The 918,412-nt window shown below is 71.9% G+C and carries 801 protein-coding genes, 8 tRNA genes, 7 pseudogenes and 2 riboswitches (2 of these 818 cut by a window edge); of the genes and pseudogenes, 471 read left to right on the top strand and 345 right to left on the bottom strand.

Annotated features, from left to right (window positions below; translation table 11 throughout):
• Window positions 1-2,784: the 3' portion of an ATP-binding protein gene (locus tag ESZ52_RS03225; RefSeq protein WP_145968819.1), read on the top strand. 816 nt of this gene lie to the left of the window's left edge; the window shows 2,784 of its 3,600 coding nt (coding positions 817-3,600); its start codon lies beyond the left edge, outside the window; it ends in the stop codon at window positions 2,782-2,784.
• 555 nt (window positions 2,785-3,339) lie between these two features.
• Window positions 3,340-3,651 (top strand): hypothetical protein, encoded by a 312-nt coding sequence (locus ESZ52_RS03235; RefSeq protein WP_202865402.1) that lies wholly within the window; start codon window positions 3,340-3,342, stop codon window positions 3,649-3,651.
• 209 nt (window positions 3,652-3,860) lie between these two features.
• On the opposite strand, the gene ESZ52_RS03240 is transcribed toward ESZ52_RS03235, so the two are convergent.
• Window positions 3,861-6,353 carry a M14 family zinc carboxypeptidase gene (locus ESZ52_RS03240; RefSeq protein WP_131103669.1) on the bottom strand — a complete coding sequence of 831 codons (2,493 nt, stop codon included), beginning with the start codon at window positions 6,351-6,353 and terminating at the stop codon, window positions 3,861-3,863.
• Between the two features lie 247 nt (window positions 6,354-6,600).
• Here ESZ52_RS03240 and ESZ52_RS03245 point away from each other — a divergent pair, with 247 nt between their 5' ends.
• Both ESZ52_RS03245 and ESZ52_RS03250 read left to right on the top strand, forming a co-directional pair.
• A complete protein-coding gene (locus ESZ52_RS03245; protein ID WP_131103670.1) occupies window positions 6,601-7,482 on the top strand; it encodes a Bax inhibitor-1/YccA family protein in 882 nt (293 codons plus the stop codon).
• Window positions 7,483-7,502: 20 nt separating this feature from the next.
• A complete protein-coding gene (locus ESZ52_RS03250; RefSeq protein ID WP_131103671.1) occupies window positions 7,503-7,784 on the top strand; it encodes a hypothetical protein in 282 nt (93 codons plus the stop codon).
• Window positions 7,785-7,883: 99 nt separating this feature from the next.
• Here the strand turns inward: ESZ52_RS03250 and ESZ52_RS03255 are convergent, their stop codons facing one another.
• The 5 genes from ESZ52_RS03255 to ESZ52_RS03275 form a co-directional block, all read right to left on the bottom strand.
• The gene (locus ESZ52_RS03255) at window positions 7,884-8,855 is read right to left on the bottom strand and encodes a DUF808 domain-containing protein (RefSeq protein WP_131103672.1); all 972 of its coding nucleotides are present in this window, start codon (window positions 8,853-8,855) and stop codon (window positions 7,884-7,886) included.
• Between the two features lie 91 nt (window positions 8,856-8,946).
• Window positions 8,947-10,170: an acetyl-CoA C-acetyltransferase gene (locus tag ESZ52_RS03260; RefSeq protein ID WP_131103673.1), complete on the bottom strand. Its 1,224-nt coding sequence runs from the start codon at window positions 10,168-10,170 to the stop codon at window positions 8,947-8,949.
• Between the two features lie 163 nt (window positions 10,171-10,333).
• Window positions 10,334-11,389, bottom strand: a complete 1,056-nt coding sequence (locus ESZ52_RS03265; protein WP_181009814.1) for an NAD-dependent epimerase/dehydratase family protein — start codon at window positions 11,387-11,389, stop codon at window positions 10,334-10,336.
• Entirely contained in the window at window positions 11,389-14,124 is a 2,736-nt protein-coding gene (locus ESZ52_RS03270; RefSeq protein ID WP_238154336.1) for an alpha/beta fold hydrolase, read from the bottom strand. Before ESZ52_RS03270 ends, ESZ52_RS03265 begins: the two co-directional genes overlap by 1 nt.
• 1 nt (window position 14,125) lies before the next feature.
• Entirely contained in the window at window positions 14,126-15,148 is a 1,023-nt protein-coding gene (locus ESZ52_RS03275) for a 3-oxoacyl-ACP synthase III (protein WP_181009815.1), read from the bottom strand.
• A 294-nt stretch (window positions 15,149-15,442) separates the two neighbouring features.
• Between ESZ52_RS03275 and ESZ52_RS03280 the strand changes: the two genes are divergently transcribed.
• Window positions 15,443-16,345 carry a hypothetical protein gene (locus tag ESZ52_RS03280; RefSeq protein WP_131103675.1) on the top strand — a complete coding sequence of 301 codons (903 nt, stop codon included), beginning with the start codon at window positions 15,443-15,445 and terminating at the stop codon, window positions 16,343-16,345.
• 27 nt (window positions 16,346-16,372) lie between these two features.
• Here ESZ52_RS03280 and msrA read toward each other — a convergent pair whose 3' ends face one another.
• The gene (msrA, locus tag ESZ52_RS03285) at window positions 16,373-17,065 is read right to left on the bottom strand and encodes a peptide-methionine (S)-S-oxide reductase MsrA (protein WP_131103676.1); all 693 of its coding nucleotides are present in this window, start codon (window positions 17,063-17,065) and stop codon (window positions 16,373-16,375) included.
• A 190-nt stretch (window positions 17,066-17,255) separates the two neighbouring features.
• Here msrA and ESZ52_RS03290 point away from each other — a divergent pair, with 190 nt between their 5' ends.
• Both ESZ52_RS03290 and greA read left to right on the top strand, forming a co-directional pair.
• Complete coding sequence (locus ESZ52_RS03290; protein WP_238154337.1) at window positions 17,256-18,620, top strand: glutamate mutase L; 1,365 nt, start codon at window positions 17,256-17,258, stop codon at window positions 18,618-18,620.
• A gap of 279 nt (window positions 18,621-18,899) precedes the next feature.
• Window positions 18,900-19,394 carry a transcription elongation factor GreA gene (gene greA / locus ESZ52_RS03295; RefSeq protein ID WP_131103677.1) on the top strand — a complete coding sequence of 165 codons (495 nt, stop codon included), beginning with the start codon at window positions 18,900-18,902 and terminating at the stop codon, window positions 19,392-19,394.
• A 93-nt stretch (window positions 19,395-19,487) separates the two neighbouring features.
• On the opposite strand, the gene ESZ52_RS03300 is transcribed toward greA, so the two are convergent.
• Window positions 19,488-19,982: a DUF4307 domain-containing protein gene (locus ESZ52_RS03300; RefSeq protein ID WP_131103678.1), complete on the bottom strand. Its 495-nt coding sequence runs from the start codon at window positions 19,980-19,982 to the stop codon at window positions 19,488-19,490.
• Between the two features lie 119 nt (window positions 19,983-20,101).
• On the opposite strand from ESZ52_RS03300, the gene mca reads away from it, so the two are divergent.
• A complete protein-coding gene (gene mca, locus ESZ52_RS03305; protein WP_131106401.1) occupies window positions 20,102-21,136 on the top strand; it encodes a mycothiol conjugate amidase Mca in 1,035 nt (344 codons plus the stop codon).
• Complete coding sequence (locus ESZ52_RS03310; RefSeq protein WP_131103679.1) at window positions 21,133-21,417, top strand: hypothetical protein; 285 nt, start codon at window positions 21,133-21,135, stop codon at window positions 21,415-21,417. The genes mca and ESZ52_RS03310 overlap by 4 nt, the downstream gene beginning before the upstream one ends.
• A gap of 49 nt (window positions 21,418-21,466) precedes the next feature.
• On the opposite strand, the gene trhA is transcribed toward ESZ52_RS03310, so the two are convergent.
• Entirely contained in the window at window positions 21,467-22,192 is a 726-nt protein-coding gene (gene trhA / locus ESZ52_RS03315; RefSeq protein WP_425600031.1) for a PAQR family membrane homeostasis protein TrhA, read from the bottom strand.
• A gap of 122 nt (window positions 22,193-22,314) precedes the next feature.
• On the opposite strand from trhA, the gene ESZ52_RS03320 reads away from it, so the two are divergent.
• From ESZ52_RS03320 to ESZ52_RS03355, 7 genes are all read left to right on the top strand, one after another.
• The gene (locus ESZ52_RS03320) at window positions 22,315-23,079 is read left to right on the top strand and encodes an isoprenyl transferase (protein ID WP_131103680.1); all 765 of its coding nucleotides are present in this window, start codon (window positions 22,315-22,317) and stop codon (window positions 23,077-23,079) included.
• A 71-nt stretch (window positions 23,080-23,150) separates the two neighbouring features.
• A complete protein-coding gene (locus ESZ52_RS03325; RefSeq protein WP_131103681.1) occupies window positions 23,151-23,993 on the top strand; it encodes a basic amino acid ABC transporter substrate-binding protein in 843 nt (280 codons plus the stop codon).
• A 16-nt stretch (window positions 23,994-24,009) separates the two neighbouring features.
• Complete coding sequence (locus ESZ52_RS03330; protein ID WP_131103682.1) at window positions 24,010-24,804, top strand: amino acid ABC transporter permease; 795 nt, start codon at window positions 24,010-24,012, stop codon at window positions 24,802-24,804.
• Between the two features lie 7 nt (window positions 24,805-24,811).
• Window positions 24,812-25,579: an amino acid ABC transporter ATP-binding protein gene (locus ESZ52_RS03335; RefSeq protein ID WP_131103683.1), complete on the top strand. Its 768-nt coding sequence runs from the start codon at window positions 24,812-24,814 to the stop codon at window positions 25,577-25,579.
• Between the two features lie 278 nt (window positions 25,580-25,857).
• Window positions 25,858-27,231, top strand: coding sequence for an RNA 5'-3' helicase PhoH2 (phoH2, locus tag ESZ52_RS03340; protein ID WP_238154338.1), 1,374 nt, complete (start codon window positions 25,858-25,860; stop codon window positions 27,229-27,231).
• A gap of 243 nt (window positions 27,232-27,474) precedes the next feature.
• Window positions 27,475-28,422, top strand: coding sequence for an aggregation-promoting factor C-terminal-like domain-containing protein (locus ESZ52_RS19110; RefSeq protein ID WP_181009816.1), 948 nt, complete (start codon window positions 27,475-27,477; stop codon window positions 28,420-28,422).
• A 92-nt stretch (window positions 28,423-28,514) separates the two neighbouring features.
• Window positions 28,515-29,318 (top strand): DUF1206 domain-containing protein, encoded by an 804-nt coding sequence (locus ESZ52_RS03355; RefSeq protein WP_238154354.1) that lies wholly within the window; start codon window positions 28,515-28,517, stop codon window positions 29,316-29,318.
• 21 nt (window positions 29,319-29,339) lie between these two features.
• On the opposite strand, the gene coaA is transcribed toward ESZ52_RS03355, so the two are convergent.
• A complete protein-coding gene (coaA, locus tag ESZ52_RS03360; RefSeq protein WP_131103687.1) occupies window positions 29,340-30,299 on the bottom strand; it encodes a type I pantothenate kinase in 960 nt (319 codons plus the stop codon).
• Window positions 30,300-30,372: 73 nt separating this feature from the next.
• Between coaA and glmS the strand changes: the two genes are divergently transcribed.
• From glmS to ESZ52_RS03385, 5 genes are all read left to right on the top strand, one after another.
• Window positions 30,373-32,232 (top strand): glutamine--fructose-6-phosphate transaminase (isomerizing), encoded by a 1,860-nt coding sequence (gene glmS / locus ESZ52_RS03365; protein ID WP_131103688.1) that lies wholly within the window; start codon window positions 30,373-30,375, stop codon window positions 32,230-32,232.
• Window positions 32,233-32,239: 7 nt separating this feature from the next.
• Complete coding sequence (locus tag ESZ52_RS03370) at window positions 32,240-32,596, top strand: holo-ACP synthase (protein WP_131103689.1); 357 nt, start codon at window positions 32,240-32,242, stop codon at window positions 32,594-32,596.
• Window positions 32,596-34,131 carry a bifunctional ADP-dependent NAD(P)H-hydrate dehydratase/NAD(P)H-hydrate epimerase gene (locus tag ESZ52_RS03375; protein ID WP_131103690.1) on the top strand — a complete coding sequence of 512 codons (1,536 nt, stop codon included), beginning with the start codon at window positions 32,596-32,598 and terminating at the stop codon, window positions 34,129-34,131. The genes ESZ52_RS03370 and ESZ52_RS03375 overlap by 1 nt, the downstream gene beginning before the upstream one ends.
• A 47-nt stretch (window positions 34,132-34,178) precedes the next feature.
• Window positions 34,179-34,640 (top strand): VOC family protein, encoded by a 462-nt coding sequence (locus ESZ52_RS03380; protein ID WP_131103691.1) that lies wholly within the window; start codon window positions 34,179-34,181, stop codon window positions 34,638-34,640.
• Window positions 34,641-34,783: 143 nt separating this feature from the next.
• On the top strand, window positions 34,784-35,404 hold the full coding sequence (locus ESZ52_RS03385; protein ID WP_131103692.1) for a superoxide dismutase: 621 nt from the start codon (window positions 34,784-34,786) through the stop codon (window positions 35,402-35,404).
• A 97-nt stretch (window positions 35,405-35,501) separates the two neighbouring features.
• Here the strand turns inward: ESZ52_RS03385 and leuA are convergent, their stop codons facing one another.
• Window positions 35,502-37,190, bottom strand: coding sequence for a 2-isopropylmalate synthase (leuA, locus tag ESZ52_RS03390; RefSeq protein ID WP_131106404.1), 1,689 nt, complete (start codon window positions 37,188-37,190; stop codon window positions 35,502-35,504).
• A gap of 402 nt (window positions 37,191-37,592) precedes the next feature.
• Here leuA and ESZ52_RS03395 point away from each other — a divergent pair, with 402 nt between their 5' ends.
• Together ESZ52_RS03395 and ESZ52_RS03400 are read left to right on the top strand one after the other, a co-directional pair.
• Window positions 37,593-38,123 carry an acyl-CoA thioesterase gene (locus ESZ52_RS03395; RefSeq protein ID WP_238154339.1) on the top strand — a complete coding sequence of 177 codons (531 nt, stop codon included), beginning with the start codon at window positions 37,593-37,595 and terminating at the stop codon, window positions 38,121-38,123.
• A gap of 100 nt (window positions 38,124-38,223) precedes the next feature.
• On the top strand, window positions 38,224-40,032 hold the full coding sequence (locus ESZ52_RS03400; protein ID WP_337590187.1) for a thiamine pyrophosphate-requiring protein: 1,809 nt from the start codon (window positions 38,224-38,226) through the stop codon (window positions 40,030-40,032).
• Window positions 40,033-40,056: 24 nt separating this feature from the next.
• On the opposite strand, the gene ESZ52_RS03405 is transcribed toward ESZ52_RS03400, so the two are convergent.
• The 13 genes from ESZ52_RS03405 to ESZ52_RS03465 all read right to left on the bottom strand — a co-directional run bounded on the left by ESZ52_RS03405 (window position 40,057) and on the right by ESZ52_RS03465 (window position 57,977).
• Complete coding sequence (locus ESZ52_RS03405) at window positions 40,057-42,141, bottom strand: xanthine dehydrogenase family protein molybdopterin-binding subunit (protein WP_131103694.1); 2,085 nt, start codon at window positions 42,139-42,141, stop codon at window positions 40,057-40,059.
• The gene (locus ESZ52_RS03410; protein ID WP_131103695.1) at window positions 42,134-43,174 is read right to left on the bottom strand and encodes an FAD binding domain-containing protein; all 1,041 of its coding nucleotides are present in this window, start codon (window positions 43,172-43,174) and stop codon (window positions 42,134-42,136) included. The genes ESZ52_RS03405 and ESZ52_RS03410 overlap by 8 nt, the downstream gene beginning before the upstream one ends.
• Window positions 43,171-43,683 (bottom strand): 2Fe-2S iron-sulfur cluster-binding protein, encoded by a 513-nt coding sequence (locus ESZ52_RS03415; RefSeq protein WP_131103696.1) that lies wholly within the window; start codon window positions 43,681-43,683, stop codon window positions 43,171-43,173. Before ESZ52_RS03415 ends, ESZ52_RS03410 begins: the two co-directional genes overlap by 4 nt.
• Before the next feature lie 96 nt (window positions 43,684-43,779).
• A complete protein-coding gene (locus ESZ52_RS03420; RefSeq protein ID WP_131103697.1) occupies window positions 43,780-44,715 on the bottom strand; it encodes a carbamate kinase in 936 nt (311 codons plus the stop codon).
• Window positions 44,712-45,551, bottom strand: coding sequence for an SDR family oxidoreductase (locus tag ESZ52_RS03425; RefSeq protein WP_181009817.1), 840 nt, complete (start codon window positions 45,549-45,551; stop codon window positions 44,712-44,714). Before ESZ52_RS03425 ends, ESZ52_RS03420 begins: the two co-directional genes overlap by 4 nt.
• Window positions 45,552-45,559: 8 nt before the next feature.
• Window positions 45,560-47,467: a hydantoinase B/oxoprolinase family protein gene (locus ESZ52_RS03430; protein WP_131103699.1), complete on the bottom strand. Its 1,908-nt coding sequence runs from the start codon at window positions 47,465-47,467 to the stop codon at window positions 45,560-45,562.
• The gene (locus ESZ52_RS03435; protein ID WP_131103700.1) at window positions 47,464-49,650 is read right to left on the bottom strand and encodes a hydantoinase/oxoprolinase family protein; all 2,187 of its coding nucleotides are present in this window, start codon (window positions 49,648-49,650) and stop codon (window positions 47,464-47,466) included. The genes ESZ52_RS03430 and ESZ52_RS03435 overlap by 4 nt, the downstream gene beginning before the upstream one ends.
• A 191-nt stretch (window positions 49,651-49,841) precedes the next feature.
• Window positions 49,842-50,531 carry an SRPBCC family protein gene (locus ESZ52_RS03440; protein ID WP_131103701.1) on the bottom strand — a complete coding sequence of 230 codons (690 nt, stop codon included), beginning with the start codon at window positions 50,529-50,531 and terminating at the stop codon, window positions 49,842-49,844.
• Window positions 50,532-50,544: 13 nt separating this feature from the next.
• Complete coding sequence (gene cutA / locus ESZ52_RS03445; RefSeq protein ID WP_131103702.1) at window positions 50,545-52,944, bottom strand: aerobic carbon-monoxide dehydrogenase large subunit; 2,400 nt, start codon at window positions 52,942-52,944, stop codon at window positions 50,545-50,547.
• Entirely contained in the window at window positions 52,941-53,588 is a 648-nt protein-coding gene (locus ESZ52_RS03450) for a (2Fe-2S)-binding protein (protein ID WP_131103703.1), read from the bottom strand. Before ESZ52_RS03450 ends, cutA begins: the two co-directional genes overlap by 4 nt.
• The gene (locus tag ESZ52_RS03455; RefSeq protein ID WP_131103704.1) at window positions 53,585-54,478 is read right to left on the bottom strand and encodes an FAD binding domain-containing protein; all 894 of its coding nucleotides are present in this window, start codon (window positions 54,476-54,478) and stop codon (window positions 53,585-53,587) included. The genes ESZ52_RS03450 and ESZ52_RS03455 overlap by 4 nt, the downstream gene beginning before the upstream one ends.
• Window positions 54,479-54,593: 115 nt before the next feature.
• Window positions 54,594-56,132, bottom strand: a complete 1,539-nt coding sequence (locus ESZ52_RS03460) for a uracil-xanthine permease family protein (RefSeq protein WP_238154340.1) — start codon at window positions 56,130-56,132, stop codon at window positions 54,594-54,596.
• 186 nt (window positions 56,133-56,318) lie between these two features.
• Complete coding sequence (locus ESZ52_RS03465) at window positions 56,319-57,977, bottom strand: PucR family transcriptional regulator (protein ID WP_131103706.1); 1,659 nt, start codon at window positions 57,975-57,977, stop codon at window positions 56,319-56,321.
• Window positions 57,978-58,038: 61 nt separating this feature from the next.
• On the opposite strand from ESZ52_RS03465, the gene ESZ52_RS03470 reads away from it, so the two are divergent.
• The 5 genes from ESZ52_RS03470 to ESZ52_RS03490 all read left to right on the top strand — a co-directional run bounded on the left by ESZ52_RS03470 (window position 58,039) and on the right by ESZ52_RS03490 (window position 65,093).
• Window positions 58,039-59,133 (top strand): oxamate carbamoyltransferase subunit AllH family protein, encoded by a 1,095-nt coding sequence (locus ESZ52_RS03470; RefSeq protein ID WP_181009818.1) that lies wholly within the window; start codon window positions 58,039-58,041, stop codon window positions 59,131-59,133.
• Window positions 59,130-60,695 (top strand): AllF/FdrA family protein, encoded by a 1,566-nt coding sequence (locus ESZ52_RS03475; RefSeq protein WP_238154341.1) that lies wholly within the window; start codon window positions 59,130-59,132, stop codon window positions 60,693-60,695. The genes ESZ52_RS03470 and ESZ52_RS03475 overlap by 4 nt, the downstream gene beginning before the upstream one ends.
• Window positions 60,692-62,116: a YlbE family protein gene (locus ESZ52_RS03480; protein ID WP_131103708.1), complete on the top strand. Its 1,425-nt coding sequence runs from the start codon at window positions 60,692-60,694 to the stop codon at window positions 62,114-62,116. Before ESZ52_RS03475 ends, ESZ52_RS03480 begins: the two co-directional genes overlap by 4 nt.
• 104 nt (window positions 62,117-62,220) lie before the next feature.
• Entirely contained in the window at window positions 62,221-63,666 is a 1,446-nt protein-coding gene (locus ESZ52_RS03485; RefSeq protein WP_131103709.1) for a uracil-xanthine permease family protein, read from the top strand.
• Complete coding sequence (locus tag ESZ52_RS03490; RefSeq protein ID WP_131103710.1) at window positions 63,663-65,093, top strand: amidase; 1,431 nt, start codon at window positions 63,663-63,665, stop codon at window positions 65,091-65,093. Before ESZ52_RS03485 ends, ESZ52_RS03490 begins: the two co-directional genes overlap by 4 nt.
• A gap of 185 nt (window positions 65,094-65,278) precedes the next feature.
• Here the strand turns inward: ESZ52_RS03490 and bar are convergent, their stop codons facing one another.
• Window positions 65,279-66,415 carry a barbiturase gene (bar, locus tag ESZ52_RS03495; RefSeq protein WP_131103711.1) on the bottom strand — a complete coding sequence of 379 codons (1,137 nt, stop codon included), beginning with the start codon at window positions 66,413-66,415 and terminating at the stop codon, window positions 65,279-65,281.
• Window positions 66,416-66,735: 320 nt separating this feature from the next.
• Between bar and ESZ52_RS03500 the strand changes: the two genes are divergently transcribed.
• Window positions 66,736-67,953, top strand: coding sequence for a CaiB/BaiF CoA transferase family protein (locus tag ESZ52_RS03500; protein ID WP_131103712.1), 1,218 nt, complete (start codon window positions 66,736-66,738; stop codon window positions 67,951-67,953).
• Complete coding sequence (locus ESZ52_RS03505; RefSeq protein ID WP_131103713.1) at window positions 67,946-69,439, top strand: carboxyl transferase domain-containing protein; 1,494 nt, start codon at window positions 67,946-67,948, stop codon at window positions 69,437-69,439. The genes ESZ52_RS03500 and ESZ52_RS03505 overlap by 8 nt, the downstream gene beginning before the upstream one ends.
• A gap of 41 nt (window positions 69,440-69,480) precedes the next feature.
• On the opposite strand, the gene leuD is transcribed toward ESZ52_RS03505, so the two are convergent.
• Window positions 69,481-70,080, bottom strand: a complete 600-nt coding sequence (leuD, locus tag ESZ52_RS03510; protein ID WP_131103714.1) for a 3-isopropylmalate dehydratase small subunit — start codon at window positions 70,078-70,080, stop codon at window positions 69,481-69,483.
• The gene (leuC, locus tag ESZ52_RS03515; protein WP_181009819.1) at window positions 70,080-71,534 is read right to left on the bottom strand and encodes a 3-isopropylmalate dehydratase large subunit; all 1,455 of its coding nucleotides are present in this window, start codon (window positions 71,532-71,534) and stop codon (window positions 70,080-70,082) included. Before leuC ends, leuD begins: the two co-directional genes overlap by 1 nt.
• Before the next feature lie 91 nt (window positions 71,535-71,625).
• Between leuC and ESZ52_RS03520 the strand changes: the two genes are divergently transcribed.
• The 5 genes from ESZ52_RS03520 (at window position 71,626) to pheA (ending at window position 77,375) form a co-directional block, all read left to right on the top strand.
• Window positions 71,626-72,765 (top strand): 3-isopropylmalate dehydrogenase, encoded by a 1,140-nt coding sequence (locus ESZ52_RS03520; protein WP_131103715.1) that lies wholly within the window; start codon window positions 71,626-71,628, stop codon window positions 72,763-72,765.
• 18 nt (window positions 72,766-72,783) lie between these two features.
• Window positions 72,784-74,025 (top strand): alanine racemase, encoded by a 1,242-nt coding sequence (gene alr, locus ESZ52_RS03525; protein WP_238154342.1) that lies wholly within the window; start codon window positions 72,784-72,786, stop codon window positions 74,023-74,025.
• Window positions 74,022-74,510: a tRNA (adenosine(37)-N6)-threonylcarbamoyltransferase complex ATPase subunit type 1 TsaE gene (gene tsaE / locus ESZ52_RS03530; RefSeq protein WP_131103717.1), complete on the top strand. Its 489-nt coding sequence runs from the start codon at window positions 74,022-74,024 to the stop codon at window positions 74,508-74,510. Before alr ends, tsaE begins: the two co-directional genes overlap by 4 nt.
• A gap of 266 nt (window positions 74,511-74,776) precedes the next feature.
• Complete coding sequence (locus ESZ52_RS03535) at window positions 74,777-76,237, top strand: sugar transferase (protein WP_131103718.1); 1,461 nt, start codon at window positions 74,777-74,779, stop codon at window positions 76,235-76,237.
• 193 nt (window positions 76,238-76,430) lie between these two features.
• Complete coding sequence (pheA, locus tag ESZ52_RS03540) at window positions 76,431-77,375, top strand: prephenate dehydratase (RefSeq protein WP_131103719.1); 945 nt, start codon at window positions 76,431-76,433, stop codon at window positions 77,373-77,375.
• Here pheA and ESZ52_RS03545 read toward each other — a convergent pair.
• The 9 genes from ESZ52_RS03545 to ESZ52_RS03580 form a co-directional block, all read right to left on the bottom strand.
• Window positions 77,335-78,000, bottom strand: a complete 666-nt coding sequence (locus tag ESZ52_RS03545) for a GDSL-type esterase/lipase family protein (protein ID WP_131103720.1) — start codon at window positions 77,998-78,000, stop codon at window positions 77,335-77,337. The genes pheA and ESZ52_RS03545 overlap by 41 nt on opposite strands.
• Before the next feature lie 28 nt (window positions 78,001-78,028).
• Window positions 78,029-78,199: a DUF6104 family protein gene (locus ESZ52_RS19115; protein WP_181009820.1), complete on the bottom strand. Its 171-nt coding sequence runs from the start codon at window positions 78,197-78,199 to the stop codon at window positions 78,029-78,031.
• Window positions 78,200-78,208: 9 nt separating this feature from the next.
• On the bottom strand, window positions 78,209-79,279 hold the full coding sequence (locus ESZ52_RS03550; protein ID WP_131103721.1) for a GNAT family N-acetyltransferase: 1,071 nt from the start codon (window positions 79,277-79,279) through the stop codon (window positions 78,209-78,211).
• A 95-nt stretch (window positions 79,280-79,374) separates the two neighbouring features.
• A complete protein-coding gene (locus ESZ52_RS03555; protein WP_181009821.1) occupies window positions 79,375-80,139 on the bottom strand; it encodes an alpha/beta fold hydrolase in 765 nt (254 codons plus the stop codon).
• Between the two features lie 36 nt (window positions 80,140-80,175).
• Window positions 80,176-84,129 carry a multifunctional oxoglutarate decarboxylase/oxoglutarate dehydrogenase thiamine pyrophosphate-binding subunit/dihydrolipoyllysine-residue succinyltransferase subunit gene (locus ESZ52_RS03560; protein ID WP_238154343.1) on the bottom strand — a complete coding sequence of 1,318 codons (3,954 nt, stop codon included), beginning with the start codon at window positions 84,127-84,129 and terminating at the stop codon, window positions 80,176-80,178.
• Between the two features lie 135 nt (window positions 84,130-84,264).
• The gene (locus tag ESZ52_RS03565; protein WP_131103724.1) at window positions 84,265-85,101 is read right to left on the bottom strand and encodes an ABC transporter permease subunit; all 837 of its coding nucleotides are present in this window, start codon (window positions 85,099-85,101) and stop codon (window positions 84,265-84,267) included.
• Window positions 85,098-86,105, bottom strand: a complete 1,008-nt coding sequence (locus ESZ52_RS03570) for an ABC transporter ATP-binding protein (protein WP_131103725.1) — start codon at window positions 86,103-86,105, stop codon at window positions 85,098-85,100. The genes ESZ52_RS03565 and ESZ52_RS03570 overlap by 4 nt, the downstream gene beginning before the upstream one ends.
• A gap of 170 nt (window positions 86,106-86,275) precedes the next feature.
• A tRNA-Sec gene (locus ESZ52_RS03575) sits at window positions 86,276-86,371 on the bottom strand.
• A gap of 18 nt (window positions 86,372-86,389) precedes the next feature.
• Window positions 86,390-86,461 (bottom strand) — tRNA-Arg (locus ESZ52_RS03580).
• Between the two features lie 82 nt (window positions 86,462-86,543).
• Here ESZ52_RS03580 and argS point away from each other — a divergent pair.
• The 6 genes from argS to prmC all read left to right on the top strand — a co-directional run bounded on the left by argS (window position 86,544) and on the right by prmC (window position 94,082).
• On the top strand, window positions 86,544-88,208 hold the full coding sequence (argS, locus tag ESZ52_RS03585) for an arginine--tRNA ligase (RefSeq protein ID WP_131103726.1): 1,665 nt from the start codon (window positions 86,544-86,546) through the stop codon (window positions 88,206-88,208).
• Between the two features lie 17 nt (window positions 88,209-88,225).
• Entirely contained in the window at window positions 88,226-89,176 is a 951-nt protein-coding gene (locus ESZ52_RS03590; RefSeq protein WP_272948412.1) for a homoserine dehydrogenase, read from the top strand.
• 252 nt (window positions 89,177-89,428) lie between these two features.
• A complete protein-coding gene (rho, locus tag ESZ52_RS03595) occupies window positions 89,429-91,591 on the top strand; it encodes a transcription termination factor Rho (protein WP_131103728.1) in 2,163 nt (720 codons plus the stop codon).
• 165 nt (window positions 91,592-91,756) lie between these two features.
• Complete coding sequence (rpmE, locus tag ESZ52_RS03600; RefSeq protein WP_131103729.1) at window positions 91,757-91,972, top strand: 50S ribosomal protein L31; 216 nt, start codon at window positions 91,757-91,759, stop codon at window positions 91,970-91,972.
• Window positions 91,973-92,109: 137 nt separating this feature from the next.
• A complete protein-coding gene (gene prfA / locus ESZ52_RS03605) occupies window positions 92,110-93,210 on the top strand; it encodes a peptide chain release factor 1 (protein ID WP_131103730.1) in 1,101 nt (366 codons plus the stop codon).
• Window positions 93,207-94,082 carry a peptide chain release factor N(5)-glutamine methyltransferase gene (prmC, locus tag ESZ52_RS03610; protein WP_238154345.1) on the top strand — a complete coding sequence of 292 codons (876 nt, stop codon included), beginning with the start codon at window positions 93,207-93,209 and terminating at the stop codon, window positions 94,080-94,082. Before prfA ends, prmC begins: the two co-directional genes overlap by 4 nt.
• Here the strand turns inward: prmC and ESZ52_RS03615 are convergent.
• Window positions 94,079-96,151: an acyltransferase family protein gene (locus ESZ52_RS03615; RefSeq protein WP_131103731.1), complete on the bottom strand. Its 2,073-nt coding sequence runs from the start codon at window positions 96,149-96,151 to the stop codon at window positions 94,079-94,081. The two genes, prmC and ESZ52_RS03615, sit on opposite strands and share 4 nt — an antisense overlap.
• A 623-nt stretch (window positions 96,152-96,774) precedes the next feature.
• Here ESZ52_RS03615 and ESZ52_RS03620 point away from each other — a divergent pair.
• The 12 genes from ESZ52_RS03620 (at window position 96,775) to atpD (ending at window position 107,811) form a co-directional block, all read left to right on the top strand.
• Window positions 96,775-97,614 (top strand): L-threonylcarbamoyladenylate synthase, encoded by an 840-nt coding sequence (locus tag ESZ52_RS03620; RefSeq protein WP_131103732.1) that lies wholly within the window; start codon window positions 96,775-96,777, stop codon window positions 97,612-97,614.
• 32 nt (window positions 97,615-97,646) lie between these two features.
• Window positions 97,647-98,948: a serine hydroxymethyltransferase gene (locus ESZ52_RS03625; RefSeq protein WP_131103733.1), complete on the top strand. Its 1,302-nt coding sequence runs from the start codon at window positions 97,647-97,649 to the stop codon at window positions 98,946-98,948.
• 15 nt (window positions 98,949-98,963) lie between these two features.
• On the top strand, window positions 98,964-100,073 hold the full coding sequence (locus ESZ52_RS03630) for a glycosyltransferase family 4 protein (protein WP_131103734.1): 1,110 nt from the start codon (window positions 98,964-98,966) through the stop codon (window positions 100,071-100,073).
• A 76-nt stretch (window positions 100,074-100,149) separates the two neighbouring features.
• Entirely contained in the window at window positions 100,150-100,644 is a 495-nt protein-coding gene (locus ESZ52_RS03635) for a hypothetical protein (RefSeq protein ID WP_131103735.1), read from the top strand.
• Window positions 100,641-100,913 carry an AtpZ/AtpI family protein gene (locus ESZ52_RS19415; RefSeq protein WP_202865403.1) on the top strand — a complete coding sequence of 91 codons (273 nt, stop codon included), beginning with the start codon at window positions 100,641-100,643 and terminating at the stop codon, window positions 100,911-100,913. Before ESZ52_RS03635 ends, ESZ52_RS19415 begins: the two co-directional genes overlap by 4 nt.
• A gap of 100 nt (window positions 100,914-101,013) precedes the next feature.
• Complete coding sequence (gene atpB, locus ESZ52_RS03645; RefSeq protein ID WP_131103736.1) at window positions 101,014-101,835, top strand: F0F1 ATP synthase subunit A; 822 nt, start codon at window positions 101,014-101,016, stop codon at window positions 101,833-101,835.
• A gap of 110 nt (window positions 101,836-101,945) precedes the next feature.
• Window positions 101,946-102,152: an ATP synthase F0 subunit C gene (locus tag ESZ52_RS03650; RefSeq protein WP_131103737.1), complete on the top strand. Its 207-nt coding sequence runs from the start codon at window positions 101,946-101,948 to the stop codon at window positions 102,150-102,152.
• An 86-nt stretch (window positions 102,153-102,238) separates the two neighbouring features.
• Entirely contained in the window at window positions 102,239-102,805 is a 567-nt protein-coding gene (locus ESZ52_RS03655) for a F0F1 ATP synthase subunit B (protein ID WP_131106410.1), read from the top strand.
• A complete protein-coding gene (locus ESZ52_RS03660) occupies window positions 102,805-103,635 on the top strand; it encodes a F0F1 ATP synthase subunit delta (RefSeq protein ID WP_131103738.1) in 831 nt (276 codons plus the stop codon). The genes ESZ52_RS03655 and ESZ52_RS03660 overlap by 1 nt, the downstream gene beginning before the upstream one ends.
• An 85-nt stretch (window positions 103,636-103,720) precedes the next feature.
• Window positions 103,721-105,352 (top strand): F0F1 ATP synthase subunit alpha, encoded by a 1,632-nt coding sequence (atpA, locus tag ESZ52_RS03665; protein ID WP_131103739.1) that lies wholly within the window; start codon window positions 103,721-103,723, stop codon window positions 105,350-105,352.
• Window positions 105,353-105,442: 90 nt separating this feature from the next.
• On the top strand, window positions 105,443-106,339 hold the full coding sequence (locus ESZ52_RS03670; RefSeq protein WP_131103740.1) for a F0F1 ATP synthase subunit gamma: 897 nt from the start codon (window positions 105,443-105,445) through the stop codon (window positions 106,337-106,339).
• A gap of 14 nt (window positions 106,340-106,353) precedes the next feature.
• Window positions 106,354-107,811 carry a F0F1 ATP synthase subunit beta gene (gene atpD / locus ESZ52_RS03675; RefSeq protein WP_131103741.1) on the top strand — a complete coding sequence of 486 codons (1,458 nt, stop codon included), beginning with the start codon at window positions 106,354-106,356 and terminating at the stop codon, window positions 107,809-107,811.
• 127 nt (window positions 107,812-107,938) lie between these two features.
• Here atpD and ESZ52_RS03680 read toward each other — a convergent pair whose 3' ends face one another.
• The gene (locus tag ESZ52_RS03680) at window positions 107,939-109,168 is read right to left on the bottom strand and encodes an acetyl-CoA hydrolase/transferase family protein (RefSeq protein ID WP_131103742.1); all 1,230 of its coding nucleotides are present in this window, start codon (window positions 109,166-109,168) and stop codon (window positions 107,939-107,941) included.
• 110 nt (window positions 109,169-109,278) lie between these two features.
• On the opposite strand from ESZ52_RS03680, the gene ESZ52_RS03685 reads away from it, so the two are divergent.
• Window positions 109,279-109,557, top strand: coding sequence for a F0F1 ATP synthase subunit epsilon (locus ESZ52_RS03685; RefSeq protein ID WP_131103743.1), 279 nt, complete (start codon window positions 109,279-109,281; stop codon window positions 109,555-109,557).
• A gap of 7 nt (window positions 109,558-109,564) precedes the next feature.
• A complete protein-coding gene (locus tag ESZ52_RS03690) occupies window positions 109,565-109,993 on the top strand; it encodes a DUF2550 family protein (protein WP_131103744.1) in 429 nt (142 codons plus the stop codon).
• 8 nt (window positions 109,994-110,001) lie between these two features.
• On the opposite strand, the gene ESZ52_RS03695 is transcribed toward ESZ52_RS03690, so the two are convergent.
• The 4 genes from ESZ52_RS03695 to nucS form a co-directional block, all read right to left on the bottom strand.
• Complete coding sequence (locus ESZ52_RS03695) at window positions 110,002-110,643, bottom strand: cob(I)yrinic acid a,c-diamide adenosyltransferase (RefSeq protein ID WP_131103745.1); 642 nt, start codon at window positions 110,641-110,643, stop codon at window positions 110,002-110,004.
• Window positions 110,644-110,726: 83 nt separating this feature from the next.
• On the bottom strand, window positions 110,727-112,253 hold the full coding sequence (locus ESZ52_RS03700) for a gamma-glutamyltransferase (protein WP_131103746.1): 1,527 nt from the start codon (window positions 112,251-112,253) through the stop codon (window positions 110,727-110,729).
• On the bottom strand, window positions 112,250-112,636 hold the full coding sequence (locus tag ESZ52_RS03705; protein WP_131103747.1) for a GtrA family protein: 387 nt from the start codon (window positions 112,634-112,636) through the stop codon (window positions 112,250-112,252). Before ESZ52_RS03705 ends, ESZ52_RS03700 begins: the two co-directional genes overlap by 4 nt.
• Window positions 112,637-112,649: 13 nt before the next feature.
• Window positions 112,650-113,345, bottom strand: a complete 696-nt coding sequence (nucS, locus tag ESZ52_RS03710; protein WP_131103748.1) for an endonuclease NucS — start codon at window positions 113,343-113,345, stop codon at window positions 112,650-112,652.
• A gap of 67 nt (window positions 113,346-113,412) precedes the next feature.
• Here nucS and ESZ52_RS03715 point away from each other — a divergent pair, with 67 nt between their 5' ends.
• From ESZ52_RS03715 to ESZ52_RS03725, 3 genes are all read left to right on the top strand, one after another.
• Window positions 113,413-115,122, top strand: coding sequence for a 3-hydroxyacyl-CoA dehydrogenase family protein (locus tag ESZ52_RS03715; RefSeq protein ID WP_131103749.1), 1,710 nt, complete (start codon window positions 113,413-113,415; stop codon window positions 115,120-115,122).
• A gap of 20 nt (window positions 115,123-115,142) precedes the next feature.
• On the top strand, window positions 115,143-115,463 hold the full coding sequence (locus tag ESZ52_RS03720; protein ID WP_131103750.1) for a hypothetical protein: 321 nt from the start codon (window positions 115,143-115,145) through the stop codon (window positions 115,461-115,463).
• A gap of 97 nt (window positions 115,464-115,560) precedes the next feature.
• Window positions 115,561-116,526: a GNAT family N-acetyltransferase gene (locus ESZ52_RS03725; protein WP_181009823.1), complete on the top strand. Its 966-nt coding sequence runs from the start codon at window positions 115,561-115,563 to the stop codon at window positions 116,524-116,526.
• Here the strand turns inward: ESZ52_RS03725 and mce are convergent.
• Window positions 116,455-116,970, bottom strand: a complete 516-nt coding sequence (gene mce / locus ESZ52_RS03730; protein WP_131103752.1) for a methylmalonyl-CoA epimerase — start codon at window positions 116,968-116,970, stop codon at window positions 116,455-116,457. The genes ESZ52_RS03725 and mce overlap by 72 nt on opposite strands.
• 93 nt (window positions 116,971-117,063) lie before the next feature.
• Between mce and ESZ52_RS03735 the strand changes: the two genes are divergently transcribed.
• The 4 genes from ESZ52_RS03735 to ESZ52_RS03750 all read left to right on the top strand — a co-directional run bounded on the left by ESZ52_RS03735 (window position 117,064) and on the right by ESZ52_RS03750 (window position 121,510).
• Window positions 117,064-118,617 (top strand): amidohydrolase, encoded by a 1,554-nt coding sequence (locus tag ESZ52_RS03735; RefSeq protein ID WP_131103753.1) that lies wholly within the window; start codon window positions 117,064-117,066, stop codon window positions 118,615-118,617.
• Window positions 118,618-118,754: 137 nt separating this feature from the next.
• On the top strand, window positions 118,755-119,957 hold the full coding sequence (locus ESZ52_RS03740; RefSeq protein ID WP_131103754.1) for an acetyl-CoA C-acetyltransferase: 1,203 nt from the start codon (window positions 118,755-118,757) through the stop codon (window positions 119,955-119,957).
• 15 nt (window positions 119,958-119,972) lie between these two features.
• Window positions 119,973-120,941 (top strand): methylmalonyl Co-A mutase-associated GTPase MeaB, encoded by a 969-nt coding sequence (gene meaB / locus ESZ52_RS03745; RefSeq protein ID WP_131103755.1) that lies wholly within the window; start codon window positions 119,973-119,975, stop codon window positions 120,939-120,941.
• A gap of 29 nt (window positions 120,942-120,970) precedes the next feature.
• On the top strand, window positions 120,971-121,510 hold the full coding sequence (locus ESZ52_RS03750; RefSeq protein WP_131103756.1) for a GNAT family N-acetyltransferase: 540 nt from the start codon (window positions 120,971-120,973) through the stop codon (window positions 121,508-121,510).
• A 37-nt stretch (window positions 121,511-121,547) separates the two neighbouring features.
• On the opposite strand, the gene ESZ52_RS03755 is transcribed toward ESZ52_RS03750, so the two are convergent.
• A complete protein-coding gene (locus tag ESZ52_RS03755; RefSeq protein ID WP_131103757.1) occupies window positions 121,548-122,804 on the bottom strand; it encodes an NRAMP family divalent metal transporter in 1,257 nt (418 codons plus the stop codon).
• Between the two features lie 55 nt (window positions 122,805-122,859).
• Here ESZ52_RS03755 and pip point away from each other — a divergent pair, with 55 nt between their 5' ends.
• The 3 genes from pip to ESZ52_RS03770 all read left to right on the top strand — a co-directional run bounded on the left by pip (window position 122,860) and on the right by ESZ52_RS03770 (window position 126,304).
• A complete protein-coding gene (gene pip, locus ESZ52_RS03760; RefSeq protein ID WP_131103758.1) occupies window positions 122,860-123,846 on the top strand; it encodes a prolyl aminopeptidase in 987 nt (328 codons plus the stop codon).
• Window positions 123,847-124,007: 161 nt separating this feature from the next.
• Window positions 124,008-125,174, top strand: coding sequence for a hypothetical protein (locus ESZ52_RS03765; RefSeq protein ID WP_131103759.1), 1,167 nt, complete (start codon window positions 124,008-124,010; stop codon window positions 125,172-125,174).
• 128 nt (window positions 125,175-125,302) lie between these two features.
• Complete coding sequence (locus ESZ52_RS03770) at window positions 125,303-126,304, top strand: tetratricopeptide repeat protein (RefSeq protein WP_131103760.1); 1,002 nt, start codon at window positions 125,303-125,305, stop codon at window positions 126,302-126,304.
• A gap of 155 nt (window positions 126,305-126,459) precedes the next feature.
• Here the strand turns inward: ESZ52_RS03770 and glgB are convergent, their stop codons facing one another.
• The 4 genes from glgB to glgX are packed head-to-tail and all read right to left on the bottom strand — an operon-like array spanning window position 126,460 to window position 138,742.
• The gene (gene glgB / locus ESZ52_RS19985) at window positions 126,460-132,585 is read right to left on the bottom strand and encodes a 1,4-alpha-glucan branching protein GlgB (RefSeq protein WP_131103761.1); all 6,126 of its coding nucleotides are present in this window, start codon (window positions 132,583-132,585) and stop codon (window positions 126,460-126,462) included.
• Window positions 132,585-134,357, bottom strand: coding sequence for a maltose alpha-D-glucosyltransferase (gene treS, locus ESZ52_RS03780; RefSeq protein ID WP_131103762.1), 1,773 nt, complete (start codon window positions 134,355-134,357; stop codon window positions 132,585-132,587). Before treS ends, glgB begins: the two co-directional genes overlap by 1 nt.
• Before the next feature lie 24 nt (window positions 134,358-134,381).
• The gene (locus ESZ52_RS03785; RefSeq protein WP_131103763.1) at window positions 134,382-136,469 is read right to left on the bottom strand and encodes a maltotransferase domain-containing protein; all 2,088 of its coding nucleotides are present in this window, start codon (window positions 136,467-136,469) and stop codon (window positions 134,382-134,384) included.
• Between the two features lie 44 nt (window positions 136,470-136,513).
• On the bottom strand, window positions 136,514-138,742 hold the full coding sequence (gene glgX, locus ESZ52_RS03790) for a glycogen debranching protein GlgX (protein ID WP_131103764.1): 2,229 nt from the start codon (window positions 138,740-138,742) through the stop codon (window positions 136,514-136,516).
• A gap of 70 nt (window positions 138,743-138,812) precedes the next feature.
• On the opposite strand from glgX, the gene ESZ52_RS03795 reads away from it, so the two are divergent.
• From ESZ52_RS03795 to ESZ52_RS03845, 11 genes are all read left to right on the top strand, one after another.
• Window positions 138,813-139,430, top strand: coding sequence for a hypothetical protein (locus ESZ52_RS03795; RefSeq protein ID WP_181009824.1), 618 nt, complete (start codon window positions 138,813-138,815; stop codon window positions 139,428-139,430).
• Window positions 139,427-140,227: an enoyl-CoA hydratase/isomerase family protein gene (locus ESZ52_RS03800; RefSeq protein WP_131103765.1), complete on the top strand. Its 801-nt coding sequence runs from the start codon at window positions 139,427-139,429 to the stop codon at window positions 140,225-140,227. Before ESZ52_RS03795 ends, ESZ52_RS03800 begins: the two co-directional genes overlap by 4 nt.
• 279 nt (window positions 140,228-140,506) lie before the next feature.
• Entirely contained in the window at window positions 140,507-140,863 is a 357-nt protein-coding gene (locus ESZ52_RS03805; protein ID WP_131103766.1) for a PadR family transcriptional regulator, read from the top strand.
• Window position 140,864: 1 nt separating this feature from the next.
• Window positions 140,865-141,665, top strand: a complete 801-nt coding sequence (locus ESZ52_RS03810; protein WP_131103767.1) for a hypothetical protein — start codon at window positions 140,865-140,867, stop codon at window positions 141,663-141,665.
• 17 nt (window positions 141,666-141,682) lie between these two features.
• Complete coding sequence (locus tag ESZ52_RS03815; RefSeq protein ID WP_131103768.1) at window positions 141,683-142,486, top strand: HAAS signaling domain-containing protein; 804 nt, start codon at window positions 141,683-141,685, stop codon at window positions 142,484-142,486.
• 141 nt (window positions 142,487-142,627) lie between these two features.
• The gene (locus tag ESZ52_RS03820; protein WP_131103769.1) at window positions 142,628-143,419 is read left to right on the top strand and encodes an electron transfer flavoprotein subunit beta/FixA family protein; all 792 of its coding nucleotides are present in this window, start codon (window positions 142,628-142,630) and stop codon (window positions 143,417-143,419) included.
• Between the two features lie 36 nt (window positions 143,420-143,455).
• Window positions 143,456-144,415, top strand: a complete 960-nt coding sequence (locus tag ESZ52_RS03825; RefSeq protein ID WP_131103770.1) for an electron transfer flavoprotein subunit alpha/FixB family protein — start codon at window positions 143,456-143,458, stop codon at window positions 144,413-144,415.
• 77 nt (window positions 144,416-144,492) lie between these two features.
• Window positions 144,493-145,701 (top strand): cysteine desulfurase family protein, encoded by a 1,209-nt coding sequence (locus ESZ52_RS03830; protein ID WP_131103771.1) that lies wholly within the window; start codon window positions 144,493-144,495, stop codon window positions 145,699-145,701.
• A complete protein-coding gene (gene mnmA, locus ESZ52_RS03835) occupies window positions 145,701-146,825 on the top strand; it encodes a tRNA 2-thiouridine(34) synthase MnmA (RefSeq protein WP_131103772.1) in 1,125 nt (374 codons plus the stop codon). The genes ESZ52_RS03830 and mnmA overlap by 1 nt, the downstream gene beginning before the upstream one ends.
• Window positions 146,826-146,945: 120 nt before the next feature.
• Window positions 146,946-147,485 carry a hypothetical protein gene (locus tag ESZ52_RS03840; protein ID WP_131103773.1) on the top strand — a complete coding sequence of 180 codons (540 nt, stop codon included), beginning with the start codon at window positions 146,946-146,948 and terminating at the stop codon, window positions 147,483-147,485.
• Window positions 147,486-147,538: 53 nt separating this feature from the next.
• Complete coding sequence (locus ESZ52_RS03845) at window positions 147,539-148,594, top strand: uroporphyrinogen decarboxylase/cobalamine-independent methonine synthase family protein (RefSeq protein WP_131103774.1); 1,056 nt, start codon at window positions 147,539-147,541, stop codon at window positions 148,592-148,594.
• On the opposite strand, the gene ESZ52_RS03850 is transcribed toward ESZ52_RS03845, so the two are convergent.
• Window positions 148,595-149,053 carry a DUF4383 domain-containing protein gene (locus ESZ52_RS03850; protein WP_131103775.1) on the bottom strand — a complete coding sequence of 153 codons (459 nt, stop codon included), beginning with the start codon at window positions 149,051-149,053 and terminating at the stop codon, window positions 148,595-148,597.
• Between the two features lie 138 nt (window positions 149,054-149,191).
• On the opposite strand from ESZ52_RS03850, the gene ligA reads away from it, so the two are divergent.
• Together ligA and ESZ52_RS20070 are read left to right on the top strand one after the other, a co-directional pair.
• On the top strand, window positions 149,192-151,405 hold the full coding sequence (gene ligA, locus ESZ52_RS03855; protein WP_131103776.1) for an NAD-dependent DNA ligase LigA: 2,214 nt from the start codon (window positions 149,192-149,194) through the stop codon (window positions 151,403-151,405).
• Window positions 151,406-151,417: 12 nt separating this feature from the next.
• A complete protein-coding gene (locus ESZ52_RS20070) occupies window positions 151,418-151,843 on the top strand; it encodes a glutaredoxin domain-containing protein (protein WP_425600032.1) in 426 nt (141 codons plus the stop codon).
• A 45-nt stretch (window positions 151,844-151,888) separates the two neighbouring features.
• Here ESZ52_RS20070 and ESZ52_RS03865 read toward each other — a convergent pair whose 3' ends face one another.
• Window positions 151,889-152,248, bottom strand: a complete 360-nt coding sequence (locus ESZ52_RS03865) for a hypothetical protein (protein WP_131103777.1) — start codon at window positions 152,246-152,248, stop codon at window positions 151,889-151,891.
• Window positions 152,249-152,330: 82 nt separating this feature from the next.
• Here ESZ52_RS03865 and gatC point away from each other — a divergent pair, with 82 nt between their 5' ends.
• The 9 genes from gatC (at window position 152,331) to ESZ52_RS03910 (ending at window position 163,167) form a co-directional block, all read left to right on the top strand.
• Complete coding sequence (gene gatC / locus ESZ52_RS03870; protein WP_131103778.1) at window positions 152,331-152,627, top strand: Asp-tRNA(Asn)/Glu-tRNA(Gln) amidotransferase subunit GatC; 297 nt, start codon at window positions 152,331-152,333, stop codon at window positions 152,625-152,627.
• Between the two features lie 2 nt (window positions 152,628-152,629).
• On the top strand, window positions 152,630-154,186 hold the full coding sequence (gatA, locus tag ESZ52_RS03875; RefSeq protein WP_238154346.1) for an Asp-tRNA(Asn)/Glu-tRNA(Gln) amidotransferase subunit GatA: 1,557 nt from the start codon (window positions 152,630-152,632) through the stop codon (window positions 154,184-154,186).
• The gene (gene gatB, locus ESZ52_RS03880; RefSeq protein ID WP_131103779.1) at window positions 154,183-155,736 is read left to right on the top strand and encodes an Asp-tRNA(Asn)/Glu-tRNA(Gln) amidotransferase subunit GatB; all 1,554 of its coding nucleotides are present in this window, start codon (window positions 154,183-154,185) and stop codon (window positions 155,734-155,736) included. Before gatA ends, gatB begins: the two co-directional genes overlap by 4 nt.
• Before the next feature lie 35 nt (window positions 155,737-155,771).
• Complete coding sequence (locus tag ESZ52_RS03885; RefSeq protein ID WP_131103780.1) at window positions 155,772-156,707, top strand: 2-hydroxyacid dehydrogenase; 936 nt, start codon at window positions 155,772-155,774, stop codon at window positions 156,705-156,707.
• 29 nt (window positions 156,708-156,736) lie between these two features.
• Window positions 156,737-157,267 (top strand): SixA phosphatase family protein, encoded by a 531-nt coding sequence (locus ESZ52_RS03890; protein WP_131103781.1) that lies wholly within the window; start codon window positions 156,737-156,739, stop codon window positions 157,265-157,267.
• A 138-nt stretch (window positions 157,268-157,405) separates the two neighbouring features.
• Window positions 157,406-160,294, top strand: coding sequence for a cell wall-binding repeat-containing protein (locus ESZ52_RS03895; protein WP_131103782.1), 2,889 nt, complete (start codon window positions 157,406-157,408; stop codon window positions 160,292-160,294).
• Window positions 160,295-160,458: 164 nt separating this feature from the next.
• Window positions 160,459-161,397 carry an ABC transporter ATP-binding protein gene (locus tag ESZ52_RS03900; RefSeq protein WP_131103783.1) on the top strand — a complete coding sequence of 313 codons (939 nt, stop codon included), beginning with the start codon at window positions 160,459-160,461 and terminating at the stop codon, window positions 161,395-161,397.
• Between the two features lie 64 nt (window positions 161,398-161,461).
• Window positions 161,462-162,316 (top strand): ABC transporter permease, encoded by an 855-nt coding sequence (locus tag ESZ52_RS03905; RefSeq protein ID WP_131103784.1) that lies wholly within the window; start codon window positions 161,462-161,464, stop codon window positions 162,314-162,316.
• Window positions 162,313-163,167: an ABC transporter permease gene (locus ESZ52_RS03910; RefSeq protein ID WP_131103785.1), complete on the top strand. Its 855-nt coding sequence runs from the start codon at window positions 162,313-162,315 to the stop codon at window positions 163,165-163,167. The genes ESZ52_RS03905 and ESZ52_RS03910 overlap by 4 nt, the downstream gene beginning before the upstream one ends.
• Before the next feature lie 164 nt (window positions 163,168-163,331).
• Here ESZ52_RS03910 and ESZ52_RS03915 read toward each other — a convergent pair whose 3' ends face one another.
• Complete coding sequence (locus tag ESZ52_RS03915) at window positions 163,332-164,255, bottom strand: hypothetical protein (RefSeq protein ID WP_131103786.1); 924 nt, start codon at window positions 164,253-164,255, stop codon at window positions 163,332-163,334.
• 354 nt (window positions 164,256-164,609) lie between these two features.
• Between ESZ52_RS03915 and ESZ52_RS03920 the strand changes: the two genes are divergently transcribed.
• Together ESZ52_RS03920 and ESZ52_RS03925 are read left to right on the top strand one after the other, a co-directional pair.
• The gene (locus ESZ52_RS03920) at window positions 164,610-165,479 is read left to right on the top strand and encodes a ketol-acid reductoisomerase (protein WP_131103787.1); all 870 of its coding nucleotides are present in this window, start codon (window positions 164,610-164,612) and stop codon (window positions 165,477-165,479) included.
• Window positions 165,480-165,540: 61 nt separating this feature from the next.
• Entirely contained in the window at window positions 165,541-166,641 is a 1,101-nt protein-coding gene (locus ESZ52_RS03925; RefSeq protein ID WP_131103788.1) for a branched-chain amino acid aminotransferase, read from the top strand.
• Here the strand turns inward: ESZ52_RS03925 and ESZ52_RS03930 are convergent.
• Window positions 166,626-167,606, bottom strand: a complete 981-nt coding sequence (locus ESZ52_RS03930; protein WP_238154347.1) for a 3-methyladenine DNA glycosylase — start codon at window positions 167,604-167,606, stop codon at window positions 166,626-166,628. The two genes, ESZ52_RS03925 and ESZ52_RS03930, sit on opposite strands and share 16 nt — an antisense overlap.
• Before the next feature lie 106 nt (window positions 167,607-167,712).
• On the opposite strand from ESZ52_RS03930, the gene ESZ52_RS03935 reads away from it, so the two are divergent.
• The 5 genes from ESZ52_RS03935 to ESZ52_RS03955 all read left to right on the top strand — a co-directional run bounded on the left by ESZ52_RS03935 (window position 167,713) and on the right by ESZ52_RS03955 (window position 174,998).
• Window positions 167,713-168,936 carry an amidohydrolase gene (locus ESZ52_RS03935; protein WP_131103789.1) on the top strand — a complete coding sequence of 408 codons (1,224 nt, stop codon included), beginning with the start codon at window positions 167,713-167,715 and terminating at the stop codon, window positions 168,934-168,936.
• A gap of 90 nt (window positions 168,937-169,026) precedes the next feature.
• Entirely contained in the window at window positions 169,027-169,836 is an 810-nt protein-coding gene (locus tag ESZ52_RS03940) for a fumarylacetoacetate hydrolase family protein (protein WP_131103790.1), read from the top strand.
• Between the two features lie 7 nt (window positions 169,837-169,843).
• The gene (murI, locus tag ESZ52_RS03945; RefSeq protein WP_131103791.1) at window positions 169,844-170,662 is read left to right on the top strand and encodes a glutamate racemase; all 819 of its coding nucleotides are present in this window, start codon (window positions 169,844-169,846) and stop codon (window positions 170,660-170,662) included.
• 93 nt (window positions 170,663-170,755) lie between these two features.
• On the top strand, window positions 170,756-172,036 hold the full coding sequence (locus ESZ52_RS03950; protein ID WP_132974507.1) for a cytochrome P450: 1,281 nt from the start codon (window positions 170,756-170,758) through the stop codon (window positions 172,034-172,036).
• Between the two features lie 280 nt (window positions 172,037-172,316).
• Window positions 172,317-174,998, top strand: a complete 2,682-nt coding sequence (locus ESZ52_RS03955) for an HNH endonuclease signature motif containing protein (protein WP_131103793.1) — start codon at window positions 172,317-172,319, stop codon at window positions 174,996-174,998.
• Here ESZ52_RS03955 and ESZ52_RS03960 read toward each other — a convergent pair.
• Window positions 174,995-175,546 (bottom strand): DUF488 domain-containing protein, encoded by a 552-nt coding sequence (locus ESZ52_RS03960; protein WP_131103794.1) that lies wholly within the window; start codon window positions 175,544-175,546, stop codon window positions 174,995-174,997. The genes ESZ52_RS03955 and ESZ52_RS03960 overlap by 4 nt on opposite strands.
• Before the next feature lie 193 nt (window positions 175,547-175,739).
• Between ESZ52_RS03960 and ESZ52_RS03965 the strand changes: the two genes are divergently transcribed.
• From ESZ52_RS03965 to ESZ52_RS03975, 3 genes are all read left to right on the top strand, one after another.
• The gene (locus tag ESZ52_RS03965; RefSeq protein ID WP_131103795.1) at window positions 175,740-176,549 is read left to right on the top strand and encodes an MBL fold metallo-hydrolase; all 810 of its coding nucleotides are present in this window, start codon (window positions 175,740-175,742) and stop codon (window positions 176,547-176,549) included.
• A gap of 87 nt (window positions 176,550-176,636) precedes the next feature.
• Complete coding sequence (locus ESZ52_RS03970; protein WP_131103796.1) at window positions 176,637-177,761, top strand: DNA glycosylase AlkZ-like family protein; 1,125 nt, start codon at window positions 176,637-176,639, stop codon at window positions 177,759-177,761.
• A 67-nt stretch (window positions 177,762-177,828) separates the two neighbouring features.
• Window positions 177,829-179,418 (top strand): molybdopterin-dependent oxidoreductase, encoded by a 1,590-nt coding sequence (locus tag ESZ52_RS03975; protein ID WP_131103797.1) that lies wholly within the window; start codon window positions 177,829-177,831, stop codon window positions 179,416-179,418.
• A 13-nt stretch (window positions 179,419-179,431) separates the two neighbouring features.
• On the opposite strand, the gene ESZ52_RS03980 is transcribed toward ESZ52_RS03975, so the two are convergent.
• Window positions 179,432-180,697, bottom strand: coding sequence for an MFS transporter (locus ESZ52_RS03980; protein WP_131103798.1), 1,266 nt, complete (start codon window positions 180,695-180,697; stop codon window positions 179,432-179,434).
• A gap of 145 nt (window positions 180,698-180,842) precedes the next feature.
• Here ESZ52_RS03980 and yczE point away from each other — a divergent pair, with 145 nt between their 5' ends.
• A complete protein-coding gene (gene yczE, locus ESZ52_RS03985) occupies window positions 180,843-181,565 on the top strand; it encodes a membrane protein YczE (protein ID WP_131103799.1) in 723 nt (240 codons plus the stop codon).
• Here the strand turns inward: yczE and ESZ52_RS03990 are convergent.
• Window positions 181,465-182,115, bottom strand: a complete 651-nt coding sequence (locus tag ESZ52_RS03990) for an ArsR/SmtB family transcription factor (RefSeq protein ID WP_131103800.1) — start codon at window positions 182,113-182,115, stop codon at window positions 181,465-181,467. The two genes, yczE and ESZ52_RS03990, sit on opposite strands and share 101 nt — an antisense overlap.
• 79 nt (window positions 182,116-182,194) lie before the next feature.
• On the opposite strand from ESZ52_RS03990, the gene ESZ52_RS03995 reads away from it, so the two are divergent.
• Window positions 182,195-183,442, top strand: coding sequence for an MFS transporter (locus ESZ52_RS03995; RefSeq protein WP_131103801.1), 1,248 nt, complete (start codon window positions 182,195-182,197; stop codon window positions 183,440-183,442).
• A 4-nt stretch (window positions 183,443-183,446) separates the two neighbouring features.
• Here the strand turns inward: ESZ52_RS03995 and ESZ52_RS04000 are convergent, their stop codons facing one another.
• On the bottom strand, window positions 183,447-183,728 hold the full coding sequence (locus tag ESZ52_RS04000) for a DUF7218 family protein (protein WP_131103802.1): 282 nt from the start codon (window positions 183,726-183,728) through the stop codon (window positions 183,447-183,449).
• A gap of 74 nt (window positions 183,729-183,802) precedes the next feature.
• On the opposite strand from ESZ52_RS04000, the gene rph reads away from it, so the two are divergent.
• The 5 genes from rph (at window position 183,803) to ESZ52_RS04025 (ending at window position 188,408) form a co-directional block, all read left to right on the top strand.
• On the top strand, window positions 183,803-184,594 hold the full coding sequence (gene rph / locus ESZ52_RS04005; RefSeq protein ID WP_131103803.1) for a ribonuclease PH: 792 nt from the start codon (window positions 183,803-183,805) through the stop codon (window positions 184,592-184,594).
• Window positions 184,588-185,274 carry a non-canonical purine NTP pyrophosphatase gene (locus ESZ52_RS04010; protein WP_131103804.1) on the top strand — a complete coding sequence of 229 codons (687 nt, stop codon included), beginning with the start codon at window positions 184,588-184,590 and terminating at the stop codon, window positions 185,272-185,274. Before rph ends, ESZ52_RS04010 begins: the two co-directional genes overlap by 7 nt.
• Window positions 185,275-185,467: 193 nt before the next feature.
• A complete protein-coding gene (gene thrC, locus ESZ52_RS04015) occupies window positions 185,468-186,562 on the top strand; it encodes a threonine synthase (RefSeq protein ID WP_131103805.1) in 1,095 nt (364 codons plus the stop codon).
• A 7-nt stretch (window positions 186,563-186,569) separates the two neighbouring features.
• On the top strand, window positions 186,570-187,508 hold the full coding sequence (locus tag ESZ52_RS04020; protein WP_131103806.1) for a homoserine kinase: 939 nt from the start codon (window positions 186,570-186,572) through the stop codon (window positions 187,506-187,508).
• A 36-nt stretch (window positions 187,509-187,544) separates the two neighbouring features.
• Entirely contained in the window at window positions 187,545-188,408 is an 864-nt protein-coding gene (locus tag ESZ52_RS04025; protein ID WP_131103807.1) for a PhzF family phenazine biosynthesis protein, read from the top strand.
• 37 nt (window positions 188,409-188,445) lie between these two features.
• On the opposite strand, the gene ESZ52_RS04030 is transcribed toward ESZ52_RS04025, so the two are convergent.
• The gene (locus ESZ52_RS04030; protein ID WP_131103808.1) at window positions 188,446-189,273 is read right to left on the bottom strand and encodes an SGNH/GDSL hydrolase family protein; all 828 of its coding nucleotides are present in this window, start codon (window positions 189,271-189,273) and stop codon (window positions 188,446-188,448) included.
• Window positions 189,274-189,352: 79 nt separating this feature from the next.
• On the opposite strand from ESZ52_RS04030, the gene ESZ52_RS04035 reads away from it, so the two are divergent.
• Window positions 189,353-189,434 (top strand) — tRNA-Leu (locus ESZ52_RS04035).
• 165 nt (window positions 189,435-189,599) lie between these two features.
• Here ESZ52_RS04035 and bcp read toward each other — a convergent pair.
• Entirely contained in the window at window positions 189,600-190,076 is a 477-nt protein-coding gene (gene bcp / locus ESZ52_RS04040; RefSeq protein WP_131103809.1) for a thioredoxin-dependent thiol peroxidase, read from the bottom strand.
• Window positions 190,077-190,162: 86 nt separating this feature from the next.
• On the opposite strand from bcp, the gene ESZ52_RS04045 reads away from it, so the two are divergent.
• Entirely contained in the window at window positions 190,163-190,462 is a 300-nt protein-coding gene (locus ESZ52_RS04045; protein ID WP_131103810.1) for a DUF3618 domain-containing protein, read from the top strand.
• A 30-nt stretch (window positions 190,463-190,492) separates the two neighbouring features.
• Here ESZ52_RS04045 and ESZ52_RS04050 read toward each other — a convergent pair whose 3' ends face one another.
• Window positions 190,493-191,683, bottom strand: a complete 1,191-nt coding sequence (locus tag ESZ52_RS04050; RefSeq protein ID WP_131103811.1) for a glycine C-acetyltransferase — start codon at window positions 191,681-191,683, stop codon at window positions 190,493-190,495.
• Between the two features lie 10 nt (window positions 191,684-191,693).
• A complete protein-coding gene (gene tdh, locus ESZ52_RS04055; protein WP_131103812.1) occupies window positions 191,694-192,743 on the bottom strand; it encodes an L-threonine 3-dehydrogenase in 1,050 nt (349 codons plus the stop codon).
• Between tdh and ESZ52_RS04060 the strand changes: the two genes are divergently transcribed.
• The 3 genes from ESZ52_RS04060 to ESZ52_RS04070 all read left to right on the top strand — a co-directional run bounded on the left by ESZ52_RS04060 (window position 192,742) and on the right by ESZ52_RS04070 (window position 194,782).
• Window positions 192,742-193,422, top strand: coding sequence for a nucleoside/nucleotide kinase family protein (locus ESZ52_RS04060; protein WP_131103813.1), 681 nt, complete (start codon window positions 192,742-192,744; stop codon window positions 193,420-193,422). The two genes, tdh and ESZ52_RS04060, sit on opposite strands and share 2 nt — an antisense overlap.
• Before the next feature lie 65 nt (window positions 193,423-193,487).
• Window positions 193,488-193,563, top strand: a tRNA-Lys gene (locus tag ESZ52_RS04065).
• 73 nt (window positions 193,564-193,636) lie between these two features.
• Window positions 193,637-194,782 (top strand): YihY/virulence factor BrkB family protein, encoded by a 1,146-nt coding sequence (locus ESZ52_RS04070; protein WP_238154463.1) that lies wholly within the window; start codon window positions 193,637-193,639, stop codon window positions 194,780-194,782.
• A 30-nt stretch (window positions 194,783-194,812) separates the two neighbouring features.
• On the opposite strand, the gene ESZ52_RS04075 is transcribed toward ESZ52_RS04070, so the two are convergent.
• Window positions 194,813-195,292: a hypothetical protein gene (locus ESZ52_RS04075; RefSeq protein ID WP_131103814.1), complete on the bottom strand. Its 480-nt coding sequence runs from the start codon at window positions 195,290-195,292 to the stop codon at window positions 194,813-194,815.
• A gap of 100 nt (window positions 195,293-195,392) precedes the next feature.
• On the opposite strand from ESZ52_RS04075, the gene ESZ52_RS04080 reads away from it, so the two are divergent.
• Window positions 195,393-195,465 (top strand) — tRNA-His (locus ESZ52_RS04080).
• 174 nt (window positions 195,466-195,639) lie between these two features.
• Window positions 195,640-196,824, top strand: a complete 1,185-nt coding sequence (locus ESZ52_RS04085) for a tyrosine-type recombinase/integrase (RefSeq protein ID WP_131103815.1) — start codon at window positions 195,640-195,642, stop codon at window positions 196,822-196,824.
• Here the strand turns inward: ESZ52_RS04085 and ESZ52_RS04090 are convergent.
• Window positions 196,821-197,042 (bottom strand): helix-turn-helix domain-containing protein, encoded by a 222-nt coding sequence (locus ESZ52_RS04090; protein WP_131103816.1) that lies wholly within the window; start codon window positions 197,040-197,042, stop codon window positions 196,821-196,823. The two genes, ESZ52_RS04085 and ESZ52_RS04090, sit on opposite strands and share 4 nt — an antisense overlap.
• Window positions 197,043-198,785: 1,743 nt before the next feature.
• Window positions 198,786-198,895: riboswitch (TPP riboswitch) on the top strand.
• A 53-nt stretch (window positions 198,896-198,948) separates the two neighbouring features.
• On the opposite strand from ESZ52_RS04090, the gene ESZ52_RS04100 reads away from it, so the two are divergent.
• From ESZ52_RS04100 to ESZ52_RS04130, 8 genes and pseudogenes are all read left to right on the top strand, one after another.
• Window positions 198,949-199,638, top strand: a complete 690-nt coding sequence (locus ESZ52_RS04100; RefSeq protein WP_131103817.1) for a YkoF family thiamine/hydroxymethylpyrimidine-binding protein — start codon at window positions 198,949-198,951, stop codon at window positions 199,636-199,638.
• A gap of 3 nt (window positions 199,639-199,641) precedes the next feature.
• Entirely contained in the window at window positions 199,642-200,289 is a 648-nt protein-coding gene (locus ESZ52_RS04105; protein WP_131103818.1) for an ECF transporter S component, read from the top strand.
• Window positions 200,286-202,037, top strand: coding sequence for an ABC transporter ATP-binding protein (locus tag ESZ52_RS04110; RefSeq protein WP_131103819.1), 1,752 nt, complete (start codon window positions 200,286-200,288; stop codon window positions 202,035-202,037). The genes ESZ52_RS04105 and ESZ52_RS04110 overlap by 4 nt, the downstream gene beginning before the upstream one ends.
• A complete protein-coding gene (locus ESZ52_RS04115; protein ID WP_131103820.1) occupies window positions 202,034-202,849 on the top strand; it encodes an energy-coupling factor transporter transmembrane component T family protein in 816 nt (271 codons plus the stop codon). The genes ESZ52_RS04110 and ESZ52_RS04115 overlap by 4 nt, the downstream gene beginning before the upstream one ends.
• The gene (locus ESZ52_RS04120) at window positions 202,833-204,167 is read left to right on the top strand and encodes an NtaA/DmoA family FMN-dependent monooxygenase (protein WP_238154464.1); all 1,335 of its coding nucleotides are present in this window, start codon (window positions 202,833-202,835) and stop codon (window positions 204,165-204,167) included. Before ESZ52_RS04115 ends, ESZ52_RS04120 begins: the two co-directional genes overlap by 17 nt.
• A 442-nt stretch (window positions 204,168-204,609) precedes the next feature.
• Window positions 204,610-204,681, top strand: a pseudogene (locus tag ESZ52_RS19990) (Hsp20/alpha crystallin family protein); the annotation flags it as partial.
• Between the two features lie 85 nt (window positions 204,682-204,766).
• Window positions 204,767-204,994 carry an Hsp20/alpha crystallin family protein gene (locus ESZ52_RS19995; protein WP_337590188.1) on the top strand — a complete coding sequence of 76 codons (228 nt, stop codon included), beginning with the start codon at window positions 204,767-204,769 and terminating at the stop codon, window positions 204,992-204,994.
• A 58-nt stretch (window positions 204,995-205,052) separates the two neighbouring features.
• A complete protein-coding gene (locus ESZ52_RS04130) occupies window positions 205,053-207,665 on the top strand; it encodes an ATP-dependent Clp protease ATP-binding subunit (protein WP_131103821.1) in 2,613 nt (870 codons plus the stop codon).
• A gap of 142 nt (window positions 207,666-207,807) precedes the next feature.
• Here ESZ52_RS04130 and ESZ52_RS04135 read toward each other — a convergent pair whose 3' ends face one another.
• A complete protein-coding gene (locus ESZ52_RS04135) occupies window positions 207,808-208,275 on the bottom strand; it encodes a YflT domain-containing protein (protein ID WP_131103822.1) in 468 nt (155 codons plus the stop codon).
• A gap of 198 nt (window positions 208,276-208,473) precedes the next feature.
• On the opposite strand from ESZ52_RS04135, the gene ESZ52_RS04140 reads away from it, so the two are divergent.
• Window positions 208,474-209,598: a hypothetical protein gene (locus ESZ52_RS04140; protein WP_202865404.1), complete on the top strand. Its 1,125-nt coding sequence runs from the start codon at window positions 208,474-208,476 to the stop codon at window positions 209,596-209,598.
• 300 nt (window positions 209,599-209,898) lie between these two features.
• The gene (locus ESZ52_RS04145; protein ID WP_131103823.1) at window positions 209,899-210,834 is read left to right on the top strand and encodes a hypothetical protein; all 936 of its coding nucleotides are present in this window, start codon (window positions 209,899-209,901) and stop codon (window positions 210,832-210,834) included.
• A 151-nt stretch (window positions 210,835-210,985) separates the two neighbouring features.
• Here ESZ52_RS04145 and ESZ52_RS04150 read toward each other — a convergent pair whose 3' ends face one another.
• The 3 genes from ESZ52_RS04150 to mobF all read right to left on the bottom strand — a co-directional run bounded on the left by ESZ52_RS04150 (window position 210,986) and on the right by mobF (window position 220,349).
• Window positions 210,986-213,433: an AAA family ATPase gene (locus ESZ52_RS04150; protein ID WP_131103824.1), complete on the bottom strand. Its 2,448-nt coding sequence runs from the start codon at window positions 213,431-213,433 to the stop codon at window positions 210,986-210,988.
• A 661-nt stretch (window positions 213,434-214,094) separates the two neighbouring features.
• Window positions 214,095-214,589 carry a hypothetical protein gene (locus ESZ52_RS04160; RefSeq protein ID WP_131103826.1) on the bottom strand — a complete coding sequence of 165 codons (495 nt, stop codon included), beginning with the start codon at window positions 214,587-214,589 and terminating at the stop codon, window positions 214,095-214,097.
• A gap of 36 nt (window positions 214,590-214,625) precedes the next feature.
• On the bottom strand, window positions 214,626-220,349 hold the full coding sequence (gene mobF / locus ESZ52_RS04165) for a MobF family relaxase (RefSeq protein ID WP_202865405.1): 5,724 nt from the start codon (window positions 220,347-220,349) through the stop codon (window positions 214,626-214,628).
• Window positions 220,350-220,734: 385 nt separating this feature from the next.
• Here mobF and ESZ52_RS04170 point away from each other — a divergent pair, with 385 nt between their 5' ends.
• Entirely contained in the window at window positions 220,735-221,112 is a 378-nt protein-coding gene (locus ESZ52_RS04170) for a hypothetical protein (RefSeq protein WP_131103827.1), read from the top strand.
• Window positions 221,113-221,169: 57 nt separating this feature from the next.
• Here ESZ52_RS04170 and ESZ52_RS04175 read toward each other — a convergent pair.
• Window positions 221,170-221,319 (bottom strand): annotated as a pseudogene (locus ESZ52_RS04175) (transposase); the annotation flags it as partial.
• A 353-nt stretch (window positions 221,320-221,672) separates the two neighbouring features.
• Window positions 221,673-221,825: riboswitch (cyclic di-AMP (ydaO/yuaA leader) on the top strand.
• Between ESZ52_RS04175 and ESZ52_RS19435 the strand changes: the two are divergent.
• The 5 genes from ESZ52_RS19435 (at window position 221,823) to ESZ52_RS04205 (ending at window position 229,946) form a co-directional block, all read left to right on the top strand.
• Window positions 221,823-222,737: a C40 family peptidase gene (locus ESZ52_RS19435; RefSeq protein ID WP_202865406.1), complete on the top strand. Its 915-nt coding sequence runs from the start codon at window positions 221,823-221,825 to the stop codon at window positions 222,735-222,737. Its footprint overlaps the riboswitch before it by 3 nt.
• 815 nt (window positions 222,738-223,552) lie before the next feature.
• On the top strand, window positions 223,553-224,578 hold the full coding sequence (locus ESZ52_RS04185; RefSeq protein ID WP_337590189.1) for a heavy-metal-associated domain-containing protein: 1,026 nt from the start codon (window positions 223,553-223,555) through the stop codon (window positions 224,576-224,578).
• Window positions 224,565-226,892, top strand: a complete 2,328-nt coding sequence (locus ESZ52_RS04190; protein WP_131103828.1) for a heavy metal translocating P-type ATPase — start codon at window positions 224,565-224,567, stop codon at window positions 226,890-226,892. Before ESZ52_RS04185 ends, ESZ52_RS04190 begins: the two co-directional genes overlap by 14 nt.
• Before the next feature lie 536 nt (window positions 226,893-227,428).
• Window positions 227,429-229,585, top strand: coding sequence for a heavy metal translocating P-type ATPase (locus tag ESZ52_RS04200; protein ID WP_181009927.1), 2,157 nt, complete (start codon window positions 227,429-227,431; stop codon window positions 229,583-229,585).
• Window positions 229,586-229,631: 46 nt separating this feature from the next.
• Complete coding sequence (locus tag ESZ52_RS04205; RefSeq protein WP_131103830.1) at window positions 229,632-229,946, top strand: metal-sensitive transcriptional regulator; 315 nt, start codon at window positions 229,632-229,634, stop codon at window positions 229,944-229,946.
• A gap of 14 nt (window positions 229,947-229,960) precedes the next feature.
• On the opposite strand, the gene ESZ52_RS04210 is transcribed toward ESZ52_RS04205, so the two are convergent.
• The 9 genes from ESZ52_RS04210 to ESZ52_RS04250 form a co-directional block, all read right to left on the bottom strand.
• Window positions 229,961-231,733, bottom strand: a complete 1,773-nt coding sequence (locus tag ESZ52_RS04210; RefSeq protein WP_131103831.1) for a gamma-glutamyltransferase — start codon at window positions 231,731-231,733, stop codon at window positions 229,961-229,963.
• A 291-nt stretch (window positions 231,734-232,024) separates the two neighbouring features.
• Window positions 232,025-233,017: a DUF418 domain-containing protein gene (locus ESZ52_RS04215; RefSeq protein ID WP_181009928.1), complete on the bottom strand. Its 993-nt coding sequence runs from the start codon at window positions 233,015-233,017 to the stop codon at window positions 232,025-232,027.
• Between the two features lie 540 nt (window positions 233,018-233,557).
• Window positions 233,558-233,773, bottom strand: coding sequence for an ArsR family transcriptional regulator (locus ESZ52_RS20075; protein ID WP_425600033.1), 216 nt, complete (start codon window positions 233,771-233,773; stop codon window positions 233,558-233,560).
• 206 nt (window positions 233,774-233,979) lie between these two features.
• Window positions 233,980-234,339, bottom strand: a complete 360-nt coding sequence (locus tag ESZ52_RS04225; protein ID WP_181009929.1) for a fluoride efflux transporter FluC — start codon at window positions 234,337-234,339, stop codon at window positions 233,980-233,982.
• Window positions 234,336-234,800, bottom strand: a complete 465-nt coding sequence (locus tag ESZ52_RS04230) for a fluoride efflux transporter FluC (protein WP_131103833.1) — start codon at window positions 234,798-234,800, stop codon at window positions 234,336-234,338. Before ESZ52_RS04230 ends, ESZ52_RS04225 begins: the two co-directional genes overlap by 4 nt.
• A 338-nt stretch (window positions 234,801-235,138) precedes the next feature.
• A complete protein-coding gene (locus ESZ52_RS04235; RefSeq protein WP_131103834.1) occupies window positions 235,139-236,044 on the bottom strand; it encodes an NADP-dependent oxidoreductase in 906 nt (301 codons plus the stop codon).
• Window positions 236,045-236,090: 46 nt separating this feature from the next.
• Entirely contained in the window at window positions 236,091-236,516 is a 426-nt protein-coding gene (locus ESZ52_RS04240; RefSeq protein WP_131103835.1) for a cupin domain-containing protein, read from the bottom strand.
• Window positions 236,517-236,613: 97 nt separating this feature from the next.
• On the bottom strand, window positions 236,614-238,590 hold the full coding sequence (locus tag ESZ52_RS04245; RefSeq protein WP_131103836.1) for a heavy metal translocating P-type ATPase: 1,977 nt from the start codon (window positions 238,588-238,590) through the stop codon (window positions 236,614-236,616).
• A 130-nt stretch (window positions 238,591-238,720) separates the two neighbouring features.
• A complete protein-coding gene (locus ESZ52_RS04250) occupies window positions 238,721-238,954 on the bottom strand; it encodes a heavy-metal-associated domain-containing protein (protein ID WP_131103837.1) in 234 nt (77 codons plus the stop codon).
• 171 nt (window positions 238,955-239,125) lie between these two features.
• Here ESZ52_RS04250 and ESZ52_RS04255 point away from each other — a divergent pair, with 171 nt between their 5' ends.
• On the top strand, window positions 239,126-241,573 hold the full coding sequence (locus ESZ52_RS04255) for a phosphoketolase family protein (RefSeq protein ID WP_131103838.1): 2,448 nt from the start codon (window positions 239,126-239,128) through the stop codon (window positions 241,571-241,573).
• 62 nt (window positions 241,574-241,635) lie between these two features.
• On the opposite strand, the gene ccsB is transcribed toward ESZ52_RS04255, so the two are convergent.
• The 6 genes from ccsB to ESZ52_RS04285 all read right to left on the bottom strand — a co-directional run bounded on the left by ccsB (window position 241,636) and on the right by ESZ52_RS04285 (window position 247,188).
• Window positions 241,636-242,655, bottom strand: coding sequence for a c-type cytochrome biogenesis protein CcsB (gene ccsB, locus ESZ52_RS04260; RefSeq protein WP_131103839.1), 1,020 nt, complete (start codon window positions 242,653-242,655; stop codon window positions 241,636-241,638).
• Complete coding sequence (gene resB, locus ESZ52_RS04265; protein WP_131103840.1) at window positions 242,652-244,298, bottom strand: cytochrome c biogenesis protein ResB; 1,647 nt, start codon at window positions 244,296-244,298, stop codon at window positions 242,652-242,654. The genes ccsB and resB overlap by 4 nt, the downstream gene beginning before the upstream one ends.
• Before the next feature lies 1 nt (window position 244,299).
• Window positions 244,300-245,046, bottom strand: coding sequence for a cytochrome c biogenesis CcdA family protein (locus tag ESZ52_RS04270; RefSeq protein ID WP_131103841.1), 747 nt, complete (start codon window positions 245,044-245,046; stop codon window positions 244,300-244,302).
• Window positions 245,039-245,641: a TlpA family protein disulfide reductase gene (locus ESZ52_RS04275; RefSeq protein WP_238154465.1), complete on the bottom strand. Its 603-nt coding sequence runs from the start codon at window positions 245,639-245,641 to the stop codon at window positions 245,039-245,041. Before ESZ52_RS04275 ends, ESZ52_RS04270 begins: the two co-directional genes overlap by 8 nt.
• A 184-nt stretch (window positions 245,642-245,825) precedes the next feature.
• Window positions 245,826-246,407, bottom strand: coding sequence for a CueP family metal-binding protein (locus ESZ52_RS04280; protein WP_131103842.1), 582 nt, complete (start codon window positions 246,405-246,407; stop codon window positions 245,826-245,828).
• Between the two features lie 121 nt (window positions 246,408-246,528).
• A complete protein-coding gene (locus ESZ52_RS04285; protein ID WP_202865407.1) occupies window positions 246,529-247,188 on the bottom strand; it encodes a DUF305 domain-containing protein in 660 nt (219 codons plus the stop codon).
• Window positions 247,189-248,022: 834 nt separating this feature from the next.
• Between ESZ52_RS04285 and ESZ52_RS04295 the strand changes: the two genes are divergently transcribed.
• Both ESZ52_RS04295 and ESZ52_RS04300 read left to right on the top strand, forming a co-directional pair.
• Entirely contained in the window at window positions 248,023-249,078 is a 1,056-nt protein-coding gene (locus tag ESZ52_RS04295) for a type II glyceraldehyde-3-phosphate dehydrogenase (protein WP_131103843.1), read from the top strand.
• A gap of 156 nt (window positions 249,079-249,234) precedes the next feature.
• The gene (locus ESZ52_RS04300) at window positions 249,235-250,203 is read left to right on the top strand and encodes a DMT family transporter (RefSeq protein ID WP_131103844.1); all 969 of its coding nucleotides are present in this window, start codon (window positions 249,235-249,237) and stop codon (window positions 250,201-250,203) included.
• Window positions 250,204-250,540: 337 nt separating this feature from the next.
• On the opposite strand, the gene ESZ52_RS04305 is transcribed toward ESZ52_RS04300, so the two are convergent.
• On the bottom strand, window positions 250,541-252,241 hold the full coding sequence (locus ESZ52_RS04305; RefSeq protein WP_131103845.1) for an ABC1 kinase family protein: 1,701 nt from the start codon (window positions 252,239-252,241) through the stop codon (window positions 250,541-250,543).
• A 323-nt stretch (window positions 252,242-252,564) separates the two neighbouring features.
• Between ESZ52_RS04305 and ESZ52_RS04310 the strand changes: the two genes are divergently transcribed.
• The 3 genes from ESZ52_RS04310 to ESZ52_RS04320 all read left to right on the top strand — a co-directional run bounded on the left by ESZ52_RS04310 (window position 252,565) and on the right by ESZ52_RS04320 (window position 253,720).
• The gene (locus tag ESZ52_RS04310; RefSeq protein ID WP_202865408.1) at window positions 252,565-252,849 is read left to right on the top strand and encodes a DUF2933 domain-containing protein; all 285 of its coding nucleotides are present in this window, start codon (window positions 252,565-252,567) and stop codon (window positions 252,847-252,849) included.
• A 188-nt stretch (window positions 252,850-253,037) separates the two neighbouring features.
• On the top strand, window positions 253,038-253,349 hold the full coding sequence (locus ESZ52_RS04315) for a metal-sensitive transcriptional regulator (protein ID WP_131103847.1): 312 nt from the start codon (window positions 253,038-253,040) through the stop codon (window positions 253,347-253,349).
• Between the two features lie 35 nt (window positions 253,350-253,384).
• Window positions 253,385-253,720: a heavy-metal-associated domain-containing protein gene (locus ESZ52_RS04320; RefSeq protein WP_238154466.1), complete on the top strand. Its 336-nt coding sequence runs from the start codon at window positions 253,385-253,387 to the stop codon at window positions 253,718-253,720.
• A gap of 84 nt (window positions 253,721-253,804) precedes the next feature.
• Here the strand turns inward: ESZ52_RS04320 and ESZ52_RS04325 are convergent.
• The 3 genes and pseudogenes from ESZ52_RS04325 to ESZ52_RS04335 form a co-directional block, all read right to left on the bottom strand.
• A pseudogene (locus tag ESZ52_RS04325) lies at window positions 253,805-254,220 on the bottom strand (four-helix bundle copper-binding protein).
• 209 nt (window positions 254,221-254,429) lie between these two features.
• Complete coding sequence (locus ESZ52_RS04330) at window positions 254,430-255,563, bottom strand: sensor histidine kinase (protein WP_131103848.1); 1,134 nt, start codon at window positions 255,561-255,563, stop codon at window positions 254,430-254,432.
• The gene (locus tag ESZ52_RS04335; RefSeq protein WP_131103849.1) at window positions 255,560-256,282 is read right to left on the bottom strand and encodes a response regulator transcription factor; all 723 of its coding nucleotides are present in this window, start codon (window positions 256,280-256,282) and stop codon (window positions 255,560-255,562) included. The genes ESZ52_RS04330 and ESZ52_RS04335 overlap by 4 nt, the downstream gene beginning before the upstream one ends.
• A gap of 150 nt (window positions 256,283-256,432) precedes the next feature.
• Here ESZ52_RS04335 and ESZ52_RS04340 point away from each other — a divergent pair, with 150 nt between their 5' ends.
• The 7 genes from ESZ52_RS04340 (at window position 256,433) to ESZ52_RS04370 (ending at window position 263,586) form a co-directional block, all read left to right on the top strand.
• On the top strand, window positions 256,433-256,660 hold the full coding sequence (locus ESZ52_RS04340) for an SHOCT domain-containing protein (RefSeq protein WP_131103850.1): 228 nt from the start codon (window positions 256,433-256,435) through the stop codon (window positions 256,658-256,660).
• 30 nt (window positions 256,661-256,690) lie between these two features.
• A complete protein-coding gene (locus ESZ52_RS04345) occupies window positions 256,691-258,184 on the top strand; it encodes a multicopper oxidase family protein (protein ID WP_131103851.1) in 1,494 nt (497 codons plus the stop codon).
• Complete coding sequence (locus ESZ52_RS04350) at window positions 258,181-259,038, top strand: F510_1955 family glycosylhydrolase (protein WP_131103852.1); 858 nt, start codon at window positions 258,181-258,183, stop codon at window positions 259,036-259,038. The genes ESZ52_RS04345 and ESZ52_RS04350 overlap by 4 nt, the downstream gene beginning before the upstream one ends.
• 30 nt (window positions 259,039-259,068) lie before the next feature.
• Window positions 259,069-259,335: a hypothetical protein gene (locus ESZ52_RS04355; RefSeq protein WP_145968820.1), complete on the top strand. Its 267-nt coding sequence runs from the start codon at window positions 259,069-259,071 to the stop codon at window positions 259,333-259,335.
• A gap of 189 nt (window positions 259,336-259,524) precedes the next feature.
• Window positions 259,525-262,311, top strand: a complete 2,787-nt coding sequence (locus ESZ52_RS04360; protein WP_238154467.1) for a heavy metal translocating P-type ATPase — start codon at window positions 259,525-259,527, stop codon at window positions 262,309-262,311.
• Window positions 262,308-262,586 (top strand): metal-sensitive transcriptional regulator, encoded by a 279-nt coding sequence (locus ESZ52_RS04365; protein WP_131103855.1) that lies wholly within the window; start codon window positions 262,308-262,310, stop codon window positions 262,584-262,586. The genes ESZ52_RS04360 and ESZ52_RS04365 overlap by 4 nt, the downstream gene beginning before the upstream one ends.
• A gap of 40 nt (window positions 262,587-262,626) precedes the next feature.
• Entirely contained in the window at window positions 262,627-263,586 is a 960-nt protein-coding gene (locus ESZ52_RS04370; protein ID WP_131103856.1) for a cation diffusion facilitator family transporter, read from the top strand.
• 263 nt (window positions 263,587-263,849) lie between these two features.
• On the opposite strand, the gene ESZ52_RS04375 is transcribed toward ESZ52_RS04370, so the two are convergent.
• On the bottom strand, window positions 263,850-264,152 hold the full coding sequence (locus tag ESZ52_RS04375) for a hypothetical protein (protein WP_238154481.1): 303 nt from the start codon (window positions 264,150-264,152) through the stop codon (window positions 263,850-263,852).
• Between the two features lie 265 nt (window positions 264,153-264,417).
• Between ESZ52_RS04375 and ESZ52_RS04380 the strand changes: the two genes are divergently transcribed.
• The 5 genes from ESZ52_RS04380 to ESZ52_RS04400 all read left to right on the top strand — a co-directional run bounded on the left by ESZ52_RS04380 (window position 264,418) and on the right by ESZ52_RS04400 (window position 267,917).
• Window positions 264,418-264,684 (top strand): glutaredoxin, encoded by a 267-nt coding sequence (locus ESZ52_RS04380; RefSeq protein WP_131103857.1) that lies wholly within the window; start codon window positions 264,418-264,420, stop codon window positions 264,682-264,684.
• Between the two features lies 1 nt (window position 264,685).
• Window positions 264,686-265,663, top strand: a complete 978-nt coding sequence (locus tag ESZ52_RS04385; protein WP_131103858.1) for a cytochrome c biogenesis CcdA family protein — start codon at window positions 264,686-264,688, stop codon at window positions 265,661-265,663.
• Between the two features lie 10 nt (window positions 265,664-265,673).
• A complete protein-coding gene (locus tag ESZ52_RS04390) occupies window positions 265,674-266,291 on the top strand; it encodes a peroxiredoxin family protein (protein ID WP_238154468.1) in 618 nt (205 codons plus the stop codon).
• A 507-nt stretch (window positions 266,292-266,798) separates the two neighbouring features.
• Window positions 266,799-267,059: a hypothetical protein gene (locus ESZ52_RS04395; protein ID WP_131103860.1), complete on the top strand. Its 261-nt coding sequence runs from the start codon at window positions 266,799-266,801 to the stop codon at window positions 267,057-267,059.
• A gap of 384 nt (window positions 267,060-267,443) precedes the next feature.
• On the top strand, window positions 267,444-267,917 hold the full coding sequence (locus ESZ52_RS04400) for a transposase (protein ID WP_131106425.1): 474 nt from the start codon (window positions 267,444-267,446) through the stop codon (window positions 267,915-267,917).
• Between the two features lie 245 nt (window positions 267,918-268,162).
• On the opposite strand, the gene ESZ52_RS04405 is transcribed toward ESZ52_RS04400, so the two are convergent.
• Window positions 268,163-268,789: a DUF305 domain-containing protein gene (locus ESZ52_RS04405; protein WP_238154469.1), complete on the bottom strand. Its 627-nt coding sequence runs from the start codon at window positions 268,787-268,789 to the stop codon at window positions 268,163-268,165.
• Window positions 268,790-268,857: 68 nt separating this feature from the next.
• Window positions 268,858-269,247 (bottom strand): four-helix bundle copper-binding protein, encoded by a 390-nt coding sequence (locus ESZ52_RS04410; RefSeq protein ID WP_425600047.1) that lies wholly within the window; start codon window positions 269,245-269,247, stop codon window positions 268,858-268,860.
• Window positions 269,248-269,392: 145 nt separating this feature from the next.
• Here ESZ52_RS04410 and ESZ52_RS04415 point away from each other — a divergent pair, with 145 nt between their 5' ends.
• Window positions 269,393-269,773 carry an ArsR/SmtB family transcription factor gene (locus tag ESZ52_RS04415; RefSeq protein ID WP_181009931.1) on the top strand — a complete coding sequence of 127 codons (381 nt, stop codon included), beginning with the start codon at window positions 269,393-269,395 and terminating at the stop codon, window positions 269,771-269,773.
• Between the two features lie 458 nt (window positions 269,774-270,231).
• Here the strand turns inward: ESZ52_RS04415 and ESZ52_RS04420 are convergent.
• From ESZ52_RS04420 to ESZ52_RS04430, 3 genes and pseudogenes are all read right to left on the bottom strand, one after another.
• A pseudogene (locus tag ESZ52_RS04420) lies at window positions 270,232-271,826 on the bottom strand (GMC family oxidoreductase).
• Window positions 271,823-272,386, bottom strand: a complete 564-nt coding sequence (locus ESZ52_RS04425) for a hypothetical protein (RefSeq protein ID WP_238154470.1) — start codon at window positions 272,384-272,386, stop codon at window positions 271,823-271,825. The pseudogene ESZ52_RS04420 and the gene ESZ52_RS04425 overlap by 4 nt, the downstream one beginning before the upstream one ends.
• 85 nt (window positions 272,387-272,471) lie before the next feature.
• On the bottom strand, window positions 272,472-273,239 hold the full coding sequence (locus ESZ52_RS04430; protein WP_181009932.1) for an IclR family transcriptional regulator: 768 nt from the start codon (window positions 273,237-273,239) through the stop codon (window positions 272,472-272,474).
• Window positions 273,240-273,309: 70 nt separating this feature from the next.
• On the opposite strand from ESZ52_RS04430, the gene ESZ52_RS04435 reads away from it, so the two are divergent.
• Window positions 273,310-273,630: a putative quinol monooxygenase gene (locus ESZ52_RS04435; RefSeq protein ID WP_131103863.1), complete on the top strand. Its 321-nt coding sequence runs from the start codon at window positions 273,310-273,312 to the stop codon at window positions 273,628-273,630.
• 34 nt (window positions 273,631-273,664) lie between these two features.
• Window positions 273,665-276,532, top strand: coding sequence for an FAD-binding and (Fe-S)-binding domain-containing protein (locus tag ESZ52_RS04440; RefSeq protein WP_131103864.1), 2,868 nt, complete (start codon window positions 273,665-273,667; stop codon window positions 276,530-276,532).
• Window positions 276,533-276,551: 19 nt separating this feature from the next.
• Here the strand turns inward: ESZ52_RS04440 and orn are convergent, their stop codons facing one another.
• Window positions 276,552-277,187 (bottom strand): oligoribonuclease, encoded by a 636-nt coding sequence (gene orn / locus ESZ52_RS04445; protein ID WP_131103865.1) that lies wholly within the window; start codon window positions 277,185-277,187, stop codon window positions 276,552-276,554.
• A gap of 45 nt (window positions 277,188-277,232) precedes the next feature.
• On the opposite strand from orn, the gene ESZ52_RS04450 reads away from it, so the two are divergent.
• Window positions 277,233-278,435 (top strand): PrsW family intramembrane metalloprotease, encoded by a 1,203-nt coding sequence (locus ESZ52_RS04450; protein WP_131103866.1) that lies wholly within the window; start codon window positions 277,233-277,235, stop codon window positions 278,433-278,435.
• Window positions 278,436-278,490: 55 nt separating this feature from the next.
• On the opposite strand, the gene ESZ52_RS04455 is transcribed toward ESZ52_RS04450, so the two are convergent.
• Entirely contained in the window at window positions 278,491-279,720 is a 1,230-nt protein-coding gene (locus tag ESZ52_RS04455; RefSeq protein WP_131103867.1) for a citrate synthase, read from the bottom strand.
• A 63-nt stretch (window positions 279,721-279,783) separates the two neighbouring features.
• Here ESZ52_RS04455 and ESZ52_RS04460 point away from each other — a divergent pair, with 63 nt between their 5' ends.
• The gene (locus ESZ52_RS04460; RefSeq protein WP_131103868.1) at window positions 279,784-280,947 is read left to right on the top strand and encodes a citrate/2-methylcitrate synthase; all 1,164 of its coding nucleotides are present in this window, start codon (window positions 279,784-279,786) and stop codon (window positions 280,945-280,947) included.
• Window positions 280,948-280,967: 20 nt separating this feature from the next.
• Window positions 280,968-281,690, top strand: coding sequence for a VOC family protein (locus ESZ52_RS04465; RefSeq protein WP_131103869.1), 723 nt, complete (start codon window positions 280,968-280,970; stop codon window positions 281,688-281,690).
• A 4-nt stretch (window positions 281,691-281,694) separates the two neighbouring features.
• On the opposite strand, the gene ESZ52_RS04470 is transcribed toward ESZ52_RS04465, so the two are convergent.
• The gene (locus ESZ52_RS04470) at window positions 281,695-282,693 is read right to left on the bottom strand and encodes a helix-turn-helix domain-containing protein (RefSeq protein WP_131103870.1); all 999 of its coding nucleotides are present in this window, start codon (window positions 282,691-282,693) and stop codon (window positions 281,695-281,697) included.
• A gap of 118 nt (window positions 282,694-282,811) precedes the next feature.
• Here ESZ52_RS04470 and ESZ52_RS04475 point away from each other — a divergent pair, with 118 nt between their 5' ends.
• Window positions 282,812-287,725: a S8 family serine peptidase gene (locus tag ESZ52_RS04475; protein ID WP_181009933.1), complete on the top strand. Its 4,914-nt coding sequence runs from the start codon at window positions 282,812-282,814 to the stop codon at window positions 287,723-287,725.
• A gap of 72 nt (window positions 287,726-287,797) precedes the next feature.
• Here the strand turns inward: ESZ52_RS04475 and ESZ52_RS04480 are convergent.
• Window positions 287,798-287,870: transfer RNA gene (locus ESZ52_RS04480), tRNA-Arg, on the bottom strand.
• A 42-nt stretch (window positions 287,871-287,912) separates the two neighbouring features.
• Here ESZ52_RS04480 and tyrA point away from each other — a divergent pair.
• The 6 genes from tyrA to ESZ52_RS04510 all read left to right on the top strand — a co-directional run bounded on the left by tyrA (window position 287,913) and on the right by ESZ52_RS04510 (window position 296,102).
• Complete coding sequence (gene tyrA / locus ESZ52_RS04485; RefSeq protein ID WP_131103872.1) at window positions 287,913-289,055, top strand: bifunctional chorismate mutase/prephenate dehydrogenase; 1,143 nt, start codon at window positions 287,913-287,915, stop codon at window positions 289,053-289,055.
• Window positions 289,056-289,158: 103 nt separating this feature from the next.
• The gene (locus tag ESZ52_RS04490; protein WP_131103873.1) at window positions 289,159-290,862 is read left to right on the top strand and encodes a dynamin family protein; all 1,704 of its coding nucleotides are present in this window, start codon (window positions 289,159-289,161) and stop codon (window positions 290,860-290,862) included.
• Window positions 290,859-292,505 carry a YfjP family GTPase gene (locus ESZ52_RS04495; protein WP_238154471.1) on the top strand — a complete coding sequence of 549 codons (1,647 nt, stop codon included), beginning with the start codon at window positions 290,859-290,861 and terminating at the stop codon, window positions 292,503-292,505. The genes ESZ52_RS04490 and ESZ52_RS04495 overlap by 4 nt, the downstream gene beginning before the upstream one ends.
• A 153-nt stretch (window positions 292,506-292,658) precedes the next feature.
• Entirely contained in the window at window positions 292,659-293,222 is a 564-nt protein-coding gene (locus tag ESZ52_RS04500; protein WP_131103874.1) for a single-stranded DNA-binding protein, read from the top strand.
• A 202-nt stretch (window positions 293,223-293,424) separates the two neighbouring features.
• Complete coding sequence (gene ettA, locus ESZ52_RS04505; protein WP_131103875.1) at window positions 293,425-295,107, top strand: energy-dependent translational throttle protein EttA; 1,683 nt, start codon at window positions 293,425-293,427, stop codon at window positions 295,105-295,107.
• 17 nt (window positions 295,108-295,124) lie between these two features.
• A complete protein-coding gene (locus ESZ52_RS04510) occupies window positions 295,125-296,102 on the top strand; it encodes a pseudouridine synthase (RefSeq protein ID WP_238154472.1) in 978 nt (325 codons plus the stop codon).
• Here the strand turns inward: ESZ52_RS04510 and ESZ52_RS04515 are convergent.
• The 3 genes from ESZ52_RS04515 to ESZ52_RS04525 form a co-directional block, all read right to left on the bottom strand.
• Window positions 296,099-296,296: a hypothetical protein gene (locus ESZ52_RS04515; RefSeq protein WP_131103876.1), complete on the bottom strand. Its 198-nt coding sequence runs from the start codon at window positions 296,294-296,296 to the stop codon at window positions 296,099-296,101. The genes ESZ52_RS04510 and ESZ52_RS04515 overlap by 4 nt on opposite strands.
• A gap of 154 nt (window positions 296,297-296,450) precedes the next feature.
• A complete protein-coding gene (locus ESZ52_RS04520; RefSeq protein ID WP_181009934.1) occupies window positions 296,451-300,398 on the bottom strand; it encodes a cell wall-binding repeat-containing protein in 3,948 nt (1,315 codons plus the stop codon).
• A 153-nt stretch (window positions 300,399-300,551) separates the two neighbouring features.
• Window positions 300,552-301,499, bottom strand: a complete 948-nt coding sequence (locus ESZ52_RS04525; protein ID WP_131103878.1) for an acyl-CoA thioesterase — start codon at window positions 301,497-301,499, stop codon at window positions 300,552-300,554.
• Between the two features lie 131 nt (window positions 301,500-301,630).
• Between ESZ52_RS04525 and ESZ52_RS04530 the strand changes: the two genes are divergently transcribed.
• Window positions 301,631-303,208 carry a DUF6056 family protein gene (locus ESZ52_RS04530; RefSeq protein ID WP_131103879.1) on the top strand — a complete coding sequence of 526 codons (1,578 nt, stop codon included), beginning with the start codon at window positions 301,631-301,633 and terminating at the stop codon, window positions 303,206-303,208.
• A gap of 39 nt (window positions 303,209-303,247) precedes the next feature.
• Here the strand turns inward: ESZ52_RS04530 and ESZ52_RS04535 are convergent, their stop codons facing one another.
• The 3 genes from ESZ52_RS04535 to ESZ52_RS04545 form a co-directional block, all read right to left on the bottom strand.
• Window positions 303,248-303,898 (bottom strand): LutC/YkgG family protein, encoded by a 651-nt coding sequence (locus ESZ52_RS04535; protein ID WP_131103880.1) that lies wholly within the window; start codon window positions 303,896-303,898, stop codon window positions 303,248-303,250.
• Entirely contained in the window at window positions 303,895-305,343 is a 1,449-nt protein-coding gene (locus ESZ52_RS04540; RefSeq protein WP_238154483.1) for a LutB/LldF family L-lactate oxidation iron-sulfur protein, read from the bottom strand. Before ESZ52_RS04540 ends, ESZ52_RS04535 begins: the two co-directional genes overlap by 4 nt.
• Window positions 305,344-305,462: 119 nt before the next feature.
• Window positions 305,463-306,269 carry a (Fe-S)-binding protein gene (locus tag ESZ52_RS04545; RefSeq protein ID WP_131103882.1) on the bottom strand — a complete coding sequence of 269 codons (807 nt, stop codon included), beginning with the start codon at window positions 306,267-306,269 and terminating at the stop codon, window positions 305,463-305,465.
• Window positions 306,270-306,412: 143 nt separating this feature from the next.
• Here ESZ52_RS04545 and ESZ52_RS04550 point away from each other — a divergent pair, with 143 nt between their 5' ends.
• From ESZ52_RS04550 to ESZ52_RS19635, 3 genes are read left to right on the top strand one after another with little or no spacing between them, the layout of a single operon-like run.
• Window positions 306,413-306,904 carry an acyl-CoA thioesterase gene (locus ESZ52_RS04550; RefSeq protein ID WP_131103883.1) on the top strand — a complete coding sequence of 164 codons (492 nt, stop codon included), beginning with the start codon at window positions 306,413-306,415 and terminating at the stop codon, window positions 306,902-306,904.
• Entirely contained in the window at window positions 306,901-307,575 is a 675-nt protein-coding gene (locus tag ESZ52_RS04555) for a DUF8185 domain-containing protein (protein WP_131103884.1), read from the top strand. Before ESZ52_RS04550 ends, ESZ52_RS04555 begins: the two co-directional genes overlap by 4 nt.
• A 4-nt stretch (window positions 307,576-307,579) precedes the next feature.
• Window positions 307,580-308,605, top strand: a complete 1,026-nt coding sequence (locus ESZ52_RS19635) for a DUF3253 domain-containing protein (RefSeq protein ID WP_131103885.1) — start codon at window positions 307,580-307,582, stop codon at window positions 308,603-308,605.
• 158 nt (window positions 308,606-308,763) lie between these two features.
• Here the strand turns inward: ESZ52_RS19635 and ESZ52_RS04565 are convergent, their stop codons facing one another.
• Together ESZ52_RS04565 and ESZ52_RS04570 are read right to left on the bottom strand one after the other, a co-directional pair.
• Window positions 308,764-308,967, bottom strand: coding sequence for a cold-shock protein (locus tag ESZ52_RS04565; protein WP_131103886.1), 204 nt, complete (start codon window positions 308,965-308,967; stop codon window positions 308,764-308,766).
• A gap of 142 nt (window positions 308,968-309,109) precedes the next feature.
• The gene (locus tag ESZ52_RS04570) at window positions 309,110-309,670 is read right to left on the bottom strand and encodes a helix-turn-helix domain-containing protein (RefSeq protein ID WP_131103887.1); all 561 of its coding nucleotides are present in this window, start codon (window positions 309,668-309,670) and stop codon (window positions 309,110-309,112) included.
• A gap of 90 nt (window positions 309,671-309,760) precedes the next feature.
• On the opposite strand from ESZ52_RS04570, the gene ESZ52_RS04575 reads away from it, so the two are divergent.
• The 3 genes from ESZ52_RS04575 (at window position 309,761) to ESZ52_RS04585 (ending at window position 312,865) form a co-directional block, all read left to right on the top strand.
• The gene (locus tag ESZ52_RS04575; protein WP_272948398.1) at window positions 309,761-311,059 is read left to right on the top strand and encodes an MFS transporter; all 1,299 of its coding nucleotides are present in this window, start codon (window positions 309,761-309,763) and stop codon (window positions 311,057-311,059) included.
• Between the two features lie 27 nt (window positions 311,060-311,086).
• Window positions 311,087-312,400: a hemolysin family protein gene (locus tag ESZ52_RS04580; RefSeq protein ID WP_131103889.1), complete on the top strand. Its 1,314-nt coding sequence runs from the start codon at window positions 311,087-311,089 to the stop codon at window positions 312,398-312,400.
• A gap of 132 nt (window positions 312,401-312,532) precedes the next feature.
• The gene (locus ESZ52_RS04585; RefSeq protein ID WP_131103890.1) at window positions 312,533-312,865 is read left to right on the top strand and encodes an antibiotic biosynthesis monooxygenase family protein; all 333 of its coding nucleotides are present in this window, start codon (window positions 312,533-312,535) and stop codon (window positions 312,863-312,865) included.
• Between the two features lie 48 nt (window positions 312,866-312,913).
• Here the strand turns inward: ESZ52_RS04585 and ESZ52_RS04590 are convergent, their stop codons facing one another.
• From ESZ52_RS04590 to ESZ52_RS04605, 4 genes are all read right to left on the bottom strand, one after another.
• Window positions 312,914-314,635, bottom strand: a complete 1,722-nt coding sequence (locus tag ESZ52_RS04590) for a glycoside hydrolase family 13 protein (RefSeq protein WP_238154473.1) — start codon at window positions 314,633-314,635, stop codon at window positions 312,914-312,916.
• A gap of 102 nt (window positions 314,636-314,737) precedes the next feature.
• On the bottom strand, window positions 314,738-315,142 hold the full coding sequence (locus ESZ52_RS04595) for a globin (RefSeq protein WP_131103891.1): 405 nt from the start codon (window positions 315,140-315,142) through the stop codon (window positions 314,738-314,740).
• Window positions 315,139-317,190: a hypothetical protein gene (locus tag ESZ52_RS04600; protein WP_131103892.1), complete on the bottom strand. Its 2,052-nt coding sequence runs from the start codon at window positions 317,188-317,190 to the stop codon at window positions 315,139-315,141. Before ESZ52_RS04600 ends, ESZ52_RS04595 begins: the two co-directional genes overlap by 4 nt.
• 33 nt (window positions 317,191-317,223) lie before the next feature.
• Window positions 317,224-318,132, bottom strand: coding sequence for a mechanosensitive ion channel family protein (locus ESZ52_RS04605; RefSeq protein WP_131103893.1), 909 nt, complete (start codon window positions 318,130-318,132; stop codon window positions 317,224-317,226).
• 153 nt (window positions 318,133-318,285) lie between these two features.
• Between ESZ52_RS04605 and malQ the strand changes: the two genes are divergently transcribed.
• Window positions 318,286-320,415, top strand: coding sequence for a 4-alpha-glucanotransferase (malQ, locus tag ESZ52_RS04610; protein ID WP_131103894.1), 2,130 nt, complete (start codon window positions 318,286-318,288; stop codon window positions 320,413-320,415).
• A gap of 73 nt (window positions 320,416-320,488) precedes the next feature.
• Here the strand turns inward: malQ and ESZ52_RS04615 are convergent, their stop codons facing one another.
• Complete coding sequence (locus ESZ52_RS04615; RefSeq protein WP_131103895.1) at window positions 320,489-321,562, bottom strand: type IV toxin-antitoxin system AbiEi family antitoxin domain-containing protein; 1,074 nt, start codon at window positions 321,560-321,562, stop codon at window positions 320,489-320,491.
• Between the two features lie 208 nt (window positions 321,563-321,770).
• Entirely contained in the window at window positions 321,771-324,350 is a 2,580-nt protein-coding gene (gene pepN / locus ESZ52_RS04620) for an aminopeptidase N (protein ID WP_131103896.1), read from the bottom strand.
• Window positions 324,351-324,458: 108 nt separating this feature from the next.
• On the opposite strand from pepN, the gene ESZ52_RS04625 reads away from it, so the two are divergent.
• The 3 genes from ESZ52_RS04625 to mgtE are packed head-to-tail and all read left to right on the top strand — an operon-like array spanning window position 324,459 to window position 326,986.
• Complete coding sequence (locus ESZ52_RS04625; protein ID WP_131103897.1) at window positions 324,459-325,100, top strand: mycothiol-dependent nitroreductase Rv2466c family protein; 642 nt, start codon at window positions 324,459-324,461, stop codon at window positions 325,098-325,100.
• Window positions 325,101-325,112: 12 nt separating this feature from the next.
• Complete coding sequence (locus tag ESZ52_RS04630; protein WP_131103898.1) at window positions 325,113-325,580, top strand: ribose-5-phosphate isomerase; 468 nt, start codon at window positions 325,113-325,115, stop codon at window positions 325,578-325,580.
• 38 nt (window positions 325,581-325,618) lie between these two features.
• Window positions 325,619-326,986: a magnesium transporter gene (gene mgtE / locus ESZ52_RS04635; protein ID WP_131103899.1), complete on the top strand. Its 1,368-nt coding sequence runs from the start codon at window positions 325,619-325,621 to the stop codon at window positions 326,984-326,986.
• An 81-nt stretch (window positions 326,987-327,067) separates the two neighbouring features.
• On the opposite strand, the gene ESZ52_RS04640 is transcribed toward mgtE, so the two are convergent.
• Both ESZ52_RS04640 and ESZ52_RS04645 read right to left on the bottom strand, forming a co-directional pair.
• Window positions 327,068-327,709, bottom strand: a complete 642-nt coding sequence (locus tag ESZ52_RS04640) for an SIMPL domain-containing protein (protein WP_131103900.1) — start codon at window positions 327,707-327,709, stop codon at window positions 327,068-327,070.
• A gap of 87 nt (window positions 327,710-327,796) precedes the next feature.
• A tRNA-Gly gene (locus tag ESZ52_RS04645) sits at window positions 327,797-327,870 on the bottom strand.
• 115 nt (window positions 327,871-327,985) lie between these two features.
• On the opposite strand from ESZ52_RS04645, the gene ESZ52_RS04650 reads away from it, so the two are divergent.
• Window positions 327,986-328,059: transfer RNA gene (locus ESZ52_RS04650), tRNA-Pro, on the top strand.
• An 85-nt stretch (window positions 328,060-328,144) separates the two neighbouring features.
• Window positions 328,145-329,566, top strand: a complete 1,422-nt coding sequence (gene tig, locus ESZ52_RS04655; RefSeq protein WP_181009935.1) for a trigger factor — start codon at window positions 328,145-328,147, stop codon at window positions 329,564-329,566.
• Between the two features lie 134 nt (window positions 329,567-329,700).
• Here tig and ESZ52_RS04660 read toward each other — a convergent pair whose 3' ends face one another.
• Window positions 329,701-330,786: a baeRF11 domain-containing protein gene (locus ESZ52_RS04660; protein WP_202865409.1), complete on the bottom strand. Its 1,086-nt coding sequence runs from the start codon at window positions 330,784-330,786 to the stop codon at window positions 329,701-329,703.
• Window positions 330,787-330,901: 115 nt separating this feature from the next.
• Window positions 330,902-331,834 (bottom strand): DMT family transporter, encoded by a 933-nt coding sequence (locus ESZ52_RS04665; RefSeq protein WP_131103902.1) that lies wholly within the window; start codon window positions 331,832-331,834, stop codon window positions 330,902-330,904.
• A gap of 288 nt (window positions 331,835-332,122) precedes the next feature.
• Here ESZ52_RS04665 and ESZ52_RS04670 point away from each other — a divergent pair, with 288 nt between their 5' ends.
• The 3 genes from ESZ52_RS04670 (at window position 332,123) to clpX (ending at window position 334,960) form a co-directional block, all read left to right on the top strand.
• Complete coding sequence (locus ESZ52_RS04670; RefSeq protein ID WP_131103903.1) at window positions 332,123-332,755, top strand: ClpP family protease; 633 nt, start codon at window positions 332,123-332,125, stop codon at window positions 332,753-332,755.
• A gap of 70 nt (window positions 332,756-332,825) precedes the next feature.
• Window positions 332,826-333,482, top strand: a complete 657-nt coding sequence (locus ESZ52_RS04675) for an ATP-dependent Clp protease proteolytic subunit (RefSeq protein WP_181009946.1) — start codon at window positions 332,826-332,828, stop codon at window positions 333,480-333,482.
• 206 nt (window positions 333,483-333,688) lie between these two features.
• On the top strand, window positions 333,689-334,960 hold the full coding sequence (gene clpX, locus ESZ52_RS04680; RefSeq protein WP_131103905.1) for an ATP-dependent Clp protease ATP-binding subunit ClpX: 1,272 nt from the start codon (window positions 333,689-333,691) through the stop codon (window positions 334,958-334,960).
• A 12-nt stretch (window positions 334,961-334,972) separates the two neighbouring features.
• On the opposite strand, the gene ESZ52_RS04685 is transcribed toward clpX, so the two are convergent.
• From ESZ52_RS04685 to valS, 6 genes are all read right to left on the bottom strand, one after another.
• Window positions 334,973-335,521, bottom strand: a complete 549-nt coding sequence (locus tag ESZ52_RS04685; protein WP_131103906.1) for a hypothetical protein — start codon at window positions 335,519-335,521, stop codon at window positions 334,973-334,975.
• Window positions 335,518-336,918, bottom strand: coding sequence for a DUF58 domain-containing protein (locus ESZ52_RS04690; RefSeq protein WP_131103907.1), 1,401 nt, complete (start codon window positions 336,916-336,918; stop codon window positions 335,518-335,520). Before ESZ52_RS04690 ends, ESZ52_RS04685 begins: the two co-directional genes overlap by 4 nt.
• 7 nt (window positions 336,919-336,925) lie before the next feature.
• Window positions 336,926-337,927 carry an AAA family ATPase gene (locus tag ESZ52_RS04695; RefSeq protein ID WP_131103908.1) on the bottom strand — a complete coding sequence of 334 codons (1,002 nt, stop codon included), beginning with the start codon at window positions 337,925-337,927 and terminating at the stop codon, window positions 336,926-336,928.
• Window positions 337,924-338,442 carry a hypothetical protein gene (locus tag ESZ52_RS04700; RefSeq protein WP_131103909.1) on the bottom strand — a complete coding sequence of 173 codons (519 nt, stop codon included), beginning with the start codon at window positions 338,440-338,442 and terminating at the stop codon, window positions 337,924-337,926. The genes ESZ52_RS04695 and ESZ52_RS04700 overlap by 4 nt, the downstream gene beginning before the upstream one ends.
• On the bottom strand, window positions 338,442-339,149 hold the full coding sequence (locus ESZ52_RS04705; protein ID WP_131103910.1) for a DUF4129 domain-containing protein: 708 nt from the start codon (window positions 339,147-339,149) through the stop codon (window positions 338,442-338,444). Before ESZ52_RS04705 ends, ESZ52_RS04700 begins: the two co-directional genes overlap by 1 nt.
• Before the next feature lie 283 nt (window positions 339,150-339,432).
• Window positions 339,433-342,165, bottom strand: coding sequence for a valine--tRNA ligase (gene valS, locus ESZ52_RS04710; RefSeq protein ID WP_131103911.1), 2,733 nt, complete (start codon window positions 342,163-342,165; stop codon window positions 339,433-339,435).
• A 140-nt stretch (window positions 342,166-342,305) separates the two neighbouring features.
• On the opposite strand from valS, the gene ESZ52_RS04715 reads away from it, so the two are divergent.
• Window positions 342,306-344,168 carry an alanine/glycine:cation symporter family protein gene (locus tag ESZ52_RS04715; RefSeq protein ID WP_238154474.1) on the top strand — a complete coding sequence of 621 codons (1,863 nt, stop codon included), beginning with the start codon at window positions 342,306-342,308 and terminating at the stop codon, window positions 344,166-344,168.
• A 36-nt stretch (window positions 344,169-344,204) separates the two neighbouring features.
• Here ESZ52_RS04715 and ESZ52_RS04720 read toward each other — a convergent pair whose 3' ends face one another.
• Complete coding sequence (locus ESZ52_RS04720) at window positions 344,205-345,572, bottom strand: FAD-binding oxidoreductase (protein WP_131103912.1); 1,368 nt, start codon at window positions 345,570-345,572, stop codon at window positions 344,205-344,207.
• A 359-nt stretch (window positions 345,573-345,931) separates the two neighbouring features.
• Here ESZ52_RS04720 and ileS point away from each other — a divergent pair, with 359 nt between their 5' ends.
• Entirely contained in the window at window positions 345,932-349,333 is a 3,402-nt protein-coding gene (gene ileS / locus ESZ52_RS04725; RefSeq protein ID WP_131106434.1) for an isoleucine--tRNA ligase, read from the top strand.
• Window positions 349,330-350,847, top strand: a complete 1,518-nt coding sequence (locus ESZ52_RS04730; RefSeq protein WP_131103913.1) for a bifunctional folylpolyglutamate synthase/dihydrofolate synthase — start codon at window positions 349,330-349,332, stop codon at window positions 350,845-350,847. The genes ileS and ESZ52_RS04730 overlap by 4 nt, the downstream gene beginning before the upstream one ends.
• 341 nt (window positions 350,848-351,188) lie before the next feature.
• On the opposite strand, the gene ESZ52_RS04735 is transcribed toward ESZ52_RS04730, so the two are convergent.
• Window positions 351,189-351,992 carry a DUF305 domain-containing protein gene (locus ESZ52_RS04735; protein ID WP_131103914.1) on the bottom strand — a complete coding sequence of 268 codons (804 nt, stop codon included), beginning with the start codon at window positions 351,990-351,992 and terminating at the stop codon, window positions 351,189-351,191.
• Entirely contained in the window at window positions 351,989-352,621 is a 633-nt protein-coding gene (locus ESZ52_RS04740) for a thioredoxin-like domain-containing protein (RefSeq protein WP_131103915.1), read from the bottom strand. Before ESZ52_RS04740 ends, ESZ52_RS04735 begins: the two co-directional genes overlap by 4 nt.
• A gap of 108 nt (window positions 352,622-352,729) precedes the next feature.
• On the opposite strand from ESZ52_RS04740, the gene ESZ52_RS04745 reads away from it, so the two are divergent.
• The 17 genes from ESZ52_RS04745 (at window position 352,730) to ESZ52_RS04825 (ending at window position 372,554) form a co-directional block, all read left to right on the top strand.
• Window positions 352,730-353,116 carry a DUF4233 domain-containing protein gene (locus tag ESZ52_RS04745; protein WP_181009936.1) on the top strand — a complete coding sequence of 129 codons (387 nt, stop codon included), beginning with the start codon at window positions 352,730-352,732 and terminating at the stop codon, window positions 353,114-353,116.
• 1 nt (window position 353,117) lies between these two features.
• On the top strand, window positions 353,118-353,945 hold the full coding sequence (locus ESZ52_RS04750) for an undecaprenyl-diphosphate phosphatase (protein ID WP_131103917.1): 828 nt from the start codon (window positions 353,118-353,120) through the stop codon (window positions 353,943-353,945).
• A gap of 72 nt (window positions 353,946-354,017) precedes the next feature.
• Entirely contained in the window at window positions 354,018-354,455 is a 438-nt protein-coding gene (ndk, locus tag ESZ52_RS04755) for a nucleoside-diphosphate kinase (RefSeq protein WP_131103918.1), read from the top strand.
• Between the two features lie 177 nt (window positions 354,456-354,632).
• Window positions 354,633-355,154 (top strand): hypothetical protein, encoded by a 522-nt coding sequence (locus ESZ52_RS04760; protein ID WP_181009937.1) that lies wholly within the window; start codon window positions 354,633-354,635, stop codon window positions 355,152-355,154.
• On the top strand, window positions 355,151-356,446 hold the full coding sequence (locus ESZ52_RS04765) for a cupin domain-containing protein (protein ID WP_131103919.1): 1,296 nt from the start codon (window positions 355,151-355,153) through the stop codon (window positions 356,444-356,446). The genes ESZ52_RS04760 and ESZ52_RS04765 overlap by 4 nt, the downstream gene beginning before the upstream one ends.
• The gene (locus tag ESZ52_RS04770; protein ID WP_131103920.1) at window positions 356,439-357,500 is read left to right on the top strand and encodes a ferredoxin family protein; all 1,062 of its coding nucleotides are present in this window, start codon (window positions 356,439-356,441) and stop codon (window positions 357,498-357,500) included. The genes ESZ52_RS04765 and ESZ52_RS04770 overlap by 8 nt, the downstream gene beginning before the upstream one ends.
• A gap of 108 nt (window positions 357,501-357,608) precedes the next feature.
• Entirely contained in the window at window positions 357,609-358,664 is a 1,056-nt protein-coding gene (gene mreB, locus ESZ52_RS04775; RefSeq protein ID WP_131103921.1) for a rod shape-determining protein, read from the top strand.
• 86 nt (window positions 358,665-358,750) lie between these two features.
• Complete coding sequence (gene mreC, locus ESZ52_RS04780; RefSeq protein WP_131103922.1) at window positions 358,751-359,539, top strand: rod shape-determining protein MreC; 789 nt, start codon at window positions 358,751-358,753, stop codon at window positions 359,537-359,539.
• Window positions 359,536-360,021, top strand: coding sequence for a rod shape-determining protein MreD (gene mreD / locus ESZ52_RS04785; protein WP_131103923.1), 486 nt, complete (start codon window positions 359,536-359,538; stop codon window positions 360,019-360,021). Before mreC ends, mreD begins: the two co-directional genes overlap by 4 nt.
• The gene (gene mrdA / locus ESZ52_RS04790; RefSeq protein ID WP_131103924.1) at window positions 360,018-362,117 is read left to right on the top strand and encodes a penicillin-binding protein 2; all 2,100 of its coding nucleotides are present in this window, start codon (window positions 360,018-360,020) and stop codon (window positions 362,115-362,117) included. The genes mreD and mrdA overlap by 4 nt, the downstream gene beginning before the upstream one ends.
• A 102-nt stretch (window positions 362,118-362,219) precedes the next feature.
• Window positions 362,220-365,000 (top strand): phosphoenolpyruvate carboxylase, encoded by a 2,781-nt coding sequence (gene ppc, locus ESZ52_RS04795; RefSeq protein ID WP_131106436.1) that lies wholly within the window; start codon window positions 362,220-362,222, stop codon window positions 364,998-365,000.
• 111 nt (window positions 365,001-365,111) lie between these two features.
• Complete coding sequence (locus ESZ52_RS04800) at window positions 365,112-365,795, top strand: PepSY domain-containing protein (RefSeq protein WP_131103925.1); 684 nt, start codon at window positions 365,112-365,114, stop codon at window positions 365,793-365,795.
• A gap of 277 nt (window positions 365,796-366,072) precedes the next feature.
• Window positions 366,073-367,632, top strand: coding sequence for an SH3 domain-containing protein (locus ESZ52_RS04805; RefSeq protein WP_131103926.1), 1,560 nt, complete (start codon window positions 366,073-366,075; stop codon window positions 367,630-367,632).
• A 121-nt stretch (window positions 367,633-367,753) separates the two neighbouring features.
• Window positions 367,754-368,590, top strand: coding sequence for an Fpg/Nei family DNA glycosylase (locus ESZ52_RS04810; RefSeq protein WP_131103927.1), 837 nt, complete (start codon window positions 367,754-367,756; stop codon window positions 368,588-368,590).
• 47 nt (window positions 368,591-368,637) lie between these two features.
• Window positions 368,638-369,354: a PIG-L deacetylase family protein gene (locus ESZ52_RS04815; RefSeq protein WP_131103928.1), complete on the top strand. Its 717-nt coding sequence runs from the start codon at window positions 368,638-368,640 to the stop codon at window positions 369,352-369,354.
• A gap of 181 nt (window positions 369,355-369,535) precedes the next feature.
• Window positions 369,536-369,805: a 30S ribosomal protein S15 gene (rpsO, locus tag ESZ52_RS04820; RefSeq protein ID WP_131103929.1), complete on the top strand. Its 270-nt coding sequence runs from the start codon at window positions 369,536-369,538 to the stop codon at window positions 369,803-369,805.
• 163 nt (window positions 369,806-369,968) lie between these two features.
• Complete coding sequence (locus ESZ52_RS04825) at window positions 369,969-372,554, top strand: polyribonucleotide nucleotidyltransferase (protein WP_131103930.1); 2,586 nt, start codon at window positions 369,969-369,971, stop codon at window positions 372,552-372,554.
• A gap of 276 nt (window positions 372,555-372,830) precedes the next feature.
• Here ESZ52_RS04825 and ESZ52_RS19125 read toward each other — a convergent pair whose 3' ends face one another.
• The 5 genes from ESZ52_RS19125 to ESZ52_RS04845 all read right to left on the bottom strand — a co-directional run bounded on the left by ESZ52_RS19125 (window position 372,831) and on the right by ESZ52_RS04845 (window position 376,236).
• Window positions 372,831-372,986 carry a hypothetical protein gene (locus ESZ52_RS19125; RefSeq protein WP_181009938.1) on the bottom strand — a complete coding sequence of 52 codons (156 nt, stop codon included), beginning with the start codon at window positions 372,984-372,986 and terminating at the stop codon, window positions 372,831-372,833.
• Between the two features lie 192 nt (window positions 372,987-373,178).
• Entirely contained in the window at window positions 373,179-374,570 is a 1,392-nt protein-coding gene (locus tag ESZ52_RS04830; protein WP_131103931.1) for a heparan-alpha-glucosaminide N-acetyltransferase domain-containing protein, read from the bottom strand.
• A 3-nt stretch (window positions 374,571-374,573) separates the two neighbouring features.
• Window positions 374,574-374,885 (bottom strand): AzlD domain-containing protein, encoded by a 312-nt coding sequence (locus ESZ52_RS04835; RefSeq protein ID WP_131103932.1) that lies wholly within the window; start codon window positions 374,883-374,885, stop codon window positions 374,574-374,576.
• On the bottom strand, window positions 374,882-375,625 hold the full coding sequence (locus tag ESZ52_RS04840; RefSeq protein WP_131103933.1) for an AzlC family ABC transporter permease: 744 nt from the start codon (window positions 375,623-375,625) through the stop codon (window positions 374,882-374,884). Before ESZ52_RS04840 ends, ESZ52_RS04835 begins: the two co-directional genes overlap by 4 nt.
• Complete coding sequence (locus ESZ52_RS04845) at window positions 375,622-376,236, bottom strand: GNAT family N-acetyltransferase (RefSeq protein WP_131103934.1); 615 nt, start codon at window positions 376,234-376,236, stop codon at window positions 375,622-375,624. The genes ESZ52_RS04840 and ESZ52_RS04845 overlap by 4 nt, the downstream gene beginning before the upstream one ends.
• Before the next feature lie 93 nt (window positions 376,237-376,329).
• Between ESZ52_RS04845 and paaA the strand changes: the two genes are divergently transcribed.
• From paaA to paaE, 5 genes are all read left to right on the top strand, one after another.
• Complete coding sequence (gene paaA, locus ESZ52_RS04850; RefSeq protein ID WP_131103935.1) at window positions 376,330-377,349, top strand: 1,2-phenylacetyl-CoA epoxidase subunit PaaA; 1,020 nt, start codon at window positions 376,330-376,332, stop codon at window positions 377,347-377,349.
• Complete coding sequence (paaB, locus tag ESZ52_RS04855; protein WP_131103936.1) at window positions 377,346-377,630, top strand: 1,2-phenylacetyl-CoA epoxidase subunit PaaB; 285 nt, start codon at window positions 377,346-377,348, stop codon at window positions 377,628-377,630. Before paaA ends, paaB begins: the two co-directional genes overlap by 4 nt.
• A complete protein-coding gene (gene paaC, locus ESZ52_RS04860) occupies window positions 377,627-378,454 on the top strand; it encodes a 1,2-phenylacetyl-CoA epoxidase subunit PaaC (RefSeq protein ID WP_337590190.1) in 828 nt (275 codons plus the stop codon). Before paaB ends, paaC begins: the two co-directional genes overlap by 4 nt.
• A gap of 50 nt (window positions 378,455-378,504) precedes the next feature.
• The gene (gene paaD / locus ESZ52_RS04865) at window positions 378,505-379,026 is read left to right on the top strand and encodes a 1,2-phenylacetyl-CoA epoxidase subunit PaaD (RefSeq protein ID WP_238154486.1); all 522 of its coding nucleotides are present in this window, start codon (window positions 378,505-378,507) and stop codon (window positions 379,024-379,026) included.
• 112 nt (window positions 379,027-379,138) lie between these two features.
• Window positions 379,139-380,266, top strand: coding sequence for a 1,2-phenylacetyl-CoA epoxidase subunit PaaE (paaE, locus tag ESZ52_RS04870; protein ID WP_131103937.1), 1,128 nt, complete (start codon window positions 379,139-379,141; stop codon window positions 380,264-380,266).
• Between the two features lie 70 nt (window positions 380,267-380,336).
• Here the strand turns inward: paaE and ESZ52_RS04875 are convergent, their stop codons facing one another.
• The 3 genes from ESZ52_RS04875 to ESZ52_RS04885 all read right to left on the bottom strand — a co-directional run bounded on the left by ESZ52_RS04875 (window position 380,337) and on the right by ESZ52_RS04885 (window position 384,126).
• Window positions 380,337-381,650: an NAD(P)/FAD-dependent oxidoreductase gene (locus ESZ52_RS04875; RefSeq protein ID WP_272948400.1), complete on the bottom strand. Its 1,314-nt coding sequence runs from the start codon at window positions 381,648-381,650 to the stop codon at window positions 380,337-380,339.
• A gap of 133 nt (window positions 381,651-381,783) precedes the next feature.
• Window positions 381,784-382,416 (bottom strand): Maf family protein, encoded by a 633-nt coding sequence (locus tag ESZ52_RS04880; protein ID WP_131103939.1) that lies wholly within the window; start codon window positions 382,414-382,416, stop codon window positions 381,784-381,786.
• Window positions 382,417-382,440: 24 nt separating this feature from the next.
• Window positions 382,441-384,126: a DUF885 domain-containing protein gene (locus ESZ52_RS04885; protein WP_131103940.1), complete on the bottom strand. Its 1,686-nt coding sequence runs from the start codon at window positions 384,124-384,126 to the stop codon at window positions 382,441-382,443.
• Between the two features lie 166 nt (window positions 384,127-384,292).
• On the opposite strand from ESZ52_RS04885, the gene ESZ52_RS04890 reads away from it, so the two are divergent.
• On the top strand, window positions 384,293-384,949 hold the full coding sequence (locus ESZ52_RS04890; protein ID WP_131103941.1) for an MOSC domain-containing protein: 657 nt from the start codon (window positions 384,293-384,295) through the stop codon (window positions 384,947-384,949).
• Between the two features lie 73 nt (window positions 384,950-385,022).
• Here ESZ52_RS04890 and ESZ52_RS04895 read toward each other — a convergent pair whose 3' ends face one another.
• Entirely contained in the window at window positions 385,023-385,274 is a 252-nt protein-coding gene (locus ESZ52_RS04895) for an acyl-CoA carboxylase subunit epsilon (protein WP_131103942.1), read from the bottom strand.
• The gene (locus ESZ52_RS04900) at window positions 385,271-386,908 is read right to left on the bottom strand and encodes an acyl-CoA carboxylase subunit beta (protein ID WP_131103943.1); all 1,638 of its coding nucleotides are present in this window, start codon (window positions 386,906-386,908) and stop codon (window positions 385,271-385,273) included. Before ESZ52_RS04900 ends, ESZ52_RS04895 begins: the two co-directional genes overlap by 4 nt.
• Window positions 386,909-386,932: 24 nt before the next feature.
• Here ESZ52_RS04900 and ESZ52_RS04905 point away from each other — a divergent pair, with 24 nt between their 5' ends.
• From ESZ52_RS04905 to ESZ52_RS04920, 4 genes are all read left to right on the top strand, one after another.
• Entirely contained in the window at window positions 386,933-387,727 is a 795-nt protein-coding gene (locus ESZ52_RS04905) for a biotin--[acetyl-CoA-carboxylase] ligase (RefSeq protein ID WP_131103944.1), read from the top strand.
• A gap of 22 nt (window positions 387,728-387,749) precedes the next feature.
• Window positions 387,750-388,544 (top strand): enoyl-CoA hydratase/isomerase family protein, encoded by a 795-nt coding sequence (locus ESZ52_RS04910; RefSeq protein WP_131103945.1) that lies wholly within the window; start codon window positions 387,750-387,752, stop codon window positions 388,542-388,544.
• A 126-nt stretch (window positions 388,545-388,670) separates the two neighbouring features.
• The gene (locus tag ESZ52_RS04915; RefSeq protein WP_131103946.1) at window positions 388,671-389,360 is read left to right on the top strand and encodes a response regulator transcription factor; all 690 of its coding nucleotides are present in this window, start codon (window positions 388,671-388,673) and stop codon (window positions 389,358-389,360) included.
• Window positions 389,361-389,363: 3 nt separating this feature from the next.
• The gene (locus tag ESZ52_RS04920) at window positions 389,364-390,428 is read left to right on the top strand and encodes a sensor histidine kinase (protein WP_131103947.1); all 1,065 of its coding nucleotides are present in this window, start codon (window positions 389,364-389,366) and stop codon (window positions 390,426-390,428) included.
• On the opposite strand, the gene ESZ52_RS04925 is transcribed toward ESZ52_RS04920, so the two are convergent.
• Window positions 390,394-390,924 carry a GtrA family protein gene (locus tag ESZ52_RS04925; RefSeq protein ID WP_131103948.1) on the bottom strand — a complete coding sequence of 177 codons (531 nt, stop codon included), beginning with the start codon at window positions 390,922-390,924 and terminating at the stop codon, window positions 390,394-390,396. The genes ESZ52_RS04920 and ESZ52_RS04925 overlap by 35 nt on opposite strands.
• A gap of 96 nt (window positions 390,925-391,020) precedes the next feature.
• On the opposite strand from ESZ52_RS04925, the gene ESZ52_RS04930 reads away from it, so the two are divergent.
• From ESZ52_RS04930 to ESZ52_RS04950, 5 genes are read left to right on the top strand one after another with little or no spacing between them, the layout of a single operon-like run.
• Window positions 391,021-392,322 carry a 5-(carboxyamino)imidazole ribonucleotide synthase gene (locus ESZ52_RS04930; RefSeq protein ID WP_238154475.1) on the top strand — a complete coding sequence of 434 codons (1,302 nt, stop codon included), beginning with the start codon at window positions 391,021-391,023 and terminating at the stop codon, window positions 392,320-392,322.
• Window positions 392,315-392,848, top strand: a complete 534-nt coding sequence (gene purE / locus ESZ52_RS04935; protein WP_131103949.1) for a 5-(carboxyamino)imidazole ribonucleotide mutase — start codon at window positions 392,315-392,317, stop codon at window positions 392,846-392,848. Before ESZ52_RS04930 ends, purE begins: the two co-directional genes overlap by 8 nt.
• A gap of 34 nt (window positions 392,849-392,882) precedes the next feature.
• Complete coding sequence (locus ESZ52_RS04940; RefSeq protein ID WP_131103950.1) at window positions 392,883-393,902, top strand: LLM class F420-dependent oxidoreductase; 1,020 nt, start codon at window positions 392,883-392,885, stop codon at window positions 393,900-393,902.
• 48 nt (window positions 393,903-393,950) lie between these two features.
• Window positions 393,951-394,133, top strand: coding sequence for a hypothetical protein (locus ESZ52_RS04945; RefSeq protein ID WP_131103951.1), 183 nt, complete (start codon window positions 393,951-393,953; stop codon window positions 394,131-394,133).
• Window positions 394,134-394,138: 5 nt separating this feature from the next.
• Window positions 394,139-395,299, top strand: a complete 1,161-nt coding sequence (locus ESZ52_RS04950; RefSeq protein ID WP_131103952.1) for an acyl-CoA dehydrogenase family protein — start codon at window positions 394,139-394,141, stop codon at window positions 395,297-395,299.
• Between the two features lie 65 nt (window positions 395,300-395,364).
• On the opposite strand, the gene ESZ52_RS04955 is transcribed toward ESZ52_RS04950, so the two are convergent.
• Window positions 395,365-397,032 carry a serine/threonine-protein kinase gene (locus ESZ52_RS04955; protein WP_181009939.1) on the bottom strand — a complete coding sequence of 556 codons (1,668 nt, stop codon included), beginning with the start codon at window positions 397,030-397,032 and terminating at the stop codon, window positions 395,365-395,367.
• Window positions 397,029-398,384 (bottom strand): LCP family protein, encoded by a 1,356-nt coding sequence (locus ESZ52_RS04960; protein ID WP_131103954.1) that lies wholly within the window; start codon window positions 398,382-398,384, stop codon window positions 397,029-397,031. Before ESZ52_RS04960 ends, ESZ52_RS04955 begins: the two co-directional genes overlap by 4 nt.
• 94 nt (window positions 398,385-398,478) lie before the next feature.
• Between ESZ52_RS04960 and ESZ52_RS04965 the strand changes: the two genes are divergently transcribed.
• The gene (locus ESZ52_RS04965; RefSeq protein WP_272948401.1) at window positions 398,479-399,522 is read left to right on the top strand and encodes a glycosyltransferase family 2 protein; all 1,044 of its coding nucleotides are present in this window, start codon (window positions 398,479-398,481) and stop codon (window positions 399,520-399,522) included.
• Here the strand turns inward: ESZ52_RS04965 and ESZ52_RS04970 are convergent.
• From ESZ52_RS04970 to ESZ52_RS04980, 3 genes are read right to left on the bottom strand one after another with little or no spacing between them, the layout of a single operon-like run.
• Complete coding sequence (locus ESZ52_RS04970) at window positions 399,470-400,144, bottom strand: 3-oxoacid CoA-transferase subunit B (RefSeq protein ID WP_131103956.1); 675 nt, start codon at window positions 400,142-400,144, stop codon at window positions 399,470-399,472. The two genes, ESZ52_RS04965 and ESZ52_RS04970, sit on opposite strands and share 53 nt — an antisense overlap.
• A gap of 3 nt (window positions 400,145-400,147) precedes the next feature.
• Window positions 400,148-400,948, bottom strand: a complete 801-nt coding sequence (locus ESZ52_RS04975) for a CoA transferase subunit A (protein ID WP_131103957.1) — start codon at window positions 400,946-400,948, stop codon at window positions 400,148-400,150.
• A 29-nt stretch (window positions 400,949-400,977) separates the two neighbouring features.
• Window positions 400,978-401,718: a TIGR03089 family protein gene (locus ESZ52_RS04980; protein WP_131103958.1), complete on the bottom strand. Its 741-nt coding sequence runs from the start codon at window positions 401,716-401,718 to the stop codon at window positions 400,978-400,980.
• Window positions 401,719-401,784: 66 nt separating this feature from the next.
• Between ESZ52_RS04980 and ESZ52_RS04985 the strand changes: the two genes are divergently transcribed.
• Complete coding sequence (locus ESZ52_RS04985) at window positions 401,785-402,762, top strand: DNA-3-methyladenine glycosylase family protein (protein ID WP_238154476.1); 978 nt, start codon at window positions 401,785-401,787, stop codon at window positions 402,760-402,762.
• Between the two features lie 120 nt (window positions 402,763-402,882).
• On the opposite strand, the gene ESZ52_RS04990 is transcribed toward ESZ52_RS04985, so the two are convergent.
• A complete protein-coding gene (locus ESZ52_RS04990) occupies window positions 402,883-403,881 on the bottom strand; it encodes a coenzyme F420-0:L-glutamate ligase (protein WP_238154477.1) in 999 nt (332 codons plus the stop codon).
• 26 nt (window positions 403,882-403,907) lie between these two features.
• A complete protein-coding gene (gene cofD / locus ESZ52_RS04995) occupies window positions 403,908-404,933 on the bottom strand; it encodes a 2-phospho-L-lactate transferase (RefSeq protein ID WP_131103960.1) in 1,026 nt (341 codons plus the stop codon).
• A 136-nt stretch (window positions 404,934-405,069) separates the two neighbouring features.
• On the opposite strand from cofD, the gene ESZ52_RS05000 reads away from it, so the two are divergent.
• Genes ESZ52_RS05000 through ESZ52_RS05010 form a run of 3 tightly spaced genes read left to right on the top strand, consistent with a single transcriptional unit; the run spans window position 405,070 to window position 410,622 of the window.
• On the top strand, window positions 405,070-405,339 hold the full coding sequence (locus ESZ52_RS05000) for a WhiB family transcriptional regulator (RefSeq protein WP_131103961.1): 270 nt from the start codon (window positions 405,070-405,072) through the stop codon (window positions 405,337-405,339).
• A gap of 40 nt (window positions 405,340-405,379) precedes the next feature.
• Window positions 405,380-408,763: a glycosyltransferase gene (locus ESZ52_RS05005; RefSeq protein WP_131103962.1), complete on the top strand. Its 3,384-nt coding sequence runs from the start codon at window positions 405,380-405,382 to the stop codon at window positions 408,761-408,763.
• On the top strand, window positions 408,763-410,622 hold the full coding sequence (locus ESZ52_RS05010) for a DUF5719 family protein (protein WP_131103963.1): 1,860 nt from the start codon (window positions 408,763-408,765) through the stop codon (window positions 410,620-410,622). The genes ESZ52_RS05005 and ESZ52_RS05010 overlap by 1 nt, the downstream gene beginning before the upstream one ends.
• 87 nt (window positions 410,623-410,709) lie before the next feature.
• Here ESZ52_RS05010 and ESZ52_RS05015 read toward each other — a convergent pair whose 3' ends face one another.
• Entirely contained in the window at window positions 410,710-411,096 is a 387-nt protein-coding gene (locus tag ESZ52_RS05015; RefSeq protein ID WP_131103964.1) for a metallopeptidase family protein, read from the bottom strand.
• Window positions 411,097-411,190: 94 nt separating this feature from the next.
• Between ESZ52_RS05015 and ESZ52_RS05020 the strand changes: the two genes are divergently transcribed.
• The 4 genes from ESZ52_RS05020 to ESZ52_RS05035 are packed head-to-tail and all read left to right on the top strand — an operon-like array spanning window position 411,191 to window position 414,566.
• Window positions 411,191-411,571 (top strand): DUF3499 domain-containing protein, encoded by a 381-nt coding sequence (locus ESZ52_RS05020; protein ID WP_131103965.1) that lies wholly within the window; start codon window positions 411,191-411,193, stop codon window positions 411,569-411,571.
• A gap of 55 nt (window positions 411,572-411,626) precedes the next feature.
• Entirely contained in the window at window positions 411,627-413,048 is a 1,422-nt protein-coding gene (locus ESZ52_RS05025; RefSeq protein WP_131103966.1) for a phosphomannomutase/phosphoglucomutase, read from the top strand.
• Between the two features lie 3 nt (window positions 413,049-413,051).
• Window positions 413,052-413,270, top strand: a complete 219-nt coding sequence (locus ESZ52_RS05030) for a Trm112 family protein (RefSeq protein ID WP_131103967.1) — start codon at window positions 413,052-413,054, stop codon at window positions 413,268-413,270.
• Window positions 413,271-413,279: 9 nt separating this feature from the next.
• On the top strand, window positions 413,280-414,566 hold the full coding sequence (locus tag ESZ52_RS05035) for an SIS domain-containing protein (protein ID WP_131103968.1): 1,287 nt from the start codon (window positions 413,280-413,282) through the stop codon (window positions 414,564-414,566).
• A 1-nt stretch (window position 414,567) separates the two neighbouring features.
• On the opposite strand, the gene ESZ52_RS05040 is transcribed toward ESZ52_RS05035, so the two are convergent.
• The gene (locus tag ESZ52_RS05040) at window positions 414,568-416,022 is read right to left on the bottom strand and encodes an HNH endonuclease (RefSeq protein WP_131103969.1); all 1,455 of its coding nucleotides are present in this window, start codon (window positions 416,020-416,022) and stop codon (window positions 414,568-414,570) included.
• A 205-nt stretch (window positions 416,023-416,227) separates the two neighbouring features.
• On the opposite strand from ESZ52_RS05040, the gene kynA reads away from it, so the two are divergent.
• The 11 genes from kynA to secA all read left to right on the top strand — a co-directional run bounded on the left by kynA (window position 416,228) and on the right by secA (window position 431,871).
• Window positions 416,228-417,145, top strand: a complete 918-nt coding sequence (gene kynA / locus ESZ52_RS05045) for a tryptophan 2,3-dioxygenase (RefSeq protein WP_131103970.1) — start codon at window positions 416,228-416,230, stop codon at window positions 417,143-417,145.
• Window positions 417,138-418,421, top strand: coding sequence for a kynureninase (locus tag ESZ52_RS05050; protein ID WP_131103971.1), 1,284 nt, complete (start codon window positions 417,138-417,140; stop codon window positions 418,419-418,421). The genes kynA and ESZ52_RS05050 overlap by 8 nt, the downstream gene beginning before the upstream one ends.
• Window positions 418,422-418,457: 36 nt before the next feature.
• Window positions 418,458-419,951 (top strand): mycothione reductase, encoded by a 1,494-nt coding sequence (locus tag ESZ52_RS05055; RefSeq protein WP_131103972.1) that lies wholly within the window; start codon window positions 418,458-418,460, stop codon window positions 419,949-419,951.
• A gap of 9 nt (window positions 419,952-419,960) precedes the next feature.
• The gene (gene ahcY, locus ESZ52_RS05060; protein WP_131103973.1) at window positions 419,961-421,511 is read left to right on the top strand and encodes an adenosylhomocysteinase; all 1,551 of its coding nucleotides are present in this window, start codon (window positions 419,961-419,963) and stop codon (window positions 421,509-421,511) included.
• Window positions 421,512-421,601: 90 nt separating this feature from the next.
• Entirely contained in the window at window positions 421,602-422,279 is a 678-nt protein-coding gene (gene mtrA / locus ESZ52_RS05065) for an MtrAB system response regulator MtrA (protein ID WP_131103974.1), read from the top strand.
• Window positions 422,248-424,098, top strand: coding sequence for an MtrAB system histidine kinase MtrB (mtrB, locus tag ESZ52_RS05070; protein ID WP_272948402.1), 1,851 nt, complete (start codon window positions 422,248-422,250; stop codon window positions 424,096-424,098). The genes mtrA and mtrB overlap by 32 nt, the downstream gene beginning before the upstream one ends.
• Entirely contained in the window at window positions 424,095-425,933 is a 1,839-nt protein-coding gene (locus ESZ52_RS05075; RefSeq protein WP_131103976.1) for an LpqB family beta-propeller domain-containing protein, read from the top strand. The genes mtrB and ESZ52_RS05075 overlap by 4 nt, the downstream gene beginning before the upstream one ends.
• Before the next feature lie 115 nt (window positions 425,934-426,048).
• On the top strand, window positions 426,049-426,771 hold the full coding sequence (locus ESZ52_RS05080) for a ComF family protein (RefSeq protein ID WP_131103977.1): 723 nt from the start codon (window positions 426,049-426,051) through the stop codon (window positions 426,769-426,771).
• A 122-nt stretch (window positions 426,772-426,893) separates the two neighbouring features.
• Window positions 426,894-427,571: a ribosome hibernation-promoting factor, HPF/YfiA family gene (gene hpf / locus ESZ52_RS05085; RefSeq protein WP_131103978.1), complete on the top strand. Its 678-nt coding sequence runs from the start codon at window positions 426,894-426,896 to the stop codon at window positions 427,569-427,571.
• A gap of 233 nt (window positions 427,572-427,804) precedes the next feature.
• Window positions 427,805-429,073, top strand: coding sequence for a winged helix-turn-helix domain-containing protein (locus ESZ52_RS05090; RefSeq protein WP_131103979.1), 1,269 nt, complete (start codon window positions 427,805-427,807; stop codon window positions 429,071-429,073).
• A 59-nt stretch (window positions 429,074-429,132) separates the two neighbouring features.
• Window positions 429,133-431,871 carry a preprotein translocase subunit SecA gene (gene secA, locus ESZ52_RS05095; protein WP_131103980.1) on the top strand — a complete coding sequence of 913 codons (2,739 nt, stop codon included), beginning with the start codon at window positions 429,133-429,135 and terminating at the stop codon, window positions 431,869-431,871.
• Between the two features lie 120 nt (window positions 431,872-431,991).
• On the opposite strand, the gene ESZ52_RS05100 is transcribed toward secA, so the two are convergent.
• The 3 genes from ESZ52_RS05100 to ESZ52_RS05110 all read right to left on the bottom strand — a co-directional run bounded on the left by ESZ52_RS05100 (window position 431,992) and on the right by ESZ52_RS05110 (window position 433,385).
• Complete coding sequence (locus tag ESZ52_RS05100; RefSeq protein ID WP_131103981.1) at window positions 431,992-432,522, bottom strand: Rv3235 family protein; 531 nt, start codon at window positions 432,520-432,522, stop codon at window positions 431,992-431,994.
• Window positions 432,522-432,680, bottom strand: coding sequence for a hypothetical protein (locus tag ESZ52_RS05105; protein WP_425600034.1), 159 nt, complete (start codon window positions 432,678-432,680; stop codon window positions 432,522-432,524). The genes ESZ52_RS05100 and ESZ52_RS05105 overlap by 1 nt, the downstream gene beginning before the upstream one ends.
• Window positions 432,681-432,764: 84 nt before the next feature.
• Window positions 432,765-433,385, bottom strand: a complete 621-nt coding sequence (locus ESZ52_RS05110; protein ID WP_131103983.1) for a hypothetical protein — start codon at window positions 433,383-433,385, stop codon at window positions 432,765-432,767.
• Window positions 433,386-433,557: 172 nt separating this feature from the next.
• Between ESZ52_RS05110 and ESZ52_RS05115 the strand changes: the two genes are divergently transcribed.
• Window positions 433,558-434,118: a hypothetical protein gene (locus ESZ52_RS05115; RefSeq protein ID WP_131103984.1), complete on the top strand. Its 561-nt coding sequence runs from the start codon at window positions 433,558-433,560 to the stop codon at window positions 434,116-434,118.
• Window positions 434,119-434,219: 101 nt separating this feature from the next.
• Here ESZ52_RS05115 and ESZ52_RS05120 read toward each other — a convergent pair whose 3' ends face one another.
• Window positions 434,220-434,438, bottom strand: coding sequence for a helix-turn-helix domain-containing protein (locus tag ESZ52_RS05120; protein WP_131103985.1), 219 nt, complete (start codon window positions 434,436-434,438; stop codon window positions 434,220-434,222).
• A gap of 185 nt (window positions 434,439-434,623) precedes the next feature.
• Here ESZ52_RS05120 and ESZ52_RS05125 point away from each other — a divergent pair, with 185 nt between their 5' ends.
• From ESZ52_RS05125 to pruA, 4 genes are all read left to right on the top strand, one after another.
• Complete coding sequence (locus ESZ52_RS05125) at window positions 434,624-435,340, top strand: SAF domain-containing protein (protein WP_145968821.1); 717 nt, start codon at window positions 434,624-434,626, stop codon at window positions 435,338-435,340.
• Window positions 435,337-436,980, top strand: coding sequence for a CpaE/TadZ family protein (locus ESZ52_RS05130; protein ID WP_131103987.1), 1,644 nt, complete (start codon window positions 435,337-435,339; stop codon window positions 436,978-436,980). Before ESZ52_RS05125 ends, ESZ52_RS05130 begins: the two co-directional genes overlap by 4 nt.
• 104 nt (window positions 436,981-437,084) lie before the next feature.
• Window positions 437,085-437,537, top strand: coding sequence for a DUF6912 family protein (locus tag ESZ52_RS05135; RefSeq protein ID WP_131103988.1), 453 nt, complete (start codon window positions 437,085-437,087; stop codon window positions 437,535-437,537).
• 171 nt (window positions 437,538-437,708) lie between these two features.
• A complete protein-coding gene (gene pruA / locus ESZ52_RS05140; protein ID WP_131103989.1) occupies window positions 437,709-439,337 on the top strand; it encodes an L-glutamate gamma-semialdehyde dehydrogenase in 1,629 nt (542 codons plus the stop codon).
• A 113-nt stretch (window positions 439,338-439,450) separates the two neighbouring features.
• On the opposite strand, the gene ESZ52_RS05145 is transcribed toward pruA, so the two are convergent.
• The gene (locus ESZ52_RS05145) at window positions 439,451-439,963 is read right to left on the bottom strand and encodes a DUF2505 domain-containing protein (RefSeq protein ID WP_131103990.1); all 513 of its coding nucleotides are present in this window, start codon (window positions 439,961-439,963) and stop codon (window positions 439,451-439,453) included.
• Window positions 439,964-439,987: 24 nt separating this feature from the next.
• Window positions 439,988-440,455 carry a hypothetical protein gene (locus ESZ52_RS05150; protein ID WP_131103991.1) on the bottom strand — a complete coding sequence of 156 codons (468 nt, stop codon included), beginning with the start codon at window positions 440,453-440,455 and terminating at the stop codon, window positions 439,988-439,990.
• 114 nt (window positions 440,456-440,569) lie between these two features.
• Between ESZ52_RS05150 and ESZ52_RS05155 the strand changes: the two genes are divergently transcribed.
• Together ESZ52_RS05155 and ESZ52_RS05160 are read left to right on the top strand one after the other, a co-directional pair.
• A complete protein-coding gene (locus ESZ52_RS05155) occupies window positions 440,570-445,375 on the top strand; it encodes an NAD-glutamate dehydrogenase (protein WP_131103992.1) in 4,806 nt (1,601 codons plus the stop codon).
• Between the two features lie 76 nt (window positions 445,376-445,451).
• Window positions 445,452-446,975 (top strand): sensor histidine kinase, encoded by a 1,524-nt coding sequence (locus ESZ52_RS05160; RefSeq protein ID WP_337590191.1) that lies wholly within the window; start codon window positions 445,452-445,454, stop codon window positions 446,973-446,975.
• A 44-nt stretch (window positions 446,976-447,019) separates the two neighbouring features.
• Here ESZ52_RS05160 and ESZ52_RS05165 read toward each other — a convergent pair whose 3' ends face one another.
• A complete protein-coding gene (locus ESZ52_RS05165; RefSeq protein ID WP_075958809.1) occupies window positions 447,020-447,268 on the bottom strand; it encodes a WhiB family transcriptional regulator in 249 nt (82 codons plus the stop codon).
• A 299-nt stretch (window positions 447,269-447,567) separates the two neighbouring features.
• On the opposite strand from ESZ52_RS05165, the gene ESZ52_RS05170 reads away from it, so the two are divergent.
• From ESZ52_RS05170 to ESZ52_RS19135, 4 genes are all read left to right on the top strand, one after another.
• Entirely contained in the window at window positions 447,568-448,812 is a 1,245-nt protein-coding gene (locus ESZ52_RS05170; RefSeq protein WP_131103993.1) for an amidohydrolase, read from the top strand.
• Window positions 448,813-448,900: 88 nt separating this feature from the next.
• Window positions 448,901-450,784, top strand: a complete 1,884-nt coding sequence (locus ESZ52_RS05175) for a polysaccharide pyruvyl transferase family protein (RefSeq protein ID WP_131103994.1) — start codon at window positions 448,901-448,903, stop codon at window positions 450,782-450,784.
• Between the two features lie 8 nt (window positions 450,785-450,792).
• On the top strand, window positions 450,793-451,575 hold the full coding sequence (locus ESZ52_RS19130; protein ID WP_181009940.1) for a hypothetical protein: 783 nt from the start codon (window positions 450,793-450,795) through the stop codon (window positions 451,573-451,575).
• A complete protein-coding gene (locus tag ESZ52_RS19135) occupies window positions 451,572-452,474 on the top strand; it encodes a glycosyltransferase (protein WP_181009941.1) in 903 nt (300 codons plus the stop codon). The genes ESZ52_RS19130 and ESZ52_RS19135 overlap by 4 nt, the downstream gene beginning before the upstream one ends.
• Before the next feature lie 11 nt (window positions 452,475-452,485).
• Here ESZ52_RS19135 and ESZ52_RS05185 read toward each other — a convergent pair whose 3' ends face one another.
• From ESZ52_RS05185 to ESZ52_RS05200, 4 genes are all read right to left on the bottom strand, one after another.
• Window positions 452,486-453,256 (bottom strand): (2Fe-2S)-binding protein, encoded by a 771-nt coding sequence (locus tag ESZ52_RS05185; RefSeq protein WP_131103995.1) that lies wholly within the window; start codon window positions 453,254-453,256, stop codon window positions 452,486-452,488.
• A gap of 167 nt (window positions 453,257-453,423) precedes the next feature.
• Window positions 453,424-456,090, bottom strand: coding sequence for a pyruvate, phosphate dikinase (ppdK, locus tag ESZ52_RS05190; RefSeq protein ID WP_131103996.1), 2,667 nt, complete (start codon window positions 456,088-456,090; stop codon window positions 453,424-453,426).
• A gap of 85 nt (window positions 456,091-456,175) precedes the next feature.
• The gene (locus ESZ52_RS05195; protein ID WP_131103997.1) at window positions 456,176-457,015 is read right to left on the bottom strand and encodes a pyruvate, water dikinase regulatory protein; all 840 of its coding nucleotides are present in this window, start codon (window positions 457,013-457,015) and stop codon (window positions 456,176-456,178) included.
• A gap of 23 nt (window positions 457,016-457,038) precedes the next feature.
• Complete coding sequence (locus ESZ52_RS05200) at window positions 457,039-457,341, bottom strand: hypothetical protein (RefSeq protein ID WP_131103998.1); 303 nt, start codon at window positions 457,339-457,341, stop codon at window positions 457,039-457,041.
• 83 nt (window positions 457,342-457,424) lie between these two features.
• Between ESZ52_RS05200 and miaA the strand changes: the two genes are divergently transcribed.
• Window positions 457,425-458,417: a tRNA (adenosine(37)-N6)-dimethylallyltransferase MiaA gene (gene miaA, locus ESZ52_RS05205; protein WP_131103999.1), complete on the top strand. Its 993-nt coding sequence runs from the start codon at window positions 457,425-457,427 to the stop codon at window positions 458,415-458,417.
• Between the two features lie 10 nt (window positions 458,418-458,427).
• On the opposite strand, the gene ESZ52_RS05210 is transcribed toward miaA, so the two are convergent.
• Entirely contained in the window at window positions 458,428-458,982 is a 555-nt protein-coding gene (locus ESZ52_RS05210) for a DUF7010 family protein (RefSeq protein ID WP_131104000.1), read from the bottom strand.
• Between the two features lie 67 nt (window positions 458,983-459,049).
• Window positions 459,050-459,667, bottom strand: coding sequence for a class I SAM-dependent methyltransferase (locus ESZ52_RS05215; protein ID WP_131104001.1), 618 nt, complete (start codon window positions 459,665-459,667; stop codon window positions 459,050-459,052).
• 136 nt (window positions 459,668-459,803) lie between these two features.
• Here ESZ52_RS05215 and hflX point away from each other — a divergent pair, with 136 nt between their 5' ends.
• Complete coding sequence (hflX, locus tag ESZ52_RS05220) at window positions 459,804-461,348, top strand: GTPase HflX (protein WP_131106443.1); 1,545 nt, start codon at window positions 459,804-459,806, stop codon at window positions 461,346-461,348.
• A 34-nt stretch (window positions 461,349-461,382) separates the two neighbouring features.
• Here hflX and ESZ52_RS05225 read toward each other — a convergent pair whose 3' ends face one another.
• Both ESZ52_RS05225 and ESZ52_RS05230 read right to left on the bottom strand, forming a co-directional pair.
• Window positions 461,383-462,030, bottom strand: a complete 648-nt coding sequence (locus tag ESZ52_RS05225) for a GNAT family N-acetyltransferase (RefSeq protein ID WP_131104002.1) — start codon at window positions 462,028-462,030, stop codon at window positions 461,383-461,385.
• A gap of 4 nt (window positions 462,031-462,034) precedes the next feature.
• Window positions 462,035-464,263, bottom strand: coding sequence for a hypothetical protein (locus ESZ52_RS05230; RefSeq protein ID WP_131104003.1), 2,229 nt, complete (start codon window positions 464,261-464,263; stop codon window positions 462,035-462,037).
• 68 nt (window positions 464,264-464,331) lie between these two features.
• Here ESZ52_RS05230 and fdhD point away from each other — a divergent pair, with 68 nt between their 5' ends.
• The 7 genes from fdhD (at window position 464,332) to ESZ52_RS20080 (ending at window position 470,671) form a co-directional block, all read left to right on the top strand.
• The gene (gene fdhD / locus ESZ52_RS05235) at window positions 464,332-465,183 is read left to right on the top strand and encodes a formate dehydrogenase accessory sulfurtransferase FdhD (RefSeq protein ID WP_131104004.1); all 852 of its coding nucleotides are present in this window, start codon (window positions 464,332-464,334) and stop codon (window positions 465,181-465,183) included.
• A 100-nt stretch (window positions 465,184-465,283) separates the two neighbouring features.
• Window positions 465,284-465,766 (top strand): DUF1801 domain-containing protein, encoded by a 483-nt coding sequence (locus tag ESZ52_RS05240; protein WP_181009942.1) that lies wholly within the window; start codon window positions 465,284-465,286, stop codon window positions 465,764-465,766.
• Between the two features lie 157 nt (window positions 465,767-465,923).
• On the top strand, window positions 465,924-468,044 hold the full coding sequence (locus tag ESZ52_RS05245; RefSeq protein ID WP_238154489.1) for an ATP-dependent DNA helicase: 2,121 nt from the start codon (window positions 465,924-465,926) through the stop codon (window positions 468,042-468,044).
• On the top strand, window positions 468,041-468,451 hold the full coding sequence (locus ESZ52_RS05250) for a DUF952 domain-containing protein (RefSeq protein ID WP_131104006.1): 411 nt from the start codon (window positions 468,041-468,043) through the stop codon (window positions 468,449-468,451). The genes ESZ52_RS05245 and ESZ52_RS05250 overlap by 4 nt, the downstream gene beginning before the upstream one ends.
• A gap of 552 nt (window positions 468,452-469,003) precedes the next feature.
• Window positions 469,004-469,138 carry a hypothetical protein gene (locus ESZ52_RS19860; protein ID WP_272948403.1) on the top strand — a complete coding sequence of 45 codons (135 nt, stop codon included), beginning with the start codon at window positions 469,004-469,006 and terminating at the stop codon, window positions 469,136-469,138.
• Between the two features lie 109 nt (window positions 469,139-469,247).
• Window positions 469,248-470,363, top strand: coding sequence for an ACR3 family arsenite efflux transporter (gene arsB, locus ESZ52_RS05260; protein WP_425600035.1), 1,116 nt, complete (start codon window positions 469,248-469,250; stop codon window positions 470,361-470,363).
• The gene (locus ESZ52_RS20080; protein ID WP_425600048.1) at window positions 470,360-470,671 is read left to right on the top strand and encodes a low molecular weight phosphatase family protein; all 312 of its coding nucleotides are present in this window, start codon (window positions 470,360-470,362) and stop codon (window positions 470,669-470,671) included. The genes arsB and ESZ52_RS20080 overlap by 4 nt, the downstream gene beginning before the upstream one ends.
• Before the next feature lie 21 nt (window positions 470,672-470,692).
• Here ESZ52_RS20080 and ESZ52_RS05270 read toward each other — a convergent pair whose 3' ends face one another.
• The 3 genes from ESZ52_RS05270 to ESZ52_RS05280 are packed head-to-tail and all read right to left on the bottom strand — an operon-like array spanning window position 470,693 to window position 472,274.
• Window positions 470,693-471,067 (bottom strand): ArsR/SmtB family transcription factor, encoded by a 375-nt coding sequence (locus ESZ52_RS05270; RefSeq protein ID WP_131104007.1) that lies wholly within the window; start codon window positions 471,065-471,067, stop codon window positions 470,693-470,695.
• Window positions 471,068-471,123: 56 nt separating this feature from the next.
• Entirely contained in the window at window positions 471,124-471,888 is a 765-nt protein-coding gene (gene arsM, locus ESZ52_RS05275; RefSeq protein WP_131104008.1) for an arsenite methyltransferase, read from the bottom strand.
• The gene (locus ESZ52_RS05280; protein WP_131104009.1) at window positions 471,885-472,274 is read right to left on the bottom strand and encodes an ArsR/SmtB family transcription factor; all 390 of its coding nucleotides are present in this window, start codon (window positions 472,272-472,274) and stop codon (window positions 471,885-471,887) included. Before ESZ52_RS05280 ends, arsM begins: the two co-directional genes overlap by 4 nt.
• Before the next feature lie 92 nt (window positions 472,275-472,366).
• Here ESZ52_RS05280 and holA point away from each other — a divergent pair, with 92 nt between their 5' ends.
• The 9 genes from holA to ESZ52_RS05325 all read left to right on the top strand — a co-directional run bounded on the left by holA (window position 472,367) and on the right by ESZ52_RS05325 (window position 484,603).
• Window positions 472,367-473,350, top strand: coding sequence for a DNA polymerase III subunit delta (gene holA, locus ESZ52_RS05285; protein WP_131104010.1), 984 nt, complete (start codon window positions 472,367-472,369; stop codon window positions 473,348-473,350).
• Window positions 473,351-473,472: 122 nt separating this feature from the next.
• Window positions 473,473-474,762 carry an MFS transporter gene (locus ESZ52_RS05290; RefSeq protein WP_131104011.1) on the top strand — a complete coding sequence of 430 codons (1,290 nt, stop codon included), beginning with the start codon at window positions 473,473-473,475 and terminating at the stop codon, window positions 474,760-474,762.
• A 104-nt stretch (window positions 474,763-474,866) separates the two neighbouring features.
• On the top strand, window positions 474,867-476,276 hold the full coding sequence (locus ESZ52_RS05295; RefSeq protein ID WP_238154478.1) for an FAD-binding oxidoreductase: 1,410 nt from the start codon (window positions 474,867-474,869) through the stop codon (window positions 476,274-476,276).
• 128 nt (window positions 476,277-476,404) lie between these two features.
• Window positions 476,405-477,673, top strand: a complete 1,269-nt coding sequence (locus ESZ52_RS05300) for a class I SAM-dependent methyltransferase (protein WP_238154479.1) — start codon at window positions 476,405-476,407, stop codon at window positions 477,671-477,673.
• Between the two features lie 236 nt (window positions 477,674-477,909).
• On the top strand, window positions 477,910-478,176 hold the full coding sequence (gene rpsT, locus ESZ52_RS05305; protein ID WP_131104012.1) for a 30S ribosomal protein S20: 267 nt from the start codon (window positions 477,910-477,912) through the stop codon (window positions 478,174-478,176).
• A gap of 240 nt (window positions 478,177-478,416) precedes the next feature.
• A complete protein-coding gene (gene leuS, locus ESZ52_RS05310; RefSeq protein ID WP_131104013.1) occupies window positions 478,417-481,356 on the top strand; it encodes a leucine--tRNA ligase in 2,940 nt (979 codons plus the stop codon).
• Between the two features lie 36 nt (window positions 481,357-481,392).
• Complete coding sequence (locus tag ESZ52_RS05315) at window positions 481,393-482,256, top strand: DegV family protein (RefSeq protein ID WP_131104014.1); 864 nt, start codon at window positions 481,393-481,395, stop codon at window positions 482,254-482,256.
• Window positions 482,257-482,493: 237 nt separating this feature from the next.
• On the top strand, window positions 482,494-483,552 hold the full coding sequence (locus tag ESZ52_RS19640) for a helix-hairpin-helix domain-containing protein (RefSeq protein WP_238154480.1): 1,059 nt from the start codon (window positions 482,494-482,496) through the stop codon (window positions 483,550-483,552).
• A gap of 124 nt (window positions 483,553-483,676) precedes the next feature.
• A complete protein-coding gene (locus tag ESZ52_RS05325) occupies window positions 483,677-484,603 on the top strand; it encodes a ComEC/Rec2 family competence protein (protein WP_131104015.1) in 927 nt (308 codons plus the stop codon).
• Window positions 484,604-484,684: 81 nt separating this feature from the next.
• On the opposite strand, the gene ESZ52_RS19140 is transcribed toward ESZ52_RS05325, so the two are convergent.
• From ESZ52_RS19140 to ESZ52_RS05420, 22 genes are all read right to left on the bottom strand, one after another.
• Complete coding sequence (locus ESZ52_RS19140) at window positions 484,685-484,843, bottom strand: hypothetical protein (protein WP_181010101.1); 159 nt, start codon at window positions 484,841-484,843, stop codon at window positions 484,685-484,687.
• Entirely contained in the window at window positions 484,840-485,001 is a 162-nt protein-coding gene (locus ESZ52_RS19145) for a hypothetical protein (RefSeq protein WP_181010100.1), read from the bottom strand. The genes ESZ52_RS19140 and ESZ52_RS19145 overlap by 4 nt, the downstream gene beginning before the upstream one ends.
• A gap of 3 nt (window positions 485,002-485,004) precedes the next feature.
• A complete protein-coding gene (locus ESZ52_RS05330) occupies window positions 485,005-485,286 on the bottom strand; it encodes a hypothetical protein (RefSeq protein WP_131104016.1) in 282 nt (93 codons plus the stop codon).
• Between the two features lie 6 nt (window positions 485,287-485,292).
• The gene (locus tag ESZ52_RS05335; protein ID WP_131104017.1) at window positions 485,293-486,537 is read right to left on the bottom strand and encodes a hypothetical protein; all 1,245 of its coding nucleotides are present in this window, start codon (window positions 486,535-486,537) and stop codon (window positions 485,293-485,295) included.
• Between the two features lie 46 nt (window positions 486,538-486,583).
• Entirely contained in the window at window positions 486,584-487,003 is a 420-nt protein-coding gene (locus ESZ52_RS05340) for a hypothetical protein (RefSeq protein WP_131104018.1), read from the bottom strand.
• Entirely contained in the window at window positions 487,000-487,437 is a 438-nt protein-coding gene (locus tag ESZ52_RS05345) for a hypothetical protein (RefSeq protein WP_131104019.1), read from the bottom strand. Before ESZ52_RS05345 ends, ESZ52_RS05340 begins: the two co-directional genes overlap by 4 nt.
• Window positions 487,438-487,512: 75 nt before the next feature.
• On the bottom strand, window positions 487,513-488,679 hold the full coding sequence (locus tag ESZ52_RS05350) for a hypothetical protein (RefSeq protein WP_131104020.1): 1,167 nt from the start codon (window positions 488,677-488,679) through the stop codon (window positions 487,513-487,515).
• 29 nt (window positions 488,680-488,708) lie between these two features.
• Window positions 488,709-488,876, bottom strand: a complete 168-nt coding sequence (locus tag ESZ52_RS19150; RefSeq protein ID WP_181010099.1) for a hypothetical protein — start codon at window positions 488,874-488,876, stop codon at window positions 488,709-488,711.
• Window positions 488,873-492,799, bottom strand: a complete 3,927-nt coding sequence (locus ESZ52_RS05355; protein ID WP_131104021.1) for a phage tail protein — start codon at window positions 492,797-492,799, stop codon at window positions 488,873-488,875. Before ESZ52_RS05355 ends, ESZ52_RS19150 begins: the two co-directional genes overlap by 4 nt.
• The gene (locus ESZ52_RS05360) at window positions 492,796-493,503 is read right to left on the bottom strand and encodes a hypothetical protein (RefSeq protein ID WP_131104022.1); all 708 of its coding nucleotides are present in this window, start codon (window positions 493,501-493,503) and stop codon (window positions 492,796-492,798) included. The genes ESZ52_RS05355 and ESZ52_RS05360 overlap by 4 nt, the downstream gene beginning before the upstream one ends.
• A gap of 122 nt (window positions 493,504-493,625) precedes the next feature.
• Window positions 493,626-496,442 carry a phage tail tape measure protein gene (locus tag ESZ52_RS05365; RefSeq protein ID WP_131104023.1) on the bottom strand — a complete coding sequence of 939 codons (2,817 nt, stop codon included), beginning with the start codon at window positions 496,440-496,442 and terminating at the stop codon, window positions 493,626-493,628.
• 210 nt (window positions 496,443-496,652) lie between these two features.
• The gene (locus ESZ52_RS19155; RefSeq protein WP_181010098.1) at window positions 496,653-497,120 is read right to left on the bottom strand and encodes a DUF7426 family protein; all 468 of its coding nucleotides are present in this window, start codon (window positions 497,118-497,120) and stop codon (window positions 496,653-496,655) included.
• A gap of 109 nt (window positions 497,121-497,229) precedes the next feature.
• Window positions 497,230-497,700, bottom strand: a complete 471-nt coding sequence (locus tag ESZ52_RS05375) for a phage tail tube protein (protein WP_131104025.1) — start codon at window positions 497,698-497,700, stop codon at window positions 497,230-497,232.
• A 76-nt stretch (window positions 497,701-497,776) separates the two neighbouring features.
• Complete coding sequence (locus ESZ52_RS05380; RefSeq protein WP_131104026.1) at window positions 497,777-498,220, bottom strand: minor capsid protein; 444 nt, start codon at window positions 498,218-498,220, stop codon at window positions 497,777-497,779.
• Complete coding sequence (locus ESZ52_RS05385; protein WP_131104027.1) at window positions 498,204-498,545, bottom strand: Rho termination factor N-terminal domain-containing protein; 342 nt, start codon at window positions 498,543-498,545, stop codon at window positions 498,204-498,206. The genes ESZ52_RS05380 and ESZ52_RS05385 overlap by 17 nt, the downstream gene beginning before the upstream one ends.
• Window positions 498,546-498,912: 367 nt before the next feature.
• Window positions 498,913-499,254, bottom strand: coding sequence for a hypothetical protein (locus ESZ52_RS05390; protein WP_131104028.1), 342 nt, complete (start codon window positions 499,252-499,254; stop codon window positions 498,913-498,915).
• A 3-nt stretch (window positions 499,255-499,257) separates the two neighbouring features.
• Entirely contained in the window at window positions 499,258-499,686 is a 429-nt protein-coding gene (locus tag ESZ52_RS05395; protein ID WP_131104029.1) for a hypothetical protein, read from the bottom strand.
• A 210-nt stretch (window positions 499,687-499,896) separates the two neighbouring features.
• The gene (locus ESZ52_RS05400; protein ID WP_131104030.1) at window positions 499,897-500,199 is read right to left on the bottom strand and encodes a hypothetical protein; all 303 of its coding nucleotides are present in this window, start codon (window positions 500,197-500,199) and stop codon (window positions 499,897-499,899) included.
• Window positions 500,196-500,621, bottom strand: coding sequence for a hypothetical protein (locus ESZ52_RS05405; RefSeq protein WP_131104031.1), 426 nt, complete (start codon window positions 500,619-500,621; stop codon window positions 500,196-500,198). Before ESZ52_RS05405 ends, ESZ52_RS05400 begins: the two co-directional genes overlap by 4 nt.
• Window positions 500,622-500,637: 16 nt before the next feature.
• Window positions 500,638-500,823 carry a hypothetical protein gene (locus tag ESZ52_RS05410; RefSeq protein ID WP_131104032.1) on the bottom strand — a complete coding sequence of 62 codons (186 nt, stop codon included), beginning with the start codon at window positions 500,821-500,823 and terminating at the stop codon, window positions 500,638-500,640.
• Window positions 500,824-500,880: 57 nt separating this feature from the next.
• Window positions 500,881-501,834, bottom strand: coding sequence for a major capsid protein (locus tag ESZ52_RS05415; RefSeq protein WP_131104033.1), 954 nt, complete (start codon window positions 501,832-501,834; stop codon window positions 500,881-500,883).
• A gap of 39 nt (window positions 501,835-501,873) precedes the next feature.
• Window positions 501,874-502,587, bottom strand: a complete 714-nt coding sequence (locus ESZ52_RS05420) for a hypothetical protein (RefSeq protein ID WP_131104034.1) — start codon at window positions 502,585-502,587, stop codon at window positions 501,874-501,876.
• 53 nt (window positions 502,588-502,640) lie between these two features.
• Between ESZ52_RS05420 and ESZ52_RS19160 the strand changes: the two genes are divergently transcribed.
• Window positions 502,641-502,808: a hypothetical protein gene (locus ESZ52_RS19160; protein ID WP_181010097.1), complete on the top strand. Its 168-nt coding sequence runs from the start codon at window positions 502,641-502,643 to the stop codon at window positions 502,806-502,808.
• Here ESZ52_RS19160 and ESZ52_RS05425 read toward each other — a convergent pair.
• The 19 genes from ESZ52_RS05425 to ESZ52_RS19170 all read right to left on the bottom strand — a co-directional run bounded on the left by ESZ52_RS05425 (window position 502,792) and on the right by ESZ52_RS19170 (window position 515,648).
• Window positions 502,792-503,895, bottom strand: coding sequence for a phage minor capsid protein (locus ESZ52_RS05425; protein ID WP_131104035.1), 1,104 nt, complete (start codon window positions 503,893-503,895; stop codon window positions 502,792-502,794). The genes ESZ52_RS19160 and ESZ52_RS05425 overlap by 17 nt on opposite strands.
• 27 nt (window positions 503,896-503,922) lie before the next feature.
• Window positions 503,923-505,455 carry a phage portal protein gene (locus tag ESZ52_RS05430; protein WP_131104036.1) on the bottom strand — a complete coding sequence of 511 codons (1,533 nt, stop codon included), beginning with the start codon at window positions 505,453-505,455 and terminating at the stop codon, window positions 503,923-503,925.
• Window positions 505,442-506,746 (bottom strand): PBSX family phage terminase large subunit, encoded by a 1,305-nt coding sequence (locus ESZ52_RS05435; protein WP_131104037.1) that lies wholly within the window; start codon window positions 506,744-506,746, stop codon window positions 505,442-505,444. Before ESZ52_RS05435 ends, ESZ52_RS05430 begins: the two co-directional genes overlap by 14 nt.
• Entirely contained in the window at window positions 506,743-507,255 is a 513-nt protein-coding gene (locus ESZ52_RS05440) for a helix-turn-helix domain-containing protein (protein ID WP_131104038.1), read from the bottom strand. Before ESZ52_RS05440 ends, ESZ52_RS05435 begins: the two co-directional genes overlap by 4 nt.
• Window positions 507,256-507,466: 211 nt before the next feature.
• Window positions 507,467-508,228 (bottom strand): helix-turn-helix domain-containing protein, encoded by a 762-nt coding sequence (locus ESZ52_RS05445; RefSeq protein ID WP_131104039.1) that lies wholly within the window; start codon window positions 508,226-508,228, stop codon window positions 507,467-507,469.
• Window positions 508,225-508,467 (bottom strand): hypothetical protein, encoded by a 243-nt coding sequence (locus tag ESZ52_RS05450; protein ID WP_131104040.1) that lies wholly within the window; start codon window positions 508,465-508,467, stop codon window positions 508,225-508,227. The genes ESZ52_RS05445 and ESZ52_RS05450 overlap by 4 nt, the downstream gene beginning before the upstream one ends.
• A complete protein-coding gene (locus tag ESZ52_RS05455) occupies window positions 508,457-508,729 on the bottom strand; it encodes a hypothetical protein (RefSeq protein ID WP_131104041.1) in 273 nt (90 codons plus the stop codon). Before ESZ52_RS05455 ends, ESZ52_RS05450 begins: the two co-directional genes overlap by 11 nt.
• On the bottom strand, window positions 508,726-508,920 hold the full coding sequence (locus tag ESZ52_RS05460) for a hypothetical protein (protein WP_131104042.1): 195 nt from the start codon (window positions 508,918-508,920) through the stop codon (window positions 508,726-508,728). Before ESZ52_RS05460 ends, ESZ52_RS05455 begins: the two co-directional genes overlap by 4 nt.
• Window positions 508,917-509,279: a hypothetical protein gene (locus ESZ52_RS05465; protein WP_131104043.1), complete on the bottom strand. Its 363-nt coding sequence runs from the start codon at window positions 509,277-509,279 to the stop codon at window positions 508,917-508,919. Before ESZ52_RS05465 ends, ESZ52_RS05460 begins: the two co-directional genes overlap by 4 nt.
• Window positions 509,276-509,821 carry a hypothetical protein gene (locus ESZ52_RS05470; RefSeq protein WP_131104044.1) on the bottom strand — a complete coding sequence of 182 codons (546 nt, stop codon included), beginning with the start codon at window positions 509,819-509,821 and terminating at the stop codon, window positions 509,276-509,278. Before ESZ52_RS05470 ends, ESZ52_RS05465 begins: the two co-directional genes overlap by 4 nt.
• A 3-nt stretch (window positions 509,822-509,824) precedes the next feature.
• Window positions 509,825-511,210: a replicative DNA helicase gene (locus tag ESZ52_RS05475; protein ID WP_131104045.1), complete on the bottom strand. Its 1,386-nt coding sequence runs from the start codon at window positions 511,208-511,210 to the stop codon at window positions 509,825-509,827.
• Window positions 511,207-511,899 carry a hypothetical protein gene (locus tag ESZ52_RS05480; RefSeq protein ID WP_131104046.1) on the bottom strand — a complete coding sequence of 231 codons (693 nt, stop codon included), beginning with the start codon at window positions 511,897-511,899 and terminating at the stop codon, window positions 511,207-511,209. The genes ESZ52_RS05475 and ESZ52_RS05480 overlap by 4 nt, the downstream gene beginning before the upstream one ends.
• Window positions 511,900-512,026: 127 nt before the next feature.
• The gene (locus tag ESZ52_RS05485; protein ID WP_131104047.1) at window positions 512,027-512,878 is read right to left on the bottom strand and encodes a DUF2303 family protein; all 852 of its coding nucleotides are present in this window, start codon (window positions 512,876-512,878) and stop codon (window positions 512,027-512,029) included.
• A gap of 3 nt (window positions 512,879-512,881) precedes the next feature.
• The gene (locus ESZ52_RS19165; protein WP_181010096.1) at window positions 512,882-513,043 is read right to left on the bottom strand and encodes a hypothetical protein; all 162 of its coding nucleotides are present in this window, start codon (window positions 513,041-513,043) and stop codon (window positions 512,882-512,884) included.
• On the bottom strand, window positions 513,036-513,413 hold the full coding sequence (locus ESZ52_RS05490) for a hypothetical protein (RefSeq protein ID WP_131104048.1): 378 nt from the start codon (window positions 513,411-513,413) through the stop codon (window positions 513,036-513,038). The genes ESZ52_RS19165 and ESZ52_RS05490 overlap by 8 nt, the downstream gene beginning before the upstream one ends.
• Window positions 513,414-513,439: 26 nt before the next feature.
• A complete protein-coding gene (gene ssb, locus ESZ52_RS05495) occupies window positions 513,440-514,018 on the bottom strand; it encodes a single-stranded DNA-binding protein (protein WP_131104049.1) in 579 nt (192 codons plus the stop codon).
• 18 nt (window positions 514,019-514,036) lie between these two features.
• A complete protein-coding gene (locus ESZ52_RS05500) occupies window positions 514,037-515,098 on the bottom strand; it encodes a helix-turn-helix domain-containing protein (protein ID WP_131104050.1) in 1,062 nt (353 codons plus the stop codon).
• Window positions 515,098-515,331 (bottom strand): hypothetical protein, encoded by a 234-nt coding sequence (locus ESZ52_RS05505; protein ID WP_131104051.1) that lies wholly within the window; start codon window positions 515,329-515,331, stop codon window positions 515,098-515,100. Before ESZ52_RS05505 ends, ESZ52_RS05500 begins: the two co-directional genes overlap by 1 nt.
• Window positions 515,328-515,648, bottom strand: a complete 321-nt coding sequence (locus ESZ52_RS19170) for a DUF4406 domain-containing protein (protein ID WP_181010095.1) — start codon at window positions 515,646-515,648, stop codon at window positions 515,328-515,330. Before ESZ52_RS19170 ends, ESZ52_RS05505 begins: the two co-directional genes overlap by 4 nt.
• Before the next feature lie 24 nt (window positions 515,649-515,672).
• On the opposite strand from ESZ52_RS19170, the gene ESZ52_RS19175 reads away from it, so the two are divergent.
• The gene (locus tag ESZ52_RS19175; RefSeq protein WP_181010094.1) at window positions 515,673-516,164 is read left to right on the top strand and encodes a hypothetical protein; all 492 of its coding nucleotides are present in this window, start codon (window positions 515,673-515,675) and stop codon (window positions 516,162-516,164) included.
• A 244-nt stretch (window positions 516,165-516,408) separates the two neighbouring features.
• On the opposite strand, the gene ESZ52_RS05515 is transcribed toward ESZ52_RS19175, so the two are convergent.
• The 9 genes from ESZ52_RS05515 to ESZ52_RS05550 form a co-directional block, all read right to left on the bottom strand.
• Window positions 516,409-517,164, bottom strand: a complete 756-nt coding sequence (locus tag ESZ52_RS05515) for an exonuclease domain-containing protein (RefSeq protein ID WP_131104053.1) — start codon at window positions 517,162-517,164, stop codon at window positions 516,409-516,411.
• Window positions 517,161-518,336 (bottom strand): recombination directionality factor, encoded by a 1,176-nt coding sequence (locus ESZ52_RS05520; protein WP_131104054.1) that lies wholly within the window; start codon window positions 518,334-518,336, stop codon window positions 517,161-517,163. The genes ESZ52_RS05515 and ESZ52_RS05520 overlap by 4 nt, the downstream gene beginning before the upstream one ends.
• Before the next feature lie 3 nt (window positions 518,337-518,339).
• Complete coding sequence (locus ESZ52_RS05525) at window positions 518,340-519,281, bottom strand: hypothetical protein (RefSeq protein WP_131104055.1); 942 nt, start codon at window positions 519,279-519,281, stop codon at window positions 518,340-518,342.
• Window positions 519,278-519,460, bottom strand: a complete 183-nt coding sequence (locus ESZ52_RS05530) for a hypothetical protein (RefSeq protein WP_131104056.1) — start codon at window positions 519,458-519,460, stop codon at window positions 519,278-519,280. Before ESZ52_RS05530 ends, ESZ52_RS05525 begins: the two co-directional genes overlap by 4 nt.
• The gene (locus tag ESZ52_RS05535; RefSeq protein WP_131104057.1) at window positions 519,460-519,774 is read right to left on the bottom strand and encodes a hypothetical protein; all 315 of its coding nucleotides are present in this window, start codon (window positions 519,772-519,774) and stop codon (window positions 519,460-519,462) included. Before ESZ52_RS05535 ends, ESZ52_RS05530 begins: the two co-directional genes overlap by 1 nt.
• Window positions 519,771-520,094 carry a hypothetical protein gene (locus tag ESZ52_RS05540; protein ID WP_131104058.1) on the bottom strand — a complete coding sequence of 108 codons (324 nt, stop codon included), beginning with the start codon at window positions 520,092-520,094 and terminating at the stop codon, window positions 519,771-519,773. Before ESZ52_RS05540 ends, ESZ52_RS05535 begins: the two co-directional genes overlap by 4 nt.
• An 80-nt stretch (window positions 520,095-520,174) precedes the next feature.
• Window positions 520,175-520,318, bottom strand: coding sequence for a hypothetical protein (locus ESZ52_RS19180; RefSeq protein ID WP_181010093.1), 144 nt, complete (start codon window positions 520,316-520,318; stop codon window positions 520,175-520,177).
• Window positions 520,315-520,767, bottom strand: a complete 453-nt coding sequence (locus ESZ52_RS05545; protein ID WP_131104059.1) for a GIY-YIG nuclease family protein — start codon at window positions 520,765-520,767, stop codon at window positions 520,315-520,317. The genes ESZ52_RS19180 and ESZ52_RS05545 overlap by 4 nt, the downstream gene beginning before the upstream one ends.
• Window positions 520,764-521,000, bottom strand: coding sequence for a helix-turn-helix domain-containing protein (locus ESZ52_RS05550; protein ID WP_131104060.1), 237 nt, complete (start codon window positions 520,998-521,000; stop codon window positions 520,764-520,766). The genes ESZ52_RS05545 and ESZ52_RS05550 overlap by 4 nt, the downstream gene beginning before the upstream one ends.
• A 246-nt stretch (window positions 521,001-521,246) precedes the next feature.
• Here ESZ52_RS05550 and ESZ52_RS05555 point away from each other — a divergent pair, with 246 nt between their 5' ends.
• The 4 genes from ESZ52_RS05555 (at window position 521,247) to ESZ52_RS05570 (ending at window position 523,143) form a co-directional block, all read left to right on the top strand.
• On the top strand, window positions 521,247-521,756 hold the full coding sequence (locus tag ESZ52_RS05555; RefSeq protein WP_131104061.1) for a helix-turn-helix transcriptional regulator: 510 nt from the start codon (window positions 521,247-521,249) through the stop codon (window positions 521,754-521,756).
• Between the two features lie 198 nt (window positions 521,757-521,954).
• Window positions 521,955-522,428: a DUF2335 domain-containing protein gene (locus tag ESZ52_RS05560; protein WP_181010092.1), complete on the top strand. Its 474-nt coding sequence runs from the start codon at window positions 521,955-521,957 to the stop codon at window positions 522,426-522,428.
• Window positions 522,429-522,478: 50 nt separating this feature from the next.
• The gene (locus ESZ52_RS05565; protein ID WP_181010091.1) at window positions 522,479-522,910 is read left to right on the top strand and encodes an ImmA/IrrE family metallo-endopeptidase; all 432 of its coding nucleotides are present in this window, start codon (window positions 522,479-522,481) and stop codon (window positions 522,908-522,910) included.
• Window positions 522,901-523,143: a DUF3263 domain-containing protein gene (locus ESZ52_RS05570; protein WP_181010090.1), complete on the top strand. Its 243-nt coding sequence runs from the start codon at window positions 522,901-522,903 to the stop codon at window positions 523,141-523,143. Before ESZ52_RS05565 ends, ESZ52_RS05570 begins: the two co-directional genes overlap by 10 nt.
• Here ESZ52_RS05570 and ESZ52_RS05575 read toward each other — a convergent pair.
• A complete protein-coding gene (locus ESZ52_RS05575; protein ID WP_131104064.1) occupies window positions 523,127-524,554 on the bottom strand; it encodes a recombinase family protein in 1,428 nt (475 codons plus the stop codon). The genes ESZ52_RS05570 and ESZ52_RS05575 overlap by 17 nt on opposite strands.
• Window positions 524,555-524,598: 44 nt before the next feature.
• On the opposite strand from ESZ52_RS05575, the gene ESZ52_RS05580 reads away from it, so the two are divergent.
• Window positions 524,599-526,191 (top strand): ComEC/Rec2 family competence protein, encoded by a 1,593-nt coding sequence (locus ESZ52_RS05580; RefSeq protein WP_181010102.1) that lies wholly within the window; start codon window positions 524,599-524,601, stop codon window positions 526,189-526,191.
• A gap of 19 nt (window positions 526,192-526,210) precedes the next feature.
• On the opposite strand, the gene ESZ52_RS05585 is transcribed toward ESZ52_RS05580, so the two are convergent.
• Entirely contained in the window at window positions 526,211-527,176 is a 966-nt protein-coding gene (locus ESZ52_RS05585; RefSeq protein ID WP_131104066.1) for a LysR family transcriptional regulator, read from the bottom strand.
• A 97-nt stretch (window positions 527,177-527,273) separates the two neighbouring features.
• Here ESZ52_RS05585 and ESZ52_RS05590 point away from each other — a divergent pair, with 97 nt between their 5' ends.
• The 3 genes from ESZ52_RS05590 to ESZ52_RS05600 all read left to right on the top strand — a co-directional run bounded on the left by ESZ52_RS05590 (window position 527,274) and on the right by ESZ52_RS05600 (window position 529,895).
• Window positions 527,274-528,263, top strand: a complete 990-nt coding sequence (locus tag ESZ52_RS05590; protein ID WP_131104067.1) for a Sir2 family NAD-dependent protein deacetylase — start codon at window positions 527,274-527,276, stop codon at window positions 528,261-528,263.
• A gap of 157 nt (window positions 528,264-528,420) precedes the next feature.
• Complete coding sequence (locus ESZ52_RS05595) at window positions 528,421-529,419, top strand: DUF2382 domain-containing protein (protein ID WP_131104068.1); 999 nt, start codon at window positions 528,421-528,423, stop codon at window positions 529,417-529,419.
• Window positions 529,420-529,562: 143 nt separating this feature from the next.
• Window positions 529,563-529,895 (top strand): PRC-barrel domain-containing protein, encoded by a 333-nt coding sequence (locus ESZ52_RS05600; RefSeq protein WP_131104069.1) that lies wholly within the window; start codon window positions 529,563-529,565, stop codon window positions 529,893-529,895.
• Window positions 529,896-530,052: 157 nt separating this feature from the next.
• On the opposite strand, the gene lexA is transcribed toward ESZ52_RS05600, so the two are convergent.
• Window positions 530,053-530,772: a transcriptional repressor LexA gene (lexA, locus tag ESZ52_RS05605; protein ID WP_131104070.1), complete on the bottom strand. Its 720-nt coding sequence runs from the start codon at window positions 530,770-530,772 to the stop codon at window positions 530,053-530,055.
• A gap of 251 nt (window positions 530,773-531,023) precedes the next feature.
• On the opposite strand from lexA, the gene ESZ52_RS05610 reads away from it, so the two are divergent.
• Entirely contained in the window at window positions 531,024-531,524 is a 501-nt protein-coding gene (locus tag ESZ52_RS05610; protein WP_131104071.1) for a LysM peptidoglycan-binding domain-containing protein, read from the top strand.
• A gap of 66 nt (window positions 531,525-531,590) precedes the next feature.
• On the opposite strand, the gene ESZ52_RS05615 is transcribed toward ESZ52_RS05610, so the two are convergent.
• The 3 genes from ESZ52_RS05615 to ESZ52_RS05625 are packed head-to-tail and all read right to left on the bottom strand — an operon-like array spanning window position 531,591 to window position 535,619.
• Window positions 531,591-532,253 carry a hypothetical protein gene (locus ESZ52_RS05615; RefSeq protein WP_131104072.1) on the bottom strand — a complete coding sequence of 221 codons (663 nt, stop codon included), beginning with the start codon at window positions 532,251-532,253 and terminating at the stop codon, window positions 531,591-531,593.
• Window positions 532,254-532,311: 58 nt separating this feature from the next.
• On the bottom strand, window positions 532,312-534,894 hold the full coding sequence (locus ESZ52_RS05620; RefSeq protein WP_131106448.1) for a glycoside hydrolase family 65 protein: 2,583 nt from the start codon (window positions 534,892-534,894) through the stop codon (window positions 532,312-532,314).
• An 8-nt stretch (window positions 534,895-534,902) separates the two neighbouring features.
• Window positions 534,903-535,619 carry an HAD family hydrolase gene (locus ESZ52_RS05625; protein WP_131104073.1) on the bottom strand — a complete coding sequence of 239 codons (717 nt, stop codon included), beginning with the start codon at window positions 535,617-535,619 and terminating at the stop codon, window positions 534,903-534,905.
• 111 nt (window positions 535,620-535,730) lie between these two features.
• On the opposite strand from ESZ52_RS05625, the gene ESZ52_RS05630 reads away from it, so the two are divergent.
• The gene (locus ESZ52_RS05630) at window positions 535,731-537,947 is read left to right on the top strand and encodes a RecQ family ATP-dependent DNA helicase (RefSeq protein ID WP_131104074.1); all 2,217 of its coding nucleotides are present in this window, start codon (window positions 535,731-535,733) and stop codon (window positions 537,945-537,947) included.
• 153 nt (window positions 537,948-538,100) lie between these two features.
• Entirely contained in the window at window positions 538,101-538,838 is a 738-nt protein-coding gene (locus tag ESZ52_RS05635) for a class I SAM-dependent methyltransferase (RefSeq protein ID WP_131104075.1), read from the top strand.
• Window positions 538,839-539,032: 194 nt separating this feature from the next.
• Here ESZ52_RS05635 and ESZ52_RS05640 read toward each other — a convergent pair whose 3' ends face one another.
• The 5 genes from ESZ52_RS05640 to ESZ52_RS05660 form a co-directional block, all read right to left on the bottom strand.
• A complete protein-coding gene (locus ESZ52_RS05640) occupies window positions 539,033-539,878 on the bottom strand; it encodes a CPBP family intramembrane glutamic endopeptidase (protein WP_238154717.1) in 846 nt (281 codons plus the stop codon).
• Window positions 539,879-539,921: 43 nt separating this feature from the next.
• The gene (locus ESZ52_RS05645; RefSeq protein WP_131104076.1) at window positions 539,922-541,295 is read right to left on the bottom strand and encodes a VOC family protein; all 1,374 of its coding nucleotides are present in this window, start codon (window positions 541,293-541,295) and stop codon (window positions 539,922-539,924) included.
• Between the two features lie 51 nt (window positions 541,296-541,346).
• Entirely contained in the window at window positions 541,347-542,375 is a 1,029-nt protein-coding gene (locus ESZ52_RS05650; RefSeq protein WP_131104077.1) for an LLM class flavin-dependent oxidoreductase, read from the bottom strand.
• A gap of 92 nt (window positions 542,376-542,467) precedes the next feature.
• Complete coding sequence (locus ESZ52_RS05655) at window positions 542,468-543,382, bottom strand: hypothetical protein (protein ID WP_131104078.1); 915 nt, start codon at window positions 543,380-543,382, stop codon at window positions 542,468-542,470.
• On the bottom strand, window positions 543,379-543,963 hold the full coding sequence (locus ESZ52_RS05660) for a DUF6318 family protein (protein WP_131104079.1): 585 nt from the start codon (window positions 543,961-543,963) through the stop codon (window positions 543,379-543,381). Before ESZ52_RS05660 ends, ESZ52_RS05655 begins: the two co-directional genes overlap by 4 nt.
• A gap of 407 nt (window positions 543,964-544,370) precedes the next feature.
• Here ESZ52_RS05660 and ESZ52_RS05665 point away from each other — a divergent pair, with 407 nt between their 5' ends.
• Window positions 544,371-545,576, top strand: coding sequence for a thermonuclease family protein (locus ESZ52_RS05665; RefSeq protein WP_181010103.1), 1,206 nt, complete (start codon window positions 544,371-544,373; stop codon window positions 545,574-545,576).
• Window positions 545,577-545,702: 126 nt separating this feature from the next.
• On the opposite strand, the gene ESZ52_RS05670 is transcribed toward ESZ52_RS05665, so the two are convergent.
• On the bottom strand, window positions 545,703-546,254 hold the full coding sequence (locus tag ESZ52_RS05670; RefSeq protein ID WP_131104081.1) for a GNAT family N-acetyltransferase: 552 nt from the start codon (window positions 546,252-546,254) through the stop codon (window positions 545,703-545,705).
• Between the two features lie 57 nt (window positions 546,255-546,311).
• Here ESZ52_RS05670 and ESZ52_RS05675 point away from each other — a divergent pair, with 57 nt between their 5' ends.
• The 4 genes from ESZ52_RS05675 (at window position 546,312) to ESZ52_RS05690 (ending at window position 552,057) form a co-directional block, all read left to right on the top strand.
• Entirely contained in the window at window positions 546,312-546,923 is a 612-nt protein-coding gene (locus tag ESZ52_RS05675; RefSeq protein WP_131104082.1) for a DUF1648 domain-containing protein, read from the top strand.
• 333 nt (window positions 546,924-547,256) lie between these two features.
• Entirely contained in the window at window positions 547,257-547,751 is a 495-nt protein-coding gene (gene nrdR / locus ESZ52_RS05680; RefSeq protein WP_131104083.1) for a transcriptional regulator NrdR, read from the top strand.
• A gap of 94 nt (window positions 547,752-547,845) precedes the next feature.
• A complete protein-coding gene (locus ESZ52_RS05685) occupies window positions 547,846-550,743 on the top strand; it encodes a vitamin B12-dependent ribonucleotide reductase (protein WP_131104084.1) in 2,898 nt (965 codons plus the stop codon).
• A gap of 141 nt (window positions 550,744-550,884) precedes the next feature.
• A complete protein-coding gene (locus ESZ52_RS05690) occupies window positions 550,885-552,057 on the top strand; it encodes an LAGLIDADG family homing endonuclease (RefSeq protein ID WP_131104085.1) in 1,173 nt (390 codons plus the stop codon).
• Window positions 552,058-552,107: 50 nt separating this feature from the next.
• Here the strand turns inward: ESZ52_RS05690 and ESZ52_RS05695 are convergent, their stop codons facing one another.
• The gene (locus ESZ52_RS05695) at window positions 552,108-553,181 is read right to left on the bottom strand and encodes an IS630 family transposase (RefSeq protein ID WP_131103283.1); all 1,074 of its coding nucleotides are present in this window, start codon (window positions 553,179-553,181) and stop codon (window positions 552,108-552,110) included.
• Window positions 553,182-553,244: 63 nt separating this feature from the next.
• Between ESZ52_RS05695 and ESZ52_RS19645 the strand changes: the two are divergent.
• From ESZ52_RS19645 to ESZ52_RS05720, 4 genes and pseudogenes are all read left to right on the top strand, one after another.
• Window positions 553,245-553,933, top strand: a pseudogene (locus tag ESZ52_RS19645) (IS1634 family transposase); the annotation flags it as partial.
• Window positions 553,934-554,595: 662 nt separating this feature from the next.
• A complete protein-coding gene (gene ltrA / locus ESZ52_RS05710; protein ID WP_202865411.1) occupies window positions 554,596-556,122 on the top strand; it encodes a group II intron reverse transcriptase/maturase in 1,527 nt (508 codons plus the stop codon).
• A gap of 95 nt (window positions 556,123-556,217) precedes the next feature.
• Window positions 556,218-557,033 (top strand): IS1634 family transposase, encoded by an 816-nt coding sequence (locus ESZ52_RS05715; RefSeq protein WP_131104089.1) that lies wholly within the window; start codon window positions 556,218-556,220, stop codon window positions 557,031-557,033.
• 438 nt (window positions 557,034-557,471) lie between these two features.
• Window positions 557,472-558,782 (top strand): IS110 family RNA-guided transposase, encoded by a 1,311-nt coding sequence (locus ESZ52_RS05720; RefSeq protein WP_131104090.1) that lies wholly within the window; start codon window positions 557,472-557,474, stop codon window positions 558,780-558,782.
• Between the two features lie 179 nt (window positions 558,783-558,961).
• Here the strand turns inward: ESZ52_RS05720 and ESZ52_RS05725 are convergent, their stop codons facing one another.
• The gene (locus ESZ52_RS05725) at window positions 558,962-560,434 is read right to left on the bottom strand and encodes a DUF5129 domain-containing protein (protein ID WP_131104091.1); all 1,473 of its coding nucleotides are present in this window, start codon (window positions 560,432-560,434) and stop codon (window positions 558,962-558,964) included.
• Between the two features lie 49 nt (window positions 560,435-560,483).
• On the opposite strand from ESZ52_RS05725, the pseudogene ESZ52_RS19650 reads away from it, so the two are divergent.
• The 4 genes and pseudogenes from ESZ52_RS19650 to ESZ52_RS05745 form a co-directional block, all read left to right on the top strand.
• A pseudogene (locus tag ESZ52_RS19650) lies at window positions 560,484-560,756 on the top strand (PNPOx family protein); the annotation flags it as partial.
• A gap of 314 nt (window positions 560,757-561,070) precedes the next feature.
• Complete coding sequence (locus ESZ52_RS05735; RefSeq protein ID WP_131104093.1) at window positions 561,071-561,781, top strand: hypothetical protein; 711 nt, start codon at window positions 561,071-561,073, stop codon at window positions 561,779-561,781.
• 21 nt (window positions 561,782-561,802) lie between these two features.
• Window positions 561,803-563,848, top strand: coding sequence for a sensor histidine kinase (locus ESZ52_RS05740; protein WP_131104094.1), 2,046 nt, complete (start codon window positions 561,803-561,805; stop codon window positions 563,846-563,848).
• Complete coding sequence (locus ESZ52_RS05745) at window positions 563,845-564,504, top strand: response regulator transcription factor (RefSeq protein WP_181010073.1); 660 nt, start codon at window positions 563,845-563,847, stop codon at window positions 564,502-564,504. Before ESZ52_RS05740 ends, ESZ52_RS05745 begins: the two co-directional genes overlap by 4 nt.
• A gap of 10 nt (window positions 564,505-564,514) precedes the next feature.
• Here ESZ52_RS05745 and ESZ52_RS05750 read toward each other — a convergent pair whose 3' ends face one another.
• The 4 genes from ESZ52_RS05750 to ESZ52_RS05765 all read right to left on the bottom strand — a co-directional run bounded on the left by ESZ52_RS05750 (window position 564,515) and on the right by ESZ52_RS05765 (window position 569,522).
• Entirely contained in the window at window positions 564,515-565,195 is a 681-nt protein-coding gene (locus ESZ52_RS05750) for a hemerythrin domain-containing protein (protein ID WP_238154679.1), read from the bottom strand.
• Window positions 565,196-565,252: 57 nt separating this feature from the next.
• A complete protein-coding gene (locus ESZ52_RS05755; protein ID WP_131104095.1) occupies window positions 565,253-565,615 on the bottom strand; it encodes a PH domain-containing protein in 363 nt (120 codons plus the stop codon).
• 111 nt (window positions 565,616-565,726) lie between these two features.
• Complete coding sequence (locus tag ESZ52_RS05760) at window positions 565,727-565,969, bottom strand: hypothetical protein (RefSeq protein WP_131104096.1); 243 nt, start codon at window positions 565,967-565,969, stop codon at window positions 565,727-565,729.
• Between the two features lie 160 nt (window positions 565,970-566,129).
• The gene (locus ESZ52_RS05765) at window positions 566,130-569,522 is read right to left on the bottom strand and encodes a P-loop NTPase fold protein (protein ID WP_145968822.1); all 3,393 of its coding nucleotides are present in this window, start codon (window positions 569,520-569,522) and stop codon (window positions 566,130-566,132) included.
• A 342-nt stretch (window positions 569,523-569,864) separates the two neighbouring features.
• Between ESZ52_RS05765 and ESZ52_RS05770 the strand changes: the two genes are divergently transcribed.
• On the top strand, window positions 569,865-571,529 hold the full coding sequence (locus ESZ52_RS05770; RefSeq protein ID WP_131104098.1) for an NERD domain-containing protein: 1,665 nt from the start codon (window positions 569,865-569,867) through the stop codon (window positions 571,527-571,529).
• Window positions 571,530-571,616: 87 nt separating this feature from the next.
• Window positions 571,617-571,802, top strand: coding sequence for a hypothetical protein (locus tag ESZ52_RS05775; RefSeq protein WP_131104099.1), 186 nt, complete (start codon window positions 571,617-571,619; stop codon window positions 571,800-571,802).
• Window positions 571,803-571,823: 21 nt separating this feature from the next.
• Here ESZ52_RS05775 and ESZ52_RS05780 read toward each other — a convergent pair whose 3' ends face one another.
• Window positions 571,824-572,822 (bottom strand): LLM class F420-dependent oxidoreductase, encoded by a 999-nt coding sequence (locus tag ESZ52_RS05780; RefSeq protein WP_131104100.1) that lies wholly within the window; start codon window positions 572,820-572,822, stop codon window positions 571,824-571,826.
• A 65-nt stretch (window positions 572,823-572,887) separates the two neighbouring features.
• Entirely contained in the window at window positions 572,888-574,939 is a 2,052-nt protein-coding gene (locus ESZ52_RS05785) for an ElyC/SanA/YdcF family protein (RefSeq protein WP_131104101.1), read from the bottom strand.
• 109 nt (window positions 574,940-575,048) lie between these two features.
• Here ESZ52_RS05785 and ESZ52_RS05790 point away from each other — a divergent pair, with 109 nt between their 5' ends.
• Window positions 575,049-576,242, top strand: coding sequence for an MFS transporter (locus ESZ52_RS05790; protein WP_131104102.1), 1,194 nt, complete (start codon window positions 575,049-575,051; stop codon window positions 576,240-576,242).
• Window positions 576,243-576,313: 71 nt separating this feature from the next.
• On the opposite strand, the gene ESZ52_RS05795 is transcribed toward ESZ52_RS05790, so the two are convergent.
• Entirely contained in the window at window positions 576,314-577,477 is a 1,164-nt protein-coding gene (locus ESZ52_RS05795; RefSeq protein ID WP_238154678.1) for an ROK family transcriptional regulator, read from the bottom strand.
• 95 nt (window positions 577,478-577,572) lie between these two features.
• On the opposite strand from ESZ52_RS05795, the gene ESZ52_RS05800 reads away from it, so the two are divergent.
• The 9 genes from ESZ52_RS05800 (at window position 577,573) to ESZ52_RS05840 (ending at window position 587,907) form a co-directional block, all read left to right on the top strand.
• A complete protein-coding gene (locus ESZ52_RS05800) occupies window positions 577,573-579,123 on the top strand; it encodes a sugar ABC transporter ATP-binding protein (RefSeq protein ID WP_131104103.1) in 1,551 nt (516 codons plus the stop codon).
• Entirely contained in the window at window positions 579,120-580,163 is a 1,044-nt protein-coding gene (locus tag ESZ52_RS05805; RefSeq protein WP_131104104.1) for an ABC transporter permease, read from the top strand. The genes ESZ52_RS05800 and ESZ52_RS05805 overlap by 4 nt, the downstream gene beginning before the upstream one ends.
• 2 nt (window positions 580,164-580,165) lie before the next feature.
• Window positions 580,166-581,281: an ABC transporter permease gene (locus ESZ52_RS05810; protein WP_425600049.1), complete on the top strand. Its 1,116-nt coding sequence runs from the start codon at window positions 580,166-580,168 to the stop codon at window positions 581,279-581,281.
• Window positions 581,281-582,585 (top strand): substrate-binding domain-containing protein, encoded by a 1,305-nt coding sequence (locus ESZ52_RS05815; protein WP_238154677.1) that lies wholly within the window; start codon window positions 581,281-581,283, stop codon window positions 582,583-582,585. The genes ESZ52_RS05810 and ESZ52_RS05815 overlap by 1 nt, the downstream gene beginning before the upstream one ends.
• On the top strand, window positions 582,582-583,433 hold the full coding sequence (locus tag ESZ52_RS05820) for a sugar phosphate isomerase/epimerase family protein (protein ID WP_131104105.1): 852 nt from the start codon (window positions 582,582-582,584) through the stop codon (window positions 583,431-583,433). Before ESZ52_RS05815 ends, ESZ52_RS05820 begins: the two co-directional genes overlap by 4 nt.
• Window positions 583,434-583,523: 90 nt before the next feature.
• Complete coding sequence (locus tag ESZ52_RS05825) at window positions 583,524-584,663, top strand: Gfo/Idh/MocA family protein (RefSeq protein ID WP_272948404.1); 1,140 nt, start codon at window positions 583,524-583,526, stop codon at window positions 584,661-584,663.
• Window positions 584,664-584,709: 46 nt separating this feature from the next.
• Window positions 584,710-585,711 (top strand): sugar phosphate isomerase/epimerase family protein, encoded by a 1,002-nt coding sequence (locus tag ESZ52_RS05830; RefSeq protein WP_131104106.1) that lies wholly within the window; start codon window positions 584,710-584,712, stop codon window positions 585,709-585,711.
• Between the two features lie 45 nt (window positions 585,712-585,756).
• Complete coding sequence (locus ESZ52_RS05835; RefSeq protein ID WP_202865413.1) at window positions 585,757-587,097, top strand: amidohydrolase family protein; 1,341 nt, start codon at window positions 585,757-585,759, stop codon at window positions 587,095-587,097.
• 135 nt (window positions 587,098-587,232) lie between these two features.
• Window positions 587,233-587,907, top strand: coding sequence for a DedA family protein (locus ESZ52_RS05840; protein ID WP_181010072.1), 675 nt, complete (start codon window positions 587,233-587,235; stop codon window positions 587,905-587,907).
• Here the strand turns inward: ESZ52_RS05840 and ESZ52_RS05845 are convergent.
• Window positions 587,840-588,478 (bottom strand): cation diffusion facilitator family transporter, encoded by a 639-nt coding sequence (locus tag ESZ52_RS05845; protein WP_337590192.1) that lies wholly within the window; start codon window positions 588,476-588,478, stop codon window positions 587,840-587,842. The two genes, ESZ52_RS05840 and ESZ52_RS05845, sit on opposite strands and share 68 nt — an antisense overlap.
• A 109-nt stretch (window positions 588,479-588,587) precedes the next feature.
• Here ESZ52_RS05845 and ESZ52_RS05850 point away from each other — a divergent pair, with 109 nt between their 5' ends.
• Complete coding sequence (locus tag ESZ52_RS05850; protein ID WP_131106456.1) at window positions 588,588-589,229, top strand: YceI family protein; 642 nt, start codon at window positions 588,588-588,590, stop codon at window positions 589,227-589,229.
• A 99-nt stretch (window positions 589,230-589,328) separates the two neighbouring features.
• On the top strand, window positions 589,329-589,871 hold the full coding sequence (locus tag ESZ52_RS05855; RefSeq protein ID WP_181010071.1) for a mismatch-specific DNA-glycosylase: 543 nt from the start codon (window positions 589,329-589,331) through the stop codon (window positions 589,869-589,871).
• 118 nt (window positions 589,872-589,989) lie between these two features.
• On the opposite strand, the gene ESZ52_RS05860 is transcribed toward ESZ52_RS05855, so the two are convergent.
• From ESZ52_RS05860 to ESZ52_RS05900, 9 genes are all read right to left on the bottom strand, one after another.
• Window positions 589,990-591,477 (bottom strand): FAD-dependent oxidoreductase, encoded by a 1,488-nt coding sequence (locus tag ESZ52_RS05860; RefSeq protein ID WP_131104110.1) that lies wholly within the window; start codon window positions 591,475-591,477, stop codon window positions 589,990-589,992.
• Window positions 591,478-591,584: 107 nt separating this feature from the next.
• A complete protein-coding gene (locus ESZ52_RS05865) occupies window positions 591,585-592,256 on the bottom strand; it encodes a nucleoside/nucleotide kinase family protein (RefSeq protein ID WP_131104111.1) in 672 nt (223 codons plus the stop codon).
• Entirely contained in the window at window positions 592,253-593,671 is a 1,419-nt protein-coding gene (gene xylB / locus ESZ52_RS05870; protein WP_131104112.1) for a xylulokinase, read from the bottom strand. Before xylB ends, ESZ52_RS05865 begins: the two co-directional genes overlap by 4 nt.
• Before the next feature lie 5 nt (window positions 593,672-593,676).
• Window positions 593,677-594,771, bottom strand: coding sequence for a zinc-dependent alcohol dehydrogenase family protein (locus ESZ52_RS05875; protein WP_202865414.1), 1,095 nt, complete (start codon window positions 594,769-594,771; stop codon window positions 593,677-593,679).
• Window positions 594,772-594,780: 9 nt separating this feature from the next.
• Window positions 594,781-595,830, bottom strand: a complete 1,050-nt coding sequence (locus ESZ52_RS05880) for an NAD(P)-dependent alcohol dehydrogenase (protein ID WP_131104113.1) — start codon at window positions 595,828-595,830, stop codon at window positions 594,781-594,783.
• Window positions 595,817-597,319 carry a mannitol dehydrogenase family protein gene (locus ESZ52_RS05885; RefSeq protein WP_131104114.1) on the bottom strand — a complete coding sequence of 501 codons (1,503 nt, stop codon included), beginning with the start codon at window positions 597,317-597,319 and terminating at the stop codon, window positions 595,817-595,819. The genes ESZ52_RS05880 and ESZ52_RS05885 overlap by 14 nt, the downstream gene beginning before the upstream one ends.
• A complete protein-coding gene (locus tag ESZ52_RS05890) occupies window positions 597,316-598,179 on the bottom strand; it encodes a carbohydrate ABC transporter permease (protein WP_131104115.1) in 864 nt (287 codons plus the stop codon). Before ESZ52_RS05890 ends, ESZ52_RS05885 begins: the two co-directional genes overlap by 4 nt.
• On the bottom strand, window positions 598,176-599,102 hold the full coding sequence (locus tag ESZ52_RS05895) for a carbohydrate ABC transporter permease (RefSeq protein ID WP_131106458.1): 927 nt from the start codon (window positions 599,100-599,102) through the stop codon (window positions 598,176-598,178). Before ESZ52_RS05895 ends, ESZ52_RS05890 begins: the two co-directional genes overlap by 4 nt.
• 26 nt (window positions 599,103-599,128) lie before the next feature.
• Window positions 599,129-600,466 (bottom strand): ABC transporter substrate-binding protein, encoded by a 1,338-nt coding sequence (locus tag ESZ52_RS05900; RefSeq protein WP_131106459.1) that lies wholly within the window; start codon window positions 600,464-600,466, stop codon window positions 599,129-599,131.
• Window positions 600,467-600,639: 173 nt separating this feature from the next.
• Here ESZ52_RS05900 and ESZ52_RS05905 point away from each other — a divergent pair, with 173 nt between their 5' ends.
• The 4 genes from ESZ52_RS05905 to ESZ52_RS05920 all read left to right on the top strand — a co-directional run bounded on the left by ESZ52_RS05905 (window position 600,640) and on the right by ESZ52_RS05920 (window position 605,527).
• On the top strand, window positions 600,640-601,641 hold the full coding sequence (locus ESZ52_RS05905) for a sugar-binding transcriptional regulator (protein ID WP_181010070.1): 1,002 nt from the start codon (window positions 600,640-600,642) through the stop codon (window positions 601,639-601,641).
• A gap of 95 nt (window positions 601,642-601,736) precedes the next feature.
• Window positions 601,737-602,738, top strand: a complete 1,002-nt coding sequence (locus tag ESZ52_RS05910) for a GTP pyrophosphokinase (RefSeq protein WP_131104117.1) — start codon at window positions 601,737-601,739, stop codon at window positions 602,736-602,738.
• Between the two features lie 276 nt (window positions 602,739-603,014).
• Complete coding sequence (locus ESZ52_RS05915; protein WP_131104118.1) at window positions 603,015-604,988, top strand: hypothetical protein; 1,974 nt, start codon at window positions 603,015-603,017, stop codon at window positions 604,986-604,988.
• Between the two features lie 11 nt (window positions 604,989-604,999).
• Window positions 605,000-605,527 (top strand): hypothetical protein, encoded by a 528-nt coding sequence (locus ESZ52_RS05920; protein WP_131104119.1) that lies wholly within the window; start codon window positions 605,000-605,002, stop codon window positions 605,525-605,527.
• Window positions 605,528-605,578: 51 nt separating this feature from the next.
• On the opposite strand, the gene ESZ52_RS05925 is transcribed toward ESZ52_RS05920, so the two are convergent.
• The 4 genes from ESZ52_RS05925 to ESZ52_RS05940 form a co-directional block, all read right to left on the bottom strand.
• Window positions 605,579-606,964: a short-chain fatty acid transporter gene (locus ESZ52_RS05925; protein ID WP_238154676.1), complete on the bottom strand. Its 1,386-nt coding sequence runs from the start codon at window positions 606,962-606,964 to the stop codon at window positions 605,579-605,581.
• A 144-nt stretch (window positions 606,965-607,108) separates the two neighbouring features.
• Window positions 607,109-608,152, bottom strand: coding sequence for an alcohol dehydrogenase catalytic domain-containing protein (locus tag ESZ52_RS05930; RefSeq protein WP_131104120.1), 1,044 nt, complete (start codon window positions 608,150-608,152; stop codon window positions 607,109-607,111).
• A gap of 34 nt (window positions 608,153-608,186) precedes the next feature.
• The gene (locus ESZ52_RS05935) at window positions 608,187-608,753 is read right to left on the bottom strand and encodes an NADPH-dependent FMN reductase (protein WP_131104121.1); all 567 of its coding nucleotides are present in this window, start codon (window positions 608,751-608,753) and stop codon (window positions 608,187-608,189) included.
• 157 nt (window positions 608,754-608,910) lie between these two features.
• Entirely contained in the window at window positions 608,911-609,948 is a 1,038-nt protein-coding gene (locus tag ESZ52_RS05940; RefSeq protein ID WP_181010069.1) for an LLM class flavin-dependent oxidoreductase, read from the bottom strand.
• Between the two features lie 80 nt (window positions 609,949-610,028).
• Between ESZ52_RS05940 and ESZ52_RS05945 the strand changes: the two genes are divergently transcribed.
• From ESZ52_RS05945 to ESZ52_RS05955, 3 genes are all read left to right on the top strand, one after another.
• Window positions 610,029-611,048: an AfsR/SARP family transcriptional regulator gene (locus ESZ52_RS05945; RefSeq protein WP_131104122.1), complete on the top strand. Its 1,020-nt coding sequence runs from the start codon at window positions 610,029-610,031 to the stop codon at window positions 611,046-611,048.
• Window positions 611,049-611,110: 62 nt separating this feature from the next.
• Window positions 611,111-612,040: a hypothetical protein gene (locus ESZ52_RS19185; protein ID WP_181010068.1), complete on the top strand. Its 930-nt coding sequence runs from the start codon at window positions 611,111-611,113 to the stop codon at window positions 612,038-612,040.
• Window positions 612,040-612,468 carry a GntR family transcriptional regulator gene (locus tag ESZ52_RS05955; protein ID WP_181010067.1) on the top strand — a complete coding sequence of 143 codons (429 nt, stop codon included), beginning with the start codon at window positions 612,040-612,042 and terminating at the stop codon, window positions 612,466-612,468. Before ESZ52_RS19185 ends, ESZ52_RS05955 begins: the two co-directional genes overlap by 1 nt.
• 38 nt (window positions 612,469-612,506) lie before the next feature.
• Here ESZ52_RS05955 and ESZ52_RS19190 read toward each other — a convergent pair whose 3' ends face one another.
• Together ESZ52_RS19190 and ESZ52_RS19195 are read right to left on the bottom strand one after the other, a co-directional pair.
• Window positions 612,507-614,339 carry a hypothetical protein gene (locus ESZ52_RS19190; protein ID WP_181010066.1) on the bottom strand — a complete coding sequence of 611 codons (1,833 nt, stop codon included), beginning with the start codon at window positions 614,337-614,339 and terminating at the stop codon, window positions 612,507-612,509.
• Window positions 614,340-614,359: 20 nt separating this feature from the next.
• A complete protein-coding gene (locus tag ESZ52_RS19195; RefSeq protein WP_181010065.1) occupies window positions 614,360-615,193 on the bottom strand; it encodes a hypothetical protein in 834 nt (277 codons plus the stop codon).
• Between the two features lie 93 nt (window positions 615,194-615,286).
• Here ESZ52_RS19195 and ESZ52_RS05970 point away from each other — a divergent pair, with 93 nt between their 5' ends.
• The gene (locus ESZ52_RS05970; RefSeq protein WP_131104123.1) at window positions 615,287-616,243 is read left to right on the top strand and encodes a hypothetical protein; all 957 of its coding nucleotides are present in this window, start codon (window positions 615,287-615,289) and stop codon (window positions 616,241-616,243) included.
• Here the strand turns inward: ESZ52_RS05970 and ESZ52_RS05975 are convergent.
• The 11 genes from ESZ52_RS05975 to ESZ52_RS06025 form a co-directional block, all read right to left on the bottom strand.
• Window positions 616,198-617,091 (bottom strand): hypothetical protein, encoded by an 894-nt coding sequence (locus tag ESZ52_RS05975; RefSeq protein WP_131104124.1) that lies wholly within the window; start codon window positions 617,089-617,091, stop codon window positions 616,198-616,200. The two genes, ESZ52_RS05970 and ESZ52_RS05975, sit on opposite strands and share 46 nt — an antisense overlap.
• Before the next feature lie 91 nt (window positions 617,092-617,182).
• On the bottom strand, window positions 617,183-618,376 hold the full coding sequence (locus ESZ52_RS05980) for an FHA domain-containing protein (protein ID WP_131104125.1): 1,194 nt from the start codon (window positions 618,374-618,376) through the stop codon (window positions 617,183-617,185).
• Entirely contained in the window at window positions 618,373-619,659 is a 1,287-nt protein-coding gene (locus ESZ52_RS05985) for a VWA domain-containing protein (protein WP_131104126.1), read from the bottom strand. Before ESZ52_RS05985 ends, ESZ52_RS05980 begins: the two co-directional genes overlap by 4 nt.
• Window positions 619,652-620,800: a protein phosphatase 2C domain-containing protein gene (locus tag ESZ52_RS05990; protein WP_131104127.1), complete on the bottom strand. Its 1,149-nt coding sequence runs from the start codon at window positions 620,798-620,800 to the stop codon at window positions 619,652-619,654. The genes ESZ52_RS05985 and ESZ52_RS05990 overlap by 8 nt, the downstream gene beginning before the upstream one ends.
• Before the next feature lie 134 nt (window positions 620,801-620,934).
• Window positions 620,935-623,322, bottom strand: coding sequence for a serine/threonine-protein kinase (locus ESZ52_RS05995; RefSeq protein WP_131104128.1), 2,388 nt, complete (start codon window positions 623,320-623,322; stop codon window positions 620,935-620,937).
• A complete protein-coding gene (locus ESZ52_RS06000; RefSeq protein ID WP_131104129.1) occupies window positions 623,319-624,449 on the bottom strand; it encodes a hypothetical protein in 1,131 nt (376 codons plus the stop codon). Before ESZ52_RS06000 ends, ESZ52_RS05995 begins: the two co-directional genes overlap by 4 nt.
• Window positions 624,446-625,660: a hypothetical protein gene (locus tag ESZ52_RS06005; protein ID WP_131104130.1), complete on the bottom strand. Its 1,215-nt coding sequence runs from the start codon at window positions 625,658-625,660 to the stop codon at window positions 624,446-624,448. The genes ESZ52_RS06000 and ESZ52_RS06005 overlap by 4 nt, the downstream gene beginning before the upstream one ends.
• A 495-nt stretch (window positions 625,661-626,155) precedes the next feature.
• On the bottom strand, window positions 626,156-627,412 hold the full coding sequence (locus ESZ52_RS06010; protein ID WP_131104131.1) for a hypothetical protein: 1,257 nt from the start codon (window positions 627,410-627,412) through the stop codon (window positions 626,156-626,158).
• The gene (locus ESZ52_RS06015) at window positions 627,409-629,076 is read right to left on the bottom strand and encodes an AAA family ATPase (RefSeq protein WP_202865415.1); all 1,668 of its coding nucleotides are present in this window, start codon (window positions 629,074-629,076) and stop codon (window positions 627,409-627,411) included. Before ESZ52_RS06015 ends, ESZ52_RS06010 begins: the two co-directional genes overlap by 4 nt.
• A complete protein-coding gene (locus ESZ52_RS06020; RefSeq protein WP_181010064.1) occupies window positions 629,073-629,711 on the bottom strand; it encodes a hypothetical protein in 639 nt (212 codons plus the stop codon). Before ESZ52_RS06020 ends, ESZ52_RS06015 begins: the two co-directional genes overlap by 4 nt.
• 3 nt (window positions 629,712-629,714) lie before the next feature.
• Entirely contained in the window at window positions 629,715-630,950 is a 1,236-nt protein-coding gene (locus ESZ52_RS06025) for a toxic anion resistance protein (protein WP_131104132.1), read from the bottom strand.
• Between the two features lie 280 nt (window positions 630,951-631,230).
• On the opposite strand from ESZ52_RS06025, the gene ESZ52_RS06030 reads away from it, so the two are divergent.
• Both ESZ52_RS06030 and ESZ52_RS19200 read left to right on the top strand, forming a co-directional pair.
• Window positions 631,231-631,956: a Crp/Fnr family transcriptional regulator gene (locus ESZ52_RS06030; RefSeq protein ID WP_131104133.1), complete on the top strand. Its 726-nt coding sequence runs from the start codon at window positions 631,231-631,233 to the stop codon at window positions 631,954-631,956.
• Between the two features lie 72 nt (window positions 631,957-632,028).
• Window positions 632,029-632,550: a hypothetical protein gene (locus tag ESZ52_RS19200; protein WP_181010063.1), complete on the top strand. Its 522-nt coding sequence runs from the start codon at window positions 632,029-632,031 to the stop codon at window positions 632,548-632,550.
• Here ESZ52_RS19200 and ESZ52_RS06040 read toward each other — a convergent pair.
• Entirely contained in the window at window positions 632,541-632,891 is a 351-nt protein-coding gene (locus ESZ52_RS06040) for a DUF1905 domain-containing protein (protein WP_131104134.1), read from the bottom strand. The two genes, ESZ52_RS19200 and ESZ52_RS06040, sit on opposite strands and share 10 nt — an antisense overlap.
• A gap of 184 nt (window positions 632,892-633,075) precedes the next feature.
• Between ESZ52_RS06040 and ESZ52_RS06045 the strand changes: the two genes are divergently transcribed.
• From ESZ52_RS06045 to ESZ52_RS06065, 5 genes are all read left to right on the top strand, one after another.
• Complete coding sequence (locus ESZ52_RS06045; RefSeq protein ID WP_238154680.1) at window positions 633,076-634,101, top strand: PLP-dependent cysteine synthase family protein; 1,026 nt, start codon at window positions 633,076-633,078, stop codon at window positions 634,099-634,101.
• Between the two features lie 118 nt (window positions 634,102-634,219).
• Window positions 634,220-635,482, top strand: coding sequence for a DUF445 domain-containing protein (locus ESZ52_RS06050; protein WP_238154675.1), 1,263 nt, complete (start codon window positions 634,220-634,222; stop codon window positions 635,480-635,482).
• 84 nt (window positions 635,483-635,566) lie between these two features.
• Window positions 635,567-636,013, top strand: coding sequence for a hypothetical protein (locus ESZ52_RS06055; RefSeq protein WP_131104135.1), 447 nt, complete (start codon window positions 635,567-635,569; stop codon window positions 636,011-636,013).
• A gap of 62 nt (window positions 636,014-636,075) precedes the next feature.
• Window positions 636,076-636,297, top strand: a complete 222-nt coding sequence (locus ESZ52_RS06060; RefSeq protein WP_131104136.1) for a hypothetical protein — start codon at window positions 636,076-636,078, stop codon at window positions 636,295-636,297.
• A 14-nt stretch (window positions 636,298-636,311) separates the two neighbouring features.
• Entirely contained in the window at window positions 636,312-636,623 is a 312-nt protein-coding gene (locus ESZ52_RS06065) for an AMIN-like domain-containing (lipo)protein (RefSeq protein ID WP_131104137.1), read from the top strand.
• Window positions 636,624-636,763: 140 nt separating this feature from the next.
• On the opposite strand, the gene ESZ52_RS06070 is transcribed toward ESZ52_RS06065, so the two are convergent.
• The gene (locus ESZ52_RS06070) at window positions 636,764-637,768 is read right to left on the bottom strand and encodes an MsnO8 family LLM class oxidoreductase (protein WP_131104138.1); all 1,005 of its coding nucleotides are present in this window, start codon (window positions 637,766-637,768) and stop codon (window positions 636,764-636,766) included.
• Here ESZ52_RS06070 and ESZ52_RS06075 point away from each other — a divergent pair.
• Window positions 637,767-638,639 (top strand): hypothetical protein, encoded by an 873-nt coding sequence (locus ESZ52_RS06075; RefSeq protein WP_131104139.1) that lies wholly within the window; start codon window positions 637,767-637,769, stop codon window positions 638,637-638,639. The genes ESZ52_RS06070 and ESZ52_RS06075 overlap by 2 nt on opposite strands.
• 35 nt (window positions 638,640-638,674) lie before the next feature.
• Here ESZ52_RS06075 and ESZ52_RS06080 read toward each other — a convergent pair whose 3' ends face one another.
• On the bottom strand, window positions 638,675-640,390 hold the full coding sequence (locus ESZ52_RS06080) for an HNH endonuclease (protein WP_186364094.1): 1,716 nt from the start codon (window positions 640,388-640,390) through the stop codon (window positions 638,675-638,677).
• Between the two features lie 164 nt (window positions 640,391-640,554).
• Here ESZ52_RS06080 and ESZ52_RS06085 point away from each other — a divergent pair, with 164 nt between their 5' ends.
• Window positions 640,555-640,866: a putative quinol monooxygenase gene (locus ESZ52_RS06085; RefSeq protein WP_131104141.1), complete on the top strand. Its 312-nt coding sequence runs from the start codon at window positions 640,555-640,557 to the stop codon at window positions 640,864-640,866.
• Window positions 640,867-641,040: 174 nt separating this feature from the next.
• Here ESZ52_RS06085 and ESZ52_RS06090 read toward each other — a convergent pair whose 3' ends face one another.
• A complete protein-coding gene (locus ESZ52_RS06090; protein ID WP_131104142.1) occupies window positions 641,041-642,282 on the bottom strand; it encodes a DUF2786 domain-containing protein in 1,242 nt (413 codons plus the stop codon).
• A gap of 151 nt (window positions 642,283-642,433) precedes the next feature.
• Between ESZ52_RS06090 and hrpA the strand changes: the two genes are divergently transcribed.
• Window positions 642,434-646,693 carry an ATP-dependent RNA helicase HrpA gene (hrpA, locus tag ESZ52_RS06095; RefSeq protein ID WP_425600036.1) on the top strand — a complete coding sequence of 1,420 codons (4,260 nt, stop codon included), beginning with the start codon at window positions 642,434-642,436 and terminating at the stop codon, window positions 646,691-646,693.
• Between the two features lie 55 nt (window positions 646,694-646,748).
• On the opposite strand, the gene hutI is transcribed toward hrpA, so the two are convergent.
• Genes hutI through hutU form a run of 6 tightly spaced genes read right to left on the bottom strand, consistent with a single transcriptional unit; the run spans window position 646,749 to window position 654,143 of the window.
• Complete coding sequence (gene hutI, locus ESZ52_RS06100; protein ID WP_131104143.1) at window positions 646,749-647,960, bottom strand: imidazolonepropionase; 1,212 nt, start codon at window positions 647,958-647,960, stop codon at window positions 646,749-646,751.
• 2 nt (window positions 647,961-647,962) lie between these two features.
• The gene (locus ESZ52_RS06105) at window positions 647,963-649,390 is read right to left on the bottom strand and encodes a formimidoylglutamate deiminase (RefSeq protein WP_131104144.1); all 1,428 of its coding nucleotides are present in this window, start codon (window positions 649,388-649,390) and stop codon (window positions 647,963-647,965) included.
• Window positions 649,387-649,872, bottom strand: coding sequence for a shikimate kinase (locus ESZ52_RS06110; protein WP_131104145.1), 486 nt, complete (start codon window positions 649,870-649,872; stop codon window positions 649,387-649,389). The genes ESZ52_RS06105 and ESZ52_RS06110 overlap by 4 nt, the downstream gene beginning before the upstream one ends.
• Entirely contained in the window at window positions 649,869-651,128 is a 1,260-nt protein-coding gene (locus ESZ52_RS06115; RefSeq protein ID WP_131104146.1) for an allantoate amidohydrolase, read from the bottom strand. Before ESZ52_RS06115 ends, ESZ52_RS06110 begins: the two co-directional genes overlap by 4 nt.
• Window positions 651,129-651,159: 31 nt before the next feature.
• Window positions 651,160-652,482, bottom strand: coding sequence for a YjiH family protein (locus ESZ52_RS06120; protein ID WP_131104147.1), 1,323 nt, complete (start codon window positions 652,480-652,482; stop codon window positions 651,160-651,162).
• Window positions 652,479-654,143: a urocanate hydratase gene (gene hutU / locus ESZ52_RS06125; RefSeq protein WP_131104148.1), complete on the bottom strand. Its 1,665-nt coding sequence runs from the start codon at window positions 654,141-654,143 to the stop codon at window positions 652,479-652,481. The genes ESZ52_RS06120 and hutU overlap by 4 nt, the downstream gene beginning before the upstream one ends.
• Window positions 654,144-654,327: 184 nt before the next feature.
• On the opposite strand from hutU, the gene ESZ52_RS06130 reads away from it, so the two are divergent.
• Both ESZ52_RS06130 and coaE read left to right on the top strand, forming a co-directional pair.
• Complete coding sequence (locus ESZ52_RS06130; RefSeq protein ID WP_131104149.1) at window positions 654,328-655,002, top strand: VOC family protein; 675 nt, start codon at window positions 654,328-654,330, stop codon at window positions 655,000-655,002.
• Window positions 655,003-655,054: 52 nt separating this feature from the next.
• On the top strand, window positions 655,055-656,254 hold the full coding sequence (coaE, locus tag ESZ52_RS06135) for a dephospho-CoA kinase (RefSeq protein ID WP_131104150.1): 1,200 nt from the start codon (window positions 655,055-655,057) through the stop codon (window positions 656,252-656,254).
• A gap of 48 nt (window positions 656,255-656,302) precedes the next feature.
• On the opposite strand, the gene ESZ52_RS06140 is transcribed toward coaE, so the two are convergent.
• Window positions 656,303-657,079 (bottom strand): helix-turn-helix transcriptional regulator, encoded by a 777-nt coding sequence (locus tag ESZ52_RS06140; protein ID WP_131104151.1) that lies wholly within the window; start codon window positions 657,077-657,079, stop codon window positions 656,303-656,305.
• A 249-nt stretch (window positions 657,080-657,328) separates the two neighbouring features.
• Here ESZ52_RS06140 and ESZ52_RS06145 point away from each other — a divergent pair, with 249 nt between their 5' ends.
• A complete protein-coding gene (locus tag ESZ52_RS06145) occupies window positions 657,329-657,553 on the top strand; it encodes a hypothetical protein (RefSeq protein ID WP_131104152.1) in 225 nt (74 codons plus the stop codon).
• Window positions 657,554-657,573: 20 nt separating this feature from the next.
• Here ESZ52_RS06145 and ESZ52_RS06150 read toward each other — a convergent pair whose 3' ends face one another.
• Window positions 657,574-659,718, bottom strand: a complete 2,145-nt coding sequence (locus ESZ52_RS06150; RefSeq protein ID WP_131104153.1) for a S9 family peptidase — start codon at window positions 659,716-659,718, stop codon at window positions 657,574-657,576.
• 96 nt (window positions 659,719-659,814) lie between these two features.
• Between ESZ52_RS06150 and ESZ52_RS06155 the strand changes: the two genes are divergently transcribed.
• From ESZ52_RS06155 to ESZ52_RS06185, 7 genes are all read left to right on the top strand, one after another.
• Window positions 659,815-660,903, top strand: coding sequence for a PAC2 family protein (locus ESZ52_RS06155; RefSeq protein ID WP_131104154.1), 1,089 nt, complete (start codon window positions 659,815-659,817; stop codon window positions 660,901-660,903).
• A gap of 100 nt (window positions 660,904-661,003) precedes the next feature.
• A complete protein-coding gene (locus tag ESZ52_RS06160; RefSeq protein WP_131104155.1) occupies window positions 661,004-661,762 on the top strand; it encodes an EcsC family protein in 759 nt (252 codons plus the stop codon).
• 66 nt (window positions 661,763-661,828) lie between these two features.
• Window positions 661,829-662,989 (top strand): DUF4192 domain-containing protein, encoded by a 1,161-nt coding sequence (locus tag ESZ52_RS06165; protein WP_131104156.1) that lies wholly within the window; start codon window positions 661,829-661,831, stop codon window positions 662,987-662,989.
• 98 nt (window positions 662,990-663,087) lie between these two features.
• Entirely contained in the window at window positions 663,088-663,495 is a 408-nt protein-coding gene (locus tag ESZ52_RS06170; RefSeq protein WP_131104157.1) for a universal stress protein, read from the top strand.
• A 52-nt stretch (window positions 663,496-663,547) separates the two neighbouring features.
• Complete coding sequence (locus ESZ52_RS06175) at window positions 663,548-664,702, top strand: hypothetical protein (RefSeq protein WP_131104158.1); 1,155 nt, start codon at window positions 663,548-663,550, stop codon at window positions 664,700-664,702.
• 250 nt (window positions 664,703-664,952) lie between these two features.
• Complete coding sequence (locus tag ESZ52_RS06180; RefSeq protein WP_131104159.1) at window positions 664,953-666,695, top strand: RNA polymerase sigma factor; 1,743 nt, start codon at window positions 664,953-664,955, stop codon at window positions 666,693-666,695.
• A gap of 32 nt (window positions 666,696-666,727) precedes the next feature.
• The gene (locus ESZ52_RS06185; RefSeq protein WP_131104160.1) at window positions 666,728-667,243 is read left to right on the top strand and encodes a GNAT family N-acetyltransferase; all 516 of its coding nucleotides are present in this window, start codon (window positions 666,728-666,730) and stop codon (window positions 667,241-667,243) included.
• A gap of 6 nt (window positions 667,244-667,249) precedes the next feature.
• Here ESZ52_RS06185 and arfB read toward each other — a convergent pair whose 3' ends face one another.
• The 4 genes from arfB to ESZ52_RS06205 are packed head-to-tail and all read right to left on the bottom strand — an operon-like array spanning window position 667,250 to window position 672,463.
• Window positions 667,250-667,720 carry an alternative ribosome rescue aminoacyl-tRNA hydrolase ArfB gene (gene arfB / locus ESZ52_RS06190; RefSeq protein ID WP_131104161.1) on the bottom strand — a complete coding sequence of 157 codons (471 nt, stop codon included), beginning with the start codon at window positions 667,718-667,720 and terminating at the stop codon, window positions 667,250-667,252.
• Between the two features lie 18 nt (window positions 667,721-667,738).
• Window positions 667,739-670,186, bottom strand: a complete 2,448-nt coding sequence (locus ESZ52_RS06195) for a transglutaminase TgpA family protein (RefSeq protein WP_131104162.1) — start codon at window positions 670,184-670,186, stop codon at window positions 667,739-667,741.
• Window positions 670,183-671,472: a DUF58 domain-containing protein gene (locus ESZ52_RS06200; protein WP_131104163.1), complete on the bottom strand. Its 1,290-nt coding sequence runs from the start codon at window positions 671,470-671,472 to the stop codon at window positions 670,183-670,185. The genes ESZ52_RS06195 and ESZ52_RS06200 overlap by 4 nt, the downstream gene beginning before the upstream one ends.
• A gap of 13 nt (window positions 671,473-671,485) precedes the next feature.
• Window positions 671,486-672,463, bottom strand: a complete 978-nt coding sequence (locus ESZ52_RS06205) for an AAA family ATPase (protein ID WP_131104164.1) — start codon at window positions 672,461-672,463, stop codon at window positions 671,486-671,488.
• Window positions 672,464-672,820: 357 nt separating this feature from the next.
• On the opposite strand from ESZ52_RS06205, the gene mraZ reads away from it, so the two are divergent.
• The 30 genes from mraZ to dnaE all read left to right on the top strand — a co-directional run bounded on the left by mraZ (window position 672,821) and on the right by dnaE (window position 705,705).
• Window positions 672,821-673,255: a division/cell wall cluster transcriptional repressor MraZ gene (gene mraZ / locus ESZ52_RS06210; RefSeq protein ID WP_131106467.1), complete on the top strand. Its 435-nt coding sequence runs from the start codon at window positions 672,821-672,823 to the stop codon at window positions 673,253-673,255.
• A 246-nt stretch (window positions 673,256-673,501) separates the two neighbouring features.
• On the top strand, window positions 673,502-674,605 hold the full coding sequence (gene rsmH / locus ESZ52_RS06215; RefSeq protein ID WP_131104165.1) for a 16S rRNA (cytosine(1402)-N(4))-methyltransferase RsmH: 1,104 nt from the start codon (window positions 673,502-673,504) through the stop codon (window positions 674,603-674,605).
• Entirely contained in the window at window positions 674,602-675,054 is a 453-nt protein-coding gene (gene ftsL / locus ESZ52_RS06220; protein WP_131104166.1) for a cell division protein FtsL, read from the top strand. The genes rsmH and ftsL overlap by 4 nt, the downstream gene beginning before the upstream one ends.
• A gap of 58 nt (window positions 675,055-675,112) precedes the next feature.
• The gene (locus tag ESZ52_RS06225; protein WP_145968823.1) at window positions 675,113-676,960 is read left to right on the top strand and encodes a peptidoglycan D,D-transpeptidase FtsI family protein; all 1,848 of its coding nucleotides are present in this window, start codon (window positions 675,113-675,115) and stop codon (window positions 676,958-676,960) included.
• Window positions 676,957-678,429: a UDP-N-acetylmuramoyl-tripeptide--D-alanyl-D-alanine ligase gene (locus tag ESZ52_RS06230; RefSeq protein WP_131104168.1), complete on the top strand. Its 1,473-nt coding sequence runs from the start codon at window positions 676,957-676,959 to the stop codon at window positions 678,427-678,429. The genes ESZ52_RS06225 and ESZ52_RS06230 overlap by 4 nt, the downstream gene beginning before the upstream one ends.
• A complete protein-coding gene (gene mraY, locus ESZ52_RS06235) occupies window positions 678,429-679,544 on the top strand; it encodes a phospho-N-acetylmuramoyl-pentapeptide-transferase (RefSeq protein ID WP_131104169.1) in 1,116 nt (371 codons plus the stop codon). Before ESZ52_RS06230 ends, mraY begins: the two co-directional genes overlap by 1 nt.
• A complete protein-coding gene (gene murD, locus ESZ52_RS06240; RefSeq protein ID WP_238154516.1) occupies window positions 679,541-681,055 on the top strand; it encodes a UDP-N-acetylmuramoyl-L-alanine--D-glutamate ligase in 1,515 nt (504 codons plus the stop codon). The genes mraY and murD overlap by 4 nt, the downstream gene beginning before the upstream one ends.
• Window positions 681,052-682,590, top strand: a complete 1,539-nt coding sequence (gene ftsW / locus ESZ52_RS06245; RefSeq protein ID WP_238154515.1) for a putative lipid II flippase FtsW — start codon at window positions 681,052-681,054, stop codon at window positions 682,588-682,590. Before murD ends, ftsW begins: the two co-directional genes overlap by 4 nt.
• Window positions 682,587-683,729: an undecaprenyldiphospho-muramoylpentapeptide beta-N-acetylglucosaminyltransferase gene (murG, locus tag ESZ52_RS06250; protein ID WP_238154514.1), complete on the top strand. Its 1,143-nt coding sequence runs from the start codon at window positions 682,587-682,589 to the stop codon at window positions 683,727-683,729. Before ftsW ends, murG begins: the two co-directional genes overlap by 4 nt.
• Window positions 683,730-683,742: 13 nt before the next feature.
• On the top strand, window positions 683,743-685,218 hold the full coding sequence (gene murC, locus ESZ52_RS06255; protein WP_131104171.1) for a UDP-N-acetylmuramate--L-alanine ligase: 1,476 nt from the start codon (window positions 683,743-683,745) through the stop codon (window positions 685,216-685,218).
• The gene (locus ESZ52_RS06260) at window positions 685,215-686,063 is read left to right on the top strand and encodes a cell division protein FtsQ/DivIB (protein WP_131104172.1); all 849 of its coding nucleotides are present in this window, start codon (window positions 685,215-685,217) and stop codon (window positions 686,061-686,063) included. Before murC ends, ESZ52_RS06260 begins: the two co-directional genes overlap by 4 nt.
• A gap of 122 nt (window positions 686,064-686,185) precedes the next feature.
• The gene (gene ftsZ / locus ESZ52_RS06265) at window positions 686,186-687,478 is read left to right on the top strand and encodes a cell division protein FtsZ (RefSeq protein WP_131104173.1); all 1,293 of its coding nucleotides are present in this window, start codon (window positions 686,186-686,188) and stop codon (window positions 687,476-687,478) included.
• Between the two features lie 436 nt (window positions 687,479-687,914).
• Window positions 687,915-688,133, top strand: coding sequence for a Flp family type IVb pilin (locus ESZ52_RS06270; RefSeq protein WP_131104174.1), 219 nt, complete (start codon window positions 687,915-687,917; stop codon window positions 688,131-688,133).
• A gap of 77 nt (window positions 688,134-688,210) precedes the next feature.
• Window positions 688,211-688,597 carry a TadE/TadG family type IV pilus assembly protein gene (locus tag ESZ52_RS06275; RefSeq protein ID WP_131104175.1) on the top strand — a complete coding sequence of 129 codons (387 nt, stop codon included), beginning with the start codon at window positions 688,211-688,213 and terminating at the stop codon, window positions 688,595-688,597.
• Complete coding sequence (locus ESZ52_RS06280; RefSeq protein WP_131104176.1) at window positions 688,585-689,586, top strand: pilus assembly protein TadG-related protein; 1,002 nt, start codon at window positions 688,585-688,587, stop codon at window positions 689,584-689,586. The genes ESZ52_RS06275 and ESZ52_RS06280 overlap by 13 nt, the downstream gene beginning before the upstream one ends.
• Before the next feature lie 39 nt (window positions 689,587-689,625).
• Entirely contained in the window at window positions 689,626-690,489 is an 864-nt protein-coding gene (gene cpaB, locus ESZ52_RS06285) for a Flp pilus assembly protein CpaB (protein ID WP_131104177.1), read from the top strand.
• Window positions 690,486-691,676, top strand: a complete 1,191-nt coding sequence (locus ESZ52_RS06290; RefSeq protein ID WP_131104178.1) for a CpaE/TadZ family protein — start codon at window positions 690,486-690,488, stop codon at window positions 691,674-691,676. Before cpaB ends, ESZ52_RS06290 begins: the two co-directional genes overlap by 4 nt.
• Window positions 691,673-693,214, top strand: coding sequence for a TadA family conjugal transfer-associated ATPase (locus ESZ52_RS06295; protein ID WP_131104179.1), 1,542 nt, complete (start codon window positions 691,673-691,675; stop codon window positions 693,212-693,214). The genes ESZ52_RS06290 and ESZ52_RS06295 overlap by 4 nt, the downstream gene beginning before the upstream one ends.
• 24 nt (window positions 693,215-693,238) lie before the next feature.
• Window positions 693,239-694,174, top strand: a complete 936-nt coding sequence (locus ESZ52_RS06300; protein ID WP_131104180.1) for a type II secretion system F family protein — start codon at window positions 693,239-693,241, stop codon at window positions 694,172-694,174.
• The gene (locus tag ESZ52_RS06305; protein WP_202865416.1) at window positions 694,174-695,070 is read left to right on the top strand and encodes a type II secretion system F family protein; all 897 of its coding nucleotides are present in this window, start codon (window positions 694,174-694,176) and stop codon (window positions 695,068-695,070) included. The genes ESZ52_RS06300 and ESZ52_RS06305 overlap by 1 nt, the downstream gene beginning before the upstream one ends.
• A 22-nt stretch (window positions 695,071-695,092) precedes the next feature.
• Complete coding sequence (locus ESZ52_RS06310) at window positions 695,093-696,157, top strand: DivIVA domain-containing protein (protein ID WP_131104181.1); 1,065 nt, start codon at window positions 695,093-695,095, stop codon at window positions 696,155-696,157.
• A gap of 4 nt (window positions 696,158-696,161) precedes the next feature.
• Window positions 696,162-696,962 (top strand): purine nucleoside phosphorylase YfiH/LACC1 family protein, encoded by an 801-nt coding sequence (locus ESZ52_RS06315; protein WP_131104182.1) that lies wholly within the window; start codon window positions 696,162-696,164, stop codon window positions 696,960-696,962.
• A gap of 14 nt (window positions 696,963-696,976) precedes the next feature.
• Window positions 696,977-697,708, top strand: a complete 732-nt coding sequence (locus tag ESZ52_RS06320; RefSeq protein ID WP_131104183.1) for a YggS family pyridoxal phosphate-dependent enzyme — start codon at window positions 696,977-696,979, stop codon at window positions 697,706-697,708.
• Window positions 697,709-697,776: 68 nt separating this feature from the next.
• Window positions 697,777-698,289, top strand: a complete 513-nt coding sequence (locus ESZ52_RS06325) for a cell division protein SepF (protein ID WP_131104184.1) — start codon at window positions 697,777-697,779, stop codon at window positions 698,287-698,289.
• 51 nt (window positions 698,290-698,340) lie between these two features.
• Entirely contained in the window at window positions 698,341-698,625 is a 285-nt protein-coding gene (locus tag ESZ52_RS06330) for a YggT family protein (RefSeq protein ID WP_131104185.1), read from the top strand.
• A 150-nt stretch (window positions 698,626-698,775) separates the two neighbouring features.
• Window positions 698,776-699,891 (top strand): DivIVA domain-containing protein, encoded by a 1,116-nt coding sequence (locus tag ESZ52_RS06335; protein ID WP_131104186.1) that lies wholly within the window; start codon window positions 698,776-698,778, stop codon window positions 699,889-699,891.
• Between the two features lie 221 nt (window positions 699,892-700,112).
• Window positions 700,113-700,574: a TraR/DksA family transcriptional regulator gene (locus ESZ52_RS06340; protein ID WP_337590193.1), complete on the top strand. Its 462-nt coding sequence runs from the start codon at window positions 700,113-700,115 to the stop codon at window positions 700,572-700,574.
• Entirely contained in the window at window positions 700,547-701,146 is a 600-nt protein-coding gene (gene lspA, locus ESZ52_RS06345) for a signal peptidase II (RefSeq protein WP_238154513.1), read from the top strand. The genes ESZ52_RS06340 and lspA overlap by 28 nt, the downstream gene beginning before the upstream one ends.
• Complete coding sequence (locus ESZ52_RS06350) at window positions 701,143-702,072, top strand: RluA family pseudouridine synthase (RefSeq protein ID WP_131104188.1); 930 nt, start codon at window positions 701,143-701,145, stop codon at window positions 702,070-702,072. Before lspA ends, ESZ52_RS06350 begins: the two co-directional genes overlap by 4 nt.
• Window positions 702,073-702,123: 51 nt before the next feature.
• A complete protein-coding gene (gene dnaE / locus ESZ52_RS06355) occupies window positions 702,124-705,705 on the top strand; it encodes a DNA polymerase III subunit alpha (RefSeq protein WP_131104189.1) in 3,582 nt (1,193 codons plus the stop codon).
• Between the two features lie 9 nt (window positions 705,706-705,714).
• On the opposite strand, the gene ESZ52_RS06360 is transcribed toward dnaE, so the two are convergent.
• Complete coding sequence (locus ESZ52_RS06360; RefSeq protein WP_131104190.1) at window positions 705,715-708,012, bottom strand: hypothetical protein; 2,298 nt, start codon at window positions 708,010-708,012, stop codon at window positions 705,715-705,717.
• Between the two features lie 73 nt (window positions 708,013-708,085).
• Between ESZ52_RS06360 and ESZ52_RS06365 the strand changes: the two genes are divergently transcribed.
• The 6 genes from ESZ52_RS06365 to ESZ52_RS06390 all read left to right on the top strand — a co-directional run bounded on the left by ESZ52_RS06365 (window position 708,086) and on the right by ESZ52_RS06390 (window position 716,324).
• Window positions 708,086-710,221, top strand: a complete 2,136-nt coding sequence (locus tag ESZ52_RS06365; RefSeq protein ID WP_181009962.1) for a S9 family peptidase — start codon at window positions 708,086-708,088, stop codon at window positions 710,219-710,221.
• A gap of 240 nt (window positions 710,222-710,461) precedes the next feature.
• The gene (locus tag ESZ52_RS06370; RefSeq protein WP_181009961.1) at window positions 710,462-712,090 is read left to right on the top strand and encodes a peptide ABC transporter substrate-binding protein; all 1,629 of its coding nucleotides are present in this window, start codon (window positions 710,462-710,464) and stop codon (window positions 712,088-712,090) included.
• A gap of 116 nt (window positions 712,091-712,206) precedes the next feature.
• The gene (locus ESZ52_RS06375; protein ID WP_131104192.1) at window positions 712,207-713,130 is read left to right on the top strand and encodes an ABC transporter permease; all 924 of its coding nucleotides are present in this window, start codon (window positions 712,207-712,209) and stop codon (window positions 713,128-713,130) included.
• On the top strand, window positions 713,123-714,082 hold the full coding sequence (locus ESZ52_RS06380) for an ABC transporter permease (protein WP_131104193.1): 960 nt from the start codon (window positions 713,123-713,125) through the stop codon (window positions 714,080-714,082). The genes ESZ52_RS06375 and ESZ52_RS06380 overlap by 8 nt, the downstream gene beginning before the upstream one ends.
• Before the next feature lie 3 nt (window positions 714,083-714,085).
• Entirely contained in the window at window positions 714,086-715,183 is a 1,098-nt protein-coding gene (locus ESZ52_RS06385; protein ID WP_131104194.1) for an ABC transporter ATP-binding protein, read from the top strand.
• 136 nt (window positions 715,184-715,319) lie between these two features.
• Complete coding sequence (locus ESZ52_RS06390) at window positions 715,320-716,324, top strand: ABC transporter ATP-binding protein (RefSeq protein ID WP_131106473.1); 1,005 nt, start codon at window positions 715,320-715,322, stop codon at window positions 716,322-716,324.
• A gap of 43 nt (window positions 716,325-716,367) precedes the next feature.
• On the opposite strand, the gene ESZ52_RS06395 is transcribed toward ESZ52_RS06390, so the two are convergent.
• Window positions 716,368-716,775, bottom strand: a complete 408-nt coding sequence (locus ESZ52_RS06395) for an HIT family protein (protein ID WP_131104195.1) — start codon at window positions 716,773-716,775, stop codon at window positions 716,368-716,370.
• Between the two features lie 48 nt (window positions 716,776-716,823).
• Between ESZ52_RS06395 and ESZ52_RS06400 the strand changes: the two genes are divergently transcribed.
• Window positions 716,824-717,981, top strand: coding sequence for an FUSC family protein (locus ESZ52_RS06400; protein WP_131104196.1), 1,158 nt, complete (start codon window positions 716,824-716,826; stop codon window positions 717,979-717,981).
• Between the two features lie 90 nt (window positions 717,982-718,071).
• On the top strand, window positions 718,072-718,479 hold the full coding sequence (locus tag ESZ52_RS06405) for a hypothetical protein (RefSeq protein ID WP_131104197.1): 408 nt from the start codon (window positions 718,072-718,074) through the stop codon (window positions 718,477-718,479).
• A 6-nt stretch (window positions 718,480-718,485) separates the two neighbouring features.
• Here the strand turns inward: ESZ52_RS06405 and glnA are convergent, their stop codons facing one another.
• Window positions 718,486-719,910, bottom strand: coding sequence for a type I glutamate--ammonia ligase (glnA, locus tag ESZ52_RS06410; RefSeq protein WP_131104198.1), 1,425 nt, complete (start codon window positions 719,908-719,910; stop codon window positions 718,486-718,488).
• A gap of 193 nt (window positions 719,911-720,103) precedes the next feature.
• Here glnA and ESZ52_RS06415 point away from each other — a divergent pair, with 193 nt between their 5' ends.
• Entirely contained in the window at window positions 720,104-720,550 is a 447-nt protein-coding gene (locus ESZ52_RS06415; RefSeq protein WP_238154512.1) for an RDD family protein, read from the top strand.
• Between the two features lie 3 nt (window positions 720,551-720,553).
• Here ESZ52_RS06415 and ESZ52_RS06420 read toward each other — a convergent pair whose 3' ends face one another.
• The 4 genes from ESZ52_RS06420 to ESZ52_RS06435 all read right to left on the bottom strand — a co-directional run bounded on the left by ESZ52_RS06420 (window position 720,554) and on the right by ESZ52_RS06435 (window position 724,342).
• A complete protein-coding gene (locus tag ESZ52_RS06420) occupies window positions 720,554-720,895 on the bottom strand; it encodes a DUF2200 domain-containing protein (RefSeq protein ID WP_131104199.1) in 342 nt (113 codons plus the stop codon).
• A gap of 17 nt (window positions 720,896-720,912) precedes the next feature.
• Entirely contained in the window at window positions 720,913-721,692 is a 780-nt protein-coding gene (locus tag ESZ52_RS06425; RefSeq protein WP_131104200.1) for a DUF4191 domain-containing protein, read from the bottom strand.
• A gap of 5 nt (window positions 721,693-721,697) precedes the next feature.
• Entirely contained in the window at window positions 721,698-722,747 is a 1,050-nt protein-coding gene (lipA, locus tag ESZ52_RS06430) for a lipoyl synthase (RefSeq protein WP_131104201.1), read from the bottom strand.
• Between the two features lie 116 nt (window positions 722,748-722,863).
• The gene (locus ESZ52_RS06435) at window positions 722,864-724,342 is read right to left on the bottom strand and encodes a PucR family transcriptional regulator (protein ID WP_131104202.1); all 1,479 of its coding nucleotides are present in this window, start codon (window positions 724,340-724,342) and stop codon (window positions 722,864-722,866) included.
• A 157-nt stretch (window positions 724,343-724,499) separates the two neighbouring features.
• Here ESZ52_RS06435 and ESZ52_RS06440 point away from each other — a divergent pair, with 157 nt between their 5' ends.
• Together ESZ52_RS06440 and codB are read left to right on the top strand one after the other, a co-directional pair.
• Window positions 724,500-724,973 carry a nucleoside deaminase gene (locus tag ESZ52_RS06440; RefSeq protein ID WP_131104203.1) on the top strand — a complete coding sequence of 158 codons (474 nt, stop codon included), beginning with the start codon at window positions 724,500-724,502 and terminating at the stop codon, window positions 724,971-724,973.
• Entirely contained in the window at window positions 724,970-726,256 is a 1,287-nt protein-coding gene (gene codB, locus ESZ52_RS06445; protein ID WP_238154511.1) for a cytosine permease, read from the top strand. Before ESZ52_RS06440 ends, codB begins: the two co-directional genes overlap by 4 nt.
• Before the next feature lie 93 nt (window positions 726,257-726,349).
• Here codB and ESZ52_RS06450 read toward each other — a convergent pair whose 3' ends face one another.
• From ESZ52_RS06450 to lipB, 3 genes are all read right to left on the bottom strand, one after another.
• On the bottom strand, window positions 726,350-727,345 hold the full coding sequence (locus ESZ52_RS06450; RefSeq protein ID WP_131104204.1) for an ABC transporter permease subunit: 996 nt from the start codon (window positions 727,343-727,345) through the stop codon (window positions 726,350-726,352).
• The gene (locus ESZ52_RS06455) at window positions 727,342-728,466 is read right to left on the bottom strand and encodes an ABC transporter ATP-binding protein (protein ID WP_131106476.1); all 1,125 of its coding nucleotides are present in this window, start codon (window positions 728,464-728,466) and stop codon (window positions 727,342-727,344) included. The genes ESZ52_RS06450 and ESZ52_RS06455 overlap by 4 nt, the downstream gene beginning before the upstream one ends.
• Before the next feature lie 121 nt (window positions 728,467-728,587).
• Window positions 728,588-729,235, bottom strand: coding sequence for a lipoyl(octanoyl) transferase LipB (lipB, locus tag ESZ52_RS06460; protein WP_131104205.1), 648 nt, complete (start codon window positions 729,233-729,235; stop codon window positions 728,588-728,590).
• Window positions 729,236-729,302: 67 nt separating this feature from the next.
• Between lipB and ESZ52_RS06465 the strand changes: the two genes are divergently transcribed.
• Window positions 729,303-730,967, top strand: a complete 1,665-nt coding sequence (locus tag ESZ52_RS06465) for a serine/threonine-protein kinase (protein ID WP_181009960.1) — start codon at window positions 729,303-729,305, stop codon at window positions 730,965-730,967.
• Window positions 730,968-731,036: 69 nt separating this feature from the next.
• Here ESZ52_RS06465 and ESZ52_RS06470 read toward each other — a convergent pair whose 3' ends face one another.
• The 3 genes from ESZ52_RS06470 to lpdA form a co-directional block, all read right to left on the bottom strand.
• Window positions 731,037-731,969, bottom strand: coding sequence for a TIGR01777 family oxidoreductase (locus tag ESZ52_RS06470; RefSeq protein ID WP_131104207.1), 933 nt, complete (start codon window positions 731,967-731,969; stop codon window positions 731,037-731,039).
• Window position 731,970: 1 nt separating this feature from the next.
• Complete coding sequence (sucB, locus tag ESZ52_RS06475; protein ID WP_131104208.1) at window positions 731,971-733,902, bottom strand: 2-oxoglutarate dehydrogenase, E2 component, dihydrolipoamide succinyltransferase; 1,932 nt, start codon at window positions 733,900-733,902, stop codon at window positions 731,971-731,973.
• A gap of 62 nt (window positions 733,903-733,964) precedes the next feature.
• Window positions 733,965-735,350: a dihydrolipoyl dehydrogenase gene (gene lpdA, locus ESZ52_RS06480; protein WP_131104209.1), complete on the bottom strand. Its 1,386-nt coding sequence runs from the start codon at window positions 735,348-735,350 to the stop codon at window positions 733,965-733,967.
• Between the two features lie 87 nt (window positions 735,351-735,437).
• Here lpdA and ESZ52_RS19205 point away from each other — a divergent pair, with 87 nt between their 5' ends.
• On the top strand, window positions 735,438-735,614 hold the full coding sequence (locus ESZ52_RS19205; RefSeq protein WP_181009959.1) for a DUF5302 domain-containing protein: 177 nt from the start codon (window positions 735,438-735,440) through the stop codon (window positions 735,612-735,614).
• A gap of 104 nt (window positions 735,615-735,718) precedes the next feature.
• Here the strand turns inward: ESZ52_RS19205 and ESZ52_RS06485 are convergent, their stop codons facing one another.
• Complete coding sequence (locus ESZ52_RS06485) at window positions 735,719-737,233, bottom strand: leucyl aminopeptidase (RefSeq protein ID WP_131104210.1); 1,515 nt, start codon at window positions 737,231-737,233, stop codon at window positions 735,719-735,721.
• A gap of 77 nt (window positions 737,234-737,310) precedes the next feature.
• Here ESZ52_RS06485 and gcvT point away from each other — a divergent pair, with 77 nt between their 5' ends.
• Both gcvT and ESZ52_RS06495 read left to right on the top strand, forming a co-directional pair.
• A complete protein-coding gene (gene gcvT / locus ESZ52_RS06490) occupies window positions 737,311-738,417 on the top strand; it encodes a glycine cleavage system aminomethyltransferase GcvT (protein WP_131104211.1) in 1,107 nt (368 codons plus the stop codon).
• 37 nt (window positions 738,418-738,454) lie between these two features.
• Entirely contained in the window at window positions 738,455-738,670 is a 216-nt protein-coding gene (locus tag ESZ52_RS06495) for a hypothetical protein (protein WP_131104212.1), read from the top strand.
• Between the two features lie 154 nt (window positions 738,671-738,824).
• Here ESZ52_RS06495 and ESZ52_RS06500 read toward each other — a convergent pair whose 3' ends face one another.
• Window positions 738,825-739,442 (bottom strand): DUF3043 domain-containing protein, encoded by a 618-nt coding sequence (locus ESZ52_RS06500; RefSeq protein WP_238154510.1) that lies wholly within the window; start codon window positions 739,440-739,442, stop codon window positions 738,825-738,827.
• A gap of 195 nt (window positions 739,443-739,637) precedes the next feature.
• On the opposite strand from ESZ52_RS06500, the gene ESZ52_RS06505 reads away from it, so the two are divergent.
• From ESZ52_RS06505 to ESZ52_RS06545, 9 genes are all read left to right on the top strand, one after another.
• The gene (locus tag ESZ52_RS06505; protein ID WP_131106478.1) at window positions 739,638-740,948 is read left to right on the top strand and encodes a dipeptidase; all 1,311 of its coding nucleotides are present in this window, start codon (window positions 739,638-739,640) and stop codon (window positions 740,946-740,948) included.
• A 4-nt stretch (window positions 740,949-740,952) separates the two neighbouring features.
• Complete coding sequence (locus ESZ52_RS06510; protein WP_131104213.1) at window positions 740,953-741,936, top strand: glutathione S-transferase family protein; 984 nt, start codon at window positions 740,953-740,955, stop codon at window positions 741,934-741,936.
• Between the two features lie 24 nt (window positions 741,937-741,960).
• The gene (gene trpS / locus ESZ52_RS06515) at window positions 741,961-743,088 is read left to right on the top strand and encodes a tryptophan--tRNA ligase (RefSeq protein ID WP_131104214.1); all 1,128 of its coding nucleotides are present in this window, start codon (window positions 741,961-741,963) and stop codon (window positions 743,086-743,088) included.
• Window positions 743,089-743,101: 13 nt separating this feature from the next.
• Window positions 743,102-744,271 carry a glycerate kinase gene (locus ESZ52_RS06520; RefSeq protein WP_131104215.1) on the top strand — a complete coding sequence of 390 codons (1,170 nt, stop codon included), beginning with the start codon at window positions 743,102-743,104 and terminating at the stop codon, window positions 744,269-744,271.
• Between the two features lie 205 nt (window positions 744,272-744,476).
• Entirely contained in the window at window positions 744,477-744,827 is a 351-nt protein-coding gene (locus tag ESZ52_RS06525; protein WP_131104216.1) for a HesB/IscA family protein, read from the top strand.
• A gap of 148 nt (window positions 744,828-744,975) precedes the next feature.
• Entirely contained in the window at window positions 744,976-745,659 is a 684-nt protein-coding gene (gene aat / locus ESZ52_RS06530; protein WP_131104217.1) for a leucyl/phenylalanyl-tRNA--protein transferase, read from the top strand.
• Between the two features lie 88 nt (window positions 745,660-745,747).
• Window positions 745,748-746,632: an aa3-type cytochrome oxidase subunit II gene (gene ctaC / locus ESZ52_RS06535; RefSeq protein WP_131104218.1), complete on the top strand. Its 885-nt coding sequence runs from the start codon at window positions 745,748-745,750 to the stop codon at window positions 746,630-746,632.
• A complete protein-coding gene (gene ctaD / locus ESZ52_RS06540; RefSeq protein WP_131104219.1) occupies window positions 746,632-748,407 on the top strand; it encodes an aa3-type cytochrome oxidase subunit I in 1,776 nt (591 codons plus the stop codon). The genes ctaC and ctaD overlap by 1 nt, the downstream gene beginning before the upstream one ends.
• 4 nt (window positions 748,408-748,411) lie before the next feature.
• Entirely contained in the window at window positions 748,412-748,813 is a 402-nt protein-coding gene (locus tag ESZ52_RS06545) for a cytochrome c oxidase subunit 4 (RefSeq protein ID WP_131104220.1), read from the top strand.
• A gap of 93 nt (window positions 748,814-748,906) precedes the next feature.
• Here ESZ52_RS06545 and ESZ52_RS06550 read toward each other — a convergent pair whose 3' ends face one another.
• Genes ESZ52_RS06550 through ESZ52_RS06560 form a run of 3 tightly spaced genes read right to left on the bottom strand, consistent with a single transcriptional unit; the run spans window position 748,907 to window position 751,400 of the window.
• Window positions 748,907-749,878, bottom strand: coding sequence for a quinone oxidoreductase family protein (locus tag ESZ52_RS06550; RefSeq protein WP_131104221.1), 972 nt, complete (start codon window positions 749,876-749,878; stop codon window positions 748,907-748,909).
• A 35-nt stretch (window positions 749,879-749,913) separates the two neighbouring features.
• On the bottom strand, window positions 749,914-750,981 hold the full coding sequence (gene trpD, locus ESZ52_RS06555; RefSeq protein WP_131104222.1) for an anthranilate phosphoribosyltransferase: 1,068 nt from the start codon (window positions 750,979-750,981) through the stop codon (window positions 749,914-749,916).
• The gene (locus tag ESZ52_RS06560; protein WP_131104223.1) at window positions 750,978-751,400 is read right to left on the bottom strand and encodes a response regulator; all 423 of its coding nucleotides are present in this window, start codon (window positions 751,398-751,400) and stop codon (window positions 750,978-750,980) included. Before ESZ52_RS06560 ends, trpD begins: the two co-directional genes overlap by 4 nt.
• A gap of 128 nt (window positions 751,401-751,528) precedes the next feature.
• Between ESZ52_RS06560 and ctaE the strand changes: the two genes are divergently transcribed.
• The 6 genes from ctaE (at window position 751,529) to ESZ52_RS06590 (ending at window position 756,723) form a co-directional block, all read left to right on the top strand.
• Window positions 751,529-752,164: an aa3-type cytochrome oxidase subunit III gene (ctaE, locus tag ESZ52_RS06565; RefSeq protein ID WP_238154521.1), complete on the top strand. Its 636-nt coding sequence runs from the start codon at window positions 751,529-751,531 to the stop codon at window positions 752,162-752,164.
• A gap of 71 nt (window positions 752,165-752,235) precedes the next feature.
• Window positions 752,236-753,042, top strand: coding sequence for a cytochrome bc1 complex diheme cytochrome c subunit (gene qcrC / locus ESZ52_RS06570; RefSeq protein WP_131104225.1), 807 nt, complete (start codon window positions 752,236-752,238; stop codon window positions 753,040-753,042).
• Window positions 753,043-753,045: 3 nt separating this feature from the next.
• The gene (gene qcrA, locus ESZ52_RS06575) at window positions 753,046-754,152 is read left to right on the top strand and encodes a cytochrome bc1 complex Rieske iron-sulfur subunit (RefSeq protein WP_131104226.1); all 1,107 of its coding nucleotides are present in this window, start codon (window positions 753,046-753,048) and stop codon (window positions 754,150-754,152) included.
• Window positions 754,149-755,960, top strand: coding sequence for a cytochrome bc1 complex cytochrome b subunit (gene qcrB, locus ESZ52_RS06580; RefSeq protein ID WP_131104227.1), 1,812 nt, complete (start codon window positions 754,149-754,151; stop codon window positions 755,958-755,960). The genes qcrA and qcrB overlap by 4 nt, the downstream gene beginning before the upstream one ends.
• An 88-nt stretch (window positions 755,961-756,048) precedes the next feature.
• A complete protein-coding gene (locus ESZ52_RS06585; protein WP_131106479.1) occupies window positions 756,049-756,390 on the top strand; it encodes a metallopeptidase family protein in 342 nt (113 codons plus the stop codon).
• A gap of 48 nt (window positions 756,391-756,438) precedes the next feature.
• On the top strand, window positions 756,439-756,723 hold the full coding sequence (locus ESZ52_RS06590) for an Lrp/AsnC family transcriptional regulator (protein ID WP_131104228.1): 285 nt from the start codon (window positions 756,439-756,441) through the stop codon (window positions 756,721-756,723).
• 38 nt (window positions 756,724-756,761) lie between these two features.
• Here the strand turns inward: ESZ52_RS06590 and ESZ52_RS06595 are convergent, their stop codons facing one another.
• Window positions 756,762-758,543: a DEDD exonuclease domain-containing protein gene (locus ESZ52_RS06595; protein ID WP_425600037.1), complete on the bottom strand. Its 1,782-nt coding sequence runs from the start codon at window positions 758,541-758,543 to the stop codon at window positions 756,762-756,764.
• Window positions 758,544-758,799: 256 nt separating this feature from the next.
• Here ESZ52_RS06595 and ESZ52_RS06600 point away from each other — a divergent pair, with 256 nt between their 5' ends.
• A complete protein-coding gene (locus ESZ52_RS06600; protein WP_131104230.1) occupies window positions 758,800-759,105 on the top strand; it encodes a hypothetical protein in 306 nt (101 codons plus the stop codon).
• 54 nt (window positions 759,106-759,159) lie between these two features.
• Here the strand turns inward: ESZ52_RS06600 and ESZ52_RS06605 are convergent, their stop codons facing one another.
• Window positions 759,160-760,962 (bottom strand): AMP-dependent synthetase/ligase, encoded by a 1,803-nt coding sequence (locus tag ESZ52_RS06605; protein ID WP_131104231.1) that lies wholly within the window; start codon window positions 760,960-760,962, stop codon window positions 759,160-759,162.
• 189 nt (window positions 760,963-761,151) lie between these two features.
• On the opposite strand from ESZ52_RS06605, the gene ESZ52_RS06610 reads away from it, so the two are divergent.
• The 3 genes from ESZ52_RS06610 to ESZ52_RS06620 are packed head-to-tail and all read left to right on the top strand — an operon-like array spanning window position 761,152 to window position 763,941.
• Complete coding sequence (locus ESZ52_RS06610) at window positions 761,152-762,189, top strand: ROK family glucokinase (RefSeq protein WP_131104232.1); 1,038 nt, start codon at window positions 761,152-761,154, stop codon at window positions 762,187-762,189.
• Window positions 762,190-762,247: 58 nt separating this feature from the next.
• Window positions 762,248-763,219, top strand: coding sequence for an ROK family protein (locus ESZ52_RS06615; protein WP_131104233.1), 972 nt, complete (start codon window positions 762,248-762,250; stop codon window positions 763,217-763,219).
• A 29-nt stretch (window positions 763,220-763,248) separates the two neighbouring features.
• Window positions 763,249-763,941: an endonuclease/exonuclease/phosphatase family protein gene (locus tag ESZ52_RS06620; RefSeq protein WP_131104234.1), complete on the top strand. Its 693-nt coding sequence runs from the start codon at window positions 763,249-763,251 to the stop codon at window positions 763,939-763,941.
• Between the two features lie 35 nt (window positions 763,942-763,976).
• Here ESZ52_RS06620 and ESZ52_RS06625 read toward each other — a convergent pair whose 3' ends face one another.
• Window positions 763,977-764,375 (bottom strand): hypothetical protein, encoded by a 399-nt coding sequence (locus tag ESZ52_RS06625; protein WP_131104235.1) that lies wholly within the window; start codon window positions 764,373-764,375, stop codon window positions 763,977-763,979.
• 222 nt (window positions 764,376-764,597) lie between these two features.
• On the opposite strand from ESZ52_RS06625, the gene ESZ52_RS06630 reads away from it, so the two are divergent.
• From ESZ52_RS06630 to ESZ52_RS06645, 4 genes are read left to right on the top strand one after another with little or no spacing between them, the layout of a single operon-like run.
• Window positions 764,598-765,356: a lysophospholipid acyltransferase family protein gene (locus tag ESZ52_RS06630; RefSeq protein WP_131104236.1), complete on the top strand. Its 759-nt coding sequence runs from the start codon at window positions 764,598-764,600 to the stop codon at window positions 765,354-765,356.
• A gap of 35 nt (window positions 765,357-765,391) precedes the next feature.
• The gene (locus tag ESZ52_RS06635) at window positions 765,392-766,765 is read left to right on the top strand and encodes a class II 3-deoxy-7-phosphoheptulonate synthase (protein ID WP_131104237.1); all 1,374 of its coding nucleotides are present in this window, start codon (window positions 765,392-765,394) and stop codon (window positions 766,763-766,765) included.
• Window position 766,766: 1 nt separating this feature from the next.
• A complete protein-coding gene (locus tag ESZ52_RS06640; protein ID WP_238154508.1) occupies window positions 766,767-767,831 on the top strand; it encodes a threonine aldolase family protein in 1,065 nt (354 codons plus the stop codon).
• Window positions 767,828-768,418: a molybdopterin-dependent oxidoreductase gene (locus ESZ52_RS06645; protein ID WP_131104238.1), complete on the top strand. Its 591-nt coding sequence runs from the start codon at window positions 767,828-767,830 to the stop codon at window positions 768,416-768,418. Before ESZ52_RS06640 ends, ESZ52_RS06645 begins: the two co-directional genes overlap by 4 nt.
• A gap of 30 nt (window positions 768,419-768,448) precedes the next feature.
• Here ESZ52_RS06645 and pknB read toward each other — a convergent pair whose 3' ends face one another.
• Window positions 768,449-770,476 (bottom strand): Stk1 family PASTA domain-containing Ser/Thr kinase, encoded by a 2,028-nt coding sequence (gene pknB / locus ESZ52_RS06650; RefSeq protein WP_181009958.1) that lies wholly within the window; start codon window positions 770,474-770,476, stop codon window positions 768,449-768,451.
• Window positions 770,477-770,571: 95 nt separating this feature from the next.
• Complete coding sequence (locus ESZ52_RS06655; protein WP_131104240.1) at window positions 770,572-771,888, bottom strand: LysM peptidoglycan-binding domain-containing protein; 1,317 nt, start codon at window positions 771,886-771,888, stop codon at window positions 770,572-770,574.
• Between the two features lie 176 nt (window positions 771,889-772,064).
• Between ESZ52_RS06655 and ESZ52_RS06660 the strand changes: the two genes are divergently transcribed.
• Window positions 772,065-772,388 (top strand): Rv2175c family DNA-binding protein, encoded by a 324-nt coding sequence (locus tag ESZ52_RS06660; RefSeq protein WP_238154507.1) that lies wholly within the window; start codon window positions 772,065-772,067, stop codon window positions 772,386-772,388.
• A gap of 9 nt (window positions 772,389-772,397) precedes the next feature.
• On the opposite strand, the gene ESZ52_RS06665 is transcribed toward ESZ52_RS06660, so the two are convergent.
• A complete protein-coding gene (locus ESZ52_RS06665) occupies window positions 772,398-773,504 on the bottom strand; it encodes a polyprenyl synthetase family protein (RefSeq protein WP_131104241.1) in 1,107 nt (368 codons plus the stop codon).
• 276 nt (window positions 773,505-773,780) lie between these two features.
• Here ESZ52_RS06665 and ESZ52_RS19445 point away from each other — a divergent pair, with 276 nt between their 5' ends.
• From ESZ52_RS19445 to ESZ52_RS06690, 5 genes are all read left to right on the top strand, one after another.
• Window positions 773,781-774,194 (top strand): DUF6504 family protein, encoded by a 414-nt coding sequence (locus ESZ52_RS19445; RefSeq protein ID WP_202865417.1) that lies wholly within the window; start codon window positions 773,781-773,783, stop codon window positions 774,192-774,194.
• 78 nt (window positions 774,195-774,272) lie between these two features.
• Window positions 774,273-774,719: an SAV_6107 family HEPN domain-containing protein gene (locus ESZ52_RS19210; protein ID WP_181009957.1), complete on the top strand. Its 447-nt coding sequence runs from the start codon at window positions 774,273-774,275 to the stop codon at window positions 774,717-774,719.
• 2 nt (window positions 774,720-774,721) lie between these two features.
• The gene (locus tag ESZ52_RS06680) at window positions 774,722-778,714 is read left to right on the top strand and encodes a DNA polymerase III subunit alpha (RefSeq protein ID WP_131104243.1); all 3,993 of its coding nucleotides are present in this window, start codon (window positions 774,722-774,724) and stop codon (window positions 778,712-778,714) included.
• Complete coding sequence (gene dinB, locus ESZ52_RS06685) at window positions 778,708-779,916, top strand: DNA polymerase IV (RefSeq protein ID WP_181009966.1); 1,209 nt, start codon at window positions 778,708-778,710, stop codon at window positions 779,914-779,916. Before ESZ52_RS06680 ends, dinB begins: the two co-directional genes overlap by 7 nt.
• A gap of 134 nt (window positions 779,917-780,050) precedes the next feature.
• On the top strand, window positions 780,051-780,479 hold the full coding sequence (locus ESZ52_RS06690) for a DUF3040 domain-containing protein (protein ID WP_131104244.1): 429 nt from the start codon (window positions 780,051-780,053) through the stop codon (window positions 780,477-780,479).
• 73 nt (window positions 780,480-780,552) lie between these two features.
• Here ESZ52_RS06690 and ESZ52_RS06695 read toward each other — a convergent pair whose 3' ends face one another.
• Entirely contained in the window at window positions 780,553-781,035 is a 483-nt protein-coding gene (locus tag ESZ52_RS06695) for a DUF456 domain-containing protein (RefSeq protein ID WP_131104245.1), read from the bottom strand.
• Window positions 781,036-781,201: 166 nt separating this feature from the next.
• Window positions 781,202-781,417 carry a DUF7455 domain-containing protein gene (locus ESZ52_RS06700; protein WP_131104246.1) on the bottom strand — a complete coding sequence of 72 codons (216 nt, stop codon included), beginning with the start codon at window positions 781,415-781,417 and terminating at the stop codon, window positions 781,202-781,204.
• Window positions 781,418-781,984: 567 nt separating this feature from the next.
• Between ESZ52_RS06700 and ESZ52_RS06705 the strand changes: the two genes are divergently transcribed.
• The 4 genes from ESZ52_RS06705 (at window position 781,985) to ESZ52_RS06720 (ending at window position 789,830) form a co-directional block, all read left to right on the top strand.
• Window positions 781,985-784,093, top strand: a complete 2,109-nt coding sequence (locus tag ESZ52_RS06705; protein WP_131104247.1) for a DNA gyrase/topoisomerase IV subunit B — start codon at window positions 781,985-781,987, stop codon at window positions 784,091-784,093.
• A gap of 231 nt (window positions 784,094-784,324) precedes the next feature.
• The gene (locus ESZ52_RS06710) at window positions 784,325-786,751 is read left to right on the top strand and encodes a DEAD/DEAH box helicase (protein ID WP_131106484.1); all 2,427 of its coding nucleotides are present in this window, start codon (window positions 784,325-784,327) and stop codon (window positions 786,749-786,751) included.
• 108 nt (window positions 786,752-786,859) lie between these two features.
• On the top strand, window positions 786,860-788,212 hold the full coding sequence (gene gdhA, locus ESZ52_RS06715; RefSeq protein WP_202865418.1) for an NADP-specific glutamate dehydrogenase: 1,353 nt from the start codon (window positions 786,860-786,862) through the stop codon (window positions 788,210-788,212).
• Between the two features lie 13 nt (window positions 788,213-788,225).
• Window positions 788,226-789,830, top strand: coding sequence for a phytoene desaturase family protein (locus tag ESZ52_RS06720; protein WP_131104249.1), 1,605 nt, complete (start codon window positions 788,226-788,228; stop codon window positions 789,828-789,830).
• Here the strand turns inward: ESZ52_RS06720 and ESZ52_RS06725 are convergent.
• The 3 genes from ESZ52_RS06725 to aroQ form a co-directional block, all read right to left on the bottom strand.
• Window positions 789,781-789,966, bottom strand: a complete 186-nt coding sequence (locus tag ESZ52_RS06725; protein ID WP_131104250.1) for a methionine/alanine import family NSS transporter small subunit — start codon at window positions 789,964-789,966, stop codon at window positions 789,781-789,783. The genes ESZ52_RS06720 and ESZ52_RS06725 overlap by 50 nt on opposite strands.
• The gene (locus tag ESZ52_RS06730) at window positions 789,963-791,582 is read right to left on the bottom strand and encodes a sodium-dependent transporter (RefSeq protein ID WP_131104251.1); all 1,620 of its coding nucleotides are present in this window, start codon (window positions 791,580-791,582) and stop codon (window positions 789,963-789,965) included. Before ESZ52_RS06730 ends, ESZ52_RS06725 begins: the two co-directional genes overlap by 4 nt.
• A gap of 149 nt (window positions 791,583-791,731) precedes the next feature.
• Window positions 791,732-792,190 carry a type II 3-dehydroquinate dehydratase gene (gene aroQ / locus ESZ52_RS06735; protein WP_131104252.1) on the bottom strand — a complete coding sequence of 153 codons (459 nt, stop codon included), beginning with the start codon at window positions 792,188-792,190 and terminating at the stop codon, window positions 791,732-791,734.
• 57 nt (window positions 792,191-792,247) lie between these two features.
• On the opposite strand from aroQ, the gene ESZ52_RS06740 reads away from it, so the two are divergent.
• Together ESZ52_RS06740 and ESZ52_RS06745 are read left to right on the top strand one after the other, a co-directional pair.
• A complete protein-coding gene (locus tag ESZ52_RS06740; protein ID WP_131104253.1) occupies window positions 792,248-793,150 on the top strand; it encodes a DUF429 domain-containing protein in 903 nt (300 codons plus the stop codon).
• Window positions 793,151-793,192: 42 nt separating this feature from the next.
• Entirely contained in the window at window positions 793,193-793,588 is a 396-nt protein-coding gene (locus tag ESZ52_RS06745) for a hypothetical protein (RefSeq protein ID WP_131104254.1), read from the top strand.
• Here ESZ52_RS06745 and ESZ52_RS06750 read toward each other — a convergent pair.
• Both ESZ52_RS06750 and ESZ52_RS06755 read right to left on the bottom strand, forming a co-directional pair.
• On the bottom strand, window positions 793,571-794,374 hold the full coding sequence (locus tag ESZ52_RS06750; protein ID WP_238154505.1) for a helical backbone metal receptor: 804 nt from the start codon (window positions 794,372-794,374) through the stop codon (window positions 793,571-793,573). The genes ESZ52_RS06745 and ESZ52_RS06750 overlap by 18 nt on opposite strands.
• 5 nt (window positions 794,375-794,379) lie before the next feature.
• On the bottom strand, window positions 794,380-795,768 hold the full coding sequence (locus ESZ52_RS06755; RefSeq protein ID WP_238154504.1) for a UTP--glucose-1-phosphate uridylyltransferase: 1,389 nt from the start codon (window positions 795,766-795,768) through the stop codon (window positions 794,380-794,382).
• A gap of 132 nt (window positions 795,769-795,900) precedes the next feature.
• On the opposite strand from ESZ52_RS06755, the gene ESZ52_RS06760 reads away from it, so the two are divergent.
• The 8 genes from ESZ52_RS06760 to ESZ52_RS06795 all read left to right on the top strand — a co-directional run bounded on the left by ESZ52_RS06760 (window position 795,901) and on the right by ESZ52_RS06795 (window position 809,804).
• Complete coding sequence (locus ESZ52_RS06760) at window positions 795,901-796,866, top strand: hypothetical protein (protein WP_131104255.1); 966 nt, start codon at window positions 795,901-795,903, stop codon at window positions 796,864-796,866.
• Window positions 796,863-797,255 carry a GntR family transcriptional regulator gene (locus ESZ52_RS06765; protein WP_131104256.1) on the top strand — a complete coding sequence of 131 codons (393 nt, stop codon included), beginning with the start codon at window positions 796,863-796,865 and terminating at the stop codon, window positions 797,253-797,255. Before ESZ52_RS06760 ends, ESZ52_RS06765 begins: the two co-directional genes overlap by 4 nt.
• A 49-nt stretch (window positions 797,256-797,304) precedes the next feature.
• Window positions 797,305-797,664: a hypothetical protein gene (locus ESZ52_RS06770; protein ID WP_131104257.1), complete on the top strand. Its 360-nt coding sequence runs from the start codon at window positions 797,305-797,307 to the stop codon at window positions 797,662-797,664.
• A gap of 91 nt (window positions 797,665-797,755) precedes the next feature.
• Window positions 797,756-801,166 (top strand): fused isobutyryl-CoA mutase/GTPase IcmF, encoded by a 3,411-nt coding sequence (gene icmF, locus ESZ52_RS06775; RefSeq protein ID WP_202865419.1) that lies wholly within the window; start codon window positions 797,756-797,758, stop codon window positions 801,164-801,166.
• Window positions 801,163-802,233 carry a C45 family autoproteolytic acyltransferase/hydrolase gene (locus ESZ52_RS06780; protein ID WP_131104258.1) on the top strand — a complete coding sequence of 357 codons (1,071 nt, stop codon included), beginning with the start codon at window positions 801,163-801,165 and terminating at the stop codon, window positions 802,231-802,233. Before icmF ends, ESZ52_RS06780 begins: the two co-directional genes overlap by 4 nt.
• A gap of 249 nt (window positions 802,234-802,482) precedes the next feature.
• Window positions 802,483-805,029, top strand: coding sequence for an HNH endonuclease signature motif containing protein (locus ESZ52_RS06785; protein WP_131104259.1), 2,547 nt, complete (start codon window positions 802,483-802,485; stop codon window positions 805,027-805,029).
• A 79-nt stretch (window positions 805,030-805,108) separates the two neighbouring features.
• Window positions 805,109-808,483, top strand: a complete 3,375-nt coding sequence (locus ESZ52_RS06790) for a DEAD/DEAH box helicase (RefSeq protein ID WP_131104260.1) — start codon at window positions 805,109-805,111, stop codon at window positions 808,481-808,483.
• A gap of 52 nt (window positions 808,484-808,535) precedes the next feature.
• Window positions 808,536-809,804, top strand: a complete 1,269-nt coding sequence (locus ESZ52_RS06795) for a saccharopine dehydrogenase family protein (RefSeq protein ID WP_131104261.1) — start codon at window positions 808,536-808,538, stop codon at window positions 809,802-809,804.
• Here ESZ52_RS06795 and ESZ52_RS06800 read toward each other — a convergent pair.
• Window positions 809,779-810,432, bottom strand: coding sequence for a DUF2461 domain-containing protein (locus ESZ52_RS06800; protein WP_131104262.1), 654 nt, complete (start codon window positions 810,430-810,432; stop codon window positions 809,779-809,781). The two genes, ESZ52_RS06795 and ESZ52_RS06800, sit on opposite strands and share 26 nt — an antisense overlap.
• A gap of 118 nt (window positions 810,433-810,550) precedes the next feature.
• Between ESZ52_RS06800 and ESZ52_RS06805 the strand changes: the two genes are divergently transcribed.
• The 13 genes from ESZ52_RS06805 (at window position 810,551) to ESZ52_RS06865 (ending at window position 827,168) form a co-directional block, all read left to right on the top strand.
• On the top strand, window positions 810,551-811,363 hold the full coding sequence (locus ESZ52_RS06805; RefSeq protein WP_238154503.1) for a L,D-transpeptidase family protein: 813 nt from the start codon (window positions 810,551-810,553) through the stop codon (window positions 811,361-811,363).
• Window positions 811,364-811,424: 61 nt separating this feature from the next.
• Entirely contained in the window at window positions 811,425-812,120 is a 696-nt protein-coding gene (locus ESZ52_RS06810; protein ID WP_131104263.1) for a YwaF family protein, read from the top strand.
• Entirely contained in the window at window positions 812,117-814,300 is a 2,184-nt protein-coding gene (locus ESZ52_RS06815) for an acyltransferase family protein (RefSeq protein WP_131104264.1), read from the top strand. The genes ESZ52_RS06810 and ESZ52_RS06815 overlap by 4 nt, the downstream gene beginning before the upstream one ends.
• Window positions 814,297-816,720, top strand: a complete 2,424-nt coding sequence (locus ESZ52_RS06820) for a xanthine dehydrogenase family protein molybdopterin-binding subunit (RefSeq protein WP_131104265.1) — start codon at window positions 814,297-814,299, stop codon at window positions 816,718-816,720. The genes ESZ52_RS06815 and ESZ52_RS06820 overlap by 4 nt, the downstream gene beginning before the upstream one ends.
• A gap of 330 nt (window positions 816,721-817,050) precedes the next feature.
• Window positions 817,051-818,583 (top strand): L-piperidine-6-carboxylate dehydrogenase, encoded by a 1,533-nt coding sequence (gene amaB / locus ESZ52_RS06825; protein WP_131104266.1) that lies wholly within the window; start codon window positions 817,051-817,053, stop codon window positions 818,581-818,583.
• Window positions 818,583-820,001 (top strand): aldehyde dehydrogenase family protein, encoded by a 1,419-nt coding sequence (locus ESZ52_RS06830; protein WP_131104267.1) that lies wholly within the window; start codon window positions 818,583-818,585, stop codon window positions 819,999-820,001. The genes amaB and ESZ52_RS06830 overlap by 1 nt, the downstream gene beginning before the upstream one ends.
• Before the next feature lie 71 nt (window positions 820,002-820,072).
• Window positions 820,073-821,329, top strand: coding sequence for an MFS transporter (locus ESZ52_RS06835; protein ID WP_131104268.1), 1,257 nt, complete (start codon window positions 820,073-820,075; stop codon window positions 821,327-821,329).
• Between the two features lie 22 nt (window positions 821,330-821,351).
• The gene (locus ESZ52_RS19215; protein WP_132974527.1) at window positions 821,352-822,632 is read left to right on the top strand and encodes a DUF429 domain-containing protein; all 1,281 of its coding nucleotides are present in this window, start codon (window positions 821,352-821,354) and stop codon (window positions 822,630-822,632) included.
• A 36-nt stretch (window positions 822,633-822,668) separates the two neighbouring features.
• The gene (locus ESZ52_RS06845; RefSeq protein WP_131104269.1) at window positions 822,669-823,829 is read left to right on the top strand and encodes a zinc-binding dehydrogenase; all 1,161 of its coding nucleotides are present in this window, start codon (window positions 822,669-822,671) and stop codon (window positions 823,827-823,829) included.
• A 192-nt stretch (window positions 823,830-824,021) separates the two neighbouring features.
• Complete coding sequence (locus tag ESZ52_RS06850) at window positions 824,022-824,444, top strand: hypothetical protein (protein ID WP_131104270.1); 423 nt, start codon at window positions 824,022-824,024, stop codon at window positions 824,442-824,444.
• A gap of 96 nt (window positions 824,445-824,540) precedes the next feature.
• Window positions 824,541-825,158, top strand: a complete 618-nt coding sequence (locus ESZ52_RS06855) for a DUF222 domain-containing protein (protein WP_181009956.1) — start codon at window positions 824,541-824,543, stop codon at window positions 825,156-825,158.
• A gap of 34 nt (window positions 825,159-825,192) precedes the next feature.
• Window positions 825,193-825,486: an HNH endonuclease signature motif containing protein gene (locus tag ESZ52_RS06860; protein ID WP_238154502.1), complete on the top strand. Its 294-nt coding sequence runs from the start codon at window positions 825,193-825,195 to the stop codon at window positions 825,484-825,486.
• A 251-nt stretch (window positions 825,487-825,737) separates the two neighbouring features.
• The gene (locus ESZ52_RS06865; protein WP_238154520.1) at window positions 825,738-827,168 is read left to right on the top strand and encodes an aldehyde dehydrogenase family protein; all 1,431 of its coding nucleotides are present in this window, start codon (window positions 825,738-825,740) and stop codon (window positions 827,166-827,168) included.
• A gap of 18 nt (window positions 827,169-827,186) precedes the next feature.
• On the opposite strand, the gene ESZ52_RS06870 is transcribed toward ESZ52_RS06865, so the two are convergent.
• Both ESZ52_RS06870 and ESZ52_RS06875 read right to left on the bottom strand, forming a co-directional pair.
• Complete coding sequence (locus ESZ52_RS06870) at window positions 827,187-828,596, bottom strand: amidohydrolase family protein (RefSeq protein ID WP_131104274.1); 1,410 nt, start codon at window positions 828,594-828,596, stop codon at window positions 827,187-827,189.
• A gap of 32 nt (window positions 828,597-828,628) precedes the next feature.
• Entirely contained in the window at window positions 828,629-829,573 is a 945-nt protein-coding gene (locus ESZ52_RS06875) for an aldo/keto reductase (RefSeq protein ID WP_131104275.1), read from the bottom strand.
• A gap of 99 nt (window positions 829,574-829,672) precedes the next feature.
• On the opposite strand from ESZ52_RS06875, the gene ESZ52_RS06880 reads away from it, so the two are divergent.
• A complete protein-coding gene (locus ESZ52_RS06880; RefSeq protein WP_131104276.1) occupies window positions 829,673-831,544 on the top strand; it encodes a glycoside hydrolase family 15 protein in 1,872 nt (623 codons plus the stop codon).
• Between the two features lie 44 nt (window positions 831,545-831,588).
• On the opposite strand, the gene ESZ52_RS06885 is transcribed toward ESZ52_RS06880, so the two are convergent.
• The 4 genes from ESZ52_RS06885 to ESZ52_RS06900 form a co-directional block, all read right to left on the bottom strand.
• Entirely contained in the window at window positions 831,589-833,106 is a 1,518-nt protein-coding gene (locus ESZ52_RS06885; protein WP_131104277.1) for a DEAD/DEAH box helicase, read from the bottom strand.
• A 214-nt stretch (window positions 833,107-833,320) separates the two neighbouring features.
• Window positions 833,321-834,643, bottom strand: coding sequence for a hypothetical protein (locus tag ESZ52_RS06890; RefSeq protein WP_131104278.1), 1,323 nt, complete (start codon window positions 834,641-834,643; stop codon window positions 833,321-833,323).
• 88 nt (window positions 834,644-834,731) lie between these two features.
• Window positions 834,732-835,676: a beta/alpha barrel domain-containing protein gene (locus ESZ52_RS06895; RefSeq protein WP_131104279.1), complete on the bottom strand. Its 945-nt coding sequence runs from the start codon at window positions 835,674-835,676 to the stop codon at window positions 834,732-834,734.
• Entirely contained in the window at window positions 835,676-836,908 is a 1,233-nt protein-coding gene (locus ESZ52_RS06900) for a CaiB/BaiF CoA transferase family protein (RefSeq protein WP_131104280.1), read from the bottom strand. Before ESZ52_RS06900 ends, ESZ52_RS06895 begins: the two co-directional genes overlap by 1 nt.
• Window positions 836,909-837,137: 229 nt before the next feature.
• Between ESZ52_RS06900 and ESZ52_RS06905 the strand changes: the two genes are divergently transcribed.
• Window positions 837,138-838,268, top strand: a complete 1,131-nt coding sequence (locus ESZ52_RS06905; RefSeq protein ID WP_131104281.1) for an aminotransferase class V-fold PLP-dependent enzyme — start codon at window positions 837,138-837,140, stop codon at window positions 838,266-838,268.
• A 21-nt stretch (window positions 838,269-838,289) separates the two neighbouring features.
• Here ESZ52_RS06905 and ESZ52_RS06910 read toward each other — a convergent pair whose 3' ends face one another.
• Window positions 838,290-839,462 (bottom strand): CaiB/BaiF CoA transferase family protein, encoded by a 1,173-nt coding sequence (locus tag ESZ52_RS06910; protein WP_131104282.1) that lies wholly within the window; start codon window positions 839,460-839,462, stop codon window positions 838,290-838,292.
• Window positions 839,459-840,088 carry a TetR/AcrR family transcriptional regulator gene (locus ESZ52_RS06915; protein WP_131104283.1) on the bottom strand — a complete coding sequence of 210 codons (630 nt, stop codon included), beginning with the start codon at window positions 840,086-840,088 and terminating at the stop codon, window positions 839,459-839,461. The genes ESZ52_RS06910 and ESZ52_RS06915 overlap by 4 nt, the downstream gene beginning before the upstream one ends.
• Before the next feature lie 116 nt (window positions 840,089-840,204).
• Here ESZ52_RS06915 and ESZ52_RS06920 point away from each other — a divergent pair, with 116 nt between their 5' ends.
• Complete coding sequence (locus ESZ52_RS06920; protein WP_131104284.1) at window positions 840,205-841,389, top strand: acyl-CoA dehydrogenase family protein; 1,185 nt, start codon at window positions 840,205-840,207, stop codon at window positions 841,387-841,389.
• Between the two features lie 64 nt (window positions 841,390-841,453).
• Here the strand turns inward: ESZ52_RS06920 and ESZ52_RS06925 are convergent, their stop codons facing one another.
• The gene (locus ESZ52_RS06925; RefSeq protein ID WP_131104285.1) at window positions 841,454-842,230 is read right to left on the bottom strand and encodes an NAD-dependent epimerase/dehydratase family protein; all 777 of its coding nucleotides are present in this window, start codon (window positions 842,228-842,230) and stop codon (window positions 841,454-841,456) included.
• A gap of 116 nt (window positions 842,231-842,346) precedes the next feature.
• On the opposite strand from ESZ52_RS06925, the gene ESZ52_RS06930 reads away from it, so the two are divergent.
• Complete coding sequence (locus tag ESZ52_RS06930) at window positions 842,347-842,892, top strand: GNAT family N-acetyltransferase (RefSeq protein WP_131104286.1); 546 nt, start codon at window positions 842,347-842,349, stop codon at window positions 842,890-842,892.
• Window positions 842,893-842,945: 53 nt separating this feature from the next.
• Here ESZ52_RS06930 and ESZ52_RS06935 read toward each other — a convergent pair whose 3' ends face one another.
• A complete protein-coding gene (locus ESZ52_RS06935) occupies window positions 842,946-843,956 on the bottom strand; it encodes a YeiH family protein (protein ID WP_181009954.1) in 1,011 nt (336 codons plus the stop codon).
• A gap of 204 nt (window positions 843,957-844,160) precedes the next feature.
• Here ESZ52_RS06935 and larC point away from each other — a divergent pair, with 204 nt between their 5' ends.
• Window positions 844,161-845,501, top strand: a complete 1,341-nt coding sequence (gene larC, locus ESZ52_RS06940) for a nickel pincer cofactor biosynthesis protein LarC (RefSeq protein WP_131104288.1) — start codon at window positions 844,161-844,163, stop codon at window positions 845,499-845,501.
• On the opposite strand, the gene larB is transcribed toward larC, so the two are convergent.
• The 3 genes from larB to gndA are packed head-to-tail and all read right to left on the bottom strand — an operon-like array spanning window position 845,492 to window position 848,524.
• On the bottom strand, window positions 845,492-846,241 hold the full coding sequence (gene larB, locus ESZ52_RS06945) for a nickel pincer cofactor biosynthesis protein LarB (protein ID WP_425600038.1): 750 nt from the start codon (window positions 846,239-846,241) through the stop codon (window positions 845,492-845,494). The genes larC and larB overlap by 10 nt on opposite strands.
• A gap of 8 nt (window positions 846,242-846,249) precedes the next feature.
• On the bottom strand, window positions 846,250-847,101 hold the full coding sequence (gene larE, locus ESZ52_RS06950) for an ATP-dependent sacrificial sulfur transferase LarE (protein WP_238154501.1): 852 nt from the start codon (window positions 847,099-847,101) through the stop codon (window positions 846,250-846,252).
• Complete coding sequence (gene gndA, locus ESZ52_RS06955) at window positions 847,091-848,524, bottom strand: NADP-dependent phosphogluconate dehydrogenase (RefSeq protein WP_238154519.1); 1,434 nt, start codon at window positions 848,522-848,524, stop codon at window positions 847,091-847,093. The genes larE and gndA overlap by 11 nt, the downstream gene beginning before the upstream one ends.
• 239 nt (window positions 848,525-848,763) lie before the next feature.
• Here gndA and ESZ52_RS06960 point away from each other — a divergent pair, with 239 nt between their 5' ends.
• On the top strand, window positions 848,764-849,774 hold the full coding sequence (locus ESZ52_RS06960; RefSeq protein ID WP_131104291.1) for a LacI family DNA-binding transcriptional regulator: 1,011 nt from the start codon (window positions 848,764-848,766) through the stop codon (window positions 849,772-849,774).
• Here the strand turns inward: ESZ52_RS06960 and ESZ52_RS06965 are convergent.
• A complete protein-coding gene (locus ESZ52_RS06965; protein ID WP_131104292.1) occupies window positions 849,764-851,059 on the bottom strand; it encodes a lactate racemase domain-containing protein in 1,296 nt (431 codons plus the stop codon). The genes ESZ52_RS06960 and ESZ52_RS06965 overlap by 11 nt on opposite strands.
• A 174-nt stretch (window positions 851,060-851,233) precedes the next feature.
• On the opposite strand from ESZ52_RS06965, the gene ESZ52_RS06970 reads away from it, so the two are divergent.
• Genes ESZ52_RS06970 through ESZ52_RS06995 form a run of 6 tightly spaced genes read left to right on the top strand, consistent with a single transcriptional unit; the run spans window position 851,234 to window position 857,485 of the window.
• Complete coding sequence (locus ESZ52_RS06970; RefSeq protein ID WP_131104293.1) at window positions 851,234-852,247, top strand: TRAP transporter substrate-binding protein; 1,014 nt, start codon at window positions 851,234-851,236, stop codon at window positions 852,245-852,247.
• Between the two features lie 7 nt (window positions 852,248-852,254).
• The gene (locus tag ESZ52_RS06975; protein ID WP_131104294.1) at window positions 852,255-852,812 is read left to right on the top strand and encodes a TRAP transporter small permease; all 558 of its coding nucleotides are present in this window, start codon (window positions 852,255-852,257) and stop codon (window positions 852,810-852,812) included.
• Window positions 852,812-854,116: a TRAP transporter large permease gene (locus ESZ52_RS06980; protein WP_131104295.1), complete on the top strand. Its 1,305-nt coding sequence runs from the start codon at window positions 852,812-852,814 to the stop codon at window positions 854,114-854,116. The genes ESZ52_RS06975 and ESZ52_RS06980 overlap by 1 nt, the downstream gene beginning before the upstream one ends.
• Window positions 854,117-854,121: 5 nt before the next feature.
• Window positions 854,122-855,579, top strand: a complete 1,458-nt coding sequence (gene uxaC, locus ESZ52_RS06985; protein WP_238154500.1) for a glucuronate isomerase — start codon at window positions 854,122-854,124, stop codon at window positions 855,577-855,579.
• Window positions 855,576-857,027 carry a mannitol dehydrogenase family protein gene (locus tag ESZ52_RS06990; protein ID WP_131104296.1) on the top strand — a complete coding sequence of 484 codons (1,452 nt, stop codon included), beginning with the start codon at window positions 855,576-855,578 and terminating at the stop codon, window positions 857,025-857,027. The genes uxaC and ESZ52_RS06990 overlap by 4 nt, the downstream gene beginning before the upstream one ends.
• Window positions 857,024-857,485, top strand: a complete 462-nt coding sequence (locus tag ESZ52_RS06995; RefSeq protein WP_131104297.1) for a SixA phosphatase family protein — start codon at window positions 857,024-857,026, stop codon at window positions 857,483-857,485. The genes ESZ52_RS06990 and ESZ52_RS06995 overlap by 4 nt, the downstream gene beginning before the upstream one ends.
• A gap of 12 nt (window positions 857,486-857,497) precedes the next feature.
• Here ESZ52_RS06995 and ESZ52_RS07000 read toward each other — a convergent pair whose 3' ends face one another.
• Window positions 857,498-858,715, bottom strand: coding sequence for a winged helix DNA-binding domain-containing protein (locus ESZ52_RS07000; protein WP_131104298.1), 1,218 nt, complete (start codon window positions 858,713-858,715; stop codon window positions 857,498-857,500).
• A 77-nt stretch (window positions 858,716-858,792) separates the two neighbouring features.
• Between ESZ52_RS07000 and ESZ52_RS19865 the strand changes: the two genes are divergently transcribed.
• Complete coding sequence (locus tag ESZ52_RS19865) at window positions 858,793-861,525, top strand: DEAD/DEAH box helicase (protein ID WP_131104299.1); 2,733 nt, start codon at window positions 858,793-858,795, stop codon at window positions 861,523-861,525.
• A gap of 86 nt (window positions 861,526-861,611) precedes the next feature.
• Window positions 861,612-862,238, top strand: a complete 627-nt coding sequence (locus ESZ52_RS07010) for a cobalamin B12-binding domain-containing protein (RefSeq protein WP_131104300.1) — start codon at window positions 861,612-861,614, stop codon at window positions 862,236-862,238.
• Between the two features lie 3 nt (window positions 862,239-862,241).
• Here ESZ52_RS07010 and ESZ52_RS07015 read toward each other — a convergent pair whose 3' ends face one another.
• From ESZ52_RS07015 to ESZ52_RS07025, 3 genes are read right to left on the bottom strand one after another with little or no spacing between them, the layout of a single operon-like run.
• Window positions 862,242-863,306 carry an NAD(P)/FAD-dependent oxidoreductase gene (locus ESZ52_RS07015; RefSeq protein WP_202865421.1) on the bottom strand — a complete coding sequence of 355 codons (1,065 nt, stop codon included), beginning with the start codon at window positions 863,304-863,306 and terminating at the stop codon, window positions 862,242-862,244.
• Window position 863,307: 1 nt separating this feature from the next.
• Entirely contained in the window at window positions 863,308-863,826 is a 519-nt protein-coding gene (locus ESZ52_RS07020; RefSeq protein ID WP_131104301.1) for an isoprenylcysteine carboxyl methyltransferase family protein, read from the bottom strand.
• Complete coding sequence (locus tag ESZ52_RS07025) at window positions 863,823-864,950, bottom strand: type III polyketide synthase (RefSeq protein WP_131104302.1); 1,128 nt, start codon at window positions 864,948-864,950, stop codon at window positions 863,823-863,825. The genes ESZ52_RS07020 and ESZ52_RS07025 overlap by 4 nt, the downstream gene beginning before the upstream one ends.
• Before the next feature lie 41 nt (window positions 864,951-864,991).
• Between ESZ52_RS07025 and ESZ52_RS07030 the strand changes: the two genes are divergently transcribed.
• From ESZ52_RS07030 to ESZ52_RS19220, 4 genes are all read left to right on the top strand, one after another.
• Window positions 864,992-865,837, top strand: coding sequence for a UbiA family prenyltransferase (locus ESZ52_RS07030; RefSeq protein WP_131104303.1), 846 nt, complete (start codon window positions 864,992-864,994; stop codon window positions 865,835-865,837).
• A gap of 73 nt (window positions 865,838-865,910) precedes the next feature.
• A complete protein-coding gene (locus ESZ52_RS07035; RefSeq protein WP_131104304.1) occupies window positions 865,911-867,365 on the top strand; it encodes a phytoene desaturase family protein in 1,455 nt (484 codons plus the stop codon).
• Between the two features lie 59 nt (window positions 867,366-867,424).
• Window positions 867,425-867,862 (top strand): SRPBCC family protein, encoded by a 438-nt coding sequence (locus ESZ52_RS07040; RefSeq protein ID WP_131104305.1) that lies wholly within the window; start codon window positions 867,425-867,427, stop codon window positions 867,860-867,862.
• Window positions 867,863-867,962: 100 nt separating this feature from the next.
• The gene (locus tag ESZ52_RS19220) at window positions 867,963-868,133 is read left to right on the top strand and encodes a hypothetical protein (protein ID WP_181009953.1); all 171 of its coding nucleotides are present in this window, start codon (window positions 867,963-867,965) and stop codon (window positions 868,131-868,133) included.
• Here ESZ52_RS19220 and ESZ52_RS07045 read toward each other — a convergent pair.
• Window positions 868,130-868,990: an SDR family NAD(P)-dependent oxidoreductase gene (locus tag ESZ52_RS07045; RefSeq protein ID WP_131104306.1), complete on the bottom strand. Its 861-nt coding sequence runs from the start codon at window positions 868,988-868,990 to the stop codon at window positions 868,130-868,132. The two genes, ESZ52_RS19220 and ESZ52_RS07045, sit on opposite strands and share 4 nt — an antisense overlap.
• Window positions 868,987-869,814: a DUF72 domain-containing protein gene (locus ESZ52_RS07050; protein WP_131104307.1), complete on the bottom strand. Its 828-nt coding sequence runs from the start codon at window positions 869,812-869,814 to the stop codon at window positions 868,987-868,989. Before ESZ52_RS07050 ends, ESZ52_RS07045 begins: the two co-directional genes overlap by 4 nt.
• A gap of 53 nt (window positions 869,815-869,867) precedes the next feature.
• Between ESZ52_RS07050 and ESZ52_RS07055 the strand changes: the two genes are divergently transcribed.
• Window positions 869,868-870,746: an alpha/beta fold hydrolase gene (locus ESZ52_RS07055; protein ID WP_238154517.1), complete on the top strand. Its 879-nt coding sequence runs from the start codon at window positions 869,868-869,870 to the stop codon at window positions 870,744-870,746.
• On the opposite strand, the gene ESZ52_RS07060 is transcribed toward ESZ52_RS07055, so the two are convergent.
• Together ESZ52_RS07060 and ESZ52_RS07065 are read right to left on the bottom strand one after the other, a co-directional pair.
• Window positions 870,736-871,140: a YjbQ family protein gene (locus ESZ52_RS07060; RefSeq protein ID WP_131104309.1), complete on the bottom strand. Its 405-nt coding sequence runs from the start codon at window positions 871,138-871,140 to the stop codon at window positions 870,736-870,738. The genes ESZ52_RS07055 and ESZ52_RS07060 overlap by 11 nt on opposite strands.
• Window positions 871,141-871,206: 66 nt before the next feature.
• A complete protein-coding gene (locus ESZ52_RS07065; RefSeq protein ID WP_131104310.1) occupies window positions 871,207-873,117 on the bottom strand; it encodes a BCCT family transporter in 1,911 nt (636 codons plus the stop codon).
• 122 nt (window positions 873,118-873,239) lie between these two features.
• Here ESZ52_RS07065 and ESZ52_RS07070 point away from each other — a divergent pair, with 122 nt between their 5' ends.
• From ESZ52_RS07070 to ESZ52_RS07075, 3 genes are read left to right on the top strand one after another with little or no spacing between them, the layout of a single operon-like run.
• Window positions 873,240-873,929 (top strand): YwaF family protein, encoded by a 690-nt coding sequence (locus ESZ52_RS07070; protein WP_181009952.1) that lies wholly within the window; start codon window positions 873,240-873,242, stop codon window positions 873,927-873,929.
• Between the two features lie 10 nt (window positions 873,930-873,939).
• Window positions 873,940-874,086: a hypothetical protein gene (locus ESZ52_RS19225; RefSeq protein WP_181009951.1), complete on the top strand. Its 147-nt coding sequence runs from the start codon at window positions 873,940-873,942 to the stop codon at window positions 874,084-874,086.
• Between the two features lie 48 nt (window positions 874,087-874,134).
• A complete protein-coding gene (locus ESZ52_RS07075; RefSeq protein WP_131104312.1) occupies window positions 874,135-874,971 on the top strand; it encodes a hypothetical protein in 837 nt (278 codons plus the stop codon).
• Between the two features lie 6 nt (window positions 874,972-874,977).
• Here the strand turns inward: ESZ52_RS07075 and ESZ52_RS07080 are convergent, their stop codons facing one another.
• The 3 genes from ESZ52_RS07080 to ESZ52_RS07090 form a co-directional block, all read right to left on the bottom strand.
• Entirely contained in the window at window positions 874,978-876,729 is a 1,752-nt protein-coding gene (locus ESZ52_RS07080) for a DUF5671 domain-containing protein (RefSeq protein WP_131104313.1), read from the bottom strand.
• On the bottom strand, window positions 876,726-877,178 hold the full coding sequence (locus ESZ52_RS07085) for a hypothetical protein (RefSeq protein ID WP_131104314.1): 453 nt from the start codon (window positions 877,176-877,178) through the stop codon (window positions 876,726-876,728). Before ESZ52_RS07085 ends, ESZ52_RS07080 begins: the two co-directional genes overlap by 4 nt.
• Window positions 877,179-877,305: 127 nt before the next feature.
• Window positions 877,306-879,777, bottom strand: coding sequence for a DNA gyrase/topoisomerase IV subunit A (locus ESZ52_RS07090; RefSeq protein ID WP_131104315.1), 2,472 nt, complete (start codon window positions 879,775-879,777; stop codon window positions 877,306-877,308).
• A 262-nt stretch (window positions 879,778-880,039) separates the two neighbouring features.
• On the opposite strand from ESZ52_RS07090, the gene ESZ52_RS07095 reads away from it, so the two are divergent.
• Both ESZ52_RS07095 and ESZ52_RS07100 read left to right on the top strand, forming a co-directional pair.
• Window positions 880,040-880,375, top strand: a complete 336-nt coding sequence (locus ESZ52_RS07095; protein WP_131104316.1) for a PadR family transcriptional regulator — start codon at window positions 880,040-880,042, stop codon at window positions 880,373-880,375.
• Window positions 880,375-881,070 carry an HAAS signaling domain-containing protein gene (locus ESZ52_RS07100; RefSeq protein ID WP_131104317.1) on the top strand — a complete coding sequence of 232 codons (696 nt, stop codon included), beginning with the start codon at window positions 880,375-880,377 and terminating at the stop codon, window positions 881,068-881,070. The genes ESZ52_RS07095 and ESZ52_RS07100 overlap by 1 nt, the downstream gene beginning before the upstream one ends.
• Here ESZ52_RS07100 and ESZ52_RS07105 read toward each other — a convergent pair.
• From ESZ52_RS07105 to ESZ52_RS07115, 3 genes are read right to left on the bottom strand one after another with little or no spacing between them, the layout of a single operon-like run.
• The gene (locus tag ESZ52_RS07105) at window positions 881,031-882,812 is read right to left on the bottom strand and encodes a cell wall-binding repeat-containing protein (RefSeq protein ID WP_131104318.1); all 1,782 of its coding nucleotides are present in this window, start codon (window positions 882,810-882,812) and stop codon (window positions 881,031-881,033) included. The genes ESZ52_RS07100 and ESZ52_RS07105 overlap by 40 nt on opposite strands.
• Window positions 882,813-882,869: 57 nt before the next feature.
• Window positions 882,870-883,733 carry an ABC transporter permease gene (locus ESZ52_RS07110; RefSeq protein ID WP_131104319.1) on the bottom strand — a complete coding sequence of 288 codons (864 nt, stop codon included), beginning with the start codon at window positions 883,731-883,733 and terminating at the stop codon, window positions 882,870-882,872.
• Entirely contained in the window at window positions 883,730-884,716 is a 987-nt protein-coding gene (locus ESZ52_RS07115; protein ID WP_131104320.1) for an ATP-binding cassette domain-containing protein, read from the bottom strand. The genes ESZ52_RS07110 and ESZ52_RS07115 overlap by 4 nt, the downstream gene beginning before the upstream one ends.
• 177 nt (window positions 884,717-884,893) lie before the next feature.
• On the opposite strand from ESZ52_RS07115, the gene ESZ52_RS07120 reads away from it, so the two are divergent.
• On the top strand, window positions 884,894-886,153 hold the full coding sequence (locus ESZ52_RS07120; RefSeq protein WP_131104321.1) for an MFS transporter: 1,260 nt from the start codon (window positions 884,894-884,896) through the stop codon (window positions 886,151-886,153).
• 73 nt (window positions 886,154-886,226) lie between these two features.
• Here the strand turns inward: ESZ52_RS07120 and ESZ52_RS07125 are convergent, their stop codons facing one another.
• Entirely contained in the window at window positions 886,227-887,525 is a 1,299-nt protein-coding gene (locus tag ESZ52_RS07125; RefSeq protein ID WP_131104322.1) for an amidohydrolase, read from the bottom strand.
• Window positions 887,526-887,551: 26 nt separating this feature from the next.
• Between ESZ52_RS07125 and ESZ52_RS07130 the strand changes: the two genes are divergently transcribed.
• Window positions 887,552-888,496: a PfkB family carbohydrate kinase gene (locus ESZ52_RS07130; protein WP_425600039.1), complete on the top strand. Its 945-nt coding sequence runs from the start codon at window positions 887,552-887,554 to the stop codon at window positions 888,494-888,496.
• Window positions 888,497-888,681: 185 nt separating this feature from the next.
• Here ESZ52_RS07130 and ESZ52_RS07135 read toward each other — a convergent pair whose 3' ends face one another.
• Window positions 888,682-889,317, bottom strand: coding sequence for a nitroreductase family protein (locus ESZ52_RS07135; RefSeq protein WP_131104324.1), 636 nt, complete (start codon window positions 889,315-889,317; stop codon window positions 888,682-888,684).
• Between the two features lie 88 nt (window positions 889,318-889,405).
• On the opposite strand from ESZ52_RS07135, the gene ESZ52_RS07140 reads away from it, so the two are divergent.
• Genes ESZ52_RS07140 through ESZ52_RS07150 form a run of 3 tightly spaced genes read left to right on the top strand, consistent with a single transcriptional unit; the run spans window position 889,406 to window position 893,850 of the window.
• Window positions 889,406-892,075 carry a bifunctional acetate--CoA ligase family protein/GNAT family N-acetyltransferase gene (locus tag ESZ52_RS07140; protein ID WP_131104325.1) on the top strand — a complete coding sequence of 890 codons (2,670 nt, stop codon included), beginning with the start codon at window positions 889,406-889,408 and terminating at the stop codon, window positions 892,073-892,075.
• Window positions 892,076-892,114: 39 nt separating this feature from the next.
• Window positions 892,115-892,693: a DUF5998 family protein gene (locus tag ESZ52_RS07145; protein WP_131104326.1), complete on the top strand. Its 579-nt coding sequence runs from the start codon at window positions 892,115-892,117 to the stop codon at window positions 892,691-892,693.
• Window positions 892,690-893,850, top strand: coding sequence for an alkaline phosphatase family protein (locus ESZ52_RS07150; protein ID WP_131104327.1), 1,161 nt, complete (start codon window positions 892,690-892,692; stop codon window positions 893,848-893,850). The genes ESZ52_RS07145 and ESZ52_RS07150 overlap by 4 nt, the downstream gene beginning before the upstream one ends.
• Here ESZ52_RS07150 and ESZ52_RS07155 read toward each other — a convergent pair.
• Window positions 893,804-894,562 (bottom strand): hypothetical protein, encoded by a 759-nt coding sequence (locus ESZ52_RS07155; RefSeq protein ID WP_131104328.1) that lies wholly within the window; start codon window positions 894,560-894,562, stop codon window positions 893,804-893,806. The two genes, ESZ52_RS07150 and ESZ52_RS07155, sit on opposite strands and share 47 nt — an antisense overlap.
• 60 nt (window positions 894,563-894,622) lie before the next feature.
• Here ESZ52_RS07155 and ESZ52_RS07160 point away from each other — a divergent pair, with 60 nt between their 5' ends.
• Window positions 894,623-895,330, top strand: coding sequence for a thymidine kinase (locus tag ESZ52_RS07160; RefSeq protein WP_131104329.1), 708 nt, complete (start codon window positions 894,623-894,625; stop codon window positions 895,328-895,330).
• Between the two features lie 34 nt (window positions 895,331-895,364).
• Here the strand turns inward: ESZ52_RS07160 and sepH are convergent, their stop codons facing one another.
• A complete protein-coding gene (gene sepH, locus ESZ52_RS07165; RefSeq protein WP_181009950.1) occupies window positions 895,365-896,702 on the bottom strand; it encodes a septation protein SepH in 1,338 nt (445 codons plus the stop codon).
• Here sepH and ESZ52_RS19870 point away from each other — a divergent pair.
• The 11 genes from ESZ52_RS19870 (at window position 896,701) to ESZ52_RS07215 (ending at window position 909,196) form a co-directional block, all read left to right on the top strand.
• Window positions 896,701-896,832, top strand: coding sequence for a hypothetical protein (locus ESZ52_RS19870; RefSeq protein WP_272948407.1), 132 nt, complete (start codon window positions 896,701-896,703; stop codon window positions 896,830-896,832). The two genes, sepH and ESZ52_RS19870, sit on opposite strands and share 2 nt — an antisense overlap.
• Entirely contained in the window at window positions 896,829-898,091 is a 1,263-nt protein-coding gene (locus ESZ52_RS07170; RefSeq protein ID WP_131104331.1) for a ferrochelatase, read from the top strand. Before ESZ52_RS19870 ends, ESZ52_RS07170 begins: the two co-directional genes overlap by 4 nt.
• A 5-nt stretch (window positions 898,092-898,096) precedes the next feature.
• Window positions 898,097-898,951: an inositol monophosphatase family protein gene (locus ESZ52_RS07175; RefSeq protein WP_238160631.1), complete on the top strand. Its 855-nt coding sequence runs from the start codon at window positions 898,097-898,099 to the stop codon at window positions 898,949-898,951.
• Window positions 898,952-899,148: 197 nt separating this feature from the next.
• Complete coding sequence (locus ESZ52_RS07180) at window positions 899,149-899,448, top strand: DUF4193 domain-containing protein (RefSeq protein WP_131104333.1); 300 nt, start codon at window positions 899,149-899,151, stop codon at window positions 899,446-899,448.
• Between the two features lie 52 nt (window positions 899,449-899,500).
• The gene (gene dut / locus ESZ52_RS07185; RefSeq protein WP_131104334.1) at window positions 899,501-900,019 is read left to right on the top strand and encodes a dUTP diphosphatase; all 519 of its coding nucleotides are present in this window, start codon (window positions 899,501-899,503) and stop codon (window positions 900,017-900,019) included.
• 33 nt (window positions 900,020-900,052) lie between these two features.
• Window positions 900,053-901,066, top strand: coding sequence for a DUF3710 domain-containing protein (locus tag ESZ52_RS07190; protein WP_181009949.1), 1,014 nt, complete (start codon window positions 900,053-900,055; stop codon window positions 901,064-901,066).
• 137 nt (window positions 901,067-901,203) lie between these two features.
• Window positions 901,204-901,956, top strand: coding sequence for a DUF3159 domain-containing protein (locus ESZ52_RS07195; RefSeq protein ID WP_238154499.1), 753 nt, complete (start codon window positions 901,204-901,206; stop codon window positions 901,954-901,956).
• Window positions 901,953-903,389: a class I SAM-dependent RNA methyltransferase gene (locus tag ESZ52_RS07200; RefSeq protein ID WP_131104337.1), complete on the top strand. Its 1,437-nt coding sequence runs from the start codon at window positions 901,953-901,955 to the stop codon at window positions 903,387-903,389. The genes ESZ52_RS07195 and ESZ52_RS07200 overlap by 4 nt, the downstream gene beginning before the upstream one ends.
• A gap of 240 nt (window positions 903,390-903,629) precedes the next feature.
• Complete coding sequence (locus tag ESZ52_RS07205; protein ID WP_131104338.1) at window positions 903,630-906,458, top strand: aconitate hydratase; 2,829 nt, start codon at window positions 903,630-903,632, stop codon at window positions 906,456-906,458.
• A gap of 143 nt (window positions 906,459-906,601) precedes the next feature.
• Window positions 906,602-907,483 (top strand): VOC family protein, encoded by an 882-nt coding sequence (locus tag ESZ52_RS07210; protein WP_238154498.1) that lies wholly within the window; start codon window positions 906,602-906,604, stop codon window positions 907,481-907,483.
• A gap of 72 nt (window positions 907,484-907,555) precedes the next feature.
• Entirely contained in the window at window positions 907,556-909,196 is a 1,641-nt protein-coding gene (locus ESZ52_RS07215) for an LLM class flavin-dependent oxidoreductase (protein WP_131104339.1), read from the top strand.
• Between the two features lie 69 nt (window positions 909,197-909,265).
• Here the strand turns inward: ESZ52_RS07215 and ESZ52_RS07220 are convergent, their stop codons facing one another.
• From ESZ52_RS07220 to ppk2, 6 genes and pseudogenes are all read right to left on the bottom strand, one after another.
• Complete coding sequence (locus ESZ52_RS07220) at window positions 909,266-909,586, bottom strand: DUF2218 domain-containing protein (protein WP_202865422.1); 321 nt, start codon at window positions 909,584-909,586, stop codon at window positions 909,266-909,268.
• 287 nt (window positions 909,587-909,873) lie between these two features.
• Window positions 909,874-910,596: pseudogene (locus ESZ52_RS07225) on the bottom strand (iron ABC transporter ATP-binding protein); the annotation flags it as partial.
• A complete protein-coding gene (locus ESZ52_RS07230; protein WP_238154497.1) occupies window positions 910,593-911,576 on the bottom strand; it encodes an iron chelate uptake ABC transporter family permease subunit in 984 nt (327 codons plus the stop codon). The gene ESZ52_RS07230 and the pseudogene ESZ52_RS07225, both read right to left, overlap by 4 nt.
• 79 nt (window positions 911,577-911,655) lie before the next feature.
• On the bottom strand, window positions 911,656-912,657 hold the full coding sequence (locus tag ESZ52_RS07235; protein ID WP_131104341.1) for an ABC transporter permease: 1,002 nt from the start codon (window positions 912,655-912,657) through the stop codon (window positions 911,656-911,658).
• Between the two features lie 106 nt (window positions 912,658-912,763).
• Window positions 912,764-913,804: a siderophore ABC transporter substrate-binding protein gene (locus ESZ52_RS07240; protein WP_238154496.1), complete on the bottom strand. Its 1,041-nt coding sequence runs from the start codon at window positions 913,802-913,804 to the stop codon at window positions 912,764-912,766.
• 174 nt (window positions 913,805-913,978) lie between these two features.
• Window positions 913,979-914,923, bottom strand: coding sequence for a polyphosphate kinase 2 (ppk2, locus tag ESZ52_RS07245; protein ID WP_131104342.1), 945 nt, complete (start codon window positions 914,921-914,923; stop codon window positions 913,979-913,981).
• 61 nt (window positions 914,924-914,984) lie between these two features.
• Between ppk2 and ESZ52_RS07250 the strand changes: the two genes are divergently transcribed.
• The 3 genes in view from ESZ52_RS07250 to dxs are tightly spaced (at most 38 nt apart) and all read left to right on the top strand, a layout consistent with a single transcriptional unit that may run on beyond the window.
• The gene (locus tag ESZ52_RS07250; RefSeq protein ID WP_131104343.1) at window positions 914,985-915,344 is read left to right on the top strand and encodes a hypothetical protein; all 360 of its coding nucleotides are present in this window, start codon (window positions 914,985-914,987) and stop codon (window positions 915,342-915,344) included.
• A 38-nt stretch (window positions 915,345-915,382) separates the two neighbouring features.
• On the top strand, window positions 915,383-917,476 hold the full coding sequence (locus ESZ52_RS07255; RefSeq protein ID WP_131104344.1) for a BCCT family transporter: 2,094 nt from the start codon (window positions 915,383-915,385) through the stop codon (window positions 917,474-917,476).
• A 38-nt stretch (window positions 917,477-917,514) separates the two neighbouring features.
• Window positions 917,515-918,412 carry the beginning of a 1-deoxy-D-xylulose-5-phosphate synthase gene (dxs, locus tag ESZ52_RS07260; protein WP_202865423.1) on the top strand. The gene runs 995 nt beyond the window's last position, so only the first 898 of its 1,893 coding nucleotides appear in the window; it begins with the start codon at window positions 917,515-917,517; the stop codon falls past the right edge of the window.

The raw sequence follows: 918,412 nt of genomic DNA on the forward strand, positions 1-918,412 counted from the left end.
ACGCCAGGGCTCTTCAGCATCTCCACGTCCCGACACGAGGACCTCATATCGCTTGGTGATATATCGGGATGCACCACCATCGGCGTAACCCTGGACGAAGATGCTGCCGAAGCGATTTTCAACGGCCTCCGCGATCGAAATGCCACCCACTCTCCCTACTGGAGAGAGGCATACGAACAGGCCAGTGGCCTCACTCTTGAGTTCACCCACATGCTCACGCGCGGTCAACGACTCAGTTCGGTCGTCACAGAACAGATCCGTCGCCGAGTCGCGGAGCGACGGAACGTCGAGCTGAACCTCCTGAGCCTGACTGCGACAGCTGACCAATGGTCCGCCAGCATTCCCGTCGACAGAGCCGCGGAGGCATGCGGAGTATCGCAACTTGAACTCCGAGAACCCATCGCGCGTCTAGCGGAGGAACACCTCCTGATCGAGCGCAACGGAACAATCTCGGGCGTGCATCAACTGCGATCGATCGCGATCTCAAATGCGATCCATAACCAGCCTCCCCCCACTCTTGAACACACGATCAATCGACTGACCCCTGCCCTCGAACCTGAACAGATCAAGCGGTTCATACCGAACGCCCTACGAGACGAACCACAGTTAGACCAGTTATTCCACAGCGCAGCACTGGACGAACGAAACGGTGCCGTCGAACTGACGGCGTATCTCCGAGGGCTACGTCTGTTCGACTTCTACGAGCGAGCACTCAACTGGAACAGCATTGCTCAGCAGCGCGGCGTCCCCCCAGCACACGAGCCCATTGCTCAACTGTTTGCCATCACAGGCGCCGCCGTTCCCGACTTCTTCCCGGACGAGGTCAATCGTGCAGTCTCGGACATGACGGCTGCACCGGAGGCTGCGCGAGGATCAACCGTGATCTCCGCGGCGGGTGCTCAGCGCTTCGCTGAAGCACTCGCTACAACGGACGACCTCCGTGTCGCGACCGAGCTTCTATTTGAGTTGGGACGAGGTGAGACCGAGATAGCGAGCGAATGTCAATCGAGATTCTCGACCCCAAGCCCACTCCTGGAAGCTGTACAGCGCGCACCCGTGGAACAAGTGGCAGACCTCGTGGTCACTGCCAACTCAATCGACCCAAGTCTCGCACAGACATTTTTAGTTTCCTCTGGCGGCGAAGCCGCCTTGATGGCCAAGATCAGAGACCATGATCCATGGATCAGTGAACTCCGGATTATCGATTCTGCTGACGGGCCGGTCGCCTACGCTCGCTCTCTCCATGTCTCTGATGCTGTCCACGGAGACCCCCACGACCGAGTGATCGCGCTCGGAAGGCTGCTCCTGCGCTCCTTTCCGAGAACTACACACGTTGACGTCAAGCTAGTACTCCCAGGCGGCCACGACTATCAGATCGGCGAGCACCAACTAGGTTCCACCAACCTTCGACGAGAATACGACCATTCCGAGCTGGAGGTGGCATGGAACCAGGAACGTATGCGGGTGACCAACGCCGTCCTTGGCGCCACCGACACAGAACGTCTCGCAGCCGCACTGCCCCTGCTGGATACCACGGCGCAACTCACTACAATCCTTGGTAACACTTTCGCTGCCGCAGACGTTCGGCATGTCGACACCAATCAACTCGCGGATCAGATCAACTCGCTGGACGACCAAGCGAAACAGATCAGGCCACGCCTGAACAGCCGTGGACGAGTACTCAACATCGATGGCGACAAAGAATCTGGATCGGTGACCACAGATCCGCTCTCCGGTCTGGTCACGGACCTCACCGGCAACATATTCCCTCGACTGACGACTCTGGATAACCCGGCAGCCATCGCCGCACACCTGAGCGATCAAGTGATCGCGAAATCACTGCGTCGCGCGCAAGAAGAGCCGTGGCATTTGCTGGGCTACGACACCTTCCCCGAGAGTCTCAAGTCCATTGAAAACGACCTGCATAACATCCTCGCCGTTGTTGCCGCGCTGGCCGCAGACTCGTCAGCGAACGTCGGGCTCATACGAGCAGCCCGCGCCGGAGGACATCAGGGAGCACTCCGCAGAGCGGCCGAGGCTGCCAGGCGACTTACGCGACGGCAGTTGCAAGCGCGGAAGACTCAACTGGAGCAGGTTGGCAAGGATCTCGGTCAGCAGTTTCGGGTACTCATGCCCAAGGACGATCAGTACCAGCTCGTATCCGAGCGCCTCGTAGCCGTAGATGTCCCGTCACTCATCGACTGGAGCTACGCGCTGGAAGAGACCAGCACTGCAATCCAGGATGCGGGACTGCCCGGAGAGAAGTTCACGATCGTTCCGATCCGTAACGGAAAGCCAGTTGCACCGCTCGCCATGAGTTTGATCTCATCGCTCCTCCCCGCGGGAGACCTCGGCCAGTGGACAAGCTCTCTCGCTGAGGCGCACGAGACCCCACTGACAGACGCATTCGATGCAGCGATCGCATCGCTCCAAGTCGCCTCTGGAGTACTGGCACTGCCAGAGGCACGTCGTTCGCACCGCATCGTCGATCAGGTCGTGGAAACCGCGAAGCACGAGTTCATCCAGTCACGGCAGATACTCGAGCAGTCGCCGAGGGATGCGATCACAGAGCAGATCGCACAGCTCCTTGACTCCCTAAACGACGCGTTGCTTGACGAAGAGGCCGGTGAAAGTGCCGGTGGGGACATCGCTAGTCAGTTGTTGCAGATGATGACACAAGGTCATCAGACGGAGTTGACGGTAGCTGTGTCGGTAGCGCGACTGATGTCGCTGGAGTGGGACATCGATAGGGACACAGCCGGGCAATTCTTTGAGATCGACTAGACAGATGACCGACGACCCCGGGAGCGGATTATTCCGCCACAGGCCACGACCGCAGAACGCACCGTCTCATCGCCGACCCCCAGTTCGGTCGCGACTTCTTCGAGAGTCATGCCCTGCTCGTACAGCCGAGCCGCCTCGCGACGTCCGGGCTCATCCAAACCGCGTCGGCGCACCGCGACACCTGCCTGCGCAGCGAGCCGATGCACAGTCGTGCGATGTATCCCGAACCGCCGCGACAGCTCATCGACCGGCGCTCCTTCGGCGTACTCCTCAGCCAGCGCAGCCCGATTCGGGACACTCAAACGGGTTTGAGGACGGGGCGAATTTTTCACGACCGGGCCGCGCATATCCTCGATAGGCTGAGGCTCAGGACGCGACACACGACGCCGCGATCCCCGCAGAACGCGGCGAATCAGCGTCATGAGTGGCTTGCGCGGGTTTGAGAACCACCCAGCGACGTGCACCACGGACGGCCCGTTGTCCGGTCGTCAGCGGCATGACAAGCAGCATCGATGCGGACCCCACCTGGTCGGGATGGGCGCTACCGTCGAGCCTGTGACGGAGGCGCGGCAGCAGCGGACGGTGGCGCAGAAGATGGGTGTCCGCGCCGGCACCAGGGCGCACGTGGTCGGGGCGCCGGCGTCGGCACTGGCGGCGATGAGCCTGCCGGATCTCGAGGTCACCGACGCACTGGACGGCGAGTTCGACTATCTGCACCTGTTCGTCACCCGCCAGGAGCAGCTGAGCGCGCAGTTCGGCACGCTGCGCGACCGGCTGGGTCCCGGCGGGATGCTGTGGGTCTCCTGGCCGAAAGGGCGCAGGTACGGCACGGACCTGACGATGAGGTCCGTCATCGCGATCGGCTAAGACCACAACATGGTCGAGAGCACCTGCCTGCGCATCGACGAGGTCTGGGCCGGGCTGAAGTTCACCCACCCCGTCCCGGGCAAGCACTACGCCAACAGCTACGGCACCCTGCCCGGTCAACGGCCCTGACACAGCGTTGCGGGGGCGCTGAGGGGTGCCCGCCGTCGGACAGGGCGTCACACGTCCAGCCGTGCCCCAGGCCGCCCGTCCTACAGGCCCCGCCCCCCGTCGATCACTGACGGGTCGGTCCCGCGAGTGGCGTCCGCGCTCGCGGCGCCCTCGCTGCCGGCCCAGAGCAGGGCCCGCGCGACGAGGGCGTACTGGCCCTTGGGGTGGGCGCGGAACAGTGGCTCGGAGCCGAAGAGCACCGCGCGCGCTCCTGATGCCGTGTCGCCGCTGACCACCAGCGCCTGGCCGACGGCCGCCTCCTGGCCGCCGTCGGTGCCGCCGGTCCAGTGCCCCGAGACGAGCGGATCAGCGGTGAGCCGCTGGTCGGCCCGCACGTCGGGGCCCAGCTGGGTGAACCAGAGGGGAGAGTAGACGAAGGTGTGCTCGGTGGCTGCCGAGGCCACGGGGCTCGCGGGGTCGGAGGCGACCCGCACCACGCCGTTGGCGTCGGCCCGGCCGGAGACGACGGTGACGTCGAGGAGGTTGAGCGCGTCGTTGATCTCCGCGCCCACGCTGCCGCGTCCGACGAACCCTCCGCCGGTCTCGACGAAGGATCGCAGCTCAGCCCGTGCCTCAGCCCCCAGCTCGCGCCAGGAGATCCCGCTGGAGACGTAGAGGGCGTCGAGGGCAGACAGGTCGAGCCCGGCGTTGAGGCTGCGGGTGGTGACCGGCTCCACGGTCAGCCCCATCTCGCCGAACGCCCACCTCTCCTCAGCGGTGCCAGCCACACCCACGACGCTCGCGGAAGGCGGCAGGGGCTCCCCGCCGGCGTCGACGGGCGCCTGCTCGAGGGTCACGCCGTGCACCTCGGTGGCATTGCCGGCGGCCCACGGGTAGCGGTACGGCACCAGCACGCTGCCGTCGGACAGCAGCTCGACGGGGACCCCCTGCCCGAGCAGGGTGGCCACGGCCTGGACGTCGGCGGGGTCGGCCATCGGCAGGACCCATCCGGTAGAGCTGTCCGCGAGGTCCCCCGTGGCGTCGGCGGCCTCGACGTCGGTGCCCACGACCCGCAGGGGGTACCGCTCCGGCACGGTCACCACGTCGGCGCCCCACAGCTGCCCCAGGCTCCAACCGGAGATGTCGTACATCGCCTCCACCCGGTCGGTCAGGTCGCCGCCCCGGCCGAGGATCGCGTTGGCGACCGCGCGCTTGGCCTGGTGCTGGTCGACCACATAGCTCCCCGCCGGGTAGCTGCGGCCGGCGATCGCGGTGTCGTGGTCCAGGCGGGTGACCTCGACATCGTTGGCGACCAGGTGGTTCACCAGGCGGGCGGCGGCGGGCGCCGAGCGCTGGGCCTCACCCGCGGGTATGACGTAGGCCCGGGGGAAGGTCGTGGTGTAGACGTCCTCGGGCCCGATGACCCCGAACAGTCCCTCCTCGACGGGCCGCTGACGCTCCCCGGCGGCGGCGCGACGGAAGATCTCGACGTGGTCGGCGAGCAGCTCGGTGCGGTGCTCGACGGCATACTCCATCGTGGCGGTGAGCGCGGCCAGGGCGATCTCGGTGTTGACGGACGCGCGCCTGCGCAGCTCTTCCTCGGGCAGCTCGTAGCTGGAGCCGTTGACGCGCAGGGGGAGCTCGACGGTGTGCGCGACCGCCCCGTGCAGTGCGGCATACTGCGGCACGAAGATCGGGGGCCAGCCGTCCCAGCCCTGCTCCCAGTCGCGCAGCGGGATCTGGACGGGGCGGACGCCGTCGGCGCCGCCCAGCTCGAGCGCGCCGATCGCCCGCTCGATCTCCAGGGCGAGGGGGTAGGAGTGGCGGACGAGCAGGTCGAACTCGTAGTTGTCGCCGTGCGGGGGCGTCGTGGGCTCCACGAGGGTGCCGTTGACGTAGCCGTGGAGGTCGACCAGCAGGGCGGGCTGGGTCCGGATCAGCGCCTCCCGCAGCGCCACGGTCTCCGGCTGCGTCGCGGTGATCAGGTCCCGGTTGAGGTCGAAGCCGTGGGCGTTGCGGCGGTCGCCCTCGACGCGGCCGTCGGGGTTGGCGGAGAGAAGCAGGTGGATCCGCGTGCTCCCCAGGAGCGCCTCGACCGCCGGATCCTCGGAGGTGGCGTAGTCCTCCACGAGCCGGAGGGCGGCGTCCGTGCCCTCCCACTCGTTGCCGTGGATGTTGGCGTTGACGAAGATCGGCACCTTGTAGCTGCGGGCCAGCCCCTGGTCCTTGGCTGCCTGGTCCGGCCGGTCGGTGATCCGCTCCCGCATCCGGTCCTGCTGACGGGCCTGGGCGGGACTCTCGGGGGCGGTGAGTGTCACCAGCAGCAGGTCGCGCCCCTGGGCGGAGCTGCCGATCGCCTCGACGCTGACCCGGTCGGAGGCACCCGCCAGGCCTTCGAGCCGTGGGCGCAGCTCGTCGTACGCAGCCAGCCCGAGGCGCAGGGATGCGTCCTGCTCGTCCGCCACCGGCTCGACCACGGGCTCTGGATGGGCAGCCACCCCGGTGCCGGAGGACGGTAGCGGTGCGAGCGTCACGGCGGCACCGAGCGCCGCCGCAGCGGCGACGGCTCGCATCGGGCGCCGAGCGCGCGTCATACCTGTCCTTCCGGGGAGTACCGGGGGATCCTATCGGTCACGGCCCCGGCGCGGAACGGCCTGTGGAGCAAGTATGCCGTGGGGTGCCGACAGACGGGTGCGGGAGAGGTGGCGGTCGTGGTCGCTGGGTAATTCCGCAGGTGGTGGGCGGGGTGCGGAATCTCTTCCCGGGCTCGCACGTTTATTCTGGAGAACAGTGACACCATCGGCCGACCGGCCGATGGTGCCGTACGACCTCGGAGGTTCCATGGCCGTCAACCCGGTCTTCAACCGTATCGACAAGGAGGCCGCCCAGGGTGGCTATGCCGGTTTCGGCCAGCAGCAGCCCGGCGCATACCCGCCGCCCCAGGGGGCCCCGCACATCCCGGCCCAGGGGGGATACCCCGGGCCTTCGGAGAGCTTGACCGACGAGCAGCTGCGCCAGATGTACGCGCAGGCGCCGGCCGGCCCCGCCGAGACGGGCCGGCTGACGTTGGACGACGTCGTGATGAAGTCGCTGATGCTCTTCGGTGTCGTCGTCGCCGTCGCGGCCGGCACCTGGTTCGTCGTCGGGGGACAGCCGGGCATCGCGATGCCGATCTGGCTGCTGGGCATGTTCGGCTCGCTCGCGCTGAGCTTCGCCATCGGCTTCAAGAAGGAGGTCAGCGTCCCGCTGATCCTCACCCACGCCGTGCTCCAGGGACTGTTCCTGGGTGCGGTCAGCGCCACCTTCGACATGATGTGGCCCGGCGTCGTGTCCACCGCCGTGATCGCCACGATGGCCACCTTCGCCGGCATGTTCATCGGCTGGAAGGCCGGCTTCATCCGGGTGACCAGCAAGTCGCGGCGGATCTTCGGCTTGGCCGCGATGGGCTACCTCGTCTTCCTGCTCGTCAACCTGGGTGCCTCCTTCCTGGGCTTCGGTGACGGCTGGGGTCTCTACGGTGGGCAGTTCGGCTGGGCGATCGCCCTGCTGGGCGTCGGCCTGGCTTCCTACAGCCTGGCCGTCGACTTCGACTCGGTCGACAAGGCGGTGCGCATGGGCGCCCCGGAGAAGTACTCCTGGCTGCTCGGCCACGGCCTGGTCGCCAGCCTGGTCTGGCTCTACATCGAGTTCCTGCGGCTCTTCTCGATCCTGCAGAGCGACTGACGCGACGGGACGGCCCGGTCTTGGAGCCGGTCGACACCGAGCTGGAGCGCGTGGTCCGGCGGTGGCAGCAGCTGCCGCTGGACCGCGCGCTCCTGGCGTTTCCGGGCGTGCGTGACCTGGTCCAGCTCCTCGCGGACGACACTGCCGGGGTGACGGGGAGGGGGATCGTCCCCGTGCCGGACCTGGGGCCGGCAGTGGTCATGGATCAGCTGCGGGTCATGGTCCATGACTGGCGACAAGCAGGACTGGACGAGGGCGTCCTGGAGGAGCGGCTCACCAGGCTGCGCCGGACGCTGCCATGAAGGATGCGGTGACACATCCGTCGCGCAGGCGACCGATGTGTCACCGCGTTCCCGCGGCAGCGACCGATGTGTCACCGCCGTCATCCGGCGGCGCGGGCGTCAGTGCGCGGCGGCCGACTGGTCGGCGTCGTCCTTCGCCCGGCGGGGGATGAGCGAGACCAGCCCGACCAGGACCAGTCCGACGATCAGGCCCAGCACGGCGGAGAAGAAGGTGTTGGTCAGCCAGGTCAGGAGCCCGGTCGCCACGCCCACGGCGCCGGCGACGGCCTCCTCAGCGTGGTGGACGAACTCGTAGACGGGATGGAAGCCGAGCTCGTCCATCCCCACCAGGAGGATGTGCCCGCCGACCCAGAGCATCGCGATCACGCCGACGATCGACAGCACCTTGAGCACGATCGGCATCCCTTTGACCAGGCCCCGACCTACCTTCTGCTGCCACTGTGGGTCCCGCTGGGCCAGGTGAAGTCCGACGTCGTCCATCTTCACGATGACCGCGACGACCCCGTAGATGAGCAGCGTGATGAGGATGGCGACGACCACGAGGATGATCGCCCGGTTGAGCAACCCCTCCGTGGCCACCTCGTTGAGGGCGATGACCATGATCTCGGCAGAGAGGATGAAGTCGGTGCGGATCGCCCCCGACACCATCTTCTTCTCCTCCTCCGGGCCCCGCTCCACCACGGGTTCTTCCTTGGCGGTGTCGTGGTGGCCGCCCACCCCCAGCCACTCCAGCACCTTGTGCGCGCCCTCGTAGGACAGGTAGCAACCGCCGAGCATGAGGATCGGGGTCAGCAGCCACGGCGCGAACTGGCTGAGGAGCAGCGCGGCCGGCACGATGAAGAGCAGCTTGTTGCGCAGCGACCCCACACCGATCTGCTTGATGATCGGCAGCTCCCGGCTGGGGGAGAACCCGGTGACATAGCGAGGGGTGACGGCAGCGTCGTCCACGACCACCCCGGCCGCCTTCATCCCGGCGCGGCCGGCAGCGGCGCTGATGTCGTCAACCGAAGCCGCCGCCACGCGGGCGATCGCGGCGATATCGTCGAGCAGGGCTGCCAGACCACCAGCCATGAGGACCTCCCGGTCAAAAGGCGATAAACCTGGATCAGGTTACTCGCCCCCGACCGGGAGGGCGCGTCAGCTCAGCGCCCCAGAACGCGCGTCAGCTCAACCGCTCCAGGATGATCGCCATCCCCTGGCCTCCACCGACGCACATGGTCTCCAGGCCGAACTGAGCGTCACGGGTCCGCATCGCGTTGATCATCGTGGTCGAGATGCGGGCTCCGGTGGAGCCGAAGGGGTGGCCGAGCGCGATCGCTCCACCGTGCACGTTGAGCCGGTCGTAGTCCATCCCCAACGCGTCGGCGGAGCCGAGCACCTGCACGGCGAAGGCCTCGTTGATCTCGTAGAGGTCCATGTCGCTGATCGACATACCGGCACGGGCCAACGCCCTGCGGGAGGCCTCGATCGGTCCCAGGCCCATGACCTCGGGGGACAGCGCCGAGACAGCCGTGGAGACCACCCGTGCCAGCGGCGTCAGGCCCAGCTCCTTCGCGCGGGTGTCGCTCATGACGACCAGCGCGGCGGCGCCGTCGTTGAGCGGGCAGCAGTTGCCGGCCGTCACCGTGCCGTCCTCGCGGAACACCGGCGCCAGCGTGGACACCTTCTCCAGCGTCACCCCGGCCCGAGGACCGTCGTCGGTGGTGACCACGGTGCCGTCGGCCAGCGTCACCGGCGCGATCTCCTTGGCGAAGATCCCCGAGGCGATGGCGGCCTCCGCCCGGTTCTGGCTGGTCACACCCCACTCGTCCTGACGCCCGCGGGAGATGCCCAGCGAGGTGGCGACGTTCTCCGCCGTCTGCCCCATCGCGATGTAGGCGTCCGGCAGCAGGCCCTGCTCGCGCGGGTCGCTCCAGGTCTCGTTGGAGGCCGCCGTCTGCGCGGTGCGCTCCTGCGCGTCCGTGAACGCCCGGTTGTGCCACTCGGCCTTGCCACCGCCGGCCCCGGAGAAGTCCGCGTAGCGGGACACGCACTCCACCCCGGCGCTGACGAAGACGTCGCCCTCACCGGCCTTGATGGCGTGGAAGGCCTGGCGGGTGGTCTGCACCGAGCTGGCGCAGAAGCGGTTGATGGTCGCGCCGGGGACCCCGTCCAGGCCGAGGAGCACCGAGACGATGCGGGCCATGTTGAAGCCCTGCTCGGCCCAGGGCTCCGCGCACCCGAGGTAGAGGTCGTCGATGGTGGTGGGATCCAGCTCCGGCACCTGGTCGAGGGCGGCCCGGATCACACCGGCCGCCAGGTCGTCCGGACGAACGTCCTTCAGCGAGCCCTTGAAGGCCCGGCCGATGGGGGTGCGGGCGGCGGCGACGATGACGGCTTCGGCCATGGGGTCCTCCTGGACAGGGTCACGCTGGCAGGCGTTCTGCACGGTATGCCGTGAGTCTAGGTTCTCCGCCTGGCACCGCTGACATCGGGCGAGAAGCGGGTAGGGGCCCGCGCGAGGGAACCGGCGCCGATCGAGAGAGGCCGCCGAGCGGGGGCGGACGGTCTCAGACGGTGCCGCGCGCGTGCTCGGCCAGCCGCGCCAGGCCCTCGTCGATGCTCACATGCGGCCGCCAGCCCAGGACCTCGTGGGTCGTGCGCTGGTCGAACCAGTGCGCGGTGGCCATCTGCTCGGCCAGGAAGCGGGTCATCGGCGGCTGGGTGATCGCGGGGACCCGCGGCACCCGCTCCGACAGGACGACCGCACCCTCCACGAGGGCACCCAGGCCCCACGCCAGCGGCAGCGGCACGCGCAGCCGCGGCGCGGGCGCACCGACCGCCCGGCAGATCCCCGCGACCAGCTCGCCGATCGGCCGCGGCTCGCCGTTGGTCACCACGAACGACCTCCCGCGGGCCCTGTCGATCCGCTCGAGCGCGGCCACGGCGGCGGCGGCGGCGTTGTCGACGTAGGTGGTGTCGACCAGCGCGGTGCCGCTACCGACCAGGGCCAGGCGGCCCTGCCGGGCGCGCTCGGCGATCCGGCCGACGAGCTGGGTGTCGCCGGGACCCCACACCAGGTGGGGACGCACGGCAGTGACCGCCAGCGGTCCGCTGCCGCCCTGGTCGGCCTCGAGGGCGAACAGCTCGGCCGCGGCCTTGGTGCGGGCGTAGCTGCCGCGGGCGCGCATCGGGGTGGCTTCCCCGGCGCCCTCGCCGGTCAGGGACTGGCCGGTGTGAGCCACGGAAGGTGAGGAGACCTGGACCAGCTGCCCGCCTCCCTGGGCGCGGAGGGCGGCGATGACGTTACGGGTGCCGCCGACGTTGGTCTGCACGAAGTCCATCCACGGCCCGACCACGTCGACCTTCGCCGCCAGGTGCACGACGGCGTCCTGGCCGGTCACTGCGCGGGAGACCGCCTCCGCGTCCCGGATGTCACCCAGCGACTCGCGGTGCCGACCACCAGCGGTGCGCCGCTGCATGACGGTGACGTCCCACCCACGGGTCTCGAGCAGGTCAGCGACTGCGCCGCCCAGCATCCCGCTGGCGCCGGTCACCAGCACCTTGCCGGGCGAGCCGGCAGGCACGCCCACGGCGGGGTCGACCAGACCGGAGGATCCGTCCATCACCGGCTCCTCGTCCTCGGCGCGGACCCGCGCAGGGCGCTACGGACGCGCTCGACCGGGCCCCGGCCGTGCAGGATCGCGTCGGCCCAGTGGGCGAGCGCTGACCGGTCCACCTTGCTGGCGTGGCGGACGTCCACCGGCAGCCAGTCCCGGACGAGCACCGCTGCCACCGGCACGGCAGCGGCAGCGCGCACGCGCTCGGCGAGGTCAGCGGGGGCGAGCGCCGCCGTGCCGGACTGCGCGCCTCGCACGCGCGCGGCCGGTCCGAGGCGATCCTGGGGCACGACGACGACCACGACCTGCTGGGCACCGGAGGGGCCGACGCCCACGACCGCCGCGTCGACGACACCCGGCACGCCGTCCCGCACCCGGTCCTCCACCGCATAGGGGGTCAGCGGCCCCTGCGGGGTGACCAGCAGGTGGGCCAGACGGCCTTCGACCCAGAGCCGCCCCTGGTCGTCCAGGTGGCCCACATCTCCGGTGCGGTGCCATCCCAGGGGGCGTTCGCTGCCGCGCTGCGCCACCCAGGCCCGGTCGTAGCGGTCCTTGACGTGCGCGGCGCGCACGACGATCTCCCCGAGCCTCCCGGGCTCGCGGACGAGCTGCTCGGCCGGGGTCCCGTCGTGGGCCAGCGGGGCCACCGCCACCTCCACCCCGGGCAGCGGTGTGCCCACGCAGACCCCGGCCTGCGCAGCCAGCGCCTCCGGGTCGACGAGGGTCGGGTCGTGCGAGGCGACGGGCAGCGCCTCGGTCATGCCGTAGGGCGTCTGGGTGCGCGCCGCAGGCAGCAGCTCCTTCACCTGGTGCAGCAGCTCGACCGGGACTGGGGCGCCTGCCGAGAGCACCAGGCGCGGGCCGCTCAGCACCGCCCGCTGCGCCGCGTCGAGCTCGCCGGCGGTAGCCACCACGTTGCGCAGCGCGGCCGGGGCCGCGAAGACCATGGTCGCGTCGACCGTCCCCACCGCCTCGGCGAGCGCGGCCGCGGTGAGGGTGTGCGGCGCAGTGACGTCCATGTCCGGTACGACGCTGGTCAGCCCCAGCGCGGGGCCGTAGAGCGCGAACGGCGCGAAGGCCGCGACGAAACGCTCCCCGGGGCCGAAGCCGAAGCCTTCACGCAGGAGGCCGACCTGGGCCCCCAGCCGGTCCCGCGTGTAGACGACCCCCTTGGGGGGACCGGTCGCCCCGGAGGTGAACAGCACGGCGCCGTCCTGGTCGCCGTCGATCGCCGACGGGTCGGGCAGTGTCACGCCTGTCGCGCGTGACACGCGCCCTTCCTCCGCGAGGGCCTGCACCTGGTCACCGTCGGGCTCGACGTGCAGCCGCTGTCCCGGGACGCGCGTCAGCCTCGTGAGGGCCAGGGCCGCGCGGATCCCGACGACGTGCCGCGGTCCGGCGCTGCGCAGGGCGGCGCCCAGCCTCCCCAGCCCCAGCCCGGCGTCGGCCACGACGACGACCGCGCCAAGGCGCCACACGGCATACACCAGGGTGGTCAGCTCGATCCCGGGCGGCACCAGCACCGCGACACGGTCACCGGCGGCGACACCGCGTGCGGCCAGGCCGCGCGCCACGTCGTCGACCCGCTCGGCGAGCTCGCCGAAGGTGATCCGGCGGGGAGCCCCCCCGGCCAGCTCGGCGACAGCCAGCTCGTGTGGGCGGGTGGTGTCCACCCGGACGGGCACCGGCGTCGCCGATGCGTGCTCGTGGCGAGGAGCGCGGGCCGGCGGCTGCCGCCGGTCCGTGGCGTTGTCCTGCAACCAGGCCCAGATGACCTCGACACCCTCGGGGCGGTCCTCGAGCACCAGGTGGGAGGCATCGGTGTGGCGCTGGACGTCGGCGTGCGGCATCCGCCGGAGCAGGTCCTCGAGGTAGCGCCGGCCGAAGACAGGGTCGCGCGTGCCCCAGACCATCAGCGCCGGCACGTCCTGCAGGTCCGCGCACCGGGCCGCCACGTCGTCCAGGACGCCCCGGCTCGGGTGGTCGGCCTCGAACGGGATGTCCTGCACGAACTCACCGACCGCGACCCGGCGCGCGGGCGAGGCGTAGGGGGAGGCGAAGGCCGACCGCACCGGGCGGGGCAGGGGTGGGACGCTCAGCGCGGTGGTGGCCCGGACGAAGACGGGGGTGCTGACGCAGACGCGCTCCAGCAGGGTGGACGTGCGCGCCAGCCGGATCAGCGAGGGAGGCGCGCTGTCCGCGGGCTGATGGACCGCGGTGTTGGTCAGCACGACCGCCGCGAGCCGGTCGGTATGCCGCTGGGCCCAGCCGAGGCTGATCGGCCCGCCCCAGTCGTGGGCCAGGGTGGAGACGGGGCCGGTGAGCTCCAAAGCGTCGGTGAGCCGGGCCAGGTCCTCGATCCGTTGCCCCAGGGTGCGCGGGGCCCCCGGCCGCTCCGACCAGCCCATCCCGAGCTGGTCGACCGCCACGACCCGCCACCCTGCTGGGGCCTGGGCGAGCACGCGGCGCCAGAGGTAGGACCAGGTGGGGTTGCCGTGGACGCACAGCAAGGTATGCCGCACCGCCTCGCCGCGCTCCTGCAGCTGGGGGCCGTTGTCCAGCACGTGCCAGCGGCGGGTCACCCCCTCCGCGTCGGGGGCCGTCACCACCCGCGACCAGGCAGGGTCGAGCCCGGGCAAGGGTCGGGGTGGCAGGCCGACCGGGTCCTGGGCCGCGCGGCGGGCGCGGGTGTGGATCTTCTGGTCGACGGGGGCGGGCAGCGCGTCGGCCACGGGGCTCACCTCACCAGTCGATCTCGACACAGGTCATGTTCAGGCCCGAGCCGATCCCCATCATCAGCACCCGGTCGCCCTCGTTCAGGGAGTCGACCTCCTTGGCCAGGGTGATCGCGACCGCGGCCGGGCCCACGTTGCCGTAGGTGGGGAAGGTCAGCGGGATCCGGGACGGGTCCAGGCCGAGGGCCTGGGCGGTGCGGGAGGTGTGCACCTTGGAGACCTGGTGGACGATGTAGCGGTCCATGTCGGACCAGTCGAAGTCGTCCGCGGCGTCCTGCCACAGCTCCTTGGCCAGGTCCATACCGGCCACGAGCAGCCCTTGGGCGTCGGTGCGCATCTCGGTGAAGTCACCGACGCACAGCTCGTGGTGCTGGGTCGCGGCCCGGGTGACCCCGCCGACGACCCGGTGGCCCTCGGGGTGCTCGCTGGCTCGGCCGAGCAGCATGGCCGCGGCCCCCGAGCCCAGGGTCAGGGTGGCGAACTGGCTGGTGATGTCGTCCGCGGTCGCGTCCGGGGAGGACAGGCGGGCCAGGGTGCGCTCCTGGGGGGTGCGCGAGCCCTCGCCGCAGACGATCAGCGCGTAGTCGATCTGGCCCCCGTCGATCATCGTCGCCGCCAGCTGCATCGCGTTGACGAAGCCGAGGCAGGCGTTGGTGATGTCGAAGTTGAGGCAGCTGGTCGGCAGGCCGAGGTTCTTGTGCACCGAGACGGCGATGGACGGCTCGAGGTGCTCGCGGCTCACCGAGGTGTTGACCAGCAGGCCCACCTTGGCCGGGTCGACCTGCGCCTGCTCCAGGGCCGCACGGGCGGCCTCGACCGCGCCGTCGACGAAGTTCTGGTCCTCCCGCCACCACCGGCGCTCCGTGATCCCGGCGAGCTTGGCGAGCATGCCGGGACGCAGCGCGTTCCGCGTGTAGGACTCACCGATGATCTCGTCGAACTCGTCCGAGGTCTTGACCACGGGAGCGTCGACGGCGGTGACGGAGAGCACCGCTGTGTCGTGGTGCCGGAAGGTGGCGTTGCCGTTCAAGTGTGGGGACCTCAACATGCTGGAGACGGGCAGGGAAGTGCGCGATAGCGTCTCATTCGACCACACGGATCCGGCCGGGGAAGAACCGGAGCGGTAGGGGATCTGCCGCGGACTGGCTCAGGATTCACCCAGGTTCGGCCCCTGGCCGGCTCTGGGTCCATGGCCGAATCGTCGGCCTGGATCGCACGGGGCGGGCGAGCCGGGAACAGGGTCCGTCCAGCGCCGTGTGCCACGATGAACCCGCACACGGCGGCCCGGTCCGCGGGCCATCTCGTGGGGAAAGGAGCAACTGACATGAGTGACATGAGCACGACGCGCAGGCGTCTGGGATCGCTCGTCACGGCGGGGGTGCTGACCCTCGGCCTGGCCGCCTGCAGCGGCGACGACGAACCGAGCCCCACCACCCCGGCCGGCACGGTCGAGGAGACCGGCACCGACGCGCAGACCGGCACCGAGGACGAGACGGCCACCACCGGCCCCGCCGAGGACACCGACGAGGACACCGCCGGGACGACGGAGACCGGTGCCGCCGAGGGCGAGACGGTCGAGATCGAGGAGTTCCTCGCGGTCCTGCAGTCGCCCGGCGAGGACGTCCTGTCCAGCTACACCCTGTCCATGGAGATGGAGGCGGAGGGTCAGCAGCTCACGATGGAGGGAGCGGTCGACCTGTCCGGCGGTGACACCCGGATGCAGATCATCATGGCGATGCCCGAGATGGGCACGGTGGAGATGATCTACGCCGACGGGGACGCCTACATGACCGTCCCGGGAGTCACTCCCGAGGGGATGTACCTCCTGGCTCCGGCCGACCTGCTCGGCGAGACCGCGGACCTGGACGAGGTCGACGTCTCGGCCCAGTGGGACGTCTGGGAGGAGGGCGCCCAGGAGGTCGTCTTCCTCGGCGAGGAGGACGTGGACGGCGAGCAGATGCGCCGCTACCAGGTCACCGTCGACGCGGAGGCTGCCCTGGCCGCCTCCGGCGACGACGCAGCGGCCACCAGCCTCGGGCTGGAGGACGAGATCGTCTACGACGTCTGGCTCGACGGCGAGGACCTCATGCGCAAGATGGTCTTCGACACCGCCGGGGAGACCCTGGAGATGCGGATGGATGACTGGGGTCAGGACCAGGACATCCAGGTCCCCGAGCCCGACCAGGTGATGGACATGGGCGAGCTCGGGACGGAGTCGGGAGGCTGACGCCAGGGATGGCCTAGCGCGGATCCCTCAGCGCGGCGGGAGCACCTCGGTCTGGGCCGGGGTGTTCTCGCCGCTCGTGAGCAGGCCGACCGGGCAGGTGTAGCCGTTCGGGCCGTGGTTGCAGTACCCGCCGGGGTTCTTCTGCAGGTACTGCTGGTGGTAGTCCTCCGCGTAGTAGAACCGGCCGGCCTCCTGCGCCGGGCGCAGCTCGGTCACCACGGGGCCGTGTCCGGCGTCGGCGAGAACCTGCTCGAAGGCGTCCCGGGTGGCCCGGGCGGCCTGCTCCTGCTCAGGCGTGGTCCAGAAGATCGCCGAGCGGTACTGGCTGCCGACGTCGTTGCCCTGGCGGTTCAGCGTGGTGGGGTCGTGGTTCTCCCAGAACGCCTTGAGCAGCTGCTCGGGGTCGGTCTGCTCCGGGTCGTAGGCCACCAGCACGGCCTCGGCGTGGCCGGTGGCTCCGGTGCAGACCTGCTCGTAGGTCGGGGACGGCATGGAGCCACCCTGGTAGCCGGCGGCCGTGGTGACCACGCCGGGCAGCTTCCAGAAGATGCGCTCGGCACCCCAGAAGCAGCCCATGGCGACGTAGAGCACCTCGGTGCCCTCGGGCCAGGGGCCACGCATGGGGGTGCCCAGCACCAGGTGGTTCCCGGGGTCGGGGACACCGTCTGCGACACCGTGCAGGGGCTCGGGGCGGCCGGGGGGCGTGATGAAACTGACCATCTGAGCATTCTCCCATGCGCACCTGGGAGGCTCCTGCCGCGACGAGCACGTCCAGGACACCGTGACCTCGATCCGTGACCTTGACCCGTGACTTTGACCCGCGACCCACACCCCGCTGCCGTCCGTGCCCAGCGGCTATGGCACCTTGCCTGCCATGCCTGCCATGCCCGCCATGCCTGCCATGCCTGCCATGCCCGCTACCACGCTCCTGGTCGACGTCGGGTCCACCTTCACCAAGGCCGCCCTCATCGATGACGAGGGATCGCTGCTGGCCAGGGCCTCCGTCCCCACCACGGTCGGCCCGGGTCGGGACGTGCTGCACGGCATCACGCAGGTGGCGGGAGATCTCGGCTCCGGCACGAGAGCGGAGGTGCCGGACCCGCTCGGGGGTGACCGGGACCGGGTGCTCGTCTGCTCCAGCGCCGGCGGAGGGTTGCGGCTCGCCGTCGTCGGGTACGAGCGGCAGGTCACGGCGGAGGCCGGGCACCGCGTGGGGCTGTCGGCCGGGGCCAAGGTCGTCCACGTGGCGTCCGGTCCGATGGGTGTCGCCGACGTGGCGTCCCTGCGGGCCGCCCGCCCCGACGTGGTCCTGCTCGTCGGCGGCACCGACGGAGGCAACTCCGAGGTCTTCCTGCACAACGCCCGGCGGCTGGCCCGCTCCCGGGTCGGCGCCCCGGTCGTGGTGGCGGGCAACGCCCGGGCGCAGGACGAGGCGGCCGCTCTCCTGGAGTCCACAGGACGCCGGTTCCTCCTCGCGCCCAACGTCCTGCCCCGCATCGGGGTGGTCGAGCCACTGGGTGCCCGCACGGCGATCCGGGAGGTCTTCCTCGAGCACGTGATCGGGGGCAAGGGGCTGTCCCGGGGGCCCCGTTTCGCCCAGCTGGTCCGCGCCGCGACCCCGGACGCGGTCCTGGGCGGCGTCGAGGTCCTCGCCGCGGTGGCCGGCCAGGACGTCATGGTGGTCGACGTCGGCGGCGCCACCACCGACGTCTACTCCGTGCTCGAGCCGCAGGGCGAGGACGCCGGGCTGCGCAAGCAGGTGGTGGCCCCGCTCTGGCACGCCCGGACCGTGGAAGGGGATCTGGGTATGCGGTGGGGTGCCCCCGGCGTGGTCGAGGCCGCCCGGGCCGAGGGGCTCCTGGGCGAGGACACGCCGACGCAGCAGCTCACCGCCTGGGCAGACCGCGTCCTGGCCGATCACGCGCACGTGCCCACCAACGGGACCGGACGAGAGCTCGACCTGCGGCTCGCCGCGCTGGCCGCGACGATCGCCGCTCGTCGGCACGGCCGGCCCGGGGGGCCGGGCGAGCCGCCCCGCCCGCTGGCCGACGTCGGCCTGCTGCTCGGCTCCGGCGGCGTGCTGCGGCACGCGTCCGCCCAGGATGCCCGCCAGGTGCTGGACCAGGTCGTCGCCGACCACGGGGGTGGGTGGCGCCCTCCGGCGCAGGCGAAGGTGGGGGTGGACGCGGCATACCTCCTGCTGGCGGCGGGCCTGCTGGCACCCCTGCGGCCCGACCTCGCCGCCGCCGTCGTGGCTCCGCTCATTGCACCCTGAACCACCGCGACGACAAGCCCTCGAGGACCCCTTGACGGACCTCGGCACACGGGCCCGAGCACACCCCGTGACCACCTGCGCAAAGACTCGGTATTCGACGGGCGGCGGGGTCGCGGGCTAGGATCGGGGCATCAGCACGGTCCGGGCCAACGTGGCCCGGACCTTGTCTTATCGGAGCCGCAGGGTGGTCCGGCACGTCCCGTGCCCGGGGTGCCGGCGGATCCCTCGCGTGCCGGGGCGTCCTGCCCCGTCGCGCCCGCTTGACGAGGAGAGACCGACGTGACCGAGACCGCGAAGACCGCCAGCTACCTGACCCAGGAGGCCTACGACCGCCTGCAGGCCGAGCTGTCCGCCCTCAAGGGCGAGGGTCGCACGGAGATCAGCCGGCGCATCGAGGCTGCCCGCGAGGAGGGTGACCTCAAGGAGAACGGCGGCTACCACGCCGCCAAGGAGGAGCAGGGCAAGATGGAGGCCCGCATCCGCCAGCTCGAGCACCTGCTGCAGAACGCCGTGGTCGGCACCGCCCCTGCCGACGACGGGATCGTCGAGCCCGGCATGGTCGTGACCGTCGAGATGTTCGGCGAGACCGAGACCTTCCTGCTCGGCTCGCGCGAGATCATCGACGAGGACACCCAGCTCGACGTCTACAGCGAGAAGTCGCCCCTGGGCGCCGCCCTCATCGGCGCCAAGCGCGGCGACACGGTCCGCTACGCCGCACCGAACGGCAAGCAGATCGAGGTCAAGGTCGTCAAGGCCAAGCCCTACCGCGACTGAGTCCGGACAGCTGGCCCGGCCAGTTCCTCAGACCGGCTCTCCAGGCCGGGCCCATCCGGCCAGCACTACCCCTGGCGGGCGCGCCCCCTCGCTCTAGCGGCGGGGCGGCTCGTCGGAGTACCAGCACGCGTCGATGTAGCCGGTCAGCGCCGGGGCGGCTGCGCGCACGCTGAGCACGTGCCGGCTGGGCGAGCTCTGCGTGGGACCGATCTCCACGTCGGCCCGCCCCACGACGGCGTTGCGCTCGTCGCGGGCCTCGATGCGGCAGGTCACCGCCCGGTCGGGGTCCCGCTGCAGGTCCAGCCGCACGTCGACCTGGTCCTCGGCCACCAGGTCGTGCCCGGTGTAGGTCCAGTGCACCCGTCCCACCGTCGCGGACAACCCCCAGATGACCGCCATCACCACCATGACCGCCACTGCGGCGCTGCCGAAGATCCACCAGCGCCGGGCGTTCGGCTGCGCGGGGCGGGTGCCCTCGACCGCCTCCTCCTCGGCGTCCCAGTCCACGACCCGGTCGACCGGGCCCCCGGGGTTGGTGCGCCGGTCGGCGGTGCGCTCGTGGTGCTCGATGGGGGGTGGGGTGGTCACGTGAGGGGCTCCGGCAGTGAGAAGATGGGCGGGTGCCGCAGGCAGGGCCGCGGCACATCCACCATTGTCCACGAAGGAGCCCCGTGACCACCACGAGCCCGGGAGCCGGCCTGCGTCTGATGGCCGTGCACGCCCATCCCGACGACGAGTCCAGCAAGGGTGCGGCCACCACCGCCCGCTACGTCGCCGAAGGTGTGCAGGTCCGCGTGGTCTCGTTCACCGGCGGGGAGCGCGGGGACATCCTCAACGACAAGCTCAAGGGCGACCCGCAGATCCTGCGCGACATCAGCCACGTGCGCCGCGAGGAGATGACCGCGGCCGCGAACATCCTCGGGGTCAGCCACACCTGGCTGGGCTTCGTCGACTCCGGGCTGCCCGAGGGCGACCCTCTTCCCCCGCTGCCGGAGGGCTGCTTCGCGCTGGAGCCGCTGGAGGTGACCACCGAGGCCCTCGTCCGGGTGATCCGCGAGTTCCGTCCGCACGTGGTCACCACCTATGACGAGAACGGCGGCTATCCGCACCCCGACCACATCATGACCCACACGGTGACGATGGCGGCGTTCGAGGCGGCGGGCGACCCGACCGCATACCCGCACGCCGGGGAGCCGTGGCAGCCGCTGAAGGTGTACTACAACAGCTGGTCCCCGGAGCGCATGGAGCGCATCGACGAGGCGATGGTGCAGGCGGGGCACGAGGCGCCGTTCGCCGACTGGCGCGCCAACCTGGCCCGCCGTCCCCTCCGCGTGGTGAGCACCCGGGTGCACTGCGGCGAGTTCTTCCCCGTCCGCGACGACGCGCTGCGGGCGCACGCCACCCAGGTGGACCCGGACGGCTTCTGGTTCCGCGTGCCGATGGACATCCAGCAGCGGGTCTGGCCCCATGAGGACTTCGAGCTCGCCCGCTCGCTGGTCGAGGCGCACCTGCCCGAGGACGACCTGTTCGCGGGGCTGCGCGAGCTCGCCGGCACGGGCGAGCTGGACGAGGTATGCCGTCGCGTCCACGAGCGCGACGAGGCCGGTGCCCTGCTGCTGCGACACCGCGGCGCGCCGCCCCTGCCGCCGGAGGGCGCTGACCGGTCGCGCTCCACCGAGCCGGTGGACGGCGACGGCGACGGTACGGATGAGATGCGCGAGAAGGAAGGCCACTCCGAATGATCGTCGACCTCACCCTGACCGCCTCGCCCGGGACCGACGACGAGTCCACGACGACCGTGCCCACACCGCAGAACCCGACACCGGGCATGTCCGACGAGTCCACCGAGGTCACCGCGGGTCTGGGCGGCTTCCTGGTCGTCTTCGCGCTGGCCCTGGCGGTGTGGGTGCTCGGGCGGGACCTGACCAAGCGGCTGCGGCGGATGAACCGGGTGCAGGAGCAGCGGACCGCCCGGCAGCAGGACGGCCCCTCCGAGCCGGTGGACAAGGACCCGCTCGCCTAGTCCTCCTCGCCTCGTCCCAAGGGGAGCCCTCGGCGAGCTCCTCGGGGACCTAGGTCTGCAGGACGACCAGCAGGGCTGCCGTCCAGTGCGCCCCGAAGGCGGCCAGCGTGAAGGCGTGGAAGATCTCGTGGAAGCCGAACCACCGCGGTGAGGGGTTCGGCCGCTTGAGGCCGTAGACCACCGCGCCCAGGGTGTAGAGCAGGCCGCCCGCAGCCAGGAGCAGCACCACGGCCGGCCCGCCCGTGCGCCAGAAGTCGGGCAGGTAGAAGACCGCGACCCAGCCGAGCGCGATGTAGACGACGGTGTAGAGCCACCGGGGCGCGCCGACCCAGAAGACCCGGAACACCACGCCGGCCAGTGCCCCCGACCAGATCACCCAGAGCAGCGTGGCCCGCTGCGAACCCTCGAGCAGCAGCACGGCGAACGGCGTGTGGGTGCCGGCGATGATCAGGAAGATGTTGGCGTGGTCCCACCGCTTCAGCGCGGCCGCCGTGCCAGGGCCCCAGCGGCCCCGGTGGTAGACGGCCGAGGTGGCGAAGAGCAGGACGCCGGTCAGGGCGAAGACCGTGCTGGAGACGCGGGCGGGGGTGGTGCCGGACAGCGCGATGAGCACGATGCCTGCCGCCAGCGACAGCGGCACCATGCCCAGGTGGAGCCATCCCCGCAGGTGTGGCTTGGCCTGCTCGACCAGTGCCTCCAGCGACTCCTGCGCCCCGCTGACGACGGCCCCCATGGAGGGGGCGGTGGGACGGTGTGGTTGCGGGTGGTGCGGCATACCTGTCAGGGTAACTTACGCATCCGTAGGTTACGAGTCCGTAGGTTGGCCGGCGGTCGCCGCCCCAGGACACCCGCCGGACGTCACCGGGCGGAGCCGGCCGGACGGGTTAGGTTGGCCGTATGCAGTCGCCGCGGGACCTGGTCTACAAGGCCTACACCTCCTCGCTCCGCCGCAACCTTCCGCCCGAGTCGTTGCCGCGGCACGTCGGGGTCATGCTGGACGGCAACCGGCGGTGGGCCCGCCAGCGGGGGGCCGGGTCGGCCGAGGGGCACCGGGCCGGCGCGGAGAACATCGCGCCCTTCCTGGGCTGGTGCGAGGAGTCCGGGATCGAGGTGGTCACGCTGTGGCTGCTGTCGACCGACAACCTCAACCGCCCCACGGCCGAGCTGGAGCCGCTGCTCCGGATCATCGAGCAGGTGGTCGCCGACCTCGCCGCCGCCGGACGCTGGCGGGTGCGGGTCGTGGGGGCGCTCGACCTGCTGCCCGAGGCCACCGCGCAGTGCCTCTCCGACGCGGCCGCGACCACCGACGACGTCGACGGGCTCGTTGTCAACGTGGCCATCGGGTACGGCGGCCGGCGGGAGATCGCCGACGCGGTCCGCTCCCTCCTCCGGTCCGCCCACGAGCAGGGGCAGACCCTGGAGGAGCTGGCCCGGACGGTCACCGTCGAGGACATCGCCGACCACCTCTACACGCGTGGCCAGCCCGACCCCGACCTGGTGATCCGCACCTCGGGAGAGCAGCGCCTCGGCGGATTCCTGCTGTGGCAGAGCGCGCACAGCGAGTTCTACTTCTGCGAGGCCTACTGGCCCGACTTCCGCCAGGTCGACTTCCTCCGGGCGCTCCGGGCGTATGCCGAGCGCGAGCGCCGGTTCGGCACCTGACTCTGTGTCGATCCGGTCACGACGGCGGGTGCGCGCCTGGCTTTCCAGGCGCACGGCATACAGTGCCCCGCATGAAGATGCACTCCGTGACTGTGCTGGCCGCCGCCTCCCTGCTCACCCTGGGGCTCACGGCCTGCGGACCCGACGACGCCGGTGAGGGCGGCAGTGGCGGTGGTGACGACACGAACGCCGACCCGACCGCCGGCTCTGCGGCGATGGACCTGATCGAGGACGGCAAGCTCGCCATCTGCTCCGACGCCCCATACCCTCCGTTCGAGATGGAGGACCCCTCCTCGCCGATGGGGTGGACCGGCTTCGACATGGACCTCATGGCGCAGGTCGCCGAGGGCCTGGAGCTCGAGCCCGAGGTCCGTCCGTCCTCCTTCGAGGGCCTCCAGTCGGGCCTGGCCCTCAACTCGGGGCAGTGCGACATCGTCGCCTCGGCCATGACGATCACCGAGGACCGGGCGCAGAACCTCGACTTCACCGACGGCTACTACGACTCGCTGCAGTCGCTGCTGGTGGCCGAGGGCTCCGACATCACCGGGATCGACGACCTGGCCGGCAGGCGGGTCGGCGTCCAGCAGGGCACCACGGGTGCCGCCTACGCCGAGGAGAACGCCCCGGAGGCCGAGCTCGTCAGCTTCCAGAACGACCCGGCCATGTGGCAGGCGATCCAGGCCGGACAGGTCGACGCGCTGCTGCAGGACCTGCCGGTCAACCTGGAGCACACCCGCGAGGGCGACTACACCATCGCCGAGGAGTACTCCACGGACGAGCAGTACGGCTTCGCGGTGAAGAAGGGCAACACCGGGCTGGTGGACGCCGTCAACGAGCAGCTGGACACGATGCGCGAGGACGGCCGTTACGAGGAGATCTACGACCGGTACTTCGCCGAGGACGCCGAGGGCTGAGCCCCTCGTCGCGCGCATGAGGAGAACCACCAGGCGCCGGCTCACCCACGCCGCCCTGTACCTGCTGCTCGCCCTGGCGCTGCTGGGCGCGTGGTGGGCCGTGGACTGGCCCGCGGTGGCCAGCAGCTTCTTCCGGGTCGACGTCATCCGGGCCGTCTGGCTGGACTTCCTGCTGGTCGGGGCGGTCAACACGGTCAAGTACACCGCGATCGCTTTCGGCGGCGGCCTGGTGCTGGGGGTGCTGCTGGCCCTGATGAAGATGTCGCCGGTCGGGCTCTACCGCTGGCTGGCCACGATCTACATCGAGTTCTTCCGCGGCCTGCCGGCGCTCATCGTCATGCTGGCCTTCGCCTTCGGCGTGCCGATCGCGACCGGGTGGAGCCCGCCGGGCGGCACCGTGGGCGCCGGGCTGCTCGGCCTGGTCCTGGTGGCAGGTGCCTACATGGCCGAGACCCTGCGGGCCGGGATCCAGGCGGTGCCCAAGGGGCAGGCCGAGGCGGCGCGCTCGCTGGGCATGAGCCCGGCCTGGACGATGACCACCGTGGTGATGCCGCAGGCCATCCGGATCGTCATCCCGCCCCTGACGAACGAGTTCGTCCTGCTGATCAAGGACACCGCGCTGCTCTTCGTGGTGGGCCTGATGGTCGACCAGCGCGAGCTGACCACGATGGCCCAGGCCGGGATGAGCAGCGGCCCCGGCGCGGGGACCGCCACGACCCTGACCCTGGCCGCGCTGTTCTACCTGGCGATCACCCTGCCGCTGACCCGGCTGGTGGGCTGGCTCGAGGTCCGTCAGGCGAGGTCGAGGTGAGGTCGAGATGAGCACGATCAGCAGCAGCGGGGCACCTGCGCAGGCCGCCCCGGCCATCCAGGTGCGGGCCCTGCACAAGAGCTTCGGCGACAACGAGGTGCTGCGAGGCATCGACTTCCACGTCGACCAGGGCCAGGTGGTCTGCGTCATCGGGCCCTCGGGGTCGGGCAAGTCGACCCTGCTGCGGTGCGTCAACCGGCTCGAGGAGCCCACCTCGGGCCAGATCCTCGTGGAGGGGATCGACATCACCGACCCGGAGACCGACCTGGACAAGGTGCGGTCGCGGATCGGCATGGTCTTCCAGCAGTTCAACCTCTTCGCGCACATGACGGTGCTGAAGAACCTCACCGTCGCCCAGCAGCGGGTCAAGAAGAGGAGCGCCAAGGAGGCCATCCGGATCGCCCGGGAGAACCTGGCCAAGGTCGGGCTGGCGGACAAGGAGGCTGCCTTCCCGGCCCACCTGTCCGGCGGCCAGCAGCAGCGGGTGGCGATCGCCCGCGCGCTGTCCATGGACCCGGACATGATGCTCTTCGACGAGCCCACCTCGGCGCTGGACCCCGAGCTGGTCGGCGACGTGCTCGATGTCATGCGGGCCCTCGCCCACGACGGCATGACGATGATGGTGGTCACCCACGAGATGGGCTTCGCCCGCGAGGTCGGCGACAAGCTGGTCTTCATGGACGGCGGGGTCATCGTCGAGGAGGGTGACCCGGCCACGGTGCTGAGCAACCCCCAGCACGCCCGCACCCAGGCCTTCCTGTCCAAGGTGCTCTGAGCCCTCACGGTGCTCCGAGCCCGGCGGTGCCGGGGGGACGAATTCACCCGCCGTCCACGTGCTCGCCGCCGTGTCGCTGCCTCATCGGGAGGTGTTGGGCCTACCGTCGGAGGTGACGCGGGACACCCCCGTCCCGCCTCTCGGGAGGCCCACCACATGGAGCTCAGGCTCGCAGGCGGAGGGCCGGCACCGGCCCGCTGCCCCCGTGGCGAGGCCAGGTCCCGGTCCACCCACCGCCACGACACGCAGCAGCCGCACGTGTCAGCCAGGGAGTGAGCATGACCACCAGCCCCCAGAGCCGCGTGACCCAGACCCTCTCGCAGGACGGGTTCGGCCTCGACGCACTGCCTGACACCGGACGCAAGACCTACGTGCTGGACACCTCGGTGCTCCTGTCCGACCCGCACGCGCTGCTGCGGTTCGCCGAGCACGCCGTCGTGCTGCCGGTCGTGGTGATCACCGAGCTGGAGGCCAAGCGGCACCACCCCGAGCTCGGCTACTTCGCCCGGCAGGCGCTGCGCATCCTCGATGACCTGCGGGTCCAGCACGGCACCCTCAGCGAACCGGTGCCGGTCGGGGAGGCGGGCGGCAGCGTCCACGTCGAGCTCAACCACAGCGACCCGACGTCCCTGCCGGCCGGCTTCCGCCTCGGCGACAACGACACCCGCATCCTCGCGGTCGCCAAGAACCTGTCGGCCGAGGGCCACGACGTGTGCGTGGTGAGCAAGGACCTGCCGATGCGGGTCAAGGCCTCGGCAGTGGGTCTGGACGCGGAGGAGTACCGCGCCGAGCTCGCGGTGGACAGCGGCTGGACCGGCATGGCCGAGCTCGAGGTCGACGACGAGCAGATGCAGCAGCTCTACCAGGGCGGACGGCTGGAACACCCGTCCGCGCGCGACCTGCTGACGCACACCGGCCTCACCGTGCTGGGTCCCTCCGGCAGTGCCCTGGGGCGGGTCGCTGCCGACCACACCGTGCGGCTGGTCCGGGGCGACCGGGACGCCTTCGGCCTGCACGGTCGGTCGGCCGAGCAGCGGATCGCCCTCGACCTGCTCCTCGACCCCGACGTCGGCATCGTCAGCCTCGGTGGCCGGGCCGGCACCGGCAAGAGCGCCCTGGCGCTGTGCGCCGGTCTGGAGGCCGTCATGGAGCGGCGCCAGCACCGCAAGGTCATCGTCTTCCGCCCCCTGTATGCCGTGGGCGGTCAGGAGCTGGGGTACCTGCCCGGCACCGAGAACGACAAGATGGGCCCGTGGGCCCAGGCCGTCTTCGACACCCTGGGGGCCGTGGTGTCCACCGAGGTGGTCGAGGAGATCCTCGACCGGGACATGCTCGAGGTGCTCCCGCTGACCCACATCCGGGGCCGCTCCCTGCACGACGCCTTCGTCATCGTCGACGAGGCGCAGAGCCTGGAGCGCAACGTGCTGCTGACCGTCCTGTCCCGGATCGGGCAGAGCTCACGCGTGGTGCTCACCCACGACGTGGCTCAGCGCGACAACCTGCGGGTCGGCCGGCACGACGGGGTCGCCGCGGTGATCGAGGCGCTCAAGGGGCATCCTCTCTTCGCTCACGTCACGTTGACCCGCAGCGAGCGCAGCCCGATCGCCGCCCTGGTCACCGAGATGTTGGAGGGGCAGAACGGGCTGCTGTGAACTAATGTGACGGCTGAGGTACTCGACCTGCGCAGATGGCCGGGCCGGGTACCTCAGCCGTGCTGTGACCTTCGCCACTCCGGGGGGTCAGGAGTTGACCTGGGGGCGTCGGGGTTGGCACCGTGGGAGTGCTTGATCACGATTTGGTAACGCCGCCACGTCCCCCAGGCTCCCCTGACGCCCCTGTCCTGACAGGCCTGGCCGGTGGCGTGTCCCAGTCCCGTAGAACAGGAACATTCCCCCATGAACGATGCCCACTCCGTGGAGCCCACGCAGGAGCCCACGCAAGGTCGTCCCCGTCCCCGCCGCCTGTCCCCGGTGGCCACCGGGCTGACCGCGACCATCGCCGCCGGCTCCCTGGCGCTGGCCACCTACGCCGTCACCTCGACCGCTGCGGCCCCCACCGCGGACCACACCGCGGGGCTCGAGGCCAGCGTCAGCCGGGTCGCCCCGAACGTCGCGGCCGACGCGGTCGCCGCGCTCAGCCAGACGGTCGCCACCGACGCCTCCGGAGTGTTCGCCGACGCGCGCGCGCTGCGGGCCGAGCAGGCCGGCGAGGCCTTCGGCGCCTCCCTGGGGCTGCGGGGCGAGGGTGTCTCCGCCGTCCAGGCCCAGAACGAGGCGATCCGCGAGCGCAAGGCCGAGGAGGCGGCGGCGGAGCGCGCTGCCGCCGAGCAGGCCGCCGCTGAGCAGGCCGCCGCCGAGCGCGCCGCGGCCGAGCAGGCTGCGGCTGAGCAGGCCGCCTCCGAGCGGGCTGCCGCGGAGCAGGCCGCCGCCCGTGACGCCCAGCGTCCGCCCGCCCCGCAGCCGGCACCCCAGCCCGCGCCCCAGCCCGCCCCCCAGCCGGCGCCCCAGCCCGAGCCCCCGGCTCCGGCACCGCCGACGAACCCCGGCGGCAACCGCGGCATCGCCCAGGGCATGCTCGGCAGCTACGGCTGGGGCATGGACCAGTGGAGCTGCCTGGACTCGCTGTGGCAGCGGGAGTCCGGCTGGAGCCACACGGCGACCAACCCCAGCTCCGGCGCCTACGGCATCCCGCAGTCCCTGCCGGCCAGCAAGATGGCCTCGGCCGGTGCCGACTGGCAGACCAACCCCGCCACCCAGATCGCGTGGGGCCTGGGCTACATCGCGGGCCGCTACGGCAGCCCCTGCGGCGCCTGGGCGCACTCGCAGGCCCACAACTGGTACTGAGCCGACGCTCAGCCACGCTCAACCCCCGAGGCCAGTCCTCGCCTCACACCCCCGGTCGCGCCGCGACCGGGGGTGTGGTCGTCTTGGCTGCTGTGAACGACATCGCCCGCACGCAGGCCGGTCGCACCGCCCGCCAGCTCTCCGACCACCCCTGGCTGGAGCGGCTGGCGCGCATCGGTTTCCTGGCCAGCGGTCTGCTCCACCTGGTGATCGGGTGGGTCGCGGCCCGGATCGCCCTGGGGGGTGAGGGTGAGGCGGACCAGGGCGGTGCCCTGCAGGAGGTCCGCGACGCCCCGTTCGGGGGGGTGCTGCTGTGGGGTGCCGTGCTGGGGTTCCTCGCCCTGGCGCTCTTCCAGCTCCTGGACGGACTGGTCCGCCGCGGCGAGCTCACCGACCGGGTCAAGGCGCTGAGCAGGTCGGTGCTGTATGCCGTGCTCGGCGGCACCGCCCTCATGGTCGCGCGAGGGGGCAGCACGGACGGCGAGGAGACCACGACGGACGTGACCGCGACCCTGCTCCAGGCCCCGATGGGGCGGTTCCTGGTCGGGGGGATGGGCCTGGCCGTCGTGGGGGTGGCGATCTACCACGCCTACAAGGGCGGCTCGAAGAAGTTCCTCGAGACGCTGACCACGACCGGCTCGGGCGCGGTCGGCACGGGGGTCGTGGCCGCGGGGATGGTCGGCTACCTCGCCAAGGGGGTCGCCCTGCTCATCGTCGGCCTGTTCTTCCTCGTCGCCGCGTGGACCGCGGACCCGGAGGAGGCGCGCGGCCTCGACCAGGCCCTGCAGACGCTGGCGCAGCAGCCGTTCGGCACGGTGCTCCTGCTGGCCGTCGCGCTGGGGCTGGTCCTCTACGGCGTCTACAGCTTCGCCCGGGCCCGCTACGAACGGCTCTGAGCCGCGGAAGCCGCAGGCCGGTTACAGGCGACGCAGCCGCACCCGGTCCACCGTGTGGTCCGGGCCCTTGAGCAGGACCAGGGTGGCCCGGCTGCGGGTCGGCAGGATGTTCTCCACCAGGTTGGGGGCGTTGATCGAGTCCCAGATGTTCTCGGCGATGTCGGTCGCGGCGTCGTCGTCGAGCGAGGCGTAGCGGTGGAAGTGCGACTCGGGGTCGGCGAAGGCGGTGCGGCGCAGCTCGAGGAAGCGGTCGACATACCAGCGCTTGATGTCGCCCACGTGCGCGTCGACGTAGACGGAGAAGTCGAAGAAGTCGCTCACCGCCAGGCCGGCCCCGCCGTTCTCCTGCGCCCGCGGAGGCTGCAGCACGTTCAGCCCCTCGACCACGAGCACGTCCGGGCGGCGCACCACGGTGCGCTCACCGGGCAGGATGTCGTAGAGCAGGTGGCTGTAGACCGGTGCGCTCACCTCGCCCCTGCCGGCCTTGACCTCCGCCACGAAACGCAGCAGCGCCCGCCGGTCGTAGGACTCCGGGAACCCCTTGCGGGCCATCAGGTTGCGCCGCTGGAGCACGGCGTTGGGGTAAAGGAAGCCGTCGGTGGTGACCAGCTCGACCTGCGGAGCGGAGTCCCAGCGACGGATCAGCTCGGCCAGGATGCGGGCCGTCGTCGACTTGCCCACCGCCACCGACCCCGCCACCCCGATGATGAACGGCGTGCGCTGGTGCCGCTCACCGAGGAACTCGCCGGTGATGCGGTGCAGCCGGGCGACCTCCTGCTCGTAGAACGACAGCAGCCGGCTGATCGGCAGGTAGACCTGCTCCACCTCGGCCAGGTCCAGCCGCTCACCCAGGCCGCGCAGCCGCTCGACGTCGTGGGCGTCCAGGTGCATCGGGTGCTCCTCCCGCAGCCGCGACCAGTCACCCCGGTCGAGCTCGACGTAGGGCGAGGGCATGCTGGCACCGTTGCCGTGGGAAGCCATGGGCGCATTCTGCCAAGCCGCCCGCCGGCGCCGTGGGCCGGGATCCGGCTCCCGGGCCGTATCCTTGGTGACCATGTGTGGAATCGTCGGATATGTCGGCCCCCAGCGTGGCGAGAAAGCCCTCACCGTGGTCATGGAGGGTCTGACCCGCCTGGAGTACCGCGGCTACGACTCCGCGGGCATCGCGGCGGTCGGGGACGGCGCGGTCGAGACGCGCAAGCGGGCCGGCAAGCTGGCCAACCTGGTCAGCGCCCTGGGCGACGCCCCCCTGCCCGAGACCAGCACGGCGATCGGGCACACCCGGTGGGCCACCCACGGCGGCCCCACCGACCAGAACGCCCACCCGCACCGCGGCGGTCTGGACCGCAAGCTGGCGGTCGTCCACAACGGGATCATCGAGAACTTCCACGCCCTGAAGCAGGAGCTGCTCGGCCGCGGCGTCGCCTTCTCCTCCGAGACGGACACCGAGGTCGTCGCCCACCTGCTCAGCGAGGCCTACGCCCGCACCCCCGACCTCACCCAGGCGATGCGCGAGGTCGTCAACATCCTGCAGGGCGCCTTCACCCTGCTCGCGGTCCACGCCGACCAGCCGGACGTCGTGGTCGGCGCCCGCCGCAACAGCCCGCTGGTGGTCGGGCTCGGCCGGGGCGAGAACTTCCTCGGCTCCGATGTCGCCGCCTTCATCGGCTACACCAAGCAGGCCATGGAGCTGGCGCAGGACCAGATCGTGACCATCACCCCCGAGGGCTACGAGGTCGTCAACTTCGACGGCACGCCCAGCGACGGCAAGGTCTACGAGGTCACCTGGGACGCGGCCGCGGCCGAGAAGAGCGGCTACGACACCTTCATGGAGAAGGAGATCCACGAGCAGCCCAAGGCGGTGCACGACACCCTGCTGGGCCGCACCGACGCCGAGGGCCGGCTCACCCTGGACGAGGTGCACATCGACGTCGACGAGCTGCGCGCGGTCACCAAGGTCGTCATCGTGGCCTGCGGCACGGCCGCCTACGCCGGGATGGTCGCCAAGTACGCCATCGAGCGCTGGGCGCGGATCCCGGTGGAGGTCGAGCTGGCGCACGAGTTCCGCTACCGCGACCCGGTCATCGACGAGCACACCCTGGTGGTGTCCATCTCCCAGTCCGGGGAGACCATGGACACCCTGATGGCCGTCCGGCACGCCAAGGAGCTGGGCGCCAAGACGATCTCGATCTGCAACACGCACGGCTCGACCATCCCGCGGGAGTCCGACGCGGTCCTCTACACGCACGCCGGGCCGGAGATCGCGGTCGCCTCGACCAAGGCCTTCCTGGCGCAGATCACCGCGTCCTACATCCTCGGCCTCTACCTCGCCTCCCTCCAGGGCGGGGTCCCGGAGCAGACCGCCCACACCGTGATGGCCGAGCTGCAGGAGATCCCCCAGCAGATCGAGACGCTCCTCGGCAGCATGGACCGGGTCAAGGAGATCGCCTACTTCATGGCCGACTCCCGCGCCGTGCTCTTCCTGGGCCGCCACGTCGGCTACCCGGTCGCGATGGAGGGCGCGCTGAAGCTCAAGGAGCTGGCGTACATCCACGCCGAGGGCTTCGCCGCGGGCGAGCTCAAGCACGGGCCCATCGCGCTGATCGAGCCCGGTCTGCCGGTCTTCGTCGTCGTGCCGTCCCCGGACAGCGAGCACGGGCTGCACGGCAAGGTGGTCTCCAACATCCAGGAGATCCGCGCCCGAGGGGCCCGCACGCTGGTCATCGCCGAGCAGGGGGACGAGGACGTCGTCCCGTTCGCCGACGAGGTGATCCGGGTGCCGCGGACCTCGCCGCTGCTGGCCCCGCTGCTCACCGTCGTGCCGCTGCAGATCTTCGCCCTGCACCTGTCCACGGCCAAGGGCCTGGACGTCGACCAGCCCCGCAACCTGGCCAAGTCGGTCACCGTCGAGTGATGACGCGATGATCGTCGGCGTCGGGATCGACGTGGTCGACATCGCCCGGTTCAGCGCGCGGCTGGAGGCCAACCCGCGCCTCGGCGAGCGGCTGTTCACCGCGCAGGAGCTGGGGCTACGACCCCAGTCCCTGGCGGCCCGGTTCGCCGCGAAGGAGGCCCTGGCCAAGGCGCTGGGGGCACCCGTGGGTCTGCGCTGGACCGACGCCACCGTCGTCCGGGACCCCGGCGGCCGGCCGCGGCTGCAGGTCGAGGGCACCGTCGCGGCCCGGGCGGAGGAGCTGGGCGTGGCCCGCTTCCACGTCTCGTTGTCCCACGACGCGGGCATCGCCTCGGCCGTGGTGATCGCGGAGGGTGAGGGCTGATGCTGCGCGGGTATGCCGTGCCCGCGGTCCGCGCGGCCGAGGAGCAGGTGCGGGCGGGGCTGGCCGACGGAAAGCTGATGCTCCGCGCAGCCCGAGGCCTGGCGAAGGTGGTCCGCGTCCGTGCCCGGCAGCAGCGTGCCGCCCGCGTCGTGGTGCTGGCCGGGCCGGGGGACAACGGTGGTGACGCCCTGCATGCCGCGGCCCTCCTCGCCCGCACACACCCGGTCGCGGTGGTCGGCCTCGCCGCCCGCCTCCACGAGGGAGGCCTCACCGCGGCGCGGCAGGCGGGCCTGGAGGTCCGGTGCGTCGACCCCGCCGCCGCACAGCTGCCGGCGGAGGTGGTGGACCTGCTCGCGGAGGCGGACCTGGTCGTCGACGGGCTGCTCGGGATCGGGGGCCGGCCCGGTCTGGGCGGCGCGATGGACCTGGCCGTCGCGGCGGTGCCCGACACGGCATACCTGCTGAGCGTCGACCTGCCGAGCGGCGCCGACCCGGGTGGGCGGGAGCGACCGGGCCGGATGGTCTACGCCGACGAGACGGTGACCTTCGGCATGCTGAAGCCGGTGCACCTCCTGCCCGCCACCGAGCCCGCGGTCGGCACCCTGACGGTGGTCGACATCGGTGTCGAGATGGACGTGCCCCCTGTGGTGGAGCGCCTGGAGCACACCGACGTGGCGGGGCTGTGGCCGGTGCCCACCATGAGCGACCACAAGTACACCCGCGGGGTCGTGGGTGTCGTCGCGGGGAGCGTGGCCTTCCCCGGGGCCGCCGTGCTGACGACCACCGCCGCGGTCGGTGCCGGGGCCGGCATGGTGCGCTACCTGGGGCCCAGGCGCGCCGAGGACCTCGTGCTCGCCGCCTGCCCGGAGGTCGTGCCCGGGCCGGGACGGATGCAGGCCGCCGTTGTGGGGCCGGGGGTCGCGCCGCAGGGCTGCGACCACCCCGACCGCGACGACCACCAGGCCGACCACGTGCGCGAGCTGCTCGGCAGCGACCTCCCGCTCGTCGTCGACGCCGGCGCCCTGGAGCTGCTGGTCACCTGGGCGGGCCAGGGCCACCGGCGCACGGCTCCCACCCTGCTCACGCCGCACGCGGGGGAGCTGGCGCGGATGCTGACCGCCCTCGAGGCGAAGGCCCCCGAGGCGGACTCGCGCGAGGGGAGCGCGGGCGCCGGGACCAGCCGGGCAGACGTCGAGGGCGACCCTCTCGGCCACGCCCGGCGCCTGGCTGAGCAGACCGGCTGCACCGTCCTGCTCAAGGGGTCCACCACGCTCGTCGTGGACCCCGCCCCCGATGTCCCTGCCCGGAGCCAGGCCGACGCCCCCGCCTGGCTGGCCACCGCGGGTGCCGGGGACGTCCTGGCCGGTCTCGCGGGCACCCTGCTGGCCGCCGGGCTGACGCCCCGCGACGCCGGGTCGCTGGCCGCACTGGTCCACGGCGTGGCCGCGGACCGGGCCAACCCCGGCGGCCCGGTGCGCGCGCTGGCGGTCGCGCACGCCATACCGGAGGCGGTCGCGCACCTGCTGCACCGCTGATCAGGGGCCCTGGGGCGGCTGCAACGGCCGACGGATAAGGTCGAGTCATGGATCAGCGTCTGTCCCTCGTCACCCTCGGCGTGCAGGACCTCGACCGGGCGCGCGCGTTCTACGTCGCGCTCGGCTGGGAGCCTGGACCCTCGCCCGAGCACATCGTCTTCTTCCAGGCCGGCGGCATGGTCGTCGCGCTGTGGGAACGGGCGGCGCTCGGCGTCGACTCCGGGATCGACCTCGGCGAGAACGAGGACGAGGACACCCCCGGCAGCGGCGACGGCTGGGGCGGGATCAACCTGGGCCTGAACCTGAGCAGTGCTGCCGACGTCGATGAGCAGATGTCGCAGGCCCGCGACGCCGGCGCCACGATCCTGCGGCAGCCCGGCAACCGCTACTGGGGCGGCTACTCCGGCGTCTTCGCCGACCCGGACGGCCACGTCTGGGAGATCGCCTACAACCCGTACTGGACGGTCACGCAGGACGGCCTGACCCTGCTCGGGGACGGCCGCGGCTGACCTCTCCGGGGTGGCCTGCGCTTGCGCCTGCCGCGGCCCCGGGGACACAGTGGACATAGCGACGGACACACCGCAAAGCCACCGAGAAGCCACCGACGCACCATCGACTACACCATCGAACACCGACACCATCAGGAGGAACAGTGACCTACACGCTGCCCGATCTCCCCTACGACTACTCCGCCCTGGAGCCCGCGATCTCCGGCGAGATCATGGAGCTGCACCACAGCAAGCACCACAAGACCTACGTGGACGGCGCCAACACCGCGCTGGAGAAGATGGCCGAGGCCCGCGAGAAGGGTGACTTCGCCGCCATCACCATGCTGTCCAAGAACCTGGCCTTCCACCTGGGTGGCCACACCAACCACTCCGTGTTCTGGACCAACATGTCCCCGGACGGCGGCGACCGGCCCGAGGGCGAGGTGGCCGCCGGCATCGAGGAGTTCTTCGGCAGCTTCGAGGGCTTCCAGGGCCAGTTCGAGGCGGCGGCCAACACCCTGCAGGGCTCGGGCTGGTCCTACCTGACCTGGGACCCGGTGGCCCAGCGGATGCTGATCGGCCAGCTCTACGACCAGCAGGGCAACGTCCCGGTCGGCCAGGTGCCGCTGCTGATGCTCGACATGTGGGAGCACGCGTACTACCTGCAGTACAAGAACGTCAAGGCCGACTACGTCAAGGCCTGGTGGGACGTCGTGAACTGGGCCGACGTGAGCCGCCGTCTGGAGAAGGCCCGCTCGGCCACCTCCGGGCTCATCGTTCCCTGACGCACCCCGGCTGGTCGTGCCCCGGTGGCATGGCCGTCTGACCCACCAGCACCGCCCCGGCCGACAGGTCGGGGCGGTGCTGGTTGGGAGCCGTTGGTCAGTGCCGCGGCCGGTTGACCGCGCTGTTCACCGCCTGCAGTGCGGCCGTCACCGTGCTGGGGTGGATCCCGACCCCCCAGCGGACCTCCCCGTCGACGGCGCACTCGACGTAGGCCGCCGCCAGGGCGTCCGAGCCCGAGCTCAGCGCGTGCTCCTGGTAGTCCAGCACCCGGACGTCCACCCCGAGCGTGGACAAGGCGTCGGTGTAGGCCGCGATCGGACCGTTGCCGGTGCCGGTCACCTGCTGCTCGGCGCCGTGGACACTCACCCGTGCCTCGATGCGGTCGTGGTCCTGCTCCTCGTCGTGGCTCACCGTGTAGTCACTGCCGACCACCGGGCCGGCCCCGTGCAGGTACTCGGCCTGGAAGGCCGCCCAGATCTGCGCCGGGGTCATCTCGCCGCCGTCGGTGTCGGTCCGCCGCTGCACGGCGCCGCTGAACTCGATCTGCAGCCGCCGGGGCAGGTCCAGCTTGTGCTCGGACTTCATCACGTAGGCCACGCCGCCCTTCCCGGACTGGCTGTTGACCCGGATCACCGCCTCGTAGCTGCGGCCGATGTCCTTGGGGTCCACGGGCAGGTAGGGCACCTCCCAGCGGAACTGCTCCACCGGCACGCCGACCGCCCCGGCGTCCCGCTCCAGCGCCTCCAGGCCCTTCTTGATCGCGTCCTGGTGGCTGCCGGAGAAGGCGGTGAAGACCAGGTCGCCGCCGTAGGGGTGGCGCTCGGGCACCGGCAGCTGGTTGCAGTGCTCGACCGTGCGACGCACCTCGTCGATGTCGGAGAAGTCGATCTGCGGGTCCACGCCCTGCACGAAGAGGTTCATCCCCAGGGTGACCAGGCAGACGTTGCCGGTGCGCTCGCCGTTGCCGAACAGGCAGCCCTCGATCCGGTCCGCCCCCGCCAGGTAGCCCAGCTCCGCGGCGGCCACACCGGTCCCGCGGTCGTTGTGCGGGTGCAGGGAGAGGATGACGTTCTCCCGGTGGTTCAGGTGCCGGCTCATCCACTCGATGGAGTCGGCATACACATTGGGCGTGGCCATCTCCACCGTCGCCGGCAGGTTGATGATGACCGGTCTGTCCGGCGTGGGGACGAACACCTCCATGACCGCGTTGCACACCCGCACCGCATACTCCAGCTCGGTGCCGGTGTAGGACTCGGGGGAGTACTGGTAGTAGATCTCGGTCTCGGGGTGGCGGGCCCGGACCTGCTCCTCGTACTTCTTGCAGGTGCGGGCGCCCTGCACGGCGATGTCGACGATCTCGTCCTCGCTGGCGTTGAAGACCACGCGGCGCTGCAGGGTGGAGGTGGAGTTGTACAGGTGCACGATCGCCTGCCTGGCCCCCGCGATCGCCTCGTAGGTCCGCTCGATCAGGTGCTCGCGCGCCTGGGTCAGCACCTGGATCACCACGTCCTCCGGGATCAGGTCCTCCTCGATGAGCATCCGGACGAAGTCGTAGTCGGTCTGGCTGGCCGCGGGGAAGCCGACCTCGATCTCCTTGTAGCCCATCCGCACCAGCAGCTGGAACATCCGCTTCTTGCGCTCGGGGGTCATCGGGTCGATGAGGGCCTGGTTGCCGTCCCGCAGGTCGACCGCGCACCAGCGGGGCGCCTCGGTGATGGTGCGGCTGGGCCAGGTGCGGTCGGGCAGGTCGACGGCCGGGTATGCGGTGTAGCGGCCGACCGGCATACCGCTCGGCTGCTGGGGGTTGCGTCGGACCACGTGGGTCTGGGGGGCCTCAGCCTGCGTACGGGCGCCGGCGGGCGGGGCGGTGGTGATGATGCTCAAGGGTCTGGCTCTTCCTCGCTGGTGAAGGGGTGGTCCGCTGGTGCACAGCAGAACTCCGCAGCGAGGGCCGGACCTAGGAGGTCTCGCTGCGGCGTCGAAGGAGGAGCAGAGCAGTCATCGGCTCAGCACCTTACCCGGCCGGGGTGACCTCGCGTCAACGTGGGCCTCGTCACATGCGGTGCGATCGGGTTTCTTCTGGCTGGCCGCTGACGCGGCACCTGGATCTGTCCTATGGTGGATCGCGGTGCTCAACGGCGAGCACCACCTTCCACCCTCCGGGGACCCGGCGGCTACCGTGACGGGGTGGCCCGTCAGCTCCAGCTCGTCCGCACCACCCTCCGCCCGCGCCCCGCCATCCCCGGCCAGGGCATCCTGGACCCCTCCGTGCTGCACCTGCGGGTGCGGCCCGCGGACCTCGACGTCTACCTGCACGTGAACAACGGCGTCTACCTGCAGATGATGGATGTGGCCCGCAGCGCCTACATCGCCGACCTGGGCGGCTTCCCGCTGCTGAGGAAGCAGCGCTGGTACCCCGTCGTCGCCGCGCAGACGGTGAGCTATCGCCGCTCCCTGACCCTGGGCCAGCGATTCTCGATCACCACCCGGGTGGTCGGCTGGGACCCGCGGATGATCTACCTCGAGCAGCTCTTCACCCGCGGGGAGGAGCTGTGCGCCCGCGGCCTGGTCGCCGGCCGCTTCCTCACCCGTGGCTCCGGCGCACGGGTGCCGGCCACCGACGTCGCGGCCCTGCTCGCCCCGGGTGTCGACCCGCCCCCGCTGCCGAGCGACGTCGAGCAGTGGGCGCGTGCGATGGACGTGGCGCACCGGGGCTGACCGGCGCGTCATTGCGCCACGGCGGACGTCGCCAGCTGCTCGGGCCGCGCGAGGCGGCCGAACGTCCTACCGTGGGCGCAGGCGGCGGCACGGGGCCGGCGTGAGGGAGCCAGAAGACACGCAGGAAGGCGAGGGAGCCATGGGCACGGTGGCGGACGGGGTCGTCGAACGGCTCCAGGGATGGGGCGTGCAGCGGGTGTTCGGCTACGCGGGTGACGGCATCGACCCGGTGCTCGGGGCGCTGCGTCGCGCGCAGGACGACATCGAGCTGGTCACCGCCCGGCACGAGGAGATGGCCGCGTTCATGGCCGTCGGGCACGCCAAGTACACCGGGGAGGTCGGGGTCTGCCTGGCGACCCAGGGCCCCGGTGCGGTGCATCTGCTGACCGGCCTCTACGACGCCAAGCTCGACGGCAAGCCGGTGGTCGCGATCGTCGGGCACGTCGCCTCCACCGCGCTGGGCAGCGGCTACCAGCAGGAGGTGGAGCTGCCCACCCTGTTCAAGGACGTCTGCGCCGAGTACGTCCAGGTCGTGACCGCGCCGGAGCAGCTCCGGCTGGTCCTCGACAACGCCTTCCGGACCGCGGTGGCGACCCGCAGCCCCACTTGCGTCATCCTGCCCCACGACGTGCAGCAGGCAGACCTGCCGACGCTGGAGCAGGAGCACGGCGTGGTCGTGACCTCACCAGTCGTCGCCGAGCCCCGGGTGCTGCCTCGGGACGAGGACCTGGACCGGGCGGCCGCGGTGCTCGACGCCGGCCAGCGGGTCACGCTGCTCGTCGGGCAGGGAGCCCGCGGCGCCGTCGAGGAGGTGCGCCAGGTCGCAGAGGTCCTGGGCGCGGGCGTGACCACCTCGCTGCTCGGCAAGCCGGTGCTGGACGAGGCGCTGCCCTACCACGCAGGGGTGATGGGGCACCTGGGCACGACGGCCTCGGTCGACGTGATGGAGGGCTGCGACACGCTGCTCATCGTCGGCAGCAACGACCCGTGGACGGAGTACTACCCCAAGCCCGGTCAAGCGCGGGCCGTCCAGGTCGACATCGCCGCGCGCAACCTGGGGACGAAGTATCCCGTGGAGGTGCCCCTGGCCGGCGACGCCGCCGAGACGCTGCGGGCGCTGTTGCCCAGGCTGCGGCAACGCGACCGGCCCTGGCGTGCCGAGGTCGAGCGGGCCGTCGAGCGCTGGCGGGAGGTGGCGCGGCAGCGCTGCGCACCGGGCAGCGACCGGGTCAACCCGCAGTCGGTGGTCGCTGCGCTCTCCCAGCGTCTGCCTGCCAACGCCCAGGTCGCCGTGGACGTCGGCTCGGTCGTCTACTGGTACGCCCGTTTCCTGCGTCTGCCCGCCGGTGTGCCGGCCCACCTGTCGAGCACGCTGGCCAGCATGGGCTGCGGTATGCCGTACGGCCTCGCCGCCAAGCTGGCTCGTCCCGACCGTCCGGTCGTGGTCCTCGCCGGGGACGGGGCGATGCAGATGAACGGGCTCAGCGAGCTCATCACCGTCGCGCGGCGCTGGCGCGACTGGGACGACCCCCGCTTCGTGGTGCTGGTGCTGGACAACGGCGACCTGGCGGAGGTCTCGTGGGAACAGCGCGAGATGGAGGGCGAGCCGCGCTTCCCCACCTCCCAGGAGGTGCCGACCTTCCCCTACGACGGCTACGCCCGCCTCCTCGGACTGGAGGCATACCGGGTCGAGGCCGACGCCGACGGTGACGAGATCGACGAGGTATGGCGCACCGCCCTGGCCGCCGACCGGCCCGTGGTCATCCACGCCGTGGTCGACCCGGACACCCCGCTGCTGCCGCCGCGGGCGGCGCAGCAGAAGGTCGACCAGATGCTCGACGCGCTGCGGGAGGAGGGCAACACCCGGGCGGTCCAGCTGGTGCAGGACCAGCGCAGGCAGGAGGCCTGACCCGCGCGAAGGCGTCACCGACCCTCAGCCCGGCAGGAAGGCGTCCCCGAGGAGCGGCAGGTCCCGCACCCGCACGCCGGTGGCGTGGTAGGTGGCGTTGGCGATGGCGGCGGCGGAGCCGACGATCCCGATCTCGCCGATGCCGCGAGCACCCAGCGGCCCCGCGGCAGGGTCCTCCTCGTGCAGCCAGGACACCTCGATCTGAGGGATGTCGGCGTTCACCGGCACGTGGTACTCGGCCAGGTCGTGGTTGACGACGTGCCCGAAGCGCGGGTCCAGCTCGCTCTTCTCGTGCAAGGCCATCCCGACCCCCATCGTGATGCCGCCGATGAGCTGGGAGCGGGCGGTGCGCGGGTTGACGATGCGACCCGCGGAGAACACCCCGAGCATCCGGTCCAGCCGGACCTCGCCGGTGGCCTCGTGGACGCGCACCTGCGCGAAGTGGGCCCCGAAGGAGTGCAGCGCCAGCCTCTCGGAGGCCGGGTTCTTCCCCGCCGTGCCCTCGGCCTGCGATCCCGGGGAGGGGTCGGTGCCGTGATGGTCCCGGAAGGTCCGGGCGGCGTCGATGATCGCGGCGCTCCAGCTGGCCAGCCCGGTCGAGCCGCCGGCCACGGTGGCCCTGGGCAGGTCGGTGTCCCCGATCCGCACCCTGACCTGGTCGGTCGGGACGCCCAGCGCGTCCGCCGCGACCTGCGTGAGGGTGGTCCACGTGCCGGTGCCGAGGTCGGCGGCCCCGATCTCGACCTCGTAGCGCCCGCCGGTGAACGCCACCCGGGCGTCGGACCCGGGCTGACGGTTGGCCGGGTAGGTGGCCGAGGCGACTCCCACGCCGACCAGCCAGCCGCCCTCCCGCCGGGAGCGCGGGACCGGGTCGCGGTCGGCCCAGCCGAACCGCTCCGCCCCCTCGCGCAGGCAGTCGACGAGGCGACGTCGGTTGAACGGCAGGCCGGTGTCCGGGTCGGTCCGCGGGTCGTTGCGCGCCCGCAGCTCGATCGGGTCGAGGCCGCAGGAGACCGCCAGCTCGTCCATCGCGATCTCCAGCCCGACCATGCCGGGCGCATCACCGGGGGCACGCATCCATGACGGCACCGGGACGTCGAGCTGGACCACCCGCTGCCGGATGCGGCGGTGAGGGGCGGCATACATCATCCGCGCCGGCTTAGCCGCCTGCTCGGGGAAGTCCTTGGTGCGGCTGGACATCGCGACCGCGTCGAAGGACAGCGCCGTCAGGGTGCCGTCGGCGCGGGCACCGAGCCGGACGTGCTGCACGGTCGGTGCCCGGTAACCGGTGATGGAGAACATCTGCTGCCGGGACACGGCATACTTCACCGGCCGCCCGGGGGCGGCGAAGGCGGCCAGCGCGGCGAGGACCAGGTCGGCGTGCGGCACCCCCTTGGAGCCGAACCCTCCGCCCACGTGCGGGCTGATGATCCGCACCTGCTCGGGCTCCAGGCCCAGCACGGGCGCGAGCTTCCGGCGGGCCGGGTGCACACCCTGGGTCGACATCCACAGCGTGAGGGTGCCGCCCTCCCACAGCGCGGTGGTGGTGTGCGGCTCCATGGGGTTGTTGTGCTCCATGGGCGTGGTGTAGGTCGCCTCGTGGACCACCTCGGCCTGCCCGAGCGCCGCCTCGACGTCACCGGTGTCGACGTCGTCCTCGGCGTCCTCGGGCTCCTCCCTCCCCGGACGGCCACGGAAGTCGGCGTCGTGGTCCTCCGCCTCGTAGCGGACCTCGACCAGCCCGGCCGCCTCGCGGGCGGCCTCGGGTGTCTCGGCCAGGACCGCGCCCAGGTACTGGCCGCGGAACCCGACACGGTCGTCGCGCAGGATCGCGAGCTCCCGGTCGGAGGTGTCCTCCAGCGGTGGCGCGTTCAGGTGGGTGAGCACGTGCACCACCCCGTCGACCTTCTCGGCGGCCGCGACGTCCAGCTCGCTGACGCGCCCCCTGGCGATCTGCGCCTGGACCGGGAAGAGGAAGAGCGGGTCGTCCATCGGGTGCTCGTAGGCGTAGGGCGCCCGGCCGCGGACCTTGTCCGCACCCTCGAGGCGGACCGGGTCGGTGCCGATCGCGTGGGCCTCGAGCAGCTCCTGCGGCTCCTGCTCACTCATCATCGGCCTCCTCGACGGACTGGGTTCCGGTCAGCCCGGTCAGCTCTGCCAGCACGGTGGTGATCGCGCCCCGGGTCATCGGCACCTTGAACTCGTTGCCCTCCACCGGCTGCGCCGCCTCCAGCTCCGCGTCGGCGGCCCGGCGGAGAGTTTGCGGCGTGGCCCGGGCTCCGCGCAGCACCTCCTCGGCCCGGTGCGCCCGCCAGGGCTTGTGCGCGACGCCGCCCAGCGCGATCCGGGCCTCCCGGATCAGGGGGCGGCCACCGGCCTCGCGGGGGTCGTCCAGCTCCAGGACGGCCGCGACCGAGACCAGCGCGAAGGCGTAGGAGGCGCGGTCGCGGACCTTGCGGTAGGTCGACCGGCTGGGCGTCGGGGCGGGTGGGAGCTCGACCGCGGTGATCAGGTCGCCGTGCTCCAGGACCGTGTCCCGGTGCGGCTCGCCGCCGGGCAGCCGGTGCAGCTCGGTGACGGGCAGGCGGCGCTCGCCGTCGTGGCCGAGCACCACCACGCGGGCGTCCAGGGCGGCCAGGGCGACGGCCAGGTCGGAGGGGTGGGTGGCGATGCAGTCAGGCGAGGCGCCGAAGATCGCGTGGTAGCGGGTGTAGCCACCGATCGCCGAGCAGCCGGTGCCGGGCTCGCGCTTGTTGCACGGGGTCGTGGTGTCCTGGAAGTAGACGCAGCGGGTGCGCTGCAGGAGGTTGCCCCCGGTGCTCGCGGCGTTGCGCAGCTGTCCGGACGCGCCCGAGAGCAGGGCCCGCGAGACCAGCGGGTAGTCGCGCCGGACGCGCGGGTGGGCGGCGAGGTCGCTGTTGCGGACCATGGCCCCCACGCGCAGGCCGCCGCCCGGGAGGTCCTCGACGTCGGCGAGGTCCAGCCGGCTGATGTCCACGAGCAGCTCGGGGGCGGCAACCCCGAGCTTGAGGTGGTCGACGAGGTTGGTCCCGCCGGCCAGGTAGGCCGCACCCGGCGCGCCGGCGTGGGCCGCCAGAGCCGCCGCGGGGTCGGTGGCCCGCTCGTAGCTCAGTGCCCTCATCGTCGGCCCTCGGCGACCTGACGGACGGCGGCGACGATGTTGACGTAGGCACCGCACCGGCACAGGTTCCCGCTCATCCGCTCCCGGATCTCGGCGTCGGTCAGCTCGACCGGTCCCTCCAGGTCCTCGGTGACCACGCTCGGTGCGCCGTCCGCGACCTCCTGCAGGACGGCCGCCGCCGAGCACACCTGGCCCGGGGTGCAGTAGCCGCACTGGAAGGCGTCCTGCTCGAGGAAGGCCCGGTGCAGGTCGGAGAGCTTCCCGTCCTCGGCGAGCCCGTCCGAGGTGGTGACCTGCGCCCCGTCGTGGGACACCGCCAGGGCCAGGCACGAGTTGAGCCGGCGCCCGTCCACCAGCACCGTGCACGCACCGCACTGACCGTGGTCGCAGCCCTTCTTCGGCGACATCACCCCCAGCCGGTCCCGCATCAGGTCGAGCAGGGTGGTGCGCGGGTCGACGGTCAGCGTGTGCTCCTGACCGTCCACGACGAGGCGCAGGGGGTACGGCATACCAGGGCCTTCCGGTGCGGTGTGGACGTCCTGTCCGAACCTACGCGCGCCGGGTCGGCGTCGCCAGGTGGGCGACGCCGACTCGGCCTGGTCTGCTCAGCCCGGGACGATGACCGTGCCGACCTGACCGTCGACGGCGTCGGCGATGCGGGGGAGCGCGGTCACGACCGCCATGGGGCCGCCCTGCTCGACGAAGCGGGTGACGGCCTCGATCTTGGGCAGCATGGATCCCTCGCCGAACTCACCGGCCTCGATGTGCGTGCGGATCTGCGAGGCGGTGACCCGCTCCACCGGCCGGGCCTGCGGGGTGCCCCAGTCCAGCACGGCGTGCTCGACGTCGGTCGCGATGATGAGCAGGTCCGCCTCCACCTGCCGGCTGAGCAGGGTGGCGGTGAGGTCCTTGTCGATGACCGCCTCGACGCCCTGGTAGCCGCCGCGCTCGTCGGGCACCACCGGGATGCCGCCGCCGCCGGAGGAGACGACGAGGAAGCCCTGGGCGAGCAGCGCGGTCACCGCGGGGGCGTCGACGATCTGCTGGGGCTCCGGGGAGGCGACGAGCCGGCGCCAGCCCTTGGCGCCCTCGTCGCGCCAGGTCTGGCCCAGCGCGGTCTGGGCGGCCGCGTGGTCGGCGCTGTTGTAGGGACCGACGGCCTTGGTGGGCCGGTCGAAGGCCGGGTCGTCGGGGGAGACCTGGGTGCGGGAGACGAGGGCCGCCACGGGCTGGTCCGCGCCGACGGCGGACAGGGCCCGCTCCAGCGCGTTCATCAGGGTGAAGCCGATGGTGCCCTGGGTCTGAGCCCCGCACCAGTCCAGGCTGACCGGCGTGAGCTGGTGGGCGGACAGCTCGTTCTTCAGCAGGATGTTGCCGACCTGGGGGCCGTTGCCGTGGGTGAGCACGACCTCGTGCCCGTCCGCCACGAGCCGGGCGATGTGCTGGGCAGCCGTCTCGATGGCGGCCCGCTGGTCGTCCGGGTTCGACCGCCCGTCCGACGTGGTCATGGCGTTGCCCCCGAGGGCGATGACGATCCTCATGATGTCTCCTTCGACAGCAGCTGGGCCCAGGTCGTGGAAGGACGCCCGAGCAGGTGGGTCAGGGGTGCCGGGTCCACGGTGAACCCGGTCTGGTCGTAGGCCTCGAACATTGCGAGCAGGTCCGTCAGCGCCGAGCCCTCGGCCCCCGCACCGGGACCGGAACGCCACTGGGCGGTGGTGATCGCGGTGGCGGACACCGGCCGGCCCAGGACACCGGCAGCGGTCCGGGCCAGGTCCTCGACGGTCAGGTCCTCGGGTCCGCCGAGCACGTGCGTGCTGCCGGGCTCGAGGCGGCCGGACAGTGCCTGCACGGCCACCTCGGCGACGTCCCCCAGGTCGACGAGGCTGAACGGAGCGCTCACCCGGTACGGCACCGCCAGACGCCCCACCAGGGCGGCGCCGAGCAGGTTCTGCTGGTAGGCGCACGGGCGCAGGACCACGGCCTCGGGCCGCAGCTCCCGCAGGACGGTCTCCGCCCGCCCCTTGCGCAGATGGTGGGCCATCCGCTCGTCGTCCGGGTCGGCGACCGAGTGGTAGACGACCCGGTCCACGCCCGCCTCGGTCGCGGCCCGGGCCGCCTTCTCGACCATCTCCACCTCTGCGGGGTGGACGTTGGGCACGATCAGGTATGCGGCCTCCGCGCCGGCCAGTGCCTGGACCAGGCCGTCACCGGTGAGCAGGTCCGCGCCGTGCCAGTGGACACCGGCGGGACCGTCGGCAGAGTCAGGGTCGCGGGTGGTCCCGCGGACGGTCAGCCCCGCGTGCAGGGCCGCCGCGGCGACGGCGCCACCGGTCTTGCCGGTGGCGCCGAGCACCGCGACGGTCCCTGCAGGCACGGGTCGCCTCAGAGCCAGTCGACGTCGGCGGACGTGGCGCCGCCGGAGAGCCTGGCGTAACCGGGGCCACGGTCGAAGAACGGCTGCTCGCCGCGCTCGGCCCGGATGCTGGCCCGCAGCTCCTCGGTGGCGGCGGTGTCGATCGCCGGCTCGTCCTTGGTGCCGGAGGCGACCACGCCGTAGTCCTCACGGGCGCCGTCGAAGGAGACCTTGCCCCAGCGCAGGTCGCGCTCCACCTCCTCGACCGGGCGGTCCAGCGGGTCGCCCCAGCCGCCACCACCGGTGGTGCGGATGCGGATGACCTCGCCGGCCTTGACCGGCTCGGAGTCCACGAGGGCGTGGACCTCGCGCTCGTTCGGGCCGCCCGGGTCGATGGTGACCTGGAAGGGACGACCGGCCTTGCCGCCCTTGACGCCCCAGCAGGCCAGGATGGAGCGGTCGGCGATCGACATGAAGTTGCCGTCCTTGAGCATCCGGATGTGCTTCTCGTAGCCCAGGCCACCGCGGTAGCGGCCGGCGCCACCGGAGTCGACGGCCAGGCCCAGACGCTCCACCAGGAAGGGGAAGCGGGACTCGGTGAACTCGGTCGGCAGGTTGCGCGACTCCGGCACGACGTGGATCGTGTCCTCGCCGTCGGCGTAGTACCGGCCGCCGGAGCCACCACCGAGCACCTCACGCATGAGGTAGTCGTGACCGTCGCGGTCCTTGCCGTACACGCCGGTGTAGCGGATGGTCTCCTGGTCGGCCGGCATCTGGCCGTCCACCGCCTTGGCGACCACACCGGCCAGCACGCCCAGCAGGCGCAGGATGACGAAGGTGCGGGCGTTGGTCGGCGCCGGGAAGATCGGCGTGAGCAGGGTGCCCTTCTCCGGGAACTTCATCTCGATCAGCGGGACGATGCCCTCGTTGACGTCCAGCTCGGCCATCCGCTCGGGGGTGTCGGCCAGGTTGCGCAGGATCGGCGCGAGCCACTTCTTGAGGAAGTTGCCGTCGGCGTAGTCACCGCAGTGGTTGATCGGGCCCTTGGCCTGCGGGGCCGTCCCCGTGAAGTCGAAGACGAGCTTGGGGCCGTTGCCCGGCCCGCCGGTGCTCATCTTCGTCAGGGTGATCCGCTGGGTGTGCAGCTTGGGCTCGTCCACGCCGTCGTGCTCGGCGTAGTCCTCCCAGACGTACTCGCCGTCCGGGATCTTGGACAGGATCTCGCGGCGGTAGGTCTCGGTCGTCTTGTCCAGGATCGCCTGGAAGGCGGCCTCGATCGGCTCGCGGCCGTAGCGGCCGAAGAGCTCGGTGATGCGCTTGGCGCCCATCAGGCAGGCCGAGCACTCGGCATCCAGGTCGGCGGCCAGGGAGTCGGGCATCCGGGAGTTGCGGGTCATGATGCGCAGCGCGGCACGGTTCGGCACGCCCTGGTCCCACAGCTTGATCGGGGGGACCATCAGGCCCTCCTCGTAGACGCTGCGCGCGGCCGAGGGCATGGAGCCCGGGGTCGCGCCACCGATGTCGTCGTGGTGGCCGAAGGCCTGCACGAAGGCGACGACCTCGCCCTCGAAGAAGACGGGCACGGTCACGCACAGGTCCGGCAGGTGGCCGATGCCGCCCTCGGACTCGTAGACGTCGTTGTGGAAGAAGACGTCGCCGGGGCGCATGGTCTCCAGCGGGAAGTCCCGCACGACCGGCTGCACGAGGGCGCTGTAGGAGCGGCCGGTGAGCTTGCGCATCTGCCAGTCGTAGATGCCGGCGCGGAAGTCGTGGGCGTCGCGGATCATCGGGCTGCGGGAGGTGCGGCCGATGGCGGTCTCGACCTCCTGCTCGACCGAGGCCAGGGTGCCCTCGATGATCTCGACGAGGATGGGATCCACGCTCGGGGCGTCAGGTGTGCTGTCGCGGCCGGTGGCCGGGCTGGTGGTGGTGCTCATGTGTTGCTCTCCTCGTTCTGCGCGGAGACGGACTGGATGACGGGCACGTCGTCGGCCAGCGCACGGGAGTCGCCCGTGTCCGGCTTGGTGATGACGAGGTTGCCCCAGGGGTCCACCTTGAGGGTGAAGCCGGGGTGGACCGGGATCGTGGAGCCGAACTCCTCGATGATCGCCGGGCCCTCGACGGTGTCGCCATTGCGCAGGTCGGCCCGCCAGAAGACGGGGGTGTCGACGTAGCCGGCCTCGGCGTCGAAGCAGACCGGGCGGACGGAGGTGCGGGCCCGCTCGGGGTTGCCGTCGCCGTCGGCGATGGTCGGCACCTCGGGGCGGGTGATCGGGCCGACGCCGGTGACGCGCAGGTTGACCCACTCGACCGGCTGGGTGTCGTCGCCGCGGAAGTCGTAGCCGTACAGGGCCCGGTGCGCCTCGTGGAAGGCGTCCGCGACGGTCTCGGCGGCGGCGGCGTCCAGGTCGCCGTCCGGCACCGGCACGCGGACCTCGAAGGCCTGGCCGACGTACCGCAGGTCGGCGCTGCGCTGGTACTGGTGCTGGTCGGCGGCGAAGCCCTCGACGTCCAGGGCGTGCGCCGCCCGGTCGGTCAGCTCCGTGTAGGCCTGCTGCAGCGCGCCGAGGTCGAGCGCGGCGTGCTTGGTGACCATGGTCTGCACGTAGTCGTTCTTGACGTCCACGGTGAGCAGGCCGAAGGCGGAGACGTTGCCCGGGTTGAGCGGGACGATGACACCGGCCAGGTCCAGGATGTCCACCAGCCGGCAGGCCAGCAGCGAGCCGGACCCGCCGAAGGTGGCCAGCATGAACTCGCGCACGTCCAGGCCACGTTTGACCGAGACCTGCCGCAGGGCGTTGGCCTGGTTCCAGGCGCTGATCTCCAGGATGCCCACGGCGGCGTGCTCGACGCTGAGGTCGAGCTGCTCGGCGAGCTTCTCCAGACCCTCGCGGGAGGCCTGGGGGTCCAGGGGGATCTCGCCACCGAGCAGGTGGGCCGGGATACGGCCGAGCAGCAGGTGGGCGTCGGTGATGGTGGGGGCGCCGTCGGCGCCACCGTTGCCGTAGCACAGCGGGCCCGGGTCCGCGCCGGCCGAGTGCGGCCCGACCTTCAGCGATCCCTCGGGGGAGATCCAGGCGATGGAGCCACCGCCGGCTCCCACCGTGACCACGTCGATCATCGGGATCTTGGAGGGGTAGGCCCCCACGGTGCCCTCGGTGGTCAGGGTCGGCTCGCCGTCCAGTGCCACGCAGACGTCGGTCGAGGTGCCGCCGCCGTCACAGGTGAGCACCCGGTCGAAGCCGGCCTTGCCGGCGATGAGCGCGGCGCCCAGGGCGCCGGCGGCCGGCCCGGAGAGCACGGTGGTGATGGGCTGGTGCACGACCTCGTCGGCGGAGAGCACGCCGCCGTTGGACTTCATGATGTAGAACGGGACGGTGTTGCGGGCGTCCTCGTCGGCCTGGGTGTAAGAGTGCAGGCGCTCGGAGATGTTGGTCACGTAGGCGCTGACCTTGGGCTTCACGGCCGCGTCCACCAGCGTGGTCATCGAGCGCTCGTACTCGCGGTACTCCCGCAGCACCTCGCTGGAGACGGAGACCACGACCCCCGGGTGCTCCTCCTGGAGGATGGTCCGCATCGTCTGCTCGTGCGTGGGGTTGGCGTAGGCGTGCAGGAAGTTCACCGCCACGGTGGTGATCCCGCGGTCCTTGAACCACCGGGCGACCTGGCGGGCGCCCTCGACGTCGAACGGGCGGACCTCGTTGCCCTCGAAGTCCATCCGGCCGCCGACGGTCTTGACCAGGTCGGCGGGGGTGATGCGGTCGGGCTTGACCCAGAAGTAGGAGTTGCCGTAGCCGTCCGGGACGGACTGGCGGGCGATCTCCAGCACGAACTCATAACCCTCGGTGGTGATGAAGCCGACCGGCTCGATCTTGCCCTCGAGCAGCTGGTTCGTGGCGACCGTGGTGCCGTGCGAGACCGCGGTGATGTCGCGGCCGGAGGCGTCGAGCAGATCCAGGACCTTGTCGATGCCGTTGATGAATCCGTCCGCCGGGTTGCTCGGCGTGGAGGGGGTCTTGGTGGTGGTGATCGTGCCGGCGTCCTCGTCGAAGGCGACGACGTCGGTGAACGTGCCACCGGTGTCGATGCCGATCCGGATTCGGCGGTGCGTGTTGCTCATCCAGCTTCCCTTCGGGCCTGTTGCGTGCCTGGTGCGTGGGGTTGACCTGCGCGTGGTCGGGCGGATACAGGGTCAGGCACCCGACCACGCGCCTGCTTCGATTCAAGCCGGTCAACCCCCGCCCATCGTCGTCATAATCTGACGACGACCGGCAGGACCTTCAGCGAATGTTGCTAGATGGTGCGCGGGGATCAGCGACGGCGCAGCCGAGCCCCCAGCGCGACCCCCACCAGCGCCACGGCGGCGCCGGTCAGGATGGGCAGGAGCTGCCCGGGGGCGGACGCCGCCACCCCGGCGGGGGAGGGCAGCGCGGGGCGCGCTGCGCCACCGGCAGCCCGGAGAGCCGGCGCCTGCGCAGCGGCCTGCTCTCCGCTGCCTCCGTCGGCGGCGTCCTGGGCACCGTCGGACCCGCCCTGCCCTGCCGCCGCGGCCTCAGAGCCCCCGGCCGCCAGGTCCTTGTCGATGTTGTTGAAGAACTGCGTGGCCAGGCGCTTGGCGACCCCGGAGAGCATCCGCTGGCCGACCCCGCCCACGGGGCCCCCGACGACCGCGTCGGCCGTCCAGTCCAGGTCGGTCCCGCCGTCCTCGGCGGGGGAGAGGCGCACGTGCACGTCGGCGTCTACGGTGCCCGGCCCGCCGCTGCCGGTCAGGGAGAGCACGAAGCTCTCCGGCTCCTGCTCCTGGCTGAAGGTGGCGAAGCCGTCGTAGCTGCCCTTGATCGCCGCCACCCCGGCGACCACGGTCATCGCGAAGCGTCCGGGCTCCACCTCGCGCAGGCTCTGGGCGCCCGGCAGCGAGCGCTCCAGCACCCCCGCGTCGTGGAAGGCCACCCAGGCGGTCTGGGGGTCGACGGACAGGTGGTTCTGGCCGGTGATCTGCATGTCAGGCTCTCCTTCAGGAGGGATCGGTGGTGTTGCTGGCGTGCTGCTTGCGCAGCTCCCACAGCTCGGGCGGGGAGATCGGCATCCGCCGGATCGGGAACCCCTCGGCGTCCTCGACCGCCGCGGCGATCGCCGCCGTGGTCGGGATGGTGCCGGCCTCCCCGGCGCCCTTGATGCCCAGCGGGTTCAACGGGCTCGGGGTCTCCAGGTGATCGGTCTCGATGTGCGGGATCTCGGTGGCGAACGGCATGAGGAAGTCCATGAACGAGGCGTTCTGGAGCTGGCCGTCGGCGTCGTAGGCCATCCGCTCGTAGAGCGCGCCGCCGATGCCCTGCGCCACGCCGCCGTGGACCTGCCCCTCGACGATCATCGGGTTGAGCATCGGCCCGCAGTCGTGGACGACGCAGTAGCGCAGCACGGTGATGTCGGCGGTGTGAGGGTCGGTCTCGACGATGGCGGCGTGCATGCCGTTGGCGAAGGTGGTCCGCACCGGGGAGAAGAAGTCGCTGCCCTCCAACCCGGGGTGCTCCGCGTCGCCGACGGGTGGCTTGCTCTCGTCGCTCTTGCCGCCGAACTGGGTCGCCGCCCGGGCGGTCTCGTCGAAGGCGTAGCGCAGGGGGTTGGAGAGGACCGCCACCATCGGCAGGGGGATCTGGCTCTCGGGCGCGCCCTTGACCCGGACGATGCCGTCGACGATCTCCAGGTCGTCGGGGTTGGCCTCGAGGGCGTCCGCCGCGATCCGCAGCGCCTGCTCCTTGACCTTGCGGGCCGTCAGGAGCAGGGCGTTGCCGCTCATCACGGCGCCGCGCGAGCCCCACGTGCCGACGGAGTAGGCCATCCGGCGGGTGTCCCCGGTGGTGACGTGCACGTCCTCGATCTTGACGCCGAGCTCGTCGGCGACGATCTGGGCGAAGACGGTGGCGTGGCCCTGCCCCTGGGTGGTCAGCCCGGTGGAGACGTTGACCCGGCCGCTGGTCTCGATCTCGATGTGGCCGCCCTCGTACGGGCCGGCGCCGGTGCCCTCGACGTAGCACGCCAGGCCGATCCCGACCTGGCGCCCCTCGGCGCGGGCCTGCTCGCGGTACTCCTCGAAGTCGTCCCAGCCGACCAGCTCCTTGAGCTTCTCCAGGCTGGCCGGGAAGTCGCCGGAGTCGTAGATCCCCATCCGACCGTCCTGCAGCACCATGCCCAGGTCCCAGGGCATCTGCTCGGGCTGGACGAAGTTGACCGAACGCACCTGGGTGCGGTCCTTGCCCAGGTGCCGCGCGATGGCGTCCATGGTGCGTTCCATCAGGTATGCGGCCTGGGGCCGGCCAGCGCCCCGGTAGGGGGTGACGATGACCGTGTTGGTGTAGAGCGAGGTGAAGGTCACCGAGAAGTTGCGCATCCGGTACGGACCGGGGATGTGGGTGGCGGTGTTGAGCGGGACGATGACGCCGTAGGGCAGGTAGGCCCCGTGGTCGTGCCACACCTGGGCCTCCATGCCCAGGATCTGGCCGTCGTCGTCGAAGCCGACCCGGACGTGCTGCAGCTGCTGGCGCTCGTGCGCCGAGGAGATGAAGTGCTCGCGCCGGTCCTCGACCCACTTGATCTTGGTCTGCAGGCGCATCGCGGCCGCGGCGACCGCGACGTCCTCGGGCCAGGGGTGGTTGATCTTCACGCCGAACCCGCCACCGACGTCAGGGGTGATGACCTCCACGGCGGACAGCGGCAGGCCGAGCTTGGCGGCCAGCGCCGCCCGCAGCCCGGTCGAGGTCTGGGTGGAGGCGTGGACCTTCAGCCGCCCCTCCTCGGAGTCCCAGCGGGCCAGGATCCCCTTGCCCTCCATCGGCATGCAGGCGCTGCGCTCGATGTCCAGATCCAGCTCCAGCACGTGGGGGGCCGACTCGATCTGGCCGGCGGCGTCGCCGAGGTGCTGCTCGAAGTAGGCACCGACGTTGGCGGGGGCCTCCTCGTGCACCAGGTGCTCGGCCGCCCGGGCGGCCTCCACACCGACGACGGCCGGCAGCGGCTCGTAGGTCACCCGGACCCGCTGGGCCGCGTCCTCGGCCAGGTAGCGGTCCCGGGCCACGACCATGACGACGGCCTCGCCGACGTGGTGCACCCGGTCCTTGGCGAGCGCGTAGCCGGTGACGGGGTGCTCGATGCTCGGGTGGGGCAGGAGCATGGGCAGCGGCTCCTCCGCCGTGCCGCTGCCGGCCAGGTCCTCCCAGGTCCAGACGGCGACGACCCCGTCGACGTCGATAGCGCCGGAGGTGTCGATGTCGACGATGCGGGCGTGCCCGTGCGGGCTGCGGACGAAGGCGGCGGCCAGGGCGTCGTGCCCCAGGTCGTCGAGGTAGCGGCCGTCGCCGCGGACCAGACGCGGGTCCTCCCGGCGCTGGACGGGTGATCCGACGGTGCGGGTGCTCATCGCTGCTCCTCCTCCTGGGTCGGCGCTGGTGGTGTCTGCGTGCCGTCCGGTGCTGGGTCGTCGCCGCGGCGCAGCTCGGCGGCGCGGCAGACGGCCTTGACGATGTTCTGGTAGCCCGTGCAGCGGCACAGGTTGCCGGCGATGGCCTCCCGGGCCTCCTCGGGGGTGGGGTCCGGGTTCTCGTCCAGGTAGGCCGTGATGGTGGTGAGGAAGCCGGGGGTGCAGAAGCCGCACTGCAGGCCGTGGCACTCGACGAACGCCTGCTGCACCGGCCCCAGCTCGCCGTCCGGGGTGCTCAGGCCCTCGACGGTGGTGATCTCGTGGCCCTGCGCGGTCGCGGCGAACATCAGGCAGGCGCGCACGGGCTGACCGTCGAGCAGGACGGTGCACGCGCCGCAGACGCCGTGCTCGCAGCCGACGTGGGTGCCGGTCAGGCCGAGGTCGTGGCGCAGCGCGTCGGAGAGGAGCCGGCGGCCCGGGACGCGAGCGTGCCGCTCGGCGCCGTTGACCCGCAGGTAGACGTCGATCAGCTCCTCGGGCCGGGCGGAGCCGTCGGCGGGGTCGAACGAGGCGCGGGGCACGGTGGTCACGACGGTGCCGCGCACCGTCCTGGCCTCGGGCTGGGCGTCGGGGGTGCTGCTCATGCGATCTCCTCCTCGGCGGTGGCGCCCACCAGGGTGGACAGCAGGCGCTGGGTCTGCACGACGGCGAGGTGCCGTCGGTAGTCGGCGGAGGCGTGGATGTCCCCCACCGGGTCGACGTGGGTGGCGACCGCCTCGGACACGGCGTCCGCGAGGTCGGCCAGGTCGGCGACGGCGGCGCCGCCGACGACCGGGGTGAGGTCGAGGACGTCCGGGACGTCGGTGACGGACACGAAGCTGGCGCGGGCCGACGTCATCGTGCCCCCGTCAGGACCGTCGTCCAGGCCGACCGCGAGCGCCACTCCGGCCAGGGCGTAGTCGCCGTGACGGCGGGCGGTCTCGGTGAAGCCCGTGCGGGTGCCCGCCGGGAAGCGGCCGAAGACGGCCTCGACCGCGAGCTCGTCGTCGGCGATCGCGGACTCCATCGGGCCGACGAAGAACTCCGCGGCGGGGACCTCCCGCGCCCCGCCGGCGGAGCGCAGCCGGACGCGGCCGTCGGTGAGCGCCAGGACGGCCGGCATCTCGCCGGAGGGGTCGGCGTGCACGATCGAGCCCAGGGTCGTGCCACGGTTGCGGATGACCGGGTGGGCCACCCACTGCAGCGCCTGCCGCAGCAGGGGCTGGGCGGTCCGGGCGGCGGAGTGGGACAGCAGGTGCGCGTGGCGCACGAGCGCGCCGACGCGCACGGTGTCGTCGTCGGTCACGACCGCGTCCAGGCCGGGGACGTTGTTGATGTCGATCAGGTGGGCCGGGTTCGCCAGCCGCATGTTGAGCACCGGGACGAGCGACTGCCCACCGGCCAGCACCTTGGCCACCGGGCCGTACTCGGCCAGCAGGGCCAGGGTCTGGTCGAGGTCGGCCGGCGCGTGGTACGTGAAGGGGGCCGGTTTCATGGTCGGATCACCTGTTCTGCGAGCTCGGGGCTTGGGGGCATCGTGACCGCACCCGCCCGGCCCTCGGCCAGGCGGGTGCGGTCAAGGCTATGTGGTCAACCTGCGGTCGAACTGGTCAGCCGTCCCTGCGGTCAGGGTCGGTGCTGTGGGTCTGGGTCTTCTCCTCGACGATGAGGTGTCCGTCGGAGGTGCGGCCCAGGATGCGGTGGCCGTAGAGGCCGTAGTCGTCGGCCAGGCCGAGGTTCTCCAGGTTCTGGCCGCCCGGCACGTCGGCGAAGGTGGCGGTGCCGATCCGGTCGTCGTCCTTCATCGAGGCGGGCATCAGCAGGGCCACCAGGTGGTAGGCCAGGATCGTGACGATCGTGCCCAGGGCGATGCCGGCCAGCGAGAAGTTCCCCATCTCCAGGGAGGTGTCACCGATGGCGATGATGATGCCGGCGGCGACGGGCACAAGGTTGATCGGGCGGGAGAAGTCGACCCTGTTCTCCACCCAGATCTTGGCGCCGAGCAGGCCGATCATGCCGTACAGCACCACGGTGATGCCGCCCAGCACGCCGCCGGGGACCGCCGAGACGAGGGCACCGAACTTGGGGGAGAGGCCGAAGACGAGGGCCACCAGCGCCGCGACGTAGTAGGCCGCGGTGGAGTAGACCCGGGTGGAGGCCATGACGCCGATGTTCTCGGCGTAGGTGGTGGTGGGCGAGCCACCGACGGAGGTGGCGATCATGGTGCCGATACCGTCGGCGGCGACCGCCCGGCCCATGTACGGGTCCAGGTCGTGACCCGTCATCTCGGCCACGGCCTTGACGTGGCCGACGTTCTCCGCGACCAGGGCGACGACCGCGGGGAGCATCAGCAGGACGAAGGTCAGCTGGATGTCGGGCAGGTGCCAGCCGACGACGCCCGCGGCGTTGTCGGTGGCGGGCGGCAGGCCGATCCAGGGAGCGTCGAGCACCCCCGACCAGTCGACGCGGTTGTGGGTGTCGATCTCCCCGGTGCCGGCGTTGAAGGCGGTGATGGGGCCGGTGACGACGTCGGCCAGCCAGGACGCGACATACCCGAAGATCAGCCCGAGGAGCACCGAGACCCGTCCCCAGAAGCCGGGCAGGACGGTGGCGAGCAGGATGGTGACGATCATCGTGGCCAGGGCGATCCACTGGTCCTGGGGCCAGTAGGTGTTCGCGACGACCGGCGCCAGGTTGAAGCCGATGAGCATGACCACCGCGCCGGTGACGACCGGCGGCAGGATCTTGGTCAGCGTCGCGGCACCGATGAAGTGGATGAGGACGCCCGTCAGGGTGAGCACGACGCCGGCGACGAGGATCGAGCCGGTGACCTGCTGCGGGGTCCCGCCCTGGGAGATGACGGCGGCGACACCACCGACGAAGGCGGCCGAGGTGCCCAGGTAGGACGGCACCTTGCCCTGGACGATGAGCAGGAAGGCGATCGTCGCGACACCGCTCATCATGATCGCCAGCTGGGGGTTCAGGCCCATGATCAGGGGGAAGACGAAGGTGGCGCCGAACATCGCGACCACGTGCTGGGCCCCCAGGCCCGCCGTCTTCCCCCAGCTCAGCCGCTCGTCGGGTGCGACGACGTCACCGGGTTTGAGGGTTTTCCCGTCCCCGTGCAATTTCCAGCCGAATGCCGACACCGCAAACTCCTTCGTTCGTGGGGGGCGCTCACGGGCCCCGCAGGGTGAGGGTCGGGGCACGCCTCCTGTGCCCACCGACACTAAACCCCGTCCCCGAGGGACAGGACTGGCACTTTGTGACATGGGGTGCGGGAAGGGTTGGGCATCTCTTGCCGGGTATGCGGTACTCGCCCCCGGTCGACAGGCTCAGCCGTGGTCCAGCTGTCGCGCCTGCAGCGCCAGCATGATCGCGAACCGGAGCCGCGGGTCGGTGGTGAACGGGCCCAGGAGGCGCTCGAGCTTGCTGATCCGGTAGCGCAGCGAGTTGTAGTGGAAGTGCAGGGCGCGGGCGGTCGAGGCGACGTTGAGGTTGTGGTCCAGCAGCACGGTGAGCGTCGTGCGCAGGTCCTCCATCTCCTCGGAGTCCACGGCGGCCAGCGGACCCAGTGTCTCGCCGATGAAGCTGGCCAGCTCGGCACGGTCCTCGACCTGGGAGAGGAGCCGGAAGACCCCCAGGGCGTCGAAGTGGGTCACCGCCCGGTCGCCGTGCAGCCGGCGTCCCACCTGCGCCGCCTTGCGGGCCTCGGAGTAGGCCCGGGGCAGCTCGGCGAGGTCGGTGATGGTCCGGGAGATGCCGGTGACGAAGACCCGGCGGCCACCGCCGCCACGGCCGTGCACCTGCTCGGCCATCTGCCGGACGCGCTCGGTGATCGTGGTCGGGTCGTCGTCGGCCGGCACGCCGAGCAGGACGACCACCTCCTGGTTGAACCCGGCCACGGCCGCGGCCTCGTCGTCGGTGCTCGCGACGCGCTCCCACGCGGCGCGGAAGCGCTCGGGCAGGGTCCGCAGCACGGGGTCGTCGGAGGGCACCTCCTCGGCCTCGGCCACCAGCACGGCGAGGGGCCGGCGCAGGTCCCAGCCCAGCTCCCCGGCGTGGGCGGCGACCCGTTCGGCGTCACCGGCCCGGCCGAGCAGGGCGTCGCGCAGGAAGTCGGCGCGGTACTTCCCCTCGACCGCGGCCACCGCCTGCTGCTTGGTGATCGCCAGGGCGGCAGCGGTGGTCGCCTGACCGACCACGTGGTTGTCGTCGTCGGTGAAGGCGTCGTCGCGGAACAGGATCAGCCGGCCCAGGTCGGCCCTGGCCCCCGTGACCCTGGCGACCAGGCGGTGCACCCCGTCGAACTGCGCGGAGACCCCCGGCACCTCGGTCTCCACGACGAAGCGGCCGGTCGGGTCGAACCCCGGCAGGTCGGCGACCCGCTCCGGGACCGGCCCGGCAGAGGCCAGGACCCGGCCGTCCATGGTGGTGACCAGGCTGGTCCGGGCGAGGTGCCGGACCACGCCCTGACAGACCTGGTCCAGGTCGCCGCCGGCGATGACCACGCCCACCAGGTCCTGGAGCACCTGCTCGGCCCGGGCGAGGGTGTCCGCGCGCCGGTTGATCACCACGGTGAGCACCTGGGTGATCACCTCGTCGAAGCCCAGGTCGAAGGGGATGGCCAGGACCGGGAAACCCCGCCGGTCGGCCTCTCGCAGCGCCGCCTCCGGCAGCTCGTCGACGTAGCGGGCCAGCTTGATCGCCACACCGGCCAGCCCGTGGTCGTCGAGGTCGGCGATCCAGTCGGTGAGGTCGTGACCCTCGTGGGTGCGCAGCGGATAGCCGGTGGTCAGGAGCAGCTCGCGAGGACGCACCCAGGGCAGCAGGTCGGGCACCTCCATCACGTTCACCGTGGCCACCAACCGCTCCAGGCCCCGCTCGCCGGCCAGCACCGCGGTGCCCTGCATCACCGGCAGCCGCAGCACCTCGGAGACGGTGATCCCCGAGGTCGGCGAGGGGGGCAGCACGGGCGAAAGTTGACGATCCATGCCCGAATCGTTGTCAGGAATCACCGGCCTGGCAAACCGGCCCCCTGCATATCGTGGCGAGATGCAGACCACCGAGGCTCGTCAGGCAGGTGCGCGAGCCCTGCCCTGTGCGCCGGCGACGCCCCTGCGACCGGCGGCTGCCTCCACCCTCAGCCCCGCGTGGCTGCAGGCCCACCCGGCACCCGCCGAGGTGGTCGCGGTCTTCGACCAGGCCATCTACCTGCTGCGCGGGCAGGACGTGCTGCCGCTGCTGGCGCCCGAGGCGCTCATGCTCCCCGGTGCGGTGCGGGTCACGACACCGGCCGACCTCGATGCGCTGCGCGTGCGGGTCGGTGACGAGGTCCTCGTCGGCCGCGGTGAGGTCCGCACCGCCGGCGGCGGGCTGGTCGTCCGGCGGGTCTGGCGCCCCCTGCCCGTCCCGACGGCGCCCCTGTCCGAGGCAGCGCGGTGGGCCGCCTGGGCCGGGCTGGCCGGGCTCACGTCCCTGGACCATGACGATGTGTCGGGCGGCCGGCTGGCCGAGCTCGCCGCGGCGGTCCTCGACGGACCCGCCGCCCAGGTCAGCAGGCACCTGAACGGGCCTATCAGCACGGAAGCGGTGCACGGCTTGGTCGGGCTCGGCCCGGGCCTCACCCCCGCCGGTGACGACGTGCTGTGCGGGCTGCTGCTCGGGCTGCGCGCGAGCGGCCAGGAGCGGGAGCGCTCGCTGCTGGAGGAAGCGGTCCTCCCGCTCCTCGGACGCACGACCGCCCTCTCCGCCACCCTCCTCCGCCAGGCCGCCCAGGGGTATGCCGTCCCGCCCGTCGTCGCGCTGCTGCGCGCCTGGCACCGCGGCGCCGGCGTCCCCGCCCTCGCTTCCGCGGGGTGTCCGGTGGCTGAGATCGGGCACACCTCGGGCCCCGCCCTCATCCTCGGCCTGGCCACGGCACTGACAGCTGCGTCGACGACTCCGCTGACAACTGCGCTGACCCCTGCACTGACCACCGCGCCGAGCACGAAGCTCCCACCCCATACCGGGCAGGCCCGTGCCGGTAGCGCCGCCCCCCATCCCCGTCTGACCTCGGCCCCGGGCACCGGCCCGGCCGGCCGTCCTGCCCCCGTCCGTCCCCAACCCGCTCCGGTCCTGGTGGCCGGCGCCACGAGAGGAACGTCGTGACTGATTCGGTCGAGATCCGCCGCGGTGTCTACCACGACTCCGTCACCCTGATGCAGGTGTCCCAGCAGGTGCGCACCGCCCCCGGGGTGCACGACGCCCTGATCGGCATGGGCACCGAGCTCAACCTCGGGCTCATGCGCGAGGTCGGCTTCCAGGTGCCGGAGGAGGCCGGTCCCAACGACCTGGTCATCGCGCTGCGGGGCGAGGACGAGGACGCGCTCGCCGCGGGCCAGGACAAGCTCGTGGCCGTCCTCGCCGAGCTGCACGAGCGCTCCCGCGCCACCGGGTCGACGACCGAGGTCGCCCCCCGCACCATCGGCTCCGCCGCCCGCCGCGCCCCCGGCGGCATCGCGCTCATCAGCACGCCGGGGCAGTATGCCGTGCTGGACGCCCTGGACGCTGTCAACGCCGGTCTGTCGGTGATGCTCTTCAGCGACAACGTGCCCCTCGCCGACGAGGTGGCGCTCAAGGACGCGGCGGCCGCCAAGGATGTGCTGGTCATGGGCCCGGACTGCGGGACCGCCGTCGTCGGCGGCGCGGCGCTCGGCTTCGCCAACGTCGTGCGCCCCGGACGCATCGGGCTGGTCGCGGCGTCCGGCACCGGGGCCCAGCAGGTCATGACGCTCCTGGACCTGGCCGGGGAGGGCATCAGCCACTGCCTCGGCCTGGGAGGCCGTGACCTGTCCTCCGACGTGGGCGGCCGCTCGGCGCGGCAGGCGCTGAAGGCGCTCGCCGCCGACGAGGCCACCGAGCACGTCGTCATCGTCTCCAAGCCTGCCGCTGCGGAGGTCGTCACCGAGCTGGAGCAGCTCGCCGCCGAGCTGGGGGTGCCGGTCTCGTGGGCCACCCTCGGGCGCGGGCTGCCGGACCTGACGGCCGCCGTCGAGCAGACGCTCACCGCAGTCGGGGCGCAGGCGCCGACCTGGCCCTCCTGGGGGCCGACCGAGCCGCGCCCGTCCTCGGCGCCTTCGGCCGGTGACGCGCTCCGCGGGCTCTACTGCGGGGGGACCCTCGCCGACGAGGCGATGATCCTCGCCGAGGAGGCCCTGGGGCCGATCAGCTCCAACATCCCGCTGCAGGGGGCGCCGCAGGTCTCCGGCCACGACACCCTCACCGGCCACGTGGTCATCGACTTCGGCGACGACGAGCTCACCCAGGGACGCGCCCACCCGATGATCGACCCCTCGCTGCGCCTGGAGCGCATCCGCCAGCAGGGTGAGGACCCGACGTGCGGCGTGCTCCTGCTGGACCTGGTCCTCGGCCACGGCGCCCACCAGGACCCGGCCGGCGAGCTGGCCGAGGCCGTCCGCGCCGCACGCGAGGCCGCCGCCAACCGCGGCGGGGACCTGCCGGTCGTCGTCGCGCTGGTCGGCACGGAGTCCGACCCGCAGGGCCTGCAGGACTGCGCCCGCGTGCTGTCCACCGCGGGCGCCCACGTCTTCACCTCCAACGCCGAGGCGGTGCGCGCCGCACTGTCCCACCTGGCCGCACCCGCCGAGACAGCCAGCACCCCAACCAGCACCCCATCCAGCATTCTCGAGACCGGGAGGACCGACCGATGAGCACGACCGAGCAGCCGCTGCGCGGCCTGCTGACCCGCGACCCGTCCGTCGTCGCCGCCGGCGCGGGGATCTTCGGTGACGCGCTGCGCCAGCAGGCGGTACCGGTGACCGACGTCGAGTGGCGTCCGCCGATGGACGGGACGAGCGAGGCCCTCGCGAGGGTCCTGGCCGACCCCCGCCTGGCGGAGGCGAACGCCGAGGCCCTGCGGCGGATCACCGCCGCCGAGGCCGAGCTGGTCCGGATCGCCCCGGCCAGCGAGGTGCTCGGCCTGAAGCGCGGCGAGTTCCTGCACAGCGGTCCGCCGCTGACCTGGGAGCGGGCCTCCGGTCCGATGCGCGGCGCGCTCATCGGGGCCATGCTCTTCGAGGGTCTGGCGTCCACCCCGGAGGAGGCCGAGGAGAAGCTGGCCGGCCCGGACATCAGCCTGGCCCCGTGCCACAGCCGCGGCGCCGTCGGCCCGATGGCCGGTGTCATCTCCCCGTCGATGTGGGTCTTCGAGCTGCGCGACCCGGTGCACGGCAACGTGTCCCACTGCTCCCTCAACGAGGGTCTGGGCAAGGTGCTGCGCTACGGCGCCTACTCCGAGGAGGTCATCACCCGCCTGCAGTGGATGCGTGACGTCCTGGGTCCGGTGCTCGCCGACGCCGTCGAGCGGCACGGCCCGGTCGACATCCGGGCCTACCTGCCCCAGATGCTGCAGATGGGCGACGAGGGCCACAACCGCAACCGCAGCGCCACCCTCATGTTCCTGCGGGACCTGCTGCCGCACATCGTGTCCCAGACCGACCGGGACCCGGCCGACATCGCCGAGGTATGCCGTTTCGTCGGCGCCAACGACCACTTCGCGCTCAACCTGGTGATGCCCGCCTGCAAGCTGGCGATGGCCGCGGCCAAGGACATCCCCGGCTCCTCGGTCGTGGTCACCATGGCCCGCAACGGCACCGACTTCGGCATCCAGCTGGCGGGCACCGGCGACGAGTGGTTCACCGCTCCCGCCAACACTCCTGAGGGTCTCTTCCTCGGCTCCTACGGTCCGGAGGACGCCAACCCCGACATCGGCGACTCCGCGATCACCGAGACCGCCGGCATGGGCGGCTTCGTGATGGCGGCGGCACCGGCGATCGTGCGCCTCGTCGGCGGTGACGTCGACTTCGCGCTCACCACGACCCGCACGATGTACGAGATCACCCTCGGGGAGCACCCCTCCCTGCAGGTGCCGATCCTGGAGTTCCGCGGCGCCCCGATCGCCATCGACGCCACCGCGGTCGCCCGCACCGGTGTCCTGCCGCAGATCAACACCGGCATGGCCGGCCGGGTCGCCGGCACCGGCCAGGTCGGCGCGGGTCTAGTGACGCCGCCCGCCGAGGTCTTCGTCGACGCGCTCCAGGCGCTGGCCGACCGCGCACCCGCCGCCGGCTAGGCCACCGCAGCGCGCCGGGGCAGGACCCCGGCGCGCCACCACGGGTCCAGTCGGGCCCCCGCACTCCGTCCCCCCGTCGACGACGACGTCCCGAGAGGTCCACCATGTCCACCACCAGCCCCACCACGATCCGGTACGGACTCGACGACCGCCCACCGCTCCGGCGCGCGGTGCCGCTCGGCCTCCAGCACGTCATGGTGATGATGGCGAGCAACGTCACCATCCCGGTCATCCTGGCCACCGCGATCGGGGCCAGCCCCGAGGACACCGCCTTCCTGGTGCAGGTGGCCCTGCTCGTGGCCGGCATCGCCACGCTCGTGCAGACGCTGGGCATCGGCCCGGTGGGCGCCCGGCTGCCGATCGTGCAGGGGACCAGCTTCGGCTTCCTGGTCGTGTCCATCCCGCTGGCCCAGGACTACGGTCTGGGCGCGGTCTTCGGCGGTGCGCTCTTCGCCGGGGTCGTCCAGGTGCTCTTCGGTGCGGTGTTCAGCAAGATCCGCCGGTTCTTCCCGCCGTTGGTGGCCGGGATCGTCGTGCTCGTCATCGGGATCGGCCTCATCCCCACCGGCATCCAGCTCTTCGCCGGCGGTGCCGGGGCCGAGGACCTGGGGTCCCTGCGCAACTTCGCCGTGGCCACCTTCGTCCTGGTGGCGATCCTGGTGCTGTACCGGTACGGCCGTGGCTTCATCGGGGCGGCGGCGGTGCTCATCGGCATCATCGCCGGCTACGGGGTCGCCTCCGGGCTGGGGATGGTCGACTGGGGCCGGGTCGGCTCGGCGGCCTGGTTCTCGGTGCCTCAACCTCTGCAGTTCGGGCTCGAGTTTCCCGCGGCGGCCCTCATCGCCATGGGTGCGATGGCCGTGGCCACCTCGATCGAGACGGTCGGTGACATCTCGGCCCTGACCAAGGCCGGTGACCAGCGTCAGCCGACGACGAACGAGATGCGCGGCGGCCTCATGGGCGACGGTGTGGGGACGGCCGTGGCAGCGCTCTTCAGCGCGCTGCCCAACACCTCCTTCTCCCAGAACGTGGGTCTGGTCGCCTTCACCGGGGTGATGAGCCGCTTCGTGGTGACGATCGGGGCGGTATTCCTGGTCCTGTCCGGTTTCGTGCCCAAGCTGGCGATGGTCATCGCCGTCATCCCCCCGTCGGTCATCGGCGGAGCTGCGGTCGTGATGTTCGGCATGATCATCTCCGCCGGCATCAGCCTGCTGACCACGCGCCCGCTGACCCAGAACGACCTCATCATCATCGCGGTGTCCGTCGTGGTCGGCCAGGGCTTCGCCTGGCGGCCGGAGATCGCCGCCAACCTGCCGGAGAACCTCGCCGCGCTGATGACCTCCGGCATCGTGCCCGCCGCCGCGATCGCCATCGTGCTCTACTCGATGAAGCCACGGGAGGAACGACTCCTCGACGTGGACACCCCGCTGGCCGGGCACTTCGCCGAGGACCAGGAGCAGCCCGCCGGACCGGGCACCGCCGTGCGCCCCGCCTCCGCCACCGACGATCCAGCCCCCCGCCGCCCCGCCCCCGAGGAGAACGATCGATGAACAGCACCGCCCTGCACGAGCTGGGGCTCGTGGAGCTGCGTGACGCCCTGCGCTCCCGCACGGTCAGCGCCCGCGAGGTGGTCGAGGACCACCTGCGGCGCATCGACCAGGTCAACCCGCAGCTCAACGCCGTGGTCACGGTCGAGGCCGAGCGGGCGCTCACCGCGGCCGACCAGGCCGACCGCCTGGCCGCCGCGGGCGGCGACCTGCCGCCCCTGCACGGCATACCGATGACGCACAAGGACACCCTGGCCACGAAGGGCATGCGCACCACCAGCGGCAGCCCCCTGCTGACCGACCAGGTGCCCGAGCACAGCGACCTCATCATCGAGCGGCTGTGGGCCGGCGGTGCCATCTGCACCGGCAAGAACAACGTGCCGGAGTTCGCCGCCGGCTCGCACACCTACAACCCGGTGTTCGGCGCGACCGGCAACCCCTACGACACCAGCCGCTCGGTCGGCGGGTCCTCCGGCGGTGCCTCGGCGGTCCTCGCGGCCCGCATCCAGCCGCTGGCCGACGGGACCGACATGGGCGGCTCGCTGCGCAACCCGGCCGCCTGGTGCAATGTGGTCGGCCTGCGGCCCAGCCCCGGTGTGGTGCCGACCGTGCCCGCGGCCAACCCCGAGACCTGGCTGAGCCGGACCGGCCTGATGGCCCGGTCGGTCGAGGACCTGGCGCTGGGCATGTCGGTCGTCGCCGGCCCGCACCCGGCCAGCCCGCTGCCCAGCCCCGTGCCCCCGGAGGCGTTCACCGCGCTGCTCGACGACGAGGGACCCGCCGACCTGTCCGGCGTGCGGATCGGGGTCAGCATCGACCTCGGCGTCGGGGTGCCGGTCGCGCCGGAGGTCCGGCGCGCCATGCTCGAGCAGGCGGAGGTGCTCGCCTCGCTCGGTGCCACCGTGGAGGAGTCCGTGCCGCAGCTGGCCGACGCCGACGAGGTCTTCGACGTCCAGCGCGCCTTCGAGATGGCCACCAACCTGCGCCGCCTGGTGCGCGAGCACGCCGAGGACGGCACGATCAAGCCCGAGGTCATCTGGAACGTCAACCACGGTCTGCAGATGGGCGCCGAGCAGCTGATGTCCGCCGGCGAGGCCCGCGGCCGGCTGGACGCCGCCGTGCGTGAGTGGTTCGGCCAGTGGGACCTGCTGCTCACCCCCACCGTGCAGGTCATGCCCTTCCCGACCGAGCAGACCTGGCCGCGGGAGATCGATGGCGTGCAGCTGGAGACCTACGTGGAGTGGATGCGTTCCTGCTCGGTCATCTCCGCCACCCGGTGCCCGGCGGTGTCCGTGCCGGCCGGTTTCGTCGACGGGCTGCCGGTCGGGATGCAGCTCGTCGCCGCCCCCTACGCCGACGCCCGGCTGCTGCGCCTGGCCCGGGTCTACGAGCGCGCCACCCGGCACGCGGAGGTCGCCCCCCAGCTCTGAGCCGCCCCGGGCACGGGACAGACAACGTCCTGCACCTCATGCACCGTCGACGACGTGGTATGACGTGCAGGACGTTGTCTGTTGTCCGGTCCTGAGCCGGCGCCAGCGACGACGAGGACGACGAGGACGACGAAGGCGCAGGCCACCCGAAGGTGACCTGCGCCTTGTCTGCGCTGCTGCGAGCGTCAGTTCGCGGGCGGCACGTAGCCGGTCGGCTCCTCGCCGAGGTCGACGATGGCCGCGACGGGGCCACCGCCCTCGGGGCCCTGGTGGGCGGCCGAGACGGAGACGAAGACGGCCGGGTCACCGGTCACCGCGGCGGTCACGCCACCGACGGCAGCCTTGATCTGGCGGTGCCAGTGCACGTCCGAGTCGTCCAGCATCGCGTTGCGACGGCCGAGGACCTTGCCGTCCTGGCTCGACTCGCACTTGAGGAAGACGTTGACCAGACGGCCGGCCAGGTCGTCGCGGTGGGGGCGCTCGGGCAGGTCCAGCCCGGCGTCCTTGATCGCGTTCCAGATGCCGTCCTGGTCGAGGGCGTGCTCCATCACCGAGTGGCCGATGCGGTAACGACCGCCGACCCCCTTGGCGTTGCCCACGACGACCACCTGCGCGCGGTCCAGCTCGACACCGGAGGAGCAGGAGGCGACCGCGGAGTACTTGTCGCGCGAGCGCATGACGTCCTCGTCGCTCAGGTCGGTGACCTCGCCGAGCGCCTTGGCGATGCCGAGGCCGGTGGTGCCGTTGGAGACATCCATCGAGGTGAGGGTGTCCTCGGTGAAGACGTCCTCGCCGCGGCTGTGCGCGTCCCGGATGGTGTCGATGGTCAGCAGCGGGGTCTTGGTCTGCACGTAGTGCACGTCGTCCGTGTCGGTGATGCCGGCGCGCTCCATGGCGACCTTGACGGCGTCGGCGACCTTGTCGACCATGCCCATCCGCCCGATCTCCTCGGGCAGGATCGGCTCGCTCATCGCCATACCGACGGTGAGGCGGGGCTCGTCGGTGGCCTCGACCGTGGAGGGGTCCACGGTGGCGAAGATCGTCGCGTGCGGGCTGATGACACCGTCGGTGCCGCCGGACCACACGATCGGGATCTGCTTGACCTTCTCCTGGTCCACGCCCTTGGCCATCAGGGCCTCACGGAAGGCGCGGTCGGCGATGATGCGGGTGTAGTCGTTGACGCCGCCGTTGCCCTCGGTCTTGCCGATGATGGCCAGGACGCGGTCGGCCTCCAGGACACCCTCGTCGAGCAACCGGGTCAGCTCGCTGGCGTCGCTGACGGAGTGGATGGGGACCTTGCGTACCTCGATGGGGTCGGGCATGAGCTCGCACCTTTCTGCAGCTGACGGTCGGGAAGTGGCTCTCCGGTCGCCGCGGGCCACCCGCGCCGAGGTGGCGGCAGGGGCCGGGTTCGCGCCGGTGAGACACCTTCATCCCAGGCTAGGTGGCCCGTGGACGGAAGCTCCTGGCAGAAGTTGCCAGAAAACCCCGGGAGAGACGATAGGACCTTGTGTTCGCCGGTCACAGGTAGGCCTGATTGGGTGGACGGAACGCACCCCTGTCACCGACCGTCACGCCACTCCGTCCAGCCATCGTCCACAGCCACGCACACTCACGAAGTCCTCACGCCAAGGAGCGATCGATGACCGCCCACTCCGCCGACCACCCCGCAGAGCAGTCCTCGCAGGCCCAGGGGCCGCTGGCCGGGACGCTGGTGGTCGACCTGACCCGCGCCCTGGCCGGCCCGCACGCCGCGATGATGATGGCCGACCTGGGGGCACGGGTGATCAAGATCGAGGCGCCCGGCAGCGGTGACGAGACCCGCTCCTGGGGCCCGCCCTTCGTCGAGGGGCAGGACGGCGAGGACGTCGCGACCTACTTCCTGTCCTGCAACCGCAACAAGGAGTCGGTCGCGCTGGACCTGAAGTCCGACGACGGCCGCGAGGTGCTCACCGCCCTCGTCCGTCGCGCGGACGTGCTGATGGAGAACTTCCGTCCGGGCACCCTGGACCGCCTGGGCTTCACCGCCGAGCGGCTCGCCGAGCTCAACCCGCGCCTGGTGCTGCTGTCGATCTCCGGCTTCGGCCACGACGGGCCCGAGGGTGGCCGGGCGGGTTACGACCAGATCGCCCAGGGCGAGGCCGGGCTGATGTCGCTCACCGGTTCCGGGCCGGAGGACCCGCAGCGGGTCGGGGTGCCGATCGGCGACCTGCTGTCCGGGATGTACGGCGCCTACGGGGTGCTCGCGGCCCTGCTGGAGCGGGAGCGGACCGGGCGCGGCCAGGTCGTGCGCACCTCGCTGCTGGCCTCGATCGTCGGGGTGCACGCCTTCCAGGGCACGCGCTGGACCGTCGCCGGCGAGGTGCCGAGGGCCCAGGGCAACCACCACCCCTCCATCGCCCCCTACGGCCTGTTCCGTTGCGGCACCGGCTCGGTGCAGGTGGCCTGCGGCAACGAGAGCCTGTGGCGGCGGCTGTGCACCGAGTTCGGGCTCGACCCGGAGGCCGAGGGGATGGCCACCAACGCCGAGCGGGTCGCTCACCGTGACCGGGTCATCGCCACCCTGGAGGAGGCCTTCGCGCCCCAGACCGGCGAAGAGGTGCTGGCCCGCCTCGCCGCGGCCGGCGTGCCGGCCGGCAAGGTGCGGGACCTGCAGGAGGTGTACGAGTGGGAGCAGACCCGCTCCCAGGGCCTGCTGGTCGACGTGGAGCACCCCACCCTGGGCCGGGTGCAGCTGCCCGGGCCCCCGTTGCGGTTCTTCGGCCACGACGGGGGCGAGGTGACGCCGGCCGCGCACCAGAGCCCGCCGCTGCTCGACGAGCACGGTCCCGCCGTGCGGAAGTGGCTGCAGCATGGCTGAGCGGAACAGGCTCGGTGCCCTCGAGGTGCTCGAGGCGGTGCTGGACGAGGGCAGCTTCACGTCCTGGGACACCCCGCCGGAGCAGCCCGACCTGGGCCAGGAGTATGCCGATCTGCTGGCCCGGGCGCAGGAGCGCAGCGGCGCGGACGAGGCCGTCCTCACCGGCGAGGGACGGCTGGACGGGCGCAGGGTGGCGGTCGTGGCCGGGGAGTTCGCCTTCCTGGCCGGCTCGGTCGGCTCGGCCGCCAGCGAGCGGATCACCCGCGCGTTCGAGCGGGCCACGCAGGAGGGTCTGCCCATGCTGGCCTCGCCGTCCTCCGGCGGCACGCGGATGCAGGAGGGCACGCCGGCGTTCGTGCAGATGGTCAAGATCGGCCAGGCTGTCGCGGCCCACCGCCGGGCCAAGCTGCCCTACCTCGTCTACCTGCGCGACCCCACCACCGGTGGTGTCCTGGCCTCGTGGGGCTCCCTGGGCCACCTGTCCATCGCCGAGCCGGGTGCCCTCATCGGCTTCCTCGGCCCCCGGGTCCGCGAGGTGATCACCGGCTCGCCGTTCCCGCCCGGCGTGCAGGTCGCCGAGAACCTTGCCCGCCGCGGCGTGATCGACGGGGTGGTGCCGCTCGATCAGCTGCGCGGCGTCGCGGTGGATGCGCTGCGGGTGCTCATGTCACCCCAGGACCCGCAGGGCGAGCGCGAGCCCGAGCCCGACGAGGCCACGCTCACCGCGCGCGACGCCTGGGTGTCCGTCCAGGCGACCCGCCGCAGGGACCGGCCCGGTCTGCGGGAGCTCCTGCGCCACGGGGCGGAGACCTTCATCCCGCTGCGCGGCACCGGGTCGGGGGAGTCCGACCTGACCGTCATCATGGGCATGGCCCGCTTCCCCGGGTTCTCCTGCGTGCTGGTCGGGCAGGACCGGCGCGCCCAGCAGCACGCCTACCTCGGCCCCGCCGCCCTGCGGGTGGCCCAGCGCGGCTTCACCCTGGCCGAGGAGCTCGACCTGCCGGTCATCACCGTCGTCGACACCCCCGGCGCGGAGCTGTCCACCGAGGCCGAGCACGGCGGCATGGGCGGGGAGATCGCGCGCTGCCTGGCCGCCCTGGCCACCGTCCCGGTCCCGGTCGTCTCCGTCATCCTCGGCGAGGGCAGCGGCGGCGGTGCGCTGGCGCTGATGCCGGCGGACCGTACCGTCTGCGCCGAGCACGGGTGGGTGGCGCCGCTCCCGCCGGAGGGAGCCAGCGCGATCGTGCACCGCACCGGCGACCGCGCCGCCGAGATGGCCCAGCTGCACCGCATCCGCGCCGTCGACCTACGGACCACCGGGGTGGTGGACCAGATCGTGCCCGAGCACCCCGACGCCTCCAGCGAGCCCGAGCAGTTCTGCCGGCGCATCGTCGACGCGGCCGGGGCGCACCTGGGCGAGCTCCTCGCCATGCCGCGGGAGCAGCGGCTGCAGGCGCGGCACGACCGCTACCGCTCCATGCACTGACCCGAGGCCCTGTGACGAGGGCACGTCCAGGTCGGCGTCCGTCAGTCGACGGCGGTGGTGACGACGGGTTTCCAGGTGGGGCGGTGTTGTTCGTAGGTGGTGATGGCGTCCTGGTGCTGCAGGGTGAGGGAGATGTCGTCGTAGCCGTGCTCCAGGCGCCAGGCGAGGTAGTCGTCGATGGTGAAGGGGGCGGTGATGTCGGCGCAGGTGATGGTGCGTGCGGGTAGGTCGATGGTGATGGTGGTGCCGGGTGCGGTCTCGAGCTGTTTCCAGATGAGCTCGATGTCGCCCTGGTCGAGCTGGGCGGTGAGCAGGCCGCCCTTGCCGGAGTTGCCGCGGAAGATGTCGGCGAACCGGGAGGACAGGACGGCCTTGAAGCCGTACTGCTGCAGCGCCCACACGGCGTGCTCGCGGGAGGAGCCGGTGCCGAAGTCGGGCCCGGCCACCAGGACCGAGCCCTCCTTGTAGGGGGGCTGGTTGAGGACGAAGCCGGGGTCCTCGCGCCACCGGGCGAACAGGCCGTCCTCGAACCCGGTGCGGGAGACCCGTTTGAGGTAGTGCGCCGGGATGATCTGGTCGGTGTCCACGTCCGAGCGGCGCAGCGGCACCCCGACGCCGGTGTGGGTGGTGAACTTCTCCATCAGACCATCGCCTCCCGGGTCGAGGTGGGGGTATGCGGCCCGCCCGGGTCCAGAGGTCCGTCCAGGTCGGCCGGTGAGGACAGGGTGCCGCGGACGGCGGTGGCGGCGGCGACGGCGGGGGAGACCAGGTGGGTGCGGCCGCGGGCACCCTGGCGTCCTTCGAAGTTGCGGTTGGAGGTGGAGGCACACCGTTCGCCGGGCGCGAGCTGGTCGGGGTTCATGCCCAGGCACATGGAGCACCCGGCCAGCCGCCACTCACCCCCGGCGGCGGTGAAGACCTCGTCCAGGCCCTCGTCCTCGGCCTGCAGCCGGACCGCGTGCGAGCCGGGCACCACCAGCAGCCGCACCCCGGGCGCGACCTTCCGCCCGGCCAGCACCTCGGCGGCGACCCGCAGGTCCTCGATCCGGCCGTTGGTGCACGAGCCCAGGAAGACGACGTCGACGCCGACGTCGCGCAGGGGGGTGCCCGGGGCCAGGTCCATGTACTCCAGCGCCCGCCGGGCGGTGTCCGCGGCGTCGTCATCACCCAGGGCGTCGGGGTCGGGCACCGCGTCGCCGAGCTGGACCGACTGGCCCGGGTTGGTGCCCCACGTCACGAACGGGCTCAGCTGCGAGGCGTCGATGACGACCTCGGCGTCGAAGACCGCGTCGTCGTCGGTGCGCAGCTGTCGCCACGCCTCGACCGCGGCGTCCCACTCGGTGCCCTGGGGCGCGTGCGGGCGGCCCTTGAGGTAGGCGAAGGTGGTGTCGTCGGGGGCGATGATCCCGGCGCGGGCGCCGGCCTCGATGGACATGTTGCAGATCGTCATCCGCCCCTCCATCGACAATGCCTCGATCGCGCTCCCCCGGTACTCCAGGACATACCCCTGGCCGCCGCCGGTCCCGATCCTGTTGATCACCGCCAGGATGACGTCTTTCGCGCTCACCCCGGCCGGCAGGTCCCCCTCGAGGGTGATGGCCATCGTCCTGAACGGCTTCAACGGCAACGTCTGCGTGGCCAGGACGTGCTCCACCTCACTCGTGCCGATCCCGAACGCCAGCGCGCCGAACGCGCCGTGGGTGGAGGTGTGCGAGTCGCCGCAGACGATCGTCATCCCCGGCTGCGTCAACCCCAGCTCCGGCCCGATGACGTGCACGATCCCCTGCCCCAGCCGGCCCCGGGCGTGGTGCACGATCCCGAACTCGGCACAGTTCGCCCGCAGCGCCTCCAGCTGCGTCCGGGACACCGGGTCGGTCACCGGCCCCAGCGTGGTCGGCACGTTGTGGTCCTCCGTCGCCACCGTCAGGTCCGGACGACGCACCCCACGACCCGCCAACCGCAACCCATCGAACGCCTGCGGGCTGGTCACCTCGTGCACCAGGTGCAGGTCGATATACAGAAGGTCAGGCTCCCCCTGCGCGGAGCGGACGACATGCTGCGCCCACAGCTTCTCAGCCAAGGTACGGCCAGCCATAGCGGAACCCCTTCCCTTCGTGGACGACGGGTGCGTCAGAATGCAGCCACTGTAGTGCTCATACATTGACGTAACGTCATGGAGGTCCGTCATGCGCAGCCACACGTTGGCCGTCCTGCCCGGGGACGGGGTCGGCCCGGAGGTGACCGGGGCGGCGCTCACCGTCCTCGACGCCGCCCAGGACAGGTTCGGCTTCGGCACCGAGCGGACCGAGATCCCGCTCGGGGCCGACCACTACCTGGCCACCGGCGAGCTGCTGCCCGAGGACACGGTCACCGCGCTCGGCGACCACGACGCCATCCTCTTCGGTGCGATCGGCAGCCCTCGGGTCACCCCAGGCATCCTGGAGCGCGGGATCATCCTGGCTCTGCGCGGCGCCATGCGCCAGGCGATCAACCTCCGGCCCGTCCGGCTCTACCCCGGCGTGCCGACCCCGATCGCCGGGCTGACCCCGGAGCGCTGCGACCTGGTCATCGTGCGCGAGAACACCGAGGGGGCCTACGTCGCCCAGGGCAGCCGGGTGCATCCCGGCACCCCGGCGTGGACCGCGGTGCAGGAGTCGGTGAACACCTGGTATGCCGTGGAGCGCGCCGTCGACTTCGCCTACCGGCTGGCCAGGGTGCGCCGGGGGCGCCTGACGCTGTGCCACAAGACGAACGTCCTGGTCGAGGCCGGCAAGCTGTGGACCGCCGTGATGGAGACGGTGGGGGAGCGCTACCCCGATGTCGAGACCGACTACGTCCACGTCGACGCCATGTGCATGCACCTGCCGGTGAGCCCCGAGCGCTTCGACGTGGTGGTCACCGACAACCTCTTCGGCGACATCGTCACCGATCTCGGTGCGGTCCTGCAGGGCGGCCTGGGGGTGGCCGCCAGCGGCAACCTCAACATCGAGGGCAACGGCACCAGCATGTTCGAGCCCATCCACGGCTCCGCGCCCGACATCGCCGGGCGGGGCTGGGCCAACCCGGCAGGAGCCTGCCTCTCGCTGGCCCTCCTCCTCGGGCACCTGGGCGAGGGTGAGGCGGCCGCCGCGGTGGAGGCAGCGACGGCGGCCGTCCTGGCCGAGCTGCCGGCGCTGGCCGGTGCGGACATGGGTGCGAGCACCGACGAGCTGGGCAAGCGGATCGCCCGCGCCCTGACCTCCGGCGAGACCGGCAGCGGCCCGGTGCCCCCGCTGGAGGGCAGCCTGATGGGCCAGCTGGCGCAGGTCATGGCCGGCTCGGGATGATGGCCCGGTGAGGACGGCATGACGATGGCTGACGAGGGGACGCTGCGCGCGGAGGAGCTCTGGCCGGCGCGGGTGACCGTCGACCTCGGCGCCATCCGCGACAACGTGCGGGTGCTGCGCGAGCACGCCGGCGGCGCCGAGCTCATGGCGGTGGTCAAGGCCGACGCGTACGGCCACGGGCTGGTGCCCAGCGCCCGGGCGGCGCTGGCGGGTGGGGCCTGCGCGCTCGGCGTCGCCCAGCCCAGCGAGGCACTCGCCCTCCGCCGCGCCGGCGTCGAGGCCCCCGTGCTTACCTGGCTGGTCGCCCCCGGCGTGGACGTGCGACCACTGGTCGAGGCCGGGGTGGAGGTCGCCGCGGCCACGCCCTGGACTCTCGACGCGCTCGCCGCGGCCGCGCGGGCCAGCGGTGCGCCCGCCGTCACCCAGCTCAAGGCCGACACCGGCCTGGCCCGCAACGGCGCCTTCTCCCTGCCGGTGCGGCCTGGGGACCCCCGCACCGACTGGACCGACCTGGTGGACCACGCCGCCAGCCTGGTGGCCGAGGGTGTGCTGCGGGTCCGTGGGGTGTTCACCCACTTCGCCTACGCAGATGCGCCCCAGCACCCGACCGTGCGCGCCCAGCAGGAGGCCTTCACCGATGCGGTCGCCGTCGCCGAACGGGCGGGGCTCGACCTGCAGGTGCGGCACATGAGCAACTCGGCCGCCACGCTCACCACGCCGCAGGCGACCTGGGACATGGTGCGCCCGGGTCTGGCGGTCTACGGTCTGACACCGGTTCCCGACCTCGGCTCAGCCGCCGACTACGGCCTCCGCCCGGCGATGCGGGTCACGGCCAAGGTCGCGGTGGCCAAGCGGCTGCCTGCCGGGCAGGGCGTCTCCTACGGCCACACCTACGCACCGACGCGGGAGTCCACCGTGGTGGACGTCCCGCTCGGGTATGCCGACGGCGTGCCCCGGCACGCCTCCAACCTGGCCCCGGTGCAGGTAGGGGGTCGACGGTTCACCATCGCCGGCCGGGTGTGCATGGACCAGTTCGTGGTGGACGTCGGTGACCTGGACGTCTCCGCCGGGGACGAGGTCGTGCTCTTCGGTGCCGGGGACGACGGCGAGCCGACGGCCCAGGACTGGGCCGACGCGGTCGACACGATCAGCTACGAGATCGTCACCCGCTTCGGGCCCCGCGTACCCCGGGTCTACGTCAGCCCACCTGACCTCCCTGATCTCTCTGCGGTACCCGGCCCGCCCGGGGATCGGCCATGACGACCGAGATCACGCTCGACCTTCCCACCGCCGAGGACACGCGAGCCCTCGGCAGACGCCTGGGCGGCCTTCTGCGGGCCGGTGACCTGCTCGTGCTCACCGGTGACCTCGGGGCCGGCAAGACCACCCTGACGCAGGGCCTGGGCGAGGGGCTGGGTGTGCGGGGGCCGATCACCTCACCCACCTTCGTCATCGCCCGCGTCCATCCCTCGCTGCAGGACGGCCCGGCGCTGGTCCACGTGGACGCCTACCGGCTCGGGGACGGCGCCGAGCTGGACGACCTCGACCTCGACGAGTCGCTGGACGGGTCGGTGACCGTGGTCGAGTGGGGTGCAGGAGTGGCTGAGCAGCTGAGCGAGGAGCGGCTGGAGCTGATCTTGGTCCGCTCCGGCAGCGCGGCCGAGGACCAGCAGGGCCGCAGCGCCCGGCTGCGCGGCATCGGCACCCGCTGGGACGCGCTCCTGCGGCAGGTCAGCCGACCCTGAGGCGCCGCGCACGAGCCGACGCGCCGAAATTGTCCAGAACACTGGACGTGGGACGGCAGCGCTGGTTAACTGTCCCCAAGCCTTCCGGCTGACCCGGCCTCTGCACCGTGACGTAGAGGACCTTCGCACCGTGACGCGAGGGATTCGGGGTCGCCGGAGCGACAGATGGGAAACCCGTGCATACATCTGTGGAGGTGCAGCGAGGCAGTGTTGCTCTCGCCCCCGCACCGAAGGAGAAGAAGGACCGCAGGCCCCCGCTTGCGGTCGTGTCCACCACCGACCGTGCCGTCGAGGAGCGACGCTCCGCGCACCCCGCGCGAGCCAGACGCTACCTGCGGCCCTACCTCCGCGCCGTGCGCGTGCTGGACCTGGCTGCGGTCTCCACCGCGATCGCCCTGGCCCTGCTCCTGCGCTTCGGCCCGGCCCCGCTCGAGCCCGGACCGGGGGAGGTGAACTACTCGCTGATCGGCGTGGCCCTCGGGCTGGCCTGGATGATCTCGCTCCACGTGCAGAACGCCTACGACGGTCGGCTCGTCGGCCACGGCGTCCAGGAGTACCGGCAGACCTTCCACGCCTCGCTCTGGCTGTTCGCCGGGCTGGCCATCCTCGCCTACTCCTTCCAGCTGGACTTCGCCCGCGGCTTCGTCATGCTCGCCTTCCCGCTCGGCACGCTGCTGCTGCTGTTCGGCCGGTGGACCGCCCGGCGGTGGCTGGTCCAGCAGCGCAAGGAGGGCCACCTGTCCGACCGCGTCCTGCTCGTCGGTGACCGGGAGCACGTGGCCAGCCTGGTGACTGCGCTGAAGCGGACCCCCGACGCCGGTTACAAGGTGCTGGGTGCCTGCGTGGACCACGCCAGGTCGGGCAAGGTCGCCGGCGTCCCGGTGCTCGGCCCGGAGACCGAGGCGGTGGCGAAGGCCATGGAGCTCAAGGTCGACGTCGTCGCTGTGTCCTCCTCGACGGGTCTGGGCCAGCTCGGTCTGCGCCGCCTCGGCTGGGCGCTGGAGGGCACCGAGATCGACCTGGTCGTCGCTCCCGGGATCATGGACGTCGCCGGGCCGCGGGTGCTCACCCGCCCGGTCCAGGGGCTGCCGCTGATCCACGTGGAGGCCCCGACCTTCGCCGGCCCGCAGCGGGTGCTGAAGTCGATCCTGGACCGGACCGGGGCCTTGCTGCTCCTCGTGGTGCTGTCGCCGGTGCTCCTGGCCACCGCGTTCGCGGTGCGCATGGACGGCGGGCCAGCGCTCTTCAGGCAGGAGCGGGTCGGCCGGGACGGACAGTCGTTCAAGATGATCAAGTTCCGCAGCATGGTGACCGACGCCGAGGACCGGCTGCCGGAGCTGCTCGACGCCAACGAGGGTGCCGGCCCGCTGTTCAAGCTGCAGACCGACCCTCGGGTCACCAAGGTCGGCTCGATCATCCGGCGCTACTCCATCGACGAGCTGCCGCAGCTGCTCAACGTGCTGCGCGGCGAGATGAGCCTCGTCGGGCCGCGCCCCCCGCTGCCCCGGGAGGTCGCCGAGTACGAGACCGACACCCAGCGTCGGCTCCTGGTGCAGCCGGGGATGACCGGTCTGTGGCAGGTCAGCGGTCGCAGCAACCTCTCCTGGGAGGAGTCGGTGCGGCTCGACCTGTACTACGTCGAGAACTGGACCCCGGTGCTGGATCTGATGATCATGTGGCGCACCTTCCAGGTGGTCATGCGCCCGGGCACCGCCGGCGCCTACTGACACGCTCGGGGGCTCCGCCCCCGAGTACCCCCGCTGGGGCTCCGCCCCAGACCCCGGAGCGCTCGGGGGCGGAACCCCAGGAACCCCCGCTGGGGCTCCGCCCCAGACCCCGGAGCGCTCGGGGGCGGAACCCCAGGAACCCCCGCTGGGGCTCCGCCCCAGAGCTCAGGACCCGCCCCGGTAGGGTGCGGGCGTGAGCTCCCGCATTGCCTACCTCGGCCCCGAGGGCACCTTCACCGAGCAGGCCACCCGGCAGTGGGACCGCGAGGGCGCCCACGAGCTGCTCCCCGTGCCGACGGTGCCGGCCGCGCTGGCCGCCCTGGAGGCCGGTGAGGTCGGTGCCGCGGTCGTGCCCTTCGAGAACTCCGTCGAGGGCTCGGTCCCCGCGACCCTGCAGGCGCTGCAGGAGACCCAGGACGTGCGGATCGTCGCCGAGGAGCTCGTCCGGGTCCAGTTCAGCCTGCTGGTGCGACCCGGGTGGGGGCAGCGACCGATCCGCACCGTGGCGACCCACCCGCACGCCGCGGCCCAGGTCCGCGGCTGGTTGGCCAGCCGCCTGCCCGAGGCCCGGATCGTGCCGGAGACCTCCACCGCCCGCGCGGCGCAGGCCGTCGGCGAGGGGCAGTACGACGCCGCGATCGCCGCCCCCGGCGCCGCCCGCGCCTACGGGTTGGACGAGGCGGCCGAGCACATCGCGGACCGCGAGGGCGCCGTCACCCGGTTCGTGGTGCTGCGTGCCGGCGTACCGGTGCCCCCGCCCACCGGGGCCGACCGCACCACGCTGCTGGCGCTCATCTGGGCCAACCGGCCCGGTGCGCTGCTGGAGCTGCTGGAGCAGTTCGCGGTGCGCGGGATCGACCTCACGCGGCTGGAGTCCCGGCCCACGGGCGAGGGCCTGGGGGAGTACCAGTTCTGGATCGACGCCACCGCGCACCTGACCGAGGCCCGGATGGCCGAGGCCCTGCTCGGGCTGCGCCGCACCTGCCGGGACGTGCGCTTCTTCGGGTCCTACCCGCGCGCCGACGCCCAGGCGACCCCCGTCCCCGAGCACGCGGACGAGCAGACCTATGCCGCGGCCGCTGCCTGGGTCCGCAGCCTCAGCGGTCCAGCTGGAGCCAGCGCACCCAGCCGCCGTTGAGCACCAGCCAGGCGATCAGCCCGTAGCCGGCCTGGCCGGGGTGCACCGTGTCGCCGGCCGCGAGGTCGGACTGCCACTGGTCGTGGTCGACCAGCGGGGTGAAACAGTCGACGAAGGGCACGCGCCGCCGCCCGCAGACGTCGGCCTGCGCCTCGGAGAGCACCCGCAGCCGGGCGTTGACCTCGGCGTCCAGCGTGGGCGTCGGGCCGACCACGAAGCTGGCGATGCCCGTGGAGCTGGCCTCGTCCAGGATGTTGGCCAGGTTGAGCCGCGACCGGGCCATGGTCACCTCCTGGGCGACATCCTCGGCGCCGACCCCGATGACGAGCCTGCGCTCGCCGCGGTCCTCCCACCGGATCGCGCACTCGGCGCGCCAGCGGCTCATCGTGTCCGCCGAGCTGGAGCCGCGCACGCCGAGGTTGTAGCTGGTCAGGTCGGCACCCTGGCGGTCGGTGCGGCCCACGACCCGGCTGACCCAGCCCAGCGCCTTGGGGTCGCCGTACCCGGCGACGAAGCCGTCGCCGACGAAGCACAGGCCGATGTCGCGGGGCCCTTCGCCCACGGTGAAGTGGGGGCTGGGGGCAAACTCCAGCGCTGCGGGGTCGATGCTCTCGCCGGTGCTCATGGCTCCTGACCTGCTCTCTGCTGTTGGCTCACTCGTCGTCGTCCCGGGCCAGCCAGGTGGCTAGCCGGTCGACCGGCACCTCGAACTCCGGGTTGAGGTCCACGAAGGTGCGCAGCTGGTCGGCCAGCCAGGCGAGGGTGACCTCCTCCTCGCCCCGACGGGACTCCAGCTCCTCGATGCCTCGGTCGGTGAAGTACACCCCGTCAGGCTATCCCGCTGCAGGTCCGGAGCCGTGATCCGGTCCCGCGTCTGCGACCAGCTCCCGGTGCCAGGACTGCGTGGTGTAGCGGGTGCGCCAGCCCATCGAGGTGTAGAGCCCGTCCGCCCCCGTGGGGGAGTCCGCGTCCACCTCGAGGCCGACCGAGGCCCGGCCGCGCAGCGCGGCGTCCTGGATGACCGTGCGCAGCAGGCCCTTGGCCACGCCGCGTCCCCGCGCCCGGCGATGCACCCCGATGTACTCCACGTAGGAGGAGTCGGGCCGCGCCCTGCCCTCCTCGTCCACCCGGCCGGTGAGGGTGGTGGCGACCAGCGCACCGGCCGGCTCCCCGTCCACGGTGGCCAGCCACCAGTGGTCCCAGCGGTGGCCGGGGTCCTCCCGGAGCCGGGACACGAACTCCTCGAAGGTCTCACGGTAGGAGTTGAAGTGGTCGGCGAAGGAAGCCTCCAGCATCAGGTGCACCGCGCGCAGGTCCGCCTCGTCCGGCAGCCCGACGCCGTCGTCGCGGCGCACGCGCCGGATGACCACGCCCTCGCGCAGCTGCGGCGGCTCGGCGTCAGTCTCCCGGTCGACCGGGCGGGACATCTGCCACCAGTCGCGCACGTGGGCGTAGCCGGCGGAGGCGAGCCACCGCTGCTGCCGCGCGTCGTCGCAGAACGCACCGGAGTCCAGCTGGGTGCGCTCCATCCCCCTGCGGTGCAGCACCTCACGCCCGAGGTCCTCCGCCCGGGCGAAGCCGTACACCGCCAGCGGGTCGGCCTGCTCGTCGGGCAGCTCCGGAGCCACGGTCACTCCCACCAGGACCCGGCCGGCCGCACGGTCATGGCAGTTGATCCACGCCTGCAGCTGGCCGTCCGCGTCACGGACGACCTCGTGCAGGTGGGTGCTCGCGCCGCGGCCGGTCACCTCGGCGGCGACGGTCTGGCTGTCCGCACCCGGCCACCCCCGCGCCTGCCGCTCGTGCCGGCGCAGCAGGCGGACGAGCTCGTCGATGTCGTCGACCCCAGGGGGGTATGAGGTGTATCCGGCGGGCAGGAGCGGTTCGGCGACGCTTCTGGGCATGGGGGGATTCTTCCAGACGGCCCGAGCCGCACGGGCGGCTCCCAGGTCCGCGGTGAGGTTCTCCGCTGCGTCATACCTGAGTCCACGCCGCTGCGCTACGTCGGGCCGTCCTCGGTGCTGCGCCAGAGGCGCAGCAGGACGGCGTTGAACGCCTCGGCCGCCAGCTGCACCTCGTGGCCCGCCCCCGCCACCACCTGGTGCTGGGCGCCCAGCAGCTCGGCCAACGCCTCGCAGACGGCCGTGAAGCCAGGATGGTGGGCGCCGGAGACGACGACGGTGGGGAAGTCCGCGGCGACGAGCTCGGCCGTCGGCAGCGGGGTCTCCCACGGCTGGCGCGCCCCGCGCAGTGCGGGGGTCATCGCGGACAGCTCCTCGACGAGCTCGGACGGCAGGTCGGCGGCGTCGGTGCCGACGAGCCGCAGGAAGTCGGTGAGGAACTCGCGGTCACCGACCGGACGGGCCAGCAGCTGCACGAGCCCCTCCTGCAGTGCTGCCGCCGCCGGGTGGTCCGTGGCGTCGAAGAGGGGAGGCTCGGCGAGCACGAGCGAGTGCACCGCCTCCGGACGCTCGTGGGCGGCGACGAGCGCGACCAGGGCGCCGTAGGAGTGGCCCACCAGGTGCGCGCCGTCGCCGAGGAGCCCCGCGATGTCCTGCCCGTCGGCGAGGAAGTCCTCACCCAGATCCAGCGGGTGTCCGGATCCTGCGGTCGCGTACGCCCGCCGGGTGGGCACCACCAGCTGGTAGCCCTCCTCAGCGAGGGGGCGCTGGGCGTCCCACTCCAGGGGCCCGGTGGCCAGCGACCCGTGCACCAGCACCGCCCGGGCACCGGAGCCCCAGGTCTGCACCGGGACGGCCGGCATCACGGCCGCGCCCATCCGGTGGGCGCGGCCGTGAGCTCACTCGGCGCGGTGGAAGACCTCACCGATCAGCGCCTGCTGCTCGACCTCGTGCACCTTGGCCGACCCGGTCGCGGGCGAGGCGGACGCGGGGCGGGCGATGACGCGCAGCGGGCGGTCCTCCCCGTGCTGGGCCAGTGCCTGCGGCAGGTTGAGCGCCATGAACGGCCAGGCGCCCTGGTTCTCCGGCTCGTTCTGGACCCACACCAGCTCGGCGTTCGGGTACTGGGCGGTCAGCTTGGCCAGCTGGGCCCCCGGGACGGGGTAGAGCTGCTCGACCCGCAGGATCGCGGTGCGGTCGTCGTCGCGCGCCCGGCGGGCGTCCTCCAGGTCGTAGACGAGCTTGCTGGAGGCCAGCACGACACGGTCCACCTTCTCCTGGTCGAGTGCCACCCGGTCCGGCAGCACCGGCTCGAAGGTGCCGGAGGTGAAGTCCTCCGGCGCGCTGGCTGCGGCCTTCAGCCGCAGCATCGCCTTGGGCGTGAAGACCACCAGGGGCCGGCGCGGCCGGGCCGTGGCGTGCGCCCGGAGCAGGTGGAAGTAGGACGCCGGCGTGGAGGGGTAGGCCACGCGCATGTTGTCCTCGGCGCACATCTGCAGGTAGCGCTCGATCCGGGCCGAGGAGTGGTCCGGGCCCTGGCCCTCGTAACCGTGCGGCAGCAGCAGCGCGACGCTGGAGCGCTGGTCCCACTTCTGCTCCGAGGAGGAGATGAACTCATCGACGATGGTCTGGGCGCCGTTGGCGAAGTCACCGAACTGGGCCTCCCACAGGACAAGGGCGTCGGTCTTCTCCACCGAGTACCCGTACTCGAAGCCCATCGCGGCGTACTCCGAGAGCAGCGAGTCGTAGACCTCGAAGGGAGCCTGGTCCTCGGAGAGGTGGTGGAGGGGCGTCCAGTTCTCGGCCGTCTTGTTGTCGGTGAGGACGGCGTGCCGCTGCACGAAGGTGCCGCGGCGGCTGTCCTGGCCGGCCAGCCGCACCGGCGTCCCCTCCACGATGAGGGAGCCGAAGGCGATGAGTTCGCCCATGCCCCAGTCGATGCCGCCCTCGCGGGTCATCTGCTGGCGCGTGCTGAGCAGCTTGGCCAGCTTGGGGTGGACGGTGAAGCCCTCCGGCGGGGAGCCGAACGCGTCCCCGATGCGGTGCAGCGTCTCCTCGCTGATCGCGGTGGGCCGCTGACGGGTGGCCATGTCGCCCTCGTCCTGGGCCTGCGGACGCTCCAGGCCGTGGGTGCCGTCACCCTCGCCCTTCAGCGCCGCCTTGGTCTCGATGAAGACCTGCTCGAGCTGCTTCTGGTAGTCGCGCAGCGCGGCCTCGGCGTCGTCGACCGAGATGTCGCCGCGGCCGATGAGGGACTCGGTGTAGAGCTTGCGGACCGAGCGCTTGGCCTCGATGAGGTCGTACATGAGCGGCTGGGTCATCGACGGGTCGTCGCCCTCGTTGTGGCCCCGCCGGCGGTAGCAGACGAGGTCGATGACGACGTCCTTGCCGAACTCCTGACGGTACTCGTAGGCCAGCTCGGCCATCCGGACCACCGCTTCGGGGTCGTCGCCGTTGACGTGGAAGATGGGCGCCTGCACGGCGCGGGCCACGTCGGAGCAGTACACCGAGGACCGCGAGTGGTGCGGGGCCGTGGTGAAACCGACCTGGTTGTTGATGATGACGTGCAGCGTGCCGCCCGTGCGGTAGCCCGGCAGCTGGGACATCTGCAGCGTCTCCAGCACCACGCCCTGGCCGGCGAAGGCGGCGTCACCGTGCAGCAGCACGGGCAGCACGGAGGAGGCGGGTCGGCCGGCCTCGCGGGCGAGCCGGTCCTGCTTGGCCCGGGTGATGCCCTCCAGGACCGGGTTGACCGCCTCCAGGTGGGAGGGGTTGGCAGCCAGGTAGACGCGGGTGGACTTGCCGTGCTCGCTGATGAACTCGCCCTCGGTGCCCAGGTGGTACTTCACGTCGCCCGAGCCCTGGACGCTCCCCGGGGCGGACTTGCCCTCGAACTCGCGGAAGATCTGTCCGTAGGACTTGCCCGCCAGGTTGGCCAGCACGTTGAGCCGGCCGCGGTGCGGCATACCGATCGTCACCTCGTCCAGGCCGTCCTCGGCCGCCCGGTTGAGCACCTTGTCCAGCAGCGCGATGACTGACTCGCCGCCCTCGAGGCTGAACCTCTTCTGGCCGACGAACTTGGTCTGCAGGAAGGTCTCGAAAGCCTCCGCCGCGTTGAGGCGACGCAGGATCCGCAGCTGCTCGGCCGGGGCCGGCTTGGCGAAGGGCACCTCGAGCTTCTTCTGGAACCAGGCCCGCTGCTCGGGGTCCTGGACGTGCATGTACTCCACGCCCACGGTGCGGCAGTAGGAGTCGCGCAGGATGCCCAGGATCTGCCGCAGGGTCAGCCGCGGCTTGCCGCCGAACCCGCCGGTGGGCACGTCCCGGTCCAGGTCCCACAGGGTGAGGCCGTGGTTGTTGATGTCGAGGTCCGGGTGCCGGCGCTGGCGGTACTCCAGCGGGTCCGTGTCCGCCATCAGGTGGCCGCGGACCCGGTAGGAGTGGATGAGCTCCTGGATCCGGCTGGCCTTGGAGATGTCGTCGTCGTGGGTGGCGGTGATGTCCGGTGCCCACCGGACCGGCTCGTAGGGGATCCGCAGCGAGGTGAAGATCTCGTCGTAGAAGCCGTCCTGGCCCAGCAGCAGCTGGTGCAGGACCCTCAGGAACTCCCCGGACTGGGCGCCCTGGATGATCCGGTGGTCGTAGGTGGAGGTCAGGGTCAGGATCTTGCTGACGCCGTTCTCGGCGATCCGCTTGGTGGAGGCGCCCTGCCACTCGGCGGGGTAGTCGAGGGAGCCGACGCCGAGGATCGTGCCCTGCCCCTTCATCAGGCGCGGCACCGAGTGCAGCGTCCCGATGCCACCGGGGTTGGTCAGGCTGATCGTGGTGCCCTGGAAGTCCTCGATGGTCAGCTTGCCGTCGCGGGCCTTGCGGACCAGGGCCTCGTAGGCGGCCCAGAACTCGTGGAAGGTCATCTCCTCCGCGCCCTTGATGCTGGGCACGAGCAGCTGGCGGGTCCCGTCCGGCTTGGGCACGTCGATGGCCAGGCCGAGGTTGATGTGGGCGGGCTGGACGAGGAACGGCTTGCCGTCCTGCATGGCGAAGCCGTTGTTCATCTCCGGCATGACCTGCAGCGCCTTCACCATGGCGTAGCCGATGAGGTGGGTGAAGCTCACCTTGCCGCCGCGGCTGCGGGCCAGGTGGTTGTTGATCACCGTGCGGTTGTCGATGAGCAGCTTGGCCGGCATGGCCCGGGCGCTGGTCGCGGTGGGCACCTCGAGCGAGGACTCCATGTTGGTGACCACGCGCGCCGTGGCACCCCGCAGCGGCGTGTGGGTGACGTCGGTCTGCGGTCCGGCCGACCTCTGCGCCGGGGCGTCCCGTGCCACCGGCGTGGCCTGCGGCCCGGCGTTGCCGCCGCCGTTGCTGCTGGCGCCGCCGGAGCCGCTGCTCGAGCCACTGCCGGAGCCGCTGCTGGACTTCTTGGGACTCGCGGCCTTCTCGTCGCCCTTGTTGCCGGCGCTCTTGGTGCCGGAGTTCTTGGGGGCCGAGCCGCCGGCCGCGCCGCCGCTCTGGGTGGAGCTGGCGGCCGAGGGGCGGCGTGGCGGTGCCGGAGCGACCTTGTTGCCGCTGGTCGGGCGCGGGGTGGTGGCGGAGGTGGACGGCGAGGACGACCCCGACCCTGAGGTGGGTTTGGCGGTCGACGTAGAGGTAGAGGCGGCACCCGGTGCCGAGGTCCGGTCGGACCTCGCACCACCGGTACCGTTGCTGGGCTGTCCGTTCTCGAAGTAGCTGCGCCACTCCGGTCCCACCGACCCTGGATCCTGGTCGAAGCGCTCTCGCATCTCCTCCACGAGCCACTCGTTGGCTCCGAAGTCGGCAAGAATCTTGTCGCTGCTCGGGGGGTTGGCCACTGGGTCTGCGCCTTCTCTCACATCCGGGGGGCTACCAGGCATGGTGCGATCGCCGCACACGTCCCCGTCTAGCCTAGCCGGTGACCACCCCGGTCGCCGCCGCGGGGGAGCCCGTCCCCCGCGGCCTCGCCGACCTCAGCTCACGTCCCGCCGATGGGTCAGGAACCAGCCCACGGCGGTCATCACCGCGGCATACCCGGCGAGCACCAGAGCGGCGATCCACCAGGTGAGGGTGGTGCCGGAAAGGCCGAACATCTGCTGGGTCTCCTCCGGCATGCCGGAGTAGGCGTCGACCGTCGCCAGGGACACCTGCGCGGGCAGGTAGCTGGCCAGGGTCTCGCCCCAGGTGGCCAGCTGGATGAAGACCCCCAGCAGGGGCTCGATGATCCACACGATCGCCACGCCGACGAAGAGCGCCACGACCTGGTTGGGGATGAGCACGCCCAGGCCGAGTCCGATCAGGCCCCAGAGGACCAGCACCAGGATCACCCGCAGGAAGACCAGGCCGAGCTGACCGGGGTCGGGGAAGATCTCGTGCCCGGCCGAGCCGAGCAGGACGGCACCGGCCAGCACCGAGCCGGCAAGGTGGGCCAGCGCGATGACCGTGGAGGTGATCGCGACGGCGACCACCTTGGCGAGGATCATCGATCCGCGTCGAGGGGCGGCCAGCAGGGTGCCGGTGAGGGTCTTGTGCCGGTACTCGCCGCCGATGACGATGATGCCCATGACGAAGGTGAGCAGGTAGCCCATCGAGATCGACTGGGTGTAGATCATCCGCGCCAGCGAGACGTCGTCCATCGACTCGGCGAGGCTCAGGCTCTCGCCGTTCGGCATCGGGATCGACCCGTGGACCATGAACCAGCCGGAGAGGGCGGTCAGCCCCGCGCCCAGCAGGAAGGCGGCCAGGGTGAGGCCCCACCACATCCGGACGGTGAAGAACTTGCGCAGCTCGGAGCGCACCAGGCCGGTCATCGGGCGTCCCCCTCGGTCGTGATCTCGGTCGTGCCGCCGGCGACAGGCGTGTCGCCCAGGTTGCGGTTGCGGTGCTGCGGGGAGTCGGTGAGCTGCAGGAACAGCCGCTCCAGGTCGGTCCGGCGGGGGCTCAGCTCGCTGAGGGCCACCTGGGCCTCCAGTGCGACGCGACCGATCGCGGCCAGGTCACCGCTCGCGGCCTCCAGCGCGCCCTCACCCTTCTCGGGCAGCGGGCGGGCGGCGATCCCCGCCCGGTCCAGCGCCGCGGCCAGCCGCTGCGGGTCCGCCGACCGCACCAGCGCGGCAGGCTCACCGTGCAGCTCGTCCATGGTGCCGCTGCGCACCATCCTGCCGTTGGCGATGATCACGACGTCCTCGACGGTCTGCTCCACCTCGGCCAGAAGGTGGGAGCTGATCAGCACCGTCTTGCCCTGGTCGGTCGCCAGGTGTCGCAGGAAGCCCCGCATCCAGCGGATCCCCTCGGGGTCCAGTCCGTTGCTCGGCTCGTCGAGGAGCAGCACCTGCGGGTCGCCGAGCAGTGCCCCGGCCAGGCCCAGGCGCTGCCGCATCCCCATCGAGTAGCCCCCCGCCCGCTTGCGTGCGGCCGCCGGGATGCCCACCAGCTCCAGCAGCTCGTCCACCCGCGCGTCCGGGATCCCCTCGGTGGCCGCGAGCGCCCGCAGGTGGTTGCGGCCGGAGCGGCCGGGGTGAAAGCCGGTCGCCTCGAGGCCGGCCCCGACCGTGCGGATCGGCTGCTCGAGGTCCACGTAGCGCTCGCCGCCGATCAGGGCCTCCCCGGAGGTCGGCCGGACCAGTCCCAGCAGCATCCGCAGGGTCGTGGTCTTGCCGGCACCGTTGGGCCCGAGGAAGCCGGTGACCCGGCCGGGCTGCACATCGAAGGTGAGGTCGTCGACGGCCCGCAGGCTGCCGAAGGTCTTGGTCAGGCCCCGGACGCTGATGCCGAGCCCCTCCCGTGGTCTGTGGTCGGTCCCCGCTGAGGTCATGGCAGGTAGCCAACCAGGACCGACGGAGCTCCGCATCGGCCGGGTGGGGGAGATCGTCCTCCGTCGCAGGTGGGAGGAGATTCGCTGGCAGCCGCGGCGGGCTCGCCGACGTGGAGGAAGAGCGTCCCGGGAGGCGAGGGTATGCAGCGGGTCATCGGATGACCCGCAGGTGGCGGAGGCGGACAGGAATCGAACCTGCCAACGACGTCGAACGCCGTTCCGCGGGGTTGAAGCCCGGGGGGCCCACCAGGAACCCAGACGCCTCCCCGTGCGGTCGTGCTGCGCGCCCCCGGCAGGATTCGAACCTGCGCTCCCGCCTCCGGAGGGCGGTGCTCTATCCCCTGAGCTACGGGGGCAACAGCGAGACTGTAGCAGCCGGATACCGCTGGCCAAGAATCCGTTCCGGGAGCGGTCACGGCCTTGACTAGACTGCGCCGGGTGACCCCTGAGCAACTCGCCGCTGCACTGCATACCGTCCTCTCCCAGGCCGTCGCCGACGGTCACCTCGCCATCGAGGTGCCCGCCGAGCAGGCCCTGCGGGTGGAGCGACCGCGCAGCCGCGAGCACGGTGACTGGGCCACCAACGTGGCCCTGCAGCTGGCCAAGCCGGCCGGTATGCCGCCGCGCCAGCTGGCCGAGCAGCTCGCCGCCCGCCTGCGCGAGGTGGACGGGGTGGCTGCGGTCGACGTGGCCGGCCCTGGCTTCCTCAACATCACCCTCGACGCCGCGAGCGCCGCCGAGCTGGCGCGCTCCATCGTCGAGGCGGGGGAGGCCTTCGGGCGGGGCAACGCCGCTGCGGGGGAGCGGATCAACCTGGAGTTCGTCTCCGCCAACCCGACCGGACCGATCCACCTGGGGGGAACCCGGTGGGCCGCGGTCGGCGACGCCCTGGCCAGGGTGCTCGAGGCGAGCGGGGCCGAGGTCACCCGCGAGTACTACTTCAACGACCACGGCGCCCAGATCGACCGCTTCGCCCGGTCGCTGGTCGCCTCGGCGCGCGGTGACGCCGCCCCCGAGGACGGGTATGCCGGGGCCTACATCGACGACATCGCCACCGAGGTGCTGCGCCGCCGCCCGGACGCGCTGCAGCTGCCCGAGGAGGAGGGCCAGGAGGTCTTCCGCGAGGTGGGCGTCAACCTGATGTTCGAGGAGATTCAGGCCTCGCTCGCCGACTTCGGCGTGAACTTCGACGTCTTCTTCCACGAGAACTCCCTCCACGAGACGGGGGCCGTCCAGCGGGCGGTCGACCGGCTCACCGAGCAGGGTGCGATCTTCGAGCAGGACGGCGCACTGTGGCTGCGGACCACCGCCCACGGTGATGACAAGGACCGGGTCGTCATCAAGAGCGACGGCCATCCCGCCTACATCTCCGGCGACCTCGCCTACTACCTCGACAAGCGCGAGCGCGGCTTCGACCGCTGCATCATCATGCTCGGAGCCGACCACCACGGCTACGTGCAGCGGATGATGGCGATGTGCGCCGCCTTCGGTGACGAGCCGGGGGTCAACCTGGAGATCCTCATCGGCCAGATGGTCAACCTGGTCAAGGACGGCCGCCCCGTCCGGATGTCCAAGCGGGCGGGCACGGTCGTGGTCCTGGAGGACCTCGTGGACGCGGTCGGCGTCGACGCCGCCCGCTACGCCCTGACCCGCAGCTCGACCGACTCCCAGATCGACATCGACCTGGACCTGCTGGCCAGCCGCACCAACGAGAACCCGGTGTTCTACGTCCAGTACGCCCACGCACGCACCTCCAACGTCGCGCGCCTGGCGAACGAGGACGGGGTGCACCGCCAGGACGGTTTCGACCCGGGTCTGCTCACCCACCCGACGGAGGCGGTGCTGCTGGCCATCCTCGGCGACTTCCCCCGCGTCGTGGCCCAGGCCGCCCAGCTGCGCGAGCCGCACCGGATCGCCCGCTACCTCGAGGACCTCGCCGGCCGGTTCCACAAGTGGTACGACGAGTGCCGGGTGCGCCCGACCTCCGCCGAGGAGGAGGTCACCGACCTGCACCGCTCCCGGCTCTGGCTCAACGACGCCACCCGTCAGGTCCTCGCCAACGGGCTGTACCTGCTCGGCGTCTCCGCCCCCGAGCGGATGTGAGTGCCGTGCCGTCTCCTGTGCGCGTCGCCCTTCTCGGTTGCGGCACCGTCGGATCGGCGGTGGCCCGTCGTCTGCAGGACCGGGGGGAGCGGTATGCCGACCTGCTCGGCCGACCCCTGGAGCTGGTGGGTGTCGCGGTCCGCGACTCCTCGGCTCCCAGGGAGGGTGTCGACCCGGCGCTGCTCACCACCGACGCCGAGTCCCTGGTGGGGCGGGCGGACGTCGTGGTGGAGGTGATGGGTGGGATCGAGCCGGCTCGCTCGCTCATCGAGCAGGCCCTGCGGGGCGGGGCGCAGGTGGTGACCGCCAACAAGCAGCTGGTGGCGCAGCAGGGGGAGGAGCTGCACGCCGTCGCCGACCAGCACGAGGTCGGCCTCGACTACGAGGCGGCCGTGATGGCCGCCGTCCCCGTGCTGGCGGTGCTGCGCGACTCGCTCGCCGGGGACGAGGTCACCTCGGTGCGGGGGGTGGTCAACGGATCGACGAACTACGTCCTGGACCTGGTGGCCCGTGAGGGTGTGCCGTTTGCCGAGGCGGTGCGGCAGGCCGGGGAGCTGGGTTATCTGGAGGCCGACCCCACGGAGGACCTGGAGGGCCTCGATGCGGCCGCCAAGGCGGTCATCCTGGCCCGCACCGCCTTCGGCGTCCGGGTGGGCCTGGGCGAGGTCGACCGGATCGGGATCACCGGGCTGACCGACGACGACTTCGCGCATGCCGCGCAGAGGGGCAGTGTGATCAAGCTCGTGGCCTCTGCCCGCCCCGCCGGTGACGGCGTCTCGGTGTCGGTACGGCCAGAGGTGCTCCCGGCGCACGACCCGTTGGCCGCGGTCCAGGGCGGGACGAACATCGTCGTCATCGAGGCCGTGTCGGCGGGGGAGCTGCGCCTGCAGGGCGCGGGCGCCGGAGGTGACGAAACCGCCTCCGCGGTGCTGGGCGACATCGTGCGGGCGGCCCGGCGGGTCCGGTAGGGAGCACTACCGCCCGCGTGTTATGTTGGGGTCGCTCCAGGAGCAGGGTGGGAGTTCCCTCCGCACGCTGGGGCATCCTCGGTGCGGGCCTCAGTCACCGGTGACAGCCGTCGCTGGCTGACCTGGACCCGAGACACTCGGCCCGCGCCCACCCCTTGCAGCCCTGCCACCCGTTACGGACAGGACTGACCCACACCTGAGACCCCAGGCACGGCGAGGACCTCGCCGGGGCCGAGGGGGAAGGACATCTACGTGACCGAGACCACTGACGCCGTGCCCACCCGGACCGGTTCGCTCAGCACCCTTCGGCTGGCCGAGCTGCAGCAGCTGGCCAGCAGCATGGGCATCACCGTGAACGCCAAGATGCGCAAGGCCGACCTGGTGTCCGCCATCCGGGAGGAGCGCGGTGCGCGCCCCGCCGGCCGTTCCGCCGCTCCTGAGCAGGAGACCGCCCCGCAGGAGGGGCGCGAGCCGGCCCGGCGCGAGCAGCCGAGTGCCGAGCGCGTGAAGAACGACCGGGACACTGAGCAGCGGAGCGGCCAGGACGCCCGGGGGCAGGCCCGTGACCAGGCGCCGAAGCAGGCGGAGGGTTCCTCCGTGGCCCAGGACGCCGAGCCCAGCAGCACGGTTTCCGACCCCGCGGACAGCCTCGAGGCGGCCCTGGACCGGGCGCAGGCGCAGCGGGACGCGAGCCAGGGTGGTTCCCGGACCCGCCGCAGCCGTCGTGCCGGCTCCAGCGCAGGCGCCCCCCGGGCAGCCGAGTCCGCCCAGGGCCGGGACCAGCAGCAGGACCGCACCGAGCAGCAGGCCTCCGCCCCGCAGCAGGACCGCGAGGAGGCGTCGGACCGTGGGCCTGCGCGCGGCCAGCAGGACCGCGATGTCCAGCAGAGCCGCGACGGCCAGCAGGACCGCGATGGTCAGCAGCAGCGCGAGGGCCGGCAGAGCCGCGACGGCCAGCAGGACCGCGACGGTCAGCAGGACCGTGAGGGTCAGCAGCAGCGCGAGGGCCGGCAGAGTCGCGACGGCCAGCAGAGCCGCGACGGGCAGCAGGACAGCGATGGTCAGCAGCGCGACGATCAGCAGCAGGACGACATGGACGGCGACGACGACGGTCGTCGCGGCCGGCGGCGCAGCCGTAACCGCAACCGTGACCGCAAGCGTGGGCGCGTCCCGGGCGGCCCGGCGGCACCCGGAGGCCAGCAGGACGACCAGGAGGGCTACTCCGAGGAGGACGTGCTGGTCCCGGTCGGCGGCATCCTGGACCTGCTCGACAACTACGCCTTCATCCGGACCACGGGATACCTGCCCGGACCGACCGACGTCTACGTGCCGATGGGCATGGTCAAACGGCACGGGCTGCGCAAGGGCGACGCGGTCCAGGGCGCGATCAAGGCGCCCCAGGACGGCAGCGAGATCGGCCAGCACACCGTGCCCTCGACGAGCAACAAGCGCGACCGAGGCAAGTTCAGCGCGCTGGTGCGCCTGGACAAGGTGAACGGCCAGGAGCCGGACAGCGCCCGTCGCCGCCCGGACTTCGCCAGCCTGACCCCGCTCTACCCGCAGCAGCGCCTGCGCCTGGAGACCGAGCAGAAGAACCTCACCACCCGGGTCATCGACCTGGTGGCGCCGATCGGCAAGGGTCAGCGTGGCCTCATCGTCTCCCCGCCCAAGGCCGGCAAGACGATGGTGCTGCAGGCGATCGCCAACGCGATCACCACCAACAACCCCGAGGTCCACCTGATGATCGTCCTGGTGGACGAGCGTCCGGAGGAGGTCACCGACTTCCAGCGCAGCGTCAAGGGCGAGGTCATCTCCTCCACCTTCGACCGGCCGGCCAGCGACCACACCCTGGTCTCCGAGCTGGCCATCGAGCGGGCCAAGCGCCTGGTCGAGCTCGGCCAGGACGTCGTGGTGCTGCTGGACGGCATCACCCGCCTGGGCCGCGCCTACAACCTGGCTGCTCCCGCGTCGGGCCGGATCCTCTCCGGTGGTGTGGACTCCGCCGCGCTCTACCCGCCCAAGAAGTTCTTCGGCGCCGCCCGCAACATCGAGAACGGCGGCTCGCTGACGATCCTCGCGACGGCGCTGGTCGAGACCGGCTCCAAGATGGACGAGGTGATCTTCGAGGAGTTCAAGGGCACCGGCAACATGGAGCTGCGGCTCTCCCGCCAGCTGGCCGACCGCCGCACCTTCCCGGCCGTCGACGTCAACGGGTCCGGCACCCGCCGCGAGGAGATCCTCATGGGCGGCGACGAGCTGAAGATCATGTGGAAGCTGCGCCGGGTGCTCTCCGCCCTCGACCAGCAGCAGGGAATCGAACTGCTCATCGACCGGTTGAAGAAGACCAAGCACAACTACGAGTTCCTCACCCAGGTCCAGCAGACCAGCTCGACCCGGCTGGACGACGAGGACTGACACGCTCGGGGGGCTCCGCCCCCCGAGTACCCCCCGACGTCACTCACGCTCGGAGGTTCGGACCGCACTCCATAAGACGGTAGAATAATCCGTCGGCCCACCGGTTCACGCCCCCGCAGCCGCGGACGGCGACCCGGGGAGAACGCCATCTTGCGAGGAGAGAGCATGAAGAAGGACATCCACCCGGAGTACGCCGAGACCCAGGTCACCTGCACCTGTGGCGCGACGTTCACCACCCGGAGCACCTCCGCGTCCGGCCGCATCAGCGCCGACGTCTGCTCCAACTGCCACCCGTTCTACACGGGCAAGCAGAAGATCCTGGACACCGGTGGCCGCGTGGCTCGCTTCCAGGAGCGCTACGGCAAGAAGGCCGCCAAGTAGGACCCCTGACGCCGGTTCCGCGAGCTGCTCGCGGGACCGGCGTTCGCCTTCCCCGGCGCAGACCGTGTCCCCGGTCGGCGCAGACCGTGTCCCCGGACGACGCAGACCGTGTCCCCGGTCAGTGAGAGATGAGAGGTATGGCAGTGGCCGCGAACCAGGCCTTCGACTCGGCCCTGCCATTGCTGGCCGAGCACGCCGACATCGAGCGGCAGCTCTCCGACCCCGCCGTGCACGGTGATCCCGGGGCCCTGAAGAGGCTGAACAAGAGGTATGCCGCGCTCGGTCCGACGGTGAGCGCCTACCGCGCCTGGGAGCGCGCCGCCGAGGACCTCGGGGCGGCCCGGGAGCTCGCCGCCGAGGACGCCTCCTTCGCCGAGGAGCTGCCTGCGCTGGAGGCTGCCGAGGCGAAGGCTGCCGAGCACCTGCGCCACCAGCTGGTCCCGCGGGACCCCGACGACGACCGCGACGTCATCCTGGAGGTCAAGGCCGGCGAGGGTGGTGAGGAGTCGGCCCTGTTCGCCGGTGACCTGCTGCGGATGTACCTGCGTTACGCCGAGCGCCGCGGCTGGCGTACCGAGCTGCTCGACACCACGCCGTCCGACCTGGGTGGTTACAAGGACGCGCGGCTCTCCATCAGCGCCATCGGCACCCCGACGCCGGGCGAGGCGCCGTGGGCGCGGCTGAAGTACGAGGGCGGCGTGCACCGGGTGCAGCGCGTCCCGGTCACGGAGAGCCAGGGCCGGATCCACACCTCCGCGGCGGGCGTGCTGGTGATGCCCGACATCGACGACCCGGCCGAGGTGGCGCTGGACCCGAACGACCTCAAGATCGACGTCTTCCGCTCCTCCGGCCCGGGCGGCCAGTCGGTGAACACCACCGACTCTGCGGTCCGGATCACCCACCTGCCCACCGGTGTGGTCGTCTCCTGCCAGAACGAGAAGTCGCAGCTGCAGAACAAGGAGTCGGCCCTGCGCGTGCTGCGGGCCCGGCTGCACCAGATGGCGGTGGACGAGGCCCAGGCGGCGGCGAGCGAGCAGCGGCGCAGCCAGGTCCGCACGGTGGACCGCAGCGAACGGATCCGGACCTACAACTTCCCCGAGAACCGCATCGCCGACCACCGCACCGGCTTCAAGGCCTACAACCTGGACCAGGTCCTGGACGGCGACCTCGACCCCGTCCTGCAGTCGGCGGTCGACGCCGACAAGCAGGCCCGCCTCGCGGCGGCAGGGGAGCGGTGAGGGCCGGCACGAGCGCCGACATCGACCGCGCCGTCCGGTGGGGCATCGTCGAGCTGACGCGGGCCGGGGTGCCCAGCCCCGCGGTCGATGCCGAGCAGCTGCTCGCGCACGCCACCGGCCGCGACGTGGGCGAGCTGAGGCGGGAGCGGCTGCTGGGCCGCGACCTCGACCAGGCGACGTTGACGGCATACCGGGCGCTGGTGGAGCGCCGCTCCGCCCGGGTGCCGCTGCAGCACCTCACCGGGACGGCGCACTTCGCCGGCCTCGACCTGAGCGTCGGGCCCGGGGTCTTCGTCCCACGCCCGGAGACCGAGACGCTGCTCACCCTGGCCCTCGCCGACCTCGAGGGGCTGGCGCGACCCGTCGTGCTCGACCTGTGCACCGGCTCCGGGGCGGTCGCGCTGGCCCTGGCGGCGGCCAGGTCGGACGCGCGGGTGGGCGCCGTCGAGCTCTCGCCGCAGGCGCACCGGTATGCGGCTACCAACCTCGCCGGGCACCCCGCCGGGCGGTCGGTGGACCTGCGCCTCGGCCGCGCGGAGGAGGCCTTCCCCGAGCTGCTCGCGAGTGTCGACGTCATCACCTGCAACCCGCCGTACATCCCGCCGGACGCCGAGCCGGTGGACCCGGAGGTGCGCGAGCACGACCCGGAGCTGGCGCTCTACGGCGGCGGGGCGGACGGGTTGGAGGTGCCCCGGCAGATCGCCGGCTGGGCGCTGCGGCTCCTGCGCCCGGGCGGGGTGCTGCTGATGGAGCACGCGGACGCGCAGGGGGAGAGCCTGCCGGCGGCGCTGAGCCAGCTCGGCTTCGCGGAGGTCGCCGACCATCCCGACCTGGGGGGCCGACCACGGGTGAGCCGAGGCGCCCGCCCCTAGCCGGTCTGGGCGTACAGCGCAGGGGCTGCCTCGCGCAGCGCCGCGTCCAGCGCAGGAGCCAGGGTCGTGGCGAACGAGGCCGACAGGTGGGAGTGGTCGTGGTAGGCGATGATGTTGCCCACCACGGCCTGGCAGACCTCGGGAGCGCACACGTGGTCGGTGAGGTCAACGAGCCCGACGTTGTCGGGCACCATGTCCGGGGTCAGGGGCGAAGGGCCCGGCACGCGGGGGGTGTCGCACACCGATGGGTCGGCCAGGTTCTCCGCGACGCAGGCGGGCACGTCGCTCTGCATCCGGAAGATGTCGCGGATCGCGACCACGTCGATGTCGTGCTCGGCGAGGTGCTCGAAGACCTCGACGAAGCCGCGCGAGGCCTTCTCCCCGGTCGTCTCCGCCTGTGCCGTCGTGGTGCCCAGGGTGAAGACGACGTCCGGGTCCAGCTCCACGAGCTCGGTGAGGGCCCGACGGTTCCACTCCTGGCAGGAGGCGTTGGGCACGAGGTCGGTCTCCACGGGGAACTGGCCGGTGCTCGTCGTCAGCTGACAGCCGGCCTTGACCATGACCAGGACCCGCCACCCGTGCTCGGCGGCCAGGACCCGCCAGGCCGGCTCCCACATCGCCCCGTGCGAGCCGCCGGTGATGACCACCGTGGCCACCGGGTCGGGCACCTCCGTGCCGGGTGGCTCGGGGCAGAGGAGCACCTCGGCCAGCTCGGGGCGGTCCTCCGCGGCCTGCCAGCAACCCTGGGCGTCGTGCGGCGGCAGGTCGGCGTCCGCCTCGGTCGGGTCGAGCAGCAGCGGCGCCTCCGGCACCGGTCCCCGGTCCGGCCGGAGCGCCAGTGCCCCGGGGTGGTCGCGGCTGGTGCCGTTCAGGACCTGCTGGGCGAGGCTGGCGCGGGCGTCCTCCGCCTCCTGCCGGGCCCGGGAGTCCAGCACGAGGCCCGACCCGCCCAGGACGAGCGCCGGCACCACCAGGACCACGGCCCCGGCCCTGGCCGTGCGGAGCGGCGACGGCCACCGCCGCAGGTCGCCGAGCGGACGCTCGAGGAGCCGGTGGGTGGCGTGGGCCAACCCCACGGAGACCGCCAGGACCACGGCCGAGAGCATCGGGTCACCGGCCGGCCGCGGGCTCAGGTGCAGGGCGATGATGAGCAGCGGCCAGTGCCACAGGTAGAGGGCGTAGGAGATGTCACCCAGCCAGCGTGCCGGGCGCGCGGTCAGCAGCCGGTCGGCGCTGCCCGGCGCCCCGGTGTCGTCGGCCAGGAGGAAGAGCACCACGCCCAGCACGGGCCACAGGGCCCACGGGCCGGGGAAGAGCGCGGCGCCGTCCAGGACGAAGCCGCAGGAGACGATCAGGGCCAGCCCGGCCCAGCCGAGCCCGGCACGAGCCGCGCGCGGCAGCCGTCGGTGTCCGGCGCTCAGGGCCAGCAGGCCGGGCAGGGTCAGCTCCCACAGCCGGGCCCCGGTGTGCAGGTAGGCGACCTGCTGGTCGAGGCGGTGCAGATGCACGGCATACCCGAAGGAGGCCGCGGTGACCGCGAGCACCACCACCGCCAGGGCTGGGCGGGCGGGCAGGCGCAGGCGGCGCAGCAGCCACCACGCAGCGGTGAGCACGACCGGCCAGAACAGGTAGAACTGCCCCTGGACCGACAACGACCAGAAGTGCTGCAGGGGGCTGGTCTGCACGCCGGCGGCGTCGTAACCGAGCTGGGAGCTGATGAGCTGCCAGTTCTCCACGTAGAGCAGGACCGCTGCCGTCTCCTGCCAGGTCTGCGCCCGCATCGGGGCGGGCAGCAGCACCAGGCTGGCCAGCACCACGACGGCGAGGACCGGCAGGATGGGTGGCAGCAGCCGGCGCACCAGACGGGCCAGGTAGGCGGAGAGGTCCAGCCCCTCGCCGGTCACCCGGCGCAGGATCAGCCCGGTGAAGAGAAACCCGGAGATGGCCAGGAAGACGTCGATGCCGCCGGAGACGCGCCCCGCCCCGAAGAGGTGGAAGAGCACCACCAGGATGACGGCCACACCGCGCAGGCCGTGCAGCCCCTCGCGGCGGGCGCTCGGTGCAACCATCCCCTCGACCTTCGATCATCGTCACGGCCGCCGGACCGGGCAGACCGTCGTTCACCGTACCCCGGTCCTGCCTCCTCACGGCGAAGGCCTGCCCGTCGCTCTCGCGAGGGGCAGGCCTTGTGCTGACCGTCTACCGAGCTACGGTCAGGCGCGCTGGGTGATCCAGATGATCAGGGCGACGATCAGCAGGATGCCGACGATGGTCCAGATGAGTCCGCTTCCACGCAAGAGTGACTCCTTTCCTGGTGCGGTGCGTCGGGCAGGGCCACGACGGGGGTCGAGTCAGGTCTGCAACAGGGTCCAACTCGGGTCCAAGGGTGCAACTGGTCTTCTCAGGGCTGCTCAGCGCTCAGGGTCGACGCTGGAGACCTAGAAGATGAACATGATCAGGGCGATGATCAGCAGAATGCCGACGATGGTCCAGATGAGTCCGCTACCACGCATGGGGGTGGCTCCTTTCCTGGTGCGGCACGGGCGCCGTCGTGCGGCCCGTGTCTGTGAATACTCTGGGCCGAGCGGCAGCGCCTCGCAACTCGAAAGGGGGCAAGTGTCACCCGCCTGGCGTGGGAAGATGACGCCCTGACCACCATCCTGACCCACCCTCGAGCCGGACCGGAGGACCCATGGCTGGCACGCCGTCGCCCGATCGGCTGCTGGACTGCAGCGACCCGGAGAGCCGTGCCACCGCGGTGGGGCACGCCGCCGAGGTGGTGCGCCAGGGAAGGCTCGTCGTGCTGCCGACCGACACCGTCTACGGCGTGGGTGCCGACGCCTTCGACGAGGTGGCGGTGGCCATGGTGCTGGCCGCCAAGCACCGGGGCCGGGAGATGCCCCCGCCCGTGCTCGTCCCGCACGCGCGGACGGTCGACGGACTCGCGGTCGAGGTCCCGATGTACGCCCGCATCCTGATGCGCCAGTTCTGGCCCGGACCGCTGACCCTGGTGCTCCGGTCTCAGCCGTCGCTGCAGTGGGACCTGGGAGAGACCAACGGCACCGTCGCCCTGCGGATGCCCGATGACGAGGTGGCCCTCGCCCTGCTCGAGGAGGTCGGGCCCCTGGCCGTCACCAGCGCCAACGTCACCGGGCAGCCTGCCGCCACGACGGCCCAGGAGGCCCTGGACCAGCTCGGCGGCGCCGTGACCGCCTACCTCGACGGTGGCCCGCGCACCGGCGGGTTGCCCTCCACGATCCTGGACTGCACGGGCGAGGAGCCGGTCGTCCTGCGTCCGGGGGCGCTCGAGGCGACGCAGATCCGGGCGGTGCTCGGCACCACGGTCCTGCACGACCAGCCACCGGCCCCGGTCGAGCCGCAGACGGAGCCCGCCGAGGGGGAGGGGTCAGGAGAGATCGGTCAGGACGATGAGCCCGACGGGGCCGCCCTGGTGGGCAGCGTGCGCCCCAGCGCGGTGCCCGTCCCGAGCTCGGCCTACCGTGTCGTCCCGGCAGCTTCGCACCGTTCCTGACCCCGCACCCGGGGACGCCCTAGAGTGGCCCCATGACGACAGCCGTGACCCCCCAGAGTTACTACGGACCGCACTTCGGTGCCCTGGTGGAGCAGGACCCGCAGATCGCGGAGCTGCTGGTCTCCGAGCTGGACCGCCAACGCGCGGGGCTGCAGCTCATCGCCAGCGAGAACCAGACCAGCCCCGCGGTGCTCGCCGCCCTGGGCTCGACGCTGTCCAACAAGTACGCCGAGGGCTACCCGCACGCCCGCTACTACGGCGGGTGCTCCGAGGTGGACAAGGTCGAGGACCTGGCGATCGCCCGCGCCAAGGAGCTGTTCGGCGCCGACCACGCCAACGTCCAGCCGCACTCGGGCGCCAGCGCCAACCAGGCGGTCTACGGGGCCTTCACCGCACCCGGTGACACTATCCTGGCGATGTCGCTGGATCACGGCGGCCACCTGACCCACGGCTTCAAGGTCAGCTTCTCCGGCAAGTGGTTCAACGCCGTGCACTACGGCGTCGACCGCGAGACGGAGGACATCGACTACGACCAGGTCGAGGCGCTCGCCCGCGAGCACCGGCCCAAGATGATCGTCGCCGGCGGCTCGGCGATCCCCCGGCTGATCGACTTCGAGCGGTTCCGGGCGATCGCCGACGAGGTCGGCGCGATCTTCTGGGTCGACGCGGCCCACTTCATCGGCCTGGTCGCCGGCAAGGTCATCCCCTCGCCCGTGCCCTACGCCGACGTGGTCTCCTTCACCACGCACAAGGTGCTGCGCGGACCCCGCGGCGGCGCGATCATCTGCAAGGAGGAGCACGCGAAGAAGATCGACCGCGCGGTGTTCCCGATGATGCAGGGCGGCCCGCTCATGCACGGCGTGGCCGGTAAGGCGGTCAACTTCGCCGAGTGCATGACGCCGGCCTACCAGTCCTACGCCCGGCAGGTCGTCGAGAACGCCTCGGCCCTGGCCGCCGGGCTGGACCAGCACGGGATCCGGCCGATCACCGGCGGCACCGACACCCACCTGTCCCTGCACGACCTGCGCGGTGTCGGGGTGACCGGGCGGGACGCCGAGGCCCGGTGCGATGCAGCCGGCATCGTGCTCAACAAGAACGCCATCCCCTTCGACCCCGAGAAGCCGAACGTGGCCTCGGGCATCCGGGTCGGCAGCCCCTCCGTCACCACCCAGGGGATGGGCGCGGAGCAGATGCGCACGGTCGCCGACCTCATGCACCGGGCGATCACCCAGACCGACGGCACGCCGGAGCACCCCGTCGCCCGGGAGATCCGCGCCGAGGTGACCGAGCTGCTGCAGGCCTACCCCGCCTACCCGGAACCGCACGCCGGCTGACGCCGCACCCCCACCGTGCGCGAGTTCCTGATGGTGCTGCTCACCGCAGCCATCGTCACCTACCTCGCCACCCCCCTCGTCCGCCGGCTGGCGCTCGCGGTCGGGGCGATGACCGCGGTGCGGGACCGGGACGTGCACTCCGTCCCGATCCCGCGCATGGGCGGGGTGGGGATGCTGCTCGGCTTCGCCGCCGCGGTCCTCCTCGGGTCCCGGCTGCCCTATCTCGGCCAGCTGTTCTCCAGCACCCCCGCGATCTACGGCGTGCTGGCCGGGGCGGCGATCATCACCCTGCTCGGGGCGGTCGACGACCTGCACGACCTGGACTGGCTGACCAAGCTCGCGGGGCAGGTGCTCGCCGGTGGCGTCATGGCCTTCTTCGGCGTCCGCCTGCTGCAGCTGCCCATCCTGGGCGTCACCGTCCTGCCGGAGCCGGTGATGGTGATGCTCACCATCCTCGTGGTGGTGATCTCCACCAACGCGGTGAACTTCATCGACGGGCTGGACGGGCTGGCCGCCGGGGTCGTGCTCATCGCCGCCAGCGCCTTCTTCGCCTGGACCTACCTGGTCAGCCGCGCCTTCGACCCGCCGAACGTCTTCCACCAGGCCACCTTCATCAGCGCGGCCCTGATCGGCGTCTGCCTGGGCTTCCTGCCGCACAACTTCCACCCGGCGCGACTGTTCATGGGTGACGCCGGCGCGCTGCTGCTCGGGCTGCTCCTGGCCGCCTCCACCATCTCGATGACCGGCTCGGTCGATCCCCACTCCTCGCTGGCCAGCGCCTCGGCCGCCACCGCGATCCTGCTGCCGGTCCTCATCCCGCTGGCGGTCATGGCGCTGCCCTTCCTCGACGTCGTGCTCGCCGTGCTGCGCCGCACGCGCCGGGGGCAGCTGCCGTGGAAGCCGGACCGCGGCCACCTGCACCACCGGCTCCTGGACATCGGGCACAGCCACCGGGGAGCGGTGGTGCTGCTGTACCTGTGGTCGGGGCTCATCGCGCTGGGTGCGGTGTCCTTCGCCTATCTTCCGGTGTGGACCTCGGTCGTCGGTATCGTGCTCCTGCTGGCGCTGGCCCTGGCCCTGACCTGGCAACCGTCGCGGCCGGCGGCTCTGCGGGGGCGGCGCTGACCGGCGGGTTCGTGCTGACCGGAGTGCTTGTGATAACTTTCACAAGCAACCCACCCCTCTTTCGCCTAGGACGTCCATGACCTCCAGCAGTGCCGAGGCGCGCTCGTCGACCGGGTCCACGATCCGGTCGTCACCGACCCGGCTCATGCTGCTCTGGGCCGTCCCGGCCGGGCTGGCGATCACCGTGGCCGGGGCCCTGGTGGCCTGGCTGGCGGTGGACGGTATGGCAGCTCTGTCCGCCCTCGTCGGGGGCGTGCTCTCCCTCGGGGTCTTCGGGCTGGGGATCGTGGCCATCCGCGGCCTGCTGTCGGGGCCGGGCCAGATCGTGATGTCGGGGGCCTTCTTCGTCTTCCTCGTGCAGATCGCGCTGACGGGGGGCGTGCTCTTCCTGCTCAGCCGGTCCGACCAGGTCAGCCTGATGGCCCTGGGCCTGACCTTCATCGTGGTCGGCCTGGCCGTCCAGGCCGGCACCGTCGTCGGTGCGCTGCGGGCGCGCGTGAGCCTGGACGTGGACCCGGGCGCGGCCCCGTCTGTTAGCGTCGCCCCGACCACGAAGGGAGTCGACCGTTGAGCCAGCCCACCGGCCCCTCGGACCTGCCCCAGAGCCACCCCTCCGGGTACTCCTCGCAGATCAGGCCGTCCTCGCACAGCGAGTTCGTGCACGGTGCCTACCCGGCCGTGTCGGTCATCGCCTACCTGGTCGCCGGACCGTTGACCTTCGGTCTGCTCGGCTGGGGGGTCGACCAGCTGCTCGGCACCGAGTTCCTGCTCGTGGTCGGGCTGCTCTTCGGTATGGGGCTGGCGTTCTACGTCATCTGGCTCCGGTACGGTAAGACATGAACGCCGCGGAGACGGGCTGTCCCGGACCGAGCACCGACCGGCAGTTCTTCAAGTGTGTGATCCAGTCCCCTCGTCCTCGTGACCTGTGTGAGGAGCAGCAGTGAGCCTGACCGCCCTAGCAGGGTCTGTCGTCGCGGCCGATTCTTCCTTCCCCCCGACGCCGTCGACCTTCTGGCAGCCCCTCGTGGTCTTCGGGGAGGTGCAGCTGTTCGGTCAGCAGATGACCATCGCGCTGACCCGCCCCATGGTGGTGCTGGCCCTGTCCATGGTCGCGATCGCCGTCTGGCTGCACCTGAGCACCCGCAAGGTAGCGGTCGTGCCGTCCAAGGGCCAGTGGGTCACCGAGCAGGCGCACGGCTTCGTCCGCGAAGGCGTGGCGCGGGACATGATCGGCAGCAAGGACTTCCTGCCCTACGTGCCGTTCCTGTTCTCGATCTTCATCGTGATCCTGTTCAACAACTGGGCCGGGATCATCCCGGGGATCAACCTGCCGACGTTCGGCCGGGTCGGCATGGCCGCCGGTCTGACCCTGATCGTCTACGTGCTCTACCACGCGATCGGTTTCAAGCGGCACGGCCTGCTGGGCTACTTCAAGTTCATGGTGCCTCCGGGCCTGCCCAAGGTCATGGTCCCGGTCGTCTTCGTGCTGGAGCTGATGACCTTCTTCATCACCCGGCCGCTGACGCTGGCGCTGCGACTGTTCGGCAACATGTTCGCCGGCCACATGCTCGTCCTGGTGCTCACCCTGGGTGCCTGGGAGATGTTCCAGAGCGGCGGGTGGCTGACCGTCCTGGCCTTCCCGGCCTGGATCGCGAGCCTGGGTGTGTTCGTCTTCGAGATGCTCATCCAGGCCATCCAGGCCTACGTCTTCGTCCTGCTGTCCGCCTCCTACATCGGCGCAGCGGTCGCGGACGACCACTGAGACCCTGACGACCCCTGACGACCGCTGACGACCACTGACCCGTTCCACCGCACGACCCCGAACTCCGGCGGCGCCCGCCTCCGGAACCGACAGAGAAAGAGAATGCTGAAATGACTGGTGACATCACCCTCCTCGGCTACGGCCTGGCGACCCTCGGCCCGGCGCTGGCCGTCGGTATGATCTTCGCCGCCTACCTCAACGGTGTGGCCCGGCAGCCCGAGTCGGCGCCGCTGCTGCGTCCGTTCACCATCATCGGCTTCGCCGCCGCTGAGGCGCTGGCCATCTTCGGTCTGGTCCTCTTCTTCATCGCTGGCTGACCCAGCCCGCTCCGCAACTTCTTGCGCGGCATACCGCGCAGCACCACGAGGAGACCACAGTGCAACCCATTGCCGAGGCGGCGTTGATGGCGGTGTCGGACTACCCCGAGTACCACGCCAGCCCGATCGTGCCCTACATCCCCGAGCTCGTCGTCTCGATCGTCTTCTTCCTGATCTTCCTCTGGTTCGTCACCAAGGTGATCAGCCCGCGGCTGGAGAAGGTCTACCGCGAGCGGACGGACGCGATCGAGGGCGGGATGCAGCGCGCCGAGCAGGCCGAGGCCGAGGCTGCCGCCGCCAAGAAGCAGTACGAGGACCAGCTCGGCGAGGCGCGGGCCGAGGCGGCCCGCATCCGCGAGCACGCCAAGGAGCAGGGCGCGCAGATCATCGCCGAGCTGCGCGAGCAGGCCAACACCGAGGCGGCCCGCATCACCGAGACCGCGCACAAGCAGATCGCGGCCGAGCGCCAGCAGGCGATGATCGCGCTGCGCGGCGAGGTGGGCCGGCTCTCGACCGACCTGGCCAGCAAGATCGTCGGCGAGTCGCTGCACGAGGAGACCCGTCAGCGGGGCATCGTCGACCGGTTCCTGGCCGACCTGGACTCCGGGGCGATCACCCCCGAGCAGGTGGGCAGCAGCGGGCAGGGTCGTTGATGACGTCGTCGATGGACAACGCCTTCCGACGGTCCTACCACGGGGCACGCGCGGCGCTGGAGCAGGTGCTCCAGCACGAGTCGGGCACCGACGCGGCCCACGTCGGCGACGAGCTCTGGGCCGTCGCCCGGCTGCTGGACGGCAACCCGACCCTGCGGCGCAGCCTCGGCGACCCCTCCCGTGAGGGTGCCGACCGCTCCCGGCTCGCCGAGCGGCTGCTCAGCGGGCGCATCGGCGAGGGGGCGCTGCAGGTCACCCGGGCCGTCGCGGCCGAGCGCTGGGCAGGTCCGGGCTCCCTCGTGGACGCCCTGGAGCGGCTCGGCGTCGAGGCGGTCCTGGCCCACGCCGAGCGCCACGGTCGTCTCGGTCAGGTGGAGGACGAGCTGTTCCGGTTCTCCCGGATCGTCGAGGGCGACGTGGAGCTGCAGGCCGCGCTGAGCAACCGCCGCGCAGAGCCGGCCGCCCGGGTGAAGCTGGTGGACCGGCTGCTGGCGGTCAAGACCGCCCCGGAGACGGTGCGCCTGGCCCGCCAGGCGGCGAGCGGCCTGCGGGCGCGCCGCTTCGACCGGACGGTCGCGGCCTACCTGGAGCAGGCCGCGGAGCGGCAGCAGCAGGTGACCGCCACCGTGATCAGCGCCGTCCCGCTCACCCACGAGCAGCACGAGAAGCTGGTCGGTGCACTCAGCCGCCAGTACGGCCGCCAGGTGCACACCAACGTCGTCATCGACGAGAGCGTCGTCGGTGGCATCCGGGTGGAGATCGGTGACGAGGTCATCGACGGCACCGTCAGCCACCGGCTGGAACAGGCCCGGCGCCGGATGACCAGCTGACAGCCCGTCCGGCCACCCCTCCACCCCTTACCTACCGCGACAGACCACCGGCCCGCAGCACGGGCAGACGAGCAGGAGAGATGAGATGACGGAGCTTTCGATCCGTCCCGAGGAGATCCGGGACGCACTGGACAGTTTTGTCCAGTCCTACGAGCCGAGCGCGGCCTCGCGCGAGGAGGTGGGCCGCGTGGTGGACGCCGGTGACGGCATCGCCCACGTCGAGGGCCTGCCCTCGGTCATGACCAACGAGCTGCTGCAGTTCGAGGACGGCACGCTGGGCCTGGCGCTGAACCTCGACGTCCACGAGGTCGGTGTCATCGTCCTGGGCGACTTCTCCGGCCTGGAGTCCGGCCAGGAGGTCCGCCGGACGGGCGAGGTCCTGTCCGTGGCCGTCGGTGACGGCTACCTGGGCCGCGTCGTCAACCCGCTGGGCGAGCCGATCGACGGCCTGGGCGAGGTGGCCACCGACGGCCGCCGCGCGCTGGAGCTGCAGGCGCCCGGCGTGATGGCGCGCAAGTCGGTCCACGAGCCGCTGCAGACCGGTATCAAGGCGATCGACTCGATGATTCCGGTCGGCCGGGGTCAGCGTCAGCTGATCATCGGTGACCGGCAGACCGGCAAGACCGCGGTCGCGATCGACACCATCCTCAACCAGCGCACCAACTGGGAGTCCGGCGACCCCGAGAAGCAGGTCCGCTGCATCTACGTCGCGATCGGCCAGAAGGGCTCGACCATCGCCTCGGTGCGCAGCACCCTGGAGGAGGCCGGCGCGCTGGAGTACACCACGATCGTGGCGGCCCCGGCCTCCGACTCCGCCGGCTTCAAGTACCTCGCTCCCTACACCGGCTCGGCCATCGGCCAGCACTGGATGTACCAGGGCAAGCACGTGCTCATCGTCTTCGACGACCTGTCCAAGCAGGCCGAGGCCTACCGCGCCGTGTCGCTGCTGCTGCGTCGCCCGCCGGGCCGCGAGGCCTACCCGGGCGACGTCTTCTACCTGCACAGCCGGCTGCTGGAGCGTTGCGCCAAGCTGTCCGACGAGATGGGTGCCGGCTCGATGACCGGGCTGCCGATCATCGAGACCAAGGCCGGTGACGTGTCGGCCTACATCCCGACGAACGTCATCTCCATCACCGACGGTCAGATCTACCTGCAGGCGGACCTGTTCAACTCCAACGTCCGCCCGGCCATCGACGTCGGTGTCTCGGTCTCCCGGGTCGGCGGTGCGGCGCAGATCAAGGCGATGAAGAGCGTCTCGGGTCGCCTCAAGGTCGACCTGGCCCAGTTCCGCGAGATGGAGGCGTTCGCGATGTTCGCCTCCGACCTGGACGCCGCGTCCAAGGCGCAGCTGGAGCGGGGTGCCCGCATGGTGGAGATCCTCAAGCAGCCGCAGTCCTCCCCGGTCCCGGTCGAGGAGCAGGTCGGCATCATCTGGGCCGGCACCAACGGCCACATCGACGACGTGCCCGTCACCGACGTGCGCCGGTTCGAGTCCGAGTGGGTCGACTACCTGCGCCGCGAGCAGAGCGGCCTGCTGGCCGGCATCCGGGAGACCGGCAAGCTGGGCGACGACGGCGAGGCCGTCCTGGGCGAGGCGATGGCTGCCTTCAAGCAGGAGTTCTCCCCGGACTCCAGCCACGAGATCCACGCCACCGACGAAGAGGTCGACGGTCGCGAGCACGACGACCAGGCCCAGATCACCGTCCAGCGTCACTGACCGTCCGGTGCTGCCGCGCCCCGCCCGAGCCGGGTGGGGCACGGCATACCCGATCAGCACCACCCACGAACGAAGTAAGAGAGGCGAGATATGGGAGCGCAGCAGCGGGAGTACCGCCAGCGCAGCCGGTCCGTCCAGTCGACGAAGAAGATCACGCGGGCGATGGAGCTCATCGCCGCCTCGCGGGTGGTCAAGGCCCGCCAGCGGGTCGCGCAGACGTCCCCGTACGCCGGGGCGATCACCCGCGCCGTGTCCGCCGTGGCCAGCAACGCCGAGCTCGAGCACCCGCTGACGCTGCAGCGCGAGAACCCCACCCGGGCCGCCGCGCTGATCATCAGCTCCGACCGGGGTCTGGCCGGCGCCTACTCGGCCAACGTGCTGAAGCGCTCCGAGCAGCTGCGTGAGCACCTGCACGAGCACGGTATGCAGACGGTCCCCTTCCTCACCGGGCGCAAGGCGGAGAACTACTTCCGCTTCCGCGGCCGCGAGTTCGCCGAGTCCTGGAGCGGGTTCTCCGACGCGCCGGTGTTCGAGGTGGCGCAGGAGATCGGTGAGCGGCTGGTCTCGGAGTTCATCACCGGCTCCGAGGAGGGCGGGGTCGACGAGGTGCACCTGGTCTACACCCGGTTCGTGAACATGGTGACCCAGGAGGTGACCGTCACCCGACTGCTCCCGCTGGAGGTCGTGGAGGACGAGCGTCCGCGCACCGAGTTCGCGCACCCGCTGTACGAGTTCGAGCCCGACCCGCAGGAGGTGCTCGACGCGCTGCTGCCCCGGTACATCACCTCCCGGGTGTGGAACGCGCTCCTGCAGTCCGCCGCGTCCGAGCTGGCCGCCCGCCAGCGCGCGATGAAGTCGGCGACGGACAACGCCGAGGAGCTCATCAAGACCTACACCCGGCTGGCCAACCAGGCCCGCCAGGCCGAGATCACCCAAGAGATCAGCGAAATCGTGGGCGGCGCGAGCGCCCTCGCCGACGCCAAGTGAAGAAGGACGAAACCATGACTGCTACCACGCAGGCTCCGCAGACGGAGCAGACCCAGGGTGCCGTCGGTCGGCTGGCCCGGATCATCGGCCCGGTCGTCGACGTCGAGTTCCCTCCGGGGAGCATGCCCGCGCTCTACAACCTGCTCAAGACGCAGGTGACGCTGGACGGTGAGACCAAGACCATCAACCTCGAGGTCGCCCAGGACATCGGCGACAACATGGTGCGCGCGATCTCGCTGCAGCCCACCGACGGCCTGGTCCGCGGCCAGGGCGTGCACGACACCGGTGGCCCCATCACCGTGCCGGTCGGCGACGTCACCCTGGGTCACGTCTTCAACGCCACCGGCGACGTCCTGGACCTCCCCGAGGGCGAGACGCTGGAGATCACCGAGCGCTGGGGCATCCACCGTCCGGCCCCGGCCTTCGACCAGCTGGAGCCCAAGACCCAGATGTTCGAGACCGGCATCAAGGTCATCGACCTGCTCACGCCCTACGTGCTCGGTGGCAAGATCGGCCTGTTCGGCGGCGCCGGCGTGGGCAAGACGGTGCTCATCCAGGAGATGATCGCCCGCGTCGCCCGCGACCACGGTGGTGTCTCGGTGTTCGCCGGGGTGGGCGAGCGCACCCGTGAGGGCAACGACCTCATCGTGGAGATGGAGGAGGCCGGCGTCCTGGGGCAGACCGCCCTGGTCTTCGGCCAGATGGACGAGCCGCCGGGCACCCGCCTGCGCGTGGCGCTGTCGGCACTGACGATGGCGGAGTACTTCCGCGACGTGCAGAAGCAGGACGTGCTGCTCTTCATCGACAACATCTTCCGGTTCACCCAGGCCGGGTCCGAGGTCTCCACGCTGCTGGGCCGCATGCCCTCGGCCGTGGGCTACCAGCCGAACCTGGCCGACGAGATGGGCACCCTGCAGGAGCGGATCACCTCCACCCGTGGTCACTCGATCACCTCGATGCAGGCGATCTACGTGCCGGCCGACGACTACACCGACCCGGCCCCGGCGACCACCTTCGCCCACCTGGACGCGACCACCGAGCTGTCCCGCCCGATCGCCTCGATGGGTATCTACCCGGCCGTGGACCCGCTGACGTCGACCAGCCGGATCCTGGACCCGCGGTACATCACCCGGGAGCACTACGAGACCGCGGTGCGGATCAAGTCCATCCTGCAGCGGTACAAGGAGCTGCAGGACATCATCGCGATCCTGGGCATCGACGAGCTGTCCGAGGAGGACAAGATCCTCGTCGGCCGGGCCCGTCGCATCCAGCGCTTCCTGTCGCAGAACACCTACGTCGCCAAGCAGTTCACCGGCATCGAGGGCTCGACCGTGCCGCTGGCCGACACCATCGAGGCCTTCACCAAGGTGGCCGACGGCGACTACGACCATCTGCCCGAGCAGGCGTTCTTCATGTGCGGTGGCCTCGACGACGTCGAGCGCAACGCCGCCGAGCTGGAGAAGAACAGCTGACCGGCTGCTGAGTCGACCCTCGAACGGGCCCGGTGCACCTGCACCGGGCCCGTTCGTCGTCCCAGATCGCTGTGCAGCGGCGGGTCGCCGCACGTTGGCTGGCCTGCGGTGGCGGCGAGCTCACCTCTCAGGCCAGGCCCAGGTGGTGAGCCTCCTCCCACAGCTCGTCCCGGACACGCGGGTGGGCGCAGTGGTCGATGAGTCCAGCGGCCTGGTCCTGCTCAGAGTGGCCCCAGATCAGGGCCGTGCCGTGCTCGGTGACGACCGCCGACTGCTGGACGGAGGTCACCGGCTCGTCGAGCAACGGCACGATGGTGGACACATCGGCCTTGGGGTGCCAGGAGCGCAGGGCGATCATCGCCTGGCCGCCGGGTGAGTGCAGGGCACCGACGATGAAGTCGGTCTGGCCGCCGGTGCCGCTGTGGATGCGGGCGTCGATGCGCGAGGCGTTGGCCTGGGCGAAGAGGTCGACCTCGAGCGCGGTGTTGATCGAGGTCATCATCCGCTGCCGGGCGATGAGCGCCGGGTCGTTGGCGCGCTCGGTGCGCAGCATGCTGACCCGTCGGTTGCCGTCCACCCAGTCGTAGAGCTCCTGGGAGCCGAAGAGGAAGGAGGTGGTGAGCGGGTGGCCGTCGTCCAGGGCGCCGGCGCGGTCCAGCGCCAGCACCCCGTCGGAGAACATCTCGGTCCAGATCCGTAGCCCGCGGTGGCCCGTGAGCGCCGCCAGCGCGGCGTCCGGCACCGCCCCGATCCCCATCTGCAAGGTGGCGCCCTCCGGCACCCGCTCGGCGACCCGACGGCCGATCTCCAGCGCGTCCTGGCCGAGAGGGGCCGCGGCTCCGGCCGCCACCAGCGGTGCGGAGGTGTGCACGGCGTAGTCGACCTGCTCGAGCGGGACGAGGGCGTCGCCGTAGGTGAAGGGCATCTGGTCGTTGATCAGCGCCACCACGATGCCGCCCCGCTCCCGGACCATCTCGTGAGCGGCGGGCAGGACGTTGACCTCCAGGCCCAGGGAGAGCACGCCGTCCCGCGGGGGAGCGCAGTGCAGCAGCACGGCGTCCGGCGGCAGGGTGCGCCGGAACAGCATCGGCACCAGCGAGAGCCGGGACGGTACGTAGCGCAGGCGTGGGCTGCGCCGCTGCCCGGGGCCGACGAAGCTGGTCTCCAGGGTCACCCCCTCCCGGTCAGGCAGGCCCGCCGGCCCGTTGAGCGCGTGCAGCGTGTAGCGCTCCAACGTCCGGTCCACGACCTCGACCAGCTCCCACGGGATCACGTGGTTGCCGGACACCACGATGCGGGGGTTGTCGGGAAGGGTGTGCAGCGCCTGGCCCAGGCCAGACGTGTCGACGGTGATCACTCCCTCATCCTGCCGCCGCGCACCCGGCTAAGACCAGCCGGGTCCGGTCCGAACGCGCTGTCGGGGCCGTTAGACTGGAAAGGTCGCACACCTTTGAAAGGGATCAACTCGTGAGTGCACTCCACGTCGAGCTCGTCGCCGCCGATCGCAAGGTCTGGGAGGGCGAGGCGCAGCAGGTCAGCGCGCGCAGCACCGACGGCGAACTGGGCATCCTGCCGGGCCACAGCCCGCTGCTGGGCGTGCTGGTCGCCGGCGAGGTGCGGATCAAGACCGGTGGAGGCGCACAGACCGTCACCATCGACGGCGGCTTCCTCTCGGTCGACAACGACCGCGTGGTGATCGTGGCCGAGCGCGTCGACGCCGGCAGCCTCGCCTCCACGACCGGTTGACCCGACCATGACCGAGCTGCTGTCCCCGGTGCTGCTCGCCGTCCTCGGCGGCCTGCTCCTGCTGGGACTGCTCCTGCTCGGCTACCGCATCGTGGAGCAGCGTCAGGCCGCCACGATGTCCATGCCCGCCGCCTACCGTGCCGAGGGCGAGAGCCAGTGGCGCCGCGGCACCCTCCGCTTCATCTCCGGCCGCCTGGTCCTGCGAGGACCAGGCGGCCTTTCCGTCGGCCCGTGGCAGCGCGGCAACCTCGACCTGGGCATCTCCACCCCTCTGGACGAGGACGCCGAGCGGGCGTTGGACCGGCACGACCAGATCCAGGTCCCGGTCACCTACCTCGGCTCACGCTTCGAGCTGGCCCTCGCCGAGGACCACTACACCGCGCTCCGGGCCTGGATCGAGGCCGTGCCCCCCGGCTGGAACAGCCAGGTCGCCTAGCAGTACCCCTAGCGCCGCCGGCGCTTCTCCGGCGCCTGCTCACGGCCGCCGCCGGGCTGCCACAGGACGTCGCCCTCGCCCGCCGTGTTGGCCACGCGGCCCAGGATGAAGAGCAGGTCCGAGAGCCGGTTGAGGTACTTGGCCGCCAACGGGTTGACGCCACCCTCGCCCTTGCCCGCACCCTCACCGGCGGGCTGGTCGCCATACGTCTCCAGCGCCTCCCAGGCGGAGCGCTCGGCCCGCCGGGCGACCGTGCGGGCCACGTGCAGGTACGCCGAGCCGGGGGTGCCGCCGGGCAGGATGAAGCTGCGCAGGTTCGCCAGGCCCTCGTTGTAGTGGTCGCAGTCCGCCTCGAGCTCCTCGATCCACTCGGCCTTGACCCGCAGCGGCTCCCAGTCATAACTGCTCCGCAGCGGCATGCACAGGTCGGCACCCACGTCGAAGAGGTCGTTCTGCACCCTGGTGAGGGTCTCCCGGACCTCGGGCGGCAGGTCACCGAGGGCCAGGGCCACCCCGAGGACCGAGTTGGTCTCGTCCGTGTCGGCGTAGGCGACCAGGCGCGGGTCGGTCTTGCGGGTGCGTCCGTTGTCGCCCAGGGCGGTGGTGCCGTCGTCGCCGGTGCGGGTGTAGATCTTGGTGAGGTTGACCATGGCCCCGATCGTGCCAGATGACCGGTCCGGGTCTGCTGGCCGCCACCGGACGCGCGTCCGGTCGGCGCAGGTGGCGCGCTGGGTCAGGTGACGAGGGTGGCGGCCTCGCGGCGCGGGTCGGCGGCGGCGAGCAGGCCGCGGCGGGGCGAGAGCATGGCGGCACCGACGCCGCCGAAGTACATGGACAGGGGCGGGTGCTCGTGCCGCACCATCCCCGCGGCGTCCAACGAGGCGGCGATCGCGGCGTCCTGCTCGTGGTCGATCCGGGTGCTGCCGTCGTCGAGCCGGCGCGGGTGCATCCGGGGACGGTCGATCGCGGTCTGCAGGTCCTCGCCGTGCCGGGCCAGGTGGGTCAGCACCTGGGCCAGGGCGGTGGTGATCCGGTCGGCGCCCGGGGTGCCGATCGCCAGCACGCCGCCGTCGCCGCGACGGGCGGTGGTGGGCGCCATGTTGGAGGCCAGCCGGGCCCCAGGAGCGAGGGCGTGCAGGCCGCGCCGGTTCAGCTCCAGCTCGCCGAGCGCGTTGTTGGCGATGAGGCCGGTCCCGGCGATGGTCATGCCCGAGCCGTAACCGGCCGAGGCCGTGAGGGCGCACGCCATACCGTGCTCGTCCACCACCGAGACGTGGGCCGTGGAGGGCGAGGTGGGCAGCCCCGTGTCCCCGATGTCGTGCAGGGTCTGGAGCAGCTCGGCGCCGGCGGCGGCGAGGTCCTCGGCGGTGTCGATCCGGTCCAGGCGGATGTCGAGGACGTCCCGCATGACCTGCGCGGCCTGCGCCGGGTCGATCTCGCCCTCGACCGCGCTGAGCAGCCGGAGCAGGGCGGTCAGCACCGGTCCGCCGATCGAGGGTGGGGGGTTGCAGGCCAGGTCCCAGTCGCCGAGCGTGCTGCGCAGCGCCCGGCGGGCCACCGGCTGGTAGGCCTGCAGGTCGGCGAGGGAGAGCAGACCGTCGCGGGCCCGCATGTCCGCGTCGATCGCCCGGGCGACGTCGCCGCGGTAGACGTCGGCCGCCCCGGCCTGGCCGATGTGCTCCAGGGTCTGCGCCAGCTCGGGCTCGACGATCCGGTGGCCGACCTGCAGGGCTTGCCCGTCGTCGGTGAGCAGGGCTCGCGTGGCGGGGTCCCAGGCCAGGATGGTCCCGGTGACGAGCGTCAGGTAGGACTGCGAGATGCGGCCCAGGGGGAAGCCGGACCGGGCCCGGTCGGCGGTCGGCTGCAGCAGCTCGCGCCAGGGTGCCCGGCCGAACTGACGGTGGGCGGCGCCGAAGGCGGCGAACATCCCCGGGGTGGCGACCGACCCGGGCCCGACGTAGGTGACCATGCCGCCGCCGTACTCCGAGGCCGCCTCGATCAGCCCCCGCCCGCGTGCGTCCTCGGTCATCGCCCGCCCCGGCATCTCGACGTTGCCGTCGATGACCACCGGGTCACCTGTGTGGGGCCAGACGTTGATGAAGCACCCGCCCAGCAGGGAGACGATGCCCGGCTCGGTGTGGGCGGCCATCAGCATGGCCGCGATCGCCGCGTCCACGGCGGTGCCGCCCTCGGCGAGGGCGTGCTGCGCGGCGTCCGTCGCGTAGGCGTTGGGGGCGGCGATCGCGGCGCGGCTGGTCATGGTCCCGATTCTGCCTGACCGTCGCGGCGGGAGGTGAGGACCAGACGCGTGAGCAGGAAGGTCACCGGCACGGCGGCCACCGTCATCAGCAGGGTCGCCCAGCGCTCGTCGACCCAGCCCCGCTCCACCAGCAGGACCGAACCCAGGGTGACGACCAGGAAGTTGGCGAGGGTGGTGGAGGGAAAGACCAGGAAACGGCGCCAGGTGGGGCGCACCCGGAAGGTGTACAGGGAGTTCGCGAAGAAGGAGAAGACGATGCCGACGCCGTAGGCCAGCAGGTGGGCGGGCAGGTAGGCCAGGCCGAGCAGGAGCAGTCGGTAGACGAGGTAGTAGACCAAGGTGTTGGCGACGCCGACGACGAGGAAGCGGACGAGGGCGGTCATGGGGTCGCCGGGCTCAGAAGAGCCGGGACTCGGCGTCGTCCAGCCCCCGCAGCGCCTCGTAGTCGAGGGTGACGCAGCGGATGCCGCGGTCGACGGCCAGCACCTTGGCCTGCGGCTTGATCACCTGGGCGGCGAAGACGCCGTCGACCGGGGCCAGGTGCGGGTCGCGGTTGAGCAGCTCCAGGTAGCGGGTCAGCTGCTCGACGCCGTCGATCTCGCCGCGCCGCTTGATCTCGACGGCCACCGTGCGCCCGTCAGCGTCCCGGCACAGCAGGTCGACCGGGCCGATGGCGGTGGGGTACTCGCGCCGCAGCAGGGTCCAGCCGTCGCCGAGGGTCTGGACGTGCTCGGCCAGCAGCGCCTGCAGCTGCGACTCGACCCCGTCCTTGACCAGCCCGGGGTCGATGCCCAGGTCGTGGGAGGAGTCGGAGAGGACCTCGTGCAGCCGGATCCGCAGGGTGTCCTCACGCTTGCCGTGACGGACCAGCCACACCGACCCCACGCCCTCCTGGCGCTCGAGGTCGTCGGGCTCCTGCTCGACCATGGTGCACGGCGGGGCCATCCAGTTCAGCGGCTTGTAGGAGCCTCCGTCGGAGTGGATGAGCACCGACCCGTCGGCCTTGACCATGAGCAGGCGGGTCGCCAGGGGCAGGTGCGCCTGGAGCGCACCCTGGTAGTCCACCGAGCAGCGGGCGATGACGACACGCACCCGGCAACCCTAACGGACCGCATACCTCGCCCGGACCGGTCGTCTCGGCGTCTGAGAGGATCGGGCCATGCGCGAGAGCAGCCGTCAGAGCAGCCGTCAGAGCAGTCGTCAGATCACGACCGTCGGGGTCATCGGCCTGGGCACCATGGGTGCCGGCATCGTCGAGGTCTTCGCCCGGGGAGGGCTGCGGGTCATCGGCGTGGAGACGACGCAGGAGTATGCCGACCGTGGGCGCGGCATCCTGCAGGCCTCCACGGACCGGGCCGTGGCCAGGGGCAAGCTGGACGAGGCCGGGCAGGCGCAGATCCTGGACCGGATCACCATCAGCACCGACCTGGGGGACCTCAAGGACGCCGACCTGGTGGTCGAGGCGGTCCCGGAGGTGATGGGCCTCAAGCACGAGGTGTTCGGCAAGCTCGACGACATCGTCGCCGAGGACGCGGTGCTGGCCTCCAACACCTCCAGCCTGTCGATCACCTCGATCGCGGCCGGGACGCGCCACCCGGAGCGGGTCGTCGGACTGCACTTCTTCAACCCGGCGCCCATCCTCAAGCTGGTCGAGGTCATCACCACGGTCCGCACCGACCCCGCGCTCACCGACGCCGTCGTCGCGCTGTCCGAGCAGATCGGCAAGAAGCCGGTCGTCGTCGGTGACCGCGCCGGGTTCGTGGCCAACTACCTGCTCTTCGGCTACTTCGTCTCCGCGCTGCGGATGCTCGAGCAGGGGCACGTCAGCCGGGAGGACCTGGACACCGCGATGCGGGTCGGCGCCGGTCTGCCCATGGGCCCCTGCACGCTGATGGACCTCGTGGGCCTGGACGTCTGCCACCACATCGGCGACGTCATCTACTCCCACACCCGCTCGCAGATGCACGCGCCCAGCCCGATGCTGGAGCGGATGGTCACGGCGGGGCTGCTCGGCCGCAAGAGCGGACGCGGCTTCTACACCTACGCCAAGGCCGGGTCCGGCCAGGTCGTCGAGGACGAGCAGACGCCCGCCGCGCCGGAGGGCTCCGGGCTGAGCGCCGTGGGCGTGCTCGGTGCCGGTGAGGTCGCGGACGAGCTGGCCTCGCGGCTGCAGGAGGGCGGGTATGCCGTCACCCGCGTCACCGACCCGGGCGAGGACGCGGAGCTGGCCAGGTTGGCCGACGTGGGGCTGGTCATCGAGGCCGTCGCGGCGCCCGAGGCACCCACGGACGAGGAGCTGGAGGACGGGTCGCTCTGGGTCGAGGAGGCCGACGACGACCTGTGGGAGCGCCTCGGGGAGGCGGTCGGTCCGGACACGGTGCTGGCCGCGGTGAACCCGGACGCCGCGGTCGTGGTCGGTGCCCTGTCAGGCCGCCCGGAGAAGGCGGCCGTGCTGAGCATCCACGCCCCCACCAACAACGGCCAGGTCGTCGAGATCGGCCGCTCGAGCGCCACCGACGACGCCACCGTGGCCCTGCTGCGCGAGGTGGTCACGCGGATCGGGGCCGAGCCCGTGGTCTGCAAGGACCGCGCCGGCCTGGTCGTCGACGCGCTGCTGATGCCGCACCTGGGTGACGCCGTGCGGATGCTGGACGAGGGCTATGCCAGCGTCCAGGACATCGACACCGCCCTGCAGTACGGCCTGGGCTACCCGGCTGGACCGTTCGCGATGATCGACCACATCGGTGCCGAGGAGGTGCTGACGGTGCTGGAGGAGCTGCGCGCGGCCGGCGGGCTGCCCGCGGACGCGGTGGCCCCCTCGCCGCTGCTCGTCGAGCACGTCCTGCTGGACCGCTCGTTCGCCGGCTGACGGCCACCGGGACGCGCTCGGTGGGCCGTTCCAACCGTCCCCGCCGCCACGGCCGGCCCCGCAAGGGCGCGGCCGGCGGCGGCCTCCCGCCGGCCGTGCAGCGCGGCGGCGTCGACGAGGTGCGCTACGCGGGACAGCTGTGGTCGGTCCGCCAGGTGCGCCCCAACGACAGCGGGCGTCGCTACCTGTGCCCGGGCTGCCAGCAGGACGTGAGCGCCGGGACCGCGCACACCGTGGTCTGGCCGAGCGAGTCGATGCTGGAGGTGGAGAACCGCCGCCACTGGCACACGGTCTGCTGGTCGGCCCGGGAGCGGCGCCGCCCCGGCGGGTCGTTCGCCTGACGACCCGCCTGGCACGGTGACGGACGCGCCCGCCGGACGCGTCGCCTGACACAGAGTCGTCCCTCGGCCGGTGGTCGCGGTGCCTTACCGTGCTGGGGTGAACGCAGCCACCGCACCGGACCAGTCCCGCTCGTCCGAGGCACCCCCACAGGCCCAGCAGGCCGAGATCGTCGAGCAGGCCTTCCAGCTGGTCCTCGGCCAGCAGGGTGACCCCTCCACCGCGTGCGCCTACCTGGGCACCACCGCCGACGGCCTGCGGGCCGAGCTGGACGACCTCGACGTGCCCTGGCCCGAGTCCTTGCGGGTCGGCGTCGAGGACGACCGGGTGGTCGCTGCGGTGCTCGTGGAGCACGACGAGGAGACGGGTCGCAGCTGGGTCCACGGCCCGTGGACGGCCGACGACGCGGCCTGGTCCCGGTGGGCCGACGTCCTGCTGGACGCCGCCCTCGCGCAGACCCCTGACGGGGTCGACGACCACGAGTTGTGCGCGGCGCCGGCCAACCGTCGCGTGGCGGCGCTCGCCGCCTCCCGCGGGTGGCCGGCCGGCGATGTCAACATCGTCTACGTCGCCAGGTCCGGCGACGGGTGGCCGGCGTCCCACGAGGCTGTCCGGAGCGCCATCCCCGAGGACCTTGCCGAGCTGACCCGGCTGCACGACGACGCCTTCCCCGGCACCTACGCCACCGCTCGCCAGCTGCTGACGGACCCCGACCGGACCACCCTCGTCCTGGACCGCGACGAGGCAGTCCTGGGCTACGCCTCGGCGGAGGTGCAGCCGGACGGGGCGGGCTACCTCGACTTCGTCGCGATCGCCGCCACCTCCCGGGGCCGCGGCCTGGGCAGGGCCCTGGTCGCCGACATCGCCCGGCAGGTGCTGGCGCGTCCCGGCGTCGACGCGGTCCGGCTCACGGTCGAGGGCTCGAACACCCCGGCGGTCGCCCTCTACGAGTCGCTCGGCTTCGTCCGCGAGGCCGAGCTGGTCGGGTACCGCTCAGCTCGCGGGCTCGACCAGCTCGACCAGCACGCCGCCGGCGTCCTTGGGGTGGATGAAGTTGATGCGTGATCCGGCGGTGCCTCGGCGCGGCTCGTCGTAGAGCAGCCGCAGGCCTCGCTCGCGGAGCAGCGCGCTGGCCGCCTCGACGTCGCTGACGCGGTAGGCCAGCTGCTGCAGGCCGGGACCGTTGCGGTCGAGGAACTTGGCGATCGTCGACTCCGGCCCGGTGGGGGCCAGCAGCTGCAGCATCGTGGTGCCGTTGCCACCGTGCGACTCGGGGTGGCCGACCGCGATCATCGCCTCGCGCACACCCTGCTCGGTGTTGGTCTCCTCGTGCACGAGCCGGTGGCCCAGCACCTCGCAGTGGAAGGCGATGGCGGCGTCCAGGTCGGGCACCGCGATGCCCACGTGGTCGACGCACAGCAGGAAGGGCGACAGGTCGTCCGCGAGGCCCTGGTCGCTCGGCCGGCCCTCGGGCCGGTCCAGGGTGCCTCCGGTGGGGGTGGTGCTCATCTGCGTCTCCTCGGGTGGATGGGCCGTCGGCGGCCTCTGCACCACGGTAGGGCCCGCGCGGGGACGGCTGGCTCCCGGGGCTAGCATGCGCGCATGCCAGACCTCCTCGTGCGCGACGTGCGCCTCGTCGCCCTCGACGCACCCCGCCCCGGGCAGCCTGCCGTCGCAGGGCAGGCCGCGGGGGAGCCCGTCGACGTCCTCGTGCGGGACGGGGTGATCACCGCGGTAGGGGAGGGGGTCCGGGACCGGGTGGAGGCGCTCGGCATACCCGTGCTGGACGGACACGGCCGGTATGCCGTGCCGGGGCTGTGGGACATGCACGTCCACATGGTGCAGTGGGGCCTGAACCGCACCCGGCTCGACACCTCCGGCACGACCGGGCCCCAGGAGGTCATCGACCGGGTCGCCGAGCGGCTCGCCGGCGGGCTCGACACCCCGACCGGGATCCTGGTCGGCTACGGGCACCGGACCGGCAGCTGGCACGAGCGTCCGACGGTCGCGGCCCTCGACGCGGTGACCGGGCAGGTGCCCGTGGCCCTCATCGCCGGCGACGCCCACCACGGCTGGCTGAACACCGCCGCCCTGCGCCTGGTCGGGGGGCCGATGGTGACCGGCGTGGTGGCCGAGGGCGCCTGGTTCCCGCTCTACGACCGCCTGCAGCGGCTCCAGGGCGCGGCGCAGGAGGCCGAGTTCGGGGTGGCGCAGGCGGTGGCCGACGCGCACGCCCACGGGATCGTGGGGATCGTCGACCTGGAGTTCGGTCAGCCCTGGCTGCAGTGGCGGGCGCGGACGGCCGGGGAGACCCCGCCGCTGCGGGCGCGCACGGCCGTCTACCCCGAGGGCCTGGACGCGGTGATCGCCGCCGGGGTGCGCACCGGCGACCCGATCCGGGCCACCGACGGGCTGGTCACCATGGGTCCGCTGAAGGTCATCACCGACGGCTCGCTGAACACCCGCACCGCGTGGTGCTGCCAGCCCTACGCCGACGCCGCCGACCCGGACCTGGCCCACGGCGCCCCGAACCTGCCCGCCGACGAGCTGGTCGAGCTGCTGCAGCGCGCCCACGACGCCGGGCTGGAGGCGGCGCTGCACGCGATCGGCGACGCCGCCGTGTTGACCGTCCTGGACGCCTTCGCCACCACCGGTGCCCGCGGCTCCGTCGAGCACGCCCAGCTGGTCGACCTGGCCGACCTGGAGCGGTGGTCCCGGCTGCCGGTCCGGGCCAGCGTCCAGCCCGCGCACCTGCTCGACGACCGGGCGGTGACGGAGCAGTGCTGGCCGGAGCACACCCACCGCACCTTCACGCTGCGCAGCTTCCTCGACGCCGGGATCGAGCTGTCGCTCGGCTCCGACGCCCCGGTCTCCCCCCTCGACCCGTGGCTGGCGATGGCGGCGGCCGTGCACCGCGGGGCCGAGGGGGAGGAGAGCTGGCACCCGGAGCAGCGGATCAGCCCCCGCGAGGCGCTGGCGGCGTCCGTGGACGGCCGGCGGATCCGGGCCGGAGACCCAGGCGACCTGGCACTGCTCGACCTCGACCCGCTCGGGGCCGACGGCCCGCAGCCCACCTCGGCGGAGCAGGCGGCCCGGCTGTGCGGGATGACGGTCTCCGCGACCGTGCTGGACGGCCAGGTCGTGCACGGGGCCTGAGCGCGCGCACGCGTGCACGACCGACGGCGTGCTGCACAGATGGCCGGTCACCGGACCGACCTAGGGTCAACGCGCAAGCAGGACTACAGTGGCAAGCAGGCATACCGTCCCTCACCGTCGCTGGAGGCTGCACCACCATGTCCGACACCACCTCTGTGCTCGTCGCGGGCGCCCGCACCCCGATGGGTCGCCTGCTCGGCTCTCTCTCCGGCTTCTCCGCCGCCGACCTCGGCGGGATCGCCATCAAGGGGGCCCTGGAGAAGGCCGGCATCACCGGTGACCAGGTCGACTACGTGATCATGGGCCAGGTGCTCACGGCCGGGGCCGGTCAGATCCCGGCCCGTCAGGCCGCCGTCGCGGCCGGCATCCCGATGGAGGTGCCCGCCCTGACCATCAACAAGGTCTGCCTGTCCGGGATCAACGCGATCGCGCTCGCCGACCAGCTCGTGCGCGCCGGCGAGGCCGACATCGTCGTCGCCGGGGGGCAGGAGTCGATGAGCCAGGCGCCCCACCTGCTGCAGCGCTCCCGCGAGGGCTACAAGTACGGCGACGTCACGGCGCGCGACCACATGGCCTACGACGGCCTCTGGGACGCCTTCACCGACCAGGCGATGGGCAACCTGACGGAGGCGGCCAACGCTGCCGACCTGGAGTTCAGCCGCGAGGAGCAGGACGCCTACTCCGCCCGCAGCCACCAGCTGGCCGCGCAGGCGTGGGAGAAGGGCCTGTTCGACGAGGCGGTGGTCCCGGTGTCCATCCCGCAGCGCAAGGGCGACCCGATCGAGTTCAAGAACGACGAGGGCATCCGCCCCGACACCACCGTGGAGTCCCTGGGCAAGCTGCGGCCCGCGTTCCGCAAGGACGGCACCATCACCGCCGGCTCGGCCTCGCAGATCTCCGACGGCGCCTGCGCGGTCGTGGTGATGAGCAGGGCCAAGGCCGAGGAGCTCGGCCTCGCCTGGCTCGCGGAGATCGGGGCCCACGGCATGGTCGCCGGACCCGACTCCACTCTGCAGACCCAGCCCTCGCGGGCCATCGTGGCCGCCTGCAAGAAGGAGGGCATCGAGCCCTCCGACCTCGACCTGGTCGAGATGAACGAGGCCTTCGCGGCGGTGGCGCTGGCGTCCACCAAGGAGCTAAGCCTGGACCCCGAGAAGGTCAACGTCAACGGCGGCGCGATCGCGATGGGCCACCCGATCGGGATGTCCGGCGCCCGGATCGTGCTGCACCTGGCGCTGGAGCTGCAGCGCCGCGGTGGCGGCACGGGCGCGGCGTCGCTGTGCGGCGGCGGCGGGCAGGGTGACGCGCTGATCGTGCGCGTCCCGCAGGCCCAGGGCTGAGCCCGGCCACCCGGTATGCGGTCCCGCCGCACGGTCGACGTCCCCGTCCTGGTCGAGCAGGCCAGGGCGGGCTCGCCGCGTGCCCTGGGTCGGCTGATCACGCTGGTCGAGAACGCCCACCCCGCGCTGCGAGAGGTGATGGGGCTGCTGGCCCCGCACACGGGGCAGGCCCGGATCATCGGGCTCACCGGCAGCCCGGGTGTGGGCAAGTCGACCAGCACCTCGATGCTGGTGCGCGCGCTGCGCCAGCGCGACCTGCGGGTCGGGGTGCTCGCGGTCGACCCCTCCAGCCCGTTCTCCGGCGGCGCGCTGCTCGGTGACCGGATCCGGCTGGGTGAGCACGCCCTCGACCCCGGTGTCTTCATCCGCTCGATGGCCTCGCGGGGGCACCTCGGTGGCCTGGCCTGGGCGACGCCGCAGGCCCTGCGCGTGATGGACGCCGCGGGCTGCGAGGTGATCCTCGTCGAGACCGTCGGTGTGGGCCAGAGCGAGGTGGAGATCGCCGGGCTGGCCGACACCACCCTCGTGCTGCTCGCACCGGGGATGGGCGACGGCGTCCAGGCCGCCAAGGCGGGGATCCTGGAGGTCGGTGACGTCTTCGTGGTCAACAAGGCCGACCGGGACGGTGCCGACGCCACGGTCCGCGAGCTGCGGCAGATGATCTCCCTGGGGGACCGCACCGAGCCCGGCCTCTGGCGCCCGCCCGTGCTCAAGACCGTCGCCGAGCGCCACGAGGGCGGCGAGGAGGTGGTCGAGGCGATGGACAAGCACCTGGCCTGGATGCAGGAGCACGGCGAGCTCGAGCGCCGGCGCCGCACCCGCGCGGCCCGGGAGGTGGAGGCGCTCGCCCTCGCCCGGCTGCGCGCGCGCATGGGTGAGGTGCTCGGCGACGGGGCCCTCGCGGAGGCCACCGAGCAGGTGCTGGCCGGCCGGGTCGATCCGTATGCGGCCGCCGACCAGGTGGTCTCCCAGGTCGCCGGCTGAGCCGGCCACCGCTGGTAGCGTCGCTGCGCATGACCCCCGCCCTGACCCCCAGCAGGAGCAACGCCGAGGGCTACCTCATCCGGCGCCCGACCCGGAGCGACACCGTCCCGTTCTCCACGCTGCACGTGCACATCTGGCGGTCGACCTACCGCGGTCTGATGGAGGACCGGGTGCTCGACGCCCTGGAGCCGTCGAGCTTCGCGGCGACCTGGATGGCGGTGGGCAGCGGCTACGACGAGGGGACGATCCCGGACGACGGCCGGGGCTTCTGGGTGGCGACCCTGCACGGGGAGCCCGTCGGCTTCATCTTCTTCGGGCCCGGCCGCGACGCGGACCGGCCGGTCGAGCGCCAGCTCTACGCCCTCAACGTGCACCCCGAGCACCACGGCCGGGGGATCGCCCAGCGGCTCCTGGACGAGGGCCTCGGACCGGGCGCGGCCTACCTGTGGGTGGCCAGGGGCAACGGCCGGGCGATCCGGTTCTACGAGCGCAACGGCTTCGCCCTGGACGGCACGGAGAGCGCCGACCAGCACGACGGGGTGGTCGAGGTCCGCATGGTCCGGTCCTGAGCCGGTCCCTCATCGGACGACCCGACGAGGGCGAGCATCAGCCGACGACCCCGACGAGGGTGAGCAGGAACAGCACGGTGAAGCCGGCCAGGAAGACGAGACCGGCCCACGACAGCCACCGCAGCGCGGGGGAGAGCCGCGACCCGCGGCGGACCAGGGAGAAGTTCAGCCAGGCGAAGACGGGTGCCGTGACGAAGGCGCTGATCATCGCGTAGCGCAGCATGTCGGCCAGCTCGGCACTCATCCACACCACGATCGCCAGGGCCGCCACAGAGATGCCGGTGATCCAGGCGTTCTTCTCCCGGCGGCTGAAGTCGGGCCGGCCGCGCAGCAGCCGCAACGACTCGGCGCTGGCCCGGGCATACCCGTCCACCACCGTGATCACGGTGCCGAACATCGCGGCGAAGGCGATGAGTGCCATGAGCGGCACGGCCCAGCTGCCGATCGCGGCGCCGTACATGGACATCAGCTGCGGGATGTAGGCACCGCCGGCCATCGCCAGCTCCTCGCCGCTGCCGTACTGCACGAAGACGCCGAGCGCCACGAAGATCACCGCGAGCACGGTGGAGACGACGAAACCGAGGTTGAAGTCGAAGATGATGTCCTGGGGACGCACAGTGCGGTCCTGGGCCTTGGCCCGGATCCACAGCGAGTTCAGGGCGCTGACCTCGATCGGGGCCGGCATCCAGCCGATGAGGGCCACGAGGAAGGCCAGGGTGGCCAGGTTCCACGGTGAGGGGTCGACGAAACCCGGTTCGCGCACCGTCCCCTGCGAGGCGGCCATCACGACCGCGACCACGGTGGACAGGGACAGCACGACCAGGATCACCTTGGTCACCGCGTCCAGGGCCTTGTAGCGACCACCGACGAGCAGCGCCCAGGTGATGCCCATGAGCAGGGTGGCCAGGAGCGGCACCCCCAACCCCCAGCTGGCGGGCAGCAGGTAGGCGAGGATGACCGTGCACAGGAGCGCCACGCCCGCGGCAGAGACCACCGAGGAGTAGATGCAGAGCACGAAGAAGACGATGAGGTAGCCCCGACCCTTGCGGGCGTAGCCCTCGACGAGGGAGAGCCCGGACTCCGCGGTGAACTGCGGTCCGAACCGGAAGAACGGGTACTTCAGCACGTTGGCCACGAGGAGCAGCCCGACCAGCTGCCACCCGAACAGGGCTCCCGCCTGGGTGGAGGCCACCAGGTGGGAGGCGCCGATCGCGGCCGAGGCCATCAGCAGGCCAGGACCGACAGCGCTCCACCGGGACCCCGCCGCGTGGTCCGGGGTCGTCCTCGTCGACATGACCGGGCAGAGTACCAGAGGGGTCACGCCGGAGAGGGCCGGATAGAGTCTGAGCGTGCATGAACGCCGCGGCTTCTACCCCGAGATCGAGCCCTGGTCCACCCAGATGCTGCCGGTCGGGGACGGGCACGAGGTGTATGTGGAGCAGTCCGGCAACCCGGACGGCATACCGGTGATCTTCGTGCACGGGGGACCGGGCAGCGGCACCAGCCCGCGCCAGCGTCGGGTCTTCGACCCGGAGCGCTACCGCATCGTGCTCTTCGACCAGCGCATGGCGGGGCGGTCCACCCCGCACGCCTCGACCACGGTCGCCCCGGACGTCTGGGCCACCAACACGACGGCCCACCTCGTCGCGGACATGGAGCTGATCCGCGAGCAGCTGGGGATCGGCACCTGGCAGGTCTTCGGCGGCTCCTGGGGGTCCTTCCTCGCGCTGGCCTACGCCCAGGCCCACCCGGACCGCGTCACCGCCCTGGTGCTGCGGGGCATCTTCACGCTGCGGCGCCGGGAGCTGGCCTGGATGTACGAGCGCGGACACCTCGAGCACGTCTACCCCGACCTGTGGGCCGAGTTCGTCGCGCCGATCCCCGCCGAGCGCCACGGCGACCTGCTGCTCGCCTACCACGAGCTGCTCTTCGACCCTGACCCCGAGGTGCACCTCGCGCCGGCCCAGGCCTGGAGCGGATGGGAGGCACGCATCATCACCGTGGAGCCGGACGACGAGGGCTACCGCAAGGCGGTCGAGCCCCGGCAGGCGCTCTCCTTCGCCAGGATCGAGAGCCACTACTTCGTGCACGGCGGCTTCGTGCGGGAGGGACAGCTGCTGCAGGAGGCGCCCCGCGTCGCGCACATCCCCACGGTGATCGTGCAGGGACGGCTGGACATGTGCACCCCCGCCCGCACCGCCTTCGACCTCGCCGAGCGGCTGCCCGAGGCGGACTTCGTCGTGGTCCCCGACGCCGGGCACGCCTTCTCCGAGCCCGGCACGCTCGACGCCCTGGTGCGGGCGACGGACCGGCTGGCGGGCCGCCAGGGTGGCTGACCGGCCTTGCCGGGTGACTGCGCGCCTGTGGCGCTGGTCACGCCCGAGCTGCGTCTTCCCTGCAGGTCAGCGACCTTCCGAGGCGTCATCCGAGCACTGCAGCTGCCATGCTGGGCGTTCCCTGATTTCCCCTTGACGCCAGGAAAGTTTACCGTTTCGTTATGAAGTTCTCCCGTACGATCCTCGCGGCCACCCTGAGCTCGGCCCTCGTCCTGACGGCCTGCTCGGGTGAGGACCCCGCTGAGGAGCAGGGTTCCGGCCCCGCGACCCAGACCACCCAGACGTCGGACGGCGACAGCGCCACCGCCGGCACGACCGACGACGGAGGGACGACCGCCGGGGACGACGCCGCCCGCACCGACCAGGCGGGCACGACCGCTGGTGCCGCGGACGAGGAGTCCGCCACCGAGGTCGCCATGGCGACCGAGGAGGTCACCGCGGCCCTCCCCCTGGAGGAGGCGGAGGAGGTGGCGGCCACCGTGCTCACCGCCCGGTTCCAGGCCGACCAGGGTGACAGCGACGACATCACCGACCTGCAGCGCAAGTCGATGATGGGCAACGTCCGGACCGCCCACGAGGCGGCCGACCAGCTCGAGGCGGTCAACGGTGAGCCGCCGCAGGTCGACCTGGCGGACGCACCGGTCGAGCCCATCGTGCTGGCGATCAGCAAGGACGACGGCGAGCTGCCGATGTTCCTCCTGGTGCAGACCGTCCCCGAGGAGGGCGGCGTGCCGCTGCTGCACCTGCTCGAGAGCCGGACCGGCGAGAGCGCCGACTTCCGGATCAGCTGGGAGGCCCCGATGCTGCCCGGCACCGAGCTGCCCAGCTTCGACCGTCGCTCGGTCGGCTCCCCGGTGCTGCGCTCGGGCTCCGGCGACCTCACCACCGCTCCGCGGGACCTGCTGAAGTCGGTCGCGACCTACATCAGCTACCCCCAGCCCGAAGACGTCCCGGACTACCGCACCCACGGGTACGCCCCCGCGGTGCGCAGCTCGGCCCAGGCCCAGGCCGACGCGGTCGCCGGCCAGGCCACCCTGCAGGAGAAGAACTGGCTGGTCTCCGAGGACACCAAGACCCTGCTCTTCGACGACGGCAGCGCCTTCGTCATGGGCACCCTGCTGCGCGACACCCAGTTCCAGGTCGACGACGGCGCCGAGCTCAACCCGCCGGACACCTTCCGGGTGTTCCAGGACACCTCGGTCCTCACCGACGAGGCCGTGCTGCGCACGATGGTCTTCATCGGGATGCGGGCGCCCTCGGAGCAGGTCGAGTTCAAGCCGGAGATGATCGCGGCTCGCGAGCAGCTGGTCGACGCCTGGGGCGAGTGACCGGGCGAGCGGGCGGCGACTGACGGCGACTGAGCGCGCCCAGGTCCCCTCGCGTCAGCCGTGCGGAGCTCCGAGCAGGGGCCGGAGCGGGTTCGTCCCGCCCCGGCCCCTGCGCATACCCTGGGACCATGACCCAGCAGCCCTTCAGCCCTGCCGCCCTGCGCGGCGCCGTCGACCTGTCCAGCCTGGGCGCGCGACCGCGTGGCGGAGCGCAGCAGCCCCCCGCAGCGTCGTCCGCGCCGGGGGCGGCGCCCACGGACACCGCTGCCGTGCCTGGTCGCCGCGGCGCCATGGTGCCGACGGATGACAGCAACTTCGAGTCGGTCGTCAACGCCAGCCTGACCGCGCCCGTCGTGCTGGTCCTGTGGTCACCGCAGGTGCCGGAGTCCGTCCAGCACCTGCGCGAGCTGGTGGAGGCGGCGCGCGACTCGGGCGGACGCTTCCAGGTGGCGGCCGCCGACCTGGGTGCCAGCCCGGGGGTCATGCAGGCGTTGACCCCGCTGCTGCAGCAGGCCTTCGGCCAGGTCAGCGCGCTGCCCGTCGTCATCGGGCTGCTCAGCGGGCAGCCGATGCCGTTCTACGTCGGCGTGCAGCCGATGGCGCAGGTGGACCAGCTGCTGACGAAGTTCCTGGAGGCGGCCGTAGCCAACGGGATCGCCGGCCGCGTCGACGTCGGTGCCGACGCCCCGGACGAGGACGAGGGCGAGGAGGGGGAGCTTCCGCCGCTGCACCAGGCCGCCTACGACGCCATCGACCGGGGCGACTGGGGCGGTGCCATCACCGCCTACGAGCAGGCGCTGGAGCAGGACCCGTCCGACGAGATGGCCCGGCTGGGGCTGGGGCAGGTCCGGCTGCTGGAACGGACCAGCTCGCTCGACCTCGCCGCTGTCCGGACCCGCGCTGCGGCCGACCCGTCCGACGTCAGCGCCCAGATCGAGGCGGCCGACCTGGACGTGGTCGGAGGGCACGTCGAGGACGGCTTCGCCCGCCTGGTGGACACCGTGCGCCGGACCTCCGGCGAGGACCGGGACACCGCCCGCACCCACCTGCTCAGCCTCTTCGAGGTCGTCGGCCCCCAGGACCCGCGCGTGCAGAAGGCCCGCTCGGCGCTGATGAGCGCGCTCTTCTAGCCCGACCGGCGACACGTCCTGCCCCCGACCGACCGAGCGCACCGTTCTCACCGACCGAGCGCACCGTTCTCACCGACCGAGCGCACCGTTCTCACCGGCGGGCGCAGAATGGGCGGGCCGGGAGGACTCCCGGTCGGTGAGAACCGCGCGCTCGGTCAGCCGCGCAGAGCCTCGTCGACCACCTGCTGCGCCTCCGCCTGCACCTGGGCCAGGTGCTCGGGGCCACGGAAGCTCTCGGCGTAGATCTTGTAGACGTCCTCGGTCCCGGAGGGCCGGGCGGCGAACCAGGCGTGCTCGGTGGTCACCTTGACCCCGCCGATGGCCGCGTCGTTGCCGGGGGCCTCGGTGAGCACCGCGGTGATCTGCTCCCCGGCCAGCTCCGTGGCGGTGACGTCCTGCGCGGAGAGCCTCTTAAGACGGTCCTTCTGCTCGCGGCCCGCCGGTGCGTCCACCCGTGCGTAGGCCGGGTCGCCGTGCTCGGCGACCAGCTCGGCATACCGCTGGGAGGGTGTGCGCCCGGTGCGCGCGATGATCTCGGCGGCCAGCAGGGCCAGGATGATCCCGTCCTTGTCGGTGGACCACACCGACCCGTCCCGGCACAGGAAGGAGGCGCCGGCGGACTCCTCGCCGCCGAAACCGACCGAGCCGTCCAGCAGGCCCGGGACGAACCACTTGAAGCCGACCGGCACCTCGACGAGCTGCTGCCCCAGGCCCTCGGCGACCCTGTCGATCATCGAGGAGCTGACCAGCGTCTTGCCGATCGCGACGTCCTGCGGCCAGTCCGGACGGGCACCGCCGTAGAGGTAGTCGATGGCCACCGCCAGGTAGTGGTTGGGGTTCATCAGCCCGGCGTCCGGGGTGACGATGCCGTGCCGGTCGGCATCAGCGTCGTTGCCGGTGGCCACGTCGAAGCGCGGCTGTCCGCCCTCCTCGCCCCGCATGGTGTCGATGAGCGAGGCCATGGCGTCGGGGGAGGAGCAGTCCATCCGGATCTTGCCGTCCCAGTCCAGCGTCATGAACCGCCAGGTCGGGTCCACGTCCGGGTTGACCACGGTCAGGTCCAGCCCGTGCTCGCGGGCGATCGCCCCCCAGTAGTCGACGGCGGCACCGCCCAGCGGGTCGGCGCCGATCCGCACGCCCGCCTCACGGATCGCGTCCAGGTCGAGGACGCGGGGCAGGGCCCGGACGTACTCGCCCATGAAGTCGTACCGGGTGGCGGAGGCGTGCGCCTGCTCGAAGGGGACCCGCTGGACGCCGTCCAGACCCGCGCGCAGCAGCTCGTTGGCACGATCGGCGATCCAGCCCGTGGCGTCGGTGTCGGCCGGTCCGCCGTGGGGCGGGTTGTACTTGAAGCCGCCGTCGCGCGGCGGGTTGTGGGAGGGGGTGACCACGATGCCGTCCGCCTCGCCCCCGGCCCCCGGGGTCTCCCGGTTGTGCTGCAGGATCGCGCGGGACACGGCGGGGGTCGGCGTGTAGCCGTCGCCGCTGTCGATGCGCACGTCCACCCCGTTGGCGACCAGGACCTCCAGCGCGCTGCGCCAGGCCGGCCCGGACAGGGCGTGGGTGTCCCGCCCGAGGAAGAGGGGACCTTCCGTGCCCTGGTCCCGGCGGTAGTCGCAGATGGCCTGGGTGGTGGCCAGGATGTGGTGCTCGTTGAACGCGCCGTCCAGTGCGCTGCCCCGGTGGCCCGAGGTGCCGAAGGCGACCTGCTGGTCGACGTCGTCCGGGTCGGGCTCGATCTCGGTGTAGGCGGCCAGCAGCTGGTCGACGTCCACGAGGTCCTCTGGCCGGGCCGGCTGCCCGGCCCGCGGGTGCCGTCCGGCGGCGTCGGACCCGGCGGCGGTCTCCTCGTCCGCAGACTCCTCCTCCGGCTCCGGGTCGGGCACGAGGTAGATCGCGCCCATCGGCGGCACGGTCACCAGGGCCGAGAACGGCTGGTGCTGGTGGGGGTGGTCGTAGGCCTGGACGTAACCCAGGTTGCCCTGACCGGACCCGCCGTAGACCTCGGCGTCGGTGTTCAGCGCCTCGCGCCAGCGACCGCCGTAGGGCAGGCCGACGTGCACCTGGTGCTGGGGGATGCCGCTGAAGTTGACCAGCACGACCACGGCCGAGCGCAGCCCGTCGGGCCCCTCGTCACCCCACCGCAGGAAGGAGTAGAGGTTGCGCGAGGCGTCGTTGGCGTCGAGCCAGCGGAAACCGTCCTCGTGGTGGTCGATCTGCCACAGGGCGGGCAGCTCGTGGTAGAGCCGGTTCAGGTCACGGACCAGGGACTGCACGCCTGCGTGCTCGGGTCGCTGGGTCAGCTCCCAGGACAGCGAGCCCTGGTCGGCCCACTCGCGCACCTGGGCGAACTCACTGCCCATGAAGAGCAGCTGCTTGCCCGGGTGGCTCCACTGGTAGGCGAGGAAGGCGCGCAGGGTGGCGAACTTCTGCCAGGCGTCCCCGGACATCTTGCGCACCAGCGAGCCCTTACCGTGCACGACCTCGTCGTGGCTGATCGGCAGGATGTACTTCTCCCCGAAGGCGTAGATGAGCGAGAAGGTCATCGTGTGGTGGTGGTGCGCCCGGGCATACGGGCTCTGCCCCAGGTAGTCGAGGGTGTCGTGCATCCACCCCATGTTCCACTTGAAGCCGAAGCCCAGGCCGCCCTCGTCCACGGGCGCGGTCACGCCGGGCCAGGAGGTGGACTCCTCGGCGATCATCACAACGCCGGGGCTGCGGCGGTAGGCCGTGGCGTTGGTCTCCTGCAGCAGGGCGACCGCTTCCAGGTTCTCCCGGCCGCCATACCGGTTCGGGACCCACTGGCCTGCCTCGCGGGAGTAGTCCAGGTAGAGCATCGAGGCCACGCCGTCCACGCGCAGGCCGTCGGCGTGGAACTCCTCGAGCCAGTAGGTGGCGTTGGCGACGAGGAAGTTGCGCACCTGGGGGTGGCCGAAGTCGAAGATGTAGGAACCCCACTCCGGGTGCCAGCCCTTGCGCGGGTCCGGGTGCTCGTAGGTGGGGGTGCCGTCGAACCGGGCCAACGCCCAGGGGTCGGTGGCGAAGTGGCCGGGCACCCAGTCGAGGATGACCCCGACCCCGGCGCAGTGCAGGCGGTCGATGAGGTAGCGCAGGCCGTCCTCGTGCCCGAACCGGCTGTCCGCGGCGAAGTACCCGGTGACGTGGTAGCCCCACGAGCCGCCGTAGGGGTGCTGCATGACCGGCATGAACTCCACGTGCGTGAAGCCCAGGTCGGAGACGTAGTCCACCAGCTCGTCGGCCAGCTGCTCGTAGGACAGCCCCTGCTTCCAGCTGCCCAGGTGCATCTCGTAGATGCTCATCGGGCCGTGGTGGATGTCGGTCTCCGAGCGCCGCCGCAGCCACTCGGCGTCGCCCTCGCTCCAGCGGTGCCGGCTGACGGTGACCACAGAGTTGTTGAAGGGCGGCACCTCGGTGGCCCGCGCCATCGGGTCGGCCTTGGCCCGCCGTACCCCGTCCGGGCCGGTGATGTCGTACTTGTAGTGGGCGCCCTCGCGCACACCAGGCACGAACAGCTCCCACACCCCCACGGTGTCGTGCGCCCGCAGGGCGTGGGTGGTGCCGTTCCAGCCGTTGAAGTCGCCGATGACGTGCACGGCCAGCGCGTTGGGTGCCCACACCGCGAAGCGGGTGCCGGTGACCGGGCCCAGCTCGTCGCGCACGGTCATCACGTGCGAGCCGAGCGCCCGCCAGAGCTCCTCGTGCCGGCCCTCGCCGATGAGGTGCAGGTCGGTCTCGCCCAGGCTGGGCGCGTGCCGGTAGGCCTCGTCGACCAGCTGCGCGCCGTCCGCGCCGGCCACCTGGAGCCGGTAGGCCGGGACCTGCGGCTCGGGGATCACCGCGACCCAGATGCCGCCGGTCTCGTGCCGCATCGGGACGGTGCGGCCGTGGCCCAGCACCACCTCGACCGACTCCGCCTCCGGCTGCAGGGTGCGGATGGTGACGTGTCCCTCGTGCGGGTGGGCGCCCAGCAGCGAGTGCGGGTCGCGGTGCAGGCCGTGGACGACGTCGGTCGCCTCCTCCAGGTCGAGGGGGCGGGTATGCGGTGCAGCGGGCTCGGTCGGCCCCTCCAGCGTGCGGCGCACCACCGGGGTGCCGGCCCGGACGCCGCTGGTCGCGGCGTCCTGGTCGGAGTCGTCCCCGGGTAGGCCGTCCGGCACCAGTCGGCCGGTGACCACGTCGGGGGAGCCGATGGCGTCCCGCCAGGCCCGGTCCCGCGAGGCCGCGGGGTCGACGTCGACGACGCCCGACCAGCCGGAGGCGCTCAGGGCGCGCTGCTCGCCCGGGGTCAGGGTCCTGTCGTCGGCACCAGCCGCAGGGGTGTCGGCCGGGGTCTCGACGGTGTCCGCGGAGCGGTGACCCACCGGTGCCAGCGGCGGCAGCTCCAGGTCGAAGGCTCCGCGCGGCGGGGTGACCGGTGCGTGCGGGACCCCGCCGCTGGCCAGGCCGCGGGCGCCGGGGTGGGTCACGTCCGGCTGCACGTGCTCGACCTCGATGAGGCTGGAGCCGTAGTCGTCGTCCGGGATGCTGGCGTCGGGGGTCTCGGCCTCCTCGCCGGTGCTCTCCTCGACAGCCACTGCAGTCTCCTCGGTGTCCTCGGTGTCCTTGGTGTGCTTGGCCTGGTCGGTGTGCCCGGTGTGCCCGGTGTGCCCGGTGTGCTCAGCCTGCTCGGCCTGCTCGGTGCGCGCGACCTCATCGGTGCTCCGGACCGGGGCTGCGGCTCCGGAGACGGTGACGGCCGGAGCTGCGTCGAGGGACGGCGCACCCTCCGGGTCGGTCACGCCCGCCAGGGGGCTGCCGGTGGCTGTCCCGGGTGTCGCGTCCTCAGACCCGACGACCTCGTGCTCGACGACCTCGTGCTCGACGACCTCGTGCTCAGGGGCCGCGTCCGCACCCGGCGCAGCCTGGTCCGCTCCCGCGACGAGGCGGTGCACCGCGGCCACGGGGATCGGGAGCCAGTCGGGGCGGTTGCGGGCCTCGTAGCTGGCCTCGTACAGCGCCTTGTCCAGCTCCAGGGCGTCCAGCACGTCCTGCTGCGCCGTGAGGTCCTCCCCGGACTCCTCGGCATACCCCTCCAGGAAGGCGGCACGGGCCGCGCGCGCCCACCCGGCGCGCTCCCCGGTCGGGGAGACGGAGGCCGCCGCGTAGTCGAAGGAGCGCAGCATGCCCGCGACGTCCCGGAGCGCCAGGTCGGGGGCCGTCCGCTCGGGCAGGGGGCGCAGCGGCTCACCCTCGAAGTCCAGGAGCACCCAGCCCCGGTCCGGCACCTGCAGCACCTGACCCAGGTGGTAGTCGCCGTGGATGCGCTGCAGGGTCGGCAGGGGCTGCGACTCCAGGCGTGCGTAGACCGCCTCGACCTGGTCGCTGAGCCCGGCCAGCTCGGGAGCGTCGGCGTAGGCCTCCTGTGCGCGGCGGCGCATCCGGGTGACGAGCGTGCGACGGTGCTCGTCCTCGGGCTCGGTGGTCCCGAAGGCCTCGCGCAGCGCCCGGTGGACAGCCGCGGTGGCGGCACCCAGGGTGCGGGCCGCGGGGGTGAAGTCGACCTCGTCCTGGCAGGCCTCCAGGGCGGTCTGCCACGCGTCCCGCGTGTCCGGCAGGAACTCCTGGGCGAAGACCAGGTGTCCGCGGGCCTCGCCGTCCTCCGTCGACCAGCGACCCTCGACGTAGCCGATCGGGCTCGGCACCTGGCGGGACCCGGTGGCGCTGATGGCGGCCTGGACGATCACGTCCGGGTTGTCCCCGTCGGCCAGGACGCGGAAGACCTTGATGATGACCGGCGCGGCCTCGCGGTGCAGCTGCACCATGATCGAGGTGTTGGACTGCTCGCCCGTGAGCACCCGCGCGGTGCGCAGGGCCGGCACGGTGTCGTCGGCCGTGAGCCGGCGGGTGTGCGCCGAGGGCACGTCGGTGCCGGCATACATGTGGTGCAGCAGCACCTGGGCGAAGACCGGGTCGTGCGTGGCGTCGTACACGTAGCGGGTGCCCAGCTCGCTGTGCTCCGCCGTGCCGACCAGGCCGGCGGACATGAACTCCACCGCCTCGGCCCGGTACGACAGCGGGATCTGGTAGACGACCTGCTCCGGACCGGACTCGTCGACGACGATGTGGACATCGAGCCCGACCTCGCCCAGCGGGTCCTCCCACCGCACGGAGCCGACCCGGCGCAGCCGCGGTGGGCCCCCGGCCGTCTTGCCGCGGAACCACCGCTGGCGCGCGACCCAGCCCGGCAGGAACTCCTCGAACGGCGGCGTCAGGGTGGACATCAGGACTCCTCGGTGACGGCGGTGACGTCGGTGACCTCAGGTGCACCAGGGGCCGTGGCTGCGGGGACGGCCGGGGTCAGACCGAGCCAGTAGAAGCCACGGGACCCGAGGGTGAGCGTGACCGTGCCGTCGGCGGTGACGTCGACGAAGCCCTGGCCGCCGAACAGGTCCTGGACCTGGGCGCCCTTGAACTGCTCGGGCAGGACCACGGTCGCCGCCTGCGGGCGGGAGGACAGGTTGTTGACGCACAGCACCGCGGGCACGCCCTCGCGCGGGTCGTGCTCCGCGGCCTCGGGCAGCACCCGGGCGAACGCCAGCACCGTGTCGTTGTCGGCCTCGCAGGGGACGTACTCGCCCACCCCGAAGACCTCGTGGGCCGAGCGCACGTGCAGCATCCCGCGGGTCCAGTGCAGCAGGGAGGAGCCGCTGGCCATCTGGGCCTCGACGTTGACGTTGTTGTAGTGGTAGACGAGCGAGCTGACCACGGGCAGGTAGAGCTTGCCCGGGTCCGCGGTGGAGAAGCCGGCGTTGCGGTCGGGGGTCCACTGCATGGGGGTCCGGACCGCGTCGCGGTCGCTGAGCCAGATGTTGTCGCCCATCCCGATCTCGTCGCCGTAGTACAGGCACGGAGAGCCCGGCAGGGAGAGCAGCAGCGCGTTGATGAGCTCCAGCTCGCTGCGGGAGTTGTCCAGCAGCGGAGCCAGCCGACGACGGATGCCGATGTTGGCCCGCATCCGGGGGTCGGGGGCGTACCAGCCGTACATCGCCGCCCGCTCCTCGGCGCTGACCATCTCCAGGGTCAGCTCGTCGTGGTTGCGCAGGAAGGTGCCCCACTGCGTGCCCGCGGGGATGGGCGGGGTCTCGTCCATCACCCGGATGATCGGCTCGGCCTTCTCCTCCCGCAGCGCGTAGTACAGCCGCGGCATGACCGGGAAGTGGAAGCACATGTGACACTCGGGGGCGTCCTCGGTGCCGTAGTAGTCGACGACCTCGGCGGGCATCTGGTTGGCCTCGGCCAGCAGCACCCGGCCGGGGTACTCCGCGTCGACCATGGCCCGCAGCTCGGCGAGGAACTCGTGGGTCCGCGGCAGGTTCTCGCAGTTGGTGCCCTCCTCCTCGAAGAGGTAGGGCACCGCGTCGAGGCGGAAGCCGTCGATCCCGAGGTCCATCCAGAACCGGACGACGTCGAACATGGCCTCCTGGACGGCCGGGTTCTCGAAGTTGAGGTCGGGCTGGTGGGAGAAGAAGCGGTGCCAGAAGAACTGCCGCCGGACCGGGTCGAAGGTCCAGTTGGAGGTCTCGGTGTCGACGAAGATGATCCGGGCGTCGGCATACTTCTCGTCGGTGTCGGACCAGACGTAGAAGTCGCCGTACGGCCCCTCCGGGTCCGACCGGCTGGCCTGGAACCAGGCGTGCTGGTCGCTGGTGTGGTTCATCACCAGGTCGGTGATGATGCGGATCCCGCGCTCGTGCGCCTGGCTGATCAGCTCGCGGAAGTCCGGCAGGGTGCCGAACTCGGGCAGGACCGCGGTGTAGTCCGCCACGTCATACCCACCGTCGCGCAGGGGGGAGGCGTAGAACGGGGGGATCCACAGGCAGTCCACCCCCAGCCACTGCAGGTAGTCGAGGCGGTTGATCAGGCCGGTGAAGTCGCCGGACCCGGACCCGTCGGAGTCGTCGAAGGCTCGGACGAGCACCTCGTAGAAGACGGCCTTGCGGAACCAGTCAGGGTCGTGCTTGAGGCCCGGCTGGTGCAGGTTCAGCCCGCGCATCGTGCTCCTTTTCTCAGGCCGTGTTCAGGCTGTGGTCGCGTGGACGATGTGGACGGGCTCCCGCCCGTAGCCGGGGCCGAGCTCGACGTAGGGCGCATCGTCCCAGATCCAGTCCGCGCCGGTCACCAGGTCGTGGGCGCGGAAGCGCTGGCCAGGGTGCTCGCCCAGCCCCAGCCCCAGCGCGCCCAGGTCGAGGCGCAGCCGGGAGCCGTGGATGCCGAAGGGGTCGAGGTTGGCCACGACGATGATCGTGTCCTGGTGCGAACCGTCGTCCGCCCCGCCGCCGTGCTTGGAGAAGACCAGCAGGTTCTCGTTGTCCGCGTGGTGGAAGGTGATGTTGCGCAGCCAGTGCAGGCTGGGGTGCCCCCGGCGGATCCGGTTCAGCAGGGTGAGCCACCCGGTCAGGTCGGCCCGGCCTGGGATGGCTTCACCCCACCTGCGGTCCTTGTACTCGTACTTCTCGTTGTCGATGTGCTCCTCGGCGCCCGGCCGGGGGACGTTCTCGACGTGCTCGAAGCCGGCGTAGATGCCGTAGGTGGGCACCAGGGTCGCGGCGAGCGCGGAGCGGACCAGGTGCGCGGTGACGCCGCCGGTCTGCATGTAGGGGGTCAGGATGTCGTGCGTGGTCGGCCAGAAGCTCGGGCGCATGTAGGGCGCGGTCTCGGTGGCCAACTCGGTCACGTACTCGCGCAGCTCCTCGGCAGTGTTGCGCCACGCGTAGTAGGTGTAGGACTGCTGGAAGCCCACCTTGGCCAGGGTGCGCATCATCATCGGCTTGGTGAACGCCTCGGAGAGCCAGATGACCTCGGGGTGGTCCACCGCCACGTCGGCGATCAGCCACTGCCAGAACTCCACGGGCTTGGTGTGCGGGTTGTCGACCCGGAAGATCTTGACCCCGTGGTCGATCCAGACCTGGATGACCCGCCGCACCTCGGCGTAGATGGTGTCGGGGGCGTTGTCGAAGTTGAGCGGGTAGATGTCCTGGTACTTCTTCGGCGGGTTCTCGGCGTAGGCGATGGAGCCGTCGGCCCGGGTGGTGAAGAACTCGGGGTGCTCCCGCGCCCAGGGGTGGTCGGGGGAGGCCTGCAGCGCCAGGTCGAGGGCGACCTGCAGCCCCTCCTCCTCCGCGCGGGCGACGAAGGCGTCGAAGTCGTCCCAGTCGCCGAGGTCCGGGTGGAGGGCGTCGTGGCCGCCGTCGGGCGACCCGATGGCGTAGGGGGAGCCAGGGTCGTGCTCCTCGGTCGTCAGGCTGTTGTTGCGGCCCTTGCGGTTCGTGGTGCCGATGGGGTGCACGGGAGTGAGGTAGACCACGTCGAAGCCCATCTCGGCGATCGCCGGCAGCCGCTCCGCCGCGGTCGCGAAGGTGCCGGTGGTCCACAGCCCGGTCTCCGGGTCGAGGGTCGCGCCCTCGGACCGGGGAAAGATCTCGTACCAGGCGCCGGTCAGGGCCAGGGGGCGTTCCACCCACCAGGTGTAGGTGGGGCTCGCGCTCACCGCGTCGCGCAGCGGGCTCCTGGTCATCACCTCCCGGACCTGGGGGGAGATGCCGGCCTGCAGGCGCTCCTCGGCGGACAGCTCCGCGCGGCGCAGCAGGTCGACGGCCTCCTCCAGGACGCTCCGGCCCGCGTCGGTGTGGTCGACCTCGTCGATCGCCCGTTCCAGGACCCGGGCACCCTCCTCCAGCATGAGCTCCACGTCCACCCCGGCGCGGACCTTGATGGTGCCGTCGTGCTCCCACGTGCCGTACGGGTCGGACCACCCCTCGACCCGGAAGCTCCATACCCCCTCCCGGTCGGCGTGCACCACGGTGCGCCAGTGCGAGAGGCCGGGGTTGGTGCTCACCATGGGGACGTGCCGCTCGCGGCCGTCCGGGTCGACGAGCACGGCGGTGGCGTTGACCGCGTCGTGCCCCTCCCGGAAGACGGTGGCGGAGAGGGTGAACAGCTCCCCGACGACGGACTTGGTGGGGCGCCGTCCGCCGTCGACGACGGGCTCGACGTCCAGGACCGGTATGCGGCCGATCGGCTCCTGCCCGAGCAGGGCCAGCACGGAGCGGTCCGGCGCGGGCGTGGACGACGTGGGCTGGGCGGGCGTGGTCGAGTGCTCGGTCACGCGCCCCACGCTACCCGGACCGGGCCATCCCGACCACGCGGTCGTCAACGCCCCGGCGGAGAGTGCTCGACCCGGCCCACCAGCACGGTGAACGAGGTGGCTCCGGTGGGGCGCACCTCGCCCTGACCCACCACCCGCTGCAGGTCGGCAGGCTGCTCCTGGCTGTCGGCCGCGGCCGGGCGTTCGCTGGTCCAGCGGACGGTCCAGTCGAGCACCCTCTCCAGGGTCGGCAGCCTCACGTCGATGCGGTCCGGCCCGGCGTGCAGCACCAGGGCCACCACCTGGGGGGTGGTGTCCGGGGCGTTGCCCGTCCCGTCGGCGTCCTGGTGGAGGGAGTCGTAGACGGCGACGACCGTGCGGCGCCAGGGGTCCTGCCAGCCCTGCTCGGTGACCTGGTGGCCGTGCTCGTCGTACCAGCGCAGCCGGCTCCGGCCGGGCACGGCGTCGTGCAGCGGGAACTCCGCCGGGCGCAGCACGGCCAGCTCACGGCGCAGCTCCGTCAGGGAGCGGGCGTCGACCAGGACCTCTCGCTGCCAGGGCTCCAGCTGCCAGTCGACCCAGGTGAGGGGGCTGTCCTGGCAGTAGGCGTTGTTGTTGCCCTCCTGCGTGCGGCCCATCTCATCGCCCCCCAGCAGCATGGGCACGCCGGTGGAGAGCAGGACCGTGGCCAGCAGGTTGCGCACCGAGCGCTCGCGGGAGGCCCTGACCAGCGGGTCGGTGCTCGGGCCCTCGACGCCGTGGTTGAAGGACCGGTTGTCACCGTGGCCGTCCCGGTTGTCCTCGCCGTTGGCGTAGTTGTGCCGCTGCTCGTAGGCGGTGAGGTCGGCGAGGGTGAAGCCGTCGTGGCTGGCGACGTAGTTGACCGAGGCCGTCGGGCCGCGGTCGTCGTGGCCGAACAGGTCGGCCGAGCCCGCCAGCCGCGGGGCCAGGTCCCGGATGCCGTGCCCGGGTATGCCGTTCAGCTGCCGCCCGACGTCGGCGAGCCAGAAGCTGCGCACGCCGTCGCGGTAGCGGTCGTTCCACTCGGCCATCGGCCCGGGGAACTGGCCGGTGCGCCAGCCGTGGACGCCCACGTCCCACGGCTCGGCGATGAGCTTGACCTGCGACAGCACCGGGTCGGTCTGCAGGGCGACGTGGAAGGGGTGGTCGCGGTCGTAGGCGTCGTCGCGCCCCCGGGCCAGGGCTGGCGCGAGGTCGAACCGGAAGCCGTCGACGTGGTAGCGCTCCACCCAGTGGCGCAGGGAGTCCAGGACCATGCGGGCCACCATCGGCTCGCGCAGGTCCACCGTGTTGCCGCAGCCGGTCACGTCGATGTCCCGCCCCCGCCCGTCCAGCCGGTAGTAGCTGCGGTTGTCCAGGCCACGCCAGGACAGCGTGGGTCCCTCCCCGCTGCCCTGCTCGGCGGTGTGGTTGTAGACGACGTCGAGGATGACCTCCAGCCCCGCGGCGTGCAGGGCCTGCACCGCGCCCTTGACCTCGTCCACGACGGCCTGGGGATCCTGCGCCGCCGCATACCGGGGGTGGGGGGCGAAGAAGCCGAGGGTGTTGTATCCCCAGTAGTTGCTCAGCCCCTGCCGCACCAGCCTCGGCTCGGAGGTGAAGGCGTGCACCGGTAGCAGCTCGACGGTGGTCACCCCGAGCTCCACGAGGTGCTCGACCACCGCGGGGTGCGCCAGGCCGGCGTAGGTGCCGCGCAGCTCCGGCGGGACCTCCGGGTGGCGCATCGTGAGCCCGCGCACGTGGGCCTCGTAGATCACGGTGTCGGTCCAGGGCACCCGGGGCAGGGTGTCGCCGGCCCAGTCGAAGCGGTCGTGGTCGACGACCACCGAGCGCGGCACGTGGGGTGCTGAGTCGCGGTCGTCGCGCACGCCCGGGTCACCGGCGAGGTGCCCGCCGCCACGCTGACGGTCGACCCGGTGGCCGTAGACCTCGGGCACCCAGCTGACCTCACCCTCGACGGCGCCGGCGTAGGGGTCCAGCAGAAGCTTGGCCGGGTTGTGGCGGTGGCCCTGCTCCGGGGCCCAGGGGCCGTCCACCCGCAGCCCGTAACGGGTGCCCGGGAGCAGCTGCGGCACGCTGTCCCACCAGATGCCGTAGGCGTTGCGGGTCAGGGGGACCGTGGCCGCGTGCGCGCCGTCGTCGCCGAAGACCTCGACCTCCACGGCCGTGGCGTGCCGGGCCAGCACCGCCAGCTCCGGTCCGGCCTCCGTGCGGGTCAGCCCCAGGGGAGGGGGACGGTCCGTGCGGCGGCGCGGACGGCTCAGGGGTGGCATGGCCCCCAAGCCTAGGCGGGCGCACCGGCCGGGCTGCGCGGGCCCGACGGGGAGTCGGTACGTTGGGGGTATGAGCGATCCCACCGCACTCCCGAACTTTCCCCCTCCGCCGGAGGAGCATCCCCTCAGCGGGCGGGTGCTGGACGCGCTGCAGGACCTGCAGATGTCGCCCAACCTCGACCCGCAGGGCGATGTCGCCTTCGAGCTGCGCGGACAGAAGCTCTTCGTCAAGGTCATCGAGGGTGACCAGTTCGACATCATGCGCGTCTTCGGGCAGTGGCAGATTGCCGGCACCGTCCCGGACGACCTGGAGACCCGACTCAACGGCTGCAACGACGTCACCCTGGGGGTGAACCTGGTCAAGGCCGGCATCGCCAACGGCAACCTGGTCCTCGCCGTGGAGCAGATCATCGCCCGCCAGGAGCCGCCGAAGGCCAAGGTCCAGATCGCGACCGGGCTGATCCTGCAGGCGCTGCAGCTGTGGCACCGCAACGTCATCGCCAAGGCGGCCGTGGAGCGGGGCGAGGAGCCCGAGCTGCCCGCCGACGCGCCCGAGGGCACCGAGGTCGGCCCGTGGCTGTCGCTCGGGTCGCAGGGCCGGCAGGGGCAGCAGGGTCAGCAGGGTTCCGGCGGCGACGCTGCCGGTGGCCAGACCGGCCCCGGTGGGGAGCCGGAGGGCCAGGCGTGACCAGGACCGTGCAGACGGCCAGCGAGTTCGTCCGGGTCGAGGTGGACTCCGGCATCGCCACGATCCGCATCGACCGGCCCAAGATGAACCCGCTGTCGATCGAGGTGCAGGACGCGCTGGCGGAGGCTGCGCGGATCGTCACGGCCGACGACCAGGTCGCTGCCGTGGTGATCTACGGCGGCGAGAAGGTCTTCGCCGCCGGGGCGGACATCAAGGAGATGCAGACGATGGGCTACACCGACATGGTGCAGCGCGCGGGCATCATCCAGGACTGCTTCACCCAGGTCGCCCGGATCCCCAAGCCGGTCATCGCCGCGATCGAGGGGTATGCCCTGGGCGCCGGCAACGAGCTGGCCATGTGCGCCGACTTCCGGGTCGCCGCCTCCGACGCCAAGCTTGGGCAGCCGGAGATCCTGCTGGGCGTCATCCCCGGCGCCGGCGGCACCCAGCGCCTGGCCCGCCTGGTGGGCGTCAGCAAGGCCAAGGACCTCGTGTACACCGGTCGGATGATCGAGGCCGACGAGGCGCACGAGATCGGCCTGGTCGACAAGGTTGCTGAGCCGGGTGCGGCCTACGCGACCGCCGTGGAGATGGCCCAGCGCTATGTAGGCGGCCCCGCTTTCGCGCTCCGCGCCGCCAAGGAGGCCATCGACCGCGGCCTCGACGGCGACCTGGAGACCGGCCTGGCGATCGAGGCGATGCAGTTCGCCGGCGTCTTCGCCACCAAGGACCGCGAGATCGGGATGACCTCCTTCGTCCAGGACGGGCCAGGCAAGGCGACCTTCGAGGGACGCTGACAGGACACGCGATAAGTCCGCACAGGACACGCGATAAGGCCCGACAGGACACGCGATAAGGGCCCCACAGGACACGCCAGAAGTCGCAAGAGAGCACGCGAGACGGGCCATGCCACCGGGCACGGCCCGTCTTGCGTGTTCAGTCAGGGCTTTCGGCGTGTTCTGTCGAGCCCTTTGCCGTGTTCTGTGGGGCCTTTTGGCGTGTGCTGTCGCAGGGGGCGGCTAGGTGGTGAGGGCGGCTAGTTGACGTGGCTGACTAGTCTGCAATACGATCTAGTCATGAACACGGAACAGTGGCCGAGCGAGTGGCTGCGCGGCGTGCTCGGGGTGTGCGTGCTGCGCATCCTGCTCGACGGGCCCAGCTACGGCTACGCGATCACCCAACGCCTGGCCGAGGCCGGCCTGGGCACGGTCAAGGGGGGCACCCTCTACCCGCTGCTCGGCCGACTCGAGGAGGCGGGACACGTCGAGGTCGAGTGGCGGCCCGGCGACGGCGGCCCCGGCCGCAAGTACTACGCCCTGACCGAGCAGGGGCGTGCAGAGGCCGGCGAGCAGTCCGCTCGCTGGGCCGACTTCACCAGCACGACGCGCGGCCTCACCGATGCGGCCATCGCGCAGCCGACAGGGAGGAACTGACATGGACGCCAGGGACACGAGACATACCAGCGACACCAAGGGCACGCGGGCCACCGGACCGATCGTCGAGCGCATCTTCGGGGACCCGGGGAGCATCGCCCCCAGTGTCGAGAAGGCCTGGCGCGACGACTTCATCCTCGAGCTGCGACTCCGCTCGGTCAACGGCCAGGCCATCGGCGATGCGCTGATGACGGTCGAGACCCATGTGGCCGAGTCGGGGGCGAGTGCGCACGAGGCCTTCGGCCAGCCCAAGGCCTACGCCGGCGAGATCGCGTCTGCCACCGCTGCAGCAGGCAGTGGCTGGGCCGTGAGTGCGACGACCATCGCCGGGTCGCTGCTGGGTCTGCTCGGGATGTTCTTGAGCGTCGCGGCCTTCACCGGCTGGCTCGAGGGTGAGCCGGTCGAGGTATCGACGGGCGGGCTCGTCGGCTTCGGCCTGGTGATCCTCCTCGCCTCCACCGCCTTCTTCACCGCCACCCTGCGACTGCTGGCGGAGCATCGCTGGATCGTGCTGCCGATCCCGGCCCTGCTCGTCGGGGCGCTGGTCGGCCTCTTCGTCCTGCTCGAGGAGCCGCTCTTCGAGCTGCCCGTCCCGGCGGTGGCAGCCGCGGGGATCATCCTGCTGGTCGCGAGCGTCGCCCTCAGCTGGGCCGAGCAGCCGGCCGACCTGGACCAGGTCAGCGCGCCTGGCCGGAAGCCGTCGGTCAGCACCTTCTCCCAGGTGGCGGCGGCCGCCATCTTCCCGCTCATGACCCTGGTGCTGCTGCTGCTCACCTGGGTCCTCCACCTCATCGTCACCTGACCAGAGAGCGAGTCATCATGAACATGACAGACAGCGGGCACCGTCAGGGCGCCCCGCACGCCACCACCGACCCCGCCGGGGACACCCTCGATCCCCAACGTCTGGCCCCCCACGTCGAGCAGGACTGGGTCGACGCCTTCATCCTCGAGCAGCGGCTCCTCGGCATCCCCGGGGACCGGATCGGCGACGCGCTCGCCGAGGTGGAGAGCCACGTCAACGACTCCGGCGAGGGCGCCCTCGACGCCTTCGGTGACCCCGTGGCCTACGCCCGGGAGGTGGCCGCCGGGCCGCGGGTCGACGATGACCGCGACCCGTCCTGGATCTTCGGCCTGGGACTGGGCCTGGCCGGCATGAACCTCACCCTGTTCAGTACCCACGCCTGGATCGACGGGGAGGGTCGGATGGCGCTGACGGCGGGCCACCTGGTGGTGCTCGGACTGGTGGTCGCGACGCTCGCCCTCCTGCTCCTGCGGTCCGAAGCCTTCCTCCGGTTCGTGCTCCAGCGGCCGTGGGTCTCGCTCGGCCTGTTCGTCCTGCACTTCTCCGCCATGGTCGGAGCGCTGTTCCTGCTGTCGACCCCAGTAGCGCACGTCCCGACGGGCCTCGTCGGCGCCGCAGGGGTCCTCGCCCTGGCCGCAGGCACGATCATGGAGTGGCGCAGCCGGACCGCCGGACAGCTCGAGGACCCGATCCTCGGCCCCGGCGAGAGTCGCCCGGCCCGCGGAGGGCTCGGCTGGTTCGGCTGGCTGACGATCCTGCTCTTCCCGCTGATCACCCTGGCCATGGTCGGCCTCAGCCTGCTGGTGGCGCGACTGTCCTGACGACCCGACCGGACCGCATACCGCCGCCCGCCCCGACCACCGACGTCGGGGCGGGCGGCTGCGCGGGCGGCTGCACGGCAGAGGGAAGGCAGGTGCAAAGATGGGCAACGACCCACAATCTCCTGAACGAGGACGTGAGACGTGAACATCGTCGTGTGTGTGAAGTACGTGCCGGATGCCCAGGCCGACCGCACCTTCAAGGCCGACAACACCACCGACCGCGAGGCGGTGGACGGCCTGCTCTCGGAGCTGGACGAGTATGCCGTGGAGGAGGCCCTGAAGATCGTCGAGGCCGGTGAGGGGGAGATCACCGCGCTGACGATGGGTCCGGACGACGCCGTCGCTGCGGTCAAGAAGAGCCTGCAGATGGGCGCCCACAAGGGCGTGCACGTCAACGACGCGGCGATCGCCGGCTCCGACGCCGTGGCCACCTCGCTGGTGCTGGCCAAGGCCATCGAGAAGATCGGCAGCGAGAGCGGTCCTGTCGACCTGGTCCTCACCGGCCTGGGCTCCACCGACGGCGTGATGTCGGTGCTGCCGGCGATGCTCGCCGAGCGGCTGGGCCTGCCTCAGGTCACCTGGGCCTCCGAGCTAACCGTCGAGGGCGGCACCGCCCGGATCACCCGGCACAACGAGGCGGTCACCGAGACCATCGAGGCGAGCCTGCCGGCCGTCGTCTCGGTCACCGACCAGATCAACGACCCGCGCTACCCCTCGTTCAAGGGGATCATGGCGGCGAAGAAGAAGCCGGTGGAGGAATGGAGCCTGGCCGACCTGGGTGTCGACGCCGCCGAGGTGGGCCTGGGCGCGTCCTGGACCAGCGTGGTCAGCGCGGAGGCCCGACCGCCCCGCCAGGCCGGGGAGATCGTGACCGACGAGGGTGACGGCGGGGCCAAGCTCGTCGAGTTCCTCGCCTCCCGGCGTTTCGCCTGAGCCTGCCCGACAGACTTTCCAGAAGGAGAAGACGACATGAGTGATGTGCTGGTACTGGTCGACCACGTCGACGGGCAGGTCCGCAAGGCGACCTTCGAGATGCTCACCGCGGCGGCCCGCCTGGGCGAGCCGGTGGCGGTCTGGGTCGGGGCCGGCGCTGACGCCGCCGCGGGCGACCTGGGACGGTACGGCGCCACGGGCCTGCTGGTGGCCGACGACCCCGCGTTGACCGACTACCTGGTGGCGCCCCTGGCCGAGCTGCTGGCCGAGCTGGTCGCCCAGCGGTCCCCGGCCGCGGTCCTGGTCGCGTCCACCAACGACGGCAAGGAGATCGCCGGCCGGCTGGCCCTGAAGACCTCCTCCGGCCTGATCACCGACGCCGTAGACGTGCAGCCCGGCGATGGTGGGGTGCAGACCACCCAGTCGGTGTTCGCCGGCAACTACACCGTGGTCTCCCGGGTCGCCAAGGGCAGCCCGGTGGTCGCGGTCAAGCCCAACAGCATCCCCGCGCAGGAGACCGGCGGGTCTGCGCCGGCGGTCGAGCAGGTCTCGGTGCAGGTCTCCGACGCCGCCAGGGCCGCCCGGATCACCGGCCGCACCGCCAAGGAGCAGACCGGCCGCCCGGCGCTGACGGAGGCCGCGATCGTCGTGTCCGGTGGCCGCGGCACCGGCGGTGACTTCGGCCCGGTGGAGGCCTTCGCCGACAGCCTCGGCGCGGCCGTGGGCGCCTCCCGCGCCGCCGTGGACGCCGGCTGGTACCCGCACTCCCACCAGGTCGGCCAGACCGGTGTCCAGGTCTCGCCGCAGCTGTACATCGCCGCCGGCATCTCCGGCGCGATCCAGCACCGGGCCGGGATGCAGACCTCCAAGACGATCGTGGCGGTCAACAAGGACGCCGAGGCCCCGATCTTCGAGCTGGTCGACTACGGCGTCGTCGGCGACCTGTTCACCGTCCTGCCCCAGGCCACCGACGCGGTCAACCAGCGCAGGGGCTGAGCCACCGCGTCATCCCGCAGTCCGGGGCCGACCCGGTCGTGGCGGAGCCCACGCTCTCCTCACCTACCCTGGATGGCGTGAGCACGACCACCTATCTCGACCACGCCGCCACGACCTCGGTGCTCCCCGAGGTCGTGGAGGTCGTGGCCCGCGTCATGGGCCAGGTGGGCAACGCCTCGTCCACCCACGGCCCGGGCCGCCAGGCGCGCAGCACCGTCGAGGAGTCCCGCGAGGACATCGCCGACGCCCTCGGCGTGCACCCCACGGAGGTGGTCTTCACCTCGGGCGGGACCGAGTCGGACAACATCGCCGTCACCGGCTCCTTCCTGGCCCGCCGCGCCGCGGACCCCACCCGCACCCGCGTGGTGACCACCGGCCTGGAGCACCACGCCGTCCTCGACTCCGTGGAGCACCTCGTCGCCGACCACGGTGCCCGCGTCACCTGGGTGGAGCCCACCGTCGAGGGCGCCATCACCCCCGAGGCCCTGCAGGCCGCGCTCGACCAGGGCGAGGGCCCCGCCGACGTCGCCGTCGTCTCGGTGATGTGGGCCAACAACGAGATCGGCACGGTCCAAAACATCCCCGCGCTCGCCGAGGTATGCCGCGCCGCCGGGGTGCCGCTGCACACCGACGCCGTGCAGGCGCTCGGGCAGGTCGAGCTGCCGCTGGACGACCTCGGCAGCGGCAGCGCCCCCGACCTGGTCGCCCTGACGGGGCACAAGATCGGCGGGCCGGTCGGTGTCGGCCTGCTCCTCGCCGCCCGGGGGCAGTCGCCGGAGCCCGCCCTGCGCGGCGGTGGCCAGGAGCGCGGGCTGCGGCCGGGGACGCTCCCGGTGGCCTCGATCGCCGGGCTCGCCACCGCGGTCCGGTATGCCGTCCGGCACCGCGCCGAGCACGCCGCCCGCGTGGCGGCCCTGCGGGACCGGCTCATCGAGGGCGCCCTCGCGCTCGACCCCAGCATCGTGGTGAGCGGCCCCTGGGCTCCGGGCGACACGGCACGACGCCTGCCCGGCAACGCCCACCTGCAGGTGCCGGGCGCTGACAGCGACGCCCTGCTCTACCTGCTCGACGCCGCCGGGATCGCCTGCTCGGCCGGCTCAGCCTGCACCGCCGGCGTCACCCGGCCCAGCCACGTCCTGCTCGCCTGCGGCATCCCCGAGGACCGGGCCCGCGGTGCACTGCGGCTCTCGCTGGGGCGCACCTCGACCGAGGACGACGTCGAGCGCCTGCTCGCGGCCCTGCCCGACACCCTCCAGCGGGCCCGCCTGGCCCGGGCGGCGTCCTGATGCGGGTCGTCGCGGCCATGAGCGGGGGAGTGGACTCCGCCGTCGCCGCCGCCCGCATGCTCGACGCGGGCCACGAGGTCGTGGGCGTCCACCTCGCCCTGGCCCAGTCAGCGGCCACCCTGCGCGAGAGCGCCCGCGGCTGCTGCACCATCGAGGACGCCGGTGACGCCCGGCGCGTCGCCGACCGCCTCGGGATCCCGTTCTACGTCTGGGACATGGCCGAACGCTTCAAGGCCGACGTCGTCGACGACTTCGTCGCCGAGTACGCCGCCGGCCGCACCCCCAACCCCTGCCTGCGCTGCAACGAGAAGATCAAGTTCTCCGCCCTGCTGGACAAGGCGCTCGCGCTCGGCTTCGACGCCGTCGCCACCGGCCACTACGCCCAGGTCGTCGAGGTGCCCGACCCTGCCGTCCCGCAGGAAGTGCGCCGGGAGCTGCACCGGGCCGTGGACATGGCCAAGGACCAGTCCTACGTGCTCGGCGTGCTCACCGAGGACCAGCTGGCCCGCGCCTTCTTCCCGCTCGGCGACACCACCAAGCCGCAGATCCGGGAGGAGGCCAGGGAGCGCGGGTTCTCCATCGCCAAGAAGCCGGACTCCCACGACATCTGCTTCATCGCCGACGGCGACACGCGGGGCTGGCTCGGCGCCCGGCTCGGGGAGCGTCCCGGCCCGATCGTCGACCACGAGGGACAGGTCCTGGGCGAGCACGGCGGCGCGCACGGCTACACGGTCGGGCAGCGCCGGGGCCTCGGCCTCAAGGTCCCCCCTGCCGACGGCTCCAAGAGGTATGTCGTGTCCACCGACACGCGGTCCAACACCGTGGTCGTGGGCCCGGAGGAGCTGCTCGGCGTAGACCTCATCGAGGGTGCCCACCTGCGCTGGTGCGGCCCCGCGCCGACCGGCGAGGTACGGGTGGGAGCCCAGGTGCGGGCGCACGGACAGGAGCACCCAGCCACCGCCCGGGTCGAGGACGGCCAGCGGCTCGTCGTCCACCTGGACGAGCGCATCCGCGGCGTGGCCCCCGGCCAGTCCGTGGTGCTCTACGACGGCACCCGCGTGGTGGGGTCCGCGACCATCAGCGGCACCGGTCGCAGGTCGGGCACGGGAGGGCCGACGCCCTGAGCCGCTGAGCGGCATACCGGTCAGGCTCCCCGCCCCGCACCCCGCGGCGGGCTAGCCTGTGCATCGCCGACCGTGCGTCGGCCCAGGGACCGATCCGCCGACGAAGGAACACCACACACCATGAGCTACCAGCCCGCACCCGGTATGCCGAGCGAGGGCTACGGGACCCAGGCCCCGACGGCTGCCAAGCCTGGCAGCGTCGCGCTGGCGGAGAAGCTGATGTACGGCGGCGCCGCGCTCACGCTGATCAGCGGGCTGCTCGGCCTGTTCACCGACCAGGACGTCCTGCGCGAGACGTTGCGCGACCAGCTCGAGGCGGCCGGTCAGGCCGCCGACGAGGCCTCGCTCGACGCCGCACTGCAGCTGGGCACGATCACCGGGATCATCTTCGCGGTGGTCGGGACCGTCCTCTGGGCCCTCCTGGGCTGGCTCAACGGCAAGGGGATCGGCTGGGCCCGGATCGGGGCCACCATCTTGGGTGTCCTGGGCGTGGTGGTCACGCTGCTCGGTCTGCTCGCGCCCGCCCTGGTCCCCGGGGCCACGACGGAGGCGCTGCCGTTGGTGCTGTCGGTCCTCACGGGCCTCATCGCCCTGGCGGTCGTGGTGCTGCTCTGGCGTCCGGAGTCCAACGCCTTCTTCTCCGCCCGCGCTCGCCGCTGAGACGGGGGAGCGCAGTGACAACCGGGTCGCAGTCCGAGCTTCTTCCTGCAGGGGTGGTCGCCACGGGCATCGGCTCCTGGCCGGGCCACGATGTGCGCGAGGCGTTGCGCGTGGTGCGGGGAGAGCTGGCCCCCGACGCGGCGCCCGACGGTGTCGCGGCCCTGCCCTACCTGCCCGAGCTCCCGGCCCGGGGTCCGGGGGCCGACATGATCGGTCGCACGGCCCAGCTCCTGGTCGACCTGCCGGTCGACCTGCAACCGCAGGGCTGGCGACTCGTCGACCGGCCCGGGAGGGACGCCGAACGGGCGCGGTCGCTGTGGCGCCAGGACCTCGATGAGCTGGCCGAGGTCTTCGACGGTTATGCCGGCCCGCTCAAGGTGCAGGTCGTCGGCCCGTGGACGATGGCGGCCGCGCTGTGGAAGTCGCTCGGTGACAAGGTGCTCGGCGATCCGGGCGCCACCCGCGACCTCGCCGACTCCCTCGCCGAGGGGGTCGGCACCCATCTGCGCCAGGTGCGTTCGCTGGTCCCGGGGGCGCAGCTGGTCCTGCAGGTGGACGAGCCCTCGCTGACCGCCGTGCGGCAGGGGCACATCCGCTCCGAGTCGGGTCTGCGGGTGCTGCGCACCCCCGAGGCCGAGGAGCTGGTGCAGCTGCTGGCGCGCACCGTCGAGGGCGCGCGGACCGCCGGGGCTGTTCGGGTCGTGGCCCATTCCTGCGCGGCCGGCGTGCCGGTGGAGGTGTTCCAGCAGGCGGGGGCGGACGCCGTGAGCCTGGACGTGACGCTGCTCGACCGGCGGGGCTGGGAGGCCGTGGGCGCCCTGCTGGACGGGGGTATGTCGTTGTGGGCCGGCGTCCTGCCGGTCGAGGGGGGAGCCGACGCGACCAGTGGACGACCTCGAGGGCAGGAACGGAAGGAACGGCGTGATCAGCGCACGCGGCTGGAGGATCTGGTTCGTACCTGGCGGGAGCTGGGGCTGCCGCTGGCCGACCTGAACCGCCTCGGCGTCACGGTCCCCTGCGGCCTGGCGGGGCTCACTCCCGATACCGCCCGGAGGACGACTGTCGCGACGGTGCGCGCCGCTGAGTGGCTGGCCGGGGCCAGCGCCTGATCAGCGGGCGACGTCGCGGTCGTGGCGGCGGTCCCCGTCCTTGTCCCGCGGCCAGAGGGCGATGGCCAGACCGGCGACGGTGCTGGCCAGGTGCAGCCAGTTGTCGGCCCAGTTCAGGTTCAGGAAATTCAGGTCGGAGTTGTCGACCGCGAAGAGTCCGTAGATGAACGTGGCGCCGTAGCCGATGGCGAGCAGCCAGCCGTACAGGCGGGCGCGGGCGTCGGTGCTCCACAGGACCAGGCCGGCGACGCCGATGATGATGTGGACGACGTTGTGGAGGGGGTTGACCGCAAACCCGACCAGGGTCTGGTCGTGGTCATGCTCGGTGAACCCCTCGAAGCCGGTCACGAAGAAGCCGGCGATCCCCACCAGGGTGAAGACGATGCCGATCGCCAGGGCCAGGTACTGGTGGGGGCCTCGGGATCTGGTGCTGGTCGTGGTGGTGGGTCGGGTGGCCATGAGTTCCTCCTGGGTGGTGTGAACAACTCCCGTCTCAACAGTCCCACCGGCAGACCTCCCGGGCGCGCCGAACACCCATAGCGACGGACCCCTCCGGTCGGGCGAGGGCCTGTCGGAGATCTTTGCCAAGATGGGGCGGTGAGCCAGAGCAGCCCGGACGGCACCGCGTCCACCACCCCCAGCCCGGTCGAGGACGACGTGCCGGAGCAGGCCAGGCACTCCTGGACCGACCTCGTCGAGCGCATTCGTCAGCACCAGTTCGCCTACTACGTCAAGGACGCTCCCACCGTCAGCGACGCGGAGTTCGACACCCTCCTGCGCGAGCTGCAGGCCTTGGAGGAGGAGCACCCGGGGCTGCGGGTGCCGGACAGCCCGACGCAGGTGGTGGGCGGCACCTTCTCCACCGAGTTCACGGCGGTCGACCACCTGGAGCGGATGCTCAGCCTCGACAACGCCTTCAGCCTGGAGGAGCTGGACGCCTGGGCCGAGCGGGTGGAGCGAGACGCCGGGGGCGCCGCGGTGCACTACCTGTGCGAGCTGAAGATCGACGGACTGGCCGTCAACCTGCTGTACGAGGACGGCCGGCTGGTCCGGGCCCTCACCCGGGGCGACGGGCGGACGGGCGAGGACGTCACCCTCAACGTACGCACCATCGAGGGGGTACCGCTCCAGCTGCGGGCGCCGGAGCAGCAGCAGGCCGAGGGGGTGGCTGAGGAGGCCGCCGTGGTCGAGGGCGGGGCCGAGGAGGTCGAGCCGGTGCCCGTGCCCCGGCTGGTCGAGGTGCGGGGCGAGGTCTTCCTGCCGGTCAGCGCCTTCGAGGAGATCAACGCCGCGCTGGTCGAGGCGGGCAAGGCCCCCTACGCCAACCCCCGCAACACCGCAGCCGGCTCGCTGCGGCAGAAGGACCCCCGCATCACCGCCCAGCGCGGCCTGCGGATGCTCGTGCACGGCATCGGTGCCCGGGAGGGCTTCGAGATCACCCGCCAGTCCCAGGCGTACGAGCTGCTGGCAGCCTGGGGGCTGCCGGTCTCCGACCGGGCCACGGTGCTCTCGTCCATGGACCAGGTCCGGGACTACGCCACCTACTACGGCGAGCACCGGCACGACGTCGAGCACGAGCTGGACGGGGTCGTCGTCAAGGTCGACGAGGTCGCGGTCCAACGCCGGCTCGGGTCCACCTCCCGAGCCCCCCGGTGGGCGATCGCCTACAAGTACCCGCCCGAGGAGGTCACCACCAAGCTCCTCGACATCCGGGTCGACGTCGGCCGGACCGGCCGGGTGACTCCGTGGGGCCTGATGGAGCCGGTGCTCGTGGCCGGCTCGACCGTGGAGCGGGCCACCCTGCACAACCAGTACGAGGTCGAGCGCAAGGGCGTCCTCATCGGCGACACCGTCGTGCTGCGCAAGGCCGGTGACGTCATCCCCGAGATCCTCGGGCCCGTCGTGGACCTGCGCGACGGCTCCGAGCGGACCTTCGTCATGCCCACCCACTGCCCCTCGTGCGGCACCGAGCTGCGCCCGCAGAAGGAGGGCGACAAGGACTGGCGCTGCCCCAACGCCAAGGAGTGCCCTGCGCAGCTGCGTGAGCGGCTCTACTCGCTGGCCTCCCGCGGTGCGTTCGACATCGAGGCGCTGGGGTCGGAGGGGGTCAACGCACTGCTGGACGCGGGCGTGCTGACCAACGAGGCCACCCTGTTCTCGCTCACGGCGAAGGACGTGGCCACGGTGCCGATCTACACCCGCGCGGCGAAGAAGACCGACCCCGAGGACGCCGTCGTGGACGGCCGCGTGCTCTCCGCCAACGGGCAGAAGCTGGTGGACAACCTGGAGCAGGCCAAGCGCCAGCCGCTGTGGCGGGTGCTGGTGGCCCTGTCGATCCGGCACGTCGGCCCGACCGCGGCGCGCGCCCTGGCCACCGAGTTCGTCTCGATGGACGCCATCCGGTCCGCGTCTCTGGAGCAGCTGGCCGCCACCGAGGGCGTGGGCCAGGTGATCGCCGAGTCGGTCAAGGAGTGGTTCGCGGTCGACTGGCACGCCGAGATCGTCGAGCGGTGGGCCGTCGACGGCGTCCGCATGGCCGACGAGCGCGACGAGTCCGTGGAGCGCACCCTGGAGGGCCTGACTGTCGTGGTCACCGGCTCCCTGGAAGGGTTCTCCCGTGACGAGTCCAAGGAGGCGATCATCAGCCGCGGCGGCAAGGCGTCCGGCTCGGTGAGCAAGAAGACCGACTACGTCGTGGTCGGCGCCAACGCCGGGTCCAAGGCGGACAAGGCCGAGGAGCTCGGCGTCCCGGTCCTCGACGAGGCCCAGTTCGTGCGCCTGCTTCAGACCGGCAGCCCCGACGAGACCTGACAGACTGACCTGATGCGCTGGCTGTGGATCCCGATGCTCGCCCTGGTGGCGGTCGTCACCGGCTCTGCGGTCCGCGACGGCGACTACGGCCTGGCCGCTGCCTATCTCGTCATCGGGCTGCTGCTCGTCTGGTGGCTCTCCCCCTTCCGCGGCGGCCGTACCACCACCCATCAGGAGGTCTTGGCCATGTCCGACACCGATCGTCCCGTCGTCATCTACTGGCGCCCCGGGTGCGGCTACTGCGCCCGCCTGAAGTCCTCGCTCGGGGCCGGGGGCGACAAGGCCGTCTGGGTCAACATCTGGCAGGACGAGGAGGCCGCCGCCTTCGTGCGCAGCGTCAACGACGGTAACGAGGTCGTGCCGACCGTCGTCATCGACGGCACGCCGCACACCAACCCCGACCCCGCGCTGGTCAAGGACCGGCTGTCGGAGGTCTGAGCTCCCCGTCGACCTCGTGCAGGTCGTTGACGAAGCGCAGGCCCATCAGGTGTCGTCCAGCGCCATCGGGTCGTCGTAGTCGACGACGAAGGAACTGGGCCGCTCCAGCACCAAGCCGTCAGGCCGCCGGACCGGTTCGACCTCCGTGGGTGGCGTGCGCGGGCGCGAGGCCCAGACGGTGCTGGTGTAGGGCGGCTCGGTCTCCCTGCCTACCCGACCCTCGTGCCGGGTGGTGAGCTGCCACGGCCGGCGCAGCCAGGCCTCGACCCGCGTGGTCACCTCGGCCGGCCGCTCGAAGGGAGCCCGCCGGTGCGTCCAGTGCAGGGTGCGGAACCGCCACGGCGAGCTGCGGGCGAGAGCGCGCAGGTCGTCCGCGTCGGGGATGCTGGTCAGGCTCCGGCTCACCGCTCCATGCTCACCCCGGTGTCAACCAGGGTGGCCGGGGCAGCGACCGGAACGGCCTCCGGCGGCACCTAGACTGGCCCGCATGTCCAACCTCTCGCGCGACGACGTCGCGCACGTCGCCATGCTGGCTCGCATCCAGCTCGAGGACCACGAGCTCGACCGCCTCGCCGGCCAGCTCGACCAGATCGTCGACTGGGTCGGCCAGGTCAACGAGGTCGCCGCCGACGACGTGCCGCCGATGTCCCACCCCCTGCCCCTGGTCAACGTCACCCGGTCCGACGAGGTGCGGCCCAGCCTGTCCCAGGAGGACGCGCTGGCCAACGCGCCCGCGGCGGAGGACGGCCGGTTCGGCGTCCCGCGCATCCTGGACGAGGAGTGAGGATGGAGAGCACCGGCATGACGACCGCTGGCAACACCACCGGTGACCTGACCCGGCTCACCGCCCTGCAGATGGCCGACGCCCTCGCCGCGGGCGAGGTGACCTCCGTGGAGCTGACCCAGGCCCACCTGGACCGCATCGAGGCAGTCAACCCCAGCCTCAACGCCTTCCTGCTCGTCGACGCCGACGGCGCCCTGGCCACCGCCCGCGAGGTCGACGAGGCCCGCGCCCGCGGCGAGGAGCTGCCCCGGCTGGCGGGCGTGCCCGTCGCGGTCAAGGACATCGCCTGCACCAGGGGGCTGACCACCACCGCCGGCAGCCGGATGCTGGCCGACTTCGTCCCGCCCTACGACGCGACCATCGTCGCCAGGCTGCGTGACGCCCGGATGCCGATCCTCGGCAAGACCAACATGGACGAGTTCGCGATGGGCTCCTCCACCGAGCACTCCGCCTTCGGGCCGACCCGCAACCCCTGGGACCTGGACCGCATACCCGGCGGCTCCGGCGGGGGATCGGCCGCCGCGGTTGCCGGCTTCCTGGCGCCCCTCGCGATCGGCTCCGACACCGGCGGCTCGATCCGCCAGCCCGGCGCCGTCACCGGGACGGTCGGCGTCAAGCCGACCTACGGCGGGGTGAGCCGCTACGGCGTCATCGCCCTGGCCTCCTCGCTGGACCAGATCGGCCCCTGCGCCCGCACCGTCGCCGACGCGGCGCTGCTGCACGAGGTGCTCGGCGGGCACGACCCCCTGGACTCCACCAGCATCGACGCACCCGTCCCCCCCGTGGTCGCCGCCGCGACCGGGACCCGCGACCTGACCGGTCTTCGGGTCGGCGTCGTCCGGGAGATCGGCGACACCGGGGAGGGCTCGGCCTTCCAGCCCGGCGTCATCCAGCGCTTCGAGGAGGCCCTGGACCAGCTCCGTGAGCTGGGCGCCACGGTCGTGGAGGTGTCCTGCCCCCACTTCGTCTACGCGATGGCGGCCTACTACCTCATCCTGCCCTCGGAGGCCAGCTCCAACCTGGCCCGCTACGACGCCATGCGCTACGGCGCCCGCACCACCCCGGAGGGCAGCCCCAGCGCCGAGCAGGTGATGGCCGCCAGCCGCGACGACGCCTTCGGCGACGAGGTCAAGCGCCGCATCATCCTGGGCACCTACGCGTTGTCCAGCGGCTACTACGACGCCTACTACGGCCAGGCCCAGAAGGTCCGCACCCTCATCGCCCGGGACTTCCAGGCCGCCTTCGAGCAGGCCGACGTCCTGGTCAGCCCGACCGCGCCGACCACCGCCTTCCGCATCGGCGACAAGATGCAGGACCCCATGGCGATGTACCTCAACGACATCGCCACCATCCCCGCCAACCTGGCCGGCGTCCCCGGCATGTCCATCCCCTCCGGCCTGGCCGAGGAGGACGGGCTGCCCGTCGGCGTCCAGATCCTCGCCCCCGCCATGGAGGACCAGCGTCTGTATGCCGTGGGCGCCGCCCTGGAGGAGGCCCTCCGGCAGGCCCAGGGCGGCTACGTCTTCGAGAAGGCTCCCGAGATCGAGGTGAGGTCATGACGCTCTCCACCCGCCCCGTCCACCAGGAGGACACCGTCCCCTACGAGCAGGCGCTCGAGCGGTACGAGCCGGTCACGGGCCTCGAGGTCCACGTCGAGCTCAGCACCGCCACCAAGATGTTCTGCGGGTGCGCCACCGGTTTCGGGGCCGAGCCCAACACCCAGACCTGCCCCGTCTGCCTCGGCCTGCCCGGCGCCCTGCCGGTCGTCAACGCGGCAGCGGTCGAGTCGGCGATCCGGATCGGCCTGGCGCTCAACTGCTCCATCGCCGAGTGGTGCCGCTTCGCGCGGAAGAACTACTTCTACCCCGACATGCCGAAGAACTTCCAGACCTCGCAGTACGACGAGCCCATCGCCTTCGACGGCTGGCTGGACGTCGAGGTCCCCGCCAACGAGAAGGGCGAGCCCGCCTTCACCTTCCGCGTGGAGATCGAACGCGCGCACATGGAGGAGGACACCGGCAAGTCCACCCACATACAGGCGGACGGCCGCAGCAGTCGTATACATGGCGCCGACTACTCGGTCGTCGACTACAACCGGGCCGGCATCCCGCTCATCGAGATCGTCACCAAGCCGATGCTGGGCGCCGGTGACCGCGCTCCCGAGGTGGCCCGCGCCTACGTCGCGGCGCTGCGCGACCTGCTGCTGGCCCTCGACGTGACGCACGGGCGGATGGAGCAGGGCAACATCCGCTGCGACGCCAACGTCTCCCTCATGCCCGTCGGCTCCGAGGTCCTCGGCACACGGACCGAGACCAAGAACGTCAACTCCCTGCGCTCGGTGGAGCGCGCCGTCCGCTACGAGATCACCCGGCACGCGGCGATCCTCGACGCCGGGGAGGAGGTCTTCCAGGAGACCCGGCACTGGCACGAGGACACCGGCATCACGACCGCCGGGCGGCCCAAGTCCGACGCCGACGACTACCGCTACTTCCCCGAGCCCGACCTCGTCCCTGTGGCCCCCAGCCGCGAGGACGTCGAGCGGCTGGGCGCGACCCTGCCCGAGCCGCCGGCCGAACGCCGCCGCCGGCTGCAGGCCGCCTGGGGCTTCTCCGACCTGGAGATGCGCGACGTCGTCAACGCCGGTGCCATCGAGGTCATCCAGGACACCGTCGCCGCGGGGTCCACGCCGGCCGCCGCGCGCAAGTGGTGGTCCGGTGAGCTCGCCCGCCGCGCCAACGCCGACGGCGTGGCCGTCACCGACCTCGGCGTCACGCCGGCCGACATCGCCGAGCTGGACTCGCTGGTCGGCGCCGGTCGCCTCAACGACTCGATGGCCCGGCAGGTGCTCGAGGGCGTCGTCGCCGGCGAGGGCACGCCGACCGAGGTCGCGGACGCCCGAGGGTTGGAGCTGGTCCAGGACGACTCGGCCCTGCAGGCCGCGGTCGACACAGTGCTCGAGGCCAACCCCGACGTGGTCGAGCGGATCCGGGGCGGCAAGGTCCAGGCGGTCGGTGCCCTCATCGGCCAGGTGATGAAGCAGATGCGCGGACAGGCTGACGCCGCGCGCGCGCGCGAGCTGATCCTGGCCACGCTCGAGGTCGAGGGCTGAGCGCCATCGCCGGCTCAGACCCTCGCCCCGGACCTATGGTCGCAGCCGTCCCGGAGGAGCTGCGTGACCTGCTGGAGCCGCTGACGGGCGTCGAGGTGCGCTTCTACGACCCGCGCGACACCGGCACGGTCCCCGGCGGGGGCGTGGACGTCGACGTCTTGGCGCTGCCGATGATCGCCGGGCCGTGGCTGGAGCGCCTCGACGAGGTCCCCGGGCTGCGCGCGGTCGTGCTCTCCTCCGCCGGCTACGAGCACGCGCTGCCCTCCCTGCCGGCCGGGGTCGCCCTGGCCAACGCGGTCGGGGTGCACGACACCGCGACCGCCGAGCTGGCGCTGACGTTGATGCTTGCTGCCCAGCGGTACCTGCCCAAGCACGTGCTCGCCCAGCAGGCGCAGACCTGGGACCGCTCGACGCCGGGGGGTATGCCGTGGCGCTCGCTGGCCGACTCCACCGTCCTGGTGCTGGGGTACGGCGGGATCGGGCGGGCGCTGACCCGGCGCCTGCTGGCCAGCGAGTGCGAGGTGCTCGCCGTGGCGAGCACGGACAAGCCGGGGGACGACCTGGTCGACCGGGTGCACGGCATCGACCGGCTGCCCGAGCTGCTGCCGCGTGCCGACGTCCTGGCCATCAGCGTGCCGCTCACCGAGCGGACCGCCGGACTGGTCGGGAGGGAGGCACTGGCGTCCATGCCCGAGGGCGCCCTCGTCGTCAACGTCGCCCGCGGCGGGGTGGTCGACACCGATGCGCTAATGGCCGAGTGCGCCTCCGGGCGGCTTCGCGCCGCGCTGGACGTCACCGACCCCGAACCGTTGCCCGACGGGCATCCCCTGTGGTCCACCCCCGGCGTGCTCGTCGTGCCGCACGTCGGCGGAGCCTCGCCGGCCTCGATGCCGCGGATGGCGCGCTACCTGCACAGCCAGCTCACCGCATACCGGGACACCGGGCGCCTGCAGCACCTCGTCGTGCCGTAGCCCGCAGGGCGCGGCTAGGGTCCGGGACCATGAGCCACCGACTGGTCCTGGTCCGGCACGCGCAGGCTGCGGACGCCGATCTGCGCGGGGACCACGAGCGGGTCCTCACGGCGCAGGGGGTGGCTGACGCGTCCCGGCTCGGTGCATGGCTCGCGCAGCAAGGGCTGCGGCCCGACCACGTCCTGGTCTCGACCGCCGAGCGGGCGCAGCAGACGTGGGAGGCGCTGCGGGGGGCACTGGGTGACGACGCGTGGGGTGCGGAGCGGGTGTGGTCCGAGCGTCGGGTCTACGACGGCGGCACCGACGGGGTCCTGGCCGCGGTCCGCGAGGTGCCGGACGGCACAGGGGTGCTCTGGGTGGTGGGTCACGAGCCGGTGATGTCCACCACCGCGGCGGAGCTGTCGGACCGTGCGTCCGCGGGCGAGACCGGTCGGCGGCTCGCCAGAGGCTTCCCGACGGCGACCGCCGGCGTGCTGCAGGTGACCGGGGACTGGGCCGGGCTGCCGACCGGAGAATCGCGTCTCCTGGCCCTGCACACCGGCCGGGCAGAGAGGTGCTGACGCCCCACCCTTCAGTCTGAGTTCAGGTGAGGTACGGTCATAGCGCGACGTCCACGGGGGCCGTCGCACACTTCACCAGCGCCAACGGGGGACATCCCGTCCTGCTTGCGGCGCCACGACACTGAACGGGGTACAACAGTGCAGCATCAGAAGAAGAAGGGTGTCTCCCGCGCCCTTGCGCTCGCGGCCGGGCTCAGCCTGGTCGCCGGCGTCCTGCCGGCCGCGCACGCGGTCGGCGGAGCGGCACCCGCCGCACCGATCACCGCGAACGACGCCTTCGAGGACGGCAGCTACATCGTCGTCCTGAAGGACCAGCCGCTCGCCACCTTCCCGGCCACCGCCGGCTCGGCGACCTCGAAGGTGGACACCACCTCCGCGACGGCGATCTCGCACACCGAGCGCCTGCTCTCCCAGCAGGCCGCGGCCCTCGCCTCCGTCGAGGCCGAGGCGACCCACAACTACACCGTCGCGCTGAACGGCTTCTCCGCGAAGCTGACCGGTGAGCAGGCCGCCGCTCTGGCTGCCCGCGGCGACGTGGTCTCGGTGACGCCGAGCAAGATGCGCACCCTCTCGGAGGGCGAGACCTACCAGCTGCCCGACGGCGTGAACGTTCCCGCCACCGAGGAGTCCCCGGACTTCCTGGGGCTGCGCGGCGAGGGTGGCGTCTGGGAGCAGGTCGGCGGACCGATGGAGGCCGGCCGTGGCATGGTCGTCGGCGTCATCGACACCGGCATCGCCTACGACAACCCCTCCTTCTCCGGTGAGGGCATGCCGGACGCGCCCGAGGGCTGGGCGGGCGAGTGCGAGCCCGGCGAGGACGGGGGCCTGCCGGCCGACGCCTGCAACGGCAAGATCATCGGTGCGACCTACCACGTCGAGGGCCTGCGCGCCGCCGGCTTCGAGGCCGAAGAGGCCGTGAACCCGATCGACAACAACGGTCACGGAAGCCACGTGGCCGGCACGGCTGCCGGTCGCGAGATCACCGTGACCGGTGGCGGCGAGCAGTTCGACATGGCCGGTATGGCGCCGGGTGCCCACCTGTCCAGCTACAAGGTCTGCTGGGACTTCGAGTACGAGGGCGGCGTGCGTAACGGCTGCTTCGACGAGGACTCCGTCGCCGCCATCGACCAGGCTCTGGCCGACGGCGTCGACGTGCTGAACTTCTCCATCAGCGGCGACCCGACCCTCTACAACAACCCCGTCGACATGGCGTTCAAGAACGCCACTGCGGCAGGCGTCTTCGTGGCCGCAGCCTCGGGCAACGAGGGCGAGGAGGGTGGCACGGCCAACCACATCGGCCCGTGGATGACCACGGTCGGCGCCGCCACCCACCGCGGTGACGACGCCCCGGTGATCGCTCCCTTCTCCAACCCCGGCCCGGTCGCCGTGGCGGACGAGGAGCAGACGGTCCTCAAGCCCGACCTGGGCGCCCCCGGCGTCGAGGTCCTGGCCGCGATCTACAGCGAGGACGGCACGCCCAACTGGGCCTACCTGTCCGGCACCTCGATGGCCAGCCCGCACGTGGCCGGCCTGGGCGCCCTGCTCGCCGGTGAGAACCCGGACTGGTCGCCGATGGCGGTCAAGTCCGCGATGCAGACCTCCGCGCGTGACTACACCGACGCCGAGAGCAACGCGGCGTTCGAGGGTGGCACGGGCTTCGTCGAGCCGCGCAGCTTCCTGTCCCCCGGCCTGGTCTTCGACTCGACCGAGGCCGACTGGGACGCCTTCCTGGCCGACCCGGCCAACGGCTACGAGCTGAACACCGCCTACGTGGTCGTCCCGGCGCTGGGGACCACCCCGACGACCGTGACCCGCACCGTCACCAACCCCGGTGACGCCGAGGCCACCTTCACCGCGGCCTACGAGGGCCCGGAGACCCTGCAGGTCGAGGTCAGCCCGGCCAGCGTCACCGTCCCGGCCGGCGGTTCCGCCGAGGTCACCATCACGGTGGCCAACACCGGCGCGGCTGCCGACGCCTGGCAGGAGGGTGACATCTCCTGGACCGCCGGCGAGACCGTCGTCGAGATCCCGGTCGTCGCCCGCGGCGCCGTCGCCGACGTCGAGCCCGAGCCGGAGCCCGGCCCGGAGATCGACCGGGTCTACGGCGCTGACCGTTACGGCACCGCCGCCGGTGTCTCCGCCCTCTTCCCCGAGGGTGTCGACACCGTCTACGTCGCCTCCGGTCAGGGCTTCGCCGACGCGCTCGCCGGTTCCGCCCCGGCCGCCAGCGGCCTGCTGCCGCAGGGCGTCCTCGGCACGCAGAACACGCCGGACGGTGACCCCGCCCCGGTGCTGCTGACCCGCAACGACGAGCTGATGGACGAGACCGTTGCCGCGCTGGACGCGTTGGAGCCCAGCAACATCATCATTCTCGGTGGCGAGGGCGCGATCAACGCCGACGTCGCGGAGGATCTGGGCGAGTACGGCGAGGTCTCCCGCGTCGAGGGTGCCAACCGGTACGAGACAGCCGCCAACCTGGCGCTGATGTTTGACGACGTCGACACCGTCTACGTCGCGTCCGGCGATGACCGCGCCTACGCAGACGCCCTGGCCGGCGCTGCCCGGGCCGGTATGGAGAACGCTCCCGTCATCCTGACCCGTCAGGACGAGCTGCACTCCGCCGCGCAGGAGGCCCTGGAGACGCTGGCTCCCGCCAACGTCGTCATCCTCGGTGGCTCGGTCGCGATCAGCGACGACGTCGAGACCGCGCTGGGCGAGTTCGGCGAGGTCGACCGGCTCGCCGGTGAAGACCGCTACGCCACGGCGGTGGCGATCTCCCAGGTCCACGACGCCGACGCGTCCGTGGTCTACATCGCCTCGGGTCAGAACTACCCGGACGCGCTGGCGGGCTCCTCGCTCGCCGGTTACGAGGGTGTCCCGGTGCTGCTGACCAAGCAGGACCGTCTCTCCAGCGTGACTGCGGACGAGCTCGAGCGCCTCAACCCCGAGCGCATCGTCGTTCTCGGTGGGTCCGTCGCGGTGTCCGAGGACGTCGTGAACGAGATCGAGGACATCTGGAACGACTGAGCTGAGCACATCAGCGACTGATCGCTAGATCGATCGAGCGGAGGGCCGGGGCGTACGTCGCCCCGGCCCTTCGTCGTCCCACCCGTCCCGAGCCCTTCCCGCCCGTTCGCACGGGCGGGAATACGGTTTGGGTCTGTCGGAGGCGAGGCCTAGAGTTCACGTCCGTGACGCAGACCAGCGGGGCACCCGTGATCTCGGCCACGGGGCTGAGCAAGACCTACGGCGACTTCACCGCCGTGGACGGCATCGACTTCGAGGTCCAGCCCGGGGAGAGCTTCGGCCTGCTCGGCCCCAACGGCGCCGGCAAGTCCACGACGATGCGGATGATCGGCGGGACGCTGGACCGCTCCGGCGGCCAGCTCCAGGTCCTGGGGCTGGACCCGGGCACCCACGGGCCCGAGGTCCGCGCCCACCTGGGCGTGATCCCGCAGCAGGACAACCTGGACGAGGAGCTGCGCGTCCGGGAGAACATCATCATGTACGGCCGCTACTTCGGCCTGCCCCGTTCCTACCTCGTGCCCAAGGCCGAGGAGCTGCTGGAGTTCGCCCAGCTGCAGGCCAAGGCCAAGGAGAAGGTCACCAACCTCTCCGGCGGGATGAAGCGCCGCCTCACCATCGCCCGAGGGCTGGTCAACGAGCCGCGCATCCTGCTCCTGGACGAGCCCACCACCGGGCTGGACCCACAGGCACGGCATACCCTCTGGGACCGCCTCTTCCGGCTCAAGGAGGCCGGGACCACGCTGGTGGTGACCACCCACTTCATGGACGAGGCCGAGCAGCTGTGCGACCGGCTCATCGTCGTCGACCACGGCGCGATCATGGCCGAGGGCTCACCCCGCGAGCTGATCCGCGACTACTCCACCCGCGAGGTGGTCGAGGTCCGTTTCGGCTCCGACCGCAACGCCCGGGTCGTCGACCGGCTCGAGGGCGTGGGCGAGCGCAACGAGGTGCTGCCGGACCGGATCCTCATCTACACCCACGACGGCGAGGCCGCGCTGGAGGAGATCGGCCGCCGCGACCTGCACCCGGTGACCTCGCTGGTGCGCCGCAGCTCGCTGGAGGACGTCTTCCTCCGGCTGACCGGGAGGTCGCTCATTGACTGAGCGACCAGCCACCACTCCGGGCACCTCCACCCCTGGTGCCTCCACCCCTGGTGCCTCCACGCCCATGACCGAGCCCGACCCCACGTCGCTCGCCTACTCCGGGCGCATCCCGCCGCACGCCCAGATGGCGCAGCGCGCCCGCCGGTTCGGCTGGTGGTACTACGCCGAGGCCTACCTGCGCGGCATGCGCGCGTATGCCGTGCCGATCGCCTTCTACGCCGTCGGTCAGCCGGTGCTCTACCTGGTCGCCATGGGCATCGGGCTCGCCTCGCTGGTCAGCGGCGGTGTGGGCACGGTCGACGACGTCGACTACCTGACCTTCGTCGCGCCCGCGCTGCTCGTCTCGACGGTGGTGATGTCGGTGAGCGGCGAGATGACCTACCCGGTGATGAGCGGGTTCAAGTGGCAGCGGCTCTACTACGGGCCTGCTGCCAGCCCGGTCTCGGCCGGGCAGATCGCCGTGGGGCACTTCACCGCCGTCGCGATCCGGTTCACCCTCCAGTCGGCGATCTTCTGGGCCGTCATGCAGGCGTTCGGTGCCTCCACGCAGGTGCTGACCTCGCTGCTCCTGGTGCCGATCGGGGTGCTCGCGGCGATGGCCTTCGGTGCGCTGCTGCAGGCCTATGCCGCCACGGTCAAGGACGAGGGCTTCCAGTTCTCGTTCGTGCAGCGGTTCGTCGTCATGCCGATGTTCCTCTTCGCCGGGACCTTCTTCCCCCTCAGCGTGATGCCGGTCTACCTGCAGTGGATCGGGTGGATCAGCCCCGTCTGGCACGGGACGCAGCTGGCCAGGGTCGCCTCCTACGGCGCCGAGGTCGACCCGTGGCTGATGGCCGTGCACCTGGTCTTCCTGCTCGCCTGCATCGTCGGCGGCCTGGTCGCCGGCGTCCGGGTCTACCGGCGGAGGCTGGGCGCATGAGCACGCAGCAGACCCCGGCGGCCGGGGAGGCGCGAGCGCTGGCCGCCCGGCCACACCGCATACCCGCCGGGTTGGCGTCGTTGTCCTCGGGCAACGTACGGGCCGTCCTGGAGCGCGGCTTCACCGTCATCCGCAACCAGAACTGGCTGATCCTGGTCTCCGGCTTCTTCGAGCCCGTCTTCTACCTGCTCGCGATGGGTGTCGGTATGGGGATGCTCGTCGGCGAGGTGGAGGGACCGGGCGGCGCACCGATCACCTACGCCGCCTACATCGCGCCGGCGCTGCTGGCGACCTCGGCGATGAACGGCGCGATCTACGACTCGACCTGGAACGTCTTCTTCAAGCTGCGCTTCGCCAAGCTCTACCAGGCCATGCTGCAGACCTCGCTCGGGCCGCTGGACGTGGCGCTGGGCGAGATCCTGATGGCGCTCTTCCGCGGCTTCGTCTACGCGCTGGGCTTCCTCGGCGTGCTCGCGGCCATGGGTCTGGTCACCTCGTGGTGGGCGCTGGCGATGGTGCCCGTCGCGGTGCTGATCGCCTTCGGTTTCGCGGCCCTCGGGATGGCGGTCACCAGCTATCTGACGAGCTTCCAGCAGATGGACCTGATCAACTTCCTCATGCTGCCGATGTTCCTCTTCTCGGCCACCCTCTACCCGATCACCGTCTACCCCGAGGTGGTCCAGTGGCTGGTCATGGCGATGCCGCTGTGGCACGGGGTCGAGCTCATGCGCCAGCTGTCGGTCGGCCACCTCACCGGCGCCACGCTCGTGCATGTCGGCTACTTCGCGGGCATGACCGCCCTCGGCCTGTGGCTGACGACGGTCCGCCTGCGCGCCCTCTTCCTGCGGTAGGCCGGTCAGGCACGGTGAACGATCGAATGCTGCGGATATGCACGCAGATCCGCCAGATCGCGTGCATAGGTGCGGCACTCGGTGGGTTCCCGTTCGGCGAGCCGCTCGAGACCCTCTGGAGCCTGCGCCCCTCGGCCACCTGGGACTTTCGGCCGGGTGCCCTCTCAGCTGGCCACCGCCCGGTCGCGGCCGGGGAAGTAGCGCCGCCACTCGTCCTTGCGCGGCCCCACCCGGACCCCACGGCTGGCGAGCATCGTTGCCATCCGCTCGATGGTCGCGCCCGGGTGGACGAAGATGTCCTGGCTCACCAGCGTCATGATGCGCCACTCCTCGTTCTCGAGCTCCTCCCTGCGCAGCACGTCCGACTCCCACTGCGCGACCCGCTCGACGTGGTGGCGGCCGTCATACTCGATCCCGCTCCTGGTCGCGCGGTCGCCGGCGTCGATACGTCGGCGGAGATCGCCGTTGGGCCAGTGGAAGCGGATGTCCGTCTCGAGCTCCGGCAACCCCGAAAGCACCCGCAGCATGCGCGAGCGGGTCTCCATCGGTGAGTCAACCCCGATCCGCACCAACCCCGCCGCCCTGCGCGCCAGCCCTACACCACGACCGGTGGCCTGTTCCGTCGTCTCGACCAGTTCCGCGGGGGTCACCCGCCGCTTCTTGACCAGGCTGTCGCCGAGGATGACGAGGTCGAGCAGGTTGAGGTGGGCGGCGAGGTCCATGAAGGTGTCCACGGGTGAGGTGGTCGGCACGCCCCTGAAGCGCACCGGGGTCCGCGACGACGATCCGGTCCGCAGGTCTGCCCGCTGCTTGCGACCTCGACCTGCAGGGACGCTCACGTGAGCCAGGTGGCTGTGCGGGACGATGCCGCCCCACAACCGGGCGGCGGTGTGCAGGGAGGCGAAAGCCCCTGGCTGCGCGGCAAGCACCGCGGCCTCCGCCTCGACCAGCGGGTCTATCCGCGCCTCTGCGCTGATGTAGACGTTGCAGAGCAGACGTCGGTAGCGCGCCGACTCCAACGTCCGGCGGCTGATCCCCGCCTCCCGTCCCTGCCGGTAGGTGAACGGCCGATGCTCATCGAACCCCATACCCCCAGCCTGCCGATCGCGACGGACCGGACCAGAGGTTTTCCACAGGCGGACGGTAGGTGGGTCCGGCGGCTCCCGCGTCAGGGCTGGGGGTCTCCCCACGTGGCCGTGCTGGCACATCACCGAATGCTGTGGTCATGCACGCGTTTCGGCGCTCCTGCGTGCATGGGTGCAGCACTCGACCACGGTGCAGCACTGGACCACGGTGCAGCGCTCGACCACCAGTGCAGCGTTCGACGCGGTCCGGCCAGGGCTCGGCGCCCGTGATGCTGGTCCCGCGGTGCCCAGACCTCCTGCCCGAGCCTGGGTCCCTCCACTGGTCGGTGTCAGGGGCGACTTTCGTAGGCTGGGGGAGTGAGCAGCCTGCTGGACCCGGAGTCCGCCGACCTGACCCTGCTCCAGGACCGCCAGGTGGCGGTGCTGGGGTATGACGCGATGGCGGCGGCGCACGCGCTGAACCTGCGCGACAGCGGCGTGGACGTGCGGGTGGGCATCGACCCCGACAGCAGGGCCGCGGCCCGGGCCGAGCTCGACGGCCTCATGGTGCTCACCCCCGCGCAGGCCGTCGCCGCCAGCGACATCGTGCTGATCGCGCCGGAGGACGGTGCCGTCCCAGGGCTCACCGAGCAGGACCTGCGTGACCTCCTGGCCGAGCACACCGAGCCCGGCGACCTGGTCATCGTCACCGGGGCAGACGCGCCGCCACCGGTGCCCGACGGGGTCGACCTGGCGATGCTCGCGGCCGTCGGTGACGGGGACCGGGTCCGCGAGGAGTACCTCGACGGACGCGGCAGCCCGGCGCTGGTCGCCGTGGCGAGGGACCAGTCCGGCGCGGCGTGGGCGACCCTGACGGCATACGCCGCAGCCATGGGTGCGCTGCGCTCGGGTGCGGTGGTCACCACCCTGGAGCACCAGGCGCTGGCCCAGCAGGTGTCGGAGCAGCGGGTGCACCGGCCCCTGCTGCAGGCCCTGACCGAGGCCTTCGACGAGCTGGTGGCGCAGGGCGTCGAGGAGGAGGTCGCCTACCTCGCGGTCGTGCACGACCTCAAGACCCGCGTGGACCAGATCTACGTCGCCGGGCTCGCCGCCCAGCACGGACCGGACGGGCACCCGGGCGAGCAGCCCCTGGACGGGGTCCGTTCCCGTCGGGAGGCGGCCCGGGCGGCGCACCCGCTGGAGCGTGTCGGCCAGCGGGTCCGGGCGATGATGAGCTGGATCCGCTGAGCTCCGCGTGGCCGGTGACACCGGTCACGAGTCGCATGACGTGGACGGTAACCTGACGTGCATGACACAGACGTCGTCGCCCACGCCCTTCGAGATCAGCCTGCGCAGCGACCGTACCGGCGCCGACGAGATCTCCCAGCTGCTGGAGAGCCCGGGGTTCGGTTCTCTGTTCACCGAGCACATGGTGCTGGTCGAGTGGGACCGCGATCAGGGCTGGCACGACGCCCGGGTGGTGCCGTACGGCCCGATCCCGCTGGAGCCCTCCGCGGCGGTCTTCCACTACGCCCAGGAGATCTTCGAGGGGATGAAGGCCTACCGGCACGACGACGGCTCGGTCTGGACCTTCCGCCCCGAACGCAACGCCGAGCGGTTCAACGCCTCGGCCCGCCGGATGGCGATGCCCGAGCTGCCGCCGACCATCTTCCTCGACGCGATCCGGGCGCTGGTGCAGACCGACGAGGGCTGGGTGCCGCCGGCCGGCACCGGGGAGACCTCGCTCTACCTGCGCCCGTTCATGATCGCCACCGAGGAGGCGCTCGGGGTGCGCCCCTCCAACCGCTACCTGTTCTCAGTGATCGCCTCCCCGGCCGGCTCCTACTTCGCCGGCGGCCTCACGCCGGTCAGCCTCTGGGTCAGCGACCAGTACGTCCGCGCCGCCCCCGGCGGGACCGGCTCCGCCAAGACCGGCGGCAACTATGCCGCCTCCCTGGCCAGCCAGGCGGAGGGCATCGAGAACGGCTGCGACCAGGTCGTCTTCCTCGACGCGGTCGAGCACCGGTACGTCGAGGAGCTGGGCGGGATGAACCTGTTCTTCCTCTACGCCGACGGCCGGGTGGTCACCCCCGAACTGTCCGGCACGATCCTGCCGGGAGTCACCCGCGCGTCCCTGCTGGACCTGGCGCGCGAGCGCGGCCACGTCGTGGAGGAGCGCCGGTTCAGCATCGACGAGTGGCGCGAGGGCGTGGCCTCCGGCGAGATCGTCGAGGTCTTCGCCTGCGGCACCGCGGCGGTCATCACCCCGGTCGGCAAGCTGGCCTGGAACGGCGGCGAGCTCGACATGCCACAGGAGCACACGCTCACCATGGAGCTCCGCCAGGAGCTGCTCGACATCCAGTACGGCCGGGCCGAGGACCGGCACGGCTGGCTCTACCAGCTGGTCTGACCGACGTTCGCGTCCTGAGCGTCCTGAGCGTCCTGAGCGTCCGGAGCGTCCGGAGCGTCCGGCGCGGCGAGGTCTATGCCGAGGTCCAGCACGTCCAGCAGCTCACGCCGCAGGGCGTTGCTCCGCACGGTGAAGGCGCGCTGCGCCTCGACATACTCCGCCTTGCCCTGCGGCGTCTCGATCCGCACCGGCTCGTAGCCGAGCTCGCGCAGGTCGTAGGGGGCGGCGCGCATGTCCAGCTCCCGGATGTCCCTGGCCAGGACGAAGGCACGCAGGGTCAGCTCGCTCGGCACGAGCGGGGAGAGCTTGTAGCACCACTTGTAGAGGTCCATCCCCGCGTGCAGACACCCGGGCTGTTCCGTCGCGACCTGGCCCTCACGGGTGGGTGAGAGCGTGTTGCGCGGGGCGGCCTGCGGGGTGAAGAAGCGGTACGCGTCGAAGTGCGAGCAGCCGATCTGGTGCGACTCCACGACCGCGTCGGTGCCCTCCGCCCCCAGGCGCAGGGGCCAGCCCTGGTGCCGGACCTGCCCCTCGTCGGCGCGGTAGACCATCGCCCACTCGTGCAGCCCGAAGCAGCCGAACCGGCCGGGCCGGGACAGCGTCGCGGTCAGCAGCTCCCGGACGAAGTCGAGGGTCTGCCCGCGCCGGTCCCGGAAGGCGTCCAGGTCGAGGTATGCCGTCCCACCGGGCAGCCCCTCACCTCCAGGGCCGCGGTCGGTCCCGTCGGTGACGCGGTAGAACGACCACGTCGCCCGCTCGGAGGCGCCCTCGAGCGCCATACCGGGTCCGGGGTGCCAGCGGGAGAGCTGGGCGGGGCGCAGGGAGTAGTACTCCCAGAGGAAGTCGTCGACGGGGTGCTTGCGGCCCTCGACGCGGCGGGCGAGGCGGTCGGCGGCCAGCTGCTCCACGGCAGCGGCGTGCCGCTCGGCGCGGGGACGCCACTTCGACTGGGGAAGGACCTGCACGGGGTCCCAGCGTAGGTGCTCCACCTCCGGAGGCCGCTATAGCCGTCCGGGACCGAGCGGGAGGACCCGGCTGGTGGGGCTCGAAGGTCATCGGCAGACTGGCCACATGACCCCAGCCCAGAGCCTGATCAGCGAGGAGCTGCGCGAGCAGCTCGAGGCCGACTATCGCCACCTGCACGCCCACCCCGAGCTGTCGATGCAGGAGCACCAGACGGCCGCCTACGTCGAGGCGCGGCTCACCGAGCTGGGCGTCGAGCACTTCCGTTGCGGCGGAACGGGTGTCGTGGGCGTCATCCGGAACGGGGAGGGCCCCACGGTCGCCTACCGCGCCGACACCGACGGCCTCCCGATCGCCGAGGACACTGGGCTCGACTGGAGCAGCCAGGCCACCGGGACTCTGCCCGACGGGACGCAGACCCCGGTCATGCACGGGTGCGGCCACGACACCCACGTCGCGGTCGCACTGGCCCTGACGCGCGCGCTCGCCGAGCGCCGGGAGGCCTGGGCCGGGACGGTCGTGATGGTCTTCCAGCCGGGGGAGGAGATCGCGGCGGGCGCCGAGGCGATGGTGGCGGACGGGCTGTGGGACCGCGCGCCCCGCCCCGAGGCGGTCTACGGCCAGCACGTGATGCCCCACCTGACCGGCACCATCGGGCTACCGGTCGGCACCGCGATGGCGATGGGCGACTCGTGGCAGGTCACCCTGCACGGTCGCCAGGCGCACGGCTCCCAGCCGCACAACTCGATCGACCCGATCGTGCTGGGCTCGCACGTGGTGACCCGGCTGCAGAGCGTGGTCTCCCGCAGCGTGGACCCCCGCGACATGGCCGTCGTCACGGTCGGCACCTTCCATGCCGGCACCAAGGAGAACATCATCCCGCAGACCGCCGTGCTCGGGCTGAACGTCCGTACCTTCAAGGAGCACGTCCGCGACACCGTGCTCTCCGGCATCCGCCGCACCGTCGAGGGGGAGGTGCTGGCGTCCGGCGCGCCGGAGGCCCGGATCGAGGAGCTCAACCGCTTCCCCGCCTGCGTCAACGACCCGGAGGAGAGCGAGCGGGTTCTCGAGGTGCTGCGGGCCGAGCTCGGCGAGGACCAGGTGAAGGTCATCAAGCCGGTGTCCGGCAGCGAGGACGTCGGGGTGCTCGCGACCGCGATCGGGGTGCCGCTCGTCTACTGGTTCAACGGTGGCCACCCGCAGGAGGTGCTCGACAGCGACCAGCCGGTGCCCGGCAACCACAGCCCGCACTTCGCCCCCGTCCCTCAGCCGACGCTGGACACCGGGCTGCGGGCGGCGCTGGCGGTGCTGCTGAGCCGGGTCGGGGTCTGAGGCCGCCCGTCGCCGATCCGCACCAGGGTCTCGAGAACGACCGGTGCCCGCGCGTGGGTCAGGGCTGGTGGACGGCATACCCTGATCTCCATGCGCATCTGCCGATTCACCACCGGTGACGACCCACGGTTCGGTCTCGTGGACGGGGCCGGCGAGAAGATCGCCGAGATCACCGGCGACCCGCTCTACAGCCGCATCGAGCTCACCGGCGAGACCCATCTGGTCGACGACGTGCGCCTGCTCGCGCCCGTCATCCCGCGCAGCAAGGTGGTGGCGGTCGGGCGCAACTATGCCGACCACGCCCGGGAGATGGGCAACGAGGTGCCCGCCGAGCCGATGCTCTTCCTCATCCCCAACACCTCGGTCTGCGGGCCCGGCGACCCGGTCGTCATCCCCTCCTTCGTCTCCGAGGTGTCCTACGAGGTCGAGCTGGCCGTCATCATCGGCCGGATGTGCAAGGACGTCGCGGCGGAGGACGCGCGTGGGGTGATCTTCGGCTACACCGTCGCCAACGACGTGACCGCCCGTGATCTGCAGCGCGGCGACGGGCAGTGGGCTCGGGCCAAGGGGATGGACACCTTCACCCCTCTGGGCCCGTGGATCGAGACCGACCTGGACGTGACGGACGTGCGCCTGACCAGCGCCGTCGACGGCGAGACCCGGCAGGACGGCACCACGGCTGACATGGTGTTCACGATCGGGCAGCTCATCGCGCACGCGTCCGCGGCGTTCACCCTCCTGCCCGGTGACGTGCTCCTGACCGGCACCCCGGCAGGGGTCGGTCGGATCACCGCCGGCCAGCGCTGCGAGGTGACGGTCGAGGGCATCGGCTCGCTGACCAACCCGTTCGTGGCTGCCGAGGCCGCGGGCGCCGACCCGGTTGCCGACGACGAGGGCTGAGCCGGCCGTGCCCCAGTCCCCGATCGGGGTCTTCGACTCCGGCTTCGGCGGGCTCACGGTCGCCCGGGAGATCCTGGACCAGCTGCCGCAGGAGTCGGTGCTCTACCTCGGTGACACCGCCCGCACCCCGTACGGCCCGCGGCCGATCGCCGAGGTGCGCCAGCTGGCGCTGCAGTGCCTGGACCGGCTCGTCGACCACGGGGTGAAGGCCCTTGTCATCGCCTGCAACAGCGCCTCGGCGGCGGTCCTCGCCGACGCCCGGGAGCGGTATGACGTGCCGGTCGTGGAGGTCATCCGCCCGGCTGTGCGACGGGCCATGGCGGTGACCCGGTCCGGACGAATCGGGGTGATCTCCACGGAGGCCACCCACCAGTCCCGTGCCTACGTCGACTCTTTCGTCGCCGCCCCGCCTCACGTCGAGGTGTTCTCCCAGCCCTGCCCCCGGTTCGTCGAGCTGGTCGAGGCCGGCGTCACCAGCGGGCCCGAGGTGCTCGACGTCGCTCGCGACTACCTCGCCCCCCTGCAGAAGCAGGAGATCGACACCCTCATCCTGGGCTGCACGCACTACCCCCTGCTGGCCTCGGCGCTGCAGTACGTCCTGGGTGAGCAGGTCACGCTCGTCTCCTCGGCCGCGGCCACGGCCGCCGACCTCTACCGGGTGCTGACCGAGGGAGGGTTGCTGGCGCCCCAGGACAACGAACCGTCCCACCAGTGGCTGACGACCGGCGACCCGCAGGGCTTCACCTTCCTGGCCCGCCGGTTCCTGGGGCCTGAGGTCGAGCAGGTGCACCAGGCGTTCGTCGGGCGGGCCGAGGAGCGGGTATGACGTCGGCGGACTTGCCGGGCCGCCGCGTCCCGGTCGTAGGGTGATCGACATGGTGACGAGCCTCTGCGTTGACCACCTTCCCGCACTCAACGCGTGCCCCGAGCCGCGGGCTGCACGATGACGGACGCCGACGGGCGGCCGCCTGCGGGCGACGCGCACGTGGGGGTGATGCACGGGGAGCCACCCGAGGCGGCGCTGGAGTCCACCCCGGGGGAGTGCCCTGTGGTGCGCCTCAAGGACGGGACGTGGGCGGTGCGTGGCCACGCTGATGTGCTGCGCGTCGCCACGACTCCAGAGGTGTTCTCGAGCGCGGCGCGGCGGCACCTGCACGTGCCGAACGGCATGGACGGCGAGGAGCACCGACGGTTCCGAGCCGTCGTGGACCGACACCTCGACGACAGCCAGATCCTCCCGCTGGCAGCCATGATCACCGAGGTCGCCGACGTGGCTGCAGCCGAGCTGATGGGCAGGGGTGACGGAGGCTCTGAGCGACGGGTCGAGGTGCTGCACGACTACGGCAGGCAGATCGCGGTGCGGGTGCAGAGCCGGTGGCTGGGGTGGCCGGAGTCGATGGAGGAGGAGCTCCTCGGCTGGATCGACGACAACTTTGCGGCGGCACGGTCGCGCGACCCGCAGCGCAACGCCGAGGTGGCTGAGCACTTCGACCGGATCGTGGACCGTGTCGTGCAGGAACGGCGCGATCTGGAGGCGCGCGGCGAGCCGCTGCTGGACGACCCGACGAGCCGGCTGCTGCGCGACGAGGTTGAGGATCCCGGGGCGCCCGGCGGTCGCCGACCGTTGACCGGGCCAGAGCTCGTGTCGATGCTGCGTAACTGGACGGCCGGAGACCTGGGTTCGATCGCTGCCTCCATCGGCGTCGTGGTGCACCACGTGGCCGCGCACCCTGCGCTGCAGGAGCACCTGCGCGGGCTCTCTGGCGAGGAGGCGCGGCATACCGACGAGCTCGATGCCGCCGTGGACGAGATGCTCAGGATCAACGACCCGTTCCCGTCCAACCGGCGGATGGTGACCACCCCGGTGGAGCTTGCCGGTTACACCTTCCCTGCCGGCACACCGGTCGCCATCAACTGGACGACCGCCAACCGGGACGAGCGGATCTTCGGCGACCCCGACGCCTACCGGCCGCAGGAGAACCGAGCCGCGAACATCGTCTACGGCGCCGGCCCGCACATCTGCCCCGGGCGGGTGCTGTCGACCCTCCAGATCCGCGGCGCGCTGGCGGCTCTCCTGCGGGCGACGACCGAGATCCGTCTCGACCCCGACCTCGAGGCGACCCGGGAGGACTGGCCCTCGCGCGGGTTCGACACCGTGCCTGTCGTGCTGCGTGAGGTCCATCGCACGACTGCTCCATGAGGTCTGTCGCACCCCTGCGCTGGAATGAACCTGCGCTTGTGTTGCGGAGGTGCCAGCGAACCACGTACGGCGGCCACTCAGCAGCATCGGCAACCGCGGAATTCTTGGTTTCCACATCCTCGGAGCGGCACTGCGGATTGGTGACGCGCTGTGGATAAGTCGAGGGTGTGTCGTACTGGTGTTCTAGTATGTGGGTGTCGGTCACGACCCGTCGGGAGGGGGAGTTCCGGGCGGGGGTGCCGGGCCGGTTGTGGGCCCACTGGAGAGGGGGTGGTTGGGGATGAAGCGGGATGGGTCTCGTGAGGGTGCGGGGGCTTCGGCCGTCCCTGGCCTGCGGGGTGAGTTGGAGGCGGTGCTGGCGCGGGCGGGCCTGGATGCGGGGGCGGTGGCGGTGTTCGCGGACGCGGTCCTGCTCGCGGGGGCGGCGACGGCGGGTCGGCCGGTGGCGGGGGTGGAGGCAGGGTTTGTGCCGTTCTCCAGGCCGGCCCTGCCGGAGGGCATCACTCGTCAGTCCGATGAGGCCGGGGGTGAGGAGGCGGGGTCGGTGGATGGGTTGTGTGCGGTGGCGGATCGTGCGCAGACGGCGGTGGAGGCGGTGAACCAGGTCATTGCCCGCCTGGAGCGGGTGCGGCTGGTGGCGGTGGCTGAGGGGGTGAGCGCGATGGGCCGGGCCGAGCTGGCCCGTCGTGGGGTGTTGGACGTGGGGGAGTTGTCGGCGACGGGTCGGCAGCGGTGGCGGTGGCGGACCAAGGCGCGGGTGCGGCAGGACCTGACGCCGGCCACGGGCTGGTCGCGGGCGGAGACCGCGACCCTGGTCGGGGTGGCGACCGCACCGGTCGCGTTCCGGACCCCGGTGAACAGTGCCCTGTCCCGCGGGACCGTCACCTGGGCCCTGGTGCGTGGCCTGTGGCGGGCGTGTGACAAGGCGAAGCTGTCCGCGGCTGATGCCGCGCACGTGGCGAGCGTGATGCTGGCCGATGAGGCGGGCACGTGCGTCCCCGAACGCCTGGAGGCCGATGGGACCGTGACGAGGGCGCCGTGGGGGCATGGGGTGTTCTGGGCGGTGCTGGAGCGGGAGGTGGGCAAGGTCGCGGCCTGTCCCGACCCGGGCGACCAGGCGTCGGTGGAAGCGGCGGAGGCGGCGCGGGCGGCGCGGGAAGCGGCGTACCGGGCCCGGTCGATGTGGGTCCGGGTCAATGAGGACGGCACCGCGCAGGTGTGTTTCACCGGCACTGCCCTGAAGGTGCTGGCGTTGGGGGACCGGTTGGACAAGGCCGCGCGTGCTGCCCGCGGCGCCGGTGATGCACGGTCGGTGGCGCAGCTGGCGAACGATATCGGGATCGCCTTGTTGGGGCATGCGACGATCGGGGCGCACGAGCTGCCCGACCTGGACATCTTCAAGTCGACCCAGCCCGCGCCGGAGGATCTGGTCGCGGCCGGGTGGACACCACAGGTCATCGCGGCCCTGTCCGCCCTGCCCCCGGCGATCCTGCAGGTGATCGTGCCGCTGTTGGCGTTGCACGACCCCGCCACCGCCCACACCCTGCCCGGCGTCCACCGCACCACCACGACCCAGGACCCGCACGGGCACGCGGGCCAGGGTCCCGACGGGGCGTACGGAGCGACGGGCGATGAGGGCGGCGGCGCGGCGGGCGAGAGTGTCGGGCCGCCGGGTGAGGCAGTTGGCGGGGCGGCCCAAGAGGCAAGCGAAGGCTCCGGCGGTACAAGCATTGAGGCTGGGCATACGGGCGCACCGGGCTGCCCCGCCTGCCTGCCCTCGGTCCGTGCCGCCCGCAACCACGACATCGACCACGCCAGCAGGGCAGCCCGACAGGACCCCGGGGAGGACTCCGCCCACCGCGAGTGTCTGGGAGAGGACTCTGCCCGTGGCCGGGATCCGGACCGTGGGGAGGACTCTGCCCATCACCAGGGCCAGCGGAGGGTGCCGCGGGTGGCGTGGGTGGGTCGGGTGCTGGGCAAGCAGCCGAAGTTCCTCGGACCGGACCTGGTGCGGCGGCTCGCGTTGTCGCCGGGGAGCACGTTCGTGCGGCTCCTGGTCGACCCGGCCGACGGGCGGTGCCTGGAACGGTCGACCACGGCGTACAGCTTCGATGCGGCGATGCGGGCCCAGCTGGCCGCGGCCGACGTGACCTGCCGCGCACCGGGGTGTGACCACCACGCCGGCAGTTGTCAGGTCGACCACGTCATCCCGCACGGCACCGGCGGCCTCACGAGGGAGACCAATGGGCAGGTGTTGGACACCTGGCACCACGACCCCAAGACCGCGAAAGCCTGGGACGCGGTGCTGCACGCCAACCGTGACGTCACCTGGACCACCACCCTGTCCCGCGTGTACCGCACCCGGGTGCATGACTACCGGGAGCTGGTCACCCTCATGGTCGACGCCCTCGACCGCGTCGCCACCGTCGATGAGGACGACGTGGCCGGCCAGATCAACCGCGAGGTCTACCAGGCCCTGTGCTACCGGGGCGCCGGGGAGCGGTTGAACGAGGGCGATGACGACACCTGCGACGAGGCGCACCTGGCCCGGTTCGGGGGCGACATCACCATCGGCCTGTCCCACCGCGACCCCCTCACCGGGCGCCGTACCCCCGGCCCCGCACCCGCCGCCCGCGACCGGGCCGACGCCGCAGCAGCCCTCGCCCGCACCACCCCACCCAGCACCGCCCCACCCAGCAACGCCCCACTCAGCGCCGTGCCCGGCGATACCCGTGCAGGAGGCTCGTCCGGCGGTGACACCACCCCCGGGGACGGGGTGGCCGTCCAGGGCAAGACTTCCCCGGGCAGCGGACAACGGCAACCGCCTGCGACCAGTGACCAGGACAGGCCCCGCTACCCCGGCGGCCGCCGGTGGGGGCTCACCGACCGCCCCAAACCCGACCAGCAGGACCGGCAGACACCCTGGAGCCAACGCAGCGACGACGGCCCGCCACCCTTCTAGGTGCTAGGCCCGTCCCACACCACTTCTCCGTGGTCAGTCAGTCGAGCGCCTTCGCTCACCGGGTGGTCGGTGAGCCGGGAGGTGTGCATGAGGTGGCGGGTCGGGACGGCATACCGGAGGGTGGCGACATCGGCGACGATCCGGCGGTGGCACCGCCACCAGACCGCCTCGCTGCACATGATCACCGTGCACCGTGCCGCTGCGTCGGCGAGCAGCGCCTCCATGGCCTCGGCGTAGGTGGACGTGCGGGTGCCGGCGGCATAGGCGCGAAACTGGTCGACCCGCCACCACGGGTCAGGGCTTTGCGCGTCCTCCTCGGCGGTGAGCCGGCGACGCCCGCCGAGCCGTTCGTCCCAGCGGTAGTCGATGCCGCGCGCAGGGAGCCACTCCTCCAGTGCCTCTCGGCGGGCGTCCGGGTTGTGCCGGCTCCCGGGGAAACGGCGGACGTCGACCAGCAGCTGGACCCCTGCCTTCGTCAGCAGGTCACCGAGGCCTTCCCGGTCGAGAGTCCCGTGGCCCACGGTGAGCAGGCTTGGCCGGTCCTTCATGCCGGCCCATCTTAGGGAGCGGTCGGAAAAGTGTCGTCGCCGTGCGTCCCGTCTCGCATCTCTGCTTCGGGTCCTCATAGCGCGCAACCCCGATGCCCTCGCAACCCGATGCCCTTGCGCCCCCGGCCGCAACCCCACGGACCTTCGGCGCTTCCAGGACCTCGCAAACCCCCGAACTTGGCACCATGGGCGGATGGAACTCACCATCGTCGGCTGCTCCGGTTCTGTGCCCGGCCCGGACAGTCCCGCCAGCAGCTACCTCCTGACGGCCTCCGACGGCACGAGGGACTGGCGCATGCTGCTCGACCTCGGCTCGGGGGCGTTCGGGGCACTGCAGCGGCACATCGATCCGGACACCCTCGACGCGGTGGTCTTGTCCCACCTGCATCCCGACCACTGCCTGGACCTCACCGCACTCAAGGTCTGGCGCAGCCATGGCCCCGGCGGGTCTGGCGCCGACCTCCCTGTGTACGGACCGACCGGCGCGGCGGAGCGGATGGCTCGCGCCAACGGGGTGGACAAGCCGTCGCCGATGTCCGGTATGACGTTCCGCACCCTCTCGGATGGGCAGGCCTTCACCCTCGGGCCGTTCGGGATCACGCCCTACCGGGTGCGGCACCCCGTCACCACCTTCGGGCTGAGGGTGGAGGCGGACGGCGCGGTCTTCGCCTACACCGGGGACACGGACACCTGTCCCGGACTGGTGCCGCTCATGGCTGGGGCGGACCTCGTGCTGGCGGAGGCAGCCTTCGTCGAGGGGCGGGACACGGCGCGAGGCCTGCACCTGACGGGACGCCGCGCCGCCGAGGCTGTGGTCGAGGCCGAGGAGCGAGGCCCGGTTGGTCGGCTGCTGCTCACCCATCTGCCGCCCTGGACCCCGCCGGAGGTCGTGCTCGGTGAGGCCCGGGAGATCTGGGACGGCCCGACGGAGGTCGTGCGGCCCGGCGAGACCTACCGGGTCGAGCCGACGAACGGCACGCGCGGGGCAGCGAGAGTGCCGTGACCCCGCACGGTGTGGTGGTCGCCGCGTCCGGCAGGCTCGCAGGGTCCGTGGCCGTGTCGTGAGCGCGACGGGGCGGGTGCCAGTGACATGACCGGGACGGTGCAGGCATCGGTGTCGTGGGAGCAGGCGCTGTCGTGGCGGCTGTCGCGGCATCTCCTGGACCCCGCCGGCGCCGAGTCTGCCGCCGGAGTGGTGCGTCGTCTCGGCGCGGTGCTCTCGATGGACGAGACGCTTGCCGAGCTCGCCTTACGCACCCGCAGCGCAACGATCCCGCCTGGCGGGCTCGGGGCCGCGCTGGCAGCAGGCGAGGTGATCAAGGCTTTCGCGTTCCGTGGTGCGGTGCACTATCTCTCGCCCGAGGAGGGCGGCGTCTACCTGGCTCTCCGCGCGGCGGGCCGCCAGTGGGAGCTGCCCAGCTGGGTCGAGCACTACCAGCTCACCGCAGCCCAGTGGCCGGACTTCCGGGCCGCGGTGCAGGACGCCGTCGCCGACGGGCCGTTGACCTCGCGCGAGATCGGTGAGGTGCTCGCCCGGCACCGGGACTACCGGCACCTGCAGCCAGTCTTCGACGAGGGCGCCGCCACCCTGATCAAGCCGCTGACGTGGCAAGGAGACGTGAGCATCGGTCCTCCACGCGGCGGCAGGCTCACGCTGCAGCGGCTCGACGGCAACCCGCGCTGGGCAGGCATCCCTGACCTGGACGACGCAGGTCCGCGCGCGATCCTCGCCTACCTCGGCACCTACGGCCCGGCGACCTTCGACCACATCCACTACTGGCTGGGCGCCGGCCTCAGCGCGGGCCGGCGACGGCTGGTGGCCTGGTGGGACGGCCTGGCCGGCCGCCTCGCCGAGGTCGACGTCGCAGGGACCAGGGCGTATGTCGTGCGGGAGCAGCTCGACGCCATGCTGGCCGCGCGGCCCTCGGAAGCGGTCCGGCTCCTGCCGGGCCATGACCAGTGGGTCATCGGCCCGGGTACCCGGGACACCCCCGTCACCCCGACGTCCCTCCGGCAGCTCATGACCCGCAAGGCCAACCCGGTCGTCCTCGGCGGCGTCGTCCGCGGCACCTGGGTCCGCAAGCACGACCGGCTCACCGTGCACTGCCTCGACGGCGGGCCGGCGCCGACGGAGGAGCTGCGGCAGGAGGCGGACCGGCTGGCCGGGATCCTGGGCGTCGACCTGCAGCTGAGCGTGGTCGCCGGGCACGGATGACGACGTGCCGGTGCCGGACAGCCGCATGGGACCGGACAACGTCCAGGCTTGAGGTGGACACTGCAGCATGGACACCCGCACCGTGCGCCGTGCGCCCGACTCCCGTGCCGCGGGCCTGAGCGGCGTCGCGGCCGGGGCCATCACCCTCGGCACCGCCGAGCTGCTGGCCGCAGCCTGGTCCGGGCCGCTGGCCAGCGCGGGCACGCCCTCACCCCTGCTGGCGGTGGGCGCTGCGTTCGTGGACCGGACGCCCGCCTGGCTCAAGGACTGGGCCATCGCCACCTTCGGGACCGCGGACAAGCTCGCGCTCGGGATCGGTATGGCGCTCGTCCTCACCGCTGCCTGCGCTGCCCTGGGGCTGCTCGCAGCACGCCGCAAGACTCTGGCCCAGGTCCTCTTCGTCGCGGTGGCTGCCCTCGGCATGGCCGCGGTGCTGAGCCGGCCGGACAGTGGGCTGCTGGACGCCGTGCCGACCGTCGTGGGGGCAGCAGTCGGCACCTGGCTGCTGGGGAGGCTGAGCGAGAAGGATCAGACGGTTCGGCATCCCTTGGCCGCAGCCACGCCTGTTGCTGAGCCCATGCCGGTCGGCGCACCCCGTCGCGAGGTGTTCCGCGCCGCGGGCGGCCTGACCGCGCTCGGGCTGGCCGGGATCGCGGTCGGCACCGGCGGCAGCGGCGTCCTGCGGACAGCCGGCCCCGCCACACCGACGGTCCCGCTGCCGCGTCCGAGCCGCTCGGTCAGCGTCCCGGACGCCGCGGTGAGCAACACGCCGGGGCACACGGCATACCTCACCCCGAACGACGCCTTCTACCGCATCGACACAGCCTTGCGGGTGCCCCGGGTGAACCCGGAGAGGTGGACGCTGCGGGTGACCGGCCTGGTCGAGCGGGAGCTCGAGATCACGTATGCCGACCTGCTGGCGGAGGAGCACGTCGAGGCGCTCGTCACGCTCACCTGCGTGAGCAACGAGGTCGGTGGCGACCTGGTCGGCAACGCCCGTTGGCAGGGATGGCCGGTGCGTGAGCTCTTGGCGCGGGCAGGGGTGGCGCCCGAGGCAGACATGGTGCTCTCCCGCAGCGTCGACGGATGGACGGCCGGTACCCCGCTCGAGGCGCTCACCGACGACCGCGACGCCCTGCTGGCGGTGGCGATGAACGGGGAGCCGCTGCCCGCACGGCACGGGTATCCCGTCCGGCTGGTCGTGCCGGGGCTCTACGGCTACGTCTCGGCGACCAAGTGGGTGACCGAGCTCAAGGTGACGCGGTTCGACGCCGACGAGGGCTACTGGACGCCGCGCGGCTGGTCGGCCCTCGGGCCGATCAAGACGGCCTCGCGGATCGACGTGCCGCGCTCCGGTGCCCGGGTCCCGGTGGGGGAGGTGGTCGTCGCCGGGGTGGCGTGGGCCCAGCAGCGCGGCGTGGAGCAGGTCGAGGTGCAGGTCGACGACGGCCCGTGGCAGGCCGTGGAGCTGCTGGCGGAGCCGTCGGTGGACGCCTGGCGGCTCTGGCGCTGGACGTGGCCCGACGCGACACCGGGCCGGCACCGGCTCCGGGTGCGGGCCACCGACGGGACCGGCGAGGCGCAGACCGACCAGGTCGCCCGACCCGCGCCGGACGGTGCCAGCGGGTGGCACGAGGTGAGCGTCCGCGTCGCCTGACCGAGGCCACAGATCAGCGCGAGCTGAGCTCCGGACGCTGCGGCACCGGCTCACGGCTGGGCCGCGCGCGGTCGGTCCGGGTGAGCAGGCGGTAACCGAAGACGGCGAACGCACAGGCCAACGCGGTCGCGCCGACCGACACCGCGAGAGCCGGCCGGTGACCACCGAGGTCGGCGAGCCGGCCGGCGAGGGCGGCGCCCACGGCATACCCGGTGCCGGTGGACGCGGCAAGGATGGTCATCGCCGCGCCCAGCCGCTCAACGGGCGTGGCCCGCTCGGCGAGGGTGAAGGTGGTGATCATCGACGGCGCGATCGCCACGCCCAGGCCGAGCAGGGCGAAGGCCAGGCCGACCAGGGTGTCGACCAGCAGCAGGGGCAGGGCGAGCACCAGCATCGAGACGGTGAACACACGCAGCCGCTGGGGGTAGGCGAACCGCTCGGGCAGGGCCACCACCAGCAGGCCGGCGATGACGCTCCCGACGCCGAGCAGGCCGTGCAGCAGACCGGTAAGGCCGGGCTCGCCGGCCTGGGTGGCCAGCACGGAGGTGCCGGTCTGCACCGAGCCGAAGACCATGCCGACGGACAGCTGGGTCGCGGCCAGGAGCAGGAGCGCCGGGGTGAGCAGTCGGCCCCGACCCGCTCCGGTGAGCGCCGAGGGGGTGACCAGGGCACCGGTCGGGTGGACGGCGAACCAGGTGGCGAAGACGCCCAGCAGGACGGCGGCCACGGCCAGCGCGGCCATCGGGTTGAGCAGCGCGGCGATGACGCCGACGACCGCCGGGCCGAGCACGAAGGAGGCCTCGTCGGCAGCGCCCTCGTAGGAGAAGGCGGCGTCCATGACGCGGGGATCCTCGCTGCCGGCCGCGCGGCTGATCGGCCGCCAGCGCACGCGCGCCATGGTGCCGACCTGGGGGATGAAGGCGCCGCCGAGGGCCGCCACCACGGGCAGCGGCCACCACGGCTCACCCTGGACGTGCGAGGCGGTGAGGACGGCCAGCACGCCCAGCCCGATGGCGCCCACGATGCTCTGGACGAGCAGGACGGGGCGCTGGCCGACCCGGTCGGTGAGGGAGCCGGCGATGGGCGCCCCGATCGCGTTGGCGACCGCCAGGGCCCCGGCGGTGGTGCCCCCGGCGCCGTAGGAACCGGTCGCCGCGGTGACCGCGAGCAGTGCCGCGATCTGCGACATCGCCAGCGGCAGGCGGCCGATGAAGGCGACGGCGACGTAGAGGGGGCCGGTGAGACCGAACAACCGGCGGTAGGACTGCGCAGGAGACATCCGGGAAGGAGACCTTTCGGGGCAAGGGTCCGTCGAAGGAGGTGTGCGTCGTCCCTGCCTCCCGACGCACGGGACCCTTTCATTGCAACTTCTGATGGTACCCCACCCGCGCAGGCCCGGGAGAGGCTCGACATACGCTTCGCCCATGACGAGCCATCGACACGGGCGAGGGGCTGCCCGGGCGGCCGACCCACGCCGCCAGCTTCTGGCACTGGGTCCGCTGGAGCAGCTGCGCGCCGGGCGGTTGGGTCTGCGGATCCCGCAGCTGATCCTGGGGCTGGTGCTCTACGGCATCTCCATGGCTCTGCTCATCCGCGGTGCGCTGGGGGTCATGCCCTGGGACGTGCTGCACCAAGGCCTGGCCCGGCACGTGCCGCTGACCTTCGGCCAGATCGTCATCGCCACCTCGCTGGTGGTCCTGCTGATCTGGCTGCCGCTGCGCCAGTCGCCCGGCCTCGGCACCGTGGCCAACGCGGTCATGGTCGGGCTGGTCGTCGACCCGGTCCTGTCCTGGTTGGACCAGCCGGAAGGCTGGGGGTCCCGGATCGTGCTGATGGCAGCCGGGCTCGTGCTCAACGCCCTGGCGACCGCGATGTACATCGGTGCCCAGCTGGGACCCGGGCCCCGCGACGGGCTGATGACCGGCCTGGCGAGAACGACGGGCCGCTCGATCCGGCTGGTGCGCACCCTCATCGAGGTCGGGGTCGTCGTCGTCGGCTTCCTCTTGGGCGGGGTCCTCGGCGTCGGGACCGTGCTCTACGCCCTCTTCATCGGTCCGCTGACCCAGGCGATGCTGCCGTGGCTCGTGGTGCCGATCCGGCCTCCCCGGCAGGAGCCCGCCCCAGGTCTGCCTCAGCCACCACGGTGAGGAAGTCCCAGTCCTGACGCACCTGGCCGTCCTCCGGCTCGGTCTCGTGCAGCCTCTGCCGCAGCCGGCGGACGACGGCCTCCAGCTCCTCGACGAACTGGTCCATCTCCGCGCGGGTGGCGCTCAGGGTGCCCAGGCTGAGCGCGGCCCGCTGCACCTCGTCCCGCCCGCTGCTCCACTCCACCGCCCAGAGCATCGCGTTGCGGACCAGCTGCTGCAGGTCGATGCCGGCCTGGTCGAGGTACGCGCGCAGGGCCGGCTCGTCCTCCTCGCCCAGGGTGCCCGGGTCGGGGACGCTGAAGCCGTCGCCCGCCGCGACCCAGACCCGGTCGCGGCGGTCCCGGGCGTGCTCGGGCGCCTCGACGATCATCCCGGCCTCGGCCAGCGTGCGCAGGTGGAAGCTCACCGAGTTGGCCGGCACGTCCAGCTGTCGGGCCAGGTCCACGGCCCGCATCGGCTGGTCGTGCCGCATCAGGCTGACGATGCGACGGCGCAGGGGGTGGGTCATCGCCTTGAGCATGGGGGAGGTCATCCGCACGTGGTCGGCCATGCGGGCAGGGTAACCGGCGGACCACCCAGGTGCGCAAGAACACTTGCGCAATTCTAGTTGCGCAATATATGTTGCGGGTATGTATCGACCCGCCCCTCCGGCAACGCCCTCGCTGTGGCGCCAACCGCGCTACCTGACCTGGCTGCTCACCGACACCGCGGTGGGCCTCGCGACGCAGGTGCAGTCCTTCGTGCTGCCCCTGATCGTCATCCTGCTCACCGCCGACCCGGCCCTGGCCGGGACCGTGGCCGCCCTCGGGGTCGGCGCCCGGGTGGCGACGACCCTGCTCGGCGGCGTGCTCGCCGACCGTCACGACCTGCGCCGGCTCATGGTCCTCAGCGGCGCGCTCGGCGCCGGGCTGGTGGCGCTCATGGCGCTCGCCTACGCCGCGGGGCTCGGGGTGACGGCGCTCGCCGTGCTCAACGCCCTCGCCGGCATCCGCGCCGGTCTGTTGGGCGTGGCCTCCGACGCGGCCCTGAAGCAGGTCGTCAGCAGCGCCCAGCTGCCGGTCGCCTCCAGCGCTAACCAGGCGCGGGACGCCGCCGTCCAGCTGGGGGCCGGGCCGGCCGGGGGTGCGCTCCTCGTCCTCGGCCCCGTGGCCGCGCTGCTCTCCACCGCGGTGGTCTTCGCCACCAGCGCCCTGTCCGCGCTGGCGCTCAGGGGCGACTTCCGGCCCGACCGTGACCCCTCGACCGCCGGCTCGGCCTGGCGGGAGGCGGCCGACGGGGTGCGCTGGCTCTGGGGGCAGCAGGTGCTGCGCCGGATCCTGTGCGTGGCGATGCTGCTCAACCTGGGGCTGACCAGCGGCGTCACCACCCTGGTCTACGGGCTCGGCGTGCAGGGGCTGGACCCCGCCCGGATCGGCCTGGTCACCACCGCGATCGGCTCGGCCATGCTGCTCGGCGCGGTGGCCGCGGCCCGGATCGTCCAGGACGTGCCCTCGGGCATCGTCGCGACGGTCGGGATGGCGATGGCGGGCCTGTCCGTGGCGGCGCTGCCGTTCGTGCCGGGCTTCTGGCCCACGCTGGCCGTGCTCTTCGTCGGCACCCTCGGCGCCCCGGCCTGCAACGCGGCCCTGATGAGCTACTTCATGCACCTGGTGCCGCGCCGGCTGCTCGGGCGCGCCCTCAGCGGCGCCACCCTGCTCACCACCGGGGCGGTCCCGCTCTCACCGGTCATCGCCGGCCTCGGCCTGGCCTGGGTGGGGCTCACCCCGACGCTGATGACCGCCGGGGCGATCTGCCTGCTGGCCGTGCTGGCCCTGCTCGTGGACCGTGGCCTGCGCACGCTGCCCCGTCCGGCGGACTGGCCCGAGCCGCAGGCCTGAGGGCTCAGTGGTTGCGCAGCGCGTCGATGAGCTCGTCCTTGGTCATCGAGGAACGCCCCTCGATGTCGAGCTCGGCGGCGCGCTTGCGCAGCTCCTCCACCGTCCGGTCCTCGTAGCTGCCGGCGTCGCCACCGCGCTCGCCGACCTCGCTGCGGGAGCTGTTGGCGGCGGCGTTGGCGATGCGGGCGGCCTTCTCCTTGGACGCCCCGTCGTCCCGCAGGGCCTCGTACATCTCCGGGTCCTTCACGCTCGGGCCCGGGTCCTCCTTCGTGTTCTTCTGCGCCATGAGCCCGACGGTATGCCGTCTCGTCCCGCGCGGCAGGCTGAGGCGGCGGGAGGGAACCGCATACCCTGAAGGGCATGACCCGCCACGACGGCCGCACGCCCGACCAGCTCCGCGACATCCGCTTCACCCGCAACTGGCTCGACCATGCCGAGGGGAGCGTGCTGGTCGAGTTCGGCCGCACCCGGGTGCTGTGCGCCGCCAGCTTCACCGCGGGGGTCCCGCGCTGGCGCAAGGGCAGCGGCAAGGGCTGGACGACGGCGGAGTACGCGATGCTGCCGCGCGCCACCCACACCCGCTCCGACCGCGAGTCGGTCCGCGGCCGGATCGGCGGGCGCACGCACGAGATCAGCCGGCTCATCGGCAGGTCCCTGCGGGCGGTCGTCGACCTGGACGCGCTGGGGGAGAACACCATCCAGATCGACTGCGACGTGCTGCAGGCCGACGGCGGCACCCGCACCGCCGCGATCACCGGTGCCTACGTCGCGCTGGTCGACGCGATCGAGAACGCCCGCGCCAAGGGCCTGATCCCCAAGGGCAAGGAGCCGATGACCGGGTCCGTGTGCGCGGTCAGCGTGGGGGTCGTCAAGGGCGAGCCGGTGCTGGACCTGGACTACGTGGAGGACGTCGACGCCGACACCGACATGAACGTGGTGATGACCGGGGACGGCCGGTTCGTCGAGGTCCAGGGGACGGCCGAGGGGGTGCCCTTCGACCGGGAGCTGCTCGACGCCCTGCTGGACCTGGCGGCCGAGGGCTGCGCCGAGCTCACGGCCCGGCAGGCGATGGCCTTCGGCGGGGACGACATGGGCGGGGCCGACTCGCACGAGTCGGGCGCCGCCATCGACCTCGGCCCGCCCACGTGGTGACCCAGCGTCGCCTGGTCCTGGCCACCCGCAACGCGCACAAGGTCGGCGAGCTGCGCGACATCCTCGCCGACGTGCTGCGGTCCACCGGGCTCGAGCTGGTCGGGCTGGACGCCTTCGAGGGCCTGGAGGACGTGGTCGAGTCCGGCGTCACCTTCGCCGAGAACGCCCTGCTCAAGGCCCGGTATGCCGCCGCGGCCACCGGACTGCCGGCGCTCGCCGACGACTCGGGGCTGGCGGTCGACGTCCTGGGTGGCGCGCCCGGTGTCTTCTCCGCACGGTGGTCCGGGCCGCTGGCCGAGGCGACCGGAGTCGCCAAGGACGAGGCCAACAACCAGCTGCTCCTGGCCCAGCTCGCCGACGTGCCGGACGAGCACCGGGACGCCGGTTTCGTCTGCGCCGCGGCCCTGGTCGTGCCCGGCCGGGAAGGGACCAGCGCCGGCGCCAGCGCCGGCGACACGGCGGAGGTGGCGGACATGACGGCGGTGGTCCGTGAGGGCACCTGCCGCGGGGTGCTCGCGCACGAGCCCCGAGGAACCCAGGGTTTCGGCTACGACCCGCTCCTGGTCCGTCCGGACGGCCGGACCCTCGCCGAGCACACCGCCGAGGAGAAGAACGCGATCTCCCACCGCGGCGCCGCCTTCCGCGAGCTGGCCGGAGACATTGAGCGGCTCCTGGGCTGAGCAGCAGCTCGTCCACCTCACCGACTGCTGCGACGGTGCACGCCCGGACGCCTTGAGGCGTGCACACCCGCGTCACTCGGGAAGGCCGAGCTGACCGACCACGCCCCAGCCCCCTGCCGAGCCGCGGTTCGCTCGGTGGGGGCCCACCCCATACCCTTGCCCTGACCCCACGGCACCTGCAGAAGAGGAACCCATGGCGCACCAGTGGCGCGGCGTGATCGCCGAGTATGCCGACCGGCTGCCGGCCGGCCTCACCGAGCAGGTCGTTACCCTGCGCGAGGGCGGCACGCCGCTCATCCCGGCCGAGCACCTCTCCGAGCTGGTGGGGGCGCAGGTGCACGTGAAGTACGAGGGGCTGAACCCGACCGGGTCGTTCAAGGACCGGGGGATGACCGCGGCGATCAGCGACGCGGCCCGCAAGGGTGCCCGCGCTGTGATCTGCGCCTCGACCGGCAACACCTCGGCCAGCGCCGCCGCCTACGCGACCAAGGCCGGCATGACCTGCGGCGTGCTGGTGCCCGAGGGCAAGATCGCGATGGGCAAGCTCTCCCAGGCGATCGCGCACGGTGCCACGCTCATCCAGGTCGACGGCAACTTCGACGACTGCCTGACCGTGGCCCGCAAGCTGGCCGAGGCCTACCCGGTCGAGCTGGTCAACAGCGTCAACCCCGCCCGGATCGAGGGCCAGAAGACCGCCGCCTTCGAGATCGTGGACGCGCTCGGCGACGCCCCGGACATCCACTGCCTGCCGGTCGGCAACGCCGGCAACATCACGGCCTACTGGCAGGGCTACCGGGAGTATGCCGACGCCGACGCCCCGGGAGCCGGTGGGGTCGCGGTGGCCACGCGGCGGCCGCGGATGTTCGGCTTCCAGGCCGCCGGGGCGGCCCCGCTCGTCCTGGGTCACCCCGTGGACGAGCCGGAGACGGTCGCGACGGCGATCCGGATCGGCAACCCGGCGTCCTGGGACCAGGCCGTCGCGGCGCGCGAGGAGTCCGGGGGCCTGATCGACGCGGTGACGGACGAGGAGATCCTGTCGGCGCACCGTCTGCTCTCCTCCCGCGAGGGCATCTTCGTCGAGCCGGCGTCGGCAGCCTCGGTCGCCGGGCTGCTCAAGGCGCACGACGCAGGGCTGGTGCCCGCCGGCTCGACGGTCGTGTGCACGGTGACCGGCCACGGTCTGAAGGACCCCCAGTGGGCGCTCCGCAACGCCGACGGCGAGGAGGTCGAGCCGGTGCGGGTCAGCGTCGACGTGGTCAGCGCCGCCGACGCGCTGGGGCTGGGGTGAGCCGAGGATGACCTTCGCCCTGCGGGCCGGGTCGTCGGTGTCGGTGCGGGTCCCGGCCAGCTCGGCCAACCTCGGCCCAGGCTTCGACACGGTGGGGCTGGCGCTCGGGCTGCACGACGAGTATGCGGTGCAGGTGCTGCCGGAGCCCGGTCACCTCGAGGTCCTGCTCGAGGGGGAAGGGGCGGGGCAGCTCCCCACCGACGAGCGGCACCTGGTGGCCACGCGGCTCCGGGAGGCGCTGGAGGCCGGTGGCATCGGCTGGCTGGACGGCTACGGGCTGCGGCTGACCTGCCGCAACACCATCCCGATGTCCGCCGGTCTGGGGTCCTCCGCCGCGGCGATCGTGGGCGGGTTGGGCCTGGGCTTCGCCCTGGTCCGGGGCGGGGACCTCACCGAGGCGGACCTGGGGCTGGTCAACACGCACGCCGGGGTGGCGGAGGGCCATCCCGACAACTCCTCCGCCTCCGTCTACGGCGGCCTCACCGTGTCCTGGATGCCGTCGCCGCAGGTGGTGCGGACCGCGCGGCCGACGCTGCACCCGGACGTCGTCCCCGTCGTGCTGGTCCCGGCCGGTCGCCGCCTGGACACGGCCCTGGCCCGCTCCGTCCTGCGCCCGCAGGTTGCGAGGGCCGATGCGATCCGCCAGGCCGGCCGGGCCGCCCTGCTCGTGCACGCCCTCACCACCGAGCCGGCGCTGCTGCTGGACGCGACGGAGGACTGGCTGCACCAGGAGCAGCGGCGGCAGGTCTACCCGGTGACGATGGGAGCGGTCGAGACGTTGCGGGCGCTCGGCCATGCAGCGGTCGTCTCCGGCGCCGGGCCGACCGTGCTCTGCCTCACCACGCGCGAGCTGGCCGACGTCGTGATCGGGGAGGCCCGCTCGTGGGGTCGGGACTGGAAGGTGGTCGCCCCCGGGGTGCCGGCCGTGGGGCTGCAGTTGGTGTGAGCGGAGGTCTCCTCCGGTGGTGCGAGGATGCACGGCATGACCACGCAGACCCCGCCCACCACCTTGCGCTTTTCCCAGGTCGACGTCTTCAGCGGCAGCGGGCTGCACGGCAACCCGGTCGCCGTGGTCCACGACGCCGACGGGCTGTCGGAGGAGACGATGGCCCGGTTCGCCCGCTGGACCAACCTGTCCGAGACCACCTTCCTGCTGCGCCCGACCGACCCCGCCGCCGACTACCGCGTCCGCATCTTCACCACCGGCGGCGAGCTGCCGTTCGCCGGCCACCCCACCCTGGGCAGCGCCCACGCCTGGTTGGAGGCGGGCGGGGTGCCGCGGGACCCCGACCGGGTCGTGCAGGAGTGCGGGGTCGGGCTGGTGCCCGTGCGCCGGGGCGAACGGCTGGCCTTCGCCGCGCCGCCGCTGCTGCGCTCGGGGCCGGTGGACGCCGAGCACGCCGCCCGGGTGCGGCAGGCCCTGGGCCTGAGCGAGGAGCAGGTGCTGCGGATGGCCTGGGTCGACAACGGCCCCGGCTGGGTCGGGATCGAGCTGGCCAGCGCCGAGGAGGTGCTGGCCGTCGAGCCCGTCCTGCACCTCAGCGGGCAGCTCAAGGCGGGGCTCGTCGGCCGCTGGCCAGACCCCGAGGCGGCGGGCAAGGACGTCGAGGTGCGGGCCTTCTACGGCGACGGCGCCGACTTCATGGAGGACCCCGTCACCGGCAGCCTCAACGCCGGGCTGGCGCAGTGGCTGATCGGCGAAGGGCGTCTGCCCGAGCGGTATGTCGCGGGGCAAGGCTCGCGGTTGCGTCGCGACGGCCGGGTGCACGTGGAGAGGGAGGCTGGGGAGGTCTGGGTCGGCGGCGACGCCACCGTGACCATCAGGGGAGGGGTCCTGCTCCGGTGATCGTCCGCGTGACCGCGGGCCGGTGGCCCGGTGGGCGTCACCGCAGGCGGCTGGGGTTGATCTGCGAGCGCAGCGCCACGCCATAGGCGTGCTGACCCTCCGCCGTCGGGTGCAGGGGAACGGGCTGGTCCAGGCCGGTGAGCCAGGCGTCGTGGGCGTTGACCCCGTGACCGGTGAACCTGCCGGTCACGTCCACGAACTCGAAGCCGTGGTCCGCTGCGGCGTCCGCGATGACCGTGTTGAGCAGGTCGGCGCCGGCGTTGAGCAGCCCCTGCTCGGTCACCGAGATCGTCGCCGACAGCTGCGGGAGGGGGATAAAGTTGCCGTGCTCGGGGGAGAAGAGGCGGGGGTAGCCGGTGACGACCACGTGGGCGTCCGGGGCTGCGGCACGGACCTGGGTGTAGGCGGTGTCCAGGGCGGCCGGGAGCTGCTGCTCGATCGTCTGTGAGGTGCCCTGGACGGCCTGGGCGCACTGCGCCTCGGTCCCCACCAGGCAGGCGGTGACGGCCGCCGACCAGCCGATGTCGTTGCCCCCGATCGAGACCGTGACCAGGTCGGTGCCGGGGCTCAACGCAGTCATCTGCGTGGCCAGCATGCTGGGGATCGTGGCGCCGGCGCAGGCGGCGAAGTCGTCGAGGTCGATCCGCATCCGGCCGTCGAGGACGTGCGGGTGGGCCACGTCGGTGCGGCCGCAGTCGTCCTGGGCCGCCGCCGCACCCGAGCCCGCGGCGAACGAGTCGCCCAGGGCGTCATAGACGAACCGGTGCGGGGAGCCCGTGGCGGGGAAGGCGCTCGTCGCGGCGAGGGCCAGACCGCAGGCGGCGACTGCGAGGAGAGGACGGCGGCGCTGGGGAACGGTCTCCATCCTCGGAGGCTAGTGCGTGCGCCCTCCGGGTGCACGCCTCGACGGGTGCCGGGCGACGGGTCGTTAGGCTGACCCTCACGCGCTCGTGGTGGAACTGGCAGACACGCAGGATTTAGGTTCCTGTGCCTTCGGGTGTGCGGGTTCAAGTCCCGCCGAGCGCACCGACCGGACGCACCGTCCTCACCGACCGGACGCACCGTCCTCACCGACCGGAGGCACCGTCCTCACCGACCGGACGCACCGTCCTCACCGACCGGAGGCACCGTCTGCACGCACCGCACGTGAGTTTCATGCGCTTGGTCGGTGAGTTTTGTGCGCTTGGTCGGTCAGGCCGGCAGGTCGACCTTGAGCTGCTTGGCCAGGGAGGCCACGTGGCCCGTGGCGCGCACGTTGTACTTCGCCAGCTCGACCACGCCTTGCTCGTCGATGACGAAGGTGCTGCGGATGACGCCGACGACGGTCCGGCCGTAGTTCTTCTTCTCCCCGTAGGCGCCGTAGGCGGTGAGCATCTCCTTGTCGGGGTCGGAGAGGAGGGGGAAGGGCAGCGACTCCTTCTCGGCGAACGTGGCCAGCTTCTCCGGTGCGTCGGGGGAGACGCCCACGACGGCATACCCGTGCTGCTGGAAGACGGACTCGTTGTCGCGGAAGTCGCACGCCTGGGTGGTGCAGCCGGGGGTCATCGCGGCGGGGTAGACGTAGATGATCACCTTGCGACCGGCGAAGTCCGACAGGCTCACCGTCCGGCCGTCCGCATCGGACAGGCTCCAGGCGGGGGCGGGCTGGCCGGGCTCGAGTCGGGACATGGGGGTGACCTCCGAGAGTCGTCTTGGGGCAAGTTGGGTTATCGTCTCAAACGGACCGCTCATCTTCTCCACTGGAGGACCCGTACATGGCCGACACGCAGCCCGACCGCTCCATGAAGGAGATCGAGGCCGACATCGCCGCGACCCGCAACCGGCTGGCGCGCACCGTCGACGAGCTGGCCTACCGGGTGAGCCCCCAGACCCTCAAGGCCAAGGCCATCGCCGACGTGCAGGGCCGGGTCCAGGACGTCGCCGACCGGGCCAAGGACAAGGTCGTTGACCCTGACGGGGAGCCGCGCTACGAGAACATCGCCAAGGCGCTCGGCGGGGTCGCCGCGACGGCACTCACCCTGGGGAGCCTGCGCAGGCTGTTCAACCGGGGCTGAGCCGGACAGCGAGGCCACCTGGGGAGAGGGTCAGCCGACCTCGTCGCGCGCGGCGATGAAGGCGTCGACGCAGGCCCGGACGTCGTCCTCGGAGTGCGCGGCCGACAGCTGCACCCGGATCCGGGCCCGGCCGCGGGGGACGACCGGGTAGGAGAAGGCGATGACGTAGACGCCCTTGACGAGCATGGCGTCGGCGATCTGACTCGCCGTGCGGGCGCCGTCCTCGCCAGGGAACATCACCGGCACGATCGCGTGCTCGCCGGGCAGCAGCTCGAAGCCGGCCTCCGTCATCAGCTGCCGGAACAGCTCGGCGTTGCGGCGCAGCACGCGGCGGGGCTCGTCGGAGTCGCGGGCGAGCTGGATGGCCTTCAGCGAGCCGGCGACCACGGTCGGGGCGACCGCGTTGGAGAACAGGTAGGGCCGGGCCCGCTGCTTGAGCAGGTCGACGACCTCCTGGTGGGCGGCGACGAAGCCGCCGGACCCGCCGCCGAGGGCCTTGCCGAGGGTGCTGGTGATGATGTCGACCCGACCCATGACGCCGCAGGCCTCGTGGGAGCCGCGGCCCTTCTCGCCCACGAAGCCGGTGGCGTGGGAGTCGTCGACCATGACCATCGCACCGAACTCCTCGGCCAGGTCGCAGATCTGGGCCAGCGGGGCGAGGTAGCCGTCCATCGAGAACGCCCCGTCGGTGACGATGAGGATGCGCCGGGCCTCGCCCTCGCGCGCGGCCTCCAGCTGGGCCCGAAGGTCGTCCAGGTCGCGGTTCTGGTAGCGGAACCGCCGCGCCTTGGACAGGCGGACACCGTCGATGATCGAGGCGTGGTTGAGCTCGTCGGAGATCACCGCGTCCTCGGCGCCCAGGAGCACCTCGAAGATGCCGCCGTTGGCGTCGAAGCAGGAGGGGAAGAGGATCGAGTCCTCGGTGCCGACGAAGTCGGCGATCGCCCGCTCGAGGTCGCGGTGCTGGGTCTGGGTGCCGCAGATGAACCGGACCGAGGCCATCCCGAAGCCCCACTCGTCCAGGGCGTCCCGCGCGGCGCCGACGATCTCGGGGTGGTCGGCCAGCCCCAGGTAGTTGTTGGCGCAGAAGTTCAGCGCCTCGCCCTGGGTGGTGGCGATGTGGCTGCTCTGCGGCGTGGTGATCAGCCGTTCCTTCTTGGTCAGCCCGTCCGCCTCGATCTGGGCCAGCTCCGCGCGCAGCTGCTCCTTGACTCCATACATGTCTCTCTCCTCAGCTCCAGTCCATGATGACCTTGCCGACCTCGCCGGAGCGGGCGGCCGCGAAGGCGTCCTCCCACTGCTCGGCGGGGAAGCGGTGGGTGATGACCGAGCGGATCCGGTCGCGCAGCAGCTCCGAGGTCTGCAGCATGGCGGTCATCTTGTACCAGGTCTCGTACATCTCCCGGCCGTAGATCCCCTTCAGCGTGATCATGTGCGTGATCACCTTGCCCCAGTCGATCGCGTAGGGCTCGGCGGGCAGCCCCAGCATGGCCACCTTCGCGCCGTGGGTGCAGTTGTCGATGAGCTCGCTCATCGCGTGCGGGCTGCCGCTCATCTCCAGCACCACGTCGAAACCCTCGGTCATGCCCAGCCGCCGCTGCGCGTCCGCGACCCGCTCGCGGGAGACGTCGACGGCCAGGTCGGCACCGACCGCCCGCGCCTGCTCTAGGCGCGGTGCCGAGACGTCGGTCACCACGACATACCGGGAGCCGGCGTGCCGGGCCACCGCCGCGGCCATCACGCCGATCGGCCCCGCACCGGTGATGAGCACGTCCTCGCCCTCCAGCGGGAAGGACAGGGCGGTGTGCACGGCGTTGCCGAGCGGGTCGAAGACGGCACCCAGGTCCGGGTCGATGAGCTCGGGCTGGACCCAGACGTTGCTGTGCGGCACGACCACGTAGTCGGCGAAGCAGCCGTCGCGGTTGACCCCCAGGTTGGAGGTGTTGACGCACATGTGGCGGCGCCCGGCGCGGCAGTTGCGGCAGCGCCCGCAGATCACGTGACCCTCGACCGAGCAGCGTTGACCGACCTGCAGCCCGTAGCGGTCACCGGGCACCCCCTCGCCGAGCTCGACGATCTCGCCGTAGAACTCGTGCCCGACGACCAGCGGTGGCACGAGCATGGATGCCGCCCAGTCGTCCCAGGCCTCGATGTGCAGGTCGGTGCCGCACAGCCCCGCGCGCAGCACCCGGATCTTCACCTCGTCCGGTCCTGGGGAGGGCTCGGGGACATCGGTGAGGACCAGGCCGGGCCCGGCGCTGGGCTTGACGAGCGCGCGCATGGCCACCATCCTGACGTATCCGTCAAGGCGGATCACGGTCTGGGGTGGTCCGGTGACCTGCCGCTACGGTGGCGCGGTGGAGGCGAACGAGGATGACGTCGCCCGGGTGCTGGCCGCCGTGCGGCGGCGGCAGGCACGGGCGGGTGAGGCAGGGCAGGAGCAGGGGTATGCCGAGGGGTATGCCGCCGCCTCGCGCGGGCCGCTGGTCGTCGCCGTGGACGGTCCGAGCGGCTCGGGCAAGACGGTGCTGGGCACGGCCGTCGCCGCGCGGCTCGACGCCCCGCTGGTGCACATGGACGATCTCTTCCCGGGCTGGGACGGGCTCGTGGAGGCGCCCGCCCTGCTGGCCACCCAGGTGCTGGAGCCGCTCGCCCGGGGGGAGCGGGCGGCATACCGGCGCTGGGACTGGCACCGGGACGGCTGGGCGGAGGAGGTCGAGGTGCCGAGCACGCAGCTCCTCGTCGTCGAGGGGTGCGGCAGCAGCGTGGGGCCGGCGGCGCGGTACGTCGCGGTGGCGGTCTGGGTGGAGGCGGAGCGGGCCGAGCGGATGCGGCGAGGGCTGGCCAGGGACGGGGAGAGCTACCGCCCGCACTGGGAACGGTGGGCCGCCCAGGAGGACGTCCTCTTCGGTGCCGACCGGACGCGGGAGCGGGCGGACGTGCTGGTCCGCACGGGGTGATCCCCTGCGCCGGACCCGCGGATTCGTCGTGCGGCCGCACCGGTGGTAAAGTCGTTCGCTGTTGCGCGCTCATAGCTCAATTGGCAGAGCAGCTGACTCTTAATCAGCGGGTTCGGGGTTCGAGTCCCTGTGGGCGCACCATCGCACGACAGCAGCACGGGGCGGGTCCGGTTCGGGCCTGCCCCTTCTGCATCCCCGTGTCAGACTGCTGGACGTGAGTGACAGCCAGCATCGGGACACCATCGAACGCGGCAAGGACGACGGGAAGTTCGACCGGGCCAAGGACAACGCCCCGGACAACCCGAGCGACCTGCCCAAGTCCGACTGGAAGAGCGTGCTGAAGCGCACGATCTCCGAGTTCGGCAAGGACGGGGGGTCCGACCTGGCGGCGGCGCTGACCTACTTCGCCGTCCTGTCGCTGGCACCGATGATCCTGGCGCTGTCGACGCTGCTGTCCTTCTTCGGGCAGTCCGCGGCCGGGGAGGAGAACGGTGCGATCAACGAGGTGATCGACCAGCTGGGCGGGGAGCTGGGGGTGCAGCAGGACACGCTCGAGACGGTGAAGAGCTATATCGCCAGCATGGGCGAGTCCCAGGGCGCCGGCATCCTGCTGGTCGTGGGTCTGCTCGGCGCGCTGTGGTCGGCCTCCAACTACGTCAACGCCTTCAGCCGGATGATGAACAAGGTCTACGAGGTCGAGGAGGGTCGGCCGGTCTGGAAGCTGCGTCCGTGGCTGCTGGGCGTCACCCTGTTCCTGCTCCTGGGTGTGGTCACCATCATCCTCTCGGTCACCCTGTCCGGCGCCGTGTCCGAGGCGATCTTCGGCGCGATCGGCCTCTCCGGGACCGTGAACACGGTCTGGAACATCGCCAAGTGGCCGGTGATCGTGCTCATCCTCATGCTGATGGTCGCGGTGCTCTACTGGGCCACCCCCAACGTGAAGCAGCCGTCCTTCAAGTGGCTCTCGCCCGGAGCCGCGCTCGCGGTCATCGTGGCGATCCTGGCGGCGGCCGGGTTCTTCTTCTACCTCACCGGTTTCGGTGGCGAGGAGAGCTACAACGCCACCTACGGGGCCATCGGTGGTGTGATCATCCTGCTGCTGCTGATCTTCATCATCAACAACGTGCTGGTCCTCGGCGCCGAGCTGGACGCGGAGCTCGAGCGCGGCCGTGAGCTGGCCGCCGGGATGCCGGCGGAGGAGGACATCCTCCTGCCGCCCCGGGACATCAAGGGCACGGAGAAGAAGCAGGCCAAGCAGGCCGACCTGGTCCAGGATGCGCGCGAGCAGCGGATGACGGCCGCCGGCGAGCTGCGTCAGCAGGGCAAGGACGTCGGCCTCGAGGGTCGGGGCAAGGACTGAGGGAGCTTCGTCCAGCAGTCCCGGCGGGCGTCAGCGCCGGGTGGACTGGGCACGGGCGTTGATCACCGGGCGGGACGCGGTGACGTGCGCAGGCACGACCACCGCGACCGTCTGGGCAGGCTGGAGGTCGGGGGAGACCCACACCCGGTCTCCACGCCGGAAGCCGGTCGTGCCCCGGGGCAGGACCACGCTCACGTCTCCCTGTGGGCCGCCCTGCAGGATCATCTCGTCCTCGGTGAGGTGCCCGACGGTCGCCCTGGTCACCCGCGTCTGCCGGGCACGGACCCAGCGCGGCATCTGGACGAAGTACGCGAGCACCGCCACCAGAGCCATCAGGGGCAGCGCCCGGCTCGCGGCCTCACCCACCGGACGCTCCAGCCACAGGACGCTCACGGCCACGTAGAGCAGCACCGCCACCAGCAGGCCCATGGCGCCGAGCACGAGCAGCCGTCGGGCCTCGGCCCGGACGATGTCGATCGCCTCTGACTCGGAGATCGCGCCTCGGTTCATGCTCTGCATTGCATCACGGCCGACGCGGTTCGGAGCAGTCCGGTGCACGATGTAGGATGGTCGGCGTTGTCCAGGCGGCTGCGGTCGCAGGGCACCGATGGTGGGTGTAGCTCAGCTGGTAGAGCGCCGCGTTGTGGTCGCGGATGTCGCGGGTTCAAGTCCCGTCACTCACCCGGAGCGGGTTGGCGTGATCCACGTCACGCCAGGTCAGGCCCCGGATTCCGCGTCACGGCGCGGAATCCGGGGCTTTTCACGTTGTGCAGGTGTGAGCAGGAGTAGGCTGGTGTCAGCACCGAAACTGACACACAGCTGACACACCACAGGGTGGTGGTCGGGAGGTGGGCATTGTGGGCACCAGCCAGACCAAGGGTCAACTGCCGCAGGGGATCGTGCGCTTCCGCGACCGCTACCGGGTGCGGATGAACCACGACGGGAAGACGCACTCCTTGGGTGTCTACGACACGCTCACGGATGCCAAGGCTGCGTTGAGCATCGCCAGGGCCGACGCAGCGCGAGGCATCTTTATCCCACCTGCCGCCCGTCGCGCCGCACATCAAGCCGAAGCCGAGCGTCAGGCGGCGGAGAGTATGACGCTACGTGAGTGGTCCGAGAAGTGGCTGGCCGCGCTGGAGGCCAACCCGGAGAGGTCCGGGGGGACGATCGTCGCCTACCGATCCGTGCTCAAGAATCACATCGTCCCTCAGCTCGGAGAAGTGCGGCTCGTCGACCTGACCACCGAGCGCGTGGCCGAGCACCTGGCCGCCCTGGCCCGGTTGCCCAGCAAGCGGCACGCCGGTGCGCGGCGCAACGGCATCGCGCCCAACACGGCAATCGTCCTTCGCTCCTGCATCAACGCAGCCGTCAAAACGGGCGCGGGTGGACTGACAGCGTTCACGTTCCCCGAGGCACCGAAACACCGTCGGGTCCGGCCGGAGGACGAGCAGGGCGATGTCGCGACCCCGGACGAGGTCAGGGCGTTCACCGAGGCTATGCCGGAGCACCTGCGGCTCGCGGTGCCACTCGCAGCATGGTGTGCCCTACGGATGGGAGAGGTGTTGGGGCTCCAACGACGGGACCTGCAGCACCTTGAGGATCCCCTTCGGGCCACCCTGCATGTTCGTCGTCAATGGAACAGCCAGGCTGGGGCTCTCACTCCACCGAAGGCCGGCAGCGTCAGAAGCATCGCCATCCCCGCCGCGTTGCTCCCCCTGCTGGTGACGCATCTGGACAGGTACACAGGCCCTAAACCGACCGACCCCGTTCTGTGTGGTCCGCGAGGCGCAAGAGTCAGCCAGTCCACCCTGGACCGGTACTGGCGAGAATCCCGGGACACGGCGGGGCGACCCAGCTTCCATTTTCACAACCTTCGTCATACCGGGTTGAGCGCTTACGCCGTCCAAGGGGCCACTCTGGCCGAGCTGCTGCATCGGGGCGGCCACACCGACGTGACGGTGGCGCTCCGGTACCAGCATGCAACCGCGGCGCGAGACAGGGCATTGACCGAACGGCTGAGCCGGGAGATCTCGCTTTAGCTGTGTCTCGAAACGGTCGGTATGCGCGTCAGCAGACGGTCGACGTCCTGAGGGTCCACTCGGATGATGCGTGACCCGCTGCGGTAGGCCGGCAACCGCCCCTCGGCGATCCTGCGGCGTAAGGTGTAGGTGCTCAAGCCCGTCCGTTCTGCTGCCTCAGCCAACGACTCGAACTGCCTTCTGACAACCGTTTGAGTGAATGGGGTGCGCTTGCTCATGTCCCCTGATGCGCGGCGACCAACTTCCGGGTCTCAGCGTGGAGCAGGGGTGGAGTTCCAACTCTTAGGGCTGCTGACACGCCATGGCCGAGGATGCCATCGCTGTCGCCGTCGCTGACGAACGGCTGCCTGAGGGTAGAGACGTCGGGCTCACAGCCGTGAGCGATGTCCGTCAAATAGGCGATCCCCCTCGTCATCGGGCTCTGCTTACTCTTCTTCCTCGGCGCCTCAGCCCTTGACGCATTGGCGTCCCAAGGGTGGCGAACGGCCCCGGAGCATCCGCGACCAGCGGCATGGCAGTGCGTCCCGACTGACGGCACCCGCGAGGTCGAGGGTCGCCTTGTCGGTGCTGGGTGGTACGCAGTGCGTATGAATGACGTGATCGTCCTGCCGCCGTTCCAGGTGTCCCAGTCAGCGATCCAGGCCATTGAAGATCTCGGCGGGGCCGTGCGAATCGATCTAGAGGATGGCGGTTGTTGCGGAACCACCTACGTCTTCGCGTTGGTGGACCCACAATCCGACGCCGTAGCCCAGGACGCCCGATACGGCTGCCCAGGCGCATGGCTTTTCGTGTCACCCACCGCCGGGCCTCTTCTCGACGGGGCAGTGTTCGACTACGGAGCAACGCTGAAGCCGCCGCGCTTTCGGATTCCCCGCAACCCCAACGTGGGCAACGTCCGCGCCTGCCGACGTTCGTTCGGCGATCCGTGGCCCGGACCACGTCAGCCGACATGTCGGTCATACGCGCCCATGCCCTGGGACGACGAGTACGAACCGCCGCGAGCCTGGCGCCGGCAGACTGGATGGACAGCGCCGAGCCAGCCGTCCACGGAGAGGTAGTCACGTCGACCAAGAGACACGGACGCGACAGGTCTGAGATGTACGCGGCAATAGCGTGCGACCACGCTCCTGGCGGCAATAGCGTGCGACCACGCTCCTGGCGGCAATAGCGTGCGACCACGCTCCTGGCGGCAATAGCGTGCGACCACGCTCCTGGCGGCAATAGCGTGCGACCACGCTCCTGGCGGCAATAGCGTGCGACCACGCTCCTGGCGGCAATAGCGTGCGACCACGCTCCTGGCGGCAATAGCGTGCGACCACGCTCCTGGCGGCAATAGCGTGCGACCACGCTCCTGGCGGCAATAGCGTGCGACCACGCTCCTGGCGGCAATAGCGTGCGACCACGCTCCTGGCGGCAATAGCGTGCGACCACGCTCCTGGCGGCAATAGCGTGCGACCACGCTCCTGGCGGCAATAGCGTGCGACCACGCTCCTGGCGGCAATAGCGTGCGACCACGCTCCTGGCGGCAATAGCGTGCGACCACGCTCCTGGCGGCAATAGCGTGCGACCACGCTCCTGGCGGCAATAGCGTGCGACCACGCTCCTGGCGGCAATAGCGTGCGACCACGCTCCTGGCGGCAATAGCGTGCGACCACGCTCCTGGCGGCAGATGGGGACGTTTGAGAGGTCTCCCAGTGAGTGCATAGTCATGCAGTCGGAGGTCTCAGTCGACATGGCCTACGGCGGTTCGACTGGGGGTCGGTTCGGCCAGCACGTCTGGCCGCGCGCCTGTCTGACGATGTGTCCGCAAGGGGATCGCTGAATGGGACGGTGCTCCTGGAGGGCCCGAGGGCTCACCGGCTACTTACCCACTCGGTGGGAGTTGTCCCGACCAGATGACCTGCGTGGCACCGCTTGACGAACGCCGTGTGGACAACCGAACGCCGCCTGACTAGTTTTGTCACCGACCCCCGGGGAGCGCTGGGAAGAGCGCTGAGAGTGCGGAAAGTCCGCAGACCCGTACACCTGATCCGGTTCGTACCGGCGTAGGGAGCAGGGCACTCGCCGTCGTCGGACGATGGCGGGTCTCGTCGAGGTACCCTCGGGCCCGAGAGAGGGACCGTGATGAGCACGTCGACCACCCGGCCGAGCCGGCCGGCCACGACCACCGCTGGAACCACCGCAGGCGCCACCCCGGCCGAGCTCGGGATCGGCTTGCGGTTCAGCATCCATCCCCACACCGACGACTTCGTCGACGTCATCCTGGGCGCGCTCGCCGACGTCGCGGCGGCGGGCCTGACCAAGGGCCTGGTTAGTGAGACCGACGAGGTCAGCACCTACGTCGGCGCCAAGGACTGGCCCGCCGAGCAGCGCCTGGCCGCCTACCTGTCCGCGGTCATCCCGGCGGCCTACCGCCGCTCCGGCGGCGGGCACGTCGTCGCCCACGCGCTTTTCTCGCGTGGCTGCCCGGGCGAGGTCGCCTGCGACCTGTCGGTGACCGGCCTGCCCAGCCCGGCGCCCGTCGAGCTGGAGCCGACCGGCATCCGGGCCGCGGCCCAGTGGTCGCTGTACCCGCTGCTCGACGGCGGCAGCGACGCGGGGGACCACATGGCGCACATCGAGTCCGCCATCGCCGCCGCCCACGATCGCGGGACGGCGGCGTTGCCGAACCACTACGCCACCAAGCTCACCGGTGACGTGTCCGAGGTGCTGGCCACCGCCGTCGACGCGTGGGCTCAGGTCGGGGCCCACGTCCCGCACGCCGTCACCCACCTGACGATCTCGGTCGGCTCGCCGAGCCAGGCAGAGGGCTGAGCGATGACCAGCACCGACAAGACCGGCGACGGCAGCGTCGGCGCCGGCGCGCCGCGCACCGGCCGGACGCCGAGCGCCCGCCAGGGCTGGGCCATGAAGGACCTCGTCCTCATGGTCGTGCTGGGCGTCGTCTTCGGCTTCGTCTACTGGGCGCTCGTCCAGGCGTGGAACGGCCTGGCCGTGCTCATGGGCCCGGCTGGCGACCTGGCGCAGCACGTCCTGCTCGGCGGGTGGCTGATCGTCGCGCCGATCGCCATCGCGATCATCCGGCGCCCGTTCGCCGGCATCATCGCCGAGGTCATCGCCTCCGTCATCGAGGTCGTCTTCCTCGGCTCCCCCGTGGGGCCGCTGCTGATCCTCGCCGCCGCGATCCAGGGCGCGGGCAGCGAGCTGCCGTTCGCGCTCATCCGGTACCGCCGCTTCGGCTGGGGCGTCTTCGCCCTGTCCGGGCTGCTCGGCGCCTTCCTGGTGTTCTTCTACTCGGCCTTCCGCTCCGGCTGGTACGGGCAGGACATCTTCCCGTTGCGTCTGATCATGCAGTGCGTCTCCGGCGTGGTCCTCGGCGGCCTGCTCGCCAAGGTGGTGGTCGACGCGCTGGCGCGCACCGGCGTCGTCGACAACTTCGCCATCGGCCGCGCCGCGCACCGATGACGACGCCGCCCGGGCCGCCCGTCGTCACGCTCGACGGCGTCAGCGTCCGGTTCCCGCGCCGCGCCACCCCGGTGCTGCGGGACGTCTCCCTGCGCCTGGCGCCGGGCGAGCAGGTGGTGATCCTCGGCGCGTCCGGGTCCGGGAAGTCGACGGTGCTGCACACGATCACCGGCGTCGTCCCGCACACGGTCCACGCCGAGCTGGACGGCGAGGTCACCGTCGCCGGGACGACGACGGCGGCGACCACCGTGGTCGAGCGGTCCCGGTACCTCGGCGTGGTGGCGCAGGACCCCTCCTCGGCGGTGTGCCTGCCGGACGTGGAGCAGGAGCTTGCCCTGCCGCTGGAGAACCACGCGGCCGACCGCTCGACGATCGACCGCCGCATCGGCGATGCCCTCGCCGCGGTCGGCGCCGGCCACCTGCGGCGGCGGGCGACGGCCGCGCTCTCGGGCGGGGAGTCGCAACGGGTGGCGCTCGCGGCCGCCCTGGTGACCGAGCCGGACGTGCTCCTTCTCGACGAGCCCACCTCCATGCTCGACCCCGACGGCGTGGCCGCGGTCCGCGGTGCCCTCGTCCAAGCGGTGCAGCGCTACGGCCCCGCGGTGGTGCTGGTCGAGCACCGGCTCGACGAGTGGGCGAGGGCCGACGGGGCGGCTGGGCTGCCCGCCCGGGCGCTCGTGCTCGACGAGTCCGGGACCGTGCTGGCCGACGGCCCCACCGCCGTCGTCCTGCGCGACCAGGCTGCACGGCTGCACGCAGCCGGCTGCTGGCTGCCGCTGGACGCCGAGCTGCGGGCGCTCACCGGGGCCGACGGCGGCCTCAGCAACCGCGAGAACGTCGCGTTCCTGGACTCGCTGGCCGCCGACTCACGAGAGCAGGCTGCGGAGGCAGACGAGCCGGTGCTGGCCGCGCGCGGCCTTGCCGTCACCCGGTCGACGGGCCGACGGCGCCGCCGGGACCCAGAACCGCCGCCGCTGCTCACCGGCATCGACCTCACGGTCCGGGCCGGCGAGGTGGTCGCCGTGCTCGGCGCGAACGGCGTCGGGAAGTCGACACTCCTGCTGACCCTGGCCGGGCTCCTGCGGCCGCGGACCGGCACGGTGACCGGGCCGCGCTCCGGCCTGGTGTTCCAGAACGCCGAGCACCAGCTCGTCGCAAGCACGGTCCGGGCCGAGATCGCTCACGGCCTGGCCGCGGACAGGAGCGAGCCGATCGTCGACCGGCAGCTCGAGCGACACCGCCTCACCCACCTCGCCGACCAGAACCCGTTCCGGCTATCCGGCGGGGAGAAGCGCCGCGTCAGCCTGGCCGCGATGCTCGCCCACGACCGGCCGGTCCTCCTCGCGGACGAGCCCACCCTCGGTCTCGACCGCCGCGACGCGATCGCCACCGCCGAGACGCTCCGCGACGTCGCCGACGCCGGTGGTGCCGTCGTGCTGGTGAGCCACGACCTGCGCCTGGTGGCCTCCCTCGCCACGCGTGTCGTCGTGCTGGGCGAGGGCGGCGTCCTCGCCGACGGCCCGACCGCCGACGTGCTGCGCGACGGCGAGACCCTCGCCCGCGCGGGCCTGCGGCTCCCAGCCCTGGTCTCCTTGCTCCTCGAGCACCACCGCGACCACCTGCGCACGGTGCTGCGCCGGCTGGACGACGCCGTCGGACGCCGAGAGCAGCGAGTTGCGCCAGAAGCAGGCGCCCAAGCACCTGCTTCTGGCGCGGGAGCCTGCTCTCGGCAGGAGGTGGCCGGATGAGCACCCTGACCGCGCCGGCGGTCGCCGACTCGCCCCTCGCCCGCCGCAACCCCACCGTGAAGCTGGCGCTGCTCCTCGCGATCTCGGTCGTCGCCGTGTTCCTGCTGGACCCGGTGACGCCCGCCGTCCTCTACCTGCTCGCGCTGGTCGGCGTCGCCGCCACAGTGCGCGCCCCGGCCCGCACCCTGGCGCTCGCGCACGTGCCGTTCGTGCTCTTCGCGCTCGGCGTGCTGATCGTCAACACCCTGGCCCGGCCCGGGGAGGTGCTGTGGCAGGGCGGTCCGCTGCGCGTGACGGTCGAGGGCCTCGAGATCGGCGGGGCGCTCGCCGCCCGGACGCTGCTCATCGGCATCCTCGCCATCGGCTTCCTGCTCTCCACCGACGGCGTCGCCCTGATGACAAGCCTCCACCAGAACGCCCGCCTCGGCCCGCGGATCACCTACGCCGTGCTCGCCGGCTACCGCATGCTGCAGGAGATGCCGCGCGAGTGGGCGACGATCCGGGCAGCCCATACGGTCCGCGCCCCGCTGCGCCCCGACGCGACCGACGGCGCGGTTGCGCCGCGCGGACCCCACCACCTCGCCGGGGTGATCTTCACCCTGCTGGTGGTCTCGGTCCGCAAGGGCGAGCGCATGGCGCAGGCGCTCGAGTCCCGGGGCCTGGGCCTGACCCCGCGCACCACCTGGCGGCCGGTCCGGGTCACCGCGGCCGACTGGCTCATGTTCGCCGGCGTGAGCGCCGTCGTCGCCCTGGTGGTCTCGGCCAGTGCGTGGCTCGGTCACCTGGAGGGCCCCGGTGCGCTCTTCGCGTGAGATCCCGCTCGTCGCGATGGTCAACCCGCCGACGAGCCAGTACTCCGAGAACTGGCGTCATCCGCTGGCGCGTACCGACTGGTTCGACGCGCGCTTCTACGCCGACCTCGGCCGCACCCTCGAGCGCGGCGGCTTCGCCATGATGTTCATGCCCGACGCGCTGGCGATCCCCGAGGACGGCACCGGCAGCTACGCCACCACGGTCCGCACCGGCGGCAAGGGGACGATCTACCTCGACCCGGTCGTGGTCGCCTCCGTCGTCGCCGCCTCCACCTCCCACCTGGGGATCGGCGCGACCATGTCGACGACCTTCCTCCCGCCCTACGCCATCGCGCGGACCATGCTCAGCCTCGACCACCTCTCCGGCGGCCGCACGGCCTGGAACATCGTCACCTCCACCACCGACGCCGAGGCGCGGAACATGGGGATGGCGGCGATCCCGGGCAAGGCCGAGCGCTACGACCACGCCGACGACGTCGTCCGCACCGTCCTCGACCTGTGGGCGACCTGGTCGCCGGACGCGCTCCGGCTCGACGGCGACGCCCGCGTCTTCGCCGACCCCGACCTCGTCTCGCGCGTGCCCGACCGGGGCGGCCGTCAGCTCAGCCGGGGACCCATCACCCTGCCCCGCAGCCCGCAGGGCCGACCGGTCCTCATGCAGGCCGGCGCCTCCGAGCGCGGCCGGACCTTCGCCGCGCGCTGGGCCGAGCTGGTCTTCGTCGTCGCCGACAGCCCCGACACGATGCGGTCCCTCCGCGCCGACCTGCGCGAGCGGGCGCGCGCGGCGGGCCGTGACCCGGACGCGATGCTCGTCCTGCCCGCCGTCCAGCCGGTCGTCGCCGCCACGGACGACGGCGCGCGCAACCGGCTCGCGGAGCTGGAGTCCTTCCTCGACGAGACCGAGGTCCTGACCATCCTCGCCCGGCTCCTCCACGCCGACCCGGCCACGGTGGACCCGGACGGGGACGCCGTCGCCCTGATCGAGGCGCACCGGGGCGCGACGGGCAGCGACGGCTTCGAGGAGATGCTCATCCGGGCGTCCCGGGCCGAGGACCTGACGGTCCGGGGGCTCGCGTTCCGGCAGGCGATGAGCCAGCTCAAGCCACAGCCCACCGGCTCACCCGCCACCGTCGCCGATTACCTCTGCGACCTGGTGGACTCGTGTGCGGCGGACGGGTTCGCCATCATGCCGGCCCTGTACCCATCCTCGGTCGAGGACTTCGTCGACGGCGTCAGCCCGGAGCTACGCCGGCGCGGCCGGCTGCCGACGACGCCGACGGCCGGGACGTTGCGGGACCGGCTCGGCCTGCCCGCGTGACGACGACGGACGTCGCCGGCCACGGCCGCGACCACCACCCGACGGCCTCCTCAGGCAAATACACCGTGGCGCTGTCAAGCTGGCGGTGCAGCACGCTGACGAACCCAGGTACTCCGGCGCCTGATGAGTGGTCCGGAGCGCCGACGTTCCGTAGGGATCCTTGAACGGAACACGTCTATAAGCGCTGAACCGCGAAGCTCGAGGTTCGGTCTGAAGGGCCGGAGGGGCCACCGGCTACTTACACCACTCAGTGGGGCGTCACCCGGCGAGCTCCGGTTCGAGATGCGCGCTGCGGGGCAGTCGTGGTGCCATGGATGTCCGGCCGGGACTGTCCTGGCACCAGCACAGAGAGGTGATGAGCGCGATGACCGTTCTCGATCCGTTCCGTGAGGTCGAGCGCCTGCTCGGCTCGGCGTTGCGTCAGAGCCCGTCCGCTGCGCTGATGCCGCTGGACCTGTACCGCTCCGGAGAGGAGTTCGTGGTCAAGATCGACCTGCCCGGTGTGGACCCCGGCTCGATCGACATCGACGTCGAGGACCGCACGCTGACGGTGCGCGCCGAGCGGCACCCGCAGCAGGAGGGGCGAGGCCCAGTGGCTGGTGCGAGAGCGCCCCGCGGGGACGTTCGCTCGCCAGCTCACGCTGGGTCAGGGCTTGGCGGTGGACCGCATCCAGGCCGACTACGCCGACGGTGTCCTGACGTTGACCATCCGGCTGGCGGAGGAGTCCAAGCCCCACAAGATCCAGGTCACCGCCTCCGGCGGGCAGAAGACCATCGAGCAAGGCGGCCAGCAGGGTTCTGCCGAGGGATCCGGCCAGGCACAGTGACGTCGTCGCGGGCGCCGGCGCCAAGCGGCGGCGCCCGTGGCCGGTTCGGAGGTAAGCCATGACCAGCGGGTTCGGGTTCGACTCCCCCTTCGATGACCTGATCAACCAGTTCTTCGGCGGACGGGACCCCTTCAGCTTGCTCGGCGCCCGTCAGACCACGGCGCCGTCGATGCAGCGGGTGGACATGTCGCGGTCCTTGTCGGCGGAGGCGCGAGCTTTGATCTCGCGAGCAGCGGCGCAGGCGGCGCAGTGGGGCAACGGCGACGTCGACGCCGAGCATCTGCTGTGGGCGGCGACCCAGGAGCCTGCTACCCGGACGTTGCTCGAACAGGCCGGGGTGGACGTCGCCGCGTTGGCCTCCCAGCTGGAGCAGGCGGTTCCGCACGGTGAGCCGGCACCTCAGGGTGAGGGGTTGTCGCTGACGCCGGCCGCGAAGCGGGCGCTGCTAGATGCGTACCGGCAGGCGCGGGGTGCGGGGTCGGCGTCGATCAACCCAGAGCACCTGCTGCTGGGACTGGCCGCGAACACCGAGTCCGTGGCTGGGAGGCTGCTCGCCCGGGCGCTGCCGGACACCGACGCGGTCCGCCCGACCAGCCCGGCCGGCGCCGAGGGCCCGGCCCGGTCGGGCCGGGCGCAGTCGAGCACCCCGACCTTGGACGAGTACGGCCGGGACCTGACCGAGGCCGCCCGTGAGGGCCGCCTGGACCCGGTCGTTGGCCGGGACAGCGAGGTCGAGCAGACCCTGGAGGTGCTGTCCCGGCGCACGAAGAACAACCCGGTGCTCATCGGGGACCCGGGGGTGGGCAAGACGGCCATCGTCGAGGGCCTGGCCCAGCGGATCGTCAACGGCGACGTCCCGGACACCCTCAAGGACCGGCGGGTGATCGCCCTGGACCTGGCCGGGATGGTGGCGGGCAGCAAGTACCGCGGGGAGTTCGAGGAGCGCCTCAAAGGCGTGATCGATGAGGTCACGGCCGCCGAGCGGGAGGTGATCGTGTTCATCGACGAGCTCCACACGGTCGTCGGCGCGGGCGCCGCGGAAGGCTCGATGGACGCCGGCAACATGCTCAAGCCGGCCCTGGCCCGCGGTGAGCTGCAGGTCGTCGGGGCGACGACGGTCGATGAGTACCGCAAGCACATCGAGAAGGACCCGGCCTTGGAGCGCCGCTTCCAGCCGATCCTGGTGCCCGAGCCGTCGGTGGAGGACACGATCGCGATCCTGCGCGGCCTGCGCGACCGGTACGAGGCGCACCACCAGGTCCGGATCACGGACGAGGCGACCGTGGCCGCAGCCACGCTCTCCGACCGGTACATCACCAACCGGTTCCTGCCCGACAAGGCGATCGACCTGATCGACCAGGCCAGCGCACGGGTCCGGCTGCGGGCCCGCACCGCCCCGCCCGACGTCCGGGACCTGGAGGAGGACGCCGCCCGGCTGCAGCGGGACAAGGACGCCGCCGTCGCGGTCGAGCACTACGAACGGGCAAACACCCTCAAGGCCGAGCTGGATGCCGCCCGCACCCGGCTGGAGGAAGCCCGCAGCCAGCGCGGCCCCGTGCCGGAGGTCACCGCCGAGGACATCGCCGAGGTCGTCTCGCGCACGACCGGCATCCCGGTCGCCCAGCTGACCGAGGAGGAGAAGGAGCGCCTGCTGCGGCTGGAGGAGACCCTGCACGGCCGGGTGGTGGGGCAGGAGGAGGCCGTGGAGGCGGTCGCCGAGGCGGTCCGGCGGGCCCGCGCCGGGCTGTCCGACCCCAACCGGCCCGTCGGCTCGTTCCTCTTCCTGGGCCCGACCGGCGTGGGCAAGACCGAGCTCGCCCGAGCCCTGGCCGAGGCCCTCTTCGGCGACGAGGCCCGGATGGTCCGGTTCGACATGAGCGAGTTCCAGGAGCGCCACACCGTGTCCCGGCTGATGGGCGCCCCTCCGGGGTACGTCGGCTACGAGGAGGCCGGCCAGCTGACCGAGGCCGTCCGCCGTACCCCGTACACGGTGCTGCTGCTCGACGAGATCGAGAAGGCCCACCCCGACGTCTTCAACACCCTCCTGCAGCTCCTGGACGCCGGCCGGCTCACCGACGCCCAGGGCCGCACCGTGGACTTCTCGAACACGGTCGTGATCATGACCAGCAACGTGGGCGCCGAGCGCATCCTGGCGGCCACCCAGGCCGGCCGCTCCATGGAGGACCTACGCGAGACCCTCATGAACCTGCTCGGCCAGTCCTTCCGGCCCGAGTTCCTCAACCGGATCGACGAGATCATCATCTTCCACGGCCTGGACCGCACCCAGCTGCGCAAGATCACCACCCTGCTCCTGGAGCAGACGCGACGGCGGCTCCGCGCCCAGAACATCACCCTCGACATCGAGGACCAGGCCCTGGACTGGCTCGCCAACCGCGGTTTCCAGCCCGAGTTCGGCGCCCGCCCGCTCCGGCGCACCATCCAGCGTGAGCTCGACAACCAGCTCTCCCGCCTCCTCCTGGCCGGCGACCTGAGCCCGGGTGACACCGTCACCGTCACCATCAGCGACGGACGGCTGCACTTCGCGACCACCCGGGACACCGCAACCGATAGCGAACCGCCGCACGGCCAGATGACCGGGCCCGAGATGAGCGCCGCCCACGAGACAGCACAGGACACCGGCGCCGGAGCCCCTCAGGAAACCGCGGGCTGACGTCCCGCTGCGGGGCGACAAGAGGCGCCCGGAAGGGCAGCTACCGCGGTGACTCGTACGAGATGACAGGGCGCTCGTCGAGGGCGAGGGCCGCGTCACCGGAACCAGGGGAGGATCGCCCGGCCCAAGCGAGGAACGCCGCTCAGACGAGGTTCGCGACTCGCTGCGCCTCCGCGAACTGCGTGCTCGCGACCTCGACGTGGTAGGTGCTCGCCTGGAGTGTGCTCACGCTGGTGAAGTCGCGCCGTCCACCGGTGGCCGCGTGGTCGATGAACCCGAAGATCGCGCCGAAGACGGCACCGATCAGGGCGCTGAGGAGGAGCATCCACAGCCAGAACCAGCCGCCGATGACGAAGATCGAGAACAGCAGACCGATGAGCAGGCCGAACCAGGCGCCTCCGGCGGCACCCCGCAGAGCCGCCTGAGCGTTCGTCTGCCGGCCGGTGACCTGTTCCACCGACCGCATGCCGGTCCCGACGATGCGGACGTTCTCCACAGGGAAGCCGCGATCGGAGAGGAGATCGACGAGGCGTTGGGCGCCCGCGTAGTCGGGGAACTCCGCCAGTGTGCGGTAGTCCGCCCGGCCACTGGTTGCTGGGTTCTGGGTCATGGCGATCTCCAGGGAGCCGGTCCGGCGCCGAGCCCGACTGACCGTACGCCCCTGACCCGCGACGTGCACCTCGTCAACAAGCCCACTGATCCCGTGCACGGGCTACGGCACCGCCGGCCCTCGGCGCTGGATGACCCTGATCGCACCGGCGCGGGCATCGATCTCCCCGCCGTCATCGCGATCCCCGAGACTTGGCCCGTGCCACATCCCGCTCAGCCGCCCGCCGCCCGCCCGCTCACGCTGCACCTCGGTGTCGTGCTCGAACCCCGCGCGGCCGAGCTCGTGCGCTCGGCACTCGAGACAACCCTGTCCGAGCGCCTGGCCGCCCGCTTTCCCGGGACCCGGTGGACGGTGTCCGTGGCCCACGAGGTCCTCACCCGGCCACCGGCCGGCCGCACCGAGCTCCTCGAGGAGACCCGGGACCGCATGCTCGACGCGGACTGGGACCTCGCCGTCGTCCTGACCGACTCCCCACTACGCGACGGGCACCGCACCCTCGCCGTCGTCACCAGCCCGGTGCACGGCGTCGGCCTGGTCTCCGTCCCGGCGCTAGGACCAGTGCGAGTGCAGCGGCGGGCGGAGGAGACCGTCGTCGGTGTCGTGACCACGCTGCTCGGCGCGGAGGCCGAAGGGCGCTCGCCAGATCGGCGGCTGCGTCAGCTCGCGGCCGACACCAAGGACCATCCTGGGGACAACGCGGTGGAGTTCGCGGCCCGCGTGCTCGGCGGGAACCTCTGGGTTCTGCTTGGGATGGTGCGCGCGAACCAACCATGGCGCCTCGCCCTCCGACTGTCGCGCTCGCTCACCGTCGCCGCCGCCAGCGGCGTCGCGGCGCTCGTCACCTCCGACCTGTGGTCGCTGTCCGCCTCCTACGGGTCGCTCAGACTCACCGGCCTCGGGGTGCTGTCGGTCGGCGCCCTCACCCTCGCGCTCGTCCTCGGCGGCGGCCTGTGGGAACGCGCGCGGCACCGCCGGGAACGCGAGCAGGTGGTCCTCTTCAACCTCGCCACCCTCGCGACCGTCGTCATCGGCGTGCTGGTCTACTACCTCGCGCTGTTCGTCCTGGCATGGCTCGGCGCGCTGCTCCTCGTCCCGGAGTCGGTGTATGCCACCTCGGTGGGCACGGCACTTGGCGCAGCGGAGTACGGGCGCCTTGCCTGGCTCACGGCGACGATCGCCACGGTCGGCGGCGCCCTCGGCGCGGGCCTGGAAGACTACGACGACGTGCGCGACGCCGCCTACACCCACACCAGCGAGGCAGTCCAGCCGGTGGGCCCGACACCAACCAGGACGGACCAACACACACCTGACCACGGCGGCTGAGCCGAGACCGGGGCCGCGCCCAGCCCGTCGCGACTCCCAACTCGCACCGGCCCCCTGCCCGATACCGCGCCAACGCGCCCTTTCGCCGCGAGACGGGCCACATGCAATACCCGCTGGTCCGACCCTCACCCGGGCTCTGAAGCGCGCCGTGCCATCCCGCAGCCATCGTCCCGTAAGACCATCCCCTAACGGACAGCGTTAGATGGCCCACGGCGCCCAGCACGTGTCGCGCCCGAGAGCCCCTGGACGACACCTGCCGGTGTCGTCCCTGCGCAGGGGGACTGTCGAAGGGTCGCTACCGTGAATCTCGTGGACACAGCGAGTATCGCGATCTCGGTAGCAAGCTTCCTTGCCGCCGTGGCCAGCGTGGCGGTCGCTTTCCGCGCCCGAGGCGATTCCAGGCGCTCGGCCGATGCAGCTGAGGCGGCCGAGCACCGCGCTGCGAGACCGCGGCTGCTGGTCGAGCCCGAAGGGGCCGTGCCGCACAACGCAACGGAGGTGATCTACCGCGTTCACAACCTCGACGGTCCGAACCTGGCCTCTGTCGTTGTGCACCGTCCCGTCGTTGAGCCGGCTGACCGCGGCGGTGCGATCTATCCAGTGGCCGCAACGGGAAGAGGCGACTACGGCGATGACGCCGAGATCGGCCCCATCCCGCTCGCGGGCTACAGCCGGTTCACCTTCAAGCTGGGCTCGCGTGAGTCGTTGCCGGACTTCCGTGTGAAGATCACCTACCGCACTTCCACGGGCACCCCTTGGGAGGTCTCCGCGCCGTTGACCACTCCGCGCGGGCCAACTCAGCTGCAGGCCGCGCGCGAAGTGCGGCAGCGTCAACTCGAGGAGCGTGTTGCGGCCGATCAACGGATTCTCGAGCAGGCCCGGCGGGTGAGCTATCAGTTGCACGGCGGGGGCGGTCACGGCGGCGACGGCCCCAACTTCGTGATGACGTCGCTGCACGTGACCGTTCGCAACGACTCTGACCTTCTTGCGACGGATGTGCGGCTGGTGGTGGGCGAGAACGACTTCACTTGGTCACCGCAGGGAGGTGATCCTGTTTCGCCGGGCCAGCAGATCTATGAGCTGGCGGACCTCCCCCGCGGGGCTCTGCAGGGTGCTCTTCACTCGGAGGCATCTAGGAGGCCGTTGCGCTCTTACCCGTCGCGGTTGGAGTACAAACTGGACGGCCGACGGTTCACCCGCTCCGGGGAGGACGACCCGCCCCTTCCCGCTGGGTAGATGACCACCCGGGGAACGAACCCGCTACTGCGACGTCATCGCGGTATCAGTAGCCGGCGCCGGCGTCCAGGAGGGGATCCCTCAGGGGTGCAGAAGTCTCGCTCGGTCAGGAAGCTGCAGTTCTCCTGGAGTGTGATTCGGTGTACCTGGCCTACCTCTTCTTCAAGTTCAGGTTGTACGTTTGGCACGCGCAGCGCAGCGACTCCTCAGATCCCGGCCTACCGCTGACGGTGATCCAGGATTCGCAGTCGGGATTGTCGCACCGGAAGAGCGACAGAAAGTCTCGGGCGGCGGCGAGGACTGGCCTGAAGTCGGCCTCTGTGCCGTTGGCCCAGTCGTTGTTGTGGACGAGTTTGTTCAGGAGCCATGACTCAGCGGCTTGCTCGGGGATGACGGCGTTGCGTCGTTGCTTGAGTTGTTCGACCCGTTGGGCCTGCTGATGGTTGCCCCATGACTGCGCTGAGCTTGCGGCGATGCCCAAGAGCTTGCCATGTCGCCCCTTGATTGAGTCGAGGAACACCGAGAGATCGTAGGAGGCGTCGCTGCGATAGGTCACTGGGCCACCGATGCTCTCCGTGATGTCCGAAGTGCTTGCCTCAAGTGCTCGACGGAGCTTGTGTGCGGCGCCGGCGATGTCGCCATCACCGAGGTCAGTCTCGATGGCGGTCCACGCATCGCCGGCGCCGTGTGTCGGGCCGGCGTCGACGGTCCAGCCGTAGAACCGTGCCATCGAAGCGGTCTTGACCAAGCCGGCCGAGCGCATTTGTCGCGCCCAGACCTCGTCGTGGGTGGTGATAATGAACTGGACGCCGGGGAACTGCATCTTCAAGAGTTCGGCGAAGCGGCGTCTGTGATTCGAATCGACGGACATCACGACGTCGTCGAGCACTGCGTACTTGAAGTTTGAGCCAAGGAGTTGCTTGACCAGAGCGAGGTACAGGCAGACGCCCATCCCGTCCTGGTGACCTTCGCTGTGGTAAGCAACGGGCGGGAACATGCCGAGCTCGTAGAAGTCGACCTTCAGGTCGAGGCTTCCCGCGCTGGGTACCAGTTCGGCGCGGAACGCTTCCTCGTCATCGGAGTTGAGGAACTGGTAGTAACGGCTGAAGTCGTGCTCGACAGTTGCGTAGAGCGTGGAGAGTGCCTCGTCGGCGGCGGCGCAGTAGAGATCGTAGGCGGCTTGTGCCGCCTTGCTAACGGCATCCGCCTTCTCAGCGCCGACGCGCGCGAGACGTACCCGCGTCCATCGGTCTTTGGCCAGGTCGAGGAAGGTGCGGGCGGCATCCTCGTCCGACTCATCGGGAATCTCGTCAAGCGACTTGGCTAGGGAGCCGAGTGCCTCCGTCAGTGCCTCCGAGGGAACGTGCGCAGTCGCTGAGTGCGCAGCGTCCTCCGCCGTCACCGCTTCGAAAGTGCCGAGCGATCCTTCGAGGGCGGACAAGGAGTCTGTCCAGGACTTCAGAAGGTGAGGGAGCTCCCCCGACCCAAACTCGCGTGCGGCTGGTCCGATTCTCTCGACTTGCTCGCGCAGCCCCCGAAGGGTGGCTCGATAGGAACTCGCCGCTGCGACGACTTCTTCGCGAAGCGCTTGAGCAGTCTCCGTAGCGGTGATGCGTTCGGTGACGTGCGCTTCAAGGCTCTCGCGCGATTCCCACGCCCGGTCGCAGAGCGGACAGGACGCTCCTTCGATCGCGGCTAGCCCCAGATCTAGGAGTTGTCGGTGCCGAATCGCGTCCATCATCGAAGGGGAGTCGGCGAAGGTCGCGACTTTGCCCTGAAGCCGTTCGCGAGCTGTCTTGATCGCCGCATCATCGGTGATCGCGGTACGCAGCGTGGTGAGGTCTCGTCGGGCGCTCTCCAGATTGAGGTAGGTGGTCTTTCGCTTCTCACCCGAGGCATGCAGCACGTCGGTATCGACGGTGAGTTCGGTTAGTGCCGCCAGCCCCAGCGTCTCGCGTCGCTTGTTGATTTCTCGCAGGACCTCGGTGGACAGCAGCGAGGTCAAGCCGAGATGCTGTTGGAAGCTCTGTTCTGCGAGGGTGCGTTCGGAGGCGGCGGTCTTTGCGCCTGCTGTTGCCTTGGACGATGTGGCCTTGAGCGATCTGCGCAACGCTTCGACCCGGTCGAGCTTCAGGAGCGCCTGTACCTCCGCAGCGCGCTGGCCGGCCTTGGCGACGATGTACTTGATCAGCTCGCGGCGCGACAGGGTGAGTTCAGGATGGTCCATGGCTTCTTGCAGCGCCTTGCGCATGGCCGCCGTGTCGGGTTCGAGTGTGAAGGTCCCGGCCGTCTTGATGCTGCGGGTGATCGTCGCGATTTCACCTGTTTCGGTGTCCTTGACTGCGAGTACGACCTTCGCCGCTGCGGGGTCATTGCGCCGATGCACATGCGGCCCGTGGTTCAGAAGGGTCACGCCGCCGGTTCCGTCACCTTCGAGCCGGGCGATGCCCCCGGTGAGTGCGAAGTCAATAGCGTCTACGACACCGCTCTTCCCGGACCCGTTCGGCCCGTAGACGACAAACGACTCGCCGGCGAGATTCAAGTAGATGGAGCGGATGCCTCGAAACTCTTCTACGTGGAGGTGCTCAAGCTGGATCATACCGACTGGTCCCCCACGTTCGCCTTGAACGTTTCCAGCAGAGCCTCGGTCGTAGGGGCGCGATCGCCGCGGGCGTGCACCATCAACTTCTGGACCAATCCAACCGGGATCAGGTCGGAAGCCGTGAGGCGCTCCTCAAAGTCATCAAGAATCTCACCCTCTAGCGGTGTGGGCACTGCTACCTCCTCCGGACCGTCACATCCCCCATTATCGCCGAGCTGATCACTCCGCCGCAGTCACGACAGGCGGGGCGATGAAGTCCGCCTTGTGCTCACTGTGACGCTGTCCCGCAGTGGGGCTGAAGGTACGGCGTCGACCTGCCTCGACCGAACCGTCCCGTAAGACGAACCTTGAACGGGAACGATGCAGGTCAGCGAGTGCATCTCTGTGCGGGTGTCCCACAAGACCCGCCCGAGAAAGAGCCCGGTGAAGGGGTGATGAGTGGGACAAGGCCGAGGAGGTCCAGACCGGGGTGCGAGGTGACCGTCGGGCGCGTGCGCGTCCTGTCGGCCGCCAACGGTTCGCTCTGTGACCGACGCTCCACCAACGGTATAGCCATCCCCACTAGTGCATGTGTATGCCATCTAGCAAGAGCGCGCACATCGGCGGATCCGGTCTGTCACGCACCTCGACTGGGGGATGTGCGGTTGAGTCGGCGCGGCTAAGGTATCGGCCCTTCGTGCCGTTGCACGCCATGACCGGCCGCCGGTTCGTCTTCGAGACGTGGGCGTGCCGGGTGGTGTTGGGAGCTGGGGCGGCCGAGCGGCATCACGTTTGTCCTATCGGGGACGGGCGTGGCGGGGGCGAGCAGGCGTGGTCTGCCTGCCGCGTGGGCGGTGGCGGCCAGAACGAGGAGGAGCAGTTCGTCGTCGAGGCCGGTCAGGTCGTTGGACAGGTCGACGGGGTGCTTGCTGGAGCCCATGGAGATGGCGATGTTGAGGAAGCGTCGTTCGCCGCCGGAGAAGACGCCGAGCTCGTCGTGGAGTCGGTCCCAGTCGACGCAGCAGAGCGAGGACGTGGGCCAGGGCCGTTCGATCCATGGTTGGGTGTCGCGGGCGAAGCGCCCGCCTTTGGCTCTGATGAGCAGCTCGACGGCTGCCTCGGTGGGGTGGTCACTTTTGGCCCATGCCCTGAGCTCTTGTGCGGGGACAGTCATGATGCTGACTCCTTCTTGGATGGTGGATTTTCTTGGTCACCGCGGTATGCCCCTGGAGCGGTCATGCTCGGGGCTGAAACTGCGGTGGTCTTCGTCTCGTCCCGGAGCCCTGCTGCTTCTCGTGGGGAGGAGGGGACCGGGCAGGGGTGTGGTGGCGTGGGCGGCGAGGCGGTAGCGCAGTGACTGTGCCGGGCGAGAAGACACCAGGGGCTCGTCGGTGATGCTGGCCCGCGCCAGCGATTCGACGTCCTGGCCTTCGTCGTGCAGGTCCTGCATGGTGCGGGCCAGGGCGGGCCAGTCGTCTTGGGCGGTGAGGCGGGGGTCGAGCCGGTCGGCGATCGGTGCCCAACGCTGTTCGGGCGCCTGCGCGGTGGCTTCGATTCGGGCACGCACGTCTCGGGTGGCCTCTAGCTGCTGCGTGGTTACCGCGCGGGGGTTGTCGTGCCAGGCACGGACGGCCAGGTAGAGGGCCCGGCGGGTGGTCGCCTCGTCGGTGCCGAGCCGGTCGGCGATCTCGGTGCAGGTGCGGTCCCAGCTGGACGGGTCGGCGGTGGCCAGCACCCGCGCGGCCGACTCGAGCGCCTCGTCGACGGCCAGATTGGTCAGCCGCTCTTGCAGGAGGGCCTCGGCTAGCGGCGAGCAGGCCAGCAGCGTGGTGGTCACGGCACCGGGGCCCTGGTCGTGGAGCAACTGGGCAGGGTCGGTGCCCTCGGGAAGGGCCGCGGCGAAGGTGGGGACGTTGTGCTGGGCGAGGAGCCAGTGGGCGCGTTCGGCAGCCATGCGGCCGGCTAGGTCGGCGTCGGTGGCCACAATGACCGGACCGCCCAGCTGGGCTAGCTGCGCGGCCTGGTCACTGGTGAGGGCGGTGCCCATCGGAGCAACCCCGACGTACATCGCGCGGGTGGCCAGGGTGATGGCGTGGGCGTCCATCGGCCCTTCGACGAGCACCGGGGTGGCCCCGGCCTTGAGCAGGCTGGTGTCGGCACCGTAGAGATGGTTGCCCTTGGCGAACAGGGGCGTGGTGGGGGTGTTGAGGTACTTGGGCCCCGCGTACGGCGAGTCATCGCCGAGACTGGGGTCGCGGCGACCGATGAAGCCCAGTACCTGCCCGCGGGTGTCGGTGATGGGGAACAGGACCCGGTCGCGGAACCGGTCGATGAGGCGGCCGTCCCTGGTAGTGGTGGCCAACCCGGTGGTCCGAAGCTCAAGGTCGGTGACGCCTCGGGCGCCCAAGTGGTCCAGCAACCGGGTCCACCCGGCTGGGGCGTACCCGGGACGGACGTGCCGGTGGCCGGCCACATCGCGACCGAACCGGCCGGCGAGGTAGCCGGGCGCCCAGCCACCGTTGGTCAGCTGCTGCTCGTAGAAAGCCAGGGCCATCGCGTTGACCTGCGCCAGCCGGTCCAGAGGGACCGGCGAATCCTGCGCCTGCGTCCAGCGGTCGTAAGCCCGGTCCAGGTCGGCGTCGCTCGGCTCCAGCGGCCCCATGAGCTGGCGGTACCGCGCAGCCAGGGCCAGGCCGACGTTCACCCGTACCGGGTCAAGGTCGGCGTGCTGGTCGGCGGGGTCGCTGGCGGGGGAGTGGGTGGTGATGGTGTCGAGGTACTGGCGGTACTCAGCGTCGTTGGCCTGCACCGAGTGCGGGTGCGGGTCAATACCGGACGGGGCCAGCTCGAGGCCGTCCTCGTGGGGGCACACGGATTGGTGCAGGTGGGTTGGGTCGTCCATGAGGGTGCTGATGGTCCAGGTCATGGCCGCGGCGTCGTCGACGTCGGTCTCAGGGGCGGGGGCGGTGGCTGCGAGGTCGTCCAGGGACCAGCCGCGTTGCAGGGCGTGGTCGACGGTGGTGACCAGGACCGGCCACCAGGTGCTGGCCTGCATGGCGCGGGCCCGGTCGTCCCCGAGCCGCTGGGCCAGGGTCGGCACCCACGTCGTGGACAGGAGCTGGTCGGTCCGGGCGGTCGTGTCTACGGCCGGGGACAGGTGCTCGGCGACGCGCCACCACAGCGCGGCCGCGGCGTGGTCATCCGGCAGGGCCCGGGTGCCGGCGGCGTCCCGAACCAGGGTGGCCGCGTCGATGCCGGCCCGGGTCGCGGCGGCTAGCCGCTCGGCCAGGACCGGGACGAAAGCGTCCCTGACCGCGTCCGGTGCGACGTCGGACAGCAACGGTCCCCACTCCGCGAGGGCGGGAGAGCGGTTGCCCTGGAGCTGGGATCGCAGCGCCCGCTGGTAGATGGCCGCGGCCTTGGAGACCTGTTGCGGACCGGTGGGCCGCAGATCGGCCGAGTCGACCTGGGTGGCGGCCCGCCAGATCGCCACCTTGGCGAGGACGTCGTCGGCTGGGCGGGCGGTGCCCTGTGTCGCCCACGCAGGGGTGGGGGCGGTGACCGCGTGCTCGGCGACCTCCTGGGTCAGGTCGGTGACCCGCTGGGCGCGGGCGGTCAAGTAGGGCCCCCAGGTCGGGTCGGAGGCCAGGGCGGGCGGGATGCCGGGAAGCCACGGCAGCGGTCCGGGGGCAGTGTTGCGCATCCCGGTGTCGTCCAGGCGCCAGTCGAGCACGGCGGCAGGGTCGGCGGCGCTGTCGACCTCCCGGCCGGTGGCCGCCTCGGACAGCACCTGCACCGGGTTCTGCCCTTCGGCGGCGAGAAGGGTCAGGTGTGCCCGCAGGGTCGGCCACGCCGGTGCTTGCGTCATGCCGAGGACGAGGTGCTCGGCCGCCTTGTCCAGACGTTCCAAGTTCTCGGCGCCGACCGTGGTGGCGGCCGCGGTGTAGAGCGCGTCGACGTACCGGGCGGTGGCCTGTCCCAGCAGCACGGCCGGGTCGTCCAGGTCGCGCAGCAGGGTGGACGCGGATGCGGGGGCCTCGTCCCGGGTCAGGATCGTCTCGAGCAGGTCGGTGGCGGTGCGCGGGCTGACTGTGTCGGGCTTGACGGCGTCGTGCTCGTCGCCGGTGCCGACGACCTGCAGGTAGACGTGGTTGGCGTCCCGGCCGCGGGTCATCATCGTGTACAGCTGCTGGCGCGACTCGGCCCCGGTGGCCAGGGCGTGGGTGGCATCGACCGACACGCCTTGGGCGGTGTGCACGGTGGAGGCGTACCCGAGCTCGACGGACTTGTGGACGTAGTCGGCCGGCAGGGTGATCTTGCGGTGGTGCTGGTTGTGCTGGACCACCAGGGCGCCGTCGCGGCCAACTTTCAGGACCGTCCATCGGTCGCCGTTCTTGACGAAATCGCTGCGGGCGACCCTCAACCGTCGGTCGTTGGAGCGGCTGATCACCACGTCCCCGACCGATGCTTGGTTCCCGTCGGCCAGCACCACCTGCCGACCGACCTTGGCCTGACCGGTGAGTCGGTGGTCGCGGGCCCGCTGATTGAGCTCGGCGACAAGTTCCCGGGTGGGGGCGAGCATGATCGCGTCCCGACCCCGGGCGCGGTCCGCGCTCCAGGCGGCGAAGACTTCTTCGGTCATGGTGGCCAGGTCGCCGACGTGGACCCGGCCCGCGTCGAGATAGAACCCCAACGCTGAAGGCTTACCTTCGCGCAGTTCCAGGGAAGCACCGGCTTCGGCGGTCCCGCTGAACCGCAGCAACTCGGACAGGTGCAGGGCGCCGTGGGTGGCGCGGATGTCGCGTAGCACTCCACCGGCGCCGATCGCGCCGAGCTGCTGGTCATCACCGATCAGCCGGACAGAGGCGCCCTTGCTGAGCAACCAGGTGATAGCGGTGTCCAAGGACAGGGTGTCGGCCATGCCGACCTCGTCGATAAGGACCAACGTCGAAGGGCCGATCTTGCTGGCCCAGGCCAGGCCGTCCAGACCGACGCAGTCGAGCCGGAACACCAACTGGGCCAGCGTGTCGGTGGTCGAATCGGTGTGCTGGCGCAGCTGGCCCGCGGCCGCGGCTGACGGGGCCAGTCCGATGACGGTTCCACCAGAGGCCTCCCACGCCTTGGTCAAGGCCCGCATGGCGGTGGTCTTGCCCGACCCGGCCGGCGCAATGGCCAACTGCACCCGCGCACCGGAGGTCGCCATGCCCTTGACCAAGGCTGCCTGCCCGGCGTTCAACTCGACCCCGTTGGCGACCGACTCCAGCAGCGCTATGTCGATGTCCTGCTCGCAGGCGCGGCGCCCGTCGAACCGGCCGGCGGCGTCGACCAGCCGCTGCTCAGCCGCCAGGACCGCTGTAGAGGTGAAGAGTTGCGATCCGGCGACGCTGTAGACGCTGGACCCGTCGGCACGGCGCAGCGGCCCCGGCTCGGTGATCGTGTCGACCCTGGCCGACGTCAGCGCCGTGCTGCGGGACAGCGCCTCCTGCGTGAGCTGTTCGACCAGGGCCTCGACCTGCTCCAGCGGGACGTCCGCGGCGCGGACGCGACGTTGCGCCTCGGCGCGCACATGCCACACCTGCCACGTCGACCGGGACGCCTGCACCGTGTCGACCACCTGCGCGGCGGTCCGCTCCACCCAACGCTCATCGACCCGCTCGCCGAGCCCGTGGGTGTCGGCCCCCGCCTGGGCAGCGTCGACCATCGAGGACAGCGCTTCTTGGCCGCCGAGCACCGCCAGCGCCTCGGAGCGCCAGGTCTGGCGCTGCTGCGCCTCGGAGCGGGGTTCGTGCTTGGCGTCGCGGGTCTCCAGGGTCGCCTGCTGGGCCAGCTGGATCGACTCCACCGGCGTCGGTGGGCGGCCGTGCTGGGCCTGGAACGCGCGGGCCAGCTCACTGCGTCGGGCCTGGATGCTGGCCCGCCGGGTCGACCAGGCCTCGTTCAACCGGGGATCGACACCGACGATCTCTCGCACCGGCCGCTTGCCAGGGTCACCTTGATCGGTGCGGGCGGCGAAGGTGAGGCCCAGCGGACGTAGGTGCTTCTCTAGGGCCGTGTTGTAGGTCTCGGAGGCGGAGACGGTGGCCTTGTGCAGCAGCCGGCTGTCGATGGAGAGCCACCGACCATCGGTCACGGTCTGGACCTTGTTGGCAACGGCGACGTGGGTGTGCAGGTCGGGGTCCCCGGCGCGGGAGTCGCGGTGGGTGAAGGCTGCCGCGACCAGACCGCGGACGTCCACCTGCTGCACGCCGTCCTTGCCGGTGCGGGTGTACAGGGCGTGCTTCTCGATGTAGCCGAGTGCGTCCCGGACCGCCGCTTGGTGCGCGGCCTCGATTTGCCGAGCCAGGGGACGATCGGCCACCGCCCACACCGTGGAGACCGACTTAACCGGGGAGAAGGTCAGGTCGAAACCAGCCACAGCGGTGGTCCGGGGCCGGGACTGCTTGGCGATGAGTCCCGCCAGCTCCCGCTCATCGAACGGCTCGCGGCCGTGCTCGGTACGGAACATGTCCAGGGCGACCTGGGTGCGGATCCTCGCGCGTTCCTCGACGGAGATCGGGTGGCCCACCGACAGCCCGAGAGCCTTGTTGTGCTTCTCGAACCGGCGCGCCACCACGATCCGGAAATCGGTGACATCATCGCGTCCGGCGTAGACGCGGAAAGGCTGGCCCAGGCTGTGCCCGGCCTCGTCACCCAGCGGGTGCTCCCCGGTGCCGAACAGGCGAGTCATGTGGACGGCGGTGACCTCATCGCCGACAGACAGTCCGGCGATGTCGGCCATGCCGGCGCCGACCCACACGCCCGGAGCCTCACCTTTAGCGGTGTAGTAACTGGCCAGTCCGGAGTGGCCTACCTCGGTGGCGTCATGACGCGCGACCTGCCGGGTCAGGTAGTCATAGCCCGACCCGGCCGTCAGCCGGTGGATCGTCATCGCCATGCCTACACAAGGCGGAGATCCGAGCCTTCAGGGACTCACTTCTGAGCAACTTTCTCGTCTCGATTGAAAGTTTGGCGGCCTGGAGACCTTCGAGCGCCCAAGGTGGGGACGCGCAAGTTCGGCGGCGTGGTCCCGGGGGAGGGCTCCGTCGATGCCAGAGGTGTATGGGACATGAGCGGGGCGGTTTCGGTCAGGCTCAGGATCGGTGAGTCTGCGCGGGCGGTGCTCGGTCAGGGGTCGGTGAGCTTGCTCGGGGCATGCTCGGTTCGGTTGATCGGGGCGGTGATCTGCGCGGGGGTGAGTCCCTGGCGTGTCTCCGTCCGCTTGGGTGATGTCAGGAGTTCGTGCTAGATCGAGGAGAGGCGCACGGGTGCAGAAGCAGACGGTGAGGCAGCAGGCACGGGCGCGTGCTCGGCAGGCCAGGGTGAAGGTGCGCCAGGAGCAGGCGGAACGGCAGAGGCGGCTGGCCAGGTGCGGCGAGACGGTGGCCGTGGCGCTGGCTGAGCGGGACGCGGTGATGGCTGACTGTGATCAGCGAGCAGGGCGGGCGCTGCGGTCCCTCATCGAGAAGGAGGGTCTGAATACGCAGGAGGCGTTGGCGTGGTGCGGGGCGGACTCGCTGACGGGACGGGAGGTCTACCGGCTCATCCGGGGCGTCGTTGACGAGGACGAAGGCGGCACCGGCGGTCATGAGGATGAGGGTGAGGACTCGCGCGAAGATGCGCCGGCCTCGGCGAGGCCGGCTGAGAGCATGCCGGGGTGAGTACGCACGGTTGCGTGGCCGGTCTGGTGGCGCTGGGCGACCTGGGCACGGTCAACCGCTGACGTTGCTGATCGTCTCGTGCGACAGTTCGGTGCCCAACGCGGCCTCAAGGTGGTGCTCGATGTCGTGGATCGTCATCCCGCCGGCGTACAGGGAGATGGTCATGTCCTCCGGCCCACCCAGGCGACGAGCGCCCTTGGGCACCAGCTCCAGGACGGACGCAATCATCTCTGGCAAGAACCCGCCTTCGACCGGTCAGCGACAGGCCACGCTGGAGCGTGGCAGCCACGAGTTTGTGGGGCATGCGTCTTCGAACCAGCCCTTGGGGCGGGCGTGTCGCCCTGTGAGATGGGTCACCCACAGGCTGGGAGTTTGGTCAAGTCGGAGCGCATCCTTGCAGGTCAGCCCGTCTGTGACAGGTGTGGCACCTCGCGGTTGTGCACACTTTCGTTATCGTTACGTGACATTGGCCGAGCCTCGTGTGTATGTTCAGCCCTGGCCTTCTCCCCTGGAAGACCTACCTAGGTGCGCAACTGCCGAGTCCTGTCGGCGTGCCCGGGCAGAACAACTCACCGTACCCGTGACAGGAACGGGGGAACCACCTCTGGCGCCGTCCTGGCTCCTTGGGGCGAAGTGATCCGGCGCCCACCGGATCCGGAGGTTCTCCACCTCGAGCCCGACAGCTCACCCCGTAGGCGTTGGAGGAACACATGACCATGCGCATCATCGGCCGTCACCGGCGGCCCGGTCGTCTCAGCACGGCCACCAACAACCTGACCCGCACGGCTGCGATCGCTGCCACGTCGACGGGTCTGCTCGCCGGCACTGCCGTGAGTGTCAGCGCGATCCCCGAGGTCGGCCAGGAGCCCGTCTCTTGGGTCCAGGAGCCGGCAACGGGTCCGACCGAGAGCCTGCAGCTGCTGATCGACGCGGGCCTGCTCACCGACCGGGCCACCACCTTCGACACCCCAGCGCGCGCCGTGTCCGCCCCGGACGATGCCGAGGGTGCCGACTTCGGCACCAGCGGCTTCACCGCCGTGACCCGGGTGGCCGAGGCCGCCCCGGTGGCGGAGCCCGAGGCCGCCCCGGCGGCGGAGCCCGAGGCTGCCCCGGCGGCCGAGGCGCCCTCTGCGGCCGAGTCCCAGGCCGCTGCTGCGGTGGAGTCCCGGACCGAGACCTCCGCGAGCCGCAACAACGCACGCACGGCCCCGGCCACCCCGGCACCCCAGCCCGCCCCGACCCCGGCACCCCAGCCTGCCCCGTCGCCTGAGCCCGCCCCGGCTCCCGGGGCCGGCGGCGTCCTGGACGTGGCCGCGGCTTACACCGGCTACCCCTACCAATGGGGCGGCGCAAGCCCGGAGACCGGCTTCGACTGCTCCGGCTACACCTCGTTCGTGTTCGCCCAGGTGGGCATCTCGCTGCCGCGCACCGCGGCCGCCCAGCAGGCCGCGGCCACCCCGGTCAGCAACCCGCAGCCCGGCGACCTGGTGTTCTTCGGCTACCCCGCCTGGCACATCGGCATCTACGCCGGCAACGGGATGATGTACGACTCGGGCCGCCCCGGCATCCCGACGCAGTACCGCGCAGTGTTCTCCGGTGTGTCCGGCTACGGCCGGGTGCTCTGACCCGACCCGCGAGTCGAACGCGCAGAGGCCCCCACCGCTTTCGGTGGGGGCCTTTGCGCATTCTCACGGGTAGTTATGGGGGCGGGCTCTGGACACATTCTAGGCCTCTGGCCTGCAGGGGGCTGCGGTGATCAGCACTGGTGACCCGATTTGAACTCCCAGGCCGGGGGCGACGCCGTGACTCTATGGTGCGGAGGCGCTGGACCTTCCCCGCATGAGAACTGCGGGATATTGCTGATGATGGTGGCCTGCTCAAGGGTGAGCAGCGAGGGTGCGACAGTCTCGTGTGTGACGTCGATAGTGCCCGGTCCGTGCTCACGACCTCAACGATCGGATGGGTATGCCTAGATCGAAGGCGAGTCTCGCTCGGCCTGCTTGGTGACGCGCCACGCGTGGGCGGCGTGCTCGCGTGGGAGGTGCGCTAGCGCGAGGTCGGATTGGGCCAGGCGGTGGCCGAGCGGGAGGCGGTGGTATCTGACTGGCCGGTGGGAGGTTCACAGGTCCAGCGGCCCCCCTCCTCACGCGGGAAGGCGCGCCAGCCCTCGCCAGCCGCTTGTTTCAACGCTTGCCGCAATACCCCTAGCGGGTATAAGGTATGCATGCCCCTACCGGGTATACGGAAGGAAAGTGCATGACGACCGCATCCACCTATGGGGTGGCTGGTCTGAGTTGTGGACGTGAGGGCGTGGTGGGCGCGGAGGTATCCCTGGCCCCGGCCGCACTGGCAAGCCACATCGGCGCAGTCACAGGCCGCCTGACCACCGTGACAGTTGGCGATCAGATGACGACTTCGCGGCCATCGTCGCTGTCAGCGGGTGCCTGTCACGATGCGACCAGGATCTGACGTGAAGGCACTTGGGCGGCTCGGTCTGTACGGACTGGCTCTCGGGGTCGTGCTCGCCGGCGCGGCAGCCACGGCGAGCGTGGTCGTCCCCGAGGAGACCGTGCGGAACTGGACTGCAGAAGCGACTCCGGACCATCACTCAGGAGAAGACGGCTTGGCAACAGGCGGGCACGACGGTCACGATGATGAGCTGTCCTCGCTGGGGCTGGGAGTGGCGCAGGGTGGATACCAGCTCACTGATGTGAGCGCCCCCGCTGAGTCCGGCGCCGAGGGCGAACTCTCCTTTGCGGTGACGGGTCCCGACGGGAACCCGGTGACCGGCTTCGAGCTGGACCACGACAAGGAACTGCATCTGATCGCGGTGCGCGCTGACGGGCAGCACTTCCGCCACGTGCACCCCGACATGAGCGAGGACGGTGAGTGGTCGATCCCGTGGCAGTGGGAGCAGGCCGGAACTTACCGGGTCTTCGCCGACTTCGTTCCGTCCGAGATGGGCGATGGCATGACTTTGTCCACCGCGGTGCAGGTGGCCGGGCACTACGCCCCGGAACCGGCGACTGAGCTGGTCACGAGGACCACTGTCGATGGCTTCGACGTCAGCGTCGAAGGTGGCCTCAGCGCCGGAGAATCCTCGGAACTGACAATCACCATCACCCGCGACGGGCAGCCAGTCACCGAGCTTCAGCCATATCTGGGTGCCTTCGGGCACCTGGTGGCCCTGCGGGACGGCGATCTGGCCTACCTGCACGTCCACCCCCACGGTCACGAGCCGCAGACCGGTGAGACCTCCGGGCCGGAGATCGTGTTCGAGGCCACCGCACCGACACCGGGACGGTATCTGTTGTACCTGGACTTCCAGGTCGATGGACAGGTGCACACCGCGCCCCTGGTCCTCGAAGCGAGCGCTGCGGGCTCCGGCGCCCGTGACAGGGACGGTCGCGAGCATTCCGAGAACGAGGGCGATCAGGAGGACGGAGGCGGCGATGACCACGGCTGAGAACACCGCCAGCACCGGCCCCGGCAGCATCGAGCTGCAGATCGGGGGCATGACGTGTGCCTCGTGCGCGAACCGGATCGAAAAGAAGCTGAACAAGCTCGATGGCGTCACCGCGAGCGTGAACTACGCGACCGAGAAGGCCAGTGTCAGTGGGCCAGCGGACCTGGACGCGCAGATGGTGATCGCGGAGGTGGAGAAGACCGGGTATACCGCCGTGCTGCCGGCCCCACCGAAGGGGTCGACCGAGGCGTCGCAGGACGAGGCCGAGACGGGCGAGGATGCCGAGCTGCGCAACCTGCGCCAGCGGCTCATCGGTGCTGCCGTTCTGTCGGTCCCGGTCATCGCGATGGCGATGATCCCGGCGCTGCAGTTCGACTATTGGGGCTTCGCTTCCCTGGTCCTTGCCGCCCCGGTGGTGGTGTGGGCCGGCTGGCCTTTCCACAAGGCGGCGTGGACGAACTTCAAGCACGGCGCGGCCACGATGGACACACTCATCTCGATTGGCACCACCGCAGCCCTGCTGTGGTCGATCGTGGCGCTGTTCTTCGGCACCGCGGGGCAACCCGGCGTGGTCCACCCGTTCGAGCTGACCATCTCTCGCACGGACGGCCTCGGGCACATCTACCTCGAAGTCGCAGCCGGTGTAATCACCTTCATTCTGCTCGGACGCTACTTCGAGAAGCGTTCCAAGCGTCTCGCCGGTGCCGCCCTGCGCGCCCTGCTCGAACTCGGCGCCAAAGATGTCGCGCTCCTGCGCGACGGCACCGAACAGCGCGTCTCCATCGACGAGCTGACTGTCGGCGATGAGTTTGTCGTCCGGCCGGGTGAGAAAATCGCCACCGACGGTGTGATCACCTCCGGCAGCAGCGCCATCGACGCCTCCATGCTCACCGGCGAGTCCGTGCCGGTGGAGGTCAGCCAAGGCGATGCGGTCACTGGCGCGACCGTCAACGCCGGCGGGCGCCTGGTCATCCGTGCCACCCGGATCGGCTCGGACACCCAGCTGGCACAGATGGCCAAGCTGGTCGAGGATGCCCAGTCCGGCAAGGCCGAGATCCAGCGACTGGCGGACCGGGTCTCGGGAGTGTTCGTCCCGATTGCGATCGCGATAGCCGTGGCCGCCCTCGGGGCTTGGCTCGGCGCCGGGTTCCCGGTCTCGGCCGGTTTCACCGCGGCCGTGGCGGTGCTGATCATCGCCTGCCCCTGCGCCCTGGGACTGGCCACCCCGACCGCCATTCTGGTCGGTACCGGACGGGGCGCCCAGATGGGTGTGCTCATCAAAGGCCCCGAAGTGCTCGAATCTACGAGGAAGATCGACACAATCGTGTTGGACAAGACCGGCACCGTCACCACCGGCAAGATGACGCTGAGTGATGTCATCACCGCCGAGGGTGTGGACCGGGCCGAGCTATTGCGGTTGGCGGGTGGCCTGGAGGATGCCTCCGAGCACCCCATCGCTCAGGCCATCGCCAAGGGTGCCACCGCCGAGGTCGGCAATCTGCCCACGCCGGAGTCCTTCCAGAACCTCGAAGGTCGCGGCGTCCAGGGCATCGTCGACGGGCACGCCGTCGTGGCGGGTCGAGAGACGCTGTTGGCCGAGCGGTCCCAGCCCCTCGACGACGACCTCCTCGCCGCCAAGCGGGCCGCCGAGGTTCAGGGCAAGACGGCGATCGCGGTCGGCTGGGACGGACAGGCGCGCGGCGTGCTGGTGGTCGCTGACCAGATCAAGCCCACCAGCGCCCACGCGATCGCTCAGTTCAAGGATCTGGGGCTGACACCGGTGCTGCTCACTGGTGATAATCGGGCCGTGGCCCAGCAGGTCGCCGCCGAGGTCGACATCGGGCAGGTCATCGCCGAGGTCCTTCCGAAGGACAAGGTCGATGTTGTTGCCCGTTTGCAGGACGAGGGCAAGGTCGTGGCCATGGTCGGTGACGGCGTCAACGACGCTCCCGCCCTGGCCCAGGCCGACCTCGGTCTGGCCATGGGCACCGGCACCGATGTCGCCATCGAAGCCGCCGACATCACCCTGGTCCGCGGCGACCTGCGGGCAGCCGCCGATGCCATCCGGCTTTCCCGGCGGACGCTGCGGACGATCAAGACCAACCTGTTCTGGGCCTTTGCCTACAACACCGCAGCTATCCCGCTGGCCGCCTTCGGACTGCTCAACCCCATGCTCGCCGGCGCGGCTATGGCCCTATCCAGCGTCTTCGTCGTCTCCAACAGCCTGCGCCTGCGCAGCTTCAAGTCTCGAGCCGACGAGGGGCCAGCGAACGTCGCGTCAGTTAGGCGGGAGCGCGAACGGGCCCCTGCCTGAGAGCACCACACCACAGACCTGAGAAGCACCCACTACAGAAGGGACCAGCGCATGACTGCGCATCACCACCATGGGCACAACCACGGTGACAGCGAGGCTTCCAGCGGGGGAACGTGCGGCCGACATGCCCCCGCAGCGGACGCTGTCGGCCGAGCCAGCGCCGAGGAGATCACCGAATGCCCGGTGATGATCGGTACGACCGTGATCAAGTCAGAGGCTGAGGACGCGGGCCTGTACCGAGACCACAACGGCCAGCGCTACTGGTTGTGCTGCGATGGCTGCGGTCCGCTCTTCGATGCAGACCCCCGACGCTACACAGCCGCCTAGCCCAGAGCTTCACGCCAGAGGAACCCGGCTCGTACAGTGCGCGGCCGCCCCACGCGCCGGTTCCGCCATCACCCGCATTACGCCCATACCGGATTGCAGACAGGAGCATCACGGTGCGCCCCAATGACAACAACCCGCCCCCCTCCTCGGGGCCCGAGAAACACGCGGACCTTCCCGGCACGCATTCTGGCCACTCGGACCACAACGAGATGAACGCAAGTCACGAGGGCCACGCCGACAGCCATCGGACGCATGCCGATCACGGTGCTGCTGACCATGACCCTGCGCACGGTGACGAGCACGCCGACCACGACGGCGGTCATGCCGGCCAGCACCACGCCGGGCACGAGGACCACGGCGGCCACGCAGGCCACGGCGACCACGTCGGGCAGTTCAGGAGACTGTTCTGGATCATGCTCGTCCTGGCGGTACCGGTGGTGGGCCTTAACGAGATGTTCGCCCGCCTCCTCGGCTACGAACTCCCCGACGCCGCATGGGTATGGTGGGTCTCCCCGATCCTGGGCACCGTCATCTATGTCTGGGGCGGCCGGCCTTTCCTGACCGGCGCGGTCTCCGAGATCCGCGCCCGCCAACCCGGCATGATGCTTCTCATCGCCCTGGCGATCACCGTGGCGTTCATCGCCTCCTGGGGCGCCAGCCTGCGCATCTTGGACCACGAGCTGAACTTCTGGTGGGAACTGGCGTTGCTGGTGGTCATCATGCTGCTGGGCCACTGGATCGAGATGCGCTCCCTGGCACAGACCACGTCAGCACTCGACTCCTTGGCGGCCCTGCTACCCGATGAGGCCGAGAAGATCGACGGCGACGACGTCGTCACGGTCGCCCCGGCCGACCTGGTCGTCGGTGATGTCGTGATCGTCCGTCCCGGGTCCTCGGTCCCCGCCGACGGCAAGATCGTCGACGGGTCCGCATCCATGGACGAATCGATGGTCACCGGCGAGTCAAAGACGGTCCGCCGTGAGATCGGCGAACAGGTGGTCGCCGGCACGGTGGCCACCGACTCCGGGCTGCGCGTCGAAGTGACCGCGATCGGCGATGACACGGCGCTGGCCGGCATCCAGAAGCTGGTGGCCGACGCGCAGGCATCATCCTCGCGCGCCCAGCGCATCGCCGACACTGCCGCCGGCTGGCTGTTCTGGTTCGCCCTGGGGGCGGCCGCGATCACCGCCATCGTCTGGAGTGTCCTCGGGATGCCGGACGCGGCGGTGGTGCGCACGATCACCGTGCTGGTGATCGCCTGCCCGCACGCGTTGGGCTTGGCTATCCCGCTGGTGGTGTCCATCGCCACCGAGCGGGCAGCCCGCGGTGGAGTGCTGATCAAGGACCGGCTCGCCCTGGAATCGATGCGCACCGTCGATGCCGTGCTCTTCGACAAGACCGGCACGCTGACCAAGGGTGAGCCCACCGTGACCGCCATCGAACCTGCCGGGAACCGCAGTGCCGAGGACGTGCTGGCCTTGGCCGCGGCGGCGGAGTCCGACAGCGAGCACCCGCTGGCCCGGGCCATCGTCGGCGCAGCTGGTACTCGTGACCTGCAGGTTCCGAAGGCGCGGGACTTCTCCTCCTCCCCGGCGGTCGGGGTCAAGGCGACAGTGGACGGCTCTGTGGTCGAGGTCGGCGGCCCCTACCTGCTCGAGGAGCACGGGCTGAACGAGCTGCCCATCGCTGACCAGTGGCGTCCCGAGGGCGCAATCATCCTCCACGTCCTGGCCGACGGTGAGCTCATCGGGGCGTTGCGGTTGGCCGATGAGATCCGCTCGGAGTCCCGTGACGCCGTCGACGCCCTGCACGCTGCGGGCGCCCAGGTCGTGATGATCACCGGCGACGCTCAGGCCGTGGCCGACACCGTCGCGAAGGAACTGGGGATCGACCGGGTCTTCGCCGGAGTGCGACCCGAGGACAAGGCCGCCAAGGTTGCCGAACTCCAAGACGAGGGCAAGAAGGTCGCCATGGTCGGTGATGGCGTGAACGACGCCCCGGCGTTGGCCCAGGCTGATGTCGGCATCGCGATCGGAGCCGGCACCGATGTAGCCATCGGATCCGCCGGGGTCATCCTGGCGAGTTCGGACCCACGCTCGGTACTCTCGATCATCGATCTTTCTCGGGCTTCCTACCGAAAGATGAAGCAGAACCTCTGGTGGGCCGCCGGCTACAACCTCGCGGCGGTCCCCCTGGCCGCCGGAGTCCTCGCACCGATCGGGTTCGTGCTGCCGATGAGCGTCGGCGCGATCCTGATGTCTGCCTCGACCGTCGTCGTCGCGCTCAACGCTCAGTTGCTCCGCCGCCTCGACCTGACTCCTGAGGCGAGCGCGGCCAAGTTCCTCGACGGGAACGCATCTACATGACTCATCCGCGACCCAGGGCGGACACCACACGAACAGGAGAAACACGATGGAAACCATCGCCACGCCAACGGCCGGAGCCGACCACGGCTACATCAGCGACAAGGACCGCTACCTTGCCCGTCTCAAGCGCATCGAGGGACAAACCCGCGGCATCCACCGCATGATCGATGAAGACACCTACTGCATCGACATCCTCACCCAGGTCAGTGCCGTCACCTCTGCCTTGGAGAACGTCGCCCTGGCACTCTTGAACGACCACCTCAGGCACTGTGTGGTCGCCGCCGCCAAGGCCGGCGGTCCCGACGCCGACAGGAAGATCCACGAGGCCACCAGCGCCATCGCCCGGTTGGTCAAGTCGTAAGGGGTCCGCCCGACCTATTTTCGACCAAGGGTCCCCAGGCTGAACCCACCGGAGCGGCGGTCGTCGGCAACGGAGGTGACGCTGCCCTGGTCCCAGTCGACCTCCAAGGCCTGCAGCGATCCGAACTCACTGCGCCTGGAGGGGTCGAGCACCCTGACGACATACCCCAGTTCTCGCATCTCCTCGGCGAGGTCGGAGTTCTCCAGCAACAGCTCGCCGCCGACGTGCAGGAAGCGGGGTGCGGCCACGAGGTCCTCCAGCTCCTCTCCGTGCAAGGTCCAGCGCAGCACGGCCGAGGCGATGGTGTTCGGGATCTGCTGGCCGCCGGGGGTACCCAGAACCAGGACCGGCCGGCCGGCGTCGTCCAGGACCATCGACGGTGCACTCCAGCTGACCGAGCGCCGACCGGGTGACGGGTTGTTGGCGTCGGTGGTGCCGATCGCTTCGAATCTCTCCAGGTGGTTGTTGAGGAAGTAGCCGTCGACATAGCGACCGCTACCCCAGAAATAGGTGATGGTGTTGGTCATCGAGACCGCACCTCCATCAGCATCGACCACGGAGATGTGCGTGGTGTTGCCGCTGCCCTGGTAGGAGGTGCCGGCCGCCATGGCAGGAACGTGCCCGTCGTCCTCGGGGCCGAGGGCCAGCACCTGGTCGGCGAGTGCGGCGTTGACCACGGGGTCGATGAGCCGATCCACAGGAACGTCGACGAAGGCGGGGTCGCCAAGGACTGTCTGCACAGACTCCTCCGCGACGCCCCACGCTTGCGAGGTGAGGTCGACGAACTCGCGGGAGTAGGGCTCCACGTCCGCGATCCCCCCGGACTCGGCGATCTGCACCAGTTGGATGAGTGCGGCACCGGGCAGGGCGGGTGCGGCTGAGAGCAGCGTGTAGTTCCCGATCTCACCGGACGGGGCCGGCAGAACTTGCACGTCGTAGCCCGCTACCGTTGCCGCATCGAGCCCGGGCACCCGCAGGAGCTGCTGAGCGAGGCTGCCGGTATACAGAGCCTGCGGGCCCTCCTGGGCGAGCGCGGCCAGGGTATTGGCCAGGTCCTGCTGCACTAGGAGGTCATCTTCGAGCAGCGGGCTGCCGTCCGCCCCACGGAAGTGGTCCAAGCCGGTGGTGGCGCTCTGGCCGTCGGGCAGCGCGAGCGTCATCGCCAGGAAGCCGGAGACGGGGACTCCGTCCTGTGCCGCGATCAGTGCCGGTTGGAGCAGGTCGGCCCACGGCAGCGAGCCGTGGTCCTCGTGCAGGCGGGCCATGCCGGCCACGAAACCTGGAGCGCCTACGTGGTCGGCCGGGATGGTCCCGTCGACACCAACCACCTCGCGGTAGTCGTAGCTGTCGGCAGCGCCGTCTGTGAGCACGATCGCGGCCCCGCCACCGCCGATGCCGGAAGTTGCCGGGTGGAGGACGGAGTCGGCGAACGCGGCTGCGATGGCTGCGTCCACCGCGTTGCCTCCTTGTTCCAGCATGAGGGTGCCGGCCTCGGCCGCACGGGGATGGCCCGCTGAGACCCCATAAGCGCCGAGTTGGTTGTCCTGCACGGGCTGGCCCGGTGCTGTTGTGACGTCCGCGTCGCTGGGGTGGGGGTCCGTCTCCTCGGGCGCCTCGGTCGTGGCCGGTGCGGACGGTGGGGGTGTGTCGACCTGGGTGGGGACAACGGTAGTGATCTCGGGGGTTCCCTGGCGGGCAGTCTCCGAGGGCTCGGTGCACGCCGCGAGCCAGGGGAGGGACAGCATGAGGGCGCAGCCGGTAGCCAGACGTGCGGTTGAGCTCGTCATCAGAGATCTTCCTGGGCGGGCGGGGGCTGGAGATCGGCGGGGGTCGGGCGCAGCCTCGGATGCGGAAGAGGCCCACCTGGGCGTGAAGCGTGGCCCGGTTCCGGGCGAACTTTAGACAAACAACAGGCTGTAACGACCATGCTAACGAGCGCCACGGCATTCCTGAGGCCAGCCCGTCCTGACCTGCGCCTTGACTGTGGCCAGAGCGGGAAGTCAAGGTTGACTGCCGGCCGCTGGTCAGTCACGTCCAGTTCCAGGAGGAGTGGGATCGCCGGACCCCAAGGTGTCCGGTCACGGTCGCGAGGCGGGGCTGCGGGGTCCCATGAGCCAGGGTTTCCTGAGCAGCCATTCCAGCGGTCCTGGTCGTCCTGTCTTGCTCCAGAGACCAGCTGCGCCGACGATGACAGCGTTGAGGGCTGTGGCGACGAAAATGCCGCCGCCTGGGGTGAATCCGTCGGCGGGCATGATCAGGGCCAGGATCACCACGTGCAGCACGTAGGCGGTAAAGGCGAAACGTCCGGTGTCTGCCAGGACGCTCCTGATCCGGGGGGCGGCGGTCTGCCACCGTAAGCACGCCCCGATGACCAGCACCGCACCGCCCACGCTCGAGATGAGCCACAACGGCATCTGCCCGTGCGCGACGCCGGTCAGCAGGCGCAACGGTCCGGTGTCGGCGCGCTCACCCAGGACGGCGTAGTTCGCGTAGGCGACCGCGGCACCACCCACGGCTGCGACAGCACCCCATACGACCATCCGCCACGTGGTTTGGGCGCGACGCAGATCGACCCGGGCGAGCAGCAGCCCGACGATGAAGGGCACCGTCCAACTGGCCAACGGGTAAGGCCCGGACAAGGTCAGGGAGAACACCAGATCGTCTGGGGGAGTAGTCACGGATACGCCCTGCAGTCCCTTGTGCCACGGGTGCACGAGGTCGTGATAGACGATGAGGCCTGGCCCGAGCACCATGACGATTGCCGCTACCGCGGCCAGGGCGCGAGACGGCAGACGCCATAGCAACGGAGCGAACAGGAACAGCACCGCATAGGTCTGCAGGATGATGCTGACCCGGTCGGTCATCGTCTGCAGGGCCAGCCCCAGCGTGAACAGCAGGACGACCCGCCACAGCAGATCCGGCCAGAGTCGATCCCGGCGGCTCGTCAACAGGTACCCCATGCCCAGCCCGGCGACAGTGACGAAGAGTACTGAGGCCCGGCCGTATGGGAGGAGGTAGAGGCGGTGGAGAAAGGAAGTGGCAGGCAGCGGCCCCACGTTGACGATGATCATGCCGAGGATCGCCAAGCCTCGTGCCACGTCCAGTCCTACCAGGCGGGGTCGCTTTGCACCCCTGACGTCGTCTGTCCTGGGGACAGCATGGCGGCGCGGCATGATGTGAGGGTATCCAAGGTACGAGACGCAATCTTCAGGCCCGCAGCTGGACTACCCTCAAGGTTCACCCGGTACACCTTGCCGGATCAGCCCCGCTCGTGGTGTTGGCTGAGCTCCCGTCGATCACCGTCGGCACGAGCGTCTGGTGGGATGCCTGCCTCTCTGGTCATCGGTGACGAGCGGGCCCTCTCAGTGAGCTAGCAATCAGCCAACCGGCGCACGCCCTCTCGACCGTATGAAGCGGCGCACGGACTTCGGTCCCAGCCTGGGCAGGCAGACAGACCTCGCTGGCCGAGTGGAATCACCGACGCGGTCATCACGGGGCTGGACGTCGGCGCAATTGTCCTCCTGTTACCCGTCCGGTCGAGCAGACCTGGGGCTGTCCCTGGCGCCCTGTCTGTGCAGGCAGTTCTCAATACGTGTGTGGCTCGGTGCCGGTCACCTCGCCGGTGACGTGCTCGGCGTGGGAGGGGGCCTCGGTGAGGAGGCGGCGGACCTGGGCGGCTGCAGACGAGGCCGACCAGGCGCAGTTTGGTTCAGGTGCTGGCTGATGGCGGAGGGGGCGGCGTCAACGAGCTGGGACATTGTGGTGACGTTGGCCTCGCGCCGGAGTAGGACCCACAGGATCATCAACCGGGTGGGGTCGGCGAGCATGCGGAAGGCCTCGACAGCAGCTGGGCGTGCTCATCGGTGGGGATGGAACTCGTGTTCGCGGGACGCTGCCTTCTCTGGTTGCCGCGGCCGCCCCTTCCCGCGGTAATGAAGTGGTTTGGCACGCCCACCCAGCAAGGACCGCCCGGACCGGGCCGTTGAACACCGTGGACTCGCCCAGCTGCGGTGGTGCGGTGGTGTGCGCTGCCTCAAGCCAGGACGGCCAGCGTGAGCAGAGCGGCGGTGAGTCCGAGGATCAGGGTGAGGAGGAGGTATGCGGCGGCGACCCCAGGGGTGTGACGTCCGAGCTGTGCCGTCTGCACTGCCAGCGTGCTCCACGTGGTGAGGGCACCGCACAGCCCGGTCCCCAGGAGGAGAACCATCACCGGCGACTCCACAAGGGCTACCACCGCGCCGAGGCCTGCTGAACCGACCGTGTTGACGACCAGCAGGCCGCGCAACGGTCCCCAAGACGCGGTGGTGAACAGGTGACGCAAGAGGGCTCCGACCGCACCGCCGACCGCCACGGCAAGGACCGCCCAGCCCCAGGTGACGCTGGGGTCTGTCACGGCAGGTTCCAGAGCTGACGCACCAAGGTGGCAGCCAGACCTGCCCCGGTCACGCACAGGAGTGGTGTCGCCACCAGATAGGTCAGGGCGACCGCCGGAGCGGCGTCCGTCAGGAGAATGACTTGCATTGTGTACGTGGAGAAGGTGGTGAACCCACCGAGCACACCGGTTGCAAAGAATGCCCGGTGCACTCCCGAGCCGACGCCACTATCGAGCACCACCACGACGGCCCCAAGCACGGCCGAGCCGAACACATTGACCAGAAGGGTCCCCCACGGAACCGACCCTGGAGTGACCGGCAGCAGCAGATCGACGACCCACCTGAGCAGGCTGCCAGTGGCGCCGCCGAGAGCGACCGCCAGCAGGGTGCGGGCCGCGGTCGTCACCCCGGAAGCGTAGCGACCGCTGACCCTCCCGGCACACCCGCAGCCGAACCAGTTCACCGTCAGGGCGGTGGTCATCGCGCACTGGGTGCCCGCATCGACGCATCACCGGCGTGCTTATGGGCGCCCTCATCATGCCCCGTGCCGCACCAGCCTGCGCCAGGACGGCATGGGCGCCCAGCACCGCCAGGCCGGTGGTGATGGTGCACGTGTGCAGGTCGTGCACGCCCCGCACGTGCGGTCCTGGACGATGAGTGCTTCACCGACGGTCACGCCGCGAGATGCTCCAAAGCTTCGGGACGGCGTCGCCGCCTACTTCACCGTCAGCATCGACCAGGGGAGATCTCACCGATGGCCTTGTTCGATGAGGGCCCCGGCACCTGGGTCGGGTGCCGGGGCTGCGCCCGAGGGGAGGGTCAGGGCACGATGACGGTCTTGCCCACCGCGTGACCGGTCTCGACGACGGCTAGAGCTTGGCGGGCTTGGTCCAACGGGTATTCCCCGCTGATCCGCGGAGTGATCACCTCGTATCCGATCACCGAGGTGATCTTCATCAACGTCTCGGGGTCACGCGAGCGGCCCGCACCGCCCAGCTCGATCGCAGTCTCGGGGTCGGCGGCAGAGACGATCCGGTCCGGTGTCGTGGCCAGCGGCGCGACATCCCGCAGCGCCTGACCTCCGACGAGGTCGACGATGAGGTCGACGCCCTGAGGGGCGAGTTCGCGGACGGCTGCGGGGGCCTCTTGGCCGGCGGCCACGAACGAGGCCCCGGTCGATTCGACGAGGTCACGCTTGTCCGGTGAGGCGATCCCGATGACCCGGAACTCGTGCAACAGACCGATCTCGGCCGCCAGGTGGCCGACGCCGCCACCTGCCCCGAGGACAAGCATGGTCTGACCGGTCTCGAGCTCGATCTCGTGGGTGAGGTCGTATGCCGTGGTCCCGGCGACCGGGATGGTGGCTGCCACGGCGAACGAGATCGCTTCTGGCTTGGCGACGGCCTGGTCGCCGCGCAGCAGGGCATGGTCTGCGAACCCGCCCTGTCCCGGCGCGACCGGCCCCAGGACCTCGTCGCCCTCGGCAAACTCCTCGACTTCCGGTCCGACCGCGGCGACGACGCCGGCGACCTCGCGGCCCATCGGGGCTGGCAGTTGTCCGTCCCGCCCGAGGTGGCCATCGCGGATCTTCCAGTCCACCGGGTTCACCCCGGCGGCGCGGACCTCGACAAGGAGCTCACCCGCCCCCGGCTCGGGGATGGGGCGTTCTATCAGCTCCTCCCCTTCGGGACCGCCGTACTGGTTGAACACGTACACCCGTGACATCTCTTTTCTCCCTTCTCTCAATCTTGACGTAAGTGCCCGAAGTTGCTCAGTGCGCGGGTGGTTCGTCGTGGCCCTCCGCATGGGCCCGGTCGGCCTCCTCCTTGGTGGCGAAGGCAGCCTGCGGAGAGTGCTCGGGCGGGGCGTAGATGGTGTAGAGCACCAGTGGCTCCTGGCCGGTGTTGCGGAAGTTGTGCTCCGCTCCGGCCGGTACGGCGCACTGGTCGCCCGCCTCGACGGGGTGCGTGTGACCGGCGAGGTCCGCGTGCCCGGTCCCGCTGATGAAGGTCAGGATCTGGTCGCCGTGCTCGTGCACCTCGGCACCGATCTCCTCACCCGGTGGGATGGTCATGATGACGATCTGGGCGTGCTCACCGGTCCACAGGACCCTGCGGTAGTCGGGGCTCTCCTGCGCGGCGTCGGCGATGGTGAAGTGCTCGATGTTCTGACCGAGGGAGAAATTCTCCTGAGTCATGGTGCTCCTTTCGTGTCCGTTGCGGACGTTGTTGTCGGTAGGTGGCAGCCGCGCGGGGCCCGGGTCATTCAGGGCCGCCGCGCGGCAGTTGTTGGGTTCACGCGGGCTGCGGGGCGCGCTCCTGGGCCTTGACGGTGGCCGGGGTGCTCGGGCCGCTGCCGGTGGCCTGGGCGGCCGGGTCCTCCTTGCGGCGCAGCAGGCGCATCGCGTTGACGATGACGATGAGCACGGAGGCCTCGTGGACGAGCATCCCGATGGCCATCGTGACGCCGCCGAACAGGACGCCGAACATGAGGACCGCCACGGTGGCGAGCGCGATGACGATGTTCTGGCGCATGTTGTTCACGGTGCGCTTGGCGAGGGAGACCGCTTCGGGCAGCTTGAGCAGGTTGTCGTTCATCAGGGCGATGTCGGCGGTCTCGATCGCGACGCCGGTGCCGGCGGCACCCATCGCCACGCCGATGTCCGCGGTGGCCAGGGCGGGGGCGTCGTTGACGCCGTCACCGACCATGGCCACGGTGTAGCCCTGCTGACGCAGCTCGTCGACCGCCTGCAGCTTGTCCTCGGGCAGCAGCCCGGCCCGGACCTCGTCGATGCCGACCTGGGCACCGACGGCCTGGGCGACCGGCTCGATGTCGCCGGTGAGCATGACGACCTTCTTGACACCCGCGTTGTGCAGCCGGCGCACCATCTCGGGGGCGTCGGTGCGGATCTTGTCCGCCACGGCGACCACGCCGATCGCTCGGCCGTCGCAGGCGACGACCATCGGTGTGCGGCCCTTCGCGGCCAGGTCGGCCACGACCTGCGCGGCCCTGCCGTGGTCCCGCACGCCGTCGCCCACCTCGGCCTGGAGCAGGGCCAGGTTGCCGACCGCGACGCGGTGACCGTCCAGCGTGGCCACGATGCCCTTGCCGGGGACCGGCTCGGTGTGCTGGGGCAGGCCGAGCACCGGCAGACCACGCTCTGCCGCAGCCTCCAGGATGGGGCGGGCCAGCGGGTGTTCGGAGCCGGCCTCGGCGCGAGCGGCATACCGCAGCACCTCGTCCTCGTCGACCGGCGGGTGGTCCGGACCGAGATCGGTCTCGAGCACGACCACGTCGGTCAGCTGCGGACGACCCTCGGTGAGGGTGCCGGTCTTGTCCAGCGCGACGGCGTCGATCTTGGCGGAGGTCTCGAGGAACTCGCCGCCCTTGATCAGCATGCCGTCCTTGGCGCCGCGGCCGATGCCGGCCACGATCGAGACGGGGATGGAGATGACCAGCGCGCCGGGGCAGGCGATGACCAGCAGGGTCAGGGCCAGGACGACGTCCTGGGTGACGAGGCCGAAGACGATCGCGAGCACGATGATCGCGGGGGTGTACCAGGAGGAGAAGCGGTCCATGAACTTCTGCGTCTTCGCCTTGGCGTCCTGCGCCTCCTCGACCCGGTGGATGATCCGGGCCAGGGTGGTGTCGGCGCCGACCCCGGTGGCCTTGACCTGCAGGAAGCCCCCGGTGGAGATGGTGCCGGCGAAGACCTGATCGCCGGTGGTCTTCTCCACCGGGATCGACTCGCCGGTGATGGAGGCCTCGTCCAGCGCGCCGGTGCCGCCGGTGACCTTGCCATCCACCGGCACCTTGGCGCCGTTCTTGACCAGGACGATCTCGCCGAGCCCCACCTCGTGGGCGGGGACCTCGACCTGCTCGTCGTCCCGCAGCACGATGGCCACGTCGGGCGCGACCGCGACCAGCTCGGCCAGCGCCGAGCGGGTCTTGTTCAGGGTGGCGTCCTCCAGGGCGTGGCCGATGGCGAACAGGAAGGTCACCGCGGCGGCCTCCCAGTACTCACCGATGATGACCGCGCCGATGGCGGCGATCGAGACCAGCAGGTCGATGCCGATCACCTTGACGCTGAGCGCGGTGACGGCCTTCTTCACCACGGGGGTGCCCGCGACGACCGCGGCGGCGACCATCAGCAGGTCACCCCACAGCTGGTTCTCCCAGATCCGGCTGGTCGCGACCGACGCCAGGATCAGCAGCCCCGAGACCACGGGGACGGCCCAACGGCCGAACACCCACGTCTGGACCTTGTTCATGCGTTCTTTCCTCTCAAGACTGATGGGTATGTGGCGGGCTGCCGGTGTTGGTGCACGGCTCAGGGCCCGCCCCTGGGAAGGGGGCGGGCCCTGACGCTGTGCGTGTGGCGAGCTCCCCCGGGTGGACTGCTCAGAAGGCGGCAGGCGTGGCCTTGTAGCCAGCCTTGTCCACCGCGGCGACGAGGTCGTCGGCGCTCACTCGCGCGGGGTCGTGGGCGACCTCGACGCGGGAGGAGGCGAAGTGGACCTTCACCGACTCCACGCCCTTGAGGCGGCCGACCTGCTTCTCGATCTTGGCCACGCAGCTGGGGCAGGAGAAGCCCTGCGCGCGAAGGATGGTCTTCTTGGTGGTGGCGGTGCTCATGAGGTGTCCCTCCGGTTGTCTGTGGTTCCCCCTCGTGGGGCTGTTACTGACAACGTACGGAGAATGCGGACAGGGTTCCTTGACGCAGGTCAAGTCCCGGGCCCGGGAGCAACACCCCAGCGTGGGGCGATGCCTCTTGCGCTGCGGCCGTTGGGTGGACAAGGTGGGGCCATGTCTGCCGAGCCGAAGACCACGCCCGCCACCCTGGACGACAGCGACGTCGCTGCGGTCGACGCCTGGTGGCGTGCCGCCAACTACCTGGCCGTGGGCCAGATCTACCTGATGGACAATGCCCTGCTGAAGCGTCCGTTGGTTGACGAGGACGTCAAGCCCCGGCTTCTCGGGCACTGGGGCACATCCCCGGGGCAGAACTTCCTGTACGCCCACCTCAATCACCAGATCCGAGAGCACGATCTGGACATGATCTACCTCAGTGGCCCCGGCCACGGTGGTCCCTCGCTTGTCGCAGCGGCGTGGTTGGAGGGCACCTACTCCGAGGTGTACTCCCACATCGGCCCGGACGAGCGTGGCCTGCAGCGACTGTTCCGGCAGTTCTCCTTCCCCGGTGGCATCCCCAGCCATGTGGCGCCGGAGACGCCGGGCTCGATCCACGAGGGTGGGGAGCTGGGTTACGTGCTCTCGCACGCCTACGGTGCCGCGTTCGACAACCCGGACCTGATCGCGGTCGCGGTGATCGGCGACGGCGAGGCCGAGACGGCCCCGCTGGCCACGGCCTGGCACAGCAACAAGTTCCTCGACCCCCGGGTGGACGGGACGGTGCTGCCGATCCTGCACCTGAACGGCTACAAGATCGCCAACCCCACGGTCCTGGATCGGATCCCGCGTGCGGAGCTCGAGGCGCTGATGGTTGGCTACGGCCACCGGCCGTACTTCTTCGAGGGCGGCTTCGACGACGAGGCCCCTGCCGACACGCACCGGCGATTCGCCGCCCTGCTCGGTGAGGTGTTGGCGGAGATCGCGACGATCCGTGCCAGCGCGCGGGACGGCATACTCACCGAGCGCCCGCGGTGGCCGATGATCGTCTTCCGCACGCCCAAGGGGTGGACGGGCCCGGCGGAGGTCGACGGGCTGCCGGTCGAGGGCACCTGGCGTAGCCACCAGGTACCGATGGCCGCGGTGCGCGGCAACGAGGAGTACACGCGCCTGCTGGAGGCTTGGATGCGCAGCTACCGCCCGGAGGAGCTCTTCGACGAGGACGGCAGGATCGTGTCGCTGATCGCGCGCAACAACCCCGAGGGCCTGCGCCGGATGAGCGCCAACCCGCACGCCAACGGCGGGATGCTCACCCGAGACCTGGACCTGCCGGACTTCCGCGGGTATGGGGTGGACGTCCCGTCCCCGGGTGGAGCCACGGCTGAGCCGACGCGGGTGCTGGGGACGTGGGTCGCGGACGTGGTGGACCGCAACCGGGAGACGTTCCGCGTCTTTGGGCCGGACGAGACGCACTCCAACCGCCTCGGCGCCGCGGTCGAGGCGGGGGGCAAGACGTGGCAGGCGCAGGTGGTGGACACCGACGTGGACCTCTCGCGCACCGGGCGGGTGATGGAGGTGCTCTCCGAGCACCAGTGCCAGGGCTGGTTGGAGGGCTACCTGCTCACCGGGAGGCACGGCCTGTTCAACAGTTACGAGGCGTTCGTGCACATCGTCGACTCGATGTTCAACCAGCACGCCAAATGGCTGGACGCGTGCCGCGACATCCCGTGGCGGGTGCCCGTCCCGTCGCTGAACTACCTGCTCTCCTCGCACGTGTGGCGCCAGGACCACAACGGCTTCTCCCACCAGGACCCTGGCTTCCTGGACGTGGTGATGAACAAGACCGCCGACGTCATCCGGATCTACCTGCCGCCGGACGCCAACACGCTGCTGTCGACGTTCGACCACGTCCTGCGCAGCAGGAACTACGTCAACGTCGTCGTCGCCGGCAAGCAGCCCGGTCCGCAGTGGCTGACGATGGAGGAGGCCGTGCTGCACTGCACCCGTGGAATAGGGATCTGGGACTGGGCCGGCTCCGAGATGCCCGGGGAGAAGCCCGACGTGGTGCTCGGCTGCGCCGGCGACGTCCCCACGATCGAGGCCATCGCCGCGGCGAAGCTCCTGCGCGAGCACCTGCCCGACCTGCGGGTCCGTGTCGTCAACGTCGTCGACCTCATGCGGCTGCAGGACGCCAAGGAGCATCCGCACGGGCTGGACCACCGCGACTTCGACGCGCTGTTCACGACCGACCGGCCGGTGATCTTCGCCTTCCACGGCTACCCCTCGCTGGTGCACAAGCTCACCTACCGGCGGACCAACCACCCCAACATCCACGTGCGGGGGTTCAAGGAGGAGGGAACGACCACGACGCCGTTCGACATGCTGATGCTCAACGACCTGGACCGGTACCGGCTGGTGGCCGACGTGATCGACCGGGTGCCCGGGCTGGCGGAGCGTGCGTCCGTGCTGCGTCAGGAGATGCTCGACACCCGGGTGCGCGCCCGGCAGTGGACGCGGGAGCACGGCGAGGACCTGCCCGAGGTGGCGCAGTGGGTGTTCCAGGACCGGGACAACACGCAGGGTTCCGGCGCGCCCGGCACGGACACCGGCGGCGACAACGAGTAGCACCCGGCGCCTTGTCGGTAGCGGCGGGAGTTGAGCGGGCTGCTCGGACGGTTCGGGCCTGCTCAGGCCACGCCGGAGTAGGAGTGCAGGCCGGTGATCAGCAGGTTGACCACGGTGTAGTTGATGATGACGCAGAGCATGCCGATGAGCGCGACGTAGGTGGCCTTCCGCTTGGTCCAGCTGCTGGTCGCTCGGGAGTGGAGGTAGGCGGCGTAGACGACCCAGATGACGAAGGTCCAGACCTCCTTGGGGTCCCAGCCCCAGTAGCGTCCCCAGGCGACCTCGGCCCAGATGGCGCCGGTGATCAGGGTGAAGGTCCACAGCGGGAAGGCGAAGATGTGCATCCCGTAGGTCATCGTCTCCAGCTTGTCTGCCTGGGGCAGCGCGGCCAACCAGCCGCGGACGCGGTTGGTGCGTTCGGCCGAGTCGCGCAGCAGGTAGGTGACCGCGAGAGCGGCGCCGATGACGAAGAGCGCGACCGACAGGGTGGCCAGGGTGACGTGGATGGACAGCCACATGGTGTTGTCGAGGGCGGGCATGAGCTGTGAGGCATCGGTGTACCAGATCTTGCCTGCGATGAGCACCACCATGACGGGAAGCACCACGAAGGGGCCGAGCCAGAGCCGGTCCTGCCGCAGGCTCCAGGCGCAGAAGACGACGAGGGCGAACGTGGCGGCGACGATCGCGAACTCGTACATGTTGCCCAGGGGCCAACGCTGCACCGACAGCCCGCGCAGCACGGTGCCTGCGAGAACTGCGAAGGTAGCCAGCCAGGTCAGCTGCATACCCAGGACGCCCCAGCGGCGGGTGACGCCGGCTGGGTGGTCGACAGTCGGCGGCTCCAGCGCTGCGGAGGTCGGGGTGGCGTCCGGGGAGGTGTCCGATGGGTCCGCCCCGCGACTCGTGCGCCGGGCGCCCACGGGCAGGGGGGTGTGCTGCAGGACCGTGTCGTCGGACTGGCGTTGCCGGGCGGCTCCGGTGATGGCCAGGTGGGCGGAGAAGGAGATGAGAGCCAGGGCGAGCACGGCCAGGCTGGCCCAGATGGCGATGTCGCTGGCCAGTGCGAGCTGCGGGTCGGTCATGGGGTGTCCTCGTGGCTTCCTGGGGTGGGCGGATGGTGTGTCGCGGAGGTGGCGGCGATCCGGGCGAGCACGTCGTCGACGATCCGCTGGAGGGCGGGGTCGGTGCCCTTGGGCAGACCGCCGACCGTCACCACGACCTGACCTGTGGCGGCCGCCGTGGAGTCGTCGGGCTCGATGCGCACGTAGATCCGGCGGTGTCTGACGCCGAGCATCAACGCCAGCCCGGCGCCGGCTGCTAGGGCGAAGGCGAGGGCCGGCATCCGGCCCGGGTCGTGCCGGACGAGCAGGCCGGCCCAGCGGATGACGCCCTCGAGCTCCACGGTGGTGCCGTCGGGCAGTTCGAAGTACTCCCCGGGACGCAGGAGCATCGCGACGGGGGCACCCTCGCCGTCGGTCATCTGTGTCATCTGCTCGGTGTCGATGGTGAAGATCGACTGGGGCCGGCCGTCGGCGAACAGGTCGCCCTCGAACGCGGTCAGTACCAGGGCAGGGTCGGCTAGGCCGGGGAAGGAGGAGGTCATGCCGAGCTCGGGGTCGAGCCGTAGGGTCGGCAGGAAGCCGCCGACCAGACCGAGGCCGGGGTCGCGGGCGGTGACCTTGATGGCGCCCTCGCTGGCGTAGTTGTTGTCCTGGGGCAGGAACGTCACGGCGTCGGAGTACAGGAGCTGCCCGTCCGGGGCGCGGATGGTCACCACGGGCGCGTAGCCGTTGCCCAGGAGGAAGATGGAGTCGCCGTCGACGGAGACGGGGTGGTTGACGGCGAACTGCTGCTGCTCGGGGGCCTGTCCGGGAATGTCGACGGTGGCGAGCCCGTCGAACTTGCGCGGCTGGCCGAACTGGGCGCCGTCGGCCTGGGTCTCGAACGCCACATCGAGCCGGTCCAGCTGCACGGTGAAGGTTGGGATGTTGTCGGTGCTGGCCAGGGGTCCGAGGTTGAGGGTGTCGAAGCTGGCCGGGCCGGCGGTCCAGGACTGGCCCTCCTTGATGATGATCTCTCCCCGCCAGCCGAGCAGGTGCCCGGCGGCGAACGCGACGATGACCCCCAGCATGGCCAGGTGGAAGAGCAGGTTGCCGGTCTCCTTCAGGTACCCCTTCTCTCCGGTGAGGGACCGGTCGCCGGCCCCGGCCTGGCGCAGCCGATACCTCTTGGCGGCCAGGACGTCCCGGGCCGTTGCCAGCACGGAGCCCGGGGCGCCGGGAACGGTCGCCTGGGCCATCGCAGGCAGCCGGCCCAGACGACGCGGCGCCCGTGGAGGCTCGGCCCGCAGGGCCCGGGCGTGTTGCGCGGTCCGCGGGATGATGCAGCCGAGGAGGCTGATCATGAGCAGCAGGTAGATCGAGGCGAACCAGGGGGAGGAGAAGACGTCGAAGAGGAACAGCCGGTCCAGCCAAGGTGCCAGGTCCGGGTTGTCCTCCACGAAACGTCGCACCTGTACCGGGTCAACTGAGCGTTGGGGGAACAGCGAGCCGGGGATGGAGGCGGCGGCGAGAAGCAGCAGCAGCATGATCGCGGTGCGCATGCTGGTCAGCTGGCGCCAGCCCCACCGGGCCCACCCCCGGGGGCCCAGACGCGGGCCGCCCACGGTGGTGCGGTCCTTGGGGTAGGCCGGCTCGATCCGCTGCGGCGTCTGGGTGTCGGGCACGTCAGATCACCGTGGTGAAGTTGCCGGTGAGCCGGGTCTGCACCCAGGCCATCGCCTCTGCCCAGACCCCGAAGATCATGAGCAGACCGAGCAGGACGAGCAGGGCACCACCGGCCCGCTGCACGGTCAGGTAGTGGCGTCGTAGCCAGCGGGAGCCACGCCTGACCGATCCCATGCCGGCGGCGACCAGGACGAAGGGCAGACCGAGGCCGGCGCAGTACGCCAGGGCGAGCACGACCGCTCGGCCCAGCGCGCCGTCACCGGGCAGGATCGAGGTGCCCAGGGTCTGGATCGCGGCGAGCGCGGGCCCGGTGCAGGCGGAGAAGCCCAGCCCGAAGACGACGCCCAGCAGGGGGGCCCCGGCGAGCCCGGACGCGGGGCGCCATCGCAGGGAGAAGGAGGGCGAGACCTGCAGCAGCATGACCAGGCCAAGGCCGGTGACGATGAGGCCACCCACGCGCAGCAGCAGGCCTTGGTTGGCGGCCAGGACCAGCCCGAGGGAGGAGATGACCACGCTCATCGCGATGAACACACTGGAGAAGCCAGCGACGAACAACCCGGAGCCGAGGACCGGGCGCCACCGGGGTGGGGCTGGAGCCGGGGTGGCGCCGCCCGTCATGCCGGACAGGTAGCCGATGTAGCCGGGGACCAGCGGCAGCACGCAGGGGCTGGCGAAGGACACCAGACCCGCCAGGGCCGCGATCGCGGTGGCGAGCAGCAGGGGGCCGGTGAGCACGACCTCACTCATCGCCGGCCTCTCTGGCCAGCACGTCGTCGATCAGTCCGCGCAGTGTGGTGGCGTCGACCGCGCCGCTCACGCGCGCGGCGACCCGGCCCTGTGGGTCGAGCAGGATCGTGGAAGGTGTGGCCACTGCGAGGCCGCCCAGCTGGGCACGGGTGCGGCCACCGTCGTCCTGCAGGGAAGGGTAGGGGATGCCGTACCTCTCCTGGAAGGCCAAGGCGCTGGGCACAGAGTCGCGAGAGTTGACACCGACGAACTGCACCGGCTCACCGGCCTGGTCCAGGTCGGAGGCGACCTGGACCAGGTCCGGGGTCTCCTCGATGCATGGTGCGCACCAGGACCCCCAGACGTTGATGACGACGGCCTGGCCCCGGTGGTCCGCGGCGGACCACGGATCGCCCTCCAGCGTGGTGCCCTGCAGGGTCAGGACGGTCTGGCGCTGCTCGGGAGGCAGGGACTCGATCGTGCCGTCCCCGGCGACGTAGCCCTTCTGGTCACCCTGGCGCATCTGCTCGGAGATGTTCGGGCCAGACTCGCCGCAGCCAGCAAGCAGCAGGGCGAACGCCGCCACGAGCGCGGCTCTCCGGTGGGTCCGTCTCACCGGTACTCACCCGTCGTGCGTGGACGGCCCTGGCACGGCCGAGGGCGGCGCCTGGTCGGTTCCGGCCCACGGGCAGAGGTGGCGGCGCGCTCTCGCTCCTGGCATCCGGTGCGAGAATCTGCCGCGCTCCGGGTGGTGGAGGTGGAGGAGCTCTGGTGGCGGTGCTGGCCGGTCATGGCGCCGTTCACCGCAGCTGCAGGGTGGTCAGGCAGGTGGGGGCGTCCGCGCCGGTAGTGATCGGCGTGCTGGCTCTGCGACCCTCGTGCTCGACCGTGAGGGTGGCCTCCATGTCTGCCGGGAGCCACAACCCCGCGAACCCGTTGTCCTGGGTCCGCACGGTCTGGTCGAGAACGACGGCGCCATCCTTGTCGCTGACCACGCGGACGGTGATGTCCTCGTTCCCGAGCTCGCCGCGGCAGGTGGTGAGGCTGTGGAAGTGGCACTCGTGTGTCTGCTCCAGGTAGGGGGCCACCGAGAGGTAGAACGCGTCATCGGGCAGCGGCAGCCGCTCCTCGCGGCCCTCGACGTCGGTCATCAGCACCGACTCCGGTTGCACCGAGGCGATCAACCCGGGCGGACGTTCGGAGACGGGGGTTGCCTCCAGCCGGTCGATGACGTCCCGGGCCTCCAGGCCATCCAGACCGTGCTCGGTCACCAGGTCCTGCTGGCCACCGTCCGTCGTGGCGGTGCTGCACCCGCTGAGGACCAGCAGGAGGGCTGTGAGGAGCCCGGCGAGGGGTGGGACGAGGGTGGGTCGAGAACGCATGCGAGACACCGTAACAACCCCTACCGGGTGGGGGTATGAAGGGTCTTCCTTGCCGTGCTCGTCGCCCTGACGGGCGGCGCGCGGTCACTGGGACACCCGCCGCAGTTGCCTCATCCCGATGTTAGAGGTTGCTCAGGATCTGCTCCATCGTGGCAATCTCGGCACGCTGGTCGTCGATAATTTTTTCGGCCAGGTCCAGTGCCTGCGGGTTGCGCCCGTCCTGCAGCTCAGACTCCGCCATCTCGACGGCGCCCCGGTGGTGGGCGATCATCAGGTCCAGGAAGCGTCGGTCGAAGTCGGTCCCCGAGAGAGACTGCAGCTCGGCCATCACCTCCTGCTGGTCCATGCCGTCCATCTCCATGGCGCCCATGTCCATGTCGCCCTGGCCCATATCGCCGTGGTCCATGCCACCGGTCCCGCTCGCGGGGGCGGGCTCCTCGCCCCAGGCACTGAGCCAGGACTGCATCTTCTCGATCTCGGGCCCCTGGGCTGCGGAGATGTCCTCGCCGAGCGCACGCACCTCCTCCGAGTCGGCCTTCTCCACCGCGAGGTCGGCCATCTCGATCGCGCCCTCATGGTGCACGATCATCATCTGGGCGAAGGTGGTGTCGGCGTCGTTGTGTGCCCCGTCGGCGGTCGTCTGCGTGGCGCCGGGCGCGGCCCCTCCGCTGACAGTGTCAGATGGTGGGCTGGCGTCCTCGGTACTCTCTCCACACCCGGCGAGGACCAGGGTGAAGGTGGCGATGGCGACAGGGAGCAGAATTTTGTAGCGGGTCATCATGAGCCTCCGTGCGGTATCAGGTGGGCGACCGTCAGTCCCCGCGTTGCCGTGCTGGACGCAGGGTCGGACGAACACTTCTTTCTCACCGACGCTAACCGCTGTGGAATGCAGGCAAGACCACAACGGGTTGGGTGCGGGACATCTCCATCAAGTCTCCATAATTCCTCGGTCGTCCCGCACGAACCGGCCCGAAGGCCCGCATGCTGGGCCGCCGTCCATCAGCCTGTCGAGCCTTCGCGACGACCTGGACTGCTCTGCGTTCTCGGGGCTCCAGCGCCGGAGTGCGCCTACCGGTGCTGGCGAGGACTCCACTCGCCCCGGACGACATCGAGGACTTCACCGGATCTCCACCGTTCCGGTGTCGGACCCAGACCATGTGTGTGGTTTGGTTGAAGGGAACTGGTACCCCCCTGGGGTTTGGAGGTTGGCGATGGCGGTGACACGGACCTACTGGGTCTCTGGTCTGACCTGCGGTGCCTGCCTGGCCCTGGTTCTGGACGCCGTGCGGTCGTTGTCCGGCGTGGGGCCGGTGGGGGTGGATCTGGTGCGTGGGGGTGGGTCCCGGCTGGTCATGACCGCGACGAGGGAGCATCCGGTCGAGGCCACCCGTGCCACGGTGGAGCTAGGGGTTTCGCTTTGGTCGAGCCTGTGGGAGTCAGGTCCGGGTCCGGCGCGCCGCCAGCAGGCACCGAGCACGCTCAGCAGGCCTTGGCTGTTCACGTCCCTGCCGCCTTGGGTGGGGTGTGAAGGAGAGGCGGGGGCCGGAGTTCGAAGACCGAGCAGGAAGTAGACCCGACCAAGGAAGAAGACCGAGAGAGAAGAGTGGAGATTTCAATGAATGTGCGAGTTGCGGTCAACGGTTACGGCGTGATCGGGAAGCGGGTCGCGGACGCGGTGCGGGACATGCCGGACATGGACCTGGTCGGCGTCGCCGACATCGCTACCGACTGGCACGTGCGCACCGCCGCCGGCCTGGGGATCCCGGTGTTCGCGGCGACCGAGGAGGCACGCGCCGCGATGGGCGATGCCGGGGTGCCGGTGGCGGGCTCGCTGGCCGACCTGCTGTCGCAGGTCGATGTCGTGGTGGACACCACCCCCAAGAAGGTCGCCGCCACCAACCTCGAGCTTTACCGAGATGCTGGGGTCAAGGCGGTGCTGCAGGGTGGGGAGTCCCACGCCACTACCGGCCACTCCTTCGTGGCGCAGGCGAACTACGCCACCGCGGTCGGTCGGGACGCCACCCGGGTGGTGTCCTGCAACACCACCGGCACCGTCCGGGTGCTCGGCGCGTTGCAGGACGCGGGTCTGCTGGCCCGCGCCCGGGGAGTGCTGATCCGGCGGGCCACCGACCCGGTGGAGTCGCACCAGGGCGGCATCATGAACACCGTGGTCCCCGAGGGTTCTATCCCCTCCCACCAGGGTCCCGACGCGCGTACGGTGCGCCCGGAGCTTGACGTGGTCACGATGGCAGCCAAGGCGTCGCACACCCAGACCCACAGCCACTTCTGGACGTTGCAGCTGACCCGCCCTGCCAGTCGTGGGGAGCTGCTGGAGGCGCTGCGGGCCGCGCCCCGGATCGCCTTTGTCCGGATGGCCGACGGCGTGACCGCACTGAACACCACCGTGGAGCTCATGCGGGACCTGGGCCGGCCACGGGGGGACATGTGGGAGGTCGCAGTGTGGGAGGACGTCCTGACCGTAGAGGGGGATGAGGCCTACCTGACCTACCAGGTCGACAACGAGGCCATCGCCACTCCCGAGACCATCGACGCGATCCGGGCATTGGCTGGGACCGTGACCGACGGCGCCACCTCCATCGCGATGACGGATGAGATCCTGGGCATGCGCCGGGAGTTCCTGCCCGCCCCGGCCTCGGCACCGATGGACTAAGGGCACGGGGGCAACGTGGGCCGTCAGGGGACCGGTGCTGACCGCGCCCGTCCCGGTCGGCATCCGGTGACCAGGGCTGGCGTGGACGGCCTTGGGGGCACCACTGCGCTGGCCGCGCCGGTGACCGGGGCATCGCAACGGCCGCAACCGGTGCGGATGCTGTGGATCACGGCGGCCTGGGGGGCGTGCTTCGTGGCGATCGAGTGGGGCCTGCGCGACGCCCCGTTGCTGTGGTTCGCCGCATTACGGGCGGTGGTGGCCGGCGCCGCCCTGCTGGCCCTGGGTGGTCTGCAGCACCGCCTCGCCCCCAGCGGCCCGCGGGCCTGGGGGATCATCGCCGTCCTGGGCTTGGTCAACGTCACGGTCGCCTTCGCCGCCATGTTTGCCGGCGTGGCCGGCGGCGCTGCCGGTACCGCGGCGGTGCTGGCCAACGCCCAACCGCTGCTCATCCTCCTGCCGGCCTGGTGGATGTTTGGCGAGCAGCTTTCTCTGCGTACGGCTGCCGCCCTGGTGCTGGGGTTCGCCGGGCTCGTCCTGGTCGCGCTGCCCGCGGGCGGGGGCAGCGGTGCCGCACTGTCGCTGCTCGCAGCGGTTGCCGTGACGGCAGGCACCCTGCTCTCCCGCCGACTGGCCGGGCTGGACCTGGTTACTGCTACGGCGTGGCACCTGCTGATCGGCGGGGCGGGTCTGGTGCTGCTGGCTGCGGCCGTGGAGGGCGCGCCGGTGATCTCCTGGACCCCCCGCTTCATCGTCATGCTCCTGTTCCTGGCCCTTGTCGGTACTGCGGCAACCACGGTGGCGTGGTTCGCCGAGGCCCGCCACAGCCGGCTCGACACGTTGGCCACGTGGACGTTCCTGACCCCGGTCTTCGGCATCGCGCTGGCCGCGCTCGCCCTGGGTGAACGCCCAGATGGGTTGACCGCCCTCGGGCTGACAGCGGTGCTCATGGCCATGTGGGCCGCTCTGCACGCACCACCCCCCACGCCAGCGCCTGCGGTGCGCGTTCCAGGCCCTGACAGCCTCGGTGGCGACCCCCACCATGATCCGGCGCACCCGCGGCCGCCCTCCCGGTCGTGTCCGGGCCCCTTTGGCAGCCCGCCCTCACCGGCGCGGTCTCCCCGGTAGGAGGCGGTGATCTTCGACCTGGACACTGTGGTGACCCGACAGCGCCACACTGCACGCCCAGGCGTGGCGGCAGTTCTTCGAGGAGGTGCTCGCCGACCCGCGTGCTGGCGAGTATGTCGCCCACGCGCCGTTCGACGAGGTGGGCGACTACCGCCGCTACGTCAACGGGTGCTCCCGCGATGACGGGGTCAGGAGGGGTCGGCCCGCCACCCCCTCGCAAGGACTGCCGAAGGACCGAACCGTCCCCGTGCCTGTGACGCGGGGACGCTGGTACCGGCGCGCACCGACGGTCTGAGCCTGGGACCGCCCGGTTCCCCGCACGTTTCCGCTGGTCCGGTTACGACTGAGACGGTCCCCGTCGCTGCGTCCACCGCGGGGCAGGAGCCCTGTACCGCTCCGTGCCCAGCGTCCGCTTCGAGTTCCGGGCCAGGTAGGCGCCCAGCACGCCGAGGGCGCCGGCGCCGGCGACGACCAGCGGTCCCTGCAGCGGCTTCCCCCGCCCGGTGCTGGCAGCCACGATGTGCCCGACACCATCGATCAAGGCTGCGGCGATCACGCCTGCGATGACCCGGTTGCCGATGCGGTCGGCCTCCCGGATGACCTGGTGCAGGTCGGCGGTGCGCAGGTGGACGTCGAACCCCCCGCGCTCCAGCACCTCAGCCAGACCGCGAAGGCTTCTCGGGGTCTGAGCCCCCGCGTCCAGCAGGTCGCGTGTCACCTGGATGATCCGCTCCACCAGGGCGTCGGCTGAGTGGCGTCGCAGGGCAAGACATTCGGCGTACGGGGCTACCACGGTACTGAGCTGGAACTCCGGGTCGAGGCGCCGCCCCAGCCCTTCGGCCATGAGCAGCATCTTGAACAGTAGTGCCAGGTCGGTGGGCAGACGCAACTGGTGGTGTCGCACCAGCGCCAGCACGTCGGTGATCAGTCCGGTCAGCGCCAGGTCCGCCAGCGGCACCCCGCTGAACCGCTCGACCAGGGGCCGCAGCCCGTCCCGCAGGGCTGTCCTGTCGACTCCCGGCGGGTCCCCGACCAGGTCGAGCATCGCCTGCGTCGTCCGATCCAGGTCCCCTCGCAGGAGTGGAACAAGCAGAGCGACCAGCCGCTCGCGCAGGTCGTCGTCGAGCTCACCCACCATGCCGAAATCGATCACCGCCAGACCACCGTCGGGTGCGACGAAGAAGTTGCCCGGGTGCGGGTCAGCATGGAAGAAGCCGTCCTCGAAGACCATCTGGCACAGCACTCCGGTCGCACGCGCCGCGAGCTCTCGACGGTCGATGCCGGCGGTGTCGAGGGCCGCAACGTCGTCGATCTTCATGCCGTGGACGCGTTCTAGAGTCAGAACCCGGGAGGTCGTCGTCTCCCAGAACACCGTGGGGATCTGTACGAGGGGGTCGTCGGCGAAGCTGGCCGCGAACCGCTCGGCGTTGTGGGCCTCAGCGAGGTAGTCCAGCTCGGCAAGCAGCGTCGTGGAGAAGTCCTGCACGATGCCGACCACGTCGTGGCCGCGGGCGACCTCTGAGTGGCGGGTCGCAGTGACGGCGAGGTTCTGCAAGACCTCCAGGTCGGCCCGCACCGTCTCCACCGCCCCCGGCCGGCGGACCTTGACCACGACCTCTGTGCCCACGAGGCTCGCGGAGTGCGCCTGACCGATCGACGCGCTAGCCAGCGGCTCGTGGTCGAAGCGGTCGAACACCCCCACGTTGCCGAGTTCCTCGGTGAGCGTCTCCACGATCATCTTGGTGGGCACGGCGGCCGTGTCGTCCTGCAACTTGGCCAGCTCCGCGGTGTACTCGGCAGGCAGGAGGTCGGAGCGGGTCGACAGGAGCTGACCGAGCTTGACGAACGTTGGACCCAGTTCCTCCAGGGCCAGGCGCAGGTGTTCCGGCTGGGTGTACGTGCGACCCTGTTGGTGCCCGGGTAGGCCCCGTCGGAAAAATAGGCGCCCCTGCAGACCTACGGCCCCGACGGTGAACCCAAACCCGTGGACCGAGAGGGTCTCCACGATCTCGCGATACCGTTTGCGGCGGGAACTCACGCCTCACCTCCACGAATATCGGCCCTCGTCTTCCTGTCCAAGGGGCCAGACGCACGCTACGCGAGGGCGTAGGTGAGGGCAAGGTGTTGCGGGTGCCTCGGCGCGCCGAGTCAGTACTGCCGGGTCAGTACAGCCGGGACCGTGCGGCCCGATCGACAGCGGGGTGCTCTCGGGCGGGCAAGTCTTCGTCAGATCACCACAGAAGAGCACTCTGATCGTCGTGTCCGAAGGGCACGCTAAGTCCTGTCAGGACGACGCACTGCGGTATCGAGCGCGCAGTCGAGCGCGGAGCGCCCCAAGGGTTGGGGAGAGAAGGAATGATGATGAACCACAGCGGTACCGGTCACCTCAAGGGAATGGCCCTGCTCGTCGCAGGAGCCTTCGTCGTTCTGCTGCTGCTTGGCCGGCCACCGGGGGAGGCCCTGCTTTACGCCGCGATCCTGGCCTGCCCGCTGATGATGATTCTGATGATGGTCGGGGGCCACGGCGGGCACGGCGGGCACGTGGGGGACGATCGTCGACGACGCGATGAGGACGCCTACCCGGTGGACCAGACGGCCCCTGCGGGCACGCGACCAGACGCCGAATGGGGACGGAGCACGCAGTGACCTCCACCGGTGGCGAGCGCACGCGCTGCAACACGCAGGCCTCACTCGCCACCCACCGTGCAACAGTTGACCCCCGTAGCCCGTGTCGTGTGACCTGGCCCGCGTAGACGACGTAGGGCACTCGTTGACGGCTTCCGGAGATAAACCCCAGGGGGGTATGATGGCCGCGGAGCGAAGGAGGAGCCACGATGGTTCTTGAGGAGAGGACCGCGAGACCGGCAGGTCCCGGGTACGTGAACAACAAGGACGCCCAGGGCAACCGGCTTCGTCGGATCGAGGGTCAGGTCCGTGGCCTGCAGCGCATGGTTGACGCCGATGCGTACTGCATCGACATCCTTACCCAGGTTTCCGCCGCCACCAAAGCCCTCGAAGCGGTAGCCCTCGGCTTGCTCGAGGACCATCTGCGTCACTGCCTCGCGCAGGCGAACGATGACCCTGCACAGCTGGACCAGAAGGTGACCGAGGCCTCCGCGGCCGTCGCCCGACTGATCCGCTCCTGAAACCCCGCCCTGACAACGACCGAGAGAAGAGCCACATGGACATCGCGAACACCGCGAGCACCCAGCTGCCGATGGCCCAGGCCGACGGCTGCGCCTGCTGCGCAGCGCCCGACAGCAGCACCACTTCCACCACAGTCCAGGAGGACACGATGAACAGCCAGACCCTCGCCGTCGCCGGTATGACCTGTGGTCACTGCGCCAGCGCCGTGAGCACCGAACTACAGAGCCTGCCCGGTGTGACCGACGTGACCGTTGACCTGGTCGCTGGCGGCACGTCCACCGTCAGGGTCGCCAGCCAGACGCCGCTGGCTCAGGCAGACATCGCCGCAGCTCTGGACGAGGCCGGCGACTACCAGCTCGTCAACAGCTGAGCACCGGTGCGCCAGCCCGCGGCGGACGAGCAGGCCGACCGGTGTTCCAATGAGACCGGTGTTCCAGTCGGGTGCCGGCTCAAGTCAACCGAGGTCGGCGAGCAGTTCCGGCGCACGCCGTTTCGCACCGTCGGCAAGCGTCGGCGTATACCTGGCAGTGCTCGTGCATCTGGGCATGCTGAGCGCACTCCTCGGCGCAGACTCGGCACGCTTCCCGGCACGCCTCAAGCAACGCCCGGGTGGTCTCGATGTTGACACCAGTCTGGCGAGACAGGACGTTGCCGGGTGGCCGCCGCGCAGACATCGGCGCAGTCGAGGTTCTTGCGGATGCAGGTGATGAGCTCAGCCACCATGTCCTCGCCCAGGCAGGCGTCTGCGCAGGCGGTACAGATCTGGGCACACTCGAAGCACGCCGCGATGCATTCCGCCACCTTCTCTTGGTCTATCGAACCCAGGTCTTTGGGGTGAGTCTCCAGCATCCTGGTCACCTGGTGAGTCATCAGTCCCTCCTTCGTCCGGACTGCGTCTTGGCCCTGTTCAGGGCTCGTGAGGGCAAGCCCAGGAAGGCCTACCGCTTCTGCGACGGTAGGGAATGCTGCTGAGCCTGCCACCGATGACGCACCCGTGACCGGGAGCGGAAGCAACGTCCATGGCTGACGGTGAGGGGCACTGGCAGGTTGCTTTTGCGACGCGATGGGAGTTCGGAGTCTCAGGCGGGCTGGGGCGGGGCGGGCAGGCTGACGCTGAAGGTGGCGCCCTGCCTGGGTCCGTCGCTGCTCGCGGTGATGGAGCCGCCATGGGCATCGATGATGGCCTTGCTGATCGTCAGGCCGATGCCGGAGCCGGAACGTTCCCGGTTGCGTGCGCTGTCACCTCGGTAGAACCGCTCGAAGACGTGCGGCAGTTGCGCCGCGGTGATCCCTTCGCCGTCGTCACGGACGGTGAGCACCACCTCTGAACCGTCGCGGTAGGCAGCAAGCGACACGGTGCCTCCGGTGGGGGTGTGGCGCAAGGCGTTGGTGAGCAGGTTGGTGAGGACCTGGCCGACCCGGCCGGGGTCGACCTCGACGAGAACGTCCTCCAGGACGCGGGAACCCTCGGTCTGCAGATGAACGCCCTTGGTGGCGTAGGGCTCGCGCAGGGCGTCGGCGGCGGCGGAGTACAGCTCGGCCACGGAGACGGGGCGGCGGTCGAGGACGAGGCGTCCCTCCTCGGCCCTAGACACTTCGTCGATGTCGTCGGCGAGCCGGGCCAGCCGGGCGGTCTGCTCGGTCAGGACGGCTCTGGCTTCGGGCCCCAGGTCGATGATCCCGTCGGTGAGGCCTTCGTGGTAGGCGGCGAGGGTCGCGATCGGGGTGCGGAGCTCGTGCGCGAGGTCGGACAGCAGCCGTCGGCGGGTGTCCTCCACCCCCTCGAGGCGGACGGCCATGACGTTGAACGCGGAGGCGAGGGTGTCGAGCTCGGTGCCGGATCCGGTGATGGACACCCTCGCGGCGTAGTGACCGCGGGCGAGCTCGCGGGCGGCGTGCGTCAGCTCGGTCAGAGGGCGGCGCAGGAGACGGGCGAGGACCCAGGTGACCGCGCCGGCCGCGAGAAGGGAGATCAGCAGTCCCCAGCCCAGGGAGATCCGCGAGGCGTCCTGGTAGGCAAGCTCGATGTGGGCCAGCTCGGGGGAGCCCTCGGGGTGACCGGCCTGCAACAGGTGGTTGCGGAAGATCGGCGGGCCGACCACGGCGGCGACGAGGCCGACCGTCAGGGCGCCGGCGAGCAGCACGATCGTCTGGCCGATGAGCAGCCGCGTCGCCAGCCCCCGGTGCATCAACGGTCGACGTGACCCGCTCATCCCTGGCCCATCCGGTATCCCACCCCGCGCACGGTGGTGATGTAGCGGGCTGTCTCGGGGTCGTCGCCGAGCTTGCGGCGAAGGTGTGCGATGTGGGAGTCGACCAGGTGCTCATCGCCGACCCAACCACCGCCCCATACCTCCTCGATCAGCTGGCGCCGGGAGAACGCGTTGCGGGGGCGGGAGGCCAGGGTGATCAGCAGGTCGCGCTGGATCGGCGTCAGGTCGACCCGTTCGCCCGCCAGGTGGACCTCGAGGCCGGCCGAGTCGATGTGCAGGTCGCCGAAGACCCAGACCGGCTCGTGGGCGTAGGCGCGGGCGGCGGAGCCCGTGCGCGGTCGGCGCAGCACGGCCTGCACGCGCGCGACGAGCTCGCGCATGCTGAACGGTTTGGTCACGTAGTCGTCGGCGCCCACGGACAGGCCGATGAGCCGGTCGACCTCGTCGGAGCGGGCGGTGACGACCAGGATGTAGCAGTCGGAGAAGGTCCGGATCTGTCGGCACACCTCGATGCCGTCCAGCCCCGGAAGACCGAGGTCGAGCACGACGACGTCGGGCGCGTGCTCACGCACGGCGGTGAGGGCGTCCGGCCCGGTGTGGACCACGGTTGTCTCGTAGCCGGCCTTGGAGAGATAGGCCGCTACCATGCCGGCCAGGGCGCGCTCGTCCTCGACGACCAGGACCCGGGCGGCCGGTGCTGGGGTGTTCGCAGGTGCCATGGCCGCATCCTCCCCTACGGGCCATCGCCCGCGGCCAGCGCGGGCCCCTGGTGGGTCAGAACTTCACCAAACCTCCATGAACTGTGCGCCGGGTGCCAACCATGGGCGTCAAGACTGCAGAGGAGAGGTAACCGGAGGCGGGAGGTCGACATGCTGACGCACAGCATGGGCTGGGGCATGTGGCTCCTGATGGCGGTGAGCACGGTGGCGTTCTGGGGCCTGGTGCTCCTGGTCGTCCGGGCACTGCTCGACGTGCCGAGGGGAGCTCGCCCAGACAGCTCCGCACCCTTCCTGCTGCTGCAGGAGCGCCTGGCCAGGGGAGAGCTCACCCCGGAACAGTACGAGCAGCACCGTCGTCTCCTGGTCGACGGGCACTGACAGATGCTCCGACCTTTCCTGGACGGAACCATGATCCGTCCCTCACGACGTCAGGTGCTCCTCGCCGGCCTTGGCCTGGGCGCCTCGGCGGCCCTGGCCGCCTGCTCCGGCGACGCCTCGGCGACGCGCCCTGCTGCGGCCTTCCCGCCCCCCGAGCCCGTGCCACCCTTGTCCGGACAGTCCGTCATGAGCGCCCGCCTGACCGCTCGTCCGGTCACCCTGGACCTGGGCGGCAGGACGGTGCAGACGTGGGCCTACGGGGACGCCGCCCCCGGCCCGACGTTGCGGGCGAACGCCGGGGACCTGCTGCGGGTCACCCTGGACAACCAGCTGCCTGCCGATACCACCGTCCACTGGCACGGTGTCCGGCTGGGGCAGCAGGCTGACGGCGTCCCCGGCCTGACGCAGGACCCGGTACGGACGGGGGAGAGCTTCCTGTACGAGTTCACGGCCCCCGACCCGGGCACCTACTTCTTTCACCCCCATGTCGGTACCCAGCTTGACCGCGGCTTGTACGCGCCACTGATCATCGAGGACCCGGCCGAACCCGGTGACTACGACCTGGAGTGGGTCGTGGTCCTGGACGACTGGATCGACGGCACCGGCACCACGCCCGAGGAGGTGTTGGAGCAGCTGGTCGCCGACGGCGCCTCCGGCACCGGCGGCATGGACCACGGGGCGATGGCCGGTATGCACCACGGCTCGATGTCCGTAGGGCTGGGCGAGGCCCCCTGGGGTGCCGACACCGGTGACGTGACCTACCCCCACTACCTCATCAATGGCAAGCTGCCCAGCGACCCGCCGGTCCTGCAGGCTCGGGCCGGGCAGCGGGTGCGGCTGCGGATCATCAGCGCCGCGTCGGACACCATCTTCGCGGTCGCCCTGGGCGGGCACCGTATGACCCTCACCCACACTGACGGCTGGCCGCTCACACCGGTGCAGACCGACGCACTCTACATCGGCATGGGGGAGCGGTATGACGCGGTCGTCGCCCTGGAGCCGGGGGTGTTCCCGCTCGTGGCGCGGCCGGTGGGAAAGAGCACGGGCGGGCAGGGGCTGGCGGTGATCCGCACGGGCACCGGTTCTGTGCCCGCGGCCGACGTGACCCTGAGCGAGCTGGGCGGGAGGGTTCTGGCCGGCTCGCAGCTGGAGCCGGACGACGCGGTCCGGCTGCCTGCCAAGCGTCCCGACGTCACGGAGGCGTTGAGGCTCGGAGGGTCGATGGCGCCCTACCTGTGGACGATCAACGGCGCGGCGTACGGGCAGAACGAGCCGCTGCGGGTGGCGGCCGGGCAGCGCCTGCGGCTCAACGCGGTGAACATGACGATGATGCCGCACCCGTTGCACCTGCACGGGCACACCTTCGCGCTGCCCAACGGGCTGCGCAAGGACACCCTGTTGATGGCGCCTATGGAGTCCGTGTCGCTCGACCTCGACGCCGACAATCCTGGCGACTGGCTGGTCCACTGTCACAACATCTATCACGCCGAGGCCGGGATGATGATCGACCTGAGGTACTCATGAGCGCCCGCGCGCGGCGCACGCACCGGGGTCTCGCGGCGGCGGCCGGGATCCTTGGCCTCGCCCTCGCGGGGTGCTCCCCGACGGCCGACAAGAACCCGACGGAGGGGGACGCGCAGGAGATCGCGATCACTCACATCCACGCCGCCGTCCGCGACCCGGGCAGTGGGGACCTGCTGCTTGCCACGCACGAGGGTCTCTTCCGCCAGGTCGGCATCGACCTGGTCGCCGTCGGCCCGGTCATGGACCTGATGAGCTTCGCCGTTGACGCCGACGGGACCTACTACGCCTCCGGCCACCCCGGCCTGCAGACCGACCTTCCCGAGCCGCTGGGGCTGCTCACCTCCGCGGACGGGGGGATGACCTGGACCGTGGCCTCACGCGGCGGGGAGTCGGACTTCCATGCCTTGACCACCTCCGGCAGCACCGTGGTCGGCTACGACGGGACGTTGCGCACCTCCTCCGACCGCCGCACCTGGCACGAACGCTCGATCACCGCGCCGCCCCGCGCTCTCGCTGCCTCCCCGGGCGGGACGCTGCTGGCCACCACGGCCGCAGGCCTGCTGCGCAGCACCGACGACGGTGCCACCTGGGACGCCTTAGCCCCGCCGGAGCCGGCCGTGCTGGTGGCCTGGGCCGACGCGAGCACCGTGGTGGCCCTGACCACCGGCGGCAAGGTCGCTACCAGCACCGACGAGGGGCAGAGCTGGTCCCTGGGGGCGGCCGTGCTCGGCGAGGCAGCGGCCCTGTCCGCCAGCCGTAGCGACGATGGATCCCTGGAGGTGATCGCCGTGGTCGGTGACAGCGTGATCCGCACCCTGGACGAGGGCGTCACCACTGAGGTCCTCGTGCAGTAACCGCATACATGACCAAGGAGAGCGGCACTCATGCGACACCACGACCCCCCGGGCACCCCACGTCCCACCCTGGACGAGCCGCCTCCCGTGCTGCCGTCGCCGGACCACGCAGGCCAGGGGTATCAGCACGGCCAGCTGATGTGGCTCATGTGCGTGCCCATGCTTGCCCTGGTCGGCGTCCTGATCGCCACCGGGGCATGGGGAACCGGTGGCGTCGTCTATGCGCTGGCCTGCGTGGCAATGATGGTGGGCCTGATGCTGTGGATGAGGCATGGCAGCGGGCCGAGGGGCCGTTGACCGGCTTGACGGCAGAGTCAACCTAAGTTCGCTGGCCATGCACCGCCACCGAATCTCCACCTTTCAACCACTGGACCAACACACGGGTGGTTGTATCTTCTAGGTATACCCCCCAAGGGTATTGACGCTTACCAAGCGGGCTTCGACGAGTCGCCGAGAGGAAACACGATCATGGATGTCCTGTTGACAGTGGCCACGGCCACCGTGCTGACGGTCTTGACGGGCTGGTACTTCTTCGGCCCCAAGAAGTCTCGGCGCGCGGAGCTGGAGGGTGGGCGTCAGGTCGTCACAGTGACCGTCAAGGGCGGCTACAGCCCCGATCTGGTCGAGGTTGTCCAGGGCGTGCCCGTCCGCCTGGTCTTCGACCGGCAGGAGAGCGGCGACTGTTCCTCCCGGCTGGTCCTTCCCGATTTCCGGATCAACCAGGCGCTTCCGGCATACGCCAGTACCACAGTGGACTTCACCCCCCAGCAGACCGGAGAGTTCGGGTTCGCCTGCGGGATGAACATGCTCCAGGGCAGGGTCCGGGTGGTGGCCGGTGACACGGCGGAGCCGGGGGACGGGCCTGCCGCGCCGCCTCGTATCGACGGGGAGCCTGAGTCGGCCGATTCAGCCGAGCCAGGACCGCAGGATAGCTCCGACCTCGGGTTGACCGAGGACGCGGAGGCAGCCGAGCGGGCCGTCGAGATCACGGACCTGCGACGGCGGGTGATCGTCGGCGTGATCTTGAGCCTTCCCCTGGTCTTCGCGGTGATGGCGCACGAGGTCTTCGGCGCCACCTGGGTGCCGGACCTACTGATGAACCGCTGGTTCCAGCTGGCCTTGGCCACGCCGATCTTCTTCTACACCGGCTGGCCGATCCACCGCACCGGCTGGCTGGCCCTGTCCCACCGCACCGCCGAGATGAACTCGCTGATCACGCTGGGCACCATCGCGGCGTACGGCTACAGCGTCGTCGTCACCTTCGTCCCGTGGGTGCTGCCCGACATCGCCCAGGAGGTCTACTACGAGGCCGTCGCCGTCATCATCACGCTCATCCTCCTTGGCCGGTTGATCGAGACCAAGGCGAAGGCCGGCACCGGCGAGGCGATCCGGGCGCTGATCGGCCTGCAGCCGCGGACCGCTCGGGTCATCCGCGCGGGCCAGGAGCTGGAGGTGCAGATCGACGATGTCGTCGTCGGCGACGTCGTCGTGGTCCGCCCGGGGGAGAAGCTGCCGGTCGACGGGGAGGTCCTCGAGGGCTCCTCTGCGGTGGATGAGTCGATGGTCACCGGTGAGCCGATCCCGGTCACCAAGACGGCCGGCGACACGGTCATCGGTGCCACGATCAACCAGACGGGCGCGTTCCGGTACACGGCTACCAAGGTCGGTGCGGAGACGATGCTCGCCCAGATCATCACGTTGGTGCGCGAGGCTCAAGGGTCCAAGGCCCCGATCCAGCGGGTGGTGGACAAGGTCTCAAGCTACTTCGTGCCGGCCGTGATCATGATCGCCATCTGGACCTTCGCCATCTGGACGCTCGTGGGCCCGCCGCCGGCAGTGATCTTCGCACTGGTCGCGATGGTGTCGGTGTTGATCATCGCCTGCCCGTGCGCGCTGGGGCTAGCCACGCCCATGTCGATCACCGTCGGCACCGGCAAGGGTGCCACGAACGGCATCCTGATCCGCTCCGCAGAGGCGCTGGAGAACGCGCACAAGCTCGACACCGTGGTGCTCGACAAGACAGGCACCATCACCCAGGGTGCCCCCTCATTGACCGATGTGCTGCCGGCCCAGGAGTTCTCAGCCCAGGACCTGCTCACACTGGTCGCTGCTGTCGAGGCATCCTCGGAGCACCCGTTGGCGTCCGCGATCGTGACCGGGGCCTCACAGCGTGGTCTGAACATTCCTGAGGCAACAGCCTTTGACTCCATCACCGGCCAGGGCGTGCGCGGGCTGGTGGCCGGGCGGGAAGTGCTGGTCGGCAACGACAGGCTGCTGTCCATCGCGGGCATCGACGCGGCTGCGTTGCATGCCGACCTCCGGCGCTTGGCCCAGGAGGGCAAGACCCCGATGCTGGTCGCGGTGGACGGTCAGGCCGCGGGCGTCATCGGCGTGGCTGACACCGTCAAGGACGGTTCCGTAGACGCGATCGCGGCCTTGCAGAAGCGCGGCCTCGAAGTCGTCATGATGACCGGTGACAACCGCGACACCGCAGCGGCTATCGCTCGAACGGTTGGCATCACGCGGGTCCTCGCCGAGGTCATGCCCGAGCACAAGGCGGCCGAGGTCAGGCGTCTGCAGTCGGAGGGAAAGGTCGTGGGGATGGTCGGCGACGGCATCAACGACGCCCCGGCGCTGGCCCAGGCGGACGTCGGTTCAGCCATCGGCACGGGCACGGACGTGGCCATCGAGTCCTCCGACATCACCCTGATCTCGGGCAGCCTTCCGGGGGTCGTCACGGCGGTCGACCTGTCCAAGGCCACGATGCGCAACATCCGACAGAACCTCGTCTTCGCCTTCGGCTACAACGCCATCGGCATCCCTATCGCCGCCGGAGTGCTCTACCCCGCCTTCGGTTTGCTGCTGAGCCCGATCATTGCCGCCGCGGCCATGGCGCTCTCCTCGCTGTCGGTGGTCGCCAACGCCAACCGGCTGCGTGCCTTTACCCCCACGCCGCTGCCTACCGTCACCCACGTCCCGACCACGGACCCGGTGGTCGAGCTCGGCGAGGACACCATCCAGGACGACACCATGACCCAGCTCGCGCATGACCGCGGGCAGCAACGTGTCGCCACCGTCACCGACCCGGTGTGCGGCATGAGCATCGACCCGGCCACCGCCGCGGCCACCCGCGAGCACGACGGAGCCACGTTCCACTTCTGCTCCGGGCACTGCGCCGAGGCTTTCGAGGCCGACCCCCACCGGTACGGACAGCCCACCGGCGCCAGTGACGAGCACCGAAGCCACGAGGGTCAGGCAGGAGCAGGTCGATGAGTTCCGTCACCCGCAGCCCGGTCGCGCTCCAGGTGCGCCTGCGCCGGATCGAGGGACAGGTCCGCGGCATCAGCGGCATGGTGGCGGGCGACGAGGACTGCATCGACATCCTCACCCAGGTCGCAGCGACGACCCGGGCACTACAGGCGGTCGCCCTGCTGCTGCTCGACGACCACCTGCACCAGTGTTTCGAGCAACCCGGTGATGCCGCCAGCCCACACGTGGACCAGGTGGAGCAGGCCTCACGAGCGATCGCCCGGCTCGTGCGGAGTTGATGACACTGAACATCTGCGTCCCTGAACGAGGAGGAGTGACATGAATCAGAGCGGCCACGGCGCCCACGTCCCCGGCGGAGGTGACCGAAGAGCGCTGGTGATCTCCGGTTGGCTCACCGGCGTCTACTTCGTGGTCGAGCTGGCCGTCGGGCTCTGGACCGGCTCGGTGGCGGTGCTCTCCGATGCGTTCCACACCTTCTCGGCCGTCGGCGGGGTGCTCATCGCCCTTGTCGCGCAGCGGCTGAGCCGACGGCCCGCGTCCGCGCAGGAGACCTTCGGGTGGGGTCGGGCGGAGATCCTCGGCGCCCTCTTCAACGGGGTGTTTCTAGCCCTGATGGCGGCCTACGTGTTCTGGATGGGCGCGACGCGCCTGGCCGACCCGGTCGAACTGTCCACTACCGTCATGCTGTGGGTGGCCGCCGGCGGGATCATCACCGAGGTGATCGCCTTCCGGCTCCTCTACCAGCGGCAGAAGACCGACCTCAACATCAGGGGGGCCTTCTGGCACATCCTGCAGACCTTCGTCGGCAGCCTGATCATCATCGTCTCGGCCGTGGTCATCCGCTTCACGGGGTTCCTGGCCATCGACCCGCTGCTCGGCATGGCCTTCGGCGTGGTGCTGCTCTGGGCGTCCTGGAGCATCATGCGCTCAGCGTTGCGCATCCTGCTGCAGGGCACCCCGGACGGCCTTGACCTTCACGCGGTGATCACCGCCCTGGGCCAGGTGCCTGGTGTTCGCGACGTCCACCACGTGCACGCCTGGACCATCACCACCGGGCGCACCGTCTTCTCGGCGCACCTGCACGTCCCTGAGGCAGCACGTGATGGCGAGGCGGTGCTGGAGCAGGCCAGGACCCTCCTGAGGGACCGGTTCGACGTCTACTTCTCCACCCTGCAGGTCGAGCGGTCCTGCGACACCGAGGACGCAGCCGACCTCGACATCACACCACCGACCCGGCCCGTCCCTCCGCCCGCCGGACAGCGGGACGCGCGCTCGTAAGCATGCAGTGGCCCGGCCGCACACCATCACGCCGGGGGTCTTGCCGCGACCTCGCTACGCGATCGTGGACCGCAGCGCAGGCGCACACGCACCAGGCCCGGCAGCTGGGCCCGTGCGTGACCATGGCCAGCTCGTAACGTAGTACTGCCGCGGCCTGAAACGCCGTCGGCTGGGCAGCCGATCCCGACCAGACGGTCCTCATGGACCGGTTCGACGATCTCATCACCCACAACGACCTCGGGCGGTCCTCTGCCCAGGAGGTTTCAGTGATGCCCGTCGTGCTCGGCAGGCGTCGTGACCGAGGGGGAAGGAATCGCGGGCGTCGGAGCGGGGGCGTCGGCCCCGCCAAGCCGTGGGCCCACCACGAACGCGGACAGGGCGAACAGGGCGGTGAACAAGGCGACTCCCAGGGCCGGTGCCCACCCGGTGCCGAACCTGGAGCGGAGACGGCGCAGCAGGGGGATGCTCAACAGCAGCCCCACGACGTAGAGGACACTGTTGCCCAGCGCACCGGTCAGCACCGCGGCCCCGGCGATCAGGCCGACGTGGTGCAGGACGTGAGGCACGAGACCCAAGGCCGCTCCGAAACCGGCGCGGACCGTTGCCCACCAGGTACGCGGCCGTCGACGGGGCGGAGTGGGCAGCTCAAGCGTAGATGTGGCCATAGCCACCACTGTGCAGGCACCCGCCCGGTCTGCCGACGCCAGTTCTGTGGAGATCCGATGGCGAACTCCCAACGACGACACCAAACCTCCATAAAACGGCGACGGCAGCCACAGGCCGCGAGTGTGAGGCTTGGTCCCGTCATTCCGGTGCAGGAAAGGAACCCCCGTGACCACAGTTTCGCGACCAGTGCAGGTCGCCGTCGTCGAGAACCCCGGCTGCCACTTCTGCGACGACGCTCACGCCGTGCTCGCCGGGCTCGCCCGGGACGGCCACCCCATCCAGGTGACCTCGCTCGATGCCCGCGCTGCCGACGGACAGGCCCTGATGCGCCAGCATCGGGCCGCGATGACTCCGCTGGTGCTGGTCGACGGATCGTTCTTCAGCCAGGGCAGGCTGCCGCGCCGCAAGCTTCTGCGCCTGATCGGGGCCTGAGATGGGTGAACTGCTCACTACCGGCTCCGTCCTGGCTGCCTTCCTCGCCGGCGGTGTAGCCCTCTTCGCCCCCTGCTGCATCGTCTTCCTCGCCCCCAGCTACCTCGCCGCCGCCGTGAAGAACCGGCGGTGGCGGCTGCTGCCGCTCACCTTCCTCTTCGCAGCCGGCCTCGCGCTGGTGCTGGTCCCCATCACCCTGGGCATCAGCTTGGTGGCCTCCGCGGTGGCCAACTACCACACGCCCCTCTACTACGCCGGCGGCGCGCTGATGCTGGCCCTCGCCGCGCTGAGCCTCTCCGGCCGCATGCTCACCCTCCCCGCCTCCCTGCGCGCCCCCGACACCAGAGGCGGTGACGGCCTGAGCTTCTTCAGCCTCGGCGTGTTCTCCGGCATCGCCAGCGCCTGCTGCGCTCCCGTCCTGGCCGGCGTCATGACCCTGTCCGCGCTCTCCGGGTCGGCGGTCGGTGGCCTCACCCTGGGTCTGGCCTACACGTTCGGCATGGTCTTCCCCCTGTTCCTCATCGCCCTCGGCTGGGACCGCTTCCGGCTCGGCGAGCGCAAACTGCTGCAGGCACGGGCAATTCGGTTCCGGCTGGGCACCCGCGTGCTGCACACCAACTCGATCAACCTGGTGGTGGCTGCCGGGTTCGCCGCGATGGGCGTCTTCGTCCTCTACCTCGCCGGCACCGGCACCATGACCAGTGGCCCCGCGATCCAGGTCGCGGCCGGTCGAGGCCTGGCCGGCTTCTTCAGCCGGCTGGAGCAGTGGACCTCCCCGGTGCCAGAGCCCGTGCTCGGCCTCGCCGTGCTCGGCCTCGCCGCCGTCTTCGTCGTTGCCACACTCCGCGACCGCCGCCGACCCGGAGCCGATGCCCCCACGGACGAGGACACAGACGCTGCGGACCCCGCCGCCCAGGGCTGCCACCACGGCGTGGCAGCGCATACCCCAAGCGTCCCCACCAATGATGCACGCAACTGAAGGAGCCGACGTGTCCACCAGATCAGCCCGTGAGAACCGACTAGCCCGGATCGCTGCCGAGGCGCGGTCCGAGGAACGCTCTCGCCGAGTCCGCCGGTACGGCCTCGTCGGCACCGCCCTAGTGCTCGTCGCCATGGTCGTCACCGCCATGCTGCTCACCTCCCGACCGGCGTCCACCGAGCTCGCCGACGCTGCGCCCGAGTTCACTCTGAGCGACACCGCAGGCGGCACCGTCAGCCTGGACCAGTTCCGCGGCAGCAACGTGGTCCTGTACTTCAACGAGGGAGCTGGCTGCCAGTCCTGCCTCGTGCAGATGGCGGAGATCGAGAGGAACGCCGCGCTGTTCGAGGGGCTCGACATCACCTTCCTTCCCGTCGTGATGAACACCCGCGAGCAGATCACCCACGACATGCAGCTCAACGGGGTCCGCACCCCGTTCCTCCTGGACGACGGCACCGTCTCCCAGGCGTACGGAACCTTGGGCAATGGTATGCACGCCGGATTGCCGGGTCACAGCTTCGTCCTCATCGACCGCGAAGGTCAGCGACGGTGGTATGGGGAGTACCCCTCCATGTGGCTGTCACCGGAAGACTTGCTCGCTCAAGTCGAGAAGTACCTGCCGGCTTGAACGCGCCAGAACGCGTGGAAGGCCCTGCCATTCGTCTTCGGGCAGAAGCCGAGTCAGACACGTGTGCGGCAGCTGGTGGCTCCTACGTCGCAGGGGCATATTTCGCCGAGCGCCGGACGGGGACCAGCGAACGGCGGGGCAGTCAAGTCCATCGACACAACGTCCCTTCGCCGTCGGGGTCGGGTTGGCCCCCCCGACCAACTCGGGAACAGATGCTGGCAGGACGCTCATCAGTGAACGTGCCTACCGGCTTCCGACGGACACGATCAGTCCGAGTCTGACCGGCGCCTGGCACGAGAGGTAGGCGTGGCACGAAGCCGTCTCCACGCGGAACGGAGCAATCATGGTTCCAGCTGGTGACACGAACTGGACCAGTTGACCGGCCAGGTCCAACTGGCTCGCGTTTGCTTGCGAGAGCGCGGAGAGCGGACTCGGACTTTCCCTCGTGCATCGCGCCGTCAAAGTCGCACACGAAAGGGTCCCTGAACCGCTGCATTACCTCGCGCGGTGATCGCTAACCAGAGTTACAGGGAGGATCCGGGGCGCGGCAGCAAAATGCGTTGCTGGTCGGCGCACGGGGGTGGGTTAGGAACCCTCCGCGAACCGTTGCAGTTCCTCTACCTCGAGTTCCTCACCCGTTCTCGTCAGAAGTTCCTGCAAGTCAGAAGCGAAGGGCAGTTGCGGCGGGGATGTACTCGCTTCCGCATCGGCATAGAGGGCGACGCCAGGGTGCAAGACAAGCAGAAGAAGAGCGACCTGGATGTCTGATGCGTCGCATTCTTGTGCCCCACGGAACCGTGCAACGGTCGACGCCGTGATCAGCAGGCTCCGGGCCTTCCCTGTGAGGCGTCGCATGGTCTCCTCGAGGTCCTCGGGCGTCGCGCTGCCCATAAGATAAGTTACCCCGAAATCCGCCACGGTCTCAGGGCGACATGATCGGACGAGCGTAGCCGTCCTCAGCGCGTCTACTAGTTCTATTTGACCTCAGGATCGGTGCTCGGCCAGGCTCGGTCCAGGTGGTCGGGGTGGTCGCTCGTCCGCGGCTGTCCATCCTGGTGGTGTGACTCTCATTTGGCTTGCGCTACCCCGGCCGCCGACATGGTCGGGAGAGGCTGAAGAAGGGAAAGCTCAGCTGGTAGTAGCGGTGCCCTCCTGACCGACCCAACATGTCGAGGTCATCAGGAAGGAACAGCTCAGGGACGAGCAGGAACCGGCACCGCGCCGGTAGACGCTTCCTCTGGCGACGACGTGCGCCAAGGGCTCTCCCGGGGCGGGAACCGGCACATCAACCAGGTGCTGCACATCATGGCCACCGTCCAGCTACGCACCCGGACGACCCAGGGGCGGGCCTACTACGACCGGAAGGTCGCTGCCGGCAAGACGCTTAACGCGGCGATGCACTGCCTGAAACGGCGCCTGTCCGACATCGTCTACCGCACCATGCTCAACGACATCATCACCACGGCCGGGACGGGCCCGGGAGGACACCGGGGCGCGTCACTGTCATCCCGCGCGGCCGGCTCACAGCCCCACACCGACACTTCAAATCAGTCACTTCCCGGACCCGCCACCACCAGGGATAGGACCCTCTCAAGACCCCCGCTTGACACAGAAGGGAGCCAATAGAGGATGTCAGAGAATGCTGGTGTGGAGTTGCTGAGTCTGTTGATGCTGACCGTCAACGGGGAACCTTCAGGGCGTGTGCCCTCGCGCAACAGCAAGAGTGGCCCAGCCGGTTCCATCCGGCGAGTGGGACACCCGAGGTAGCAAGCGGTTATCACTGAAGTGATTGCTTCTTCCCGGGGGGGGGGGGCTCGGGGAGCGCCGTTCTCATGTGTGTTCGCCGAGTGCAAGTCTCGCGCCGGCGGACGTCAACGTGGCGGGCACTGACGCTCGGCTGGTTCCTGGTAGTCGGGCATCGGTCGTTCCTGGGCTTCCTCGGTCGTCGTGGCCAGGCCATTGCGCTTGATGTCCTGGATCAACCAGTCCATTTCGAAGATCTCCCGGCGTTGGGCCTTGCTGATCTCGACCGCCAGCTGACACACGCGCACGTCCTCGATGGCGGCGTGTTCTGCCCGGGTGATCGCCATGGAGTGGTGGGGGATCATCGCGCTCATGAACGCACTGTCATCGACGGTCGTCTGGCTGCGGTCCAGGAAGGCGCCGCCTCCGAGTAGCAGGAGGCTGACGGCGACGATGGTCAGGTTGGCGACGGTGTTACGGTACATGTTCAGCATCCACCCGAGCATGATCAGGCCCATGGTGCCGCCCATGGTGAGGGCCATGAACATGCGACTCTGACTCCAGCGGATGTGGCTCCACTCATAGGAGCTGACGAACATGACGGCATACATCACCACCATGGCTGTCAAGATCATCGCTGCGAACCGCAGGTACATGCCCATGCCGCGACCGGAGCGGTCATGGCCGGCCTCGGGTCGACCCCGGTTCTGGTCGCCTGTGTGGTCGTCCTGGTTTCCGGCGTGTGCGCCGTTCATCGCGTTCTCCTTCTGGACGAGTCGAGTCCGCCCGCCGCAGTGCGTCGGGCGGCCTCGATGTGAGCGGGTCAGCTGATGGTGGCAAGCAGTTCGTTGCAGGCCTGTTCGCAGGCGCGGCAGGACTCTGCGCAGACCTGGCAGTGCTCGTGCATGTCGGCGTGCTGAGCGCACTCATCACCGCAGGCCTTGCACGCGGCGGCACAGGCCTCCAAGACGGCCCGCGTGACGTTGGCGTCGTACCCGGTGCGTCGGGACAGGACGTTGCCCGTGGCGGCGCACACGTCGGCGCAGTCGAGGTTGAAGCGGATGCACGTGGTCAGGTCGGCGACCATGTCCTCGCTCAGGCAGGCGTCCGCGCAGGCGGTGCATGCCTGAGCGCACTCGAAACAGGCCTGGATGCAGGCGATGAGCTTGTCCTTGTCGATGCCACCAAGGTCTTTCGGATAGGTTTCCAGCATCTGGGGCACGGTGGTGTGCATGGCTGTTCCTTCCCAGTCCCGCTCGCTGGCCGACGGGGTGTCGAGCATGTCAGGCGGCGCGACCCTTGCTCACGTTACCCGTAAGAGCGTACGGGTGTGCATGTGAAATGAGAGGATGATGGCGATGACCGACGCCGAAGACTTACACCCGGTGGATCCGCAACGCGTGGCTCACGCCAAGGAGCGGCTCCCGCACCAGTCGCAGGTGGAGCGGCTGACCAGTGTGTTGACGTTGATGGCGGACCCGACCCGAACTCGTCTGCTCTATGCGCTCGATGTGGCCGAAGAGCTCTGCGTTGGTGACCTGGCCATCGTCTTGGACGCCAGCGAGGACGCGGTCGGTTATGGGCTGCGGGTGCTGCGTACCGCTGGCCTGGTCTCTCGTCGTAAGCAGGGCCGGATGGTCTACTACCGGCTGGCGCAGGGGTTTCCCCAGCCATTGCGGGAACACTGCCTGTACCAGCTCATCCAACTGAGCACCGAAACCGATGGTGGCGGGGACTGAGCCAGGCGGGCCACCCAGCTGGCTGGCCCGCGCACACACGCTCACAAAGGCATCCAGGAACATCCGACTCTCGGCGGAGTCGTGCTGTCACGACCCTCTCCAGCGAGGGGCGGTCAAGCGGCGGGGGGAGGGCGACGGTAGGCCATGGGCGGAAGTACTGGTCCCGTAGCCGACGACCAATGAATGCATCCTTGACCTGGGGTTATGCGCCGACGGTGATGTCGAGCGTGTGTGTCCCATGTGGGCAAGTCCCCCTCCGGACACGCTCGGCGACACTCGCTCGACAGCATTACCCATCTGTCACGCAGCTGACACAGCCTCCCGAATCGTGGCGTCGTCGCAGGTCAGCGCGTGTTGAGCGAGATTCCCGTCACTCACCCCAGCGCACGATGACCCCGGCCCTCAGGGCCGGGGTCATCGTCGTTGGGGCAGGCCGTCGTCCGGGCGAGACGCAGGCGTCAGAGGCTGCCGGTCCGCATCTGCTCCAGGAGGTGCTCGGCCTGCCGCATCGCCAGGGCCACGATCGTCAGGGTGGGGTTCGCGGCGGCACCCGTGGTCATCACGGACCCGTCGCTGACGAACAGCCCGGGCACGTCGTGCGCCCCGCCCCACCAGTCCAGCGGCCCGTCCTCTGCGCTGGCGGCCATCCGGCAGGTGCCCAGGTTGTGCGTCGAGGGGTAGGGCGGGGTGTGGTGGACGCCCAGGGCTCCGACGGCGCGGTAGAGCGTGTCCGCGGCCCGGTAGGCGTGCCGCCGCATCGCGGCGTCGTTGGGGTGGTCGTCGAAGTGCACGTTCGGCACCGGCAGCCCCCACTGGTCCACGACGTCGGTGTTGAGGGTGACCCGGTTGGACGCCTGGGGCATGTCCTCGCCCACGATCCACATCCCCGCGGTGTGCGAGTAGGCCTCCATCAGCGCGGTGAACTCCGGTCCCCACGACCCTGGCTCGACGAAGCTGGCGAGGAAGGCGGGACCGAGGGACAGGGTCTGCATGTAGTAGCCGCCCGCGAACCCGCGCGCGGGGTTGTGGGACGCCTCGTCGGCGATGATCCCGGCCATCGTCTCGCCGCGGTACATCCGCACCGGCTGGTCGAAGCGGGCGTAGGCCGAACCGGTGAGGTGGCGCATGTAGTTGCGGCCCACCTGCCCGGAGGAGTTGGCCAGCCCGTCCGGATGCAGGGACGAGGCGCTCATCAGCAGCAGCCGGGGTGTCTCGATCGAGTTGCCGGCCACGCACACGACCCGGGCGGACTGCTTGTGCAGGTTGCCCTCAGCGTCGAGGTACTCCACCGCGTTGGCGCGGCCGGCGTCGTCGTGCAGGATCCGGACCGCCTGACACTCGGGCCGCAGGTCGAGGTTGCCGGTGTCCAACGCCCGCGGGATCTCCCGCACCGCCGTGGACCACTTCGCGCCGGACTTGTCGCCCTGGAAGTTGAAGCCGTCCTGGATCGAGGCCGGCCGCCCGTCGTAGGGCTCGGCGTTGGTGCCGTAGGGCCGGTCGCGTAGTAGCGGTAGCCCACCTTCTCCGCGCCGTTGGCGAAGACCTTGTAGTTGTTGTTCGCCGGCAGGGGAGGGCGCCCGTGCCGGTGGGTGGACCCGATCGCCTTCTCGGCCCGGTCGTAGTAGGGCTCCAGGTCGGCCAGCTCGATCGGCCAGTCGAGCAGGTTGGCCCCCTCGATGTCGCCGTAGGTGGTGCGCGCCTTGAACTCGTGGGCCATGAACCTCGGCGTCGCGCCGGACCAGTGGGTCGTCGAGCCGCCGACGGCCTTGACGATCCAGCTGGGGAGGTTGGGGAAGTCGCGAGCGACACGCCAGGAGCCGGAGGTGGTACGCATGTCGAGCCAGGCCATCTGGGTGAAGGCCTCCCACTCGTCGTTGACGTAGTCCTCCTGGGTCAGGAAGGGTCCGGCCTCGAGCACCACGCACCGCACGCCCTTGGTGGCCAGCTCGTGGGCCATGGTCCCGCCGCCGGCCCCCGAGCCGATGATGACGACGACCGCCTCGTCATGGGGGATGGGCCGGCCGTGCTGCCGGGTCTGCGTCCCTGCGCTCATGCCGTCGCCTCCTTGCTGTCCTGGGCGTCGATGATCTCGGCCCGTGGCTCACCGTCGTACTCCTCGATCCGCACGTCGGGCAGCCAGTCGAGGTCGTCGAAGCCCCGGTGCAGGTAACCCCCGTGGTCGAAGCTGGGGCCCTCGTAGCCGAGCAGCTCCCACACCTCGTGGTCGTCGTAGAGCGCGACGACGGCGATGCCTCGGATGGCGCGGAAGTACGGCTCGTCGGCGTACTCCCGCAACGCCATCGTCGCCTCCTCCTCGCCCACGGCGAGGAAGTCTCCGCCGGCGAGCACATCGAGGTGGTCCAGGTCCGGCCCCAGGGTGCGCGCCAGCCGCTGATCGTCCGCGGTGGCCGCGACGACGGCGTCGGCGGTGCGCTCGTACGGGCCGTCGGGGAAGGATGGGTGGGGGTAGGCCACGCGAAGCAGTCTGGTCAGGACCGCGCGCTGGCGGTCAGTCAGCTGGGCGGGCCCGCCGGCCAGCGTCGCGCTGGTATCGCGCTTGATGTCGTCGGGCGCTTTGCTGCCTTGTCGGCTCTCGGGGATGGTGTCGCTCACGAACTGGCCTCCTCGCAATGTCCTCACCTCAGCGTGAGATGGCTGACACGGTAGAGGGATGCCGGGCGGTCGCCAATGCGACTTCTCACTCCGTGAGAAGACCACGCCGGAAATATGCGGCGACGGTCCCCGCCGTAGCCCGCAAGGTGCGCTCGACCCCGGGGTCCGGCCCGTCGAAGCGCTCGGCCTGTGCCGAGATAGCCACGCACCCCAGCAGTCCGCCGTCCGGGCGGCGGACCGCGACCGCCGCGCACGTGCTCCCCTGGAGGAACTCCTCGAACTCCCAGGCCACCCCGCGGCGGGCCACCCGGGCCAGGTGTGCGTCCAGCTCGTGCTCGTCGGTGATGGTGCGGGGGGTCAGGCGGTTGAGCCCGTGCCGGGCGAGCTCGACGTGGCGCTCGGCCCCGTCCAGGTCGGCGAGCAGGATCTTGCCGAAGGCGGTCGCGTGCGGTGCCTCGTCGAAACCGAAACCCATCGGCTGCAGCCGCGGGCACTCGGGGGAGTCGGCGACGAAGACGAGGGCGAGGGTGGAGCCGCGGCGGACGGTGAGGTAGGCGGCATACCCGGTCTGTCGGTGCAGGTCCACGATCTGGGTGCGCACCTGGGAGGAGAGCCCGATCTGCCGGTGCAGGGCCAGACCGAGGCGGTGGGGCTTGAGGCCGAGCTCGAAGCGGTGCTCGGCCTTGAGGTGCACGAGGTAGTCCTGCTCGACCAGGTCGGCCGCCAGGCGGTAGACCGTCGGGAGGGGGAGGTCCAGCTGCTCGGCGAGCTCGCGGGCGCTGGCGCCACCCTGGTCGGCGACCGCTTCCAGCAGCGCCAGGGTGCGGCGGACGGTGCGGTTCGGGGTCGTCATCGTCACAGCATGGCCGACGCCGAGCCAGTCTGCGCTTGACGTGGCCGGATGTCCCCACCAGCATCGGCGCATGTACTTCATCGTGGTCAAGTTCCCCGTCAAGCCCGAGTCCGCCGACCGCTGGATGGACATCGTCGCCGACTACACCAACGCCTGCCGCGCGGAGGAGGGCAACATCTTCTTCGAGTGGTCGCGCAGCGTCGAGGACCCCCACGAGTTCGTGCTGGTCGAGGCGTTCACCGACGAGGGCGCCTCCGCCCACGTGGCCAGCCCGCACTTCCAGCAGGGCATCGACGCGATGCGCCCGCACATCACGGCCACCCCCAAGATCGTCTCCCGGCAGGTCGACGGCGACGGGTGGGACGAGATGGGCGAGCTGAAGATGGACTGAGACAGCCCGCCGCTGCAGGTGCAAGGATGCGCACATGACGGTGGTCGAGCCCAGCACTGAGCCGCGCGACCGGACGGACCGGCTGCTCGCCCGGCTCGGTCGCCTGGGTCCGGACGTGGCGACCGACCGGCCGCTGGAGCGCCACGCGTTGGCGCACGACGCGTCGCACTACCTGCTGGTCCCCAAGCTCGTCGTCCGGCCGCGCAGCACCGAGGAGGTCGCCGCGGTCCTGCGCGCCTGTGCGGGGGAGGGTATGCCGCTCACCTTCCGTTCGGGAGGGACGAGCCTGTCCGGCCAGGCCGTGACCGAGCACGTCCTGGCCGACACCAGGCTGCACTTCGCCCGCGACGTGGAGGTGCTCGACGACGGGGCCAGGGTCCGGGTCGCCCCCGGCGTCACGGTCCGGCAGGTCAACGCCCGGCTGGCGCCGTACCGGACCAAGCTCGGCCCGGACCCGGCGAGCGAGGGCGCGTGCACGATCGGCGGGGTGGTGGCCAACAACTCCAGCGGCATGCACTGCGGCACCGAGTTCAACACCTACCAGACCCTGGACTCCCTCGTCGTGGTGCTGGCCAGCGGCACGGTCCTGGACACCGGCGCGAAGGACGCGGGGGAGCGGCTGCGGATGCAGGAGCCCGCCCTGCACGAGGGGCTGCTCCGGCTGCGGGACCGGGTGCGCGGCAGCACCGAGTCGGTCGCCACCCTCCGCAGGCTGTTCTCGCTGAAGAACACCATGGGCTACGGCCTCAACTCCTTCCTCGACCACGACGACCCGGTCTCGATCCTCGAGCACCTCATGGTCGGCAGTGAGGGGACGCTCGGCTTCATCGCCTCCGCGACCTTCCGGACGGTCCCGGTGCGGCCCCGGGTCGCGACCGGCCTGCTGGTCTTCGACACGGTGGGCGCGGCCACCGGGTCCGTCCCGCAGATCGTCGAGGCGGGGGCGGTCACCGCCGAGCTGCTGGACGCGGCGTCGCTGCGGGTCTCTGCCCTCGCTCCGGGCGCTCCCGCCCAGATCACCGGGCTGCGGGTGGACGAGCACGCGGCGCTGCTGGTCGAGTGGCATGCCGACACCACCGAGGAGCTCACGGAGGCTACCGGCACGGCGCAGCGGGTCCTCGACGCGCTGCCGCTCACCGCGCCGGCCGTGCTCACCGGTGAGGCCGCTGAACGGGCAGCGCTCTGGACCGTGCGCAAGGCGCTCTACTCCGCGGTGGCCGGTGCCCGCCCGACAGGCACCAACGCCCTGCTCGAGGACATCGCCGTCCCCGTCGACGTCCTGGGCGCCACCTGCGTCGACCTGACCGCGATGTTCGACCGGCACGGGTATGAGGAGTCGGTGATCTTCGGTCACGCCAAGGACGGCAACGTCCACTTCATGCTCAACGAGAGGTTCACCGACCCGCTGGCGCTGCAGCGGTACGCGGAGTTCACCGAGGACATGGTCGAGCTCGTGCTCGCCCGGGGAGGCACGCTCAAGGCCGAGCACGGGACCGGGCGGATCATGGCCCCGTTCGTCGAGCGGCAGTACGGCCCGGAGCTCTATGCCGTCATGCGTGAGCTGAAGGCGCTGTTCGACCCCGCGGGTCTGCTCGGCCCCGGCACGATCCTCGGGGATGATCCGCAGGCCCATCTCAAGGACCTCAAGACCGCGCCCGTGGTGGAGGAGGAGGTCGACCGGTGCGTGGAGTGCGGCTTCTGCGAGCCGGTCTGCCCCTCCCGCGAGCTCACCCTCACGCCGCGCCAGCGCATCGTGCTGCGCCGGGAGATGGCCGCGGCGGTCGAGCATGGCGACCACGGGCTCGCGGCGTCCCTGGAGGACGACTACGACTACCCCGGGCTGCAGACCTGTGCCGTGGACGGGATGTGCATGACGGCCTGTCCCGTGCAGATCAACACCGGTGACCTGGTCCGTCGGCTGCGTGCGGAGGGGGCGAGAGCGGTCGGCCAGCAGGGCTGGGCCGCCGCTGCCCGGGCATGGGGCCCGGCCAGCCGCGTCGCCGGACTGGGCCTGTCCGTGGCCGACCGCCTACCGGGCCCGGTGGGGGAGACGGCCACCGGCCTGGCCCGCCGGCTCCTGCCGCACGACGTGGTCCCCGCCTACGACCGCGAGCTGCCCGGTGGTGGGCCGGCCCGCCCGACGCTGGACGACCCGGCCCCGGAGGCGGTCCTGTTCGCCGCCTGCGTGGGGTCGATGTTCGGTCCGGAGGAGGGCAGCCCGGGCGCGACGGCCGCGCTCGTCCGGCTCGCGGGACGCGCCGGTGCGGCCCTGCGGACCCCTACCGGCCTCGCCGGGTTGTGCTGCGGCACACCGTGGAAGAGCAAGGGCATGACGCAGGGGTATGCCGTGATGGCCGCCCGGGTGCTGCCGGCCCTGTGGGAGGCGAGCGACCGTGGGCGGTTGCCGGTCGTCGGCGATGCCGCGTCCTGCACCGAGGGTCTGGCGCTGATGGTCGCGCACGCGGCGGAGCACGGGCACCCGGAGTGCGCCGGCATCACCGTCGTCGATGCGGTCGAGTGGGCCGCCACCGCACTGCTCCCGCGGCTGCCGCAGCCCCGCCGGGTGCCCCGCGTCGTGCTGCACCCGACGTGCGGGACGCAGCTCCTCGGGGTGACGGCCTACCTGGAGCAGCTCGCGGCCTCGGTGGCCGACGAGGTCGTCGTCCCCACCGCCTGGGGCTGCTGCGGCATGGCCGGCGACCGGGGGCTGCTGCACCCCGAGCTCACGGCGTCGGCGACGGCGCCGCAGGTGGCCGAGCTCTCCGACCGTGGGTTGCTGGCCGCCCACCCCCAGGAGACCGTCTTCCTGTCCGCCAACCGCACCTGCGAGATCGCGATGACCCGTGCCAGCGGCCGCACCTACCGGCACGTGCTCGAGGCGCTGGAGGCCGCGACCCGCTGAGCCTCCCCTCAGCCGCCCGTCAGGGGCGGGACGGCGGAGCCGTCTGCTCCGGTGGCGGCGGGGTGGTGTGCCGTGCGGCGATCGCGCGCAGGCTGGTGCTGTCCAGGCCCGGCTGGTCCCGGAAGACCGCCTCGCGGTAGTAGCGCAGCTCGGCGATGCTGTCCTGGATGTCGCCCAGCGCCCGGTGGCCACCGGTCTTCTTCGGCGCGGCGAAGTAGGCGCGGGGGTACCAGCGGCGGGCCAGCTCCTTGATCGAGGAGACGTCGACGATGCGGTAGTGCAGGTGGGTCTCGAGCTCGGGCATGTCCCGGGCCAGGAAGGTGCGGTCGGTGCCGACGGTGTTGCCGCCCAGCGGCGCCTTGCGGCCCTCGGGGACGTGCTCGCGCACATAGGCGAGCACCTGCTCCTGGGCGTCCTGCAGCGTGGTGCCGTCCGCGAGCAGCGGCAGCAGCCCGGACTGGGTGTGCATCTCCCGGACGAAGTCGCCCATCTGGTGCAGGGCCTCCTGCGGGGGCCGGACCACGACGTCGACCCCCTCCCCGAGCACGTTCAGCTCGGAGTCGGTGACCAGGCACGCGACCTCGATCAGCGCATCCGCCGTGAGGTCCAGCCCCGTCATCTCGCAGTCGATCCAGACAATCCGTTCACCAGGCACGCGAACAGCGTAGGGGTTGCCGACCGGCGGGATAACCTCGCCTCCATGTCGCACGCGCCCCTGCCGCCACCCACGGGTGACCCCGTGCACGCCGGGTGGCACCAGCTGATGACCTACCAGCCCCAGGTGCCGGCCCCGGCGAACCCCACCCGGCGCCCGGTGCTGCGGGGCATCGTCGTCTGGAGCGCCGTCGCGGTCGTCTTCGGGCTGGCGGCCCTGGCGATGACCTTCGTGGTGACCACGGCGGTCGGCCCCCGCGCCGCCCTGCTGGCCCTGGTGAGCTCGGCGATCGCGCTGGGGATCGTCATACCCCTCTTCCTGTGGGTCGACCGGCTGGAGTCCGAGCCGCCGCGCCTGCTGTGGTTCGCGTTCCTGTGGGGCGCGCTGATCTCCACGCTCGGGGCGCTCGTGCTGGGTGAGCTGGGCCTGGCCTTCTTCGGCGGGCTGGACGCCGACCCGACGGTGGTCGGCGCGGTGCTCGTCGCGCCGGTGACCGAGGAGGTGCTCAAGGGGCTGGGGGTGCTGCTGCTCTTCCTGCTGGCCCGCCGCGAGTTCAACGGGGTCATCGACGGCATCGTCTACGCCGGCATCGTCGCGGCCGGCTTCGCCTTCGTGGAGAACATCCTCTACCTCGGCACCATGTACGTCGACGGCGGCGTGCCGGGCCTCGTCGCGATCTTCGTGATGCGCTGCCTGGTCAGCCCGTTCGCGCACCCGATGTTCACCATCTGCATCGGGCTGGCCCTCGGGCTGATCGCGCACCGCCGCCGCTGGAGCTCGGCCTGGGTCGTGCTGCTCGGGCTGGCCGGCGCGATCTTCCTGCACGGGCTGTGGAACTACAGCGCGGTCGTGCAGTCCGAGGCCTACCTGCTGATCTTCGTGCTGGTCCAGATCCCGCTCTTCGTCGGCTTCCTGCTGCTGCTCTGGTGGGCCCGCCGCCGGGAGTCCCGCCTGCTGCGCGACATCCTGACCGGCTACGGCCTCAACGGCTGGTACACCCCCGCCGAGGTCGCCATGCTCGCCGACCCGGGCGAGCGCCGACGGGCCCGGGCCTGGGCCCGAGGGGTCGCGGGCCGGCGCGCCCAGCAGGCGATGCGGGCCTTCCAGGACGAGAGCGGGGAGCTGGCCATGGTGCGCAAGCACCTGGTGCACGACGGGACCGGGGCCGACCCGCAGTGGCTGGAGCACGAGCGACGCCTGCTGGAGACGGTCAGCGCCCACCGCCGGGTCTTCGTCCCCGGGGCCTGACCCAGGAGCCTGACCCAGGAGCGTGACCCGGCCAGCGTCGCCTGAGGAGCGTGGCTCAGGACTGGCGGGGGCCGCTGTAGACCCCCCGGAGGCGGAACCGCATACCGGGCTCGCGCAGCTCCTCGACCGCGTGCGCGGTCCAGCCGGCCGTGCGGGCGCAGGCGAAGATCACCGGCCCCGCATCTCGCGGCAGGCGCAGGGTGCACACCAGGAGCGCGAGTGCCACGTCGACGTTGAGCACCCAGCCGCGTCGCTCGAGCAGCTCTGCCTCGACGGTGCGCAGCGCCGCCAGCTCGGCGCGGTCGCACTCCGGCTCCAGCAGATCGAGCAGGAGCTGGGCCCGGGGGTCCTGCTCGGTGTAGACCACGTGCCCGAAGCCGGGTGGACGTCGGCCGGTCAGCGCCGCGTCGATGGCCGCCTGCGGGTCGTGGAGCGCCCCGGTCAGCCAGTCCAGCGCCTGCAGCGAAGCGGTGAGGTGCAGCGGACTGTCGGCCGCGGCGAGCCCGGCGAGGAGCGCGCTGTAGGGGTCGGCGCCGGAGGAGACCGCGACGCGGACCGCGGTGGTCGACACGGCGAGGTCGTGGTCGGCCAGGAGCACCAGGGCCGCGTCCAGCAGGTCAGCCGGGGAACCGGCGAGGTATGTGGTCAAGGTCGCCGCCAGGGTCGGCCCGCCCGTCGGCGCGGGGTGGGCACCGGGGAGAGACAGGCCCATGAAGGCCGCTGCCCGCGCGCCCGCCCGGGCGAAAGCCGTCGGGCTGCGGTCATGCCGTCCCAGGTCGGTCGTCCCGGCGACGAGCACGGCATGCTTGAACCGGTCCATGACACCGGTCCGGTCCGGCATCGCGCCGGTGAGGGTCGTGAGGGACTCCCGCTCGCCCCGGCCCGGCCAGGGTGCCTCGGACGGCATGCCGACCAGCAGCTCCCGGACCTGCTCGAAGGTGTGCGTGCCGGCCAGGTCGGCGACGTCGTGGCCGCGGTAGGCCAGCCGGCCCGCGGTGACCTCGGTGACCTGGGTGCGGACGTCGTCGCTGGCGGCCGGACCGCCGCGTCGCCCGGCGCGTCCGCCCTGGAGGAGTCCACGCACATCGGTGAGGGCGAAGAGGCTCCCGGTGCCCGGTGCGCGTCGGACCGGGGTGAGCACCCCACGGCTGACGTAGGCGTAGACCGTCTGCACCTTCACCCCGAGGTAGTCCGCCACCTGCGTCGTGGTCAGCTCACCGTCCATCCGTGCGTCCATCCGTGCGTCCTTCTGTGCGTCCATCTGTCCACCCATCTCCCCGTCCATACCGCCATCATATTGATGTGATCAACGTTGACATGACGATCAACACTGCGTCACGCTCACGGCATGGACCAGACCCAGAACGGCACGTTGACCACCCCGCCCGGCCTCAAGGGCGTCGTCGTCGCGGACACCCGCACCGGCGACGTGCGCGGCGAGGAGGGGTTCTACCACTTCAGGGAGTACTCGGCGGTGGAGCTGGCCCGGTCCCGCAGCTTCGAGGACGTCTGCCACCTGATGCTGGAGGGCACCCTGCCCACGGCCGCGGAGTCGCAGGCCCTGCAGGACCGCATCGCGGAGGCAGCCGTGCTGCCGCACGCGCTGCTCGAGGTCCTCCTCGACGTGGCGCGCTCCGGGCCGGACCGTGCCTCGCTGGCCCGGCTGCGCACCGCGGTCTCGCACCTGGGCGCCATCGAGGGCTTCGGGCCCACCTACGGCGCCGACCCTGCGCAGGTCCGCGCCGACGTCCTGCGCCTGGTGGGGGCGGTACCGGTGATCCAGGCCGCGCTCCACCGGCTGCGCCAGGGCCTGGAGCCGCTGCCGGCCCGGCCCGAGCTCGGCGCGGCCGGCAGCTGGCTGTGGATGCTGACCGGGGAGGAGCCGAGCGCCCAGCACAGCCGCGCGATCACGGCATACCTCACCAGCACGGTCGACCACGGCTTCAGCGCGAGCACCTTCGCCGCCCGGGTGGTGACCTCCGCGGGCTCCGACGTCGCCTCGGCCGTGTGCGCCGCGATCGGCACCTTCGCCGGGCCGTTGCACGGTGGCGCCCCCGACCGCGCGCTGGACTCCCTGGACGAGATCGGCTCGCCGGAAAGGGCCCGCGCGTGGGTGCGCGACAAGGTCGCCGCCGGGGAACGGATCATGGGCTTCGGGCACGCCGTCTACCGGGTGATGGACCCCCGGGCGGCGATGCTGCGCGAGATCGCCCAGGAGCTGGGCGGGCCGCTGGCCGACCTGGCGGTGCGGGTCGAGCGGGAGGTCGTGGAGGCGCTCGCCGAGCTCAAGCCCGGCCGCGCGCTGCACACCAACGTCGAGTACTACGCGGGCGTGGTGATGGAGCAGTGCGGCATCCCGCGCGAGATGTTCACGCCCACCTTCGCGACCGCGCGGGTCGTCGGCTGGGGCGCGCACATCCTCGAGCAGGCGCAGGAGAGCAAGATCTTCCGTCCGGCGGCACGGTATGTCGGTCCCGAGGCACCCGTCCCGGTGCCGGACGCCGGGGCGTAGCTGGGCCCTAGAGTCTCCCCATGCGACTGGAGAACATCGTCATGCAGGCGCGGGACCCCGAGCGGACGGGAGCCTTCTGGTCCGCAGCGCTGGGCCTGGTCGACGGTCGGCCGCCGCACGAGGGTGACTACGAGGGCCGGTTGACGATCCCCGGGGGGCCCTGGCTCGACATCTGCATCGAGCCGGTCCCCCACCCGCCGCCACCGGGCTGGCGGCTGCACCTCGACCTGCTCGGCGGGGTGCGGCAGCAGGAGGTGGTCGACCGGCTCCTCGGCCTGGGTGCCCGGCGGATCGACATCGGCCAGCGCGCCGTGCCGTGGGTCGTCCTCGCCGACCCGGACGGCAACCCGTTCTGCGTCATGGACGAGCGTGCGCCCTACCAGGACACCGGGCCCATCGCGGCGCTGCCGCTGGACAGCGCGGATCCGGAGCGCGACGGGCAGTTCTGGGCGGCGGTCACCGGCTGGGTGCCGGCCGACGGTATCGGTCCGGTGACCCTGCGCCACGCCAGCCTCCGCGGCCCGCTGCTCGAGCTGTGCCATGAACCGGAGCCGAAGGCGCGACAGAACCGCACCCACCTCGACGTCCGACCCGAGCCGGGCGGCCCGGACCAGGTCGAGCTGGTCGAGCTGGCACTCTCCCTCGGCGCCACCCGGGCCACCGAGGACTGGGCCCAGGGGCACCCGTGGGTGGTCCTGCGGGACCCGTCCGGCAACGAGTTCTGCGTCCTGGCGTCCGGGTAGCGGTCTACAGCGAGGCGCGGTCCTGCTGGTGCTGCCGACTCGCTGCCCGGAAGCCGGCCTGGAACCGGGTGCGGCTGTCGAGCTGGGTGAAGAGGGCCTGCAGCTTGCGTTGGAGCGTGCGCGTGCTGATGCCGAGCTGGCGGGCTACTGCGTCGTCCTGCATGCCACTGGCGAGCAGCGAGACCATGTCCTGCTCCAGGGCGTCCGGGTGGGTCGCCCCCGGGGTCGCCGTGGCGAGGTCGAGCGGGGCGGCCGTGCGCCACAGCACCTCGAACAGGGAGATGAGTGCATCGAGCAGGGCGCTGGAGTGCACGATCAGCGCACTCTCGACCGTCACCGACCGGGAGGTCAGGGGGAGGAGCGCGAACTTGTCGTCGATGACCGTCAGCTTCGTGGGGATGTCGGCGATGCGGGCGATCTCGCCGTGGGCCGTCGCGCGCTGCACATTGGCCAGCATGCTCGGTGAGTCGAAGGAGGTCGGGCAGTAGATGCACCGTACGGTGACTCCTCGGCGCATCGCGGCTTCCTGGGTCACGTTCGGTCGGGAGGTGTCGATGGCGAAGGGTGGCTTGACCAGACCCAGCACCTGGTGCTGTGCCGCCTCGTGCAGCTGGTAGAAACGCTGGGCGATCACGTCGCCTCCGGTGACCACCTCCAGGAGCTCCTCGGGGCGTTCGACGGTGTGGACTGCCGCCTCGGCCATCAGCACGCTCGCCGCGGCCCGGCTGGAGGCGACCTCGTCCTGGCGCCGGGCAGCCAACGCGTCGAGCGCCACGCCCGGAGGGGTCGCGGTGAGACGCAGTGGTCTTCCGGGCAGCCTGCTGACCAGACCGAGCTCTTCCAGGCTCGGCAGCATCCGGCGCAGCGACTCCCTGGACAGCTGCGCCCGCTCCGCCAGGCTGGCCAGCGTCGAGGGGCCGCTCCGGAGCAGGGCACGGTAGGTGGCCTCCTCCGTCCCGGACACGCCGAGCCCTCCGAGCAGGAGGTTTCCGTGCTCCGCCATTTCTTCGCCTCGTCAGGTGGCTAGTTGTCGACATGGCGAGGGTACGCCACCGCAAAGCATTGACATGGCTCTCGGCGCCGGAATCCAATGGGCTACCCCTACCGATCGAGGAGCCTCAATGCCATTCCAGCCTGCCCACGCGGCGCGGCGACGCCTGCCCGGAGCGCGACGACTAGCCTACGGCGTCCTGGCCACGCCGCTGGTCCTGTCGCCGCTCGCGACGGTGGCGCAGGGTATGGACGGACCGAACCTGGCCGCGGTGGCGGCGACCGACCGGACCGGAGCGCCCGAGACGGCCGCGGGTGCAGCGGGAGAGGGGGCAGAGACGGTCACCCTGATCACGGGCGACACGGTCCAGCTCACGACGGGACCGGACGGCCGGCAGCTGGCCAGCGTCCGGCCCGCGCCCGACGGCCGGGCGAGCGGATTCTGGACCCACCGCGACGATGGCGACCTCTACGTCGTGCCCAACGGCTTGATGCCGCTGATCCCGGAACGGCTCGACCCCGCGCTCTTCAACGTCACCGACCTGGTCGAGGCGGGATACACCGACGCCCGGATGGACTCGGTGCCGCTCATCCTCACCTACGAGGAAGGTACATCGGTGCCGGCGGCGGCCTGGGCCGTCGACGGTGACGTCGACGGTGACGTCCAGCAGCTGGAGAGCATCAACGGTCTGAGCATCACGCTGGACAAGGACGACGACACCGCAGAGCTGGCCACGGCGCTCGAGCAGCTGGCCAGGGGCCGACAGACCGGGCAGGGCCCGCTCGCCGGCCTGGACAAGGTCTGGTTGGACCACCCCGTCGAGGCGATGCTGGAGCACAGCGTCCCTCAGATCGGTGCGCCGACCGCGTGGGAGCAGGGGTATGACGGCAGCGGGGTCACCGTCGCGGTGCTCGACTCCGGCATCGACGACGAGCACCCGGACCTGGCCGGCCAGGTGGTCGCCAGCGAGAACTTCAGTGACTCGGACACCGCCAAGGATCGCGACGGTCACGGGACGCACGTCGCCGCGACCGTCGCGGGGACCGGGGCGGCTTCGGACGGCCGGTCCGTCGGAGTCGCTCCCGGAGCCGGTCTGCTCAACGGCAAGGTGCTCGACGACTTCGGCAACGGCACGACGAGCGGGTTGATCGAGGGCATGGAGTGGGCGGTCGAGCAGGGCGCCGACGTCGTGAACCTGAGCGTCGGCGTGCGGGGCTTCTACTCCGACGGGACCGACCCCGGCAGCATGGCCGTCAACGCACTCGTCGAGGAGCACGGCACGCTGTTCGTCATCGCGGCCGGCAACGACGGTCCCGGGGAGAGCACCGTCACCGCACCCGGCTCGGCGGACCTCGCGCTGACCGTCGGGGCCGTGGACCGGAACGAGGACATCGCCAGCTTCTCCAGCCGGGGGCCCCGCTTCGGCGACCACGCGGTCAAGCCGGAGATCACCGGTCCCGGTGTCGACATCGTGGCCGCCCGGGCCGCCGGCACGTGGGCCGGGTTCCCGGTCGACGACAGCTACACCTCGATGTCCGGCACCTCGATGGCGGCCCCGCACGTGGCGGGCGCGGCTGCCCTGGTGGCCCAGGCGCGTCCGGAGCTGACCGGTGTGGAGCTCAGGGCGCTGCTCGTCGGCACGGCGGTGCCCAACGAGGACCTCAGGGTGCTCGACCAGGGCGCCGGCCGGGTCAACGTGCCCACCGCGCTGACCGGTGAGGCCATCGCCGAGCCGGTGGCACTGCACCTGGGCAGCTACGGCTTCCCGCACGAGCAGGTGCAGGTGGAGGAGACGGTCACCTATCGCAACCTGGGGGAGGAGCCCCTGACGCTGGACCTGGTGGCCACGGCACGCAACGCCGAGGGAGAGCCTGCGCACCAGGACGCTGTCTCGGTCAGCCCGACGAGTCTGACGGTGCCCGCTGGGGAGAGCGCCTCGGCGACGGTCACCCTCGACACCGCCGCACCCGGCGTGGGCCAGTTCGGCGGCGCCGTCGTCGCGACCTCGGCGTCGGGTGAGACCGTGTCCACCCCGCTGAGCTACTACAAGGAGCCCGAGCGCTACGACGTCGTGGTCGAGGGCATCGCCCGCGACGGCCGTCCGGCGCAGGGCAGCTTCACGGTGCTGGACGTGGCGGACGGAAGCGTGTCGGCCACCCGCAACTGGGGCACGGACGACAGCTCGTGCACGACCGACTCCTGGGCCATGAGCAACTGCATCCGCCTGGAGCCCGGGACCTACTCGATCTCCGGTGTCGTGTTCACCATGCCCGAGGGCCAGTCCTCCACGGCACCGCCCGCCTTCGACGAGTACGCCCTCAACACCTCGCTCGTCGCAGACCCGGAGGTCACCATCGACGGGCCGACCACGCTCACCCTGGATGCCAGGGACGCGGTCGAGGTCCAGATCCAGACCCCCGAGCACGAGGCCCGTCCGGCGACCGGTTCCGCGCTGCACGTCGGCCTGGACCGGGTCGCCCAGGACGGTACGGCGCTCAGCCAGGGGCAGTTCATCACCCCCCGGACGATGGTCGAGTCACGGCTGTTCATGACGCCGACCGACGACGTGCAGCTCGGCGAGCTGTCGGCATACACCCAGTGGACGCTGGAGGCCCCGGACGTCGCCCTCCAGGTGGCCGGGAACGACGCACTCTCCCTGGACCCCCACTACTTCGACCCGTACTACTTCAGTGACCACAGCTGGCAGTTCCCGCGGCTCGAGGGGGAGCACTCGCTGCCGGTCATCGACGTGGGGACGGCGACGGCGGAGGAGATCGCCGGAACCGAGCTGACCGGGGCCCTCGCCCTCGTCCGCAGCTCCGACGCACTCTCCGCCGGTGAGCAGTCCAACAACGCGGCCGAGGCGGGAGCGGCGATGGTGGCGGTCTACCACGACACCCCGGGCTCGGACCCCCACCCGGGAGCCACCGGCATCCTGCTGGAGGTGCCCACGGTGCGGCTCTCGCACGCCGAGGGGACCGGCCTGCTGGAGCTGCTCGGTCAGGGACCGGTCACGGTCCTCGCCGCCGGTGAGCCCGCCAGCCCCTACCGGTACAACCTGCGACTGACCGAGGAGGGCGGCATCCCGGCGGAGCTGGAGTATGTGCTCGACACCGATGAGCTCGCTGCGGTGACCAACGGGTTCCACAGCCAGCTGAGTACCGAGGTGACCCTGACCGAGACCTGGTACACGCAGCGCGTCGGGGACAACTTCGCCATCACCTTCCCGACACCGACGCTGGGCGGGCCGCGCGAGCGGGTGGACTACTACGTGGCCGACCCCGGACTGGAGTACATCCAGGGCATCGAGACACCCGAGAACCAGTACAACTACCTCTGGCCGAGCGACCCGCAGGCGCGGATCTACCTCGTCAACCAGCCGCAGACCTTCGGGCCCGGGGAGCGCCTCGAGCGCTCCTGGCTCCAGGCACCACTGCGACCCGGTCTGTGGCCCGAGCGCTCGATCATGCGGACCGAGGACTTCCTGGACATCCGGCTGGCCGCCTTCGTCGACGGCGAGGGAAACACCTCCGAGGGCTCGACCTCGTACTTCGACAACGGGTTCGACGTCACGATGAGGCTGTTCGCCGACGGTGAGCTGGTGATGGAGAGCGACTACGCCAACGGCCGGTTGGACCTGCCGCCCGACGCGGAGGACTACCGCCTCGAGTACGAGGTGGACAACCATGCGCCGTGGGCCGAGCTGGCGACGCACACCATCTCGGCGTGGACCTATCAGTCGACCCGTCCGCAGGGCGACCAGACCCGCATCGAGCCGTTGCTGACCGTCGACTACGACCTCGACGTCGACCTGCAGAACAGGCTACGTCCGGCCTCACCGACCGACGGTCCGGCCACCATCGAGTTCACGGTGAGGCACCAGACCGGTGCGTCGCAGTCCCAGATCCTGCCCGACGCCTCGTTGGACATCTCCTACGACGGCGGGACCACCTGGAGGTCGGTCGAGAACCTGCGCGAGCTCGAGAACGGGCGCTTCGCAGGCGATCTGCCGGCCGAGGTCCCGGAGCAGAACGACGGGACGCTCTCCCTGCGGATGAGCGCCCAGGACGCAGCCGGCAGCACGGTGGAGCAGGAGGTGCACCGGGCCGCCGGGTTGCCCGAGCCGGTCGAGGGCGAGCCGGTGGAGGTCGACCGGATCTCCGGCAAGCACCGCTACGCCACCGCGGCAGCGACCGCGCTGGCGTTCGGGGAGGTCGACACGGTCTACCTGGCCAGCGGCCAGCAGTTCCCGGACGCGCTGAGCGGCGTGGCCCCCGCCGTCCGTGACGGGGCCCCGGTCCTGCTCACCAGGGCGGGGCAGCTGCCGAGCGACACCAAGGCAGCCATGGTCGAGCTGGCCCCGGAGACCGTCCTCGTCCTGGGTGGCGACCAGGCGGTCAGCGACACCGTGCTCGACGAGGTGGGTTCGTTGACCGGGGCGAAGGTCTCGCGAGTCGCCGGTCGGGACCGCTACGGCACAGCCGCGGAGCTGGCGCTCGAACGGTTCGTCCCGGACGACGTCGACACGGTCTACGTCGCCTCGGGCCGGGAGTTCGCGGACTCCCTGTCCGCTGGTCCGCTCGCCGGCCAAGGCGGTGACCCGGTGGTCCTCACCAAGCCTGACGACCTGCCGTCCGCCACGATCCAGGCCCTGACGGCACTGGCTCCGGAGCGGATCGTGGTGCTGGGCGGCGAGGTGGCGGTCGACGACGCGGTCTACAGCGAGCTGAGGGGCTATGCCGACACCGTCGAGCGGCTGGCGGGTGAGACCCGGTACGAGACCGCGGCGTTCGTCGCCGAGCGGGTCGCACCGACCGGCCGCGAGTTCGTGGCCTCCGGGCAGGAGTACGCGGACGCCCTCTCCGGTGGCGCGCTGGCCGGCCTCCACGGCAGCCCGGTGCTGCTGACCAAGGCGGAGGAGCTGCCCTCGGTCACCGGTGACGCGCTGACGGAGCGTGAGCCCTCGCAGGTGACCCTGCTGGGTGGCGAGCTCCGGATCCCCGATGCGGTGCGCGCCGCGATCGAGGAGCTGTTCCGGCCCTGATCGCCGTCCGTCGACCAAGGGGCGCCGGTGGTCCAACCACCGGCGCCCCTGGCGTCAGGCACACTCCCGGCGCGCCCCCGGCAGGACTCGAACCTGCAACCTACGGATTAGAAGGCCGGTGCTCTATCCATTGAGCTACGGGGGCCGGAAGGTCACAGTGTAGGTGGGCCGTTCTAGGATCGACCGAATGACGGACAGAGCGGGCGCGGAGCAGCCGCTGGACGCGCTGCGCGGCCAGATCGACGAGGTGGACCGAGAGCTGGTGGGGCTGCTGGCCCGCCGGCTGGAGCTGGTCTCGCAGGTCGGGGAGGTCAAGGGACAGCACGGCCTGCCGATCTACGCTCCGGAGCGTGAGGCGACGATGATCGCCGCCAAGCGGGCCCTCGCCGAGGAGCAGGGCGTGCCGCCCGGTCTGGTGGAGGACGTCCTGCGCCGGTGCATGCGCGAGGCCTACACCCACGAGAAGAACATGGGTTTCACCACGCAGGCGCCCGACCTCGGGCCGGTCGTCGTGGTCGGCGGGGCCGGGCGGATGGGCGCCCTCTTCGGGCGCATGCTGCGCCTCTCCGGGTATGAGGTGCGGGTCGTCGAGCAGGAGCACTCGCCCCAGGAGGTGGCCGAGCTGGTCGAGGGTGCCGGGATGGTGCTGGTCTCGGTGCCCATCCACGAGACGGTCCGGGTCGTGCGTTCGCTGCCGCCGCTGCCCGCGGACTGCCTGCTCGCGGACCTCACCTCGACCAAGCGGGCCGTCATGCAGGCCATGCTCGAGGTGCACCCCGGGCCGGTGCTGGGGCTGCACCCGATGTTCGGTCCCGACGTGGACAGCTTCGCCAAGCAGGTCGTCGCCTACGTCCCCGGGCGGGATCCCGGTGCCAGCGACTGGCTGCTGGAGCAGATCCGCCTGTGGGGTGCCCGGCTGCACCGGGTCGACGCGGAGGAGCACGACCACGCCATGGGCCTGATTCAGGCCCTGCGGCACTTCTCCACCTTCGCCTACGGGGCCCACCTGGCCCAGGAGGACCGGGACCTGCCGACCCTGCTGGCGCTCTCCTCGCCGATCTACCGACTGGAGCTGATCATGGTCGGGCGGCTCTTCGCCCAGGATCCCGGGCTCTACTACGACATCATCACCGCCTCGCACGACGCGCTCGAGCTGGTCTCCCGCTACCACGAGCGCTACGGGCAGGCCATCGAGCTGCTGCGCAGCGGCGACCGCGAGGCCTTCGTCGCCCAGTTCGAGCAGGTCGGGGAGTGGTTCGGCGACTACGCCCAGCGCTTCCTCGCCGAGTCCGCGGCCCTGCTGGCCCACGCCGACGCCACCCGTACGTAACCGGCTCACCCCGCCCCGCGCCGAGCGGCTCACCGCCCTGCCTGGCCCTGTGGCCTGTCAGTTCGTCTTGGTCACCGGCACCAGTGCGGGGGAGACTGGGCCGGTGACCGACACCGACCCCGCGCAGCTGCTCGCTGCCGTCGAGCGGCTCCGGGACTCGGCCGACCGACTGCACCTGCCCCTCGCGGTCGCCAGCGCCGAGCCGGCCCGGGTCACCCGTCGCGAGCTGGTCCAGCAGCTGGACGACTACGTGCTGCCCCGGCTGCGTTCTCTCGACGCGCCCCTGCTGGCTGTCGTCGGGGGCTCCACCGGCAGCGGCAAGTCGACCTTGGTCAACTCGCTGGTCGGCCGGCAGGTGACCCGTCCGGGGGTGATCCGCCCGACCACCCGCGCCTCGGTCCTGGTCCACACCGAGCAGGACACCCGCTGGTTCACCGGCCGACGGGTGCTGCCGGACCTGGCCCGGGTGGTCGATGAGGCCGGCGCCGTGGACGACCCGGGTTCGGTCCGCCTGGTGGGCACCGACGCGCTCCCGTCCGGCCTGGCCCTGCTGGACGCTCCCGACATCGACTCGGTCGTCCAGGCCAACCGGCAGCTGTCCAAGCAGCTGCTGGCGGCGGCCGACCTGTGGCTGTTCGTCACCACGGCCGCCCGGTATGCCGATGCCGTCCCGTGGGACCTGCTGCGGGAGGCTTCGGAGCGGGGCACCTCGGTCGCCGTCGTGCTCAACCGGGTCCCCCCGGAGGCGCTGCGGGAGGTCCGGGTGCATCTGGCCACCATGCTGCGCGAGCAGGGGCTGGGCAAGGCACCGATCTTCGCCGTGCCCGAGGTCGACCTGGAGGACGGCCGCATACCGGAGCGGGAGGTGCAGCGGCTGCGCGGCTGGTTGCACTCCCTGGCCGGCGATGCCCGGGCGAGGTCGTTGGTCGTCCGCCGGACGCTGAGCGGGGCGCTGGGCTCCCTCGCCGGACGCGCGCAGGAGATCGCGGGGGCGGGGCGTGAGCAGGTGGCTGCACGCGAGCAGCTGCAGGAGGTGTCGAGGGCGGCCTACGCCGACGCCCTGCGCAACGTCGGCGAGGGCGTGCAGGACGGCTCGCTGCTGCGCGGGGAGGTGCTCGCCCGCTGGCAGGAGCTGGTGGGGACCGGGGAGTTCCTGCGCTCGGTCGAGGCCGGCGTGGGACGGGTCCGGGACCGCATCACCGCCTTCTTCACCGGCAGGGAGGTCAGCTCCGAACCCCTGGAGGAGGCGCTGCAGACCGGGGCCGCGGCGCTGATCACCTCGCACGGACAGGTCGCCGCCAGCACGGCGGCCCGGGCCTGGAGACGCAGCCGAGCAGGGGAGCCGTTGGTGCGCGAGCACCCGGAGCTCGGCAAGGCCACCCCCGGCTACCCGGAGGAGGTGGAGCGGCTCATCCGCGACTGGCAGCACGACATCCTGGAGATGGTGCGCGAGGAAGCCGGGTCCCGCCGCTCGACCGCCCGCTACCTTTCCTTCGGGGTCAACGGGCTGGCCGTGCTCCTGATGGTCCTGGTGTTCAGCGCCACCAGCTTCATCCCGACCGGGGCGGAGGTCGCCATCGCCGGCGGCTCTGCCGTCCTGGCCCAGCGTCTGCTGGAGGCGGTCTTCGGCGACCAGGCCGTGCGGGAGATGTCCCGCAAGGCGCGCACCGCCCTGCTGGCCAGGGTGGAGGCCCTCTACGAGCAGGAGCAGGCCCGCTTCGACGCGGTCCTGGAGGAGGTTCCCGTGCCCGAGCACGTCATCGGCGAGCTGGAGGCGGCCGCGGCCCAGGTGGAGGCGGCCCGGTGAGGCTGCGCCGCGGTGCACGAGAGGGAGCGGGGACGGTATCCGTCGCAGAGCGGGCCGACGCCCTGCGCTCGGCCCTCGACATCGGCGGGGACGAGCTCGACCCTGCCGCGAGCGAGCAGGCGCGGGCCGTCGTGGACCGGGCGGTCGAGCGCTCGGCACTGACCGGGGGCCGCACGGTCGTGGCCCTCGCCGGCGCCACCGGCTCGGGCAAGTCCAGCCTGTTCAACCGCCTGGCCGGCGGCGAGGTGTCCACGATCAGCCCCCGGCGCCCCACCACGGCCGAGGCCGGAGCGGCCATCTGGGGCGAGGAGGATGCCAGCGAGCTGCTCGACTGGCTCGGTGTGCACAACCGTCACCACGTGCCCGCCAGCGCCGAGGACGTCGACCTGGACGGCCTGGTGCTCGTGGACCTGCCCGACTTCGACTCCCGGGAGCTGCGGCACCGGGTCGAGGCCGACAAGATCCTGGAACGGGCCGACGTCTTCGTCTGGGTGACCGACCCCCAGAAGTATGCCGACGCCCGGCTGCACGACGACTACCTACGGCCGCTGCGGCACCACGACACCGTGATGCTGCTCGTCCTCAACCAGGCCGACAGGCTGCGGCAGGAGGGCGGCGTCGACCAGGTCGCGGACGACCTGCGGCGCCTGGTCCGCGAGGACGGTGCCGGTGACCACGAGGTCATCGTCACCTCGGCCCGGGTCGGCACCGGCCTGGACGAGCTGCGCAGACGTATCGGCCAGGTCGTGAGCGCCCGGAACGCCGCCGAGGCGCGGCTCGTGGCGGACCTGCGTACCCGGGCCGAGCAGGTCGCCGAGGGCGTCGCGCCGAGCACCCCGGACCTGGGAGAGGGTGTGGACAGGCGGTTGCACGAGACGCTCAAGGTGTCCTCGGGCGTGCCGGTCGTCCTGGACGCCGTCGAGCGCGACTACGTCCGGCAGGCCGCCCAGCGCACCGGTTGGCCCTTCACGCGGTGGGTGTCCGGGCTGAGGCCGGACCCGCTGCGCCGGCTCCGGCTGGGCGATGACCGGCCCGGCCCCACCGGCATCGCGCCCTCCGACGTGCGCGCCGTGCTGGGCCGTTCCTCGCTGCCGGCCCCCACCCCGGCGGCCCGCGCGAACGTCCAGCTGGCCACCCGCCGGCTCGGCGAGGAGGCCGGCGCCTCGCTGCCGCCGCGGTGGGCGGAGGCCGTGCTCGAGGCGGCCAGCCCGAAGGAGGACAACCTCGCGGACGCGCTGGACCAGGCGGTGGTGGGTGTCCCGTTGCGCAAGCGGGCCCCCCGTTGGTGGTCGGTCGTCGGCGTGCTGCAGCTCATCCTCGCGGTGGCTGCCGTGGTCGGCCTGGCCTGGTTGACGGTCCTGGCGGTCCTCGGGTGGTTTCAGATCCCGGCAGAGGCGCTCTTCTGGGGGCCGGTGCCGGTCCCGCTCGCGCTTCTCGTCGGCGGGCTGCTCGCGGGGCTGCTGGTCGCGGTGCTGGCACGGATCGCCGCCAGGGTCGGCGCCCGGCGACGGCGACGGCACGTCGAGCACCTCCTCGACGAGGCGATCGATGAGGTCGCCTACCAGCACGTGCGGCGGCCGATCACCACCGTCCTGGACCGGCACGACCGGACGCGCGAGCTGCTCTCCGTCGCCGCGTCCTAGCGCCCGGCTCGACCGACCCGTCGCCCTCCACATCCCCCGCGTCCGCCCGGGGTTGTCCACAGATCGCCACGGACCTCTGGTCGGCCTGCCAGGGCTCCACCACGGTGGTGTCAGGACCCGTCACCCGACGGGCCGGACAAGGAGGGGAGCATCATGGCCCAGACCATGCTGACCATCAGCGGCCGCGTCGCGCAGGAGCCCAAGATCAGGCACGGCAAGACCACCGGCGCGCCGTTCTGCGTCGTCTCGGTGGCGGTCAACAACGACCGCTTCGACAAGGAGCAGGAGAGGTGGGTCAACCTCGACACCACCTTCTACGAGCTCGTCTGCTTCGGGGGGCTGGGCGCCAACGTGGCTGCCTCGCTCAAGGTGGGTGACCCGGTCGTCGCGCTCGGCCGGTTCAAGGTGAGCAGCTGGGAGGGGGAGACCCAGCGCTCCCAGACGCCCACCATCACCTGCGAACACCTCGGCCCCGACCTGCGGTTCGGCACCGCGGCCCTCGTCCGGGGGCAGGCCGGCTACGGCCAGGACCGGGTCGACCAGGACGTCGACTTCCGGGAGATCACGGCCGAGCGGGAGGCCGCCGCGAGCGGGAGTTCGGCCAGGTCGCCCGCAGCGGACGCGCGGGACCTGGACGCCAGCCCGGGGCCGGACGCCGACGAGGACGGTGTGGTGAGCGAGGAGGACGCCGAGGAGTTCCTCGCCCGCAGCGCCTGACGTCCACCCGACCGGCATCGACCGGCACCGACCCCCGAGGTTCGGGACCCGGATCAGCCCCCGCGTCGGCGGCACGGCCTTCCCTGCCCGCCGAGCCGTCGGCGCGGGCCCCTGGGGGCGCGGGCGGTCCTGCCCAGCGGGTAGAACGCCGCCGGCGGCCAAGGATTCGGCCGCCCACGGTCCCCGGACTACCCTGGGATCCATGGCCGAATTTATCTACACCATGACGCGCGCCCGCAAGGCGGTCGGCGACAAGGTGATCCTCGACGACGTCACGATGTCCTTCTACCCCGGCGCGAAGATCGGCGTGGTCGGTCCCAACGGCGCCGGCAAGTCGACCATCCTGAAGATCATGGCGGGGATGGACCAGCCGTCCAACGGTGAGGCCCGGCTGAGCCCCGGATACTCGGTCGGCATCCTGCTGCAGGAGCCCCCGCTGAACGAGGAGAAGACGGTCCTCGGCAACGTCGAGGAGGGCGTGGGCGAGATCAAGGCCAAGCTGGACCGCTACAACGAGATCTCCGAGCTGATGGCCGAGCCGGACGCCGACTTCGACGCGCTCATGGCCGAGATGGGCCAGCTGCAGGAAGAGATCGACCACGCCGACGCCTGGGACCTCGACGCCCAGCTCGAGCAGGCGATGGACGCCCTGCGCTGCCCGCCGCCGGACGCCGACGTGACGGTCCTCTCCGGTGGTGAGCGCCGCCGGGTCGCGCTGTGCAAGCTGCTGCTGTCCAAGCCCGACCTGCTCCTGCTCGACGAGCCCACCAACCACCTGGACGCCGAGTCGGTGCAGTGGCTGGAGCAGCACCTCAAGGACTACCCCGGCGCCGTCCTGGCGGTGACCCACGACCGGTACTTCCTGGACAACGTGGCCGAGTGGATCGCCGAGGTCGACCGCGGCCGGCTCTATCCCTACGAGGGCAACTACTCCACCTACCTGGAGAAGAAGCGCGAGCGCCTCGCCATCGCGGGCAAGAAGGACGCCAAGCTGGCCAAGCGGCTGGAGTCCGAGCTGGAGTGGGTGCGCTCCAACCCCAAGGCCAAGCAGACCAAGAACAAGGCGCGTCTGGCCCGCTACGAGGAGATGGCCGCGGAGGCCGAGAGGACCCGCAAGCTGGACTTCGAGGAGATCCAGATCCCGCCGGGCCCGCGACTGGGCAGCCAGGTCATCGAGGTCAAGGACCTCGAGAAGGGCTTCGGCGACCGGGTGCTGATCAACGGCTTGTCCTTCACCCTGCCGCGCAACGGCATCGTCGGTGTCATCGGTCCCAACGGCGTGGGCAAGACCACGCTGTTCAAGACCATCGTCGGCCTGGAGGAGGCGGACTCCGGTGAGGTCAGGATCGGTGAGACGGTCAAGATCTCCTACGTCGACCAGTCGCGGGAGAACATCAACCCCGAGAAGTCGCTGTGGGAGGTCGTCTCCGACGGCAACGACTTCATCCAGGTCGGTCAGGTGGAGATCCCCAGCCGTGCCTACGTCAGCCAGTTCGGCTTCAAGGGCCCGGACCAGCAGAAGAAGGCCGGCGTGCTCTCCGGTGGTGAGCGCAACCGGCTCAACCTGGCCCTGACGCTCAAGGAGGGCGGCAACCTGCTGCTCCTCGACGAGCCGACGAACGACCTGGACGTCGAGACCCTGGGCTCGCTGGAGAACGCGCTGCTCAACTTCCCCGGCTGCGCCGTGGTGATCAGCCACGACCGGTGGTTCCTGGACCGGGTGGCCACGCACATCCTGGCCTACGAGGGCGATGCCGAGGACCCGGCCAGGTGGTACTGGTTCGAGGGCAACTTCGGCGCCTACGAGGAGAACAAGGTCGAGCGGCTCGGCCCCGACGCCGCCCGCCCGCACCGGGTCACCTACCGCAAGCTCACCCGCGACTGACCCACCCGGGTCAGCCGGTGCCACGCCGTCCCCGCCCCCAGCCCCCGTTGCCGCCGCGCGACGGGCTGGGGGCGGCCCGCGTCCGGATGCCGCACACTCCGCCTGAGTGCCCTCCTGGTCACCCCGCAGACTGCCCGGGCCGGGGGCCGTTCGCGACCGTCGTCGACTTCCTCGTCCACCTCACCGGGGACGCGGACGCGGTATGGCGCCGCGTGCGGGCTGGCGAGGTCCGGCTCACCGACGGGACCCGGGTGGACGCGGGGACGGCCTACCGGCCTGGTGGCGCCGCATACCTCTATCGGGACCTGCCCGAGGAGGTGCCTGTGCCAGGGGAGCTGACCGTGCTGCTGCGCGATGACGGGACCGGCCTGCTGGCCGTGGACAAGCCGCCCTTTCTGGCCACCACGCCGCGAGGCAGCCACGTCGCCGAGACCGTGCTGGTGCGGCTACGGCGCCAGCTCGACCTGCCCGACCTGGCGCCGGTCCACCGACTCGATCGGCTGACCAGTGGCGTCCTGCTCCTCGCCATGCGGCCGGAAGCCCGGGCCCCCTACCAGCGCATGGTGCAGGCGGGAGGTCTGACCAAGACCTACGAGGCGCTGGCCCCGCTGCGCGCCGACCTCCTGCTGCCGGTGACCGTCCGCAACCGGGTGGTCAAACGCCGGGGGAGGCTGCAGGCCCAGGTCGAGGACGGGGAGCCGAACGCGGTGACCCGGGTCGAGCTGGCCGGCATGGAGCAGGCAGACGGTCGGCGGCTCGGCCGCTACCGGCTGACCCCGACCACCGGGCAGACCCACCAGCTGCGGGTCCACCTGGCCGGTCTCGGGGTCCCCATCGTGGGCGATCCCCTCTACCCGCAGGTACGGGACGTGGCGCCGGGCGACTTCTCCAGCCCGCTGCAGCTGCTGGCGCATGCCCTGCGCTTCACCGACCCGGTCAGCGGGGAGGACCGGCAGGTCGTCAGCCGTCGCGAGCTGCCGATCAAGCCCCGCTAACCCTTCTGGCGGCCGCGCAGCAGGCCCAGCACCGGCGAGCCGGCCCCGAGCAGGAAGCCCAGGTCGTACCAGGTGCCCATCCGTTCCACGTCGTAGACCGGGAAGCGTTCCCAGGCGCCGAAGACGTGCGCGATGAAGACGATCCAGGCGGTGATCCCGTTCCAGAGGCCCCACAGCAGGTCCTGCCACCACATCGCTGCACCCTTCTCACCCGACGGCTGTCGCCTCGACAGGCCCAGACTACGGTCCGGAGGCCCCAGCCGGCGGACACGACGCGGGCCCGCCTCCCCGGAGGGAGACGGGCCCGGATCGGGTGACCTGGCGGCCGGGCCGCTCAGGTCGACGCACCTACGGCGTGACCGTGACCACGGTGTGGCCGGCCTCACCGTCACCGAAGTCGTAGCCGATGGCACCCAGGTAGCGGGTGCCGGCCTCGAGCCCGGACCAGGCTGCGGTCAGCTCGACCGGCACGCTGGAGACGACCTCGACCGGCGACGGGGAGACGTCGAGGTTGCCCTCGTCGCCCACCGGCGCGTAGGTGTGCAGCGGTCCCGTCGCCGCGTCTCCTGCCTGACCGTTCCAGTAGTCGATCGCGAGCAGGTACTGACCGGGGGCGGGGTCGACGAGGGTGATGGCCTCGTCCGAGCCGCCGGCAGCGCTCTGCGCGATGACCTGGCCGTCCGGCGTGGCCAGGAAGAGGTCGAGGTCCAGACCCGCCGGGGTCCACTCGTCCTCCCAGACCTCGGCGCGGAATGCCGCGGCACCCTCCGGGATGGTGACCGGGACCACCAGGTCGGTGATGCCAGGACCGCCGTCGGGGCCGTCGGAGATCACGGTGACCTCCTGGGTGCTGGCCGGGGTCAGGCCGTGCACCACCGAGGTCATGGTGCCGGACGTGCCGGGCACCACCTCCCACGTCGCGCTGCCCTCGACACCGCTGATCACCAGGTCGGTGGGCGCGGCGACGGCGACCGGGTGGACCGCGATCGGGCTGCGGACGTCGGAACCCTCGCCGGACCAGGTGATCGACCCGAAGGCCCACTCGCCGACCGGGGCACCGTCGTTGGTGATGGTGACCTCGAACTCGGCGGACCCGCCCTCGGCGACCTCGATGGTGGCCGGGGTGACGACGACGGACATACCCTCGGGCGCCTCGACGCTGGCGGTGTAGGTGCCGCCGGCGCCGGTCGCGGTGACCGTGCGGGTGACGGTCTGGCTGCCGGCCAGCTGCCCGATGGCGATGCTCGGGTAGTTCAGGTCGCTCGGGTCGGGGATGCCGCCCAGGATGTCGCTCACCTGGTCGCAGACCCCCTGCCCGCCGACCAGCTGGAGCTGGCCGATGGCGCAGGTGTAGGCGTACCAGTCGATGAAGTCCGACTCGTACACCAGCGGCGTGCCGTAGGACGCCGCGGGCTGGACCTCGCCGGAGCCGTAGTGCAGCGGGCTGGCCGGGGCGCCACCGTAGTGGATCGGCTCACCGTTGCTGTTCAGCGGGTCGGCGGTGGTCATCATCGCCGACTTGACCGCCATCGGGCTCCAGTCGGTGTACTTCGACATCATCAGGGCAGCCAGGCCCGCGATGTGCGGGGCCGACATCGAGGTGCCGGACAGCGCGTTGAAGTCAGTCCCGGGGTCACCCGCCGGTGAGACTGCGGCGATGACGTCGACACCCGGAGCGGTGATGTCCGGCTTCAGCACGTCGCCACCACCGGCGATCGCCGGGCCGTAGGAGCTGAACCCGGCCATCTCGGGGACGACCAGCTCGCTGTCAACCTCGCCCGTGGCGGAGATGAATGCGGTCGGGTTCGGGTCAGACTCCTCGTAGGCCTTGATGGCCGCCCCGGCGGTGCCGTTGACGTGGATCGAGGGGATGACGTGGAAGTCGGCGTTCAGCGACTCGTTGTCGTTGTTGTTGACCAGGACGATGCCGATGCCGCCGGCGTCGGCGACGACCTGGCCCTTCTCCGCGCGGGCGTTCTGCCCGCGGGTGCAGATGACGATCTCTCCGTCGATGGCGTCCTCGTCGAGCGAACCCGGGAGGCAGAGGGCCGCGTCGGCCGCGGTGCGGCCGTCCGCAGGGTAGTCCTCCGAGTCGATCAGCGGGGCGGGGCCGACGGCCTCACCGGCGCCGACGCCCTCGAAGCTCAGCGCCGGGGTGTTGAAGGCATCCTCCAGCGTTGACTCGACCTGCTCGCTCAGCGCGTTCTCACCGCCGAGGACGTTGACCCACTGCGGGTCCATCGAGGCCATCGAAGACAGGACGCGACCGGGCACGTCAGCCGGGCGGCTGAGCATGACCGGGACCTGCTGCCAGCCCGCGAGGGCGGAGGCGGCCAGCGCGTCCGGGTAGTCCGCGCCGGTCGCGAGGTGGACCACCGGGACGGGGTTCTCCGCCGAGTAGCCGAACTGCTCGGCGATGGCCACGGAGGTGCCGTACCGGTCCTTGCCCGCCAGGCGCTGCGAGGCGCCGAGCTCCTCGAAGACCGTATCGCTGACGGCGTTGGGACCGCCGAGGACGATGACCTCCGGGTCACCGAGGGCAGACAGTGCCTCGGTCACCGCACCGGGGACGCTGTCGTCGCGCACCAGGAGCACCGGAGTGCCCTCGGCGCCCGCCAGGGCGGAGCCGGAGAGAGCGTCGGGGAAGTTGTTGCCCACACCGGTGGCCACGTAGACGTGGTCGACCTGACCGTAGGCCTCGGCGAGCATGGCGGCCGTCTGGTAACGGTCCGTGCCGCTGACCCGGACGACGTCTCCGTAGGCCTCGAGCTGACCCTCGACCTCCTCGGAGACCGCGACCGGCCCGCCGAGGATGACGATGTTGGAGGGCTGGAGCTCCTGCAGCGCAGTCACTGTCGCGCCGGGCAACGAGTCGACGCGGGTCAGCAGCACCGGGGCCGGGTCACCGTCGGGGGTGGTCATCGTGCTCCGCGCGTCCATCGTCATACCGCGGGCGGCCGGAGCGGCACCCACGAGCGCGTCGGCGAACTGGTTGCCCGTGGCGATGTAGACGGTGTCCACGTCGTCGTAGCCCTGCAGCGCGATCTGCGCGGCGGTGGCGTAGCGGTCCTTGCCGCCGATGCGCTCGACGATGTCCTCGCCACCGAGGTCGACGTACTTCCTGCTGTCCCGGTCATGGGTGGAGGCCGCGACGGTCATCACCCACGGGGAGTTGTGGGCGACCGAGCCGGCGCCCACGGTGTCGCCGGAGTTGCCAGCCGAGGCGGCCACGAAGACGCCCGCGTCGGCGGCGTCGAAGAAGGCCAGCTCGATGGAGTCCACGACGTACTGGGAGGACCCGGACACCGAGTAGTTGATCACGTCGACGCCGTCGCTGACCGCGTCGTTGATCGCGGCCAGTAGGCCGGCGGTGGAGCCGCTGCCGCCACCGTCAGCCGTCCGCCAGAGGGCCTTGTAGGCGGCGATCTGAGCCGCCGGGGCCATACCGGAGCCCGAACCCATCTCCGTGCCGTGCACGACCATGTCGACGCCGTTGTTGCCGGCTGCGGTGCCGGCGGTGTGGCTGCCGTGGCCGTCGGTGTCACGCGGGGACAGGAAGTCGTAGTCAGTGTTGTTGCCCTGCGGGTAGTAGCGGGCACCGATCAGCTTGCTGTTGCAGGTGATGTTGTCGTCCGGGTCCGGGTCATCACCCTCGATGCAGGCGCCGTTCCAGGTCGCCGGCGGTGCCGGGTTGCCCGGAAGGTCCGCGAAACTGGGGTTCTCGGGCCAGATGCCGGTGTCGATGACACCCACCACGATGCCCGCGCCGGCATTGGCGTCGCCACCGAACTCGGTGTCCCACACGCCACCCTCGCCGCGCAGGCCCAGGTAGTCGGGGGTGGAGACGGTGTCCGCGTGGCGGACCTCGTCCTCCCAGACGTAGGCCACGTCCGGGTGCTTGCGCAGGCTGCTGACCTGCTGGGCGGTCAGCTCGGCGGCGAAGCCGTTGAAGACCGTGGTGTAGGAGTAGCTGCTGTCCGCGCCGCTCAGGCCGACGTCGGTCAGGACGGCTTCCTGCTGCGCCTCCAGGTAGGCGCTGTAGCGCTGCGCCGCGGAGCTGGTGGTGTCCAGCTTGTCGCCGGTCGTGGCCCGGGTCGCTGGGATGCCCTGGACCCCGCCGGTGTATCTGGCGACGGAGTCGTCCTTGAGCATGACGATGTAGGAGCCGTCCTCGGCGACCGAGAGCTCTGGTGCTGCCCATGTGGCGGGCAGCCCGAGAGCCATCGGGGCCAGGACGGCGCCTGCGCCGGCCAGCGCGACGAGGCGCGTCCTCCGGCTCGCAGGTGTCTTCGGCACGGTGATGTCCTTTGCTTCGAAGGGAGGGACGCCAGTGTCCTCGCACCAGGGCAGACTGTCCTGACTTCGACGGTCGCTGGCTCTCGGAGTATCTGTCGCCCGGGCCGGGGTGTCCATGCGCCGAAGGAGGCCGTGACCTGATCGTTACCTGGCTCAGCCCTTGAGTCGCACCATTCCCTCCTGTCCCACGGTCGCGACCAGGGTGCCGTCGGCGGCATACATGTGCCCGAGGCCGAGCCCGCGGCCGGCTTGCGCGGACGGGGAGGACTGGGTGTACAGCACCCAGTCGTCGACCCGCACCGGACGGTGGAACCACATCGAGTGGTCCAGGCTGGCCGGGCGCAGCCGGGGGTCCCCCCAGCCGATGCCGTGGCGGCGCAGGACCGGCTCGAGCAGCACGTAGTCGGAGGCGTAGGCCAGGATCGCCGCGTGCAGCAGGCTGTCGTCGGGCAGCTCGCGGGCGATGCGCAGCCAGACCGACTGCTCGCTGGCCCCCGGCTCGCCGGGCGCCAGCAGCAGCGGCTCCACGTGCCGGATCTCGACGGGGCGGCTGCGGGCGGTGGCCTGGGCCACCGGGTGCGGGACGCGCTCCATGATCTCCTTGTCCGAGCGCAGCCCGTCCGGGCCGGGGACCTGGGGCATGTCCAGCTGGTGGTCCAGCCCGTCGGCCTCCTCCTGGAACGACATGATGATCGACATCAGGATCCGGCCGTCCTGGATGGCGTGCACGCGCCGGGCGCTGAAGCTGCGGCCGTCGCGCATCCGCTCCACCAGGAAGCGCAGCGGCCGGTTGGCGTCGCCGGGGCGCAGGAAGTAGCCGTGCATGGAGTGGATGTGCCGCTCGGCGGTGTCCGAGCTGTTCTCCACCGGTGTCACCGTGCGCCCTGCGGCCACGAGGCACTGCGCGAGCACCTGGCCGCCGAAGACCCGACCGTGGGGCATCGGCTGGCTGCGTCCCACGAAGACGTCGCCGTCGGAGTCGGCCAGGTCCTCACCGATCCCCTGGGGCGAGGCCACATGGATCGAGGTGGACCCCTCACGCTCCAGATCGAGCACGTCCAGCAGGTCATCGATCGGGTCGGGCAGGGGTGCGTGGTTCACCCGCCTGAGCCTAGTTGCTGGACCCGCCCCCACGAACGGTGGTCGCCCCGGCCGGTGCGCCGCGCGGGGGCACGGATCCCTGCTACTGTCCGGTCGCCCGGTGCAAGGTCGCGTCGTGGTGAGGAGGTCCGGTGACGGCAGTCGATTCGAGGGGAAGACAGCGGCGCCGGCACGCGCCCTGGCCGTGCTGGGCGGCCTGGGTGCTGCTGGGGCTCGTCGTCCTCCTGCTGTCGCTGCTCCTCCCGCCCAGCGGTGACGACTGGCGGCGCATCGACTTCGCCGACCACACCCTCTCCGGCTACCTGGACCGGTCGTGGCGCTTCTACCGCGAGCACAACGGGCGGGTCCTGGGCAACCTGCTGTCGTTCCTGCTCATGGACCCGTGGTGGCTGCGCGCCCTCGTCAAGGCGGTCACCGTGGTGGGTCTGGTCGCGGTGCTGCAGCGGGTGACGGGAAGCCGCAGGGTATGGGGCGTGCTGCCGGCGGTCCTCGGCGTCCTGCTGGTCCCGGCCCCGGTCTTCCGGCAGGCGCTCGCCTGGTCCACCGGCTTCTTCTACTACGTCCCGCCGGTGCTGGGGCTGGTCCTGCTCGCCGGCACCGTGGCCGGCTGCTGGGACGGGCGGCGGCCCGCGCACCCGAGGTGGAGGCCATGGCGGACCAGCTGGTGGACGCTGCCCGGCGCGGCGCTCCTGGGCATGATGACCTGCCTGTTCATCGAACCGGTCACGGTCGCCGCGGTGGGACTGGCCGTCGGCGGGGCCGTGGTGGCCGTGCTGCGTGGGCGGCACCTCTCGCTGGCGCTGGTCGGGTGGGTGGTGGGAACCCTGGCCGGAACCGCGGTGATGCTGGCGTCCCCGGGACTGCGGCAGAGCCTGTCCGGCGGCAGCGACTACTACGGCGCGCCAGGGGAGAGCGTGGTGGGGACGGCGGTGGTCAACTACTCGCTGGTCACCGGCTCGTTCGTGCTCTCCTCCGTGACCGTCCTGGGGATGGTGCTGCTCGCCTGCCTGGCGCACGGCGGGAGGGCGGCCCGGCGTGGTCGCCCCGTGCTCGGGCGGCTGCTGGTCGCCGGGGCCGTCCTGGTCGGCGTGTATGCCGTGCCGCGCCGGCTCCTGCTCACCGAGCGGCTGACCTGCCGGGACCGCACGCTCGCCGACTGCGACCTGCCGGTCCTGGCGTTCGACCTCGGCATGCTGGTCCTGCTGCTGGTGCTCGTGGTCACGACCGGGCTGCTGGCCACGGCCCAGGCCGGCACACGGGGAGCCGGTCGGGACCGCGCGGTGTGGGTCGCTCTGCTGGTGGCGACGCTCCTGCTCCTCGGTCCGTTGCTGGTCGTGGAGCCGATCGGGCCACGCAACCTCTACGCGCCGCTGGTGACGCTGACCGGGATGGCGATGGTCACCCTGCGCCCGTGGGTCGACGGCGAAGACGGGACCGGCCGCGGTGGCGTGCTGGTCGTGCGCGCGGGTCTGGCGACCGTGACGGCCGGCTCCTTGGCGCTGGTGGGTGTGGTCGCGTGGGCCAACGCCCAGGTCTTCGCCGACCGGGTGAGTCTCATGGAGGAGGCGGTGGCGGAGGGACGCGACGAGGTCGAGCTGCCGCCCTACCCGCACCCGCGGTGGGTGCACGGCCCGGACGACGACCGGATGGGCTACCACTACTACCGCGACGAGCGCTACGACATCGACATCCGGTTCGCGGGGCCGTGAGCCCGACGCCGCCTCTTGACGTCCGCCGACTCCTGCAGGTCAGGGCTCGAGGATGATCACGTCCAGGGTGCGGGGGCCGTGCACGCCCTCGACCCGGTCGAGCTCGATGTCGCTGGTGGCGCTGGGACCACTGACCCAGGTGAGCGGACGCAGCGGGTCGACCCGTTGCACCGCGTCCGGGACGTCGTGCACGACCTGGTCGGCACGGATGACGCACACGTGCTGGTCGGGGACCAGGGTCAGCGCCCGCCGGCCCTGATCCGTGTCGTGGTCCAGCACGATCGTGCCCGTGGTGGCGATGCCGACGCGGGCCGCCGTCACCACGGCGTCGACGTCGTCCAGCTCGGCCGCCGTGAGCGGCCCTCCGTCCGCCCCACGGTCGGGGACCAGCCGGATGCCGCTGTCCCGCAGAGGCTCCACCCAGGACGCGTCGAGGCCGTCGGGGACGACGATGCGATGTGCCCCGCCCCGCACGAGCGCCGCGGCGATCGAGGTCGCCACGTCCTGGGGCGAGCACCGCTCGACCCGGGCCCGGTAGTCGGCGACGTTCTCGGCGAACAGGTCCAGGGTGCGGGCGGGCGACGCCGAGACTGCCGCGATGACGGGTGTCTCGCCCCGCGCGCCCCGCGGCGTCGGGACGTCGCGGGTGGCGGCCCGCAGGCGGGTCAGGATCTCCTCGCGCGCGCTCACGATCCGTCCTCGTGCTCGGGGGCCTCGGGAGTCGGCTTCGCCCCGTGGGTCCGGCGCCACCACTGCCGGAACGTCTCCTTCGGCGGGGTGGGCACGTCACGGGCCTGGGTCCACGCGCCGAGCCCTGGCACCGAGCGCACCGTGCGGTCGCCCAGCAGCCGGCCGCCCAGGCTGGCTGCCCGCTGCGCGGCCTCCAGCCGCCGGTGGTCACCGAAGGTCCAGGCCGCGGCCTTCATCCCCAGGGCCTCGGTCGAGCGCCCCGACGCCTCGTCGACCACCTGGGTGCGCATGTGCACGAGCAGCTCGGGGATGTCGATGCGCACGGGGCAGGCCTCGAAGCAGGCCCCGCACAGCGAGCTGGCGTAGGGCAGCGACTTGTCGACCTCGGAGCCGGTTCCGCGCAGCAGCGGGTTGAGCACCGCCCCGATCGGTCCCGGGTAGACCGAGCCGTACGCGTGCCCGCCGGCGCGCTCGTAGACCGGGCAGACGTTGAGGCACGCCGAGCACCGGATGCAGCGCAGCGCCTGCCGCCCGACCTCGTCGGCCAGCACGCGGCTGCGGCCGTTGTCGACCAGCACCACGTGCACCTCCTGCGGCCCGTCCCCGGGGGTCACCCCGGTCCACATCGAGGTGTAGGGGTTCATCCGCTCGCCGGTGCTCGAGCGCGGCAGCAGCTGCAGCATCGTGCCCAGGTCGGCGAAGGAGGGCAGCACCTTCTCCACCCCGACGAGGGAGATCAGCGTCTTCGGCAGGGTCAGGCACATGCGGCCGTTGCCCTCGGACTCGACCACGACGAGGGTGCCGGTGTCGGCGATCGCGAAGTTGGCGCCGGAGATCGCGACCTCGGCGCGCATGAACTTCTCCCGCAGGTGCAGCCGGGCCGCCTCCGCCAGCCGGGCCGGCTCGTCGGTGAGGTCCTCGGGCGCCGGCCGCCCGACCTCGCCCATCTCGCGCAGGAAGATCTCCCGGATCTCCGCCCGGTTGCGGTGGATCGCCGGGACGAGGATGTGGCTGGGCCGGTCGTGGCCGAGCTGGACGATCAGCTCGGCCAGGTCGGTCTCCCAGGCGTGGATCCCCGCCTCCTCGAGCCGCTCGTTGAGCTCGATCTCCTGGGTGAGCATCGACTTGACCTTGACCACCTCGTCGGCGCCCTTGTCCCGCACCAGCCCCAGCACGATCGCGTTGGCCTCGTCGGCGTCGCGGGCCCAGTGCACGGTGGCTCCGCGCGCGGTGAGGTTGGCCTCGAGCTGCTCCAGGTAGTCCGGCAGGTGGTGCAGGGCCTCGTCCTTGGCCTCCGCCCCGGCCAGCCTCAGCTCCTCCCACCGGTCGACCTCGCCGACCACCCGTTCCCGCTTGGCGCGGATCGTGGCCGTGGCGTGCGCCAGGTTGCGTCGCTGCTGGGTGTTGGCCAGGGCGTCGCGCGCGGCCCGCTGGAAGGACGGCATACCGAGGAAGATCGGCGAGGTGACCTGCAGCGGGACGCCGTCGTCGGTGCGCCCCCCGTCCGGGTATGCCGTGGGTCCGGTGCCGACGTCGCCCGTCGGCAGGGAGGTGGGGCCGGCGCTCATGCGGGGTCCTCCTCGGTCGAGGCCAGCACCTGGGCCAGGTGCAGGGTGCGCACGCCGCTGCGCTGGCGGCCGAGCACGCCGCCGATGTGGGCCAGGCAGGAGTTGTCGCCGGCGACCAGCACCTCGGCGCCCGTCCCCCGCACGTGGCGGGCCTTGTCGGCGCCCATCGCGATCGAGGTGTCGGCGTTCTTCACCGCGAAGGTGCCGCCGAAGCCGCAGCACTCGGCCGCTGACGGCAGCTCGACCAGGTCGATCCCGCGCACCGCCCGCAGCAGTCGCAGGGGGCGGTCGCCCACGTGCAGCATCCGCAGGCTGTGGCAGGTGGGGTGGTAGGTGGTCCGGTGCGGGAAGTACGCACCGACGTCGGTCACGTCCAGCACGTCGACCAGCAGCTCGGAGAGCTCACGCACCCGTGGCGCGGTCTGCTCGACCGCCCGGGCCAGGCCAGCGTCCCCGGCCCGGCGGGCCAGCGTCGCGTGCTGCTCCCGGACCGAGCCGACGCAGGACCCGGAGGGGGCCACGACGTGGTCGAAGCGCTCGAAGGTGTCGACGAACTTGCGCACCAGCGGGGTGGCCTCGTCGGCATACCCGGTGTTGGTGAACATCTGCCCGCAGCAGGTCTGCTCACGCGGGAAGACGACCCGGCAGCCGAGCCGCTCGAGCAGGACGACGGTCGCGCGGGGCGCCTCCGGCCAGAGCGTGTCGTTGAAGCAGGTGGCGAAGAGCGCCACGGTCAGGCCGGCGCCGGGCAGGGCGGACGTGCGCTCCGGTCCGGCGGACGGGGCGGGCTGGCTGCTCGTCATCGGGCTCCTGCTGGCTCGTCGTGCTCTCATGAGGCCGTTGAGGACGACAGTAGGCCCGCAGGTGGTGCCCGTCCACCGCGACACCCGGGTTCCTGCCCGGCCGGCGGGTCGCGACGGGCGGCGCACCTGCCACGATGGAGCCCATGAGCCCCCTGCCGGACGTCCCCGAGGTCGCCCACGTCTTCCCGATCACCGTCCGGTGGTCCGACATGGACGCCTACGCGCACGTCAACAACGTGCAGTACCTCCGGCTCTTCGAGGAGGCCCGCGTCTACGCCTTCAAGCGCTGGTTCGGCGCCGACCGCGACCTCATCGACGAGGGGATGCTGGTCGTGTCCCAGTCCATCGACTACCGGCTGCCGATGGGCTTCGCCTACGCACCTGCCCGGGTAGCGGTGTGGTGCAGCGCGGTCGGGGCCGCCAGCTTCGACCTGGGGTATGCCGTGGCCGGGCCGGACGGGGACGACACCGTCTACGCGCGGGGCCGGGTCAGCCTCGTCGCGTACGACCTGGTGGAGCAGCGTCCGCGACGGCTGGGCGACGTGGAGCGCGCGGCGCTGCAGGAGGTCTTCGCCGAGACGCCCCTGCTGCGCAGCGAGGCCAAGGCCCTGCACACTAGGGGGCGGTCGGCATGAGGCTGACCTTCCCCGACGGGGAGACGCTGGCCGACCTCGGGACCTACGTCGCCCGGGCGCGCTCGCTGGAGGCCGAGGGCGCGATCCGGCTCCAAGCCGTGGGCGGGGTGCTCGCGGCCTGGGTCTGCGTGGTGCCGGGACAGGGGCTGACCGGGTCCGGCACCGTCCTGGGGCTGCGCACGATGGCGCTGGCCGGTGCGCACGACCTGGACGTCACCGTGGCGCTGGCTGCGATGGGTGACCGCTTCGCCCGGCGGTCGGCGAACGGTGAGGCAGGGACGACCCTGGAGGTGCCCCCGGCCGAGGTCTCGCCCCGTTGGGCCGGGGTGCTGCCGCCGCGCGGGGGGTGGGAGCCGGTGGGGACCGTGCGCATCACCGACCTGCTCGCCGCCGCCGACGACGGGATCGCCGAGGTGGCCCAGGGTGCGCCGGAGGGGGCGGGGGCCGCGGCCGTCGGCATGCTGCGCGCGCAGGTGTGGGCCCGGGACGTCCTGGACGCTGCCGGGACCCCGACCGGCGCCCCGGCGGGGGCGGGGCTGGCGGCCAGGGCGCTCGGCTTCGCCCGGGCGGGGGACCTGCGGTCGGTGAGCGTCCACCGGCAGGGCGCCTGGACGCGGGTCAGCCTGCCGGCGGGGTATGTGCTGTCCCGTGGGGCTCAGGGCATGGCCTAGGCAGGTGGCCACCGACCGACCCGCCCTGCAGGCTGTCCTGGTCGTCGTCCCGGCGCGCGACGAGCAGGACCTCATCGTGGACTGCCTCACCGGGATCCAGGCCGCAACTGCCGCCGCCGGCCATGGCCTGCCGCTCGTCGTCTCCGTCGTCCTGCACCGGTGCGCGGACGCTACCGCCGCCCGGGTCGAGAGGTTTCTCGAGGGTGCCGCGGCCCGCGGCCCGAGCGGCTGGGTCGTCACGGACAGCGACGCGCGGACGGTGGGTGAGGCCCGTGGGGAGGGTGTGTCGCGCGCCCTGGCCCATGCTGCCCTGGCCGACCTCGACCCCGCCGCGGTCTGGGTGGCCTCCACCGACGCGGACTCGCGCGTGCCGCCGACGTGGCTGGCCGTCCAGCGAGACCTCGGGGACTCGGGGGTGGACCTGGTGCTCGGCACGGTGGAGCCCGAGGACGACGCCTCGGCGGCGGTCGGGTTCTGGCGCGCGCACCGCCCGGTCCAGGGACACCGCGGCGTGCACGCGACCAGTCTGGGCGTGCGGCTGTCGGCCTACCATCGGGCCGGCGGGTTCCCGGCGCTCGAGGTGGGGGAGGACGCCCAGCTGGTGCACGCGGTCCGGCACGGCGTTGGGCTGCCCTGGACGAGCACCCATCTCATCCCCGTCGTCACCTCCGCACGCCGCGACGGCCGCCGGCGGCGTGGCCGGCAGTCACACGGGGTAGCCACCTTCCTGCGCCGCCTCGACGCCGCACTGGCCGACCCCGACGAGGCGCCCGGCCTGCGGGAGCGGCTGCGGGAGGAGGTCCTGCGGCTCGCCGAGGAGAGGGGGACGGGCAGGACGCTGTGCCCCTCCGAGGCCGCCGGTGCGGTCGACCCGGCGCGACGCCGGGAGCTGACCCACCTGGCGCGGGCGGTCGCGTGCACGTTGGCCGACGAGGGGCTGGTCGAGGTCACGCAGCAGGGGATCGTCGTGGACGGACGACGAGCGGTCGGCCCGGTGCGGGTCCGGCTGGTGCCGCCGCAGACCGGGTGACGGTCAGGGGCCCGGGTGAGCGACCTCCCCGCTGCCGAGGGAATGCCACCAGGGCTGAGACGCCATACCGGTCAGGTCTGCGGTCAAGCACCCCGGACATGCCACGAGGCCCCGCGCCAGATGCGCGGGGCCTCGTCGTGTCCTGGGGTGGACTCAACTCAGAGAGGACGAACCTTCTCAGCCTGCGGGCCCTTGGGACCCTGGGTCACGTCGAACTCGACCTTCTGGCCGTCCGAGAGCTCACGGTAGCCCGACGAGTCGATCGCCGAGTAGTGAACGAAGACGTCAGCGCCCCCGCCGTCCTGCTCGATGAAACCGAAGCCCTTCTCGGAGTTGAACCACTTCACGGTGCCTGTTGCCACTGGTGCTGCCTCATTCTTGATCGTTGACGGGGCCCACGTGCGCGGTACCTCCGGACTGCCCTGGTGCGCCTCCACGTGGTGCCCCCGATCGGTCGGGAGCACGCAAGGGTCGCGGACGCTCACCGGACAGGTAACGCCTACGCTAGCACTGGTTGGGCCCTGGTGTCGCACCCTGACGGCGGGTCGCCGTCTGTGTCGATGTGCTGGGGTCCGGATGCAGGGCGACGAACAGCGACCATGGGTCGGCCTCCGGGTCCCGCGGACGCGCTGCGAACTCCTCCAGCAGGGCCGTCAGGCGGGCGCGGAACTCCTGCATCTGGGCAGGGGGCAGACGCAGCCCGAGCCGGGTCAGGTCGTGCTGCTCCGGAGGGACCTGCTCGATCTCGTCCAGGAACGCCTCGAGCACCCGCCCGGCCGAGGCGGGGGTCTGCAGCCACCACGACTTGCCGGTCGCCAGGTAGGGGATCTCCCGCGCCCCCCGCCGGCCGCGCCGGACCTCCTGCGCCTGCAGGAAGCCGGTGTCGACCAGGGTGCGCACGTGGTGCAGCACGCTGGCGGGGTTCTTCCCGAGTGCCTCGGCGATCTCCCTGTTGGTCAGCGGCTCGTCCAGGCACAGTCGCAGGATGCGCAGTCGCAGACCGGAGGCCAGCGCCCGCGCCTCGGCGTCGTCAGCCATCCGGCGCTGCGGTGCGGCAGGGGACATGACGCCACCGTAACAGTGATTGACAAAGCCCTACCGGTCGTCGACGATGACTGATAGAGGAAAGTCAATCACTTGTGGTCAGGGGTCACCGTGTCGTCTACGTCCGTCGCGCCGCCGAGGCGCAGCCTCTTTCGCCACCGTGACTTCCGGCTGCTGTGGATGGGGGACACCGTGTCGGTGTTCGGCATGCAGTTCGTCGGGCTGGCGCTGCCGCTGCTGGCGGTGCAGCTGCTGCACGCCGACGAGTTCGAGATGGGGCTCCTGGCGATGCTCGAGTCGCTCGCCTTCCTGCTCATCAGCCTGCCGGCCGGGGCCTGGGTCGACCGCTGGCGCAAGAAGCGGATCATCGTGGCCGGCGACCTGCTGCGGGCCGTCCTGCTGCTCACCATCCCGGCGGCCTGGCTGCTCGGCGCGTTGACCATGACCCAGCTGTTCGTGGTCGTCTTCGCGGTCGGCTGCATCACCGTCTTCTTCGACGTCGCGAACCAGTCCTACCTGCCCCAGATCGTCGAGCCCGAGCAGATCGGGGAGGGCAACGGCAAGCTCCAGGCGAGCCAGCAGACCGCGATGGTCGCCGGACCGGCCGCCGCCGGTGCCCTCGTCCGGCTGGTCGGCTCGCCGCTGACCGTCGCCGTCACCGCGGTCTGCATGGCGCTGTCGTCGCTCTTCGTCAGCCGGATCCGCCACCAGGAGCAGGCACCCGACCCCGAGCTGCGGCGCCCGATGCGGCTGGAGGTCAAGGAGGGGATGGCGTTCGTCCTGGGCCAGCCGTTGCTGCGGCGGATCGTGGCCTGCACCGGCCTGACCAACCTCGCGTCCGCCGCCGTGATGGCCCTCTTCGTCCTGTATGCCGTCCGCACCCTCGACCTGGCGGAGACCACGCTCGGCCTGGTGCTGTCGGCCGCCGCCGTCGGGGGCCTCCTCGGAGCCGTGACGTCAGACCGGTTCGCCCGGCTGGTCGGGGAGGGGCGCTCGATCCCCGTCTCGGCGCTGCTGGGCGGGGTGGCCGTGCTGTCGGTGCCCGCGGCCGCGACGCTGCCCGCCGTGCCCACCCTCCTGATCGGTCAGTTCGTCCTGTCCTGGGCGGTCGTGGTCTACAACATCGCCCAGGTGAGCTTCCGGCAGCGGCTCTGCCCCAGGCCGCTGCTGGGGCGGATGAACGCCTCGATCCGGTTCCTGGTCTGGGGACCGATGCCGGTCGGGGCTTTCCTGGGCGGGCTGCTGGGCCGCGAGGTCGGCGTGGCCCCCACCCTGTGGGTCTTCGCCGCACTCAGCGTGGCCGCCGCGCTGCCGGTGGTGGCCAGCCCGCTGATCTCCATGCGGCAGCTGCCCCGGGAGCTGGACGCACTGGCCGGGCCGTCCGGAGCGGAGCCACGCCGCGAGAGCTGAGGGAGCCCACCCCCTACCCTGACCGGCATGGACACCACCCTGCTGGCGAACATCGCCCTGGTGCTGCTCTTCATCCTGGTCGGCGGCGTCTTCGCCGCGACCGAGCTCGCCATCGTCTCGCTGCGGCCCAGCCAGGTCGACGAGATCGAGCGCTCGGGCAGGAGGGGCGCCCGCACGGCGCGGCTGGTGCGCGACCCGAACGTCTTCCTCTCCGCGGTCCAGGTCGGGGTGACCGTCGCCGGCTTCTTCTCCTCCGCCTTCGGCGCGGCCACGATCGCGCCCTACCTCTCCCGCTGGCTCGTGCGCCAGGGGATGGTCGCGGACGTCGCGGACCCGGTGTCCCTCGTCGTGCTGACCCTGCTGATCGCCTACTGCTCGCTGGTCCTCGGCGAGCTGGTCCCGAAGCGGCTGGCGATGCAACGGGCGACGGGGTTCACCAAGGTCCTGGCCCCGCCGCTGGACCTCTTCGCCCGCGTGCTGCGGCCCGTCATCCGGCTGCTGTCCGCCTCGACCAACCTGGTGGTGCGGCTGCTCGGGGGCGACCCTGACGCGCGGGGGGAGGAGATGTCCTTGGAGGAGCTGCGCCGGGTCGTGGAGGACAACCGTGACCTGCGGCCCTACAGCCGCCAGATCCTCACCGACGTCTTCCGGGCCAGCGAGCGGACCCTCGGCGACGTGCTGCGGCCGCGGCCGGACGTCGACTTCCTGCGGGCCGACGACAGCGTCGCCGACGTCGACTCCTTCCTGCGCAGCACCAGCCGCAACCGCTACCCGGTGCTGGGGCAGAACGTCGACGACGTGCTCGGGTACGCCCACATCCGGGACCTGCTCGGCGTGGCCGACAGCCGGCGCGCCGACACGCACGTGCGCGAGCTGGTGCGCGAGATCGCCGCGCTCCCGGTGGTGCTCGGGGTGCTCCCTGCGCTGCGCGTGCTGCGCGAGCACAAGCAGCACATCGCGCTGGTCGTGGACGAGCACGGCGGGACCGAGGGCATCGTCACCATCGAGGACCTGGTCGAGGAGTTGGTGGGCGAGATCTACGACGAGTTCGACACCACGCTCGACCCCGAGGACTTCGACGTCACCGACGACGGCAGCGCCGAGGTCTCCGGCAGCCTGATCGTCGAGGAGCTCGAGGACGCCCTGCAGGTCAGCCTGCCGCGCGGTCCCTACGAGACGGTCGCCGGGCTCATCCTCGACCAGCTCGACCGGGTGGCCGAGGTCGGTGACCGGGTCGAGGTGCCAGGGGTGCGCCTGCGGGTGACGCAGATGGACGGCCTGCGCATCACCCGGGTCGCGGCCACCCGAACGCAGCCGCTGACCGACCCACCGACCGGGTAGGCGGTCGTCGCGTGAGGCGGTCCTGCGCTCTCGGTCCTGCGGATGTCGTGTGATGGCACCAGATTCGCAGGACCGGAAGCGCAGGACACCCCCGGCGGTCGACGACGGGACGGCGCCCCCGAGCATGGGGACATGAGCATCATCAAGATCAATGCGATCACCGTGCCCGCCGACAGCGGCGACGAGCTGGCCCACCGGTTCGCCGCCCGCGCCGGAGCCGTCGACGGCCAGCCCGGTTTCGAGGGGTTCGAGCTGCTGCGCCCCACTGACGGACGCGACGTCTGGCTGGTCCTCACCCGCTGGGCCGACGAGGAGTCGTTCGAGGCGTGGCGGTCCTCGGGCAGCTTCGCCCACGGCCACGGCCACGGCGGGCCGGCCGCGGACGAGGCGGGTGCGGCGCCGCGTCCGGTCGCCGTGTCGGCCGAGCTGTGGTCCTACGAGGTCGCGGGCGGCTCGGCCGGCTGAGCCGGGCGAGCCCACCCAGCGCGGCTGAGCCGTCCTGGGGACGGGCGCTCAGGCCAGCCAGACGGTGGTGTCCTGGTGGATCGCACCGCCGTGCAGCAGGCCCGAGCAGGCCAGGACCTCCATCGCCTCCGGCAGCGGCACCGGGTCGATCCCGAGGTTGGCCACCACGGTCACGTCGGCCCCGTCGGGACGGGTGTTGCGGAACGCGAGCACCTCCGGCCCCAGGGGAGCTCCGGCGACCTCGGTCAGCCACTCCAGGGCACCGACGCCCAGGTCATGGTGCCGGCGCAGCGCCAGCAGCTCCCGGTAGAGCTCCAAGGTCGACCCCGGGACCCCCTGCTGACGGTCGACGGCATGCATCCCGTAGAGCAGGGGCTGCGGCAGCCACGGCTCGGACTCCTGCCCGGCACTGAAGCCGAAGCTCGGCTGGGCCGCGTCCCACGGCAGCGGGACCCGGGCGCCGTCCCGGCCGGTCTCGGCGTCCGCCGTACCGCGGGTGCGGTGAAAGGACGGGTCCTGCCGCACCGCGTCGGGTAACCCCGTGTGCTCCGGGAGGCCGAGCTCCTCGCCGTTGTAGAGGTAGGCGGAGCCGGGCAGCGCCAGCATCATCGTCGTGGCGGCCCGCGCCCGGCGCAGGCCGAGTGGTGCGTTCGGCTGCGGGTCCTGCGGGCCGATGCCGGTGGGCCGGCGCGAGCCGATCGGCAGGCCCAGCCGCGAGGCGTGCCGCACCACGTCGTGGTTGGACAGGACCCAGGTCGTGGGCGCACCCACGGCGTCCGCGGCGGCCAGGGAGATGTCGACCACGCGGCGCAGGTCCGTGGTGCGCCAGGTGCCCTCCAGGAAGTGGAAGTTAAAGGCCTGGTGCATCTCGTCGGCGCGGACGTAGCGCATCGTCCGCTCCTGCGTGGGCAGCCACGCCTCGGCGACGAGGATGCGGTCCAGCTGCGGGTCCGCGGTCGGGTTGTACTCCTCGAGCACCCGCCGCCATCCGCGGTAGATCTCGTGCACCCCGTCCTGGTCCCACATCGGCCCCAGGTTGTGCTCGGCGTCCCCCTCGCTGCCGGCCATGACCGCTCGCTCGTGCCAGTCCGGCATACCCTCGTCCTTGACCAGGCCGTGGGCGACGTCGACCCGGAAGCCGTCCACGCCGCGGTCCAGCCAGAAGCGCAGGATGTCGTGGAACTCGGCGACGACCTCGGGGTGGCGCCAGTTGAGGTCGGGCTGGGCGTCGTCGAACAGGTGCAGGTACCACTGTCCCGGGCTGCCGTCCGCCTCGGTCACGCGCGTCCACGCGCTGCCGCCGAAGACCGAGCGCCAGTTGTTCGGCGGCTCGCCCCCGTCACGGCCGGTGCCGTCGCGGAAGAGGTAACGCGCACGCTCCGGCGAACCCGGACCGGCCGCCAGGGCCTGCTGGAACCAGATGTGCTCGTCGCTGGTGTGGTTGGGCACCAGGTCGACGATGACCCGGATCCCCAGCGCGTGCGCGCGCTCCAGCAGGGCGTCCGCGTCGGCGAGGGTGCCGAAGATCGGGTCCACCTGGCGGTAGTCGGCCACGTCATACCCGGCATCGGCCATGGGGGAGACGTAGAACGGGCTGACCCAGATCGCGTCCACGCCGAGGTCGGCCAGGTACGGCAGCCGGGCGGTGATCCCCGGCAGGTCACCGATCCCGTCGCCGTTGCTGTCGGCGAAGCTGCGCGGGTAGACCTGGTAGATGACGGCGTGGCGCCACCAGGCGGCGTCGTGGGACTGGGGAGAGTCTGAGGTCACGACCGTCGAGGGTATGCGGTGCGGGCGGCGCGGGCGAACCGTGTCGCCGGAGGCGAGCAAACCGTGTCGCCGGTGGCGGGCAAACCGTGTCGCCGGTCGGGCTCAGGCCTCGGGGTCGTCCAGGGTGTTGACCATCGCCTGGGCGGCGTGGGCCATGTAGTCGCGCATGACCTGCTCGTCCATCGGACCGAGCCGGTCGCAGATCGTGTCGATCGCGGCGTTCATGTGCCGCAGCCAGCGGTCGCGCTGGGTCGGCGTCACCCGGTAGGGCGCGTGCCGCATCCGCAGCCGCGGGTGGCCCCGGGTCTCCTGGTAGGTGGTCGGGCCGCCCCAGTACTGCTCCAGGAAGAGCAGGAGCCGGTCCTGCGCCGGGCCGAGGTCCTCCTCGGGGTAGAGGTCGCGCAGCGGCGGGTCCTGCGCGACGCCCCGGTAGAAGGCGGCGACCAGGTCGACGAACGTCTCGTGGCCGCCGACCCGGTCGTAGAAGGTCTGCTGGGTGGTGGTCATCGAGCACCATTGTCCCAGACCGGTTCCAGGGCCAGCACCGTCGCGGTCGGGTGGCCCGGCACGGCTGGGAGCCAGACCCGGGGGGTGCGCTGGGCCTCGCCCACGGTGCCCGCGTCCGTCGCCGGCACGGTCAGGTCCTGCTGCACCCGCCAGGGGTCCAGCCGTCGGGGGCCCCAGCTGCCGACGTCCGGGGCACCGGGGGCGAGGGGGAGGGGCTGCACGACGACGCGCCCGTCCTGGAGGTGCTGGACCAGCCCCCAGCCCTCGTCCCGGTCGGGCGCGGACCCCACGGGGGCGGCCCCGGTGAAGGCGACCAGCTCGGCCCCTCCCGGGAGTTCCGGCCCGCCCTCGAGCCGCAGATCGTGGCCCAGCCCGTCCTGGGGGACGCTCCAGGCCCCCACGAGGCGGTGGTCCCCGGTGTGGTCGGGGAAGTCGGCCGCAGCGCGCAGGTCGAGCGGGATGGCCTCCTCGGCGGCCGGCCGCGGCTGCCCCGGCTCCGCCCGCGTGGCCAGCACCTGGACGTCCTGCTCCATACCCTGGGTGAACACCTCGACGGTGACCGTCCTGCGCTGCCCGTCCGGAGGCCGCAGCCGCTCGGGCAGCGGGAACGTCCGGGACGTGCCCGGGAGGTAGACGACCCACCGGCCGTCGCGCAGGTCGAGCTGCTGACCACGCCAGCCGGGGTCCTCCGCCGCCAGGTCCCCGTCGTCGGTCACCGGCAGCCCGTCGACGAAGACGCTCACGCTACCCGCCCGACCCGCCCACACCTGCAGCTCGCTCCCGGCCGAGACGACCAGCGACTCCGCGAGGCGGGTCCGCCCCTCCCAGTCCCGGGGCACCAGCACCTCCTCGACGGCCGCCGCACCGGCCGGGACCTCCGGGGGCTCGGCCCCGCCCGCCTGACCGGGCAGGGGCAGGGTGCCGCTCAGCGCACCCTCGCGGTAGAGGGCCAGCGTCGCCCCGCCGGCGCGAGGCAGGTCACCGAGCAGCTCCACCTGGCCAGGACCGCTGACCGGTACGGCGGTGACCTGGTGCACCGGCGGCCCTTCGGTGCGCCCGGCGCACGGCAGGTCGACGCTCCCCGTGTCGGTGGTCAGCCGGGCCGAGGGCTGCTCGATGTGGGGGTCGGACGGTGGCAGGTCGCACCAGAGGACGGCGTAGGCGGCCGGCCCCCCGGGCAGGACGTGCCCGGCGTCCCAGGTCAGCTCGCGCACGGGAACGGCGTAGGGCAGGTCGACCACGCTCTGGCGCTGCAGGCCCATCGCCACGACCGGGGGCTCGCCGTCCTCGCCCAGGTGCCAGCCGTAGGGGGTGAGGTCCGGAACCTGACCGTCGGCATGGGCGTCGGCATGGTCGTCGGCGTTGGGCGGGGTGTCGGCCCTGGCGTCGGGCTGGGCGTCGGGCTGGGTGAGCAGCGACCAGAGCAGGATCGCGACCCCGGCCGCGGCCACGACCAGCAGCCGCGCGCCCCGTCGACGCGGCCGCTGCGGGCTGCCCGCAGCGGGGGTGCTGGCCTGACCCAGCGCGGCCGGCACCTCGGTTGCGGTCAGATGGTGCCGCTCGGCGACCGCGTCGAGCGCTCGCTCCAGACCCGGCACGCCGGGCAGGAGCGCCTCCGCTCGACGGGGGGTCAGGCCCACCGCGGCGGCGGTCGCACCAACGTCCCAGCCGTGGGCGACGCGCAGGACCGTGACGGCACGGGCGCGGGGCGGCAGCCCGCGCAGGACGTCGTAGGCGTCCGCGTCCCGGTCCCGAACGGCTGCCGTGAGGACGTCCTCCTGGCCAGGGCCGTCCGGTCGGCCGGCCGTGCGCAGAAAGACGCGCACGAGGTCGGCGCGGAGGGAGGTGAGAGGGTCCAGCAGGTCGGGCGGGTCGGGCGGCGGAGTGGCCGTGGCGCGCCGGCGCTGGTTGAACTGTCGGGACTGCCGGGGCTGCCTGGGTTGGCGCAGCACCTGCCCCACCAGGTCGAGAGCGAGGTCGGCATCGGCGGTGAGCATGACGGCGGTGCGGTGCAGCGCACCGAGGTCGGGGCTGACGCCGCCGGTCATGGGGCCATCCTCCCGCCCCCGGAAGGTCGCGCGCTAGATCTGGGTGTCCCCGAAGCGGAAGGCGGGGCCGCGGACGCCGGCGGCGTCGAAGGCCGCCTTGGCCCGTTCCCGGATGACGCGGGGGATGGCGAACTGCTCGCCGGGGCGGCACTTGGCGAAGATCCGGATCGTCATGGTGCCCCCGGTGACGGATTCGACGCCGGCGACGGTGGGGCGCTCCAGCAGCTTCTCGGCCAGCTCGGGGTTCTCGTACACATCGCTGACGACGTCCTGGAGGAGGTCGATGACCCGTTGCGGGGACTCGTCGTAGGCGACCGAGATGTCGATGCTGGCCTGCGCCCAGCCCTGGCTGCGGTTGCCGATCCGCACGATCTCCCCGTTGCGGATGAACCACACGACACCCGTGGCGTCGCGCAGCCGGGTGACGCGCAGGGTGACCTCCTCGACGGTGCCGATGGCCTCACCGGTGTCGATGACGTCCCCGACGCCGTACTGGTCCTCGATGATCATCATGATCCCGGCCAGGAAGTCCTTGACCAGCGACTGAGCCCCGAACCCCAGGGCGACGCCGCCGATGCCGGCGGAGGTGAGCAACGGGCCGAGCGGCAGACCGAGCTCGGCCATCACGGTGAGGATCGTCAGGGTGACGATGAGGAAGGTCCCGATGCTGTGCAGCAAGGAGCCCATGGTCAGGGCCCGCTGGCGGCGCCGCTCGTCCCCGACGTGGGCCGACTGGTCGGTGGCCGTGCGCTCGTGCTCGTCGGCGCGGGCGACCGCCTTGGCGACCACGGTCCTGATCCCGCGGTTGACCAACCAGCGCAGGAGGAACGCCCCCACGATGATGAGCACGATCCGGAGCGGGGCTCCGAGCAACCAGGCCCGGGTGGACTCCCACGTGTCGAAGGGCAGGTCCACGTCGAGGGCGAGGATGGGCAGCGGCATACCTCCATTGTCCGGGACGTGGGATGGGGACAGGGGAGGGGACGGGCACGAACAGACAGCGGACAGGCAGCGAGGCTGCGCGACCGGCGTTCCGGGTGAAACCTGAGAGACTGGACGCCGTCGTCCTCCCACCCCTCGAGAGGTTGGTCACCCGTGACCGAGCTGCACCCCCGACTGTCCCAGCTGGCCGCCGCGTACGGCGTGGCCACGGAGTTCTCGGACTGGCAGGGCCGCCATACCCCGGCGACGGCCGAGAGCGTGCTGGCCGTGCTCGGTGCGCTGGGCGTGGACGCCGACGGCGAGGAGGCCGTGGAGCGGGCGCTCGCGGACGTGGAGAGCACGCCGTGGACGCGGGTGCTGCCGCCGGTGATGGTGGCGACCGAGCGCGACCGGGTGGTCGTCCCGGTCCGGGTCGGGCGGGGGAGCGGCTTCGACGCCGAGCTGGTGCTGGAGGACGGGACCAGGCAGCCGCTGGAGGTGACGCCGGGGGAGCGGGAGGCCAGGGAGCTGGGGGACCGGACCGTGGAGCAGACCGACCTGCAGCTGCCGGCCGGGCTGCCGCTGGGCTGGCACACGGTCGAGGTGCGTACCGGCGCCGACACGCGGCAGATGCCGCTGGTGGTCACCCCGTCCCGCATCCAGCTGCCCGAAAATCTGCAGGCGCCGGAGGCGCAGAGCTGGGGGCTGATGACCCAGCTGTACGCGATGCGGTCCTCGGCGTCCTGGGGCACCGGGGACCTGGCCGACCTCGCCGACGTCGGCGCGTGGGCCGCCGGGCTGGGTGCCGACTTCGTGCTGGTCAACCCGCTGCACGCGGCCGAGCCGGTCGGGGAGATGGAGCCCTCGCCCTACCTGCCGACGAGCCGCCGCTTCGTCAACCCGATCTACCTGCGGGTCGAGGACGTGCCCGAGGTCGCCTATCTGTCCGCTGCCGAGCGGCAGCTCGTCGAGTGGCACTCCGACGACGCCAAGCGCTACCTCGACCTGGACATGCTGGAGCGCGACGCGGTCTGGCGTGCGAAGGAGTCGGCGCTGCGGCTGATCTTCCGGCAGCGGCGTTCTCTGCGCCGCACCCGCTCCTTCCAGGCCTACGTCGAGCGGGAGGGGCGCGGCCTCGTCGATTTCGCGACCTGGTGCGCCATCGCCCAGGAGCACGGCGCCGCATGGCGCAGCTGGCCCGCCGAGCTGCAGGACCCGACCGGCCCCGCCGTCGAGGCGTACCGGGAGCAGCACGCCGAGGAGGTGGAGTTCCACTGCTGGCTGCAGTGGAACCTGGACGAGCAGCTCGCGCAGGTCCAGCGGGACCTCCTCGACACCGGGATGTCCCTGGGCGTGATCTCCGACCTGGCCGTCGGTGTCCACCCGGAGGGCGCGGACGCGTGGGGCTTGGGCGACGCGCTGGCCCGCGGGGTCACCGTGGGGGCGCCGGCCGACCAGTACAACCAGCAGGGGCAGGACTGGAGCCAGCCGCCGTGGCGGCCGGACAAGCTGGCCGAGCTGGGCTACGCGCCATACCGGGACATGGTGCGCGCAGCCCTGCGGGACAGCGGGGGCCTGCGGGTCGACCACGTCATCGGGCTGTTCCGGCTGTGGTGGATCCCGGAGGGCATGAAGCCCTACCAGGGCACCTACGTGCGCTACGACCACGAGGCGATGATCGGCATCCTGCTGCTGGAGGCGCACCGGGCCGGGGCCGTCGTCATCGGCGAGGACCTGGGCACGGTCGAGCCCTGGGTGCGGGACTACCTCGCCGACCGCGGCGTGCTGGGCACCTCGATCCTGTGGTTCGAGCGCGACTGGGACGGTGGCGGGGCGTTGCTGCCGCCGAACAGCTACCGCGAGCTGTGCCTGGCCACGGTGACCACCCACGACCTGCCGCCGACCGCGGGCTACCTGCAGGGGGTGCACGTCGACCTTCGGCACAGCCTCGGGTTGCTGGAGCGCTCGCTGGAGGAGGAGACCGCCGAGGAGGAACGCTCCCGCGACGAGGTCCTGGCTGACCTGCGCCGGCGGGGGCTGCTGCGTGAGGGTGCGCCGGTGGCCGAGCAGGTGGAGGCGCTGCACGCCTTCCTGACCCAGACCCCGGCCAAGCTCGTCGGCGTCAGCGTCAGCGACCTCGTCGGCGACACGCGGGTGATCAACCAGCCGGGGACCGACGAGGAGTACCCGAACTGGCGTATCCCGCTCGCCGGTCCCGACGGCAAGCCGGTGCTGCTGGAGGAGCTCTACACCTGGCCCTCTGCCCGCAGCCTGGCGCGCACCGTCGACCGCAACCCTGAGTGACAGAGCACGTCGAACGGCCCGACAGGACACGTGGAAGGGTCCGACAGGACACGTGCGCGGGTAGACCCGCGAGTCAGGCGGCACGGCGTCGACGGCGGCGAACCTTGAGGGTCTCCATGTTGACGCTCGGCGTGTCGAGAGCGAAGGGGATCCTGCGCCGGTGCTGCTCCCACTCGGCTCGGGCCATGGTCACGTCGGGGCCATCGCGCATGGCGGCCCAGACCCGTCCGGCGACCAGGTCCGCCTGGCGAAGGATCTCGTCCGGGGTCCATCTGACCCCGCGGAGGCCGAGGCTCTCCAGCCGAGCGTGCCGTATCCTCTCCTCCTCGAGCTTGCGCCGGACGGTCTCCTCCACGGACTCGTCGGGCCGGCCGTCGAGGAAGTACTTCCCGCTCCCGTCCGCCTCGAGGAAGACGCCCTTCTCGCAGAGCAACCCGTCCGGTCGACCCACGAACTGTCCGCCCAGGTCGGTGATGGTCGGCTGAGCCAGCGGCAGGGGGACGCCCAGCTCGTGCAGCCGCACGAACGAGAAGGACTCGAGCCAGGTCTCCCGCCGAGGATCGCTCAGCGTCACTGCGGCCATGGCCCTCGGTCGACCTCGCCACCGCCGCTGGCCGTCCAGCACCGCCAGCACCTCATCAAGTGTCAGCAGGCCCTGGCGCCGCGCCGCGTCGAGCAGCGCGGTCCCGTGCGGCAGTCCGCGGGTGCGCAGGGTGTCGGCGACCGTCCGCGCCAAGGTCGTGACCGGCATACCGTGGACCTCCGCCACCGGGACGTCGTTCTCGTCGCAGTGGTGGAGTATAACGTCGCCCTCCCGACGCGATCGTGGCTCGCGCTGCAGGCAGGTCAGCTCGACGGGCGAGTCGGGCGAGATCATCAGCTCGAGTCCGTGGATGACTGCTGCGGAGGAGTGGCTGGGCACGTGACCAGGGAACCTGCGCAGCGCTACCCTCAGCCGGTCCAGGTGGCGGTGCACGGTGACGTCCCACGGTGTGCCCTCGAGAGGGGATGGCCGCGCCCGGTACTGACCGTGAGCGACCCGGTCGACCTCGCCTCTCTGCAGCAGGTCCAGGAGCTGCGCCCGGGTCAGCCCGACAGCGCGCGCCTGGGACGGGGAGAACGGGACGGGTAGTCGGGAGAGGTCCATGCCCGCACCCTGCCGAGGGCCGCACGACCGGTCCAGGCCCAGGATCCGGCGGTGTGGACAACTCGCTGGTCCCCTCAGGGATGTGGACGGGTGTCCTGCCGAGCCCTTTGGCGTGTCCTGTCGAGCCCTTTGGCGTGCTCTGTCGAGCCCTTCGACGTGTCCTGTGGGGCTCTTTGGGGTGTCCTGTCGGGCTCTGTGGCGTGTCCGCTCAGGCGGTGGCGTCGGTGGCCTGGGCCTGGAGGGCGCGGGCGACGGTGTCGCGGTTCTCGGCCACGGTGCGACGCAGGGAGTTGGAGGCCTCCGGGTGGGTGTCGAGCCACGCCTGGCTGGCCTCGAGCAGCTCCGGGGAGGCCACCGCGAGGGGGTAGAACCCGACGGCGAGCGACTCGGCGATGTGGTGGGTGCGCTCATCCCAGACCCGGGCAACCACGTCGTGGTAGCGGGCGACGTAGGGCTCCAGCAGCAAGGTGTCGTGCACGCGGCCGAAGCCGAGGGCCATCGCGGCCAGCAGCGAGTTGGAGAGCCCGTCGGTCTCGACCGCCTCGACCCAGACCTTCTCCTTGGCCTCGGGGGTCGGCACCGCGGCCCTGGCCCGGGCCGCCTTCTCGTGCCCGGTGGCGGTGTTGTCCCGCTGGCGCTCCGCGACGACCTCTGCCTCGTCGGCGGCGCCGGCGGTGACCAGCGCCGTGAGCAGGGTCCAGCGCATGTCCTGGTCGACATCCAGTCCGGGCCAGGAGCGGGAGCCGTCCAGGAGCCCCCGTACCTCGGCGACATCCTCCGCGGACTGGACGAACGAGGCCCATGCCGTCACCAGCTGCAGCTGGGCGTCCGAGCCCTGGTCCGCGGTCTGGGCCGTCGTGCGCAGGCCGGCGGTCAGCTCGGCCACGACCGCGTCCCGGTGCGCGGGGGCGGTGTAGGTCAGTGCGGCCGCCGTCACCTGCTGGACCAGGACCCGCAGCAGCGTCGAGTCCTGCTCGCCGGGCAGCGCGCCCAGCACCAGCCGGACGTAGGCGCTGGCCGGCATCTCGCCGTCCCGCGTCATGTCCCAGGCGGCGCCGAGGACCAGCGCCCGCGGCAGCGATGACTCGAAGGCCCGGATGTGCTGCAGCGCGGAGCCCAGCGACCGCTCGTCCAGACGGATCTTGGCGTAGGCGAGGTCGTCGTCGTTGACCAGCAGCAGGTCGGGCATCGGCTCACCGACGAGCTCGGGGACCTCGGTCCGCTCACCGGCGACGTCCAGCTCGACCCGCCGCACCCGGCGCAGCACCCCGTCCTGCAGGGAGTAGGCGCCGACCGCCAGCCGGTGCGGGCGCAGCGTCGGGTGCTCCTCGGGCGCGGTCTGCACGATCTCCAGGGCCGCGATCCGACCGTCCTCACCGACGGTGACCTGCGGCGTCAGCGTGTTCACCCCGGCCGTCTCCAGCCAGGCCTTCGACCAGTCGCGCAGCTCGCGGCCGCTCGTCTGCTCCAGCTCGACCAGGAGGTCGTCCAGGGTGGTGTTGCCCCACGCATGCTTGCGGAAGTAGGCCCGCAGCCCGTCCCGGAACGGCTCGCGCCCCACATACGCCACCAGCTGCTTGAGCACCGAGGCGCCCTTGGCGTAGGTGATGCCGTCGAAGTTCACCTCGACCGCGGCGAGGTCGACCATGTCCGCCGCCACCGGGTGGGTGGAGGAGAGCTGGTCCTGCTTGTAGGCCCAGGCCTTCTCGGCCGTGCCGAAGGTGGTCCAGGCGTCGGTCCACTGGGTCGCCTCCGCCTGGCAGGCGGTCGAGCTCCACTCGGCGAACGACTCGTTGAGCCACAGGTCGTCCCACCAGCGCATCGTCACCAGGTTGCCGAACCACATGTGCGCCAGCTCGTGCAGGATCGTCAGCGCCCGGCGCTCGACGATCGCCTCGGTGACCTTGGAGCGGAAGACGTAGCTCTCCACGATGGTCACGCACCCCGCGTTCTCCATCGCCCCCATGTTGTACTCCGGCGTGAAGATCTGGTCGTACTTGGTGAACGGGTAGGGCTGGTCGAACTCCTCCTCGAAGAAGGCGAAGCCCCGCTTGGTGACGTCCAGGATGTTGTCGGCGTCGAGGTGCTCGCGCAGGCTGCGGCGGCAGAAGACGCCCAGCGGCACCTCGCCCGCACGGGTGCTCACGCTGTCGCGGACGACGTCGTAGGGACCGGCGACCAGGGCCGTGATGTAGGAGGAGATGCGGGGCGTCGCCGGAAAGACCCAGGTGGCGATCTGGTCGGCGGCGACACCGTCGGCGTTGCACGCGTCGGGGGCGTGCTGCGGCTCCGGGGTCGGCTCGTTGGAGATCACCTGCCAGTGCGCCGGCGCGGTCACCGTGAAGGTGAAGGTCGCCTTGAGGTCGGGCTGCTCGAAGACCGCGAACACCCGGCGGCTGTCGGGCACCTCGAACTGGGTGTAGAGGTAGACCTCCCCGTCCGCGGGGTCGACGAACCGGTGCAGCCCCTCGCCGGTGTTCATGTAGGCGCCGGTCGCCTCGACGACGAGCTCGTTGTCGGCCGCGAGGCCGTCCAGCGTGACCCGCCCGTCGGCATACACCTGCGCGGGGTCCAGTTCCGTGCCGTTGAGCAGGACCCGCTCCACCGAGCGTCCGACGAAGTCGACCCAGGTCGACGCGCCCGGCTCCGCGCAGGTGAAGCGCACGGTGCTGGTCGTGGCGAAGGTGTCGGGCCCGCAGGTCAGGTCCAGCACGACGTCGTAGGAACGGGTGTCGACCAGGGCGCTGCGCTGCGCCGCCTCGTCGCGGGTCAGGTTGGTGCCGGGCATGATGCGGGCTCTCCTCGAGGGTCACGGACGGTCCCGTCGAGGCAGGCGTCCGAGGTATCGGGTGGGGCAGGTCACGACGCCCGCTCCGGCGAGTGACACGATGGTGCCATGACACAGACCACCGCACCTAGCCGTGAGCGCGCCGAGATGTTCTTCGACCCCGTCTGCCCCTGGGCCTGGATGACCTCTCGCTGGCTGATGGAGGTCGAGCAGGTCCGCGACATCGACGTGACCTGGTCGGTGATGAGCCTGTCGGTGCTCAACGAGGGCCGCCATCTCGACGAGGGCTACCTCGCCATGCTGAACCGCTCCTGGACCCCCGTGCGCGCCATCATCGCCGCCACCCAGGACCTGCCCGAGGACGAGGCCAACGTCCTGCGCAAGAAGATGTACGACGCCTTCGGCCAGCGCATCCACCTCGACGGCCGGGGCACGGAGCACCTGGACCAGGTCCTCGCCGAGGTCGTGGAGGAGCTGGGCCTGGACCCGGCGATCAACGACGTGGCCGCCACGACCGACGTCGACGAGCAGCTGCGGGCCAGCCACCAGCGCGCCATGGACCTCGTCGGTGACGACGTCGGCACCCCGGTCATCTCGGTCAACGACGTCGCCTTCTTCGGGCCGGTCGTCACCCCAGCCCCCAAGGGCGAGGCCGCCGGCCAGCTCTGGGACGGCTGCGTCCTCGTGGCCGCGACGCCGGGCTTCTTCGAGCTCAAGCGCACCCGCACCACGCACCCCGACTTCTCCTGAGAGGACCCACCGATGCGCGTCCACCTCGGCGGTGACCACGCCGCCTACGAGCTGCAACGTGACCTGGTCACCTGGCTGGCCGAGCAGGGTCATGACGTGGTGGACCACGGACCGGTCGACTACGACGCCCAGGACGACTACCCCGTCTTCGTGCTGCGTGCCGCACAGGCCGTCGCCGACGACCCCGGCTCTCTCGGTGTGGTCCTGGGCGGCTCGGGCAACGGCGAGCAGATGGCCGCGAACAAGGTGGCCGGGATCCGCGCGGCACTGGCCTCCACCCCGCAGCTCGCCCAGCTCTCCCGGGAGCACAACGACGCCCGCGTGCTGTCCATCGGCGCACGGTTCGTCTCGGTCGAGGAGGGCCGGGAGATCGTCCGGGTCTTCCTGGAGACGCCGTTCTCCGGCGAGACGCGCCACCAGAGGCGCATCGACATGCTGACCGCCTACGAGACCGACGGCACTCTCCCGCCGATCCCGTGACAACGCCGTGACCTTCCCGTGACACGGGGGACCGCCCGGTGAGGCGCGCCGACCGCCGCCGGCAGGAGGCCGGGCTGGACCGGGCGGCGCGGGCCCTGCAGCGTGCCCGCTCGGGGGACCTCACCGGGCTGCGCGCGATCCTGCACGGTGCCGACCTGCCGGTCGTGGTGGACGAGCTGGAGCGGATGGCGCCGGCCCAGCGGACGACGGCCTTCCGTCTCCTGCCCCGGGCCAGCGGCGTGCGGGCCTTCCAGATGCTCGCTCCCGCCGTCCAGGCCGACCTGCTCGGCGAGCTGGGCTCTCGCGACGTGAGCAGGTTGATCGCCGACCTCGACCCTGACGACCGTGCGCGGACCCTGGACGGCCTGGACCCGGACCTGGCGCGCCGGCTGCTGGCGGGTCTGCCCGAGGACGAGCGCATCAAGACCCAGGAGGTCCTGGCCCACGAGCCGGAGACGGTCGGGCGCTGGGCCACGCCGGAGCTGGTCAGCGTGCCGGAGGACGCGACGGCGGGTGAGGCGCTGCGGGCGGTCCAGGAGGGGATCGGCGCGGCCGAGACGGTGTATGTCGTGCCGGTCGTCGACGCGGAGCACCGGGTGGTCGGGGTGGTCTCCCTGCGCCGGCTGCTCGCCACGGACCCGGAGGTGCCGCTGTCGGGCGTCATGCGGGAGCCGATCAGCGTCTACGCCAGCGACGACCAGGAGATCGGGGCCAACGTGGTCCGCGACCACGGCGCCCTCGCGGTGCCGGTCCTGGACGACCAGCACCGGCTGGTGGGGCTGTTCACCGTCGACGACGCCATGCGCGTGCTGCAGCTGGAGGAGGACGAGGACTCCGCCCGCACGGCCGGGACCAGCCGGCTGGCCAAGCCCTACCTGTCCACGTCCGTGGCCTCCCTGGTCCGCAGCCGGATCGCCTGGCTGCTCATCCTCATCGTCGCCGCCACCCTGACCGTCAACGTGCTCGACTACTTCGAGGCCAGCCTGGAGCAGGTCGTCGCCCTGGCGCTGTTCATCCCGCTGCTCATCGGCACCGGGGGCAACGTCGGTGCGCAGGCTGCGAGCACGATGATCCGGGCCGTCGCCGTGGACGACGTGCGCTTCGCCGACCTGCCGCGCGTGCTGACCAAGGAGCTCGCCACCGGGGTGGCCCTGGGCGCGGCGTTGGCCATCGTCGCCTACGTCCCCGCCTGGTTCTTCACCGACGGACAGGTGGCGCTGGTGATCTGTCTCTCGCTCGTCGTGGTGTGCGCCCTGGCCGCGACCGCCGGCGGGCTGATCCCGCTGCTGGCCAGGCGCGCGGGCGTGGACCCGGCGGTCGTCAGCGCGCCGTTCATCACCACCTTCGTGGACGCGACCGGCCTGGTCGTCTACTTCCTCATCGCCGGGGCGGTCCTGGGGCTCTGAGGTCTCGCTCGGCGCGAAGGACGAAGCCGGTGAGACAGGGCGGCCAGACGGGCGGCCGCATCGGGCGGCCGCATCGGGCGGTCACATCGGGCGGCCAGGACGAGGGCTACCCTCGGGACGCAGCGCCCAGCTGATCTCGACCACCACCTGCACCTCCTGGTCGGCCGGGTCCACGGCCGGGCCGCCCGAGGCCAGCGCCGTCCTGGCGTCACCAGCCTCCCAGGGTCCCGGTGAGCGGTCCCCGACCTCCCGCGCCCAGAGCATCGGCCCCAGGCCGCGGTCACACAGCTCGGCCAGCTGCTCGGCCCGGCCGCGGGCATCCTCGACCGCCCGTTGCCGCGCGAGCTGCTCCAGCGCGCCGGTCTCGCTCACCTCCGGGCGCAGCCCGTTGACGCCGAGCGCGGACCCGGTCGCCTGGGCCAGCCGGTGCACGAGCTCACCCGCCCGCGTCGGGTCCGGGGTCCGCACCTGCAGCGCCTGGTATGCGGTGTGCCCCACCTGGCGCCCCTGGTGGTCGTCGCGGGGATGCAGCCCGAGCCCGTGGGTCCGCAGGTCGTGGTCCGGCAGCGCTTCTCCCGCGGCGGCAGTGGCCTCGGTGAGCGCGTCCAGGGCCTCGGAGACGGTCGACCCGTGCCCCTCCAGCTGCAGGTCGAGCACGAGGGAGTCGGGGGCGGCGCCGGCCCGGCCGGTGCCGGTGACGACGACGGTGTCACGCGGGTCCATGGGCCGATCGTAGGCCGATCGCACGCCGTCTGCCGAGGCTTCTCCCGGGACTGCTGGAGCCGGCTCGCGGCGCTGCGTGGGGACTGCTGGAGCGGGTGACGGGAATCGAACCCGCGTAGCCAGTTTGGAAGACTGGGGCTCTACCATTGAGCTACACCCGCGTGGTGGCCTTGCCCCGCTGGTGTGGGATCCGATGGGGATCGGATGCGGGATCGGGCCGACCGAACGGATAGTCTAACCCTCTGTCCCCGGGTGCTCCGCGCACCGGGGCAGGCGCGGGGTATGGCGCAGCTTGGTAGCGCGTCCGCTTTGGGAGCGGAAGGCCGCCGGTTCGAATCCGGCTACCCCGACGACTTAGCATGGAGTCGACTGCCCGGTCGTGCACCCCCTTCAACAGGCACGGCATACCCCCGAAACCCCTCTGGAGCACCCGCAGTGAAGAGCGCTGTCGAAAACCTGACCCCGACCCGGGTCAAGCTGACCGTCGAGGTCCCCGCCACCGACCTCAAGCCCCGGCTGGACGCCGCCTACAAGAGCATCGGTGCCAACGTCCAGATCCCCGGTTTTCGCAAGGGTAAGGTCCCCGCGCGGATCATCGACCAGCGCTTCGGCCGCGGCGCCGTGGTGCAGGAGGCGATCAACGACGCCCTGCCGGAGTACTACACCCAGGCCGTGCAGGAGCACGAGCTGCGCCCGCTCGGACAGCCCGAGGTCAACCTGACCTCGCTGCCGATGGAGGACGGTCAAGACTTCGTCTTCGAGGCCGAGGTGGACATCGTCCCGGCCTTCGAGCTGCCCGACTTCTCCGACATCGAGGTCACCGTCGACGCGGTGCAGGCCAGCGAGGAGGACGTGCAGGCCCGCCTGGACAACCTGCGCGAGCGCTTCGGCACCCTGAAGACGATCAAGCGCAAGGCCAAGACCGGCGACCACGCCACGATCGACCTGTCCGCCAAGATCGGCGACGAGGAGATCGACTCGGTCACCGGCGTCTCCTACGTGATCGGCTCGGGCACGATGCTCGAGGGCCTGGACAAGGCGCTGCGCGGCACCAAGGCCGGAGACACCGTGGAGTTCGCCAGCCCGCTGGCCGGCGGCGACCGGGCCGGCGAGGAGGCCGAGGTCACCGTGACGGTGCAGACGGTCAAGGAGCGCGAGCTGCCCGAGCTGGACGACGACTTCGCCCAGCTGGCCAGCCAGTTCGACACCATGGAGGAGCTCGAGGCCGACCTGCGCAAGCAGGCCGAGCAGGGCGCGAAGTTCGAGCAGGGCATCTCCGCGCGGGACAAGGTCCTGGACGCGATGCTCGAGCGCGTGGACATCCCGGTCCCCGAGAGCCTGGTCGAGGCCGAGGTGCACCGGCACCTGGAGGACGAGAACCGCCTGGACGACGACGTGCACCGCGCCGAGGTCACCGAGTCCACCACCAAGGCGATGCGCACCCAGTTCCTCCTCGACGCGATCGTCGAGCGCGACGAGGTCCAGGTCGACCAGGGTGAGCTGATCGAGTACATCATGATGACCGCCCAGCAGTACGGGATGAACCCCCAGGAGTTCGCCCAGCAGATCGACCAGGGCGGCCAGGTGCAGTCCATGGTCGCCGAGGTCGGCCGCCGCAAGGCGCTGGCGTCCGTGCTGGAGGCCGCCAAGGTCGTCGACGGCGAGGGCAACGTCATCGACCTCAACGAGATCGACCCGGACGCCGAGGACGACGAGGACCTCGAGGAGCTTGACGACCTCGAGACGGTCGAGGACCTGGGCGAGGAGGCCGAGGTTGCGGCCGACGCCGAGTCCGGCGAGACCGAGGTCGACGCGGCCGGCTCCGAGCAGCACGCCGACGCCGACGCGAAGGCCTGATCCACCCGAGCGGCCGCTCGGCCGCTCCCCATACGAGACGTGCGGGTGCCTGCGCTGCAGGCACCCGCACGTTCGTCTCGGGTCACTGGTCCGGGTCTCCGACCTCCTGGGCGCCGTCGGCGCCGTTGTGGACGTCAGGGTGCGTAGCGCAGGATGCCCGCCGCCTGGGCTTGCCCGGGCAGGTCGTCCGTGCGGACGGCGAGCACGCGCGCACCGGTGCCGATCGCGCGGGCCGCGATCTCCTCGAGCACGTCCTGATCGCTCTCGCCGAGGGTCAGGGTGCCGTCCTCGGAGATCCTCCCCTCGACGTGGGCGTCCATGTCGACCAGCAGGGTCGCCACCGCGCCGATGGTGACCGCGCGGGCCAGGTCGGCGAGGTCGTTGGTGGCCCGGCCGTTGGCCTGACGGTCGCCGAAGGTCTCGTGCAGCCCGGCCAGCTCGGCGGCGTAGGTGCGGTCCAGGATCCCCCGGGCGGCGTCCGCCAGCTCGGCCTCGGAGAGCGTGTCCGGGTTGCCGTCGATGCCCTCCGGCGCCAGCTCGCCATACCCGGTGAGGTTGCGGAAGATGCTGGCGAGCGGCTCGGCCGCTGCCAGGATGAGCGGCAGCGAGTCGCCCCGCAGCACGGGCCGCAGCGTGCGGTCGACCTCGCGGGCGTACTGGGTCAGGCGCACCTTGATCCCCTCGTCGCCCTGGCGCCGGCCGCCGGGCGCGGACCGGGCCAGGTTGTCCACCCCGAGCCGGCTGGCAGCGTCGGCCGGCATCCCGGGCACGCGGACCTCCGTGGCCGGGCCGTCCGCGTTGACCCGGACCAGGCGCGCCCTGTTCTGCGAGAGGGCCAGGACGTAGGCGGCCTGGGGGAAGGTCACCGCACGCAGCAACGGCGTGATGGTGAACCGGTCACCGACCGTGGCCTCGGCCGACAGGAGGTTGGGCAGCCGGTAGGAGGTGGTCCGGGTGGGCGTGGCGAAGATCGCCAGGCTGCGGCCGAGCTCGCGGAAGAAGCCGGTGTCGTCGAGCAGGTCTCGCAGGTTCTCCTCGACCTGGGCGGCGGTCCGCTTGTCCGCGTGCTCCCGGACGGTCGCCAGCGCCTCGTCCACCAGGGCGCGGGCCTGCAGCCGGTCGTGCTCGGCGTCCGGCGGGGTGCTCGTGGGCAGGTAGATGCTGAGGCTCAACGGGTCGCGGGCGGCGGCGAGCCGCTCGATGTCGCTCCTGGTCGGCATGTCGATGTGCACGGTGTGCTGCCTTTCTCCCGAGGGTGATCGGTGCGGTCCTCCCACCATCTCAAGGCAGCGGGCGCGGCACCACCAGGGGTATGCGGCGGCACGGGTCCGACTGCTAGCGCGTCACCGGGGCGCGGGTGCGGGCGACGACGGCCGGTCGCGCGGACCGTTGCTCGTGCAGCGAGAGGCAGACCACGGTGACCAGCACGATGCCTACGCCCACCCACTGGCTGGCCTCGGGCCGGCTGCCGAAGGCGACCACGCCGATGAGCGCGGCCGTGAGCGGGAAGGCCAGCTCGGCCAGGGTGGCCCGGGAAGCCGGTGTGCGCCCCAGGGCAAGGTAGTAGAGGACGAGCGCCAGCAGCCCGGGCAGGAGCGCGAGCAGGATCACCTGGGGTGCGGCGGACCAGCTCAGGGCCAGGGGTGTCCGGGTGACGCCGGCGACCACCGCCAAGGTGGCCAGGCCGATGCTGAAGCGCAGCGCGGTGAGGTCCTTGAAGGAGAGCTCCGCGCTGGCGAGGCGGCCGAGGACGGTGCCCGCGCCCCACAGCGCGGCCGCGCCCACGGCCAGCAGCGCCGCCTGGGCCGAGGCCACGCTCACCGCGAGCGGGTCGGGGAAGGTCAGCAGCCACGCACCGACGAGGGCGGGAAGCAGGAAGGACAGGTAGCTGCGACGCAGGCGTTCACCGAGCAGGAGCGCCGCCAGGGCGAGGGCCAGCAGCGGCTGCAGCTTCTGCAGGACCTGCGGGGTGATGGGGTCGCCGACGGCGAAGGCGAGGGTGAACAGCACGGTCGCCAGCGCCGAGGACCCGGCGCCGATGACCAGGACCGCGCCCTGCGTACGGCGGGACGCCGCCAGCACGCGGCGCACGGCAGGGAGAAGCCAGGGCAGCACGAGCAGGGTCAGCACCAGGTGCTCCCAGAAGACGATCGCGAGCGAGGGGAACTGCGCAGTCAGCGGCCCGCGCCACAGCGCGGACAGCCCCCACAGGGAGGCAGCCAACGCCACCAGCCAGGTCCGGTCCCCTCGAGAGCCCACGTCAGTCACCGGGCCAGCGTGCCAGACCCCCTCCAGCGCCAGGCACGCACACCATCGATCCCGACCGGACACGGCGAAGGGCCCGACCGGACACGGCGAGGAGCCCGATCGGACACGGGGAGGGGCCAGCCTTTCGGCGCGCTCCGTCACCCCTTGCGCTCACGGCGAACACGCCCGCCCCGCGGGACTAGGGCGCAGGGGGTGGACGTTAGGGTCGACAACAGGTGTCCCGCCGCCGCCCCCGTCGCCCGGCGAGCCGGGACACGGCATACCTCGCACGAGAAGAGAAGAGGGAACATGACCGATCACGGCCCCGCCCGCACCTCCGCCACCACCCCCGTGGTGATGGCCGATCGCCCGATGGGCGGCCTGGACGACCAGATCTACAACCGTCTCCTCCGGGAGCGCATCATCTTCCTGGGCTCCGACGTCCGCGACGACAACGCCAACGCGATCTGCGCCCAGTTGCTCCTGCTCTCGGCTGAGGACCCGGACAAGGACATCTGGCTCTACATCAACTCCCCGGGTGGCTCGGTGACCGCCGGCATGGCGATCTTCGACACCATGAAGTGGATCCCCAACGACGTGGCGACCGTGGCGATGGGCCTGGCCGCGTCGATGGGCCAGTTCCTGCTCTCGGCCGGCACCAAGGGCAAGCGCTACGCCACCCCGCACGCCCGGGTGATGATGCACCAGCCCTCCGGCGGCATCGGCGGCACCGCCTCCGACATCAAGATCCAGGCCGAGCAGATGCTGCACATCAAGAAGCAGATGGCCGAGCTGATCGCCGAGCACACGGGCCAGAGCGTGGAGCAGATCGAGGCCGACTCTGACCGCGACCGCTGGTTCACCGCGGCCGAGGCCAAGGAGTACGGCTTCGTGGACCACGTCTACGAGACCTCCTCCTCGGCCTCCCAGGACCAGGCCTGACGGCGACCACAGACAAAGGACGAGAGCTGACATGACCCAGCCCCACAGCCCCTACGCCGGCGGCGCCTGGATGGGCGGCGCCCCCGCGGGCGGCCACCTGCAGGCGCCTGCCCCCAGCAGCCGCTACATCCTGCCGCAGTTCGAGGAGCGCACCTCCTACGGCACCAAGCGTCAGGACCCCTACACCAAGCTGTTCGAGGACCGCATCATCTTCCTCGGCGTCCAGGTGGACGACGCGTCGGCCGACGACGTCATCGCCCAGCTGATCGTCCTGGAGAGCCAGGACCCGGACCGCGACATCCTGATGTACATCAACAGCCCCGGTGGCAGCTTCACCGCGCTGACCGCGATCTACGACACCATGCAGTACATCAAGCCCGACGTGCAGACCTTCGTCATCGGGCAGGCCGCCTCCGCGGCCGCCGTGCTGCTGGCCGCCGGTGCCCCCGGCAAGCGGTTCTCCCTGCCCAACGCCCGCGTGCTGATCCACCAGCCCGCGCTCATGGGCGGCGAGTACGGGCAGGCCTCCGACATCGAGATCCAGGCCAACGAGGTGCTGCGCATGCGCGCCTGGCTGGAGGAGACCTGGGCCAAGCACTCCGGCCGACCGGTCGAGCAGGTCCGCAAGGACATCGAGCGCGACAAGATCCTCACCGCCGCCGAGGCCAAGGAGTACGGCCTCATCGACGAGGTGCTCGCCTCGCGCAAGGCCTCCCTCGACGACTGAGCCCACCCTGCAGCGCAACGCGCCCGGTCACCTGGGGTGACCGGGCGCGTTCTGTGTGTCGAGGTCGCACGCCTGCGGTATGGCGTGGAGGCGGGCTCCTGAGCGGGGCCGGGCGCGTTGCGCCCAGAGCGGACAGTCGGCAACACACCTCGGCCCTGAGCGCAAAAGCCTGTCGCCGTCCGGTCCGGCAAGGTAGCGTCGGGGGCATGGCACGAATGGGTGAGAGCAGCGACCTGCTGAAGTGCTCCTTCTGCGGGAAGAGCCAGAAGCAGGTCAAGAAGCTGATCGCCGGCCCTGGCGTGTACATCTGCGACGAGTGCATCGACCTGTGCAACGAGATCATCGAGGAGGAGCTGGCCGAGTCCAGCGACCTGGGGCTGGGCCAGCTGCCCAAGCCGCGGGAGATCTTCGACTTCCTGCAGCAGTACGTCGTCGGCCAGGACCCGGCCAAGCGTGCGCTCGCGGTCGCGGTCTACAACCACTACAAGCGGATCCAGGCGGGGGAGGGCGTCCGGGGGGACGACGCCGTGGAGATCGCCAAGTCCAACATCCTGCTGATCGGGCCCACCGGCTGCGGCAAGACCTACCTGGCCCAGACGCTGGCGCGGATGCTCAACGTGCCGTTCGCGATCGCCGACGCGACTGCCCTCACCGAGGCCGGCTATGTCGGTGAGGACGTCGAGAACATCCTGCTCAAGCTCATCCAGGCCGCGGACTTCGACGTCAAGAAGGCCGAGACCGGGATCATCTACATCGACGAGATCGACAAGATCGCCCGCAAGAGCGAGAACCCCTCGATCACCCGTGACGTCTCCGGCGAGGGCGTGCAGCAGGCGCTGCTGAAGATCCTGGAGGGCACCGTCGCCTCCGTCCCGCCGCAGGGTGGGCGCAAGCACCCCCACCAGGAGTTCATCCAGATCGACACCGGCAACGTGCTGTTCATCGTCGGCGGCGCCTTCGCCGGCATGGAGAAGATCATCGAGGCCCGCACCGGCAAGCAGGGCCTGGGCTTCGGGGCCGAGCTGAAGTCGGCTGCCGACGCCAACGAGCACTTCGCCGAGGTGCTGCCCGAGGACCTGATGAAGTTCGGTCTCATCCCCGAGTTCATCGGTCGCCTGCCGGTCATCACCACGGTCACCCCGCTCGACCGCGACGCGCTGGTCAACATCCTCACCGAGCCGCGCAACGCCCTGGTCAAGCAGTACCAGCGGATGTTCGAGATCGACGGCGTGGAGCTGGAGTTCGAGGACGACGCGCTCAACGCCATCGCCGACCAGGCGCTGCTCCGCGGCACCGGTGCGCGAGGCCTGCGCGCCATCCTCGAGGAGGTCCTGCTGCCGGTGATGTTCGACGTCCCCAGCGACGACGAGATCGCCAAGGTGGTCATCACCGGTGACGTGGTCGCCAAGAACGTCAACCCCACGATCGTGCGCCGCGAGGTGCCCCGCAAGCGCACCCAGCGCAAGGAGAGCGCCTGACGGCTGCCCGGCTCAGCTCCGGCGCGGTGCCGACCGGGTGCCGCGTACGAAGTAGCCCAGCGCGGCGACCAGCAGCGCCAGGCCCACGATCCCCGGGGCCGCGCCGCCGACGCCCGTCGCCACCCCGCTGACCACGCCGGCCAGCCCCCAGACGAGGACCGTCAAGGCGGCGACCAGGGCGACGCGCACGGCATACAGCTCGATCACCGACCCGGGCAGCGCCGCCTGCGGCGGCACGGAGGCGGCCAGCGCGCAGCCGGCGTGGACGACCAGCAGGCCGAGAGTCGCAGGCAGGAGTGCCCAGTGCCAGGGGCCGTCGACGCCGGCCCACCACGAGGCGATGCCGAAGAGGACGAAGAGGACCGGCAGCAGGGTCACCGGGTTGAGGGCCAGGCCCAGCCCGAGCAGCAGCATCCCGCCCCAGGACCACCAGCCTCCGCCGCCGGCGGCGATGAAGGACAGCAGGAAGACGAGCGCGCCGGCGACGGCCATGAGGCGTACCCGCAGCTGGCTCCGGCTGGCCGAGACGAGGTCGATCCACAGGGCCCGCAGCTCGCTCATACCCCGGCCCTCCTGCCGCGCCGGGCCAGCTCGCGGAGCACCACGTCCAGGCTGCCCGGCCCGAGCCAGGGCACGACGGCCACCCCTTGGGCCTGGATCGCCCGGATCTCCCGGTCGCGTTCCAGGAGCCGGATCCGCCAGGCGGTCCGGGCCAGCGCGTCCTTGTCGGCGGCGGGCACCACGCCGCCGTCCCGAGGGTCGACGAGCGCGTCGATGACGACGACCGAGATCCCGCGAGCGGCCAGCATCGCGGCCTGGGTCAGGGCGTCGGGGGAGACCAGCGCGGAGATCATCACGACCAGCGTCCCGTCCTTGACGCCCATGTGGACGGTGGCGGGGTCGGTCTGGTCGTCGACGGAGGGCAGCACCCGGCACAGGGTGTCGAGGATGCGTATGCCGTGCCGCTTGCCGGTCCCGATCGGCACCGTCAGCGGGGTGCGGGCCGAGAGGACGCGCAGGCTGACCCGGTCACCCTGCTGCAGGAAGTGCTCGGAGACCGCGGCGGCGGCCCGCACGGAGCGGTCCAGGGAGCTGGGCTCGCCGTCGATGCCGCCGGAGATACCGAGGTCGTAGTGCGCGTCGAGGAGGACGGCGACGTGGGTGTCCTGGTCCGCGTAGCTGGAGGTGACGTAGAGCTGGCCGGGCTCGCGCGTCGAACGCGGCCAGTGGATGCGGCGCAGCCGGTCGCCGACCTGGAAGGGGCGCAGCGTGGCGAACTCCGCTCCGTCCCCGGGGCGCGCGGACCGGTGCTGGCCCACCAGCCCGCGAGGGTGCGGGGCGGGCGCGGAGGTGTCGAAGGCCGAAGGCTGCGGCAGCACCCGCAGACCCAGCGGGGGCTGGGCGACCGGCCCCCAGCGGAAGGACCCCCAGGCGCTGGTCGCGGCCATCTGCACCGGGCCCACCCGGCGCACGCCCCAGCGCTGCAGCCGCAGCCCGACCAAGACGCGGCGCATCCCGTCCACCGTCTCGCCCTCGGCGTCGGCCACGGCGCAGGTGCGCTCCAGCTCCACGCCCTCTATGTCGCGCACCGCGCGGACCTTCTCCTGCACGACGCCCTCCACGTAGGGCGCGGGGGAGACGGCGGCGGAGAGGACCTCTGCCCCCTCGACCGGCTCGATCGCGGACACGGCCAGCACCTGCTCGCCCTCGCGGACCATGCTGTGCGAGAGCGCGAACCGCCGGCCGGGGACGGCCCGCGGCCGGGTGACCAGGCTCCAGGCCAGGACCACGGCGAAGGGTGCGGCCAGCACGAGCAGGTCCGGCCGGCGCCACAGCAGCGCGACGGGGGCCACCGCCAGCACCACCACGAGGCAGCGCAGGTAGGCGTGGGTCGCGCGCCAGCGGTCCCGCCAGTCGGCGGGGTCGGCGCGCAGCGCGGTGAGCGGAGCGGTGACCATGAGGGTCTCAGCCTGTCTCGGCGGTCGCGGCCCCGGTCCGGGACCCCGGCACCGGCACCTGGCCCAGCGCGGCGGTGACGACCGCCGCGCCGCCGGTGTCGGACATCCACAGCTCGGGCTTGATGGAGATGCGGTGGTCCAGGACGGCGTGCGCGACCGCCTTGACGTCCTCGGGGGTGACGAAGTCACGGCCGTGCACCACGGCATACGCCCGGCTGGTGAGCATGAGCGCCAGCGAGCCGCGGGGGGAGGAGCCGACCAGCACGGCCCGGTGCCGGCGGGTGGCCGCGGCCAGCTCGACGCAGTAGCGGGAGATGTCGTCCTCGACGGGCACGGTCTCGATCGCGGCCTGCATCGCGGCCAGCCCCTCGGCGTCGGTGACCGCGTCGAGGTGCTGGTCCTCCCGCTGGCGGGAGATCCGCCGCCGCAGCACGTCCCACTCCTCCTCGGCGGTGGGGTAGCCGAACGAGACCCGCATGAGGAAGCGGTCGAGCTGGGCCTCCGGCAGGGGGTAGGTGCCCTCGTACTCGACCGGGTTGGCGGTGGCCAGGACGTGGAAGGGCTGCGGGAGCGCGAAGGTCTGGCCCTCGACCGTCACCTGGTGCTCCTGCATCGCCTCCAGCAGCGCCGACTGCGTCTTGGGCGGCGTGCGGTTGATCTCGTCGGCGAGCAGCAGCCCGGTGAAGAGCGGACCGGGGCGGAACGCGAACTCGGAGACCTTCTGGTCGTAGACGAAGGAGCCGGTGAGGTCCGACGGCAGCAGGTCGGGGGTGAACTGGGCGCGGGTGAAGTCCAGGCCCAGGGTCTGGGCGAAGGAGCGCGCGGCGAGGGTCTTGCCGAGGCCGGGGAAGTCCTCGAGCAGCACGTGGCCGCGGGACAGGATCGAGGTGAGCACGAGGGTCAGCGCCTCACGCTTGCCCACGACGGCCTGCTCGACACGGTCCAGCACCTGTGCGGCCCGCGCGGACACCTCCGCGACGGTCAGCGGTGCGGTCGTCGTCTCGGTCATAGCTGCTCGATCCCTTCGATGGCGTGGTGCAGCGCGCTGCGGCTGCGGCGGCGGGTGTCCGTGGGAGGGGTGTCCAGGTATCTGACGAGCCCCGGGGTGAGGACCTGCCGGGCCCGCTCCGGCTCCAGGTCGAGGTCGATGTCGTGGCCGGCGCGGAGCCGCTCGGCGGTCAGCTCGCGCAGGACGGCGTAGACGTGGTCGGGCCGGTCCTCGCGCTCCAGAGCGTCGCGCAGGTCACGGCGCAGGCGCAGCAGCCGGTAGTCCATGGCAGCGGGCGGAGCGGCCTCTGCGTGCGGCGTGGACACCCAGTACGCCGGCTCCACCTCCCGAGCGGCCCGGCTGAGCACCCGGTGGATCAGCGCCAGGACGGCCGTGCCGAGCAGGATGACCAGGACGGCCTCGGGCACGGTGTGCGGCAGTGAACCGATGTAGTAGAGCAGCGCCCCCACGCCGAGGGCGACCAGGGTGAAGGGCAGGTAGGCCGCCCGCAGCCGGTCCACCAGACCCGGGCGCATCAGGGGATCTCCTGCTCCGTGACGACCTTGCGGCGCAGGTCGTGATGGATCTGCTCCAGGGCGTCGACGGCGGCGCGGCGCTGGTCCTCGGTGATGGGGTGGCGGGAGAAGCGGGCCTCGCGGTAGGCGGCGGACAGGGTGCGGATGGCCTTCGGGTCGACCTCCCAGCGGGCCAGGACCTTGCCGGTGAGCTCGCTGGCGGTCAGTGAGGGGTCCTGGTCCAGGCCGGAGCGGTAGACGGCGTCCTCCAGCGCGACCCAGCAGGCCACGACCGCGTTGCGCGGGTCGCCCTGGGTCAGCGCGCGGTAACGGACCTCCTCGCTGCTGGCGTCCAGCAGGGCCGCCAGCTCTTCGTCGCGCTCGCGGGGCGGGCCCGTGCCCTCCCGTTTCTCCCGCTCGAGCAGCCTGCGCAGGATGTGCAGCAGCGCGAAGACCAGGGCGAGCAGGAGCACCAGCTGGATGGCGTCGACGAGCCACTGGTTGACGTCCGGCCCGTCCGGGGACCCCGACTCCTGCTCCGGGGGGAGGGTCTCCAGCTCGAGGTCGGTCGGCGGCTCCGGCTGCAGGGTGATCGGCGGTGGCCCCCAGGTGCCCTGGGGTGCTCCGACCAGGGGCGACCCGCTGGAGGAGCTCCACACCAGCAGGAGCAGACCAGACACGGCCAGCAGCACGGTGACCACCACGGTCGACGTCATGCCCCTGCGCATGCCGGTCACCCTATGTCGCCCCGACCGGACACGCGAAAAGGCCCGACCGGACACGCGAGAAGTCCCGACCGGACACGCGAGAAGGCCCGACCAGACACGCGAGAAGGCCCGACCAGACACGCGATACGGCCGATCGGACACGTATGGCGTGTTCTGATGAGCCTTTTCGCGTGCTCTGATGAGCCTTTTCGCGTGTTCTGTGGGGCTCTTTGGCGTGTTCTGTGCGGCGGGGAAGGCCGGGCCCAGAGACAGGGGCCGGGGAGAGGGCGGGGGCGTCCTCAGCTCAGGCGTTGGGGGCAGCGGCGTCCTCGGTGACCAGGGCGACGTCGCGGACCTGCAGGCTCTCGGCGTCGGCGAAGGACAGCTCGCCGCTGACCTTGCCGGCCGCGGACAGGTCGGCCAGGGCTGCGCGGACGCGGTCGAGCTCGTCCTGCGGCCCGGCGATCGTCGCGCCGGAGATCTCGGTCCGCATCTTCACCTTGGCCTCCGACTTGGCCTTGCGCAGCCCGGTGAGGGCCTGGCCGACCGTCGGCAGCAGGGCGGCGTCACCACCGTCGGCAGCTGCGGCGAGCTCCTCGACCCGCGGCCAGGGCTGCAGGTGCACCGAAGAGCCTTCGTCGTGGAACCAGGACCAGACCTCCTCTGTCGCGAACGACACCACCGGGGCCAGCAGCCGCAGCTGCACGGAGAGCGCCAGCCGCAGCGCGGCCCGGGCCGACAGCGTCTGCGGCGTCGGGTCCGTCGACGGCCCCTCGTCGGAGAAGGCACCGCCGTACGCGCGCTCCTTGACCAGCTCGAGGTAGTCGTCGCAGAACGCCCAGAAGAACGACTCCGTGACGTCCAGCGCGGTCGAGTAGTCCCACGCCTCGTAGGACGCGGTGGCGCGCTCGACGACGGCCGCGAGCCCCGCCAGCATCGAGCGGTCGATCGGCTCGGTCACCAGCGCCACCTCGCCCCGGCCCTCGGGCAGCTCGCCGAAGGACAGCGCGAACTTGCTGGCGTTGAGCAGCTTGATCGCCAGCCGGCGCCCGACCTTGACCTGGCCGGGGTCGTCGATGGTGTCCACGCCGGGCCGCGCGGCGGCCGCCCAGTAGCGGACCGCGTCGGTGCCGTGCTGCTCCAGCATCCCTAGCGGCGTTGTCGCATTCCCTTTGGACTTCGACATCTTCTTGCGGTCCGGGTCGAGGATCCAGCCGTTGATGTAGGCGTCGGTCCAGGGCAGCGAGCCGTGCTCGTAGTGCGCCCGCACGACGGTCGCGAACAGCCAGGTGCGGATGATGTCGTGGCCCTGGGGCCGCATGTCGAAGGGGAAGATCTTCTCGAAGAGGGCGCTGTCGTTGCCCCGCTCGCCGTCCGGTGCGCCGGCCACCGGCCAGCCGGCGGCGATCTGCGGGGACAGCGAGGAGGTGGCCCAGGTGTCCATGACGTCCGGGTCGCCGGTGAAGCCGCCCGGCTCGCCCCGCTGGTCCTCGGTGTAGCCCTCCGGGACGTCGGACATGGGGTCGACCGGCAGCCGCTCCTCAGCCGGGACGAGCACGGTCTCGTAGTCGACCTCACCGTCCGCGTCCACGGCATACCAGACCGGGATCTGGACCCCGAAGAAGCGCTGCCGGCTGATCAGCCAGTCGCCGTTGAGCCCGCCCACCCAGTTGCGGTAGCGGGTGCGCATGAACGAGGGGTGGAAGGCCAGCTCCTCGCCGCGGTCCAGCAGGGCCTCGCGCACGTCCTCGTCCTTGCCACCGTTGCGGATGAACCACTGCCGGGTGGTGACGATCTCCAGCGGCTTGTCGCCCTTCTCGAAGAAGTTGGCCTTGCGCTGGGTCTTCTGCGGCTCGCCGTCCAGGTCGCCCGACGCCCGCAGGGCGGCGACGACGGCCTCCCGCGCGGAGTGGGTGGTCTTCCCGGCCAGCTGCTCGGCATACAGGCCTTCGCCCGGCCCGCCGGCGATCCACTCGGGGGTCTCGCTCTGCAGGCGGCCGTTGCGGGTGATGACCGAGCGGGTCGGCAGCGACAGCTCGCGCCACCACTGCACGTCGGTCATGTCGCCGAAGGTGCAGCACATCGCGATGCCCGCGCCCTTGTCCATCTCGGCCAGCGGGTGGGCGAGCACCGGCACCTCGACACCGAACAGCGGCGAGGTCACAGTGGTGCCGAACAGGTGCTGGTAGCGCTCGTCGTCGGGGTGCGCGATGAGCGCGACGACCGAGCAGATGAGCTCGGGACGGGTGGTCTCGATGTAGACCGGCTCGGCCGGGGCCCCGCCGTCCGGCACGACCGGGTGGTAGGCCACCCGGTGGTAGGCGCCGGGGTAGTCGCGCGCCTCCAGCTCGGCCTGGGCGACCGCGGTCTGGAAGGTGATGTCCCACAACCCAGGTGCCTCGGCCTGGTAGGCCTCGCCGCGGGCCAGGTTACGCAGGAAAGCCTGCTGGGCGACCGCGCGCGAGCGGTCGTCGATGGTGCGGTACTGCACGTTCCAGTCCAGCGCCAGACCGAGCCGGCGGAAGGTGTCCTCGAAGGCGCGCTCGTCGATCTCGGTGAGCTCCTCGCAGAGCTCGATGAAGTTGGCGCGGCCGACCGGCACCTGGTCGGCGGCGCGGGTGCTCCTGCCGTCCCCACCCTGCTGCGGCGGGGTGAACGTGGGGTCGTGGGGCAGGGTCGCGTCGCCGCGCACGCCGTAGTAGTTCTGCACCCGGCGCTCGGTGGGCAGGCCGTTGTCGTCCCAACCGATCGGGTAGAAGACGTGCTTGCCGGTCATCCGGTGGTACCGGGCCAGGCAGTCGGCCTGCGTGTAGCCGAAGACGTGCCCGATGTGCAGGCTGCCAGACGCGGTCGGGGGCGGGGTGTCGACCGCGAAGATCTGGCTGCGGTCGGCCTGCAGCGCCGCCTCCCGGTCGAAGGCGTAGACGTCGCGCTCCTTCCAGACCTCTACCCAGCGCTGCTCCAGACCGTCGACGGTGGGACGCTCGGGCAGGTCGGCCGGGCGTGACGGGTCCAGGGGGCGGTGCGTGGAGGTCATGCGCGTCATTGTCCCAGACCCGCAGCGTCATTGTCCCAGACCCGCAAGGGTATGCCGTGCAGCTCATCTGGACGTCACGTCGAGCTCGCCAGCGTCACTTTCACGTTGACGGCACACCGGGGGAGGAGTTGTGTATCCCCATGCTGACGAGCCTGCAGCTCCCCATGGGAGGCGCCGAGAGTCCCCAGGACAGCCGAGACCCGGCCTGGATCACCAACCTGGAAACGACGGTCAACGACAACTTCAAGATCGTCACCGACCTCTCCGGCGACATCATCTTCTTCGAGATCCCGTTCACCGACATCCCGTTCGTGGTGGCCTGGCTGATCGTCGCCGCCGTCTTCTTCACGCTCTACTTCGGGTTCATCCAGGTGCGCGGGATCCCGACGGCGTTCGACGTCATCCGCGGCAGGTACTCCTCCAAGGACGACCCTGGCGAGATCCCGCACTACCAGGCGCTGACCTCGGCGCTGTCGGGCACGGTGGGGCTGGGCAACATCGCCGGCGTCGGTGCGGCCGTGACGATGGGTGGCCCGGGCGCGACCTTCTGGATGATCCTGGCGGGCCTGTTCGGGATGGCGACGAAGTTCGCCGAGTGCACGCTCGGGGTGAAGTACCGCGAGATCCGGCCCGACGGGACGGTCTCCGGCGGGCCGTTCAAGTACCTGCCGGTGGCCTTCACCAAGTTCCCGCGGCCCGTCTCCGTCTTCCTCACCGGCCTCTTCGCCGTCGCGATCCTGTTCTTCGGGGTGGGTGGCGGCAACATGTTCCAGGCTAACCAGACCTACAGCCAGGTCGTCACCGTCCTGGACTCCGACGGCACCGGCTTCCTGTCCTCCACCACCGGGGGGCTGGTCGTCGGGCTGGTCATCGCCACGCTCGTCGGCCTGGTGATCATCGGCGGCATGCGCTCCATCGGACGCACGACGGCCACGCTGGTGCCGCTCATGGGCGGCATCTACGTGCTGGCGTGCCTCGTCGTCATCTTCGGCAACGCCGCGCAGATCCCCGGCGCGATCGCCGGCATCTTCACCGGTGCCTTCACCGCCGAGGGCGTGGTCGGCGGCTTCGTCGGCGTCATCGTGGTGGGGATGACCCGCGCCGCCTTCTCCAACGAGGCCGGCCTCGGCTCCGCACCGATCGCGCACTCCACGGTCCGGACGCGGCGCCCCGTCTCGGAGGGCTTCGTCGCGATCTTCGAGCCATTCATCGACACGGTGATCATCTGCACGATGACGGCGCTGACGATCAGCATCGCCAACACCGACTTCTACAACCAGGAGCGGCAGGCCTACTTCGAGTCCGGCGGCGAGCACGGTCTGTCCGGCGTGGAGATCACCTCCGACGCCTTCGGCCAGCAGATCTCCTGGTTCCCGGCGGTCCTGGCCGTGGCTGTCGCCCTGTTCGCCATCTCCACCCTCATCACCTGGTCCTACTACGGCCAGCGGGCCTGGAACCACCTCTTCGGCGACACAGCGCGGTCCACGATGGTCTACCGGGTCGTCTTCCTCCTCTTCACCGTCCTGGGCTGCCTCCTCAGCTTCACCTCAGTTCTGGAGTTCGCCGACAACTTCCTCTTCGTCTGCGCCTTCGTCAACCTGCTGGGCGTCTACCTGCTGCTGCCCACGATCAAGCGCGAGATGAAGGAGTACCTCGCCGACCGCAAGGCCGGGACCTTGGACCAGCTGGGGCTGGAGGACGCACAGAAGGAGGTGGCGCTCGCGGAGATCGCCGACGCCACCCAGCTGGTCGACGCCGAGGGGCGCAACGCCGCCGGCATCGGCGCTACGCCCGAGGAGCTGCGCGAGGGGGTGGACGCCCCGAAGGATCCTCCGCAGGACGACCCCCACGACGACGGGTTCGGCCTCGGCACGGCAACCATGCCCTACCCGCCACCTCCCGGTGTGCAGCGACGGCTGCGCGCCCGGCGTCCGGGCCGGGAGCCCGACCCCGACACGTCCGGGCAGGGCGACGCCACCGACCCGGACGACGGGCGCGGCTGACCCCGGGCGAGGGCTCAGGCCCGCCGCGCCACCGCCTCAGGCGATGCCGCGACCGGGGTTCATGATCCCCATCGGGTCGAAGAGCGCCTTGACGGCCCGCTGACGGTCGACCTCGGCCGTGCCCAGCTCCTCGGCGAGCCAGCCGACCTTGAGCGAGCCGACGCCGTGCTCCCCGGTCAGGGTCCCGCCCAGGGCCCAGGCGACGCGGACGAGGTCGTCGAAGGCGCGCTCGGCGGCCCGCATGCTCGCCGGGTCGTGCCGGTCGTAGAAGAAGCAGGGGTGCAGGTTGCCGTCCCCGGCGTGTCCGGCGCAGGTGGTCCCCACCCCGTGCCGCTCGCCGATCTCGTGCACGGCGGCGACCAGCTCACCGAGGCGCCCGACCGGGACGCAGACGTCCTCGATGATCCGGTCGCCCCGCGCCTTCAGCGCCGGGTTGAGCACGCGCCGGCCCTCGAGCAGCAGGTCGGCCTCGACCCGGTCCTCGGCCACGGCCACCTCGGTGGCGCCGGCGGCCGCGAGCAGCTCGGCATACACCGCGACGTCCTCACCAGCGTGTCCCGGCCGGTCGGACTGGACGAGCAGCACACCGCCGACGTCCGCGGGGAAGCCGTAGTCGCCGTAGGCCTGCACCGCCGCGATGCTCGGACCGTCCATCAGCTCGACCAGGCTCGGGGTATGCGGCTGCGTGCGCAAGGCCTCGATGCCCGCCACCGTGGCGGCCAGGTCGGGGAAGACCGCGAGCACCGTCAGTGGCGGGTCGCCGAGCGGCACCAGCCGCACCACGGCCTCGGTGACCACGCCCAGCGTCCCCTCGGAGCCGACGAACAGCCCGGTGAGGTCGTAGCCGGCCACGCCCTTGGCCGTCCGCCGGCCGGTGCGCATCACCTCACCGCCGGGCAGGACCACCTCCAGGCCGCGCACGTAGTCGGCGGTCACGCCGTACTTGACGCAGCACAACCCACCGGCGTTGGTGGCGATGTTGCCGCCGATCGAGCACATCGAGGCGCTCGCCGGGTCGGGCGGGTAGGCCAGCCCGTGCGTGGCCGCCGCAGCCTTGAGGTCGGTGTTGATCACCCCGGGACCGACCACGGCGACCCGCTCCACCGGGTCGATCACCAGGTCGGTCATCGCCTCCGTGGAGAGCACGATCCCACCGGCCAGGGCCTCGCCGGAGCCGGTCGTGGATGTCCGCGCGCCCTGCGGCACGACAGGGACCCGGTGCTCGGCGGCATACCGCAGCGTGGCCACCACGTCCTCCCGGGAGCGCGCCCGCACGACGGTGAACTCCTCCCCGGACAGCGCCACGGCCTGCGGCGAGGCGTCCACGGCATACCCGGCGGCGATGCCCGGGTCGGTGACGACCCGGCCGGGCAGGAGGCGGTCCAGTTCGGCGGTGGCGCTCATGGGCTCACGGTATGCCGTCGCATCGCGTCGTCCGAGAGGGCAGGGGTCACCGAACCTGGACGACGCAGCGGATCCCCGCCGGTACACTCGGGAGTCACAGGCGTCCGAGCCGTCATCAGCGGCGAGCCTGCGGAAGAACGGTCCCCGCACCCCAGTGGGCAGGCCTACTAGACCCGCACGGGGAGGCCCGTCACAGCCCTGAACGAAGTGGTGCGCAGCACCCCGGCCACCTGAGCCGGGGCGAGGTGCACAAGCGAGGTGGTACCGCGGTGCCGCCCGGGACGACATACCCGGGCCGTGTCGTCCTCGTGGCAGGGACGCCCGACCACCACCCGCAGCACCACGAGGAGCCCGCTTTCATGGCCTACCCCAAGAAGCACACCGGCGCCGCCGGCCTGACGCCGTCCCCGGTCTTCCCGGAGATCGAGTGCGCGGTGCTGGACTACTGGGACGAGCACGGCACCTTCGCCAGGAGCGTCGAGCAGCGCGACGCGGGGGAGGACGGGTCCAACGAGTTCGTCTTCAACGACGGCCCGCCCTTCGCCAACGGGCTGCCGCACTACGGCCACCTGCTCACCGGCTACGTCAAGGACGTCGTGCCGCGCTACCAGACGATGCGCGGCAAGCGGGTGGAGCGGCGCTTCGGCTGGGACACCCACGGGCTGCCGGCCGAGCTGGAGGCGATGGACCAGCTGGGCATCAAGACCAAGGACGAGATCCTCCAGCTGGGGATCGAGAAGTTCAACGACGCCTGCCGCGAGTCGGTGCTGAAGTACACCCACGAGTGGGAGGAGTACGTCACCCGGCAGGCCCGCTGGGTCGACTTCGAGAACGACTACAAGACCCTCAACGTCGGCTACATGGAGTCGGTGCTGTGGGCGTTCAAGAGCCTGCACGACAAGGGCCTGGCCTACGAGGGCTTCCGCGTCCTGCCCTACTGCTGGAACGACGAGACCCCGCTGTCCAACCACGAGCTGCGGATGGACGAGGAGGTCTACCAGGTCCGGCGTGACCCGGCCGTGACCGTCGGCCTGCGGATCCTGCCCCGTGTGCCTGAGGGCGAGGATGAGCAGGGGTATGCGGCGTCCCCCGGCGGCGACCCGCTCGCCGGCGCCCTCGCGCTGGTCTGGACGACGACGCCGTGGACCCTGCCCTCCAACCTGGCGATCATGGTCGGGGAGGACATCGACTACGTCCTGGTCGAGTCGGACTTCACCGGACGGACCGAGCGCTACCTGCTCGCCGAGGCGCGGCTGCCGGCCTACACGAACGAGCTGGGGGAGGAGCCCACGGTCGTCGGCCGGTACACCGGGGCCGAGCTCGCGGGGCGGTCCTACGTCCCGCCGTTCGGCTACTACCTCGGCTGGGAGCGGGCCCACCGCCTGGTCGTGGCCGAGTTCGTCACCACCACCGACGGCTCCGGGCTGGTGCACACGGCCGGCGCCTTCGGTGAGGAGGACAAGGTGGTCACCGACCGCGAGGGCATCGAGGCGGTGATGCCGGTCGGGGCGGACGGGCGCTTCACGCATCCCGTCGACGAGTACGCCGGTCAGCTCGTCTTCGACGCGAACGGCCCGATCGTGGACCACCTGAAGGCCGCGACGCGGGCGCAGGCGCCGGACGCCGACCCTGCCGCGCTGGACACGGGTGCGGTCACCGGGGGCACGGTGCTGCTGCGCCGGGAGGCCTACGACCACTCTTACCCGCACTGCTGGCGCTGCCGCGAGCCGCTGATCTACAAGGGCGTGTCGTCCTGGTTCGTCGAGGTGACGAAGTTCAAGGACACGATGCTGCGCACCAACGAGGACATCACCTGGGTGCCCGAGCACGTCAAGCACGGGCAGTTCGGCAAGTGGCTGGAGAACGCCCGCGACTGGTCGATCTCCCGCAACCGGTTCTGGGGCAGCCCGATCCCCGTCTGGAAGTCCGACGACCCGGCCTACCCGCGGACCGACGTCTACGGGTCCCTCGAGGAGATCGAGCGCGACTTCGGCACGCTGCCGCGCAACCGGGACGGTGAGGTCGACCTGCACCGCCCGTTCGTCGACGAGCTCACCCGGCCCAACCCGGACGACCCGACGGGGAAGAGCACGATGCGCCGCGTCGAGGACGTGCTGGACGTCTGGTTCGACTCCGGCTCGATGCCGTTCGCGCAGTGGCACTTCCCGTTCGAGAACACGCAGTGGTTCGAGCAGCACTACCCGGCCGACTTCATCGTCGAGTACATCGGCCAGACGCGCGGCTGGTTCTACACCATGCACGTCCTGGCGGCGGCGCTCTTCGACCGGCCGGCGTTCAGTCACTGCATCAGCCACGGCATCGTGCTGGGCAACGACGGGCAGAAGATGTCCAAGTCGCTGAAGAACTACCCCGACGTGCGCGAGGTCTTCGACCGCGACGGGGCCGACGCCATGCGCTGGTTCCTGATGTCCAGCCCGATCCTGCGCGGCGGCAACCTCGTCGTCACCGAGCAGGGCATCCGCGAGGGCGTGCGCCAGGTGCTCATCCCGCTGTGGAACGCCTGGTACTTCTTCGGCCTCTACGCCAACGCCTCGAGCTACGAGGCCCGCTGGTCGACCGAGTCCACGGACCCGATGGACCGCTACATCCTGGCCAAGACCCGGGAGTTCGTCACCGAGGTGCAGGCGGCCCAGGACCGCCTCGACATCGCCGGTGCCTGCGACGGCGTGCGGACCTTCGTCGACGTGCTGACCAACTGGTACATCCGCCGCTCCCGCGACCGCTTCTGGGGCGACGACCGGTCCGCGTTCGACACGCTCTACACGGTGCTCGAGGTGCTCTGCCGGGTCGCGGCACCGCTCTTGCCGCTCACCACCGAGGAGGTATGGCGCGGGCTCACCGGCGGCGAGTCGGTGCACCTCACCGACTGGCCGGACGTCGCCGACCTGCCCGAGGACCCGGAGCTGGTCGAGGCCATGGACGCGGTGCGCGAGGTCTGCTCCGCGACCCTGGCGCTGCGCAAGGCCGAGCAGCTGCGGGTGCGCCTGCCGCTGTCCTCGCTGAGCGTGGCCACGGCCAACGCCGACGTCCTGCGCCGGCACCCCGGGCTGGCCGACATCGTCCGCGACGAGGTCAACGTGCGCGAGGTCGTCGTGCTCGACGTCGCCGAGGCCTCGGCGTCCGACTTCGGCGTGGAGCAGCGGCTCACGGTCAACGCACGGGCCGCCGGCCCTCGCCTGGGGCGCGAGGTGCAGACGGCGATCAAGGGCAGCAAGTCCGGTGACTGGTCGGTGGCCGAGGACGGCAGCGTCACCGCCGGCGGGCTCGCGCTCCTGGAGGGCGAGTTCACGCTGGAGACCGTCGTGGCGCAGGGTGAGGCCGGTGGCTCCAGGGCCACCGCCATGCTGCGCGGCGGCGGGTTCGTCGTGCTCGACACCGAGGTCACCGACGACCTGGCCCGCGAGGGCCTGGCCCGTGACCTCGTCCGGGCGGTGCAGGGCGCCCGCAAGGACGCCGGCCTGGAGATCACCGACCGGATCAGCCTCACCGTCGTCGGTGACGACGACGTGTGGCAGGCCGCCAACGAGCACCAGAAGCTGGTCATGGACGAGACCCTGGCCGTGCAGTTCGGCGCTGCTGGCGCCGGCACCCCGCTGCCCCAGCCGCCGAAGCACAACCTCGGCGGCGGCACCGACCCGGATGGCGGCACCCAGCCGCGCATCACCTCATACACGACCTCGGCCACCCTGGACGGTGCCCGGACCGTGGACCTGCTGATCACCAAGGTGGATGCCCGATGAGCGAGAAGTTCTTCGACGACAACGAACTGCCGCTGGAGGGCGACGACGACTACGGGCCCGACGGTCCGGCGCTCGAGGTCGACCCCGGTGCGGCCGTGCCGGAGGTGCGCTCCGGCGGCCGCCGGGCGCGCGTCGAGGAGGTCCCGCCCGAGCTGCGGGCGCGGTATGCCGAGGTCGTCGACGCGATCCTGGCGCGGACCCCCGAGCACATGCCCGAGCCGACGCTGCACCGCGTGGCCCGGGTGATGGAGCTGATGGGCGACCCGCAGCGGGCGTTCCCGATGATCCACCTCACGGGGACCAACGGCAAGACCTCCACGACGCGCTTCGTCGAGCGCATCCTGCGGGAGCTGGGGCTGCGCACCGGACGGTTCACCAGCCCGCACCTGCACGACATGCGCGAGCGGATCGCCCTCGACGGTGAGCCGATCGGCATCGAGGCGTTCCTGGCCACCTACGACGACGTCATGCCCTTCGTCGAGATGGTCGACGCCGAGTCCCTGGCGGACGAGGACCCGCGGCGGCAGGTCCGGATGACCTACTTCGAGGTCGTCGTGTGCCTGGCGTATGCGGCGTTCGCCGACGCACCCGTGGACGTCGCGGTCGTCGAGGTCGGACTGGGCGGCGTCTGGGACGCCACCTCGGTCGCCGACGGGGTCGTCTCGGTCATCGCGCCGGTCGCCATCGACCACACCCGGCTGCTGGGCTCGACGCTGGAGGAGATCGCCACCGAGAAGTCGGGGATCATCAAGGAGGGTGCCCTCACGGTGGCCGCGGTCCAGGAGCCCGAGGTCATGCAGATCCTCGCGGACCGCGCCGAGGAGACCGGTGCCGACCTTCGCGCCGAGGGGGTGTCCTTCGGCGTGCTCTCCCGCGAGGTCGCCGTCGGCGGCCAGCAGCTGTCGGTGCGGGGACTGGCGGGGGACTACCCAGACCTGTTCCTGCCGCTCTTCGGCGCGCACCAGGCGCACAACGCCGCGCTCGCGATCGCGGCGGTCGAGGCGTTCGTCGGCGGCGGCGAGCAGCCCATCGACGCCGAGGTGCTGCGGGCCGGGCTGGCTGGGTTCACCTCCCCGGGCCGGCTGGAGATCGTGCGCCGCTCGCCCACCGTCCTGGTGGACGCCGCGCACAACCCGGCCGGGGTGGCTGCGCTCGCCGCCGCGCTGCAGGAGTCGTTCACCTTCACCCGCCTGGTCGGGCTGCTCGCGGTCCTGGAGGACAAGGACGCCGAGTCGATGATCCAGGAGCTGGAGTCCGTCCTGGACCACGTCGTGGTCACCCGCACCACCTCGCCCCGGGCCATCCGCCCGCAGCGGCTCGGCGAGATGTGCGCCGAGTACTTCGGCCAGGACCGCGTCACCGTCGTCCAGGACCTGCCGGACGCCCTCGACGTCGCCGCCGGCCTGGCCGACGACAGCAGCAGTGGCGGCGGCGTCGCCGGCGCAGTCCTGGCGACCGGCTCGATCACCACCGCCGCCGAGGTCCGGGCGCTGCTCGGCGTCACCACCACCTGACCCCCGCGGCCCCGACAGAACACGCGAAAGAGCCCCACAGAACACGGGAAAGGTCCCATCAGGACACGCCAAAGAGCCGGACAGAACACGGGAAAGGTCCCATCAGGACACGCGGAAGGCGCGACAGGACACCTGCGGAGCGCTCACGTGTGTTCTGATCGGCCGTCGGGGGTGTTCTGATGGGCCTTTTGGCGTGTTCTGTCGGGCCTTGTGACGTGTTCTGATGGGCCTTTTGGCGTGTTCTGTCGGGCCTTGTGACGTGTTCTGATGGGCCTTTTGACGTGTCCTGATGGCGCAGAGGCGGCTCCAGGTCGAGGTCACCGACGCTGGTCGAGCTCGGCTCAGTGGCCGTCGTGGTCGACCTGGTCGCCCTGTTCGCCTTGGTCCTCACTGTCGTCGGTGACACTGCCCTGCTGGCTGGCGACCCAGGCGTCGATGTCCTCCCGGGCCTGCGAGTCCCTCTCCTCCAGCATGTCCTTCATCAGGGTGACCTCGCCGAACTGGGCGTTGACCATCCGCTGCGCGGCGGCCCGCACCTGGGGGGAGTCGGCGTTGCGCAGCGCGTCCTCGGCCATCTCCACCCCCGCGATGTGGTGGGTCGTCATCAGCTGCAGGTAGAGGATCTCAGCCTCGTCCCCCTCGGCGTCGGTGAGCTCCTGGATCTCCACCGGCGAGGCCATCCCGGCCATCGGCACGCCCGGGGGCAGCGCCTCGGCCGCGTGGTGGTCGTGCTCCATCCAGACCATCCGCTCACCGTCGGGGGAGGCGAAGGGCAGCCCCCAGGACTGCAGCCAGGTCATCATCATCCCGCGCTCGGTGGCCTGGTTGTTGGCGATGTCGATCGCCAAGCGGCCCACGGCGTGGTCGTCGGTCCGCTCCAGGACCAGGAAGCTCATCTCGATCGCCTGGGCGTGGTGCTCGCTCATGTCGCGGGCGAAGCCGGCATCGACGCTGTCGTCACCCGGGGTGCGCTCGCCGAAGGTCAGCCAGCCCAGCAGCACCCCGAGGCTGAGCGCCAGGACGGTCACGGCCGCCAGGGCCGGCGCGCCGAAGGTGCGCCACCGGTCGCGGGGAGCTGCGGGGGCCGGGGCCGGTCCTTGACCATCCTGCGCCGTCGCCGGCTGCTCGGCGTCGTGCTCGGTCATCCGCGCGGGACGAGGTCGATCGAGGTGCCGTTGCTGCACAGGGCTCCCGGCTCGGGGGTCTTGGGCCCCTGCTTGTACTCGCGGATGAAGGCCTGCAGGGTGCGCTCCTCCGCCTCGTCGAGCTTGAGCTGGGTGTCCCACGAGGTCGCGACGACGGGGGAGTCCTGCGCACCCAGGGGGCTGACCATCAGGTACTCCTGCTCACCCAGCTCCTCCAGCACCGCGATCTGGTCGGCCGGCAGGCTGGGCTGGTAGGTCAACCAGACCGCGCCGTGCTCCAGGGAGTGCACGACGTGCTCCAGCGGCAGCTCCTCCTGGTAGACCCCGCAGTTGAACCACGTCGGGTGGTGCGGGCCGCCGACGGGGGGCATTACCTCGTAGTCGACCGGCTCGGTGGTGTGCACCTGGCCGCTGTTCTCGTACTCCTCGACCGCGGACAGGTCGACCAGCGCGGGCGAGTCCCGGATGATCGCCCAGGCCACCAGCCCCACGATGAGGGTCAGGATCAGTGCGACAGCGGCCCAGATGAGCCCGCCGCGGCGACGCTCGGCCGCGGCGCCGGCCTTCTGGATCTTGGCCACCTTGGCCGCGCGGTCGGAGCCGGCGGGCGAGCGGTCGGGTCGAGGCATGGTCGGAGGACCTCCTGGCTGGGGGGCGAGAAACTGCCCACAGGGTATGCGGTAGGCCTGGGAGCCAGGTCAACGGATCGGGTCCCTGGGTCTGGGAGGATGGCGCGTGTGACTCTCGGCATCCTCACCCGACGGCTGTGCGGCGCAACCCTGCTCGCCCAGGCGCTCTCCGTCTTCTTCGGCGCTCTCGTGGCGTGGCGCCTGGCCCAGGCCTTCGACGACACCCAGGCTGACCTGTACCTGGTCGGCGGGGTCGCGCTCGCCCTGCTGTGCGTGGTGGCCATCGGGGCGCTGCGGAGCCGGCACGGGGTCGCGCTGGGCTGGGCGGTCCAGGTCCTCACCCTCGCCTCGGCGCTGGTGCTGCCGGCGATGGTCATCGTGGCGGGCATCTTCGGCACGCTCTGGCTCCTCTGCCTGCGGCACGGCCGCCGGATGGATGCGGTCAACGCCGAGCGCGAGGCGCAGGCCCGCCAGCTGAGCGAAGGCGAGGGCTGAGGTGGACTTCCTGACCGCGGCCGTCCTCGGCCTCGTCCAGGGCCTCACCGAGTTCCTCCCCGTCTCCTCCAGCGCCCACCTGTCGGTGGTCGGACGGTTCCTGGGCCAGGAGGATCCGGGGGCGGCCTTCACGGCCATCACCCAGCTGGGCACCGAGGCTGCGGTCCTCATCTACTTCTGGCGGGACATCTGGCGGATCGTGCGCCAGTGGTCTCTCGCCCTGGTGGGCAAGGTGCCGCAGAGTGACCCGGACGCCCGGATGGGCTGGCTGGTCATCCTCGGCTCCATCCCCATCGGCGTGCTCGGGCTGCTCTTCCAGGACTCCATCGAGACCCAGCTGCGCAGCCTGTGGATCACCGCCACGATGCTGCTCGTCTTCTCCTTCGTCATCCTTCTCGCCGAGAAGGTGGGGCAGCAGACCAAGCAGATGCGGGAGCTGTCCTGGCGCGACGGCATCCTGTACGGCCTGTGGCAGGCGGTCGCGCTCATCCCCGGCGTCTCCCGCAGCGGTGGCACCATCTCCGGCGGTCTCTTCCTGGGTTACACCCGGGAGGCGGCCGCCCGCTACTCCTTCCTGCTGGCCATCCCCGCAGTGCTCGCCTCGGGCGGGTTCCAGGTCTACAAGTCCCTCAACGAGACGACCGCCATCGCCGTGGCGTGGGGCCCGCTGTGGCTGGCCACCGGCATCGCCTTCGTCGTCGGCTTCGCGGTGATCGCGTGGTTCATGCGCTACATCAGCACCCACACGTTCACCCCGTTCGTCATCTACCGGATCGTCCTGGCCCTGGTGCTCTTCGGGCTGCTCGGGTTCGGCGTCATCGCGCCCTGAGGTGACCTCCGGGTCGCCCGGCCTACCGACGGCGCGCGGCGGGCACGGCACACACCGCATACCCTGGGTGCCGTGACCGAGACCCCCCAGACCGAACGCTCCCTCATCCTCGTCAAGCCCGACGGCTACCGTCGGGGGCTCACCGGGGAGGTGCTGCGCCGCATCGAGGCCAAGGGCTACTCGTTGGCCGCCCTCGCCGTGGTGACCCCCACCCGTGAGCAGCTGGCGCAGCACTATGCCGAGCACGAGGGCAAGCCGTTCTACGAGCCGCTCGTGGAGTTCATGCTGTCGGGACCGGTGACGGCGGCGATCGTCGAGGGCCACGGCTGCATCGCCGGCTTCCGCTCCCTGGCGGGGGCCACCGACCCCACCACGGCCGCGCCCGGCACGATCCGGGGCGACCTGGGCCGCGACTGGGGGCTGAAGGTGCAGCAGAACATCGTGCACGGCTCGGACTCGCCCGAGTCCGCCGCCCGCGAGATCGCGATCTGGTTTCCCCAGCACGCCTGATCTGGTTCCGCGCGCATTCCGCGCGCACGCCCGAGAGTTTCCGCTGCACCCGCATGCCCGCACCGCCTGTCGGTGAGGCTTGCGGTTGCAGGCCGGTCGTCCCCCCAGGAGAGTGAGGACCGGGCCAGGGCGCAGCCCGCGCCGGCTCGTTCGACACCACCTTCAGGAGGGACGGCCATGACCGACCAGACGACACCCGGCCACGAGGGCAGCGACCTGGGCGACCAGTTCGCCAGCGCAGGCGGGCCCGACGGCGCGCTCGCGGGCATGGGCACCGCCGATCGCGAAGGCAAGGACACGGTCGGCAGCGGCGACGCCTTCGCCTCGTCCGACCGGCGTCCGGACGACGCGGTCACCGAGTTCGACGCCCTGGCCCAGCCCGGTCCCGGCAAGATGGGCGGCGCCTACCCCGAGCAGGGCGGCGGGACTGATGGCGGTGCAGACGGCGGCGCCGATGGCGGTGCTGACGGGGGAGCGGATGGTGGTGCCGACGGCGGCGCCGATGGGGGAGCTGACGGTGGCGCGGATGGTGGTGCCGGCGGGGGAGCGGATGGTGGTGCCGACGGTGGCGCGGATGGTGGTGCCGACGGTGGCGCGGATGGCGGCGCTCAGCGAGGAGCCGACGGCGGAGCCGATGGTGGCGCGGATGGCGGTGCTGACGGTGGCGCGGACGGCGGTGCGGACAGGTCCGCGGGGTGACGGCAGTCCGTCCTCGGGAACGGGTCGACACCTCGGCCCTCTCCCGCCTCATCCGGCCCACCTCCCCTGAGGAGTTCGCAGACACGGTATGGGGTCGACGGCCCCACCTGGCGAGCGTCGAGGACCGTGGCGGAGACACCTTCGCCGACGTCTTCTCCCTCGACGCGGTCGACGAGCTGGTGGCCGAGCGTGGTCTGCGGACCCCCTTCCTGCGGGTGGCCAAGGACGGCAGCACGCTGCCCGAGAGAGCCTTCACCGCAGGCGGCGGCATCGGTGCCGGCATCGGGGACCAGGTCAGCGAGGACAAGATCCTGCAGCTCTTCGCCGACGGGGCCACCGTGGTCCTGCAGGGGCTGCACCGCACCTGGGCCCCCGTACGCGACCTCAGCCAGGCCCTGGCCGCCGACCTCGGCCACCCGGTGCAGGTCAACGCCTATGTCACGCCACCGCAGAACCAGGGCTTCGCCGACCACTACGACGTGCACGACGTCTTCGTGCTGCAGGTCCACGGCGAGAAACGGTGGGCGCTGCGCGAGCCCGTCCACGCCGACCCGCTCCGGGACGAGCCCTGGGCGGACCGTCGCGAGGCGGTCGAGGAGCGCGCCCGCGGCGCCGCATACCTGGAGACCACCCTGCGCCCTGGCGACTGCCTCTACCTGCCGCGCGGGTGGATCCACTCCGCCCGGGCCCTTGGCGGCACCAGCGTGCACCTGACCTTCGGCGTGCACGCCTGGACCCGGCACCACCTCGCCGAGATCCTGCTCGACCGTGCCCGTGAGCGGGTCGGTCGGGTCGCCGAGGTCCGCACTAGCCTGCCGCTCGGCCTGGACCCGACCGACGCTGACAGCCTCGCCGAGGACGTGGAGACCGCCCGCGAGGCCCTGCTCGCCGCGATCCGTGCGCTGCCGGCCACCGAGGTGGCCCAGCTCCTCCGCGGGCGCGCCCGCGCAGCCCAGCGCCCGGCAGCGCTGTCCCCGCTGGCCCAGCTCGCCGCCGCCGACCGGCTCGACGTCGACACCGCCCTGCGCCTGCGCGAGCACCTCATGCTCGACGTGCTCCCCGGCCCGGACGGGCAGGTCACGCTCTCCTCGCGGGCAGGCCGTCTGGGTATGCCGTCCGCCCACCTCCCCGCGCTCGACCGGTTGCGCACCGGCGGGCCGGCGACCGTGACCGACCTGGCGGAGGCCGCGGGCCTGGAGCCCGACGCCGGGCTCGCACTGGCCCGCACCCTGGTGCGCCGGGGGGTGGCGGTCGTGGTGCCGGCCGTGGGCGAGACTGGTCGGTATGGCTGAGATCTTCCGCTGCTCGGACGCCGCCCGGGAACGGACGGACCCCATGCTGGGCACCGCGCCGCCCCAGCGACGCCTGCTGCTCGTGGAGCAGGACGGTGGCTGGGGCAGTGACGCACTGGCCTCCCTGGACGTCCCTGACGACCTGCGCGAGGAGGTGCGGGGCCGGACAGCCGGGTCGGGGACCCGGGTCATGCTCATCCGGCGTCCCGGACGCCAGCAGTCGTCGGTCTGCTTCATGCGCTCCTGGTGCGTCGTCGACCCGTTCGCCCCCGAGGGGCACCGGGTCACCTGGGGCACCTGGTCCTACCCGACCGAGCTGTTCGCGGGGGTGGAGCGGGCGGAGGAGCTCGCGTCCTGGGCCGAGTCCGGAGGGCCCGCGGACGGCGCCGGCCGGGAGGGCGACACCACCCCGGAGGGCGGCGCCGGCCCTCCACGGACCGGGACGCCGCCCGGTGACGACGAGCCGCTGCTGCTGGTCTGCACCAACGGCCGCAAGGACGTCTGCTGCGCCGTCCGGGGCCGACCGGTCGCGCTCGCCCTGGCCGAACGCTTCCCCGAGGAGACCTGGGAGTGCACGCACACCGGGGGCGACCGGTTCGCCGCCAACGTCGTGGTGCTGCCCGACGGCGCCATCTACGGCGGTCTCGACCCCGACTCCGCCCTGGAGGCCGTGGACGCCCACCGCGGGGGACGCCCGGGCGACGTACGCCAGCACCTGCGCGGACTGCTCGGCTACCCACGCCCCGTCCAGGTCGCGCTCCTGGGCACCCAGCTCGAGCTGGGCCTGCCCTGGGGGCAGACCCTGCTCGGTCCCGCCGTCGAGGCGACCGCACGACTGTCCGAGGAGCAGGTGCAGGAGCAGGGGGAGCAGCTCGCTGCGCAGGGCACGGAGGTGGCCCGGTGGCGCATCGACGTGGACCTCGCCGACGGCCGGCGGATGGTGGCCGAGGTCAGCGAGCACCTGCGGCCGGCCGCGGCGCTGACCTGCAAGGCGGTGGACCGACCGGCCCACAGCCGGGTGCCGGTCCTGGAGAGCGTGGCGGTGCGGCCGTGACGGTGCCGGCCTGACGCCACGACTCCGTGGCCGCAGGCCAGACGTCGAGGAGCCTGACGTCGCCGGACGCGCACCCGGCAGCGGAGGTTCGTCGCCTACCATCGCGGGGTGGAGAAGGCGGACGGCAGGCGCAGGACCGGGGCGGGTTTCGCGCCGCTCGGGCGGGACCTGGCCGTCGACCTCGGAACCGCCACCACCCAGGTGCACGTGCGCGGCCGGGGGACGGTGCTGGACGAACCCACCCTGGTGGCCGTGGACACCCGCACCGGACGTCTCGTCGCCGCCGGTGCCGGCGCCCACGAGATGCTCGGTCGCACCCCGGAGCACGTGCTGACCCTGCGCCCGCTGACGGACGGCGTGATCACCGACTCCGAGGTCACCGAGCAGCTGCTGCGCCACTTCATCACCCGGGTGCGCCCGTCCCGGCTGATGCGGCCCCGCACCGTCGTCTGCGTGCCCAGCGTGGTCACCGCGGTCGAGCGGCGTGCCCTGGAGGATGCCGCGATCCGCTGCGGCGCCCGCCGCGTCTACGTCCTGGAGGAGGCGATGGCCGCCGCCATCGGCGCCGGCCTGCCGGTGGAGTCGGCCACCGCCAGCATGGTCGTCGACATGGGCGGGGGCTCGACCGACGTCGCGGTCATCAGCCTGGGCGGTGTGGTCAACGCCCGCAGCCTGCGGGTCGGCGGGGACGAGGTGGACGAGGCCGTCGTGGCCGGGGTCAAGGCCCACCACGACCTGCTGCTGGGTGAGCGCTCGGCCGAGGCGATCAAGGCGCAGGTCGGCTCCGTCTGGCCGCTCGCCGAGGAGCTGACCACCCGGGTCCGCGGGCGGGACCTGTCCACCGGTCTGCCCCGCACCATCGAGCTGGGCAGCGAGGAGGTCCGCCGGATGGTCGAGCCGGTGACCGCCCAGGTGGTCGAGGTCGTCCGCTCGGTCCTGGACATCTGCCCGCCGGAGCTGGCCGGTGACCTCCTCGACAGCGGGATCGTGCTCACCGGTGGCGGGGCCCTCCTGCGCGGCTGGACCGAGCGGCTGCGGCACGAGCTGGGCGTCCCGGTCCGCCTCGCCGACGACCCGCAGCACGCCGTCATCCGCGGCGCCGGCATCTGCATCGACGACCTGGGGGCGCTGCAGCGGCTGCTGGCGGGCGCCCCGCGGGCATGAGCCGGCTGGCCACCGGCGGGCGGGGCGCCGCACCGGCCGGTCGCGGCGGGCGCTCACCCCTCCGGCCCCCACCCCCAGGACGGGGTATGCCGCTCCTGGCCATTGCGCTCACCCTCCTCACCGCAGCGGTGCTGGTGGTCGACCTCGCCCGCCCCGGGCTGGCCCAGCCGCTGCGGGAGGGGGTTGCCACCGTGGCCGCGCCCGCGCAGTCCGCCCTCGCCGGCTGGGACGACGGGCGGGTCCGTGCGCTGACCGAGGAGCGGGACGCGCTGGCCGCCGAGGTCGACCGGCTGCAGGAGCAGGTGCGGCAGCAGGAGCAGCTGCGGACCCTGGACCGGGCCACCACCTGGGGTGATCACGACCTGCTCCCGGCGCGGGTGGTGGCCTTCGCCCCGGCCACCTCCCCGGTCGGGGGCCGCACCGTGACGATCGACGTCGGGGCGCGGGACGGGGTCGAGACCGACCAGACGGTCGTGGCCGCCGACGGGCTGGTGGGCCGCGTGCTGCGGGTGGCTCCCAGGAGCAGCGACGTCCTGCTGCTCGGGGACGCCGGCGTGGTGGTCGGGGTGCGGTTCGGCGCGGACGGGGCCCTGGGCAGCGTCGAGGCCCGGCCGGTGCCTGGTCTGCCGCCGCGTGGCCACGGCGAGCTCACGCTCACCGCCCTGGGCGACACCCAGATCCGGGCCGGGGACGAGGTCAGCACCCTGGGCAGCCCGGATGACCGCCCCTACGCCGCCCGGATCGCGCTGGGCACGGTGACCGCCGTCGACCCCGACCGCGGGCAGCTGGGCCGCACGGCCGTGGTGACGCCCCACGTCGACACCGACGTCCTCGACCTGGTCGCCGTCGTCTTCACCGGGCGGGGCGACCGGTGAACCTGCTCCCCGCCCTGCTGCTGCGGGCGCTGCTCCTGCTCGGCGCGGTCCTCCTGCCCTCGGCCTGGCCCGGTGGCCTGCCCCGCCCCGACCTGGTCATCCTCGTCGTCGCGGCCGTCAGCCTGCTGCACCGGCCGAGCACCGGGCTGGTCCTCGGCCTGCTGGGCGGATGGCTGCTCGACCTGGTGCCTCCCGGCGCCGAACCGCTGGGCGCCACCGCCCTCACCTACGGGCTGGTCGGTCTGCTGCTGGGCCTCGGCCGACGCGTGACCGCATCCTCCCCGCTGCTGCCCTGGGTGGTCACCGGGCTGGCCGCCGCCGCGGTGCTCGTCGTGCGGTGGGTGGCCGCGGCGGCCGGCCTCGGGGTGGCGCTGCCGTCGGAGCTGGTGTGGTCCTGGTTGATGACCATGCTCGTGGCGGTCCCCGTCCTGCCCCTGCTCATGGGTCTGGAACGCCGGCTCCTGGATCGCGGGTGGGCATGACCGGCCCCACGTCCCACCGTCCCGCCCGGCGCCTCGTCCGGGCGGGCCATCGAGCACCCGTCCGGCTGCCGCGCCCGGTCCTGACCCCGCCCCGGGTGCGGCGCCGGCCCAGCACCCGCCCGCTGTGGGCGGTCCTGGTGACGATCCTCCTGCTCGGGACGGTGCTGGCCGGCCGGCTGGGCCAGCTCCAGCTGGCCGAGCACGAGGAGCTGGCGCAGCAGGCGGCCCAGGTCAGCACGCGCGAGATCATCACCCCTGCCCTCCGCGGTCGCATCCTGGCGGCCGACGGGACCCCGCTGGTGGTCAACTCACCCACCTCCGTGGTCACCCTCGACCCCGAGCTGCTGCTCGCGGACGAGGACGAGGCCCGGACGCTCGTGGACCGGGTGGCCCAGGCCCTCCGGCTGCCGGCCGAGGACCTGTGGGGCCGGACCCGCCTGTGCGGCACGGAAGGAGCGCCGCCCGTCCCGGCCTGCTTCAGCGGATCGCCGTACCAGCCGGTCCCGATCGCCTACGACGTGGACCCCGTCGCGGCCCTGGCGGTCCTGGAGCGACCCGAGGAGTTCCCGGGGGTGCACGTGACCAGCCGAGCCGTCCGCACCTATCCCGCCCCCGGGGGCATCAACGCCGCCCACCTGGTCGGCTACCTCGGTCGACCCACCCAGGAGGAGGTCGAGGCGTCCGACGGCCGGATCGGGGCGGACGGCACGCTCGGCCGCGCGGGCCTGGAGACCACGTACGACGAGGCCTTGCGGGGCACACCCGGGACCACCGTGGTGACCGTCGACCCGCGCGGGATCGTCACCGGCGAACGGTCCCGCACCGACCCGGTCCAGGGCGCCGACGTGCGGACCCACCTGGACGTGCAGGTGCAGGCCGCCGTCGAGGAGGCGCTGCTGGACGCGGTCCGCGCCGCCCGCCGTGGCGGGGAACCGGCCACGAGCGGCGCGGCGGTCGTCCTGCGCCCCGACGACGGGGCGGTGCTCGCCGCCGCCAGCTTCCCGACCTACGACCCCGGCATCTGGACCAGCGGCGTGAGCCAGCACGAGTACGACCGCCTGCTGGACCCCGCCCGGGGCCAGCCGCTCGTCAGCCGGCTCGTGGGGGACACCTTCCCACCGGCCTCCACGTTCAAGGTGGTCAGCCTGCCCGCGGCGGTCCAGACCGGCGTGGACCCCGAGGGGACCTACCCCTGCCCCGGCGAGGTGACGATCGCCGGGCAGGTGTTCACCAACTACCAGTCCGAGGACCATGGCGAGCTGGACCTGCCCGGGGTGCTGGAGGTCTCCTGCGACACCTCGTTCTACACCTGGGCCTATGACGCCTGGTCGGACCTGGGCGGCCTGGCGCAGACCTCCGACGCCGACGACCGGTTCCTGGCGGTGGCGCGCGGGTTCGGCCTCGGTCAGCGCACCGGGGTCGACCTGCCGGGCGAGGTCGCCGGCCACCTGCCGTCGCGGGAGTGGAAGCGCGAGTACTGGGAGGCCACCCGGGAGGAGACCTGCGCCGCGGCGGAGTCGGGCTATCCCGACGTCGAGGACGAGGAGCGCCGCGAGTTCCTGGAGCAGCTCGCCCGGGAGAACTGCGTCGACGGCTGGCAGTGGCGCCCGGGCGACGCCGCGAACTTCTCCATCGGTCAGGGTGACGTCGCCAGCACCCCCCTGCAGATCGCCGTGGTCTACGCCGCCATCGCCAACGGCGGGCGGCTGTGGGCACCCACCGTCGCCGACGCCCTCGTCCGCCCCGACGGCACGGTCGCCGAGCAGGTGGAGCCGGTCAGCACCGGCAGCGTCTCGCTCAGCGACACCGTCCTGTCGGTCGTCCGGGAGGGTCTGGAGGACGTGGTCACCGACGGCACCGCCGCAGCGAGCTTCGCCGGGTGGCCGCACGCCGACTACCCGCTGGCCGGCAAGACGGGGTCCGCGGAGTCCTTCGGTCAGGAGGCGACCTCCTGGTTCGCCTCCTACGGGCCTACCACGGACCCGGAGTATGTCGTGGTCGTGGTCGTCGAGGAGGGCGGGCTGGGCGCCACCACGGCGACCCCGGCAGGGCGGGCCATCTGGGAGACCCTCCGCGCGCGGGACAGCACCGGCTGAGTGCACCGCCTGCCGTAGGGTCGGCTCGTGAGCGAGCAGACCACGACCTCCGACGGCACCTCCGACCGCACTGAGCCCGAGCCCGAGCGCGCGGAGGCACATGTGCCCGACGACGCGATCAGCCCCGAGCTGCGGGCGGACGTGCGCCGCGTCTCCACCCTGCTCGGCCAGTCCCTCGTCCGGCACCACGGCCAGGGGCTGCTCGACCAGGTCGAGCTGGTCCGGCTCACCACCAAGGCCAGCCAGCAGGGCGACGAGGCAGCCACCGAGCAGGTGCGACAGATGCTGGCAGGCCTGCCGCTCGACCTGGCGACCGACCTGGTCCGGGCCTTCTCGGCCTACTTCCACCTGGCCAACGCCGCCGAGCAGGTCCACCGGGTGCGCACCCACGCCGCCCGTCCTGAGCAGGACGGCTGGCTGGTGGCGACGGTGCAGGACATCGTGCAGGCCGGGGGACCGCAGCTGCTGGCCGACACCCTCGCCGAGCTGGACGTGCGCCCGGTCTTCACCGCCCACCCGACCGAGGCGTCCCGGCGCAGCGTGCTCACCAAGATCCGGCACCTGTCCGACGTCCTGGCCGCCAGCACCGAGCCGGACACCCTCGCCCGCCGCCGGCAGGACCGTGACCTGGCCGAGCTCATCGACCTCATCTGGCAGACCGACGAGCTGCGCCAGTCCCGGCCGACGCCGATGGACGAGGCCCGCAACGCGATGTACTACCTCGACGAGGTGCTCACCACCACCATGCCCGAGCTGCTGGGCCAGCTGGCCGAGCTGGCCGGGGCGCACGGGGTGCGCACCGACACCTCCCGCCCGCCGGTGCGGTTCGGCAGCTGGATCGGCGGCGACCGCGACGGCAACCCCTTCGTCACGCCCGAGGTCACGCGCGAGGTGCTGCGCCTGCAGTCCCTGCACGCCGTGGACGTGGCGCTCAGCCTGGTGGACGTGCTCATCTCCCAGCTGTCCTCCTCGACCGTCGTGGTCGGGGTCGAGCCGGAGCTGGAGGAGTCGCTGCACCGCGACCTGGCCAACCTGCCCGGCCTGGACCCGCGGGTCCGTGAGCTCAACGCGCAGGAGCCCTACCGGCTCAAGCTCTCCTGCGTGCGGGCCAAGCTGCTCAACACCCGCCGGCGGGTGGAGGACCGCACGGCCCACCAGCAGGGGCGGGACTACGCCCACGTCGGGGAGCTGCTGGCCGACCTGCAGCTCGTCGCGGACTCGCTGCGCGCCCACGGGGGAGAGCTCGTGGCCGACGGCCGGGTCGCCCGGGCGATCCAGACCATCGCCGGCAGCGGGCTGCACCTGGCCACCCTGGACGTGCGCGAGCACGCCGAGAAGCACCACGAGGCGCTCGCCCCGTTGCTGGAGGCGGCGGGGGCCACCCAGGGGTATGCCGCGCTGGACCGGCCCGCGCGCACCGCGCTGCTCGGCGACGAGCTGGCCTCGCGGCGCCCGCTGCTGACGCCGGCCGCGCCCCGGGGTCGGACCCTGGCCGTCTTCGACCAGATCCGTGAGGCGATCGCCACGTACGGCCAGGAGGTCGTGGAGACCTACATCGTCTCGATGACCCAGGGCCCCGACGACGTGCTCGCCGCGGCCGTGCTGGCGCGGGAGGCCGGGCTGCTCGACCTGCACGGAGGGCCGGGCGGTGAGGGCGCCTTCGCCCACGTCGGCTTCGCGCCACTGCTGGAGACCATCGACGAGCTGCGCGGGGCGGCCGACCTCGTCGACACCCTCCTGCGCATCCCGGCCTACCGGGACCTGGTGCGCCTGCGCGGCGACGTGCAGGAGGTCATGCTCGGCTACTCCGACTCCAACAAGCAGGCGGGCGTGCTGACCAGCCAGTGGGGGATCCACCAGGCCCAGCGGGCGCTGCGCGACGTCGCCCACCGGCACGGGGTGCGGCTGCGGCTCTTCCACGGCCGCGGCGGATCGGTCGGTCGCGGCGGCGGCCCCACCTACGACGCGATCCTGGCCCAGCCCTCCGGGGTGCTCGAGGGCGAGATCAAGTTCACCGAGCAGGGCGAGGTGATCTCGGACAAGTACTCCCTGCCCGCACTGGCGCGGGAGAACCTGGAGCTGTCCATGGCCGCCGTGCTGCGCGCCTCCGCGCTGCACCGCGACCCGCGCACCACCGAGGAGGAGCGCGCGCGGTACGGCGAGGTCATGGACAGCGCCAGCGACGCCGCCTACGCCGCCTATCGCCGGCTCATCGACGACCCGGACCTGCCCGCCTACTTCGTCGCGGCCACACCCGTCGACCAACTGGGCGAGCTCAACATCGGCTCCCGGCCGAGCAAGCGGCCGGACACGGGCCAGGGCCTGGACGGGCTGCGCGCCATCCCGTGGGTCTTCGGCTGGACCCAGACCCGGCAGATCGTGCCCGGCTGGTTCGGCGTGGGCTCAGGGCTCCGGGCCGCCCGCGCGGCCGGGCACGAGAGCACCCTGCGGGAGATGCTGGAGCACTGGCACTTCTTCCGTTCGGTGATCTCCAACGTGGAGATGACCGTGGCCAAGACCGACCTGGGTGTCGCGGCCCACTACGTCCAGACGCTGGTGCCCGGGGAGCTCCAGCACATCTTCGAGACCATCCGGGAGGAGTTCGAGCTGACCGTCACCGAGCTCAAGGCGCTCACCGGGGAGGCCCACCTGCTCGATGACCAGCCGGTGCTCAAGCGCACGCTGGCGGTCCGCGACAACTACCTGGACCCGATCAGCTACCTGCAGGTCGAGCTGCTGCGTCGGCTGCGGGCCTCCGACGCCGACCGGGACGGGGACAGCGACGGGGACGGGGACCGCGCCGAGGCCGACACCCGCGAGCTGCAGCGCGCCCTGCTGGTCACGGTGAACGGCATCGCCGCGGGCCTGCGCAACACCGGCTGAGGGACCGCATCCCCTCGCACGACCCAGCAGAGGTCCGGTGTCGGCGGCGGCCCCTGGTGGCGTGGTCGCTTCATGAGGACAACTCTCATCCGGCCTTGGCACGCTGAAAACATGACAACCTTCAAGCCCACTGCCCTGTCCGCCGGCTTCGCACTGGCCCTCGCACTCGGCCTCGGGGGCTGCTCCTCGGAAGACGCCGAGGCGCCCACGCAGCCCACAGCGCAGGACGCGGTCGGGGACGACACCACGGCGCCGGAGACCGGTGACACCGGGACACCGGCCGCCGGAGACGCCGGGACGCAGGATGCCGGAGACTCTGCGAACACCGGTGACGCCGCCGAGGCCACGCCCGACGGCACCACCGACGGCACCTCTGCCAGCACCACTGGCGACGCCACCGCGCAGGCCCTCCAGGCGATCCAGACTGCGGAGGAAGAGGCCGGCGGGACGGCCTACGCGATCGACGACCAGGACGACGACGGCAGCTGGGAGGTCGACGTGGTCGTCGGCGACCGGTCCGTGGAGGTGACGGTCGGTGCGGACGGCAGCGTGGTCGGCACCGAGGACGACGACCTGGACGACGACGACCGCGCCGGGGTGGACGCCGCGACCATCACGCTGAGCGAGGCGATCGAGCAGGCCGTCGGCGAGGTGGGTGGCCACCTGGACGAGGCCGAGCTGGACGAGGACGACGGGAGCCACTTCTGGGACGTCAGCCTGGACGGCACGGACCGCGGCGACGACATCGAGGTCACGGTCTCGGTGACCGGCGAGGTGCTGGAGATCGAGAACTGATCTGCACTCCCGCTCCTGGACGGGCAGGAGTGACCCCTGTGAACAATGGGAAGAATGCGTGTCGCTGTGACCAACGTCACGCGTGTTGCAGTTGATTTAGGGCCTCAGAACGTCGGTTTCGCAGGCCAGGGGCTTGCGCCGAGCCCGGGAGCCGGGCTAGGTTCACTGACGCCCGAGCCCCTCGCCACGGTCGTCCCAGAGGGCTCAGGTGTGAACAACTGCAACGGCGATGAGCGCTGTCCCGCGAGCACCGCCGGTCCTGTCCCGCCTTACCACGATGGATGTCCCTATGGTCTCGCGTTGCCCTGCACCGTCCCGCCGCCTGCCCCGCGCAGCCTCCCTCGGGGTCGCCGCCGCGGCGATGGCTGCCCCGCTGGGCGTGCTCCCCGCGCAGGCCGCGCCCGCGCCCCAGCTGCCGATGACACCCCTGCCGACCACGCCGCTGGGCACGACGCCGCAGCCGGCAACCCCCTTGCCGGCCACCCCCGGCGACACGCCGGAGACGCCTGAGGCGCCGGACACCCCGCAGTCCCCCGAGACGCCGGACGCCCCGGCCAGCACGGTCACCCGCACGGTCACGACCGGGGCGAACGTGCGTTCCGGCCCGGGCACCCAGCACCGCGTCGTCGGCGGCCTCGCGGCCGGGGCGCGGGTGACGGGCAAGTACACCGGCAACGGCTGGTTCGACCTGGGCAACAACCGGTTCGTCTTCGCCGACCTGCTCTCCGGCTCGGCGCCCGCACCGACCCCGCCGCCGGCACCGGCACCGCCCCCGGGTGACACCGTGACCCGGACGGTGACGGTCGCCTCGAACGTCCGCTCCGGCCCGGGTACGAGCCACAGCATCGTCGGCGGTCTGGCCGCCGGTGCCCAGGTGACGGGCAAGTACACCAGCAACGGCTGGTTCGACATGGGGAACAGTCGCTTCGTGCTGGGCAGCCTCCTCTCCGGTTCCACGCCCGCGCCGACCCCTCCTGCCCCCAACCCGCCGCCCGGCGACACGGTGACCCGCACCGTCACCGTCGGTGCCAACGTGCGCTCCGGGCCGGGCACCCAGCACCGCGTCGTCGGCGGTCTGGCTGCCGGTGCCCAGGTGACGGGCACGTACACCAGCAACAACTGGTTCGACATGGGCAACGGCAAGTTCGTCTTCGGCGAGCTGCTCTCCGGCTCGGCACCGAACCCCCCGGCACCCCCGGCCCCCACCCCGCCGGCTCCGCCCGCGCCGCCGGCCCCGAGCCCGCCCCCCGGTGACACGGTGACCCGCACGGTGACCACCGGCGCGAACGTGCGCTCCGGTCCCGGCACGAACTACAGCATCGTGGGCGGTCTGACCGCAGGCACCCAGGTGACCGGCAAGTACACCAGCAACAACTGGTTCGACCTGGGCAACAACCGGTTCGTGTTCGGCGAGCTGCTCTCCGGCGGCTCGACGCCGCCGGCACCGCCCGCCCCGCCCGCGCCGCCGGCCCCGCCGGGAGCCGTCACCGGTGCGGCGGTGCTGGAGGAGGCCGCCAAGTACGCCGGCATCATGTACGTCTGGGGCGGCGCCACCCCCGCCGGCTTCGACTGCTCCGGCTACACCCAGTACGTCTTCGGCCAGCTCGGCATCAGCCTGCCGCGCACCGCGGCCCAGCAGCAGGCGTTCGCGACGACGACCACCGACCCGCGCCCGGGCGACCTGGTCTTCTTCGGCGCCCCCGCCTACCACGTGGGCATCTACGCCGGCGACAACATGCTGTGGGACTCCGGCCGCCCGGGTCTGCCGGTGCAGAAGCGCGCAATCTGGCCCTCCGGCGACGTCACCTTCGGCAAGGTGCCCGGCGTCAGCAACTAAGACCCTCCTCGCCGCACCCAGCGACGCCCCGACCGCCCCGGCGATCGGGGCGTCGCTGTCTCCCCAGAGCCACGCTCCGGGCCACAGGGAGGGCACACGCCGGACCTGAGACCATCTATCCATGCCCGAAGGCCACACTCTGCACCGTCTCGCCCACTCCCTCGACGACGCCTTCGGAGGCACCCAGCCGCAGGTGAGCAGCCCCCAGGGCAGGTTCGCCGAGGGCGCAGCCCTGCTGGACGGTCAGCTGGTCGAGCGCTCCTGGGCGCACGGCAAGCTGCTCTTCGTCGACTTCGCCCGGGGGCGCACCCTCTACGTCCACCTCGGGCTCATCGGCAAGTGGTTCGTCCTGCCCGTCGACCCGCCCGGCAGTGAGCCGCCGGCGACCGGCGCCGTCCGGCTGCGCGTCCTCGGCGAGCGGCACGTCGCCGACCTGCGGGGGCCGATGGCCTGCCAGGTCCTGGACGAGGAGGCGGTCGACGCGCTCGTCGACCGGCAGGGACCGGACCCCCTGCAGCCGGTGGGGGAGAGCAACGACCCGGACGCGGCATACCGCAAGATCAGCCGCTCGGGCAAGAGCCTGGCCGAGCTGCTGATGGACCAGACCGTGCTGGCCGGGGTGGGCAACATCTACCGCTGCGAGGTGCTGTGGCGCCACCGGCTGCACCCGCTCAAGCCGGGACGCTCGCTCAAGCGTGCCTCCTGGCAGCTGATCTGGGACGACCTGGTCATGCTGATGCCGTGGGGCGTGCGCACGGGCGCGATCATCACCCTCGACGACGTGCTCGAGGACACCGCGGCCGCCTGGGACCGCGGGGAACGCCCGCAGGTGCCTCGGGAGTTCGCGGTCTACAAGCGGGACGGTATGCCGTGCCTGCGCTGCGGGTCGGTGGTGCGGCACAAGGTCGTCGCCGGCCGCAACCTGTTCTGGTGCGGCGGCTGCCAGCGCCGCACCTGACCGCTCCCGGGCCATGGCAGGCGGGCCATCCCTGGCAGGCTGTCCGCATGACGCTCGAGACCTTCCCGACCGACTGGCAGCGTGCGCTGTGCATCGTGGCCCACCCCGACGACCTGGAGTACGGCACCGCCGCGGCGGTGGCCGGGTGGACCGACGCCGGCAAGCAGGTGACCTACCTGCTGGTCACCCGCGGCGAGGCCGGCATCGCGACCATGGAGCCGGCCCGGGCAGCGCCGCTGCGCGAGCAGGAGGAGCGGGACGGTGCCCGCGAGGTCGGGGTCGAGGAGGTGCTCTTCCTGGAGGGCTTCGCCGACGGGGTGATCGAGGCCGACCTGGACCTGCGCCGAGCCCTCGCGCGGGAGATCAGGCGGGCACGTCCCGAGCTGGTCACGACGTTGACGCACGCAGAGACCTTCGCCGGCGGCAGCCTCAACCAGGCCGACCACCGTGCCGTCGGGCTGGCCGCCATCGACGCGGTCGCGGCGGCCGGCAACCGGTGGATCTTCCCCGAGCTGGTCAGCGACGGCGACGAGCCCTGGGACGGCGTCCGGTGGGTCGCCGTCTCGGCCGCCTCCGACCCGACGCACGAGGTCGACGTCACCGAGCACTTCGACCGCGCGGTCGCCTCGCTCGAGGCGCACCGGGAGTACCTGGCGGCGCTCGGTCCGGACTACCCGGCGCCGCGCGACCTCCTCGGCGAGATCCTGGCGCACCCGGAGCACGAGGGCCGCTACCGTTGGACCGCCCGGGTGCACGCGCGCTGACCGGTCCCCTCCGGCCGCGACCCAATCTCTCCGGCCGCGGTGTAGGCGCGATGAGGCCGCGATTAGGGGCAGGGGCGTGGGCGCTGATAATCTGGCGGGTGCCGTCTGAACGGCCGCGGATCCAGAGTGCCCCGGTGAACATGCCCGGGTTGCGCCGCGCAACGACAAGAAGGAGTCGCCCATGGCGAACGAGACTGCCGCGAAGCAGGACATCATCAAGGAGTACGCCACGACCGAGGGCGACACCGGCAGCCCGGAGGTGCAGGTCGCGCTCCTGACCCACCGGATCAAGGAGCTCACCGAGCACTCGCGTGAGCACAAGCACGACCACCACAGCCGCCGCGGGCTGCTGCTGCTGGTCGGCAAGCGCAAGCGTCTCCTCCGTTACCTGGAGCAGACCGACATCGAGCGCTACCGGTCGCTGATCAAGCGCCTCGGCCTGCGCCGCTGAGCTTCGCAGGGGAGCGGTTCCCGATCCGGGAACCGCTCTTTTGCGTATGACGTGCGCACCAGCGCGCGTCGGGGCCTGCCGCGACGGCACGCCCCAGCAGTTGGGAACAGCCGGGCACAACGACGATGCCCGGTGTTTGCGAGAGAACAGAAAAGGAGGGCCCATGGAGGGTCCAGAGATCACCTTCGCCGAAGCCACCATCGACAACGGCAGCTTCGGCACCCGCACCGTCCGCTTCGAGACCGGGCGTCTGGCCCGGCAGGCCGGCGGAAGCGTCACCGCATACCTCGACGACGACACGATGCTGCTGTCCACCACCACGGCCAGCAAGCACCCCAAGGACCACTTCGACTTCTTCCCGCTCACCGTGGACGTCGAGGAGCGCATGTACTCCCTCGGCCGCATCCCGGGCAGCTTCTTCCGCCGGGAGGGCCGCCCGTCCACCGAGGCGATCCTCACCTGCCGCCTGATCGACCGCCCGCTGCGCCCCACCTTCGCCAAGGGCCTGCGCAACGAGGTTCAGGTCGTCATCACGGTCCTGTCGCTCAACCCCGAGCACCAGTACGACGTGCTCGCCATCAACGCCGCCTCGGCCTCCACCCAGATCTCCGGCCTGCCCTTCAGCGGCCCGATCGGTGCGACCCGGGTCTCGCTCATCGACGGCCAGTGGGTCGCCTTCCCCAACTTCTCCGACGCCGCGCGCTCGACCTTCGACATGGTCGTGGCCGGGCGGGTCGTGGGCGATGACGTCGCGATCATGATGGTCGAGGCCGAGTCCACGGAGGCGACCTGGGACCTGGTGAAGAACGAGGGCAAGCAGGCCCCGACCGAGGAGGTCGTGGCCCAGGGTCTGGAGGAGTCAAAGAAGTTCATCAAGGTCCTCTGCGACGCCCAGGCCCAGCTGGCCGCCGAGGCGGCCAAGGAGGTCCAGCAGTTCCCCCGCTTCCTCGACTACGAGGACGACGCCTACGCCGCCGTCGAGGAGGCCACCTCGGCCGACCTCGCCGAGGCCCTGCAGATCGGCGGGAAGCAGGAGCGGGAGACCCGCATCGACGAGATCAAGATCGCGATGAAGGGCAAGCTGCTCGGGCTGCAGATGCCCCAGGACGGCGACGCCGCTCCGTCGTCCGTCACCGAGGACGCACCGTTCGCCGGTCGCGACAAGGAGATCGACGCGGCCTACCGCGCCGTGCAGAAGAAGCTCATCCGTGAGCGCATCCTGCGCGACCAGGTCCGCATCGACGGCCGTGGCCTGAAGGACATCCGCGCGCTCTCGGCCGAGGTCGAGGTCCTGCCGCGCGCCCACGGCTCGGCGATCTTCGAGCGGGGTGAGACCCAGATCATGGGTGTCACCACGCTGAACATGCTGCGTATGGAGCAGCAGCTGGACACCCTCTCGCCGGTGACCCGCAAGCGGTACATGCACAACTACAACTTCCCGCCCTACAGCACCGGTGAGACCGGGCGCGTGGGCTCCCCGAAGCGTCGAGAGATCGGTCACGGAGCGCTCGCCGAGCGTGCCCTCATGCCGGTGCTGCCGACGCGCGAGGAGTTCCCCTACGCGATCCGGCAGGTCTCCGAGGCGCTGAGCTCCAACGGCTCGACCTCGATGGGCTCGGTCTGCGCGTCCACGATGTCGCTGCTCAACGCGGGTGTGCCGCTGCGCGCGCCGGTGGCGGGCATCGCGATGGGTCTGGTCTCGGCCGAGGTCGACGGCAAGACCCAGTACGCCGCGCTGACCGACATCCTTGGTGCCGAGGACGCCTTCGGTGACATGGACTTCAAGGTCGCCGGTACCCGGGAGTTCGTCACCGCGATCCAGCTGGACACCAAGCTCGACGGCATCCCTGCCGAGGTGCTGGGCGGTGCGCTGACCCAGGCCCGCGACGCGCGCCTGCACATCCTGGACGTGATGAACGAGGCCATCGACGCCCCGGACGAGATGAGCCCCTACGCCCCGCGCGTCATCTCGGTGAAGGTGCCGGTCGACAAGATCGGCGAGGTCATCGGCCCCAAGGGCAAGATGATCAACCAGATCCAGGAGGACACCGGCGCCGACATCTCGATCGAGGACGACGGCACGGTCTACATCGGTGCCACCGACGGTCCTTCCGCCGAGGCGGCCCGGGCGGCGGTCAACGCGATCGCGAACCCGCAGATGCCGGAGATCGGCGAGCGCTTCCTGGGCACCGTGGTCAAGACCACGACGTTCGGCGCGTTCATCTCCCTGCTCCCGGGCAAGGACGGCCTGCTGCACATCTCCGAGATCCGCAAGCTCGTCGGCGGCCGTCGCATCGACGCTGTCGAGGACGTGATGTCCGTGGGCCAGAAGGTCCAGGTCGAGCTCAAGGAGATCGACCCGCGCGGCAAGCTCTCGCTGGCTGCGGTCGTCGAGGGCGACGGGACCAGCGATGGGAATGGCGACGGGAACGGCAACGGTGGCACCCAGGGTGACGCCGGCCAGACCGAGGCCGCCGTCGAGTCGGACGCCCCGCAGACCCAGGCGGTCGAGGGCCACCTGCCCCCAGCTCCCGAGGACGTGCAGGATGACGCCCAGGGTGACGCGCAGGTTGACGAGGACTCAGCGGACTCGGCGGACTCCTCGGAGTCGGCCGAGAACGGCTCCGGGTCCGAGGAGGGCCAGGGCGGCGACCGCCCCCGCCGTCAGCGTCGGCGTCGCGGCGGCCGTGGCCGCGGCGGCAACGGCGGCGGCGAGGACCAGAACGAGGGCGGCTCCGACCAGGAGTGACCCCTGCGTCACGGGTGCTACGCACCCGTGACGACCCGCAGGTATGACGAGGGCCCGGACGCAGGTGCGTCCGGGCCCTCGTGCTGCGGAGGTGATCGAGTGTTGCGCTGTGCTCGCGGGCGAAGGGGGTCCGGTCGCTTCGGTCACCGAGTGCTGCGGCTGTGCACGCCTCGACCCCCGTGCCGTGCGCATATCCACGGCACTGGACGAAAAGATGGCGGGAGAGACGCGAGGGCGGACCCGATCACCGGGTCCGCCCTCGCGAGGTCGGTCTGCTCAGGCGGCCGCTGCTGCGGTGGCTCGCCGGGGAGCTGGGCCCCCCGAGACGTCCCAGCGCATCTCCATACGGGTGCGGCCGTCGGCGTCGGTCACGGGGACCCACGCCAGGACGACGCGACGTCGCGCCTTGGGTAGCTGACGAACCGTGGTCATGGTGTCCTCCTCCGGAGTCGTGGTCGGCGTCTGCGGACCAGTCGTTCATCGTGTGTTTACCTACTCTAGCCCAAAGGTGAACAAAAGGTAAACGGTTGCCGTCCAACCGGTGCGGCCACACCTCTGATCAGGGCGTGGGTCGTGTCCCTGTGACTGCTGGGACTGAGACGATGAACGTCCGATGAACAACGGTTACTTCGGGGGGGCCAGCGACGTGGTCAGCCAGCGGACGCCCTGTTCCACGGGGCCGGGGCGGCGGAGCACGGCGAAGACCACGCCGATCGCCAGGGCCAGGGTCACGTGCAGGGCCAGAGCACTGTCGGAGCCGCGGGCCAGTGCCCTGCCTGGCTCGCCCGCCGGGCTGCCGAGGACGACGACGTGCAAGGAGTAGAGGGTCAGGGTCATGGCCCCCGCGCCGGCGAGCAGAGACCAGGGCAGCCGTGGGAGCAGGCGGACCGCCCACCAGCACAGACCGAGCACCAGCAGCGCGCACCCGGTCGTGTGCGCGAGGTCGGTGATGCTCCCGCTGTGCGGTACCCATACCCCGAGCCACCAGGGCGAACCCTCGGGGTGCACCCCGTAGAAGCCGCGGCGCAGGTCCACCGCCAGGGTCTCCCAGCTCCCGGACCCTGACGTCTCGACGAGAACCTGACGCACCTGCTCGGAGCCCGTGATCAGACGGGAGGCCGCCAGGGGCAGCGCAGCCAGCGTGAGGCCGAGCAGAGTCAGCAGGGCGCCCCGTCGCGCAGGGACGCGAGCGTCGGACAGTGCGGTTCCGCCCGGCGCCAGCAGGCGGCCGACGGCCAGGCCGGCGAAGAGATAGGTGGCCCAGGTCAGCACCGGATAGTAGCCAGTGACCACGAGCTCGCTGAGCAGCCGGACCGGGTCGCGGAGGCTGACCAGGGACGGGATCTGGTAGGTGGTCGGCGGCAGGGCCGGACGGATCAGCATGCTCACCAGCGGGCTCAGCAGCCCCCAGCCCACAGCCAGTGCCGCCAACGCCGGCGCCCGCCAGGTCAGCACCGGCAGGGCGCAGCAGAACAGCACGGCGTAGTAGACCAGGATCACCGCGATGCCGGAGTCGAGCAGCCCGAGGAGGAGACCGATCGTGCCCACTGCGGCTGCCCGGACGAGCAGCCGTCGGCGGTGCGACGCGGGGCCGCTCCTGCCGCCTGCGGACGTCGGCCCTCCGCTGCTGCCCGCCGACGTGGAAGGCCCCCTGCGCGCGGACGTGGAAGGCGTGCGGCCGCTGGCGGTGCTCCTGCCGGCGGCGTGCAGGTCACGGGTGACGATCGCCAGGCTCACCCCGGCGAGCAGGGCGAACAACGCCGAGGAGCGACCCGCGACGACCTGGAACAGCCCGTCCACGCCGCCCGGTGCGTCGGCGCGCAGCGGTAGGACGAGGTGGGAGGCGAACATCCCCAGCAGCGCCACCAGCCGCGCCAGGTCGACGCTCAGCAGGCGTCCTGCGCGGGGCGCGGCGACGGCGTGTCCTGGGGGTGAGCCCGGACCTGCACCGCCCCTCCGTCCGTCCGGGCCTGCGCCCCTGCGCTGTCCGTCCGGCCCCGCGCCGGCCCCCGCCACGGCCTAGCCTCCCCAGAGCCGCAGCAGCGCGGCGGTGGCGGCGGCAGCGGCCACGACCACGAGGAACGGGGCGCGCAGCAGCAGCAGGACCAGGGCGACCCCGATCCCGGCGGCGCGGGCGTCCAGGACGGGCAACCCGTCGCCGTCCAGGAAACCCTGGGTGATGACCAGGGCGCTGAGCAGGGCGACCGTGAGCAGAGGGACCACACGGTCCACCCACGGGATCTGCAGGACCCGCTCGGGCACGAGGTAACCGGCCAGCTTGACCAGCCAGGCCAGCAGGCAGGCGGCGATGACCGCGATCCACAGGGTCACGAGCGGTCCTCCTGCCGGGTCGCCTCGTGGGCGAGGATCGCCTCGGCGTCCCGCGTGACGGGGGCGGGGTCGCGCTCAGGACCCGCGCGTCGGGGCAGTCCGAGGGCCAGCGCCGCGGTGGCGCCGATGAGGACCTCCACCCCGGTCGGCACGAACGGCGCCGAGACGAGAGTGAGCACCATGGCCAAAGCTGCTGTGCCGATCGGGCCGCGGCCCTTCAGCCGCGGCCAGACGAGGGCCACGAACGCGGCGGCGGCAGCCGCGTCCAGCCCCCAGGCCCGCGGGTCACCCATGGCCTCACCGGCCAGAGCCCCGGCGAGGGTCATGCTGTTCCACACCACGAAGAGCACCACGCCGGTGGTGTAGAACCCGATCCGGGTCGAGCGCTGGTCCGGTTGCGCGACGGCGACGGCGGTGGACTCGTCGATGGTCAGGTGGGCCGTGAGCGGTCGCAGGACGGGTGAGGGTGCCAGTCGGCGGGAGAGCTCCAGGCCGTAGAAGCCGTTGCGCAGTCCCAGCAGGGTCGAGGTGGCGACCGCCGCCACCGGGTTGCCGCCCGCGCCGATCACGCCGTAGAAGGCGAACTGGGAGCCGCCGGAGAAGAGCAGCACCGAGGTGAGCACCGTCTGCCAGACGGTCAGTCCGGCCGCCACCCCGAGTGCCCCCGCGCTCACGCCATACAGGCCGACGAGGCCGACCGCCACCCCCTGCCGGGCGGCCGGCGTGCGCCACCACGTCATACCTCGGCCACCAGGCGCACCTCCCGCGTCGTGCGGCCGTCCTCCCCGACGACCCGGTCGCGCCAGGCGCCGTCGGGGGCGAAGCCGGCGGCCTGCAGGAAGGCCAGGGACGTCTCGGCGTCGGCGCGCACCCAGGTCGTCACGGCCTCCAGCTGGTCGTTGCCGGCGCGCAGGGTGTCGACCGCGGCGTTGAGCAGGCGGGAGCCGTGGCCGGCGCCGCGGGCGTCGGGGTGCACGGCGCCGTCGTACACCATGCCGGTGCGCTCGGCGTCCACCCCGGGCTCCTCCTCGGCGGGTCCGAGCGCGACGTAGCCCACCACCTGCGGGCCGGCGCAGGCGACGAGCAGCCGGTGGCGCGTCGAGGGGGGCCGTTCCAGGGAACGGCGCCAGACGGCGGCGAACCTGGGGCCGGTGAGCTCCTCGAGCAGCTCCGGGGCGAGCACGCCGGTCAGCTCGGCCTGGTAGACCGTCGCCTGCACCAGTCCCACCGCCGGGGCGTCGCTGGGCCGGGCCGTGCGCACGCTGGCGTCGGCCAGCGGGCCGGGCGCCGCCGCGGCAGAACCACCCTCGTGCGGGTGGTGGTGGGTGTGCTCATGATGGTGCTCGCTCACCCCACCAGTCTCCCACCCGAGCCATGTGACAGTTGCACCGTCGTTCAACGCTAGAACTGTCACAAAGCGGGGGTTCTCTGGCACACTGGGGGTATGTACGGCAACGACTTCGGGCCCCGCGACGACGCAGCTGCGCCCCTGAACGCCGCGGAGACCCCCGAGTACCAGCAGGCTCTGGACGAGTACTTCAACGGACTCATCGACGAGGACTCGCGGATCGAGCCGCGGGACGCGATGCCCGAGGGCTACCGCAAGACGCTGATCCGGCAGATCGCCCAGCACGCGCACTCGGAGATCATCGGTATGCAGCCGGAGGGCAACTGGATCAGCCGCGCCCCCAGCCTGCGCCGCAAGGCCATCCTCATGGCCAAGGTGCAGGACGAGGCCGGGCACGGGCTCTACCTCTACTCCGCGGCCGAGACCCTCGGGGTGGACCGGGCCGAGCTGCTCGACAAGCTGCACACCGGCCGGCAGAAGTACTCCTCGATCTTCAACTACCCCACCCTGACCTGGGCCGACGTGGGTGCCATCGGCTGGCTGGTCGACGGCGCGGCGATCATGAACCAGGTCCCGCTGTGCCGCTGCTCCTACGGCCCCTACGCACGGGCGATGATCCGCGTGTGCAAGGAGGAGTCCTTCCACCAGCGGCAGGGCTTCGAGATCCTCTGGACCCTGTCGCAGGGGACGGAGAGCCAGCGCGCCATGCTCCAGGACGCCGCCGACCGCTGGTGGTGGCCCGCCCTGATGATGTTCGGCCCGCCCGACTCGGGGGAGAAGGCCAAGGAAGGTCACACGGCCCAGAACATGGCCTGGGGCATCAAGCGCTTCACCAACGACGACCTGCGGCAGAAGTTCGTCGACATGACCGTCCCCCAGGCGATCAAGCTGGGCATCACCCTGCCCGACCCGGACCTGCGCTGGAACGAGGAGCGTGGGCACTGGGACTTCGGCGAGATCGACTGGGAGGAGTTCTGGCGGGTGCTGGGCGGCGACGGCCCCTGCAACGCGCAGCGCATCGACACCCGGGTCGCCGCCCACGAGGAGGGCGCCTGGGTGCGGGAGGCGGCCCTGGCCTACGCCCGCAAGCAGAGCGCGCAGGAGGAGGTCGCGTGAGCACGACCTGGCCGCTGTGGGAGGTCTTCGTCCGTAGCCGGCGCGGCCTCAACCACGTGCACGCCGGATCCCTGCACGCGCCCGACGCCCAGATGGCGCTGCGTAACGCCCGCGACCTCTACACCCGCCGGCAGGAGGGGGTGTCGCTCTGGGTCGTGGCCTCCGCGGACATCACCGCCTCCAGCCCCGAGGAGAAGGACAGCTTCTTCGACCCGGCCGCGGACAAGGTCTACCGGCACCCGACCTTCTACGACGTGCCCGAGGACGTGGAGTACCTGTGAGCGAGCTCACCAGCGGGCCGGTGATAGCCGGTCGCCGCCCCGACGTCGGGGGCCTGGACGGTGCCACCCCGGCCGAGCTGCATGCCGCCTACCTGCTCTCCCTCGGTGACGACGCCCTGATCTATGCCCAGCGTCTCGGCGAGTGGCTCACCCATGCCCCGCAGATCGAGGAGGACATGGCCCTCGGCAATGTCGGCCTCGACCTGCTCGGCCAGGCCAGGGCCCTGCTCACCCGAGCCGGTGAGGTCGAGGGCGAGGGCCGCGACGAGGACGCGCTGGCGATGCTGCGCGACGAGCGCCGGTTCCGCAATGTGCAGCTGGTGGAGCAGCCCCGCGGCGACTTCGCCCACGAGATGGCACGCATGCTGTGGTTCGCCTCCTACCAGTACGAGCTGTACTCCCGGCTGGTCGACTCCGCCGACGAGGTGCTGGCCGGGATCGCCCAGAAGGCGGTCAAGGAGGTCGACTACCACCGCGACCACGCGACCCAGTGGGTGCTGCGCCTGGGCGACGGGACCGAGCTGAGCCACGCTCGGATGCAGGCCGCGCTGGAGGCGGTGCATCCGTACGTGCGCGAGCTGGGTGAGGACTACACCGCGGCGGTCTGGGCCAGCGAGCAGGCCATCGGCGTGCTCCCCTCCGCGCTGACCGAGGCGGTCAACGCTGGCGTCGCGCAGGTGGTCTCGCAGGCGACCCTGACCATGCCCGAGCCCCCGCGCTGGCACGCCCGCGGCGGCCGCGACGGCGTGCACTCCGAGGCGATGGGCTACCTGCTCGCGGAGATGCAGCACATCGCCCGCAGCCACCCCGGCGCCACCTGGTGAGGGTGCGGATGGGCGTGGGCACGGGAGCGGGCGGGGGAATGGGCACGGGTATGGAGCTCGCGCAGGCGCCGCGCGCGGTCGCGACCGACCAGCTCCTGGCGCAGGTGGAGGCTGCGCTGAGGGAGGTGCCCGACCCGGAGATCCCGGTCATCACCATCCACCAGCTCGGGGTCATCCGCGAGATCGAGCGGGTCGGTGAGGGCCTGCGGGTCACGATCACCCCTACGTACTCCGGGTGCCCGGCGATGCGGGTCATGGAGGAGGACATCCGACGCGTCTGCGGGCGGGCGGGCGTCCCCGTCGAGGTGGTCACGCGTCTCTCGCCTGCCTGGACCACCGACTGGATGAGCGAGGAGGGTCGCGAGGCCCTGCGCCGCTTCGGCATCGCCCCGCCCACCGGCCAGAAGGCGCACGGACCGGTGCCCGTCGGGCTCTCGGTCCGGCAGGTGAGCTGCCCGTTGTGCGGCTCGGAGCAGACCGAGGAGATCTCCCGCTTCGGGTCTACGGCCTGCAAGGCCCTGCGACGCTGCCTGTCCTGCCGGGAGCCGTTCGACGAGTTCAAGACACTGTGAGGGGCGCCGCCCCCCACGCCCCCCGCTGGGGCTGCGCACCAGACCCCGAAGAGGGTTTGAGGGCCCACGCCCCAGCGCCGCCCCTCGCTGGGGCACCCCGACGCAAGGAGCGATGTTGAGCCTGTTGCAGCAGCAGCCCACCCGGCGCCGCGCCACCTTTCATGACCTGACCGTCACCCGGGTGGACCGGCTGACCGACGACGCCGTCGCGATCAGCTTCGCCGTCCCGGAGGAGCTGAGCCGCGAGTTCGACTTCCAGCCCGGGCAGCACCTGACCGTGCGGGCCACGATCGACGGTCAGGATGTGCGCCGCTCCTACTCCTGCTGCATCTCCCGCGCCGAGGCCCGGCGCCGCGGGGAGGTCCGGGTGGCCTCGATGCGGGTGCCGACCGGCCTGATGTCGACCTGGCTGGGCAGCGAGGTCCGTCCGGGCGACACCCTGCAGGTGATGACGCCGATGGGCAGCTTCGTCTGCCCGACGGACCCCACGGCGCGTCGCCACCACGTCGGCGTGGCCGCGGGCTCGGGCATCACCCCGGTGCTGTCGCTGCTCACGACGGCGCTGGAGGAGGAGCCGCAGTCGCGGGCCACGCTGATCTTCGGCAACCGACGCACCGACTCCATCATGTTCCTGGAGGAGCTGATGGACCTGAAGAACCGGTTCCCGGGCCGGTTCATCCTGCTCAACGTGCTCTCCCGCGAGGTGCAGGACCTGGAGCTCTTCACCGGTCGGATCGACCGGGAGAAGTTCGAGGAGTTCCTGGCCACCTTCGTGCCCGAGGACGAGGTCGATGAGTGGTACCTGTGCGGGCCGCTGGGGATGGTCGAGACCGTCCGCGCCGTCCTGGCCGAGCGGGACGTGGACCCGGAGCACGTGCACCATGAGATCTTCCACGTGGACGACGCCGGGACACCGGTGACGCAGACCGCGCCGGTCGAGGTCGACCCCTCGGCGCCGCCGGAGGCCGTCGTCACCGTCACCCTCGACGGCCGCACGACCACGGTGCCGATGCCGACCCGCGTGGAGTCGATCCTGGACGCCACCCTGCGCGAGCGCCCCGACGCACCCTTCTCCTGCACCGGTGGCGTCTGCGGCACCTGCCGCGCCAAGGTGGTCACCGGGGAGGTCCGCATGGACCGCAACTACGCCCTGGAGCCGGACGAGGTGGAGCGGGGCTACCGGCTCATGTGCCAGTCGCACCCGGTCAGCGACCAGGTGACCATCGACTATGACGCCTGACCCCGTCTGAGCCCGCCCGGGCGCCGGCTTCGACGCCCCGGCACCGGCTTCGACGCCTGGGCTTTGGGGGTCAGACCTGCGTCGAGCCCGTCCGTCGTCGGGCGGCGCTCAGCCGGGACGGGGCCCACCGCAGCCGGCGCAGCGGGTCGAAGGGGGTCAGCTCGGCGGGCACCTGGCCCGTGGTGATCTGCTCGGCGAGCAGACGACCCGTGACCGGGCCGAGCGTCACGCCCCACATGCCGTGGCCGCCTGCGACGAATACGCGCTCGGACTCCGTGCGGCCGATGAGCGGCAGTCCGTCGGCGGTGACCGGGCGGGAGCCGACCCACTCGTCCTGCCGGCGGTCCAGGTCGGCGCCGTGGAGCAGCGGCCGGGCGGCCTCGACGATGGCCCGGATCCGCCGAGGGTCCAGCGCGGCGTCGGCCTTGCGGAACTCCATCATCCCGGCGACGCGCAGCCGGTCACCGAGCGGCGTGAGGGCCACCCGGACGGCGGGGAAGTACAGCGGGCCGGCCGGGAGGTGCTCGGTCTCCACGCTGAAGGAGTAGCCGCGCCCGGCCTGGACGACGTGCCGGACACCGAAGGGTCGCACCAGGTCACCCAGCCAGGCACCGGTCGCGACCACCACCGCGTCGTAGCTGCCCGACCCGGGACCGGCCGTGCGCACCTGCACCCCGGCCGGGCCGAGGTCGTCGATCCCGAGGACGTCGGCACCGGCGACGATCGGGGTGCCCTGGCCGCGCACCGCCTCGGCGAGGGCCTCGACATACTCCACCGGGCGCAGGTAGCGCTGGCCGTGGATGACGACGGCCGCCTGCACCTTCTCCGACAGGGCCGGCTCGCGGCGGCGCGCCTCGGCGCCCCCGATGAGCTCGTGCTCCACACGGCCCCCGGCCCGCTCGATCTGCTCGAACTCCTCCAGCAGCCCCTGCACGTCACCGGCGCGCTCGTAGGCGGCGGTGAACGGCTCGGCGTCCAGCACCGGTGCCGCGACGCCGTGCGCAGCCAGGTGGTCGAAGGCGTCGAGGGACTGTGCGTTGACCGGCAGCAGGGCCTGCATCGCGGTGGTCCACCGGCTGCCGGTGCTGTGCCGCACGAAACCGGCCACGAACCGGGCCAGGTTGGGGTCCAGGGTGGGCGGCACGTAGACGGGGGAGTTGGCCGAGATGACGGCGCGCACGCCGTAGCGCAGCACGGCCGGCTCCGGCAGCGGGGTCGCGATCGCCGGGGTCAGCCACCCGGCGTTGCCCCACGACGCCCCGGCACCGACGCCGGTGCGGTCCAGGACCGTGACCTCGACCCCCTGCTCCCGCAGGAACCACGCGGTCGAGAGACCGACCATGCCCGCACCGACCACCGCGATCTTGCGCACGTCCACTGCCACCGACCTCCTCGTCGACATCTACCGAGGACCATCGTCACACCTGCCCAGTCCCCGTGACGCATCGGGGTGGCGCAGCCCGGGCAACCCGGTCGAGAGCACGGTTGAGCGTCCTGTCGAGAGCCCGGTCGACGGCCTACCTGCGCAGCTCGTGCCAGGCCAGCCCGAGCTCCTGCAGCAGCTCGCGCAGCAGGGGCAGGCTCACGCCGACGACGGCGTGGTAGTCACCCTCGATGCCGGTGACGTACGGGCCGCCCAGGCCGTCGACGGTGAAGGCGCCGGCCACCTGCAGGGGCTCACCGGTGGCGACGTAGGCCGCGATCTCGGCGTCGGAGAGGTCGGCGAAGTGGACCACCGTGCTCGCGGTGGCCCCGAGGGTCCCCCCCGTGCCGCCTTCCTCCGGGTCCCGGTTGTCCACCAGCCAGTGCCCGGTATGCAGCGTGCCCGAGCGGCCACGCATCGTCCGCCACCGCTCGATCGCCACCTGCGAGGAGCCGGGCTTGCCGTGCAGCGCCCCGTCCAGCTCCAGCACCGAGTCGCAGCCCAGGACGAGAGCCTCGGGGTCATGGCGGGCGACCACGTCCTCGCACTTGGCCCGCGCCAGGGTCAGGGCCGCGTCGGCCGGGTCCAGCGGGCCGTGCCGCTCGCGAGCCCGCGCGAGGGCGGCCTCCTCGTCCAGGCCGGAGACCAGCACCTCGGGTTCGACGCCGGCGCTGCGCAGCGTGGTGAGGCGGGCAGGGGAGGCGGAGGCGAGGACGAGGGGGAGCATGCGTTCTTCTCTCGGTGGGGGGTCTCAGAGCTCGCCGAGCACCGCGGCCCGCAGCGTGTCCAGCCCGACCCCGCCGATGTCCAGCGCCCGGCGGTGGAAGGCCTTGAGGTCGAAGTCCTCGCCCTCGCGCTCGCGCACCTGGTCGCGCAGCTGCAGCCAGAGCCGCTCGCCGATCTTGTAGCTGGGGGCCTGGCCGGGCCAGCCCAGGTAGCGGTCCAGCTCGAAGCGGACGAAGCCCTCGTCCATGTTCACGTGGTTCTGCAGGAACTGCCAGGCCTTGTCGTAGGTCCAGGCGCCCCCGCCGACCTCTGCCGGGGCCTCGAAGCCGCAGTGCACGCCGATGTCGAGCACGACCCGCGCCGCCCGCAGCGACTGGCCGTCGAGCAGCCCCATCCGGTCCCCGGGGTCGTCCATGTAGCCCAGGTCGGCCATCAGCCACTCGCTGTAGAGCGCCCAGCCCTCCCCGTGCCCGGAGGTCCAGGACGCCAGCCGGCGCCAGCGGTTGAGCAGCTCGGAGCGGTAGACGGTCTGCCCGATCTGCAGGTGGTGGCCCGGCACGCCCTCGTGGTAGACGGTGGTCAGCTCGCGCCAGGTGGAGAACCGGGTGACGCCCTTGGGCACCGACCACCACATCCGACCGGGCCGGGAGAAGTCCTCCGAGGGGCCGGTGTAGTAGATCCCGCCGGTCTGGCTGGGTGCGATCATGCACTCGATGGTGCGGACCGGCTCCGGCACGTCGAAGTGGGTGCCGGCCAGCTGGGCCACCGCCTCGTCCGCCTTGACCTGCATCCACTCGCGCAGGGCCTCGGTGCCCTCGAGCTGGTAGCGGGGGTCGTCGTCGAGGATCGCCACCGCCTCCTTGACGGTGGCGCCGGGACGGATCTGCTCCGCGGTCTCCTCCATCATCGCGGTGATCCGGGCCAGCTCCTCCTGGCCCCACGCGTAGGTCTCCTCCAGGTCGATCTGGGCACCGAGGAAGCCGCGGGAGCGCAGCGCGTAGACCTCCCGGCCGCACGCGTCGGACTCCGACGCAAGGGCGGCCAGCTCCGTCTCCAGGTATGCCGCGAGCGTGCCGAAGGCCGCCTTGGCGCCCCGGACCGCGGCCGCCAGGCCGGCCTGCAGCTGCTCGGACTGGCCCCCGGCCTCGGTCAGCAGGGCGTCGAAGGTGCTCGCCTCGTCCCCGGCCTGGTCGCGGCACTGCTCGGCGACGCGGTCGACCTGGCGGCGGGGGCTGACCTGCCCCTGCTCGGCGGACCAGCGCAGGGCGGAGACGTACTGCTCCACCGCGACCGGCATCGCCTCGAGCCGGGCCACGATGTTCTGCCACTGCTCGGGGGTGTCCTTGCCCATGATGTCGAAGATGTCGCGCAATTCCTGCGGGGCGGAGGCGATGACGTTGAGGTCGACCGGTGCCCGGCCGGCGAGGACGAGGTCCAGCTCCTCGACCTGCAGACCCAGGCGCTCGCGCAGGGCGGCGACCGTCACCCGGTCCACGTCATCCTCCGGCAGCAGCCCACCGAGCTGCTCCAGGGTCCGGCCGGCCAGCTCACGCTGGGCCCGCAGTCCCTCGACCGACAGGTCGTCGATGGCGTGGTCCTGCCCGGGCACCCCCAGGTAGGTCGCCTCCAGGGGGCTCAGCGCCACGGCGGCGTCCAGGTGGGCCTCGGCGAGGCGGTCGATCTCGGTCTGCTGGCGGCTCTGCTCGGTCACGACAGCAACCTACCTGTCGGCGACCCCACCCAGCCACGCCCGGTCGAGGCCACGCATGCGGTCACCGGATGACGCGGTCATGCACGCGACCGCGCGCCCGTGCGTGCACAGGTGCAGCAGTCGATGCCGCTGCGGGCTGGCGGCAGGCGCGGCATACCCTCTGGTCATGACCGGACGGATCCGCTCCACGAACCTGGCTCACCCCAAGCCCGACCCCGGCACGCCGCGGACGACCGGCATCGACAAGCGCGCGGCGTCGGGGATCGAGCTGTTCACCCCCGGTCCTCGGTATGGCGACGGGCCGGGCGTGGTGGGCGACCTCATCGGCGACGCCCAGCACCACGGCGGCGCCCAGAAGGCGGTGTACGCCTTCAGCCGCGAGGAGCTCGACTGGTGGGAGGGCGAGCTCGGGCGAGGGCTCTCGGACGGGATGTTCGGGGAGAACCTCACCACGGAGGGGCTGAACCTGGAGGCTCTGCTGATCAACCAGCGGGTCCGAGTCGGCGACGAGGTGGTGCTCGAGGTGTCGGTCCCTCGCACCCCCTGCGCCACCTTCCAGCGACACCTGGGCGAACGGGCCTGGGTGCGCCGGTTCACCGAGCGCGGCCGCTGCGGCAGCTACTTTCGCGTGGTGGTCCCGGGTCAGGTCCGGCCCGGCGACCTGGTCGAGGTGCTGGAGCCGCCCGCGCACGACGTCGACATGCGCACGGCCTTCGCCTCGGCGATGGGGGACGACGACGCCGGTCGCAGGGTGCTGGAGGCCCGGTGCCTGCCGCCGATGTACCACGAGCGGCTCGTGCGCCGGTTCGCGCCGGCGACCTGAGGCACCGCCGCCAGGTCGACGCATTGTGGTGCGGCTGACCCGCCGCACGTGAGTGGCCGGCGGGACGGCCCCCTCAGCGGGGCAGGGCGGAGGCGCGCCAGCCGCCGGGACCGACCGCGGGACGCGGGCGGGCGTAGCGGGCGCGGTTGGTCCACAGCGTCCGCCGGGGCGGCTCGGCCTCCGGACCCCCGCCCGCGGCGGAGAGCACCACGGTGAGGGCGGCGAGCTGGGCCGGGCTCGGGTTGCCGCGCACGACGCGGACCACCGGTGGCCCGGCGACGTCCGTGTCGGGGTCCGGCCTCTGGGCGGCGGGCTCGTCGCTCACAGCGGGATGTTCCCGTGCTTGCGCGGGGCGCGGGTCGTGCGCTTGGAGCGCAGGTGGCGCAGGGCCCGGGCTACCTCGACGCGGGTGGCGCTGGGCTCGATGACCGCGTCGATATAGCCGCGTTCGGCGGCGACGTAGGGGTTGGCCAGGGTGTCCTCGTACTCACGGATGCGGCGGGCCCGTTCGGCTTCCAGGGCCTGGGGTCCGCCTTCCTCGGCGGCGGCCTGCAGCTGCTTGCGGTAGAGGATGTTGACCGCGCCCTGGGCACCCATGACCGCGATCTGGGCGGTGGGCCAGGCCAGGTTGATGTCGGCGCCCAGGTGCTTGGAGCCCATGACGTCGTAGGCGCCGCCGTAGGCCTTGCGGGTGATGATGGTCACCAGGGGCACGGTGGCCTCGGCGTAGGCGTAGAGCAGCTTGGCGCCGCGGCGGATGATGCCGCCGAACTCCTGGTCGGTGCCCGGCAGGAACCCGGGGACGTCGACGAAGGTCAGGATGGGGATGTTGAAGGCGTCGCAGGTGCGTACGAAGCGGGCGGCCTTCTCCGAGGCGTCGATGTCCAGGGTGCCGGCCAGCTGCAGCGGCTGGTTGGCCACGACGCCGACCGAGCGGCCCTCGACGCGGCCGAAGCCGGTGACGATGTTGGGCGCGAAGAGGGGTTGGACCTCCAGGAACTCCCCGTCGTCCAGGACGGTCTCGATGGCCGCCTTGATGTCGTAGGGGACGTTGGGGGAGTCGGGGATGAGGGTGTTGAGCGCCTCGTCCTCGGGCCCGACCTCCTCGTCGATGTCGGGGTCGAAGGCCGGGGGGTCCTCCAGGTTGTTCTGCGGCAGGTAGCTGAGCAGCTCCTTGACGTAGTCGATCGCGTCGTCCTCGTCGGCGCCCATGTAGTGGGCCACGCCGCTGACGGTGTTGTGGGTGCGGGCCCCGCCCAGGTCCTCGAAGGTGACGTCCTCGCCGGTGACGGTCTTGATGACGTCGGGGCCGGTGATGAACATGTGGGAGGTCTGGTCGACCATGACGACGAAGTCGGTGATGGCCGGGGAGTAGACCGCGCCGCCGGCGGCCGGGCCCATGACCAGGGAGATCTGGGGGATGACGCCGGAGGCGTGGACGTTGCGCTTGAAGATCTCGGCGTAGAGACCGAGCGCCACGACGCCTTCCTGGATGCGGGCGCCACCGGAGTCGTTGATGCCCACGACCGGGCAGCCGATCTTCATCGCCAGGTCCATCACCTTGACGATCTTCTCCCCGAAGACCTCGCCCAGGGAGCCACCGAAGACGGTGAAGTCCTGGGCGAAGACGCAGACCGGGCGCCCGTCGACGGTGCCGTAGCCGGTGACCACCCCGTCGCCGTACGGGCGCTTCTTCTCCTGCCCGAAAGCGGTGGACCGGTGCCGGGCCAGGGCGTCCAGCTCGGTGAAGCTGCCCTCGTCCAGCAGGTCCTCGATCCGCTCGCGGGCGGTCTTCTTGCCCTTCGCGTGCTGCTTCTCCACCGCACTGGCCGAGCCGGCGTGCACCGCCGCCTCCACCCGCGCGTGGTAGTCCTGCAAACGCCCGGCCGTGGTGCGCAGGTCCGGGCCGTCGCCGGAGTCCTGCTCGCCCTGCGAGTCCGCGTTGACGGTGTCGGTCATGGGCATCAACTTAGCCTTGTGCCCATGAGCACGTCGAAGTGGGCACCCGTACCGTCCGGACCCCCGTGGGGATGGGAGCAGCCGGAGGCCCACGCGACGGTCGGGTCGACCAACTCGGAGGCGCTGCTGGACCCGCGCCCTGGCCGCGTGGTCGTGGCCGACCATCAGTCGGCTGGCCAGGGGCGCCGGGGCCGCACCTGGTCCTCGCCCCCCGGGACCGGTATGGCGATCTCCGCCGTCGTGCCCCCGCTGCCCGCCTCGGTCGTGGGCTGGGTGCCGCTCGCCGCCGGCCTGGCGGTCCGGGCCGCCCTCCGCACGAGCCGCTGGCGCCTCGACGTCACGCTGAAGTGGCCCAACGACGTCCTCGTCGAGACCGGGGCCCGCCCCGGGAAGCTCGCCGGCATCCTGGCCCAGGTCGCCGACGGCGGGACCATCGTGGTCGGCACAGGGCTCAACGTCGACCACGACGTCGACCAGCTCCCGGTGCCCACCGCCACGTCCTGGCGCCTCTGCCGGGGCGGTGCCCCGCTGCCGGACGGGGCGCGGGAGGCCTTCCTGCACGCCTACCTGAGCCATCTCGCCCACCTGCACGACGAGCTCACGGCGGGTCGGGTCGACGGTGTGCGCGAGGCCTATCGGCAGGCGTGCGGCACGCTCGGCCGGCCGGTGGTGGTGCACGGCGCCGCAGGCACGGGGATGACCGGCACGGCGGTGGACGTGGCCGCCGACGGGGCCTTGGTCCTCCAGGGTCCGGGCGGGCGGTCCGAGCACCACGCCGGGGACGTCGAGCACCTCCGCCCGGGGCCACACCCCGGTTGACCTGTGAGTAACCTTGCCAGGCATGGACGCACCGAGCATGCTGCACCTGACCCGACATGGTGAGGGTGGCCATGTGGTCGAGCTGACCCTGGACCGCCCGGAGGCGATGAACGCCATCTCCACGGCCTTCGCCGAGGAGATCACCGCCGCCACGGCCCAGCTGGCCGCGGACGGCGGCGTACGGGCGGTCGTGGTCACCAGTGCGCACGACCGGGCCTTCTGCGTCGGTGCCGACCTCAAGGAGCGCAACGGCTTCACCGACGCCCAGATGATGGAGCACCGGCTCATCACCCGGAAGGCCTACCGGGGGGTGCTCGACCTCCCGGTGCCGGCAGTGGCGGCGGTGGAGGGCTACGCGCTCGGCGGCGGCATGGAGATCGCGCTGTCCTGCGACCTGATCGTTGCCGGTGAGGCGGCGATGCTCGCCCTGCCCGAGGTCGGGGTGGGGGTCATCCCCGGCGGAGGCGGCACCCAGCTCCTCACCCGGCGGGTCGGCTGGTCGCGGGCGGCGTCGGTGATTTTCACCGCCCGCCGGATGACCGCGGCGCAGGCCCATGAGCTGGGAGCCGTCGACGAGCTGGTCGCAGCCGGCTCCGCGCGGGAGCGGGCGCTGGAGCTGGCTGCGCAGATCGCCGCCCACAGCCCGGTGGCCGTCCGCAACGCCAAGCAGGCGATGCGCCTGGGGATGGGCACCGACCTGGCCGCGGGCCTGGAGATCGAGGACGGCGCCTGGCGGGCCACGGCCTTCAGCGGCGACCGCCGCGAGGGAGTGGCCGCGTTCGCCGAGAAGCGGACGCCGGAGTGGCCCGGCCGATGACGCACACCGCATACTGGCCGGGACAGGCCCGCTGGCGCGAGAGTCGCGAGGGTTCCGGGAGTGCCGAGTGGTGCCGAGGGTGTTGACAGCGACGAGAGGGACGACAGTGCGACGGAAGGGGATCACGTGACGAGGGTCCTGCTGGCGGAGGACGACCCCACGATCTCCGAGCCGCTGGAGCGCGCGCTGCGCCGCGAGGGGTATGAGGTGACCGTCGCCGCCGACGGCCGCGCGGCCCTGAGCGAGGCCTCCGGGGAGGGTGCCTACGACCTGCTCGTGCTCGACTTGGGTCTGCCCCTGCTCGACGGCGTCGAGGTGTGCCGGACCCTCCGGGAACGCGGCAGCACGCTGCCGGTCCTCATGCTCACCGCCCGCACCGAGGAGGTGGACACGGTTGTCGGCCTGGACGCCGGTGCCGACGACTACGTCACCAAGCCGTTCCGTCTCGGCGAGCTGCTCGCGCGCGTCCGGGCGCTGCTGCGGCGGGGACCCGGCGCGCCGCCGGAGCACACCGGCGCCGCGCTGCGGATGGACGTCGGGGCCCGGCGGGTCTTCCTGCACGACCGCGAGGTGCGGCTGACGACCAAGGAGTTCGAGCTGCTCCGCGTGCTCATGCGCGAGGAGGGGCGGGTGGTTTCCCGCGAGGTGCTGATGCGCGAGGTGTGGGACACCTGGTTCGGCTCGACCAAGACCCTCGACATGCACGTCTCGGTGCTGCGTCGCAAGATCGGCGACCACGCCCAGCACCCCCGCCACATCGTCACCGTGCGCGGGGTGGGTTTCCGCTTCCAGAACGACCCGGACGAGCCGGCCTGACCCGTGCGAGCGATCCTGCGCGAGCACACGGTGCGGGTGACCCTGACGGTCGGCGGGGTGGTCACGGGGGCCGGCACGGTCGTCATGTGGGCGTTGCGGGAGGCGCAGAACGCCCGGATGGACGCGGGGGCGGACGACGCGATGCCGCTGTGGGTGGCGCTGCCGATCTTCCTGCTGGTCTGCGGCGCCGCGCTGGCGGTGGCCGCGTCCATGGTCCGGCCGCTCGCCGACCGCACCTCGGAGCGGATCGCGGCACCGCTGCGGCTGCTGGCGCACCGCACCGACGAGATGGCCTCCGGCGGCTTCGCCCTGGACCCCAAGGCCCGTCCGGGGCGGTTCGTGGAGCCGGAGCCGCTGAGGTCCGGCATCCCCGAGGTGGACGCGGTCGCCCGGGAGATCGACCGACACCACTCGACCTTCGCCAAGGCCCTCGTCTTCGAGCGGTCCTTCGCCGCCGACGCCTCCCACCAGCTGCGCACCCCCCTGGCCGCCCTGCTGCTCCGGCTGGAGGAGATCGCCCAGTGCGACGACCCGGTTGCCCGGGAGGAGGCCGAGATCGCGATCCGGCAGGTGGAGCGGCTGACCGGGGTGGTCGACGAGCTGCTGCGCCGCACCCGCCCCGGGCACGCCAGCGGCGGCGCGCTGAGCGCGGTCGACATGGTCCTGTCCAGCCTGGCCCAGGAGTGGACGCCGGCTTTCGACGAGGCCGGGCGGGAGATCTCGCTGACGTGCGAGCGGGGGATCATCGTGGAGGCCAGCTCCCCGGCCATCAGCCAGATCCTCAACACCCTGGTGGAGAACGCCCTCATCCACGGCGCGGGGCGGGTGCGTGTCCACGTCGGCCGGTCCGGGCCGTCCGCGGTGTTCACCGTGGCCGACCAGGGGGCGGGCGTGCCGCGGGAGCTGGCCCGGGTGATCTTCGACCGGGGTCAGACCTCGGGTGAAGGGACCGGTCTGGGCCTGTCGGTGGCGCGCGCCACGGCGGAGGCGGTGGGCGGCCGGCTGGAGCTGACCACGGTCCGCCCGCCGGTCTTCACCTGCTACCTGCCGCTGTCGATGACCCGCTGAGCCGGTCGCCCCGGCCCGCCTCGAGGTGGCCGCGGAAGACGAACCGCTTGTAGGCCCAGAACCGGAACAGCGTCCCCAGCGCCAGCCCGATCCCGTTGCCGGAGACGTTGTCGGCCAGCTGGCTGTCCAGCCCGAGCACGTAGCGGGAGAAGCCCAGGCAGGCCAGCGCGATGCCCAGCCCGATGGCGTTGAAGAGCACGAAGAGCGCGAACTCCGCCGTCTTGGCGGTGCGCCGCTGCCGTCGGAAGGTCCACCACCGGTTGCCGCACCAGGCGACCACCGTCGCCACCGTCGTCGCGACCGCCTTGGCCAGCAGCGGAGCCTCGCTCAGCGGCCCGGGACCGGCCGTCGGCAGGCCGAAGACCAGCACGTTGTAGAGCCCCACGTCCACCACGAAGGCGACCGCGCCGACCGTGCCGAACTTGGCCACCTCGGCCACCAGGGTGCTCCAGGCGGCCCGCAGGCGGGCGAGCAGACTGAGGTGGGCAGAGGTCACGGGCACAGAAGTCTAGGTGGCGCTGCTGGTGACGCCGACCGCTGCGCGGCACGGCGCCGCGCCGGAAAGGTCGGTGCCGCTGGGTAGGGTTGCCGGGTGAGCGCCGAGCAGACCTCCTCGCACCCGGTCCCGTCCCCCGCAGCCACGTCCGCCCCGGTCCGGGCCGAGGGTGGTTTCCCGGTGGTGGGCGTCATCGGGGGAGGCCAGCTGGCGCGGATGTGCCAGCCTCCGGCCGTCGCGCTGTCGCTGACCCTGTCGGTCCTGGCGGAGTCGCCGACCGCCAGCGCCGCGCTGGTCGTGCCGCACAGCCCGATCGGGGAGCACACCGACCTGGCGGCCGTGCGGGAGTTCGCCCGCCACTGCGACGTCGTCACCTTCGACCACGAGCACGTGCCCGCCGACGTCCTGGCCGCGCTGGAGGCGGACGGCATACCCCTGCACCCCTCGCCGGCCGCTCTCGTACACGCGCAGGACAAGCTGGCGATGCGGCGCAGGCTGACCGAGCTCGGGCTGCCCTGCCCCCGCTGGGCGCAGGCGCGGACCGCGCGGGAGGTGGAGGAGTTCGCCGCGGATGTGGGCTGGCCGGTCGTGGTCAAGGCACCCCGGGGCGGGTATGACGGCAAGGGGGTGCAGGTATGCCGCAGCCTGGCCGAGGTGGAGCCGTGGCTGGCCGGCGTGGGGGAGGCCGGCCTCGTCGACGGGCTGCTGCTGGAGGAGGCCGTGGACTTCACCCGCGAGCTGGCGGTGATGGTCGCCCGCAGCCCGTCGGGGCAGGCGGCTGCCTGGCCGGTGGTGGAGACCGTGCAGACCGACGGGATCTGCACCGAGGTGCTCGCGCCCGCACCGGACCTGGACGAGGACCTCGCCGTCGCCGCCGTCGAGGGGGCGCTGCGGATCGCCGGCGAGCTCGGGGTGACCGGGGTGATGGCGGTGGAGCTGTTCGAGGTGGCCGGGCCTGTGGAGGGCGCGGACGGCGCCGATGACGAGGGCACGAAGAACGGGACCGCCGGAGGCACGACCTACCTCGTCAACGAGCTGGCCATGCGCCCGCACAACAGCGGCCACTGGACCATCGACGGCTCGGTGACCAGCCAGTTCGAGCAGCACCTGCGCGCGGTGCTCGACCTGCCGCTGGGTGACCCGTCGGCCCGGTCCCCCTGGACCGTGATGGGCAACGTCCTGGGCGGGGAGCACCCCGACCTGTACCCGACCTACCGGCACCTGATGGCCCGGGACCCCGGGCTGAAGATCCACCTGTACGGCAAGGGCGTGCGCCCCGGTCGCAAGCTGGGCCACGTCACCGTCTTCGGTGGCGACGGCAGCGCGGAGTCTCTGGAGGAGCTGCGCGAGCGGGCCCGGCACGCCGCCGACTACCTGCAAGGAGTCATCGATGAGTGAGCCTGCCGCGACGAGCACGGGCGCGCCCCTGGTCGGTCTGGTGATGGGCAGCGACAGCGACTGGCCGGTGATGGAGGCCGCGGCCCAGGTGCTGGAGGAGTTCGGCGTCCCGCACGAGGCGGACGTGGTCTCGGCGCACCGGATGCCGACCGAGATGGTCGCCTACGGCCAGCAGGCGGCAGGTCGGGGGCTGCGGGTCATCATCGCCGGCGCGGGTGGGGCAGCCCACCTGCCCGGGATGCTCGCCTCGCTCACCGTGCTGCCGGTGATCGGGGTGCCGGTGCCGCTGAAGCACCTGGACGGGATGGACAGCCTGCTCTCGATCGTCCAGATGCCGGCTGGCATCCCGGTCGCGACCGTGTCCGTGGCCGGTGCGCGTAACGCGGGCCTGCTGGCGGTGCGCATGCTGGCGGCGGGCGAGGGGGAGCAGGCTGCCGCATGGCGTGCGCAGCTGACCCGGTTCGCGGACGACCTGCGCGACCAGGCCCACGCCAAGGGCGAGCGGCTGCGCGCGCGACGCGCCTGACCGCGACCGTCGGGGGACGACGTAGGTTGGGTCAATGCGCTTCGGAATGTTTGTGCCCCAGGGCTGGCGGACGGATCTCGTCGGGATCGCACCCGAGCAGCAGTGGGGGGTGATGCTCGACCTCGCGCAGCGGCTGGACGGCGAGGAGGCGTGGGAGTCGCTGTGGGTCTACGACCACTTCCACACCACGCCGGAGCCGACCCAGGAGGCGACCCACGAGGCGTGGACGCTGATGGCGGCGCTCGCGGCCACCACCGGGCGGGTCCGGCTGGGGCAGATGTGCACCTGCATGAGCTACCGCGAGCCGACCTACCTGGCCAAGGTCGCCGCGACGGTGGACGCGATCTCGGGCGGGCGGGTGGAGATGGGCATCGGCGCGGGCTGGTACGAGCAGGAGTGGCGCGCCTACGGCTACGGCTTCCCCGGTGCGGGCGAGCGCCTGGCCCGGCTGCGCGAGGGGGTGGAGATCTTCCGCCAGATGTGGACCACCGGGTCGGCCACGCTGGACGGCGAGCACTACCAGGTCGACGGGGCCTTGTGCTGGCCCCGGCCGCTGCAGGGGACGGCGTTCGAGGGCAGCGAGCGCAACGGCATACCCCTGTGGGTGGCTGGCGGGGGTGAGCGCAAGACGCTGCGGATCGCCGCGGAGTATGCCGACTACACCAACTTCGACGGTTCCCCGGAAGGGTTCGCCCGCAAGTCCGGGATCCTGCAGGAGCACTGTGCCGAGGTCGGCACCGACTTCGAGGCCATCACCCGGTCCGCCAACTACAACGTGGTGATCGGCCGGGACGAGGCCGAGGTCACCGACCGGCTGGCCGGGATCAAGGACCGGATGGTCCGCGGCGGCATCGCCGAGGACACCGCGGCCCGGTCGGTGGAGAACCTGCGCACCCAGCCCGCCGTGGGCACGCCGGAGCAGATCACCGAGACGCTCCAGGGCCTGCAGGGGCAGGGGATGACCTACGCCATCACCTACTTCGCGGAGGCTGCCTACGACACCTCGGGGATCGAGCTCTTCGAGGACGAGGTCATCCCGGCGCTGCGCGGGTGAGAGCAGGATGACGTCCGAGGCCCGCGCTGTCCGTCGGGACCCTGCGCGGTGAGCCAGACCAACCTGGTGATGGGCCTGCTCGGCGGGCTCTCGCTCGCCATGGTCGGAGCGCTGGTGTGGGGCCTCACCCGGATGGCGGGCCGCCAACCGCGGGGCCCGGGCGGCCTGACCCCGGCCCGCCAGACCGGCTTGACGTCGGCGTCAGCGCACGGGAGAGCGCAGGTAGGCTGAGCCGTATGAGCGACTTCGACCTGTTCCGGATCAACGAGGACCACGAGGCGTTGCGCGAGGCGATCCGGGAGATTTCCGAGGAGCAGATCGCGCCGCACGCCGCGGACGTGGACGAGCAGGCGCGGTTCCCGCACGAGGCGCTCAAGGCGCTGGTGGCCACCGACATGCAGGCCCCGCACATCGCCGAGGAGTACGACGGCGTGGGCGCTGACGCCCTGGCGACGTGCATCGTCATCGAGGAGGTGGCGCGGGTCTGCGCGAGCAGCTCGCTGATCCCGGCGGTGAACAAGCTGGGCACGATGCCGCTGATCCTGGCTGCCAGCGAGGAGGTCAAGGCCAAGTACCTGCCGCCGGTGGCGCGCGGTGAGGCGATGTTCTCCTACGGGCTCTCCGAGGCCGGCGCCGGCTCCGACACGGCCGGGATGACGTGCCGGGCGGTCGAGCAGCCGGATGGTTCCTGGGTCCTCAACGGGCAGAAGTCCTGGATCACCAATGCCGGGGAGTCCGAGTACTACACGGTGATGGCGGTCACCGACCCCGACGGTCCGCGGGGCCGCAACGTGACCGCGTTCGTGGTGGAGAAGGACGACGAGGGGTTCACCTTCGGCGGCCTGGAGAAGAAGCTGGGCATCAAGGGCAGCCCCACCCGTGAGCTGCACTTCGACAACTGCCGCATCCCCGGGGACCGGATGGTCGGCGGCCTGAACGAGGGGCTGAAGATCGCGCTGCGCACCCTGGACCACACGCGGGTCACCATCGGGGCGCAGGCGGTCGGGATCGCCCAGGGGGCGCTGGACGCGGCGGTGGCCTACGTCAAGGAGCGTCAGCAGTTCGGCAAGGCGATCGCGGAGTTCCAGGGTGTGCAGTTCATGCTCGCCGACATGGGGATGAAGCTGGAGGCGGCCCGGCAGATGGTCTACGTGGCTGCGGCGAAGTCCGAGCGGGGTGACGCGGACCTGCCGTTCTTCGGGGCGGCGGCCAAGTGCTACGCCTCGGACGCGGCGATGGAGATCACCACCGACGCGGTGCAGCTCTTCGGCGGCTACGGCTACACCAAGGACTTCCCGGTCGAGCGGATGATGCGCGACGCCAAGATCACCCAGATCTACGAGGGCACCAACCAGGTCCAGCGCATCGTCATGGCCCGCCAGCTGCTCAAGGGCTGAGGCGGACGGCGCCCACCGGTGGCGCCGGGCGTCGGTCCCTGCGGGGTCCGCCCGCGTGCCGCCGACTACCGGTCGGCGGCGGGCGGGGCGTCGCGGGAGACGATCAGGGGGACCTCGTCCACCCGGTCCACCCGCAGCGTCTCGTCCTGGACGAAGACGTTCTGGCCGTAGCTGTAGGTCACCCGTGCGGTGACGGTGGCCGTCCCGTCCGGGTTCTCGACCGCCTCCAGGCCCTCGACGTCCACGGAGCTGAGGTTGTCGGCGATGCCTGCGTCGATGTAGGCCGCCTCCGTGGTGAGCTCCCGGGCTGAGGCCAGCCCCTCCGTGAGCAGCCGGTCGTAGAACTCCTCGGCGAGCTCCTGCGCCTCCTCGGACCCCACGGCTGCCGTCTGCGCGGCCGTCCCCGAGGAGGTCGTCCCGGCCCCGTCGCCGGCCCGGACGTCCTCGGTGATGGTCCACACCAGCCAGCCGAGGGCTGCCAGCAGGGGCACGACGAGCAGCCAGCCCAGCCACATCGCGGTGCGGCGTGGTCGCCGCTGCCCGGCCGTGCGGTGGTATGCCGCGCCCTCACCAGGCCGGGCCGGCCCACCCGGCCCGTACCCGTCCGACCGCGCCGCGCCCGCCGAGCGTGGTGGTTGACCCGAGCGGGCGGGTTCAGGGGAGCCGTGCCGTGGCCGGGAGCGGGGGATCGCGCGGGTCGAGTCGGCCGGCGGGACGGCCTGGGTCGGTTCGTGGGGCACGTGCGGTGCTCGCGCGACCGCGTCAGGAGTCTGTCGGCGGGCACCCTGGGACGGTCCGCCGTGGCGCGCCGCCACTGCGGCCGCCGCGGCCGAGCCGGCGCCGCCGCCGGGCCAGGTCGTCGGTCCGCGGCCGCCGCGGGCCACCGCCTCCAGCTCGCGGGCGGACCGGGCGGCGTCCCAGCGCGTGTCCGGGTCGGGGTCCAGCATCCCGGCGAGGACTGCCGTCAGCGGGCCGGCGTGCTCAGGAGGACGCGGCAGGTCCCGGGCGATCGTGTGCAGCTGGGCGACCGCGTTGGGCCGGTCCGGGAAGGGCTTGCGACCCTCCAGGGCGTAGTAGAGGGTGGCGCCGAGCGCCCACACGTCCGCAGCGGGGCTGGGGTCCTCCCCGCGGGCCAGCTCGGGGGAGAAGTAGGCGGCGGTACCGGAGACGAAGCCGGTCCGGGTCAGCTGGTGGTCCTCCTCCGCCCGCGCGATGCCGAAGTCGGTCAGCTTGGCGTCCCGACCACGCTCGTCCCGGAGCAGGACGTTGCCCGGCTTGACGTCGCGGTGCAGGATGCCTGCCCCGTGCGCCGCGGCCAGGGCCGTCGCCAGCTGGGCACCGATCGTGGCGACCTGGTCCACGGGCAGCCGCCGGTCGCCCTCGAGCAGCTCGGCCAACGAGGGCCCCGGGATGTACTCCATGACGATCCACGGTGACCCGTCGTGCTCGAAGGCGTCGTAGACCCGCACGACGTTCTCGTGGGCCAGGGTGGCGCTGGTGCGGGCCTCCCGGAAGCCCCTGGTCAGCAGCACCTCGGTGTCGGCCTCCCCACTGACCCGCTTGAGCGTCACCTCGCGGCCGAGCTTCTCGTCGTGGGCCAGCCACACATGGCCCCCGCCGCCCTTGCCCAGGGTGCGGCGGATCCGGTAGCGGCCGGCGACCAGGCCCGGGTCCTCACCTACCGGGGTCTCGGAGGTGGTGGCCAGGTCGTCGGGGTCCTGCTGGTCGCTCACGGGTCCACGGTCACCTGGTCGCCGTTGCGCAGCGCGGTGAACAGTGCCGAGGCGCCCTGCTCGTCCCACAGCACCGTGCTGCCCACGTTGGTCGGGTAGTCCGCGTCGGCGACGGGCACCGTCGTCGAGGTGCCCGAGCCGGAGGAGACGGCGCGCATCGCCAGCGCCATGCGCCCCGCCTCGAACATCGAGGTGTTCTCCCCGAAGCTCAGCGAGTCACCGGTCGCGGTGCCCACCTGGTGCAGCCGGACCGGGTTGAGCAGGGTGGCCGGGCTCGCCATCCGCTGCACCAGGGCGGAGAGGAACTCCCGCTGCCGCTCGACCCGGCCCAGGTCCCCCCGCGGGTCGCTGTAGCGCATGCGGACGTAGCCCAGCGCCTCGCCCCCGGTGAGCTCCTGGCAGCCGGCCGGTAGGTCGAGGTGGGCACGGGTGTCCTGGATGGGCGCGTCCAGGCACATCTCCACACCACCCACCTCCTCCACGACATTGACGAAACCGCCGAAGCCGATCTCCAGGTAACCGTCGATCCGCAGTCCTGTCGACTGCTCGACGGTGTCGACCAGCAGCTCGGGGCCGCCGAAGTTGTGCGCCGAGTTGAGCTTCTGCCAGCCGTGGTCCCGCACCTCGACGTAGCTGTCCCGGGGCAGGCTGACCAGCGTCGGGTCGCCGAACCCGGGCACGTGCAGCAGCATGACGGTGTCCGCGCGGTGCCCCTCCGTGTAGCCGGTCGCGAACTCGCTGCGCTGGTCGTTCGTCAGCTCCTCGCGAGAGTCGGTGCCGACCAGCAGGTAGTTCGCGCCGGCCGAGGCGGCCGGTCGGTCGCCGGCGTCCGGTGTGGCGTCCACACGGTTGATATTGCCCCAGATCATCGCGACGACCACGACCATCGTGACCAGGTAGGCGACCAGGAGCAGGGCCAGCAGGACGATGAACCGACGCAGCCGGTAGCGCGGACGGCGACGACGCGGCGGGCGCGCGGTGGCCGGGGCCGCGCCACCGCGGGGCGGCCGGGCTCGGCCCTCGGCATAGCTGTCGTCGTCGGCATAGCTGTCGTCGTCGTAGTTCTCGTAGTTCTCGTAGTTCTTCTGGCCCCCAGCACGACGGGCACCACGCGCGTCATGACCCGCGCCCCGCCCTCGGCCGTCGACAGAGCGGTCGTCGCGGCCCCCCGGCCGGGGCGCGCGGGGGATCAGCTGCGTCTCGTCGTAGCGGTCCTGCTCACCCCTGCCGCCGCGCGGCTGACGGGGGATGAGCTGGGTCTCGTCCTGGGCGTCGGACCGGCGGTCCCGCCCGCCATCGCGCGGGGTGCGCGGCACAGGGCGGGTCCAGTCGTCTTCCGGTCGGTTCGCCACGGGCCGACAGCCTAGGCCAGTCACCTTGCCGACTCCTGAAAGCGGCACCCGCCCGCGTGCCTTCGCCCACCGACCGGGCGATAGCCTCGCCGTCGTGACCCAGGCAGCCGGCAGCACCGCATACCCGCCCGTCTCGGTGATCATGCCCATCCTCAACGAGGAGGCCCACCTGGCCGAGGCGGTGGGCTCGGTGCTTGCACAGGACTACCCCGGGGGTATGGAGGTGGTGGTCGCGGTCGGTCCGAGCCGGGACCGCACCCGTGAGGTGGCGGAGGAGCTGGCCGCGGACGACCCCCGTGTCGTGGTCGTCGACAACCCGACGGGCCGCACGCCCGACGGTCTCAACGCGGCCCTGGCGGTGACCAGCCACGAGGTCGTGGTGCGGATGGACGGCCACGGGGTGCTCGGCGACGGGTACGTGCGCCGGGCCGTGGAGGTGCTCGAGGAGACCGGCGCGGCCAACGTCGGGGGCCTGATGCTGGCCGAGGGCACCAACGACATGCAGCAGGCGGTGGCGGTCGCCATGCGCTCGCCGCTGGGGATGGGCGGGGCGCGGTTCCACGTCGGCGGGCGGCCCGGTCCGGCGGAGACCGTCTACCTGGGCGTCTTCCGCCGCTCGTGGCTGCGGCAGGTGGGCGGCTACGACCCGGCCTACGCGCGGGCCCAGGACTGGGAGATGAACCACCGGATCCGCAAGGCCGGGGGCGTGGTCTGGTTCACCCCCGAGCTCACGGTCACCTATCGGCCGCGCGGCACGCTGCGCGAGCTGGCCCGCCAGTTCTACCGCACGGGCCGCTGGCGGCGGCAGGTGATGCGCCAGCACCGCGACACGGTCAGCGCCCGCTACCTGGCGCCCCCGGTGGCGGTGGCGGCCCTGGCGACGGGTGCCGTCGGGGGTCTGGTGTGGCGGCCCCTCTGGCTGCTGCCGGCAGGGTATGCCGCGGCGATCACCGTGGGCGGGGCCTGGATCGCCCGGGACCAGCCCGCCGGTGTGCTGCTGCGGATGCCGCCGGTGCTGGCGACGATGCACCTGACCTGGGGCGCCGGCTTCCTCCGGGGCCCCGAGCCAGCACCTGAGCCGGCGCTCAGCCCCGGGTCGGCGGGGTCGCCGCCGGCGTGGGCTCGTCGACGGCGATGACGAGCTCGGGCTCGGTCTTCTCCACGACCTCCTCGACGGTGACGCCGGGCGCGACCTCCCGGAGCACCAGGCCGTCGGGGGTGACGTCGATGACGGCCAGGTCGGTGATGATCCGCTGGACCACCTGCAGCCCGGTGATCGGCAGGTCGCACTCGTTCTTGATCTTGTAGGAGCCGTCCTTGGCGACGTGGTCCATGAGCACCACGACCTTCTTGGCGCCCATGACCAGGTCCATCGCGCCGCCCATGCCCTTGACCATCTTGCCGGGGATCATCCAGTTGGCGATGTCGCCCGCCGCCGAGACCTGCATGGCGCCGAGGATGGCCGCGTCGACCTTGCCGCCCCGGATCATCCCGAAGCTGGTCGCGGAGTCGAAGAAGCTGGCGCCCGGACGCAGCGTCACGGTCTCCTTGCCGGCGTTGATGAGGTCGGGGTCCTCCTCCCCGTCGTAGGGGTAGGCCCCCACGCCGAGGATGCCGTTCTCGGACTGCAGCACCAGCTCGACGTCCTCCGGGACGTAGTTGGGCACGAGGGTGGGCATGCCGATGCCCAGGTTGACGTAGTCGCCGTCCTTGAGCTCGGCCGCGGCGCGCGCGGCCATCTCCTCACGGGTCAGTGCCATGGCTCAGGCCTCCTGGTCGGTGCGGGCGGCGGGTCGGGGTCCGCGGGTGGTGCGCTTCTCGATGTCCTTCGCACGCGCCTGCTCGGGGGTGAGCACGAGCACGCGGTGGACGTAGATGCCGGGCAGGTGCACCTCGTCCGGGTCGATCTCGCCGGGCTCGACGAGCTCCTCGACCTCGGCGACCGCGATGTCCGCGGCCATGGCGCACAGCGGGTTGAAGTTGCGGGCGGCCTTGTTGAACACCAGGTTGCCGTGCCGGTCGGCCTTGGCGGCCCGGACCAGCCCGAAGTCGGCGAAGATGGAGTCCTCGAGCACGTAGTCCCGGGCGGTGCCGCGGACGTCGAACTCCCGCTTCTCCTTGGCCGGCGACTCCTTGACGATGGTGCCGTCGCTGTCGTAGCGCCACGGCATACCGCCCTCGGACACCTGCGAGCCCACACCGGTGGGGGTGAAGAAGGCGGGGATGCCGGCGCCGGCGGCCCGCATCTTCTCGGCCAGCGTGCCCTGCGGGGTCAGCTCGACCTCCAGCTCGCCGGAGAGGTACTGCCGGGCGAACTCCTTGTTCTCCCCGACGTAGGACGCGACCACGCGCCGGATGCGGTGCTGCTCCAGCAGCAGGCCAAGCCCGGCGCCGTCGACGCCACAGTTGTTGGAGACGACCTCCAGGTCGGTGGTGCCCCGGGCGAGCACCTCGCGGATGAGCACGGTCGGGATACCGGAGAGCCCGAAACCACCCACCGTGACGGTCATACCGTCGGCGAGGCCCTCGAGCGCCTCCTTCGCAGAAGCGACGACTTTGTCCATGGCCCGACCCTACAAGGGGTGGCCGACGCTCAGGCGGGGCCCTCCCCGGCTCGCGCCGTGGTCGCGCAGCGGGCGTCGACACCCTCCGCGGTCATCCGGGTGTCCTCCGGTCCGGGCTGGGGACCGCGGACCAGGACGGCGGACCCGTCCAGGTGCATCAGCTGCAGCACCTGGCGCACGAACAGGCCGCGGTCCTGCGTGGTGACCAGCGCCCGCGAGCCCTCCGGCACCGGGGGCAAGCCCTCCAGGAGGTCGGTGAAGCTCACCCGCTCGCCGGCCGTGACCAGCGCGATGTCGTCGCTGTCCGCCTCGTCCCAGGCGGCGAACTCGTCGGCGTAGGTGGCCAGCTCGGCGGCCTCGTCCATCACGCCGGAGCGCAGCTCGCGCCCGAAGTCGCGGGCCAGCGCCGGCAGCGCGACGGCGACCACCTCGTCGCAGTCCTCGGCCAGCTCGCCGTCGGGGTCCGTCGTGAGCAGGACGTCGGCCCCCTCGTGGGTGTCGACGGTCAGCGTGGCACCGACCGACCAGACCGCGAGGGCCCAGTAGGCCAGCCGCCAGTGCGGGGCTGGCAGGTCGACCAGGACCACGGAGCCGGGCTGCACGTCGAGCCCCTCCTGGAGGGCGTTCGCCGCCTTGGCGACCCAGTTGGCCAGGACGGCCCGGGAGAGCTCGATCCGCTCGCCGGTGCCGTCGGGGGTGTCGTCGTAGTAGGTCAGCGCGGGTCGCGTCGCGTCACGGGCGACGGCCTGGCTCAGGACCTGGGCAGGCATGTGCACGGCCCCCACCGTAGCCGCTGCACTTGCACCGGGGGCGGTGCAGGGGCAGGCTGGGGCGCCGTGACCACCCCAGGACCGAGCCGGCGAGGCCCGCACCGGGCACCGCAGGCCGGTTCCTCCGGTGCCCGCCGCAGGGTCTGGCGGCCGGGGGCGGCCGTCGACATCGGGGCCATCTGGGGGCCGTTGCGGCGCGGGGCTGGGGATCCTTGCTGGGTCGTCACCGGCGGGGCGCTGTGGCGCGGGCTCCGCACGCCCGAGGGCCCGGCCACGCTCCGGGTGGTCACCCACGCCACGGACGGCCTGGTCGAGGCGCACGCCTGGGGGGCGGGCGCGGACTGGGTGCTGGGCCACCTGCCGCTGATGCTCGGCGAGGAGGACGACGCGGCCGGGTTCGTGGCTCACCACGAGAGGGTCGCCCTGGCGCTGCGCCGGCATCCGGGCTGGCGCGTCCCCCGCACCACCCTGGTCATGGAGTCCCTCGTGCCCGCCGTCGTCGAGCAGAAGGTCACGGGGCAGGAGGCGTTCGGGGGCTGGGGGCGCATCGTGCGCCGCTACGGCGACCTCGCGCCCGGCCCGGGCGGTGCCCTGGGGATGCGGGTGCCGCCCTCCGGCGAGCAGCTGGCGGCGATCCCCTCCTGGGGCTGGCTCCGCGCCGGCGTCAGCCCGCAACGCTCGGACACGGTGGCGCGGGTGGCGCGGGTGGCCGCGCGGCTGGAGGAGACGTCGGGTATGCCGTTGCCCCAGGCCCGCCGCCGGCTGGTGAGCATCCCGGGCGTGGGGGTCTGGACCGCGGCCGAGACGGCGCAGCGCGCGCTGGGTGACGCCGACGCGGTGAGCTTCGGCGACTACCACGTCGCCGCCAACATCGGGTGGGCGCTGACGGGGCGTCCTGTGGACGACTACGGGCTGGTCGAGGTCCTGCGTCCCTACGCCGGCCACCGCTACCGGGTGCAGCGGCTCCTGCAGCTGGATGGCGCGATGCGGCCCCGACGGGGACCGAGGATGGCTCCGCGCGGGCACCTGCCGGTCACCCGCTGACGCGACCGTCGACGCGCGCCGGTGGGGGCACCCGCCGTCTTCCCGCCGAGGCGGGGTCACTCAGATTCTGCGCGTGAGGCGCCGCTGGTCCAGCCGCGGCCCTGGGGCCAGGGGTCGGGCTCAGGCCACGATGACCGGCGCGTCCAGACCCTCCCCGGCCAGCGCCACCTCGAGACGGGCGGCCACCCGGCCGGCCAGCACGGGGTCGGCGGCACGCACGACATACCCCGATCCGGGCTCACCCCCGACCTCCGCCCCGTGGTGGTCCAGCAGCGCCAGTCGGACCGCCCGCGCGGCGCGGGCGTCGGCCGGCTCGGGCGCTACGTCGGGCACGCCCACGGCCCTGGCCTGCTCGGTACCGGGAGCGGCACCGAGGGCGGCCCGGACGGCCTCGCGATGGCCGAGGGCGAACCAGTCGCCGGGACCGGTGCGCACCAGGGACCGGGCACCGGTCGCGGACGGGTCGACGAGGGCGGCCAGCCCCCGGACGAGGGCCGCGGGGACGGCCTCCGCCTTGCCCTTGACCAGGTCGGCCGCGGCCGCGAGCTCGTCGCCGACCGCGCGGGCGGTGACCGCCAGCGGGCGGCCGTCGGCGTCGGTCCCGCCGCGGAGGTCGTCGACGACCTGGACGCCGTGTGCGCCAAGGGCGAAGTCGGTCTGACCGGCGCGCCAGGCGCGGCCGGCCGTGTCGCTGAGCACCAGCCCGAAGGTGACGCCCGGCGTCCGCTCGGCCAGCTTCCGGTGCAGGTCGCGCGCGGCGCCGTCCGGGTCCTCGGGCAGGAGCAGGACCCCGCCGGCGGGGCCGGTGTTCGAGGCGTCCACCCCCGCCGCGGCAAGGACCGGTCCGGCGACCGACTCGACGACCTGCGTGGTGCCGTGCGCGGTGGTGCGCTCGGCGACCACCCGGACGGTATGCCGTGCCACCGCCTCCTCCCGCGGAGCGTGGTCGCGCAGGCCGTACGCCTTGGACAGCACCTTGCCCGAGACCACCAGGATGTCGCCGTCGCGCAGGCCGCCCCAGGGCTCGAGCGCGGTGCTCAGCAGGCCGGCGACGTCGGCCCCCTGGGGCACCTCCGGCACCCCGGTCAGGGGGAGCAGCTGGACGGCCCCGGACGCCACCCCGGACGTCGTCCCCGGTCCGGCCGTCACGAGGCGGCCGGACCGGCGTCGACCGTGCGCGCGTCGCGGCCGAGCTGGCCCGCGAGGTCGAGCAGCTCGCCCGCCAGGCGCGTCGCGCCCGCGACGTCCCGCATCAGCAGGTCGGTGGCCCGCACGGGCAGGCGGGAGGGGTAGGACGCGTCGGCGTCGGCGTGGTCCACGAGCCAGCCGTCGAGGAAGTCGGAGTAGAGCCCGGCCACGCCGGCGGCCGACACCTCCACGCCCAGCGGCGCCAGGCAGGCGTCGGCGTGGCCCCGGACCGGCCGGCCGCCGATGAGCGGGCTGACCCCGACGACGGGTGCCCGTGTGCCGCGCAGGGCGTCCCGGACCCCGGGGACACCCAGGATGATCCCGATCGAGACCACCGGGTTGCTCGGCGGCAGGACGACGACGTCCGCGGAACGGATGGCCTCCAGCACGCCAGGTGCCGGGGTCGCCTGGGTGAGACCCGCGACGGTGAACGCGCTGGCGGGCAGCCTTGCCCCGTGCCGCACCCACCACTCCTGGAAGTGGATCGCCCGCTCGCCCCCTTCCTCGTCGGGCACCACCACATGGGTCTCGATCGGGGTGTCGGTCACCGGCAGGAGCCGCACCCCCTGCTCGGGAAGACCCCACCGGCGGGCCAGCCGCTCGGTGACCTGGCTCAGGCTCAGGCCCTGACCCAGCCACAGGCTGCGGGCCACGTGCGTGGCCAGGTCGCGGTCGCCCAGCCCGAACCACTCCGGCCCCACGCCGAGCTCGCCCAGCTCGGCGAGCAGCGCGTGGGTGTCACCGGCCCGGCCCCAGCCCTGGTCCTCGTCCACGCCGCCCCCGAGGGTGTAGAGGACCGAGTCCAGGTCCGGGCAGACCCGGAGACCGAAGAGGGTGATGTCGTCCCCGGTGTTGCCCACGACGGTGACCTGTGCGGGCTCGGCGTCGCCGCTGAGGGCGCCGGGACGGGCGGCGAGGGCCTGGACGAGGCCGCGGACGAAGCGGGCCCCGCCCACGCCACCCGAGAGTGCGGTGATCTGCATACCCCCATTGTGCGAGGTCAGGAGCTTGTAGCAGACCAGGGGTTGACTCGGAGGCATGACACGCGTGTAATTCTCTTGTTGTGACTTCGCGTCACGACCGGCGGTGAACGTGTTGGCGAGAGGTCGAGGAGGAGCCATGCACGAGCTGGAACTGTTATCCCTGTTGAACGGTGCCGAGGAGTCGGAGCCGGTGTCCTGGCAGGAGCGTGCCCTGTGCGCGCAGACTGACCCAGAGGCATTCTTCCCTGAGAAGGGCGGTTCGACCCGGGAGGCAAAGAAGGTCTGTGTCGGGTGCGAGGTCCGGGCCGAGTGCCTGGAGTACGCCCTGTCCAACGACGAGCGCTTCGGCATCTGGGGCGGCCTGTCGGAACGGGAGCGGCGCAAGCTGAAGAAGCGCGCTGTCTGACCGGCGCCGCCTCGCGCGCCCGCTCGGTCCAGCCCCGCCCATGACGTCGACGACCTCCTCGGTCGCCGGCGCGGTCCCCGCGGACCGCGCCCCCCTCGACGACGTCACGGTCTTCCTCCTCCCGAGGCCCCACGACGCGGGCCGCGGTGACCTCGACGCCGACATCGAAGCGGCGGTGGCGGTCCTCGACGCCGTCCAGCAGCAGACGGTCCGGGTCCGGCGGGTGCTCATCCCCGGGTTCGACCAGGAGCGTGAGGGTGCGGACCGGGTGCTGCGCCACCCGCTCAGTGCCGAACGCCGGGTGCCGCTGCTGCTGCGCCGCCCCCTGGGCCCGGCCGTCGCCCGCTGGGAGGTCGTCGAGGACGCACGTCGCAGCCTGCCGGTCGAGCAGGGCCACTGGCTCTGGTTCCTCGCCCCGGACTCCCGACCCGCACCCGACGCCCTCGCCGCACTGCTGGCGGCCACCCGGCGCAGCAGCCGGGTGGGGGTCGTCGGGCCCAAGCTGGTCGCCGCGGACGACCCTCGGCGGCTGGTCGGCCTCGGCCACCACCTGACGGTGGCCGGGCGCTCGACCGATGCCGACCCCCCAGGCCTGGTGGACCAGGGACAGCACGACCTGCGCCAGGACGTGCTCGGGGTGCCGCTGGTCGGGTCGCTGGTGGACAGCGCCGTGCTGGACGCGGTCGGCGGACTCGACCGAGCCTTCGGCGAGGACGGCGTCGACGGGCTGGACCTGGGATGGCGCAGCCACCTGGCGGGCCAGCGTGTGGTCGTCGCCCCGGAGGCGGTGGTCCAGCAGGGCCAGAAGGGCCTCGGCGTGCGGGACCCGCGGCGGACCCGCATGCGGCAACGGCAGGTGGCGCTGGCCCGCGGGTCGGCCTGGGCAGCTCCCTGGCGGGCCCTCGGCGTAGCGTTCACCTCCCTGCTGGCCGCGCTCGTCCTGCTGCTCGTCAAGCGCCCGGAGGAAGCAGCGGGGGAGTGGACCGACGTGCGGGCCGTCCTCAGCCCGGCCCGCGGGTGGGGGGCCCGCCGTCGGTTCGCCCCCCGGCGCACGGTGCGCCCGCGGGACCTGACCGGCCTGCACAGCCCGGCCACCAGCGGCTGGCGCAGCACGCGGGAGACCGTCGTCGAGGCGCTCGACCCCCGTGCCGGCCGGTGGTCCGACAGATCTGCCGGGCGGGTAGGCGCGCCGCACGGTGGCACCGAGACGGGACCGGTGTCGGAGGAGTTCGCCACCCTGGCCGGGGAAGGACGCCGCAGCCGGTTCAGCGGTCCGCTGACCCTGGCTGTGCTGATCACCGTGGTGGTCACAGCGTGGTGGGGGCGGGGACTCTCCGGGGCTCTGGACCCCGGGGGCCTGGGACTGGTCGGTCCCGAGCTGGGTCCTGCCGCCACCGACGCCCACGGACTGTTCTCCTCCGCCCTTGACGGATGGCGCGGCGGGGGGCTCGGCCACGAGCGGCCGGCGGAGACCTGGCTGCTGCCCGCGGCGGCGGTGGCCTGGGTCGTCTCCTGGTTGCCGGGGGCCGGCTCCGCCGTGGCCGGTCCCGCACTGGCGTGGGTGCTGGCCCTCGCCGGCCCGCTGTCCGTCGTCAGCGCCTACCTCGCCCTGCGCCGGGCCACCCACGGCAGGTGGGTCCGTGCTCTCCTCGCGCTCGGCTGGGCCGGCCTGGCGCCGCTGACGCTGGCCCTCGGCGACGGTCGGCTCGGCCCAGCGGTGGTCCACGTGCTGGCACCGCTGCTCGTGGCCGGAGCTGCAGTCTGCGCGGTGCCCGCCGGCGGGCCGCGGCGCACCGCGGCGTGCTTCGCCACCGTGCTGGGGATCGCGTTGGCCGCCCTCTGGGTGCCGGCTCTGCTGGTGCTGAGCACGGTCGGCGGCCTGCTCCTGCTGGTGCTCGGGCGGCGGTCCGCGCGCTGGCGCGGGGGCGTGCTGGCGGTGCTGCCGTGGGCCTTGCTGGTGCCGTGGCTGCCGGCGGCCCTCAGCGAGCCGGTGCGCCTGGCCGGGGGCGCGGGGGCCACCCAGGCCGTCACCTCGCTGCCGTCAGCCGGGCCCGTCTGGCAGACCGTGCTGCTCCAGCCCGGGGTCGCGGTCGACCTGGGCTCGCTGGCGGCCGTGCCGCTGTGGTTGACGGGCCCGCTGTGGCTGGCGGCGCTGGGCGCCCTGCTGGTGCCGGGTCGCCCCGGTCGACGGGCCGGGGTCCTGATGGCGGTCGCGTTGCTCGCGCTCGCCGGGGCCCTGCTCGCGCTGCGCACCGGACTCGGCCGGCTCCCGGCGGAGCACGCCCAGGCCGGGCTGGTCGTCACCGCCTGGCCCGGGACGGCGCTGTCGATCGCAGGTGCCGCCCTGCTGCTGGCCACCGGGATCCTCGTCGACCGGCTCCTCCACGCTCCGTCTGTCGTCCGCCGGAAGGATGGCGAGGAGGACGGGGCCACAGACGGGACAGCCGAGGCGGAGGGACCGCGCAGGGGTTGGCGCCGGGCGCTCGTCGCGCTCGTCCTGGCGCCGACGGCCCTGCTCGGCGCCTGGGGGCTGGTGCCGGACCTGAAGCCGGACGCGCTGGCGGTCGCGGAAGACCCGCTGCCCGCCGTGGCCGGCGAGCAGGGCCGCGGCCCGGCTGCCCTGCGCACGCTGGTGCTGGACCCGACGGGGCCGGAACCGACCGACGCCGTGCGCGTCGACCTGCTCGGGTCCGAGCCCGAGCCTGCGCGGATCCTGCGGGACCGGACGACCGACCTCGTGACGCCTGCTCAGGAGCAGGACGAGGTGCTGGGGGCGGCGGAGGCCTTGGTGTCCGGCGCCTCGCCGGAGGAGGCTGGGGAGGCCATGACCGACGTGGGCGCCGGGTACCTTCTCCTGCAGGCGTCCGCCGACCATCCGCTGGCAGCGCAGATCGACCGCGTCAACGGCCTGACCAGGGTCTCCGGTCCGCCGGACCAGGTGCTGTGGAGACGTACCGATGCCGACGCGGGCCGGGTCCGGGTCCTGGACGCCGACGGGGCGCCGATCGGGAGACTCGGGGTGACCGGGCCGCACGCGCGCGCGGAGGGGGACCTGCGCGCTCTGCCCGGGGCAGCCGCCCTCGACGTCGCGGAGGGCGGGGGCTGGTCCGGTCACGCACGCGTGCTCGTCGACGGGCAGGAGGCGTCGGTCTCCCCGGAGAACCAGGTCGCCGTGCCCGAAGGGGCGCGGCTGGTGGAGGTCGGGCTGGACCGGCCACGGTGGACGTGGCACGCGGTGACCCTCGGGTTGGCGCTGATCGTCGGCTTCCTCGCGCTCCCGGTGGGGCGCAGGGAGAGCCGGACCGGGCCCGGACGGGAGCTGGCGCGGACCAGGTCACGGCACGAGGGAGCCGGGCCGGCTGGCGGCGCCGACGGCCCGGGTGACGCGACGCAGGACCCGGGTGACGGGACGGAGAAGACGTGATGGCACGACGCGCAGGTGTGCTCCGACTGTGTGCTGCTCTCGTCGCCGGTGGGGCTCTCGTGGGCACGGCGGCGGCGACGGACGTGACGGTGGGTCCTCGCGAGGCCGGACCCGCGGCCCCGGCCGCGCAGACCTCGGCACCCGACCGAGCGTCATACCTCACCGAGGCGGTGCTGGCGTGCCCCGGCACCCCGGAGGGCAGCGACGAGGTGGGCGCGGGACTGACCACGCTCGCCGTGGCCAGCGCGCCCGAGGACGTCTTCAGCGTGGCGATGCTGCCCGACGGTGACCCCGGAGGGATGGTGCTGGCGCTGGCCGGTGCAGGGGGCGGCGAGGACGCAGCCGAGGGCACGACCGAGGACTCTGCCGAGGAGGGCGGTGAGGCCTTCGGGGCGACCCTGGAGGTCGGCCGGTGGGGCCTGCTCCGCGCACACGGGCAGCAGGCCCCCGGCGTGGTGGGGAGCCAGGTCTCACTCGTCCCGGACGCCGGGACACGGGGCTGGGCGCTGAGCCCGTGCCTGCAGCCGGAGGACCTGGTCCACCTCGTGGGTGGTGGTGAGGGGGCTGGGCGGGTCGAGCACCTCATCATCACGAACCCCGCTTCTGACCCTGTCACGGTCGACGTCGAGGTCTTCGGGGCAGACGGCGCGGTGACCACCGTGGGCGGCTCGGGCCTCGTGATCCCGGCGCACGGCAGGCTGGTCAAGCGGCTCGACGCTCTGGCGCCGAGCGTGCAGCAGCCGGTCGTGCGGATCACGGCCCAGGGCGGGCCGGTGGCGGCGCACCTCACCGAGCGCCACCGCGAGGGGACCACCGACCTGGGCCGCGAGGTGGCTGCTCCGGCGGCGAGCCCCGACCGCGAGCTCGTGCTGCCGGCCCTGCCGGGCTCGACGGAGGGCGAGCAGACGGTGACCCTCCGCCTGTTCGCACCGGAGGCGGAGGCGGTCGTGGAGCTGCGGGCGCTCACCGACGGCGGGGCAGCTGTCCCCGAGACGGCCGTGGTGCGGGTGCCCGCTGGCGGCACGACGGAGGTCGAGCTCGAGGACCTGCCTGCGGCCAGCGCCCTGCGGCTGCGTTCGGACGAGCCGGTCACGGCCGGCGCCCTGCTGCGGGTCGCCCCGTCCTCGGACGAGCCGATCGTGGTCGGGGAGGGGGGCCCGGACGGTGCCGCACGCAGAGCTGGCCCGGACGGTGCCGCGCGCACCGCCGGCCCGGACGGCGCCGCGCGCACGACCGTCCCCGACCAGGCGAGCAGCACTGCTGGCCCCGATGAGGCCACGGCCACGGCTCAGCCCGACGAGGCTGCACGCACCGCCGCCCCCGCCGACGAGGAGGCTGACCGGCAGACGGAGCCGGTGCTGCACCCTGCCGGTGAGACTGCCTGGGTCGCGGCGGTGCGGCTCTCGCAGACGCCCCTGGGCATGGCCGTGCCCGACCTTGCCGACGTCCCCCGTCTCGCCGACCTTCCCGGCACGTCCGACGGGGAAGGCGCTGACGGTGACGAAGAGGGTCCTGGAGCGCGAGATGAAGGCGCTGAGCCGCAGGGGGCGGACGAGCTGCACCCACCCCTCACCCTGGCGGTCTCGGTGGCCGACGCCACCACCGCCTCGGTGCTGTGGCTCGAGCGTGACGGTGGCGTGAGCCGCGAGGAGCTCGCCCTCGCCCACGACACGACACAGCTCCTCGAGGCGCCTGCCGAGGCCGTCGCCTTCTGGGTGCTGCCCACCGGCGAGGCGGGCGTGGCCGCGGCCCTGCACCTCTCCGGTGCTGATGTGGTCGGGCCGTACCTCAGCGCGACGTCGGTGCCACCCGTGCCGTGGACCCGGCAGGTCCCGGCGGTGGTGCCGGTCCTGCCCTGAGCCCGGGAGGCGGCGCCCGAGGTATGGCGTCACCCGGCCTCGCCTCGCTCGCTGCCTGCCAGGAGAGCAGCCGCCAGGAGAGTGCGGCTAGCGCAGGTCGTCGGGGTCGCGCCCGAGCATGCGGGCGACCTGCTCGGTCACCACCTCCGACACCAGGGCGGCCAGCTCCTCGGGCTCCTGGGCCCGCTGCACGATGGGGCGGCGGTAGATCACCAGCCGGGCCGGCATCGAGCGTTCCGCCGGGAACAGACGCCCCAACGGCACGCCGTGCTCCCACGGGGCCGGGTCGGAGGGCGGCACCTCCTCGACCGCCAGCTCGATCCCCAGCCCGTGTCCGAGGATGCGCTCAACGGTCTCCACGGCGTCGAGCACCAACTCGTCGAAGCGCTCGCGGCGGGTGGTCATGAGGGGCAGCGGCGGCCACGCGAGCGGGCCGCGGGGGCCTCGTCCGTGCCGGTCGCGTCGCGGGCCCATGGTTCGGACCCTAACCCAGCGTCCCTGGTCGATCAGCGGTGCTCTCCCGGAGCGCCTTACCGGCTTTGTCAGCTCTCATGCCTAGAGTGTCGGGGTGACTCTGATCCGCCAGTGTTCGAGGACGGCCTGCGTGCGGCCCGCGTCGTCCACGCTCACCTATGTCTACGCGGAGCAGACCGCGGTGCTGGGGCCGCTGGCCACCTATGCCGAGCCGCATTCCTACGACCTGTGCGAGCAGCACGCCACCCGGCTGACCGCCCCTCGCGGCTGGGACGTCGTGCGTCTGGAGCTGCCGGAGGGCGAGCCGCGCCCACCGGTGGACGACCTCGCGGCCCTGGCCGACGCCGTCCGCGAGCACCGTGGCACCGTGACGGTCGAGGACGGTGACAACGGCTACCGGACCGAGCGCGGCGAGTACGCCTCCGTGACCGAGATCGCCCGGCGCGGGCACCTGCGGGTCCTGCGCGACCGGTGAGCTCCGTCGGCGGGCACCGTCGCGACCTACCGGTCCCTGGGTAGTCTGGTCGACCGTGAGCCCGAAAGTGCTGGCCGACATCGTCAAGGCCTACGACGTCCGCGGACTGGTGCCCGAGCAGCTGGACGCCCGGGTCGCCACCGCGCTCGGCTCGGCCTTCGCCCAGGTGGTGGCGATCCCCGAGGGTGAGGACGGGGTCATGATCGGCCACGACATGCGCGACTCGTCGCCGGAGCTGGCCCGGGCCTTCGCCGACGGCGTCACCGCCCACGGGCTGGACGTCACCATGATCGGCCTGTGCTCCACCGACGTCCTGTACTACGCCAGCGGCGCCGAGCAGCGCGCCGGCGCGATGTTCACCGCCAGCCACAACCCCGCCGGGTACAACGGGATCAAGCTGTGCCGGCGAGGGGCCCGGCCGGTCGGCCAGGACTCGGGGCTGACCGAGATCCGGGACCTCGCGCAGTGGCTGCTGGACCGGGGGGCCCAGCACGACCTGCCGACGAGCGGACGGACCGGCGCCGTCACCGAGACCGACATGCTCGCCGGCTACGCGGCATACCTGCACTCGCTGGTCCGCCTGGACGACATCCGCCCCCTGCGGGTGGTCGTGGACGCCGGCAGCGGCATGGCCGGGCTCACCGTGCCGATCGTGCTCGGCATGGACGGGTTGCCGATCACGGTCGAACCGCTCTACTTCGAGCTGGACGGCACCTTCCCCCACCACGAGGCGAACCCGCTGGAGCCGGAGAACCTGCGCGACCTGCAGGCCGCGGTGCGGGAGCACGGGGCGGACCTGGGCCTGGCCTTCGACGGGGACGCGGACCGGTGCTTCGTCATCGACGAACGAGGGGAGCCCGTCAGCCCCAGCGCCGTGACCGCACTGGTGGCGGCGCGGGAGATCACCCGGGCGGTCGACGCCGGGACCGATCCCTCCGAGGTCGCCGTGGTGCACAACACCATCTGCTCGCGGGCGGTGCCCGAGACGATCCACGAGCACGGCGCCCGCGCCGTCCGCAGCCGCGTGGGGCACTCCTTCATCAAGGCGCAGATGGCCGAGCACGGTGCCGTCTTCGGGGGCGAGCACTCCGCTCACTACTACTTCAAGGACTTCTGGTTCGCCGACACCGGCATGCTTGCCGCCATGCACCTCCTTGCGGCGCTGGGCGAGCAGGAGGGTCCGCTCTCGGAGCTGGTGGCCGCCTACGACCGGTACGTGGCCTCCGGTGAGCTCAACTCCCGGGTGCCCGACGTGTCGGCCGCGACCGAGCGGGTGCGCGAGTGGGCCGCGGCGCAGGGCGCCTCCGAGGACCGCCTCGACGGCCTGTCCATGGTGCACGAGGACCCGTACTGGTCGTTCTCGCTGCGTCCGAGCAACACCGAGCCCCTGCTGAGGCTCAACGTCGAGGCCCAGGACCGGGCCGTGATGGAAGACATCAGGGACAGCGTGCTGACCCTGGTCCGACAGGAGAGATAAGCCATGGCACGTCCCCCGTACGACCCGTGGGTCCGCGAGATCCTGCGCTGCCCCGTCGGCCTGCACGAGCTGGTCGACACCCAGGACGAGCAGGGCGCACCGGCCCTGGAGTGCGCGCAGGACTGCGGCGCCCCCGGGCAGCGGCGTCGCTACCCGGTGACGGACGGCATCCCGGTCCTGCTCGCCGACGAGGCCGTCGTCGTCCCGGCCACGGGCAGCTGAGGGGGCAGGGTGCCGTACATCGACGAGGCCCTGCTCGATGACCTGGACGAGCTGCAGCGCAAGGACTCCCAGGGGACGCTGCGGGCGCTCGCCTCGGCCGGGGCGCAGGTCCGCGAGGGACTGACCCTGGCGCACGAGGCGGGCATCGAGCGCCTGGTGGCGATGGACCGGCCGCGCTCGGTCCTGGTGGCCGCGGTCGGGGGTTCGGCGATCGTCGCCGAGGTGCTGGAGCTGCTTGCCGAGCCGGGCTCGCCGGTGCCGGTCCAGGCCCGGCGCAACCTGCCGTTGCCGGGGTGGGTCGGACCGTTGGACCTGGTCGTGGCGGTCTCGTTGTCCGGCCGGGCGCCCGGGCCCCTCGCGGTCGCTGCCGAGGCGGCCCGCCGGGGTGCGATGCTGCTCACGGTGGGCGCTGACGACTCACCGCTGGCCGAGGTATGCCGCCGCGCCCGCGGCGTCCACGTGGGCGTCGGTCGCGGGCGCACCAGCTCCCGGACCGCGCTGTGGACGATGCTGACCCCGGTGCTGCTCGGTGCCGACGGCCTGGGGCTGCTCGACGCGCCCCCGTCGATGCTCGAGGCGGTGGCGGACCGGTTGGACCGCAAGGCTGAGGAGATGCGGCCCAGCTCGGAGTCGTTCGTCAACCCGGCCAAGCTGCTGGCGGTCCAGCTCGCCGAGACTGTTCCCGTGGTGCTCGGCGACGGCCCCCTGGGCGGGGTCGCCGCCGCCCGCGCCTCCTCGATGCTGGCCAGGACCGCCCGCATCCCCGCCACCTTCGGCGAGCTGCCGGACGCCGCCAGCGGGATCGTCGCCTGCTTCGACGGGCCGTACACCTCGCTGGGCGGCCGCCGGCACGGCACCTACGACGACTCCCGGATCCGGCTCGGCGACATCGACACCTCCTCCTGGGAGCCGCACCACTTCGACGAGCCGGAAGGTGAGCTCAGGGAGCGTGCCACCGGCCCGGACCAGGGCGCTGGCCGCGACATCTTCGCCGACCCCTACCTCGACGCCCCGAGCCCGCCCCCGCTGGGTCTGCTGCTGCTGCGCGATGCCCCGCTGGAGCCCCCGACCCGGGAGTCGGTCGAGGCGGAGGCGCTGACCGACGCCGTCCTGACGACGGCGCGGGGGGCCGGCGTGCGCGTGATGGAGGTCGAGGCGCAGCCCGGGCCCCCGATCGTCCGGCTCGCCGACCACGTGGCGACGGTGGACTTCACCGCGACCTACCTGGCGATCGGGCTGGGTCTGGACCCGTCGGTGTCGCCGCACGTGGCCGATCTGCGGGACCGCACGCGCTGAGTCATCCGCGCGGGGTGCGCGGGGCCCGTTCGGCGGTGGACGACCACCACGGTGGCCGCTCGCCGTGCCAGCCCGAGGTCAGGTCTGTCAGGGTGTCCAGCACTGGCGGTGGCCCGGTCGTGTGGGTCTGGCCGTAGCGGGTGCGGAAGCGCACGGCCCGCCGTCCGTCCGCGCCGCGCACGACGCCTGTCGTCAGGTCCTCGGCCTCCTTGTCCAGGTTGCACGCCTCACACATCCCCTGTCCGTTGTCGCCGGACGTGGCTCCACCGTCACGGGCCCGGTCGACATGGTCGACCGACCGGATCGTGGCCCCGCAGTACGGCATGACGCACTCCTGGTCACGGGCGAGGACGAAGCGGCGCAGGGCACCGGAGAACAACCGACGCCGGGTGTCGATCTGGGCCAACGACCCGTCGAGCGGGTCGGTGAAGAGCCGGCGCACCCACGCCGTCGCGCGGTCCGTCGCGCCTTCCCCGGCCAGGTGGCGAGCCGTGTCAGGTCTCGTCGTGCCGAAGGCGGCCAGCATCCGGGCCACGGCAGCGGGGACCGGGCCGTACCCAGGAACCCGCGCCGACTGGGCACCGTCGTTGAAGAGGGCCCGGTCGGTCATCACGATCCCGATCTCCACGGGGAGCCCGTGCGTCGTCGGGTCGATGCCGGTGAGCCTGCGGACCAGCTCATCGGCCCGGAGCGCACCCTTGGGCTCGCTGGCACCGCTCGCCCGCAGGCCCGCGGCCGCGGCGTCGAGGGAGGTGTAGGCGGCGATGCCCTCAGCCACCGGCAGGAGGGCCGAGAGCCGCACCATCCCGTCGGCCACGGGCCGCATCGAGACGTGGCGGTCCCGCACGGCCCGGCGGGCGCGCTCCAGGTAGGCCCGCTTGTCGGCCTCGTAGGCCAGGGCGTTCGCCTTCTTCTCCAGCTGTGCCTCGCTGCACCGGCCCAAGGCAGCGGCGAGCGCTGCGTCCACCGCCAGCGCCTGCTCGTCGGTGAGCGCTGCCGTGGCCTTGGCCACGAGGCTGGCGGCCCACTCGCTGGCGCGTCCGTGCCGCAGCGCCTCCAGCGTGTGCGGCAGCCGGGTCGGCAGGGTCACGGCCAGGTCGATGAGGTTGCGCGAGCGAGCGGGGGAGACCTTGCGGGCCAGCGCCACCTCGGCGGTCACGCCCTCGCGCTCGCGGCGGGCGTGCCCGAAGGTGCCCTCGGTCTGCTCGCGGTCCCGCGCCGCCTGCTCGTGCAGGTCCAGGGTCGCTGTCGCCTGGGCTCCGGCGCAGACGTTCTTCAGCGTCTCGAGCTCGCTGATGAGCGCCACCCGCTCCTCCTGGCTCCAGCCAGGGCCCGGCTCGACGAGCTCCTCGGCCAGCGCCCGCACCCGCTGCAGCAGGGGCGGATCGTGGTCGCGGCCGGCGAGGGCGGGCGCGGGCAGGGCCGCCACCGCTGCTGCCCCGTGCGTGCTCGACATACCTCCCACCTCCTGCCTCGAACGCTAGTCCAGCCCACTGACAGACCCGCAGGCCCGGGCGAGGCGCTGTCCCATGCCTACCCCTCGCCTCACCCAGTCCCTTGCCTCACCCAGTCCCTTGCCTCACCCACCCCCAGTCCCACGCGCTGCCGCACCCCGAGGCACCCGGCCCAGCTGCCAGCGCCCCCTGTGCCATCATCGCCAGATGAGCGCCGACGCCGACCCGATCACCCGTCATACCCGGTCCCGTCGCGAGCTGGAGGAGGGGATCGAGCGCGACTTCGGGCGCAACCTGTCCTACGGCGAGTACCTCGACCTTGCTCGGGTGCTCTCCGCCCAGCACCCGCGCGCCGTGCCTCCCCGCCACGACGAGATGCTCTTCATCATCCAGCACCAGACCTCGGAGCTGTGGCTGAAGCTGATGCTGCACGAGCTCACCTCGGCCCGCGAGTTGATCGCGGCCGACGACGTGCAGCCGGCGATGAAGCGGATCGCCCGGGTCAAGCACATCCAGCACACGCTCACCGAGCAGTGGTCGGTCCTGGCGACGATGACGCCGAGCGAGTACGCGCAGTTCCGCCACTTCCTGGCCACCGGTTCAGGGTTCCAGTCCTGGCAGTACCGGGCGGTCGAGTTCTCCCTGGGCAACAAGAACGCCGACATGCTGCGCGTCTTCGCCCACGACGAGGCGGTGCACCGCGAGCTGGAGCACCTGCTGCACCAGCCGAGCCTCTACGACGAGGTGCTGCGCCTGCTGGCCCGCCGCGGTCACCCCGTGCCGCAGGAGGTGCTGGAGCGGGACGTCACCCAGCCCTACGAGGGGCACGAGGGGGTGGTGGACGTCTTCGCGGCGGTCTACGACGCGCCGCACGAGCACTGGCTGGAGTACGAGCTGGCCGAGGAGCTGGTCGACGTGGAGGACAACTTCCAGGTATGGCGCTTCCGTCACCTCAGGACGGTGGAGCGGATCATCGGCTCCAAGCGCGGCACGGGCGGCAGCTCCGGGGTCCCCTTCCTGCGCCGGGCCCTGGAGCTGACCTTCTTCCCCGAGCTGTATGACGTGCGCACCCGCATCCAGGACGTCACGCCGGAGGGTTACCACGGGGGGAGCAGCCATGGCTGAGCAGACGCAGGGCACCATCGACCGGCACGACCACCACGACCTGGCGCCGAGCCGGGAGCTGGCCCGTGAGCTGGACGCGACCGACCCGCTGGCCGACTACGCCAGCTGCTTCGAGCGGGCCGAGGGCGTGCTCGCCTACTTCGACGGCAACTCCCTGGGCCGCCCCGTCGCCGGCACCGCCGACGCGATGGCGCAGTTCGTCCGGCACGACTGGGGCAGCACGTTGATCCGGTCCTGGGACGCGGCGTGGATGGGCTGGCCGGAGGAGACCGGTGACCTGCTCGGGGCCGCCGCCCTCGGCGCCGCGGCCGGGCAGACGGTCGTCGCCGACTCCACCACCGTCCTGCTCTACAAGGTGCTGCGCGCGCTGGTGGACCACCAGCTCGCCGTCGACCCCGGCCGCACCGAGCTGGTGCTGGACACCGACAACTTCCCCACCGACCGGTACGTCGCCGAAGGAGTGGCTGCCGAGCGCGGGCTGCAGCTGCGGTGGATCGACGTGGACACCGCCGCCGGCGTCACCGTCGACCAGGTCGCCGAGGTGGTCGGTCCGCGGACGGGTGTCGTGCTGCTCTCCCACGTGGCCTACCGGTCCGGGTGGCTCGCCGACGCCGGGGCCATCACCCGGGTGGTGCACGAGGCCGGCGGGATGGTCCTGTGGGACACCTGCCACTCCGCCGGGTCGGTGCCGATCCGGGCGGACGACTGGGGCTGGGACGCCGCTGTCGGGTGCAGCTACAAGTACCTCAACGGGGGCCCCGGGGCGCCCGCGCACGCCTACCTGGCCCGCCGGCACCACGACATACCCACCCTGCGGCAGCCGATCCAGGGTTGGATGGGCCGCCGGGACCCGTTCCTGATGGAGTCGGGGTACGTTCCGGCGCACGGGATCCGGGCGCTGGTGAGCGGCACCCCGCCGGTGGTCGGGATGGTCCCGCTGCGCCTGGCGCTGCGCATGCTGGCCGAGGCGGGCATCGAGGCGGTGCGCACCAAGTCCTTGGCGCTGACCGACTTCGCCGCCAGGGTCGTCGCCGCCTGGCCCGACGAGCTCGGCGTCACGCTCGCCAGCCCGGCCGACGACGACCGCCGTGGCGGCCACCTCACCCTGCGCCACCCCGACTTCGAGCAGGTCAACGCCCGGCTCTGGGCGAGGGGAGTGATCCCCGACTTCCGCGCACCGGACGGCCTGCGCCTGGGGCTGGCGCCGCTGTCGACGACGTTCGTCGAGGTGTGGGACGGGCTGCTCGCGGTCCGGGAGGAGCTGGAGCGGGGCTGAGCCCCGCTGTCGGGCGCGCAGGCTACCCTTCGAACGGTGAGCGAGGATCCCACCCACTTCGACCTGGTCATCATCGGCAGCGGCTCCGGCAACTCCCTGGTCACCCCCGAGTTCGACCTGCTCCGGACGGCGATCGTCGACCGGGGCGTCGGCAGCCAGGACGCCTTCGGCGGCACCTGCCTCAACGTCGGCTGCATCCCCACCAAGATGTTCGTGCACACCGCCGACATCGCGGCCACCATCGGCGACGCGGCCCGGTTCGGGGTCGACGCGACGTTGGAGGGGGTGCGCTGGCGGGACATCCGCGACCGGATCTTCGGGCGCATCGACCCGATCAGCGAGGGCGGGCGCCAGTACCGGCGCGACGCCGACCACACCGAGGCCTACCTGGGCCACGCACGGTTCGTCGGCGACCGCGAGCTCGAGGTGAGGATCACCACGCCCGGCGGCCGCCACGAGGTCGGCAGCACCCACCGGATCACCGGCAGGCAGGTCGTCATCGCGGCCGGCGCGCGGCCCTTCATCCCCGAGCAGGTGCGAGCCTCCGGCGTGCCCTTCCACACCTCCGACACGATCATGCGCATCGACGAGCTCCCGGCCAGCCTCGTCATCATGGGTGGCGGGGTCGTCGCCGCGGAGTTCGCGCACGTCTTCGCCAGCCTGGGCGTCCGGGTCAGTGTGGTCGTCCGGGGCAAGGGCCTGCTCACCCACTTCGACAAGGACCTCTCCGCGGCCTTCACCGACCTGGCGCGCGCCCAGTGGGACGTGCACACCGGCGCACAGGTCGAGACGGTGCGGGAGGGCGGCGACGGGGTCGAGCTGCAGCTGGCGGACGGCGGCGTCGTCACCGGCGAGATGCTGCTCGTGGCGACCGGCCGCGTCCCCAACAGCGAGGACCTGGGGCTGGAGCACACGGCCGTCCGCACGCACCGGGACGGCCGGGTCGTCGTCGACGAGCACGGCCGCACCGAAGCCGAGGGCGTCTGGGCGCTCGGGGACGTCTCCTCGCCCTACCAGCTCAAGCACGTCGCCAACCAGGAGGCCCGCGTCGTCGCGCACAACCTCGTGCACCCCGACGACCTGCAGTCCTTCGACCACCGCCACGTCCCGGCCGCGGTCTTCAGCCACCCGCAGGTGGCCACCGTCGGCCTCACCGCGGACGAGGCGCAGGGGCAGGGGTATGTGGTGACCGCCAAGACCCAGCGCTACGGCGACGTGGCCTACGGGTGGGCGATGGAGGACTCGACGGGACTGTTCACGGTGGTCGCGGACCGGGCGACCGGTCGGCTGCTGGGTGCTCACGCCATGGGCCCGCACGCCTCGACCCTCATCCAGCCGGTCATCCAGGCGCTCTCCCTCGCCGGACCGGACGGCGGTCCCACGGCGCACGCGCTGGCCCGGGGCCAGTACTGGATCCACCCGGCCCTGACCGAGGTGCTGGAGAACGCCCTGCTCGGGCTGGAGGTAGAACCCGAGTTCGACGTCACCGCCGACTACGACCCGGTCGGGGAGGACGTGCCCGCCACGTAGCATTGGGCCATGCCGGACACCACGCCCCTGGACACCGCGACCCTGAGCAGCGCCACCCTGGACCCCGCCCACCGCAGCCCGCTGGACCAGCCGTTGGACCGGTCGGCCCCGTTCCGGGTGCGCGACCTGGGGCTGGCCGAGCAGGGCCGGCACCAGATCCGCCTGGCCGAGCACGAGATGCCTGGCCTGATGGCGCTGCGCGAGCGGTTCGCGGACTCCCAGCCGCTCGCCGGTGCGCGGATCGCCGGATCGCTGCACATGACCGTGCAGACAGCAGTGCTCATCGAGACCCTCGTCGCGCTGGGCGCCGAGGTGCGGTGGGCCTCCTGCAACATCTTCTCCACCCAGGACGAGGCCGCCGCGGCGGTCGCCGTCGGCCCGCACGGCACTCCGTCAGACCCGCAGGGCGTGCCGGTCTTCGCCTGGAAGGGCGAGACCCTGGAGGAGTACTGGTGGTGCACCACCCAGATCCTGCTCTGGCCGGGCGAGGGGCCCAACATGATCCTCGACGACGGCGGCGACGCGACCCTGCTGGTGCACAAGGGCGCCGAGTGGGAGCGGCAGGGTGCCGTCCCCACCGCCGAGGAGGACGACCCCGAGGAGTGGCGGGTCATCCTGGAGACGGTGCGCGAAGGGCTGCAGGAGCACCCGACCCGCTGGACCGACGTGGCGGAGGGGCTGCGGGGGGTCACGGAGGAGACGACGACCGGCGTCCACCGGCTCTACCAGCTGCACGAGGCCGGCCAGCTCCTGTTCCCGGCCATCAACGTCAACGACTCGGTGACCAAGAGCAAGTTCGACAACGTCTACGGCGTCCGCCACAGCCTGGTCGACGGCATCAACCGGGCCACCGACGTGCTCATCGGCGGCAAGGTCGCGGTGGTCTGCGGCTACGGCGACGTCGGCAAGGGCTGCGCCGAGGCGCTGCGCGGGCAGGGCGCCCGGGTCATCGTCACCGAGATCGACCCCATCTGTGCCCTGCAGGCCGCGATGGACGGCTACCAGGTCGCCCGGCTCGAGGACGTCATCGCCTCCGCCGACTTCGCGGTCACCGCCACCGGCTGCAAGGACGTGGTGACCGTGGAGCACATGCTGGCGATGAAGGACAAGGCCATCCTGGGCAACATCGGCCACTTCGACAACGAGATCGACATGGCCGCCCTGGCCCGGGTGCCCGGTGTGACACGGACCGAGATCAAGCCGCAGGTGCACGAGTGGACCTTCCCCGCGGAGGCCGGGGGCGGGGAGGGTAGTCGGGAGCGGTCGATCATCGTGCTCTCCGAGGGGCGCCTGCTCAACCTCGGCAACGCCACGGGGCACCCCAGCTTCGTGATGTCCACGAGCTTCGCCAACCAGGTGCTGGCCCAGATCGAGCTGTTCACCCGGCCCGACGCCTACCCGCTGGGCGTGCACACCCTCCGCAAGGAGCTGGACGAGGAGGTGGCCCGGCTGCACCTGGGCTCCCTCGGCGCCCAGCTCACCGAGCTGACCAAGACGCAGGCCGAGTACCTCGGCGTGGACCCGGCGGGTCCGTACAAGTCCGAGCACTACCGTTACTAGCACGTAGGCTGCCCGCAGTGCCCGTGACCGGCCGCTGCCCCGCAGTGCCCGTGACCGGCTGGACCCGTGAGCAGAGGAGCAGGAGGAGCTATGAGCGCCCGTGTGCTCGTCGTGGACGACGACCAGGCCCTGGCCGAGATGCTGGGGATCGTGCTGCGCAAGGAGGGCTACGAGGTCGCGACGTGCGGCGACGGGGCCCGTGCACTACCGATGATCCGCCAGTTCCGGCCCGACCTCGTGCTCCTCGACGTCATGCTGCCCTCGATGGACGGGGTGGAGGTATGCCGCCTGCTGCGGGCCGAGTCCGGGGTCCCGGTGGTGATGCTCACCGCGCGCACGGACACCAAGGACGTGGTGGCCGGGCTCGAGGCCGGCGCCGACGACTACGTCGTCAAGCCGTTCAAGCCGCAGGAGCTGCTGGCCCGCATCCGGGCCAGGCTCCGCCGCGACCATGCCCAGGACGAGCACAAGCTGCAGGTCGGTGACGTCGTCATCGACGTGGCCGGCCACCAGGTGACCCGGGAGGGTGAGCAGATCCCGCTGACCCCGCTGGAGTTCGACCTGCTGGTGGCGCTGGCCAGCAAGCCGAGCCAGGTCTTCGACCGGGAGTCGCTGCTGGAACAGGTCTGGGGTTACCGGCATGCGGGCGACACCCGGCTGGTCAACGTGCACGTCCAGCGGTTGCGGAGCAAGATCGAGAAGGACCCGGAGAATCCCCAGATCGTGGTGACCGTGCGTGGCGTCGGATACAAGGCCGGACACTCCTGAGGGTGAGCCGCGCCGCGGGTGGCGTGGCCCGCCCTGGTGGCGGGGTTCGCTGGGGGTGCGCGTCATCATCACGACCGTCCTCATCGGTCTGGTGCTCGCCGGCCTGCTCGGCTCGGTGCTGTACCAGCAGATCGCGGCCGGGCTGGTCCAGCAGGGCGCTGAGTCCGCCACGCGTGACGCGGCGCAGCAGGTGGCGCTGTTCCAGGAGGCCTTCGACTCCACCGACCGCCGGGACGACTCGGGCCTGCGGCAGGCCGCGGCCGAGCAGGTCTACTCCATGGCTGCCGTGGGACCGGACGGGCGACGCGTGGTGCTGCTGCCGGCGCTGAGCAACGACCGGGGCGCGATCGTGGAGGGCATCGCCCTGGGTGTGGCCGCCTCGGACATCCCGCAGGACCTGCAGGTGGCCGTCGACCAGGACCCCGAGAACCAGCAGGTCGCCATCGTCCCCGTGACTCTGACCGGTCAGGAGGGGACGGTCACCGCGGTGGTGGTGGGCTCCCGGGTCACGCTCCTGCGGGCCGGCTCCTACGACCTGATCCTGACCTACCCGTTGCAGCAGGAGCAGGAGACCCTCGACCTGGTCCGCCAGCTCTTCCTGGCCGCCGGGGCCGGGCTCCTGCTGCTGGTGGCCGGGCTCGCGGCGATCGCGACGCGGATGGTGACGCGGCCGGTGGCCGAGGTGGCCAGGGTCTCGCGTGACCTGGCGCAGGGCCACCTGGACGAGCGGCTCCCGGTGCACGGCACCGATGAGATCGCCCAGCTCGCCACCTCGTTCAACACCATGGCCGACTCGATCCAGCACCAGATCCGTGAGCTGCGCTCGCTGTCCCAGCTGCAGCAGCGCTTCGTCTCGGATGTCTCCCACGAGCTGCGTACCCCGCTGACCACCATGCGGATGGCCGGCGCCGTGCTGCACGCCTCGAAGGACGACTTCCCGCTGCCCGTGGCGCGGTCCGCCGAGCTCCTCGACCAGGAGCTGGACCGCTTCGAGGAGCTGCTCACCGAGCTGCTGGAGATCAGCCGGTTCGACGCCGGGGCGGTGACCGTCGAGCGGCACCAGGAGGACCTCGTCCCGCTGGTGCGCTCGGCCGCCGCCAGCATGCAGCAGCTCGCCGAGACCCACGGCTCACCGATCGTGCTCCGGGTCCCCGAGCAGCCGGTCCTGGTCAGCATGGACGGCCGGCGCATCTCCCGGGTGCTGCGCAACCTGCTGTCCAACGCGTTGGAGCACGGCGAGGGCGGACCCGTCGAGGTCACCGTGGCGGCCACCGACCAGGTGGTGTCGTGCTCGGTGCGGGACCACGGGATCGGGCTGACGCCCGAGCAGCAGGCGCACGTCTTCGACCGGTTCTGGCGGGCCGACCTGGCGCGCAACCGCACGACCGGCGGGACCGGGCTGGGCCTGGCCATCGCCCAGGAGGACGCGCGCGTGCACGGGGGCTGGTTGCAGGTGGGCAGCGTGCCCGGGCACGGAGCCTGCTTCCGGTTGCTGCTGCCCCGCCACGAGGCCTTCGTCATCGCCGACCGGCCGCCCCCCGTGCCGCTGGCCACCGGCGACCAGACGGACCAGACCGCGGGTGCGGCCGACCTCGACGCCCTGTCGACCGGTGACCGGCCGCCTGCGGTGGCCGTGGTGCGCACAGGTGCGACAGCAGCCGAGGACGATCCGGAGCCGTGGGACGTGGCGGCCCGAGGGAGCCTGCGTCGTGTGGCCCCCGCCGCCGTACCGCCCGTCGCCACCCGCGACGGGGACCTGCCCGACACCGAGGTGCCGCCGGTCGTGCTGGCGCTGGCCACCCGACAGGGGGACGTATGAGCTTTCGGCACCAGGGGCGGCACCGTGCCCGACCAGAACCACGGCGACCCCGCGGCCTCGGCGGGACCGCCGTCGTCGCCCTGCTCCTGAGCGCCTGCTCCGGCCAGCTGCCCACGACCCCCGAGCCCCGGGCCGGCCTGCCGGTCCAGGTGCAGGCCCAGCCGGAGATCGAGCGGCTGCTGAACCCGCCCCAGCCGGACGCCTCGGCCGCCGACATCGTCCGCGGCTTCCTGCGTGCCAACGTCGGCTTCGCCGACGAGGACGACGTCGCCCGGCTCTTCCTGCTCGAAGGGCTGGCCAGCGAGTGGGTGCCGACCAGCAACGTCCTGGTCTACGACGGCACCCCGGTGGTCACCGTCAGCGACGACGGCCGCGAGGCCGAGGTGAGTATCGAGGTGGTCGCCCGCATCGACGGGCAGGGGCGGCTGACCGAGCAGGCGGCCGCCACGGTCACCGAGTCCTTCGAGCTGACCCGGGTGCAGGGCCAGTGGCGCATCCGTGCCTTCCCGGAGGACTTCGGGGTCTGGCTCACCTACCCGGACCTCGTCGCCGCCTTCCGCGCCAGCACCCTCTACCACCTCAGCACCCACGGACAGCACTTCGTGCCAGAGGTCCGGTGGCTCGCCCGTGGCGAGGGGCTGCCCACGGCGGTCACGCGCGCAGCCCTGGCTCCGGCGCCCGAGCACCTCGCGGGGGCGGTGCGGAGCGGCGCCAACGAGAACGTGCGGCTCGCGGCACCGTCGGTCACGGTGGACCCCGAGACCCGGGTGGCCACGGTGCCGCTCGAGGGGTCAGGGCTGATCGACGGCAGCGACAGCGCCGAGGCCTTGGTGAGCCAGATCAGCCATGCGCTGCTGGAGCTGGGCGGGATCAGCGCCGTCGACGTCCAGGTCGCCGGACGCTCCCTGACGGTGGGCGGGAGCGAGGGGCCCGTGACCAGCACCGGCGAGCTCCCGTACTCCGACGCCATGCGGGACGTGGACATCGCGATGCTGCGGATCGGCGAGCAGTTCTTCCCGGTGAACCCCACGGCCTACAACCTGCGCAACCTGCCGGAGGAGACCGCCCGCAACCTCGAGCTGCCCCGGTTGGGGCTGTCCTGGGGCGGGGTCGCCGCGACGGAGGACCTGCAGGACTTCGCCGCGGTCTCCACCGACCGCGCCTCGCTGTGGCGCTGGCAGGCGGGGGACGGGGACGAGCCGGGTGAGTCGAGCACCAACGCTGGCATCGCCGACGAACTGACGCCGCCCGCAGTGGATCCCCAGGGTGCCTTCCTCGTCGCCGGGGTCCACCGGAGCACCGGCGCCCCGCGGTTGTGGTGGCTGGAGCGGGACGACGTGCAGTCCCTCGCCGAGCCGCTGGACGCGCCGTGGCTGCGCGACCGCGACCGGGTGCGCTCGCTGTCGATCTCCCCCGACGGCACGCGGGTGGCCATGGTCCTCGGCGACACCTCGCGGGAACGGGGCCGCCTGATGGTCGCCGGCATCCTGCGGGACCAGGACGGTGAGCCCAAGGGGCTGACCCAGGCCGTGCCCGCGGCCGGCGCCCTGGTCGACGTCTCCTCCGCACGGTGGGCCTCGTCGCGCGAGCTCTACCTCGTCGGGCAGCGGCAGGACGACGCCGCTCCCCGCGGCTTCTCGCTGCCGCTGGGTGACTTCCTGCAGCCGCTGGGGGCGGTGGACGGGATCGACTTCGTCGAGGTGATACCGGTACCCCGGATCGAGGGCCCACGACCGATCGTGCACAGCGCCGACGGTCGCTTCTACACCACCGAGGGCACCCAGGGCTGGTTCAACGCCCGGAACGGGGACGAGCTGGTCATCCCCGGCAGCTGAGCCTGGAAACCGCCTCGCCTCGTCGACGTTCGTGTCCCCAGACGGCCGTGCCTGTGGACGGCAGGCCTGTGGAAGAGCGGGTCCAGGCCGGCCCACACCCTGCCAGGCTGCGGGTATGCCGTGGCGCCCCGACCTGCTCGCGCTGGTCGAGCTGGCCGCCCCCAGCTCCTGCGCCGGGTGCGGGACGGCCGGCACCCGGTGGTGTCCCGACTGCGCCAACGTCCTGGGTACCGCTGCCCCGCGCCCCTGGCGCCCGACGCCGTGCCCGGCAGGGTTCCCGCCGACCTGGACCGGTCCCGCCTACGCCGGCCCGGTGCGGGCCGCCGTCGTGGCCTGGAAGGAGCGGGACCGGGTCGAGCTGACCCCGGTCCTGGCGGCGGTGCTGCGCGGAGTTCTGGCCGAGGCGCTGGCCGCTTCCGCACCGCATACCGTCGCCGTCCTACGGGGGGCGCCCGTGGCCCTGGTGCCCGCACCGTCGGCGCCCAGCAGCGTCCGGACCCGCGGACGCCGCCCGGTGCCGGAGCTCGCCGCTGCGGCCGCCCGCACGGACCTCGTCGTCGACGCGCTGCGGCTGACCCGCAGGGTCCAGGACCAGGCCGGCTTGTCGGCGCGGCAGCGCGCGGCGAACCTGGAGCGGGCCGTCACGGTCCGTCCCCGCGTCCGTGCGGCGCTGCGCGGGGTGCCGTGCGTGGTGGTCGACGACGTGGTCACGACGGGGGCCACGCTGGTCGAGTGCGCGCGGGCTCTGCGGGCCGTCGGGGCCGGTCCCGTGGTGGCCGTCACGGTCGCCGCGACCGCCCGTCGGCCTGTCGAGCCACGTCCGCGACGGTCGGACTAGGGTGGGTGCATGGAGCCCTTCGAGAGTCACTGCGAGGGGGTGATGCCGGCCGTTCGCAAGGGCCGCAGCGATGACGCAGCGGCAGTATGACCAGCACACACACCCCATTGATGGAGGACCCGATGGAACTCACCGTGACCGGTCGCAAGAAGGACATCTCTGAGCGGTTCCGCCGCCACCTCGAGGACAAGCTGTCCAAGATCCCCCAGCTCACGCCGCGCGTACGGCGCACCGAGGTCGTCCTGACGCGCGAGAGCAACCCTCGCCTGGCCAAGGAGGCTGAGCGCTGCGAGATCACCTGCTACGTGCACCGCACCGTGGTGCGCGCGGAGGCCGCCGCCGACGAGGAGTATGCCGCGCTCGACCTGACGATGAGCAAGCTCACCGAGCGGCTGCGCCGCCTGAGCGACAAGCGACGGGTCAGCCACACCGGCAAGCACCGCCTGCCCTCCGTCGCCGAGGCCACCTTCGGCCTGCCCACCGAGCCGCTGGTGCCGGAGGACGAGCAGGACGCGGAGGAGACACGCACCGCCGAGGAAGCCGTGGACGAGGCCCTGCAGACGCAAGGCAACAGCCCCATCGAGATCCGGGAGAAGGTGCACACCTCCAGCCCGATGACGCTCGGCGAGGCGCTGTCCCAGATGGAGCTGGTGGGCCACGAGTTCTTCCTCTACCACGACGCAGACACCGACCAGCCCAGCGTGGTCTACCGCCGTCGCGGATGGTCCTACGGCGTGCTGCGACTCCAGCACGAGGACGCTTCCGCGGCGCAGACCGACGACGAGGCCGTCGCCTCCTGACGGCGCGCATCGCGCCCGTCTGACGGTCTGGAACGCCGGCCGCAACACGGTCCGGAAGACGCGCACGCGGGAGCCCCTGCCGAGAGGTGGGGGCTCCCGTCCGTGCGCGGTCCGGTGTGTCGGTCCGACCAGGTGAGGTCCTTCTGATCAGCCGGACCGTCGTGTGCCCGTTCGGCCAGGTGCCCTTCGATCGGCCGGGACCGCTGCCGGTCCTCCGTGGCACAGTGACACCCATGACGTCCCCGAGCCCTCAGGCGCGGAGCCTGCGGACCATCCCCGTGGCGCAGGCACGCCGGATCGCGCTGGCCGCCCAGGGCTTCGGGCGTCCCCGCCCCGCGAGCCCGGGCACCAGGGCGCTGCGACGGGTCGTGGAGCAGCTGCAGGTGGTGCAGATCGACAGCGTCAACGTCCTGGCCCGTACCCAGTACCTGCCGTTCTTCTCCCGGGTCGGGCCCTACGACACCGCACTGCTGGACCGGATGCGTGACGGCCGGGGTCCCGGGGCGCGAGGCGGCCGTGCCCTGGTCGAGTACTGGGCGCACGAGGCCTCGCTCGTGCCGCCCTCCACGTGGCCCTACCTGGGCTTCCGGATGCAGCAGGCCCGTTCCGGCGACGGGGAGCGGAGCCTCCGCCGGGACCACCCCGGGCTGCTGGACGCCGTCACCGACGTGGTGCGAGAGCACGGGCCGCTGACCGCCCGTGAGGTCGAGGCCCACCTGCCCCACGGCGCGGACAAGGGCAACGACCACTGGGGCTGGAACTGGTCGGCGGTGAAGCGGTGCCTGGAGCACCTGTTCCGGGCCGGGCAGCTCACCTCCGCAGGGCGCACCGCACAGTTCGAGCGTCGGTATGCCGTGCCCGAGCACGTGCTCCCGCCGGACGTGCTGGCGCTGGCTCCTGACTCACCCGACGCGCCCGACCTGCTGGAGTCGGTGACCCACCTGCTGCGGCTGGCGGTCCGCGCGCACGGCATCGGCACCCAGCGCGACCTCGCCGACTACTTCCGGGTGCGTGGCCCGGTCGTCGACCAGGCGATGGAGCGTCTGGTCACCTCCGGCGAGGTCGAGCCGGTGAGCGTGCCGGGGTGGCGGCGCACGGCGTACCTCGACCCAGCGGCACGCCGTCCGCGCGCAGTGTCGGGCTCCGCCCTGCTCAGCCCGTTCGACTCCCTGGTCTGGCAGCGGGACCGCGTGGAGGACATGTGGGGGTTCCGCTACCGGATCGAGATCTACGTGCCGGCACACCTGCGTGAGCACGGCTACTACGTGCTGCCCTTCCTGCACGACGAACGGCTCGTCGGGCGCGTGGACCTCAAGGCCGACAGGACGGCGGGCGTGCTGCGGGTGCAGTCGCTGCACTGGGAGGTGGGCGCGGACGTGGCCCGGTCGGGCCCGGCCCTGGTCGCCGAGCTGGAGTCGATGGCCGGATGGCTGGGGCTGGGGCGGGTGGACCTGCCGACCGCGACCACCCCGACGACTCCGACGACCCCGACGACCCCTTGAGCCCGCCCCTCCGGCACCCGTGCTAGGGAACCTCCAGCCAGGGCGGTTAGCCTAGGCAGGTGGCCAACCTTTTCGAGAAGATCCTGCGCGCCGGTGAGAAGTCCGCGCTGCGCAAGCTGCAGACCGTCGCCCGCCAGGTCAACGCCCTGGAGGAGGACTTCGAGGGCCTCACCGACGCAGAGCTGCGGGCGGAGACCGACAAGTTCAAGGCCCGCCTGGCCGACGGCCAGACCCTGGAGCAGCTGCTGCCGGAGGCGTTCGCCGCGGTGCGCGAGGCCAGCAAGCGCACCATCGGCAAGCGGCACTTCGACGTCCAGCTCATGGGCGGGGCTGCCCTGCACCAGGGCAACGTGGCGGAGATGCGCACCGGTGAGGGCAAGACCCTGGTCGCCACCCTGCCCTCCTACCTCAACGCGCTCACCGGCAAGGGTGTCCACGTCATCACCACGAACGACTACCTGGCGCAGTACCAGTCCGAGCTGATGGGCCGCGTGCACCGCGCGCTGGGCATGGAGACCGGCGTGATCCTGTCCTCGATGACGCCCGCGCAGCGGCGCGAGCAGTACCGCATGGACATCACCTACGGCACCAACAACGAGTTCGGTTTCGACTACCTGCGCGACAACATGGCCTGGTCGCTGAAGGACCTGGTCCAGCGCGAGCACCACTTCGCCATCGTCGACGAGGTGGACTCGATCCTCATCGACGAGGCCCGCACGCCGCTGATCATCTCCGGCCCCGCCGACCAGGCGACCAAGTGGTACAACGAGTTCGCCAAGATCGTGCGCAGGCTGGAGCGGGGAACGGCGGCGGACCCGATGAAGGGGATCGAGGCCGAGGGCGACTATGAGGTCGACGAGAAGAAGCGGACCGTCGGCGTGCTCGAGCAGGGCATCGAGAAGGTCGAGGACTACCTCGGCATCGACAACCTCTACGAGTCGGCCAACACCCCGCTCATCGGCTACCTGAACAACGCGATCAAGGCCAAGGAGCTGTACAACCGCGACAAGGACTACGTCGTGATGGACGGCCAGGTGATGATCGTCGACGAGCACACCGGCCGCATCCTGCCCGGCCGCCGCTACAACGAGGGCATGCACCAGGCGATCGAGGCCAAGGAGGGGGTGGAGATCAAGAACGAGAACCAGACCCTGGCCACCGTCACCCTGCAGAACTACTTCCGCATGTACGACAAGCTCGCCGGGATGACCGGTACCGCCCAGACCGAGGCCGCCGAGCTGCACCAGATCTACAAGGTGGGTGTCCTGTCCATCCCCACCAACCGGCCGATGGTCCGCAAGGACCTGCCGGACCTGGTGTACCGGACCGAGGAGGCCAAGTTCACCGCGGTCGTCGACGACATCGCCGGGCGGCACAAGGCCGGCCAGCCCGTCCTGGTCGGCACCACCTCGGTGGCCAAGTCGGAGTACCTGTCGGAGCAGCTGCGCCGCCGCGGCGTCAAGCACGAGGTACTGAACGCCAAGCACCACGAGCGGGAGGCCGCGATCGTCGCCGACGCGGGCCGCAAGGGTGCCGTCACCGTCTCGACCAACATGGCCGGGCGAGGCACCGACATCATGCTGGGCGGTAACCCCGAGTTCCGGGCGGTCGCCGCCATGCACGCCAAGGGCCTGGACCCCCAGGAGACGCCGGAGGAGTATGAGGCGGCCTGGGAGAGCACGCTGGCCGAGGCGGAGGCGTCGGTCGCCGCCGAGCACGACGAGGTGACCGCCCTGGGCGGGCTCTACGTCCTGGGCACCGAGCGGCACGAGTCGCGCCGCATCGACAACCAGCTGCGCGGTCGTGCCGGACGGCAGGGCGACCCGGGCGAGTCCCGGTTCTACCTCTCGTTGCAGGACGACCTGATGCGGATGTTCAACGCGGCGATGGTCGACCGGGTGATGTCGACCACGGGCATGAGCGACGAGATCCCGATCGAGTCCAAGATCGTCTCCCGCTCGATCGCCAGCGCGCAGGCGCAGGTCGAGGCGCAGCACTTCGAGACCCGCAAGAACGTGCTCAAGTACGACGACGTCCTCAACCGTCAGCGCGAGGTGATCTACGCCGAGCGCCGCCGCGTGCTGGAGGGCGAGGACCTGCACGAGCAGGTGCGGCACTTCATCAACGACGTGGTCACCGACTACGTCACCGCGGCCGGAGGGATGGGCCTGGCCGACGGCATCGACCTGGAGGCTCTCTGGGCGGAGCTGGGCCGGCTCTACCCGGTCGGCGTCACCGTCGAGGACGTGGTCGAGCAGGCCGGCAGCCGGGCCGGGGTCACCACCGAGCTGCTGGTGGAGCAGCTGACCAGCGACGCCCAGCACGCCTACGACCAGCGTGAGGCCGAGATCGGCGAGGACCTGATGCGCGACGTCGAGCGGCGGATCGTGCTGCAGGTCCTGGACCGCAAGTGGCGCGAGCACCTCTACGAGATGGACTACCTCAAGGAGGGCATCGGGCTGCGTGCGATGGCCCAGCGGGAGCCCCTCGTGGAGTACCAGCGCGAGGGCTACCAGCTCTTCCAGGCGGTGATGGAGGCGATCAAGGAGGAGTCGGTCCAGTTCCTCTTCCAGGCCGAGGTGAAGAAGGCCGAGGACGCAGCCCCGGCGACGCCGGCCCAGCAGCAGCTGACCTTCGTCGCGCCGAGCGAGCAGGGTGAGGCCGAGGCGCGCCCCGTCCGGGCCGACGGCAGCCTGCCCGAGGAGGAGCAGGGCCGGACCCCCGCGACGAGCGGGGCCGGAGCAGGCGGCGGCAACAACCGCGCCGAGCGCCGCAAGGCCGCCCGCCGCACCCGCTGACCGGACACGCCAAAGAGCCCGACCGGACACGCCAGAAAGCCCGACCGGACACGCAGAAGGGCGCGACCGGACACGCGAAGCGCGCTGTTTGGGGGCCGCGGCTCGCCGCGTCCGTTCTGCTCAGCCCAGCTCGAACGCCGTGATCAGCCAGCGTCCGTCGACGCCGCTCATCCGCAGGGCCAGCGCCCGCACGCGGCCCGAGCAGCGGACGACCGCCGATACCTCGCAGACTCCGTCCGCGGGGTGGCAGAGCAGAAGGGCGCGGATGAGCGGCGCCTGGTGGGGACGCCGGGCCCGGCGTCGAGCCAGCACCCCGCGTCGAGCCACCCGCTCGCGCACGTCAGGAGCGAGCCACCGGGAGAGCTGGTCTGGCGAACGGTTGCCCTCGCACACCTCCAGGGTGGCCTGGATGAGCTTGCGCGCCCACACGTCGGCGGGCGGTAGGTCCGCGGTGCCGGTCGCCTGCGGCCCGAAGAAGCTGTCGTAGGCGTCGTGGCGGAAGTCCACGGCCAGCGAGCCCTGGACGTAGCGGCCGGCTGGTTGCTGACCGGTCGAGCCGCCGGTGTCGTGCCAGTCGGGACCCACGGACGGCGGCTCCGCGACTGGTGCGGGTGCCAGCCGGACCACGGGCAGGCGCGAGTCTTCGTTCATCACCGGGCACTCTCCCGGGCGGGGTCAACCTGCTCCGCCGGGACGTCCGCGGCGGGGATCCGCAGCTCCTGACCGGGCAGGATGAGGTCGGGGTCCGGACCGATGAGCTCACGGTTGGCGGCATACCACCGCGGCCACTCCTCGGCGATGTCCTGCACGGTGGCCTGCCCGCCCAGATGACGAGCCGTCAGAGACCACAGCGTGTCTCCGGCCCGGACGACCACGTGCTCGACCGGTGCCTCTCACGGTGCCACGCTGACCAAACCGATGGTCGCGGCCGGCTTGACCGGAGCTGACACCGGCACGGGCGTCCAGCCGGGCAGGGGCACGGGAGAGCCGTCCGGCAGCAGCGGATGCTCCGCAGACTCAGACTCCGGATCGGGTGTGCTGACCGACCGGGCGACGGTGTCCGAGGACGTCCAGGTCCACGAAGGCTCGGGAGGCCCCGCCGGTGCGGCGTGGGCAGGAACGGCGGTGAGGGCCAGCAGGAGGACGCTGACCCGACCCACCGCCGTGAACGTCGCCGGGGTGGCCGAGAGCTGCCGCTCCAGCAGCACCAACCCCTCTCGCCGGCCGCTGACCCCGTCGTTTCCCTGCTGACCGAACGGGCCGCGGCCGGGGCCGGGCCCGCGCAGCAGCTCCACGACGGCGAGCGTCAGGACCCCGCTGACCCAGCACAGGAGCAGCGCCGCGGCAGCGAGGGTGACGCTCAGCAGGGCGGCATCGACGCTGGTCGAGCCGCTGCCAGGCCAGGTCTGGGCGGCCTGGCTCGCCAGCCACCAGGTGCTGGCCAGCGCGAAGACGCCGAGCAGGCCCCCGAGTCCGGCCGCGCACTGCGGTCGCTCTGTCCTGTGATCGCGCATGGTGCTGCCTCCTGCTCCGCTCCACCACCGCGGACGCGGCGTTTGCGTTCAGTTGCGGTTGTTTGAAGTCTTGTGCGGCACGCTACGACCGTCAGAGGAAGTCGGTCAAGAGGAAGTAGCGACCTGTGGACGACCAACCCGCACCACCCCGATCGCTGGCAGCATGAGGGGCATGCGCTGGCACCGGCTGTTCGACGATCTCGGCGCGCAGCTCGCCGCTCTCGAGCTGCAGGAGCGCGCCGCCGAGGTGGCCGAGCACGTCCGGGCGGAGCGGGGACAGATCGAGCTCGTCCACAGGCTCGCCGCCGACCCGAATGCCCCGGTGCGGCTGCGTGTTCGCGGGGTCGGGTGGATCGATGCTCACCTCAGCGATGTCGGCCGCGACTGGATCCTGGCGCAGGGCGAAGGCTCGGGCCGCACCGGGCGCGAGCTGCTCATCCCGTTGTCAGCCGTCTCGGCCGTGGAGGGCCTGGCTACCCGGGCGGACCCACGCGAGCAGGTGGCCAGCCGCCGGTTCGGCCTCCGTCACGCCCTGCGTGCCGTGAGCCGGGACCGCGCCCGGGTGCGGGTCCACGACCTCGACGGAGACCACGTGACCGGCACGGTCGATGCCGTGCTGGCCGACCACCTCGACCTGGCCCGGCACGCCGACGACGAGCCGAGACGGGCCGCCGCGGTCCGTGGCCGGGTCAGCCTGCCCTACTCCGCCCTGGCCCTGGTGCGCCGGCTGTGAGCGAGCGGGCTGGCGCGGTGCCGGTAGCGAGGGTGCTCAGGATGCCAAGGGTTGCAATGGTGCCGGTGACAGCGGTGGAACAGACGCGCCGGGAGGGTGGCTCAGGGAGCAGGATCTCCCTGTCGGGTGATCTCTCGGGTCTGCTCGTACATTCGCTGGATGTAGGCCTCGAGCTCGACGTTCTCCACCCGCCACACTCCGCGGCCACCGAGCTTGACCCCCACGAGCTCACCGGAGCGCACCAACGCCTTGACCTGGGAGAGCGAGACGTTGAGTGTCTCTGCCACGTCGGTGAGGGTGAGGAAGCGGGGGGCCGCCACGGCGAGCTCCTTCGGGGTCCGGGGGCAGGGCGTGCGCAGATTTTACGAGACTTCGGTAGCCATCGTGGCCCACCTGTGGACAAGATGGACCAGTTGGCGTCGCGTCGGGCAGGTGCGGCGGGCGTCGACGGGCTCGGTCGACGTCGGGGTCGATCAGCGCCAGCAGAAAGGGCAGCGAGATGGCGGTGAGCACTCAGGGACGTAGAGCACGGCCGCTGCCGGCGGCCGGTGGTGATCCCGGCGCGAAGGGCGGGCGCACCGCCCGCCGTCTGCAACGACCAGGCTGGCGTGACCTGCGCCTCGTGGTCGGCGTGCTGCTCGTCCTCCTCTCCGTGGCGGGCGGGACCCGCCTGGTGATGTCGTTGGACGACACCACCCCGGTCTATGCGGCGGCCCGGGACCTGCTGCCCGGCCAGCCGGTGGCGGCGGCCGACCTGGCCGTGGTGCAGGTGCGTCTGGGCGAGCAGGTGGAGCGCTACGTGGACGGCACCGAGCCGATCGCGCCCGGCACGTACCTCGTGCGCGGCGTCGCGACCGGCGAGCTGGTGCCGGTCGCCTCGCTGGGCACCGCCCGCGAGGCGCTGGACAAGACGGTGACCGTCCCCGTCGACCCCAGCGCCCTGCCGGGGCTGTCGACCGGGGCGCTGGTCGACGTCTGGGTGAGCCCGCGCGACCCGGACGCGCTGGGCGTCAGCTACCTCGACCCCAGGCTGCTGCTCTCAGGTGCGGTGGTCGACCGGGTGCCGGAGCAGGGGACGGGGTTGGGTGCGGGGCTGGGGCGGGCATCGGTCTCGGTGGTCGTCCCGGCCGACCGGGTCGGCGACGTCATCGCGGCGGTCGACCAGGATGCCCGGCTCACGCTCGTGCCGGCGCCCCGGTCCCAGCAGGACGCGGGCCGATGAGCCTGCCCACCGTCACGGGCGTTGCCCCGCGATGGGAGAGCGGGCTGGCCGAGCTGCTCGGGCGATCCAGCCGTGCCCAGCTCGTCCGGCGCTGCGCAGACGTCCCCGAGCTGCTGGGTGTCTCGGCCGCCGGCCTGGCGCGGGTCGCGGTGGTGTCCAGCGACTTCCGGTCCCTGGACCGGGCGGCCGTCGAGTCCCTGCTCGCCTCGGGGGTGGCGGTGGTCGGGGTGCATCCGCCGAGCCAGGTCGACGCCGGACGCACGCTACGCCGGTGGGGGATCCAGGTGGTGCTGCCCGCGGACCTTGACGCCGAGGCCTTGGACGAGGCGATCGGTGCGGCGGTGGAGCTGAGGCAGGTCGACGCGCCCGGCGAGGCCGAACCGTCCGGGGAGGCAACACCGCCCGGCGCCGCCGCGGAGGTCGGCCCGTCGGGCCGGACGGGGCCGCCCGGGTGGGCCGTCGGACTCGCCGGGACCGAGCAGGAGGAGCCTGGGCACGGTGACCGCGAGCAGGCCGCACATCGGCGACGCCGGGCCCAGCAACGCCGGCGGGATGACGAGGGCGACGACCGGGCCGGCGACCTGCCCGGGTCACCGGCCTCTGCAGCCCGCGATCTCACCTCCCCGGCACCGGGCCAGGTCGAGGAGCTCGCGTCAACCGTCCAGGACAGCGGTCCCGACGGTGCGTCGGACCCCATGGACGAAGAGCTGCGCCGGCTGGTGGAGGAGGCGGGTGGCCCGCCCGGCGAGGGACTGACGGAGGTGGGGCAGCCAGCGGAGGAAGGCCCGGCACGAGAGCCAGGGGAGGTGATCGTCGTCTGGGGCCCCGGCAGCCCTGGCCGCACCACGCTGGCGCTCAACCTGGCCGCCGAGCTGGCCGACCCACTCACCCACGTGGTGCTCATCGACGCCGACACGTCCGCCTCCGCCCTGGCGCAGTCGCTGGCGGTGCTCGACGAGGCGCCCGGCCTGGCGGCGGCCGCCCGCGCAGCCGATCAGGCAGTCCTGGACGAGGCCGCGCTGACCCGCCTGGCTCCCGAGGTCCGTCCAGGGCTGCTGCTGCTCACCGGTCTGCCGCGGGCGGACCGGTGGCCCGAGGTCCGCGACAGTGCCCTCGCCGACATCATCGAGGTGTCCCGCCGGTGCGCCTCCTTCGTGGTCCTCGACGTCGCGGCGGAGGCCGAGCAGGACGAAGAGCTGTCCTTCGACACCCAGGCGCCGCGCCGCCACGGTGCCACGCTCACCGCGCTGGAGGCCGCCGACCGCGTGGTCGTGGTCGGTGCGGGCGACCCGATCGGCCTGCAGCGCCTCGTCCGGGGTCTCGACCTCCTGCCCACCCTCACCGCCGCCCCGCGGGAGGTGGTCATCACCCGGGTCCGCCCCGGTCCCGTCGGCCCGGACCCCGAACGCCGGATCCAGGAGGCGCTGGAGCGCTTCGCCGGGGCCAGGGACGTGCTCCTGGTCCCGGAGGACCGAGAGTCGATGGATGCCGCGCTGCTGCACGGCCGGGCTCTGGTGGAGGTCCGGCCCGCCAGCCCCGCCCGCGCCAGCATCCGGACGCTCGCCGACCGGATCGCGGGCCGGACCGCCGCCCCCAGAAGCCCAGGCCGGCGCTGGTGGCCACGACGCCAGCGGGCCTGAGCGGACGACCCTGCGAGCCGATGCTGACGCACTCAGCCACGTCTGCGACGATGGCGATGCGGGGCCGGACCGGCCCTGGCGCGACCTGCGGACAAGGAGGCCCCATGGCGACGCTGCGGTGCTACCTGCCGCTGAGCCCGGAACAACTGGACACCCTCCGCACGGACCGGCGTCTGACCGGGCCGCTGCGGGCCACCACCGTCACCCGGTCCGTGCGCGCCTCGCTGCCCTCCGGTGACCAGGACGAATGGGAGTATGCGGCGCTCCAGGCCGCGGCCCTCGGCCTGTCCGCCGACGGTCAGCCCGTCATCGTCGCCGCGGTCGACCTCGTCCAGGAGACGGTCGACGCGGCCCGCCCCGAGGGTCCGCAGGTGCGGGTGGGAGACGTCGACCTCCCGCGGGTCGCCGCCTTCCACCTCGGTGACGACGTCGTCACCGGGGACCCGGCGACGCTGCCGGCCCCGGACGAGGAGATCGAGCTGTCCTGGTACGACACCACCGAGCTCGAGCAGGTCATCGAGCTGGCCCACGCCCTGGTGGAGGGCCAGCGGGACTGAGCGGGCCGCATACCGTGAAGCCCTCCCTCGGGCCCCCGCACGATCACCGCAAGCGCACCCCAGGAAGACCGCGAGAACACCGACGAACACCAACAACCACCCCACGGGCACCCGATCGACCGCCCGAACGACCACCGCGAGAACGCGACGCACAACACGAAGAGGTGACACATGGACGGCATCGTCGATGTCCCCACGCCCATCAACGAGCCCGTGCGGGACTACGTCCCCGGCAGCCCCGAGCGCGCCGAGCTGGAGGTGGCGCTCGCCGAGATGGCCGCCAGGCCGGTCGAGCTGCCGCACATCATCGGCGGTGAACGGGTCACCGGCGCGGGCCAGGAGATCCAGGTGGTGCAGCCGCACGCCCACGCCGAGGTGCTGGGCACCCTGCGCGACGGCACCAAGCAGGACGCACAACGGGCCGTGGACGCCGCGCTGGAGGCCGGTGCGGCCTGGCGTGCGCTCTCCTACGAGGACCGGGCCGCCGTCTTCCTCCGGGCCGCCGACCTGCTGGCCGGGCCCTGGCGGGCGCGGATGAACGCCGCGACCATGCTCGGGCAGAGCAAGACCGCGATCCAGGCCGAGATCGACTCGGCGTGCGAGCTGGCCGACTTCTGGCGCTTCAACGCCTACTACGGGCGTCAGCTGCTCGCCGAGCAGCCGATCCGCAACGCGCCGGGCACCTGGAACCGCATCGACCAGCGCCCGCTCGAGGGTTTCGTGTATGCCGTGACCCCCTTCAACTTCACCGCGATCGGCGGCAACCTGCCGACCGCGCCGGCGTTGATGGGCAACACGGTGGTGTGGAAGCCGGCACCGACCCAGCAGCGGGCGGCCAGCGTGACCATGGAGCTGCTCGAGGCGGCCGGCCTGCCGCCCGGCGTGCTGAACATGGTCACCGGCACCGGCCCGGCGATCTCCGAGGTCGTCCTGGGCAGCCCCGACTTCGCCGGGGTGCACTTCACCGGCTCGACCCAGGTCTTCAACATGTTCTGGGCCGAGATCGGCAACAACCTGTCCCGCTACCGGGGGTACCCGCGCATCGTCGGTGAGACCGGTGGCAAGGACTTCATCGTCGCCCACCCCAGCGCCGACGTGGACGTCCTGCGCACCGCGATGGTGCGTGGTGCGTTCGAGTACCAGGGCCAGAAGTGCTCGGCCGCCTCCCGCGCCTACGTCCCCGCCTCGCTGTGGAAGCAGATGCGCGACCAGCTGGTGCAGGAGGCCGAGGGCCTGGCCGTCGGTGACGTCCGGGACCTGTCCAACTTCATGGGTGCGGTCATCGACGCCAAGGCCTTCGCCAAGCACAAGGCGGTCCTGGACCGGGCCCGCGAGGACGACCAGGTGGAGGTCGTCGCCGGGGGCAGCTACGACGACGAGGTCGGCTGGTTCGTCCGCCCGACGGTCGTCGTCGTCGAGGACCCGGCGCACGAGATGGTCACCACCGAGTACTTCGGGCCGATCCTCACCGTGCACGTCTACCCGGACGCCGAGTGGTCCACGATGCTGGACCAGATGGAGTCGGTGGCGCCCTACGCCCTGACCGGGGCGGTCATCGCCCAGGACCGGACCGCGGTGGCCGAGGCGGCGGCGCGGCTGCGGTTCGCGGCCGGCAACTTCTACATCAACGACAAGCCGACCGGCGCGGTCGTGGGTCAGCAGCCGTTCGGCGGCGCCCGTGCCTCCGGCACCAACGACAAGGCCGGCTCCGCCGCGAACCTGCAGCGGTGGATCAACACCCGGGTGATCAAGGAGACCTTCGTCCCGCCGAAGGAGTACCGCTACCCGCACATGGGCTGACCCGCGACGTGGGACGTGTCCCGGGGAGAGGCCACCGGTGGCCTCTCCCCGGGACATCCGTCACGGAGAGCGTCCCGACCGCGGACCCGGCTGATGCGGGGTGGTCAGCGCGCTCAGGGAGCGGGATGGTCGGCGAGCCACTCCGCGGCGAGCTGGCGCTCCTCGCGGATCATCCGGCTCACCTGCTCGGAGACCATGGCCTCGATCCGGCGGCCGAGCAGGGGGATCCGGGCGTCCAGGTCGCCGTCGACCGTGTGCTCGGTCTGCCCTGGACCCTGGCCGCGGCGCAGGTGCATCCCGCCGGTGAAGGAGACGGGTATGCCGGGCAGCTCCAGGCTCATCGCGCCCTCGCGTTCGCCGTCGGCGTCCGGGGCGCCCCAGCGCACCGTCTCCACCAGCAGCAGGGTCGGGCCGACGAAGGCCTTGGCGAAGTCGGGGACCCCGTCGCTGGGGATGTGCCGCTGGGTGGTCACCGTGGTCGTGCCGTCCGGCTCCCGGTCGATCGTCACCGTCTGGTCGGTGGCACCGGTCCGCACGCAGCGGGCGACCTGGTAGTCGTGGTCGGTGAGCATCTCGTAGGTGCGCAGCGGGTCCGCGGCGTGGATGACGGTCTCGGTGATCCTCATGGGCTCACGGTAGTCGAGCCCTCGTCAGGGAGCACCGCGCAGCAGGCGCTGCGCGGCGTGCAGGCGGCGCAGCACCACACCCTTGTCGGCGGCCCGCAGGCGGCCGGTCCGGGCCCGGTCCGCGACGTGGTCGAGCAGCTCGGCCAGGTCCTCGGCGACCTCCGCCGCACCCAGCGCCCACGGCCGGCCCGCGCCGTCACCGCGCAGCGTCATCGCCGCGACCCGCAGCCGGGCGGCCGCTGCGCGGCACGAGGCATGGTCGGCGGGGCCGTCCGGCCCGCCCAGGGCACCCGCGACGAGCGGCAGCGGCGTGGGCGCCTCCCGGCCCGCCGCGAGGTCGACGCACCGGTGCGTCAGACCGTCCACCAGACCGTCGACGAACCCGGTCGCCTCGGCCCACCCCAGGTCCGGCGCGAGCCCCTCCAGCTCGCGTGCGGCCCGCCACGCGGCGACGCTCCCGGGGGCGCTGACCTCGGGGCGCGGAGACGTCATACCGCCACTCTAGGCAGGTCGACGCCTGAGTGGGTGGGTCATCCCCAGCCGGGTAACCTGACCTGGAGCCCACGAGGACGTGCGGCCGAGGCTACCGAGGAGTTCCTGACTGCGATGGCGTCCACCGACACGCTGTTCGACCGCTTCTACCACCACGTGTCCGAGGAGGAGAAGGACGGGCGTGACCCGAGCCAGATGGCGGCCGCGGCGTCCTCGATGGCGCAGCTGTCGGCGGGCCGCACCCCGGGCAGCGCAGCGGTCAAGGTCCTCAACCCCAGTACCGAGGGCGACGGGTGGAGCAGCCGGTACACCGTGGTCCAGGTGGTCGTGGACGACATGCCCTTCATCGTCGACTCCGTCCTGGGCGAGGTGACCCGGCACGGGTACGGGGTCAACCGCCTGCTGCACCCGCAGATGGTCGTCGACACCTCCTCCGGCGAGGTCCTGGACGTCGACCCGCTGCACGCCGGTGAGGGTCAGCGGGTGGAGTCCTGGGTGCAGGTGGACATCGACCGCCTGCCCTCCGACGTCGCTCGCGCGGAGCTGGCGGCCGACCTGGAGCGGGTGCTCACCGACGTGCGCCACGCGGTGGAGGACTGGGGCGCCATGCGGCAGCGGGCGCGGGCGATCATGGCCGAGCTCGAGCTGCGCCCACCGGACACCGTCGACCCCGAGACCGTGGCACCCACCATCGACTTCCTGCGCTGGGTGGACGACCACCACTTCACCTACCTGGGCTACCGGTCCTACGACCTGGTCGAAGAGGACGGCAGCAGCACCGCGGCCCTGCGCTCGGTCCCCGGCAGCGGGCTGGGCATCCTGCGCGAGGAGCCCGGCGCACCCGCCACGGTCAGCGAGCTGCGCCCCGAGGCCGCCGCCACCGCCCGCGAGCCGCGCCTGCTCACCGTGACGAAGGCCAACACCCGGGCCACGGTCCACCGCACCGTGCCGCTCGACTACGTGGGGATCCGCCGCTTCGACGACCGCGGGGAGGTCATCGGCGAGCACCGCTTCCTGGGCCTGTTCACCCAGACCGCCTACGCCGAGTCGACCACCCGGCTGCCGATCGTGGGGGGCAAGGTGAGGCGCATCCTGCAGGAGTCCGGCTACGCGCCCGACAGCCACTCCGGCAAGGACCTGCTCAGCGTCCTGGAGGCCTACCCGCGCGACGAGCTCTTCCAGGCCACCGCGGAGGAGCTCGGCCGGACGGCCAACGACGTCGTGCGCCTGCTGGAGCGGCCGGCGGCCAAGCTCTACGTGCGCCGCGACGAGTTCGGCCGCTTCGTCACCGCCCTCGTCTTCCTGCCCCGTGACCGCTACAACACGGCCAACCGGATCCGGGTGCAGCGGATGCTGGAGGAGGCCTACGGCGGGGAGCTGGCCGACTACGCCACGCGCGTCGGCGACGGGCCCCTGGCCCAGATGCACTTCGTGATCCGCCTGCCCAAGGGCGAGACGGTCCCCGACGTGGACCCGCAGGAGCTGCAGGACCGGCTGGCCGAGGCGACCCGCACCTGGGTGGAGGGGCTGACCGAGGCGGTCGCCGCCCAGGTCGAGGACGAGGGGGACGCGGGTGACCTCGTGGCCGGCTACGCCTACGCCTTCCCCGAGGCCTATAAGGAGGACTTCGAGGGGGAGGCCGCCTTCTTCGACCTCGGCCGGCTCTCCGACCTGCACGGCGAGGAGCGCTCCGCCCGGCCTCACCTCTACCGCGAGGAGGGGGACGCGGACGAGGAGCGGCGGATGAAGGTCTACCGCACCGAGGAGATGTCGCTCACCGACGTGCTGCCGGTCTTCGCCGACCTCGGCCTGGAGGTCACCGTCCAGCGGCCCTACGAGCTGGACCCCGACGGCGGCCCGGTCAGCTACATCTACGACTACGGCCTGCGCGCCAAGGACGCCTCGGTCTGGACCGGGGGAGAGGAGCGCACCGAGGAGGAGGTGGCCGCCGCCTTCGAGGACGCCTTCTCCGCGGTATGGGGTGGGGCGGCCGAGTCCGACACGCTCAACGGGCTGGTCCTCACCGCGGGGCTGGACTGGCGCCGCGTGGTCATCCTGCGCGCCCTGGTCCGCTACCTGCGCCAGGTCGGCACCTACAGCCTCGACTACCTCGAGGAGGCGCTCGTCGCCAACCCGCCGATCGCCCGGCGGATGGTCGAGCTCTTCGAGGCCCGCTTCGACCCCGACCGCGAGGGGGACCGGGAGGAGCGCACGGCGGAGGTCGTCCAGGAGCTGACCGCGGCCCTGGACGAGGTCGCCAGCCTCGACCAGGACCGGATCCTGCGAGGGCTGATGGACGTGGTGATGGCCACGCTGCGGACCAACTTCTACCAGCGCCGGCAGGACGGTGCGCACAAGGCGCGCGTGGCCCTGAAGCTGCTGCCCCGCTCGCTGGACCTGCTGCCCGAGCCGCGGCCGGCCTTCGAGATCTGGGTCTACTCGCCCAACGTCGAGGGCAGCCACCTGCGCTTCGGCAAGGTCGCCCGCGGCGGCCTGCGCTGGAGCGACCGGCGCGAGGACTTCCGCACGGAGGTGCTGGGTCTGGTCAAGGCGCAGATGGTCAAGAACGCCGTCATCGTGCCCACCGGCTCCAAGGGTGCCTTCTTCGCCAAGCAGCTGCCCGACCCCGCCGCCGACCGGGACGCCTGGCTGGTCGAGGGGCGCTCGGCCTACCAGACCTTCATCCGCGCCCTGCTCGACGTCACCGACAACCGGGTCGCCGGCGAGGTGGTGCCGCCGGAGCGGGTGGTCCGCTACGACGACGACGACACCTACCTGGTGGTGGCGGCCGACAAGGGCACCGCGACCTTCTCCGACCTGGCCAACTCGGTGGCCCGCGACTACGGCTTCTGGCTGGACGACGCCTTCGCCTCCGGCGGCTCGGCGGGCTATGACCACAAGAAGATGGGCATCACCGCGCGCGGCGCGTGGGAGTCGGTCAAGCGGCACTTCCGCGAGCTGGGGGTCGACACCCAGGCGGAGGACTTCACCGTGGTGGGCATCGGCGACATGAGCGGTGACGTCTTCGGCAACGGCATGCTCCTCTCCGAGCACATCCACCTGGTCGCGGCCTTCGACCACCGGCACATCTTCCTCGACCCCGACCCGGACGCCGCCACCTCCTACGCCGAGCGGCAGCGGATGTTCGCGCTGCCCCGCTCGTCCTGGGCGGACTACGACACCAGCCTCATCAGCGAGGGCGGTGGCGTCTACGCCCGCACCCTGAAGTCGGTCCCGATCAGCCCCCAGGTGCGCCGGGCGCTGGGTCTGGACGAGAGCGTGCAGAAGCTGACCCCGCACGAGCTGCTGCGGGCCATCCTGTGCGCGCCGGTCGACCTGCTGTGGAACGGCGGCATCGGCACCTACGTCAAGAGCTCGCGGGAGAGCCACGCCGCCATCGGGGACCGGGCCAACGACCCCATCCGGGTCGACGGCCGGGACCTGCGCGCGCGGGTGGTCGGGGAGGGCGGCAACCTGGGTATGTCGCAGCTGGGCCGGGTGGAGGCCGCCCTGAACGGCGTGCACGTCAACACCGACGCCATCGACAACTCCGCCGGCGTGGACAGCTCGGACTACGAGGTCAACATCAAGATCGCCCTGACCCCCCTGGTGCAGGACGGCTCGATGTCCATGGAGGAGCGCGACGAGCTGCTGGCCTCGATGACCGACGAGGTCGCCGAGAAGGTGCTGCGGCACAACTACGAGCAGAACGTGCTCATCGGCAACGGCCGCCACCAGCGCGAGGTCATGGTCACCGTGCACCAGCGGCTGATCCGTTACCTCACCGAGCACGCCGACCTCGACCCGCAGCTGGAGTTCCTGCCCGACGACGAGGAGTGGGCCCGTCGGAGGGCGGAGAACCACGCCCTGACCAGCCCCGAGTTCTCCGTCGTCGTCGCCTACGCCAAGCTGGCGCTGAAGCAGGAGCTGGAGGGCACCGAGCTGCCCGACGACCCGGCTCTGGTGGACACCCTGCTCGGCTACTTCCCGCAGCCGCTGCAGGAGCGGGCCCGGGCGCAGATCCTGGAGCACCCGCTGCGCCGGCAGATCATCATCAACGAGATCGCCAACGCGATGATCAACCGCGGCGGGGTCTCCTTCGTCTACCGCGCCGAGGAGGAGACGGGGGCCACCGCGGCCCAGATCGCCCGGGCCTTCCACGTGGTCCGCTCGGTCTTCGCCATGCCGGACTACATCGCGCAGGTCGAGGCCCTGGACAATGTGGTCGAGACCGACACCCAGACCGAGCTCTACCTGGAGTTCCGACGCCTGGTCGACCGGGCGGTCCGCTGGTTCCTCAACAACCGTTCGCTGTCCACCGACATGGACAAGGAGATCGCGCGCTTCGCCGGGCCGGTGCAGCGCCTCGTGCCCCAGCTCGGGGAGCTGCTCCAGGGCAACGAGCGTCAGCGCTGGGCCGACCGCAAGCAGTGGGCGACCGAGCACGGCGTGCCGGACGAGCTGGCCGCCACCTACGCCTCGCTGCTGGACAGCTTCTCGCTCCTCGACGTGGTCGAGCTGGCGATGGGAACCGGCTCGGAGGACTCGCAGGTCGCGCACGAGGTCGCGCAGGTGTACTTCGGGGTCTCCGAGGGCTTCCGGCTGGACGACCTGCTCACCCACGTCTCCCACCTGCCCCGCGAGGACCGGTGGGCCTCCCTGGCCCGCGGCGCCATGCGGGACGACATCTACGGCGTGATGCGCGGGCTGACCCGCACCGTCCTGGAGAGCACCGACGCCGACGGCTACGACGGCGCCCTGGACCGGGTGGGCGGCTGGATGACCGAGCACCGGGCGGCGCTGGTGCGCATCGGGCACGTCATGCGCGCCGTCAGCGACATGCAGGAGCCGGACCTGGCGCCCCTGTCGGTGGCGCTGCGCACGCTGCGCGGTCTGGTGCGCCAGGGCGCGGCCGACTGACCGCATACCCCGCCGGGCCGTCCTGGGAGACACGGCCCGGCGGGAGCCTCGCGTCCCGCGCGGCTAGGCTCCTCGCGTGCCCTCCTTGCGCGAGACCCTGTCCCGCTCCACGATGTCGAGCGCCGACGTCGACTGGCTGCACCGCCTGGTCGGGGACTGGCAGATGCTGGCGGACCTCTCCTTCGCCGACCTCACGCTGTGGCTGCCGGTGCAGCAGGACGACGAGGCGGACCCGCACGTCTCGCCGTGGTTCCTGGCCGCGCACGCCCGGCCCTCGACGGGGCCGAACTTCTACCACGAGGACGTCATCGGCCAGCCGCCCACGCAGGAGCGGCAGGGGTGGCTGCAGCAGGTGATGCAGACCGCCCGTCCGGTGACGCCGCCGGAGATCGGCTTCGTCCGCGAGCAGTACGTCCCGGTCGTGCGGGCGGGCCGGGCGATCGCGGTGCTGGTGCGGCATACCGACCTGCAGAACATGCGCCAGCAGGGCGGCCTGGAGGTCAACTACCTGCAGATCAGCCAGCAGCTGTTCAGCATGATCGCCGAGGGTGGCTTCCCGACCGAGGGGGCGGCCTCCGGCGGGGTGGGGCGCGGCACGCCCCGGGTCGGAGACGGGGTGGTGCGGCTCACCGCGGACGGGGTCATCGACTACGCCAGCCCGAACGCCGTGTCGGCGCTGCGCCGGCTCGGGCACACCGACCCGGTGCTGGGGGCGGACCTGTCCGAGATCGTCACCTCGCGGCTGCCCCAGGGCACGACGCTGGACGAGACGGTGCCGCTGGTGCTCACCGGGCGGGCACCGTGGGGCACCGAGATCGCCACGCCGTCCCTCAACCTCACCCTGCGCGCCGTGCCGTTGACCCGGCGGGGGCAGCGGGTGGGTGCGCTGCTGCTGCTCAGGGACGTCAGCGAGCTGCGGCGGCGCGAGCGCGAGCTGCTGAGCAAGGACGCGACCATCCGGGAGATCCACCACCGGGTCAAGAACAACCTGCAGACGGTGGCGGCGCTGCTGCGGCTGCAGTCGCGGCGGCTGACCGACCCGGGGGCGAAGGCCGCGCTGGCCGAGGCCGGGCGGCGGCTGTCCACGGTGGCGCTGGTGCACGACACGCTCTCCCAGGGGTTCACCGAGTCGGTCGACTTCGACGATGTCGCCACCCGCATCCTGCGGGCCACCGCCGAGGTGGCCTCGACCTACACCGTCCCGGTCGCCACGGCCCTGGAGGGCAGCTTCGGCAGGTTGCGGGCGGAGGCCGCGACCCACCTGGCGATGGTGCTCGCCGAGCTGGTGCACAACGCCGTCGAGCACGGCTTCGAGGAAGGGGAGGGGGAACGGCCCACCCCGCGGGTGGTGGTCCACGCCCGGCGGCGGGTCGACAAGACGGAGGACGTGCTCGCCGTCGAGGTGCGGGACAACGGGCGCGGTATGACGGCGCCGGCCGCCGCGGCGGCCCGGGCGGGGGAGGGTCCGGGCAGCGGGCTGGGGATGCAGATCGTGCAGGCGCTGCTCACCGACCTGCGGGGTGAGATCGCCTGGGAGACAGCACAGCCGCACGGAACCGTCGTGCGGTTCACCGTGCGGCTGCGGTCAGCTGGGGCGTGAGGCCCCGGGTGGGTGTGGTGGTGGGTGTGGTGCCGAGCAGGGGCTCAGCCGGCTCGACGGGCCCGGGCCTTGCGCCGCTTGAGGGCACGACGCTCGTCCTCGGACAGCCCGCCCCAGACGCCGGCATCCTGACCGGTCTCCAACGCCCACTTCAAGCAGGTGTCGATCACCGGGCAGGTGCGGCAGACGGCCTTGGCCTCTTCGATCTGCTGCAGCGCCGGGCCGGTGTTGCCGATCGGGAAGAAGAGTTCAGGGTCTTCGTCGAGGCACGCCGCGCGATCGCGCCAGTCCATCAGTAGTACTCCTTGCTCGCCGTCCAGGGACAGCGCTCTAAGTCGTCACCGGTCTGGCTAGCAGGGAACATCGCCGGACGGGACGACACATCTTTGCTCTCGTCCTGCGAGCGCCCTGAGTCGTACGCCCGCTACATCTGAAGTGCCAACGTGGAAGTTGTGCACACTGTTCCCTAGTGTTTCATCCAGTCGGAGACGGCACAAGGGTCTTGCCCGGGCTGGTCCAGCCGTGGGTATGAGGCGTCAGTCACACTCGTGCCGGCGGGCGGCCGTCGGGCTCGGCTGTCTAGGGTGAGTTCATGTCCACCTCCTCTGCTCAGGCCAGTGCCCAGACCGACCATGCCTCGTCCTCCGTCCTCGCCGTCGTGGGGGCCTATGTGGTGCCCGTCGAGGGCGACCCCATCCAGGACGGGGTCGTCCTGGTCCGCGACGGCCGGATCGAGGCCATCGGTGAGTCCGGGCAGGTCGACGTGCCGGCCGAGGCCCAGGTGGTCGACGCCGGCGGCGGCTGGGTGCTGCCCGGCCTGGTCGACGCCCACGTCCACCTCGGGGTGTGGGAGGAGGGTGAGGGCTGGGCCGGTCAGGACACCAACGAGATGACCGACCCGGTGATGGCCGCCGCGCGGGCGATCGACGGGATCAACCCGCGCGAGACCGGGTTCGACGACGCCCTGATGGGCGGGATCACCACCGTCAACGTCAACCCCGGCTCGGGCAACCCGATCGGTGGTCAGGCGGTCGCGCTGAAGACCTACGGCCGGGTGGTGGACGAGATGGTGCTGCGCAACCCCTCGGGCGTGAAGGCGGCGCTCGGGGAGAACCCGAAGCGGGTCTACGGCGAGCAGAAGAAGACGCCCTCGACCCGGCTGGGGGTGGCGCTGGTGCTGCGGCGTGCCTTCGCCGCGGCCCGGTCCTACCAGGCCAAGGTGGCCGCTGCTGACGGCAAGCACGTCGACAGCGACCTCGTCTCCGAGGTGCTGGGCAAGGTGCTCGACCGGGAGATTCCGTGGCGCCAGCACTGCCACCGGGCCGACGACATCGCCACCGCGCTCCGGCTGGCCGACGAGTTCGGCTACCGCCTGGTCCTGGACCACGGCACCGAGAGCTACCTGCTGGCGGACGTGCTGGCCGAGAAGCAGGTGCCGGTGCTCTACGGCCCGCTCATCGTCTCCCGCAGCAAGGTCGAGGTCCGGGAGCGCTCGCTGCGCGCCCCGGGCATCCTGGACCGGGCCGGCGTCGAGGTCTCGATCATCACCGACCACCCGGTCGTGCCGATCGAGTACCTCATCACCCAGGCTGCGCTCGCCGTGCGCGAGGGCATGGACCGCGACGCGGCACTGCGGGCCGTGACCATCAACCCGGCCCGGGTGCTCGGGGTGGCGGACCGGGTGGGCTCGCTGGCCGTGGGCAAGGACGCCGACCTGGCGCTCTGGTCCGGTGACCCCCTCTCGCTGCAGTCGCGGGTGCTGCGCACCTGGATCGACGGGGTGGAGGTCTACTCCTTCGACGAGGCCTCCGGCACGGGCTCGGTCCGGCCCCGCTGAGGCGGGCCGGAGGAGGCTGCGCCGCGGCTGGTCGACCTCGGCGCGCCTCCCCGGGGCGTGGGTCGGGCGCCCCTAGCATCCGGAGATCATGAGCCTCGCCCCAGTGGATGAAGACCGGCTGGCCCCTGGCGTCCTGGTCGACGACCCGTCGTCGGACCGGCAGTCGCTCCGGGACGACGTGGTCCTCTGCTCCTTCTACACCGACGACGAGTACTACCGGGGACACGCCCGCGACCTCGCCCGTCAGCTGGACCGGCTCGGTCTGGCGCACGAGATGGAGCAGCTGCACAAGCCGGAGGGCGCCGACTGGGCCGACATGACACGGCGCAAGATCGGCTTCCTGGCCGAGGTCTGCGAGCGCAACCCGGACAAGAAGGTCTTCTGGATCGACGTCGACTGCTCGCTGCTCTCCCTGCCGGACTACGTCGCGGACTTCACCGCCGACATCGTCGGTTTCCAGCGCGGTTTCAGCACACCGCTGCGGATCGGGTATGCCCACCGCACCAGGTTCTGGGAGCCCTGCTTCTTCGGCATCAACGCCACCCCCGCGGGTCGACGGTTCATCCAGGACGCCTATGCGGCCGAGCAGGAGATGACGATCAAGGCCACGGACGACTACTTCTTCGAGGAGTCCTGGCGGGCCAACGCGACCCGGATGACCTTCCAGGTGCTGCCCAGCGCGGCACGCCTGGACAAGGCTGACGTCGACTCCGGCGTGGTGCCCTTCTTCGCCTTCGGCGACAGCGGCAACGTGCAGGACTTCAAGGACAAGGTGGTCCAGCACAAGGGCGTGGGCGGGGCAGCCGCCGGCAACCAGGCCGTCACCGGCCGGCTCCCGCTGCGACGGGTGCTCAAGACCGCCAAGCGGGTGGAGCGCACCCTGCCCCGAGGGATCAGCGGGCCCCTGCGCCGGGTCGCCGACCAGGTCGGGCTGACCCACCTGCTCACCAGCGGCGGTGCGGTCGGCCAGGCCGGCAGCGCCAACGCGCACCGGGCCCGGCTGACCCGGCACCTCATCGCCTCCTCCCAGCGCGGGGACCTCGGGGCGATGACGCAGACGTACGAGCGACTCCAGGCGGGCGGTCTGCTGACCCCGGGGGAGAAGGCGGCCAAGGGCGCGGCAGATGCCTTCTCGCACTACGTCACGCTCAGCCCCGGGCAGGAACCGCTACCCCTGGCCTGGTGGTCCCGTCCGTTCCCCGGCAACTTCGGCGACTGGCTCAGCCCGCTGGTGGTGCACGGGGTCACCGGCCGCGCGGTGCGGTATGTGCCGCCGACCGCGCCCTCCCACTCGGCCCACCTGGTGGGGGTGGGGTCGATCGGTCGGTTCATCAAGCCCAGCTCCGTGGTGGTCGGCACGGGCGTGAGCAGCGAGGAGCTGGAGCTCGAGGCCAAGGCCCGGTACCTGTCCGTCCGCGGCCCGGTGACGGCCGCGCTGCTGCGCGCCAGCGGTGGCCCGGACGTGCAGTCCTTCGGTGACCCCGGTGCGCTGCTGCGCCGGATCGTGCCGGTCGAGCACGTCGCCGGGCAGACCAACGGGCGCACCCTGCTGGTCCGCCACTTCAAGCACGCCAACGTGCCCCTGGTGCTGCCTGAGGGCATGGACGAGCTCAGCGTGCGCATGTCGCACCCGACCGCCATCGAGGAGTTCCTCGGTGAGCTGGTCCGCTACGACGCGGTCGTGACCAGCGCGATGCACGTGATGATCGCCTGCCACAGCTACGGCATACCGTGCGCGCTGATCGGCTTCACCGGGCTGGAGGGCGCGGTCCACGGCACCGGGATCAAGTACGGCGACTACGCCCGCGGGGTGGGCCTGGAGCGCACGCACGAGCCCACGATCGTCGGCTTCGACCTGCGGCGAGCGCCGCTCACGGATCTGCTGGTCCAGGAACGGGTCAGCGAGGCCAAGCTCGACGAGATCGAGGATGCCGTGCGGGCCGGCGTCGACCTGGTCCTCGAGGACGGCTGAGGCCCACGGTGTTGGGGCACCTGCTGCGCGCCCTGCGCCGGCTCTTCCCCTCCAGCGCAGGACGCGTGGAGGTGTCACTGCTGGTGCTGGTGATGGCCGCGGTGCCGGTGGTGGAGCTGCTGGTCATCCGACTCTTCTCCGAGCTGGTCATCGACGGGCCGCAGCGGTGGCGCGGCGAGGACTCGCTGCTGATGTGGCAGATCGCGGGGTTCTTCCTGGCCATGGCCGGGGCCCGCGGCATGCACCACCTCGTGCGCATCGTGAGGGTCTCCCGGTTCCGGCGACGGTTCGAGGAGCTCGAGGCCCGCAGCCCCAGTCGGCAGAGCTGGGACTGGGCGCTGGCGCTGGAACTGTCGACGGTGCTGGTGAGCATCGTGCAGACGGCGGTCTTCTGCGTCATCTTCTTCGCGCTCGACCCGCTGACGGCGGCGGTCAACGTGGTCGTCGTGCTCTCTGTCATGGCGGTGCTGTCCCGGTTGTATGCCCGCGAGCTCGGCCGCCAGCAAGCGTACGTGGCCTCCGGCAGCCGTCCGGGCTCGGCGCCCGTCAGCGATCGCGTCAGCGGCCGCATCCGGATCGCGGAGTTCGGGGCCGCGGCCGGGAGCCTCGGTATGGGCGTGGTGCTGCTCGTGGTGCTGTTCCGCACCCTGGAGGGCCAGCTCAGCAGCGCGGACGCGATCGTCTTCTTCCTCGGGTCGCGGCTGCTCTATGGCCAGCTCGGCGCCTTCTCCGCCGGCATCATGCGCTTCTCGCGCGCCGCGGCCCGGACCGACCTGGTGGCGGCGGCATGAGCGCGGCGGTGCTGAGCAGGTCGCTGACCGTCAGCTACGCCTGCCTGGCGGACCGCGCCGACGCCATCCGGGCCCCGCAGGACCGGGACGTCGAGGTGCTGGTCCTGCTGCAGGGCGACCACTCCCGGGCCGTCGCCCCGCCCCGGTGGGACGCCCTGGTCTCGGTGCCGGGGCGCGGCGTGGCACGCAGCCGCAACGCCGCCATCCAGTTCGCCGGCCGGCGCTACCTGCTGTTCTGCGACGACGACGTGCAGGTCCGCCTCGACGGCGTGCTGGCCGGGGTGGAGCACCTCCAGCGGACCGGGGCCGCCCTCGCCCTGGGACGAGGCGTCACCCCGGACGGGCGCCTGCGCAAGACCTACCTGACGAACCGGCCGACCCGGCTGCGGCTGACGAACGCCGCCAAGGCCGCGACCTACGAGATGCTCGTCGACGTCGAGCAGGTCCGGGCCGCGGGGCTGCGCTTCGACGAACGCTTCGGCGCGGGGGCCCGCTACTACCTCGGGGACGAGTACCTGTTCATCGCCGACCTGCTCCGGGCCGGTCTGACGGCGCACGCCGTGCCGTACATCTTCGGGGTACACCCCGAGCAGAGCTCGGGGACGCGGTGGGGCGGGGCGGATCTGCACGTGCGGGCGATCGTGCTCAACGAGGTCTTCGGCCGGCGCGCGGCGCCCGCCAGGGCCGCCTTCGCCGCCCGCCGACACCGACAGATGGGCGGGTGGCGGCCAGCCCTGCAGTTCGTCCTGGACCGGGCCGTGGCGGACGGACCACGTCCACGCCTCCTGGGGGCCGCAGCGGCGGCCGAGCCGCAGGTGGTCATGCTTCCCGACCGCAGTGTGGGCGTCGACGCCGAGCCCGCGAGCTCGTTGCTGTCCACCCACGTCGCGCATGGCTGACCGGCGGGCTGTCAGTGGGCCGGTGTGACCAGCTCGGGGCGACGCTCAGCGATCACGCAGTCCGGGCACAGGCCGTGACGTGGCAGCCGGTAGAAGACGCAGCAGCCGGTGCGCAGGAACGCCTCGTCCGCTCGCTCCAGCGGCCCGCCGACCCCGTCCGGCAGCGTCCCGGGGTCCCGCAGACCGCCACCCCGGGCCACCTCGGGCAGCCTGAGCAGGGCCCTGGCCAGCTCCCAGGCCCCTGGGCCGGCCGCGGGACGTAGACGGGCCAGCACCCGGGCGGCGCCGACCAGCGAGGAGGTGGCGTTGCTCAGCAGCACCCGCTCCGGCGTCCGGCCGACCTGGGCGCAGGCACGGTTCAGCTCCGCCAGGCTGCCTCGCACGACCAGACGGTCGATCGCGGCGACGGCCTGGTCGAGCGAGCGGGCGGCATACCAGCGCTGCGGGTCGTCCAGCCCCAGCGGCACGCTGCCCCGGTGCACGAGGCTGGCCACGAGGTTGGCGGCGGAGACGTCGGGGACGTGCTCGTGCAGGACCGCGCTCGCCAGGGCGACCGACCACAGGCGGGAGGCCAGGCCGACCTGCGTGGCGGACACCGCCACCTTGGGGTCGACGTCCTCCACCGGCAGGCCGCTGCCGGTTGCCAGGGCCGCGCGGACGTCGGTGATCCGGGCCGCGAGCGCGGGCTCGGCCAGCACCTGCGACCACGGCACCGCGTCGGAGCCCGGCGGCGTGGGTGCGGCCAGCTGGTGGAAGCCGCCGAGCTCGTGCAGGGTCGCCAACCACGAGGGATCGGGCTGGCTCAGGTCAGTGCTGATGATCGAGTCCTGACGTGCGGCGTGCTCTCCTGAGCCCTTCGACGTGTCCTGTCGGGCCTTCTGGCGTGTCCTGTCGGGCCTTCTCGCGTGTCCTGTCGGGCCCTTGCACGTGTTCTGTCGGCAAGGGCGGGTCAGCCGTCGGCGCGCTTCTGGCCGCCCAGGACGGCGCGGGCCGCGGCGAAGCGGGCGATCGGCACCCGGAAGGGGGAGCAGGAGACGTAGTCGAGGCCGAGCTCCTCGAAGAGCGCGATCGAGGCAGGGTCGCCGCCGTGCTCGCCGCAGACACCGAGCTTGAGGCCGGGCTTGGCGGCCCGGCCCTTCTCCGCACCGATCTGGACCAGCCCCCCGACGCCGTCGCGGTCGATCGACTCGAACGGGTTGCTCGGGATGACCTCCTCGGCGACGTAGGCCGACAGGAAGCCACCCTCGGCGTCGTCGCGGGAGATGCCGATACCGGTCTGGGTGAGGTCGTTGGTGCCGAAGGAGAAGAAGTCGGCGTGCTCGGCGATCTGGTCGGCCACCACGCAGGCGCGGGGCAGCTCGATCATCGTGCCGACGCTGACCTCGAGCTCGGCACCGGCGGACTCCAGCTCCTCGGCCACGGCCTCCTCCACCACCCGGCGCTGGCTCTGCAGCTCGGCGGCGTAGGCGACCAGTGGGATCATGATCTCCACGCCGGCCGTCTCCCCCTCCCGCTCGCGCACGGCCAGGGCCGCCCGCACGATGGCGCGGGCCTGCATGGCCGGGATCTCCGGATAGAGCATGGCCAGCCGGCAGCCGCGGGTGCCCAGCATCGGGTTCAGCTCGTGCAGGCGCTTGACCTGGCCGAGCAGGACCTTCGCACGGTCCAGCTCACCCGCGTCACCGCCGGTGAGCTCCAGGCGCTGGACGAGCAGCGACTGGTCCACCAGCGAGGGCAGGAACTCGTGCAGCGGCGGGTCGAGCAGCCGGACGGTCACCGGCAGGCCCTTCATCGCCGTGAAGATCGCCTCGAAGTCCTCCTGCTGCATCGGCAGGATCTTCTCCAGGGCCTGGGCCCGCGCGTCCTCGTCGTCGGCCAGGATCATCTCCCGCACGGCCGGCAGCCGGTCGGCGGCCATGAACATGTGCTCGGTGCGGCACAGCCCGATGCCGGCCGCGCCCAGCTCGCGGGCCTTCGCCGCGTCCTCGCCGGTGTCGGCGTTCGCGCGCACGCCCAGGCGCCGGACCTCGTCGGCCCAGCCCAGGATCGCCGCGAAGTCCTCGTTGATCTGCGGGGGCACCAGCTCCAGCGCCTCGCCGTAGACGTGCCCCGTGGAGCCGTCGAGGGTGATGACGTCACCCTCGTGGAAGACCCGGTCGCCGATGGAGAGCGTCCTCTCGGAGGTGTTGATCCGGATCGCGTTGGCCCCGGCCACGCAGGGCTTGCCCATCCCACGCGCGACGACGGCCGCGTGCGAGGTCATCCCCCCGTGCGCCGTCAGCACGCCCTGGGCCTGGATCACGCCGTGGATATCGTCGGGAGTCGTCTCGTAGCGGACCAGGACCACCGCCTCGCCGGCCTCACCGCGCCGGGCGGCGATGTCGGCGTCGAAGACGACCTCGCCGACGGCGGCGCCGGGGGAGGCGGGCAGGCCCTTGGTGACGGGCGTCCGGCCGTGCTCGGCGTCGATCGCGGGGTGCAGCAGCTGGTCGAGCTGACCCGGCTCCACCCGCTGCAGTGCCTCCTCGCGGGTGAGCACGCCCTCCTCGACCATGTCGCGGGCCACCTTGAGCGCCGCGGCGGCGGTGCGCTTGCCGTTGCGGGTCTGCAGCAGGTAGAGCGTGCCCTCCTCGACCGTGAACTCGATGTCCTGCATGTCCTTGTAGTGCGCCTCGAGGTCGCGCATCGTCTGCACGAGCTGCTCGTAGGCCTGCGGCAGCACCTGCTCCATCTCGGTGAGCGGGCGCGGGGTGCGGATGCCGGCGACCACGTCCTCACCCTGGGCGTTGACCAGGAACTCGCCGTAGAGCTCGTGCTCCCCGGTGGAGGGGTTGCGGGTGAAGCAGACACCGGTCGCGGAGGTCTCGCCGCGGTTGCCGAAGACCATCTGCATGACGTTCACCGCCGTCCCCAGGTCGTCGGGGATGTCGTTGGCCTTGCGGTAGACGCGGGCCCGGGGCGTGTCCCAGGAGCGGAAGACGGCGTCGATCGCGCGGCGCAACTGCTCGTGCGGGTCCGTGGGCAGCTCGCGGCCCAGCTCCCGGCGGGAGACGTCCTTGAAGGTCGCCACCAGCTCCTGCAGGTCCTCGGTGGACAGCTCGGTGTCCTGCTCGACCCCGCGCCGGGCCTTGAGCGAGGTCAGCTCGTCCTCGTAGAGGTGCGGCGGGACGCCCTCGACCACATCGCCATACATCTGGAGGAACCGGCGGTAGGAGTCCCAGGCGAAGCGCGGGTTCTCGGCCTGGGCCGCGAGCGCCTCGACCGTGTCGTCACTGATGCCCAGGTTGAGGATGGTGTCCATCATCCCCGGCATGGAGAAGACGGCGCCGGAGCGGACCGACAGAAGCAGCGGGTTCTGCCCGCCCAGGGTGCGCCCCGTGCGCTCCTCCAGGCGCTCCAGGGAGGTCTGGACGTCCTCCCAGAGGCCGTCCGGCCACTCACCGCCGGCGCGCATGGTGTCCACGCAGGCGGCGGTGCTGACCGTGAAGCCGTCCGGGACGGGGATGCCCAGGCGCTTCATCTCGGCGAGGTTGGCACCCTTCCCGCCCAGGATCGTGCGCATGTCGGCACTGCCCTCGGACATGTCGTAGAGGTACTTGGCGGCTTCACCGGTCATCGGCACATCGCTCCTCGCGAGGGGGTGCGGGGCACCAGCGCCCCGCCGGACAGGACCGACACTATCGCCACCGGGGCGGCCGTCCTCATCGACCCTGTGCGGCCTCCTTGCGCCGGTCGACCAGCTCGATCACCCGGCCGGCGGCCTCCTCCAGCGCGATGTCGGTGGTGTCGATGATCGGGCAGCCCAGGCTGCGCTGGACGCCCCCGATCTCGTCGAGCTCGTCGAAGATCTTCACCAGATCGGTGTAGCCGTCCCGGTGCATCCCCGAGCTGCCCATCGCCCGCAGTCGCCGGCCACGGATCTGCTGCAGACGCTCGGGGTCGATGCTGAGCCCGACGATCTTCCAGCGCTCGACCTCGTGCAGCTGGCCGGGCACCGGGATGCCTGGGACGAGCGGGATGTTGGCCGTCTTGTAGCCCAGATAGCCCAGGTACATGGCCAGGGGAGTCTTCCCGGAACGGCTGACCCCGACGAGGACGATGTCGGCCTCCCGCAGGTGGTTCTGCAGGTTGCCGTCGTCGTTGGCGATGGCGAACTCCATCGCCTGGACCCGTTTGAAGTAGTCCTCGCTCACCCCGACGGGGCGGACGACCCGCTCGGGGGCCTCGCCGGTCGCCGACGTCAGGGCCGAGACGGCCGGCTCGAGCAGGTCGGCGTGCGGCAGGCCCCGCTCCGCGCACAGCTGGGCCACCAGGTGGCGCAGCCCCTCGTCGACGACCGTGGAGAACACCACCGTGCGCGCCCGGTCGGGGTGCATCCGCCCGAAGGCGTCGTGCAGCCCGTCCGCGGTCGACTGCCGTGGGTGCCGGATGATCCGCACGTCGTACCCGGCGTACTGGGCGGCCGCCGCACGGGCGACGCGGGCGGCCGTGTCGCCGGTCGAGTCGGCGATGATGTGGACCTCGATCGGCGTGCGGGACATGGACCGAGGGTATGGGGAGGGGCTCAGACCGGCTCGTTGCGGTCACCCGGAGGCGGCTCGGTGCCGATACCCTCCACGTCGCCGGTCTCGCCGGACGGCGAGGGGTCCAGTCCCGATCCGGCGGTGGGGTCGACGACCGTCTCCGGGGTGATCGTCGCCGACTGGTCCGGGTCGGCCAGCTCCGCCTCGCGCTCGCGCTCGGCCTCGGCGCGCTGAGCGCTGGTCAGGTGCCCGTCCGCGGTGTTGTCGCCGTGGCCGAAGTCCTCCTCGACGACAAGCTCGTCCTCGTCACCATGGTCCTGCGGCGTGCTGGTCGGCTCACTCATACGGCCACCCTGCCGCGACGACCGCGACCTGGCAACCGGTGTCGCAGGGCCCCGGTCCATCGGCCGATGACAGGATGCCAGTCATGGGCGCAGGCGGGACGGATCCGGCAGGTGTGTCCAGCGTGCCCGAGGCCGAGCACCCGGCCGTCCCGAGCACCTTCCACGTCGTCGCGGTCGTCGGTCCTACCGCCACCGGGAAGTCGGACCTGGGCGTGGCCCTGGCCCTGACGCTGGGCGGCGAGGTGGTCAACGCGGACGCCTCGCAGCTCTACGGGGGCATGGACATCGGGACGGCCAAGCTGCCCGACGGGCAGCGGCACGGCATACCCCACCACCAGCTGGACGTGCTGGACGTGACCCAGGAGGCCAGCGTCGCGGCCTACCAGGAGGCCGCCCGGGCGGACCTGGCTGCGATCCGGGCCCGGGGCCGGCTGCCGGTCGTCGTCGGTGGCTCGGGACTCTACGTGCGGGCCCTGCTGGACCGGCTGGAGATCCCGCCGACCGACCCGGCCGTGCGGGCGGCCTGGGAGGAGCGGCTGGAGCGCGACGGGCCGGAGGCGCTGCATACCCTGCTCGCCGAGCGGGACCCGGACGCGGCGGCCGCGATCGAGCCGCGCAACGGGCGCCGGATCGTGCGCGCCCTGGAGGTGATCGAGCTGACGGGTCGCCCGTTCAGCGCGACACTGCCCACGCGGGAGTTCGTCGCGCCCACGGTCCTGGTCGGCCTGCGGGCGGCCAGGGAGGTGCTGGACGCCCGGATCGAGCACCGGACGCGGGGTATGTGGCGGGCCGGGCTGCTGGAGGAAGTGCGGGTGCTGGAGGGGCAGGGGCTGCGCCGGGGTCGGACCGCGTCGCGGGCGGTCGGCTACGCCCAGGCGCTGCGCCAGCTGGACGGCGAGCTCTCCGAGACCGAGGCGGTCGAGGAGACCGTCGTGGCCACGCGGCGCCTGGCCCGGCGCCAGGAGCGCTGGTTCGGGGCCGACCCGCGGGTGGTGTGGCTCGAGCACGATGACCCGGGCCTGGTGGACCGGGCGCTGGAGGTCGTGCGCTCGGCGGCCGGGGAGACCGAAGACTGAGGGAGCGGAGTCAGAGCAGCAGGGCGATGACGCCGCCGAGCGCCAGGGAGACTCCGACCGACAGGCACACCAGGGCCCCCGGTGTCCGGCCGGGCCTCGTCTCCCCGGCCCAGCGGTCCTGCTGAGCGACCACGACAGTCACCGCGATCGCGATGACGGGAGCCAGGACGGCAAACAGGGGCGTGCCATAGAGCCAGGAGTAGGGCACGAAGTGCACAGCGATGACGACGGCCTGGAAGGCTGTGGCGAGCAGGAGCTGCTGGCGGACGATGAGCACGATGGCAAGGGGCAGCAGGAGCAGCTGACCCATGGCGAGGTAGATGGACAGGGCGTTCATCGTCGGGTCGCCCGGCCGTTCCCCGGCGGCGAACAGCGCGGTCAGGCCCAGACCGAGCGGTAGGGCGACCATCCCCTGGAAGAGGGCGGCGTAGGCCCCGACCTTGGGGCCCAGCCGCCACCACAGGGCAGCGGCCGCCAGCCAGGTGGTGCCGTAGGCCAGCAGGAAACCGAAGCCGAGCCGGTTGACGGTGGCCAGCGCCGAGAGGTAGTCGCCTACGTCGGTCATGGCGGCGACCCTACGCACCGGGTCACCCGCGGCTGATCCGCCGCGCCGGGTCAGCCGCGGCCGCCGCTCAGGGTCGACCCACCTGCAGCACCCGGAAGCCCTTGCTGCTCGCGGCCCGCGACACCCGTACCGCGCCCATCAGGCCGGGCAGGGTCTCCTGCAGCCACCGCTGCAGCGAGTCCGAGCCCAGGTTCTTCTGCACCACGAGGTATGCCGTACCGCTCTCCCGCAGGCGCGGCAGCCAGGTGGTGAGCATCTCGTGCAGGACCTGCTTGCCGACCCGGATCGGGGGGTTGGACCAGAGCAGGTCGAACCGGACGCCCGGGTCCACCTCCTCGGGGTGGGCCACCTGGATGCCGGTGCAGCCCAAGGCCTGTGCGTTGCGCCGTGTCAGGTCCAGGGCCCGGGCGTTGACGTCGACGGCATGCACGGTGGCGGCCGGCGACTCCAGCGCCATGGTCAGGGCCAGCGGCCCCCACCCGCAGCCGAGGTCGAGGAAGGTGCCGTCCGTGGGGGGCGGCGGCACCTCGTCGAGCAGGACGCGGGTGCCCTTGTCGATCCCGTCGGGGGAGAAGATGCCCCCGGCAGTGACGACCTCCACGTCCCGGCCGGCCAGCCGGACCGCACGCCGCTGAAGCTCGCCGTCGGAGGCCGGCTCGGCGGTGAAGTAGTGGTCAGGCTGCACGCGAGCAGCCTAGGGCAGATGTCAGGGCTGTCCGGGCAGAAAACGGTGGCAGCGTGCGTTGACTGGTGAGAGGGTGGAGAGCACGCCGATGCGTGACTCACCGCAGACTCACCGCATCCCCTACCTGAAGGAGAACATGGCCCAGCCGCACAGCTCTGCCGAGCAGACCCCCCGCGAGCGCGTCCTCGACCGGCGCGCCGACGCCCTGGACGACAGCGCCATCGACCTGCACGAGCACGACTGGGGCACCTGGGGTGGCGAGGACGCAGCAGTGGGCGAGCGGGAGACCGACGTCGACGGCGACCAGCTGGACCGCGAGGAGCGCGCCGCCCTGCGCCGCGTCGCCGGACTGTCCACCGAGCTCGAGGACGTCACCGAGGTCGAGTACCGCCAGCTGCGGCTGGAGCGGGTCGTCCTGGCGTCCGTCTGGGAGGACAACGGGCAGAACACCCTGGAGGACGCCGAGACCTCCCTGCGGGAGCTCGCCGCGCTGGCCGAGACGGCCGGCTCCACCGTGCTCGACGGGGTGATCCAGCGTCGGCTCAAGCCGGACGCCGCCACCTACCTGGGGTCCGGCAAGGCGGCGCAGCTGCGTGAGATCGTCGCCGCCGAGGGTGCGGACACGGTCATCGTGGACGGCGAGCTCGGCCCGTCGCAGCGGCGCGCCCTGGAGGACGTCGTCAAGGTCAAGGTCATCGACCGGACGGCGCTGATCCTCGACATCTTCGCCCAGCACGCCAAGAGCAAGGAAGGCCGCGCCCAGGTCGAGCTGGCGCAGCTGGAGTACCTGCTGCCGCGTCTGCGCGGCTGGGGTGAGTCGATGTCCCGGCAGGCCGGTGGACGGGTCGCCGGCGGTGAGGGCATCGGCTCCCGCGGGCCCGGTGAGACCAAGATCGAGCTGGACCGGCGGCGGATCAACACCCGGATCGCCAAGCTGCGCCGCGACATCAGGAACATGAAGACCGTGCGCGACACCAAGCGTTCCTCGCGCCGCTCACAGCACGTGCCCAGCGTGGCGATCGTCGGCTACACCAACGCCGGCAAGTCCTCGATCCTCAACCGGCTCACCGGTGCGGGCGTGCTGGTGCAGAACCAGCTCTTCGCCACCCTGGACCCCACGGTGCGCCGGCACGAGAGCGAGGACGGCCGCACCTACACGCTGTCCGACACCGTCGGCTTTGTGCGCAACCTGCCGCACCAGCTGGTCGAGGCGTTCCGGTCCACGCTGGAGGAGGCCGCCGACGCGGACGTGCTCCTGCACGTCGTCGACGGGTCCCACCCGGACCCCGAGGGGCAGATCGCGGCGGTGCACGCAGTCCTCGACGAGGTCTTCGCCGAGGCGGACACCACCTCCTCGGTCCCCGAGATCATCGCGGTGAACAAGGCCGACGTCGCCGAGCCGGAGACCCTGGACCGCCTGCGCGCCGCCTACCCCCGCGTCGTGGTCGTCTCGGCCCGCACCGGCGCGGGCATCCCCGAGCTGATGGCCGCCGTCGAGGACGTGCTGCCCCGCCCCGAGATCCTGGTCGACGTGCTGCTGCCGTACGAGCGTGGCGACCTGGTCGCCCGGCTCCACGACGAGGGCGACGTGCTCGGCGAGGAGCACACGGGCGACGGCACCCGGCTGCAGGCCAAGGTCAACCCGGACCTGCACGGCCAGCTGGGCGAGTACGCCATCTGACCCCGTCGGTGCGTGCGGCGCCGCGTCACGGGTCCTAGCCCAGGGGGCTCGTGCGGAGCCGGAAGGCTGTCAAGGCCTCGTCAAGGGAATCGGCGAGGTCCGTCGGCAGGTAGGGCAGGGCGTAGGTCTGCAGAAAGCTGCGCACCGGCTCGGCCGGCAGCAGCGCAGGGACTGATGTCCCGGGCCTGGGGACCACCACCAGGTCAAGGAGCACGGGTGGGCCACCGGGGTAGGTTGGCGGTTGCCAGTAGGGGATGTTCAACCGGCGCGCGCCGTGCCGGGCGTAGAACCCGGCCCTCGCGCGGGGGTCGCCGTAGGCCCGGGAGCGGGCAACGGTGTCGGCGGGTTCGATCTCTGCGAGCAGGATCCGGCGACCTAGGTGGTGGAGCACGTGTCGGAGCAGGGTCGAGCCGGTGCCGCGGGATCGGGTGTCCGTGCTGACCGCGAGCCAGGCGAGGAGCGCGACCTGCGGGACCTCGGGCCAGGTGTCGACGACAGCCAACCCGGTGGGGGGCCCGGAGGTGTCTCCGTCCGGGCCGGCCGTGAAGACGATGGAGCGGCCCGTGGCCGCGCTCTGCACCAGCTCCTGGGCGGTGCCCCGCTCCTCAGGCGGGAAGTGGGGGACGATGAACCGGGCGTGCAGCGCCTGCAGCCGGTCGGGGTCCCGCTCGGAGGTGATCACCGGCCTAGTCTCGACGATTGCTCAGCCAGACCGCGAGCCCTATACAGACCGAGACCACGACGACCAGCAGCACCATGAGCACGGTCGCGATCGGGCCGAGGTCGTAACCGGCCTGGATCAGGCTGGCCACGCCGGAGATGCCGGCGACCGCGACGCCGGCCAGCAAGGCCTCGGTGACGAGGCGTACTTGCCGCTCCCGGCGGGTCGCCTCTGCTTCCTCCAGCGTCTCCAACCGGGTGCGCACGTTGCCCAGCACGGTCTCCAGCCGCCCTCCGGCGAGGGTGGCGGCCGAGTCGTTGAAGCTCTTGACCATGCGTTGGTACTCGGCGCTGGCCAGCAACCGGTCGATCAACGATCGCATGATGGGTGAGGACAGCAGGGTGGGCGACTCGACGAAGAAGATGACCGCGCGGCACCGGGCGACGAAGTCGTGCAGACGCAGCTGGCGGGTCTCAAGGTCCTGTTCCAGCCTCCGCACCTCCTTCGAGGTCAGGGGATTGTGGGGCGCGTCGAGCCGTCCCGAGATGTCGGCGAGGTCGTCGGCGAGCCGGTTGTTGAAGATGGCCAGGTCGTGGTTCCATCCGGCGAAGAGCCCCGGCAGGGTCGCGGTGAAGACGACGCAGTCCGTGAGCATGTCCACGGCGTAGGAGGGAATGCCGAACGCGACGACGCTCGCCGTGTTCTCGGACTGGGAGATCCAGCAGCCCGTGCCCGTCCCGGGGATATCCCTGAGCACCGGCCCGGTGCTGCTCCGCGCCCACTGGGCGATCGAGGTCAGGATGCCGATTGGCTGGGTCAGCAGCGTGGCGCCGAACAGCCGGAGCACCTCCTCCCCGTCGTCCACCTGCTCGCGGGCGCCGGTGGCTGGGTACCAGGAGCCCACCTGGTCCAAGATGATGACGTTCGTGACCAGGGAGGGCACGAACACGAGCCCGGGGTCCTGCGGCGGCGGGCAGAGCCGGACCGAGAGGTCGAGCAGCACGCTCGCCGCGAAGTCGGCGGCCGACGTCCAGGAACGGTCGTGCGGTGGGGGCAGCACGGACCGCACCTCCTGCCCGACGAGGTCGAGATCGGCACCCTCGGGCCCGAGGATGCGCAGGACGTGCTCGAGGGCGAACGGATGGCAGTGGGCCAGGGGGATCTCCAGCCGCAGCACGTGGTTCCCCAGCTCGCTCAACCAAATCTCGGGGAGGGCGACCAGGTCCGCCTCGTCCCGGCGCGCGAGCAGCACCTCCGGAAGACGCAGGGTCGCCCCTCGAAAACCGCGCCCGAGCGGGTCCTCGGTGTGCCACATGTCGTTGATTGGCAGGCTGCCCCTCTGGGAGACGACGGGGACCCCGCCGAGCAGCCATTGCTCGCAACCGTCCAGCAGGTGAGCCAGGTCCTGGGTCCCAGGACCACGCAGGGCGAAGGGGAACAGGGCGATCACCCGGCCGCTGTGGATCTCCAGCCATGGGCGGTCCAAGGCCACCTGGATGGCCTCCAGGCTGAGCCGGTGCGCCCGCAGTTCGGACCGGTCGATCGAATCCTCGTCCCGCTCCACCGTCCGCAGCTGCTCGATCGCGCCCAGCAGGGCCGCGCCCTGGTCGGTGGGCAGGCTGGCCACGGCCCGGGCGGCGCGGGACACCGCCTGGTAGTAGGCGACCTCATCGGCGGCCTGGTCCGCGACATAGGCGAGAACAGGGCCGTGGACCTCGACACCGACGACGTCCACGAGGCGCGCCCCCTCCTGCGCCGCCGCCTTGGCCTGGTCCGCCCAGTCGGACAGCTGCCCGCCCAGCGAGGCTGCTTCAACGGCGAACTCCGCGAGCAGGAAGGTCAGCAGCCGGAGCGCCGCGTCGACCTCTGGGTCCTGCCGCTCCTGCGGACGGACCTCTGCCACGAGCTTCCGCACCACCTCGCGAATGCCGTCGACCTCCCACTCCTGCTCCCAGGCGAGCATGGAGGCAAAGCGGACGAACAGCAGGAGAGGCGCCAGGGTGCCAGGGGAGGCCCTGGCGGCCTCGACCAGGCGGGACGTCGTCTCGGTCACGCCGCCCCACCCCTGCGCGTTCCACCAGGCGGTCGCCTCGAGGACGGCAAGATCCCGGACACAGTCCGGGTGAGCGGTCGCCAGCTGCTGCTCCAGCCAGGCTCGGATCGGGCCGACCCGCCACGCAGCCATACCCTCGATCGCCGCGTCGAGGGAGAACTCCAGCGGGTTGGCTTCCGGCGCCCGCAGCTGCTCGTGCACGGGGCCAGCGTGGCAGAGATCTCCGCCGGGAGGGCGCTCGTGCTCCGGGCGGCCCTACGCTGGCGGGCATGACCCGCGTGACCCAGCGCCGACGCGTCACCCGCCTGTCCGCCGACGGGGGTGAGCGCGCCCGCGCCGACGTGCTCGCCGGGGAGGAGCCGCTGGAGATCCGCGTGAACGGGCGGTCGTTCTCGGTCACCATGCGCACGCCGGGCCACGACTTCGAGCTGGCCGTGGGCTTCCTCCACGGGGAAGGCGTGGTCACGTCCTGGGCGGACGTGGCCCAGATCGACTACCGGTCCGGGATCGGCGCCGACGGCCTGCGGGACTACAACGTCGTCGACGTCACCCTCGCCGAGGGCGTCCCCCCGCCGGACCCGAGCCTGGAGCGGCACGTCTACACCTCCAGCTCCTGCGGCGTCTGCGGCACCGCCTCGATCGAGTCGGTGCGCCGCACCGGGGTCCACGACCTGGCCGCTGACCGCGCCACCGTCTCGCTCGAGCAGCTGCTCGCCCTCCCCGACCGACTCCGGGAGGCGCAGGCCGTCTTCGACCGGACCGGCGGCGTGCACGCCGCGGGGCTCTTCCTGCCGGGGCAGGGCGGGCTGGAGCTGGCCTGCCTGCGGGAGGACGTCGGGCGGCACAACGCGGTGGACAAGGTGCTGGGGTGGGCGCTACGCGAGCACGGTATGCCGTTGCGCGGCAGCGTGATCCAGGTGTCCGGCCGGGCTTCGTTCGAGCTGGTGCAGAAGTCCGTGCTGGCCGGGATCCCGGTGCTCTCGGCCGTCTCCGCACCGTCGTCCCTGGCCGCCGATCTGGCGGACGAGGCCGGGTTGACCCTCGTCGGGTTCAACCGGGGGAGCACGCTCAACGTCTACACGGGGATCGAGCGGGTCGCCGCCGGGGAGCCGGCCGGCTGAGTGCCAGCGGGTGCCGATCCGCGTACCGAACCGCGTGCCAGCCGGGTGCCATGCGCAGGCTGCCATCGGCGTGTCGGAGGTCCGGTGCAGGATGGCACCCATGGCAGGCAAGGCACCCAAGACGGCACCCACCGACGTCGACCCGCGCGACTTCCTGGACGGGCTCGAGCCCCGGCGCCGGGAGGAGGGCCTGGTGCTCCTCGAGCTGATGCGGGAGGCGACCGGCGAGGAGCCGGTGATGTGGGGCCCCTCGATGGTGGGCTACGGCTCCTTCCGCTACCGCTCGACCAGCGGCGCGGCGCAGGGCGACTGGTTCCGAGTCGGCTTCTCCCCGCGCAAGGCCAAGCTCACCCTCTACGGGCTGCAGGGCCACCTACGCAGCGAGGAGCTGCTGGCCAGGCTCGGGCGGCACACCCTGGGAGCGGGCTGCGTCTACGCCACCCGCCTCGAGCACCTCGACCTCGACGTCGTGCGCGAGCTGGTCACGCACGCTTACACCGAGGCCGACAATATCGGTGACGCCGAGACCGGCGGCGGCGAGGCCGTCGAGGGCGCTCGTGGCGGCGAGGACACCCAAGGCTGAGCCGCCGCCCGACCCGACGCCCCGCTGTGGACGGGCGCCCGGGAGTGACGGGGGGACCGCATACCCTGAAGGCGTGCCCAACAACGACGACCGCAGCCTCGACGCCCTGCTCCGTGCGGCGGTCGGTGCCGTGGGCGGCACCGAGCGGGACGGGCAGATGCGCATGGCGCGGGCCGTGGAGCGCGCCGTCGAACGGGAGGAGCACCTCCTGGTGCAGGCCGGGACCGGCACGGGCAAGTCGCTGGCCTACCTGGTGCCGGCCATCGCGCACGCCGTCCGCACCGGCAAGCCTGCCGTCGTGGCCACCGCCACCCTGGCGCTGCAGGCGCAGATCGTCGACCGCGACCTGCCGCGGATCGCCGACGCCCTGACCCCGCTGCTCGGGCGGCGGCCGACGTTCGCACTGGTCAAGGGCCGCTCCAACTACCTGTGCGAGCACAAGCTGGTCGGCGGCTTCCCGGACGAGGACGAGGACGCCCTGCTGTCGATGGGCACCGTCGACCGCGAACGGGGCCGGCTCGGCGAGGAGGTCGTGCGGCTGCGGCAGTGGGCCGAGATCACCGAGTCCGGTGACCGTGACGAGCTCGTCCCCGGCGTCAGCAACCGGGCCTGGCGCCAGGTCTCGGTCACCTCGCACGAGTGCCTGGGCAGCAAGTGCCCGGTCGTCGCGGAGTGCTACGTCGAGCGCTCCCGCGCGGCCGCGACCGAGGTGGACGTCATCGTCACCAACCACAGCTTCATGGCGATCGACGCCTTCGAGGGCCGGTTCATGCTGCCCGACCACGATCTGCTGGTCGTCGACGAGGCGCACGAGCTCACCGACCGGATCACCTCCACCATCACCGACGAGCTCACCTCCTCCACCGTCTCGGTGGCGGCGCGGCGCGCCGGCAAGGGGGAGTCGGCCGCCCGGCTCGCGGAGACGGTCGACCTGGTGGCGGCGACGCTGGAGGAGCTGCCCGAGGGCAAGCTGACCGCCCTGCCGGACCGCCTGGTCACCACGCTGCAGCTGGTCCGCGACGCAGCCCGCGCGGCGCTGAGCGAGCTCAAGCCGGAGAAGGGCACGGAGGTCGACGGCGCCACCCAGATGGCGATGGCCGCGGTCGAGGACGTCTTCGACACGGCCGAGCGGGTCCTGACCGACGACGAGCTGGACGTGGTCTGGATCAGCCACGACCCGCGGCGGGGCAGCGTGCTGCGGGTCGCGCCGATGAGCGTGGCGATGCTGGTGCGGGACAAGATCTTCAGCGAGCGCACCGTCGTCCTCACCTCGGCCACCCTGGAGCTCGGCGGCACCTTCGACGCCGTCGCGGGGACGATCGGGCTGCGCGGGGCGGGGTCACCCGCGTGGCAGGGGCTGGACGTCGGGTCCCCGTTCGACTACCCCCAGCAGGGCATCGCCTACGTCGCCGCGCACCTGCCCCCACCCGGGCGCGACGGCGCCGGCCCGGCGGTGTTCGACGAGATCGAGGCGCTCGTGCGTGCGGCCGGCGGTCGCACGCTGGGGCTGTTCAGCTCCAGGCGGGCCGCGGAGGCGGCGGCGGAGCAGATGCGCGAGCGGCTGGCCGACGCCGGCATCACCGTGCTGTGCCAGGGCGAGGACCAGATGCCCACCCTGGTGCGCCGCTTCGCCTCCGACGCCAGCACCTGCCTGTTCGGCACGATGTCGCTCTGGCAGGGGGTCGACGTCCCCGGGCCGGCGTGCCAGCTGGTCCTCATCGACCGGATCCCCTTCCCGCGGCCCGACGACCCGCTCTCCTCGGCCCGCACCGAGAAGATCAGCAGCATGGGCGGCAACGGCTTCATGGCGGTCTCGGCGACCCACGCCGCGCTGCGCCTGGCCCAGGGCGCCGGTCGACTGATCCGCCGCGGCGACGACCGGGGCGTGGTCGCCTTCCTCGACTCGCGGATGATGTCGGCCCGCTACGCCGGCTTCCTGCAGCGCTCGCTGCCCCCGTTCTGGCCGACCTCGGACCGCGACCTCGTGCTCGGGGCGCTGCGCCGCCTGGACGCGACGGCCGGCGAGGTGGTGCCGGTGGCGGAGCCGGGAGCTCGCGGCATCGGTGGGGCGCCCCTGCCCACCGACCCGGTGCCGGTGGCCCGCTCGCCCCGCACCGCCGTCACCGGTGGCCACGCGTGGACCGACGAGCAGGACGAGGAGCTCCGCGACGGCGTCGAGGCCGGTGTCCCGCTGGAGGAGCTGTCCGCGCACCTGGAGCTGGCGCCGGACCTGGTCACGGCGCGGCTCAACCAGCTCGGTCTCGCGGTTGGCGCGTGAGCGGCCCCGCCCCGGACGACCGTCCCTTCTGGCACCTTGCCGAGGAGGAGCACTGGCGGGCAGCGGTGACCTCCGGGACCTATGACCGGTCCACGCTCGGCGCGACGCTGGAGCAGGTCGGCTTCCTGCACGCCTCCTACCCCGAGCAGCTGCCCGCCGTGGTGAGGGCCCACTACGCCCGGTATGCGGCCCCCCTCGTCGTCCTCGAGGTCGACCCGGCGGCCCTGCGGCAGGCCGGCGTCGAGGTCCGGCTTGAGCCCGGCGATGCCTCCGACCCGGGTTCGCCGCTCTACCCGCACGTCTACGGCCCGCTGCCGGTCACGGCAGTCACCCGGACCCGCCCGGCCAGCGTGGACCGCGGCTGGCTCGACCTCGGCCCTTGGGAGCCGAGGGCTTCGTCTGCGTAGGCCGGGACGCCGCGACGGGAGAGGGATGACCATGGATTCGAGCAGACCGACGGTTCGGCCCGCCGGACATGTGGTGCTCCTCGGGGACTCGATCTTCGACAACGGGGCCTACGTGCCCGGCGAGCCCGACGTGGTGGCTCAGGTCAGAGCGCTGCTGCCCCCTTCGTGGTCCGCGACGCTGCTCGCGGTGGACGGTGACGTCATCTCCGGAGTGGCGCGTCAGCTGCGGGGGCTGCCGGAGGACGCGACCCATCTCGTGGTGAGCGTCGGCGGCAACGACGCGCTCGGCGTCGCCCACCTGCTCCATACCCCTGTCCGGTCCGTCGCCGAAGGGCTGCAGCTGCTGGCCGGTGCCCACGCAGAATTCGCCCACGCCTACGCAGCCATGCTCGACAGCGTCACCGGCACCGGCCTGCCGACGGCCGTCTGCACGATCTACGACACGCGTCTGGACGAGCGCGGGTCGTCCGTGGTGCGCAGCGGCCTGGCACTGTTCAACGACTGCATCACCGTGCCGCGTTCTCCCGTGGCCTCGGCGTCCTGGACCTCCGTGTGCTGTGCGACGACGACGCCGACTACGCCAACCCGATCGAGCCCTCCACCCAGGGCGGTGCCAAGATCGCCCGTGCGATCGCTGCCTGGGCGGCCTCGGACGGCGCCTCCGGGCGCACCCAGGTGTTCTGCTGAGGCACGCCCCGGCGGTCGGGTCAGGCGCCTACCCCCCCGCCGTCACGGCGCGTCGTCGATTGACATCCGTCAAGACGTTCGCGATGCTCTCACGCATCGACATTTCTCTATGGATCGGATCGGCATGACCCAGGGCACGCCCCTCGCGAGCAGCACGGCACCACCCGTACCGGCGCGACTGTCCACCACGGACCGTTACCTGCCCGTCTGGATCGGGGTGGCGATGGTCGCCGGCCTGCTCCTGGGGCGCCTCGTCCCCGGCCTGGGAGAGTGGCTGGGGACGGTCGAGGTCGACGGCGTCTCGCTGCCGATCGCGCTCGGGCTGCTGGTGATGATGTACCCGGTCCTGGCCAAGGTCCGCTACGACCGGCTCGACACCGTCGTGGCCGACCGTCCTCTGCTGCTCAGCTCCCTGGTCCTCAACTGGGTCCTGGGTCCGGCGCTGATGTTCGCCCTCGCCTGGATCTTCCTGGCCGACCTGCCGGAGTACCGCACCGGGCTGATCATCGTCGGGCTGGCCCGGTGCATCGCGATGGTCATCATCTGGAACGACCTGGCCTGCGGCGACCGCGAGGCCACCGCCGTCCTGGTCGCCCTCAACTCCATCTTCCAGGTCATCGCCTTCGCCGGGCTCGGCTGGTTCTACCTCTCGGTGCTGCCCGGCTGGCTGGGCCTGGAGCAGGCCACCCTGGACGTCAGCCCGTGGCAGATCGCCAAGTCCGTCCTCATCTTCCTCGGCATCCCGCTGGCGGCCGGCTACCTCTCCCGGGTGTGGGGCGAGAAGGCGAAGGGCCGCTCCTGGTACGAGGGGACGTTCCTGCCCCTCGTCTCCCCGTGGGCGTTGCGCGGCCTGCTGTTCACCGTCGTGCTCCTCTTCGCCCTGCAGGGCGACCAGATCACCAACCGGCCGCTGGACGTGGCCCGGATCGCGGTCCCGCTGCTGGTTTACTTCGCCACCATGTGGGCCCTGGGGTATGCCGTGGGCAAGGTCCTGGGGATGACCTACGAGCGCACCACAGCCCTCGCGTTCACCGCGGCGGGCAACAACTTCGAGCTGGCGATCGCGGTCGCGATCGCGACCTTCGGGGTCACCTCCGGCCAGGCGCTGGCCGGCGTGGTGGGCCCGCTGATCGAGGTGCCGATCCTCGTCGCACTCGCCTACGTGGCCCTGCGCCTGCGCAAGCACTTCCCGCACGAGGAGGTCCCTGCCAGTATCGATGCCTGAGACCACCGCTCGTATGGACGAGACCTCCGTCGCGCGACTCATCGACGACCTGTGCTACTCCTTCGACGGCGTCTTCGCCACCCACGGGGTCGACGAGCTGTGCCGCCCTCGCCTTCGTCCACAACGTCGGCCGGTCACAGATGGCCGCCGGCGACCTGCAGCATCTCTCCGGCGGGCAGGTCGAGGTCCGGTCCGCCGGGTCCGCGCCCGCCGGCCAGGGGACCGATGCAGTGCGTCCCATCCGTGACGAGATCAAGGCGCGGGTCGTCGAGCTCATCGGCTCGTGGGGGGTCGCGGTCTGCGACTGAGCACCTGGCGTCCCAGCGGGTTCAGCAGCAGCGCTTCGCGGCCGGGGTGACCCGCAGGGTGAGGAAGCCGCGCACCTTCTCCAGTGCTTCCGGGCGCACGGTGTAGTGCACCCACCGGCCGCGCTTGTCACGGTCGACCAGGCCGGCGTCGTACAGCTTGCGCATGTGGAAGGACAGCGTGGGCTGGCTGATCTCCAGCGCCGCCGGCAGGTGGCACGCGCAGGCGGTGCCGGACTCCGACTCGGCGAGATACTGCAGCAGCCGCACCCGGGTCGGGTCAGCCAGTGCCTTGAAGACGTCGGCCAGGTCCATGGCACGGTCCTTGGGTAGCAGCTCGCAGTCGGTGCCGGGGCAGCAGACGTCCTCGGTCGAGGGCAACGCGGCGGACTGGGTCATCCGTGCAGCCTAACCCTCCTATCGATGACCGTCCATACGTTGGGAGGGGGCGGTGCTTAGCCCGGAAGCGTCGCCCGGATGATCGCCGCGCTGGCGTGGCTGTGCACGCGGTGGGTCGGGGTGATCTCGACGTCGGTGAACCCGGCGCCGAGCAGTGCGGACCGGAAGTCGGCCTGGGTGAGGGCACCGGCGATGCAGCCCGTCCACTGCGCCATGTCCGCGCGGGTGGCCTCGTCCATGTCCTCGTCTGCGACGACGTCGGACACGGCGAACCGCCCGCCCGGCCGCAGCACCCGCGCCGCCTCGGCGAGCACGACCGACTTGTCGGCCGCCAGGTTGATCACGCAGTTGGAGATCACCACGTCCACGCTGGCATCGGGCAGCGGCACCTCCTCGAGGTAGCCCTGCAGGAACTCCACGTTGTCGACGCCGGCCGCCTCGGCGTTGCGCCGGGCCAGGTCGAGCATCTCCGGGGTCATGTCCAGGCCGATAGCCCGACCACCCGGAGCGACACGGCGGGCGGAGATGAGCACGTCGCCGCCGGCTCCCGAACCGAGATCGAGCACGACCTCACCGGGGTGCAGGTCGGCGACCGCGGTGGGCACGCCGCAGCCGAGGGAAGCCTCGATCGCCTCGGACGTCCCGTCTCCGTCGACAGGCTCTACGTAGAGCTCCTTGCCGAAGACCGGGCGTCCCTTGGCGTCCTGGCTGAGCTCGGCGAAGCCGGTGCCCCCGCCGCAGCATCCGCCCTGCGCCACATCGGCTGCGGCCCGGGCAGCGGCGGCGTAGCGGTCGCGGACGGTCTCTCGGATGTCAGTCATCTGGACTCCTGGGTCGTGACGAGGGCTGCGGCGCCCTGGGTGGGGAGGTCGGTGAGCGTGGGTGAGCAGCAGATGCCCGAGGCGCCGGCCATGATCTGGTCGGCCGCGACGGGCAGGGCGCTGAGACAGGCGGGGTTGACCGCGTAGTAGGTGCTGGTGCCGCGCTTCTCCGCGGTGACGAAGCAGGTGCGCTCCAGCGCGGCGAGGTGGTGGCTCACCGTCGACTGGGAGAGCGGGAAGGCATCCACGACGTCACGTACCCGCACCGGGCTGCCCTGCCGGGCCAGCCAGGCCAGCAGCTGGACGCGGGTGGCGTCGGAGAGGGTGCGGAACCACTCGGCATACTCCTCGGCGGTCTCGCGGGGGAGAGTCACGTGATCATTCATCGATGATCGACGATAGTCGATGGAAGTCGAGGCGGCAAGGGTCTGTGAGTCGTGGCCAAGCCGTGTCGGTATGCCGTGGCAGGCTTGGACCCGTGACCGCGCCCCTGCCCCTCGCCCTCATCACCGGACCAGAGGAGGTCCTGGCCGAGCGCGGCGTGCAGTCGATCGTGGAGGCCGTGCGCGGCACCGAGCCGGAGGCCGAGGTGGTCAAGCTGTACGCCGGGAGCTACCAGCCGGGCGAGCTGCTCGTCGACGCCAGCCCGAGCCTCTTCGGCGGGTGGACGGTCATCGTGGTGCACGACGTCGACGAGGCCGACGACGCGCTGGTCGAGGACGTCCTCGCCTACCTGGAGCAGCCGGCCGACGCGGTCACCCTCATCGTGCGGCACAAGAGCGGCAACCGCGGCAAGAAGGTGCTGGACCTGCTCAAGAAGCAGGGCGCCCGCGTCATCGAGGCCAAGGCGGTCAAGACCGAGAAGGACAAGACGGAGTTCGTCAAGGGCGAGTTCCGGGCCTCGCGGCGGCGGATCACCGAGGAGGCGGTGGCCGCTCTCGTCCTGGCCGTCGGCAAGGACCTGCGCGAGCTGGCCGGCGCCTGCGCCCAGCTGGTCCGCGACGTGGAGGGCATGGTCGAGGTCGACGACGTGCACACCTACTACGGCGAGCGGGTCGAGACCACCGGCTTCAAGGTGGCCGAGGCTGCGCTGGCCGGCCACCCGCCGGAGGCGATGCGGCTGCTGCGGCACGCGATGCTCGGGGGGCTGGACCCGGTCCCGATCGTCGCCGTGCTGGCCATGCAGCTGCGCCAGGTGGGCAAGGTCGCGGCGGCGGGCCGCGGCAGCGCCGGTCAGCTGGCCAAGGACCTCGGTATGGCGCCCTGGCAGGTCGACCAGGCCCGCCGCGTGGCGCAGGGCTGGGACGGGCGGCGGCTGGGCGCGGCGATCCAGGCGGTCGCGCAGGCCGACGTCGACGTCAAGGGCGGCATCCGCACCGAGCCGGCCGTGCGCAGCCCGGAGTACGCCGTGGAGAGGGCGGTCCTGGAGGTCTGCCGCCTGCGGCACGAGCGCGGCGGGTGACGGGAACGCAGCGGTAGAGCGGCGAGCTCGCCGGGGGACGCGGTGTCGTGGGCGAGGTGTCGCGGGCGAGGGGTCGGTGCGTTGCGGCATACCCGGGAAAGGCGGCGTAGGATCTCCGATCCGTGCGCATCCTCCGAAGCCTGGTGGCCGACACCCGACCGCTGCGCAACGACCACTTTCGGCGGCTGTGGGTCGCCAACATCGTCACCGTCATCGGTGCCCAGCTGACGATCGTCGCGGTGCCGGCGCAGATCTACGCGATGACCGGCTCCTCGGCCTGGGTGGGGCTGACCGGACTCTTCGGCCTGGTGCCGCTGGTCGTCTTCGGGCTCTGGGGCGGGGCGCTGGCCGACGTCTTCGACCGGCGCACGATCCTGCTGATCACCACCTGGGGCCTGATCATCACCAGCGGCCTGTTCTGGCTGCAGGCGGCCGTCGGCGGGATCGACGGCTTCGGGGTGTGGTTCCTGCTCGGGCTGTTCTCCGTGCAGCAGGCCTTCTTCGCGGTCAACCAGCCCACCCGCAGCGCGATCCTGCCCGCCCTCCTGCCCGCCGGGCTCATCCCGTCGGCGGCCTCGCTCAACATGACGGTGATGTCGGCCGGGGCGATCGCCGGACCCCTGGTCGGCGGCGCGCTCATCCCGCTGCTCGGCTACTCCTGGCTCTACGCCCTCGACACCGTCACCCTCTTCGCCACCCTCTGGGCGGTGTGGGGGCTTCCCGCGCTGGCCATCGAGGGGGCCGCGGCCAAGGTGCCCGGGCTGCGCTCGGTGGTCGAGGGGTTCGCCTATCTGCGGCACCACCCGGTGCTGCTCATGTCCTTCGTCGTCGACCTCGTCGCGATGGTCTTCGGTATGCCGCGGGCCCTGTTCCCCGAGATCGCCCACCTGGACTTCGGCGGGGACGAGGAGGGCGGGATGGTCTTCGCCCTGCTGTTCGCCGCCATCCCGGCCGGGGCGGTGCTCGGGGGTGTGCTCTCCGGGTGGGTCTCCCGGGTGGAGCGGCAAGGGCTGGCGGTGATCATCTGCATCCTGGTCTGGGGCGCGGCGATGACCGGCTTCGGGGTGGCGGTCTTCTTCTCCGAGCTCGACCGGCCCACCATGCTCGCGGTCGCCCTGGCCTGCCTGGCCGTCGGCGGCGCGGCAGACATGGCCTCGGCGGCGTTCCGCACCTCGATGCTGCTCAATGCCGCCGACGACAACGTCCGCGGTCGGCTGCAGGGCGTCTTCATCGTCATCGTCGCCGGCGGCCCCCGGGTGGCGGACGTCGCCCACGGCGCCGCGGCCGCTGTGGTGGGCACCGCCGTCGCCGCGGCGGGCGGTGGGGCGCTGGTCATCGTCGGCACGGTGATAGCGGCGCTCGCGGTCCCGTCGTTCGTGCGCTACCGGATCACCCGCCCCGCCGCGGTCTGAACCGAACCACCGGCGCGGTCACGGCCTGAGCCGAGACACCGGCGCGGTCACGGCTCGAGCCCAGAGGGTGGCGGCAACGCCTCGGGGTTGGGCAGGATGGGGCCGTGAAGCTGGTGCGGGTCGAGGGCCTGCGGCCGGCGGGCTACCAGGAGGCGCTCGCCACGGCTGCGCAGCGGTATGCGCAGCTGCCCGCGGACCGGCCGGTGCGGCTGGCCAAGCGCACGAGCAACCTCTTCCGGACCAGGACGGGCGAGGCGGAGCGGCTCGACCTCGACGACCTCCGCGGGGTCTTCGACATGGACCTCCGGGCGGCCACCCCGGCCGGCGGCGGCACCGCCCTGGTGGGCGGGCTGACCACCTACGAGCAGCTGGTCGACGAGCTGGCGCCGCAGCACCGCATACCCCTCGTCGTGCCCCAGCTGCGCACCATCACGCTCGGGGGAGCGGTCGTGGGACTGGGCATCGAGTCCACCTCCTTCCGGCACGGGCTGCCGCACGAGTCGGTGCTGGAGGCCGACGTGCTCACGGCGTCAGGCGAGGTGGTCACCGCCACCCCGGACGGGGAGCACGCGGACCTGTTCCGGGCCCTGCCGAACTCCTACGGCACCCTGGGCTACTGCCTCGGCCTGGTCGTCGAGCTGGAGCGGACCCACCCTCATGTGCTGCTGCGGCACCTGCGCTACACAGACCTCGACGCCGCGGTGGCCGCCATCGGCGAGGTGATGACCCACCGCGAGCACGACGGGGCGACGGTCGACTTCATCGACGGCATCACCTTCAGCGCGACCGAGAGCTACCTCACGCTGGGCCGGTGGTCCGACGGGCCGGGCGACCTGGGCGGACCGAGCGACTACACGGGCCAGCAGATCTACTACCGCTCCGTGCAGCACCGTCGGCAGGACGTGCTCACCGCCCACGACTACCTGTGGCGCTGGGACACCGACTGGTTCTGGTGCTCGCGGGCGTTCGGGGCCCAGCACCCTGTGGTGCGGCGGGTCTGGCCCAGCCGCCTGCGGCGCAGCGACGTCTACTGGCGGATCCTCGGGGTCGAGCAGCGCTACCGCCCCCAGGCGCGCTGGCGGGCGCTGCGCGGACGGCCGCCGCAGGAGCGGGTGGTCCAGGACGTGGAGATCCCGCTGGCCAGGACGGCCGACTTCCTTAGCTGGTTCCTGCACACGATCCCGATCGAGCCGCTCTGGCTCTGCCCCGTGCGGCTGCGCAGCGACCGGGAGTGGCCGCTGTACCCGATGCGGCCCGGCGAGGACTACGTCAACGTGGGTTTCTGGTCGGCGGTCGACATCGCCCCCGGAGCCCGCCACGGCGACGTCAACAGGGCTATCGAGGACAAGGTGGCCGAGCTGGGGGGACACAAGGGCCTGTACTCCTCCGCCACCTACGACCAGGAGACCTTCGACCGGCTCTACGGCGGGCCGACCTACGCCGAGGTCAAGGCGCGCTACGACCCTGACGGCCGGCTGCCCACCCTCTACGACAAGGCGGTGCGGTCCCGATGAAGAGGGCAGGCGTCCCGATGAGACGCACAGGTCTGCGGACAGGTACGGAGAGCACGGGTACGGCGGGCGCGGGGCCGTCCGCGCGGCACGCGGAGACGAGAACGACGGCGAGCGTCGCGCCCGCGCGGATGACCATGGCCCAGGTCTTCAGCACCCTGGTGGGCGAGGTCGCCGGCCTGCAGGTGCGCGCGTGGGACGGCTCCCGGTCAGGGGAGCCGGGTGGCCGCATCCTGCACCTGCACGACCGGCGCGCCCTGGACCACCTGCTCACCACCACCAGCAGCGAGCTGGGCCTGGCCAGGGCCTACCTGTCCGGCGCGCTGTCCATCGAGGGCATGGACGAGGCCAACCCCTACCCCGAGCTGGTCCTCCTGCGCGACCACGTGCGGCCCACCGCGCCCCGTCCCTCCGACCTCCCTCGGCTCGCCACGGCCGTCGGGGCTCTCCGGCCACGACCGGCCCCGCTGCCGGCGGAGGAGACCCCCACCCGTGCGCGCCGGCTGGCCACCGGGCTGCGCCACGGCCGCCGCCGGGACGCCACGGCGATTGCCCACCACTACGACGTCTCCAACCGCTTCTACGAGCTCCTGCTCGGCCCGTCGATGACCTACACCTGTGCGGCATACCCGCACGAGGGCGCCACGCTGGAGGAGGCGCAGGCGCACAAGCACGACCTGGTCTGCCGCAAGCTCGGGCTGCGGCCGGGGATGCGCCTGCTGGACGTGGGCTGCGGGTGGGGCGGGATGGTGAGGCACGCGGTGGAGCACTACGGCGTCACCGCCCTCGGTGTGACGCTGTCCCGCCAGCAGGCGCTCTGGGGCCAGCGGATGATCGAGCGCGCGGGGCTCACCGGCCGGGCGGAGATCCGGCACTGCGACTACCGCGACGTCACCGAACGGGGCTTCGACGCGATCTCCTCCATCGGGCTGACCGAGCACATCGGCGTCCGCGCCTACCCGGCCTACTTCGCCTTCCTCCGGGACCGGCTGCGCGACGAGGGCCGGCTGCTCAACCACTGCATCACCTGGGCGGACAACCGGCACCGACCGATGAGCCGGCGGGCCTTCGTCGAGCGTTACGTCTTCCCGGACGGCGAGCTGGCAGGGTCGGGCCGGATCGTCACCGAGATCGAGGACGCCGGTCTCGAGGTGCGCCACCAGGAGAACCTGCGCGAGCACTACGCCCGCACCTGCGGGGAGTGGGGCGCCAACCTCACCGAGCACTGGGCCGAGTGCGTAGCGGAGGCCGGCATCGGGCGGGCCAGGGTGTGGGGTCTCTACCTCGCCGGGTCCCGGCTCAACTTCGAGCGGCGGGGTATGGGGCTGCACCAGGTGCTCGCCGTGCGCACCAGTGCGCACGGCGTCTCTGGGATGGGTCTGCGGCGGGTGAGCCTCTGAGCAGGAGGGCCGGGCACGGTGGAGCAGGTGAGCGCGGTCCGCGACTTGGGTCGTGGGCCGTCGCGCTGGTAGATTAGATCCTTGCGTGCGCGCTCGGTCGTGTGCGCATGCAAGCAGCACACATGCACCACCACGCACGAGACAGCCGCCAGGGCATCCCCACGCCTCAGTCCTGTCCCGTGCGCTGTCGCCCTCACGACACCCAGACCAACGACTGACCAGGAAAGAACTACTTCGTGGCAAACATCAAGTCCCAGATCAAGCGCGTCAAGACCAACGCCAAGCGCACCGAGCGCAACCGGGCTCACAAGTCCGAGCTGCGCACCTTCGTCCGCAAGTTCCGCGAGGCCGCGGACAGCGGTGACGTCGCGACGGCCGAGGAAGCGCTGAAGGTGGCCTCCAAGAAGCTGGACAAGGCCGTCTCCAAGGGCGTTCTGCACAAGAACCAGGCGGCCAACAAGAAGTCGGCCATGGCCAAGAAGTTCCACAGGATCGGCGCCTGAGCCGCAGATCGACGAGCCTTCGGCAGCCGGGCGTCCGTTCCCCACATCGATTCACGGGGCGGGCGCCCGCTGCTATCCTGGGCCGCACCATGACGACCCGCTGCCAGCTCCTCCTTACGCAGCCGCGCTGACACGCACCACCAGCGCGGCTGACCCCTCCTGAGCGAGGGGCTTTTTTGTGCACCTGACGGAACAGCACGGCATACCGCAGCATCTGCAGCGACCCGAGTGAGAGAGACCATGAGCGAGCGCACCGACCACCTGCCTCAGCACCGCTACACCGCCGAGCTGGCGAACCAGATCGAGGCCAGGTGGCAGGAGCGGTGGGAGACCGAGGAGACCTTCGCCTCGGCCAACCCGGCGGGCCCCTGGGCGACCCCGGACGACCCGCGGCTGGCCGAGGGCCGGGGGCACCGGTTCATCATGGACATGTTCCCCTACCCCTCCGGGACGGGCCTGCACGTCGGGCACCCGCTGGGCTTCATCGCCACCGACGTGCACGCGCGCTTCAGCCGGACCACCGGGGCGAATGTGCTGCACACCATGGGTTTCGACGCCTTCGGCCTGCCCGCGGAGCAGTATGCCGTGCAGACCGGCCAGCACCCGCGGGTCACCACCGAGGCCAACATGGAGGTCTACCGGCGCCAGCTGCGCCGGCTGGGGATGGGCCACGAGCGGCGGCGCAGCTTCGCCACCATCGACCCCGAGTACTACCGGTGGACGCAGTGGATCTTCACCCAGATCTTCGAGTCCTGGTACGACCCCGAGGCGCCGCCCCGGGAGGGCTCGGGCCAGGTCACGCCGGGCCGGGCACGGCCGATCAGCGAGCTGGTCGCGCAGTTCGCGGCCGGTGAGCGCCCGACCACCACCGGGCAGGCCTGGGCGCAGATGAGCGCCGTCGAGCAGGCCGCCGAGCTGGACCACTACCGCCTGGTCTACCTGTCCCAGGCACCGGTCAACTGGTGCCCGGGCCTGGGCACCGTGCTGGCCAACGAGGAGGTCACCGCCGACGGCAAGTCCGAGCGCGGCGACTTCCCGGTCTTCAAGCGCAACCTGAGCCAGTGGATGATGCGGATCACCGCGTATGCCGACCGGCTGACCGACGACCTGGAACGGCTGGACTGGCCGGAGAAGGTCAAGCTGATCCAGCGGCACTGGATCGGCCGCTCCACCGGGGCCACGGTCCGCTTCGACGCGCCGGCCGCCCGGACCGACCACATGGCGCCCATCCACGTCTTCACCACCCGGCCCGACACCCTGTTCGGGGCGACCTTCATGGTCGTCGCCCCCGAGCACCCGGTCCTGGAGGAGATCGTGCCGCAGGCCTGGCCGGAGGGCGCCAAGGAGGCCTGGACCGGCGGGCACCCCGACCCGCGCACGGCCGTCACGGCATACCAGAAGATGGCCTCCACCAAGAGCGACGTGGAGCGGCAGGCTGACGCCAAGACCAAGTCCGGTGTCTTCACCGGTGCGTTCGCGACCAACCCGGTCAACGGTGCGCGGATCCCGGTGTTCGTGGCGGACTACGTGCTGATGGGCTACGGCACCGGCGCGATCATGGCCGTGCCCGGGCAGGACCAGCGCGACTGGGACTTCGCGGTCGCCTACGAGCTGCCGATCATCCGCACGGTGCAGCCGACGGAGGGCTTCCCGGAGGACCAGGCGTTCACCGGCGAAGGCCCGGCGATCAACTCGGCCAACGAGGAGATCAGCCTGGACGGGCTGGACGTCGAGGAGGCCAAGGCACGGATCATCGCGTGGCTGGTGGACAAGGACCTGGGCGAGGAGACGGTGACCTACCGGCTGCGGGACTGGCTGTTCAGCCGGCAGCGCTACTGGGGCGAGCCGTTCCCGATCGTCTGGGACGAGGACGGGATCCCGCACTCGGTGCCCGACTCGATGCTGCCGGTCGAGCTGCCGGACGTGCCCGACTACAGCCCGAGCACCTACGACCCGGAGGACGCGGACAGCTCGCCCGAGGCGCCGCTGGCCCGCGCGAGCGACTGGGTCGAGGTCGAGCTGGACCTGGGCGACGGGCGGGGCACGCGGAGGTTCCGCCGCGAGACCAACACCATGCCCAACTGGGCCGGGTCGTGCTGGTACCACCTGCGCTACCAGGACCCTGCCAACGACCGGGCGCTGGTCGACCCCGAGGTCGAGCGCTACTGGACCGGCCCGCGGGCACAGACGGTGGCGGGGGCGCCGGAGGGTGCGGTCGACCCCGGTGGCGTGGACCTGTACGTCGGTGGCGTCGAGCACGCGGTGCTGCACCTGCTGTACTCCCGGTTCTGGCACAAGGTGCTGTTCGACCTGGGGCACGTCAGCAGCGAGGAACCGTTCCGGAGGCTGATCAACCAGGGGATGATCGAGGCCTGGGTCTACCGCGACGCCCGGGGCTTCCCGGTGCCGGCCGAGGAGGTCGAGCACCATGTCGAGGACGACGGCCGCACGACATACACGTGGAACGGCCAGCCGGTCACCCAGGAGTACGGGAAGATGGGCAAGTCCCTGAAGAACGTCGTGACGCCCGACGAGATGTGCGAGCAGTACGGCGCGGACACCTTCCGGGTCTACGAGATGTCAATGGGGCCGCTGGAGCAGTACCGGCCGTGGGAGACCCGGGCGGTCGTGGGCAGCCAGCGCTTCCTGCAACGGCTGTGGCGCAACGTGATCGACGAGGAGACCGGTGCGGTCACCGTCGTCGACGAGCCGCTGACGCCGGAGGTGGAGAAGGCGCTGCACCGCACCATCGACGGGGTCCGCGCGGACTACCAGGCGCTGCGCACGAACACCGCCGTGGCCAAGATGATCGAGCTGAACAACCTGCTGACCAAGCTGGAGCGGGTGCCCCGCGCCGCGGTCGAGCCCCTGGTGCAGATGGTCGCTCCGGTCGCGCCGCACCTGGGCGAGGAGCTGTGGGAGCGGCTGGGTCACGCCGAGTCCCTGGCCTTCGAGCCGTTCCCCGAGGCCGATCCCGCGATGCTGGTCGACGACACGGTGACCTGCGTGGTCCAGGTCAAGGGCAAGGTCCGGGACCGGCTGGAGGTGGCGGCTGACGTCGCGGACGGCGACCTGGAGGCGCTGGCCCTGGCCAGTGCGAAGGTGCAGGCGGCGATGAACGGCGCCCCGGTCCGTAAGGTGATCGTCCGGGCGCCCAACCTGGTCAACATCGTCGTCTGACCCGCCCGGGTCGTCGGAGAGCCGAAGGAGGCTGGCGTGAGCGTCGCGGTCGTCACCGACAGCACCTCCTGCCTCGACCCCGCACGGGTCGCGGCGTCAGCGCTGACGGTGGTGCCGCTGCACGTGCTCGTCGGCGGCCGGGGACGGCTGGCCGGGCGCGAGATCCGGCCCGGGGAGGTGGCGGAGATCCTGCGCCGGGGCAAGGAACGGGTGACCACCTCGGGCGTGGCTCCTGGTGAGTTCGCCGCCGCCTACCGGGAGGTGGCGCAGCGCACCGGGTGCGACGAGGTCGTCTCGGTGCACCTGTCCGGCGGGATCAGCGCGACGGTCGAGGCGGCGCAGATGGCGCGGGAGGAGCTGGCTGGCGAGCTCGCCGTGCACGTGGTGGACTCCGGGGTGGTGGGCATGGCGCTGGGGTATGCGGCGTGCGCCGGCGCCGCTGCGGCCGCCGACGGCGCGTCGGCGGAGGAGGTGGCGGGTGCGGTCCGTGCGCGGGCGGGGGCCGGGCGGACGTGGTTCTACGTCGACACCCTGGAGCACCTGCGCCGCGGTGGCCGGATTGGCCGGGCCCAGGCGCTGGTGGGCTCCGCCCTGGCGATCAAGCCGCTGCTGACCATCAAGGAGGGTGTGGTCGCGCCGCAGGAGCGGGTGCGGACCCGGTCCAAGGCGCTGGCGCGGCTGGTGGAGCACGCGGTCGGCGCGGTCGAGCAGGCCCAGGGGGAAGGGCTGGAGGTGGAGCTGGCGGTGCACGAGCTCAGCGCCCGCGAGGCCGGTGAGCAGCTGGCCGACCAGCTGCGGGAGCGCACCGGGGTCAGCCCGGTGGTGGTCGAGCTCGACCCCGTGGTGGGCGTGCACACCGGCCCCGGCACCCTCGGCGTGGTCGTCTCGCCGGTGACCTGAGCCCGAGTACGGGGGACCCGCGACGTCGTACCTGACTCCGGCCAGGTGCTCCCGCAGCGGCTCACCGAGTGCTGCGACTGTGCACGCCCACCCGCCCTATTGCGGGCACAGCCACGCCACTCGGTGAGGTCAGGTCACGGGGTGAGGCTGTCCACACGTTCCCGCGGGGCGGGTCGTCGTCCACAGATCACGGCTCAGGACGCTCGGGAGGCGGATCGTCCTGCCTAGCGTGCGGTCATGGCTCGGCCTCCCTCATTCTCCAGCCGCGTCCTCGGGCCAGCCGCTGCCGACCACGCGGGCCGGCACCGGCGTGCTCGGCTGACCCGTCCGGCCGACGAGGACGAGGACTCCGGGCCTGAGGCGGAGGAGTCGCTCCCGTTTGAGGGCGGGACGGGTGATCGGCCGGCGGTCGACCACGGGGTCGCCGATGGCCACGTGGCAGAACCGGGCCAGGACCGCACGACCGAGCCGAAGACTGGTGACACGGGGGCCGTGGGGGTCCCTGTCTTCTCGGTGCCGGACTCGCTACGGTCGGTGGATGTTGCCGTCGGCGGCCGAGCGGTGCGCGGGCTCCTGCTCGTCGCGGTGGTGCTCCTGCTGACCCTCGGCGGACGGTGGTGGTGGGTCAGCCAGCATGCAGTGGGCGCCCCGGTGGAGCAGGTGGTGGGCGCGGGCGCGACGTCCTCGCCCGAGCAGGAGAGCGCGGAGGACCGACAGGGCCGGACCGACCAGGACGCTCCGGAGGGTGGGGAGACGACGTCGGGTGCGGAGGGCCCGGCTGCCACAGCCGTCCTGATGGTGCACGTCGTCGGGAAGGTGCACGAACCGGGGGTGGTCGAGCTGCCACCGGGGTCCCGGGTGGTCGACGCGATCCAGGCTGCAGGTGGGCTCACCGACGCGGCCGACCCGGCGTCGCTCAACCTGGCAAGGCTCCTCGTGGACGGGGAGCAGGTATGGGTGGGTGCCCCTGGCGAGGAGCCGCCCCCAGGGCTGCAGGTCCCGTTCAGCCCACCTGCGGCCGGGGGAGGTGGCGGTCCGGGTGGCCCTGGTGCCGGTCAGCCGAGTGACGGGGCCGGTGCAGGCAGTGGCCAGGGCACGCTCCTGGTCGACCTCAACCTCGCGGACCAGGCCCTGCTCGAGGAGCTGCCCGGAGTCGGTCCCGTCACCGCGGGCAACATCCTGGCCTGGCGTGACCAGCACGGCCGGTTCACGGCGGTGGAGGAGCTGATGGAGGTCAGCGGCATCGGCGAGAAGACCTTCGAGCAGCTGCGACCCCACGTCACCGTCGGCGGTTGACGTCGTGCGCTCGACGACTGCGGCCCGGAGGCGTCCTGCCGCGCTCGACGGCCGGGCAGACCGATCGCCTGCGAGGGCGGGCCAGTCGGCGAGCGAGACGCTGACCGGGACACGGAACGGGACGTTGACCGGAGCGCCGACCGGGGTGCTGGGCGGGGACGATGCGGGTGCGCAGCTGCGGGTGCTGGACCTACGCCTGCTGCTCCCGGCGCTCCTGGCCTGGGGGGTCCTGGTGGCGCTCCTGCCCAGACCGGTCGAGGCGATCGCGGTCACGTCGATCGCCTGCCTCACCGGGGCACTCGTGCTGCTGCGCCGCGCCCGGGCCTCGCGGAGGTCAGGCAGGGCCAGGCTGGTCGCGATGTCGTGCGCCGCTGTCGGGCTGGTCACCGGGGCGACGGCCCTGCACGTGGCCACCTCCGACGCCGGCCTCGTGACCAGGTGGGCGGAGCAGCGCGCCACCAGCCAGGTCGAGCTCGTCGTCACGACGGAGCCGCGGGTGGTGACCCGCGGTGATGAGCGCCAACCGTTGGTCGTGCTGGAGGCGCGCGTCTCCCGGGCACAGGCCCGGGGCCAGGTCACCACCCCGCGCACGCCGGTGGTCATCTTCGCCAGTGCCGGGCAGGGGTGGGAGGACGTGCGCTGGCGCAGCACGGTCGCCACCACCGGCAGGTGGGCGCCTGCCGAACCGGGCGAGCGGACCCGGGCCGTGCTGACGCCGCGCGGCGGGCCGTCCGTCCTGGCCGAGCCGGCCGTTCTGCTGCGCGGGGTCGACGTGGTCCGCGACCGCTTCCGGGAGGCGCTGCAGCCCCTGCCCGCCGACTCACGAGGACTGGTGCCGGGACTGGTCATCGGCGACACGTCGCTGACCCCGCCGGACCTGACCGAGGCGATGCGGTTGACCGGGATGACCCACCTGTCGGCGGTCTCGGGCAGCAACGTCGGGTCAGCATATGGGTCCGGACATGGCGAAAGACGCCCCACCCGACCTGCCGGGGCAGATCAGGTGGGGCGTCAGTCGAGGGTGCGTCAGTCGATCACCACTCCCAGGTGATGATCGCCTGCGCGGGCGCGGAGGCCAGCACGATCGCTGCGGTCAGGGTGACCGTGGTGACAATGCGTCGGGTCATGAGAATCACCCCCTCCCCTGGTCGTCGGGGGAGTCGTCGGAGTGGTCGGTCCACTCGGTCAGGTCGCCGCAGCCCATCGAGCAGGCGTAGCGGCGTGCGCCACACCCGGGGCAGGGCGTGATGGGGATGGCGACCTCTGCGCACTCGTGCAGCTGGTAGGTCACCGCTGCCACCGGGGGCGTGAGTGCTCCTGCGGGCAGGTGTCACGCCAGGCGAGACGCCCCAGCCCGATCAGTGCACGACCACCAGTGACCGCGAGCGCCAACCCGAAGATCGTGAGCGCCAGGGTCGGGTGGCCAGCCAGCGGCGTGTCGGTGTGCACGGCTCAGGCGTGCGGGCCCGTGGCGGGCGGCGGCGTGTAGTCGTCCGGGATGCCCTGGCTCGAGATGTTGAGGAAGGCGGCCAGGCCGGCGATGGGTGGGGCGAGGACGGTGACGGCAGCGGTGACGATCGCGGTCGTCGGGTCGACCTCGCCGTTGACCACGGCCATGACGACGGTCGCGCTCAGGCCGGTGGAGAGGGTGCCCGCGTAGCCCTGGTAGGTGGTGCGGACGAAGGCGCGCTTGGCGGCCAGGCGGACGTGCTCGGGGATGATGCGGTTCGGCATGGTGGGTCAGTCCTCCTGCAGCCGAGCGGCGATCTTGTTGACGGTGGCCTCCGCGACGGCGTCGGCGTCGACCGATGCGCCGCCCGGGATCTCGGCCAGCGCGGCCTTCACCGCGTCGCCGAGCATCACCGGGTCGACCTTGCCGGCGCGCATCCACGTGGCGCCGAACATGTCCTCGAAGGTGGCGTTCCCGGCGCCGGGCCACTTGCTCTTGCGTAGGGTGCCGACGACGCGGTTGTGCAGGTGCTGGGTCTGGTCGGCGTAGATCGCCTCGGCCAGGCCCTTGGTCTCCTGCAGGAGGGTCAGGACGTTCTGCATGGTGCTCTCCAGGTGGGTGAGTAGGGCGCGGTGGTTAGTGACGTCTCCGGGGTAGCCGTAGACGTCGGCGTAGTCGTGGGCGACGGCCAGGGTCAGCGGGCCCCAGTAGCCGTCCACGTCCAGGTGGGCGCCCAGGAAGTTCAGGTGCTCCTGGATCGCCTTGACGTCGGCCGAGGGTGCGGCCGGCAGATCGGGGGTGCCCGGGATGCTCCCCGTGCGGATGGCCAGCTCCTCCTGGATGTACTGGAACTGCAGGTCCCAGGGGAAGGTGGTGCGGTTGCCGCCGAGGGGCCAACGGCCGGCGTCGTTGCGCATCTCCGGGTCGATGACCCAGTGCTCGCTGAAGCCGATCGGGGCGGTCGGGTGGGCGGTCGCGAGCCGGTAGAGCTCGGCCTGGTTCAGAATGAGCTTGAGCGGGATGTTCCACGTCGCGACGACGAGCGCCCACGCGGCCGCGGACATGCGCAGGTGGGCCTTGACGAACCAGTCCGGCTTGGCGTTCCAGTTCGGGTCCCAGATGCCCTGCTCCTGGCCCCACGCGATGGTGTTCCAGTCGAGGCCGTACCGGTTCGCCTTGCCCTGGGTCCAGGTGCGGACCAGGTGGGCGGGCAGGTACGGCACCCAGGAGTCGCGGTCCGTGCAGTCCGGCCAGCTGGCGCCGCGGTTGGTGGGATTGAGGCCCCATGCGGTGACGGATTCGGCCGAGGTGTCCGGCCGGTTCGGGTCGCGCATCTCGGCCGCGACCGCGATGTGCTGCACGGCCAGGCGTATCGGTGCGCCGCGGGGGTTGCGGCTGGCGCCGTAGTTCGTGCCGGCCGGGCGACCCAGCCCGGCCCACAGCCGGACGTCGTCGAGGCTCGGCAGTGCGCGGAGCGCGTGGAGGCTGTAGGAGTCGTACGGCAGGCCGTGCGCATGCTGTCTGGTGATGGTCACGGGGTCCTCCTGGGGGGATGCGAAGAGCCCCGCACGGTGGCGGGGCTCAGGTGGTGGGGTCGGCCGGTTGGCCGCCGTCGGGCGGTTCAGGCGGGTGCGGGTGGACGCGCACGTCGTCCCACCGGTCGCGCAGGTCCTCGTACCACCGGGTCCACCGGCCGACCGTGCGCTGCAGTCGGGTGATCGCCCGGTCCTGCTCGCGGGAGTGCCTCTCCAGGCAGGCGATGCGCTCGGAGTCCGACTCGTGGAGCGTGCGCAGCTGCGCGATCTGTTCCTCGGTCCGTTCGCTGCGCTTGTCGGCGGCGTCAGCGACGCGCAGCGACATCTCCTGCAGGGTGTCAGCGGCGGCGACGTGTGCGTCTCGGTGCTCGATGGGGGCCTGCCGGAGGTCGCGGACCCAGGCGAGGATGGCGGTGAGCAGGCCGCCGCTGAGCAGACCCAGGAGCACCGAGGCCCACATGCTCACGCCTCCTCCTGCTCGACCTTGACCGCCCGGACGTGAGCCTCGGTACGGGCGAGTGCGACCAGGCGCAGGCCGGCGATGGCGACCATGGCCGGGGCGAGGACGATCACGATGTCGGAGCGCCAGCCGACACCCAGGAAGTAGACGCTCCACCCGGTGGCGCCGGTGATCCACCCGGCCCGCTCCAGCGCCCACACGGTCGACAAGGGATCTTGCTTGCACACGGAGGCAACCAGGAGCACCCCGGCGACCGACACGGCGAGTGCGGTGACGACGGCCAGCGACAAGACAGCGGAGTGCCACGGCGGGGTGCGCTCGATCGCGTCACGAACGCCGATGAGGCCCAGGATCACCCATGCGGGTCCCAGGGCGAGCTCGGGGTGGGCGAACCACCTGTCTCGCCGGCGGGTGGACGGTGGGAGGGTCAGGTATGGCACAGGGATTGCCTGCCTCTCTTGTCAGGGGGTGGGGCGGGGGGGGGGGGTGTCTCGTAACCGGACGTTCCGGGACGGTCAGGCGAAGATGATCCCGGCGGACGTGATCGCGTTGAGCGCGGTCACGTTGGTGTCTGCCGCGACGGGTGGGGTGCCGCGGGTGGTGGTGGCGCCGTGGGCGCTGATCTGGGAGCCCTCCATGACGATCAGGTCGCGGGCGTTGCCGTTGCCGGATACGATGGCCGTGCGACAGTCGATCCTGGACCCGCCGAGGGAGCGGGCGCCGCCGAGGCCGTTGCCGGTGATGGTGGCCGTGCGGACCAGTACGGCACTGTCGTGGTAGGCGGCGGCACCATACTGGCCACAGCCGTTAGCGACCGCGCCCTGTGCGTGGAGGAAACCGCCGCCGCCGCACAGGAGGCCGATTCCGCCTGCACGGGACACGTCGGCCTCGGTGGCCGTGACCATCGAGCGGGTGGACACGATGGCGTTCAGGAAGGCGTCGGTCACGGTGGCGAAGCCGATGTTTGCCTGGGATGCGCGGGAGATGTAGACGGCATTCTCGCCGCCCTTGTTGGCGGAGAAGTTGGCGTACTCGGCTGCGAGCGCGGAGGCGCGGGTGACCCACACGTTGCGGTTGTTGGAGCCGGTGAACTCGGAGTAGTCGGCGGTGCAGGTTGAGGCGGAGCCGACGTACAGGCCGCGGGCGCCGGCGTTGCGGATGCCGGACTGTGGTTCGACGTGGCCAGTGGAGCCGACGAGCATGTACCCTTCGCCGCCACGGTCGGCCATGTCGACGAGGCACGCGAGGCGGGGGGCGTTGCCGTTGTCGCACCGGAGGAAGTCGCCGGTGAAGGTGGCGGCCACCGTGACGACGGGGTCCGTGGAGGTGATGCGGAAGGCGGAGTAGTCGCCTGCGATTCTGGCCCCTCGTGTCGGTCGATGGCCGGCCTCGAAGCGGACCTCGATGGTGGCGCCGCGGTCGATGTGCGCGGGATTGAGGCTGTCGAGCGCTACCTGCAGGTTGGGCGCGTCGGTGGGGATGCGGATGGTCAGTGCTGCGCGGCGCTGTGGGAACGTCGCGGCGAGGCGGGTGGCGGTGGCGCTGGTGGGGTCGGCGAGCAGGTCCGCGACGTCGGTGTCCACCACCTCGGCGACGGGTGGCGGGTTGAGCCATGCGACGTTGCCCATGCCGTCGGTGCCGACCCATCGACCAGGGATGGCGGGGCCGGTGACGCGCAGCACCGAGATGGCGCCGACGTTCGTGGGGGCGGTCACGCGGTGCCCTTCAAGCGGCCCGCCATAGCCTCGTCCAACTGGCCGGCGAGGGCATCACGTGCGGCCTCTGCGATGACGGCGCGGGTCAGCGCCTGCGCCAGTTCACGGGCGAGACGATCGACGATGTCCTGGGCGTCGACGCCGACAGGCTGGGACTCGGTCATGGGGTCTCCTCCAGGGTGGTGATTCGCTCGCGCAGGTCGCGGACGAGCGGGATGAGCAGCAGCGCGAGGCGGTCGTACTGGACCGACACGAGGTTGCCGGCCTCGTCGTAGGAGCAGAACTCCGCCAGGCCGGCCGCCTCGACCTCCTCAGCGATGACGCCGGGGACGCGCCGCGGCGGGATGGTCATGGCGGTCGCCTTCGCCGTATCGTCGGCCTGGGTGGCGACAGTCCCTGCCCGGTAGCGCTCCACCTGGCCGCGGTCGAGCCAGTCGCGGACGGGCACGTCGAGGATCAGCGCGGGGTCGAGCGACTCGGTGATGTCGCGGGTGGCGACCTTGTCCTTAGCGAGGGAGGTGTTGCGGTAGATCGACGGCATCCCGGTCTGGCCGACGATCATGGTGATGGGCTGCCCGGTGAGCGTGGTCGTCGGCAGGTTGTAGAGCGACAGGAGCCCGGCGCGGGGGTAGATGAGGATCTCGCCGGAGACGTTGTCCATGTTGATCCGGCCGCGGGTCGACGACCCGAGCCACCAGCCGCCCTGACCGTCGACCTGGGCGAACGCGCCGCCAGTGCCGTGGGTGCGGACCGTGACGGCATGTTTGCTGCCCTGACCGACGTCGGTGATGCCGACCTGGATGGAGGAGTTGCCACCACCGAACACCGGACCCTGTAGCAGCCCCAGCGGGTGCGTCTCGGACGTGAACGACCGCAGGCGCAGGCCCTGCCCGCCGCTGGGGTCGTAGAACACTAGCTGTCCGTCGTCACCACCGAAGGCGGCGCGGATGCGCTCGGTGTCGCGGGAGAGAATCCACGGCGCGTCGCTGTTCATCCCGAACGTCAGGCGGATGATGCCGTCCTTGATGACGCGCAGGTCATCCTGCATCTGGACGCGGGTGGCGCCGGAGGAGGTGCGGATCAGGGAGCCGGTGATGGTGCCGTTGATGACCTCGACGTCGCCGGTGACGGACGCCCGGAACCGCAGCGCGCCGGAGGAGTCCCACGCGCGCAGACCGTCGGTGGAGTCGATCCTGACGCCACGGTTGACCTGTGGCTCCGTCTGGAACATGCCGGACGTGATCTGCATGCCGGTCGCGGTCTTGAAGTCCAGCGCGTCCGCTTCGAGGTATGCACCCTTGAGCCACCCGACCTCGACCGTGTCGAACTGGGCAAACCCGGCCGCCAGTTTGTTGACCGCGGCCTGGTCGAAGAACATCTTGTCGCCGGTGACGGCACCGTTCTCGATGAGGACGCCGCGCACCATCGACTGCATCGACGGCATCTCGAACTGGAGCACCGCGGTCGGGGTCGCGTGCGGCTGGACCTGCATCTCGATAGCAGCAGCGACAGCGTCCGCAGGGGTAGTCCACTCGTGCTCAACCCAGCCCGTCGCCGAGACCGTCGTCTGCCACGGCATCGCCGTGACGTAGCGGGAGCCGTCTGGTCGATAGACGACCCCGACCCACCTCATCGTCGATCCGACCTCGCCGCGGTGCCAGACCCGCAGGCGGTACTTGGTGTTCGGGGTGACCGTGATGGCCCGGGCGCGGTCGGTGACGCCGGGAGTGAGTCGGGCGGCGCTGTTGCCGGTGAGTTGGCCCGTGTTGATGCGCAGCGCGGCAGCGGCGCCGGGGTTGTCTCGCTCGCCCCACGTCACCCACACCGTCGTGCTCCCGGTGCGTTCGGTACGCATCTCCTCGCGGGCAAACGCCGGGTCGACGACAAGCTCACCGCCGGTGCCGATGGCGAGCCGGTCGGCCAGGACCGTGCCTGCCCGCAACCGCAGCCCGTCGAACTCACCGAAGGTGCCGCTGTCGATGTGCACCATCTGCGGCTCGCGGGGCGTCCATGCGGTGCCGTCCCACAGCCAGGAGGCGACGATCCGGTTGCCGTCGTACTGGGTCCAGATGGCGGGGACGGGAAGGTTCTCGCCGTCCTCGACGGTCGGGGGCCGGGTGGAGCCAGTGAACGCGCCGCCACCGAGCTGGATGAGGTCGACGAGGTCGGGGATGACGTTGTTGTTCAGGTGGTCGATGCGGTCGCCGACCTGGCCGAGCATGGCGTCGAGGCCGGTGTCGTCCAGTACCGACTTGATGGTGACTGAGGTCCAGCCGGTCCAGTCGGACTCGTTCCCGGAGCGGTCCACGGCACGGATACGGGCGCGGGCGGTCGAGCCACGGTCCAGGCCGGGCGCGATGGTGAAACCTGCACCGCCGAGGACGTTGGTGCCGGTGACCGTCGCGCCGTCACGCACGCCTTCCCACTCGACGTCCGCGTAGGCGAAGTCGATCGGCATGGGCGTGTCGAGGTGCGTGCGGCCGTCCCAGTCCCACCGGGCCGTGCCCAGCGCCGACGACGGCACCAGGTCGGACGGCACCGGGGGCGGGGTGGTGTCGGCCGCGACCGTGAGCGTGTAGGGCTCAGACCAGACACCGGGGGCGGTGGCGTACTTGCCGCGGGCGCGGACCCGGACCTGGATCGTGGTGCCGACGTCGAACGGGCCAGCCTCGACCTCGGTCTCGGACGTGGACGCGGCGATGACGTAGGGCGCACCGAGGACGTTGACGCGCCACGCCAGCTCGTAGCGGTCGATCTCCATGTCGCCGCCGCCGTCTTCGGGGCGAGCCTTCGTCACGGCGGCCCACGAGGCGAAGATCAGGCCGCGAGCGGCGCCGTCGGGGTCGATGTACGCCTGGGTGCCGACGACGAGGCCAGTCACCTGCGCGGGGGTGCGCTTGTCCTGGCCGGGTGGCGCGGGCCGCACGTCGGACCCGGCGCCGGAGGAGCCGACGCCCTCACCCATGCGGGCGCGGCGTCGACGACGCAGCTCAGCGTCGAGCAGTCGGTCGTTCAGGATGACCGAGCGAGTGACGTCCTCGCCCTGCGCACGCCACAGCAGGCCAGCGACGCGGACCCGCTCGCCCTTGACGTGCGTCGGTGCAGTCACCCAGTCACCGGGCAGCACGTCGACGCCGAGACGGTAGGGCACGGCCGGGGTCAGGTCGCGCGTGTACTGTCCACGCAGACGGGCAGCGTCGGCCAACTCGCGCTGGTTACGGGCACGAGCAGAGCCCTCGATCGTCACCCGGTCATCGGACGCGAAGCCCTCCCAGCGGCCCCACGGCGACGGCGCGGACTGGTCCACGTCCGTCACGAGCAGGCCGTTGCCACCGTGCAGCGTGTGGGCCTGGATCAGGTCAGCGATCGTCTCCGTCGACGGGGCCTCCGCGACGTGGGTCCGCTCCCGCAGGATCACCTGGGAGGCACGCTCACGGCCCGGACGAGGCGGCGCGAGGCGCAGGGTGCGACCCGTCCACCACGGGACCGCAGCGCCACCGTCGGCCATCCGGCCGAGGGTCACGTCGAGCGCCTCACCACGGGACACCCAGAGCACGTTCAGCGGCGGCCAGGGCTTGCCGAGGGAGTCGTGGGTGGCGGTGAAGTCACGCGCGATCACCGGGCCGCCACGCTGGGCGTACTCGTTCAGCAGCGTGATCGCTACCGACCCAGCCGTCTGCCCGATGAACTGACGCCGGCCAGCGTTGTCGCCCTCCGCCGCGTAGAAGCCCTCCGCAGGCGCGCGCTCCTTGACCTTCGACAGCAGCCACCCGTAGGCGGGTGCGGTCAACTGCACCGTGTCGGTGTCGTCGAGGCGGTCGTTGGACCGCTCCAGCACGACGTACCGGGCACCGTCAGGCTCCACCCACGCGGTGCCGTTCCACTCCTCCAGGGCGAGCTCGAGCCCCTGCGTGAGCGTGCGCCCGAGGATGCCACCACCGGCAGCGACGCGGGCATACGTCAGCGACGCCGCGCCCTGGTCCTCCCACGGGATCGACGCCGACCACGCCAGAGGCACCGGCAGGACACCCAAGCGGCCACCGTTCGGCGCATACGCCACGAGGCGCGTCGAGTGGTGATCGCTCAAAGCCAACTCCTCCTGTAGCGGATCGTGCACGGGTGGCTGGCTTGCAAACGGACCTCGCGGATCAGGTTGCCGCCCGACTCACGCACGACCGGCCACAACTGCAGGGGGCCAGGGCCGGGATAGTCGATGTTCTGGTTGCGGTTGTTGTTCGTCACGTGCCACACCGCTTCACTCGTCACCGACGACGTCCACGAGCGCATCTCACCCACAGCGACGGTCAGCGACCAGCCCGCGAACTCCAGGTGGAAGTCTGACGAGATACCTGTCCCTGTCGTGGTGTCCACCAGCGAGTACGGCGGGCCAGCCATCGGTCCCGGACCCCACCGCACCATCGCGTCGATGATCGGCGCCGAACCAGCCAGCACCGTGTGAGTCGAGGAGCCGGCTGGGACGTCGAGGGTCTGGAAGGTGGTGTCGCGCAGGTAGACACCCGGCAGCGCCAGCAGAGCCGAGAAGCGCAGCTGCCGTCCGGCCGTGAAGTCTCGGCCGGACACCTCCGACACCGACACCAGATCGGCCGGCGCGTCATGCCGCACGCCGTCAGCGACGTGCGAGTACGTCAGCGGCGCCGACTGCAGCAGCGCCATCAGGTCACGCCACGACGCCTCCAGGCTGCCCTGCGACGTCGCCTGCAGCAGCCACGACAGGCCAACCGTGCGCTCGTCCGGGACGACGCGACGACGGGCCGACGTCACGCCCGGCACGCCCGGCAGGGTGGCGGTGACGCGCCGGTTGGACGCGCCCGGCCTGAACGTCGTCGGCTTCTGCAGGCGCCACCCCCGGGCGGGCTGGTGCAGGTCGATCCCGTTGAGCAGCTTCGTGACGGTCACAGATTCAGCGCTCCTACCTGGGTCAGGGCCCGTTCGGTGTGGACCGACTCCGGCTCGCTGATCGGGTGGATATTCGTGACGTTGACCGTGACCTGCCGTCCACCCGCGACCGCCGTACCGACGCCCTGCTCCAGCGGCTTGACCATCCCGGCCTGGATCATGGCGCGCAGCTGGTAAGCGCCGGCCTGGCCACCGAGGTCGAGCACGTCGTCAGCGTCGAGGACGTGCTCGCCGTTGGAGAGCCGGTAGGCCTGGCCGGTGTCGGTGTTGATGGCGGGGATGAGGTCGTCGCGGGGGCCGCCGGGACCGGTGACGGCACCGCCGTCTGCCATCTCGATCGCGCCACCGTCGGCACGACCGAAGGCACCCAGGATGGACCCGAATGCACCGATCGGGCCGGGTGCGGCACGTAGCGCGACAGACACCGACGACGGGATGCTGTTCAGGAAGCCCTGCAGGGTGGCGTAGGCGTCCCGCGTGGCTAGCCGGACCTGGGTGTCGACGAAGTCCGGCACGGCCCCGTAGGCCTCGGCCAGCCGGTACGCCTCATCCTTGGTGTAGCCCATCTGCCTCAGCTGGTCGACCAGCAGGCCGTAGGCCGTGCCCCAGCGGCCGTTGAGGGCGTCCTGGCCCTCTCCAGCTGCGATGGCGGCGTTCTGGGCGTCGTACATCGACCCCACGGCCGTCTGCAGCTGCTCGTGCAGCAGCGCACCCTTCTCGGTGCCGGTGTCGAACTGGCCGGACAGGTCGTCCAGGGCCAGGCCGTTCAGGTCCTCGACGGCCGCGCCGACGCCCTCGATGTCGCCCACCATGGCGTTGGTGAGGTCGTGCACGCGGGCCGACACGATCTCGTCCTCCAGGAAGGAGTTGAACGCCTCCTGCGCCGGGTCGATGCCGTTCTCGATCAGGCCCTCGCGCATGCCGTCGGCGGCCTGGTAGGCCTCCCAGCGGATGTCGCGCAGGCCACCGACGAGACCGTCGACGAACCCTTCCTCGACGTCGATGAGGCCCAGCTCGTTGGCGACCTCGATCAGGTGGTCCATCGACAGGATGGCCTGCACGATGCCGAACTCGATGAAGTCACCGAACGCCTCCAGGCCGGAGGCGGCGAACTCGACGACGGCCGCACCGGCCTCGAAGGCCATGTTGGCGACGCCACCGAAGAACTCCATCACCCCGGCACGGTTGCCGCTGACCCAGGAGGCGAAGTCCTCCAGCGGGTCGGAGAACGCCATCGCGAGCGCGCCCTTGATACCGTCGGCCGCCAGCTCGATCTGGCGTTGTGCGGACTCGACCGCGGTGGCCGGGTTGTCGGCCAGGGCAGTCATGGCGGAGTCGAGCGCACCCTCGACCTGCCCCAGGTCAGTGACGGCCTTGGACGGGTCCAGGTTGAGGATGGCCGACCCCAGGTCCTCCCACTGGGTGCCGAAGAGAGCGACACCGGCGGCATTCCGCTCGACCGGGTCCTCCATGTCGCGCAGGCCGTCGAGGACCTGCTGCAGCCCCTCGGCCGCGCCCTCGCCGCCACGGGCGATCTTCGCGGTCATCTTCTCGGCGTTGAGGCCGATGGCTTCGAAGCCGTCCGCTGACGCCTCACTCGCGTCGGTCGCGCGGATCTGGAATTCCTTGAGGGCGTCCGCGACGAGGTCGGCGTTGCGGGCGCCGCCCTCCAGCCCCTGGTTGAGCATGCCGAGCGCGGTCTCGGCGTCCAGGCCGAGCCGCTCCATGAGCGCCGGGTACTCGATGAAGGTGTCGAGCAGGTCCTCGGCGGCGTTCGTGCCGGTCTGGAAGCCGCGGGTCAGGACGTCGAGGGCTTCGTCGGCGCTCTTGACGATGCCGGCGGACAGCATGACGTCGACGGCCTGCGCGACGCGTGCGGAGTCTTCCTCGCTGATGGTGGCGAGGGAGTCGAGCTGGCCGATGATCTGCTGGATCTCGGCGGTCGTGGCGTCGACGTCGATGAGGCCGATCTGCAGTGCGTTGCGGGCAGTGTCGAGGTTGGCCTCGATCGACTCCCCGAAGGCGTCGGCGTAGGCGTTGCCGGCGGCGCGGGCGAACCGGGCAGCGGTGGCTTCGTCGAGTCCGGTGCGAGCGCTGAACAGGTCACGCTGCAGCTCGACGTTGAGGCCGTCGCGGATCCCGTCGAGCAGGCCGGTGCCGATGGCCTGCCCGATCTTGATGACGGCCCCGGCGATGGGGATCGAGGCGAGGCCGGCGAGGATGCCCATGACCATGCCGTCGCCCATGCGACCGCCGGCGTCGTCACCGGCAGCGTCGGCCTTGTCGACGACGACGTCGATAGCGCCCTCGGCCTGGCCGGTGTCGGCCAGTACCTCCATCTCGGCGCGCATCCCCTGCAGGGCCTTGAGGCGGGACTCCGCGGACGCGAGGTTCTTCTCCGCCTTGGCGACGTCAGCCTGGACCTGCGTGGTCGGCTCCATGCGCGAGAGCACCTCGAGCTCGCGCTTGTGGTCGGTGATCTTCTTCTCGGCCCGCTCGATGTCGACGTCGACCTGCGGGTCGTACTCGCGGCGGGCGAGGTCTTCCAACTCGCCCTCGACGGCGTCGAGGGATGCCTCGGCACGGACGGTGTCGACGTCGAGGTCGACGGTGGCGTCCTGCACGCCTTCCAGGGACCCGACGAAGGTGTCGACGGCGGACTCGGCGGGTGCGGTGTCGACGTCGATCTTGAGCATCGGTGCCTGGCGGGCGCCGAGCTGGTCGAGCATCTGGTCGACGAGGGCGTACTTGCGGTCGAACTCGGTGATGTCGAAGTCGATGCCGCCGTGGATGGTGCCGAGGTCGAAGGACACGTGTTCATCTCCTCCTGGTGGTGGCGCGCGAAGTGGGCGTCGTCGGGTCGAGCAGGAGGCGGCGTATGCGGGCCCTCAGCCAGCGCCAGGACCGGGGCAGGTCGTCGTCGAGGTCGATGCCGTAGACGGCGTGCAGGTCGGCCTCGACGACTTCCCATGCGGTGAACAGGTCAGTCCAGCCGGCTGGTTCGGCGACGGAGGCGCGTCCGGTCAGGCGCTCGAGCTCTCCGGGTGGGATGTCGTACCAGTCGTAGAGTCCGGTGGCGGGGTCGTAGTTGCCTCGGCCGTAGTCGTCGAGGCTTTTCCCGACCCGGTCTCCTGCCTGGGGGTGTCGGGGTCCATGACGGCGCGGGCGGCGGTGTCGCTGCCGGTGACGATCCACACGTAGGCGGCGCGGGCGGCCTTGCGCAGCTCGGACAGGGGCACGTCGGCCTCCAGCATGGCGTCCCAGGCGGTGACGCCGTCGGGGCTGGTGCCGGACAGGGCGTCTTCGTCGAGGGAGCGGTCGAAGGTGTCGTAGCGTGCGGCCCGTTCCAGCGCGTAGGCGGGCGGGTCGGTCTGCTTGCGCTTGGCGAGGGTGATGACGTAGGACGCCTGCAGGGCGAGGCCGACCTTGGCGGGGGGCGAGTAGATGGTGAAGTCCTGGCCGTTGACGGTCAGGGTGAGGGTGTCGGACACGGGTCTCTCCTGGGGTGCTCACGGGTCGGTCACGGGCCTGGGGGTGGCACCGCCTGGCCCGACCCGTGACGAGGGCCAGGCGGTGCCGGACTGGGGTGCCCCCGCGGGGTCAGGGGGCGGTGGGGTTGGCGACCTCGCGGTCCGCGCCCTGCACGTTCAGGGTGATGTTGACCGCCTGCAGCGCCGTGCCGACACCACCCTGCGGTGCCCACTGCACGTAGGCCTCCGCCTCGTAGGACTCGGCCTCAGGGAAGGCGGTGTCCCAGTAGTAGACCTCGATCAGGTCGCTCTGCTCCGAGGCGATGCGCAGGGCCTCCTGGCCGGCGTCGTAGGCGGAGCCGTCGTTGCGGCGCAGCACGGTCGCGGTGACGGTGATCTTGGCCTGCACCGGCACGTCGGAGCCGTAGAACCCGCTGTTGAAGTCGGAGTTGTCGGCGGTGGTGGTGGGCCGGGTGCGGGCGAAGGAGTTGAGGCCGGCGACGGGGATGCGACTGCCCTCCTCAGCGCCCTTGACGGCGAGGCGCCAGGTGCTGTTGGGGGAGGCCTCGCGGGCGGTGATCTCCGGGATGGTGACGGACATGGTGGGTTTCCTCCTGGTGGGGCGTTTCCTTGTGGGGGTCACCGGGCCAGGAGGCTGTCCTGCCCGGGGTTCGTGGCTACCTGGTGTGCGCGGTGGGGGCGTCGAGCAGCAGGTAGTAGTTGGCGCTGGCTTCGGTGCGGTGGTCGCCGTCGGCGCCGAGCGTCCCGTGGCTGGCGCGGTAGGCCTTGTGCACCTTCACGCCACCGAGGACCAGGCCCTCCGCGCCGTGGAGCAGTTGGTAGATCGCGTCGTCGAGGTCGTCCACGTCGAGAGGGTCGTACTGGGCACCTCGGGTCCGGACCTGCATGCCCTGCACGCGGTGACCTTCGACCGTGTCGGCGACGGTGTAGGGCGTGAGCGCGATGATCCGGTCGGGCTGGGGCGGGACGGCCTTGGTGGTGATGCCGGTGGCGCCCTTGAGGAAGACGCCGACGGGGGACCATGTGCCGAGCCAATGGGCGTGCAGGTGCTCGGCGAGGCCGACAGTGAGTCGGCGAGTGAGGTCAGGCGGTGTCGCCACCGGGCTCGCCCTCGACCTCGGGGACGACCTCGTCCTGGCCGATGGTCGGCAGGTCGGCGGCGTTGATGGCCTCGATGATCTGTGCCTTCTTGACCTTTGTCGGGGAGTCGATGCCGCGCTGGGCGGCGAGCTCGCGCAGCTCCTTGACGGTCAGGTCCTCCAGGGCGTTGCCCTGCGCCTGCTCGGTGACGCGGTAGCCGTTGCGCTCCCACCTACGGCGGGTCAGGTCCTCGGGCGCCTCCGCGACGCCGTCCTTGAAGGCGAGGGTGGTGCGGCCGATGCGGGCGGAGCCGGTGTAGCCGGGGCGGGGGTGGTGGACGTGCATGATGCCTCCTACTGGACGAGGTTGGTGCGGATCGCCTGGGTGACGATGGCGCGGATGACGGGCTGCTCGGTGACCATGGGGCCGCTCTAGGTACTTGGCGCCGCCGCCGCGGGGGTGGTGCCAGGTCAGCTCTTCGTGCTGACGAGCGGCGTACGGGGTGTCGAAGGAGACGATGGCCTGGGTGCCGTCGTGCGTGACGGCGGCACTGTTGCGCAGGGTGGACTCGTCGACGGGCGCGGACTGCTGGGCGACGCCCTTGAGGTGTTCGGCGGCGAGGTAGACGCCGCGTTCGGTGCCGTCGTGGACGGCCTGTCGGGGGGTCGCGGGTGGGGCGGGTGCGCCTGAAAGTAGCCATCGTGGCCTCCCCCTATTCGCAGGCTGCCTCGACGTGCTCGGGCATGTCGTCCAGGCCGGGCGTAGTGGCGACGGACCGGGACAGGATGGTCGTCTCGTCGCCGCTGGGGAGCGTGACGCGGGAGCCCGGGGTCAGGGCGTCGGCCTGGGCTACGCGGGCGACGATGGTGGTGGAGGACACGGCCTCGGTACCGTCCGCGGCGCGCACTAGGCGGGTCTCCTCGTCGACGAGTACGCCGGTGCCGTCCTCGGGGGTGAGGGTGACGGGTTCGGCGTAGATGGGCCCGTAGGAGCCGGTGCCGAGCTTGGTGCGGACGGTGATGGTGTGGGCGAGGAAGTCCTCGAGCTCGTCCATGGGTCAGCCCCAGGCGGTGACGGGTCCGCCGAGCAGGCCGGCGTCGGCGAGGATCATCCGCGACGCGTCGCAGAGCAGCGTGGCTGCCTCGGTCTTGGCCTGGGTCGCGGACGCGGCGTCGTAGGAGACCGACACGGACCGCATCGACTTCGAGGTCACCACCCTGTCCGTCACACCCACGGATCCGGCGTCGGGGCTCACCTTGGCGGCGTGCCAGACGAGGACCTGCTCGACGGTGGCGTCACGGAATGCCGCTGCGACGTCCTCGTCGGAGGGCAGGCCGGCGGAGGTGGTGTCGTAGACGGCGGTGCGGGTGGCGTGCCGGACCCAGCGGGACGCGACGGTCAGCAGCCGGGCGACGTTGTCGGGCAGCTGCTGGTCACTCGTCAGGGCGTTGTCGACGTCGGTTTCGGTGGCGTAGGTCAGGGCCACGGTGCACCTCCAGGGGTAGTGGGGCGGGCGCAGGGCGCGCTGCTGCAAGGGGTGAAAGGACCGGGCGTGGGACCCCTCAAGCGGCCTTCGTGCGTGGCTTCGATGCGCAGGTGCGTGCCCGGCGCACGTTGACGCCCACCCCACGAGTTCTGGGTGCCACCCCGCCCGGCCAGCCGTGGTGCCGGGTCGGGCGGGGTGGACTTCGGAGGGTCAGCCCTCGGGGTCGGGCTCCGGCGGCACCGTGCCCGGCTGCCAGTCGGCCAGGTGCGCGTGCTCGTCCGCGTCCTGGGTGGCCGGGTCGGACGACACGGCACCGGGACGGATGGGCCGGACGCCCTGGGAGGCGTGGATCTCGGGGGAGACCACGGTCGGGCCGTGCGGGTTGCCCAGCTGGCCGGGCTCGCCCGCGTTGGTCGGGGCGAGGAAGTCGCCGGGCCGGGGGTCGACGGCGGCGTCGCGCAGGCGCGTGCCGATCTGCTCGTCGGTGACGTCGCGGGGGTCCATGACGCTCATGCGGCGTCACCGCCATCCACGCCGCCGGCCTGGCCGTCCTGCTTGGCCTTCTCGGCGGCCTCACGCTCCGCGGCCTCCTTGGCGGCCGCCTCGCGCTTGGCGACGTAGGCCTCGGCCCACTCGCGGACGCCCTTACGGGCCTTGCCGTCCGCCTCCGCACCGACGACCCGGGCGCGCTCCTCATCGTCGATGTCGTCACGCTCGAGGTACTCGACGACCTGCTCCTGGTTGTGGCTGGCCGGGTCGAACAGGCCCTCGTCCTCCTGGGCCTCGTCCTCGACGGTGTAGCCGCGGGCCTCCAGGTAGGCGCGCTGCCCGGCGGACAGCTCGTCCACCTCGGCCACGCCGTCCTTGAACTCCACGGCAGTCGGGCCGATGACGGACCGGCCGGTGTACTTCTCGATCGGGCTGGTGATCTTCATGGTGGCCCTCCTGGGCTCAGTCGGACTTGCGGACGATGGACTGCCACCAGCGGAAGGACGCCACGACAGCGCCGTCCTTCCACACCTGCAGCGACCCGTCCGGGCCGTTGTAGTCGAGACTGTCGGCCTCGACCGTGGTCTGGTTGTCCATGTCGGTGGTGATGACGTAGGTGCCGGGCTCGTTCATCCCGTAGACGCTCATAGGGCCTCCTGCCCGCCAGGGGCGGGGCGCAGATCACTCCACGCCCCGCCAGGTGAGTCAGCCCGCGGGGGCGACCCGGACCGACCGGGCGACCGCCGCGGCCTTCGTCTTCTTCAGCGCGACCGCGACCGGGCCCATCTCGACCTCACCGGTCTTGACGGCGCCGGCCTTGGTGAAGTCCGGCAGCCACGTCTGCACCAGCGGCGCCCCGGCCATCGAGACGCCGTGGAAGGCGTCCAGGCCGAAGCGGACCGCGTACAGCTCGGTGACGCCCGCGGTGACCGGGATGACGTCGGCGTTGGTGCCGGCGCGCTTGCCCGCGTCGATGAGGCGGGCGCCGCCGTAGGACTCGACGTAGGTGTCCCGCGGCCCGGGGGTGCGGGTGTACATCGACGTGCGGCGCGCGGCGGAGCGCACCTTGGCCAGGGCGCGGCGGTTGGTGAGGATCGCGCCGGGCTCGCCGTCCAGCAGCGCCAGGATCTCGTCGAGGGCGTCGAGCACGGCGAACGAGGCGTCCTCGTTCATCGCGGCCGACCAGTCGATGGTCTCGGTGACCTCGGTCGTGGACCCGGCGAGGGCCTTGGACAGGCCGTCGAAGGAGTCCTCGTCCGCCGAGCTGTCGCCGTGGATGACGGCGTGGCCGAACTCGGCCTGGGTGGCGCGGATCTTGTTGGACATCTGCAGCGCGACCTCACCGGACGCGGCGGGGCCGACGCGGCCGAGGACGCGGTCGATCTGGAAGGACCCGCCGAGGGGCTTGAGGTCCACGGAGTGCTTGGTCGTGGTGACCTCGGTCGGCGTGTACTCGTGGTTGATCGCGCGGAACGCCGCGGTGCCGAGGGTGGCCAGACGGCGGTAGCCGTAGGTCAGGGTGCCGCCACCGCCGACGGGGTTGACCACGTCGTCGAAGGTGAGCAGGTCCATGATCTGGTTGGTGCGGAACTCGTCGATGACGGCGAGGTCGACGTCGTCGACCGCGTTCTGCTGGGCCTGGGCAAGGGAAACGGGCATGTGCTTCTCCTAGGTGAGGAGGGGTGGGTTGGTGGAGGGTCAGCCGCTATAGGCGCCGGCGACGGCGTCCGTGAGCGACTTGGGGGTGCGGGTCTGACCCTCGCCGGACCCGCCGGCGTGGTCGGCCGAGCTCGCACCGGCCACCGGGGCCGCCTTGAGCTTGGGGTTGTCGGTGACGGCGTCCTTGATGGCGGCGTCGACCTTGCTGGTGAAGTCCTCGGCCTGGGGGTCGAGGGCCGACACCTTCGCCAGGAAGGTGCGGGAGTCGAGGAGGGCGTTGGGGTCGCCCTGGTGCTTGCCGGCGACCTTGAAGACGGCCAGCTCGACGGCGGCCTCGCGCGCGGCGGCCTGCGCGGCCTGCACCTGCTGCGTGAGCTCGGTGGGGTCGGGGGCGTCGTCGCCGTCCTTGATGAGGCCGAGCGCCTTGCCGAGCTCCTGCACGACCTCGTCGCGGGCGGTCTTGGCCGCCTCCTTGGGGTCGACGCGCTTCTTGGCGTTCTCGCGGCGCAGGCGCTCGATCTCGGCCTTGGCCTTGTCAGGGTCGGCCCACGGGCTGTCGTCGTCGCCTTTGCTGTCGTCGGCGTCGTCACCATCGCCGGAGTCGTCCTGGCTGCCGTCACCGTCGTCGTCGGTGCCGTCGCTGCCGGACCCGGTGTCGCCGCCGTCGCCGTCGGCGAAGCGGAGGCCGTGCGGGTTGCCGGGGTGCATGGCGGTCAGGACCGGGCTGGTGAGGTTGAGGGTGGTGCTCTTCACGGGTGCCTCCTGGGCATGGTGATGGCCCGCGCCTGGCGGGTAGGGTGATGGGCGTGGAACTCGCGATCTGGACTGTGCTGCTGCTCGTCGCTGCCGGCGTGGTGGTCGTGACGCTGCCAGTGATCGCCGTCTTCCTGTGGCGGATCAGCACCCAGCAGCGGGTCTTGATCGACCTGACTGCGCAGGCCTACATCGACGGCGAGGTCAGCGAGCCCGGCTGATCTGTTCGCGCTGGCTCTTGCGGGTCAGGCCGTCGGTGGCGGCCAGGTGAGCGCGCTGTCGTGCCTGCCATTCGCGCACCTTCACGTTGGCCCGCTTCTCCGCCTCGGGGGTGAGTGCCGTGGCTGCACGCTGCTTCCAGTGCCGTATGCCGCGCTCGAGGTAGCGCTGTTGCTGCTCTTCGGCGTACCGGGTCTCGGTGTCGCGGGTGTTCGTCGCGGGCCGTGACGCACCAGGCAGGTACGCGCTGACGCTGTGCCGGCAGTTCGGGTGCTGCAGTCCGGCCGCGCGCGCCTCGTCGAGCGTGCCGGCGACGCGGACCGTGACCGTGCCCTCGCCGACCAGGTTGTCGACCTCGATCGCACCGGCCACCGAGCCGCCGATGGACAGCACCTTGCCCTCCCAGGGCCGGCATGCTGCGCACTCTCGGGGACTGTCGGACACCATGACGAGGTCGAGTCCGTTGGCCTGCAGCTGGTCGACGTGACCCTGCACCGCGGCCCGGCCTGCGCCGGTGCGGGTCGCCATCTCCACGTAGGTCGGTGCCGACCACTGCCGCCCGGCGGTGTCGGTGAAAGACGTGACGCCCTTGGTCGTGAGCCGGTCCAGTGCGTGCTGCGCGGCGTCCACTCGGGTACCGGATCCGAGCAGCACCACAGAGGACGACTCGGCGATCACCTGCGTGTAGATGTCCAGCGCCGAGCGGAGCATCCGCTGACCGACCGGCGCGATCACGGTCAACGTCTCGGCCGCCAACCGCTCGATACCGGCCATGCGTGCCGGCGGGAGGCGGACGTCCAGGTCGAGACCGTCGAGGTCAGCCACGGCGAGAGACTGGCCGCGGGTCCAGGCGGTGGCGATGACGTGCTGCAGCGTCCCGGTGGCCTGCTCGGTCAGCTCGGTCGTCTCCCGGGCCATGCGGGCTCGGAGCAGGTCGAGCTGGGTGAGGCGGTCGGTAGCCCATGTCGGTGCGTCGATGCCGGCGGCGAGGGTGCGGGCGATGCGGCGCAGCAGGGACAGCTCGGCCGCGGCGAAGAGGTCGGAGACCTGTCGGGCTAGGCGTTCACCGTAGGACGGGTCGACGGGCATGGCCGGGGGCCTCTCATGGGGTCGAGGTTAGCCGAACAGGCCGGGCGACGCCGGGTCCGCCAGGGCACCCAAGGAGTGCTCGCGGGTGACGCGCTCGACCTCCTTGGTGACCGCGTCGTCGTCCCAGTCGGGGTGGACCATCCTGACCTTCGTCTCCACGCTCACGGCCTTCGCGCGCTCCAGCGCCTCCACCGTCTGCGCCAGCTGCAGCGGCGAGTCCTGCACCGTGTCACCGAAGTCGACGGCGACCTTGGTGGGGTCGATGCCGGAGCGGTTGAAGACCGCGACGTCCGTGGCCAACATCTTCGTGAACAGCGCCTGCAGCGCCGGCCGCTCGAGCCGGACCTTGCGTCCGCGAGTGAGCAGCGACCGGCCCTTGCGCGCCATCGTCTCCGTGGCGGTCGCGGCAGCGCCTTCCTCGTCCTCGCCGAACGTGGCGGCGGAGTAGCCGGCGGACCGGAGGATCTGCTCGACGAGGTCCTGCGCGGTCTGCTGGTGCTCGGCGACGCGGATCGCGAACTGCTGCGGGGTGATCTGTGCCGAGCCGTCCTCGGCCAGCGGCATCTTCATCGGGGTGATGACCTCGTCGTCCAGGTCGAACGACGCACCCCGGCCCGGGCCATGGGCGGTGAGGAACTGCTCAGGAACGATGAGCCGCGCCCGCGCGAGGCGCACGTCACGCATCCACGACGTGTAGGTCTCGTCGAGAGCGTCCATGAGGCCCTCGACGCCGTCGAAATCGGATCGGCCCAGGTTGCGGCCGACCGGGTGGGTGCGCCACGCCCGGTTGGGGGTCATGTTCGGCACGTGCACCACTGCCAGGCCGGGGGTCGCACCCTCGGTCAGCGCGCCGTCGGCGTTCACGGACTGGGCCAGGTGCCTGGTGGAGGCGTGCTCGGTGAGGGGGATGGCGCGGCCGAGGCTGTCGGCGGTGCCCTGGTAGAGGCCGTGCAGGACGATGCCGATGCCGTCGGCGAGTTCGTGCCGCTCCAGGTGTCGCACGACGAGGGTGGTGTCGCGGTGCACGACCCGCCAGAACGTGACGGCGACGAGCCGGCCGTAGCGGAACTCTGGCAGGGCGGCGTCGTAGTGGACGGTGGAGATGAACGGGCGGTCGGCCAGCTCCCGGTCCCAGGTGACGCGGTGGTAGCGGCCACCGAGCGCGGCACCGATCTCGGCGCCCTCGGCGAGGACCTGCACGGTGGCGTCGTCGAGGTAGGCCTGCAGCGCCTCGGCGGTCTTCTCGTCGTCGCTGGTGACGGTCGGCGGGTCGGCGTACAGCAGGTCGGACGAGGCCTGCGCCAGGTCGGCGGCGAGCGGGACGTGCAGCTGTGCGGGACGGCGGTTGCCGACGACCGGGCGGCCCCAGAAGAGGCGAGCGGCGGCACCGACGAGGCCGCCGGCGTACTGGGAGGGGCGGGTGCGGCCGGCGGGGGCGGAGTAGGCCTTGTTGAGCGCGTCGGGCGACCCGACGTACCAGGCATCCCAGCGAGCCATGGTGGCCAGCTGGTCGGTGTAGTCCTTGGGCGGCCAGGTGGCGCCGTTGTCAGGCAGCGGCATCGTGGTCCTCCTGGTCCTGGTCGGGGGCGTCAGCCGGGGCGAGCGGGACGAGGTCAGCCCAGTCGTGGCGGGACGTGTAGACCGCGTACCGCAGCGCGTCAGCCTCGTCGTCGTCGGCCTTGAGCGGTGCCGTCTCGCCCCGCTTGGTGGCCTTCGGGTCCCAGGCGTAGCCGGGGAGCTTGTCGATCAGGTGCGTGCAGGTGTCCGCCACGACGAGCTTGTCGACGGCGAGGAGTCCGGCGACGGTACGGATGCCGGACAGGACGTTCTTGTGGGCGTTGCGGACGTTGACCATGCCGTCGTGGAACAGCTGCCGCTTGAACGCGGCCGCTGCGGAGTCGACAGCGACCCACTCGGGTGCCTGCCATGCGGTGGGCTGGTCAGCGAGCCAGCGCCGCAGGTCCGTGGAGTATTCGCCGATCGTGCGTGGGCTGGGTGCCCACTCGGCCAGGACGTAGAGCCGGTAGCCGCCGTTGACGGGGTCGGGCCCGACGCCGAGGAGGTAGCCGCGGGTGGCGTGCACGTCGCCGTAGTCGACGCCGACGGTCAAGATCCGGTCCATGACTGGCAGCTGGTCGCGGGACAGGACGTGGCGGGTCTCGTCCCACGTCTCGTAGATCGCGCCCTCGGCCTGGACCCATTCGCCCTTGATAAACCGGCGGTACCAGAGCCCGGTGTACTCGCGCTTGATCTGGGCGACGTAGGCGGGGTCGAGGTGGGGGTTGTCGTCGATGTCGAAGTGGAAGACACGGTAGCCGAGTTCGTCGGCGCGCAGGATGACCTGCTTGCGCAGGTAGTGCCCGGGGGAGTCGGGGTTGGTGGTGGCGAAGAGCTGGGCGCCGGGGACGGACATGCGGCCGAGCAGCTGGGTCCAGAACGCCTCGGAGACGAGGGTGGCTTCGTCGACGTAGGCGCCGGCGACGGTGAGGCCGCGTAGCACCATCTCGGCGCGGGCGTCGGAGGCGCCGAGGACGTGGATGGTGCGGCCGAGGATCTTTGCGGTGGGTGCGCCGGCGGTGTAGGTCACCTGCAGTGCGAGGGTGCCGAACAGGGACGGGTCGGTGAGGGGCCCGAACACGTTACGGGCGATGGACTCACGGGTGCGGCCGATGACGACGAGTGCGCCACCTGCGGGGGGTTCGCGGCAGAACAGGAGCCAGGCGAGGAGGGAGCCGATGGTCTTGCCGGAGCGGATGCTGCCCTCCCACAGGCACAGCCGCGCGTCCGCCTGAGCGATGGAAGTGATCTGCTTGGGGGAGAGCGCGGCGACGACGGCCTGGGTGAGGCTCACGGGGCGTCCTGCAGGGTCTGCGCGGTGGCTTTGATGGCGTCGGCGATCTTGTCGAGCATCCCGACCGCGTCAGACACGCCACCGTCGCCATCGAGCTTCTCCAGGCGGTCGTAGGAGCCGATGGCGGTGGAGACGGCCTGCATGATCTTCAGCTGGTCGGCGTGCGGGGGCTGGTCGAGCTCGCGCTGCTCGTAGGTGTTGTCCTTGCCGCCGAAGTTGAAGATGACCGTCGGGGCGAAGAGCTGCTTGCGCAGGCGGGCGGCGTCTTCGAGGAGGTCGGCCTTGAGCTGGGCGCGGCGGGCTTTGACGTCGAGGACCTTGGCCTGGGTGGCTGCGGCCGTGTGGGAACGGTCCCAGGTCAGGGGCGGGTCCATGGCTTTGGCTTTGCGGGAGACGGAGCCCTTGTCGCGGCCGAGCTCTTTGGCGATGGCGGTCAGGGTGAGGCCTTGGCCGTGGAGCTCGCGCAGGCGGGTTTCCTGCTCGGTGGTCCAGCGTCCGGGTGAGGCCACGTGTCCTCACCGCCTCGCAGGATGGTTGGTGCCTGCCGGTGCTCGACTCCAGGGTCGGTGGCTCACGGCAGACCCCGGCACCAGGGTTCGGCGGTGGCTCTGAGTGGGACCCGGGTGGCCCGGCAGGCAGTTCGTGGGGGGAACGGCGAAGCCCTCAGCGGTGGAGGCTGAGGGCTTCTGGTTCAGGGCATAGTCGTACGCCCTTCGGATTTCACGATACACCACACGTCTGCAGGGAGGCCACAGGCGGCACACCACGCGCCCCTGCGGTGTCGCGGACGTCGCTGGTCCGGTAGCGGACGTCGCGGCCGGTGCCCTGCCGTGCCCAGCGATACCGGTGGGCCCAGACCCGGACGGTCGAGACGGGGATGCCCAGCATCGACGCGGCTCGAGCTGGCGTGACCCATTCGGTCCGGGAGCCCCAGCGTTCCCACTGTTCGCGGGGCACGGTGGATCCGCAGCGCGAGCAGGTCAGGTCGCCGTCGGCGAGGTCGGGGCCGGCGATGGTGGCGACGTACTCGCCGGTGCAGGCGACGTCGAGGCAGGGGCTGTTGGTGCGGACGGTGCGGGTGCCGCGCTTGGACAGACGCCTCAGGGTGGCGAGGTGCTCGCGGGCGTCGAGGCCGATGGCGTAGCGCAGGTGGGCGTCGGGGTGGTGTTCGAGGTGGTCGGTCCAGCGGGAGGCGAGGCGGAGCCGGCCGGGGGTCGAGTGTGGGATGGCACCGAGGCCGTCGAGCTCGTCGAGCAGGACGTGGGCGAGGAAGAGGGCCCAGTCGTCGACGGCGGTGATGGCGCTGCCCCATTCGTCGGCGTCGAGGAGGTCGGCGGCGCCTGGTGGTGGTTGGCTGCCGGGCTTGCCGGTGGGGCGGGCGGTGATGAGGCGTTCGAAGACGGCGGGGAGGGCGGCGACGGTTTCGTAGAGGGTGGCGGTCTCGTCGAGGACGGTGGCGAGGGGGAGGTTGTCGAGGCTCATGGGGTCTCCTCGGGGTCGCGGTGGGGTTCGGTCTTGGTGTCAGGGCATCCGGTGCAGACGAACCGGCGGACGGGGTCGCTGAGGTTGGTGTCCTCGACCCATTCGTGGGCGTGTTCGGGCGTCAGCTGGGTAGCGAGGGCCAGGAGCCGATTCACGAGCGCCATCAGGTGCGGCCGGGTGGCGGCTTGAACCTCGACGATCGCGGCGGCGGCCCGCAGGACCGCGGCGTCACTGGCCATCGGACGCCCCTCGCGTCAGCGCTGCGCGGAGGGCGTGGACTATGACGTAGGAGTCCTCGCCCTGGGTGTCGGCCAGCGCCTCGACGCGGGCCACGGTCGCCCGCGTGGCTTCCAGTTCGTCCAGCACCTCGCCGAACACGTCATACATCGCCGTGGCGCAGCCGTTGCACGGCTCACCCTCAGCGGGCTTCGCGCCGTCGTTGGGCTGGCCGCACAGGGTCTTGGCGGTCGGCTTGTGGATGACGTGCCACGTTGCGCTCACGACGACTCACCCGCCAGGGCGGCGCGGCCGAGGCCGGTCACGGTCGGCCGGTACGGGTCACCCTCGACGAGGCCGTGGCGGCGCAGGATCATCTCCTCCACGTCGTTCATCACGGGCGGGTAGCCGATGCTGATGAGCCAGAGCCGCTCGACCTGGCGGGACGAGAGCGCGGGGCCGGTGTAGGGGCTCACGACTTGGCCCGTCCCGTCAGCGCGTCCCGCAGCCGCTTCCCATCTGCCGGACCCATCTCCCAGGACAGCGCCAGTAGCGAGGCCACGAGGTCGCGCGCGGACGCCTCGTGGGAGTCCCGCTCACCCCGCAGCGCCTCCGCCTCGGCGCGGAGGTTGGCGTAGTAGGCGCCAGGATCAGCAGCGCCGGCAGCCGCCTGCGCCTCCCGGGTCGCCACGAACGGCGCCAGGGCGGCGAGGATGGCGTGGACTGTGCGGCTCACCGGGGCCAGGTCGGTGCCAACGTGGTCGGACATGGACGACATGACCAACGCATCGGTCATCGCCTCGCGTTCGTCGTCGGTCCACTCCACCCCGCTCATGAGGTCACCCCGGACCCCGCACCCACCATGCGGTCCCCACACGCGCGGGCCGTGGACTCAACGTTGGCCAGAGTGTCCGCGGCATACACCGCCAGGGCGTAGGCCTGCCAGATGTCGGCGCGGAAGCCGTAGAACCACCCGGGCTGGCTTTTGGTGCCTTTGCCGTGGTTGGGCTGGCCGGGGGCGAAGCGGTCGACGAGGGCTTGGCGGACGTTGGAGTCCTTGGCCTTGCTGCTGTGGCAGTGGTGGAGCTTGACGGGTTGGCGGTAGACCAGCTGCACGTCCTCGCCGCGCAGGTCTTCGACGAGGGAGGCGTAGCGGCCGATCCAGACGCAGGTCTCGAAGACTTCCTTGCCGACGGGCATGCCGTAGCTCGCGACCATCTCGATGACGGTGCGGTCGAAGGTGTGGACGCCTGCGGAGATCTTGCGGTAGAGCTCGCGGTTCTCGGTCTTGCCGAACTCCAGGGGCTCGCCGGTGTCGGCGTCGATGACGCACCACCCTGATTCGGTGTTGCCGGGGTCGATGGCCAGGATGCGCAAGGGTCAGTCCTCTCGGTCGTCGGCCCAGTGGGCCGGGCTGGGTGGCAGGTTGGCGGGTCGCCAGGGCCGGGGGTCTTCGGTGATGCGGGAGTAGTGCCCGACGAACGTCAGGTCCAGCTGCGTCGGACCCAGGTGCCGGTTCTTCGGGATCGCGACGTGCAGCTCGGAGGGGTCGGTCTCGCCGGTCAGGTCGCGGTGGAGCAGGATCACGGTGTCGGCCGCGTTCTCGATCTCGCCGGACTCGCGCAGGTCCGACATCTGCGGCTTCTTGTCGACGCGGGCCTCGGGTCCTCGGTTGATCTGGGCCAGGGCGATGACGGGGATGTCGAGCTCTTTGGCGAGGTTCTTCAGTCCGCGGGCGATGGCGTCGACCTGGACGCGGCGGTCGTTGCGTGGTGCCCCGCTCGGGGGGGTGATGAGGCCGAGGTAGTCGACGATGACGGGGCCGACGTCGGGGGTGGTGCGCTTCAGGGCGCGGACCTTCGCGCGGATCTGTGCCAGGGACAGGCCGGGTCGGTCGTCGATGGTCATGGGCAGGGACGCGAGGTGGTCCTTGGCGTTCTCCAGCGCCTCCCAGTCGTCGGCGGTGAGGCGGCGGCGTTGGATGCGGCCGCCGTCGACGGAGCCGATGTTCGAGAGCATCCGCAGGTGCAGCTGGGTGGTGGGCATCTCGAGGGAGAACATGACGGGATGGTGGTGGCGGCGAGCGGCGTCGAGGACGATGTCGCCGGACATGGCGGTCTTGCCGGTGGAGGGGCGGGCGCCGATGATGACGAGCTCGCCGGGTTTCCAGCCGGCGATGGCGTGGGTGAGGCGGGTCCAGGGGGTGGGGGTGCCGGGCTCTTCGGTGAGGGAGTCGAGGGCTTGCTGGACGGCGACGGGGTGGGGGGTGGTGGTGGTCTGGTCGGTGACGAGGGCGTCGAGGCGGGCGCGGGCGGTGTCGACCTGGTCGAGGGCGTCCTCGGTGGAGGTGGGTGTCTCCTGCGTCGTGGCGAGTTCGCGGCCGACGGCGGCGATGGTGCGCAGGGTGTGGGCGTTGCGGATGATCGTGGCGTGCCATGCGGCGTTGGCGGGGGTGGTGACGACGGTGACGAGGTGGTGCAGGTAGGCCTGCCCGCCGGCGCGGGCGAGGCTGCCTGTGGTGCGGAGGTGGTCGGCGACGGTGATGGGGTCGACGGCTTGGCCTGCGCTGGCCAGGTGGAGGGCGGCGGTGTAGATGTGCTCGTGGCGGGGTTGGTGGAAGTGCTCGGGGGTGAGCTGCTCGGTGACGTCGGCGAGGGCGGCGGGGGAGATGAGGATGGAGCCGAGGACGGCTTGTTCGGCGGTCAGGGTGGGGTCGTCCACCGGTGCGTCGTCCTGGTCGTGGAGGTGGTGGAGGGCGGCGGTCATGCTGGGTCACCGCCGGGTGGGTCGAGGTCGGCGTCGGTGATGCGGGGCAGGTGTGCCCATGGGTCGTCGGGGGTGGCTGCGCGGGCTTGTTCGGCCAGGAGGTGTTCGAGGTCGCCGGTCTCGTGGCAGCGGGTGAGCCATGCGTGGCGGGCGCGGACGTTGTGCTCGGTGAAGAGGGTGTCGAGGTGGCGCAGCCTCTCGTCCTCCTCTTCCCAGCCCAAGAGTGAGGCGGCGTGACTGAGAGGGGTGAGGGGAGAGAGGGACGGGTCGGGTCGGGACGGGGCACCGTCACCGCGGGAAGCGTTGGTCACGGCGTTACTACTGCCGTCTGTCACGTCGCTAGTCACACGGTTAGTCACGGCGTTACGGCGGCGGGTCGCACGCCACCTGGCCTGGCGTTCTTTGGCTGCGGCGCGCTCCGCCTGCACGTCGGACTTGGTCGGTTGGTAGTCGGTCCAGTCGTGGAAGCGGAAGCCTCCCGGAACGCTCTCCCACAGGCCTGCGGCGACGAGGCGGAGCGCCTGCGCGCGGGTTCCGAGCGTGTTGATGACGTCGTTGGAGACGAATCCGTCGGTGAGCTGCTGGGCGCAGTAGGACCCGGCGCGGACCCACAGGCCCATGGCCGGGTTGCCGGCGGCCATGACCTTGTGGTGGTAGGCGAGGGTGTCGTCGATCTTGAACCACGGCATCGGGGTCACGCCTCCTGGGGGACGGTCGGGGGTGGCAGGGGAGTCATGGGTTCCTCTCGGGGCAGGGTCTGGCTGTCTCTCGCCCGCCCGGGCCGGCTCATACCTGGTCCGGGCGGGCTGGGGACGGTCAGCCCTGGTGCCAGACGGAGTGGACGGTGTCGGTCTCGACGCGGGTGACAACGGCGTCGAAGGCGTCACGGAGGACGTCGTCGGGGCGGGTGAGTCGGTAGCCGAGGAGCAGCTGGCCGCCGTTGATGCGGTAGCGGAAGCGGGCCTGGACCTTGTAGGCGTCGCCGCGCTCGAACACCTGCAGGCCGATGGCGAAGGTGTCGGGGATCGCGAGGGCGCCCTTCTTGCCGGCCTGGGCGGTGGTGTCTTCCTTGTAGGTGAGCTGGGTCTCGCCGGAGGTGATGCGCTGGGAGGACTCGAAGTCGACCTTGGTGGTGGCCTGGAAGGTCTGGGCGAGCTCGAGCATGTCGGCGCCGGTGGGGTCGACGAAGTTGGGGAGGTGGTCTTCGATGAACTCGGCGAAGTCGGCCTGGCCCATGAGCTTGCCGTCGCGGCTGGTCCAGTCCTTCCAGTCGGGGGTGTGCTGCAGCTGGAGGGTGATGGCGTGGTCGCCGTGGCCGGCCGTGTCCTCGGCGTCTCCCATGTCGTTGATGCCCTTGTGGGCGTTGATGACGGCGCGGATGGTGCCGGTCTTGGCGTTGCCGTAGAGCTCGGTCTCGGGGAGGCCGTGCTTGTGGAGGGAGCCGATGAAGGACTCGACGACGGAGACGGTGACGTGGCCGGTCTTGCGGGCTGGGCGCTCGGGCAGGAGGCCGAGCTTGTCGCGCAGGTCGATGACGCGCTGTTCGCCGTGGCTGTCGCGGACGATGTAGAGGCCGCTGGGTTCGCCGTCGGGGTCGGAGACGAGGTAGGGGTCGACGGCTTCCTGGGCGGCGACGATGAGGTCGTAGTTTTCGGTGTTCTCGGGCATGGGTCAGTCCTTCTGGTGGTGGTAGATCGCGGTATCGATGGCGTCGATGAGGTGGTCGACGTGGTTGTGGGGCAGGCCCACGACGTCCAGGGCGTCCTGTAGGTGCTCGGTGAGTTCCTGGTGCTGGTCGTCGTCCAGGTCGTCGGGCTCGACGACGTCAGCCATCGGTGCCGTCCTTGACCTCGCCGGTGACCGGGTCCACACCCGGGGGTGCGGGGACCTCGCGTAGGGCCTCGAAGGCGAGCTGGTCGGGGTCGTCGCGCTGGAGGTTGCCGTCCTTGCCGACGAACCAGAGGCCGCTCGGGCGGTCGTGCTCGGGGAGCTTGATGGCGATCTTGTCGCCGACGACGACCATGCGGTCGTCCTTCTTCATGGGCTCGACGACGACGGTGAGGGTGACGGAGCCCTTCTTGCCGGTGTCCTTGACGCGGGCGATGAGGGTGTGGAGTGCCTCGCCGAGTTCGTCGTGGGTGCGGCCGCGGCCGTGTTCGCGGAGGAAGTCGGCGAAGGGGCGGATGCGTGGGGTGTCTGGCATGTGCTTCTCCTGGTGGTGGGTGTAGGTCAGAAGGGGGGCTCGTCGTAGGCGGCCTGGCCGCCGCTCATGGGCATGGCCTGCTGCTGCTGGGGCTGCTGCCAGGGCTGGTCGGCTTGCTGGCGGGGCCCGCCCTGCTGGGTGGGCTGGGGCTGGTAGGCCTGCTGCTGGGCGGGGGGCCGCTGCTGCTGGGCCTGCTGGCCGCCCCAGCCGCCGCCCTGCTGGCCCTGGTTGTTGCTGCTGGTGGCCTTGGCGGTCTGGGCGGTCATCCACCGCAGGTCCGGGCCGATGGCCTGCAGCTGCACCTGCTGGCCGTAGCGGTCCTTGCCGGTGTCCTTGTCCTGCCAGGTCTGGCCCTCGACGAAGCCGTAGGCGACGACGGCGTGGCCCTTCTGCAGGGTCTCGGCGATGCGTTCGGCGAGGTCGCGCCAGGCGGAGGCGCGCCAGAAGACGGGGGTGCCGTCTTCCCACTCGTTGGTCTGCTTGTTGAACTTGCGTTCGTTGCAGGCGATGTTGAGGTTGACGACGGCGGCGCCGCTCGGGGTAAACCTCAACTCCGGATCGGCGGTCAGCCGTCCGACGAGGGTGATGGGGGTTTCGTTGGCCACGGGTCGTGGTCCTTCCTGTTATGCGGCGATGCCGCGCGTGTTGGTGGTGAGGCGGGCGACGAGGTCGTCGCGGCCCGCCCTGTAGAGGGCGCGCTCGACCGTGGCTCGGCGGACGCCGAGGCGGTGGGCGATGCCGTCCCAGGTGTGGTCTTCCTGGTCGAGGAGCCACTCGACGTCTTCGACGTGCAGGCGCACTCGGTGGCCGCCCTTGATGGGCTCGTCTGTGCCGGTGTTGGGGCGGGCTTCGGGGTCGTCGATGGTGTCGTCGTCCCAGGCGAGGGGGCCGACCCAGCCCATGCGGGCGGCGTAGTTGCGGGTCTTGGTGGGGACGGCGCCGTGGCGGCCGGACGGTGGTGCCGGGGTGGACCAGAGCTCGTCGTAGAGGGCGGTGACGGCGTCGGCGGTGGCCTTGGTGACGCCGCGTCGGCCGTGGGCGATGGGGGTGAGGTTGGAGGGGAGCATGCCGAGGCGGGTGGCGAGCTGGGACTGGGACCAGCCCATGGCGACGAGAGCTTGGAGGCGGCGGGTGGTGCCGGTGGAGTCGACCTTGGCGCCGGGGGCGAGGTCGAGGGTGACGGCCAGGAGGGCGTCGGCGGTCTTGGGCATGACGCGCTTGGTGGGGGCCTGGTTGCGAGACGGGTCGCCGTAGAGGAGCTTCCAGACGACGGACGTGTCGATGCCGGCGGCCGCGGCTACGCGTTTCCAGCCCATGCCTTGGGACATGAGGTGGAGCACGTGGGTGCGGGCGTGGCCCGCGGGGACGTAGGCCTGGCGGCCGTAGGCGCGCTGCTTGGCCCGGTTGCGTTCGTAGGCGGCTGTGGCGTCGCGGCAGGGCCGGCAGCGGCAGCGGTCGATGACGTAGGCGGCGTGGGTGCCGTGCTGGTGTCGGGCGATGGGGCAGGTGCAGTCTCGGGTGGGTCCGGAGGCTGCCTTGCGGGCGGCGACCCGGGCTTCGCGGGCCTGCAGCATGCGTTGGCGGTCGCAGGAGTGGCGGCGCAGGGCATAGTCGGCCTGAGGCTGGGTCTCGTAGGTCCCGGTGAAGCCGCAGTCGGTGCAGGTGGCGGTCGCGTGGGTGGCCATCAGTGCTCTCCTCGTGCAATCTGGCCGTCCCACCAGGCGGCGGCTTCCTCGACGGTGCGCGGCGTCGTGGTGACGCCGTCGAGGCGGTCGAGGCGGGACAGGTCGGGTTGTGATGGGGCGGGGGTGTCGTCGTGGGTGTGGTTGCGGGTGACCCACAGGCACCAGGCAGCCAGGACGAACGCGGCCAGGACGGTGAGGCAGGCGGCGCGGACGATGAGGTCGAGGACGATCACGACGCCACCTCGGCCCTGATCTCGTCGCGGTAAGCGATCCAGTAGCCGACGCTGTGGCGGGGGATGTCGAGCTCCCTGGCGACGGTCACCTCGAGGTGAGCGCCGCGGGACCGCTCCCAGAGAGGCAGGAGCGCGATGCCGTCGGCCTGCGTGACCTGCCGCAGCGCGCGGCGCATGTACCACTCCCACGCCTGCGGCTGCCCGGGGGTGGGGTTGTCGTCCTCGGCGTCGGCGGGGTTGAGGACGAGGTAGCCGGCGTCGAGGAGCTGCTCGGCGGCGTCGTGGAAGGCGGGATAGTTGAAGTTCCACCGATCCACACCGTCGTCCGGTATAGTTACATCATGGACAGGACACCCACTGACATTGCTTGGTGTGCCGGCTTCTACGAGGGGGAGGGCACCGTCATCTATGGAGCCGCCCACAACGGGCCGCTGCGCATCAAGATCAGCTCGACCGACCGCGACGTCCTGGACCTCATGGCTGCCCGGAGCGGCGTCGGTAGCGTCAACGGCCCGTACTCCCCGCGTGGGTTCGGCAAGAAGCCGTTCTTCCAATGGGTTGCGAACGGACACGAGGCGGTCGGCCTCCTGCGCGACATGCTGCCCCTGCTCGGGGAGCGCCGCGCCGCGCGGGCCGTCGAGAAGATCGCACTGTGGGAGCAGCGCCCCGTTCGGCAAGTCGCCGACAAGGCGGCGATGCGCGCCGACCGTGCCTCTGGCATGACCTACGCGGACATCGGCAGGAAGCACGGCGTCTCCCACGCGCGGGCTTATCAGGTCTGTCGTGATGGGGAGCGGGTTGCTCGCCGGTGGGCGGTTGCACCGGCAGAATGACGCGCGGCTCATCGGGCCGGCTATGTAGAGCACGGGGCGGTTCATCGTGTGTCCTTCCTGGTGCATGGCCACGACGGACGCGGGCCTTCGTGGCTGGCGTGGATGTGGCGGCCGGCCTTGGTGTCGACGGCGGCTCCGCAGGAGCACTTGAGCCACGTGCAGGTGCGGGATTGGCAGTGCTTGCCGCGCTGGTTGGCGGCGAGGTCGCGCTGGCAGTGGCCACAGACGGTGGCGGTCGAGGCGGTCATGCCGCGGCCTCCTCGCGCGGCGCCGGCAACTGCTCCGGCGACCAGCCGGCGGGCGGCGACTGCACCGGCCACTCCCGCGACACGTCATCCGTCTTGCCTTGCCGCACCAGGTAGCGGCCGAAGGACTCCGCCTGGGCGCGCTTCTGCTCGGCTTGCAGGGCGTGCAGCTCGTCGAGCGGGATGCGCACGCCTGGGTACTTCTGGGCGATGCACCAGGCGACGCGGCCGGCCGCGAGGGCGTCAGCAGCGGCGCCGTGGGCGTCCTGCTCGGAGAGGGCGACGCCGTAGTGGCGGGCGACGTCGACGAGCTTCCTGCTGCCCTTGCGGTAGGTGTCGACCCACTTGTCGAGGACGAACGTGTCGACGACCGGCTCGATCGCGCGCAGCTGGCCGGCGAGGCCGTGGTGGCCGTGGCGGATGCACTCGGCGGAGAGCATCGTGAGGTCGTAGACGACGTTGTGTCCGACGACGGGGTAGCCGCACGAGGTGGCTTCGAGCAGACGCTGCGCGAGGTCGGCGACCGCGACGGCGGGGTCGCCGCCGTGCTCGCGGGCGTGCTCGGTGGTGATGCCGTGGATCTCGGCGGCGGCGTCGGGGATGGGGATGCCGGGGTCGACGATCCAGTTGGCGGTGTCGGTGCCGATGCCTCCGCCTGCCAGGATGACGGCGGCGGTGACAATGCGGTCGCGGTGGCAGTCGACGCCGGTGGTCTCGAGGTCGAAGAGGGCCAGGCGGCCGGTGTGCCAGCTCATGCCGTCGCCGCCTCGGGGACCTCACCGGTGCGGTAGGACTCCAGCACGGCCCGCAGGTCTTCGACCGTGCAGTCGTGCAGGCTCTTGCCCCGCATGAACTCCACGTCGCCCTGCAGGTCCTTGGTGGACATGCCGCGCTGGCCGGCGTGCAGGAGCAGCTCCTGCCAGACGGGCGTGCGCGGGTCGACCCCATCGGTCGCGGCCTGGGTGGGCTCGTCCTCGACGACCTCGGCGTCGACCGGCTCGTCGACGGGGGCCTGCTCGGCCTGCTCCACGTCCGCCACCTGCTGCGCAGCCTCCGCAGTCACGGCGAGAGCCTGGGCGTGCTTGGTGATCTCAGCCTTGAGCGCGTCGTCCAGGTCGCCCTGGTCGCCCGCGAGCGTCCACACGGCACGGCAGTCCTCTGGCGTCCTGGCATCGGCCAGGAGCGCGGCGTAGTCGGGGCGGGGTGCCTCGATCGCCACCTGCTCGCTCGGAGCGGCCTGCTCGAGCGCCGGCTGGCCACCGACACCACCGACCAGCTCGACGAGCCGCTTCTTGGTGACGTGCAGGTCCAGCACCGGCACCACGAACCGCGACGTCTTCCCGTCCCGGATCGCGCGCCGCTCCACCAGCTGCAGCGTCGCCGGCACCAGGTCGCCCACGTGCATGGCCAGCTCGGCCATGGCGGGGATCTCGGCGGCGGCGTTCCAGCCGTGGGTCTCCATGCGCCAGACGCCGAGGGACTCGATCTCGGTGAGCATCACCGACAGGCGGGTCGTCGGCTTAGCGACGGCGTGCGGGTTGACCCGGTCGCGGCCGATCTGGACCATCTCGGTTAGGTCACAGGGGGCGTCGGTGAGGACGTTCGTCTCGCCGTCGCACCGGTGTATGCAGCCACCGCCAGACCAGGTCTCCATCCACTGCGACAGGCCACCCTTGACGACGATGACCGGCACGGACGTGGCGTCGGTGATGACCTCGTGCTCGGGCTTGCCGCCGTTGTCCCACGGCCGCGCCTGGCCGCCGTACTGGTCGGCGATGGCGGCGATGAGGTCGGCGTTGGGGGAGGTGAAGCGGAACCGGTCGAGCTTGGCCGGTCGGGTCTTCCCCTGGTTGCCGACGGGGGCCTTGACGCCGAGCCGGATGCGGCCCTGCTCGGCCATGCGGCGCTGGATGTTGATGATGGGCATGTCTCATGCCGCCTTTCGGGTGCGGATCGTCGTCTTGGGCTTGGCCGCCCGGGCACGACCGGACGGGGTGATGGGGGCACAGGCCTTGGCGTGGTCGCCGTGCATCCACGACTGGCCGGTGATGAAGCCGCGGAACGCGGCGAACTCCTCGGGCCCCGACGGGACCGGGATGAAGGCGTAGTCGTCGACGCGGAGGTTGAGGATCGCGGCGCCCTTGGTGCGTGGCATCGGCACGATCGACCCGTCCGGCAGCCACGCCTCCTTGGCGTTGCGTTGCGCGGCCAGCTGCAGCGGCTGCTCGTCGTAGAGGGTGTTCGCGGGCTTGGTGCTGGAGGTCTTGATGTCGTAGACCCACAGGGCCCGCTGGTCGTCGGGCAGCTGCTTGGGCTTGACCCCGGCGAGGTTGCCGTCGAGGCGGAGCCGGACGATGGCGTCGAGGGTGCCGGCATACCCGTAGGTGGGGTGGCAGACGGTGAGCTCGGCAGCTTCGACGTCGCGGGTGATGTCGACCTCGAAGTCGTCGAGGAACCGCAGGTACTGCGCCACGAACGGTGCGACGGCTTCGCGGTCCTCGTCAGTGGCCTGGATCTCCTGGCCGGTGAGGTGGGCTTCGGCGAAGGCGTGGACGAGGGTGCCGAGGTCGGCGGCGGTTTCGCGGACGACCTTGACCTCGCGCTTGGTGGTCTTGTGCAGGCAGTCGAGGCACGTGCCGCACTCGTCGGCGACCCTCTTGGGCTTGCAGGGCTTAATGAGGGCGGCGGCGACCATCTGCGGCATGAGGTCGAGGGCCTTCTCGGCGGTGACCTTCGCGGCCCAGGGCACGAGGGCGGGTTTGGCGATGGAGTCCAGGACGTTGGTGATGGAGATGAACGTCCGGCCGGGGTGTTCGGGGTGGGTGTAGTAGCGGCCGTGGTCGGTGTCGCCGGCGTACTTGGGGGAGGTCATGCCCCTGTCCTTTCGTGGGTGGTCCAGCAGCTGGGGCAGAGCAGTCCGGGCAGGAGTTGGTCGACACGCGGCTTGGGGAGTGGGTTGGGGTCGACGGTGGCGGCGCGGTGCTCGGCTTCGAGGAGGGCGAGGTCGCCGGGGTCGGGGGCGTCGTCGCGCCAGAGCCAGTAGGGAGCCATCACGCACCTGCCAGGGGCCGGAGGGTGATGCCGACGGTCCGGAACGGGCTGGCCGGGTCGGGCTGGTGCTGGGTGTCGTCGAGGGCGCACTCGGGGCAGATAGGCCGCCACTGGCCGTAGAAGAGGTCACCCGAGGGCCATGCCTGGAGCCAGGTGGCTTCGGTGGTCGCGGTGGCGGTGCAGCCGGGGTAGTGGCAGGTGGCTGGCAGACCCGGGGAGGGGGCGATGGGTGCGCTGCCCCTCCCCGGGTCACCCTCGACCGGCGCGCGGTGCGTCCGTGACGGCGCGGCGGGAGGGGTCTGGACGGCGCTCACGCGCTCTCACCCCAGTAGGTGTTCTCGTCGCGCTCGGCGTCGTGGTCAGCGGCGGCCTGCAGCTCGGTGGCGAGGTCGTCGGCCTGTTCGGGCGTGAGTTCGACGGGGTGGTCGGTGATCGCGCCGGCGACGAGCGTCACCAGGGCCTCGGTGACGCGGGGCCCGACGACGCCCTGTCCGGCGAGACGCTGGACGATGGCGCGGGCGAGGTCGATCGAGGCCTGGCCGGTGACCTGCAGCTCGACGTAGGGGCGGCCTGCCTGTGAGGTCTGTGCGTAGACCGCGACGGCGGTGTCGTCGGTGGTGCTGGTGCGTCCCATCTGGGATACTCCTTCTTAGGTCTTGAGGCCGGGTCGTTCTTCGCGGGATGAGCCCGGCCTCGGGCTATTTCTGGGGTGTGTCAGGCCGGCTTCTTGGCCGGCGTCTGGTCCTGTCCGATGGCCTGCCGCACTGCGCGTGCGATGGGCTGCAGCCGGTGGTGGGGGATGGGCCCGCGCTCGGCGAGGACCCGGTCGACGGCGGCCTGGGCGGTGTCTCCGCTCATGCCGCCGCCTCGGCAGCGACGCGGTCGAGCCGGTTGCGGGCCTGCAGGTAGGAGGCGTGGTGGTCGACCGTCGGATACCGACGCTCCGCCTCTGCCTGGGCCTCGCGGTGGACGGAACAGAAGCGCTCGAAGTCCTCCCAGAGGGAGGGGTCGGTCCGTCGGCGGTCCTGCAAGTGCCTGCGCACGAAGGCGTGACGCTGGACCTTGACTCCGACCTCGGCTCGGCTCGTGTTGAAGAACGGGGACTCGCGCTCGATCACCTCGGCCTCCAGCGCGAAGGCTTCATCGGCGGCGTAGGGGCCGGCGGTGACGAAGCGGACCGCGTAGGGGAACCATGCGCTTTGCGAGCGGTGGTGGTCGTGCCGCTGTCGGGGGCTGCCGGTGCAGCCGACATAGAGGAGCAGGCCGTGCTCGTCGTAAGCGCGGTAGACGTAATGGGTGCGCCTCATGCCGCGTCGTCCTCGGCATCTACGACCTCGAACAGCTCGTTGATCTCGGCGTCGAAGGCGCGGCAGAGCTGGGCGATGAAGCGGGGCCCGGGGGTCTGCCTGCCCTTGAGCACCCGGGAGAGGTTCCCGGGGTCGATGCCCATGCGTGCGGCAAGGGCGGCGTCGGTCTTGAGCTGTGCGAGGCGGCGGTATCTGGTGAGCGTCTCGGTCTTGAGCCGGAGGGTGGCCACCATGTCGCCTCCTTCGTGGTGTGGGCCGCTGACCTGTTGTCTTGCGGCTATACGAGGAGACTACGCAATGCAATGCATCAGCGCAATACGACGGTGGGTGACGTGCGTCACATAGGGGAGTTGCGTCGATGTAGTTTTCTGCTGACCTGCGGAAATACACCGTTGTAAGCCGCTGACCGGTAGGCTTGCGGCTACGCAACGCCACCGAAGGGGCCGAAACGGCATGAGAAGACGCAATACGGTGCAGTCATGAGCTGGTGGGATTACGTGGAGCGCGTCGCCAACACGACGCGGCAGCGTGACATCCAGGACCGGACGGGCATCGACGCCTCGAACTTCTCCAGGTGGAAGACCGGGCAGACGCCCCGCCCCGCCTTGGTGGCACAGTTCGCTCGCGCCTACGGTCGCCCCGTGCTGGAGGCCTTCGTCGCGGCGGAGTTCCTCACCCCCGAGGAAGCCGCAGAGCGACCGGCGGCCGCACCATCCCTATCCACGCTCACCGATGACCAGCTGCTCGCCGAAGTGCGAGCCCGAATGAGCGAAGGACGTGATGGGCATGGACAGCAGCCCGCCCCCATAGGTGACTACGACGACCCCGGCGGTCTCGTCGCCCAGCTGCACGACCTCGAGGACGAGGCCCGCCAGCGCGCGGCGGCCCGCAACGCCGACATGCCGGCCGACCTCGCCGCGCGCAGGACCGGCAGGAAGAGCAGGCAGCAGCAACTGCGCGAGCAACAGGATCAGGATGGGGAGAGCTAAGTGAGCAGTGATACCAAGCCCGACCCAGACAGTGCACAGGATTCTGAGGTACGGTCACAACATGCCAAGGAAGGGGACCAAGATGACCGCGATGCAGCGGGGCATCCGGACCGGTCGCTATCTGGCAGCCACGGGCGACAAGGCGATCATCCGGAAGCGCATGCAGCAGGTAGAGAAGCAGAACCTCACGAGCGAGGCGTGGACGTCTACGGGAGCGGCGATGAGCCGCGCCATGGGGTCATCTACGACCCAACGGGCGATCCAAACGCGCAGCCGCTGACGGGCCTGGAGGTCCTGGGGAGCCAGAGCTTCTCCTACTCCCATTCCGGACCGTTACCCGATGCGGCCCAGCTCGGGCACTACGAGCAGATCTTGCCAGGCCTCGCGGACCGCATTGTCACGATGGCTGAACAGGACATGGCCAGCCGTCAGGCGGATCGACGTACGCTCGTGCGCGCGGAGGCTCATGCCACCGTTGTGGCGACCTGGCTACTCGGGCTCCTCCCCTTCGCCCTGGCCCTAATGGCCATCTGGTTCGCATCACAGGGGCTGGATGCGGCCGCCGTAATCGCCGCCATCGGCGCGGTGGCCGCGCTCCTTCCTCGCATGATGGAGGCATGGAGGGGGCGGCCGAGTGGCGAGCCGCCGACAGAGGAAGAGCCCGACGCCTAGCGCACCCCCACAGGTGGGCCTGTCGGTGGCCGCGCTTACGGTCTGGGTCCATGTCGTCCTACCACCCCTGGCGCGAGCTCCGGGCCCTGACGCACGTCGTCGTGCACTGGCACGAGCTGCACCCGGGGGAGTGGGGCGCCACCGACGGCCGCCACCGGATCTGGATCGACCACCGGCTCGGCCAGGCCGAGCGACGCTGCACCCTCGCCCACGAGCTCGAGCACATCCGCAGGGGACACCGGGGCTGCCAACCGCCGGCCGTCGAGGCAGTGGTCGAGGCCGCGGCCGCGCGCCGGCTCATCCCCGACCCGCACGCCCTGGCTGACGCCCTCGTGTGGGCGCGCGGGTGCCGGGCGACGGCGGCCGAGGAGCTCTGGGTGGACGAGCCGACGCTGGAGGCTCGGTTGGATCCGGTGCACCTGCACCCGGCGGAGCGCGCGATCTTGGTCGCGCGGGTGGAGGGCCTGCACACGTGGCACTGACGCAGGTCGACCGAGCCATCCTCCGCGCCGCCGCCGGCACGTACCGCAACCCGGGGGACGACCTGGACGCGCTCACCCGGGCGAGCGGTGTCAGCCTGGCCCGGACGTGGCAGCGGCTCAACCAGCTGATCAACGACCCGGACGCATGGAAGGTCGAACCGGGCGCGATGCAGATCCTCGCGGAGCGGCGGGCCAGGTACTCGCGCGGACGGCGGTCTACCAGCGGGGCGTGATCCTCACCCGCTCCTCATCGAGCGTGCGCCGGCCCCAGTTGCCCTTGCCTGCCGGGAGGATGGTGATGTCGATGAGGTCGCGGATGAACCGGCGCGCCTGCGCCAGGTCGAGCATGCCCCACGGGTCCGGGGCGTCCAGGTCGAGGCCGCGCAGCACCGACGGCACCAGGGTGGCCCGCACCCGCGCCTCGGCCGCGGCGATCTGGGGTGCGAGGTCAGCCTCGATCGAGGACAGCGTCGCCGGCGAGAGACGGCCCGCGGTTGCTTCGGCGACGAAGCCGGCCAGGCGGGACCGTAGAGCCTCCAGCTCGTCGGTGGCTTCGGTCGCTTCGGTGGAGGGGGTGCCATCGGCGAGGGCGTGCAGCTGGTCGGCGTGGGCGGCCAGGAGCGCGGTCATGAAGCCGTTGACGTGGTTGTCGAGCTGGGGTGCGGTGATGGCGACGGCGTAGCAGCCGCGTTGGCCGCAGGCGTAGGTGCCCCACCGATTGCGGTTGCGGAAGTGCTTGAGGGGCTGCCCGCAAGGGCCGCAGCGGGCGATGCCGGTGAGGAGGTACTTGACGGTGGTGGGGGAGGGGTGGCGGCGGCCGGGAGCAGAGAGGATGGCCACGGCCTGCTGCCACGTGTCCTCGTCGACGATGGCGGGCCAGGCCGCGGGCCCGATGACCTGGCCCTGGTGGGTGCGCCGGCCCGCGTAGGTGGGGGACATGGCGATGCGGCGGACGGTGATAGACAGCCATGCCTGGGGCCGGTCGTGGCGGCTGGACGGGGGGCGAGGCGGGGTGACGCCGGTGTCGGTGAGGTCGTTGGCGATGGCCATGAGGGTGTCGCCGGCGATGACGCGGGCGTAGATGTCGCGGACGACGGGTGCGGTGGTCTCGTCGGGGACCTGGCGCAGGAGGTGGCCGGTGGTGGGGTCGTACTCGCGGCGGTAGCCGTAGGGGAGTTTGCCGTGGGGGCGGCCTTCGCGTGCGCGGGCGCGGACGGCGCGGCGGATGCGTTCGGACATGCGGGCGGACTCGTCCTCGGACAGGAGGGTGTCGAGGCCGGTGCGGAAGCGGTCGCCGCGGTCGGTGAGGTCGTAGATGGTGCCGGAGTAGCCCCAGAGGACGTCGTGGGCGGCGCAGAGGGCGCGGAGCTGGGCGTACTCGTCGAGCTGGCGGGTGGCGCGGGAGGCTTCCCAGGTGAGGAGGATGTCGTGGTCGCCGGAGGCGATGGCGGTGGTGACGTCGGTCCAGCGGGTGCGGGCGCGGGTGGATCTGGCGTAGCTTGAGGCGGAGCCGGTCTCGGTGATGACGCGCGTGACGGTCCAGCCTTCGCGGGTGGCCCAGGCGCGGCATTCGGCTTCCTGCTCGGTGGTGGATCGGCCTTCGCGGGCGTCGAGGCTCACGCGGGTGTAGATGAGGGCTCGCATGCGAACGTTTGTACTAGTGGCCACTGACACCCTCCTGGCGGACCTTGCTCGGCAGCAACGTCAGTCTTGTCTGCGGCGCCGTGGCCGTGCTCCTCGCGCGGGCGGGGGCACCGCGGCGGTGGCGGACGCCGCTGGTGCTGATCAGCCTCGTCGGCTTCATCCTGCTGTGCCGCCCTGAGCCCTCGGTCCTGCGGGCCGGTGTGATGGGCAGCGTGGGCCTGCTGGCGCTGACCTCCGGGAGACGTCGGGCCAGCCTGCCCGCCCTGGGTGCCGCGGTGATCGGGCTGCTCTGCCTCGACCCGTGGCTGGCGCGTTCCTACGGTTTCGCCCTGTCGACCCTGGCCACCCTCGGCCTGGTGCTGTGGGCGCGGCCCTGGGGTCTGGCCCTGGCCCGCCACCTGCCGCCCCGGCTGCACCTGCTCGCGATGGCGACCGCCATCCCCCTGTCCGCCCAGCTGATCTGCGCCCCGGTCATCGTCCTGCTCCAGGGTCACATCACCACCCACGCGGTGCTGGCCAACCTGCTCGCCGCGCCGCTCGTCGCGCCCACGACCGTGCTCGGGGTGCTGGCGGCCTGCCTGGCGCCGCTCTGGGTGCCGCTCTCGACGGCCGTGGCGTGGCTGGCGGCGCTCCCGGCGTGGATGATCGCCCGCATCGCCCGGGTGGGCGCCGAGCTGCCGTACGGCACGATCGACTGGTGGGACGGCCACGCGGGTGCCTGGCTGCTCACGGCGGTGACCGCCCTGGCGCTGTTGACCGGGCGCTGGTGGTGGCACCAGGCGCGTCGCCGTCCGTGGTGGGCCGGTGCCCTGGTCGCCGCCGGGGCTGCCTGGCTGTGGCCGTCGTCGGCGCTGAGCGGATGGCCACCGCCGGGATGGGTGGTCGTGGGCTGCGACGTCGGGCAGGGCGACGCCTTCGTGGTGGCCACCGCCCCGGCGCGGGCGCTCGTGGTCGACACGGGTCCGGACCCTCCGGCGGTGTCGCGGTGCCTGCGCGACCTGGGCGTGCGCGACGTGGACCTGCTGGTGCTGAGCCACTTCCACGCCGACCACGTCGGCGGCCTGACCGGGGTCCTGGGACAGGTCCGTGTCGGCACGGCCTACGTCTCCCCGGTGGCCGAGCCCGCGGACGTCGCCGAGCGGACCCTGGCCCGGCTGGCCGACGAGGGCGTGCCGGTGCACGTCGCCGGTGCCGGTGACCGGGTGCAGGTGGGTGGCGCGGCCGTCGAGGTCGTCGCTCCGGGGCCGCGACCGGTGGTCGGGGGCTCGGCCGCCAACAACGGCAGCCTCGTCCTCGACGTGGTCGTCGACGGCACGCGGGTGCTGCTCACCGGAGACCTGGAGCCAGAGGGTATGCGACCGGTGCGCGAGTGGGTGCGCGGCCGTGACTACGACGTGCTCAAGGTGGCGCACCACGGGTCGGCGGCCCAGGACGAGCGGCTGATCCACGGGGCGACGGCGGAGGTGGCGCTGATCGGGGTGGGTGCGGACAACACCTTCGGGCATCCCGCGCCGAGCCTGCTCTCGTTGCTGCAGTCCACCGGTGCCGTGGTGCTGCGCACCGACCTGCACGGCGACATCGCCGTGGCACGGGACGACGACGGACGGCTGGTCGTGCACCGCCGGGACGGCGGGTGAGGTGGCGGGTCGTCCTGCGTCAGGAGGCCTGACCCTCCTCGGTCTCCTCGCACGCCTGGTGGTCGCAGGCGTTGGCGCGCAGCTCGGCCGCGCTGCTGCTGAGTGCCTCGAGAGCGGCGGCGACGGCGGGGACCCGGCGCAAATCCGGGGTGGTGATCACCTGCACGACGCGGCGCGAGGGCGGGACGACGGGACGGACGACGACGTCGGGGTGGGACACGGTGGTGAGGATGAGGTGCGGGACGAGGGCGACGCCCAGCCCGGCGGCGACCAGCCCGAGGACCGCGACGTAGTCCTCGGTCTCGAAGGCCACCTCGGGGTCGAACCCCGCCTTGTGCGCCAGCGTCAGCAGGTGCCCGCGGCAGCGCGGGCAGCCGGCGATCCACTGCTCGGCCTCCAGGTCGGCGAGCTCGACGGCGTCCTGGGCCGCCAGCTCGTGGTCCTTGGGCAGGACCAGCATCACCGGGTCGGTGAGGACGTCGAAGACGTCGAGCCCGCTGAGGTCGTCCACGCCGCGACCCGGGTCGTTGCCCTCGTAGGAGAAGGCCACCGCCAGGTCGACGTCGCCGCTGCGCAGCGCCGCGAGCGACTCCGGCGGCTCGGCCTCGCTGAACTGCACGGTGACGGCGGGGTGGCTCGCCCGGAGACCAGCCAGCGCCCGGGGGACGAGCGTGGCGGACGAGGAGGGGAAGGCCATCAGCCGCACCCGCCCGGCCTGCAGCCCGGCGATCGCCGACACCTCCGCCTGCGCCTTCTCGATGCGGTCCAGGATGTCGGTCGCGCGGTCGGCCAGGAGCGACCCCGCCTCCGTCAGCCGCACGGTTCGCCCGCTGCGCTCCACCAGCGCCGTGCCGGTCCGCTGCTCCAGACGGCGGACCATCTGGGAGATCGCCGGCTGGGTGTAGCCCAGGGAGTTCGCTGCGGCCGTGAACGAGCCCTGCTCGGCGATCGCCCGCATGACCCGCAGTCCCGCAACGTCAAACATGTCCGCCAGCATAACGGCGGGTGATCCACCCGGTGGTTCTGCCGCTCACGCGGTTACGCTGCCGGTGTCGGGACAGGATGCATGGCGGGAGCGGACGATGACGGAGGAGCAGGTGGCGCCCCGGCTGCTGCGTCAACGCATCCTGGGCCACCCGCTCGACCCCCTGACCGACCCCGCAGAGGTGCAGCCGCCGGTCCTGGACGGACCCCGACCGCTCGAGCTGACCCTGCCGCCGCGGACGGCCGTCGACGAGCACGGGTATGCCGTCCTGCGCGAGCTGGTGGGACGGGGGGGCGTGCTGGCGCTCACCGGAGCCGGGATGTCGACCGCCTCCGGGATCCCTGACTACCGCGGGCCGGACGGCCGGCGGCGGGTGCAGCCGATGCAGCACAGCGAGTTCGTCGGGTCCGCCGTCGGGCGGCAGCGCTACTGGGCCAGGGCGTTCGTCGGCTGGGAGCGGTTCGCGGCGGCGAGTCCGAACGCTGCTCACCGGGCCGTCGCGGTCCTCGAGCGCGCCGGGATCGTCGACCATGTCCTCACCCAGAACGTGGACGGCCTGCACCAGGAGGCGGGGGCGCGCAGGGTGCTCGAGCTCCACGGGTCCCTCGCGCGCGTGGTCTGCCTGGACTGCGAGGAGGTCACGACCCGGGAGCAGGTGCACGCGTGGCTGATCGACGCCAACCCCGGCTTTCTGCGGCAGGCCAGCGAGCCGGGACAGGTCCGGCCCGACGGGGACGTCGCACTGCCCGAAGACCTCGTGACAGGTTTCCGCACCCCGCGGTGCCTCGTCTGTCATGGTGACCGGCTCAAGCCGGACGTCGTCTTCTTCGGCGGGTCGGTGCCGCGGTCGACGGTGGAGAGGGCGTTCGAGCTGCTGGGCGGTGCCCGCAGCCTGCTCGTACTGGGCTCCTCGCTGCGGGTGATGAGCGGGTACCGGTTCGTGCGCAGAGCACGCCGGGACGGCATACCCGTGCTGGTCGTGACCCGTGGCCAGACCCGGGCCGACGCGGAGACGACCGTGCACCTGGACGCGCTGCTCGACGACGTGCTGCCCAGGCTCGTGGAGGACGTCACGCGGGGTCCGTAGCCCGCCGTCGCGGCACCGGGGCCAGGCACGAGCTAGGGGGCCACCTCTACGGGTGCAGGTGCCGCTCCAAGATGCATTGACGGGCTGTCGGTGATGGAGTCATAAGTAAGCCCCGGCCGAACGGCCAGGGCACGAACTGACTCGAAGGAGGCGACACATGAACGTCAGCCAGGAGCAGATCAACGAACTCTACTCGGCCCAGGTAGTCACCCAGGATGGTGAGAAGTTGGGCGGCGTCGGCCAGGTGTACCTGGACGACCACACCGGCGAGCCGAGCTGGATCAGCGTCAAGACCGGCTGGTTCGGCACCAACGAGAGCCTGGTGCCGCTGGACGGCGCCGACCTGACGGAGGGCACCGTGCGCGTCGTTCCCACCAAGGACGTCATCAAGGACGCTCCCAACGTGGATGCCGACGCCCACCTCTCCGCGGAGGACCAGGACGCGCTCTTCCGCTACTACGAAGGCGCCGGGATCAACGTCAGCCGGTACGGCGACGACTTCGCCGGCACCACCACCGGAACGGGCACCGGGACGACCACCGGAACCACGGCCGGAATGGGCACCGGGACCGGAGGAACGGGTGACCGGGACGCAGCGGTCGGTGACGTCATGGGTCACCAGGGCGTCCACGCCGAGGGCCACACGACCAGCGGCGACGTCGGCACGGGCGTGACCGGCACGGCGGGTACCGCCGGCATGGGTACGGGAGACGCCGACCTGCACCGCGACACCGGCACCACCGACGACGGCTCGATGACCCTGCACGAGGAGCGCGTCGCCGTCGGCACCCAGCAGGTCGAGACCGGCCGGGTACGCCTTCGCAAGCACGTCGTCACCGAGCAGGAGAACGTCACCGTCCCCGTCCAGCGCGAGGAGGTCGAGATCGTCCGCGAGCCCGTCGCCCCGGGTGAGGTGGACACCGACGGCGGGCTGCACGACGAGACGGCAGAGGTGACGCTGCACGAGGAGCGTCCCGTCATCGAGAAGGACGTGGTCGCGACCGAGCGTGTCGGCCTCGACAAGGAGACCGTCACGGACGAGCAGCAGGTCGTCACCGACGTCTCGCGCGAGGAAGTCGACGTGGAGCGCGAGGGTGGCACCACCCGCGACGGCCTGGGCGGCACCGACCGCGACGGCCGCGCCGGCGGGGTCTGACCGCCCACAGCGTCCTGAGGCCGCCTCGGGCAGCCTGAGTTTCGCCCAGGAGGGGCACGACCGACCGGTCGTGCCCCTCCTGGCGTCCCCGTGGGGCAGACTGGCAGCGACGCGGCGCGGCCGCCCGACCCCCAGGAGGATCAGTGATCACCCAGGCCCAGCTCAACGCCCTCTACGACGCCGAGGTCGTCGACCAGGCCGGCGAGAAGGTCGGCCCCCTGGACCGGGTCTACCTGGACAACGCCACGGGGGACCCGGCGTGGGTCTCGGTGCGCACCGGGTGGTTCGCCGGGCGCCGGGTCTTCTGCCCCCTGGCCAATGCCGAGGTCGTCGGCACGCAGATCCGCGTCCCCTACCCGGTCGCGATGATCAAGGACGCGCCGGAGATCCCGGCGGACGAGCACCTGACCGAGGACGAGGAGGAGCAGCTGTACGACTACTACGCCGTCGACGAGGGCCCGGCACCCTCGGCCTGAGCCGGCCCCACCGGGTCGGGGTCCGCCGCGCTCGGTGCAGGGGTATGCAGGAAAGGCAGGGGTGTGCCGCGGGTATGGTGCGGCGCCGCCTCCGGAGGGGATGGAGGTCGAAGGCGGCGCCGCGGTCTGGGGGGCGCGCGGGGTTGAGAGGTCGGGCTCAGACCCGACGCAGGACCGCGGTGACCTTGCCGAGGATCGTGGCGTGGTCGCCGTCGATCGGCTCGTAGGCAGGGTTGTGCGGCATCAGCCAGGTCTTGCCGTCGCGGTGGCGGTAGGTCTTGACCGTCGCCTCGTTGTCGAGCAGTGCGGCCACGATGTCACCGTTGACGGCCGTCGGCTGGCGGCGTACGACGACCCAGTCGCCCTCGCAGATCGCGGCGTCGATCATCGAGTCGCCGACCACGTTGAGCAGGAAGAGCTCGCCGTCGCCGACAAGCTGGCGGGGGAGGGGGAAGACGTCCTCGACGGCCTCCTCGGCCAGGATCGGACCGCCGGCGGCGATGCGACCGACGAGCGGCACGTAGGAGGGGCGGGGGCGCGCGTCGCCGATGCCGGTCTCGTCGACCTCGGCCGTCGGGACGCGTCCACCGTCGGTGTCGCCGCGCCGGTAGCCCTGGCCCTCGGTGGTGGGGTTGACAACCTCGATGGCGCGGGGGCGGTGGGGGTCGCGGCGCAGGTAGCCCTTGCGTTCGAGCATCTTCAGCTGGTGCGCGACCGAACTCGGTGAGGTCAGCCCGACGGCCTCACCGATCTCGCGCAGGCTCGGTGGGTAGCCGCGGGCGTCCACCGAGTCGCGGATGACGTCGAGGACGCGCTGCTGCCGGTTGGTCAGCTTGGCCCCACCATCGCGGTCGGGCATCTCGTGGATCGTGGCCATGGGTCTCCATCCCCTCGTTCTGTCGCCACTTCCTCTGCGGGTCAGGGCCCGGGACGAAAGCCCAGGTCAGAGGGTCTGTCAGTGGCGGGTGATTCAGTTCCTGACATGCCACTAGGGTACGCGCGCCAGGACCGGATGACAAACATCTGTTCGGTCCGCGTGTCGACATCCTCGGACGGCTGTGCTAGACATAGGACAAAGTTCCATCGGACACGCGTCCGAGGGACCAGAGGAACAGGAAGGTGATCACCATGAGCACTGCCACCCTCGAGACCACCGCGGCTCTCCCGCTGGGGCTCGCGCCGGGCCGGTCGGGCCGCCGCGCAGCGCGTCCGCGCCCCGCGCACCTGCAGCTGGTGCCGACCAGCGCCCGCGGCAGTGACGCAGCCGCCGGAGAGACCGCCGCTCCCGCCTCTGCCTGGACCGTCGCCGCACCCGCCGTGAGCCGCGCCGCTGCCGCACGCCGCGCCGCCGCCGCGCCCCTGCGCATCACCCGCCGAGGCCGGCTGGCGCTGACCAGCACCGCGACGCTCGTCGTCGCTCTCGTGCTGCTGTCCCTCATGGGGGTGATCGGCCCGGCCGGCGCGAGCAGCTCGGTCGTCGTCCAGCCCGGGATGACGCTGTCGCAGATCGCCTCGCAGCAGCTCCCCGGGGTGCCGCTGAGCCAGGCGGTCACCGACATCCAGCGGGCCAACAAGCTCAGCACGACCTCGATCGCCGCCGGCCAGGAGCTGGTGATCCCCGGCCGCTGACGAGGTCAGCCGCATCGACGAGGTCAACCCTGTCCGGCTCGACGCTCTTTCCAGCGCCGCCCGGGGTCAGCCCTCGCGGTGTGGCGCCGTCCCGCCCGCGTCGCCCGCCGACTCATCGCCGGCCTGGCCACCGACGGGGTCAACGCCCTCGGCCGTGGAGTAGACGGCGTCCCACACCACGGGCAGCTGTCCGGTGGGGATGAAGTAGCCGGCGATGTGGGGGTCGAACATCAGGCCACCGATCCCTGCCTCACGGTAGGTCTCGGCCGACTCGACGACCTCGCGTGGCGGGAGTGCGATCGCGCGGAGGTCCTCCTCCGGCCCGATCATGCCGTTCTTGACGGCGAAGTCCCGTGCGCGCTCCGCCGCAGTGAAGGTGAGCACCATGAGCTGGTCCTCGATCGTGGCTGCGGCCGGTGACTCCAGGCCCTCCTCGCCCACGGCGATGAACCACCAGTGGTCCAGCGACATCGTCAGCCGCCAGAGCGCCGTCATTCCCACCTGGTCGTCCGGCCCGGTCACCTGCGCCGCGAGCCGGTCGGTCTGCGACTGCGGCAGGTCACTGCCCGCCGCAGACAGAGGTCGACCGTCGGTGGCGTCCTCGCCGGCGTCACCCCCCGTCTCGCCGGAGCCGCGGACCTCGGGACGCTGCCCCTCGTAGATCGAGTCCTCCGGCGCGGTGCCGGGTCGGTCGGCGTCCTGGAACGGCAAGGCGGTCGGATCAGTCATGCCTGATATCCGACCACACCGGCCCCGCCGCGCCAAGACGGACCGCCGGGGCGTCCGGTCAGAGGTCGCGCGGGTGCCGCTGGACGGGGACGGGTCCGGTGGGGTCCGGTGCCCCGACCGGCCAGCTGTGGGGGACGACCCCCGGCGAGACGGGCGAGGAGGAGACCCGGCGCGTCTGCTCACGGTCGGTGGGGATGCTCTGCCCCCGGTTGCCGGTGTCCGGGCCGCCGTCGCGGCGCGGCCCCTGGCCAGCCAGCGGGACCCGGACCTCTTCGGCGCCGACCTGCACCTGCTCGCCGCGGACGTGCACGGTGACGGGTCCGCCGACCTCGACCGCGAGCGAGAGCGCGTCGCGCTCGAGCGAGACCCGCAGCCGGCAGCCGTGCCAGCGCATCCGCCAGGTGAGGCAGTCCCACTCCAAGGGCAGGCGCGGGTCGAAGGTGAGGTCACCCCCGTGGTCGCGCATGCCGCCGAACCCGCCGACCAGTGCACTCCATACCCCTCCGGTGGAGGCGACGTGCACCCCGTCGGCGGTGTTGCCGTGCCGGTCGGTCAGGTCGACGAAGAGCGAGCCGTAGAAGTAGCGCAGGGCCAGGTCCTGGTAGCCGACCTCTGCGGCGACGATCGACTGCACGACCGCGGAGAGGCTGGAGTCGCCGCTGGTGATGGGGTCGTAGTAGTCGAAGTCGGCCAGCTTCTCCTCGGCGGTGAACTGGTCGCCGGCGAGGTAGAGCGCCAGGACGACGTCGGCCTGCTTGAGCACCTGGAAGCGGTAGATCACCAGCGGGTGGTAGTGCAGCAGGAGCGGACGCCGCTCGTCGGGGGTGGCGTCCAGGTCCCAGACCTCGCGCTCCAGGAAGTGGGAGTCCTGCGGGTGCACCCTGAGCCGCTCGTCGTAGGGGATGTGCATGCCGTCGGCGGCCTGCTCCCAGTCGTCCACCTCCCACTGGCCCAACCGCAGCCGGGCCACCGCCCGGGCCAGGCCGTTCGTGTCGGCCGTCTCCAGCTCGCGGACGGCCTCCACGGCGGCCCGGAGGTTGAGCTGCGCCATGACGTTGGTGAAGAGGTTGTCGTTGACGACGGTGGTGTACTCGTCCGGGCCGGTGACCGCGTGGATGTGGAAGCTCTCGTCGCCGTTGGGCTGCCAGAAGCCCAGGTCCACCCACAGCCGGGCGGTCTCGACGAGGATGTCGACGCCGTCGTTGCGCAGGAACTCCCGGTCGCCGGTGGCGCGGGCGTACTTCATCAGCGCGTAGGCCACGTCGGCGTTGATGTGGTACTGCGCCGTCCCGGCGGCGAAGTAGGCCGAGGCCTCCTCGCCGTTGATGGTGCGCCAGGGGTAGAGCGCACCGTACTGCGACAGCTCCGAGGCGCGCTTGCGGGCCTGGTCGAGCATGCCGTGCCGGAAGCGCAGGGCGTTGCGGGCCGCCTGCGGGTGGGTGTGGATGAGGAACGGCAGGACGTAGCACTCGGTGTCCCAGAAGTAGTGCCCGCCGTAGCCGCTGCCGGTCAGGCCCTTGGCCGGTATGCCGTGCGAGCCGGCCCGGATGGAGGCCTGGCCCAGCTGGAAGAGGTTCCAGCGCACCGCCTGCTGCACGTGCCCCAGGCCCTGTCCCTCGACCAGGACGTCAGACTCCTGCCAGAACCGGTCCCAGGTCTCGGCGTGCTCGGCGTGCACCGCGTCCACGCCCTCCGTCTGGGCCCGGTCCAGGGTGCGCATGCACCGGTCGGCGAGCTCGCGGGCGGGCACGCCCCGGGAGGTGTGCACGGAGACGATCTTGGTCAGCCGGACCGGCTGGTGCCGCCGCGCGTCGATCCGGTAGACCTCCTTGGCCTGGTCCTGCGTCACCGAGGCCCGCTGGGTGAAGGGATTGTCGGTCTCCAGCTGGTGCTGCACGGCCAGCGCCAGCGTCATCCGGGAGTTGTGGCAGCGGTAGCCCACCAGCAGCCGGTCGTCGCGCAGCTCGTGCAGCTTGGGGTCGAGCACGCGGTGGTCCAGCCCCTCGGCCTGGCGCGGGTCGACGCCGGCGCCCATGGCGGCGGAGCGCACGTGGTACTCGTCGAAGCCGTCCTGCCGGTTGAGCACCTGGCTGGAGATGACCAGCGGGGCCTCGCCGTCCAGCATCTCCACCTCGAAGGTCATCACGGCCAGGTGTCGCTGGACGACGCTGACCATCCGGCTGCTGGAGATCCGCACCCGCTTGCCGGCGCTGGTCCGCCAGATCACCTCGCGGCGCAGCATGCCGTCCCGGAAGTCGAGGGAGCGCTCGTAGTGCTCCAGGTCGGCGGTGGACAGCAGCAGCGGCTCGTCGTCGACGTAGAGCTTGATCGTCTTGGGGTCCGGGACGTTGACGATCGTCTGCCCGACGCGGGCCAGGCCGTACGCCTCCTCCGCGTGCTGGATCGGCCAGGTCTCGTGGAAGCCGTTGACGTAGGTGCCGTGCGCGAAGGTGTCGCGGCCCTCCTCGACGTTGCCGCGCAGGCCCAGGTAGCCGTTGGCGACGGAGAAGAGGGTCTCGGTCAGCCCGAGGTCCTCCGGGTCGTAGGCCGTCTCCACCAGCCGCCAGGGGTCGACGGGGAAGCGGCTGCGGTCCATCGGGTCGACCGGCGGCGGGGGCCGGTGGTTGCAGGCCGTGCTCATCTGGTCGCTCACCGGACCAGCTCCGCCAGGTCGCCCACCACGAAGGTGGCCCCGGCGTCGAGCAGCGCCTGCTCGCCCACCCCCCGGTCGACGCCGACCACGGCGGCGAAGCCGCCGGCCGCGCCGGCCTGCACGCCGGACACGGCATCCTCGAGGACCACCGCCCGGGCGGGGTCGACGCCCAGCTGCTGGGCGGCATACACGAAGGTGTCTGGCCGCGGCTTGCCCGGGACCCCCTCCTGCGCGGCGAGGGTGCCGTCCACGACGACGCGGAAGCGCGGCGAGAGGCCGGCGGTGCGCAGGACCTCGTGGGCGTTGCGGGAGGAGGAGACCACCGCGACGGCGGTGCCGAGGGTGCGCAGGTGGTCCAGCAGCTGCAGGGAACCGGGGTAGACCTCGATGCCCTCGCTGTCCAGGATCTCCCGGAAGACGTCGTTCTTACGGTTGCCGAGCCCGCACACGGTCTGCTCACCCGGTGCGTCGGAGGGGTCGCCGTGCGGCAGCTCGATCCCGCGCGACTCGAGGAAGGCCGCGACCCCCTCGTAGCGCGGTCGACCGTCGACGTGGGCGAAGTAGTCCTCGTCCGTGTACGGGGCGTGCTCCTCCTCCAGGCTGTCCAGGAAGCGCGAGAACATCACCTCCCAGGCGCGCATGTGGACCTCTGCTGTCGGGGTCAGCACCCCGTCGAGGTCGAAGAGCGCCGCGTCCACCGTGTCCCAGTTCACCCGGCCAACCCTAGCCTCGGGGCCGTCCCCACCAGGGGAGCGGAACGGTGAGGCTGTCCGGCGTGTGGACGACGGGCCGGTGGTGTCAGGTGCGGCGGCTACCGTCGGGGTATGCAGCAGACGGAGCAGAGCGCGGACCGGACCCTCGACGACGGCAGCGGGCTGGGCGGGGCGGCGCTCGCGGCCCTGCGGCGGCTCGTGGGCCGGGAGGATGCGGGCTTCCGGGACGGGCAGCTGGAGGCGGTGCAGGCGCTGGTGGAGCAGCGGGCCCGGGTGCTGGTCGTGCAGCGGACGGGGTGGGGTAAGTCGGCGGTCTACTTCGTGGCGACGACCCTGCGTCGGGCGCAGGGCGCGGGCCCGACGGTGATCGTCTCGCCGCTGCTGGCCCTGATGCGTGACCAGATCGCGGCGGCGGCGCGGGCCGGGGTGCGGGCCGTGACGATGAACTCCGCCAACGCCACCGAGTGGGACCAGGTGCGTCAGGCGCTGGCCGCCGACGAGGTGGACGTGCTGCTGGTGAGCCCCGAGCGGCTGAACAACCCCCGGTTCCGGGAGGAGCAGCTGCCCGACCTGGCGGCGCGCTGCGGCCTGCTGGTCGTCGACGAGGCCCACTGCATCAGCGACTGGGGGCACGACTTCCGCCCCGACTACCGGCGGATCCGGACGCTGCTGGAGGGTCTGCCCGACGGGACGCCCGTCCTCGCGACGACGGCGACCGCCAACGAGCGCGTGGTCGAGGACGTCGTGGAGCAGCTGGGCGCCGGCGGTGCCGAGGTCCGTACGATCCGGGGGCCGCTGGCCCGGGCGTCGCTGCGACTGGGCGTGCTGCCGCGGCTCACGCCGGAGCAGCGGCTGGGGTGGCTGCTGGCGCATCTGGAGACGCTGCCGGGCAGCGGGATCGTCTACGCCCTGACCGTGTCGGCGGCGCAGGACGTGGCCGAGGCCCTGCGGGCGGCCGGGCACCGGGTCGCCGCCTACACCGGCCGGACCGACACCGAGGAGCGTGAGCGCTTGGAGGCCGCGCTGCGGGACAACGAGGTCAAGGCGCTGGTGGCGACCAGCGCGCTGGGGATGGGCTTCGACAAGCCGGACCTGGGGTTCGTGGTGCACCTCGGCGCCCCCAGCTCGCCGGTGGCCTACTACCAGCAGGTCGGTCGTGCCGGCCGCGCCACGGAGCGCGCCGACGTGCTGCTGCTGCCGGGCTCGGAGGACCGGGACATCTGGAACTACTTCGCGACGGTGTCGATGCCGCGGCAGGACCAGGCCGACGCCGTGCTCGCGGCGCTGGGCGAGGCGGGCCGGCCGTTGTCGACGCCGGTGCTGGAGACGATCGTCGACGTGCGCCGCACCCGGCTGGAGCTGCTGCTCAAGGTCCTCGACGTCGATGGCGCCGTGGAGAAGGTGCAGGGCGGCTGGACCTCCACCGGGCAGCCCTGGGTCTACGACAAGGAGCGCTACACCCGCGTCGCCGACGCCCGCGTCCGTGAGGCCGAGTTCATGCTGTCCTACCAGGCGACCGACGGCTGCAGGATGGCCTTCCTGCAGGAGTGCCTCGACGACTCGTCGGCAGCGCCGTGCGGTCGGTGCGACCGCTGTGCCGGGACGTGGTTCCCCACCGAGATCCCGGAGGGTGCGGTCGGCGCTGCTCGGGACCGGCTCGGTGCGGTGGGCGTGCCGGTGGAGCCGCGCGGGCAGTGGCCGACCGGTATGCCGCGCCTCGGCGTGGACGTCAAGGGCCGCATCCCCGCCGAGGAGCAGGCGACAGGGGGCCGGGCGCTGGCGCGGCTGTCCGACCTGGGCTGGGGCCAGCGGCTGCGCACCGTGCTGGCCGAGGGGACATCCCGGCCTGACCCCGAGGTGCCGGAGGACCCCGAGCTGGGGCCCGTCCTGGTGCCGGGTCAGCCGGTGCCCGAGGACCTCACGCGTGCCGTCGTCGAGGTGCTGCGCGGGTGGGGCTGGGCCGAGCGGCCCGTGGGCGTGGTGGCGATGCCCTCCCGGCGGCGCCCGGCACTGGTTGGCTCCTTGGCCCAGCACATCAGCCAGATCGGGCGGCTGCCGCTGCTGGGCACGCTCGACCTCGTCCACGGTGGTCCGGTCGGGGAGCCGGGCGGCAACAGCGCCTTCCGGCTGGCCAACGTCTGGGGCCGGCTCGGCGTCGGACCCGAGCTGGCGCAGGCTCTGCGCGAGGTCCAGTCGCGCACGTCCGGCCCCGTCCTGCTGGTCGACGACCTGGCCGACTCCCGCTGGACGCTGACCGTGGCGGCCCGCGAGCTGCGCCTCGCCGGCGCCCCCGGCGTCCTGCCGCTGGTTCTGGCGCTGGAGGGCTGAGCCACCCCACCCCACCCCGGACAGGACACGGCAAAAGGCCCCACAGAACACGGCGAAAGGCCCCACAGAACACGGCGAAAGGCCCCACAGAACACGGCGAAAGGCCCGACAGGACACGCCGACGCGCGGGCGTGTGCGGCTACCCTCGGGACCGTGTCTGACGCCGCCTTCTCGCACCCCAGGCTTGCCCGGGTGTACGACCCGCTCGACCCTGACCGCAGCGACCTCGACACCTATGTCGACCTCGTGCACGAGTTCGGTGCCGCCTCCGTGCTGGACGTCGGCTGCGGCACCGGCACGCTGGCCTGCCGTCTTGCCGACTCGGGCGTGGACGTCCTGGGAGTCGATCCGGCGGAGGCCTCGGTCGACGTGGCCCGGAGAAAACCGGGAGCGGACCGGGTCGAATGGGTGGTCGGCACCGCTCCGGAGGTGGCCGCAGACCCCAGCCGTCGGAAGCGCTACGACCTGGCCACGATGACGGCCAACGTCGCCCAGGTGTTCACCGACGATGCTGACTGGGCGGACACCCTGCGGGCGGTCCGCACCTGCCTGCGTCCCGGCGGACACCTGGCCTTCGAGGCCAGGGACCCTGCTGACCGGGCCTGGGAACGCTGGACCAAGGAACTGACCCATCAGGTGGTGGAGGTCGAGGGCGAGGGGCCGGTCGAGGACTGGGCGCAGGTCACCGCGGTGGACGGGGAGCTGGTGACCTTCGAGTCGCCCACGATCTTCCACTCCGACGGGGAGCGGGTGGACTCCACGAGCACCCTGCGCTTCCGGGATGAGGAGGCCCTGCAGTCTTCGCTCGAGCAAGCCGGCTTCTCAGCGGTGGAGGTCCGCGAGCTTCCCTACGCCCCGGGCCGAGGCTGGCTGTTCGTGGCGCGAACCTGACCTCGTTGGCCGCGGCGTTGCAACAATCCCAGCTGTCGCGGCATACACCTAGTGCGGCGGGCCGGACTGCGACCGGCCCGCCGACCAACTCCCTTCCCGTGTTTTCTCGGCCCTTCTCACGTGCTCTGTCGCGCCTTATGCCGTGTTCTGTCGCGCCTTCCCACGTGTTCTGTCGGGCCTTTTCACGTGTTCTGTCAGTAGAGGAAGAACGGGAAGAAGCTGGGGTCGTGGGCGTGCACGATCGCCAGGAAGACGATGGCGTCGAAGAGCAGGTGGATGACCACGACGTAGGTCAGCGACTTGGTCCGCGAGAAGATGTACCCCTGCAGCAGCGCGAAGGGGACCGTCAGCAGCGGCCCCCACGACTGGTAGCCCAGCTCCCACAGGAACGACACGAAGATTGTCGCCTGGAGGAGATTGGCCTGCCAGAGCGGGAAGTGGCGACGGAACAGCGCGAAGCAGATGCAGATGAAGAACAGCTCGTCCCACAGCCCGACGGCGTTGACGCCGACGAAGAAGCGGCCGTACTCGCTCGCGGTAGTGATCGCCGGCCAGTTCTGGTAGGCCCCGGAGTTGATGAAGTAGAAGGGCAGGATCAGGTAGCCCAGCAGCGGCACGGCCACGATGTAGGACCACTGGAACCGGTTCCACCGCCGGCCGGTGAACCACGGGAACCGGATCGCCTTGCGCCGGTAGACCAGCCGGTCGATCGCGACGGGCACGATGACCGCCATCGCGAGCACGAAGCCGACGATGAAGAACCGGTCCCAGTTGATGTCCGCCTCGACCGAGGTGGTCGAGACGATCGTGATGCCGACGCCGATCAGCAGCAAGTCCTTGGCCAGCGCCCTGTCCAGCAGGTATGCCGTGAGCAGGCTCGCCACGAGCACGGCATGGCCCGGCCAGCCGACCTGCAACCCGAAGAGCAGGAACGCCGAGACCGAGACTCCCGCTGCCGGCAGGAGCGTGATGGGCGCGGACGTCTTCGGGAGCGCCTCGGACTCGGACGCAGGCTTGGACGGGGGCGCGGGGGACGGCACGCGCCGAGAATAGCCGCCGGGCAGTTCACGGTGATCTGACGACTCACGCCTGCTGGGCTGCCTCCCAGCGCTCCTCGCGACCCACGACGACGGCGATGTCCACCTCGTTGCCCTCCGGGTCGGCCAGCGTGACACCGTCCGGTGCGTCAGCGTCCCGGACCACACGGCCGCCCGCTGCGAGTGCGGCCGCAATACGGGCCTCCGCCTGGTCGTGCGGGACGAAGACGTCGACGTGGATCCGGTTGCGCTGCGCCAGACGTGCTTCGTCGGAGGCGTCGAGGTCCTGGAAGAAGAACACGGTGTTGAGCTGTCGCGGGTCGACGATGTCGGTCACGTGCGGGCGGGGGTCCGGCTCGTACCCCAGGGCCGCGCACCAGAACCGACGGAGGGCCGGGATATCGACCCCATCGATGCCCACCTGGATGAACCGAGGAAGGGTCACGTCGGCGGCGAGGCGAAGGTGCCGGGCGGCCTGCTGCACCTGGGCGGCCAGCGCCTCATACCCCTCGTCCGTCTCCCATCGGTCCTTGCCGGTGTCGACGACGACGAGACCGGGGCGCAGGTCGATCGCCACGGGCAGACCGGCCTCGTCGGCCAGCTCGGCCACCCTGGTCGCCAGCGCGGCCGTCTGCAACGGGTCCGGCACGGGGTAGCAGGCCATCGCGGCGAAGACGAGACGCCAGTCCTCGGTCCGTTCGCTCTGCCACCGGTCGGCGCCGACCTCGAGCGGCAGCACGTCGACCTCGTTGCCCTCGCTGTCGGCGACGGTGGCGTAGTAGCCGTGCCGGACCGCGTGTCCTCGCCGCTCCTCCAGGGAGTCGACCGCGGTGCTGGCGACTGTTTCAGGCGTGACGACGTCCAGGTGGACGCGGTTGCGCAGCGGGCGTGGTGCGTCCATGTCCTGGAACCAGATCGGGGGGTGGCGCCGAAGGGGGTCCAGGAGGTCCTCCTCCCCGGCGCGGGCGTAGCCCAGGGCGGTCTCCCAGAAACCGCTGACCGACTCCTGGTCGAGCACGTCGAAGGCCAGCTGGACGTCCCGCACGGCGGCCGGGTCGGCACGCAGACCGAGCTCGGCCGCCGCCGAGGAGACCGTCTCGGCCAGCTCGAGATGTGCGGGCCGGAAGCCACCGTCCTCAGGCGTCAGGGGGATCCGCACCCGGACGCCGCCGGCGCGGATGTCCAGGTCGACCGGCGGCTGGGCTCCGCCAGATGGCGCGTCTTCGTCGGTTAACTTGCCCTCTCCGGGAGGGCCGCCGCGAGCGACCTCAAGCACGCGCCGGACCAGAGCCGCCCCGGCGGAGTGGGAGGGCGCGGCATACCAGGTGCTCGCGCCGCCCCCGAGCACGCGCCAGTCCCCGCTGCGGTCGCCCCGCTGGAACTGGAGGGGAGTGATGCGGCGGTCGGCGTCGGCGCTCATGGCGCCATCATGCTCCTCCTCGCGGACCGGTGCAGTCCTGCGACCAACTCCTCAGCCGGTCATGCCCCACGCCTCGGCGAGCAGCCGGTAGGACCGGCGGCGCAGCTCGGGGTCGTAGGTGTAGGTGGTGACGATGAGTTCGTCCAGCTCGTGCTGGGCGGCGAACTCCTCCAGCTGGGTCACGATGCGGTCCGGCGTGCCGACCATCCGGACCGCCTGGTGCGCCTCGGCCAGGGGCAGCAGCTGGGCGGGCACGACGGCAGCCAGGCTCTCCACCGGCGGGTCGAGCGGTGCGGGCTGACCGGAGCGGATGCGGATGGCCATCAGCTGCGCCGTCGTGAAGAGGTAGTCGGCCTCCTCCTGCGTGGGGGCGACCAGCACGTTCACGCCGGCCATCGTCGTGGGCCGGTCCACCTGGGCGGTGTCGGCGTCGGCGCGGAAGCGGTCGCGATAGACCATCAGCGCCTCGCGGAGCTGGTCGGGCGCGAAGTGCGAGGCGAAGGAGAACGGCAGCCCGAGAGCGGCCGCCACCTGCGCTCCGCCGGTGGAGGAGCCGAGCATCCACAGCGGCACGTGAGTGCCCTCGCCGGGGATCGCGCGGACCTGGCCGCGGCCGCCGGTCAGCGTCGGCGGGTCGCCGAGGTACTTCTGCAGCTGCGCCACCTCGGAGGCGAAGTCCGGCAGGTGGCCGCTGGACCGGGCCAGCGCGGCCGCGGTCATCGGGTCGGTGCCGGGCGCACGGCCGAGGCCGAGGTCGAACCGGTCGCCGTGGATGGTGGCCAGGGTGCCGTAGTACTCGGCCACCATGAGGGGAGAGTGGTTGGGCAGCATGACCCCGCCGGAGCCGAGCCGGATCCGGCTGGTGCGGTCGGCGAGGTGCCCGAGCAGCAGGGAGGTGGCCGAGGCCATGAACGCCTCGCTGCCGTGGTGCTCGGCGACCCACAGGCGCTGGTAGCCCAGCTCGTCGGCTTCCCGCGCCAGCTTCACCGACTCCTCGATGGCCTCGGTCGGGGACATCCCCTGGGAGCGGGGGACGAGTTCGAGGACGGACAGGGGGACGCGGCGAGAAGACGTGGGCATGTCGTCGGCAACGTGCGGGAGGCATCGGGTATGCCGGGCCCCTTACTCTTCGTGCGTCTGGTCCGCCCGCCCGGTCGGGTGGGTGGCGTGAGTCAGTTCGAGTACAGCCGGTTCTGAGAGGTGAGCACCTGCAGCGGGCTGGCCGGACCCTCGACGGTGGCGCTGCCGGGGATGGTGCTCCACGCCCCGCCGTCGACGCTGACCTCGCCGCCGTACTCGACGGAGATGTATGGCGTCACCTGCGCGGCCTGGAGGTACTCGTGGGTGATGTCTCTGGTCGGGTAGGGCCCGCCCAGGCTGGTGGTCGGGCCGATGGCGGCCCCGTCGCCGGTGACATAGGTGACGCCGACGAGCGTCGGACGGATCCGCACCTCGTGCCCGACGATGGTGGTGGTGTCGACCTCGCCGGGTTCGAATCCTGCCTCCGGCCAGCTGAGCTCGAAGTACACCGGCAGGTTCACCAACGTCTGGCCATCCGGCGGCTGGATGACCATCTCGGGCAGCGCGAAGTCCGTGCGGTGGAACTGCTCCAGGATCATCGCTTCGGTGAGTTCTTCGGCCGGTTCACCGGAGCGCGGCGGGACAGAACTCGTGAAGCAGGTCGGCGACGTCTCCACCCAGTCGCTGGTGGTCCCGTCGTCGTAAGCAGTCCGCCGGTAGATCACCGAGCGCGGGCCGAATGAGTCAGGCACCCGTTCCTCGCAGAACGTCACCGCCCACGTGCAGATCTCGAGCCGGGGGTTCTCGGGTGAGTTCGGCGGGATGCAGTCGATGACGGCGACATACTCGTACCAGGAGTCGGGACTCTCAGGATTTGACCCACTGGGCCACTCTTCGGCGAGTGCCGCTACTTGCTTCTGGGTGTAGCCAGTGTCGATGCCATCATCAATCCTGGTCCACGGGTCATCGTCCGGAGGATCTGTACCGGGCGGGTCGGTGGTGGACCCTTGGCCGCCCGTCGACCAAATCGAGAGGATGAAGGCCAAGGCGATGGATTCGGCTTTCACGGTTGTTCCTGAACTCTGATCGATTCGACTATCCATTCGCCAGACTCGAACGACAGGTCGAACACCAGTACTCCTTCGCCCTGTCCGCTCCCTCTGAGCACTTCTAGGTCAGTCTCGACACGCGCAAGTTCATCTCCGATAAGTTCGCCGCTCGCAGTGAGAACCTCGAAGGTGCGCTCCCCCTCCGGGTTGTCGGGAACCCCATCGACGAGGGCTGAGCAGGACTGGCAGTCAGGACCAGAAAGTTCAAGCACGGTAGCCGGTTCTCCGCCTGCGTATACGTGGTCTAAGTACACGACCCACTGGCGAACAAACGCCTCAGCGCCTCCCTGGGTCTGCTCCCTCGCCTCCGCCGGCATCTCCGGTGGCCCGTCGCCGGCAACTGGCTCGGTGGTCGTCGGCTCCACCGTCGTCGGTGCAGCGTCCGTCGTGAGCTCCACCTCATCCGGAGGAGTGGTCGGCGCCGTCGTCGCCGTGGTGAGCGCCTCCTCCGTGGTCGGTGGAGGTGAGGGGTCGGTCTGGTTGTCACAGCCGGCAAGCAGAACGAAACCAACGGCGGCAGCGATGGCGACGATGCGCACGCTCTACCCCCTTCGGGGAGTCGGCCCGCGGCCCCTCCGCGGACGGGAACGATCAGGCCAGTCTGCAGCAGATCGGACTCCGCAGTCAGTCCTCCACAGGCAAAAAGCTGGCAATCCGCAGCCCTGCTGTAGCCAATCACCACTCTCGTCCCACCCGTCACAGGTGCGCGCGCCGCGCGCCGACCTGGGCCAACTGTCTGGTGATCGCAGCGCAGCCGGCACTACACACCGCTCAGCGCCACCTTGCCGCTGAGTAAAGCAACCGCAAAGACCGACGGCCACCTGGTGGGTCGTAGCCGGGTCTGGTCACGTTTGGTCTCGGCTTTCCTCGCGACTTCCCAACGACCCTCGCAGAATGCGAGACTTCGTCGGTTTGCTCACTCAGAAAGTAGGTCGAGATGCCCTCAATGAAGACGGTGCTCGTAGGTTTGGTCAGTGCAGGGGCGGTCATCGTCGGCGGGGGTACAGCGGTCGCGGTGCTGTCCGGTCCGCCCGGGCCGGACAAGGCGCAGGTCGTCGAGGTCATCGACGGGGACACCGTGGACGTCAGCTATGACGGCAGCACCCACCGGGTGCGCCTGCTCAACATCGACACTCCCGAGACCAAGGACCCGAACGCCCCGGTGGAGTGCCTGGGGGCGGAGGCAACGGCATACCTGGAGCAGCTCCTCGAGCCTGGCGACGCGGTGCGTCTGGAGTTCGACGTCGAGCGGCTTGACCAGTACGACCGCGAGCTGGCCGGCGTCTACGAGGGCGACACCCTCATCAACGCCGAGATCGCGCGAGCCGGCATGGGCGTGCCCGTCATCTTCGAGCCCAACCGCAAGTTCTACCCCGAGGTGGTCGCGGCGTACGAGGAGGCCAAGGCCGCCGGGGTCGGCCTGTTCAGCGCCTCCACCGAGTGCACCCTCACCGCCCAGGTCGAGGGGTATGCGGCACTGGTGGTCGCCCTGGAGGGGCTGGAGAGCCCGGAGCACGCCGTCAGCACCGCCGAGGAACTGGCGGAGCAGGGGGACTCCCTCATCGCCGTGATCGCCGGCGCTGAGGCGGGCTCCCTGGTCGCCGCCGGTCTGACCGGACCCGAGCTGGAGGCCCTGCAGCTCAAGGTCACCGACCTGCATCAGCGTGCCCAGGACGCGGGGGACTCGGCACGCGAGGAGGTCGAGCGACTCAAGGAGGAGGCGGAGAAGAAGGCCGCCGAGGAGAAGGCGAAGGAGGAAGCCGAGAAGAAGGCGAAGGAAGAGGCGGAGAAGAAGGCCGCCGAGGAGAAGGCGAAGGAAGAGGCCGAGAAGAAGGCCAAGGAAGAGGCGGAGAAGAAGGCCGCCGAGGAGAAGGCGGCGGCCGAAGCCGCCCGTGAGGCCGCTGAGCAGGCCGAGCGAGACCGCAAGGCCGCCCAGCCGCAGCCGCAGCCCCAGCCGGTCGCGCCGCAGCCGGCACCGCCTGCTCCTGCACCTCCCGCCCCGGCACCCCCTGCTCCTCAACCCCCGCCCACCGTGCCCTACTACAAGAACTGCGACGCCGCCCGCGCCGCGGGTGCCGCGCCCGTGTACATCGGCACACCCGGCTACGGCAAGCACCTGGACCGGGACGGCGACGGGATCGGCTGCGAGTAGCCGACTGCCGCGTCAGCCGTGGAACGGCTGCTGCTCAGAGGGGTCGGCGTGCACCACGACGACGTCGGTGAGCGCCCGGCTCGGGTGAACAGGCATCAGTCCTGACCCGGGTAGTCCAACGGTGGGCTACCCGGGCAGGACGTCTCGAGCCAACAGCCCGTGCACGTGCTCGTCGTGGTGCACACCGTCGGCATAGAGGTAGGACTCACGCATCGTGCCCTCGAGCCGGAACCCGGCGGCCGTCGCCACCGCGCACGAGCCCGGGTTCGCGACCGCGTGGTAGAGCGCCAGCCGGTGCATCCCCAGCTCGCTCACCGCGAACCGGGTGGCCAGCCGGACCGCGCGCACGGCATACCCCTGCCTGCGTGCCCACGGTGCCACCCAGTAACCGATCTGCGCGTCCCCCTGGACCCGGTCCATCCTGTGGACCGACACCGAGCCCACGAGCCGGTCGGCGGCGTCGGCGATCGCCCAGGACGCGTGGTCGCCCTCGCTCCAGTCGTTGCGAGAGCGGATGAAAGCCTCGGCGGGATCCGGACCGGCCGGCGCGGGGCTCCAGCGGGCGATCTCGACGTCGGCGAACGCGGCGTCAAGGTCGGGGACGTCTGCGGGACCGTAGGCACGCAGCACGAGGCCGTCAGCCTCCAGACGCACGGGGCCGGGCGGGGGAGTGGTCATCGAGCCAGCGTAGGGCGATAGGTTCGCTGGCCAACGTAGGCGAGCGGAGGGAGCAGGATGACCGGCGGGCCGGGGGAGTCGTGGCAGGAGCGCGAGGCGCGGCGCAGCCGGATCGCGCAGGAGGCCCGCCAGCTGGACCGGGAGCCCGCGGGGTGGCCGGCGCGGCTCCTGCTGGCCCTCGCCACAGTCGCGTGGCTGGCGACGCTCGTCTGGCTGGCGTTGACCTTGCCCGAGCAGGTGCCGACCCACTGGTCCTCGGGGGGCACCCCCGACGGCTGGTCGAGCAAGGCCTCCGCGCTGCTCTTCGTCACGGCGATCCCGCTGCTGTTGTTCTACCCCCTGATCTGGCTCTCCCGCCTCGTCATCGTGTGGCCCCAGGCCGTCAACACCCCGCACAAGGAGTGGTGGCTGGAGCGGCCACGGCGTCTGGTCCGGTTCGAGCGGCTCGTGCGGGAGGACCTCATGGTCATCGTGGCGGTCTCGCTGCTGCTCATGGTGGGGAGCGACCTGATCATCGGGTATGCCGCGCACGAGCCGGGTGGGACGGTACCGGGGTGGTGGTTCCCTGCCCTGCTCGTCGCCTACCTCCTGGTGCTCGGTGTGGTCATGCTCCGCATGATGGGCGGTCCGCGCTACCGGCCGGACGACACCGACCCTGGGTTGACGTGACCTCCACCCGCATCCTCGGAGCAGACACGCCCGCCACGCCCGACACGCCGACGACTTTTCCGCCGCGTTCCGCGCGGTTGTGCGGTTCGGGCCACCCGCGGGCACAACCAGCGTGGACAGGGTGTTGCATCTAGTAGAGCGATCGACATACGATCCCAACATCTAGTAGTTACAGGGATGTGGTTCCTCCACATCTTGTGCACAGCAGGACGGCGTGTACCCACACGTCATCCACAGGAAGTCCCCACAACCACCCACAGGGCGCCTCCGCAAGGGGGTGTCTCGCGGTGCGCTGCCCGGCGCCCGCTGCCACGCTCGACACAGGAGGCGAAGATGCACTGTCCGTTCTGCAGGCACACCGACTCCCGCGTCGTGGACAGCCGCGTCCAGGAGGAGGGCACCGTCATCCGGCGGCGCCGCCAGTGCCCCGAGTGCGGCCGCCGGTTCGGCACGGTCGAGAGCGCCACCCTGTCGGTGATCAAGCGCTCCGGCGCCACCGAGCCGTTCAGCCGCGACAAGGTCATCTCCGGCGCTCGCAAGGCCTGCCAGGGCCGGCCGGTGACCGAGGCGCAGCTGCAGGTGCTGGCCCAGCAGGTCGAGGAGTCCATCCGCTCCCTGGGCCAGGCCGAGGTCGACGCCCACGAGGTGGGGCTGGCGATCCTCGAGCCGCTGCGCTGCCTCGACGAGGTCGCCTACCTGCGCTTCGCCTCCGTCTACCAGGCCTTCGACTCCCTCGAGGACTTCGAGGCCGCCATCACCCTGCTGCGCACCGAGCGGGATGCACCGGCCACAGCCGGTGATCCCGTCCGACCTGCGGGTATGCCGTAACCCTTCCCCAGCCGGCCCGGGTCTGTCAGACCTCGGTGCTGCACTACAGACAAGTCCCACCGCACACTGCACCACCCGACCAAGGAGAGATGTCATGACCGAGACGACCGGGGCGAAGGCTCGCGCCCGCCGCAGCGGCAAGGGCCTGAAGATCGAGCGGATCTTCACCACGCCTGGCGTCCACCCGTACGACCAGGTCACCTGGGAGTCGCGGGACATCGTCCAGACCAACTGGAAGAGCGGCGAGACCATCTTCGAGCAGCGCGGAGTGGAGTTCCCCGACTTCTGGTCGGTGAACGCCTCCACGATCGTGACCACGAAGTACTTCCGCGGTGCCGTCGGGACCCCGGAGCGGGAGACCGGCCTCAAGCAGCTCATCGACCGCGTGGTGCTCACCTACACCCAGGCGGGCAAGGAGCACGGCTACTTCGCGACCGACGAAGACGCGGACGTCTTCGAGCACGAGCTCACCTACGCCCTGCTGCACCAGATCTTCAGCTTCAACTCCCCGGTGTGGTTCAACGTCGGCACCGCCAGCCCGCAGCAGGTCAGCGCCTGCTTCATCCTCTCGGTCGACGACTCGATGGACTCGATCCTCAACTGGTACAAGGAGGAGGGCTTCATCTTCAAGGGCGGCTCCGGCGCCGGCCTCAACCTCTCCCGCATCCGCTCCTCCAAGGAGCTGCTCTCCTCCGGCGGCACCGCCTCCGGCCCGGTCTCCTTCATGCGCGGCGCCGACGCCTCCGCGGGCACGATCAAGTCCGGCGGCGCGACCCGCCGCGCGGCCAAGATGGTCGTGCTCGACGTCGACCACCCGGACATCGAGGAGTTCATCGAGACGAAGGCGCGCGAGGAGGACAAGATCCGCGCGCTGCGTGACGCCGGCTTCGACATGGACCTAGGCGGCAAGGACATCGTGTCCGTGCAGTACCAAAACGCCAACAACTCCGTGCGTGTCACCGACGAGTTCATGCGCGCCGTGGAGGAGGGCAAGGAGTTCGGCCTGACCTCCCGCAAGGACGGCTCGGTCATCGAGACCATCGACGCCAAGGGCCTCTTCGAGAAGATGGCCCAGGCCGCGTGGGAGAGCGCCGACCCGGGGATCCAGTACGACGGAACCATTAATGATTGGCACACCAATCCAGAAACTGGACGTATTACTGCGTCTAATCCTTGCTCAGAATATATGAGCCTAGACAATTCTTCTTGCAATCTTGCGTCCATCAACCTGCTCAAATTCCTGCGCGAGGACGACACCTTCGACGTCGAGACCTTCGAGAAGGTCACCGAGCTGATCTTCACGGCGATGGACATCTCGATCTGCTTCGCCGACTTCCCGACCGAGAAGATTGGTGAGACTACCCGCGACTACCGTCAGCTGGGCATCGGCTACGCCAACCTCGGCGCGCTGCTCATGGCCACCGGCCACGGCTACGACTCCGACGGCGGCCGAGCGCTCGCCGCCTCGATCACCTCGCTCATGACCGGCGCCGCCTACAAGCGTTCCGCCGAGCTCGCCGCGGTCGTCGGTCCCTACAACGGGTATGCCCGCAACGCCGACGCGCACAAGCGGGTCATGCGCAAGCACCAGGCCGCCAACGACGAGATCCGCACCCTGCACACCATGGACAGCCAGATCCACAAGGCTGCCACCAAGGCGTGGGACGCCGTGGTCAAGACTGGTGAGAAGAACGGCTTCCGCAACGCGCAGGCCTCGCTGCTGGCCCCGACCGGGACTATCGGCTTCATGATGGACTGCGACACCACCGGCATCGAGCCGGACTTCTCCTTGGTCAAGTTCAAGAAGCTGGTCGGCGGCGGCTCGATGCAGATCGTCAACCAGACAATCCCGCGCGCGCTGAAGCGGATGGGCTACACCGAGGAGACCATCGAGGCGATCGTCGAGTACATCGCCGAGAACGGCCACGTCATCGACGCCCCGGGGCTGAAGACCGAGCACTACGAGGTCTTCGACACCGCCATGGGTGCCCGCTCGATCGCGCCCATGGGCCACGTGCGGATGATGGCCGCGGTCCAGCCGTTCCTGTCCGGTGCCATCTCCAAGACGGTCAACCTGCCGGAGTCGGCGACCGTGGAGGAGGTCGAGGACGTCTACCTGCAGGGCTGGAAGCTCGGCCTGAAGGCCCTGGCCATCTACAGGGATGGCTGCAAGGTCGGCCAGCCGCTGTCCGACGGCAAGGGCGACAACAACGGCAAGCAGGCCGAGAAGGAGGCCGAGCCGGTCGTCGAGAAGGTCATCGAGTACCGTCCCGTCCGCAAGCGGCTGCCCAAGCGTCGCGCCTCGCAGACCACCAGCTTCGCCGTGGGTGGCGCCGAGGGCTACCTCACCGCCGGCACCTACGACGACGGCGACCTGGGCGAGATCTTCCTCAAGTTCGGCAAGCAGGGCTCGACCCTTGCCGGCGTGATGGACGCCTTTTCGATCGCCGTCTCGATCGGCCTGCAGTACGGCGTGCCGCTGGAGACCTTCGTGGAGAAGTTCACCAACCTGCGCTTCGAGCCGGCCGGCCTGACCGACGACCCGGACGTGCGCATGGCGCAGTCGATCATGGACTACGTCTTCCGCCGCCTGGCGCTGGATCACCTGGACTTCGAGTCCCGGTCTTACATGGGTATCCACTCCGCCGAGGAGCGCGCCCGCCAGCTGGAGACCGGCTCCTACGCCCCCGTCACGCCGTCCAACGGCTCCGACGAGGACGTGGACGACCAGCTGGAGTCCTTCAGCCAGAGCGCGGCCATGCGGCGTGAGCCGGAGACCAAGCAGGCGGAGAAGGCAGCGGACCAGTCTGGTGCCGGCGCGGCCGACGCCCGCGCGGTCAGCCCTGAGGTCCACTCCTCGGCCGAGCTCATGGAGCAGTTCGCCGGCAAGGTCAACGACGCGCCGATCTGCATGACCTGCGGCACGAAGATGCGGCCGGCCGGCTCGTGCTACGTGTGCGAGGGCTGCGGGAGCACCAGCGGCTGCAGCTGATCGCAGACCGTAGCGGGACCTGAACTAGACCGTTGAAGAACGGGGTGACGTCCACACGGACGTCACCCCGTTCTTGGTCTGCGGGTATGTCAGACCCTTCGTGTCATATGGGAGGAAGACGGCGCCGCGATCGGAGGGGTTATGAGCGGGTATGCGGTCGATCAGTGGGTGGCGACGCCCGGTGGTGTCAAGCGACTAGAGGAACTCGCCGGACCGCGCGCCGTCAAGCCGGTCGTAGAGCTCCGCCTCAGTGATGGATCACAAGTTCGCTGCACGCCTGACCATCCCTTTCTGACGAAGGAACGAGGTCTGGTCAAGGCGACGGACCTGGGCCCGAGTGACCGGCTGGTCCGCTCGATTCAGTACACAGCGCGCAGCGAATGCTCTCACCGGCTACCTGCTCAGGCGCGGGCTATCGCCGCCGATTCACCCCTCCCTCTACCCCTAACGTGGGACGAAGACTTGGCTCATTACGTTGGCTGGCTGGTAGGCGACGGTAGCTTCACCCCTCGAGGAGCGGTGACGGTTTATGGCTCGGCGGTCGCGATTAGTCAGACGATGCCCGCCCACCTACGCTCGCTGCAGAGCTGGACGCTCTTCACGCCCAAGCCGAGCGTGCAAGCGAATAGGACTATGCAACTTCGTTCGATGCGTCGCCAGTTCGTTGACTACCTGTGCGCTCTCGGGGTTGTCCAGGAGAAGTCAGCACGGAAGGTTGTTCCTGCGTCAATCTTCACCGCACCCGAGGAGGCCCTCACCGCGTTCATGCGCGGCCTGTTTGACGCCGACGGGTGCGTGGTCAACGATGTGGGCAAGGGGACCCGCTACGTTGGACTTGGCAGTAAGGCCGAGGGTCTCGTGGTGGGCGTGCAAACACTGCTCCTGTCGTTAGGAATATCCAGTCGCATCTACCAGACGGCGGGCAAGAAGGACTGCTTCCAACACACTCGCAAGGACGGACGGCACGTCACCTACTCGTCGCGGGGCCCGTCATACGACCTGAGAATCACTGGCCGATCGCTGCGAGAGTTCGCGGTGCTTATCGACTTCGGGCTAGAACCGAAACGCCAGAAGTTGCTCGGCGTCATCGATCACCACGGTTATTACGCCACCGACGAGTCTGTGCGATTGCAGGTGGCTCCGCTGCCTGCTGGTGTAGCACAGGTCGCTCTGACAAGGAGCGGTCAATGGACGCCCCCGCTGGGTTTCCGCGAAGATGATCCAGGTGGGCCAGGTGAGCGTGGCGGCCACTGTTCTGTGCCCGACTCTGAGAAGCTACCCAGGTGCAGACGGGAATATACGAGTCACTGGTGACGGTCGAACTGATCGAACAGTTGCGGTCACTCGATAGGGCGGAATCGCGGCTAGTGGCCCGCGTTTGAAGTTGCTTGACGGTTCGCTTTCTTGAGAATCTCGTCGGCGGTCTTGGTCCACACGAACGGGTGGCACCGGTCGTTCCAGCCGTCTATGAAGGCGCGGATCTTGGCGTTGAGGTCCTTGACGGAGCCGAAGCTGCCGCGGTGGATGGCCTGGCGCTCGATGATGGAGAACCAGACCTCGACCAGGTTGAGCCAGGAGCCAGAGGTTGGGGTGTGGTGGACGTGGATGCGTGGGTTCTTGTCCAGCCAGGTCCGGACCTCGGCCTTCTTGTGGGTGGCGTAGTTGTCCATCACCAGGTGCAGCTCGCCTTCGGGGTAGGCGCGGGCGACCTGCTTGAGGAACGCGAGGAACTCCTGGTGCCGGTGCCGGGGCTTGCAGGCGCCGGTGACCTTGCCGGTGGCGATCTCCAGCGCCGCGAACAGCGTGGTCGTCCCGTGCCGCTTGTAGTCGTGGGTGCGCCGCTGGGGCAGGCCGGGTTGCATCGGCAACATGGGCGCGGTCCGGTCCAGCGCCTGGATCTGGGACTTCTCGTCCACGCAGAGCACGATCGCGTTCTCCGGCGGTTCCAGGTAGAGACCGACCACGTCGGTGACCTTGGCCACCAGCTCGGGGTCGGTGGAGAACTTGAACGTCTCGACCCGCCACGGTTGCACCCCGTACTCGCGCCAGGCCCGCGCCACGGTCGCGTCCCCGATCCCCAGGTGCTTGGCCAGCAACCGGGTCGACCAGTGCGTCACCCCCAACTTCTTGGGCGGCGGCGTCAGCGTGGCCGCGACCACGTCACGGTGATCCACCTGCCGGGGCCGGCCCGACCGTGGTTCGTCGAGCAGCCCGTCCAGTCCCTTGTCCTGGTACCGGGCCCGCCACTTGATCACCGTCGTCCTGCTCGTGCCCAACCGGTCCGCGATCGCCTCGTTCGCCTCACCGGCCGACGCGGCCAGCACGATCCGGGCACGCAACACCAGCCCGGCACGCGTCGCCGTCGACCGGGTCCACCGCACCAATTGATCTCGGTCGTCCTCGCGCAGCATCAGGGCCGGGGCAGGTCGATTCGCCATACTCCATGATCCCAGCCCAACAACCGTTTAGGAACTAACGACGCGCCGCACTAGAGTGGCGCGGTGGCCTACATCCGGACGGTGAAGACTGCCTCGGGCAAGACGGCTGTCCAGATCGTGTGGTCCTCGACGGGGGGCTCCAGGCAGATCGAGCACCTGGGCTCGGCGGGCAGTGAGGCAGAGGTAGAGCTGCTCAAGGCTGCGGGCCGGCAGAAGCTGCTCGCGGGGCAGGGCGAGCTGGATCTGGGGATCCATACGCCGCCGGAGGCCGGTGGCCCGCTGCACATCACGTCCTCGCAGATGGGCCATTTGTGGGACTCGCTGTCAGCGGCCTACGACACCCTTGGCTTCGACACTGCGGTGGGCGATGAGTGTTCCGTCAGCTCGTGCTGGCACGGATCATCGAGCCCACCTCCAAGGCCGATGCGCCGCGGGTGATCGCCGAGGCCGGCATCGTCCCCGCGTCGGACCGCACGATCACCCGCCGGTTGCGGCTCTACTCCGCGATCGGGTTCCGTGAGCAGCTGGCCGCCGCGTGCGCGGCGCAGGTCAACCTGGGCCCAGCGACGCTCGTCTTATATGACGTCACCACGCTGTATTTCGAGACCGACGAGGGCGACGGGTTCCGCGAGCCAGGGTTCAGCAAGGAACGGCGCCTGGACCCTCAGATCACCGTCGGGCTGCTCTCCGACGCGAACGGGTTCCCGCTGATGGTGCACGCCTTCGAGGGCAACAAGGCAGAGTGCGACACGAGGTCGCATGCGTTGAGTGGATCACGATGAAGGAGGCGCCTGTGGTGACGTGATCCCCGGTCCGTGCTCAGTGGCCGGTCTCCTCCTTGGCGTGCGTCGCGGGCAACCGCGGGGTGCGAAGCCCAGGGTTCAAGCCGAAGGGTCCTCGTTCCTTCCGAGGACCACGGGTGAGGAGAAGGGCGGGCGGGCGAATACGGATGAACCCTTGGTTGATGCCTCGTCATGTTGAAGGTCCGGGTGGAAGGGATGCGAGACCGGGCCGAGGTCAGGGACGTGCCGCTGGGATGCGGCAGATGCCGACCGCTGATCTGCAAGCGGTCGGATGAGCACCATCGTCCCCGGGGTATAGAGGGCGCCCACTCCGTCCGTGTCTTGCGCATGTGGAACGTGGAAACCCCGTCTGGGTCCAGCCTTCGGGCTGGTAGGCCGACCGTGAGGAACGCGTAGACCCCAGCCGGGAACAGGATGACCCGAGAAGCGAACGCCGATACGCCGAAAGGCGACGGGAAGGACTCCACCACCGACGCGGCCGCCTCCTGGCCGCGGTGGGTGTCTAACCGGTCGGATACGAGCAGCATGCCTCGGCCCGAGAGGGCGCCCACGCGGGTCAGGTGAGTTCGTGAAGGGAGACGATGATCGTGACGTCAGCATCTGCGGGGACGTTGGACGCCGCCACCTCGGTGTCGGTGAACGGAGCGCAGGACCTCCTGCAGGACTGGGACCAGGTCGACTGGGACCGGGCCGTGGCAGAGGTACGACGGCTGCGGCAGCGCATCTTCACGGCGTCAAGGGCAGGCGAGCACCGCAAGGTGCGCAACCTGCAACGGTTGATGCTGCGGTCTCGGGCGAACGCGCTGGTCGCTACGCGCCGGGTCACGCAGATCAACCAAGGGCGACGAACCGCAGGGATCGATGGCCTGACCGCGATGCATGACGAAGACCGGGCCGACCTGGCCCGGTGGGTCCAGCGCAGCGGCCAGCAGTCACCGGCCCTTCCGGTTCGGCGGATCTACATCCCGAAGGCCAACGGCAAAAGGCGTCCGCTCGGCATCCCCGTGATCGCCGACCGTGCGTCTCAAGCCGTGGTGCTCAACGCACTGGAGCCTGAGTGGGAGGCCCGGTTCGAGCCACGGAGCTACGGCTTCCGGCCCGGCCGGGGCTGTCACGACGCGATCGAGGCGATCTTCACTGTCTGCAAGGGCAAGGACCCGACGCGGGCATGGGTCTTGGACGCTGACCTCACAGCGGCGTTCGACCGGATCGACCACGACCGGCTGCTCGACCACCTGCACGGGTTTCCAGCCAGGGACCTCGTGGCCAAGTGGTTGAGAGCGGGCGTGATCGAGAACCGGCAGTACGCCCCGACCACCGAGGGCACGCCGCAGGGCGGTGTGATCAGCCCGTTGCTGATGAACATCGCGCTGCACGGGATGGAGGCCGCTGCTGGTGTTCGGTACAAGCCCTGGCGCTCGACGCGAGGGTGGTCAGCACCGGGCACACCGGTGCTGGTCAGGTACGCCGACGACCTGGTGGCGTTGTGCCACTCGCGGCACGAAGCCGAACAGGTCAAGGAACGGCTGGCCGCGTGGCTGGCGCCCCGAGGGTTGACGTTCAACGAGGACAAGACGCAGATCGTGCACCTGTCCGAAGGGTTCGACTTCCTGGGGTTCACCGTCCGTCACTACCGCAACCCGGGAAAGTTGCTGATCACGCCGTCGAAAGCCGCGGTGAAACGGTTCCGCGCTCGGCTACGTGCCGAGGTGCGCAGCATGCACGGCGCGCCCGCGGCGGCGGTGATCAGCAGGCTCAACCCGATCCTGCGGGGGTGGGCCGCGTACTACCGAACGGCTGTGTCCAAAAAGGTCTTCGCGGACATCGACTCCTCCCTGTGGTGGACGATGTTCAAGTGGGGCAGACGCCAGCACAACACGAAGACCGGCCAGTGGATCGTGGACCGCTACTTCGGGCGGTTCCACCCAGCCAGACAGGACCGCTGGATCTTCGGCGACCGGGCAACCGGCGCCTATCTGCGGAAACTGTCGTGGACGCCGATCCGTCGCCACCAGATGGTCAAGGCCGACGCGTCTCCGGACGACCCGGCCCTGACCGATTACTGGGAACAGCGACGACGGCGCCGCCGGCCACCGGACACGCCAGCGCCACTGCCTCGTCATCCTCGACGCACGTAGGGACTTGCTTGAGCCGGATGCGGTGAAAGTCGCACGTCCGGTTCTGAGGGGGCCCCGGCCCGGTAACGGGCCGGGGCTACCCGACGACGAAGACGATGCTGCCCACGCTGCGCTCCTTCATGGACACCCACGGTCTGCCCGACGTGGTGATCGTGGCCGATGCCGGGATGGTCTCCGAGGCCAACATGGACGCGATCGAAGCGGCCGGGCTGTCCTACATCCTGGGCGGCAAGATGCCCCGCGTTCCCTATGTCATCGACCAGTGGCACAAGGACTACCCCGACACCGACGTCCCGGACGGGCTCACCCTGGTCGCCCGCTGGCCCGGCGGCCCCTCGACCAAGGGGCGGGACGTGACGACGTTCTACCAGTACGCCCACGACCGGGGTCGGCGCACGATCAAGGGCATCGAAGCCCAGGTCGCCAAGGCCGAGGCGGCCGTCGCGGGCAAGGCGTCGGGGAAGCCCAACCGGTTCGTCCAGCTGAGCGGGGGTACCCGCTCGGTGAACCGGGAACTGGAGGAGAAGGCCAAGGCCCTGGCGGGTTGGAAGGCCTACGTCACCAACCTGCCCGACCCGGACGCACAGATGGTGATCGGTGCCTACCGACGCCTGTTCCAGATCGAGCGCTCCTTCCGGATGGCCAAGTCCGACCTGCGCGCCCGCCCGATCTACCACCGTAAGCAGGACTCTATCGAGGCCCACCTGAGCATCGTCTTTGCTGCCATGGCCGTCGCGCACTGGATCGGGCAGACCACCGGCTGGTCCATCAAGCGCTTCGTCAAGACCGCCCGCAGGTACCGCACCTTCACCATCGCCGCCGGCGAGCACACCATCACCGCAGTCGACCCCGTCCCCGACGACCTCGCCCAAGCCCTCGACGCCATAAAGGCACGGTCAAGTACGCACTAATTTGGCCGAACTCCGGGCGCGCGTGAGGAGTGCCACGAGGCGCCTCGGCGTACAGCCGCTCAGGCCCGTGCCGAGCCCATCGACGACCTAACCCGGTCACGTCTGCTCCTGCGACGCCACCATCACCTCAACTGGCGGGTGACTACTGGCCAAATTCTTGGAGGGGGCGTGCATGCCGGGTCGCGGATGAGCGCGTCACTTGCGGCTACTAGAGACTGGACGCAGGGTCGGTGTCTGGCCAGACTCGATCCAGGTGCTCGACGGGACGCTCTCTTCGCGGCTGCCCACCCCCCGTTCCTGTGGGGGGTGTGGCTCACTTTCGGTCTCTGCCCGTCGGGCACCGCTGACGAGGCGTGGCTCAAGAAGGGACTGCCCTGCTCGTAGTAGCACTGCCCACCTCGCCGACCACAGTTGGTACGAGCGTCAGGTAGGGAAGACATGGGACAAGTCATCATCGGGGTCGATCCCCACAAGCTGTCGGCCACCATCGAGGTCGTCGACCAGGACGAGAAGCTGCTCGGCGCAGGGCGGTTCAGCACCGACCGGGCCGGCTACGCGGCCATGCGCACGTACACGAGGTCGTGGCCCGAGCGACTCTGGGCGGTGGAGGGCGCCAACGGTGCTGGCCGTCCCCTGGCGCAGCGGTTGCTTGAGGCCGGTGAGCACGTCGTGGACGTGCCGGCCAAGCTCGCTGCACGGGTCCGGCTCTTCGACACCGGGCACAACCGCAAGACCGATGCCCTGGACGCGCACTCCATCGCGATCGTCGCGGTCCGCACCGAAGGGCTGCGGGTCTTGAAGGTCGACGGCGAACTTGAGGCGTTGCGGATGCTGGTCGACCGGCGCGAGGCGCTGACCCGGCGACGGGTGGCCGTGGTGAACCGGCTGCAGGCACTGCTGGCCGAACTGCTCCCCGGACAGAGCAAGAAGGACATCACCACAGGCCAGGCCAAACAACTGCTGGCCTCGGTGCGACCGCGTGACATCGCTGGCAGGACCCGCCGGCGCATCGCGGCCGAGGAGTTAGCCGAGCTGGTCGTCGTGGACGCCAAGATCCGCAAGGCCACCGCCGAGCTCAAGACCCTGGTCCTGGCCCGGGACTCTCACCTGATGGACCTGCACGGCGTCGGGCCCGTGGTAGCCGCTCGGATCCTGGCCGATGTCGGCGACATCGCCCGCTTCGCCAACCGGAACCGGTTCGCCTCCTGGACCGGCACCGCACCCCTGGATGCCTCCTCCGGAGAACAGAACCGCCACCGCCTCTCCCGGGCCGGGAACCGTCGGATGAACCACATGATCCACATCGCCGCGGTCACCCAGCTGCGCCTGGACACCGACGGCCGGGACTACTACCGGCGCAAGAGAGCCGAGGGCAAGAAGCCGATGGAAGCATTGCGCTGCCTCAAGCGCCGGATCTCTGATGCCATCTATCGCCAACTGGTCGCCGACGCCCAAGGCGTGGGCGACGAACACCTCGAGGCGGGTCCGGGAGGGCACCGCGGGGCGTCTCTGCTATCCAGCGCGGCCGGCTCGCACCCGCACACCGGCACTTCGGATCAGCCACTTCCCGGACCCGCACGTACGACGTTACCGCTCAGCGCGACCCCTGCCCAGCCCCGTCCGGGACCGGCTCCTCAGCACCCGCGCCGACGTGCCGGAGCCGTCAAGGTGGAGCGCCCCACCGGACGAACGACCTTGACGGCGACAGACGTCGACGCACACTCCAAAGAGCCGATCCCGACCCCTTGACAACAGAAGGGAGCCGGAAAGACGCACTGTCATCCCCAAGTCGTGATTCAGGAACAAGGCTGCTGTGCTGAGGCAACGGTGGCCGACTACGTGGTGGGCGCGGTGCAAGCGGGCTTGACACAGCAGAGTGCGGCACCTTCCTGACCACGCAACCTGAGTTGCGAGGCGGCAGCCTCCGATCAGAACCGCGACGAGCTCCCCGCCCCGCTGAAGCTGCCACCGCCGCTGTAACCAGACGTCGACCCGCCCGAGGACGACGAGCGGGACTGCTCGACCTCGCTCGTGCCCCGGGAGTAGCCGTTCAAGAAGGAGCTGACGGCATACCAGGTCCACATCGGGTTGCTGGCGCTGAGGATGGTCGGCTCCCGGCGGCGCCTCCTCCGCTCCTTGGTCATCGCGTCCTGCATCAGGGTGCGCTCCGACTCATCGTCGAGCTCCTGCGCGACGACGCCGGCGAGCCGGTCCAAGTGCCCGCTCAACTCATCGCGGGTGCTGCGCAGCTCGTCGAGCGCGTCGTCGGGGGAGATCGCCCGAGACTCCAGCTCGCCGCGCAGCTGGTCGAGCCGGGCCAGGGCCCGGGAGGAGTACTCCCGCAGCTCCTGCGCCTCCGGCAGACCCCGCACGTCGTCGTCCAGCTCCGACTCCAGCAGCGGCCCGACCGCCTCCAGGTCCTCCCGGACGGGCGCCACCTGCCGCTGCCAGGCGTCGGGCCAGGCGCGGTCACGGTTGAGCAACGCAGCGGTGTCGGCGATCACGTCGTCCAGGTGGTCGAGCTCGCGGGCCTTGTCCCGGTATGCCGTGAGCCGCTCCAGGGAGGAGGCCTTGTCGTAGTCCCGCTCACGGATCGAGCGGGCCTCGTTGCCCAGGTCGGTCAGCTCGCGGAAGCCCTGCCGGTACTCGTCATACCGCCCCAGCATCAGGCCCCCGTAGCGCGACTCCTCCGGGATGAGCCGGGCGTGCAGCTCGGTCGTCTCGTAGTCGCGGACCACGCTGGCCATCCGTTCGTCGGCCTCGGCGCGGGCCTTGCGGCTGCGGCGGGCGCGGTGCAGCCCGACACCGAGCCAGGTGCCCGCCCCGGCCACGGTGGCGAGCGAGCCCATCACGGTCAGCCCGATCCCGCCGTCGGAGCGCATGAAGGGCGCGTTCATCACGTCGGCCGCCTCCTCGACGCCCCGGATCGCCCCCTCCGTCCACCGGCCGTCGCCCAGGTCGTCCTTGGTCTCCTCCTGGATGTCGAGCTGCGCGTCCTCGTTGACCGCGCGGTTCTCGCCGAAGTACGTCCCGACCAACCGCCCCTCCGGGTCGACCGCGAAGATGTAGAGGTCGTCGGCCCACTTCTGCTCGTCCGCGCTCAGCCACTCCGTGCGCGACTCGCGGGCGTGCGCCAGCACCGCGTCGTTGAGCGCCCGGTCGTCGGTCAGCGCCTCCTCGCCACCGCGGTGGGTGAAGACCGCCACGTCGGTCGGCGCGTGGAAGCGGATGTCCTCGATCCCCTCGAGCAGCGTCGGCTCGTGCAAGATTTCCGCCGTGTCGTCCACGACCACCTGGCTCGCCGCGTGCTCCGGCGCCTGCGCGGCATACAGCCCGACCCCGGTGCCCACGACGCCCAGCGACGCAACCCCTCCGACCAGTCCTCTCATCAGGTTCGACATCCGTGCGTCTCCTTCTCGTGTGGCGCGGCTCGCCGTTGCAAGCCACGGTATGACGCAGCTGCAGCCTCGCAGGCTCCGCACCCGAGCCCCGAGCCGGCCCTACGCTGCAGGAGTGCCCGCCCCGCTCGCGCTGACGCCGTATGTCAAGCGCTTCGCCAACCCCGTCCTCATCCACCTGGCCGGCCGGGGCTGGTTCGTCGAGCTGGAACACGTGGGGCGGCGGACGGGCACGACATACCGGACGCCGCTGCTGGCCTTCCGCGACGGCGACGTCGTGACCATCGCCCTCACCTACGGTCCGGGTGTGCAGTGGCTCAGGAACATCCGGGCGGCCGGGCGGTGCCGCATGCGCCACCGCGACCGGCTGCTCGAGCTGGGCGCGCCCGTGGAACCTGAGCCCGGAGAAGGGCTTGAGGCGGATGCCGCGGCCGATCCGGTTCGTCTTCGCCCGCACCGGTGCCGTCACGGACTTCATCGAGCTGCCGGTCCTCGCCGAGCGTCCCTTCCGTCAGGGATAACCCGCCGCCCCGGGCAGGACCGCACCCGGGACAACTGCTGCCCATCTGTCCCTTACCCCCGGGACACCCGGCCCGCCACAGTCGTGTCATCGAATCAACCACGACAGAAGGAACAGCGATGACCACCATCACCACCACCAACCCCGTCCGCTCGGACGTCGTCGCCGAGGCGGCGCCGGCCCGCTCGCGACAGGGCCGTCTCTGGGCGCTCTCCGGCATCGGCTCGGCCCTGCTGGGCATCGGCACGATCGTGACCAGCAGCGCCGTCGGCGCCGTCTACGACCCTGCGCTGACCACTCCCGAGCAGATCAAGGCCGAGCTCGAGACGCTGACCGGCTGGATGTTCGCCTTCCACTCGATCACCGTCGTCGGCGCGATCCTGATGATCGTCTTCGGCGCCGGCCTCTACCGTCGCCTCCGGGCGAAGCTGCCGACCGACAGCGTGCTGCCGCTCCTCGCCTTCGCCGGGATGCTCGGCACAGCGGTCGTCTCGATCCTGGGCTCCGGCCTGGACACCGAGTTCATGCGGGCGCTGGCCTCGGGCGGCGAAGGGGTCACGGCCACCAGCGCGACCATGTACAACCACTGGATCGGCACGATCCCGTGGCTGTGGACCCTGGCGGGTCTCACCGGGGTCAGCCTCTTCGTGGCCGCCCGCGTCCGCGCGGTGCCGCGCTGGATCGGCCGCGTCGGCCTGGTCATGGGCGGGCTGACCCTGCTCATGGGCATCTCGCCGCTGGAGTACATGGCCGGCCCCGTCGGCGTCCTGTGGCTCCTGGTCACCGCCATCGGCTTCACCGCCGGCGACAAGGCATTCCGCAACGGCTGACGGACTGACAGAGTGAGCACCGTGCTCAGCGCTCCACCGCAGGAGCCGGCCGCCGCCCGATGCGCGGGGGCCGGCTTCGTGCTGGTCACCGGCACCATCTTCGTGCTCAGCGTCGCCCTCGACCTGCGCACCGACCCCACGGGCGCAGGCGCCCAGCTCGCCCCCGGCTGGGGCTGGCCGTACGCCATCCTCGGTCCTCTCCTCGCCGCCCTCGCCACCGTCATCCTCGTCCGCGACCCGCGCCAGGGTTTCGGCTGGGCGCTCGCCTGGCTCGGCTGCTTCTGGGCGCTCGACGGGCTCGCCCAGTCCTGGGTGCGCTACGCGATCGGGTATGACGAGGCGCTCGCGGGCAGCAACCTCGCCCTCTGGTTCCTCAACCGGGCCGCCGCCTTCCTGCCGGTGACCATCGCCCTGCTGCTCCTGCTCTTCCCGACCGGGCGGTTCCTGCCCGGCCGGTGGCGGGTCGCCTCGTGGGTCGCCACCGTCGTCATGGTCCTGGCCACCCTGGTCATCGTCGTGGCACCGGCCTACAACCTGCCCGACGTCGCCGCCCCCGGGGTCGACGTCAACCTCGGCGCGATCGACCTGCCCGAGGCGGTCGTCGACGTCGCGCTGCCGCTGACCGCGGTGGCGTCGATCGCGGGGCTCGCGGTCGCCATGGCGACGGTCGTCGTGCGCTTCCGGCGCTCGCACGGCCTGGAGCGTGACCGCATGCGCTGGCTGCTGTGGTCCGTGGTCGCGATGAGCGGGCTGGTCGCGGTCTCGTTCCTGGCGCTCGGGACGATGGGCGATCTGGTCATCATCCTGCTCGTGACCCTGCCCGCCGCGGCGATGACGGTCGGCATCGTCGACCCCTCCCTCGTCTCGATCGAGGAGCTGCTCGGCCGCACCCTGGTCTATGGCTTGCTCGCGGCCATCATCGTCGGGGTGGACCTGCTCGGCCTCGGCCTGCTCGCCACCTTCCTCGGGGACCGTCTCGACCAGCGCCAGGTCGTGCTCCTGGTCATCCTGCTGACCGTCCTCGTCTACGCGCCCCTGCGGGACTGGCTGAGCAGGTGGGTGCGCCGCCTCGTGCTCGGGTCCCGGGCCGACCGGTATGACGCGGTCTCGGGTCTGGCGGCCACGCTCGAGACCACCGACGAGGGCAGCGAGCAGCTGGCCGCCGTCGCGCGAGCGGTGGCGGACGCCTTCCGGGTGCCGTTCGTCAGCGTCGAGGTCGACCGCGGCGGTGGCGAGCGCCTCGTCACGACCGTGGGGGAGCGGCCCGCGCAGGCCCGTGTGCTGCCGATCTCCTACCGCGGCGAGGAGGTCGGCCGGCTCGTGCTGCCGGTCCGCGGCCTGCGCAGCCGGCTGTCGCCGGAGGACGAGGAGCTGCTCGGCGACCTCGTGCGCCAGGCCGCCGCCGCAGCGCGCAGCAGCCGGCTGGCCGACGAGCTGCAGGCCAGCCGCGAGCGTCTCGTCCTCGCGCGCGAGGAGGAGCGCCGCCGGATCCGCCGCGACCTGCACGACGGTCTAGGACCGGCGCTCGGTGGGGTCGTCTTCCAGCTCGAGTCCGCCCGGCTGCTGCTCGACCGCGAGCCCGACCAGGCCAGGGAGCAGCTCGCCGCGACCTCCACGCTCGTCCAGGACGTCGTGGCCGACGTGCGCCGCCTCGTCCACGACCTGCGCCCGCCGGCCCTCGACGACCGCGGCCTCGTGGGCGCGCTCACCCAGCAGGCCGAGCGCATGCGCGCCACCGGCCTGGCCACCACGGTGCTGGCCGACGACCTCGGCGCGCTGCCCGCGGCCGTGGAGGTCGCGGCATACCGGATCGTGGGGGAGGCCCTGACCAACGTGACGCGCCACGCCCGGGCCAGCCGCTGCGAGGTGCGCCTGGCCGTCCGGGACGGTGGGCTCGTCATCACCGTCCAGGACGACGGCGTCGGGATCGACGACGACACCGAGTCCGGGGTCGGCCTGCTGTCCATGCGCGAGCGCGCGGCCGAGCTCGGCGGCCGCACGGACGTCACCTGCCCACCCGACGGCGGCACGCTGGTGCGCGCCACCCTGCCGATGGAGGACCGATGATCCGTGTCGTCGTGGTCGACGACCACCAGATCGTCCGCGACGGGCTCGTCGCGCTGCTGGGGGCGCTCGACGGGATCGAGGTGGTCGGCACGGCGGCCGACGGGCAGGACGCCGTGCACGTCGTGGGGGAGGCCCAGCCGGACGTCGTGGTCATGGACATCCAGATGCCGCGGCTGGACGGCATCGAGGCGACGCGGTTCGTCACCGGTCGCCACGAGGGTGTGCGGGTCGTCATGCTGACGATGAACGAGGACGACGACACCATCCTGGCCGCGATGCGGGCCGGCGCCAGCGGCTACCTGCTCAAGGGTGCCGGGGCCGAGGAGGTCGAGCGCGCGATCCGGTCCGCGGCCGCCGGGGGGATGGTCTTCGGCGCGTCGCTGGCGGCGCGGGTGGCGGAGTTCTTCGGGCGGGTGGGTGCTCCGGAGCGCCCGGCGGCGGAGGTGCCGTTCCCCGAGCTCACCGAGCGGGAGCGGCGGGTGCTCGACCGGCTCGCCGCCGGGCGGACCAACGACCAGATCGCGGCCGAGCTCTACGTCTCCAACAAGACGGTGCGCAACGCGGTGTCGTCGATCTACGCCAAGCTGCACGCCGGCGGCCGGGCCGAGGCGATCGCGAAGGCGCGGGACGCGGGTATGGGGCGCCCGTCCACGTAGCCGGCGGTCGTCAGCCCGTTCGCGTCTTCTCGCCGGGCGATCCGGACTCGCCGCGCCTCAGGGCGGCGCGGCCCGCCTCATACCTGGATCGCCCGACCGTCCGCCAGACCAGCCGTACCGGCGCGGGCAGGTGCTTGCGCTGCCAGGCGGCGCCACCGTCGGGCTGAGCGGCGAGGATCGCCCCGAGCATGGCGAAGGTCTTGCCCCTCGGTGTCGCACGTCGGCCGTGCACGGACGCCTCGTCGATCTCACGCTGGGTCAGCACCCGTTCCATGACCGGGACGATGTGCTCCTCCTCGTCCGGAAGGTGCGCGGACAGGGCGGCATTGATCCCGGTCAGCGCCTCCTGCACGGGTATGGCGTCGCCCGCCCGGGCGCCTGAGCGCCAAGCGGGCAGAGCCGCGTCGAGCTCACGAAGATGGACGAGCATCGTCGCGTGCTGCTTCTTCATCCGGTCGACGTGCAGGGCGCAGGCCGGTGCCCGCTGGCTGAGCCTGTGCCACAGGTTCTCGTCCTCGAACTCGTGGTGGGCGTGCAGCGCGCTGGAGAGCATCGCGAGGTGATCGCCCACCCGGTCAGCATGCGCGGCATCACCGTCGGCCACCGAGGCCACCAGCTGCGGACCTTCCCCGAAGCCGGCGCGGAACATGCGGTGGCTCGCCCGCAGGAAGAGGCGCTTCAGCCCCCACACCCGGGCTGCAGGCCGCCCTCAGCCAACGACTGCGCGCCGGGACACCGGCCGCCAGAGTCAGAGCACGTAGTGCGCGATCAGCGAATCCAGCCTGCGGATGTCGATACCTTTACGCAGGTTCACCTTGACGTGGCCGACGCGTGTCCAGAGTTCCATCTCGGCGTTCATGTCCAGGGTGCCGGCATTCTCCGAGGACCACATGTTGATCGAGGAGTAGGGGAGGGAGTACATCTCCACCTTCTTGCCCGTCAGGCCCTGCGCGTCGCGGACGATCAGTCGCTTCGTGGTGAAGATGGCCGCGTCACGGAAGGTCTTGTATGCGGCGACGGCCTGCTCACCCGGCACGAGCAGGTTCTGGACGTCCTTCGGTATGGGGCACTCCGAGACGAGTGTCCACGTGAGAATCGGTGCGGTCTCCATAGCTGTCTCTCCAATGCAGATACTTGTGCTGGGTCGAGCCTCGGCAGCTGTGACTGCGTCTCGTGCACGTTGACCTGGATCATGGCGTCAGCGGCCCAGACTCGGCTGTGGTCAGGTCGTGGCGTCCGGGTCCTGGTTCGCCACGAACTGCACCAGCTCGGCCGGGGCGACCGCCTGCCCGTCGACCTCCTGCGGCCACCAGTCCGCCGCCTGCGGCACGCCGGCGTCCCGCAGCTCGGTGACCACCCAGTCCGGCACCGGGTCGTTCTCGACCAGGCGCGACACCTCGTCCCGCTGCTCCGCCGACAGGCCGAGCCACCAGCTCTGCAGTGCTTGCTTTTCGTTGTCAGCCATACCTTGACCGTAGACCGAGTCACGGCGCTGCTCATCTCGCGACGTCACCCACTACGCACGCCCTCCCTCGGTCGGGCGCATGTCGCACCGCGAGCGCGGGGGCCGTTTACCGCAGCGCCTGGGTGGACCCACCTCGCACTCGCGCGGGCACTGCTTGCTGTCAACCAGCTGCCGTGGAACGGTCCACCGGCTCGACGTGAAAGACGAAGCGCCGCACCTCTCTGACAACGGCTTGCAGGTTGGCGCAGCGCCACTGCGGCCACGTGCGGTAGCTGGCGGGGATCGAGGCTTCCATCCACGCCTGGTCGTCCGGGGGCCACGTCTTCACCAGGTCCCCGAGAGTTGGCTCCTGCGCCCTGATGATGCCTTGCAGCAAGCGTTCTCCCAGCGCAGGACGGCTCGTGGCGACTGCCAGGATGAGCCGCGCCTCCGTGAGGTGGGTCAGCGGCACGAGGGCCTTGAGGACCCGGTAGGTGTTGATGAATCGTTTGAGTGCGCGCGGTGAGCGGGACACCAAGGGAGCCAACTCCTGGAGCCCAGCTGACTCGGACGCGTCCAGGATCACGCTCGTCGGTGGGGACGTGGACACCCCGATCCTGGACTGGTGCCGGCCGAGCGGGCGCGGTCCGCGTTCCGGGGCGGTGCTGGACTGGTATGCCGTCGTGCCCTCCGACGTGTTCACTGCAGCGTGAATCCGGTTCTCCGTGGGCCGGTGGAGCGGTGCCGAGGGAGCCGGTGCCCCGAGCAGGACGCGCGCCATGGCGGAGGCCGCGTCGTCGGAGGGGCGAGACAGCCAGACCGGCAGCTGAAAGATCTTCTCCAGATAGTGGTCCGGCGTGACGTCTCCGCCGGAGAGCATCTCGGGGTAGACCTTCGCCAGCGACCGTGAGATCCACTGAGCATCCACGGCGACGACGACGACGAACATCGGAAAGGTCAGGAGCATCGACACGGCCTCGAGCACCTTGACGACCACCTCAGGGCGGCAACGGTCTAGGTCGTCGATGTAGAGCACGATGCGGTTCACCACATCATCCGGTGGGGTGTCCGCCTGCCCGTTCACCGTGACGTTGTGCTGGTTGATCGCGTCCGAGATGAGTTGCAGGTCGCTGCGCACCGTGCCGATCAGTCCGAGCTGTGCCCGGTAATCACCCTCTGTAGCGCGCCCCTCCAGATACTCCATGAGCAGGGCCCCTGGCGTGGCGCTGACGACGCTCGCCCGGGCCTGCTCGAGCTGATGCTGCGCCGCTCTTCGCTGCTCCTCGCGGAGGGTTACCTCCCGCGTCAGTTCCTCCACTCTCACCTCGGAGTCCGTCAGTTGCCGACTGAGCTCGGCCTCGACCGTCCTCGCCGCCTGCTCGGCGTCGTCATACCTGCCTGCTTCGCTCACGACCTGGGCCGCTGCTGCGGTGATCCACCGGGCCGCCACTCCGACGGCACCCAGGATCGCCGTGACCAGGCCAACTGCGGGGCCCCACTGGAAATCGAGCCGGTCGAGCAGCAGTGTGGCGCCCACTCCGAGCACCCAGGCGATGAGCAGACCAGCCAGGAGCCGACGCCGGTTGCCGCGGGCCAGGAGTCCGATCGCACTCTGCGTCGCGGCCCGTGCCTCCTTGATGTCCTGGATCGTCTGACCTAGTTCGGCAGCGACGGGCAGGTCTGCGGCTTCCAGCGCGCTCCGCAGCCGGTCAACTGACTGCCGCCCCGCCACGTCGGCGAGGTTCGGCGACTGCAGCCGCCGCAACTTCTCCTGTGCCTTCCCCAGCTCCTGCTCGGTGCGCTCATGGTTCTCGATGGCGGCTGCCTCCAGTGCTCGGGCCTCCTGAACAGCCTGTCCGGAGTGCGTGGCGGTATCGAGCGCCGACGCCAGCGTGGCCACCCGTCGCTGCTGCAGGGACGCCAGCTCGTCCGGGAGCCGAAGGTCGGTGCCGCCCGGCGTGCGTGGCTGTGCCAGCACCCGTACGAGATGCTCGAGCAGACCCGCCCACACGTCGGCAGCCGCGTAGTGCCAGGCGTTGAAGCTCACCTGCGTGACGTTGCGCCAGGCCCACAACGACCGCTGGGTTCGACCGGACCATCGAGCGTCGTCGCTGAGCTCCTGGATGCGCGCTTCCAGCTGTTTCATGAAGAAGGTCTTGCCCGAGCCCCACTCACCGAAGAGCCCGATGGCAACCGGTGGTTGGACCGCCTTGGCCACGAGGATGGCGGCGAGGGCGTCGACCGTGGGTTTGATCGCCAGCAGGTCCTGCCCCTCGGGAGTGTCGGGGGTGTAGCTGCTCAGGCGGACCTCCGGGGCGCTGTCGATCCGCCAGAAGCGAAGGCCCGGCGGGGACATGGAGACGGCAAGCACGGATCCGTCGTAGCTGAGACCGACAGATCGGAGGCTTTGGCCCTCATCGAGGTCGGGTCGGAAGCTGGCGACCACCTTCGGTCCCGCCAGTATCGTGACCCGGTCCTCCGAGGCGAAGGCCGCCAGCGTTTGCCCGGTGGCGGTGCACAGCTGCGGTTGCCCGAGCTCCACCACGTCCCAGGACCACGTGGGATGCCGGTCCTGGAGGTCCTCCTTCCAAGGGATGCAGCGCAGGTGTCCTTCGGCCGTGACGTCGTAGACGTGGTCGGGCGTCGCTGTGAGGCGCACGTCCAGCTCGTTGTTGTTTGCGAGTTTGCTCCACGTGCTGGTGACGCTGTCCACCCTCGTCACGAAGATCTCACCCTCGGTGAGGACGGCTACCCGCGACGCAGCGGTGGCGACCTGGGACGCATGGACGCCCGGCGGCGCGCCGAGAGACACGGCGTCCCCGGCGTCGGCCACCGCCCAGTACACCTCCTTCTCGTCCGCGACAACCACTCCGCGTGGGTCCACTGCTGCGGCCGACGCGCTCGGCCATCCCTCGACGGTGGTGAGCTGCAGAGAGATCGGGTCGATGCGGTAGAGGTTGTGGCGGGACACCGCGTGCAGCCGGCCGGACCCCGAGAAGGCGAGTGCGAGGACAGTGTCCGTCACCTCCTCCGGTAGGACACGGCGCGACTGCTCCTGGTGGCCCAGGAAGACCTGACCACCCGCGGCCGCGGCCCACGTACCGATCGAACCCACCGGCATGGTGGCCGCCGAGCCCAGGGCCAGGTGCGTGATCGCCCCAGCCTCCGGGATTCCCCTGAGCTCCAGGACTGGAGCCAGCTCGCCCGCGGCCAGGGCGGCCAGCGGTGCTCGGCGGCGCAGGAGGAGCAAGCCCGTTTCGTGGAAGAACGCTCGGAGGTCGGGGTAGACCGACCCGGCCACGCCGGACAGGACGCCGCTCGACTGGGCCGCTGAGGCCACCCGGTCGTCCAGCAGACACCACCCCACCAGGGCGATCCGGCCGAAGATCCGAGCACCGGGCAGCAGTGTCCCAAGCTCCGTCATCCACCGGTCGGTGGACTGCACCAGGGTGTCCGGCGGCCAGGCGGGAGACGCCCAGCTCCCAGCCCCCAGATAGTCGTCTCCGTGCAGGTCGAGCATCCGGTCGATGAGCGTCGTCACCGGCACGTCCTGGCCCTGGAGGGGGTCGACCACCGCGTGCACCGAGCGCGACCAGGCACTCGAAGCAGTCGCGGATGCCGAAGCCTCAGCCATCGGACCTCCTCGGGCGTCGCCGCCGGCGCAGCGCCTAGGTAGGGAGCAGATCCATTGTGCTCCGGGTCGGCCAACCATGGTGGGTTTTCGACGACCGAACCGAGACCATCCCCCCGTTGCAGCGCGGTGTTGTCGGCGAGCGGCACGTCGAAGGGTGCGACGAGCCGTCAACCTCGGTCGGATGGGGACCGAAGGGAGGCTGCGGACAACGTCCGGGTTGTCCACAGATACCTCTTATGCTGACGTGATGAGCAACGGTGCTTGGACAGGCGGGGGTATGTAGTGGCTGCTCGACTCATCCCGGCCGACCCGGTCTTCCCGAACAACGTCGAGCGGGAGGTGTGCGAGCGGCTGGTGCGCAACCTGCGGGACGAGGACGTCGTGCTGGCCAACCCGCGGCTGACCGACCACGAGCAGGACCACGAGGCCGACCTCGTCGTGCTGATGCACGGCGCGGGCGTCGTGGTGGTCGAGGTCAAGGGCGGCAGCGTGAGCGTCGACGACCAGGGGCGGTGGTGGCAGCACGGCGGCGGGACCCGGGAGATCGACCCGGTCCGGCAGGCAAGGCAGTTCAAGCACACCGCGCGCAAGTACGTCCAGGACGACCCACGGTGGGCCGCCTCGTCACGCGGCAGGGTGCGATGGGCGCACACGGTCGTGACGCCATACAGCCCTGTCGCGGACGACTTCGCCCTGCCCGACTGCGGCCGGGAGATGATCCACGGCCGGGACGACCAGCAGCGCCTGGCGCAGCGGATCCGTGCGGTCACCGAGACGCAGGAGACTCACCACCGCGTGCCCACCCCTGACGATGTCGACCTGGTCGCCGAGATCCTCAGCGGCCGCAGCCTCATGGGCAGGGACGTGGTGGCCGAAGCCGACGACCGCGAGGCGCGGGCAGACCGGCTCACCCAGGAGCAGGCCAAGATCCTCGAGGTCACCCGGCTGCTCCACCGCGTGGAGGTGCGTGGCGGCGCAGGCAGCGGCAAGACGGTGCTGGCGATGACCCAGGCCAAGCAGCTCACCCGCGGTTTCAAGGAGCAGAAGGGCAGGCGGGTGGCGCTGCTGTGCTACTCGATCGGTTTGGGGGAGTGGTTCAAGAGGACCCTCGAGGGGGAGCACCGCAAGTCGCGGCCGGCCTTCGTCGGGCGGTTCGAGGAGCTCGGCCGCGAGTGGGGCCTGGAGATCGACGCCGACCGCAACGACTCCGAGTTCTGGGAGAAGGAGCTGCCGGCGCGGATGGCCGAGCGGGCACGGGGGCTGCCGGAGGGCAGGAAGTTCGACGCGATCATCGTCGACGAGGCACAGGACTTCGCCGAGGACTGGTGGGTCCCGCTGCTCGCCGCGCTGAAGGACCCCGAGGAGGGTGGGCTGTTCGTCTACTCCGACGAGAACCAGAAGGTCTTCGCTCGGTTCGGGCGCCCGCCCGTCCAGCTTGTCCCGCTCGTGCTCGACCACAACCTGCGCAACACCCGGCAGATCGCGGAGAGCTTCAGCCCGCTGGCGCCGATGCGGATGCGCAGCCTGGGCGGGGACGGGCCGGAGGTGCGCTTCGTGCAGGCTGCGCCCGACGAGGCACTCGGCGTTGCTGACGACGAGGTCGACCGGCTCCTCGACGCCGGCTGGCGGCCCGAGGACGTCGCGCTCATCACGACCGGCAGCCGGCGCCCGGAGCAGAACTCCCGTCAGGAAGACCTCGGCCAGGAGGGCTACTGGCGCACCTTCTGGGAGGACGACGACGTCTTCTACGGCCACGTGCTGGGCTGCAAGGGCCTCGAACGTCGCGCCGTCGTGCTCTGCGTCAACGAGGACGGCACCCGCGACCGGTCCAAGGAGCGGCTCTACGTGGGTCTGTCCCGGGCGACCGACGAGCTGGTCGTCGTCGGCGACGCCGAGGTGCTTCGGGCGGCAGGCGGCGGAGAGATCGCCAGGCGGCTCGACCTGTAGAGCGCGTGCAGTAGCGGGCAACGCCGTGCGGCATCGGACAGCGGCGCCCGGCAGGGTGTGTCGGCACCGAGCCGTACCGTGCGCCGCATGTCTGAGAGCGACGAGATGTCTGAGAGCACGGAAAACGTGGAAAGGTTGTTGTGCGAGCACCGGTGGGCGCGGCCGACGGACGTGGGTCAGCACCCGCGCTGCGTCAGCTGCGGCCTCGGCTACGACGAGTACGCCTACGGCACCGTGCGGGCGGCCCTGTCCCGGATGGACGCCTGGCCCTGATCGACCGCGTCGAGGGCGCGGTCAGCCGGCGGCGGTGCGCAGCTTGTCCAGCAGCGGCTCGGCGCACTCGGCCAGGAACTGGTCCTGGCTCTCGCCACCGACCTGCACCAGGGCGATGTCCGTGAAGCCCGCCTCCCAGTAGGGCTTGACCGCCTCGACGATCGCGTCGAGGTCGGGCCCGCAGGGAATCTGCTCGGCCACGTCCTCGGGGCGGACGAACTGGGTCGCTCCCGCGAAACCGGCCGTCGTCGGCAGGTCGGCGTTGACGGCCCAGCCGCCGGCGAACCAGCGGAACTGCTCGTGCGCCCGCTCGACCGCCCGCTGCTCGTCCGGGTCCCAGCAGATCGGGATCTGCCCGATCGCGCGGGCCGGACCGCCCTGACCGATCCGCGGGGCGCCGTCCGTGGCGTTCCACTGCTCGAAGTACTCGCTGGAGGGCTCGGTCGCGATGAGGTGGTCGGCCAGCGGCGCGAACCTGGCGATGGCCTCCTCACCGCCGACGGCGACGGCGATCTCGACCCCATCCTCGGGCAGGTCCCAGACCCGGGCCGAGGGCACGTCGAAGTACTCACCCCGGTGCTCGACCAGGTCGCCGGTGTGCAGGGCCCGGATGACCTCGATGGCCTCCGCGAGCATCTCCTGGCGGGTGCCGACGGTCGGCCACCCCTGGCCCACGACGTGCTCGTTGAGGTTCTCCCCGCTCCCCAGGCCCAGGGTGAACCGGCCGTCGGCCAGGATCTGCAGCGTGGCCGCCTTCTGCGCCACCACGGCAGGGTGGTAGCGCATGGTCGGGCAGGTCACGTAGGTCATCAGCCCCACCCGCTGCGTGGCGTGCGCGACCGCGCCAAGCACCGTCCAGGCGTAGGGGGAGTGGCCCTGGGCCGAGAGCCAGGGGAAGTAGTGGTCGCTGCTCACCTCGAAGTCGAAGCCGGCCTCCTCGGCGGCGACGGCGAAGCGCACCAGCTCCTTGGGGCCGGCCTGCTCGGTCATCAGGGTGTAGCCGAAACGGATGTCAGTCATGGCTCCATCGTGGCGGGATCACCGGGGTGCTGCGCGTCCAAGACGTCATTCCGCACCACGTCGCGTCAACCGAGCAGCAGGACGGTGAGGCCAGCCGCGACGAGCGCCAGCAGCCCCGCGACGGCGGCGTGCAGGCGCGAGGTGCGGGCCAGCACACCCACGAACTCGCGGAGCACGGCCGCGGGGAAGTAGTAGCGGGCGGTGGGGGCCCCGACCACGTCCGCCACGACGCCGACCTCGCGGGCGATGATCCCGGCCCGGAAGGCGTGGAAGTCGTTAGTCACCACGACCACCACCTCACCGAGCCCCTTGTCGTGCAGCAGCTGGCGGGAGAGCACGAGGTTCTCCTCGGTCGTCCGTGAGGCGGTCTCCGCCAGGACGCGCTCCGCCGGGGCGCCGTGCTCGACGGCATACCGGGCCATCGCCGTCCCCTCCGGCATCGTCTCGTCCGGCCCCTGGCCACCGGAGCAGACGAGCACGGTGGGGGCGCCGGGGTCCCGCGCCAGCTGCTCGTGCAGGACCTCGATCCCGCGGTCGACCCGGGCAGCCAGCAGCGGCGGCACCCGGTCGTCGAAGACTCGCGAGCCGAGCACGACGACCGCGTCGACCGGCCCGTCGGGCCGACGGCGGGCGTACCACTGGCCGTAGACCAGGAAGGGGACGAAGAGGAGACCCAGGTAGCCGCTCACCGCCAGCACCGCCACCGCGAGCGCCGCCCACCACCGGGACCCGACCAGGATGCTGACCACCACGGCCACCGGGACCGCGACGGCGGCCGCGGCGGTGACCAGCGGCAGCACGGTGAGCGCACCGAGACCCTCGCGCCGCACGGTCACCACGCCGTTGACGACCAGGTAGGGGACGACGGCCAGCGTCGCCAGGACGAGGACGAGCAGGCCGAGGAGCCCGACGCCGGCCCCGACGCCCGGCGCCACCTGCGCCAGGGCGGCGAACGCGGCGTAGCCCAGGTAGGCGACCGTGACCACGGCGAGCACGGCCACGGTCAGGCTGCGGGGGTCCACGCCGCGCGCCCGGCTGACGGTCGAGCCGGGGTCGCGCGAGTCCACGACCGTGAGGCCCGCGACGTAGCCCGACAGGCCGCGCGGGTGCCGCAGCAGGACCACCGCCCCCGCGAGGACCAGCCAGGCGTGGGCGAGCACCCCCAGGGCGTCCTGCCGCAGCAGCGACCCCGCGGAGAGGAGGAGGAAGTAGGCACCGGACCCGCTGGCCCACCGCAGCAGCAGGGCGCGCACGTCCGGCGCGCTGCCGTCCTCAGTCACCGGACGGACGTAGGTGAGCAGCTGGCCCGGGGTGGCCCCGCGGGTCAGGCGGGGGACGAGCAGCAGGAGGACCAGGGAGACGCCGAGCAGGACGCCGCCGTAGAGGCGGTCGTAGGCAGGGTCCGGTCCGAGCCAGCCGCGGTGGCGGGCCACCAGGGCGAGGCCGACGTAGAGCACGAGCGCCGGCACGTGCACCGCGGCGACGTCGACCGCCATCCCCACCAGACGCCGGCCGCGCCCCACCACCCGCGCCTGCGCGACCGGCACGGTGCCCTGCCCGGGGATCCGGCGCAGGAGCGGTGCCAGCAGCAGGCCGAGGGTGGCCCCCAGCGTGTTCGTCAGCAGGTCGTCGACGTCGAAGATCCGGTAGGCGCAGGGGTAAAGGCCCCAGACGCCGGTCAGCTGGGTCAGCTCGACCAGCAGCGAGGTGCCTGCCGCGGCGAGCACCACCACCCAGGCGGGCCGGCGGGGCGCGAGCAGGTGCCGCACCAGCATGCCGAAGGGCACGAAGAGCGCGACGTTGGCGACCAGCTGCACCAGCGCGGGGTCGCGCAGCCCGTGGGTCGCGACGTCGACGTCGCCCAGCGAGGCCAGGGGGAGGAGCTGGACGGGGGCGTCGCCCGCGCACTCCAGCGTTGCCGGGTCGGGCAGCGGGACGATCGTGTAGGTCCACAGCGCCGTGGCGTAGACCACCGCCGCGGCGACGACCACGGCGTGCCCGGGGCTCAGCGTCCCCCGGCGGCGGTAGCTCCACCCCACGTACGGCACGAAGAGGACCGGCAGGAGGAGCCCGCCGAGCAGCACGGCGAGCACCGCCGACGCGCTGAACCCGGACACCCGGCCAGCGTAGGTCCCCGGCGGCACGCGTGCGGCAGGATGACCGCGTGAACGCCGGACCAGCTTCGACCACCGAGAGCCGCGACCGCCGGCGGGGCGGGCGGGCCGCGTGACCCATCGCGAGCACGGGCACGCCCGCGGCAGCGCCGCGTACCGGCGCCTCCTGGCGGCCCTCCTGTGCGCCGGGGTGGCGACCTTCGCCCAGCTCTACTCCCCGCAGGGCGTCCTGCCGCAGATCGCTGCCGACCTCGGCACCACCGCCGACCGGGCCGCGCTGACCGTCTCGGCCGCGACCCTCGGGCTGGCGCTCGCCGTCGTGCCCTGGTCGTTCGTCGGCGACCGCTTCGGCCGGCTGCGGTCGATGGTGGTGGCCGTCGTGGGCGCCACCGTGCTGGGGCTGGTGTCGGCGTGGGCGCCGACCTTCGAGGCCGTGCTGGTGCTGCGGTTCCTCGAGGGCGCGGCCCTCGGCGGCGTGCCGGCGCTGGCGATGGCCTACCTCAACGAGGAGGTCCACGAGCGGTCGGCGGCCGTGGCAGCGGGGTGGTTCGTCGGCGGGACGACGATCGGTGGGCTGCTCGGCCGGGTTGTGGCCACCCCGGTGGCGGACGTCACCTCGTGGCGCGTCGGCATGACGACCGTGTCGGCCATGGCGGCGCTCGCCGCGGTCGCCTTCGTCGTGCTCGCGCCACGCGAGCGCCGGTTCGTGGCGGTCCGCGGTGTCGGGGTGCTCGCCCAGACCAGACGGGTGCTCGTCAACCTCCAGGACCGCGCGCTGGTCGGCCTCTACCTGTCCGCGTTCCTGCTGATGGGCGGCTTCGTCGCGGTCTACAACTACCTCGGCTTCCGCCTCGTGCAGGCGCCCTACCTGCTGCCCGGGTGGGCGGTCGGGCTCATCTTCCTCGCGTACCTGGCCGGCACGGTCTCGGCCCCCCGCGCCGGTGAGCTCGCCGCACGGCACGGGAGGTATGCCGTGCTCGTCGCCAGCGTGCTCGTCATGATCGCCGGTCTTCTCCTCACGCTGGCCGGGCCGCTGTGGCTGGTGCTGACCGGTCTCCTCGTCCTCACGGGCGGCTTCTTCGGCGCACACTCGATCGCGTCCGGCTGGGCCGGTGCCCGGGCGGTGACGGCCCGTGGGCAGTCGACCGGCCTCTACAACCTGGCCTACTACGGCGGCTCGAGCGTGCTCGGCTGGGCGGGTGGCCTGGCCTACGAGGCCGTGGGATGGGGCGGGGTGGTGGCCTTCGTGGCGGCGGCGGCCACGGCGACGCTGGTGGTCCAGCACGTGCTGGTGCGCGAGCGGTAGGTCGGCCGCCAGGACGCGGGGACCCGGGCTCGTCCCAGGCCGGGGCTCCAGACCCGGACCCAGACCCCGGCTCAGGCCGAAGCCACCCTCGCGCTCGCCGCCTCGATCGCCTCGGGCGACAGCGCGTGGTCGATGGCCAGGAACGCCGCGCCGAGGACACCGGCGTGCGCCCCCGCGCGGGAGGCGACGACCTGCAGGTGCTGGGTGGCGAGGGGCAGGGAGCGCTGGTAGACGACCTCGCGGATGCCGGCCAGCAGGTGCTCGCCGGCGTCGGCCAGGCGCCCGCCGATGACGACGAACGAGGGGTTGAGCAAATTGACGGAGGTGGCGACCACCTCGCCGATGTCGCGGCCGGCCTGGCGCACGACCTGCAACGCCGCGCGGTCGCCCTGGCGGACCAGGTCGATGACGTCCTGCGTGGTCGCCGCCCCCACCTCGAGCTCCTGCAGGCTCGCCGCGAGCGCGGGGCCGGCCGCGACCGCCTCGAGGCAGCCCTCGTTGCCGCAGCGGCACAGCACCCCGTCGGCCCGCGCCACCCGCACGTGCCCGAGGTCGCCGGCCGTCCCCTGGGCGCCGCGCTGCAGCTGGTTGCCGGAGATGATGCCCGCGCCGATGCCGGTCGCCACCTTGAGGAAGATCAGGTCGGGGACGTCGGGCAGGTGGGTCCGCTGCTCGCCCAGCGCCATGATGTTGACGTCGTTGTCGATGAGCACCGGCACGGGGAAGGTGCGCTGCAGGTGGGCCGGCACGTCATACCGGTCCCAGCCCGGCATGATCGGTGGGTTGATCGGGCGGCCGGTGGAGTGCTCGACCGGGCCGGGGAGGCCGATCCCCATCGCGATGAGGTCGCTCACCGGCCGCTTCGTCCGCCTCAGGAGGCCCTCGACCGCGGCGGCGACCCAGGCCAGCACGACGTCGGGCCCGTCCGCGATGTCCAGCGCCTCACGCGTCTCACCGAGGACCGTGCCGGACAGGTCGGTCAGGGCGGCGACGGCGTGCGTGGCCCCGAGGTCGACGGCGGCCACGACCCGTGCAGACGGGTTCATCGCGAAGAGGGACGGGGGCCGTCCGCCCGTCGACCGCGCATCGCCGTGCGGGACGACCAGGCCCAGCCGCATCAGCACCTCCACCCGCGCGGCGACGGTCGACCGCGCCAGCCCCATGGCCTCGGCCAGCTGCGCCTTCGTCCGCGGGCGGCCGTCGCGCAGGAGCTCGAACACGTCGCTGGTCTGCACGGCCGCAGTCAACCACGCAGCACTTAGTCACGTCTAGTTCTCAACTTCTGCATGTCGCTCGACAAAAGTGGTCGAAGCGTGCCATAGTCGCTGCCGTGACGAACGATGACGCCGTCGCTCCCGACGCTGCACCCCGGTCCGTGACCACGGGGTCCCCTGCCGTGCTGCGCGCACGCGGCCTCACCAAGCGCTTCTTCGGCAACGCCGTGCTCCAGGACGTCGACCTGGACCTGCACCCGGGCCAGGTCCACGGCCTCGTCGGCGAGAACGGCGCCGGCAAGTCCACGCTGATGAAGCTGCTGGCGGGCGTGCACCACCCCGACGGCGGCACCATCGAGATGCTGGGCCAGACCCGCTCCTTCAGCCACCCGGTCCAGGCCCAGGAGGCGGGCCTCTCGACCGTCTTCCAGGAGTTCAACCTCCTGCCGGACCGCACCGTCGCCGAGAACATCTACCTCGGCCGCGAGCCCCGCAGCGGGCTGCTCGTCGACACCGCGCGCATGCAGCGTGACACCGCCGACCTCCTCGACGGCCTCGGGGTGACGGGCCTGGCGCCGAGCCGGACCGTGCGCTCGCTCTCGGTCGCCGAGCAGCAGATCGTGGAGATCGCCAAGGCGGTCAGCTACGACGCCCGGATCATCTCGATGGACGAGCCCACCGCAGCCCTCGCCGGGCACGAGGTCGACCTGCTCTACCGCATCATCGAGCGCCTCCTCGAGCGGGACGTCGCGATCCTGTACGTCTCCCACCGGCTGAAGGAGATCTTCGACCTCTGCGACACCATCACCGTCCTCAAGGACGGCCGCCAGGTCGCTACCCGACCGGCCGCCGAGCTCGACGAGGCCACCCTCGTGCGGCTCATGGTCGGCCGCCCTATCTCCTCCTTCTTCCCCGACCCGCTCCCCGGCACCACCCTGGGGGAGGAGCTGCTCACCCTCAGCGGGGCGGGCAACGGGTATGTGGACGGCGTGGACCTCAGCGTGCGCGCTGGTGAGATCGTGGGTCTGGCGGGGCTGCAGGGCTCGGGTCGCACCGAGCTCGTCGAGAGCATCTTCGGCGTCCACCCCTTCACCCGCGGCACGATGACGCTGCGCGGGCGGACGGTGCGCACCACCTCCCCCCGCCAGGCGATCCGCCAGGGCCTGGCCCTGGTGACCGAGGACCGCAAGGCCAAGGGGCTGGCGCTCAACCAGTCCATCCTCGACAACGCCCTCGGCGTGGTCCGCGCGGTGCTGCCCGGGCGGGCCGCCCGCACCCGCGCCGACATGCCCGGGATCCTGTCCTCCCTGGAGGTCGCCGCCCGCTCGCTCGGGCAGGAGGTGCAGTTCCTCTCCGGCGGCAACCAGCAGAAGGTCGTCCTCGCGCGCTGGCTCAGCACCGACCCGGCGGTCATCCTCATGGACGAGCCGACCCGCGGCATCGACGTCGGCGCCAAGCACGCTATCTACGAGCTGCTGCGCCAGCTCGCCCACCGCGGCGTCGGCGTGCTCATGGTCTCCAGCGAGCTGCCCGAGGTCATCGGACTGTCCGACCGGATCCTCGTCATGCGCGACGGCCGGCTCGCCGGGGAGCTGCCCGCGGGCAGCTCCGAGGAGGACGTCATCGCCCTCGGCACCGGCGTCGGCGAGGAGGTGCGGAGCGCATGAGCACCCTCACGCACCGCTCGCGCCCCACGCGCGCGCCGATCACCTCGACGACTATCGTCCTCATCGTGCTGGCGCTCGCGCTCGTCGCCGGCGCGATCCTCACCGCCACCGCCGGGCGCAACTTCTTCAGCCCCGGCAACATCTCGGCGATCCTCACCGGCACCAGCATCCTGGGGTTCGTCGCCATCGGGCAGACCTTGGTCATCCTCGGCGGCAGCCTCGACCTCTCGGTGCCCTACGTCGTCAGCCTCAGCAGCCTCGTCGCCGGCGTCACCATGGCCGGCCAGACCGGCAACATCGCGCTCGCGGTCGTGCTCGCCCTGGGCGTCTCCGCGCTGATCGGGCTGGTCAACGGGCTGGTGGTCAGCGTGCTCCATGTCCACGGCTTCATCGCCACGCTGGGCATGGGCCTGATCCTCGCCGGCTACCTGGGCAGCAACTACAAGGGCTCCGCCGGGTCCGCGCCCCGCGACTTCCGCCTCATCGGCGCCACCAACATCGGCCCGGTCCCGGTCTCGACCCTCATCATGCTGGGCTGCGCGGTCCTGGTCATCCTGCTCCTGCGCCGCACCCGCGTCGGCCACCACCTGTATGCCGTGGGCGGCAACCCGCAGGTCGCCCGGCTCAGCGGTCTGCGCACCGCGCCGCCGGTGATCCTGGCCCACGTCCTGTGCTCGATGCTGGCCGGCATGGCCGGGCTGCTGCTGCTGGCGCGACTGTCCGTCGGCAGCCCCACCATCGGCAGCCAGGGCGGCTACGACCTCATGTCGATCGCCGCGGTCGTCCTGGGCGGCACCGTCCTGGCCGGCGGCAAGGGCAACGTCCTGGGCACCCTCGGCGGCGTGGCCATCTTCGCGGTCATGGACAACGTGATGGGCGTGCTGGAGGTCAACTCCTTCCTGCGCGACGTCGTCCGGGGCCTGGTCATCGTCCTCGCCGTCGCCGTCTACGCCCGCCGCAACATGGACCGGCGACCGGCCCGCTTCGGCACTGACCGCACCGGCGCCGCCGACCGCCGCGTCACGGAGGAGGTCGCGTGAGCATCCAGACCATCACCCCGCAGGCCGGCGACCGCCGCCGCGAGCTGCCGCGGCACGAGGGCGGCGCGCTGACCCGACTCGCCCGCACGCTCATCACCCCGGGCGGTGCCGTCTTCGTCCTCGCCGCGCTGCTGCTGGCCGCCGTCATCGCCTCCAACCCCAGCTTCGGCGAGCCCGGCTCCCTCATCCGCTTCATCGGCCGCACCGCCCCCATCGCGATCGCCGCGATCGGGCAGTACTTCGTCATCGTCTCCGGCGAGTTCGACCTGTCGATGGGTTCCGTCGTGGCGATGCAGGTCGTCCTCGCCGGCAACCTCATCGGCCAGGACGAGTCGCGCATCCTGCCGGTGATGCTGCTCATGGTCGCCCTCGGGGCGCTCGTGGGCGTGATCAACGGGCTGGCGACCACGATCCTGAAGGTGCCCAGCTTCATCGTCACCCTCGGCATGATGCTGGCGCTGTCGGGCCTGGTCCTCTACCTCACCGGCGGCGCCGCCACCGGCAACCCGGTCGACAGCTTCCGGCAGATCGGCCGCGGTGGCATCCGCGACGTCCCGGTGCTCGAGATCATCCCCTACCCGGCCATCATCCTCGTCGTCCTCGCGGTCGGCGCGGTCTGGCTCATGCGCCGCCCGTTCGGGCGCACCCTGGTCGCGACCGGCGACAACCCCGAGGCTGCCCGCCTGTCCGGCGCCTCCGTGTGGTGGGTCAAGACCCGTGCCTTCGTGCTGTCCTCCCTCGCCGCCACCGTCTCCGGGATCATCCTGGTCGGGTATGCCGGGGTGCACCCCTCCGTGGGCAGCGGCTACGAGTTCACCGCGATCACCGCCGTGGTCATCGGCGGGGTCGTCCTCGGCGGCGGACGCGGGTGGGTGCTCTCGGCCGCTGCCGGCGCCTTCGCCCTCGAGCTGCTCTTCACCCTGCTCAACTTCCTGGGCGTGGCCTCGACCTGGCGGCCCACCGTGCAGGGCGTGATCATCATCCTCGCCGTCGCCGCCTCGGCCCGGGTATGGAGTGGCGTCCGGCGCCCCGACAAGGGCCCGCTGGCACGGCATACCCCCGACACCACCGCAACCACCACCCCGCCCACCCCGGGCACGACAACAGGAGAGAACTGATGCGCAGGAAGAAGATCGGCAGCCTGATGGCCGCCACCGCCGCGCTGGCCATGCTGGCGGCGTGCTCGACCGACGAGTCGCTCGACGACCCCACCACCCCTGCGGCGGCCGAGGACAGCAACGACGGCGCCGAGCCCGACGACGCCGACGACGCCGTCGACGCCGCCGACGACACTGCCGACGACACTGCCGACGACGCTGAGGGCGAGGACGCCGGTGGCTCGGACGAGTGGTTCGACCAGGCCGTCTACGACACCCAGTACGAGCAGCGCTCGGCCACCTTCGAGGGTGACGCGTCCGCGCCGCACCTGCAGTACATCGACGGTGAGATGACCGACACCTCCGAGTTCGCGACGGACGAGGCGATGAAGGTCTGCTTCTCCAACGCCTCGATCTCCAACCCGTGGCGCCAGACCGGCTGGATCACGATGAACGAGCAGCTGAAGTCGCTGCAGGAGTCCGGCGTCATCTCCGAGATGGAGACCCGTGACGCGCAGGACGACGACAACACCCAGATCGCCGACATCGACTACTTCATCGCCGAGGCCGGCTGTGACGCCTTCGTCATCTCACCCAACTCCACCGCGGCGCTGACGCCCGCGGTCGAGCGGGCGTGCGACACGGGCATGCCGGTCGTGGTCTTCGACCGCGGTGTCGAGACCGACTGCGCGACCACCTTCATCCACCCCATCGGCGGCTACGCCTGGGGCATCGACACCGCCGAGTTCCTCGTCGAGAACCTCGAGGAGGGCGACAAGGTCGTCGCGCTGCGGATCCTGCCGGGCGTCGACGTGCTCGAGCACCGCTGGGCCGCGGCCGAGAAGATCTTCGAGGAGAACGGCATCGAGGCGGTCGACTACTTCACCGGCGCCGACCCGACCGAGATCAAGAAGATCATCTCCGACGAGCTCGCCCGCGGTGACGTCCAGGGCGTGTGGATGGACGCCGGAGACGGTGCCGTCGCCGCCATCGAGGCGTTCGAGGACGCCGGCGCGGACTACCCGGTGATGACCGGCGAGGACGAGATGAGCTTCCTGCGCAAGTGGGAGGAGACCGGGCTGACCGGTATGGCGCCCGTCTACTCCAACTTCCAGTGGCGCACCCCGCTGCTGGCGCTGGAGAAGATCGCCGCCGGCGAGGAGATCCCCGCCGAGTGGGTCCTTCCGCAGGAGCCGATCACCGAGGCCGAGCGCGGCGACTTCCTGACCGCCAACGAGGGCATGCCCGACGGTCACTACGCCAAGTTCGGCGGCGAGGACCTGCCCGGCTACCCGCAGGTGTGGCAGGACCGCGTCATCCCGTGAGGCCCCTCGGCGTCAACACCTGGGTCTGGACGTCACCGCTGACCGACGCGCAGCTGCCCGAGCTGCTCGAGAAGGTCGCGGGGATGGGCTTCACGGCGGTCGAGCTGCCGCTGGAGTCCGCGGGCGACCTCACGGTCCCCGCCGTCCGGGCGGCCCTGTCCGCCACCGGCCTGCAGCCCTACGTGGTGGGGGCGATGGCCCCGGGGCGCGACCTCGTGGTCGCCGACCCGGGCGCCGTCGCCGCCACGCAGGACTACCTGCGCCGGTGCGTGGACCTCGCCGAGGGCATCGGTGCCCCGGCGGTGTGCGGGCCGTTCTACGCCGCGACCGGCCGGGTCTGGCGGATGACGCCGACCGAGCGCGAGGCGGCCTACCAGGAGTGGCGGGACAACCTCGCCCCGGTCGTCGAGCACGCGGCGCAGGCCGGCGTGCGGATCGGGATCGAGCCGCTCAACCGCTACGAGACGTCGCTGGTCAACACCGTCGAGCAGGCCCTCACCGGGCTGGAGGGCCTGCTCGGGCCGGCGTGCGGCGTGGCGCTGGACACCTACCACGTGGGCATCGAGGAGCGGTCCTCCGCCGACGCCGTGCGGCGTGCGGGCGAGCACCTGGTGCACGTGCAGGTCTGCGGCAACGACCGGGGTGCCCCCGGCGGTGACCAGACCGACTGGCCGGGGATCCTCGCCGCCCTCGACGAGGTCGGCTACTCCGGTGGGCTGTGCATCGAGAGCTTCACCGCCGACAACGCAGCCATCGCCACGGCCGCCTCCATCTGGCGGCCGCTGGCGACCACGCAGGACGACCTGGCCGCCGACGGCCTGGCCTTCCTGCGTCAGTTGACCACCTGAGGAAGCGCGCCGCCGAGCGTCCGGCCACGGACGTCCGACCCGCCTGACCCTCCGACCACCCGCATCACCCCTTCGCAGGAGGAGAGAACCTTGGCACCTGGAGCGCCCGAGCCCCTCGGTGTGGCCGTCGTCGGCTACTCGTTCATGGGCAAGGCCCACTCCAACGCCTGGCGCAACGTCGCGGCGTTCTACCCCGACGTGCCCCCGGTGCGGATGCAGGTCCTCGTCGGCCGCGACGCCGACGCGGTTGGGCAGGCCGCCCGGCGCTACGGCTGGGCCGAGGCCGCCACCGACTGGCGGGCCGTCGTCGAGCGGGACGACATCGACATCGTCGACGTGTGCACGCCCGGCCACCTGCACGCCGAGGTGGCGCTGGCCGCGCTCGCCGCCGGCAAGCACGTCATCGTCGAGAAACCGTTGAGCAACACGGTGCCCGAGTCGGAGGCGCTGGTGGAGGCCGCCCGGCAGCAGGGGGCCGGGCGGACGATGCTGGCGCACAACTACCGGCGGGTGCCGGCGCTGGCGCTGGCCCGCGAGCTCGTGACCGAGGGCCGGATCGGGCTGGTCCGGGAGGTCCGGCTGGCCTACCTGCAGGACTGGCTCGCCGACGACACCGCGCCGATGACCTGGCGGCTGCGCCGGGAGACCGCCGGCTCCGGCGCCCTCGGCGACCTGGGCTCGCACGCCGTCGACCAGCTGCACGCCATCCTCGGCGAGCCGGTGACCAGCGTGCGCGGCGAGCTGCGCACCTTCACCCCCCAGCGGCCGGGACCCGACGGGCCCGAGGAGGTGACCGTCGACGACGCGGCCTGGGCTACCCTGCACACCCGCTCCGGGGTGGTGGCCTCGCTCGAGGTGAGCCGCGTGGCCACCGGCCGCAAGAACGCCCTCCAGGTCGAGGTCTACGGCACGACCGGGTCGCTGCGTTTCGACCTGGAGCGGCTCAACGAGCTGGTGCTGCACGAGAGCACGGGCTCGGCGACCGACGGCCCCAAGCAGATCCTCGTCACCGAGCCCGAGCACCCCTACGTGGACGCCTGGTGGCCGTCGGGGCACACCCTGGGCTGGGACTCCACGTTCATCTCCCAGGCGGCCGACCTGCTGCGCGCGATCGACGGCGGGGGAGAGCTGCTCCCCGGCTTCGCCGACGGACTGGCCGTGCAGCGGGTCCTCGCGGCCATCGAGGCCAGCCACGCGGCCGGCGGCGTGACCACGCCGACCGGCAACTGACACCCTCACCTCATACCCCCTGATCCCGCGCGACGAAGGAGACATGATGGCCAGGACGTTCACCCTCTTCACCGGCCAGTGGGCCGACCTGACCCTGGAGGAGGTCGCCGAGCTCGCGGCCGGCTGGGGCTATGACGGGCTGGAGATCGCGGTCTCCGGCGAGCACCTGGACGCCTGGCGCTGGGACGACGAGGAGTATGTCGAGGGTCGGCTGGAGATCCTGCGCCGCCACGGCCTGGGGGTGTGGGCGATCTCCAACCACCTCAAGGGCCAGGCGGTCTGCGACGACCCGATCGACGAGCGGCACAAGGCGATCGTCGGCCCGCGGGTCTGGGGCGACGGCGACCCCGAGGGTGTGCGGCAGCGCGCCGCGGAGGAGCTCAAGCTCACCGCGCGGCTGGCCCAGAAGATGGGGGTCAAGACGGTCGTCGGCTTCACCGGGTCCTCGATCTGGCAGTACGTCGCGATGTTCCCGCCCGTGCCCGCCGCGCGGATCGAGGCCGGCTACCAGGACTTCGCCGACCGGTGGAACCCGATCCTCGACGTCTTCGACGAGTGCGGGGTGCGCTTCGCCCACGAGGTGCACCCCAGCGAGATCGCCTACGACTACTGGTCGACCGTGCGCGCGCTGGAGGCGGTCGGCCACCGGGAGGCGTTCGGGCTGAACTGGGACCCGAGCCACATGATGTGGCAGGGCATCGACCCGGTCGGCTTCATCACCGACTTCGCCGACCGGATCTACCACGTGGACTGCAAGGACACCCGGATGCGGATGGGCAACGGCCGTCACGGCATCCTGTCCTCCCACCTGCCCTGGGGCGACCAGCGCCGCGGCTGGGACTTCGTCTCCGCCGGGCGGGGCGACGTGCCCTGGGAGGACTGCTTCCGGGCGCTGGCTCACGCCGGCTACGACGGCCCGGTCTCGGTGGAGTGGGAGGACGCGTCGATGGACCGGCTGCACGGCGCCCCCGAGGCGCTGGCCTACCTGCGCCGCTTCGACTACCCGGCCCCGGCGCAGTCCTTCGACTCCGCCTTCAGCCAGGAGTAGGGGCGGCCCGCAGTACGCTGGACGGGTCCGGAGGAAGGCGGGCTCGTGGCGAGGACTGGCAGCACGCGCAGGCGCCGGCGCCTGGGGCGCTGGCTGCGACGTCTGGTCCTCTACCCGCTCCTGGCCCTCGGGCTGGCCGGGATCGCGATGGCTGTCTGGGTGGAGGCGACGAGGTTCCGCGCGGGCGAGCCGATGGAGGGACCACTGGTCCTGACGGGGATGACGGCGCTCGTCGGGCCGGAGCTGGAGCCGCTGTCCGGGGTGACCGTCCTGGTCCGGGACGGCAGGGTGGCCGACGTCGGCACGCGCGTGGATATCCAGCTGCCGGAGGGCGCGACCGTGCTCGACCTGGCGGGCCACACGGTGATGCCCGGCCTCATCGACTCCCACGTGCACCTCGCCGCACCCAGCGGGTCCGGGGTCGGCGCGATCGCGTTGTCGGTCGTGGAGTGGCTGCGGGACGCGGGCCCACGCCGCGCGGCGTACCTCGAGCACGGCGTCACCTCGGTCCGCAGCATGGGCGACGACCCGGGATGGATCCTGGCGCTGCGCCAGAAGGTCGCGGACGGCGAGCTGGCCGGCCCGCGCATCTTCGCCGCCGGACCGGTGTTCACCACGCCGGGAGGACACCCGGTGGTCACCCTCGGGGGCAGCACCGACGACCCCGGGGTGCGCGTCCCCGCCACCGCCGACGAGGCCAGGTCCATGGTGCGGGAGCTGACCACCGCCGACCAGCCGGTCGATGTGATCAAGGTGATCCACGACCGCGGTGACCCGAGATACCGGTCGCTGGACCCGATCCCGGTGCCGGTCCTGCAGGCCATCGTCGACGAGGCCCACGCACATGGCACCCCGGTGGTCGCGCACTGGGGGACCGTGCCGGACCTCGAGGAGCTGCTCGCGGCAGGTGTCGACGGCCTGGACCACCTGGAACCGCGCGGGGTCGCGCAGGGCTGGGAGGAGGATCTGCTGGCCAGGGTCGTCGCGGACGGCCCCACGCTGGCGCCGACCTTCGCCGTCGTCGAGCCGGTCCTTGATCCCTCCATGCTCGGGACGCTGCAGGGCCGGCTCGCGGAGTTCGTCGAGGCCGGTGGCCGGGCCGTCGCCGGCAGCGACGCACCCATGAACGGCGTGGAGTTCGGCGCGGGCCTCGTCCGCGAGCTCGAGCTGCTGGTCGACGCCGGGATGACGCCCCGCCAGGCTCTGGTGGCGGCGACGTCGACCGCCGCCGACCTGATGGGCACGGAGGAGGCGGGTGTGCTGCAGGAAGGCCGCCCGGCCGACCTGCTCGTCGTGCGCGGCGACCCGCTGAGCGACATCAGCGCCGTCCGCGACGTCGCGCTGGTCCTGCGGGACGGGACGCCCGTCGTCGACAACCGTCCGTGACGACGAGGCTGCCGGACGGCCCGGTGGCTGGGCTGCAGCGGCCCGCCCGACGTCTGCGCTGACGGCACGTGGTGGGCGCCGCCGTCGGGGATGGCCGCGGTGGCATACTTGCCCAGCCCCGCAGAAAGAGGACCCATGGTCGAGGCGCTCAACGCCTTCATCGAGACGCACGCCGACTCGGCCTGGCTGTTGCCGATCGTGTTCGCGATCTGCATCCTCGACGGTCTGCTGCCGCCCGCCCCCGCCGAGCCCGTGCTGGTGGCCCTGGGCGCGATCGCGGCTGCGGAGGGCCGACCCGGTCTCGTCACGCTGATGGCGGTGGCGGCGGCGGGCGGGTTCGTCGGGGACAACCTCACCTACACCCTGGGCCGGTACACCCGCCTGGGGCGCCTCCGGGAGAGCCGACGGCCGAAGGTGCGCGCCTTCTTCACCTGGATCGCCGGGTTGCTGCAGCGGCGCGGCGGCATGATCATCATCGCCTGCCGCTACGTGCCGGGTGGCCGCCAGCTGGTGAACCTCACCGCGGGCGCCATGGAGTTCCCTCGCCGCCGGTTCATCCTCTTCGACAGCATCGCGGTGACGGCGTGGGCCGCCTACAACGTGGGCATCGGCGCGGTGGCGGGGGCCTGGCTGGAGGAGAACCCCCTCCTGGCCGCGGTCGTCGCCGTCGTCGTCGCCCTCGCGCTGGGCTGGCTGGCCGAGCGTGGTGCACGGTGGTGGCGGGAGCGGTCCAGCGAGCAGGTCAGTCGCCGCAGCAACCCTCTCCACGCCACGCCTCGAGGCCCTCGCGCACCGCGACCGCGGCGATGACGAGCGCGGCGACCGCGTCCAGCCACCACCAGCCGAGGAGCGAGTTGGCCAGCAGCCCGACGAGCAGGACCGCGGACAGGTAGGTGCACAGCAGGGTCTGGGTGCCGTCGGCGTGCACCGCGCCGGAGCCCAGCTCACGACCGGTGCGGCGCTGCGCCCACGACAGCACCGGCATGATGAGCAGGGACAGGACCGCCAGCACGATGCCGACCGTCGAGGAGTCGGGGCGGGTGCCGGCGAGCAGCGCCGAGACCGACTCGTAGGTGACGTAGAGGGCCAGCGCGAAGAAGGACAGGCCGATCAGCCGTCCGGCCAGCCGTTCGCGCGTCTCGGGCAGCGGGTGACGGAACTGCCACAGGATGATGAGGCCGCTGGCGACCTCGACGGTCGAGTCCAGCCCGAAACCGACCAGCGCCGCAGAGCCGGCCACCCGGCCGGCGGCGATCGCCACGACCGCCTCCACGACGTTGTAGACGACAGAGGCCCCGGCGAGCAGCTGCGCCCGGCGGGCCAGGGTGGCGCGACGCTCCGGCGTCAGGAGGGCGAAGCCGCGGTTCGTGCTGGTCGTCACCCGGTCAAGGCTAGCGCGGCACCGGTGGGGGTATGTAGTTGACATATCACCTTTCAGTCCTCTAAAGTAGGTGACTGATCACCTACTCCCTCTCGTGAAGGAGCTCACCATGGGCCTGTTCGACTGGTTCACCAAGAAGTCCACCCCCGCCGCCGAGTCCGCCACCCCGTCCGGTGCCGTCGCCACGCTGGAGCGCGAGCCCGACGCTGTCACCGAGACGCTGGCCGGCACCTGGACCATCGACCCCGGCCACAGCAGCCTGGGCTTCACCGCCCGGCACGCGATGGTCACCAACGTGCGCGGCACCTTCGACGAGGTCGAGGGCTCGGGCACCCTGGACCTCACCGACCCCGCCAACTCCTCGGTGACCGTCCTCATGCAGGCGTCGAGCATCAACACCGGCTCCGCCGACCGCGACGGCCACCTGCGCAGCGCCGACTTCTTCGACGTCGAGACCTACCCCGAGCTGCGGTTCGTCTCCACCTCGGTGGAGCGCCTCGCCGGTGAGACCCTGCGCGTCGCGGGCGACCTCACCATCAAGGACGTCACCCGTCCGGTCAGCATCGACGTTGAGTTCACCGGTGTCGCGACGGACCCGTTCGGCAACCAGCGCGCCGGCTTCGAGGGCACGACCACGGTCAACCGCAAGGACTGGGGTCTGGAGTGGAACGCCGCCCTGGAGACCGGTGGCGTCCTGGTCAGCGAGAAGATCAAGCTCACCCTCGACATCTCGGCCATCAAGTCCGTCTGACCGCATCGTCGGTCTCCGGGGACCGCCCGCCATCGACGTGCAGCCGGCGATCAGCCGGGCGTACTCTGGGGCGTCCCGACTCCGGAAGAGGAACCGATAGTGGACGTCCTGGACGACCTGCTCGACCACGACCTGCCGCTCGTCATCGTGGGCACCGCGGTGGGGGAGTGCGCCTTCCGCCGAGGTCACTACTACGCCGGGCCGGGCCAGTCCTTCTGGACCCGGCTCGCCGGGGCTGGCCTCACCCCGCACGTGCTCGCTCCCCAGGAGGACGCGTCCCTGCTCGAGCACGGCATCGGGCTGACCGACCTGATCAAGGTCGAGGAGGAGTCGCAGGGCCGCCGGCTGGTCTTCGACGTCCCCGGGCTCGACGCGAAGCTGTCGCACCACCGGCCCCGCTGGGTCGCCTTCAACGGCAAGATCGCGGCCACCCACTGCGCCAGGTGGGCCGGGCACCGGGCACCCGGGCTCGGCCTGCAGGACTGGGCCTTCGCCGGTGCCCCGGTCTTCGTGCTGCCCAGCAGCTCCGGGGCCAACCGCCGCCGCGACTACGACGGCCGGCCGGACCGCGCGTCCTGGTGGAACGAGCTCGGCGACCTCCTCAGGCAGGACGCCGAGCCGGCGCAGGCCAGGAGCGCCTGACTCCGGGCGTCCCCGGCTCCGGCAACGTCCTGCACCGCAGACAACGTCGACGACGCTGCCTGCGGTGCAGCACGTTGTGTGTCCCGCGTGTCGGAGTGCGTGCCCGCGACAGGCCGGCTCACTGCTCCTTCAGCGCCGAGGTGGCCGGGCCTTCCAGCACCCGCCCGTCGGCGCCGAAGCGCGAGCCGTGCAGGGGGCAGTCCCAGGACTTCTCGGCGTCGTTCCAGTTCAGCTTGCCGCCGAGGTGCGTGCACACCGCCGAGACCTTCCGGGTCTGACCGCCGACGGTGCTGCACGCCACCAGGCTCGCGCCCTCGCGGCCGACGACGCCCTCACCCTCTGCAGGCGGTGAGTCAGGCAGCGAGCGTGCCATCCCACCGGCCCACCCCTTCGCCAGGTGCGCGGTGACCTCCGCGTTGATCCGGCCCACGCTGACCAGCCGCGAGCCGGCGCTGCCGCGCTCCTGGTAGAGCTGCGCCCACTCCGGCACGTCCCCGGTCACCCACCCGGCCAGCGCGATCGCCGCGGCGGCACCGTTCGTCATACCCCACTTGCCGAAGCCGCTGGCGCACAGCAGGGTCGTGTCATCGCCGGCCAGCGGCCCGACGACAGGTATGCCGTCCTCGCTCTGGTAGTCCTGCGCCGACCAGCTGTGCGCCTCCTCGGCGCCCGGGAAGACCTCCTGGGTCCAGCGTCGCAGGTCCTCGACGTTGCCCTGGGCGTGCGGGTCGCGGCCCACGGTGTGCCCGTTGCCGCCGACCAGCAGGAACTCCTCGCCGCCGACCGGCACCGAGCGGATCGAGCGTGTCGGGCTGTCGACGGACAGGTACATGCCCTGCGGCGGCGTGCCGCCCGGCAGCCGGTAGGACTGGGCGTAGGAGCGCTGCGGCTCCAGCCGGGCGAAGTGCATGCCCCGGTCCAGGATCGGCATCCCGGTCGCGAGCACGACGGTGCGCGCCAGGATCGGCCCGTGGTCGGTACGCGCCTCGTGCGGCGTCCCCGACTTCAGCCCCATCACCCGGACGCCCTCGACGATCCGGCCCCCGCCGGCCCGGATCTCGCGCGCCAGCTGGTCGAGCGCGATGAGCGTGTGCGCCTGCAGCTGGTCACCCAGCCGCATCACCGCGACCGGCGTGTCGACGGCATACTCCATCGCCTCCGCGCCCAGGGCCTCCACCGGCAGCCCGGCCTCGGTCGCCGCCTCCCACTCCTGGGTGAGCGAGTGCTTGCCCTTCCTGGTCGTCGCGTAGGTCAGCGCGGGGCGCCGCTGCAGCGCGACCCCCTCGCCGACCACGTCCAGCCACCACTGCATGCCGATCCGGTTGGCCTCGACATACCGGCGCACCGCCTCCGGCCCCGCCTTGCTACGGATGCGGGACAGGGAGGTGCCCTGGAGGAGCGAGACCTTTCCGGTGGTGCGCGCGGTCGTCACCCCGCCCACGTCGCGCGCCTCGACCACGACCACGTCCAGGCCCTGCTTGACCAGCGCGTGCGCCGTCGCCAGGCCGGTCAAGCCGGCGCCCACCACCAGCACCTCGCAGCTGGCCCCGTCGGGCCAGGGGTCGGTCTCGGGTCGGGGTGCCGATGCCTGCCAGATGGACGTCATCTCAACCAGCTGCCTTCCGTGAAAAGAGAGCGCCCCGGCGGCTCCACCGGGTCGTCCGTCCATCGTGGGCCGGGGGCGGCGAGGCTGCCAGGTGAAGCGTCCTTGCCTCAGGAGGTCATGCGGACGACGCGGGTGGCCCGGCCCCTGAGGGCTTCCACGGCCAGTGCGTTCGTCCGGTCGGGCCCGAGCGCCCGGTCGCGCGCACGCGTGGGGTCCTCGCCGTGGCGGACGTGGCGCTGGATGAGGCGTGCCTCCCGAGCGGTCGCGTCGAGGTCGACGAACCACACCTCGTCCATGGCGGCCCGAGCCAGGGGCCAGGCGCCGTCGGGGGAGAGCAGGTAGTTGCCCTCGGTGAGCACGAGCGGCACCGTCGGCAGGACCGGCAGCGCGGAGCCGATCGCGGTCTCGAGGTCGCGGTCGTAGGTCGGGGCGTACACGATCTCGTCCGGTCCCTGGTCGCGCAGCCGGGTGAGGAGCGCGGCATACCCGGCGTCGTCGAAGGTGTCGATGGCTCCCTTGCGGCCCCGGGCGCCCCGGGCGTGGAGGATCTCGTTGCTCAGGTGGAAACCGTCCATCGGGACGACCGCCACGAGCTCGGGTCCGAGCGTGTCCGCGAGGGCGGCCGCCAGCGTGGACTTGCCGGCTCCCGGTGCGCCGGTCAGTCCGAGGATCGTGCGGCGTCCCCGCCCGGCCAGGGCCCGGGCGTCGGCCACCAGGTCCGGGAGGGAGTCGGCAGAGTCGGCACCTCGCGGTCCGTCCGGCGCCGTGAGCGAGGTCACTGCCGCACGCCGTGGACCGTGGCGAGCAGCTCCGCGTACCGTCCCTTGATCTCCTCCACCCGGGGGTCGGCGACGGGTTCGGCCGCGGTGACGTGCTCCACCGGCCACTCGGGGAGAGCCTCCTCGCCGGAGAGCACCCAGGCGGCCTGCCGGGCGGCGCCCCGGGCGACGTACTCCCCGGGGCTCGGCACCACCAGCGGGACGCCGATGAAGGTCGAGGCGATCTCGCGCACGGCCGCCGAGCCGGTCGCGCCACCGATGAGCAGCACCCGCTGCACGTCGACGCCCTCGCGGCGCAGCGCGTCGACGCCGGCGGCGACGTTGAGCAGCATGCCCTCGACGAAGGCGCGCGCCATGTTGGCCGGGGTCAGGTTGGCCCTGGTCATCCCGGTGAGGGTCCCGGTCGCGGTCGGCAGGTTGGGGGTGCGCTCGCCGTCGAGGTAGGGCAGGAGGGTCAGGCCACCCGCCCCGGGCTCGGCCTCCAGCGCGAGCCGCTCCATCCCGGCCAGGTCCGTGCCCAGGGCCGTGGCGCCGGCGCTGAGCACCCGGGCGGCGTTCAGCGTGCACATGAGCGGCAGGTGGCTGCCGGTGGCGTCGGCGAAGCCGGCCACCTCGCCGCTGGGGTCGCGCGTCGGCCGCGGGTGGGAGGCGTAGGCCGTCCCGCTCGTCCCCAGCGAGACCGCGACGTCCCCCGGGCCCAGGCCCAGCCCGAGCGCCGCGGCCGCGTTGTCCCCGGCGCCGGGCCCGACCAGCAGCCCGCCCGGGGTCCGGCCCGCTGCCTCGCGGGGACCGACCACCTCCGGCAGCTCCAGCTCCCGACCGGTCGCGAGCTGCAGCAGGTCCTTCCGGTAGGTGTCGGTGGACGCCGCGTAGTACCCGGTGCCGGACGCGTCCGACCGGTCCGTCACCCACCGCTGCACGGTGCCCCCGCCCGCCACGAGCCGGCTCGTCAGCCAGTCGTGCGGCAGCACGCAGGTCCGGGTGCGGGCCAGGTGCTCGGGCTCGTGCCGCGCCAGCCAGCGCAGCTTGGTCACCGTGATCGCGGCGACCGGCACCACGCCGGTCGCGTCCGCCCACGCCTGCGGCCCGCCGAGCTCGTCGATGAGGTCGACGGCGTCCGGGGCCGAGCGGGTGTCGTTCCACAGCAGCGCCGGCCGGACCACCTGCTGGTGCTCGTCGAGGCACACCATCCCGTGCTGCTGGCCCCCCACGGAGACGGCGGACACACCGTCCAGCATGCCGCCGGAGGTCACCTGCTCCAGGGCCTCCCACCACCGGTCGGGGTGGACCTCGGTGCCGTCGGGGTGCGGGGCACGGGCGCTGCGCACCACCTCGCCCGTCCGGGCATCGCAGACCACGACCTTGCAGGACTGGGTCGAGCTGTCGATCCCGGCGACGAGGGTGGGGGTGGTCATCGGTGTCAGTCCTCCCAGACGATGCAGACCTTGCCGGCCTGGCCCGCGTCAGCGACCTGGTAGGCCGTGCCCGCCTCGGCCAGGGGGTAGCGGTGGGTGACGATCCTCTCAGGGTGCTCCCCCCAGCGCACCAGCAGGTCGAGCAGCTCGGCCATGTGCTGCACCGACGACACCCACGAGCCGTGCACGCTGATCTGCGGGTGGATGAGCATGGGGGAGACGTCCATCGTCATCGTGCTGCCCTCCCCGACGAGCACGCAGCGTCCCCAGTGCCGGGTATGCCGCAGCGCCGCCAGCCGGGCGTCCGGGTGGCCGGAGCAGTCGATGGTCACCTCGCAGCCGCGATCGTCGGTGGCGTCCGCGACGGCCGCGGCCAGGTCGTCCGGATCGGTCACGGCCACGTCCAGCAGGTCCAGGCTCTGCGCCAGCTCCACCCGGCTGGCCACCGGGTCCATGCCGATCACCCTGGTGGCGCCCAGGTGGCGACCCAGCATGGCCGCCGCCAGACCGACCGGGCCCAGCCCGGTGACCAGCAGCGTGTCCCGGCCGCTGACCTGCCCGCGCAGCAGGCCCTCGTAGGCGGTGCCGAAACCGCAGGAGACCAGCGCGCCGTCGACGAAGGTCAGCGGCTCGGGCAGCAGCAGGCAGCTGACCTCCTCGGCGAGCAGGTAGTCCGCGTGCCCGCCGTCCCGCTGCCAGCCGTGCGCGGCGCGGTGCTCGCTGCTGCACCCGACGGGGTAACCGCGGCGACACTCCTCGCACTGGCCGCACCCGCTGATGTGGTAGACGACGACCCGGTCGCCGGGCGAGAGCCGACGGGCGCCGGGCCCCACCTCGACCACCTCGCCGCAGGGTTCGTGCCCGGCGACGACGCCCTGGTAGGCCTCGGCCCCGACGCCGAGGTGCTCACGGTAGATCGCCCGGATGTCCGACCCGCAGATGCTCGAGGCCCGCATCCGCAGCAGTACCTGTCCCGGGCCGGGGCGGGGCACGTCGAGCGTGACGTCGCGCACCGTGGAGTCGCCGGGCAGCCGGACGCCGCGCATCGTCGACGGCAGGCTCGACGGCAGGGGCGACGGCAGGGGCGACGGCAGGGGCATGTGTCTCCTTCAGGTCTGGGGGTGGATCATCGACTTGATCGCGTGCGGGTCGTCCGCGGCCGCGGTGAGCGCCTGGGCCGTCTGGTCCAGACCGAAGTGCCCGGTCACCAGGTGGTCGACCCGCACCTGCCCCGAGGCGATGAGCCCGATCGCGGTCGGCCAGGTGTTGGCATAGCGGAAGACCCCGGTGACCAGCAGCTCCCGCTCCTGCACGAGCGACAGGGGCAGCTCCAGGGTGTCGTCGCCCATCCCGACGAGCACCGCCCTCCCGGCCGGGGCCAGCACAGCCATCCCCGCCACGGTCGACCCCGCGTGACCGCTGCACTCCAGCAGCACGTGCGGGCGCCGCCGCTGCCCGAACCAGTCCTCGAGCGTTCCGTCCCGCACGTCGACCGTGTGCGTGGCCCTGTCGGCAGCGGCGACCGCGAGCCGGTGGCTGTTGACGTCGGCGACGACCACCTCCGCGGCCCCCGCGACCCGGGCCACCTGGGCGCACAGCAGCCCGACGGGTCCGGCGCCGGTCACCAGGACGCGGTCGCCGGGCCCGACCCCCGCCTTGCGGCAGGCCCACAGCGCCACCGACAGCGGCTCGACCATCGCGGCCGCGTCGTCCGACACCTCCTCGGGGACGGGGTGGGCGAAGGCGTGATGGTGGGTGATGACCTCGCTCAGCGACCCGTCCACCGGAGGGGTGGCGTGGAAGACCATGTCCGGGCAGAGGTTGTAGCGCCCGCCCAGGCACTGCTCGCACTCGCGGCAGGGCACCCCCGGCTCGATGGACACACGCTGTCCGACCCGGTGTGGGTCGACGTCGCGACCGACCTCCAGCACCACCCCCGCGGACTCGTGGCCGAGGACGAGGGGGGAGGTCACCGCATACGAGCCGATCCGCCCGTGCGTGTAGTAGTGGGTGTCGGACCCGCACACCCCCACCGAGGTCACCTCGATGAGCACCTCGTCCGCCGAGGGCCGTGGGCGGGGCCGCTCCTCGACCCGCAGCTCACCGGGCCGGACGAGCACGGCCGTCCTCGTCGTACGACTCTGCTCAGGCACCGACATGGTCCTCGAGGGTGGCACGCGCCCCCTTCTCGTGCAACGAGGAGAGGCAAGCGGCGTAGGCGGTGGTGAACCTCTCGTCGTGCCGCAGGTCGCCGAAGAAGGACTCGTCCTCCAGGAAGGCGAGCGGCTCCTCTCCCTGCCGCGCGGCGGCGGCCATCACCTTCTCCCTGAACCGGTCGACCACCTCGATCGGCTCACCCTGCTCGTCCACGCCCTCGGCATATCGTGCCCAGGAGGCGACCACCAGCGCGGAGGACTCGATCTGCCCGCCGTGCCGGAGGTTGTGCCGGATCACCGGCACCAACCACTTGGGTATGCGGTCCGACGACTCCGCGCACAGCCGGGCCAGGGTGTCGCGCACCTCCGGGTTGGCGAAGCGCTCCACCAGCTCGTGCCGGTAGGTCTCCAGGTCGACGCCGGGCACCTCCGGCAGGGTGGGCGTGGCCTCGTGCTCCATGTAGCCGAGCAGGAACCGGACGAAGAGCGGGTCCTGGCACACCTCGTGGGCGTAGCGGTAGCCGGAGAGGTAGCCGAGGTAGCAGAGGGCCTGGTGGCTGGCGTTGAGCAGCCGCAGCTTCATCAGCTCGTAGGGGACGACGTCGTCGACGACCTGCGCCCCGGCCCGCTCGAAGGCGGGGCGCCCGGTGGGGAAGTGGTCCTCCAGCACCCACTGGGTGAACGGCTCGCAGACCACCGGCCACGCGTCCTGCACCCCGAAGCGCTCGGCGAGCGCCGCGACGTCCTCGGGGCTGGTCACCGGGGTGATGCGGTCGACCATGGCGTTGGGGAAGGCGACGTGCTCGGCCAGCCAGGGCGCCAGCGGCTCCGCGCCGTCGCCCCGCTCGTCCTGGAGGGCGGCGAAGGCGCCGATCGTGGCGCGGGCGACGTCGCCGTTGCCCGGGAGGTTGTCGCACGACATGACGGTGAACGGTGCGGTCCCCGCCGTCCGACGCCGGCGCAGCGCCTCGGTGATGAGGCCGAAGGCGCTGCGCGGGCTGCCGGGGGAGTCCAGGTCGGACTGCAGGACGGGGTCGTCGGGGTCGAAGTCCCCCGTCACCTGGTTGACGTGGTAGCCGCCCTCGGTGATCGTCAGCGAGACGATCCGGACCCGGGGGTCGGTCATCGCGTCCAGCACGGCCTCCGGGTCCTCGGGCGCGAAGAGGTAGTCGACCATGCCGCCCAGGACCCGGGGCTCCAGCCGCCCGTCGGGGTGCTTGACCACGAGGGTGAAGAGGTAGTCCTGGGCCCGCAGGGCGTCGCGCATCCGCACGTCGCCGGGCATGGTGCCGACCCCGACGATGGCCCAGTCGTGCGCCTGACCCTCCTCCATCAGCCGGTCCAGGTACATCGCCTGGTGGGCGCGGTGGAAGCCGCCGACCCCGATGTGCACGATGCCCGGGGTCAGGGCCGAGCGGTCGTAGCTCGGTCGGGCCACCCCGTCGGGCAGCCGGTCGAGCGTGGCGCCGCTCAGCGGGACCGGTCCGGTCACTTGACGGCACCCATCGACAGGCCCTGGACCAGCTTGTCCTGGGCGGCGAAGCCGGCCGCCAGCACGGGGAGCGAGACGACGAGGCTGGCCGCGCAGACCTGGGCGAGGAAGAGGCCCTGGCTGGTGACGAACCCGGTCAGGTAGACCGGTGCGGTCTGCGCGACGGTGCTGGTCAGCACCCGGGCGAGGAGCAGCTCGTTCCAGCTGAAGATGAAGCAGATAAGCGCCGCCGCGGCGATGCCGGGCATCACGACGGGGGCGATCACCCTGCGCAGCGTGGTCGTCACGCTCGCCCCGTCGATCTGCGCCGCCTCGATCATCTCCACCGGCACCTCCGCGAGGAAGGAGCGCAGCATCCAGATCGCGATCGGCAGGTTCATCGAGGTGTAGAAGATCGTGAGCAGGAAGATGTTGTCGAGCAGCCCGGAGAACTGCGCGAACAGGTAGATCGGCAGGATGGCGGCGACGATCGGCAGCATCTTGGTGGAGAGCATGAAGAAGAGCACGTCCTGCCACTTCTTCACCGGCCGGATCGACAGGGCGTAGGCGGCCGGGAAGGCCAGCGCGATGACGAGCGCGGTCGACAGCACGCTGGCCGTGGCCGAGTTGAGCAGCGGACCCCAGGGGTCGGCGCCGAAGAAGTTGCGGTAGCCCTCCACGCTGAACGGGGCGAACAGCTGTGGCGGGTTGGTCGCCGCGTCGGTCTCGCTGCGGAAGGACACCAGCACCATCCACAGGAAGGGGATGAAGAAGAGCAGGCCGATGGCCCAGGCCAGGACGGTCAGCCCCAGCCCCTGGCGGCCCGCCTTGTCGCGGAAGGGGGTGCGACGTTGGCTGCGGGGCTTCAGGGCGATGGTCATCGGGCTTCTTCCTTGAAGACGGTGAAGACGGTCCGCAGCGCGAGCATCGCCACGACGAGCGTGCCCGCCACCGTGACCACGCCGGCGGCGGAGGCGCGTCCGTAGTCCTGGGCGGTGTAGAAGGTCTGGTAGACGAAGTAGGGCAGGTTGGCACTGCCGGTGGCGCCGGCGGTGATGGTGAAGACGTGGTCGAAGTTCTGCACCACGTAGATGGTGCCGAGCAGCGCACTGAGCTCGATGTAGGGACGCAGGTGGGGCAGCGTCATGTGGATGAAGATCTGCCAGCTGCTCGCCCCGTCGATGCGCGCCGCCTCGACCACGTCCAGCGGCCTGCTCTGCAGCCCGGCCAGCAGGATGAGCATCATGAACGGCGTCCACTGCCAGGAGATGGCGGCGATGAGGGCGGGCAGCGGCATACTGCCCACCCAGTCCGGCTGCGGCGCGTCATCCCCCAGGAAGAGGGTCAGGAGACCGTTGAACAAGCCGTACTCCGGGTTGTACAGGGCGTGCTTCCACAGCAGGGCCGCCGCGATGGGCACGAGCAGGAACGGGGCGATCATCATGGTCCGGACCACGCCGCGCCCGGGGAACTTGCGGTCCAGGAGCAGGGCGATGATCAGGCCGAGGACCAGGCAGATGAGCACCACGCTCACCGTCAGCACGATGGTGACGAACACCGCCGAGCGGGCGTTGACGTCGGTGAAGACCCGGGCGTAGTTGCTGAGGCCGGCGAACCCCCGCTCCTCGGGGTAGTAGGAGTTCCAGTCCATGAACGAGACGATGAGCGTCCCGAGGAAGGGCAGCTGGGTCAGCACGATCACGAAGATCAGCGCCGGGAGCAGCGGCAGCCGGCGGCGCCACTTCTCCGACATCAGCCTCGAGCGCTCGGCGGGGGGTGGGGCGCCCGTCCGGACGGCGTCCATCTCGGCCTCGGTGCTGCGGGTCGTCGTCACTGTGCGCGCCTCTCTCGGGCCTGGTACCGCTCGGCGATGTCCTCGGCCAGCTGCTGGCCCTGGTCGAGGGCGTCCTGGACCGACATCCGCCCGGCGATCGCCGCGCTGACGTCCTGGCTGACCTGGGTGCCGAGCTCGGGGAACTCCGGGATCCCGATGAACTGGATGCCCATCGCGGGCCGGGGCTGCAGGCCGGCGTTCTCGGGGTCGGCGGTCTCGATGGCCCGCCGGGTCGGCTCCGCGAACGCCCCGGCCACCTCGAGGTAGTCCGGGTTCTCGTAGGTGGAGGCCCGCTTGCCGGAGGGCACCTGCGCCCACCCGACCTCTTCGCCCACCAGCTCCTCGTACTCCTTGCTCGCGGCCCAGGAGATGAACTCCCAGGCGTCGTCCTTGTTCTCCGAGGCCTCCTGCACGGCGAAGGACCAGGCGTAGAGCCAGCCTGCGCTCTCGGTCCTCACCACCGGTGCGGGGGCGTAGCCGAGCAGGCCCTGGACGGGGGAGTCGTCCGCCTCGAGCGAGCCTGCTGCCGACGTGGCGTCATACCACATGGCCGAGTTGCCCTGGGTGAGGTTGTTCAGGCACTCGACGAAGCCGGAGTTGGGCGCGCCCCGCTGGCCGTGCTCGCGGACCAGGTCGACGTAGAAGGTCACGGCCTCGGTGAACTCGGGGGCGTTGACCCGCGCCGTCATGCCGGTCGTGGAGTTCTGCTCGTCGGACTCGAACCAGGTCCCGCCGAAGGTGTTGACCACCGTGGTCAGCGGCGCGAAGATCTGGCCCCAGCCCGGCTGCCCCCGCAGGCAGATGCCCGACATGCCGGGCTCGGCACCGTCGACCTCGGCGGCGATGTCGGCGACCTCCTGCCAGGTCGGCTGCTCCGGCATGGTGATGCCCTCGCGGTCGAGGATGTCCTTGCGGTACATGAGGAAGGAGGACTCCCCGTAGAACGGCTCGCCGTAGACGGAGCCGTCGACCGTCAGGGAGGTCACCATCGAGGGGAGGATGTCGTCCTGGTCGAAGTCAGGGTCGGCGGCGATGTAGTCGTCGAGGTTGGCGACCCACCCGGCGCGCGCGTAGATCGGGATCTCGAAGTTCGACAGCGTCGCGACGTCGTACTGGCCCGACTGGCTGGTGAACTCCTGGCTGACCAGGTCGCGCAGGTCGTTCTCCGGCAGGACCGTGTAGTTGACGCTGATCCCGGTCTCCGCGGTGAAGTGCTCGGCGGTGAGCCGCTGCAGGTCCACCATCTGCGGGTTGTTCACCATGATCACGTTGAGCGTGCCTTCCGCGCCCGCGTCCCCGCCGGCCCATCCTGCCGTGCAGGCCCCGAGCGTCATCGTGGCGGCCAGCGCCAGACCGAGTGTCCTGGGTATGCGCGCGCTGCGCTGTGCTCTGCGAGGCAACTGTCCTGACCCTTCGTTGGATGCTCAGATGTGCATATGCTGTGCACGTATGAGCGCAGGATGCTGAGTCAACTATGTTCGTGCTCGACGTGTCAAGGGTGGCCACCGTGGGCCGCCCGCAGGAGGAGAGGTGGACGCCGGTGTCCGATGCGGTCAGGGTCGGTGGTGATGGCTCCTTGCGGGCCGCTGCGGACGTCGCACGTCGCTATTACCTCGACGGGCGGTCCAAGGTGGAGATCGCGGCCGAGCTGGGCCTGAGCCGGTTCAAGGTCGCCCGCCTGCTGGACCTGGCCAACGAGGCCGGGATCGTCCGGATCGAGATCGTCGAGCCGGTCGAGGAGCAGGTGCTGGAGCTGGCGGAGGAGGTGCGCAGTCGCTGGGGGCTGAAGGACTGCCGGGTGGTGCCCACGTCCACGGCGGCGGCCGCCGACGTCGGACAGGCCGCGGCGGAGCTGCTGGTGGGGCTGCTCGGCCCCCAGGACGTCCTGGGTCTGCCGTGGAGCCGGTCCGTCCATGCCATGGTGGACATCTTCACCACGCTCCCCACCGTCCCCGCAGTCCCGATCGTTCAGCTGAGCGGTGCCATGGCGAGCAGCACCGTCGACAGCAGCACGATCGACCTCGTCCGCCGCGCCTCGAGGAAGGCCGGCGCCGGACGGAAGGTCTTCTTCGCACCCCTCGTCATGCCCGACCGGGAGGCCGCCGACGCGGTCCGGCGGGACCCGGCCGTGCGCGACACGCTGGCCGCCGCGAGCACGGTGACGGTGGCCATGGTCGGGGTCGGGGGGTGGGGGCCGGGCTCGTCGACCATCTACGACGCCGTCGACGAGCCCGTCCGAGAGGAGGTCGCCGATGCGGGGGCGGTGGGTGAGGTCGCCGGGATCTTCTTCGACGTCGACGGCGGCATCGTCGAGACCGACCTGTCCGCCCGGATCATCGCGCTGAGCCCCGCCCATCTGACGCAGATCCCCACCGTGCTCAGCAGCGCGCACCAGGTCGAGCGCGTCCCCGCGCTCGCCGCGGCCCTGCGCGGTGGGCTCGTCAACACCCTGGTGGTGACGGCCGACGTCGCCGAGGAGCTGCTGACGGGCTGCCCCGGCCCCGGGTGATGGCCCGCCCGGGTCTCGGCAGCGGCTCACCGTGCTCGCCAGGGCCCGTCGAGGTCGGGGACCGGTCGGCGCGCCCGATGCGGCAGGCTGTCCCCATGGTGTCCTCCGAGCCGGCCAGGATCCGCAGGGCCGCGGCCCGGTATGCCGCGGACCACGAGGCCTACGTCGCCGCCACCGACGCTTACGTCGCCCTGGTCACCCAGCTCCTCGACGACGCGGGGATCAACTACCTGGACGTGAGCGGCCGCACCAAGACCGTCGAGTCCTACGCCGGCAAGCTCTCCCGCCGGGTGGACGGCCGGCTGGCCTACCCGGACCCGGACCGGGACATCACCGACCAGATCGGCGTCCGGGTCATCACCTACGTCCTGGCCGACGTCCGTGCCGTCGTGGAGCTGCTGGCCGACCAGCTGGTCATCCTGGAGGACCGCGACATGGGCCGGGAGACCGCGGCGCAGGGCCGGTGGGGCTACTCCAGCCGGCACCTGCTCGTCGGCCTCGACCCCGCGCGCCACCAGACCAAGGGCCCGATGCGCGGCCGCAAGGCCTCGGTCCAGATCCGCACCGTGCTGCAGCACGCGTGGGCGGAGTTCGAGCACGACATCCGCTACAAGGGCTCGGTCCCGGAGACGCACGCCCCCGACTTCGACCGCCGTTTCACCCTCGCCGCCGGCCTGCTGGAGCTGGCCGACCAGCAGTTCACCGCCATCCGCGACCGGCACCGCGAGGAGGTCGCCCCGCCCGTCGACCCGGCCGACGACGACCCGCGCATCGGCAGCCAGGAGCTCTCCGCCTTCCTGGCCGGCCAGTTCGCCGACGCCGGCTGGTCCCGAACCGACCACTACGCCTGGGTCTCGGGCCTGCTGCTCGAGCTCGGCATCACCTCGCTCGCCGAGCTGCGCGACCTGCTGCGCACCGTGGACACCGCCGACATCGAGGCGCGGATGGGCTACCGCTACCCGCCCGGCGCCGTGCGCCGTCTCGACGACGCACTCCTGTCGGTCTTCCGGGACAGGTATGTGGCCCTGCACGGCAACGCGCACCGCACCGCCCTGCTCGAGGCCCGGCTGGAGAAGCTGTCCGCGGCCACCCCGTAGGCGTCCGTCGGCCGACCTCGTGCCGCCAGCCGCCACGAGCCACGCTCGACGACGAGGGACGACGAGGCACGGGGACGACGCTAGGCTGCGCTGCAGAACTCACCCGGGGAGGGACCGACTCCAGCGCCGTCTTGTAGTTGTTGTGTGCTCAACGATGCGGGGCCGGAGGCCATCGACACCTTCGACGCGGCGATCGCCGGGCAGCCGGACCGGGTGGAGAGCACGGCCTGGCAGGTCAGGTGGCACAGCTCAGGTCCCCGGTGAGGCGGCGCTGAGATGGCCCTCGTCAGCATCGACATCGGCGCGATGGAATCCCTGGTCAACGACTTGACCAGCGCCAAGGCAGACCTGCCGTCGGCGGCCACCACCGTGCACGGCCGCCTCACCCAGGTGCGGCTCGGCACGGGCTCGGTCGACCAGGTGATGCCCAGCCAGGAGATCTGGACGTGGATGGAGGACCGCGTCCGCGACCTCCACCGGCGGCTTGCCCTGGCCCGCATCATCGCTTCCAGCACTCCCGGCTTCGGCGGCGAGGGCGTCGTCGAGATCGACGAGAGCGTCATCAGCACCCTGGACGACGCGGCGCTCACCGCCCTCGTCGACGAGCTCACCGGGCTCATGGAGACCGAGCCCGGCGATCGCACGGACGTCGACAAACGCATCCTGGAGATCCTCCGGGAGCACGCCCACGACCCCTACTTCTCCCGCATCCTCGCCACGCAGCTCTCGCCCGAGGACCTCGACCACTACCTGCGTGCGGTCAACGACCACCGACAGTACGAGACGCGTGGCCTCGACGAGGACGGCATGCGGGCCTTCGACGAGCGCTACGACAGCCTCCTCAACGGTCTGGGTATGTCGCTCGGGCTCGCCTCCCAGGGCACCGGCCCCCTCGCCGTCCCGGGGATGGCGCAGGACTGGTCGGCGCACCTCGAGCGCAGCGCCCAGTTCGGCGGAGCGCACCGCCTGACGCTGGTGCTGAGCCGGGGAACCTTCAGCACCGACCTCTTGCTCGCCGTGCACGGCGCACTCAAGGACTACGAGGGCGACCGCGGGGCGTCGGCGTGGACCCTCGGGTTCGGCGACCAGGTCATCGACCCGGACCCGGCCAGGAGCCCCGGGGCGGTCCACCTCGCGGACCCGATGGGGGCCCTCTTTCAGGCGCTCGGGGCGAATCCGGAGGCGATGCGACGGATCTTCGCCGACGGTCCCACCACGACCATCGAGACCGACGACGGCCCGGCGGAGGTCAACGCCTACCTCTGGCACGTCCTGCGCCACCGCGGCACCGACGAGCACGGTCTGCAGCAGCTCGTCCTGGGTCTGCAGACCGGCGTGGCCTCGATGCCCGTGGAGCACATGCCGGCCTGGCAGCCGGTGACCGCGGGCCAGCTCGACAGCATCGTGAACGCGATCGAGCGCGAGGTGCGGATCGCGGAGGAGAACACGCCGCCGTGGTACGCCTCGGTCGGGCACGTGCTGCTCGACATCGTCGGCCTGGTCCCCGGTCTGGGGGAGTGGGCGGACGGCCTCAACGCCGCCTGGTACACCGCCGAGGGCAACTACACCGACGCCGCGATCTCCTCCGCCGGCATGATCCCGGTCGTCGGCTGGTTCGCCGTGGGCGGCAAGTGGGTCCGGCGCAGCTTCACGGCCGAGGAGCTGGCCTCCCTCGGACGGGCCGTCGACAACGGCCTCGACGTCAACCGGATGCTGCCGGGCGGACGGGTCCTCACCGACCTGACCCAGATGCGCGACCCGGCGAACTTCACGCCCCAGTCCTTCCTGTCACCGTGGCAGCAACGCGTGTTCGCAGACCGGCCGTGGCTGACGAACGTCGTGGCCGGCAAGAAGTTCGACGACTTCATGGCCCCGAACTACCCCTACAACCAGGTGTACATCGACTACCCCGGCGGTCGCGGCGGGTATGTCAAGCTCGACAGCTATGTGCCTGGTGAGGAGATCATCTCCCGCAAGCTGACGCAGCTGAACGACGTCACGTTGGGCACCGCCAAGGGTCACATCGACGAGCTGGTGCGCAAGTATCCTGAGGGCGCGAGAATCAGGGACGTGCCCAGCTCCGGAGAGCTTGGCCGGCAGTTCCTGGATGGCGACATGATTCTCCAGGTGCCGCCCCAGCGGGGCGGGGTCATCCCGCCCGAGCTGGCGGAGTACGCAAAGACCAAAGGCATACGCATCATCGACATCAACGGCTTCGACTACACCGCAGCCGTCTATGGCAACCCCTGAGGAGGACCGTTATGCACTACCGCTTCGGCCGTGACTGGAACTCTTTCACGGGTGAACCCATCGACGAGATCAGCGAGGAGCAGGTCCGCGAACGCTGGGAGAAGGGGCCAGCCTTCTCGGTCAGCCGGATCGGCGACGGCCACCGCGTCCCGGACTGGACCCTCATCGTCCGTCCCGGTGGGGACTACCTCAAGGTGTCCCGGTATGACGAGAACGGATCGACGGTCGAGGTGAGGCACTTCAGCGAGGAAGAGGGTGGCGACGGGGTCTTTCTCTCCCAGCTGACCACCTACGTCTACGAGGACGCGGACCGGCCGCAGAGTTTCAGCGAGGCGGTGGCCCACAAGATCTGGCAGTTCTGGCCTGACGGTCGGGCCCGGTGCCGGGAGACCATCACCTCCCAGCCGCAGGCTCGGGTGACGGAGTATCGCGATGTGGACGTGTCGCCGCTGTGGGTGGGAGCGACACCGACGTTCGGCGACTGGGACCGCTGGGGCGACCTGCCCGACCCGCAGACTGCGCCTCCGACAACCACCTGATACAGCCGCCGAGCTCGCACTGGCCCATGACCAGCCGCCACCCGTCGATCTCTAGACCCCTGCACCGACGAGCAGCAGAATGGCGGCGAAGACGAGCCCGGAGGCGATCATGGTGACCGTCGTGTAGCCGAGGATGTCGCGCATCTTCAGGCTGGCGATCGCGAGCACCGGTAGCGCCCAGAAGGGCTGGATCATGTTGGTCCACTGGTCGCCGTAGGCGATCGCCATGATCGCGACGGACGGGTCCACACCCAGGCGCTCTGCGGCGTCGAGCATGACCGGGGCCTGCACGGCGAACTGCCCTCCCCCGGAGGGGACGAAGAAGTTCACGACACCAGCAGACAAGAACGCGAGCACCCCGAACGTGGTCGGGTTGGCGACGCTGACCACCCAGTCGGAGAAGACGGTGATGAGGCCGGACGTGGCCATGATCCCCATGATCCCGGCATACAGCGGGAACTGCAGGAGGATCTCCCCGACGTTGGATGCCGCGTTCTTGACCAGCGCGATCAGCTCGAAGGTGTTGCGCACCAGCAGGAGGATCAACGCCAGGAAGGTCCAGTTGACGATGTCGAGGGTGACCGTCCCGCCGTCCGCGAAGTGCAGCACGAGGTAGGCGGTGAGGGCCAGGCCCACCAGGAGCGTCACCACCCGGCTCGCGTCGACCCGGTCCGCCGGCGTGACGATCTCGTCGTCCAGGTCGACATTGTCGGAGTCACGCGCGTCGAACCCCAGCTCGATGACCTGCTCGCCCTCCCGTGGCGCCACGAGGGCGAGGGCGATGCCGACGACGATGATGGTCGCGACGGCGCCGGTGATGTTCCACCACGTGAAGATCGTGTCGCCGATGGGAATGGTCCGGCCGAGCTGCTCGGCGATGAAGGAGCCCTCGGTGGCCGCGGTGAGCGGGCCAGAGGCCGAGTAGCCCATGTGCCAGATCACGTAGCCCGAGTAGCCGGCGGCCACCAGCATCGGGAAGTGCAGCCGTAGGCCACGCTCGCGGCCCTGGGCGGCCACCTCCTTGGCGAGCAGGACACCCACGACGAGGCCGAGCCCCCAGGTGATGAGCGAGGCGAGAGAGGCGATGACGAACACGAAGAGGTAGGCCTGCAGCACCGTCTTCGGCACCCCGCCCAGCCGGGCGAGCAGCTTGCGGACCGGGCCGGTGTTGGCCAGCGTGTGGCCCAGCAGGAGGATCAGGGCCATCTGGGTCATGAAGGCCAGCAGCCCGGCCAGGCCGTCGCCCCAGCCGGTGAGGACGTCGGTCGGGCCGGCGTCGGTGAGGACCAAGGCCGCGATCGCCACGACGAAGGTCAGCACCACGGCGAAGACGAACGCGCTGGGGATGAACTTCTCCACGAGGGAGTTCACCGGGCGCATCACCCGGGCAAGGGGGGCCGACTTCTTGCCCTGGGTCTCTGGGGCAGCTGCTGACATGGTGCACTCCTGAAATCTTGACGAAGGGGCGGCGACTTCGGGCCGGGGGCGGCAACTGCCTGACGGGGTCCGCGGACGTGAAGATACAGCGCAGCGCGAGTCCGTGGGGGGAGGCTCGGCGATAACAGCTGTCGCAGATCCGCTTCAGGGGCGGATGATCGTCACCCCGGGCGTGGCACCGGTGTCCATCGCGGCCAGGGCCGCGGGTGCCTCTTCCAGGGTGATCGTCCGAGAGATCAGCCGCTCGGGGGTCAGCCGGCCCGTCGCGACGTCCTGCAGCATCCGCGGGTAGTCGACTGCGGGCATCCCGTGGCTGCCCAGCACTCTCAGCTCGCGGGCGATGACCACGTGCATCGGCACCGTCGCCCGGTTCTGCACCACCGCCGGCGGCAGCAGCCCGATCTGCAGGTGTCGCCCGTGGGTGCGCAGGCTGAGGGTCGCATCGCGGGCGGTCCCGACGCTCCCGAGCGCGTCGACCGCCACGTCCGCGCCGTGCGGCCAGAGGTCCCGGACCGCGTCCACGGTGTCCCGCTCCGAGGCGTCGACGACCCGGGCGGCACCGGCCTCGGCCGCCAGCTCCAACGCAGCCTGGGTCACGTCCACCGCCATCACCTCTGCCCCCTGCGCGGCCGCGATCATCACCGCCGCCAGACCGACCCCGCCGCAGCCGAGCACCACCACCCGCTCACCCTCCCGGACCCGGGCGACGTCCACCACGCCCCGGTATGCCGTCGCGAACCGGCAGCCCAGCCCCGCCGCGACCTCCGCACCGACCGCGTCCGGCAGCTGCACGACGTTGGCGTCAGCCCGGGGGATGGCGACGTACTCCGCGAACGACCCCTGCCCGCTGAACCCGGGCTGCCACTGGTCGGGGCAGACGTGGGAGCCGCCGGCACGGCATACCTCGCAGGTGCCGCACCCGCAGACGAACGGGACCACCACCCGGTCCCCGACCGCCACCCGCTCCACCCCGGCCCCGACCGCGTGCACCACGCCCGCGAACTCGTGACCCGGCACGTGCGGCAGCTCGCGGATGTCGTCGTCGTGGCCCTGCCAGGCGTGCCAGTCCGAGCGGCACAGGCCCGTGGCCTCGACCGCGACCACCACCCCGCCCGGCTCGGGCGAGGGGGTGGCGACCTCGGTGACGTAGGGCAGCTGGCCGAAGGCGTCGAAGCGGAGGGCGCGCATGTGCCTCATCCTGCCAGCGGCCAGTGGGTCGGCCTCAGCCGCGCGGCAGGACCGTGAGCACCCGCTCGATGTGGTCCCGGAACTCCTGCATGTAGGCGGTCAGGATCTGCTCCAGCTCCGGGTCGCTCACCGTGCCGTCCTCGGCATACACCTCGGGGTTGAAGTTGATGTAGGCCTCCGGGGCGGTCATCTGCCGGGCGTTGCAGAAGGCGAGCACGGCGCGCAGGCTCTGCTGCGCCACGGCCGTGCCGATGCCGCTCGGGGAGGCGCCGATGACGGCCGCGGGCAGGTGGTCGAAGGAGTTCTGGCCCCAGGGCCGCGAGGCCCAGTCGATGGCGTTCTTCAGCGCACCGGGGATGGAGCGGTTGTACTCCGGGGTGACGAACAGGACGGCGTCCGTGCTCGCGATCGCCTCCTTCAGCGCCGTGCCCTCCGCGGGGTAGTCCGCGTCGAAGTCGGGGCTGTAGAGCGGCAGGTCCCTGATCGGGATCTCGGTGAACTCGAGGTCGTCCGGTGCGTGGTGGATCAGCGCCTGGCTCAGCGTCCGGTTGATCGACGTGGACGACAGGCTGCCGACGAAGTAGCCGACCTGGTAGGTCACGGTGTCCTCCTGGTGCTCGGGCGGGCACGGCCCGGGGCCGGGCCGGACATCCAGGCTGGCAGAGCGCCGGGCCCGGTGCACGCGCAGCAGACCGCCGGTGCAGGCGGACGCCGGGCTTGCGGGCTCCGTCGTCAGCCGGCGTTCAGGTCAGGGGCCTTCAGGTCAGCCGCGCCGTCAGCTCGGCCACCGTCCGCTCGCGGTGCACGTCGCGGTCGACGGGCTCGGCGTCATACGCGCCCGCCACCGGCTGGATCATGACCTCGCTGACGTCGAACTCGGCGGCCAGTGCGCGCGCCTGCTCGGCGACCTCGTCGGCGGTGCCCAGCAGCCAGGAGGAGGTCACGGCGTCGAAGGACCCCTGCGGGATCGGCAGTGGCTCCGCCTGCGCCTGCTCCACGGTCATCAGCGGACGCCGCTGCTGAGGCCCGGGCACCTGGAGGCTGGCCATCATGTGCTGGAAGGGCAGCGCCAGGTCGCGCGCCTGCTGCGCGTCGTCGCCGACCACGGCGTTGACGGTGAGGAAGGTCGTGGGTTCACCCTCGCCGGCGTAGCTGGACCGGTAGAGGTCCAGCGCCTGGGCGGTGCCCCGGCCGGAGAAGTGGTGGGCGAAGACGTAGGGCAGCCCGAGCTGGGCGGCCAGGCGCGCCGAGTAATCGGAGGACCCGAGCAGCCAGACCGGCGGCGCCTGCTGCGCCCGCGGGGTGGCGAGGACCTCGTGCTGGCGGTGGCCGATCTGGACGGCCGCACCCTCGGTCGACATGAAGGTCATCACCTGCTGCACGTACTCCGGGAAGCGCTGGACCTGGTCCTGCTCGGAGAGCCCGGAGCGCAGGGCCCAGCTGGTCACCGGGTCGGTGCCGGGAGCGCGTCCGAGCCCCAGGTCGATCCGGTCCGGGTATGCCGCCTCCAGCAGGGCGAACTGCTCGGCCACCGCGAGCGGGGCATGGTTGGGCAGCATCACGCCGCCGGACCCCAGGCGCATCCGCTGCGTCACCGCGGCGAGCATCCCGATCGCCACCGGCGGGCTGGTGGAGGCCACGGACAGGGTGTTGTGGTGCTCGGCGAGCCAGTAGCGGTGCACCCCTGCGCCGTCGGCGACCCGGGCGAGACTCCGTGCGGCGTCCAGGGCCTGTGCGGTGGTCTGGCCGGAGCGGACGGGGAGCAGGTCAAGGACGGAGACGCGGATAGGTGACATGTCTACCACCATACGCGCCCGCTGATCAGCACTCTTTCAGTTCCCTCCACCAGCCTGGTCCCGTGCGACATACTGGAGCGATGAAGGCAGTCGTCGGTGTCCTCGGGAGCACGACGCTGGTGATCGACGGGTCAGCGGTGAAGCTGGCGGCTCGTCCGCGGGCGGTGCTCACCGCGCTGGCGGTCACCGCGCCCGATGTCGTCGCGCCGGCCCGCCTGGCGGACGCCCTCTGGCGAGGTAACCCGCCCCGCTCGGCGGCCAACGCCATCCAGGTCTACGTCTCCGCGATCCGCAAGGGTGCGCACGAGGCCGGCTGGGTGGGCGACTTCGTGCTGCACCGCGACGACGGCTACCTGCTCGACCCGGACGTCCAGGTCGACCTCGACCAGCTCCAGGTGGCGGTGACCGAGGCCCAGCGCCTGCTCGACCGGCGCGACCCCGTCGGGGCCGAGCAGCTGCTGGCCGGTCGCACCGAGCTGGAGCCGACGCGGGTGCTGGCCGACCTGCCGGCGGAGTTCGGCCAGTCGGTGCGCCACGCCGGCCAGGCGCTGCTGGAGCGGGCCCGGCTGCTGCGGCTGCGTGCGCTGATCTGGAGCGGCCAGGCCGAGCAGGCACTGCCGACGCTGCTGGGACTGTGCGACGAGTACCCCGAGCGGGGCGACGCGGTGGAGCTCGCGGCCCTGGCCTACTACGCCTCGAGCCGGCCGACCGAGGCCCTGGAGCTGCTGCGCCGCCACAGCCACCACCTCCGCCACGACTTCGGCCTCGACCCCGGGGAGTGGCTGCACGTCCTGCAGAGCAGGATCCTCAGCAACGACCCCACCCTGCTGCCGGACGTGGACGTCAGCACGACCGTCGTCTGCCCGCACACGCCCGCGGACGCGGTGTGGGACGCGGTCGTCTGCGCCCGCGCGGTCGGCGGGATGCTGGCCGAGGGGGCCACCAGCGAGGACATGCCCCCGTGCCTGCAGCGCAGCGTGACCCAGCTGGGTGAGTGGCCGTTCCTGCTCGAGCTGGTCTCGGGGGTCAAGGAGCACCAGGGACCGGTCGACCCGGCCGCCACCGGTCGTCCGTCACCCGCTGAACCTCGAATGTATTGACACAATCGTCCCCGGACGCCTACTTTTGTGGCAACACAAAGTTGTCGAGCCGGGGAGAGCACATGTTGACCGACGCGATCGTCCTGCTGGTTCTGGGGGTGGCGGCCATGGTGCTGCCCCTCTCGTCCGGGTTCCGTCACTGGCAGGTGGACGACCTCGCCCGCCGGGTCGGGGGCCAGGTGCATCCGAGCCTGCGCCCGACCATGGAGGCCAAGCTCACCCGGCGCACGCTGTGCGCGGGCGTCGCGATGCTGCTCGGTGGCGTGGTGCTCCTGGTGGTGGCCCTGGTCTGGCCTGGTGAGCCACCGCTCGACGACGGTGGCTGGCTGGTCATCTCGCTCCTGGTGGTTCTCGGCGCGGCCGGCACCGTGGTGGCCGAGCTGTGGCGGCCGGGAGTCCCGGGGGAAGGCCCGCGCGCGGCCAGGACCGTCGCTCCCGGGTTCGGCGACTACGTGCCGCGCCAGGCCTTCCTGCTCAGCGCCGGCCTGGTCGCGGCCGGGTTGGTGGCGCTGGTCGCCACGCTGTCCGTGGGTGGCTCGCGGTGGTTCTCCGCAGAGGTGCTGTGGCGCAGCCCGGTGCCGGTGCTGCTGGTGGCCCTGGCTGTCCTGACCCTGCTGAGCTGGTGGGCGGTGCGCCGGGTGCTCGATGCACCCCAGCCCGCCGCGGACGAGAGCGAGCTGTACTGGCAGGACGCGCTGCGCGCCCACACCCTGACCGGGCTGCTGACGCCGCTGGCACTCGTCGCCCTGCTGGCGATCAGTGTCTGCGGGGTCACCCTGGATGACGCCGCCTCGCAGGTCGCGGCGGACGCGGGCCAGGTGGGTCCGGCCTGGAGCCTGGCTCTCCTGATCGCCGGGTATGTCGTGCCCCTCGTCATCGTCGTCACCCTGCTCGCGACCAGCCCGTGGTGGGTCCGGCCGCACGCCGGTGACCGCTTCCGGAGCCGGCTGTGGCAAGGACGCTCGGCCGACGAGCTGGGGGCCCGGGTCTGATGCTGGTCGTGGACCCGGCGTCGAGCGAGCCGCCGTTCGAGCAGCTGCGGCGCCAGCTGACCGAGCAGATCAGGGGCGGGCAGCTCGCGCCGGGGGACCGGCTGCCGACCGTCCGCCGGCTGGCCGGCGACCTGGGGATCGCCCCCAACACGGTGGCCCGGGCCTACCGCGAGCTCGAGGCCGCGGGGCTGATCGAGGGCCGCGGCCGGGCCGGGACGTTCGTCTCGACGCGCGTCTCGGCGGGCGAGCTGGCCGACGGGACGGCACACCCTGCCCGGCCCGACACCCCATACACCCCTGAGATCCGGGACCCCGCGCTCCTCGCGGCCGCCCGGCGGGCCGCCGACTCCTACGCCCGGCAGGTCCGTGACCTCGGCCTCTCGCCCGCGGACGCCCTGGCGCTGGCCCGGATCTCGCTGCGCGGCTGAGCCGGGTGGCTGCTGCCGGCAGCTGATGAAGCCGGTCCCTACTGGTAGCTGATGAAGTCCGGCGCCGGGTCGACCTGGCTCATCGTCTCCTCGGGCGTGAGCATGGGCGTGTCCTCGTCGTAGAAGTTCTTCCAGCCCCAGTGCTCGATCGACGGCGCGTAGTGGTGCAGCGCCCGCCAGGTGGCCTGCTTGTCGCCCTGGGCACCCTGCCCGTCGGCGTGGATGAGCACGGCGACCTCGTCCCGGCTGCGGTCCACCTCGTCGACGTCCGGGATCATCCCCAGCTGGAACATGTGCAGGACCAGCATCTTCTGCGGCAGGTCGTGCTCCCGGGTGAGGTCGGCAAGGTAGTCGACGACCTCGTTGACCTCCTCGACCTCGACCGAGCCGATGCGCACCAGGTGCACCTCGTCGGGGCCGAGCCGCCACTCCGGGTCCAGGGCGAGCCCGACGTGCGGGAGCAGCAGCAGCTCCTCGTAGCGCTGGGCCTGGGAGAGGAAGTCGTGCCGGCCAGGCTGCAGGTCGAGCACGACATACACCCCCTCCTCGGCGGCCAGGTCGACCAGCGGCCGCAGCTCCTCGATGGGCAGCTCGTTGGAGTACATGCCGTCCCACTCGGGCTGGGCGCTGGCGACGGTGACGATGATCTCCAGGGTCGGCACGGCCGGCCCGTCGGTGAGCGGCTCGTACCGCGCGGCGTACTCCTTGGCCCGGGTGATCGTCTCCTCGATCGGCTGCTCGCCCAGGACGCCCAGGGAGCCGGTCGACGGCGTGCCGTAGAGCGCGACGTAGGTCTTGCCGGGCAGGGTCAGCTGGCCACCGCCGGGCAGCTCGACCCCGGTGCGAGCGGCGCTCGCCTTCCAGGCCAGGTCCGGCGCCGTGCCGAAGTCCTCGCCCAGGCCGACGAGGGCGGTGACCTCGAGGTCGGCCAGGGCCTGGACCGTCTCGGAGGAGGCGCGCGGATCGGTATGCGGCCCCACCAGCACGTGCGCGCCCGCCGCCCTGGCCGTGCCCAGCGCCGCCAGGTCGTGCTCGGCCCCGGTGCTCATCAGCGCGACCGAGGTATGCGGCTCGGCGCGGTCGGTCGGCGGCAGCTCGTCGCGGTCGGAGGTGAGGGGCTCGGGGGAGGCCGTGCTGTCGGGGGCGGCCGTGGAGGTGGCTGCCTCTCCGTCTGCCTGGCCCTGGTCGGCCTGGTCGTCCTGGTCGTCCCCGTCGGCGGCGGGCTCGCTGTCCGGCACGAGCAGCTGGGGCTGGTCCGGGTCGAGCTCGCCGATCCGGCCCGGGGCGTCCTCCGCGCTGACGGTCACTACCTCGCCGTCGATCCCGAGGAGCTCGGCCAGCCCGGCGTCGTCCTCGGGCACGACCACGTCGATGCCGGGGTCGGCGACCTCGCCGACGACGAGGGCGACCTCGGCGTTCAGACGCTCCAGCTCGGCGGAGGCCGAGCTCCCGTCGACCAGCACCGGCACGCCCAGGGCGACCCCGGCCGAGGCGGCCCGCACCTGCTCGTCCGCGCTGGCCAGCACCACGACCGGGGCGGTTTTGAAGAAGAGCGCGCTGGCATCGGCGGCCATCTCGTCGGGTCGGTCGGCGGTGAGCACCGCCGCCGCCGGGCCGTCCGGGTCCTCGCAGTCGGTGCAGTCCCAGGTCTCAGCCAACACGGGGGTCAGCGGATCGGGCTCCGGCTCGTCCGCGTCGTCGCCCCCGAGCCCGAGGAAGCCACCCCGCCCCCCGTCGCCCTCGGTCCTGCTGGCGCCGTCGGCGGTCCCGCTGGCGCCATCGCCGGGGTCGCCCTCGCAGGCGGTAAGCACCAGAGCCGCGGCGCACACCGAGGCCACGATGGGGGCCCGTGCTCTACCGGTCGATCTCATCGGTCTCCTCGGCCGTCCGGTCAGGAGCGGCCCCCACCGTCCGGGCGTCCCTGGGAGCCGTCCGAGGTGTCGGGGGAGCCGTAGGGGTTGTCGGGGTCGTAGCTGGGGGTGCTGCCGCTCTGCCCACCGGCACCCGGCTGGCCCCAGCCGGGCGAGTCCTGCGGTCCCGACTGCCCGTAGCCCTGCTGTCCCGGGTAGGGGGCCTGGCCGTAACCCTGCTGGCCGTAACCCTGGCCGGAGCCCTGCTGGCCGTACCCCGGCTGACCGTAGGGAGCGCCGTACCCTGGGCCGCCTGCCTGCATGGCGTTCTGCTGCTTCTTGTCCTTGCTGCGGCCCACCAGCCACAGGATCAGGCCGATGATGGTGACCAGACCGAGGGGGAACAGGGCGAGCAGCGCCAGACCGGCGGCGCCGGCCCCGACGAGGGCGGAGGAGTCGATGGGCCCGCTGAGGCGTGCCTCACCGCCCTCGCAGGTGAAGGTGTGCTCCCCGGCGACGGTCGCGGCGTGCCCGCCGATGACGGTCAGCGTCGTCGCGTCCGCCGCCGCGTCGTCGATGTCGGATGCGCTCAGGGGCTGCTCGGTCCCGCCGGGCGGGGTGACGGTGCAGGAGACCGCTCCGGACGAGTCGGCCAGGACGAACCTGCTCTCCCCCTCGTCCATCGTCACCGCCTGCGGGGTGCTGAGCGAGACGGCCTCGCTCTCCATGGACTCCGCCGCGTTCACGATCTGGACGAAGCCCCAGACCATCACCCCCGCCGTGATGAGGGACAGCACCAGCCCGATGATGAACATCCATTTCCCCGCCGTGGTCATCCCGCTCCTGCGCGGCGCCGGCGCACTCCCATAGGTCATGCGTGGCAGCCTACCCACCGACCGGCGCCGGTCCCGTCTTCTCCGGACCTCGGGTATGGCGGGCTGTCGGTCCTCGCCCCTATCGTTCGGGAGATGGCGAGCGAGTCACGCACCGAGGTCCTGCGGCTGACCTACGCGAGCCTGCGCTGGATGCTGGTGCTGCTGCCGGCCGTCCTGTTCGTGGTGACGGTGGGTGCGGCGATCCAGCAGGGGCACCTGGAGACCTCGATCAGCGCCTACTACGGCGGCCCGGTCCGGGACGTCTTCGTCGGCGTGCTGATCGGGGTGGCCGTGCTGCTCCTCACCTACCAGGGCGCGACGTACTTCGAGGACTACAACCTCGGCGGCGCGGGCTTCTACGCCGTCTTCGTGGCGCTCGTGCCGACCGGGCTGGCAGACCTCCTGGCGGAGCTGCGCGGCGGTATGACGTTCTCCGGGCAGGGGATCACCGCGGCGGAGTACGTCTGGTCGCTGCGGTTCAGCCTGACCGTGGTGGCCCTGCTGGCGCTGGTGCTGTTCGCGCTGGAGCTGCGGGTCATGAAGCGGTTGCGGGCACTGGTCACCGGCGACCCGATCTCCCTGGTCTTCGTGGTGGTGACCGGCGGGACGCTGGTGGCCTTCCTCGCCCTGGCGATGTGGCAGCTGTGGGTGCCGCCCGTCGACGAGGTGACGATGGAGGGGCTGCGGATGACCGGCATACCCGTGCTGGGGGAGGTGCAGCTGCGGATCCACGACCTCGCCGCGATCTTCCTCATCTGCGCGCTGGCCGTGGCGGTCTGGAGCCACGCCTGGCCCCGCGCCGCCGCCCGGCGCTCCCGCGAACGGCCGGAGGCACACGAGCTGGTCCACCTCGCCGGCTACCGCATCATCTTCGTGCTGATGGTGCTCGGGCCGCTCGTCGCCTGGGGGATCGCCCGAGCCTTTGCCCCCGGCCACCTGGTGATCTTCCTGGAGTGGTGGGAGATCGCGCTGTTCTGTCTCTTCTGGGTGGTGGAGACGCGTCGTCAGGCCCGGCGGCCGTCGGCCCCGTCGTCGGTGCCGCTCAGGTGACCGTCCTCGTCGTCCTCGAAGACGATCGCACCGGAGGCCACCAGCTCCTCGAGCTCCTCGTCGGTGAACGCGGCCAGGTCCTCGTCGGTGAGCTCGACGTAGTCGTCGTCGGTCGGCCCGTGGCTGGAGCGAGAGGTGTGGGTGTCGGTCTGGTCGTCCGCGTCGGCGTCCGGTTCCCCTCGGTTCTTCTCCCACCACTCGTCGGCACCTTCCTCCGGCGGCAGGTCCTCGTCGGCAGCCGCGGCCTGCTCGTCGCCCTCTGGGCGCAGCGCCAGCAGCACGCCGCCGATCAGCAGCATGGTCAGGCCGAGGATCGTGCCCAGGCTGCCCAGCGCCAGGCCGCCGACCCGCGCCACCACCGAGGCCGGCGACAGCTCGGGGGAGAGGATCACGCCGAGCCCGTCACACTCGACGAGGTGCTCCCCGTCGGACCCGGCGGTGAAGTGGCCGACGACCTGGATGCGGGCCACGGCCACGTCGACGCCTGCCCGGTCGGCGGTGCGGTCGTCGAAGGCGACCGGCTGCCCGTCGGGGCCGGTGACCGTGCAGCTGATCTGGTCCACCGGGGTCGGGACCAGCTCGCCCGGGGCCACCAGTCCGCCGGTGACGTAGAGGGTCCGCTCGGCCCCGGCCTGCAGCGACACGCTCGCGGTGCCGTCGAGCAGCTCTGCCGAGTTGGCCTGCAGGTGGCTGATCATGCTGCGGGTCATGAACCCGGCGATGAGCGTCACCACCAGCGACACCACGACCAGCACCACCCCGCCCCGGACCAGTTGCCGCCCGGAGCGGCGCAGCCGGGCCCGGCTGGTGCTGGGCCGAGCGGTCGTCCCGGGGTCGTCGGTGGGCATGGCTCCGACTCTAGGGGGCCGCGGCCACCTGTCGCTCGGGGGCCACCTCGTCGGCGCCTCCTGACAGCCTCGGTGACGGCTGGCCGCCGCGTCAGCCCTGGCCGGCCTGCTCCGACGTCGTCGCCTGCCGCAGCACGAGCCGGGTCCAGGCCCCGACGTAGATCCGGTCGTCGCGGTCGATCTCGACCCGCTGCCGGATCGGCTGGGTGGGCAGCGGCTCGCCGACGGACCCGACGTAGGTGCCGTTGCTGCTGCCCAGGTCCTCGATCCACCACCGCGACCCGTCGCTGGTCAGCTGGGCGTGCCGTCGCGAGACGGCTGAGTCGGCGCCCGCGTCCACGTCGGGCCGCACGCCGAGGCTGCCCGACGGTCGTCCGATGAGTGCCACGTTGCGGCGCACCACGACGATGTCCGGCAGCCCGGGGCTGGGGCAGGCCTCCTCGGTCTGCTGCACGGCATACCAGTCCGGGTCGATCCACACCTCGACCACCCAGGTGTCCGAGAGGGCCCGCGAGGGCGGGGTATGCCGCGGCCGCACGTGCGCGGCCGCCCCGCTGGGATCGGGGGAGGTCACCGGATCTGGGTCCGAGGTCGCCCCGTCGAGGTGCTCCCTCCCGGAGTCGCCCCGCGACCCTTCGGGTTCGGCGGCCGCCACGGCCACCTCGTCCTTGCCGTCCTCAGCCGCGGGCTCGTCCGGACCCTGTGCGGGCTCGTCCGGACCCTGTGCGGGCTCGTCCCCGGCCTCGGCGTCCGTGGGCGCATCAGCGTCGGCCTCAGCCTCGTGCTGCGCTGCAGCATCCTGGTCCGGACCCTCAGCGTCCTCGTCCGTCACCCCTGCGTCCTGGTCAGGACCCTCGGCGTCCTCGTCCTCAGTGGCCCCGACGTCCTCGCCGGTGCCCGCGGCCGGATCCCCGCCGAGGTCCAGGGCACTCGACGCCGCGGAGGCGTCCGGCTCCGGCACGACCGGCTCGGAGCCGAGCGGGGCGGCGCCGGTGGTGAAGTCGTAGCCGCAGGCCTCGCAGAAGAGTGCGTCCGCGACGTTGAGTCCACCGCAGTGGGGGCAGGTCAGCGTCGGGACAGCCGCCGGAGCCGGGTCCAGGTCGAGCACCGAGCCCGGCCCCGCCTGCGGGATCACCGGACCGGGCGTCGACCCTGGTGCACCGCTGGGGCCTGCAGCCCCGGCGCCGCCCGGGCCGGAGCCGTCCGACCCGCCGATGGGCGTGCCGCAGATGTCGCAGTAGTCGGTCGCCTCGCTCTGGTGACCCTCGGGACAGGTGACCGTCACGTCGGCCGGACCCTCGTGGTCTTGGTCGAGGCGGTGTCGAGCTCCATCTCGTCGAGCCTGTCCACGTGGCGCCGCAAGCGGACCCGGCCGGTCGCGGCGTCCTCGATGTCCACGACGCGAGCCAGGCGGGAGGTGGCCGCCTCGTCTCCGGTCTGCTTCGCGAGCTGCACCGCCCGACCCAGACGCGAGGTCGCCGTCGCGTCGTCACCCAGCGACTTGGCCCGCAGGCCGTCCTGGATCGCCGAGGCCAGCTCCGTCTGGCCGGTGTAGTGCGCGACCTCGGGGCTGATCTGGGCGGTCAGACCGCTGTCCGCGGACCACGACGCCTTCACCAGACCCTGGGTCTTCACCTCGCCACCGACCGACAGCTGCACCCGCGCGGCGAGCTGCTCCTGGCCCAGCGCCCGCGGGGCCAGTCGGACGGCGACGTGGTAGTCGCGCGTCTCGTCGCCCCAGGCGCCGGTGTCGTAGGCACCGGTCAGCGGGTTCACGGCCGTGCGCCGGCCGGTCAGGTCCTCCAGGGTGGGGCTGACCTGCTTGACGAAGAGCACCTCGGCGCCCTGCGGGGCCCAGACGCGCAGCTCCGCGTCGGCCACCCCCCGGCCCATCGACTGCTGCATCAGCCGGGCGAAGTCGTCGGAGAGCCCGTCCCAGGTGCGGATCAGCTCCACGGTGCCCATCAGCGCCTCCGCGATGCGGCGCACCTCGGCCACCTGCCACGCGGCGCCGAGGCCGCGGCAGTCGGCCTGGAAGCGGCCCCGGACCTGCTCGATGGCCCAGGACAGCTCCTGCGGCGTCTCGTGCTGGTTGGCGCCGTCGGTCAGCAGGATCGCGTGCCGCTTGGCCAGCGACGGCACGGTGGCGAACAGCTGCGCCGCGGCCAGCAGCCAGCGACCCATCGCGGTGCCGCCGCCGGGCGCCAGCCGCTGCAGCGAGCGCTTGGCCTCCAGGCGGGTCTGTGGCGACATCCGGGACATCGCGGCCGAGGTGCCGGTCGGGTAGCACAGCGCCGCCTCGTGGTTGCCCGCGATGATCGCGAACCACACGCCGTCGACGATCTGGTCCAGCGCGGCGGAGGCGGCATAGGCGGCCGCCTGCACGCCCTGCACGTCCATCGAGCCCGAGACGTCGACGATGATGATCTCCCCGGCCTCGCCGGAGGCCGAGCTCATCGGCGCGACCGAGCCGGCACCGGTGCAGGTGATCGAGACGATCGCGTGGACGTCGGTGCCGCCGTCGGGCAGGAACTCGTTCTGGTGGACGGTCGAGGTGAACTCAGCCATGGGACCCATCCTGCCCCGTGCTCCCGGTGCGGGCGAGGGCGACCGTGATGTTGTCCGCGCCGCCCTGCTCGTTGGCCCAGTCGACCAGTGCCCGCGCCAGCTCGAGCGGGTCGGACCCGGCGCGCTGCATACCCTGCCGCAGGACCGCGGCGAGGTCGTGCGGTTCGGAGGCGTAGTTCCACAGGCCGTCGCTGCACAGCAGCGCCCAGCCGGGGGCCGAGACATCCTGCGTGCGCACCTGGGGCGTGTGGTCGGGGGCGTCCGGTCCCAGCCAGCGGGTGATGGTGTGCGCCATCGCGCTCGCCTCGGCCTCGGCGCGGCCCATCCCGGCTCGGACCTGCTCCTCGGCCATCGAGTCGTCGCTGGTCAGCCGCACCGGCTCCCCCTCGTCCGGGAACCAGTAGGCCCGGCTGTCGCCCACGGACCCCACCGTGAGCGTGCCGCCGTCGACGATCCCGGCGACGAAGGTGCACGACGGCGCGGTGCCCGGGAACTCACGGGCCACCTCCTCGATCGCGTCCACCGCGGCGTCGGCGGCCTGCACCAGGCGCGTCGTGGGCGGTGCTCCGGTGCGGGAGAGCACCTCGACAGCGGCCTCGGCAGCGGCCAGGCTCGCCTCCGCGGAGCGCTCCGCGCTGCTCACGCCGTCGCAGACCACCAGGACCGCGCGTCCCGGCTCGTCCTCGGCCGCCCGGACCGCCATCGCGTCCTGGTTCTGGGTGTGCCGTCGGCCCCGGTCGCAGACCGCCGCCACGTGCGGGGCGGGCCGGTCGCTGAAGTGGTCGCGCGGGTCCGGCCGGCGCTCGCCGCACTGGGTGCACCAGCCGTCCTCGTCATAGGCGCCGCCGCACGAGGCGCAGGTGCCGTGGTCGACCGGCTCGGGCTCCTCCGACTGCTCGGGCTGCTCGGGCAGGGTGCCGTCGAGCACCAGCATCGGCTCGGGCAGCGGCGGCGGTCCGCCGGAGAACGGGTCGGGGTCCGGGTGGGCCTCCGGCGGGTCCGGCGGCGTGAGCGGGATGATCTCTTCCTCGGCTCCGGCAGTGGGCTCGGAAGTCGGCTCGGTAGCGGGCTCGACAGTCGGCTCTGCAGGAGCGCCGTCGGGAGTGGGTTGCGACGGCTCGGCCGGTTGCGCCGTCGGCACCGGCCCTCCAGGACCCTCGTGCGTGTTCTCTGGGGCCCTCCCGCGTGTCCTGTCGGGCCTTTCCGCGTGTTCTGTCGCGGAGAGGGGAGGCTCGGGCGTCTGCTCGGTCGCGGTCGGCTCCGGGGTCTGATCGGTCATGTCCAGCTCCAGGGTCGGACCGCGTTGGCACGGTCGATGAGGACCGCCCGCTCCTGCGGGTCGGGGGTGTAGTCGGCCAGGACGCGGTACTCCCGCTCCAGCTGCCGGCTCAGCGCGTCGCGCGTGACCGGGGTGTCGCCCAGGCGCCAGCTGGGCTGCTCGCCGTGCTGGGCCACCTGCTGCAACGCCTGCTCCAAAATTGTGGCGGAGAACTGCGCCCGCTGCCGCGGGTCGAGGGTGAGGCGGCGTACCGAGTACATGGACTCGCGCAGGTCGGTCAGCGTCCCGCGTCGGCGCAGCAGCTCAGCCCGTAGCCACCGGGCGCGGGGGTGGGCGCGGCTGCTGGCCGGCACGGAGTCGAGCGCCGCGAGGGCGCCGCTGACGTCGTCGCGGCCGAGCCGCACCCGGTAGAGCCCGAAGGCGGCGGGCGCCACATACCCCGCGTCCGTGCGCCAGGCGCGCTGGTAGTCCAGCTCGGCCGCCTTGGCGTAGCCCGCGATCTCGCTGGCGAGCGCGAGCGCCAGCCGGGGCGCGATCTCGCCGGGCAGGGCGTCGCGGACCGCGGCGAAGTGCCCGGCCGCCGTCTGCCCGGCTGCGATGCTCCCCGACCCGGCCGACTGCCCGTCGGCACCGGACCGGGAGGACTCCAGCTCGGCCCGGGCGAGCGCCCACAGCCCGCGCACCCAGGAGGCACGCCAGTCCCAGGGGTCCTCGCCGAGCAGCCCGCGCACCGCCTCGTCCAGCCAGGTCTGCTGGCCCATCTGGATCCCGACGCGGGCGCGCGCCAGCAGCACCTCGGGCGTCTGGTCGGGCGCCCCGGCCAGGGCCTTGTGCAGCTCGGTCGGGTCACCGGTCGGCAGCGAGGAGAGCCAGTCCAGCATCGGGTCGGTGTCGTCCCGCTTGAGCTCGGGCAGCTCCCACCAGGACAGCGTCTCCCCGGTGGAGACCGGTGCCTCGAAGACCGGGCTGTGCGCGGACAGGGTCGCCGCGTGGTCCTCGCCCTGGGAGGAGGCCACGACCTGGCGCAGCACCCCGATCATCTGCGTGCGCAGCTCGTCGATGGTGAGGAAGCGGTCGTTGGGGTCGGGCGCGCAGCAGCGGGCGACCAGCCGGTAGAAGGCGTCGTGCTCGGTGAAGGCCGGCACCTGCGACATCGGCGGCAGGGAGTCGACGTACTCGCTCTGGTAGCCGCGGAACTCGAAGGTCAGCACGCACAGGGTGCGGCCGATCGTGTAGATGTCCGAGGCGACCGAGGGGCCGAGGTCGGCGACCTCCGGCGCCTGGTAGCCGACCGTGCCGTAGATGGGGGAGTCCAGGTCGTCGGCGCGGCGCATACCGCCGAGGTCGATGAGCTTGATGCCCTCGCCCTCGTGGATGAGGTTGTCCGGCTTGAAGTCGCAGTAGAGCAGCCCGAGGTCGTGCAGGTGCGCGAACGCCGGGAGCACCTCGATGACGTAGGCCAGCGCCTGGTCCACCGGGAACGGGTGGTAGCGGCCGGCGTCGCGCAGCCGCTGCTGCAGCAGCTGCTTGAGCGACTTCCCGCCGACGTACTCCATCACCGTGTAGGCGTCGCCCTCGTGCTGGACGACGTTGTAGATCTCCACGATCAGCGGGTGCTTGACCTGCGCCAGGAACTGCTGCTCGGCGACGGCCGCGTCCAGCGCGTCCGGGTCGCCGGTGTTGAGCAGGCCCTTGAGCACCACCCAGCGGTCGGAGACGTTCTTGTCCCGGCCGAGGTAGATCCAGCCCATGCCGCCGTGGGCCAGCGCCCCGACGATCTCGTACTGGCCGGCGACCAGGTCGCCCTCGACCAGCTTGGGGGTGAAGGAGTAGGGCGCGCGGCACTGCGGGCAGAAGCCCTGCTGTCGTCCTGCGCCCTCGCCCGCGGCGCGCCCGACCTTGGCGCCGCAGTTGGGGCAGACCCGCCGGTCCTCCGGGACCTGGGGGTCGGTGAGGACCTTGGAGGCCGGGTCGGTCGGGACGACGTCGGGCACCTGGGTCAGGCCCATGCCCAGCCGGGAGCGGCGCACCGCCGCGTGCGCGCGCTGGCGGCGGACGGTGGCCGCGCGGACGGCCTGGTGCGACTGGCCGGGCGCGGGGGTGGCGACGACCTGGGAGGAGCCCGCGGCCGGGTCGCCGGCAGTGCCGCCCGTCCCGGCAGCGCTGTCGGGGTCGCCCGGGTCCGCCCCGCTGGGGACGCCGGCATCGGGCGTGGGACCAGCTGCTCCCGAAGGTCCCGCGGCGCGGGGGGCCGCCGCGGCCCCGGTGGCGGGGCGGAGCGGGGTGGCGGCGACCGGGGCCTGTCGCGGCTCGGGGGAGCCGCAGACGTTGCACCAGCCGTCCTCGTAGGAGCCGGGGCAGCCCGGCTCGAGACAAGGGTTCACAGGCTCACTCCCATCGCGCGGGCGAAGCCCTCCTGGGCGCGCACCAGCGCCTCCAGGCGGGTCAGGTCGGTCGGCTCGGTGGCCAGCAGCGCGTCGGCCTCGGCCATCAGGGCCCGCATCGCGCCGGCGTCGGGCAGGGCCTCCAGCGCCGTCCGCAACCGGGCGACCTGCTCGGCGAGGTCCTGCCGCCGCGCCAGGGCGGCGGCATACTCGGCGTGGGCGTGCGCGAGCGCGCGCTCCACCCGCTCCAGCCGGGACAGGTATGCGGTGAGCTCCTCCGGGTCCGTCGGCACCGGCCCGAGGGCGTTCACGTCGGGGATCCCCAGGGTGGGGGCGGGGGTGACCTCCGCCCGGGCCCGGGCGGCCAGCTGGCGCAGGGCCTCGCCGCGCGCGCTGAGCTCGGCCACCTCGCGGGTGGCCTGCTGGTGGTCGGCCTTGGCGTGGGCCCGCGCGGAGGCCGCGACGATGAGGTCGCGCTCGACCGTCGCGGCCTGCGACTCCAGCGGCCCGAGCAGCCCACCGACGTCGGCGCCGCGGCGGGCCCGTTCGGTGATGTCGGTCAGCCGTTGGTCCAGCTGCGCGTGCACGTCGGCGGCGGACCCCCGTCGGCGCGAGGGCACGAGCGCGACCTGGTCGGCGATCCGCTCGACCTGCTGGCGCAGCGCGCGCAGGCGGCCGGAGAGGTCCGGGTCGGCGCCGTCGAGACGCAGCCGGGAGCGTAGCGAGGAGGCCAGGGAGTCCGAGAGCCGGCACGCCTCGGGCAGCGAGACGGCCAGCGCCTGCTGGCCGCGCGACCCCGCCTGCTCCAGCGTGCCCCAGACGAGGGTGGTGATGCGGCGCCGCTCCTGCTCACCGACCCGGCCGTTGTCCCAGGTGGCCAGGATGAGGTCCAGGCGGTCGGCGACCGCCTGCCACAGGGTCATGGAGAGGGTGACGTCGGGGGTGACGGCGGCCCGGTCCGCGGGGTCGGACAGCTCCAGCGCGGCGCGGTCCAGGGCGTCCAGCTCGGTGCGGCGCTGATCCTTCCAGCGCATCATCGCGTCCAGGTAGCGCAGCAGCTCGGGCGCGGGGACGTCGGCCCCGAGCGACCCGGGGGCCGTCGGGGTGACGGCGTAGGGCGTGCTCATCCGCGGCCTCCCCGACGTCCCGCGCGTCCCGCGCGTCCCCGAGCAGGAGCGTTGCGGTGGGTGTTGCGCACCCGGGCGTTCTGGCTGCCGCGGGCGGTGCGACTGTCTCGACTGTCCCGACGGTCCTGCCCCTTGGCCTTGCGGTCGGCCGGACGCTTGGCTCCTGCGGGGCTCGAGCTGCCCGCGCCGGAGGATGTGCGCAGCTGCTCCGGCCGGCCCGAGGGCGCCAGGACCGCCGCGACCGCCAGCCCGACCGTGGCCAGGGAGGTGAGGAGCAGTCCCGCGACACCGGGCGGGTCATCGGCGGCCGCCAGCACCGCGGAGTCCGCCGCGCTGAGCTGGTCGCGGCGCTGGTCCCAGATCGGAGCCAGCGCATCGATGAGGACAGGTGCCTGTGCCAGCTGCTCCTCCGGGGTGAGGTCAGCGAACTCCGCCCGCACGTCGTAGTAGTCCTGCACCACGTCCTCCGGGACGTCCTCCAGGTCCAGGTAGTAGTCGCGGGTCCAGTAGTCCTCGTCGCCCGAGACGCCCCGGTCCACGCCGAAGGCCGCCGCGAGGTCACGTCCCTGGGCGCTGACGGTGGCACGGTACTCCCGGCCCACCTCGTCCCTGGCGGTCGCGGCCTCGGACAGCGACCCGACCTGCTGGTAGGTGTTCAGGTAGACCGTGCTCGCCACACCGGTGATCGCCCCGACCCCGAGCAGGGCCAGCCCGACGTAGGCGCGGTCCTTGACCGCCAGCCGGATGAGCCCGGCCAGCGCCAGGAGCATGGCGCCCATCGCCCACCAGGACAGGGCCGAGCCGGGGAGCATCGCCTCGGTGACCCGCTCGACGTCGCTGCGGCCGACAGCCGCGTCGCTGATCAGGTAGCGCTGGTCCTCCCACTGGTTGACCGGCCGGATGGCTCCGGGTGACTGGTCGGTGGCGATGATCTCGATGGCTTCGCCCAGGCGGTCGGTGCCGGTGCTGTAGGGCAGCGGCACGACGTCCTGCGCCTGCTCGACGAGAGTGAGCACCTGCTCGGACTGCTCCTCGACCGCGGCCAGCGCCTCGTCCGACGGCGCACTGCCGACCTCCTGCATGCGCAGGGCGATGAGCTCGTCGTAGGCCCGGGTCGCCTCGTCCCACGCCACCTGGCCGTCGGCCAGGGTGGCGTACTCGCCGATCTCGCCCTCCGAGGGCGGCGTCCCGGCCGAGACGAGCGCGACCACCGCCGAGACGGCGACGACGCCCGCGAGCAGGCCGGCCGTCCCTTGGCCCGCAGCCTGCCCCTGGGCGGCAGGGTGCGGGCGACCCGCGGCACGGTGTGCGCCGTGCCGCTGCGCTCGGCCTGCCGGCGCACGCGGCGCTCGGCCGCCATCAGGTCTCGCTCGGCGTCGTCGATGCGGCGCTGACGCTCGATCAGCTCCTGCTCGGTGCGCCGCCGCTCCTCCTCGAGCTGGGCCTCCGCGCGCTCCCGCTCGGCCCGGATCCGCTCCTCGGCCTCGGCGCGCTCACGGAGCAGCTCCTCGCGCTGGCGGCGCAGCTCCTCGAGCGTGGTGTCCTCCACCTCGGGGCCGCGCTCGCCGATGACGAGCATGGGTGGCGCGTCGCCGTCCTCGTGCGCCCCGTCCCCCCGCCGGTCCTGGTCACTCACTGCATCCACCCTTCATCGATCGGTCCGTTCCCCACGCTCAGCCCCGTGTCCACGCCCACCTGGTCCACGCTCAGCGGTAGTCCCGCAGCCGGCGCGTCAGGCCCGTCCAGGCGAGCCCGGCACCGACCAGCCCGAGCAGGAGCGCGACGCCGGAGGTGATGCCGGCCGGCCGGCCGACGGCCGCGACCGCGGTGTCGAGCTGGTCGTCCAGCCGGTCCCGCAGGACGGTCTCCAGCTGGGTGAACGTCGCTTGGGTGGCGCTGACCGCCTCCCCGCCGGGCTCCGGGGTCGCCTCGACGATCTCCTCCCACAGGGTGCGGGCGTCCCCGGCACCGACGGCCCGTCCGGCCTCGGCCGCCTCGTCGGGCCACCGGTCACCCTGCCCCGGGGTGAGGGCATGCTGGGTGGTCCGGGCCTGGTACACCTCCTGCAGGGCGGTGGCGGCCGCCGTCGTGTCCGCGAGCCGCTGGTCGTAGGTGAGGGGCAGCGCGGAGGGGTTGAACGACAGGTAGGTCAGTCCCGCGGTGATGGCCGTGGCGAGGAGCAGGGGCACGTTGACGATGCGGCGGGTCCGCAGCGCCAGCCAGACCATGAGCCCGACCAGCCCGAGGGTGGCCACGGTGCCCACGGTGCCGGTGAGCATCGACCGGGACCCCGTCCGCAGGTCCTGCGCGTGGCGCTCGGCGACCTGGTCCGTGCGTTCGACCGCGGACCCCGAGACCTGGGAGGCCGTGCCGTACACCGCGGTGACGCTCTCCGAGCCTGGGGACGCAGCGTTCTGCGCGGCGGCGACGGCGCGCTCGGCGCCCAGCACGAAGGTGGACCACTCCCGGGCGATCTCGCCCGACTCGAACCGGTCGGTGCCGAGGGAGGTGAGGTCCGTGCCCACCTGGGTCACGGCGTCGTCGAACGAGTCTCGCGCGCCCTGCTGGTCGCCGCCGGCGATCCGTTCGGCCGTCCGCAGGTCGGCCTGCGCGATCTCCACGCCCGCGCGCTCGGCCGCCACCCACTGCTGGGCGATGACGTCCGGGGTGGCGTTCAGCCCGTCGGTGGAGAAGGTCCCGGTCGCGGCGACGCCGGTCAGCAGCACCGCCGTCGCGGCCCCGGCCCGGGCCAGGCGCAGGAGCCTGGGGGTGTTCCAGGACGACCGTGCCGCGGTGGGGCCCTGTCCGACTCCCTTGCCCTTGCTCTGCGCGGCCGGCTGCGTGTTCTGCTGACCCTGCTGCACCGGCCGACCGGCCGCTGCCCCCTGCTGGGCGGGTTGCGGGGCTGCTCCGGACTGCTGGGCGGGTGGTCCCTGCCCGGCGGGTGAGTTCGGCGTGCTCATCGGGCCTCGTCATCGGGGGCGGGGTCAGGCCCGTCGTCCTCGGCCTCGGACGGCATACCCGCGTCCTCCACCGACAGGTCGACGGCGTCGCGGTCCTCGAAGTCCTGACGCTGCAGCGTCCGCAGCTCCTCGATGTCCACGTCCTCGATGTCCCGCAGCCGCCAGGCGTGCCGCCCGATCGCGGCCTCGAGCATGTTGCGCGCGAACCGGCCGTTGCCAAAGCTCGGGCCCCGCGGCGTCGCGGCGAGGATCTCGCGGAAGCGCTCGCCGGCCTCGGGGGCGATGTCGTAGTCCATGTTCTGGGCGAGCAGGGCCTGGATGGCGACGAGCTCGTCGTCGGAGTAGTCGTCGAACTCGATGATCGTGCGGAAGCGGCTCTCCAGCCCGGGGTTGGAGGCGACGAACTCGGCCATCGGCTCGGGGTAGCCGGCGACGATCACCACGAGGTCGTCGCGGTGGTCCTCCATCTCCTTGACCAGGGTGTCGATCGACTCCTTGCCGTACTGGTCGCCGTTGAGGCTGTACGCCTCGTCGATGAAGAGCACGCCGCCCAGGGCGGAGGCGACGACCTCCGAGGTCTTGGCCGCGGTCTGACCCAGGTAGCCGGCGACCAGCTCGCTGCGGTCCACCTCGACGAGCTGCCCCTTGGACAGCAGGCCCAGCGCCCGGTAGATGCCCCCGACCAGCCGCGCCACCGTGGTCTTGCCGGTCCCCGGGTTGCCGACGAAGACGAGGTGCCGGGTGAGCGTGACGACCTTGAGGCCGGCCTCCTGGCGCCGGGCGTCCATCTTCAGCACCGCGACCTGCCGGTGGATCTCGTCCTTGACCGCCTCCAGCCCGACGAGGGCGTCCAGCTCGGCCAGCAGCTCCTCGACGGTGCGCTCGTCCTCCGGCTCCTCCTCGGCGGGAGGGGCGGCGGCCGGGCCGTCCTGGGCCTGCCAGGTGGCGCCCTCCCCGGCGGACCCGCTGCCGGTGAGGGGATCGTGGGGTATGCCGTACTGGCCCGGCACCTCGCTGGTGTCCGCGCCGGGCGCGTTGCTGCCGGGCTCGCCGCCGCCGGGCTGGCCGCCGCCCGGGGTCCCGGGCAGGTGCCCGAGCATCTCGCGGATGCGGTCACCCTGGTCCATGGCGCGGCGCAGCAGGTCGTTCGACCAGGCCTGCAGGTCACCCTGGTCGGCCCCGGCTCCGGCACTGCCCCCCGCGCCGGGAGGGTTCGCGGACGGTGGGGTCAGCCCCTCGGTCGGCGTCCCGGGCCCGTGGGCGGGGGCGACCCCGGCCGCGGCAAGCTGGGCACGGGCCACCGAGGTGGCCTTCCCGACCGCGACCGCTCCCGCCCCGGAGACCGTGGCGGCCGCGGTGGCCACGTCGGCCAGGGCCTGGGCGTAGCCGGCCGCACGAGGGCTGCCCTCGGCGACGAGGGTCGACAGGAGCGTGGTCGGGATCGAGGCGTAGCGCCGGCCGCGGGGCACGGCGGTGAAGAAGTCCTGGGCGGGGCGGCCCACGGCCTCGCCCCAGAGCCGGTGGGCACCGTTGGGGCCGGGCTGCTCGAGCACCGCGGCGGCCACCTTCTCGCCCTCGGAGCGCGCCATACCCTCGTCCAGCCCGGCCTCGCGGCCGACCCGGACGAGCATGTCGACGGCGGCTCGCAGGTCGGTGGCGCTCATCGGTCGTCTCCTAGGGGGCTGGGCGGGGTCAGCGGGTTGATCGCGCCAGCCGGGTCACCGGGCTCCTGGGGCTGCTCGGGCTGCTCGGGCTCCTCGGGCAACGGCGCGAGCGGTGCCTCGTCCTGCCCGATCGCCAGCTGTCCGCCGGCGCCGGCCGAGCCGAACTTCTCGGCGATGAACCGGCCCTGCGCGACGAGCTCGCGGGCGTCGTCGCGGAAGACCGCGTCGAAGACCCGGTCCATCGTCAGCCCGAGCAGGTCCAGTTGGTCCACGAGCACCAGGAGCGAGGTCTTGGCGCCGTCGACGGGCCGGGTGTCGGCGTACCGGCGGGGCAGGCGCTGGTATCCGCCGATCGCCTCGGGCAGGTAGTCGGTGGCGGTGGCGATGATCGTGTAGCCCAGGTCGCTACCGGTGAGCTTCTCCAGCCGGGGCACGGTGTCCCGGACCGTGTCGACCACGCGCTGGCCGCGAGCGGTCACCACCGAGGGCAGCGCGGCGGAGGTGAGCAGCTGCTCGGTCTCGTCGAGCGCGGCATACACGTCCTCGGCGGTCGGCGGTGCGGGCAGCGCCAGCCGGTCCTCGGGGGCGTCGGGCGTACGCCCCAGCATCCGGTCCAGCAGGGCGGAGAACGCCATACCTCAGCGCCTCGTGGGGGGCACGTCCCCCAGGTCGAGCTCGCCGCCGACCAGGCGGGCGTCGGTGCGCTGCGCGCGGTCCAGGTAGGTGCGGGACTTCTCGACCTCGCCCTCGAGCACGCCGATGGTCTGGGCCATCCCGTCCAGCGCCTTGACGCGGAAGGTGTCGATGGCGTCCATCGTCTCGTAGATGTTGGCGAAGGCCGCCTGCAGCTGCTCCAGGCCGATGGTCGAGGACGCCGCCTGCTCCTGGATGGCCACCGAGTTGTCCCGCAGCATCTCCGAGGTGCGCTGGATCATCGTCGAGGTCGTCTGGTTCAGCGCGGTGATCTGGTCCAGGACGAGGCGCTGGTTGTTCAGCGCCTGGGCGACGAGTACGGCGGTGCGCAGCGCGGACACCGTGGTGGTCGAGGCTCGGTCAACACCCTTGATGAGCTCGATGTTGTTCTTCATGATGATGTCGATGGCCAGGTAGTTCTGGATCGACACCGCGAGCTGGGTGAGCAGGTCCTGGTGCTTCTGGCGGACGTAGAACAGCACGTCCTCGCGCATCGCCTTGGCCCGGTCGGGGTCGGTCTCGTCCATCATCGCGATCTTGGCCGACACCTTGGCGTCCAGCTGCTCGGCGATGTAGACGTACTGGTTGAGCCGGCCCATGGCGTCCCAGAGCTGCTGCTTCTCCATGTTCAGGGCGGCATTGTCCTTGGCCAGCTCGTCCTGACCGTTGCGCAAGGAGTGCAGGATCGCGTCGAGGTGCTTCTCGGCCGACTCGTACTTCTTGAAGTAGGAGGTGACGCGGTCGGCGAAGGGCAGCCGCTCCAGCCACTTCTTCGGGCCGGTCGCCTGCTTGGGGTCGAGGTCCTCGATGGTGCGGCGCAGCTCGGTGAGGGTCTGGCCGACCTTGGACTCCTTGGAGACCCCGCCCTCCTGCAGCGCCCGGACCGGCGACTTCAGCAGCCGGTTGGAGGTCTCGGCAGCCGCGCGGATGTCCTGGTCACCCATGGTGCGCACGTCGGCCGCACGCTTGGCGAACTCGGGGGAGCGCGTCTCGGTCTCGGTGAGCCCCTGGAGGAAGGTCTCGACCTTGGCGTCCAGTGCCGGCAGGGCCGCCGGGTCCACCGGCGGCGCCATCTTCGGGGCAGCGGTCGCGGCGACCGGCTTGACGGGCTCGGGCGCGGTGAGGGTCAGTAGCCCGGCCTCATCCATCGGCTCCGGTGCGGCAAGCGGCTGGTCGGTCATCGTGTCTCCTCATTGGGTCGCGGGTGCGCCGGGGCCCCTGTGCAAGCCCGCGCGACGTCTCTGACGGGCCTATTGTGACCCAGGTTCCAGCCTCCCACATGGGGGGCAGCCTCCCTGCGCGGATCCGGCGGTCCTGCCGCGCTGTTGCCCGCCTCTGTTCGGTGGGAACAATGCCCCGAGTGCTGCAGCCGTGCACGCCGAGAGCGACGAGAGCGTGCATGCCCGCAGCAGTGGGCGGGGCGCTGACCGCCCCTGCGATAGTGGGGCCGAGGAGGTGACCATGCTGCATACCCAGATAAAACGGGCGCGGACGAGTTCGGTCGGCCCGGACGAGCTGTGCGTGGCCCGGGTGCCGCTGTTCGCGCCGCTGTCCCACGAGGACCAGCTCGACGTCGCCTCGGTGGCCCGCCCGGTCACGGTGACGAAGGGGGACCAGATCTACGCCCCCGGGTCGCGCGAGGCCCAGCTCATGGTCGTGCACACCGGCCAGGTGAAGATCTCGCGGATCTCCGCCGACGGCCACGAGCAGATCGTGCGTGTCCTGGGGCCCGGCGACTTCGTGGGGGAGTCGGCCTTCGTCACCGGTGCGCGCCCGGACCACTTCGCCTCGGCCCTCGAGGACGGCAGCATGTGCGTCTTCCGGCACGCGGACCTGGGGCGGCTGATCGAGGATCACCCCGGGGTGGGTATGCGGATGCTCCAGGCCGTCAGCCGCCGCCTGGAGGAGACCGAGCAGCGGTTGGCCGCAGCCGTGTCGGGGGACGTGGCGGCCAGGGTCGCCGGCTACCTGCTCGGTCTACCGGGCGAGCACGTCGACGGGCGCCTGCAGGTCACGCTGCCGCTGGCCAAGAAGGACATCGCCTCCCTGCTCGACACCACCCCGGAGTCGCTCAGCCGCCAGCTGCGACGGCTCACGGAGACCGGGGTGATCGACCAGCCCGGCGGGCGGACCGTCGTCCTCGCCGACATCGACACGCTCCTCGACCTGTCGGCAGGAGCGGGGTAGCGAGTCGCTACGGCATACTGCTGGGCCTGCCCACCGGGCGGTTCGTCGACGAAGGAGCTGAGGTGGCGTGACGTGTGGGAGGTCCTGAGCCAGGACGCCTTCTGGAAAGACGTGCGCGGGGTGCGCTGGACCGAGACCGGGACCGGGGCCAGGACCGGCGCCGGGACGGTCATTGGCGATGCCGACCGGGCAGGCCTGACGGTGCGCAACCCCTCGAAGCACGCGATCCAGCTGGCCGCCGTGGTCCTGCGAGGGGCACCCCAGGACGGGCCGCGCGCGCACTGGCGGCCGGCCGACCGGCTGGTGCTGGCGGCCAAGCGCGGGGAGCCGACCGTCCTGACCCGCCCGGTGCTGCTCCCGGCCGAGCAGGTCCAGGTGCGGCCCGGTCACGACCTGACCCTCGACCTGCCCGGGACAGTCCGGCCCGGCTCGGTCGACGCAATAGTGCTCACGGGGTTGTTCGAAGGCAGGGCCGTCAAGCAGTGGCGCCTGGGTGAGCAAGGAGTGGTGGACGTGCTGCGCGACGACAGGGTGCCCCTGACCGCAGGTGACGGCTTCCGCGCGCTGCTGGAGCTCTTCGGCTCTCAGCGCTGAGGGCGCGACGCGGGACGGAGGGAGAGCTCCACCTCGATGACGTCGCCGAGCTCGATGCCCTCGGCTCGACGCACCGCGTCCTTCAGCGGCACCCACCAGGTGCCCTTCCGCGGCCACAGCGAGGTGGTGAAGTCCGTGCGGCCCACGCGTCCAGCGACCGGGATCATCCCCCAGCCGTAGGTGACCTCGTGCATGATGTCCGTCAGCCACTCGCCCTCCTCCGGCGGCGCGACGACGAAGTAGAAGGGTGCCGGGCCCCGCCACTCGACCACCTCGGCGGAGAAGCTGAGGTCGGCGTCGTGGTCGGCGATGTGGTCGGCGTCGTGGTCCCGCCCGGGCATACCCGCACCCTAGCTCCGGCCCGACGGCTACGGTGTCGGCGTGGAGCACACCGCGCGGCCCGTGAACGGGACCGGACCGAGCACGGACGAGCGAGTCCCACGACCGGGCGGTGTCGTCCCGGTCGTCGACCGCAGCCCGGCCCGACCGGTCGACCGGGCGTGGGTAGACGAGGCCGTCCGCCGCCTGCAGGCCGACGCCAACCGCAGCGCCGACACCCACCTGGTCAGCGTCAGCCTGCCGCCCGGCTGGGACGTGGACCTCTACCTCAAGGACGAGTCGACCCATCCGACGGGGAGCCTGAAGCACCGGCTGGCGCGCTCGCTGTTCCTCTACGCCCTCTGCAACGGCTACCTGCGCGAAGGGACGACGGTCATCGAGGCCAGCTCCGGCTCGACCGCCGTCTCCGAGGCCTACTTCGCGCGCATGCTCGGTCTGCCCTTCGTCGCCGTCATGCACCGCGACACCAGCCCGGAGAAGATCGCCCTCATCGAGCGGGAGGGCGGCCTCTGCCACCTGGTCGACGACGCCTCGGCCGTCTATGACGTCTCCCGCCAGCTCGCAGCTGAGTGCGGCGGCTACTACATGGACCAGTTCACCTACGCCGAGCGGGCCACCGACTGGCGCGGCAACAACAACATCGCCGAGTCGACCTTCTCCCAGATGGCCCTGGAGCGGCACCCCGTGCCGGAGTGGGTCGTGGTGGGCGCGGGCACCGGCGGGACCTCGGCCACCCTCGGCCGCTACGCCCGCCTGCACGGACATGCCACCCGGCTCTGCGTGGTCGACCCCGAGGGCTCGGCGTTCCTCCCGGCCTACTGTGGTCAGGCCGCGACCGACCCGCCCGTCGGCTCCCGGATCGAGGGCATCGGCCGGCCGCGGGTCGAGCCCAGCTTCATCCCCGAGGTCGTCGACCGGATGATCGGCGTGCCGGACGCCGCGTCGGTGGCGGCCATGCTGTTCCTGGGGCAGGAGGCCGGGTTGTCCTGCGGACCTTCCACCGGCACGGCCATGTATGCCGTGCTGCGCCTGGCCTGCGAGATGCGGCAGCAGGGGCGCAGCGGCTCGATCGTCACCCTGCTCTGCGACGGAGGTGGTCGCTACGCGGACACCTACGGCGACGCGGGCTGGGTGGCCGCCCAGGGGTGGGACCTGGGGCCCTACACCTCGGTCCTGGAGCGCGCCTGGCGCACCGGCGAGTGGACCGGCTGACCGCGCCCCAGGCGTGCCCGCTGCTCGCTGACACCAAGATCGACGGCATACGGTGTGGGGCGGGTCGCCCGCACCGGGCGGGCCACGAGCCGCCATCACGGCATACCTCAGGAGCAGCATGACCATCTCCCCGGAGCGCAGCTTCACCAGGATCGGCGACGAGACCCGGCGCCAGGGCCTGCGCCGGATGCGCGTCGTCGCGACCGGGCTGCTGGTGCTGATGGCCGTGATCTACGTGCTGACCTACGACCGCGGACCGGGCTGGGACTACGTCAACGCGGCGGCCGAGGCGGGCATGATCGGCGCGATCGCGGACTGGTTCGCGGTGACGGCGCTGTTCCGGCACCCGCTCGGCATACCGATCCCGCACACCGCGCTGGTGCCGAGGCGCAAGAACGACCTCGGGGCCAGCCTGGAGCAGTTCGTGCGGGAGAACTTCCTGACGCCCGCGGTGCTGCGGGAGAAGTTCACCGACGCGCAGGTGGTGCTGCGGCTGGGTGAGTGGCTGGCCGAGCCTGAGCACGCAGAGCGGGTGGTGTCCGAGGCGGTCCCCTTCCTGCGGCGCGGGCTGGAACGGGTCGACGAGCGCGAGCTGCGCACGCTCATCGAGGACGTGCTGCTGCCGCGGGTGCGCCGCGAGCCGCTGTCGCCGCTCGCCGGGCACCTGCTGGAGCGGGTCATCGAGGACGGTTCCCACCACGGTCTGGTCGACCTCGCCGCGCGCGAGCTGCACGCCTGGCTGGCGCTGCACCAGGACGAGGTCGAGGCGATCGTGCGCTCGCGCGCTCCGTCGTGGGCGCCGTCCTGGGTGAACGACCAGGTCACCCGGCGGGTCTACCAGGAGGTGCTGCGCTGGGCCCGCGACATCAAGGACGACCCGCAGCACAACGTCCGCCAGGCCGTCGACTCCTACCTCTCCGAGCTGGGTCGGGACCTGCAGCACGACCCGCGGACGCAGGCCCGCTTCGAGAGCCTCAAGGAGCGGCTGCTCGAGCACCCGCAGGTGGCCACCACCGGCATCCGGCTGGCGGAGACGCTGCGCAACTCGGTGCTCGAGGCGCTGGAGGACCCCGCGAGCCCGCTGCGCCTCCGGATGGTGACGGCGCTGGGCGACCTGGGCGCCCGTGTCGTTGCCGACGCGGGCCTGCGGGGCAAGCTGGACCAGTGGACGGCCGACACGGTGGTGGCGCTCGTCGAGCGCTACGGCCCGGAGATCACCTCGGTCATCTCCTCCACCATCGAGCGCTGGGACGCGCGGGAGGCGTCGGAGAAGATCGAGCTGCACGTCGGACGGGACCTGCAGTTCATCCGGATCAACGGCACCGTCGTTGGCGCCCTGGTCGGGCTGCTGATCCACGGGTTGTCGCAGCTGCTGCTCTAGGTGCGGGCAGGCCGGGTGGGTATGGCTGGTCGGGGCTGTGGACAACTTCTGCGCTCAGGCCGGCGCCCCGGGCAGGGTCGGGGGATGAGCTTCGAGGACCTCCCCGCCGACTGGCCGCAGCGCTCCGTGGCCGACCCCGTCCTGGCCGCCGACCTGGTGGATCTGGTGGTGGGCGACACCGACCGGCGCGACGGCGCCCTCGGCCTGCTGCTCTGCCGGGCCGACGGCCGCCTCGCCCAGCCGGTCCTGGTCTCCACCCTGGGCTGCCCGGACATCGTGCACCTGCTCGACCTCGTGCTGGACCAGCTCCCCAATCTCCCCGGGATCGACGGGCTCGTGCTCGCCATCGCCCGGCCGTGGGGCGGGCTCTCGGATGAGGACCGGGCACTGCACCAGGTCGCCCTGGAGGTATGCCGTGACCACGGACTCACCCTCTGGGGCACCTACCTGGCCACCTCGACCGGCGTCAGCCCCTTACCCATCGCCCCGGAGCTGGCGCCGCACGTGGGCGGTCCGGACACCGCTGCCTGATCCTTGCCTGCACGCCCGGCTGAGGACCTGCGAGGGCGAGGCCTCCTCGCTACCGTGGAGAGATGCGACGCGCAGCCGCAGCAACCATGGTCGCCGCGCTCGTGCTGACGGGGTGCGACCGCGACTCGGCGGAGCCGGGCTCGGACCCAGAGTCGTCATCAGCCGGACCGGAGGCGGGCGGCGCAGACCCGGCTGACGATGCGGATGCCGACGGTGATGCGGGTATTGACGGTGGCACAGACGACATGGACGACGAGACCGACGACGGGACCTGCTCGACCTGACCGGGGACGAGGTCGTGCTCGGTTGGTTCGGTCTGTACCAGGAGGCGCCCTACGAGGCCGGCAGCGGGCACCCGATCGACTTCGCCGGCAACGCGGTGCTCTCGGTCCCGGTCGAGGGGATCGACTGGACCAACCCACACCCTGACCGCACCGACGGCAGCGACCTCGGTGGCCCGGGGAACACCAAGAACGTCGTCGAGGTGGTCTTCGGGATCCTTTTCGAGGGGCAGCAGCAGGTTTTTGTCACGGTCGTGGACCGCACGCCATACCGGATCTTCCCGTTGAGCAACCCGGCCCGAATCGTGATCGACGTCCAGCACGCGTGAGGAGGATGCCCTCGCCGGCTCGTCGGACCGTGGCTAGCCCCGTCGGACCGTGGCTACGCCGCCGGATCTGCTGGTAGGACGACGCAGGACCACCCGGGCAGTCGCGCCCACGTAGCCCGCCCAGGCAGTCACTCGCATCCCTACCGGCCGGGGGCCAGTGCAGCCAGAGCAGCATCGGCCGCGGCGAGGGCGTCGAGGTCGTAGGTCGACGTGGAGGCCAGCACCTCCGACGCGCCGGTGCGCTCCACCAGGGCGTTGAGCTCGGCGAGGACCTGCTCGGGAGTCCCGTGGACGGCCATCTGCAGCTGCTGCTCGATGACCGACTGCTGCTTGGGAGTGAGCCGCTCGGGTGGGTCGGGCCGCAATGGTGGGAAGGCGCCCGTCGCGCGGGACTCGGCCATCGCCCACGCCTCCGGCAGGAGCAGGTCGCGTGCCTGGTCGGCGGTGTCGGCGATCATCACGTCGAGGCTGATGACGATCTCGGGCTCGGAGCGACCCGGGCGCGGTCGGAAGCTCCGTCGGTAGTCCTCCAGCGGCGCGAGATCACCGTGCAGGACGGGGCCGCCGACCACGACAGGCAGCCCGAGCCTGGCGGCCACGGCGAGCCCGGAGCGGGTGACCAGCACCAGGACCGGTGGAGCCGCCACGCCGCGCGGCATCGCGGTGACGGGACCCTCGTCGTGCAGGTAGTCGACCAGGGCGGTCAGGTCCTCCGCGAAGCGCTCGGGTCCATAGCGTTCGACCCCCAGGGCGCGCCGTACGGGTGCGGTGAACCCCAGGGAACGTCCGACTCCAAGGTCGATCCGTCCCGGGTGCAGGGCCTGCAGCATCCGAGCCTGCTCGGCCACCACCATCGGGCTGTGGTTGGGCAGCATGACCCCGCCCGAGCCCACCCTGATCTGCGACGTCTCGGCGGCGATCTGGGCCATGAGCACCGGCGGGCTACCGCTGGCGATACCCGGTACGGCGTGGTGCTCCGCCACCCAGAACCTGTGGAAGCCGAGACGTTCCGCCCGGCGCGCCCGGGCGACGGTGTTCCGCAGGCCAGTAGCGGCTGCTTCGCCTTCGCGGGTGCGTGAGCGGTCCAGCAGGGACACCGGCACGGTCAGGGCTCGGTGGCGGGCTCGGGCGGGGTCGGCGTTCATGTCCCTTGGACCGTATGCCAGTCGTGCCGGTCGCGGCGAGCTGGCGCTCGGCGTTCCGATGTTCGTCGTGTTCGGCGAGAACGGCTCGGCGAGATCAGCCCGGCGAGATCAGCCCGGCGAGGACGGTGCGGCGATACGGTCGGTCATGGACGCGGCGTGGGTGTGGCTCGACGACCGGGAGCCGGGGAACGCCGAGATGCTGGCCGGGTTCGCCGGCGCCAGGGGTGCCCGTGAGGTCTTCGTCAGCGTCCCCTGGCGCGGCCCTGACCAGCGGGTCGTGGAGACGGTCGCCGCCATGCGCCGCGCGGGGCTGCGCGTCAGTGCCCTGGGCGGCAGCGGCGAGTGGGCCAAGCAGCCGCAGCTGGCTCGGGAATGGTCCGTGCGAGCGACCGCTGGAGGCCTCTTCGACGACATGCATCTCGACATCGAGCCGTGGACGCTGCCGAACTGGCCCGCGTCAGGGGCAGCTCTCCTGGCTGGCCTCGCCCAGGCTGCAGCGCTGGTGAGCGCGACGACCGGCCTGTCGGTCGACGTCGACCTGGCGCCACATCTGGCTCACACCCACCCTGCCGGCTTTGCGGAGGTCGTGGCCAGCGCTGACGCCGTCACGCTGATGTCCTACCGGGACACGGTCCAGGACGTTCTCGCCGTCTCCACGCAGGCCCGCCGCTCGCTCACCCGGCTCGGACGTCGGTACCGGCTCGCGGTCGACACCTTGCCGTCAGGTGATCCCGGCACTTCGTTCGCCGGCCACTCCAGGTGTGAGATGGAGCTCGTCGTGGCCGGGATCGGGGAGTTGCTGAGGGGCGAACGTGACTTCGCGGGGGTCGTGGTGCACGACCTGCTCGGCTGGCGGTCGCTGCCACCATGACGCAGAGGCAGGGGTATCGCGCAGTGCCGCGTCAGTCAGCCCAGGCTCCTGGACAGTCCCGGTTCCTTGTCGCCTACGGTCAAGCTGCTGTCCCAGGAGCGCTGCTGTGCTCTGGGCCGGGGTAGGCAGGGGAGCAACGGGGGCGGCGGGCGGTAGGTCGCCGGTGGGGTGTCGAGCTGTCGGGGGCGTTCTCGGGCGAGGTTGCAGCGGGCGCACAGGCCGCGGCCGTTGTCTGCGTCGGTGGGGCCGTGGTCGGCGTGGCGCTGGGCGTGGTCGATGTGCCGCACGGGTGCTCCGCACCAGGTGTTGCGGCAGGTCTGGTCGCGGGAGATGAGGAAGGCGCGCAGGGAGCCGGTGAAGAGTCGCTTGCGGCTGTCGCGGTCGGTGAGGACACCGGTCACGGGGTCTGTGTACAGCCGTCGTACCCACACGGTCGCCGCGTGTCCGGCCGCCGATGGCAGCCCGGCTGGCGGGGTCGGCGAGTCGGGCGGTGCCGGCTGGGCCAGCTGGGCTGGCGGCGCCGGCTGGGCCAGCTGGGCCGGCGAGTGCAGGTGGGCAGACTTCTCCCCTGAGGCGGGAGGTCGAGGTTCGTGCGGGCTGGTGGAGGTCGTGTCGCCTGGCTCGGCGGGTGGGGTCCCGCGGGTCAGTGAGCCGAGGTCTGGGGGTGCGGGGTGTCCGCTGGCTGCGGGGTGGCCGTGGTTCAGCGTGCAGGAGAAGCTGGTGCACCGGGGACCCTCGGGGCAGTAGCCGGCAGGGACGGCAGCTTGCTCGTCCTCTGCGGCACCGCTGGGGGCTGCCTCGTCGTCCTCGGCGGCGTCGGTGGGGGCAGCCTGGTCGTCGTTGGCGTTGGTGTCGGTGGTGGGGTTGAGCAGGTCTCGGGCGGTCTGGGCCGGGATCGGTCCGTAGCCGAGCAGGAGGGCCGTGTCGGAGGTGCCGGCGAAGAGGGCTTCGTCGGTGATGACCAGGCCGACCTCGACGTCGATGCCGTCGACGACGGTGCGGCCGGTGAGGCGTTCGAAGAGCACGTCGGCCATCAGCTGGCTCAGGGTGCGAGGGTCGCCGGAGGCCTTCATGGCCTCGGCCGCGGTGCGCAGGGACTGGTAGCAGGCGATGGCCTGCGGTGCGGGCAGGCGAGCGCTGAGCAGGGCCATGACGTCCGGGCAGGGACGGATCGACACCCCGCGGTCCGCGGCCGCCTTGCGGGCGCGGGCCACGAAACCGGCCGGGTCCACCTCATACACCAGCGCGCGCGCCAGGGCCCCGATCTCGCGCGTGGACGCCCCGGCCAGCTGGGGCGCCAGCCGCTCATCGATCTCGGCACGGTCGGCCACGTCGACGCAGGTGGTGGCCTCGGTGATGACCCGGGCCTGCAGCGCGGTGATCACCCCGGTACGCAACGCACCCAGCGTGCGCGGCATCTCCTGCACCAGGGCCTTGGCGCTGGTCAGCTCCCGTGACCCCCAGTAGGGAGAGGTCAGCCGGGCCTGGGCCAGGTCATCCGGCACCGCTTTCCCGGCGCGTGAGGGGGCGACGCCGTCAGCGATCTGCGCAGCGACCTGCGAGGTGTAGAACGCGACCTGCAGACCAGCACCGACCCCGGCCGCAGCCCGGGTGAGCAGCTCCAGCTCCCGCAGCACAGCCAACCGGTCCTCATCGCTCAACCCCTCCACGCTGGCACCAGACAGCGACTCCCGCCACGACGCGATCTCCTCGACCCACGACCCCGCCTGGTCCTGCTGTCGCCCTCTCACCTGCACACACCCCCCGGTGTCCGTCGGAGCACCTACCTTGGTGCTCGTACACACATTCTAACGGCCGAACGACCCGGATGCAATGCTTGTTCGAGCGTTTTTCGGCGTGTTGCGGTGGTTCTGCATCACCCCGCCGCGTACCAAGGACTGGCACACTGCGGCCTATGACCTTCGCCAACGTCGGCACCCTCCAAGCCCACCCCGGGCGTGCCGAGGACCTTGTCGCCATCCTCACGGAACCCTCGGCGGACCTCGGTGCGCATGGCTGTCTGCAGTACGACGTCGGCATCAGCTCCGACGACCCAGACACCGTCGTGGTGATCGAGCGCTGGAAGAGCGCCGACGCGCACGCCGGGTCCCTCGCCTTGCCGGCGGTGCAGGAGGCAATCCAGCGAGCCAGGCCGTTGCTGACGGGCCAGATGGGCGGCCACCGTTTCGAGGTGGCCGGCTCGCCCCTGGGCGACGCGTCCGGTTGACCGCCGCGTCCAGCTGAGCGCCGCGTCTTCCTGAGTGCTTGGCGATGCAGGACGGACCGGTCCGACCGAGGAGCGCCCGGCCGTCCAGGCGGGCACGGCATACCCTGACCCTGGTGCCACCCGGCGCCCAGGGGATCCGCGACCGGACACCGGTCGTGCTCGCCAGGTCACCCGTCAGGCCAACCTGTCCTGCACCCCCAGCTGAGCGCGTTCGGCTGCCGCTCGCCCGGAGTGCCAGCCCTCGGGGTCGATCCCGGCCCGGGACCGCAGCGACTGCAGGCGGGGAAAGCGGTCGGCCACGGCGTCCTCCACCGACTCCTCGCGCACGGCCAGCACCCGAGCCAGCTCGGTCCCAGGCACGTTGCCCCTGTCGCGGCCCGTCCGGGGTCGGTTCGCACAGCCTGCTCCAGCCTCGACCTGCGCATCGAGCTCGCCGGCCACCTCAGCCGTCTCCTCAGAGGTCGCCGCCGTGAGCCGCTCCCCGATCCGATGGGCGAAACCGGTGAGGAAGGACCGCCGGAAGGACCGGGTCCGGGACTCGCCGGCCCAGCCGATGCGCGAGCCCTGTGCGCGCATGGCGGCAGTGGCCTGCACCAGCAAGGAGGTGTTGAGCAGCTCGACGGCGCGCAGGTCGACCGGGAAACCGACGACCGTGGCGAAGCCCATCCCCTGGTGCCAGACCGCCCGGCACCGGTTGGCCCGGGCGACGGCAGCGAGCAGGGCGAACTTCGCGCTCTCGTAGGGCCGGTCGATCCCGAGCCGCACGGCCGAGGGCCCGCCTGTCCGCCGAAGCGCCCGCTCGGACTCGTCGAGCATCGCCCGGTCGATGCTGTGCCTGGCCATGAGCTTCTGAGCCGCTGCGGTGAACGCCTCCGCCTCCTCCTCGTAGGGCGTCGACTCCGCCTTGGCCAGCATCATCCGGACCTTGGTCAGCAGTCGCTGGTCCAGGTCGACGCCCGTCTTGCTGCGCGACGTGGCCTCGCCAGGAAGCGGACCGAGCAGCTCCAGCGGCGGCAGCAGGCGCAGGCTCAGCTCCAGCAACCGCACCGCCTGGAGCACGCCGCGCCACCCGTCCTTGGCCTGCGCGGCACGGGCAGTCAGCGGATCGCTGCTCGGATCCCACCAGACCCGGGCCGACATCTCGGCCAGCTGGGCGTGCCACCTGTCGTCGACCGTGGACGGCGCGTGCCGCGCCACCTCCATCGCCAGCACGTCACCCAACACCTGCCTTCCCACCGGGTCCTTGTCCCGGCCGAGGGCGCGGTGCAGGTCGGCCGGCTGCCAGCCGCGCGCCCATGTCTCGCGCACGAGCTGGCCGAGTGCGTCGCTGGCCTCCCGCGCAGCGCGTGGAGCGAGGCCCTCCTGCTGGCCGCACTCGTGCGGGTCCTGCTTCGGCCACCTGTGTTTCCCTTTCATGTCTTCCCCTCCGGTATGACGTTCCCCTCCTGGCCCGTCCCTGTCCGAACCTTGCCACCCGGGCCCGACAGACCCGCGCTGCCTGACGACGGGAAGGGGGGAGTGCCTGCAGGCGCGAATCCCGGTTGCGTGGACGCTTAGGCTGGAAGGCGTGCCCGAGCCCGAACCCACCTCCCCGTCGCGGCGTCGTGCGCCCCGGCGAGGACGAGGCGGACGCGCGCGGCATACCCCTCCGGAGCAGCAGGGCGACCCTCCGATCGAGCAGGGCGGCAACGACCGGCCGAGCCGACGCGACGCACGCGACCAGCGACGAGGAGACAGCCGACAGGACGAGCGGGACCCGCGAAAGAGGCGCGGCCAGCGTGGACAGGGGGACCGGGGCGCACCACGGGCGGCACAGGTGGAGGCCCGGCGCGCCGCACTGCCCGCACCCGAGCAGCTGCACTACCCGCCGGACCTGCCGGTCAGCGAGCGCAAGGACGACCTGAAGCGGGCGATCCGCGACCACCAGGTCGTGATCGTCGCCGGCGAGACCGGGTCCGGCAAGACCACCCAGCTGCCCAAGATCTGCCTGGAGCTGGGCCGCGGGGTCGAGGGGATGATCGGCCATACCCAGCCCCGCCGGATCGCCGCACGCTCGGTCGCGGAGCGGGTCAGCGAGGAGCTGGGCGTCGAGCTGGGCACCACGGTCGGGTACCAGGTCCGGTTCACCGACCAGTCCCGCCAGGAGACGCTGCTGAAGGTGATGACCGACGGCATCCTGCTGTCCGAGCTCCAGCGGGATCGCCTGCTGCGCCGCTACGACACCCTGATCATCGACGAGGCGCACGAGCGCAGCCTCAACGTGGACTTCATCCTCGGCTACCTCAAGCAGCTGCTGCCCCAGCGGCCTGACCTCAAGGTCGTCATCACCTCGGCGACCATCGACGTCGAGCGCTTCGCCCAGCACTTCGCCGACGCCGAGGGCCGCCCCGCCCCGATCATCGAGGTGACCGGCCGGACCTACCCGGTCGAGGTGCGCTACCGCCCGCTGGTGCGCGAGGTCGCCCCCACCCGTGGCGGTGCGGACGCGGCGCCGGTGCAGGTCGAGATCGACCAGGTCACCGGGGTGGTCGAAGCCGTCGAGGAGCTGTGGACCGAGGACACGGGCCGGGACGGCAAGGGCGAGGACGTCCTGGTCTTCTGCTCCGGCGAGCGGGAGATCCGCGACGTCGTGGACGCCCTTGAGGGCCTGCAGCTGCCGCGGACGGAGATCCTGCCCCTCTACGGCCGGCTCTCCGCCGCCGAGCAGCACCGCGTCTTCTCCCGGCACACCGGCCGGCGGATCGTGGTGTCCACCAACGTGGCCGAGACCTCGCTCACCATCCCCGGGATCAGGTATGTCGTGGACACCGGCACCGCGCGGATCAGCCGCTACAGCCAGCGCCTCAAGGTGCAGCGGCTGCCGATCGAGCCGATCAGCCAGGCCTCGGCCAACCAGCGCGCCGGCCGCGCCGGCCGCCTGGCCGACGGCATCGCGATCCGGCTCTACAGCCAGGAGGACTTCGAGAGCCGCCCGGAGTTCACCGACCCGGAGATCCTCCGCACCAACCTGGCCAGCGTCATCCTGCAGATGACCAGCCTGGGTTTGGGCGAGATCGAGAAGTTCCCCTTCCTGGAGCCGCCCGACGCGCGCCAGATCACCGACGGCGTCCGTCTGCTCACCGAGCTGCAGGCGATCGACCCGACGGCCCCGGCGCACCTGCCGCGCAAGCGGATCACGCCCTACGGCCGGGCGATCGTCGGCCTGCCGGTCGACCCCCGCCTGGCCCGCATGCTCGTGGAGGCCGAGCGGCAGGGGGCGCTGAAGGAGGTGCTGGTCATCGTCTCGGCGCTGTCCATCCAGGACGTGCGCGAACGCCCTGCGGACAAGCAGCAGCAGGCCGACCAGGCCCACGCCCGCTTCCGCCGCCCGGGCGGCGTGCCGCGGGGCGAGGCCGGGCGACCGGGCGCCGACAGGGACGCGGGGCAGGACCGGCGTGGGGCGGGCAAGGAACCGGTCCGCGTGCAGGGTGCGGGAGGGCAGGGGCCGAAGCAGGCGGCGTCCGACCTGCTGGACTCCGACTTCCTGGTCCTGCTCAACCTCTGGCGCTACCTTCAGCGCCAGCAGAAGGAGCTGTCGGGCAGCGCCTTCCGGAGACTCTGCAAGGCCGAGTTCCTGCACTACCTGCGGGTCCGGGAGTGGCAGGACCTGCACACGCAGCTGCGCCAGGCGGCCAGGTCACTGGGGCTGCAGGTCAACGAGCACCCGGCCAAGGACGACCAGGTGCACCGCTCGCTGCTGGCCGGCCTGCTGTCGCACGTGGGGATGTGGGAGCGCGAGAACCGCGCCTACCTCGGCGCCCGCAACGCCCGCTTCGTCCTGCAGCCGGGGTCGGTGCTGCACCGGCGCAACCCCGACTGGGTGATGGCGGCCGAGCTGGTCGAGACGACCCGGCTGTGGGCCCGCACCAACGCCGTGGTCGACCCCGCCTGGGTGGAGGAGGCCGGGGCCCACCTGGTCAAACGCTCCTACAGCGAGCCCCGCTGGTCGCGCTCCAGCGGCTCGGCGGTGGCGGAGGAGCGGGTGACGCTGTACGGCATACCCCTGGTGGCGGGGCGCCCGGTCCCGCTGGGGCGGATCGACCCGGAGACCGCACGAGAGCTGTTCATCCGCACCGCCCTGGTGGAGGAGGACTGGGACACCCGGCACGAGTTCTTCCACGCCAACCGCAAGCTGGTCACGGAGCTGGCGCAGCTGGAGGCACGGGCGCGCCGGCGGGGCATCCTCGCCGACGACGAGACGCTCTACGCCTTCTACGACGAGCGGATCCCCGCCGAGGTGGTCTCCGGCACCCACTTCGACACCTGGTGGAAGCAGGCGCGCCGCCAGGACCCGCACCTGCTGACCTTCACCGAGGAGCTGCTGATCGGGGAGGGTGCCGAGGCGGTCAGCGCCGACGCCTTCCCCACGCAGTGGACGCAGGGGGAGCTCACCTTCCCGCTCACCTACCAGTTCGAGCCCGGTGCGGATGCCGACGGCGTGACCGTCCACCTCCCGGTGGAGGTGCTCAACCAGGTCAGCGAGGACGGCTTCGACTGGCTGGTCCCCGGGATGCACGAGGACCTGGTCACCGCCCTGGTCAAGTCGCTGCCCAAGGAGATCCGGCGCAACTTCGTCCCGGCTCCCGACCATGCCCGCGCGGCCTTGAGCGGTATGGAGGAACGCGGCTCGGTCGGTGCGCTGCCCGTCCGGGAGGCGCTGGCGGAGGAGCTGACCCGGCGGGGCCTGGTGCGGGTGCATCCTGTCGACTTCGACTGGGACCGGGTGCCGGACCACCTGAAGATGACCTTCCGGGTGGAGCGGGCGGTGCGGCCGGCGGGCTCGGGTGGCCGTCGCGCCCGCGGGCGGGTCGAGGTGCTGGGGGAGGGCAAGGACCTGGCCGCGCTGCAGGCGGAGCTGGCCGGACAGGTGCGCACGACCATGGCGGCCGCCGCGAGCGGTGTCGAGCGCAGCGGCCTGACGTCCTGGCCGGCCGACCTCGACCCGCTCCCGGAGACCTTCAGCCGTCAGGTCGGTCCCCGTGCGGTGCAGGGCTTCCCGGCCCTCGTCGACACCGGGGACGCCGTGGACGTCCGGGTGCTCGCCACCCGCTCGGAGGCGGACCGGGAGACCCGACGCGGTGTGCGCCGGCTCCTGCTGCTCGGCACCCAGCCACCCTGGAAACGGCTGCTGGCCCTGCTGACCAACCAGCAGAAGCTCTCCCTGGGGCACAACCCGCACGGCTCGGTGCCCGCGCTGCTCGAGGACGCGCTCGCGGCCGCCGTCGACTCGGTGGTCGCCGAGCAGCCGCACGGGACCGTGCGGACCCCGGCCCAGTTCGAGGCGGCGCTCGTCGGGGTGCGGCAGCAGAGCGTGCCGAGGGTGCTGCAGATCGTCGAGTCGCTGGTGCCGATCCTGGACACCGCGCGGGAGGTCTCCCTGCGGCTGCAGCGCCTGGACGCTCCGGCGGCCGCCGACATGGCCGTCGACCTGCGCCGCCAGCTGGACACGCTGGTGCGCCCCGGTTTCGTCGCCGAGGTCGGGCACGCCCGCCTCCCGCGGATGGTGGTCTGGTTGCGGGCGATGAGCGAGCGGCTCGACAAGGGCGTCCAGGACCTGCCTCGCGACCGCCAGCGGATGGGGGAGGTGCGCGTCGTCGAGGAGGAGCTGGCCGCCTTCCTCGACAAGCTGCCCCCGCACCGCCGCCAGGACCCCGACGTCCTCGACATCGTCTGGTCGCTGCAGGAGCTGCGCGTCTCGCTCTTCGCCCAGCGGCTGGGCACCGCGGGTCCCGTCTCGGCCAAGCGGATCTACGCCGCCATGGACCGGGCCGAGGACGCGACCGGCTGAGCTCGGTGCCGCACAGCCACGCCGTGGCCCGCTGCGCCGCGCACGGCGGCCACTCTCAGACCTCCAGCGCCCGCACGATCGGGACGCCGACCCGGTAGGGGATGTGCAGCCAGCTCGGGGCGTCGACCACGGCGAAGTCCGCGCGGAGGCCGACCGCGATGCGCCCGATGTCGTTGCGCCGCAAGGCCTGTGCTCCGCCTGCGGTGGCGGCGCGCAGGGCCTCGGCGGGCGTCATCCCCATCTCCCGCACCGCCAGGGCGATCATCAGGGGCATCGAGGACGAGTAGCAGGTGCCGGGGTTGCAGTCGGAGGCGATGGCGACCTGGACACCGGCGTCGAGCAGGCGCCGGGCGTCCGGGTAGGGCTGCCGGGTGGAGAACTCCACGCCGGGCAGCAGAGTGGCGACGGTGTCGCTGCCGGCCAGCGCGTCGACGTCGGCGTCGGTGAGGAAGGTGCAGTGGTCGACGCTGGCGGCGCCGAGCTCGACCGCCAGCTGCACCCCGGGGCCCTCGCTGAGCTGGTTGCCGTGCACCCGCAGCTCCAGGCCGGCGTCGCGGCCCGCCTCGAGCACGCGGCGCGACTCCTCGCCGTCGAACGCGTGCGGGCTTGCCGGCTCGCAGAAGACGTCGACCCACCGCGCGTGCGGGGCGCACGCCTGGAGCATCTCCCCGCACACCAGGTCCAGGTATGCCGCCCGCCCGGCCTCGTCGCGCCGGTCCGGGGGCACGACGTGGGCACCGAGGTAGGTCACCTCGTCGGTGACCTCCCTGGCCAGCCGCAGCGCGCGCACCTCGTCCTCGACGGTGAGGCCGTAGCCGCTCTTGACCTCGACGGTGGTGGTGCCCTGGGCCCGCATCTCGCGCACGCGGCGCTGCAGGAGGGTGCGCAGCTCTGCGTCGCTGGCGGCGCGGGTGGCCTCGACCGTCACGGCGATGCCACCACCGTCGTAGGGCGTGCCCGACATGCGCGAGGCGAACTCGGCCGACCGGTCCCCGGCGAAGACCAGGTGGCTGTGGCTGTCGACGAAGCCCGGGACGACGCTGCGCCCCTCGAGGTCGATGGCCCAGTCCGCAGCGGGGGCCTGAGCCGCCGGGCCGACCCACTCCACCGTCGGCGCGCTGTCCTCGCCCCCGCCGCCGATGACGATCGCAGCGTCCCGCACCACGCCGAGCCCGGCGTGCAGCGAGTCCTGGACGGCGCTGACCGCGCCGTCCATCCCTTCGTCGCCGGTGACGAGCTCGCTGATGCCGGTGATGAGCATGCTCATGGTCAGACTCCCTTCCACAACGGGGTGATGGCGTGGTGCAGCAGGCGGCCCACGTCGCCGAGGCGGTGCCGCCCGTCCAGGACCACGACCTTGCCGTCGACGATGACGGTGTCGACGTCGGACGCGGTCGCGGCCAGCAGGATCTGCTCCGGGTCGACCCCGGCCGTGCGCACGGTGTCGTCCCGGACGGCGACCAGGTCCGCGCGGGCGCCGACCTCGAGCCGTCCCGCGTCCGGCCACCCGATGCTCTCGTGCGCGGTGGCGGCGGCCAGCAGGTCGGCCGGGGCGATCCGCCCACGCTGCAGCGTCGACAGCCGCTCGTGCATCTCCAGTGCCCGCGCCTCCTCGATGAGGTCCACCACGGCGTGCTGGTCCGAGCCCAGCGAGAGCCGTGCCCCGGCGTCCCGCAGCGCCACCGCCGGGCCGATGCCGTCGGCCAGGTCGCGCTCGGTCGTCGGGCAGAAGCAGGCCCACGCCCGGTGGCCTCCGAGCAGGGAGATGTCGTCGTCGGTGAGGTGGGTGGCGTGGACGGCCGACAGGTCCGGCCCCAGCACGCCCTCGTCCTCGAGCAGCGCGGCGGGCGTGCGGCCGTGGGCGGCGAGGCAGGCCTCGTTCTCGGCCGGCTGCTCCGACAGGTGGATGTGCAGCGGTGTGTCGGAGCGGTTGACGCCCTGCGGCGGGACCAGCGGGATCGGCCCGGTGTAGGCGTCACCCGCGCCGAACCGGGTCAGCGGTCGGGGACGGGCCCGGACCGCGTCCGCGACGATGCCGAGCTGGTCGCGGGGGACGGCGCGCACCGAGTGGATGGCCCCGCCCACCCGCAGGTGCTCCGGGCCGCCCTCGAGGTGGTCGCGGAGGTCGTCCACGCGCAGCGCCCACGTCTCGGCGTCGCCGTCGCCGAACCGCAGCTGGGTGCCCTCCAGCGTGGTGTAGCCGTCCGGCCCGAGACCGCCGGTGAGGTAGCAGGTGTCCAGCAGGGTCAGCCGGATGCCGGCGTCCGCGGCGGCCTGGACCAGCGCCTGCCCCATCATGTTGGGATCCATGTAGCGGGCCCCGTCCGGCCCGTGGTGCAGGTAGTGGAACTCGCCGACCGCGGTGACCCCGGCCAGGGCCATCTCGGCGTAGGCCGCGCGGGCCAGGGTGAGGTAGCTGAGCGGGTCCAGCTGCGCCGCCACGGCATACATCCCCTCCCGCCAGGTCCAGAAGGTGCCCCCTCCGTGATGGGTGCGCCCGCGCAGGGCGCGGTGGAAGGCGTGGCTGTGCGCGTTGGCCAGCCCCGGCAGCACGACCCCGGGCAGCCGGTGGTCGCCCGGGCGGGCCTCCTGACCGGTCTGCACGCTGGTGAACCGGCCCTTGTCCACGGCCAGCCGGACGTCGCGGGCCAGCCCGCCCGGCAGGTGTGCGTATGCGGCGTGGAAGGCCGTGGTCATCGGTCGCCTCCGCGGATGGTGGCCAGTGCGTCGATCCGGTCGACGACATCCTCGAGCGGTGCCGCGGACGTGTCGATGACGAGGTCGGCGCCCTGCCGGAGCAGCGGCTCGTAGGCCTCGCGGTCGGCGCGGATCCGCTCCAGCTCGCTGGGGTCCTGGCCGAAGCGGTTGTCCGTGCGGGTCGCGATGCGCTGCCGCAGCTCCTTCCACGACGCGGTGAGCAGGACCACGTGGTCGACGAGCGGGTAGAGGCGCTCCTGCCCCCCGCCGGTGGCCGCGACGACCATCGCCCGGTCGGGCAGCGGCTGGGCCAGGATCGCCTCGAGCTCGGGGAGCCGCAGCTCGGTCCGGTCGGGGTGCTCGTCGACGAGCCCGTCGGCGTCGGCGTCGACGGCGTGCCAGCCCCGGTGCCCCAGCTCGGCCAGGACGGTCGACTTGCCGGTGCCGGACATCCCGGTCACCAGGACGCGGGTGGCGGTCACGGTGCCTCCTCCCCGCGAGACGGGCCGGCGGCGAGGTCGGCCAGGCAGTCGGCCAGGGCGGCCACTCCGGCGAGGCAGTCGTCGCGTTCCGCGTGCTCCGCGGGGCTGTGCGAGACGCCCGTGGGGTTGCGCACGAAGAGCATGGCGCTGGGGACGCCGGCGGTGGCGAGGATGCCCGCGTCGTGGCCGGCGCCGGTGCCCAGGACCGGGGCGGAGACCCCGGCGTCGCGGTCGAGCACCCGCCGCAACCGGTCGCTCAGCCCCTGGTCGAAACGGGTGGTGGGGGTCCAGCTCTCGCGGGTCACCGTGGCGCCCGTCTCCTGCGCGCGGGCGGTGAGGTCGTCGACCATGTCCACCACCTGGTCCTCGTCGGCGCCGCGGGCGTCGAGCCAGCCGGTGACGTGGGAGGGTATGGCGTTCACGCCGCCGGGGGTGACGTGCACCTTGCCGACCGTGGCCACGCAGCCCCGTTGGGTGGCGACCTGCCGGGCGCCCAGGACGAGGTCGGCATACCCGAGCATCGCGTCGCGCCGGTCCTCCAGCCGCGTCGTGCCGGCGTGGTTGGCCTCGCCGGGGAAGTCGAAGCGCCACCGCCCGTGCGGCCAGATGTCGCTGGCGACCGCGACCGGCGCGTCGAGGTCGACCAGCGCGCGACCCTGCTCCACGTGCAGCTCGACGAAGGCGCCGACCCGGCGCAGGGCCTCCTGGTCGGGACCGAACGCCTCCGGGTCGCGGCCTGCGGCGCGCAGGGCGTCGGCGTAGGTGGTGCCGTCCGCGTCGGTCAGGGCCAGCGCGGTGGCGGGGTCGAGCTGGCCGGTGAGGACGCGGGAGCCGGCGCAGGCGATGCCGAAGCGGGCTCCCTCCTCGTCGACGAAGTTGGTGACGGCGACCGGGACCGTCGGGGTGATGCCGGCCGCTCGCAGCGAGTCGACCGCGGCGAGTGCGGAGACGACGCCCAGCGGCCCGTCGAAGGCGCCGCCGTCGGGCACGGAGTCCAGGTGCGAGCCGGTGACGACCGCCTTGCGGCCGGCCGCGACGGCCTCGTCGACGGTGCCGGGGCCGTCCCACCACCAGCCCCACTGGTTGCCGACCCGGTCCACGGTGACGTCGAGCCCGCGCCGTGCGCACTCGCTGGCGAACCACTCGCGCAGCGTGTGGTCCTCGGCGGTCCAGGCGAACCGCCGGTAGCCGCCGCTGGCGACCCGACCCACGGACTCCAGGTCGGACCACATGCAGGCGAAGGAAGAGGTGCTCATGGCCTCGACTCTAGGTGGCGGCCCGGAGGCGCTAGAAGAGCCACAGCGCCAGCGGGATGGTCAGGACCAGGCTCAACGCCACCCGGACGAACCAGATCGCCAGCAGTTTCGGGATGGAGATGGGGATCTGCGTCCCGAGCAGGCTCGGCACCATCGCCGAGAAGAAGATCACCTGCGAGACGCAGACCACCGCCACGACGAACTTCACCGACATCACCGAGTCGGTCACCAGTGCCGCCGGCAGGAACATCTCCGAGATGCCCAGCGCCGCCGCCTTGGCCACCAGCAGGGGCTCGGGGATCTGCAGCACCCACGTGATCGGGTAGAAGAGGTAGCCCAGCCAGTCGAAGACCGGCGTGTACTTCGCCAGGACCAGACCCAGGAGCCCGACCGACAGGATCGAGGGCAGGATGGCCATCGCCATGAGCAGCCCGTCCCTGAAGTTGGCCAGGACGGTGCGACCCACGCCCGGGTCGGCTGCCACGGTGCCCTTGGCCGCCCGCCAGGCAGCCGCGAAGCGGGAACCCTCAGGCTCCTCCTCGGGCTGAGGCGTCACGCCCGGCGCATACTCGTCCGGCTCGCTGCGCAGCGGCCAGATCCGGACCGTCACCGCGGTGACCAGGAAGGTGATGACCAGGGTCGACCAGAAGTACAGCGTCCAGTGCCCCATCAGGTCCAGGGCGTTGGCGACCACGATCATGAACGTCGCCGACACCGTCGAGAATCCGGTGGCGATCGTCAGCGCCTCCCGTCGGTTGTACTTGCCCTCCAGGTAGACCCGGTTGGTGATGAGCAGCGCCAGGGAGTACGAGCCGACGAAGCTGGCGACCGCGTCGATGGCCGACCGGCCGGGGGTGCGGAAGATCGGCACCGTGACGGGGCGCACGACGACGCCCACCCACTCCATCAGGCCGTAGCCGACCAGCAGAGCCAGGAAGACGGCACCGATGGGGACGAGCAGCCCCACCGGGATGACCAGGGAGTTGAGCAGGAAGGGCCCCATGTCGGGCTCGAAGAGCCAGGCCGGACCGACCTCGAGGACGAGCATGACCCCGACGACCAGGCCGACCACCCGGAAGACCGAGAACACCGTGGTGGTGCGGTTGCGTCGCCAGGTGCCCGAGACCCAGGGGTATGCCGCACCCGCCACGATGAGGGCGAGCGCGTAGTAGGGCAGCGCCGTCGGGACGGTGTCGCGCAGAGAGCTGACCATGTGGTCCAGGGGGATGGTGCTGCGCTCGCCGAGGGTGACCGGCACGAAGAACATGAAGATGCCGATGGCCGACAGGACCCAGAACTTCCACATCGCACCCCGCCGCAGCGCGGGAGCCTCCGGCGCCACGGTCGAGCTCATCGCGGTGAGCCTTCCCGCATCGGGACCCGCACGCCCCGCTCCTGCGCGACCTGCTCGGCCTCCGGGTAGCCGGCGTCGACGTGCCGGATCACGCCCACGCCAGGGTCGTTGGTGAGCACCCGCTCCAGCTTCTGCCGCGCCAGGTCCGTGCCGTCGGCGAGCGAGACCTGCCCGGCGTGCAGGGAACGGCCGATGCCGACACCGCCGCCGTGGTGCAGCGACACCCATGACGCGCCGGACGCCGTGTTGACCAGGGCGTTGAGGAGGGGCCAGTCGGCGATCGCGTCGGAGCCGTCGGCCATCCCCTCGGTCTCCCTGTACGGGCTGGCGACCGACCCGGCGTCCAGGTGGTCGCGGCCGATGACCAGGGGCGCGGACACCTCACCCGAGGCGACCATCTCGTTGAAGCGCAGGCCCGCCTTGTCCCGCTCGCCATACCCGAGCCAGCAGATGCGGGCGGGCAGGCCCTCGAAGGCGACCTTCTCGCGCGCTCCGCGCAGCCACTTCTGCAGGTGGTCGTTGTCGGGGAAGAGGTCCATCACCGCCTGGTCGGTGGCGTAGATGTCCTTCTCGTCCCCGGAGAGCGCGGCCCAGCGGAACGGGCCCTTGCCCTCGCAGAAGAGCGGACGGATGTAGGCCGGGACGAAGCCGGGGAACTCGAAGGCGCGGTCGTAGCCACCCTGCCGGGCCTCGTCGCGGATGCTGTTCCCGTAGTCGAAGACCTCCGCGCCCGCGTCCTGGAACTCCACCATCGCCTGCACGTGCCGCGCCATGGACTCCTGGGCGCGGTCGGTGAACTCCTCAGGCTTCTTCTCGGCATACTCGGCCCAGTCGGCGAGGTCGATGCCGACCGGCAGGTAGGACAGCGGGTCGTGCGCCGACGTCTGGTCGGTGACCACGTCGATGTCGACACCCCGCCGCAGCAGCTCGGGGAAGACCTCGGCGGCGTTGCCCACGACACCGACCGAGACGGCCTCCCGGTCGGCCTTGGCCTGCAGGACCCGCTCGACCGCGGCGTCGAGGCCGTCGGCGACCTCGTCCAGGTAGCGGCTCCGCACCCGGCGCCGCAGCCGTGCCTCGTCGACGTCGACGATGAGGCAGGTCCCGCCGTTGAGGGTGACGGCCAGCGGCTGCGCCCCGCCCATGCCGCCGCAGCCGCCGGTCAGGGTCAGGGTTCCGGCCAGCGTGCCGCCGAACGTCTTGGCGGCGACCGCGGCGAAGGTCTCGTAGGTGCCCTGCAGGATCCCCTGGGTGCCGATGTAGATCCACGAGCCGGCCGTCATCTGGCCGTACATGGTCAGCCCCAGGTGCTCCAGGCGGCGGAACTCCGGCCAGTTGGCCCAGTCGGGCACCAGGTTGGAGTTGGCGATGAGCACCCGCGGTGCCCACTCGTGGGTCTGCAGGACGCCCACCGGGCGGCCGGACTGGACCAGCATGGTCTCGTCCTCGCGCAGGTCGGTCAGCGTGCGCACCATCGCCTCGAACGAGGGCCAGTCGCGCGCTGCCCGGCCGGTGCCGCCGTAGACGACCAGATCGTCCGGCCGCTCGGCGACCTCGGGGTCCAGGTTGTTCATCAGCATCCGCAGCGGGGCCTCGGTGGCCCACGAGCGGGCGGTGAGGGTGGTGCCGCGGGCCGCGCGGACGGGGCGGGCGCCTTCCATGGTGTCTCCTTCGACGACGGTCAGGGGTCTTCGGTCTCATCAGACCGCGAGCCGTGGCCACCGCGCCAGGGGGTATGCGGTGGGCCCTGTCTCGTATACCAGACTGGCAGTGTCATCGGCGGCGATCTGGGCCGCCGCTCTGGCACAGTGACCGCATGGACCGGGAGACGGACGGGAACCGATCATGACCACCGAGCACGAGCTGAGCCACGACCCCGAGCTGACCGACTGGAGGGTGCTTCTCGGACGGCTGCACGCACGGTTCGGCACCGGGGAAGGCGGGTTCGCCGCCGGCGCCGAGTTCGCCTCACGGGTCGCGGCCCGGGCGGACGAGCTGGACCACCATCCCGACCTCGACCTGCGCTACGGCCACGTCACCGTGACCACGGTCTCCCACGACGTCGGGCGGCTGACCAGCAGGGACCGCAGGCTGGCCGTCGCGATCTCCCAGATCGCCGCCGAGCTCGGCCTGAGGGCGACCCCGGAACAGCTCAGCGCCCTGGAGATCGGCCTGGACGTGATGGTCGCCGAGGAGGTGGCACCGTTCTGGCGCGCGGTGCTCGGGTACGAGCCCGACTCCGAGGGGGGCGAGGCGGCTTCCCTCGCCGACCCTGCCGCCCGCCACGCCGCACTGTGGTTCCAGCAGATGGACGAGCCCCGCACCGAGCGCGGGCGCTTCCACCTCGACATCACGGTGCCGCACGACGTCGCGGAGGAGCGTCTGGCAGCAGCGCTGGCGGCCGGCGGGCGGCTGGTCACCGACCAGTTCGCACCGTCCTGGTGGGTGCTGGCCGACGCTGAGGGCAACGAGGCGTGCATCTGCACCTGGCAGGGCAGGGGCCAGGGCGACGACGCCTAGCAGGGTGGAACCGGCCGCCGGTGGGAGGTCCACCGGCGCATAGCCTGGGCCCATGCTGCGCGTAGGCCTCTCCGGCGGGATCGGCTCCGGCAAGTCCACGGTCTCGGCCCGGCTGGCCGAGCTCGGCGCGGTCGTGGTCGACGCCGACCGGGTGGCGCGGGAGGTGGTCGAGCCAGGCACGCCGGCGCTCGCGGAGATCGCCGAGCGCTTCGGCCCCGGCGTGCTCACCGCGGACGGCAGCCTGGACCGGGCCGCCCTGGGCGCGATCGTCTTCGACGACCCGCAGGCCCGCCGCGACCTGGAGGCGATCACCCACCCGCGGATCCTCGCCCGGTCGCGCGAGCTCTTCACCACCGCCTCCGCGGACGCCGTCGTCGTCCACGACATCCCCCTGCTGGTGGAGATGGGTCGCGCCGCCGACTACGCACTCACGGTGATCGTCGACGTGCCGGAGCAGGAGCGGCTGCGCCGGCTGGTGGAGAGCCGGGGTATGTCGTCCGACCAGGCCCGAGCCCGGATCTCCGCCCAGGCCGACGACGCGCAGCGCCGGGCCGCGGCGGACGTGCTGCTCGACAACTCGGGCACGGTCGACAAGGTGCACGAGCGGGTCGAGGCGCTGTGGCGCGAGCGGCTCGCGCCCTTCGAGCGCAACCTCCGCTCCGGCACACCGGTCCGGCGGCCCGAGGAGCTGGCCGTCGTCGCGCCCGACCCGGACTGGCCGGCCCAGGCTGCGCGGCTGCTCGCCAGGCTGCGCAAGGCGCTGGGCGACACGGCCCTCCGCGCCGACCACATCGGCAGCACCAGCGTCCCCGGTCTGCCCGCCAAGGACGTCGTCGACCTGCAGGTCGTGGTCGAGGACCTGGCTGTGCTCGACGACCCGGAGGTGCGCTCGGCCCTGACCCAGGTCGGCTTCCTGGTGCCGGACCGGCTGTGGCACGACCACGACCACCAGGGACCCGGACCAGCGGTGGCGTCGCGGCCGAAGAAGATCCTGGCCACCGGCGACCCCGGGCGGGTGGTCCACTGCCACGTCCGGCCGCTCGACTCACCGGCCTGGCGGCTGGCCCTCCTCTTCCGGGACTGGTGGCGCGCCGACTCCGACGAGCGGGCCGCCTACGCCGACCTCAAGCGCACCCTGGAGGCACGCGGGCTGAGCACCAGCGACTACACCGAGGCCAAGGAGCCGTGGTTCGCCGAGGCGGCCGAGCGCGCCGAGGCCTGGGCCCGTCGCACGGGGTGGCAGCCGAGCTGAGGCTGAGGGGACCACGCCCCGAGCCGCTCACGATGCGCAGGCGCATCATCAGCGCAGCCGCATCGTGGTGGACACCGGGGCACCCGCGTCGTCGTCCAGCCGGTCCATGAGCATCACGGCCGCCACCCGGTTGGTGACGCCGAGGCGGTCGTAGAGGTGCTGCAGGTGGGTCCGCACCGTGCCCTCCGAGATGTGCAGCCGGCGGGCGATCTGGGCGTTGGTGAGCCCGAGCCGCAGCTGCTCGAGGAGCTCGCGCTGCCGAGGCGTGATCCGGGCGATGCTGCCGGCGCGTTGCCGTTCGCGGGTCCGGTACATCCGCTCGAGGTGCGGCATGAGCAGGAGCAGCAGGAAGCGGTCGTCCTCGGTGAAGCCCGGGCCCTCGTCGCGCTCCACCAGCAGGCGCAGCTGCCGGCCACCGCCGTCCGGCAGCACCAGCATCATCTCCGGGGTGTCACGCGCGGTGTGCGGGTGAGCGCGGCGCTGCTGAGCGGTCAGGAAGTCGGTGTTCAGCTGGACGTGGTGGTAGGTGCCGGAGCGCTCCGGGAAGCTGCAGATGCTGGTCCAGTAGTCCGCCCACCAGGCGTCGTTCTCCGGGGCCCAGGGCACAGGGTGGATCAGGAACGGTCCCTCGTCCACCGCATACCCCTGGCTGAAGTAGTGCGTCTCGGCCGTCGAGTCGAGGTGGTTGAGACGCACGCACTCGCAGTCGACCAGCTCGCAGAGCCGGCGGAAGAACTCGTCGGGCAGGGCGTAGCCGGGTCCGTCGAGCTGCAGGAGCTCACGGATCACCCGCAGCGTCGACTCGCTGGAGAGGTTCCCGCGCATCGTGTCCACCTCCTGCTCGCCCCGGAGGGCCGACACCACCAGTGTGGACCTGTTCGCGCACGGGAGGCACCTACGACGATCTGCGTATGTCGCGCACGCTGACGTGCCAGAACCCGCCGGTGCGGCGGGAGGTACGCAGAACCTCGTATTCCTTTGGAGGCCTCCCACGACCCACCGTGGAGGTGCACGTCACCCCTAGCGTCCGGGCACCTCCGCGCCGGACGGGGGACCCTCCACGAGGAGACCACGATGGACACCAGGAGCACGACACCTCGCACCCGGACGCTCGCCACGCTCAGCCTGGCGACGCTCGTCGGAGTGCTGGCCGCGACGGGGGTCGCATCCTTCGCCGCCGGCGAGGACGCTCCCGCCCCGGTCACGGCCACGGACGGCGGCTGCGGGACGCCGGACGCGCAGCCCGCGGCGCGGATCACCGGCCTCTGGTTCGGGTCGACCATGTACGCGGCCAGGTGAGCCTGGCCGACGGTCTGGTCCTACGTCGTCCGGGTCGCCTCCTCCGGCGCCACCAGGCCGAGGACCTCCGGCAGCGCGTCCGGCTCCTCGCCGAGGACGTGCTCGGCCAGGAAGGCGAGCACCACGGCATACCAGACCTTGGCGTGCTGGGGTGCGAGGATCCAGTGGTTCTCGTGCGGGAAGTAGAGGAAGCGGTGGACCGTGGAGCCGTCGGCCTCCGCGGGCCGGCCCGAGCGGGACAGCAGCTCGTACCACAGCCGCAGGCCCTCACCGATCGGGACGCGGTAGTCCTTGTCGCCGTGGATGACCAGCATGGGGCTGACGATCTGGTCGACGTAGAGATGCGGTGAGTGCTGGCCGCTCATCTCCGGCGTCATCTCCCGCTGCCAGTAGTAGGCGGCGTCGGTGGTGGAGCCGAAGGCGTCCAGGCCCCACAGGGAAGCGTGGGTGACCACGGCCTTGAACCGGTCGGTGTGCCCGGCGATCCAGTTGGCCATGTACCCGCCGAAGGAGCCGCCCATCACCGCGGTGCGGGAGCTGTCGATGTCGTCCCGCGCCTCGACTGCGTCGGTGATCGCCATGAGGTCGGTGTAGGGCGCATCGCCCCAGGCGCCCCAGCCCCGCTGGATGAAGTCCTGGCCATAGCCGGTCGACAGGGCCGGGTCGGGCAGGAGCACGGCATACCCGCGGGCGGTCATCAGCCACGGGTTCCACCGCCAGGTCCAGGCGTTCCAGGAGCTGAGCGGGCCCCCGTGCACCCAGAGCAGCAGCGGGTGGCCGTCGGGGCTGTCCGGCCGGTCGTGCGGGAGCGCGAGCCAGGCCCGGACGCGGGTGCCGTCGGCGGTGGTGGTCTCCACCTCCTCCAGCCGGCCCGGGACCGTCGGCCGCTCCACCGGCCCCGGCAGGGGAGTGACGTCGCCGCTGGCCAGGTCGAGACGCACCACCTCCGGCGGGAAGAGGTAGGAGCTGCGGACGCCGTAGGCGGTGGTGCCGTCGGGAGAGAGCACCAGGTCGCTCCAGGCGGCGTCGTCGTGGGTCAGCTGGGTGACCTCGCCGGAGGGCACATCGACCCGGAAGACCGGGCGGCGGCCGTCGCTGTCCGCCAGGACGAGCACGGCGGAGGCGTCCGGCAGCCAGGCGACCGGGCTGGCCCACAGCTCCCAGTCCGGGGCCAACGGGGTGAGCTCACCGGTCGCGGTGTCCATCAGGTGCAGACGGGGCTGCGGTGGCTCGGTGGGGGAGGTCGTGCGGCCGGCCACGACCACGGCGCGGGTGCCGTCCGGGCTGACCGGACCGGGGGAGGCCTCCAGACCCTCCACGTCGACCAGGGTCCGGCGCTCGCCGGTCGCGAGGTCCACGCGGGCGATGCCGTCGCGTCGGCTGGCCCGCGCCTCGGGGATGGTCACGGGCAGGAGGGCGAAGGTGCCGTCCGGGGCCAGCACCGGCGTCGGGTCCTGGGTGGCCGGGAAGGTGCCGCCGGTGAGCAGCTTCAGGTGCATCTCGGGTGCGCGGTCGGTGGTGCCGGGCAGCGGCGGACGGACCTCGCCCTCGTCGCCGGTCTCGTCGTCGTCGCCGGGGCGGGGGCCGGGTCCGCGCTGGACGGCGAAGACGTGCGGCACGTCGGGGCCCAGGTCGTGGTCCCAGTAGCGGATGGGGTAGCCGCTGTGCAGGATCGCGTCCACGCTGGCGTCCTTGCGGCGGGTGCGCAGCGTCGCGTGCTCCTCCTCGCTGGAGGCACCCGGGAGCAGACCGCCGGTGACGACCACCCGGTCGGCGCGCTCGGCGCACACCACCTTGGTGATCCCGCCGGCCCGGCTCAGCACCACCCTGGCCTCACCGCCCTGGGCCGGGATGTGCCACAGGGCGGTGACCGGCTCGTCCTCCTCGCCCTCGGGGTCGGGGCGGGAGGAGGTGAAGTAGAGCGCGCCGTCGATCCCGAACGCGGCGCCGGCCTCTCCCGTGGAGCTGCGGGTGATCCGGTGCGCGGGACGCTGACCGGTCGGGTCCAGCTCCCACAGCGCGGTGGCGTAGCCGGTGCCCTTGCGGTTGAGGGTGGCCACCGTGGTGACCAGCCGTGAACCGTCCGGGCTCAGGGCAAGCCCGGCGACGCGGGGCAGCGCGACGTAGTGGTCGAGGTCGTGAAAGGGTGAAGCCGGTGCGCTCATGGGTCCTGTCCTATCATCCGGCACCGACACGGGTCGCCCCGGAATCCTGAGAAGGGCTAGGGCGTTGTCCCACGTCAGACGAGAGGAGAGCCCCGCGTGACCACGCATTCACCGCTGTTCCGCCTGGAGGTGGACTCTGCCCGCCAGCCCCAGCCGGCCCCGCTGCTGATGGTGTCCCTGGAGGGATTCCTGGACGCCGGACACGTCCGGTCCACCCTGGCCGAGCACCTGCTGGACACCCTCGAGCACGAGGCGGTGGCCACGTTCGACACCGACCAGCTGGTGGACTACCGCTCGCGTCGACCCCTGATGACCTTCGACGCCGACCACTACACCGCCTACGAGCAGCCCTCCCTCGTCCTCTACCGGTTGGTGGACTCCGCGGGGGAGCCGTTCCTGCTGCTGCACGGGGTGGAGCCGGACTACCGCTGGGAGGGTTTCGTCGAGGCCGTCCGGCAGCTGTGCCTCGCCTTCGGCGTGCGTCGGATGGTCACCGCCCAGGGCATCCCCATGGCGGTCCCTCATACCCGCCCCGTCGGCACCACCCGGTTCGCCAGCGACTCCTCCGCGCTGGGTGACTACACCCCGATCTTCGGCCAGGTCAAGGTGCCCTCGAGCGCAGACACCTTGCTGCACCTGCGGCTGGCCGAGGCGGGGCTGCTCACCCTGGGTGTCGCCGTGCACGTCCCGCACTATCTCGCCGACACCCAGTTCGGGGACGCGGTGGTCGCCGCGGCCGACGTGGTCATGGAGCTCACCGGCCTGGTCCTGCCCACCGCCGACCTCATCGCGATGGCCGGTCTGACCCGCGGCCAGATCGAGGCCGAGCTGGCGCAGCACGGGGAGGCCAAGGAGGTCGTCGAGGGGCTGGAGCGCAGCTACGACCGGTTCGTCGAGGGCCAGCGGCGCAAGAGCCTGCTCGCGGCCCAGGCCGCCAACCTGCCCAGCGCCGACGAGATCGGCGCCCAGCTGGAGGCCTTCCTGCGCGACCCCGAGTCGGTCGAGTCCTCGGCACCGGCGGAGGAGAGCCCTGCACCGGCCGAGGGCGCCGACGGTCACGACACCACGCCGACGACGCCGAGCAGCGAGGTGGGTGAGCCTCCCGAGTCCGCCGACGGTGTCGAGGACGCCGCCGATGGGGCGGACCGCCCGGAGGGCTCCGAGGACGGCGACCCCCGGCCCTGATCGGCGCACGCCCCTCTCCGGGTGCGACGGCATACCGCGCACCCTGTCGTACACCGTGCCAGGATGAACCGTCCTGCCGCCCGAACCCTAGGAGTTGCTCGTGGGTCTCTTCGGATCCAACAAGCCCGCCCGTCGGGACGACAGTCGCGCCGTCGTCGAGGAGGACCCTGGTCCGATCGACGCCGCGGCCAACGCCTTCGTCGGCAAGCTGCTCGACCTCGGCATCGACGGGATCGGGCCGGTGGACTCCGTCGATGAGGTCGTGGCCAAGCTGCGCCGCAAGCACGGCGAGGACGGCAAGGGTGTCGAGGCGGCCATCAAGGAGGTCGTCTCCGACCACGTCAAGAAGGCCGGTGTCGGCGGGTTCCTGACCGGCGCCGGTGGCGTCGTCACCATGCCCGTCTCGCTGCCCGCCAACGTGCTGGAGTTCTACGTGCTGGCCACGCGCATGGTCGCCAGCATCGCCACCCTGCGCGGGTATGACGTGACCACCAAGGGCGCCCGCTCGGCCGTCCTGCTCTCGCTGGTCGGGGCCGACGCCGACGACCTGCTGCGCAAGGCCGGCCTGGGCACGGTCTCGGGGATGACCGGCTCCGGGCGGCTGGCCGCGATGGCCTCCAACCGGATGCCGCGGGCCGCGGCGATGATGATCAACAAGGCGGTCGGCTTCCGGCTGCTGACCCAGGTCGGCGGCCGGGCCCTGACCCGGTTCGTCCGCTACGTCCCGGTCGCGGGCGGCATCGTCGGCGCCGGCCTGGACGGGTTGCTGATGAAGCGCATCGCCGACCATGCCCGGTCGGAGTTCACCACCGAGGCGCTCACCGGCGCGGTCCTGGAGGCCGACGGCCACACCCGCTGAGCGGGAGTTATCCACAGATCCTGGACGGACCGGTTCCGAGGGCTCGGTCCGCGCCACGCTGAGGTGATGAAGACACCTGAGCTGGCGGGGGGCTCACCCCGGAACGACGAGACCGTCCTGGTACGTGGCATCACCCATCTCCTGGCGGTGGTGCCGCACCTCATCGGCTATCTGCCCGGGCGCAGCCTGGTCGTGGTGGCGACCCGGATCGAGAGCACCCGGAGCGGGGTGCACCGGGGAGGGGTGGTCTTCGCCGCCCGCGTCGACCTCCCACCACCGGCCCACGTGCAGCAGCTGACCCAGGTGCTCGGCGAGCCTCTGCGCCGGCTCGCCGGTGAGGGCGGGCAGCTCATGCTGCACGTCTTCGGCTACGACCTGCCGACGGGTCCGGACGGGGAGGTGGATGCCGGGTATGTCCAGGCGCTGCTGCAGGCGCTGGAGACCACCGCCCTGTGGGCCGGGACCGAGCTGCACGACGTCGACCTCGTCCGGGAGGCGGGCCGGCAGCACCGGCGTCTGCTCGTCGCGACCCGCCGGACACATGAGCAGTGGCAGCCGGTGCCGGACGCAGCTGACGTGCCCGCCGCCGCCGAGTTCGTGCTGCAGGGCCGGGCGCCGCTCGCCTCTCGCGAGGAGGTGGCCGCGGCCGTGCGCCGCCGTGACGAGGAGGCCGCCGCCCGGACCGACCTGGCGCTCACCCTGCTGGCGGCGGATCGGGCCAAGCTGGACCCGGACGCCGCCCTGAGGGCGCTCGGGGCCTGGGTGGTGCACGGCGCCCCGTCACCGACGGCGCGCGAGCGCGCCTGGATCATCGCCGAGCTGCACGACCGGCAGGTGCGGGACGCCCTCCTGGGGAGGTGGTTGCCGCAGATGTTCGAGGTGCAGGACATCCTCGGTTCCCGCGAGGCGGCGCTGTTCTGCCGTCGGGTGCCACCCTGGCCACGGGAGGCGCCGGACGCCGCACTGGACCGGTTGCTCGAGCTCGCGGCCAAGGTCCCGTTCGAGCTGGGCGCCCCGGTGCTGACCGTGGCGGCGTTCCTGGCGTGGGGCCGCGGCCAGGGCACGGTGGCCAACGAGGCGTGCGACCTGGCGCTGGAGGTGGACCCCGACTACCGGATGGCGGTGCTGCTCCGCGAGTGCCTGGAGCACGGCGTCAAGCCGCCTCGTGCCGCCGCGAACCGTCAGGGGCGCCGCGCGCGACGACGAGGTCCGGGCACGGCCGCCTGACCGGCCGACCTGCTGCGCGGGAGGTGCCCGCGAAGCCGCTGGGCGGCGGTGTAGGGTCGCTGCCAGCAGTGTCGGACGCCCTAGAGGAGGCAGTCTCCATGTCGGTCATCGTCGGCTACATCCCGACCCGCGAAGGTCGGGCCGCCCTCACCGCCGCGCGCAGCGAGGCGCTCCTGCGCAAGACCAAGCTGGTCGTGGTGAACTCCCAGCGCGGGGGACGGGACTTCGACGCGCACCAGGCCCAGCTCTTCGAGGAGGAGCTGCGGCGGGTGCAGCGCGACCTGGACGAGGCCGGGGTGCCCCACGAGGTCCGCCAGCTGGTGCGTGGCAACGAGCCGGCGGAGGACCTCATCGAGGTGGCGGAGCAGTCCGACGGTGAGCTGATCGTCATCGGCCTCCGACGGCGTACCCCGATCGGCAAGCTGATCCTGGGCTCCAACGCGCAGCGGATCCTGCTCGACGCCGTCTGCCCCGTGCTCGCGGTCAAGGCCGGCGAGGACGACTGATCTGTTCGGACGCCGGCTGAGCTTCGGCTCGCCGAGCTTCATGGGGACGAGAATGCGCACACGGATCCAGCTGGTCACGATGGTCGCGGCGGTGGGTCTGCTGCTCGCCGCGTGCGGGGGCAGCGAGGCCAGTGGCGGTGATGGCGCTGGCGAGGGTCGCGGCGGGTCGGAGGAGCCGGCACCGTCGGGACTCGGTGTCGGTGCCGACTACTCCGTGCTCGGTGCTCTGGCGGAGTTGCCTCCCGCACCGACGGAGGCCTACACCGTCCAGACCGGTGACCTCGCGACGGCCTCGGAGCTCGTCGGGCTCGAGGTCCCGACCGAGGCAGATCCGGCGGCCGTGGGTGCCTGGATCGGCCCCCTGACCGGAGCCCCGCAGGAGGACGGCTCGTGGTTGCCGATCTTCGTGCCCTTCCCGTCGGCCCTCGGCACGCCGCACCAGGTCGCGGAGTTCCACGAGGTGGCTGGCTGGTCGGTGGCGGACGTCGACTCCTTCGTCGAGCTGACCGACCCGCTCCACCTCAACGCCGTGGTCGTGGGCGGCTTCGCCGACGACGTGCTGGACCACCTGCCGGAGGCGGCGGACGGGGTCCGCACCGTGGGGGAGGGCGATGACCTGAGCGTGGACCTGACGCAGGCCACGGCCGTGAGCCACACCGGTCGTCCCGTCCGGCTGGCGCTGGCCGACGGGAAGCTGGCGGTCGGTCTGCGCACCAGCCAGATCAGCGGGTGGCTGGCCGGCTCCCGGACGACCCTGGCTGACGACGAGCAGGCGGCAACGCTCGCCCGTGCCCTCGACGAGATCGGCGTCGTGTCGGCCGTGCTGCACGTCGGCGAGCCGGGTGGCTTCGCCTACCTGCCCGTGCCCACGGCGGACAGGCAGACGGGCCAGCCGGAGGGACTGCCCGAGCACCCCTTCGACGCGGTCGCGATCGGCTGGCTCATGGAGGAGGACGAGCCCAGGATGGTGCTGGTCTACCACCACCGCAGCAGCGAGTCGGCGCAGGAGGCGGTGGGCCAGCTCGAGACGTTCCTCGCCGCGGCGCAGACCCACTCCGGTCAGCCACTGTCCGACCTGGTGGAGCTGGTCGACGCGGGTGCCGACGGGCCGGTGACGGTCGCGACACTGCGCCCCGCCGACCCACGTGCACCCGGCCAGCTCGTCTCGCTGCTGATGAGCCGTGACGTGCCGTTCGTGCACCAGTAAGGAGCCCGAGCTCGGCGGCGCTGACGCTTCGTCTGCGGCGGTCGCACCCTTTTGACCAGCCAGGATTGGACTGTGGGGCGGCCCCGGCCAGGGGCGGTGGAATGTCCCCGGAGGGGGTGGCGTTTTATAATGGTGCGAGAGTCAGCCTGCCGACCCGGCAGAACGAGGACACCGCACCCATGACCGACGGCCTGACCGCGCCCGCCGGTGTGGCCGATCCTCTCCCGCGAGAAATGAGTTGGACATCCCCGTGACCGCCCGGACATCCCATACCCCCGCCGCCACCACACTGCCCACCGCCTTCGAGCACGACGCGCTGCGCGCCCTCCTGGCCCAGGGCACGCAGCAGGGCTATGTGGACGCCGACCAGGTCAAGACCGCCCTCGAGGCGGCCGAGGTCACCAAGCCCGCCGACCAGAAGAAGGTGCTACGCGTCTTCAGCGACCAGGCGATCGAGGTGCGCGCCGACGTGACCCCGGCCAAGCGCACCACCCGTCGTCGTGCGCCGGCCAAGAAGACTGCCGCGGTCACCACCACGAAGACGAAGACGGCCGCCCAGCCCACCGCCGAGGAGACGCCCTCCGCAGAGGAGGCGACCGGCACCGTGGCCCGCAAGAGCACCGCCCGCAAGACGACGACCGAGGCCGACGAGGCCACCACAGCCAAGAGCGCCGCGACGAGGACGACGGCCAGGAGCGCCGGCAAGACGGCTGCACCCAAGACTGCCGCGAGCAAGACCACCGCGAAGAAGGCGCCGGCCAAGAAGGCCACGAGCACCCGGGCCGCGGCAGACGCCGCAGCCGGGGAGGGCACCACGACCACGCGCAAGCGCGCCGCCAAGAAGACCACCGCCGGCACGACCACCGCGGCGGCCAAGGGTGCCGACAACACCGACGAGGACCTCGAGGAGGTCGACCCCGCTGAGGTCGACCTCAAGGACGAGGACGTCGACGCGGACGCTGAGGGCGGCGAGGAGACCGAGGCGGCCGCGCCGGCCCGGCCGGGTGCCAGGAGCGACGACAGCTTCGTGCTGTCGACCGCCGACGACGACGACGCCCCGGCCCAGCAGGTCGTCACCGCCGGCGCCACCGCGGACCCGGTCAAGGACTACCTCAAGCAGATCGGCAAGGTCGCGCTCCTCAACGCCGAGCAGGAGGTCGAGCTCGCCAAGCGTATCGAGGCCGGCCTGTTCGCCGAGGAGAAGCTGAACTCCGGCGAGAAGATCGACGCCAAGCTCAAGCGGGAGCTGTGGTGGATCTCCAACGACGGCAAGAACGCCAAGAACCACCTGCTCGAGGCCAACCTGCGCCTCGTGGTCTCGCTGGCCAAGCGCTACACGGGTCGCGGCATGCTCTTCCTGGACCTGATCCAGGAGGGCAACCTGGGCCTGATCCGCGCGGTCGAGAAGTTCGACTACACCAAGGGCTACAAGTTCTCCACCTACGCCACCTGGTGGATCCGGCAGGCGATCACCCGCGCGATGGCCGACCAGGCCCGCACCATCCGCATCCCGGTGCACATGGTCGAGGTCATCAACAAGCTGGCCCGCGTGCAGCGCCAGATGCTGCAGGACCTCGGCCGGGAGCCGACGCCGGAGGAGCTGGCGGCCGAGCTGGACATGACCCCCGAGAAGGTCGTCGAGGTCCAGAAGTACGGCCGCGAGCCGATCTCGCTGCATACCCCCCTCGGCGAGGACGGGGACAGCGAGTTCGGTGACCTCATCGAGGACTCCGAGGCGGTCGTCCCGGCCGACGCCGTCTCCTTCACCCTGCTCCAGGAGCAGCTGCACTCGGTCCTGGACACGCTCTCCGAGCGGGAGGCCGGTGTGGTCTCGATGCGCTTCGGCCTCTCCGACGGCCAGCCCAAGACCCTCGACGAGATCGGCAAGGTCTACGGCGTCACCCGCGAGCGGATCCGGCAGATCGAGTCCAAGACGATGAGCAAGCTGCGCCACCCCTCGCGCTCGCAGGTCCTGCGCGACTACCTCGACTGACGACCGGCCGAGGAAGGGCAGGAGGGGTGGGTATGCCGTCGGCGCCCGCGCCGTTCACCGTGGTGCAGGTCCGCGAGGAGGACTGGCAGTCCTACCGCGACCTGCGCCTGGAGATGCTGCTCGACGCCCCCGAGTCGTTCTGGACCCGGTATGACCAGATCGCCGACCGGGGCGAGGAGCAGTGGCGCCACGCGGTGGCGAGCGCCACGACCCTGCAGGCCGTCGGCGAGGAGGGCCGCCCCCTGGGCACCCTCACCGTCGACCGCCCACGCGTGGACGCCGGCCTGCCAGGGACCGTCTTCGTGCTGGGCGTCTACGTCCGCCCGGAGGCCCGAGGCCGCGGCGTGGGGGACCAGCTGCTGCGGACGGCCGAGCAGGTGGCCGTCGAGCAGCTCGGCGCCCGGCGTCTCCTGCTGCACGTGAGCGAGCTCAACGAGCCGGCCCTGGCCCTCTACGCGCGTCACGGTTATCGGCCCACCGGTGAGTCGATCGCGCACCCGCGGCTGGCCGGGGTGCGTGAGCTGGAGCTGGCCAAGCTGCTGAGCTGACGCCGCTCAACCTTCCGGGCCCGGACGCGCCCGCCCCGCCTTGATCTGGGCCCGCTGCCGCTTGGCCTCCATGCGGCGTCGCTGCGACCCACGGGTCGGCCTGGTGGCGCGCCGGGCGGGGGCCGGGGGTGCGAGCGCCTCGCGCAGCAGGGCGGCCAACCGCTCACGAGCCGCCCGGCGGTTGCGCCGCTGCGAGCGGTGCTCGCTCGCGACGACCCGCACCCGCCCGCCCACCAGGTGCGCCGCCAAGCCGCTCGTCGCGCGCGCCCGCTGGGTAGGGGTCAGGGCCTGGGACGTCTCCGGGTCCCACCACAGCTCCACCCGGCTGTCGGTGGTGTTGACACCCTGCCCGCCCGGTCCGCCGGCGCGGCTGAACGTCTCCTCCAGCTCCGCCGCAGGCACGACGAGGCCCCGGGGCAGCCCCGGCCCCGGCGGCACCACCAGGTCGAGCTCACCGGCCGGCCTACCCTCACGCATGGCAGCCGGGCCGCGGGATCAGCGGCGCCACGTCCGGGCCCGCAGCTGGGCGAACCAGTCGGCGATGCCCGCCAGCCCGCTCCCGGGGAGGAGGGCGGCGTTGGCCCGGACGTTCCAGGGGGAGGCCTGCCGCACCCCGTCCACGACGACCTGCACGTCCTTCCCCATCCGTTCGGCGTCACCCTCGGACAGGGTACCGACCGGGGCGTAGCGGCTGCGCTCCAGGGTCGCGGTGGCCCGACGCAGGGCGTCCTGGGCGGGGGAGACCAGCACGGTGCGCTGCTCGTAGTAGCCGCGCATCACCCGTGGGCTGCGGGCCGGCGGTTCGTCGACGCCGAGGTCGGCCAACGACCGGGTCAGGACCCGCCAGTGACCCTCGACGCGCTCCGCGGGGTCGCGGGCGTGGCGCAGGCCGCGCTCGCGGTCGTGCCGCCCCACCAGCGGCACGACCGTCATCAGCAGGGCCAGCACCAGCACCAGGCCGAGAAGGGTGGCGATCGTCGGCAGCAGGCGGCGCAGGTCGTCCGTCCAGCTGTCCGCCGGGGGTGCCGCCGCCTCCGTGGGCTCGGGCAGCTCGGGGACCGGCTCGGGGGCCGGCTCGGCCGTCGCGGGTGCCTGGTCAGTGTCGACGGAGGCTCGGGTCCAGGGCGGGATCGAGCTCACCCGGGCACCCGGCGTGGGCTCGAACCGGGTCCAGCCCATCCCGCTGATCCACAGCTCGGGCCAGGTGTGCGCGTCGGCGACGACCACGGTCCTGGAGCCGTCGTTCTGCCGGGTGCCGGGCAGGAAGCCGACCGCCATCCGGGCGGGGATCCCCTCGTGCCGGGCCATCATCACCATCGTCTGCGCGAACTGCACGCAGTAGCCACGGCGCGAGGCGATGAAGGCGCTGATCGGGTCCGAGGCCCCGACCTCCGCCGCGGGCGTGAGCTCGAGGGAGTAGGTGTAGGCCCCCGGCTGGCGGAAGTGGTTCTGCATGAGGATCGCGGCCTGCAGGGTGTTCTCCTCCGTGCCCACCACCTGCTCGCTCAGCGCCGCGATCGCGTCGGCCGAGGACGGGTCCACCGCCAGCAGGTCGGCCGAGAAGTCCCCGGGGTCGGCGGGGACCGAGCCGACGTGGCCCGGCAGCTGTGCACCCGGCGTGGGTGCCTGGTACATCGCCGTGTAGCGCGGCGCGCGGCCCTGCAGCACCGCCGTGGAGTCGGCGGTGTCGAAGCGGTAGTCACCGCCGCTGCTCAGCTCCAGCCCGACCAGCGGCGCGGGTGCGGCGAGGTGCGGAGGGGCGAGCTGGTTCTCCAGCACCTGGGTCTGGTACGTGGACACCTCGACGTCGTCGGCCACGCCGGAAGGCCGCGGCAGCGGAGAGTTCAACGGCAACAGGTCGGCGGAGAGTCGCTCCGGCGCCTGCCAGCGACCGTCGGCGAACCGTTCGGTGGCGGTCACCCGCAGCGGCTCCACGGTGGTTCCGGTCGTGCGGTAGCGCAGCACGGGTGCCTGCGACTGGTTGCGCAGGTCCTGGGAGGGGTCCATGGTCTCGGTGAAGGCCACCTCGCCGGAGGGGTCGCCACCGACGGTCCGGGCGTCGGGGTTGCGCGCCAGCCCTCCGCCGAAGAAGGTGGGGGGCAGGTGGGGCAGGGCGCTGGCGCCGAGGATGGCCACGACGAGCGTGCTGGCGCCGAGCACCTGCGCCAGCCCCCGCAGGCTGCGCGGACCGGTGGACACGTCCTGGCCGCCGCGGGACTCCTGCCGGTTGGGCGAGGACCAGCCGCTGGTCACCCGGTGGCTCTGCTGGGCCAGCATCACCAGCCACAGCAGCCCGACCGCGAGGAAGTACCACGGCTCCATCGCCCGGCCGGTGTTCGACACCGAGACCAGGAAGCCCGCGGCCAGCGGGATCCCTGCGCTCGCCGGTGCCCGCCCGGTGACCGCCATCGAGTCCACCGAGACCGCGGTGAGCGTGAGCACCGAGACCACGAGGAAGGAGACGCCCTCCGTGGTCGGGGCCGGTGCGGCATACGTCTGCAGCACGGTGCCGGCCTGCTGCAGCAGGCCGCCGACCCGGTCCAAGGTGTCCGAGGTGGGGACCAGGCCCCGCCAGAGGGTCTCGCGCAGGTAGACCGCGCACACCCCGCCGATGCCGAGCAGCAGCTGCCCCAGCGCCACCAGGCTGGGCGGCACGTCCAGCGTGCGCATCACCGCCCCGCTGACCGCGACCAGCGCGACGAGCGCGATCGCGGGCAGCATCCAGGTGTCCTCGCGCAGCAGGCCGGTGAGTGGCCAGGCGACCGCCAGCGTGGCCAGGGCCGCGACCAGGCCCTCGGCCCACATGCCGCGCGCGAAGGCGTCCTGGTCGGGCAGCAGCGCACGCCCTGGCCCTGGGCGTGGTGGCTTCGAGCGCCGGGGCTGCGGCGGCCCGGGCGTCGGCGACGGTGGGGTCTGGGTGGGCGGGGGCAGCGTCCAGGTCATGCCGACCGCCCGACCTGTGCGGACTCGCCCAGCGCCGCCCACGCCTGGGGAAGCTCGGTATGCGGTCCGCACTCCACCGTGCGCCAGCCCGCCTGGGCGAGCGCCCCCGCCGCCCCGACGCCTCCGGCGCTGCCGCGAGTGTCCTCACCTCCGCCGGCCCGGTCGCCGGCGCGGGCGGTGCTGCCGAAGCGCGAGGGGTCCAGGACGAACGCCAGGGCGCGCGAGCCGGGCTGGCGGATCGAGGCCAGCGCCCGCAGGTCCTCCTCGTCGTGCGCGACCACGGCGGCGACCACCAGGACACCACCGGCGGCGAAGGGGGCGGCGACCGCGGCCAGCCGGGCCAGCCGGGCATCCCGCTCCGGCGTGGCCCGGGCCAGGATGGTCAGCGCCTGGTCCAGCTCCACCGGGTGGTCGGCCGAACCCTCCCGGACCGTGCTGTCGGTGAGCAGGTGGATCACGAAACCCTGAGGCTCCAGGTGCTGGGCCACCGACGCGACCGCCGAGACCGCCCACTCGTAGGAGGCCCGGACGCCGCTGCCGGGGTGGGCCCGTTCGCGGGAGTCGAGCAGGAGCACCGCGCGCCGCCGCGCGGGGCGGTCCTCCTGGCGCACCATGAGCTCGCCGCGGTGGGCGGTGGCCGGCCAGTGCACCCGGCGCAGCTCGTCGCCGTCGCGGTAGGTGCGGATGCTGACGTCGTCCTCGCCGTGCAGGGCGATCATCTGCGGCATCTCTCCCTCGCTGCCGCGCGAGGTGCCCCGGACGCGACCTTCGCCAAGGTGGTGGGTGCGGGGGAGGACGAGCACCTCCGAGCGCGAGGACAGCTGCAGGGTGAGGAAGGTCAGCCCGAACGGGTCGCGCTGCCGCAGCACCACCGGGCCCAGCACGTAGGCCCCCCGGTGCCGGGAGCGCACGGTGTAGCGCAGCCGCCGGTGCTCGCCCGGGTCCATCCGGGGCAGGACGAACCGGGGCCGGTCGCCCAGCTGGTAGTCCAGGTGCTCCTCGGCCAGGTAGACGGGAGTCCGGCGCCTGCCGACGTTGGTGAAGTGGGTCTCGACGGCACCACGCTCGTCGGGGATCAGCCGTCCCGGGTCGGCCTCGCGGCGGACCTGGATGCGCGGGCTGCGGCGGGGCATGAGGAGCAGGGCGAGGACGGGCAGCGCCGCCAGCAGGACGCCGATCCGGGTGATGTCCTCATACCCGAGCAGCACGCCGGCGGCAGCGGTGACCAGCCCCAGGACGAGGAAGACCCGTCCCCGGCTGGTCAGCATCTTCCACGGCGAGCGCATGGCGGGCTCTGGCTCAGCGCCCGGAGGGCACGGTGGTGCGCTCGACGAGGTCGCGGACGATGTCGGCCGCGCTGTGCCGGGCCAGCGAGGCCTCGCCGGTGGGGATCACCCGGTGGGCCAGCACCGGGACGGCGACGGTCTGGACGTCCTCGGGCAGGACGTGGTCGCGGCCGGCCAGGGCGGCATGCGCGCGGGCGGCACGGAGCAGCTGCAGCCCGGCTCGCGGCGAGGCGCCCAGCCGCAGCATCCGGTGGCTGCGGGAGACGCCGACCAGCTCCACGACGTACTGGCGCAGGGCCGGCGCGACGTGCAGCTGCCGGATCGCCTCGATCTGGGTCTGCACCTCCTCGGCGGTGGTCACCGGTGTCAGGGCCTCCAGGGGGCTGACCCCGCCGTGGTGCTCGAGCATCGTCATCTCCGAGCGGGGGGAGGGGTAGCCCATGGAGATCCGAGCCATGAACCGGTCGCGCTGGGCCTCGGGCAGCGGGTAGGTGCCCTCCATCTCGATGGGGTTCTGGGTGGCCATCACCAGGAACGGGGGCGGCAGCGGGTAGGTGCGGCCGTCGACGGTCACCTGCCGCTCCTCCATCGCCTCCAGCAGGGCCGACTGCGTCTTGGGGGAGGCGCGGTTGATCTCGTCGCCGACGACGACGTTGGCGAAGATCGCGCCGCGGCGGAACTCGAAGGTCCGGGTGTCCTGGTTGAAGACGCTGACACCGGTGATGTCGCTGGGCAGCAGGTCGGGGGTGAACTGCACCCGGCTGACGCGACAGTCGATGGCCCTGGCCAGGGTCTTGGCCAGCATGGTCTTGCCCACCCCGGGCACGTCCTCCATCAGCAGGTGGCCCTCGGCGAGCAGCACGGTGACCGCGGTCGAGACGACGTCGTCCTTGCCCTCGATCACGGTGGTGATGGCGCGGTGGACCGCCCCGGCCACCGCGGTCACGGCGTCCAGATCCACGGTCTCGGGCGCGGTCGACAAGGCAGACATGTGCGAAGTGTGCCAAACCCGGCTGACGGTCGCTGCATCCTGACCGAAACTTCCCCTCCTCCACTTCCCCCCACCACGCCGCTCCACCTCCCACCACTGCGGTGCTGCCGGAGCGCTGACCTGCACCTTCTGAGTCCGGTATGGCGTCCCGCGGGCGGGCCAGCGTCCGCACGCCAACCCGGCTCGCCCCATCTCCTCCACCTTTCCCTCACGGTGCTGCCGGGCCCTGACCTGCGAGATCGGTCGGCATACCGGCAGAATGGCGCGTCAGCGGTGGTGCGAGGGGAGCAAAGTGGAGTAAAGTGGGGCAATCTGGAGAAGGCAGGCCCGTACACCGAGTCGAAGGGGGTGGTCCGAGTGCTCTTCCTCGGCACCTACACGCCCCGCCTCGACGACAAGGGACGGATGTTCCTGCCGGCCAAGTTCCGCCGCGCCCTCGAGGACGGCCTGGTGATCACCCGCGGGCAGGAACGCTGCCTCTACGTCTTCTCCCGTGAGGAGTTCGAGCGGATCACCACCCAGTGGCACAGCAGCCCGACCACCTCCCGTGCGGTGCGCGACTACCAGCGCGTCTTCCTCTCCGGCGCCTCCGACGAGGCACCGGACAAGCAGGGCCGACTCACCATCCCGCAGATCCTGCGCGAGTATGCCGGGCTGCAGACCGAGTGCACCGTCATCGGGGCCGGCAACCGCGTCGAGGTCTGGGACTCGGCCGCCTGGGACGCCTACCTGGAGCAGACCGAGCAGTCCTTCGCCGAGCAGTCGGAGGAGGTGGTCCCCGGGCTGATGTGAGCCGGAGGCGAGCCGGAGGCGATCCGTGCCCGACCCCGCCCCGACCCTGGCCTCTCCCCGTCCGTCCCGCACCCAGGCTCCACTTCCCCGGAGCCTGGTCGCGGAACCGCAGCTCCCGACCCGACTTCCCCCGGGCCGGGCGCCACGACGGACGGTGGGGGACCAGGGTCCGGGCGGCCAGGTCGAGGATCGCGAGGCATCACCAGCGTCACCAGGCATCACCAGGCATCACCGGGGACAGGACCCATGGCCGCAGGCACGCCCCCTACCGCGGACCGGCACGTGCCGGTCATGCTGGACCGCTGCGTCGAGCTGCTCGCCCCCGCGCTGTCCAGGCCGGGGGCGATCTTCGTGGACGGCACGCTCGGCATGGGCGGCCACACCGAGGCGGTGCTGCGCGCCTGCCCGGAGGCTCGGGCGATCGGGATCGACCGCGACCCCCAGGCTCTCGCGCTGGCCGGCGAGCGGCTGGCGCCCTTCGGTGAGCGCTTCACCCCCGTGCACGACGTCAGCGACGACGTGCCGGCGGTGCTCGCCGACCTGGGACTCCCCACAGCCGACGCGATCCTCTTCGACCTCGGGGTCTCCTCGCTGCAGCTGGACGAGACCGAGCGCGGCTTCGCCTACCGCGCCGACGCCCCCCTGGACATGCGGATGGACCAGTCGACCGGGATGACCGCGGCGGAGGTGCTCAACACCTACGAGGCGCGGGACCTGGAGAGGGTGCTGCGCGACTACGGGGAGGAGCGCTTCGCGCGCAAGATCGCCCGGGCTGTGGTCCGCCGCCGCGAGCAGGAGCCGTTCACCACCTCCGGACCCCTGGTGCAGCTCCTGCACGACGTCGTCCCCGCCGCGTCCCAGCGCAGCGGGGGACACCCTGCCAAGCGCACCTTCCAGGCGCTGCGCATCGAGGTCAACGCCGAGCTGTCCGTCTGGGAGGCGGGGGTCGGTGCTGCCCTGCGCGCCCTCGGCGTCGGTGGCCGGCTCGTCGTCCTGTCCTACCACTCGCTGGAGGACCGCATCACCAAACGGGCGCTGGCGGCCGGCGCCACCAGCTCCGCCCCGCCGGGACTGCCCGTCGAGCTGCCGGAGCAGCGGCCCTGGCTGCGCCTGCTCGTCCGCGGGGCCGAGCAGGCGACCCCCGCCGAGCAGGCCGCCAACCCGCGCTCGTCCTCGGTCCGCCTCCGCGCCGCCGAGCGCACCCGCAGCACACCCGACCAGATCTCCCGCACCACGCACAAGCCCGCCACCCGCACGACCCCCGACCAGGCCAGGCCCGGCCAGACCAGGCCCGACCAGACCACGCGCACCACCCCCGGCCCGCACGCCGCCCGAGAGGACCTCGCATGAGCCAGATGACGATCTCCGCCCGTCTGCCCCGCGCCGGACGCGCCACGATCGGCGCCCGTTCCGGCGCACGGTCCGTGGACGCCTCCCCGGCCCGCACCAACCTCGGCTTCCTGCTGCTGTGCGCCTTCATCGTGTCCGCGAGCTTCACCGCGGTCCTGGTGCTCAACACGGCCCGTGCGGAGGGGTCCTACGTGCTGTCCCGGCTCGAGATGCAGAAGACCGCCCTGCACGACCAGAAGGTCACCCTCGCCGAGGAGCTGGCCGACAAAGAGTCCCCCGAGAACCTGGCCCGGGCCGCGGAGAAGCTGAAGATGGTGCCCTCCACCTCGACCGCCACCCTGCGGCTGTCCGACGGCTCGATCACCGGCGTGGCGTCCAAGGTCCAGGACGGCCGCACGATTACCGTGGATCTGCCCTCGACGGGCATCCCGCTTCCGAAGGACGACTGACGCAGGAGTGAGCAGGCCAGTGGCAGCAGCGCGCACCTCACGTCGCCCCCGGGGTGCGGTGGCCTCGGGCGTGGTGCACCCGGCGCGGCGGGCACGGGTCCTCCTGGTCGGCATCTTCCTCGTCCTCTCCCTCTTCGCCGCCCAGCTCGTGCGGCTGCAGGGCCTGGACGCCGCGAGCGTCTCGGCCGCTGCCCTCGACGGACGCCTGCAGAGCATGATCCTGCCGGCCGCACGGGGCACCATCACCGACGTCAACGGCCAGCCGCTGGCGATCAGCGTGGAGCGCAAGCGGATCATCGCCGACCCCACCCTGGTGGTCGACTACGAGCGGCGGGAGGACGGCGAGGTCGTCGGCACCGGCTTCGCGGCGGCCGCCGACGTGGTCGCCGAGGTCACCGGCGCCGACCGCGCCGACGTCCTGCGGCGGCTGGAGGATCCCCTCGGGGAGCAGTACGCCGTGCTGGTCCCCGACGCCTCGCCCCAGCAGTGGCAGGAGCTGCGGGCGCGCGGCGTCCGTGGCCTCTCCGCCGAGGACCTCATGCGCCGCGACTACCCCCTCGGCGAGTCCGCCGCGCCGCTGGTCGGCTGGATCGGTGCCGGCGAGCAGCCCGCCGGTGGCCTGGAGCTGGTGCACCACGAGGCGCTGACCGGCACCCCCGGCGAGGCCGTCTACGAGGCGGGCAGCAGCGGGGAGATCATCTCCACCGGTCTGTACGAGGAGGAGCCCGCGGTGCCCGGGCAGGACCTGCGCCTGACCCTGGACGCCGACATCCAGTGGTACGCCCACAACGCCCTCAAGGACCGCATCGCCGAGGCCGACGCGCTGTCCGGCTACGCCGCCGTGATGGAGGTCGGCACAGGGCGGCTGCTGGCGCTGACCAGCTACCCCGGCTTCGACCCCTCGGACAGCACGCAGACCTCCGAGGGGATGCGCAACGCCGCCGTCGAGGACGTCTACGAGCCCGGCTCGACCTCCAAGCTGGTCACCGCGGCGGCCGCGCTGGAGGAGGGGATCGCCGAGCCGGACACCCCGATCGTGGTGCCCATCCGCGTTCCCCGGGGCGGCGTCGCGTTCAAGGACGCGACCGAGAAGCCGGTCCAGTACCTCACCTTCTCCGGTGTCCTGGCCCACTCCTCCAACAAGGGCACCATCCTCTACGGCGAGAAGCTCACCGACGAGCAGCTCTACGAGTGGAACCGCAAGTTCGGGATGGGCTCGCTCAGCGGGCTCGGGCTGCCGGGGGAGTCCACCGGCCTGGTCCCCGAGCCCTCCACCTGGAGCGCCACCAGCCGCTACACCATGATGTTCGGCCAGGGCCTGTCGAGCACCCTGCTGCAGCAGATGGGCGTCTTCCAGACCGTCGCCAACGGCGGGATCACCGTGCCGCCCACGCTGGTCGCCGGCACCGTCGACCAGGAGGGCCGCTACGTCGAGGCGCCGCTGGGCGACGGTTCCCGGGTGATCAGCGAGGAGACGGCCACCCAGCTCACCGAGATGATGACGGCCACCGCCTCCCCGACCGGCACCGCGCCGCTGGCCGCCGTCCCCGGCTACCACATCGCCGGCAAGAGCAGCACCGCCACCCGCGTGGATCCGCAGACCGGTCGGTACACCGGTGGCGTGACGTCCAGCTTCATGGGCTTCGCCCCGGCGCAGGACCCCAAGTACATCGTCGCCGTCGTGATCCAGCGGCCGCGGCAGATCAGCGAGTTCGGCGGCGTGATCTCCGGGCCGCCGTTCGCCGACATCATGCGCTACACCCTGCAGAAGAACGGCGTCCTGCCGGACACGACGCCGCAGCCGGAGGTGGAGCTCGAGTTCGACCCCGAGGAGCAGGCTCCCGGCCACCCCGCCGGTGTCACACTGGAGGACATCGCGATCAAGGACGAAAGGACCGGTGGGTGATCCCCCTGACGCTGCAGGAGGTCGCGCAGGTGACCGGAGGCCGGGTGCATCCCGGGGGCAGTGACGGGGCCGCGGCCGGGCTGACGGTCACCGGCTCCGTCGTGACCGACTCCCGGGAGGTCGCTCCCGGCAGCCTCTACGTCGCCCGCCGCGGCGACCACGCCGACGGCCACGACTACCTCGCCGCGGCCGCCGACCGCGGCGCGGTGGGGGCACTGACGAACCGTGAGTCCGACGTCCTGCCCTGCGTGGTCCTGGACGAGGACCCGGCCCGGCTCTCGCCGCGGCCCGACCGGCCTCCCTACGACGCCGTGACGCGCGGGTTCGCGGCCCTGGGCCGGGAGGTGGTCGAGCGCTGCACCGCCGCCGGCGGGCTGCGCATCGTCGGCATCACCGGCTCCTCCGGCAAGACGTCCACCAAGGACCTGATGGCGCAGGTGGTCTCCGGGCTGGGGCCGACGCTGGCCCCCGAGGCGTCCTACAACTCCGAGGTCGGCGTGCCGCTGACCGTGTGCCGGCTGACGCCGGACACCGCATACCTGGTCGCCGAGATGGGCGCCTCCGGGGCCGGGCACATCGCCCACCTCACCACCGTCGCCCCCCCGCAGGTGGCGGTCGTGCTCAACGTCGGCTCGGCCCACCTGGGCGAGTTCGGCTCGCGCGAGGCCATCGGGCGGGCCAAGGCCGAGCTGGTCCAGGCGCTGCCGGAGGGCGGGCTGGCCGTGCTCAACGCCGACGACCCCGTGGTGGCCCGGATGGCCCGCGACGCCGCCGCCGGCGGCGCGCGCACCCTGCTGGTCGGCCGGGGGGACGACGCCGACCTGCGCGCCGCCGACGTGACCACCGACGCCCGGGGGCGCGCCTCCTTCACCGTGCACGGGCCCGGGACGCCCGAGGAGGGGATCCCGGTCACGCTGCGGCTGGTCGGCGAGCACCACGTCGGCAACGCCCTCGCCGTCGCCGCCGTCGCCCACGAGTGGGGTATGCCGTGGGAGCAGGTCGCCCTGGCGCTCGCGGACGCGGTGCCCCGGTCCCGCTGGCGGATGGAGGTCACCGAGCGGCCCGACGGCGTCGTCGTCGTCAACGACGCCTACAACGCCAACCCCGACTCGACCGCCGCCGCGCTGCGCGCGCTCGCCACGATGCGCACCCCCGAGGGGCGGCTGGTCGCGGTGCTCGGCGGGATGCTCGAGCTCGGCGCCGACAGCGACGCCGAGCACGCCCGCGTCGGGGCCCTGGCCGCCGCTCTCGGCGTGGACCACCTGGTCACCGTGGGCCAGCTGGCCGAGCCGGCCGCCACCGCATACCTCGAGGGCGGCGGCGCGGAGGCGACCTTCCTGCCCGACCGGCACGAGGCCCGTGCCTTCCTCGAGGACCACCTGGGGCCGGCCGACGTCGTCCTGCTCAAGAGCAGCCGCGACTCCGGCCTGCGGCTGCTGGGGGACGAGCTGGCGCGGGTCGGTCCCTGATGGTCAACGTCCTGCTCGCCGGCGGCGTGGCCCTGGTGGTCGCCCTCTTCGGCACCCCGCTGTTCATCCGCTTCCTGGTGCGCCGCGGCTACGGCCAGTTCATCCGTGACGACGGCCCCACCTCCCACCACACCAAGCGCGGCACGCCCACCATGGGCGGCGCCATCATCATCGCCGCCACCCTGCTCGGCTACTTCCTCTCCCACCTGCTGCTGATCCTGCTGGACATGTCCGGGATCGTGGAGGTCACCCACAGCCGGTTCTCGCTCAGCGCGCTGCTGGTCCTCTTCCTCATCACCGGCCTGGGGCTGATCGGCTTCCTGGACGACTACACCAAGATCTCCAAGCAGCGCAGCCTGGGCCTGACCTCGGTGGAGAAGCTGGCGGGGCAGACCGTCGTGGCCATCATCTTCGCCCTGCTGGCGCTGCTGGTCACCAACGACAGCTCCCGGGCACCGGCGTCGACCGCGATCTCCTTCGTCCGGGACACCTCCGTGGACCTTGCGTTCGCCGGGCCGGTGCTGGGCGTGATCCTGTTCATCATCTGGGCCAACATCCTCATCGCGGGGGCCTCCAACGGGGTCAACCTCACCGACGGCCTGGACGGGCTGGCGACCGGGGCCAGCGTGATGGTCTTCGGGGCCTACTCGGTCATCGGGATCTGGCAGTACAACCAGAACTGCCAGATCGCGCCCGGGCCCAACTGCTACGACGTCCGCGACGCCCTGGACCTCGCCGTCGTGGCCTGCTCGGTCGCCGGGGCGTGCTTCGGCTTCCTGTGGTGGAACGCCTCCCCGGCCAAGATCTTCATGGGCGACACCGGCTCGCTGGCCCTCGGCGGCGGGCTGGCCGGCCTGGCCATCACCACCCGCACCGAGCTGCTGCTGGCCGTGCTCGGCGGGCTGTTCGTCCTCATCACCCTGTCGGTGATCATCCAGGTGGCCAGCTTCAAGCTCACCGGTAGACGGGTGTTCCGGATGGCACCCCTGCAGCACCACTTCGAGCTGCTCGGGTGGGCCGAGGTCACGATCGTCATCCGGTTCTGGATCGTCGCCGGGCTCTGCGTGGCCGTCGGCCTGGGGATGTTCTACGCCGAGTGGGTGGCCAACCTGTGAGACCGCTGGACACCCTGACCCACCGCGACGCGGACTGGACCGGCCTGCGGGCCCTCGTCACCGGGCTCGGTGTCACCGGTTTCGCGGCCGCGGACGCCCTGCTGCAGCACGGGGCCACGGTCACCGTCCTCGACGCCGGCACGGGCACCGAGAAGCAGACCACGCAGGCCGGGATCCTCGGCATCCTGGGCGCGGACGTGCGCCTGGGCCCGGAGCAGGTCGCCAGCTGGCCCGCCGACCTGGACGTGGACGTCGTCATCACCTCGCCCGGCTGGCGCCCGGACCACCCGGTGCTGCACGGGGCGGCGCAGCACGGCATACCCGTCTGGAGCGAGGTCGAGCTGGCCTGGCGCCTGCGCCCGCGCGTGGGCGCCGCGCCCTGGCTGTGCGTCACCGGCACCAACGGCAAGACCACGACCGTGCAGCTGCTGGAGTCCATCCTGCACGCGGCAGGGCTGCGTGCGATCGCCGTGGGCAACGTCGGCACGCCCGTCCTGGACGCCGTCCAGCACCCCGAGCCCTACGACGTCATCGCCGTGGAGCTGTCCAGCTTCCAACTGCACTTCACCCACTCGGTCAGCCCCCTGGCCTCCTGCGTGCTCAACGTGGCACCGGACCACCTGGACTGGCACGGCTCGATGGAGCAGTACGCCGCGGACAAGGCCCGCATCTACGAGCGCACCCAGCTGGCCTGCGTCTACAACGTCCAGGACCCCGCCACCGAGGCCATGGTCGAGGCGGCCGACGTCGTCGAGGGGGCTCGGGCGATCGGGGTCACCCTCGGCACGCCGGGGCTGTCCATGCTCGGCCTGGTGGACGACGTCCTGGCCGACCGCGCCTTCGTCGAGGAGCGCCGGACCTCGGCCGCCGAGCTCGGGACCCTGGCCGACCTCGCCCAGGCCTCCGGCGGCACCGGCGACGGCGCGCCCCCGCCGCACCTGGTGGTCGACGCCCTGGCGGCCGCGGCCCTGGCCCGTGCCGCAGGCATCACCCCCGCCGCGGTCCGCGACGGGCTGCGGGCCTTCCGCACGGACGCCCACCGGACCCAGGTCGTCGCCGAGCACGCGGGCGTCACCTGGGTCGACGACTCCAAGGCGACCAACCCGCACGCCGCCCAGGCGGCGCTGGAGGCCTACCCGGACATCGTCTGGGTCGCCGGCGGCCAGCTCAAGGGCGCCGACGTCGACCAGCTGGTCGCGCGGGTCGCCGGGCAGCTGCGGGCGGTGGTGCTGCTCGGCGCCGACCGGGCGGAGTTCGCCGACGCGCTGGCCCGACACGCGCCGCACGTCCCCGTCGAGGACGCCGGCGTCACCGACCATGGGGACATGGCCGGTCTGGAGAAGCTCATGGACGACGTCGTGGGGCGTTGCGCCCGGCTCGCCCGGCCGGGCCACGTCGTGCTGCTCTCGCCGGCCGCCGCCTCGCTCGACATGTTCCCCAGCTACGGCAGCCGAGGCGACACCTTCGCTGCCGCCGTCCGCCGGCGCCTGGGGCTGGAGGAGTCACCGTGACGGCCACCCTGCCGCCCCGTTCCCGGCAGCGGGGGTCCGCAAAGGCCAGGGGACCGCAAGACTCTGCGGGGTCACGTGGACCGGGAGCGTCGGCAGGCCCGGCAGGCTCGCAGAACCCCGGCGACGACTACGCCACCTTCGGCGACGAGTCCCACGGCTGGACGGCAGCCACGGTCGGCACGTGGCTGCGCTCGCCGGTGGCGCCCTACTACCTGATCGCCGTCAGCGCGGCGGTGCTGACGGTGCTCGGCCTGGTCATGGTCCTGTCGGCCAGCGGCCCGGGCGCCTACCTGGAGAGCGGCAACTCCTACTCCGTCTTCCTCAACCAGGTCATGTATGCCGGGGTGGGCATCGTGCTGGCGGTCGTCGGCTCCCGCGTCCCGCTGCGGTGGTGGAAGCGGCTGGCCTGGCCCGCGGCGCTGGGGGCGCTGGCGCTGCAGGCGGCGGTGTTCAGCCCGCTCGGCCTGGACTCCTACCAGGGCAACCAGAACTGGCTGATGATCGGCGGCCGCACGCTGCAGCCCTCCGAGTTCGGCAAGATCGCGCTCGTCGTCTTCGGCGCGGCCGTGCTGGCCACCAAGCGGCACCTCATCCACAAGATCGGGCACGCGACCGTCCCGCTCGTCTTCCCCGTCGGCCTGGTCCTCGTCGGTCTGGTCCTGCAGGGCAACGACCTCGGCACCGCGCTGATCCTGCTGTCGATCCTGGTCGGGCTGCTGTGGTCCGCCGGGCTGCCGGCCCGCTGGTTCGTCGGGGTCGGTGCGGTCGCTGCCGGCGGCGTGGCCTACCTGGCCGCCGGATCGGCCAACCGCATGCAGCGCATCCAGGTGTGGATCGGCGGCATCTGCGACAACCCGCACGTCGACGGCTGCTTCCAGAAGGTGCACGCCGAGTACGCCCTGGCCGACGGCGGCTGGTGGGGTGTCGGGCTGGGCGGCTCCCGGGAGAAGTGGGGCCTGCTGCCCGAGCCGCACAACGACTTCATCCTGGCCATCATCGGCGAGGAGCTGGGCCTGCCGGGCACGCTGACCGTCCTGATCCTCTTCGCGGTCCTGGCCTACGCCTGCGTGCGGATCGTCTCCCAGTCCGAGGACACCTTCGCCCGGCTGGCCGCAGCCGGGGTGATGATCTGGTTCCTGGCCCAGGCGCTGCTCAACATCGGCTCCGTCATCGGGATGCTGCCCATCATCGGTGTGCCCCTCCCGCTGGTCTCCAGCGGCGGCTCGGCGCTCATCGCCGCCCTGATGGGCGTGGGCCTGCTCCTGGCCCTGGCCCGGTCGCTGCCGGAGGCGCAGGACCGGTTCTCCGGACGCGCCTCCGTCCTGCGGCGCACGATCGCCGCGGTCCCCGCCGCAACGACGGCCGCTCGCGCAGCGAGGGCGACCGGGCGGAGCGCCACGAGCTCCGCGTCGTCCCGCAAGGACACGCCAGCGAAGCACGCGTCCCGCAAGAACGGCGCGACCAAGGCCCCCCGGACCACGTCGCCGCGGGCTGCCGCCCCCCGTGCGGCGCGTCGCCCGGGAGGCCGCCCGTGAACGAGGCAGACGCCACCCGGGTCGAGGCTGACGGCCCCGGGCCAGGGGCTCCGCTGTCCGTCGTGCTCGCCGGCGGCGGCACCGCCGGTCACGTGAACCCGCTCCTGGCGACCGCCGACGCACTACGGCGCCGCGTGCCCGAGGTGCGGATCCAGGTGCTCGGCACCGCCGAGGGCCTGGAGTCCAGGCTCGTGCCCGAGCGCGGCTACCCCCTGACCGTCGTGCCGAAGGTGCCCTTCCCCCGACGGCCGGGGCCCGCCGTGCTGCGCTTCCCCGGCGCGCTGCGCCAGGCCATCTCCACCGCCGCCGGCGCCCTTCGCGCCGTCGAGGCAGACGTGGTGGTGGGGTTCGGCGGGTATGTGGCCACCCCGGCCTACCTCGCGGCCCGCCGCGCCCGGGTGCCCGTGGTGATCCACGAGCAGAACGCCCGTCCCGGCCTGGCCAACCGGCTCGGTGCCCGGTTCGCCGAGCACGTCGCCACGACCTTCGCCAGCACCTCCCTCCCGGGAGCGACTGTCGTCGGGCTCCCGCTCCGCACCGAGGTGCGTGAGCTGGACCGGGCGCAGTCCCGCGACGAGGCCCTCGCGCACTTCGGGCTGGACGCGGACCGTCCCACCCTGCTGGTCTTCGGCGGGTCGCTGGGGGCGCAGCGGCTCAACGAGGCCTTCGCCGGGGCCGCCGCCGACCTGCTGGCCGCGGGGGTCCAGGTGCTGCACCTGACCGGAGCCGGCAAGGGCGTCCACCTCGCGGCACCGTCGGCCGACGGTCCCCGCTACGTCGCGCTCGACTACACCGACCGGATGGACCTGGCCTACTCCGTGGCCGACCTGGCGGTCTGCCGGGCCGGTGCGGGCACGGTCTGCGAGCTGGCGGCGGTAGGGCTGCCGGCGATCTACGTCCCGCTGCCGGTCGGCAACGGCGAGCAGCGGCTCAACGCCGCCGACGTCGTCGCCGCCGGCGGGGGCCGGATCGTCGAGGACGCCCAGGTGCGCCCCGACTGGGTGCGCAGCGACGTCATACCCCTGCTGGGCGACCGGGAGGCCCTCGGCACGATGGCGGCGGCCGCCGCCGAGCACGGCCAGCGGGACGCCGACGAGCGGCTGGTCGACCTGGTCCTCCAGGCCGCGGGCCGGGTGTGAGGTCGGCCGGACGATGCTGACCAGCAGGTTCGACTTCACCGCGCCGGTGCCGCCCGCCGAGGAGCTGGGGCCGGTGCACCTCATCGCGATCGGCGGGTCCGGCGTGTCCGGGGTGGCCCGGATGTTCCTGGCCCGCGGCATACCCGTCTCCGGCTCGGACCGGTCCGACAGCCCGGCGCTGCGCGCGCTCGAGGCGGAGGGTGCTCGCGTGCATGTCGGGCATGACGCGGCCCACCTCGGTGCGGCGCAGACGGTGGTGATCTCCGGGGCGATCCGCGAGGACAACCCCGAGCTCGCCGCCGCCCGCGCGGCCGGGCTGCGGGTGCTGCACCGCGCCCAGGGGATCTCCTCCCTGCTCGCCGGCCGCGCCGTGGTCGCCGTGGCGGGGGCCAACGGCAAGACCACCACCAGCGCGATGACCACGACCGCGCTGCAGGGCGCCGGGCTGGAGCCCGGCTACGTCATCGGTGCCCCGCTGGCGAGCACGGGGGCCAACGCCGCCGCGGGCCGCGAGGGGGCGCCCGTCGTGGTCGAGGCCGACGAGAGCGACGGCAGCTTCCTCGCCTACCGGCCGGACGTGGCCGTGGTGACCAACGTCCAGCCCGACCACCTCGACTTCTACGGCGACGTGGAGACCCTGGAGCGGGCCTACCTCGACTTCGTGCTCACCCTGCGGCCCGGCGGGCTGCTGGTGACCCACGCCGACGACCCGGGCGCGGCACGGCTGGCGCAGCGGGCCCGCGAGCACGGGACCCGGGTGCTGACCTGGGGGGAGGGGTCGGCCGCCGACGTGCGCCTCACCGACGTGACCAGCTCCGGTATGTCGTCCTCCGGCACCCTCACCTTCGACCGGGACACCGGGCCCGTCGCAGCGGGCACGAGCGTGTCCCTCACGCTGCCGGTGCCGGGGGAGCACAATGTGCACAACGCGACCGCAGCGCTGCTGGCGGCGGCGGTCGGGCTGGGAGCCTCGACGGACCGGGCGCTGGCCGGGCTCTCCGCCTTCGCCGGGGCGCACCGCCGGTTCGAGCTGGTCGGCCGGCACGGGGACGTCGAGGTCGTCGACGACTACGCCCACAATGCTCCCAAGGTCGGTGCGGCCGTGCGGGCCGCCCGCAGCGCTGCCGACGGGCGCCGGGTCGTGGTGGCCTTCCAGCCCCACCTCTACTCCCGCACCCGCGACTTTGCCCACGGCTTCGCGGAGGGGCTGGCGGCCGCCGATGTCGTCGTCCTGCTGCCGGTCTACGGCGCCCGCGAGACCCAGGAGGACTACCCCGGGGTGACCTCTGGCCTGCTGGCTGCACTCGTCCGGGAGTCTCCCGCAGCGCCCGAGGTGCACGAGGCCGAGGACCTGGACGATGCGGCCCGGCAGCTGGCCCGGCTGGTCACGGGACGGGATGACCTCGTGGTGACAATCGGGGCCGGCGACGTGACCGAGGTCGGCCCACGGCTGCTCACCCTGCTCGGCAGAGACGGAGGAACGGCATGAGTGCTGGGCTGCGCACCCCACCGACGGATGCTCTGGCCGAGCGACAGGCGGACCGCGAGAAGGGCCAGGACCCGGGCCGGTGGGAGCGGATGAAGCACCGGCTGCGGATGAGGCGGTCGACGGGCCGGCCACGGCGCACGCTGCTGACCTGGCTGACCGTGGTCGCGCTGCTCGCCGCCGGCGTCATCTTCCTGTTCTTCTTCTCCTCCGCCTTCGTGGTCAAGGACCTGCAGGTCTCCGGTGGCCGGGAGGAGGTCCAGGAGTCGGCGGTAGCCCTGGCCCAGATCCCGAACGGCCGCCCCCTGGCCCGGGTGGCCGAGGGAGCGGTGGGGGAGCGGGTGCTGACCGACACGCGGATCGCGGCGGTCTCCGTCGAGCGCGACTGGCCGTCCACGGTGCGGCTGACCATCACCGAGCGTGAGCCCGTGCTGGCGCTGACCGACGGCACGTCCACCTGGCTGGCCGACGCCGGCGGCGTCGTCTACGAGCAGGTGACGGAGCACAGCAACAAGCTGCCGCTGCTGCAGACGGCGGGCGACCCGACAGAGCTGGACCGTCCTACGGTCGCCGGCCTGGCCCAGCTGTGGCGGATGCGCCCGGACCCGGACGTGCTCCAGGGCGACCTGGGCCGCCCCCGCGTCGCCGCCGACGGTGCCGTCACCCTGCGCGTGGGCGAGGTCCGCCTGGAGTGGGGACCGCCGGAGCAGAACGAGAAGAAGTGGCAGGTCGTCACCGCCATCATCGGCCAGGACGCCGTCGACCCTCAGGGCGGCACCCGGATCGACATCGACGTCCGCACCCCGGACACCCCGGTCGTCACCGGCCTTCCCGCCGCCACCAGCTGAAGCCTCGACCTTCGACCTGAGGTTGAGATTGACGTCGGTGGGGTTCAGCGGCGGCTCGTCGTAGGGTGACGGGGACGCTCACGCGCCGCCCACAACGCACCCGAACCGGAGAGGTCTCACCCGTGTCCGCAGCCCAGAACTACCTGGCCGTTATCAAGGTCGTCGGCATCGGCGGCGGTGGCGTGAACGCCATCAACCGCATGATCGAGGTCGGCCTGAAGGGCGTCGAGTTCATCGCCATCAACACCGACGCCCAGGCGCTGCTCATGAGCGACGCCGACGTCAAGCTCGACGTCGGCCGGGAGCTCACCCGCGGCCTGGGGGCCGGCGCCGACCCGGAGGTCGGGCGCCGCGCCGCGGAGGACCACACGGAGGAGATCGAGGAGGCGTTGCGGGGCGCCGATATGGTCTTCGTCACCGCGGGCGAGGGCGGCGGCACGGGCACGGGCGGTGCCCCGGTCGTGGCCAAGATCGCCAAGTCGCTGGGCGCGCTGACCATCGGCGTGGTCACCCGGCCGTTCACCTTCGAGGGTCGTCGTCGCGCCAACCAGGCCGAGTCCGGCATCGCCAGCCTCCGCGAGGAGGTCGACACCCTCATCGTCATCCCCAACGACCGGCTGCTGTCGATCTCCGACCGCACCGTGTCGATGCTCGACGCCTTCCGCTCCGCCGACCAGGTGCTGCTCTCCGGTGTCCAGGGCATCACCGACCTGATCACCACCCCCGGCCTGATCAACCTGGACTTCGCGGACGTCAAGTCGGTCATGCAGGGCGCCGGCTCGGCGCTGATGGGCATCGGCTCGGCCCGCGGCGAGGACCGGGCCGTGCAGGCTGCCGAGCTGGCCATCTCCTCCCCGTTGCTGGAGGCCAGCATCGAGGGTGCCCACGGCGTGCTGCTGTCCGTGCAGGGCGGCTCCGACCTGGGTCTGTTCGAGATCAACGAGGCGGCCCGCCTGGTCCAGGAGGCGGCCCACCCGGAGGCGAACATCATCTTCGGCGCGGTCATCGACGACTCCCTCGGCGACGAGGTGCGGGTCACCGTCATCGCGGCCGGCTTCGACGGCGGCGCTCCCCATGCTCGCGGCGAGGAGCGCGCCATGGGCCAGGCTCAGGGTGGCGCCCGTCCCCAGGTCCAGCAGGGCGGTCTCGGCGCCCCGCGCTCGGTCGGTGCCCCCGCCCAGCAGGCAGGCGCCCAGCGTCCGCAGCAGGGCGCTGCCCAGGGTGGCGTGAACGGTTCCCCGGCCCCCCAGCAGGCCGCGCAGCAGCAGGAGCCGGCCCGGCAGGCCGCTCCCCAGCAGCCCCAGCAGGCCCCGGCCCAGCAGGCCGCGCCGCAGCGTCCCCCGGTCCAGCAGCCGCCGCGCCAGGTGACCTTCGAGGACAACGACGACCTGGACGTGCCCGACTTCCTCAAGTAGGAGCTCCAGCGGGATCCCGACGTCCGAGGACCGGGTGGGCCAGGTGGCCCGCCCGGTCTTTCTGCGTCGCGTGCGAAGGTCGCCGTAGTTCCTACGGCTGCGTTTCACGCTTCACCAGGACGGCGCGCCGGTGTGACACTGCTCACACTCGCAGATCCGGGGAATGGATGACCCGAGGCCCTGACCTGCACGTTCGCAGGGTCAAGGGAGGGTAAAGGAACCCTCGCAGGTCGCTCTCGACGTCGCGAGGGTTACTCGGCGGTCACCGGCCCTTGCTTTCATCCGTCCAGGTAGTGCACAGTGTGCCTGACCGACAGCGACCAAGGATGGTGCTGAAGGTCAGGTCGACACCCCTTGCCGGCCTTTCGTCGCTCCAGGAGAAGAGCTCTTGGAGTGCTTCTGACGGCCTTTTGGCCACGTCCCACTGGAGAATGTCATGCTGTTCATTTCGCACGCCCTCATCACCCTGCGCGACAAGCTCGTGGCCGCCGACAAGGAGCGCGGTGCGACCGCGGTCGAGTACGGCATCATGGTCGCCGCTATCGCGGCGCTCATCATCGGCGTTGTTTTCACCCTTGGTGGGGACCTCCGCGACATGTTCGACGGAATCAACCTGACGCCCGGCACCGGTGGTGGCGGCGGCGACGCAGGCTGACACGCAGTTGGGTCGGAGTCGGGCAATCTCCCGACTCCGGCCCGCCGTACGCAGGTGCTGACGAGCGAAGGCCTTGAATGAGCGAGCAACGAGACCGAGGTGCTGCGGCGGTCGAATTCGCCCTCGTGGCACTGCTCCTGGTCACTCTTCTCGTGGGCATCATGGAGTTCGGCCGGCTCTGGGCGATCCAGGGCAGCCTCGCCCAGGCCTCGCGTGACGCCGCACGTACCGCTGCGATCACCGACAGCGCTGACGCTGGCCGGGACAAGCTGGAGGACGTCTTCTGGCCGCTCGGTCCGATCGGCAGCGGTCTTGCCGGTCACACCCCCACGCAGTCCGGCACCCCCGGGCAGTCGGACTGCCTGTGGAGCGTGCAGCCCAGCTACACCACCAGCAGCCTGACCGGATTCTTCGGCACCAGCTGGACGATCTCGGCGAAAGGCGCCATGCGATGCAACGGCTGAGCCGGCTCCTTCGTGACCAGCCAGAACGTGGGGCTTCGGCCGTCATCGTGGCGATCGTCATGCTCGTGCTCATCGGCTTCGCCGGGCTCGGCGTCGACGTCACCTCTGCCTACGCCAGGTCGCAGGAGGTCCAGAACGCTGCGGATGCCGCTGCGCTCGCCGCGGCCCAGGAATGTGCGCAGGGGGACCTCGACTGCTCGGTCGGTGCGCCTCCGCTCGTGCGAGCGATGGCCGAGCGGTTGGCTGGGGAGAATGTCCGCACCCCCGTCGAGGACGTCGTCGTGGACCCGGACGGCAACCAGGTGACGGTGAGGGTGACGGCTCAGCACGAGAACTTCTTCGCAGGCGCCTTCGGAGTCGAAACGTTCACCGTCGTCCGGGCAGCAACAGCGCAGTGGGAGGCACCGCAGGCCGGGCCGGCCATGCTGCCGCTGACGGTCTCTGGATGCAACTTCTACGACTCGGCGGGGGCTCCGGTGCTGAACCAGAACGTCCAGGTGTGGTTGCCCAAGGGCAAGGACCTGTTCACCACCATCGACTGCGGGGTCCTGAACTATCCACCTGGCGGTTTTGGATGGCTCGTCCATACCGACTGCCAGGCCAACATCAACGTCGGGGCAGAGGTCCTCGGGGACAATGGTGCCAACCGGCCCGAAGGCTGTGTGGCTGAGGCGCTCAAGATCAACGATGTGTTCCTGCTCCCGATCTTCGGGTCCTACCGTGGGCAGGGCAGCAATGCCTGGTACACAATCGAAAGGTTCGCCGCCCTGCAACTCTTGGGCTACCACTTCTCGGAGGGCGGGCCGACGGTTCAGGACGGCGTCAAGTGTCCAGGCAGTGCGCCCAAGAAGAGCGACTATCGAGACTCATGCCTCAACGTCCGCTTCGTGGAATGGGTGGATATCGGCGATGACTATACGGGGGACGATGCAGAAAGCGAGACATCGATCGTCCGTCTGATCGATCCCGATCATGAGAACAGTAACTAAGTCGTCACCTACGACGACAAAACTCTTGAGGAACTCTCCGTGATCAAGCGCGTTGTGGCCGCCGTTGCGGCCCTGCTCCTGGCGGCCGTCGGCATCATGCTCGTCGTCAACTACGCCAACCGGGCCGACGCTCGTGCGCTCGCCGGTCAGGAGACCGTCGACGTCCTGGTGGCGAACGACCAGATCGTCCAGGGGACGCCGGCGCCAGAGGCATCGGCCGCGTTGGAGGTGCGCCAGGTCCCGCGCGCCTATGTCATGCAGGGCGCCGTGGGCGCGGTCGAGGACCTGGAGGACCGCGTCGCGGCCCTGCAGATCCTGCCGGACCAGCAGATCACCAGCGCCATGTTCGTCTCCCCCGACGAGCTGCGTCGCCAGGGTGCCTTCGTCCTGCCGGAAGAGGCCGAAGACCTGCACCAGCTGACCATCAACATCACCAACCCCCGGGCGCTCGGCGGCAGCATCGCCGCAGGCGACCTGGTCGGCGTCTTCGGCACCTTCGAGGCGAAGCCCCCCGCTGGCTGGTCGATCGACGCCGACGGCGCCCTGGTCTGGGACGACGACCAGGCCCGCGCCGGCGCCGGTGGCCCTGACGGCGAGGACGGGGCGGAGAGCGCGGAGTCCTCCGACGACTCGATCACCGTCACCGACCTGCTGCTGGACAAGGTCCTGGTGGTCCGGGTCGAGGGCGGTCACCTCCCGACCGCGGGCGAGGAGCAGGACGGCGCAGCGGCGGACACCGTCCACGTCACCCTTGCCCTGGACCCGCAGGACGCTGCCCGGGTGATCTTCAGCATGGAGACCGGCAGCCTCTGGCTCACCCTGGCCCCCATGGACGCCGACGACGCGGAGGTCCGTGCCGTGGTACCCGCTATGCCCACCCGCGTCGAGGGACTACTCGAATGAGCGCCGTCATCCTGGCCACCGGCTCCCGCCACCTCGCGCGCACCATCCGACTGGCAGGCGGCGACGAGGACCTCATGGTCATCGCCCCCGACCAGGTCCCCGCCGGTGCCGCGCAGCTGCTGGCTCTGGCGGAGGAGCCCGAGTCGGTCCGCACCGTCATCCTGGACGGCGCCGGCGACGCGGAGACGGAGGAGCGCGCCCTTCAGATGGCGTCGCGGATGGAGCAGTCCTACCCCCACGTCAGCGTCGTCCTGGTCACCTCTCGGGGCGAGGAGATCGCCCTGCGTGCGCTGCGTAGCGGTGTGCGGGACGTCCTGGCCCCGGACGCTGCCGTGGAGGACGTGCGGTGGGCCGTGCGACGCACGATGGAGTCGGCCGGTGCGCTCGGTGGGCGGCCGGCACAGGCCGAGCCGTTCACCGGGCGGGTCATCACGGTGGCCTCCCCCAAGGGTGGTGTCGGCAAGACGACGATCGCGACCAACCTGGCCGTCGCCCTGGCGCAGCACTCCCCGACCGGGACGGTGCTGGTCGACCTCGACGTCCAGTTCGGCGACGTGGCCGCCGCGCTCAGCCTGGACCCGACGTACACACTGGTCGACGTGCTGACCGGTCCGGTCGCCAGCGACGCCATCGCGCTCAAGACCTTGTTGACCAAGCACGAGTCCGGCCTGCACGTCGTCCCGGGTGTCCGCAACCCGGCCGACGCCGACCAGATCGGCACGGCTGCCCTGTCCCGGCTGCTGGAGACGCTCAAGCAGGAGTTCCGCTACGTCATCATCGACACCGCGCCCGGTCTGACCGACCAGACGCTCGCTGCGCTGGACCATGCCACCGACCTCGTCCTGGTCTCCGGGCTGGACGTGCCGAGCGTGCGGGGGATGCGCAAGGAGCTGGAGGTCCTCGAGGAGCTGGACCTGGAGCCGTTGCGTATCCAGGTGCTGCTCAACATGGTCGAGAAGGGTGGCGGGCTCAGCGTCTCCGACGTGGCCGCCACTCTGGCCCGCAGGGTCGATGTCGTGCTGCCCCGCAGCCCGAAGGTGCTGCGCTCCACCAACGCCGGGGAGCCGATCGTCCTGAGCCAGCCCCGCGACTCAGTCAGCAAGGACCTCACCGCACTGGCTTCCACCTTCGCTCCACTGAGCTCAGGCAGCCGCGGTGGCCGACACCGGGGACTGATGGCGCGATGAGCCTCAGCGAACGCCTGCGCCGCGCCCAGAGCGCCGCTCCCGACCACGGCAGACTGGCCCGGGATGTCCCCCCACCCACGACGCTGCCGATGAGCGAGGCAGTCACCTCGACGCCGCCGGAGGCTGAGCACCCGGGGCAGGCCGTGACCGGCTCTGGTCTCCCGGAGCCGGCCCGCCCCGGTGATTCGCCGACTACCGACCCGACGGCCGCCGGAGCCCCGAGCCTCGCCGCGCAGCGGCCCCGGCAGTCAGATGCCCTGGCGGGTCTCAAGGCCGAGGCCCGTGACCAGCTCTTCCAGCGGCTCGGCAACCGGCTCACCGACTCCTCCATGGGCGAGCAGGCACTGCGCGACCTGGTCCTGCGGGAGATGACCGCCCTGGTCAACGCGAGCAGCGTGCCGCTGCGGGCAGACGAGCGCCGTCGGCTGATCGCCGAGATCTCCGACGACGTCCTGGGCTACGGCCCGCTGCAGAAGCTGCTGGACGACGACTCGGTCACCGAGATCATGGTCAACGGCCACGACAACGTCTACGTCGAGCAAGCGGGCCGGCTCCAGCGCGCCGACGTGCAGTTCTCCTCCGACGAGCACCTGCGGCGCATCATCGAGCGCATCGTGGGCCGGGTCGGGCGGCGGATCGACGAGTCCTCGCCGATGGTGGACGCCCGGCTCGAGGACGGCTCCCGCGTCAACGCGGTGATCCCGCCGCTCGCCTTCTCCGGCTCGACGCTGACCATCCGCAAGTTCGGCAAGGTCCCGCTGCGGGCGGACGACCTCGTCGCGCGCGGCAGCCTCTCGACCCGGATGGTCCAGCTGCTGCACGGCTGCGTCGAGGCCAAGCTCAACATCCTGGTCGCCGGGGGCACCGGCACGGGCAAGACGACGATGCTCAACGTGCTCTCCTCCTTCATCCCCAACACCGAGCGCATCGTGACCATCGAGGACGCCGTCGAGCTGCAGCTGCAGCAGGACCACGTCGTGCGCCTGGAGAGCCGGCCGCCCAACATCGAGGGCACCGGTGCGGTCACCATCCGCGACCTGGTCCGCAACTCGCTGCGCATGCGCCCGGACCGCATCATCGTGGGCGAGGTCCGCGGCGGGGAGAGCCTGGACATGCTGCAGGCCATGAACACCGGGCACGACGGCTCGTTGTCCACCCTGCACGCCAACACTCCCCGCGACGCGGTCGCGCGCCTGGAGACCATGGTGCTCATGGCCGGCATGGACCTGCCGCTGCGGGCCATCCGGGAGCAGATCGCCTCCGCCGTGGACGTCATCGTGCACCTGACCCGGCTGAGGGACGGCACCCGCCGGGTCACCCACATCACCGAGGTGCAGGGCATGGAGGGTGACATCGTCACCCTGCAGGACGCCTTCGTCTTCGACTACGCCGCCGGGGTGGACGCCAACGGCAGGTTCCTCGGACAGGCGATCCCCACGGGGGTACGTCCCGCCTTCACCGACCGCTTCGCCGAGCAGGGGGTCGAGCTGCCGCCCGGCATCTTCGAGGACTCCTTCATCGGCCGGGGCCGACGGTGAGGAGCCACCGGTGAGAGGTCGACCATGAGCCTGGGCCTGCTGACGGTCGGGGTGGTGCTTCTCGCAGCGTCCGCGTGCGTGCTGGCGACGCTGCTGCTCGTCCCCAGCCGCTCCCTGCCGTACGACCGGCGTCGCTACGGCGTGGAGGACACCTCGCTGGTCACCCGGGTCGCGGGAGCAGCCACCGGCCGGATCGGGCAGCTGGTGGACCGCAGCGGGCGCGGCCGTCGATGGTCGAACGCCCTGGACCTGGCGGGCATCAGGATGGACGTGGCCGACTTCATCCTCGTCACCGGGGCGATGGCGCTCGCCGCCTTCGCCGTCGGCGCGGTGCTGGAGGGGCTGGTGTTGGCGCTGCTCCTGGCGTTCATGACGGGCATCGGCGTGCTGGCCTGGGTCCACGTGCGGGCCGACCGGCGCCGCGCCCGGTTCGCCGACCAGATCGACGACATCGTCACCCTGCTGGCCAGCAACATGCGGGCCGGGCACTCCATGCAGCAGGCGCTCAGCTACGTCGCCCGGGAGGTCGACGAGCCGGCGGCCGGGGAGCTGGCCCGGGTCGTCAACCAGGCGAGGGTCGGGCGGGACGTCACCCTGGCGCTGACCGAGACCGCCGAGCGGATGGGTAGTGACGACTTCCACTGGATCGGCCAGGCCATCACGATCCACCGGCAGGTCGGCGGCAACCTGGCCGAGGTGCTCGACACCGTGGGCGAGACCGTCCGCGAGCGCGGTCAGATCCGGCGTCAGGTCAAGTCCCTGGCCGCCGAGGGCAAGCTGTCCGCGATCATCCTCATGGCGCTCCCCTTCGGCATGGCAGGCATGCTCGCGATCGTCAACCCCGAGTACATCGGCGTCCTGCTGGAGTCTCCCCTCGGCTGGGCGATGATCGCCGGGGGGTTCGTCATGCTCACCCTTGGCGGCCTGTGGCTGCGCAAGGTGATCGAGGTGAAGTTCTGATGGACGGCCGGACCCTCATGCTGCTGGGTGCGGCGCTGGTCGGCGTCGCGCTCCTGTTCCTCGTCTTCGCCTTCTCCTCGGGCCCCGACGCCACCCGGCGCCGCGCCCTGGAGAACCTCGCCCGCGAGTCCCGTGCCGGGGCGACGGAGGACCCGTATGCCGCTCCCTCCGGCTGGCTCTACCGGACGGCCTACGCACTCACACCGATGGGCATGGTGAAGCGGATCGACCGGCTCCTCGGCGGCGCGGGCCGGCCGGCGCGGTGGCCGCTGCACCGCGTCCTCGTCACCAAGCTGGTCACCACCGCGGTCACCGCGGGCGTCTTCGTGCTCCTCCTCTCCGGCGGACCCACCCCCCGGATGGTGCTCTTCGCGGTCGGGACCACGACCGCCGTCTGGCTCCTGCCCGAGCTGCTGCTCTACAACACCGCGCAGAAGCGGCAGCAGGCCATCCAGGAGGCGCTGCCCGACACCCTCGACCAGCTGACGATCTCGGTCGAGGCCGGGCTGGGCTTCGAGGCCGCGATCACGCACGTCGCCCGCGGCAGCGAGGGGCCGCTCGCGGACGAGTTCGTCCGGACGCTGCAGGAGATCCAGGTCGGTGTCCCCCGGCGGGTGGCCTACAGGGGGTTGACCAGCCGGGTGCAGGTGGAGGATCTGCGCCGCTTCGTGCGGGCCATCATGCAGGGCGAGGAGCACGGCATCTCGATCGCCAGGGTCCTGTCCACCCAGGCGGCGGAGATGCGCGTCAAACGTCGCCAGCGCGCGGAGGAGAAGGCCATGCAGATCCCGGTCAAGGTGGTCTTCCCGCTCATCCTCTTCATCCTGCCCGCCCTCTTCATAGTGGTTATGGGGCCCGGCGTCATCAACATCCTGCAGGCCTTCTCCGGCCTCTGACGAAAGACAGGAGGAGCTAGACATGCCCCTGAACCCCGAGGACGTCGTCCGCAAGACGTTCACCACCGTCGTGCTGCGCCGCGGTTATGACGAGAAGGAGGTCGACACCTTCCTGGAGGAGGTCGTCGCCGAGCTGCGACACCTCCACGGACGGGTCGACGAGCTGACGGCCGAGGTTGCCACGCTGCGGGCGCGCGGCTCCTCCGACGTCGCCTCCGAGCGGGTCCAACGAGAGCAGCAGCAGGTGGACCTGGTCCGGGCTGAGCGGCGGGAGCTGGTCGCCGACATGGCACAGCTGCAGGCCAGGTTCGAGCAGACCACCCAGGAGGCCGACGCGGCCGAGCAGCGCAGGGAACGGGCCCAGCGCAAGGTCGCAGAGCTGGAGCAGCGCCAGGCCGAGCTGGACGAGCAGGTGCACCAGGAGCAGAAACAGCTGGAGGGGATGCACGCCGCACGCGAGGAGGTCCTGGCTGCCCAGGACAGGACGGCCGCCGAGTTGCGCACGCTGCGCGCCGCCGCCGAGATCCAGGCGGAGCCGCTCGGGCCGGTCGAGATCGAGCCGACCGGCAACCCCCAGCTCGACGACCTGGCAGTCATCACCGCCATCGCCCACCGGCTGCACGCCGACCACGTCGAGCAGGGCCGGGCGCTCGCCGAGCGGCTGCGCACCACCGCCGAGCAAGAGGCAGTGAGCGTGCGCGAGGTCGCCCAGCGCGAGTGCGAGCAGCTGCGCACCTGCGCCGAGCAGGAGACGGCGACCCTGCGCGAGAGCACGCGGCGGCAGGGCGAGCAGCTGCTCTCCGACGCCAGCAGCGTGGCACGGAGCGAGCACGAGCGGCTCGTCCAGGAGGGGCAGCAGGCGCACGACCGACTCGTGGGGGAGGCGCAGGAGCGGCGCGCCGGCATCCTGGCCGACCTGCAGGTACGGCGGGAGCTGCTGGAGACCCGGATCGAGGCCCTGGAACGCAGCCAGCAGGACTACCGCGACCGGCTCCGGCTCCTGGTCCAGGACCAGCTTGCCGCGCTCGACGGCGACGGCTGGGCCGCGACCGCTGACCCGACCGGCAAGGACCTGGCGATACCCTGACCACGTGTTCTTCTGGCGGGAGCGGATCGAACCCAACGGCCCCACCTACGGGGTCGAGTGGGCCGTCACGGACCGCCTCGGCGGGTCCAGCCAGGACCGGTATGCCGAGTTCAACCTGGGTGGGCACGTGGGGGACCGGCCCGAGGCCGTGGAGACCAACCGGCACCGCCTCGCGCACGAGCTGGGGCTGCGGCTCGCCGACCTGAGGTTCATGGACCAGCAGCACGGCTGCGCCGTCGCGCTCACGCCAGCGACGACGCTCGCCCGTGCCGAGCAGGGGCCGACACCGCACCGGCCCCACCCACCCCAGCCCGGTGCGCCCGCCGCCGACGGCCTCGTCTCCGGGGTGGCGGATGAAGCCCTGGTCGTGCTGGTGGCCGACTGCGTCCCCGTGCTGCTCGTCGACCGGACCGCCGGGCTGGCGGCGGCGGTGCACGCCGGCCGGCCCGGGATGGTCTCCGGCGTCGTCCCCGCCACCGTCGACCGGCTGCGCGAGCTCGGCGCCTCCGCGCTGGAGGCCGTGGTGGGCCCGTCCGTCTGCCCCCGCTGCTACGAGGTCCCCGACCAGATGCGCAGCCAGGCCGCCGAGGTCGAGCCCGTCGCCGCCTCGGTCACCCGGCAGGGCACCCCCGCGGTCGACGTCGCCGCGGGCGTCGTCGAGCAGCTCACCCGTGCGGGCGTGACGCTGACCTGGCTGCCCGGATGCACGCGGGAGCGCGACGACCTCTACTCCTACCGGCGCGACGGCGCCACCGGCCGGTTCGCCGGCGTGATCCGCCTCCTCGCCCCGGAGCAGGCGGCCTGATGAGAGAGGTGGGTATGCGACATACCGAGATCGAGGAACGGCTCACCGTCGTGCGCGGACGGATCGCGCAGGCGTGCGACGAGGCGGGCCGCGACCCCGGTGGGATCACGCTGATCGCCGTCACGAAGTTCTTCCCGGCCGGCGACATCACCCACCTGCTCAAGCTGGGCGTGCGCGACATCGGCGAGAACAAGGACCAGGAGGCCGGCGCGAAGGTCGCCGAGCTGGACGAGACGGTGCGCGAACGGCTCACCGTCCACTTCGTGGGTCAGCTGCAGAGCAACAAGGCGGGCAGGGTCGCCCGGTATGCCGACATGGTCCAGTCCGTGGACCGACCCAAGATCGTGCGGGCGCTGGACCGTGGCCGCGGCACGGCGCTGGAGGAGGGGCACGCGGCGGCGCCGCTGGAGGTGCTGGTCCAGGTGGACCTGGGCGAGGGGGAGCAGGCCGGGCGTGGCGGTGCGCTGCCCGAGCAGGTGCCGGCACTGGCCGACGCGGTGGCGGGCGCGGAGCACCTGCGGCTGCGCGGGCTGATGGCCGTGGCGCCGTTCGGTCAGGACGAGGCCGGGACCCGCGCGGCCTTTGACCGGCTCGCCCAGCTGGGGGCCGAGCTGCGGCATACCCACCCCGACGCGGACGTGCTGTCGGCGGGGATGAGCGCCGACCTGGAGCTGGCGATCGCCAGCGGCGCGACACACCTGCGTGTCGGAAGCGCAATCCTGGGATCGCGGCAGCCCGGCCGGTAGCGTCGGAGGCGTTCGAAGATCGACCACGTCGGGTAGACGCCCGTCACGCACCCAAGGAGCTCGCTGACATGGCCGGGGCACTGCGCAAGACCATGGAGTACCTCGGACTCGCCGAGTCCGAGGAGCGTTACGACGACTACGACGTCTACCAGGACGAGGACGACCGCACCCGGCGCGCGGTCGCCCCCGTGCGCGCGGTCCGCGACAACGACGACGACGAGGGCACCGCGGACGTCGCCACGCTGCCGACCCGCACCCACGTGTCCGAGGTCGTCCGTGAACCGGAGGTCGGCGAGATGAACCGCATCACCACCATCCACCCGCGCACCTACAACGAGGCGAAGAACATCGGTGAGGCCTACCGGGGTGGGATCCCGGTCATCATGAACCTCAGCGACATGGACGACGCCGACGCCAAGCGGCTGGTCGACTTCGCCGCCGGCCTGGCCTTCGGCCTGCACGGGTCCATCGAGCGGGTGACCAGCAAGGTCTTCCTGCTCAGCCCGTCCCACGTCCGCGTCGACAGCGGCAACGCCGCGCAGGCCCAGCGCTCGCCGCAGGGCCCGTTCAACCAGAGTTGATGACCCGAGGGCGGCCAGGGAGTACCCAGCCGCTTCACGTACGCTGACGCCATGGTCGGCGACGTCATCGCGCTCATTCTCAACCTGTACTTCTTCGTCCTCATCGGACGCCTGATCTTCGACTGGGTGCAGGTCTTCTCGCGCGACTGGCGCCCCAAGGGCCCGGTGCTGGTGCTGGCCAACGGCGTCTACACGCTGACGGACCCGCCCCTGCGCGCACTGCGCCGGGTGATCCCGCCGCTGCGGCTGGGCGGCATCGCGCTCGACCTGGCCTTCCTGGTGCTCATCCTGGGGGTCGGGATCGCTCGCGGGGTGGCCGCCTCCCTGCCCTTCTGACGGGTCCCGCAGCGGGGTTTCGGGGCAGCCCTGGGGCAGGTGGGGTTGCGTTACAGTGACCGTGCACGTGCAGACCGCACCCCCATCGGTCCTGCCCACGGTCCGTCGATCCGGGCGTCCCACCGATGGTCTCCCTGATCGAGGTGAAGAATGACGCTGTCCCCCGAGGACGTGATCAAGAAGAGCTTCAGCGCCACCCACCTGCGCCGCGGCTACGACGAGACGCAGGTCGACGACTTCCTCGACGAGGTGGTGGTCGAGCTCCGTCGCCTCCTTGCCGAGAACGAGGGCCTGCGCTCCGACCTCGAGGACTGCCGGGCCAGCCGGGGACTGGGCGGCAGCGCCGCCGAGCCGTCGGGCGACCCGCACACGCTCGTGGCCGCGCCGCCCGCCCAGGACGATGTCACCGCGACACCAGCCAGGGACGACGTGGCTGCGGAGCCCGTCGACGGCGGCGACCACCGCGTGGCCGAGCTCACCTCCGAGGTGGAGGACCTGCGCACCCAGCTGGCCTCCTGCCAGGAGTCCCGGACCGAGCTGGAGACCCAGCTGCGGACCACCCAGGAGCAGCTGGCCCAGGCGCAGGAGCGGGCGGCGCAGGCAGAGGGTCAGGCCCAGAGCTTCCCCGAGCAGGGGATCGGCGAGCGCGGGCCCGGTGAGCAGGGGTCGTCCGCCGGGCAGGGCCAGCCGAAGCAGGCCGTGGCGTCCGACACGCAGGACCCGACCTCGATCATCTCCCTGGCCCAGCGCCTGCACGACCAGCACGTGGCCGAGGGCGAGAGCACCAAGGCCCAGCTGGTGGGCGAGGCCGAGGCCTACCGCGACCGCGTGACGTCCGAAGCAGACCACAAGAGCCAGGAGCTGCTGCGCACGGGTCAGGAGACGCACGACCGCCTGGCCACCGAGGGCCAGGAACGGCACGACGAGCTGGTCCGCACCGGTCAGCAGACCCACGACCGTCTCGTGACCCAGGGTCAGGAGACCCACGACCGCCTCGTCGCCGAGGGCCAGGAGCAGCACGACGACCTGGTGCGTACCGGCGAGGAGGCGCGGGACCGTCTGGTCGGTGAGGGCGAGTCGCGCAGCCAGGAGCTGGTCGGCGAGGCCGAGCAGCGCCGCAGCTCGATCCTCCAGGACCTCACCAGCCAGCAGAGCGCGCTCTCGGGCCGCATCGAGGAGCTGCGCACCCAGGAGAACGACCTGCGCGACCGCCTGCGCACCTTCCTCACCGACCAGCTCGCCAAGGTGGAGGACCACCGGGGCTGACCCCCGAGCCCTGGCGCGCGGCGACCCGCAGGGACGCCTGCCGGGACGGCATACCCGCGCACGGTCACGCGCCCGCCGCACCCCTGCCTCACGTCCGATGGACCCTGCCCCGTGGGGCGGGGTCCATCGGCGTTGTGTGCCGACCTGACCTGCTCTATCCTGCCGCCACCATGGTCTGCGACGTCGCGTCGTACGGCCCAGCACCGACCGAAGGGCACCTCGTGGCCAGCAGCACCGACAAGACCGGCGTCGACCCTCGCCTTACGGCCGCCGTGCAGGACGCCGACCCGCAGCAGTTTCCGGTCCGCGAGGGCGAGGACCCCTGGACCCAGGAAGAGCTTGACGAGGTGCGCAGCACCCTCCAGGAGGAAGCGGCACGGCTGCACACCGAGGTCGCGGAGGCCGAGCAGGACCTCGCAGAGCTGATGCGGGACTACGGCGACGGTGCGGGGGACGACCAGGCCGACGCCGGATCGGCCACGCTCGAGCGGGAGCAGGAGCTGTCCCTCGCGAACAACTCCCGCGAGCTGCTGCAGCAGGTCACGCACGCCCTGGAGCGGATCGCGGACGGGACCTACGGCAACTGCGAGTCCTGCGGTCAGCCGATCGGGAAGATGCGGCTGCAGGCCTTCCCCCGTGCGACGCTATGCCTGACATGCAAGCAGAAGCAGGAACGCCGCTGACCCACGCCCATCCCCGCCGGACCACCCTGATCTTCCTGGTGGCCGCCGGCTGGCTGATCCTCGACCAGGCCACGAAGTGGTGGGCCGAGAGTGCCCTGACCCGGGGCGAGTCGGTGCCTCTCGTCGGGGAGCTGCTGCAGCTGCACCTGACCTACAACTCCGGCGCCGCCTTCTCGCTCGGGACCGGGATGACGGGCGTGCTCACCGCCGTCGCCACGGTCGTGGTCCTGGTGATCATCTGGCAGGCCCTGCGCACCCGCAGCCTGCCGTGGGCGCTGACGCTGGGTCTGCTGCTGGGCGGGGCGCTGGGCAACCTCACCGACCGCTACCTGCGCCCACCGGGACCGGGCCGCGGCCACGTCGTCGACTTCCTCGCCCTGCCCAACTTCCCGGTCTTCAACTTCGCCGACATGGGCATCACCTTCGCGGCGGTGGCGATCGTCATCCTCGCGCTGCGGGGCTACCTGCCCGACGGGACCCGTGAGGTCGCCGAGAAGGATGCTGACGACCACACGCAGGGGGCTGCGGACCGGCACGGCACCGACCGCGCGGCCGAGGAGCGTGGCCGGTGAGCGAGTCCCGCTGGTTCACCGTGCCCGACGGGCTGGAGGGGGAACGGGTCGACAGCGCCCTGGCCCGGCTGCTGGGGCTGTCCCGGTCCAAGGCGGCCGACCTGGCCGCAGCCGGCCAGGTGCGCGCCGACGGCAAGGTGGTCGGCAAGTCGGACCGGGTGAGCGCCGGGTCGATGCTGGACGTCGAGCTGCCGCCTGCCGGCCCGCCGCCGGGCCTGGAGGTCGTCGCCGAGCCGGTCGAGGGGATGCGGATCGTCCACGACGACACCGAGGTCGTGGTCGTCGACAAGCCCGCGTTCGTGGCCGCCCACCCCAGCGTGGGCTGGAGCGGGCCGACGGTCGTCGGGGGACTGGCCGCGGCCGGCTACCGGATCTCCACGTCCGGGGCACCGGAGAGGCAGGGGATCGTCCAGCGCCTCGACGTCGGCACCAGCGGGCTCATGGTCATCGCCAAGTCCGAGCGGGCCTACACCGTGCTCAAGCAGGCCTTCCGCGACCGGGTGGTCGACAAGACCTACCACACGCTGGTCCAGGGGCTGCCGGACCCGCACGAGGGCACCATCGAGGCCCCCATCGGTCGACACCCCGGCCACGACTACCGGTTCGCGGTGATGAGCACCGGGCGCCCGTCCGTCACGCACTACCAGCTGCTGGAGGCGCACCGGTCCGCCAGCCTGCTGGAGGTGCACCTGGAGACCGGTCGTACCCACCAGATCCGGGTGCACTTCTCGGCCCTGCGCCACCCCTGCGCGGGGGACCTCACCTACGGTGCCGACCCCGTGCTGGCCAAGCGTCTGGGGCTGGACCGCCAGTGGCTGCACGCCACCGGGCTCGGCTTCGAGCACCCCGGCAGCGGCGAGTACGTGCACTTCGACTCGCCCTACCCGCAGGACCTGCAGACCGCGCTGGACCGCATCCGCGGCTGAGCCGACGGCGGCTGCCTGCGTTGTCAGGGGACCGATCTAGGATCGGTCTCGATGTCACGCTCAGTCAGCCCCGATCAGAACTTCGTGCACCTGCACAACCACACCGAGTACTCCATGCTCGACGGTGCGGCGCGTATCTCGGAGATGTTCGAGGTGGCCGCCGAGCAGGGGATGCCCGCCATCGCGACGACGGACCACGGGTTCGTCTTCGGCGCCTACGAGTTCTGGAAGACGGCTCAGCGCTACGACGTCAAGCCGATCATCGGGCTGGAGGCCTACGTCACCCCCGGCACGCACCGGACCGACAAGACCCGGGTGAAGTACGGCGACGGGGGCCGCGACGACGTCTCCGGCTCCGGTGCCTACACCCACATGACGCTGCTGGCGCGCAACAACAACGGCATGCACAACCTCTTCCGCCTGGCGTCCCTGGCCTCCCTGGAGGGCTACTACTTCAAGCCCCGGATGGACCGCGAGCTGCTGGAGACCTACGGCCAGGGCCTGATCGCCACCACCGGTTGCCCCTCCGGCGAGATCCAGACCCGGCTGCGGATGGGCCAGTGGGACGAGGCGGTCCGCTACGCCTCGGACATGAAGGACATCTTCGGGCAGGGCAACTACTACCTCGAGCTGATGGACCACGGCATCGACATCGAGCGGGTGGTCCGCCAGGACCTGCTCAAGCTGGCCAAGGAGCTGTCGCTGCCGCTGCTGGCCACCAACGACCTGCACTACACCCGCCGCGAGGACGCCGGCGCGCACGGCGCGCTGCTGTGCGTCTCGACCGGCTCCCAGCTCAGCGACCCCAACCGGTTCAAGTTCGACGGGGACGGCTACTACATCAAGAGTGCCGCGGAGATGCGCGAGGTATGGCGTGAGCTGCCCGAGGCCTGCGACAACACCCTGCTCGTGGCCGAGCGGTGCGAGGTGTCCTTCACCGAGGGCGAGGGCCGCTACATGCCCAAGTTCCCGGTGCCCGAGGGCGAGGACGAGACCAGCTGGTTCATCAAGGAGGTCGAGGCCGGGCTGCACCGGCGCTTCCCCGAGGGCGTGCCCGACTACGCCCGCAAGCAGGCCGAGTACGAGACCGAGGTCATCGTCGGCAAGGGCTACCCCGGCTACTTCCTCGTCGTCGCCGACTTCATCAACTGGGCCAAGAGCCAGGGCATCCGGGTCGGCCCCGGCCGCGGCTCCGGTGCGGGGTCGACCTGCGCCTACGCGCTCGGCATCACCGACCTCGACCCCATCCCGCACGGGCTGATCTTCGAGCGCTTCCTCAACCCCGAGCGCATGTCGATGCCCGACTTCGACGTCGACTTCGACGACCGGCGCCGCGGCGAGGTGATCCGCTACGTCACCGAGAAGTACGGCGACGACCGGGTCGCGATGATCGTCACCTACGGCACGATCAAGGCCAAGCAGGCCCTCAAGGACGCCTCCCGCGTGATGGGCTTCCCGTTCGCGATGGGAGAGAAGCTGACCAAGGCGATGCCGCCGGACGTCATGGGCAAGGGCATCACCCTGTCCGGCATCGAGGACCCTACGGACAAGAGGTATGCCGAGGCCTCGGAGTTCCGCGAGCTGCTGGCCGACGACCCGCACGCCCGGGAGGTGTATGAGACCGCGCGCGGCCTGGAGGGCCTGAAGCGTCAGTGGGGCGTGCACGCCGCCGGTGTCATCATGTCCAGCGAGCCGCTGCTCGACCTCATCCCGATCATGCGCCGGGAGCAGGACGGGCAGATCATCACCCAGTTCGACTACCCCACGTGCGAGGCGCTGGGGCTGGTCAAGATGGACTTCCTCGGGCTGCGCAACCTCACCGTCCTGGACGACGCGATCGTCAACATCAAGGACAACCGCGGTGAGGACATCGACCTGGAGGCTCTCTCCAAGGACATGACCGACCGGTCCACCTACGACCTGCTCAGTCGCGGCGACACCCTCGGCGTCTTCCAGCTCGACGGCAACGGCATGCGCCAGCTGCTGCGGCTGATGCAGCCGGACAACTTCGAGGACATCTCCGCCGCGCTCGCGCTCTACCGCCCCGGCCCGATGGGCGTCAACGCGCACACCAACTTCGCACTCCGCAAGAACGGCAAGCAGGAGAACACCCCGCTGGACCCCCAGCTCAAGGGCAAGCTGCAGCCGGAGATGGAGTCCGCGCTCGAGCCGATCCTGGGCAATACCTACGGTTTGTGCATCTACCAGGAACAGGTCATGGAGATCGCGCAGAAGCTGGCGGGCTACACGCTGGGCAACGCCGACCTGCTGCGCCGGGCGATGGGCAAGAAGAAGAAGGAGGTGCTCGACGCCGAGTACGTCCCGTTCTCCGACGGCATGAAGGCCAATGGTTTCACCGAGGCCTCGGTGGCGGCGCTGTGGGGCGTCCTGGTGCCCTTCTCCGACTACGCCTTCAACAAGGCCCACACCGCGGCCTACGGCGTCATCTCCTACTGGACCGCCTACCTCAAGGCCAACTACCCGGCCGAGTACATGGCCGCGCTGCTGACCAGCGTCGGCGACGACAAGGACAAGACCGCCCTCTACCTGGCCGAGTGCCGGCGGCTGCGGATCCCGGTGCTGCCGCCGGACGTGAACCAGTCGGTCGCCAACTTCGCCGCCGTCGGCGACGACATCCGGTTCGGCCTGCAGGCCATCCGCAACGTCGGCGCCAACGTCGTGGACGCCATCGTGCGCACCCGCGAGGAGAAGGGGGCGTTCACCTCCTTCGAGGACTTCCTGCGCAAGTGCCCGGCCGTGGTGTGCAACAAGCGCACCGTGGACTCGCTGGTCAAGGCCGGTGCCTTCGACAGCCTGGGCCACACCCGCCAGGGGCTGGCCAGCATCCACGAGCGCTACGTCGACGCGCTGGTCGACGAGAAGAGGCAGGAGGCGATCGGCCAGGACAGCCTGTTCTCCGGGTTTGGCTTCGGGGACGGGGACGACGCCGCCGCCGGTATGCAGATCGTCACCCTGCCCCCCGTGCCCGCCATCGAGTGGGAGAAGTCCGCCCGGCTGGCCTTCGAGCGGGAGATGCTCGGCCTCTACGTCTCCGACCACCCGCTCAACGGCATCGAGCACATCCTGTCCCAGCACGCCAGCGCCTCCATCCTGGAGATGGTCGCGGACGAGGGCGTCAAGGACGGCGACTTCGTCACCGTGGCGGGCCTGCTCACCAACCTGCAGCTCAAGCGCACCAAGAACGGCGACCCCTACGCCCGCGCCAGCGTGGAGGACCTCGCCGGCTCGCTCGACGTCGTCTTCTGGCCCAAGACCTACATGACGATCTCCACGATGCTCGCCGAGGACACCGTCGTGGTGGTCAAGGGCCGGCTGAAGAAGGACGAGGGGGCCGAGCTGATGGCCAACGAGCTGACCCTGCCGGACATCCGGCAGGGACCCCGCGGACCGATCGTGCTCAACCTGCCGCTCGGCCGCGCCACGGACGGGCTCGCGCACAAGCTGAAGGGGGTCCTGGCCAACCACCCCGGCGCCACCGACGTCCACGTCAAGCTCAGCCAGCCGGGCCGGACCGTCCTGCTGCGCCTCGACCCGAGCCTGCGGGTCACCGCCAGCCCTGAGCTGTTCGGTGACCTCAAGGCGCTGCTGGGGCCGGCCTGCATCAGCGCCTGAGGTGCCGGCCTACTCCACCCGCACGGGCAGGCTCGTCAGCCGGTAGGTGACCTCGGGCCGGTCGGCCCGGCGGGCGGTGAGCAGCACCCGGTAGGCGCCGGCCCCCAGCCCGTCGGCGACCACCGCCTGCAGGTCGTCGGTCTCCACCTGCTGCAGGTGGTCGGCGCCCTGGACGAGCGTGAAGGTGCACCGCAGCGCCGCCCCGTTCGCCAGCCGGCCCACGCGCCGGGCCAGCACCCTCGATCCCTCGACCCACGCATGGCAGGCGATGCCCACGGGTGTCGCCGGGTCGGCCGCCCACGGCTCCAGGCCCGCACCCGCCTGGCCGGCGATGACGTCTGCCTGGGTCCGTGCCCCGCCGGGTCTGCCGGTCTGCACCGGCTCCGCCGGACGACCCCGGCCCATCCACCGGCCCAGGACCCCGTGTCGCCCGAGCCGGACCTCGGCAGCCAGCGGCTCGGGCTCGAGGGGGGAGTCCAGCACCCGCAGCAGGGACGCGACCTTGACCGCGGTCACCGGTCCCGGCAGCTGCCCCAGCCCGGCGAGCCGGGTCAGGTCGGCGACGGTGCGGTCCGGCAGGACCGCCGGGTCCGCGGTCAGGTCGTGCAGGCGCCACAGACCCTCGACCGTGAGGCGGTGCGTCTGCCCGCGGGCCTCGAACCGGTGGGGACCGCTCCACCGCCCGCGGCGGGCGTGGTTCTGGTCCTCCTGCGCGAAGTAGTCGGGGAACTGCTCCGGTGCGAACGGGCCGGTGGGTCCGGCCGGTGGGACAAAGTCCGGGTCGCGCTGGCTCCAGACCTCCTCGGGCCAGGAGCCCTCCGCGAACGGCATCCGGTTCAGCTCGGGGGCGGTCCGCTCGATGAGGTCGAAGACCGCCGTCCCGCGGTGCCGCTCCCAGTAGGGCAGGAGGTAGGCGGCACGGAGGAACTCGGGCGTGGCCAGCGGGTAGAGCGGGAGCGCCCGGGTGTCCAGCGACTGCAGCACGTGCCCGAAGTGGGAGCGGTTGCGGTGCAGCAGATAGTGGTAGTTGAGCTGCTCGTTGATCGCCGCGGACGGCAGCGGCGCGAAGGAGCGGGCGACGAGGTCCCGGCCGGCCGCCACCACCGACGGCGGCACGTGCACCTCGGGGTGCACGATCATCGTGTGCAGGGTGGCCAGGTCCCGGCCCAGCGTCGCGCGCCTGCGGCCCATCGCCCGCACCCACGACCGGGGGGCGATGACCGCGCGGTGCCCGGAGCGCACGGTCTCCCCGGCCGCACCGCGGAGGGCGACGTGCGGCTCGACCGGCCACCGCAGCTGACGCGCGGCGGGGAAGGACCAGCTGTTGCCGGCGGCATAGCTCTGGTGCAGCTCCAGGCTCTCGGCCCACGACAGCATCCGGTCCTGGTACTCGGGCTCCACGGTCCAGGGCAGCTCGAAGTGGCGGCGCAGGCTGTCCGTCACCGCGAGGTCGCGCCAGATGACCGAGCGGCCCCGGGCGTCTGCCCAGCGCACCGGGTCGGCCGCCGACACGCTCACGTGGGGGAGCACCCCGGCGTGCTGCAGCAGGGTGTAGACGGCCCGGCTGTCCTTGCCGCCGGAGCTGTAGAGGCGCAGGTCGGACCAGCCGGCCTCGGCGACCGACCGCAGCAGGCGCGTCACCCGGTCGACGCCGGCGTCCAGCAGCTCCTCGTAGGAGCGGCCCCGGGGGTCGGTGGTCACCGCGCGCTCGTGCAGCTCCCAGCCGTCGCCGTCCATGACCAGCAGCTCGGTGGGGCGCAGCAGCCGGACGCCCGAGACGAAGGTCTCGTCGCTCCAGTGCGAGCGCGTCAGGACGTGGGTCGAGGCCAGGGTGGTCAGCGCGAACGGCCAGTTGACCTCGAGCCGGACGCCGTCGGCCCGCAGCCGGTCGACGAGCGCGTCCAGGGTGGTGGCGAGGTAGACGTCCTGCCTGCGCCCGCGCCGGTGGGCGTAGGTGAACAGGTGCCCGAAGCCGTGGACGTCGGTGAGCGCCACCGCCGTCCGTGCCGCGTCGTCGGTGAGCAGCCCGACCCACTGGCCGGTCCCGTCCTCCAGGACGTCCAGGCCGAGCGGGTCGGGGGCGTCGCCGTACACCTCCACCGGCCCGGCGTCCGCCAGCAGGAACAACCCCTCCGCCTGCCGCAGCCGCACCCCGGCTCGTCGAGCACCGTCCCAGCGGGGTCTGCCCGGACCCACGTCGCGCACCACCCAGCAGGCGGTCCGGTGACGCAGGGGCGTCGGGATCATCGGCGTGACGTCGGGCGGGACCTGGGGCGGGACCTGGGGCGGGACCTGGGGCGGGACCATCGACCTTCACGGTAGCCGACCGCGGCTGCGGGGCCGCAGCGGCGCACGGGCGACCGGCGGGTAACGTGGGCGGGTGACCACCCAGCCCGACGCCATACCCTCTGCTCCCCGCGCGGCCCGGCGCGAGACCGTCCGCAGCCACCACGGCGAGGACGTCGTCGACGCCTACGAGTGGCTGCGGGACAAGACCGACCCGGACGTGATCGCCCACCTGGAGGCGGAGAACGCCTGGACGCAGGAGCGCACCGCGCACCTGGAGGGTCTGCGCGAGCGCATCTTCGCCGAGATCAAGGGCCGCACCCAGGAGACCGACCTCTCGGTCCCCGTCCGGCACCGCGACTGGTGGTACTACACCCGCACCGTCGAGGGCCAGCAGTATGCCGTGCACGGCCGGATCGCGGTCGGCGAGAGCCCCGAGCGCCCGGTGCTCGACCCGGGCAGCGCGCCGGAGGGGGAGGAGCTGCTGCTGGACGGCAACGCCGAGGCCGCCGGCGAGGAGTTCTTCTCCCTCGGCGCCTTCGACGTCAGCCCGGCCGGCGACCGGCTGGCCTACGCGGTGGACACCACCGGCGACGAGCGCTTCGACGTGCGGATCAAGGACCTGCGCACCGGCGAGGTCGTCGACGACGCCGTCACCGGCATCGGCTACGGCACCGCCTGGTCCGCCGAGGGCGACCACCTCTTCTACACCCGCGTCGACGACGCCTGGCGCCCGTTCCAGGTGTGGCGGCACGCGGTCGGCACCGCCGCCAAGCAGGACGTGCTCGTCTACCAGGAGGACGACGAGCGGTTCTGGATGGGCGTGGGCGCCTCCCGCGACGACCGGCACGTGCTCATCGGGCTCGGCAGCAAGAACACCTCGGAGTTCCGCATCCTGGAGGCCGACGACCCGACCGGGGAGTTCCGCGTGGTCGCCCCTCGCCAGGAGGGGGTGGAGTATGACGTGGAGCCGGCCGGCGACCGGCTCTGGATCGTGCACAACAAGGGCCACCGCGACTTCGAGCTCGCGGTCGCGCCGCTGGGCTCGGCGTCCGCCGACGACTGGACCACGGTGCTCCCCGGCGAGGAGGGGGTGCGGATCAGCACCGTCGACGCCTTCGCCGGCCACCTCGCCGTCTCGCTGCGCCGGGACGGCCTGACCCAGGTGCAGGTCCTGCCCCTGTCCGCCGACGGCCGTCCGGTAGGCGCGGGCTACCAGGTGCCGGTCGAGGAGGAGGTCTACTCCATCGACACCGGCGCCAACCCGACCTACGACACCGACACCCTGCAGGTGGTCATCGAGTCGCTGGTGACCCCGCGCAGCGTCTACGACCTGGACCTGGCCTCGGGGGCGCTGACGCTGGTCAAGCGCCAGCCCGTCCTCGGCGGCTACGACCCGCAGGACTACCAGCAGCACCGGCTGTGGGCCACCGCCGCCGACGGCACCCGGATCCCCATCTCCCTCGTCGCCCGCAAGGACGTCGTCCCCGACGGCACCGCCCCCGGCCTGCTCTACGGCTACGGCTCCTACGAGATCTCCATCGACCCCTACTTCTCCGTCTCCCGGCTGTCCTACCTGGACCGCGGTGTGGTCTACGCCGTCGCGCACGTGCGCGGCGGCGGCGAGATGGGCCGCGGCTGGTACGAGTCCGGGCGCATGGAGCACAAGACGAACACCTTCACCGACTTCGTCGCCTGTGCCGACCACGTCGTCGAGACCGGTTGGGTGGCACCCGACCGGCTCGCCGCCGAGGGCCGCTCAGCCGGTGGGCTGCTCATGGGCGCCGTGGTCAACCTGGCTCCCGAGCGGTTCCGGGTCGTGCACGCCGGGGTGGCCTTCGTCGACGCGCTCACCACGATCCTGGACCCCTCGCTCCCGCTGACCGTCGGCGAGTGGGAGGAGTGGGGCAACCCGCTGGAGTCGGCGGAGATCTACTCCCTGATGCGCTCCTACACCCCCTACGAGAACATCCGGCCCGTGCAGTACCCGGCGATCCTGGCCACCACCGGCCTCAACGACACCCGGGTCTTCTTCGTCGAGCCGGCCAAGTGGGTCGCCCGGTTGCGGGAGACCGTCACCAACGACCCGCACGAGCGCCCGATCCTGCTCAAGACCGAGATGGTCGCCGGCCACGGCGGCAAGACCGGCCGGTATGACGCGTGGCGCGAGACCGCCTTCGAGGTCGCCTTCGTGCTGGACCAGCTCGGGGTGGGCGGGGACGAGCGGTAGGGCGACCCCGAGGCCGCACGAGGAAGGCCACCGTGACCACGGGAGCGGCGGCTGAGCGGCATACCAGGGCAGGACCTGCCGTGGCGGCATGTCACGATCCGGTGACAATCGCCCCATCCACCACACCGATAGTTGTCGCGGCGGCCCCGCATAGGTCACGGTGTGTCTCATCGCATACCCGACCAGCGAAGGAGCTGATCCGCGTTGATCATCCGACGACCTGCTTTCAGGCTCGCGGCCGTGACGGCAGCCGCCACCCTGGTGCTCACCGCCTGCAACGGCGGCGGTGACGAAGTCGACGTCGACCCGGACCCGGACGGTCCCGACCAGACGCTCGGTGAGCCCGGTGAGGGTGGCGAGGAGACCGGCGAGCCCGGCGCCTCCGGCGGCGAGTTCACCATCTACAACTGCGAGCCCCAGAACCTGCAGACCGGCAGCTCCTCGGAGGTCTGCGGCAGCAAGGTCCTCGAGCAGCTCTACAGCGGGCTGACCTCGATCGACTACGACAGCGGCGAGGTCGTCGGCGTGGTCGCCTCCGACTGGGAGACCGAGGACGCCCAGAACTGGACCTTCACCCTCCGCGACGACTTCACCTTCCACAACGGTGACCCGGTCACCGCGCAGACCTTCGTCGACACCTGGAACTGGATCGTCAACCCCGACAACGGCCAGACCCAGGAGGCCTTCTTCGACAAGATCGAGGGCTACCAGGAGGTGGCCGACGGCGAGGCCACCGAGATGTCCGGTCTGTCCGCGCCCGACGACACCACGCTGGAGATCACGCTCTCCGAGCCGTTCTCGCCGTTCCCTGCGCAGCTCAGCTACACCGCCTTCTACCCGCTGCCCGAGGTCGCCTTCGAGGACATCGCCGCCTTCCAGGAGGCGCCGATCGGCAACGGCCGCTACCAGATGGACGGCGAGTGGGTGCACAACGTCGAGATCGCGATGACCCGCTACGAGGACTGGCCGGGCGACGAGCCTGGCCTCGCGGACCGCGTCGTCTGGAAGATCTACTCCGACGTCAACACCGCCTACCTCGACGTGCAGGCGGGCTCGCTCGACATCCTGGACGGCATCCCGCCGGAGCGGCTGGCCACGGTGGACCAGGAGTTCCCCGACCAGTACCAGGAGGACCAGACCAGCTCGTTCACCTACCTGGGCTTCCCGCTCTACCAGGAGGAGTTCCAGGACCCGGACATCCGGCACGCGCTCTCCATGGCGATCGACCGGCAGACGATCATCGACACCATCTTCAACGGCGCTCGTGAGCCCGCGACCGGCGTCATCCCGCCGGTGCTGCCGGAGTACCGCGGGGACGCCTGCAACTACTGCGACTTCGACGCCGAGACCGCCCGGCAGATGTACGAGGACGCCGGCGGCCCCTCCGAGCTGACCATCTACTTCAACTCCGGCGCCGGCCACGAGGAGTGGACCGAGGCCGTGGCGAACATGTGGCAGCAGAACCTGCCGATCGACAGCATCTCCTTCGAGTCGCTGGAGTTCGCGCAGTACCTTGACCTGCACGACGAAGAGGTCATCACCGGGCCGTACCGCCTGGGCTGGGTGCTGAGCTACCCGAGCCCGCAGTACGCCATGGAGCCGCTCTACAGCACGGGCGCCGACTCCAACTACGCGCGGTACAGCAACGAGGAGTTCGACAACCTCATCGACCAGGCCAACGCCGAGGCCGACGAGGACGCCGCGGCCGAGCTCTACCAGCAGGCGGAGGACATCCTGCTGGAGGACATGCCGGTCATCCCGATGTGGTACGAGACGAGGACGACGGTCCACAGCACGAACGTGGACAACATCGTGGTCGACCCGCGGACGTTCGTCCGGGTCGAGCAGGTCGAGGTCACCTCCGGCTGACCCGGTCTCTCCGCCCGACCCGGCACCATGACCGTCGGGGAGCAGCCCGGCTGCTCCCCGACGGTCGCCGGGTTCGGCCATGCTAGACCTCCCAGCCCGACCCTCAGAGGAGCACCATGGCGCGCTACATCATCCGCCGGCTGCTGCAGTTCATCCCGGTCACGCTGATCGCGACGTTCATCGTCTTCGCCCTCGTCTTCGCCATCCCCGGCGACCCGATCCGGGCCCTCGCCGGCGACCGGCCCCTGGCGCCGCACATCGTCGAGGCGATCCGCGAGCGCTACAACCTCGACGACCCGCTGCTGGTGCAGTACGGCAAGTGGCTGGCCAACGTCTTCCAGGGCGACTTCGGCACGACCTTCCAGGGCCGGCCGGTCAGCGACATCATCGCCCAGCGCTTCCCGGTGACGCTGCGCCTGGCGATCGTCGCCTTCATCATCCAGTCGATCATCGGCATCCTCGCCGGCATCCTGGCCGCGGTCCGGCAGAAGGGCTTCGTCGACAGCCTGGTCCAGGTGAGCACCGTGGTGCTGGTGGCGATCCCGACGCTGGCCATGGCCTTCCTCATGCAGGTGGTCTTCGGTCTGCAGCTGGGCTGGTTCCCCATCGCCGGGATCACCCAGGGCTGGTACTCCTACCTCCTGCCCGGCGCCGCGCTGGCCTCGGTGTCGACGGCGATGGTCGCCCGCCTGGTGCGGACCTCGCTGATCGAGAACCTGCGGGCGGACTACGTGCGCACCGCGACCGCCAAGGGGATGAAGCGCAGCCGGGTGGTCGGGCGGCACGCCATGCGCAACTCGCTCATCCCGGTCGTCACCTTCCTCGGCGCCGACCTGGGCTCGATGCTGGGCGGCACCATCATCATCGAGGGCATCTTCAACATGCCCGGCCTCGGCGGTGAGGTCTTCCGCGCCGTCCGTGCCCAGGAGGGCACGGTCGTGGTCGGGATCGTCACCCTCTTCATCCTCTTCTTCGTGGTGATCAACCTGATCGTCGACATCCTCTACGCCTACCTCGACCCGAGGATCCGCTATGAGTGAGCAAGCACGCGACAAGACCACCATCCACGAGCAGGCGGCGGCAGGAGTCGAGGCGGTCGAGCTGTCGGCCCGCACCAGCGGCGAGGCCTCCGGTGACGCCGGTGACGCCGGCGCCAGCCTGTGGGGCGACGCCTGGAAGGAGCTGCGCCGCAACCCCTGGTTCATCCTCGCCGGGGTGCTGATGCTGGTCTTCATCCTCATGGCGATCGTCCCCGGGCTCTTCACCCGCGTCGACCCGCGGGCCTGCAACCTCTCCGACGCCCTGCAGACCCCCAGCGGTGAGCACTGGTTCGGCACCGACGTCCAGGGCTGCGACTACTACGCCCGCGTGGTCTACGGCGCCCGAGCCTCGATGGCGGTGGGGATGCTGGTCACGATCGGCGCGGTGGTGATCGCGATCGTGCTCGGGCTGGTCGCCGGCTTCTACGGCGGGTTCATCGACGCGATCATCTCCCGGGCCGTCGACGTGGTCTTCGCCCTGCCCTTCCTGCTCGGCGCGATCGTCTTCCTCAACGTCATCGAGAACCGCGGGCTGATGGAGGTCGCGCTGGTGCTCATCGTCTTCGGCTGGCCGACCATGACGCGGCTCATGCGCTCGTCGGTGATCTCGGTCAAGGCCAACGAGTACGTCGCCGCCGCCCGCGGGCTCGGCGCCAGCGACCTGACGATCATGCGGCGGCACATCCTGTCGAACGCCTTGGCGCCCCTGGTGGTCTACGCCACCATCTACGTCGGGATCATCATCGGCGCCGAGGCGACGCTGACCTTCCTCGGTGTCGGTCTGCAGCTGCCCTCGATCTCCTGGGGACTGCAGCTGTCCGGCGCCCAGACGCGGATCATGACCCACCCGCACCTGATCCTCTTCCCCGCCGTCTTCGTCGGGCTGGCAGTCTTCTCCTTCATGATGATGGGCGACGCCCTGCGCGACGCCCTCGACCCCAAGAGGCGGTGAGCCATGACCGACCCAAGCACGACCGACCCAAGCACGACCGACCAGCGCACGACCGATCAGACCGGGACCCGGCGAGGCACCCGGACCAAGGGTGGTGTCGGCAGCCCGGACCCGTCCGCGCCGCTGCTGGCCGTCACCGACCTGCAGGTCGAGTTCCGCACCCGGTATGGCGTGGCCAAGGCCGTCAACGGCGTCTCGTTCAGCGTCGACGAAGGGGAGACGCTGGCGATCCTGGGGGAGTCCGGCTCCGGCAAGTCGGTGACCGCCCAGGCGATCATGGGCATCGTCGACAGCCCGCCCGGCTTTGTCACCGGGGGTCAGGTGCGCTTCCGCGGCCAGGACCTGCTGCAGATGCCCGACGAGCAGCGGCGCTCCTTCCGCGGCCCGCACATCTCGATGATCTTCCAGGACGCCCTGTCCTCGCTGAACCCCGTCTTCCCGGTGGGGTGGCAGATCGGTGAGATGTTCCGCATCCACACCAAGGTCTCCCGTCGCGAGGCCAAGAAGAAGGCGATCGAGCTGATGGACCGGGTGCGCATCCCCGGCGCCGCCAGCCGGGTCGGGGACTACCCCCACCAGTTCTCGGGCGGTATGCGCCAGCGCATCATGATCGCGATGGCGATCGCGCTGGACCCCGAGGTGCTCATCGCCGACGAGCCCACCACGGCGCTCGACGTGACCGTGCAGGCCCAGGTGATGGAGCTGCTCGCCGACCTGCAGCGAGAGTCGCGGATGGGGCTCATCCTCATCACGCACGACCTGGGCGTGGTCGCGGACGTCGCCGACAAGATCGCCGTGATGTACGCCGGCCGGGTGATGGAGAAATCTCCTGTCCTGGACATCTACGCCAACCCGGCCCACCCCTACACCGAGGGCCTGCTGAAGTCGATTCCCCGGATCGACGCCAAGGGCGGGGAGCTGCAGGCCATCAAGGGGCTCCCGCCCAGCCTGACGAACATCCCCAAGGGGTGCGAGTTCCGCCCCCGCTGCCCGCGGGCGCAGTCGGTGTGCGAGGCCGAGCGTCCACCGCTGCGCGAGGTCGTGCCCGGCCGGTTCGCCGCCTGCCACTTCGCCGAGGAGGTGCTCAGTGACCACGCCTGACCCCCGCCCGCAGGACGTCGGCCGGCCGGACGCCTGGGGGGAGGACGCCGGTGCGCGGGATGGCTCCCGGCAGCAGGACCCCTACGCGCCGGGCTTCCACCCGGACGCCCCGCCGCGCAAGAAGGTCTCCGACGAGGTGGTGCTGGACGTCCAGGACCTGGTCAAGCACTTCCCGCAGACCCAGGGGATCGTCTTCAAGCGCACCGTCGGCCACATCAAGGCGGTCGACGGGGTGAGCTTTCAGCTGCACAAGGGCGAGACGCTCGGGATCGTCGGCGAGTCCGGCTGCGGCAAGTCGACCCTGGCCAAGCTGCTCATGCGCCTGGAGACCCCGACCAGCGGGGCGGCCTACTTCCAGGGCAAGGACATCTACGGCCTGTCCGGCTCGGCGCTGCGCAAGGTCCGCCGCAACATCCAGATCGTCTTCCAGGACCCCTACGCCTCGCTCAACCCGCGGATGACGGTCGGCGACATCGTCGGCGAGCCCTTCGACATCCACCCCGACGTGGAGCCCAAGGGTGGGCGGCGCAGGCGAGTCCAGGAACTGCTGGAGGTCGTCGGCCTCAACCCCGAGCACATCAACCGCTACCCCCACCAGTTCTCCGGCGGCCAGCGTCAGCGGATCGGCATCGCCCGTGGCCTGGCGCTGCGGCCGGAGATCATCATCTGCGACGAGCCGGTCTCCGCGCTGGACGTCTCGGTGCAGGCGCAGGTGATGAACCTGCTGCAGAGCCTGCAGAGCGAGTTCGGGCTGTCGTACATCTTCATCGCCCACGACCTGTCGGTGGTGCGCCACATCTCCGACCGGGTCGGCGTGATGTACCTGGGCAGGATCGCCGAGATCGGCACCGACACGCAGATCTACGAGCACCCCGCGCACCCCTACACGCAGGCCCTGCTCTCCGCCGTGCCGGTGCCCGACCCGTCGGTGCGCGGCCAGCGCGAGCAGATCATCCTGCAGGGCGACCCACCCAGCCCGGCGAACATCCCCAGCGGCTGCCGCTTCCGCACCCGCTGCTGGAAGGCGCAGGACATCTGCGCCCAGGAGTCGCCCGACCTCGTCGTGCGCGAGGGCATCCAGCACCCCGCGGCCTGCCACTTCGCGCAGGTCCGGGAGGACGTCGTCGTTCACCACGACTGACCCCGACCGGGCGCACGCTTCTCACCGACCGGGCGCACGCTTCTCACCCGAGGGCGGCGCGCAGCCGCGCGGCATACTCCTCGGGTTCCCCGACGGCATATCTCACCCGCGGCCAGAAGAACCCGCGCAGGCCGTCACCCTTGGTCCGCGGCACGACGTGGACATGCAGGTGCGGCACGGACTGGCTGACCACGTTGTTCATCGCCACGAACGAGCCCTGCGCGCCGAGCGCCTCGCGCACCGCGGCCGCGACCGAGCGCGCGGCGGTGAACAGCGGCGCCACGAGGGCGTCGGGCAGCTCGGTCAGGGTGGGTATGTGGTCACGCGGCACCACCAGCACGTGCCCCTTGAAGACGGGCCGGGTGTCGAGGAAGGCCACGACGTCGTCGGTGTCGAGGACGACCTCCGCCGGTTCGTCCTCGGCGATGATGCGGCAGAAGATGCAGGTCACCTCGGCCACGGTACTGCCAGCCCGGGACGTTGGTGCCAGGATGGACGGGTGAGGCCTGACCCGGACCTGCGGCGGGACCCGGCGCTGTGGATGCGTCGGGTGCGGCCGCGCACGCGGCTGATCCGGATGGTGCGGCGGGTGCAGCGGCACCTCCCGCACCTGCTGCTCGCGGCCGCGGCCGCCCCGATCGCCTACCTGCTGGCCAGCCTGGCCTTCGGTGCGGAGCACGCCGTCTTCGCACCCATCGCGGCGGTGGTCTCGGTGGGGCTGTCCGCCGGCCAGCGGCTCGTCCGGGCCGTGGAGATCAGCGCCGGTGTCGTCCTGGGGCTGGTGATGGCCGACGTGCTGACCCGGGTCATCGGGGCGGGCACCTGGCAGCTGGCCGTCGCGGTACTGCTGGCGATGTCGTCGGCGGTAGCCCTGCGCGCCAGCTCGCTCATGGCCAACCAGGCCGCGGTGGCGGCCGTCTTCGTGATGGTGCTGGTGCCGCTGCAGGACACGCCCCCGCTGATCCGTCTGGCCGACGCCGTCCTCGGCGGCCTGGTCGCGATCGGGCTCAACGCCGTGCTGGCCCCGGACCCCCACCGGGTGGCCCTGACCACCTCCGAGCAGCTCCTGGAGCGGTTGGCCACGGCATACCGGCAGCTCTCCCGGGCGCTGGACGGGCGCGACTACCCGCTCGCGCAGCGCACGCTGGGCGACCTCGAACGGCTGGAGACCGCGGGGCGTGACCTGGAGACCTCGATCGGCGCGACGCGCGAGCGGATCACCCTGGGCCGGGCGGGGACCCGTGCGGCTCAGCGCCGCCGACTGCGGCTGATGGAGCAGCTGGCCGTCCGGGCCGGGGTGATGGTCACCTCTGCCCGCTCCACGTCCCGGGCCGTGAGCACCATGGCGCGGCACCGGCAGCACGCCGAGCCCGCGCTGGTCACCGCCCTCGAGGAGCTCTCCCAGGCGTTCCTGGACCTGCGCAGCTGGGTCCGCGGCCAGGCCCGGATGACGGTGATCCAGGACGAGGTCCTGCGCACCGCCACCGTGGCCTCGACGATCCTGCGCACCGGGCGAGGCTCCGCCGCCGAGCAGGCCCTGGCCTGGCAGGTCCGCGCCGCCTGCGTCGACATCCTGCGCGTGCTCGGGCTGTCCTACTCCGCCGCCGTCGCCGCCCTGGAGGAGGCCGCCGGCCGCGCGGACCGCCCGCCGTCCTGACGTCGTCGCCGGCCGGGACAGCGCAGGCCTGCCCGCCCTGGTGGATCTGCCCTGGTCAGGCTGCCCACCCCGGCGTGCGACCGTAGGGGCATGAACGGACCACGACCCGGCCTGCTGCGTGTGGCGCTCAGCGCGACCCTCCTCGTGCTGGCCGTCTTCGCCATCATCGTGATCCCGGAGGCTCGGCCCTTTGCCGCCATCGTCGCCCTCCTGGCCCTGGCGGCCCTCGCGACGGGACTCACGCAGGTGCTCGACCTCGGTGCGGTCGCCCGGACGCGGGTCGCCGGCGCAGGCCTGCTGCTGCTGGGTCTGGGTTTCGCCGCAGGTGCGGTCGTCGCCGCGTCCGACCCGGAGGCACTACCTGAGTCCGGCTTCCCGCGGATCCCGGTGGCCGGGCAGATCTCCGTCGGTGTCGCTGGCGCGCTCCTCTTCGGGGGCCTCGGGCTGGCCGTCCTGGTCCGCCGTGTCCCCACCGGGTCGTCCGGTGGGGACCGGTGACGTGGCTCAGATGTCGAAGTACATCTCGAACTCGTGCGGGTGCGGACGGAGGCGGATCGGGTCGACCTCGTTGGCGCGCTTGTAGTCCACCCACGCCCCGAGCAGGTCCTCGGTGAAGACCTCGCCCTCGGTGAGGTAGTCGTAGTCGGCCTCGAGCGCGTCCAGGACCGCCGGCAGCGAGGTCGGCAGCTGGTCGATGCCCTGCAGCTCCTCCGGGGGCAGCTCGTAGAGGTCCTTGTCCACCGGCTCCGGCGGCTCGATCCGGTTGCGGATGCCGTCCAGGCCAGCCATCAGCTGGGCCGAGAACGCCAGGTACGGGTTGGCCGAGGGGTCCGGCACGCGGTACTCGATCCGCTTGGCCTTGGGGCTGCTGCCGGTGATCGGGATGCGCACGCAGGCCGAGCGGTTGCGGGCGGAGTAGACCAGGTTGATCGGCGCCTCATACCCCGGCACGAGGCGGTGGTAGGAGTTCATCGAGGGGTTGGTGAAGGCCAGCAGCGAGGGGCCGTGCCGGAGCAGGCCGCCGATGTACCACCGGGCGATGTCGGACAGGCCGCCGTAGCCGTTCTCGTCGTAGAACAGCGGCTCGCCGTCCTTCCACAGGCTCTGGTGGGTGTGCATGCCCGAGCCGTTGTCCCCGAAGAGGGGCTTGGGCATGAAGGTGGCGGTCTTGCCGGCGGCCCAGGCGGAGTTCTTGATGACGTACTTGAACTTCATCAGGTCGTCGCCGGAGTGCAGCAGCGTGTTGAAGCGGTAGTTGATCTCCTGCTGCCCGGCGGTGCCGACCTCGTGGTGCGAGCGCTCCACCTGCAGACCCACCTGGTTCAGCTCCAGGCACATCCGGTCACGGATGTCGGCGAAGTGGTCGACCGGCGGCACCGGGAAGTACCCGCCCTTGAACCTCGTCTTGTAGCCCCGGTTGCCACCCTCCTCGGCCCGACCGGTGTTCCAGGCCGCCTCGATGGAGTCGATGTAGTAGTAGCTGCCCTGGGGCTCGGAGGCGAAGCGGATGTCGTCGAAGACGTAGAACTCGGCCTCGGCGCCGAAGTAGGCGGTGTCCGCGATGCCGGTCGAGGCGAGGTACTTCTCCGCCTTGCGGGCGATCTGCCGCGGGTCGCGCTCGTAGGGCTCGTCGGTGAACGGGTCCACGATCGAGAAGTTCATGATCAGCGTCTTCTCGATGCGGAAGGGGTCCAGGTAGGCGGTCTGCGGGTCCGGGATGAGCTTCATGTCCGACTCGTGGATCGACTTGAAACCCCGGATGGAGGAGCCGTCGAACATCTGCCCGGTCGTGAAGGAGTCCTCGTCGAAGGTCTCGGCGGGCACGTTGAAGTGCTGCATGACACCCGGCAGGTCGCAGAACCGGATGTCGATGAACTTCACGTCCTCGTCCTTGATGAAGGCGAGGACCTCCTCGGCGTTGCTGAACATTCTTCCTCCTGGTCGCGGAGCGCCCGCTGGTCGGCTTCGTGCTGCATGTCGACACTAGAGGGTTCGGATTTCTCGTGCGTCACTCGGGTGTTACGCGCGTGTTACACGCGTGTCGGGTGCACGTCGTGCGCATGTCAGCCCGATGTCAGGTGCATGCCGGGCCACGGGAGCCTGCGCACTAGGCTGGTCCATCGTGGACGCACTCGAGAGCTACCAGGGGGAGCGGCTGGGCCTGCCCCGTGAGGGGCCGGGCTCGGTCGGCTCGTTCCTGCGCCGGCTGGTGGCCCTCGTCGTGGACTGGTCGCTGTGCCAGCTCATCGCCACCGGGCTGCTCGGTATGCAGTGGGGCCAGGTCAGCGGGACGGAGGCCTTCGTGCCGCTCGGCCTCTTCTTCGTGCTCAACCTGGTGCTGGTGACCACCCTCGGCACCACGATCGGGCACCGGCTGCTCGGGATCCGCGTGGTCTCCGTCGATGCCGTCGGTGGCGTCGATGGCGACGGCCGCCAGGCTCCGCCCCCGGGGCGCTCGCTCGCCCGCGCCGCGCTGCTGTGCCTGTTCGTTCCCGCGGTGATCATGGACGCCGACGGCCGCGGCCTGCACGACAAGGCCGCTCGCACGGTCGTCGTCAGGATGCGCTGAGCCTCAGCTGCGCAGCACCTTCGCCATGGACCGGCCCTTGGCCAGCTCGTCGACCAGCTTGTCCAGGTAGCGGACCTGCTGCACGAGCGGGTCCTCGATCTCCTCCACGCGCACCCCGCAGATGCTGCCGGTGATCCGGGACGCGGCCGGGTTGAGCCGGGCCGCGGCGAAGAACTCCGGGAAGGTGCTGCCCGCGTCGACCTGCTCCTGCACGGCCTGCTCGTCGAAGCCCGTCAGCCACTCGATCACCTGGTGCAGCTCGGCGGTGGTGCGCCCCTTGCGCTCGACCTTGGTGACGTAGTGGGGGTAGACCGAGGCGAAGGTCATCGTGTGGAAGCTGCCCATGGCCGGGCCGCCGACGCTTACTTGCCGCGCAGCGCGCGACGGCTGGCCCGCGGCGGGCGCATGGGGTCCATGCCGGCGGGCACCGGGGGACGGTTGCGACCCACCAGCGCCTTGAGCCGCTGCTGGACGGCCAGGGCCTCGTCGTTGCTGATCTGGCGGGGCAGCTTCTTGACCGTCTTGATGACCTTGGGCAGCGGCACCTGGCCCTCGCCCCGACCGACGACGATGGTGTGCACCGGCACCTCGTCGCCGACGACGCGGGTGACCTTGCGGGTCTCGGCGACGGTCAGTCGCTTGGCGGCACCGGCCGGTCCCTCGGCGATGAGGACGACGCCCGGCTTGCCGACGGCCCGGAAGACCATGGCGGCGTTGTGCAGGTCGCGCATGCCGCGGACCTGGCCACCGGCCTCGGCGGCCACCGGCTCCTGGTCGTAGAACCAGCCGCGGCGCAGCTGCTGCAGCACCGCGGAGGCCGCGCCCGGCTTGCCCTCGATCTGGGCGAACGCTGCGCGTTCGGCGCGCCGGCCCAGCACGATCATCGCCGCCAGCAGGGCCAGCGGCACCGCCAGGATCATCAGGTAGACGACCTGGTCCAGCCAGAGGCCGATGAGCAGGCCGACGACCAGCACCGCCAGCGCAGCCAGCAAGATCCACCACACCGAGGCCGGGTCGGCCTTGCGGGTCATGGCGAAGACCTGGCGGAACTGCTTGAACCACCCGGGCTTGTTGGGGTCCTTGGGCTTCTTCTTCCGGCCGAAGAGGCCCTTCTTCGGCTCGGTCTGGGCGGGGGTCGACATAGGGATCAGGATACGTGGGCGGCGGGTGCCGTCCGCTCACTCGCCCTGGCGACCAGCGAGGCGGCCTCCTGGCGGGCGGGGACATTGGCCTCGTACTGCTCGCGCAGGTGGCTGAGGTGCTCGGGGACGGGACGACCCCACTTCTTCATCGCGGAGGCGTACAGCTTGCCGGCGCGGTAGGAGGAGCGCACGAGCGGTCCGGCCATGACGCCCTTGAAGCCGATCTGCTCGGCCAGCTCCGACCAGTGCACGAACTCCTCCGGCTTGACCCACCGGTCGATGGGGTGGTGCAGCTTGGAGGGCCGCAGGTACTGGGTGATGGTCAGGATGTCGCAGCCCGCGTCGTGCAGGTCGCGCATCGCCTGCTCGATCTCCTCCTCGCGCTCACCCATCCCCAGGATGAGGTTGGACTTGGTGACCAGCTCGTTGTCGCGCGCCATCGACAGCACCCGCAGGGACTTGTCGTAGGTGAACGCGGGGCGGATCTTCTTGAAGATGCGCGGCACGGTCTCCAGGTTGTGCGCGAAGACCTCGGGGCGAGCGTCGAAGACCTGCTGGACCAGCTCGGGCACGGCACCGAAGTCCGGCGGCAGGATCTCCACGCCGGTGTTCGGGTTGAGCTCGTGCACCTTGCGGATCACCTCGGCATACAGCCAGGCGGCGCCGTCCTTCTGGTCGTCGCGGGCGACGCCGGTGATCGTGGCGTAGCGCAGCTCCATGGTGCGGATCGACTCGGCGACCTTGCGCGGCTCGTCCATGTCGAGGGCGTTGGGCCGGCCGGTGGCGATGTCGCAGAAGTCGCAGCGCCGGGTGCAGATGTCACCGCCGATGAGGAAGGTCGCCTCGCGGTCCTCCCAGCACTCGAAGATGTTGGGGCAGCCCGCCTCCTGGCAGACCGTGTGCAGTCCGCCACTCTTGACCATCGAGTGCAGCTCGCGGTACTCCGGCCCCATCTTGGCGGTCGTCCGGATCCAGTCAGGCTTGCGCTCGATGGGCGTCTCCGCGTTGCGCGCCTCGACGCGCAGCAGGCGGCGGCCTTCGGGTGCGATGGTCACAGGGGCTCCCTTGGTGGTCGGGTGTGCGCGGCGGTCGGTCCGAGGGTCGGTTCGAGCTTCAACGCCCGCGCCCTCCAGGGTATGCCGTCCAGCCGCCCGGTGGGGCGGTGCCCCCGTCACCCGACCTGCCGCGCCGCGGCGGTCGCCAGGATGAGGTGCGCGAGCGCGCTGCCGTGACCGGGGTCGTAGCCGAGCACGCTGGCGATGCGGTCCAGCCGCTGGTGCATGGTCTGCCGTCGGATCCCCAGGTCCCGGGCCGTGGCCGCGACGTTGAGGCCGTGCCCGAGCCAGGCGGCGAGGGTCGCGACCAGGACGCTGCCGTGCTCGGCGTCCCAGCGGCGCAGCGGCTCCAGCGCGTCCTCGACGAGCGCCTGCACGTCGGTCGGGGGCACCCGGGTTAGCAGGTGCTGCACGGTGGAGTCGCGCCAGGTGGTGGCGCCCAGACCACCGGAGGACAGGTCCACACCTTCACGGGCGCGCTGCAGGCTGTCGGCCGCCTCCTCGAGGCTGCGCGGGGGACCCACGACGAGGCAGGCCGACTGCTGCGTCACCGGCTCGTCCACGAGCGCGGCGACCGCGCCGGCCGGATCAGGGGTGTCAGGGTCGACCGCCACCAGGCCCAGGACCTGGCCCCGGACCGGGGCCAGCAGGTGAGGTCCCAGCCCGGGGGCGCGGCCGACGACGACCGCGCCGCGCCGGGGGTCGGCGCAGGCACCGGCCAGACCCACCACCCGCTGCTCGGGAGCCGGGTAGAAGCCCGCCAGCGCACCCCGTGTGAGCAGCTGGTCGGCCGTGGTGAACCGGGGACGGTCCAGCAGGTCGGTGAGCAGGCTGACCCCGGGGTCGCCCGCCCCTGGTCCGTCCAGGGCCGACCGCTGGACCACCAGCCCGACCACCGCGGCCACCCGCTGCGCCAGGAAGGTCGTCTCGACCGTGGCCCGCGTCCCGAGCAGGACCTGTCCCCACGGCGCACCGGCGGTGCGGACCACGCTGCGCGCCGCGGCCTCGGACCCGACCGCCGCCGTCCGTCGTGGGCCGCTCGCGGAGGCGACGACCTGCCCGGACAGGGTGCGCACCTCGATGGGTTCCCCGAGATCCTGCGCCGCCTCGTTGACCAGCTCGGCGAGCCCAGCCCCGTCGGCCGCGTGCTCGTGCAGGCGGCTGGTCAGCTCGTCACCGCGGCGCAACCGCGCCAGATCGCTGGTCAGCAGGTCCGAGTTGACCTCCCGGCAGATCTCGGCGAACGGCACCACCTCCTGCAGGACGATCAGCGGCAGCCCGGCGCGCCGCGCCTCGTCCTCCATCTCCGGCGGCAGCTCGGGCAGCGACCGGCCGGGCTCCAGCGCGACAGCAGCCACCTGCCGCGAGGCAACGTCCCGGACCCAGTGCCGCCGCGTCCCGGCGTCCGTGCCCGCCAGCCCCAACCCGGTGGTGAGCAGCACCTCGCCACCGGAGAGCAGGGGCGCGATCTCGTAGATCTCGCTGGAGTGCACCCAGGTCACCGCACGGTCCAGGTCAGACTGCCGGCCCAGGAAGGCGGGCTCGGCGCGGCGCACCGTGGGGTGCTCGAGGAACTGCCGCAGGGCGAGCGTCATACCTCCGCCTTTCGTCGTGGGGCCGGGACGATGTGTCCCGGATCACCGGACCGGGTCTGGACAGTATGCCCATTGCGGCGTCCGGGTCGCAGTTGCCAGGCTCGTCAGGGTCCGGACGTCGACGGTGACGTCCCGAGCACTCGGAGGATGGCAGAAAATGAAATCAGCAGACGAGCTCAGCCCCGCCGACCGGCACGGCCTGGAGGTCGCGCTGGAGGAGGCGCGCGCAGGCCTGGCCGAGGGTGGCGTCCCGATCGGAGCGGTCCTGCTGTCCGCCGAGGGGGAGGTGCTCGGGCGTGGCCACAACCGCCGGGTGCAGGACCAGGACCCGTCCATCCATGCCGAGACCGACGCCTTCCGCGCCGCCGGACGGCAGCCGCACTACCGCGGCACCACGATGGTGACCACGCTGTCCCCGTGCTGGTACTGCAGCGGGCTGGTGCGCCAGTTCGGCATCTCCCGCCTCGTCGTCGGCGAGAGCAGGAACTTCACCGGGGGTCACGACTGGGTGGCCGAGCACGGCGTCGAGGTGATCGTCCTGGACGACGAGCGGTGCGTGGAGCTGATGTCCGGCTTCATCGCCGAGCACCCGGCGCTCTGGCACGAGGACATCGGGGAGGAGCTGACGTGACCGAGACGAGCACCTCACGGGCCGCGGAGGCCTTCGACATGAGCGTCGACCCGGACTACCCGGTCACCCCGGTCCCCAGGTCGGCCCGCAAGACCACCTTCTCCCTGGCGGTCGTCCTCGTCGGGTTCACCATGTTCACCCCGACGATGCTCGCCGGGGCCCAGGTCGGCGCCGGGTTCTCCTTCCTGCCCCTGATGGGCGTGCTGCTGCTCGGGTCCCTCGTGCTCGGCCTCTACGTGAGCGCTCTGGGGTGGCTCGGCGCCCGCACCAACCTCTCGACGGCGATGATGGCCCGCACCAGCTTCGGGCAGGGCGGCGCGAAGCTGTCCTCGCTGCTGCTGGGCGGCACCCAGATCGGCTGGTACGGCGTCTCGGTCGCGACCCTCGCGCTGCTCACCGGCCAGGCGTTGGGCTGGGAGAGCGACGCCTCCGTGCGCTGGCTCATGGTCGCCTCCGGGCTCGTCATGGGCATCACCGCCTACATCGGCTACAAGGGGATGTACGTGCTGTCCCTGGTCGCCCTGCCGCTCATGCTCATCCTCGGGGCGTGGGTGACCTGGCAGGCCTTCGACGAGGTCGGTGGGGTCGGCGCGATGCTGGACATCGAGCCCACGGAAACCATGGGCGTGGCGCTCGCGGTGACGATCATCGTCGGCACCTTCGCCTCGGGCGGCACCCAGGCACCGAACTGGACCCGTTTCGCCCGGACCCCGGCCGCCGGCTTCTGGACCTGCATGTGGGCCTTCCTCGCGGCCCAGCTGCTCATGCTCTTCTCGGGCGCCATCGGCGCCCTCGCCTACGGCGAGGGGGACTTCGTCGTCGTCCTGTTCAACCTCGGTCTGGTCACCTGGGGGCTGCTCTTCCTCGTCGCCAACATCTGGACCACCAACGACAACACCGCCTACAACGTGGGCGTCGCCGGGGCCGAGCTGTTCAACGTCAGGACCCGACGCCCGTTCGTGGTGGCCGGTGTCGTGCTCGGCACCGTCCTGGCGGTGACCGGCATCTACGACTCCCTCGTCGACTACCTGGTCTGGCTGGGCATCCTCATCCCGCCGCTGGGCGGGGTCATCCTCGGTGACCACATCGCCCGGCTGCGGCGGGGCGGGGAGGAGCTCACCCTGAAGATCCCGGGGGTGCGCTGGGACAACATCGCGGTGTATGTCGTGGCCTCGCTGGCCGCGTGGGCCGCGAGCGAGGCCGCGTTCTTCATCCCGCCGGTGATCGGCATGGTGGTGGCCTTCGTCGGGGCGATGGGCATCCAGGTCCTGCGCCGGCGCTGACAGACCGGTGGGTTCGGCGCCCGTCGTCCCTGTCCGGGCGCCGAGCCCACCTTTCCCCGTCCGGGGTCCCTGCCCGAGCCCGTCCGGACGCCCCTACTCGAAGTCTGATCTCATGAAGCGCAGCAGCGCCAGCCCCAGGGTGAGGGCCAGCACGGCGGCCAGCACGACCGCTGCCTGGGTGAAGCTCACCACGTGGGTCGTGGGCGTGCAGGAGACCGTGATGTCGTCGCAGAAGTCGGGCCACCGGGTCCAGGTCGTGCCGTGCTCGACGAAGGCCTCGAGGTTGGTCCCGAGCAGCCATGGTGTCGAGGAGGGGAACAGCCCGCGCAGGATCCCCTCGGCCAGCACCAGGTAGCCGACCATGAGGCCGAGCACCACGGCGCTGTGCCGCACGAGGAAGGCGGCGCCGGCTCCGAACGCCGCCGCGGCCGCGGCCAGCCCGACGATGCGCACCGCCATCCAGCCCAGGTCGACCCACTGCTCGCCGCTGAGGCCGTCGTCGATCCCGTGGTAGCGGAGGACGGCGGGGACGCCGACCAGCACCAGCCCCAGCCCCACGACGGCGATCGGCACCCCGACCAGCGCCGCGGCCACCACCTTGGCGCTGAAGACCGGGGCCCGTCGGGGCAGGAAGGTGAGCCAGGAGCCCATCGTCCGGTGGGTGAACTCCGCGGCGACGCTCGTGGAGCCGACCGCCAGCGCCAGGAACAGGAAGGGGTAGACAAGGTAGCCCAGCAGCTCGCGGTACTGCTCGTCCATCGAGGGGTAGGTGGGCAGGAAGTCGTCCAGGATCGGCGGCCGCCGCAACTGCTCGCAGCCGAAGTCGACGTCGCCCTGGCCGCTCTCCTGCCGGGCGCGGGCCTGGTCGCGCACGCAGACCTGGTAGTCCTCCGGGCTGGCCGGCTCCCAGTAGTCCCGCGCCTCCTCGAGCATCTCCTGGGCGCCGGCCCGCTGCTGGTTGAGCGAGACCGAGAGCTGGTGCACGCCGAAGACCGCCATCAGCGAGACGACGGCCGCGGCCAGCAGGGCGAGGACCAGGACGCGCCGAGCCATGATCCGGCGCAGCTCCACCCGTACCAGGCGGGTCACCGCCCCACCTCCGGGTCGTCCACACCACGCCCGTCGGCACCACGCCCGTCCGCACCTGGCCCGTCCGTACCACGCCCGACCGTACCTGGCCCGTGCTCACCCGGTCGGTCCGCCGCGGAGTCGAGCTGACTCGTGAGTGTGTCGTCGCGGGTCAGCTCCAGGAAGATCTGCTCCAGGCCGCGGCGGCTGGGCACCAGTCGCTCGACGTAGAGCCCCTGCGCCGCCAGCAGCCGGGTGATCTCGGCCGGTTGGGCGCCGGTGACGTTGAGCAGACCGGCGTCGGCGGAGGCGGCCTGGGCCAGTGCCTCGGCCGCGTCGCTGCCGCGGGGGACGGCGAGCCACTCGGCGGTGAAGCCCGCGTCGCGCAGGATGCGGACCGCGGCCCCAGGGTGCGCGACCCCGACCTCGACGGTCTCCCCACCGCCCCCGATCAGCCCCGCGACCGAGCCCTGAGCCAGCACCCGGCCACGCCCGATGATCGAGACGGTGTCGGCGATCTGCTCGACCTCGGACAGGATGTGGCTGCTCACCAGCACGGTGCGGCCCTCGTCGGCCAGCCGCCGCATCGTCTGGCGGATCTCGTGGATGCCGGCCGGGTCCAGGCCGTTGGTCGGCTCGTCGAAGATCAGCAGGTCGGGCGACTTCAGCAGCGTCGCGGCGATCGCCAGCCGCTGCTTCATCCCCAGCGAGTAGGCCCGGAACTGGTCACGGCCCCGGGTGCCGAGCCCCACCTCCTCCAGCACCTCGCCGACACGTCGCTGGGGCGTGCCGATGCCCTCGGCCAGCAGGGAGAGGTTCTTGGCCCCGGTGAAGGTAGGGAAGAACTTCGGTGACTCCACGATCGCCCCCACCCGGTCCACGACGCGGGGCAGCTGCTGCGGCACGGGGGTGCCGAACAGGTGCATCGAGCCACCGTCGGCGCGGGTCAGCCCGAGCAGCATCCGGATGGTCGTCGTCTTGCCCGAGCCGTTGGGGCCCAGGAAGCCGTGCACCCCACCTGCGGGCACGTCCAGGTCGAGGCCGTGCACGGCCACCCGCCGTCCACGGCGGGTGCGGTAGGTCTTGCGCAACCCGCGCGTCACGACGGCCAGTCCCTCGTCGGCGGCCACGGCCACACCCATCTTGCTGCTCCCGTCCGCCAGCCTCCAGGCCAGCCCCTGCTGCAGAGCAGTCAACACGGTGCGGCGGCTGCCGGACGCTCACCGGGGGCAGCGTGTCGCCCGGGGGACCTTCCAGCAGTGCTCAGGCGGTGGTGTGCACCGGGTCGAGCACGTCCTCCAGGTGCGCGATGACCAGCGACAGCACCTCAGCCACGGGCACGTCCCGCCCCAGCTCCCTGGACAGCGAGGTCACCCCGGCGTCGGCGATGCCGCAGGGGATGACGACGTCGGCCCAGCCGAGGTCGCAGTCGCAGTTGAGGGCGAAGCCGTGCATGGTCACGTCGTGGCTCACCCGGATGCCGATCGCCCCGATCTTGCGGTCCGGCCGCTCGCCGTCGCCGAGCACCCACACCCCCGAGCGCCCCTCCACCCGATCGGTCCGCACACCCAGGTCACGGCATACCCCGATCATCATCTCCTCGAGGCGACGCACGTGGGCCACCACGTCCACGGGGGAGGGCAGGCGCACGATCGGGTAGCCGACCAGCTGCCCGGGGCCGTGCCAGGTGATCTTGCCGCCCCGGTCGACGTCGATGACGGGCGTGCCGTCGAGGGGACGCTCGTGCGGCTCGGTGCGCTTGCCCGCGGTGTAGACGGCCGCGTGCTCGAGCAGCAGGACGGTGTCCGGCAGCTCGCCGGCCACGACCTGGGCGTGGACCGCGCGCTGGTGGTCCCACGCCTGCTGGTAGTCGACGAGGTCGGGGGAGAAGCCCAGGTGCTCGAAGCGCATACGCGCACTGTAACCGCCTGTGGAAAAGTCCTGCGGGCCCACTCGCGCCTCGGGCAGGCTCACGGAGGTGAGCACCGCACCGCAGGTCCCCGGGTACACCCTCACCGGGCAGCTCGGCACCGGCGCGTCCGCCACGGTATGGCGTGGCCGCCGGGTGGCCGACGGGCTGCCCGTCGCGGTCAAGGTGGTCGCGCCGGTCGACGGCCGGGTGGACGAGGCGCTGCGGGAAGCCGGGCTGCTGGCCCGGGTGCGGCACCAGCACGTCGTGCACCTCTACGACGTGCTGCCGCTGCGGGCGCAGGACGGTGACCCGCCCGCCGTCGCGCTGGTCACCCAGCTGGCCGGCGGCGGGTCGCTGGCCCAGGTGCTGGGCCGCCGGCGCCTGCTCTCGCCGGGGGAGCTGGTGACGGTGCTGCAGCCGGTGGCCGGCGCGCTCGCCGACCTGCACCGGCTCGGTGTCGTCCACGGCGACCTGTCGACCGGCAACATCGTCTTCCGCGAGGACGGTATGCCGCTGCTCGCCGACCTCGGCACGGCGCGGATCGTGGGGGAGCAGCGGCTGCGAGGCGTGGGCACCGGGGCGGGGGACGGCATGGTCGCGCCCGAGGTGGTGGAGGGCTTCCCGGCGACGCAGGAGTCCGACGTCTACCAGGTGGGGGCGCTGGCACGGCTGGCCCTGACCGGTCAGGTGCCGGGCCCGGGCTTCGACCGCCCCGAGCTGGCCGAGGTCGCGCCCGACCTGCCCGGTCTGCTCGTGGACCTGGTGGAGCGGTGCATGGCGGGCGCGCCGGAGGACCGACCCGACGCGGACGAGCTGGCGGTGGCCCTGCACGCGGTGGCCCCGCCCGAGCCGGTGGAGGTCGCTCCCGACGCCGACGCGGCCCACGGCCTGACCCAGCGACTGCGACAGGTCGCCCAGGAGGACGAGGCTGCGCGAGCCGGGCGCGAGCAGCGCGGCGCCCACCGACCGGAACGGGTCGACCCGGACGGTCGGGGGCCGGGGACTGGGCGACACGGCCCCCGGCGGCCGGGTGCCCGACGGAAGGACCCTGGACGGCAGGCTGGTGGGCGGCAGGCTGGTGGGGGGCAGGACGGCGGTCAGCGCACCCGGGCGGTCGTCGGTCTGGCGGTGGGGGCGCTGCTGCTCGTCATGCTCGCCGGGGTGGGCTGGTCGTTGGGCCGTTCCTGGTGGGGCGGGTCGGAGGCGTCCGAGATCGCCAACGAGCCCGACGCGCAGGTGGCTGACGCGGAGAGCGGTGCTGCGGAAGATGCCGCCGGGGTCTCGGCCCAGGCCGTTCCGTCGCCACCACCGCCGGCGCAGCACGGGCCTGACGCGGACGGGGAGGCGGTGGACGCGGACGCCGTCCGCCAGGTCGTGCAGGACCTGGTGAGTGCCCGGGCCAGGGCCTGGGAGGCCACCGACCCCGGCCTGCTCACCACGGTGCTGGCAGCCGGCTCACCGGTGCACGACGACGAGAGCGCCGAGCTGTCCCGCGCCCGGGAGGCGGGGATCACCTATCCGCGGGTCGGGTTCGAGGTGCGCGAGCTGGCGGTGCAGCACGAGGACCCTGACCGGTTGCACGTCGAGGTAACGGTTGTGCGAGAACCGCTCGAGGCCCGGGACGGCGGCGGCTGGGTACTGCGGACCCCGTCCCGCAGCGAACGGGTCGCCCTGGAGCTGGTGCGGCAGGAGGGCCGGTGGCTGCTGTGGTCGTGGGCCGAGCTCGGGTGACCCCGCGCCATCTGTCGCGGCGACCGATGCTGCCCGGGCTGGGGCACGGGCTTGGCGCGCCGGGCGTCGTCAGCTCTCGGTGATCCAGGCCATCGCCGAGGTCAGGTCCGGGTGGTCGAAGGTGAACCCGGCCTCGGTGAGCACGGTCGGCAGTGCCCTGCCGGAGGCCAGGATCTCCGAGGCCATCTCGCCCAGGGCCAGCCGCAGCGCGATGGTCGGCGCCGGGACGACCGCAGGTCGTCGCAGAGCGTGCGCGAGCGCCTTGACGATCGCGGTCTGGGTGTCCGGGTGCGGACCGGTGAGGTTGACCGGACCGGTCACCTCCGGGTGGTCCAGCAGGAACATCAACGCGCGCACGTGGTCGTGCAGGGTGATCCACGCCCAGTACTGGTCGCCCCCGCCGAGCGGCCCCGCCAGACCAGCCTTGGCCAGGGGCAGCAGCTTGCCGAGCGCGCCCCCCTGCGGGGCGAGGACGATCCCGGTGCGGACCGTCGCGACCGGGACCCCGGCGTGACCGGCCGGCCAGGTCGCGGCCTCCCAGTCACGGCATACGTCGGCCAGGAAGCCGGCACCCGGTGCGCTCTCCTCGGTGAGCACCTCGTCACCGCGGTCGCCGTAGATGCCGACGCCGGAGGCCGACACCAGCCGCGGGGGTGCGGATGCCGAGGTATCCCGTGCCGCCGCCCTCACCGCGAGGGCCCGGGCGATAGTGCCGGTGCCCTCCGTCCGCGACTCGAGCAGCTCCCGCTTGCGCCGGTCGGTCCAACGCCGGTCGGCGACCCCTGCACCGGCGAGGTGCACGACGCCGGTGACGCCGTCCAGGACCTCGGGGTCAAGGTCGGCCCCGGGCGTCCAGCGCGCCTCGCGGACACCCGGGTCGAGCTCGTCCGCGACGCGCGGGGCGCGGCGGACCAGGTGCAGCACCTGGTCGCCGCGCCCACGCAGCGCCGAGGACAGGGCGGAGCCGATCAGCCCGCTGGCCCCGGTGATGGCGATGGCCATCTCAGACCTCGAAGCTGCCGTCCTCCAGCCGCTCCTTGACCGTGGTCAGGAAGCGGGCCGCGTCTGCGCCGTCGACCACCCGGTGGTCGTAGGTCAGCGCCAGGTAGACCATGTCGCGCACGGCGATGGTCTCCATCCCGTCCTCGTCGATGACGACGACCGGGCGCTTGACCACGGTGCCGGTGCCCAGGATGGCCACATTCGGCTGGTTGATGATCGGGGTGTCGAAGAGCGCGCCCCGCGAGCCGGTGTTGGTCAGCGTGAAGGTGCCGCCGGAGAGCTCGTCGGGGTTGATCTTGTTGTCCCGGGTGCGCTCGGCCAGGTCGGCGATCTTGCGGGCCAGCCCGGCGATGTTGAGGTCGCCGGCGTCCTTGATGACCGGCACCAGCAGGCCACGCGGGGTGTCCACCGCGACGCCGAGGTGCTCGGCTCCGTGGTAGATGACCGTGTCGTCCTCGACGCTGGAGTTGACGATCGGGTGCTCCTTGAGCCCCTCGATCGCGGCCATCGCGAAGAACGGCAGGAAGGACAGCTTGGTGCCCTCCCGGCGGGCGAACTCGTCCTTGACCCGCTTGCGCAGCCGGGACACCTTGGTGACGTCGACCTCCACGACCGTGGTCAACTGGGCGCTGGTCTGCAGCGACTCCACCATGCGGGTGGCGATCACCTTGCGCAGGCGCGACATCTTCTCGGTGGTGCCACGCTTGGCCTGGTCCTGCGTTGCTGCCGCGGGGGCCTTGGCCGCCGGGGCCTTCCCGCTGTCTGCGGGGGCGGACGCTTGCGGAGCCTGCTGAGCCGACTCCTGCGAGGCCTTGGCCGCCTCCTCCTGCGCCTTGGCGGCGTCGAGGACGTCCTGCTTGCGGATCCGTCCGCCCACGCCGGTGCCCTGCAGGCTGCCCAGGTCGACGCCGTGCTGCGCCGCCAGCTTGCGGACCAGCGGGGTCACGTAGGCGCTGACGTCCTGGGAGGTGCTCTGCTGCTTGTGCGAGGAGGTTCCGGTCTCGGGCGACGGCGTGCCGACGCCCACGGCCTCGGAGCTGTCCTGCTCCGAGCTGACCTGCGCGGAGGAACCGGAGCTCTCCGCTCCCGAGCTGCTGGCCGACTCCTGCGCCGCCTGCTCCTGGACCTCCTGCTCCTCGCCCAGGTCGCTGTCGGAGGAAGCCTCCGCCTGCTCCTTGTCCTGGGCAGGCTCCTGGTCGTCACCCTCCACGGCGGAGTCACCCTGGGCCGACTCGTCGGCGGCCCCGCTGTCCTGTGCGGACCCACCGCCGGAGGCCTCGCCACCGATGATGGCCAGCTCTCCGCCGACCTCCACGGTGTCGTCCTCACCGGCGATGATCTTGGTCAGCACCCCGGCGACCGGGGAGGGGATCTCGGTGTCGACCTTGTCGGTGGACACCTCGAGCAACGGCTCGTCGACCTCCACCTGGTCACCCTCCGACTTCAGCCAGCGGGTGACCGTGCCCTCGGTCACCGACTCGCCCAGTGCGGGCATGGTCACGGTCTCCCCACCGGAGACCTCGCCCCCGGCGGAGCCGCCCCCGGACGGCTGCCCGGCGGGCTGCTCGGACTGCTGCGAGCTGCCCTGGTCCTGCGCCTCCTGCGTGTCCTCGCCCGCGGACGCGTCCTCCTGGGGCGCTTCCTCCTGGGCGGCCTCCTCGTCGGAGGACCCCTCGTCACCACCGGAGGACGGCTCGCCCTCACCGATGACGCACAGATCGGCGCCGACCTCGACGGTCTCGTCCTCCTGCGCCAGGATCTCCTGCAGCGTGCCCGCGACGGGAGAGGGGATCTCGGTGTCGACCTTGTCGGTCGAGACCTCGAGCAGCGGCTCGTCCACCTCGACGCTGTCGCCGATGTTCTTCAGCCAGCGGGTGACGGTTCCCTCGGTGACGGACTCACCGAGGGCCGGCATCGATACACGTTCCGACATGTTGTCGCTCTCTCCTCGTCCGGGGATCTGCAGTCTAGTTGGGATGGGGCCGCTGCGGTCGGTCAGGCGTGCGCGTGCAGCGGTTTGCCGGCCAGCGCCAGGTGGGCCTCGCCCAGGGCCTCGTTCTGGGTGGGGTGTGCGTGGATGAAGGAGGCGACCTCGTCCGGCAGCGCCTCCCAGCCGACGATGAGCTGGGCCTCGCCCACCTGCTCGCCCATCCGCGCGCCGACCATGTGCACACCGACCACGGGACCGTCGTCGGCGGAGCGGACGAGCTTGACGAAGCCGGCCGTCCCCAGGATCTGGGACTTGCCGTTGCCACCGAGGTTGTACTCGTACGTCGCCACGCCGTCGCCGTACTGCTCACGCGCCTGCTCCTCCGACAGACCCACCGAGGCGATCTCGGGGTCGGAGTAGGTCACCTTGGGGATGAGGTGGTCGCGCACCGGCTCGGGCTCCAGCCCGGCGATGTCCTCGGCCACGAAGATGCCGTGCGCGAAGCCACGGTGCGCGAGCTGGACACCGGCCACGATGTCCCCGACGGCGCGGACGTTGCCCGCCCCGGTCTGCAGCCGCTCGTCCACCTGCACGAAGCCGCGGTCGAGGATCACGCCCGCCTCCTCATACCCCAGCCCCTCGGTGCGCGGCCCGCGCCCCACGGCGACCAGGAGCAGGTCGGCCTCCAGGGTCTCGCCGCCCTCGAGGGCGAGGGTGACCACGCCGTCCCGCTGGCTGACCGACTCCATCCGGGCGCCCGTCCGGGCGGTGATCTTGCGCTTGCGGAAGGCCCGCTCGAGGGCCTTGCTCGCCCCCGGGTCCTCCGACGGCACCAGGCGGTCCATGGCCTCGACGATGGTGACTTGGGAGCCGAAGCTGCGCAGGACCGAGGCGAACTCCACGCCGATCACGCCGCCGCCCAGGATGATCGCCCGCTCCGGGACCTGCTCCAGGCTCAGCGCCTCGTCGCTGGTCATCACCGCGCCGCCGATCTCGATCCCGAGGGTGCGGGCGTAGGAGCCGGTCGCGAGCACAACGTGCTCACCGACGAGCTCCTCCTCACCGACGACGACCGTCGTGGCCCCGGCCAGCCGGCCCTCGCCCTCGACGTAGGTGATGTTCTCGGCCGCCTTGACCAGGCCCTGCAGCCCTTTGTGCAGCCGCCCGACGACACCGTCCTTGTACTTGTGCACGGCGGCGAGGTCGATGCCCTCCAGGGTGGTCTGCACGCCGAACCGCGCGGAGTCCCGTGCCGAGTCCGCGACCTCGGCGCTGTGCAGCAGGGCCTTGGTCGGGATGCAGCCGCGGTGCAGGCAGGTGCCGCCGAGCTTGTCCTTCTCCACCAGGGCGACCTTCTTGCCCAGCTGGGCCGCCCTCAGCGCGCAGGCGTACCCGCCGCTGCCGCCCCCGAGGATCACGATGTCGTAGTGCGTCGTCGGCATGCGGGCCATCCTGCCACCTTCCGATAAACGCAGTGACAGCCGGGGCGGGCCGTGGGAGGCTGGTCGGGTCATGTCCCCGGGAGGAAGGAGGTGGCCATGAACGACACTCCGGCCACGGACGACGTCAAGGCCAAGTTCCGCGAGGCGCTCGCCAAGAAGCAGGCCCACGCGGGCACGGATGTCTCGGACCACTCCGAGCACGGCAAGGTGGCGGGAAGCCGCCGCGCCAAGACCTCGGGGAGCCAGCAGATGTTCCGTCGCAAGAGCGGCTGACGCTCGCCCGGCACGGACCAGGGGCACCTCCCGTCTGGGAGGTGCCCCTGCGTGTGTTCTGTCGGGCCTTGTGGCGTGTCCGGTCGGGGGCTTCTCGGCGAGGGTCAGCCGGTGTAGGACTGGGCCAGGGCGATCAGGGAGCGGACGCCGGCGCCGGTGCCGCCCTTGGGGCGGTAGCCCCACGGGGCCTTCTCGTTGAAGGCAGGGCCGGCGATGTCCAGGTGGGCCCACGGGATCTGCTGGGCGTCCTCCCCCTCGCCCCGCTTGCCGACGAACTCCTCCAGGAAGGTGGCGGCGACGATCGCGCCGCCCGACCGCTCGCCGGTGTGCTTGAGGTCGGCCACCGGGGTGTCCAGGGTGGGCCGGACCTCCTCGAGCATCGGCAGCGGCCAGGCGGTGTCACCGCTCTGGGTGCCGAGCCGGACCAGCGAGTCGCGCAGCTCGTCGTCGTTGCCCATGACACCGATGGTCCGCTCGCCCAGGGCGATGATGCAGGCGCCGGTCAGGGTGGCGACGTCGACGATCGCGTCCGGCTGCTGCTCGCTCGCCAGGGCCAGGCCGTCCGCCATGACCAGGCGGCCCTCGGCGTCGGTGTTGATGATCTCCACGGTCCGGCCGTCGCGCATGGTGACCACGTCGCCGGGACGCTGGGCCAGGTCGCCGGTCATGTTCTCGGCCAGGCACAGGTAGGCGGTGACCTGGACGGGCAGGCCCAGCTCGGCGATCGCGAGCGTCGCGGCCGCACAGGCGGCCGCCCCACCCATGTCCATCTTCATGGTGACCATCGCGGTGCCCGGCTTGATGCACAGGCCGCCGGAGTCGAAGGTGATGCCCTTGCCGACCAGCGCGAGGTGGCGGCTGGCGCCCTCAGGGGTGTAGCGCAGGGTCACCATGCGGGGGCCCCGACCCGAGCCCTGCCCGACGCCGAGGATGCCACCGCAGCGCTCCTCCTCCAGACGCTCGGGGTCCCAGACCTCCACCTCGACCGCGGTGCCGGCGGCCTGCTCGACCACCAGGTCCGCGAACGTCTCCGGGTAGAGGACGTTGGGCGGGGTGTTGACCAGGTCACGGGCGAGGGCGACGGCCTGGGTGACGGCGGCGAGCTCGGCGTCGGCCTGCTCGTCCTGCGCCAGCCCGGCCACCACGGCCTGGACCAGGCCGGGCTTGGCGGAGTCGGCCTTGCCGACACCGTGGTGGTCGGCGAAGGTGTAGGCACCGAGGGCCACGCCCTCGCCCACGGCCATGGCCTCAGCGCGGTCGGCCTGGCCCAGGGCGAAGACGGCCTTCTCCCGACCGGCCAGCGCCCGTGCGGCCACCCCGGCGGCGCGCCGCAGCTGCTCCGTGCGCGGAGCCGGACCCGAGCCGGGCAGCCCCACGACGAGCACCAGGCCGGCGGCGACACCGTCGACACCGGCGAGCTTGGTGACCTCCTCCGCGCCGGCCTCGGCGCCGACGGCGGCCAGCGCCTTCTCCACCGCCGACCTGGCGCCCTCACCGAGACCGTGTCCGTCGACGATGGCCACCTGGCCCCCCTTCTTGCGGGCCGCGAGCACCAGGGCGTCGGCGTCGACGCCGGCGGCCTCGGCGTCGGTGAAAGTCACGGTGGTGGGCAGACTCATCGTTGGGTCCTGTCGATCGGGGTTTCTGAGACGTCGGTCCGAGACTAACCAACGGACTGGGGACTAGGGTGACCGGCATGAGTGCTGCCACGCCGAAGACGTCTCCCCTCCACGACAAGCACACCGCCCTGGGGGCCAAGATGGCCGACTTCAGCGGATGGTCGATGCCGATCGAGTACGCCGCCACCGGTGGCGTGGCCGAGCACCACGCCGTCCGGCAGAGCGTCGGCCTGTTCGACGTCTCCCACCTGGGCAAGGCCGTGGTCAGCGGCCCCGGTGCCAAGGACTTCCTCAACCGGTGCTTCACCAACGACCTGGACAAGATCGAGCCCGGCCGCGCCCAGTACACCCTCGTCTGCGACGAGGACGGCGGCGTCGTCGACGACCTCATCGCCTACCTGCGCAGCGAGGAGGAGATCTTCCTCATCCCCAACGCCGCCAACAACGCCGAGGTGGTCGCGCGCCTCCAGGAGGCAGCTCCGGAGGGGATCAGCGTGCACAACGTGCACGACGACCACGCCGTCCTCGCCGTGCAGGGGCCCAAGGTCGACGAGGTGCTCCAGGCGCTCGGGCTGCCGACGGGGCACGGCTACATGAGCTTCGTGGACACGCAGTGGCAGGGGCGGCCGGTGACCGTGTGCCGCACCGGTTACACCGGCGAGCGGGGGTATGAGGTGGTCTGTCGCACCGAGGACGCCGCAGCCGTGTGGGACGCCCTGGTGGAGGCGATGGAGCCGCTCGGCGGGGTCCCCGCCGGCCTGGCCAGCCGCGACACCCTGCGCACCGAGATGGGCTACGCCCTGCACGGCAACGAGCTGTCCCGCGAGATCACCCCGGTCATGGCCCGCACGGGCTGGGCGGTGGGCTGGAAGAAGGAGCAGTTCTGGGGCAAGGAGGCGCTGCAGGCGCAGCGGGAGGCCAAGGAGAGCCGGCTCTCCGGCGGCCTGCTGGTGACCGGGCGCGGCATACCCCGTCCCGGGTGCGCGGTGCTGGACGCCGACGGCACGCAGATCGGGGAGGTCACCTCCGGCACCTTCAGCCCCACGCTCAAGCAGGGCATCGCCCTGGCCCTGCTCGACCGCGGCGTGGAAGAGGGGACACCGGTCGTCATCGACGTGCGCGGGCGCAAGGTCGAGGCCGTGGTGAAGAAGCCGCCGTTCGTGGAGGGTGGCGCCGCGAGCTGAGGTGAGGGGCCGAGCCCGGACACCTAGGGTGGGTCCCATGAGCGAGAACTACACGTGGAGCTACGCCCGGGCCGACGGCACCGAGATCACCGACCTCGGCCTGGCCTCGACGACCTTCCCCTCGCAGGCCGACGCCGAGGCGTGGCTGTCGCAGGAGTGGGCGACGCTCGCCGACGCGGGGGTCGCCACGGTGACGCTGCAGCGCGACGACGACGTCGTCTACGGCCCGATGAGCCTCTCGCCCGCCGACTGAGGGTCCCCTCCAGGCGGCTGTCCCTCCAGTCCAGTCACACCGCGCGCCGGAAAGTCATGGGTGAGCCGGTTCCTCCCGGCTCACCCATGACGAGCCGGCTCAGGGTGGGACGGCCGGTCACGCTGTGCCGTGGCCCGCACTGCGAGGTGCGCGCCTAGCGGCGACCCAGCTCCGAGCCGCGCTCGACCGCCGCACGCGGGACCCGGCTGCCCCGCATCTGGAAGGAGCGCATCACCAGGTACCAGGCCGAGCCGCGACCCGGCTCGTGGCCGAACTCCTGGACGAAGCGCTTCTTGGTGCGCCTCCACAGCAGCCAGCAGTCGACGATGCCGAAGAGGATGAGGCCGTAGACCGCCAGGAAGGCGCTCATCCGGGCCCACTCGATCGGCAGGAAGGTCATCACCAGCAGGAAGAGCATGATCGGCAGCAGGACCTCGCCGATGTTCCAGCGGCTGTCGACGGCGTCGCGCAGGAAGCGCCGCTCCGGGCCGCGGTCCCGCGGCGGCAGGTAGCGCTCCTCGCCGCGCAGCATCGACTCGCGTGCCTTGGCGCGCTCTTCCCGCACCTTCGCCTTCTGCTCGGCGCTCATCGTCTTCTTGTCGACCACGAGGGGTCGCCGGTTGGCCGCCTCGGCCTCCCTGCGCCTCGGGGTCGGTCGCCCCTTGCCCTGGGGGCGCGAGGCGTCCGCCGACGTCACCCGGTCCCGCGCGGCATACTCCGCAGCAGCCGTGTCGTCGACCTCTGACGTGGCAGTCTTCTTCCCGAAAAGCACCAGCCCAGTGTATGCGGCCCGCGCCGCGCCCCGGTCCGGCGCGTGAGGCTGGCTAGAGTCGGCAGGGTGAACGACAACGCCGCCAGCACCCCTTCCCGCACCTTCGCAGCAGAGCCCCGCACCGCAGAGCCCCGCACCGCAGAGCCCCGCACCGCAGAGCCCCGCACCGCAGAGCTCGCTGCCCGGGTGCGCGAGATGATGCCGGGGATCCGGTCCGACCTGGAGGCGCTGACCCGCATTCCCTCGGTGTCCCTGGACTCCTTCGACCAGAGGCACGTCGAGGACAGCGCCCTGGCCACCGCCGACCTGCTGCGCGCCGAGGGCCTGGAGGTCGAGATCGTCCGCGAGGGTGGCCGCCCGGCGGTGATCGGGCACCTGCCCGGTCCCGAGGGGGCCCCGACCGTGCTGCTCTACGCCCACCACGACGTCCAGCCGCCCGGCGACGACGCCGACTGGGACACGCCGGTCTTCGAGCCGACGCAGGTGGGGGAGCGGCTCTACGCCCGGGGCGTCGCCGACGACAAGGCGGGGGTGATGGCCCACGTCGCCGCGCTGCGTGCGCACGGCGGACGGCCACCTGTGGGGGTCCGGGTCTTCATCGAGGGGGAGGAGGAGGTCGGGTCCGCCTCGCTGCCGACGGTCCTGGAGAGGCACGGCGACCGGCTGGCCGCGGATGCGATCGTCCTGGCCGACTCGCACAACTGGAAGGTCGGCGTGCCCGCGCTGACCACCACCCTGCGCGGGATGGTCCGGGTCGTGGTGGAGGTCCGCGCGCTCGACCACGGGGTGCACAGCGGGATGTACGGCGGCGCGGTCCCCGACGGCCTGACGGCACTGGCCCGCTTGCTCGCGACCCTGCACGACGAGGCGGGTGACGTGGCCGTCCCGGGGCTGATGAGCTCGCAGGCCGCTGACCTGGACTACACCGATGACGACCTGCGGGCCGACTCCGGGCTCGCCGACGGCGTCAGCCCGATCGGCACCGGCTCGATCCTGTCCCGCATGTGGACCAAGCCGGCGATGACCGTGATCGGCATCGACGCGCCCTCGGTCGAGAAGGCGGCCAACCTGCTCACGCCCGTCGGCCGGGCCAAGCTCTCGATGCGCATCCACCCGGCCGAGTCGCCGGAGACGGCATACCTCGCCCTCAAGGCGCACCTGGAGGAGCACGCGCCCTGGGGCTGCCAGGTGAGCGTCACGCTCGACGACGACGGCGCCGGGTTCGCCGCCGACGCCCAGGGACCGGTGTATGACGTGGCCAGGTCCGCCTTCCGCGACGCCTGGGACGGCGTCGAGGCGGTCGACATCGGGGTGGGTGGGTCGATCCCCTTCGTCGCGGCCTTCGCCGAGCGGTTCCCGGACGCGGCGATCCTGGTCACGGGGGTGGAGGACCCCGACACCCGTGCGCACGCCGCCAACGAGAGCCTGCACCTGGGCGAGTTCGAGCGGGTCTGCCTGGCCGAGGCCCTCCTGCTGGACCGTCTCGGGACCGTCGGCAAGGATTGACCCCATGGTTGAAGAGAAGCGTGAGGAGAAGGCCGAGGGCAGCACCGCGCAGGGCAGCTACGTCAGCGGCGAGGGCGGTTATGAGCGCAAGGCCCGCTACATCGAGACCCGGATCACGCGGGACGGAGACGGCCATGGCGATCTTGCTGTGGAGCCGGGGCGCTACCGGCTCGCTGTCTCCCGCGCCTGCCCGTGGGCGCACCGGACGATCCTGGTCCGCCAGCTGCTGGGTCTGGAGGACGTGCTGTCGATGGCCGTGGCCGGGCCGGTGCACGACGAGGACAGCTGGACCTTCGACCTCGACCCGGGCGGTGTCGACCCCGTGCTCGGCATCCCCAGGCTCAAGGACGCCTACGACGCACGGCCCGACGGCTTCCCCGAGTCGGGCGTGACCGTCCCGGCCGTCGTGGACACCACCACGGGACAGGTCGTCACCAACGACTTCCACCAGATCGTCAAGGACCTGGTCACCGAGTGGACCGAGCACCAGCGCCCGGAGGCGCCCGACCTGTGGCCCGAGGACCTGCGCGGGGAGATCGAGGAGGTCTCCGAGCTCGTCTACCACGACGTGAACAACGGGGTCTACAAGTGCGGCTTCGCCGGCACCCAGGAGGCCTACGACCAGGCCTACGACGCGTTGTGGGCGCGGATGGACTGGCTCGAGGAACGGCTGTCGCGGCAGCGTTACCTCGTCGGTGACCGGCTGACCCTGGCCGACGTGCGGCTGTGGCCGACCCTGGTCCGGTTCGACGCGGCCTACCACGGCCACTTCAAGTGCAACCGTCACAAGCTCACCGAGATGCCGGCCCTGTGGGCCTACGCGCGCGACCTGTGGCAGACCCACGACTTCGGCTCCACGGTCAACTTCGAGCACATCAAGGCGCACTACTACGCCACCCACCTGGACATCAACCCCACGGGGGTCGTGCCCAAGGGGCCGGACACCTCGGTCTGGCAGGTGCCGCACGGGCGGGACGGGCTGCGCTAGCGGTCCGGCGTAGCATCGTCCAGCGTGACTGACACCGCCCCGCTCGACGACTCCGCCGGCGACGTCCTCGCCGACTCGACCTCCGCCGCCTCGCTGCAGCGCAGCCTGGCGCGCAGCGCGCAGATCGAGGAGCAGCTGCGCACCGACCCCGGCCAGTTCCGGATGCTGACGGGTGACCGGCCGACCGGGCACCTGCACCTGGGGCACTACTTCGGCAGCCTGCGCAACCGGGTCGCGCTGCAGGACCTGGGCGTGAACACCTTCGTGCTCATCGCCGACTACCAGGTCATCACCGACCGGGACGGCGTCGACCTGATCCAGGAGCGGGTGCTCTCCCTCGTCGCCGACTACCTGGCGACCGGGATCGACCCCGCCCGCACGACGATCTTCGCGCACTCCCAGATCCCGGCGTTGAACCAGCTGATGCTGCCGTTCCTGTCGCTCGTCACCGACAGCGAGCTGCGCCGCAACCCGACGGTCAAGGCCGAGCAGGACGCCACGGGTGGCCGGCCGATGAGCGGGCTGATGCTCACCTACCCGGTGCACCAGGCGGCCGACATCCTCTTCTGCAAGGCCAACGTCGTGCCCGTCGGCAAGGACCAGCTGCCGCACCTGGAGCAGACGCGGGTCATCGCCCGCCGCTTCGACGAGCGCTACGGCCGGGCCGGGGACCGCAGCGCGCCGGTCTTCCCCGCTCCTGACGCCCTGCTCTCGGAGGTCCCCCACCTGCTGGGCACCGACGGGCAGAAGATGAGCAAGTCGCGGGGCAACACCATCGAGCTGCGGATGTCGGCCGATGACACGGCCAAGGTGCTCAAGAAGGCGGTCACCGACTCCGAGCGGCGCATCACCTTCGACCCGGTGGGCCGCCCGGAGGTCTCCAACCTCGTCCAGCTCGCCGCCCTGACCACCGGCCGCGACCCCCAGGCCATCGCCGAGGAGATCGGCGACGGCGGCTCAGGGACCCTGAAGAAGCTGGTGACGGAGGCCGTCAACGAGTACTTCGCGCCGCTGCGGGCCCGCCGGGCCGAGCTGGCGGCCGACCCGGCCCAGCTGCGCCGCGTCCTGGCGGAGGGCAACGCGCGCGCCGGCGAGGTGGCCGAGAGCACGCTGGCCGAGGTGCGCGAGGCCATGCAGATGGTCTACGGCTGAGCAGGTCAACCGCATGAGCGCCAGCGCCACCCCTGCCGCAGGCCCCCGCGTGGTCGTGGTCGTCGACCGTAGCGGGGAGCGGCTGACGGCCGACGCCGCTGCCGGAGTGGCCCGCGGCTGGGCCCGCACTGCACCGCACACCACGGTGGAGGCGTACGACTGTCACGACGGCGGGGCAGGTCTGACCGCGGTCGTGGCCGGACGACTCGGGGCCACGGTGCACCCCGTCGTGGTGCCGGGCCCGGCCGGGGTAGAGGTGCCCGCCGCGGTGGCCGTCGTGCCGACGGCCGATCCGTCCGGTGCGGCCGACCCGGCCGACCGGGGTGACCTGGCCGACCGCGGTGACCGGGATCCCGCGGCCGGCGGCACGGCATACCTCGACACGGCGCAGGTGGCGGGACGCCACCTGGTGCCGCAGGAGCGCCTGGCCGACCCCGAGGGGCTGTCCAGCGCGGGCGTGGGCCGCCTGCTGCGGCATGCCCGCGACCTGGGCGTGGACCGGATCGTCGTGGGGGTCGGTCCGCTGGCCACCCACGACGGCGGCGTCGGGCTGCTCCGCGAGCTCGGTGCCGGCGCCGACCTGACGAACCTCCCTGCGGTCCGGGACGAGTGGGCCGGCACCCGGCTGGTGCTGGTGACGACCACCGAGTCGCCGCTGCTGGGCTTCCAGGGAGCCAGCGCCGGCCTCGGCGACCACGGCGTGCCCCCCGAGGTCACCCAGCGCCTGGAGCTGCGGATGGGGGATCTCACCGACCGGGTGAACGCCGTCCTGCCGCCCTCGCGCGATCTGCTCACCGGACTGCCGCGCCGCCCGGAACGGGAGCCCGGCTCGGGGGCCGGGGGAGGGCTGGGCTACGCCCTGCAGCTCATCGGGGCCCGCACCGACGACGGGGCCCGCTTCCTGCTGGACGAGCTCGGCATCCGCCCACGGCTGGCGGGGTCGCTGCTGGTTCTGGTCACCGACCGGTATGACTACACCACCGTCCACGACGGCGTGGTCGCGCAGACCGCGCGTGCCGCACTGGAGTCCGCGACGCCCACCGTGGTGCTGGCCCGGCAGGTCGCGGTCGGGCGCCGTGAGGGGATGAGCCTGGGGGTCAGCGGCGCGTACGAGCTGCGCGAGGGGGAGGACCTCGCCGCCCTGGCCGCCAGGGTCGCCCGGACGTGGACACCGGCCAGGTGAGCGGTTCCGGTGCGCCCGCGTGGACGACCGTCGGGGAAGGCCTGCGTGGAAGACCGGCGGGGAAGCCGTGGGGAGCAGGCCCGCATGCCGGGCCGCCGTGACTGACGTGGTGGCGTAGCCTGAGATCCGGGAACAGCACGTCTACCCCCAGCGTTGACCGCGTTGACGCACGAGCACCGACACCCCTTGCGAGAGGACCCCGAGCATGACCGACATCCAGAGCACCGCGACCCACGGAGTGCAGCTGAGCGACGTCGCCGCCGAGAAGGTCAGGAGCCTGCTCGCGCAGGAGGGCCGCGACGACCTTCGGCTGCGCATCGGCGTGCAGCCGGGTGGCTGCTCCGGCCTGATCTACCAGCTCTACTTCGACGAGCGCAGCCTCGACGGCGACCTGGTGGCCGAGTTCGGTGGCGTCGAGGTCGTCGTGGACCGGATGAGCGCCCCCTACCTGGACGGCGCCTCCATCGACTTCGCCGACACCATCGAGAAGCAGGGCTTCACCATCGACAACCCCAACGCGGGCTCCTCCTGCGCCTGCGGCGACAGCTTCGGGTGACCGGTGACTCGCGAACGCAGCGAGCCTGATTCACCGGAACAGGTAGTGCGCGCGAGCGAAGCCAGCACGTAGCAGTTCAGTGAGCCGTTCACACAGAGTCCCGGTGCCGCCTACGGCACCGGGACTCTCTGCGTGGACACTGTGAGGTATGCCGATCGAGCCGCCCCGCACCTCCTGGCGCCTGAGCACGGGGGGCGCCCGGCCCGGTGAGGACCTGGTCGGCATCGGGGCCGACCTCGCGCCCGGCACGGTGCTGGAGGCGTACCGGGAAGGGATCTTCCCGATGGGGGTCGGCGTGGGCGGTGGTCCACCCCTGGGCTGGTGGTCGCCTGACCCGCGGGGGATCTTCCTGCCCGGTGACCTGCACGTCAGCCGCTCGCTGCGCCGCTCCGTCGGCCGGTTCGAGGCCACGGTCGACACCGCCTTCCGGGACGTGGTCGAGGCCTGCGCCGACCCGAGCAGGGACGGGGCCTGGATCACCCCGGAGATCGTCGAGTCCTACGTCGAGCTGCACCGGCTCGGGTGGGCGCACTCCGTCGAGGTCTGGGCGGAGGGGGTGCTGGTCGGCGGCCTGTACGGCCTGGCCATCGGTCGCCTGTTCGCCGCGGAGTCCAAGTTCCACCGCGCCACCGACGCCTCCAAGGTGGCTCTCGTCCGCCTCGTCGAGGTCCTCTCCGAGGACGGCGAGCCCTGGGTGCTGGACGTCCAGTGGAGCACCCCCCACCTGGCCCGTCTAGGGGTGCGGGAGGTGGACCGCAGCACCTACCTTGACCTGGTACGGAGGGTGCGGTCGCGGCTCCTGCCGAGCCGGTGGCGCGCCGGGCCCACCTGAGGGGGCCCCGCGTGCGAGAATCGAGCAGTGCTGAAGGTATGGTTCTGCACAGTCATGCCCGGGAGCCCGAGAAGTGTGAGGTGTATCAGTGCGACGGCTTGAGCAGACACAGCGTCGTCCGGTCGGCAGGCGGTGGGGACTGGCCGCGGCGGCCGTGCCCGCCGCGCTGCTTCTGTCCGGTTGCGTCGAGGACATTCGAGCGGGCTTCCTGCCCGAGCCCATCACGAGCGAGGGCTCCGAGTACCTGACCTTCTGGAACGGCACCTGGATCGCGGCGTGGGCGATCGGCATCTTCATGTGGGGCCTCATCTTCTGGTGCGTCATCGCCTACCGCCGCAAGAGCGAGGACGAGATCCCCACCCAGTTCCGCTACCACGTGCCCTTCGAGATCCTCTACACCGCGGTCCCGATCCTGCTGGTCATGACGCTGTTCGGGCAGACCGTCAAGGTCGAGAACACGCTCCTGCACATCGACGAGGACCCCGACGTGGTCGTCAACGTGGCGGGCAAGAAGTGGAGCTGGGACTTCAACTACCTCAACGAGGACGTCTACGAGACCGGCGTGCAGGCCTACACCCTCAACGAGGGCCGCGAGGGGGTCCCGGAGACGCTGCCCACCCTGGTGCTGCCGGTCGACAGCCGGGTGGAGTTCGTGCTCACCTCCCGTGACGTCATCCACTCCTTCTGGGTCCCGCAGTTCCTCATCAAGCTGGACATGATCCCTGGCCGGGTCAACATCTTCCAGGTCACCACCACCGAGGAAGGCACCTTCCACGGCAAGTGCGCCGAGCTGTGCGGCACCTACCACGCCGAGATGCTCTTCAACGTCTCCGTCGTCTCCCAGGAGGAGTACGACGCCCACATCGAGTCCCTGCGCGAGGCGGGCCAGACCGGCCGGCTGGGTCCCGAGCTCGACCAGTACGAGCTGCAGAGCGACCAGGACGACCCTCTGCGCGGAAGGAGCGGTAACTGATGGCGACGACCCTCAGCACCCCGGAGGAGACGCGGAGTCCGCAGCCCCGGCGTGGCGCCGAGCGCAGCTCGTTCGTGCGCAACGCGGTGCGGATCCTCACCTCCACCGACCACAAGGTCATCGGCAACCTCTACTTCGTCACCACGATGGCGTGGTTCATGGTCGGCGGCCTGATGGCGCTGGTGATCCGGGCCGAGCTGTACACCCCCGGCCTGCAGGTGGTGGACAACCCCGAGATCTACAACCAGATGTTCACCATGCACGGCACGATCATGCTGCTGATGTTCGCGACGCCGCTGTTCGCGGGCTTCGCCAACGCCATCGTGCCGCTGCAGATCGGGGCGCCCGATGTGGCCTTCCCCCGGCTGAACATGCTCGCCTTCTGGTTCTTCTTCTTCGGCAGCCTCATCGCGGTCGGGGGCTTCCTGACCCCCGACGGTGCCGCAGGCTTCGGCTGGACCGCCTACCAGCCGCTGGCCGGCCCCTCGCACACCCCCGGCCTCGGCGGTGACCTGTGGGTGCTCGGCCTGGCGCTGACCGGTTTCGCCACGATCTTCGGTGCCGTCAACTTCATCACCACCATCGTGTGCATGCGCGCGCCCGGCATGACGATGTTCCGGATGCCGATCTTCACCTGGAACATCCTCATCACCTCGATCCTGGCGCTGATCGTGTTCCCGGTCCTGGCCGCGGCCTTCTTCGGGATGATCGTGGACCGGCTCTGGAACTGGAACATCTACGACCCCGCGCACGGCGGGGCGATGCTCTGGCAGCACCTGTTCTGGTTCTTCGGGCACCCGGAGGTCTACATCATCGCGCTGCCGTTCTTCGGCATCGTCTCCGAGGTCATCCCGGTCTTCTCCCGCAAGCCGCTGTTCGGCTACAAGACGCTGGTCATGGCCACGATGGCGATCGCCGCCCTCTCGGTGACGGTGTGGGCGCACCACATGTACGCCACCGGCGCGGTCCTGCTCGAGTTCTTCGCGATCATGACGATGCTCATCGCGGTGCCCACCGGCGTGAAGTTCTTCAACTGGGTCGGCACCATGTGGCGGGGCTCGATCTCGATGGAGACCCCCATGCTGTGGGCGGTCGGCTTCCTGGTCACCTTCCTCTTCGGTGGCCTGACCGGTGTCATCCTGGCCAGCCCGGCCCTGGACTTCCACCTGCACGACTCCTACTTCGTGGTCGCGCACTTCCACTACGTCGTCTTCGGCACCGTGGTCTTCGCGATGTTCTCCGGCTACTACTACTGGTGGCCCAAGTTCACCGGCCACATGCTGGACGAGACGCTGGGCAAGATCCACTTCTGGCTGCTCTTCGTCGGCTTCCACGGCACGTTCATGGTCCAGCACTTCCTCGGCGCGGCGGGTATGCCGCGGCGGTACGCCGACTACATGCCGGAGGACGGCTTCACCTGGATGAACCAGCTGTCCACGATCTCCTCGTTCATCCTGGCGATCTCGATGCTGCCGTTCTTCATGGCGGTGTGGAAGAGCTTCCAGACCCCGAAGGTCACGGTCGACGACCCGTGGGGCTGGGGCACCACCCTGGAGTGGGCGACCTCCTGCCCGCCGCCGCGGCACAACTTCACCTCGCTGCCGCGGATCCGCTCCGAGCGTCCCGCCTTCGACATGAACCACCCGAACATCGGTGTCCTGGAGTCGCCCGAGCCGGACAAGGGTGTCGCCGAGCAGCTGCTCGGTGGCCCGCAGACCGACCCCCAGGGCAACGTCGGGACCGACACCGGTGGCTACACCGGAGAGGAGCGCTGAGCCGATGCGAACTGAGGCCAAGGTCTTCGCAGCCCTGATCCCGTTCTTCGGGCTGCTCACCGTGATCTACGCCTACTTCACCAACTTCGGTGAGTGGGTCGGGATCATCGGGCTCTTCCTCACCATGCTGTTCGCCACCTGGATCGCCGTCTACCTGTGGCTGACCGGGCGCAAGACCGACCCGCGGCCCGAGGACGACCTGCAGGGGGAGATCGCGGACCTGTCCGGCGACTTCGGCCACTTCACGCCGTACTCCTGGTGGCCGCTGTACCTGGGACTGTCGACCTCGGTCGTGGTGCTGGGCATCGGCGTCGGGTGGTGGCTGGCCGTCGCGGCAGCGCCCTTCCTGGTCATCTCGGTCGTCGGCTGGGTCTTCGAGCACTTCCGGGGCGAGCACGCCATCTGAGGGTCGACACCACCTAGATCACGACGAAGGGCCCGACCAGCAGGTCGGGCCCTTCGTCGTGTCCGGGTCCATGCCCGGCCAGGCGACCTGGGCTCAGGGGATGAGCAGCAGCTTGCCGGTGGTGCGGCCACCTTCCAGGTCCTCGTGCGCCTGCTGCGCCTCGGCAAGGGGGTATCGGCCGCCCACCTGGATCGTCAGCTCGCCGCCGGCGATCGCGCCGAGCACGTCCGCGGCCCGCCACAGGAGCTCCTCTCGGTCCGCGGCGTAGTGCGCCAGCGAGGGACGGGTGAGGAAGAGGGATCCGCCGGCGTTGAGCGACTGGGGGTCTACCGGGGGCACCGGGCCGCTCGCGGCGCCGAAGAGGACCATCATCCCGCGCGGACGCAGCAGGCGCAGGCCGGCGTCGAAGGTGTCCTTGCCGACCCCGTCGTAGACGACGTCGACCCCCTCGTCGGAGGTGAGCCGCTCGACCGTCTCGACCAGGTCCTCCTGCCGGTAGAGGACGACCTCGTCCGCCCCGTTGGCCTTGGCCAGCTCGGCCTTCTCAGGGCTGCCGACCGTGCCGATGACGCGCACCCCCTTGGCCCGCAGCAGCTGGCAGAGCAGCAGGCCCACGCCTCCGGCCGCGGCCGTGACCAGGGCGGTCTGGCCCTGCTGCGCCGGGAAGGTGGAGTTGACCAGGTAGTGCGCGGTCATGCCCTGCAGCATCGCCGCTGCCGCGGTCTCCAGCTCCACCCCCTCCGGCACCGGGACTAGCCTCCCGGCCGGGACGACGACCTGCTCGGCATACCCGGTGCCCGGGACCATGGCCCAGGCGACCCGGTCGCCGACCGAGACCCCCTCGACGTCCGGCCCGAGCGCGGACACGGTGCCAGCCCCCTCGCTGCCCGCCACGAACGGCAGGGGGAGGGGGTAGGCACCGGAGCGCTGGTAGATGTCGATGAAGTTGACGCCCCCGGCCGCGACGTCGACCCGCACCTCGCCCGCACCGGGCTCGGGGGTCTCCTGCTCGACCAGGGTGAGGACCTCAGGTCCTCCGGTTCGTTCCACGATGACTGCACGCATGCAGTCGACGCTACCCTCCCGGTCCGGCGGGGGCCTCAGCGGTCTCTCGTGGCGGAGACCCAGCGGTCCACGACGGCGGCCGCGCCACCCTCGTCGATCGCCCGCGCCGCCCGGTCCATGCCGGCACGGACACGGGTATGCAGCCCCGCCTCGTCGGCAGGGTGCTGGGCGTCCTCGCCGGCGTTGAGCAGCGCCAGGGCAGTGCCGGCGTTGAGCAGCACGGCATCCCGCACCGCGCCGGTCGCCCCGGCGAAGAGCTCCCTGGCCACCTGCGCGTTGTGCTCGGCGTCCGCCCCCCGCAGCGCCTCCACCGGGTGGGTCGGCAGCCCGAGGCGCTCCGGGTCGAGGGTCCACTCGTGCACCTCCCCGGTGCCCGGGGTCCACCACATCCGGGTGGTGGTGGCGGGCGTGACCTCGTCCAGGCCGTCGTCACCACGGAAGACGACCGCCTGCGTCCCGCGCTCGGCGAAGACGCCGGCGAGCAGGGGTGCCATCCGGGCGTCCGCCGAACCGACCACCGCATACCTGGGCTGCGCGGGGTTGGTCAGCGGTCCGAGGAAGTTGAAGGCGGTGGCCACGCCGAGGTCCTTGCGGACCACGGCCGAGTGCCGCATCGAGGGATGGAAGGTCTGGGCGAAGCAGAAGGTGATGCCGACCTCGCGCCCCACGGCCGCGACATCGTCCGGAGCCAGGTCGAGGCGCACCCCGAGGGCCTCCAGCATGTCTGCGGAGCCGGAGCGGCTGGACGCGGCCCGGTTGCCGTGCTTGACCACGACCGCGCCCGCCGCCGCCATGACGACGGCCGACATGGAGGAGATGTTGACGGTCATCGCACGGTCACCGCCGGTGCCGACGATGTCGATGGTCGGGCCGTCCACCTCGAAGCGGTGCGCGTGCTGGAGCATCATCGAGGCCAGCCCGGTCATCTCCGGGACGGTCTCCCCCTTGGCCCGCAGCGCAGTGAGGAAGGAGGCGAGCTGGGCCGGCGTGGCCTCGCCGGACATGACCCGGTCCATCGCCCAGGCGGCCTGGGTGGTGTCGAGGTCCTCACCGCGGATGAGCGCGGTCAGCAGGTCTGGCCAGGTGGGGGACTGCTCGCTCACCGGCGCGCGAGCTCGGCGACGGCGGCGCACAGGCGCGACTCGTCCAGCGGCCGGGACAGGAAGGCGTCGGCCAGGGACCAGGTCGCCAGCCAGCCGTCTCCGGGACGACCGGTGAGCACGAGGACCGGCGGGCACTGGAAGATCTCGCTCTTGAGCTGGCGGCAGAGGCCCATGCCGCCGTAGGGCCGGGCCTCGCCGTCCAGGATGAGCACGTCGAAGTCGCCGCCCTGGACCTCCATCAGGACCGCGTCGGGCGTGGCGCACTCGGTCCAGCTCGACACGGTGACGTCATCCGCAGGACGGGTCCCGACCGCCAGGCGCACATGGTCCCGGACCGCACGGTCGTTGCTGTAGAGCAGCACGGAGATGGAGCGGGAGGGGGTGCCGACGGCCGGCGAAGCAGCAGCGGGAGAGGTCATGGGGACGATGGTAGCGAGGGCTGCGAGCCCGGGGCGACCACGGGGCCCAGCGACGCGCGGCAGGGGGTGACGCACCGGGAGAACCGATGGGCCATAATGACCGGGTGGCGACAACACCTGCATCAACGATGACCGACGCGGAGCGGTTCCACGCGACCGCCTCCGGACCGGCCACCCGGCCGAATCTGACGGCCGTGGGCACCATGGTCTGGCTGGGCAGCGAGATCATGTTCTTCGCGGGGCTGTTCGCGATGTACTTCACGATCCGCTCGGTGTCCCCGGACCTGTGGGCCGAGCGCACGGAGTACCTCGACCTGACCTTCGCCTCGATCAACACCACGATCCTGGTCGTCTCCTCGGTGTGGTGCCAGTTCGGCGTCTGGGCCGCGGAGAAGGGGATCCCGCACCGCACCGGCCGCCTGCTGGAGATCGGCAAGTGGGGCATGCGTGAGTGGTACACGCTCACGTACCTCTTCGGCGCGACGTTCATCGCCGGCCAGGTCTGGGAGTACGCCACCTTGATCAGCGAGGGTGTCACGCCCAGCGTCGACCCCTACGGCTCGGCGTTCTACATCACCACCGGCTTCCACGGTCTGCACGTCATCGGTGGCCTGATCGCCTTCCTCTTCATCATCGGCCGCAGCTTCACGGCCAAGCGGTACACCCACGCCCAGGCCACCGGCGCCGTCGTCACCTCCTACTACTGGCACTTCGTCGACATCGTGTGGGTCGCGCTGTTCGCCGTCATCTACCTCGTTCGGTAAGCGTGGGACGTCGCACCTCCGCCCCGAGCGCACAACCTCCTCGACCTCATCGACTCCGGAAGGACCGCCGCGTGAGTTCTCTCGCCGCCCGTCGCCGCAGCCCCTATGCGTTGCTGGTGCTGCTCGTGCTGGGGCTGATGTTCACCGGGACCGCGTATGCGGCCCTGCAGCCCAGCACCGCCCGTCCCGGCACCTCCGCGGCGACCTCCTCGGCCGAGGAGATCGCGCACGGGGAGCAGCTGTTCCTGGCCAACTGCGCCAGCTGCCACGGGCTGAACGCCGAGGGCAACGAGCCCATCGGACCCTCCCTGCACGGGGTCGGGGCCGCCGCCGTGGACTTCCAGGTCGGCACCGGCCGGATGCCGCTGGCCTCGCCGGCGACGCAGTCGGAGCGCAACGAGCAGCAGGTGCGCTTCAACCAGGAGGAGATCTCCGCGATGGCCGCCTACGTCGACTCGCTGGCCCCGGGGCCGGCCGTGCCCGACGAGGAGTGGCTCGACCCGTCCCAGGGTGACCCCGCCAACGGCGGCGCCATCTACCGGACCAACTGCGCGATGTGCCACAACTCCTCCGGGACCGGCGGCGCGCTGACCCGGGGCAAGTACGCACCCAGCCTCATGGGCGTGCAGCCGGTGCACATCTACGAGGCCATGCTGACCGGCCCGCAGGCGATGCCGGTCTTCAACGACCAGAACATCACCCCCGAGGAGAAGCGCGACGTGATCGCCTTCATCGACGCGATCGACAACGGGGTCAACGACCACGGCGGGTCCGGCATGGGTAACCTCGGCCCCGCCGGCGACACGCTGTTCGCCTGGACCTTCGGTATCGCGGCCTTCCTCGGCGCCGCGGTCTGGCTCGGACGGAAGGCTGCCTGACACATGAGCACGCACGACGACAACCACGTGCCGGCGCGGCCGGCGGACCAGCCGGCGCACGACCAGCCGGCCCAGCCCGAGCGGTTCGAGAACCCCGGCCTCCCGCCGCACCGTCCGCGGCGCGCCGACCTGGACCCCAAGGCCGCCAAGCGGGCCGAGGTCCAGGTCGTGGCCCTGTTCACGCTCTCGGTCATCTCCTCCATCGCCTTCGTGGTGGCCTACTTCGCCATCGACCCGCAGGCGCGGGCCTTCGTCCCCGGCATCGGGGAGATGAACGGCTTCCACCTGGCCCTGGGCGTGACCATGGGTCTGTCCCTGCTAGGCATCGGCCTGGGCGCGATCCACTGGGCCAAGACCCTCATGCCCGACGAGGAGTTCGTGGAGGAGCGCCACCCGCAGGCCTCCACCGAGGAGGACCGGCTCGGCGCGGGCCAGGTGCTCTCGCACGGCTGGCGCAGCTCCCAGCTGAACCGTCGCAGCGCCATCCTCGGCTCGGCCGGCGGGGCACTGGGTCTGTTCGCCCTGCCGGTGGTGCTGCCGGCCATCGCCGGCCTGGGCCCCGCGCCCCGGCGCGAGCAGCTCTTCAGCACCAACTGGGAGGCCGGGCGGCGGCTCATGATTGACCCCGCCGGGACCCCGATCCGCGCCGCGGACCTCACCCAGGGCTCGGTGTTCCACGTCATGCCCGACGGCTTCGTGGGGCACACCGCCATCGAGGAGCACGGCGCCGAGGCGGTCATGAACTCTCGGGCCAAGGACCCGGTCATCCTGGTCCGGATGAACCCGGCGGAGATCAAGAGCCAGAAGCAGCGCGAGTGGGGCGTCGACGGCATCGTGGCCTACTCCAAGGTCTGCACGCACGTCGGCTGCCCGGTGGCGCTGTACGAGCAGCGCACGCACCACCTGCTCTGCCCCTGCCACCAGTCCACCTTCGACATGGCCGATGACTGCAACGTCATCTTCGGTCCCGCCAAGCGGCCGCTGCCCCAGCTGCCGATCACGATCGACGACGAGGGCTACCTCGTCGCCGCGGACGACTTCCGCGAGCCGATCGGGGTCAGCTTCTGGGAGCGCGAGCGTCCCGAGCTCCTGCCTGGAGGTAACTCATGACCGCCTACGTCCCCCAGGGAGCCGACAGCCTGCGCGAGGACGCGCCGGGTGGCGCGGAGTCGAAGTTCGACCCGAACAACCAGGCCTCCCCGGACGCCCAGTTCCCCAAGGCGCTGATCTGGGCGGACGACCGCACCGGCGCGGCGAAGGGGATGCGCTACCTGCTGCGGAAGGTCTTCCCCGACCACTGGAGCTTCCTGCTCGGCGAGGTCGCGATGTACTCGATGATCATCGCGCTGATCACCGGCACCTTCCTCACCCTGTGGTTCGTGCCCAGCATGGGCCACATCACCTACGAGGGCTCCTACGTCCCGCTCAAGGGTGTGGGGATGTCGGAGGCCTACGCCTCGACGCTGGACATCAGCTTCGAGGTCAAGGGCGGGCTGCTCATCCGGCAGCTGCACCACTGGTCGGCACTGTTCTTCATCATCGGCCTGGCGCTGCACGCGGCCCGCGTCTTCTTCACCGGCGCCTTCCGCAAGCCGCGTGAGATCAACTGGGTCATCGGCACCGTGCTGGCGCTGCTGGCGATCATCGAGGGCTTCGCCGGCTACTCCCTGCCGGACGACCTGCTCTCCGGCACCGGTATCCGGGCGATGAACGGCTTCATGATGTCCGCGCCGGTCATCGGCACCTGGCTGACCTTCTTCGTCTTCGGCGGCGAGTTCCCGGGCGAGGCGATCATCCCGCGCCTGTACATCGCGCACGTGCTGCTGCTGCCCGCGCTCATCGTCGGGCTGTTCGTGGCGCACCTGCTGCTGGTGGTCGTGCACAAGCACACCCAGTACCCCGGCCCCGGCCGCACGAACGACAACGTGGTGGGCTTCCCGGTCATGCCGGTGTATGCCGCCAAGGCCGGCGGGTTCTTCTTCGTGGTCTTCGGCCTCACCGCGCTGATCTCGGCCCTGGTCCAGATCAACGCGGTCTGGGTGTACGGACCCTACGACCCGACACAGGTCACCGCAGGATCCCAGCCGGACTTCTACATGTGGTTCTCCGACGGGGCACTGCGCCTGTTGCCAGGATGGTTGGAGTTCACCATCTTCGACACGGTGTGGAGCTTCAACATCTTCCTGGGCTCCCTGGTCCTGCTGCCGCTGGTCTTCATCGTCATGGGCGCCTACCCCTTCTTCGAGGCCTGGGTCACCGGCGACAAGCGGGAGCACCACCTGCTCCAGCGTCCCCGCAACGCCCCGGTCCGGACCGGCATCGGTGCGGCAGCCATCTCGATCTACCTCGTGCTCTCGCTCGCGACGATCAACGACATCCTCGCGGTCCTGCTGAACCTGTCGATCAACGACATCACGATCGTCTTCCGGACCATGTTCTTCGTGCTTCCGGTCGTGGTCTTCTTCGTGGTCAAGAAGCTCTGCCAGAGCCTGCAGCGGCACGACCGGGAGAAGGTGCTGCACGGTCACGAGACGGGCACGATCATCCGCACGCCCGAGGGCAAGTTCTTCGAGCTCCACGAGCCCATGGACGCCTACGAGCGTTGGGCGCTGGTGCAGCACGAGATGCCCAAGCCGCTGGCGCTGACCTCCGGCCCGGACGTCGACGAGCACGGGGTGGCCCGCAAGCGTGGCCCGCTGACGGGGCTGCGCAACGGGCTGTCCAACTTCTTCTACCGCGACGTCGTCGAGCCGGTGACCCCGGCCGAGCTGGCGGCCGCCCAGCACCACGGCGAGGCCGAGGCGCTGGAGGTCGCGCGGACCCCGCAGATCGGGGCCCCGGTGGACGACGCGGCGGGCGACGACGACTTCGAGGACACGCACGGCTCCGCGGTGCAGGCACCGAGTCATCGCCCCTGAGCCCGACGGCATACGCCGCCCCGATCCCGCTGTGGACGGGGCGGCGTCGCCGTGCCCAGAGTGCGGCCAGGTGCACGTGCCGCTCGAGATGTCGCGGGAGGAGTTCGAGGAGGCCGTCGGGGACGCTCTCGACCTGGTGCCCGCGCAGCTGATGGACCAGCTGGACAACGTCGTCTTCCTCGTGGAGGACGAGCCACCGTCGGAGGACCCGGACCTGCTCGGGGTCTACGACGGCATCCCGCTGACCGAGCGCGACCTGGCGTGGGGCGGGTACGTCCCGGACCGGATCACCGTCTTCCGGGGCCCCCTGCTGCGCATGTGTCAGGACCGGGAGGAGCTGCTCGAGGAGATCGCGGTCACGGTCGTGCACGAGATCGCCCACCATTTCGGTATCGACGACGACCGCTTGCACGACCTGGGCTGGGGCTGAGCGGCGTCGGCCGAACCTGGGTCCGTGCCGCTCCAGTAGAGTGATGCCGTGATTTCCGCCATCGTCTTGATCAAGGCCGAGGTTGACCGCATCCCCGAGGCCGCCCAGCAGATCGCCGAGATCGAGGGCATCAGCGAGGTCTACTCGGTCACCGGGGACATCGACCTCATCGCCGTTGCCAGGGTCTCCCGCCACGAACAGTTCGCGGACGTCATCGCCGACCGGCTCAACAAGGTGGCGGGTGTCCTCGAGACCAACACCCACATCGCCTTCCGCACCTACTCCGCCGAGGATCTCGACGCTGGTTTCGCCCTCGGCCTGGACGGCGAGTAGACGCCCACCGACGGCTGGCCCAGAACGGTCTGGGCCGCTCAGGCCGGTACGGCGCCCGCGGGCCGGTCCCAGGGGCGGGTCAGTCCTTGGTCGAACGGCTCCACCGCGGTCCACGACTCGGCCTGCGGCTCCAGGGTGGCGCGGGATGAGCCGGCGCCGTCCACGGGACAGGTCCACTCGCCCTGCAGGTCGACCAGCCTGGTGCCCGGCTTCTCCAACCAACCCAGGACCAGCTCGGTCTCCTCGGGCAGGGCGGCCGCCCCCGTGTCGTCGGTGATGACGACCTCGGCCGTCTCCCGGAGCGCGGCGACGTACGGCATGGGGTCGGCCCCGGGCGGACTGACCGAGGTGCCCGCCAGCCGGCCGTGCCGCACGCAGACCAGCTCCCAGCCACCCTCGTCACGGCGGCGGGCTGCGATGAGCTGGGGGGTGCGGGTCAGGGGACGTAGCCGCTGTGCGCGGGCGGACGCCCGGACCAGCGCCATCATCCGGTCGCGCAGGGTGCTGGCCTCCTCGAAACGCTCCTGCCCTGCCAGGTCGTCGAGCCGCTCGCGGAGCGCGGTCACGATCTCGCGGGAGCTGCCACCCAGCGCCGCTCGCGCACGGGCCACGACGTCGGCGTAGTCGTCAGGGGTCTGGGCGCCGACGCACGGCCCGCCGCAGCGGCCCAGGTCGAAGAGCATGCAGGCGGAGTCCGCCACGGACCGCGCCGACAGTCGGGTGGTGCACTGGCGCAGGGGGACGACCTCGTGCACGGCGCTGATCGCGGCCTCGGCGGTGCGCCGGCTGGCGAAGGGACCGGCGTAGTGGGCGCGGTCGTGCTTCACGCTCCGGACCACGGAGAGCCGGGGGAAGGCCTCGTCGGTGAGCTTGACCCAGACCGCCTTCTCCGGGTGACGCGAGCGCCGGTTGTAGCGCGGCTTGTGCTCGGCGATCAGACGCAGCTCGCGGACGGAGGCCTCCAAGGGGGTGGCGCACACGATCGGGGTGAGCGACTCCGCCAGCCCGATCATCTCCGCCATGCGACGGCGGGTCTCCGATCCGGTGAAGTAGGTCAGCGTGCGCCGGCGCAGGTCGCGGGCCGTCCCGACGTAGAGCGGCTCGCCGCGGGCCCCGCGGAAGACGTAGACTCCTGGCGCGGCAGGCATGGCCTCTGCCAGGAAGCGCTTGCGGCGTTGGGCCGGGCTGACGCGGGAGCTGTAGGACTGCAGCTCCTCCAGGGTGTGAACCCCGAGGTTGCCCACGCGGGCGACGAGGCCGTGCAGCACGTCCACGGTGGCCCTGGCGTCGTGCAGAGCCCGGTGGTCCGGGGTGGTGGCTGCGCCGAAGAGACGGGCCAGGCTGCTCAGCTTGTGGTTGGGCGCCTCGTCCTTGTGGACGAGCTGGCGTGCCAGCCGGACGGTGTCGAGCACCGCGAAGCCCGGCCAGGGGTGACCGGTCTCCAGCGCCGCCGCCTTGAGGAAGGAGACGTCGAAGCCCGCGTTGTGCGCCACCAGCACCGACCCGGAGGCGAACTGCAGGAACTGGGGCAGCACGCTCGCGATCCGGGGAGCGTCGGCGACCATCGCGTTGGTGATACCGGTGAGGACCGAGATGAACGCCGGGATCGGGGTCGTCGGCCGCACCAGGGTCTGGAACTCCCCGAGCACCTCCCCGCCGCGCACCTTCACCGCGCCGATCTCGGTGATCTGGGATCCGGCGGGCGAGCCACCGGTGGTCTCGAGGTCGACGACGACGAAGGTGACGTCAGCCAGGGCGGTCCCCAGGTCCGCGAACGTCTCCTGCACCATCTGCATGGCCATGAACGTAGACGGGGGCACCGACACACCCCGGTAGACAGGCCGAGGCGGGGAGAAGCGGACGGGGACGGAAGGGGTAGACGGGGGGTAGCCAGACAGGGATCGTCAGGGGTAGCCGGGTGTGACGGACGCGTGTGACGGACGCGCGGGATGGGCGCGTGTGACGGGCGCGTCGGATGGGCGCGTGGGATGGGCAGAGGTGGGACGGAGGAGGGGCGCCGAAACCGGGTGTGTCGGTGGCCGCCCCTAGCGTCGTTCAGGACAAGGAGGTGAACCCATGACCCCCACGACGTTCACCATCGACTGTGACACCTGCCCGGGCCGCGGGCGACTGTGCGGCGACTGCTTCGTTCCCGTCCTGGGACGGGTGTGGCTGCAGGACCCGCCGGTGCGGCGGGCCGACGGTCCTGGCCCGACGCGACCCGACACCCTTCGCAGCGGCGAGACCGAGCCCCCTGGAGGTGTACCGCTGGACAGCGACGAGCTGGCCGCGGTCAGCGCCTTCGTCCGGGCCGGCCTGGTCGACCCCGACGAGGCGGCTGCGGCGCGAGCCCAGGTCAGCGCGAGGTCGGCAGTCGGCTGACAGCCGATCAGGTGCAACCAAGGTGCGACGAGGTGCGACCAGGTGCCCAGCGCCTCAGCGGGGCCGCGGGCGGGCGTAGATGCCCTCGATCTCCTGATGGAGCAGCTCGCCGATCCGGCCGCGTTTGAGCTTCATCGACGGGGTCAGCAGACCGTTGTCCGCGGTGAAGTCCTCGTCGAGCACGTGGAAGGCGCGGATCGACTCGGCGCGGCTGACCGACTCGTTGGCCGTGTCGACGGCCTGCTGCAGCTCGGCCAGCACCTGCGGGTGCTCGGGGGCCTGCTCGAGCGTCAGACCGGGCAGCCCGTTGTTGGCGCCCCAGGTGCTGAGCATCTCGGCGTCCAGGGTGATCAGGGCGGCCACGAACGGCCGACCCTCGCCGACCACCATGCACTGAGAGATCAGCGGGTGCGCGCGCAGCCGGTCCTCGAGCGGCCCCGGGGAGACGTTCTTGCCGCCGGCCGTCACCAGGATCTCCTTGACCCGCCCGGTGATGGTCAGGAAGCCGTCGGCGTCGAGCTGGCCCAGGTCGCCGGTGTGGAACCAGCCGTCCGGCATGGCCCGGGCCGTAGCCTCCGGGTCGCCGTGGTAGCCGCGGAAGAGGTTGACGCCACGCAGCAGGATCTCGCCGTCCTCGGCCACCCGCACCGACACGCCCGGCAACGGCCGGCCCACCGTGCCGATCCGGAGCATGTCCGGGGTGTTCACCGTGGCCGGCGCCGTGGTCTCGGTCAGCCCGTAGCCCTCGAGCACGACCAGACCGACGCCGCGGAAGAAGTGGCCGAGCCGCTCCCCGAGCGCGGCACCACCCGCGATGGCGTAGGTCACCCGCCCGCCCATCGCGGCCCGGAGCCGGGTGTAGACCAGCCGGTCGGCGACCGCCCGTTGCACCCGCAGCGCCGGACCGGCGCCACCGGCGTCCAGAGCCCGGCTGTAGCGCTCGGCCACCCGGGCCGCCCAGCGGAAGACCTTGCCCCTGCCGGCGGCCTCCGCCTTCTGCTCGGTGGCGTTGTAGATCTTCTCGAAGACCCTGGGCACCGACAGCAGGAAGGTGGGCCGGAAGCTGGCCAGGTCGTCCAGCACGGTGCGCGGGTCCGGGGTATGACCCAGCCGGGCTCCGGCATACACGCAGACCACCTGCAGGAACCGAGCGAAGACGTGCGCCAGCGGCAGGAACAGCAGCATGGCCGCACCCTCGGCGCGGATGACCTCGCTGAGCCGCTCGGCGGCGTTCTCGGCCAGGGCCATGAAGTTGTCGTGGGTGAGCTCGCACCCGCGGGGCTCCCCGGTGGTGCCCGAGGTGTAGATGATCGTGGCCGTGTCCGAGCGTCGGACCCCTTCCCGCCTGCCCTGCAGGGTCTCGTCGGCGACCTCGCCGCCCGCGGCCGTCAGCTCCTCCAGGGCACCGGCCTCGATCTGCCACACGTCGCGCAGGTCGGGCAGCTGGTCCCGGACCTGCGCCACCGCGGCGGTCATCACCGAGTCCTCGACGAGGACCGCCACGGCGCCGGAGTCCTGCAGGATCCACCGCACCTGGTCCACCGAGCTGGTCTCGTAGACCGGCACCGGCACGGCGCCCACCATCCACAGGGCGAAGTCGGCCAGCGTCCACTCCAGGCGCGTGCGGCTCATGATGGCCACGCGGTCCCCAGGCTCGACGCCGGCCGCGATGAAGCCCTTGGCCAGCTGCTGCATACGCTCGTGCAGCTCGGCCGCGGTGACGGGCGCCCAGCCACCGTCCTGCGGGACGCTGACCATCACCCTCTCCGGCTGGGTCAGCGCCCAGCGGGCCGGGTAGTCGGCCAGGCTGCCCTCGGTAGACGGGGGCACGAGCGGTGGGACGGACACCTCGGTCACGGACACCTCTGGGTCAGGGTTGGGCCCCGGGTCACGGGATCTGGCACGGGCTGCAGGGGACGAGCGTTGTCCACGATACCCAGCCCGGCGCGGCCGGACGCCTCCGGTCCGGCGAGCCCCGCCCTGCTGCGGGCTGCGCCTCGGGGCCGCTGCGATGTCCCGGCGAGCGCCCCGCACTAGGGTGACCGGGTGAGCATCTGCGTCGGCGTGGACATCGGTGGGACCAAGATCGCGGCGAGTGCCGTGCGGGCCGACGGCACAGTCCTGGCGCGCGGTCGCCGGGAGACCCCGGCCCGCGACGCCGACCAGATCGTCCTGGCCGTCGCCGACGTGGTGCGCGAGCTCAAGGACCAGGCCCGGGCTGAGGGAGAAGACGTCGTCGCCGTGGGTGCCGCCTGCGCCGGCTTCATCGACCGGTCGGGGGAGACGGTGCTCTTCGCCCCGAACCTGGCCTGGCGCGACGAGCCGCTGAAGGCGCGGCTGGAGGCGCAGATCCCGCTGCCGGTCGTGCTGGAGAACGACGCGAACGCCGCCGCCTGGGGCGAGTTCCGGTTCGGTGCCGGCCGAGGGCAGACGGACATGGTCATGGTCACCCTGGGGACCGGCGTCGGCGGCGGGGTCATCGTCGCGGGGCAGCTGCTGCGTGGCGCGCACGGGATGGGCGCGGAGGTGGGCCACCTGCGGGTCGTCCCGGACGGTCACCGGTGCGGTTGCGGCAACAAGGGGTGCTGGGAGATGTATGCGTCGGGGTCGGCCCTGGTGCGCGAGGCGCGGCAGCTGGTGGCGGGGGGCAGCCCGCACGCGGGCGTGCTCGCCGACCGGTGCGGTCGGGACCCGAGCCGGCTCACCGGGATCATGGTCACCGAGGTCGCGGGCACCGGTGACCCTGCCGCGGTCGAGCTGCTCGAGGACGTCGGTCGGTGGACCGGTGAAGGGCTGGCCAGCCTCACCGCGATCCTCGACCCCTCCATCCTCGTGGTCGGGGGCGGCGTCAGCGCCGCCGGCGACCTGGTGCTCGAGCCCGCCCGGGCCGCCTTCGGTCGTCACCTCTCAGGACGCGGTCATCGCACGCGGGTGCCGATCGTGCTCGCCGAGCTGGGCAACGACGCCGGGATGATCGGGGTCGCGGACCTGGCAGCGGCCGGCGTCAACCCCGCGGGAGGCCCAGCACTGGCTTCCAGCGTGCGAGCGGCGGGCAGTCTGGACCCGGCGGCCCCGTCGGAATGAGCCCGTCCCACGTCACCCCTTCCTCCACCCGGAGGGTGAGCGCGGTGGAGCCCCGGACGTGAGCGATCTGCTGAGCATCGGCGTCGACGTCGGCGGCACCCGGCTGAAGGCGGGTCTGGTCGACCAGGGCGGGGCGGTGCTCGCGACCGCGCGACGGGACACGCCGGGACGGTCTGCCCCTCCGGCCGTGCTGGAAGAGGCCCTGCTGGACCTGGTGGGAGAGCTCCGGTCCGTCGCATCCGCCACCGGGCGCCGCGCAGCGAGCGTCGGCGTGGCCGTCGCCGGGCTGGTGGATGCGGCCCGAGGCATCGTCGTCTTCGCGCCCCACCTGCCCTGGCGGGAGGAGCCGCTGCGAGAGCGGCTGGCGGCAGGGCTCGACCTGCCGGTGGTCGTCGACAACGACGCCAACGCCGCCGCCTGGGCTGAGCACAGGTTCGGCGCCGGGCGCGGGGAGACCCACCTGCTGCTGCTCACCCTGGGCACCGGCATCGGTGGCGCCGTCCTGACGGAGGGCCGGTTGCAGCGTGGTCGGCACGGCCTGGCGGGAGAGCTGGGTCACGTCCAGGTCGTGCCCGACGGGCGGCCCTGCCCGTGCGGCAACCGGGGCTGCTGGGAGCAATACGTCTCGGGGACGGTGCTGCGCCGGGACGGCCAGGAGCTCGTCCGCCGCGGGGGAGCGGACGCCGCCGCGCTCTCCGAGGCCTGCGACGGCGATCCCGGCCGGTTGAGCGGTGACGACCTGACCCGACTGGCCCGGGAGGGCGACCCGGCCAGCCGGGCCGTGCTGGGCGCTGCCGGACGGTGGCTCGGCACGGGCCTGGCCGGAGCGGTCGCCACCCTCGACCCGGGCACCGTCGTCGTCGGCGGCGGCCTCAGCGAGGCCGGGGACCTGCTCCTCGACCCCGCCCGGGCCACGCTCGCACAGCACCTGCTGGGTCGGGGGCACCGTCCCGTCCCGCCGGTCGTCCCCGCCGCCCTGGGGGTCGGTGCCGGGCTGGTCGGGGCCGCCGACCTGGCCCGGTCTCCGTGACGCGGGCGCCCTGGGAGAAGATACGGATCATGCCCGACACCGGCTTCCGCCTGCGCATCGCCAGCTACAACCTCCGTGGTCTCAAGGACGACGCGGCCACCGCCGCCGCCGTCGTCCGCGCCGTCGCCCCCGACGTGCTGCTCCTGCAGGAGCTGCCCCGCTACCCGGGGTCGGACTACGCGATCACCTCGTTCGCCCGCGAGGCTCGGATGCTGTGGTCGGGCCGCACCCGGTTCGTCAGCGGGACCGGGATGCTGACCGGGCTGCGCCCGCTGCCCACCGACTCCCAGGACCTCAAGCTGCCCGTCGGTCTGCGGGAGAACCCGCGCGGCTACACGGTCACCCAGGTCCGCAGCCCCCACGGTCCGGCGATCACCGTCGCCTCGGTGCACCTCTCATTGCGCGAGGAGCAGCGGGTCGACCACACCCGCACCCTCCTGACCGAGCTCACCGCCGACGGGGGGGCCCAGGCCCCGCTGGTGGTGGGCGGTGACCTCAACGAGGGACCCACCGGCGCCGCCTGGGGTCTCCTGGCCGACGAGCTCGACGTGGTGAGCGACGACCGGCCCACCTACCCGGCCAGCAGGCCGCAGCACCGGATCGACGCGATCTTCTCCCGTGGGCACGTCGCGGCCACGCCGGGTGACCCGCAGCTGCTGGACGGTATGCCGTTGGCGCGCGCGACCGATCACCTGCCGGTCTGGGTGGACCTGACGTTCTAGGTCTGGGCGCTGGCCAGACCTGGCGCGATCCAGCCCTAGACCTGGGCGCCGAGGTCGTCGTCGGGGCTGCGCCGCCGCGGCTGGCGCAGCACGAGCAGGACGAAGCCGGCCAGCGCGAGCAGCACACCGACGGTCGTCCAGCCGCGGCTGAGGACCGGCACCACCGCGGAGAGCACCACGAGCAGCGGGCCCAGGACGAGCCCGACGGTGATGGCCCAGAAGTGCAGGTCACCGGCCGGCAGCGGGGGAGGGTCCGGGGGGACGAAGTGGTCGTCCTCCTCCGGCGGCTCGTAGGAACGGTGGTCGGTCGCCATCGACTCGGGTGTCCGCTCGCCCAGGTGGCTCGGCGGACGCAGCCCGGCCACGATCTCCCGGAACTCCCGGTCGATCTGCTCGTCCCCGGGACCCTCCTCCGGGTGGCGCGGCTGGCTCATCCGACCAGTCTTGCACGCGGGGACCACGGGGGAATCAGGTGAGGACCACGCGAGTGACCACGGGGTCGACGAGGAGGACAGCGGGATGACAGCGAGAGGACGACGAGAGGAATCGACGGCATACCAGCTCGTCCGGACCCGTGCCGGTAGAGTCCTCTCGTCCCACCCACCCGTCCCCCACCGTCCGGTGAGCTCCAGGCCGGTCCCACGCAGGAGGAGCCGATGGTCTACTCGTTCCTCAAGCACTTCGTCGTGGGGCCCCCGGTACGGCTGGTCTTCCGGCCGTGGGTCGAGGGTCTGCACCACGTGCCGGACGAGGGTCCGGCCATCCTGGCCAGCAACCACCTGTCGTTCTCCGACTCGATCCTCCTGCCGCTGATGGTGCCGCGACGGATCACCTTCCCGGCCAAGATGGAGTACTTCACCGGCAACGGGGTGCGGGGCTGGCTGACCAGGCAGTTCTTCGTGCGCACCGGTCAGATCCCCATCGACCGCTCGGGGGGCAGCAAGTCCATGGCCGCGTTGGAGCAGGGGCTGGCGGTCCTGGGCCAGGGGGAGCTGTTCGGGATCTACCCCGAGGGCACCCGTAGCCCCGACGGGCGTCTCTACCGCGGCAAGACCGGCGTGGCGCGGATGGCGTTGCAGGCCGACGTGCCGATCGTGCCGTGCGCGATGATCGACACCGACAAGGCCCAGCCCACGGGGCAGAGGATCCCCAAGGTCGTGCGCGTGGGCGTGCGCATCGGGCCGCCGATCTACCATCCCGAGCTGGCCGGCCAGAGCGAGAACCACGCGGCCCTGCGGGAGGTCACCGACGAGGTGATGCGCGCGCTGCAGCGCCTCTCCGGCCAGGAGTACGTGGACGAGTACGCCGCCGACGTCAAGGCCCGGCTGGCCTCGACCGACGAGCCCGTTGACCAGCCCTCCCAGAAGCCCTCCGCCGAGCGCGCTGACAAACCCACTGACGAGCCGGACGCCTGACGATGCGTCAAGAGCATCCCGGTGCGTCTCCTACCATGGGTCTGGTGAGCACCGATCTGACCGGACTGGCCCTCGGGACGCACGACGTCGACTGGCCCGACCTTCCCGCCCTGCAGCAGCCGACCTGGGACGACCCCGTCGCCCTGGCCCAGACCCTGTCTGTGCTCGCCTCCTATCCGCCCCTCGTCTTCGCTGGTGAGGCGGATCAGCTGCGCGAGCACATGGCCCAAGTGGCCGCGGGCAACGCCTTCACCCTCCAGGGCGGCGACTGTGCCGAGACCCTCAGCGAGGTGACCGGCCCCAACATCCGGGACCGGATCAAGACCATCCTGCAGATGGCGGTCGTGCTGACCTACGGGGCGGGTATGCCGATCGTCAAGGTCGGGCGGATGGCCGGCCAGTTCGCCAAGCCGCGCAGCTCCGACATGGAGACCCGCGACGGCGTGACCCTGCCGGCCTACCGCGGCGACATGGTCAACGGCTTCGAGTTCACCCCCGAGTCGCGCCGGCACGACCCCGAGCGGCTGCTGCGCAGCTACCACGCCAGCTCGGCCACCCTCAACCTGGTCCGCGGCTTCACCAGCGGCGGCTTCGCCGACCTGCGCAGCGTGCACGCCTGGAACCGGGGTTTCATCAAGGGGCCTGCCCAGAAGCGCTACGAGCAGATGGCCAACGAGATCGACCGGGCCGTGCGCTTCCTGGAGGCCTCCGGCGTCGCCGACGCCGAGGAGATGCGTCGCGTCGAGTTCTACTCCGCCCACGAGGCGCTGGTGCTCGACTACGAGCGGCCGATGGTGCGCCGCGACCACCGCACCGGCCTGCTGTACGACACCTCGGCCCACCTGCTCTGGGTCGGTGAGCGGACCCGCGACCTCGACGGCGCCCACCTGGACTTCATCTCGCGCATCCAGAACCCGGTCGCCGTCAAGCTCGGGCCTGGCGCGGACCGGGAGACGGTGCTGGCGATCATGGACAAGGTCGACCCCGACCGGATCCCCGGCCGGCTCAGCTTCATCACCCGGATGGGGGCCGAGCGGATCGGTGACGTCCTGCCCGCCCTGCTGACCTCGCTGGGGGAGGAGGCCCGGCGGGTGAGCTGGATCTGCGACCCGATGCACGGCAACACCTTCACCTCGCCCGGCGGCTTCAAGACCCGGCGGTTCGAGGACGTCGTCGAGGAGGTGCGCGGCTTCTTCGCCGCCCACGCCGAGGCAGGGACCCACCCTGGTGGCATCCACGTGGAGCTGACCGGCAACGACGTCACCGAGTGCGTCGGCGGCGCCGGCGAGATCAACCTGGCCGACGTCGGACTGCGCTACGAGACTCTGTGCGACCCGCGGCTGAACCACCAGCAGAGCCTGGAGCTGGCCTTCCTCGTCGCCGAGATGCTGGAACGGGGCGTGCGCTGAGGTGGCGGCCCCCACTGTCGCCGACCTGCGCTCGGACACCCTGACCCGGCCGACCCCGGGGATGCGGGAGGCGATGGTGCACGCCGAGGTGGGCGACGACGTCTACGGCGAGGACCCCACGGTCGCCCTGCTCGAGAAGCAGGTCGCCGCGCTGATCGGCCACGAGGCGGCGCTCTTCATGCCGACCGGCTCGATGGCCAACCAGGTCGGGCTCGCGCTGCACGCGGGCCCCGGGCAGGAGATCGTCACCGACCACCTCGCCCACGTGCTGCGCGCCGAGCTGGGCGCCGCGGCGGCCCACTCCGGGATCAGCGCCCGGTCCTGGGTGGCCGACCGCGGGCTCCTCGACGTGGACACCTTCCTGTCGGTCGTCGTGCCGGACGGCGGTCCGTACCAGGTCAGCACCGCCTGCGTCGTGGTCGAGAACACGCACAACTTCGGCGGTGGCACCGTCCAGCCCCTGGCCGACCTGCAGGCACTGCGCGAGGGGACCCGCGCGGTCGGGGTCGGGGTGCATCTTGACGGCGCCCGGCTGTGGAACGCGCACGTCGCGACCGGCGTCCCCCTCGCCGACTACGGCGCCTGCGCCGACACCGTCTCGGTCTGCCTGTCCAAGGGCCTCGGCGCCCCGGTCGGGTCCGTCCTGACCGGCTCCGCCGAGCAGATGGCCCGGGCCCGGGTGCTGCGCAAGCGGATGGGCGGCGGGATGCGGCAGGTGGGGATCCTGGCCGCCGCCGGTCGCTACGCCCTGGAGCACCAGCTGGCCCGGCTGGCCGACGACCACGCGCGGGCGCGGCGCGTGGCGGAGGCGGTCGGCACGGCATACCCCCTGGTCGTGGACCCGCAGACCGTGCAGACCAACATCCTCGTCCTGGACGTGTCGCCGGCCGGGTGGGCGGCGGCGGACTTCATCGCCGCGGCCGCCGGTGAGGGCGTGCTCGGTTACGCGACGGACGCCCGACGGGTCCGGTTCGTCTGGCACCTGGACGTGGACGACCCCATGAGCGCCCACGCCACCGAGGTGCTGCTCGAGCTGCTCGGACGAGGTGCGGACGACCGCGGATGACGCCGGTCGAGACCTTCCACGACCATCCGCTGCCACCGGGCCAGCGGGAGAGGCCCTGGCGACCGGTGCACTACGGGCGGGTGCCGCGGCTGGACGTGCAGCGCTGGAGCCTGACCGTCGGCGGGGAGACGCGCGACGGTGGGATGACCGTGCTGGACCGGCTGGCCCTGCACGCCCTGCCCTGGGTGGAGGTCGAGGCCCGGCTGCACTGCGTGGCGCGCACCTCCACGCCGCCGCTGCGCTGGGGCGGAGTGCGGATGCGGGACGTGGTCGAGCTGGCGCCGCCGGGGGAGGACGCGGGGCACGTCCTGCTCGCCGCCGCACGTGGGTATGCCGCCTGCGTCACCCTGGCCGACCTGGTCCACCCGGACAGCCTGCTGGCCACCCATGTCGACGGGCGGCCGCTGACGCCGGAGCAGGGCTGGCCGGCGCGGGTAGTGCTTCCGCACCTCTACGGGTTCAAGGGACCGAAGTGGGTGGCGGAGCTGACCTACCACCACCGTCCGCAGCAGGGCTGGTGGGAGTCCCGCGGCTACCACCCCCGGGCCCGGGTCGCCCACGAGGAGCGGTTCGCCCACCAGGACTAGGCGGACGCCCACCCGGACGGGGGGCTCGGCTCAGACGACCTCGAGCAGGATCTCGGTGCCCACCGGCACCTCCTCGCCCGGCTCGATCGACTGCGAGCGCACCGAGCCGAAGAACCCGCCGCGGATGTCCTCCCGCACCACCACCAGGCCGAGCTCGGTCAGCTCGTCCTCGACGGTGCCGAACTGCGAGCCGACCACCTGCGGGACGGTGACGAGCTCCGGGCCGTCGGAGATCACGAGGGTCACGGTCTCGCCGCGCGCCAGGGTGCCCGAGGAGGGTGACTGGGACAGGACCGCGCCCTCCGGCACGTCCTCGTCGTGGGTCCGCTGCGGGTCCACGGTCACGGTGAGGCCGGCCCGGGTGAGCGCGTCGGTGGCCTCCTGCTGGGGACGCCCGGTGACGTCGGGCACCTCCACCGGCGCGGGTCCGGAGCTGATGACGAGGTCCACCTCACCGTCGGGGGGCAGCAGCTCACCGGACTCCGGGTCCGAGCGCAGCACCCGGCCCTCGGGCTCGACCTCGTCGTGCTCGCGGCTCTGCTCGCCGAGGGCGAGGTTGGCCGACTCGAGGGCGGCCTGCGCGGACTCGAGCGTGAGCCCGGTGAGTGGGGGCACGGCATACCGCTCCTGGCCCTGGGAGACGACCAGGGTCACGTCGGTGCCGTGCCGCAGGTTGGTGCCCGGCTCGCGGTCGGCCGAGATGACGGTGCCGTCGGGGACGTCCTCGGAGTAGGCGTAGGTGACCACGGCGTCCAGCTGCCGGGCGTCGAGGGCAGACCGTGCGTCCTCCTCGCTGAGCTCGACCACGGCCGGCATCGCCGAGTGCACGCCGGGACCCTCGGTGAGCCACCAGAAGCCGTAGCCGCCGCCGGCGAGCAGGGCGACCAGGAGGAGGGCGAGGAGCCAGCGGCCCGCGCCGCCCCGCCGTCGTGGGGGAGGTGGTGGTGCCTGCACGGGGGGCGCCGGACGCCGGCGGGGGGTGCGCACGGTGTTGCCGGTCGTGCGGGCGTAGTGGCCGTCGCTGGTGGCCCGTCCCGCCACGGGCAGCTGCCGGGTCTGGGAGTGCCCGCCTCCGGGGAGCAGCTGCGTCGGATCGCCCTGGGGGCCGTCGGACACGCCCAGGGCGCGGGTGGCGTCGGCGTCGTCGGGCTTCTGCCCGTCCTCACCGTCGAGGCCCGGCCGCGCGGGCACGGCGTCCAGCGCAGGGTCCGGCAGTTCGCGCAGCAGCTCGCGCATCCGGTCCAGCAGCTCACCGGCGTCCTGGGGTCGGTCGCCGGGGTCGGTCGCCGCGGCGCTGACCACCAGCGAGGCCACGGCGGGTGGGACCGTGGGCACCAGGGCGCGCAGGTCGGGCAGGCCGCGGTGCACGTGGTCGTAGGCGACCTGCAGCGGGTCGTCCCCGGGGAAGGCCTTGCGGCCACTGAGCAGCTCGAAGAGGAGCAGGCCCACGCCATATACATCGGTCCGGGGGTCGGCCCGCCCCCGCTCGACCTGCTCGGGGGCGAGGTAGGCGGCGGTGCCCCACAGCATCTCGCTGGTGTGGTGGCTGGCCGCGCTGATGGCGCGGGCCAGGCCGAAGTCCACGACCTTGACGCCGTTGTGCCGGCCCTGGTCGATGAGCACGTTCTCGGGCTTGACGTCCCGGTGCACCAGCCCGCGTCGGTGCGCCTCGGCCAGCGCCTCGGCCACCGGGATCAGCAGGGTCAGCGCCTGCCGCGCTGAGGCGGGGCTCCGGTGCTCGATGACGTCGCGCAGGGTGGGCCCGTCGACCAGCTGCATGGCGAGGAAGACGAGGTCACCGTCCTCGCCCTGGTCGTACACGCTGACGATGTGCGGGTGCGAGAGGCGGGCCGCCGCGCGCGCCTCCTGCTGGAAGCGACGCACGAAGGCCTGGTCGTGCGCCAGGTCCGGGCGCATCACCTTCAGCGCGACCGGTCGGTCCAGGCGCAGGTCCCGGGCGCGGTAGACGGTCGCCATCCCGCCCCGGGCGATCTCCGCCTCGACCCGGTACCGGCCGTCGACGACGCGGTCGATGACGGCAGGGGTCGAGGCGTCCACACCGCCACTGTACGGACGCCGGCCCGCTGAACGTGGGAGGTGCGCGGTGTCCGCGACCCCTGTGGGCAGCCTGTGCCGGCCTGGTGCAGCCTGCGCTACAGCGTGCGCATGAAGTGCGTGATGTTCGCGACGTACTGCCGGGTGTCGCCGAACAGGCCGTACTGCCGGACGCTGCCCAGACCCTGGTAGTAGCCACCGATCGCGGCGTCCCTGGAGTCCGCGGAGCGCATCAGCGCACGCATCACCACCACACCGGCGGTGACGTTGTCCTGGGGGTCGAGCAGGTTGAGCTCCCGGCCGATCAGGGAGGAGGCCCACTGGCCGGAGGTCGGGATCACCTGCATCGCCCCGATGGCGTTGGCCGGGGAGACGGCCTGCTGGTTCCAGCCGGACTCCTGGTAGGACAGCGCCAGCATGAGCTTGGGGTCGACCCCGTGCCGGTTGCTGGTCTCGACGATCATCGCCTTGAGCTCGTCCTGGCTGGGCACCGCGGTGTTGCTCAGGTAGATCCGGTTGGCCGCGGCGGCGCGGGCGGTGGCGCTGGAGTACTGGTAGTGCAGGAAGGTGCTCTGGACGTCCTCGTCGGTGAGCAGGTTGCCGACGGTGTGCTCGTCGTAGGGACGCGAGAGCGAGGACGGGATGCCGGAGCGGCTGGGCGCGCTGCTCGAGCCCGAGGAGCTGCCGGAGGAGTCCGAGCCGGACGTGCCGGAGGCCCCGGGCAGGCTCAGCCGCTGGCCCGGGTAGATCAGCCGCGTGTCGTCGAGGTCGTTGGCCCTGGCCAGCGCGTTGACCGTGGTGCCGTGCCGGGCGGCGATCCCGTACAGGGTGTCGCCGGCGCGCACCGTCACAGTGCTGGAGGAGGCCTTGGGCGAGGCCGAGGAGCTCGAGGAGCTGCCGCTTGAGCTGGAGGAGCTGCCGGAGCTCGAGGAGCTGCTGCCCGCGCCGGGCAGGGTGAGGACCTGGCCCGGGTAGATCAGCCGGCTGTTGCTGATGTTGTTGGCGGAGACCAGCTTGGCCACGGTGGTGCCGTGGCGGGCGGCCAGGTGGGACAGGGTGTCGCCCGCGCGGACGGTGACCGTGCTGCCGGAGGAGCGGCTGCTGGAGCTGTCGGAGCCGCCCGAGGACTGGCCCGGGGCCGGGGCGGAGACGGCGCCGGGGATGCGCAGGGTGTCGCCGGGCAGGATCCACCGGCCCCCGTCGGAAAGGGAGTTGGCCCGCACGATCGCCTGGGCGCTGACCTCGTACCTCGCGGCGATGTCATAGACCGTGTCGCCCGGACGCACGGTGTGCGTTCGGGTGGCTTTCATGGCCAGGTCGAGGGAGAACGGCGCCGTTGCGTGCACCGCTGTCGGCGGGACGTAGGCGTGCGTCGGTAGATCCGTGGGCGGCAGTGCGGCAAAGAGGGGACTCACGTTGACTCCGGGACAGGTGCGACGTTAGGGGCATGCGGGCTCAGCGATGAGCCCGTTTCTGCTGGGACAGCAGGGACAGTACAGCCCAGAGAGCGGGAGCGCTACCTTCGCGGCGTGTCGGTTCATGTGATTGACTAGAAGATGTGGTAAGTGACAGCGATGTAATTCCCGGCTGGTTGACCGTCCCCGACATCATGGAGCGGACCGGCGCGAGCCTGCCCACGGTCAAGCGGTGGTTGCACGAGCGCGAGCTGGTCGGCAGGCGGCGGGGTGAGAACCGGGCCCTCATGGTCCCCAGCACCTTCGTGACCGAGGAGGGTCCGCTGCCCGCCCTGCGGGGCACGATCACCGTGCTGGCCGACGGCGGGCTGGCGGACGAGGAGATCATCGAGTGGCTGCACGCCCCCGACGACACCCTCGCCGGTGGCAGCGCGATCGCCTCCCTGCACGCCGGGGCCAAGACCGAGGTGCGTCGCCGCGCGCAGGAGCACGCCTTCTAGGCGCTGGGCTCAGGTCGCGCGGTCGGTGCAGATCGCGACCAGCTCGGTCAGCGCGTGCCGACCCTCCTCGGTGAGTTCCGAGGCGGCCGCGAGCGCCGCCAGGGCGTCCTGCGCCGCGTCGCTGATCATCTGCTCGGTGCGGCCCACCGCGCCGGAGTCCACCAGGACCTGGCGGCAGGCCGCGACCGTCTCGTCGTCGAGGTCCGGATCGCCCAGGCTGGCGGCGATCAGCTCGGCACCGGAGGCGTCCGCGTGCTCCAGCGCGTGCGCGATGAGCACGGTGTGCTTGCCCTCACGCAGGTCGTCACCGGCAGGCTTGCCGGTCTCGCTCGGGTCGCCGAAGACGCCCAGGATGTCGTCGCGCAGCTGGAAGGCCTCTCCCAGCCGGTCGCCGTACGTGGCCAGGGCGTCGAGGGCCTGCGTCGAGGCACCGGCCGCGCGGGCCCCGATGAGGAGCGGCTGCTGCACGGAGTAGCGGGCACTCTTGTGGCGGATCACCGTGCGGCAGGCCTCGATCCGCTGGGAGTAGTCCAGGTCCGCCCACCCGCGGGCGCCTTCGAGGACGTCGAGGAACTGCCCACCCATGAGCTGGGTGCGCATCCGGTCCAGCTCGGGGCGGGCCCGCTCCAGGGCGGCGGCCGGCAGGCCGCTGGTGGCGAAGACCTCGTCGGTCCAGTTCAGGCACAGGTCGCCGGCGAGGATGGCGCCGGCGAGGCCGAACCGGTCGGGGTCACCGTTCCAGCCCTGCTCCCGGTGGAGGGCGGCGAAGACGCGGTGTGCCGTGGGGCGTCCGCGCCGCAGGTCGCTGTTGTCCATGACGTCGTCATGGAGGAGGGCGGCGGCTTGGAAGATCTCCATCGCGCTCGAGGCGCGCACGGCAGCCTCGTCGGCCTCGTCGCTGTCGCGCTCGCCGCCCAGGGCACGCCAGCCCCAGTAGAGGAAGGCCGCACGCAGCCGTTTGCCCCCGGAGAGCAGGTGCGCGATGACGTCCACGAGCGGGTCCATCGGTTCGCCGAGCTCGGCCAGAACCCCGCGCTGGTGCTCGAGGTGGCGGTCGAGAGCCTGCTGCACGCGGCGGTGCAGGTCGACGCCGTCCAGCGGGTGGGCACACGGCACGGGGGCTCGGCCTCCTGGTTCGGTGACGGGGGAGCGCTGCTGCGCCCGAGGCTGAGCCTAGCCGGAGCCAGATCTGAGCCGGTCGCGAGCCGGTCGACCCGGGCCATCCCCTCCGGCTGGCCCGGGTCACCTCCATCCTGACCTCCGGCCCAGGGGTGCTGCGGCTGTCCACAGGTCTGTCGGACCGGGTTGACAGAGTGCCGGGCACAGGTCGTACATTTGTCTTATCGAACATGTATTCGAAATAAGTGGCGGGTCGACGTGGAGGAGGAGCCCATGAGCAGGCGGTACGAGGAGCAGGTCGAGGTCCGGCTGGGGGCCGCGGCCGAGCACGGCGTGCGGGTGGAGGGCGCGCTGCTCAGGCCTTGGACGGAGGGGGAGGCAGAGGGGGAGGCAGAGCGCGAGACGGAGGCAGGCGCGCAGGCAGAGGCGTGGACGGGGGCGCCGACGCAGGCGGGGACCCAGACGGTGCCCACGGTCTTCCTGTGGCGCGGCCGGGTGCACCTGGTCCGGGCGGTGCTGGGGCAGTGGTCCCAGCGGGTGCCGTGGTGGCGGGCTGAGGACCCCGGCGGGGAAGGTCTGGAGCGCCGGGTGTGGCGGGTGGAGGCGGGGGCCGGACGGTCGATGGGCACCGGTGTCTACGACCTGGTGCAGGACGACCGGTGGTGGCTGTCCCGGGTGAGCGACTGAGAGCAGAGCGCGATGCAGAGCAGATGCAGACCAGGACCGGCGGCGGACAGGCCGCGCCAGCGAGGAGGGACGGACACGATGACGATCACGCAGAGCACACTTCCCGGACCGGGGATGACGGCAGGCACGGTGCTGGACCTGCTGGACCGGGCCCGGGCCGGGCTGCTGGCGGCCTGCCACAGCAGCACGGCCGGTGAGCGCTACACCCAGGCGCACCTGGCGGCGCTACGGGCGGGAGCGGCGCTGGTCGCCTCCCGGACCGCCCCCAGCCGTCGGTCCCGGCCGCGCAGCGTGTGGGAGATGCTGCCCACCGTCGCTCCCGAGCTGACCGAGTGGGCGGTGCTGTTCGCCGACTCCGGGCGGCGCAGGCTGGCCCTGGAGCGGGGCGTGGACTGTGTCACCGCCCGTGACGCCGACGACCTGGTCCGCTCGGGCGAGCGTTTCCTGGAGCTGGTGCGGGCCTGCCTGCACCTGCCCTGCGAGCTGCCGCTGCCCACCGAGCTGGCACCGCTTGGGCGGGGATGAGCATGGCGGGCGACTTCGTCCACCTGCACGTCGCCTCCAGCGCCTCGATGCGCTACGGCGCGTCCCACCCCGCCGAGCTCGTGGCCAGGGCCGTCGAGCTGGGCCAACCCGCCCTGGCGCTGACCGACCGCGACGGTCTCTACGGCGCCGTGCGGTTCGTGCGCTCCTGCCAGGACGCCGGGATCCTGCCGGTGCTGGGCGTCGACCTGGCCCTGGGCAGCTCGGTGCTCGCGACCGGCGACCCGTCAGGGTCGTCAGGGTCGTCAGGGTCGTCCCCGGCCCTGGTCACCGGGCTGCGGGAGAACCGCGACCCGAGGCCTCCGTCCCGGACCCCGGTCAAGGGCGGGGCCCTGGTCGACGACCTGCAGCCACGGGTGGTCGTGCTCGCCCGCGGGCAGCGTGGCGGTGTGGGGCCAGGGATGGGGTGGGCCCGGCTCTGCCGGCTGGTGACGCACACCCACCTGGCGGGGGAGCGGGCGGTGCCGCGGACCTCTCCCGAGCTGCTGACCCGGGCGGCAGCCCCCGTCGACGGGGTCGCCCCGGTCGTGGTGCTGCTGGGCCCGGACTCCGACGTGGGGCGGGCGCTGCTGGCCCGCCGCCGGGGGCAGGCCAGGCTGCTGCTGCAGGCCTGGGTCGACCGGCTCCCTCCGGACGCGGTGCGGGTCGAGGTCGTCTGCCACGGCGGCCCAGAAGGGACCCCCGCCAGCCTCAGCCATGCCACCGCGCTGTGGGCCCTGGCCCGGGAGATCGGGGTGCCGGCGGTCCTCACCGCCGCGGTCCGGCACGCCGTCCCGGAGCAGGCCCGGGTGGTCGACGTGCTCGACGCGGCCCGGCGGATGGTCGCCCTCGACGAGCGGCACCTGGACCGGGTCAGCACGGCCGGTCACCTAGGCGGGACCGGCACCATGGTCGGGCTGGCCCGGCAGCTGGAGCGGGCCTCCGGTGGCGGTGCCCGGGCCGCCGACCTGCTGCGCGCCACCCTGGACCTCGCCGCCGCCTGCCACCAGGACGCCCGCTCGGACCTGGGTCTGGGCTCGGTCCACCTGCCGGAGCCCGAGGTGCTGGGGGTCAGCGGCATCGGGCAGGCGCACCAGGTGCTCACCGAACGCTGCACCCAGGCCGTGACCACCTGCTACCCCGGGGCGGGCACCGCATACCTCGAACGCATCCGCACCCGCCTGGACGACGAGCTGGGCGTCATCGCGGGGCTGGGCTACCCGACCTACTTCCTCACCGTCGCCCAGGTCTGCGACCTCATCCGGGAGCACGGGGTGCGGGTCGCGGCCCGGGGCTCGGGGGCGGGCAGCCTGGTGACCTACCTGCTCGGGATCAGCGGTGTGGACCCGATGGAGCACGGTCTGCTCATGGAGCGCTTCTGCTCACCGTTGCGTGCCGAGCTGCCGGACATCGACATCGACGTGGAGTCGGCGCGCCGCACCGAGATGTACGAACGGATCCTGGAGCGCTTCGGCTCCGACCGGGTGACCTGCGTGTCGATGGCCGAGACCTACCGGGTGCGTCACGCCCTGCGTGACGTCGCCGCCACGCTGGGGATGCCGCCGGGGGAGATCGACGTCCTCGCCAAGGCCTTCCCGCACATCCGCGCCAAGGACGCGCGCGCGGCCGTCCACGACCTGCCCGAGCTGCGCCGGCAGGGGTTGGACACGCCTCGGATGCAGCAGCTGCTGGAGCTGGTGGAGTCCCTCGACGGGCTGCCCCGGCACATCGCGATGCACCCCTGCGGGGTGATCCTGTCCAACACCTCCCTGCTGGACCGCACCCCGGTGGAGGCCAGCTGGCTGGGGTTCCCGATGAGCCAGTTCGACAAGGACGACGTCGAGGAGATGGGGCTGCTCAAGCTCGACGTCCTCGGCATCCGGATGCAGTCGGCGATGGCGCACGCGGTCCAGGAGGTCGAACGCGTGGACGGTGTCCGGGTCGACCTCGACGACCGGGCCCAGGTGCCGCTGGACGATCCCGACACCTTCGCCCTGGTCCAGTCCACCCGGACCCTGGGCTGCTTCCAGATCGAGTCCCCCGGGCAGCGTGAGCTGGTCGGCAAGTTCGCCCCCGAGACCTTCGCCGACATCATCATCGACATCTCCCTGTTCCGTCCCGGGCCGGTGAAGTCGGACATGATCCGCCCGTTCCTGCACGCCCGGCAGGGCTGGGGGGAGCCGGACCACCTGCACCCCAGCCTCGTGCCCTACCTGCAGCAGACCTGCGGGGTGGTCGTCTTCCACGAGCAGGTGCTGCAGATCGTCGCCGAGACCACCGGGGTCAGCCTGGCCCAGGCCGACGAGGTCCGGCGGGCGATGGGCTCGCCGACCGGTCAGGAGGAGGTGGAGGTGTGGTGGCGCTCGATGTCTGCCGCGAAGGGCTACCGGCAGGCCGACCAGGACCGGATCTGGCAGGTGCTGGCGGCGTTCGCCTCGTTCGGCTTCTGCAAGGCCCACGCGGCCGCCTTCGCGCTACCTACCTACCAGTCGGCCTGGCTCAAGACCCACCACACGGCGGCCTTCCTCGCCGGGGTGCTCACCCACGACCCGGGCATGTACCCCAAGCGCCTCATCCTCGACGAGGCCCGCACCATGGGCGTGCACGTCCTCGGTCTCGACGTCAACCGCTCGGGAGCCAGCTACCGGGTCGAACGGGTGGACCCGCGGGAGCAGGGCGGGTTCGGGCAGCCGGTGCCCGGGCCGTCCGGGCAGGGGCGGGCCGGCCCCGGTATGCCGCAGGGCGGGCAGCCCGAGGACGGCCCCTTCGACGACCGTCCGGTGCCGCCCGGCCGGCTGCGGCGCACCCCCGACCACGTCGACGCGGTGATGGCCCGGGTGGAACAGGCCGCCTCCCGCTACGGCATCCGGCTGGCGCTGACCGACGTCAAGGGGATCAGCGAGGACGAGGTCGCCCGGATCGTCGCCGGCCAGCCCTACGACTCCCTGGCCGACCTCTGGCACCGGGCCCGGCCGAGCCGGCCGACCGCGGAGCGTCTGGTGCTGGCCGGCGGGTTGGACGCCCTGCACCGGGTGGGTCGCCACCGGCCTGGTGGCGGACCGGGAGGAGGTGGGCTGCTCACCCGGCGCGACCTGCTGCTGCACGTGCGCGACCTGGACCGGTGGACCCGGCATTCCACGACCGGGGCGGGGCGCAGCCGGACCGGGCGGCGCACCCCCGCCCCGGTGCTGGGCGGCGCCACCGGTGGTGAGGTCGCCGCCCGCACCGGCGCGCAGGCAGCCGGCCGGCGCACCTGGCACCAGGCTCCGGCACCGGCCGCGCAGCTCACCCTTGACCTCGGCGACGACCCGGCGCCGCTGACCGGCAGCGGGTTGCCGGAGATGACCCCCACCGAGCAGCTGCGGGCCGAGCTGGAGGTGCTGGGGATGGACGTCAGCACCCACGTGGTCGCCGGCTTCGGGCCGATTCTCACCGAGCTGGGGGTGACCAGGTCCCGCGACCTGCTCTCCTGCCGGGGCGGGGCCGAGGTGCTGATCGCCGGGGCCAAGGTCGCCACCCAGACGCCACCGGTGCGGTCCGGACGGCGGGTGGTCTTCCTCACCCTCGACGACGGGACCGGCCCCGCCGACGCCACCTTCTTCGAGGACGTCCAGGGTCCCTACGCCAGCACCATCTTCCACTCCTGGCTGCTCCTCGTCCGCGGCGTCGTCCGTCGCACCGGACCGCGAGGGGTGTCCATCCGGGCCACCGCGGCCTGGGAGCTGGGCGAGCTGGCCCAGACCTGGGAGGGCGGTGGTCTGCGGGCCGCCCGCGAGCACCTGCGGCGCAGCGAGGAGCAGGCCCGCCTGCTCGCGGAGGAGGCCGAGTCCGCCGCCTGCCAGGGGGCTGCCTCGACCGGCACCACCGGTCGGCGGGTGCTGGTGCACGCCTCGGGCTTCCGTCAGTCGCCCTACGCCGACATCCGACCCGCCGGTGACGCCGTCCAGGAGCCGGGCAGCAAGCTGTGGCACTCCAGCTCCGGGAGCGCGGGATGGTGAGGCACGAGGCAGGCGGCCCCGCGACCGACGAGGGCTACATCCTGCACGTCGACATGGACGCCTTCTACGCTGCGGTCTCGCTGCTGGAGCACCCCGAGCTGGTCGGTCAGCCGGTGGTGGTGGGCGGTGGGTGGCGCAGTGTCGTGCTGTGCGCCACCTACGAGGCGCGGGCTTACGGCGTGCGCTCGGGTATGCCGATGGCCACCGCCCGCCGGCTGTGCCCGCCGGCGGTGGTGGTCCGGCCCGACCACGACGCCTACGCCCGGGTCTCCGAGGGGGTGATGGCCGTCTTCGCAGAGGTGACCCCACGGGTGGAACCGGTCTCGATGGAGGAAGCCTTCCTCGACGTCTCCGCGACCGGGCGACAGTGGGGTGGGCCGGCCCGGATCGGCCGGTGGATCCGGGACACGGTCGTCGACGAGCAGGGCATCACCTGCTCCGTCGGGGGTGCCCCCACCAAGGCGGTGGCCAAGATCGCCTCCCGGGCGGCCAAGCCGGACGGCATGCGCCTGCTCACCCGAGACCAGGTGGTGCCCTTCCTGCACCCGATGCCGGTCAGCGCGTTGTGGGGGGTGGGGGAGTCCACCGAGGCGGAGCTGCACCGCCTCGGGCTGCGGACGGTGGCCCAGCTGGCCCACGTGCCACGGTCGACCCTTCGCCGGGCCTTCGGCGAGCAGACGGCCACCCATCTGCACACCCTGGCGTGGGGGGTGGACGACTCCCCGGTGGTGCCGGCGCGTCGGGAACGCAGCGTCGGCTCCTCCCAGACGCTGGCCCACGACGTGGACGACCCCGAGGTGGTCCGTCGCCAGCTGCTCCACCTGGCCGAACGGACGGCCAGCCGGATGCGGCACGCGGGGGTGCTGGGCCGCACCGTGGTGCTGACCGTCCGGTTCTCCGACTTCACCACCATCACCCGGTCCCGCACGATCGCGGTCCCCACCGACGTCACCCGGGACGTGCACGCCACGGCCTGGTCGCTCTACACCGCACTCGGGCTGCAGCGGGCCCGCATCCGGATGCTCGGGGTGCGCATGGAAGGCATCACCGAGGCCGACGGCACCCTGGTGCAGGGGCGTCTGGACGAGCCGGAGCACGGCTGGCGGGATGCCGAGCGGGCGATGGACCGGGCCGCGGCCAGGTTCGGGCAGGGCGCGGTGCGGCCGGCGAGCCTCCTGCTCGGGCACTCCCGGTCGGCCTAAGGTGACCTCCGAGCCGGAACGGCCCACTCCTGGGAACTCCGGCTAGTGCTTCGTGCGTTCACCGCATATCCTTGTTCAAAGACTTCGACGTCGGTGAGCCACCGATGCGCGGCCGACTCACACCGGAGGTGACAATGCCGCTCTCCGAGCACGAGCAGCGCGTCCTGCAGCAGATGGAGCAGGCGCTCTACGCTGAGGACCCTCGCCTGGCGAGCCAGCTTCAACGTACCGCTGCCGCCCGCACCTCCACGGGACTGGACCGCCGCCGCCTGGCGCTCGGTGTCCTGGGTGCCCTCGCCGGCCTGGCCCTGGTGGTCGTCGGCGTGATGACGCAGTTCCTCTGGGTGAGCATCATCGGCTTCCTGGCCATGGTCCTGGGTGGCGCCTGGGCCGCTACCCCCGTCCGTGGCGGCGGGTTGGGTGTCGTGCAGGAGGACGGCTCGGTGCGGGTGCAGGCGGGCGGCTCCCCCAAGGCCGGCCCGCAGGGCAAGGCCAAGCCGGGGGGCAACTTCATGAGCCGCATGGAGCAGCAGTGGGACAAGCGCAAGGAGCAGGGTCCCTGAGTCCGACCGCGAGTCGGACCGCCTCCCGACTCGCGTCAAACCCCAGCTTGTCCTCTGCCTGTCCCCTGCCTGCTCAGACCAGGAAAACCACCGTCACCACGAAGACGGCGATGATGGTGAACGCGGTGCCCAGCTCGATGAGGATGTTGGTCCCTACCGCCCGTAGCGCGTGTCCCGTGGCGCGCCAGGCTTCCCGTACGTCCCGGGTACGCACCAGCGAGGCGAGCAGGATCCCGACCGGGAAACCGACGAACAGGCCCACGACCGGGATGACGAACATCCCCACGACGGCGCAGGCCAGCCCCACCAGCAGCGTCGAGGTGCGCACCCCTGCGCGCTTCATCCGCTTGCCCGGGACCGCCCACTGCAGCACGACCCCCGCGACGTAGATCGCGACCGCGACCAGGAGCAGCACCCAGCCGGCGGTCGAGCGGGCGTCCAGCGCCCAGACCAGCACCCCGACCACCACCAGCAGCAGCCCCGGCAGCACCGGGAAGACGATGCCGACGAGCCCGACGAGCATGAGCAGCAGGGCGACGATCTCGAGCGCGGACATGGCGCGATTCTCACACGTGCGGGACCATTCCTCCCGGTCTCTCGCGAGACGTGACCGCACCGGCGCGCGACACGACAACGCCCGCCCACACCGAGGTGTGGGCGGGCGGAGCAGGAGCCGTGGAGACTCGCGGAGTCCTAGGGTGAGTCCCGGGTGAGTCCCTGGGTCAGATCGTGGGGTTCTCCTCGGCGTGCAGCTTGTGCGTCTCGTCGAGGATGTCGATGTCCTGCATGTCGCGCAGCTTGTCGAGGTGCGCGCGCCCGTGGTGGGCGCAGAAGTGCAGCTCGAGGCCGTCGGCCAGGCGGGCTCGGACGTAGGCCTGGGCGCCGCAACGGTCACAGCGGTCGGCGGCGGTCAGCTCGGGGGTCAGCGTGGTGTTCACGAACTGTCTCCTCTCTCCTGCAGCGACTCCCGGGACGGGGGCCGATGCGTCACAGTCAAGCACGTCAACGCCGCGATGCCCGGTCTTTGTGCCCCCGCCCCAGGGTGTTTCGCTGTCCGCGTAAGTCTGCGGGCCATCGGGGCTGCCCCGGGCCGCCGGCCGCACGAGCGGCAGGCCACGGGTTCGTCGGAGCAGAAGGCGCAGCGCGCCCCGTTCGTCGCCCGGTCCTTCGGCGGCGAGTGACCCGAGGGAGCACGGCAAAAGGCCCGACCGAACACGGCAAAAGGCCCGACCGGACACGGGAAAGAGCCCGACCGGACACGGGAAAGAGCCCGGCCGGACACGGGAAAGGCTCGACCGAACCCGGGAAAGAGCCCGACCGGCGCCGCCGCCTGTGCAGGGAAACCGGCCGGCTGCAGGGGATATATCCCCTGCGCGGAAGGAGTTTCGTTGCACAGGGCGCCCGCCGCAGCAGCGCGGCAGCCGCTGGAGTGGCTGGAGTGGCTGGAGCGGCTGCGTCGACGCGCCTACCGCCGCCTGTCAGACCCTCGCGTTACCCTGCCGAACGTGACGACACAGGACTACTCCGCCCGGCACCTGCAGGTCCTCGAGGGCCTGGAGGCGGTGCGCAAGCGCCCGGGGATGTATGTCGGGTCCACCGACGAACGCGGCCTCATGCACTGCCTGTGGGAGATCATCGACAACGCCGTCGACGAGGCTCTGGGCGGGCACGGCGACCGGATCGAGATCGTGCTGCACCCCGACGGGTCGGTCGAGATCCGCGACCGGGCCAGGGGCATCCCGGTCGACATCGAGCCGCGCACCGGCCTGTCCGGCGTCGAGGTCGTCTTCACCAAGCTCCACGCCGGCGGCAAGTTCGGCGGCGGGTCCTACGCCGCCTCCGGCGGTCTGCACGGTGTGGGTGCCTCGGTGGTCAACGCGCTGTCCGCCCGTCTCGACGTCGAGGTGGACCGGGCCGGCAAGACCTACGGCATGAGCTTCCGCCGGGGCGAGCCGGGGATCTTCGACGACGGACGCAAGGAGCCCTCGCCGGATGCTCCCTTCACGCCCTTCGAGAAGAGCAGCGAGCTCGCGGTCGTGGGCAAGGCGCGCCGCGGGGTCACCGGCACGCGGGTGCGCTACTGGGCCGACCCGCAGATCTTCCTGGCCACCGCGCAGTTCAACTACGACGAGCTGGTCATGCGGGCCCGCCAGACCGCCTTCCTGGTGCCCGGCCTCACGGTGGTCATCCGCGACGAGCGCGGCCTGCCCGGCACCCCGGCCGAGGACGGCCCGCACGAGGAGACCTTCGCCTACACCGGCGGGATCGCCGAGTACGCCGAGTACCTCGCCCCCGACCAGCCGGTCACCGACGTCTGGCGGCTGCAGGGCTCGGGCCGGTTCAACGAGACCGTCCCGGTCCTGGACGACCGTGGCCACATGGTCACCCGGGAGGTCGAGCGCGAGTGCGAGGTGGACGTCGCCGTCCGCTGGGGCACCGGCTACGACACGACGATGCGCAGCTTCGTCAACATCATCGCCACCCCCAAGGGCGGCACCCACGTCGCCGGCTTCGAGCAGGCCGTGATGAAGGTCTTCCGCAAGCAGCTGGAGGTCAACTCCCGCAAGCTCAAGGTCGGCAACGACAAGGTCGACAAGGACGACATCACCGCCGGGCTGACCGCGGTCGTCACCGTGCGGCTGGCCGAACCGCAGTTCGAGGGCCAGACCAAGGAGGTGCTCGGCACCAGCGCCGTGCGCGCGATCGTCTCCCGGGTCGTGGAGCAGGGGATCACCGAGCGACTCACCAGCACCCACCGGGGGGACAAGGCCCAGGCCTCGCTGCTGCTGGAGAAGGTCGTGGCGGAGATGAAGTCGCGCATCTCGGCCCGCCTGCACAAGGAGACCCAGCGCCGTAAGAACGCCCTGGAGTCCTCCTCGCTCCCGCCGAAGCTGGCCGACTGCCGCACCAACGACACCGCCCGCAGCGAGCTGTTCATCGTCGAGGGCGACAGCGCCCTCGGCACCGCCAAGCTGGCCCGCTCCAGCGACTACCAGGCGCTGCTGCCCATCCGCGGCAAGATCCTCAACGTCCAGAAGGCCTCGGTCCAGGACATGCTGTCCAACGCCGAGTGCGGCGCGATCATCCAGGTGATCGGCGCCGGCTCCGGGCGGTCCTTCGACCTCGACGCCGCGCGCTACGGCAAGGTCATCATCATGACCGACGCAGACGTCGACGGCGCGCACATCCGCACCCTCCTGCTGACCCTCTTCTTCCGCTACATGCGGCCGCTGGTCGAGGCGGGGCGCGTGTATGCCGCGATGCCGCCGCTGCACCGGATCGAGGTCACCGGTGGCCGCGGCAAGGCCGGTCGGGAGTACATCTACACCTACACCGAGGCCGAGATGCGCAAGAAGCTCGCCGAGCTGGCGAAGAAGGGCCGGACCGTCAAGCAGCCGATGCAGCGCTACAAGGGTCTGGGCGAGATGGACGCCGACCAGCTGGCCGAGACCACGATGGACCCCCGCCACCGCACCCTGCGCCGGATCACCCTGGCCGACGCGGCCCGCGCCGACGAGGTCTTCGACCTGCTCATGGGCTCGTCGGTCGCCCCGCGCAAGGACTTCATCGTGGAGTCCGCGCACGTGCTGGACCGGGAGCGGATCGACGCCTGAGCCGGGCGTGCAGACAGCTGCGTGGACAGCGTCCGTGTACAGATGGACCGTTCGACTCCGGTAGACTAGGACGACGCGCTCGGTCTCCCGAGCGCCTCTGACGCCCCGGGACGATCCGTTCCCGGAGGCCCATGCGGGTGCCGTAGCTGCACCTGGAGGTCGGTCCGGTCACGTCCACAGCGACGTCGAGGCGAGAACCACCTCGATGAACCTGAAGTGAGTGAGCCGATCATGGCCAAGCCCATCCGTTCTGCTGCCCCCGGCAAGAAGCCGCGGCATACCCCTGCACAGAAGAAGGCCGCCCGCGAGGCGCGGGAGAAGCAGGCCCGCGCCCAGCTCAAGGGCCGCCGCACCGACCGGCGCAGCGAGCGCTACCCGGACGACCGGCCGCGTCGTGACGACGGTGATGCCGGCAAGGCCCGCTGGCGCGACCGCGACGAGGCCGACCCACGGGGCCGCGGCGAGCGTGCCGAGCGCCGTGACCGCGGCGACCACCGACGCGACGACAACCGTGCTGCCGGTGGCTATGACCGTCGGGAGCACCGCGGTGGCTACCAGGGTCGTGACGAGCGCGGCGGTCACGACCGCCGCGAGAACCGTGGCGGCTACCAGCAGCGGGACGACCGTGGTGGTTTCCGGGGTCGGGACGACAACCGTGCTGCCGGTGGCTATGACCGTCGGGAGCACCGCGGTGGCTACCAGGGTCGTGACGAGCGCGGCGGTCACGACCGCCGCGAGAACCGTGGCGGCTACCAGCAGCGGGACGACCGTGGTGGTTTCCGGGGTCGGGACGGCAACCGGTCCGGTGGCTATGACCGGCGGGACAACCGTGGTGGCTACCAGGGTCGGGACGACAACCGGTCCGGTGGCTACGACCGTCGGGACAACCGCAGCGGCTACCCGTCGCGCGACGACAACCGTGCTGCTGGCGGCTACCAGCGCCGCGAGGAGGGTGCGGGATACGCCCGCACCGAGCACACCTGGCGCGCACGCCGCGACGAGCGGGAGGGGCGCCCCTACGAGCGCGGCCGCCACGAGGGCCGCAGCTGGGACGAGAACCGGCGCCGTGACGACCGCCGCTGGGAGCGTCGCGACGACCGGCCGGGCCGGGAGGTCGAGCCGGAGCGGGCCACCTTCGAGGACGCGGAGGTCGAGCGCGACGAGGCCGACGCGGCATACCAGGAGCGGCAGGCCGCCGGTCTGGTCGAGGACGCCACCGCCCAGGTGACCGAGGACAACGGCTTCGCCAGCTTCGGGCTGCACGAGGACCTCGTGTCCGCGCTGGCCCGGGTCGGCATCACCCAGCCGTTCCCGATCCAGGCCGCGACCATCCCCGACGCGCTCGCCGGCCGGGACCTGCTCGGCCGGGGCCAGACCGGTTCCGGCAAGACGATGGCCTTCGGGCTGCCCCTGCTGCACCGGCTCACCGGTCGGCCGCGGGCCGTGCCGCACCGGCCACGGGCGCTGATCCTCAGCCCCACCCGCGAGCTGGCCATGCAGAGCGTGGACGCACTGGCCCCGCTGATGCGGGCCGTGGACAAGCGCTTCCTGCTGGTCGCGGGCGGTATGTCGTACACCCCCCAGCTCAACGCCCTGGACAAGGGGGTCGACGTGCTCGTCGCCACCCCGGGACGCCTCATCGACCTGATCGAGCGCGGCGCCGCAGACCTGTCCGAGGTGGAGGTCACCGTCCTGGACGAGGCCGACCACATGGCCGAGATGGGCTTCGTGGAGGCCATCCAGCAGGTCCTCGACCTGACCCAGGCCGGCGGCCAGCGGCTGCTGTTCTCCGCGACCCTGGACCACGGGGTCGACAAGATCGCCAAGGCCTACCTGCAGGACCCGGTGACCCACTCCACCGACGACGCCACGGCCAGCGTGACCACGATGGAGCACCACCTCTTCCTCGTGCACCCGCACCACAAGAAGCCGATCACCGCAGCCATCGCCAACCGGTCCGGCCGCACCATCGTCTTCTGCCGCACCAAGCTCGGGGCGGACCGGATCGCGCTGCAGCTGCGCGAGTCCGGCGTCTTTGCCGCGGCCCTGCACGGCGGGCTGAACCAGGCCCAGCGCACCCGGGTGCTGGACGCCTTCAAGGCCGGCACCCTCCCGGTGCTGGTCGCCACCGACGTCGCCGCCCGCGGCATCCACGTCGACGACGTCTCCCTGGTCCTGCAGGTGGACCCGCCTGCGGACCACAAGGACTACCTGCACCGCTCGGGCCGCACAGCCCGGGCCGGTGACACCGGCGTCGTGGTGACCCTGGCGCTGCCGCACCAGAAGCGGCAGGTCTCCCGCCTGCTCGACGCCGCGGGTGTGCAGGCCGAGCCGCAGGTCGTCGCCCCGGAGGACACCGCGGTCATCGAGACCGCCGGCGGGTCCGTCCCCGAGCGCGAGCCCATCCCGCAGAGCGAGCTGGACGCGATCCTGCGTCCCCCGCGCCGGGGCCGGGGCGGGCGTCCCGGTGGCCGGCCCGGTGGTCCGCGTCAGGGCGACCGGCGGCAGGGTGGCTACCGAGGCTCTCGGGACGGTGGCTCTCGGGAGGGCGGCTACCGAGGGTCCCGCGAAGGCGGGTCCCGCGAGGGCGGCTACCGCGGCTCCCGCGAGCGCTCCGGCGGCTCCGACGGCCGTCCGGACTGGCGCCCCCGCGGCTGACGCACCGCTGCTCGCGCAGCCGCTCCTCGGCTGAAGCACCCATCGGCCCCGCCTTCCACGGCGGGGCCGATGGCATACTTATGCATTCTCAGGCATAGGATGCCGCTCATGTCCAGCACCATCGACTCAAGGCTCCAGCACATCTACAAGCTCGTGCTGCGGCGCAACCCCGGGGAGAGCGAGTTCCACCAGGCGGTGCAGGAGGTCCTCTCCAGCCTCGGGCCGGTCGTCGACCGCCAACCCCACTACCTGGCCGAACGGGTCATCGAGCGGCTCTGCGAGCCGGAGCGGCAGATCATCTTCCGGGTCCCGTGGACCGACGACCACGGCCAGGTGCAGATCAACCGCGCCTTCCGGGTCGAGTACTCCTCCGTGCTGGGCCCCTACAAGGGCGGGATGCGCTTCCACCCCTCCGTGCTGCTGGGCACGGTGAAGTTCCTCGGCTTCGAGCAGATCTTCAAGAACGCGCTGACCGGCCTGCCGATCGGCGGCGGCAAGGGCGGCGCGGACTTCGACCCCAAGGGTCGCTCCGACGGCGAGATCATGCGCTTCTGCCAGTCGCTGATGACCGAGCTCTACCGGCACCTCGGCGAGTACACCGACGTCCCCGCGGGCGACGTCGGTGTCGGCACCCGGGAGATCGGCTACCTGTTCGGCCAGTACAAGCGGATCACCAACCGCTACGAGGGCGGGGTGCTCACCGGCAAGGGCATCGCCTGGGGTGGCTCCCAGGCGCGTACCGAGGCCACCGGCTACGGCACCGTCTTCTTCGCCGACGAGATGGCCAGGCACGCCGGCACCTCCCTGGAGGGCCGCGAAGTGGTCGTCTCCGGCTCGGGCAATGTGGCCATCTACGCGATCGAGAAGGTGCAACAGCTCGGCGGCCGCGTCGTCGCCTGCTCCGACAGCTCGGGGTATGTCGTGGACGAGGACGGGATCGACCTGGACCTGCTCCAGGACGTCAAGGAGGTCCGTCGCGACCGGATCGCCGCCTACGCCAAGGAGCGGGGCGGGAAGTCGCGGTTCGTGCGCGACGGCAGCGTCTGGGAGGTGCCCTGCCAGGTGGCCCTGCCCTGCGCGACCCAGAACGAGCTGGACGAGGACGCCGCGCGGACCCTGGTCGAGAACGGCGTCAAGGTCGTCGCGGAAGGCGCCAACATGCCGTGCACCCCCGGCGCGGTCCGCGTCTTCACCGACCAGGGGGTGCTCTTCGGTCCCGGCAAGGCAGCCAACGCCGGTGGCGTGGCCACCTCCGCGCTGGAGATGCAGCAGAACGCCGCCCGGGACAGCTGGAGCTTCGAGTACACCGAGGAGCGGCTGGGCGAGATCATGCGCAGCATCCACGCCCGGTGCGTGGACACCGCGGAGGACTACGGCCGCCCGGGGGACTACGTCTTCGGGGCCAACGCCGCCGGCTTCATCCAGGTCGCCGACGCCATGCTGGCCCTCGGCGTGGTGTGAACGGGAGCTGCCGATGAGCACGGCTCACGACGTCGTCATCGTCGGCGGCGGGCACAACGGGCTCACCGCCGCCGCCTACCTGGCGCGCGCCGGCCGCTCGGTGCTGCTGCTCGAGCGCTCGCCGCAGCTCGGCGGAGCCACGGTGTCCGCCGAGGCGTTCCCCGGGATGAGCGCCCGGCTCTCCCGCTACTCCTACCTGGTCAGCCTGCTGCCCCGGCAGATCGTGGACGACCTTGGGCTCTCGCTGCGCCTGGCGCGGCGCCGCTACTCCTCATACACCCCGGTGCCGGGCCAGGACGTCGGCCTGCTCGTCGACAACCAGGACCCGGCGGCGACCGCAGCCTCCTTCGCCGCCGTCGGCGCTGCCGAGGACGGCCCCCGCTGGGAGCAGTTCTACTCCCGGGTGGGGCGGCTGGCCGAGGCGTGGTGGCCGACGATGACCGCGCCGCTGCGCACCCGCGCCGAGCTCGCCGAACTGGTCGGGGACCCCGGTCTGGTCCGCGACTTCACCGAGCGGCCGCTGGGCGAGGTGATCGAGGAGACCTTCCGCCACGACCTGGTCCGCGGTGTCGTCCTGACCGACGGGCTCATCTCCACCTTCGCCGACGCCCACGGCGCCGATCTACGGCACAACATCTGCTTCCTCTACCACGTCATCGGCGGCGGCACGGGGGACTGGGACGTACCGATCGGCGGCATGGGCCAGGTCTCCGACCAGCTCGCCGACGTCGCTCGTGCCGCGGGCGCAGAGTTGCGCACCGGCGCGACCGTGACCGCCGTGGAGGAGGGTGCGGTCACCTGGGTCGACACCCGCCCGCAGGGCAGTCCGGGGGCAAGTTGGGGGGCGGAGCCCCCCGACCGAGAGGGTATGCCGCACCGGGCCACGGCGGGGACCGTCCTGTGGGCCGCCGCACCGGCCGTGCTCGACGGGCTCGCGAACGGGCAGGGCGTGCAGGGGGAGCGGGTCGAGGGGGCGCAGGTCAAGGTCAACCTGCTGCTCTCCCGGCTGCCCCGGCTGCGGGACCGGGAGGTGGACCCGACGGCCGCCTTCGGCGGCACCTTCCACATCAACGAGACCTACAGCCAGCTGCAGGACGCCTACCGCACCGCGGCTGCCGGACAGGTGCCGAACCCGATGCCGGCCGAGATCTACTGCCACTCGATCACCGACCCCAGCATCCTGAGCCCGCAGCTGCAGCAGGCCGGCGCGCACACGATGACCGTCTTCACCCTGCAGACGCCGGACCGGCTGCTGGACGGGCGCGAGGAGGAGGCGCGCGCTCAGCTGGAGCGGGCGGTGCTGGACTCGCTGTCCTCGGTCCTGGCCGAGCCGATCGAGGACGTGGTCATGCGTGATGCGCAGGGCCGGCTGTGCGTCGAGACGAGGACGACCCGCGACCTGCAGGACAGCCTGGCGATGCCCGGCGGCAACATCTTCCACGCCCCGCTGACCTGGCCGTGGGCGGAGGACGACGCGCCGCTGGACACGCCCGCGCGCAGGTGGGGCGTGGACACGGCATACCCGGGTGTCCTGCTCGCCGGGGCCGGCTCCCGCCGTGGGGGCGGGGTCAGCGGTCTGGGCGGCTACCACGCCGCCCGCGCCGTGCTCGACGGCTGACGTCGTCCGCCGGCACGAGGTCGGGATCCTCGGTGGCCACCTGCGGCCGCGCGCGCATGAACAGGATGCTGGCGACGAGCCCGCCCCAGACCAGCACCATCGAGACGACCATCATGATGACGGCGGGAGTGCTCATCGGGGTTCCTCCTGCTCGGGAAGGCGGGGTCGCAAGATGTCGGACGTGGTGGACGACCCCGGCTGGAGAAGGGATGCGGGTTCTTCCTGCAACGGCGGCCACGGTACGAACTCGGGCTCATCGCGGCCCCGCCACGGCACGAGGGTGAGCAGGATCGCGGCCAGCACGACCAGTCCGATCACGCCCCAGCCGAAGGTGTTGAGGAACCACTGCGGCAGCTCCTCGTAGCCCTCGGTGATCAGCGTGCGCACGCGCTCGTAGAGCATGTAGCCCAGGTAGATCGGGGCCAGCGCGCCGACCAGCAGGATCCACCACCAGCCGACCTTGAAGGTGGAGACCGCGTTGAGGTGGGCCTTGAGGGTCGGACCCTTGCGGAGCACCCAGACGACCAGGACCGTCATCGCGATCGCGGAGAAGACGATGCCGACGTTGTTGGCCCACTGGTCCACGGTGTCCAGCGCGAGCAGCGCGGAGGTGGTCGAGAACAGAGCCAGGGACAGCACGGCGCAGGACAGGCACACCACGAGCGCGGAGCCCTTCTGGCCCAGCCCGAACTTCTCTCCCACCGAGGCGGCGACGCCGAGCAGGATCGAGATGATCGAGGTGAAGCCAGCCAGGGTCAGCGACCCGAAGAAGATCGCCCCGAAGAACGTGCCGCCCGGCATCTGGCTGATCACCGCCGGGAAGGTGACGAAGGACAGGATCGGGCCGGTGAGGCCGGGCAGCTCCTCGATGCCGATGGAGGCCTGGTTGGCCATGAAGCCCAGGGTGGCGAAGACCCCGATGCCGGCCAGGATCTCGAAGCTGGAGTTGGCGAAGGCGACGATCAGGCCGGAGGAGGTCATGTTGGCCTTGCGCCGCTGGTAGGAGGAGTAGGTCACCATGATGCCGAAGGCGATGGACAGGCTGAAGAAGATCTGGCTGTAGGCGGCGATCCACACCGCCGGGTCGGTCAGCGCACCCCAGTTGGGGGTGAAGAAGGCGTCCAGCCCCGTGGTCGAACCGGGCAGGGTCACCGCCCGCACCACCAGTGCGAGGAAGGCCACGAAGAGCAGCGGGATGCCGATGACGTTGACCCGTTGGACGCCGGCGGTCACGCCGAGCGCGATGACGACCAGGACCGCGAGCCAGACGAGCACCAGCGGGATGGCCACCCCAGGCACGATCGTGGCGGAGATCTCCGGGTCACCGACCTTCAGGTACTCCCCGGTGAAGAAGGTGCCGGTGTCGTCACCCCAGCGCAGGTCGAAGGAGAAGACGAAGTAGCTGAGGGACCACGCGATCACCGCCGCGTAGTAGACGGCGATGACGAACGACAGCCCGATCTGGAACCAGCCCAGGGTCTCGGCCGGTCTGGCCATCCGCCGGTAGGCCAGCGGCGCCGCGGCCCGGTAGCGGTGCCCGATCGCGTAGTCGAGGAAGAGGATCGGGATCCCGGCCGTGAGCAGCGCGACGAGGTAGGGGATGAGGAAGGCGCCCCCGCCGTTCTCGTAGGCCACCCCCGGGAAGCGCCAGATGTTGCCCAGGCCCACCGCGGAGCCGATGGCGGCGAGGATGAACCCGGTCGAGCTGGTCCAGGTCTCGCGCTGCCGGGGCGCCCTGCTCGTGCTCGTCATCTAAGGGAGTGTGACCCTGCCGTGACCGGGCGTCAAGCGTTTCCGACCGGCGTCACGCGGTGCTCCGCTGTGGCGCGTGTTCCGTCGGGCTCTTAGGCGTGTTCGGTCGGGCCTTTGGCGTGTTCGGTCGGGCTCTTTGGCGTGTTCGGTCAGGCGTGGAGGCGGCCGGGGGACCTGCGCGCCAGGAGGTCCACGGCGTACCCGTAGCCGTCGATCCCGGCGCCGGCGATGACCGCCACGGCGACGGGGGAGAGGTATGAGGTGTGCCGGAACGCCTCGCGCGCGTGCGGGTTGGAGATGTGCACCTCGACGACCGGCAGGCTGGTCGCGCGGACGGCGTCGAGCAGGGCGACCGAGGTGTGGGTGTAGGCGCCGGCGTTGAGGACGCAGCCGACGACGTCGGGGTCGGTGGCTGCCTCGTGAAGAGCGTCGACCAGCCCGCCCTCGTGGTTGGTCTGGTGGCAGGTCACCTCCAGCCCGTGCCGGCTCGCCGCCTGCCCGCACAGCGCCTCGACGTCGGCCAGCGTGGCCGTGCCGTAGACCTCGGGCTCGCGGGTACCGAGCAGGTTGAGGTTGGGGCCGTTGAGGACCAGGATGCGGCGGGTCATGAGGACAGGGTGGCACAGCCTGATCCGGTCGCGGAGAGGCCGGTTACGCTGTGCCGCATGGGCTTCACGCAGTGGTGGCGTCGGATCACCGGCAAGGGCAATGACGACAAGGCAGGCAAGGGCGGCAAGGGCGGCGCTCCCGCCAGCGGCGCCAGCGGCGGCAAGGGTGGCAAGGGTGGTGCCGCCAAGGGGGTCAAGGCGGGGCCCGGGGCGCCTGACCACCTCAAGGGGGTCGCGCAACCCAAGGGCAAGCTCGGACGGATGCCGCAGCCGGACCGCTCGCGCCCCGTGCTCGGGGTGGACTCCACCCGGAGCGGGTGGCTCGGCGCACTGCTGGAGAGCGGCGGCCACGGCACCCCGCACCTGATCGCCGCGAGCAGCCTGCAGGAGCTGCTGGAGAAGGCCGGTGACGTCGCGGTGGTGGCGGTGACCGTGCCGCTGGGGCTGCCGGACGAGGGCCGCCGGGAGGCCGACGTCCAGACCCGGCGCTTCCTCAGGGACCAGGGCTCGACCGTGCTGACCACGCCGGTGCGCGACGCCGTCTACGCCATCAGCCACAGCGAGGCCAACGCCTTCAACCGGGCCGCGAGTGGCTCCGGCGTGTCGTCGGAGGCCTGGGACCTGCGCCGCCGGATGCAGGAGCTGGACGCGTGGGTGCGCCAGGACCTGCCGGCCCTCGTGGTCGAGACGCACCCCGAGGCGGCTTTCGCCACGCTGGCGGGCGCGCCGCTGACCTCCCGCCGCCGCACGGGCGACGGCGCCGCGGAGCGGCGTTCGCTCCTGGCGACCGGCGGGGTCTACCTCCCGACCAGCGCCCCGCACGGGATCGCCACCGACGACGTGCTGGACGCCTGCGCAGCAGCGTGGAGCGCCCACCGGGTCAAGAACGGCGAGGCCACCACCTTCCCCGGCGAGCCGCAGCGCCACTCCGACGGGATCCCCGCGGCGATCCACGTGTGACGCCTGTGAACTGAGCTCCCGGCGTTTGGGACAATGGGAGACATGAAGAACTCCCACTGGTCCCTCATCGTCCTGCGCGTCGCCGCAGTCCTGGCCTCGCTCCTCGCGATCTTCCAGATGTTCTCCGGCTTCGGCTGGGCCGGTCCCTGGGCGTGGCACGGGCGTTCCGGAGAGCTGGGGTTCGTCCTGGCCCTGGTCGCCGCGGTCGGTGCCTTTGTCTGGTCCCGCCGCAGCGGCAACAAGGGCCTGTTCATGCACGCGGCCGGGATGGCCGTCATCGGCCTGGTACAGATGGCGCTCGGCTACATGTCGGTCACGTTGGTGCACCAGAGCATCGGCGTGTTCTACCTGCTCGGGATCGTCGCCCTGGCGACGCTGTCGTTCCGCAAGCCCGGTGCCGAGCTGACCCGCACGGAGCCCTCAGCCGTCCAGCGCTGACAGCTCCCGGTGGGCCTCGATCATCGCGGGGCCGTACCAGGTCAGCAGTCGACCGCTCACCAGACGGGTCGGGGTGCGGGTGAACGCCTCCGGCCCGTCGTCGTCGGTGAAGACGTAGGGCTCGTCCGGCAGCAGCACCACGTCGGCGCCGGCCGCGTCGATCTGCTCGGCCGTGACCGTGGGGTAGCGGGACGACCCCGCGTCGAGGACGTTGTCCAGGCCCAGGACCCGCAGCAGGTCACTGGTATAGGTGTCCGGGCCCACGACCATCCACGGGTCGCGCCAGATCGGCACCGCGACGCGCCGGCGCTCGGCGGTCGGGCCACCGGCCCGGCCCCACAGCCGTTCGACCTCAGTGAGCCACTCGGGCTCCTCCCACGCCAGCACCTGGGTGAGGAGCGAGCGCAGCACCCGGAGGGCGTCGTCGACCGACTCGACCACGCCGACCCAGACCGGGACGCCGGCCTCGCGCAGCCGGCGCACGTCCAGCTTGCGGTTCTCCTCCTGCACGCACACCACCAGCTCGGGAGCGAGCGCCTCGATCGTGCGCCGGTCGGGGTTCTTCGTGCCCCGGACCCGGGTGACGTCGAGGTCGGCCGGGTGGGTGCACCAGTCGGTGACCCCGACCAGGGCCTCGGGCCGCGTCGCCGCGAGCGCCTCGGTGAGGGAGGGGACGAGCGAGACGACGCGGGTCACCGCGCCGGCCGGGAGCGTGACCGTGGCGCCCAGGTCGTCGGTGACGGTGCGGGAGGCGCTGTCCACGGAGCGGGTCGCCGGTGCTGGCACGGCGATCAGGCCTGGTCGGGGCCGAGGGTGGCGTCGTCCTCGACGTGCCCGCCCTCGGGTCCGAGCTGCACCGACCCGACCACCTGGACCCCGCGGCCGAAGGTCCAGTCACCCTCGACGTCCAGCCGTTGCGCGCGCACCAGCGAGGGTGCCCCGTGCGGAAAGCGCTCGTCGAAAGCGGCGATCATGCCGTAGTGGTCCTTGGCGAGGTCGATGACCGGCACGAGGGGGTCGTCCACGGTCCGGGTGAGCAGGTAGGTGTGGGGGTCGACGTCATACACGTCCGAGCGGAGCAGCAGCAGCTCGTTGGTGGTCTTGACCGGCACGAACCGCTCCCGGGTGATGCCGATCGACACGGCGTCCTCGAAGAGCTCGACCGCGCCGCCCATCGCGGTCTCGATCTGGATCACCGGTGTGGAGGTCGGGTCCTGGGGGTCGACGGTCTTGGCGTTGCGGATGAGCGGCAGGGGCAGCACGCCGTCGCGCTCGGCCAGCATCGCCCGCAGCCGCTCGAGGTCGAACCAGAGGTTGTTGGTGTTGACGTACGGGTGCTTCTCGGCGTCCATGAAGTGCACCAGCTCCTCCGGCGCCGTCTGCGCGGTCTCGCGCAGCACCAGCCGGCCGTCGGAGCGGCGCCGCACCAGGTGACCGCCCTTCTTGTCCATCTCGGTGCGCCGCACCACCTCCGCGGCATACCCGGCCCCGCTGTCCGCGAACCACGCCGCGATGCGGGCGTCCGGCACGGCGCCCAGGTTGTCGACGTTGGCGACGAAGGCCTGCCGGTAGCCCTGGTCCAGGAGCTGGTCCAGCACCCCGCTGGCCAGCAGCGAGGGGTAGAGGTCGCCGTGGCCGGGCGGGCACCACTCCAGGCGCGGGTCGGCCGGCCAGTCCACGGGGAGGAGGTCGTCCGCGCCCAGCTTGGGCTCCTGGCTCTGCAGGAACTCCAGCGGCAGGTTGTCGACGGCGAGCTCGGGGTAGCGGGCCAGCACCTCGGCGGTGGCCTGCTGGGTGGAGAAGGAGTTCATCAGCAGCAGCGGCAGGCGGACCCCGAGCCGCTCGCGCAGGGCCAGCACCTGCCGGACCGTGATGTCGAGGAAGGTGAGGTCCTCGTGCACGGGCAGCAGCGACTTCGGCCCGGCCAGGCCCATCGAGGTGCCCAGGCCGCCGTTGAGGGTGATCGCCACCGTCCGGTCCAGGGCGGCCCTGGCCTCCTCCTCGTCGACGTCGAGATCTGCCAGGTGCACCTCCGGCAGCGCCGGCTCCACGTCGGCCTCGGCGATGAGGCCGGTCGCGCCCGCCGCGAGGGCGTCGTAGTGCAGGGCGAAGGTGTCGATCGCGGGCTGGCTCACGCCGGCCTCGCGCATCCGGGTCAGGGCGAGGTCACGTCCGGTCATGGTCCCAACCTAGCCGGGGCGTGTCCTTCGGGCGCGGGACCGTTCGACGTCTTGTGACAGGGTCTTGACACAACCCGGTCGGCGCACCCACCATGGGACTTGTACTACTTTGTCGATACAAGCGGGGTGCGCATGAACGGTGTCGGGGTCTCTCTCTTCCTCCTGGTGCCTCTGGGGATGGGGTTGGCCGTCCTCCTGGGCGTGGTCCTGCTGGTTCAGCGGCTGACGAGGCGCGGGGTCCGGTGGTCACAGATCACCGACCCGGTGGCCCAGCGGTGGCGGACGGTCTCCGCGACGGCGTGGTGGGTGGGAGCGGCCCTGGCGGTGATCGCGGTCGCGGCGATCGCGGGGGCGGACGACCTCGGCCGGGGCCTGCTGCTCGCGCCGCTCGTCTTCGGCCTGGTGCTCGTCGCCGCGACGGGCGTCGGTGAGCTGGTCACCGCCCGCACGGCGGGGACCGACCCGGGCGGTGACCGGGAGGTGACGCTGGAGGTCAGGACGGTCAGCGGGCTCGTCCCGCTGGGGCGGCGGGTCGTCGCGGCCCTCGGGGTGGTCGCTCTGCTGGTGGTCACCGTGCTGACGGCCCTGATCTCGGCGGCCGACGACATGGGCCGGGTGGGTCGCGCAGTTCCGTACACGAGCGCCGACGGTGCCACCGAGGGGCTCCGAGGCCCCTGGCCCGGCTGGTTCTACACCGTCCCGATCTGGGTCCTGCTCCTGACCTTGCTGGTCACCGCCGCGTGGGTGCTCCGCCTCGTCGTCGATCGGCCGCGGAGCGGTCCTGGCGCGCGGAAGCGCTACCTGGACGACCTGATCCGCCGGACCACGGCGCAGCGGGTGGTCGCCGTCGTCGCCCTGGTCGGTTTCGGCACCGCCTGGCTGACCGCTGTGGTGGCGCTCATGGCGCTGAGCGGAGCCGACGACAGAGAGCTCTACCCGGGGACGACCCTCGACCTGTATGCGGTGGGCTGGGTCTGCCTGGCCGCCCTGCCGGTCTTCGGGGCAGCGAGCGTGGTCGCGCTGGTGCAGCTGCTTGCTCCGGACCTGCCGACGGTGTCTGCGCCGTCCGCGCAGGAGCAAGGTGCTCGGTCGTCGTGAGGCTGTCGATCTCGCAGGCCGACCCCCGACCGCCCTACGTGCAGGTGCGCGCCCAGATCGAGGAGGCCATCCGCACCGGACGTCTCCCCGACCAGACGCACCTGCCCCCGGTGCGTCAGCTGGCGGCTGACCTCGGCCTGGCGACCGGAACGGTCGCCAGGGCCTACAAGGAGCTCGAGGCCGAGGGGTTGGTGCGCACCGCACGCGGAGCTGGCACCCGCGCGGTGGCGCCTCGCGACGCAGGCCGGCCGGGGGAGGTCGAGGAGGCGCGGCGGCATGCAGCCGCAGTCGTCACCCGGCTGCGCAGCCTCGGGCTGTCGGACGAGGCCATCGTCGAGGCCGTCCTGTCCGCGCTGCGAGCGGCCCCGTCGCGCGCGGACCCCCAGTAGTCGGTGGTGGTGCGACGCGCACGCTGACCCGTCCGGCAGACTGTGCGGTATGCCGTGGATGCGTTCGCGCGTGGCCTGGGGTGCCGGGCTGCTCGCTCTGTTCGCGCTGCTGCGCGCCCTGCGTCGGCTGGTCCCGGCGGACGACCGCCCGCTGGCCCTGGCCGCCGCGGTCGCCGTGGTCGTGGTCGTCGCGCTGGTCCCGCCGGTTCTCGGCCGAGCCGGCCGGCGGGTTCCGTCCGAGCAGCTCGGGGTGCGCAAGGCCGTGCAGTTCTTCGGGGCGGCCGGCGTGAGCATCCTCGCGGTCTACCTGGGTGTCGGCGTCCTCGTCGGCGCCGTGCTGGGCGTGGCCGCGGCGGTGGCGGTGCCGCTGCTCTGGCCGGCGCCCGGGAAGCAGGCGCACCGGAGGTGACCCGCCGGCCGGGACGGCTTGACCAGAACGTCAACCCGTCGCCCGTCTCGACTACCATCGAGGGGTACCCGACTCGACGAGGAGACGTCAGGTGAAGAACGAGCAGTCGTCCGCACCGTCCGCCAGCGCTGCCCCCGAGCGACCGCCGCTGCGCACGCCGCAGAACCCGGTCCGGATCGTCACCGCGGCCAGCCTGTTCGACGGCCACGACGCCTCGATCAACATCATGCGGCGGATCATGCAGTCGCAGGGCGCGGAGGTCGTGCACCTGGGGCACAACCGGTCCGTGCAGGAGGTCGTCGACGCGGTCCTGGACGAGGATGCCAACGCGGTCGCGGTGTCCTCCTACCAGGGCGGGCACGTCGAGTACTTCGAGTACCTCGTGCAGCAGCTCGCCGAGGCGGGCGCCGGGCACGTCCGGGTCGTCGGGGGTGGGGGCGGCGTCATCGTGCACGAGGAGATCGAGCGCCTGCGCAGCTCCGGGGTGACGATCTTCAGCCCCGACGACGGGCAGCGGCTGGGCCTGCCGGGGATGATCAACCAGGTGATCAGCGACGCCGACTTCGACCTGTGGGAGGTGGGCGCGGCCGACGTCGACGCCGTGCTGGCGGGGGACCGCACCGCGGTGGCGCGCGCGATCAGCGGCGCTGAGACCGGGAGGATGCCGGAGGAGGACAGGGCGAGGTATGCCGAGGCGGCCGCCGAGCGCACGGCGCCTGTCCTGGGGATCACCGGCACCGGTGGCTCGGGCAAGTCCTCGCTGACCGACGAGCTGGTCCGGCGGATCCGGATGGACCAGCAGGACCGGCTGCGCGTCGCGGTCGTGGCGATCGACCCGACCCGACGCCGGGGCGGGGGAGCGCTGCTGGGCGACCGCATCCGGATGAACTCGATCTCGCTGTCCGACATGTCGGGCGCGATGGCCGAGGACAGCGCCATCGCGGGGGGGACACGGGGGGCGGGGCCCCCCGTGCGAGGGGGTACACGGGGGGCGGAGCCCCCCGTGCGAGGGGGTACACGGGGGGCGGAGCCCCCCGTGCGAGCCTACTTCCGCAGCATGGCCACCCGGGGCGACAAGGAGGTGCCGGAGGCGCTGCCGGTCGCGATCGACGTGCTCAAGGCGGCCGGGTTCGACCTGATCATCGTGGAGACCCCGGGCATCGGGCAGGGCGACGCCGGGATCGTGCCCTACGTCGACACCTCGCTGTACGTGATGACCCCGGAGTTCGGCGCTGCCTCGCAGCTGGAGAAGATCGACATGCTCGACTTCGCCGACGTGGTGGCGATCAACAAGTTCGAGCGGCGCGGCGCCATGGACGCCCTGCGGGACGTCGGTCGTCAGCTGGTGCGCAACCGGGAGGCGTTCGGGAAGCGGCCGGAGGACATGCCGGTCTACGGCACCTCGGCCGCGACCTTCAACGACGACGGCGTCACGGCGCTGTACCAGGAGCTGCGCAGCCTGCTGGCCGAGAAGGGGCTGGCCGTGTCCGAGGGCACCCTGCCGCCGGTCGACGTCCGGCACTCCTCGACGATCCGCCAGGTGGTCCCCCCGCGCCGGGTGCGCTACCTGTCCGAGATCGCCGAGACGGTCCGCGGCTACCACGAGGGCACCGAGAAGTACGCCCTGGCGGCCCGCCGCGTGGAGCGTCTGGCTGCCGTCGACGACGAGCTCGCGGCCGCGGGGCGCACCGACCACGGGGTCGACGAGCTGCTCGAGGCGGCGCGCCAGGAGCTGCCCACCGAGATCCAGGAGATGATCGAGGGCTGGCCGGCCCGGGTCGAGTCCTACTCCGGGGACGAGCAGGTCGTCAGGGTGCGGGACCGGGAGATCCACACCCGGCTGACCAAGGAGACCCTGAGCGGGAACCGCATACCTCGGGTCGCTCTGCCCACGTATGACGAGGCCGGCGCCCTGGTGCGCTACTGGCGCAAGGAGAACCTGCCGGGGTACTTCCCCTACACGGCGGGCGTCTTCCCGTTCAAGCGGGACAACGAGGACCCAGCCCGGATGTTCGCCGGGGAGGGTGACCCGTTCCGGACGAACCGGCGGTTCAAGCTGCTGTCCGAGGGGCAGCCGGCGACCCGGCTGTCGACGGCCTTCGACTCGGTGACGCTCTACGGGCAGGACCCTGCGGAACGGCCGGACATCTACGGCAAGGTCGGCACCTCTGGTGTCTCGATCGCGACGCTGGAGGACATGAAGGCGCTCTACGACGGCTTCGACCTGGTCAGCCCCACGACCTCGGTGTCGATGACGATCAACGGACCCGCGCCTACCGTGCTGGCCTTCTTCCTCAACACCGCGATCGACCAGCAGCTGGAGGCGTTCCGGGAGCGGGAGGGCCGCGAGCCCTCCGGAGCCGAGGCCGAGGAGCTGCGCGCCTACGCGTTGCAGAACGTGCGCGGCACCGTGCAGGCGGACATCCTCAAGGAGGACCAGGGGCAGAACACCTGCCTGTTCACCACCGAGTTCAGCCTGCGGATGATGGGCGACATCCAGCAGTGGTTCATCGAGCAGGGGGTGCGCAACTTCTACTCGGTGAGCATCTCCGGCTACCACATCGCCGAGGCGGGGGCGAACCCCATCAGCCAGTTGGCGTTCACCCTGGCCAACGGGTTCACCTACGTCGAGTCCTACCTGGCCCGGGGCATGGACATCAACGACTTCGCCCCGAACCTGTCCTTCTTCTTCTCCAACGGCATGGACATCGAGTACTCGGTGATCGGCCGGGTCGCCCGGCGGGTCTGGGCGGTGGCGATGAAGGAGAAGTACGGCGCGAACGAGCGCAGCCAGAAGCTGAAGTACCACGTGCAGACCTCGGGCCGCTCCCTGCACGCCCAGGAGATGGACTTCAACGACATCCGCACCACGCTGCAGGCGCTCATCGCGATCTACGACAACGCCAACAGCCTGCACACCAACGCCTACGACGAGGCGATCACCACCCCGTCGACGGAGTCGGTGCGCCGCGCGCTGGCGATCCAGCTGATCATCAACCGGGAGTGGGGTCTGGCGATGAACGAGAACCCCAACCAGGGGTCGTTCATCATCGACCAGCTCACCGACCTGGTCGAGGAGGCCGTGCTGGCCGAGTTCGACCGGATCAGCGAGCGCGGCGGCGTGCTGGGCGCGATGGAGACCGGCTACCAGCGCGGCCGGATCCAGGACGAGTCCATGCTCTACGAGCACCGCAAGCACGACGGGAGTCTGCCGATCATCGGCGTCAACACCTTCCTTCGGCCGGAGTCGGAGCGGGAGGAGGTCAAGGTCGAGCTGGCCCGGGCCACCGAGACCGAGAAGCAGTCCCAGCTGGAGCGGGTGCAGGACTTCCAGGAACGGCATACCGAGGAGGCTGCGGAGGCACTGGTGCGGCTCAAGGAGGCCGCCCTGGCCGGGGACAACGTCTTCGCCGAGCTGATGGACGCCGCGCGGGTGTGCTCGCTGGGGCAGATCACCGAGGCCTTCTTCGAGGTGGGCGGGCAGTACCGCCGCAACGTATGACCGCCGGGTCCGGGCTGCTGGAGCCGCACCGGGTCGACGTGCGGACGGTGCGCATCGAGGGCTCCAGCCACCGGGAGCGTGGGCTCGCGCGCGGGCGGATGCTCGCCGGGCGGATCCGGGAGACGGCTGACGGGTATGCCCGGTTGTTCGCCCGCAAGGGGATCGGTGCGGAGGACCACCGTGCGGCGGCCGTGGCCTGCCTGGACGCCCTGCGGGCCTGGCATCCCGGGTTGCACGAGGAGGCGGTCGGGATCGCGGAGGGCGCGGGGCTGCCGCTGGTCGACCTGGGCACGACCCTGGCGCGGACCGAGATCCTCACCCTGGTCCCCGACCCACCCTCGGAGTGCTCCACGGTGACCTACCAGCAGCCGGGCGGCTGCGTCTCGGCCCAGACCTGGGACTGGTATGCCGCGTTCGCCACCTCCTGGCACCGGCAGGAGGTCGTGCCCCTGGGGGGTGAGCACGCCCATCGTGGGTTCACCGAGTTCGGCATGCCGGGCAAGATCGGGCTGAACGCCGCTGGGGTCGGCGTGCATCTCAACATCCTGCGCCACCGCGACGACCGTCCAGGCGGCGTGCCGGTGCACGCCGTGCTGGCCCGGGTGCTGGCGGAGGCCACGACCGTGGGCGAGGCGGTGGAGATGGTCCGGTCCGCGCCCATGTCGTCCTCGTCGCTGCTGACCGTGGTCGGCGCCGAGGAGGTGGTGATGGTGGAGGTCGCGGCGGGGCGGACCGGGCTGCTGCAGCGCGCCGGCTGGCTGGTGCACACCAACCACTTCCTGGCGCCCGAGCTGCAGGACGGGGCGATGCTCACCGACCCGGCGTCCACCACGCAGGAACGGCTGGCTCACCTGGAGGAGGGCGTCGCCTCCGCCCCGGCTCCGCAAGGGGCCGGAGATCTGCTGCCGCTGCTGTGCTCGGCGCCGGAGCTGAACTGCGTGGCGCGGCTGCCGGACCCGGCTCAGGCTCCTGAGGACCGGACGGCGACGCTGGCGACTGTCCTGCTGGACCCCGCCCGCGGGCGGGTCGAGGTCAGTCCTGGGATCCCGCAGCACGCGTCGGCCTGACCGGCGGCGCTCCGCCGTGAGTCCTCGCAGGGAGGATGCCGGCGCGACACGCCTTCGTACACACGTGTGGATGATCCTGGGCGTGTCATCGATCAGGTGTATGATGGTGCTATCGGCAGGACCCGTCGGTGGGGATCGGGCGGGGGTGGCCGCGAGAGCATCTGTGAGGGGGTGCGTGGGGTGAAGAGGAGACGGGGCGATGGATCGAGCGGGGCGGGCCGGGGCAGGCTCCACGCACCGGGGAAAGCGGTGCGGGATTCCGGCCCACCGGAGGGCAGCCAGGACCGGCGGGGAGAGCTGGTAGAGGCCCTGCTGGCCGTGGGGCTGGACGAGCAGGCTGCTGTCCTGCTCGGCGATGCCGCGATGGTGCTGGGGGCGTTGAGCCAGGGCCGACGGGTGCGTGATCTGGAGCTCGGGTCGACCAGTGGCTCCGCCCGTGCTGCTGACCAGAGGGGGACGCGTTCGCGGGATGACGCGGCACCGGGGTCGATGGAGGAGCAGCTGCACCAGGGCGATGTGGCCCTGGGAGCGGTCGAGGCGTTGGCCGCGTGCTCGGCCCGGTTGGAGGCCGCGATGGTGGTGGCCGCGAGCGAGCAGGTGACGGCGGTGGGGGCAGCGCTGCTGGCGCAGCGGGACGTGAGCGACCCGACCGAGCTGTCCAGGACGGCCCGGGAGCGGTGGCGGGCCCGGGCGAAGTCACGGGTGCGGCAGGAGCTGGCACCGGCGATCGGCTGGAGCCCGGGGGAGTGCGCCCACCTGGTCGCGCTGGCCTGTGCGCCGATCGCGTTCGGAGCGCCGGTAGTGGGACAGATGGCGCGGGGCCAGCTGCCGTGGCGGCTGGCACGCTCCCTCTGGCGGGCCTGCGAGGGGTTGGACGCGGCGGACGCCGCGCACATCGCCACGATCATGTGCGCCGACGACCCGACGACGTGCGTGCCGGAGCGGCTGGCGCCGGACGGGAGAGTGCAGAGCGGCCCGTGGCAGCACAGGGCCTTCTACGCCGCCCTGACCCGGGAGGTCACCAAGGTCACCCAGGCTGACGACGCCGACCCGGAGGCGGCCCGGGTGGCCCGTGCTCGTCGCGAGGCGGCGTTCGCCGGCCGCCGGGTGCTGGCCAGCGTGGACGAGGACGGGACCGGGTCCCTGACGCTGATCACGTCGGCGTTCTGGGTGGCGGCGATCAAGGACCGGCTCACCAAGGCGGCCCGGGCGGCCCGGGGAGCGGGCGACCAGCGGACGCTGGACCAGCTGGAGTCTGACTTCGGTCGCACCCTGCTCGCCCACGCCACGGTCGGCTTCGCCGACCAGCCTGACGTGGAGAAGGACGCTGAGGATGACGATGAAGGGGCGGCTCGGACGCCGGAGGACCTGACGCGGGCCGGATGGAGTCCCCAGCTGGTCCAGGCGCTGTCGGGACTGCCGCCGGCGGTGCTGCAGGTGATCGTGCCCCTGATGGGGCTGCACGACCCCGCGGCGGCCGAGACGCTGCCGACCATCGGCCGGACGGCGCCCCGACCGCATCCCCACCCCGCCGGACGTGCGACCGACGAGCCGGTAGCCGACGAGCCTGCGACCACGGCACCTGCACCCAACGCGCCTGCGGCCACTGCGCCTGCAGCCTCTGAGCCCGCGCACACCGGTCGCCCGGGGTGTCCTGCCTGCCTGCCCGGCGTGCGCACCGGTCAGCACGCCCCGGCTGGCGCCCCTGCGCGCCACGGTCCAGGGGTGGACTGTGCCTCGGGTCGCGGTCCTGCTGGGGACTCCGACGGTCCGGCCATCGGCGTGGTGCGCAGGCTGTGGGTGGGAGAGGTGCTGGGCAGCTTCTCGATGTTCGTGTCCCCGGCCGGTGTGCGCGCCCTGGCGCTGGCGCCGGGGACGACGCTGTCCCGGTTGCTGGTGGACCCGGCGGACGGACGGTGCGTCGAGCGCTCGATCACCACGTACCGGCCGGATGCCGCGATGCGCGCACAGATCCTGGCTGCGGACGTGACGTGTCGAGCACCGGCCTGTGACCACACCGGGAGCTCGTGCCAGGTCGACCACGTCGTGGAGTACGGCACCCCGGGTGGTCTGACGAAGGAGACCAACGCGCAGCTGGCGCACACCGGGCACCACGAGGCCAAGACGGCCAAGGACTGGGACGCGGACCTGTCGGCGAACCGCGACGTGGAATGGACCACGCTGCTGGGGCGGATCTACCGGACCCGGGCCTGGGACTACCGCCGCTACGTCACCCTCGTGGTGGACGCCCTCGACGCCGTCCGGTCCGCCCCGGTCGAGGACCAGGCGACGGAGCTGGACCGACAGGTCTACCTCGCCCTGACCCACCGGGACCTGGGGGAGCGGCTGAACGTCGGCGACGACGACCTGGACCCTGACATCTCCCGATTCGAGGGCTGGGGCTTCATCGGGCTGACTCACCGGGACGGGCACACAGGCCGTCGGGTCGCTGGGCCGTCCGCAGAGGCCCTGGCGGAGGTGCACGCGGCCCGCGCCACGAGCGGTCCGCCAGCTGGTGCCACCGCTGATGGGTCGGCCCCGGTCTCCGAGGCGTCGGCCGCCACTAAGGCGTCGGTGCCGGCCTCCGAGGCTTCGGTGGCTGCCACGGGATCCGCCAGCGCCTGCGGCGAGCCTTGCTGTCGGCACCTGCGCCGGGTCGCCAGCGGTGGCTCGGCCCCCCATAGCCGCATCACTCGCATCGACGGCCGCACCGGGGAGCCGGTGACCGGCGAGGAGCTGCGAGAGCTGCGCAAGGCCTGGAGCCTGGCCAACCACGAGGGGATCGCCCCGTTCTAGAACCCGGGCCGAGCCGCATGGGCGCGGAGGCTGTGGACGGGCGGGAGGGCTTGTCGGACGCGCCGCATACAGTCCGTCCATGGCAGCGGCAGACCTGACTCGGGCCACGTGGGTGCTCGACCTGACCGACGCCGATCTCGAGCGGGAGGTCGGCGTGCTGGCGGTCGCCAGGGCGCTCACGTATGCCGAGCACGGCCGCGTCCGCACGCTGGTGGCTGCCTCAGGCGGCCAGCAGCTGCTGGCCACGGTGGCTGGGACCGAGCGCTCGGTGTACCAGACCGTCGTGCACCATCTCGGGGACGGCCAGTGGTCCAGCGCGTGCAGCTGCCCGGTGCGGGTGATGTGCAAGCACGCGGTGGCCACCATCGTCGCCACCCGCACCCGGCTTCGGGTCGACCACGCGCCCCAGAGCTGGGAAAGCGTGCTCCGGCCGTTGGTCGAGACCGCCGGGCGCCGGGCCCCCTCCACGCCGCCGCAGCCGGCCCTGTCGCGGCTGGGCCTCGAGGTCTCGTTGGCACCGGGGTCGGGAGGGACCGACGGGGAGACCACGTCGGTGCAGCTGACCCCGGTGCGCGAAGGCGTGAGCAAGCCGTGGATCCGGCGCGGGGCCGCCTGGCGGGACCTGGCGTCCACCTACTCCTCGCCCGAGGTGCTGCCCGCCCACCGGGAGGCGGTGGTGGCGCTGTACCGGATGACCCACGGCGTGCACCACTTCTACGGCGGCGCCGAGCTTGCCCTCGGCGGGCTCGGTGCGCTGGCCTGGGCCGCGCTCGCCGTCGCGCTGGACCGCGGTGTGGAGCTGGTGCCGGGCCCCGGGCTCACCGAGGTCGGGCTGGGCACCGGTCCGGTCGAGGTGGTGCTGGATGTGCGGCGCACCGATGACGGCGGCGTGCACATGGTGGCCGGAGCCCTGCTCGGCGAGGGGCAGACGGTCTCCGGAGACCGCTTCTTCGTCGTCGGTCGGCCCGGGCACGGGTTGGGACGAGTCACGCAGGAGGGGCGCTTGACGCTCTGGCGCCTGGCGACGCCACCGCTTGCACCCGTCATCCCGCTGCTCGAGCGCGGCACGGCGGTCGAGGTGCCGCCCGAGGAGGTCGAGCGGTTCCGGGGGCACTACCTGGCCGGCCTGGCCCGCTCGGTGCACCTGCGCACGGGCAACGGGTCGGTGACCGCACCGGAGGACCTGGCCCCACGCCTGCTGCTCCGGATCCGGCCCGAGCCCGGGCACCGGCTGGAGCTGGGGTGGAGCTTCGCCTACCCCGTCGTGGGCGGCGACCTGTTCGGCACCGAGGCGGAGCGCTCCCTCACCGAGCTTCCGCTGCAGCACAGCCCGGGCGACCCGCCGCGGGACGACCGGGCCGAGAGCGCCCTGATCGCCGAGGTGGTCCCGCTCTTGCGGCCCTGCCCCGGCCTCGTCGACGACGCGCGACGTGGTGGCCGACGGGTCGTGCGGCTGCACCCCGAGCGGGTTCTGACCGAGGGCAGCACGGTCCGCTTCGTCACCCAGGTACTGCCCGCTCTGCAGGACAGCGAGCACGTCGAGGTGCTGGTCGAGGGAGAGCTGGCCACCTACCAGGAGGCCGACGACGCCCCCGTGGTGACGCTGACCACGAGCGACGGCGACGTGCACGACTGGTTCGACCTGCACGTGACGGTCACCGTCGAGGGACAGCAGGTGCCCTTCGAGCTGCTCTTCGCGGCGCTGGCCCGCGGGGAAGAGACGCTCATGCTCGACTCCGGCACCTGGTTCCGCCTCGACCAGCCCGAGCTGGAGGCGCTGCGCAGGCTCATCGAGGAAGCGCGGGCCCTGGACGACAAGCCACCGAAGCAGGACCGCATCTCGATCTCCCGCTGGCAGGCCTCCCTGTGGCAGGAGCTGCGTGACCTCGGTGTGGTGGAGGAGCAGAGCCAGCGCTGGCAGGAGAGCGTCGACGCGCTCATCGCGCTCGCGGACGGCGACCGCGGCGAGGCGAAGGTCCCCGACCAGCTCACCGCGGAGCTGCGCCCGTACCAGCACGAGGGGTTCTCCTGGATGAGCACCCTGTGGGACCACCGCCTCGGCGGCGTGCTCGCCGACGACATGGGCCTGGGCAAGACGCTGCAGGTCCTGGCCCTGGTCGCCCGGGCAGAGGAACGCGGTGACCTCGCCGAGGGGCCGATGCTGGTCGTCGCACCCGCGAGCGTCGTCCAGGTCTGGGCCGGAGAGGCCGCGCGCTTCACCCCCGGCCTGCGGGTGACGACGGTCACCGCGGGCCGGCGACGTGGCCGGGGACCACTGGCCGAGGGAGTAGGTGCCGCGGACCTGGTGGTGACCACCTACGACCTCCTGCGCCGCAACGCCGAGGCCTTCGCCGAGCTGCCGTGGAGCGGGCTGGTGCTCGACGAGGCGCAGGCGGTGAAGAACCACCGGACCAAGGGCTGGACCGCGGCCCACGACCTCGGCGTCGAACGGACCTACGTCCTCACCGGCACCCCGCTGGAGAACTCGCTGATGGACCTGTGGTCGCTGGTCTCGCTGGCGGCGCCCGGCCTGTTCGGCAGGTCCGAGCACTTCCGGCAGACGTATGCCGTCCCGATCGAGGCCGACGGTGCCGTCGACGCCGACGACGCCGACGCCGACGACCAGGCCACGCACGCCCACGACTCCGTGAGCCGGCTGCTGCTGGACCGGATGCGACGACGTCTGCGCCCCTTCCTGCTGCGCCGGACCAAGGACGAGGTGGCGCAGGAGCTGCCCGCGAAGGTCGAGCAGCTGCTGCCCGTCGCCCTGGAGCCGCCGCACCGGCGGATCTACGACCGGCACCTGCAGCGCGAACGGCAACGGGTTCTGGGCCTGCTGGAGGACCCGGACAAGAACCGGATCGCGATCTTCCGCGCCCTCACCGTCCTGCGCCAGCTCGCCCTCGACCCGAGCCTCGTCGACGAGGCGCACGCCGGCCTCGTCACCTCCGCCAAGATCACCACCCTGCTCGACCAACTCAAGGAGCTGGCCGCTGAAGGTCACCGGGCACTGGTCTTCTCCAGCTTCACCAGCTATCTCGCCCTGGTCCGCGCAGCGCTGGAGAAGGAGGGCATCGGCTACAGCTATCTCGATGGCAGCACCCGCGACCGGCAGGCTCGCGTCAAAGCCTTCCGGGAGGGCGACGACCCGGTCTTCCTGATCAGCCTCAAGGCCGGCGGTGTCGGCCTGACCCTGACCGAGGCCGACTACGTCTATCTGCTGGACCCGTGGTGGAACCCCGCCGCCGAGGCGCAGGCCGTCGACCGGACCCACCGCATCGGCCAGACCCGCCCCGTCCACGTCTACCGCCTGGTGTCGACCGACACCGTGGAGGAGAAGGTGGTGGGCCTGCAGGAGCGCAAGCGTCAGCTCTTCGCCACCGTGGTGGACTCCGGCCGGTTCCGGTCCGGCCGGATCGGCGTCGATGACGTGCGCGCGCTGCTGGAGGAGTGAGGGGACCCGGCCAGCGCGGGCGAGCCCGCGGGGCACGGCATACCGTGGATCGATGACCAACCACCTGAGGCGCAGTGACCTGACGAGCGACCTGACGAGCGACCTGACCCTGTTCGGGGCGACCGGCTTCGTCGGTCGCCTGGTGGCCCGACACCTCGCGGCGCAAGCACCACCCGGGCTGCGCGTCACCCTCGCAGGGCGCTCGCGGGAGCGGCTGGAGCAGGTGCGGGCGGAGGAGGGGCGAGCGGACTGGGAGCTGCAGCTGGCCGACAGCACCGACCAGGAGTCGCTGCGCCAGCTGGCCCGCAGCACGGGGGTCGTGATCTCCACCGTCGGCCCCTACGCCCGGCACGGTATGCCGCTGCTGGAGGTGTGCGCGCAGGAGGGGACCGACTACGTCGACCTCACCGGGGAGGTGCTCTTCGTCCGCGACGCGATCGACCGCGTGCACGAGACGGCCGGGGCCACGGGCGCGCGGCTGGTGGTCTCCTGCGGCTTCGACTCCCTGCCCTCCGACCTGGCCGTGCACCTGCTCCACCGGGCCGCCCAGGCCGATGGCGCTGGCGGCCTCACCGACACGACCCTGCTGGTGACCCGGCTGCGCGGCGGCGTCTCCGGCGGCACGGTCGACTCGATGCGGGAGCAGCTGCGCGTGGTCCGCGCCGACCAGGAGCTCGCGCGGGCGGCCCGCGACCCGTACGCCCTGGCGCCCGACCCGGCCACCGAGCCCCGCCTCCCCGGCCAGCGGGACTCGACCTCGGTCTTCGTCGAGAAGGACACCGGCGTGTGGACCGCCCCCTTCCTCATGGCCTCCTACAACACCCGCCTGGTCCGCCGCAGCCACGCCCTCAGCAGGTCCGACCGAGACCCCGACGGCTACGGCGCCCGGTTCCGCTACCGCGAGCTGCTGGCCACCGGCAGCGGTGGCCGCGGACGGCGCCGGGCCGAGCTCGTCCGGGCCGGGCTGGGCGCCCTGTGGCTCGGGCTGAGCACGCCGGGCCTGTCCTGGGTCGTCGACCGCGTCCTGCCCGCGCCGGGCGAGGGACCCTCGCCCCAGCAGCAGGCGGAGGGCCACTTCGAGATGGTCGCGCGGACCACGACCGACGGCGGACGCGGCTACGTCTCGACCGTCGGCGCCCAGGGTGACCCCGGGTATGCCGCCACCTCGGTGATGATCGGGCAGGCCGCCCTGGCGCTCGCCGTCGACAGCGCACGATGCGCCCCGTCCGGTGGCGTGCTGACGCCTGCCATTGCGATGGGCGACGTCCTCGTCGACCGGCTACGGGATCAGGGTTTCACCGTGAGGGTCGGTCCGGCGTAGCCAGGTCGGTCGCGGTCAGCCAGTCCACGAACGGCCGCAGCTCCTCCCAGCGCCGACGCACCTCGTCCAGGAGCAGGGACGTGGTGACCACGTCGCCGTCCACCTCCCACCGCATCGCGGTCAGCGCCTTGTGCCGCAGCAGCCGCAACCGCGGGTGGTCTCGCGGGACACCCCGGGGTGCCGTCCTGAGCTGCTCGCCGCCGATCTCCCAGCCCGCACCCTCGAGCCCCTCCACGATCCGCACCAGCTCCTGACCGCGGCGCTCGTCGGCCACCGCCGCACGGTAGGCGCGCAGTCGCCCCGGGTCCATCCGGTAGCAGCCGGCGCCGAGACGGAAGCCGTCGGCCGACACCTCGGCATACCACCCGGTCGACTCCGCGGTGGCCACGTAGCCACCCTGGTGGGTCTTGTACGGGCTCTTGTCCGCCGAGAAGCGCACGTCCCGATGCGGCCGGAAGACCTTGCCCGGGCCGAACGAGCCCTCCAGCTCGACCAGCAGAGCGGTCATCGGCGCCCGGACGTGCCGCTCGTGCTCCGCCCGGTGAGCGGCCCAGAACTCGCGGCTGTTGCCCTGCTCCAGCGCGAGGTAGAAGTCGACGGCGGCGTGCGGGAACCCGGTGAAGCTCACCCCTGCAGTCTCCCGCAGGTCACAGGTGCGCAACGATCGGGGCACCCACGGCAACGCCCGGCCACCTCTCGACGTCTTCCCGGAGAGACTGCTCCGAACGTCAAGGAAGGTGCCGCACGTGCGTCTGCAGAGGTATGAGGTGCCCGTCCGCCCGCAGCTGCCCCGCCGCAGCCTGCTCAAGGGCGGGTTCGGTCTGGTGACCGGGGCGATGCTGGGCGGGCTGAGTGACGACTACGCCACTTACGTCGTTCCCCGTCGCGAGGAGCCGCCGGCCCCTCCCGAGCCCGAGCCCCCGGCACCCCAGCCCGAGCCGCCCGCCCCCGAGCCTGAGCCGCCCGCCCAGCTCAGCCGTGGCTCGGCCGGCCAGCAGGTCTGGGGCCTGCAGGAGCGGCTCAACGCCACCGGCTTCTGGTGCGGCACTCCCGACGGCGGCTTCGGGCACCTGACCGAGCAGGCCGTCTACGCCGTGCAGAAGACCCACGGGCTCGTCCGCGACGGCATCGCCGGTGCGGCCACCCTGGCCGCCGTCGACAGCGGTCTGCGCCCGCTGCCGGTGGCCGGTGGTGACCACGTCGAGGTGCACCTGGGGCGCCAGCTCATCCTCGTGGTGCGGGGCGGGGCCACCCAGCTGGTGCTCAACACCTCCACCGGCAACGGCGAGCCCTACGAGTACGAGGAGCGCGACTACCTCGCCCACACCCCGACGGGCGACTTCGCCGTCTGGTTCATGGACGGCGGCGGCTGGCGCGACGGGGAGCTGGGCGAGATGTACCGCCCGATGTTCTACTCCGGCAACTACGCCATCCACGGCTCGGACTCCATCCCGCCCTGGCCGGCCTCGCACGGGTGCGCCCGGGTCTCGGTCGCGGCGATGGACATGATCTGGGCCCAGGGGCTGCTGGGGATGGGCGGCCGCGTGCTCGTGGTCTGAGCACCCCCAGACCCAGCTGGGATACGCGCGGCCGGAGGGCGCACGGCATACCCTCGGGCCCGTGGAGACCTTCCTCGACCCGGACCCGGGGTTCATCCCGGTGTTCGGCCGTGACCACCTGGTCTTCGTGCTGGGGCTGCTGGTGGTGGCCACGGCGCTGGTCGCGGGCCGAGGCTGGCTGCGGGAGCACGCGACGGTGGTGCGCCGGGTCGTCTTCGGCGTGCTGCTCGTCCAGCAGGTCGCCCTGTACGGCTTCTACGCGGCCACTGGCTGGCTGTGGGCCGAGTCGCTTCCCGTGCACATCTCGCGCATCTCCACGATCCTGGCTCTCGTCTACCTGGCGACCGGCAGCCGGCGGGTCATGGACGTGCTGTTCTTCTTCGGGCTGTGGGCCTGGGCGTCGTTCACCTACCCCCAGAACGTGCAGCCGCCGACGAACCTCCTCGGCGTCAGCTTCTGGGTCAACCACGTCGCCACGCTGCTCATGCCCTTCTTCGCGGTGCTCACCACCAGGTGGCGGCCGACGGCGCGGGCGCTGTGGCGGGCCTACGGCTGGTTCCTGGTCTACGTCGCCCTGGCGGTGGCCGTGAACGCGCTGACCGGGGGCAACTACTTCTACCAGCGGGAGAAACCGCTGCTGCCGATGGTCCCCCAGCCGTGGTACCTCCTGCTCTCGCTGCTGGCCGCCCTGGCGCTGTTCTGGCTCGGGTATGCCGTGGCCCGGCTGGTGCTGCGCCGCCTAGACTCCCGGGGGTGACCGCCCCGCCCGCGCCGCGCAGCCACGGCCGGTTCCGGGGCGACATCGAGGGGATGCGGGCCGTCGCGGTGCTGATGGTCCTGCTCTACCACGCGGGGGTGCCGCGAGCGGCCGGCGGCTTCGCCGGGGTGGACGTCTTCTTCGTCATCTCCGGCTTCCTCATCACCGGCCTGCTGGTGGGCGAGGCCCGCCGACAGGGTCGGATCGACCTCGTCGCGTTCTGGGGGCGCCGGGCCCGCCGGCTGCTGCCCGCCTCCGCGCTGGTGCTGGCCACCACCGCCGTGCTCACGGTCCTGGTGCTGCCGGCCGTGCGCTGGCGGGAGACCGGCTGGGACATCCTCACCTCCGGCCTGTATGTCGTCAACTGGCGGCTCGCGGCGCAGTCGGTCGACTACCTGGCCGAGGACTCCGCCCCCTCGCCGGTGCAGCACTACTGGTCCCTGGCGGTGGAGGAGCAGTTCTACCTGGTCTGGCCCGTCCTCGTCGTCGTCGCGCTGCTGCTCTGCCGGCGGCGCCCTACCCGGCTGGGGGCGGCCCTGCTCGTCCTGCTCCTCGCCGTCGTGGTGCCCTCCTTCCTGTGGTCGCTGCACCTGACCGAGACCGAACCCGCACTCGCCTACCTCGTCACCACCACCCGGCTCTGGCAGCTGGGCGCCGGTGCCCTGCTCGCCCTCGCCGTCAGCCGGCTGGAGCGGCTGCCCGGGACGCTGGCGGCCCTGCTGTCCTGGGCCGGCCTGGTCGCCGTCCTCACGGGCCTGCTGACCCAGGGCGCTCAGGGCACAGCCTCCGCCTGGCCGGGGACCGCAGCCCTGGTCCCCACCCTCGGCGCGGCGGCGATGATCGCGGGCGGCACGGCCGTCACCACCCCGGCCTGGGCCGCCACCCGCCTGCTGTCCTGGGCACCTCTGCAGGTCGTCGGCGGCCTGTCCTACTCCCTGTACCTCTGGCACTGGCCGCTGCTCGTCGTCGCTGCCGCGCGGTGGGGCGAGCTGTCCGTCCCGTCCGGTCTGCTGGTCGTGGCCGTGTCCTTCGTGCCGGCCTGGCTCGGCCACCGGTACGTCGAGGAGCCGGTCCGCCGGTCGCCGCGCCTGGCGCGCGTCCCGGTCCGGGGGCTGGGCGTCGGGCTGCTCTGCACCGTCCTGGCGGTGGCCTCGGGCGGTGCACTCGTCCAGGCGGTGGACCGGCAGGTGCGCCAGGCCGAGCAGGCCGACGGGGAGGCGGAGGGCGCCCGCGCCCTGGCCACGGAGTCCCCAACCGCCACGGCCGAGCCGACCCAGACGCCAGAGACGCCAGAGAGGCCGGGGACGGCCGGGGCGCCCGGCCCGCCCGTCATACCGCTCGACCCTGACCCGGCCACGATCATCCCGGACCCGCTGGCGGCCACGGCCGACGTGCCGGCTCTCTACGACCAGGACTGTGACGGCGAGACCGAGGGGCGCGTCGTGCGCTGCGACTACGGCGACCCGGACGGCGGGCTGGTCGTCGCGCTGGTCGGCGACTCCAAGATCGCCCAGTGGACGGACGCGCTCGACGAGGTCGGTCGGGAGCGGGGATGGCGGGTGCACCTCTACTACCGCTCGGCCTGCCCCTGGACGGCTGCGCTCATCGCCGACGAGGAGCGAGCGGCGGACTGCCGGGAGTGGGGCGAGCAGGTCACCGGGCGGCTGGCGGGGTCGGAGCGGCCCGACGTCGTCGTCGTGTCGGCGGTCGCCGGGCAGGCGCACCGCCCGGACGGCGCGGGGGAGGCGACGCAGGAGGCGATGACCGCGGGACTGGTGGAGCGGTGGGAGGAGGTCGGGGTGGCGGGCGTGCCGGTCGTGGCGCTCGCCGACAGCCCGGCGCCGGGTGGGCAGCAGGTCTACGCGTGCGTGGCCGAGCACCGCGACGACGTCGGCGTCTGCGCCGTGCCGCCCAACGACGGGTCCGGCACCCCGCCGCTGCGCGCCGCCGCCGAGCAGGTGCCCACCGCGACCTTCGTGACGATGAACGACTGGATCTGCCCGGGCGACGGCGACTGCCCGCCCGTGGTGGGCGAGGTGCTGGTCTACCGCCAGGGGAGCCACATCACCAACACGTACGCGCTGTCGCTCGCGGACGTGCTCGGTGACCGGCTCGAGCACGCCTTCGGCAGGCTCGGGGTGCGCGTGCCGGGGACGGGGTTGGCAGGATACGGGCTATGACGTCGGTCGAGAGCATCCTGTCCACGCGCGGCTCGATCCTGGGGACCGAGGTCCGCCGGGTCGAGGACCCCGACCTGCTGCTCGGGCGCGGCCGGTTCGTGGACAACATCGACCTGGGGGACGAGGAGGTGCTCAGCGCCGTTTTCGTGCGCAGCCCGGTCGCCCACGGCCTGATCAGCGAGGTCGACACCTCCGAGGCGCTCGCCGCCCCGGGGGTGGTGGCCGTGCTCACCGCGCACGACATGGGGCCGGACCCGGTCCCGCTCTTCGCGCAGATCAACGAGCGGGTCGACCGGCACCCGCTCGCCGTCGACCGCGTGCGGTTCGTCGGCGACCCGGTCGCCCTCGTGGTGGCCCGGACCCGGGCCCAGGCGGTGGACGCCGCCGAGCTCGTCGTCGTCGACTACGAGGAGCTGCCGGCCGTGGTCGACATGGAGGAGGCGCTGGCCGACGACGCGCCCCTGCAGCACCCGGAGCTGGGCACCAACGTCGCGCTGGCGGTCAGGGACCCCGACGGTGACGTGGACGTCCTCGAGGGCGCGAGCCGGGTGGTCCGGCTGCGGATGGAGAACAACCGGATGGCGACCAGCCCGATCGAGGGGCACGCGATCCTGGTCCGACCGGTGCTGGCTCGGGAGCGTGCGGAAGGCGGGGAAGGCGCCGGTGCGGACGTCGTGGGCGGGCTCGACGTCTGGCTCGCCAGCCAGCACCCCCACCTGGCCCGCAGGCTGATCAGCCGGTGGACGGGGCTGGAGGGCGAGGCCGTGCGGGTGCGGGCGCCGCACGTCGGCGGGGCCTTCGGCGGCAAGGCCGGGATGGTCGCCGAGCACGCCGCCGTGATCCGGACCGTGCAGCGCCTGGGTCGGCCGGTGCGCTGGGCCGAGACGCGCAGCGAGACGATGCTCTCGATGAGCAGCCGGGGCCAGGTGCAGTACGTCGAGCTCGGGCTGGACGAGCACGCCCGGATCACCGGGATGCGCGCACGGGTGGTCGGGGACTGCGGCGCCCACGCCGGCTACGGCGGCTCCTACGCCTCGGGGTCGACCAGGACGATGAGCGAGGGAAGCTACCGCATACCCCGGCTGCGGTATGACGCACTGTCGGTGATGACCAACACCGTGCCCACCGGCGCCTTCCGTGGTGCCGGGCGCCCGGAGGCGGCGGCGATGCTGGAGCGGATCGTCGACCACGCGGCCCGGGAGATCGGCCTCGCTCCGGAGGAGCTGCGGCGGCGCAACTTCCTGGCGCCGGAGGACTTCCCGCACGAGACGAAGTTCGGCGCGCGCTACGACACCGGCGACTACGCCAAGGCTCTCGACGCGGCGCTGGAGGCGGCGGGGGTGGAGGAGGTGCGTGCCGAGCAGGCGCGCCGTCGCGAGACGGGGGAGCCGCTCCAGCTGGGGGTCGGGATCGCCAGCTACGTCGAGATCACCGGCTTCGGGGGCAAGGAGTATGCCGGGATCCGGGTCGCCCCCGACGGTCACCTCACCGTCATGGCCGGCACGTCGGCCCACGGCCAGGGGCACGCGACGGCCTTCTCGATGCTCGTCGCCGACCAGCTGGGGCTGCCGATGGAGCAGATCAGCTACGTGCAGTCCGACACCGCCGTGGTGCGCTCCGGCGGCGGGACCGGCGGCGCGCGCTCGGTGCAGCTGGGCGGCAGCGCGGTCCTCGGCGCCGCGGTCGAGCTGCGCGAGCAGGCGACCCAGGTGGCGGCCGACCTGCTGGAGGTGGCGGCCGGGGACGTCGAGCTGGTCGACGGCCGGTTCGGCGTGCGCGGGGTGCCCGGCAGCGGCGCGACCTGGGAGCAGGTCGCCGCGCACGCCCACGAGGCCGGCGACGGCCTCAGCGTCGACCACGACTTCCACCAGGACGGTGCCACCTTCCCGTTCGGCACCCACGTGTCGGTGGTCGAGGTAGACGTCGAGACCGGTCGCGTGCGGCTGCTGCGGCACGTCGCGGTGGACGACTGCGGGACCGTGATCAACCCTCTGCTGGTCCGTGGCCAGCAGCAGGGTGGGGCGGTGCAGGGGATCTCGCAGGCGCTGTGGGAGGAGTTCCGCTACGACGAGTCGGGGCAGCCGATCACCTCGACCTTCGCGGACTACCTGCTGCCCTCCGCCGCCGACGTGGTGCAGCTGGACACCTTGCTCACCGCCACCGAGACCGACCGGAACCCGTTGGGCGCCAAGGGGATCGGGGAGGCCGCGACGGTCGGCTCCACCCCGGCGGTGCAGAGCGCCGTCATCGACGCCGTGGCCCACCTGGGGGTGCGCCACATCGACCTGCCCTGCACGCCGGAACGCGTCCACATCGCGATCCACCAGGCGCTGCAGGGCGAGCACGACCCGTGGCGCGAGCCGCCCGCCATCTTCGGCGACATCCCCGACTTCGACGCGCAGGACGACGTGGAGGTCTAGCGTCCCGGTCGGTGCCCGGCGGTGCCCGGCGGTGCCCGGCGGCGCTCTGACGGTGCTGTGACCGTGTGGTCGTGACCGTGGTTGTGGCGGTGTGCTCGTGGCGGCCTGCACGTCGGGGCGTGCGACACGCCGCAGGGCCTACGGGCACTGTGCAGACACGCCGGGCCGCGGACGGCACGGAAGACAGCCCTATCCTGGGCGGGGCCTGCCGCGCCGCCGCGGGAGCACACCGCATACCACTGCGTCCCCGGCATCTCCGCACATCCCCCCCACCCCCCCACATCCGCCCGCACACGCCCATACCCCCCATACCCCCCGAGGAGCACATCCGTGACCACAACCCTGCCGACCGCCGACGACCTGCGCACGAGAGCCGAGGACGCGGCCCGCGCGTGCGGTGTCGACCTGGACTCCCGGGCAGGGCAGAGGCAGGGCGGCTCGCCGATCAACGGCGGTGTCGTCTCCCGGCTGGCGTGGAGCACCGCGGCCGACGTGCGTGAGGTCGTCAACGAGGCGTACGCGGCCTACCTGCACTGGCGCGCCGTCCCGGCACCGGTCCGAGGTGGGCTCGTGCGCCGGTGGGCCGAGCTGCTCACCGAGCACAAGGCGGACCTCGCGACCCTGGTCAGCATCGAGGCCGGCAAGGTCACCTCGGAGGCGCTGGGGGAGGTGCAGGAGATGATCGACATCTGCGAGCTCGCGGTCGGGCTCTCCCGCCAGCTCTACGGGCGGACCATGCCCTCCGAGCGACCGGGGCACCGGCTGATGGAGACCTGGCAGCCGCTGGGTGTGGTCGGCGTCATCTCCGCGTTCAACTTCCCGGTCGCGGTCTGGTCCTGGAACACTGCGGTCGCCCTGGTCTGCGGGGACCCTGTCGTCTGGAAGCCGTCGGAGCGCACGCCGCTGTGCGCGCTGGCCGCCGAGGCGCTGCTGCAGCGGGCGATCGCCGAGACGGGACACCCGGCCGGCCTGTCCCAGGTGCTCCTGGGCGGGCCCGACGTCGGCCGTGCCCTGGTCGAGGACCCTGGTGTGGCGCTGCTGTCCGCCACCGGCTCGACCGGTATGGGGCGCGCCGTCGGCCCGGTCGTGGCGGAGCGCTTCGGCCGCAGCCTGCTCGAGCTCGGCGGCACCAACGCCGCGGTCGTCACGTCCAGCGCCGACCTCGACCTGGCCACGCGCGGCATCGTCTTCGCCGCCGCCGGCACCGCTGGTCAGCGGTGCACGACCATGCGCCGCGTGATCGCCCACACCTCGGTCGTGGACGAGGTGGTCGAGCGGGTGGCCGCCGCATACCGGGCCCTACCCGTCGGTGACCCGATGACCGAGGGGACGCTGGTGGGCCCGCTGCTGGACCGGCGCTCCTACGACGCCTTCGTCGCCGCCATCGAGGCAGCGACCGCAGCAGGCGGGGAGGTGGTCGCCGGCGGTGGGCGTGAGCTGGCCGAGCAGTCGGAGGACGCCTACTACGTGCGTCCTGTGGTCATCCGGATGCCGGCACAGGCGCAGGTCATGCACACCGAGACGTTCGCGCCGATCCTGTACGTCCTGGCCTACGAGGACCTCCACGAGGCGATCGCGCTCAGCAACGCCGTGCCGCAGGGTCTGTCGTCGAGCATCTTCACCCAGGACCAGGCGGAGGCGGAGATCTTCTGCGGGCCCGAGGGCTCGGACTGCGGGATCGTCAACGTCAACATCGGCACCTCCGGCGCCGAGATCGGCGGGGCGTTCGGCGGGGAGAAGGAGACCGGCGGTGGTCGGGAGTCCGGCTCGGACGCGTGGCGGGCCTACATGCGACGGGTCACCACCACCGTGAACTACTCCGGCGAGCTGCCGCTGGCGCAGGGAGTACGGTTCGAGGTCTGATGCTGCACACCGACGCGTTCATCGACGGCGCCACCGTCAGGGGCACCGAGAGCTACGACAACATCGACCCCTCCACCGGCAGCGCGATCGGCTCGGTCACCCTGTCCGGGCCGGAGGAGGTGGACCGAGCGGTCGCCGCCGCCCGTGCCGCCCAGCCCGGCTGGGCCTCGACCACGCCGGAGGAGTGGGCACTGGTCCTGGAGAGGATCTCCGACGCCATCTTGGACAACCTGGACGAGCTGGCCCGCGCCGAGAGCGAGGACACCGGCAAGCCGCTGACGCAGGCGCGGACCGACGCGACGGTCACCGCGCACTACTTCCGGTTCTACGGCCGGGCGATCGACTCCTACTACGGCCTGCAGATCCCGGTCGGTGACGACCTGCACGTCTACACCCGGCGGGAGCCGCTCGGTGTGGTCGGCAGCATCCTCGCCTGGAACTACCCCATGCAGCTGCTCGGCCGCGCGGTCGCCCCGGCGCTCGCGACCGGCAACGCGGCGGTGATCAAGCCCGGTGACGAGACTCCCCGGACCGCGGTGCGGATCGCCGAGCTCGCGGTCCGCGCCGGCCTGCCCGCAGGAGCGTTCAACGTCGTGCCGGGCGTGGGCAGGGTGACCGGCGTGGCGCTCAGTCACCACCCCGACCTGGCCCACCTCGGCTTCGTCGGCTCCACCGCCGTGGGCCAGGAGATCGCCGCAGCGGCGGCGCAGCGCGTCATACCCGTCACCCTCGAGCTGGGCGGCAAGTCGCCGCACGTCGTCTTCCCCGATGCAGACCTCGACGAGGCCACCGTCTACATCACCCAGGGCATCCTGGCCAACGCCGGGCAGACCTGCTCCGCCGGCAGCCGGCTGATCGTGCACGAGGACATCGCCGAGGAGCTGCACGAGCGGCTGCGCCGCAGCTTCGCCTCGGTGCGGATCGGCCCCGGCGTGGAGGACCAGGACCTGGGGCCGCTGGTCTCCACGAAGCAGCAGGAGCGGGTGAAGAGCTTCGTCGACGAGGCGACGGGGCACATCGTCGCCGGTGGCGGGATCCCGGACGGCTTCGAGCGGGGGGCCTTCTACGAGCCGACCCTCATCGTCGGGGTCGACCCCCAGGACCGGATCGCGCAGGAGGAGGTCTTCGGTCCCGTCCTGGCCACGATGACGTTCTCCGACGAGGACGAGGCGGTCCGCATCGCCAACGCCACCGAGTACGGCCTGATGGCGGCCGTGTGGACCCGCGACTTCGCCCGTGCGCACAGGGTGGCGCACCGGGTGGTCGCCGGGCAGGTCTACATCAACGCCTTCGGTGCCGGCGGCGGGGTGGAGTACCCGTTCGGCGGGTTCAAGCGCTCCGGCTACGGCCGCGAGAAGGGCTACGAGGCGCTCGACGCCTACACCGCCACCAAGACGGTCATCGCCAGGCTCGGCTGAGTACCCTCCACCCGTGCCGTAACCTGCGGGCATCCGCCTCGGGGCGGGGTCGGACGAGCAAGGGGAGGGGTATGCCGCGCCGCGACACCGCGCGCACGATGCTGGGGGCCAGCGGGCTGACCGTGCTCGGCTCCATCTCCCCGTTCCTGCTCGGCGCCCAGGCGGTGCTCATGCAGCGAGACCTGGGTTTCGGGCCGGCCCGGCTCGGGGTGGCGGTGAGCGTCTTCTTCGGAGTCGCGGCGCTGTCCACCATCCTCGGTGTCGGCGTGTTCACCCGGCTGGGCCGCCGCGTGGGGCTGGTCGTGGCCGGAGGGCTCGTCGCGGTGGGTGGCCTGCTGGTCGCCACGGTCGTCCAGGGCTGGTGGGCGCTCGTGCTCGCGATGGCCGTGCTGGGCATGGGCAACGCGGCCTGCCAGACCACCGCGAACGCTGCGGTCGCCACCGCGCTGCCGGTCCACCGGCGCGGGCTCGGCTTCGGGATCAAGCAGAGCGCGGTGCCGGTCGCGATCATGTTCGGCGGCCTGGCCGTGCCCACCACGACCGTGCTCCTCGGCTGGCGCAGCACGTTCATCATCATCGCCGTCGTCGGGCTGGCGGTGGCGCTGGTCGGGGCGACCCGGCCGGCGCGCCGGGTCGGCACCACGGTGCGTCCGGTCGGCGCGCTCCAGCCGGACCGCGCGCCGCGGGGTCCCCTGCTGCTCTGTGGCGCGGCGGTGGCCTTCGCCAGCGCGCCGGCGAACTTCCTGGGCTCCTACCTGGCCAGCTGGGCGCACGAGGTCGGTCTCACGGTCGAGGAGGCGGGTGTGCTCCTCGCCGTCGGCTCGGCCAGCTCGGTCCTGATGCGGATCGCCACCGGGCACCGGGCCGACCGTCGCCACGGGGCCAACCTGCCGGTCGTGGCGGGGATGATCCTGGGCGGGGCGGTCTGCCTGGCGCTCCTCGGCGCCGTGCCGCAGACGTGGGCCGTGATCGTCTTCGGCCTCCTCGCCTTCGCGGTGGGCTGGTCCTGGCCCGGCCTGATCCTCTACGCCGTCGCGCGGCTCGGCCGGGACGCGCCCACCCAGGCCTCCTCGGTCATCCAGGCCGGGGCCTTCCTCGGCGGTGCCACGGGGCCGGCGTCGCTCGGCCTGGTGGTCTCGCTGCTCGGCTTCTCGGTCGCCTGGTACGTCGCCTCGGCCAGCTTCGTCGTCTCCGCCCTGCTGATCATGGCGGCCCGGCGGGGCTTCCGGGCTGACCTCGAGACCCGGCCGCCGGCCCAGCCGTTCGGCTACGGCGGTGGCCGGGGGGAGCCGCGGTACACCACCCGACCGCCGGACGCGCCGATGTGAGCCCTGCCCCATACTGAGCAGCGTGCGAGCCCAGGGGTATGTGGGTGTGGTCGGTCCCGGTGCGGCCACGCCGGAGCAGGTCGAGCAGGCCGTCGAGGTGGGGCGGCTGCTGGCCGGGCACGGCCTGGTCGTCGTCACCGGCGGCCTGGGCGGGGTGATGGCGGGTGCCGCGGCGGGGTGCGCGCAGGCCGGGGGCCTGAGCCTGGGGCTGCTGCCGGGCACGGACCGCGCAGACGCCAACCCGCACCTCAGCCTGACGGTCCCGACCGGCCTGGGCGAGATGCGCAACGCCTTGCTGGTGCGCAGCTGCAACGCCATCATCGCGGTCGGGAGCAGCTGGGGCACGGTCAGCGAGATCGCGCTGGCGGCACGCACAGGGGTGCCCGTGGTGCTCGTGGACGGTCTGCGCCTCTTCGACGAGGTGCCGGGCGCGGGGGACGAGGTGCGCGAGCCGGTCCACGCCACCACGCCCGCCGAGGCGGTGGCGGAGGTGGTGCGCCTGCTGGGCAGCGGGGCCGAGGATGCACGGTCGCTCGACGGCCGGGACGCCGTCGTCCTGGGGGCGGACCGGCAGGCGGGGACCTGGGTGGGGGTCGTGCTGCCGGTCACCGGCGTCGGCCAGGCGCGCCTGGTCAGCGCGGCGGACCTCGGGACCCTGGTGGAGCGGGCCAGGTCCCAGGCGTCCGTGGCTCTGGTGGCGGTGGACATCCCGATAGGGCTGCCGGACACCGGGGTCCGCCAGGCCGACGTGCTCGTGCGTCAGCGGTTGGGGCACCGGGGCAGCTCGGTCTTCCCCACGCCGGTCCGCGAGGCGCTCGCGGCCGACACCTATGCGCAGGCCCGGGAGGTGAGCGTGGCCCGGACCGGTGGGCGCAGCCTGTCGGCGCAGAGCTACGCCCTGCGGGCGGCGATCCTCGACGTGGACGCCTACGTCAGGGGGACGGAGGTCGGCGAGGGGGACCAGGGGGGAGCGCAGGAGGGGGCGGGCCTGGGAGCGCACGGCCGTGCCCGACCCCCGGTTGTCGAGGCGCACCCCGAGCTGAGCTTCGCGGTGATGGCCGGTGCGCCGCTGCATACCCGCAAGAAGACGCCCGAGGGCATCAGCGAGCGCATCGGCCTGCTCACCGCGCAGGGCATCCGGCTGCCGGCCGACCTGCCGGCGGGACGCCGAGGCGTCGACGATGTCCTGGACGCCGCCGCGGCAGCCTGGACGGCGGTCCGTGTGGTCGCCGGGCGGGCCGAGCGGATCCCGGGCCGGCCGGAGCGCTTCAGCGACGGGCTGGACGCCGCGATGTGGGTCTGACGGCGGTCCTCCGTCCAGCGTGCGACGATGTGGCGCATGCGAGCAGTGGTGTGGGACGGACCGGGTCAAGCGCTCAGCGTCGAGGAGATCCCGACGCCGCAACCGCAGGCAGGTGAGGTCCTGGTCCGGGTGGCAGCGTCCGGTGTCTGCCACACCGACCTGCACGTGATCAAGGGCGAGGTGGCGTTCCCCGCCCCGGGCGTCCTGGGCCACGAGATCTCCGGTCACGTCGAGGCTCTCGGGGAAGGGGTCGAGGGCTTCGAGGTGGGCGATCGCGTCGTGGGGGCGTTCATCATGCCCTGCGGGCGCTGCGACCAGTGCCGGGCCGGCCGGGACGACATGTGCGCAACCTTCTTCGCCGAGAACCGGCTCAAGGGCAACCTCTTCGACGGCACCTCCCGGCTGACCCGGCAGGACGGGTCGCGACTGTCGATGTACTCGATGGCAGGGCTCGCCGAGCTCGCGGTCGTCCCGGTCACGGCGCTGGCCCACCTTCCGGAGGAGCTGCCCCTGGAGGAGTCGGCGGTGCTCGGTTGTGCGGCCTTCACGGCGTACGGCGCCCTCGCCCGCGCGCACGAGGACATCCGGGGGAGGTCCGTCGCGGTCGTCGCCGTCGGCGGGGTGGGGTCGGCCATTGTTCAGCTGGCCCGCCACCTGGGTGCCGGGCCGATCATCGCCGTGGACGTCGACGACGACAAGCTCGCGGCGGTGCAGGCCCTGGGTGCCGACGTGGTGATCAACTCGCGCACGACCGACGCCCAGGAGGCGGCCCTGGCCGCGACCGGGGGGATGGGTGTCGACCTGGTCCTGGAGGTTCTCGGGCGGCCGGAGACGGTCGAGCTGGGTTTCTCCCTGCTGCGGGAAGGGGGGCAGCTCGTCGTCGTCGGCATCGCCGCGGGCGCCGCCACCGCCGCCATCCCGATCACCCCCATGGTGCGCCGCGGTATGTCGATCACCGGCAGCTTCGGCGCCCGCACCCGGCGCGACCTGCCGGAGGTGGTGCGGCTTGCTGCCGAGGGCGCCTTCGACGTGCGGCGGACGGTGACGCGCAGGTTCTCGCTCGAGGAGGCACCACGCGCCTACGACCTGCTCGACGCCGGGCAGATCCAGGGCCGAGCCGTGGTGGTCATGGACAGGTCGGACGGGGATCGTCCCAGCCGGTGGGAGCGGGGTGGCGTGGAGGCGGTCATCCCGTGAGCCGATGAGCACGGCTGGAAGGCCGGAGGGGAGGTCCCCTCGAGCCCGCGCGCAGCGACGGCCGGAGTCATCTGTGCAGGTCAGCGGGTTTGTCGGTGGCGCGTGGTGGGGTGAGGTATGGCGTTGCAGGGAGGGTGCGGACCGCGGCCCCGTGCACAGCACGTGGGGCCTGCGACCGTGCGGCGTGGGGCCGTGGACGAGGTAGGCCGCCCCGTCGGAGTCGACCCTGTCGCGTGGGATGCGGAGCTGGAGGAGATGCTCGGCGCCGTCGCTGAGGAAGCGATGGTGATGCCGACCCGGCCGGTGACCGACGAGGACCTGGCCTACTGGGCGATGGTCGCCGACGTCGAGCTGCACGGCACCGGCACGCCCGACGACGCATCCGGCCTGCTTGACACCGACACTGCAGGCGGGACCGACACTGCAGGCGGGGTGGACCCGCCCGGTGAGGTGTTGGCGCAGGGGCTGGCGACGGCGGCGCGTGGCCTGGCCCAGGCAGGGTTGACCGAGCACGAGTCGGTGCGGGTGCTGGATGCCGGGGTCGTGACCGGGATCGAGGCGCTGGGCGGGCTGCGGGGCCAGGCGGATGCGCGGCTGGTGCTGCTGGCCCTGTAGGCGCACGAGCGCGGCCTGCACACCGAGCAGGGCCTGTCGCTGGTGGACTGGCTGCGGGTCCGCTGCCCTTGGCTGCCGCCGCAGGACTCCACGTCCGTGCATCAGATCATCAAGTGCATCTCGCTGCCTTCCGGCGGCCCGCTCAAGCACGTGGCGCTCACCGGCGGCGCGCCCTTGCACCGGTGCGCCCTGGTCGCGCGCACCCTGTCGCGGATCGCCAGGTGCGTGGACGTCGACCACCACGAGGGCTACGTCCAGATCATGGCCGACGCCGCGAGCAACCCTGACCTGACCGATGCGCACCTGGCGCGGGCGTGCGCGGAGCTGATCCGCGCTCTGCTGGACAACCCGCCCGAGACGGAGAAGACCGCGGAAGAGCTGCGCTCGGTCACCCGCCGCGTGCTCGGGGAAGGGCTGACGCGGTTCACCATCGACGCTCCCGACGCTGCGGCCGCGGTCCTGGACGGCATCATCACCTCACGACTGGCGGCACCGGCCCCCACGACCGACGAGACCGGTGCGGACGTCCCTGACCCGCGCACCGGTGCCCAGCGCCGGTTCGATGCGCTGCTGACGGTCATCAACCGTGGCCTGTCGAACCCCGGAGCTCCGCCCTCGACCGCCCGGGCTGCGGTGCTGCTGGTCATCCCTTTCGATCCCGACAAGGGCAAGCCCTCCGGTGTCGCGCACCCCCGGCGGAGTGCTCGTCGGTGAGGCGAATGCGGGCCGGTTGGCGTGCAGTGCGGAGATGACGCCCGTGTGGGTAGGGCCGGGCAACGAACCCCTCGCCCTGGGTGACACGGCCCGGTTCGCCACGCCGGGCCAGTTCAAGGCCCTGGTCGTGAGGGACGAGCACTGCACCTTCCCCGGCTGCACCCGGCTGCCGCAGTGGTGCGACACCCACCACCTGCAGTGGTGGTCCCGCGGCGGGCGCACCGACGTCGACAAGATGGCCCTGCTGTGCGAGCAGCACCACACCCACGTCCACCTGCACGACATCGCTGGCGAAGTCGTCGGCGGCCACGTCCGCTGGCACCTGTGACCACCCCGCTCCGCAGCCCGGCCCACCGGCCGGGCCCACAGGCCTGCCAGCGCGGGGGGTCTGCGATCCGGCGAGGCGCCAGCGTTCCGGGTGGGCGGCCGCTGGCATACGCTCGGCACAACGACGGACACGCGACACGGGAGGACGCACCGATGGTGGACACGGCGAACGACACGGCGAACGACACGGCGAACGACACGGCGAACGACACGGCGAACGACACGGTGGTGCAGGACCCCAGGGACTGGGGGATGCTCATCGGCGGAGAGTGGGTGGAGGCCGTCGCGGGGGAGCGGATCGACGTGATCACCCCGATCGACCGCAACCAGGTCATCGCCACCGTGCCGCGGGCCCGCGCGGCCGACGCTGACCGGGCGGTCGACGCCGCACGTCGGGCCTTCCCCGCGTGGTCCGAGCTGTCGTTCCCCGAGCGGGCGCGGACGTTGCTGACAGCTGCCGACCTCATCGAGGAGGCGGCCGAGGAGCTGGCCCAGCTCACCGCGATCGACACCGGCAACGCGATCCGCACCCAGGCCCGGCCCGAGTCGACCATGCTGGTCGACGCGTTCCGCTACTTCGCCGGGCTGGCCGGTGAGGTCAAGGGCGTGACCCTGCCGACCGCGACGGACCAGCTGCAGTACACGCGCCGGCAGCCGCTGGGGGTGGTCGCGGCGATCCTGCCGTGGAACTCCCCGCTGATGATCGTCGCCTTCAAGCTGCCGGCCCTCCTGGTCGCCGGAAACACCGCGGTCGTCAAGGCGGCCGAGGACGCGCCGCTGTCGGTGCTGCGGATGGCCGAGATCATCTCGGACGTGCTGCCTGCGGGCGTGCTCAACGTGGTGACGGGGTACGGCGCGGAGATCGGTGAGGCACTCGTCGCGCACGCGGGCGTCGACAAGGTCTCGTTCACCGGGTCTACCGCGATCGGCGCCGGGGTGGGGGCCAAGGCCGGAGGCCGCCTCGCGCACTATTCCCTGGAGCTGGGCGGCAAGTCCCCGTGCATCGTCTACCCCGACTCCTGCACCGACGAGGTCGTCGAGCAGGTCCTGCTGGCGACACGGTTCGCCCGGCAGTCGCAGTCGTGCACGACCGGCTCCCGTCTCTTCCTGCACGAGTCGATCCACGACGAGTTCCTGGACAAGCTCGTCCAGCGCGTGGCACAGCTGCGGGTGGGTGACCCCCGGGACGAGCAGTCCGACATCGGCTGCATCATCAACGCCAAGCAGTGGCAGCGGGTGCAGGGCTACATCGAGGACGGGCTGGCTCAGCAGGGTGCGGAGGTGGCCTATGACGGCCGGGACTCCCTGACCGAGGGGGAGCCGGGGTTCTACCACGCCCCCATGATCCTGACCGGGGTCGACAACGGCTGGCGCATCGCGCGCGAGGAGATCTTCGGGCCCGTCCTGTCCGTCATCCGCTGGAGCGATGAGGACGAGGTCGTGCGGATGGCCAACGACTCCCACTACGGTCTGGCCGCCTTCGTCTTCTGCCAGGACCTCGGTGCCGCACTGCGCACCGCACACCGCATCGACTCCGGCTGGGTGCAGGTCAACCAGGGCGGTGGCCAGCAGGTCGGCCAGTCCTACGGCGGGATGAAGCAGTCCGGGGTGGGCCGTGAGTTCTCCCTGGAGGGCATGCTCGAGGGCTTCACCCAGGTCAAGCAGATCAACGTCCGGCTCTGACGTCCGGCTCTGACCGGTTCAGGCCGCCGGCCCCTCGGTGGGATGACCGAGCCGAAAGGTCCGCACGGCCCGCCGCATGGCGGTGATGTCCTGCGTGGGGTCACCCTCGACGAGGACGAGATCGGCGAGCAGTCCGGGCTGGATCCGGGTCCGGTCGGCCAGCCCCCAGACCCGACCGGGCACCGCGGTGGCCGCCCGCAGTGCCTCGACGGGCGCCATACCGCCCGCGACCAGCAGCTCCATCTCCACGACCAGCCCCAGCCCGCCCACGGTGCCGGGCCCGGGGTGGTCCGTCCCGAGCACGACGGGCACACCGTGGGCCTGGGCAGCGAGCAGAGCGGCCCGTCGCCGACGCCCGGCGGACTCGTCCTGGTCGGCGATCTCGGAGCTGGCCAGCCGTGCCCGGGCGGTGGCGCTGAGCACCTCGACCACCGGGTCCTCGAGGACCGGCTTGTCGGACGCGCGGAAGTGCCGGCCCAGCGTGCTCACCATGAAGACGTTCTGCTGGACCATGGTGTCGAGCAGCGCCTCGGGCAGGGCGTCGACCGCGGGCGGGTGGGCCAGGCCGTCCACCCCCGCGGCCACGGCCACGCCGGTGTCCGCCAGCGTCCCGACGTGCGCCACGGTCAGGAGACCACGGCGACGGGCCGACTCCACCAGCGCATTGACCGTCTCGGGCTCCAGGGTCCGGGGCGCGGAGCGGCTGTCGATGACGATCGTGAGGAACTCAGAGCCCTCCTCCCACCGGCTCTGCACCCAGGCGTCCACCTCGTCCACCCCCTCCAGCCGGGGGAGGGCCAGCTGCCCGGGGCGGTCGATCACGGGGTGCCCACCGGGCACCGTGGCGAGGTGTCCCGCGGTGATGATGTCGGACCGGTCCGGCAGTCCGGTGCGGGCCAGCTCGGCAGCGCGCTCGGGGTCAGGGGGGCTGTACACGTCGAGCTCCGTGGTCACCCCGAAGACCAGGGCGGGCTGCTCCAGATGCGCGGCCCCCTCCCGTGGCTGGTGGGCGTGGACGTGGGAGTCGACGAGGCCGGGCAGGAGCGTGAGCCCGGTGGCGTCCAGCACCGGGATGCCGGGGGAGGGACTGAGGACCCCCGTGCCGCGGATCCGTCCACCCTCCAGGTAGACGTCCGTGGGCCCGACCAGGTCCATGCCGTCGAACACCTGGGCTCCCTGGATGAGCAGCCGCTGCGGCGTCAGGAACTCCTCAGGAAGGCTGACCTGCGGGCGCAGGGAGCGTCGTCCCGCCCCCGGCGGGAGCCGGGGAGCCCCTGCGGTGCCCGACGGTGGGAGGGCGTCGGTCAGGCTCGCGGGTCGGGATCGTGCGGAGCACCCCGCCAGGACCGCACTGAAGAGCGCGGCGGCGAACGTCCTGCGCGAGACGTCCGGCGTCGCGCCGGTGCGGCGCCGCGACCTGTCAACCATGACAGGTCAAAGGCTACCGGCAGGCGCCGGGTTCAGAACCCCTCGGACGCCTCGTCGAGCTCGGTCAGGTCCTGCGCGGTCAGCGTCAGCGTGGTGCCCGTCAGCAGCGGGTCGAGCTGTTCCGGGCGCGAGGCCGAGGCGATGGGGGCGGTCATCCCGTGGGCCAGCAGCCAGGCGATGACCACCGCCGCGGGCTCGACGTCGTACCGCTGCCCCACCTGCACGAGGGCGTCCACGACCTGCAGGCCGCCGGCCTCGGCATACCTCCGGGCGGCGGAGCCGCGGGCCGCGCCCTCGAAGTCCTCCGGGGAGCGGTACTTGCCGGTGAGGAAGCCCGACGCCAGCGCGGGGTAGGAGAAGACGGCCAGGCCCAGCTCGGCCACGACCGGGGCGAGCTCCTGCTCGTAGGCGGAGCGGGACACCAGCGTGTAGCGCGGCTGAAAGGCGGCCGGGGGCGTCAGCCCGAGCCGGTGCGCTGCGGCGACCCACCCCCGCAGCCGGTCGGCGCTGTAGTTGGACAGCCCGACCGCGCGGATGTGCCCGGCCTCGACCAGCGCGTGGAAGGTCTCCACCTGGTCCTCGAGCGGCACAGTCTCGTCGTCGGCGTGCGCGTAGCACAGGTCGATCACCTCGACGCCGAGCCGCTCGCGGGACTCCTCGACGGCCGTGTGGACGGTCTGGCGGGCGAGCCCCAGACGGTCCGGCTTCCGGGAGACCTTCGTCGCGATCTGCACCCGGTCGCGCAGGCCGCGCTCGGCCAGCCACGCCCCGATGATGCGCTCGGACTCCCCGCCGGTGTGCCCGTCCACCCACGCGGAGTAGCCGTCGGCGGTGTCGATGAAGCTGCCCCCACCTGCCACGAAGCGGTCGAGCACGGCGAAGGACGCGTCCTGGTCAGCGGTCCACCCGAACGGGTTGCCGCCCAGGTTGAGCGGCACGAACGGGCGGTCGGTCTGCAGGAACTCGGGCAGGTGCATGCAGCGGACGCTACCCGGCGTGCCCGACGACCTCCGTTGCGGGGCAGACCGGGCGGGGCAGACCGGACGCGGCGGACGGCGGCTGACACGATGGAGAGCATGAGTACTCACCTGGAGGACTACGCCCTGCTGTCCGACCTGCGCACGGGACCTCTGGTGTCCCGGGAGGGCAGCATCGACTGGCTGTGCCAGCCCCGTTTCGACAGCCCTGCCGTCTTCTCGGCGATCCTGGGCGGTCCCGACGACGGCCGTTGGCAGATGTCCGTGGTCGACGGTGAGGTGGAGAGCCGACGCTACGAGCCGTCCACCTTCGTCCTGGAGACGGTATGGCGAGGGCCCTCCGGCCGGGCACGGGTGCTGGACTTCCTGCCCCCTGCCGACGACCACAGCGACCTGGTGCGCATGGTCGAGTGTCTCGAGGGGGAGGTGGAGGTCGAGCACGACCTGCGGATCCGGTTCAGCTACGCCCGGGCCACCCCGTGGTTCCGCCGGCTGGAGAACGACGAGCATGGCCGAGCCCGCCTGTCCTGCCTGGCAGGACCGGACGGTCTGCTGCTCACCGGTCCCTGCCTGCACCCGCAGGTGGATCACGAGGGGGCCGTCGACAGTCGGTCCGAGGGCGAGTCCCAGGGCGCGGACACCCCCGGCGGTGGCCTGGCTCCGCGGCTCGGCGGCACCTTCGCTCTCTCGGCGGGGGAGCAGCTCGCCTGGGACCTGACCTGGTTCCACTCCTGGGAGGAGCTCCCGCATCCGCCGCCCGCGTCCGACGCGCTGGAGCGGGCGCGCAAGTTCTGGCACGACTGGGCCTCCCGGATCGAGGTCCAGGGGGACTATGCCGACCTGGTGAGCCGTTCCCTGCTCGTGCTGCGGGCGTTGACCCACGGGCAGACCGGCGGCATCGTGGCCGCGCCCACCACGTCGTTGCCCGAGGAGTTCGGCGGGAGCCGCAACTGGGACTACCGGTACACCTGGCTGCGGGATGCGGCACTGACCATCGAGGTCCTGATCGACCACGGCTTCACCGGAGGCGCCCAGCTGTGGCGGGACTGGCTCCTGCGGGCGGTCGCGGGGGACATCGACCGGCTGCGGATCATGTACGGCCTGGGCGGCGAGCGCGAGCTGGACGAGAAGGAGCTGGACCACCTTGACGGCTACGAGGGTTCCCGCCCGGTGCGGATCGGCAACGGCGCCGCCGACCAGTACCAGGCCGACGTCCCCGGCGAGGTGATGCTGGCCCTGGCCAAGCTGCGCGACCACGGCGTGGAGGACGACGAGTACAGCTGGGGTCTGCAGCGCGGGCTGCTGGCCTACTGCGAGGCGAACCTGAAGATCAAGGACCACGGCATCTGGGAGATGCGGGGCGACGTCCACCACTTCACCCACGGCCGGGCGATGATGTGGGCCGCGTTCAACGAAGGGGTGCGGGCGGTGCGGGAGCACGGCCTCGAGGGGGACGCGGAACACTGGGCTCAGCTGCGGGACCAGTTGCGTGAGGAGATCCTGGCCGAAGGCTTCGACCAGGACCGGAACACCTTCCTGCAGACCTATGACGGCGCGGAGGTTGACGCCTCACTGCTGCAGCTGCCGCATACCGGCTTCATCGACTATGACGACGAGCGGATGCTCGGCACCGTCGCCGCGATCGAGCAGGACCTGGTGGACGAGCACGGGCTCGTGCACCGTTACCGCACCGAGGCCGGCATGGACGGGTTGGAGGGTGAGGAGTACCCCTTCCTCATCTGCTGCTTCTGGCTGGTGGAGCAGTATGCCTGCTCGGGGCGCCTGGACGACGCACGCTCCCTGATGGCTCAGCTGGTCAGCTACGCCAGCGACCTGGGTCTGCTCTCGGAGGAGTACGACCCCGAGTCGGGTCGACTGGCCGGCAACTTCCCCCAGGCGTTCAGCCACCTGAGTCTGATCCGCGCGGCCGACGCGCTGGCGGACGTCCAGGGCCGACGAGCCGCCAGCTGACGCCGCCCGAGGGCAGGTCAGCCGGCGGCCCGACGGGGGTCGGGTCAGCCGCGACCGCGGCCGGAGGATGAGGTGGAGAAGGCGACGACCGAGCCGCCGGAACGCTGTCCGTTGCGGGTCGACCCGCCGGAGCGGCGGCCACCCTGGCCACCGGCTGAGCGCTGCCCACCGGTGCCGCGACCGCCCTGGCCGCCGGCACGCTGGGCGTCCGGGCCACCAGAACGGCGACCACCGGCGGAGCGCTGACCGCCGCTGGACCGCTGACCACCACCGGAGTGCTGGCCACCGCCCGAGCGCCGGCCCTGGCCGCCGGACCGGCCGCCACCGCCCGGCCGACCGGAGCCGGCAGAGGCGCCGACGGTCGCAGGCTGCGGCATACCGCCGGGCACCAGCACGCGCTCACCCGGCGCGAGCTGCTTCAGGACCGGGTGACCGGTCCCGGCCCTGGTGACCGTGGGCTTGATGCCCGCGGCCCGGGTCAGGGAGCGCACGTCGGAGACCTGCGCGTCGGTCATCAGCGTGACCACGGTGCCCGCGGCACCGGCCCGGGCGGTGCGGCCCGAGCGGTGCAGGTAGGCCTTGTGCTCGACGGGCGGGTCGGCGTGCACCACGAGGGCGACGTCGTCGACGTGGATGCCTCGGGCGGCGATGTCGGTCGCGACGAGTGTGGTGGCCGCACCGGACTGGAAGGCGTCGAGGTTGCGCACGCGGGCGTTCTGCGCGAGGTTGCCGTGCAGCTCGACGGCGCGGACCCCGGCGGCGTTGAGCTGCTTGGCCAGCTTCTTCGCGCCGTGCTTGGTGCGGGTGAAGACCACGGTGCGGCCGGGGGCTGAGCCCAGGTCGGTGAGCACGCCGAGCCGGTCGTCGGTGCCGATGTGCAGGACGTGGTGGTCCATCTTGGCGACGGGCGACTGCGCGGAGTCGGCGTGGTGGGTGACCGGCTGGTGCAGGTAGCGCTTGGCCACCACGTCGACCGCCTTGTCCAGCGTCGCGGAGAAGAGCATCCGCTGGCTGCCGCGCGGGGTCGCGTCCAGCAGCCGCTTGACGGCCGGCAGGAAGCCCAGGTCGGACATGTGGTCGGCCTCGTCCAGGACGGTGACCTCGATCTGGCCCAGGTCGATGTGGCCCTGCCCGATGAGGTCCTCGAGCCGGCCCGGGGTGGCGACGAGCACGTCGACGCCGGCCTGGAGGGCGCGGACCTGCGGGTTCTGGTTGACGCCGCCGAAGATGGTCAGCGAGGTCACGCCCGCGGCCCGGGCCAGCGCAGCGAGCGCCTCATCGATCTGGCGGGCCAGCTCACGGGTCGGCGCCAGGACCAGGGCGCGGGGCGCACGGCCGCGGCGGCGGGCGGCCCCCGGGTCGCCGAGCAGGCGGGTGACGATCGGCAGCAGGAAGGCGAAGGTCTTGCCCGAGCCGGTACGCCCCCGGCCGAGGACGTCGCGACCGGCCAGGGAGTCCGGCAGGGTCGCGGCCTGGATGGGGGTGGGGACGGTGATGTCCTGACGAGCCAGGGTGTCGACCAGGAGGGTGGGCACGCCGAGGTCGGCGAAGCTGTGGGGCACAGAGAAACTTTCGAGACGTTGCGGAGTCTCACCCGGCGCGCATCCCCGGCGGGGGCGCGACCTTGTCGGTCACCTTCGTATCCGCCCGCCCGCCGGCAGGTATGCCGTGCGACGGCGCGGAGTGGCCGGTCATGATCGAGCGCCCCGAGGTGAGACGGTGCGGGGCGCTACCAGCCAGTCTACCAGCACAGATGTCCCGCGCCGGTCAGGCGCGTCAGTCGGGTTCCGGCTCGCCCCGCCGGGTCCGCCACCGGAAGACGGCGGGCACCAGGTGGGCCAGCCCACCCAGGGCGAAGACGACCGCCAGCACCCAGACCCACCAGCCGGCGAGCAGGCCGGCCAGGAGCAGGCCGACGAGCACGACCGCCACCACCAGCTCGCCCGCGCCGAGAAGCATGCCCAGCACGGGCTGTCGCCAGAGCGTCCGCTCCAGGGCGGCCCAGGGCAGGCGGCCGGTGGGCTCGGTGTCCTGCTCGGCGAGGGAGTCGGCCAGGAAGCGCATCCCGCTGGACGGCTCGACGACCTTGCCGCCCTCTGGGTCGGCGTCGCCGGGACGGGCCTCCGCCAGGCGGGCTGCCACCGCCGGCACCCCGAAGCTGGCGGCGGTCTCGACCAGGAAGTCGGAGGCGTCGTGGGGTTCGGCCATCCAGCGCTCGATGGTGACGTGCTGCTCCGCAGTCATCCCGTCCGGAAGGTCGGGCTCGGGAGGGGGTTCGAGCCGACCGGTGGCGCGGGCACGGGCCTCCCACGTGCGGGGGCCGGCCAGCCACTCGGTCAGCTCCAGGGTGTCCGGGTGCGCACCCGCCAGGGCGACGGGCCGTAGGTGCGGGGTCCATTCCGCACGCACGCTCAGGCCCTTGTCCCTGGGCCGCTCGACGTAGGCGAACTCCCGGCTGGCGCCCCGCCGGCCCACCACGGCGAAGGGGTAGGCCCCGGTCAGCCGGTGCGGCGGGGCGGCCAGCAGCATGCTGGGTCCGTGGCCGGTCGCGGCCACCACCCAGCCGTCCTGGCGGTAGACTGTCATCGGGGCCTCCAGGTCGCGCGCGAAGGCGGTGGCGGTGGCCACGTCGTCGCCGCGGTAGCAGTAGACGACGCGGCTGTCCTGGCCGGGGGTCTTGGCCTCCGTCACGATCTCCTCGACCGGCAGCCAGGGAGGTCCCACCTTGTCCTCCGGCGGGATGAAGGCCACGGTCCGCAGCTCGTCCAGCAGGGCGGGCACGAACTCCTCCACCGGGTCACCGGGCTGCGGCGGGCCGCCGTCGGGTGCGACCGCGACCCTGCCGTCGGGGGAGACCGCGAGCCGCAGCTGGACCACGTCCGGCGTGGCCAGCACCTCGCCCGGCAGGTAGGCCGCCACCAGGGCCTTGCCGCGGACCGTCTCCAGCAGCTCGTCGTCGCGCAGCAGCATCCACGAGGAGTGCGAGCGGTCCCGCACGAGCTCGATGGTCAGCTCCAGCCAGCCCAGAGGTCCGGCTTCCGCGTCGGGGAGACGGTCCTGGTCGTCGCCCTGACCCGGACGGTTCTCGGAGACGCTCACCGGACGAGCCTAGCCAGCGGGGCGGCGGCAGCCCGCACGCTGCCCGCAGACGGGGCGGCGGCTGGCAGGCCTTACCTCAGCCACGCCCTCACACAGGATCGGGCCACACGGCGGCCGCGAGGTCCGCCCGCGTGCCCCCGCGCGAGACGAACGAGCTGCGCGGGAAGCCGGTCACGTCATACACCTGCTCGGCGATCGCGCGGACCGCCTCCAGGTCGATCCCGGTGCGGATCCCCATACCGTCCAGCAGGTGGATGAGGTCCTCGGTGGCCATGTTGCCCAGCACCGCCGGGTCCCCGGGGAACCACATGTCGCCACCGAGCGCGGCGAACGAGGTCTCCAGCCAGGCCGCGCCTGCGGAGAGCGCGGCCAGCGCGTTTGCCGGCGCGAACCCGTTGCGGTTGTGCAGGTGGGCACCCACGGACAGACCGGGAAAAGCGTCGTGGACGGCGCGGATCCCCTCGTACAGCTCCCGCGGGTGCTCCTGGCCGGTGGTCGTGGCCAGGTAGACCCCGCTGGCCCCCGCCTCCGCCGCGGCCGCGACGACGCGGTGCCGGCTCTCCGCCGAGACCTCCCCGTAGCAGGGGGAGAAGAAGGCGCACGCCACCGCCACCACCAGCTCCTGGCCCGCACTCCGGGCCACCTCGCCGATCGCGGGCAGGTCGGCGAGCAGCTCCTCGGTGCGCCTGCCCTGGTTCTTCAGCGCCATGCCGTCCTCGGCAGGGACGACGACGGTGATCTCGTCGAGCTCGCACTCGGCTGCGCGCTGGGCCCCGCGAAGGTTGGGGACCAGGCCGCGGTACCGGAGCTGAGGGTCCCGCGGCACCCGCGCGAGCAGCTCCTCGGCGTCGGCCAGCTGCGGCAGGACCTTCGGGTGGGCGAAGGAGCACACCTCGATCTCCCGCACACCGGCGGCGATCAGGTCGTCCACGATCTGCAGCTTGGTCCCCAGCGGCAGCGGCTCGGGGACCGCCTGCAGGCCGTCCCGCAGCCCGACCTCGACGACCCGGACGGACTCCGGCAGGTCCCACATCAGCGGATCACCCCGTCCTGGCGCAGCCCGGGGAGGCGGTCGGGAGCGACCCCGGCCTGCTGGAGCACCTCGTCGGTGTGCTGGCCCAGTGGCGGGCCGGTCCAGCGGACCCGGGAGTCGGTGCGGCTGAGCCGGGGGAAGGCGTTCTGCATGTGGATCGGCTCCCGGTCCTGCCGTTCCACCTCCACGATCGAGTCGCGGGCGCGGAACTGGGGGTCGACCAGCATGTCGGCGACGCGGAAGATCTTGCCGACCGGGACGGCGTGCTCGTTGAGCAGGTCGATCAGCTCCTCGGCGGTATGCCGCAGGGTGAACTCGGCCACCATCTCGTCCAGCTCCGCCTGGCGCTCGCCGCGGGCGACGTGCGTGCTGAAGCGCTCGTCGTCGGCGAGCCCGGGGTCGCCCATCGCCTGGCTCAGCCGCCGGAAGACCGTGTCCTGGTTGGCGGCCACGATGACCCACTGGCCCTCAGCGGTCGGGTAGACGTTGCTCGGGGCGATCTTGGGCAGGATCGCCCCGGTGCGCTCCCGCTGCACCCCTCCCACCGTCCAGTCCGGCACCAGGGCCTCCATCACGCCCAGCACCGACTCGTAGATCGAGGCGTCCACCACCTGGCCGCGGCCGCTGCGGGTGCGCTCGTGCAGGGCGGCCAGCGCCCCGAGAGCGGCGAACACGCCGGCCAGGCTGTCACCGAGGGAGATCCCGACCCGGGCGGGCGGCTGGGCGGGGTCGCCGACGACGTGCCGGAGCCCGCCCATCGCCTCACCGATCGAGCCGTACCCCGGACGGGTGGCGTAGGGGCCGGTCTGCCCGAAGCCGGAGACCCGGACCATGACCAGGCCGGGGTTGTCTGCGGACAGGGTCTCGTAGTCCAGCCCCCACTTCTCCAGCGAGCCGGGGCGGAAGTTCTCGATGACGATGTCCGCGGTGGTGACGAGCTGCCTGGCGAGCTCCTGCCCCCGCTCGTCGCGCAGGTTGAGCGCCACCGACTTCTTGTTGCGGCCCAGGACCGACCACCACAGCGAGTCTCCCTCGACCCGTGCCTGGCCCCACTGCCGCATCGGGTCGCCGGTGCGCGGCTCCTCGATCTTGACCACCTCGGCGCCGAGATCACCCAGGACCTGTCCGCAGAACGGCCCGGCGATCAGCTGCCCCATCTCGACCACGCGCACCCCCTCCAGGGGTCCGCCCGGCGCGGTGCCCTGCCCGGTCGACGCCTCGGCCTGGTTCATGCCACTCTCCTGTCCGTCGGGCGCCGTGCCCAGGCTCCTGCGCACGGCGATGTGCTCACGGGTTGTATACAACCGAAGTATACAGCGTGGCGTGGCGTGCAGACAGGCTCGCCGCCGCAGGTGTGCCGTGCGGAGAGAGGCGGTAGCGCAGCACCAGATCTGTATACACGGCCCCGGCGGCGACCCTGCGGGGCCAGGCTCACCCGAGCGGCATGGCAGGCTTGGGGGTATGCAGCTGCCGCGCCCTGACATCGACCCTGACGGCCTGGTGGAGTTCTCGGTCGTCTTCACCGACCGCTCCCTCAACCACATGTCCGCCCGCTTCCTGGGCATCATGCAGAGCCTCCTGGAGGACCTGCGCACCACGTACTCCGCCTCCTCGGTGGCGTTGGTGCCCGGCGGTGGCTCCTACGCGATGGAGTCGGTGGCACGGCAGGTGGCCACCGGCAGGCCGGTACTGGTCCTGCGCAACGGACTGTTCTCCTACCGGTGGTCGCAGATCCTCGAGGTCGGCGCGGTCACCTCGGACGTGACCGTGCTCCAGGCCGCCCCGGTGGACGACTCGCGACAGGCCGCGTGGGCGCCGGCCCCCATCGAGGAGGTCGTGGCCACCATCGAGCGGACCCGTCCGGCCGTCGTCTTCGCGCCGCACGTCGAGACCGCCTCGGGCATCCTGCTGCCCGACGACTACCTGCGGGCCGTCGCCGACGCGACGCACGCCGCCGGCGGCGTCTTCGTGCTCGACTGCATCGCCTCCGGGCCGCTGTGGGTGGACATGGAGGACCTCGACATCGACGTGCTGGTCAGCGCACCGCAGAAGGGCTGGAGCGGGACGCCCGGCACCGGCTACGTCCTGCTGCGCGAGCGCGGCCGGGCCGCCGTCGAGGCCGGCACCTCCACCAGCTTCGCGCTCGACCTGCGCGCCTGGCTGGACGTCAGCGACGCCTACGTCAACGGGTCCACCCCGTACCGCGCCACGCTGCCCACCGATGCCATCGCCCGCAACGCCGAGCTCGCCCGCGAGACCGTCGAGCGCGGCCTGGAGCCCCTGCGCAAGGCCCAGGTCGACCTGGGCGAGCGCGTCCGGACGCTGCTGGCGGAGCGCGGCTTCGCCTCGGTGGCCGCGCCCGGGTATGCCGCTCCCACCGTCGTGGTCGTCCACACCGACGACCCGCAGATCCAGTCCGGCGCGGCGTTCAAGCCGCTGGGGCTGCAGGTCGCGGCGGGTGTGCCGCTCTTCTGCGGTGAGGGCGAGGACTGGTCGACGGTCCGCCTCGGGCTCTTCGGCCTGGACAAGCTGGACGACGTCGACGCGACGGTCGCCCGGCTCGAGGCGGCCCTGGACCGGCTCGGCGGCTGAGCCGGCTCGGACGAGGGCGGCTCAGCCCTCGGCCGCGTCCCTCCACCAGGCACCCCGGTGCTCGTCCAGGTCCGGCGGCGCGCTGCGGTAGGCCGCCGGTGTGCGGGAGAAGCGCATCGGGTTGGACACCTGCGCGCTGACGCGGTCACCGGAGCGGGTCTGCACGACCGGGTCCAGCCCCAGGCTCTCGGCCAGCTCTATCGCCTGGCCGATGCTGTTGATCGGGCCCGCCGGCACGCCGACGGCCGAGAGCTCCCCGGCCCAGTCCTGCGCCGAGCGGGCGGCCAGCAGCCGTTCCAGGGTCGCGCGCAGCGCGGCACGATGCTCGACCCGGGCCACGTTCGTGGCGAAGCGGTCGTCCGTGGCCAGCTCCGGCTCGCCCAGCACCCGCACGAGGCGCTGGAACTGTCGGTCGTTGCCGACGGCCACCACCAGCTGCCCGTCCCCGGTGGGGAGCGGCTCGTAGGGGCTGATCGAGGGGTGGGCGTTGCCGGAGCGGCCGGGGGAGACGCCGGTGCCCACCGCGGCGGAGGTCTGGTTGACCAGGCCGGAGAGGAGCGAGGAGAGCAGGTTGACCTCGACATGCTGCCCCTGACCCGACCGGGTGCGCTCCAGCAGCGCGGCCTGCACCGCGCTCAAGGCGTGCAGCCCGGTGACCACGTCGACGAGGGCCACGCCCACCTTGGACGGCTCGCCGTCCGGGTCGCCGGTGATGCTCATCAGCCCGCCCATCGCCTGGACGAGCAGGTCGTAGCCCGGCAGCCCCGCGCCCGGGCCGGAGCCGAACCCGGTGATCGAGCACATCACGACGCGCGGGTTGGCCGCGGACAGGCTGGCGTGGTCGAGGCCGAACCTGCCCATCACCCCGGGGCGGAAGTTCTCCACCACCACGTCCGCCGATGTGGCCAGCTCCAGCGCCCGAGCATGGTCCGCCTCGTCGGTCAGGTCGAGGGCGACCGAGCGCTTGTTGCGGTTGGCCGCCGCGAAGTAGGTGGCCCGGCCGGTCGCGTCCCGCGGGGGAGCCCACTGCCGCGTGTCGTCCCCCGAGGGCGGCTCCACCTTGATCACATCGGCGCCCAGGTCGGCCATCAGCATGGTGGCGTAGGGGCCGGCGAGCACCCGGGAGAAGTCGGCCACCCGGATGCCGGCGAGCGGTCCGGGGTCATGCTGGCGATCGGTCACGTCGGGTCTCATCTCTGCTCTCCTTCAGGCCCTGGCTCCAGGCCGCGGACCAGGCACCGCAGCCCGAGCTCGAAGCTGTCCTCGTCGATGCGGGACGCCTCCGACCGGAGCCGGTGCGCGCCCTGGGTCAGGTGCGGGTAACGGTCGAGGTACACCTGCACGTCGTCGGCGAACCCGGAGGCGAAGGGGGTGGAGGCGGAGCCGATGACCAGGTACTTGACCATCCCGGAGATCTCCGTGGCCCGGCGTGGCGCCCAGCCCGAGGCCAGCAGCCCGCCGTGCACCGCGTCGGCCATGGCCAGGAAGCTCTCCCGCCGCTGGGCGCCCGAGGCGATGATCGGGACGGCGCCGGGGTGGGCCAGCAGCGCCGCGCGGTAGGAACGCCCCCAGGTCAGCAGCCCCTCGCGCCAGCCGTGCTCGAACCCCGAGGTGTCGACGTCGGCCACCAGCACGTTCGCGACGGCGTCCAGGACGTCGTCCTTGGTGGGGAAGTGGCCGTAGAGCGAGGCGGCCTGCACCCCCAGCCGCTCGGCCAGCCGGCGCATCGTCACCGCGCCCAGGCCGTCCTCGTCGATGAGCGCCAGCGCGGCGTCGCGGATCCGCTCACGGGTGAGCACCGGGGTGCGGGGCCGGGCCATCGTGCTCTCCTCAGCTGGGCGGTCGGTCAGGGCGGAGGGGGTGGGTTTGCTTCAGCCTAACATCGTTCGGTAATCTTCCGAACATTGTTAGGTATCACCGATCCGGGAGTATCGCCATGGCACCGAAGACAGCTGTTTCCCCCCTCGACCTGTTCGCGATCGACCACCTCGTGGACGAGGAGGAGCGCGACATCCAGCGGACCGTGCGGGAGCTGGTGACCGAGCGGATCAAGCCGCACCTCGCCGAGTGGTACGAGGCCGGGCACGTGCCGGTGCGCGAGCTCGCCCCGGAGCTGGGCGCCCTCGGCCTGCTGGGGATGCACCTGGAGGGGTACGGCTGCGCCGGGACCAGCGCGACGGCCTACGGGCTGGCCTGTCTGGAGCTGGAGGCCGGCGACTCCGGCATCCGCTCGCTGGTCAGCGTGCAGGGGTCGCTGGCGATGTTCGCGATCTGGCGGTGGGGCTCGGAGGAGCAGAAGCAGCAGTGGTTGCCGCGGATGGCGACCGGCGAGGCGATCGGCTGCTTCGGCCTGACCGAGCCGGACTTCGGCTCCAACCCGGGAGGGATGCGGACCCGCGCCGTGCGCGACGGCAGCAACGGCGACTGGGTGCTCACCGGCACCAAGATGTGGATCACCAACGGCTCGGTCTCCGACGTGGCCGTGGTGTGGGCGCAGACCGACGAGGGCGTCCGGGGCTTCGTCGTCCCGACCGACAGCCCCGGTTTCTCCGCCCCCGAGATCACCAGGAAGCTCTCGCTGCGCGCGTCGATCACCAGCGAGCTGGTCCTGGACGGGGTGCGGCTGCCCGCCGACGCCGTCTTCCCCGAGGTGCGCGGCCTCAAGGGTCCCCTGTCCTGCCTCAACGAGGCCCGCTTCGGCATCGTCTTCGGCGCGGTGGGTGCCGCCCGCGACAGCCTGGAGGCGACCATCCGCTACGCGCAGGAGCGGGACATCTTCGACAAGCCGCTGGCCGCGTACCAGCTCACCCAGGCCAAGGTGGCCGACATGGGCCTGGAGCTGGGCAAGGCGATGCTGCTGGCGCTGCACCTGGGACGGCTCAAGGACGAGGGCACGCTGGTCCCGGACCAGATCTCGCTCGGCAAGCTCAACAACGTCCGCGAGGCGATCAAGATCGCCCGCGAGTGCCGCGCCGTCATGGGGGCCGCAGGCATCACGCTGGAGCACCCGGTCCTGCGCCACGCCAACAACCTGGAGTCGGTGCTGACCTACGAGGGCACCTCCGAGGTGCACCAGCTGATCATCGGCCAGGCGCTGACCGGGCACTCCGCCTTCCGCTGAGCCGCGTCGGCCGGGGCGGCACACCCTCGGCGGGCATGCTTCGGTGCTCGCGGTCCGCCCTGGTTCAGGAGTCGGCCGGCCAGTCGTCCGGCACCGACGCGCCGCCCTCGACGACGTCCTCCTGCTCGCCGGGCTGCTCGGTCCAGGAGTCCCGCGGGCGGTAGCCGAGCTCGAGCATGGTGTTGGTCAGGTCCCAGCGCCGGTTGGGGTTGTCGGAGATGGCGTAGTAGAGCCCGAAGGTGACCTCGGCCTCGATGGCGCGGCGGAAGACCTGCTCGGTGTCGTCGGGGCTGAGCCACATCGCGCGCAGCACGTCCTCGTCGGCCAGCGTCGGGTCGCCGGACATCCAGCCGATGCGCAGGGCGATGAAGTCCAGGCCGTGCTCGTCGTGGTAGAACCGGCCCAGGACCTCGCCGAAGGCCTTGGAGACCCCGTAGAGGGAGTCGCCACGAGGCAGGTGGTGGGGGTAGACCGGCCACCGCTCCTGCCGGTCGTACATCCCCATCGCGTGGTTGCTGGAGGCGAAGACCACCCGGCGGACCCCCGCCTCTCGAGCCGCCTCGAGGACGTTGCGCAGGCCGATGATGTTGGCGCCCAGCACGTCCTCCCAGGAGGACTCCGGCGAGGCCGACCCGGCGAGGTGCAGGACGGTGTCGACCCCGTCCATCAGCGCCCGGACCTGCTCGTAGTCCTCGAGGTCGGCCTCCTGCAGGCTCTCCTCCTGCTCCTCGGTGCGCGGGGTGCGGCCGTGCTGCACCAGGTCGTAGTCGTCGCGAAGCCGGTCGGCGAGCAGCAGACCGATCTCCCCGGTGGCACCAGTGATGAGGACACGTCGTGGCATGGCCCCAGTCTGGGTCAGCAGGCGCGCTGCCGCGAGCCTGAGGCTCACGCACCGGCTGCTCCTAGAGTGGGCGGGTGCGACGGAGCGAGGGAGGCAGCGAGGAAAGTAGGGCAGGCATGGACCTGTCGTTCAGCAGGGCCGGGCCGGCCGACGTCGAGGCCGTCCAGACGGTCTACCGGCAGATCATCGACCACCTGGCGGTGACGGTGGACTTCCCGCACTGGCACACCGAGAACCACCCGACCCCGCACCAGGTGGAGCAGTGGGTCCGGGCCGGTGACCTGTACGTCGCCGTCACGCAGCGCGGCGACCCCGCCGCGGAGCGGGTCGCCGGCGCGGTGGTGCTCGACCACCAGGCGCCTGAGGCCTACGGGGCAGCGCCCTGGGCGATCGAGGCGGGCACCGAGGAGGTGCTCGTGGTGCACGTGCTCGGTGTCGCCCCCGACTTCCTCCGTCGGGGGGTAGCCAGCTTCCTTGTCGAGGCCTCGCTCGACCTCGCACGGCAGAAGGGCTGCCGGACGGTCCGGCTGGACGCCTACGTCGAGAACCTCCCGGCCCGCGAGCTGTACACCCGCCACGGCTTCACCGACCTGGGGGTGCACACCGTGCGCTACGAGGGGACCGACCTGAGCCGGTTCCACCTCTTCGAGCGCGTCCTCTGACCCAGGTCGGCTCGAGGTGGACGACGTCGCCGCGGCCTCGTCGTGCATGGCGGCTACAGGAGCAGCAGCAGGAGCAGGGGGACGACCAGCGCGATGCCCGTCGACGCGGCCGAGAGCCCCAGCACGGCCGGCGGCAGGGGGAAGAGCCGACGGACCCGGATGTCCAGGCCCAGGCCGAACATGCCGGCGGCGAGCAGGAAGGTGCCCAGGCTGGTGATGGGGTCGAGGGCGGCCTCCGGGAGCAGCCCGACCGAGCGGGCCAGCGCCATGAGCACGAAGCCGACCAGGAACCACGGCACGAAGTCCCGCAGGCGCACGGCCGACCGGTCGCCGCGAGGGCTGCCCTCCCGAGCGCTGCCCTCCGACCGGCTGCTCTCGCGGCGGAGGGCGCCGAGGTAGGCCAGGACGAGCAGGGCCACCCGGCCCAGCTTGATGGTGGTGGCCGCGGTGAGGGCGACGCCGGCGGCGCCGCCCACCAGCGAGGCCGCGACGACGACCTGGGCCACCTCGTGGATGCTGGCGCCGACCCAGATCCCCACGTCCTCCGCCCCCAGGCCCAGCGCACCCCCGAGCCAGGGCACGACGAAGGTCATCACGGTCCCGAAGATCGTCACCATGGCCAGCGCCAGGGCCACGTCCTCGTCCCGTCGCCGGATGCTGCCCTCCACCGCGGCGATCGCCGCGGCGCCGCAGATGGAGAACCCGGCCGCGGTCATCGTCACCAGCCCCCGCGGGAGGCCGAGCCGGTCCCCGATGACGCAGGTGAGGGTGAAGACGGAGAGCACCGTCACCACGATGACGAGCAGCCCGGTGAGACCGAGCGCGGCCAGCGCCGACCACGACAGCAGGGCGCCCAGCGCCACGATGCCCAGACGCAGCAGGGTCTTCGCGGCCTTCTGCGGACCCTTCAGGCCGTGCTCCGGCATCAGCGGGCTGTTGGCCACCGCGATGCCCAGGACCATGGACCACAGCAGCGGGCTGACCGTGGGGACGAACCGACCGACGAGGACGGAAACCAGGGCCGCCACCAGGGCTGGCCAGGCGTGCCCGAGAAGACGGATCACGGGAATGGTCTGGACCAACTCACAGCCTCTCCCGCTCAGGTGCCGGCGTCCGCCTGCGATCGGGTCCGCCCGGCGTCTCGTCCGGGCGTCATTGTGCCTGCGCACCGCACCCCGGACCAACTCGTGTCGCAGGGAGGTGCGAGGTGGTCCTCACCTGTGGGTTGGATCGGTGAGTTGCATCGGTGAGTTGCATAGGGTGGGCAGATGCCATCGTTATGGATCGACGCGTCGGCCGGGGTGGCGGGTGACATGCTGCTGGCGGCGCTGCTCGAGGCCGGTGCCGACCTCGAGGTGGTACGGGCGGCAGTGGCAGCAGTCGTGCCGGGGGAGGTACGCATCGAGACGGCCCCCGTGCGCAGGGCCGGGCTGGCCGCGACCCGGTGCACCGTCACGCCCGACGCGCCGGCCGGGCACCACCGACCCTGGACCGAGATCTCCGCGCTGCTGCGGGACGCAGCGCTCGCCCAGCCGGTCCGGGATCTCGCGTATGCGGCCTTCCTCGCCCTGGCCAGGGCGGAGTCCGCGGCGCACGGGGTCCCGGAGGAGGAGGTGCGCTTCCACGAGGTCGGCGCCTGGGACTCGATCGCCGACGTGGTCGGGGTCGCTGCGGCCGTGCACGACCTGGGGGTGACCCGCACCAGCGCGACGCCGGTGGGGCTCGGCTCGGGCACGGTCGACACCGCCCACGGCCGGATGCCGGTGCCCGTACCGGCGGTGGTGCGCCTCCTGGCGGACGGGCCGCTGACGGCCGCACCGGACGACGGGCTGGTGGGGGAGTGCGCGACGCCCACCGGGGTGGCGATGATGGTCGCCCTGGCGCCGCACGTGGCGCCGACGCCGGCCGGGAGGGTGCAGGCGGTCGGCGTCGGCGCAGGTGGGCGCGACACCGCCGGCCGCGCCAACGTGGTGCGGGTCGTCCTGCACGAGGACGTCGACGGAGCGCATCGGCACCGCGACGGCGGACTCGAGAGCCGACCATGGGGCGAGCACTGGAGCGAGCACGGGAGCGAGCGAGGGAACGGGCAGGAGGGGGAGCGGCCCGCTGGCTCGGGGCAGGAAGGCTCGGAGCACGACCATGAGCAGACCCTGGTCGAGCTGGCGGCCAACGTGGACGACCTGGACCCGCGCGTGTGGCCCAGCGTGATCGAGACCGTCCTGGCGGCCGGGGCCCTGGACGCCTGGCTGGTGCCCGTACACATGAAGAAGGGCCGGCCGGGCGTCATCGTCCACGCCCTCGCCGAGCCGCACCTGCGGGCCGGTCTGGTGGAGGTGCTGGTGCGGCATACCCCGTCCTTGGGGGTGCGCTGGCATCTCGTCACCCGCGCGGCGCTGGGGCGCCGGTGGGAGCGGGTCGAGGTCCCCGGGGGCAGCGTGCGGGTCAAGCTGGGTCTGCGCGAGGGTGAGGTGGTGACCGCGACGCCCGAGCTCGAGGACGCCCGGATGGTCGCGGAGGCCACGGGCCAGCCGCTGCGTGCGGTGCTGCGGGCTGCGGAGGCTGCGGCCGCGGGGGCGGCCTGGTCGACCGACCCGCCGGCTCAGGGCTGAGGGAGGTCCGCCGCGATCTGCGCGGCCAGGTGCCCGCCACCGTAGCCGTTGTCGATGTTGACCACGGCCACGCCAGGGGCGCAGCTGGTCAGCATCGTGAGCAGCGCCGCCACCCCGCCGAAGGCGGCGCCGTAGCCCACGGAGGTCGGCACCGCGACGACGGGGACGCCGACCAGGCCGGCGACCACGCTGGGCAGGGCGCCGTCCATCCCGGCCACGACCACGATCGCCCGCACCGCCGGGTGCCGCAGCTCCTCCGTCCGCGCAAGGATCCGGTGCAGACCGGCCACCCCGACGTCGACGATGAGCCTGGTCTCCCGCCCCAGGTGCCGCGCCGTGAGCTCGGCCTCCCGTGCTACCGGCAGGTCCGAGGTGCCGGCCGCGACGACGATCACCCGTCCACCGCTGGGCGCTGGCGGCTCGGCCGGCCAGGCCACCACGCGAGCGGTCTCGTCGTGGGCGGCGTCGGGCAGCTCGGCGAGGACGGCGGCGGCCCGGTCCGCGTCGACCCGGGTGAACAGCACGGGCCCCGGGGTGCCCGACTCCCGCCACCGCAGCGCGATCCGCCGCACCTGGTCGGGCGTCTTGGCGTCGCAGAGCACCGCCTCGGGATAGCCCCGCCGCCGTCCGCGCTCGAGGTCGAGGTCGAGGTCGGGATCGCGCGCTTCCGGGTCGCGCACAAAGTGCGTCGCCGAGTCGCTCGGGTCGCTCGGGTCGCTCGGGTCGCTCGGGTCGCTCACCGGCTCTCTCACCGGGTCCCGTCCGAGAGTCCCAGTGCTTCCAGGGTGAACCGGCCGGACTGCAGCCCGCCCGGGTCGAGGATGACCTCGGCGAAACCGATCTGCCGCAGCTGGGCGGTGAGGGGTTCCCGAGCGGCCAGCAACGTCTCCAGGTGGGCCATCGGCACCTCCACCCTGGCGGTGTCGCCGTGGTGCCGCACCCGCACCTCGGGGATGCCGAGTGCAAGCACCGCGTCCTCGGCCGCCTCGACCTGGGCCAGCTTCTCCGGCGTGACCTCCTGGTGGTGGGGGATCCGCGAGGCCAGGCACGGCGAGGCAGGGGTCTGCGCCGTCGGCAGCCCGAGCCACGCGGCAACCTCCCGCACCGTCTTCTTGTCCATCCGGGCGTCCGCCAGGGGCCGCAGCACCCGGTGCTCGGTGGCGGCGCCGGAACCGGGCCGGTCGGGGCGCAGCGCGTCGTCGGCGTTCTCGCCGTAGGCCACCGCGTCCAGCCCGTGCTCGGCCACCAGCTCGGCAGAGATCACCGTGAACAGCTCGTCCTTGCAGAAGTAGCACCGGTCGACCCCGTTGCGTCGGTAGTCATCCCGGTCCATCTCCCGGGTCCGGACTTCGACCATGCGGGCACCCAGGCCCTCTGCCTGGGCGCGGGCACGGGCATGGTCGCGGCCGGCCAGGCTGGCCGACACACCGGTCACCGCCAGGACGCGGTCCGGTCCGAGCAGGCGCAGCGCCAGCGCCAGGAGCACCGAGGAGTCGACACCACCGGAGTAGGCCACGCCCAGCCGCCCCACGCCGTCCACCGCCCGGGCGAAGGCGTCGACGTGCGCGCGCAGGTGTGCCGGGACCGGCTCAGGAGCCAATCTTGAGCTCGGAACGGTCCCCGGACCAGTCGGTGTGGAAGCTGCCCTCGTCATCGACCCGACCATACGTGTGGGCCCCGAAGTAGTCACGCTGTCCCTGCACCAGGGCGGCGGGCAGACGCGGGGCCCGCAGGGTGTCGTAGTAGGCCAGCGCGGCGCCGAAGCCCGGCAGCGGGACGCCCGCGGCCGCGCCGACGCCCACCACGCGCCGCCACCCGTCCTGGGCCTGCTCCAGCCCGTCCCGGATCGAGGGGGCCTCGAGCAGCGTGGTCAGCTGCTGGGCGGCATACTCACCGCGGATGCGCTCCAGCAGCCTGGCCCGGATGATGCAGCCGGCGCGCCAGATGCGCGCCACCTCGGCGATGTCGACGTCCCACCCGTAGCTGTCCGAGGCGACGCGGATCAGGTGCAGGCCCTGCGCGTAGGCGACCACCTTGGCCGCCCACAGCGACTGGCGCACCTGCTCGACGAAGGCGTCCAGCCCCTGCCCCTCGCCGCCCTGAGGGGTCTGCAGGTAGGCCGTGAGGTCGCGGTCCGGTCCGGCGAGGGCCGGCTGGGCCGCGGCCCGCAGCTCGGGGTGGCTGGAGGCGGAGCGGGCGAAGACGGACTCGGCGATCGCGTTGACCGGGACCCCCAGCTCGAGGGCGGCCTGCACCGTCCAGCTGCCGGTGCCCTTCTGCCCGGCGGCGTCGACGATGGAGTCGACCAGCGGGCCGCCGGTGCGGGCATCGTCCTGGGCAAGCACCTCGGCGGTCACTTCGATGAGGTAGGAGTCCAGGTCGCCCTCGTTCCAGGAGCGGAAGACCTGGGACATCGCCGCCGGCTCCATCCCGGCCGCGCGGAGCAGGTCGTAGGCCTCGGAGATGAACTGCATGTCGGCATACTCGATGCCGTTGTGCACCATCTTGACGAAGTGGCCGGCGCCGTCCGGGCCGATGTGGGTGCAGCACGGCTCGCCGTCCACCTTCGCCGAGATGCTCTCCAGGATCGGGCCGAGCGCGGCGTAGGACTCGACGGAGCCGCCCGGCATGATCGAGGGGCCCTCCAGGGCGCCGACCTCACCGCCGGAGATACCGACCCCGACGAAGTGCAGCCCGTGCGCGCGCAGCGCCTCCTCGCGCCGGCGGGTGTCCTGGTAGCGGGCGTTGCCGCCGTCCACCACGATGTCCCCCTCCTGCAGCAGGGGGACGAGGGAGTCGATGACCGCATCGGTGCCCGCCCCGGCCTGGACCATGATGATGATCTGCCGCGGCCGGGCCAGCGAGTCGACGAACGCCTCCAGGTCGCCGGTCAGCACGAAGGTGCCTTCGGTGCCGTGCAGGTCGATGACCTCCTGGGCCCGGGACTGGGTGCGGTTGTAGATCGCGACGGCGTGCCCGTTGCGGGCCAGGTTGCGGGCCAGGTTGCGCCCCATCACCGCCATCCCGATGACCCCGATCTGGGCGCTGCCGGTGGCGGGCAGCTGCGCGCTGCGCTCCGGATCGGGGCCGGATGCCGCGGACTGTGCGCGCCCGGGGCGGGCAGGGTGGTCAGGGTTGGCGGGGTGGGTGCTCGACATGGGTGCCTCCTGGGGACGGGGTGTGCCTGCCTCTCATCCTGTCCGCCGGGGCGCTCCTGACGCTGCCGGTTGCCACAAGTTGCCGCGAGACTACGGTGGGCTGCATGAGCGGTGCCGCTGCCGACCCCACCCCGGTGACGATCTACGACGTCGCCCGGGAGGCGGGGGTCCATCCGTCCACCGTGAGCCGGACGTTCTCCCGGCCAGGGCGGGTCAGCAGCCAGACCGCGGCGCGGGTGCACGAGGTCGCCGAGCGGCTGGGCTACCGCCAGGACGTGCCGTTCCGGCTGCCGGGGCGCTCCCGCAGCCACGTCATCTGCCTGGTGGTCAGCGACATCACCAACCCCTACTACCTCGGCATCATCCGCGGTGCCGAGCGCGTGGCCGCGGCGGCCGACTACAGCCTCGTGGTGACCGACGGCCGGGAGTCCTCCACGCACGAGCGGCAGGTGCTCAGCCGCAACCTGCCGGGGTCGGACGGCATCATCATCACCTCCTCCCGGCTCTCGGACAAGGAGCTGCGCGGTCTGGCCCGCGAGGTGCCGCTGGTCGTCGTCAACCGCCGGGTGCCCGGCCTGCCGTGCGTGCACCCGGACAACGCGCGCGGCATCCGGCGGTCCGTGGAGCACCTCGCCTCGCTGGGCCACACCTCTATCGGCTACGTGGCCGGCCCTGCCGCGTCGTGGGCCGACGGTGCCCGCTGGCGGGCCGTCCGGGAGGCCTGCCATGAGCTGCTGCTCACCGACGTGCGGGTGGGCCCGGTGGCCCCGACCATGGCCGGGGGACGTGCGGCGGCGCAGGAGATCGTCCGCCGCGGGCTGACCGCGGTCCAGACCTACAACGACATGGTCGGCATCGGGGTGCTGCGCGGCCTGCGGGAGCTGGGCGTGGACGTGCCGGGGGAGGTCAGCGTCGTCGGCTTCGACAACACCCTGCCCGCCGAGCTGGTGACGCCCGGCCTGACCACGGTCGCGCAGCCGGTCACCGTGCTGGGGGAGACGGCGGCCCGGGCGGTCATCGCCCAGGCGACCGGTGAGGCCACCGGCCGCGAGCTGACCCAGGTGGTGCCGGTGCGGCTCGTGGAGCGCGGGTCGACCGGGCCGGTCAGGTCCTGAGCCGGAAGAGGATCTCCCCGGCGTTGTGGATGACGGTGGTGCCCGGCTCCTGCGCCAGCTCCTCCAGGTCGATGGTGTCCGGGTCCAGGTAGCCCAGGTTGACCTGCTCGCAGGTCTCGCGAGGGATGCCGGTCGCCAGCGTCACCGAGATCCGCAGGTGCTCCTCCCCCGTCCCCGGGTCGTAGGTGCCCTGCCCCCGTAGGTGCGTGGAGTGGGCCAGCACCCCCCAGGGGACGTCCTTGAACTTCTCCCACTGGGTCAGGAAGTAGTCCCGGCAGTGGTAGCCGATCTCGTAGATCTCCGGGTGGGTCTCGGAGACCTCCGTGACGTGCGGGGCGTAGATGACGACCTCGCCGCCGTCAGCGATCGCCGGCTCGGTCTTGTAGCCACCCTTGGCGGCCGTCCAGATGTCGTCGTAGCGGGTCGGCATCACGGCGATGACCCGTTGGAAGGGCTCATCCAGCCAGGTGACGTGGGTCGCCGAGGCGATCGCCGCCGTCTGCTCCCACGCGTCCTCCGGCGTGCCGAAGGCGGCCGCCTCGAGCTCGCCGGAGCCGGACTGGACCACGCAGCACAGCGCCAGGCGCAGGGTCGGGATCATCGAGGCACCCTCGTTGATCATCGCCCGCACCGGGGTGATGCCGGTCGTGCCGATGATCTCGGTGGAGGTGATCAGCGCACCGACCCAGTGCGTCATGTCGATGAACGCCTGGCTGGAGACGCCGGGGATGAAGTACTTGTTGCCGCCGGAGATGCCCACCACCTCGTGCGGGAACACCGGACCCACGACGATCGCCACGTCCGACTCGACCACGTGCCGGTTGATCACGATGGGGGCGTCCTCCTCGAGCCGGCCCTCGGACAGCTCGGCGATGCGGGCGGCGGGGATGGTGCCCACCTGCACCAGCATGTCCGGGTCTGCCCACTCGTGGTTGACCACCCGCAGGCCCGGGTAGGCAGCCTCCAGGCTCTCGGGCTGGCCGGGCCCGCCCACCCCGAAGTGCCGGTCGATCTCCTCGGGCTCCATGTAGGAGTGGGTGCCCAGGGCGATGACCGCGGTGAGCGAGCCGACGATCGGCGACAGGTGCCGGTGCAGCGTCCCCACCAGCAGCGGCAGGGGGCACGAACGCGTGTGGTCCGGCACGACGAGGACGACGTCGCGACCGCTGAGGCTGTCGCCCAGCCGCGCCACCTGCTCGACGACGAGGGCGTCCAGCTGGTCGTCGCTGACCTGCTCGTGCGGACCGCCGACGAGGCGGCAGGGGATCGGGTCGGTGGAGCTCATGTTCTCACCCTAGGCCTGGTGCGCCTGCCGGGCGTGGCGACGGCCGAAGACAGTCCGCAACCGACGGCAACAGTTGGCAACAGCGTGCTACGGAGCCGTCCGAGTTGCCAGGATGGCCGGACGGTCAGGTCGCCGGAGCCGCGGGCTGACCCATCGACGAAAGGCGGCACAGCAGTGCGGATCACACCAGCCGGAGGGGCGTTCGCGCTCGCTGCGGCGCTCACGCTCACCCTCTCCGCGTGCGGGGGCGAGACGGCGGCCGGCGGTCAGGACCGCGCCATCCTGCGCCTGGCCCTGAACCAGGCCGAAGGCCACCCGAGCTACGTCGCGCTGCAGAACTTCAGCGACCGGCTCGAGGAGCGCACGGACGGCCGGGTGTTCATCGACGTCTACGCCAACGAGACGCTCGGCGCCCAGGCCGAGGCGCTGCAGCTGGTCTCCGACGACATCATCGCCCTGGCGATCGTCTCGGGCACGCAGCTGGAGAACCTGCACCCCGACTTCGTGGTGTTCAACATGCCGCGGGTCTTCGACGACGTCGAGCACCAGCTGACGGTCGTCAACGACCCCGCGATCGTCGGCGACCTCTACACCTCGCTCGAGGACAGCGAGAACTTCACCGTCCTCGGCGGCCTCACCCAGGGCTCGCGCCACCTCTACACCTCCCGGCCGGTGACCGAGCCGGCGGACATGGCGGGCCTGAAGATCCGCGTGCAGGAGAGCCCCCTGCACCTGGCGATGATCAACGCCATGGGCGGGTCCGCGACGCCGATGGCGTACGGCGAGGTCTACACCGCGATGCAGTCCGGCGTGCTGGACGGGGCCGAGAACAACGAGGTCTCCTACGTCACCCAGAAGCACTTCGAGGTGGCGCCTCACCTGTCGCTGACCAACCACCTGGTGGGCCTGGACTACCTCATCATCAACAGCGACACCCTCGACGGCCTGGAGCAGCAGGACGAGCAGGCCTTCCTGGAGGAGTGGGAGGCGGCATACCTGGAGCACGCGGAGCTGTGGGCCGAGGCCACCGAGGAGGCGGTCGAGGAGGCCCGGGCCGGTGGGGCGCAGATCCACGAGGTGGACGACCAGGCTTTCACCCAGGCCCTCGAACCGCTGCAGGAGCGCTTCCTGACCACCCCGGCCCAGCAGGCCCTGTTCGACGCCGCGCGCGCCGCGGCCGAGGAGTGAGCACGCCATGACCGTCGTCAAGAGAACCCTCGACGAGGTGCTGAAGTGGGCCTCGATCGTCCTCTTCGCCGCCCTCGTCGTCATCGTGGTGTGGCAGGTGGTCAGCCGCACGCTGGGCTCGGCCAGCACCTGGTCGGAGGAGGCGGCGCGCTACACCTTCGTGTGGCTGGGCTTCTTCGCCAGCGCACTGGTCTTCTCCGAGAAGGGCCACATCGCCGTGGACTTCCTGGTCCGCAAGCAGCCGTTGAGGGGTCAGCTGGTCACGGCCGTCCTCGCCCAGCTGTCCGTCCTGGCCTTCAGCGGCCTGGTGCTGGTCTGGGGCGGGCTGCGCGCCAGCACGGGCGCCTGGAACCAGCAGCTGTCCTCGCTGCCCGGCACGGTGGGCCTCATGTACACGGTGATGCCGCTGACGGGCATGATCATCGCCTTCTTCGCGGCCTACCACCTCGTCGAGCTGGTGCGGGGCGAGGAACCGCCGTACCCGGCGGACGTTGACGCTGACGACCGCCCGGCCGAGGCCGAGGTCCGGATGGACCTGCCCGAGCGGGGCCAGGTGAACCTCTGATGGATCTCGTCACCCTCGCCGCCCTGGTCCTCTTCGCGGGCATCGTCGTCTCGATCATCCTCGGCTTCCCCATCGCCGTCGGGATCGGGCTGTCCTCGCTGGCCGCCGCCGCCGTCTTCCTCGGCCCCGAGCGGGCCGTCTTCCTCACCGCCCAGCGCATGTTCACCGGCACCAACAGCTTCCCCTTGCTGGCCATCCCCCTCTTCGTGCTGGCCGGGGCGTTGATGAACACCGGCGGGATCGCCGCCCGCCTCATCGACGCGGCCAAGGTGCTCACCGGCCGCCTGCCCTCCTCCCTGGCCGCGACCAACGTGGTCGCCAACGGGCTGTTCGGCTCGGTCTCCGGGGCGGCGGTCGCCGCGGCGGCCGCGGTCGGCACCGTGACCCAGCCGAGGATGCGCGAGGAGGGCTACAACCGGGCGTATGCCGCCGCGGTCAACGTGGCCTCCGCCCCCGCCGGGATGCTCTTGCCCCCGAGCAACACCTTCATCGTCTACTCGCTGGTGAGCAGCACCTCGATCGCCGCGCTGTTCATGGCGGGCGTCGGTCCGGGCCTGGTCTGGCTCATCGCCTGCCTGGGCGTGGTGATGTTCATGCACAAGCGGTGGGGTGTCGCCGACCAGGGGGAGCGCCCCACTCTCGGCCAGGCGCTGCTGGTGCTGTGGCGGGCGGTGCCGTCCCTGCTGATGATCTTCATCGTGGTCGGCGGCATCCTGGCCGGCTGGTTCACCCCCACCGAGTCGGCGGCCATCGCGGTCGTCTACTGCCTGGTGCTGGGCTTCGCCTACCGCCAGCTGACCGCCGCCAAGCTGCCCGGCGTGCTGGCCGAGTCGGCCCGCACCACCGCGATCGTCATGCTGCTGGTCGGGGTCTCCTCGGCGTTGTCCTTCATGATGGCCTTCGCCCGGATCCCGGAGTTCGTCTCCGACCTGCTGCTGGGGCTGACCACCAACCCGCAGGCCATCCTCATCATCATGATGATCATCCTGCTGGCCGTCGGCACCTTCATGGACCCGACCCCCGCCATCCTGATCTTCACCCCGATCTTCCTGCCGATCGTCATCACGATGGGCATCGACCCGATCCACTTCGGCGCGATCATCGTCTACAACCTCTCCGTCGGGGTGATCACCCCGCCGGTGGGCAACGTCCTCTTCATCGGTGCCCGGGTCGCCGGGCTGCGCATCGAGCCGGTGACGGGCAAGCTGCTGTGGTTCCTGGCAGCGATCATCGTCGGACTGTTCGTCGTCGTCTTCGTCCCGCAGCTGTCGATGTGGCTGCCCACCGTGCTAGGACTGGTGTGACCCCCATGACCAACCCGACCAACATGACCAACCCGACCAACCCGACCACCTCCGGTGCGACGCTGTCCCTCCACCCGGACCGGTTGCTCCCGGCCGACCCGGGCACCCGGGCGGTGGCCAGGTCGCTCTACGAGCACGTGGCCGACCTGCCGATCATCTCCCCGCACGGGCACGTCCCGCCGGCCTGGCTGGCGCAGGACACGCCGTTCCGGGACCCGGCCTCGCTGCTCATCACCCCCGACCACTACGTCACCCGGATCATGCACGCCAGCGGTGTGGACCTGGCTGACCTGGGGGTGGGGCAGGGGGACCTGTCCGAGGAGGCCTCCCGCCGGGCCTTCCGGCTGCTGTGCGAGCACTGGCCCGCCTACCGGGGGACCCCGATGCGGCTGTGGCTGGAGCAGCAGCTGGTCGAGATCTTCGGCGTGGACGTGGTGCCGTCGCCCGAGACGGCCGACCAGGTCTACGACGCCGTCGCCGACTGGATCGGTCGGGAGTCCTCCCGGCCGCGGGCGCTGATGGAGCAGTTCGACATCGACTTCCTGGCGACCACCGACGACCCGTGCGACGACCTGGAGCACCACCGGCACCTGGCCGAGGACGGGTCGTTCACCCGCACGGTGGTGCCGACCTTCCGCCCGGACAAGTACCTCGAGCCGGCGGCCGCCGGGTGGGTCGACGACGTCGACCGGCTCGCCGAGGTGAGCGGGTCCGACACCGGGACGTATGCCGGGTGGGTCGCCGCGATGGAGAACCGCCGGACGTTCTTCAAGGAGCGGGGAGCGGTCTCCACCGACCACAGCCACCGCGACCTGGGCACCGAGCCGCTGGAGGACGCCGAGGCCGAGCGGCTCTACGCCCGGGCCCGCGCCGGGCAGATCTCCGCGGAGGACGGTGCCCGGCTGCGGCGGCACATGGTGGCCGAGATGGTGCGGATGGCCACCGAGGACGGGTTGACGATGACCTTCCACCCGGCCGTCTTCCGCAACCACCATCCGGGGACCTTCGCCCGGTACGGCGCGGACGTGGGTGCCGACATCCCCGTCTCCGTGGAGGCCACGCGGGCCCTGCAGCCCGCGCTGGCCCGCTACGGCACGCACCCCAACCTCACCCTGGTGCTGTTCACCATGGACGAGACCATCTTCTCGCGCGAGCTCGCCCCGCTGGCCGGCTTCTACCCCAGCGTGCGCATCGGCGTGCCGTGGTGGTTCATCGACGCACCGGAGTCCATCAAGAGGTTCCGGGCGGCGGTGACCGAGTACTCCGGCTTCACCCGCACCTCCGGCTTCATCGACGACACCCGGGCCTTCCTGTCCATCCCGGCGCGACACGACATGGCCCGCCGTCTGGACTGCGGCTTCCTCGCCGAGCTGGTCACCCAGCACCGGCTCAGCGAGGAGGAGGCTCACGAGACCGCCGCATACCTCGTCTCGACCCAGCCGCGGGAGGTGTTCGGGCTGTGAGCACGCGACTGAGCCGGACCCGCCCGGCCCCGCCGGTGCGCATGGTGCACCTCGGGCTGGGTAACTTCTTCCGCGCCCACCAGGCGTGGTACACCCACCGGGCCAACACCGGCCGCCCGGTGGAGGAGCAGTGGGGGATCGCCGCCTTCACAGGACGCTCGAGGGGGGTGGCCGAGCAGCTGTCCGCGCAGGAGGGGCTCTACACCCTGATGGTCGACGGCGCCGACGGGCCCCAGGCCGAGGTGATCGAGAGCGTGGTGGAGGCCTGGCCCGGGACCGACCTGGACGCCTGGCACCGCTGGCTGGCCGCTCCTGAGGTGGCGATCCTGACCACGACGGTGACCGAGGCGGGCTACCGCGCCGGGACCGACGGCGGCCTCGACCTGCAGGACGCCGAGGTGCAGGCGGACCTGCAGGCGTGGCGCTCCGGCGACCGTGGCGCCCTGACCACGATGCCGGTGAAGGTCGCCAGCGGGCTGGCCGCCCGGCGGGCGGCCGGGGCGGGCGGGCTGACGATCGTGCCGTGCGACAACCTGCCCGGCAACGGCGCCGTCGCGCGCGGGGTCGTCCTCGGCGCGGCGCGTGAGCTGGACCCGCAGCTGGCGGCGTGGGCGGAGGAGCACGTCGGCTTCGTCACCACCGCGGTGGACCGCATCACCCCGCGGCCGACGCCGGAGGATGAGCAGCGGGCCGAGGAGCTCACCGGCGTCGCCGACCCGGCCGTCGTGGTGACCGAGCCGTTCGCGGAGTGGGACCTGGCCGGCGAGTTCGTCGCGGGCCGCCCGGCCTGGGAGGAGGCCGGGGCCGTCCTCACCGACGACGTGCGCCCGTTCGAGACCCGCAAGCTGTGGCTGCTCAACGGGGCGCACTCGCTCCTGGCCTACGCCGGCCCCCTCCGCGGCCACCAGACGGTGGCCGCGGCGATGGCCGACGAGGTCGTCGAGGCGTGGGTACGCCAGTGGTGGGAGGTGGCCATCCCGCACCTGAGCCGACCGGAGCCGGAGCTGCGCGAGTATGCCGAGGCCCTCGCCGAGCGGTTCGCCAACCCCGCGATCAAGCACCTGCTGGCCCAGATCGCGGCCGACGGCTCGCAGAAGCTCCCGGTCCGCATCGTGCCGGCGCTGCGGGCCGGCAGCGAGGCCGGCGCGAACGCCGCCGACGGGGAGCTGGACGGCGGCCTGCGCGCGATCGCTGCCTGGGTCCTGCACGCGCGTGGTGCCGGTGCACCGCTCGTGGACGCCGACGAGGCGCAGGTGCGCGAGCTGGTGTCGGGCGAGCTGGCCGAAGCGCTGACCCGGGTGCTGCGGCACTGGGGGCTGGACCTGGGCCTGGCGGTGCAGGCCCAGGAGCTGGCTGCGGAGGTCAGCGACGGCACTGACGGCACTGACGGCACTCACGACACCGACGACACCGACGACACCGACGGCGCGGGAAGCGGGGGCGGGTGACCCGCACGCTGGTGGTCATGCGGCACGGCAAGTCGGACTGGTCCGTCAACGCCAGCGACCAGGACCGACCGCTCACCGAGCGCGGCCGCCGTCAGGCCGCCGAGGCGGGCCGGTGGCTGGAGCACCACGGAGGTGCCTTCGACGTCGCGCTGGTCTCGCCGGCCGAGCGGGCCAGCACGGCGTGGACGCTCGCGTCGGCCGAGCTCTCCGAACCGCCCCCGGTGCGCACCGAGGGGCGGGCCTACACCTTCGACGGGCTGGAGCTGCTGGGCCTCGTGCGCTCCCTGCGCGAGGAGCGGGGGGTGGTGCTGGTCGGCCACAACCCGGCGTGCGAGGAGATGCTGGAGCTGCTCACCGGGCAGCGCCCGGAGATGAAGACCTCCGCGCTGGCGGTGGTGGAGCTGCCCGACTGGCGCTCGCCGGGCCGGCTGGTGACGCACGGGCGACCGCCGCCCTGACCGCGACCTGGCTCAGGGCAGCGGCTCGCCCTTCATCAGCGCCGACTTGTACACGTTGGTGATGACGGTCCCGTCCAGCCAGGTCGTCAGACGGCCCGCCGCCGCGTCGAGGGCCTCGTGGGCGTCGGTGCCCAGGTCCTTGCCCAGGTCCACATCGGGGGCAGGCACGATGCGCACCACCCCCTCGTGGTCCTGGACCCAGGCGCCGACCACGCGGCCGTGCCACCAGGCCGTGGTGCCGCCGTTGCCGTTGCTGTCGAAGAGGTAGGCCGTGCGCCCCGGGTCCAGGTAGAAGTGGCGTTCCTTCCACCCCATCGTCGTCGGGTCGAGACTGGGCAGCAGCGCGGCCCAGGGCTCGACGTCCGCCTCCTCCTCCAGGTCGTCCGGCAGCAGCCACCCGGTCCGGTCCCGCTCCAGGGCGACCTCCACGGCCTCCACGTCGGCCAGGGCCGTCCGGGCCGCCGTCTTGGTCGAGCCCAGCCACCACTGCACGTCCTCCACGGTGCCGGGCCCGAAGGTGCGCAGCCAGCGGCGCACGAGCTCGGCATACCCCTCCCGCGGCGGGACGGGTGCGACCGTCCCACCGAGCCAGTCGGTCGTCAACGTCCAGGTGGGCCGTGAGGTGCGCCAGTGCACGTCGTTGGGGCCGCGCACGATCCGTCCCTCGGCACCGAGGGTGGTGAGCACCCGGGGCGCGATGTGCACCGTGCCGCCGTACTTCTTGTCCAGGGCGAAGGTGACGGTCCCGGCCAGGGCCGGCAGCTCCTCCCGCAGCTGACGGGCGGTCCGGGGGCCGGCGCCGGCCAGGTGCTCCAGGACCGCGGCGCACGCCTGCTCCAGCCAGGCCGCGCCCTCCCCGAGGGGTGCGATGCCGTACTGCTCCACGTCGCGGGCGACGAGACGCCGCTGCTCGGCGGCCACCCTGGCCGAGGCGCTGCCGAGGGCGGCGGGCAGCAGGTCGCGGGGGAAGACGAAGAGCGTGCGCCGCATGGCGAGCTGCTTGACGACGGTGCGCTCCTCGTACAGGGCGCGCTCGACGTCGACGACCGACTCCTCGGTGCGCGCCTGGACCGACAGGTGGACGCTGGAGGCGTCGGTCGCGTGCAGCACGGTCATGGCGCGGGTGGCGGCCAGGGTGTCGGGCACCCGGTGCCTGGGGTGCACGGCGTGCCGTCGGGCCAGGCGGGCCCGGCGCTCCCGGTCGGTGACGAGGCGGGCTGGTGTGCTCACCGGACCAGCATGGTGGACCGCGGGCCCGATCCGCACCCCTCGGCTCGATGTCGCGGGGGTGTCGGCATGATGTCGGCATGAGCGAGCCGATCGACCGCGCCCGGTTGCACGAGGCGGTCGAGGCGGGGGAGCGGCTCGCGCCGCGGGCCCGGCGGGTGCTGGGCCACCGGGACCGGGCGCTGTCCCAGGCTGCTGCAGCTCGTCAGCGGCTGCTCTCCACCGCCGTGGGCCTGCGCCACGCGGGGCTCAGCTGGCGCGTGCTCCCGCTCGGACCGGAGGACGGAGACCGGTTGGGGCAGCTGGCCGCGGCCACGGGGCTGACCCGGCTGACGTCCGAGCAGGAGACCGCGATCCGGGACCTGGCCCAGGAGGTGCCCCGGGCGGTCGACCAGACGCGGGTGCTGCGCGGGCTGCGCCGCGTCTTCTCCCTCGCCCGGCAGCGCGAGGCGGCCGAGCCGGTCGCGCGCCGGCTCCTGGAGGGGTATGCCTTGTGGGGCGGCGAGCAGGTCGGCCGGCTGCTCGACCAGATGGAGGCGCAGGGCCGTGAGCCGGCGTTGCCCGTGGCGCTGGAGCAGGCGCTCTCCCCGGCGCTGGGGCTCGTGGGCCAGCTCGTCGCGCCCGGGCAGGACCTCAGCCCGGGCGCCGTGAAGCTCGCCGGGCAGCAGGCCGGGGAGTCCGGCGCAGCCAGCCGCTCGGCACCGCCGCGACGGCAGGCCGTAGTGCCCGTCGGAGAGCTGTCGGCCCTGCCGGCGGCCGTCCGCCTGGTCGCCCCGGTCATCGCCCAGGAGCCGGCCGCCAGGCAGGCCGCCCTCGACGCCGGCGAGGCGGTGCGGGCGGACGCCGCGGCGCGGCTGCTGGCGCTGATGCCGGTCGACCGGCTCCGGGAGGCGACCCGGGAGCGGCTGCGCGTCAACGCGCTCGTCGACGCCGGCATCACGACGGTTGGTGCGGCGCTGGGCCAGGGGAACCGGCTGGCCCGCATCGACGGCGTGGGGGAGCTGACGGCACGGCGGATGCTCGGCGCCGCCGAGACCCTGCGCGCGCTGGCCCAGGACGACGCCACGGTAACCGTCGACCCGCACGACCGCACCCCGCAGGCGGCCCGCCTGCTGACGGCACTGCATACCTGGGAGGTGGTGCGGCAGGCGGCCAAGGCGGCCGACCTGGTCGCGCTGGCCCAGACCCTGCAGCCGCTGGCGGACCGAATGGAGGGCGCCACCCACCTCGCGGTCGCCAGCGACGGGCCCACGGCGGGGGACCTGCGGGCCCTCGCGCTGCCCCTGCTGGAGCAGGCCCACGACCTGCAGGCCGCGCTGCACCAGGCCCGGGACGAGGACCCGTGGGACGACTTCCTGCGCCGGCCGGCGGACTACTACGCGCTGCTGTCCGAGCTGGGCCTCGTCGAGGAGACCGGCACCCACGGCGACCTGCCCGACGACGTCGTCGAGGCCGTCCGCGCCCAGGATCTGGACACCAGCCTCCTGCGTGTCTCGCTGCGCGGCTACCAGAGCTTCGCGGCCCGGTTCGCGCTCGTGCAGCGCAAGGTGCTCATCGGGGACGAGATGGGCCTGGGCAAGACGATCGAGGCGCTGGCCGTGCTGACCCACCACGCGGCCGAGGGGGGTCGCTGGTTCCTCGTCGTGTGCCCGGCTGCGGTGGTGACCAACTGGGTCCGGGAGGTCGGGCAGCGCACGGACCTGGCCGCCCGCAGGGTGCACGGGAACGGCCGCGACGAAGCCCTCGGGCGGTGGCGGACGGAGGGTGGCGTGGCGGTGACCACCTACACGACGCTGGGTCTGGTGTGGCCGCAGCTTGACGGCTTCGAGCTGGACGGGCTCGTCGTCGACGAGGCGCACTACGTGAAGAACCCGGAGGCGAAGCGGTCGCAGCGGGTGGGCGCGCTGGCGGCGCGGACGCAGCACGTGATGCTGCTCACCGGCACGCCCCTGGAGAACCGGACGGCCGAGTTCGAGGCGCTCGTGGGCTACCTGCGCCCCGACCTGCGCGAGGGTCTGCAGGGCCGCGAGCGCTCGGCCGCCGACTTCCGGCGCGCGGTCGCGCCGGTCTACCTGCGCCGCAACCTGGAGGACGTGCTCGTGGAGCTGCCCGACCTGGTCGAGGTCGACGAGTGGCTCGAGCTGTCCTCGGCCGATGAGACGGCCTACCGGGACGCCGTGGCCGAGGGCAACTTCATGGCGATGCGCCGCGCCGCCTTCGCCGCCGGGGACGACTCGGCCAAGCTCCAGCGGCTGGTCGAGCTGGTGGAGGAGGCCGAGGACAACGGCCGCCGGCTGCTGGTCTTCTCCTACTTCCGCGACGTGCTCGACCAGGTGGCGCGGGCCCTGCCCGGGCCGGTCTTCGGCCCGGTCACCGGGTCGGTGCCGGCCGCGGAGCGGCAGCGGATCGTCGACGACTTCGGTCGCGCCGAGGGCGGCGCCGCACTGGTCGCCCAGATCCAGGCCGGCGGGGTAGGGCTGAACATCCAGGCCGCGTCCGTCGTCGTCCTGTGCGAGCCCCAGGTCAAGCCCACGACCGAGTGGCAGGCGGTGGCCCGAGCCCGCCGGATGGGCCAGCTGGAGACGGTGCAGGTCCACCGGCTGCTCGCCGAGGACAGCGTCGACGAGCGGATGGTGGAGCTGCTCTCGGGCAAGAGCGAGATCTTCCACCAGTTCGCCCGGGTCAGCGAGACCGCCCAGGCTGCTCCGGAGGCCTATGACGTCAGCGAGGCGGACCTGGCCCGGCAGGTGGTCGCGGCCGAGCGGGAGCGGCTCTTCCCCGGCGGAGTGATGGAGCCGGCCTCGTCGGCGTGACGATCGCCTGACCGCATCGCCTGACCCGATCGCGCGACCCGATCGCGCGCAGGATCGCGTGAACGGGCCCGTGCCAGAATCAGGCAGTGACCTCCTCCTCATCGGCCCAGTCCGAGCTGTATGCCGCGCTGGTCGGCTTCGACGAGGCGCGGGCCGTGCGGGTGCTGGAGGAGCAGCGGGAGCGGGCCGGCCTGCAGGGGCTGGTGGGGGAGCTGGTCATCCCGGTCATGCGCCAGCTCGGCGAGGGGTGGGCGCGCGGTAAGGTCACCGTGGCCCAGGAGCACCTGTCCACGCAGCTGGTCCGCTCCTACCTGGACTCCCTGCGCCGGCCACCGGTGGACGAGGGGCCCCAGGCCTGGCTCGCCTGCCCGCCCCGAGAGCTGCACGACCTGCCGCTGCTCGCCCTCGGCCTGCTGCTGTGGGAGCAGGGCTGGCAGATCCGCTTCTTCGGGGCGAGCACCCCGCTGCACGACCTGCTACGGGGCGTGCGGATCGCCCGTCCGGAGCTCGTGGTGATCTCCGGCGACGAGCCGCGCTGGCTGCTGCGGTCCGAGGTGCCGCTGGGGCTGATCGCCGCCGAGACGACGCTGGCCCTGGGTGGGCGAGCCGCCCAGTCGGTCGGTGCGCGGCTGCCCGGGACGGTGCTTCCGCCTGATGTCGTCATGGCGGCGCAGGAGCTGGGTGCCTGCGTGCTCGAGGCGCGGGCCGGCTGAGCCTCACCGCCCGTCCGCGAGCTGGCGCACGGCGCCCCGGTAGAGGGCGGGTACCCGGGCCGCGGCCGGCACGACGAGCCGGCGGACCGTGCGCTGGCCCGAGGCGGCCAGCAGCGAGCGGGTCAGCAGCGTGCTCCGGCGCCCCAGGGCAGGCGCACGACGCGCGTACGCCAGGGGTGTGCCGGCCAGGACGGCGTCCACGGCGGCGAAGGCCTGGGCGGTGCCCAGGGTCAGACCCTCCCCGGTGAGGGCGTCGACATACCCCGCGGCGTCACCCACGAGCAGGACCCGGCCGCTGACCGTAGACCGCACCCGCTGGCGCAGCGGCCCGGCGCCCCGCACGGCCGAGACCGGCTCGCTCCCGGCGAGGCGCCCGGCGAGCGCCGGGAAGTCCGTCCACCCCGCGTCGAACCGCCCGGGCGGCCGGCTGAGCAGGGCCACGCCCACCAGGTCGTCGGCAACCGGGGTGACGTAGGCCTCCGCGTCCCGGCTCCAGTGCACCTCCACCCCGTCGCTCCACGGCGCGACGGCGTAGTGGGCACGCAGCCCGAACCGGCGTGCCCCGGGACGGGCCGGCCGCTCCAGGCCCAGGGCGCGGCGCGTGGGGGAGTGCAGCCCGTCGGCGGCCACCACGAAAGCTGCCGTGAGCGCCTGCCCGTCCGCGGTGCGGACCCGCGCCGGCCTGGCCCGGTCCCGGGCGTCACCGGGCTCGATCCCGACCATCCGGGTATGCCGCACCTGCACGCCCGCGTGCTCCGCCGCCTCGAGCAGGGCGGCGTGCAGCACGGTGCGACGGACGCCGCGGCCCGGCCGGGTCAGCGGGGCGCGGACCCGGTGCCGGCCGTCGGTGTAGACGATGCCGGCGAGGTCATGGCCGTCCGGGTCGACCCCCACCTGCCCGAGGCGGTCCAGCGCGGCCGGCATCAGGCCCTCGCCGCAGGCCTTGTCGACGGGCCCGCGGCGGGGCTCGACCACCGTGACGGCCAGGCCGGCGTCCGCGGCCCGCAGTGCGGTGACCAGGCCGACCGGGCCACCGCCGACGACCAGCAGGTCCACGTCGGGACCCACGTCAGGTGAGCTGCCGCAGGGCCCGGTCCTCGACACGGGTCCGCACGGTGAGCAGCCAGGCGTTGAGGAGCGTGAAGACGACGGCGGTGACCCAGGCCCCGTGCACGAGCGGCAGCGCGAGACCCTCCAGCACCACGGCGACGTAGTTCGGGTGGCGCAGCCAGCGGTACGGGCCACCCTCGACCCGCTCGCCGCCCGGGACGACGATGACCCGCGTGTTCCAGGCCGGGCCCAGGACGGCGATGCACCACCAGCGCAGCCCCTGGGCGAGGAGCACGACGGCGAGCATGCTCCAGCCCAGGGCCGGCTCCCAGGACCGGTCCAGCCACCACACCTCCGCCAGCGCACCCGCCAGGAGGGCCAGGTGCAGCAGGACCATCGGCGGATAGTGCCCCTGACCGGACTCCACCCCACCCCGGGCGAGAGCGGCCCGGGCGTTGCGGGTGGAGATGACGAGCTCGGCGACCCGCTCCAGGGCCACCAGCCCGATCAGCAGGGTGAACCACTGCTCGCTGCTCACCCGGCCGCCTCCGGCTGCGACCCGGCCCCCTCCGGCTGGGCCGCCGGGGCGCGCAGCAGCACCGTCTCCAGGCAGAAGCCCGGGCCCATCGCCATGAGCAGCCCGTGGCTGCCGGGGGCGGGCGGGTGGTCGGCCAGGGTGTCGGCGAGCACGTGCAGCACCGAGACCGAGGACAGGTTGCCGATGCGACGCAGCGAGCGCCAGGTCACCCCGAGCGCCTCGTCGTCCACCTCCAGCGTCGCGGCGAGCGCCTGCAGGACCTTGGGCCCGCCCGGGTGGGCCACCCACCAGCCGATGTCGGCGCGTCGCAGCCCGTGCTGGCCCAGGTGCTGGTCGACGTCCTCCCGCACGTGCTCCCGGACCAGGTCCGGGACCTCGGTGCCGAGCACGATGCGCAGGCCGGAGGCGCCCACGTCCCACCCCATCGCCCCGGCGGTGTCGGCATACATCCGGCTCCGGCTGCTCACCACCTGCACCGGCGCGGCGCCCCCGGGCAGCGTGTGCCGCTCTGCGGCGCTGTCCCCGAGCATGACGACGGCGGCCGCCCCGTCACCGAAGAGACCGCTGGCCACCAGGTTGGCGGTCGAACCGTCGTCCTGCTGCAGGGTCAGGCTGCACAGCTCGACGGCCAGCAGCACCGCGACCCCGTCGGGCTCCCCGGCGAGCCACTCCCGCACCCGGGCCACCCCGGCGGCGCCGCCCACGCAGCCCAGCCCGACCAGCGGCATCCGGCGCAGGTCCGGCCGGAACGGCAGCCGGGCCATCAGCCGAGCCTCCAGGGACGGGACCGCGAGGCCGGTCACCGTGGTGGAGACGACCAGGTCCACGTCCTGGGGCCGAAGACCGGCCGCGGCCAGGGCGTCGGTCACCGCCTCCTCGGCCAGGTCCGTCCCGACCTTGATGAAGGCGTCGTTGGCAGTGCCGAAGTCGCGGGTCGCCTGCTCGTAGTCCTCCAGGGGCAGTGCCAGGTGCCGGGTGTCCACACCGGCGTTGGCGTGCAGCCGCTCCAGCACCCCGGTGCGGCCGGGGTCCAGGCCGACGACGCGCGCGAGCGCGGCCGTCAGCTCGTGCTGGGGGTAACGGTGTCGCGGGAGGGCCCCGCGGACGGCGGCGATCGCAGGCATTGCCCCAGCGTAGGGAGGCAGGGGCCTCCTAGGCTGGGTGGATGCCTTCCACCGCTGTCGCCGGCGCACTGGCGCGCGCGTGCCACCCGGGTCCGACGGTGGCGGTCACCCTGCTGGCGACCCTGCTCGCGGTCAGCGCCGGCGCCGGGCCCGCCCTGGTGGTCGCCGTCGCCGCTGCGGTGCTCACCGGACAGCTGGTCATCGGCTGGTCGAACGACCTGGTCGACCGGGACCGGGACGCCTCCTCGGGCCGCACCGACAAACCGCTGGTGGGGGGTGAGCTCTCGGTCGGGGTGCTGCGTCGGGCGGTGGCAGCGGCCGCGGGCACCACCGTGGTGCTCTCGCTGCTGCTGGGCTGGGTCGCCGGCGGGCTGCACCTGCTGCTCGTGGTCGGCTCCGGCCTGGCCTACAACGTGGGCCTGAAGGCGACCGCTGTCTCCTGGCTGCCCTACGCCCTGGCCTTCGGCAGCCTGCCGCAGGTCGCCTGGTGGGCCGGCGGGTCCGGACCGGTGGCATGGGCCGAGCTCGGTATGCCGTCCGCCGCGCCGTGGTGGGCCACGCTGGCGGGGGCGCTGCTCGGCGTGGGCGCGCACCTGCTCAACGCGTTGCCGGACCTGGCCGAGGACGAGCGTCAGGGGGTGCGGGGGCTGCCGCACCGGCTGGGGGCCGGTCCGGTGCGCCGTCTGGCGCCGCTGCTGCTGCTGGCCGGCGTGGTGCTGGCGGTGCTGGGTCCCGCGGGGGGCTGGCCGCTCGGCGTCCCGGGGCTGCTGACGCTGGTGCTCGCCGTCGCCCTGGCCGTGCTCGCCTGGACGCTGCCGGGCCGGGCACCGTTCGTGGCCTCGATGGGGATGGCGGTCGTGGCCGCGGCCGCCCTGGTCGTGGGCTGAGCCGGCCGAGACCGCTCGGGGCGCGGCGCGCTTGGACAGGACCGACCGTGCCCTGGTTGCGATACTCGGGCCCATGACGAGCAGCGGAACGGCCGTGGTGGTGGGGGCGGGACCGAACGGGCTGGCCGCCGCCGTGACCCTGGCCCGGGCGGGCGTCCCCGTCCGGGTGTACGAGCTGGCGGACACCCTGGGCGGGGGATCGAAGACCGCCGAGCTGACCGAGCCCGGGTTCCTCCACGACACCTGCTCGGCCGTGCACCCCATGGCCTACGCGTCGGCGTTCTTCACGCGGTTCGGCCTGCGCAGCCGGATCCCGCTCATCGACCCCGAGATCCCCTACGCGCACGGCCTCGACGCGGACCGCGCCGTGCTGGCGTGGCGGGACCTGGACCGCACCGCGGAGGGGCTCGGGCCCGACGCCAGGGCATGGCGCAGGCTCCTGGAGCCCTTCGTCAACCGGCCCGACCTGGTCGGCCGGCTGACCTCGGACTCTCCGCTGCGCCCGCCGCTGACCTCCCCCCTCGGGCTGGCCCGGATGGGGCTGAGCGTGCTGGACCAGGGCACCGCGCTCTGGGACCGGCGCTGGCAGACCGAGCAGGCCCCGGCCCTGCTGACCGGCGCGATGGGGCACCCGATCCAGCGGATGCCGGCTCCCGGTCCGACCGCGGCCGGGCTGGTGCTGGCCTCCCTGGCGCACATCGAGGGCTGGCCCATCCCCGTGGGCGGCAGCCAGTCGATCGCCAACGCCCTGGTCGAGGACGCCCGGGCCCACGGGGTGGAGTTCGTCACCGACCACGAGGTCCGCAGCCTGGACGAGCTCGGCGACGCCTCAGCGGTCCTCTTCGACACGAGCCCCAAGGCCCTGGTGCGGATCGCCGGGGACGCCCTGCCGGCCCGGTACGCCCGCCGGCTGCGCCGCTACAGCTATGGCGGCGGAGCGGCCAAGGTCGACTACGCCCTGTCCGGGCCCGTTCCGTGGAAGAGCCCGGAGCTGGAGCGGGCCGGGACCGTCCACCTCGGCGGGTCGCGGGGCCAGATGGTCGCCGCCGAGAACGCCGTCGCGGCCGGCCGCCACCCCGAGCGCCCCTACGTGCTGGTCTCCCAGCCGACCACCTTCGACCCGTCCCGGGCGCCGGAGGGGCGGCACCTGCTGTGGGCCTACACCCACGTGCCGTCCGGCTCGACCGTGGACCCGACCGAGGCGGTCACCCGGCGGATCGAGCAGTTCGCGCCCGGCTTCCGCGACGTCGTGCTGGCCTCCTCCTCCCGGTCTGCCGCGGAGCTGGAGGAGCACAACCCCAACTACGTCGGCGGCGACATCTCCGTCGGTCACGTCGGGGTCACCCAGCTCGTGGCCCGGCCGGTGCTGTCGACCGACCCGTGGCGCACGCCGGCCAAGGGGCTCTACCTGTGCTCCTCGGCCACCCCACCCGGTCCGGGGGTGCACGGGGTATGCGGTTGGCGCGCGGCACTCTCGGCCCTGCGGCACGAGTTCGGGGTCACCACCGCGCCCGACCTGTCTCCCTGACCCGCAACCAGACCCGCACGGCCTACCCGTCGACCACACCCACCCAGGAGCACCGAGAGATGTCTGTCAACACGAGGTCCATCGCCGCACCGCCGGAGGCCGTCTTCGCCGTGCTCGCCAACGGCTGGCTCTTCCCGGTCTGGGTGGTCGGCGCCACCCGCATGCGCGACGTCGACGAGGCCTGGCCCGCCGTCGGGTCCAAGCTGCACCACTCCGTGGGGGTCTGGCCGGCGCTGATCAACGACTCCACCTCCGTGCTGGAGTGGGACCCGCCGCGGCGCGCGGCGCTGCAGGCCCGGATCTGGCCGGTCGGCGAGGCGACGGTGATCCTCGATGTGGAGGCCGAGGGTCAGGGGTGCCGGGTCACGATCACCGAGGTGCCGGACAGCGGACCCCTGGCCAAGCTGCCGGACCCGCTGGCCAACGTGCCGCTGAAGATGCGCAACGTGGAGACCCTGCGCCGGCTGGCCTACCTCGCCGAGGGCGGCGCGGCCTGAGGCTCACGCCGCGCGTCCCACCGAGCCCACGTCGTGGCCGCCCGCGACGCCCCCTGGCTTGCGGATGCGCGGGCGGGCATCCGGTGCGACGGTGGGGACCATGAGCCAGACACCGGACGACGAGAACACCACGTCCCAGGGGTACGACCCCGAGCAGGACCCGGACGCCGACCCCGAGATGCTCACCTCCCAGCACCCGGACCACGACGGCGGGGAGAACCGGCGTGACCCGGCCGAGGGGGCCGTGGACGAGGCCGACGGGTCGCGCTAGGCCTGCTCCTGCGCCTCCGCGGCCAGTTTCAGGTAGCGCCGGAGGAAGATGCCGCTGGCCCGGCGCCCGACGACCGGGACCAGCCGCTCGCCGAGCACCGCCAGGTGCGCCATCGGCCACGGTGCCAGGATCATCTCCGGGTTCGTGGGCAGCGCCTTGATGACGACGGAGGCCAGCTTGTCAGGGTCCATGGGCCGGCCCTGGATCTGCCGGACCAGGCGCACGCCCACCTCGTTGGCGCCCGTCTCCGGCAGGTCCGGGTTGATGTTGGCCAGCAGCGGGGTGGCGACGAAGGCGGGGCAGACGACGTTGACCCGTACGCCGTGCCGGCGGGCCTCCACGCGCAGCGCCCGACCCAGGGTCACCACCGCGGACTTCACCGTGGAGTAGGGGATCATCGCGGGGATCGGCAGGATGCCGGCCAGCGAGGCCACGATCACCAGCTGTCCGTGGCCCTGTCGGCACATGAGCGGGTAGACGGAGTCCACGCCGTGCACCACGCCGCGCAGGTTGATGTCGATCTGGTCCGCCCAGTGCTGCGGCGTCATCTCCTCCAGGACACCGGCGACCGCGATGCCGGCGTTGTCGTAGAAGAGGTCGATCCGGCCGTGCGCGGCGACGACCTCCTCGGCCAGCCGCCCGTAGGCGTCCCTGTCCCGGACGTCCAGGAAGCGGTCGTCGTCGTGCAGAGGACGCAGGTCCGCGACCACGACCGTGTCACCACGGGCGCGGTGCGCCCGCGCGAGGGCGGCGCCGATCCCGCGGGCGCCGCCGCTGACGAGCACCACCTGCGGTCCGTCGTCCTTCGGGGAGCGGCCAGGCACCAGTCGCCGGGCCAGGGAAGAGACGGGGCTCATGGGTCCTCCAGGATCTGCATCAGGCGCATCGCGTCGTGCGGGGCGTGCACCTTGGTGTCGTTGTCGAAGTAGACGTAGACGTCGGCCTGCTGGCGCCACCGTCGGATCCGCGCGGCCCAGTCCTGCAGCGCGTCCTCGCCGTAGCCGCTGACGTAGAGCTCGGTGTCGCCGTGCAGCCGGACGTAGGCGACCGGGCTGGTGACCGCGTCGTAGTACGGCCAGAGCCCGGCCGCGTCGGCGATGACGATGCCGACCCCCTGCTGCTGCAACAGGTCCAGCAGCTCGGCGTTGTCGGCGAAGGTGGGGTGTCGGACTTCCAGCACGTGCTGCAGCGGCCGGTCGGGGTCGACCACCTCCAGGTGCGCGGGCTCGCGCAGCCGGTCGTCGTGACCGGCCGCGACCTGTGCGGCCTGGCCGTGGGTGCGCGGCAGCCGCGGCAGGAAGTCCTCCAGCTGGGCCCGGTCGTAGCGGTGACGCGGGGCCAGCTGCCACAGCACCGGGCCCAGCTTGGGGCCGAGCGCCAGCACGCCGGAGGCCCGGAAGTTGGCGAGCGCGACGTCGATGTCCCTCAGCTTCTTCATGTGGGTGATGAACCGGCTGCCCTTGACCGAGAAGACGAAGTCGTCCGGCGTCGCCGCCGCCCACGCGCGGTAGCTGCTGGGGCGCTGCAGGGAGTAGAAGGAGCCGTTGATCTCCACCGAGTCCATGCGTTGCGCGGCGTACTCCAGCTCCAGCCGCTGCGGCAGGCCTGTGGGGTAGAAGACCCCGCGCCAGGGCGGGTAGCGCCAGCCGGAGATGCCCACGCGGACCGGACGGTTGCTCACCCCTGGACGGTATGAGGTCCGTCCACCGCGCGCACGGCAGGACGGCCGCTAGCGTGGGTCAGGTGCACAGCTACAGCCACGACGGACTGACCTTCGAGGTTCTCGACGGCGGCCCGCCAGGGGGAGAGACCGTGGTCCTGCTGCACGGCTTCCCCGAGGACGCCACCGCCTACGACCAGGTGGCACCGCTGCTGCACGGGCACGGCCTGCGCACCCTGGCGCCCCACCAGCGGGGGTACTCCCGCGGGGCCCGTCCCCGGCGCGCCTCGGCATACCGGGTCGGCACGCTGGTCGACGACGTCGTGGCCCTGCTCGACGCCGCCGGGGTGCGGCGGGCGCACGTCGTCGGTCACGACTGGGGCGGGGCCATCGCGTGGGCGCTGGCGCAGCGCCGGCCCGACCGCGTCGCCAGCCTCGTCGTGCTGTCCACCCCCCATCCGCGGGCGCTGCGGTGGGCCGCCGCGCGCTCGGACCAGGTGTGGCGCAGCCGCTACATGCTGGCCTTCCAGCTGCCGCACCTCGCCGAGCTCCTGCTGGTCCGGATGGTGCAGGGCGAGGGCATGGTGCGCAGGGGGGTGCCGGTCGAGCACCAGCGCAGGTATGCCGCGCGGCTGCGCCGCCCGACCGACCTGCGCGGACCGGTGAACTGGTACCGCGCACCGCTGCGGCCCCGCCTCCCCGGGAGCCGGTGGCACCACCTCGAGGCCGGGGACAGCGGCCTGCCCCAGGCACCGGTGCGGGTGCCGACCACCTTCGTGTGGGGCCGGCACGACGTCTACCTGGGCCGGACCGCGGCGGAACGCACGGCGGCCTACGTCGACGCCGACTACCGGTTCGTCGAGCTGGACGCCGACCACTGGCTGCCCGAGCGGGAGCCCGAGGCGGTGGCCCACGAGATCGTCGCCCGCGTGGGGGAGACGGTCAGCCGCTGAGCAGGTCCAGGCGCACCGAGCGCTCGGCGTTGTCGACGTTGAGGTCGACCAGGCAGATGCTCTGCCACGTGCCCAGCATCAGCCGGCCGTCCTCGACCGGCACCGTGGCGTAGGGCGGCAGGAACGCCGGCATGACGTGCGAGCGGCCGTGGCCGCGCGAGCCGTGCGCGTGGATCCACCGGTCGTCGGCGGGGAGCAGGTCGGCGAGGGCGGCCAGCAGGTCGTCGTCCGAGCCCGAGCCGGTCTCGATGACCGCCAGCCCGGCGGTCGCGTGCGGGACGAAGACGTGCAGCAGCCCGTCGCCGTGGCCACGGACGAACTCGGCGCAGTCGCCGGTGAGGTCGTGCACGACCTCGTGGCCGCCCGTCCGCACGGTCAGCGTGGTGGTCCTCATGGTGCGGGTCTCCTCCTGGGTGGGTCGGCGGACGTGAAGGGATCAGTCGGCGCGTCAGTCGGTGGATCAGTCGGCGGAGCGGTCGCCGCCGGGTCGTCGGGTCAGCCCGTCGGGCCGGGTCACCGGGCGCCGGCGACCACGCCCGATGCGGCGTCGACGGGTGCGGGCGTCGGTGTCGTCCTCGGTCTGGACCGCTGGGGCCTCCTCCGGCTCTGCCGGCTCCACGAACACCTCGTTGCCGTCGGCGTCGCGCAGGACGACGGCCCTGTAAGCGGCCGTCTCGGGAGCCGCGATGATCTGGCCCTCCTCGGTGACGTAGTGCGGATCGCGCTCCACCGTGGCCTCGGTGTAGACGTCCTCGCCCTCCTCGCGCCGTCGTTCGGCCTCGTCCGGGGGCAGGACCTGTCGCCACTGCTTGGTGGCCAGGGGCAGCAGCTCACCGGCGTCCTCGCGCATGGCGCGGTTCAGCGCCCACATCATCAGGTAGCCCATGGCGAAGAAGGGCAGGCCGACGATGGTGATGAAGTCCTGCAGCGAGTCCAGGCCGGCGTCGGGGGAGAAGGTGAGCAGGACGGCGGCGACCACCCCGATGGCCAGCGCCCAGATGACCCGCTGCATGACCGGGACGCGGGAGTCGTCGTCGTGGCCCCGAGCCATCGAGTCCAGGACCATGGAGGCCGAGTCCATCGAGGTGACGAAGAAGAACGCCACGAGGACGATCGCGAAGACCGACGTGGCTGTCGTCCACGGGAAGTGGGCGAGGAACTCGAACAGCGCGACCTCGGGCCCCTCGTTGAGCACCGAGTCGACGAGCTGGCCGCCACCGTCGGCGTTGTTGATGATGTCGAAGCTGGCGAAGGCGATGACGCCGTACCAGATGACCGAGAAGCTGACCGGGGCCAGGAGCACACCCGTGATGAACTCGCGCACCGTCCGGCCCCGGGAGATGCGGGCGATGAAGATGCCGACGAAGGGGCTCCAGGTGATGGTCCAGGCCCAGTAGAAGATGGTCCAGCTCTGCTGCCAGCCGACGTTGTCGTCGAAGGCGTCGTTCCAGAACGCCAGACCGGGCAGGCTCTGGGCGTAGTAGCCCACGGACTCGATCGTCCCGCGCAGCAGGTGCAGCGTGGGGCCGGCCAGCAGGACGAAGAGCATCAGCCCGACCGCCGCCAGGATGTTGACGTTCGAGAGGACCTTGATCCCCTTCTCCAGGCCGAGCGCGACCGAGATGAGGGCGGTGAGGGAGACGACCGCGACGATCATGATGATCGACAGGGAGTTCTGGCCGATGCCCAGCACCGCGGCCAGGCCGGCGTTGATCTGCAGGGTCCCGAGCGCGATCGAGACCGCGACGCCGAAGAGCGTGCCGACGATCGCGACGATGTCGATGGCCTTGCCGACGGGGCCGTGGATGCCCTTGTCACCGAGCAGGGGGTGGAACAGCGAGCTGACCCGGGGCGGCAGGTTGCGCTGGTAGATGAAGTAGGCGAAGGCCAGGGAGGGCAGGGCGAAGATCGTCCAGGTGTGCAGGCCGAAGTGGTAGAGGGTGAAGCTGATCGCCTGCTGCGCGGCCTCCTGGGTCTCGCCCTCGACGTCGGCCATCGGTGGGTTGGCGAAGTGGTTGACCGGCTCGGCGACCCCCCAGAACAGCAGGATCGTGCCGATGCCCGCCGCGAAGAGCATCGCGAACCAGGCGATGAAGGAGTGCTCGGGCGGCTCGTCCTTCGGGGACAGCCGGATCCGCCCGAACCGGCTGGCGGCGGTGAAGACCAGGTAGATGAGGAAGACCGTCACGCCGAGGATGTAGAACCAGCCGAGGTTGGTGATGATCCAGCTCGAGCCTGAGGCGAAGACGCTGGAGGCCTGGGTCGGGAAGGCCAGGGTCAGCACGATGAAGACGACGGACACCGCGAAGGACCCGAAGAAGATCGTGGGCGACGTCCGCAGACCGAGCTTGTCGTGCAGTGACCTGAGCATGATGACCTTCCAGCCGACGGACGGTGACCACCCCCGATGTGCGGCGGCCCGGGACGCGATCCACCGTAACGAAAGACCGCAGGTGGGCAACCTGAGCGGCTCCGGACGGCATACTGTGCCCGGTGCGGCACTTCTTCCGGCACGAGGTGGACCCGTTGGTGATCGGCGGCCCCGACCACCGCGCCTACCTCGTCTTCTACCTCACCCTGCTGGTGCTGCTGGTGTCCGCCCGCGACCTGGTGCGGCGCCGGCAGGAGCTGGTGCGCCGGACGCTGGTGCTGGTGACCGTGGCGCAGCAGCTGGTGATGTATGGCGTCCACCTGACCCGTGGCGACCGCTGGGACCAGGCGCTGCCGCTGCACGTGTGCCGGGTGTGCACGCTGCTGGGTCTGGTCTGGCTGCTGACCGGCGAGGACGGGGCCATGCAGGTCGCCTTCTACCTCGGCCTGTTCGCCTACGGCAGCCTGGCCTACCCCTACGGGATCGAGCCGCGGGACCACGTCATGGGGTGGAGCTTCGTGGTCAACCACTCCCTGACCCTGCTGCTGCCGGTGTACGCCGGGATCGTGCACGGCTGGCGGCCCCACCTGCGCGGCCTGCGCTGGTCCTACCTGACCTTCCTGGGCTACCTGGCGGTCGCGGACCTCACCAACCGCCGGACCGGCGGCAACTACTTCTACCTGCAGGACCGGCCCGTCCTGCGCTCGCTGTCGCACCGGCGTTACCTCGCGACCGTCGCGGCCGGCGCGGGCGTCCTGTTCGGTGCAGGGTATGCCGTCTCGCGGCTCTGGTCCGGGCCGCGCCTACCATGACGGTGTCGACGTGGACGAGAGAGCGGTGAGCGCGATGGACAACGTCTGGACGATCGTGGTGATGGTGCTGCTCGGGGTCCCGCTGTTCCTCGGTCTCCGCTACCTGGCTACCAGGCGGGCGATCGACCGGGCGCGGCGGCGGCAGTCGGGCCGGTGAGCCGCTGGCTAGGCAGGGTGGCAGCGGTTCTGACCGGGAGGCGCTGACGTGGGGCGGTTGATCTTCCTGGTCGCCCTCGTGGCGCTGCTGGCACTGGTCGTCATCGTCGTGCTGCGGGCCCGGGACGCCCTGGTCGACCGGGCCGACCGGGCCGCCCGCATCGGTCCGGACCAGCGCCGGCAGCAGGCCCTGGAGGAGGCCCGACAGCGGTTGCGCGCTGCGGAGAAGAGCCACGCCAAGCGGGTCCGGCGGGCTCGCAAGCAGGTCACCGTGGCGGGCCGCGACCTCGTCCTCGCCAAGGTGGGGCCGCTGGTCCTGGGCGCCTGCACCCTCACGGTGAAGAAGAGGATGTACGAGCTCAGCCCCTCCACCGTCTTCCGGGTCGACGTCGAGGGGGAGATCAGGCAGGTGGTCACCCGGCGCGGGGACGGCGGGAAGCCGGAGAAGACCGTGCGCGACGACCAGCGGGAGGTCTTCGTGACGATCAGCGACGACGCCTGGGCCGACGTGGTCAAGCTGCCCCCTACCCAGCTGGAGGGCGCCCGGCGACTGCAGGCCGTCGGTGAGGCCGCGGTCCGCAACCTGCAGACCGCCCGGGACGAGCGGGACGTCCGCATCCTCGCCGCCGAGGCTGAGCTGGAGAGCGTCCTGACCGACACCGCTGACGTGGACGCAGCCCGGATGACGGTGGAGGACCTCGAGGGGGTCGGGCCCCGGCGGATCGACGTTCCCGAGCCGCCGACGCAGGCAGCGGATGCTCTGGACACGCCGGACGGTCGAACCCAGGCGGGCGACGCCGCCCCCGGTCACCACGCTGACGACGGCCCTGACGACGACCCTGACGACGGCCCGTACGACGACCCCTACGGGCGCGAAGAGCGCTGACCGGGCTCAGCGCCGGACCGGCAGCACCTGCAGCCCGTCCGCGCCGGCCACGACCACCAGGTCCCCGGCGGGAGCGGCGTCGAGAGCCCCGACCAGGTCGTCGAGCGACCACGGCGCGGCGCCGTCGTCGGCCCGGACGACGAGCCGCGCCTGCGCGCCCGTGCGTCGGGCCAGCTCGGCCACGACATCGGGCGCATCGGCACCGACGAGCAGCACCCGACGGTCGAGGCTCTCCCGATCCTGGCGGCCCCCGGCCGTGGCCGACGCGGTCGTCTCCTCCGGCGCCAGAGCCCGGTCGGCCCGGAAGACCGTCCAGTGGTAGGCCGAGAGCAACGAGGCGGTGACCAGGACGCCGACCGCGAACCGGATCCGGCGCAGGGTCTCGGCGTCCAGCTGGCCGGCCAGCGCGTCCTCCAGGACCAGGTAGACCAGGGTGAGCAGGGCGATGACCGCGGCCAGGCCCATGAGCCCGAAGAGCACCAGCAGGTAGAACCGCCGCGTGGGGGAGGCGACCTCGGTGGGCGGGTCCTGCGCCCGGGCCAGCTGCACCAGGCGCCAGTGCCACCACCACACCGGCAGGCCGACCACGAGCAGGACGAGGGCCCCCAGCAGGGCGTTGACCGCGGAGCCACCGACGACCAGGTCGGCCCCGGCGGCGAGCGCCTCGACCAGCGTGACCAGCACCATGACGAGGCCGGCCCCGGCGGCCCCCAGCCCGACGGCGGACAGTAGGTACTCGTAGACCCGGCGGACCTCGTCACGCGGCGCGGCCCGGCGTGCGGCCAGCACCTCCTGGTGGTACCACCCCACGAGCAGCCCGACGACGATCGTGCCCAGCTGGCCCGGGGCGGCGAGGAAGTGCCCCCGCGCCGAGACCGCACCCGGGTCCCCGACCAGCCAGACCAGCACGTGCCACAGCAGCAGGCTCCCGGCGGTGATGGCTGCGACGAGGGCGGCCCCCACGCCGGCGAGCAGCACCAGCGCCAGCCAGCCGGTGTCCCGTGGCCCGCGGGCCAGGCCGCGCACCCAGTACACCGCCCAGAAGGCGCCGGCCCCGACCAGCAGCGTCAGCCCCTCGAGCATGTCCGGGGCGGTCGTCGGGACCAGGGAGGGGCCGGTGAGACCGAGCAGCTCCCGCAGTGCGGCCCCCAGCACGGTGACGAGCCCGACCGCGGCCGCCACCAGGGTGATGAGGGTGCCGAGGAGGCGCTCCAGGCGCAGCTGGCCCGGGGCCGTGCTGAGCCGACCCCAGCGCCGGTGCACCCACCAGATCGCCAGCCACACCAGCACCTGCACCAGCGTTCCGGGCCGCCTGGGGCCGTGCAGGAACGAGTCGGCGGCCCCCTGCCAGCCGGAGAGGATCACCAGCAGGCTGATCACCAGCACGAGGGTGAGGTAGGCCGTCCACAACGCGGCCCGTCCCTCCCTGGGCTCCGCACGATGCCGCCGGCGGGTCCACCAGGCCAGGGCGACCCACAGCGGCAGGGCGATGACCGTGAAGGTGAGGTACAGCGCCAGCAGGCTGTCGTCCCACGCCATGGTGGCCGTGGGGTCCACCGCGGCGTCCAGGAGCCGACGGAGGAGCCCCGTCAGGCCGGAGCCGGCGGCGAAGAGCAGCCCGGCCAGGATCAGGTACTGGAAGAACTGCCGCACCGGGTTGCCGGTGTCGGCGGTGAGCTGCGCGCTCCCGCCGCGGCGCTGCCCGGCCACGACGACGGCCGCGACGACCACAGCGAGGAGGAGGAGGGCGAGGATCACGGCCGCGTCACCTCCGGACGGCAGGTGTAGAGCGGCCAGGGGGTGCCGGTGACCAGCCACTCGCCGTCCACCTGGCGCAGCTCCAGGGTCTCCTCGTTCGTCCACTCCGAGGCGTCGAACGGGCCGCCCGAGGCGCTGACCACGTCCAGGCGCACCGTCGCGCGGTCACCGTCGACGGAGGTGTCCCTCAGCACGACCCGGGCCCCGGGCCTGACCCATGACTCCTCGACGTGCTGGGCGGTGCAGCCGGCGGCCGGGTCGAGGTGCCGGACGGCTTCCTCGCCGTCCTTGGCGACGGCTGCCACGGCGTAGGACTGCACGGCGGCCTCGGGTGAGCCCTCGGCATACCCCGGATCCGCCCGGGTCGCCGAGAGGACGGCCGCGACCACCGCCAGCAGCAGCAGACCCGCGACGGCTGCGAGGAGGATGCGGGTGGGCCGGTCGGACATGCCTGCATGCTGCCACCGCGCGGCGCCGAAGCACCAGCGCCTCGCCGGTGCGACCCTGTCCGAGATCAGGCGTCGACGTCGCAGGTCAGCCGCGATCTGCGCCGGCCGGCCGACAGCGAGGCGCGTCCTAGCCGAGCGCGGCGATCGGGGCCGGTGCGGGTGTGCCGGAGCCGTCCCGCTTGTCTCCGGTCTCGGGCAGCTCCACCGCGACCCCGTTGCCGGAGGCGGCGCGGGCGGGGGCGGCTCCGGCCCACGCCAGGACCAGCGCGTCCTCGCCGCGCACGAAGCGGTGGCAGCGCACCCCACCGGTGGCCCGCCCCTTGCTCGGGTAGGCCCACATGTCGGTCACCTTGACAGAGCCGTTCTGGGCGCCGGGTGGTGCGCCTGCGGAGCCGGCCACGGTGACGACCACGTTCTCGGCCTCGGGGTCGACGGCGGTGAAGGAGACCACCGTCGCGCCCGGAGCCAGCTTGATGCCGGCCACGCCGCCACCGGCCCGGCCCTGCGGCCGGACCAGGCCGGCGGAGTAGTGCAGGAGCTGGGCGTCGGAGGTCACGAAGACCAGCGACTCCTCGCCGGTCGCCAGCTCCACCGCGCCGACGACGCTGTCACCGTCCCTCAGCGCGATCACCTCGAACTCCGAGCGGTTGCCCGGGAGGTCCGGGTTGACCCGCTTGACCACGCCCTGGCGCGTCCCGAGGGTGAGGCCCGGTCCTTGACCGTCGAGGGTGCAGAGGGTCAGCGCGCGCTCGTCCGGGGGCAGGTCGAGGTATGCGGTCAGCGGCGCCCCGCCGGACAGCGAGGGCGCGTCCGCGGTCGGGGGCAGCGTCGGCAGCTCCAGCACGGACAGCCGCAGCACCCGCCCCGCGGAGGTGACCACCCCGATCTCCCCTCGCGCGGTGGTGCGGACCGTGGCGGTGATGAGGTCGTGCTTCTTGCGCCGGCCGCCGGTGCCCAGGTCCTCGTCCGTCGTCGTCCGGGCCACCAGGCCCGTGCTGGACAGCAGCACCCAGCAGGGGTCGTCGGCGACCTCCAGGTCCAGCGGCGCCTTGCCGGCAGCCAGGGTGGCGGCGGACGACATACCGGGTCCGCCCGCCGACTCCAGGAGCACCGTGCGCCGGGGGGTGCCGTGCTCCTTGGCGACCTCGGCGAGTTCGTCACTGACCATCCGCAGCAGCAGCTGCTGGTCGGCCAGGATCGCCTCGAGCCGCTCGATCTCGCGCTGCAGCTCGTCGCGCTCGGCCTCCAGCTCGATGCGGGAGAACTTGGTCAGCCGGCGCAGCTGCAGCTCCAGGATGTAGTCGGCCTGGACCTGGGAGAGGTCGAAGACCTGGATCAGCCGTTCCTTGGCGATCCGTGCGTCGTCGGAGGAGCGGATGAGCTGGATGACCTCGTCGATGTCCAGGATCGCCACCAGCAGCCCCTCGACCAGGTGCAGGCGGTCCTGCTTCTTGCCCAGCCGGTGCTCGGTGCGGCGCCGCACGACGTCGGTGCGGAAGTCGACGTAGACCTGGAGCAGCTCCTTCAGGCCCAGGGTGCGCGGCTGGCCGTCGACGAGCGCGACGTTGTTGATGCCGAAGGACTCCTCCATGGGCGTGAGCTTGTAGAGCTGCTCGAGCACCGCCTCGGGGTTGAAGCCGGTCTTGATCTCGATGACCAGCTGCAGGCCCTTGGAGCGGTCGGTGAGGTCGATGATGTCGGAGATGCCCTGCAGCTTCTTGGACTGCACCAGCTGCTTGACCTTCTCGATCACCTTCTCGGCGCCCACCAGGTAGGGCAGCTCGGTGACCACGATGCCCTTCTTGCGCGCGGTCACGTTCTCGATCCGGGCGCTGGCGCGGGTGCGGAAGGAGCCGCGGCCGCTCTCGTAGGCGTCGCGGATCCCGTCCAGGCCGACGATGCGCCCGCCCAGGGGCAGGTCGGGGCCGGGCACGAAGCGCATCAGCGCGTCCAGGTCGGCGTCCGGGTGGGCGATGAGGTGCCGGGCCGCGCCGATCACCTCCACCAGGTTGTGCGGCGGCATGTTGGTGGCCATCCCGACGGCGATGCCGGTGGCGCCGTTGACCAGCAGGTTGGGGAAGGCCGCGGGCAGCACCTCCGGCTGGGTGAGCTGGTCGTCGTAGTTGGGCACGAAGTCGACGGTGTCCTCGTCCAGGCTGGCCGTCATCAGCAGTGCCGCCGGGGCCATCCGCGCCTCGGTGTAGCGGCTGGCGGCGGGTCCGTCGTCGAGGGAGCCGAAGTTGCCGTGCCCGTCGACCAGCGGCAGCCGCATCGTGAACGGCTGCGCCATCCGGACCATCGCGTCGTAGATCGCGGTGTCCCCGTGCGGGTGGTACTTACCCATCACCTCACCGACCACGCGGGAGCACTTGACGTGGCTGCGGTCGGGCCGCAGACCCAGCTCGTGCATCGCGTAGAGGATCCGGCGCTGCACCGGCTTCAGGCCGTCGCGGGCGTCCGGCAGCGCGCGGGAGTAGATGACCGAGTAGGCGTACTCCAGGAAGGCCCCCTCCATCTCCTCCTGGACGTCGACCTCGACGATCTTCTCCTCGACGTCGAAGAGGTCCGGCTCCTGGGAACGGCGGGTGCGGCGGGCCATGGGGTGGTGGTGCTCCTGGTGGTGTCGGGGCGAGGGGTGCTCGACGGGGTCCGGATCAGGGTATGTCGTGCCGCCCTGCGGGCAGAGCAGGCGCGGCGTGCGGTCGTGGTCGGCCGGGGCTCTGGGGGTCTTGGCCCGGCGGTCCCGGTCCTGCGGTCGCGGTCCTGCCCCTTCTGCGTCCCGGCGCGAAGACCGCAGGACCACAGTCGCCGGACACCGGTCCCTTGCGCGACAAGGTAGGGCGTGGGGTACCTTGTGACGCATGGCATCGGCGCAGGCGGTCACCCAGCTCCGCAGGGGGGTCCTGGAGCACTGCGTCCTGGCCCTGCTCCGGGACGAGGAGCGCTACGGCTACGACCTCGTCACCGAGCTCTCCGAGGCCGGCCTGCTCGCCAGCGAGGGCACGATCTACCCGCTGCTCAGCAGGCTGCGCAAGGAGGAGCTGGTGCGCACCTCCTGGCGGGAGTCGCCCAGCGGACCGCCGCGCCGCTACTACGCGCTCACCGACCAGGGCCGGGCGGCCCTGAGCGACTTCACCCGGTCGTGGACGGACTTCAGGGCCTCCGTCGACCAGATCCTGCTCGGAAGGACAACCTGATGATGACTGCGCTCGACCACCCGCTGGTGCAGGACTACCTGGACCGGCTGCACGCCGAGACCGCGCGCCTGCCTGACCCCGAGGGCCGGGAGCTGCGGATGCAGATCCGCGAGCACCTCACCGAGGCCCTGCCCGCGAGGCCCTCCGAGAGCGAGGTGCGCGACGTCCTCGACCGGCTCGGTGACCCGGTCGACCTGGTGGACGCCGCAGAGGGTGTCGACTCACGGACCGGTGCCGCCCGGCGGCGCGGGCGCGAGGGCGCGCGACGCGAGCCCGAGGGCGCCTGGCGCGAGGCCGGGGCTCTGGTGGGTCTCGTCGGCGGGGCGCTGCTCTTCTGGCTGCCGCTGGTCAACGTGGTGCTGTGGGTCGGAGGTCTCGTGCTCCTGGTCCTCTCCCGCCGCTGGAGCGTGGCCGACAAGGTGTGGGGTGCGCTGATGCTCGGCCTCGGCCCCTGGCTGTTCCTCCTCGCTGCCGCACTTCCCTGGGTCATGACCACCGAGGCCTGCATGTCCGACGAGGCGGGAGTCGTCACCTGCACCGGTGGCGGTGACGGCGGCCTGACCGCCCTCAACATCATCGTCTGGGTCCTGACCATCTCCTACGTCGTCCTCTACGTGGGGACCCTGGTGCGGCTGATCCGGGCGGCTGCGCGGGCTCAGCCGTCCCGCATGTCCGAGACCGTCGTCAGCGTGTAGCCGTTGCTGCGCAGGATCGAGACGATCTGCGGCAGTGCCTCACCGGTCTTGTAGCCACCGAGGTGGGCCAGGACGATGGTGCCGGACGGCGGCAGCGGGGAGGTGGTGCGGCTGACGATCTGGGCGGTCGTCGTGGCCGGGTCCCAGTCGATGGTGTCGCGGCCCCACATGACCGTCACCGGGTAGCCGGCTCCGGCGGCGAGGTTGCGCACCCGGGCGTCGTGGGAGCCGTACGGCGGGCGCCAGAGCGGCTCGACCGGCATCTGCGACAGCTGCTCCAGCACCGGCTCGGCGTCGGCCAGCTCGGCGCGGACGAAGGCGTCGGTCATCGTCCGGTTGCACGGTGCCCCGTTGGGAGAGCCGCCGCCGCCGCGGACCAGGTCGCAGTGGTGGACCGTGTGGTTGCCCATCTCGAACAGCTCGGGGTGCGCGGCGATCTTGGCCATCACCTTCTGGCCCTGGGTGGAGTCGGCCGAGAGGCTGGTCGGGAAGAAGGTGGTGCACACCTGGTTGGCGACCAGGTAGTCCACGATCTGCTCGGCCCCGTCAAGCCGTCCGCCCATGTCGAGCGTGAAGGCGAGCTTCTTGCTGCTCGTGCCGGGCACGGTGGTGAGGATCTTCTGGCTCTCGGTGGCGGGGTAGGTGGGGCCGGCCCAGCAGACCCCGCGCTCGCGCTGGACGGCTCGGTCGATGTCGAGGGTCATCGACCCGCGACCGCCGAGCAGGTATGCCGTGCGCGGGGTGATCCGCCGCAGCTCGGTGGCCACGGCTCCGGGCAGGGACCCCGGGCGGGTGAGCAGCACCGGCCCCCGGGTGGTGGCGGTCGTGGGGACGGCGGCCAGGGCGTCGGGATAGGCAGCACCGGTCGCGATGTTGACCCCGGGCCGGTTGGTGCCGAACACCCGCTGGGAGATGGCGACCGAGGTGGCATACCGGTCCGCCCCGGAGATGCGCTCGGTGGGGGCGATGGAGCGCAGGTCCTGCAGGACGGCCTCGGACACGACCCCGCCGGCGCCCGCGACGAGGATGCGGCTCGGGTCGAGGCGGACGATCTCGGCGCGGACGGCGGACGGGATCGAGGTGCGCTCGGTCAGCAGCACCGGCCCGTCCTGGACGGCGGCTGCCGCCCCGGCGGCCAGGGCGTCCGGCCAGCCCTGCCCGGTAGCGACCCAGACGATGCCCGCGCCGCCGGGGAAGGCGTCCTGGCTGATGCGCACGGACGTGCCGTAGCGGTTGGTGCCGGCGAGGCGGGTGACCGTCCCGGCGGTCAGGGCGCGCAGCTCGGACACGACCCCGTCGCTGACGGCCGAGCTGCCGCCGACCACGATGATCCGCCCAGGTTGCAGCCGCCGCAGCTCGGCGGCCGTGGCCTCGGGCACCGAGCCGGGCCGGACGAAGAGCACGGGGGCGTTGCGGCTCTCGGCGGCGGGTCCGGCGCTGAGCGCGTCGGGGTAGTTGACGCCGCTGGCGACATAGGCGACCGGCACCTTGGGGCTGAAGAAGCGGGCGCTGACCTGGGCCGCCGTGCGGTAGCGGTCGGCCCCCTGCAGGCGCTCCACCCGGAAGTTGAGGTCTCGCGCGGGTGCGTGGTCGCCGCCGACGGCGGCCTGGTCGGCCGGTGGCGGTGTCTGGGCCTGGACGAGACCGGGACTGACGGCGAGCGCCGCGCCGGCCAGGACGGCGGTGAGGCGGGCGACCAGGCGGGTGCCGACGCGTGTGCTGAGGCGGGTGCTGCGTTGCATGGTGGGTTCCTCTCGACGCCCACGTAGTCGCGGGGGCAGCGCGAAAGGTTCAGTGGCTCACCGGGAGGAGACCTTGCGGAACCGGGCCACCGTCAGCGGCACGAAGACCAGCAGCATCACCGCCGACCCGACCAGGACGGTGACGACGGGGTACTGCATGGGGAAGGTGTCCGCGGGCGGCGCGGCACCGGTGTTGCCGAACAGCTCGCGCGCGGCCTGGACCAGCGCCGAGACGGGGTTCCAGTTGGCGATGAACTCCAGGGGCCCCGGGAGCCTGGAGGCCTGCACGAAGGCGTTGGAGATGAAGGTCAGCGGGAAGAGCACCATGAACGAGGCGTTGTTGATGACCTCCGGGGTGCGCACGACGATGCCGAGCAGGGTCATCACCCAGCTGAACGCATAGCTGAACAGCAGCAGGATCGCCACGCCGGCGAGGAAGGCGAGCACGCCCTCCCGGAAGCGCCAGCCGACCAGGAAGCCGGTGAGCATCATGATCACCATCGAGATGGCGTTGAGGACCAGGTCGGCGTTGGTCCGTCCGAAGAGGACGGCCGAGTCGTGCATCGGCAGCGTCCGGAAGCGGTCGATCATCCCCTCCTTGAGGTCCTGGGCCATCTGGTAGCCGCTGAAGGTGGACCCGAAGAGGACCGTCTGGCCGAAGATGCCGGCCATCAGGTACTCGGTGTAGTTGCCGCCGTCGATCTCGATGGAGCCGCCGTAGACCTGGGAGAACAGCAGCACGAACATGATCGGCTGCAGCACGGCGAAGAGGAGCATCTCGGGGTTGCGCCGGAACTTGATCAGGTTGCGCCAGGTGACGGTCCGCACGTCGCTGGCCCAGGTCCCGATCGTGGCGGTGGTGGGCCGTGCCCACCCTGTTCCCCCTGCGCCCTCTGTGCGGTATGCCGTGGATGTGCTCATCGCCTGTCCTCCTGTTCGGGCTGCTCTCCCTCACCGGTGGCGTCCCGGCCGGTGAGGGAGAGGAAGACGTCGTCCAGCGTCGGCCGGCGCATCCCGGCGTCGTGCAGTGCGACCCCGGCCTCGCCCAGCTCGGCCAGGACGTGCCGGAGAGCCTGCGGGCCGCCCGCGACGGGCACGCCCAGCGTGCGTCCGGAGGAGTCGACCTGCACCTCCTCGCTGCCGTGCCGGGTTAGGACGGCACGGGCAGTCCCGGCGTCGGCGGCGTCGACGAGGGTCACCACGACCCGGTGCCCGCCGACCTGGCCCTTGAGCTCGTCCGCGGTCCCCTCGGCGATCACGGTGCCCTGGTCGATCACGCTGATGTGGTCGGCCAGCTGGTCGGCCTCCTCGAGGTACTGGGTGGTCAGCAGCACCGTGGTGCCGTCGGCGACCAGGCTCTGGATGATCTCCCACATGCCGATCCGGCTGCGCGGGTCCAGCCCGGTGGTGGGCTCGTCGAGGAAGAGGACCTGCGGGCGGTTGACGATCGCCCCGGCCAGGTCGATGCGGCGCCGCATACCTCCGGAGAAGCCCTTGACGGGGCGATCGGCGGCCTCGACCAGGTCGAACTCCTCCAGCAGCTCGGCAGCCCGCGCCCGCGCCCGGGCCGCGCCCAGGTGGTAGAGACGGCCGACCATCTCCAGGTTCTCCCGGCCGGTGAGGTGCTCGTCGACCGCGGCGTACTGGCCGCTGGCGCCGATCACCTGCCGCACCCGGTCCGGCTCGGCGAGCACGTCGATGCCCGCGACCCGCGCCGAGCCGGAGTCCGGCTGGAGGAGGGTGTTGAGCACCTTGACCGTGGTGGTCTTGCCGGCTCCGTTGGGTCCGAGGAGCCCCTTGACCGTGCCCTCGGGCACCGTGAGGTCCAGACCGGCCAGCGCGTGCACGTCCCCCGTGCGGGAGCGGTAGGTCTTGCGCAGGTCCTGCGCCTCGATGATCGCCACGAACTGCGATGCTATGCCCGGCCACCGACGGACCACCCACGGTTTTCGGCAGATCACTGACAGATCGCTGAAGGGCCGCCGGGACGTGGGCAGACCGATGGACAGGCCGACAGACAGACAGACAGACAGACCGACCGACCGACCGACCAACAGGGTCACGGACAGACGAGGAGCCCCATGTACCGTCGCCTGCTCTGGCCGGTGCTGGCACCCTCGGTCCTCTTCGGTGTGGCGGCCGGCGCGACGGTGCCGGTCTCCGTGCTGGCGGCGATGGACCTGGGCGCCTCGGAGGCCCTGGCCGCGCTCATCGTGGCGATCGTCGGCGGCATCTCCCTGGCCACCACCGTGCCGGCCGGGATGCTCATCGACCGGGTGGGGGACCGTCGGGCGATGCTGCTGGCCACCGCCGCGGCGGCGGCGGTCACCGCGGTGACGGTGGCCTCGCTGGTGTGGGCCGGCCCCGGCGCGCTGGCCCTCTTCATGGCCTCCACCTTCCTGCGCGCGCCGGCCGTCAACGTGTGGTCGCTGGCCCGGCAGGCGTATGTCGCCGAACGGGTCCCCACCCGGGAGGTCGGCCGCGCGATGACCGCCCTGGGCGGCACCATGCGGATCGGGGCTCTGGTCGGCCCGCTGCTCGGTGGTCTCCTCCTGCTCGCCCTGCCGCTCTGGTCGGTCTACGTGCTGTCCGTCGTGTGCAGCCTGCTGGCGCTCGCGATCCTGTACGCCCCGCGGCTGGGGGGACGGCACGAGGAGGGCTTCGACGCCAACGGCCGGCGGTATGCGGCGCCCGCACGAGCGAACACGGCGCCCGCACGAGCGAACGCGGCGGCCGCCCAGGGCGGGTCGAGCGGTGGCCGGGCCCGTCTCGATGTCCGCTGGGACGCCGTCGTGCTCGCGGGGGTGGCGATCAGCACCCTCGCGGTCGCGCGGGTGGCCCAGGCCGTCCTCATCCAGCTCTGGGGCACCCACATCGGCCTCACCGCCGCCCAGATCTCCCTGGCCATCGCCACCGGCGCCGCGGTGGAGATCCTGCTGATGTTCCCTGCGGGCTACCTCAAGGACCGCCTCGGCCGGTCACCGGTCCTGGTGGCCTGCCTCCTCGTCTACGGCAGCGGCTTCCTCGTCCTGCCCCTCGCGGGCAGCTGGTGGGGCGTGGTGGGGGCCGTGATGGTGATGTCGGTCGGCAACGGGCTCGGGGCCGGCATCAACATGACCATCGGCGCCGACCTCAGTCCACCGGTCGGGCGGGGCAGGTTCCTGGGCGTCTGGGCGCTGTTCTCCAACGTGGGCGTCCTCGGCGGTCCCGGCATGGTCTCCCTGCTGCTCGTGGTGGCCAGCACGCAGGCCGCGGTCCTCGCCGTCGGGGGACTCGCCCTCGCCGGCGCGGTCTGGATGACGGCGTGGTCTCGCAGGATCGGCCTGCCCCGAGGACTGTGAGCGGTTCGCCGCCGCCACGACCCGGCTGACGGCGGGGTGCTGAGCCGGGCCCCTCGGTCCCGCCCGCAGGTCGTCAGCCCCGCCCCACCCACGACATCGCGGCGGCCACCATGGCCCGGACCCCGGTGTCGAGGGTCGGCTGCAGGACGGGGGCGAAACGGGGGGAGTGGTTGGAGGGGAAGTCCTGGCCCTCCGTGCCGGCGGCCTCGGCGCGGGACCAGGCCTCGGCGTCGAAGGCGCCGAAGCCCCAGTAGCAGTAGGGCACGCCCCACGCGTTGGGCAGCTCGGAGAAGTCCTCCGACCCCATCTCCGGCTCGAACTCACGCACCTGCTCCTCCCCGAGCTCGGCGGCGAGCGCAGCACGCACCCGCGCCGTCGCCTCCGGGGTGTTGTCGGTGACCGGCAGGTGGTCGAACGTCTCGAACTCCGGCTCGGGCGCACCCCAGGCCTCGGCCTCGCTGCGGACCGTACGCTCGATGATCCGCAGGCAGTCGGCGGCGACCTCGTCGTCGTAGGTGCGCAGCGTGCCCTCCAGCACGGCGTGGTCGGGGATGATGTTGGTCTTCGTGCCGGCCTGGAGCCGGCCGATGGTGACCACGGCCGTGGCCTGCGGCGAGATCTGGCGGGAGACGACGGTCTGCAGACGCATGACCAGCGAGGCGGCCATCACGACCGGGTCGATCCCCCGGTCCGGGGACGAGCCGTGGGCGCCCTTGCCGTGCAGCACGATGCGGAAGTCGTCGCAGCTGGCCATGATCGGGCCGGGCGAGACCATGACCGTGCCCGCGGCGCCGGTGAGGACGTGCTGGCCCAGCGCCACGTCCGGGCGGGGCAGCCGCTGGACCAGGCCGTCGGCCACCATCGCCTCCGCGCCGTTGAACTGCTCCTCCGCGGGCTGGAAGACCCCGACCAGGGTCCCGGCCCACGCCCCGCGCTCGAGCAGCAGCAGACGCAGCGCGGCCAGCAGGGTGGCGACGTGGGTGTCGTGGCCGCAGGCGTGCATCACCGGGACGCTCTCACCGGCGGCGTTGGTGGTCCGCACCCGGGACGCGTAGTCCAGCCCGGTGTCCTCCTCCACCGGCAGGCCGTCGGTGTCGGCCCGCAGCAGGACCGTCGGGCCCTCGCCGTTGCGGACCACCACGCACACGCTGGGTCCACCGATGCCGGTCAGGACCTCCAGGTCCTCGCCGCCCGGCATACCCCGCACCTCCTCCACGATCCGCTGGGCGGTGGCGTGCTCGGCCATGGACAGCTCGGGGTGCGCGTGCAGGTGGCGGTAGAGGTCCTCCAGCCACGGGCGGGCGTCGTCGAGGTGGGCGAGCACGCGCGCGGTCGCGTCGGTGGACGAGGTCAGGCTGGTCGGGCTGGTCATCGGCCCATCGTGGCAGGCTGGCCCCCGTGAGCCGCAGAGTGATCCACACCGGTCAGGCGATGGTGGACCTCGTCGTGGAGGTGCCGCACCTGCCGCTGCGCGGCGGCAACGTCAACGCGCGCAGCGCGACCCGGTATGCCGGGGGTTCGGTCACCATCCTGGTCGCCGCGGCCCGGCAGGGCGCGGCCGCGGTGCAGGCCGGCGCGGTCGGGACCGGCCCGAACGGCGACCTCGTGCGCGAGACGCTGGCCCGCGACGGGGCGAAGGTGAGCTCGCCGCCGGTCCCGGACCTGGACACCGGCGTCTGCGTGGTCATGGTCGAGCCGTCGGCGGAGCGCTCCTTCGTCACCACCCGGGCCGCGGAGCGCCGGATCAGCGTGGGGTCGCTGGCCACGAGCCGGCCGGTGCCGGGCGACCTGGTCTGCGTGACGGGGTACTCGCTCTACGACCCGACGCGCGACCCCCTCCTGGAGTGGCTGGGGTCGTTGTCGGACGGGGTGCTGGTGGTGCTGGACCCCGGAGCACCCTTTGCCGGGTTCGACCCGGCCCTGGTCGAGCAGATGCTGGCGGTCACCCACGTGTGGACCTCCAACGCCCAGGAGGCGCAGGAGCTGACGGGGGTGTCCGAGGCCGAGGCCTCCTGCGCCGCGGTGGCGCAGCGGCTGCCGGAGGGCGCGGTCGTCATCGTGCGGGACGGACCGGTCGGTGCGTTCGTGCACGTGGCGGGGGAGACGACCCACGTCCCGGGCTACCCGCAGACCCCGGTGGACACCAACGGCGCGGGCGACACCCACACCGGGGTGCTCTGCGCCGGTGTCGCCGCCGACCTCGGCTGGCTCGAGGCGTGCCGCCGGGCGAACGCGGCGGGCGCGATCAAGGTCACCCGCCGAGGACCGGCGACCGCACCGACCGCGGCCGAGGTGGACGACTTCCTGGCCCGTCAGCACGGGGTAGGCGTCGGCACGGTCTGACTCTCGCCCGCACATGGTGGAGGACGGCGCCCCCTGCGCGCCGTCCTCACCACCCCTGACGTCCACCTTGGCCCAGACGTTGCGCAATGCCCAGCATCGTGACCGCTTCGTGACCTTGCGGAGGTGCGGGCGAGGAGGATGGTGCCGATGGGTCGGAAGGGACGATGGGACGAACGGGACGCGGCTCAGACCAGGTCCGGGCTCTCCCACGGCGTGCCGAACCGGCCGTGGTGAGCCACCTCGGACAGGGGGCGCCGCCGGCGGGTGCGGGCCGACCCCCTGGCCCCCGGCGTCGGTGACGGATGGCCGAGCGCGACGACGCCGACGATCCGGCGGTCCTGCGGGATCCCGAATGCCTCCTTGACGGTGTCCTGGCGCTCCGGCGGCACCCCGAAGTAGAGCGCGCCCAGGTCCTCGTCCACGGCGGTGAGCAGCATGAGCATGGCGGCCATCCCGTTGTCGACGTCCCAGTACGGCACCGGCCACCGGGCCACGTCGCGGTCGGCCCAGCCCTTGTCCGGCTCGGCGTAGCGGGACAGGTAGGCCTGCGGGTCCGAGCAGCACAGCACCAGGACCGGCGCCGAGGAGACGCCGCGCAGCCAGCGGTCCTGCTCGGAGTCGGGGTCGCTCGTCCGCTCCCAGAAGCGCGCCCGGTCCGTTGCCGTGGAGAGCACCACGAAGTCCCAGCCCTGGCTGAACCCGGCGCTCGGCGCGCGCACCGCGTGCTTCAGCACGCGGTCGACGACCTCCCTGCCGACCTCCCGTCCCGGGTCGAAGGAACGCACCATCCGGCGCCGGCGGACCACCTCGCGAAGCTCCATACCGGCGCATCCTGCCCGACCCGGCGGCACCGAGGTGCGGGCGGGGACCGCCCTGCGACCCGTCGACGGGGTCCGACATGATGGGCCCATGACCGATCAGGCACAGCTGCCCCACGGTTATCCCCAGGAGTGGGAGGCGGACATCGTCCTCACCGACGGGATGGTCGCCCACGTCCGCCCCATCCTGCCCACGGACGCCGACGCCCTGCACGAGTTCCACGCCGGACAGTCCGCCGAGTCGATCTACCTGCGCTTCTTCGCCCCGATCAAAAGGCTGTCCGACAAGGACGTGTACCGCTTCACCCACCTGGACTACCGCGACCGCGTGGCGTTGGTGATCCTCATCAAGGACCGGCTGGCCGGGATCGGGCGGTATGACCGGATCGAGCCGGGCGGCTCGGTCGCCGAGGTCGCCTTCAACGTCTCCGACCACCACCAGGGCCGCGGGATCGGCTCGATCCTGCTGGAGCACCTGGCCGACATCGGCAGGGAGGCCGGCGTGACCCGCTTCATCGCGGACGTCCTGCCGCAGAACCGCAAGATGATCGGCGTCTTCCGCGACGCCGGCTTCGAGGTCAGCCACGAGTTCGACGACGGCGTCATCGCGGTCTCCTTCGACATCGAGCCGACCGACGCCTCCCGCCGCGTGCGCATGTCGCGCGAGCACCGCGCGGAGGCCCGCTCCATGCGGGCCGTCCTGCACCCCTCCTCGGTCGCGGTGGTCGGCGTCAGCCGCCGGGAGAACACCATCGGCCGCGCCTTCTTCGAGCACCTGGTCAAGGGCGGCTTCACCGGCCCCACGTATGCGGTGAACAACCGCGCCGAGCCCGGCACCCTGATCCTGGGTCATCCGACCCACGCCTCGGTCCGGGACATCGAGGGGGGTGTCGACCTCGCGGTGATCGCGGTCCCTGCGGCCGAGGTGCTCACCGCCGTCCAGGACTGCGCCGCGGCCGGCGTGAAGGCGCTGGTGGTGGCCTCCGAGGGGTTCGCCGAGACCGGACCGGACGGCGCGGCCCTGCAGCACCAGCTGCTGGTCACCGCCCGCCGGGCCGGCATGCGGGTGCTCGGACCGACCAGCTTCGGGTTGATCAACAACGACCCGCAGACCCGGCTCAACGCCTCGGTCGCGCCACCGGACCAGGTGCCGCCGCTGGGCACGCTGGGCCTGTTCGCTCAGTCCGGCGGCCTGGGGGTGGCGGTGCTGGCCTCCGCGCGTCGGCGGGGCCTGGGGATCTCCACCTTCGCCTCGGCCGGCAACCGGGTGGACATCTCCGGCAACGACCTCATGCAGTACTGGATGGACGACGAGGCCACCAGCGCCGTCGGCCTGTACCTGGAGTCGATGGGCAACCCGCGCAAGTTCTCCCGGGTCGCCCGCGAGCTGGCCCGCGCCAAGCCGGTCATCGTGGTCAAGCAGGGCGTCGGCACCACCGCCATCCCGCGCGGCCACCGGGTGCGGCTGACCCAGGAACCGCCGGAGACCTTCGCGATGATGCTGCGCCAGTCCGGCGTCATCCGCGTCGACAACGCCCACCAGCTCTTCGACGTCGCCCAGCTGGTCATCAACCAGCCCCTGCCGCAGGGCGACCGGGTGGCGATCGTCACCAACAACGACGCGCTCGGCTCGCTGGCGGCCGACGCGGCCACCGCCCGCGACCTCAAGGTCACCCACGGCCCGGTGACGGTGCCGGCCGAGGCGGTCATCGAGGACTTCCGCGAGGTCGTCGAGGCCGCCGTGGCCGACCCCCGGGTCGACGCGGTCATCGCCTGCTTCATCCCGCCGATCGCCGAGATCGACCCCGAGGTGGTCCAGGTGGTGGCGGCAGCCGTGGACGGCACCCAGAAGCCGTGCGTCGCCACCTTCCTGGGGATGCGGGGCGTGCAGCCGGGCACGGGGGTGCCCAGCTACCCGATGCCCGAGGACGGGATCCGGGCGCTCGCCGCAGCCACCCGGTATGCCGAGTGGCTGCGCCGTGACCGGGGAGAGCCGGTGCGGCCGGACGGCATCAGCCGGGCGGCGGCCGACCGGATCATCGACGCGGCCCTGGAGCGGTCCCCGCGCGGCAGCGAGCTGACCACGCAGGAGGTGACCGAGCTGCTGGCGGCCTACGGGATCGAGGTCTGGCCGGTCCACGCCCTGTCCTCCGACGAGGAGGCCGAGCAGAGGTACAAGGAGCTCGGCGGGACCGTCGTGCTCAAGGCGACCTCGCCGCTGCTCCAGCACCAGCCGGGCCAGGGGTGGGTCCGGACCGGGCTGCGCCACCGCAAGGCGGTCGGTGCGGCATACCGGGACCTGGCCGCCCTGCTCGCGCCGCTGGGGGCCGACGGGATCGCCATGCAGAAGATGGCACCGGGCGGGGTCACCGTGGAGATCAACTCCTCCGAGGACCCGCTCTTCGGCCCGGTCGTGGGCTTCGGGATCGCCGGGCTGCCGATCGAGCTGCTCGGTGACGAGGCCCAGCGGTTCCCGCCGCTCACCGACGTCGACATCGTCGAGATGGTCGGCTCGATCAAGGCCGCACCCATGCTGGACGGCTACCGCGGCGCCATGCCCGTCGACCACCGGGCGCTGCGCGACCTCATCGCCCGTGTCTCGGTCCTCGCCGACAACCACCCCGAGGTGGCCAGCCTGCGGCTGAACCCCGTCATGGCCCACCAGGACGGTATCGAGGTGCTGGGGGCCGCGGTCTCGGTCGCCCCGGCGCCGACCCGTGGCGACGCCGAGCGGCGGGTGCTGTCCACCGGCGTGGTCTGAGGTCAAGGTCCGGGGTCAGGGTCTGAGAGCATGGTGCGCATGGTCCGTCGCCTGAGGTCCCCCCTGCCCGACAGCCTCGTCGCCGACATCGAGGCGGCCGGCTACCTCCCGGCCGTCGTCCACGACGTCGTGCTCACCGCCGTCGGCCGCGACCAGGTGGTCAGCCACCTGGTGCACGCCGAGACCACCTTCGACGAGCTCGCGGTACGCAACCACCTCACGGTGCTGGTGCTGACCGACCGTCGCCTGGTCATCGCGCACGCCGACGACCACGAGGGTCCGGAGCGGCAGCGGATGGCCACGGCCACGAGCGAGACGGTGCCGTTGCGCCAGGTCCGCGGCGTCATGCTCACCCACGTGGTGGCCGACCCCGAGCAGTTCGACGGTGGGCTCGAGGGCCGCGCGGTCACCCTGACCCTGGGCTGGGGTGCGGTCTCCAGGGTCGACCTGCTCCCCGCGATGTGCGAGGACCCTGAATGCGAGGGCGACCACGGCTACGAGGGCACCGTGGCCAGCGACGACATCTCCCTGCGGGTGGCCGCCGACACCGACGGCGTGGAGCGGCTGGAGCAGGCCCTGGCTTTCGCGATGGAGCTCTCCGCCCGGCTGGGACGGTGACCGCCCCCGCGGCGGGGGAGTCGGCATACCGTGCCCCCGGCCCGGGGCAGGGGCTGGCGTCGGTCCTGCCGGCCAGCCTGCTCGCCCTGGGCGCAGGCCTGCCCGACGGCGTGGACCGACCTACCTGGACCCTGCCCGGGACGCGCCGGGTGGTGGTCGTGCTCGTCGACGGCCTTGGCGCTCGGCAGCTGAGCCGGCGCAGCGGCCACGCCCGCGTGCTGCGCGACCTCGACACACCCGTCGAGGGCACCTTCCGCTGCGGGTTTCCGTCCACCACCGCCACCAGCCTCACCAGCCTGGGCACCGGGCGGCCCGCGGGCCAGCACGGGATCATCGGTTGGCAGACCTGCTTCCGCGGTGCTCTGTTCAACCACCTCGCCTGGCGTCACGGGCCCGATCCCGCATCCCACCAGCCGCTGCCCACGCTCCTGCAGGAGGCCGGGCGGAGGGACGTGACGATGACGACCGTGTCACGGGCGATGTTCGCCGGCTCCGGCTTCACCCGCGCCGCGCTGCGTGGTGGCGCCTTCACCGGCGCAGAGACATCCCAGGAGCGGCTCGAGGGTGTGCTCGACGCGCTGGCCTCGGCCGGCCGCCGAGGTCGCGCTCTCGTCTACGCCTACTGGGACGAGGTCGACAAGGCCGGGCACGTGCACGGCCCCGACTCGTGGCAGTGGGGGGAGGCGGTCGAGGCCGTCGACGCCTTCGTCGGTGAGCTGCTCGAGCGCGCTCCGGAGGGGACGGTCGTGGTCGTCACCTCCGACCACGGCATGCTCGACACGCCCGAGCTGCACCGCCGCGACCTCGCCCACGAGCCGGTGCTCGCCGAGGGGGTGCAGCTGCTGGCCGGGGAACCGCGGGCGCCGCAGGCGTGGTGCGAGCCGGGCGCGGTGGCCGATGTCGTCGCCACCTGGCGCGAGGAGCTGGGGGACCAGGCCGTCGTGCTCACCCGCGACGAGGCCGTCGCCGCCGGCTGGTTCGGGCCGCTGCGGGAGGGGTATGCCGAGCGCATCGGCGAGGTGGTCGTGGCCATGCTGGGCCGGGCCACCCTGCTCGACTCCCGGCTGCTGCGGCCAGAGGTGCTGGCCCTGGTCGGCCACCACGGGTCGATCACCGATGCCGAGACAGCGATCCCGCTGCTCGTGGGGCAGGCCTGACGGGCCGCCTCGCCTGACGTCCCAGCTGCCGCCAGCGCGCCACGTCGACCACCCTCATCCGCTCCAGGTGCCGGAGCAGGGCGGTGATGGCCAGGATGCAGCCGAGCATCTCCAGGCTCTCCTCGACCCACTCCCAGACCGGCATCAGCTGCCGCAGCGGGTGCTCGATGTCCAGGGTGCGCACCGCCGCGCCGCTGACCAGCTCGACCCCGACCGCGCCGGAGCCGTAGACCACCATGGCTAGGAGCAGGCCCACGACGAGCGGGCGAGGCAGCGGACGCAGCAGCGGGACCAGCACGAGCAGGGCCGTCAGCGCGACCGCGACCCCCGGGATGAGCCACTCGTGGGTGACCAGGTCGCCCTGGTCCATCCCCAGCAGGCTGGGCAGCGCCTCGTGGATGGAGATCTTCTCGTCCAGGCTCAGCAGGAAGATGGCGGTCGCCAGCGCGGACCAGGCGATCCGCTGCCTCCGGGTCGCCACCGCGATCGCGCCCAGCACGGCCAGCGCGGCCGCGAGCTGCAGCAGACCGACGTTGAACCACGTCGCCACGGACTGCTCGGCGTTCATGTCGAGCCAGCGCGTGTAGTGCAGACCGAAGCGGTCCTCGATGGCCTTCTGGTCCACGTGCAGGAACAGGTGCCCGATCCCGATGACCACGGTGCACCAGGTCAGCCAGAAGGCGACCCTGCGGGTCAGGGGGCTCCAGAACATCGGCTCAGCCTAGGACGTGCTGACGCCGGGGCCCGGTCCGCCTCGCCGTAGACTGCCCGGGTGGCCGAGCTCGTCTTCTTCACCGGGACCATGGACTGCGGTAAGTCGACCCTCGCGCTGCAGATGGACCACACCCACGCGGCGCGGGGACGCCGGGGCCTGCTGTTCACCCAGCACGATCGTTCCGGCCAGCCGGTGGTCTCCTCCCGGCTGGGTCTGCGGCGTGCCGCGCTGGAGGTGACCGACGACGTCGACTTCTGGGAGCTGGTCGTCGAGCAAGTGACCAAGGGCGACCGGGTGGACTACCTCATCTGCGACGAGGCCCAGTTCTACACGCCCGCCCAGGTCGAGCAGCTGGCCCGGCTGGTCGACGAGATGGGGGTCGACGTCTTCGCCTTCGGGATCAGCGCCGACTTCCGCACCGAGCTCTTCCCCGGCTCGCGCCGCCTGATCGAGCTGGCCGACCGCACCGAGCAGCTGCAGGTGCGTGCCCTGTGCTGGTGCGGCCGTCCCGCGACGGTCAATGCCCGCGTGGTGGACGGTGTCATGGTCGTGGAGGGCGAACAGGTGGTCGTCGGCGACGTCGGCGGCGAGGCCGAGCCGGAGCCAGAGTCATCTGTGTCGTCGTCAGCGCCCGTCGTCGAGTATGAGGTGCTGTGCCGCCGGCACTACATGCGCCGGATGCACTCGGCAGCCGCACGCGCCGCGGCGCTGTCGCCCGACACCCTGCCGTTCGACCTGGATCTCTGCCCCGTCCCGCCTCGCTGAGCGCGGTCCGGGCAAGGGTCGGGAACCCTGGCCGTCAGGTCCGGTCGCGGGCTCCGAACATGATGTCGTCCCAGCTGGGCACGCTGGGGCGGCCCTTGCGCCCGCCCGACGGCTTCTGCCGGGGTGTCGGCTCTGCCGGCCCGGCCTTCGCACCGGCCGCATCGTCGGCCTGGTCCGTCCCGACGTCGTCCGCGTCGTCGGCGTCGATCTCGTCGGTCCCGGCGTCGTCCGCGTCGATCTCGTCGGTCTCGGCGTCGCCCTCGTCCGGCTCATCGCCCAGGCCGGGAGCCGGCTCTGCATCCTCGCTCGGGGCCTCCGCGACGATCGGGGGGTGCACGTCGGTCTCGTCCTCGTCCAGCTCGTCCTCGTCCGACCCGTCCGACCCGTCGAGGTCGAAGAACTCGTCGAAGGACACCTCGCCCGGGTCCCGCAGGCGGGCATAGGACCCGTCCTCACCCTCCGCCAGGACCGCGACCTCCTCGGGCTCCGCGACCTCCTCGGGCTCCGGCGGGTCCGGCGACTCCGGGGCCGCGCCGCGGGGGTGGGCCGCGGGCGGGTCGCCCATGGTGTCCGGGTCGTAGGCCAGGTCCTCCAGGGGCAGCACCTCAGGAGGCATCGCCTGCTGCCCGGGGACGTGACCGACCGGCTGGCCCGGGTCGCCGACGGCCTCGGGGGCGGTCCGGCGGGACGGCCGGCGGCTGCGGCGCTGGCGGCGCTCGCGCATGGTCGCCATCAGGTCCGCCGCGACCTCGTCCTCGGCGTGCCCGGAACCCAGCAGGGGGTGACCCGCCAGCCCGCCGGGCAGCGCCTGCTCGTCCTCGCTGAGCCACCGGGCCTCGTCGTCCAGCGCCTCCAGGGCGCGGGTCTGGACGTCGTAGTGCCAGGCCCCGCGGCGCTCGCGGCCGCCGGCGGTGAAGATGACCTGGACGGTCCAGGGGCCGTGCGTCGAGGTCCGGGCCGCGTCCCACGTGACCTCTCCGGGGTCGACGTCACGGCCCTCCAGCCGCTCCTGCACCCGGGCGCCCAGCGTGTGCGAGCCGTCGGTGCGGCCTTGGGCCCGGACGGGCGCCCGCTGCGCCAGCCCGATGGCGTGCTCCCGCTCGGCCAGCACCGGTCCCTCGTAGCGGCGGACCCGCTCGACCTCCCAGCCGGTCGCGGACGCCACCTCCTCGGCGCTCTGCCCGGCCCGGATCATCGACTGCACCGCGCGCAGGCTCACCCTGGGGTTCTCGCGGTCGGAAGGGGACGCAGGGCGCGGGCGGAGGGCGGCGCGCAGCCGGTCGTCGACGGGCACGGCATACCGGGTGCCGTCCTCGGTGGCGACGACCAGGCGGCCACCCTCGTCGAGCTCGACGAACTGGAGTTGCTGCATGGTCGACCACTCTGCCATCCGGGCCCAGACGGCACGAGGAGGGCGCGCCGCCCGGATCCTGAGCGTCTACGCTGGGCAGGCCGTGGAGGCCCAGTCCCACGCACCGTCCCGACCCCTGGAGGAAGCATGAGCCAGCCCACCACCGACCCCGTCGAGCCGGACCCGTCCGACTCGCGCGGGTCCGCCGCCAGCGACCCCGGCGCAGCCCCGGCGGACGGCCCCATGGAGGCGGTGCGGGCCGCGGACGACGAGGTCATCGCGGAGCTGGAGGAGTCGCTGCAGGAGGGCGGACGCAACGACCTCTACCCCTACCAGGCGATCGTCCTGACCAGCTTCGGTGGCCCGGAGGGCCCCGAGGAGGTGATGCCCTTCCTGCGTCGGGTCACCGCCGGCCGGGGCATCCCCGACGAGCGCCTGGCCGACGTCGCCGAGCACTACCAGCACTTCGGCGGCAAGAGCCCGATCAACGACCAGAACCGCGCCCTGATCGAGGAGCTGCGCGCCGAGCTGGACCGTCGCGGGCTGCCGGTCCCGGTGCTCTTCGGCAACCGCAACTCCGAGCCCTTCCTCACCGACACCCTGCGCCAGGCCCACGAGGAGGGGATGACGCAGGTGCTCTCGATCACCACCAGCGCCTACTCCTGCTACTCCTCCTGCCGGCAGTACCGCGAGGACATCGCCGCCTCCCTGGACACGCTGGTCGGCGAAGGTCGCACCCTGCACGTGGACAAGGTCCGGCAGTACTGGAACCACCCCGGCTTCTCCCGCGCCAACGCCCGGATCGTGACCGAGGGCGCCCGGCAGGTCCTCGACGGGGGCGCCACGCCACACCTCGTCTTCGTGACGCACTCCCTGCCCGTGGCCATGGACGACACCTCCGGCCCCGGGGACGGCGAGGGCAACCTGTACGCCCGGCAGCACCACCAGCTGGCCGCGGCGGTCGCGGAGGAGGCCTCCGCCACCCTCGGCACCACGCTGGAGTGGGACCTCACCTACTGCTCCCGCTCCGGCCCGCCGAGCCAGCCGTGGCTGGTCCCGGACGTCAACGACCACCTGCGCGAGCTGTCCGCCCGTGGGGTGGAGCACGTGGTGCTCGCCCCGATCGGGTTCGTGTCCGACCACATGGAGGTCGTCTTCGACCTGGACACCGAGGCGATGGAGACGGCCGAGGAGCTGGGTATGCGGCTGCTGCGGGTCCCGACCGTCGGCACCGACACGGAGTTCGTCATGGGCCTGGTCGACCTGGCTGTCGAGCGCGCCGCGGAGGCCCGGGGCGAGGACGTCGAGCGGCCGACCTGGCCGGGCTCGGAGCCGCGTCCCAGCATCTGCGAGCCGGGCTGCTGCCCCAACCTGCGCCAGGCGCGACCCGCGGCCTGCGGCTCCGACTGATGACCATGCCGGCCCCCGACCCGGGCACCGTCCCCGAGGAGGAACGGGCCGAGCTGGAGGAGCTGGCCGTGCAGCTCGCGCTCGAGGCCGGCGTGCTCATCCGCGACGAACGGCCCGGTCGGCTCGGCGTGGACCGGGTGAAGTCCAGCGAGCTCGACGTCGTCACGGTCATGGACACCCGCTCCGAGCAGCTGCTGCGCGCCCGCATCGCCGCCGCCCGGCCCGACGACGCGATCCTGGGCGAGGAGGAGGGGCTCTCGACGGGCACGTCGGGGCTGTCCTGGGTCCTCGACCCCATCGACGGCACCGTCAACTACCTCTACGACCTGCCCGCGTATGCCGTGTCGGTCGCCGTCGTGGTCGGCGACCCGATGGTCCCCGGCGCGTGGGCGCCGGTCGCCGGTGCGGTGATCAACCCCCGGACCGACGAGGTCTTCCACGCGCGGGTCGGTGGCGGGGCGTACCTGCTCACCGTCGAGGACTCCGTGCCGATCCACGTCAGCCAGGTGGGGCACCTGGGTGGCGCGCTGCTGGCCACCGGGTTCGCCTACGACCGGGCGGTGCGTCGGGGCCAGGCGGAGGTCGTCGCCGCCCTGCTGCCGCACGTGCGCGACATCCGGCGCATGGGCGCGGCGGCGCTGGACCTCTGCCACGTGGCCGCCGGCCGGGTGGACGGCTACTGGGAGCAGGGTGTGCGGGCCTGGGACGTGGCCGCCGGGATGCTGGTGGTGACCGAGGCCGGCGGCGTGGTCAGCGGGGCCTCCGCAGGCTCCCCACCCTCCTCGGACCTGACCGTGGCGGCCGGGCCGACTTTGCACCCGGTCCTGCTGGGGGCGCTGGACGGTTCCGCCCTGGGCTGAAAGACGGATCCGCCTCGCGTCCCAGCGCGTTGATAGGGCAGAATCCGGGCGCCGGTCCATGTCCGCGCGGCCACAGTCCGGCCATGATCATGCCCGTGCCGTGCCCATCCGGCCGGTCGGGCACAAATCGGGGCCTGTCGGCGTTCTGGCACCACAACGACGGCGAACAACCTGCGAGCATCCAGTGGAGGGATCACATGGCGACCGACTACGACGCCCCGCGCAAGACCGATGACGAGCTCAACGAGGACTCGATCGAAGAGCTGAAGGCACGACGCAACGACAAGGCCTCCGGCAGTGTCGACGTCGACGAGACCGAGCAGGCGGAGGGCTTCGAGCTGCCCGGTGCCGACCTGTCCAACGAGGAGCTCTCGGTCCACGTCCTGCCCAAGCAGCTGGACGAGTTCACCTGCTCCAAGTGCTTCCTGGTCCACCACCGCAGCCAGCTGGCCAAGGAGGTCGGCGGGCTGCCGGTCTGCACCGAGTGCGCAGCCTGACCGGACGGCGGGGGGACCGGACCTCCGGTCCCGCGGGATACCCTGGGTGCCCGTGAGCACCTCGACGACCCCGCAGGCGCTGCCCGTCGCGCTGCAGCGGTTGGACCCCGACCTCCCCGTGCCGGCCCAGGCCCGCGCCGGTGATGCCGGGGTCGATCTGCATGCACGGCAGGACGTGCGGCTGGAGCCGGGGGAGCGGACCCTGGTCCCCACGGGGGTGGCGCTGGCCATCCCGGAGGGGTATGCCGGGTTCGTGCACCCCCGCTCCGGGCTCGCCGCCCGGCACGGGGTCACCGTCGTGAACGCCCCCGGCACGATCGATGCCGGCTACCGGGGCGAGATCCTCGTCAACCTGCTCAACACCGACGCCCATGAGGCCGTGCAGCTGGCCCGGGGCGAGCGGATCGCCCAGCTGGTGGTCCAGCCCGTGCTGCGGCCGGTGTTCACGGAGGTGGCCGAGCTGCCCCCCTCCGAGCGCGGCGGCGGCGGCCATGGTTCGACGGGGTTGACCAGTTCGACGAGTGCGACTCGTTCGACGGCCTCCTCCGGCGCCGCATACCCCCTGCCCTGATCCATCCCTGACCCACCGAAGGACGACCCGACCGTGGCACTCTTTGGCCGACGCAAGAAGAAGGACCTCTCCGAGGAGGACCTGCTGACCCTCGACGGCGAGGGCGCCGACGCCGCTCTCCGGCCCGAGCCGGCCGAGGGCGAGCCCGGCGTCGACCGCGACTGGGTGCGGGCCGAGGACGGCCCGTACGACGTGAGCGAGTGGCCCGAGCTGGACGGCCGCCTGGACCTGGGTGCCCTGCGGGTGCCGATCGCACGCGGGATGCAGATCCGCCTGGACCTGGAGCAGGGCACGGGCCGGGTCATCGGGGTCACGCTGACCTTCGGCGCCTCCCACGCCCAGCTGCAGGCGTTCGCCGCACCCCGCTCGTTCGGGCTCTGGGACGAGCTGCGGCCGGAGATCGCGCGCGGCCTGGTGGACTCCGGCGGTGCCGCCGAGGTCGTCAAGGGCACCATGGGCAAGGAGCTCCAGGCCCGCATGCCGGGTCGGGCGCCCGACGGCCGGGTGTCGTTCCAGCCGGCGCGGTTCATCGGTGTCGACGGGCCGCGGTGGTTCCTGCGCATCGTCGTCAACGGGCCGGCGGCCGGCGACGAGAAGCAGCTGCGGGCGATCCTGTCCGTGCTGCGCCGGGCCGTCGTCGTCCGCGGCGAGGAGCCGCGTCCGCCGCGCGAGGTGCTCACCCTGACGCCCCCCAAGGGGTTCGAGGAGGCGATGGCCAAGGAGGCCGAGGCCCGCAAGGCACGCCTGCAGCGAGAGCGGGAGACGGAGGTGGCCCGGGTGGCGGCCAAGACCCAGGTGCTGCGCACGGCGAACGCCACCGGCGTGGCCGGGATCGGGGTCGGACAGGGCGTCGGGCAGGGCGTCGGGCAGGGCGCCGGTCAGCTCTCCGCGGCCGACACGGCCCAGGCAGCCCCTGCCGACCAGACCGCCGACCCCGCCTCGGCCCCCCAGGGACAGACCGAACAGGTCCCGATGCGCGACCTGCCCACGCCCGAGCCCGAGCTCACCGACGCGCCCAAGGCGCCGACCAACCCCGACTTCCAGTGACGCAGCAGGGGCCGGAGGGCGGCGAGCGGCCGGCCCCGTCGCCAGGCGAGGATCCCCAGGTCGAGGTAGGCACTGGGGTCGGTCCCGAGGTGAGCGCCGGGGTTGACGCGGGACGTCATCCTGAGGTGGACGTCCGGGTGACCGCCGAGGTCGATGCGGAGATCACCGTCGAGCAGGTCATCCGCACCCGCATCAGCGACGCCCTGGGCGGCTGGTACGGCTCGTTGGAGACCGCTCTGCCGACCGTCGCCTTCGTGGTCACCTGGCTGGTCGCCGACGACGTGCGCGCCGCGCTGCTCGGGGCGGCCGCGCTGCTCACCGTCCTGGCGATCGTCCGGGGCATCGTCGGTGGATCCTGGCGCTTCCTCGGCTCGTCCGTCTTCGCCACCGCGCTGGCCGCCTTCTTCGCGCTGCGCTCCGGGCAGGCGCAGGACGCCTTCCTCCCGGGCATCCTGACCAGCGCCGCCTACGGTGTCGCGGCCCTGGTGTCGATCTTCGCCCGGTGGCCGCTCCTGGGTTTCGTGGTCGCGCTGGGGGACCCGAAGTTCGCCGAGCAGCCCACCGCCTGGCGTCGGGACGCGGGCCTGGTGCGGGTCTGCTCGCGCCTGACCTGGGTGCTCGTGGCCCTCTTCGCGGTGCGGCTGGCCGTCATGCTGCCGCTCTACCTGGCCGGTGAGGTCGCCTGGCTCGGCGTCGGCAAGGTGGTGCTGGGCTGGCCCGCCTACCTCCTCGCGATCGTCGTCATGGGCTGGCTCCTGGCCGTAGGCCGCACCCCGCAGACCGACGACGGCGGGGACGACGTGACCGAGCGCATGGAGCAGGCCCACCAGCAGACGCACCCGCCGGCACACCCGCAGACACACCCGGAACGCGAGCGGACCGAGCCGTGACCGCGGCGGCGGGCCTGACGGTCGGTGACGAGGTCGAGGTCGCGGTCGGGCCGGTCGCGCACGGGGGACACTGCGTGGCCCGCTACGGTCCCGAGGCCCAGGTGGTCTTCGTGCGCCACGCCATACCGGGGGAGCGGGTACGGATCCGGGTGACCGAGATCGGCCCGAAGGGGCGATATGTGCGTGCAGACGCCGTCGCCGTGCTGGAGGCCTCCCCGGACCGGGTGGTCCGACCGTGCCCGTTCTCGGGTCCTGGACGCTGCGGTGGCTGCGACTGGCAGCACGTGTCGCTCCAGGCGCAGCGACGGCTCAAGGCCCAGGTCGTCGCCGAGCAGCTGGCCCGGCTGGGCGGCTTCACGCCCGAGGAGATCGAGGCGCTCGACCTGACCTGTGAACCGGTGCCCGGGGACCGGGACGGGCTGCGCTGGCGGACCCGGGTGGAGTTCGCGGCGGTGCGGGACGCAGCGGCAGCCGCAGATGGAGCGGCGCCCGCGGGTGGAGGGGTCGTCGGGCTGCGCGTGCACCGCTCGCACGAGGTGGTGGCCGTCGACGACTGCCTCATCGCCACCGAGGGCGTGCTGGGCACGGGCGTGCTCCGGCAACCACCGCCGCCCGGCGCAGTCGCAGTCGACGCGGTGGCCCCGTCCACGGGCGAGGCTGTCGTGGTGCCGCTGGGGCTCGGCGAGGAGCAGCAGGACAGCCGGGGGAGAGAGGGCCGGGGCAGAAGGGGTCGGCACCCGGGCGGACGTCGGACAGGACGCGGGCGCACCGTCGACCGCGCTGAGGGTCAGACAGCCTCGCGGCAGGGCGCCCGGCTGAGCCTGCAGGCGGTCGGTCCGGTGCCCGAGGTCACCGAGCGCGTGACGACCCAGGCGGGCGGCACGCACGACTTCACCCTGTCGGCGCGCGGCTTCTGGCAGGTGCATCCCGGGGCGGCGGCCACCTTCACCGAGCAGGTGCTGACCTGGCTCGCGCCCCAGGAGGGGGACCGGGTGCTGGACCTCTACTCCGGCGTCGGGCTCTTCGCGGTCCCCCTCGCCGAGGCGGTCGGACCACGCGGTTCCGTCCTCGCGGTGGAGGCCGACCGGGAGGCCGCTGGTGCCGCTGCCCGGCACCTTGCCGCATACCCCTGGGCACGAGGCGTGGCGCGTCCCACGGCCCCGGCCCTGGCGGAGATGGTCGCGCGCGGGGAGCGGGCCGATCTCGTCGTCCTGGACCCGCCGCGCACCGGCGCCGGGCGAGAGGTCGTCGAGGCGGTCGCCGCGCTCCGGCCCCGCACGGTCGTGTATGTCGCGTGCGACCCCGCGGCGCTGGCCCGCGACCTGGCCACCGCCCGCGAGGTGGGTCTGCAGCTGGCTGAGCTCCGGGTGCTGGACGCGTTCCCGATGACCCAGCACATGGAGTGCCTGGCGCTGCTCACCTGGTCTCCCTGAGCTCCCGCACACCGACCTTCCGGCTCGATCTCGCTGGCCTCCTCGGCATACCGGGGGAGGAGGGCGGGGAACAGTGAGCGCGGGCGCCGTGCCTCCGGGTCAGGTCCGGTGCCGGTGGGCCAGACGGCATGGGGCCGGGGATGACAGGATGGAGATGACCGGAACCCGGTTTGATCCCGGTGCCCCAGACGAGATATCTTGATGTCAAGATAAATAGTCAGCGAGCGAAGGAGCGGAACGTTGAGCACGAACCCGGACAGCTTCGGTGCCAAGGGCACCCTGGAGGTCGGAGACGCCAGCTACGGCATCTACCGCATCGGCGGGCTGGAGGGGGTCCAGACGCTGCCGTTCTCCCTGAAGGTGCTGCTGGAGAACCTGCTGCGCACCGAGGACGGCAAGAACATCACGGCCGACCACATCAACGCCCTCGCGAGCTGGGACGAGAACGCCCAGCCGGAGGTCGAGATTCAGTTCACCCCGGCCCGCGTCATCATGCAGGACTTCACCGGAGTCCCCTGCATCGTCGACCTGGCCACGATGCGCGAGGCGATGGGCGACCTCGGCGGCGACCCGGCCAAGATCAACCCGCTCGCACCAGCTGAGCTGGTCATCGACCACTCGGTGATCATCGACGTCTTCGGTCGGGCCGACGCCTTCGAGCGCAACGTGGACATCGAGTACGAGCGCAACGGCGAGCGCTACCAGTTCCTGCGCTGGGGCCAGACCGCCTTCGAGGACTTCAAGGTCGTGCCCCCGGGCACCGGCATCGTCCACCAGGTCAACATCGAGCACCTGGCCCGCACGGTGATGACCAACGAGGTCGACGGCGAGGTCCTCGCCTACCCCGACTCCTGCGTCGGCACGGACTCCCACACCCCGATGGTCAACGGCCTCGGCGTGCTGGCCTGGGGCGTCGGCGGCATCGAGGCGGAGGCGGCCATGCTCGGCCAGCCGGTCTCGATGCTCATCCCGCGGGTGGTCGGCTTCAAGCTGACCGGCGAGATCCCGGCCGGCACCACCGCCACCGACGTCGTGCTCACCATCACCGAGAAGCTGCGTGACCACGGCGTGGTCGGCAAGTTCGTGGAGTTCTACGGCGAGGGCGTCGGCGCGGTGCCGCTGGCCAACCGCGCCACCATCGGCAACATGAGCCCCGAGTTCGGGTGCACCGTGTCGATGTTCCCGATCGACGAGGTCACGCTGGACTACCTGCGCCTGACCGGACGTTCCGAGGAGCAGGTCGCGCTGGTCGAGGCGTACGCCCGCGAGCAGGGCATGTGGCACGACGAGAGCACCCCCGAGGCCCGCTACAGCGAGTACCTCGAGCTCGACCTGTCCACGGTGGTGCCCTCGATCGCCGGCCCGAAGCGTCCCCAGGACCGGATCGCGCTCTCCGACTCCAAGCAGCAGTTCCACGCCGACCTCAAGAACTACGTGGTCAACGGCAACGGCATCGAGAAGAGCCCGCAGGACGAGGAGCTCCTGGAGACCTTCCCGGCCTCCGACGCTCCCTCCCACGACCCGCGCGACCAGTCCTCGGAGCTGGGTCGTCCAGTGCACTCGCCGCCCACGGAGGCCGGCCTCGCCCGGGCTAGCAACCCGGTGACGGTCACCCTCGACGGTGCCGAGCACCAGATCGACCACGGCCACGTCGCGATCGCCTCGATCACCTCGTGCACCAACACCTCCAACCCCTCGGTGATGATGGGCGCGGCGCTGCTGGCCAAGAACGCCGTGGAGAAGGGGCTCACCGTGCCGCCGTGGGTCAAGACCTCGATGGCGCCCGGCTCCAAGGTGGTCACCGGCTACTACGACAAGGCCGGGATGTGGCCCTACCTGGAGGAGCTCGGCTTCCACCTGGTCGGCTACGGCTGCACCACCTGCATCGGCAACTCCGGCCCGATCATCGACGAGGTCTCCCAGGCGGTCAACGACGAGGACCTCGCGGTCGCAGCGGTGCTGTCCGGCAACCGCAACTTCGAGGGCCGGATCAACCCGGACGTGAAGATGAACTACCTGGCCTCCCCGCCGCTGGTCATCGCCTACGCCCTGGCCGGCACCATGGACTTCGACTTCGAGGCCGAGCCCCTGGGCGTTGATCAGAACGGCGAGGAGGTCTTCTTGAAGGACATCTGGCCGGACGCGGACGAGGTCGAGCGGATCATCGCGGGCTCAATCAGCCGGGAGATGTTCACCGAGGACTACGCCGACGTCTTCGCCGGCGACGAGCGGTGGCGCTCGCTGCCCACCCCGGAGGGCGACCTCTTCGAGTGGGACGACGAGTCGACCTACGTCCGCAAGCCTCCGTACTTCGAGGGCATGCAGGCCCAGCCGGAGCCGGTCCAGGACATCGAGGGCGCGCGCGTCCTGGCGCTGCTGGGCGACTCGGTCACGACCGACCACATCAGCCCGGCCGGCTCGATCAAGGCCGACAGCCCCGCGGGCAGGTACCTGTCCGAGCACGGCATCGAGCGCAAGGACTTCAACTCCTACGGCTCGCGCCGCGGCAACCACGAGGTGATGATCCGCGGCACCTTCGCCAACATCCGGCTGAAGAACCAGCTGCTGGACGGCGTCGAGGGCGGGTTCACCCGCGACTTCACCAGGGAGGGCGGCCCGGAGGAGACGATCTACGACGCGGCCCAGAACTACGCCGAGCAGGGCACACCGCTGGTCATCCTCGCGGGCAAGGAGTACGGCTCGGGCTCCAGTCGTGACTGGGCGGCCAAGGGCACCCGCCTGCTCGGGGTCAAGGCCGTCATCGCCGAGTCCTACGAGCGGATCCACCGCTCCAACCTGATCGGGATGGGCGTGCTGCCCCTGCAGTTCCCCGAGGGCCAGACCGCCGAGTCCCTCGGTCTGGAGGGCACGGAGACCTTCTCCATCACCGGCGTGACCGAGCTCAACGAGGGCCGGACCCCCAGGACGGTCAAGGTCACCGCGACCAAGGAGGGCGGCGAAGCCGTGGAGTTCGATGCCATCGTGCGCATCGACACCCCGGGCGAGGCGGACTACTACCGCAACGACGGCATCCTGCAGTACGTCCTGCGCTCCCTCGTGGACGCCTGACACACCTCGGGCAGCGGCCCGACCAGCGGCGCCCGTCGGACTCACGTCCGGCGGGCGCCTGGTGCATCCGGGGGGTGGACGGAATACCGCCGCCCCGTCGTGCGCTATCATTGATGACACGTCATCTACATCGGAGGCTCGACATGACCCAGACCACCCCGCAGCGAGACCGCCTCGCCGCCGACACCGCGATGGGTCCTGTGACCCTCGACGTGGCCGACCTGGAGGGGATGACCGCCTACTACCGCGACGCGGTGACCCTGCAGGTGCTCTCCGAGGACGGTCCCGTCGTCACGCTGGGCCGCGGCAGCACCCCGATCATCGTGCTGCGCCACAGCCCGGAGCTCAGGCATGCCGCCCCCGGCTCGGCCGGTCTGTTCCACACCGCCATCCTCTTCCCGACCCAGGCTGCCCTGGCCGCGACCCTGGCCTCGATGGCGCGGGCCGGCGCCCGCTACGTCGGCAGCGCCGACCACCTGGTCAGCCAGGCGTTCTACTTCGACGACCCCGAGGGCAACGGCATCGAGCTCTACTGGGACCGCGACCGCACCGAGTGGAGCTGGGTGCACGGGCAGGTCGAGATGGACAACAGGTTCCTCGACGCCAACGCCTTCCTGCAGGAGCACCTCACGGAGGAGGGCCTGCAGGCCCCCGACACCGGGGACGCCGTGGTCGGGCACGTCCACCTCTCCGTCGGCGACATCGACAGCGCCCGCGAGTTCTACGTCGACCGGCTCGGGTTCGACACCACGAACGCCTGGCGCGGCCAGGCCCTCTTCGTCAGCGCCGGGGGCTACCACCACCACATGGCGATGAACGTCTGGAACAGCCGCGGTGCCGGCCCGCGGTTCCCCTCCCTGGGCCTGGGCCAGGTCGACATCGTGCTGCCCACCAGTGACGACGTCGGCGAGCTCACCGAGCGGATGACCCACTTCGGGGTGCAGTCCGCCGACGACGGACGCACCGTCACCCTGCGTGACCCGTGGGAGAACCTGATCCGGGTCGAGGCGCTGGGCACGCGGTGAGTAGGCAGTGAGTGAGCAGTGAGTGAGCAGTGAGCGTCCAGGAAGCAGCAGACTGAGCGGAGACTGAGCACGATGACCGACTACGGCCACCAGATCCGGCTGGGCATCTTCCCCACCCCGGACGCCGCCGATCCGCAGCGGGCCGTGGCCCTGGCGCTCGCGGCCGACACCTCGGGCATCGACGTGGTGAGCGTCCAGGACCACCCCTACCACAAGGGCCAGCTGGACTCCTGGACCCTGCTGTCCTGGATCGCTGCCCGGACGACCAGCGTGCGGGTCGCCCAGAACGTCGCCAACCTTCCGCTGCGGCCACCGGTGGTGCTGGCCAACTCGGTCGCCACCCTCGACCTGCTCTCCGGGGGCCGGGCCGACCTCGGCATCGGCGCCGGCGGGTTCTGGGACGCGATCGTCGCGGCCGGCGGCCCGCGACGCAACCCCGGTGAGGCCGTCGACGCCCTGGTCGAGGCCATCGACGTGGTCCGCCAGGTATGGCGCGGTGAGGGCTCGGTGCGGGTCGAGGGTGAGCACTACCGGGTCAAGGGCCTGCACTCCGGCCCCGCTCCCGGCGCCACCCCGGCGATCTGGATCGGCGCCTACGGGCCGCGTATGCAGCGCGTCACCGGCCGGTTGGCCGACGGGTGGCTGCCCAGCATGGGCTACCTGGCCCCGGACCGGCTGCCCGAGGCCAACGCCCGGATCGACGAGGCCGCGGCCGGCGCGGGACGCGCGCCCCAGGACGTCGTCCGCCTCTACAACGTGCACGGCCGGCTGGGCGGGAGCGCGGCCGGGGCCGGCGGCCGAGGAGGTCTGCGCGGCAGTGCGGCCGACTGGGCCGAGCAGCTGGCGGAGCTGGCCCTGGAGCACGGCATGTCCACCTTCATCCTGGCCACCGACGATGCGCGCACCGTGCAGGTCTACGGCCAGGAGGTCGGCCCCGCGCTGCGGGACCTGGTGCAGGCCGAGCGGGACAGCGACACCGCTGGACCGGCTGGACCGGCTTCAGAGGGCGACGAGTCACCGCCGCCTGTCGAGGTGAGCACCGGCCCCGGCGGTGCCGGCAACCCGGCCGCCGGCGTGACGACGGTGCCCGTGCCCGCGGGCATCACCCCCACCCCGGACGACGGCACCCGCCTGACGGGCGAGCTGGAGTGGGACGAAGCCTCCCGGCCGAGCGCCGGCCCGCCTCCCGACGCGCCGGCGGCATACACGCCCGCCCAGCTCGCGGCGCCGCAGCACCTCATCGACATCCACGACCACCTGCGCGAGGAGCTGACCCGGGTGCGGCAGGTCGTGGACCAGGTACGGGACGGTCACCTGCAGGTCGGGCAGGCCCGCTCGATCATCAACACGATGGCGATGCGGCAGAACACCTGGACCCTCGGCGCGTTCTGCCAGTCCTACTGCCGGGTCGTCACCGGGCACCACACCCTCGAGGACCGCTCGGTCTTCCCGCACCTGCGCCGGGCCGAGCCGGGCGTCGCCCCGGTCCTGGACCGGCTCGAGGAGGAGCACGAGGTCATCGCCGACGTGCTCGACCGGCTCGACCGTGCGCTCGTGCGCCTCGCGGACGAGGAGGGGTATGGCGTGCAGGGCCGGCAGGCGTTGGACGAGCTGTCGCGCAGCGTCGACCTGCTCACCGACACGCTGCTGTCCCATCTGTCCTACGAGGAGCGGGAGCTGGCCGGGCCGCTGGCCCGGCAGGGGTTCTCCTAGTCCGCGACCAGCGGTGCTGGTCCTCCACGTCCTCGGGCCGGCTCACCCAGGGTGACGCGCTAGGCCGGCTCAGCTCGTCCAGCTGACCTGCAGCTCGGCCTTGGCGCCGAAGCGCTCCAGGTGCGAGCCGACGACGAGTGCCATGCGGTCGGCGGCCTCCGCGGTGGCCGCATCGACGTGCAGGCCGAGGGTGTCGGGGGCCGTGGTGTCCATCAGGCAGGTCGCCTCCAGTCCCTCGAAGCTCATCGACAGGTGCGGCCCGCGGTCGGTCTCGGTGAGGGTCATCTTGCGACCCAGGTGGGAGCCGAGCTGCTTGGCGTAGCGTGCGGGGGCGTCGGTCGCGACGAGGGCGGTGCGGGTCTGGGTGGTGGTGCTCATCGGCTGGGTCATCGGGTGGCTCCTCGGGTCAGGGTCGGGGCGAAGGGGTGGGTGGTCGTCAGGGTGTCGTGGGTGCCGTGTGTGCCGTGTGTGCCGTGGGTGTGGTGGGTCCCGTTCGTGCCGGGCAGGTCGGCGGCGACCGGCTCACCGGGCGCGAGCGGCTGCCCGGGGACGAGGGGCACCACGGGCAGGCCCTCGACCTGCGAGACCTGCGAGCTCTCCGTGGCCTCCGGCACGTGGTCCCGGTCACGGACCGGTGCGCCGGGCGTCCAGAAGACGCCCAGCAGCATGCCGTGCAGGTCCTGCACGACGATGTCCATGTCGAAGACCTCGCGCAGCACCTCGCGCTGCATGATCTGCGCAGGGGTGCCGATGCTGACCACCGAGCCGTCGCGCATCGCCACGATGTGGTCGGCGAAGGCGGAGGCGAAGTTGATGTCGTGCAGCACCACCACGACGGTCTTGCCCAGGTCGTCGGCCGCACGACGCAGCAGCTTCATGGTGTGCGCCGCGTGCTTCATGTCCAGGTTGTTCAACGGCTCGTCCAGCAGCACGTAGTCGGTGTCCTGGGCCAGCACCATCGCCACGTAGGCCCGCTGCCGCTGCCCGCCGGAGACCTCGTCCAGGTAGCGGCCCTCCAGGTCCTCCAGGTCGAGGAAGGCGATGGAGCGGTCGATGATCTCCTCGTCGGCCTGGGTCAGCCGGCCCCGCGAGTAGGGGAAGCGGCCGAAGGCCACCAGCTGCCGGATCGTCAGCCGGGTGATGAAGTGGTTCTCCTGGCGCAGGATCGACAGGATCTTGGCCAGGTCCTTGGACGCGGTGCGGGTGACGTCGTAGCCGGCCACCTCGATGACACCGTCGTCCAGCCCCTGCAGGCGGCCGATCATGGTGAGCAGCGTCGACTTGCCGGCCCCGTTGGGCCCGATGAGGGCGGTGATGCCGCCAGCGGGAATCTGCAGGTCGACGGGGCCGATACGGACCTCGCTGCTGTAGTCCTTGCGGACCGTGGTCAGGGTGATCACAGGCGTCCCTTCCTCAGGATGACGTACAGGAAGACTGATCCGCCCACGAGCTCGATGATGATCGAGACGACTCCCTGGGCGTAGAAGATGTTGTGCATGACGAAGTAGGCGCCGGAGAGCACGACGAAGCCGGTGAGCGCGGCGACCGGGAAGATCCGGCGGTGGTCGTAGGTGTCGGCGAACTGGTAGGACAAGGTGGCGACCAGGAACCCCAGGAAGGTCATCGGGCCGACCAGGGCGGTGGAGACCGCCATCAGGATGGAGACCAGGAAGAGCACCCGCAGCGTCTCGTAGCGGTGGTTCAGTCCCAGGTTGAGGGTGGTCTCCTTGCCGAGGGCGAGCACGTTGAGCCGTGGCGAGCTCCAGAAGAGCAGGCCGGCCGCGAGGATGACCAGGGGGATCGCCACCGGGAAGTAGCTGGGGTCGGCGTTGCTCACCGAGCCGAACAGGCGGGCGGTGAGGATGTCGAACTCGCTGGGGGAGAGCAGGCGCTGCATGAACGTCGAGACCGAGCCCAGCCCGCCGCCGATGATGATGCCGACCAGCAGCATGACGTGGATGTTGCCGTGCTTGCCGGAGAGCAGCCAGCCGTACAGCGCCAGCGCCAGGGCGACCATGATGACGACCAGCAGCACGAACTGCCGGACCCCGGTGAAGTACATGATGCCGGCGGCGCCCAGCACGAAGACCGCGGTGGTCTGCACCGCGATGTACAGCGACTCGAAACCCATGATCGAGGGCGTCAGGATGCGGTTGTTGGTGACCGTCTGGAAGCTCACGGTCGCCACCGCGTGGCAGACGGCGACGATCGCCATCACCACGACGTTGGTGACCCGCATGTCCACGATGAGCCAGAAGCCGCGGGAGCCGTAGGGCATGGGGTTGTCCCACACGAGCAGGCCGACCCCGAAGAACAGGGCGAGGGAGATCAGGATCCCGAGCACGATCCGGTAGCGCAGGCGGGAGGCCTGGGTCGGCATCGGGCCGGATCCGGGCCGCTCGCGCTGGACCTTCGTGACAGGCGAGGTCGCAGTCGAGGTGACGGGGGAGGTCATCGGCTCAGCCACGGCGACCCTGCCGCACGATGAGGGTGATGAAGACGACGGCGCCGACGATCCCCAGGATGAGGGAGACCGGCACCTCGAAGGGCGCGATGATGGTCCGGCCGACGAGGTCGCAGACCGTCACGATCGCGATACCCAGCAGGCATACCCAGGGCAGGTTGCTGCGCAGGTCGTCGCCGCGGATCATCGACACGACGTTGGGCACGATGAGACCCAGGAAGGGCAGGTTGCCCACGACGACGGTGACCACGCCGGTGGCGACCGCGATGAGCACGGTGCCGATGAGCACCATCCGGTTGTAGTTGACCCCCACGTTGGTCGCGATGTCCTCGCCCAGGCCGGCCACGGTGAGCCGGTCGGCCAGGATGAAGACGCCGATCACGACCACGACCACCACCCAGAGCACCTCGTACTGCCCCCGCAGCACCGAGGTGAAGCTGCCGGCGAACCAGATGCCCAGGCTCTGCAGCATGTCCGTCTGCAGGGCGATGAAGGTGGAGATGGAGCCGACGACCGCGCCGAGCATGATGCCCACGATCGGCACGATGAGCGAGGTGCGCAGCGAGACCCGACGCAGGAAGAGGAAGAAGATCATCGTGCCGATGAACGCCGCCACGACCGCCCCGACCATCCGGGTCAGGATGCTCGCGGTGGGCAGCAGGATCATCACGGTCAGCAGGCCCAGCCCGGCCCACTCGGTCGTGCCGGTCGTGGTGGGTTCGACGAAGCGGTTCTGGGTGAGCAGCTGCATGACCAGGCCGCACATCGCCATCGCGGCCCCGGCCAGGACCAGCGCGATCGTGCGCGGCACCCGGGTGATGGCGAACATCTGGGCGCCGTCCTCGCTGCCGAAGATGTCGTAGACGCCGGTGAACAGGGACAGAGCGAGCAGCGCCGACACACCGAGGACGCCCAGCAGCAGCTTGGCGTCCAGGAGGGGTCCCTTGGTAGATCGCCCCTGGGCAGGGCGCTGGGGTGTCGTGGTGCTCGTGGTCACAGAGGGCCTTGGTCGTAGGAGATGACGGGCGTCCGGCGGCTTCCGGCGGCTTCCGGCGACAGGGTGCCCGGCCCCGCGGGGGAACCGGGCACCATGCCGGTCCGGGTCAGCCCGCGTTCTCGAAGGCGTCGGCCAGCGAGTTCAGGTACTCGGTGTAGGTCTGGATGCCTTCGTTGGTGTAGGTGTCGCTGGGCATGTAGACGATACGGCCCTCCTTGACGGCGGTGACGTTGGCCAGGGCCTCGCTGTTCTCCAGGACCTGGGCGGCGGGGGAGTAGTTCGGGTCGTCGGCGGCGACGGCGGCATCGCGGTCCATGACCAGGATCCAGTCGGGGTTGGAGGAGGCGATCGCCTCCACGGAGATGTCGTCGCCCTGGTGGTCCTCGCTGCCGTCGGTCTCCAGCGCGGGGGTCATGCCGACGAGGTCGAAGATCGGGCCGATGGTGCGGCCGTTGCCGGGGGCGACGTAGCCGATCTCACCGCCGGAGGTGATGACGGCCATCACCGTGTCGGCCGGGTCGTAGGCGGCCTTGGCCCGCTCCACGGCGGCGTCCAGGTCGGCGTTGAGGGACTCGGCGTCGGCCTCCTTGCCGAAGATGGTGCCCAGCACGGTGATCTGCCGCTTGAGCTCGGCGTCCAGGGGCTCGTCCTCGCGGGGGTCGAGGTCCAGCACGACCGCGTCGGGGGCCAGGCGCTCGAAGTCGCTGCGGTAGTCGGCGAACCGCTGGCCGTTGATGATCAGGTCGGGCTCGGCCGCGACGACGGCCTCGAGGTCCGGCTCACGGTGGTTGCCCAGGTCGATGACGGAGGAGTCCTGGGCGTAGGACAGGGTGTCCGGCATCAGCGCGACGGCGGCGGCGGTGAGCTCGACGCCCCAGGCGTCCAGCGTCTCGAAGGTCCGGTTGTCGGTCGCGACCACGGACTGCGGCGGCAGCGCGATGGTGTGGGTGCCGTTGTTGTCCTCGATCTCCACCGAGGTTGCCTCAGCGCCGGCCTCGGACCCCTCCTCGGTGGCGCCCGCGCCGCCAGCGGCGGGGGTCTCCGGGGTGTCCGCAGCGCTGTCGCTCCCGCAGGCGGTCAGGACGAGGGCAGAGGCCGCGAGGGTCGCGATCATCGCGACGCGCGGGCGGCTGACAGTCTTGGTCATCGAGTGGTCCTCATCAGGTGAGCCGGTTAGGTAAGGCGACCCTAACCTGGGACCAGGAATAAACCAAAGGTCAGCCTAACCTAAATGGCTGTGACCTTCCTCACGGGCGGCGAGGCGCCTCCTGCCGGCCCCACCCGGGCCGGCCGGCCAGCGAGGCCAGCCAGGCAGCTGACGTCAGCTCATGTCCTCGCGCCACCGCCGGTCGACCGGCCTGCCCGCGCGGGCCGCGACCTCCGCTGCGTGGTCGGGCACCTGCAGCACGAGGGAGCGGTCGGTGCGCTGATACCCGGTCGACGGAGGACGCTCCGGCATGGCCAGCTCCGGCAGCTCGACCTCCTCGTAGGGGATGGAGGAGAGCAGGTGGGCGATCATGTTGATCCTGGCCGAGCGTTTGTCGTCGGACTCCACGACGTGCCACCGGGCCGGCTCGACGTCGGTGTGGACGAACATCTCGTCCTTGGCCCGGCTGTAGTCCTCCCACCGGGTCAGGCTCTCCAGGTCGGTCTGGGACAGCTTCCACCGGCGCATCGGGTCCTCCAGCCGGGAACGGAAGCGGCGCAGCTGCTCCCCGTCGCTGACCGAGAACCAGTACTTGCGCAGGATGATCCCGTCCTCGATGAGCATCCGCTCGAAGATCGGGCACTGGCGCAGGAAACGGCGGTGCTCCTCGTGGGTGCAATAGCCCATCACTCGCTCCACCCCGGCCCGGTTGTACCAGGACCGGTCGAAGAGCCGGATCTCCCCGGCCGCGGGCAGGTGCGGGACGTAGCGCTGGAAGTACCACTGCGTGCGCTCGCGCTCGGTGGGCATGGGCAGGGCCACGATCTGGGCGACCCGGGGCGAGAGGTACTCGGTCACCCGCTTGATCGCCCCGCCCTTGCCGGCGGCGTCCCGCCCCTCGAAGACCACGACGACCCGCTGGCCGCGCTCGCGGACCCACTCCTGCATCTGCACCAGCTCCTGCTGCAGGCGCAGCAGCTCCGACTCGTAGACCTTCCTGCCGATCTTGCTACCGATCTTGCTGCCGATCTTCGTGCCGCTTCTCGCGCTCCTCGCGTCGAGCCCAGAGGCACTGCGGCCGGGACCGCTCGCGGGGTCGCTCTCGGGCTGGTGCGTCATGGAGCCCATGGTGCCACCACCGGCCCGGCGAGGCGCGGCGTGTTGTCGTACGCTTGTTCGTATGTCGAGTGGACCTCCTGGCTGGCCCGACCGGGTGCCGCCGGCCGGCGTGCCCGGCTGGGAGCAGGCGGCCGTGTCCTGGCTGCTCGACCAGTGCCCGGCCGACTACCGGGGGTATGCCGCGTGGCGGCGCCACCCGGCCGCCCTGGCCTGGGTCGCCACCCGTCACCTGGAGGCCCAGCTGGCGGCGATGCGTGGTGCCTGGCGGGACGTGCGTCCCGAGCTGGGACCGGTCCTGCCGCCCGGCTCGATCGGGGACGTGCTGGAGTCGCTGGCCCGCGAGGGGCTGCGGCTGCGTGCCAACCACCGCGCCGCGGGGCTGCTGCTCGAAGCGCTCCGGCTGCGGGCACCTCTCCGTTAGAGTCACCCGGCGGGTGCTCCTGGACTAAGGTCCTCGCCATGGCAGCCTCCGCCGCATCCGAGCAGCCCGACCGGTCGTCCGGGTCATCCGGCGCCTCTGCGCCCACCAGCACCCTGCCTCCCCGGCCCACAGGGTGGTCGGCCATCCACAAGCCGGTGTTCTTCCCGGCCTCCGCCGTCATCCTCGGGCTTCTCGTGCTGACCATCGGGCTGAGCCTCGCGGCAGGAGACGAGCTCGAGCAGGCCACCGCCCGGGTCAACCAGGTGATCACCGACGGGGTCGGCTGGTGGTACGTCATCACCGTCAACATCTTCCTGGTCTTCACCATCTACTGCGCCGTCTCCCGCATCGGACTGATCCGGCTGGGCCGCGACGACGAGGAGCCTGAGTTCGGCGTCCTGTCCTGGTTCCTCATGCTCTTCAGCGCCGGGATGGGGATCGGGCTGGTCTTCTTCAGCGTCGCCGAGCCGCTGAGCCACTACGTCATCCCGCCCGAGGCCTTCGGCAACGAGCCGGAGTCGCTGCAGGCCGCCCAGGACTCGGTGGGGCTGATGATGCTGCAGTGGGGGCTGCACCCGTGGGGCATCTACGCCGTCGTGGGTCTGGGCCTGGCCTACATGTCCTTCCGTCGTGGCCGTCCGCTGGCGATCCGCTGGTTGCTGGAACCACTTCTCGGGCGACAGCGTGTCGAGGGCTGGATCGGGCACACGATCGACACCATCGCCATCGTGGGCACGCTCTTCGGCGTCGCCACCTCCTTCGGCTTCGGTGTCAGCCAGATCATCGGTGGCCTGGAGTTCCTGGGGTGGGCGGAGCGATCGCCGTGGCTGGTCATCGGGCTCATCGCCGGCATCACCGCGATCGCCGTGTGGTCGGTCGTGACCGGTGTGCACAAGGGCCTGAAGTGGTTGTCCAACTTCAACATGAGCGTCGCCGCGATCCTGGCGGTCGTGGTCTTCATCCTGGGCCCCACGCTCTTCCTGCTCCAGGCCCTCCCGCAGAACGTCGGCAACTACCTCGGTCAGCTTCCGACCACCATGTGGCAGACCGGTCCCTTCACCAGCGACGGCTGGGAGGCGGCCTGGACGATCTTCTACTGGGGCTGGTGGACCAGCTGGGCCCCCTTCGTCGGGATGTTCATCGCCCGGATCTCCAGGGGGAGGACCATCCGCGAGTTCGTGCTGGGAGTCATCCTGGCGCCGACCCTGACCAGCCTGGTCTGGTTCACCATCTTCGGCGACTCGGCAATCCTCTTCCAGCGGGAGCAGGGCGGCCTGGCCGTCGAGGACCCCGCGACCGGTGAGATGACGGTGGACAGCACCACCACCCTGTTCGCCTTCTTCGAGTACCTCCCCGGCGGGGCGGCCACGCTGCTCAGCATCATCGCGATGGTCATCATCGTCTTCTTCTTCGTCACCTCCTCCGACTCCGGGTCCCTGGTGATCGACATGCTCGCCTCCGGGGGCAGCACCGAGACCCCGACGTTGACCAGGGTCTACTGGGCGGTGCTGGAGGGGGCCGTCGCGGCGGCCCTGCTGGTCGTGGGCGGCACCGTGGCGCTGACCGCACTGCAGACCCTCGCCGTGTCGACAGCGTTGCCCTTCTCGATCATCCTGCTGCTGGCCTGCTGGTCGTTGCTGCGCGCCTTCCGGCACGAGGTCGCCACCATGCCCCACTACATCGAGATGCTGACCCCGGCGGCCGCCGCCGCAGGCGGGGTGCCGCCAGGCTCGCCACCAGGAGGGCCACCGGCCGCGTCCGAGCCCGGACGCCGCTGGCGCAGCCAGCTCACCGGCGTGTCGGCGACCCTGTCCGGGATGCGACCACCCCAGCCGGGCGCCGCGCCGGACCAGGGGCAGGCTGCGGCCTCCATCGTGCACTACCGACCCCTGGGCGCGGGGCTGAAGATCGACGCCCAGACCGGCGAGGTGGACGTGCACGTGGTGCAGGACCCCCTGGCGGGCGAGGTCTTCGAGACGGCCGAGTTCGTCGCCTCCCAGGAGTTCCTCAACCAGGGCGGGACACCACCCGTCGACACCGACCCGCCGGAGCAGCAGGCGCCACCTGAGCTGCAGGGCGACCACGGCACAGCGGATGACCAGCCCCCTCCCAGGGACCTCGACGTAGACTGACGGGGCCCACCGACGCTGTCGACCCCGGAGGACGACCCGTGCCCCTCATGCGGACCATCACCGGCCCGACGGACCTCAAGCGGTTGACCCCACGGCAGGTGGGCGTCCTCGCGCAGGAGATCCGGGACTACCTCATCGAGTCGGTCTCCCGCACCGGCGGCCACCTCGGGCCCAACCTGGGGGTGGTCGAGCTGACCATCGCGCTGCACCGCGTCTTCGACTCCCCGCGGGACACCTTGCTCTTCGACACCGGCCACATCTCCTACGTGCACAAGCTGCTTACCGGGCGGCACGACTTCTCCTGCCTGCGCCAGCAGGGCGGCCTCTCGGGCTATCCGAGCCGGTCCGAGTCCGACCACGACGTCATCGAGAACAGCCACGCGTCCTCCTCGCTGTCCTGGGCGATCGGCATCGCCAAGGCGCGGCAGCTGCAGGGCGACACGGGGCGGCATACCGTGGCGGTCATCGGCGACGGCGCCCTCACCGGGGGCATGGTGTGGGAGGCGCTGAACAACATCGCCGAGAACCGTGACCTCCCGCTCATCGTCGTCATCAACGACAACGAGCGTTCCTACGCCGCGACCCGGGGCGGGATGGCCGACTACCTCGCCTCGTTGCGGGCGACCCAGGAGTACGAGGAGATGCTGTCCTGGGGCAAGCGCCAGCTCAAGCGCACCCCGCTGGTGGGGCGTCAGGTCTACGAGACGCTGCACGGCATGAAGAAGGGGCTGAAGGACATCGTCAGCCCCCAGGGGATGTTCGAGGACCTGGGGCTGAAGTACCTGGGGCCGGTGGACGGCCATGACGTCGAGGCGATGGAGACCGCGTTGCGCCGCGCCCACGACTTCGGCGGCGTGGTGCTTGTGCACGCCATCACCGAGAAGGGGCACGGCTACGACCCGGCGACCCAGGACGAGGCGGACCGCTTCCACGCCG

It is taken from the genome of Ornithinimicrobium sufpigmenti (assembly GCF_004322775.1).
Taxonomy (GTDB): domain Bacteria; phylum Actinomycetota; class Actinomycetes; order Actinomycetales; family Dermatophilaceae; genus Ornithinicoccus; species Ornithinicoccus sufpigmenti.

Excerpts from the sequence above, each read along its gene's own strand:
- ESZ52_RS04090 (WP_131103816.1), bottom strand. The coding sequence starts at position 197,042 with ATGAGCAAGCGCACCCCATTCACTCAAACGGTTGTCAGAAGGCAGTTC.
- ESZ52_RS06060 (WP_131104136.1), top strand. The coding sequence starts at position 636,076 with ATGCGACGCGCAGCCGCAGCAACCATGGTCGCCGCGCTCGTGCTGACG.
- ESZ52_RS03470 (WP_181009818.1), top strand. The coding sequence starts at position 58,039 with ATGCAGACCACCGAGGCTCGTCAGGCAGGTGCGCGAGCCCTGCCCTGT.
- lexA (WP_131104070.1), bottom strand. The coding sequence starts at position 530,772 with ATGGCCACGATCCACGAGATGCCCGACCGCGATGGTGGGGCCAAGCTG.
- ESZ52_RS04625 (WP_131103897.1), top strand. The coding sequence starts at position 324,459 with ATGACACAGACCACCGCACCTAGCCGTGAGCGCGCCGAGATGTTCTTC.
- leuD (WP_131103714.1), bottom strand. The coding sequence starts at position 70,080 with ATGGAGAAGTTCACCACCCACACCGGCGTCGGGGTGCCGCTGCGCCGC.
- ESZ52_RS04160 (WP_131103826.1), bottom strand. The coding sequence starts at position 214,589 with ATGACTGTCCCCGCACAAGAGCTCAGGGCATGGGCCAAAAGTGACCAC.
- purE (WP_131103949.1), top strand. The coding sequence starts at position 392,315 with ATGAGTGAGCCTGCCGCGACGAGCACGGGCGCGCCCCTGGTCGGTCTG.
- ESZ52_RS06695 (WP_131104245.1), bottom strand. The coding sequence starts at position 781,035 with ATGTCCGCGCTCGAGATCGTCGCCCTGCTGCTCATGCTCGTCGGGCTC.
- ESZ52_RS06910 (WP_131104282.1), bottom strand. The coding sequence starts at position 839,462 with ATGAGACCCGACGTGACCGATCGCCAGCATGACCCCGGACCGCTCGCC.
- ESZ52_RS06195 (WP_131104162.1), bottom strand. The coding sequence starts at position 670,186 with ATGACCTGGACGCTGCCCCCGCCCACCCAGACCCCACCGTCGCCGACG.
- kynA (WP_131103970.1), top strand. The coding sequence starts at position 416,228 with ATGAGCGCCGACGCCGACCCGATCACCCGTCATACCCGGTCCCGTCGC.
- ESZ52_RS05375 (WP_131104025.1), bottom strand. The coding sequence starts at position 497,700 with ATGTCCGTCACCATCCCGGAGATCACCGCCCGCGAGGCCTCCCCCAAC.
- ESZ52_RS04910 (WP_131103945.1), top strand. The coding sequence starts at position 387,750 with ATGGACGCACCGAGCATGCTGCACCTGACCCGACATGGTGAGGGTGGC.
- ftsL (WP_131104166.1), top strand. The coding sequence starts at position 674,602 with ATGAGCCAGATGACGATCTCCGCCCGTCTGCCCCGCGCCGGACGCGCC.
- ESZ52_RS05450 (WP_131104040.1), bottom strand. The coding sequence starts at position 508,467 with ATGGCCAGTGACGCCGCGGTCCTGCGGGCCGCCGCCGCGATCGTCGAG.
- ESZ52_RS04905 (WP_131103944.1), top strand. The coding sequence starts at position 386,933 with ATGAGCACGTCGAAGTGGGCACCCGTACCGTCCGGACCCCCGTGGGGA.
- ESZ52_RS05555 (WP_131104061.1), top strand. The coding sequence starts at position 521,247 with ATGAGCTGGTGGGATTACGTGGAGCGCGTCGCCAACACGACGCGGCAG.
- ESZ52_RS19175 (WP_181010094.1), top strand. The coding sequence starts at position 515,673 with ATGGACAGGACACCCACTGACATTGCTTGGTGTGCCGGCTTCTACGAG.
- ESZ52_RS03240 (WP_131103669.1), bottom strand. The coding sequence starts at position 6,353 with ATGACGCGCGCTCGGCGCCCGATGCGAGCCGTCGCCGCTGCGGCGGCG.
- ESZ52_RS04330 (WP_131103848.1), bottom strand. The coding sequence starts at position 255,563 with ATGAGCGGGTCACGTCGACCGTTGATGCACCGGGGGCTGGCGACGCGG.
- ESZ52_RS03980 (WP_131103798.1), bottom strand. The coding sequence starts at position 180,697 with ATGTCTCCTGCGCAGTCCTACCGCCGGTTGTTCGGTCTCACCGGCCCC.
- ESZ52_RS07060 (WP_131104309.1), bottom strand. The coding sequence starts at position 871,140 with ATGAGGACCACCACGCTGACCGTGCGGACGGGCGGCCACGAGGTCGTG.
- ESZ52_RS03695 (WP_131103745.1), bottom strand. The coding sequence starts at position 110,643 with ATGGTCAACCTCACCAAGATCTACACCCGCACCGGCGACGACGGCACC.
- ESZ52_RS06710 (WP_131106484.1), top strand. The coding sequence starts at position 784,325 with ATGGCCAAGCCCATCCGTTCTGCTGCCCCCGGCAAGAAGCCGCGGCAT.
- mce (WP_131103752.1), bottom strand. The coding sequence starts at position 116,970 with ATGAGCACCACCCCCACCGGAGGCACCCTGGACCGGCCCGAGGGCCGG.
- ESZ52_RS03890 (WP_131103781.1), top strand. The coding sequence starts at position 156,737 with ATGAGCCACCGACTGGTCCTGGTCCGGCACGCGCAGGCTGCGGACGCC.
- ahcY (WP_131103973.1), top strand. The coding sequence starts at position 419,961 with ATGCCGGACACCACGCCCCTGGACACCGCGACCCTGAGCAGCGCCACC.
- ESZ52_RS05530 (WP_131104056.1), bottom strand. The coding sequence starts at position 519,460 with ATGGCTCCCTACTGGCTCTGGCGCGACGACGCCCCCGACCCCGGCGAC.
- ESZ52_RS06920 (WP_131104284.1), top strand. The coding sequence starts at position 840,205 with ATGGCACCGAAGACAGCTGTTTCCCCCCTCGACCTGTTCGCGATCGAC.
- ESZ52_RS05100 (WP_131103981.1), bottom strand. The coding sequence starts at position 432,522 with ATGAACGAAGACTCGCGCCTGCCCGTGGTCCGGCTGGCACCCGCACCA.
- ESZ52_RS04295 (WP_131103843.1), top strand. The coding sequence starts at position 248,023 with ATGAATGTGCGAGTTGCGGTCAACGGTTACGGCGTGATCGGGAAGCGG.
- yczE (WP_131103799.1), top strand. The coding sequence starts at position 180,843 with ATGACGAGCCATCGACACGGGCGAGGGGCTGCCCGGGCGGCCGACCCA.
- ESZ52_RS03320 (WP_131103680.1), top strand. The coding sequence starts at position 22,315 with ATGCAGTCGCCGCGGGACCTGGTCTACAAGGCCTACACCTCCTCGCTC.
- ESZ52_RS03825 (WP_131103770.1), top strand. The coding sequence starts at position 143,456 with ATGAGTGATGTGCTGGTACTGGTCGACCACGTCGACGGGCAGGTCCGC.
- sucB (WP_131104208.1), bottom strand. The coding sequence starts at position 733,902 with ATGTCGGAACGTGTATCGATGCCGGCCCTCGGTGAGTCCGTCACCGAG.
- ESZ52_RS03795 (WP_181009824.1), top strand. The coding sequence starts at position 138,813 with ATGAGCGATCCCACCGCACTCCCGAACTTTCCCCCTCCGCCGGAGGAG.
- ESZ52_RS04405 (WP_238154469.1), bottom strand. The coding sequence starts at position 268,789 with ATGAACGGCGCACACGCCGGAAACCAGGACGACCACACAGGCGACCAG.
- ESZ52_RS03480 (WP_131103708.1), top strand. The coding sequence starts at position 60,692 with ATGAGCACGACCGAGCAGCCGCTGCGCGGCCTGCTGACCCGCGACCCG.
- ESZ52_RS04465 (WP_131103869.1), top strand. The coding sequence starts at position 280,968 with ATGCGACTGGAGAACATCGTCATGCAGGCGCGGGACCCCGAGCGGACG.
- ESZ52_RS05390 (WP_131104028.1), bottom strand. The coding sequence starts at position 499,254 with ATGGACGAGCTCGAGGACTTCCTCGCCCACACCATCACCGTCCGCACC.
- dnaE (WP_131104189.1), top strand. The coding sequence starts at position 702,124 with ATGTCACGCTCAGTCAGCCCCGATCAGAACTTCGTGCACCTGCACAAC.
- ESZ52_RS04455 (WP_131103867.1), bottom strand. The coding sequence starts at position 279,720 with ATGGACGGGGAGATGGGTGGACAGATGGACGCACAGAAGGACGCACGG.
- ESZ52_RS04740 (WP_131103915.1), bottom strand. The coding sequence starts at position 352,621 with ATGCCTCGACCCGACCGCTCGCCCGCCGGCTCCGACCGCGCGGCCAAG.
- ESZ52_RS03970 (WP_131103796.1), top strand. The coding sequence starts at position 176,637 with ATGACCGGGACGGTGCAGGCATCGGTGTCGTGGGAGCAGGCGCTGTCG.
- ESZ52_RS04300 (WP_131103844.1), top strand. The coding sequence starts at position 249,235 with ATGCTGTGGATCACGGCGGCCTGGGGGGCGTGCTTCGTGGCGATCGAG.
- ESZ52_RS03655 (WP_131106410.1), top strand. The coding sequence starts at position 102,239 with ATGGCGGTGTCGGACTACCCCGAGTACCACGCCAGCCCGATCGTGCCC.
- ESZ52_RS05170 (WP_131103993.1), top strand. The coding sequence starts at position 447,568 with ATGTCCACCTCCTCTGCTCAGGCCAGTGCCCAGACCGACCATGCCTCG.
- ESZ52_RS06325 (WP_131104184.1), top strand. The coding sequence starts at position 697,777 with ATGGCCGGGGCACTGCGCAAGACCATGGAGTACCTCGGACTCGCCGAG.
- glnA (WP_131104198.1), bottom strand. The coding sequence starts at position 719,910 with ATGTTCAGCAACGCCGAGGAGGTCCTCGCCTTCATCAAGGACGAGGAC.
- ESZ52_RS06905 (WP_131104281.1), top strand. The coding sequence starts at position 837,138 with ATGCAGCTGCCGCGCCCTGACATCGACCCTGACGGCCTGGTGGAGTTC.
- ESZ52_RS04550 (WP_131103883.1), top strand. The coding sequence starts at position 306,413 with ATGAGCCCCCTGCCGGACGTCCCCGAGGTCGCCCACGTCTTCCCGATC.
- ESZ52_RS06545 (WP_131104220.1), top strand. The coding sequence starts at position 748,412 with ATGCGAACTGAGGCCAAGGTCTTCGCAGCCCTGATCCCGTTCTTCGGG.
- ESZ52_RS19110 (WP_181009816.1), top strand. The coding sequence starts at position 27,475 with ATGAACGATGCCCACTCCGTGGAGCCCACGCAGGAGCCCACGCAAGGT.
- ESZ52_RS04675 (WP_181009946.1), top strand. The coding sequence starts at position 332,826 with ATGGGCGGCGCCCCCGCGGGCGGCCACCTGCAGGCGCCTGCCCCCAGC.
- msrA (WP_131103676.1), bottom strand. The coding sequence starts at position 17,065 with ATGGTCAGTTTCATCACGCCCCCCGGCCGCCCCGAGCCCCTGCACGGT.
- ESZ52_RS04060 (WP_131103813.1), top strand. The coding sequence starts at position 192,742 with ATGGCCACCATCCTGACGTATCCGTCAAGGCGGATCACGGTCTGGGGT.
- ESZ52_RS06360 (WP_131104190.1), bottom strand. The coding sequence starts at position 708,012 with ATGGTCCCGCCCCAGGTCCCGCCCCAGGTCCCGCCCCAGGTCCCGCCC.
- ESZ52_RS05430 (WP_131104036.1), bottom strand. The coding sequence starts at position 505,455 with ATGCCGCTGCCTGACAACGGCGCCACCTGGCCGCCCAAGGACTACACC.
- ESZ52_RS05645 (WP_131104076.1), bottom strand. The coding sequence starts at position 541,295 with ATGAGCGCCGACGCCGACCGCCGCATCACTCCCCTCCAGTTCCAGCGG.
- ESZ52_RS05665 (WP_181010103.1), top strand. The coding sequence starts at position 544,371 with ATGAAGACGGTGCTCGTAGGTTTGGTCAGTGCAGGGGCGGTCATCGTC.
- ESZ52_RS04385 (WP_131103858.1), top strand. The coding sequence starts at position 264,686 with ATGGGTGAACTGCTCACTACCGGCTCCGTCCTGGCTGCCTTCCTCGCC.
- ESZ52_RS05080 (WP_131103977.1), top strand. The coding sequence starts at position 426,049 with ATGCCGTGGCGCCCCGACCTGCTCGCGCTGGTCGAGCTGGCCGCCCCC.
- ESZ52_RS03405 (WP_131103694.1), bottom strand. The coding sequence starts at position 42,141 with ATGAGTGAGCAGGAGCCGCAGGAGCTGCTCGAGGCCCACGCGATCGGC.
- ESZ52_RS05010 (WP_131103963.1), top strand. The coding sequence starts at position 408,763 with ATGGCACGACGCGCAGGTGTGCTCCGACTGTGTGCTGCTCTCGTCGCC.
- ESZ52_RS03335 (WP_131103683.1), top strand. The coding sequence starts at position 24,812 with ATGAGCACGATCAGCAGCAGCGGGGCACCTGCGCAGGCCGCCCCGGCC.
- gdhA (WP_202865418.1), top strand. The coding sequence starts at position 786,860 with ATGTCCAGCACCATCGACTCAAGGCTCCAGCACATCTACAAGCTCGTG.
- ESZ52_RS05930 (WP_131104120.1), bottom strand. The coding sequence starts at position 608,152 with ATGCGCGCCCTCCGCTTCGACGCCTTCGGCCAGCTGCCCTACGTCACC.
- ESZ52_RS06020 (WP_181010064.1), bottom strand. The coding sequence starts at position 629,711 with ATGGCGTTCTCCGCCCTGCTGGACCGGATGCTGGGGCGTACGCCCGAC.
- ESZ52_RS06645 (WP_131104238.1), top strand. The coding sequence starts at position 767,828 with ATGACGCCGGTCGAGACCTTCCACGACCATCCGCTGCCACCGGGCCAG.
- ESZ52_RS04700 (WP_131103909.1), bottom strand. The coding sequence starts at position 338,442 with ATGCGCCCGGGTCTGGTGGACCGGCTGCGGGCGGCCTACCTGCCCTTC.
- ESZ52_RS04200 (WP_181009927.1), top strand. The coding sequence starts at position 227,429 with ATGAACGCAAGTCACGAGGGCCACGCCGACAGCCATCGGACGCATGCC.
- ESZ52_RS04580 (WP_131103889.1), top strand. The coding sequence starts at position 311,087 with ATGGACACCACCCTGCTGGCGAACATCGCCCTGGTGCTGCTCTTCATC.
- ESZ52_RS05895 (WP_131106458.1), bottom strand. The coding sequence starts at position 599,102 with ATGGACGCCGTCCGGACGGGCGCCCCACCCCCCGCCGAGCGCTCGAGG.
- ESZ52_RS05090 (WP_131103979.1), top strand. The coding sequence starts at position 427,805 with ATGACGTCCCCGAGCCCTCAGGCGCGGAGCCTGCGGACCATCCCCGTG.
- ESZ52_RS04320 (WP_238154466.1), top strand. The coding sequence starts at position 253,385 with ATGGACATCGCGAACACCGCGAGCACCCAGCTGCCGATGGCCCAGGCC.
- ESZ52_RS05675 (WP_131104082.1), top strand. The coding sequence starts at position 546,312 with ATGACCGGCGGGCCGGGGGAGTCGTGGCAGGAGCGCGAGGCGCGGCGC.
- ESZ52_RS03500 (WP_131103712.1), top strand. The coding sequence starts at position 66,736 with ATGACCGCCCACTCCGCCGACCACCCCGCAGAGCAGTCCTCGCAGGCC.
- ESZ52_RS04270 (WP_131103841.1), bottom strand. The coding sequence starts at position 245,046 with ATGAGTGAGGTCGTGCTCACCGGCCCCCTGCTGCTCGCCACCGCGATC.
- ESZ52_RS05550 (WP_131104060.1), bottom strand. The coding sequence starts at position 521,000 with ATGGTGGCCACCCTCCGGCTCAAGACCGAGACGCTCACCAGATACCGC.
- coaE (WP_131104150.1), top strand. The coding sequence starts at position 655,055 with ATGCTGCGCGTAGGCCTCTCCGGCGGGATCGGCTCCGGCAAGTCCACG.
- ESZ52_RS06085 (WP_131104141.1), top strand. The coding sequence starts at position 640,555 with ATGACCTTCGCCAACGTCGGCACCCTCCAAGCCCACCCCGGGCGTGCC.
- ESZ52_RS06505 (WP_131106478.1), top strand. The coding sequence starts at position 739,638 with ATGATGCCGGGGATCCGGTCCGACCTGGAGGCGCTGACCCGCATTCCC.
- glgB (WP_131103761.1), bottom strand. The coding sequence starts at position 132,585 with ATGTCCACCCTGACGCCGCCGTTCGAGGAGTTCCTGCCGGGCTGGGTC.
- ESZ52_RS05585 (WP_131104066.1), bottom strand. The coding sequence starts at position 527,176 with ATGTTTGACGTTGCGGGACTGCGGGTCATGCGGGCGATCGCCGAGCAG.
- hpf (WP_131103978.1), top strand. The coding sequence starts at position 426,894 with ATGGAACTCACCGTGACCGGTCGCAAGAAGGACATCTCTGAGCGGTTC.
- ESZ52_RS04215 (WP_181009928.1), bottom strand. The coding sequence starts at position 233,017 with ATGATCATCGTCAACGTGGGGCCGCTGCCTGCCACTTCCTTTCTCCAC.
- ESZ52_RS04315 (WP_131103847.1), top strand. The coding sequence starts at position 253,038 with ATGGTTCTTGAGGAGAGGACCGCGAGACCGGCAGGTCCCGGGTACGTG.
- ESZ52_RS04350 (WP_131103852.1), top strand. The coding sequence starts at position 258,181 with ATGAGCGCCCGCGCGCGGCGCACGCACCGGGGTCTCGCGGCGGCGGCC.
- ESZ52_RS04235 (WP_131103834.1), bottom strand. The coding sequence starts at position 236,044 with ATGTCACGGGTGTACGTGTTCAACCAGTACGGCGGTCCCGAAGGGGAG.
- ESZ52_RS06115 (WP_131104146.1), bottom strand. The coding sequence starts at position 651,128 with ATGAGCACCTCTTCCTTCGCCTGCATGTGGTCCGACCTGGAGTCCGTG.
- ESZ52_RS03450 (WP_131103703.1), bottom strand. The coding sequence starts at position 53,588 with ATGAGCAGCACCCCCGACGCCCAGCCCGAGGCCAGGACGGTGCGCGGC.
- ESZ52_RS04020 (WP_131103806.1), top strand. The coding sequence starts at position 186,570 with ATGACCTTCGCCCTGCGGGCCGGGTCGTCGGTGTCGGTGCGGGTCCCG.
- ESZ52_RS05925 (WP_238154676.1), bottom strand. The coding sequence starts at position 606,964 with ATGTCAGCAGCTGCCCCAGAGACCCAGGGCAAGAAGTCGGCCCCCCTT.
- ESZ52_RS04690 (WP_131103907.1), bottom strand. The coding sequence starts at position 336,918 with ATGGTCACCGCTCCGCTCACCGCGCTGCGCGCCGACCCCGCCGACTGG.
- ESZ52_RS07170 (WP_131104331.1), top strand. The coding sequence starts at position 896,829 with ATGAGCCAGCCCACCACCGACCCCGTCGAGCCGGACCCGTCCGACTCG.
- ESZ52_RS05690 (WP_131104085.1), top strand. The coding sequence starts at position 550,885 with ATGAGCGGGTATGCGGTCGATCAGTGGGTGGCGACGCCCGGTGGTGTC.
- ESZ52_RS06795 (WP_131104261.1), top strand. The coding sequence starts at position 808,536 with ATGACCAACCACCTGAGGCGCAGTGACCTGACGAGCGACCTGACGAGC.
- ESZ52_RS06820 (WP_131104265.1), top strand. The coding sequence starts at position 814,297 with ATGACGTCGGTCGAGAGCATCCTGTCCACGCGCGGCTCGATCCTGGGG.
- ESZ52_RS04595 (WP_131103891.1), bottom strand. The coding sequence starts at position 315,142 with ATGACCACCACCCAGCAGACCTTCTACGACCGGGTCGGCGGCCACGAG.
- lspA (WP_238154513.1), top strand. The coding sequence starts at position 700,547 with ATGCAAGCAGAAGCAGGAACGCCGCTGACCCACGCCCATCCCCGCCGG.
- ESZ52_RS07155 (WP_131104328.1), bottom strand. The coding sequence starts at position 894,562 with ATGTTCTGGAGCCCCCTGACCCGCAGGGTCGCCTTCTGGCTGACCTGG.
- ESZ52_RS05425 (WP_131104035.1), bottom strand. The coding sequence starts at position 503,895 with ATGCCCGTCGACCCGTCCTACGGTGAACGCCTAGCCCGACAGGTCTCC.
- ESZ52_RS05920 (WP_131104119.1), top strand. The coding sequence starts at position 605,000 with ATGCACTACCGCTTCGGCCGTGACTGGAACTCTTTCACGGGTGAACCC.
- ESZ52_RS04000 (WP_131103802.1), bottom strand. The coding sequence starts at position 183,728 with ATGGCGCAGAAGAACACGAAGGAGGACCCGGGCCCGAGCGTGAAGGAC.
- ESZ52_RS06870 (WP_131104274.1), bottom strand. The coding sequence starts at position 828,596 with ATGGTTGACAGGTCGCGGCGCCGCACCGGCGCGACGCCGGACGTCTCG.
- ESZ52_RS04205 (WP_131103830.1), top strand. The coding sequence starts at position 229,632 with ATGGAAACCATCGCCACGCCAACGGCCGGAGCCGACCACGGCTACATC.
- ESZ52_RS04365 (WP_131103855.1), top strand. The coding sequence starts at position 262,308 with ATGAGTTCCGTCACCCGCAGCCCGGTCGCGCTCCAGGTGCGCCTGCGC.
- ESZ52_RS04255 (WP_131103838.1), top strand. The coding sequence starts at position 239,126 with ATGTCTGCCGAGCCGAAGACCACGCCCGCCACCCTGGACGACAGCGAC.
- ESZ52_RS04045 (WP_131103810.1), top strand. The coding sequence starts at position 190,163 with ATGGCCGACACGCAGCCCGACCGCTCCATGAAGGAGATCGAGGCCGAC.
- ESZ52_RS06030 (WP_131104133.1), top strand. The coding sequence starts at position 631,231 with ATGCTGCATACCCAGATAAAACGGGCGCGGACGAGTTCGGTCGGCCCG.
- qcrB (WP_131104227.1), top strand. The coding sequence starts at position 754,149 with ATGACCGCCTACGTCCCCCAGGGAGCCGACAGCCTGCGCGAGGACGCG.
- ESZ52_RS19185 (WP_181010068.1), top strand. The coding sequence starts at position 611,111 with ATGTTGACCGACGCGATCGTCCTGCTGGTTCTGGGGGTGGCGGCCATG.
- ESZ52_RS06375 (WP_131104192.1), top strand. The coding sequence starts at position 712,207 with ATGGCGCGCTACATCATCCGCCGGCTGCTGCAGTTCATCCCGGTCACG.
- ESZ52_RS06440 (WP_131104203.1), top strand. The coding sequence starts at position 724,500 with ATGAAATCAGCAGACGAGCTCAGCCCCGCCGACCGGCACGGCCTGGAG.
- ESZ52_RS04630 (WP_131103898.1), top strand. The coding sequence starts at position 325,113 with ATGCGCGTCCACCTCGGCGGTGACCACGCCGCCTACGAGCTGCAACGT.
- ESZ52_RS06520 (WP_131104215.1), top strand. The coding sequence starts at position 743,102 with ATGAGCGCCAGCGCCACCCCTGCCGCAGGCCCCCGCGTGGTCGTGGTC.
- ctaD (WP_131104219.1), top strand. The coding sequence starts at position 746,632 with ATGGCGACGACCCTCAGCACCCCGGAGGAGACGCGGAGTCCGCAGCCC.
- ESZ52_RS07215 (WP_131104339.1), top strand. The coding sequence starts at position 907,556 with ATGACCGACTACGGCCACCAGATCCGGCTGGGCATCTTCCCCACCCCG.
- ESZ52_RS06320 (WP_131104183.1), top strand. The coding sequence starts at position 696,977 with ATGCGACATACCGAGATCGAGGAACGGCTCACCGTCGTGCGCGGACGG.
- ESZ52_RS06090 (WP_131104142.1), bottom strand. The coding sequence starts at position 642,282 with ATGAAAGGGAAACACAGGTGGCCGAAGCAGGACCCGCACGAGTGCGGC.
- ESZ52_RS07180 (WP_131104333.1), top strand. The coding sequence starts at position 899,149 with ATGGCGACCGACTACGACGCCCCGCGCAAGACCGATGACGAGCTCAAC.
- ESZ52_RS05685 (WP_131104084.1), top strand. The coding sequence starts at position 547,846 with ATGACCGAGACGACCGGGGCGAAGGCTCGCGCCCGCCGCAGCGGCAAG.
- ESZ52_RS04370 (WP_131103856.1), top strand. The coding sequence starts at position 262,627 with ATGAATCAGAGCGGCCACGGCGCCCACGTCCCCGGCGGAGGTGACCGA.
- ESZ52_RS05830 (WP_131104106.1), top strand. The coding sequence starts at position 584,710 with ATGGCCAGGACGTTCACCCTCTTCACCGGCCAGTGGGCCGACCTGACC.
- ESZ52_RS03715 (WP_131103749.1), top strand. The coding sequence starts at position 113,413 with ATGCGCGAGAGCAGCCGTCAGAGCAGCCGTCAGAGCAGTCGTCAGATC.
- ESZ52_RS03325 (WP_131103681.1), top strand. The coding sequence starts at position 23,151 with ATGAAGATGCACTCCGTGACTGTGCTGGCCGCCGCCTCCCTGCTCACC.
- ESZ52_RS05485 (WP_131104047.1), bottom strand. The coding sequence starts at position 512,878 with ATGCCCGAGAACACCGAAAACTACGACCTCATCGTCGCCGCCCAGGAA.
- ESZ52_RS03550 (WP_131103721.1), bottom strand. The coding sequence starts at position 79,279 with ATGCCCAGAAGCGTCGCCGAACCGCTCCTGCCCGCCGGATACACCTCA.
- ESZ52_RS03265 (WP_181009814.1), bottom strand. The coding sequence starts at position 11,389 with ATGGACGGATCCTCCGGTCTGGTCGACCCCGCCGTGGGCGTGCCTGCC.
- ESZ52_RS06165 (WP_131104156.1), top strand. The coding sequence starts at position 661,829 with ATGAAGACACCTGAGCTGGCGGGGGGCTCACCCCGGAACGACGAGACC.
- paaD (WP_238154486.1), top strand. The coding sequence starts at position 378,505 with ATGGAGCTCGCGCAGGCGCCGCGCGCGGTCGCGACCGACCAGCTCCTG.
- lipB (WP_131104205.1), bottom strand. The coding sequence starts at position 729,235 with ATGCGCTTCGAGCACCTGGGCTTCTCCCCCGACCTCGTCGACTACCAG.
- ESZ52_RS03705 (WP_131103747.1), bottom strand. The coding sequence starts at position 112,636 with ATGACCGCCCTCGTCCGCTTCCTCGTCGTCGGCGTCGCCAACACCTTG.
- mtrA (WP_131103974.1), top strand. The coding sequence starts at position 421,602 with ATGAGCGCCCGTGTGCTCGTCGTGGACGACGACCAGGCCCTGGCCGAG.
- ESZ52_RS05775 (WP_131104099.1), top strand. The coding sequence starts at position 571,617 with ATGTCTGAGAGCGACGAGATGTCTGAGAGCACGGAAAACGTGGAAAGG.
- ESZ52_RS04585 (WP_131103890.1), top strand. The coding sequence starts at position 312,533 with ATGAGCATCATCAAGATCAATGCGATCACCGTGCCCGCCGACAGCGGC.
- ESZ52_RS05890 (WP_131104115.1), bottom strand. The coding sequence starts at position 598,179 with ATGACCATCGCCCTGAAGCCCCGCAGCCAACGTCGCACCCCCTTCCGC.
- ESZ52_RS04475 (WP_181009933.1), top strand. The coding sequence starts at position 282,812 with ATGCCATTCCAGCCTGCCCACGCGGCGCGGCGACGCCTGCCCGGAGCG.
- ESZ52_RS05815 (WP_238154677.1), top strand. The coding sequence starts at position 581,281 with ATGCGCAGGAAGAAGATCGGCAGCCTGATGGCCGCCACCGCCGCGCTG.
- miaA (WP_131103999.1), top strand. The coding sequence starts at position 457,425 with ATGGGCGCAGGCGGGACGGATCCGGCAGGTGTGTCCAGCGTGCCCGAG.
- mrdA (WP_131103924.1), top strand. The coding sequence starts at position 360,018 with ATGACCGGCCCCACGTCCCACCGTCCCGCCCGGCGCCTCGTCCGGGCG.
- ppk2 (WP_131104342.1), bottom strand. The coding sequence starts at position 914,923 with ATGACGCACCAGCCCGAGAGCGACCCCGCGAGCGGTCCCGGCCGCAGT.
- leuS (WP_131104013.1), top strand. The coding sequence starts at position 478,417 with ATGAGCGAGCGCACCGACCACCTGCCTCAGCACCGCTACACCGCCGAG.
- ESZ52_RS03635 (WP_131103735.1), top strand. The coding sequence starts at position 100,150 with ATGACCTCCAGCAGTGCCGAGGCGCGCTCGTCGACCGGGTCCACGATC.
- ESZ52_RS05385 (WP_131104027.1), bottom strand. The coding sequence starts at position 498,545 with ATGCACGTCCACCACCCCCGCCCCGGCTACACCGGCTCCGCCCGCATC.
- ESZ52_RS04450 (WP_131103866.1), top strand. The coding sequence starts at position 277,233 with ATGTCGCACGCGCCCCTGCCGCCACCCACGGGTGACCCCGTGCACGCC.
- gndA (WP_238154519.1), bottom strand. The coding sequence starts at position 848,524 with ATGGCGGTGATGGGGCGCAACCTGGCCCGCAACCTGGCCCGCAACGGG.
- ESZ52_RS06560 (WP_131104223.1), bottom strand. The coding sequence starts at position 751,400 with ATGACCTCTCCCGCTGCTGCTTCGCCGGCCGTCGGCACCCCCTCCCGC.
- ESZ52_RS07065 (WP_131104310.1), bottom strand. The coding sequence starts at position 873,117 with ATGCTCAGGTCACTGCACGACAAGCTCGGTCTGCGGACGTCGCCCACG.
- pepN (WP_131103896.1), bottom strand. The coding sequence starts at position 324,350 with ATGCCCGGCACCAACCTGACCCGCGACGAGGCGGCGCAGCGCAGCGCC.
- ESZ52_RS05615 (WP_131104072.1), bottom strand. The coding sequence starts at position 532,253 with ATGACTGATCCGACCGCCTTGCCGTTCCAGGACGCCGACCGACCCGGC.
- aroQ (WP_131104252.1), bottom strand. The coding sequence starts at position 792,190 with ATGACCCGCCGCATCCTGGTCCTCAACGGCCCCAACCTCAACCTGCTC.
- ESZ52_RS05805 (WP_131104104.1), top strand. The coding sequence starts at position 579,120 with ATGAGCACCCTCACGCACCGCTCGCGCCCCACGCGCGCGCCGATCACC.
- ESZ52_RS05850 (WP_131106456.1), top strand. The coding sequence starts at position 588,588 with ATGGGCCTGTTCGACTGGTTCACCAAGAAGTCCACCCCCGCCGCCGAG.
- ESZ52_RS06055 (WP_131104135.1), top strand. The coding sequence starts at position 635,567 with ATGAGCTTCGAGGACCTCCCCGCCGACTGGCCGCAGCGCTCCGTGGCC.
- ESZ52_RS06835 (WP_131104268.1), top strand. The coding sequence starts at position 820,073 with ATGCCGCGCCGCGACACCGCGCGCACGATGCTGGGGGCCAGCGGGCTG.
- ESZ52_RS03380 (WP_131103691.1), top strand. The coding sequence starts at position 34,179 with ATGGATCAGCGTCTGTCCCTCGTCACCCTCGGCGTGCAGGACCTCGAC.
- ESZ52_RS07025 (WP_131104302.1), bottom strand. The coding sequence starts at position 864,950 with ATGCCTGCGATCGCCGCCGTCCGCGGGGCCCTCCCGCGACACCGTTAC.
- ESZ52_RS03465 (WP_131103706.1), bottom strand. The coding sequence starts at position 57,977 with ATGGATCGTCAACTTTCGCCCGTGCTGCCCCCCTCGCCGACCTCGGGG.
- ESZ52_RS06730 (WP_131104251.1), bottom strand. The coding sequence starts at position 791,582 with ATGACGAGCACGAGCAGGGCGCCCCGGCAGCGCGAGACCTGGACCAGC.
- ESZ52_RS03910 (WP_131103785.1), top strand. The coding sequence starts at position 162,313 with ATGAGCACGCAGCAGACCCCGGCGGCCGGGGAGGCGCGAGCGCTGGCC.
- ESZ52_RS04115 (WP_131103820.1), top strand. The coding sequence starts at position 202,034 with ATGAGCACCCTGACCGCGCCGGCGGTCGCCGACTCGCCCCTCGCCCGC.
- ESZ52_RS07175 (WP_238160631.1), top strand. The coding sequence starts at position 898,097 with ATGCCGGCCCCCGACCCGGGCACCGTCCCCGAGGAGGAACGGGCCGAG.
- ESZ52_RS06550 (WP_131104221.1), bottom strand. The coding sequence starts at position 749,878 with ATGCGTGCAGTCATCGTGGAACGAACCGGAGGACCTGAGGTCCTCACC.
- ESZ52_RS03735 (WP_131103753.1), top strand. The coding sequence starts at position 117,064 with ATGCCAGACCTCCTCGTGCGCGACGTGCGCCTCGTCGCCCTCGACGCA.
- ESZ52_RS06305 (WP_202865416.1), top strand. The coding sequence starts at position 694,174 with ATGGACGGCCGGACCCTCATGCTGCTGGGTGCGGCGCTGGTCGGCGTC.
- ESZ52_RS04240 (WP_131103835.1), bottom strand. The coding sequence starts at position 236,516 with ATGACTCAGGAGAATTTCTCCCTCGGTCAGAACATCGAGCACTTCACC.
- ESZ52_RS03565 (WP_131103724.1), bottom strand. The coding sequence starts at position 85,101 with ATGACCGGCCTGGTGCGCTCCGAGCTGCGCAAGTTCTTCACCGTCCGG.
- ESZ52_RS05840 (WP_181010072.1), top strand. The coding sequence starts at position 587,233 with ATGGTCGAGGCGCTCAACGCCTTCATCGAGACGCACGCCGACTCGGCC.
- ESZ52_RS07230 (WP_238154497.1), bottom strand. The coding sequence starts at position 911,576 with ATGCCGACCCAGGCCTCCCGCCTGCGCTACCGGATCGTGCTCGGGATC.
- ESZ52_RS04285 (WP_202865407.1), bottom strand. The coding sequence starts at position 247,188 with ATGATGACCCGCTACAAAATTCTGCTCCCTGTCGCCATCGCCACCTTC.
- ESZ52_RS06185 (WP_131104160.1), top strand. The coding sequence starts at position 666,728 with ATGCCGTCGGCGCCCGCGCCGTTCACCGTGGTGCAGGTCCGCGAGGAG.
- ESZ52_RS03940 (WP_131103790.1), top strand. The coding sequence starts at position 169,027 with ATGCGCATCTGCCGATTCACCACCGGTGACGACCCACGGTTCGGTCTC.
- ESZ52_RS03770 (WP_131103760.1), top strand. The coding sequence starts at position 125,303 with ATGACCCAGCAGCCCTTCAGCCCTGCCGCCCTGCGCGGCGCCGTCGAC.
- ESZ52_RS03555 (WP_181009821.1), bottom strand. The coding sequence starts at position 80,139 with ATGCCGGCCGTCCCGGTGCAGACCTGGGGCTCCGGTGCCCGGGCGGTG.
- ESZ52_RS06780 (WP_131104258.1), top strand. The coding sequence starts at position 801,163 with ATGACCGCCGGGTCCGGGCTGCTGGAGCCGCACCGGGTCGACGTGCGG.
- meaB (WP_131103755.1), top strand. The coding sequence starts at position 119,973 with ATGCGGTCCCGCCGCACGGTCGACGTCCCCGTCCTGGTCGAGCAGGCC.
- ESZ52_RS06200 (WP_131104163.1), bottom strand. The coding sequence starts at position 671,472 with ATGCGCTCGCCGTGGAAGATGCTGACCAGCCGGGGACGGGTCTTCCTC.
- ESZ52_RS03955 (WP_131103793.1), top strand. The coding sequence starts at position 172,317 with ATGAAGCGGGATGGGTCTCGTGAGGGTGCGGGGGCTTCGGCCGTCCCT.
- ESZ52_RS20075 (WP_425600033.1), bottom strand. The coding sequence starts at position 233,773 with ATGCTCGCCGACCCCACCCGGTTGATGATCCTGTGGGTCCTACTCCGG.
- ESZ52_RS06425 (WP_131104200.1), bottom strand. The coding sequence starts at position 721,692 with ATGTCGACCCCCGCCCAGACCGAGCCGAAGAAGGGCCTCTTCGGCCGG.
- ESZ52_RS04825 (WP_131103930.1), top strand. The coding sequence starts at position 369,969 with ATGGAGGGTCCAGAGATCACCTTCGCCGAAGCCACCATCGACAACGGC.
- ESZ52_RS19435 (WP_202865406.1), top strand. The coding sequence starts at position 221,823 with ATGACCATGCGCATCATCGGCCGTCACCGGCGGCCCGGTCGTCTCAGC.
- paaE (WP_131103937.1), top strand. The coding sequence starts at position 379,139 with ATGTTGAGCCTGTTGCAGCAGCAGCCCACCCGGCGCCGCGCCACCTTT.
- ESZ52_RS04695 (WP_131103908.1), bottom strand. The coding sequence starts at position 337,927 with ATGACCGAGACGACGACCGCACCGCTGACCGTCGCGGAGGTGTCCGCG.
- ESZ52_RS06525 (WP_131104216.1), top strand. The coding sequence starts at position 744,477 with ATGACCGACATCCAGAGCACCGCGACCCACGGAGTGCAGCTGAGCGAC.
- valS (WP_131103911.1), bottom strand. The coding sequence starts at position 342,165 with ATGACCTCCACGCACCGCCCCCTGGACCCGTCACGCCCGGCCGACCTG.
- ESZ52_RS03370 (WP_131103689.1), top strand. The coding sequence starts at position 32,240 with ATGATCGTCGGCGTCGGGATCGACGTGGTCGACATCGCCCGGTTCAGC.
- ESZ52_RS06330 (WP_131104185.1), top strand. The coding sequence starts at position 698,341 with ATGGTCGGCGACGTCATCGCGCTCATTCTCAACCTGTACTTCTTCGTC.
- ESZ52_RS04100 (WP_131103817.1), top strand. The coding sequence starts at position 198,949 with ATGAGCACGTCGACCACCCGGCCGAGCCGGCCGGCCACGACCACCGCT.
- ESZ52_RS06875 (WP_131104275.1), bottom strand. The coding sequence starts at position 829,573 with ATGCACCTGCCCGAGTTCCTGCAGACCGACCGCCCGTTCGTGCCGCTC.
- ESZ52_RS03245 (WP_131103670.1), top strand. The coding sequence starts at position 6,601 with ATGGCCGTCAACCCGGTCTTCAACCGTATCGACAAGGAGGCCGCCCAG.
- ESZ52_RS06760 (WP_131104255.1), top strand. The coding sequence starts at position 795,901 with ATGAACGGTGTCGGGGTCTCTCTCTTCCTCCTGGTGCCTCTGGGGATG.
- ESZ52_RS03620 (WP_131103732.1), top strand. The coding sequence starts at position 96,775 with ATGGCTGGCACGCCGTCGCCCGATCGGCTGCTGGACTGCAGCGACCCG.
- ESZ52_RS06130 (WP_131104149.1), top strand. The coding sequence starts at position 654,328 with ATGACCACCGAGCACGAGCTGAGCCACGACCCCGAGCTGACCGACTGG.
- rsmH (WP_131104165.1), top strand. The coding sequence starts at position 673,502 with ATGGCCGCAGGCACGCCCCCTACCGCGGACCGGCACGTGCCGGTCATG.
- ESZ52_RS05490 (WP_131104048.1), bottom strand. The coding sequence starts at position 513,413 with ATGCCAGACACCCCACGCATCCGCCCCTTCGCCGACTTCCTCCGCGAA.
- hutU (WP_131104148.1), bottom strand. The coding sequence starts at position 654,143 with ATGGAAGGCGCCCGCCCCGTCCGCGCGGCCCGCGGCACCACCCTCACC.
- ESZ52_RS03755 (WP_131103757.1), bottom strand. The coding sequence starts at position 122,804 with ATGTCGACGAGGACGACCCCGGACCACGCGGCGGGGTCCCGGTGGAGC.
- ESZ52_RS07035 (WP_131104304.1), top strand. The coding sequence starts at position 865,911 with ATGACGAGCAGCGGAACGGCCGTGGTGGTGGGGGCGGGACCGAACGGG.
- ESZ52_RS19210 (WP_181009957.1), top strand. The coding sequence starts at position 774,273 with ATGACGATCACGCAGAGCACACTTCCCGGACCGGGGATGACGGCAGGC.
- ESZ52_RS06275 (WP_131104175.1), top strand. The coding sequence starts at position 688,211 with ATGAGCGAGCAACGAGACCGAGGTGCTGCGGCGGTCGAATTCGCCCTC.
- ESZ52_RS05725 (WP_131104091.1), bottom strand. The coding sequence starts at position 560,434 with ATGTCGAACCTGATGAGAGGACTGGTCGGAGGGGTTGCGTCGCTGGGC.
- ESZ52_RS03455 (WP_131103704.1), bottom strand. The coding sequence starts at position 54,478 with ATGAAACCGGCCCCCTTCACGTACCACGCGCCGGCCGACCTCGACCAG.
- ESZ52_RS05620 (WP_131106448.1), bottom strand. The coding sequence starts at position 534,894 with ATGAGCACGGCCTGCAACCACCGGCCCCCGCCGCCGGTCGACCCGATG.
- ESZ52_RS19870 (WP_272948407.1), top strand. The coding sequence starts at position 896,701 with ATGGTCGACCACTCTGCCATCCGGGCCCAGACGGCACGAGGAGGGCGC.
- ESZ52_RS06925 (WP_131104285.1), bottom strand. The coding sequence starts at position 842,230 with ATGCCACGACGTGTCCTCATCACTGGTGCCACCGGGGAGATCGGTCTG.
- ESZ52_RS03850 (WP_131103775.1), bottom strand. The coding sequence starts at position 149,053 with ATGGCCACCCGACCCACCACCACGACCAGCACCAGATCCCGAGGCCCC.
- ESZ52_RS04105 (WP_131103818.1), top strand. The coding sequence starts at position 199,642 with ATGACCAGCACCGACAAGACCGGCGACGGCAGCGTCGGCGCCGGCGCG.
- ESZ52_RS06680 (WP_131104243.1), top strand. The coding sequence starts at position 774,722 with ATGGCGGGCGACTTCGTCCACCTGCACGTCGCCTCCAGCGCCTCGATG.
- treS (WP_131103762.1), bottom strand. The coding sequence starts at position 134,357 with ATGCGCGGGCTGAACCTGCACCAGCCGGGCCTCAAGCACGACCCTGAC.
- ESZ52_RS06900 (WP_131104280.1), bottom strand. The coding sequence starts at position 836,908 with ATGAACCAGGCCGAGGCGTCGACCGGGCAGGGCACCGCGCCGGGCGGA.
- ESZ52_RS04110 (WP_131103819.1), top strand. The coding sequence starts at position 200,286 with ATGACGACGCCGCCCGGGCCGCCCGTCGTCACGCTCGACGGCGTCAGC.
- ppdK (WP_131103996.1), bottom strand. The coding sequence starts at position 456,090 with ATGACCGGTGAAGCCGCCAAGTACCTCTACGACATGTCCGAGGGCAGT.
- ESZ52_RS06960 (WP_131104291.1), top strand. The coding sequence starts at position 848,764 with ATGAGCGGTGCCGCTGCCGACCCCACCCCGGTGACGATCTACGACGTC.
- ESZ52_RS04800 (WP_131103925.1), top strand. The coding sequence starts at position 365,112 with ATGACAACCTTCAAGCCCACTGCCCTGTCCGCCGGCTTCGCACTGGCC.
- mnmA (WP_131103772.1), top strand. The coding sequence starts at position 145,701 with ATGCGGGTCGTCGCGGCCATGAGCGGGGGAGTGGACTCCGCCGTCGCC.
- mobF (WP_202865405.1), bottom strand. The coding sequence starts at position 220,349 with ATGGCGATGACGATCCACCGGCTGACGGCCGGGTCGGGCTATGACTAC.
- ESZ52_RS06880 (WP_131104276.1), top strand. The coding sequence starts at position 829,673 with ATGAGTACTCACCTGGAGGACTACGCCCTGCTGTCCGACCTGCGCACG.
- ESZ52_RS05015 (WP_131103964.1), bottom strand. The coding sequence starts at position 411,096 with ATGGGCCCGCGACGCGACCGGCACGGACGAGGCCCCCGCGGCCCGCTC.
- lpdA (WP_131104209.1), bottom strand. The coding sequence starts at position 735,350 with ATGGCCCGCATGCCGACGACGCACTACGACATCGTGATCCTCGGGGGC.
- ESZ52_RS05210 (WP_131104000.1), bottom strand. The coding sequence starts at position 458,982 with ATGACCGACGTAGGCGACTACCTCTCGGCGCTGGCCACCGTCAACCGG.
- ESZ52_RS06140 (WP_131104151.1), bottom strand. The coding sequence starts at position 657,079 with ATGCGCGGGAACCTCTCCAGCGAGTCGACGCTGCGGGTGATCCGTGAG.
- aat (WP_131104217.1), top strand. The coding sequence starts at position 744,976 with ATGCCGATCGAGCCGCCCCGCACCTCCTGGCGCCTGAGCACGGGGGGC.
- sepH (WP_181009950.1), bottom strand. The coding sequence starts at position 896,702 with ATGCAGCAACTCCAGTTCGTCGAGCTCGACGAGGGTGGCCGCCTGGTC.
- ESZ52_RS04335 (WP_131103849.1), bottom strand. The coding sequence starts at position 256,282 with ATGGCACCTGCGAACACCCCAGCACCGGCCGCCCGGGTCCTGGTCGTC.
- gcvT (WP_131104211.1), top strand. The coding sequence starts at position 737,311 with ATGAGTGCTGCCACGCCGAAGACGTCTCCCCTCCACGACAAGCACACC.
- ESZ52_RS04815 (WP_131103928.1), top strand. The coding sequence starts at position 368,638 with ATGACGCTCGAGACCTTCCCGACCGACTGGCAGCGTGCGCTGTGCATC.
- ESZ52_RS06105 (WP_131104144.1), bottom strand. The coding sequence starts at position 649,390 with ATGACCACGGCCTTCCACGCCGCATACGCACACCTGCCGGGCGGGCTG.
- tyrA (WP_131103872.1), top strand. The coding sequence starts at position 287,913 with ATGACGGACAGAGCGGGCGCGGAGCAGCCGCTGGACGCGCTGCGCGGC.
- ESZ52_RS04050 (WP_131103811.1), bottom strand. The coding sequence starts at position 191,683 with ATGTATGGAGTCAAGGAGCAGCTGCGCGCGGAGCTGGCCCAGATCGAG.
- ESZ52_RS03650 (WP_131103737.1), top strand. The coding sequence starts at position 101,946 with ATGACTGGTGACATCACCCTCCTCGGCTACGGCCTGGCGACCCTCGGC.
- ESZ52_RS03260 (WP_131103673.1), bottom strand. The coding sequence starts at position 10,170 with ATGGCCGAAGCCGTCATCGTCGCCGCCGCCCGCACCCCCATCGGCCGG.
- ESZ52_RS05860 (WP_131104110.1), bottom strand. The coding sequence starts at position 591,477 with ATGACGTCCATCTGGCAGGCATCGGCACCCCGACCCGAGACCGACCCC.
- ESZ52_RS04760 (WP_181009937.1), top strand. The coding sequence starts at position 354,633 with ATGACCGACCAGACGACACCCGGCCACGAGGGCAGCGACCTGGGCGAC.
- qcrA (WP_131104226.1), top strand. The coding sequence starts at position 753,046 with ATGAGCACGCACGACGACAACCACGTGCCGGCGCGGCCGGCGGACCAG.
- ESZ52_RS04970 (WP_131103956.1), bottom strand. The coding sequence starts at position 400,144 with ATGGCACTGACCCGTGAGGAGATGGCCGCGCGCGCCGCGGCCGAGCTC.
- ESZ52_RS03290 (WP_238154337.1), top strand. The coding sequence starts at position 17,256 with ATGCCCGCTACCACGCTCCTGGTCGACGTCGGGTCCACCTTCACCAAG.
- ESZ52_RS05475 (WP_131104045.1), bottom strand. The coding sequence starts at position 511,210 with ATGACCGCCGCCCTCCACCACCTCCACGACCAGGACGACGCACCGGTG.
- prfA (WP_131103730.1), top strand. The coding sequence starts at position 92,110 with ATGGCAGTGGCCGCGAACCAGGCCTTCGACTCGGCCCTGCCATTGCTG.
- clpX (WP_131103905.1), top strand. The coding sequence starts at position 333,689 with ATGGCACGAATGGGTGAGAGCAGCGACCTGCTGAAGTGCTCCTTCTGC.
- arsM (WP_131104008.1), bottom strand. The coding sequence starts at position 471,888 with ATGACTGACATCCGAGAGACCGTCCGCGACCGCTACGCCGCCGCTGCC.
- ESZ52_RS04030 (WP_131103808.1), bottom strand. The coding sequence starts at position 189,273 with ATGGAGACCGTTCCCCAGCGCCGCCGTCCTCTCCTCGCAGTCGCCGCC.
- ESZ52_RS06435 (WP_131104202.1), bottom strand. The coding sequence starts at position 724,342 with ATGACGCTCGCCCTGCGGCAGTTCCTCGAGCACCCCACGGTGCGCCGC.
- ESZ52_RS07140 (WP_131104325.1), top strand. The coding sequence starts at position 889,406 with ATGACCGATCAGGCACAGCTGCCCCACGGTTATCCCCAGGAGTGGGAG.
- ESZ52_RS05590 (WP_131104067.1), top strand. The coding sequence starts at position 527,274 with ATGACGGAGGAGCAGGTGGCGCCCCGGCTGCTGCGTCAACGCATCCTG.
- ESZ52_RS07145 (WP_131104326.1), top strand. The coding sequence starts at position 892,115 with ATGGTCCGTCGCCTGAGGTCCCCCCTGCCCGACAGCCTCGTCGCCGAC.
- ccsB (WP_131103839.1), bottom strand. The coding sequence starts at position 242,655 with ATGACCGACCCGCAGCTCGCACTGGCCAGCGACATCGCCATCTGGGCC.
- ESZ52_RS04670 (WP_131103903.1), top strand. The coding sequence starts at position 332,123 with ATGACCGATCACGGCCCCGCCCGCACCTCCGCCACCACCCCCGTGGTG.
- ESZ52_RS04570 (WP_131103887.1), bottom strand. The coding sequence starts at position 309,670 with ATGTCCCCTGCCGCACCGCAGCGCCGGATGGCTGACGACGCCGAGGCG.
- ESZ52_RS06145 (WP_131104152.1), top strand. The coding sequence starts at position 657,329 with ATGGACACCAGGAGCACGACACCTCGCACCCGGACGCTCGCCACGCTC.
- ESZ52_RS04310 (WP_202865408.1), top strand. The coding sequence starts at position 252,565 with ATGAACCACAGCGGTACCGGTCACCTCAAGGGAATGGCCCTGCTCGTC.
- rpsO (WP_131103929.1), top strand. The coding sequence starts at position 369,536 with ATGGCGAACGAGACTGCCGCGAAGCAGGACATCATCAAGGAGTACGCC.
- ESZ52_RS05525 (WP_131104055.1), bottom strand. The coding sequence starts at position 519,281 with ATGACCTCCCCCAAGTACGCCGGCGACACCGACCACGGCCGCTACTAC.
- mreC (WP_131103922.1), top strand. The coding sequence starts at position 358,751 with ATGCCGCTCCTGGCCATTGCGCTCACCCTCCTCACCGCAGCGGTGCTG.
- ESZ52_RS04980 (WP_131103958.1), bottom strand. The coding sequence starts at position 401,718 with ATGCCTGCCCAGGTCCTGAGCCAGGCCGTCGCCCGTGACGCGACGCGA.
- ESZ52_RS04410 (WP_425600047.1), bottom strand. The coding sequence starts at position 269,247 with ATGCTGGAAACCTATCCGAAAGACCTTGGTGGCATCGACAAGGACAAG.
- ESZ52_RS04940 (WP_131103950.1), top strand. The coding sequence starts at position 392,883 with ATGCGCTTCGGAATGTTTGTGCCCCAGGGCTGGCGGACGGATCTCGTC.
- ESZ52_RS06930 (WP_131104286.1), top strand. The coding sequence starts at position 842,347 with ATGGACCTGTCGTTCAGCAGGGCCGGGCCGGCCGACGTCGAGGCCGTC.
- ESZ52_RS04805 (WP_131103926.1), top strand. The coding sequence starts at position 366,073 with ATGGATGTCCCTATGGTCTCGCGTTGCCCTGCACCGTCCCGCCGCCTG.
- ettA (WP_131103875.1), top strand. The coding sequence starts at position 293,425 with ATGGCCGAATTTATCTACACCATGACGCGCGCCCGCAAGGCGGTCGGC.
- ESZ52_RS06755 (WP_238154504.1), bottom strand. The coding sequence starts at position 795,768 with ATGACCGGACGTGACCTCGCCCTGACCCGGATGCGCGAGGCCGGCGTG.
- ESZ52_RS07090 (WP_131104315.1), bottom strand. The coding sequence starts at position 879,777 with ATGGCCCGCCGCACCCGCCGTTCCCAGGAGCCGGACCTCTTCGACGTC.
- ESZ52_RS05610 (WP_131104071.1), top strand. The coding sequence starts at position 531,024 with ATGAGCACTGCCACCCTCGAGACCACCGCGGCTCTCCCGCTGGGGCTC.
- ESZ52_RS04615 (WP_131103895.1), bottom strand. The coding sequence starts at position 321,562 with ATGGACCTCTCCCGACTACCCGTCCCGTTCTCCCCGTCCCAGGCGCGC.
- ESZ52_RS06915 (WP_131104283.1), bottom strand. The coding sequence starts at position 840,088 with ATGGCCCGGCCCCGCACCCCGGTGCTCACCCGTGAGCGGATCCGCGAC.
- ESZ52_RS19640 (WP_238154480.1), top strand. The coding sequence starts at position 482,494 with ATGGCTCGGCCTCCCTCATTCTCCAGCCGCGTCCTCGGGCCAGCCGCT.
- ESZ52_RS19190 (WP_181010066.1), bottom strand. The coding sequence starts at position 614,339 with ATGAGATCGACCGGTAGAGCACGGGCCCCCATCGTGGCCTCGGTGTGC.
- ESZ52_RS04130 (WP_131103821.1), top strand. The coding sequence starts at position 205,053 with ATGACCAGCGGGTTCGGGTTCGACTCCCCCTTCGATGACCTGATCAAC.
- ESZ52_RS06120 (WP_131104147.1), bottom strand. The coding sequence starts at position 652,482 with ATGAGCTCGACCGTGGCGCCGGAGGCTCCCGCGCTGCGGCGGGGTGCG.
- ESZ52_RS06300 (WP_131104180.1), top strand. The coding sequence starts at position 693,239 with ATGAGCCTGGGCCTGCTGACGGTCGGGGTGGTGCTTCTCGCAGCGTCC.
- ESZ52_RS05050 (WP_131103971.1), top strand. The coding sequence starts at position 417,138 with ATGGCTGAGCAGACGCAGGGCACCATCGACCGGCACGACCACCACGAC.
- ESZ52_RS05240 (WP_181009942.1), top strand. The coding sequence starts at position 465,284 with ATGGCAGGCAAGGCACCCAAGACGGCACCCACCGACGTCGACCCGCGC.
- ESZ52_RS03975 (WP_131103797.1), top strand. The coding sequence starts at position 177,829 with ATGGACACCCGCACCGTGCGCCGTGCGCCCGACTCCCGTGCCGCGGGC.
- ESZ52_RS06280 (WP_131104176.1), top strand. The coding sequence starts at position 688,585 with ATGCAACGGCTGAGCCGGCTCCTTCGTGACCAGCCAGAACGTGGGGCT.
- ileS (WP_131106434.1), top strand. The coding sequence starts at position 345,932 with ATGGCCTACCCCAAGAAGCACACCGGCGCCGCCGGCCTGACGCCGTCC.
- ESZ52_RS05540 (WP_131104058.1), bottom strand. The coding sequence starts at position 520,094 with ATGGGACGCACCAGCACCACCGACGACACCGCCGTCGCGGTCTACGCA.
- atpD (WP_131103741.1), top strand. The coding sequence starts at position 106,354 with ATGACTGCTACCACGCAGGCTCCGCAGACGGAGCAGACCCAGGGTGCC.
- ESZ52_RS07210 (WP_238154498.1), top strand. The coding sequence starts at position 906,602 with ATGACCCAGACCACCCCGCAGCGAGACCGCCTCGCCGCCGACACCGCG.
- ESZ52_RS03810 (WP_131103767.1), top strand. The coding sequence starts at position 140,865 with ATGGACGCCAGGGACACGAGACATACCAGCGACACCAAGGGCACGCGG.
- glmS (WP_131103688.1), top strand. The coding sequence starts at position 30,373 with ATGTGTGGAATCGTCGGATATGTCGGCCCCCAGCGTGGCGAGAAAGCC.
- ESZ52_RS05145 (WP_131103990.1), bottom strand. The coding sequence starts at position 439,963 with ATGAGGATCACCGAGACCGTCATCCACGCCGCGGACCCGCTGCGCACC.
- ESZ52_RS04540 (WP_238154483.1), bottom strand. The coding sequence starts at position 305,343 with ATGCCGTCCTTCCAGCGGGCCGCGCGCGACGCCCTGGCCAACACCCAG.
- ESZ52_RS06455 (WP_131106476.1), bottom strand. The coding sequence starts at position 728,466 with ATGGGTGTGGCCGTGGCCGCCGACGAGGGACTGGCCGTCGTGACGCGC.
- glgX (WP_131103764.1), bottom strand. The coding sequence starts at position 138,742 with ATGCCACCCCTGAGCCGTCCGCGCCGCCGCACGGACCGTCCCCCTCCC.
- ESZ52_RS03255 (WP_131103672.1), bottom strand. The coding sequence starts at position 8,855 with ATGGCTGGTGGTCTGGCAGCCCTGCTCGACGATATCGCCGCGATCGCC.
- ESZ52_RS04605 (WP_131103893.1), bottom strand. The coding sequence starts at position 318,132 with ATGCCGCTGCCCATCCTCGCCCTCGACGTGGACCTGCCCTTCGACACG.
- ESZ52_RS06050 (WP_238154675.1), top strand. The coding sequence starts at position 634,220 with ATGACCATCTCCCCGGAGCGCAGCTTCACCAGGATCGGCGACGAGACC.
- larC (WP_131104288.1), top strand. The coding sequence starts at position 844,161 with ATGCCATCGTTATGGATCGACGCGTCGGCCGGGGTGGCGGGTGACATG.
- ESZ52_RS03965 (WP_131103795.1), top strand. The coding sequence starts at position 175,740 with ATGGAACTCACCATCGTCGGCTGCTCCGGTTCTGTGCCCGGCCCGGAC.
- trhA (WP_425600031.1), bottom strand. The coding sequence starts at position 22,192 with ATGCCGCACCACCCGCAACCACACCGTCCCACCGCCCCCTCCATGGGG.
- ctaE (WP_238154521.1), top strand. The coding sequence starts at position 751,529 with ATGACCGACGCGGAGCGGTTCCACGCGACCGCCTCCGGACCGGCCACC.
- ESZ52_RS05165 (WP_075958809.1), bottom strand. The coding sequence starts at position 447,268 with ATGGACTGGCGCGATCGCGCGGCGTGCCTCGACGAAGACCCTGAACTC.
- ESZ52_RS06975 (WP_131104294.1), top strand. The coding sequence starts at position 852,255 with ATGACCGTCGTCAAGAGAACCCTCGACGAGGTGCTGAAGTGGGCCTCG.
- ESZ52_RS05970 (WP_131104123.1), top strand. The coding sequence starts at position 615,287 with ATGGCGAGCGAGTCACGCACCGAGGTCCTGCGGCTGACCTACGCGAGC.
- ESZ52_RS06745 (WP_131104254.1), top strand. The coding sequence starts at position 793,193 with ATGAAGAACTCCCACTGGTCCCTCATCGTCCTGCGCGTCGCCGCAGTC.
- ESZ52_RS05745 (WP_181010073.1), top strand. The coding sequence starts at position 563,845 with ATGATCCGTGTCGTCGTGGTCGACGACCACCAGATCGTCCGCGACGGG.
- ESZ52_RS05150 (WP_131103991.1), bottom strand. The coding sequence starts at position 440,455 with ATGACGTCTCCGCGCCCCGAGGTCAGCGCCCCCGGGAGCGTCGCCGCG.
- ESZ52_RS19205 (WP_181009959.1), top strand. The coding sequence starts at position 735,438 with ATGAACGACACTCCGGCCACGGACGACGTCAAGGCCAAGTTCCGCGAG.
- ESZ52_RS06205 (WP_131104164.1), bottom strand. The coding sequence starts at position 672,463 with ATGTCTGCCTTGTCGACCGCGCCCGAGACCGTGGATCTGGACGCCGTG.
- ESZ52_RS19165 (WP_181010096.1), bottom strand. The coding sequence starts at position 513,043 with ATGGCTGACGTCGTCGAGCCCGACGACCTGGACGACGACCAGCACCAG.
- ESZ52_RS05720 (WP_131104090.1), top strand. The coding sequence starts at position 557,472 with ATGGGACAAGTCATCATCGGGGTCGATCCCCACAAGCTGTCGGCCACC.
- ESZ52_RS04470 (WP_131103870.1), bottom strand. The coding sequence starts at position 282,693 with ATGGCGGAGCACGGAAACCTCCTGCTCGGAGGGCTCGGCGTGTCCGGG.
- ESZ52_RS04025 (WP_131103807.1), top strand. The coding sequence starts at position 187,545 with ATGACCACGCAGACCCCGCCCACCACCTTGCGCTTTTCCCAGGTCGAC.
- pruA (WP_131103989.1), top strand. The coding sequence starts at position 437,709 with ATGGACGGCATCGTCGATGTCCCCACGCCCATCAACGAGCCCGTGCGG.
- ESZ52_RS04210 (WP_131103831.1), bottom strand. The coding sequence starts at position 231,733 with ATGACGAGCTCAACCGCACGTCTGGCTACCGGCTGCGCCCTCATGCTG.
- ESZ52_RS06860 (WP_238154502.1), top strand. The coding sequence starts at position 825,193 with ATGACGCCCGTGTGGGTAGGGCCGGGCAACGAACCCCTCGCCCTGGGT.
- mraY (WP_131104169.1), top strand. The coding sequence starts at position 678,429 with ATGGTCAACGTCCTGCTCGCCGGCGGCGTGGCCCTGGTGGTCGCCCTC.
- ESZ52_RS06260 (WP_131104172.1), top strand. The coding sequence starts at position 685,215 with ATGAGTGCTGGGCTGCGCACCCCACCGACGGATGCTCTGGCCGAGCGA.
- ESZ52_RS05520 (WP_131104054.1), bottom strand. The coding sequence starts at position 518,336 with ATGCCCATCATCAACATCCAGCGCCGCATGGCCGAGCAGGGCCGCATC.
- ESZ52_RS05280 (WP_131104009.1), bottom strand. The coding sequence starts at position 472,274 with ATGAATGATCACGTGACTCTCCCCCGCGAGACCGCCGAGGAGTATGCC.
- ESZ52_RS05975 (WP_131104124.1), bottom strand. The coding sequence starts at position 617,091 with ATGCCCACCGACGACCCCGGGACGACCGCTCGGCCCAGCACCAGCCGG.
- ESZ52_RS03840 (WP_131103773.1), top strand. The coding sequence starts at position 146,946 with ATGAGCTACCAGCCCGCACCCGGTATGCCGAGCGAGGGCTACGGGACC.
- ESZ52_RS05445 (WP_131104039.1), bottom strand. The coding sequence starts at position 508,228 with ATGAGCCTCGACAACCTCCCCCTCGCCACCGTCCTCGACGAGACCGCC.
- ESZ52_RS06040 (WP_131104134.1), bottom strand. The coding sequence starts at position 632,891 with ATGCCCGGGCGGGACCACGACGCCGACCACATCGCCGACCACGACGCC.
- hflX (WP_131106443.1), top strand. The coding sequence starts at position 459,804 with ATGGCCCAGCCGCACAGCTCTGCCGAGCAGACCCCCCGCGAGCGCGTC.
- ESZ52_RS06010 (WP_131104131.1), bottom strand. The coding sequence starts at position 627,412 with ATGAGCACGCCGAACTCACCCGCCGGGCAGGGACCACCCGCCCAGCAG.
- ESZ52_RS04840 (WP_131103933.1), bottom strand. The coding sequence starts at position 375,625 with ATGACGTGGTGGCGCACGCCGGCCGCCCGGCAGGGGGTGGCGGTCGGC.
- ESZ52_RS05115 (WP_131103984.1), top strand. The coding sequence starts at position 433,558 with ATGCGCTGGCACCGGCTGTTCGACGATCTCGGCGCGCAGCTCGCCGCT.
- murC (WP_131104171.1), top strand. The coding sequence starts at position 683,743 with ATGCTGACCAGCAGGTTCGACTTCACCGCGCCGGTGCCGCCCGCCGAG.
- dinB (WP_181009966.1), top strand. The coding sequence starts at position 778,708 with ATGGTGAGGCACGAGGCAGGCGGCCCCGCGACCGACGAGGGCTACATC.
- ESZ52_RS06070 (WP_131104138.1), bottom strand. The coding sequence starts at position 637,768 with ATGAACGCCGACCCCGCCCGAGCCCGCCACCGAGCCCTGACCGTGCCG.
- ESZ52_RS06015 (WP_202865415.1), bottom strand. The coding sequence starts at position 629,076 with ATGAGCGCCACCGACCTGCGAGCCGCCGTCGACATGCTCGTCCGGGTC.
- ESZ52_RS04150 (WP_131103824.1), bottom strand. The coding sequence starts at position 213,433 with ATGATCCAGCTTGAGCACCTCCACGTAGAAGAGTTTCGAGGCATCCGC.
- ESZ52_RS04345 (WP_131103851.1), top strand. The coding sequence starts at position 256,691 with ATGATCCGTCCCTCACGACGTCAGGTGCTCCTCGCCGGCCTTGGCCTG.
- phoH2 (WP_238154338.1), top strand. The coding sequence starts at position 25,858 with ATGACCACCAGCCCCCAGAGCCGCGTGACCCAGACCCTCTCGCAGGAC.
- ESZ52_RS05130 (WP_131103987.1), top strand. The coding sequence starts at position 435,337 with ATGAGCCTGCCCACCGTCACGGGCGTTGCCCCGCGATGGGAGAGCGGG.
- gatA (WP_238154346.1), top strand. The coding sequence starts at position 152,630 with ATGGAGAGCACCGGCATGACGACCGCTGGCAACACCACCGGTGACCTG.
- mca (WP_131106401.1), top strand. The coding sequence starts at position 20,102 with ATGGCCGTGCACGCCCATCCCGACGACGAGTCCAGCAAGGGTGCGGCC.
- ESZ52_RS04660 (WP_202865409.1), bottom strand. The coding sequence starts at position 330,786 with ATGCCGACCAGGAGCGACATCGAGCGGCTCGCCGCCGCCCGCGACCCG.
- ESZ52_RS04685 (WP_131103906.1), bottom strand. The coding sequence starts at position 335,521 with ATGAGCGAGCTGCGGGCCCTGTGGATCGACCTCGTCTCGGCCAGCCGG.
- ESZ52_RS06630 (WP_131104236.1), top strand. The coding sequence starts at position 764,598 with ATGGTCTACTCGTTCCTCAAGCACTTCGTCGTGGGGCCCCCGGTACGG.
- ESZ52_RS05915 (WP_131104118.1), top strand. The coding sequence starts at position 603,015 with ATGGCCCTCGTCAGCATCGACATCGGCGCGATGGAATCCCTGGTCAAC.
- ESZ52_RS05195 (WP_131103997.1), bottom strand. The coding sequence starts at position 457,015 with ATGTCCCGCACGCCGATCGAGGTCCACATCATCGCCGACTCGACCGGC.
- ESZ52_RS07125 (WP_131104322.1), bottom strand. The coding sequence starts at position 887,525 with ATGACCAGCCCGACCAGCCTGACCTCGTCCACCGACGCGACCGCGCGC.
- ESZ52_RS04715 (WP_238154474.1), top strand. The coding sequence starts at position 342,306 with ATGCTGACGAGCCTGCAGCTCCCCATGGGAGGCGCCGAGAGTCCCCAG.
- ESZ52_RS07030 (WP_131104303.1), top strand. The coding sequence starts at position 864,992 with ATGCCTTCCACCGCTGTCGCCGGCGCACTGGCGCGCGCGTGCCACCCG.
- ESZ52_RS05000 (WP_131103961.1), top strand. The coding sequence starts at position 405,070 with ATGCACGAGCTGGAACTGTTATCCCTGTTGAACGGTGCCGAGGAGTCG.
- ESZ52_RS04230 (WP_131103833.1), bottom strand. The coding sequence starts at position 234,800 with ATGACCACCGCCCTGACGGTGAACTGGTTCGGCTGCGGGTGTGCCGGG.
- ESZ52_RS04730 (WP_131103913.1), top strand. The coding sequence starts at position 349,330 with ATGAGCGAGAAGTTCTTCGACGACAACGAACTGCCGCTGGAGGGCGAC.
- ESZ52_RS06845 (WP_131104269.1), top strand. The coding sequence starts at position 822,669 with ATGCGAGCAGTGGTGTGGGACGGACCGGGTCAAGCGCTCAGCGTCGAG.
- ESZ52_RS05400 (WP_131104030.1), bottom strand. The coding sequence starts at position 500,199 with ATGAGCGTCATGGACCCCCGCGACGTCACCGACGAGCAGATCGGCACG.
- gatB (WP_131103779.1), top strand. The coding sequence starts at position 154,183 with ATGACGCTCTCCACCCGCCCCGTCCACCAGGAGGACACCGTCCCCTAC.
- ESZ52_RS03960 (WP_131103794.1), bottom strand. The coding sequence starts at position 175,546 with ATGAAGGACCGGCCAAGCCTGCTCACCGTGGGCCACGGGACTCTCGAC.
- ESZ52_RS04340 (WP_131103850.1), top strand. The coding sequence starts at position 256,433 with ATGCTGACGCACAGCATGGGCTGGGGCATGTGGCTCCTGATGGCGGTG.
- ESZ52_RS03410 (WP_131103695.1), bottom strand. The coding sequence starts at position 43,174 with ATGAGGGCACTGAGCTACGAGCGGGCCACCGACCCCGCGGCGGCTCTG.
- ESZ52_RS19135 (WP_181009941.1), top strand. The coding sequence starts at position 451,572 with ATGAGCGCGGCGGTGCTGAGCAGGTCGCTGACCGTCAGCTACGCCTGC.
- ESZ52_RS04705 (WP_131103910.1), bottom strand. The coding sequence starts at position 339,149 with ATGCGCAGGGGCATGACGTCGACCGTGGTGGTCACCGTGCTGCTGGCC.
- ESZ52_RS06600 (WP_131104230.1), top strand. The coding sequence starts at position 758,800 with ATGACCCCCACGACGTTCACCATCGACTGTGACACCTGCCCGGGCCGC.
- ESZ52_RS05670 (WP_131104081.1), bottom strand. The coding sequence starts at position 546,254 with ATGACCACTCCCCCGCCCGGCCCCGTGCGTCTGGAGGCTGACGGCCTC.
- ESZ52_RS04720 (WP_131103912.1), bottom strand. The coding sequence starts at position 345,572 with ATGAGCGCCACCGCCGAACTGGACCGCCTCCTGCCCGGCCGGGTCGTC.
- nrdR (WP_131104083.1), top strand. The coding sequence starts at position 547,257 with ATGCACTGTCCGTTCTGCAGGCACACCGACTCCCGCGTCGTGGACAGC.
- ESZ52_RS05040 (WP_131103969.1), bottom strand. The coding sequence starts at position 416,022 with ATGTCGAGCACGCACGGGGCAGCAGCGGTGGCGGCCCTGCCCGCGCCC.
- ESZ52_RS06000 (WP_131104129.1), bottom strand. The coding sequence starts at position 624,449 with ATGAGCACGCCCTACGCCGTCACCCCGACGGCCCCCGGGTCGCTCGGG.
- ESZ52_RS05715 (WP_131104089.1), top strand. The coding sequence starts at position 556,218 with ATGCTGCCCACGCTGCGCTCCTTCATGGACACCCACGGTCTGCCCGAC.
- ESZ52_RS05175 (WP_131103994.1), top strand. The coding sequence starts at position 448,901 with ATGAGCCTCGCCCCAGTGGATGAAGACCGGCTGGCCCCTGGCGTCCTG.
- ESZ52_RS05405 (WP_131104031.1), bottom strand. The coding sequence starts at position 500,621 with ATGAAGATCACCAGCCCGATCGAGAAGTACACCGGCCGGTCCGTCATC.
- ESZ52_RS05500 (WP_131104050.1), bottom strand. The coding sequence starts at position 515,098 with ATGGCCACCCACGCGACCGCCACCTGCACCGACTGCGGCTTCACCGGG.
- ESZ52_RS05200 (WP_131103998.1), bottom strand. The coding sequence starts at position 457,341 with ATGAGTGAGCCGACCAGCACGCCGCAGGACCATGGTGACGAGGACGAG.
- ESZ52_RS03330 (WP_131103682.1), top strand. The coding sequence starts at position 24,010 with ATGAGGAGAACCACCAGGCGCCGGCTCACCCACGCCGCCCTGTACCTG.
- ESZ52_RS04415 (WP_181009931.1), top strand. The coding sequence starts at position 269,393 with ATGACCGACGCCGAAGACTTACACCCGGTGGATCCGCAACGCGTGGCT.
- ESZ52_RS07220 (WP_202865422.1), bottom strand. The coding sequence starts at position 909,586 with ATGACCCAGCCGATGAGCACCACCACCCAGACCCGCACCGCCCTCGTC.
- ESZ52_RS06310 (WP_131104181.1), top strand. The coding sequence starts at position 695,093 with ATGCCCCTGAACCCCGAGGACGTCGTCCGCAAGACGTTCACCACCGTC.
- ESZ52_RS03375 (WP_131103690.1), top strand. The coding sequence starts at position 32,596 with ATGCTGCGCGGGTATGCCGTGCCCGCGGTCCGCGCGGCCGAGGAGCAG.
- ESZ52_RS05955 (WP_181010067.1), top strand. The coding sequence starts at position 612,040 with ATGCTGGTCGTGGACCCGGCGTCGAGCGAGCCGCCGTTCGAGCAGCTG.
- ESZ52_RS03700 (WP_131103746.1), bottom strand. The coding sequence starts at position 112,253 with ATGACCAGCCGCGCCGCGATCGCCGCCCCCAACGCCTACGCGACGGAC.
- ESZ52_RS05155 (WP_131103992.1), top strand. The coding sequence starts at position 440,570 with ATGGCGTCCACCGACACGCTGTTCGACCGCTTCTACCACCACGTGTCC.
- ESZ52_RS06295 (WP_131104179.1), top strand. The coding sequence starts at position 691,673 with ATGAGCCTCAGCGAACGCCTGCGCCGCGCCCAGAGCGCCGCTCCCGAC.
- ESZ52_RS04555 (WP_131103884.1), top strand. The coding sequence starts at position 306,901 with ATGAGGCTGACCTTCCCCGACGGGGAGACGCTGGCCGACCTCGGGACC.
- ESZ52_RS04245 (WP_131103836.1), bottom strand. The coding sequence starts at position 238,590 with ATGAACAAGGTCCAGACGTGGGTGTTCGGCCGTTGGGCCGTCCCCGTG.
- ESZ52_RS04950 (WP_131103952.1), top strand. The coding sequence starts at position 394,139 with ATGAGCGACTTCGACCTGTTCCGGATCAACGAGGACCACGAGGCGTTG.
- ESZ52_RS06770 (WP_131104257.1), top strand. The coding sequence starts at position 797,305 with ATGCCGTGGATGCGTTCGCGCGTGGCCTGGGGTGCCGGGCTGCTCGCT.
- ESZ52_RS06470 (WP_131104207.1), bottom strand. The coding sequence starts at position 731,969 with ATGGCCATCGCCATCACCGGGGCCAGCGGGCTGATCGGCTCCGCCCTG.
- ESZ52_RS04545 (WP_131103882.1), bottom strand. The coding sequence starts at position 306,269 with ATGACGAGCAGCCAGCCCGCCCCGTCCGCCGGACCGGAGCGCACGTCC.
- bcp (WP_131103809.1), bottom strand. The coding sequence starts at position 190,076 with ATGTCCCGACTCGAGCCCGGCCAGCCCGCCCCCGCCTGGAGCCTGTCC.
- ESZ52_RS03625 (WP_131103733.1), top strand. The coding sequence starts at position 97,647 with ATGACGACAGCCGTGACCCCCCAGAGTTACTACGGACCGCACTTCGGT.
- ESZ52_RS03570 (WP_131103725.1), bottom strand. The coding sequence starts at position 86,105 with ATGACCTCAGCGGGGACCGACCACAGACCACGGGAGGGGCTCGGCATC.
- arsB (WP_425600035.1), top strand. The coding sequence starts at position 469,248 with ATGGATCGGATCGGCATGACCCAGGGCACGCCCCTCGCGAGCAGCACG.
- thrC (WP_131103805.1), top strand. The coding sequence starts at position 185,468 with ATGGCGCACCAGTGGCGCGGCGTGATCGCCGAGTATGCCGACCGGCTG.
- ESZ52_RS04190 (WP_131103828.1), top strand. The coding sequence starts at position 224,565 with ATGACCACGGCTGAGAACACCGCCAGCACCGGCCCCGGCAGCATCGAG.
- ESZ52_RS19150 (WP_181010099.1), bottom strand. The coding sequence starts at position 488,876 with ATGACCGAGTCCCAGCCTGTCGGCGTCGACGCCCAGGACATCGTCGAT.
- ESZ52_RS06335 (WP_131104186.1), top strand. The coding sequence starts at position 698,776 with ATGACGCTGTCCCCCGAGGACGTGATCAAGAAGAGCTTCAGCGCCACC.
- ESZ52_RS05135 (WP_131103988.1), top strand. The coding sequence starts at position 437,085 with ATGGCGACGCTGCGGTGCTACCTGCCGCTGAGCCCGGAACAACTGGAC.
- ESZ52_RS04600 (WP_131103892.1), bottom strand. The coding sequence starts at position 317,190 with ATGACCGGCGGCGTCAGCCCCGACCTCGGTGCGCTGCACCGCACCGCC.
- ESZ52_RS03690 (WP_131103744.1), top strand. The coding sequence starts at position 109,565 with ATGACCGAGCTGCTGTCCCCGGTGCTGCTCGCCGTCCTCGGCGGCCTG.
- ESZ52_RS06720 (WP_131104249.1), top strand. The coding sequence starts at position 788,226 with ATGAGCACGGCTCACGACGTCGTCATCGTCGGCGGCGGGCACAACGGG.
- cofD (WP_131103960.1), bottom strand. The coding sequence starts at position 404,933 with ATGCAGATCACCGCACTCTCGGGTGGCGTGGGCGGGGCCCGCTTCGTC.
- ESZ52_RS04460 (WP_131103868.1), top strand. The coding sequence starts at position 279,784 with ATGGACCAGACCCAGAACGGCACGTTGACCACCCCGCCCGGCCTCAAG.
- ESZ52_RS05245 (WP_238154489.1), top strand. The coding sequence starts at position 465,924 with ATGCGCATGGCGCGGGCCGTGGAGCGCGCCGTCGAACGGGAGGAGCAC.
- leuA (WP_131106404.1), bottom strand. The coding sequence starts at position 37,190 with ATGCCGGTCGGCCGCTACACCGCATACCCGGCCGTCGACCTGCCCGAC.
- ESZ52_RS06380 (WP_131104193.1), top strand. The coding sequence starts at position 713,123 with ATGAGTGAGCAAGCACGCGACAAGACCACCATCCACGAGCAGGCGGCG.
- ESZ52_RS19220 (WP_181009953.1), top strand. The coding sequence starts at position 867,963 with ATGAGCCAGACACCGGACGACGAGAACACCACGTCCCAGGGGTACGAC.
- tdh (WP_131103812.1), bottom strand. The coding sequence starts at position 192,743 with ATGCGCGCGCTCGTCAAGCCCAGCGCCGGGCCCGGCCTGGTCCTCACC.
- ESZ52_RS04810 (WP_131103927.1), top strand. The coding sequence starts at position 367,754 with ATGCCCGAAGGCCACACTCTGCACCGTCTCGCCCACTCCCTCGACGAC.
- ESZ52_RS04880 (WP_131103939.1), bottom strand. The coding sequence starts at position 382,416 with ATGCTCCCCCTCGTCCTCGCCTCCGCCTCCCCTGCCCGCCTCACCACG.
- ESZ52_RS05575 (WP_131104064.1), bottom strand. The coding sequence starts at position 524,554 with ATGCGAGCCCTCATCTACACCCGCGTGAGCCTCGACGCCCGCGAAGGC.
- fdhD (WP_131104004.1), top strand. The coding sequence starts at position 464,332 with ATGACCCGCGTGACCCAGCGCCGACGCGTCACCCGCCTGTCCGCCGAC.
- ESZ52_RS06405 (WP_131104197.1), top strand. The coding sequence starts at position 718,072 with ATGAACGGACCACGACCCGGCCTGCTGCGTGTGGCGCTCAGCGCGACC.
- ESZ52_RS07110 (WP_131104319.1), bottom strand. The coding sequence starts at position 883,733 with ATGAGCACATCCACGGCATACCGCACAGAGGGCGCAGGGGGAACAGGG.
- ESZ52_RS05545 (WP_131104059.1), bottom strand. The coding sequence starts at position 520,767 with ATGAGGCGCACCCATTACGTCTACCGCGCTTACGACGAGCACGGCCTG.
- rph (WP_131103803.1), top strand. The coding sequence starts at position 183,803 with ATGACCCGCCACGACGGCCGCACGCCCGACCAGCTCCGCGACATCCGC.
- ESZ52_RS03750 (WP_131103756.1), top strand. The coding sequence starts at position 120,971 with ATGACCCCCGCCCTGACCCCCAGCAGGAGCAACGCCGAGGGCTACCTC.
- ESZ52_RS03440 (WP_131103701.1), bottom strand. The coding sequence starts at position 50,531 with ATGCAGATCACCGGCCAGAACCACCTGTCCGTCGACCCCCAGACCGCC.
- ESZ52_RS04515 (WP_131103876.1), bottom strand. The coding sequence starts at position 296,296 with ATGTGGTGGCAGGACCTGCTGTGGGGCCTCTGGAACGGGATCACCGCC.
- ESZ52_RS06690 (WP_131104244.1), top strand. The coding sequence starts at position 780,051 with ATGCCGCTCTCCGAGCACGAGCAGCGCGTCCTGCAGCAGATGGAGCAG.
- bar (WP_131103711.1), bottom strand. The coding sequence starts at position 66,415 with ATGCCCGACCCCATCGAGGTACGCAAGGTCCCCATCCACTCCGTCAGC.
- ESZ52_RS06865 (WP_238154520.1), top strand. The coding sequence starts at position 825,738 with ATGCTCATCGGCGGAGAGTGGGTGGAGGCCGTCGCGGGGGAGCGGATC.
- ESZ52_RS05735 (WP_131104093.1), top strand. The coding sequence starts at position 561,071 with ATGACCACCATCACCACCACCAACCCCGTCCGCTCGGACGTCGTCGCC.
- ESZ52_RS07240 (WP_238154496.1), bottom strand. The coding sequence starts at position 913,804 with ATGACCAAGACTGTCAGCCGCCCGCGCGTCGCGATGATCGCGACCCTC.
- ESZ52_RS04770 (WP_131103920.1), top strand. The coding sequence starts at position 356,439 with ATGGCTGAGATCTTCCGCTGCTCGGACGCCGCCCGGGAACGGACGGAC.
- ESZ52_RS05650 (WP_131104077.1), bottom strand. The coding sequence starts at position 542,375 with ATGCCCACGTCTTCTCGCCGCGTCCCCCTGTCCGTCCTCGAACTCGTC.
- ESZ52_RS04640 (WP_131103900.1), bottom strand. The coding sequence starts at position 327,709 with ATGGACCCGCGTGACACCGTCGTCGTCACCGGCACCGGCCGGGCCGGC.
- ESZ52_RS06270 (WP_131104174.1), top strand. The coding sequence starts at position 687,915 with ATGCTGTTCATTTCGCACGCCCTCATCACCCTGCGCGACAAGCTCGTG.
- ESZ52_RS03505 (WP_131103713.1), top strand. The coding sequence starts at position 67,946 with ATGGCTGAGCGGAACAGGCTCGGTGCCCTCGAGGTGCTCGAGGCGGTG.
- ESZ52_RS06895 (WP_131104279.1), bottom strand. The coding sequence starts at position 835,676 with ATGTGGGACCTGCCGGAGTCCGTCCGGGTCGTCGAGGTCGGGCTGCGG.
- ESZ52_RS06620 (WP_131104234.1), top strand. The coding sequence starts at position 763,249 with ATGCCCGACACCGGCTTCCGCCTGCGCATCGCCAGCTACAACCTCCGT.
- tsaE (WP_131103717.1), top strand. The coding sequence starts at position 74,022 with ATGACGACCGAGATCACGCTCGACCTTCCCACCGCCGAGGACACGCGA.
- ESZ52_RS07085 (WP_131104314.1), bottom strand. The coding sequence starts at position 877,178 with ATGTCCGACCGGCCCACCCGCATCCTCCTCGCAGCCGTCGCGGGTCTG.
- xylB (WP_131104112.1), bottom strand. The coding sequence starts at position 593,671 with ATGACCACCCCCACCCTCGTCGCCGGGATCGACAGCTCGACCCAGTCC.
- coaA (WP_131103687.1), bottom strand. The coding sequence starts at position 30,299 with ATGGCTTCCCACGGCAACGGTGCCAGCATGCCCTCGCCCTACGTCGAG.
- ESZ52_RS04355 (WP_145968820.1), top strand. The coding sequence starts at position 259,069 with ATGCGACACCACGACCCCCCGGGCACCCCACGTCCCACCCTGGACGAG.
- ESZ52_RS06075 (WP_131104139.1), top strand. The coding sequence starts at position 637,767 with ATGTCCCTTGGACCGTATGCCAGTCGTGCCGGTCGCGGCGAGCTGGCG.
- ESZ52_RS20070 (WP_425600032.1), top strand. The coding sequence starts at position 151,418 with ATGCGCTGGCTGTGGATCCCGATGCTCGCCCTGGTGGCGGTCGTCACC.
- ESZ52_RS03545 (WP_131103720.1), bottom strand. The coding sequence starts at position 78,000 with ATGAGCACCGGCGAGAGCATCGACCCCGCAGCGCTGGAGTTTGCCCCC.
- ESZ52_RS03815 (WP_131103768.1), top strand. The coding sequence starts at position 141,683 with ATGAACATGACAGACAGCGGGCACCGTCAGGGCGCCCCGCACGCCACC.
- ESZ52_RS03805 (WP_131103766.1), top strand. The coding sequence starts at position 140,507 with ATGAACACGGAACAGTGGCCGAGCGAGTGGCTGCGCGGCGTGCTCGGG.
- rpmE (WP_131103729.1), top strand. The coding sequence starts at position 91,757 with ATGAAGAAGGACATCCACCCGGAGTACGCCGAGACCCAGGTCACCTGC.
- ESZ52_RS04435 (WP_131103863.1), top strand. The coding sequence starts at position 273,310 with ATGTACTTCATCGTGGTCAAGTTCCCCGTCAAGCCCGAGTCCGCCGAC.
- ESZ52_RS07045 (WP_131104306.1), bottom strand. The coding sequence starts at position 868,990 with ATGAGCCCCGTCTCTTCCCTGGCCCGGCGACTGGTGCCTGGCCGCTCC.
- ESZ52_RS05480 (WP_131104046.1), bottom strand. The coding sequence starts at position 511,899 with ATGCCGTGGTTCAAGATCGACGACACCCTCGCCTACCACCACAAGGTC.
- ESZ52_RS03490 (WP_131103710.1), top strand. The coding sequence starts at position 63,663 with ATGAACAGCACCGCCCTGCACGAGCTGGGGCTCGTGGAGCTGCGTGAC.
- ESZ52_RS05985 (WP_131104126.1), bottom strand. The coding sequence starts at position 619,659 with ATGGCTGAGTTCACCTCGACCGTCCACCAGAACGAGTTCCTGCCCGAC.
- ESZ52_RS05755 (WP_131104095.1), bottom strand. The coding sequence starts at position 565,615 with ATGGAGACCGCACCGATTCTCACGTGGACACTCGTCTCGGAGTGCCCC.
- ESZ52_RS19195 (WP_181010065.1), bottom strand. The coding sequence starts at position 615,193 with ATGACCTATGGGAGTGCGCCGGCGCCGCGCAGGAGCGGGATGACCACG.
- ESZ52_RS07250 (WP_131104343.1), top strand. The coding sequence starts at position 914,985 with ATGTCGAGTGGACCTCCTGGCTGGCCCGACCGGGTGCCGCCGGCCGGC.
- ESZ52_RS05900 (WP_131106459.1), bottom strand. The coding sequence starts at position 600,466 with ATGACGCTCGGGGCCTGCACGGCAGGATGGGCCGGCGGGGACGCGGGC.
- ESZ52_RS06150 (WP_131104153.1), bottom strand. The coding sequence starts at position 659,718 with ATGAGCGCACCGGCTTCACCCTTTCACGACCTCGACCACTACGTCGCG.
- atpA (WP_131103739.1), top strand. The coding sequence starts at position 103,721 with ATGACGGAGCTTTCGATCCGTCCCGAGGAGATCCGGGACGCACTGGAC.
- ESZ52_RS05910 (WP_131104117.1), top strand. The coding sequence starts at position 601,737 with ATGGTGTCCTCCGAGCCGGCCAGGATCCGCAGGGCCGCGGCCCGGTAT.
- ESZ52_RS05880 (WP_131104113.1), bottom strand. The coding sequence starts at position 595,830 with ATGTCGGTGCCTGAGCAGAGTCGTACGACGAGGACGGCCGTGCTCGTC.
- ESZ52_RS04900 (WP_131103943.1), bottom strand. The coding sequence starts at position 386,908 with ATGACCGACACCGTCAACGCGGACTCGCAGGGCGAGCAGGACTCCGGC.
- ESZ52_RS06830 (WP_131104267.1), top strand. The coding sequence starts at position 818,583 with ATGCTGCACACCGACGCGTTCATCGACGGCGCCACCGTCAGGGGCACC.
- ESZ52_RS05515 (WP_131104053.1), bottom strand. The coding sequence starts at position 517,164 with ATGAGCTGGCACACCGGCCGCCTGGCCCTCTTCGACCTCGAGACCACC.
- ESZ52_RS05630 (WP_131104074.1), top strand. The coding sequence starts at position 535,731 with ATGCAGCAGACGGAGCAGAGCGCGGACCGGACCCTCGACGACGGCAGC.
- ESZ52_RS06290 (WP_131104178.1), top strand. The coding sequence starts at position 690,486 with ATGAGCGCCGTCATCCTGGCCACCGGCTCCCGCCACCTCGCGCGCACC.
- ESZ52_RS04975 (WP_131103957.1), bottom strand. The coding sequence starts at position 400,948 with ATGGACAAAGTCGTCGCTTCTGCGAAGGAGGCGCTCGAGGGCCTCGCC.
- ESZ52_RS05005 (WP_131103962.1), top strand. The coding sequence starts at position 405,380 with ATGACGTCGACGACCTCCTCGGTCGCCGGCGCGGTCCCCGCGGACCGC.
- paaA (WP_131103935.1), top strand. The coding sequence starts at position 376,330 with ATGTACGGCAACGACTTCGGGCCCCGCGACGACGCAGCTGCGCCCCTG.
- ESZ52_RS06495 (WP_131104212.1), top strand. The coding sequence starts at position 738,455 with ATGAGCGAGAACTACACGTGGAGCTACGCCCGGGCCGACGGCACCGAG.
- ESZ52_RS06170 (WP_131104157.1), top strand. The coding sequence starts at position 663,088 with ATGTCGGTCATCGTCGGCTACATCCCGACCCGCGAAGGTCGGGCCGCC.
- ESZ52_RS03420 (WP_131103697.1), bottom strand. The coding sequence starts at position 44,715 with ATGAGGATCGTCATCGCCCTCGGGGGCAACGCCATGACCACGTCGGAC.
- ESZ52_RS05075 (WP_131103976.1), top strand. The coding sequence starts at position 424,095 with ATGAGCTTTCGGCACCAGGGGCGGCACCGTGCCCGACCAGAACCACGG.
- ESZ52_RS03740 (WP_131103754.1), top strand. The coding sequence starts at position 118,755 with ATGTCCGACACCACCTCTGTGCTCGTCGCGGGCGCCCGCACCCCGATG.
- ESZ52_RS19445 (WP_202865417.1), top strand. The coding sequence starts at position 773,781 with ATGAGCAGGCGGTACGAGGAGCAGGTCGAGGTCCGGCTGGGGGCCGCG.
- arfB (WP_131104161.1), bottom strand. The coding sequence starts at position 667,720 with ATGCGTGAGGGTAGGCCGGCCGGTGAGCTCGACCTGGTGGTGCCGCCG.
- ESZ52_RS03415 (WP_131103696.1), bottom strand. The coding sequence starts at position 43,683 with ATGCCGTACCCCCTGCGCCTCGTCGTGGACGGTCAGGAGCACACGCTG.
- ESZ52_RS05875 (WP_202865414.1), bottom strand. The coding sequence starts at position 594,771 with ATGCCCCTGCCGTCGCCCCTGCCGTCGCCCCTGCCGTCGAGCCTGCCG.
- ESZ52_RS04890 (WP_131103941.1), top strand. The coding sequence starts at position 384,293 with ATGACCGGACGGATCCGCTCCACGAACCTGGCTCACCCCAAGCCCGAC.
- ESZ52_RS06175 (WP_131104158.1), top strand. The coding sequence starts at position 663,548 with ATGCGCACACGGATCCAGCTGGTCACGATGGTCGCGGCGGTGGGTCTG.
- ESZ52_RS05595 (WP_131104068.1), top strand. The coding sequence starts at position 528,421 with ATGAACGTCAGCCAGGAGCAGATCAACGAACTCTACTCGGCCCAGGTA.
- ESZ52_RS07040 (WP_131104305.1), top strand. The coding sequence starts at position 867,425 with ATGTCTGTCAACACGAGGTCCATCGCCGCACCGCCGGAGGCCGTCTTC.
- ESZ52_RS06965 (WP_131104292.1), bottom strand. The coding sequence starts at position 851,059 with ATGAGCTCCACCGACCCGATCCCCTGCCGCCTCGTCGGCGGTCCGCAC.
- uxaC (WP_238154500.1), top strand. The coding sequence starts at position 854,122 with ATGACCAACCCGACCAACATGACCAACCCGACCAACCCGACCACCTCC.
- ESZ52_RS05030 (WP_131103967.1), top strand. The coding sequence starts at position 413,052 with ATGGCACGTCCCCCGTACGACCCGTGGGTCCGCGAGATCCTGCGCTGC.
- ESZ52_RS19865 (WP_131104299.1), top strand. The coding sequence starts at position 858,793 with ATGAGCGAGCCGATCGACCGCGCCCGGTTGCACGAGGCGGTCGAGGCG.
- alr (WP_238154342.1), top strand. The coding sequence starts at position 72,784 with ATGACGATGGCTGACGAGGGGACGCTGCGCGCGGAGGAGCTCTGGCCG.
- ESZ52_RS06635 (WP_131104237.1), top strand. The coding sequence starts at position 765,392 with ATGGGTCTGGTGAGCACCGATCTGACCGGACTGGCCCTCGGGACGCAC.
- ESZ52_RS04280 (WP_131103842.1), bottom strand. The coding sequence starts at position 246,407 with ATGCGTTCTCGACCCACCCTCGTCCCACCCCTCGCCGGGCTCCTCACA.
- ESZ52_RS05410 (WP_131104032.1), bottom strand. The coding sequence starts at position 500,823 with ATGAGCGTCTACGGGATGAACGAGCCCGGCACCTACGTCATCACCACC.
- ESZ52_RS04500 (WP_131103874.1), top strand. The coding sequence starts at position 292,659 with ATGGCCCAGACCATGCTGACCATCAGCGGCCGCGTCGCGCAGGAGCCC.
- ESZ52_RS06625 (WP_131104235.1), bottom strand. The coding sequence starts at position 764,375 with ATGAGCCAGCCGCGCCACCCGGAGGAGGGTCCCGGGGACGAGCAGATC.
- cutA (WP_131103702.1), bottom strand. The coding sequence starts at position 52,944 with ATGAGCACCCGCACCGTCGGATCACCCGTCCAGCGCCGGGAGGACCCG.
- ESZ52_RS05940 (WP_181010069.1), bottom strand. The coding sequence starts at position 609,948 with ATGTCACCTATCCGCGTCTCCGTCCTTGACCTGCTCCCCGTCCGCTCC.
- ESZ52_RS05270 (WP_131104007.1), bottom strand. The coding sequence starts at position 471,067 with ATGACCCAGTCCGCCGCGTTGCCCTCGACCGAGGACGTCTGCTGCCCC.
- ESZ52_RS03925 (WP_131103788.1), top strand. The coding sequence starts at position 165,541 with ATGACACAGACGTCGTCGCCCACGCCCTTCGAGATCAGCCTGCGCAGC.
- ESZ52_RS07095 (WP_131104316.1), top strand. The coding sequence starts at position 880,040 with ATGGCATCGGCGCAGGCGGTCACCCAGCTCCGCAGGGGGGTCCTGGAG.
- ESZ52_RS05945 (WP_131104122.1), top strand. The coding sequence starts at position 610,029 with ATGAAGGCAGTCGTCGGTGTCCTCGGGAGCACGACGCTGGTGATCGAC.
- ESZ52_RS07100 (WP_131104317.1), top strand. The coding sequence starts at position 880,375 with ATGATGACTGCGCTCGACCACCCGCTGGTGCAGGACTACCTGGACCGG.
- ESZ52_RS04250 (WP_131103837.1), bottom strand. The coding sequence starts at position 238,954 with ATGAGCACCGCCACCACCAAGAAGACCATCCTTCGCGCGCAGGGCTTC.
- ESZ52_RS03660 (WP_131103738.1), top strand. The coding sequence starts at position 102,805 with ATGACGTCGTCGATGGACAACGCCTTCCGACGGTCCTACCACGGGGCA.
- ESZ52_RS05330 (WP_131104016.1), bottom strand. The coding sequence starts at position 485,286 with ATGCCGAACCGCATCATCCCCGAGCACGTCCGCCTGGCCGCCAAGCGC.
- ESZ52_RS04135 (WP_131103822.1), bottom strand. The coding sequence starts at position 208,275 with ATGACCCAGAACCCAGCAACCAGTGGCCGGGCGGACTACCGCACACTG.
- ESZ52_RS19180 (WP_181010093.1), bottom strand. The coding sequence starts at position 520,318 with ATGAGCGGAGACACCGCCCAGGCCGCCGTCGACCGGGTCCTCGCCGAG.
- ESZ52_RS06385 (WP_131104194.1), top strand. The coding sequence starts at position 714,086 with ATGACCGACCCAAGCACGACCGACCCAAGCACGACCGACCAGCGCACG.
- ESZ52_RS03485 (WP_131103709.1), top strand. The coding sequence starts at position 62,221 with ATGTCCACCACCAGCCCCACCACGATCCGGTACGGACTCGACGACCGC.
- ESZ52_RS07120 (WP_131104321.1), top strand. The coding sequence starts at position 884,894 with ATGTACCGTCGCCTGCTCTGGCCGGTGCTGGCACCCTCGGTCCTCTTC.
- ESZ52_RS06510 (WP_131104213.1), top strand. The coding sequence starts at position 740,953 with ATGGTTGAAGAGAAGCGTGAGGAGAAGGCCGAGGGCAGCACCGCGCAG.
- ESZ52_RS03310 (WP_131103679.1), top strand. The coding sequence starts at position 21,133 with ATGATCGTCGACCTCACCCTGACCGCCTCGCCCGGGACCGACGACGAG.
- ESZ52_RS05565 (WP_181010091.1), top strand. The coding sequence starts at position 522,479 with ATGTCGTCCTACCACCCCTGGCGCGAGCTCCGGGCCCTGACGCACGTC.
- ESZ52_RS04430 (WP_181009932.1), bottom strand. The coding sequence starts at position 273,239 with ATGACGACCCCGAACCGCACCGTCCGCCGCACCCTGGCGCTGCTGGAA.
- ESZ52_RS07255 (WP_131104344.1), top strand. The coding sequence starts at position 915,383 with ATGGCAGCCTCCGCCGCATCCGAGCAGCCCGACCGGTCGTCCGGGTCA.
- ESZ52_RS06980 (WP_131104295.1), top strand. The coding sequence starts at position 852,812 with ATGGATCTCGTCACCCTCGCCGCCCTGGTCCTCTTCGCGGGCATCGTC.
- ESZ52_RS06420 (WP_131104199.1), bottom strand. The coding sequence starts at position 720,895 with ATGGGCAGCTTCCACACGATGACCTTCGCCTCGGTCTACCCCCACTAC.
- leuC (WP_181009819.1), bottom strand. The coding sequence starts at position 71,534 with ATGGCTGGCCGTACCTTGGCTGAGAAGCTGTGGGCGCAGCATGTCGTC.
- ESZ52_RS03765 (WP_131103759.1), top strand. The coding sequence starts at position 124,008 with ATGAAGTTCTCCCGTACGATCCTCGCGGCCACCCTGAGCTCGGCCCTC.
- ESZ52_RS03905 (WP_131103784.1), top strand. The coding sequence starts at position 161,462 with ATGACCGAGCCCGACCCCACGTCGCTCGCCTACTCCGGGCGCATCCCG.
- ESZ52_RS06025 (WP_131104132.1), bottom strand. The coding sequence starts at position 630,950 with ATGACCGACCAGCCGCTTGCCGCACCGGAGCCGATGGATGAGGCCGGG.
- ESZ52_RS03280 (WP_131103675.1), top strand. The coding sequence starts at position 15,443 with ATGAGTGACATGAGCACGACGCGCAGGCGTCTGGGATCGCTCGTCACG.
- ESZ52_RS05415 (WP_131104033.1), bottom strand. The coding sequence starts at position 501,834 with ATGCCCGTTTCCCTTGCCCAGGCCCAGCAGAACGCGGTCGACGACGTC.
- ESZ52_RS04075 (WP_131103814.1), bottom strand. The coding sequence starts at position 195,292 with ATGAACCGAGGCGCGATCTCCGAGTCAGAGGCGATCGACATCGTCCGG.
- ESZ52_RS03615 (WP_131103731.1), bottom strand. The coding sequence starts at position 96,151 with ATGGTTGCACCGAGCGCCCGCCGCGAGGGGCTGCACGGCCTGCGCGGT.
- ESZ52_RS06585 (WP_131106479.1), top strand. The coding sequence starts at position 756,049 with ATGTCGCGGGAGGAGTTCGAGGAGGCCGTCGGGGACGCTCTCGACCTG.
- ESZ52_RS03885 (WP_131103780.1), top strand. The coding sequence starts at position 155,772 with ATGGTCGCAGCCGTCCCGGAGGAGCTGCGTGACCTGCTGGAGCCGCTG.
- ESZ52_RS06790 (WP_131104260.1), top strand. The coding sequence starts at position 805,109 with ATGGCAGCGGCAGACCTGACTCGGGCCACGTGGGTGCTCGACCTGACC.
- ESZ52_RS03435 (WP_131103700.1), bottom strand. The coding sequence starts at position 49,650 with ATGAGCAACACGCACCGCCGAATCCGGATCGGCATCGACACCGGTGGC.
- ESZ52_RS19125 (WP_181009938.1), bottom strand. The coding sequence starts at position 372,986 with ATGACCACGGTTCGTCAGCTACCCAAGGCGCGACGTCGCGTCGTCCTG.
- ESZ52_RS03915 (WP_131103786.1), bottom strand. The coding sequence starts at position 164,255 with ATGGGGTTCGATGAGCATCGGCCGTTCACCTACCGGCAGGGACGGGAG.
- hutI (WP_131104143.1), bottom strand. The coding sequence starts at position 647,960 with ATGAGCATGCTCATCACCGGCATCAGCGAGCTCGTCACCGGCGACGAA.
- ESZ52_RS07105 (WP_131104318.1), bottom strand. The coding sequence starts at position 882,812 with ATGCAACGCAGCACCCGCCTCAGCACACGCGTCGGCACCCGCCTGGTC.
- ESZ52_RS04440 (WP_131103864.1), top strand. The coding sequence starts at position 273,665 with ATGACGGTGGTCGAGCCCAGCACTGAGCCGCGCGACCGGACGGACCGG.
- ESZ52_RS07135 (WP_131104324.1), bottom strand. The coding sequence starts at position 889,317 with ATGGAGCTTCGCGAGGTGGTCCGCCGGCGCCGGATGGTGCGTTCCTTC.
- ESZ52_RS05695 (WP_131103283.1), bottom strand. The coding sequence starts at position 553,181 with ATGGCGAATCGACCTGCCCCGGCCCTGATGCTGCGCGAGGACGACCGA.
- ESZ52_RS04735 (WP_131103914.1), bottom strand. The coding sequence starts at position 351,992 with ATGACCGAGCACGACGCCGAGCAGCCGGCGACGGCGCAGGATGGTCAA.
- ESZ52_RS06725 (WP_131104250.1), bottom strand. The coding sequence starts at position 789,966 with ATGAGCACTCCCGCCGTCATCATGATGGTCGTCTCGATGGTGCTGGTC.
- ESZ52_RS05465 (WP_131104043.1), bottom strand. The coding sequence starts at position 509,279 with ATGAGCGGGGTGGAGTGGACCGACGACGAACGCGAGGCGATGACCGAT.
- gatC (WP_131103778.1), top strand. The coding sequence starts at position 152,331 with ATGTCCAACCTCTCGCGCGACGACGTCGCGCACGTCGCCATGCTGGCT.
- ESZ52_RS03670 (WP_131103740.1), top strand. The coding sequence starts at position 105,443 with ATGGGAGCGCAGCAGCGGGAGTACCGCCAGCGCAGCCGGTCCGTCCAG.
- ESZ52_RS03430 (WP_131103699.1), bottom strand. The coding sequence starts at position 47,467 with ATGAGCACCACCACCAGCCCGGCCACCGGCCGCGACAGCACACCTGAC.
- ESZ52_RS06740 (WP_131104253.1), top strand. The coding sequence starts at position 792,248 with ATGGGCTTCACGCAGTGGTGGCGTCGGATCACCGGCAAGGGCAATGAC.
- ESZ52_RS03520 (WP_131103715.1), top strand. The coding sequence starts at position 71,626 with ATGCGCAGCCACACGTTGGCCGTCCTGCCCGGGGACGGGGTCGGCCCG.
- ESZ52_RS03990 (WP_131103800.1), bottom strand. The coding sequence starts at position 182,115 with ATGGCCGACCACGTGCGGATGACCTCCCCCATGCTCAAGGCGATGACC.
- ESZ52_RS05760 (WP_131104096.1), bottom strand. The coding sequence starts at position 565,969 with ATGGCTGACAACGAAAAGCAAGCACTGCAGAGCTGGTGGCTCGGCCTG.
- ESZ52_RS05300 (WP_238154479.1), top strand. The coding sequence starts at position 476,405 with ATGACCATGGCCCAGGTCTTCAGCACCCTGGTGGGCGAGGTCGCCGGC.
- ESZ52_RS05110 (WP_131103983.1), bottom strand. The coding sequence starts at position 433,385 with ATGCGCGATCACAGGACAGAGCGACCGCAGTGCGCGGCCGGACTCGGG.
- ESZ52_RS06485 (WP_131104210.1), bottom strand. The coding sequence starts at position 737,233 with ATGAGTCTGCCCACCACCGTGACTTTCACCGACGCCGAGGCCGCCGGC.
- ESZ52_RS03935 (WP_131103789.1), top strand. The coding sequence starts at position 167,713 with ATGACCCCAGCCCAGAGCCTGATCAGCGAGGAGCTGCGCGAGCAGCTC.
- ESZ52_RS03995 (WP_131103801.1), top strand. The coding sequence starts at position 182,195 with ATGTATCGACCCGCCCCTCCGGCAACGCCCTCGCTGTGGCGCCAACCG.
- ESZ52_RS05780 (WP_131104100.1), bottom strand. The coding sequence starts at position 572,822 with ATGACTGACATCCGTTTCGGCTACACCCTGATGACCGAGCAGGCCGGC.